This window comes from Rhizobium sp. WYCCWR 11152 (assembly GCF_013087615.1).
GTDB lineage: Bacteria > Pseudomonadota > Alphaproteobacteria > Rhizobiales > Rhizobiaceae > Rhizobium > Rhizobium indicum.
Map to the genome: position 1 here is coordinate 1 of NZ_JABFCP010000008.1, position 909,009 is coordinate 909,009.

Sequence of the window (909,009 nt, forward strand, 5' to 3'; positions counted from 1 at the left end):
AAATGCTACAAGGCGTTTTCAGCCGCTGTAATCATTGCAGATTTTTGGATTTACGTCCAGTCGATCATCGGGGCGACCGCAAAAATCGGCCTCTTCTGCGTCATCGACGTTCCATTGTTCGTTGTTCTCTGGGGCCGCAATGCGGCGGCGCACCACCGCAGGGGCGGGATCATCCATAAAGCGCGCATATAACACTTGCCGGCATGATCGACAAATGACGGCCGCGCCGCAAACAGAAACGGCGCCCCTTGCAGAGCGCCGTTCATGCCGCCGAAGCGATGTCTGACTTACGAAGCCGAGATGTTGACAGCCTTCGGGCCCTTGCCCATGCGGTCCGGCTCGGTGTCGAAGGTAACCTGCTGGCCTTCGCGCAGCGACTGGATGCCAGAAGCCTGCAGCGCAGAGATATGGACGAAAACGTCCTTTGCGCCGCCGTCCGGCGTGATGAAACCAAAACCCTTGTCCTGGTTGAAGAATTTTACGGTGCCCTTGGTGGCCATTGGGATCGTCCTTTTCCCTTAGTCTGTGTAGTATCCGCGCCCCCGAGAGGAAGCGGACGGCTTTAGCTTTCGCCCCGATCGATTGGGACGAAGGGTCAGTCGGAGAAGTCACGTACGGGGAAAGAACGTCTACGTAGGCGGGTAGTCCCGCGCCGCCTTCCAAACGGAAGGGATTACCACATCAGTCCAGTCACCGGCATGCAAATGCCCGAGTAAGTCAATTCGTGCCAGCATTTCGGGCAAAAAGCAAGCGGGATTATTGTGGCATGCCCGCATCGATACCGGGAAATGCCGAAGATTCAGATACTTGACGATGGGTTAACGGATTCTTGCACGCCTGTGCCATATCGGGATTCCGTGCCGAAACGGGATGACGGGCGGATTCGATAGCCGGGCAGGGACAGCAGGGCACCGATCGGCCCTTATGGTGAGGAGGACAGCAGAGTCTGCTCTCCGGTGTTCCTCGCGCCGTCTTTGCTCCGGCCTCATCCTGAGGTGCGGAAGCCGAAGGCTGAAGCCTCGAAGGACGGGGCGGCCACCGGCGCTCTTGCCTTCGATTCACGCGGGGCTTTGTGGAACTCCAGGTGGGAGGAGCTTCAACGCCCGCCCTCGTGGTTCGAGACGGCCCCTTGGCCTCCTCACTATGAGGGCTCTCTCCGCTCCATCCTCATCACGGGCGAGATCCCTCGATGCCGTCCACTTACTGCGCATCACGCAGCAACGCGCTCAGGCTCCACGGATTATCCCCTTTTTGGTTCGCAATGTCGTCGACCTTCCAGCCGCCGTGTTCGCGCACCAGAGTATAGAAGAGCGTCACCTCTTCGCCGTTTTCGAACTGCACCTCTACCTCGGCCTTGTCATCCAGCAGGATCGGTTGGCCGATCCTGACGTCGCTCGCCGCGCCGTCCTGACCCGCGATCACGGGATCGAAGTCGATTGCGCCGACATCGCCCTCCGGTGTGTTGTCGAGATCGGTCTGAAGGAGTTCATTCAGGTGATCGGAGAAGAAAGTCGAATAGGGTGAGGGCGCCTCGGCGTCGCTGTTATCGGTGTCGTAGCTATAGAGCGCCTTGAGCAGCGCCTTCGGCGTCTTGTAGGTCTGCGCCGATGCCGGCAAGGCTGCGACCGCCGACACGGCGAGGGCGAGGATGAATGTGGGCAGGCGCATGCGGGCTCTCCTCGATGAGCGGTGAATCATAGCGGAATCGGGCGCCGAGGTGGAGCGGCATTTTAGGGGCGGGTTGTCAGGATCTGCCGTGGTCATCGGCCCCGTTTCAATGACCACGCCCCACGCTTGTTTGTGACAGGCGCCCGGGCGAGACTTCCAAATCAAGCTGGGGAGGGTGAGATGAAATGCATCGTCGGATTCTTCATGACCAAGCCTGGAAAGCGCCATGCCTATCTGGCCGCGGCGCAGAACCATCTCGAACAGAGCCGGCTCGACCCGGATTGTCTCTATATCGAGCTGGTGCCGATGCCCGAGCATCCCGACAAAATTCTGTTGGCCGAGGCCTTCACCAGCGAGGAAGCGCATCGCCGGCACGAGGATACAGACCACATGCGCGAGCTATGGGCCGTCGGCCCGACGCTGCTGTTGCATGTCGTTATCGACAATGTGATTTCCGCTCAGGTGGAGCATATCGACGAGCGGTTTGACTGATGCGTGCCTGATTTCGCGCGGCCACCCATCGGTGGGACTTGCACGACTGCAAGTCCCACCTCGGTGCCCGGCAATTCTGTCGCTGCTAGATCAATGCCTCATGCGACAGCGCAAACGACGGCTCGAAGACGTCCTTCACGGCGAGCGTGAAATCGTGGCTGGTGACGTTTCCGGCCGCGTCGTAGGCTTCGGCGGTGAAGGTTAGGCTGTGGGTGCTTTCGTAGTCGATTGCAGCCTTCGTCTGGATCTTGTTGCCGACGAGTTTGAAGATGCCGTCAGCATCGTCCGTCAGCCGCCATTTCACCGTGCCGCCTTCCGGATCGACCGCCGAGAGAAGGCCGACCGAGGTGCCGATCGCGATGTTTTCGGAGACGGAGCTGCGCGAGAAGGCGAGATTGGTCGGCGCCTTGTTGACAGGGGCTTCGTTGACGTCGAGGACGTTGATCGTGATGTCCTTCTCCACGGTGACCTTGCCGTCCGAAACTGCCACCTTGATCGTGTGCGACTTGTCGGTCTCGTAGTCGAATTCCTTAGAGGTAACGATGCGGTTGCCCTTTATCCGGAAGTGATCATTCGCCCCGTCAATCAGCGTATAGGTGAGGGCGTCGCCATCGGCGTCTTTGGCGCTGAGCAGGCCGACCGTGGTCCAGATCGGCGTGTCCTCGGAGAGGGCGGTCTTCGAAAGCTGGATATTGGTCGGCGCGGCATTGCCCTTCGGCGTAAAAGTTTCCGTGGCGAAATCGTAGACGCCGTCGGCAAAGCGCGCCAATTCGACGTCTGTCAGCGTATCCGTCCCTTCCCCAGCGCTCGTCAGGATGTGATCGCCATTATTCAATGCGAAGGAATAATTGGCGAAATTGCCGGAGAAGATTGCCGTATCGATGCCGTCGCCGCCATTGATGGTGTCGTCGCCGGCGCCACCGGTCAATTTGTCATTGCCGGCGTTGCCATTGATGATGTCGTTGCCGGCGCTGCCGTCGAAAATGTCGTTGCCGTCAGTGCCTGTGAACTCGTCGTCGCCGTTGCCGGTCTTGACGTCGATGCCAAGGGCATGGCCGGCGATGAAAGATCCGAGATCTCCCAGTTCGTCGGAGAGATCGAGGTGGGCGCTGTCCGTCAGTGCCACTGAGGCGCGAAAATCGCCGAACGGATCGGTCGACCAGACGATTTTGTCGAAGCTTTCGAACTGCGCGCTTGAACCGGCAACCGCCACTCCTGCCGTTTCAAGGACCTCCATGTTCTTGATCGTCAGGCCCTGGAGCGAGCTTATCTGCAGCGTATCGATCCCGGCACCGCCATCGATCGTTCCGGAATTCATTGGAGCGAATGTCTCAAGAGTTATGGCATCGTTACCATCGCCCGCATCGATATCAACCACTTCAGAGGCAAGGCCAAAAAGCTCACCATCGGAGATCGTATCGTTACCCGCGCCGCCTCTGATGATGTCGTTTCCAAGGTCGCCGGATATGTGGTCGTTGCCGTCACCGCCATTCAGCGTGTCATTGCCGGCTCCGCCCTGGATCAGATCGTTTCCGGCGCCGCCGTTCAGCGTGTCCGCGCCGTCACCGCCATTGATGTTATCGTTGCCTGCGCCTGTCGTGATCGCATTGTCGTCGCTCGAGCCGGTCACATTTGCGGAGCCGGAGCCCAGTTCGTCGGCAAGGTCCACCGCGCCGGAATCCGAGATGACCAGATTGACCGCGACGAGAGGGTTGATCTCGGAGTCGCGGATGACGTCGTACGCTTCGAACTCAGCGCCGGTCTTGGTAATCGTGGCACCGTTCGTGTCCAGGATATTCAGCGGAGTACCCGGCTCGGTGCTGTTGAGCGTGAAGGTTTCCGTCGCGAAGTCATAAACGCCATCGGCAAAGCGCGCGAATTCGACGTCTGTCAGCCTGTCCGTGCCTTCCAGCGCGCTCGTCACGACACGGCTGCCATTGTCGATCGCGAAGGAATATTCGGCAAAATTGCCGGCGAATGCCGCCGTGTCGATGCCGGAGCCACCATTGATGGTGTCGTTGCCGTCGCCGCCGGTCAATTTGTCATTGCCGTCGTTGCCATTGATGAGGTCGCTGCCAGCGCTGCCGTCGAAAATGTCGTTGACGTCACTGCCCGCAAACTCATCATTGCCGTCGCCGGTTTTGACGTCAATGCCGGAGAAGCCGCGGACAAGGGTCCCGAGATCTCCCAGTTCGTCGGAAAGATCGAGGTGGGCGCTATCCGTCACTATCAGTGAGGGATCAAAATTAAAGACCGGATCGGTTGATCTGGCGATCTTGTCGAAGCTTTCGAACTGTGAACTCGAACCGCTCACCTGGAAATCGGCGAGTTCAAGCACTTCGACGTTCTTGATCGTCAGGCCCCGGAGCGCCGAGGCACGCAACGTATCGATCCCGGCACCGCCATCGATCGTTCCCGATATCAGTGGAGCGAATCTCTCAATGGTTATCAAATCGTCGCCGTCGCCGCCGTCAATGTCGACGATTTCTGGCTGGAGGCTGCCATCAGGTCCGGACACAAAGCCAAAACCACCATCAGTGATCCTGTCGTTGCCGTCACCGCCGATCAGTTTGTCGTTGCCGGCATTGCCGTAGATCGTATCGTCACCGCCGCCGCCGCTCAGCGTGTCTGCGCCGTCGCCGCCCGAAATCGCATCGTTGCCGGCGCCCGTCGTGACCGTGCTGCCGCCGCTCGATACCGTCACGTTCGCCGATACCAAGCCCAACTCGTCGGCCAGATCTGCCGCCGAGGAATCGGAAACAGTGAGGGAGACAGGTGCGGAAGGGCTGGTTTCAGAGTCGCGGATGACATCGTAAGCTTCGAACTCAGCGCCGGTCTTGGTAACTGTGGCGCCGTTCGTGTCCAGAATATTCAAGGCCATATATATCTTTCCCCAAAAGATGCTTTGTACTCGGCAATATGAGACATCCGCGAAAGAACTGTTTTATTGCTCAGCGGACGACAACCCCTCGGGGATCTATGCCAATCCCCGATTAAGTTTTCAATGCAAAATTGTGTCTTTTCATTGCTTTTTTAATGAAAAACTAAGGGATGAAATACTGTGGAAAGGAATTTTAATTTGAGAACTCAAAGACATAATTTGGTTTCGTAAATAGTATTATCTTTCATTTTCGGTTGCAATGCTCTCGCGAAAATTGTGTTTTCAGCGGGTTCTTCGATAATGCTGCGCCGCGCGACCATTCGCGCCACTATCGCAGGTTGGTGTTGGCTTCGACTTGTTCCGGCTTCCCGCGCGGGAGGCCTCACACGAGCTTGATGAGGCCCGCCTCGGTCGGGGCAAATCCGCAGGCGTGGTAGAAGCCGGTCAGGTGCGGCTCGAAATCGACATGCAGCCACTCGGCGCCCCGGTCCCTCGCAACCCGCGTCGCTTCCCTGACCAGCCGCGTGGCGATTCCCTGCCGCTGCATGTCGGGATGCACCGATGTATCGAGGATGAAGGCATGGATGCCGCCGTCCCAGGCGACGTTGATAAAGCCGATGAGTTGGTTGTCGTGGTAGGCGCCGATATGGGCGAGGCTGCGGGAAAGGATGGGGGAGAAGTCGCGCGGGGCAGGGGCGCCCCAGGCGGCGGACCAGAGGGCGTTGAGCTCGCCAGCGGAGGGGAAGGGGTCGATGCGGAGTTCTGGCATTGGTCCCTGTCCCACAAAACCATTCTGAAACTGCGAGAGTGTTTCGCGCCTTCTTGAGCCTCGGGCTTGGCCGATAGTTGGCGCTCGTCAAGCTCCGTCAAGCTGAGCAGTCTAAAATCCCAATTCCGCGATCTCAGGGTTAGTCTCTAGGAGATCAAGGTGAGGAGATAATTCACCTAGCTTGCGCTTAATGTCTTTTATCGTTTTCTTATTAATCCAATCGTTTTTGAGGAATTCCTGCAAATAATACAATATAATTTTGGCGCATATGTATGTTCCGGAAATCTCATCGTCATCTACGTCTGTAATTACAAACCTCAAATCACTTTTTCTCATTGCCGTAATAATACGGTCAGAGGCATCTCTGTGAACAAAATTAGACAAAGCTCTGTAAATATATTCGTAGAGGAAAATATCTTTTGGATCTCCAGTCTGTTTTGCCAATGACCTGTACGTATAAGCAATATCAATAAGTTGTCCTTGTTCGGAAATGACTTTGCTGTAGTCTGTCTTCCCGTTGGGGCGGGTTGCATACCCCACAGGCCTCGCGATGCGAGTGCTTCATATAAAACAACTTTATTATCAAGGCTTTCCAGCCGCAGAGACTTTATTCTAAGATAATGTTCAACAATTGCGCGCGAAATTATAAGGCATTCGTCACGGTACAGATCATTGATCGTTTCTGCAATAAATTCAATCGACTGGAGTGCGGATCTGAAGCTCGAAAGAATGTAGATCTTCCTATCAAATTCATTCTCAATTTTTATTGAATTTATTGTGTAATTTACAGACAGGTTATATACTATAGATATCTCACTCAAAATTTTCTTTATTCTTAAAAAGGAATAATACTGTGGTGAATCGAGGTACGTGAATATATAGAAAGGATCGCTGTTGTCTTCCTTTAGCTGAAAGTACTCCTTAACTGCGCTCCGGAACTCTTCTCTCTCTGCGCGAGACGTTGCTGGGGAGTCGCTCGCAATGATGAGCCCGGTTTTTCGTAAGCGAAAATGAGTTCTTCCGGTACTTTTGCGGCTCTCATTACTTTTTTAGTGCGTTTTAATATTGTGTTTTCTTTTAGTTCAGCCCTATTCCAGAACACTGGGTCGGATTTATATGGACTGCGACCAAATATATTTTTGAATTCCTTACGACTCTCTTCAAGCTGATTAACGAGTTCCTGGGGTATTGCAACCTCCGCAACAACATCCCCATTGTCGAACTCGAAGTATTTCTTTGTTGTCTTCTTGTGGCAATATTTATATTTTATTCCCGATCCGCATGGACAAAGTTCCTTTTCCCCAATCTCACGTTTTTTGCTTCTGATCTTGGCGGGCACGTTGTGTAGCCTGTTTCAATTGGGGGTTAGTTTCCGGGCATAAGGCGCCTGTTGTTCAATCGACGTCGATCAAAAGCTGGTCTTACCAATCACCGCCCCGGCCGCCCGGTCTTCCCCTTCGTCCGCCCCTTGCGCTTCTGCTCGCCCGGGTCCTCATAGCTCCCCACGCCCGTCTTCCCGCGCACGACCGGCCGCACGTCGTCGCGTTCCGGCTGCGCGTCAAGCAACGGTGAAAACCGCTTCGTGCTCTTGGCGGCCTCCGGCTTTTCAGGCACCTGTCCGATGACCGGCTTTTCCGTTCGGCCGACCGTCATTTCATCGAGGTCGTTCTTGCGGAAGAGGGTCTTCTTCGTGGGTTCGGCGATGTCGCGGCCCATCTCATCCAGAGCGGGTTTGCGGAAGAGAGGGGTGGTGGTGTCGGTGCCTGGGCCCATGTCGTCGAGGCTGGGTCTTGAGAAGTAGGAGGGGGTGGCCGCCTCATCCGCCTTGCCGGGAACCTTCTCGCCGGCTTGGAGAAGGGACTCGCGGGTCGCTTTGGCGTTCCGTCTGACGCCTTCCATCGCCTTCGACTCCTCGCGCGCCATGGGATCGTCCATAATCGCCAGCTCGGCAGCCTTGAGGCGTTTGATCTCGTCGCGGAGGCGGGCGGCTTTTTCGAAGTCGAGGTCGGCGGCGGCGTCGCGCATGCTCTTTTCGAGCGCGTTGAGATGGGTCTGGAGGTTGTTGCCGACGAGGTTGCCGCCATCGGCGAAGCCTTTGCCCGAGGCGCCCGAGATATCGGCGCGGACGTGGTCGCGCTCGTAGACGGAGTCGAGGATGTCGGAGATCCTGGCCTTGACCGATTCCGGCGTGATGCCGTGTTCCTGGTTATAGACCATCTGCTTTTCGCGGCGGCGGCTGGTTTCCTCCATCGCCCGTTTCATCGAGCCGGTGACCTGGTCGGCATAGAGGATGACCTTGCCGTCGACATTACGCGCGGCGCGGCCGATCGTCTGGATCAGCGAGGTCTCCGAGCGCAGGAAGCCTTCCTTGTCGGCGTCGAGGATGGCGACGAAGCCGCATTCGGGAATGTCGAGGCCTTCGCGCAAAAGGTTGATGCCGACGAGAACGTCGAAGGCGCCGAGGCGGAGATCGCGGAGGATCTCGATACGCTCCAGCGTGTCGATGTCGGAGTGCATGTAGCGCACGCGCACGCCCTGCTCATGCAGATATTCGGTCAGGTCCTCGGCCATGCGCTTGGTCAGCACGGTGCAGAGGGTGCGGTAGCCCTTGGCCGCGGTTTCGCGGATCTCGCCGAGCACGTCGTCCACCTGGCTGCGGGCCGAGCGGACCTCGACCGGCGGGTCGATCAGGCCGGTCGGGCGGATCACCTGTTCGGCGAAGACGCCGCCTGATTGTTCCATCTCCCAGCCGCCGGGGGTGGCCGAAACGGCGATGGTGTCGGGGCGCATGGCGTCCCATTCCTCGAAGCGCAGCGGCCGGTTGTCCATGCAGGAGGGCAGGCGGAAACCGTATTCGGCCAGCGTCGCCTTGCGCCTGAAGTCGCCCCGGTACATGCCGCCGATCTGTGGCACGGTGACATGGCTTTCGTCGATGAAGACGAGGGCGTTGTCGGGGATATATTCGAACAGCGTCGGCGGCGGGTCGCCGGGGTCGCGGCCGGTGAGGTAACGCGAATAGTTCTCGATACCCTGGCAGGAGCCGGTGGCCTCGAGCATTTCGATATCATAGCGGGTGCGCTGCTCCAGGCGCTGGGCCTCCAGCAGGCGGCCGGCCTTCTCCAGCTCGGCGAGGCGAAGCCTGAGCTCCTCCTTGATCGACTTGATGGCGCCGTTCAGCGTCGGGCGCGGGGTGACATAGTGCGAATTGGCGTAGATCTTCACCGATTTTAGGTCGCCGACCTTCTGGCCGGTGAGCGGGTCGAACTCGGTGATGGCGTCGATCTCGTCGCCGAACATCGAGATGCGCCAGGCGGCATCCTCCAAGTGGGCGGGGAAGAGCTCGATCGTGTCGCCGCGCACGCGGAAGGATCCACGGGTGAAATCCATGTCGCGGCGTTTATATTGCTGGGCGACGAGGTCGGCCAGCAACTGGCGCTGGTCGAGCCGGTCGCCGACCGACATCTGGAAGGTCATCGCCGTATAGGTCTCGACCGAGCCGATACCGTAGATGCAGGAGACCGAGGCGACGATGATGCAGTCGTCGCGTTCGAGCAGCGAGCGCGTCGCCGAGTGGCGCATGCGGTCGATCTGCTCGTTGATCGAGCTTTCCTTCTCGATATAGGTGTCGGAGCGCGGCACATAGGCTTCCGGCTGGTAATAATCATAGTAGGAAACGAAATATTCCACCGCATTGTCGGGGAAGAAATTCTTGAATTCGGAATAGAGCTGGGCGGCCAGGGTCTTGTTCGGCGCCAGGATGACGGCCGGGCGCTGCGTCGCCTCGATCACCTTGGCCATGGTGAAGGTCTTGCCGGAGCCGGTGACGCCGAGCAGCACCTGGCTGCGGTCGCCATTCTCCAACCCCTCGACGAGATCGCGGATGGCGGTGGGCTGGTCGCCGGCCGGCTCGTAATCCGACTGCATGCGGATGGCGATGCCGCCTTCGGATTTGTCGGGCCGGGCAGGGCGGTGGGGCGTCCAGATCTTGCCGTTCTTGTGCAGCGGATTGCCGCTCTCGATCAGCGCCGACAGCGCCTCGACCGTGGCGGTGACCGCGGTGCCGGCCTGCAGCGACGAGGCCTCCTCCAGCGTCGTATCCATGCCGGAGACGGGATTGAGGCCGGCCGCCGCGCGTGTCTTCGGGTCGGTCGAGCCGCCCATGGAGGTGCCGCGCGCCGATTTCGACGCGCTGATGCCGCCGTCGCTGGTTTTCGTCCTGGCGGCGATTTCCACCTTCTTGCGGTGCTTGCCGGCCTTGGAGGCGATCTGGCGCTGCGTCTCGACGCCCGAGGTTTCGGCATCGGCCTCCAGCTGCTTCACCCAATCGGCAACCGAGCCTGAGAGGGGGGCTCCCTCAAAAGACGATTGAGGGGCTTCCTCGAAGCCATTCGGGGCGGGGGATTTCTTCGGAGATCTGGCCATGGCGCGAATATGGAGAGAGTCAGCGCGAAAGTGAAGAGGGAAAGAGTACAAAAGGGAAACGAATGAATCGTTCGGATTTTTGAATAGTGGGGTGGTGTCGCTTAAGGGCGCTAACCTCGCCTTGGGCAGCGGCGGGTGTTCTCCCGCCGGTCTCCCAATAACCAAGCCGAGCATATAATCAAGCCGAACGCTGGTCCGCCGGCCCCTCCAGCCGCGCGAGGTTCAACGCACTGTTGATCAACCCGACATGGCTGAAGGCCTGCGGGAAGTTGCCCAGCATGCGGCGGGCGGCGGGATCATATTCTTCCGCCAGAAGCCCGACATCGTTGCAGATAGAAAGCAGCCGCTCGAACAGGCGCAGCGCATCGTCGCGGCGGCCGATCATGCCGAGGGCGTCGACGAGCCAGAAGCTGCAGGCGAGGAACGCGCCTTCGCCTGGCGGCAGGCCGTCGTCCACCTCCTGCGTCTCGTAGCGCAGCAGCAGGCCATCACGCAGCAGCCTGCGCTCGATCGCCTCGACTGTCGCGACATAGCGCGGATCATCAGGCGGGATGAAGCCGACCATGCCGAGATGCAGCAGGCTGGCATCAAGCGCCTTGGAGCCGTAGGCCTGCACGAAACAGCCGAGTTCGGGATCGAAAGCTTTCTCGCAAACCTCGGCATGGATGTGATTTGCGAGCGTGCGCCAACGTGCGGCGGCCTCGGGCTCGCCGTCCGCCTCGGCAATCTGGACGGCGCGGTCGAAAGCCACCCAGGCCATGACCTTCGAATAGGTGAAATGCTGGCGCTGGCCGCGCACCTCCCAGATGCCTTCATCGGGCTCCATCCAGATTTTTTCGAGAAAGGGCAGAATGGCCGCCGCCAGTTCGCGTCCGCGGTGATGCGGCGGAAGCCCACCCTTGCGGGCCTGCAGCATGGCGTCGGCCACCTCGCCATAGACATCGAGCTGCACCTGTTCGGCAGCGGCATTTCCGATGCGTACGGGTGTCGAGCCCTCGTAGCCACTCAGCCAGGGAACCTGCCATTCCAGCAGATTGCGCTCGCCGGCGACGCCATACATGATCTGCATCTGCGCCGGGGCGCCGGCGACCGCGCGCAGCAGCCAGTTGCGCCAGGCACTGGCTTCTTCGTAATAGCCGAGTTTCATCAGGGCGAGCAGGGTCAGCGTCGCGTCGCGCAGCCAGCAATAGCGGTAGTCCCAGTTGCGCGGCCCGCCAACCTTTTCCGGCAGGGAGGTTGTCGCTGCGGCGACGATGCCGCCCGTCGGCATGTAGGTCAGTGCCTTGAGCGTGATGAGCGAGCGTTTGACCTGTTCCGTCCACCCGCCCACTTTCGGGCAGGTCGCGGCAAAGGATTGCCAGAATTCCTCCGTGTCCGGCAGCGCATATTCCACCTGCCGCTGAGCCGGCTGCGGCATATGCGAGGGTGACCAGGTCAGGGTGAAGATCTGGCTCTCGCCAGCGGCAAGCTGGAAGGAGCCGACCGTGCTCAGGCCGCGGCCTTCGAGCGGGACGGCGCAATTCAGGGTTAGCCTGTCCGGGCCGGCAATGGCGGTGATGCCGCCATCCTCGCCATGCGTGACCCAGGGAACGGTTCGGCCGTAATCGAAGCGAAGGTTGAGCTCCATATCGAAGGCGACAGTGCCGCTCTTGCCCTCGACGATGCGCATCAGATCGCTCGTGCCATCGCGAAGCGGCATGAAGTCGATGAGAACGGCGGTGCCGGTCTCGGTCTGAAACTCGGTTTCGAGAATGAGCGTATCGTTGCGGTAGCGGCGCGTGACGCGGACAATTTCACCTGACGGTGACAGCGACCAGAAGCCGTTATCCTCGGCGCCGAGCAGGGCGGCAAAACAGGCGGGGGAATCGAAGCGCGGAAAACAGAGCCAGTCGATCGAGCCGTTCTTCGAGACGAGTGCGGCGGTTTCGCAATCGCCGATGAGCGCGTAGTCCTCAATGGGTACCGACACCGGAGCCTCCTCTGCATAGCAGTCGGGCTTTTAGGTAGAGGCCGTGCGCGGAGGTCAAGCGCGGAAACTAACGGGGCGGTAGGCGTGCCGGCTATCATGCAAACTCCGGATATCAATGGGGGGCATCGCCAGCAATGCCAAGCCGAAATGGAAAGTGTCGATAAATAAAAGTCTGTGGTTGAAGGCTCTGCTGCCTCCCGCATTGCGCGCGCCGATGTTACAGCTGCTGCGGGAATTGGGGACCATTCATGAACAAGATAATCATTGCATTCGCGGCGGCCGCGGCAGTGGCCGGCTGCGCCAAACGTCCTGACGCTATCGTTCAAGTCGATATTCCGATGGCTGCCTATACGAACCTCAGTTGCGCGGCGCTCGCCGTGGAACTCAAGAAAGAGAAGGCCAAGCTCGACGACCTTTCCAAGCAGCAGATCAGTGCAGCGAACGGCGATGCTTTCGGTGTCTTCCTCGTCGGCGTCCCCATCGGCAGCGTCGCCGGGGGAGACAAGGAAGGGGAAATTGCCGCGTCCAAAGGCAAGGTTTCCGCCATGCAGTCCGCTGGAATGAGCAAGGGCTGCAAGCTGCCAGGTTGACAGCCGGGGCCGCAACCATCGAGATCGGCCCGGCCAAAAATGAGGCATTGGTCGGCGATCCCGATTTCAATATCCATTTGCGTCCGTCGTTTCTTCGCCCAAAGACCGACGGCATTCGTGCAATGCCGCGCGGCGATCGTCCGACCCTCTTATCGGAACCGAAATCGGCCTTCCGCAGTTAGTTTCCAGTCACTTCACCTCTGGGTACTACTGCCATTAGCGACCATTCCGCCTTCTGGAAACAAACGATCTCGATCGACCTTGATACCGGCGAACGCCTGGTTCTCCGCTCACCGCAGGATGCGCTCTATGCGCTCGTCTCGGACTGGCCGGTCAATGGCGGCGTCCACCAGCAAAGGGCGATCGATTTCTGCCGCGCCTGGCTTGCCGGACGGATGCCGGCCGAGACGGTGCGGCAGGCTTTCATCCTGGCGGCGTTGGAAGCCGGCGTTACGATCAATGATGATGAAGACGGTGCCGAAGCCGCGGTTGTGAACCCTCCAGTATAGGAGGAGAGACGCCGGCTACATTCAGTCTTCACGCGGCCGGCATCCGCTTCGAAGAGATCGTGGCGTGGTCGCAATCGCTCAGCGTTTGATCAACACACGCGCCTGCACCGGCTGCTCGATGCCCTTGAGCGTGAGCGTGCGCTCTTCTGCTCCGGCAACAAGCGCGGCAGCCTTCGCCGCCGTTTCGGCCGAGATCAGGATCTCGCCGGCGGCGGCCTGGGATTCGAGCCTTGCGGCCTGGTTGACGACGCCGCCGATGGCGGTGAAATCGCTGCGGAAGCTTGAGAATTCGCCGATCTGGACCTCACCGGAATGGATGCCGACGCCGACGCCGAGGGTGCGGCCGGGCAATGCCTCGAGCACCAGACCGCTCAGCGCGGCGGCGCAGTTTCGCTGGATCTCCTGCGCGGCCAGGATCGCGGCGCCGGCGTGATCCTTTCTGACGATCGGAAAATTGAAAATCGCCATCAGGCCGTCGCCCATCTGCTTGTTGACGATGCCATCACGCGCCCAGATCGCCTGCGCGCAGCGATCCTGAAACAGGCTGACAATCTCGCTCAGTTGCACCGCCTCGATGCGCTCCGACAGATCCGTGAAACCCCTGATATCGGCAAACAGGATGGTGGCGTCGACAGTGATCTGGCGCTGCTTCTTGACATATTGGAAGGAGCGCTCGCAGATCGTGCAGATATCGGGGTTCATCTTGCTGCGGGTGATGCCGAGGGCGCGGAAGGGCAGGGCAAGCGGACCGCCGATCGGGATCGGCACATGCATCTGGTCCCAGCAGCCGCGACAAATCCTGGCGCTGCCGTGCCTGGTTGGCTCACTCGATGAGGCTGTCGTCATGTCGCGCAATCCATCGCCTGATAACCAAGAAATAAGCTTCCGATACTCGCCTGCTTTTTGCAACTCTGCTGATGGTCTGGGGTGACGATGACCTGAAGTATTTCATATCGAATTATGATGCGTTCATTTTGCTGACGATGTCGAAACCCATCTTGCAAAATGCTATTCCCGGTAGATAAATTCGATCCAGTGTCATCGCCTTGTCTACAAGGTGCAGTCGATACTTTTTTAGCGAGAAGTTTGGATGACGTCTGAAGAATTGCGCAGATCGGAATATGCCTACAACAAACGTAAATTGCTCCTGATCTTCCTGGTTATAGTTGCCATCACGGCAGGAATCATCTGGCTAGGCTTCCATCCACCTAGGGATAAGGACCCTCGCGTGGCTTGGTTCTTCGTGGTGCCGGGCGCAGCGTTTTTTGGCATCATAGCATTGCTGCTGTTGCCCAAGGTCTTCTCTATGGAGCCGGGACTCGTCATGTCGACGGCCGGAATCCGTTTGCCGAGTTTCCCTGGCCAGATACTGCCGTGGTCAGCCATTCAAAGCTTTGGCAGAGTCCAGACCAAGTATGCGGATAACATCGTTCTTCACCTTGATCCCACTGTCGCCGGGACCTTGGTCAGACGGGGGCTGGCGAGCCGGCTGCCGGAATGGTTCGTTGGTTCACGCGCCAAGGTCGGCGTTGCTCTGAAGCTCTTGCGGGGCAATTCGGACAGGATATTCGATGAGTTCGTCGAATTGCTGTCCGAAGCTTACGAAGCCGAACGCCAAACCATGCAGGAAGTTGGCTCGATCGCCCCGGACGACGAAGACGAAGCGCCGGAACCCGCGATCAACAGCGGCGGCCATCCGGTATTCACCTACGTTCTTCTTGCCGTTCTGATTGCGGTCTATGTCGGCGAACTAACCTTCGGTCTCGAGCCGCCCGTCGCCGGCACTCCCACCAATTGGACTCTCTTCGTCCTCGGTGGGACGTTTCGTCAAAGCATTGTCGAGCAGGGTCAATGGTGGCGGCTGTTTACCGGACCTTTCATGCATGGAGGTATCCTCCATCTCGTGTTCAATTGCGTTTCCTTATGGTTCGCAGGAGGGCTCTTTGAACGGCTGATCGGCTGGCGCTGGTTTGCAGCGATTTTTTTCGCAAGTGCCCTTGGCGGATCTGTCGCATCGGTGTGGATCAATGCGCCGAACACGATCGGGGTCGGCGCCTCCGGCGGGATTGTCGGACTTTTTGCAGCCGTGATCGCTGCCAGCTTCCGTTTCCGCTCAGGGCCGATTGCAGATACCCTGCGGATCGGGGCAGCTCAAATTCTCATTCCCTCGCTGCTGCCATTCCTTTCGGCAGCAAGAGGCGGTGAGAACATCGATTATGCCGGACATTTCGGCGGCGCCTTGACCGGGGCCGCGCTATCGTCGCTGCTGCTGGCTTTCTGGCCGAGAGAACGCCCGACGCCTCGTTTCGGCGCGGCGGCGACAGCCTTCAGCACTCTGTTCGTTATTATAGCGGCGGCGTCGCTTTGGCCGATCAGCAACACACGTCAATTCATCGTCAATGACCCCATGGCGAACTATTTCGCAGGTAAGTACGAGCAGGCCGCGACAGGGTTCGCCATTAGGACAACCGAGAATCCCCCGACGGCTCCCTATTATCATCTCTGGCGTTTTATGGCTCAAAGCCGGGGCAATGATGCAAAGGCAATCGCCGATCTCAAAATCGCGGCCAGTAAAACGGACGAGGGAACGTGGCCCTATCCCGTTTTCAGTCTCTTTCTCGGCGAGTTGAAACCGGATGAACTGATGGCGAAAGCGGCCGATAGCAACCAGCGTTGCGAAGCCACATTTTACAATGGCGAATGGTATCTGTTGGGTGGCAACACCCAGGAGGCGCGCCAACGTTTCGAGGCTGCCTTGTCCTCCTGCCCCACGACATACATCGAATATGACGGCGCGAAGGGTGAATTGAACAGCCTCGGCGTGCAATAATTCTGTGGCCGCTCAGGCCCGAAACCAACCGGGATCGGGAAAGGAGGATGAATTCGCCAGTATCGATCACACCGCCAAGCCCGTAATCGGTAGGCGGCAGACGTCTGTTTTGTCATCCGATAGCATCGCTAAGTTGAATATCGCGCGGTCCGACGATAGCATCGCGGCAGGACATACTGTAGGATATTGTTAATAATACATTCGCTCTCCAGGAAAGACCGGGGATGGAGCGCCGTCTTGCAGCAATCCTGATCGCTGATGTCGTCGGTTACAGTCGATTGAGCCAGATCGACGAAGAGGGCACCCGTGCGCGTTTTCAGGCGGACCAGAACGATATCTTCGAGCCGGCGATCGAGCGTCATCACGGCCGGCTGGTCAAAACCATGGGCGATGGTCTGCTGGTCGAATTCCAGAGTGTCGTTGATGCCTTGCGTTGCGCGGTGGAGGTCCAGCAACTGAAAGCCACGGAGAGTGCTGCGGCCCTCCCGGAGCACAGGCTCGAGTTCCGGATCGGCATCAATCTCGGCGATATCATCGTCGAGGGCGAAGACATCCAGGGTGACGGCGTCAATATCGCCGATCGAATTCAGGCGCAGGCGGAACCGGGCGGTATCGCCATATCGGGCACGACATACGACCAGGTGAAATCGAAAATCCCGGTCGGTTTCGCTTCGCTCGGCGAACAGCGGTTGAAGAGCATCACCGAACCGATCCGGGTTTATCGCATCCTGCTTGACCCGACTGCTGCCGGCAAGACTATCAAGACCCGCAGGCGGCTGCCGAGACGCCGTCTTGTTGCCGGCATAGCAGCGGCCATTGTCCTCGCGCTTGCGGGCGCAGCACTCTGGTGGCAGCCATGGATGCCGGCAAAGCCGCCGGGGCCTGGCGAACGTTTTGCCTATCCGTTGCCGGACAGGCCCTCAGTCGCGGTTCTGCCCTTCATCAATGTCAGCGGCGACACTGAGCACGACCATCTTGCAGCGGGGTTGACGGACGATCTGATCACCGAATTGTCCAAAGTATCGGGTCTTTTCGTCATCGCCCGCCACTCGGTCTTCGCCATCCGGGACTCCGTCGGCAAGATCCAGGACGTGGCCGCCGAACTCGGCGTGAAATATGTGCTCGAAGGAACCTTGCAGCGCGCCGGGCCGCGGCTGCGGATCAATGTCAAACTGATTGACGCGGTCAGCGGCCTGTCGCTCTGGGCTGAGCGCTACGATCGCCAATATGCCGACCTCTTTGCCGTTCAGGACGATGTGATCGGCAAGATCATCTCGGCCCTGTCGGTCAAGCTCAGCGCCCGTGAGCGCGACCAACTGGCCCGGATCCCGACCGAAAATCTCGAAGCCTACGATTTTTACACGCGGGCCGAGCAGGAAGGCTTCATCTTGAGGGATGTCGATACCTATCGTCGGACGCTGTCCTTCTACCAGAAAGCGATCGATCTCGATCCGGGCTTTGCCAATGCCCATGCGGGAATCGCGCGGGTGGCCGTCGATGTCTGGCGCAACGACTATAATTACCTCTGGTCGGCTGCCGTCGCCCGCAAGATCGCCTATGACGCCGCCGGGCAAGCCCTCAAGCTCGATCCCAACAATGCCAGGGCGCACACGGTGCTTGCCCTGCTGCAATGGGTGGATGGACGCGAAACGGAGGCCAAAAATTCCGCCAACATGGCGGTTGCCATGGAGCCGAACGATGCGGAGGCCGCCGCCAACCTCGCTCTCATACTGGTCCACACCGGAAGCAGCGGGCAGGCCATCACGGAGATGGAAAAGGCTTTGCGGCTCGACCCTTCGCCGGCGTCGAGTTTTCAACTGCTGGCGGGGATCGTCTTTTATACCGCGGGTGACGATCAGCGCGCGATCTCGCTGATAGAGCCGACGCTCGACAGCCTGCCGAAGGTCGAGCCGGCACGCGAATATCTGGCGGCGGCCTATGCCGACCAGGGCAATGAAACGAGGGCTGCAGCGGAGACGGCAAAGCTGCTGGAGCTCTTCCCGGAAAGCAATCTCACCTATTATGGCTATCTCTATGATTACTGGCGGGACGGCGATCTGCAGCGCCATCTGGCCGGATTGCGAAAGGCCGGCATTCCCGAATGGCCCTTCGGTTTTACAGGCAGTCAAGCCGACAGGCTCGGCGAGGCAGATCTGCGCAATCTTGTCGATGGCAAGAGCTGGACAGGCAAGCACAAGAACGGCACGGATTTCACTCAGTATTTCGACAAGGCTGGAAACACAGCCTATCGCAGCGCGAATACCAACATCACCGGTATCGTCGAGGTGCGGGGCGACAGTCTCTGCGAAAAATTCGACGGCTATTTCCTCGACCGGATGGTGTGCGGATATGTTTACCGCAACACCTCAGGCGAGCAGCGCGACAGGCCATACGTCCATGTCACGCCGCGCGCCTTGACGTTCTTTTCACCCACACCCTGACGGGCCGGGCGTTGCGGCTTCATTTCGTATCCGGTTGCTGCCAGACGGTGTGCATCTTCTCCGAAATCAGCGTCTGCTGCACTTCGGACCAATGCTTCTTCGAGTCGGTCACCTTGGTCGGATTTTTCTCCATGCCTTCGGCCGCGCCGGGGTCATAGCTCAGGTACAGTTTGCCATCGATGATCCGCCAGGCTTTCGGATCGATATTGGTGGTTACTGTCCCGAAAGACACGCCGTCAGCGCAATAGCCGCCATATTGCGGCGCATATTTGGATGGATCGCCCTTGAAGAGGTCGCGATTTTTAGCGCTGGCGAAATACCAAGTCGCGCCAAGCCAGTGGTGGGAATATGTCTCGGATCCTTCGACGGCCTGGTTTTCAGTGAAATAGGCGACCGGGTCGTAGCCCTTGATCGCGATATCGCCGAAATAGCCGGTATTGACGAGTTCCTCGGCCCCCGCAGGCTGAAGGAAGGAAAGCAGCATGACCGCAGCGCCAACAGCCACGCCCATTCTCTTTCCGGATTTTCGCGCATGGCCGCATTTTTGCACATGATAAGACATAACAAGCTCCGTTCCCGGACGCGGTCTGTTACTTCAAGCGAAATGCTATTGCCGTTTGGTGCATTCCTTGTAGAGCGGTTCGCCCACAAGCTCGGCTTTCTGGCAAACAGCACCGGCTTCCATGAGTAATTTGGCCGTGTCCCAATGCGCCCGCCACCCGGCTTGAGTGAGAGGCGTGTACCCGTTTCTTTCCGTCGCTTCGACATCCGCGCTCTTCGTCAGCAGAAAAGCGACCACGTCGGTGCGGCCCTCTTCGGCGGCGCCGTGCAGCGGCGACATTTGATAGAAATTCTTCCTGTCGTTGACATCAGCTCCCTCGGCGACAAGCCGTTTCACCACCTCCAGATTTCCTCCATAGGCTGCTGCATGCAGCGCCGTCAGCCCACCCTTGTTGCGAATTTCGATGTCGGCGCCGCGATCCAGCAAAAGAACGACGACATCGGCATGGCCCGCCAATGACGCGATAATCAGCGCCGGCTCGCCCGCCTCATCGAGCTCCGACAGATCGGAGCGTTGGTCCAGCAACTGTGTGACGCGGGCGATATCGCCGTCCTTGGCCGCCTGGTGCAAAGGACCTGCCCATGCCGGCAGGACGCCAATGACAAGCGTAACAACAGTCGCGATAAAAGTATTCACGGGCACGATCTCGGTTTGATCAGGGTTCGTATGCGCCGTTTTGTCGCGTTTTAGCACGTGTGCAACTCGTAAACAAGATTGCGCTAATGGACGCGCTCCCGGCCAACACCACTCGCGCGCTACGGCTGCGACCGGCGGTTTCATGGAATACGGTCACACTTGTTACTCCCCCTGTTCGATTTCCGATGCGAAACTATCTCAGACCAATGCGCGATGAACCGGGCTTCCAAGCCCCAGAAATCGCCCCAATGAGGAGATGGAAAGCCATGACTGCTTCAGCCGAGAATGGAAAAAGCGGACAAGCCATGCACAAGCCACCGGTCGTGTCGCCGCAGGCCTGGGAGGCGGCCCGCGAGCAGTTGCTCGTGAAGGAAAAGGCTGAGACCCGCGCACGCGACGCACTGGCCGCCGAGCGCCGGCGCATGCCGTGGATGGCTGTCGAGAAGGCCTATGCGTTCGAAGGTCCTCAGGGCAAAGTCAGCATGCTCGACCTGTTCGAAAACAGACACCAGCTCATCCTCTACCGCGCCTTCTACGAGCCCGGCGTGTTCGGCTGGCCCGAACATGCCTGCCGAGGCTGCTCGATGGTTGCCGATCAGGTTGCCCATGTCGCGCATCTCAACGCGCGCGACACAACGCTGGTCTTTGCCTCGCGTGCGCCGCAGGCCGACATTGCACGGCTGAAGGCGCGGATGGGCTGGACGATGCCGTGGGTCGCGATCACCGACAGCTTCGACAAGGACTTCGGCGTTGACGAGTGGCACGGCACCAACGTGTTCTACCGCGACGGCGAACGCATCTTCCGCACCTATTTCATCAACAACCGCGGCGACGAGCAGATGGGCGGTACCTGGAACTATCTCGACATCACGCCGCTCGGCCGCCAGGAAGTTTGGGAGAATTCGCCCGAGGGCTATCCCCAGACCCCGACCTACAAGTGGTGGAACTGGCACGACAGCTATGTGCCGGACGCCGAGCCCGACAAGAAATGGGTCGAGGTGTCAGATGCGGGGGAGGCGGCGTTTCGGGCCGAGAGTGCAAACGAGAAACCGTAGGTCGGTCCGGCCGTATCTTCCGTCCCGGCAGGAGGGTACGGCGGTCCGTCTGAAAGTCTGCTCAACCGCAAATCTCCTTTCATGACGACGCATCAGCTGGGCAGGTCGTGGCGGCGCTGGCGCTTGCTCGGTACCGTCGCCTCCCTGCACCTTCTGCGCGCAAAAATTCACCAACATATCTCCTTACTGTCACGGAACCATGCTAGATTTCGCCCGATTTCCAGGGGAGGCTGGCATGGATACGGATTTTCGTGTGACCGGCAGGAATGCGGCAGCGCTTTTTGCGCTGACCATCCATCGCGGCGACGGCATGGTGCTGCTCGGCATGGATTGGAAGAATGGCCGACCGCCGATCGATTTCGTCGGTTTCGCCATCCAGTATCGTGAGCCGGGTACGGACTTCTTTAAGACGGTGCGCAACCGCATCGGCTTTCCGGGCCAACCGGTTCCAGACGACGGCATCCGTACCACCGAGGCGCCGATCCAGAAGTTCCGCTGGGTGCATTTTCCTTTCAACGCCGATCTGCCCGGCAAGTTTCTCTATCGCGTCACGCCCAAGTTCATGGATGCCGCGGGCGCGCTGACATCGGGCGAGGCGCAGGAGGCGGAACTGGCGCTGATGCGCGAGACCATTCCCGGCAAGCTGAACGTCGCCTTCACCCGCGGCTTCGTCTCGTCGCAGGCCTTCGTGCGCAATTTTGCCGCCGACGCGCCGACGATCATCACGCTGGTGCCGCCTGTCGGCGATGAGGGGCTGGACTTCGTGCCGACGCACGCCGATGCCGAGCGGGCGCTCGCTTGGATGGGCTTCGAGGCGCGGGCCGAAACGCTTGCGCTGCTCGACAAAGCGCGCAACGCGGGCGCCGAGGTGCGCGTCATCGCCTATGATCTCAACCTGCCCGAGGTGGTCACCCGGCTGGAGGCACTGGGGCCGAGGCTCAAGATCATCATCGACGACAGCGACCGCACCAAGGGCCACGGCCGCCCGAATTCGCCGGAGACGAGGGCGGCGGAGCGGCTGATCACCTCGGCGGGTATTGCCAACGTCAAGCGCCAGCACATGGCCAACCTGCAGCATCAGAAGTCGATCGCGGTCCGCGGCGGCGGCATTTCGACAGTGCTCTACGGTTCGACCAATCTCAGCTGGCGCGGGCTCTATGTGCAGTCGAACAACAGCCTTGCCGTCCACAGCGAAAAGGCGATCGACGATTATTTCACCGCCTTCGAGAGCTATTTCACCGCCAAACGCGCCCAAGACTTCCGCGACTCGCCAAGTTCCGCCGGCTGGATCGACCTCGGCCTCGACGGCGTCGACGCCAAGGTTGCTTTCTCGCCGCACAGCGATGCCAATGGCCGGCTGGACGAGATTGGCGCCGATATCGATACCGCCCAGTCCAGCGTGCTGTTCTCGCTCGCTTTCCTCGGCCAGATGACCAGGGGAGCGATCGGTCCGGCGCTCGGCCGCGCGCTCGAACGCCCCGAGGTGCATGTCATGGGCATCGCCGATGCCGAGGTGCGCGCCGGCAATCTCGGCCTCAACGTGCTGACGCCGGACAATCGCCGCAGGGTGGTGCGGGCGGCCGCCTTGACGGGCAACGTGCCGCCGCCCTTCCTGACGGAACCCTCGGGCCTTGCCGGCGTCGACGGCAACCAGCGCGGCACGCGCATGCACCATAAATTCGTCGTGCTCGATTTCGACAAGCCGACGGCGCGCGTTTATCTCGGCTCCTATAATTTCTCGAACCCCGCCGATGACGAGAACGGCGAGAACCTCGTCGTCGTGCGCGACCGGACGGTTGCGACCAGCTACATGATCGAGGCGCTCAGGATGTACGACCACTACATCTTCCGCGTCGCCTCCGAAGCAAGCGACGGCCCGGCCCGTCCGCTGGAGCTCAAACGCCCGCCTCAGCCTGGCGGCACGCCCTGGTTCGAGCGCGACTGGACCGACCCCATCCGCGCCCGGGACCGGGAGTTGTTTGCGCGGGCGGAGTAATGTCTGGTCACGATGGCCCTTGAACCTCAACCATTCCACGCGGGTGATTTCGAAAGGCGGTCCTTCGCTTTGGGGACGATGGCCTTGTCCGTCGAAGAGTATGCAAAGTGGCTGTCCGCATGGCCGAAGGGCCAGGGAGCACCTGACATCCCGAAGTCAAATTAATACTTTGCCGGTTGCCAACATATTCTTCTCAAGGTGGAAACATTCCGGGGACGGTTGCGTTTTACCCGCTACCGGCAGTGCGACTGACATCCCGTCTAGGAGGAGGCTTATCCATGAAGGTCATGATCGTCGAAGATGAGAATTTTATCGCTCTGGAGCTCGAACGCATTGCGCAAGAGGCCGGACACCAGACCATCGGGCCGGTTTCGACGGTTGAGCAGGCTCTCGCCTACGCTCAAAGAAGCGATGTCGCGCTCGTCGATCTCAGTCTCTCCGATGGGCTGAGTGGCGCCCAGCTGGCGCGTCGGCTGATCGACCGCCATGGGGTTGACGTCATCTTCGTAACCGGCAGTCCCGAGAATGTCGGTCACGGTATCGAAGGGGCGCTCGAGGTGATCTCCAAGCCCTTTACCGATGAGAGGATCGCCAGTGCGCTCTCGCGGGCGGAGGCCCGACGCAAAGACTTCGACAGCAGCAAAGCTGCGTTCTGAACAGCAGCAGCGCTGCGTGTTATAAGGAAATCGACGTCGCCCAGGCCGCTGCGCCTGCCCGAGGAGAAGTCCGGATGAAACACGCGCTCATTGCCGTTCTCTTCGCTCTCTCGGCCTGCGCCAGCGCAGGGGATCCGCAGCCTCTTCCCGGCAGCCTCACCTATGGAGGAAAGGTTCTCCGTTCGCCCTATCGTCCGGGAACGGTGGTCAAGAATACCTTTCTTGGCGATTTCGGTTACCGTGTGTTCGAGACCTATGTCGTCCAGCCGGACGGGACGCTGAAGCTTACCTCCCAGAGCACCGGGCCGGACTTCCTCTGGCAGTGAGGACTTCCGGTTCCTCAGCGCCCAAGCGAAGGGGTGAGCAGAGTGCCGTCCGGCGAGAGGCGTTCGGCTCGTGCGTTTTCGCTTTCGTCCTTCGCAATTGAATGTTGCGCTGCAGTAAAGATCTCGTCTATACCGCAGGCATTCACCACGGACCCGGTGAGACCCCGGGTGGCTCTTCTGGCCGCCGATCCGCCAGACAACGCAAAACCTGCATGCCATTACGCGACCGCTCGACAGAGTAGGGCCGGCCATGCTTTGCGAGAATCCATCCTATGCTGCTTTCCTCCATCCGCCGTGATTGGTCCGCCAATCCCATGCGCGAAATGCTTGCCGGAGCGGTGGCGACCTTCGCGCTGATCCCCGAGGTGATCGCCTTCTCCTTCGTGGCAGGAGTGGACCCAGAGGTCGGGCTGTTCGCCTCTTTCGTGATCGGTATCGTCATTGCATTTACCGGCGGACGTCCGGCGATGATCTCGGCCGCCGCCGGGTCGGTGGCACTCGTCGCGGCACCGCTGGTGCACGCCCACGGTTTGCCCTATCTCTTTGCTGCCGGGCTGCTGGCGGGGTTGATGCAGATCACTTTCGGCCTGCTGCGGCTTGGTGTGTTGATGCGTTTCGTGTCGAAATCCGTCCGCACCGGCTTTGTCAATGCACTGGCCATCCTGATCTTTGCCGCGCAGATGCCACACATCATTGGCGTCGGCTGGATGGAATATGCCGTGCTGATCGCCGGGCTCGTCATCATCTATCTCACGCCGCGGGTCACCACCGCGATCCCGTCGCCGCTGATCTGCATCCTGATCCTGACCGTCGCCTCGATAGCGCTCGGGCTTCCGGTTCTCACTGTCGCCGATCTCGGCAAGCTGCCGGATTCGCTACCGGTGTTCGGCTGGCCGGCAGTGCCGCTGGCGCTGGAAACGCTTCGGATCATTGCAGCCCCCGCGCTTGCCATTGCCATGGTCGGGCTGCTGGAATCGATGATGACGGCGAGCGTCGTCGACGATCTCACCGATACGCCGAGTTCGAAGAACCGCGAATGCACCGGTCTCGGCCTCGCCAACGCCGCCGCCAGCCTTTTCGGCGGCATCGCCGGCTGCGGTATGATCGGCCAGACGGTGAGCAACGTGAAATATGGCGGGCGCGGCCGGCTCTCGACGCTGTTTGCCGGCGCGTTCCTGCTGATCCTGATGGTGCTGCTGAAGCCGTGGGTCTCCGAGGTTCCGGTCGCCGCACTGGTGGCGATCATGGTCATGGTATCGATCGACACGTTCGACTGGTCGTCGCTTCGAGCTGTCATCATTCATCCCAGGATGTCGAGCGCCGTCATGGTGGCGACCGTCCTCGTCACCGTCTTCACGGCCAACCTGGCGCTCGGGGTGACGGTCGGCGTGCTGCTCAGCGGCGTGTTCTTCACCTTCAAGGTTGCCCGCCTGCTGCGCGTCGACGTGGCGCCCGACCAAGCCGCCGGGCGGCTGACCTATCGCGTGGCCGGCCAGGTGTTCTTTGCCTCCGCCGACGTCTTCGTCGAAGCCTTCGACGTTCAGGACGCGGTCGGCAAGTTGGTGCTGATCGACGTGTCCGAAGCGCATTTCTGGGACATCACCGCCGTTGCCGCGCTTGACAAGGTCGTGCATCGGTTCGGAGCGCACGGCATTGCCGTGGAGGTCGCGGGCCTCAACCAGGCGAGCGCAACCTTGATCGGAAGCCTCGACAGCAAGGTAGTGCTGAAGGAAGTGTGACCAAGGCCGGGCGGATTTCATCCTACCGCGAGACAATCGCGAAATCATCGCCCCCGCCGGTTCCCGTGGCGTTCAGCCGTCTGACGGCCAGTTCGATGAATGCCTTGACCAAAGGCGGCAGGTGCCGGCTGCTGGGATAGACGACATGCAAGCCGCCGGCCGGGGTCGTATAGCCGTCGAGAACGCGGCGCAGCCGCCCGTCCTTGATGCAGGCTTCGGCGAATCGGTGCGGCAATTGCGCAATGCCATGGCCGGCGATCGCGGCGGCCATCACCGCCTGCATCTCGTTGGCGGCGAAGCGGCCCGAAACCGCGACCGTTTCCTGGCCGTGCGGGCCTTCAAGCAGCCATTGCGCATGGGCGGCCTGGCCGGCGATGACGCAGTCGTGGCGGACGAGATCTTCAGGCGCAGCGGGCGGGCCGCAGCGGGAGAGATAATCCGGGCTTGCGCAGAGAAGGCGGTGCATCGAGCCGAGTTTGCGGGCGACCAAGGTAGAATCTTCGAGGATGCCGGTGCGGAAGGCGAGGTCTATACCGTTTTCGACGAGGTTCAGCCTGTCGTCGGTCAGGCGCAGCTCGACGCTCGTTTTCGGGTAGGTCGAAAGAAATTCGAAGATCGCATCCTGGAGGAAGTGACCGCCGAAGCCGACCGGCGCCGATATGCGGATCGTGCCGGCAGGCTCCGCACGCGCTTCGGCAAGCCGCTGGTTGGCGCCTTCGATAGTGCGCAGCGCTTGGCTGATTTCTTCGTAATAGAGACGTCCTGAAGCCGTCAGGTTGAGGCTGCGGGTCGTGCGCTGCAGCAGCCGCACGCCAAGTTCGCGTTCCAGCTCGGCGATACGGCGGCTTACCGTCGTCTTCGGCATGCCGAGCAAGCGCGCGGCGGCGGTAAAGCTGCCCGCTTCGACGACTCGGGCGAAGATCATGATATCGTTGAGATCGAGCATTGTATCCTAGGATGGCACGATGTTTTCCAATTATATGCCATTATGGTTCAATGCGACAGGCCCTAACTTTGCTTCATCAGTCACAACAAGGAGCAGGCAGATGAGCAACACACGAAGCGTACTGGTCACAGGCGCCACGGGCCAGCAAGGCGGCGCGGTTGTACGCGCGTTGATGACGCGGGGACACCGCGTCAAGGCGATCACCCGCCGGCCCGAGAGCGACGGCGCAAAGCGGCTGACCGCGGCAGGAGTCCAGGTCGCCGCCGGCGATCTTGACGACGCGGCATCGGTGGCGGCGGCGGCAGAGGGCGTCGACGCGATGTTCCTGATGGGCAACAGCTACGAGGCCGGAACGGACGCGGAAACCCGTCAGGGCATTGCCGCCGCCGATGCGGCAAAGGCCGCCGGCATCGGCCACCTGATCTATTCCTCCGTCGCCGATGCCGACAAGAAGACCGGCATTCCGCATTTCGACAGCAAGTATCTCGTCGAGAAGCACATTGCAGGCCTCGGCATCCCTTACACGATCAGCGCACCCGTCGCCTTCATGGAGAACACCGTGGCGCCCTGGGCGATCGACGGGCTTCGCCAGGGCGTCTATGCCGCCGCCCTGCCGCCCGCTCGCGTGCTGCAGCAGATCACCATCGATGACATCGGCGCTTTCGTCGCGGCACTGGCCGAGCGGCGTGAGCAGGTGTTCGGCAAGCGTTTCGATATTGCCGGCGACGAATTGTCGGGCGAGCAGCAGGCGAAGATCCTCACCGAGGCGCTCGGCCGCCCAATCACTTACCGGGAATTGCCGATCGCGGCGATACGGCAGCAGAGCGAGGATACGGCGCTGATGTTCGAATGGTTCGACCGCACCGGCTACGACGCCGATATCGCCGCCTTGCGCCGGGATTTCCCTGAGGTCGGCTGGCACAGCTATGCCGACTGGGCGAAGGGCTTCAACTGGAGTGTGCTCGACAAGACGGCCGGTTAGTCGCAGCGACGTCATCGAGTGGTGACATCCTGATGGAGGCGGGCTGGTCGAGTCCGCTTCCCGATCTCGTCGAGCGAGGCATCGTGCTCAGGCCCGCGTTGCCGGCGCCGCTGCCTGTAGCGCCGCCTCGACATTGGCGGGCAGCCGGAATCGGCGGCGATATTCGCCGGGCGTCAGGCCTGCCAGCTTGCGGAACAGGCGGCGAAAGGAGGCGAGGTCGGAATAGCCGACTTCGAGCGCAATCTCCTCGATCGGCCCATCCTCCATCTCGAGCATCTGCTTGGCTTCCTCGACGCGGAGCCACTGGACATATTCGAGCGGCGAATAACCCGTCGCCTTCCTGAAGCGGCGGTCAAAGGACCGCTTCGGCAGCCCGGAAAGCCTGAGTAGCTCGGCGACAATATCCGCCGACTGGTAGTGCAGGGGGGCATATTCCTGGCATTTCTTCACCGCGGCGTCGCCGTGATCGGCATTAGCGATCATCGAGGCGTAGGGCAGCTGGCCATCGCGATGCCATTGATAGAGGAAGATCTTCGATATGCGGATGGCTTCGGCCGTTCCGGCATGCCGGGCGATGAGAAAGAGCGTCAGGTCCTGCCAGGATGATGCGCCGCCGGCGCAGACGATCGAATGACCAGCGCCGGCCTGGACCAGGATGCGCTCTTCCTTAAGCTCCACATTCGGAAACTGACTGCGAAACAGCGGCGCATACATCCAGTGCGTCGTTGCCGACTGCCCTTCCAGCAGCCCCGCCTCGGCAAGCACGATTGAGCCGCCGCAGGCGGCCAGCAGGCGGGCGCCGCGCCGGTGCATCTCGACAATCCAGTTCAAGAGCCTGCGGTCGAGCGCCCTGATGGTTTCTGGCGTGTCGACAAGCACGTTCGGAACGAGGACATAGTCAGTCTCTTCGATGTCATCGATCGTTTCCTGCGGCATGATCGTCACGCCTGTTATCAGCCTCAGCGGGCCAGGCTCTGCGGCGACCAGGCGCGGCGCGAACATCACCTCGCTCGTCGGCTCGTTCGAGCTGCTCTTCCAGTTGGCGCCGGCGATCCACAGCGTGTCGAAGATGCCGTACATGATCGAGGGGTCGCATTCCGGAAATGCGACGATGCTGACCCGCAACGGGCGCCCGGCGTTCTGGGAATGTGGCTCTATCGGCTTCATAGCGGCCATCCTGCCTCTGCTGCGAACCATTGGCAACACGTAAAAGACGCTTCGAAACGGGCGGCATGCCGCTGCCTGATGGAGAGGGTATCGCATCAATGGAACTGAATATCGAGAAATTGCAGACGCTGCTCGGCGTCATGGTCAATGAGCTCGGAGCGGCGCAGAATTCCGCGCTTGTCATCATCGGCGAGGAGCTGGGTCTTTATCGCAAGATGGCGGAGAGGGGAGCGATCTCATCGATCGAGCTCGCCGAAGCGACCGACACAAAAGAGCGCTACGTCAGGGAATGGCTGGCCGCCCAGGCAGCGTCGGGATTTGTCGACTATGACGCGGCGACCGGCAGGTTTACGCTTTCGGCAGAACAGGCGGCGGTCTTTGCCGTCGAGGACAGCCCGGTCAACATGATCGGCGGCTTTGTCGCCCTCGACGCCATCTATGCCGATCGCGCCAAGCTCACCCATGCCTTCCGCCATGGCGGCGGCGTGTCGTGGACGGACCGGTGCAACTGCATGTTCTGCGGCACCGACCGCTTCTTCCGGCCGGGCTACAAGGCTAATCTCGTTGAGAGCTGGCTTCCGTCGCTGGAAGGTGTCGTCGAGAAGCTCCAGCGCGGCGCGCGGGTTGCCGATATCGGCTGCGGCTTCGGCTCGTCGACCCTGCTGATGGCCAGGGCGTTTCCGAAGTCGCAGTTTACAGGCATCGACTTCCACGCCCATTCGATCGAGCATGCGAGCGGCCACGCAAAGGACATGAGCAATGTCCGGTTCGAGACGGCGCGGGCGCAGGATTTCGAGGGGGCGGGCTTCGACCTCGTCACCATCTTCGATGCGCTGCACGACATGGGCGACCCGGTCGGCGCCGTCAGACATATCGCCCAGGCTCTGAAGCCGGATGGCACGCTGATGCTGGTCGAGCCGATGGCGGGCGACAGCCTGGCCGAAAACCTCAACCCCGTCGGCCGCGTCTTCTATGCCGCCTCGGCGAACACCTGCGTCCCGGCCTCGCTCGGCCAGGAAGTGGGCGCCGCGCTTGGCGCGCAGGCCGGCCAGACAAAGCTGACCGAGGTGCTCAAGGCGGGCGGCTTTTCGAAGGTGCGGCGCGCGACGGAGACCCCATTCAACATGGTGCTGGAGGCTCGGCTCTGACGTCTGCGCGGAGGTAGTTCAATATGCGGGTGGCCGATGGCCACCCGCGAAACGCGCTTGAGATGCGCCCGACTTTTTTCAACCGCCGCCGCCCGCCACCCTCACGCCTGCGCGGTCGGCCGCACTACGATGTCGCTGATATCCACATCGGCGGGTTGCTCGATGGCGAAGGCGATGGCGCGGGCAATGGCATCGGGTGAAATTGCCATCTCGTCCATACGTTTGGCCATCTCCGCCTTGATCCCTTGGTTTGTCATGGAGTCGGCGAAATCAGTCCTGATGAATCCCGGGGAAATGTTGGTGACGCGCAGATGCGGGCCGGCCTCCAGCCGCAGGCCTTCGGCGATGGTGCGCATGGCGTTTTTCGTGCCGGCATAGACAGCCATGGTCGGCTTAATGATGAGACCGGCGGTCGAGAGCGTATTGACGAAGTGGCCAAAACCCTGCCGGCGGAACACCGGCAAGGCAGCGGCAATGCCATAGAGCGGACCCTTGATGTTGACGTCGATCATCTCCTCCCAATCCTCGACCCGCAACTCGTCGAGAGGCGAGATCGGCCCGATGCCGGCATTGTTGATCATCACGTCGATCCTGCCATAGGTGTCGCAGGCAAGCGCGACGAGGGCTGTGAGATCGTCGCGCTTCTTGACGTCGATTGCGAGGCAGACGGCTTCGCCGCCCTTGTCGGTGATGCGTTGCGCCAGCGCTTGCAGCCGATCGGCGCGGCGGGCGCCGAGCACGATCCTTGCTCCGCGCTCCGCCAGGATCAGTGCCGTGGCTTCGCCGATGCCGCTGCTTGCGCCGGTGATGGCAACAACCTTATCCTTGATAGCAGACATGTTCGTTCTCCTTTGTGCGGCTGAGGATTGCAGACGCAGACTGGAGAATCTATGCTGTGGGCTCTGTGATTTCGTCGAGATCGTCCAGGCCCCATGATCGATCCCTTGTCCGATGTATTTTCGCTGCTCGATATCGAGAGCGCACGCTGCACGCGTTTCGAGGTCGGCGGGCAATGGGCTTTTCGCTTTCCGGCCAAGCCCGCGCTCAAGTTCGTCGCCGTCCTCCGTGGCGCCTGCTCGATCGTTCTGCCTAACGAGCCGCCGTTTGGGCTTGTTGCGGGCGACACCTTCCTGCTGGCCAATGCGCCCGCCTATGTGATCGCCAACGATCTCGACCGCGAGCCGGAGGACGGGATCGCCTTCTTCGACTGGGAGCATTCCAACATCGCTCGCCACGGTGGCGACGAGACGGCGTTGATCGGCGGCAGCTTCGTCATCGAGGGCGGCAATGCCCGGCTGCTGCTCGATGCGCTGCCGCCGTTCATTCATATCCCGGCCAGCGACCGCGCGGCGGCGATCCTCAGCGCCACGCTCGCGACCCTCGACGACGAACTCGGGGCCGGGCAGATAGGCTCGACGCTGATGACGCGGCGCATGGGCGATATCCTGCTCGTGCAGGCGCTGCGGGCCTATGTCGGCCGGAAGGGCGCCGCCGAAACGGGATGGATCGGCGCGCTCACAAATCCGCAGATCGGCGCGGCGATCAGCCTGATCCACAACAGGCCGGGTCATCGCTGGACGGTCAACGAACTGGCGACCCGGATCGGCATGTCGCGCTCGGCCTTTGCGCAGCGCTTCAAGGAACTGGTCGGCGTCGCGCCGCTCGACTATGTCACACGCTGGCGCATGCATCGCGCCCGCGAAGCCCTGCGCCGGGAGGATGTCTCGGTCGCCGGCCTTGCCGCCGCACTCGGATACTCCTCCGAAAGCGCCTTCGGAAACGCGTTCAAGCGTGTCTTCGGGCGCGCGCCGAAGCGCTACTGGTCGCACGCGAAGCCGGGTTGATAATGGCTGTCCGCTTGCGACGGCTGCCGCGTAACCCTATTGTTCGACGGCAGACCAGCGTCCTTGAGGGGGAGACTTCAATGCCGTCGAGTTTCAATGTCGGAAGTGCGGATGGTTATGAACGGCTGATGGGGCGCTGGAGCAGGAAGCTCGCGCCGATGCTCATCGATTTCGCCGGTCTCGCGGATGGGGATCGCGTGCTCGATGTCGGCTGCGGCACCGGCAGTCTGGCGTTCACGCTGGCGGAAACGCCGGGCCTGCAGGAGATCGTCGCCGTCGACTATTCGCCGGTCTTCGTCGAGGCGGCAACGCGGCGCAACACCGATCCGCGCGTATCGATCCGGCAGGCCGATGCCTGCGCGCTTCCCTTCGAGGATGACCGCTTCGACAGGGCGATGTCGCTGCTCGTGCTGCATTTCGTGCCGGAGGCGGGAAAGGCGGTATCCGAGATGGCCCGTGTCGTGCGCCCGGGCGGCGTGGTCGCGGCCGCCGTCTGGGACCATTATGGCGGCATGTCCGGCATGCGGATGATGTGGGATACGGTGGCGATGCTTGATGAGGGCGCGCTGCCCCTGCGCCGCAAATATTGTTTCCAGCCGATGATGCGGCCGGGGGAAATGAAGGAAAGTTTCATCGCGCAGGGTCTTGCCGATGTCGAGGAAACCTCGCTGCTCATCCGGATGGAATACCTCTCCTTCGCGGACTACTGGGACCCGATCGCCGCCGGTGAGGGACCGCTCGGCAAATATGTCGCGGGGCTGGACCCGGCGAAGCGAAAAGCGGTCGATACAGCCCTCAGAGCTGCATACGAGGCGGGCGAGCCGGATGGGCCACGGTCGTTCGCGTCGGTGGCGTGGGCGTGCCGGGGCAGGGTTCCGGGCAAGAGCTAGGCATAGCGTTTTTCGCTGTGGCTGCCTGTGGTGCGTATGGCGGCAACATCCAAGAGAGCCTCATCCTGAGGCGCCCCGTAGGGGCCTCGAAGGACGAGGCGGGTGCTTCGACGTCAAATGGACGCAAGGAGCTGCGTTGCAGCGTGTCCTTCGAGGCTTCGCCCTACGGGCTCCGCGCCTCAGGATAAGGGATGTTGGAGGGTGCCGCGCCCAAGGGCAGGGCGCTGGACGGTCGTATGCCTGCGACAAGGAGCCGCGTGGGACGCCACCCGATCACGGCAATCGTGATGGAACACGGGCAGCATTGCTGACGTTATTGCCCGCTGTCTCCGACTGCAAACGCTGCCGCAACAGCATCACCCGCCCGTTTCGGGCACCCCTTCCGACGGCATCCGGAATTGCCCGCCTCGCCGCCGCTTTCGGACGGAGGAATATCAGATGTCCGCTTTGGAAAGCCTGCGCCGGCTGACGCCGCAGCAGCGCAACACCGTCATCGCCAGCTATCTCGGCTGGACGCTCGACGCTTTCGATTTCTTCATTCTCGTCTTCGTTCTCAAATATATCGCCGAGGAATTCCATACCGACGTTCCCGCCGTTTCGGCGGCGATCTTCCTGACGCTTGCCATGCGGGCGCTCGGCGCACTGGTCTTCGGGCTGGCGGCCGACCGTTACGGGCGGCGCATCACATTGATGGCCGACGTGCTGCTCTATTCGCTGTTCGAATTTCTGACCGGCTTCTCCACCGGACTCACCATGTTCCTTGTGCTCAGGGCGCTCTACGGCATCGCCATGGGTGGGGAATGGGGCGTCGGCGCCTCGCTGGTCATGGAGACGGTGCCGGAGCAGAGCCGCGGCATCGTCTCGGGCATCCTGCAGGCCGGCTATCCCTCCGGCTATCTGATCGCCTCGATTGTGTTCTTTCTGCTTTTTCCTGTCATCGGCTGGCGCGGCATGTTCTTTGTCGGCGCGGTGCCGGCGCTGCTGGTGCTCTATATCCGCCGCAACGTCGAGGAAAGCCCGGCCTTCCTGAAGCGGCAGGCCGAGGGGCGCCGGCCGTTCCTGACAGTCTTGCGCGAAAACATTCCGCTGTTCATCTGGGCGGTGCTTTTGATGACGGCGTTCAACTTCTTCAGCCATGGCACGCAGGATATCTACCCGACCTTCCTCGAGACGCAGCGCAACTATTCGAGCTATACGGTCGGCGCGATCGCCATCGTCTACAATATCGGAGCGATCTGCGGCGGGCTGTTCTTCGGGGCGCTGTCGCAGCGGATCGGGCGCAAAAAGGCAATCGTTATCGCCGCGTTGATCGCCGTGCCCGTCGCGCCGCTTTGGGCCTATGCGCCCGGGCCGGTGCTGCTCGCTATCGGCGCCTTCCTGATGCAGTTCTTCGTCCAGGGCGCCTGGGGCATCGTGCCGGTGCATCTGAACGAGCTGTCCCCCGACGAGGTGCGCGGCACATTCCCCGGCTTTGCCTATCAGCTCGGCAACCTGCTGGCGTCAGGCAATGCGACGCTGCAGGCGGGGTTGGCCGCTCGTTGGGACGGCGACTATGCCTATGCACTCTTGATCGTCGCGGCAGTCGTGGCGCTCATCGTCGCGGCCCTTGCCGGCTTCGGCTATGAGAAGAAGGATGTCCGCTTCGGCACGGAGGAGACCGAGGAGCCGCATGGCGCGATGCGAATCTAGCGCTGCCTGCGGTTATGAAGGCCGGCGGCGACAGCTGCCGGCCTTTCAGCTCTTGAGCACGTTGCAATCCCAGATGCCATCGTAAAACGCCGGCCGCAACAGCGTGATGCCGGAAGGCAAGCGCTGTGCAAGCTGCCGCTGGCCGGCATTGGTGACGTGAGACGATTGGTCCGAGCCTTGCAGGACTTGCCGTCGAATGGCGGCGTGCTAGGTAAGGCCCGCCGGCATCTCGCCGGATCCACCGTTCCTCCCACAGCCCCGAGTGACTCCATGCCATTTTCTCCCGCCGCCGTCTGGCCCGTCGTCATGCTGTTTGCCTCCAACATTTTCATGACCTTTGCCTGGTATGGGCATCTCAAGCACAAGAGCAGCGCCATCTTCCTCGCCATCATTGTCAGCTGGGGCATCGCCTTTTTCGAATACTGCCTGGCGGTGCCGGCCAACCGTATCGGTTCGGCGGTTTATACGACGGCGCAGCTGAAGACGATGCAGGAGGTGATCACGCTGATCGTCTTTGCCGGCTTTTCGATCTTCTGGCTCGGCGAGAACCTGACCTGGAACCATGCGATCGGCTTCGCCCTGATCGCAATCGGAGCATCCTTCATCTTTCGTACATAAACTTTAGCCTTTTCAATAGATTACAAATCGTCCATGTCTAGATATCGCCACATTTCCTACAGATTGGCGTCGCAATCGGCTGGCAGCCTGTCACCATCAAGTGATCAGGAGGTGATCTGCCATGAGCCTGGCTTTCCCGACGATGGCGGCGATCCGGTTCGGCTATGGTTTCCGGCCGGGCGAAGCGCCGCCGAGCAGCAAGGATGATCTCATCGGCCAGCTGCGCATGGGGGCGGCGGCAACGCCGGACTTTCCCCTCGGCGGCCCCGACATGCGCCACCAGGCGATTCTCAGCCTGCAGGCGCAACTGCGGCAGATCCGGCAGGACGCCAAGACGGTGACCGACGATACGACGCAGCGCGAGATGCGCAAAGGGGTGCAGCGGCAAGCGCAGCAGCAGTTCCAGCACGATGCGAACCTCCGGCTGATGCAGGCAGTGCTGTCGCCGTATGGCTTCTACGAGAGGCTTTCGACCTTCTGGACCGATCACTTCTCCACCAGCGCCAATAAGAGCCTGCCGATGCGCCTCATCGTGCCGCTCTACGAGGCCGAGGCGATCCGGCCGTTCATATCAGGCAGGTTCGGCGATCTCTTGCGCAATGCCACCGCCCATCCGGCCATGCTGATCTATCTCGACCAGGCGGATTCGCTGGGGCCGGATTCGGCCGGCGGCATCAAGCGCAACAAAGGGCTGAACGAAAATCTCGGCCGCGAACTGCTGGAGCTGCACACGCTCGGCGCCGGCAGCGGTTACAGCCAGGCGGATGTCACGGCGGCAGCCATGGTGCTGACGGGGCTCACCATCGATCGCAAGGAGATGGACATCGCCTTCCGGCCGAACATTTCGGAGCCCGGCGTACATGAGGTGCTCGGCGTCAGCTATGGCGGGCGCAGGCGTTCGCGCGACGATTATCTCGACATGCTCGATGATCTCGCGCTCCATCCGAAGACGGCGGCGCATATCAGCCGCAAGCTCGCGGCGCATTTCATCGCCGACCAGCCCAATGAGGGCTTGGTGTCCGACATGGCCGAAGCCTGGAAGAAGACGGATGGCGATCTGACTGCCGTCTACACCGCGATGCTCGATCATCCCGCCGCCTGGCGCGACGAGGGCGCCAAGGCGCGCCAGCCTTTCGACTATATCGTCGCCGGCCTGAGGGCGCTGAATGCGGGGCCGGTCAACGGCGTCGTCGGCAGTTTCTTGACGGCCAACCAGCAAGGTACTGATGAGGGCGACATGGCGGCGAACACGCCTGGCATGGCGGGATCGCCGGTGCCGACGGATCCCGCCGGCGAGGCGAGGGAGAAGCGCCTCAAAGCCTTCCAGGCGGCGCGGGCGCTGGGGCAGGGGGCACTCAGGCGCATGGGCCAGCCGACCTGGCTGCCGCCGAGCCCGGCTGGTTTCGAGGAAGGCTTCTCCGCCTGGATCACTGGTAGCCAGCTCGCCGAGCGGTTGGCCTGGGCAAGGCGGGCCGCAGCGCAGTTCGGCCGGGACGAGGATCCGCGCGAATTCTTGAAGTCGACACTTGCCGATGCCGCCCGCGACGAGACGATCCGCGTCGTGTCGCAGGCGCCGAACAAGATCAGCGGGTTGACGCTGGTATTGGCATCGCCCGAATTCAATCGCCGCTAAGCAGACTTTCGTTGGCAAGCCAACGCTTCGTCTGCTTAGCTCCTTTGTCTTGTCGCAGGTTCTGGCCGGAAAACCGTTGGACACTTTTCCGGAACCTGCTTAGGAGGCCCCGCCCATGACGCTGCCCATGAACCGGATTTCGCTGTCCCGCCGCGGCTTTCTGACCTCTGCCTGCTGTCTTGCCGCCGCCCCCGTCTTCACGCCGGTGACCTTCGCGGCTATGCCGGGCGACAACCGTTTCGTCACCATCGTGCTGCGCGGCGCGATGGACGGGTTGGATCTGGTGCAGCCCTATGGCGATGCCGGATTTGCGGCACTCAGGCCGACACTGGCGCTGACGCCCGAGACCGGACTTCTCGATCTCGACGGGCATTTCGGCCTCAATCCAGCGGCCGCCGAGCTGATGCCGCTCTGGAAGAGGCGGGAGCTCAGCTTCGTGCATGCGGTGTCGACGCCCTATCGCGACCAGCGCAGTCATTTCGATGGACAGGACATGCTGGAATCCGGCGGCGAACATGTCGCCGAGGAAAAGACCGGCTGGTTGAACCGGGCGCTCGCCGTCATTCCGCGCTCGGATGCGCGCAAGGCAATCGACATCAACACCTCGACGGAGCTGATCCTCTCCGGACCGAACAATGTCGATGTCTGGGCTTCGGATTCCAATCTGGCGCCGGCTCGCGACGAGATGCAGTTCCTGGCGCGGCTCTATGCCGGCGATCCGCCGTTCGCCGAGGCGCTTGCCGAGGCGACGCGGGCCAATAGCGCTTCGATGATGGTCGAGCCGGAGGGCCAGCGCGGTGCAAAGATCGCCGATGTGGCGGCGCTTGCGGCCAACATGCTGAAGGGCGACTACCGCATCGCCAGCTTCTCGATATCAGGCTGGGACACGCATATCGGCCAGGCCGGCCAGTTCAAACGACCGGTGCAGGACCTTTCGCAGGCGATCAACACGCTGAAGACCACGCTCGGGCCCGAGATCTGGGCAACGACGGTGGTGCTTGCCATGACCGAGTTTGGCCGCACCGTGCGCCAGAACGGCTCAGCCGGCACTGACCACGGCACCGGCGGCTGCGCGCTTCTTGCCGGCGGAGCCATCAACGGTGGCCGCATCCTCGGCCGCTGGCCGGGCATCGGCGATGGCCAGTTGCTCGACGACCGCGACCTGATGCCAACCGCCGACGTGCGCGAGCTTGCGGCCGCGATGCTCTACCGGCAATTCGATGTGTCTGCCGATGATTTGACGGGGAAGATCTTCCCGGGGCTGGGTTTCGACAAGGGGTCGCAGTTTCTGCGTGGGTGAGGCCCGGTCCCGCAAAGCGGGAGCGATCGATCCAGTGAATCGATCGCAGGGCCGAACGCCCGGAGCCCAAGCGAAGGGCCGGGCGGCATCGGCGACAGGCCCTATCGGCCGGTCATCTTGAGCGCTGCCTCGGGAAGTCGCTCGCCTTGGACCTCGATCTCCGACAGGGCGGCGTCGATTTCGGCGAGGTCCTCAGCGAGCAGGTCGACGTCTACCGCTCCGAGATTCTCTTCCAACCGATGCTGCTTCGTTGTTCCGGGGATCGGGACGATCCATGGTTTTTGGGACAGCAGCCAGGAGAGGGCGATCTGCGCGGGTGTTGCGCCCTTGCGGTCGCCGATCCGCTTGATGAGCTCGACGAGCGCAAAATTGGCCTTGCGCGCTTCAGGTGAAAAGCGCGGCACGCTGTTGCGGAAATCGCTTGGATCGAACTTGGTGTTCTCGTCGATCTTGCCGGTCAAAAAGCCTGCGCCGAGTGGGCTGAAGGGCACGAAGCCGATGCCGAGTTGCTCAAGGGCGGGCAGCAGTTCCGCCTCGGGGCCGCGCCAGAAGAGCGAATATTCACTCTGGACGGCAGTGACCTTCTGGATGGCATGGGCGCGGCGGATCGTCTGAACGCCGGCTTCGGAAAGGCCGAAATGTTTGACCTTGCCGGCTGCGATCAGGTCCTTGACGGCGCCGGCCACATCTTCGATCGGCACGTCGGGATCGACGCGGTGCTGGTAGAACAGGTCGATGCGGTCCGTCTTCAGCCGGCGCAGGCAGGCATCGGCAACCGCCTTGACATGTTCGGGGCGACTGTTGGTGCCGCCGCGGCGTTCACCGGTTTGCTGATCGATATCGAAACCGAATTTGGTGGCGATGACCACCTGGTCGCGGATCGGAGCGAGCGCCTTGCCGACAAGCTCTTCATTAGCGAAGGGGCCATAGGCTTCGGCCGTATCGAACAAGGTGACGCCCTGCTGATGAGCGGTGCGCATCAATCCGATCATGTCGCCTTCGTCGGCGGGCGGGCCGTATGCAGCGCTCATGCTCATGCAGCCGAGACCAAGTGCCGAGACTTCGAGGCCGCCGATATTGCGTGTTTTCATTGTCATATCCGTTCGTAGTTTTGCTTGGGCTCGGAAAAATCCATTCCGCGGTGCGGGAGCAGCCGGGCTCGCGGTCCAGTTGACGTGAACTTAGTCCTCGTGTCAGCTTTCGATTAGATGCTGTAATGCGCATGCACCTATAAGACGGACTAATGAATGCCCCAGGACAACAACTTCAACGAACTCGTGGCCTTTTTGACCGTTGCCAGAGAACGAAGCTTTACCAGGGCGGCCGCCAAGCTCGGCGTGTCGCAATCGGCGTTGAGCCAGACGGTGCGCGGTCTCGAAGAGAAGCTCGGGCTTCGCCTTTTGACCCGCACGACCAGAAGCGTGTCGCCGACCCAGGCGGGAGAACGCCTGCTGGAACGGGTCGGACCCAGATTTGAAGAAATCCAGTTCGAGATCGCCGCCTTGAGCGAAATGCGCGAGCGGCCGGCCGGCACCATTCGCATCACGGCGGGCGAGCATCCGGCGATTTCCGTTCTCGCCCCGGCATTGGCTCGGTTTCTTCCTGATCATCCCGATATCAATGTCGAGGTGATCGTCGACTACGGCCTGACCGACATCGTCGCCGAGCGTTACGACGCCGGCATCCGGCTCGGCGAGCATTTGGCAAAGGACATGATCGCGATCCGGATCGGCCCCGAGATATGCATGGCGGTCGTCGGAGCGCCCGCCTATTTCGATCGCCATCCGCGCCCTGATATCCCGCAGGATCTGACGGCGCACAACTGCATCAACATGCGGTTGCCGACGCACGGGACGATATATCCCTGGGAGTTCGAGAAGGACGGCCGCGAACTGCGCGTCCGTGTCGAGGGCCAGACGGTGTTCAACAACATTGCCATGAGGCAAGGCGCCGTGCTGGACGGGCTGGGGCTGGCCTACATGCCCGAGGATCAGGTTCAGCCTTACATTGAAGACGGGCGGCTGATCCGCGTTCTGGAGGACTGGTGCCAACCCTTCCCAGGATATCATCTCTACTATCCGAACAGGCGGCATGCGTCTCCCGCCTTCACCCTGTTCGTCGATGCGCTCCGCTATAGAGGAAAGTAGTGCCGATTTTATTCCATCACGGCTTATCAACAGCCAGTGATTAATTAGTCAGCCTAATAGACCCTAGCTGTCCAGGCCGGCTAATCCTTTCCATCCGATGCCGCTACTTTCTCGCCATCTGAAACGAAGCGAGAAGCCGACATGCGATATGGATTGTCCAACACCTTGGCGGCAGTGCTGCTTGCCTCTGCACAGCTTGCCGGGACATTGGCGACGGCTGCCGATGCGGTAAAGCCTGAGCCGTTGGTCATCCAGGAGCAAGGCAGTTTTGCCGTCGGGGGAACCAGCACGGCAGCGCCTGGAACCTTCGATCCGCTGAAACCTCTCGATCCCGCAGGCCAGACCTATCACGGCGATCATGCCTTTGCCTTCTATCAGGTGCCGGCAAACCCGCGTCAGTACCCGATCGTGATGTGGCATGGTGCCGGACAATTCTCCAAGACCTGGGAGACGACGCCGGACGGCCGCGAAGGTTTCCAGAACATCTTCCTGCGTCGAGGCTTCTCCACCTATCTCGTCGACCAGCCGCGCCGGGGCGGCGCCGGACGGAGCATGGCCGAGACAACAGTTAAGCCGACAGCGGACGAGCAGCTCTGGTTCAACCAGTTCCGCGTCGGCACCTGGCCGAACTATTTCGACGGCGTACAATTCTCCCGTGATCCGGAAGCGCTGAACCAGTACTTCCGCGCGATGACGCCAAATACCGGGCCGTTCGATATGGAGGTCGTGTCGAATGCGGTGGCAAAGCTGTTCGAGAAAATCGGTCCCGGCATTCTTTTCACCCATTCGCAGGGCGGCGGACCGGGCTGGCTAACGGCCATCAAGAGCGACAAGGTCAAAGCCATCGTCGCCTTCGAACCCGGCAGCAGCTTCGTGTTCCCGGCAGGCGAGGTCCCCGCCGATATGCCGAGCGCCTTCGACACGCTGAAGGGCGTGCCGGTGCCGATGGACGACTTTATCAAGCTGACGAAGATCCCGATCGTCATCTATTACGGCGACAACATCCCCGACCAGCCGACGACGATGCCGGCGCAGGACAGCTGGCGGGTTCGCCTGGCAATGGCCCGCCTGTGGCGCGATACGGTGAACAAGCATGGCGGTGATGTCACTGTCGTGCACCTTCCCGAGATCGGCATCCACGGCAACACCCACTTCCCGTTCTCCGACCTGAACAACGTAGAGATCGCCGACCTGGTCTCGACGTTCCTGCGCGAGAAGAAGCTCGACTGATCCGCCTCGGACGCGGTGCGGCGCTGCTCGGCTGGCCCAAAGGCCGGTCGTGCAGGCGGCGATCCCGTTTGTATCCTGCTCAGAGCCCATACGATCTGCAGACTAAGGGAAACATATCCATGCGTGATCTCTTCAAACGTGTTCCCATCCTTCTCGCCTTGGCCAGCGCCGTCGTTCTTGTCGGTTGGCAAGTCGACGCGGAGCCGAACCGGACGACGCTGCCCGAATTGGCAGGCCTCGTTCATTATACGACCGTCAGACGGGGGAACGTGACTGAGCATATCATGACGACAAACGAAGCCATCCAGGCGGTGAAGACCGGGCAGCCCATTCCCGACGGCACGCACTTCGTCCTGGTGGATTACCGCGAAGGCGCAGTCTTTCGCTATTTCGTCATGGAAAAGGGCCGCGGCTGGGGAGCGGACTATGATGAGGACCGCCGCACCGGCGATTGGCAGTTCCAATGGTTCAAGCCGGATGGCACGATCAACATGGCCGAGAACACGGCGCGGTGTCAGTCCTGTCATTCGTCCAGAGCCGACGAAGGCTTCCTCTACACCCTTGAGAAACTCAAGGAATTCGACGGAGCCGTCGTTGACTAGGCTGGATCCAACGCATGACGGAGGCGCGGCGTCATGAGTCCGTTCTTTCTGATACGGCTCGTGCTTGATTTCACTGCAGCCGGGCTGCTTCTTGTCGCGCTCGCCTATTGGTGGCTCGACAACATGTCGCACGAGCTGATCGGCACGAGCATGTTCATCCTTCTCCTATCCCACAACGTCTTCAACAGGCGATGGTGGGCCAGGCTCCCGAAGGCGGCGCCTGGCAGGCGCAGCTTCGTGACGATCGCGTCGAATATCTCGATCGCCGCGACCATGGCCGCGTTGCTGGTGACGAGCGTGCTGATGTCACGCACGGTGTTTGCTTTCCTTCCTTTAAGCGGCGGTCCGACGGCACGCGAAATCCACATCCTTGCGGCATATTGGGCATTTATTCTCGCGGCCATCCATCTCGGCCTTCACTGGTCGATGATCATGGCCGTCGTGGGCAGGCTTTTGCGCGTCGGGCCGCCAAACGCGATCCGGACAGCGTCTTTTCGTGCCACCGCGGCTGCAATCGCCGTGTGCGGCATCCACAGCACTGTCGTCATGGGAATCGCAGACAGGCTCGTTGCCCGGCCGTCGATGGATTTCTGGGATTTTCAGGAATCGACCGTGGGCTTCTTCCTGCATCATATCGCGATCCTGGCTGGGTGCGGGTGCGCTGCGCATTATGCGGCCGTCTGGCTTCGATGGGCGGGTGGAGTGCGCAGGGTGACGGATGCCGGCGACTGATGTGTGCGGCGGCTTTTGTGGGGAATGGAGTTTGCGGCCGCCCGGCCCTTCGCTTGGGCTCAGGGCGTTCGAAGCTGCAATCGATTCACCGGATCGATTGCTCCCGCTTTGCGGGACCGCTTCTCACCCCAACACATCATAGAGCCGGAAGATGAAGCTGATCTGGTAGATCAGGTTGGCAATGATGAAGGCCGTGTGGAAGCGGCGGTTGGGAGTCCAGGCAGCGATGGCGCAGAGAATGATGTAGACGATGTTGCGGGCTGGGTATTCCCAGCCGAGCGAGAGGATGCGTTCATGGCCCTTGATTGCCGTGTCGAGAATATCGACGGCGTAGGTGAGGCCGAGGATGCCGAAGAACCATTTGCGCCGCGAGATGAAATATTCCTCGTAGCCGCCATATTCGTCGAGTGAGGCCGGAAAGAGCAGGGCGCAGAGCAGGAAGAACAGACTGCAGAAGCAGATGAGGAAGAGATAGATGCCGAAGCCGATGGCCGGCACGGCCTGCAGGCGATATTCCCACCACCAGATATGGATGATGAACAGGAACATCGACAACGCCCAGCCGAGATGGATGGCATAGACCTTGGCCTTACCAGGATGCTGGACGATGCCGGCAAGGCCGGTCAGCACCCTGGCGAGCGAAAGGCTGATGACCATGCCCATCACCACCTTGATGTGAAGGAAGACCTCCGGCGAGCTGACCGTTTCCATGCTTTCGATCCTTAGGATGTCACTCCTCGGGGACTTGCTTCGGTTTGCCTTCTTCGTCGAGCGCCACCATGATGAAGGTGCCCGCCGTGACCTTTTCCATCTTGGCGTAACGCGCGCGGTGCGCCCAGGCTTCGACGCACAGCGTGATCGAGGTGCGGCCGACACGGTCGATATCCGTATAGACGGACAACGTGTCGCCGATCTTGACCGGCAGCTCGAAGGCCATCTCCTTGACGGCGGCGGTGACGACGCGGCCCTTGGCGCGCTCTGCAGCGCGGATGCCGGAGGCAAGGTCCATCTGCGCCATGACCCAGCCGCCGAAGATATCGCCGGCCGGATTGGCGTCACCGGGCATGGCAAGCGTCCTCAGCGTCAGTTCGCCTCTCGGCTTGGCGGCATCGGTCATCAAGTCTTCTCCATCTGGTGCGGCGTCGGGCCGGCGATTCACTGCGAAGCACCCTAGTGCAAAGACCTTGGGCTGTAAAAGACGGCAAGGTCGGGCACTACAGGCCGCTGACGGGAAAAATATTGTAGCCGTTGCCGATTGAAATTTCATTCGATTTCAAATGGTTGAATTTTACAGCCGTCACCTGACCTTACGTTATTTAATCGTTTTCTAATTAAGCTTTACGCTCCAGTAATTCCGGCACTTCAGAATGCGATTGATCTCAAATACAAGAATCGCCGGGAACCTCATGCGCAACGTCAAGATTTCCACCCGTCTTTACTGCCTCGTCGGATTCACACTTGCCGTGCTCGCGGCGACGATGGTCTTCTTTCTGAATTATTCCTATTCCGAGCTGGAAGCGGAGCGGAAGGCGGGGCTGGCGCAAATGGATGCGACGGCGCTCGGCATCTTCGACAAATATTACAAAATGGAACAGGCGGGTACGATGACCCGCGAACAGGCGCAGGCGGCCGCCAAGGACGTGATCGGCGCGATGCGCTACGGCGCCGACGGCTATTTCTGGATCAACGACATGCACCCCACCATGGTGATGCACCCGATCAAGCCGCAGCTGAACGGCACCGATATCTCCCAGATGAAGGATCCGAAGGGCAAGTTCCTATTCGTTGAGTTCGTCAACAAGGTGAAGAAGGACGGCAAGGGCTTCGTCGATTATCTTTGGCCGAAGCCGGGCGCCGACCAGCCAGTGCTGAAATATTCCTATGTCGCCGGTTTCGAGCCCTGGGGCTGGATCGTCGGTACCGGCGTCTATGCGGATGACCTTGCCGCGCTCTATCGCCAGAACGCGATGTGGGCCGCACTGCTCTGCCTGTTTGGCGGCGCCGCCACGATTGCCATCGCCTATGCCATCGTGCGCAGCGTGACAGTGCCGATCGCCCGTCTGAAAGCGGCGATGAACGCGATTGCGGCCGAAGAAGCATCGGTGGAGATTGCCGGCAGCGACCGTCGCGACGAGATCGGCCAGATGGCCAAGGTGCTGCTGGTGCTGCGCGATTCCGTCGACGAGCGCAGCGCTCTGCGCGGGCGGGAAGACGAAAGGCAGCGCCAGACCGAAGAAGAGCGCCGCGGCAACGAGGCGAGCCTGCGCTCGGCCTCCGAACGGCAAACCCAAGCGATGCAGGCGCTCGGCATCGGCCTGGAAAAGTTGGCGAGCGGTGACTTGACGGTTGCGATCGGCGATATCGGCGAGGATTACGCCAAGCTCAGGGGCGATTTCAACGCCGCCGTCGATGCGCTGAACGGCGTCATCCATGCGATCGCCGAATCGAGCCATGTCGTCAACGAAAGTGCTTCCGATATCAGCGAAGCGACCGGCAACCTGTCAAAGCGCACGGAACAGCAGGCGGCCGCACTCGAAGAGACGGCGGCAGCGCTCGACGAGATCACCGCGACGGTCAAGACGGCATCCGAGCGGGCGAACGAGGCGCGCGAGATGGTAGCGGAGACCAAGGCGAGCGCCGGAAAATCCGGCGAGATCGTCCGCAATGCGGTCACCGCGATGGGCCGGATCGAGGATTCGTCCAACCGCATCGGTCAGATCATCTCGGTCATCGACGAAATCGCCTTCCAGACGAACCTTCTGGCGCTGAATGCCGGCGTCGAGGCTGCGCGGGCGGGCGAGGCGGGCCGCGGCTTTGCCGTCGTCGCCCAGGAAGTGCGCGAACTCGCCCAGCGTTCCGCCAATGCGGCCAAGGAGATCAAGGAACTGATCAGCCGGTCGGCAACGGAGGTCGAGGGTGGGGTGGCGCTGGTGCGCTCGACGGGTGAGGCACTGCTGGAGATCGAGGCGCTGGTCAACCAGGTCAACGATCACGTCGCATCAATCGCGACGGCGGCGCGCGAGCAGTCGACGGGGCTGAACGAGATCAACGGCTCCGTCAATCACATGGACCAGATGACGCAGCAGAATGCCGCGATGGTCGAGGAGACGACGGCGGCAAGCCGCACGCTCGCCGACGAGAGCACCCAGTTGAAGACGCTACTTTCGAATTTCCGCCTACGCGGGGAGCCGCCGCCAGTGGCCCGATACACACGGGCAGCGTGAGAAAACGTAGAGATCAAAGGCCGGGAAACCGGCCTTTTTTATTTCCGTCGCGTTCAGATTGTGCCGGTAAGTTTTCATTCACCGTTTTTAATTAAAATTGGAGTGAGTTTTTTCGGTCACTGCCCAGCCAGCCTGCGGAAGCGATAAGAGTATGGCGTTTGTTTCCTTTCCTCGGCGATCCCTTTTGCCCTTGCTGCTTTCGGCGGCGCTGACGACCTGTTCGATCAGCGACGGGCTGGTGCCGCCGGCCAATGTCGACAACGGCACCAGGGTCAGTTCGATCTCGCCGTCGCGGGGGGCAGCGCGCATGGCGCCTGCCGTGCGCATGGCGCCGGTGGAGAGCCAGGCATCCTATCCGGTTTCCAGCGCGCCCGTCGGCAATAGCCAGGGCTCCGTCGATTATCTCGATACGCCAAACCTTGCCGGCACCGGCCACGCGACGCGAGCCGCACCGCCGCAAACCGCACCGGGACGTAAGCTGCCGATGATCGACAGCGACGAGGCGCTGGCGCAGCAGAACCAGAACTGGGGCGGCACGCAAGATCTTGCGATCCCGTCCGGCGGCGTCAACATGGATGACGATCTCGGGGCGGAGCCGGTCGTCGGGCTGGCGCAGGAACAACATCAGCAGATCGCCGAGGGCAACGCCACCGAGCCGGTTGTCGACGGCATCGGCACCGATAATCCAACGCAGCTCAACCAGCCCATGCGCCAGCCCCCGCAGCAGCCAATGCCACAGCCGGCTGCCGAGGCACAGATGAGCCGGGCGCCCGCCTGGAACGACGGCAGCCCTGTGGTGGCGCCGACCCGTGTTCCCGAAGAGGACGAGAGCGAAGAGGTCGCGATGCTGCGGCCGAACAATCCGATGATGAGCCAACCGGCGGCGCCCGTCGATCCCAGCGTCATGCCGTCCTCCGAGCTTGCCTGCCGGCGCGAGCTGAAGCGCATGGGCGTACTCTTCGACAACAAGCCGCCGATCTCGAACGGGCCGGCCTGCCAGGTACCCTATCCGGTGTCGCTGAAGGGGCTTTCCGGTAATATCGGCGTCCGCCCCGCCGTGACGTTGAACTGCCAGGTGACGCTCGCCTTCGCCAAATGGGTGAAGAACGAACTGGCGCCGTCCGCCCGCTACCGCTACTGGTCCGGCATCAAGACGATCCAGCCGCTCGGCGGCTATTCCTGCCGACGCATGAACAATAGCCGGCAGAAATACAATCCGATGTCGGAACACGCCCGCGGCAACGCCATCGACGTCGGCAAGTTCGTGCTGAAGAACGGCCACGAAATCGACGTGCGCAAGAAGGGCCTGTTCTCGCTGCGCGAAGGGCGGCTTTTGAAGGCGGTGCGCAGCGACAGCTGCCGCTATTTCAACACCGTGCTCGGCCCCGGCAGCAACCCGGAGCACTGGAACCACTTCCACTTCGATCTTCGTTCCCGCAAGAGCGGCAAGGCCTATTGCGACTGATGCATATCGCCTAAACCATGCGGCGCGGGTGCAGCTGATGTCGCAGCATCGGGCTTGGCCGCCAAAAAACGGTTCATCCCTGCCGCAGGGCGCGCTATAGATCGGCGAGCCGATTGCGTTTCGAAAGTTTGATCCATGAGCTATGATTTCCATGTCGGCCAGAAGGTCGTCTGCATCAACGACACCTTCAAGCATGTCAGCATCGACCAGCTGATCCGCAAGGGCGAGATCTATACGATCCGCTGGGTGGGTGAATATACCCATTATATCGACGGCACGTTCATCGGGGTGAAGCTCGCGGAAATCAATCGCGGCAATGACGACGGGCCGGAAGGTTATGGGGCGGCCGACATGCCCTATCGCGCGACGCGCTTCCGGCCCCTGGTGAAGGACAAGATCTCGTCACTGCGCAAGCTGTTGGCGCCGACGCCCGATGCACCGGTCGAACCGAAGGAAAAAATCAGGAAGAAAGAGAAGGTCTGAACGCCCCACGGCACCGATCAGGCCGTCTTTCTGCTCAGGAACAGCGCAGTCTCTTTGCGGACCTCAAGCACGCCGCTGCGTTGGCTGAACGCTTCGGCAATGGCTTGACGGAACCGGATGAGTTGAGTTTCGCCGGCGCGATCGCCGGGCGGATAGGAGGTGAGCGCCAGGAATACATCCTCGGGCTCGGTGATACGCAGGCCTGCCGGATGCTGCGACATGCTGACGTTTCCAAACTGCGACCGCATCGATCGTTCGGCGGCGTCATATCCGAAGGCTTCGGCAGCCGGATCGGATGGGGCGCTGCCGAATACGGCCGTTAGTTCATAGATCTCCCGCATATTGTCGGCGCCGTTGGTTGTAACCGCGAGAACGCCGCCCGGCTTCAACACTCTCGACATGTCCGCGATGCCGGCGGCCGGGTCGGGTAGGTGATAGAGCATGTGCATCGCGATCACGGCATCGAAGGTGTCATCTTCGAAGGGGAGCGCGACGGCATCAGCTTGACAGCCCCGAACGGAGCCGAATGGCAGTGCGCTGCAACGCGCCATCGCCTCGTCGACCATGCCGGGTGAAAGGTCGGCGAGCGTCAGGTGGAGGTCCGCCGGCAGCAAACCTGCCGTTGCCGCCCAGAACCAGGCTGGCCCGCAGCCGACGTCGAGGACGCGATCGCCCGGTTTCAGGGGCAATTGCGCCGCAATCCACGGAAACCAGGCTGTCTCGGCGATGGTGTATTGGCTATGCAGTCGAGCCCGTGCGGCAAGCTTCCGGCTGTCGCCATACTGCTCGGCATTGTCTGCTGTTATGGAGGACATGGCATCTCTCTGGGTTTCTTCACAGGATGCGCCCCGCCTCTGGTTCGTCGGCAGAGCCTATAGATGGCCCCATTCCCGGACAAGACGTGACCTTGCGCAACGGGCCAGCTTGTTCGCATAGCTGCCGCTGAGGGTTGCCCGGATATGGCGCGTTTCCACCTTTGGAAATAAATCGCATCCGATTAAATCGGAATGTTGTTGACATCGGTTTTGGCCAAGCGTATTAGAGCGCATCCGATTTAATCGGATGCGTATTAAACTTAAACCGAAAGGATATCACCATGACCGAGAAGCTTCTATTTACCGGCAAAACCCACATCTCCGGCGGCCGCGACGGCTCCGCGCGCAGCAGCGACGGGACGATCGACATCAAGCTGCCGCAGCCGCATCCGGCCGCCGAAAACCTGTTCGGCATCGCCTGGTCGGCCTGCTACATCGGTGCCATCGAACTTGCCGCTGCCCAGAGAAAGATCAAGCTGCCGGCCGGTCCCGAGGTCGACGCGGAGATTACTCTCAACGCCGACAACGGCTCCTTCTTCCTGAGGGCGCGCCTCAATGTCAGCCTGTCCGGCATCGATCGCGACATCGCGCAGGAGCTGATCGAGGCAGCCCATGGCATCTGCCCTTATTCCAAGGCGACACACGGCAATATCGACGTCGAGACCAAGCTTGTCTGAGCGGGCGAGGGCAGACCTCCTCGCCGGAGGATTTGATGCGGAGGGCCTGCCGGTCGGCCGGCAGACCTCTTTCTGAAGTAGCAGGCACGGGAAACCTTGCCGATCTGGAGAGCAAGCGATGATCAATAGCCACGGCCAGTCGCACCAGGCCTATGACGAGTTTTCACTTGTGCTCGACCCTGATGTCTATGAGCCGTTGCCCGATGACTGGCTGATCGGCATCACTGATGTCGTCAATTCGACCACGGCGATCCGGTCGGGGCGCTACGAAGACGTCAACTATGCGGGCGCATCGATCATCGCCGCCCTCGGCAATGCCTGGGGTTCGTTCGATTTTCCCTTCGTGTTTCGCGGAGACGGGGCAGCATTCGCCTTGCCGCCACAGGGCATGATGGTGGCGACATCGGCATTGCGGCAGGTCGCGGACTTTGCAAGAGCCGATCTCGATCTAACCCTTCGTATCGGGCTGCTCACCGTACGCGAAATCCGCACCAGTGGGCGCGACGTCAGAATTGCCCGTTATGCCGCCTCCGAGAACGCGAACTATGCGATGTTTGCAGGGGGCGGGCTCAAATGGGCGGAGCAGCAGATCAAGAACGGCCGGTACCTGGTCAAGCCGGGCCGCTACGCGACGAAGCCCGACCTGACCGGTCTCAGCTGTGACTGGACCCCGTTCCCAAGCCAGCGAGGCGAGATCCTGTCGCTGCTGGTCGAGCCAAATGACCATACCCGTCCCGAGGTCTTTGCGGCGCTGGCGAAACGCGTGCTTGCGATTTTCGATGCCGCACCGCGCCAATCTCATCCGCTTCCCGGCGATGTTCCCATGTCAGGAGACAGCGGGAAGCAGGTCGATGCGAAAGGCTGGTCGGAGGTCGCCGCCAATTCGGATTTCCGCAAGTTCGACGACGGTTTGCGTCTGACGCTGGACTGCACACCGGAACAGATCGACAGGGTCGAAGCGATCCTCGTTCCGGCGAGGGCGCGCGGCAAGATCAAGTTCGGACTGCATCGGCAATCCCATGCGCTGATGACCTGTCTCGTGCCATCAGACAGGCCGGATTCGCACCTGCATTTCCTCGATGGAATGGGCGGCGGCTATGCCAGGGCCGCCGAGAAGATGGAGGAAGGCGCGCTTGACGATGTCGTCCGGCATCACGGTCCGTAGGCTCAGGACCCAGCCGGCGCGGGATCATGGCTGCCAAGAGATCTAAGCGGGCTTCCCCGTTTCCCGGCTGGCCAGGTTTGCGAGCATTTTGCCGAGTTGAGGTGGCGCCAGCTCGACATCGCATTCTATCGTGGCGACACTAAACCATCTAAGCTCGGTGTGTTCGTCATCGACCAGCCGCGGATAGCCGTGCCACTGATCGATGCGATAGACATGAAAGGTGACGGATGCCTCAGGCGGGTCTTCCGATATGAACTTTCCCGCAAACTGCCAGCGCTGCGGCGTCACGCCTATTTCTTCCATCAATTCCCGGCGCATTGCCGTCTCGGCGTCTTCGCCGTCTTCGACATGGCCGCCCGGGAGGCTCCAGCGATCCGGGTGCACCTTGCGCTCGGAACTGCGCCTGGCCAGAAGAACGGTTCCGTTCTGGCTCAAGACGCCCATCGCGATGTCGGGCATGCATTCTCCTTTCCTCATCGATCTCGCGCCGATGCTGCCCGCAGCCACGGTTCTTTGCAATGACCAGTCGTCTATCGAGACAGTCGAGGCATAGCCTGACAGGGTAAGTTGACCCCTGTATTGCCCGGGCGCATAGTCCCCAGACAGACGCGAATGACCTGCTGTTGCGAACGAGGTCGGTCAGTCGATCTTCGTCCGTTTCCGAACAGATCAAACGGAGAGGAGAGCGTCATGCCACCCACATCCCTATCAACGCCCACGCGGCGCGAGCTGCTTGCCGCCGCGGCCGCTGCCGGGGCCATCGGCATGCTTGCCGGGACGCGCAGCGCTGAGGCGAACGGCGACGGGCTTAGCCCGTTCAGCGTCAATTTCCCCGAGGATCAACTTGACGATCTGCGCCGGCGCGTCGCGGCCACCCGTTGGCCGGATAAGGAGACCGTCGCCGATGATACGCAGGGCGTGCAGCTCTCGACAATCCAGAAACTCGCGAAACATTGGGCGACGGATTACGATTGGCGCAAGATGGAGGCGCGGCTCAACGCTTTGCCGCAATTCATCACCGAAATCGACGGGCTGGATATCCACTTCATTCACGTCCGCTCCAAGCATAAAAATGCGCTGCCGCTGATCGTCACACATGGATGGCCCGGCTCGATCATCGAGCAACTGAAGATCATCGAACCGCTCACCGATCCGACAGCGCATGGCGGGAGCGAAGAGGACGCATTTGACGTGGTGATCCCGTCTTTGCCGGGCTACGGCTTTTCGGGGAAACCGACGGGGTCGGGGAACTGGAACCCGCCGCGCATCGCGCATGCCTGGGCGACGCTGATGCAACGTCTCGGCTACACGGAGTTCGTGGCGCAGGGTGGCGACTGGGGCAATGCGGTCACCGAATTGATGGCGGTGCAGGAGCCGGCGGGATTGCTCGGCATTCACACGAACATGGCGGCCACGGTTCCTGCTGACATCGCCAAGACCCTTGCCGCCGGTGGCATGCCGCCAGCCGACCTGTCGCCGGACGAAAGGCGCGCCTTCGATCAGCTCGACGATTTTTACAAGAATGGGCTGGGCTATGCCATCGAGATGAACAACCGGCCGCAGACGCTCTACGGGATCGTCGACTCGCCGGTTGGGCTTGCGTCGTGGATGCTCGATCACGACATCCGCAGTTACCGGATGATCGCCCGCGTTTTCGACGGAGAGCCCGAGGGGCTGACCAAGGACGATATCCTCGACAACGTCACGCTCTACTGGCTGACGAACACAGCAATCTCCTCGGCACGCCTCTATTGGGACAACGCGCACCATCCGTCGGGCGGGTTCTTCGATCCCAGGGGCATCAAGATCCCGGTGGCGGTCAGTGCTTTTCCCGACGAGATCTACCAGGCGCCGCAGAGCTGGGCGGAGAAGGCCTATCCGAAGCTCATCCATTACAACCGGTTGCCGAAGGGCGGTCACTTCGCCGCCTGGGAACAGCCGATGGCTTTCACTGCCGAGCTCAGGACTGCGTTCCGGCCGCTGCGGCAGTAGACCTATAGGCGGGATCAGGCGACTGATGCCGTGATCACGATTTCCCCGGTTCGCCCTGCGTTGACCGCAGGAGGTTGTCGCGCAGCGTCGTCACCGATTTCTGCACGACGGGAAAGTCGTCGCCAAGGCCGGTGGCCCCAAGCAGCGCGTTGCCGGGATCGGTTTCAACGAGTTGGCGCCCTGCCGGCGTCAGGCTGAGCCGCACCTGCCGTTCGTCGGCGGGATCGCGGTGACGGGTGATATAGCCATTCGACTCCAGCTTCTTGAGGATGGGCGTCAGCGTGTTGGATTCGAGGAACATCTTTTCCCCCAACGCTCCAACGGTCTGGTCGTCCTCTTCGGAGAGGGCCACCATGGCGATATATTGGGTATAGGTCAGGCCAAGTTCGTCCAGGATCGGCTTGTAGGCGCGGCCGAAGGCGAGATTTGCAGAATAGACCGCGAAGCACAGAAAGTTGGAAAGTTTCCGGCCGTCCTTGCCCGCCGACGGGGAGGCGGGCGCAGGCGTGCCAGGCTGTCTTGCGGTTTTAGATACGGGCATGGTTTCATCCTATCCAGGCTCTGAATGTTAGGAGTTACGATATACATCGTATCCGATTAAATCGCAACTGAATTGGTGACTCTTTTCGACCAGCTTGTCCGGCCGTCGCCCCCAGCTTCAGGAGCGGCGGCCCGTCGACGCCTTGCCGCCTAGCCGAACTTCTCCGTCGTATCGGCCTTGCCGAATACCCAGTAGCCGGATGCCTTGATCCAGCCGAGGGGGCAACCTCGTTCCAGCAGGTAGGCGCGGATATCGCGTGTCACCGAGGCTTCCGCCGCGACCCAGATGAAGGTTTCCGGCTGGATATCGACCGTGCTTAAGAGTTTCAGCAGCGGTGCGGCATCGGTTGACTGAGAAAGAGGCCGGTGCGCCCAGTGGAGGTGCAGTTCGGCTGATGTCTCGAAGCTCTGCTCTTCCAATGGGCCGGTGACGGCTGCGATTGTGGTGATGACGGTTCCGGCGCCGCTCTCCTCGATCCGGCGGCCGATCGCCGGCAGTGCGGTTTCGTCGCCGATCAGCAGCCACCGTTTGACCGTCGCGGAAACGACGGCGGAGCCCCTTGGTCCGCCGATCTCGAGCCTGTCGCCGGGGCGCGAATTGATCGCCCATTGGGTCACCGGGCCCGCCTCGTGCAGGGCGAAGTCGATGGTCAATTTCCGCTCGGCATTGTCATAGCGGCGCGGCGTGTAGTCACGACGCTCTTCTCCACCATCGGCAGTGGGAGTGAAGATCTTGATGTGATCATCAGCACCGAGACTGATGAAATCGGCGAGATCGTCACCTGCCAATATGACCCGGCGCATGCTCGGAGTGATATCGACGACGCTTTCGACTGTCAGTAAGCGCCGCCGCGTGTCGTGGCGAATCCGCTCAATGCCAGGGGCCGATGAAGCTTGATCTTTGAATTGATTGTTATCCATGTGTCCTTCCGGGGCTTCTGAAGCTCGATCCGCAGGACACAGTCGCGCAGATCGAAACCGCAAAGCCGTTCGATCATACGCGTTGAGTGACGTTAACGCTTACGTGGCCGGGTGACCCGACCATTGACGGCATGATGTAGCCGACGGCGGCGGCATCTGCAACGGCAAGGTGGCCAACAAGGGCGATGATTGCCAAAGTTTAACTTTCTGGTGCCGTTCCGGTCGGGCAAAGATTGGCCAATCAGCGGCAGGAATTTCGTGCAGGCGGCGATGGAGAAGACAATGGACAGCAGAATCCAGGACGTGCTCGACATTTATCACGCGATGATCGAGACGGAGCATAACAGCCCGCGCGAGCTGCCGCCCGGCGGGCGCGACGGCGGACAGGATCAGCGGCTGCGCGCGGTCGGACCTGCGACTGGACAGTTCATCAATGTCCTCGCCAAGAGCCTCAAGAGCCCGACCATTCTCGAACTTGGCACGTCCTTCGGTTATTCCGGGATATGGCTGGCGGAAGCCGCGCGCGCTTCCGGCGGGCGGCTGATCACCATGGAAATGCACGGTTACAAATCGGCTTACGCACGCGACATGGCCGGCAAGGCGGGGCTCGGGGAGTATGTGGAATTCAAGGTTGGGGATGCGGTCCAGATGATCGGCGCGCTTTGCTCCGGCATCGATTTGGTGCTGGTGGATCTCTGGAAGGATCTCTACGTTCCCTGCCTCGATGTTTTCTATCCCAAGCTCAATCCGGGCGCGATCATCGTTGCCGATAACATGCTGCGCCCGGGAGGCGATGATCTCAAACGCTACGGGCAAGCCGTTCGTGCCAAGCCAGGGATATCAAGCGTGCTGCTGCCGGTCGGCAGCGGGCTTGAGGTCAGTCGGTTCGATTGAGGCTGAGGCGAGATTAGCGGCTATTTTGTTTTTAGTTGCAGCAAAAAAGATGACACGTTTGAAGCTAATTTCCGACACTTTCCCGATCAAAGCTCCGCCATCGCGAGCTTTGGAGATGTGATGTCGGGCATTCTTATCGCCACGCTGTTGGCAACGGTTTCAGCAAAGATTCCCGCCGGATTTTCCAGTGGTGACCTCCTCTATTCTGAATGCGGCGGCTCACGGTAGTTTGTCGTCGGATATGTCGCGGGTTGGTTGGACAAGTGGAACCGGGACGAGTATTTGGCCCGCCGTATTTTCACCGAAGTCGTTCCTGCGCCGAAAGCAATGGTGAACTCGGCGTATTTTGCCAACTCCGTTGGGGTAAACGTCTGTGTGCCGGTTGGAACGACCGCGGAAGCAATCGGCAATACGCTGTGTACATTCCTAGAAGAGAATCCCGGCATTCGCGAGGCCACTGGCGACGAGCTGATGACGACGTTGATCGCCTATAAATACCGCTGCCCCGTGCCGTAGGAACGTCAAACTCCCCCCGGCTTGTTGGTTTCGATGAAACGGCTGAGTGAGGTGGCGGCGTTCAGCATGTGGGCGCGCATGCGCCGCGATGCCATCTCACCGTCGCCTTCGGCGATCGCTTGCATGATTGCCTCGTGCTCGTCCCGGGATCGGCGGAGCCGTTCGCCCTGGCGCAGCTGCGTGCGCCGGAAGGCGTTCAGGCGGTTGCGCACGGCGATTGCCTGTTCGGCAAGAAAGCTATTGTGGGTGGCGTGATAGATGGCTTCATGGAATTGGCGGTTGAAGCTGTCATAGGCGTCGAAATTTCCGGCTTCGACAATCGACTGGGAGAGGTCGTGCAGTTCGATCAGATGGCTGCGCTCCAGCGGTGTCATGCGGTAGGTGGCGAGCCTGACGCATACGGCCTCGATTTCGGCCACCGTTTCGAACATTTCCATGATGCGCTCGGGCGTCATACGGGCGACGACGCCGCCGCGCCGGGCGCGAAGCTCGACGAGGCCACCCGCCGCCAGCTGACGCAGCGCTTCGCGAACCGGCGTCCGGGAGGCGCCAAAACGATCGGCAAGCTGCTGTTCGTCCAACGCTGCGCCCGCCGCCAGCGTGCCGGTGGCGATCTCGTCCGTCAGGGCGTTGCGAATGCGGTCGGAGAGCAACCCGCGATCATCACCGTCATCCTCGGTTTCGAAACCACTCGCCATTCCGTTATCTCCGATCTGTTTCAACACCGACAGCTCGATCGATTGTGTATGCAAATGCGATTTAAGTGCCCACGTAGCGTATACACTTACGACATCACGAAGGTGTTACGTATTCAATAATTGACTTTATGTCGGATGGGAATACATAAATCTCCAGCGAGCAGGCTTTTGCATACACGAAGCCGCTTCAGATACCGAATTTGAATACGACCGGAGCCGCAACACGACGAAGGCCAGCGCCTTGCGCCGGGCAAACTAACCGTTCCGATAAGGCATCACAGACCAATTTTGACTTGGCTTCGGTTCTTCGGTCCCGAGCCGCATGCTTTCGATCCTTCAATTCCTGGACGCACAAGGAACCAGATCATGATGATGAACAGACGGACTTTCTCGGCTGCCCTTGTTGTCGGCGCCGCCGCTTCTCTGCTTGCCACCCGCGGCATGGCCGCGACATCCGCTCCAGTTAAGGCGCGCAACGTCGTGCTGGCGCACGGGCTGTTTGCCGACGGCTCGTGCTGGACCGAGGTGATCGCGCGCCTGCAGGCGGCCGGGCTCAATGCCACGGCGGTGCAGAACCCGCTGACGACGCTGCCGGAGGCCGTCGCTGCCGTGAAGCGGGTGCTCGACCGGCAGGATGGCCCGACGGTTCTGGTCGGGCATTCGTTTTCCGGCATGATGGTCACCGAGGCCGGCGTGCACCCTGATGTTTCGGCGCTTGTTTATGTCGCGGCGCGGGCGCCGGATGCGGGCGAGGATTATACCGCTCTCGCCAAGACCTACCCGACGCCGCCGGCTTCGGCCGGCATCGTCTTCGACGGCGACGAGGGTCGGCTGAGCGAGGAAGCCTTCCTGCGTGATTTCGCCGGCGACCTGCCGGAGGCGAAAGCGAAAGTTCTCTATGCTGTGCAGCAGCCATTCCAAAAGGCGCTGCTGACCGGCAAGACGACACAGGCCGCCTGGCGTTCAAAGCCGAGCTGGTATGCCGTCTCGACCGAGGACCGGACGATAAATCCCGATCTCGAACGCTTCATGGCCAAACGCATGGGCGCGAAGACCATTGAAATCCAGGCCAGCCATCTGTCGTTGATCTCCCACCCGGACGAGATCACAAAGCTGATCCTCGAGGCGGCGGGACAGAATACGGACTGATGCCGAGGCCGGGAAGCGGCAGGGCCGTTCGCCGGCTGGTCACCGGCTTGCTTTGGTGATGGGCCATGATGCCGCGACGGTCGCGTCAAGTTTGGCTGAGGTTCGGAACAAGAGGCGGCCGAGGGTGTTAACCGAACTAAGCCTCCATCGAAGTTGCAGTTCACCTCGCTTGCGAGAGACCGCTATGGCCATCCACTTCAATCATACCATCCTCTTGGCTCGCGACAGCAAGACCTCGGCAGATTTTCTGGCCGATATGTTGGGGCTGCCGGCGCCGCGGCGCTGGGGGCCGTTCTACATGGTCACGACCGACAACGACGCCAATCTCGATTATATGGATACGGAAGGCGAGATCGTCCGCCAACACTACGCCTTCCTGGTCGGAGACAGTGAATTCGACGAGATATTCAATCGAATTCGCGAGCGGAACCTGCGCTACTGGGCTGACCCCGGCCAGCGGAAGCCGAGCGAGACCAATGACCACGACAACGGGCGCGGGGTCTATTTCGAAGATCCGAACGGCCACCTGGTTGAAATCATCACGCGCGCCTATGGCAGCGGCGGCTGGAATCCGTGAGCTTGGGGCCAAGGGAGGCGATCCCCGTGCCGATCATGGATAATCATACCAGGCGGCAGCATCCCTGAGCGGCGAGGGGCCGCCGCTCCTCTCATGTCGGTCGGCGCAGCGGCCTGAACGCTGCTCGAAGCTCGGCGGAGAAGAGCTCCGGCTGCTCCCAGGCGGCGAAGTGGCCGCCCTTGTCGACCTTGTGGAAATAGCTAAGGTTGCGATAGGCGCGACGGGCCCATGTCTCCGGGGCCTGATAGCTCTCCCCAGGAAAGACGGTGATGGCGACCGGAAGCGCGATCTTGGAGGTCTTCTCCCCGGCCGCAAGGACGGGACTGCGCCCGCCGCCGTATTCCCAGTAGATCCGGGCCGAGGAAGCGGCGCTGTTGGTCAACCAGTAAAGCGTGATGTCGTCGAGCACCTCGTCGGGAGACTTTTCGGGATCGCTGCTGTCGTAGGTCCAGTGCGTGAAGCCTGGATGACCGAGCATCCATGCCGCAAGGCCGGCCGGGGAATCCGATATGGCGTAGCCGATCGTCTGCGGCCTCGTGCTCATCATCGTGGCATAGGACCTGTTCCCCATCTTGGCTGCGGCGCTGAGGGCATCGAACGCCGCGCGTTCTTCGGTGGAGAGTCGCTGCGGCGCCGGCCCGCCCGCGGCGAGCACTGCGGCAACTTCGGGCGGCACGACAGCCGGCAGGTTGATGTGGATGCCGAGCAGACCTTGTGGCGCGAGCCGTGCCATCGCGCCGGAGACCGGCGAGCCCCAGTCGCCGCCCTGGGCGACGTAGCTGCTGTAAGCGAGGCGCTTCATCAATTCCGCCCAGGCCTGCGCGATGCGGTCCGGCCCCCAGCCGGTGCCGGTCGGCTTGCCGGAGAAGCCGTAGCCCGGCATCGAAGGAATGACCACGTCGAACGCATCTTCGGCGCGTCCGCCATGAGCGGTCGGATCGGTGAGCGGGCCGATGATCTTGAGGTTCTCGAATACCGATCCCGGCCAGCCATGGGTGATGATGACGGGCAGAGCATTCGGATGTTTCGAGCGGACGTGAATGAAGTGGATGTCTAGGCCGTCGATCTCGGTGATGAATTGCGGCAGCGCGTTCAGCTTCGCTTCCGCCTTTCGCCAGTCGTAGCTGGTGCCCCAATAATCGACGAGCGGCTTGATCTTTTCGAGCTGTATGCCCTGCGACTGGTCGTCGACCGTCTCGCGTTCGGGCCAGCGTGTTGCCAGCACGCGCCGGCGAAGGTCGAGGAGGTCCGCCTCGGGAGTGTCGACGCGAAACGGGCGGATCGCATCTCCGGTGGCAGCCGATGCTGGATAGGACGGAAACAGGCTGGTCGCGCCCACCGCGGCGATCCCGATCGCCGCGGTGGTCAGGAACCTGCGCCGGTCGCGGTTCAGGGATTCCGGGCCGGCACTTGTGAGCATTTTGAAGAGCATGGTCATGGCATTGTCTCCTTTGAAGCCGACGCCTTGGGCAAGACTTCGATGAGTTCGGCCGTCGTCAGAATAGCATGGGCGTAGGTCGGGCCGTTCAGCTTGTGCGCAGCATCTATCATTTGGTGCGAGAAGGCGGCCGTCGCGTCGCTCACCAGGGTCCCGAAATAACCGAGTTCCATGGCGAAGCGGGCGGTGGATTCGATACAGGTATTCCCGCCGGATCATCTCGATGCGAGGCCGGCCGTATCGCGCAGGTGATCGGGATGCGTGCCGCCGCCCATACTTCTCGCCACCATCGCGACGATGGTTTCGAAGAGTTCGTTCTTTGCCTCGACAGCGGTGATGTCGCCCGACGCGGCGGCATAGGAGAGCGCTTCGGCGGCGCCGAGCATGGCCCAGAGGCCGGCTGCGGCGATCGTGCCGGCACCGGTAAAGGGCGAAAGCGCGATGCGGCATTTCTCGATGAAGGCCGCTTCGTATTCGCGCTTGATCCTTTCGAGTTCCGGCGAGCCGGCAAGTGCTGCGATCACACCGGGGATTTCGCGGCCCTGAAGAAGCACGCAGTCGACATAGGAGGTGGCGATGACTTTGGCCCGGTCGGCGAGCGACGGCTGGCTTGCCGCAAGGGCTGCATCCATCACAGCCGTCTGGCGGGCGTCGAATTCGCGGTAGAGCGCTGCGAGCAGGCCGGGGCGGGTTTCGAAATGATCATAGACCACGGGTTTCGTTACGCCCGCCCGCTCGGAAAGCCGGCCGAGGGTCAGCGCTTCCGTTCCCTCGTCACGGGCGATCTGCCAAGCGACGTCGAGAAGCTGGCGATGCCGGTCCTGCCGCGACAGGCGGCGGCGCGGTTGCGGATCGGTCGGCTGACCTGTTGTTTCGGCGCTTGACATCACTATATACCAAAAGTAACTTACTGAAAGTAGCTTACCAAAGGTATACAGCCCGCGTCTTCCGTCCGCAATCATTCAACAGGAGTTTTCTGCATGCACGCGCTCATCGTCGTCGCGCATCCCGATCCCCGGTCCCTCACCCACGGCGTTGCCGCCCACCTTGCCGAGGGTGTCGCGCTTGCCGATGCCGGCCATTCCCTGGAGATCGCCGATCTCGCGGCCGAGGGCTTCGATCCCCGGTTCAGCGCTGCCGATCTCGGCCTGCATCTGAGGGACGAGGCGGTGCCGGCCGATGTCGCCGCCGAGCAGGCGAGGATCGACCGCGCCGATGCGCTGGTGCTCGTCTATCCTGTCTACTGGTGGTCGATGCCGGGGCTGCTCAAGGGATGGATCGACCGGGTGTTCACCAATGGTTGGGCTTATGACGATCGCTCGGGTACCGGGGTGGCGAAGCTGCTCGGCCGTCTGCCGGTGCATCTGGTCGGGCTTGGCGGCGCCGATGCCGGGACCTATGCGCGGCACGGCTATTTCGGCGCCATGAAGACGCAGATCGATCACGGCATCTTCAACTATTGCGGCGCCCCCGTAGTGACATCCGAGCTGCTGCTCGAAGCCGGGCCGGACGATGTGGCCGCTCATCTCAAGGCGGCGCGCGCCATCGGCTGCGGGCTTTTTGACGGTTCGCGGCAATAGAGGGCTATCCGGCCGCGCCGTTTTGCGGGTCGGCGCGGGCAGAGTCTTGCGCCACCGGCCTTTTCACGAGAAAAGCCTTGGATGAGCATTCCCAAGACACATCCCTTCGATTTCGACCCCACCTACGGCATGCATCTCGCGGAGCTTCTCGCGGTCGAGCCGCCCGAGGCGGCTGCGGGTTTCGACGATTTCTGGAGGGCGCGTTATCTCAAGGCGCTGGCGGTCGATCCGCAGCCGGTGCTGCGCCGGAGCAAGATCACCCACCCCGACTGGCACGTGCTCGACCTCGTCTATCTCTCGACTGGCTCGTTCCGGATCGGCGGCTGGCTCATCCTGCCGCGCAAGGGGGAGGTGCGGCGCGGCCTCGTCGTCGGGCATGGTTATGGCGGGCGGGATCGGCCTGAATTCGATCTGCCGGTCAAGGAAACGGCAGTGCTTTTTCCCTGCTGCCGCGGGCTGTCGCTCAGCGCTCGTCCGCCGATCTCGCAGAATCCCTCCTGGCATGTGCTCCACGATATCGACAAGCCGAAATCCTATATCATCGGCGGCTGCGTCGAGGATATCTGGCTCGCGGTTTCGACGCTTGTTGCGCTCTATCCCTGGCTTTCGGAGCATATCGGTTATAGCGGCATCAGCTTCGGCGGCGGTGTCGGGGCGATGGCGATCGCTTACGACCAGCGCATCGATCGCGGTCATCTGGCGCTGCCGAGCTTCGGGGATCAGCCGCTGCGGCTGACCTTGCCGACAGTCGGCAGCGCGCAATCGGTGCAGGAGTATCATAAGAAACACGCAGATGTGCTCGAGACGCTTCGGCTCTACGATGCGGCAACAGCCGCTTCGCGGATCAAGGTGCCGATGCTGGTTGCTGTTGCGCTGTTCGATCCTTCGGTGGCGCCGCCCTGCCAGTTTGCTGTCGCGAATGCGATACCAAAATTTAATGAAATCTTCATCCTGGATGCAGGGCACTTCGACTATCCTGGCAGCGCTGAGCAAGAGGCGGTTCTCCGCGACAAGGTGGGACAGTTTTTCAGGGTGCCATGAACCGCGAATATCTGCGCTGGTACAGTCAGCGGCTGCATCGAGACATGGAGATGCTGGTGTTCGGCCATGCCGGCGCCAAGGTGCTGGTTTTCCCGACGCGGGAAGGGCGCTTCTTCGAATATGAGCAGCTCGGCCTGGTCGGAAGCCTTGCCGACAAACTGCAGGCCGGGCAACTTCAACTCTATTGCATCGAGGGTCTGGCCGCCGAGAGCCTCTATGGCTTCCACCGCCATCCGGCCGAACGCATCCGTCGGCATGCGGCTCTCGAAGAGTATATCCTCAACGAGGTGCTGCCGCTGATGGCAGCGAAGAACTCACACGACTGCACCATCGTGCACGGATGCAGCCTCGGCGCCTTCCAGGCGGCGAGCCTCGTCTTTCGTCATCCGCATCTCTTCCGCAAGCTCGTCGCCTTTTCCGGCCGATACGACCTGACGATGAAGGTGGAATCCTTCGGCGACCTGTTCGACGGCTATTACGACGACAGCATCTACTTCCACACGCCGGCGCATTTCCTGCCCGGACTTGGCGACGACTGGCGGCTCGACAGGTTACGTCAGCTCGACATCGTTCTCACCATCGGCGATGCCGATCCTTTCCTCGACAACAACCGCTATCTCAGCCGGCTGCTGGGCGAGAAGAATGTCGGCCATCAGCTACATGTCTGGGACGGACGCGCCCACCGCGCCGGCGCCTGGAGGAAGATGGCGCCGCTTTACATCTGACACCTCGGGATGCCCCTCACGGCCAACGCAAAGCCGCCGTCGCCACCGGCTCGTCCCAGAGCACGATCTCCTCGTCGGTCAGCAAGGCAAGGGTGACCGACAGTCCCTGCATGTCGAGCGAGGTGACGTAGGTTCCGACCAGTGAGCGCTCGATCGGGATGCCTCTTTCCTCGATGAAGCGGCGGGCGCCGTTATAGGCGAGGTAGAGTTCGGCGGGCGGCGTGCCGCCGAGGCCGTTGACGAAGAGCAAGGCCTTGGCGCCCGGCGCTGCCGCGATGTCGCCGGCGACGGTCTCGCAGAGATGGCCGATGATGGCGTCGGAGGTGGCGAAGGGCTGTCTGGCATGGCCGGGTTCGCCATGGATGCCGACGCCTATTTCCATTTCGTCGGGTCCGAGCGCAAACGTCGCGCGCTCGGTCTGCGGCACCGTCACGCCGTTCAGCGCCACACCCATCGAGCGGATGCGTGTGTTCAGTCTTTCGCCGAGCTGCTTCAACTCGGCCAGCGACATGCCGCGTTCGGCAGCAGCACCCAGGAGCTTTTCGACGATCAGCGTTCCGGCGACGCCGCGCCGGCCGGGGCCTTCGCCTATTCTCGACGTCTCGATATCGTCGCTGACGACGACCATCTCGAGGCTGTGGCGGTCGCCGGCCATCTCGATCGCCATTTCGAAATTCATCAGGTCACCGTCGTAATTCTTGACCACGAGCAGGCAGCCGGCGCCGGTATCGGCCTCTTCGATGGCGGCTATGATCTGGCTCGGCGTCGGCGAGGTGAAGATATGGCCGACGCAGGCGGCATCCAGCATGCCGTGGCCAACGAAGCCGATATGCATCGGCTCATGACCGGCTCCGCCGCCTGATACAAGCGCCACCTTGCCAGGCGTGACATGGCGGCGGCGGATGCATTTGCGCTCGGGCCCGAACACCACGAAGGCCTCATGGGCGCGCACGAAGCCTTCGACGCTTTCGGCGACCATGGTTTCCGCAGTGTTCATGAACTTCTTCATCAAGCCCCTCCCAAGGCCAAGGGCACTATGTTACGTCAACCTGCTCACTACTCACGGCTCACTCGCCCCTGAAATCGCGACGATCTTCTGCACCAGATCGGAGATCGCCTCTTCCAATAGGCGGTTTTTCCTGTCGTCACCGAAGTCCGGCACCATCAGCGACAGGTGCCGCAATTTCTCGGAATGGCCGAGATCCGGCAGCTTGCCGGGATGGGCGGCCTGATAGGCTTCGAGAAAGCGCTCCTGTTCAGCGGCGCTGAAATGGCAGACGCGGACGATCGTCGCGAGATGGCGCGCCGGCAGCGGCGTCGCATAGGTCGGGCTGGTGATCTGGGTGACGAAGCTGCGATGTTTTCCAAGCGCCGTCGCCAGGCGCTGGCGCGTGCCCGATGGCCTGTTGTCGATGATCTGCGCCAGAATGGACTTGTAGGCGATAATGGCGTCTTCGGTGTCTTCGCGCGCCATTCTACTCTCCGGCTGCCCTTGTGCCATCGGCGTTGAGGCCGATGATCGCCGATCTTATCGCGGGACGCCGGGCCGGCGCCACGGAAAAATGCCGGAGGCCGGCGGCGAGCAGCCCGGGCAGGTAGCTGGGATTGCCGGCCATGTCGCCGCAGATGCTGACCGGCTTGCCGGAGGTCAGCTTCACCGCCTGGGCAATCAGCCGGAGTACGGCGGGCGCCGCCTTGCCGGCATCGGCGTCGATGTCGTCGCGGGCGGAGGCGGCGAGATATTGCGCGAGATCGTTGGTTCCGAACGAGAAGAACGCCGCCGACCCGAACTTGTCGAGCATCAATGCGGCTGCCGGCACCTCCACCATCATGCCGATCGGCGGCATACGATGGAGCAGCGAACGGCGGCCGAGCTTTTCGGCTTCCTCGCGGAATATTTCGCGCATCCTGTCGATCTCGTCGGGAAAGGTCACCATCGGTAGCATCACCGACAGCCTGCCGAAGACGGCAGCGCGCAACAGGGCGCGCGCCTGCACGCTGGCGATTTCGGGCCGGGCAAGCAGCAGCCGGATGCCGCGCAGGCCAGAAGTGGAGAGAGCCGGCAGGTCTTCAAGGCCGGCGAGAGGCTTGTCGCCGCCGATATCGAGCATGCGGATCGTCACTGGCCTGTCGCCCGCCTGCTCCAGCACGCGGCGATAGATCGCCAGCTGGCGCTCCTCGTTGGCGGCATCGGCGATCGAGGTGAATGAAAATTCCGAGCGCATCAGGCCGACGCCTGCCGTTGCCGGATCGAGCGCGTCGATATCGGCGGGATCGTTGATGTTGATGGAGAGCAGGATCGGCACGCCGTCCGCCGTGCGTAGCTCGCCGCTTTCGGTATGCATGTCGCGGGCAGGTGTTTGTGCCGGTGCCGGGATCAGCATGCCGCCGGCCTTCAGGACGACCGCACCGGTGTCGCCATCCACGCGAACGGGATCTCCATCTGCTGCCGAAAAGCGACCGGTGCCGACCACCATCGGTACCGATTTCGCCCGGGCGAGCAGGGCGACATGGCCGGCGGTGCTGCCTGCGAACAGCGCGATGCCGCCGCCTTTCGACCAGTCGTGGGCGAGAAATCGGCTCGGCTCCATATCCTTGCCAATGAAGACCGAACCGGGCGGGAAATCGGCGATCGGGGTGCCGGCGAGCGCCCCGAGCACGCGGTTCTTGATGTCGAGAATATCGACGGCGCGGGCCCGCATCTGCTCCTCGTCGGCCGCTTCGAGTTCGCCGATATAGGCGTCCAGGGTAGCGACCCAGGCGAAGACGACGTTCTCATCGGCCTGCATGCGTGCGCCCGTCGCCTCAGCGATCGTCGGATCACGCAACACCTCGATCTGGAAATCGATGATATCGCGGCTTTCGGCGTCGGCGCCCTCGGCAAGGTGCTCGAGTTCACTGATCGAGATGTCGATCGCCTTTTCCAGTGCGCCGAATCCGCCGGCGATTCGAGGCGCGGGTGCGACGTCCGGCCGCTCGGCAGCGGAGGGAGCCTTCAGCTTCTCCGCGAGAAAGGCCGGGCCGGATGCGATGCCCGGGGATGCGCTCTTTGCTTTCAGCTTAAGCGGTTCGGCCATGTTTCTTTTCCTCATCGAAGTTGCGCTCGATGAGTTCCTTCAGCGCGCGGATCGCCTCTTCGGCGAGAATGCCGTCGGCGCGGATCCGGAGGATCGATCCTTTGCGGATTCTCGCGCCCATGATCTTGATGATGCTCTTGCCGTTCAGCCAGATATCGCTGCCGTTGACGGCGACCTCGATCGAACAGGGAAAGGACTTGGCAAGCCGCGTGAAGGTGACGGAGGGGCGGGCATGCAGCCCGACGCCGTGCTTGACTTCCACCTCCGTCTGGCAATTCACGTGCAATGGATCGGGCTCCTGTTTTTCAATACGCAATCCGCTCGTCATCAGGGGGACAGTTCCTCGGCTGTGGCGACGACCTTGGCCAATGATGCGCCCCCCGACGCTTCAGCGGCAGCGATGACGGCACCTTCGACCAGCGGCGCGTTGCAGATGGAGACGAGGCCCGAGCGGGGAAGCCCCAGCATTTCGATCGCCATCTCGCTATTGGTTTCGGCGCCGCCGAGATCGACGAAGACGGCGACGCCGGCATCGGACCAGGCGGCCTCGATCGCTTTCAGGATGCCGCCGGCATCGGTGCCGAGTTCGCCATGGACGTTGCCGCCCGACCAGGCGAGCGGCACGCAGTCGCCCACCATCTGTCGCACCATATCGGCGATTCCCCTTGCCACCAGCGGCGAGTGAGAGACGATCACGATACCCACATTTGCGGTCTTTCCATTCATTGCGGACGATGCTCCCCGAGATAGCGGCAGATCGCCGTGGTCAGCAGCGCGCAACTCGACGCGCCGGGATCGACATGGCCGATTGAACGATCGCCGAGATAGGCGGCGCGTCCGCGCATCGCTTTCATGTCAGCGGTGCGGTTGGCGGAACGCTCGGCCCTGCGGGCGATTGCGCCGAGCGGCGAGCGGCTGGCGAGTGCCGCATGCACGGGATAGAGCACGTCGAGCAGGGTCTTGTCGCCGGCATGCGCCCGACCGCGTCTTGCGACGGCATCGATCGCCTGTTTCAGCACCTGTGGAAAATCGGCCCTTTCGTTACTTTTGCGAAGCTCGCGGCCGATCTCCATCAGCAGCGTGCCGTAGAGCGGGCCGGCCGCACCCCCGACATTCATCACCAGCGTCAGGCCGATCTTTTCCACGGCGTCGGGGAAGGGCAGGCTGGACAGGCTCTCGCCCTCGGCGCTCACCGCCTCGCAGCCGCGCCGCATGTTGGTTCCGTGATCGCCATCGCCGATGGCGCGATCGAGCGCGCAGAGATGATCTGTGTTTGCCGCGATCGTCGCGCGGCACACCTCGATCAATCCTGCCACAAGCACCGGTTCCGCCTGCACTGCCATCCTCCCTGTCGCCGCGCCTCCCGCGGGCTTTTGAATTTCACGCCGGTCAGGCGAGGCTTGCCGCCACGCCGAACGCGCCAGCAACCGCCACGGCGCCGGGATCGGCAACGCCCGCCAGATCCCTTTCGCCTACATAGGAGGCACGTCCGGCTCTCGCCTTCAACATCGTCTTCGTCGACTCCGCACCCGCTGCCGCAGCCCTTGCCGCAGCGGCGATATCGCCGGATGCGAGCGCCTGCAGGGCAGGCGAGAGCGCATCGACCATCGTCCGGTCGCCGACTGCGGCTCCGCCATAGAACGTCATCCTGTCGAGCCCGGCAAGAAGGGCTGCTGATATATCGGCCTTGTCAGCCATCGCCTTTGCTGCGGCGGTGAAGAAGATCGACAGCAGTACGCCGCTCGATCCGCCCATGCTGGTGCCGAGGATGTCGCCGAGCGAGGCAAGCGTTGCCGCCGGCCGGTCGAGCGGCAGCGTGTCGAGACGGGCCAGCACGCTGCGGGCGCCCGTCGCCACCGTCGAGCCGGTATCGCCGTCGCCGACGCGGCCGTCCAGGCGGTTGAGCTCGCTTTCCTGCGAGATCAGATGTTCGCAGAGCGCCGTGATCAGGCGACGGTTGCGGCTGTTCTCCCCGGCCACGGCCGTACCGTTCAATCCGGCTGATGTTTTCGGCGCGGCGATGATCTGGATCTCGTGGCGTTCGACGGCCGGCATCCAGGCATGCGGTTCGACCGCGGCCGTCAGCGCCGCCTCGCGCGCGGCACCCAGCCGGATCAGCGACAGCGAGAAGCCGTTCATATTGAGCGCGGTCATCATCGGCCCCGGGCCAATGATGAGGTGGACGCGGCGGCCAAGCGGCGAGGACAGCACGGCATTGGCGATAACGGTCATTTCGAGAGGCGGCACGGCGCCGAGATTGTTGATGAGGAGGCAGTGGCTTGCCCCTTCGCGAAGCGCAGGCGATAGGCGCGCCACCATAGTGGCAACAATATCGGCGACCGGCTGCAGCGTGATGCGCTCGACGCCGGGCTCGCCATGGATGCCGAGGCCGAGTTCGCCTTCGTTCTCGCCGAGACGGTCCTCATGGGCTTGGCCGGGCACGCTGCAAGTGGAAAGCGACATGCCGAGCGAGACGATTTCGCCGGCCGCAGCCGCGGCATGGGCTGCGACCGTCTTCAGGTCCTCGCCCCTTTCGGCGTGATAGCCCGATATCTTGTGGACGAACAGCGTGCCGGCGACGCCGCGCGGCTGGTTGATGCCGGGAATGGCGATGTCGTCGGCGACGATGACCATCTCGACGTCGAAGCCCTCGGCGCGCGCCTTTTCGGCGGCAAGGCCGAAATTCAGCCGGTCGCCGGTATAGTTCTTGACGATCAACAGGGCGCCCTTCGGGCCGGCAACGGCGCGGATCGCCGTCAGGACAGCATCGACGCTCGGCGAGGCGAAAATCTCGCCGGATACGGCAGCCGTCAGCATGCCCTTACCGACGAAGCCGGCATGGGAGGGCTCATGACCGGCGCCGCCGCCTGAGATGATCGCCACCTTCGACTTGTCCCAGTCCGCGCGCAGGATCACCTTGATGTCGGGAAAGCTGTCGAGGCGGGCAAGACGACCCTTGCTGCTCGTCAGAAGCAGACCGTCCAAGGCTTCGGTGACGATGTTTTCCCTGCGGTTGAAGAAGTGTTTCATCGATTGAGACCCGTCTGTTTGTTTTTCATGCCATCATCATGTCTGTTTGCCGGTCAGGAAAGGCGCTGTCCAGCCGCATCGAAATAAAGCGGATCGCGCAGCGTCAGGCTGATCCGGTCGCCCGGCGCGATCGCCAGATATGGATCTGCAAGTGTGACGAGCTTGTGATTGCCAGCCCTGATGTGCAGATGGTTCTGGTCGCCGAGATGTTCGATCCAGTCGATCTCGGCATTGGCATCCTTGCCGACGATGATGTCGAGATGCTCGGTGCGGGCGCCGACCGTCTTCGTGCCGGCAGGCGGCTGGCCGCCAGGCAGCAGGTCCGCCGGCAGAAGGTTGATATGCGGCTGGCCGAGGCGGGCGGCGACGTGCAGGTTGGCGGGATTGCCGTAGATTTCGCGCGGTGTTCCAACCTGCATCAGCCGTCCCTCGGCAACGATGCCGATGCGATCGGCCATGGTCATGGCTTCCACCTGGTCGTGGGTGACATAGAGCAAAGTCGAGCCGAGTTCCTTCTGGATGCGTTTCAGCTCGAGGCGTAGTTCGGCGCGCAGCTTGGCGTCGAGCGAGGACAGCGGCTCGTCCATCAGGTAGATCGCCGGCTTGCGCACCAGCGCCCGGCCGATCGCGACACGCTGCATCTCGCCGCCGGAAAGCCTGGTCGAGCGGTTCTCCAGCTTATGGTCGATCCGGACCATGCGCGCGACTTCGCGCACGCGCCGATCGATCTCCGCCGCACTCAGCTTGCGGATCGGCGCCTTTAGCGGGAAGGCGAGGTTCTCGTAAACAGTCATATGCGGATAGAGCGAATATTGCTGGAAGACGAAGGCGACGTCGCGTTCGGCAGGCGCCTCAGTGGCGACATTGCGACCGCCGATCTCGATGCCGCCGCTATCGGGCTTTTCGAGGCCGGCGATCAGCCGCAGCGTCGTGGTCTTGCCGGCGCCTGTGGGACCGAGCAGCACGACGAACTCGCCGTCGCGGATCGAAAGGTCGAGGTCGGCCAAAGCCTGGGTGTCGCCGAAGCGCTTGGCGAGGTTCCTGAGGACGACATCAGCCATGCCGGGTCTCCTGATAGAGCTGGGATGGCACCGCACGGCCCGATGTGCAGTCGAAGAGCGCGAGTTTCGCCGGGTTGAATTCGAGGCCGACCCTTTCGCCGATCTGGAAGCTGCGATTGGCGGGAACGCGGGCCTTGATCAGCCCACCCTGGGTTTCCACAGCCACGACCTGGTTGGTGCCGAGATATTCGCTGCCATAGACGGCGCCGCGCAGCGCCGAGGCGTCGCTGAAGCGGATATGCTCCGGCCGCACGCCGAGCGCCAGTTCGCTTTCGGCCATGTCCTGGTGGATCTCGGGAACAGCGACATCGACGCCGTCGAGCAGGATGGAGCGATCGCCGCTTTTCAGGCCGGAGGTGAAGCGCATGAAGTTCATCGGCGGCGAGCCGATGAAATCGGCGACATACATGGTCGCCGGTTTTGCATAGATCTCCTGCGGCGTACCGAATTGCTCGATGACGCCATGGTTCATGACGGCGATCTTGTCGGCCATTGCCATCGCCTCATGCTGGTCATGGGTAACGTAGACGGTGGTGGCGTGGATGCGGTTGTGCAGTTCGCGCAGCTCGTGGACCATGATCTCGCGGAACTCGGCGTCGAGCGTGCCGAGCGGCTCGTCCATCAGGAAGCACTTCGGACGCCGGACGATGGCGCGGCCGAGCGCCACGCGCTGCCGGTCGCCGCCGGCAAGGCCGGAGACCGAGCGGTTGAGAATATGGTCGATCTGCAGCAGACGCGCGGTCTCTTCGACGCGCTGACGGATTTCGGCCTTGGGCATGCCCTGCGACAGCAGCGGGAAGCCGATATTCTTGCGCACGTTCATATGCGGGTAGAGCGCGAAGAGTTGGAAGACGAAGGCGATGTCGCGGGCGCTGGCGCGGTTGAAGGTGACGTCCTCGCCGTCGAGATAGATCTTGCCGCTCGACGGCAGCTCGAGGCCGGCGATCATGCGAAGCGTCGTCGTCTTGCCGCAGCCGGAAGGTCCGAGCAGCGCCAGGAACTCGCCGTCATGGACGGTGAAGCTCGAATCCTCGACGGCGACGAAGCTGCCGAATTCCTTGCGGAGATTTTCGATCCGGATATCCGCCATGGTTCACTCCGGGAATTTCGAGACGATGATGAACATGACCGTGCCTATGAGCAGAGTGACCAGCGAATAGGTGTAGAGCAGCAGCAGGAAGGGCTGGAACAGCATCAGGAAGCCGAGGCCGATCAGCACGGTGGCGATGGCCTCCATCGGGCCACGGCGCAGGAAGAAGGGCCCTTTCGGACGGGCAGGGGTGCGGGTGCGTGTTTCTATCAGATGGCTCATTTGCGGACGGCTCCGAAGGTGATGCCGCGCAGCAGCTGCTTGCGCAGGAGAATGGTGAAGACGAGGATCGGGATCAGGAAGATCGTCGTGCCGGCGGCGACCGCCGGCCAGTCCTGCCCGCCTTCGCCGATGATCGTCGGGATGAAGGGCGGCGCGGTCTGGGCCTCGCCCGAGGTCAGAAGGGCGGCGAAGGCATATTCGTTCCAGGCGAAGATCAGGCAGAAGATCGCGGTCGCGGCAATGCCGGTCGTTGCCTGCGGCAGCACGACCTTGCGGAAGGCTTGCAGTCTCGTATAGCCGTCGATCATCGCCGCTTCCTCGTATTCGCGCGGGATCTCGTCGATGAAACCCTTGAGCAGCCAGACGGCGAGCGAGACGTTGACGGCGGTGTAGAGCAGGATCATGCCGAGCGCCGTGTCCGACAGGCCGAGCTCGCGATACATCAGGTAGATCGGGATGGCGACGGCGATCGGCGGCATCATGCGCGTCGACAGGATGAAGAACATCAGGTCGTCGGCGAGCGGGATCTTGAAGCGCGAGAAGCCATAGGCGGCGAGCGTGCCGAGGAAGACCGCGAGGAAGGTGGAGCCGAAGGCGATCACCAGCGAATTGACGAAGCGCGGCAGGAAGTTCGACGGGCCTGCTATCACCATGTTGCGCTTGCGCGTCACCTCATCGCAGGTGCCGACCGGCGCTGGCAGCGAGGCGATATAGTCGGGCGTCTGCCGCGTGCGTGTCGTGAACAGGTTGCAATAGCCCTCGAGCGACGGCGTGAAGACGATCTTCGGGGGATAGCTGATCGAATCCGGCGGCGACTTGATGCTGGTCAGGAAGATCCAGACGAGCGGGATGAGGGTGATCAGCGCATAGAGGACGACGATCGTGCCGGCGATGCGCTTGCTGGACAGGCTCGGTTCGACGACCGAATGGGCGGAATTGGCGGCGCTCATCGTTGCTTCACCTTGTTCAATGCCTTGACGTAGATGTTGGCGAGGCCGAACACCGCGACGAAAAGGATGATGGCGAAGGCCGAGGCCCGGCCGGTCGCCCAGCTTTCGAAGGCGGCGCGTTTCAGCGTGATCGAGGCGACCTCGGTGACCGAACCGGGACCGCCGCCGGTCAGCAGCGTCACCATGTCGAACATCTTGAAATTCTCGATGCCGCGGAAGAGCACGGCGAGCATGATGAAGGGCAGGGCCATCGGCACGGTGATCGACCAGAACTGCCGCCATGGCGAGGCGCGGTCGACCTCGGCGGCCTCATAGATATAGTCGGGGATCGAGCGAAGCCCAGCGAGGCAGATCAGCATCACATAGGGTGTCCACATCCAGGTATCGACGATGATGATCGCCCAGGGCGCCAGTGTCACGTTGCCGAGCATCTGAATATCCGACGTCGGAATGCCTGTGACCAGCGACACGGCATAGGCGAAGAGGCCGATCTGCGGCTCGTAGAGAAAGCGCCAGAAATTGCCGACCACGGCAGGCGACAGCATCATCGGGATCAGGATGATCGTCGTCCAGAAGGCGTGGCCGCGAAACTTGCGGTCGATCAGGTAAGCGAGCGTGAAGCCGATCACCGTCTGCAGCACGATCGTCCAGAAGACGAAATGCGCGGTGGTCTGCATTGCCTGCCAGATGTCGGGGTCGTTGAGAACGCGCTGGTAGTTTCCAAAGCCGACGCCCAGGACCGGCGCATTCGGCCGGTTGGCGCGGTAGTTGGTGAAGGAGAGATAGACCGCCCAAAGCAGCGGGAAGATGTTGATCGCCAAGAGAAGGGTGATGGCAGGCGCAATGAACAGCCAGGCGATTGCCCTGTCGGAGAGGCCGCGGACGCGCCGGGCGACCGAGGAGGGCGTTCCCCTTGCTGTCGCATCGGCTGCCTTCTCGACGATGGAGGATTGGGAAATAGTCAAGTTTTCACCTGGTCGTTTCGGGGCACGGGGTCTTTTAGGATATGAGAGATCTGGCGGCCCGGCTCGTCTGCCGAACCGGGCCGCCAACCTGGTGAGGATGGCGCAGAGGGATGCCGCCGGTCCCGTCGGGCACTAGATCTTGCCGTCGTCCTTGAAGACGTCGCTCCAGTCCTTCACCAGACCGTCGAGCGCTTCCTGGGCGGTGCCGTTGCCGGCGACCACGTAGTTATGGACGCGCTTCTGCATGGCCTGCAGCAGCGAGGCGTAACTCGGCTCGGCCCAGAAGTCCTTGACGATCGCCATCGAGTCCAGGAAGGCCTGGGCATAAGGCTGGCTCTTGGCAAAGCCCGGCGCGTTGACGACGGAGTTCAGGCAGGAGAACCCGCCGAGTTCCCACCATTTGGCCTGCACGTCTGGCTGTGCGAACCATTTGATGTATTGCAGGGCTGCGTCGCGCTTGTCGGAGTAGGAGACCACCGAGATGCCCTGGCCGCCGAGCTGGGCGAAGTGCGCCTTTTCAGCCGGATTGGGGAAGAAGCCGATCCTGTCGCCGCCGACCTTCTCGTCCTTGTAGAGGCCTGGCCAGGTGAAGGCGAAGTTCATCTGCATGGCGACCTGGCCGGATTTGAAGGCGTCGGCGGATTCGACCATGTAGACGTTGGAGCTGCCGGGCGGGGTGCAGCAATCATAGAGGGACTTGTAGAATTCGAGGCCCTTAACCGCGTCGGCCGAGTTGACGAAGCCTTCCATGTCATAGGGCTTCTGCGGGTTCTCGTACTGGAAGCCCCAGTCGTAGAGCACGTTGGTGACGCCCATGGTGATGCCTTCGGAGCCGCGCTCGGTATAGATCGAGGCGCCGTAGACGGTCTTGCCGTCGATCTGACGCTTCTGGAAGAACTCGGCGATCTGCTTCAGCTCGTCGTAGGTCTTCGGGGCTGCGAGATCGTGGCCGTACTTCTCCTTGAATTCCTTCTGCAGTTCCGGCTTTTCGAACCAGTCCTTGCGGTAGGTCCAGCCGACGACGTCGCCCATGGCAGGCAGCGCCCAGTAGTTCGGCGTGTTCTTCGGCCATTCCGAGTAACCGACGACTGTCGCCGGCACGAAGTCATCCATCTTGATGCCTTCCTTGTCGAAGAAGTCGTTGAGCTTGACGTAGTGGCCGTTCTCGGCCGAGCCGCCGATCCACTGGCTGTCGCCGATGATGAGGTCGCAGAGCTTGCCATGGGAGTTCAGCTCGTTGAGGAAGCGGTCGGCGTAACTCGTCCAGGGAACGAATTCGAACTTCATCTGCGTGCCGGTCTTGGCGGTGAAATCCTTCGACAGCTCGACGAGCGCATTGGCGGGGTCCCATGCGGCCCAGCACAGCGTCAGTTCATCGGCTTTGGCGAGATTGGGCAATGCCGACGACATGACGAATGCCGTGGCCAGCCCGAAAAGGGCTTTCGATGTTTTCTGCATAAGTTCCTCCCAGAACCAAGGGCCGGCTCCCCGCCGGCGTCGCATGTTCACCCACTTCAGAGAATGCTCACATGAACTCCTCAATCATCATGTTTAGCAATATGTTTAGTGATATCAATTTTTATAAACATTGCAAGCGCCAATCGTTGCTGCAATGCGACAGGTGTTGCACCACATGGGTGGATAGTTTGGGGCGATCTTTTTTTGGCGGATCGCGAAAAAATCTTTGGCGAGCGTACCGATGCAGCGACATCTGGCCTCGTTGCGACATCGATCGCACGGTATGGACTGCACGCCGCTCCTGTTTTTCCCCGGAGCGGTTCAAGCTTGGCCTCGCTTCGGTGGGGCCTTTTTCTTGAATCCTTTCTTGGGTCGACGCCGCTAGAACAGGATGATTTTAGGCCGGGTCGGCCTAAAATCATCCTGTTCCACGTTGTATAGTTAGAGCATGATGTCGTCCGAAAACCGCTCACACTTTTCGGCATCATGCTCTAGGTATCGGGCCGCATCGGGAATATTCCTGCGTAGTGCGAGATTTAGCCTTTCCGGCCGGATGCAACGGGCGTATTCAGCCAGTGCGCGGCTTTCCATGTCCGCGCTCCTCCGCGCGGCAGATCTCCGATCGGCTTCCTTCCCGTTTTCCTGCCGCGTCATCCTGAATTTTCATTGGCAGATCGATGACCACGGCAGAGACGAGCGAGAATGGGCAAGAGGCGGCAAGCGGCCGCCAGGCGAAGATCGTGGCACTGGTCGTTGCCGTTTCCTTCTTCATGCAGATACTCGACGGCACGATCGTCACCACCTCGCTGCCGCAGATGGCGGCAAGCTTTAACGTGCAGCCGGTGTCGATGAGCATCGGCATCACTGTCTACATGCTGACGATGGCCGCCTTCATTCCGCTGTCGGGCTGGCTCGGCGACCGGTTCGGTGCGCGCCGCATCTTCCTGATGTCGATCGCCGTCTTTACCGGCGCCTCGCTGTTCTGCGGGCTGTCCGGCAGCCTTGCGGAATTCGTGCTGTGGCGCGCCGTGCAGGGGGCGGGCAGCGCGCTGATGACGCCGGTCGGGCGTATCATCGTGCTGAAGAATGCCCGCAAGTCGGAACTCGTCCAGGCGATCGCGCTGATCACCTGGCCGGCACTGACGGCGCCGGTGATCGGCCCGGTGCTCGGCGGCTTCATCACGACCTACGCCAGCTGGCACTGGAACTTCCTGATCAACATCCCGATCGGCATTCTCGGCATCGCGCTGGTGCTGCGTTTCGTGCCGGAGCAGCGCGAAACCAATCCCGGCCGGCTGGATCTCGTGGGCTTTGTGCTGAGCGCCGCCGGGCTGACCTTTCTGCTCGCCGCCCTCGAACTCTCGGTAAAATGGGACGGCGGGCTTTTGCCCATTATATCAATGCTGGCGGCGGGCATCGTGCTATCAGTCATGGCGACGCGGCATTTCCTCGCCGTCGACAATCCGCTGCTCGATCTTTCAGCCTTCCGCATCCAGACCTTCTCGATGTCGACTTTGTCGGCGGGCACGGCCTGCCGAATGGCGATCAATGCGACGCCGTTCCTGCTGCCTTTGCTGTTCCAGCTCGGCTTCGGCCTGAGTTCGATTGCCGCCGGCACCTATCTGCTCGTCTATTTCCTCGGCAATTTCAGCATGAAGGCGGTGACGACGCCGCTGCTGCGCTTCTTCGGCTTTCGCACAGTGCTTGGGGTCAATGGGCTGATCGCAGCATTTTCGATCGTCGGCTGCGGTTTCCTCTCGCCGGCGACGCCGCCGTTTTTCATCCATGCGCTGCTTTTTCTCGCCGGCCTGTCGCGGTCGATGGAATTCACCGCGCTGAACACGCTGGCTTTCGCCGATATCGGCCCGGCGCAGCGAAGCTCGGCCTCGACGCTGTCGAGCATGCTGCAGCAGGTATCGATGCTGCTCGGCGTGGCAGTGGCGGCGGCCGTGCTCAACATTGCCTCGGCTTTCAGGGGCGCCGACAATCCCGTTCTTGCCGATTTCCGCTGGGCTTTCATCGTGGTCGGCGTGATCGGCGTCGTCTCGTCTCTGCGCTTCCTGCAATTGCCGGCGGAGGCGGGAGCCGAAGTTTCAGGCCATCGGAAATTCCAGAAAAATTAGCTTATCCGCGGAACCAATCGGGCCGCTCGGCGTTCATGCATCTCATTTCAGGTTTTTCGTTTCCCCATCTCCTTCAACGACTTCCACAGGGATCCTCCCCAGGCCAGGGTCATGTCTGAAAATGCCGGCTTCCCGACATCCTCCTTCTGCGCCGCCTGCGACAAGAGCGAGGGATAACCGCTGTTTACCCCAGGCCGCCAATGCAATACGACATTGCCATGCGGACGACTCGGACGCTTGCGGGCGGTCGTCGCTGCGAGAAAACGCCGGGAGACCGAATGAGCAATTCTAGCGGCGATGCGGATGCCCTGATCCACATCCTCTATATCGACGACGACGAGGGGCTCGCCCTACTGATGCAGAAAAACCTGCGCCGGCGCGGCTTTTCGGTCGAGTGGGCCGAGAGCGGCGCTGCCGGCCTTGCAAGACTGGGCGAAGGCGGTATCGACGCCGTCGTGCTCGATCATGTCCTGGCGGGCGAAACCGGCCTCGACATTCTGCCCTGCATCACGGCGATGCCGGATCATCCGCCGGTCATCTATGCGACGGGTTCGGACGATACCAGCATCGCGGTCGCGGCGCTGAAGGCCGGCGCTGACGACTACATGCTCAAAGGGATCTCACCCGACTATTTCGACCTGCTCGCCGCCGCCCTTGAACAGGCGCTGGAACGAGCGCGTTTTCGCCGCGAGACGGCGCAGGCGCAGGAGGTGATCCGCCAGCAGCGCGACCTTGCCGAAATGCTGCTCACCGAAGTCAATCACCGCATCGCCAACAGCCTCGGCCTCGTCGGCGCGCTGATCCGCATGCAATCCTCGATGACCACGGATCAGGTTGCGATCGACGCGCTGCACGAAACGCAGATGCGGATTAACGCCATCGCCAGCGTGCACCGCCGGCTCTATACCAATCGCCAGGTCGGCTCGGTACAGGTCGATGAATATCTGAACAGCCTGCTCACCGAACTCGAAACCTCGATGCGCGACGACAAGCGGCCGCACCGGATCGTCCTCACCGCGCAGCCGGTCAATCTGGCAACCGACAAGGTGATCACGCTCGGGCTGATCGTCAGCGAGCTCGTCACCAATGCCTTTAAATATGCCTATCCGGACAACGTGCCGGGCGAGATCCGCGTCATCGTCGACCAGACGGATGGGGCATTGCGTGTCATCGTCGAGGATGACGGCGCCGGTTTCGACCCGTCGAGCCCGGCCAGGGGAACCGGCCTTGGTACACGCATCCTGACGGCGATGGCCGCCAGCCTGAAATCGGATTTCGCCTATGATCCCGGCCACGACGGAACCAAGGCGACGCTGGTGTTTTCGTTGCATGAGGGGAAGTAGGGGATTTTCCCGTCCGGCACTGAGTTTGCCGCCCCCTCATCCGCCTGCCGGCACCTTCCCGCTGGGTAGAAGGGGGAATGAGGCGCCGCCGCAAGTCTCTTCTCCCCTCGGGGAGAAGGTGCCGGCAGGCGGATGAAAGGGCGCAAGGAACGGAATTTATCCTATCTCTACAATAGTTTACCGACAAAACATCATCATTCCTAACGCCAGGGAAGAGGAAACATGACGACCATCCGCACACCACGCGAAGTGTATGATTTCTGGTTCGTCAGATGCGGCCGGGAGCTGTGGTTCCGCTCGACGCCGGAACTCGACGTGGAGATCCGCGAAGGCTTCCGCGAGACCCATCTGGCTCTTGCGGCCGGTGTTGGCGCCGAATGGCGGGGGGATGCGGAGAGCCGGCTGGCGGCTGTGATCGTGCTCGACCAGTTTCCTCGCAACATCTATCGCGGCACTGCGCTTGCCGTCGCGACCGATGGTCTGGCGCTTCGGGAAGCCAAGCTCGCGCTTGCATCGGGCGCCGATCAGGCGGTCGAGGCCGCATGCCGTACCTTTTTCTACATGCCGTTCGAACATGCCGAGGACCTTGGGGAGCAGGAGCGATCGGTGGAACTGTTCGACGCCCTCGGCGATGAGGAATATCGCGATTATGCGATCCGCCACCGCGACGTCATTGCCGCCTACGGCCGCTTTCCGCACCGCAATGCCATGCTCGGACGCGAGTCGACGGCTGAGGAATGCGACTATCTCTCCCGGCCCAATGCCGGTTTCTGAGGGTTTCCTGGGAGCTTCCGCCTTTCTGTCGCCTTTCTTTACTAAGACAAGCTGGCATTCTATTTCGACGACAACCTTCCCGGAGGCGCTTTTGCGGCTGAGACCGATCCTGCTTCGCACCATTCTTCTGCTGACGCTGGCGGTCGCCGGCGCGCATTTCAAGGGTGCTGCGGCCTTCGCGCAGGAGCCGCAGGCACCGGCGGCGGCGCAGGCGGCGGCGCAGGCGCCGCTCGCCGATATGCCGTTCGACCAAGCGACAAAGGAAATCGACAAGGCGAAGGTCCAGCTGACGGCGCTTCAGGACGGCGTCAAGCAGAATGCCGACAATGACGATGCCCTGGTCGGGCTTGCGACCAAGGCCGACGAGCTCAGTCGCGCCGTCATCACCATATCGGTCAATCTGAGGCCGCGTTTCGACCAGATCAAGAACCGGCTTGCCGAGATCGGCGATCCGCCGAAGGACGGGCAGCCGCCTGAAGCCGAGATCGTCACCCAAGAGCGCAACGCGCTCGCCGCCGAACGCGCGCAGATCAACGCGCTGACGGGCGATGCCGAAAACCTCTCGATCACGGTGACGAAGCTCGTCAACGAGATCACCGAGATGCGGCGGCGGCTGTTTGCCGATACGCTGCTCAGACGCACCGAGATTTCGGTCTCGGTGCTCGACGATGCCGGCAGCGCCTTCGTGCACGAGGCCAGCGAATTCACGCAGGCTCTGTCGAGCTGGGCCACCTTCGTCTGGAAATTTAAGCGTTTCCCAATGTTTGCCGCGATCTTCCTGTCGCTCGCCTCGGCGCTGATCCTACTCTCCGGCAGTTACCGGCTGTTCGGCTCCTACCTGCGCCGCGACGAGGCTGTCGAGAATCCGTCCTATATCGGCCGGCTGTCGATCGCCTTCTGGTCGACGTTGATCCGCACGCTGGCGCTCTCGGTGCTGCTCGTTACTTCGTTCTTTTTCCTTAACGGGTTCAATGTGCTGAGGCCCGATATCGCGCCTGTCATCGGCGCCCTGTTCGGGGCGATCGGGCTTGTCTATTTCGTCGGCCGCTTCGTCAACGCCATCTTCGCGCCGCGCGAACCGCGCTGGCGGCTCGTGCGGCTTTCCAATCTCGGCGCGCGCTCGATCGGCTACTGCCTGCTGGCGATGGCGATCGTCAACGCGCTCGATTACCTCTTCGGCACGATCGGCGAGGCGATGGGCTCGCCGCTGGTCTTGACCGTGGTCAGAAGCCTGATTGCTGCGCTGATCATCGGCCTGATCCTGATCGCGGTCTCCTTCGGCAGACCGATGCTGGCGAAGAACGGCGATCCCGATGCGCCGGGACGGCATTGGCCTCGCGGCATGGCGATCATCCTGCGGGTCGTCGGCGCCGGCCTCATCCTCACAGCGCTCACGGGTTATGTCGGGCTCGCGCGCTTCGTCGCCACGCAGCTCATCATCACCGGCGCGCTGGTCGCCACCATGTATGTCGGCCTGCTCTCCGGCAAGGCGATATCAAGGCAGGAAAGCTTCGGCGATACCTTCTTCGCAAGCTTCCTGACGCGTCGCTTCAAGCTCGGGCCGGTGGCGATCGATCAGGCTGGCCTGCTCGTCGGCCTTGCCATCTATGCGGTGGCGCTTCTCGTCGGCATCCCGCTGATCCTGCTGCTCTGGGGCTTCCATGTGCAGGATCTGCAGATTCTTGCCTATCGGCTGTTCACCGAGGTCAGGCTCGGCGGTATCAGCATCTCGCTGCTCGGCATCTGCACCGGCATTCTCTTGTTTGCCGGCGTCTACCTGCTGACGCGCTGGCTGCAGCGCTGGCTCGATGGCAATGTGATGGCCAGAAGCCATGTCGATCTTGGCGTGCGCAATTCGGTCAAGACGGGCATCGGCTATCTCGGCGTCGGCATAGCAGCGATCATCGGCGTTTCGGCGGCCGGCATCGACCTGTCGAGCTTCGCGCTCGTCGCTTCCGCACTTTCGGTCGGTATCGGTTTCGGTCTGCAGAACATCGTCTCCAACTTCGTCTCCGGCCTGATCCTGCTCGTCGAACGGCCGTTCAAGGTCGGCGACCATGTCGTTTCCGGCACCGCCGAAGGTATCGTCAAACGCATTTCGGTGCGCGCCACCGAGATCGAGACCTTCCGCAAGCAGTCGATCATCGTGCCGAATTCTGATTTGATCAACGGCCTCGTCGGCAACTGGACGCACCGCAACAAGATCGGCCGCTCGGAAATCCCGGTTTCCGTCGCCTACAACGCCGATCCGCAGCAGGTGATGGACATCCTGCTGGAACTGACGGCCAAGATACCGCTCGTCATGCGCAATCCGGAGCCGCATGTCGAATTCCTGCGCTTCGGCCCCTATTCGCTGGATTTCGAGCTGCGTTTCTTCCTCGCCGACATGGGTGACGGCATGGCGGTGCGCAACAATCTCAGGATCGAGATCCTTAAGCGCTTCAAGGCCGAGGGCATCGAGATCCCGCTGCCACAGACCGATCTTACCATCCATCGAGAGGCTCGTCCCGCGCTTGCCGATGCGGGCAGGGATCAACCCAACGAGCAGGAAAACTCGGCGGACACGCCCATGGAGGAGGAAGAGCAGCCGGTGCGGCAATTGCGCAGCAAGACGGCGGACGGCAATCGGAAAGGCTGAACGGGTCATTCAGCCATCATTCACAGCTATATGTGCATGATCTCCACTATCGGGATCGCTGCCGGGGGCAGCACCGATCGTTCGAGGGGAGGGCGCGCCAGCGCCGCCGCACATGATGGCAAGGTTTGCCGCCGTTCTGCTTATCCCGCTGCTTGCCGCACCCGCGGCTGAAGCGGCATCCATCACCAACACCGATCCAGCCGCCGTCGTGCTCGTCATCACCGAGAGCGGCCAGCGCGTCGAGGTCGTGGTCGATGCCGGCGCTTCGGAAAACCTCTGTGCTTCCGGCTGCTTCATGACAACGCCCGACGGCGACCGCATCGGACTCGACGGCGGCGAGACGATCGACATCGTCAAGGGCTCGGCCGTCGTCAAGTAGCGCCCGTCCTGATTAATGCGCTCAAGCTTCTCGGGGATGGGGAACAGTTTCCGGCCGGGCAACCGGGCGCGTCAGCCGCATAATGGCGAAGAATGCGGCTACGGCGACGGTGCTGAGCAATGCAGCGATCGACAGCGACCACGATACGCCGAGATTACCCATCAGGAAGGCGAGCGCGAACGGCGCCATCGAGGAGACGACGAGACGGACTGACATGATTTGTCCTTGCCGCCGGCCGTAGCCATCGCTTCCGAAGAGCGCGAGCGGCAAGGTTCCGTAGACGATGCTGTTAAGGCCAGAGCCGAGGCCGAAGACGACGGCGAAGACCAGCGCGCCCGGCACCGAGGGTGCGGTGGCGATAAGGATGACAAGGGCTGCCGGCAGCAGGATGGCGCAGATGATGGCCAGCATCACTTGCGACAAGCTCTCGCCGAAGACCATGTTGATGAGGCGGCTCAGCACCTGTGACGGACCGAAGAGCGTCCCGACCACCACTGCCATGGCGCCGAGGCCGAGTGCCGACATGACAGGCACCATGTGAACCAGAAGTGCCGAGTTCACGAAGCTTTCCAAAGCAAAGCCCGTCACCATCAGGATAAAGGCCGGCCTGCGCACCGACGGCGGAAGGCTCGGCTCGACGCGTTTTGCGGTTTCGTGTGCATGTCGTCTCTTGGTTTGGCTGACGCCATGGGAGAGCCAAGCATGAATGGGAAGGCAGACGACGAGATTGAGCGCGGCGAAGATCAGATAGACGTTCTGCCATGAGAGATGCGCATGCAGCGCCGTGGTGATCGGCCAGAAGATGGTCGAGGCGAAGCCGGCGATCAGCGTCAGGTAGGTGATGCTGCGCTGTGCGACCTGCGGCCTGATCTGCACGAGCAGGGCGAAGGCTGCGCCATATTGCACCAGGTTCGAGGCGATCTCGATGCCGATCAATGCCGCGACGAAAGCGATCTTTCCCGGCGCGAAGGCGCAGGCGACGAGGGCGGCGGCGGCAATCGCCGAGCCTGATGTCATGATCCTGCCGGCGCCGAAGCGATCGATCCACGTGCCGATGAGAGGTGCGGCCAGACCGCCGATCAGAAGGGCCGCGGAGAGCGCGCCGAAGATCCATTCCGATGACCAGCCCAGATCACGGGCCATGTCAGGGGCGAGGATGCTGAAGCTGTAATAGAGCGATCCATAACCGATGATCTGCGTGAGCCCGAGCGCGGCGATGGCGGCTACCGGCGGTCGTTCGGTGCTGACAATTGTCATAGGGATCTGAGGCTCACGCGCTGTTCGAGCTTTTCGGCTTCTTCTTTCCGTTCGCTGTAGCGGTCGGTCAGATAGTTCGAGGCATCACGGGTCAGCAGCGTGAACTTCACCAGTTCCTCGCAGACGTCGACGACGCGGTCGTAATAGGATGAGGGTTTCATACGGCCGTCCGCGTCGAATTCCTGGAAAGCTTTGGCGACCGAGGACTGATTGGGGATAGTGATCATCCGCATCCAACGGCCAAGAATGCGGAGCTGGCTTATCGCATTGAAGGACTGGGAGCCGCCGGAGACCTGCATCACCGCCAGCGTCTTGCCTTGCGTCGGCCGGACCGAGCCGACCGACAATGGAATCCAGTCGATCTGCGCTTTCATGATGCCGGTCATCGCGCCATGACGTTCGGGGCTGACCCATACCTGGCCTTCAGACCATGCCGACAATTCACGCAGCTCCTGAACTTTTGGGTGGCTCGCCGGCGCCGCATCAGGCAGCGGCAGACCTTCCGGATTGAAGATGCGCACTTCGCAGCCGAAATATTCGAGCAGCCGCGCGGCCTCCTGTGCGAGGAAGCGGCTGTAGGACACTGCTCGCAGGGAGCCATAAAGGATCAAGATGCGCGGCTTGTGCGTCGAGAACGCCGGCCTGAGCGCGTCCATATCCGGTTGATGCAGATGCATCGGCGATACGGCAGGCAGATCAGACAATGCGCTTGCCTCCGGCATCGAGCACTTTCTCGCCGTCCTCCTTGGTGAAGGCGCCCTGATGCGTCTCCGGCAGGATTTCGAGGACAAGTTCCGACGGCCGCGACAGGCGCGTGCCGAGCGGCGTGATGACGAAGGGCCGGTTGATCAGGATCGGATCTTTCAGCATCGCGTCGAGCAATTGCTCGTCGGTAAGATCAGGGTTGTCGAGGCCGAGCTCCGCATAGGGCGTGCCCTTTTCGCGGATCGCCTCGCGAACGCTCAAACCTGCATCCGCAATCACCTTGATTAGCTGCTCGCGCGACGGCGGGTTTTTCATATATTCGATAACGTTCGGCTCAATGCCGGCGTTCTGGATCATCGCAAGCGTGTTGCGCGAAGTGCCGCATTCGGGGTTGTGATAGATCGTAACATCTATGGTCATGAGGCGGATTCCGTCTTGGTGAGGGTTTCAGGATCGCGGGCTTCCATCAGCAGCCATCCCGCAAGGATCAGCGCCAGCAAGGCGCCGAGGACTTCAGCGGCTATAAAGCCCGGTAGATCGATCGCGCGGATGCCGGAAAAGGTGTGCGTCAGCGATCGAGCAATCGCGACGGCGGGATTGGCAAAGGACGTGGAGGCGGTGAACCAATAGGCGGCGGTGATATAAAGGCCGACCAGCCATGCCACGGCATCGGCGCGATAGCGCACACCGGCTAAGATGACGAAGACGAGGCCGAAGGTTGCCGTCACTTCAGAGAGCCATTGCGCGCCGCCGGTGCGCACGGTTTCCGAGGCCTGCAGCACGGGAAGGGCGAACATCGCATGAGCGAGCATCGTCCCGGCAATGCCGCCGACGATCTGCGCCGCGATATAGGCGGGAAGGGAGGAGGCAGGCAGTTCGCGCCGGAGCGCAAACACCAGCGACACGACTGGATTGAAATGAGCCCCGGAAATCGGGCCTAAGATCGTGATCAGGACGACGAGGATTGCCCCCGTTGCCAGCGTATTGCCGAGCAGCGCAAGCGCCGTATCGTCCGTCAGGCTATCCGCCATGATGCCCGAGCCGACGACGGTTGCTACGAGCAGCATCGTGCCGAGCGCTTCGGCGACCAGTCGTCGAGACGGGGGGAACACCGGCGCGCTCATGCCGGCAGGCTCCGGACCATCAGGGCGGCCGATGCCGGGCACAGGCTTGCGGCCTGCCGCGTCGTCAGAATCTCGGCCGGCGCTTCATCGCGGGCGATCGAACGAAAACCGAGCGATTGAAAGAAGGGGGCGGCTGTTTCTGTCAACAGATAGGCGGCAGTTGCGCCTTTCCTTTGGGCCTGATCGAGCAGGCCACGGGTGATCGCATGGCCGAAGCCAAAACCTTGCTGATCGGACAGCACGACAATGGAACGCAGGAGTACAGTCTCGCCATAGAGTTCCAGCCCGCCGAAGCCGACCGTCTCGCCGCCACGTGAAAACCGATAGAAGCTTCGGCCGGCGTCTGTGAGGTCATCGACCGGAAGCCCGGCGCCTGCGAGCGCGCCGCGAAGTCTGTCGTCGTGCCCTTCCAAGGCCTGCTGGTTCAATTCGAAACCCATCAGCTCGCCTTGGGCTGTTTAATGCTGGCGCCTTCCATTGTGCCGATCTGGCGCAGGTGCGATTCCAGGGCGAGCTTGTCGATCGAGGAAAGAGGCAGGCTCAAAAAGGCGCTGATCCGGTTCTTGAGGAAGCGGGCGGCCTGCGCGAAAGCGCGGCCTTTGTCGACTTCGCTGCCCTCGACGACAGCGGGGTCCTCGACGCCCCAATGGGCGGTCATCGGATGACCGATCCAGACGGGACAAGCCTCGCCGGCAGCGCTGTCGCAAACCGTAAAGATGAAGTCCATCTCCGGAGCGCCCGGTTCGGCGAATTCGTCCCAGCTCTTCGAGCGGAAACCGACTGTTGGGTAGTCCTGCGCTGCAAGCTCCTTCAGCGCATAGGGATTGACTTCACCCTTCGGCTGACTGCCGGCCGAATAGGCCTTGAATCGACCCTTGCCTTCGGTCTCCAGGATGGATTCCGCCAGGATCGAGCGGGCAGAATTGCCCGTGCAGAGAAAGAGCACATTGTAAACGCGGTCAGGGGTCATTGCAGTTTCTCCTTCATTTTAGGGGTACAGCAGGCCGCAACCTCCGCGGCAGGTGCGCAGATTTCCGGATGCCCGGAACAGCAATCTTCCATCAGGAAGCGAACCAAGCCGCCAAGCGCCTCGTAGTTCGCGGTGTAAATGATCGACCGGGATTCACGCTGCTGCGCGATCAGGCCCGACCGTTCGAGCTCCTTCAGGTGGAAGGAGATATTAGAGGGCGAGACCTCCGCCTTTTCAGCGATCGCGCCTGCCGCCATGCCGTCGGGACCCGAAACTACGAGCATGCGGACGATGTGAAGGCGGGTTTCCTGCGAGAGCGCGCCGAATGCGATGAGGGCTTGACGTTGATCCATATTTCAATAATCCTTGAATCATTGAAACGAGGATTAGCGCAAATGAACGTCATCGACAACAGCAAAATTCAAGAGAACGACATCGATCTCGGCCTGCTGCTCAGTGTGCTTACCGGCGCCAAGGATTCTCCGCTGATTTTCTATTATGACGGCAAGGCGGTGAAGCCTGGCTATCATGTCACCGAGGTCAAGGCGGGCCAATTCTCAGGCCTGGATTGCGGCGCCAATCCCGAAGCGTGGGCGGAAATCTTCATCCAGCTCTGGGATATCGAGGAAGCCGACCGCACGCATATGCCGGCCGGCAAGTTCCATGCAATCATCCGCAAGGTTTCCGATCATGTGCAACTGGATGGTTCGGCGAAGCTGACCTTCGAAGTCAGCGACGGCGTGCGGCCAATGCAGCTTTATTGCGCGGCGATGCCGGTTCTTCGCGCCGGCGCCGTCCATGTTACGCTTTCGCCGCGGCCGGCAAGCTGCAAGCCGCGCGATCGCTGGCTGGCAGAGGAAAACAGCAGGGCGGCGGCCTGCTGCGGGCCACAAGCGGCAGCGAGCGGCTGCTGTGCGTAACGACACATAAGATCGCGCGGCAGGGCAGAGTGGCAGAGAGATCGGAAGTGTGTTGACTGACCACCAGTCAGTGATGTAGATGGAGGCTGCCGGTGTTATGCCGGCGGCATCCAGTTCACATCCGGAGATCGCCATGAGCGCGCAGACACTGTTGAACTCTCTGTTCCAATACAAAGCCAGCGTCGACGACGAGCTTCTCGATGCCTTGAACGCGCTCGGGGTGGAGGCGCGATCCGACGAGTTCCGATCGGCCCTTCGCGTCCTCAATCACGCCCATCTCGTCGATCGGATCTTCGCCGCCAATCTTCAACGGCTGGATCACTCCTATGCGGCGAGCTGGAGCAGCGAAGTGCCGGCTTTGGCGCAGTTGTCCTTCGATATCCAAGATACGGACCGTTGGTATATCGATTACACCTCGCGTATAACGCCCGAGGAAATGGAGGAGGTCGTCGACTTCACCTTCACCGATGGCGGACGCGGACGCATGTCCCGCGAGGAGATGCTGGCCCATGTGGTGACGCATGCCGGCTATCATCGCGGCGAAGTCGGTCGTCTGCTGCCTGAGATCGAGAGCACCGCAATGCGCGACGTGTTTACCGGCTACCTGCACAGGACCGATCCCACGCGCCGCCAATGAGAGTGGACTAGTCCTGCCGATGCCGGCCAATCCTGTTTCAAAACCGAGAACCAAACCCCCCGAAGAGCGGCGTGACGAGCTCATGACCGCGGCCGAGCGGCTGTTTCTGGAAAAGGGCCTGGAGCAGACCACGATCGAGGAGATCACGACCGGGGCGGGGGTCGCCAAGGGCACGTTCTACCTGCACTTCTCCTCGAAGGCTGATGTTCTTCAGGCACTGCGCGCCCGTTTCGTGCAGGGTGTGCTGGATGGCATCATCGTGGCGGTCGAAGGACGGAGGCAAGAGGATTGGTGCGGGAAGCTGGCGGCCTGGTCGACGGCATGCGCCACCGGCTATCTCGACGCGGCTGGGCTGCATCATCTCGCCTTCGTGGCAGCCCCTCCCGCAACAAAGGAGGGGCTTTCGCGCAACATCCTGATTGATCATCTGACCGAATTGCTTGCCGCCGGTGCTGGCGAGAATGCCTGGTCGGTCATTGATCCCGGCTTTACGGCGGTGTTTCTGTTCAACGCCCTGCACGGTGTGGTCAATCAGCCCGGCATCGCGGAGACACCGTCCGATCGTGCCGAATTGCTGGGCGCTATCGAGGCGCATTTCCTGCGCTCGCTGGATTTGCCGTTAGGCATTGATTGAGGGCCGGGCATTCCACCATCTGAGCACCCGCATCGCCCGGAGCGTCACCCACCGTGAGGGCTTGCCTTGCCCGTCATCGACCTCGAACCACACCCGACCGGCAGGGCTCTCGTCGAGCGGCCAACTGCCGTCCTGCAAGCGTCTGAAACGCAGGTGCTCGATCGCCACGCCGAGGCGCGGATCGGGATCGGCGCCGGTCAGGATCGCGCTGGCGCGGAAATAGTCGAGCGCGCGCAAAATGTCGTAGCGCCACCGGTTCGGATGCGGGAAGCGCAGGAAGCGTTCGTCGGCCGGCTCGCCGGTGCCAAGGCGGCGGAAGAGGTTGCGGGCCAGCAGAAACTCCTCACCCGTCCTGCGCGCCTCTCGAGACTGATGCGTGCCGCCGGTCGATCTCTGGTATTCCAGCAAACCTTCCAGCACATTGATGGTGCTGGCGAAAGACGAGCGGACGGAGCCATTGATCCGCTCGCAGTTCCAGCCACCGTCCTCGAGACGCTCGCCGGCCAGCCTGTCGACGATGGGTGAGACGTCGATCCCGAAATAGGCGCCATCGGCAACGGTGCGGCCGTTGATGCACTCTTCGACTTCGCCTTCCCAATAGGGCTGGCCGCCTTCTTCCCAACGGGCGTTGGCGCCGATCAATTTGACGGTGCGCTTGGCGCAATCGCAGGCGGGATCGAGACCGAATTCGCGCAATTGCGACAGCGAGAAGGTCGTGGCCGTCCACGGCTGGCCATGCTCCTTCCACTCGCGCGGGTCGAAACCGGCGGGCAGGAAGGCGCCGCCTGCCCATTGCCCGTCCTCGTCCTGGCAGGAGAGCAGCCTTGCGCCCCAGCCCTCGGTCTCGACTTTGGCCCGCTCAGTCATCCACTCCCGCTCCGGAGCATCGAGCAGGTCACGCATCACCTGCCATCGGATCGACGGGTCGGAGTCGAGAAGCCATGCGATTACCGGGTCGGATTGGATCATGGGCGAACCTGTCGGCGGGTCGGGGTCGATGGCTCGTTTATAATTGCTTCGGCCGAGCGGTGCCAGCCGGGTGGGCTCGTCGGCAGCCGTATTGCGCCAAGGAAGGCACGAAGCTGAAGATCAAAACCTCGGTTCGACCTATAATGCGACGGTTGTCGGCGAAAGCCTTTTCGATGCCGAGAATGCGGCGCTTCGCGCCCGATTTCTTAATCATATCCGCAAAGAAGTCGGAGGCAGCCCGATCGGGCCGCCTCTTCATTTATATCCAGGCGCGTCGATTAATAATTACTCAAATCAATTGATGTATCAGTTTGATCCGGGGACAGATTTTACATCAAAGGTTTGCTATGGCGTTTCTAGGTATTTCGGGGATGCAATATTCCGGGGAAATGTTTGCGGGTGCGCGTATTATTGTCGCGGAAGATTCCAACGTATTCACCTCGATGATCAGCAAACGCCTCAAGGAGCTGTTCGACATCGATGTCGAGATCTGCCGCAGCTTCGAGGATCTGCAGGTTTCCTACGACAAGTCTTCCGATCCGATCACGCTGGCGATCTCGAACATCAACCTGCCCGGCGCCGAAAACGGCGAAGCGCTGGAATATCTGGTCGATCTCTCCATCCCGACCATCGTTTTCACCGGCACCTTCCATGAAAACATGCGCGACAAGCTGATGGCCAAGGATATCGTCGACTATATCCTCAAGGACAATATCTTCGCCGTCGATCTCCTGGCGGAATCGATATGCCGCTTCCTCACCAATCATCGCCACCACGTGCTGATCGTCGACGATAGCGCGACCGCGCGGGCTTTGCTGTCGAGCCGGCTGAAGCGCTACAATTTCCGTGTCAGCGTCGCCGAGAGTGGCGGCAAGGCGCTGGAGATCCTGAAGGCCAACCGCGATATCGGCCTTGTTATCACCGACTACAACATGCCCGACATCGATGGCTTCGAACTGACGCGGCGCATCCGCGCCAGTATCGGCTCGCACGAACTGCGCATCATCGGCGTTTCCTCCTCTTCGAACCGGCTGCTTTCGGCACGATTCCTGAAGGCCGGCGGCAATGATTTCATGCTGCGTCCCTTCATCGACGAGGAGTTCTACTGCCGCGTCAACCAGAACCTCGATACGCTGCTGCAAATTCAATCGATGCGCAAGGAACGGGCGGTTGCCTGACGGCCCTTCCAGTATCGATGTCGCCAGGGGCGCGGAAGTGACGGTCGGGGACAGTCGTCGAATTTTTGCAATTACAAGTAATAGCGCCATTATTTGTCCCCTTCACGCGCACCGGCCTCTCGGTTATCGTTCCCGCCGGGGAGAGGGCCGAGTCGCGCCCGTCAGACGCATGGGGGAGTAGCGGCTGTGGCTTTTCAAGCGGATTTTCAGCGGGATGGCATCGGGTTACGCTCCGGCGGGCTTAAAATACTTCTGGTTGAAGATTCCCGGATGTTTTCCGCGGTGCTCTGTCACCGGTTCCAGACGGAACTCGGCCTTGCCGTCAAATCCTGCCCGTCGCTGAAGGCTCTTCGCAAGGAACTTGCCGACGACGCTCACGGCTACACCATGGCCGTCGTCGATCTCAACCTGCCGGATTCGCCCTATGGTGAAGCGCTCGACTGCACGATCGAGCACGATATCCCGGCGATCGTCTTCACCGCGACATTCGATCTCAACACGCGCAACAAGATCATGGAGCGCAATGTCATCGATTACGTGCTGAAGGACAATGAATTCGCGCTCGACAATCTGGTCGCCACCGTCCGGCGGGCGATCTCCAACCGCAAGACGCGGGTGCTCGTCGTTGACGATGTCGTCTCGGCGCGCCAGGTGCTCGTCGACCTCCTGAAGGCACAACAATATCTCGTCGTCGAGGCAAATTCGGGGCTCGAGGCGCTGGCAGCGCTCGAGGCCTACAGCGATATCGAGCTCGTCGTCACCGATCATCACATGCCCGATATGAGCGGCTACGAGCTGACGCGGCGCATCCGCCATCGTTTCGGTTCGGACAGGCTGCGCGTCATCGGCGTTTCCTCCTCCAATGACCGCATGCTTTCGGCAAGTTTCCTCAAGGCCGGCGCCAGCGATTTCGTCTATAGGCCCTTCGTCGCCGAGGAGCTGCAATGCCGCATCGCCAACAATGCCGAAACGCTGGCGCAGATGCGGCAGCTGAGGGCGGCGGCGGCGTGCGACTATCTGACCGGCCTCTATAACCGCCGCTATTTCTACGACAACGGCCCGAAGCTGGTGAACGAGTGCCTGCGGCTGAAAGTGCCGAGCTCCGTCGCCATTCTCGATATCGACCATTTCAAGCGGTTGAACGATACCTATGGCCACGAGATCGGCGACAAGGTGCTGAAGGCTGTCGCAAACAGGCTGTTCACGATCTTCGAGGGCAGCGACAATCTTCTCTCGCGGCTCGGGGGTGAGGAATTCGCCATCCTCTTCCCGCAGATGGATTCGGCAGCCGCGACCAAGCTCTGCGACGAGATCCGCTCGGACATTTCGCGGCTGAAGGTCACGGCCGACGACGAGGAACTCGGCGTCACGATCTCGATCGGCATCGCCGAGATCGCCGGTTACGAAACCTTCGAGAATTACCTCAACGCCGCCGACCAGTTTCTCTACATGGCCAAACACAGGGGCCGCAACCAGGTCTATTCCGATGCCAAGATGACGGAAGAGGCGGCGCAATAGCGCCTCTGAGGCGGGGCCAAGCCGCCGCCCTTAATCTCAGGCGGCGACGATCTTTTGCGTCAGGCGAGATCAGCTTTTCAATGTCTCAATCGGCGACGGCTGTCTTATTGGTCTCAAGCGGCGACGGCCCGTCTTATTGTCTCAAGCGGCGACCGCCTGGCGCGCGGTCGCCATGGTCATCTTGCGCTCGGCGCGCTCCTGCTGCGGCGAGCGATGGTAGAGTTCGCGATAACACTTCGAGAAATGCGAGGCCGAGACGAAGCCGCAGGCGACGGCGACCTCGACGACCGGCATCGAGGACTGCACCAGAAGGTGGCGCGCACGGTCGAGGCGGATTTCCAGATAGTAGCGGGCCGGCGAGCGGCCCATCTCCTGGCGGAACAGCCGTTCGATCTGGCGGCGCGAGAGGCCGGCGCCGTCGGCGATCTCGATCAGCGACAGCGGCTCGGCGAGATTGCCTTCCATCAGCTCGATGATCGACAGCACCTTGGCGTTCTGCACGCCGAGGCGGGCGCGCAGCGGCAGACGCTGGCGGTCGTGCGGATTGCGCACGCGGTCCGTCAGGTGCTGCTCGCAGATACGGTTGACAAGGCTTTCGCCGAAATCTTCGCCGACGAGGTTCAGCATCATGTCGAGCGAGGCGGTACCGCCGGCGCAGGTGTAGAGATTGCCGTCGATCTCGTAGAGATCGGCATAGACCTCCGCCTGCGGGAAGGCTTCCGAAAAGCCCGGCAGGTTTTCCCAGTGGATGGCGCAGCGCTTGCCGTTCAGGAGACCGGCCTGGGCAAGCACATGCGCGCCCGTACAGAGGCTGCCGACGGCGACGCCGCGATTGTAGCATTCACGCAGCCAGGCATTGACAGACTTGTTGTTAAACTGCTCGACATCGATGCCGGAACAGACGAGCACCATGCCCGGCCGGTTTTCGCCGCCAAGATGACGGCGCTCCTCGGCGAGCGAGGAATTGGCCTCGACGCCGATGCCGCAGGAGGAATAGACCTTTTCTCCATCGACGGAGGTCAGCCGCCAGGTATAGGCCTGATAGCCGAGCATGCGATTGGCGATGCGCAAGGTGTCCACGGCCGCCGAAAAGGGCAGCATGGTGAATTGCGGTACCATAAAGAAGACTACCGAACGCTTCTTGATCTGCATCCTGTTCATAGCGAAATCCATGCTCGAGGGGCGATGGCACATTCGTTGCGCGGAATGCGTCGCGCCGATGTCCTGAAAGCGACACTGGCATGGAAAAATGCGGCCGGGAAGAGCAAATATGCGACATCGCCGGCGATTTGGCCGATCAAACCGCCGGAATGGCCGTGGGCAGGCAGAAGGCAGGCTGATAGGCGGCTGGAATTTAATGTTGAAAATGGCTTAGGAATGGATGGTCAGACCACGAAAAAGGCGGCGTTGCACGAGGCAGGCGCCGCCCTTATCTTGGGAGGAATGTCGCATTCATTACATGGTCCGGTGTTTGTTGTCGTCCGTGCTCGGCCAGCCGATGTCCTTGCGAATGTCGAAGGGCATGGCTTCGATTTCGCGGGCCGTCTGCCAGCGCGTCCAGGCGAGCACAAGCTTACGGGCATAATGTGCCAGGTCGAAGCGGCTTTCGCTGGAGGTGAGGGACTTACCACCACCGCGATAGGTGAGCGTGGTCATTTTCCGGTTCCTTTCTTGGGTCAGGGACATGGTCGTCAATGGGAGGTTCGTCCATGTCCATGATCACAATATGGGCCTTGGAAACCCATCATTCAAACGAATAGAACTTATGGATAACATCAGAGATATTGAATGATCGTCGTGCGCCCGGCGGCTATCGGTGAACACGTTTTGCAGTCTTTTCACCGACCTTAATCCCCGGGCTTTCCACGCAGGGGGATAGCAAATCCGCAGCTGAGCATGTCGCCGAAAACCGAGCGGCTTTCGGCGCTGTCTCTTTGATAAATCCGGGTTCAGATTTTTGGACTGGCCCGGCCGCAAGTCATCCTCATCTAATGTGCCGCAGTTGGGGTGATGATGCCAAGATTTCCAAGCCCGGCGACGATCAACTGGACGGCGACTGCGGTCAGCAGAATGCCGAAGACGACCTCTGAAACGATCATGGTGACTGGCTTCATACGCTTGGCGAGCTTGTCGATGTTGGTGAACACCAGATAGTCGAACGCGCCAACGATCAGGATCAGAGCGGTGACAAGTATCGCGCTGGCGATCGAGACGACTTCGCCGGAGGCGATGATGATGACCGTGATGCCGACAGGATTGAGCAGGTAGGGAACCGCGAGCGGAAATACGGCCAGCTTATCGGGATCGACGGGAGCCGCAAAGTCGTCGTGCGGCTTCTCTGTCGGTCCTGATGCCATCTTGATCGCGATCAGCGCGAGGATGATGCCGCCGGCGACGGCGACCGCGCCGCCCGTGATATGGAGAAGCCGCATCAGCAGAGCGCCGGTGGCGAAAAGGATCAGCGCCGTGACGACGGCGATCAGAACCATCTGGCGGCCAATGCGCACCTTGGTTTCGGTATCGAAGGCGTGGGTCTTTTCCAGAAACGGCACCAGGGCGATCTTCGGCCCCATGCCGATCAGAAGCAGCAGCAGAAGTTTTCCGACGAGTGCGGTGTCGATGACTGTGAAATCCATGGAACGTACCCTCTAAAATTTGTGATGCGAAAATCGGGGCCTCCCCACTTTGGGGAGGGAGGTGACGAAGAGGACCAAGGGGCTCGCCAGTCTTTCCGCGAGCCGCTCAGCGCGGGCATACGTCCCAGAAGCCCGTCGTCTTAGCGGGCGAGGTGTAGTACCAGCATTGACCGGATTGCGGAGGCGTACCTGCCAGTGAAACGGCGGCAGCTCCAGCGACGAAGCCGATGGCAGCACCTGCGGCGATGGCAGTGCCCGGACGCCAGTAGCGGCGTGGGGCGACGACGACGACGCCGCGCCGGACGGGCGGCCGTACGGCAGGCCGGGTGCGCCCGACTGCAGCGCATCCGCGCGGCCCGCAGGCTGCAGCACCACAGCCTCTCGGGCCGCATGCCGCTACGCCACGGCGTGCGGCTTCCGCCGTCGCGGGAACGAGGAGGGGCGCGCAGACCATCATCAGCACGGCAAGTGTCGCAAGCGTGTGCGACAGGATGTCCAGGATCTTCATCTCATTTCCTCCCATTGCTTTGTGTCCTGTTTCACGGCCTGAAGAGTGCGGCTCTCAGGCGGGGTTCGCGGCGGTCGCTGCACTCTGCGCTGCGAGCGTCTGCTGGGCAGCGGCTGCAACAGCGTCGTCCTTCCCGCCTGAGACCTGGACGGTCGGCACGGCGAGCTTGATGCCGTTTTCGTTGAAGGCCTGATGGATCATCCGCAGGGCTCGCCGCTTCAGCGTGAACTGCTCGCCCGGAAGCGTCATGACCTTCATCCGCAGAAGCAGGCCGGAGTCGCCCAGGCTGTCGATCCCCTGCATCTTCAGCGGCTCGATCGTGGTCGGTTTGAACTCCGGATCCTCGAACAGTTCCAGGCCGATCTTCTTGATGATCTTGCGGGCCTTCTCGATGTCGGAATCGTAGGTAATGGTGATCGTCATCTTCTCGATCACCCAGTCGCGGCTCATATTCTGGACGGCTCCGAGTTCGCTGAACGGGACGATGTAGACCGCGCCGCGGTGGTGCCTGAGCTTGATGGACCGCAAGCTGAAGGACTCGACGGTGCCCTTATAGCTGCCGCTCTGGATATATTCGCCAACCCGGAAGGCGTCGTCCAGCAGGTAGAACATCCCGCTGATGACGTCCTTGACCACGGTCTGTGCCCCGAAGCCGATGGCGACGCCGACCACGCCGGCACCTGCGATCAACGGGCCGATTTCCACGCCGAGCGACGACAATGCCATCATGATCGCGATGGCGACGAAGAGGATCATCAGGAAATTGCGAAGGATCGGCAGCAGGGTTCTGAGACGCGTGCGCCGCCGCTCCCGTTCGCTGCCGACCTCAAGGACGGCCTCGGTGTCGCCGAGCTTGCGATCGATCATGACCTTCACGACGCTCCAGGCGAGATCGACGATCAGGAGAATGATCCCAGCGCTGAGGAGGCCGCGCACGAGGCGTAGAAACGGCGAATCCTGCATCGTCATCTGCGTGAGCCTGATATCCAGGGCATCCGCGAGCAGAACGATCGCTCCGACGATCAGCGCTGCCCTGATACCGCGCTCGACGATTACCGAGACAACGGTGCCTTTCTTGTGGCCGTCCTCTTCCTCAGCGGAAGAGCGCAGAATATTGTTGACCGACGCCTTGGTGAGGGCGATGGCCCCAGGCAGGGCGGCACAGACCACCGCGATCCAGAACAGCTTCATGGCTCCCACCACCCATAGCAGCCAGACGGCGACGAAGTAGACCGTCCAGAGCCAGTTCCGCGCGCGCAGGCCGATCCGGCTGGCTTGGCCGGCAGACAATCGGGACGGACGTCTCCAAACAGCTTCGATGCCGATGACGAGCAGCACGAGGCCAAGCGAATAGGCCACGAGTTGCCGGGCCGGGACGGAAAAGCCGAGAGTGCCGAGCAGGCGGATGGTCACCCAGCCAAAGGCATACCAGCCAACGAGATAGCCCAGGCGTTTAGCCCAGTGGCCGGCGGCATCCTTGGTGATCGGGACGACACGGAACCGACCCTCTTCCTCCGCCCGTGGCGCCAGAAGCACGTCGAAAAACGCGCTCGCCAGGCGGAAGACGACGATTGCGAAGAGGTAACCGACGACGATCTCCCTGATAACAGGTGGCCATTGGAACAGCAGGAAGAAGCCGATGCTGCCAAGCCCGAAGGAGAGGACGTAACATGCCGCCCACAGAAGCCTCGCGGCCAGTGCGATCACCCTTTCGCGAACCGTGGCAAAGGGCGCGCGTGCCATCCACGAGCGCCAGCCGGCGCTGATCCACCAGAACAGCCATTGCGCGGCCAGCCCGACGGCGACGAAGGCCGCGACCAGGAAGATCGGCCGTGTCCCGCCGTTCGCCTGGATGTCCCGTTCGAGCACGGCCCCGCCGCGCATAGTCTCCAGGGGAAAGGATTGGATAGCGCCGAGAAGGCCGGAGGCGTGGGCACGGAACCGCATCGCGAATTCCGAGAATGAAGGGTCGGCGTTCGGGGTTTCCGAGGGCGTCTCCGCCGCCGTCTTGGCTGCTTGCGACTGCTGCTGCAGGAAGCGTTGGACATCAGGATCCGAGAACATCCCGATAAAGCGCTGGACGCTTTCCGGCTGTGGGCTTGCAGGCGTCACGCTCTGCGCCACGGCAATAGAGGCACAAAGGAGAACCGACGCCAGGGCAGCCCCAGTGAAAAGCGGTCTAAATATGCGGATCTTGGAAAGTAGTGGCATTGTCTATCCTGATCTCTATGAACGTCAGTTTGCCGGTTCCCGAACCGTCACTGCCTGCACGACTCCTTCGATCGGCCTCTGGCCATGCAGTCGGGCGCTCGCGGCTGCGTACCCACAGGACCCGTGAGGCCGCTGACTTGGCCGGCGTAGTTATCTCTGGTATCCGCATCGACGACGGCGACCGGGGCGGCAAGGATCAGGCCGGCTGCGCTGCCTGCCGCCGCCGCAGTGCTCGTCGTCGCGGCAAGGATCTTGTCCCCGAGCCCGACCTTGCTGTCGGTCAGCGTCTGGCCGTCGGAAATCCGCGCGCCGATGAGTTGAACGACCTCGGGCGATTCCGCAAATTTTCCGTGGTTCAGCCTGTCGCCCGCCTTGACCTTGGTGAGGTCGATCACCGTGATCTGGCTGTCGGCCAGTTCCTTCTTGAAGGGGGCCTGCTCGGGATCGATGGCGCCGAGTCTAGCGACGTCGCCCCATACCCTGCGGGATACCGCGAGGGCACGATCGTCTCGCGAAACGAACAGGGTGAACTTAGGATGCTGCTTGCCCATGTCGATGATCTGCTGGCGGAAGACATCGACATCCACATCGGGCGAGGCCAGCATGACATTCTCGAACTTGGCAGGGAGGCGGCCGTTGCGGATCGCCATCTGGCGAAGCGCTTCCAGCGCCAGCCAGTTCCCCATGGAATGCGCCAGGATCGAGACTTCCTTCACCTCTGGGTCTTTGGCGAGATACTGGAAAAGTGTCTCCAAGGCGTTGCGCGTGTAGTTCGTGCTCTCCCTGTCATATCCGTATGCCAGCAGGCTGCCGCGCGACGGCCATGTCACCAGCACGGGCGCACTATGGACACCGGAATCCTTGATGATCTGGGCGAAGCGATAGACGGAATCTTCGAAACGGTTGTTGAAGCCATGGATGAATACCAGCACGCTGCGGTCGCGGCTCTTCCTGACTGAGGCGCTCAGCCATTTCTTGGCGTCGTCGCGCGTGATCTCCTCGGCTTTCAAGGTTGCGAAGTCGGTTGCCGGGTTGGATGGAAGTCTCCTCGGCCAGGCGACTTCGCCGATTTTGCGGACGTTCGCTGGGGGAATGGACACCGTGATGTCGGCAAAGGCCGGGGCGAGCGCGCGCTCGCCAGTGAACATCTCGCCTTTTATCGTGGAGCGGCTGCGCGTCGTGGTTACGAGTATATCGACTTTGGTGGAGTTCGGCGCGCTATCGGCAACGGGGATGAGTACGTTCTTCGGGTGGCCGCCACATCCGGCCAATGCGCAGAGCAGCAGGAGAGCCGAGATCCATTTCAGACCTGGGGAGGGGCTTGGTCGAATTCGGCCATCGTGACATTTTGTGCTCACTGTTGTTCCTCATAGCCCTGTCAAGTTCGGGCAGGCCTCGACGCCACGCGCCGCGGCGGTCGAAGTCGGCACTAGGCGAGACTATGCGAAGACGAGATGGCTTACCCGTATGATCGGGTATGTTACGGTCGGGGAGACAGTGTCAGCGGGGTTGCAGATCCGAGGTGGCGGCGCTCGACGCAATTGCATCGGGATCGGGCACCGTCATCCCCGCCTTGCGAAGTCCTTCGATCAGGCGGTCGCGATCTTCAGGCTGCATGTTGCGCATCGCGAGTTCCGTTACAATGTTCGGCAGGAAGTCAGGTCGCATGCTGACGAACACCTGTCCTTCCCGGCGGGCGTCGTCCATCATGCCTGCCTCGGCGTAGATGATGGCGGCGACAACATGGAAGAGAGGGAACTTCTGCATGTTCGCCTGCCTGATCTCCAGTACGGCGGTTTGGTTGTCGCGGAGCATGTAGGCGGCCAGGGCTCGCGTTCCGTGGTAGAAGCCGCCGCTGCCTGGATTGAGGGCGATGGCCTGGTCGAGGAGGGCTGCTCCACGCTGCCACTGGCCAGCGATCGCAAGCCGCGTTCCGAACTCGCCCATCAGTTCGGTGTCATTGGGGTTGGTGGCGAGCGCCTGCTCGCCCACCCGAAGTGATTCAGCGAGCTGCCTGTCGAAGAACAGCGCCGTCATCAGCGCTTGTAGTCCGCGTGTATTGTTCGGATCGATCTGCGTTGCGCGCCTGGCGGCATCGAGTGCACGCTGTATGGCTGAATTCTGGCCCGGTGTCGGATTGAACTTGTAGCGGTCCTCATCGAGATAGACGATCGACAGCATTGCCCAGGCGGTCGCGTAGCTCGGAAACCGCGCCAGTGCGGCCTCGAGGCAATCCCGGACGCGCGCATGTGCTTCGCCGCTCAGTTCCGAACGATAGGCATAGAAGCGCAGAGTGCACTCATACGCACCGAGATCGTCCGGCGGCGGACTGGCGGAGTCGACCTGTGCCATGACCCCGTAGGGTTGGGCAATGGCGGTCGCCACCTTTCTGGCGACATCCGTCTGGATCGCAAACAGGTCTCCCGATGCGAGATCATTGTCATAGTTCTCCGACCAGAGGATCTCGCCGTCCGACGTATCGAGCAATCTGGCCGTCACACGAAGACGCTTGCCCGACGTGCGTACCCCGCCGGCAAGGAGATAGCGTGCGCCGAATTCGGCCCGGATCTCCGATGCGCCCACATCCGCGGGAAGGGACTTGGAGGTCTCGCGGCCGAAGACCTTGATCTCCTTGAACCGTGGCAGGATGGTCATCAGTTCCTCGGTCAGGCCGGCAGTGTAGAGCTGCGCCTCCGGCCCTTCGCCGAGATTGGCAAACGGGGCTACCACGAGGGCCGGACGATCGGGCGAAAGGCTCGAAACGCGTTCGAGCGACGGAGCGGGTGACCGTGTCCCGATCCAATAGAGCGAAATAGCCACCGCAGCGAGGGCAGCGGCACCCGGCAATAGGACCCGCCTTGCGCGCAACCAACGTCCGGAGCGAACCTCAGAGGGCGATGTTTCGTCAGCTTCGTCATCTCCAGCGTCGACTGACGCCGGACAGGACCAGGTGAAGGTTGGAACATATCCGCCTTTGGGAATGTCGATCCTGACCGGATCATGCTGTCCGGCGACGAGATAATAGCGCTCGAGTGATCGCCGCAACCGCCCAGCCTCGATCCTGACCACCGGATCGTCCTGGGTGAAGCCGGCATCTCGGCCGAAGACCTCGATCGCGATCGAATAGGCTTTGATCCGGTTGCCCCGACCCTCAAGGGTTTCCGAGACGACATAGCGGAGAAACGCTGCGGCGCGCCCGATGCCTGGAAATTCGGAGCTGGAGACGACACGTTCCAGTTGCTCCCTGATATCGTCGGCTTGAGGCGCCGGCCCTAAAAGAATGGGTGCTGCAGACCCCTCTGCTGGTATCCACGTCTGCATGTCTGCCCCAATCCCCCGTTGAGTCACGTCACTGCCAGACCGTATGTTACGGTAACATACTCCACGAACCTTGCGTCGTCCATGAAGATTGGGCCGGGCACACGTTGCAAAGGCAGCGTCCAAATGCCGTGAGGAGTAAACCATGGACGAAGGCATGACCGCAGTCCGTCGGCAATTTCCAGCCAGGATCAAGGCGATCGATGATCTCTCTGCCCGCAGTGAGGATTTTCGGGAAATATGCAGGGACTTTGCCGACGCCCAATCGGCGCTGCAGAAATGGAACGTCTCAACCGACCCAAAGCGCGGCGAGCGCGTCGTCGAATACCAGGAGCTGATCGCAGAACTCTCCAAGGAGATAGAGGGCGCGCTTGACGCCTCGCTACCGCCACCTCGCTGATATACGCGACCGCCCCCCCGGGCGGCCAGCCATCGCGAGGCGTATGTTACGGTTACCTACTTGCGTTCCATCGCCCGGTAACGACCATCGCGACAGACGTCCGGCGTTGAAACTTTACGCTTCCACGAAACGAAACGCTTCCGAAGGATATTGCCGTGGTTTCCGAAAACTTGGACGAGCCTGCCATTTCCCCAGCGCCTCGGAATCCACTCCGCAGGATAGCACTCATTGTCGTCCTTCTGGCGCTCGTCCTGTTCGTCCTCTCCGTCTTCATGGAGCGGCGCACGCCATCTACCTCGCAGGCTCAAGTTCAGGCCTATATCGTCGGCATCGCGCCCGAAGTCACCGGCCGGGTGGTGGAAGTGGGAGTCGTCGACAACTCGAGGGTCGACGCCGATCAGGTTCTCTTCCGTATCGATCCCGAGCGCTACGAGCTGGCGGTCAGTGAGGCCGAGGCGAGCCTTGCAAGTGTCGGCCAGTCGATGGGCGCGTCAACGGCCGCTGTCGATGCGGCGCAGGCAAAGCTCGTAACGGCCCAGGTCGATCGGGACAATCTTCGCGAACAATCTGCGCGCGCCGAAGAGCTGCAAAAGAGGGGCGTGTATTCCAAAGCGCGGGCTGATTCAACCAAATCGGCTTTCGGTCAGTCAGAGGCGGCCGTCACCGGTGCTGAGGCCGAGCTGGCCAAGGCCAAGGAGCAGCTCGGGCCGAGCGGAAATGACAATCCGCAGCTCCGGGCAGCTCTGGCAGCCCTCGAAAAGGCACGACTCGATCTGCTGCGGACCACCGTTCAGGCACCCTCGGCCGGGGTCGTGACCAACCTCCAACTTACAACCGGTAAGGTCGTGTCGGCTGGACAGCCAGCCATGACCTTCATCGATGCCGGCACGATCTGGATCACCGCCGCCTTCAAGGAGAACAGCCTCGAGAATGTAGCAGTCGGCAACCGGGCGGAAATCCTTTTCGACGCGCTTCCCGGTCGGGTGTTTCCGGCGCAAGTCGAGAGCGTTGGTTTCGGCGTATCGCAGGGCAGCACGGACCCGAACACCGGATTGCCGACGATCCGGAGTGATAGCGGCTGGGTCCAGGAGCCGCAGCGGTTTCCGGTCCGGCTCATCATCGAGGAGGCGCAGCGGCCCAAGGGCGGCGTGCGCTACGGTTCGCAGGCGACCGTCGTCATCTACACCGGCGACAATCCGGTCACCAATGCCTGGGGATCGCTCTGGATCCGCATCGTGTCGGTGCTGACCTATGTTCGCTGAGAGGAGCCCCGCGGTCGAGCAGCAGAAACGCAAGGGGCTTCGGGTTGCGTTCGCGGTCTCCATCGGCTTCACGCTGGCAGTCTATGCCGGGGCCATCGTGCCGTTCCTCGGTCCGCTCTTTGCCGCCCAGTTTCTGCTCGGCAGCTCGCGGCCCATGCCGCTCGGCAAGACCATCGGCGCGGCGATCGTCATCCTGATCGCCGGGATGGCGATGATGGTTCTGACCAACGTGCTCGGCGACCGTCCGGCGCCGTTCCTTCTGATCCTGGGGCTAACTTATTTTGCGTGCTTCGCCGCACAGTCGACGGGAAAGGGAGGACCGGCCGTCTTTCTCGTGCTCGTTGTTTCGATCATCGTGCCTTTGCTCGGCATCCTGAACAAGGAGCTCGCCAATTCCATCCTGTCCATCCTGGTCGCCGGGGTGTTGTCAGGCGCGGTTCTGATGTGGCTCGCCCATGCGGTCTTTCCCGAGCCGTTCTCCCAGGAGGTCGAGGCGGTGGCGATCGACGAGCGGCCGCCGGCCTTGCTTCGGGCGCTGGCAAACACAGTCATCCTCTTGGGCTCCGTCGTGATCTGCCTGACGAGCGACAACCTGACGGCTGCGGCAGTCATTCCGATCACCGTGGCGTCGTTGCTCGGACAGCTCGACGTTGGCGCGAGCGGGCGGGCAGCGATGGGGCTCGTGCTCGTCAATCTGTTTGGTGGGGTGCTCGCCTCCGTCGCTTATGCCGCGCTGTCGCTGCGCCCTAATCTCCTCTCGATCTTCCTCATCGTTCTCGTTGTCGTCCTCCTGCTCGGAGGGCGCGCAGCTGCCCGGTCAAAGGACGCCCCGGTTTTTGCTGGCGCCCTGACGACATTCCTGATCCTCTTTGGCCTCGGGGTCTCGCCTCTGCCGGGGAGTGCGGCAGAATCCTTCGCCACCCGTATCGTCTATGTCGCGGCGGCCTTGATCTACGCACTTCTATTTGCCGCGATCCTGTGGCCACGGGCCAGCAACGCGGAGAGGATTTCGGCATGACGCACTTTGCTTCGGCAGCGACCTGAAAAGCTAAGCGTGCCCCAATCCTTCAGATCTGCTCCTCGCGCTTTAGGTCTTTCTTTTTAGGCATGTCGTTATCGCAAAACCGCTGCACACTTTTGTGCGACATGCATTAGCCGCCGGTTTCGAAACCGGGGTAAAGCGTCATTCCACCGTCGACATAGATCGTCGATCCGACGATGTAATCGGTGAAATCAGACGCAAGCCACACCGCGGTCCGGCCGATCTCTTCCGCCTCGCCGATGCGCTTGTACGGGATGAGCTTCATTAGCTCAGCGTAGGCTTCCGAGGTTTGCCAGGCGCTAGTATTGATTGGCGTGCGAATTGCGCCGGGGGCGATGCTGTTGACGCGGATGCGCTTTTCGGCGACCTCCTGGGCTAGGCTTTTCATAAGGAGCATCAGTCCGCCTTTCGACGCCGCATAGTTCACGTGTCCGGCCCAGGGAATGACTTCATGGACCGAGCTGATGAATACGATCTTGCCGGCTGCCACGGAAACATCAGTCCGTACGCCCCGCCGGAGAAACTCCCGGACGGCCGCGCGCGAACATAGAAACGCGCCCTTGAGGTTGACGTTCATGACGGTGTCCCATTGGGCGCTCGTCATCTCGTGAAAGGGGGCATCCCTCTGAAGTCCGGCGTTGTTGACGAACACGTCGACCGTGCCGAACTCCTCGACGGCGGTCGCGAACATCGCCTCGACCTGCGCCTCGTTGGAAACGTCGGCCGCGACCGCAAGCGCGCGCCCGCCGCCCTGTTGAATCTCGTCGACGACCTGCGTGGCGTCCTCTGGGGCCGTGACGTAGTTGACGACCACGTTCGCTCCCGCCTTGCCGAGAGCGAGGGCGATCCCACGGCCGATCCCGGAATTGGCGCCGGTGACGAGGGCAGTCTGCCCCTTCAGCAGATGGACCGGTGGCAGGGTTGGAATCACCGGCTGAGGCAACTGCCGGTTCTCGTAGTAACTTTCCATGATGACCACTCCTCATTTGCCGGAGCCGAGCTGTCCGGTGTAAATTCGATCGGCGCCGCCGAGCATTTGCCCTTGAGCGCTTCCGTTTTTCTTAGAATCAGGGAAGCATTCTATCTCTTTGTTTTCACGCAATTCCGGACGCAAAACCGCTGCGCACTTGTGCTGAAATTTCTCTAGGAGGTCTTGGCGCGTTCAAGCCACGCCTCAGGCGAACCCGAGGCGAACAGATGCATTCCCCGCGCGATGAACCCGGTCCAGCCTGTCTGATGGTTCGCGCCAAGACCGGCGCCGTTGTCGCCGTGAAAATATTCGTAGAACTGAAGGCAGTCTTGCCAGTGCGGATCGTCCTGGAACTTGGCTTGCCCGCCGAACACGGGTCGTTTGCCATCGTTTCCTCGCAGGAAGATGGCCGACAAGCGCTGGGTGAGTTCCTCGGCGACCTGATAGAGGTTCATGTGACGGCCGGAACCCGTGGGACATTCAACGGTGAAATCGTTGCCATAGTAGCTGTAGTATTGCAGCAGCGCCCGGATGATCAGGCCGTTCATCGGCATCCATATCGGGCCGCGCCAATTCGAGTTTCCGCCAAACATGCCGCTGTCGGATTCTGCCGGGAGATAGGCTACGCGGTGCTCATGATCGCCGACCTGGAAGACGTAGGGGTGCTCATCGTGGTAGCGCGACAGTGCCCTGATGCCGTAGGGACTGAGAAATTCATTCTCGTCGAGCATCGTCGACAGCACGCGACGAAGCTTGTTCTCATCCAGTATCGAGGCGAGCTGACGATTGGCGTGACCCGGCTTGCGCGGGTCATGGATGAAGGCGATCAATTCCGGGCGCGTATCGAAGAAATGCTTCATCTGCCTGGTGACCTCGGGATACCGTTGGTAGATGTCGCCCTCGAACGCGGTGGCGGCGCATAGCGGCAGCAAGCCGACCATCGAGCGGACCTTGAGACGCTGGGCCTGCCCATCCGGCAGACGGAGGACGTCGTAGAAGAACCCGTCTTCCTCGTCCCACATTCCGACCTCGTCGCCTGCGTGGATCATCGCCGACGCTATCCATAGGAAATGCTGTGTAAACTTGAGCACCATCTCCTCGCCGCCCGCATCCTTGAGAGCCAATTCGGTCGCTATCTCCATCATGTTCTGGCAGTAGAGCGCCATCCATGCGGTGCCGTCTGCCTGCTCCAGATAGCCCCCGGTCGGCAGCGGCGCGCTGCGGTCAAACACCCCGATATTGTCCAGCCCAAGGAAGCCGCCTTCGAAGACATTCTTGCCGGATCGGTCCTTGCGGTTGACCCACCAGGTGAAGTTCAGAAGCAGTTTCTGGAAGGATTTCTGAAGCCAGGCGACGTCGCCCTTGCCTGACCGCGCCTGCTCCAGGCGGTAGGTGAAGATCGTCGCCCAGGCGTGGACAGGCGGGTTGACGTCGCCGAAATTCCACTCGTACGCCGGTATCTGCCCGTTCGGATGCATATAGGCTTCGCGCAGCATCAGATCGATCTGATCCTTGCCGAAGTCGGGATCGACCATCGTCAGAGCGATCACCTGGAATGCCAGATCCCAGGCTGCGTACCAGGGATATTCCCACTTGTCCGGCATGGAGATGATGTCGGCATTGTACATGTGATGCCAGCCGACGTTACGCTGTTCGATCCGGCGCTTCGGATCGAATGGATTGACGCCGTGTTCGTCCAGCCATTTGTTCACGTCATACAGATAGAACTGCTTGCCCCACATCATGCCTGCCAGAGCCTGACGCATGACATCGGCGGCGTCGGCCGTCATCGACGGCGGCGTGATCGAAGCGTAGAACTCATCGGCTTCGCGCCGACGCGCCTGCATCGCGTCGTCGAACGAACGATCGAACATTGGCCGGACATTCTTGGATCCTGCAGCCGGCGGCAGGTCACATAGGCGCAGCCGCAACGTCCGGGATTGCCCGGCATCCACGATGACGACATAGTGTGCCGCAGCCTTGGTTCCGATCTGCTGCGGGTTCACGGTGTCGGTGCGGGCATGCACGACGAAGCTGTCGATCCCATCCTTGACGAATGGAGTGGCACTCGGAACGCCGAACAGACGTTGCGTATTCGTCTCGTTTTCGGTGAACAGCAGCGCCGGCGAGCCGTCACAATAGAGATATCGTGTGACGTCCGCGTCCGCCGGCAGCCCAGGCGCGGCTTTAGCAGCGATCACAGCCGGAGCGTCATTCCGCTCCACACGTTCCAGGGTTGGCTTGTCACCCTCTTCACCCCAGGACCATCTATTCCTGAACCATAATGTCGGCAGCACGTGCAGGGTGGCCGCTTCCGGACCGCGATTGGCAATGGTGATCTCGACAAGAATGTCCTCGGGTGCTGCCTTGGCATATTCGACGAAGACGTCGAAGTAGCGATCGGCGTCGAACACGCCGGTATCGACCAGTTCGTATTCAAGCTCGCCTTTCCCGCGCCGGCTATTGGTCTCCACCAGGTCGTCGTAGGGATAGGCGGATTGAGGATATTTATAGAGATACTTCATGTACGAGTGGGTCGGCGTCGAATCCAGGTAGAAGTAGTACTCCTTAACATCCTCGCCGTGATTGCCCTCGCTGTTGGTAAGGCCGAACAGCCGCTCCTTCAGGATTGGATCCTGTCCATTCCAGAGAGCCAGCGCAAAACACAGCCGCTGCTTGCTGTCGCTGATACCCGCCAGACCGTCCTCGCCCCAGCGATAGGCGCGCGACCTGGCCTGGTCGTGGGTGAGATAGTCCCACGCATCGCCGCCCTCGCTGTAATCCTCGCGAACGGTTCCCCACTGCCGTTCGGACAGGTAGGGCCCCCATTTCTTCCAGTCGGCTTTTCCGTCTCGCGCCTCCCGGAGGCGCTGGGATTCAGCATTCATCACGCGTCCTCACGGTCACTGATAATTGGCATGCCATATCGCCTTCAAAGGAGGCAGTGGTCCGTGACCATGACTTCGTGATCAATCGGCTGAACTGAAGGAGAAGCAGGTATGGCGGCCCATCTACACTCCCGCAAAAGGCAGAAGGGAGATCCTGTACGCGGTCGATTTAGCCTGCGCGCTGAACTCCGCTTTTGTAAGTGTGTTACTGTAACATACGTCCGAGATCGGTTCCGCGACTACGCCTGGAGCTGTCTTTGCTATAAATCTGTAGCAAAAGACGACTTGGCCGATGTTTAGCTATCAATCCTCCTCCACTGGGAGGAGTATGCGGCACGAGCGAAGATACAATAGTCGACAGCCTACACACCATGTCTGACCGCAAGGAGGATTTGAGATGGCTAGACCTCACGCTTTGTTACTCGCCACGGGCCTGTTCCTGCCTTTTGCAGGGTTCCCGTTTTCGCCACATCTGACGCTGACCGCCGCCGCGCAGGAGCCGGCCGCTTCCAATCCCGTCACGGCGGAAGACGACGCGCCGGCGCCTCTGAGCGAGGACGAACTCGAAATCCTGGTGGCGCGGATCGCGCTGTATCCGGACGAACTGGTTGCGCTCGTCACGTCGGCGTCGCTCTATCCGCTGCAGGTCGTGGAAGCAGCCCGGTTCCTCGAAACCTTGAAGAAGCAGCCCAAGCTCAAGCCGAAGACGACGTGGGATGGCAGCATCGTATCGCTGCTGAATTATCCCCAGATCGTGACGATGATGAGCGAGGATCTGGACTGGACGCAGTCTCTCGGAGAGGCGCTTTCCTACCAGCAGAAGGACGTTCTGATCGCCATACAGCAACTGCGCGACAAAGCGGTCGCCGACGGCATCATCAAGACCGACGACAAGATCAAGGTCAGCCAGGAGAACGACAACGTCGTGATCGTCTCCGCCAGTCCTGAGAAGATCTACGTTCCGCAATACGCGCCGGAGATGCTGTATGAACCGAACTATGTGGCCGAGCCTATCGGCTACTATTCCGAGCCGTATCCGAACTACTACTATCCGACCGCCACCTTTTTCGCGGGCGTGGTGACGGGAGCGGTGTGGGCCGCCGCCGTCGACTGGAACCGCTGGGGCGTATGGGGCGGGCGCTGGAACGGCAATGTCGATATCGATTGCAACAACTGTTTGAACAACATCAACGGCAAGGTGAATATCAACGACGTCGACTGGAAAAACGTCGACCGCAGCAAGATCGGGTTCGACAGCGCGCAGTTCAACAAGATCGACCGCAGCTCCTTCCGGACCAGTATCGAGGCGAACGCCAGCAACAGGGTCGGAGCAAGAGGCAACGACCGTGCGAACACGCTCCGCGACAAGCCAGGCAAAGTCAGTGTCAACGATGTTCGCAAGAGTAAGATCGATGCGGACAGGGTAAATGCTGCTCGCAACAAGGCAGCCAATACAGGCGCGGCGGCTGGGGGCGGGAAGGTAGCGCAGGCTGCGCAGAACCGCAGGCCCGACGCAAGAACACCGAACAGGGCTGCCGAAAACGCAAGGCCCGGGGTCAACGCCAAACGCCCGGTCGCAAAGCCGAAGCCTGCGGCCCGGGTCGACAGCCGGCCCAGAAAGCCTTCGGCGCTCGGTCAGGTCGACAGCGGCAAGCGCGCTCAGATGCAGTCCAGCCGCGGCAGACAGGCCATGGCCGGAGGCAACCGCGGTGGTGGCGGTGGAGAAATGCGCCGCGGCGGTGGCGGCGGCGGCCGTCGTCGATAACCAGAAGAAGGAGGAAAGTCATGACAAAGTCAGTCAGAAACATGCTTCTGGGTTCGGTGTTCGCTCTTGCGGCTCTCGCCACCAATCCGGTTCCGGCATCTGCAGCAGAGCCATCCGATGCGACCGTCATCTCGGGCTTCGCTTCGCAGAGCGATCCGCCCATATTCGAGACGCCGGAACAAGCCGTCGACGCCTTCAAGGCGGCGCTAGCGGCTGATGATTTCGACAAGTTCGCGGCGCTGCTGGGTATTGATGCAGCGAAAGCGAAGGCAGGCGAAGGGGTGATGGACACCTATGCCCAAATCCGCGACGGCACGAAGAAGAAGATCGTCGTGAAGGACGTCGATGGCCGCAAGATCATCGAGATCGGCGACAAACTATGGCCTCTGCCATTTCCGATCGTGAAGGGCGACGATGGCAAGTGGGGTTTCGACACCTATGCCGGGTTCGAGGAGATCATCAATCGTCGCGTCGGCGAGAACGAATTGCAGACCATCGACACGATGCAGGCCTATGTTGATGCCCAAAAGGAATATTCTTCCGCTGACCACGACGACGACGGCGTTCTCGAATATGCCCAGAAACTGATCAGCAGCGACGGCAAAACCGATGGTCTCTATTGGTCGCCTGATCTGGGCGAGGGGGATAGCCCGGCGGGCAACGCTCTCGAAGACAATGCCGCGCTTGATAAGGCCAAGGCCGGCGAAGGTTATTACGGTTATCGCTACAGGATCATCGACGGCCAGGGACCGAACATCGCGGGCGGAGAGTTCGACTATGTGATCAACGGCAACATGATCGCAGGATTCGCCCTTATCGCCTGGCCGATCCGATATGGCGAAACCGGCGTGCACACATTCGTCGTGAACGCGAACGGCACGGTCTACCAGGCCGATCTCGGCCGGGAGACCGAAAAAATAGCTGCTGGCGTCAGGACCTTCAACCCGGGTGACAATTGGGACGTGACTCCTGATTGAACGAGGGTCTCGCGTGTTGGGAACCAAGTTTGCTCCACCTCGTTGCCGCTTCGTACCTGACAATGATGCAAAGGAGGAAACGATGATTTCCGCAGATCAGATCCGTGAGCATATGGAAGTGCGGGCTGCCGACGGCACCCATGTCGGCTCAGTCGATCATCTCGACGGCCCCACGCGCATCAAGCTGACGAAGCTCGACTCGGAAGACGGCAAGCACCACTTGATCCCGATCGATTGGGTCGATCACGTGGATGCTCACGTCCATCTGTCGAAGAACGCCAGGGATGTCCGGATGCAATGGGCTACCATCAACTGATAGCCGGTCGGCTGCGGCTTACCGGCCGCAGCCTCCACACTTTTCGGCATCATGCTCAAAGGAGCCCGCCATGTCGAAGCAATTAAAGAGCGGCGATGAGGTAAGCTGGAATACCAGCCAGGAAAAGACCGAGGGCAGGGTAGTCAAAAAGCAGAGCACTCCGACGAAGATCAAAGGCCACAGCGTGAAGGCATCGAAGGCCGAGCCGCAATATATCGTCGAGAGCGACAAATCGGGAAAGCGCGCGGCACACAAACCTGACGAACTCAAGAAGCTTTGACGCCCGCGGCCGTTCTGTTCGAGCAAAGGAGATCGATATGCCAGCCAAGTCCAAGGCCCAGCAGAAGGCGGCAGGCGCCGCACTTTCGGCCAAGCGTGGCGAGACGCCGAAGAGCGAACTCAAAGGCGCCTCGAAACAGATGGTGGAATCCATGAGCGAGAAACAGCTCGAGGAATTCGCCTCCACCAAGAGGAAGGGCAAACCCCAGCACGTTTCGAAATAGGGGTGCCGAGCACCGCCGTTGCAGGACGTTCCCGCCGCTTAACAGCTACGCGGCCGTGACCCTTGAGAGCGGCTGCCTCTGCCGCCGGCGACGCTCCCTATGAAGCAAGATTGGCGGTTCGTCGGCGGTCGGTGTATGGTTCCGACGATCGTTTCGAGGCAATTGCCCATCAGCTAGAAGAGCGCATTGCGCTAAAACGGAGTCCGAGATTGGCCGTCGCTTTTACCAAGGAAGAGAGTTTCGAAACCGCTTCGGAAACCCTGCTGCCCGATCGTCCGATTTCGGCGCATCCGAACCTCGTCACGGAAGCGGGGTTGAAGGCCCTGGAGCTGCACTTCCAGCAGGCCCGCGAGGCCTATGATGCTGCGAGCACCATCGACGATGTGAACGAACGGCGGCGGCAGACAGCCAATCCTCTGCGTGATCTTCGCTACTTAGCGGCAAGACTGCGCACTGCCCAGCTCATGCCTGACCCCACGTCAATCGACATCGTCGCCTTTGGTAGCACGGTGACTTTCCGCCGTGACGACGGGCGTGTGCAGACCTATCGCATCGTCGGAGAGGACGAGGCTGATCCCAAGGCCGGATCGATTTCCTACGTCTCCCCGGTGGCGCGGTTGCTGATGGGCAAGGCTGTCGGCGATGTGGTGGAGACAGGCGGCCAGGAACTGGAAATCATCGCCATCGCATAGGAGAGTGCTATTCGCGTAGCTCTCATTATTTTAGTACCGTTTGGTACTTTATTTATCGAACCTTTACCATCCGTGGCTAGAACGATGGCACTCCATCATCGAAAGTCATGCTCATGGTCAGCGCAATTTCCAGTTCTGCATCCTCCATTTTGAGTTCAGCCGTTTCAACCTCGTCTTCCAGTTCGTCGGATCAGCTTGCCTCTCTCGAGGCACAGCTTGCCGAAAAGAAGGCAGCCCTGTCGGAAACGCAGGACGAGCAAGAGAAGGCCACGATCGAAAAATCTGTCGATACGCTGGAAGCAAAGATCGCCAAGCTCGAAGCGAGCGAGAGCAGCCAAACTCAAGCGTCTGCTGCATCGAAGCCCGCCGGCGAAGCTCCGAAAGAACTCTCCGGCGAAAGCGAGCGTATCGGCACGACGAATTTTGACGAGACCAGCAAATTCGGCAGCCGGACGGCTTACGTCTGATAAAAGCGACCCGGTCACCGGGATGATGCTGCATTTTTGAGTGATGCATCAAAGACGGCGCTTGGCCACGGTGACGACTTCGCGTGTCAGATCCGCCAGGCGGTCGGCGGCGAGGCGATTGATCTGCCAATAGAGCGGGACATCGAGCGGCGTGTCGGGCACCAGCTCGACCAGCCGTCCGGATGCGAGGTGCTCGCAGGTCAGTTGGGTCGGGTTCATTCCCCAGCACATGCCCGAAAGGCTGGCCTCGACGAAGCTCTGCGGCGAAGGCAGCCAGTGGGTGGGGTAATCGAGATCGCGTCCGAATGTTCGCCTGATCCAGCTGCTCTGCAGCCTGTCCTTTTGATTGAAGGTCAGCGCGGGAGCGTTGCGGATCGCCTCTGATGTCACGCCCTGCGGAAAATAGCGTGCGACGAAGTCGGGGGTTGCCGTTGCATGGTAACGCAGAACGCCGAGTGCAAAACGCCGGCAGCCGCGGACCGGCTTTTCCAGGCTGGTGACGGCGGCGATCACCCGCCCGCGCTGCAGCCATTCGGCGGTGTGGTCCTGGTCGTCGACGGCGACGTTCAGCAGATAGGAAGAGCTTTTGGCAAAATTCGACATCGCCTCGACGAACCATGTCCCGAGGCTGTCGGCATTCGTCGCGATTTGAAGCGTGACCCTTTGGCGTGGTTCGTCGGGATCGACGAGGGCCGGCAGTTGTCCGAAGAGTTCGGCTTCGAGCATGCCGACATTCTCCATATGGCGGCAGAGCCATTCTCCCTTTTCCGTCGCCGTGCACGGCGTGCCCCTGACGATGAGGACGACGCCGAGACGCTCTTCGAGCTGCTTCACGCGCTGCGAAATGGCCGAAGGGGTCACGTTCAAGGCGGTCGCAGCTCTTTCGAAGCTGCCTGTCTGGACAATCGTTGCGACGGCGCGAAGAGCGGGATAGTCGAGCATGGATTAGTTTCACTTAATCTGGGTAAGCTGGATTAATTAGCCTAATTCTCGAAATAGCGATAGCGCAACCTCACCGAAATGAGGGGCGTTGGCCGAAGAGATGAATTTTTCGATCTATGGAACCGGCCTGATGATGGGCCTCAGCCTGATCGTCGCCATCGGCGCGCAGAACGCCTTCATCCTGCGCCAGGGCTTGCGCAACGAACATGTCTTCGCCGTCTGCCTCGCATGCGCGATATCGGATGCCGCGCTGATCGTGCTTGGCGTAACCAGCCTCCATCAAATCGCCAGGTTCATGCCCTGGCTCGATCCCGTCATGCGCTACGGCGGAGCCGTATTTTTGATCTGGTACGGGGCAAGAAGCCTCTATTCCGCCTTGCGGTCGTCCGCCGCTCTGACAGCCGGGGAGGCCAAAACGTCGAGCTTTCGGCAGACGCTGGCAACCTGCCTCGCACTCACCTGGCTCAATCCGCATGTTTATCTCGACACCGTGGTGCTGCTCGGCACGATATCGACACGATATCCGGGAGAGCAGGCTTCTTTTGCGGCAGGGGCGGTGACGGGGTCCTTCCTGTTCTTTTTTTCGCTCGGTTATGGCGCGAAGCGGCTGCGGCCGATCTTCTCGAAACCCTCATCCTGGCGCATGCTGGAAACGCTCGTCGCTTTCACGATGTGGATCATAGCGTTCAAGCTGCTGGGCGGGTTGTGACCGCCGATCCGCTTCACCGCGTTTCGGCGGCCGACTCCTCGTTCGACGAGACGAACCTCAGGAATAGTTCCTGCGCGCGCGTCGGCATCCAGTTGACGCGCAGGGTGAGGCCGATCGGCCGTGCGGTGTGGCTGAGGTCGAGCGGCAATGCCTTGAGGAGGCCGCGTGACAATTCCGCCTGGGCCTGCAGATAGGAAATGCAGCCGAGATGGTCCGTTCCGTTCAGCAGTTCGCGCATCAGGATGAGCGAACTGGACTCGACGATGCTTGTCGGCGGGTGGTCCAGGCCCTCGAACAAGGTGTCGAAATGCCGCCGGATCGGCGTGCCGCGCTGGCCGACGATCCATGGATAGGCCGCGAGTTCCTCGACCGAGAGCTCGGAGCGTGCCGTCAGCGGATGGTTGCTGCCGGCAACTATGACCAGCGTATCGTTGAACAGGAAGCGTTGCTCGACGTCACCGATCGGTGCGGGATCGCGCAACGCGCCGATCAGGAAATCGATCTCGCCGCGCCTGAGGCCGGCAAGCAGATCGGCATAGGGACCTTCCAGAATGTGGATCGGCGTGTTCGGACGGAACTTCCGGAACTCGGCAATAGCTCTCGGAAGCACGAAGGAGCGTGAAAGCGGCATCGCACCGACGACGATCCGGCCTGCTTCTTCCGAATGTGTTTCGGCGAGATCCACCTCCGCCTGCGCCAATTCGGCAAAGGCGAGGCGTGCGGCCTGGGCGAGCGTCCCGGCGGCGCGGGTGGCGACGATGCCGTAGGAAGTCCGCTCGAACAGCGGGCGGGCGGCTTCCTCCTCAAGCTGCGTCACCGCCCGGTGAACGGTCGGTTGTGCCAGGCCGAGCCTGCGAGCGGCAAGCGTGAAGTTCTCGGCCTCGCGCACGGCGATGAGGGCCCGCAGCTGCGAGGACGTCGCGACCATGCGAAGGCGGGGGCTGAGTTCATTGAGGGCCGGATCGAGGAAACCGAAGGCTCTTCGTACGCGCTTTGCGAGGACATCGCCCTGCGCATTGGCGAACAGTCCTTGCGGGGTCCTGGTGAACAGGGTCGTGCGCAGGCCGCGCTCTATCTTGGAGAGCGCCTGCGTGACGGCGGGCTGCGAGAGATGGCAGACATCGGCGGCCCGGGTCACGGAATTGGTGTCGACCACTGCCAGGAAGACCCGGAGGTGGCGGAAGTTGTGCTGGACTTGCGATGCCTGAGATGCTGTCGGATTCAAGTCAAATTACGCTCCAGAATGGCATCCGCCCGCGCTTCCAGAGAATTCTCCTCCGTGCGGATGTCCAATTCGCCGATCTGCCGCTGCCAGTCGGTCGTTGCCGAGGCCATGCGGTCCGGCAGGCCGAGTTCCCTGAGTGTCGCGGCGACTTCCTGCATCTCCGCCGCCCGCCGCCTCCCATGGGCCATCATGCGTTCAAGGTTGTAAGCTGCGCGCGCGGTCCAGTCCATCCCGGGATCAGAAGCCTGGAGAGAGGCGAGCACTGCCTTCTCGACCCCGGCGCGGCGCGCGGCAAGCAGGCATTCCGCGGTCAGCGCTTCGAAACCCTTGATCATCACCGATCGGAGCATCTTGATCGAGGAGGCCTGCCCGACCTCGTCTCCCGCGGTCTGGACGTTCATGCCGAGGTCGAGGAGCAGGCGTTGCGCGCGGTCGGCCTGTGATCCGGAGATCAGCAGCGGCGTTCGATGACGGGCGGGATGGACGGGCGACATCACGGCGACGTCGACATAGATGGCGCCGGCGGCTTCGACGAGCTTGGCGGCGGCCGCCTTCGTCGCGGGGGAGCAGGAATTGCAGTCGAGATACAAGGCGTCCCTGTCGAGGAATTCGGCGGCGCGCGCCGCAGCTTCCAGAGAGCGATCCGCAGTCACTAGACTGAAGACGGTGCCGGCGCCCGCCAATGCCAGTCCCGGAGTTTCGGCGCAGTCGACGCCAAGGTCCGAACAGGCCCGGAGCAAATCGCTACGCTGGGATGGATCCTCCACCTTTATGTCGAATGTGGAGATCCTACCGGGGGACGCAGCGCCATTCTCGGATATCCAGCCCGACACAAAGGCCTGCGCTGCTTCGCCGAATCCGATCGTTGCAATCGCCGACATCGGTTTTTCCCTTTCCCCATGCTGCCGGGCAGCTCGTTCCTCGAAGTGAAATTGGGCAGGCAGGCGCGGTCCCGGCCGCGCCTGCCGCGAGAAGGCATATATGTGATGCCTCGACATGGGTCTTCGAGCCTGATCGTAACGTTAGGCTGTCCGGATGTGAGGGAAATGCCCATTTCAAAATGATCGGCGAGATATAAGAAAAAGCTATAGTTCGCTGCCCGAGGGGATCCGCTGAGGCTTTCCTATAGCGAAAACTTATGAGATCGGCGCAATTCCAAATTGGCAAACGGCAGGCTGAGGCATGAAATCCCGTCAACTAGGAACGAGATATTCATGTCGGAAAAGAAGACGGCTCTCGTCATCAGCGTCCATGTTGCGGATTTCGTCTGGCGCTGCGGCGGCGCAATCGCGCTACACGCCAAAGGGGTTACGACGTCACGGTCGTGTGCCCGTCCTTCGGAGAGCGCGGCAGTCCGGCGGACGCGGCGCCCAATATGCGGAAGGCTTTCAATCGGTCTTTCCGCGCACGGTCGACGAGCTCTGGCCGGCCAAGGGAGGAGGAGATAGATGGAACCTTGTTTCGACATTGCGCATCTGGCGCACGTCGAGATGTATTCGAACAAGTTCGAAGAAAGTCTCGACTTTTTTCTGCGGGTCTACGGCCTGAGCCTTGCCGGCCAGGATGAGAATTCCGCCTATCTGAGGGCATGGGACGATTACGAGTTCCATACGCTGAAGCTGACGCGTCATCACACGACCGGCGTCGGGCACATCGCCTACCGGGCATCGTCGCCGCAGGCGCTCGAGCGGCGGGTGAAGGCGATCGAGGCGAGCGGCTACAAGGTTCTGGGATGGGTCGACGGCGATCTCGGCCATCACAGCGCCTTCCGCTTCGAAGATGCGTTCGGGCATGTGTTCGAAATTTATTACGACACGGTCCGCTACCGACCGCCCGACGATGAAAAGCCGGCTCTGAAGAATATCGCACAGCGCTATCACGGTCGAGGATGCCACCCCCGGCGTCTCGACCATCTCAATCTTCTGGCGTCGGATGTTTCCGAGTTCAGGCGGTTCATGGAGACCTGCCTGGGGTCCCGGGTGACCGAGATGATCCAGCTCGACAACGGCAGTGTGGGCGGCTGCTGGTTCACCATCAACAACAAGGGCTACGACCTTGCCTGCACCGAGGAGCATGGCCGCGGCAACGCCCGTCTTCACCACGTCACCTATGCGACAGACACGCGGGACGACATTCTGCGGGCGGCCGACATCTTTCTGGAAAACGGCGTCCACATCGAGACCGGCCCACACAAGCACGCCATCCAGGGCACGTTCTTCCTCTACGTCTGGGAGCCGGCCGGCAATCGCGTCGAGCTTGCCAATGCCGGCGCGCGTCTCATACTGGCGCCCGACTGGGAACCGATCGTCTGGACCGAGGCCGACCGGAAAAAGGGGCAGGCCTGGGGGCTGAAGACGATCGAAACATTCCACACCCACGGCACGCCGCCGGCGGACAAGAACGGAGCATAAGCATGAGCATCGTCGTACAGAACATACCACGGGCGGAAGCTGATGTGATCGACAGGCTTGCCAAATCAGGCGTCGCGACGGTCCACGAAGCCCAGGGGCGCAAAGGCATGCTCGCCAGCCATATGAGGCCGATCTATTCAGGCGCGCAGATCGCCGGCTCCGCCATCACGATCTCCGCACCGCCCGGTGACAACTGGATGATCCATGTGGCGATCGAGCAGATCCAGGCCGGCGACATCCTGGTGCTTTCGCCGACCTCGCCCTGCGATAACGGCTATTTCGGCGATCTGCTCGCCACCTCGGCGCGGGCGCGAGGTTGCCGCGGCCTCGTCATCGACGCCGGTGTCCGCGATATCAGGGATCTCACCCAGATGCAGTTCCCGGTGTGGTCCAAGGCCGTGTCCGCGCAGGGGACCGTCAAGGAAACGCTCGGTTCGGTCAACGTTCCGATCGTCTGCGCTGGTGCCTTCATCGAAGCCGGCGACATCATCGTCGCCGATGACGACGGGGTGTGCGTGGTGAAGCTCAACGAGGCCGAGGAGGTTCTGACTGCTGCCGAGAAACGGGTGGCGAACGAGGAGGCCAAGCGCCAACGCCTCGCCGCCGGCGAACTCGGGCTCGATATCTATGACATGCGGCCGAAGCTCCGGGAGAAGGGGCTTAAATATGTATGAGGACGGCATTCCCTGTCTCTGGATGCGAGGCGGAACGTCGAAAGGCGCCTATTTCCTGGCTAAGGACCTGCCCGGAGATCCCAACGAACGGGACGCCCTGCTGCTTGCCATCATGGGCTCGCCGGACCCGCGGCAGATCGACGGGATCGGCGGTGCCGATCCGCTGACCTCCAAGGTTGCGGTGATCTCCGCCTCTTCGCGCGAAGACGCTGATGTCGACTATCTCTTTCTGCAGGTCTTCGTCGACCAAGCGCTGGTCAGCGACGCGCAGGGGTGCGGAAACATCCTTGCCGGCGTCGGTCCGGCCGCCATCGAGCGGGGTCTCGTCAAGGTGTCGGGCGAGGTTACGCCGGTCCGCATCCACATGGTGAACTCCGGCGAGGTCGCCGTCAGCAGGATCGAGACGCCGAACGGTGAGGTCAACTACCAGGGCAAGGCCGAAATCGCCGGTGTGCCGGGAAGCCACGCGGCGATACCGCTGCTCTTCGTCAACATTGCTGGCTCGATGTGCGGCGCCCTTCTTCCGACAGGAAACGAGGTCGATGTCATCGACGGCGTCGAGGCGACGCTGATCGACAACGGCATGCCCTGCGTGATCATGCGGGCCTCGGACTTTGGGCTTTCTGGAGAAGAAAGCCGCGAGGCGCTGGAAGCAAATGAGGGACTCAAGCAGCGTATCGAAGCCATTCGCCTCAAGGCTGGACCGATGATGAACCTCGGCGACGTCACCGCCGCGTCCGTTCCCAAGATGACCCTCGTGTCAGAGCCCCGCGTCGGCGGATCAATCGGAACGCGCAGCTTCATCCCGCACAGGGTTCACGCCTCGGTCGGCGTGCTCGCCGCCGTCACCATTGCGACGGCGACGCGGCTCGGCCGTTCTCCGGCGCATGCACTGGCACATGCTTCCACAGACGGCCGTTACCGGATCGAGCATCCCACAGGTAACATGGAGGTGTTCCTCGATCTGGCCGAGGACGGCTCTGTCCAGGGGGCGGGGACGATCAGAACAGCGCGCAAGCTGTTCGACGGACGAGTGTTTGCGAATGTGCCGACCCGCCCGAGCCTTGGTCAAAAGCGTCTCGACTGATTGGCCGAGGCGTGTCCATCTCGCGCTGGCAATCTGCCAGCAGATGTGGCGGAAAACGCCTTAGCTCCCGGAGCGCATGTTCATGGTTCGCATCCCTGCGCCTCTGCGACTTGAATGCGGAAAGGGCCTGTACGATATTCCAGATGCTTGTTTGAGACATGTCGGGCCTCCTTTGCTGCATTTAGCTGCCGACGCCCGAAATATGAGTGTCAATTGACATTCAATCAAACAAAATGATATGGGGTTATAAATCAGAAAAATTGAAAGATGCGACGATGAGCATTCCATTTCGCCGTCCCATTCCGCTGCTTGACAACGAGGTGCTGCGCACTTTCGTGGCGATCGCAGAGACAGGCAATTTTTCGACCGCCGCCGAGGCGGTCTTCCGTACGCCGTCGGCGGTGTCGATGCAGATCAAGAAGCTTGAAGAACAACTGGGGGCGACGCTGTTTCTGCGCGACGCCCGTTCGGTATCGCTGACACGCCACGGCGAGATGTTGCTGTCCTATGCCCGCAACATGCTGGCTCTGTCGAACGAGGCGGTGTCGCGCTTCATCATGCCGGAGCTTAGCGGCGTCGTGCGGCTCGGCGCGCCGGAGGATATCGGCGAACGGCTGCTGCCGAGCATCCTGAAGAGTTTTGCCGAAAGCTATCCCGGCATCATGGTCGACGTGACCATCGACATGAGCATCGGGCTGAAGAAGCGCATGGAGGAGCAGCGGCTCGACCTGGCCTTGATCAACTGTGCGACACGGCCGTTCCCGACGGGCGGAGAGGTGGTGTTCCGCGAGCGGCTGGTCTGGGCCGGCGCCAAGTGCGGTTCGGCGCATCGGCGCGATCCGCTGCCGATCTCGATCTGGGAAGACGGCTGCATCTGGCGCCAGGAGGCGCTCTCCCAGCTCGAACGCAACAAGCGGCATTATCGCGTCGCCTATCTCAGCGGCCACACGATGGCGCAGCGCGCCGCCGTACTTTCCGATCTCGCCATCGCGCCGCTGCCGCTGTCCTATGTCAACGAAGACATGGCGATCCTTGGACCTCAGGAAGGCCTGCCGGAGCTCGGCGCCTTCGACATCCGCCTGCTGACCGCCTCGCAGGTGTCGGGGCCGATCGAGACGGTTGCCGACAGCATTCGCGGCGCCTTTGCCGAGAGAGCAAAGGCGGTCGCCGCCTAGCTGCATCGGACAGGATTATGCGCCGATCGAAAGTGATGGCGCGTCCTATCGGACGCGTGTCTCTAGCGGGTATATTTATAGCCAGTGAACCTTTTGGTTTGTCGTGCGTTATTGGCGCGGGACGGCAATTGTCGCCGTTCGGGGTTGATTTCAAACAAGGATATCCGAGATGACGACAACGGCCAAAATTGCCGCAGCTTTTATGGTTCTTCTTGCCCTTTCCTCCTGCGGCAACACGATCCGCGGCATCGGAAAGGATACCGCAAATACCGTGAACGCCACGCAGGATGCCGGCCGCTCGGTCGACCGCGCCGCGAAGAAGTAACGACTGTTCAGATTGCTGCTAGAATCACCGGATCAGATGCTGACCGGGGGATCAAGTGTTGGCCGGGTCCGGATCATCCTAACGGATGACCGGGGGATAAAGCTTTTCCAGCCCGCCGGATCGGTCGAGACCGGTCCGGAAGGCCTGGTAGACGGGATGTTGGCTGGAGCGGGCGGTTTCCATCAGCCGGATCTGCAGCCGGTCCGGCGCATGACTTCCGAGCCAGATTCCAAGATTTTCGAGTTTCAGCGAATTCAGGAAACGCGATCCGGCGGCGAGATCGAGATGGCGGCGCAGGCCGTCGAGCAGGTTGTCGTCCTGGGCGGCGTTTTCCATGAGCAGCGCCAGGTAGGACTTGTCGGTCTCCGACAGTGCGGCGAGCTTTTCCGCAACGGTATCGCAGTCGGGAAAGGGAACATTGCCTGTCATCGAATCGTCCATGCTTGATCGTGTTTTGGCCGTTATAAGCTCGCCTTGACCTTCTCGGCTACATCGACCGGCACCCATTTCGTCCACAGACTCTCGTAATTGCGAAGGAAATAGATCGCGGCATCCTCGTTGCTTTCGCGGTTTTCGTCCTGCCAGGCGAGCACCTGGTTGATGGTCGCATTGTCCCATTTGCGGGTCTTGAGATAGGTCGTGACAGGTCCGGTGCGGCTGGCGAAGGACCTGGTCATTAGTGTGAAGGCGCGCGAGACCGGGTAGGAATTGACTTCGGGCCTGGCGCAGCCGGCAACCGCGGTACAGCGGTCCCATTCATTCTTGTTATGGCCGACGCCGAAGCTCAGGCGCGTCATGTCGTATTTGCCGAGGATGGCGGTCGGCGCCCAGTAATAACCGAGCCAGCCGACCTTGTTGTCGAAGGCGCGGGCAATCGACGCATCGAGCCGTTCGGGGCTGCCGGTTTCGACAAGCTCGAAGCCCTTCTTGTCGGCGGCAAGCGCCTTGAACAGATTGGTGGTCGATATCTGGCAGCTCCAGTCGGCGGGGCAGTTGTAAACTGCTCCTTTCGACGGGTCGTCTTCGGCGGGGAAGAGTTCGGGATGCTTCAGCGCGTCCTCGACCGAGCGGATGTCGGGGTGGGCGTCGGCGACAAATTTCGGGATCCACCAACCCTCGACGGCGCCATCGGCCAGGATTTCGGCCCCCTGTACCAGCCGGCCGGTGTTGACAGCCTGATCGAGCAGGGACCTGACGGAATTGATCCAGTATTCCGAGGCGATGTCGGGGGTGCCTTTCTCATTCATCGAGGCGAAGGTCGGCAAGGTGTCGCCATCGACAATGGTGACGGAACAGCCGTATCCCTTTTCCATGATGATCTTGTCGAAGCTCGCCGCAATGCCTGCCGAGGCCCATTTCATTTCGGCGATCGAAACGCTGCCGCATTCGGCGGCTTCAGCCGGCGCGACGATAGAAAGAGCCGCGGCAAAGACGGCCGGAATCAGAAACGTCTTCATCGTCATTCCCCGAATTCTTCTTAGGCGGACGCGCAGGCTCTGAAATCTACCGACAAATCTCTCCGGCACCCGAAGGGAAAATGCCTGCCGGGCGATACCGCAACAGGCTTTCCGGTTCATGGGCAGGCCATGTTCAACAATGGCGCATTTTGACGGAGCCTACGCGTTCGCTCGCAGAAATCAACCACTTCTGCTCATGGTTGCGTGACTAAATTATTGAATTCGAAGAATTTATATCGGCATCCCGAAAATGGCGCCCTCTGGTGAAATGCACGCTCTTCGCGACCGGCGGCGGCTCTCCGGCAGAAATTTCGACGAGAATGTCAAAAAAGATCAAAATTAACATTTGCGTAAGCCTTCAATAACTCTCCGGTAAGAATGTGCCGTTATCAGTTGGGGCGTGGCAGCAATGACCGCCGCTTCTCCGGTTCAGGTAGTGCGTACCGGAGAAAGCGAGCTTCGCCGTGTAAGGGCGAAGACGCCTGAGTTTTCGGCAAACCGCGCAGAGCCAAAGGCCATGCGCGGTTTTCGCGTTTGCGTGAGAACTTGCCCCAAGCCAAGTCTTGACCCGAGCCAAGCTTGACCCGAGGTTGCCGCCCATTGTAGGCCTCGCCTGAACGAGAGGCGAATGCGGGCCATCATGGCAAGAGCGATCATGCTGCAGGGAACCGGCTCCGATGTCGGCAAGACGGTGCTGGTTGCGGGCCTCTGCCGGCTGGCGGCCAATCGTGGGCTGACGGTCCGGCCGTTCAAGCCGCAGAATATGTCGAACAATGCGGCGGTCGCCGATGACGGCGGCGAGATCGGTCGGGCGCAGTGGCTGCAGTCGCTGGCTGCGCGCACGCCATCCTCGGTGCACATGAACCCGGTGCTGCTCAAGCCGCAATCGGAAAACGGCAGCCAGATCATCGTGCAGGGCAGGGTGTTCGGCCAGGCGAAGGGGCGGGACTACCAGCGGCTGAAGCCTGAGCTGCTCGGCGCCGTGCTCGAAAGTTTCGAAAAAGTGGCTGCAGGCGCCGACCTCGTTATCGTCGAGGGCGCCGGATCGCCGGCCGAGATCAATCTCAGGGCCGGCGATATCGCCAATATGGGCTTTGCGACGCGGGCCGGCGTGCCTGTCGTGCTCGTCGGCGATATCGACCGCGGCGGTGTCATCGCCTCGCTGGTCGGCACGCATGCGATCCTCGAGGATGACGACCGGGCGATGATTGCGGGCTATATCATCAATAAATTCCGCGGCGACGTCTCGCTGTTTGACGACGGCATCCGCGCCATCGAAGGCTTTACCGGCTGGCGATGCTTCGGCGTCGTGCCGTGGCTGCCGGGTGCTGCGCGCCTGCCGGCCGAAGATTCGGTCGTGCTCGAACGGCTGGCGAGGGGCGGGGCGGGCGCGCTGAAGATCGCCGTGCCGGTGCTGCCACGTATCGCCAATTTCGACGATCTCGACCCGCTGCGGACCGAGCCGGATGTCGAGCTGGTCTTCGTGCGATCAGGCGCGCGGATACCTGCCGATGCGAGCCTCGTCGTGCTTCCCGGCTCGAAATCGACGATATCGGATCTCGCCGACTTCAGGGCTGAGGGCTGGGACCGCGATCTCCAGGCGCATGTCAGGCGCGGCGGCCGGGTGATCGGCATCTGCGGCGGCTATCAGATGCTCGGCCGGATGGTGCATGATCCGCTCGGCATCGAGGGCGGGACGCTCGAGACGCCGGGGCTTGGGCTGCTCGACATCGAGACCGAGATGGCGCCGGAGAAAACCGTGCGCAACAGCCAGGCTCGCTCGACGGAATATGACGCGCCGCTTGCCGGCTACCAGATCCATCTCGGTATCACCCGCGGCCCGGATTGCGATCGGCCTTCGGCAATCATCGACGGCGCGCCCGACGGGGCGATTTCGGCCGACGGCCGGATCATGGGCACCTATCTGCACGGGCTGTTCGGCAGCGACAGCTACCGCGCTCGGCTGCTTCAAAGCTTTGGGCTATTGGGCGAGCAGCGGAATTACCGCGAGAGCGTCGAGCAGGCGCTTGACGAGATCGCCGGAGAATTGGAACGTCATCTCGATCCGCACTGGCTGGCCGGGCTGCTCGGTTAAGCCGAATGCGTCTCCGGTCTCGTCGTTCCTCTATTGCCAAATTAGTTGACTGAGTCCATTAACTGTCGCGACGGACCCGGTTGAGAGCGACGAAAATGATGAGCATATTGGACAGATTTTCACTGGCAGGTCAGGTGGCGCTGGTGACCGGCGGCGGGCGTGGTCTGGGCTTCGAGATGGCGCGCGCCCTTGCCGAGGCCGGCGCGCATGTCATCGTCAACGGACGCACGGCGGCGACGCTGAAAGACGCCGTAAAGGCTATCCGTGTAGCGGGTGGCACGGCGGAGGCGGCCGCATTCGATATCGCCGACCGCGATGCCCAGCGTGCTGCGATGGCCGATATCGACAAGATCCATGGTCGCCTCGATATTTTGATCAACAATGTCGGCGCCCGCGACAGGCGGCCTCTGGCCGAATTCGACGATGATGCGATCATCGAGCTGCTGCGCACCGACCTGGCGGCGGCGATGACGCTTTCGCGCGACGCTGCCGTGCTGATGAAGCGACGCAATCACGGCCGCCTGATCGCGGTGACCTCGATCAGCGGCCATGTCGTCATGCCCGGCGACTGCGTCTATCCGGCAGCCAAGCAGGGCCTGACCGGACTGATGCGCGGCATGGCGGTCGAATTCGGCCCGCACGGGATCACCAGCAATGCGATTGCGCCCGGCTGGTTTGCCACCGAGACGAATGCGGCGATGGCCGCGAACGAGGAATTGATGCCCTTCGTGCGTCAGCGCATCCCGGTTCAGCGCTGGGGGCGGCCGGACGAGATTGCCGGCGCGGCGCTGTTTCTGGCAAGCGACGCCGCTTCCTTCGTCAATGGCCACGTACTGACGGTGGACGGCGGCATGACGGTGAGGATGTGAGATATCCGCAGGCGCTGCGGCACCGTCTTTTATTTCTGCCGCACTCTCCACCGCTTCTCGTCGGCAGGCAATAACGGCAACGGCAGGTATTATTCCTTCAGCATGCCCTGTGGTTGTCGTTGCCGGAGTCAGTGGCTAGAAATATCTGCCTGACTCGACTATTGGTTGACTTGGCGCCGCCCCGGTTGGCCATCGCCGTCCATTTGCCCGATTTCCGACCATAAACTGCGTCGGTCATTTGGAGGTTCGGAAATTAACAATCATATTCAGTGGCTTATAGAACACGGAATCACAGCTGAGCATATTGGCGAGCTGATAGCCGGATTGTGCGATCGGCTGATCGCGGATGGCTTTCCGATCTGGCGGGGAAGCATTTCAATGCCGTCAATTCATCCCATGTATGGCGGCGTCTCGGCCAATTTCGTGCGCGGCGGTGCGACCACGATCGAGAATGCCGAATATGGCACTGCGGGAGTGCTGAATTTCGAGAAGACCCCGATCTATTTTCTTTTGGGTCGTGGCGAAACGTCAGGTCGATGGAACATCGCCAAGGGTGAGGGTGTCGATAACTACCCGCAGCTTGCGGAATTCGCGCATGGTGGCGGCACGGATCATCTGGTGAGCCTGCTGGAGTTTCCGAAGGAGGCTGCGTTGCGCGGGGTCAGTCTGTCTCTCACAAGCGACAGGCCGGGCGGATTTTCTGATAATCAACTGGCGATCGTCGCGAAGCTCTTCCCGGCGTTGGGGCTGGCTTGCTACCGCATCGCGGCATCGAAAACCGCATCGGATATCCTTGCCGTCTATACAGGCGCCAAGACAAGCGCGCGCATCCTTGCGGGCGAGATCCAGAGAGGAAAGGGTGGCTCCATCAATGCTGCGATCCTGCTTGCGGATCTCAGGAATTTCACGGCGTTGACCGAAGTCTATCAGCCAGGCGAAATTGCCGGGTTTCTGGACGAGCATTTCGAGCTGATCGGCCGGCATGTCGAGGAGAATTCCGGCGAGATCCTCAAGTTCATGGGCGACAGCGTGCTGGCGATCTTTCCGACCGATGCCGAAGACCAGCAAAAGGCGTGCATGGCCGCACTGGCTTCGGCAAGGAATATTCTGGAAGCCAACAAGGTGCTGAACGGTCAGCGGAGGAGCGATGGAGGTCCTGACATCGGTGTCGACGTCGTGCTGCATCTCGGCGAGGTTTTCTATGGAAATATTGGCGCGCGCGGCAGGCTTGATTTCACGGTGATCGGCAGGGCCGTCAACGAGGCCTCGCGGCTTGAAAAGCTCTGCGGCACGCTTGAGCAAGACCTGCTGATGTCGGAGAGCTTCGCGACCACCTGCGCCGTGGCTTGCGAGTATCTGGGTTCGTTTGAACTGCGCGGCGTTTCGAAGCGGGCCGACGTGTTCAAGCTCGCCGACGCCGTCTGAAGCGTCGATCCGATCGGCGCGACGGCGCTCAGATCTCGCCTGAGACCTCTCGGCGGCGGCGGTCGAGTTCTTCGCTGTAGCGGCGCAGCGTATAGCTTTCGCTGAGCTGGCCGATCACCTTGCGTTCGATCAGGTTGTTGACGACGGCGAGCGCTTCGCTTTCGCTCTTGTCGAAGATCGCCGCCGCCTGCCTGGCATTCATCTGCGGCTGCAGGAAATCGTTGCGGTAGTGGATAAAATCGGCAAGCGTCTTGCCCTCGTCCTGAGCGTCGGTCGGGTTCGCGTAGATCTCCGGCACCAGCACGAGGCCTGCATATTTGTCGCTCTCCTCGACGAGGATGACGCGCTGGGTCGAGCCGATCGGGAAGGCCTGCTTGAATTCCTCCAGAGAGATGCCCGCCCTTGCCGTCTTGACGTCGGCGCGCATCAGCTTGTCGACCGTCAGGTTGCGGATCCAGCCGACGTCATGGGCGCTGCGGATGCTTTCTCCGCGCAGATGGAACCGCCATGTGGCGAAGGAGTAGCCGAAGGTCGAACGCACGACGAGCGAGGAGGTGATGACGGCAGCGAGCACCAGTGCCGTGATCGGAAAATCGCCGGTGATTTCGAGCGCCAGGAACGTCATGGTCAGCGGCCCGCCGATGACGGCGACGGCAAGCGAACTCATGCCGACCACGGCATAGATGACGGGCGTCAGCGTCGCATCGGCGAAATAGGGGCCGCAATAGGCGAAGAGCTTGCCGAGCAGGGCGCCCATGAATAGCGAGGCGAAGAACAGTCCGCCCCTGAAGCCGGAGCCGATCGAGATCGCCGAGGCGAAGGATTTCAAGAGGAAGAGGCCGATCAGCGTCGGGATCGCCACCTCATGAGAAAGGTTGAGATGCAGCGCGCCATGGCCGGCCGAGAGCACCTGCGGCGAGATCATCGCCAACAGCCCGACGATGATGCCGCCGAGCGCCGGGCGGAAGGGTGGGGCGATCGAGCTCTTGCGCGCCAGCTCCTCGACAAAGGCGACGCCCTGCATGATCAGGATGCCGACACCGGCGCAGAAAGCACCGAGCAGCAGCGCCGGGATATAATCGGCCGGCACGACTGAACCGAAGCTGCCGATATCGATGGTGAAATCGCTGCCGGCAAGCAGCCTTGCGATCAGGGTGGAGACGAGGGCGGAGACGACGACAGGCGTCAGCGAGACGATGGTATAGGTGCCGATGATCAGCTCGAAAGCATAGAAGGCGCCGGTCAGCGGCGCGTTGAAGGCGGCGGCGATGGCGCCTGCCGCGCCGCAGCCAACGAGGGTGCGCAAGTCCGAGCGGCGAAGCTGCAGCTTCAGGCCGAATTTCGAGGCGAGTCCGGCGGCAAGCTGGGTATAGCCGGCCTCCAGGCCGACGGAGGCGCCGAAACCGTTGGAGATCAGGTTCTGCACGGCAACGATGATGCTGTCGGTCAGGGACAGGCGACCGCCATGCAGCGCATTGGCCTCGATCGGGTCGACCATCGGTTTCTTGCGCCGTTTCGCCAGCACGAAAAGCAGCAGGCCGAGCAGGGCGCCGCCGATGACGGGGGCGGTGAGCAGCAGCAGCTTGTTTTCGATCTCGGACGAGCTCAACCTTTCGCTGTCGGCGATGCCGAAGACCAGCTGATGCAGCTCGTTGGAGACGTAGCTCATGCCGGTGACGGCGAGACCGGAGATGACGCCGACGACGGCGCCCGCAAGCGACAGGCCGACCTCGCTACGGCGGGCCAGCGCCCGCAGGCGTCCCGGATCGAAGAAAACACGCAGCGCGCGGAAACGGCGCCGATCCAATTTCATAAGCATGGCTAGACAACTAGGCGGGGAGAGGCCCGGTCAAGGGCGGAGATGGTCGCGCAGTCCGCTTGCGACGCAATTGCGGCGAAAAGCCGGCGGATGGAATAAATTTTTTATGACGTAAGCCTCTGATAAATGACGATATTTAAGGTAGAGTAAGTCGTGCTTGGGTAAGTGCGTCGCGTGGCTGGCGATCGGGCGGCCGCCAAGGCCGGTTGACTTCATCCCTGCGCTTGCCTAACCATCCCGATAACGGATGGTCGACTGACCATCCTGACATAACGGATGGTTCCGGATCGGTGTTGCGCCCTTCCGGATGAAAAGGGAATGTGACGGGGCGGACCCAAGCCGGGCGCCTTCATCACAGCCGACCCCGCGACTGTAGAGCGGTCAGGGTCTTCCATCCGGCATCAGGCCCTTCCGGCCGGCGGCTTGCAATAATGCAAGCGGGCGGGATGGGTGACATGCCGGAAAAGCCACTGGATATGCATGGTGATCAACCGGGGTCGGACGCCTCTCAAGTCTACGAATCGTCCACCTTTTCACTGATGCAGCCGGGAAGGCGAGGATGATCCGCTGGCACGATCAGGGCGACCGGTTTCCGGTCTGCCCCGATCGCGGCCGATAACCGCGAGCCAGGAGACCTGCCATGCGTGCCGGGCGAGAAGCCCACACCTGGGCAATATGCCCGTTGCCAGCACGGAGGTTGTCTTGGCTGAACGATTGAATTCGGCGCGGCCTGGTGCGGCGCATGCCACGCCTCCAAGCAGCGCTGCAAGAGGAGTGTTTTCGGCCGCTTATGTCGAATGCTGGGTACCCCCCTCTGTCCTGCCGGACATCTCCCCCACAAGGAGGGAGGTCGGCAAGCCGCACGACCGTCGTGTTACATCAATTGTTTGGAGAAAAGCTCTCGGCGATTCAATCTCCCCCCTTGTGGGGGAGATGTCCGGCAGGACAGAGGGGGGTGTCACACTCTCAGTAGCCGAGAAAGGTGCACTCGGAACAAGCCACGGCTACGCACTCTCCCTGAGGGGCTTTTGAGTATGACCGCCACCTTCATCCTCGGCGGCGCACGTTCCGGCAAATCCCGTTTCGCCGAATCCCTCGTCACAGCGACCGGCCTCGACCGTCACTATGTCGCGACCGGCCGGGCATGGGACGAGGAGATGCAGGCGCGCATCACCCAACACAAGGCCGATCGGGGTCCGTCCTGGACAACGCATGAAGAGCCGCTCGATCTCGTCGGTAAACTCGCCGCCATAGACGGCGAAGGGGGCATCGTGCTGGTCGATTGCCTGACGCTCTGGGTCACCAATCTGATGATGGAGGAGCGGAATATGGCGGCGGAATTTGCAGCCCTTGCCGATTTCCTGCCCGCCGCGAAGGCGTGGCTTGTTTTCGTTTCCAACGAGGTCGGTCTCGGCATCGTGCCGGACAATCGCATGGCGCGGGATTTTCGCGATCATGCCGGCCGGCTGCACCAATCGATCGCGGCGAAGGCCGCCGAAGTTTATTTCATCGCGGCAGGCCTGCCGCTGAAAATGAAGGGTTAAGTCTATGAACCAGCAGAAGATTCCCGCAACCGTCATCACCGGCTTCCTCGGCGCCGGCAAAACGACGATGATCCGCAATCTGCTCACCAATGCCGGCGGCAAGAAGATTGCGTTGATCATCAACGAATTCGGCGATCTCGGCGTCGACGGCGACGTGCTTAAGGGCTGCGGTGCGGAAAATTGCACCGAGGATGACATCATCGAGCTCACCAATGGCTGCATCTGCTGCACCGTCGCCGATGACTTCATCCCGACGATGACGAAGCTGCTCGAGCGCGAACAGCGTCCCGACCATATCGTCATCGAGACCTCGGGCCTTGCTCTGCCGCAGCCGCTGGTCGCCGCCTTCAACTGGCCTGATATCCGCACGCAGGTGACTGTCGACGGCGTCATCACGGTGGTGGATAGCGCCGCCGTTGCCGCAGGGCGTTTTGCCGATGACCATGATGCTGTCGATGCGCGCCGCGCCGAGGACGAGTCGCTCGATCACGAAAGCCCGATCGAGGAGCTGTTCGAGGACCAGCTTACCTGCGCCGATCTCATCGTGCTCAACAAGACAGACCTGATCGACGCTGCCGGCCTTATCAGGGTGCGCGACGAGGTCGCCTCCCGCACGGTGCGCAAGCCCGTGATGATCGAAGCGAAGAACGGCGAGGTGTCGGCCGGCATCCTGCTCGGCCTCGGCATCGGCACGGAGGACGATGTCGCCAATCGCAAGTCGCATCACGAGCTGGAGCATGAGGACGGTGCGCCGCATGACCATGATGAATTCGACAGCTTCGTCGTCGAGCTCGGACCCATTGCCGATCCCGCTGGCTTCGTCGAAGCGCTTAAGGGCATCATTGTCGCCCATGACGTGCTGCGCCTCAAGGGTTTCGTCGATGTCTCGGGCAAGCCGATGCGCCTCCAGATCCAGGCCGTCGGCAGCCGCATCGACCATTATTTCGACCGCGCCTGGGGCGCGAGCGAAAAGCGCGCCACGCGCCTTGTCGTCATCGGCCTGCACGAAATGGATCAGGACGCGGTGAGGGCGGCGATCGAAGCGCTGGCGTAACCCGATGCATCTGCTTCTGGCTCAACAGGGAACGATCAGCGACGGCGAGGAGGCAATCGACCTCGGGCAGACGCCGGGCGACATCCTGTTCCTGTCGGCGGCCGACAGCGAGCTTGCCGCGATCGCCGCCGCCCATCGCGACCGTGGGGCGGCGCATTCGCTGCGGCTCGCCAGCCTGATGAGCCTGAAGCATCCGATGTCTATCGACACCTATGTCGAGCGCACCGCGCGGCATGCCAAGTTGATTGTCGTGCGGGCGCTCGGCGGCGCCAGCTATTTCCATTATGCGCTGGAAGCGCTGCATGCGGCAGCGTCCCGCGCCGGGGCACTGATTGCGGTGCTGCCGGGCGATGCCAGGCCGGATGCCGGGCTGGTTCCTTTCTCCAATATCGATCTCGACGATCTCAACGCGCTCTGGGCCTATCTGATCGAGGGCGGCGATGCCAATGCGCGGGCCTTTCTCGATTATGCCGGGGCGATGCTGTCGGGCACGGAGAAGCCGGCACCGGCGGCACCTTTGATGAAAGCCGGTATCTGGTGGCCGGGGCGTGGACTGATCGGGGTTGAGGAGTGGCGGCTGGTTTCTGCTGCCGTGGTGTCTTCGCGTGTGGCTGTCCGTTTGTCGGTTGAGCTAGGGACACCCCCCTCTGTCCTGCCGGACATCTCCCCCACAAGGGGGGAGATCGGCAAGTCGCTTGGGCTTCCCACAAAAGAAACGCTTGAAGACGCGGCACCTTCTGCCGAGGATATGGAACGAGACCTCTCATCCTCGATCTCCCCCCCCGTGGGGGAGATGTCCGGCAGGACAGAGGGGGGTATCTCAAACTCGGCAGAGAAGATGGGATTCGAACCCACATCTTCCCCCATCGTCGCCATCAGCTTCTACCGCGCCTTGGTGCAGAGCGGCGAGACGGGGCCGATAGAAGCTCTCATCGGAGCGCTGACGACACTCGGCCTGCGCCCGCTGCCGGTCTTTGCCTATAGTCTCAAGGATCCCATCTCCACAGGCATTCTCGAAAGCGTGTTTTCGGTGCTGAAACCCGATGTCGTCATCAACACGACCGGCTTTGCCGTCTCCGCACCGGGTGCGGACCGGCAGCCGACGGTGTTGGAAGCGAACGAGGCAGTCGTGTTGCAGGCGATCCTGTCGGCCTCGTCGAGGGAGGCATGGGCGGCTTCCTCGCAAGGCCTGTCGGCGCGCGATCTCGGTATGAACGTGGCGCTGCCTGAAGTCGATGGCCGGGTGCTGTCGCGGGCGATTTCCTTCAAGACGGCGGCGCGCTACGATGCTGCCGTCGAGACGAATATTGTCGCCAGCGAACCGGATGCTGGCCGGGTGCGCTACACGGCGGAGCTCGCCGCCAACTGGGCGCGGCTGCGGAAGACATCAGCCGGTGACCGGCGCATTGCGCTCGTCATGGCGAATTATCCAAACCGCGACGGTCGGCTCGGTAACGGCGTTGGACTCGATACGCCGGCCGGGACCATCGAGGTGCTGAAGGCTATGCGGGCGGCGGGGTATCCGGCCGCCGAGATTCCGGCCGACGGCGACGCGCTGATATGGCATCTGATGGAAGGGCCGACTAATTCCGGTTCCGACGGAAAGATCATCCGCGAGACGCTTTCCCTGAGTCGCTACAACGGCTTCCTGGAATCTCTTCCCAATAAGATTCAGGATGAGGTGAGAGCCCGCTGGGGCGATCCCGAAGATGATCCGTATTTTCGCGAAGGCGTCTTCGCCCTGCCTTTCGCCCGTTTCGGCGATGTGCTCGTCGGCATCCAGCCGGCGCGCGGCTACAATATCGACCCGAAAGAGAGCTATCATTCGCCGGATCTCGTGCCGCCGCACGGTTATCTCGCCTTCTACGCTTTCCTGCGCCGCGCGTTCGGCGCCCATGCCGTCATCCATATGGGCAAACACGGCAATCTCGAATGGCTGCCGGGCAAGGCGCTGGCGCTGTCGGAAAGCTGCTATCCCGAGGCGATCCTCGGGCCGCTGCCGCATCTCTATCCCTTCATCGTCAACGATCCGGGCGAGGGTACGCAGGCCAAGCGCCGCAGTGCTGCCGTCATCATTGACCACCTGACGCCGCCCTTGACGCGGGCGGAGAGCTACGGGCCGCTGAAGGATCTGGAGGCGCTGGTCGACGAATATTACGAGGCCTCCGGCAGCGATCCCCGCCGCATTCGTCTGCTCAGCCGTCAGATCCTCGATCTTGTCACCGATATCGGCCTCGACCGGGATGCCGGGATTGCCAAGGGCGAAAGCGAGGGCGAGGCGCTGAAGAAGCTCGACGCCTATCTCTGCGACCTCAAGGAAATGCAGATCCGCGATGGACTGCATGTGTTCGGCGTTTCGCCCGAGGGGCGGTTGCTGACGGACCTCACCGTGGCTTTGGCGCGGGTGCCGCGCGGGCTGGGTGAGGGTGGGGATGCAAGTTTGCAGCGGGCGATCGCGGCGGATGCTAGATTGGGCGGCGGCGTGGGGGGGATACCCCCCTCTGTCCTGCCGGACATCTCCCCCACAAGGGGGGAGATCGGCAAGTCGCTTGGGCTTCCCGAAAAAGAACTGTTTGAAGATGCCGCAGCTTCGACGCATGAGATTAAGCGAGGCCTCTCATCCTCGATCTCCCCCCTTGTGGGGGAGATGTCCGGCAGGACAGAGGGGGGTGCCTCCATCTTCGACCCTCTCGATTGTGACATGGCCGCCGTCTGGACCGGCCCACGTCCTGATATCCTCGCAGATATTCTTGACGCCCCATGGCGGACCAACGGAGACACCGTCGAGCGCATCGAACTGCTCGCTGCAAAGTTCGTCTCCGGCGAGATAGAGTGCCCAGCCCTCTGGTCTCAAACCGGGTTGGTAGTCTCCGAGATTGAAACCCGCCTCAAACCTTCCATCCTCGCCTGCGGCCCGGCCGAAATCGTCGGCCTGCTCAAAGGCCTCGACGGCCGCTTCGTCGCACCCGGCCCCTCCGGCGCGCCGACGCGTGGACGGCCCGATGTGCTGCCGACGGGCCGCAATTTCTACTCGGTCGACAGCCGTGCGGTGCCGACGCCGGCCGCCTACGAACTCGGCAAAAAATCGGCGGAACTGCTTGTCCGCCGCTATGTGCAGGATCATGGCGAATGGCCTGTCTCCTTCGGGTTGACGGCCTGGGGCACGTCAAACATGCGCACTGGCGGCGACGATATCGCCCAGGCCCTGGCGCTGATCGGCGTCAAGCCGCTCTGGGACATGAGCTCGCGCCGCGTCACCGGCTATGAGATCATTCCGCCGGCGATGCTCAGGCGGCCGCGGGTCGACGTGACGCTCCGCATTTCCGGCTTCTTCCGCGACGCCTTTCCCGAGCAGATCGCGCTGTTCGACAAGGCGATCCGTGCCGTGGGCGCGCTTGAAGAGGACGAGGTCGACAATCCGATCGCGACGCGCATGCGTGGCGAAGCGGCAAGGCTTGCGGCTGCCGGTCTTGACGAAGTCGCGGCAAGGCGCCGGGCGGGTTACCGCGTTTTCGGCTCGAAGCCCGGCGCCTATGGCGCCGGGCTGCAGGCACTGATCGACGAAAAGGGCTGGGAGCGGCGCGCCGATCTCGCCGAGGCCTATCTCGTCTGGGGCAGCTATGCCTATGGTGCCGGCGAGGAGGGCAAGGCCGAACGCGGCTTGTTCGAGGAGCGGCTGCGCTCGGTGCAGGCTGTTATCCAGAACCAGGACAACCGCGAGCACGATCTGCTCGATAGCGACGACTACTATCAATTCGAGGGCGGCATGGCCGCCGCCGCCGAGCAGCTCGCCGGCGCGCGTCCTCCGATCTATCACAACGACCATTCCAGGCCGGAAAAGCCGGTGATCCGCTCGCTGGAAGAGGAAATCGGCCGCGTCGTGCGCGGGCGTGTCGTCAATCCGAAATGGATCGCGGGCGTCATGCGCCACGGCTACAAGGGCGCCGCCGAGATCGCCGCCACCGTCGATTATCTCTTCGCCTTTTCGGCGACGACGGGCGCGGTCGGCGAACACCATTTCGAGGCCGTCTACCAGGCCTTTGTCACCGATCCGGCCGTGCGTGACTTCATGATCGAGAAGAACCCGGCGGCATTCGACGAGATGAGGGAGCGGCTCAGCGAAGCAATCGACCGCAGCCTCTGGACGCCGCGCAGCAATTCGGCCCGGTTCGACCTGGCCGCCAGACAATAGAATGAGGTGAACCAATGAGCGACGAAGCACCAGAGAACGAGATCCCGGGAAACGAAACCGGAAAAGACGATGCGCGCCATGCCGAGAAGATGGCGAAGAAGAAGGCCGCGCGCGACAAGATCATGGCCACCAAGACGGATGGCAAGGGGCTGATCATCGTCCATACCGGCAAGGGCAAGGGCAAGTCCTCGTCTGCCTTTGGTATGATCTTCCGCCACATCGCCCATGGCAAGCCGTCAGCCGTCGTGCAGTTCATCAAGGGCGCGATGTGGACCGGCGAGCGCGACCTGATCGAGAAGCATTTCTCCGATCTCTGCCAGTTCCACACGATGGGCGAGGGTTTCACCTGGGAAACGCAGGACCGCGCCCGCGATGTCGCCGCAGCGGCGGCCGCTTGGGAAAAGGCCAAGGAACTGATCCGCGACGAGCGCAATTCCATGGTGCTGCTCGACGAGATCAATATCGCGTTGCGCTATGACTATCTCGACTTCAACGAAGTCGTCGCCTTTCTGAAGAGCGAGAAGCCCCATATGACGCATGTCGTGCTGACGGGGCGCAACGCGAAGGAAGAATTGATCGAAATCGCCGATCTGGTAACCGAGATGGAGCTCGTCAAACACCCCTTCCGCTCCGGCATCAAGGGTCAACCGGGCGTGGAGTTCTGAGACGGTCAGTTGAGCGCGAGGCTGCGCAGGATGGCGGCCGTTTCGTCGTCTGCCGGGAAGAAGGATTCGACCGCGAGTTCCGACAAAGTGATGTCGACGGGGGTGCCGAAGACCGTCGTTGTCGAGATCAGCGAAAGCAAGCCGGCCTTGGTCGAAAGCTGAAGGGGAACAGCGATGCCGGCATAGTCGGCATGGACCTCGCCAGCAGTTTTAGGCGCTGGATAGGACAGCAACTCCTTCAAAAGCTTGTCCAGCATTGGATCACCCGAAGCCGAGAACTGTTGGCGCAGCCTGCCGATAAGGTGGGCGCGCCACTCGGAGAGGTTTTTGATATGGGGCGCCAATCCTTGTGGATGCAGGCTGAGGCGCAGTACGTTGACGGGCGGCGTGAGCAGGGACTGGTCGGCAACGGCTGAGAGCAGCGGAGCGATGGCCGCATTGGCTGCGATGAGTGTCCAATGGCGGTCGACGGCAATTGCTGGGAAGGGCTCGTGCCCTTTCAGCACCATGTCGATGGCGCGACGGGCCGGTTCCAGTGCAGGATCGTCGAGCGCGCGTTCGGCAAAAACAGGAGCGAAACCCGCCGCGAGCAGCAGCGGGTTCCGATCGCGAAGGGGCACGTCGAGCCGTTCGGCAAGATGCAGCAGCATGTCGCGGCTCGGTGTCGAGCGCCCGCTCTCGATGAAGCTCAGATGCCGCTGCGAGATCTCCGCCTCCAGCGCGAGGTCGAGCTGGCTCATGCGGCGGCGCTGGCGCCATTCGCGCAGATGGTCTCCAAGGGAGCGGGCGGTCGGCGTCATCAGGCGGCTTCCGGCAGCAAATCTATGAAACCGCGGACGGATTTCAGCTTGCCGCCTTCGAGTTCGGCGAAATCCGTGCCCTTGATTAACGCATCGCCGTTTTCCGGGCCGAGGCCCCAGGAGAAGCGCAGGTTGTCGCCGTAGCCGTCGGCCGCTCCGATCAGGGCGAAGCGGAAGCCGGGGAAGCGGCTTTGCACCGCCTCGACCAGCGAATTGATCTGCTCATGGCCTTCGCCGCGCATCAGTGGGTCGATATAGGTGGCGGCTTTGCTCCAGCTCTCGGCGATGAGAGCGCGGCGGCGGGCGGCGTCCGTCTCATTCCAGATGGCGAGATAGCGCTCTGCGTTGGTGTTTGCGTCGTTCATCAGGTCATCTCCTTTGATCGCCCGTCAATTCCAGGCAGCTCGATCATGCGGGAAGGCGATGCATCTTATCAATTACGTCAGAGGTAATGGAAGATGGTCGAGGGTTCGGTCAGACGCCGAGCCAGACACGCAGCGGATTTGCCGGGTCGGCGAGCAGCTTTACCGCAAGGGCGACGCAGACGATCACGAGCAGCGGCTTGATGAGCTTTGCGCCGATGCGCATGGCAAACCGCGAGCCCAGCTGCGCGCCGAGGAACTGGCAGGTACCCATCAACAGGCCGATCTTCCAGAGTATTGCCCCGAAGCTTGCGAAGACGATCAGCGCGCCGAAATTCGAGCCGAGATTGAGAAGCTTGGTGTGGGCCGTCGCCTTCAGCATGCCGAAGCCGGCGAGCGTGACGAAGGCCAGCATGAAGAAGGAGCCCGTGCCGGGGCCGAAGACGCCGTCATAGAAGCCAATGACAGGTACCAGCGTCAGGCCGAAGGTAAAGGGCGTCACGCGGCGGTGCGTGTCGAGGTCGTTGAGGTTCGGCTTGACGGCGAAGAAGATGGCGATCGCCACCAGGAGCACCGGCATGATGGCCTGCAGCGCTTGGCCTGGAACGATGGTGGCGAGTACCGCGCCGAGCGCCCCGCCCATGATGGCCATCAGCGCCATCGGCAATTGTTCCGCAAGCTGCACATGGCGCTTGCGGGCGTAGGCGATCGTGGCCGAGGCGGCGCCGAAGAGGGACTGCACCTTGTTGGTGCCGAGGGTCTGGAGCGGCGGAATGCCCGCGATCAGCATGACGGGAACGGTGATGAGGCCGCCGCCGCCGGCAATAGAATCGACGAAACCGGCAAAGAAAGCCGCTGCGCAGAGCAGCAGAAGCAGATCGAAGGCGATATCGGGCAAGGTGGTATTCCGGGGAGGGATTTCGGACGGCCTTGTTGCATTTGCCGTCCCAAGCTGCAATGGCTGCAACGACATGGGCAGGGCGTATTTGACGGTTTCCATGAGCGATATCTCTTTCGATACGGCGAGGCTCCACGTGCTCGGCCTCGGCTGCGAGCGTGGGACGTCGCCTGCCGAGGTGCTGGCGCTTGCGATCGAGGCGCTCGATGTAGCCGGTATTGGCGCGGCGGAACTCGCAGCCATTGCCTCGATCGACAGCCGAAGACTGGAGCCGGCGATCCTTGCTGTTGCCGCGCATTTTTCCGTGCCTGCCGTCTTCTTCGGCGCGCCGCGGCTGGAGGAGGAGACGCCGCGGCTCGCGAATCCCTCTGCGATCGTCTTTGCCCGCGTCGGCTGCCATGGGGTCGCCGAGGCCGCTGCGCTTGCAGCTGCGGGACCGGATGCCGAGCTTGCTGTCGCCAAGATCAAATCTGCACATGCGACAGCGGCAGTTTCCCGCAGCGGGTTGCAGAAAGCCTAGTGGACGTTATGTTGGCGCCAATTCGCGGCGCCGTCCGGCAGCTTCACGGTTCACATCTAGAGGATATCTCATGCACAAGGTCATTTATGACACCGACCCTGGCGTCGACGACGCCATGGCGCTTCTCTTCCTGCATCGCCATCCCGAAATCGACCTTCTCGGCATCACCACGGTCTTCGGCAACGCCTCGGTTGAGACGACGACGCGCAATGCGCTCTTCCTCAAGCGCGAATGGAATATTCCGGCACCCGTTTCCAAGGGCGCCAGCGTCACCATCGATTCCGCGCGTGCGGAACGGCCATGGCCGGCCATGGTGCATGGCGACAACGGCCTCGGCGATATCGAGGTACCGGAGACGATCGACCTGCCGCTCGATCCGCGCCCGGCGCATCGCTTCATCATCGACACGGTGCGCGCCCATCCGGGCGAGGTGCGCCTCGTCGCCGTCGGCCGGATGACCAATCTGGCGCTGGCGCTGAAGGAAGACCCCGAGATTGCGACGCTGGCCAAGGACGTCGTCATCATGGGCGGCAATTTCTATGTGCCGGGAAATGTCTCGCCGGTCGCCGAGGCCAATATCCACGGTGATCCTGAGGCTGCCGACATCGTCATGACCGCACCCTGGAAGGTGGCCGTCATCGGCCTCGACGTCACTGCGATTACCACGATGAGCCGCAGCTATCTCGGCGAGATGGCGGCGAGGGGTGACAAGGCGGTCAAGCAGCTCGACGCACTCTCGCAGTCCTACATCGATTTCTACAAGCACGCGGTTGAAGACGGCATGATGGTGCATGACAGCTGCGCCTGCGTCTATGTCGTGGTGCCGGAGCTGTTCTCGTCAATATCGGGTGCGGTGCGTGTCGTCTGCGGCGGCATCGCCGATGGCCAGACGATCGTCAGGCCAGATGGGCGGCGTTTTCCGCCTGATGGCGCTTGGGATGGCTTGCCGAGCCAGGTGGTCTGCACCGGCATTGAGTCGGAGAGGGTCCTGGACCTCATCCGCAATACACTGCTTGCAGCCTGACTAGCTTGAAGGCCGGCAGCATCGCGGCCGGCCTTCGGGATATATTGCAATATATTCATTGCGTTATGAGGGTTCTCCGAGGATTTGAATCCGACACTTCACAAAGTGAGTCATGCTCATCTCAGCAACTTCAAGTGAGGTGATGGGCGCGGCGTTGACCTTGCCCTTTGCGGGGCCTAGATCAGCAGGATGATCGATGCCGCATTCTCCCATCTTCCGGCGCTTGAGCCGGGCAGCGTCTGGCTCGTCGGGGCCGGCCCCGGTGATCCCGGCTTGCTGACGCTGCTCGCCGCCAAGGGACTTTCCGAGGCCGACGTCATCGTTCACGACGCGCTGGTCAACGAGGAATGCCTGGCGCTGGCAAGGCCGGAAACGCTGGTGGAATATGCCGGCAAACGCGGCGGCAAGCCTTCGGCGAAGCAGCGCGACATCTCGCTGCGGCTGGTGGAGCTTGCGCGCGCCGGCAAGCGAGTGCTGCGGCTGAAGGGCGGCGATCCCTTCGTCTTCGGTCGCGGCGGCGAAGAGGCGCTGACGCTGGTCGAGCACAACATCCCTTTCCGCATCGTGCCCGGCATCACCGCCGGCATCGGCGGGCTCGCCTATGCCGGCATCCCGGTGACGCATCGCGACATCAACCATGCCGTGACCTTCCTCACAGGCCATGATTCGTCAGGTATCGTGCCCGACAGGATCAACTGGGAGGCGATCGGACGGGGCTCGCCTGTCATCGTCATGTACATGGCGATGAAGCATATCGCCGAGATCAGCGCCCGTCTGATCGCCGCAGGCCGGCTGCCATCCGAGCCCGTCGCCTTCGTCTGCAATGCCGCCACTGGCCGGCAGCAGGTGCTGGAAACGACGCTCGGAGAGGCGACCGAGGCCGTTGCCGCTTCCGGGCTCGAACCGCCGGCCGTAGTCGTCGTCGGCGAGGTGGTGCGGCTCAGAGCTTCACTCGATTGGCTCGGTGCACTGGCTGGGCGGCGCTTGCTGCCCGATCCATTCCGCCGGTCCGGCAAGGTGCGGGCATGAGCGGCCTCCTGATCGCAGCACCTTCCTCCGGCGCCGGCAAGACGACGGTGACGCTCGGTCTGCTCCGGGCGCTTCGCCGGCGCGGCATCGCGGTCGCGCCCGGCAAGGCCGGCCCCGACTATATCGATCCTGCCTTCCATGCGGCAGCGAGTGGCACGCTCTGTCTGAATTTCGATCCCTGGGCGATGCGCCCGGAGCTGATCTCGGCCAATGCGGCCCTTCACCGCTCCGGCGACCGCATCCTCGTCATCGAGGCGATGATGGGGCTTTTCGATGGGGCGGCCGACGGAAAGGGAACGGCGGCCGATCTGGCGGCCCAGCTGGGGCTTTCCGTGGTGTTGGTCGTCGATGCCTCGCGCATGTCGCAGTCGGTGGCGGCGCTGGTTACTGGTTTTGCCGGTTTCCGTGCCGATGTGCGGGTTGCCGGTGTCATCCTCAACAAGGTCGGCAGCGAACGGCACGAGGCGATGCTGCGGCAGGCGCTCGAAGCTATCCGTATGCCTGTCATCGCCGTCATCGGCAGCGACAAGGCGCTTTCCCTGCCGGAGCGCCATCTCGGCCTCGTCCAGGCCGGCGAACATGCAACCCTCGACAATTTCATCGACCATGCGGCGGATGCCGTCTCCGAGGAATGCAATTTTGAATTCCTGCTGCGCATCGCCAGACAGGGGCTCAACCGGCCATCGGCCGCCAATATCGACCGGTTACCGCCGCTGGGTGCCCGCATCGCCGTGGCGCGCGATGTCGCCTTTGCCTTTTCCTACGAGCATATGCTGCTCGGCTGGCGCCGCCGGGGTGCTGCGATTTCCTTTTTCTCGCCGCTCGCCGACGAGGCGCCGGCTGGTGATGCCGATGCGATCTATCTGCCCGGTGGTTATCCCGAGCTGCATGCCGGGCGGCTGGCAGAGGCGCAGAATTTCCGCGCCGGCATGCTCGATGCGGCAGCGCGCGACATCCGGATCTATGGCGAATGCGGCGGCTACATGGTGCTTGGCGAGGGCCTGATCGATGCGAAGGGGCATCGCCACGAGATGCTCGGCCTGCTGCCCGTCGTCACCACCTATGCCGAGCGAAAGCGTCATCTCGGCTATCGCCGTGTTGTGCCCCTCGACGGCGCCTTCTTTGCGCGGATGATGACGGCCCATGAATTCCACTATTCCAGCGTCGTCTCCGAGGGCGAGGGCAAGCGGCTTTTTCAGGTGCAGGATGCGCTCGGAACCGATCTGGGTGCCGCCGGTCTCAGGCGCGACCAGGTGGCAGGCTCCTACATGCATCTGATCGATCTTGCCGGAGCCGCCGCATGAGCGCACCGATTGTCCACGGCGGCGGCATCACCGCGGCTGCCGCTACCTTCGGCGGCAGGCCGGACGACTGGCTCGATCTTTCCACAGGCATCAATCCGTGCCCCGTCGCGCTGCCTGACATTCCGGCGCGAGCCTGGCACCGCCTGCCGGACAGGCACCTCGTCGATGAGGCAAGGCGCGCGGCGCGCGACCACTACGGCAGCGGCGAGATTCTGCCGCTACCAGTGCCCGGCACACAATCGGTGATCCAGCTTCTGCCACGTCTGGTCGAGGGTAGGCTGGTTGGCGTTACGGACGACCGAGTCGATGTGACGGACAACAGGGTTGCCGTGACGGACAACAAGATTGCCGTGACGGACAACAAGATTGCCGTGGTATCGCCGACCTATGGCGAGTATGCGCGCGCCTTCGCCTCGGCCGGTTTTGCCATCGATGTGGTAGACGATATTGCCGCGATCGGAGCCGGACATCGGTTGGCCATCGTCGTCAATCCGAACAATCCTGATGGACGGGCATGGCCGGCCGAAACACTGATTGCCCTGCACGACAGGATGAAGGCAGCAGGCGGGCTTCTCGTCGTCGATGAGGCCTTCGGTGATACCGATCCGGCGCTCAGCCTTGCATCCCGTGCGCCGCAGCTTTCCAACCTCATCATCTTCCGCTCCTTCGGGAAGTTCTTCGGATTTGCCGGCCTCCGGCTCGGTTTCGCGATTGCGCGCGGCGATATTCTCGCGCGTTTCGAAGACTGGCTCGGACCTTGGGCGGTCTCAGGACCGGCCCTTTCGATTGCAGGTTCGCTGCTGCGATCGGATGTTTCTGCTATCTGCAGCCGCATCAATGAACGTTGCGCCGGTCTGCATGCGGTGCTGAAGGGCGCCGGGTTGCGGATGGCTGGAGGAACGGCGCTCTTCACCCTTGTCGCCGATGCGAGAGCCGGCGACATTTACACGCATCTCTGCCGCCATCATATTCTCGTCCGCAAGTTCGACTATGCGCCGGATTGGCTGCGTTTCGGGCTGACGCCCGATCCGGCGGCCGACAGGCGGCTTGGCGAAGCCCTTCAGAGATTTGAGCGATGACGATCGACGAAAACCTTCTCGTACTGCTTCTGGCGCTGCTGCTCGACCGGATCGCCGGCGATCCGCAATGGTTGTGGTCGCGGATGCCGCATCCCGTCGTCATGTTCGGCGCGGCGATCTCTTATGCCGACCGGCAGCTCAACCCGGAAAGTCTCACCGGCTCGCAACGCCGAATGAACGGTATCGCCGCCATCCTGGTGCTGCTTCTGGTGGCGATAGCCGCAGGCTTCGTGTTCAACCGGTTCTTCGCGCTGTTTGGCCTTGCCGGCATCTTGCTGGAGACCGGGCTGGTGGCGATCTTCCTGGCGCAGAAAAGCCTTGCCGATCACGTCGCGGCCGTCGCCGTCGCCTTACGCGACGAGGGGCTTGCCGGCGGGCGGACCGCCGTTTCCCGCATCGTCGGACGCGATCCCGAGACGCTGGATGAGCCAGCCGTCTGCCGCGCGGCGATCGAAAGCCTTGCCGAGAATTTCTCCGACGGCGTCGTCGCACCGGCGCTCTGGTATGCCGTCTTCGGCCTGCCGGGGCTCTTCGCCTACAAGATGCTGAACACGGCGGATTCGATGATCGGCCATAAGTCGGAAAAATACATCGACTTCGGCTGGGCCGCCGCCCGGCTCGACGATATCGCCAACTGGCCGGCCGCGCGCCTCTCCATACTGCTGATTGCCGCCGGCGCCTGGATCCGGCGGGGAACAAGCGCCGGGCGCGAGGCGATCAGGGTGGCGATGCGCGACGGGGCCTTGCACCGTTCGCCGAACTCCGGCAGGCCGGAGGCAGCAATGGCAGGCGCGCTGAATGTCCAGCTCGCCGGCCCGCGCATCTATGGCGGCGTCATCGTGCGCGAGCCGATGATCAACGACACCGGCCGCAACGTGGCGACCTCAGGCGATATCGAGGACGGCGTATCGGTATTTTACGCCAGCTGCATGGTGCTCGCTGGTACTACGTTCGGGTTGTTTCTGTGTTTTCTGTAGGGTTGCGCCGTGCACGCGGGATAGGGTGTGCCGTGAGAGGGGGTGCGACACAGCACACCCACGCCGCCGGTAGACAGCCCCCACTCAAACGTTTATTCCGACCGCCTCATATCTCCATCAGATTGGAAGCAGAGCGATGACAGTTCAGGTTGAATTACCGTGCCCGAAGTGCAAGAGCACCAAGATGAAGTTCGAGCGTCCCGAGATCCGGGAGACCGACATCATCACCTGTGCGGCCTGCGGCCATAATCTCGGCACCATGGCCTCGATCCGCGAGAAGATGAACAAGGCCTACCAAGGGCTCAATCAGGCTGGGGCGAAGCGCAAGCTTCAGTAAGCCTGCGGCGACCCGCTTGCTGCCATGCGCCGTTAAAATTGTGATTACCATTCGGATTAAAGCAATCTAATAAGTATTGCCGTAGTCTCTCTTTCGTGAGGGCGCAATTAAGCTGCGCGAGTTCGAAGAGGGGTTATGATGAAGACGATTTTGGCGGCTGCGGCCGCAAGTTTATTGCTGCAGTTTTCTCCTGTTGCCGCTCAGGCAGCAACGCTGGTCGCCAATATCAGCATCGGCAAGCAGACGATGACTGTTTCCGAGAACGGCTTCGTCAAGTATCGCTGGAAGGTTTCGACCGCGCGCAACGGCTATGTCACGCCGACCGGTTCGTGGCGCGCCAAGTGGCTGTCGCGCGATCACCGCTCCAGGAAATACGACAATGCGCCGATGCCCTACGCCGTGTTCTTCAACGGCGGTTATGCCGTTCACGCCACCTTCGACCTGAAGCGCCTGGGCCGGCCGGCCTCGCATGGCTGTGTTCGCCTGCATCCCGATAATGCTGCCCAGTTCTTCTCGCTGACGCGGCAGGCCGGCCTTGCCAATACCCGCGTGGTCATTACGCGCTAACCCAACGGGTTATGCGCCGCGCTGATCCCTCTTATGCGCTGATCATCCGCTCCAGCTCATCCATGTCTGGAACGATGATATGTCGGAAGTTCTCGATGCGAATGACGCCGCTCTTGCGCAGCCTGGTCATCTGACGGCTGACGGTTTCGATCGTCAGCCCGAGGAAATCGGCGATCTCGGCGCGCGATAGCGGCAGGTCGAAGGCGGTGCTTGTGGCCGTTTGTGGTTCGGCGTGGGTGGCGATGAGGTGGAGCAGGCTTGCGACCTTCTCCTCGGCGGTGCGCCGGCCGAGCGTCAGCATCCATTCGCGCGCGGCATCCAGCTCCTTCAGCGCCTGATCGTGCAGGCTGCGCTGCAGTTCCGGCGTCTCCGATATCATGCGGTCGAGCAGGTTGCGCGGGAAGACGCAGATTTCGGAATCGGTCGCAGCCTCGGCCGACAGCGTGCTTTCGCGCACGAAAGGCCTGCCGACGAAATCGGGGGCGAATTGCAGGCCGACGATCTGCTGGCGCCCGTCCGGCATCACCTTGCAGAGTTTCACCACCCCGTGCATGATGTTCGAATAGAAAGAGCTTTCCGAGCCTTGAGCGATGATCTCGCTGCCGGCATCGACCTTGCGGCGCAGCGAGTGGCGGCCGAGCTCCCGGAGCTGGCTGCTCGACAGCGCGCCGCAGACGACGCCGTGCCGCGCCTGGCAGGAACGGCAGGCGACGAGAGTGCCGGAGTCGGAAACATCACTGCGTGCGACATCCATGTCCTGATCCCTTCGAAACCCGCGCGTGCCGGGTGTGGCTGCGCATGCCGGGTATACCCTAGACGATTACGCCGCGATTGCGGGTTCGGCTATCCCGATTTCTTCCAGCGCGGCTTGATGATTATCAATTTCGCCGGGATCGCGATTTGATCCAGATCAAAGTTTCCGTGCCATGGCTGTTATGGGAAGCGCCTGCGCCGAAAAGAGGCCGTCCGCGGGTTTGATTCGGACGGCTTCTTCGCCCCGCCGATAGGGCGGGCTTTCTAAAGCGGCATCGCCTCGCGCCTTGCGTGACGGCAAAGGCCGGCATTCCATTGCTGTTTAGGCAACACCCAGCCGGCAAATTGCCGCAACGCCGGGACGAAAGCATTGGCTTTTGAAATGGATTTGCCTATGAGGGGGTTTAAATCGTCATTTCATGAGGTACAGCGCGTGACCGCTACATTCGATAAAGTTGCCGACATTATTGCAGAAACCAGCGAGATCGACCGCGCGACGATCACGCCGGAGAGCCATACGATCGACGACCTCGGTATCGACAGCCTCGATTTCCTCGACATCGTCTTTGCGATCGACAAGGAATTCGGCATCAAGATCCCGCTCGAAAAGTGGACGCAGGAAGTCAACGAAGGCAAGGTTTCCACCGAAGAATACTTCGTGCTGAAGAACCTCTGCGCCAAGATCGACGAGCTCAAAGCAGCCAAGGCCTGAGCGATATACCAGTCTTTTTTGAACGCCCTGCCGCCGTGAATATGGCGGCCGGGCGGTTTCGTTCCTAACTAGTGCATGCCGCCCAAAAGTGCGCAGCGGTTTTGGGACAACGGCATGCATAAAAACAAAGACCTAAAGTGCGAACCAGACGCGCTTTAGGCGTCACCGGCGGGCGGATCTGGCCTGTCGGGCCGGAGGATCCGAATGCTGCTGGAATATTTCCAGATGATTGACCGCGTCGAAGCGGTGGACCTGAAGAAGGGCACGCTTAAGGCGCGATCCGTCGTGCCGGCGAAGAGCCCCGTCTTCGAGGGTCATTTTCCCGGCATGCCGCTCGTTCCCGGCGTGCTCCTGATCGAGACCATGGCCCAGGCCTCCGGCATGCTGGTGCTTGCCGTCACCAATTTTGCCGCCATGCCCTTCCTGATGACAGTCGACGGCGCCAAGATGCGCACCTTCGTCGAACCGGAAGCCGTGCTCGACATCGAGGCGGTGCTGGAGCATGACGGTTCGGGTTTCGCGGTCACCAAGGCTAAAATCACCAGCGGCGGCAAGAAGGTCTGCGATGCGCAGCTGAAATTGCGCACCATGCCGTTTTCCGAGGTGCCGCTCGGCGATATCGTGAAGAAACGTGCCGGCGAGATCGGGCTTCTCGAAGCGATCGCGGCGCAGGGAGTGATTGGATGAGCAAGGCTGCAAACGACGTCGTCATCTCGGGCATAGGCATCGTCACCTGTCAGGGCGTCGGCAAGGATGCGCATATCGCGCTGCTTTCGGCCGCGAGCACTCCGAAGGCGATCGTCGAGACCGAGAAGTTCAAGCCCTATCCGGTGCATCCGCTGCCTGAGATCGACTGGTCGCAGCAGATCGCCAAGCGCGGCGATCAACGCCAGATGGAGAACTGGCAGCGCATCGGCGTCTTCGCCGCCGGCCTTGCGCTCGACGATGCCGGCTTCAAGGACGATAGCGAGGCCTGCGGCACGATGGACATGATCGTGGCGGCCGGCGGCGGCGAGCGCGACATCAATGTCGACACACTGATCGTCGACGAGGCGCTCAAGCGCAATGACCGCGAGTTGCTGCTCAACGAGAAGCTGACGACCGAGCTGAGGCCGACGCTGTTCCTCGCCCAGCTTTCCAACCTGCTCGCCGGCAATATCTCGATCGTGCACAAGGTCACCGGCTCGTCGCGCACCTTCATGGGCGAGGAAGCGGCCGGCATATCCGCCGTCGAGACCGCCTTCTACCGCATCAAATCAGGCGAATCCTCGCATGCGCTTGTTGGAGGCGCCTTCGCGGCCGAGCGGCCCGACATGATCCTGCTCACCGAAGCGATCGGCGCCCATGCGCGCGGCGATTGGGTGCCGCTCTGGTCGCGTAGACCCAGCGACGGCGGCGGCATGATCACCGGTTCGGCAGGCGCCTTCCTGGTGCTGGAATCCCGCAAGCATGCCGAGGCCCGCGGTGCCCATATCTATGCCGTCATCGACGCGGTCGAGGGCGATCGCGGCAACCGCAATTCCGGCAATCTCGAAGTCCGGCTGGAGCGGCTTTTGGCGCCGGCTGCCGGGCTTGCCACTGAAAGCACGGCGATCTTTTCCGGATCGACCGGCATGCACGATCTTGCCGCCCGCGAGCGGGCGGTGCTCGAGCATCAATTGCCGGACGTTGCGATCCGCGGCTTCGGCGGCGTCACCGGCCATACGATCGAGACGCAGTTCACGCTGGGTCTGGCGCTTGCAGCCCTTGCCGTCGACGGCAAGGCCAAGGTTCCGCCCTTCGATGCCGCCCATGAGGCGCCGATGCGGGCAGGCGCAACCGCCGCCGTCGTGACCATGGTCGGACACCAGCGCGGCGAGGGCGTTGCCGTTCTTTCCGCAGATGCGTGAGGAGTGAGAAATATGACAGCTTCCGCTTATAGAGATCACCTCGGCCGTCCGATCGTGGCTGTTACCGGCATGGGCATCATCACCTCGCTCGGCCAGGGCCTCAGCGACAACTGGGCAGCGCTTTCGTCAGGCACGTCGGGCATCCACGAGATCAACCGCTTCCCGACCGAGGGCTTGTCGACGCGGATCGCCGGCACCGTTGATTTCATCGGCATTCCGGTGCCGAACGCCGTCGAGCGCTCCTATGCCTTCGCCCGCGAAACGACGATCGAGGCGCTTGCCGATGCCGGCCTTTCCGGCGATTTCAACGGCCCTCTGTTTCTTGCCGCCCCGCCGATCGAGCCGGAATGGAGCGCGCGTTTCGAACTTGCCGACCGTTCGCCGGCTTCCGACCATCCAGGGGATGCCTATGAGCGCTTCCTGACGGCGTTGCGCCAGCGTCCGGACCCGGCCTTCCATGAGGCGGCCCTGTTTGGCGCTATTTCCGAGCGCCTTGCCGACCGGTTCGGCACCCGCGGCCTTCCCGTCACGCTTTCGACCGCCTGCGCCTCCGGCGTCACGGCGATCCAGCTCGGCATCGAGGCGATCCGCCAAGGCCGCACGGATCGCGCGCTGACGGTCGCGACCGACGGATCGCTGAGTGCCGAAGCGCTGATCCGCTTCTCGTTGCTGTCAGCCCTTTCGACACAGAACGATCCACCGACCAAGGCTTCCAAGCCGTTCAGCAAGGATCGCGACGGCTTCGTCATCGCCGAAGGTGCAGCGACCCTGGTGCTGGAATCGCTGGAATCGGCGGTCGCCCGCGGCGCCAAGGTGCTCGGCATCATGAAGGGCGCCGGCGACAAGGCGGACAGCTTCCACCGCACCCGGTCGTCGCCCGACGGCGGCCCGGCAATCGCGACGATCCGAGCGGCCCTTGCCGATGCCGGCATCGACGAGAGCGGCATCGGCTACATCAATGCGCACGGCACCTCGACGCCGGAGAACGACAAGATGGAGTATGGCGCGATGTCGGCCGTGTTCGGCGATCGGCTTGTCGGCATTCCGGTTTCATCGAACAAGTCGATGATCGGCCATACGCTGACGGCGGCGGGCGCCGTCGAGGCGGTGTTCTCGCTGCAAACGATGCTGACCGGGACGCTGCCGCCGACGATCAACTACAACAACCCCGATCCGTCGATCGTTCTCGATGTCGTGCCGAACAAGAAGCGGGAAGCCCAGGTTTCGGCCGTGCTTTCCAACTCCTTCGGCTTCGGCGGGCAGAATGCCAGCCTTGTCATGGCGCTCGAACCGGCTTAAGCGGTTCCCGACAATTTTTATGACAAGAAGAACGCCTTCGAGGCGAGGGATTTTGCCATGCGCGCTTTGCAACTGATCGACGACCGCAAGCTTGAGATCACCGATCTGCCGGAACCGGACGCTCCTGGTGCCGGCGAGGTGACGCTGCGCGTCAAGGCGGTGGCGCTCAACCATATCGACGTCTGGGGCTGGCGCGGCATGGCATTCGCCAAGCGCAAGATGCCGCTGGTCATCGGTGCGGAAGCCTCCGGCGTCGTGGAATCGATCGGCCCGGGCGTTGCCAACGTGCTGCCAGGCCAGCTCGTCTCCATCTACGGCGCGCGCACCTGCGGCCTCTGCCGTCCCTGCCGTGAAGGCCGCGACAATCTCTGCGAACATGTCTCGGGCGTGCACGGCTTCCATCTCGACGGCTTTGCGCAGGAGAAGGTCAACCTGCCGGCGCGCCTGCTGGTGCCTGCCCCTCCCGGCGTCGACGCGATCGGCGCGGCGCTTGCTCCTGTCACCTTCGGCACGGTCGAGCACATGCTGTTCGACAATGCCAAGCTTGAGCCGGGTGAGACGATCCTCGTCCATGCCGGCGGCTCCGGCATCGGCACGGCGGCGATCCAGCTCGCCAAGAAGATCGGCTGCACCGTCATCACCACGGTCGGTTCGGACGACAAGATCGAAAGGGCCAAGGCGCTCGGCGCCGATCACGTCATCAACTATCGCACCGACCGTTTCGAAGGCGTGGTGCGCAAGCTCACCAAGAAGAAGGGCGTCGACGTCGTCTTCGAACATGTCGGCAAGGACACCTGGGCAGGCTCGATGCTCTGCATGAAGCGCGGCGGGCGCCTCGTCACCTGCGGCTCGACCTCGGGTGTTTCGACAGAGATGAACCTGATGATGCTGTTCCAGCAACAACTCAAGCTCTTCGGTTCCTTCGGCTGCCGCATGGAGAACATGGCGGATGCGATGCAGAAGATGGGCCGCGGGCTCGTCCATCCCGTCATCGATACCGAGGTCAGCTTCAGTGATATCGACCGGGCGCTGGAGCGGATGGAATCGCGCCAGATCTTCGGCAAGATCATCCTGAAGATGGATTGACCGCGTGAAGCTGTTCATCACCCGGTTTGTTCTGGCGCTCAGGAATTTCCAGCAATGGCTGGTGGCTCAGCTGATGTTCGGCTTCATGAATTTCCTGAAGCTGTTTCCGGCCGACGGCGCGATCCGCTTCGCCGACAGGATGATGCGACGCCTCGGCCGGCTGACCAGCCGCCACAGATTGATGCTGACCAATCTGCGCAACGCCTTTCCCGAGAAGAGCGAGGCCGAGATCGAGGAGATCGCGCTCGCCAGCTGGGGCAATATGGGCCGGCTTGCTGCGGAATACGTCTTCCTCGACCAGTTGTTCGACTATGATCCTGAAAAGTCGGAGCCGGGCAGGGTGGAGGTGTCGGGCGTCCCGATCTTCCTCGACCTGCGTGACAATCCGCGCCCCTTCATCGTCTTTACCGGCCATACCGCCAATTTCGAGCTGCTGCCGGTAGCGGGTGCTGCCTTCGGGCTCAACGTCACCGTGCTCTTTCGGCCGCCGAACAATCCTTATGTCGCCAAGAAGGTGTTCGACTTCAGGAGCGCGCGCATGGGCAAGCTGGTGCCCTCGCATGCAGGCTCGTCCTTCGCGCTCGCCCGTCAGCTGGAAGCAGGCCAGGGCGTGGGCGTGCTGGTCGACCAGAAATTCCGCAAGGGGCTGAAGGGCACCTTCTTCGGGCGCGACGTCAAGACCAATCCGCTGCTGCCGAAGCTGGTGCGCCAGTTCGACTGCGAAGTCTATCCGGCGCGCTGCATCCGACTGCCGGGAAATCGCTACCGGCTGGAAATCGAGCCGCGGCTGGACATGCCGCGCGACGCCAAGGGCAATCTCGACCTGCCTGCCGCCGCTCAGCTGCTCAACGACAAGGTGGAAAGCTGGGTGCGGGAATATCCGGAACAGTGGCTCTGGTATCACGACCGCTGGCAGATCAAGCAGACGCTCGCGCCTTAGAACAGTATGATTTCAGGCCGCCATGATGCCGAAAACCGCTCACACTTTTCGGCATCATGCTCCAAAAACGTCCACCCTCATTTATCAGCGGTGAAAAGCGGCAGGTGCTCTCGGATTGAAACTGAGGGCACTTCATGTTACCCGTCACTACCAAGGCGCGAATAATGTCTACCGGAAGGCGCATTTTTGGGAAATGCAGCCATGTGAGGTTTCGGACTCGTCTCTTGGGACAATGGGAGTGGGAGGCGTCTTGCTGGAGCTTTTTCGAGCTTTTTCTTTGCGTTGCGTGCAAATCGAGGAAGCCATACGACTGGGCGACGACCAGCGCGTCACGGCGCTCGACCGCCATGTGGAGCCGCTGGTCGAGGCAATCCTCGCCTGCCGGGCAGCCAATCTGCTCGAAGTCTACATGCAATTGCAGTTCGTGAGCCACCTGATCAGCCAGGATGCCGACGACAGCGCCAGCGTCACGGAGCACACGTCGGTGCTCTCCTATTTGCTCGACCGCTATTTCGGGGCGCATGGGCCGGATTGGCGCGTGCCTTCGCCGCAGGATGTGCGCATCGAGCCGCCGCCGGCCTATGTGCCTGATACAGACAATGGCCAGTTCCTCAACGCGGTGATCCTCGAAAGCCTGCCGGATCGCGTGGCGGTGCTGACCAGGGACTATCGCTACCTCTATTCCAATCCGGCCAACAGCGCCCATCTCAATAGGAAGCCGATGGAGCTCATCGGCCGCCACCTCTCCGAATTCATCGGCGAGGAGCGGTTTGCCGAATGCGCCAAGCATAAGCTCGACGCCTGTTTTGCCGGCGAACAGATCGACTATTCCTATGCGCGCTCGGCCGGCAGCGACGAATCGCGGCAGGTGCGCTGTCGCATGTCGCCGCTGCGCGATGCCGGCGGTACGGTGATCGGCGCCCTGCTCGTCATGGAAGATCTCGACCGGCTGTCGCAGGCTGCCTGATCCCGGTCGGCAGCCTTAAGCAGCCTGATCCCGGTCGGCAGCCTTAGGCAGCCTGACCAACTCGGCTGCCTCGGGTAGTCTGGCTAAGCAGCCGCCCAGACGGCGAGCTCGTAACCATCGCGGTCGAGGAAGTGGAAGCGACGGCCGCCGGGAAAATCGGTGATCGGCCGGCAGATCGTGCCGCCGGCTCTTTCGACTGAGGTCAGCACTTCTTCCAGATCACTGGCATAGACGACGACCAGCGGGCCGCCCGGCCGCACGGGGCCGAAATCGGTAAAGCCGCCCTTTAGCCGGCCGTCGTCGAATTCGCAGTAGTTCGGGCCGTAATCGGTGAAGCGCCAGCCGAAGGCCGAGCCGTAAAAGGCTTTGGCGGCGGCGATGTCGGCGACGTTGAATTCGACATAGTCGATGCGGCGGTCGTGATTTTCTGTCTTCTCGGCCATCTATCTCTCCATCAGGGCTTTCAGCATGGCGAGATCCTTCTCGACATGGGCAGCATCGGCGGAAAACTGCGCATCGGTCATGCCGGGCAGACGCAGCAGCGTGAACATGACCTCGCAGCCATCGCCGTTCGGCACGATGCGCAGGGCATTATAGACCCTGAGTCCGGATTCGATCGTCACCGTATGGTCGATCACGCCAAATTCATTGGCAGGCACGAAGCTCACCCTGATTTTTCCGAGAGCGCCATCGGCGATCCAGTCGGCACCATCCGGATCGAGCCCGGTCGCAAGGCCGGAGGCCCAGAGCGGCATGTTCTCCGGCTTGCCGGCGAATTCATAGACGTCGCGCCAATCGCGCTCGATCGACCGGTGGATGATTTTCGCGGGCATTGTCGTCATGGCTTGCAGGTCCCTGTCATTTGGTTTCGTCAGAGTAACAAACCGGCCGGCAGCGTCTTGAACAAAACGGTCAGCCGGCTCTTTTCCGCATGCTGAGCTGGTCGAGAATGACGGCGGGCGTCAGCGTAGATAGCTCACCGACCTCCCGCGTCATGTGGGGCTGGTCGGCAAAGCCCGCTTCGAGCGCAAGCCGGGCAAGCGGCATCGTGCCCGACTTGCGGCAGAGGTCGAGGAAACGCTGGAACCGACGGATCCGTTCCAGCGTCTTTGCGCCGTAGCCGAAATGATGGTGGCAGCGACGGCGCAACTGCCTTTCGCTGATGCCGAGCCGGTCGAGAAGGCCGGACGGGCGACCGTCGTCAGCGGAGGCGAAGATCATGGCGGCGTCGCGGGCGGGCTCCTCCGCATCGCGCGCGGTCTCTTCAAGCAGGCGGCCAAACAGCGCCATCGCGGCCGAGGGGTCGGGACAATCCGCAAGCCGCGCTTCGAATTCGGCGGTGTCTTTCCGGCCGATGTCGGCAAGGGGCACCGAACAGCCGACCAGTGCCGAGAGCGGCGTCTTCAGCCAGGGTGCTGCAGCGCCGGGCGCAAAACGTGCGCCGATGACAGTCGTGCCCGGCTGGATGACGGGAAAGGCCGCCGTCCTGTCGGGACCGGCGACGACCAGCCGGCCGTCGATCCAGAGGAGATCGCAATTGCCATCCGGCACGATCGCCACCATTGCCGGCGGTCCGTTGTGGAGCGCATGAGACCAGAGCCGGCTGAAATGGCGTCGCAGCGCCGGCGGCGGTGCGTATTCGCGGTAGTGGCCGGCGCGGGCCGCCAGGAGGGCCATGTCTTTTCGCTTTTCCGATGCCAATGCGATATCTCCCGAGGCACTGATGATAACATGAGATAGGGCAATACGGGCAGGACGCGCGAAAAACTTGCGGCTTCGGATTAAGAGGCAGCCGGTGGGTTGTCGGACAAGCGGGGATATTGCAAGCCTCATTTCATTGGCTTTTGCGAACCGATTAGACCCTTGCGAGACTTGCCGTTTGACCGAGACAGTGCCACAACACCGGTCCAATTGACACATCGGAGGTTTGTCGTGGAAAAGGCAGAAATCGGACTGATCGGCCTTGCGGTCATGGGCTCCAACCTGGCGCTCAACATCGCGGAGAAAGGCAATAAAATCGCGGTGTTCAACCGCACGCCGGAGAAAACCGACGAATTCTACGAAAGCGCCGGGGATCTGAAGAAGCAGATTGTTCCCTGCAAGACGATCGAAGAGTTCGTCGATGCGATCCGGCCGCCGCGTCCGATCATCATCATGATCAAGGCGGGCGAGCCCGTCGACCAGCAGATGGAGCTGCTGCGCCCGCATCTCTCCAAGGGCGATATCATGATCGATGCCGGCAACGCCAATTTCCGCGACACCGTCGCCCGCTTCGACCGGCTGAAGAATACCGATCTGACCTTCATCGGCATGGGTGTTTCCGGCGGCGAAGAAGGTGCGCGCCATGGCCCGTCGATCATGGTCGGCGGCACCGAAGAATCCTGGAAGCGCGTCGAGAAGGTGCTGACATCGATTGCCGCCCGCTACAATGACGAGCCCTGCGTCGCCTGGCTCGGCAATGACGGTGCCGGCCATTTCGTCAAGACCATCCATAACGGCATCGAATATGCCGACATGCAGATGATCGCCGAAATCTACGGCATCCTGCGCGACGGCCTCGGCAAGAGCGCCTCCGAAATCTCCGGCATCTTCGGCGAATGGAACAAGGGCCGGCTGAACTCCTACCTGATCGAAATCTCCGAGAAGGTGCTTGCGGCCACCGATCCGGTTTCCGGCGGGCCGATGGTCGACATGATCCTCGACAAGGCAGGCCAGAAGGGCACTGGCAAGTGGTCGGCGATCGAGGCGCAGAATATGGGCATTCCGGCAACGGCAATCGAAGCCGCAGTCGCCGCCCGCAGCCTCTCTTCGATGAAGTCGCAGCGCGAAGCCGCCGAGAAGATCTTCGGTACGCAGGCTGTGTCCTTCCCGATCGCTTACGGCCCCGAGCTCAACAAAGATCTGGAGCTGGCACTGTTTGCCGCCAAGATCGGCGCCTATGCGCAGGGTTTCGCGGTGATGGCGGAAGCATCGCGCGAGTTCAACTGGTCGCTGCCGATGCCGACGATTGCCAGGATCTGGCGTGCCGGCTGCATCATCCGCTCGCAGTTCCTCGACGAGATTACCTCGGCCTTCACCAAGGCACCTGATGCTGCGAACCTGATCGTCACGCCGGCTTTCTCCGACATGGTCAAGCAATCGATCCCGGCGCTGCGCCGTGTCGTCGGTGCCGCGATTGCCGCCGGCCTGCCGGTGCCGGCGCTGACCTCGGCGCTGACCTATTTCGACGCCTATCGCCAGGGCAGGGGAACGGCAAACCTTATCCAGGCACAGCGCGATTTCTTCGGCGCCCACGGCTTCGACCGCCTAGACGGCAAGGACTTTCACCACGGCCCCTGGGGCAGCGGTGCTTCGACCTTCTGAGGTCTACCGATTTTTCAAGGAGAGGCCCGGCCACTGCGCCGGGCCTTTTGCTGAGATGCCGCGGCCGAGAACCCGGAGATCTAAGTGACGAGCATTCGGATAGCCGCCGCGCAGACGCCGGAATTTCGGGAGAATGTCGGGGCGGCCTTGGACTATGCGGTTAGGGTCGCTGCGCTCGCCGAGGCTGAGGGGGTTGCCCTGCTGGTCTTTCCAGAAGGTTTTCTGCAGGGTTACCTGACCGATGAATCATCGGCGCGGCATGTTGCCCTCGATCTCGCATTGCCCGAGTTCGCGGCGGTCCTGGATCGGTTGTCGAAGTCGGGACCGGTGCTGGTCATGGGGCTGATCGAGATCGATGACGGGCGATTGTTCAACACCGCCGTCGTCGTCGAGCGCGGCGTTCTCCTCGGCCGTTACAGGAAGGCCCACCTGCTGCCCGGCGAACGGGCTTTCGAGGCTGGAAAGGAGAGCCCACTCTTTGCGATCGGTACCCTGCGCTTCGGGATCAACATCTGCTACGACACCAATTTTCCGGAAGCAGCCGCAAAGGTCGCCTCGTCTGGCGCGTCGCTGATCTTATGCCTCTCCAACAACATGATGCCACGGGAGAAGGCGGAAATATTCAAGCCAATGCATAACGCCGTTCGCGGCGAAAGATGCCGTGAGACAGGCCTGTGGCTGATATCGTCCGACGTAACCGGTGAGCGCGACGGGCGCATCGCCTGGGGACCGACGGCCGTGCTGAATCGGCAAGGGCAGCTCGTGGCGCAGCTCCCGCCGGAGGAGCCCGGCTTGCTGGTCTTCGACTTTCCCTGTGATGGACAAGATGCAGGGGCTCGACTCAAATGACGAGCATTGCGGAATTCGGGATTGTGCGAAAGTTGGATGGGGACTGTATCCCCACCCACTTCTCATGGCTGGGCTAGATCGGTTGGCCAACGTCAATACGGTTGCCGTCGGGGTCTTCAAACACGAAGGCCCGCAATCCGTAGTCCTTGTCCTGAAGGCTCTTGATGATTCTCAGCCCATATTGCTGGCAAACCGCGTGCAGGGCATCGACATTGTCGACCATCAGGTGGGCAACATTGAAGTCCGCAGCCTTGTGGTTCGGCTGCAAGGTGAGATGCACCTCGCCCTGATCGCGCTTCAGGATCATGAAGCCGACAGGATTGCCGTTCTCGAATATTTTCTTGAAGCCGAGGACATTGGCGTAAAAATCATAGGCCTTGGTCATGTCCTTGACCGGCAGCATGGCGGCAATTCGTCCGAAACGAACACCGTGATCGGCGATATCATTCATCGCAGAACCTCTGATTGCGGAGACGCAAATACCCTTCGGACGGTGCCGACAGAGATGGTACGCTCCGATGTTTCGATCAGCAGGACGGTGCCCACGAGCCTAGGTCTATAGCCTCGAAATCTTCTGCGGAAGAGGGTAGCGGAATCCCCGCGAGATTTTTCTGGGATCTACGACACTTCGTTTCAGTGGGATAAGACACTGTTTGTACGGGCAGCACTGACGACAACGCGCTTGAGGAATTGACAGAGATGCTTATCCGATACGAAACGCCTGATGATATCGATGCGATCCATGATCTGACCTCGACCGCATTCAAGCCGATGCCCTACAGCGACGGTACGGAAGCGGAGATTGTCCGCAGACTTCGCGCGGCGGGCGATCTCAAGATATCGCTGGTGGCCGAGCAGGGCGGCGAGATTCTCGGGCATGTGGCGTTTTCGGCGGTGACGATCGACGGTGCGCATGGCGGCTGGTTCGGGCTGGGGCCGATATCGGTCAAGCCGGAGAGACAGCGGCAGGGTATCGGCAAGGCGATGATTGCACGGGGTCTCGAATTGTTGAACGAGATGGGCGCCAGTGGATGCGCCCTGATCGGCAATCCCGAGATATACAGCCGTGTCGGTTTCAGCAGCGATGGACAACTGACGTATCTCGACCTCGATACGCGGCTGGTGCAGCGGATTGTCTTTCGCGGACCTCCGCCAAGCGGGACGTTGCAATTCGCTCCGGCATTTGAAAGCTAGAATATTCCGTTCAACGGCCAAAACTCCAAACCCAAGCTGACAGAGAAGGTGACCACATGTCCGAAGCGGGCGCGATGACCATTCGAACCGAGCGTCTCAAGCTCCGCATGCCTGGTATCGGCGATTTCGCCGCCTATGCTGAGATCATGGCGTCGCCGCGATCCGTCGGAATGGGCGGCCCGTTCGATCTGCGCGCGGCTTGGGGAATGTTCTGTCACGACGTCGCTCTCTGGCAGCTTTTCGGGCACGGAGCGCTGATGATCGAGCTTGGCGAAACCGGCGAATGCATCGGTCAGGTGGGGATCAATCACGGACCGCTCTTTCCCGAAAAGGAATTGGGCTGGTTCGTCTACGAGGGATACGAGGGTAGAGGCTATGCGACCGAAGCGGCGCTCGCGCTGCGCAACTGGGCCTTCGCGACGCTCAAGCTGCCGTCGCTGGTCAGCTATATCGCTCCCGGCAATGCTGCATCCGTTGCCGTTGCCAAACGGCTGGGCGCGCGTCTCGATCCCGCAGCACCCCGAACGGATCCTGCCGATCTCGTTTACCGTCACCTCGCGTCCTGAAACGCGGAACATGGTCCTGGGCGCACCGCGATTGGTTGCAGACGTCTCAGTTCTTACATGTTGATCAGTTAGGGAATTGGGCTCTGCAAGAGATGGGGATATCGGATGACGGGCGAGAAGCGGGAACACTGGGACGAGGTCTACCGCACGAAACCTTCCGACAGCGTCAGCTGGTATCAGCCGACGCCTGGGCCTTCCTTGCGGGCGCTTGACGAACTGCAACTGCCGGCAACGGCGTCGCTGATCGATGTGGGCGGCGGCGCATCGAGCCTTGTCGATCGTCTTGTCGAACGCGGGTGGTCCGACCTCACCGTCCTCGACATTGCCGCGCCGGCGCTCGAAGTCGCCAAGGCGCGGCTGCGGGATGAAGCCGTCCGCATCGCCTGGGTGGTTGCCGACGTCACTTCATGGCAGCCCGACCGCCACTACGATGTGTGGCACGACCGCGCCGTCTTTCACTTCCTCACCGAACCGGAGCAACGGCTGGCCTATCGCCGCGCGCTCGAAACCGGCACGGCGCCGGGCAGCGCCGTGATCATCGCGACCTTCGCGCCGGACGGGCCGGAACGGTGCAGCGGCTTGCCGGTCCAGCGTTACGACGCGGTGGCGCTTGCGACTGAATTGTCGTCCACCTTCGCGCTTCAGCGTGACTGGCGGGAGGAACACACGACACCCGGCGGTGGCCGGCAGTCGTTCCAGTGGTGCGTTTTTCGCAGGCACTGACGTCTCGTCTACTGCTGCCTCGTTTCCCGAGAGAGGCAGTCGAGGATGAAATCCGCCCGGTCGGCGACCGCGATTTTCGGCAGCATGACGACGTCGTAGCCGAGCGTCGGATAGACGGCGGCAAGTCGATCATATTCGGCGACCGCCTCGTCGAAGCCGTGGCGCCGCTCGGGGTCGCTCGTATAGATTTCGGGCCATGGCGGTGTGAGAAAAATCCTCGGGTGATAGCGGTGGGTGGCGCTCAATTTTTCCAGGACCGGTTCTCCGGTGAGGTGCTGCAGCGCTGTCGCCGCATCGATCAGCCCACGATCGAAAAACGTCCAGCCCAGCTGCTCACGCGCCGCCGCGTGGTCGGCGATCGCCATCTCGATTGCGCGGCGGGCAAAGGCCGCCATGTCGACCCAGGGCAGGGCTGCGCCGTCGCCCTTGAGCTCTTGGCTGACGATCCGTCGGCCGGGCTCTTCGAGGATGGCATGACCGTGGGCGGCAAGTTCTGTAAGCAGCGTCGATTTTCCGCCGCCGGAACATCCCGAAATCAAGACCGACCTGTTCATGTCCAAGCTCCCGCCTAGGCGGCCCGGCGGGCACGCGCCAGGCCGTGATCGACGAGCCTGTCGATGATTTCGGCGTAGGTAACACCGCTTGCCGCCATCGCTTTGGAATACATGCTGATATCGGTGAAGCCGGGGATGGTGTTGATTTCATTGACGAGGAACTGCATGTCATCCTTCAGGAAGAAGTCGATGCGGGCCATGCCGTCGCAACCGACGGCCCGGAAGGCTCTTGCGGCCACGTCGCGCATGGCGGCCTCGACCTCCTGCGGCAGTTCGGCCGGCACTTTCAGCGCGGCACCTTTCTCGTCGATATATTTGGCATCGTAACTGTAGAAACCGTGGCTTTCCGCCGGCACGATCTCGCCCGGCCGAGAGACGAAGAGTTCTCCTGCCGCATCTTCCAGCACACTGAATTCGATCTCCCGGCCACGCACGAATTCTTCGGCGAGCAGCGTGCGATCGTGGCGGAAGGCCTCAGTAAGGGCGGGCGCGAATTCCTGGCTGGCATGGACCTTGGCGACGCCGACCGACGATCCCTGCCGCGCCGGCTTGATGAAGAGCGGCAGGCCGAGTTCACCTTCGAGGGCTGCCAGCGAAGGGGCCGCACCCTGATGGATCGTCACCGCACGCGCTACCGGCAGGCCCGCCGCCCTCAGCAGGCGCTTGGCGATGTCCTTGTCGAGCGCTGCGGCGGAGCCGAGGATGCCGCAGCCGGCAAGCGGCACGCGAGCCACCTCCGCCACGCCTTGCACTGAGCCGTCTTCGCCATGGGGGCCGTGCAGCACGGGAAAGAGGATGTCGATCCTTGCCAACTCATGCGGCGTGCCATGGGCCGGGATCGCCAGCATCCGGCCCCGTCCGCCCGGCACAAGGCAGATTTCGGTGCCCGATGAAGGCGTCGCCAATATGCCGTCTTCGAAATTGCTCAGCAGCCATTGTCCCGTGCGGGTGATGAAGATGGGGACGGCATCGTATTTTTCGGGCTTGAGCGCGCCCATGACATTGGTTGCCGAGAGCACGGAAACCTCATGCTCGGCCGAGCGGCCGCCGAAGAGCACGGCAATGCGTAGCCTGTGTGGGGAAGGGGTCATGAAAGTCTCCAAAACGATCTGGTGTTGAAAAGGGTCAGGCGTCGACCGATATGCCGCGATTGGCGAAGAAGCGGTCGAAGACGGCAAGCGGCAGCGTCACATCGGCCTGGCTCGCCGCGTCGTGGCCGGACGGGTTGTGAAAGCGGATTGTCTCGTCGCTGGCTGCCGTCACCAGCACCAGGTGTCCGCCCTTCGACGGCGGCTCGCGCTCAGGCCAGCGGATGCCCGAATGCACCGAGGCGATGAAGAACCGCCGCCTCGACAGAAGCTCGGGAATGGCCGACGTCTCGACGCCGGTCATCGTCTCCGCGCGAAGCGCGAATCGGTCGGCGGCGAAGCGAACGAAGGGTGCGTAGATCAACCCCTTGATCGAGGCGTCGATCTCGTTGACGACATAACCGCCATAGGCGGTGCAGGCGTGGGCAAGCTCGAGGGTGGGGTGGATCTCGCCGCGCGCGGCAAGAATCATCTTCAGGCAGGCCATGCCGCAGACATTCACCGCCCAGCGCGCATATTCCTCGATCGTCGCGGCCCCAGAATGGCGCCAGAGGGGATCGCTGAGCAGAGCCTGCGATCCCTCGGCAAGCACCGGCAACGTCATGCCGGGTGTTTCCCATTGGCTGAAATAAGGCACGCCGCTCTGCTGCATCCTGTGGATATCCCCCGTGACTCGTCTTATGAGATGGCCGGCAATCTTGGCTTTTTCGAGCCAATGCCCCGCTTGCGAATCCAAGGCTAAGGTGCAGTTTTCTTCAGGTCTACTTAATTAAAATAAGCATATAGGTTAGAAATTATGGCCGATTGATCAACCGGAGAAACGGGCTTGGATTTCTTCCGATTGCGCACGCTTCGCGAGCTCTCGCGCCGCGAGACGATGGCTGCGGTCGCCGACGCGCTCGGCATTTCCTCATCGGCTGTTTCCCAGCAGATCGCCCAACTGGAGGACGAAATCGGCATTGCGCTCGTCGAGCGGCGCGGGCGAGGGGTGACGCTGACACCGGCCGGACAGCGGCTCGTTGTGCATGCCGACCGGATATTCGGCATTGTCGAGGAAGCCAAGACCGATATTGCCGAGTTGCAGAATATCGTCGCCGGCGACCTGAGGATCGCTACCCAGCCGTCCGCGGCTTCCTCCTTCATTCCCGCCGCAATGTGCCAGCTCGCCATCGACCATCCGCATCTCGACATCGTCATGACGACGATGGGACCTGCCGAAGGCGTGGCAGCGCTCCGGGCCTGGCAGGCCGATATCGTCATTGCCGACGACATATCGTTCGATCCGCATACGCTGGAGGGCACGGCCGACACGCTGTTCCTCTGCCGCGACCAGCTCTTCGTGCTTCTGCCCGCTGGCCACAGGCTGGAGAGCGAGCCCGTCATCGAACTCGCACAGCTGAGGGATGAACATTGGGCTCTCGACGTCGCCTCCAGCGCCTATTGCAGGGCCATCCGCCAGGCCTGCCGCGACATCGGTTACGAGCCCGTCATCAACGGTTTCAGCGATAGTTTCGAAGTCGTGTTCGCGCTGGTCGAAGCCGGATGCTCGATTTCGGTGATGCCCGGACTGGCGCTTCGAGATTTTGGCGAAAGCCTGACCGTCAAGCCGCTGGTGCCATCCACCTACCGGGGCATCTATGCGATTACCCGGCGCGGTGAGGTGCGTAACCCGAAGATCGCGGCGGTGCTCGATCAACTGGTAAAGAGCGCGCCGCGGGATTTGAACAGATCCTGATTTTCGCGCGAATGCACTCTTGGCAGGAGCGATCATATCGGGCACTCTTGGTTCATGATTATGGCAACTGAAGCAGCAGACGTTCGCGCACGCGACGCACGACTTACCACCACGGCCTCCTGATCGGAGCCGGTTAATACTGTCGTTTGCGTTCTCCTTATTTGCCTTGAGCCACCGTCCATGGACACCAGATCGCTTCCAAAGCCACGTCGCGCTTTTTTCGTCCGGAGCGTCGCGCAGACGTCGTGCGCCGCAACTTCGCGCGCGCTTCGACTTAGCCGCGGCTGCCGGACGTCACCGGAGCACCGGCAGCCGTAGCTGCTCCTGAACCAAAGAGTACCTCTCATTTTTAGGACACGTCGCCGGCATAGCCGGCCGGCGCCAGGAGTGATGCATGCCTTATGATCCCAAGACGATCGAACCGAAGTGGCAGGCTTATTGGGCCGATCACCGTATTTTTCGAGCGGAGATCGATCCGGCCAGACCGAAATTCTACGCACTCGACATGTTCCCATATCCTTCGGGTGCGGGCCTGCATGTCGGCCATCCCCTCGGCTATACGGCCACGGATATAACGTGCCGCTACAAACGCATGCGCGGCTTCAACGTCCTGCATCCGATGGGATGGGACAGTTTCGGCCTGCCGGCGGAGCGCCACGCGATGCGGACTGGTGTGCATCCCGATATCACGACAAAGCGCAATATCGAGACGTTTCGCGGGCAGGTGCAGAGGCTGGGTTTTTCTTATGACTGGAGTCGCGAGTTTGCCACGACCGACCCCGCCTATGTGCGCTGGACGCAGTGGATCTTCCTGAAGCTGTTCGAGAAGGGCCTCGCCTATCAGGCGGAGGTCGCGGTCAACTGGTGCCCGGCCCAGAACTCAGTGCTTGCCGACGAGGAGGTCAAGGACGGGCGTTATGTCGAGACCGGCGATCCCGTCATTCGCCGCAGGATGCGCCAGTGGATGCTGCGCATCACGGCCTATGCCGATCGGCTGCTGCAGGGACTGGACGGCCTCGACTGGCCCGAAAACCTGAAAACCATGCAACGCAACTGGATCGGACGCTCCGAGGGCGCCGAAATCCGGTTTCCGCTCAAGCACGGCAAAGAGGTCATCACCGTCTTCACGACGCGCCCCGAGACCCTGTTCGGAGCAAGCTATATCGTCCTCGCGCCGGAGCATCCTGCCGTTGCCGCCATCATCGAGCCGGAAATGCGCGAGGCAGTGGCCGCCTATATAGCCGAGGCCGAAGGATTGGAAGAGACGGTGCGGGCCGATGCCGGGCGCGAGAAGACGGGCGTCTTCACCGGCGCTTATGCGACCAACCCTGTCAACGGAGCCCGGCTGCCGGTTTGGGTGGCCGATTACGTGCTGGCTGGCTACGGCACCGGCGCCCTGATGGCGGTGCCGGCTCATGACGCGCGCGACTACGCTTTTGCCCATGCGCACGAGCTGCCGATCATTCGCGTGATCGACAGCGAGGACGATATCGAAAAGGCGGCTTATGAGGGCGAGGGGGCGATGGCCAACTCCGGCTTCCTGGATGGCCTGGGCTCGCCGGAGGCGAGATCCGCCATCATCGCCTGGCTGCAGGCGAACGGCGCGGGCTGGCCGAAGGTCATACACCGCCTGCGCGACTGGCTGTTTTCCCGCCAGCGCTACTGGGGTGAGCCGATCCCGGTGTTGCATCTGGCGGATGGTTCGGTGATGCCGCTGCCCGAGGAATGCCTGCCGCTGCTGCCGCCTGAACTGGACGACTACGCTCCGACGCCGGATGGCGAACCGCCGCTTGCCCGTGCGCAGGCCTGGGTCGAAACGACCGTGCCGGGCACCGACATTCCGGCACGGAGGGAGACCAACACGATGCCGCAATGGGCGGGCTCCTGCTGGTATTATCTCAGATTCCTCGATCCGGAGAACACCAGCAAACCCGTCGGGCGCGAGGCCGAGCGCTATTGGATGCCGGTCGATCTCTATGTCGGCGGCGCCGAGCACGCGGTCCTGCATCTGCTCTATGCCCGCTTCTGGCATAAGGTGCTCTACGACATCGGCGTCGTTTCGACGGAAGAGCCGTTCCAGCGGCTGTTCAACCAAGGCATGATCCTTGCTCATTCCTACCGCGATGCGGCTGGCCGGTATTACGCGCCGTCGTCGGTCGTCGAAGAGGAGGGCAGATGGTTCGCTGGGTCGGTCGAAGTGAGCGCGCCGTCGAGAAGATGTCGAAGTCGCGGCTGAACGTTGTCAATCCCGACGATGTTGTCGATCAGTTCGGGGCCGACGCCTTGCGCCTGTACGAGATGTTCATGGGACCTCTGGACGCGGCAAAACCCTGGCAGACCGCTGGCGTGATCGGCGTGCGTCGGTTTCTGGAGCGTGCCTGGCGCATTGTCTGCGACGAGAGCGATGGCCTCTCTCCAGTGGTGCTGGAGGCGGCCCCCAGCCCGCAGCTTCTGCGCTTGCGCCACCAGACGGTGAAGACCGTGACGGCGGATATCGAAGCAATTCGGTTCAATACCGCGGTTTCCCGGCTGATGGAACTGGCCAACGCACTGACGGCGGAAGCAGTGCGTCCGCGCGAAGTGGTGGAGACATTCGTGCTGTTGCTCGCACCCTTTGCGCCTCACATCGCGGAGGAGTTATGGAGCAAGCTTGGTCACGGGGAAACACTGACATGGGTTTCCTGGCCCACTTTCGATCCTGCAATGATCGAGATGGAGACCCGCGAATATGTCGTGCAGATCAACGGCAAGGTTCGCCACCGCTTCGAAGCCGCCGCCGATCTCGGCGAGGTGCTGCTTGCAGCGGCGCGATCCGAACCTTCCGTTATGGCCTTGCTCGACGGCAAAACGGTGGTCAAGGAAGTTCTGGTTCCGGGGCGACTGGTGAATTTCGTCGTCGAAGACCTGTGATGATCCAAAGCGGATCGTCGGATTTGAACCCGACGGTCCGTTCCTTCAACCGACTGCCTACCTGCCACTCTCCGGCCAGGTCGGCTGACTAATGCTCTGCAGCAGTTCCGGTTCGACGCCGTCGATGCGGGCGATGACGGCTTTGGCCATTTCGCGGCCGGCGTGGCGGACGTCCTCCTGGGCGGTGATGATCTCGGGGCGGATCCAGTTGAGGATCGGCACCGATTGTTTGGAGACCATGTCGAGATCGCGGCCGAGCGCCTTGCCGGCGGCTTCGATGCCGGCATTGACGGCGATTGCAGCACTGCCGGCCGAACAGACGATGCCATCCGGTGCGTTGGCCGAGCGCATCATCACCTCGACGACGTCGCGGATGTCGGCGAGCGGGGCGTCGGTGTTGATGCGCAGCGGCACTTCCTCGGCGCCATAATCATGCAGGCCGGTCTGGAAGCCGATGCGGATATGGGCGTAGTAAGTGAGTTTGCTCGGCGGCTGCAGCAGGGCGATGCGGCGCCGGCCGCGCTTGACCAGCTTTTCCACCGCCTTATGGGCGAAGGCCTCGTTGTCGAAATCGTGGAAGGGATGCGTCAGACCCGCATCGGTGCGCCCATGCGTGGCAAAGGGCATGCCGCGCTCGCTCAGCAGCCTTACGCGCGGATCGTCTGGCTCGATGCGTGAGATGATGACGCCGTCGGCCGAGCCGGTATCAAGGATATAGCGCACCGGCAGCATCGGGTCCTTGCTGTGCGAATGCGGCGTGATGACGATATGATAGGGCGTGCCGGATAGCACCTCGGAGATGCCGAAGACCATCTGGCTCGAGAAGCCCATGATCTCCTCGTCGATGCTGAGGACGAGGGCGATGACGTTGGTCTTGCCGGTACGGAGGCGCACACCCGCCCTGTTCGGCTGGTAGCCGAGCTGGCGGGCGACCATGCGCACGCGCTCCTTGGTTTCGGCCCCGATATCCGGCGCATCCTTCAGCGCACGCGACACCGTCGTCACGCCAAGGCCCGTCATGAAGGCGATCGTCTTCAACGTCGGGCGCTCGCGCGCTGCCGGCGTCGATGCCGCGTTCCCGAAATTTCCCTTGTTTTCCATCCCTTTAGGCCGTCCTGCGCGAATTGGTGTCGCTTATAGAGGCTTTTTCCAGCGTCGTAAGCCCGCCGCATGCCAAAATCGCACCTCCCTGAAGAATGCAATCTGTAACGATACAGTAGAAATGTCGAGTGCTTTTTGTTGTGTGCATTGCAACATTGTACGTATAGGTTGAATCGGCAATCCGTGCTCTGTTTTATTGCGATTGCGAAGAGACTGAATTGGAAGGCTAAATTTATTGTGTAAAATTATTACGCAAATTCAAACTGATAAAGTGGCAACGCATGTGCGGGAACGCCCGGCCTGGTATCGTTTCAAGGGGATGCAGTGCTCCTGATGTAAACAGGCAGAAGTAGCAATTCCGGTTATCACGGAAAAATTTGCCTGCGGGCAGTTGCGTGGAGAAATCGATTGATCTAAGTTTTTCCGGCAACGTTTCAGTGAGGGAGGAGAACTCATGAAAATCCGTATAATGGCGGCCGTGCTTGCCGCTTCGGTCGCGCTTCCGTTCAGCGCCGCCAACGCCACCGATCTCGAAGTCACGCACTGGTGGACATCGGGCGGCGAATCCGCTGCCGTCGCCGAGTTGGCAAAGGCATTCGACGCCACCGGCAACCACTGGGTCGACGGTGCTATCGCCGGTTCCGGCGGCACTGCCCGTCCGATCATGATCAGCCGCATCACCGGCGGTGATCCGATGGGAGCAACCCAGTTCAACCATGGCCGCCAGGCCGAGGAACTTGTCCAGGCCGGCCTGATGCGCGATCTGACCGATGTGGCGACCGCCGAGAAGTGGAAGGACATTATTCGTCCGTCGAGCCTGCTCGATTCCTGCACCATCGACGGCAAGATCTACTGCGCTCCCGTCAATATCCACTCCTGGCAGTGGCTGTGGCTTTCGAACGCCGCCTTCAAGAAGGCCGGCGTCGAGGTTCCCAAGAATTGGGACGAGTTCGTCGCTGCTGCTCCGGCTCTCGAAAAGGCCGGCATCATTCCGCTCGCCGTCGGCGGTCAGCCGTGGCAGGCAACTGGCGCCTTCGACGTGCTGATGGTTGCGGTCGCCGGCAAGGATACCTTCAACAAGGTCTTCAAGGACAAGGATGCGGAAGTTGCCGCCGGTCCCGAAATCGCCAAGGTCTTCAAGGCGGCCGACGACGCTCGGCGCATGGCCAAAGGCAGCAACGTCCAGGATTGGAACCAGGCCACCAACCTTGTCATCACAGGCAAGGCCGGCGGCCAGATCATGGGCGACTGGGCGCAGGGTGAGTTCGCGCTCGCCGGTCAAAAGGCCGGTACCGACTATACCTGCCTGCCGGGCCTCGGCGTGAACGAGATCATCTCGACTGGCGGCGACGCCTTCTACTTCCCGCTGCTGAAGGACGAAGAAAAGTCCAAGGCGCAGGCCGTGCTTGCCAAGACCCTGCTCGATCCCAAGACCCAGGTTGCCTTTAATCTGAAGAAGGGTTCGCTGCCGGTTCGCGGCGACGTCGATCTCGCCGCCGCCAATGATTGCATGAAGAAGGGTCTCGACATCCTGGCCAAGGGCAACGTGATCCAAGGCACCGACCAGCTGCTTTCGGCCGACAGCCAGAAGCAGAAGGAAGACCTCTTCTCCGAATTCTTCGCCAATCCGTCGATGACGCCGGAAGACGCTCAGAAGCGTTTCGCCGGGATCATCGCTTCTGCTGACTGATCAGCAGATTCGCTGCCCTTGCGGTCCGGCACCCATGGTGCCGGACCGTTCCGGACGGTAGGTGATGGTCCGGCGGGCGGCGGCGTATCTCTGGTATCTTCAGCAGGTTTCGGAGATGGAGACGACAGGCGGCGCCTTGCCGATCTGTCACTGGTCGCAGTTGCGATTTGAGGAGAAGTATTCATGACGGGTCAAGCGCGAGCAGGCCGGCCAAATAAGTTACTGCGCAATCTGAATGCCAAGATTGCGTCCATTCCGATGATCCTGACGGCGCTGGTGATCTTTGTCGGTGGGACGTTGTGGACGGTTTTTTATTCCTTCACCAATTCCAAGCTCCTTCCGCGGTTGAGCTTTGTCGGCTTCGATCAGTACGAGCGCCTGTGGGCTGCGCCGCGCTGGGTGACGGCGATCGAGAATCTGGCTGTCTACGGCATTCTCTCGCTGATCTTCAGCCTGGTCATCGGTTTCATGCTTGCCGCGCTGATGGACCAGAAGATCCGTTTCGAAAACACTTTCCGCACCATCTTTCTCTATCCCTTCGCGCTGTCCTTCATCGTGACGGGCCTCGTCTGGCAATGGGTTCTGAACCCCGATTTCGGCATCCAGGCTGTGGTGCGCTCGATGGGGTGGACAAGTTTCACTTTCAATCCGCTCTATACGCCTGAAATCGTCATCTACGGCATTCTGATCGCGGCGCTGTGGCAGGGGACGGGTCTCGTCATGTGCCTGATGCTTGCCGGCCTGCGTGGGATCGACGAGGACATCTGGAAAGCGGCGCGTGTGGACGGCATTCCGATGTGGAGGACCTATCTCTTCATCGTCATCCCGATGATGCGGCCGGTCTTCATCACGACGATCGTCATCATCGCCTCCGGCATCGTCAAGGTCTACGACCTCGTGGTCGCGCAGACATCGGGCGGACCGGGCATCTCCTCGGAAGTGCCGGCGAAATATGTCTACGATTACATGTTCCAGGCGCAGAACCTGGGGCAGGGCTTTGCTGCCTCGACCATGATGCTCGTCACAGTCGCGATCATTATCGTTCCGTGGGCCTATCTGGAATTCGGCGGAGGGCGCAAGCGTGGCTGATGTAGGAACTCTCAACACCACGGCTGCCGGCATCGACGCCGTCGCGCCGAAACTCGGCGAAGGCCCCAGCGGCCCCCGGCCGCGCCCTGCGGTGTCGGCGCGCAACATCATGCTCTATGGCACATTGACGATCGCAGCGCTCTACTATCTGCTGCCGCTCTATGTGATGGTCGTGACGTCGCTGAAGGGCATGCCGGAAATCCGTCTCGGCAACATCTTTTCGCCGCCAATGGAGATCACCTTCGAACCCTGGGTGAAAGCCTGGGCGCAGGCCTGCACCGGGCTCAACTGCGATGGCCTGTCGCGCGGCTTCTGGAATTCAGTTCGCATCACGGTGCCGTCGGTGATCATCTCGATCGCGATCGCCTCGGTGAACGGCTACGCGCTGGCAAACTGGCGCTTCAGAGGATCCGAGCTTTTTTTCTCGATCCTCATCGTCGGCGCATTCATTCCCTATCAGGTGATGATCTATCCGATCGTCATCATCCTGCGCGAAATCGGCATCTACGGCACGCTGACCGGCCTCATTGTCGTGCATTCGATCTTCGGCATGCCGATCCTGACGCTGCTTTTCCGCAACTATTTCGTGTCGCTGCCGGAGGAACTGTTCAAAGCGGCGCGTGTCGACGGGGCGGGCTTCTGGCAGATCTTCCTGCGGATCATGCTGCCGATGTCGCTGCCGATCTTCGTGGTCGCGATGATCCTGCAGGTGACCGGCATCTGGAACGACTTCCTGTTCGGCGTGGTCTTCACCCGGCCGGATACCTACCCGATGACCGTGCAGCTCAACAACATCGTCAATTCCGTCCAGGGCGTGAAGGAATACAACGTCAACATGGCGGCAACGATCCTCACCGGTCTCGTGCCGCTCATCGTCTACTTCGTGTCGGGGCGGCTTTTCGTCCGCGGCATCGCCGCCGGCGCAGTGAAGGGTTGATCTCATGAATATGAATGCAAGCGTCTCCATCAAGGATCTGTCCCTGAATTTCGGCGCGGTGAGCGTGCTGAAGGATCTCAATCTCGACATCAACGACGGCGAATTCCTGGTGCTGCTCGGCTCGTCCGGCTGCGGCAAGTCGACCTTGCTGAATTGCATCGCCGGCCTGCTCGACGCCTCGGAAGGGCAGATCTTCATCAAGGGCAAGAACGTTACCTGGGAAGAGCCGAAGGACCGCGGCATCGGCATGGTGTTCCAGTCTTATGCGCTCTATCCACAGATGACCGTCGAGAAGAACCTGTCATTCGGTCTTCGCGTCGCCAAGGTGCCGCAGGCCGAGATCGACAAGCGGGTGGCACGTGCTTCCGAAATCCTGCAGATTCAGCCGCTGCTGAAGCGCAAGCCGGCTGAGCTATCCGGCGGCCAGCGCCAGCGCGTGGCGATCGGCCGGGCACTGGTGCGCGACGTCGACGTCTTCCTGTTCGACGAGCCGCTGTCCAATCTCGACGCCAAGCTCCGCTCGGAGCTGCGCGTCGAGATCAAGCGCCTGCACCAGTCGCTGAAGAACACGATGATCTACGTGACCCACGACCAGATCGAGGCGCTGACGCTTGCCGACCGCATCGCCATCATGAAGAGCGGGATCATCCAGCAGCTCGACGATCCGACGACGATCTATAACAGGCCGCGCAATCTGTTCGTTGCCGGCTTCATCGGCTCGCCGTCGATGAATTTCCTGCACGGTGAGCTGGTCAAATCAGGCGAGGGCATTGCCTTTTTAGCCAACGGCGTCATTTTCTCGCTCGCTGACTACGACGCTGGCGAGATGCTGCAGCCCGGCCGCAAAGTGGTTCTCGGCGTTCGTCCTGAACACATCAAGGTTAACGAGAATACCGGCGGCGAAGAACATGACGCCACCGTCGATATCGAGGAGCCGATGGGCGCGGACAATCTGCTGTGGCTGAAACATGCCGGTCACACGATGTCTGTACGTGTCAACGGCGCACGCCGCTTCAACGTCGGAGCCAAGGTGAAGCTCAGCTTCGACATGACGGTTGCCTCGGTCTTCGATGCCGAAAGCGAGCTGCGTCTCTAGAAAACTCTGCGGGCGGGGCCGAAATGGCGCCGCCCTACCTCCAATCGGCCATCAGGCCAGCCAAATTCGGCCGTGGTCCGGCTTGTCCGGCGCCTCCCAGGAGCGGCCCGATCAGGATACTACTATGACATCCTTGCCGAAGAACGGTTTCAACATCGACCTTTCCGGTTCGTGGCAGCTCGCCTCTGTCGACGGCGAGATCCGTACTGCGATCATGCTGCCGGGCGACGTGCACACCGCGCTCCACCGTGCAGGGCTGATCCCCGATCCCTATTTCGGCCGCAATGAGGAAAAGGTGCAGTGGGTGGCCGAGCGCGAATGGGCCGTCGAGCGCAGCTTCACGCTTCCGGAGGTCGAAGGCGACTGGTATCTCGATATCGATTATCTCGACACGGTCGCCAGCGTCCACGTCAACGGCTTCCTGGCGCTCGAAGCCGACAACAGCTTCCGCCGCTACCGGCCTGACGTCTCCAGCATGCTGAAATCAGGCGACAACAGCATCCGCATCGTCTTTGCCTCCAACATTGCCGTCGGCGCTGCGCGACAGAAGCAGCAGCCCTTTTACATTCCCTACAGCACGGGCAATTCGCCGATCCCCGACGGCAACATGCTGCGCAAGCCGCAATGCCATTTCGGCTGGGACTGGAACATTGCCATTGCGCCGCTCGGCCTCTACGGGACGATCGCGCTGAAAAAGCTCGAAACGGCGCGCATCGAACACGTCGTCACCCGCCAGACCCACAATAATGACGGTTCGGTCGATCTCAAAGTGACGGCGACGCTGTTTTCCAAGGGGCCAGACATTGCCCAGGTCTATTTCGAGCTCGACGGCGAGCGCGTGCGCCTCGATGTCGGCGTCAACGGCGAGACCCATGTCAACCACCTCTTCCATATCGACAACCCGCGCCTCTGGTGGCCCTCCGGCAGCGGCGAGCAGGCGCTCTACAGGCTATCCGTCGAATTGCCGACGGATGAGGTTATCAAGCAGATCGGTCTTCGCACCATCGAGCTGATCACCACGCCGGATGCGTCAGGCAGCCGCTTCGCTTTCAAGGTCAACGGCCGCGAGGTCTTCTGCCGCGGCGCCAACTGGATCCCGGCCGACGCGCTGTTTTCGCTGTCTTCGCCTGAGAAGACCGAGGACCTGCTGCAATCGGCCAAAGCCGCCAATATGAATATGATCCGCGTCTGGGGCGGCGGCTTCTACGAGCAGGATCATTTCTATGATCTCTGCGACCGACTGGGCCTCATGGTCTGGCAGGACTTCATGTTCGCCTGCAACCTCTACCCCTCGACCGAGGACTTCCTCGACAATGTAACGATCGAGGTCGATTACCAGGTGCGCCGGCTCTCCTCGCATCCGTCGATCGTGCTCTGGTGCGGCGACAACGAGCTGGTGGGTGCGCTCACCTGGTTTGAGGAATCGAGGAAGGACCGCGACCGCTATCTCGTCTCCTATGATCGCCTCAACCGCACCATCGAGCAGGCGGTGAAGAAGGCGCTGCCCGGCGCGCTCTGGTGGCCGTCGAGCCCTGCGTCCGGCTATCTCGATTTCGGCGATGCCTGGCATGCGGACGGGTCCGGCGACATGCACTACTGGTCGGTCTGGCACGAGAACAAGTCGTTCGACAATTACCGCTCGGTGCGTCCGCGCTTCTGCTCGGAATTCGGCTTCCAGTCCTATACGTCGCTGCCTGTGATCAGGACCTATGCCGAGGAGAAGGACATGAACGTCGCTTCCCCCGTCATGGAGCTGCACCAGAAGAATGCCGGCGGCAACGAGCGCATCGCCGGCACGATGTTCCGCTATTTCCGCTTCCCCAAGGATTTTCCGAACTTCGTCTATCTCTCCCAGATCCAGCAGGGGCTGGCGATCAAGACGGCGGTGGAATACTGGCGGTCGCTCAAACCCCATTGCATGGGCACGATCTACTGGCAGCTCAACGACACCTGGCCAGTGGCCTCCTGGTCGAGCCTCGACTATGGCGGCCGCTGGAAAGCGATGCACTACCTCGTCAAGCGCTTCTTCCAGCCGGTCGCGGTCGCTGCCATTCCTTCCGATGACGGAAAGACGATCCGCTTCTCGCTTGTTAACGACACGCTTGCCAATGTCAGCGTCGATCTTTCGATCTCGCTGCTGACGACGAAGGGCGAACGCCGGCATCTGAAGGACGTGCAGGCCGTGTGTTCGCCGGATGCGGCCGTCACTGCCACGAGCATCGACGTCTCCGATATTCCAGAGGGAACGCTGCTTGCCTGGCACTTCACCGCGTCGAACGGTACGGGCGGCGAGGGGCATTACGTCAACGGCACCTACAAGGCGCTGGAGCTGGAGCCCGCGGGGCTTGCTGTCACCCACGAATATGTCGAGGAGAATGGCGCCGTCGACATCAACGTCACCGCTAGGGGACTTGCGCTTTTCGTGATGATCGAGACCGAGACGGACGGCAAATATTCCGACAACGCCTTCGATCTTGCGGCCGGCGAGAGCCGCCGGATCACCTTTACCCCGGCACGGCCGCTTGATCGTGGCGCGCTTCCGGAGTTCCGGTTCTACGACTTGTATTCCTGCCAGTCGGCAGATTGATCTTGCAAGAATGGGCACGAGGCCCAAGGAGAACATGATGACGAAACTTAGCTACCAGCTCTATAGCGCCCGCAACTTCCAGCCCTATTCGGCGATCTTCGAAAAGCTCGGCAAGGCTGGCTATGCCGAAGTCGAGGGCTTCGGCGGCATCTATGCCGATCTCGATGATGCCGGGCTGAAGAGCCTTCGCGCCGATCTCGACAAGAACGGCCTGGTCATGGCGACCGGCCATTTCAGCCCCGATTTCCTGGAGAAGGAAGTCGAGAAGTCGCTGAACATTGCCAAGACCCTGGGCATGGATTCGATCTATGCGCCGCATCTGGCGGCCGAGGAACGCCCGTCCGACGCCGCCGGTTGGGTCGCCTTTGGCAAGCGCCTGCAGGAGATCAGCAAGCCGTATAAGGCTGCCGGCTACGAATTCGGCTGGCACAATCACGATTTCGAATTCTTCAAGCTGCAGGACGGCTCGCGGCCGATCGAGCACATCTTCGAAGGCGCGCCCGACATTTCCTGGGAGGCCGATATCGCCTGGGTTATCCGTGGCGGCGCCGATCCCTTCGCCTGGGTCGAGAAGCTCGGACCGCGGATCACCGCCGTGCATGTCAAGGACATCGCGCCGGCGGGCGAAGCGGCGGATGAGAGCGGCTGGGCCGATGTCGGCCACGGCAAGGTCGAGTGGGCCAGGCTGATGACGGCGCTGCGCGCCACCAAGGCCAAGCACTACGTCGTCGAACACGATAACCCGAATGACATCGACCGCAACATCAGCCGCTCGATCGCATCCTTCCAGACCTACTGAGGCTTCATCATGACCAGGGAACTTGGCGTCGGCATCATCGGATGCGGCAATATCTCCACCACTTACTTCTCACTGGCACCGCTCTTCAAGGGGCTGAAGGTGCTGGCCTGCGCCGATATCAACGCGCAGGCGGCCGAGGCGCGCGCCAAGGAATATGGCGTCAAAGCGCAGACGATCGATGAGCTTCTCGTCAATGACGAGATCGACGTCGTCGTCAACCTGACGATCCCGGATGCGCATTTCCGGGTATCGAAGGCGATCCTCGAGGCCGGAAAACACGTGTATTCCGAAAAGCCGCTGGTGCTTTCGCTCGAGGAGGGTGAGGAGCTTCGTCGCATCGCCAAGGAAAAGAACCTTGCCGTCGGCTGTGCGCCCGACACTTTCCTCGGCGGCGCCCATCAGCTTGCCCGCAAGTTCATCGATGACGGCGGCATCGGCCGGGTGACTTCGGGCGCCTGCTACGTCATGAGCCCCGGCATGGAGATGTGGCATCCGAACCCGGATTTCTTCTTCCTGCCGGGCGGCGGCCCGATCCTCGATCTCGGCCCCTATTACATCGCCAACCTGATCAACCTGATCGGCCCGGTCAAACGTGTCGGCGGCATGACCTCGATGGCGTCGCCGACCCGCACCATCACCAGCCAGCCGCGCAACGGTGAGATCATCCCGGTCAAGACGCCGACGACGATCCAGGCGCTGCTCGAATTCGTCAACGGCGCCACGGTGACGCTGACGGCGAGCTGGGACGTCTGGTCGCACCGCCATGCCAATATGGAACTCTACGGCACCGACGGTTCGCTCTACGTGCCGGATCCGAACTTCTTCGGCGGCACCGTCGAGGCAAGCGGCCGCGACAAGGACATCAAGCCGCTCGACGCCTGGGAGCATCCATTCGGCAAGATCAATCAGGAAAGCCCGAACGGATCGCGCGCCAACTACCGCACCGCCGGCCTTGCCGACATGGCGATGTCACTGATCGAAGGCCGCGATGCGCGTTGCTCGCTCGACCGCACGCTGCACGGCGTCGACGTCATGACCTCGATCCTGAAATCTGGCGAAGAGGGCCGTTTCATCGACCTGACCACGACCTGCACGCAACCGGCCGCCCTCGGCATCGAGGAGGCGCAGGCGCTCTTGAAGTAGGCCTGCGAAACCTTATTGTCGGCGCGGGCGATGAGCCCGCGCCTTTTTGCTTCGATCATTTGTTACGCGCAATTCCCAGGGAAAATGCTGCACGCTTTTCCCGGAATTGCTTTTAAGGATTGGGATCATGAGCTGGCAACCAGCCGCAGACCGTTATTCGAAAATGAAATATAACCGCACGGGCCGTTCTGGCCTGAAGCTGCCGGCCGTCTCGCTCGGCCTTTGGCACAATTTCGGCGGCGACACGCCGCATGATCGCAAAATCGATATGTGCCGCACGGCCTTCGACCTCGGCATCAGCCATTTCGACCTCGCCAACAATTACGGCCCGCCTCCTGGCAGCGCCGAGACCGCCTTCGGCGAAATCATGCGCACCGAATTCGTCGGGCTTCGCGACGAACTGATCATCTCATCCAAGGCCGGCTACGACATGTGGCCCGGCCCTTATGGCGAATGGGGCAGCCGCAAATACCTGATCGCCTCCTGCGACCAGAGCCTGAAGCGCATGGGCCTCGATTATGTCGACATCTTCTATTCGCACCGCTTCGACCCGGAAACGCCATTGGAAGAGACCTGCGGCGCGCTCGACCATATCGTCCGTTCCGGCCGGGCACTCTATGTCGGCATCTCCTCCTATAATTCGCAGCGCTCGCGCGAAGCTGCAAAGATCCTCAAGGATCTCGGCACGCCGTGCCTGATTCACCAGCCGAGCTATTCGATGCTCAACCGCTGGGTAGAGGACGACAGGCTGCTCGATACGCTGGATGAGGTCGGCATGGGCTCGATCGTCTTCTCGCCACTCGCCCAGGGCATGCTGACGACGAAATATCTCGGCGGCATTCCCGAAGACAGCCGCGCGGCGCAGAACCACTTTCTCAAGCGCGACTACATCCGCCCCTCGATCATCGACAATATCCGCAAGCTCAACGAGATCGCCGAAAGGCGCGGCCAGACGCTGGCGCAGATGGCGATCGCCTGGGTACTGCGCGGCGGCCGCGTGACCTCGGCGCTGATCGGCGCAAGCCGCTCGTCGCAGATCGTCGATTGCGTCAAGGCGCTCGACAATCTCGAATTCAGTGTAGAGGAGCTTGCTGAGATCGACGTTTATGCCCGCGAGGCCGACATCAATCTCTGGGCCAAGTCCGCCGAACGCGAATAGTCATCTCAGGCCCGGAGGCAAGTCTTCCGGGCCTTTTACTGTTATAATCTGATGTACGTACAGCAAAAAAAGCACCGCCGGTCGGAGGAGACCCTGTCATGATCCGCAATCCCATCCTGCCCGGGTTCAATCCCGATCCGTCGATCTGCCGCGTCGGCGCTGATTATTACATTGCCACCTCGACCTTCGAATGGTTTCCCGGCGTGCAGATCCACCATTCGCGCGACCTGGTGAACTGGACGCTGGTGCGGCGGCCGCTGGAGCGCAGATCACAGCTCGACATGCGCGGCAATCCCGATAGCTGCGGCATCTGGGCGCCTTGCCTGTCCTATGCCGACGGGCAGTTCTGGCTGGTCTATACCGACGTCAAGCGCTACGACGGCAATTTCAAGGATGCGCCGAACTACATCGTCACGGCACCTACGATCGAGGCCGAATGGTCCGAGCCGGTGTATGTCAATTCCTCCGGCTTCGATCCCTCGCTCTTCCACGACGATGACGGCCGCAAGTGGTTCGTGAACATGCAGTGGAACCACCGTACCGAAAGCTATGGCGGCTCGCCGAAATCGCCGGCCTTCGACGGCATCCTGCTGCAGGAATGGGATCCGGCGGCAAAGGCGCTGAAGGGGCCGATCAACAATATTTTCGCCGGCAGCCCGCTCGGCCTCGTCGAGGGTCCGCATCTCTTCAAGCGCAACGGCTGGTATTACCTGACCACCGCAGAGGGCGGTACCGGCTACGACCATGCCGTCACCATGGCGCGGTCGCGAAAGATCGACGGACCCTATGAGATGCATCCGAACATGCATCTCATCACCTCCAAGGATCACCCGGGCGCGGTGCTGCAGCGGGCAGGGCACGGTCAATATGTCGAGACGCCCGAGGGCGAGGCCTATCACACCCATCTCTGCGGCCGGCCGCTACCGCCGAAACGGCGCTGCACGCTGGGGCGCGAGACATCCTTACAGAAATGCGTCTGGCGCGACGATGACTGGCTCTATCTTGAAAACGGCACCTCAGTGCCCGATGTCGATGTGCCGGGCCTCTTTGGCGCGGTGCCCGTGGAAAAGCCGATGCGCAGCGAATACAACTTCGACGGCGGCACATTGCCTGCCGATTTCCAGTGGCTACGCACGCCCGAGCCCGCGCGCATCTTCAACCTGACGGATCGTGTCGGCCATTTGCGCCTGATTGCGCGTGAGAGTATTGGCTCCTGGTTTGAACAGTCGCTGGTCGCCCGCCGTCAGGAACACCACAGTTTCCGCGCCGAAACCGTGATCGACTTCTCGCCCGACACCTATCAGCAGGTTGCGGGGCTGACGCATTACTACAACCGCCACAAATTCCACGCCGTCGCGGTGACGCTGCACGAAACACTCGGCCGCTGCGTGACGATCCTCTCCTGCAACGGCGACTACCCGAACGGACGCCTGAGCTTTCCCGTCGACAGCGGCGTGGCGATCGCCGCCGAGGGCCGCGTCCAGCTCGCCATGGAAATCCGCGAGAACGACCTGCAATTCTTCTGGCAGACCGAAGGCAAGGGCGCCTGGCAACCGATCGGCCCGGTCCTCGATGCCGGGGTGATCTCAGACGAGGGCGGACGCGGCGAACATGGCTCCTTCACCGGCGCTTTCACCGGCGTGTTTGCCTTCGATACGTCGGGCCGGGCGAAGGCCGCGGATTTTGACTGGTTCAATTACGACGAGCTGTGAGGGGCACCTAGTCGCTTTCATCCACGGTGGACTACAGAAAGAATGAGCTGGGAAACGAAAAAAGAAAGCCGGCGCAGGGCCGGCTAAGACGAACGCGGCTGAACAGGGGATACTGGCCGGTTCCAAGCACTTCGTAACTGAACAATAACTTTGACTACATGCTGAGGCAGCAAAAAAGGGGTGCAACGAGAACACCCGGAGACGGCTCCGCAAAGGGGTGGCGGCGGGGCGGATGCCGGTGCTGGCCTCGGCTCCCTTATCGGGCATGAAGATCACCGGATGATGACATCTGAAGCCGACGCTGCCTTTCTTTCGCCGGCCAACCGCTTCGGCGGGCCAACTGTGTTGGCAGCACGTGAATGCAGTGTTCATGCGCTAAAGGATGTTAAAGCGTTACAAAGGGACTATATAGCGGGCCGAAGTAACTTCCGAGAATCCGCAAGAGTCCCGCATGGCCCCCATCATTTCCGTTCAGAACCTCACCAAGACCTACTCCAATGGGTTCGAGGCCCTGAAGGGCATCAATCTCGACGTCGAAAAGGGTGAGATCCTGGCGCTGCTCGGGCCGAACGGCGCGGGCAAGACGACGCTGATCTCGATCATCTGCGGCATCGCCAATCCGAGCGGCGGCCGGGTGCTGGTCGCCGGCCACGACGTCGTGAGGGATTTCCGCGCCACTCGCGGGATGATCGGGCTGGTGCCGCAGGAGCTGACCACCGATCAGTTCGAGACGGTGTTCAATACAGTCAGCTTTTCGCGCGGGCTACACGGCAAGAAAGCCAATCCTGCCCATATCGAGAAGGTGCTGCGCGCGCTCTCGCTCTGGGACAAGAAGGACAATATGCTGCGCCAGCTCTCCGGCGGCATGAAGCGACGGGTGCTGATCGCCAAGGCGCTCTCGCATGAGCCGGATATCCTTTTCCTCGACGAGCCGACCGCCGGCGTCGACGTGACGCTGCGCAAGGACATGTGGCATGTCGTCGAAGAGCTTAGGGCCTCTGGCGTCACGATCATCCTGACCACCCATTATATCGAAGAGGCCGAGGAAATCGCCGACCGCGTCGGCGTCATCAACGGCGGCAAGTTGCTGCTCGTCGAGGACAAGGCGGCGCTGATGGCCAAGCTCGGCCGCAAGCAACTCATCCTCGATCTCACCGAACCGCTCAGCCGCCTGCCGGATTGTTTTGCCGGCAAAGGGCTGACGCTGGAGGCAGACGGCAACCGGCTGACTTATGATTTCGACGCTGGCAACGAACAGGAAAGCATCGCGGCCCTGCTGATCCGGCTCGGTGAGAACAATATCCATTTCAAGGATCTCTCGACGCGGCAAAGCTCGCTCGAGGACATCTTCGTGGCGCTGGTGGGAGCGGAAAAATGAACATCGAGGCCGTCAAATCGATCTATTTCTTTGAGATGGCGCGCACGCGCCGCACGCTGCTGCAGAGCGTCATCTCGCCCGTGATCTCGACCTCGCTCTATTTCATCGTCTTCGGCGCCGCTGTGGGATCACGCATTCAGGAGGTAGAGGGCGTGTCCTACGGCGCCTTCATCACGCCCGGCCTGATCATGCTGACGCTGCTTGGCCAGTGCATCAGCAATGGCTCCTTCGGCATCTATTTCCCGAAATTCACCGGCACGATCTACGAGGTGCTTTCGGCGCCGGTGGCGATGACGGAGATCCTGCTCGGTTATGTCGGAGCGGCGGCGACCAAGGGGATGCTCATCGGCTTCATCATCCTTCTGACCGCCAATCTCTTCGTCGACGTCAGGATCGAACATCCCTTCATGATGATCCTGTTCTTCCTGCTGACGGCCATTACCTTCAGCCTGTTCGGCTTCATGATTGGCATCTGGGCCGGCAATTTCGAACAGCTGAACCTCATTCCCATGCTGGTCGTGCCGCCGCTGACCTTCCTCGGCGGCAGCTTCTATTCCGTCAGCATGCTGCCGCCTTTCTGGCAGGCGGTCAGCCACTTCAACCCGGTGCTCTATCTCGTCAGCGGTTTCCGCTGGAGTTTTTACGGGATCGCCGATGTCAATCCGGCGATCAGCCTGGCGATGATCACGATGTTTCTGGTGATCTGCCTGGGAACACTCGCCTGGATCTTCAAGACCGGTTACCGGCTGCGCAACTGATCCGGCCCTCAGGAAGTGCCGCAATTTCAACATGAAAGATTGCTCAGCAAGACGTTATCGGTCATGGGGCAATCTGATGGTCAGCAGCAATGTGCTTGGATGCCTCGCAATCGCATCCATCTATTACCTAGCACCGCAGCAAAGCCCATCGCAGGAGGCCGCCCATCCCATCAAGGTTACCTTTGCTGTGGTGGTCGAGGGAAAGGAGCCTTTCTCTGCCGAGGTATCATGCCTTCCCGACGACACATGCAGTCTCGCCAAGCATGACGATCTCGGCATTAATCTTGCAATTACAGTGTTTTCGGGCTCAGAGGCGCATGGTGAATTGAGCATCTATTGCTCGCCCAATTCTTGTTCCTTCCGGAATTTGCGATCACGGATCGAGTTCTTCGGTCGGCGTGCTACCGTCGATATTTTGTCCGGTGAGGCTGACTCTGGTGTCACGACTCTGCTGGTTGCAAGGCAACGCCCGAGGATCGGTGAAGTCCTCATCTCGTACTGAGCGCATTGCGCCAGTTTTCCGTCAGGCGCTGCTGACGAGAAGGGCGCCCGAGATGATGAGGAGGGTGCCGGCGATGAGCTTCATTATGTCGAGCTCGGAGGCTTCGCCGAGTCGTGCCGCCAGCCACCTCAACCCGGCGCCCTATCTTCAGCGGCTTCCGCTGGAGTTTTTACGGGATCGCCGATGTCAATCCGGCGATCAGCCTGGCGATGATCACGGTGTTTCTGGTGATCTGCCTGGGAACGCTCGCCTGGATCTTCAAGACCGACTACCGGCTGCGGAACTGATCGATCATCCGAACACGCGCCATCGGAAAACCCGATGACACCATCGGTTTCTTCCGTTTTTCTTCCGCTCTGATCCGAGGCATCTGCTGCATCAGCCGAGAAGGAGATGGCAGATGACGGATATCAGGATCGAAGGCGCGAGGATCATTATTGTTGGCGGCAGTTCCGGAATGGGGCTGGCGCTGGCGGCGCGGTTGCTCGGGGAAGGGGCGGCGGTGACGATCGCCGGACGCAGCGAAGATAAGCTTACGGCGGCCCGCCGCAATCTCGGTGACCATCCTGGATTGGCGACGGTTGCCGTCGATATATCGCGCGAGGAAGAGGTCGCGGCGCTGTTTTGCAATAGCGGGCCGGTCGATCACATCGTCAGCACGGCGGCCGATATCGAAGGCGCCTATCAGCTGCTGGCTACGGTCGAGCTTACGGCGGCGCAAAGGGTGGTCGAAAGCAAAATCTACGGGCCGCTGCTGCTGGCAAAATATGGTGCCGCCCATTTGCCGCCGTCAGGATCGATCACCTATACGTCAGGCGTCGCGGCCTACCGGCCGGCGGCGCGTGGATCGGTGGTCGCAGCCGTCAATGCGGCGCTGGAAGGCCTGGTCAGGGCGCTTGCTGTTGAACTGGCGCCGATCCGGATCAACGCGGTGTCGCCCGGATGGGTGGACACGCCGATCTGGAGCTTCGTCGCCGGCGACGCCAAGCAGGCAACGCTTGATGCGATGGCACAGCGCCTGCCGGCCGGACGCGTTGGACGGCCCGATGATATTGCCGATGCGATCCGCTTCCTGATCGGCAACGGATTTACGACGGGCACTATCCTGCATGTCGAAGGCGGGCATCGCCTGGTCTGAGCGGCGAGAGTTCTTCGCTTGCCGATTGCAGCAGGAGGGTAAGCGCCGGCGGCTGCACGCGCCTGCGCCGCCACATCATCACCAGCGAGGCTGCGGGTGGTTTACCCGGCCATGGCAGTTCGACGATGTTGCCCCGCGTTGCGGCCGGGCCGACCGCAAGGCGCGGCACGAGGCCAAAGCCGGCGCCGGATGCGACGAGCCGCACGATTGTTGCGATGCTGTCGGCTTCGGTGACGATTGATGGTGCTGCAATCTGCGCTTCGGCAAAGGCAGTGTCGAACAGGTGACGGTAGACGCAGCTGGTTTCGGTGGCGACGAAGGGGGCGGTGCTCAGTGTCGCGAGGCTCACCGGTGGTCGGGCTTGTGAATCGCCGCCGGCAATCAGCACCAGCGGTTCGCTGCAGATGCGGCGCGTCAAGAAGCGTTCATCCTGATGCCTGCGATCGAAGGTGAAGGCGACGTCGATCGAGCCCTGCTGCAATTGCGCAAGCAATTCGCCGCTGCCGCCGACCTTGAGCTTGAGGCCGACGTCTGGGTTCTTCTTGCGAAAGAGCGACAGCCACGGCGCCAGCCGTTCGGCGGCGATGGTTTCGAGCGTGCCCAATGTGACGGACTGCTCCGCACTGCCGGCCGCGGCGCTGACGGCGGCATTCGCTTCGTCGTTCAGCGCCAATATCTCTTCGGCGTAAGCCTTGAGGACCGAACCTGCCGCTGTCGGGACGACGCCCTGCCGGGAGCGGAGGAAGAGTTCTGCGCCCAGTTCCTCTTCCAGCGCCTGTATCTGGTCGCTGAGGCTTGACTGAGCGAGATTGACCTCGGCAGCGGCGCGCGTGAGATTTTCGTGCCGGATCACCGCAAGGAATGTCTTCAATTGTCGTGGGTTCATGTCGAGCTCCGGTACGGCGCGCAGAGGCGCCTGGACGCAGGATATCAACAAAGCAGAAGGCGCTGCAACGCAGGAGCATGTGGCGGCGCACCAGTTCCCGTCAAGCGCTGCTGACGAGAAGGGCGCCCGAGATGATGAGGAGGGTGCCGGCGACGAGCTTTACGATGTCGAGCTCGGAGGCTTCGCCGAGAAAGACGGCGCCGATCGCCAGTGTTACCAGCACGTTGCAGCTCCAGATTGGGGCGAGTTTCGAGACGGGGACACCATAAGTGAAAAGCGCAAAGCTGATGAGACCGGTGCCGACGGCAAAGCAGGCGCCGGCGATGGCGGCAAAACCGAGACCTTCGGCGGTCCAAGGGGCAGGGCGCCAGATGAGTGCGGCGATCAGCCCGGCGAGCGCGCAGGCAGCGCCGAAGGCGATCAGGTAGACGGCGGAGCCGGTGGCAGCCGTGGCGCTCTGCTTCTGGAAGATGGCGGTAATGCCCCAGAACAGGGCGGGCAGAACGCCGCCGATGACGATCGGCCAGAGTGAACTCATCGCGAAACTCCTGTTGCACCCATGGATCAAGGCCTCGCTGCGGGCGAAGGCCGGCAGAACATGTGGTGCCACCAGACTAGGAGTTTCTTTTTGCTCTTTGTGGTCTTGTTGTTGCGCTTGAAGGTGACAGATCCGACCGCTGCCGTAAAGGCGCCCGCAGCGGCAGCGGATCGTGAGCTCTGCGAGGCTTAATCGCGCATGCGCAGTTCGTCGGTCTGCATCTGCAGGGAGCCCAGCGTTTCCAGGAAGCTCATGCCGAGCAGGCTCTGGTCGAGCCGGCCATCCTCGGAGACGCTGGCTGCGACATTGTTTCGGACGATCGGGCCGATCGCTACCTGATCGAGCGTGACAGGTGCTGCGCGGCCGCGGCCGTTGGCCGTCATGACAGTCATGGAATAGGTGAGGCGGGACAGGTCGATGCCGATCCGTTCGGCATCTTCGCGCGACAGCGCCACCATGCTGGCACCGGTATCGACGAGCATCTCGATCGTCTGGCCGTTGACCGCGACATCGGCTTCGAAATGGCCGTTCAGCAGCTTGTGCAGGATGATCTCCTGGCCGCCCTCGCTTGTCGTGACGACGACGGCGCGGCCGGGAACCAGGCCGGCGAGCAGCCTGTTGCCGACGCCGAGCGCTTCCTGGCGATAGAGATAGACAGTCACGAGCGCCAGGATGATGACCAGCCAGATCATCATCTGGCGCATCGTTTCACCGACGCTACGCCGGCTCGCCCAGATGCCGGCCGACAACATCAGCGCGATCGGCAGCAGGTAGACGACGCGGCCGAAGTCATCGCTCTGCAGGCCAAGGATGCGGCTGCTGTCATTGTTGACGATCAGCACGGCAAGGCCGATGCCGATCACGACGAGGAAGACGGTCAAACGGATCATAAAGGCCGCTCCGGCCCACCAGCGAGGCTTGTTTTCATAGGGTTCGACAGCGTGGCGGCCCCTGCAAGCCTTGCCGGCAGCAGCGCCATGATCCGCCTTCGCTCAGTGTCGGAATAGCTCGTCCAGCTGCCGATTTCCTGAAGAGTCCGGCCGCAGCCGGCGCAAAATCCGGTGCTGGGCTCCAAGGAGCAGAGGTGAATGCAGGGTGTTTGCATGAAGGATATATCGGAGTTTCAAAGAGCCGTGGCAAGGGCGCAAAGAGTGGCGATCTCGCAAATTTGCTGCGTCGCGCCCAGCGTATCGCCGGTGTGGCCGGCAAGCTTGCGGCGGATGAAAGCGGTGAAGGCAAACCCTGCGATGCCGGTGGCGAGCAGGCTTGCAACCAGCGGCCGCAGGCCGAATGCAGGCCAGATCAGAAGCGCTGCGACGAGGCCGGCTGAGGCGAGCGCAAACTGCATCGCCGCCTCGTCCGGCTGGCCGGTCGAGGCGGCCACGCCATCGGCCTTTGCCGGTGCCAACCGCTGCCAGTGCCAGGCGATGGCACCGCGGCTGAGAGCCGCGACGGCGGGAATGGCGAGGGCTGCGGTGAGCGGCGAGGAATGGCGGGCGATCACAGCAAGCGCGGCTGCGCGGATCGCGAAGGAGAGGATCAGCGCTATCGCGCCATAGGTGCCGATCCGGCTGTCTTTCATGATGAGGAGGCTCTGTTCGCGGCTCTTGCCGCCGCCAATGCCGTCGGCCGTATCGGCCAGACCGTCCTCGTGCAGCGCGCCGGTGACGAGGACCTGGATGGAAAGCGCGATCAAGGCTGCCATCAGCGGGTCCGCACGCAGCCCCAAAAGCAGGAGGAGCGCGAGTGCGGGGATGAAGCCGATGACGATGCCGGCAAAGGGAAAGGCGCGCACCAGCCGGCCGAGCCTGCCGTCATAGCCTTTGAACAGCGATTGCGGCATGGGAATGCGGCTGAGGAAGGCGACGGCGCGGGCGGTATCGACCGCATAGTCCTTGATCTTCATTCTGCTTCGTTCTGCTGGAGGTCTCGGCTTGTGGTCTCGGCTTATGGTCGCGGCGGCGCTTTTGGAGTTGTTCGCCTCGTCCGCCCGCTTTAAGAGAGTTGCCACCCGTAAAGAAGCTGATTTGCGGGGAAATAACAAGAATACCCGGATTCATAGGAAAACCGCACAGATGAGCGTTTCAGGCCTGCCGTTCGACGATTTCCGTACCCTTCTCCGCGACCTGCCGGGGCCGGATGCCCGCGCGCTGGTGGCGGCGCGCGAACGTGACGCGCAGCTGACCAAGCCGCCGGGCGCGCTCGGGCGGCTTGAGGAAATCGCCTTTTGGCTTGCCGCCTGGACGGGCCGCACACCTGCCGTCAACCGGCCGTTGGTGGCGATCTTTGCCGGCAATCACGGCGTCACCAGGCAGGGCATCACGCCCTTTCCGCCTGCGGTGACGCAACAGATGGTCGAGAATTTTGCAGCCGGCGGTGCGGCGATCAATCAGATCTGCGTCGCCTATGATCTCGGACTGAAAGTCTTCGATCTGGCGCTCGATTATCCCACCGGCGACATCACCGAGGAGGCAGCCCTTTCCGAGCGCGATTGCGCCGCGACCATGGCCTTCGGCATGGAGGCGATCGCCGGCGGCACCGACCTGCTTTGCATCGGCGAGATGGGCATCGGCAATACGACGATTGCGGCGGCGATCAACTATGCGCTTTATGGCGGCTCGGCGCGTGACTGGGTTGGACCCGGCACCGGTTCGGAAGGCGAGATGCTGGAGCGCAAGATCGCGGCGGTGGAAAAGGCGGTGGCGCTGCATGGTGACCATCTCGACGATCCGCTCGAGATCATGCGCCGGCTCGGCGGCCGCGAGATCGCGGCGATGGCCGGTGCCATCCTTGCTGCGCGCATGGAGCGCATTCCAGTGCTGATCGACGGTTATGTCGCGACCGCAGCGGCGGCGATCCTGAAAGCCGCCAATCCGTCGGCACTCGATCATTGCCTGATCGGCCATGTCTCCGGCGAGCCCGGACATTTGCGCGCAATCGAGATGCTCGGCAAGACGCCGCTTCTGGCGCTTGGCATGCGGCTCGGCGAAGGCACTGGTGCGGCGCTAGCCGCCGGCATCGTCAAGGCCGCCGCCGCCTGCCATTCCGGCATGGCGACCTTCGCTCAGGCAGGTGTGACCAACAAACATTGAGGCGCGGTCGGCGCGGCCGATCCCGCGGTCGGCGCGGCCGATCCCGCGGTCGGCGCGGCCGATCCCGCGGTCGGCGCGGCCGATCCGCACGCGTTCGCTTGCGCCGCTCAAATGGATTCGGTATTTGCGTATTCGCTCATCGAAGGGGACGGCAAAGCCTTTCCCGATCTGATGCAACGGTAAGAGGAGAGGGCGTCTTGACGAAGCCTGCGGTGACGAAAGAGACCGGACTTCGGCATTTCATCGCCGCCGCCAGCTATTCCTGGGCGGGCTTCCTGCGGGTGCTGAAAGAGGCGGCCTTCCGCCAGGAACTCGGCTTCTTCGTCGTTTCGATCGCGGCGCTGGCGCTCGTCGGTGCAAGCGCTGGCGAGATCGTCGTCGCGGTGCTTCTGTTTCTCGGGCTCTTTTCGATGGAGGCGATGAATACTGCCGTCGAAGAGGTGATCGATCGGATTTCGCCGGAGATTTCGATCGTCGGTAAACATGCCAAGGATCTCGGCTCCTTCGCGGTGACCTGCATGATCGCCGCCTGCTGCCTTTATGTCGGCTTCGTCCTCGCTAAGCACCTGTTCTTTAGTTGAATCAGGCAAAACTCTTGCGCTTGCGCGCAACAGCCTGAGCCTCCTCGACGGCCGGCAGGCTCTGAAGCACACGCTTGGCGGGGAGGATGGCGATGACTTCGGTGCCCTCGCGCAGCTTCGATTTCAGCAGGAACTGTCCGTCATGCTTGGCAAGGATCGCCTGGACGATCGGCAGGCCGAGGCCGGTACCCTGTTCGGCGCTCTTGATGGCGATCGAGCCCTGGCCAAAGGCCGACAGGACGACGGGAATCTCTTCTTCCGGAATGCCGGGGCCATTGTCCTTGATCGAGATGTACTGTCCGCCGCCAGCTGTCCAGCCGACCTTGACGTGGATCTCGCCACCCTGCGGGGTGAACTTGACGGCATTGGAGAGAAGGTTGAGCACCACCTGGCGCATCGACTTCTCGTCGGCCCAGATGGCCGGAAGCTGCCGCTCGAACTGGTCCGAAATGGCAATGTTCTTGGCGCGGGCGCGCAGCTGGACCATGCCGATGCAATCTTCGGTGATATCGAGAAGCGAGATCGCCTCCTCGCTCAACTCGTATTTGCCGGCCTCGATGCGCGACAGGTCGAGGATCTCGTTGATGAGATCGAGCAGATGCTGGCCGGAGCGGTGGATATCGCCGGCATATTCCTTGTAGGTCGGATTGGCGAGCGGTCCCATGACTTCGGCCGACATCACCTCGGAAAAGCCGAGGATGGCGTTGAGCGGGGTTCTGAGTTCGTGCGACATGGAGGCAAGGAAGCGCGATTTTGCGAGGTTTGCCTCTTCGGCGCGGCGGCGAGCCTCGTCCGACATCGATTTCGCCACTTCCAGCTCAGCGATCAGGTCGTCCTTCTCCGATTGGTAGGAAAGGATCCTGAGGTTCGACTTGAAGAGCCGGTCGCTGATATAATTGAAGAAGACGAGGGTGGTGGTGAAGAGCCCCGTCAGGCTGATTTCGAGGAGGTCGCGCGACAGGCCGCTCTTGGCGGCAAGCGCCAGGACCGCCGGCGAGAAGGCGGCGAGCACGGCGGGCGTCAGCATGAAGTTCGACATCGCCGTGACGGAGAGCGCGATCAGCAGCGTGGCGCCCTTATAAAGAATGAAGCTCGATGGCTCGCAGGTGTCGCAGCCCTGCAATGCGAAGACGGCCCAGCAGCAGCCAATCAGGAACTGGCCGGAGAGCAGCAGGCGGCGCCATTTGCGGGCGCTCTCGGCGGTGATCTCCTGCCGGCGCGCGCGCCTTGCAAGCAGGATATTGCCGGCGTGACAGGTGAGTGTCAGCAGCGCCCAGAAGATCAATTGCGTATTCTGGGTGAAATAGACGCCAAGCGCGGTGATGATGACGACGAAGAGCGGCATGATCGTCGCGCCCTGCAGCACCGACGCCACATACATGTCGAGCACGTCACGATCGAAGGAGGAATTGGACGCATGACCGGACTGAAGACGTTCGCGCGTCTGCCGCACGGCCTTGGAAACGGCCTTGTTGCGGTGGCTGCGCGACCTGTCGACGATGATCTTGTCGGTCGATGTGCTTACGCCGGTACTCATGTGCACGTTGAAACTTCATCCCAGGGTGGATAAGAGCTTAACCGGCAATTCTTAAGAAGATGTTTGCCATCTTTGCCAAGGATTTGTTTTTTAAGGAGGCAAAAGCGTGACACGGGGCCTGCGCCTGATTCGCGACGGCGTGACCGCTTTTGCCCTGCTGGCGCTCGTGGCGCTGATCGCCGCCAAGCTCAACGATGCAGCAAAAATCGAGCATGCGGGCGCCTTCCATGCCGCCGACGGCGACAGCCTGGTATTGGGAGACGAACGTTTGCGCCTCGAAGGCATCGATGCGCCAGAACTCAACCAGAGCTGCGAGCGGGCGGGGATAGCCTGGGCCTGCGGGCGCGCGGCGCGCGAGGCGCTGCAGGACATGGTGCTGGTATCGGGAACGCTTTGTCAGGGCAGCCGGCGCGACCGCTACGACAGGCTGCTGGTCGTCTGCCGGAGCGGGGCAGGCGGCGACATCAATGCCGCCATGGTGCGCCGGGGCATGGCGATTTCCTATGGCGATTATGGCAAGGAGGAGGCCGAGGCGACGGCTGAGAAGGCCGGTCTCTGGGCCGGGACTTTCGAGCGGCCGCGCGATGTGCGCGATCATGCGCGCCAGGGTTCCGGCTTCGATGGCGCTCTGCGCTTCATCGGGCAGATCGTCGGGTGGGAGTAAAGCCATGAGCGACGAAGCCATGCTGGAGACACTGCGGCGGGAGATCGCCTGCTGTCGCATCTGTCGAGACGCACCGGCGAAAGGCCTCGAATACCGGCTGCAGCACGAGCCGCGGCCGGTGGCGGTGATCTCATCCAGCGCGCGCATTCTGATCGCCGGGCAGGCGCCCGGGCTTCGGGTGCATGAGAGCGGCCTGCCGTTCGACGATGCATCGGGCGACCGGCTGCGATCATGGCTCGGCGTTGACAGGGCAAGCTTCTATGACCGCGACCGATTCGCCATCTTGCCGATGGGCTTCTGCTTTCCCGGCTACGACGACAAGGGCGCGGATCTGCCGCCGCGGCGCGAATGCGCGCCGTTCTGGCGGCAAAGAGTGATCTCGGCCATGCCGCAGATCGAACTGGTGCTGGTCATCGGCCAATATGCGCAGGCCTGGCATATGGCCGGCGAAAGGCAGGACAATATGACCGAGACGGTGCGAGCGTGGCGCGACAGTCTTCTGTCCGACCGATCGCCGGCGGTGCTGCCGCTGCCGCATCCGAGCTGGCGCAATAGCGGCTGGCTGAAGCGCAATCCCTGGTTCGAGAAAGAATTGCTCCCGGTCCTGCAGGAACGGACGAAAATGCTGCTTTCCTGAAACAAAATTCTTTTCGTTGCGCGGAATCGAGTTATACAAAGAAAATAATTCGAAAGGACTGTTGTGCGCATGGATCGCCTCGACCGAAAAATACTGCGTCTTCTGCAAGAAGATTCGACGCTTGCCGTTGCCGATCTCGCCAAGAAAGTGGGTCTCTCGACGACGCCATGCTGGCGGCGCATCCAGAAGATGGAAGAAGACGGCGTCATTAAGCGCCGAGTCGCCATTCTCGATCCGGAGAAGGTCAACACCAAGGTCACCGTCTTCGTGTCGATTCGCACTGCCACCCATTCGATTGAATGGCTGCGTCGCTTTTCCGAGGTGGTCGCCGAATTCCCCGAAGTGGTCGAATTCTACCGGATGAGCGGCGATGTCGACTATCTCCTGCGTGTCGTCGTGCCCGATATCGCCGCCTATGACGCTTTTTATAAGCGGATGATCGCCAAGATCGAGATTCGCGACGTTTCCTCCGCCTTTGCGATGGAGCAGATCAAGTATTCGACGCAGCTGCCGCTCGACTACATGATTCTCGACAATGCCAAGTCCAACGAGGATTGAGGTCAAGCGTGCGGCCATGACCGCACGCGATCATGCAAAATGCAACGAGGACTGGGACCAGGCGTGAGTCTGACCGGGGATATGCCCGTTGGAGGCGAGGTGTGACACGCTGGCCGCACACTAGAATGCCGGTTCGGCAAGACCGAGTTCTGGCATATGCGGTCGGCGTTTGCAAAAAAGCCTCAAAAATAGCGAAAAAACGCTCAAATCTCCCCTAATTCCTGGAAAAATGAATAGCCTGGTAAGGATTCCGGGGTTATGGTCGATGAAACCAATGGGCGATATGTCATAATTTTGTCTCATTGGTATCGAATTCAGGACACCATGTTCTAAACCGCCACCTTGTTTGTGCTTGTTAGCCGGCGGTAGAGTTTATGCGCTTCACCAGTATGTTCGACGGGGGTCGGGCGGTGGAGAATTTGACAAAGGGGTGTAGCGTTTGCGGCTTGCGATGGAAGATTTCCGTCGCGGAGCCGTTTGGCGTGTCTTTCGTCTAAATATCTGAAATTGTTGTATAAAAATCACGTTGTCGGGGAAAGTATCCGGTGAGAACCCATCTGGCGTGTATCGAGAATTGCTTGATAGGGCCTTGTATGTGATGACGGTTTGGCGGTTCGATCGATCCGCACGCCGAGATGGCTGTTCAAACTGGGCCGGCTTCAAATCGACTACCCGATCTGAAGCCAGCCCCGATCGACAAAGGAATGGATTGGTAAATGAACATCAGAATGGTTTTGCTTGCATCAGCAGCAGCATTTGCTGCATCGACGCCGGTTCTTGCAGCTGACGCTATTGTTGCTGCTGAGCCGGAACCGGTTGAATATGTTCGCGTCTGCGACGCTTACGGCACCGGCTACTTCTACATCCCGGGCACCGAAACCTGCCTCAAGATCGAAGGCTACATCCGTTTCCAGGTCAACGTTGGCGAAGATGTCGGCGGCGATTCGGACTGGGATGCCGTCACCCGCGGTCAGGTTCAGTTCACGGCCAAGAGCGACACCGAGTATGGTCCGCTGACCGGCGTCATCGTCATGCAGTTCAATGCTGACAATGCCACCGATCAGGACGCCATCCTTGACTCCGCTTACCTCGACGTCGCGGGCTTCCGCGCCGGTCTGTTCTACAGCTGGTGGGACGATGGTCTCTCTGGCGAAACCGACGACATCGGTTCGGTCGTAACGCTGCACAACTCGATCCGCTATCAGTATGAAAGCGGCACCTTCTACGCCGGCCTCAGCGTCGACGAACTGGAAGACGGCGTCTACCAGGGTACCGTGGATCCCGTCACCGGCGTCTTTACTGCGGACGATGGTCCGAACAATGTCGGCGTTGCCTTCGGCGTTGGCGGCACTGCCGGCGCATTCAGCTACCAGGTCACCGGTGGCTGGGACGTCGACAACGAAGACGGCGCTATCCGTGCAATGGGTACGGTTGACATCGGTCCCGGCACGCTCGGCCTCGCAGGCGTTTACTCTTCCGGCCCGAACTCCTACTACTCCTCAGCTGAATGGGCTGTCGCTGCCGAATATGCTATCAAGGCAACCGACAAGCTGAAGATCACCCCGGCCGTTCAGTACTACGGCAACTACTTCGGCGGTGGCACGGAAGTTCCGGAAGACTACGACGGTCTCGGCGATGCTTGGAAGGTTGGTCTGACGGTTGATTACCAGATCGTCGACAACTTCTACGCCAAGGCTTCGGTTCAGTACCTCGATCCGGATGATGGCGACGACTCCACGACGGGCTACTTCCGTCTGCAGCGTTCGTTCTAATCCACTTGGTGGATATGCTCCCGGTCTTCGGACCGGGAGCACTTAAATCAGTTTCTGATCCGAGTGACCTCCGATCAGCTACGGGGACGGGTCCGGTCTTCCCTGCCGGACCGTCCTTGCAGCGTTTTTGACGCGCAGTCTTCAAGGCAGTCAATGACGATGCCTTCAGGTGAGCCGAACCGGTGCGGTGTGTATTGCACTCAGCATCCCGCCAGCCTCGTTCTAGAGGCACCCTGTTTTTCCATTTTTCCAACGAGCTGGATCCACCGATAGAATTGTCGTGCGGACGGCTGTTTGTCTATTCTCCCCTTCGGCATCTGTTTGTTTTGTCGCAACAGGTCGCGAAAAGAAAATCCAATGCCGACAATGTGATCACAGCTTTTTGGGAGAGAGGATACAACCCTTGCTGGGGGCCGGCATTCATTCCTACTCGCGGATAGCTTGTTCTTATGGACGATCTCAACGACTACTATTATTTCGCCGCTGTCGTCTCCAGCGGCGGTTTCGCTTCTGCAAGTCGCGATCTCAAAATACCACGTTCGAAGCTCAGCAGGCGGGTCAGCCGGCTTGAGGAAGGGCTTGGCGCAAGGCTCATAGAACGCTCGACCCGCCACTTCCGGGTAACTGAGATCGGCCAAGCTTTCTACGAAAGATGCCAGACCATCCTGCAGGAGGCCGATCGCGCCAAATCGATCGTCAGCGAGGCTCAGTCCGATCCGCAAGGTGTGGTGCGGATGGGCTGCCCGCTCGGTCTCGTCGACATCTCTGTCGGGGGGATTCTGCCCGAATTCCTGGAACGTTATCCGAAGATCAAGCTGCAGATCATCGGCTCCGACCGGCGCGCCGATCTCATCAACGAACGGATCGACCTCGAGGTGAGGGCGACCAACGAGCCGGAGACGCAGACGAGCCTGACGATGCGCAAGCTCGACCGTATCAGGCGTATCCTGGTCGCAAGTCCGGCGCTTGTCGAACGTACCGGCAACTTGCATTGCGTGGACGAACTCGCCGACCAGCCGACGCTGGCGATGACGTCATGGGTGTCGTTCCACACCTGGGAACTGGTCGGTCCGAATGACGCTAAGCAGGTGATTCGGCATCAGCCGCGGCTCACCTGCCGCAGTATGACCGCCATCCTCGACGCAGCCCGTGCCGGCCTCGGCTTCGGGCTTTTGCTCGAAAGCGCCTGCGAGGCCGATCTCCAGGCCGGCAAGCTGGTGCGGGTGCTGCCGGAATGGCAGTCGGAGGAGAGCCAGTTCTACATCGTCTTCACGACGGCCAAGGGCATGCCGCCGGCGGTACGGGTCCTGATCGATTTCCTAGTCGAAAAATCCAAACAGCATTGACTCACAGCGCCAGGCATCTTTATTCGAGCCGGCATCCCGCCTTATCTCAACCGTGCCAACAGCTTTTCGCCGGCCAGTTCCCTGACGGCATCCTTGCCGATCCAGCGGGCGGTTTTGTCAGGGCTTTCCGCCAGGGCCCTTGCGAGCGCCAGGGCCGGCGCATGGCAGGCGAGATTGCGCTTGCCGATGCTGCGCAGCGCCCAGTTGACCGCCTTGCGCACGAAGTTTCGTGGGTCGCCGGCATGGGCCTCAATCAACGGCAACCAAGCGAGGATGGTCGCGTCGGACTCCCTTTTCCGATGGACGGCGGCACCTGATATCATGGCGAAGGCGGTGCGCCTGATAAATTCGCGCTCGTCGGCGGCGAAGTCTGAGATGAGTTCATCCAGCCGGGCTTCGACGAAGAGATCGGCGGCGCAATCGACGATCTCCCAGGAGTTGAAATCATCGGCCCAATTTCGGGCTTCTTCCGTCGTCAACCGCTTCGGCTCGGCTGTGCAGAGGGCGAGCAGGCGGGCTTCGCGGATATCGCTTCGCCAGAGCTGCATTGCCCTGAGGTGATCCTTCTTCGTCAGTCTGGCGACCGCGCGGATATCGGGATTGGAGATGCCGAGGGCGCCGCCGGTGACGATGCCGAAGCGCGCCATGCCGGCGACATTCTCCTCCGAACGCAGCGTTTCGAGATGCGCGATCAATTCGGCCGCATCGGAGGAGGGGCCGATCATTTTTCGAGGCGGGCGAGCAGCGAGGATGTGTCCCAGCGATTGCCGCCCATCGCCTGCACGTCGCCATAGAACTGATCGACGACCGCGGTGACCGGCAGTTTGGCGCCGTTGCGACGGGCTTCGGTGAGCACGATGCCGAGATCCTTGCGCATCCAGTCGACCGCGAAGCCGAAATCATACTTGCCTGCGTTCATGGTCTTGTGGCGGTTTTCCATCTGCCAGGAGCCGGCTGCCCCCTTGGAAATCACCTCGACGACCTTTTCGATATCGAGGCCGGCGCGCTTGCCGAAATGCAGCGCTTCGGCAAGTCCCTGGACGAGGCCGGCGATGCAGATCTGGTTGACCATCTTGGTCAGCTGGCCCGAGCCTGCCGGCCCCATCAGGCCAACCATGCGGGCATAGGCGTCGATGACAGGCCTGGCGCGTTCGAAGACGGCCTCGTCGCCGCCGCACATGACGGTCAGGGCGCCGTTTTCGGCGCCGGCCTGGCCGCCGGAGACGGGAGCGTCGATGAAATCGACACCTTTTTCCTTTGCCGCGGCATAAAGTTCGCGGGCGACCTCAGCGCTGGCGGTGGTGTTGTCGATCAGCACCGAACCTGGCTTCATGCCGTGCAGGGCGCCGTTCTCACCCGATGTCACCGAGCGGAGATCTTCGTCATTGCCGACGCAGACGAAGACGAAATCGGCCCCAGTGGCGGCCTCGGCCGGGGTGGGGGCGGCGTGGCCTGAAAATTTCTCGGCCCAGGCGGCAGCTTTTTCGGCCGTGCGGTTGTAGACGGTGACATCGTGGCCGCCTTTCGTCTTCAGATGCCCCGCCATGGGAAAACCCATGACGCCGAGACCGATGAACGCGACTTTTGCCATATGTCCTATCCTTTTCCTCAAGTGCAGGCTCCGAGGATTAACCGAAACGGCGGGAGCAGAAAAGCCCGCGAAGGCGGACTTCCTTCCGATAGACGCATATGAGGCTGGCGGCCTTTCGGACGAGCCCTAAAGCGCGTCGCGATCTTTCAGATTCGCTTGCCACGCTTTAGGTCTTTGCTTTTCCGCATGTCTTTATCGCAAAACCGCTGCACACTTTTGCGAGACATGCTCTAGATTGGAGGGAAGGCATTATGTTCCGGGGTGACATGAGCGAAATTCCGACGATCAAGCCGCGGCGCAAAGGCCGCAGCGGAATGCAGACGATGCTCATTCCATCGCAGCAGATGGTCGCAGAGCAGATTCGATCGGCACCGGAAGGTGTCCTCACCGAAGTCGGCACTCTCCGCCGCCGTCTCGCCGCTCAATACGGGGCGGACGCCTGTTGCCCGGTGACCGTGCAGCGGCATTTGCGTGCGATCGCCGAGCTGTCCTACGGCGCGCTGGAGAAGGGCGAGCCGGTTTCGACGGTCACGCCCCATTGGCGCATGGTCGATCCCGCAAGCCTGCTTGCGAAGCGTCTTGCCGGCGGCCCCACCTTCATCCGGGAGCGGCTGGCCGCCGAAGGTCGGGAGTAGCCGGGTTAGGGAAGCATAAGCCGCGCGCGAAAAAAATTTCGCTTGAGGGCGATTTTCGGGCCGCAAAATTTCAGCAAAGGCGGAATCTTGCAAATAAAATTGTCGATATAAATTATAGATTTCATCATCATGGCATTCATCACTGACTGGGTCGACCAGCCGAAAACAGGCCCGACACCATCAAAAAAGGGGAAAGTCATGATTTCACGTCGACAAACGCTCGGGCTTTTCGCAGCAGCCGCGGCCACGGCAATCCTGCCGGCTATCAGGCCGGCACGCGCTGCCGCCAGCGAATTTCGTATCGGTTGGCAAAAGAACGGCGTGCTGGCGCTCGCCAAGCGTCGTAGCGCACTTGAAAAGCGGCTTGCCGATCGCGGCATTACCGTCAGCTGGTCAGAATTCACCTCCGGCCCGCCGCTTCTCGAAGCGCTGGGCGCCGGTGCTCTCGATTTCGGCGCGACTGGCGATGTGCCGCCGCTCTTTGCCCAGGCGGCCGGCGGGCAGCTCTATTATGTCGGTCTCTACAAGGGCAGCCCGGCAGGCTCGGCCATCCTCGTGCGCAAGGATTCGTCGATCAAGACGCTTGAAGACCTCAAAGGGAAGAAGGTCGCTTTCAAGCGCGGCTCCAGCGCGCACAATGTAACCGTCAAGGTTCTGCGCAAGGCAGGCCTGAAGCCCGAAGATGTCGAGCAGCTCGATCTTTCGCCGCCGGATGCCGCCGCTGCGTTCAAGAACGGCAGCATCGACGCGTGGTCGATCTGGGATCCTTATCTGGCGATTGCTGAAGCCGATCCGGAGACACGTATCCTGACGACCGCCGAAGGCATCGTCGACTCCTACAGTTTCTTCCTCGCCAATCGCGATTTCACCGATGCGAACGGGCAAGTGGTCGTCGACGTGATCGATGAGCTTGCCAAGGTCGGCACGTCGGCCCAGAGCAATCTCGACGAGACGGTGAAGGAGCTTTCCGAGATCACCGGCGTTCCGGTTGACGTAACGCGCGTGACCTTGACGCGAAAGGGCGCCGATCTCGGCAGCGTTTCGACCATCACCGATGCCGCCGCCGCCTATCAGCAAGCCCTCGCCGACGAGTTCCACGGGCTCGGCATCCTGCCGAAGAAGCTCGTGACCGGCGATATCGTCTGGCGTCCCAAGGCAAGCTGATTTTCCGGCTCGGGCCAAGATTTCCGCGAGGCGGCATGGAGAGGGCCTCCATGCCGCCGAACCGCAAAAATATTCCCCAAAACGGATTAGAATAGCAAATTGATATTGTCGATCTAATTGGTGGTCTATGTCACTATCCTCACGATCGAGCGGACACCGAAAAGCATCTGCCGGCTTCCATCCGATCGACAGGGATATTTCAGATGTTCGCGCATAGACAGACAGCCGGCCTTCTTGCCGCCTCCGCCGCCACTACGATCCTCCCAAGCATCTGTGCGGCGGCGGCTCTGCGCAAGGCAGACGGTCTGCGTGTCGCCGCTTGCAGAGAGCCATCTCGACCACGCGAGTTGATTTTCGAATTCCGCAGCTAAAGGACCGTCTTCCAATGACCACCATCTCCCATACAGGCACATCCGAGCCCATCAATTTCCTCTGGTTCATCCCGACATCGGGGGACGGCACCTATCTCGGCTCCTCCGATCTCAACCGCGCGCCCGAGATCGGCTATCTCACGCAGATCGCCCAAGCCGTCGACCGGCTCGGCTATTCCGGCGTACTGCTGCCGACCGGGGTTGCTTGCGAAGAATCCTTCGTGACGGCAGCAGCCCTTGCCGCCAAGACCGAGAAGCTGCAGTTCCTGGTGGCGATCCGTCCCGGCACGGCATCGCCTGCCTATTACGCGCGTCTTGCGACGACGCTCGACCGGATCTCCAACGGCCGCCTGCTGCTCAACATCGTCGTCGGCGGTAGCCCTGCGGAGCTTGCCGGCGATGGGATCCATCTCGAGCATGACGAGCGCTACGCCCATGCGGAAGAGTTTTTCACCGTGTTCGAGGAACTGCTGGAAAAGGGAACGGCAAGCTTCGACGGCAAATACATCAAGGCGACCAATGCGCGCCTCGGCTTTCCCTCGGTGCAGAACCCGCGCCCGCCGCTTTATTTCGGCGGCTCGTCGGATGCCGGCATCGATTTCTCCGTCGGACGCGTCGACAAGTACCTGACCTGGGGCGAGCCGCCGGCACAGGTTGCCGAGAAAATTACCAAGGTGCGCAAGGCCGCAGGCGAGCGCGGCCGAGAGGTGAGCTTCGGCATTCGCCTGCACTTCATCGTGCGCGAAACCGATGATGAGGCATGGGAGGCTGCTGAGCGGCTGATCCGCCATCTCGACGACGATACGATCCGCGAGGCGCAGGAGCGCTTCGTTCACGAGTCCGATTCGGTTGGCCAGAAGCGCATGGCCGCCCTTCACGGCGGCCGGCGCGACAAGCTCGAAGTCTCGCCGAACCTCTGGGCCGGCGTCGGCCTGGTGCGCGCCGGTGCGGGCACGGCGCTGGTCGGCTCGCCGAAGACGGTGGCCGCGCGCCTTCGCGAGTATCAGGAGATCGGCATCGATACGGTGATCGGCTCCGGCTATCCGCATCTGGAAGAGGCCTATCGCGTCGCCGAACTGCTTTTCCCCGAACTCGGCATCACCCGCGAGCAGCAGCGTCTGGGCTTCAACAACGAGTTCGGCCGCAAGCAGGTCTTCGCAGGCGGCAGCCATGGCGGCAATCTGAAAGTCGTCTCCGGCTCCTGAGCTCGAACAGAGCGTGACACCGTCGCAAGCCGCTTACGGCTTGCGACACCCTGCTTTCGATAAGCGCGAGGACAAAGCATGTCGACTTTCGATACTCCGTTCGTACGGTCGGTCGCTTCCGAAAAGGCCGGGAAGGCGGGTCTGCGCCTGCCGCTGCCCGGCCTGGAGAAGCTGACGCCTTACCTGGTGCCGGTGGCGATCGTGGCGTTCTGGCAGCTTGCCTCCTCTGTCGGCTGGATCTCGTCGCGCATCATGCCGTCGCCAGCCGATGTCGGCCTCGCCTTCTGGTCGACGACGGTTTCCGGCCAGTTGCCGAATGACGTGCTGGTGAGCGCCGGCCGCGCCTTTGCCGGCCTTCTCGTCGGCGGCTCGATCGGCTTCCTGCTCGGCATTGCCAATGGCGTATCACGCATTTCCGAGCAATTGACCGATACGACGCTGCAGATGCTGCGCACCATTCCGCATCTGGCGATGATCCCGCTCGTCATCCTGTGGTTCGGGATCGGTGAGGAATCGAAGCTGTTTCTGACCTCGCTCGGGGTGCTCTTCCCGGTTTATCTCAACACCTATCACGGGGTGCGCAATGTCGATCGCGATCTGATCGAGATGGGCAAGGTCTATGGCATGGGCAACTGGACGCTTTTCCGCAAGGTGATCTTTCCAGGTGCGCTGCCGTCGATCTTCGTCGGTCTCAGATATGCGCTCGGCATCATGTGGCTGACGCTGATCGTATCGGAATCGATTGCCGCATCCTCGGGCATCGGCCATATGGCCAACAATGCCCGCGAATTCATGATGACTGACGTCGTCGTGCTCGCCCTCGTCATTTATGCCGTGCTCGGCAAGCTTGCCGATGTCATCGCCCGGGTTCTGGAGAGGCGGCTGCTCGCCTGGAACCCGGTCTATCAGAAGTAGGAGAAACGCCATGACATCGATCGCACATGAGCGTTTTCACGCCGTCGCCGAAGAGCCAGCTTATGCGCGTGAAAACGCGCCGGCAGTGGGCCGTAGTGCGCCCGCCGCGATCAGCCTGACGGGGCTTGAAAAGAGTTTTGGGGCCAACCGCGTGCTGCGCGGCATCAACCTGCATATTCCGGCCGGCCAGTTCGTCGCGGTGATCGGCAAGAGCGGTTGCGGCAAGAGCACACTGCTGCGCATCCTGATGGGCCTCGACGAGCCGAGTGCCGGCGAGCTGCATTTCGAGGATGCCGACGGGGCGCAGGCGAGCCCGAACGCGCGCATCGTCTTTCAAGAGCCACGGCTGCTGCCCTGGCTCAGTGTCGCAGACAATGTCGTCGTCGGGCTCGGCGACGGCATCGACAGGCGGGCGGCGCTGAAGGCGGCCGACGCCGTGCTTGCCGAAGTCCAGCTTGGCGAAAAGACCGGGGAATGGCCGGCGCGGCTTTCCGGCGGGCAACGGCAGCGCGTGGCGCTGGCGCGGGCGCTGGTCAGCCGGCCGGGCGTGCTGGCACTCGACGAACCGCTCGGCGCACTCGATGCGCTGACGCGGATCAGCATGCAAGAACTCATCAACCGTGTCTGGCGCGAACTCGGCTTCACCGCAGTGCTCGTCACCCATGATGTCAGCGAGGCGGTGCATCTCGCCGACCGGGTCATCGTGCTCGACGAGGGGCGGATCGCACTCGATCTTGCCATTCCCTATCCGCGTCCGCGCCGGCACGGCCATCCTGGCCTCGCCGAGCTGGAAGGCCGGCTGCTTGCCGCGATTCTCGGCACCGACGGCGGCCATTGATCCCAGCGCTAGTCGCGATGCTGCATGACCTCGGCATAGGCGAGGCGTATCGGTGCGAGCATGCATGACCAATGGCGAAAATGCATAGCCGCTTGGGTATGTGAAGTTCACCCTATCTCTGCCACGCGCGCTGCCACGCGCACCAAATTCAGCAATACTATTTTCCTCAAGTTGTTTTACGTTCAGCTTGACTCATTCATACCTCCATGGCTATACGTTAATCCATAGCCAACGAGGTATGGATTGTAGATGTCGGACACCCAGGACGTGCTCTTCAGAACGCTCGCCGATCCGACTCGGAGGGCTCTTTTCGAACGGCTGTGCCGCGAAGGAGAGAAGACGGTCGGGGCTCTGACGGCTCGGGCCGGGGTCTCGCAACCGGTCGTCTCGAAACATCTCGGAATCCTGAAGCAGGCCGGATTGGTGCGCGACCGTCACGAAGGTCGCCAGACCCACTATAGCGCCCAGCTCGGTGCGCTGGCGCCGCTGGTCGACTGGACAAGTGAGATGGCGGGCTTTTGGCAAAATCGGTTCGACCAGCTGGAAGATCTATTGAAAAGGATGGACCAATGACCGAAATTTCAAACGAAACCCGTTCCGTCATCGTCGAACGAGAGATCCCTTTTCCGCCGGAAAAGATCTGGCGCGCGCTCACGCAGCCGCATCTGATTGCGGACTGGCTAATGAAGAACGACTTCGTGCCGGTCGTGGATCACCGTTTCAAGCTGAGCGCGGATTGGGGCTCGGTCGACTGCCAGGTCCTGGAAGTCGAGCCGAACAAAACTCTGTCTTACACCTGGGCTGCCTATGATCTCGAAAGTGTCGTCACCTGGACTCTCACACCCAAGGGCGCGGGCACGCAGTTGCGCATGGAGCAGTCGGGCTTCCGGCCGGATCAGCGGCAGGCTTACGGGGGCGCCAAAAGCGGTTGGCAGCAGTTCTTCGCAAAGCTGGAGCAGGTGCTGACGCGCATCGAGTGAGACCGCTGCCAAAACGGATCACGCCATCCGCTTCGCTCGTTTTCGCAGGAGGTTCCCTTGAATTGGAATAACTGGCTTCGGCAGATCCACCGTTGGCTGTCCATTGCCTTTACGCTGGCCGTCATAATTAATATCATCGCGATGGTGCAGGAGAAATCGTCGGTCTGGGTGGGCCTCATGGCGCTGCTGCCGCTGACCTTGCTGCTGCTCACCGGTCTCTACCTGTTCGCGCTGCCATATGCCACAAAGTGGCGCGGCGCGGGACGCAGGGGAGGGTAGGAGTGAAGGCAATGTCCGGGAAGACACTCAAGACTGCGGCAAAGGTCACGAAGAAGACAGCCGCCAAGCCTGATACCGCGGAGCCGACCCTTCTCTCGGGCGGCAACCCTCAGATCGCCAAGGGTTACGGCGACGCTCCCGTGCAAGCCTACATCGCCGCCATGCCCGGCTGGAAAAGCGACGTCGGGCATCGCCTCGACGCGCTCATCACCCGCACGGTGCCCGGGGTGTACAAGGCCGTGAAATGGAACTCGCCCCTTTACGGCATGGAAGGGCAGGGCTGGTTTCTCGGTGTCCATTGCTTCGCAAAATACATCAAGGTTGCTTTCTTCCGCGGCACGTCGCTCAGTCCCGTTCCGCCCGGCGAGTCCAAACAAAAGGAAGTGCGTTACTTCCACATTCATGAGGAAGACCGACTCGACGAGGCCCAGCTCGCCGCCTGGGTGGAACAGGCAAGCCAATTGCCCGGCGAACGAATGTGAGCGGACGCGTAGATTTAAGCGTTAGAGCGTCCTTTGTGCGTCCGAAAAGACGCACTGCGCGCTTAGGCCATCAGCATTTAAGGGATGAAGGGGAGATATCGATGAAGAAAGCCACGGCAACCCCGAAGAAGAGCGGCTCCAGCGAAGAGAAAGACGGAGACTCTCCTTCTCGTTTGATCGATGCGAGGATCGAGGAGTTGAGCGATTGGCGCGGCGAGATGCTCGCCCGCGTCCGAACTTTCATCAGACAGGCCGAGCCCGACGTGGTCGAGGAATGGAAGTGGAGAGGCGTTCCGGTGTGGGAGCACGCCGGGATCATCTGCACCGGCGAGACCTACAAGAGCGTGGTGAAACTGACCTTCGCCAAGGGCGCCTCGCTGGAGGACCCTTCAGGCCTCTTCAACTCCAGCCTTGACGGCAATACCAGGCGCGCCATCGATTTCCATGAGGGCGACGAGATTGACGAGCAGGCGTTGAAGGCGCTCATTCGCGGTGCTGTCGCACTCAACACTTCAAAGCGGGCCGCCGCTCGTCCTGCCGGCTCGCGGAAGAAACCAAGCAGCGCTTGAGGCTTGGCCTATTTCGCCTGAAACATTCGCGTCAAACTTGATTCATGCGAGGCGATTTGGTTTTGCGTGACATGCGATCAGTGGATCGGGCTTTCCTCGCGTTCGAGGAAGAGTTCCAGATTGTTGAGGCCGATCTCCGTGCCCTGAAGGCGGGCGCCGTTATCGGCGTAGCCGTCGAGGAAGACCACCTGTTCGGTGAAGACCATTTTGGTGCCGCCGGGTTCGGCTTCGAAGGCGACGGTTGTGAGCGAGGCAGAGATGCGGCTTTCCCCGAGCTTCATCTCATAGGCATAGATGATCCGGGTATTGAGCACGATGTCGATGTAATGGGCATCATAGGCGTGCAGAAGGCCGTCGGTATCGGCGACGTAGTTCCTTTCCGCGCCACCGGGGCGGAAATCGAGCCCGTAGTCCAGCGGCACCCACTCGCCGTGGCAGGCGAACCATTGGCGCTTGGCTTCCGGCGCCGACCAGGCGCGGAAGGCGCGGGCGACCGGCGCCTTCAGGTGACGCTCGATGACGAGAGTGGCGTGTTCGGCGGATCGTGTCGTCATTCGGGAAGGGTCTCCGTTTCATTGGCGAGAAAGTGATCCAGCCTGTCGAAGGTAGTCGTCCAGCGGATCTTCCGCTGCTCCACCCAGCGCTCGACGGCGGCAAGCGCATCCTGCTGCAGGCGGTAGGTTCGCACCCGGCCGGATTTTTGGGAGAGCACGAGGCCGCTCTCCTCCAGCACCTGCAGATGTTTCATGACCGTCGGCAGGGCAACCGCGAGCGGCGCGGCCAGCTCGGTGACGGAGGCCGGGCCGCGGCCGAGACGATCGATCATGCCGCGGCGGCTGCGATCGGAAAGTGCATGGAACATGCGGTCGAGATCCGCCTGGCCGTCCATCATTCCGTCGCATCCCGGAAGCGAGCCGGCAACCGCTCTTTGTAGGGATAGAATTTGAAGTAGGGGCGGGCCCCTTCCAGCACCCTTGCAAAGGACGGGCGCGCCAGCAGCCGGTCGTAATAGGCGCGAAGACTCGGCTGTTCCGCTGAAAACGGGATCAGTGTCTCGGCATAGAAGAGGGCAGGGGCGGCGGCGCAATCGGCCATGGTGAAGCCCTCGCCTGATATCCATTGCTTGTCGGCGAGCTGTTTTTCGATCATCGCATAGGCGGTGGCGAGTGTCGCCTTGGCGGCTGCTACCTCGATCTCGTCTGCCGTGCCGTCGGGGCGCCGACGATTGCTGACGATGGTCTGCATCGGCGCCTGGACATAGTGGTCGAAGAAGCGGTCCCAAAGGCGGACCTGCAGCGCCCGGTCGATCTCCAGCGGCAGCAGGCGAACGGGGCCGGGATAATACTGCTCGAGATATTCGATGATGATCGATGTCTCGGGAATGGTGCTGTCGCGCGCCTCGTCCCGCAACAGCGGCATCTTGCCGATCGGCCAGAAGCGAAAGAGATCGGCGCGCGAGCTTTCGTCTGAAAGATCGACGATGCGATTCTCGAAGAGAGTGCCGTTTTCATAAAGCGCGATCAGCACTTTATGACAGAAGGATGCGAGCGGATGCCCATGGAGCACGAGCGACATGCGGCGACCTTTCCTATCGTTGCGGTAAACTTTACCGATCGACTAACTATCAGGTCATAACACATTACGCAATAGATACTTCGCCAACCGCGCAAGTATTCCGGCAGCTGATCTATCAAGTGTTGGCGTCAGCCATTATACCGGGAGATCACCAAATGGCCTGGTGTCGGCTGGCCTTCTTCCATGCGCACGTTGATATCCGATATCTCGACGAGTTCGAAACCGGTGGCCGTCAGGCGTTCTCTGACATAGGCGTCGGCATGAGCGAAGCGCTGGTGCGGGCCGACCATATAGGCGCGGCCAGCGAGAATTTCCTGAGGCAGGGTTTCCGAGGAGAAGATGAACAATCCGCCCGGCATCAGGTTCTCGGCGGCACCGAAGAACAGCGGTTCGAGCGCGCCGAGATAGGGCAGCACGTCGGTGGCGGCGATGATGTCGAAGGCTTCCTCGTCGTTGTCGTCGAGGAAATCCTCGACCTCGGCGACGAAGAGCGTCTCGTAGAGATCCTTCTCATGGGCGATCTCGACCATCTTCTCCGATATGTCGATCCCGGTCATGTCAGCGCAGAGGTCGCGCAGCGCGCCGCCGGTGAGGCCCGTGCCGCAGCCGAGATCGAGCAACCGCTTGAACGGTCCGAGCTTTAAAGCCTGCAGGCGTTGGCGCACCAGCATCGGCACGTGATAGCCGAGTTGCTCGACGAGCACGTCCTCGAAAACCTCGGCATGCTGGTCGAACAAGGTCTCGACATAGGCGTCGGGCGCCTTGACCGGCGTTTCGCCGCGGCCCATCGCGGCGATGCGTACGGCCGCACCGCCGTGATCGTCGGGATCGAGTGCCAGGACTTCCTCATAGGCTGCAACGGCCGCATCGACATCTCCGGCCTTTTCCAGCTCCAGCGCGCGGTTGTAGGCCTCGCCAAGGGCATCTTCGTCGATCTTCTTTGCCATCGCAGTCCATCGTCCTTTTGTTTCAGGCATGCGTCTAAGACGGCTTTCGATGTTTTGCAATGGCGCGCTTGCAGGCGCAGAATGGCCGAAAAGAAGACCCAGGGAGGAAAGACCATGAAGACGGAGCCAGAAAGGACATTATCGGCGACGGAAGGCGAGGCCGGCCGGGCATTGCTGCTACCTACGACACCAAACGAGGTCACCAATACGCTCAGCCATTATTACCGCGGTGAACTCGGGCGGATGACGAGCTGGCGCGACCGCATCGACCGAACGTCCAACTGGGCAATCACCGTGGTTGCAGCACTCCTTTCGGTGTCGCTGTCGACGCCGACCTCGCATCACGGGGTGCTGTTGTTCGGGATGATGCTGGTGACGCTGCTTCTGATGATCGAGGCGCGGCGCTACCGCTTCTTCGATATCTATCGCGCGCGCATTCGCCAGATCGAGCGCTGCTATTTCGCACAGATTCTGGCGCCCGACGCCAATGCCGGCAGCGAATGGGCGGTGGTGGTCGCCCGCAGCCTGCGCAAGCCGCGCTTTCTGCTCAGCTATCAAGAGGCGATGCACCGCCGGCTCAAACGCAATTATGGCTGGATGTATTTCATCCTGCTGCTCGCCTGGTGCCTGAAGATCTCGACGCCGAAACTGCAGACGGAGGGGATGCCGGCGCTGCAGGCGCAGTCGTGGGCCTATGTCATCGACAATGCCGTGCTCGGGCCGGTTCCCGGCCTTGCGGTCATTGCAGCCGTCGTCGCCTTCTATCTCGGCATGCTCTGTTTCGCCCTGCGTCCGGATCGCGACGAAGGCGAATTCGGCCATGGCGAAGCCCATGTCTGATGCGGTGAGCATGATGTTACGCGAAAAAGCCGTTCACTCTTTTCGGCATCATGCTCCAGAGCCGATCAGTGCAGGATGAACTCGCCCTTCAGTGCCCGCCATTCGGTTGCTGAGATCAGCTGGCGGTGGATGTAGCGCACCGAATGCAGCGGCCCGTCGAGCTTCTCTTCCCAGAATTTCAGGAAGCCGCGCATTTCGGGAAAATCAGGGGCGAGGTCGTAATCCTGCCAGACATAGGTCTGTAGGATCACCGGGTGGTCCGGCAGGCGGTAGAGGATCTGGGCGGTCGTCAGACCATAGCCCTTCAGTTGTTTTTCCATGTCCTTATGCATCGTATTCCGCTTCTTCTTGTTCCCACTCGCGCGCTTATTAGCGCTGCATGATATGGAAACATGCGAGTGGTTAACGGAAGCTTTACAGATACTTCGTAAAAGGGCAATTTATTTTTAATATCAATGGTTTGGCAGCATCGTCCCGAGAGTGCTGCCAAAGGCTCAGCGCTTGAGATGCCGGGTCAGGCGGCGCTCGAACCAGGCCCAGAGATGGCGCAAGGCCTCGACGATGGTGAGGTAGAAGATCGCCGCCCAGAGATAGGTCTGGTAGTCGAAAGTGCGGGAGAAGGCGTAGCGGGTTTCACCCATCAGGTCGAGCACGGTGATGATGGCGACGACCGCCGAGCCCTTGATCAGCAGGATGATCTCGTTGCCATAAGGCCGAAGTGCGACGATGAGAGCCTGCGGCATGATGATCTTGCGGAAGGCGATGAACTTGTGGATGCCAAGTGCTGCGGCCGCCTCGTGCTGGCCATGCGGCACACTTTCGACGGCGCCGCGCAGGATTTCCGCCTGGTAGGCCGCGGTGTTGATGGTCATGGCAAAGAGGCCGCAATACCAGGCATCGCGGAAGAACCACCAGATGCCGACGGCCTCAAGCTGCGGCCGGAATATGCCGAGGCCGTAATAGACCAGGAACAGCTGGGCAAGCAGCGGCGTGCCGCGGAAGAAATAGATGTAGCCGTAGGCCAGCGCATTCAGCACCCGGTTCCTTGACATGCGCGCCATGGCAAGCGGCAGGGACAGGATGGCGCCGCAGATAACGGAAATGAAGACGAGGCTCAGCGTTATCCAGAGGCCATGGAGATAACGCGGCCCGTAGCGGGTGAATTTTTCCGGATCCCAGCCATTGATGACGGAGATCACCAGGAGCACCCCAAGCAGAGCCCAGAGAGCGACGAGGATATAGCCGGCCATGCGCGCCGGCGTCATCGGCTTCATCACCTTGCGGGGGGCGGGCTGCGGCGGAATCAGCGTTTCGGCGTAACTCATCGGCGGACCTCCGAACGCTTGGCCCAACGCTCGACATAGACGAGCAGAAAGGAGGAGAGGATGGCGAGCACCAGATAGAGGCAACAGGCCAGACCATAAAAGAAGAAGGGTTCCTTGGTCACGCGCACGGCGACACTCGTCTGGCGCAGGATATCGGCAAGGCTGATGATCGAGACATAGGAGGTATCCTTCAGCAGCACCATCCAGAGGTTCGTCAGGCCCGGCAGCGCGATGCGCACGAGTTGCGGCAGGATGATCAGGCGCAGCGTGCGGCCGCGATGCAGCCCAAGCGCGTCTCCCGCCTCATATTGTCCTTTGGGAATGGCGTGGAAGGCCGAGAGCAGCACTTCCGAACAGTAGGCGGAGAAGACGACCGAAAGCGCGATGACGCCGGCGAGGAAGGCGTTGATCTCGATCGGCGGTCCGTCATAACCGACGAAGGTCAGCAGAGACTGGATCAGCATCTGCATGCCGTAATAGATGATGAAGAGCGTCAAAAGCTCCGGCAGGCCGCGGAAGATCGTGGTGTAGATACCAGCCGCCAGCCGCAGCGGCTTTTCCTCCGACTGCTGGCCGAGCGCCACCAGGAAGCCGATGGCGAGGCCGATCGGTAGGGTGACGATCGCCACCGAAATGGTGACCTGCAGGCCAAGCGCAATCTCGTCGCCCCAGCCGGTATCGCCACAGGCAAGGATCGTCGACTGACCTAACCACGTGAAGATGCCAACGGGTCCGCACAGCGGATCGAATATGTGCACAATCCAGCTCCAGAAGGAGCTCAGCGCGGAAAATAATCCGCCCATGCGAGAATTCCCCTCACGGCTTTTGCCGTTTTAATCTTGCAATCCTTGTCAAACAAAAATGGCGGAAGAGCAAGCCTTCCGCCATTACCTTCGTCGGCCAGATAACGAATTTCTTATTGGCCGTAAACGTCGAAGTCGAAGTACTTGTCCTGGATCTTCTTGTATTCACCGCTGGCGCGGATCGCGGCGATCGCCGTGTTCAGCTTTTCCCTGAGCGGATCGCCCTGGCGGATAGCAATGCCTGCGCCGTTGCCATTGATTTCCTTGTCGACCGGCAGGGTCGTCAGGATCTTGCAGCAAGCGCCGGCGTCGGACTTTACCCATTCGGAGAGAACGACGACGTCGTCGATGACGGCGTCAACACGGCCGCTGGCAACGTCGAGCTTGTATTCGTCAGCGGTCGGATAGAGCTTGAGCTCGGTGTCGGCGAGATGCTTCTCGGCATAGTTGGCGTGTGTCGTGGAGGTCTGCGCGCCGATCACCTTGCCCTTGAGGCCGGCGACGTCCGATATCGTCGAATCCTTCGGCACGGCAATGGCCGGCGGGGTGTTGTAGTACTTGTTTGAGAAGTCGACGAGCTTCAGACGCTCCGGCGTGATCGACATGGAGGAGACGATCATGTCGAACTTCTTGGCGTTGAGCGCCGGGATGATGCCATCCCAGTCGGTGCTGACGAAGGTGCATTCAGCCTTCATCTCGGCGCAGAGCGCCTTGGTGATGTCGATGTCGAAGCCTTGGATGGTGCCGCTGGCATCGACGAATTCGAAGGGCGGATAGGTCGAATCGGTGCCGATCACATATTTCTCGCCATCGGCCATGGCCGATCCGGCAAAAAGGGACATCGCCGCGATCGAGGCTGCCGCGAAAATACGGGTAGAATTAAGCATGAGGATCCTCTCTGTTGGTGGCCGTCGCTCCTTATTTCTGTTGGGCTGACGGCCGCAGTTCAACGGTGCTGAGACCGCCTTGCGGCGATAATCAGACTTTTTTTCATGGAATTGCAACACAAATCCCATCGCAATTGTGCGGTGCAAATAGCAGGCGAGATGAACGCCGGCAGACTGCAACATTCACGCGAGGTTAATCCCCAACTTCTTAGAACCGGAACAAATCGGCGGCTCGGCAATTGCCATTCCGCCGTTTCGCCTCAATGCGAGGCTAGGGGCGGAACCAGGGCCTGGCGGCCTCAAGAAGCTCAAACAGGATCGAGGAAACCCGATGGGCATGAAATCAAGATTGTTCGCAAGCGCGGCTTTTCCGTTGCTTTCTTTTTCGCTGGCTTTGCAGCCGGCAGCGGCGATGGCGGCCGTGCGCGACGTCGCGACGCAGGCTTCGCCCGTGCGGCAGGCCGAGCAGGGCAGCTTCCAGGTGGCGCAGGATGCGCCTTCCGAAGAGGAGTTGCTGAAGAAGAAGCGCAAGCAGAAGGAGGAAGCCCCGGCCGAACAGGCGCCCGCCGCCGAGAAGCCGGCGCAGCAGGAAGCTCCCGCGGAAAAGCCGAAGGCTGAGCGCAAGGAAGCTCCGGCACCTGAACCCAAGGCAGAGCCTGAGGCGCCCAAGGCCGAAGCAGCGCCGAAAGAAGAGCCTGCTCAGCAGCCGGAAAGCAAGCCCGCGCGGAAAGCCAAATCGGAAGCGCAGCCCGAGGCAAAGCCCGAGGCCGAGCAGCCGGTAACCCAGGAAAAGCCGAAAAAGCCGAAGAAGACGGAGGCGCAGCAGGCCGAACCCGAACAGCAGCCGGCAGCAAAGGAAGCTCAGCCGGAAGCGGAGCAAGCACAGCCCGAAGCCAAGCCGGAAGGTGGCAAACGGGATAAAGGACAGGACAAGGCCCAGGGCAGGGATAAAGGCAAGGGTAAGGCCGAGAAAGAAGCTCAGCCTGCCGCTCCCGAAGCCGTGACACCGACTGCAGAAACGGCCAAGCCCGAAGCCACGCCTGAGGCAAAACCCGCCGCCGAGGCGCCGGCCGAGAAAAAGCCGACAAAGGGTGAGACTGCAGCACCAGCAGACAAAGCACCCACAGACAAAGCAACCGAAGGCAAGGCAACCGAAGGCAAGGCGACGGAGGACAAGGCGGCGGCACCGGAAGCCGCACCCGTCGAAAAGCCCAAGGACGGCACGGCGGCAAAGCCCGCCGGTGAGCAGCCCGCCGGCGCACAGCCGGCCGTGCCCGCAACTGACACTGCCCAGCCGCTGCCGGATGCCAGCGGCGGCCAGCAGGTTGAGCAGGCTATTCCGGCGCCGGAAAAGGCTTCGCCCGAGGAACTGGAGCGCCGCAAAAAGATCGCCGCAGATCCGGCCAAGAGCAGCGAGACCGTCGTGCTGCCGGTGGAGAACGGCGCGGCCGTGCTCGACAGCGACAAGGATGCCGACCGCAGCAAGGGCCGGGAAGGCCGCCGCGACCGCGACAGGCAGCGCGCCGACAGCCAGGAGGTGAAGGTGCCGACCTCCGATGCCGATGCACAGGCCGCCACCGGCGGCAAGGCGCCGGCGCCAGTCAAACTCGAGGCGGTGACGCGCGAGAAGGGCAGGAAGCTCGATGAGCGGCCACGATTCGTCCGTCCCGACGGCGCGCGCTTCGACGACCGCGGCGACGACAGCCGTGTGATCATCCAATACGACAACAGGACGATCGTGCGCGGCGACGATGACAGGCGCTTCCTGCGCGACGGCGAACGGCCGAGCTACGAAGAGCTCTCCGGCGACCGCTACCGCGAGACGATCACGCGGCCGGAAGGCTATCGCATCGTGACGATCCGCAACCGCTACGGCGACATCATCCAGCGCTCGCGCGTCGATGCCCGCGGACGCGAGAACGTGCTCTATTATTCGCAGGATCTCTATGACGATCCGGACCGCGACTATTTCGAGGATCCGGGCGCCGACCTGCCGCCGATGCGGCTGCGTGTGCCGCTCAGCGACTACATCATCGACACCCGCAGCGACCCGAACCGGGACTATTACGAGTTCCTGAGCGAGCCGCCCGTCGAGCCGGTCGAGCGCGTCTATTCGCTGGATGAGGTGAAGTATTCGGCCCGTATCCGCGACAAGGTGCGTCGCATCGATCTCGACACGATCACCTTCGCGACCGGCAGCGCCGATATCCCAATGACCCAGGCGCGCACGTTGCGCAAGGTCGCCGACGCGATCAGCCAGGTGCTCGAGAAAGATCCGAGCGAAACCTTCCTGATCGAGGGTCATACCGATGCTGTCGGCTCAGACCAGAGCAACCTGATCCTCTCCGACCAGCGGGCGGAATCGGTCGCCAACGTGCTCTCCGACGTCTACGGCATCGCGCCGGAGAACCTCGCGACGCAGGGCTATGGTGAGAACTACCTGAAGGTCAACACGTCGGCCCCTGAGCAGGAAAACCGCCGCGTCACCATCCGCCGCGTCACGGCACTGGTCCGCCCGGTCGCTGCCAACAAGTGATGATGTGGATGCCCCTCTCCATTCTTGGGGAGGGGCATTCCGTTCTTTCTTCTGCTTTCCAAGCGGCTTGATGGATGGTTGAGACGTGCGGCTTCTTCTCCCCACCGGGGCGGTGCCGGCAGGAGAGCGGATTGTCGTCGATCATCGGAGGCATTGCGACGCCTTTAGCGCCTATGCGGGGCTGCCGACGCCACGTATCTTTGAATTCATACGGCGCAAATCGCGATGGCCGCATGCCCTTTTGGTGGATTGCCGGATAAGCTCACTGTGCTTTCTTAGCCGACCGTATCTCCGGTACTTTTAAGGAAAAAGTGCATTTTTTGGGTATCAATTGGAACGCTAATCCTGTCATCCGGGCCAACGCGCGATGACGCGTGGATCTGGGCAGTAAAGGCCGCTGACCCGACCTTGCCAATCGCCAGTGTGTATGGACCGAGAGGCTCGATATCGGCGACATGAAGGCTCACAGTTGGAACGTTGGGATCCCCAACCATAGTATGTTCCGGTCGGATTCCGAGAACCACTGACTGTTCCACTGCCGCCGAAAGGCTCTCGGCTCTTTGTGTAGGAACCGGAATGTCGACCCCACCTTCGGCTTGGAAGGCAATTTCACCGGAGTTTTGCACAAGTCGCCCCTCGATGAAATTCATGCTTGGCGAACCGATGAAGGCAGCGACAAAGAGGTTCTTCGGGGATTCATAAAGGGTGATCGGGTCAGCGGCCTGCTCGATCCGCCCTTGATTCATAACCACGACCCGATCTGCCATCGTCATCGCCTCTACCTGATCGTGTGTAACGTAGACGATCGTGGTTTTGAGCCTGCGGTGTAAGAGCTTGATTTCTGTCCGCATTTCAATGCGCAATTTAGCGTCGAGGTTGGACAGTGGTTCGTCGAACAGGAACACATCCGGCTGGCGAACGATCGCTCGGCCAATCGCCACACGTTGGCGTTGGCCACCTGAGAGCGCGTTCGGCTTGCGTTTCAAATAGGCACCGAGATTGAGAATGCGCGCCGCATTTGCAACGGCGGCATCGATGTCCTGCTTCGGAGTTCCGCGCACCTTCATGCCGTAGCCGATGTTTTCGGCGACTGTCATATGCGGATAGAGCGCGTAATTCTGAAACACCATCGAGCAATTGCGCAGACCCGGGCGCAGCGCAGTAACGTCCCGCTCGCCGATACGGATTTCCCCTGACGTCGTCTGTTCCAGCCCCGCGATCATCCGCAGGGTGGTTGTCTTCCCGCAGCCGGAAGGCCCGACAAGAACCACGAATTCCTTGTCGGCAATTGCCAAATCGAGCGGAGGAATGACCTCAACGCTACCAAAGGATTTGGTGACCTGATCCAAACGCACCTGGGACATGCTGTAACCTTTTCATGAGAATTCCATCGCCTGGCCCCAGCGCATCGGCCCGAAAATCGGAATCGATTTTCGGAAAGCACGATGCGAGAAAGAGTTAGAGCGTCCTTCGTCCGAAAGGACGCACGGCGCTCTAAGCGGCGATGGTTTGCTTCTTCTTTCAACGATGTCTGATCTCATCCCGGCACCGCCGGGATGAGATGTTGAGGATGGGCTTACTTCGCAGGCAGGCCCATCGACGAACGATAGGCTGCCAGTTGCTTGTCGCGGCCGAACTCGTCCGTCAGCTTGTTCCATCCGGCAGCCACGGTATCCAGCGCCTGCTGCGGCGTCACCTCTCCAGCCAATGCCTTGGAAAGCTCGATTTCGAGAATTTCCGTATAGGAGAAATAGCCCGGCAGGCGCATGTCGAGCGCCGTGTTCTTGGCGGTCACCGCGTCCTTCTGGCTTCCAAGATATTCCTTGGCCTCACGCTCGGAAAAGATCTTCGACCACAACGCCGTATTTGTCGTGTGCGAAAGACGGTAAGGATTGACGCCTGTGCCGCCGGTGATGGCCGCCTGACCAGAAACCGCCGGGCTCGTCAGGAACTGGATATAGTTCCAGGCCGCCTCCTGGTTCTTGGAGGACGACGGAACAGCCGCCTGCCAACCGCCGAAGGCCATGAAGGAAGTCTGGACGACCTCGGGCTGCTTGTCCCACTTTTTGGTCTTGTAGTTCCAGATCTCGTCGGAGCCCGGCAGCGATGCCGAACCGACATTGCCGGCAACCTTCGACTGCTTCGGGTCGGCGGCGATGACGCCGGTATCGCCCCAGCCGATCGATTCCGCGACCTGGCCACCGGCAAAGGCCGCGTTCACTTCGCCGAACGAGAAGTTGAGAGCGTTCGGCGGTGCGAGCTTGGAGGCGCGGATATATTCCTCAAGGCCGCGCACCCAGCCCGGATTGTTGACCTGTGCATCCATCGTATCCGGATCGAAGAACATGCCGCCGGGATTGTCGGGATGGCTGGTGTATCCCGCTACGTGACTGAACAGGAACCAGAATTGCTGGCCACCACGGCGGAAGGCTTCCGCCGTGCCCCAGAGGCCCTTGTCCGGCTGCTGGAAGAATTCGGCGATGTCGAGATACTGCTTCCATGTCTTCGGCGGGGCCAGATCGTAGCCATACTTCGCCTTGAAGGCGCTCTGGTTTTCCGCGTTTTCAAACAGATCAATGCGGTAGGTATAGGTATGGGCATCACCGTCCATGGTCTGCGACAGGACCTTGCCGTTCCAGACCATCAGTTGCTCGCGGTAAACCGGCGCGATGTCCTCCCAGTCGGCACCTGATTGCATATTCTTCGGCATTTCTGAGAGAAAGTCGGTGAAGTCCGGTGCCCAGGCCGGCGCAAAGGCGACCACGTCGAACGTGTCTTCGCCCGAAGTCAACGAGGTTACGATTTTCGGATAGAGTTCCGACCACGGAAATTCGACGACATTCACCTTGCCGCAGGTCTTTTCTTCCCAGCCCTTGGCCGCGAGTTGCAGTGCAGAGGCGATATAGGGCCCAGTCTGCGTCGTGGCCGTGAGTGTGACACCGGTGTAGTCCGGTTCGCACGCGAGCGCCGGTGCGGTGCCCGCCGCCGCAAACAGTACCGCGGCCGTTGAACTCAGTAGCAATCTTCTCATGTTTTCCTCCCCGGAATTGAACAATGACTAGGCTTGTCGAACGGTCACTTTATTGCTCCTAAAAGCAGGCCAGACCGCATCAGCCTGCTCAAAATGCCCGCCATGACGACCATGGGTATGATCGCGACCAGGGCGGCTGCCGATATCGACCACCACTCGTCGCCGCGCTGGCTGTTTTGCCCTGCGACGAGAATGGGAAGGGTCTGCCATTTGGAACTGGTCAGGAAGAGTGCGAACAGGAACTCGTTCCAGACGAAGGCGAGCGTGATCATGAATGTCGCGATCAGGCCCGGCTTGGACATGGGCAGGACGATACCGAAGAAAATTCTCCACGACGGCACATTGTCGACCATCGCCGCCTCTTCGACTTCAACCGGCAGTGCCGCAAAGAAATCGCGCATCAGCCAGATCACGATCGGCAGCGAGAAGGCGACATAGGCGAAGGTGAGCCCTGTATAGGTGTCCACCAGCTTGAACCCCAACTTGCCGATTTCCGTGTACATCAGGAACAAGGCAAAGGCGGCGACGATCGGCGGAAACATGCGCTGGCTCACAAACCAGAAGACGATATCATCATTGCCGAGGAGCGGCCCTGGAAGCTTCATTCGGCTGGAGCCGATGGCGAGGGCAAGCGCTGCAACAAAGGCAAAGATCAGCGAAATAGCCTGCCCGTAGCCCAGCACATGACGGCCGAGAAGATATCCGCCGAAGGCAACAACGACGAAAATCACCCCGGACAGCAGCTTGACCTCGAAGGTGAAGCGCACCAGCGCATAGGCTGCCATCGATCCGATGAAGGTGGCCAGCACCGATGCGGAAAGCCCGATGATCGTCGAGGCGATGAAGGTGTTGTAGAACTGGCCGCGCGCGCCCGACAGAAGCTCGCTCCAGGCTGTCAGCGTCGGGTCGAAGTCGACAAATGGAATATAGGTTGGCCCGCCGACGACGCCGAGCGGCGACTTGAACGAGGTGATCGCCACCCAGTAAAGCGGAAAGAAGGTGAAGGCCAGCCAGAGCAGGCAGCCTGCGAGCGCCCACCAGCGGCCGGATCCTTTGAGGTCACGCACGCTCATTTGTGCTTCTCCAGATAAGGCTTCAGGATGGCGAGATAGACGAGCCCGATCACGGTAATGACGATCAGAAACAGGAAGGACAGGGCGGAGGTGTAGCCGAGGTTGAACTTCTTGAAGCCCTCCTGATACGCGAACAAGGTGAGCGTTTCGGTCGAAATGCCGGGCCCTCCGCCTGTCATGACGAACACCGTGTCGATGATCTTGTAGCTCTCGATGAGGCGGATGAAGACCACCGCCACCGAAATTGGCAGCATCATCGGGAAAGTGATCCCCCAGAACTGCTGCCAGGGGCTGGCATTTTCAAGCGCGGCAGCCTCGTAGACGTCCTCCGGTAGGGTTTGCAAGCCGGCAAGAAGCATGAGGATGACGAAGGGTGTCCACTGCCACACTTCGACGGAAATGATGGCGCCGATAGCCCATCTGGTCTGCGTCAGAAACGGCAGGTTGGGAAAACCGAAGACGGTCATCAGCTCATTGAGCGGGCCCATCGTGGGATTGAGGATCTGGCGGGCAATCAGTGCAACGGCAACGGGCGCCACCAGCATCGGCACCAGGAAGCTGACCCGGAACAAGCCTTCGCCGGGCACACGACGGCTGAGCGCCAGCGCCACGGAAAAACCGATGACATATTGCAGCGTCACCGCGACAGAGGCGATGATCGTCGTCGTCCAGGTGACACTCCAGAAGCGCGGATTCTGAAGCAGTTCCGTATAGTTGCCGAAGCCGACGAAACGCGCGGGGATCGGCGGCACGAGCCGCAGGCTCATGAAGCTGGTGGTCAGCGAATAGATCAGCGGGAAGATCGAAATCACCAGCACGATCAGCAACGCCGGCCAGATGAAGAAGTGTTTGACTGGATCGTTGCGGGTCATGCTGCGTCTCCCTTCTGGAGAAGCGCCTCGATTTCCTCGATCTTCGGCATTGCAGGCGCGGTACCCCGCCGCGTCACCGCAATACCGGCGGTCGCGCAGCCGAAACGCACGGCCTCGACCGGACTAGCGCCCCGCGAGAGCGCTGCCGAGAAGCCACCGACAAATGCGTCGCCGGCGCCGGTGGTATCGATGACTGCTCCCGACGAGACCGCCGGAACATGAACCGATTGCCCGGCCGTATGATAGAGCACACCGCGACCACCCAGGGTGATCAGCGCGGCTTTCACGCCCTTGGCAAGAAAGGCGTCGCCAGCCCGTCTGGCGTCGTCGAGCGTGTCGAGCGGAAAACCGACGATGGCCGCCGCCTCGGTTTCGTTTGGCACGATATAGTCGCAGAGCGGATAGATCGTGTCTGGAAACGGCTCGGCCGGCGCGGGATTGAAAACAGTGGTAACGCCGGCCGCATGGGCGATTTCGAGGGCGCGTTGCGCCGCTTCAGCCGGTTGTTCGAGCTGGGTCACGAAAACAGCCGATTGTTCGATGGTTTCGCGTGCCGCTTCGACATCACCAACGCCGATGGTGCCTGCGGCACCTGGATAGACGATAATCGCATTGTCGCCGTTACCGTCATTCACGTAGATGAAGGCAGCGCCGGTCGGCATATCGTCCATCTGTACAACCTTCGGCGTCACGCCTGCTTCCGCATAGGTCTTCAGCGCCATGTCGCCGAACGTGTCACGGCCGATCTTCGAGATGAAGGAGACCGTTCCACCGGCGCGGGCAGCAGCGACAGCCTGGTTGGATCCCTTGCCGCCCGGGCCTACTGCAAAACCGGTCCCGGTGATGGTCTCGCCAACGTTTGGCATGCGCTTGGCCAGATAGGCCGTGTCGGCGACGAAAATCCCGAGGATCGAAACACCCACCTTCATTATCGTTTCCCCTCAAACGGTTTCCGGCGGAATCACGCCTTTGGTGAAGAGGAAGCAGCCGTAGAAGCGGTTTTCGCCCGTAGTGATGACGCAATAGGCCTTTTTGGCCTCCTCATAGAAGGCGAAACGCTCGATGCCATACATCGGCGCCGGCTTGCCCTCGGCGCCGTCGATAACGGCCTGGACTTCTTGCTGCACTGGAGGGATCTCGTCCGGCGCGCCCATGATTTCCATTCGTCCGGCGGACGGCTGCAGCGGCGTATCCAGCGGCATTACCGAAAGAATAGCTTTGATGGCGCGGGCAGCAGACACATTGTCTATGCGCAGCAGCTTGCCGAGCACCGTTTGCCGGGCAATGGCATCCGAAGGAAAATTGGTGTCGGAAACGACGACCGTGTCGCCATGCCCCATGGACCGGAGCGCATGCAGCACATCCGCATTCAGAGCCGGATCGATATTCTTCAGCATGAAAATCCTCCCTTAGTTGCACCATTTCGCAGCACCTCGTGCCCGCAAAACAGAGCCCAATAACCGCAGCTCCGTTACAGCTCTGCGATTCCCTCAAATTCCGTTGTTCTCGCCTGCCGGTGCGGTTCTCCTCCCGCCCGGATGACCAGAGTTGGAGCCCTTATTCTCCGTAGGGGATCCAGATATTCTTCACATCCACAGCGCGGCGAAGGTATAGCGCGCCTTCGGCAGCGGCTCTGTCCATCCAGTCCGTCGCCTTGCCATTGTCCACGAAGGTTCGCTTGAGATTGCCCGAAGACAGCTTCTCCACCGTCGTCGAAAGTTCCGCCGAGCCGAAGGCCCACAACGCATCAACGTCATTGTGCGCGGCAAGGATCTTTGCCAGTTCGATCGCCGACCCGGTGACGATATTCACGACGCCGGCAGGCGCATCCGACGTTTCCAGAACGGAATAGAAATCCGTGGCCGAAAGCGGGAAGGCCTCACTTGGCACGGCGACGACACGATTGCCGGTGGCAATCAACGGTGCAATCAGACTGATAAAGCCGAGCAGCGGCGCTTCCGGCGGGCAAATGACGCCAACGACGCCGATGGCTTCCGGTATGGCCAAGGCAACGCCGCGAAGCGGCGGCTGGTGAATGCCGCCTTCATATTTGTCCGCCCAGGCTGCGTAGGTGAAGAGACGGGAAATCGCGGCGTCGACCTCGGCGTTTGCATTGGCTGCGGAAGCTCCGGTCATCGCTGTTATCCGCGAGGCGAACTCGTCGGCGCGGCCACTGAGGTTTTCGGCGATGTAATAGAGAATCTGGGCGCGGCTATGAGTGGTCGCATTCGACCAGGCGGAGGCGGCCTGTGCGGCAACCACCGCATTGCGGATGTCCTTGCGGTTGCCTTCGCCGACCTCCCCGATCGCCTTGCCCTTGGGCGAGGCGATGACACGGGAATAATTGCCGTCCGGGCGTGCCTGCTTGCCGCCGATGAAGAGCTTTGCCGTCCGGTCGATGCTTGGCAGGGCAAAATCGCCGGCAACCGGCTTTAGTTGCGAAAGTGCGGGCATAGCTGCGCGCGCCTTGCGACCGACCCAAGCCTTCGGCTTCAGATATTCGTAGCAACCTTCGCGTCCGCCTTCGCGGCCGAATCCGGATTCGCGCTTGCCGCCAAAACCGACGGCGGCATCGAAAAGATTGGTGGCATTCACCCAGACCACGCCGGCTGCAAGCTTTGCCGCAACGTTCAGCGCCAAGCCGATCGTCTCGCTCCAGACGCTGGCGGCGAGGCCGTAGCGGGTGTGATTGGCAAGCTGGATAGCCTCTTCCGGTGTGCGGAAAGTCATGGAGACCGCAACCGGCCCGAAAATTTCCTCGGTCGCGACGATCGATGTCGGCTGCACGCCGCTGAGAAGCGTCGGCGGGTAAAAGCTGCCGCCCTTCGGCAGGTCGATCTTGGCCTGATGCAGTGTCGCGCCTTCTGAAACTCCCTTTTTCACCAGCGCTTCGATACGCGTCAATTGCACGGGCGCTATGATCGCACCCATATCGATGCACTTGTCCAAAGGCTGACCGACCCGCAATGTCTCCATCCGGCGCTTCAGCCGCTCATGGAAAAGATCGGCAATGCCTTCCTGGACCAGAAGCCGCGAACCGGCGCAGCAGACCTGTCCCTGGTTGAACCAGATCGCGTCGACCACGCCTTCCACGGCGCCGTCGATATCGGCGTCGTCAAAAACGACGAAAGGGGACTTGCCGCCGAGTTCCAGCGTCAAGGATTTGCCGCTACCCGCGGTACGCTCGCGAATAACGCGCCCGACTTCGGTCGATCCGGTAAAGGCAATTTTGTCGATATCCTCATGCCCGACGAGCAGCGCGCCTGTTTCACCTTCGCCGGTCACGATATTGAGTACGCCCGGCGGAAGGCCCGCCGCGGATGCCAGTTCGGCAAAGAGAAGGGCCGTCAGCGAGGTGAATTCGGCAGGCTTCAGGATGACGGTGTTGCCGAGCGCCAAAGCCGGCGCCACTTTCCAGGCCAGCATCAGGAACGGGAAATTCCACGGGATAATCTGGCCGACGACGCCCACCGGCACATGATCGGCAAATTCCGTGTCCTGGATTTGCGCCCATCCGGCGTGATGATAGAAATGACGGGCTGCCAGGGGCACGTCGAGATCGCGGGTTTCGCGGATCGGCTTGCCATTGTCGATTGCCTCGACCACAGCAATCAGACGCGCATGGCGCTGGATCATCCGGGCAAGTGCATAGAGATGGCGCGACCGCGCGTGGCCCGGCAGTCGCGCCCATGACGCCTGTGCCTTGCGGGCCGCAGCAACCGCGTTGTCCACATCCGCCGCGCCGCCGTTTGCGAGCTTCGCCAGGACCTTGCCGGTGGCTGGCTCGAACGTGTCGAAGTTCTTGCCCGATGCGGAGGGCACGAATGCGCCATTGATGAAGTGACCGAAACCGGAAGCGTGGCGCGCCAGCCAGCCGCGAGCTTCGGTATCGGATTCGGGGGCGGGGCCGTAGGACATCTCGTCGAAATACTTTGCAACAGTCATCTGGATCATCCAATCGGGTGTCTGTTGAGGGCTGAATAGGCACCGGTGACGTGATGCTCCAACTGCCGCTCGATATCAGCAAGCAAGCTTGATGCACCGATACGGAAGAGATCGGACTCCAGCCACTCGCGCCCCAGTTCGTCCTTCATCAGGAACTGGTAGTTCAACACGTCCTTCGCCGCTGAAATGCCTCCGGCCGGCTTGTAGCCGATCTTGATACCGGTGCGTTCCTGATAGGCGCGGATCGCCCGCAGCATGGTCAATGTCACGGCCAGCGTCGCATTGATGCCTTCCTTGCCGGTCGAGGTCTTGATGAAATCGGCTCCCGCCATCATGCAGACCAGCGAGGCCTTGGTGACGTTGCGGAGCGTCTTCAGGTCGCCGGTCGCCAGAATGGCCTTGACATGCGCATCACCGCAGGCGGCGCGATATTCTTTCATTTCCTCGTAGAGTGCTGTCCAGTTGCCGGTCAGTACATGCTCGCGGGTGATGACGATGTCGATTTCCTTCGCGCCATCGGCAACTGACGCCTCGATTTCCTTGACCTTGAGGTGGTGCGGGCTGAGGCCGGCAGGGAAACCGGTCGAAACCGCGGCGACCGGAATGCCGGAATCTCCGAGCGCCTCGACGGCCGTTGCAACAAAACGATGGTAGACGCAGATGGCGCCGGTGGTGATCGACCGGCCGCTCATGCCAAGCGAATCCAGAATGTCGGCGCGTATCGGATTCATCGCCTTCGCGCACAACCGCTTGACGCGTTCGGGGGTATCGTCGCCGTTCAATGTCGTCAGGTCGATGCAGGTCACCGCCTTCAGGAGCCAAGCCGCCTGTGCGTCCTTTTTGACGGTCCGGCGTCCGGGAAGCGAGGCTACGCGGCGCTCGGTGGCAGACAGGTTGACCCGGGTGTCAAGCACCCAAGACAGATCGAGTTCCATCCCGGTATTGCGCGGCCGGTTATGGGTGCCGCCCGGCAATCGCGAAGGGCCTCCATGATGCGCCGCGTTTGCCGCATTGTGAACAGCAACGGTTTCCAACTAGAATCCTCCCGATCCGAGCGTGAAGATCCTGTTGCCATCAAGTGCAGAGGCACGCAGAGGAAGCTTCACGACTGGCTCAAATGTGATTTTTTTTTCACTGTTTGTGAGGTTTGCATCACCGCGCCGCTGCGTCAAGTTTAGATTTCGCCAGACGCAGAAAAAATGCGGGATTTCTCAATCGAAATCGTTCATGCCGTTTTCGGTGATGACCACGTCGAACGACTTCATGTCGCTGAAAAAGGCTGGCTTGAGCTTGCCAATTTTGCTGCTGTCGGCGAGAAGAATATTCTTTCGTGCCCGGGACATCGCCTTTTTCTTGATCTCCGCTTCGTGAAAATGCGCGCAGGTTGCGCCACGCCGGGCATCGACACCGGCTGCCGATAGAAATGCCACGTTGATCACAAGCTGATCGAGCATTTCCAGCCCCGTGGCACCGGAAAAGCTCGCCGATGCTGGGTGGTAAAGACCACCGAGCATAACAAGGCGAACGTTGGGTTTTCGCGTCAGGCGATCAGCGACATTCATGGCGTAACAGATCGCCGTTATGTGAATCTGGTCTGGGAGGAGATCGACCAGATAGGGTAAGGTGGTGCCGCAATCGAAAAACACCGTATCATCATGGTGAATGTAATCAATAGCTTGTGTGCAAACTTGCCGTTTTGCAGCGGCATGACTGTCGGCTGCCTTGGAAATTTCATAGGGATCGTTTTCCGCTTCGACAGCTGCAACGATGTGGCCGCCGAGAAACGCGAATTGGTCTGCATTGGCGCTGACATCACGCCGAACCGTCATCTCTGAGACGCCCAGGATCTCCGCAGCATTCTTGATGTGCAGAATGCGATGTTGTGAAAGGGCCTCGGATAAGACTGCGATGCGCCGGCCCTTGCGACTATCCATATCGCATCTCTCCCTTATCGTTTACACCTGGAATAGTGTTCTGATGAAAATTTAACAAGGGACTGCCGTTCTCATCTTGTTTGTCCCTCGAGCTACGATTCGGCATTTGCGCCGAGCTGCAGCTTCTGCACCAGCCGGTTGCGCGCAACATGGCATATCGTCTCAATTTTACAGGGAAACCCCGCAATTTGAAATGAGAATTTGTGACCAATCTTCCATTTTTGTGATGGAATAGTCACAAAACTGCATGGATGGTGCCTCACTTCGGCTGCGGGAAGCGGGTGACGACGAGATCGATATTCTCGGCCGGCAGGGGCGAGTTCGTCACGCCTCTGGTCGGGTGGCCTTCCGACCAGAGGCTTCATCCTCGCGACTGCTGAGGACATTCCTGGCTGCGCGCGCTACTCGCCGGCTTTCCTTGCTGCCGTTTCGATCGCATCGGCAACCTTTTCCGGTTGGGAGGCGAAGACGGCGTGGCTTGCCTTTATTTCAGTCACGTCGCTTCCGGCACGTTTTGCCATGTCGCGTTCAAGCTCGGGGTTGATGGAGCGATCCTCGGTGGCGACGATCGACCAGCTTTTCTTGGTCCGCCATGCCGGCTGAGTGATCTTGGCGGAGAATGCCTGCTTCGAGGCGAAGACCTGTGACTTTGCCATGAAATCGGCTTCGGCTTGCGGAAGGTCGGCTGCGAAATCCGCGGCGAAGGCGCCCGGATCGAGATAGAGATATTTGCCGTCCTTCGTTTCCTTTATATCCATGCTGCCGGCGGGCTTCGAGCTGGCGAGGCTCAGCAGGCTTTCGCCCTTGTCGGGCTGGAATGCCGCGACATAGACCAGGCCCGCGACCGCGGGATCGTTGCCGGCTTCGGTGATGACCATGCCGCCATAGCTGTGGCCGACGAGCAGGACCGGGCCGTCCTGAAGGTCGAGAACGCGCTTGGTCGCCGCCACATCGTCGTCGAGCGAGGTAATGGGTTGCTGGACGATGGTGACGTTGAAGCCGCGCTTCTCGAGAATGTCCGTCGCCTTGCGCCATCCCGAGCCATCGGCCAGCGCGCCGTGGACGATCACGATGTTCTTGACCGCGGCAGCCTCTGCTGCGAACGCGATGGCGGTGGTGGCAAATGCAAGCGCTGCCGTGAAAAGAAGACGTTTGTTCATGAGTATCACTCCTTTGGTCATTGTTGATGATCGGGATATTGATGCGTTTCAGGTTCAGCCGAACGTGAAGGCGTAAGCCTGCACGCCGGGATCGAGGAAGCGGATCTCGAAGTTGCGGGCGGCGACCGTGCCGGACTGGCGGACGAGCTGATAAAGCCTCGTCGCGGTCACCGTGCCATTGCCGTCGGCATCGATGTCTGACCCATGGTCGGGCCCTGGCGCCTTGCCGTCGATCTTCACCTGGAAGCGGATCGGCTTGTCGCCGGCACCCGGCCCAAGAACGAGATGCAGATCGCGGGCGCTGAAGCGATAGGTGATGCCACCGCCCGACTGATCAAGCGTCGCCTGATCCCGGCCGACGATCCAGGTTCCGGACAGGCCCCAGCCATTGAGGCCCGGTTCGCCGATTGTATAATTTTGTGCCAGGTCAGCCTGCAGCCCTTCCGGAGAGGCGAAATTCGCCGCCTGTTCGTAGCCGAGATAGGTCTCGCCGGAGCGGATATTGCGGAGATCTGGGCCTGCTTCCACGCCCTTGGCATCCGGCGCGACCGGCGCGCTTGCCGTCGTCTGGCTGCCGGCCTCGCGCAACAGGTCCTGAATGGCCTTTTCGGTCCTGTTGTAATTGCCTTCGCCGAAATGGTGGTAGCGAATCTGACCCTTGGCATCGATCAGATAGGCGGCAGGCCAGTAGCTGTTTTCGAAAGCGCGCCAGATTTTGTAATCATTGTCGATCGCAACGGGATAGCCGATCTTGAAATCGTCGATTGCGCTTTTGACGTTGTCGATCTTCTTCTCGAAGGCAAATTCCGGGGCGTGGACGCCGATGACGACAAGGCCTTGATCGGCGTATTTTTCCGCCCAGGCCCTGACATAGGGGATCGTGCGAATGCAGTTGATGCAGGAATAGGTCCAGAAGTCGACGAGCACGACTTTGCCCCGCAATTGCTCTGATGTCAGAGGCTTAGAGTTCAGCCATTCGACCGCGCCGTCGAGCGAAGGGGCGTGGCCTTCGACGGGCAAGTCGCTACGGAAGGGTTTCTTCGCATCAGCTGCGGCGATCATCACCTCGTTGCTCGCCAGCTCGGAAGATGCGCCACTGAGTGGCTTTGCATGCAGCCTGTCGAGCACGGCCTGTTCCAGCGATGTGGTGCTGGCATAGGAGAGCCGGGCGAGCAGGCTGGTGTCGAGGCCAAGCGCGATGACGGCGACACCCGCCAGGACGGCAGCGCCGAGCCCCTGACGAATCCTGTCGCCAACGCCGAGCGAACGCTTCATGGCGGCGAATATCCGGCCACCGACCAGCAGGGCTACCGCAAGCGAACTTGCAGCACCAGCGGCATAAGCGATCAGCAGGAAGGTCGTTTGCAGATTGGCGCCCTGCAATGCAGCTCCGGTCAGCACAAGGCCGAGAATCGGACCGGCGCAAGGCGCCCAGAGCATTCCGGTGGCAACGCCGAGAAGAAGCGCGCTCTTCACTGTCGTGGTGCCGCGCCCGCCGCCGGTGGCGTTCAGAAGATTGTTGCCAAGATCGACGACCGGCCGGGCAAGCGTGCTTGCCAAACGCGGCGAAAGCAGGCTCGCGCCAAAGAGGGCAAGCAGGACGATGGCGGCAAGGCGGCCATATTCATTGGCGCGAATGGCCCAGCTGCCGCCGACCGCGGCCAGTGTGGCGACCAGCGCGAAGGTGGCGGCCATGCCCGCCAGCATCGGCAGCGTGCTTCTGACGAAGGGCTGTCCGGCGCGGGCAAAGACGAAGGGGAGGATGGGGAGGATACACGGGCTGAGGATCGTCAGCGCGCCTCCGAGATAGGCAATGATCAGAAGTGTCATCATCGTTTCCTTTGAAACCGATTGATCGGGCTCTGGGCGGCGATGGGGCCTGAACCAGCAACGGCGGGGATATGGCCGGTGTGAAGTATCCCCGATGTGTCCGGCTTTGCGGGAAAATGTACCGAAGTGTCGGGGTAGGGCGGCAGCGATACAAAGCGATACAAACTGCCGCAGCCGCGAGGAGACGACTGCAGCCAAGGCGACCACTTGCCGAGGCCGCGCGATTGTATCGGAATGTATCCAGGCGGCCGGAAGCTACATCCGCATTCAAAAAACGGTTGCTTGCGACATATCAGGGATACAAGTAGAGCGCCTTTTCGCGACCGTGATCCATTCGACAGGAGAGACCGATGTCAGAGCAAATCAACCATCACCGCCGCCGTTTCTTCGGCATGACGGCAATCGCCCTTGCGGCCGTCGAATTCGGCGTGGCCGGCACGGCTGCCGCCCAGTCGTCTGCGACTGCCGCATCGGTGCCAGCTATAAAGCCCGGAACCAACACGTCCTTCGAAGCGCTGAAGCAGGTCAAGGCAGGCGTGCTCGACATCGGTTATGCCGAGGCGGGAAAGGCGGATGCCCCCGTCGTATTGCTCCTGCATGGCTGGCCCTATGACATCTATAGTTTCGTCGATGTCGCACCGCTGCTTGCCACGGCGGGCTACAGGGTGATTGTGCCTTATCTGCGCGGCTACGGGACGACCCGCTTCCTGGACGACCAGACGCCGCGCAACGGCCAGCCGTCAGCGCTCGCCGCCGATATGATCGCGCTGCTCGATGCGCTTGATATCGAGAAAGCTGTCATTGCCGGCTATGACTGGGGCGGGCGGACCGCCAACATCATGGCGGCGCTCTGGCCCGAGCGCTGCAAGGCGATGGTATCGGTCAGCGGCTACCTGATCGGCAGCCAGGAGGCCAACAAGAAGCCGCTTCCGCCCAAAGCCGAACTTGCCTGGTGGTACCAATTCTATTTCGCCACCGAACGCGGACGTATGGGTTACGAGAGCAACACGCATGATTTCGCAAAGCTCATCTGGCAGACGGCATCGCCGAAGTGGAACTTCGACGATGCGACATTCGACAGGTCGGCCGCTGCCTTCGACAATCCCGACCACGTCGCCATCGTCATTCACAATTATCGCTGGCGCCTGGGGCTTGTCGAAGGCGAGGCAAAGTACGATGCCTACGAGTCGACGCTCGCCGCAACGCCTGTCATTTCGGTGCCGACCATCACCATGGAAGGCGATGCAAACGGTGCGCCGCATCCGCAGCCTTCCGCCTACGCCGGAAAATTCTCCGGCAAATACGAGCATCGCACCATCGGCGGCGGCATCGGCCACAACCTGCCTCAGGAAGCGCCGCAGGCTTTTGCGCAGGCGGTCATAGACGTCGATCGTTTCTAGGTCGACGCTGCCGTGCAGCGCCTCGTTGCTCCGGCCAGCGGAATATGCGTAGGTCGCGTCTGTCGCTTCGGTCAGGAACAAAGCGACCGGCGCGGCCGCTTCTATTGATGGGGAATAGGGAAATATGGATCATGTCGATCACATCCTGATCGTCGATGACGATCGCGAAATCCGCGAGCTGGTATCGGGCTACCTGCAGAAGAATGGCCTGCGCACGAGCGTTGCTGCCGACGGACGGCAGATGCGCAGTTTTGTCGACGCCAATGCCGTCGACCTGATCGTGCTCGACGTGATGATGCCCGGCGACGACGGGCTGGTGCTGTGCCGCGAACTGCGCGCCGGCCGGCACAAGGCGATCCCGATCCTGATGCTGACGGCCCGCACCGACGAGATGGACAGGATCCTCGGGCTGGAGATGGGCGCCGATGATTATCTTCCCAAGCCCTTTGCTGCGCGTGAGCTTCTCGCCCGCATCAAGGCGGTGCTGCGGCGGACGCGGATGCTGCCGCCCAACCTGCAGATCAGCGAAGCCGGACAATTGCTGACCTTCGGCGACTGGCGGCTCGATACGGTTGCCCGGCACCTTCTCGACAGGGAAGGGACCGCGATTGCGCTGAGCGGCGCCGAATACCGTCTGCTCCGCGTCTTCATCGATCACCCGCAACGTGTGCTCAATCGCGACCAGCTTCTGAGCCTGACGCAGGGCCGCGACGCCGATCTCTTCGATCGCTCTATCGATCTCCTGGTCAGCCGCCTGCGTCAGCGGCTGGGCGACGATGCGCGCGAACCGACTTATATCAAGACGGTGCGCAGCGAAGGCTATGTGTTTTCCGTCCCGGTCGAAATATCGGAGCCGCGCCAATGAAGGCGGCAATCCCCTTGCCTTCGGGCCTGACGTGGCCGAGCACATTGCGGTCGCGGATCTTCCTGATCCTGCTGATCGGGCTGGCCTTGGCCTACGGGCTGTCCTTCAGTGTGCTCTATATGGAGCGCTACATGTCGGCGAAGGCCGTGATGCTCGGCACGCTGGAAAACGATGTTGCAACGTCGATTGCGGTTCTCGATCGGCTTCCGCCCGGCGAGCGCGGCGACCTGCTCGACCGGCTGAGCCGCGGCAATTACCGTTTCGTGCTCGGGCCCGGCCTTCCCGGCGTGCCTGACACGTCAAGCAAAGGGGCGGAAATCTCAGGAAAGATCGAGGAGGCTATCGGGCACCGCTTTCCAATCCGGATCGAACGGATTCCAGGCGATGTGAACCGGCTGCAGGCGCATCTGACGTTGAGCGACGGAAGCCCCTTGACGATCGACGTCACGCCGAAGGGTGTCATGCCTATTGCCGCATGGCTGCCTTATGTCTTTATCGTCCAGATGGCGCTGCTGATCCTCTGCACCTGGTTTGCGGTTCGCCAGGCGATCCGGCCGCTCGGCGAGCTTGCCGCCGCCGCCGATGCTCTCGACCCGAACAAGGACGGTCCGGCCTTGAGCGAGGCGGGGCCGAGCGAGGTCGCCCATGCGGCAAGGGCGTTCAACGCGATGCGGGAGAGGATTGCCCATTATCTCGAAGAGCGCGTTCAGATATTGGCGGCAATCTCGCATGACCTGCAGACGCCGATCACCCGCATGCGGCTGCGCGCCGACATGGCGGAGGAGTCGCCGGAGAAAGACAAGCTGGTGCATGATCTCGGCGAGATCCAGCGTCTCGTCCAGGACGGGATTGCCTATGCTCGCAGCGCGCATGGCAACGGCGAGAAGAGCGCCCGGATCGATCTCGCCTCGTTCATCGACAGCATAGCCTATGACTACCAGGATACCGGAAAGGCCGTCACCGTCGTCGGGCTGGTTCAGGGCGCCGCCTTCACCAAGCCGCATGCACTTCGCCGAATCCTGTCGAACTTCATCGACAATGCGCTGAAGTTCGCTGGTGCTGCCGAGATTAGTGTCGAGCGCAGCGCCGAGAACGATATCGTGATCACAGTCATGGATCGCGGGCCGGGAATTCCGGACGATATGCTGGAAGCCGCCATGCAGCCTTTCTTCCGGCTGGAACAATCCCGCAACAGGGAGACCGGAGGCACCGGTCTCGGTCTTGCTATCGCCCAGCAACTGACGGCCAAGATTGGTGGGTCGCTCCGGCTCCACAATCGCGCTGGCGGCGGGCTGGCAGCGGAAATCACTATCCGTTGACATCAGAGGCGCTGCAAAATTTCGAGACGTTTTGTATGTGAAGATGTCCTCGATACCGGATGCTACGCTTTGTGACATTTCGGGCGATTTCGGAAACATGGCGGATATATCCGTCGGTCAAACCACACTCCGTCAACCCGGCCGCGCAGCGCGGCCAGTCGCCTGGAGCGACGCAACACAAGGAGTGTTCCATGACAAAGATCGATAAGGTTCTCTATACCGGCAAGACCCATACGACGGGCGGGCGCGATGGCGCTTCGCACAGCGACGACGGCCAGTTGGAGATCAAGCTTTCGCCTCCGGGCAGCAACCGCGCCGGCACCAATCCCGAACAGCTTTTCGCCGCCGGCTGGTCTGCGTGCTTCATCGGCGCGATCGGCTTTGCCGCGGCTAATCAAAAGGTCAAGCTTCCAGCCGATCTTGCCGTTGACACCGAGGTTGATCTCGGAACAGCCGATGGCGGCTATTTCCTGCAGGCCCGTCTCAAGGTCAGCCTGCCCGGGATCGAAGCGGATGTGGCACGAGCCCTCATTGAAGAGGCTCACCAGACCTGCCCATACTCGAAGGCCACACGCGGCAACATTCATGTCGAATTGACGGTTGCCTAACGAGTGGAATTGCCCACCGAAGGCCATTGGCTGCGGCGGGCAAAGGACAGGAGCCGAAAGCAAACAGGACGAGGCCGACCGGGCCTCGCCGATGGAGGATCTGATGAGATTGATGATCATCTGCATTCTGGGCGCGACGGTTTTCGCCGCGCCCTGCATCTACGACGTAAGCTCGCAGGAGCCCTCGCCGCTTGCGGGCCTCGTGACGGCAGCATCGTCTTCCGGGGAGCAAGCGGCCGTTCCAGCTCCTCTTTTAAGTCACCAGGGAGAAGACCAGTGAAGCTCTATCAGAATGAAATTTCCTCGGCGACGTCGCGAGTCCGCATCGCGCTCGCCCTGAAGGGATTGACGGCGGAAACACTGCCGGTGACCATCCTCGGCGAAGAGGCCGAGAGCCGGCAGGCCGGATATCGCAGCGTCAATCCGCAAGGGCTGGTGCCGGCCTTGCTGACGGATGGCGGCGTTCTCATCACCCAGTCACTGGCGATCGTCGAATATCTCGACGAGCTTCACCCCGAACCACCGCTGCTGCCCGACACGGCGGAGGGCAGGGCGCTGGCGCGGTCGATCGCGCTTGCAATCGCAGCCGAGATCCATGCGCTGCTGCCGCCACGCATCGGCCTGCACCTCAAAACGGCCTTCCAAGCGGATGCCGATGCCATTGCAGCCTGGAGCCGTCACTGGGTCGGCGAGGGAATGGCCGCTGTGGAGACGATGATCGCCGGCCGCAGGCATGGCGCCTTCGCCATCGGCTACCGGCCTGGTATTGCCGATATCTTCCTCTTCCCGCAGGCGATCAGCGCCCGGCGCATGGGCTTCGATCTCGCCCTGTGGCCCAATATCGCGGAGATTGTCGGCAGGCTCGAGGCGATCCCGGCTTTCCAGGAGAATGCGCCGGCGCCGAGACGATGATGCGATCAATGAAGAAGCGGCCGCAAACGATGGCGGCCGGCTCTTTTCTCAGCGGTTGACCCTTGCCTGCAGATGCGCGGGATATCGATCGCCTTCCACCTTGATGGTGGCGAGCGCGCTTTCGATATTGCCGAGATCCTCGGCCGTCAATTCGACCTCGGCGGCCCGGATGTTCTCCTCGAGGCGATGCAGCTTGGTGGTGCCGGGGATCGGCACGATCCAGGGCTTCTGCGCCTGCAGCCATGCGAGAGCGACCTGGGCGGAGGTGGCCTTCTTGCGGGCGGCGATTTCTCCGAGACGATCGACGAGCGCCTGGTTGGCCTTTCGCGCCTCCTGAGAAAAGCGCGGCACGACGTTGCGGAAATCCTTGCTGTCGAAGGTGGTCGTTTCGCTGATCGCGCCAGTCAGGAAGCCCTTACCGAGCGGGCTGAAGGGCACGAAACCGATACCGAGTTCTTCGAGCGTCGGCAGGATTTCCTGCTCGGGCTCGCGCCACCACAGCGAATATTCGCTCTGCAGTGCCGCCACCGGCTGGACGGCATGGGCGCGACGGATCGTCTGGGCGCCCGCTTCCGAGAGGCCGAAATGCCTGACCTTGCCTTCCGCGATCAGCGCCTTGACCGTGCCGGCGACATCCTCGATCGGAACATCGGGATCGACGCGATGCTGATAGAAGAGATCGATGACATCGGTCTTCAAACGCTTCAGCGCCTGGTCGGCCACCGCGCGTATCTGTTCCGGCCGGCTGTTCATGCCGCTCTGGCCGCCATTGGCATCGAAGTTGAAACCGAATTTCGTGGCGATCACCACCTCTTTGCGGAAGGGGGCGAGCGCCTCTCCCAGAAGCTCTTCGTTCTTATAGGGGCCATAGGCCTCGGCTGTGTCGAAGAAGGTCACGCCGCGTTCAAATGCCCGCCGGATCAGTACGGTCGCTTCCTGAATATCTGTCGCCGGGCCATACCCGTAACTCAGCCCCATGCAGCCGAGACCGATGGCTGAGACTTGAAGTCCGCTCTTTCCAAGTTCACGCTTCTGCATAGAAGTTTCCTTTTCTAACCTTGGTATTGCGTGTCGGTGACATGCTCCATCCAGTCGACGACCTTGCCGTCGAGCTGTTCCTGGATGGCGATATGGGTCACTGCCGTCGTCGGCGATGCGCCGTGCCAATGGCGTTCACCCGGTGCGAAGCAGACGACGTCGCCGGCGCGGATCTCCTCGACGGGGCCGCCGTCGCGCTGCACGCGACCGCAGCCCAATGTGACGATCAACGTCTGGCCGAGTGGATGGGTGTGCCAGGCGGTTCGGGCGCCGGGCTCGAAGGTGACGCTGGCGCCAGCCGCGCGTGCGGGGCTGGTCACGGCAAACAGCGGGTCGACACGCACGCTGCCGGTAAACCAATCGGTCGGTCCCTTGGCCGATGGCTGCGAACCGCTTCGCTTGATATCCATCTTTGTCTTCCTTTCGATGCCGGGCTTTCGATGGCGGGGTGGACATGTCCACTCGAGTAACAAGGTATTTAGGGCGTGCGCCTGGCCGCGATTAGATGGTATAAACGGCAAGAACCCATGAGAAAGTTTCATAAATGCCGCGCCCCGCCGTCAACGACCTCATCGCCTTCATCGCCGTCGCGCGCGCTCAAAGCTTCACCAAGGCGGCGGGCAAGCTCGGTGTGTCGCAGTCGGCGCTCAGCCACACCATCCGAGGGCTTGAGGAACGGCTTGGACTGCGATTGCTGACACGCACGACCCGTAGCGTTTCGCCGACGGAAGCCGGCGAACGCCTGCTCGTCTCCATCGGACCGCGCTTAGACGAGATCGAGAGCGAGCTGGCTGCCTTGAGCGCGTTCCGGGAGAAGCCGGCAGGCACCATTCGCATCAATGCCGGCGAGCATGCGGCCGATGCCGTCCTCTGGCCCGCCTTGCAAAAGCTGCTGCCCGATTATCCCGACATCAATGTCGAGATCATCGTCGACTACGGTCTGACCGACATCGTTGCGGAGCGTTACGATGCGGGGGTGCGGCTTGGAGAACAGGTGGCGAAGGATATGATCGCGGTGCGCATCGGCCCCGACATGCGCATGGCCGTTGTCGGTGCTCCCGCCTATTTCGACACCAGGCCGAAGCCGCTGACGCCGCAGGACCTTACGGATCACAATTGCATCAATCTGCGCCTGCCGACCTATGGCAGTGTCTATGCCTGGGAGTTCGAAAAGGACGGGCGCGAACTCAGGGTTCGCGTCGAAGGACAGTTGGTCTTCAACAATATAGCGCTCCGGCTGAATGCCGTGCTGGCCGGTCTGGGCCTCGCCTATATGCCGGAGAACTTGGTCGAGACGCATCTTGCCGAGGGGCGGCTGGTGCGGGTCCTTGAGGATTGGTGCCTGCCGTTTTCCGGCTACCATCTCTACTATCCGAGCCGCAGGCATACATCGCCGGCATTCGCCCTCGTCGTCGATGCGCTGCGCTATCGGGGATAGGTCTCGCCGTTTCGAGCTGTCCGGACAGGCATGGATCCGAACTACCTGACGTTCAATCGATTGGTTCTTGCTGGAGGTGAAATCATGCCGCCGGCAATTTGACATTCCATCGCTCGCCGCTAATTCACACTTGAAATTGAAGGAAACAGTGAATGAATACTGCGGCGTCTGCCACGAAAGCTCGGACCGGCGTGTCCGGTTTGGATACAGTTTTGGAGGGGGGCCTTTCGCCGGGGCACGTGTTTCTCCTGGAGGGAAATCCGGGAGCTGGCAAAACGACGATTGCGCTGCAGTTCCTGATCGAAGGTGCACGGCTCGGCGAGCAGGGGCTCTACATCACCCTTTCGGAAACCGAGAGCGAACTTCGGGCCGGTGCCGCATCGCACGGCATGGTGATCGAGGGCAATATCGAGGTCTTCGAGGTCGTGCCTCCGGAAAGCCTGCTGGATGCCGACCAACAGCAGAGCCTGCTTTATTCGTCGGATCTTGAACTCGGTGAGACGACAAGAGAAATTTTCGCCGCCTTCGAGCGGATCAAGCCGAGCCGGGTGGTTCTCGACAGCCTGTCCGAGATAAGGCTTCTCGCACAAAGCTCGCTGCGCTACCGCCGGCAGATTCTTGCGCTCAAACATTATTTTGCCCGACAAGGGGCGACCGTGCTTCTCCTCGACGATCTGACCTCCGACACGCTCGACAAGACGGTACACAGCGTCGTGCACGGGGTTATCCATCTCGACGAGCTGGCGCCGAATTACGGCTCCGAACGGCGACGCCTGAGGGTGATGAAATACCGCGGGCAGGCTTTTCGTGGCGGCTACCACGACTTCACCATCCAGACAGGCGGTGTCGTCGTGTTTCCGCGTCTCGTCGCCGCAGAACACAGGTTGAAATATGTTCGCGATCAGCTTCCCAGCAATATTGCAGAGCTGGACCTTCTTCTGGGCGGAGGGCTCGAGCGAGGGTCCAGTACACTGATCCTCGGTCCCGCCGGCACCGGCAAGAGCACTTTCTCGTTTCAATTCTTGATGGCGGCCATCGCGCGCGGAGAAAAGGCGGCTGCCTTTATTTTCGATGAGGAGCTCGGTTTGCTTTTCGCCCGCCTGAAACAGCTCGGGATAGATCTCGAGGGACTGAGGGATGAGGGTTTGGTGCATATCGAGCAGCTCGATGCCGCGGAACTATCACCCGGCGAATTCGCCCACCGTGTGCGGACCTGTGTCGACAGGTCGGGCGCGAGGACCGTCATCATCGACAGCATCAATGGCTACCAGGCTTCGATGCCGGATGAAAATTCGCTGATATTGCATATGCACGAGCTGCTGCAATATCTGAACAGACAAGGCGCGAACACCTTCCTTACGGTCGCCCAGCATGGACTGGTGGGCGATATGAAATCGCCTGTTGACGTGACCTACCTCGCCGATACGGTCATCCTCCTGCGTTACTTCGAGGCCGTGGGACGTGTGCGGCGGGCGGTCTCCGTCATCAAGAAGAGGACCGGCCACCACGAGGACACCATCCGGGAGTATCGGATCGATGCGGACGGCCTGACGATCGGAGATCCCATCGTCGGTTTTCAGGGGGTGCTTCGTGGCGTCCCGGACTTCGTTGCAAAGTCCGCTGCGCTTTTGCCAACCGACAGTGAGGACGGCGGCAATTCCTAATTCCAGTAACCCGAAGGCACTGATCTATGCCCCGGCCGGACGCGATGCCCAGGTTGCGGCATCCTTGACCGATGAGGCCGGACTATCATCGATCGCAGTTGCCGATTTGAATCTCTTCGCGTCATCGCTGGATGACGACATCGCGGTTGGCGTGTTGACGGAAGAGGCCGTTCGCGGCAGTGACCTGAAACCGATCGCTGCCTGGGTTGCCGCCCAGCCAAGCTGGTCCGACCTGCCGTTCATCGTCCTCACCCGCCGCGGTGGCGGACCTGAACGAAATCCAGCCGCTGCCAGGCTTTCCGAGGTTCTAGGCAACGTCGCCTTTCTGGAGAGGCCGTTCCATGCGACCTCCTTCATCAGCGTTGTCCGCACAGCTTTGAAGGGACGTCTGCGCCAATACGAAGCGCGCGCCCGGCTCGAGGCTCTGAGCGAGGGAGAACGCCGGTTGCAGACGGCACTCGCCGCCGGTCGTCTCGGGGCGTGGGAGCTGGAACTTTCCACGATGGCGTTGACGGCCTCGGCGACCTGCAAGGCAGTCTTCGGCCGAGAACCGGATGATGATGTCACCCGCGACGATCTGATCGCCAGCATCCACCCCGATGACCGGGACCTTGTGCTGGCACGCCTGCGCCGGACGATTGATACTGGAGAAGACTATTCGATCGAGCACAGGACGATCTGGCCGGATGGATCACTGCATTGGACCGAAGTCCATGCGCAGCTCTACGCCGACAGATATGGGTCCGCCAGCAAACTGGTCGGCGTCTGCTCCGATACCACCGCCCGCAAGACCATCGAAGAAAATCTGAGACGGCTCAATGAGAACCTCGAAGAGCGTGTGAGGGAACGGACCAGGGAGGTCAACGCTGCCCACCAGACCCTGCTTGAGGAGGTCGCCCAGCGCGAAAGGGCCGAGGAGCAGCTTCGCCAATCGCAGAAAATGGAAGCGATTGGCCAACTGACCGGTGGCGTCGCCCATGATTTCAACAATCTGCTGATGGTTGTTCTCGGAAATCTGGAGCTGCTCGGCAAGCACGTGGCTGGAGATGCGAAGGCGACGCGTCTGGTCGATGGCGCGGTTCAGGGCGCGCGACGCGGGGCGGCGCTGACGCAGCGGCTGCTGGCTTTTGCCAGACAGCAGGATCTGCAGGTCAAGCCCGTCGATCTGGCCGAGTTGGTCTCCGGCATGAACGACTTGCTGCGGCGCTCGGTCGGATCGTCGATCAGCATCGAAACCAGCCTGCCGGCGACGCTGCCGCCGGCGCTAGTCGATGCGAACCAGCTCGAATTGGCGCTGCTCAACCTTGCTGTCAATGCCCGCGATGCGATGCCGGATGGCGGGACGCTGTTGATATCGCTGCGTGAGGAGCAGGTGGCCGGCGATGACGGCGCTCTCGGCAAGGGGGCATATCTTGTGCTGGCAGTGGCCGACAGCGGCACCGGCATGGACGCGGAGACGCTGAAGAAGGCGGTCGATCCGTTTTTCTCTACCAAGGAACTCGGAAAGGGCACGGGCCTAGGCTTGTCGATGATCCACGGACTTGCCGTTCAGCTCAATGGCGCACTTCTTCTGACCAGCGAGCTTGGAGTGGGAACGATTGCCGAACTGTGGCTTCCGGCGACCGAACGGCGCCCCGAGCGGGCGATCGAAGCGGAACTGCCCGTTCCGCAAGCTGCATCCAGACTGAAGATCCTTCTGGTCGATGACGATGCCTTGATCGCCATGAGTTCGGTCGACATGCTTGAAGATCTCGGCCACGAGGTCGTCGAAGCAAACTCCGGCGCGCAGGCGCTGGAACTGATCAGCAGCGGTCAGTATTTCGACCTTGTCATAACCGACTATTCGATGCCTGGTATGACCGGCGCACAGCTTGCTCAGGCCGCACGGGACATTCATCCGGCATTGCCGATCGTGCTGGCGACAGGTTACGCCGATCTTCCTGCCGGCACCGATATCGATCTTCCGAGATTGGCAAAGCCCTATGATCAGGCTCAGCTTGCCAAGGAAATTGCCAAGGCGATGGCAAGCGAAACGGTTCCGCTTCTCAGGTCCGGCGGTGACGCAGGTGGTTCAAAGCCTCGCCTATCCAAGGCCGACGATGTCAGCGATAAAATCGGCGATGGCGCCTGTGTCGTCTAGATCGAAGACCGGCAAGGCCGTATCCGTGACGGCATGATCGGCGGCGATGGCGCAGATATGGGGATCGCTTGGCGCCAGCGGTTCGCGATTGGCGGCCTCCAGGCGGCGGGCCTCGATCTTCGGGATCGGCTCACGCTTGTAACCTTCGATCAGCACGAGATCGCAGGGGGCGAGGCGGGCGAGGATCTCCTCGAACTCAGGTTCGGGGGCACCGCGCAGCTCGTGCATGATGGCGTAGCGCGTGCCGGAGACGATGGTGACCTCGTGAGCGCCGGCTTGGCGGTGGCGGTAGCTGTCGGCCCCGACCTTGTCGATGTCGAAATCATGATGGGCGTGCTTGATCGTCGAGATCCTGTAGCCGCGGCGAGTGAACTCCGTCACCAGCCGGACGGCGAGCCCCGTCTTGCCTGAGTTCTTCCAGCCGGCGATGCCGAAGATTTTCGGTGCGGTCATCCGCGAAGGGCCTCCAGCCAGCGTTCCGCCTCGACGAGATCGTCGGGCGTATTGATGTTGAAGAAGGGATCCAGCAGGCTGGCACGGGTCGGATGCAGCGGAAACGCCACTTCCGTAACGTCATGTCGTAACAGGAAGTCGCGTACGCGGCGCTTCTCGTCGGTGGCGATCCAGGCTTCGAGATCGGCGGCCAGCGTCACCGGCCAAAGCCCGAAGACAGGATGGCTGCGGCCCTCGGAGGCTGCAATGGCGACCTGCGAGGGGTGGTCGACCGCTGCCGCCAGCCGGGCGACGAGATCGGCCGGGAAGAACGGGCAATCCACCGAGACGGTGACGACATGGGTGGTCGACGGCAGGCCGGCGGCATAGACCATGGCCGCATGGATACCGGCCATCGGCCCGGCCTTGCCGCGAAAACGGTCGGGAACGACAGGCACGCTCTCGGCAGCGGCATCGGCGTTGACGGCAACGAGCGGGGCCTGCTGCGAGAGGCGGGTCAGCACATGGTGGAGCAGGCTCTCGGCCCCGAGCATCACGCCCGCCTTGTCGCGGCCCATGCGCTGTGAGCGGCCGCCGGCCAGCACGACGCCCGCTATTTGAGATTTATCCAATGAGAATCCAGCCATCATCCTTCCTCAAACCGGCGCGCGCGGCGCGGATTCCTGCGCGATCGGCGACACGCGGCGCTTGGCCTCACGATAGAACGTATAGAGGCCGGAGGCGATGACGATCGCAGCCCCCACGAGCGTCCAGCTGTCAGGCACTTCGGCGAAGAAAAAGAAGCCGAGCACAGAAGAGAAGATCAGGCTGGTATAGCGGAACGGCGCGACGAAAGAGATTTCGCCAGTGCGCATGGCGAGGATGACCGACTGATAGCCAACGAGCACCAGCACCGATGCGAGCACGAGATGACCAAGCGCGGTGGCGCTGACCGGCTGCCAGCCGCCAAGCACCGGAATGAGCAGCGCACCGAAGAAGGAGGCTGATATGGCGGTGATGACGGTTATCATCAGCGAGGGAATCTCCGGACTGATGCTCCGGGTGGCGAGATCGCGGCCGGCCGTCGTCAGCACCGCGGCGACGCAGAGGAGGGCGGCGGCGGTGAATCCCTCAGGGCCGGGACGAATGATGATCATCACGCCGACGAGGCCGACGAGGATCGCCGACCAGCGCCGCCAGCCGACCGGCTCGCCGAAGAAGAGCGCCGCGCCGAAGGTGACGACCAGTGGCAGCGATTGCAGGATCGCCGAGGCATTGGCGATCGGCATCATGCCGAGCGCGGTGATATAGGTGACGGCGGAGAGCGTCTCGCAGATGATCCTGAAAATGATCATCGGCTGCAGCATGATGCGCCAGGAACGCAGCGCACCCATTTTCCAGGCGATCAGATAGACAAGCAGGCTGGTGAAGAGGCCGCGCAGGAACATGATCTCGCCGGCGTTCATATAGGCGATTACCGATTTGGATAGAGCGTCGCTTGCAGAAAAGCCGGCCATCGCCATGCTCATATAGATGGCGCCCTCAGTATTGCGTGACCGCGGCATGAAGAGATTCCCGTTACCTGTGCGCTCCTTTTAATCGCGAAGATGCATCAAGGGAATCGGATGAATGTCACACAAAGCATAAATCGATGATGCGGTGCACAATAACGCTGACCTCAACGCAGGCGTGTGAGTGAGATCGCCGCAAATCACCGTTTTATATGGTGAATCCCGATACTTCCGCACGGCCATCAAGGCGTCGATGGGGACGCGCCATCGCTCCTTCCGGTTCGGCCATAGGCGTTTTTCTCTTCTTGCGCGGGAATCGGGTGGCTGCATCGCCTGATGTTTGAGCATCTCACATCTCGCAACAACCCAGGAGAGACCGATATGACACTTCTCAACGACAAGATCGCCATCATCACTGGCGCAAGCTCCGGCATCGGCCGCGCGGCGGCGAAACTCTTTGCGCGGCAAGGCGCCAAGCTCGTGGTCACCGGCCGGCGGCAGGACGCGCTCGATGCCGTCATCGCCGAAATCGAGGCGGAGGGTGGTCAAGCCGTCGCCATATCAGGCGATGTCAGGGACGAGGCGCTGCAGGCAAGGCTCGTCGAAATGGCAGTCTCGCGTTTTGGCCGGCTCGACATCGCCTTCAACAATGCCGGCATCCTCGGTGAGATAGGGCCGGTTGCCGGGCTGTCGCTCGAGGGCTGGCGCGAGACGATCGAGATCAATCTCACCGCCGCCTTCCTCGGCGCCAAACACCAGTCGGCGGCGATGGGAAAAGGCGGCGGCTCGCTGATCTTCACCTCGACTTTCGTCGGCCACACCGTCGGTATGCCTGGCATGGCCGCCTATGCGGCGAGCAAGGCGGGGCTGATCGGCTTCGTGCAGGTGCTCGCCGCTGAACTCGGAGCGCAGAAGATCCGCGTCAACGCACTGCTTCCTGGTGGCACCGACACGCCCGCCAGCATTACCAACGCGCCTGATGCCACGCCGGAGGTGCTCGCCTTCGTGGAGGGGCTGCATGCGCTGAAACGCATGGCGCAACCCGAAGAGATCGCCAATGCGGCGCTTTTCCTCGCCTCCGACATGTCGAGCTTCGTGACCGGCACGGCGATGCTGGCCGATGGTGGGGTTTCGATCAGCCGGACATAGGGTGGGCAAGGGACGGTGCCGTCACGGTCATCACTGCGGCACGTTCTTTGTTGCGGCGGGCTATGCCGCCGCAACAAAGGCATCGATCAGGCGACTTCGCGTATGTCTCTTTCCGCCTGGCGGTCGAGATAGGCGACCAGGTCCTCGATTGTGACGAGGGGGAGGTTGTGGCGTTCGGCGAAGAGCGTGAGGTCGGGCAGGCGGGACATGGTTCCGTCGTCGTTGGCGACTTCGCAGATGACGCCGGCGGGGACCCTTCCGGCAAGGCGGGCGAGATCGATGGCGGCTTCGGTATGGCCAGGGCGGCCGAGCACGCCGCGGGGATTGGCGCGCAGCGGAAAGATATGGCCGGGGCGGGCGAAATCGGCGGGCTTTGCGCGATCATCGACCAGGGCGCGGACGGTGGCGGCGCGGTCCGCCGCAGAAATGCCCGTCGTCGTGCCCTTGAGATAATCAACCGAGACCGTGAAGGCAGTTTTGTGCGATTCCGTGTTGTTGGGCACCATCAGCGGAATGTCGAGCGCATCGAGACGCCCGCCTTCCATGGCGATGCAGACGAGACCACGGGCGTGGGTCATCATGAAGGCGATTGTTTCCGGGGTGACGGCATCGGCCGCGACCACGATATCGCCCTCGTTTTCCCGGTTCTGGTCGTCGACGACGACGACCATCTTGCCGCTGGCAATGGCTGAAATGGCATCTTCAATTGTTGCGATAGTCATGCTGTCTGGCCTTTCAAGGGTTATGTCAGCGGACTGACATGGTCTGCTCGGCTCAATCCGTGAGCGAGCCTTCTGCCCTTGGGCGAACAAACGTCAGCCGCCTCCAGGATGGAGTGCGACTGCCCGTGTTGTCCTCTTCCATCCGGACTATACCGTCGGCTCCGGCATCTCACCGGATCTGCTGACCTTCCGACAGGAGGTGCCGGAAGCGCTCGCGGGCTCCAGGATTGCTCCTGATACCGCCGGTGGGGAATTACACCCCGCCCTGAGAACACTTCAAAGATAGGACCAAAAACAGGCGGATGGCAAGGTCACTCGACCAGGCAAAAATGCAAAGCTGCCCTAACGCCGATGGACACACTGTTCACACAGAGGCGACGACCGTGTCGCCTTCCGCACTTCGCTCGTGGTTTGCTCTTTGTTCGATGCATGTCGTTGTCCCAAAACCGCTACGCAATTTGGGCGCCTGCATCAGGACATGATCAGGCCGCCGTCGACATTGATCGTCTGGCCGGTGATATAGGCAGCGTCATCGCTGGCGAGGAAGGTCACCAGGCCGGCGACATCTTCGCCGGAGCCGGCCCGTTTCATCGGGATGCCTTCGACCCATTCCTTCATCAGTTCGCCGGGGGCGTAGTTGCCGAGCAGCTTGCCCCAGGCCTGGTCGTTATAGGCCCACATGTCGGTCTCGATGATGCCGGGGCAGAAGGCGTTGACGGTGATCTTCTCGGTCGCGACTTCCTTGGCCAGGCTCTGGGTGATTCCGACGACGCCCATTTTCGAGGCGGCATAATGCGGGGTGTAGATGAAGCCGTCGCGGGCTTGGCCGGAAGCGGTGTTGATGATGCGGCCGCCGCGCTTGTGCTTGCGCATTCTTGATATTGCCTCCTGGGCGCAGAGGAAGACGCCCTTGGTGTTGACGGCCATGACCTTGTCCCACTCGTTTTCGGTCAGGTCCTCGACGCGGGCGATGGTGATGACGCCGGCATTCTGGATCGAAACGTCGACCGAGCCGAATTCCTTCTCGGCGGCATCATAGAGGGCGGTGACGCTTGCCTTGTCGGTGACATCGCCGATGAAGGAGATCGCCTTGCCGCCTTCGGTTCGGATCTGTTCGGCAACGCCGTGGACCAGCTCCTCATTGGCCGAGACGACGAGATTGGCGCCTTCGCGCGCAAAGCGTCTGGCGATGGCGGCGCCGATGCCGCGGCTGCCCCCGGTAATAACGACAGTCTTCTGCTCAAAGCGTTTCATGCTCTTTCCTTGTGTCACTCGATAAACAGCAAATCTGGGTGCGACCTACCATGCGATCATTATTGGATCTCAACCGGTTGTCGCAAATTCAGGCAGCCTTTAGCGCCGATGACGACGCCCGAGCCCTCCGTCCGTTAGACAGCCCGTTCGATCGGCGTGAAGGGCGGGCAGACGGCGATATCGCACGCCGTCTTGCCCGTTAGTCCCTTCAGCGCCTCGATCTCAGCCAGGGAGGAAGCGAGACCGGTCACTTTCCAGCGGCGGCAATGAGCTTTCTCATCGCATCACCAGCAGCAGAAACCGCCGTCGACCAGCAGATCGACGCCGGTCACGAAACTTGCCGCATTCGACAGCAGGAACACCGCCGGGCCCACCATCTCGTCCACCGCTGCCATGCGCTGCATCGGCGTCTGCTCTTCGAAGAGCTTGGTCTGGTGGACCATCTCCGGACGGGTGTTCATGGGCGTTGCCGTGTATCCGGGGGAGATGGTGTTGACGCGAATGCCGCGGTCGACCCATTCCATCGCCATGGACTTCGACATATGGATCACGCCCGCCTTGGAGGCGTTATAGTGCGCTTGGCTAAGCCCCCGGTTTACGATCACACCCGACATGGAAGCGATGTTGACGATGGAGCCGCGCCCATTCTTCAGCATGGCGCGAGCCTCTGCCTGGCAGGAAAGAAAGACGCCTTTCAGGTTGATATCCATCAACGTCTGATATTGGTCCTCCTCCATTTCTTCCGCTGCGTTCGCGTTAGCGATGCCTGCAGCGTTGACTGCAAGTGTCAATGGGCCGAGATCGGCTTCGGTCCGTGCTACGGCATCTCCAAGGGAAGATTTGCTCGTGACATCCGCCGCGATCTGGATCGAGCGGCGGCCGGCGGCGCGAATATGTTCAGCCGTCTTGGCCAGCCCGTCGTCGGTTCGACGGTCGAGCAACGCCACGTCCGCCCCGCATTGCGCAAGGCCGATGGCAATGCGCTGCCCAATGCCGCTTCCGGCTCCGGTAACGATGGCAACCTGGCCGCTGAGATCGAAAAGCTTCGGGGCGTTCAGAGTGATGTCGGACACCGCTCTTCCTTTCTCTGTCTGTTTAGATGGTAGCTAGCTCCATGACCGAAACGTCATTTGCCTGGTCACGATTGAGAATGCCTGCCTGTTTGCCTTGCGCAAGCACGAGAATGCGATTGGAGACTCCGAGAACTTCCTCAAGGTCCGAGCTTACGACGATGACCGCCACGCCCCGTTTTGCAAGATTGACGATGATGTCGTAGATGCCCGCTCGGGCGCCGACGTCGATGCCTCTCGTCGGTTCGTCGAGCACGACGACCTTAGGATCGCGCATCAGCCATTTCGCGATGACCACCTTCTGCTGGTTGCCGCCGGACAGGTCCGAGGCATATTGCTCCGCACGGCCCTTTACGCCGAACTTGGCAACTGCCTTCTCCGCAAACGAGCGCTTGACGCTCGGCGTAATCCAACGCCCGCCCAGCTTGTCGAGATTGGCGTAGATAATGTTCTCGCCGATCCGGTGCCCGACAATCAGGCCTTGCTCCTTGCGGTCTTCCGGAACCATCACGATGCCCTTGGCGATCGCGTCCGCCGGATCGCGCAGCCTAAGTTCTTCGCCTTCCAGCTTGATCGAACCTGCACTGATTGGGTCGGCGCCCGAAAGGGCGCGGACAAGTTCGGTGCGGCCGGCGCCGACCAATCCGGCGATTCCGAGAATTTCCCCGGCGCGCACTTCGAAGGTAACGTCACGGAACGAGTTGTCCGGCGAGCTCAGTCCGGACACCTGGAGTACCGGATGGTCTGTCGGAACTGGCAGGGCAGGGAACAAGCGGTCAAGCGGGCGTCCGACCATGCTTTCGACGATCGTTCGCACCGGGGTCGCGCTGTCTGAGAATTCCTGCACGCGCTCGCCATCGCGAAGAACGACGATCCGGTCGGTTATTCGCTTGATCTCTTCCATGCGGTGGGAAATGTAGACGATGCCGACGCCTTCTGAGCGAAGCTTCCGAACCTGTTCGAAAAGAGCTTCCGTCTCCGCGCCGCCAAGGGCGGCTGTCGGCTCATCGAGGATCAAGAGCTTTGCGTTGAGAGCCAGCGCCTTGGCGATCTCGATAAGTTGCTGATTTGCTGTAGAAAGGCCGGCGACCGTCCGCGTTGCGGGGATGTGAAGGTTCAAGCGAGCGAGCTGGTCCTGGGCCCGGCGAACCATCTGGGCGCGGTCGACAACACCGTTCTTCATCGGCCAACGTCCGATGAAGACGTTTTCCGCGATCGACAGCTGCGGCAGAAGCTGCAGCTCCTGATGGATCAGGACAACGCCCTTGTCGATCGCTTCCCTTGGGGTGGCCGGGGCATAAGGCTGCCCCAGCCATGTCATTGATCCTTCGGACGGCGTGCGTGACCCGGCGATAATGCCCGATAGCGTTGACTTGCCCGCTCCGTTTTCACCGAGAAGTGCAACCACTTCGCCCGGATAGACGTCCAAGCTGACATTCTTCAGAACCTGGAGCGGCCCATACCATTTGGATATGCCCCTCAGGGAAAGAACTGGATCAGTCACGGCACACCTCCTCAAGACCTCAACTTCATTACGGATGGTTGGCGATGAAGCCTGCGACGTTTTCCTTGGTGGTCAGGGTGGCATCCATGAGTTGGACCGGCGGCACCTTCTCCCCGGCAACAAGCTTGGCGGCGTTTTCAACCGCGTCGCGGCCCATCTTCTGCGTCTGCTGGGTCGCCGTTACGTTGAAGACGCCCTTGCTGAGCGCTTCGAGAGCTGCGGTGTCACCATCGAAGCCGCCAACCACGATCTTCTGGGAAGGATTGGCGACCTTGATCGCCTGCGCGGCGCCAAGGGCGAGGCCGTCGGCCTGGGCGAACACGATCGAAACGTCCGGATTTGCCTGCAGCATATTCTGCATGATCTGGAATCCTTCGTCCTGGCTCCAGATGTTCGAGAACTGCTCGGCGACAACCTTGACGTCAGGATATGCCTTGAGAGATTCACCGCAGCCCTTCGAACGATCGACTTCCGGCGTCGTGCCCTTCTGGCCGTGGATGATGACCATCTTCCCCTTGCCGCCGGCTTCCTTCAGGATGTAGTCGCACACGGCCTTGGCAGACGCGACGGAATCCGTTGCAAGGAAGGTATCGCCGGGTGCGCCCTCGGCGTTGCGGTCAACGTTCACGACCGGAATACCAGCGCTCTTTGCGAGCTTGACCGGAACGGTCGCAGCCGCCGCGCCGGCCGGAATGTAGATCAGCGCGTCGATTTTTTGGGTCAGAAGGTCCTGGATCTGATTGACCTGTGTCGGCCCGTCGCCCTTTGCGTCGACCGTGATGACTTCGATGCCGCGCTTCTTGGCTTCGGCTTCGACCGATTGCTTGATCTGGTTGAAGAAGTTTGCCTGAAGGTTGGCTACGGCCAGGCCGAGCTTCTTCAGTTCCGCCGCGTGTACGGGGCCGAGCATGAGGCCGAGCAGTGCAGCAGACGCGAGCATGGTGCGCGCTATTTTCATTGTATTTCCTCCGTTGTTTGATGGAACCCTCGGGTATGTCCTCCCCCTCGGGGTATTGATCCGCCCCAAACCCTTGGAGCGGAATTCCGAGCCCGCCGACGCGGCGGACCCTGTTCGTTAGGCGCGACGCCGACGAATGGTCTCCGCGCCGACCGCGAGCACAATGACGATGCCGATGATCACCTGCTGCAGGAATGGCGAGACGTTGAGAAGATTGAGCCCGTTGCGAAGGACGCCGATGATAAGAACGCCGATCAGCGTTCCACCGATGCCGCCCGCACCGCCCGAGAGCGAAGTCCCGCCGATGACGACCGCGGCAATGGTGTCCAACTCATAGCCCAAACCACTGGACGGCTGGACGGAATCCAGTCGGGCGGCGAGTACGATGCCCGCGAGCCCCGCAAGGACTGAACTTGCGACGTAGACGCCAATCGTTACGAGCGGAACGTTGATACCCGCCAGCCGAGCGACTTCCGGATTTCCTCCCACCGCGTAGAGCATGCGACCTTCGGACCGGAAGTGCAGGAAAAGCCACGCCGCAAGAACAACCGCAAGCATGAGAAACACAGTGGCTGTCAACACGCCGAAATGGCGATCGATTGCCAGCATCATGAACCAGTCGGGGAATCCGACGATCTGCTGGCCGTCCGTGATCATATTTGCGACGCCGCGAGCCGCGGACATCATCGCAAGAGTGGCAATAAACGCTGGAACCCTGAACTGCGTCACCAGAAGTCCGACGATCAGCCCCGAAACGCCCGCTGCGACCAGAGCAAAAGCGATCCCGACCGGCAGCGGTAGGCCGGCGACATTCGCAGTCCAGCCCATCACCATCATCGCAAGAGCGAGCGCCGAGCCGACGGAAAGATCGATGCCGCCGATCAGAATGACAAAGGTCATTCCGACGGCCATGATGCCGAGGACAGTGATCTGATCGAGGATGTTGAGGCCGTTCCGAACCGAAAGAAACGTGTCGGTGCTGAGGCTCAGGAAGACGCAAAGCAAGAGCAGCCCCACGAGCGGGCCGGTGGCGCCCTTGAGCTTGCTCAACCAGGCGCCGGACGAAAGCCCGTGTTCATTGATATCGAGCGCCACCATTGTTCCTCCCTATGCCTAGGCTATCGCTAATTCACTCTACGAATAAATATTCACTGATGCTGGAAAATTCATTAACAAGTTGCTTCCGAGCTGTCAATAGGATTTTCCGGACTTGCAACTGCCGGCGCGTTGCTTAAAGGGCTTGACTAATCGGTGTCTTGTGCAAAAATATTGATAACTGAATATTTATGCATGAGAGGAACCCATGAATACGACAGAACTCGAGCGGGTCGCTCGCGAGATCCGATTGCGCGATCTCCAGGCGGTCTTTGAAGCGGGCGCCGGCCATATTGGCGGGGAAATGTCGGTCATCGACATTTTGACTGCCCTCTATTTTCGTGTGCTGAATGTTTGGCCCGATCAGCCAAAGCACCCGGACCGCGACAGGTTCGTTCTTTCGAAGGGACATACTGCATGCGCTCTGTATGTGACGCTCGCAAAACGCGGCTTCATCCCGGAGGAAGAGATTTCCACCTTCTTGCAGCCGCATTCGAGGCTGAACGGGCATCCAAATTGCAACAAGGTCCCTGGCGTTGAAACGAATACCGGGCCGCTCGGCCACGGTCTTCCAGTCGCAATAGGAATGGCAAAAGCCGCCAAGCTCTCAGGCGCGAAGTATCACACCTACGTCGTCACCGGCGACGGTGAGATGCAGGAGGGCTCCAACTGGGAAGCGATCATGGCGGCCGCGCAGTTCAAGCTCGATAACTTGACGCTGGTCATCGACCACAACAGGTTCCAGCAGGGCGCCGCCCTGGCGGAAACCAACGATCTCGCCCCGCTTCGTCCGAAGCTTGAAGCTTTCGATTGGGAAGTCACCGAGATCAACGGGAACAATATGAGCGAAGTCGTTTCAGCCCTCGAATACCGGGGATCGAGACCGCATTGTATCGTGGCCCACACCAACAAGGGGCATGGAATCTCGTTCATGCAAGACCGAGTCGACTGGCACCACAAGGTACCGAGCAAGGAACAATACGAAATCGCATTGGCAGAATTGTCGGAGGCACTGTGATGAACGCGCCAATAAACGCACCCAAGCTCTACGATTGCCGCGACGCATTCGCCACTACGCTTGAGCGGCTGGCAGCCGAAAACGAAACGATCGTTGCCGTCTGCAACGACTCCGTGGGGTCCTCCAAGCTCGGCGGCTTCAAGGCGAAGTTTGGAGAGCGCCTCGTCAATGTCGGTATCGCTGAGCAGAACATGGTGGGGGTTGCAGCAGGCCTCGCCAATGGCGGACGCCTTCCGTTCGTGTGCGCCGCCGCTCCGTTTCTAACGGGACGGTCGCTGGAGCAGATCAAAGCCGATATTTCGTATTCGAATGCCAACGTCAAGCTGGTCGGCATTTCTTCTGGAATGGCGTATGGCGAACTCGGCCCGACCCATCACTCGATCGAAGACTTCGCCTGGACGCGGGTTCTGCCTAATCTTCCGGTCATTGCGCCTTGTGACCGCATCGAAACAGCTGCTGCGGTTGAGTGGGCCGCGGCCTACAACGGCCCCTGTTTCCTGCGTCTGTCTCGCGTCGGTGTGCCTGATCTCCTTCCGGAGGGTCACAAGTTCGAACTTGGCAAGGCAAACCTCCTTCGCCAGGGTTCCGACGTCACCCTTATCGCAAACGGCACTTTGACTCATCGCATATTAAGGGCTGCCGAAATCCTCGCAGAACGCGGTATCAACGCCAGAGTGCTCAACCTTGCAACGGTTCGTCCGATCGACGAGGACGCCATCATCGCCGCGGCGAAGGAAACCGGAGCGATCGTCACAGCCGAAGAGCATTCGATTTTTGGCGGGCTCGGTTCCGCAGTCGCCGAAGTGGTGGTCGACAATGCTCCAGTCCCGATGAAACGTCTCGGCGTTCCCGGCGTCTACGCTCCGACCGGTTCGGCAGAGTTCCTGCTCGACGAATTCGGGATGGCGCCGTCCGCAATCGCCGACGCGGCGCAGTCGCTGATCAGGCGCAAGTAACTGGGATCACGTGATCAGCCGGGACGCTTTTTGTCGTCCCGGCTGCCGTCTGATCTGGGGAGGATGGAATGCGGGCAATTCTGGCAATTGACCAGGGCACGACCAATTCGAAGGCAGTTCTCGTTTCCGAAAAGGGAGAAATTGTTGGCAGGGGTTCGGCTCCGGTCGGCATCACCTATCCGAAATCAGGCTGGGTCGAACAAGACCCACGCCGGCTCTACGCATCCGTCTGCGAGGCGATCGACGCCTGCCTGAAGGGCGCCCCCGATGTGGCTGTCGAGGCCGTGGCGATTTCCAATCAGCGCGAGTCGGTCACTGCCTGGGACGCCGAAACGGGAGAAGCACTTGGACCGGTGGTGAGCTGGCAGTGCCGTCGAACGGCACAGGATTGCGAACGTCTCATTGCTGAAGGCCGCCTTGACCGCGTGCAGGCGCTCACAGGCCTGCCACTGGATCCGATGTTCCCGGGTTCGAAATTCCGATGGCTGCTCGACCGTATTCCGGCCGGGCGATCGGTGCGGCTGGGAACGGTCGACAGTTGGCTCGTCCATTGCCTGACGGGCGGGCGCCGGCATGTTTGCGATGCTTCGAATGCCGCCAGGAGCCAGTTGTTCGATCTCCAGGAGCAGAGATGGAGCGAGGAACTTGGCGAGATTTTCGGCGTGGATATCGCGCTCCTCCCCGAGGTACTCGACAGCTCTGCCGACTTCGGCAGGACGCAAGGGTTGCCAGGCGTGCCGGATGGAACTCCGATAATGGCCGTGATCGGAGACAGTCATGCTGCGCTGTTCGGTCATGGAGCATTCAAGCCGGGTGATGGCAAGGTAACCTTCGGAACCGGCTCGTCGGTGATGACGACGCTTCCGCGATTTATTCCCCCACGCAACGGCGTCACAACGACTGTCGCATGGCGTCTCCATGGAAAGCCGACTTTCGCTTTCGAAGGCAATATTCTCGTTTGCGCCGCCAGTCTCCCCTGGATGGCGGGCATTCTCGGCCTTTCGGACGTGGCGGCCCTTGTCGAACTTGCGGCGAGCGCCGAACCGGGCGGACCGGGCTTCGTGCCGGCATTCGTGGGACTGGGCGCACCCTATTGGAAATCCGACGCCCGTGCCCTGTTTTCGCAGATCAACTTCAATACGACACGTGCACAAATGGCGCGGTCGGTAACCGACTCGATCGCCTTCCAGGTGCACGACGTGATCGCCGCCATGCGAGCACAAAGCGGCGGCGAGCTCGGGGCGCTCTATGTGGACGGCGGACCGAGCCAGAACCGCTTCCTGATGCAGTGTGTCTCGAATCTCATCGAACATCCCGTGATTCAATGCGAAGCACCCGAGGCGTCGGCTTTGGGGGCCGCATATCTCGCGGGTCTCTCACTTGGCCTGTGGAGCGATCTCCAGGTTATCGCAGAGTTGCCCCGGAGCTCACATATCATTGACCCGGAACCCGTGGATCGAGCGGTGCTTCTGGATACCTGGAATGATGCACTTGCCCGCTCGACGGCACGCGAAACAACGGCTAATGATGAATAAAAATTCACTCTAGGATTAGCGATGACTCGCCTCAATGAACTCCGCCTCATCTCGAGGGTCGCCCAGATGTACCACTTGGAGGGACGGCGACAGGCGGAGATCGCACAGCACCTTCGCCTGTCGCAGGCGACTGTGTCGCGCATGCTCAAGCGTGCCGAGGCCGAAGATATTGTACGAACCAGCGTGACCCCCCCCGTTGGCACCTACAGCGAGCTTGAGAGCGCGCTTCGCGAGAAATATGATTTGCCGGAGGCGATCGTCGTTGAGTGCACGGAAGATCGGGACGGAGCCATCATGGCCCGTATCGGAGAGGCAGCGGCTCATCTCTTGGAGGTGACGCTTGCGCCAGGGGAGATCATCGGCGTTTCGAGTTGGAGCCAGACCATTTCCAAGATGGTCGAGAACATTCATCCCCTGAAGAGCGCTCAGGCGAAATACGTCGTCCAAACCCTTGGAGGCATGGGCGATCCTTCAGTGCAGACGCATGCGACGCAGCTTACCACGCGGCTTGCTCGGCTGACCGGCGCTGAGCCAAAACTGCTCGCCGTGCAAGGCGTTACGACGTCTAGAGAGGCAAAATTTCTTATGCAGGCCGATCCATACGTTCGGGAGACGATGGACTTGTTCGGCAGCATAACGCTTGCGATTGTCGGAATCGGAGCAGTCGAACCGTCCGAACTTCTCGCACGGTCAGGCAACATCTTTTCATCCCGCGAACTGTCTGATCTCGCGGAAGCGGGAGCCGTCGGCGATATCTCGCTTCGCTTCTTCGATAAAAACGGCAAGGCGGTCAAGACACCTCTGGACGACCGGGTCATAGGGCTTCCACTCGAGGATCTCGAACGGGTGGACCGGGTCATTGCTCTTGCCGGCGGGTCCAAAAAGACCGACGCAATCGCAGGGGCGCTCCGCGTGGGGGTCATCCACATGCTTGTTACGGACAAGTTTACCGCGCAGCGATTGATCAACTGATGAGGCAGGCTGATTTTGGCAGCCTCAATGGGCTGTCCCATCCACAATCACGTGGTCGTACTCCATAGAGCATTTCTCCACCCGGGCCTCGACCCTGTAGATCTCCCGCAGCATTTCGGTGGTGACGACATCCCTTGGGGTGCCGCAGGCGTGCATGCGGCCGTTGGCGATGACGAGGACCTTATCGGCGAAGCGGAGCGCCTGGTTGAGGTCGTGGATGGCGATCAGCACGATCATGCCCTTGGTGCGGGCCTGGCGGCGCATGAAGTCGAGGACCTCGACCTGGCGGTGGAGGTCGAGCGCGCTGGTCGGCTCGTCCATCAGCATGATTTCAGGTTCGCGCACCAGGGCTTGGGCGATCGAGACGAGCTGGCGCTGGCCGCCGGAAAGCGCGCCCAGATCGCGAAAGGCGATGGCTGACATATCGAGCGCCTTCATGATCTCGTCGATGAAGCGCAGGTCGCTGTCGCTTACGGCCCAGGACTGGCCCTGCTTGCGGGCAAGCAGGATGGATTCGTAGACCGTCAGCACGGCGTTTGCCGAGGTATCCTGCGGCATGTAGCTGATGGCGTTTTTCGCCTTCGACCCTTCGACGACGACATGGCCCGGCCCTTTGAGGAGGCCGGTGATGCGCTTGAAGAGGGTCGACTTTCCGGCGGCGTTCGGGCCGATCACCGCCACGACCTCGCCTGATGTCATCACCGGCGTCGTCACGTCTTCGACGAAGAGCTTGCGGCCGTGATAGGCGCCGACCGATTGCAACTGAAGCGCTACCACGACCGGCTCCTGTTAGAGAGGATGAGCGAGAAGAAGAAGGGCACGCCAACCAGAGCGGTGATGATGCCGATCGGGAAGACGACACCTGGTATGATCGACTTCGAGACGATCGAAGTCAGCGAGAGCAGCAGTGCGCCTGACAGGATCGAGCCCGGCAGGAAGAAGCGCTGATCCTCGCCGAGGATCATGCGCGCGATATGCGGCCCGACGAGGCCGACGAAACCGATCGTGCCGACGAAGCTGACGGGGACTGCGGCAAGCAGCGAGACCACGAGCATAGTTTCCAGCCGGATGCGGCGGACATTGACACCAAAGCTTGCGGCCTTGTCCTCGCCGAGGCGAATCGCGGTCAGCGCCCAGGCATTGCGAGCAAAGAGCGGCAGGGCGATCAGCAACACGGCGAGCGTCGCCCAGATCTTTGGCCAGGTGGCCTTGGTGAGGCTGCCCATCGTCCAGAAGACGACAGCCGATAGCGCCTGTTCGGAGGCGAGATATTGCAGGAAGGCGAGAGCCGCATTGAAGGTGAAGACCAGCGCGATGCCGAGCAACACCACTGTCTGCACCGAGACGCCACGGGCCTGCGAGACGAAATGGATGAAGAGCGTGGCGATCAACGCCATGATGAAGGCATTGACCGGTACCAGCAGGCCGGCTGCGACAGGCAGAAGCGGAATGCTGGTGACGATCGCAAGGGCAGCACCGAAGCTTGCCGCCGCTGAAATGCCGAGCGTGAAGGGGCTGGCGAGTGGATTGGCGAGGATCGTCTGCATCTGCGCGCCGGCGACGGAGAGCGATGCGCCGACGACGATCGCCATCACGGCAACCGGCATGCGGATGCCCCAGACGACGGCCCGCACCTGATCCGAAACGGAGGAGGGGTCGAGGAGGGCGGCGACGACTTCACTGAGACTATAGCGGGCCGGGCCCCAGGCGAGATCGACCGCAAAGGACAGGCAGAGCGCTGCCGTCATGGCGGCAAGGATCAGCAGCTTGCGCCGGGCGAGGGCGCGGTAGCGCTCCCTCCCGGCTTCGGCTTCGATCGATATGGCGGCGATCTCGGCCATTTTGGATTACTGACCCGCCTTGGCGTCGACCCAGTAACCCGACTGGTAGGCGACCGGCAGGAATTTTTCGTGGAATTCCTTGAAGGTGGCATCGGGATCGAGATCGGCAAAGAGGTTAGGATGGAACCACTTGGCCAGTTGCTGGACGGCGACGAACTGGTAGGGGCTGGTATAGAACTGGTGCCAGATCGCGTGGACATTGCCGCCGGCAACCGCCCTGGAGCCGGTGAAGGCTGGGTTTTCCATCAGCGTAGTCAGCGCCTTGCGGCTGTCGTCGAAGGTGGCGGCGGCATTGGGACCGACATTCACAAAGTCCTTGGCATTCTTGGTCTGGCTCCAATTGGATCCGGTGACGACGATGACGTCAGGATTGGAGGCGACGACCTGCTCGGCATTGATCGAGCCGGTATAGCCCGGCAGGAAATCGGAGCCGAGATTGTGGCCGCCGGCCCAATCGACCATCAGGCCGAAATTGTCGGGGCCGAAGGTGCCGCAGCATTCGACCAGGCCTGCGGCGCGGTACATGAAGACATTGGGCTTCGGCGGATTGGCGGCCTTCAGCTTGTCGGTGACGCGGGCCATCTGCTCTTTCCAGAAGCTGGCGACGGCTTCGGCGCGGTCTTCATGGCCGAAGATCTGGCCGAGGATCTTCAGGCTCGGCTCGGTGTTGGCGAGAATGTGCTCGCGGAAATCGATGTAGACGATCTTCACGCCGATGCCGTTCAGCATGTCTTCGAGCTTCACCTCGTCGGCCGCCGCCTTGTTGCCGATCGGCAGCAGCAGCACATCGGGATGAAGCTTGACGACCGTCTCGGTCTGCAGCGTGCCGTCGGTCAGGTTGCCCAAAAAGGGCAGGTCCTTGCCCTTCGGAAACTTCTCGACATAAGCGTTGAAGCCATCCTTGTCGGTGGTCCAGAGATCGTTGCGCCAGCCGACGATCTTGGCGAAGGGATCTTCCTTCTCGATCGGTGCTACGGCATAGAGCATGCGGCCTTCCCCAAGGATCACACGCTCGACCGGCTTGTCGAAGGTCACTTCGCGACCCGCGACATCCTTGACGGTGAAGGACTGCGCCCAGGCCGAAAGCGGCATCAGGCTCGCAATCGCCGCTGCGGAGACTGCGAGTATTTTCACGAAATTCATCTGGAAATTCCCCCGAGGTCTGAATAATGTCCGCAGGCATAAGAAATATGACTTTATGAATCAAGTTCTATGTTTTAGAGCGTTTCCAAACTGATCCGATGCCGGGGTGCCTCAGATGAATTCCATGAACACGAACTACTCCATCCGCGACGAAATTCGCGACTTCTGGTCGGAACGGGCGGCGACCTTCGACCAGAGCGTCGGCCATGAAATCTTTTCGGAAGCGGAGCGCAAAGGCTGGCAGCGGCTGATCAGAAAACATCTGGGCGAGGGGCAGGGGCGCGCGGCACTCGATCTCGCCTGCGGCACCGCCGTCATCTCGCATCTCATGTACGATGTCGGCTTTGCGGTCACCGGCCTCGACTGGTCGGATGCGATGCTGGCGCAGGCGCGCGCCAAGGCGAAGAAGCGGGGCACCGATATCCGTTTCGTTTCCGGCGACGCCGAAAACACGATGGAGCCCAAGGACAGTTACGATGTCATCACCAACCGCCATCTCGTCTGGACGCTGGTGGACCCGGCTTCTGCCTTTAAGGAATGGTTCTCGGTATTGAAACCGGGCGGCAAGGTGCTGATCCTCGACGGCAATATGGGCAAGGAAACCTGGGTCAAGGGCCTGCAGAAGCTCTGGACGAAGGTGACCGGCAAACCGCCGGCGAGCCACATGTCGCCGGAGATGATGGCGCGGCACCAGAAGATCCGCTCACGCGTGCATTTCTCCAACCAGATGCCAGCCGAAGCAGTCGTCGACCTTCTGCGCCAAGCCGGTTTTACGGATATTGTCGTCGACCGCAAACTCGCCGACATCCATTGGGCGCAGGCGCGCAAGATGCCGTTCCTGCGCGGGTTGGAGCGCATGGTGCAGGATCGGTTTGCGATTTGTGCGCGTAAGCCTGGGTGATGGGTTGGCGCGGCGGTGCCACTTGCTCCCCCTTCTACCCAGCGGGGAGAAGATGCCCGTAGGGCAGATGAGGGGGTGAGCGGCGAAGCCGCGAATGCGCTGAGCGCAAGCGAAGGGCAATGAATGGCGTGCCGTGAGGTCCCCTCATCCGACCCCTCGGGCCACCTTCTCCCCGCTGGGGAGAAGAGAAGAGGGAGTTTGCCGCACCGTATCCCGGCCCTTCGCTTGGGCTCAGGGCGTTCGACGCTGCGATCGATTCACTGGATCGATCGCTTCCGCCTTGCGGGACCGCGCCTCACCCGCCAGTGACACTCATATGTCTCGCCACCGCCGGACGATTATGGGTGCGGTCGATGATGAAGTCGTGGCCTTTGGGTTTGCGGGTGATGGCCTCGTCGATGGCGGCGTGGAGGAGGGCGTCGTCTTCGGTGGCGCGGAGTGCGGCGCGGAGATCGGCGGCGTCGTTCTGGCCGAGGCACATGTAGACCGTGCCGGTGCAGGTGAGGCGGACGCGGTTGCAGCTTTCGCAGAAATTATGGGTCATCGGCGTGATGAAGCCGAGGCGGCCGCCGGTTTCTTCGACCCTGACATAACGCGCCGGGCCGCCGGTCTGGTAATCGATGTCAGCAAGGGTGAACTGGTCTTCGAGGTCGGCGCGCAGTTTCGAGAGCGGTAGATACTGGTCGGTGCGGTCTTCTTCGATCTCGCCCATCGGCATGGTTTCGATGACGGTGAGATCCATGCCGCGGCCATGGGCGAAGCGCAGCAGCTCCGGCATCTCGGCATCGTTGAAATCCTTCAGCGCCACGGCGTTGAGCTTGATCTTCAACCCGGCTTTCTGAGCCGCGTCGATGCCTTCCATGACTTTGGCGAAGTCGCCCCAGCGGGTGATCTTGCGGAACTTGTCCGGGTTGAGCGTATCGAGTGAAACATTGATGCGGCGCACGCCGCAATCATAAAGCTCCTCGGCATGGCGGGAAAGCTGCGAGCCATTGGTCGTCAGCGTCAGCTCGTCGAGGCCGGAACCGATCTTCTGGCCGAGCTGGCGCACCAGATACATGATGTTCTTGCGCACCAAAGGCTCGCCGCCGGTCAGCCTGATCTTGCTGACACCCTTGGCGATGAAGGCGGAACAGAGCCGGTCGAGCTCTTCCAGCGTCAAGAGATCCTTCTTCGGCAGGAAGGTCATATTCTCCGCCATGCAATAGGTGCAGCGGAAATCGCAGCGGTCCGTGACGGAGACACGTAGATAGGTGACCGCCCGCCCGAAGGGGTCGATCATCGGGTGTGTATCCGCCACCAGCGGCGATGCATTGCCTATCGTTCCGACTCTGGTGTTCACCTGTATCTCCGTACTCTCATCAATGTGGGCATATGCTATTGTCGCGTCAAGGGAAACAGCCGCGCGAGCATGCCAATTTCAGCTTGCGCTGAAAAAGATCAACGCCTACTCCTCGCATGAGAAGAGGACAAAATGATGAGCGATATCTGGCCGAGCGAACTTCGCGTTTCGAAAGACAGGCAGCGGCTGGCGGTGACTTTCAACGACGGCCAGAGCTTCGACCTGTCGGCCGAGCTCTTGCGTGTGCTGTCGCCCTCGGCCGAGGTGCAAGGCCATGGGCCCGGGCAGAAGGTGACGGTGCCCGGCAAACGCAATGTTGCGATCATCTCGATGATGCCGACCGGCAATTACGCGGTCCGGATCGGCTTCGACGACATGCACGATACCGGCATCTACACCTGGACCTATCTGCGCGAGCTCGGCGAACGGGGCACGGAGCTGTTTTCGGCCTACGAGAACGAGCTCAGCGAAAAGGGCATGAACCGCGATACGGCGGAGAAGCCGCGCTGACGCTCACGAGAGCGCCGCTATCACTTTCAAGAGACCCACAATTCCAGCCATCGGGGGGCCATATGGCGAAAACGAACGGAAAGAACTGGCTGCGCGCCAAGGGCAGCGCCAGCAGCAACAAGGTGACCTTCCTCGAACTGTTCTTCGACCTGGTCTTCGTCTTTTCGATCTCGCAGCTCTCGCATGCGCTCGCCGCCCACTACACGCCGCTCGGTGCCGCCGAAGCGGCGCTGATGACCTTCGCCGTCTGGTGGGTGTGGATCTTCACCGCCTGGGTGACGAACTGGCTCGATCCGGACAAGATGCCGGTGCGTGGCATGCTGGTGGCGCTGATGATGCTCGGGCTGCTGCTGTCTGCCTCCATTCCCGAGGCTTTCGGCGACAAGGGGCTGCTGTTTGCCGGCGCCTATGTGGCGATGCAGGTCGGGCGCTCGCTGTTTACGACCTATGCGATGACGCGCGTCGACCGCGCCAATACGCTGAATTTCGTCCGCATCACCGCCTGGCTCGTGGCTGCAGGGGTCTTCTGGATTGTCGGCGGGCTGCTCGAGCATGAAGCCCGGCTGATCGCCTGGGTGATAGCGCTTGCGATCGAATATGCCGGGCCGGCCGCGGGCTTTGCCGTGCCGGGGCTCGGCCGCTCGACGGCACGGGACTGGGACGTTTCCGGCGCGCACATGGCGGAGCGCTGTGCACTCTTCGTCATCATCTGCCTCGGCGAAGCGATCCTCGTGTCCGGCCGCACCTTTGCGGAGCTGCCGTTCTCAGGACTGACCAGCGTCGTCTTCGTCACCGCCTTCATCGGCACGGTCGCCATGTGGTGGCTCTATTTCCGCTTCGGACACGGACGCGCCGCCCACCGCATCGAGCATGAAGAGACGCCGGGCAGCCTGGCGCGGCAGGCCTTCACCTATGGGCATATCCCTATCCTCGCCGGCATCATCGTCCATGCCGTCGCGGTCGAGTTCATGTTCTCGCATCCACACGAAACCGGTGATCTCGGCATCGCTGCGGCGGTCCTCGGCGGCTCCGGCCTGTTTTTGATCGGCAATCTCTGGTTCAAGGGCGCGACCAGCGGGCGGATGCCACTCTCGCATCTCGCCGGCCTGGTGTTTTTGATCCTGCTTGCCTTTGTCGCGCCCTTCATCGAGGTCTATCTGATGGGCATTCTGGCGACGCTGGTGCTGATCGTCGTCGCCGCTTGGGAATACCGCTCGCTGACGGGTACGGAGGCGGCGCCGACGCTGCATTGAACATCAGTCCTCGTCGCGCAGATCTTTCAGCAGCATGGTGATGATCCGCTCCATCGAATCGGCGGTCGCCATGCATTGCTCTATCGGCTCGTCCGACAGCACGCGATCGATGAGGCCGGTCTGGATGGCCATGGCTTCCTCACTCAGCTTTCGACCCTCTGGCGTCAAATAGAGGCGCAGCACACGCTTGTCGCGTTCGTCATCGCGGCGAAGGATTAGACCGCGCTTTTCCATCTGCGGCAGCAGCATGCTCATATTGGAGCGGCCGACCAGCAGCTTGCGCGCCAGTTCCTGCTGCGAGATGCCTTCGAAACGATAGAGATTGACCAGGATATCGAGGTGCGGCGGCTTGATGTCGAGATCGGCAAGCGAGCGGGCCAGGGATTGTTGCATGAGCTGGCAGGCGCGAGCCACCGCGATCCAGCTGCGAAAACGCGGATGATCCCAGGGAAGGGATTGATTTTTGTTCATCGTTGTACTTTATTGTTCAGTGTTGAACAGTATTTTGGAATGCCACTATGGCAAACTTTGCGCTTAACGTCACCCGCCTCGGGTTTTCGCTGCTGCAGACGGTTTCTCCTGATCTGGCGGCCAGAGCGGCGTTCCAGCTGTTCTGCCGGACGCCGTCAGCAAGACCCAAGGGCACAAAGTCGAAGCTGGCGCATGCGGCGGGTGCGGCCCGGCTTGCCGGCGCCGAACGCTTTACCCTCCGGCTTGCCGGCGGGCGCCAAGCGCATGCCTATCGGCTGAACGGCGGGGCGAGGGGCAAACGCAAGCGCTATCTGGTGACGCATGGCTGGGGATCGAGCGCGACATATATGGCCGAACTCATCTCGATGCTTGCGGCAACGGGCGCGGAGGTCGTGGCGCTCGATTTTCCCGGCCACGGCCGTTCCGGCGGGCGCTTCCTGCATATGGGGCTTGCGGTCGAGACGATCGCAGCGGCCGAGGCGCGCTTCGGCGCATTCGATGCGGCGATCGGCCATTCCTTTGGCGGCGCGGCGTTGATGGTCTCGGCGGCGGGCCTGCTGCCCAGCGTTGCGCCTGTTGGCGGCGACCGCCTAGTGCTGATCGGCGCGCCGAGCGAGATGGGCTGGCTGTTTACCGATTTCGGCCGGATGGTCGGTCTTCGCCCTGCGGCGCAAGCCACACTGGAGAATGAGGTCCATCGCGTCACCGGCCGGAGACTTGAGGATTTCGACGCCGGCGCGGCGGCGGGCGTCATCGGCCGGCCGGTGCTCGTCATCCATGCCGAGGAAGACAAGGAGGTGTCGTCTCTCCATGCCAGGCGCTATGGCGCGGCGGGGAAGGGCGTTCGGCTGTTCTGGGCGAACGGCTTCGGCCACCGGCGCATCATCGGCGCCGCACCGGTTCTTGCCGCGATCGCGGCGTTTCTCGACGGCGATCGGGGCGTGGGTGAAGTGCCTGATGAAAGCATCAAAAAAGATGCGGAGATCATTCCGTTTTTTGAGCTTCCGGCAAGGCGCGCGGCATTGTAGCGTCCGTCGCGAAGATCAAGCCGCGGCGGGACGCCTCATGAAAATCATCAGCAGCATCGAAGAGCTCAATACGATTTATGGCGCCGGCCTGTCGCCGGCCTCCGTCACCAAGGTGACGAAGCAATTGACACCCCTCTATCGTGAGATGATCGAGATCTCACCGTTTGCGGCGCTTGCGACCGTCGGGCCGGAAGGGCTCGACTGTTCGCCGCGCGGCGATCTTGGCGGCGTGGTGCGCGTCGCCGACGACGAGACGCTGCATCTGCCGGATTGGCGCGGCAACAACCGCGTTGATTCGCTCTCCAACATCGTGCGCGATCCGCGCCTGGCGCTGATGTTCCTGATCCCCGGCTCGAACACGACGATGCGCATCAACGGCCGCGGTATCGTCTCCGACGACGAGGCGCTGCTTTCGAGCTTCGAGATGGACGGCAAACATCCGCGTACCGTCGTCGTCATTTCGATCGACGAGGTCTATTTCCAATGCGCGCGTGCCGTGATGCGGGCCGAACTCTGGAACGGAGAACACTTCGCCGATCCGGCGAAGCTGCCGACGCCGGGACAGATGCTGAAGGCTGCGGTGGGTGATTTCGACCAGGAGACCTATGACCGGGAATGGCCGGGCAGGGCGGCGAAGACGATGTGGTAGGGTGTGGTGTCGAGAAGCGGACACCCACCTCTCTTCCCTCATTCCTGTGCTTGTCACAGGAATCCAGTGCGCCCAAGTCCTTGGGTGCGGAAGACATTTTCACGGTCGCAGAGAGTTATTCACCGCGCAGACGCGCGGTGGCTGGATTCCTGTGACAGGCACAGGAATGAGGGAGCAAGCGGCTACCTCGTCCGTTCCCTCGGACTCCTGGCGGAGCCATCGGCGTGAACCGAACAACAGTCTAAGCCGTCACCTTGTGGTGACAGCGTGCGCACGGCGACCGATTACCCTCACGTCTTATAGATCAGCCAGCTCTTGGTGAAATCCTTCTGCATGCCGTCCTGATAGAGGATGGTGCAGTTGCGGCCGGCATTCTTGGCGCCGTAAAGGGCGATGTCGGTCTTGCTATAGAGTTCGCCGGCATCCCCGGCGCTGGAGGCCATGCAGATGCCGATCGAGACGGTGACCGGACCGTAATTCACCCGCGTACGGGAATTTTTGAAGGGCGTCGTCTCCAGCGTGCGACGAATGCGCTCGGCGATCGCGGTCACTTCCTCGGGCGTGTTGCCATCGATGATGAGGGCGAACTCCTCGCCGCCGGTGCGGGCAACGAAGATGTCACGGCGGACATTGCTGCGGATGACGGAGGCGACTGTGGCGAGCACCTTGTCACCGACCGGATGGCCGTAGGTGTCGTTGATCTTCTTGAAATTGTCGATGTCGCAGAGCAGCAGCGCCGTCACCGGCCGCATGCTCGAATTGTCGAAAATGGCGGCGAGGCGGTCGTCGAAGGCGCGGCGGTTGGAAAGGCGCGTCAGCGAGTCGGTGTTGGCGATGCGCTTGTATTCGTCGAGTTCCTTGCGGACCTGATCCATCTCCTGCGAGCGCTGGACGACGTCCTCGACGGTGCGTTCGCCATGCGCCATGGTGTCGCCGGTCGCCTGGCTCAGGAGATCGATAGCGTTTTCGATCAGTTCGACACTGGCATTGCTCTTGGAGGTGATACGCTTGTGGGTCTCGCCGAGCAGTCTGGTATAGCTTTCGAGCGAACTCTGCTCCTGCCTGAGAATGCGCAGCAGGCCATCGAGCTCGCCTGATATGCGCGTATGGGCATCATCGAAGACACGGGCCGGGCTGTGGGTGAAGTGCTGCGCGCCGAGCGCATCGAGTTCGGCCTGGGTCACTTGGCCGCCGAGGGCCGCAAGCTCGCGGGTCAGGGCTGGATTAGAGCCGATATAGGCCTCGTAGAAGAGTTGGTAATTGCGCGGTATCGGCGCGACGCCCATAGAGCGCATGGCATAGGTGATCTGACCCGCAACGTCGGGAACCGGCACCTTGGGCGCGACAGCCGTATTCATCCGGCGAACTCCTCATATATTCAAAGGCAATATTCTATTTGTTAGCTTAAATTTCTTGGGAAAAGATTAAAGCGATATATACCAAAGATTACATACGACAAATGCCCCATGGGGTAATACTTCGATCAGACCTATGATTCTCCATGGAAAAACGTATATTTACTGAGGCAGTGCATACTCGCTGAGCGGGTACAGTGTCTGAAAAACTTACAGTTCTTCTCTGCTGGAGACCGTATTCATCTTGTCGACAGTTGGTTTTGGCCGTTTCGTATTGCAGTCTCGACATTTTGGGGATCGTATTTTCTGCAACGGACCCGATCTTGGCCCACAAATCAGGGCGTGAGACCATGGAAACCTCCCGTCATATTTCTTTCGCCATCCTGACCTTCACCGTCCTTGCCGCCGGCGTCTTGCTGCTGGAGCACACCGGCTTCTTCGCCGGCGCTTTCCGCACGGAGATCCTGGCAAGGGTCGATGCTGGGGCTGTGGTGAGCGTGGGCGAGGTGGTCACGGCGCGGAACATCAGCGCGTCGGATAAGGCGTCGGCACGGTAGAGCAGGCGCAGCCTGCCCCATCACCCCAAATTCAGTTCCTGGAAGAAATCATTGCCCTTGTCGTCGATGACAATAAAGGCGGGGAAGTTTTCGACTTCGATCTTCCAGACCGCTTCCATGCCGAGCTCGGGATATTCGAATACTTCAACCTTGCGGATACAGTCCTGGGCAAGACGGGCGGCGGGGCCGCCGATCGAGCCGAGATAGAAGCCGCCGTGCTTCTTGCAGGCCTCGCGCACGGCGCGCGAGCGGTTGCCCTTGGCGAGCATCACCATCGAGCCGCCGAAGGACTGGAACTGGTCGACGTAACTATCCATGCGCCCGGCCGTCGTCGGGCCGAAGGAGCCGGAGGCGTAGCCGGCAGGCGTCTTGGCGGGGCCGGCATAGTAGACCGGGTGGTTCTTCAGGTAATCGGGCATGCCTTCGCCCTTTTCCAGCCGTTCGCGGATCTTGGCATGGGCGAGGTCGCGGGCAACGATGATGGTGCCGGTCAAGGACAGGCGGGTCTTGACGGGATGCCTGGAGAGTTCGGCGAGCACCTCGGCCATTGGCCGGTTGAGATCAATGCGCACCGTCGATTCCGACAGTTTCGCCTCGTCGATTTCGGGCATGTATTTCGACGGATCGGTTTCGAGCTGCTCGACGAAAATGCCGTCGCGGGTAATGCGGCCCTTGGCCTGACGGTCGGCGGAACAAGAGACGCCGAGGCCGATCGGCAGCGAGGCGCCGTGGCGGGGCAGGCGGATGACACGCACGTCATGACAGAAATACTTGCCGCCGAACTGGGCGCCGACGCCCATCTGCTGGGTCAGTTTGTGGATTTCCTTCTCCATCTCGATGTCGCGAAAAGCGTGGCCGCTCTCGGAACCTTCGGTCGGCAGTTCGTCGAGATAGCGGGTGGAGGCGAGCTTGACGGTTTTCAGGTTCATCTCGGCCGAGGTGCCGCCGATGACGATCGCCAGATGGTAGGGAGGACAGGCTGCCGTCCCTAACGTCAAGATCTTCTCCTTAAGGAAGTCGATCATTCGGTCGTGGGTCAAGAGCGAGGGCGTGCCCTGGTAGAGGAAGGTCTTGTTGGCCGAGCCGCCGCCCTTGGCGACGAAGAGGAACTCGTAGGCGTCGGTGCCTTCCTCGTAGATGTCGATCTGGGCCGGCAGGTTGTTTCTGGTATTCTTCTCCTCGAACATTTTGACCGGCGCGAGCTGCGAATAACGCAGGTTCTTCTTCTCGTAGGCGTCCATGACGCCGCGGGCCAGCGCTGCACTATCCTCGCCCTCGGTCCAGACCCTGCGGCCTTTCTTGCCCATGATGATCGCCGTGCCGGTATCCTGGCACATGGGCAGCACGCCGCCGGCGGCGATATTGGCGTTCTTCAAGAGATCGTAGGCGACGAAACGGTCATTGTCGGTCGCTTCGGGATCGTCGAGGATCGAGGCGAGCTGTTTCAGGTGGCCGGGACGCAGCAGGTGGTTGATGTCGGCAAAGGCGGTTTCGGCCAGCAGGCGGATCCCCTCCGGCTCGACGGTCAGGATCTCCTGGCCCTTGAACGTGTCGACCGAGACATGGTCGCCGCTGAGCTTGCGATAGGGGGTGGTATCCTTGCCGAGGGGGAAGAGATCGTCAGCCATCGAAGTGACCTTTCTGGTAGGGCGTCGCTAGATTGGAACCGGTCTAAATCCGCCGCGGGGCAAAAGCAATCAGGATGCGGCGGACTCTGGAGTGGGCGGCCATGTCGTGTCGCGTTTTGCAGTCGGCACGTCACACACGGTAAGCGAGTGAAAGTAAAGGGGAAGTCGACATTTTTCGCGAAGCAGACGACTTCAGGTTGCCTTCCGGTCGAGGCCAGTTCATATTCCCGGCAGCGTTAACTTGCCGGGGCTTCCAATGACAAATGCAAAGCCAACTGCTGTCGACGACCTTCTCGTTTTTTTCGAAGACAATTGGATCCGTGGGGATCTGCTGCGCCTCGCCAGTGATCCCGAGGGAGCGGACATGTATGCTCGCTTCGTCAATGGCGTGCGTATCGACGCCAAACATGGGCCTGACCATGAAACGATCATCAAGGGCGAGTACGGAACCTTCAGAGTGAAGCCGGACGGCCACTTCGAATATGAGCTGGACTACACGCTCGACGTCGTGAAGAATTTAGGGAAATACGATCAGCTCATCGAGACGCTGAGCTACAAGATGTCCGATGGCTCAGGGGGCACGGACCTCGGCGTGCTGACCCTTGCGATCGACGGCGTCGACGTAGGCGAAAAATACCACGAAGTCCTGGATTTCGACGATATGGGCGTCACCTCGAGGGCGGATAATTTCTCTCTGCCTGACTACCGCAACTTTGCACTTTCGGTGAACGGCAGCCACGACCTGACGCTTCTGAACGGGCATGTCTATGATACCATCCCGGGCGTCGACGCCATCACCGAGGACGGTTTCAGCGATACGGTCCTATTTCCAGGTTCCGCGCCCGTAAGCTTGAAAATGCTCGATGGCGGGGAGTTCACCTTTCAGAGCGTTTCGATTGCCGAATTGTCGGCAGCGCCCTTTCACCTGACGCTCACCGCCCTGAACGATGGCCAGATCGTCTATCAGCAGGAGCTTGAAGTCACCGGCCCCACTCTCGAGGTCAATCTCGAAGACATTGAAGAAATCCGTTTCGATTTCATGGGCAATTCCGTCGTGATGGACAATTTTTCGCTGTTTGCCTTGCTATAGGCCGGAGGGAGTCGAGGCGTTGCGGCATATCCCCTTCTCCCCCCGAGCGGGGGTCCGAAGGACGGGTCGAGACCTGTGGCTCGACCCCGGTTGGTGGCGGCAGCCGGATGAGGGGCTGCGGCCTATGCGACCTTCTTACTTCGGCCCGATCATCGTTTCCGGGCGCACGATCTCGTCGTACTCTTCCGATGTCACCAGGCCGCTGGCGAGGGCCTCGTCCTTCAGCGTCGTGCCGTTCTTGTGCGCCGTCTTGGCGATCTTGGCGGCGGCGTCGTATCCGATCTTCGGGGCAAGCACGGTGACCAGCATCAGCGAGCGTTCGAGGCCGGCCTTGATGTTGTCTTCGCGGGCCTCGATGCCGACGACGCAATTGTCGGTGAAGGAGACGGCGGCGTCGGCGAGCAGCTGCACCGACTGCAGGAAATTATAGGCCATCATCGGATTGTAGACGTTGAGCTCGAAATGGCCCTGGCTATCGGCGAAGGTGAGGGCTGCGTTGTTGCCGAAGATGTGGATGCAGACCTGCGTCATCGCCTCGCACTGGGTCGGGTTGACCTTGCCGGGCATGATCGAGGAGCCGGGCTCGTTTTCCGGCAGCGCCAGTTCGCCGAGGCCGGACCGCGGGCCGGAGCCGAGCAGGCGAATGTCGTTGGCGATCTTGAAGAGGGCGGCAGCGGCGGCATTAATGGCGCCGTGGGAAAAGACCATGCTGTCATGCGAGGCGAGTGCCTCGAACTTGTTCGGCGCGGTGACGAAGGGCATGCCTGTGATGGCAGCGATCTCTTCGGCGACCTTTTCGGCAAAACCCACCGGCGCATTGAGGCCGGTGCCGACGGCAGTGCCGCCCTGGGCGAGCTCGCAAAGGCCGGGCAGGGTCATTTCGATGCGCTTGATGGCGGAGCCGACCTGGGCCGCGTAACCCGAAAATTCCTGGCCGAGGGTCAGCGGCGTCGCATCCTGGGTGTGGGTGCGGCCGATCTTGATGATGTGGCTGAATTCGGTGACCTTCATGTCAAGCGCGGCATGCAGGTGCTTGAGGGCCGGGAGCAGGTGATGGGCGATCTGCTCGGCGCAGGCGATGTGCATGGCCGTCGGATAGGTGTCGTTCGACGACTGACTCATGTTGACGTGATCGTTCGGATGCACCGGCTTCTTGGAACCCATGACGCCGCCGAGCATTTCTATCGCACGATTGGAGATCACCTCGTTGGCATTCATATTGGACTGCGTGCCTGAACCGGTCTGCCAGACGACCAGTGGAAAGTGGTCGTTCAGCTTGCCGTCGATCACCTCCTGGGCGGCGTCGACGATCGCTTTGCCGAGGGCAGGATCGAGCTGGTCGAGCGACATGTTGGCGCGGGCGGCGGCCTGCTTGACGATGCCGAGCGCACGCACGATCGACAGCGGCTGCTTTTCCCAGCCGATCTTGAAATTGCCGAGCGAACGCTCGGCCTGGGCGCCCCAATATCGGTCGGCGACGACCTCGATCGGGCCAAAAGTATCGGTTTCGGTGCGGGTTGCGGTCATCGGCCTTGCCTTCCCTTTACATGCTGTTTTCGGGCATTTTCGAAAGATGAGGTCTTATAGGTTGGAAAGTCCGACAAGAAAACTGGACGCCGCGCGAAATATTGAAATCGCCAGTCATGTTTGCGCTGGCTTTTCGGCGTGCCTTTTAAGCCACTTTGGAAATTTTATGCGTCCGGGCGTTTTCGCCGGACTGGTCTGGCGGCGAAAATTCGGTAAAAAATTAACTAATAATTTCATAATTTTGTGTGAACTGCTGGCCGGCGCCGTGCAGGATCTCCGTCACACAAAATTGAGTCTGCCGGCGCTGGCGGCGCAGGCCGGTTTCTGATCAATGAGGCCCTACGCTGCTTGAGTTTCGCGGGATTTGAGCTTGAGCCTTGCGCTCGTGACAAGAACAGCATGACACCGGGACTGGAAGATATATGACGTTCGTTTTGAGAAGCGCGGCATCCGCATTGGCACTTTCCTGCGGCGTGGCAATGATGACTGCCGCACCCGCGCATGCTTATACACTGATGGACATGCTGCGCGGCGACAGGCAGCGGACGCAGAGCACCATCTTCATGGACCAGATGCCGCCTGGCCGTGTGGGTTCGCGCGGTGGCGTCGGTGGCTCGCTCGGCGGGCTCGATCCGGAAGCGCCGCTACCGAAGGTGAGCGGTCCACGTTATTATACCTACAAAACCGAGACGCTGCAGTTCGTCGATACCGGCAGGTTTGCCGATCCCGTCGTCACCGGCGCAGTCGCCGATGTTTCGGGCAGCGGTGATGCCAGCGCCGAGCCGGCCGTGCAGCGCCGTTTCCTGGCGCAGGCCAAGGTGCGCGCCAATGCCGACGTCGCAAAGGCGCTTGAAGCCTATTACGGCGACAGCCGCAATCCGCTCGTCTGGGTCGAAGGCAACCAGATCAACGACCGCGCCAAGTCGGCGATGCAGGTACTTGCCGATGCGTCCTTCGTTGGCCTCGACGCGGCGGATTACGCCGTCCAGACGCCTGATATCGACCCGGCCAATCCCGATCCCGCCTTCCGCGACCGGGCGCTGACACAGTTCGAGCTCGATCTCTCCGCCAAGGTGCTCGCCTTCGTGCAAGACACGGTGCGCGGCCGCATCGATCCGAACAAGATCTCCGGCTATCACGACTTCCAGCGCAAGGTGGTCAATCTGACCCCGGTGCTGAAGCTTGCCCGCCTGAGCCCAGATGTCGGCGCCTACATCGCCAGCCGCTCGCCTGATAGTCCGCAATTCCAGGCGCTGAAGGCGGAGCTTGCCAAGCTTCGTGCCGCCGACGGCGGCAATGAGGAGCGAATCGTCGTTTCGCTCGACAGGCTGCTGAGGCCTGGCGAAAGCTCGCCGGAGATCGCCAATATCGTCAAGGCGATCGGCAAGCACGGTTCCGAAACGCTGAGGACCGATCATGCGGCAACGCTTGCTGCTTACGCCGGCAGCATCGACTATTCGCCCGACATCGTTTCGCTGGTCGAGGATTTCCAGAAAGAGCGTGGGCTGAAGCCTGATGGCGTCATCGGCCAGGCGACGGTGCGCGCCATGACCGGCGGCGATACCAATGCCTCGAAGATCGACAAGCTCGTCGTCGCCATGGAGCAGGCGCGCTGGTTGCCGGAGGATCTCGGTTCCCGTTACGTCATGATCAACCAGCCGGCCTACATGGTCTACTACCACAATGACGGCAAGGAACAGCTGTCGATGCGCGTGGTGGTCGGCGGCAAGAACAACCAAACCTATTTCTTCGACGACGAAATCGAGACGGTCGAGTTCAACCCTTTCTGGGGCGTGCCGCAGTCGATCATCATCAACGAGATGCTGCCGAAGCTGCGCTCGGATCCCAACTATCTCGACCAGCTCGGTTATGAGGTCGAAGTGAACGGCCACGCCGTCGCCTCGTCCAGCGTCGACTGGTACGGCTCGACCAATAATGTTTCGGTGCGCCAGCCGCCAAGCAGCGACAATGCGCTCGGCGAACTGAAGATCCTGTTCCCGAACAGCCACGCGATCTACATGCACGACACGCCGTCGAAGAGCTTCTTCAAGCGCGACATGCGGGCGCTGAGCCACGGTTGCGTACGCCTTGCCGATCCGCGGGCGATGGCGGCCGCCGTGCTTGGCACGACGGTCGACGACGTCGCCAAGCAGATCGCCAGCGGGCAGAACCATGCGGTGCGCGTGCCGCAGAAGATCCCGGTCTACGTCTCCTACTTCACCGCCTGGCCGAACAAGGACGGCGTGGTGGAGTATTTCGACGACGTCTATGGCCGCGACGCCTACGTCGACAAGGCTTTTGATGCGACGAGCAAGGCGCGTGGGGCGCAGATCTGATATCGGATTTGATGGTTTATGCGAACGGGCGGTCTTCGGGCCGCCCGGTTTGTTTTTGCAGCGAGCACGGAATGGGAACAAAGTGGAGAGGGCTTGCCGCGTGGCACCCAGCGGAAGTCGGGGACGGCTGGGACTCAGACCGCAACCTTCTCCGCGAAGTCGCGGATCAGCCTCTCCACCAGCTCCGGTGTCAACTCATCGAAATGGGTGATGATAACATCCGGATCGAGGCTCGAAACCGGCACATCGGAATAACCGAAAGGCACGGCGATCGACGGTACGCCGGCGTTCCTCGCCACGGCGATGTCGTTGATGCTGTCGCCAATCATCACGGTGCGGGCGATGTCGCCGCCGGCGCGTTCGATGGTGCCGGTGAGGTGGCGGGCGTCGGGCTTGCGGTATTCGAAGCTGTCGCCGCCGGTGATGGCGTCGAAATATCGGGTGAGGTGGAGCTTGTCGAGCAGGCCGAGTGCCAGGCTCTCCATCTTGTTGGTGCAGACGGCGAGGCGGTAACCCTGAGATTTCAGCCGGTCCATCGCGGCGACCAGACCCGGATAGGGTTCGGTACGGCCGGGCATGTTGCCGGCATAGTGGGCAACGAAACGCTCGACCAGCAGCGGCAGGGCGTCGCTTTCGAGCGGATGGCCGCGCAGCCGGCAGGCGCGCTCGATCATGACGCGCGCACCCTGGCCGACGAGGTGGGTGAGGTCGTCGTAGCTGACCGGTTCGAGGTCGAGGGCGGCGATCGTATGGTTCAGGCTCTCGACCAGATCCACATGGGTATCGAGAAGGGTGCCGTCGAGATCGAAGACGACGAGCGCCGGGCGAGCGGGAACAGGGGTCAAGGGCATGTCTCTTTGAGCGATGGTCGTCTTGAGGAGCGATGGATCGTCCAAGGGAACGATGGATCGTCCCTGAGGTAGGCGATCATGCGGCGGAAAGCAACGTCCGACGATGGCCGGGAAGGCTGCAGGCCTCTGTTTCGGCTTTTCATTTTCCGTGATGATTTTGACTTTCGTTTGCCAGGCGAGCCGTGTAAACAGCACATCCAACGCAATATCAGGAGCTGGCGGCGCATGGATGCCCGCGAAATGAAGATCAAAGCCGCCGAGGCCGCACTCGCCCATGTGGAAAGCGGGATGCGTCTCGGGATCGGCACCGGCAGCACGGCGGAAGAATTCGTTCGCCTGCTGGCGGAGAAGGTCGCGGGCGGCTTCAGGGTCGAAGGCGTTCCGACGTCCGAACGAACCGCGCGGCTCTGCGTCGAACTCGGCGTCCCGCTGAAGTCGCTCGACGAACTGCCGGCACTCGACCTGACGATCGATGGCGCCGACGAGGTCGATCAGGCGCTCAGGCTGATCAAGGGCGGCGGCGGCGCGCTGTTGCGCGAAAAGATCGTCGCGGCGGCCTCCGAGCGAATGATCGTCATTGCCGACGAGAGCAAGCTGGTCGAAACGCTCGGCGCCTTCGCGCTGCCGATCGAGGTCAATCCGTTCGGGCTCGTCTCGACGCGGATCGCGATCGAAAAGGTCGCCGCCCGGCTTGGTCTTTCCGGTGAACTCGACCTGCGCCAGTCGGGTGACGGAGAGTTTACCACGGATGGCGGCCATCACATCATCGATGCATCTTTTGGCCGCATTCCTGATGCAGAGGCGCTTTCGAGCGAGCTGAATTCCATACCCGGCGTCGTTGAACACGGGCTCTTTATCAATATGGCGGCACTTGCGATCATTGCCGGTCCTGCGGGTGCGCGCACGCTGCAGGCAAACAGATAACAGGAGCATATACTCATGATGAACATTGCAGGTCTTGGCCGTCTCGCCGCTGCGACCGTCGTTCTTTCCGGGCTTGCCTTCGGCTCCGCCGTCAAGGCGCAGGAAGTCTCCGAGGAGCAGCTGAAGGCGTCTCGCGCGGCGATCGACGCCATCGGCGCCACTGCCCAGTTCGACAACATCCTGCCCGGTCTCGCCGAGCGTCTGAAGGCCGGCTTGATCCAGGATTCGCCGAACTACCAGGACATCATTTCGTCGACGGTCGATGCGCAGGCGCTGGCGCTGGCGCCGCGCCGCGGCGATCTGGAGAAGGAGGCGGCACTCACCTATGCCAAGACCTTCTCCGTCGACGAGCTGAAGGCGATCGCCGACTTCTATAATTCCGACGTTGGCAAGAAGCTGCTACGCGATGGCCCGGTCGCCTCGCGCGAGACGGCGAAGGCTGCCGACATCTGGGCGCAGGGCATTTCCCGCGACCTGGAAAAGCAGAGCAACGCCGAGCTTTCCAAGGTCATCAAGGCACCGCCGCCGGCAACCGACAGCCCGACCGCTCCGGCTCCGGCACCGGCTGCCCAGCAGTAAGGGCTGCCCCTCAAATTTGCGAAAGCCCGGCATCGTCCGGGCTTTTTTGCTATGATGCGGCAAATGCCGCCGGCGAGGTTTCAGGTGACTGCAGATGTCCGATCATGACAAGGCTGTCCGAGTTCGGATATCCGGCAAGGTCCAGGGTGTCGGTTTTCGCATGTGGACGCGTGATGAGGCGGTACGGCTCGGTTTGACGGGCTGGGTTCGCAATGAAGAGGACGGGGCCGTCGTCGCTGTGATCGCAGGACCCGACAGCGCCATCTCGACGATGATCGAGCGTTTTAGGCGCGGGCCTTCGGGGGCGTCGGTTTTGGGCGTCGAGACGGAAGCAGCCCAGCTTGAAAAGAATCCGACGGATTTCCGCATTACCCGCTGACAGCAGTCATCGCTAGGCAGATGCAATTGGCATCGCATATGCGCCGGAACTCAGCCCTATGGGTTCGGGTTCTTTGCAAGTTGCCATTCACCCGTCTCATCCGGCTCTACGCGCTTGTTGCCACGATAGAAGATCGGCAGTCTCGTCTTTTTGTCGATCGAGAAGCGGCTCGGGGTATATTTTTCATGCTCGTGGCCCTGAATGGCGAGGCCGAGCGCTTCCTTGAATTTGCCAGCCTTGCACAGGTTGCTGAAGAGAGTTTGATCCATCTTTTGCTCCGCCATTCTTTTCCATCCCATGGATTGCCTGCCAGCCTCGGCCGACCGGGTCAACCGTAAACGGTGACTGGTCAACCGAAGACGGTGACTGGGCTGAGCCCTTTACAATGAAGATTCGGCGATGGGAACCGGATGACGCAGGAGCGGGCTTTTGTTTTCATGACGATCGCCCCTATATCAGGAACATCCTTCCTGCGATTCCCTTCCGGAGCTCCTCATGTCTTCCTACGACTACGACCTCTTCGTCATCGGCGGCGGTTCCGGAGGCGTGCGCGGCGCCCGTGTCGCCGCATCGCTCGGCAAGAAAGTGGCGATCGCCGAGGAGTATCGCTACGGCGGCACCTGCGTCATCCGCGGCTGCGTGCCGAAAAAGCTCTTCGTTTATGCTTCGCAGTTCCACGAGCATTTCGAGGATGCGGCGGGTTTCGGCTGGACGGTCGGCGAAAGCAGTTTCGACTGGAAGAAGCTGGTGGCAGCCAAGGATGTTGAAATCGCCCGTTTGGAAGGCCTCTACAAGAAAGGTCTCGCCGGCGCCAATGCCGAGATCCTGGAAACGCGCGCGGAACTCGTCGATGCCCATACGGTCCGGCTGCTGAAGACCGGACAGACGGTCACGGCAAAGACGATCGTCATCGCCACCGGCGGACGGCCGAACCCGCATGCAGCGCTTCCCGGTCACGACCTCTGCATTTCCTCCAACGAGGCCTTTCATCTCGAAGAGCTGCCGAAATCGATCGTGATATCAGGCGGCGGCTATATCGCCGTCGAGTTCGCCAATATCTTCCATGGTCTCGGAGTCGAGACGACGCTGATCTATCGCGGTGCCGAGATCCTGTCGCGCTTCGACGAAGATCTGAGGCGTGGGCTGCATGAGGCGATGGCCGCCAAGGGCATCCGCATCCTCTGCCACGACACGCTGCAGAAGGTTTCGAAAGGTGAGGACGGGCTCATTCTGGAGACGCTGAACAACGGCACGCTGCAAGCCGGCGTCGTCATGCTGGCGCTCGGGCGCGATCCGAACACCGAAGGCCTCGGCCTCGAGGCGGCCGGTGTCGCCGTCGACGAGCGCGGCGCCGTTATTGTCGACGAATATTCCCGCACCAATGTCGAAAACATCTATGCGCTTGGCGATGTCACCAACCGGGTACAACTGACGCCGGTGGCGATCCACGAGGCGATGTGCTTCATCGAGACCGAGTACAAGAACAATCCGACCCGGCCGGACTACGAACTGATCCCGACCGCCGTCTTCTCGCAGCCCGAGATCGGCACTGTCGGGCTTTCAGAAGAGGAGGCGGGCAAGCGTTATTCCGAACTCGAGGTTTACCGCGCCCAGTTTCGACCGCTGAAGGCCACGCTTTCCGGGCGGGCCGAGCGGATGATCATGAAGCTGATCGTCGATGCGGCGAGCCGCAAGGTGGTCGGCGCCCATATCCTCGGCCACGATGCCGGCGAGATGGCGCAACTGCTCGGCATCACGTTGAGGGCCGGCTGCACCAAGGACGATTTCGACCGGACGATGGCGCTGCACCCGACGGCGGCCGAAGAGCTCGTCACCATGTATGCGCCGAGCTATCGGATCCGCGACGGCAAGCGGATTTGAGCCACGACGTGCTTTTGCCCTGCATGTCGTTGACCCGGAACCGCTGCACACTTCCGGGCGACATGCATTAGAACGCCGTGCGTCCTTTCGGACGCACAAAGGACGCTCTAACTCTTTGAACTACGTATCGTGCTTTCCGAAAATCGATTCCGATTTTCGGGCCGATGCGCTAGCTGGTGATGCGCGGCGAGCGGATGACCTTCAGGAAAAGTGCTTTCATCGCATCGGCGATACCTTGGGTCGGCGTCACCTCGAAATAGAGGCCGGGCGAAGCGCATGCCTGCATCTTCGTCGGAATCTCGCTCTGGAAGGGGCTGATCCATTTGTTGTACCAATCGTTGCTCGGCAGCGGCAGGTAGGTTGTGTAGAGCACGGCGATCTTGACACCGCGATCCTTCAGCGGCTTGCAGAAGGAGGTGTCGATCGGTTCCTGACAGCGGCCGCCGGTCGTCTTCTTGGTGCATGTCGACGGCTTGTAGCTGTCGCCGACGCCATCGGAAACGAAGAACAGGATCTTTTCGGGGCTGATATTCGACGTGCCGTCGCCGGCCGGATCGATGATGGTATTCATCTGCGTCAGGGCGCTATCGAAGCTCGTGAGCTGATCCTGGTTGTAATTCTGGTAGGGAATGGTCATCAGGTCGACCGTGTCGGTGTAATTCTTCACCTTCGTCAGGTCGGAGGTGGGGCTGGAGATCGTCGTCAGCTTTGCGTCCTCGGCTTTGGTGCCGAAAGTATAGACGCCCATGCGGAACTGGTCGCTGCTGACGCGCTCGGTCTTGGCCGTATCGGTCAGCGCCTGGGTTGCCTGGCGCACCACGTCGATGCGCATAGCGACGCCGAGGCTCTTGGCGATGGTGTAGTTGTTGGTGCTCTGGTCCATCTGATGGCAGGCGAAGGCGCAGCCTGTTTTGGCCTGCAGCTTGGAAACATCATTCGCGGTTGCGCCGACGCCCATGGAAGGCGTGTTGTCGAGCAGGATGTAGAAATCCATGAAGGCGGCGGTTTGATATTCGGCAGTTGCCGCGCCCGATATCGTGATCGAGTCCCGGCCCAGGATGCGCATGAAGGTGGTGGGCACGGTCGCGCTGAAGGAAACCTGCGAATTCAGCTTGTTGGCGGTCTTGGTGACATTAATGCCGAGATCAATATGAACGTCGGTCAGCTCCCCGGACATTTGAGACATGAAAATATTGCGGGCGTCGTCCTTGCCGAGCGAGATCGTGCCGTTGCCGCTCATGGTCATGGCGGCTGCGACCGCGCCGGATTTTTCCGCGATCGAACCGACGGCGGCGGCATCGGCAGCGGCGTAGAGCTGTGTCCTCAAGCTGAGCGCGTGGGCGAAATCCACCGCCATGCCGGCCGCACCGAAGAGCGGCACCACCAGCAGTGCCGTCATGATGCCGAAATTGCCCGAGCGGTCCGATATGAAGCCGGGCGGAAGGATTGTCATGCCATGTCCCCGAAATTGAAACTCTCTCCGGTTCTACATTGAAAGTCTAAAATATGGGAAAATCGACATGGTATATGCTGGTTTAACCAGAGCAGGGCCGGCGGCGAGGCGACAACTGTCGGCGAATGGTCTTTGCAAGCCTGACCTAAAGGTCTATAAGCCGCCGCATATTGAGGGCATCCTGAGGTATGGATGTGAGAACAGGTGAGTGAGATGGCAGACAATTGGACCCCGAGCAGCTGGCGGCAAAAACCGATCCTGCAGGTTCCCGAATATCCCGACGCAGCCGCTTTGGCGGCAACGGAAGCCACGCTCGCCAGCTATCCGCCGCTTGTCTTTGCAGGTGAAGCGCGCCGCCTGAAGAAGCATCTCGCCAATGTCGCCGAAGGCAACGGCTTCCTGCTGCAGGGCGGCGACTGCGCCGAGAGCTTCGCCGAACACGGCGCCGACAATATCCGCGACTTCTTCCGCGCCTTCCTGCAGATGGCCGTGGTGCTGACCTTCGGTGCGCAGCTGCCGGTCGTCAAGGTCGGCCGCATCGCCGGCCAGTTCGCCAAGCCGCGTTCGTCGAATGTCGAGAAGCAGGGCGACGTGACGCTGCCGGCCTATCGCGGCGACATCATCAACGGCATCGAGTTCACCGAGGAGTCGCGCATTCCGAATCCGGAACGCCAGGCCATGGCCTACCGCCAGTCGGCTGCGACGCTGAACCTGCTGCGCGCCTTTGCGATGGGCGGTTACGCCAATCTCGAAAACGTGCATCAGTGGATGCTCGGCTTCGTCAAGGACAGCCCGCAGGGCGAGCGCTACCGCAAGCTTGCCGACCGGATCAGCGAAACCATGGATTTCATGAAGGCGATCGGCATCACCTCGGAAAACCATCCGAGCCTGCGCGAGACCGATTTCTTCACTAGCCATGAGGCGCTGCTGCTCGGTTACGAGGAGGCGCTGACCCGCGTCGATTCCACCTCGGGCGACTGGTATGCAACGTCAGGCCACATGATCTGGATCGGCGACCGTACGCGCCAGGCCGACCATGCGCATGTCGAATATTGCCGCGGCATCAAGAACCCGATCGGCCTGAAATGTGGTCCGTCGCTGCAGGCCGACGACCTGCTGCAACTGATCGACATCCTGAACCCGGCCAACGAAGCCGGGCGCCTGACGCTGATCTGCCGCTTCGGCCATGAGAAGGTCGCCGACAGCCTGCCGAAGCTCATTCGCGCCGTTGAGCGCGAGGGCCGCAAGGTCGTCTGGTCCTGCGATCCAATGCACGGAAACACGATCACGCTCAACAACTACAAGACCCGTCCCTTCGAGCGGATCCTGTCGGAAGTCGAAAGCTTCTTCCAGATCCACCGCGCCGAAGGTTCGCATCCGGGTGGCATCCATATCGAGATGACCGGCAAGGACGTGACCGAGTGCACCGGCGGCGCCCGCGCGGTCTCCGCAGAAGACCTGCAGGACCGCTACCACACCCATTGCGATCCGCGCCTCAACGCCGACCAGGCGCTCGAGCTCGCCTTCCTGCTTGCCGAGCGCATGAAGGGCGGCCGCGACGAAAAGCGGATGGTCGCCAACGGTTGAGATTAGGCCAAAACAGATGATAAAAGCCCGGTTCCGCCGGGCTTTTTGTTGACTGGCCTTGCCCTTCACTCGGCGTCATATGCTGCACTCAGATGCTGGCCTGGACGCTGTGCAGATTGGCGTAGACGCCGTCTTGCGCCATGAGCTCGTCATGTGTGCCCTGTTCGACGATACCATCAGCCGTCAGGACCAGGATGCGGTCGGCATGGCGGACGGTCGACAGACGGTGGGCGATGACCAGGGTGGTTCGGCCGTTCGCCAGGCTGAGCAGCGCCTGCTGCACCGCCCGTTCGCTCTCGTTATCGAGCGCGCTGGTCGCCTCATCGAAGATCAGGATCTCCGGATTCTTGAGGAAGGCGCGGGCGATGGTGATGCGCTGGCGTTGGCCGCCCGAGAGTTTGACGCCGCGTTGGCCGATATCGGTGTCATAGCCATGGGGCAGGGCGATGATGAAGTCGTGCGCATTGGCGGCGCGCGCGGCGGCCTCCAGCTCGGCATCGCTGGCGTCGGGCCGGCCATAACGCAGGTTTTCCGCCACCGTGCCGGCAAACAGGTAGACATCCTGCTGCACCACCCCGACATGGCGCCGGAGCGAGGCCAGCGTCACATCGCGGATGTCGATGCCATCGATCTGGATTGCCCCGGCCTCGACATCGTAGAAACGCGGTATCAGCGCGCAAAGCGTGCTCTTGCCGACCCCTGACGGGCCGACCAGGGCGACGAACTCCCCGGGGGCGATGGTGAGCGACAGCTGCTCGAGCACCCGCGGGCCATCGGCCTCGTAACCGAAGGCGACGTTGGAAAAACTGATCTCGCCCCGTGGCGCCGGCATCGGCCGCGCTTCCGGCCGATCGGTGATGTCAGGGGCAATCTCCAGGATCTCCATGGCCCTGACGAAGCCGGTGTAACCCTCCTGCCAGAGGCGCACGAAATTCGCCAGCCGCTGCACAGGATCGACCAGCACGGCGACGCAGAGCAGGAAGGTCAGCATATCAGGCACGGTCAGCTCCGCTGCCAGGATGCGCAGGCCGCCGACGATAATCACCAATATGGTGACGAGCTGGGCGAAGGTTTCGGTGCCGACCGAAAACCAGGCCTCGCTGCGGTAGCCCTCGGCGCGGCTTTGCAGGAAACGCCGGTTCTGTTCGGCAAAGCGTTCCTTCTCCAGCGCCTCGTTGGCAAAGGACTGGACGACGCGGATGCCAGCAAGAGCGTCCTCGACGCGTTCGTTGACGGCGGCGATCTGGCGTTTGCTGGCTTCGAGCGCGCGGTTCATGCGGCGGTTGAAATAGAGCGCATAGGCGACCGCCACCGGGGTGAGCAGCAGGATCAGGGCTGCCAATGGCGGATCGATGAAGAACAGCACCAGTATGGCGCCGCCGTATTTGAGTACGGCGATGGAAAGATCCTCGGGGCCATGATGAAAGAGTTCGCCCAGCCACAGGCTGTCATTGGTGATGCGGCTCATCAGCTGGCCGGTGCGCTGGCGGTCGTAGAAGCTGAACGAGAGCTTCTGGCAATGCTCGAAGAGTTCCTGCCGCACCGTCGCTTCGATGCGCGCGCCCATCACGTGGCCGCGATAATCGACGAAGAAGATGGCGACGATCTGGACCGCCAGAACGGCCAGCATAATGCCGCCCATTGCCAGGATCTGTGCGAAGGCCTGCGGCGCGTCGGGCAGAGCCAGAAGCCTGCTGGTAACGATATTGGCGCAGAGCGGCAAGGCGACCGCGGTGCCGGCGACCAGGATGGCGCAAAGCAGGTCCGCCAGCAGCAAAGGCAGATGCGGGCGGTAGTAGGAGAGGAATTTGCGCATACGCGACCAACGCCGCTCGCGGTCGGCGGCATTCGCATCGTCGCGGAAGAATTTCAGGAAGAGGTTATGGCGTCGCGAGCTTTTCCTCGCGCGGGAGAACGAAATGTTCATGAAGCTGAATGTCCTTGTGGGGGATTTTTCCTTTCTGTTCGGACAGGGTCGCTCTCATGTCAGTCTCCCGGGGGTCGAATGAATTGGACCTTAAGTATTGCCGACAACAGCCGGCGATTCAATGCCGGGATGAGATGGGGTTGGCGGCTGTTGTCGTCGAGCAACAGGTGCTCGAGCCGACCAAGCATGCATAAGGCCGGCAATTTTCAAAATTTCTGATGCTTCCGTTGAGCGGAATGGATTTGACGCCGGGGGCGATCAGCGGCAACGTCCCGTCATAAACGGGAGGGCGATGATGACCGAACGGCATACAGGCGGCTGCCTTTGCGGCGCTGTGCGATTTTCAACGACGGCGAAGCCAGGACCTGTCGTCGGCTGCCATTGCTCGCAGTGCCGCCGGCAGACGGGGTTTTACTACGCCGCGGTCAACGTGGCCCGCTTGGCTCTTTCGATTGATGGCACTGAGGCGGTGCGCTGGTACCGGTCGAGCGAGGAGGCGCAGCGCGGCTTCTGCTCGAATTGCGGCTCCGCACTGTTCTGGCAGGCGGACGGATCGGCGGAGATTTCGGTGATGGCCGGCGCCTTCGATACGCCGAGCGGCCTTGCCTTCGGCCATCATATCTACTGTGCCGACCAGGGCGATTTCTACGAGATAACGGACGGCTTGCCGCAATATGCGGTGAATCCGGTTTAGCCCTTGGCGGCAAGCGCAGCTGTGAGACGGGCCACATCCTCGCGCAGCGCCGTCAGCTCGGTCAGCACGCTCATGTCGATCTTCTGGTGCAGGGAGAGCACCTCAAGCTCGGCCTTGAGATTGACCTCATAATCCTTGGCGGCCTCGAAGCGGTCGCGCTCGGCCTGCCGGTTCTGCGACATCATGATGATCGGCGCCTGGATGGCGGCGATCATCGACAGGATCAGATTCAGAAAAATGAAGGGGTATGGGTCGAAGGGATTCGCCACCAGACCGATGGTGTTCATCAGTGTCCAGACGGCGAGAAAGGCGAGGAAGGCGAGTATGAAGGACCACGAGCCGCCGACGCGGGCGATGCCATCGGCGATACGCTCGCCGAAGGATGACTCGGCGGATAAGGCGGCATTGACGTCGGTCGAGATGACCTTGCGTTGGTGCGCTTTCGCCAGCACGCGCTTTTCGACGTCGCCGAGCTCGTCGGCCGGTTTGTCGAAATGATGGTGCACGAAGTCCGAAAGATTAGACATTGCCTGTTTCCGATACCGGTTATCGATGCGGTCGCTTTCGGCGCCAGTATTCCGCTCCGGAGGCAAATTGCAATGCGTATCGGTGCCGCGCGGAGCCACGCGTGATCCGTTCATAAAAATTTCGTCGTCGGGAGGTGCCGCTTTCGGCTCGAACGTGTTGCGGTCGTGAAAGGTGCAGGCTAAATAAATGACATGACACAGGAAAACGCCCTTTCTGATATCTTCCGCATCGCCATTGGCCAGCTCAACCCGACGGTCGGCGATGTCGCCGGCAATCTCGCCAAGGCGCGCGAGGCGCGTATTGACGCGGGACGGGAGGGCGCGCATCTGCTCGTCCTGACCGAGCTTTTCATCTCCGGCTATCCGCCGGAGGACCTGGTGTTGAAGCCAGCCTTCATCCGCGCCTGCTGGAAGGCGGTCGAGAATCTCGCGGCCGATACCGCCGATGGCGGGCCGGGCGTCATCATCGGCTTTCCCCGGCAGGACGAGACCGGGCGCTATAATTCCGTCGCCGTGCTCGACGGCGGCAAGGTGATTGCGGTGCGCGACAAGATCGACCTGCCGAATTACGGCGAGTTCGACGAGAAGCGCGTCTTCGACCAGGGCGCCATGCCGGGCCCGGTGAATTTCCGCGGCGTGCGCATAGGCATTCCGATCTGTGAGGATATCTGGGGCGATCTCGGCGTCTGCGAGACGCTGGCCGAAAGCGGGGCGGAAATCCTGCTGTCGCCGAACGGTTCGCCCTATTATCGCGGCAAGGTCGATATCCGCCATCAGGTGGTGCTGAAGCAGGTGATCGAGACCGGCCTGCCGCTGATCTATGCCGCCCAGCTCGGCGGCCAGGACGAACTCGTCTTCGACGGTGCGAGTTTCGGCTTCAATGCCGACAAGTCGCTCGCCTTTCAGATGAGCCAGTTCGAAACGGCGCTGGCGGTCACGACGTGGAAGCGCGGCGACGGCGGCTGGCATTGCGCCGAAGGGCCGATGGCGCATATCCCTGAAAGCGAAGAGGCCGATTACCGCGCCTGCCTGCTCGGCTTTCGCGACTACGTCAACAAGAACGGCTTTAAAACTGTGGTGCTCGGCCTTTCCGGCGGCATCGATTCTGCGATCTGTGCGGCAATCGCTGTCGATGCGCTCGGCGAGGAGCGGGTGCGCACCGTCATGCTTCCCTACCGCTATACCTCCGAGGATTCGCTGAAGGATGCGGCCGATTGCGCCAAGGCGCTCGGCTGCCGCTACGATATCGTGCCGATCGAACTGCCGGTAACGGGTTTCAGCAGCGCGCTCGCCAGCCTTTTCGAAGGCACGGATAGCGGCATCACCGAGGAGAACCTGCAGAGCCGGGCGCGCGGCGTCATCCTGATGGCGATCTCCAACAAGTTTGGCTCAATGGTGGTGACGACGGGCAACAAGTCGGAAATGTCGGTCGGTTATGCCACGCTCTACGGCGACATGAACGGCGGCTTCAATCCGATCAAGGACCTCTACAAGATGCAGGTCTATGCGATTTCCCGCTGGCGCAACGAAAACGTGCCGCCGGGTGCGCTGGGACCGTCGGGCGAGGTGATCCCGCAGAATATCATCGACAAGGCGCCGTCGGCCGAGCTTCGTCCCGACCAGAAGGACCAGGATTCGCTGCCACCCTATCCCGTTCTCGACGATATTCTCGAATGCCTGGTGGAAAAGGAAATGGCGGTCGAGGAGATCGTCGGGCGCGGCCATGATGTTGCGACCGTTCACCGGGTCGAGCATCTGCTCTATCTCGCCGAATATAAGCGCCGGCAATCGGCGCCCGGCGTGAAGATCACCAAAAAGAACTTCGGCCGCGACCGGCGCTATCCGATCACCAACCGGTTCAGGGACCGCTGACGCAATCGAGATCGCTGACGCAATCGAGATCGCTGACGGCATCAAGCTTTTCGGGAGGAAACATGCGCAGCTCAGTTGAGATCTACAATGTCAGGACGGGCAGGGCCCGCGAGGTCTGGCAGACGGACAGGCTGGTGGAGGCACCGAACTTCTCGCCTGATGGTTCCACCCTGCTCTTGAACGGCGACGGGCTGCTTTACCGGTTGCCGCTCGACGGCGGCGAGGTGGTCACGGTCGATACCGGCTTTGCCGTCAACTGCAACAATGATCACGGCATTTCGCCCGATGGCACTGAGATCGTCATTTCCGACAAGACCGAATTCGGCAAGTCGGCGATCTATATCCTGCCGATCGAAGGCGGCACGCCGCGGCTGATCACCGAGAACCTGCCATCCTACTGGCATGGCTGGTCGCCGGACGGGCGCCAGCTCGCCTATTGCGGCATCCGCGACGACCTCTTCGATATCTACACCATTTCCGTCGACGGCGGCGCCGAGACGCGGCTGACGCATGGCGAGGGCCGCAATGACGGACCGGACTATTCCTCCGACGGCCAATGGATCTATTTCAATTCCAGCCGCACCGGGCTGATGCAGATCTGGCGCATCCATCCCGATGGCACCGGGCTCGAACAGGTGACCTCGGACAATCAGGGCAACTGGTTCGCCCATCCGTCGCCCAACAACGACATGGTGCTGCTCCTGTCTTACGACCCGTCCGTTTTCGACCATCCGCGCGATCTCGACGTGCGGCTGCGGCTGATGGACATGGACGGCGGCAATCTGAAGACGCTGTTCGAGCTTTTCGGGGGGCAGGGCACGATCAACGTGCCCTGCTGGTCTCCTGACGGCGAAGAATTCGCCTATGTCCGCTATTTCCCGGCGGCTTAAGTGCGGGTCTGGCGGCGCTCGCGGGCGGATTTTGCCAGGTCTTCCAGCACCGCAACCGACATGTCCCAGTCGATGCAGCCGTCGGTGATGGACTGGCCGTAAACCAGCGGCTTGCCGGGAACGAGGTCCTGGCGGCCGGCGACGAGGTTGCTTTCGATCATCATGCCCTTGATGTCGTTGTTGCCGGCGGCAATCTGCGCGGCCACGGATTTGACGACAAGCGGCTGGTTCATTGGGTCCTTGCCGCTGTTGGCATGGCTGGCATCGATGAGGATGCGCGGGGCGACGCCGAGCTTGACGGCTTCGCCGGTGACCGCTTCGACGTCGGCCGCTTCATAGTTCGGCCGCTTGCCGCCGCGTAAGATGATGTGGCAGTCCTCATTGCCCGTCGTCGAGGCGATGGCCGCCTGGCCGTCCTTGGTCACAGCTGGGAAGTGATGCGGCTGTGAGGCTGCAAGGATGGCATCCAGCGCCACACGTGCACCGCCGTCGGTGCCGTTCTTGAAGCCGATCGGGCAGGAAAGGCCGGAGGCAAGCTGCCGGTGCACCTGGCTTTCGGTCGTGCGTGCGCCGATCGCGCCCCAACTGACGAGGTCGGCGATGTATTGTGGTGTGATCGTGTCGAGGAATTCGACGCCAGCCGGAAGACCTATTGCATTGATATCGAGCAGCAGCCGTCGCGCAATCCTCAACCCTTCCTCGATGCGGTAGCTGCCGTCGAGATGCGGGTCGTTGATCAGGCCCTTCCAGCCGACGGTCGTGCGGGGCTTTTCGAAGTAGACGCGCATGATGATCTCGAGATCGCCGGCAAAGCGCCGCCGCTGTTCCTCGAGCCGCGCGGCATATTCCCGGGCGGCAACCGGATCGTGGATGGAGCAGGGGCCGATCACGACAATCAGGCGATCGTCTTCGCCACGGAGAATCTTGTGGATCGCATCGCGGTTGCTGGTCACGGTCTCGGTGACGGCAGTATCGCGGTGAATTTCTGCGAGGATATCGGCGGGTTTGGTGAGGGGCGTGATCTCGAGGATACGTAGATCATCAATGGCATCAGACACGGTATGGCTCCTGTTTGGTCATACCGTGCGGAACAAAAAAGCCGCCAGGTAGACTAGCGGCTGTTCGGGTTGTCGTCGCGTCGAATTCAGTTACGCATGGACCCGCATCCGCTGAGAGCAGCGGTACCAATAAAATCGCGAGGCGTTGATTGACGTGATCGACATGAGGCTGATGTAGCGTCACGCCCGCGCATTGTCACGCAGATTTTTCTGCCTAAACCGGACGCTCCTGGGGACAGCAACTGCTCTTGCGCGAGCTACACCCACCGGGGCAGGAAGCACGTCGCACTCGATCTCACTCGTGCGACGTGCTCAGGGTCTTTGAGATCAGAGGGCGTCGACGTTCACGCCGACGGTGATGGCACCGATCGGTGTTCCCGTGTCGTCTGATATCGTCACGCTTGCCTGCGACTGGAGCGTCTGGGTCGATTCATCTTTTTCGATCTCATCGACGAAGACGGCATCCTTGCCGGCGCCGAAGGACTTCTGGAACTTGGCCTCGTCGCCCTGCCAGTAGTCGGATGTGATGTCGCTTTGACCGACGTCCAGGCCCTTTGCATCCATGATGAAGATCTCGGTGATCTTGCCGCCGGAAGCCTCCTTCTTTCCCTGAAGGAATTTCGACAGGCCATTGTTGAGCACGCCGTCGATCATCGAGTGGTCGGAACCATCGACTTCGGCACGCCACTTCTTGTCGAGGGCGTCGACATCGGCTGCGCTGAGATTGGCGTTGGCAGCGTTCTGCGCCTTGACAGCCTCGATGATGGCGGGGTCGTTAAGCCAGGGCTTGACGTCGCTTGTCACGTAGTCGGAGATCGGGGCAAGCTTGGCATCCTGCGCCATGGATACGCCCATGGGCATGGCAAATGCGGTGCAGGCCAAAAGAAATGCGGGCACGATTTTCTTCATAAGTGTTTCCTTCCTGATTATAGGTTGCTGAGAACTAAGGTTTATCGGATGCTGACGACGTCAGAACTCCTCCCAGGCTCCGGGAGCAGCGGCAACGGCAGCATTTCCTGCATGCCGCTGCGCGAAGGCTCTCGGCTCGGGACGAGATTGGCGGGTGGGTTGAACGGCTTTGGGCGGGCTGGCCGCAGACGCGCCAACGATGAACCTGCCGGCCGAGTCCTGCAGCAGGCGTCCTTGCGACAGCAGTTCGTGGCAGGCCGCGTTGGTTTCCTCGACCATCGCCGCGTTCTGCTGTGTTGTCTGATCCATCTGGTTGATCGCGCTGTTGATTTCCTGCAGGCCTGTCGCCTGTTCGCGATAGGATTGGACGATGGAAGCGATGCTGTCGCTGATGCGGTTGATCTGCTCCTCGATCTTCAGCAGGGCATCGCCGGTCTGGTTCACCAGCCCGACGCCCGCGGCAACTTCCTGGCCGGATACGTTGATCAGGTTCTTGATTTCCTTGGCGGCATTTGCCGACCGCTGGGCGAGCTCACGCACTTCCTGCGCAACGACCGCAAAACCCTTGCCGGCCTCGCCGGCGCGCGCCGCCTCGACACCGGCGTTCAGCGCCAGCAGGTTCGTCTGGAAGGCGATTTCGTCGATGACGCCGATAATGCGGCCGATCTGGCTCGACGAGGTTTGAATCCGGTCCATCGCCCCGATCGCATCACGCACCACGGTCGCCGAGACATGGGCGCTGCGCTTTGTCTCCTCGACCAGCTGCCCGGCATTTTCGGCTCGCTGCGACGATGTTCTGACCGTTGTGGTCACCTCATCCAGTGCCGCAGCGGTCTGTTCCAATGCTGCTGCCTGTTGCTCGGTCCGCCTGGCGAGTTGATCCGCGGAGGTCGCCAGCTCGCTGGAGCCGGTTTCAACCGCCACGGAAGCGGTCTTGATCTCTGTTAGAGCGGCCGCGACCGCATTGACCATGTTGTTGAAATCCTGACGCAATTTATCGAATTCTGGACCGACGTCGGCCAGGTGTATCGAGAAGTCGCCGGCGGCGAGCCCTTCCAATGCATTTGCGAGAGCGTTCATGACCAGCCGTTGCGTGTTGCTGGCCTCTTCGGTCAACAATGCGTTGCGCGCCCGTTCGGCGTCGAGCGAAGCACTCTGCTCGGCAGCGGCCTGCTCTCTCTCGACCTTCGCAATCGCCTCGTGACGGAAAACCTCCAATGCACGCGCCAGAAAGCCGATCTCGTCGCCATTTTCCCTGTAGGTGACGGGAGAGACCAGATCGCCTTTCTGCAACGCGCTGATTCGTTCGCTGATTACCCTGATGGGCCGGCCGACTAGGCTGCGCATGGCGAGAAGGAAGGCAACGACGGCCATGGCGGTGATCGCGGACTGCGTGAGCAGCGAAATGAGAACTTTCTGCCTGACTTCGGAAGCGATTTTTTCGACGGACCAGTTCGTGACGATGTAACCGGTGGCCTTGCCCGACTTATCCAGCGGGAGCGGCGCGATGATCGTCACCACGCCGGCAGATATTCTACCGTCATCGATGGTCGTCTTTTCCGGTTTCGCGCCGAGGCTCTTCACCAGATCGGCTGGTGCCGGCAAACCACTGACGCCATCGCGCGCCCAGGTATCGACGGCGGCAGGTTCGGCGTTGAATGCGGCAAACTGCACAAGATCGAGCGAGGGGTCGTCGCGGTAGAGCGAATAAGCCTCGCGAACGGCGTTCGCCTTCCCCCATTTCACGCCGCCCGCGGCCAGAGAGGCAAACTGCTCCGCATCCTTGGACCAATTCGCCTTGGCGCCATCGATCAATGCCCGGGTTTCGTACATCCACGTATAGGTGGCGAAAGCGGAAATGCCGCAGAGGTTGACGGCAACGATAATCGCCGCCAGCTTGGCTGTCAGAGGCATCGTTTTCAAAAATTGGAACATTCCGCGGCGGCCTAGAATTGCGGCTCAGTCGGATATGTTCCCGACCGGCGTCTCAATACGGGCATCCGCGCTGACGGTCACATCACGAGCCCTCATGCCCATGTCCGGATTGCAACCCAAAACGCGCAAACGCAGTGTGTATTTGATATGTGAATAAATCATAAAGTGGAATGAGATGCTGGAACACACGCGTGTAGCTTTCGCCGGCGCCGAACCTTGCGAATCGGAGGAGGAGTGCTTCCTTCGCGCCAAGCAGATCTGTCTCGATCAGCTGTTTTCCGCCACGGCCTCTTCGGGCTCGGCGTGCCGGCGCTTGCGGCCGCGCGCCGTCAGTTCCGCGCCGGCATCATGCGGCAGGCGCAGGAAGGTGATGCAGGCCAGTGCCGAAATCGCCGAGACGCTGAAGAAGGCGATATGGAAATCAGAGACCAGCAGCCTGCCGTCGTGAAAGCTGCTCGAAATTTCGAGAATGCCGCCGGCGATCGCCACACCCATCGCCATGGAGATACGCTGGGCAACGGCATTGATCGCGGTTGCCTGGCTGCTGTCGGCGTCATCGACATCGCCGAAGGCCATGGCGTTGACGCCCGAGAAAGCCATGGAGCGGAACAGGCCGCCGATCAGCAGGCAGGCCATGATCAGGAACAGCGGCGTTTCGGCGGTGAAAAGGCCGTTGATGCCGAGGAAGATCGCCGCCAGCAAAGTGGTGATTGATATGACGGTGCGGAAGCCGAAGGCATTGAAGGTGCGCGAGGCGGCGAATTTCGAGCCCATGGAGCCGAGCGCGCTGACGAAGGTGACCGAGCCCGATTGCAGCGGCGTCAGGCCGAAGCCGAGCTGCAGCATCAATGGCATCAGGAACGGCAGGGCGCCGAGCCCCATGCGGAAATTCGAAGCGCCGAGGATCGCCGCCCGGAACATCGGGTAACGGAACATCTTCGGATCGAGAAGCGGATAGGGCACGCGGCGGGCATGCAGGAGGTAGAGGAGGCCGGCAAGAATGCCGATCGCAACCGTGACGTAACCGTAGATGACGGGCACGGCCGGCAGGCTGATGACCGACACGCCGAAAACGAAGCCGGAGAAGCCGATGCCGCAAAGGAAGAATCCGGGGAAGTCCATCGGCCGCGGACTGCGTGGCTCGACGGTCGGCAGGAAACGCGTGACGAGGATGATGCCGAGCACGCCGATCGGGACGTTGATCCAGAAGATCCAATGCCAGGTGAGATAGGTGGTGAGGAAACCGCCGATCGGCGGCCCCATGATCGGGCCAATCAAAGCGGGAATGGTAAGCCAGGCCATGGCATCGACGAGTTCGTGGCGCGGCGTTCCCCGGACCAGCAGCAGGCGGCTGACCGGCGTCATCATCGAGCCGCCGGCGCCCTGGATCAGGCGCGAGACGACGAAGGCCGTGATCGAGTTGGAAAAGGCGCAGGCGATCGAGCCGATCATGAAAACAAAGATCGCCATGCGGAAGATGTTGCGCGCACCGAACCGATCGGACATCCAGCCGCTGATCGGGATGAAGATCGCCAGCGCCACGAGATAGCTGGTGACGGCGAGCTTCAGCGCGATCGGCGAGGTGCCGATATCGGCGGCGATTGCCGGCAGGCTGGTGGCGATCACGGTCGAATCCATCTGTTCCATGAACAGGGCGACCGCAAGGATCATGGGTGTGAGGCGGGGCACGGGCAACCGAGATGCTGCGATGGACTGTCACAGTCCATACGCTTTCGGTGGTGATAAGGCCATAGAAACTGTCGGTGAAGGGGCTTGCCTAGCCGCTTCAAACCGACGCGGGTGGATGACGAAACGGGATCGTACGTCTTGTTTCCTTTTGTCCTCCCAAGGGTTTGATGTAGGAACTGAGGCTGCGGCTTGCGCTCTCTTCTCCCCAGCGGGGAGAAGGTGGCCCGAAGGGTCGGATGAGGGGGCTGCACGGCTGCCCTTCATCATTGCCCTTCGCTTACGCTCAGCGCATTCGCGGCTTTGCCGCTCACCCCCTCAACCGCCTGCCGGCACCTTTTCCCCGCTGGGGAGAAGAGATTCGTGGCACCGCAGCGCTCCCTTTTGCCGGCGGAAGAGAGGGACAGGCGGCACCGCGCGGCCTCCGGCTTGACTGCGACATCGGGCCCAGCTTGCCGCCGCCGCGCTTTCCTGAAATAGATGCGTCGTCAGGTGCCCGCCGATAAGGCGGGAGAATCGGGAATCCGGTGCAAGACCGGAACGTGCCCAACGCTGTAAGGCCGACGCTTGCCGCTTCATCATGCCACTGGCCTTTTGCCGGGAAGGCTGCGGCAGACGGATGACGCCGAGTCAGAAGACCGGCCTGGCAAGATAGACCGATCCGCGCGGACAGCGGGGCGGTCGCGTTGTTGGGGATTTGACGATGCGACCCTTTGATGAGGATGCCCTTTCGGCGGCGTCCGGTTTTTCCTTGGCCGAACGCGAGGCCGTCTATCACGCGATCATGACGCGGCGCGACGTTCGCAGCCAGTTCCTGCCCGATCCCTTGCCTGATGATGTTGTGCAGCGGCTGCTGACGGCCGCTCACCACGCACCATCCGTCGGCTTCATGCAGCCGTGGAATTTCATTCTGGTGAAAAGTGCCGCTGTCCGGACGCGCATCCAGGACGCGTTTGCGAGGGCCAACGAGGAGGCGGCGCTGATGTTCGAAGGCGAGCGGCGGCAGGCCTACCGATCGCTCAAGCTCGAAGGCATCGTCGAGGCGCCGCTCGGCATATGCGTGACCTGCGATCCTACCCGCAGCGGCAGCGTGGTGCTGGGGCGCACCCACAATCCGAAGATGGATTCATACTCGACCGTCTGCGCCATCCAGAATCTCTGGCTTGCGGCACGGGCGGAAGGGGTCGGCATCGGCTGGGTCAGCATTTTTCGTGAAGGCGACCTGAAAACCATTCTCGGCATACCCGAGCATATCGAAGTGGTCGCCTGGCTCTGTGCCGGTTTCGTCGACCGGCTCTATGACGAGCCGGAACTCTCCGTCAAAGGCTGGCGGCAGCGGCTACCGCTCGAGGAACTCGTCTTTCATGATGGATGGGGACTGAACACCTAGAGCAGTGCGGTGGAGCATGGCCTCAATCGCATAGTCACGCCATTGACGGTCAAGGTGAGCAAACCGATGTCGGTATCGCCGACGCGGTGCGAGGCCGAGATATCTTGGAAGACCGGGTATGCCCGAAGCGGAAATCTTTGTCTGCATCCGTTACTCCGAAAGGCATTCTGCAGCCCCCTTGTGTATAGACATTGGCGCACGCTGTTAGCGAACGAACAGTAGGAGATGCTATGAACAGGAACCTTAAAGAGCTATCGTTTCAACAGGTTGATGTTTTTTCCTCGGAGCGAATGGGTGGAAATCCACTTGCGGTGGTAGTGGATGCGGACGATCTTGATACACCAACGATGGCCAAGTTTGCCAACTGGACCAATCTAAGCGAGACGACCTTCCTCCTAAAGCCGACGGTCCCGGATGCTGATTATCGCGTCAGAATTTTCACGCCGCATCAGGAGCTACCCTTTGCCGGACACCCGACTTTGGGTAGCTGCCACGCATGGCTGACCTTGGGCGGAAAGCCAAAGCAGCCAGTTGTTATCCAGGAATGCGAGGCGGGTTTGATCCGGATCAGAAGAGACGGCGATATCCTCTCATTTCTGGCTCCAGATTTGATCAAGACTGGACATATCGATAACGATCTAATGAAACGAGTTATGAGCGGTCTAAGTCTGTCATCTGAGATGATAGTCGATGCGAGTTGGGTAGACAACGGTCCCGGTTGGATGGCCTTGCTCCTGAAAAGCAGAGACGATGTCCTACGTGTCCGTCCGAACTACCAGAGTATTTCCGGACTAAGGGTAGGCCTGATTGCACCATGTTTGGGGGACGTCGATGGCGTGGATTTCGAGGTCCGCGCCTTCACCGCCGCTGGTTACGAAGACCCAGTCACTGGTAGCCTAAATGCGGGTTTGGCAAAATGGCTCATTTCCGCAAATCTCGCCCCGCCTTCATACATCGCTGCGCAAGGGACGGTCTTGGGCAGGTCAGGGCGGGTACATGTCCGGCTCGAATCTGAAGATATTTGGGTTGGCGGCAATGTCGTTACCTGCATAAACGGAAAAGCTATCCTCTAAGACAGTCATCGACCTGAGGCCGATGACTGCAATTGGCGCCAGAAGCAGTCATGGGCTCGACTTGAATGAGTTACCGATTTGGGCCGGTAGCCGGTCTGGACAGACGACGAGGGCGAAGAGGGCGCGGTCACGACCGTGACCTTCGAGGACCAGGGCGGGAAGACGCTGCTGAATCTCCACGAAGCCTATCCGTCCAAGGAGGCGCTTGAGGAAGCACTACAGGGCGGGGCGGCGGCATTGCCGGAGCAACTGGAACAGCTCGACGAACTGCTTTCCAGCATAGGCGAGTAGCGCGGGTCGGGAAACTCGCCTCGGGAAACGTCTGCTCTTGGGAAATGACTCCACCGGCCTTTCCGGCCGGAGCGGGGCGCTAACCGCTCAGACGCCGAGAAGCCTCAGGGGCTTTATGAGCGGCGGCCAATTGCGGTCCTCGGCCCTAGTTCGGAACGTGGCGACCATTCTCACTTCCCTAAAAGCTACGTCAGTCTCTTTAGATCGAAGGGAAGTAGTCATGGCCGGAAAGGACTTTCCATTCGCTGGGAGCAATCAGATTGTTCCGGGCGACCGATTCCATCGGTACGTGGGAAGGGGCCCGCCGATGGCTTAACTGCTGAGCGTCGTCACAGCAACCCTGCGGGGTGCAAATCAGGAAGACAGCGATCTTCGGACCTGACCTTTCATACCGCAACCTGCTCTCATTTTTGATCCTTTCACTTGGCAGCGCTTCGCGGTATAATTAGAGAGGGCTAAAATAGAAAGTGGGACGGCCGTCAAAACAGAAAACCTTCCGTCTCTGGGCCGGGGATCAACTATGGGGGTCGAAAATGCTTAGCGGCTTTAGCAGGGCCTGCGCGCTAATCCTTTTCTCAGGGAACGTCGCTTTCGCCCAATCGGATCAGATAGAGCCAAACGCTGGAATGTGGAAGACGTGGGTAATCACGTCGGGCAAAGACTTCCGAGTCTCGCCCCCACCGGATACTTCCGCAACCGAGTTGGAGCAGGTCCGCGAACTTGTCGCAAAGAACGATGCGCAGGTCGCCGCCAAGATCAGATTCTGGGACGCTGGCTCGCCCGGCTATCGATGGATCGACCTGGTCAACAACCGTCTTCTCGCAAACCAGACGATCCCCAATGCGCATCGCGTCTACACCTATTTGACGATGGCGGTCTACGACGCCACCATCGCGGCTTGGGAGTCGAAATACTTCTACAATCGCCCCCGCCCGAGCGAGGTGGATACGACACTGCCGACTGCGCTACCCACGCCTCGGAGTCCCGCTTATCCATCCGCACACGCGGCAGCCGCTGGAGCCGCCGCGACCGTTCTTGCCTATTTCTTTCCCGACGAGGCGTTGTCGTTCCAGGCGATGGCCGAAGAAGCCGCACAGTCGCGTGTCCTTGCCGGTGTCCAGTTCCCAAGCGATTCATCCGCCGGCCTGGAACTGGGGCGAAGCGTGGCAGAGCAAGTGATTGCGCGGGCAAAGGCCGACGGCTCCGATGCCGTCTGGACCGGCACCGTGCCGACCGGGCCGTGCATGTGGGTCGGAGACAAACCCGCCAATGCAACCATGCCAAACTGGAAGCCGATCCTGCTCGAGACAGCCGATGAATTCAGGCCACCGACTCCGCCCGACTGCAAGTCTGCGGCCGTGAAGGCCGAGACGGATGCAGTCCGCCAGTTTGAGCGAAAATTCCCCAACAGCTACAAGGCGTTCTACTGGCAAAGCCCATCCGGCCTGTTCACCGACTGGTATGACTATGCCAGCAAGTGGATGTTCGAGGACAAGACGGATTCGAACCCGCCGCGCGCCGCACGGGCTTACGCGATGCTCGCAACGGTCTACCACGACGCCTACATTGCAAGCAACGACGGGAAATACGCTTATTGGTACCTGCGGCCCAACATGCTTGACCCGAGCATCACTCCCCTGTTCGCAGTGCCGGCCCATCCCAGTTATCCGTCGAATCACTCCACGTTGTCGACTGCCCGATGCGAGGTGCTTGCCTATCTGTTCCCCGACCAGGCGGAGTTCATCCGAACGGTCGGCAAGGAAGCGGGCGATTCACGCATCTGGGCCGGCATCCACTATGAAATGGACAACCGGGCCGGTGCCGCACTTGGCAAAGCGGTCGCCGGGAAATTCATCGAGCGGGCAAAAAAAGACGGGGCAGACTAGCGGAAGGGCCGCTAGCGCCTTTCTCCTGAAATGTCGCAATCCTAAGCGAGGGGTTGTCGGTGGAACGTTCCGTTCACTCAGCAGCCGACGTGCGAGGCAGCAACGTTTCTCAAACGATGCGGATGCGGCGCGTCACCTGGCCATTGCTTTCCCAGTATGTGTGCTTTTTGGCGATCAAGGGATCGTCCATCGCCGGTTGAATTTGCCCTGCGGTACTGATCGCGCGCGAGGTCACCGTGTGTTCTCCAGGCGAGGGATTTGGCCAATCCAGTGACCAAATCTTCCAGGCGTATTCGGCCTCCTCGCTGTGATCGATGACTGCCGGCATCCAGGGCCCTTGATCGATTTTCAGTTCGACCCGGTCGATCGGTGCACCCCAGGCTGCGCCGACGACCCGGTGACCCGAGTCGTTGCGCGTGACCTTCGCGGGCGCGGATTTCAGCAGGGCCCGGCCGACCGAGGTCTCGGCCCACACGGTCTCGCCGTTGTGCTCTTCCTCCCGGATGGTGACATAGTCGCGGCCCATCAGCAGGCTCATGAAGCGGGTGTCGCGAACCTCGATGCCCTTCAGCCACTTGACGTTGGCGATCCCGTACCAGCCCGGAGTTATCAGCCGCAGCGGGAAACCGTTGGGGGCAGGCAGGGTCGCCCCGTTCATTTCGTAGCAGAGCAGATTGTCGGGGTTCATCGCGTCGGCGAGCGACATGCTGCGAGCGAAGTTCTGTTGCATCTTGATGTCGCGAATCGTGACCTCGCCTTTGTCGGTGCCGAAGAAGACGACCTCGATGCCACTATCAAGGACCCCGGCATCCTGGAGGATCGGGGCAAGCGGCGTGCCTGCCCAGCGGGCATTGCCTATGCCGCCGGTGAAGAAGGGGAAGCCGTGGTTGCCGGAGCATTCCACGGTGAAAACTACCTCCTGCCGCGGCCGCGCCTTGATGTCGGCGAGTGTCAGTTTCAAGGGCTTCTTGACCAGCCCTCCGATGTCGAGGGACCAGGACTTGTCGTCAATCGTCGGTCGATCGAAATGCGAGATGCTGAAAAACCTGTCGTTCGGAGTTATGAAGGCATCCAAATCCTCCCAGACAAGCTGGGTTTGAATCCCTACCGGATCGGGACTTTCCGTGGGCTGATCGAGCCATGGAATGACTTTCTCGCCCGGCCGCGTCGGAAAAGCGTAGGCCAGCGACGAATAAAGACCCGCGATTCCGGCGAGAACCGCGCTTCCCTGAACGATGAATTCTCTGCGTTGAAGAACAGGCATGGTTTTCCCTCCACATGCATCCGGAACGAACTGCAGCGGGCCATCTGCCGCAGCCTGGGCACGGATATGCGCACAATGTCTTACCTCACCCGGAAATTTTCGGAGCGAGGTCAAGCGTCAGCTGCGCATTCAAACATGCAGCGCCGGACGGTTTTCTAGCTTGCGTCTCCTATTTCAAAATTGCGCCTTTGCAAGAGAAGAGTCCATAGCCGTCGAATCGCCGAGTTCAAGGTAAGCGTCGATATTCAGGATCGACTGCGAGGCTGTTTTGGCCGAGACGCGCCCTCGCGTCATCACCAGCAAAGGTCCGGAAGGAGGGCGCAAAGCCGCCATCTCCTCCGACAACGAAAAAAGTCCGCTTAGGGCCGAACCCGGTCTTCCAACGCGTTCAAACCATGCCGAGCTTTCGATCCTGGACTACCGGAAATCTCTTAGCGAATGGGCTCGGCATAGTATCCGACTCGGGATAAATTCTTGACCTTCATATCGATACGCTGAAGGCGAAATCCCGGAATTTCCAATAGATATTCGGCTATCGGTGGCTCAATCGGAGGATAACGGCCCAATGAACATGATCGACTTGAAGGAACGGACCATCGTGATCACAGGCGGTGCGCGCGGCATCGGCTACGCGATCGCAGAGCGCGTCATCCAGTCTGGTGGCAAGGTGGCCATCTGGGACTTGAACGAAAACATGGCGAAGGACAGCGCTTCCGCTCTCGGATCCGGCACGGTCGCTTTCGGCGTCAACGTCGCAGATCCCCAATCAGTGAAAAACGCGGCGGCGACGACCGAGGAGATTTTTGGCCGTATCGACGGCCTCGTCAATTCCGCCGGGATTACCGGTCCGGTAAAACCCACGATCGAATACGATGTCGACGAGTGGAAAGACGTCGTCGATGTCTGCCTGACGGGAACCTTCAATTGTTGCCGGCACGTCGTTCCTGTCATGTCAAAACGCGATTACGGACGGATCGTGAACATCTCTTCGGTTGCGGGCAAGGAAGGAAATCCGAACATCGCCGCCTACAGCGCTGCGAAGCTGGTGTGCTGGGCTTCACCAAGTCACTTGGCAAGGAACTCGCAAAGACGGGAATCGCCGTGAACGCGGTAACGCCGACGACAGCAAAGACACCTATTTTGGACGGGCTGACAGCCGAGTTTATCGAATATATGCGCGTCCGCATTCCGCGCGACCGTTTTGTCGAACTTCGTGAGATCGCTTCGATGGTGGTCTGGCTGCTTTCCGAAGAGAACTCCTACACGACCGCATCGACGTTCGACCTGAGCGGCGGTCGTACGACCTACTGACCCATTCGATCACTGCTGCTGTTGCGGCTGCGGGCCCGGCGCTGCCGGATTGGCGAGGTCGATCGCGCCCTGATCGCCGGCCAGAAACTGCGGGCCGACCTGACGGACGCGGTTCTGCGTCGGATCATAGGGGCGCTCGGGAACGGACGGCTGCGGCGCGGCGGCTGCGGTATCCTTCGCCGGTGGATTGGTGCGAATGGTGGTGATCGAGCCCTGCTGCGGCGGTTCGCTTACCGCCTGCTTGCCGCGCATCTCCTCGTAATAGGCGGTGAGATTGCAGGCGCAGGAGGACTTTTCCCCGGGCGTGCGGTTCTTGTAGGCAAAGGCGTTCTTCATGGCGCTGTAGGGCGTGCCCGTTGCGACCGAGATCATGTTCGAGGCTTCGGTGCTCGTCACGTCACGATAGAACAGTTCGGTCTCGATGCCTGGGCACATCTTGGCGCAGGTCTGGGCGTCGCGGCCGAAATCGACCGACGTGGCGTTCGAGCTGATCGGGAAGAAGCCGCCGTCGCAGCTGCGCACGCACATGGTGCTGACCGGGGAGAGCATCTCTGCCCGTGGCACGCCGTAACGCGGATCGATCTCTTCACCGCCGAGCGGAATGAAGGTATCGGTGCGCATCGCCTGTTCCTCGACGCTCGGAGCCGGTTCGTTGGCGCTGCGATCGCTCGGGGCATAGAAGTTTTCGCTGTTGCAGCCATTGTGGTCGAGGGCGGCGATCAGTTCGCGGCGCGTGCCGTCAGCGGCGCCATTCTGGCCGGCCAGCTCGTTGCGGCGGTCCTGGAGATAGCGGATATTGTCGATCATGCGGGCTTCGGACTGCGAGAGTTCGGCGCAATAATCGGCATTCTCGCCGCCGATCACGACCATGCTGCCTGAGGTGCAGCCATTGCTGCGCAGCTCGTTGCGAACTTTGCGCAGCTCGAGGTTCTGCTCGGCCATGGCGCTGGAATATTGGCGGGCTTCCGGGCCGTTGCCATTGCCGATCGATCGCGGCAAGTCGGCGAGGCGGCCGCGCAGGTCCTCACAGACGGCGCTGCTGCTTTGCGCGGCGGCAGGCGCCGCAAAGGCAAGGAGAAGGGCAAGAGACAGGTTTCGGCGTTTCACGGCGTCGTCCCGGAATGAGCAAAGAATCGATCGGTCGATTGCGGCCTCGATCGCCGCGGGTTTCTCTTAGGGTATTTCTCTTAATAAGCTGGGATAAATTCCTACCGTATTTTCGCGATTTTATCCAGCGGACCGCCAGAGACCCAATGTTCGATTATGAAGAGGCTGCCGATGGTAATCAACGAGGCCACGTGCTCCACTCCAATCTCCTCAGTCGCTTGGGGAACGTACTCATATCCGGACGTCGAAAATGACAGGTATTGCCAACGAACGCAGCTCCCCCGCAACGACAGTCGGGCTGCCGGAAACCCAGCACGGCTTCCACGTTTTCGTGGACGGTTGTTATGAACCCGGTTCTGGGCACGGAGGCTGGGCATTCGTCGTTTATCGCGATGCGGCGGAAATCGCGTCCGGCTTCGGTGGCGCCGAAGATTCCGCCAATAATTCGATGGAATTGACCGCCGTGCTCAGGGCGGCAATCTGGATCAACAGCGAGGCAAGCGGCGAGCCTGTCACCATCTGGTCCGATTCCGTCTACGCCGTCAAAGGCTGCAACAGCCGGCGACATATCTGGAGGAACAACGGCTGGAGGAAAGGCAACCCCAATGGGAATGCTCGAAACCGAACTATCGCCAATGCGGAACTCTGGAAAGCGGTCGATCTTCAATTATCCCAGAAGCCGCTCATTGCCATTGCCTGGTGCAAGGGCCACTCCGGCATTGCCGGTAACGAACGCGCCGATGCGCTTGCGGATAAAGGGCGCCTGTCGATACGGAGTGCCTGATACGGCATGAGGACATGTCTTGGAGCCAAAGGATTTTATCCCGGGCGCCGTGGCCTGATATCTGCTGCATATCAACCGGCTGCAGATGCTCGGGACAAGCCCGAGCATGACGAAAGGGAGTTGGCCGACTTTGTCAGCAGCCTGAACCGGCTCAAGCCGGTTGCGATGCCTCGACGACGGCGAGTGCCGCCATATTGACGACGCCGCGGGAGGTGACCGAGGGGGCGAGGATATGGGCGGGCAGCGCGGTGCCGAGCAGGATCGGGCCGACATGCAGGCCGTCGGTCATCGACTTCACGACGCCGAGGGTGATGTTGGCGGCATCGAGGTTCGGGAAGACCAAAAGATTGGCTTCGTCGTGCAGGGTCGTGTCCGGCATGACGCGCTTGCGCAGTGCTTCGGTGATGGCGCTTTCGCCGTGCATCTCACCGTCGACCTCGAGGTCGGGCGCGGCTTCGCGCACGAGCTGCAGGGCGTTGCGCATCTTCGTGGCGCTTTCGGACTCACGCGAGCCGAAATTGGAATGCGAGACCAGGGCGGCGCGCGGGGTGAGGCCGAAACGGCGGATTTCCTCGGCCGCCAGTACCGTCGCCTCGGCGACCTCCTCGGCAGTCGGATTGAAGGTGACATAGGTGTCGGTGAAGAAGGTGGCGCCGCGCTGCGAGATCATCAGGCTGAGGGCTGAGAAATCGCGGACATCTTTGCGCTTGCCGATGATCAGGCGGACGTCGCGCAGATGCTTCTCGTAACGCCCTTCCAGGCCGCAGATCAGCGCATCGGCCTCGCCGCGCCTCAGCGCCAGCGCGCCGATGACGGTGGTGTTGGTGCGCACGATCGTGCGGGCTGCTTCCGGGATGACGCCACGCCGACCGACGAGGGAGAAATAGAGATCGACATATTCGCGGAAGCGCGGATCGTCTTCCGGGTTGATGACCTCGAAATCCTGCAGCGGGCGGATGCGCAGACCGTAGCGCTTCAGGCGCGTCTCGATGACTTGCGGGCGGCCGATCAGGATCGGTTCGGCAAGGCCTTCTTCGAGCAGCACCTGGGCGGCGCGCAGCACGCGTTCGTCCTCGCCTTCGGAGAAGATGACGCGCTTGCGCTCGGCGGCCTTGGCGGCGGTGAAGATCGGCTTCATGACGAAGCCGGAGCGGAAAACGAAGCGGTTCAATTGGTCGAGATAGGCGTCGAAATCCTGGATCGGGCGGCGCGCCACGCCGCTCTGTTCGGCGGCCTTGGCGACCGCAGGTGCGATGCGCAGGATCAAGCGCGGATCGAAGGGTGAGGGGATGAGATAGTCAGGGCCGAAGACCGGGGTCTCACCGGAATAGGCGCGAGCGGCGACGTCGGACGGCTCTTCGCGGGCAAGGGCTGCGATGGCGCGCACGGCCGCCATCTTCATTTCCTCATTGATCGTCTCGGCGCCGCAATCGAGCGCGCCGCGGAAGATATAAGGGAAGCAGAGGACGTTGTTGACCTGGTTGGCGAAATCCGAGCGGCCAGTGCAGATCATCGCGTCGGGGCGGGCAGCGCGGGCGAGATCGGGCATGATCTCCGGCGTCGGATTGGCAAGGGCCATGATCAGCGGCTTGTCGGCCATCTTCGCCAGCAGCTCCGGCTTCAGCACGCCGGCGGCGGAAAGGCCGAGGAAGACATCGGCGCCGCCGATATTTTCGGCCAGAGTGCGTGTGTCGCTCTTCTGGGCATAAATGGATTTCCATTCGTCCATCAGCTCGATGCGGCCCTCATAGACGAGGCCTTCGAGATCGTGGACCCAGATGTTTTCGCGTTTTGCCCCGAGAATGACAAGCAGGTTGAGGCAGGCAAGGGCGGCAGCACCGGCCCCGGAGGCGACGATCTTGACGTTCTCGATCGCCTTGCCGGCGAGTTCCAGCCCGTTCAGGATCGCGGCGGCGACGATGATCGCCGTGCCGTGCTGATCGTCGTGGAAAACGGGGATCTTCATCTTCTCGCGCAGGCGCCGCTCGACCTCGAAACATTCCGGCGCCTTGATGTCTTCGAGGTTGATACCGCCGAAGGTCGGCTCCAGCGAGGCGATGGTCGAGACCATCTGGTCGACGCCTGCGGCATCGATCTCGATATCGAAGACGTCGATGCCGGCGAATTTCTTGAAGAGCACAGCCTTGCCCTCCATGACCGGTTTGGAGGCAAGCGGGCCGATATTGCCGAGGCCAAGCACGGCGGTGCCGTTGGAGATGACGGCGACGAGATTGGCGCGCGAGGTATATTCGGCCGCCATCTCCGGATTGTCGCGGATGGCAAGGCAAGGGGCGGCAACGCCGGGCGAATAGGCGAGCGCCAGGTCGCGCTGGTTGCCGAGCGGCTTGGTCGCTTGGATCTCCAGCTTGCCGGGGCGGGGATAGCGGTGGAAGAAAAGTGCCTGCTCGTCGAGATCGCCGCTCGTCAGGTTCTTTTCCGTCTTCGATTTTTCCGGGTGATCCATCGCCGCCTCCGTGCACGTCTTTTGAGCTCCCTCCATACATCAATCGGATACGGGCGACAGTATGGAAATGAGGGATGGGAGAAGTTTTCGCGAGGTGGGCGGGGGGTATACTGTGTGGCACCCCCCTCTGCCCTGCCGGGCATCTCCCCCACAAGGGTGGAGATCGGCAAGCGGTTGGATCATCCGTTCCTCTCTGCAGCATCGAAATAACTTTACGGCAGTTGTTTGGGGAAGCCGCCGCGCCCATCCGATCTCCCTCCTTGTGGGGGAGATGCCCGGCAGGGCAGAGGGGGGTACCCCAGGGCACTTCAGATTGGGCTGACGTATCGTCATCACGGGACTAATCCCTTTGGGAAACTTGTTTGACGACTTCAACAAGCGCAAAATGCCGCCGCGAGGGTGCGGGGCGCCGGTCGCATGGAGGAAATCATGGACAATTTGAACCTGACGACCCTGCAAAAGGGGCAGACGATGGTCAATGACGTGGCCATCGATGCCTTTGCCGCCGGATTTCGCGGCAGTCTCCTGACCAGCAAGGACATGGATTACAACGAGGCGCGGACGATCTGGAATGCGATGATTGACCGCCGGCCCGGGCTTATCGCGCGATGCGCGGGTGCCGCCGATGTCGTGCGGGCGGTGCGGTTTGCACGCGACAACAATCTGCTCGTTTCAGTGCGTGGCGGTGGCCACGGCATTGCCGGCAACGCCGTCTGCGAGGGCGGTATCGTCATCGACCTGTCGGCGATGAAATCGGTGCGGGTCGATCCGCAGACGCGGCGCGCCAGGATCGAGCCGGGCGCCACGCTTGCCGATGTCGACCAGGAAACGCTGGCCTTCGGGCTGGTGCTGCCGACCGGCATCAATTCGACGACCGGCATTGCCGGCCTGACGCTCGGCGGCGGCTTCGGCTGGCTGACCCGCAAATTCGGGCTGACGCTGGATAATCTGCTTTCGGTTGATGTAGTGACGGCCGACGGCGAACTGGTCAAGGCGAGCGAAAAGGAAATGCCGGACCTCTTCTGGGCGCTGCGCGGCGGCGGCGGCAATTTCGGCGTCGTCACCTCCTTCGAGTTCCAACTCAACCCTCTCAACACAGAGGTTCTCGCCGGGCTGGTCGTACATCCCTTCGCTGATGCGGAGAAGGTGCTGAGGGAATACCGACAGGCGCTGGACGCGGCACCTGACGAACTGACCTGCTGGGTGGTGATGCGCCAGGCGCCTCCGCTGCCGTTCCTTCCCGCGGAATGGCACGGCAAGGAAATCGTCGTGCTCGCCATGTGCTACTGCGGAGACATCGCGGCGGGCGAAAAGGCAACGTCTCGATTGCGCGCGATCGGAAATCCCATTGCCGACGTCGTCGGCCCGGTGCCGTTCACCGGCTGGCAGCAGGCATTCGACCCGTTGCTCACGCCCGGCGCACGCAATTACTGGAAGAGCCAGGATTTTGCATCTCTCCCCGATGTCGCGATCGAGGTTCTGCTTAATGCCGTGCGCAGGCTGCCCGGCCCGGAATGCGAGATCTTCATCGGTCATGTCGGCGGTGCGGCTGGCCGCGTGGCCACCGAGGCCACCGCATTTCCGCAACGCAGTTCGCATTTCGTCATGAATGTGCATGCGCGCTGGCGGGAGACCGGGATGGATGGAAGCTGCATAGGCTGGGCACGGGATCTGTTCGAGGCTACCAAGCCGCATTCGGTCGGCACCGCCTACATCAACTTCATGCCCGAAGACGAAGGTGATCGCGTCGAGACTGCCTACGGCGCCAACTACGCTCGCCTTGCCGAGATCAAGCGGCGCTACGATCCGAACAATCTGTTCCGGATGAACCAGAATGTTAAACCGATGGCGGCAGTGCGAGCTGCCTAGCCCGACCATCCCCGCGCTCGGGTGATATAGCCGGGCGCGGGATGAGACGCCAATTGCTTGTCACCCCTCGGTGAGTTCGATCAATTCACGCAGTAGAACCGCGTCGTCGGACGCGGCATGGTCGTCAGGCCGTAAAACATGGGCAAGCCATGCGCCGTCCGCCGCCAGGCGAACGATCTCCAGCCGCATTCCCATGTCGGTTTCGGCGTGCCTGACCAGCCGGTCATTCATCCATCTGTGCCAGAGGCTCTTGGAGTAGGGGTCGGCGAGCACCGTCATCGTCTGCGCCGACCACGGGCTGTTGGCAAGGGCTCGGTCGGCAAACAGGGTGCGGACATAGGCGCGGGTGAATGTGCCATGGCCGCCCTTATCCTTTTCAAGCTCCTCGTCGATCTCGCGGTCGAGGCTTTCCATCATGCCGTCGAACACGGCCTCTATAAGAGCCTGCTTATTGGGGAAGTGATGAAACAGCCCTCCCTTGGTCACGCCGGCTGCGCTGGCGACTGCCTGCAGGCTGACGGCGGCCAGGCCATGCTCGAGCGCCAGCTTCCTGGCGCAATCGAGAAGAGCCTGCCGCACGACATCCGGCTGTTTCTTTCTGTTGCGGGGGCTATCTACCAATGCATGACCTGTGTTCGAGATAAGCTACGCGCCGAGGCGCCTGAGAAGATCAGTATCACTCCCGGGATCGCCGGGCCATGGGAGTTCCGATCATGATAATGCTATCATACCAACCGGTAGGTATCTTGCAAAGCAAAAAAAGATCGACTATCTGTCGGCCGAGGAGGCCCGCCGAACGTCATTTCGGCGGGCTGTGCTTTTTTGGACCCCAGCGGGACCAGCAGGAAGGCTAATGAACATGCTTTTTCGAACGAAATCATTGCGTTATACGTTTGTCCTGGCGCTGATATTCGGTGCCGGCCTGCCGGCTTACGCCCAGGAAGGCGGCGCGATGCCGCCAGCAGCCGTCGGCGTCCTGACGCTCAACGCGCGTCCGGTTCCCGTTATCAGCGAATTGCCCGGCCGCATTGCCGCGACGCGCGTTTCCGAAGTGCGGGCCAGGGTTTCCGGCATCCTGCAGGAACGGATCTTCGAGCAGGGCAGCCTCGTTCATCAGGGCGATGTGCTCTACCGGATCGATCCGGCGCTTTTCCGGGTCCGCGTGGCCAGTGCGGAAGCAAGCCTCGATCGCGCCAGGGCGACGCAGCTGAATGCCCGCCAGCAGCTAGACCGGCAGAAGTCGCTGCGCGACCGCGATGTTGCAAGCGGTATCGAATATGATGCGGCCGCCGTCGCCCTTGCGCAGGCCGATGCCGATATCGCGCTGGCGCAGGCTGCGCTCGACGAAGCGAAGATTAATCTCGGCTATACCGAAGTTCGCGCGCCTATATCAGGCATCATCGGTGGCGCGCTGGTGACGGAAGGCGCGCTGGTGACGGCCGACGCCGGCGACGCGCTGGCGATGATCCAGCAGATCGACCCAGTTTATGCCGACTTCATGCAATCCTCCGGAGACCTGCTGGCGCTGAAGCGGGCGGTCGAGAACGGCAGCCTCACGTCGACCGAACCAGGCAAGGCCGACATCAAGCTCGTCTTTGATGACGGCACGGTCTATGGCGAAGCCGGTAAGCTGCTCTTCAGCAGTGCCAGCGTCGATGCGACGACCGGGCAGGTCACCCTTCGCGGTGAATTTCCCAATCCGAAGGGCGACCTGCTGCCGGGTCTTTACATCAGGGTCCGCATCGAACAGGCCGTCCGTGAGAAGGCGATCCTTATCCCGCAGCGCGCCGTCATCCGCACGGCCGACGGCAAGGCGCAGGTCTATGTCGTCCAGGAGGGAGACGTAGCACAGCCGCGTGACGTGGAGCTCGGTCAATCCTTCGGCAATGAATGGGTGGTCGAAAGCGGCCTGTCACCAGGTGAGCGTCTCGTTGTCGACGGCGGCCAGAAGCTGCAGCCGGGCGCAAAGGTCGCCCCGGAAGAGTGGCGGAATGGCCAGCTCGCGTCCGGTGACGCCAAGAAGCCGGAGTAAGATCGATGGCACGTTTCTTTATCGATCGCCCGATCCTTGCCTGGGTCTTTGCGATCTTCATCTCTCTCGCCGGCCTGATCGCTCTACCGTTCCTGCCGGTTGCGCAATATCCAAAGGTGGCGCCGCCGCAGCTCAGCATCACCACCAGCTATCCCGGCGCGTCGCCGCAGGACATTTATCAGGGCGTTACTCGCCAGATCGAAGAAGAGCTGAACGGCGTCGAGCACCTTTCCTATTTCGAGTCGACCTCCGATACCTCAGGCGCAATGACGATCACCGCGACCTTTGCGGCCGGCACCGATATCGACCAGGCCTCGGTCGACGTTCAGAACGCCATCCGCCGCGTCGAACCGCGGCTGCCGCAATCCGTCAAGGATCAGGGCATCACCGTCGAGGAGGCGTCCTCAGGCTTCCTGATGTTCATCTCGCTGACCTCGACGGACGGGAAGACCGACGAGGTGGCGCTCGGCGACTATCTCAACCGAAACGTCATCGGCGAGCTGCGCCGTCTCGAAGGCGTCGGCCGCGCCCAGCTGTTTGCGTCGCAGCGGGCGATGCGCATCTGGATCGATCCCGACAAGATGGTCGGCCTGAACCTGACAGCATCCGACATCAGCGCGGCGATCTCGGCGCAGAACGCCCAGGTCGCGGCAGGCCAGATCGGTGCAGCACCCAATCCGATCTCGCAGGACCTGACGGCGACGGTGCTGGTGAAGGGGCAACTGACCGATATCAAGGAGTTCGGAGACATCGTGCTGCGCGCCAATGCCGACGGATCGAACGTCAGGCTGCGCGATGTCGCGCGCATCGAAGAGGGCAGCGAGAGCTACAGTTTCTCGACCCGCTTGAACGGGCAGCCGAGTGCCGCCATCGCCATCCAGCTGTCGTCGACGGGCAATGCCGTCAATACGTCCAACCTGGTCAAGGCGAAGATGGAGGAGCTGTCACGCTTCTTCCCTGATGGCGTCGAATATTCCGTTCCCTATGATACCAGCCCGTTCGTCTCGGCATCGATCGAGAAGGTGGCGCATACACTCGCAGAAGCCGTCGCGCTCGTCTTCGTCGTCATGCTTATCTTCCTGCAGAGCTTCCGCTATACCATCATTCCGACGCTCGTCGTGCCCGTCGCGCTGCTCGGGACGCTTGCTGTCATGTTTGCCGCCGGCTTCTCGATCAACGTGCTGACGATGTTCGCGATGGTGCTTGCCATCGGCATTCTGGTCGACGACGCCATCGTGGTGGTGGAAAACGTCGAGCGGTTGATGGCGGTGGAAGGGCTGTCACCGAAGGAAGCGACCAAGAAGGCGATGCGGCAGATCACCGGCGCGATCCTCGGGATTACGCTGGTTCTCTCCTGCGTCTTCGTGCCGATGGCGTTCTTCCCAGGCTCCACAGGCATCATCTACCGTCAGTTCAGCCTGACCATGGTCGTATCCATCCTGTTTTCGGCCTTCCTGGCGCTGTCGCTGACCCCGGCGCTTTGCGCCACCTTCCTGAAGCCGATCAAAGGTCATCACGAGAAGAAGGGTATCGCCGGCTGGTTCAACCGCAACTTCGACCGGCTGACCGGCCGTTATGCCCGCACCGTCGAGCGACTGGCCAAGCGCTCCTGGCGGGTGATGGCCGTCTATGTCGCGCTGCTCATCGGCCTTGGCTATCTCTTCGTCAACCTGCCGAGCAGCTTCGTGCCGGATGAGGATCAGGGCTTCCTGATCGTCGACGTGCAGGGACCGCCGGAGGCGAGTCGCAACCGCACGGTGGCCTCGCTCGAAAGCATCGAAGCGATCTTCAAGAAGGAGCCGGCCGTTGCCAACGTCGTTGCGATCCAGGGCTTCAGCTTCTCTGGGCAGGGACCGAACGCCGCCCTGGTGTTCGTCACGCTCAAGGACTGGGCTGAACGCGGCGCCGGCAATTCCGTGCAGGAGATCTCCAACCGCGCCAACATGCAGCTGTTTGGGCTGAAGGACGCCACATCCTTCGCGCTGTCGCCGCCGCCGATCGAAGGGTTCGGCACGACCAACGGCTTCACCTTCCGCCTTCAGGATCGCGGGGCGAAAGGCCAGGCGGCACTGACCGAGGCGGCGGGAATGCTGATCGGCAAGGCATCGCAGAACCCCATCATATCAGGCATCCGACCGGAGGGCATGCCTGACTCGGCCCAGCTCGTGCTCGTTATCGATCGCGAGAAGGCAAATACCTTCGGCGTCGCCTTCGCCGACATCAACAGCACGATCACCGCCAATCTCGGCTCGAGCTATGTCAACGACTTCCCGAATTCGGGCCGCATGCAGCGCGTCATCGTGCAGGCACAGGACAAGAGCAGACTTCAGGCGGAAGATCTGATGAAGCTCAATGTCCGCAATGCGAGCGGCGGCATGGTGCCGCTATCGTCCTTCGCCGTCGCCGAATGGCAGAAGGGACCGGCGCAGATCGTCGGCTATAACGGTTACCCTTCCGTACGTATCTCTGGCGCTCCGGCGCCTGGATATTCGTCGGGGGCGGCGATTGCCGAAATGGAGCGGCTGGCCTCGGAACTTCCCGACGGCTTCGGCTTCGAATGGACCGGCCAGTCGCTGGAGGAGCTGAGATCGGGATCGCAGGCGCCGTTCCTGTTCGGCCTCAGCATCCTTTTCGTCTTCCTGCTGCTGTCGGGGCTTTACGAGAGTTGGTCCATCCCGTTGTCGGTGATGCTGGTCGTGCCGCTTGGCGTCATCGGCTGCGTGCTCGCGGTGATGAGCCGCGACATGTCCAACGACATCTACTTCAAGGTCGGCCTGATCGCGATCATCGGGCTGTCGGCGAAGAACGCCATCCTGATCGTCGAATTCGCCAAGGACGGTTTTGCCGAGGGCAAATCGCTGATGGATGCCGCGATCGAAGGTGCTCGTCTGCGCTTCCGGCCGATCATCATGACCTCGCTCGCCTTCACTTTGGGCGTGGTGCCTCTGGCGATCGCCACCGGGCCAAGTGCGGCGAGCCAGAATGCCATCGGCACGGGCGTGCTCGGCGGTATGATCTCGGCGACGGTATTGGCGATCTTCTTCGTTCCCGTCTTCTTCGTCTTCGTGCTGCGTCTCTTGAGGACGAAGCGGCCGGAGACTGTAAACGAGGAGGCGCCGGCCGGGCAGGAGCCGGCAACCGTCACGTCGCCGACCTGAGGTGAAGAGTTGGAGGGTTGCCTTGCGCAACTCGCCACACCTTTGCGCGGTTGGATTTCAGGAATTATGCCTTTGGCTTCGGCGTGATCGTCACGTCGGCGCCATAGGCATCGCGCAATTCGCCTTCCTGTCCCGGCTGCCGGTCGGCGGCCTGATGCAGCAGGATCGACTCGTATCCTTGCGAGCGCGTCCCCTCGATCAGCGTGATATCGGCGTTTCCGGGATTGTCGGAGCGCTCGAACCACTCGACAGGGCGGTGCAGGAAATTCATCTCGACCGCCCGGTTGGTGACGCCATGGCCGACGATCACGACGTTGTGGTCGCTATTTTCGGCGTCGTGCATGACTGTCTGCAGGAACAGACGCACCCGCTGGGCCACATCCGCCCGGCTTTCGCCATCCGGCGGCCGGGCGTAGAACTTGCCGCTGTTACTGCGCAGCCTCGCCCATTTTTCGAACTCCTCGGGAAACTTCTGCTTCTGTTCGGCGTGGTCATAGATTTCGGTGAAGAGACCGAAATCCTGCTCGCGCAGCAGATAATCCTCCCTGATATCGCCGACGAAGCTTTCCGGCAGGGCTTCGAGCAGCGCATCCTTGCTCTGCCGGGTCCTGAGAAAGGGCGAATACCAGATCTGCAGCTTGCCGAAACCCGCGTTCGGCAATGCCTGGAGATAGGACGCGATCACGCCGCCTGCCTCGAGAGCCTGCCGATGGCCCCATCGCGTCAGCGGCACATTGTGATCGCCGAATTGGCGGTAGGCCTGTTCATTGATGTTGCCGAGGGATTCGCCGTGGCGAACGAGAAAGAGACGCATCAGCCATCCCGCATTGTCGGATATGAATCGCCGTCATCATGAACGCCCTGAATGCACAGGGCAACCTTGTCCGCGGACCTGGCGGCGACGGGCATACTGCCCACGTGGCGACGGCCATGCGGCCACGCGGCGACGGGCATGCTGCCTTCGCGACGACGGGCATTCTGCCCGCGTGGGATGAACAGGTTTGCAGGGCTTTTCCCCAGCTTGTCATCTTCCTGAAACACGAGTCTGGTTTTGGAAGGTTAGATGAAAGATGGGACATGAGCGGCAGCTCGTGAAAGACATGATGGAACCCAGACATTTCCGCACGCTCTTCATTTCCGATGTCCATCTCGGCTCGAAGGCCGCGAAGGCCGACTTCCTGCTGGATTTCCTGCGCCACCACGAGGCCGACACGATCGTGCTCGTCGGCGACATTGTCGACGGCTGGCGCCTGAAGCGCAGCTGGTACTGGCCGCAGGTCTGCAACGACGTCGTCCAGAAACTGTTGCGCAAGGCGCGCAAGGGCACGCGCGTTGTCTATATTCCAGGCAATCACGACGAATTCCTGCGCGCCTTCCCGGGCATGCATTTCGGCGGCATCGAGGTCGTCGAGCGCATGATGCATGACGGCGCCGACGGCAAGAAATACCTGATCCTGCACGGCGACGAGTTCGACGTCGTGGTCCGCAACGCCCGGCTGCTCGCCTATCTCGGCGACTGGGCCTATGACACGGCGATCCGCATCAACATCATCCTGGCGGCAGTGCGCCGCCGGCTGGGTATGCCCTACTGGTCGTTCTCGGCCTGGGCGAAGCTGCAGGTCAAGCATGCCGTCAATTTTATCGGCGAATTCGAGCGCGTCGTGGCCGAGGAAGCCCGCAAAAACGGCGCCGACGGCGTGATCTGCGGACATATCCATCATGCCATCATCCAGGATATGGACGGCATCCGCTACATCAACACCGGCGATTGGGTGGAAAGCTGCACGGCGGTCGCCGAGCACGAGGACGGCACCTTCGAACTGATCACCTGGCGGGCGCTCGCCAGCAGTGTGCCGGCGCTTGCCGCCATCGAAATGCATGACGAGGGTGAACTGGCCCCGCAAGCCGCCTGATTTTGGCGCCGGCGCTTTACAGCGCCGCGTGTCTTTTCAGACGCGCAAAGGACGCTGTAGCACTTTGAAATTTTGCAGTAGGAATTTAGCCGTTACCGTCAGGCGACAGGCCCTATTTTTTTTCTAAAACGTTTCAGAAGGGCTATTTCTCGCAATAGTCGCTTCCGGGGTGGTGTGTTAGGACAACGACGAGTTTCCTTCAGGTCCATCCATGATTCCCGCTCAAATTTCCCCGACGGGTGAGGGAGCGCCGCGGCGCTTCCGATTGCTCAGCGCGCTTTCCTATTGCGCGCCGCTGCTCGTCAACGGCATCGTCCTGCCGTTCTTCCCCGTCTGGCTTGCGGGCCACAGCTTCAGCGACCACGAAATCGGTGTGATCTTGGCCGTTCCGATGGTGGTGCGCGTGCTGGTGGCGCCTGTTGTCGCCATGATTGCCGACCGGATGAAGGAGCGCGCCGACGTACTGCTCTGGTCAGGCGGCCTGTCGCTGCTGACGGCCGTAGCACTCTACTGGACGACGACTTTCTGGCCTGTCTTCATCGTCTTTACGCTGCAGGGCGCCACCTTCGCGCCCTATGTGCCGGTCGTCGAATCGATCGTCATATCGGGCGTGCGCCGCTGGGGGCTCGATTACGGATCGATGCGGGTCTGGGGTTCGATTGCTTTCATCGTTTCGACGCTGGTTGGTGGCCAGCTGATCAACCGGTGGGGCGGCGGGATGGTGCTTGATGTCATGGCGTTCGGCTTTATCATGACCGTTGTCATGGCGATCTTCTGTCCGCGCATCGGGCCGACGCGGCGCCGCGGCCAGCCGATCGATCTTCCGGCCGCCACCGGCAGCGGCCTGCGGGAGCCACACCTGCTGCTACTCTTGATCGGCGTCGCCATCCAGCAATCGAGCCATGCGGTGCTCAACGCCTTCTCCTCGATCTACTGGCATCACCTCGGTTTTTCCGGCACCGAGGTCGGCCTGCTCTGGAGCGCCGGCGTCGCTTCGGAAGTGACGGTGTTCTTCCTGTCGAAGCGCCTCAGCCGTCGCTTCGACGCCTGGACGCTGATCCGCTTCGGTTGCGCCATCAGCGTCTGCCGCTGGATACTGTTTCCGATGAATACGGGATTTGCCGGTTTCTTCCTGCTGCAATGCTTCCACGGCTTCACCTACGCCTTCGTGCATACCGGCGTGCAGCGACGGATCATGGCGACGGTGCAGGAGACGCAGGAATCTTCGGCACAGGGCGCCTATTTCTTCTATGTCGGCATGGCGATGGCGCTGATGACCCTGGCGTCGGGTTATCTCTATGCCTGGCTCGGCGTCGTCAGCTATTACGTCATGGCGCTGGTCGCGTTTTCCGGCCTCGGCCTCGTCATCTTCGCCTATTACCTTCAGCCCCAAAGGGTGCTTTCCGGCGGAAAGACCAGCGAAGCGGCGTAGCGCAGGCCGGGTTCGCGGTCGCGGGCAAGCAGCAGCGGACCGTCGAGATCGACGAAATCGGCATTCTGGGCGAGCAGAACGGCGGGCGCCATGGCAAGCGAGGTGCCGACCATGCAGCCGATCATGATGCTGAATCCAAGCCGTTCGGCCTCGGCCTTCATCGACAGCGCCTCCGTCAGGCCGCCGGTCTTGTCGAGCTTGATGTTGATCGCGTCGTAGCGGTCGGCAAGGCTTGCGAGATCGCCGGTGTGGTGGACGCTCTCGTCGGCGCAGACGAGGAGCGGGCGGCGGATTTCGGCGAGCAACGCGTCGCGACCGGCCGGCAGCGGTTGTTCGACGAGGGCCACACCCGCTTGCGCCGCGATATTGAGGTGGTGTTCCAACACCGCTTCCGGCCAGCCCTCATTGGCATCAAGGATGATGGCGGTATCGGGCGCGGCCGCGCGGACGGCGCGGATGCGGCTTTCATCGTCCCCGGTTCCGACCTTGACCTTGAGCAGTGCACGGCCGGCATGTTCGCGGGCCTGGGCGGCCATCACCTCCGGCTCACCGAGCGAGATGGTGTAGGCTGTGGTGAGCGGCTGCGGAGCGGAAAGGCCGAGACGGGCCGCGACGCTTTCACCGGTTTGTTTCGCCTCCAGGTCCCAGAGGGCGCAATCGACGGCGTTGCGGGCCGCACCCGGCGGCATCGCCGACAGCAGGTCGCGGCGCGAGATGCCGGCCTCGATCAGCGGTCGCGCCGCCTCGATCTGGGCGAAAACACTCTCCATGGTCTCGCCGTAGCGGCGGTAGGGCACGCATTCGCCAAGCCCCTGCTTACCCTCTTCGATAAGCGTGCAGGTGATGACGTCGGCCTCGGTCTTTGCCCCGCGCGAGATGGTGAAGGTCCCGGCAATCGGAAAGGAATTCATCTGGATATCGAGGGTGCGCGGCATTATTGCTCTCCTGCAAGCATGGAAATTGCACGGTGCTTCTGTATATTGACGCGCCGGGCGAACGATCTGCTTCGCGATTCGGCAATGTCGCTGTAAGCCTTGAAAGACACAAGTATCTTGAACGCCGAGAATCGCAACGCCGCCTCACTGCAAGTGGACGACCAGGCTGATGGCTCGGGACAGCGTGTGCGTCTTCAGGGCAATTGGCGCAGCGCTTACATCCATCTGGTGCTGCGCGATTTCGAAAAGCTCCTGCAAAAGAAGAATGGCGATCTGACGGTAGACCTCTCGGAGATTTCGGAGATTGACACCGCCGGCATCTGGCTGCTGTGCCGGCTGAAGAAGCAAGAAGAGGCGGGCGGGCGGACGGTTCGCTTCGAAGGCACCAACTCGCATATCGACGAAATGCTGGAGATGTTTTCCGAGGAGCCGGCTAAGCCCGAGCCGGAGCAGGTGGAGAAAGTCTCGCTTGCCACGCGCATCTTCGCGCCGATCGGCAAAATGACCTATGAGGTCTGGGACAATTTCGCCGCTGCCATGTATATCCTCGGCTCGGCTGTGCGCGGCGCGCAGATGAAGTTCGGCCGCGGCAGCGGCGTTTCGCCTGCCTCGATCGTCAACCAAATCGACCATATGGGCGTTCGCGCCGTTCCGATCATCTTGCTGATGTCTTTCCTGATCGGGGCGATCATCGCCCAGCAAGGCGCCTTCCAGCTGCGCTACTTCGGTGCTGAGGTCTTCGTCGTCGATCTCGTCGGCATCCTGCAATTGCGCGAAATCGGCGTGCTCTTGACCTCGATCATGATTGCCGGCCGCTCGGGCAGCGCGATCACCGCCGAAATCGGTTCGATGAAGATGCGCGAGGAGATCGACGCGCTGAAGGTGATGGGGCTGAACCCGATCGGCGTGTTGATCTTTCCGCGGCTAGTGGCGCTGACCATAGCGCTGCCGCTTTTGACGGTGCTGGCAAATTTCGCCTCGCTGGGCGGTGCTGCCGCCGTCGCCTGGGGCTATTCCGGCATCACCTTCGCCAACTTCCTGTCGCGCCTGCACGAGGCGGTCACACTGTCGACGGTGCTCTCAGGCATGATCAAGGCGCCGTTCATGGCATTGGTCATCGGCATCGTCGCCGCCGTCGAGGGGCTGAAGGTCGGCGGCAGCGCGGAATCGCTCGGCCAGCACGTGACGGCCGCGGTGGTGAAGGCGATTTTCGTCGTCATCCTGATGGACGGGCTTTTTGCGATGTTCTATGCAGCGATCGATTTCTAGGATGGCGGACCGCGTGGACGAGAAACCGATCGATACGGAAGACAAGGACGAAAGGGACATCGTGCTGTCGGCGCGCGACGTCACCGTCGGCTTCGGCTCCAAGGTCGTGCTCGACAATCTGAACCTCAATATCTACCGCGGCGAGATCCTCGGCTTCGTCGGCGCGTCGGGCACGGGTAAATCGGTGCTGATGCGCACGGTGCTCCGGCTGCTGCCGCGCCGCTCCGGCACGATCAAGATCCTCGGCCAGGATTTCGACGAGCTCGATGAACCGCAGCGCAACGCCCTCGACATGCGGCTCGGCGTGCTGTTCCAGCAGGGAGCGCTGTTCTCGTCGCTGACGGTCAAGGAAAACATCCAGGTGCCGATGCGCGAATATCTCGACCTGCCGACCTCGCTGATGGACGAATTGGCGCATTTGAAGATCCGTATGGTCGGGCTTGCAGCCGATGCCGCCGACAAATATCCATCCGAACTGTCCGGCGGCATGATCAAGCGCGCAGCCCTTGCCCGCGCACTGTCACTCGATCCGGAACTCGTCTTCCTGGACGAGCCGACCTCCGGCCTCGACCCGATCGGTGCGGCCGAATTCGACGAACTGATCGCCAACCTGCGCGATAGTCTGGGATTGACCGTGTATATGGTGACGCACGACCTCGACAGCCTGTTTTCGGTCTGCGACCGTATTGCCGTGCTCGGAAAGAAGCGAGTAATGGTGGAAGGCACGATCGACGACATGCTGGCCTATGACGATCCGTGGGTGCAGGCCTATTTCAAGGGCAAACGCGCGCGGTCGATTGTGCCGCAGAACGATGCTGCCGCGCGGCACGACAGCAGCGGAAAGTGACCGGATAAGATGGAAACCAAAGCCAATTACACGATTGTCGGTTTTTTCACGGTGCTGGTGATCGCGGCTGCCTTTGGCTTCGTCTACTGGATGGCCGAATATGGCCGCGGCGGCCCGATGACGGAACTGATCGTTCGTATTCCGGGCTCGGCCAACGGTCTCAGCGTCGGCTCGCCGGTGCGCTTCAACGGCATCCAGATCGGCTCGGTGCAGACGCTGTCGATCGATGCCGACGATCCGCAATATTCGCTGGCCTTCACCCAGGTGCGCACCGATGCGCCGATCTACCCCTCCACCAAGGCCGCCCTTGAAATCCAGGGTTTGACCGGGGCTGCCTATATCGAACTCTCGGGCGGCCGCAAGGGCGAGGAAAGCATCCTCCAGCATGCGATCGATAACGGCAAACGCGCCGTCATCGTTGCCGACCAATCGAGCGTCACCAATCTTCTGGCGACCGCCGACAAGATCCTCGATCGCGCCAACGACGCGGTCGGCGAGCTTCAGGGTTTCATCGAAGATTCGCGCGGGCCGTTGACCGAGACTTTCAAGAATGCCGAGACGTTTTCGGATGCGCTTGCCAAGAATTCCGGCAATATCGACGCCTTCCTGCAGAGCGTGGGTGAGCTCTCCAATACGGTGAAGGCGGTCTCCGGCCGTGTCGATTCGACGCTTCAAGCCGTCGAGTCGCTGGTCAAGGCGGTCGATGCGCAAAAGATCGATAACATCGTCTCCAATGCCGAGAAGATTACCGCTAATGTCGCCGATGCCTCCGGCGACCTCAAGGGCGCGATCCAGAAGTTCGACCAGACGGCCACAACCTTCAACGATTTCGGCAAGCAGGCGCAGGCGACACTCGATCGCGTCGATACGCTCGTTGCCCAGATCGACCCGGCGAAGGTGAAGGGTTCCGTGGACGACATCGCGCAGGCGACCAAGGATGCGCGCGCCGCCGTCGCCTCGATCCGCGAGGTCGCCAACACGGTTTCGGCGCGTCAGAAAGATATCGACCAGACGATCCAGGACGTATCGCAACTTTCCAACAAGCTGAATTCGGCCTCGACCCGCATCGACGGCATTCTCATCAAGGTCGATGCGCTGCTTGGCACCGACAATACGCAATCGCTGTTCACCGAGGCGCGCAATACGCTGGAATCCTTCAAGAAGGTCGCCGACAACCTGAATTCGCGCATTGGACCGATTGCCGACAATCTGCAGAAATTCTCGAGCGGCGGCTTGCGCGACGTGCAGACTCTCGTCAACGACATGCGCGGAACCGTCAGCAATCTGAACGATACGATCACCAACTTCGACCGCAATCCGCAACGCCTGATCTTCGGCGGGGACACGGTGAAGCAATATGACGGCCGGACGCGGCGTTAACTGGGAAATCAGGGGTAGCCTAATATGGTCGCATCGCATTTGTTGTCGCGCCGTTCACGGATCAGGGGAACGGTGATCGCGCTGCCGCTGACGGCGCTGATCCTTTCGGGGTGCGGCACCGCGGCCAAGAACGACACCTATGACCTGCCCGCTGCCGTCGACGGCAGTGGACCCGCGGCCAAATCCCGCCAGATCCTGATCGCCAGCCCGACGGCGCTAAGGTCGCTCGACAGCGAGCAGATCGTCATCCGTGTTTCGCCTTCGGAAATCCAGTATCTCTCAAAGGCGCAGTGGGGCGACAAGCTGCCGCGCATAGTGCAGTCGAAGCTGGTGGAAGCCTTCGAGAACTCGGGCAAGCTCGGCGGCGTCGGCATGCCGGGGCAGGGGCTGGCGATCGACTACCAGATCGTCACCGATATCCGCGCCTTCGAGATCGACGCTTCGCACGGCAACCAGGCGGTGGTCGAAATTTCCGCCAAGATCCTCAATGATCGCAACGGCTCGGTGCGCGCCCAGAAGGTGTTCCGCGCCATGGCGCCGGCCGGCGGCGACAATGACGGCTTCGTCAAAGGCCTCGACCGCGCCTTCTCCAACGTCGCCTCCGAGATCGTCAGCTGGACGCTGCGCTCAATTTGAATTTGAATTTCGATGCCGCCCCGTGAATATCGGGGGTTGTCGATTGTGAAAAATATTTGATCCCTGGCATAGGGGTCGTCATCGTATTCAATTTCTTCACGAATTTATGGAACGCATCATGTAGTCCCTTTCAGGAGGAATGCTGCATGGTGGTTGCGCGAGTATTCGGGAAATCGTCATCGGAGGCGATCCAGCGCGAAAATGATCGCCTGGCTGCGCTGCAACAGCTCGATCTGCTCGACACGCCGAGAGACGAGGGCTTCGAGCGGATCGTACGCCTGATAAAGGAGGTCTTTTCCATCGACATCGGCATCGTGTCGCTGATCGATGCGCATCGGCAATGGTACAAGGCTTGCTCCGGCCTCGCGGGCGACGAGGTGTCGCGCGAAGATACGTTCTGCCGCTATGTCGTGGACTGTGAAAGGCCTGTTGTCGTGCAGGACGCTACCAGGGACTCGCGGTTTTCACAGCATCCTGCGGTGACGGGCGAGGACAGTATTCGTTTTTATGCCGGTGTGCCGTTGAGAACAAAAGCCGGGCACATGATCGGAACGGTATGCGCAATCGACCGCAGGCCAAGATCGTTCGGCAACAGAGATCTCGGCATTCTCGAGGAACTGGCGGGCGCGGCGATGGACCGCATCGAGCTCATGCAGTCGGCCGCGATCGACAGCCTCACCGAGGCGATGACACGGCGTGCCTTCAAGCAGGAGGCCGATCAGCTCATTTCGCTCGCTCTGCGGCACAAGCACGACCTCTCATGCATCGTCTTCGATATCGACCATTTCAAGAAGGTGAATGATACCCATGGACATGCCGCCGGAGACGAGGTCCTCAAGGCGGTGGCGTCGACCTGCAAGACGACCCTTCGAGCCGGCGATCTGTTCGGCCGCCTTGGCGGCGAGGAATTTGCCGTCATCCTGCCGCATGTCGATCGGGAAGGTGCTGCCGCGGTCGCGGAGAAACTCAGAGCCGCCGTCGCCTCCGAGATCATTCGTGGCGATCATGGCGCTCTGACCGTCACAGCCAGTTTTGGAACGTCGGCACTCTCGATCGTCAGCAAGGAGATCGAGACCTTGCTGGCTCAGGCGGATGCGGCAATGTATCAGGCCAAGCATGGCGGACGGAATCGTTGCGTGTCGTGGAGTTCCATCCACGCCGATCACGCCATTGGGGCTCGACGGCGGGTGCTGAAGGCAGGTTCGATCCTGTTCAACGATCGGCGTTCGACCATCGACTGCACCGTCAAAACCATAGGCTCGGAGAGCGCCGGCATTTCAGTCTCCAATACATCAGGCATTCCTTCTGAATTTGTCCTGGCCATCAAAGGCGAAGGATTCGAAACGAATTGCAAGGTGATCGCGCAAGACCGGCAGCATCTGGAAGTCGCGTTCAGATAACCCGTTAGAGCGCCGTGCGTCTTTTGGGACGCACAAAGGACGCTCTAACTCTTTGAGTCTACGCATCGTGCTTTCCGAAAATCGCTTCCGATTTTCGGAAAGCACGATGCGCTAGCAAAATCCTGCCGGCAAGTCTCCGCTCATCGGGCCTATTTCGTCGGTTGCGAATCCGTCATCGTCGCGCCCGGCTGCGTGCCTGGCGTCGTGGAAGCTGTGGTGCTTGATGACGGCGACAGGGTGCTGTCCAGCAAGCTTGCCATTTTGTCGTCGCGTATGCTCGCAGTCTTTTCGCCCATGACGACGCCGACCACGCGGCGGCCATCCTTCAGCGCCGAGGTCACGACATTGTAGCCCGATGCATCGGTGTAGCCGGTCTTGATGCCGTCGACGCCGTCATAGCGATACATGAGGTTGTTGTGGCCGCGCAGCTTCATGCCGCGGAACTGGAAGCCGCGCATGGAGAAGAGCTTGAACTCTTCGGGGAAGTCCCGCATCAGCGAAACGCCGAGTGTCGCCATGTCCCGCGCCGTGGTGACCTGCTCCGGATCGGGAAGGCCCGACGGATTCTTGAAGACCGTATCCTTCATACCGAGTTGGCGTGCCTTGTCGGTCATCGCCTTGGCGAAAACCTGTTCGGAGCCGCCAAGCTGTTCAGCGATCGCCACAGCCGCATCATTGGCGGAGAGCACGACAATTCCTTCGACCGCTTCGCGCAGCGTCACCTTGCGGCCGGCGCCGACAGCGAGCTTGAAGGGCTCCTTGCTCTCGGCATTTTCCGACATGGTGAGCTTCTGGTCCCAGTTGAGGCGTCCGTCATGCAGGGCTTCGAAGGCCAGATAGAGCGTCATCATCTTGGTCAGCGACGCCGGATAGTTCAGATCGTCCTGGTTGGAACCTTCGAGGACCTGGCCGGACTGCACATCCACGACGAAGCTTGCCTGGCCTGCCTGAACCTGAGTGAAAGCGCCCATCAGGAAAAAGGAAGAGAGCGCGGTGGCAAGGAGCCTGGATGTCGTTTTGGTCATCAATGTTGCTGTCTCTGTCGTTTGGATGGTGGAGTGAGCCGTTTGTTTGAATGTGAGCGGATCAGAAAAGTTTGTGACGGAATGAAGGACAGGGGGCAATAAAAAAGGATCATCCACAGCTGATTCCTTTTGTTTCACCATGTCAGGCTTTGGCCTTGCCGACGTCGAGCGGCTTCGGCCTGCAGCGAGGAATGAAGCGTCGGATCTCGCACAATCCTTGCGGCCACGCTCATTTCGATCTAAGGCGCTGGAAGACAGCATTACGCTGCGTGAGGTGGGATTTCTATGATGCGCTCGGCAATGGTTTTGGTCGTTGCTCATCTTCTCTGCTCTTTCCAGCCTTGCGTCATCCGGACGCGTTGCGTTGGTGATTGGCAACTCGGCCTATAGCCAGGTCGAAAAGATTCGGAATCCCGGAAATGACGCGACTGCTATCGGCGCAGCGCTTCGGCGAATGGGTTTCGAGGTGACGGTCGTTCATGATGCGACAAAGGTTGAATTCGATTCCGCTCTGTCGACGTTTTCCGATGTTGCGGCCGGGGCAGATATTGCCGTGGTATTCTACGCCGGACACGGAATGGAGCTTAACGGCTCCAACTATCTCATTCCGACGGATGCCACTTTAAGCACAGAAGCGCAGGCGACCCCTGAAACCGTGATGTTGGACAATGTTCTGGATGCTGTTCGCAGCGTCAAAGGTCTTCGCATCGTCCTTCTCGACGTATACCGCAAGAATCCCTTTGTGCTGAATATGAAGCCAAACGGAGCCAGCCGTTCCATCGGACGAGGGCTTGCGGGGATCGAACCAACGCCGAATTTGCTCGTCAGCTATTCGGCGGAGGCGGGCGCCACTGCAAATGGCGTCGATTCCGATCACAGCCCCTATACCGAGGGCCTGCTGAAGTTCCTGGAGATGCCCGGGCTTGAGGTGAATTTTCTTTTCAGACGCGTCTCTGCCTATGTCCGAAATAAAACCGATGGCCAGCAGACACCGTTCGAATATTCCAGCTTGCCCGAGGAACCTGTCTATCTCAGCCCATCCTCCGCCACCAATTTGCCGGCTACCAAAGCTCAAATGGTTCTCTATGAGGAGAGAGTTGGAATGCCGGAGCCGACGGCATTGGCTGGCTCGGTGACTTGGTCAATCGATATGCGGACCGACGCCAAGGGCCACTCCGATCCAGTCGTGCGGGGCCACATGGAAATTCCGCAGCGTAACCTGACGGCTGTACTGACGCTGGAACGAAACACGGATCTATCGATCGCTGCGAGCCATCTCTTCGAACTATCGTTTCAGATCGCGGCAGGATTTGAAGGAGGCGGAATTAATAGTTGGACGAGCATGTCGATGAAGACCACGGAAGGCGCTCGCGGCGACATGTTGATAGCCGTGGCCGGCAAGGTCACTGACACTCTCTATATGCTGGCGCTCAATGGTTTGCCTGATGCTCGCGCCAAAAACATCGAATTGCTTGGTAAACGCCGATGGATTGATTTGCCGATCTTTTATCAGAACGGCACACGAGCGCTGCTGACGCTTGAAAAGGGCGAGGATGGTGAGCGTGTGTTCAATCAGGCAATTCAGGCTTGGGCGTCAGATGATCTGGCCCGGACTGATGGCAGCAATGCTCAATAGAAAGATCGCGGCATCAATTGCCTCTCCTCCGCACCTACTTCAGCTACATTGGCGGGGCAAGAACGGTAATACTCCAGTGATGCGCCTCGGCCGTGCAAAGGGTGTGATCCGCTTCGAGAACATCCTCTATTCGAGGGACCGCCCCCGGGTATGTCGCAAATGTCACAGTCTAACCGGAGCCGCTTGATGGTCCCGGTTTTCGTGCTGCCTGAAAAACTTTATGAGAAGGCGATGTCGGCGGCGGGGCGGATTTCTACTGTCGCCTTGCCTGCGTCGAAACCGTCAAGCGTTTCATTGTGATGGGCGATGATCTCGGAGAAGGTGAGGGTTGCCGTATCGCCGGTCATGTGGCCATCGGCGACCAGCGTCACGTCATATCCGAGCGAGACGGCCCGCCTGACTGTCGTATCGACGCAGAATTGCGACATGCAGCCGCCGACGATGAGGTGGGTGATTGCGCGTTCGTCTAGGCGTTCGGCAAGATCGGTTTCGAAGAAGGAGTCGGCGCTTTTCTTGCGGACGACGATCTCGCCTTGTCCCGGCGCGATCTCCTCGCGCAGCGCCCAGCCTGGCGTGCCGACAGCCAATCGATGGCCGTCGCCGCCGTCATGCTGAACGAGCACGATCGGCACGCCCGCCTGCCTGGCTTTTTCCTGTAGCGCTGCCAACCGTGCGACGGTCTCGTCGAGCGCGGCATCGATACGAGGCTGCCGCTCCGGCGAGGCTTTTCCTGAGAGAATAGCATTCTGCACGTCGATGATCAGAAAGGCCTTGGTCATTTCGGGAGCGGTTTCCGTGGCTGGGTGGCGGGCTTCGGTTGTTGCTTTCACATGTCCGCAGAGAGGTCTGGTCACGCCCGCATTATAGAACGAAAGCCGCCTGACATGTGTTCAGGCGGCTTTCCAATCGAAGGTATCCGTCAGTCGGTCAGGCTCAGCCGAGCCTGCCTGCGGCATGAGCGAGCATGGTGTAGACCTTGCCCGTATCCGAGGTGAGGTAGGACTGCGTCACCGTGCGGTTCGGGTCGGTGCGGGCGACGTCGGCGAGAAGCTTTTCGAAATCACCGATGTAGCGGTCGACGGCGGTGCGGAACTCCGGTTCGCGGTCGTATTTGCGCTTGATCTCGTCGAAGGTCTGCTGGCCCTTCAGCGTGTAGAGGCGGCGGGTGAAGACGTCGCGCTCGCCGCGCTGATAACGGCGCCAGAGATCGACCGAAGCGTCGTGATCGATGGCGCGGGCGATATCGACCGAGAGCGAGTTCAGCGATTCGACGACGTGGCGCGGATTGCGGCTGTCATTGTTGCGCGCCGCCGGTGCGGCAGTTTCCGCCGGGCGGGCGGGAACACGGGCGGCCGCGGCCTCGTCGGCGGCGTCCTCACGCGATGCGCCACGCAGCAGATCGCTAATCCAGCCGCCGCTTTCCGGACGAGCCGGCTCTTGGCGACCTGTTTCCGGGCGACCTGTTTCCTGGCGCCCTGTTTCCTGTCGATTGGGGGCAGGCTGCGGCGCGGCGCGCTGGGGGGCGGCAGCCGGCGCAGACGGTGCGATCGTTCCGCGCAGACCTGTCGCTTCGATCGGCGGCGGCGCTGCCGGCTGCGGCTGCTGGGCTGCGACCGGCTGGGCGGGACGCGGGGCCGGCTGCACCTGGACGAGCGTGCGGGCGACGGGCTCGGAGATCTCGAGCTGCTGGCTGGAGCGGCCGACGAGCTGGGAGATATCCTGCAGCGCCTTGATCTGCTCGGCGACGGCCCGGCGCATGGCCGAGGCGCTTTCCTTGGCTTCCTCGGGAAGATCGAAGGCGCCGCGCTTCAGTTCGGCGCGGGTGGCGTCGAGCTCGCTGCGGATGTCGGCGGCGGAACGGCGGATATCCTCGGTGGCGCCGGAGAAGCGGCCGACGGCATCATCGATTGCCTCGCGCAGCGCTTCCCGCATGTGCTGGGCGGCACCGTCGGAGGCGCGGCCGGCTTCGCCGAGCATGCGTTCGACTTCCGACAGCGAGGCGGTGAGCCCGCCGCGAATGCGATTGGAGAGATCGCCGGAACGGCGCTCGACATTGGCAAAGGTGCCGTCGATCGTCGTATTGGCCTCGTCGCCGGCGCGGGTGATCGCCTCGCGCATCGTCTCTGCCGCTTCCTGGGCGCGCTTTTCGGTTTCGGTGAGAATGCGGCCGATATCGGCGAAGGAGGACTGCACGCCCTGGCGCAAATTGCCGGTAACCTGGCTGGAGCGTTGCTCTGCCCGCTCGAACACGGTCTCGATCATGCTGCCGAGGCCTTGCATGGTCTTTTCGATCTCGGCCGAGCGCGAGACGAGGCCGACCGAGAGCGTCTGCAGCGCGCTCTCACGCTCTTCGAGCGTCGAGGCGAGGTTGGACTGGGCGGCGCCGAGAAGCTGCGAAGCCTGGGTCAGAACCTTGGAGTGTTCGTCGAAGCGGCCGATGATGCCGCCGACCTGTGCCAGCGTCTGGCCCGAGATGTCGGAGAGGCGGTCGACCTTGCCTTCGAGAAGCCTGGTCGAGGCGGAGACCATTTCAGCGGCCTTGGTGGCGGAGTCGGCAAAACGCGCGGTGGTATCGCCGAGACGGCCGTCGACGCTGGTCAGCTGCTCGGCGGCGCGGTTCATCATCATCGCCATCGCCGCACTGCTTTCCGACATGCGCTCGACGAGGCCGTTGACGTTGCCGACCAGACTGTTCTCGATGGCGCTGACGGCATTGGCGACATTCTCGGTGCGCGCGGCAACGGCGCTGGCGAGCGCTTCGTTTTCGGCGCGCAGGCGGTCGGCGCTGAGGTTGGCCGCGGCGGTGATGCGGGCGGCAGCCTGCTCGCCGGCATCGGTGTAGCGGTCGATGATCGGGCGGGCCGTTTCGTCGAGGATGCGGGTCAATTCGACGGAGCGGCCTGATAGCATCGAGTTGAGGTCGCGGGTGCGCTCCTCGAGCGTCGAGCGGATCGAGTTGCCGCGCGCTTCGAGCGCCCGGTCGATTTCCGAGAACGTCGTATCGATCTCGCGGGCGCGCTCCTCGAGATTGGAGCGGATGGCGCTGCTGCGGGCTTCGAGCGCCCGGTCGACATCCGCCATGGTGGTGGAAATCTCGCTGCCGGCGCCCGACAGCGTCGAGCGGATGGCATTGCCGCGTGTCTCCAGAGACTGGCCGGCATCCGACAGCACCTTGGAGATGGCATTGACTTGCGTGCCGACGATGGTCTCGGCCTCGGCGACCTTGTTGACGATGGCGTTGCCGGCTTCCGAGAATGTCTGGGCGACGGCAGCGGCCTGGCTTGCCAGCCGGTTCTGCGCTTCGGCGACGCGGGTGACGATCTGCGACGAGCGCTCATCCATGGTGCGGGTGAATTCGTCGCTTTTCGTATTGAGATCCTCGGCGAATTGCTGGCCGGTCTTGCCAAGCAGTTCGGTGGTTCTCGTCGCTTCGCCTTCCATTCCCTGGGCTGCGTCGGCAACCGCGCTGCGCAGCGTCGAGGCAAGACCGGCGGCCTTGCCTTCGATGGTGCGGTTGACAGCCTCGAGACCGACGGTCAACGCACGGTCCATGGTGGAGAGGCGTTCCTCGATGCGTTCATTGCCGCGGTCAAGAGTTTCGCCGAGGCTCGCGGTGCGGCCGTCGATGGCGCCGGTCAGGCTGGTGGTGCGGCTGTCCAGCGTCTCGGCCAGATTGGCGGTGCGGCTGTCGATCGCCTGGGTGAGGTTTGCAGCACTGCCTTCGAGCGTCGCCGAGATGCGCTGAGTGGCGTCGTCGCTGAGCGCGCCGATACGGGAGACGCCGTCGGCTAGCACGCCGGACAGCTGGCCGCTGGCCGCTTCGACCTTTTCGGCAACGCCGCCGACGCCGTCGCGGATGCGGGTCTCGATCGCCGCAAGACCGGATTCCACGCGGGATCCGGTTTCTTCAAAACGGCCCGTCAGGCTTTCGACCGACCGATCGAGATGGGCGGAGAAATTCTGAGTGGAACTCGAAATCGCGTTTGCCGCCTCCTGGAAGCGGCCGGCGATCTGGCCGGCGCCGGCATGCATGCGATCTTCCAATGTCTGGGCGCCGGCATCGATCGCCTCGCGGATCGCAGCTTCACGGTGCTCCAGCGACAATTCGAGCATGCCAACACTCGTCGCGACCGAGGTGCCGATGCTGGTCGCCTGTTCGGCCAGCGTATCGCTGATCAGCGCATGGGCCTGGTTCAGCGATAGGTCGATGGCGTTGGCGCGGTCTTCGAGCGTCGTACGGATGCGCTCATGGGCAGAGGCGAGCCCGCCCTCGATACGAGCCGCGGCCTCGTCGGCGAGGCCCCCGAGCCGTGTATGTGCATCGGTCAGACGACCTTCGATGCGGCCGGTCAAGCCGCCGACGAGATCCTCGAAGCGGTTGCCGCCGGCATCGAGAACGCCCGAGAGGGCGGCGCTATGCTCGGAAAGCGCATTTTCGAGCCGCTGCTGATTGTCGGTGTAGGCGGTGCGGATCGCATCGGTCTTGTCTGAGAAGGCGCCGGCGACTCGTGCCTCGGCACCGGAGACGGCCTCCATGATGGCGTTGCTGCGGGCTTCGAGCACACTGTCGAAGCGGCTCTGGTTATCATCGAGCGAAATGGCGAGCGCCATGGTCTTTTCGTCGAGCGTATCGGTGAGCCGATCGTGGGTTGCCGTCACGGCGCCGATGATCGCGGCGGTGCGGTGGCCCAAGGCTTCCTCGAGGCGGGCCTGGCCTTCGCCCAGCGAGGCGGCGAGGGTGGCGGCCTTCTGGTCGAGTACACCGTTCAGGCCGTCATGCGTGCCGGAGACCGCATTGGTGATCGCATCGGCGCCTGTTGTCAGCGTCTCCTCGAGACGGCTCTGGCTCTCGTTCAGCGAGATGGCAAGCGCCATCGCCCGATCGTCGAGCGTCTCGGACAGGCGGTCGTGGGTGGCGGAGACTGCATTCAGGAAGGATTCCGAGCGGCTCTCCAGCGTATCCTGTAGGCGGCTCTGGCCCTCGTTCAGGGAGGCGGCGATCGCCGTCGCCTTTTCGTCGAGCGTTTCCGAGAGACGGTCGTGCGTGCCGGACACGGCCTTGAGGAAGGCTTCGGAGCGTGCTTCCAGCGTCTCTTCGATCCGCGACTGGCTCTCATTGAGCGAGATGGCGAGTGTCATCGCCTTCTCGTCCAGCGTCTCGGACAGACGGTCATGCGTGCCGGAGACCGCATTCAGCAGGGCCGCCGAGCGGGTTTCCAGGGTGTCTTCGATCCGCGTCTGGGTTTCGTTGAGCGAAATGGCGAGGGCCATCGCCTTTTCGTCCAGCGTCTCGGAGAGGCGATCATGGGTGCCGGAGACGGCGTTCAGCAGCGCTGCGGAGCGGGTTTCGAGCGTATTCTCGATACGGGCCTGGCCTTCGCTCAGCGAGGTGGCAAAAGCTGCCGCCTTGCCGTCCAGAGTCTCCGAGAGGCGATCATGGGTGCCGGAGACGGCGTTCAGCAGGGCGGCGGAACGGGTTTCGAGCGTCTCCTCGATACGGGCATGGCTCTCGTTCAAGGACATGGCGAGCGCCATCGCCTTTTCGTCGAGCGTCTCGGCAAGACGGTCGCGCGTGCCGGATACAGTGTTCAGCAGTGCCTCGGCGCGCGTTCCAAGTGCATCCTCGATGCGGGCATGGCGCTCGTCGAGCGAGGTCGTAAGGGCCGCCGCCTTGCTGTCCAGCGTTTCCGACAGGCGATCATGCGTGCCAGACACAGCGTTGAGGAAGGCCTCGGAGCGCGTCTCGAGCGTATCTTCGATGCGGGCCTGGTTTTCGCTGAGCGAAATGGCGAGCGCCATCGCCTTCTCGTCGAGCGTCTCGGAGAGACGATCATGGGTGCCGGAGACGGCGTTCAACAGAGCTTCGGAGCGGGTCTCGAGCGTGTCCTCGATGCGGGCCTGGCTCTCGTTCAGAGAGATGGCAAGCGCCATCGCCTTTTCGTCGAGCGTCTCGGCAAGACGGTCATGGGTACCCGAGACGGCATTGATGATGGCGTCGGAGCGGGTCGTCAGCGCTTCCTCGAAGCGGCCGTGATGAGTGGTCAGCGCCTGGAGCAGTGCGCCGCCGCGCTCTGCCATGACGCTGTCGATACGGCCATGGGCCGTGCCGAGCGCCTCGCTGATTTCGGTCGCACGGGCGGTAAGCACGCCGCTCAGTTCCTCGGCGCGACCGCCGAAGGCAGCGGTCACCTGCTCGGTGCCAGCGGCAACGGCAGTCGTCAGATCGGTGGTGGTGGTGCGCAGCGTGTCGCGGAATTCGGCCGAGCGTGTCTGAAGGTTGTTCTGCAGCTCGGAGGTGCCAGTCGCAAGCGTCAGCGCAATTTCCGAAGTGGCGCTCTGCAGCGCCGAGGTCAGTTCGCCGGTGCGGCTGGTGAGTGCCGCGGTGATTTCGTCCGCCCGATTGCCGAGCGTGCTTTCCAACACTTCGTGGCCGGTGGCGAGCGCGGTGGCGAGCGCCAGCGACTGGTCTGATATCGACGAACCGAGCCGGTCGATGCCGGAATTCAGAATGCCGTCGATCGAATCCGAGCCGCCGGTCAGCGTTTCGTTGATACGGGCGAGGCTCTCCATCAGCTTGGTGTCGAGCGAGCCGGTGCGTTTGTCGAAGGCGCTGGTGAATTCGGAGACGCGTTCGTCGAAGGCGGTCGACAGCTGGGCGACGGTCGTCTGCAGCCGCTCCTCAAAGAAGCCGGAGCGCACGTCGAGATCCATGACGGCGTCGTCGGCGGTGGTCTGCAGGCTCTGGCGGAAGCTTGCGCCCTTTTCGTCGAGCGCGCTGTTCAGCTTCGACAGCACGTCGTCGAGCGTGCCGCCGATCGTGCGTTCGCCTGACGTCAGGCTCTCATTGATCTCGCGGGTGCGGGCGATCAGGATCTCGTTGAGCTGGTGCGTACGCTCATTCAGCGCCGCATTCAGCTTTTCGGTGCTGCTGTCCATGGTCGAGGCGCGCGTCTCGAACTGGCTGAGCAGCCTTTCGCCATGGTCGTTGAGATTGACGGAGAGGGCTTCGAGGCGGTTGTCGAATTCGGTGGCCAGCGCAAAACCCGATGCGTTCAGGGTCTGCAGCAGGGTATCGGTCTTGGCTGCGAGCAGGCTGCCCATCGACTGCAGGGCGCTGTCCGATTTTTCCAGGATCGTCGCGGCGCGTGTATCGATCAGCGAGGCGAAGGCTTCGCCCGATGTGGCAAGCCGCACCGCGATCTCTTCGGTCGCAAGCGACAGCTCTTCCTTCAACTGGTCGTGGACGCTGCCGATCGAGGTGCGGATACGGTCGGCATGGTTGACGATCGCCTCGCGCTCGGAGCCGAGTTCGTGGACGAGACCGCGAACGCGCAACTCGTTGTCGGCATAAGAACGTTCAAGCGCATTGACTTCGGAATGGACGAGCGTTTCCAGCTCCGAGGCACGCGCGATGGTGCGCTCGATGCCTTCATTCATGGCCGAGACCTCACGGCGCACGGCCTGGCCGACGGTCATGATACGCTCGGAGGCGATGGTTTCCGGCTCTGCCAGGCGCAATGCCACCTCTGCCATGGAGCGGGCGGCGTTGCGCATGTCCTGGGCGCGGGAGATCATGATGGCGAAGGCATAGAACATCATCACAGGAATGATGATGCCGACGAGGCCGGCAATGACGCCGGGCAGGGCGACGAGATCGGCGAGCGAACGGATCTGCCAGATCTGCGGAGCATAAAGCAGCGACATCAGGCCGAGGCCGGCCATGACCCAAAGCACGGAAAACAGGGTGGCGGTGCGCACCGCCGAGCGGCTGGAGGCGCCGTCAAAGGATTTCAGGATCGAGGCGGGCGTATTGCGGCTGGCATCGTTGGCGGGCGCGAACGCCGGACCCCTGGAAGCCTGCTCGCCGGCGGCACCGCGGCGGCTGCGGCGCTGCGCTTCTTCCTGGGCCTGCTGGTTACGCGCATTTACTGGATCAGACACATTAGCCTCCGGGGCCTGGGGCGCGTCGCCGCGGCGAGACGGTACGTTATCCTTGCTGAAGTCGATCTGGAGCGCCTCGTCCAATGCCTTGAACGCCTTGTCCTCAATCGACTCGTTATATCTGTTGTTCGCCATTCGGTTATGCCTCGTTACTGTCAGCCAGTCCGACAGCGCTTCCTGGGCTTCCGCCTCACCCGGGAACAACTTTGCCGTTCCAGCCTTCCATCCCAACGAAGGACGGATAAGCATGTCATTTCAGAGTAGATAGCCGCTTTTTCAAACGGAAGGTATCAAAACACTACCATTATCCACTCGCTCGGCAAAGGCGCGTACCATAAACCCGCTCCACCAGTATCGTAGTGACACATCTGGGCTCTTCACACAATTAATGAAGGCTTGAGATTCACGGCACGTTAACCTGTTGTTAACACCTTTGAATCCCAGGCGCGGCTTAAAAGCCAATAGTTTAGGGATATTAACGGATGTTAACCATATGGCGAGATTTCCGCCCTGACTGTGCCGGAATTTAACGTGATGGCCACCCTCCTGTCGCAGAACTGTTGCAACTGCGGACGACAGAGACGGGAGAATTGGCAATGGCAGCCCAGATGGCAGCATTGAACATCGTATTCGAGGCGCCGGATAATGCAAAGGGACCGTGTCCCTCAAAGGTCCGGCCGATCGATCTCGTCCATCTCGCAAAGCAGACGATGGGCGACAAGACGCTGGAACTCGAAGTCCTTCAGATGTTCGCGCGCCAAGCCCGTGCATGCCTGCAGGATATTGCCAGCGGCGAAACCATCCGTATCGGCGCAGCCGCGCATCGGCTGAAGGGCGCGGCAAGCTCGGTCGGCGCGTTCCGCGTGTCGCAGACAGCGGAAGCCGTCGAGGAAAACGGTGGTGATGCCGGCGCGACGGCAGCGCTCGGTGCCGCCGTCATCGACGCCGAGAATTTCATCCTGAAGCTCTGCCGCGGCTGATCTCCAAGTTTTATTCGGTAGATGTCGTTGTGCCAAAACCGCTGCGTACTTTTGGGCGACGTGCATAAGATACCGTTCGATCGAGGCCCGTTGTTCCATTGCGGAACCGCGGGTCTTTTTGCGACGTCTCTTATGACGCTTTGAAGACGGCGGGCGAAGGGCCGATCTGCGAGGCTGTCGCGGATTTCCCAATGTTGACTGATGCGTCGAATTGTCGGAAGAAAATCCGCCCACCCACCTGAAGACCGGAAATAGTCCTGATGCCAAAACTTACCATCGTCGCCTTCGACGGCACGCGCTTCGACCTCGACGTCGACCAAGGCTCCACCGTGATGGAGAATGCCGTGCGCAATTCGGTGCCCGGCATTGAGGCCGAATGCGGCGGCGCCTGCGCCTGCGCGACCTGTCATGTCTATGTCGACGAGGAGTGGACGGAGAAGGTCGGCCAGCCGGAAGCGATGGAAGAGGACATGCTCGACTTTGCCTTCGATGTGCGCCCGACCTCGCGACTGTCCTGTCAGATCCGGATGAAGGCTGTCTATGACGGGCTCGTGGTGCACGTGCCGGAACGCCAAGCCTGAAGCACGCTGCGCTTCAAACGTCGCCGAAAAATTCGATACCAAAAAAAGACGCCTCGCGCGCTAGAGCGAGCGAGGCGAGGCGGGCGCATTACCTACGGATGAGGGAGGAACATCCGCGGCTTCGGAACGCGCCAGGAGAACCCAGCGATGAAAGTGCAGATGCCGTACCTGAACTTTCGAATGTGTTCATATTAACGCGTTCCGGTTGAGTCTGCCAGGATGAAAAATGACCAGTGAATCGCTGGGGAGGGTGCAAGTTTCGCACAAGTTTCGTTATGCAGCTAAGGGTTTCCGCTCGCAATCAGACTGAAAAAGCCTTATTTTGCGCCGTCTCGACCATTGATTCGATTGTTCAGCAACCTCAGCATGCGCTTCTGGAAATTGACCGCCTCGACCCGGTCGAATCGCGCCTGCTGCCGGTCGTGCTCCTCTATACCGCGAGCTGATTCGCCGGAGACGAGTTCCTGCATGGCTTCGCAGCTGCGCTGCTGCGGCAGCGCCCGGATGGCGCGCTCCATGGCGCGGGCCTGGTCGCGGGCGATCTCGGCATGGCGCTCCTCGTGGCGCTTGATATCGCTCGACAGCGCGTCCCAGATCATCGACAGCTCCTTGCTGGCGCCCTTGCGGCTGCTCCAGCGCGGCAGGATGATCTGGGTGTGGACCGTGACCTTGACGTTGCCGACGCGGCAGCGCCCGTTATTCTGAATATAGGTTGCCTCGCCGCCGAAGCGGATCTTGGTAGCGCCGGGATGGCGTGCCGAGGAACCGCTCGCCGTCGGGCCGCGCCGGCTGAGTTCACGGTCGAGTTCATCCGCGGTTTTGCCGCTGATGCTGAAATAGGAATAGCTTTTCGATGCGATCACTTCTGCTGCCACCGGGCTGCAGACGGAAAGAGCAATGGAAAAGGCAATAGGAACGACCATATAACGCACTGCAAGCGGCATTCTGAACGCAACCCGTGTTGAAATCGACAGGAGCTTGGGGCATAGCCACCGCAAGCGCAATATCGGATGGCGCTTTTTTCGTCATCAATGGGATAAGTCTGGTGACAGGGCTCGAAGGCAGTATATGGCGTGTCGGCCATGGCCGGGAGATCGAACTCGGCCGTCGTTCGGTGATCATGGCGATCATCAACGTGACGCCGGACTCCTTTTCCGACGGCGGACGTTTTGAGACCGTCGATGCGGCGGTCGAACAGGCGCTGCGGGCCGTCAGCGAGGGTGCCGGCATTATCGATATCGGCGGCGAATCGACCCGGCCGAACGCTGCAGCCGTCAGCCCTTCCGAGGAGCAGGCGCGCGTGCTGCCCGTTATCCAGGCACTGCGCGGCCGCACCCAGGCGCTGATTTCGATCGACACCTATCGCGCCGAGACGGCGCGGCTTGCCATCAGTGCCGGCGCCCATATCGTCAACGACGTCTTCGGGCTGCAGAAGGAGCCCGATATCGCCGATATCGCCGCGGCGACCGGAGCCGGGCTCTGCATCATGCATACCGGCCGCGACAGGGCGAAGCTTCCCGACGTCATTGCCGACCAGGTGCATTTTCTCAAACGGTCGCTGGCGATCGCTGCGGCATCAGGCGTCAACAGCGACCGTATCGTGCTCGATCCAGGCTTCGGCTTTGCCAAGGAGACGACGGAGGAGAACCTGGAACTGATGGCGCGGTTTTCCGAACTTTCCCGCTTCGGCCTGCCGTTGCTTGCCGGCACGTCGCGCAAACGCTTCCTCGGCACGGTGACGGGGCGTGAGGCGCAAGACAGGGATGCAGCGACGGCTGCGACCAGCGCGCTGCTCAGACTTCAAGGGGCTGCGGTTTTCCGCGTGCACAATGTCGCAATCAACAGGGATGCGCTCGATATCGCCGATGCTATGCTCAATGCACGCCAGGAATTCGAGAGGAAGCGGCCGACATGACCACCTACACGATCACGCTGCAAAACTGCGCCTTCTTCGCGCGCCACGGCGTGCATGACGAGGAGGAATTCCTCGGCCAGCGCTTCTTCGTCGATGCCGAGCTCGATGTCGTCGCCGGCGAGGCGCTGGAAAGCGATTCGATCAACGACACCGTCAATTACGGCATCGCCTTCACCGTGATCGAGCAGATCGTCACCGGCAAGCGGCGCTACTTGATCGAGTCCCTGGCGCTCGATATCGCCAAGGGGCTCTGCGAGACATTCCCGCAGATCCGGCGGGCGAAGATCACGGTGCGCAAGCCGAATGCGCCGGTGCCTGGCGTTCTCGATTTCGTGCAGGTGAGCGTTGAACACCTTGCCTGAGGCCGCACTGCAATCCGCTACACTCGGTCTCGGCGGCAATATCGGCGACCCTGTGAAGGCGATGGCTGCGGCACTGCAGAAGCTGGACGGACGGGACGACTGCCGGGTTACGGCGGTCTCGCGGCTCTATCGCACGCCGCCCTGGGGCAAGACCGACCAATCGTTCTTCTTCAATGCCTGCGCTGCCGTCGAGACCAGGCTGGAGCCTGAGGCTTTGCTCGATGTCTGCCTGTCGATCGAACGGGAGATGAAACGCGAGCGCATCGAGCGCTGGGGGCCGCGCACGCTCGATATCGACGTGCTGACTTATGGCGACGTGATCCAGGACGCGCCGCGGCTGGAACTGCCGCACCCGCGGATGACCGATCGCGGTTTCGTGCTGATGCCGCTTGCCGATATTGCGCCGGGTCTTCTGGTCAGGGGCAGGGCGGTCAGTGACTGGCTTGATGATGCCGAGGTAACCGGCATCGAGATTGCCGACGACAGCCACGACTGGTGGCGGAGCGCCTGAAGCACGGAACCTAAAACGGAAAACGGCGGGAAACCCGCCGCTTCAGGAAAATCCGCTGTGCGGTTTGTCTATTGGATAGAACCGACGGCCATCTCGTCGACCTGGCGGGTCAGTGTCAGGCCGATCACCGGGATCATCTGGCTTTCGACCTTGACCGAAACGGTGACGTTCATTGTCTTGTCGTCGCGCACGCGGGCGATCATCGCGCCGTTCAGCTTGGCGCGGTTGATGCCGACGACGACGGTATCCTCGCTGACGGCGCCGGAGACGACGTCAAGGCCCTTGCCGGCGGCGCCGTCGAGGAATTTGCCCTTGTAGCTCGAACCCGACTGCGAGATGACGGCGGTCATCGGCTGTTTGAAGACGCCGACGCGGCAGGTGCCGTCGAGCTTGATGCCGGCGCTGCTGTCGCCGGTGGGCTCACCGATCAGGTTGCAGGTGAATTTCGTGCCCTTGTATTTGCCGGCGACGATTTCGCCGGGGCCCTTCCAGGAGCCGGCGACGGAATCGAAGAAGGCCTTGTCACGGGTTGCAGCGGTGGCTGCCGGTGCGACATCTGCGACGGGAGACAATGCCGCGGCGGCCAAGCCGCATACGATGAGAAACTTGCGCGAATACATGGATTTTCCTTGGCAAACACCACTCACGAACTGGCTGCAAGTTTTGCCGAAGAATGGTTAATCCTTCCTTTCGATTGTGCCGAAATGCAAGGCAACGCAGAGTTTTCGCGCGGCGTCGATTTTAGAAAATCGTCACTAAAGCATTGAATCTGCTGTAATTCCTTCGGCGTTACGCAAGGGGAGGCGAAAACTGCGGATTCGCTGCTTCGTTCAAGGATTGTTGCCGCGCGGCGACATGGAGGGGGTGAGATCGCCGATGAAATCACCGATTCCCGGCCGCTTCAGGGCGTGGAAGGCAAGCGGGCGGCAGAGATCCATCGCCGCGATTCCAATGCGGGCGGTCATCAGGCCGTTGATAACACCTTCGCCCAGACGGGCCGAGAGCTTCGAGGCCAGCCCATGGCCGAGCACCTGCTGGACCAAGCTGTCGCCGACGGCGATCGAGCCGGTGACGGCCAGATGCGCCAGCACGTCACGCAGCAGGCGGAACATGCCGAGCGTGCCGGGACGGCCGCCGTAAAGCTCGGCCATGGCGCGGATGAGGCGCACCGCCTCATAGAGCACATAGAGCAGGTCGACGACGGCGCGTGGGCTGACGGCGGTGACGATCGAGACGCGCTTCGAGGCGTTGACGATGAGCGCCCGGGCCTTGCGATCGAGGGGAGCGAGCAATTCGCGTTCGGCGAGCGCAATCAGATGTGGGGGATCGATGACCTCGCCTTCGGTCGCCTTCAGCGTCGCGCGACCCTTCGATGTCTCAGGATTTGCCGACAGCAGCGTGGTCAGCTGGGCGACGACGGCGCGCGCCTTGCCCGGCCGAGTCTCGAGTATCGCCGCCTCGGCTTCGGCCTTGATCTTCTGGACGGCGGCAAGGCGCATCAAGCCGATGGTTTCGCGGATGACGAGGGCAAGCACGGCAAGGATACCGACCGCCAGCACGGCAAGGGCGGCATAGCCCAGCCAGTCGGCGCGGGTGAAGAGATCGCGGATCAGGCTATCGGTCCAGAGGCCAATGGCCAGAGATAGCAGGATGCCGAAGGCGCCGGCGGCGATCTTGCCGAAGGAGGTCCGCCGCTTGCGCGGCGCTGCAATAGGGATCGCGCTCAGATCCTTGTCGGGATTGAGGAAGGGATCGTCCTCATCAGGCGTCACGACGATATGCTCGGAGAAGCTTTCCGGCTTGCGCCGCTCACCTCCTTGCCGGCCGTTGTCTCGCCGCTCGGTGGCTTCGTCCTCATAAATGAAGGCGGCGGGCGCGCGGCGCGGCGGATCGGACGGGGGCTTGCTCATGCGAGACGGTCTCCGAACAGGAACTGCATGGCGCGGTCGAGGCGGATATGCGGTACTGACAGCTTGATGCCGCCGCCGGTTTCTTCGAGATGCGGCGGGCGGAACCTGACGACATTGACATCGGGCAGCTGCAGGCCGGTCTCGCCCGAGGCGATGCGGTCGAACAGGCTTTCCGGATCCTCCGGCAGGTCACCGGGGAAGATCGCGGTCTTTCTCTCACCGTCGAAACGCTCGCCGGCGATGGTTTCGCCCTCCATCGGCGTGCCGACGATGACCGGCAGTTCATGGCCGTCGCGCTTGACCGTCGCCTCGCGGGTGGCGCGCACGGATGCAAGCGCCATGACGTCGATGCCGGCGCCGGCCATGCCGATGCGGTCGATGGCGCGATCCACCAGGCGCCGGGTCAGCGCATCAAGCCGGTCGTGGCTTTCATGATGGAGATGATCGGCCTTGGTGGCGGCGACCAGCACGCGGTCGATGCGGCGCCCGAGCAGGGAGGAGAGCAGCGAATTGGTGCCGGGGCGGAAACAGGCGAGCACATCGGTCAGCGCGCGTTCCAGATCCTGCACGGCTTCAGGGCCGCGGTTCATCGCCTGCAGCGCATCGACCAGGACGATCTGGCGGTCGAGGCGGGCGAAATGCTCGCGGAAGAAAGGTTTGACGACGACCGATTTGTAAGCCTCGTAGCGCCGCTCCATCATCGTCCAGAGCGAGCCGCGGCCGGGACGCCCGTCCGGCGGCAGAGCCAGCGGCGCGAAGGTCAATGCCGGCGAGCCGTCGAGATCGCCGGGCAGTAGCAGACGGCCAGGCGGCAGGGTGGAAAGCGAGCGTTCGTCGGCTTTGCAGGCTTTGAGATAATCGGCAAAAGCGGTGGCGAGGTCGCGGGCGACCATCTCGTCGGCGCCGACATGGATATCGGCGGCGCGCGTCAGCGCCAGCCATTGGCGCGACAGCTCGGAGCGGACGCCGGATTCGGCAAGCGCGATCGTCTCCTCGCTGAACGTGCGATAATCCTTGCCGAGCAGCGGCAGGTCGAGCAGCCATTCGCCGGGATAATCGACGATATCGATCGACAAGCGGCCGGGCGAAAACAACCGGTTCCAGCCGCTGGCGCTCTGATAATCCAGCGTGATGCGCAGTTCTGATATGGCGCGGGTCGAATCCGGCCAGATACGGTCTTTCACCAGCGCGCGGATATGGTCCTCGTACTGAAAGCGCGGCACGGCATCATCCGGCTGCGGCTCCAGCCGCACCGCCGAGACGCGGCCGGATTGGACCGGCTCGAACAGCGGCAGGCGGCCGCCATGCAGCAGATTGTGAACCAGCGAGGAGATGAAGACCGTCTTGCCGGAGCGGGAGAGGCCGGTAACGCCGAGCCGCACGGTCGGATTGACGAGGCCGCTCGCCCGGTCGGCGAGATTGTCGAAGGCGATGCGGGCGTCATCGGCAAAGGATGTCAGTCGTGGCGGCAAGGCGCAATTCCGGTTGGTGACTGACGGCAATATAGGAAGGGCGCGCCGCTCGCAAAAGAAGCGGCGTTAGAGCATTTCCGTTTTTCTTCGAATCACGGAAATGCTCTACTTCCTTGTTTTTTCGCAATTCCCGGCAAAAGCGCTTCGCGCTTTGCCTGGCAAAACCGCGGCACACCTTTGCTGGAATTGCTTTAGTCTTCAGACGACCACAAAATCGGTGAGGCGCCAGACGGCGGCGGAAGCGTCGTAATCAACAACGGCAAGGCCTGCCGTCGGGAAGCCGCCGGGAAGGGCGCTTACCATCGCCTCATGACCGATCAGCGCCTCCAGCGCCTGCTCCATGGTCGGATTGTGGCCGACCAGCATGACGGCCGCCTCATCCTGCGCATCGACGATCTCGAGATAGGTATCGACCGTGGCGTTGTAGAGCGCATCGACATAACGTACGTCGAGCGTGACGCCCATCGCCCGGTGAACGGCGCCGGCGGTATCGCGGCAGCGCAGCGCCGTCGAACTGATCAGAAGATCGGGATGGTAGCCCTTGTCGGCGGCCTTATCGGCGATGATCTCGGCATCACCAAAGCCCTTTTCGTTCAGCGGTCGGTCGAAATCGCGCTGTCCGGGTTCGGCCCAGGCGGCCTCGGCATGACGCAGGAGATAGATGCGGTTGGGCGGAGGCAGCGGTACGGTCATGGGCAAATCCAGGATCGGGCGGGTCTTTTCAGTAGCGGTTGCGATTGGTCGCCGTCAATCGCCAGCCAGGCCGCAACTGCCTAAAACGTGGCTGACAACACGGCGTTTTGAAGGCGAAGCAAAAAACGGCGGCCGGAATAACCATGACAAAATAGATCGTTAGCCGAAAATTGTAACAGATTTAAAAATCTGTTTACCTGTCGTATTTGGCTTGAATCGCGACTAGCGCTTGGGATATACACCCGGCCAGATGAGATGTTCTTCAGGAGAATCGCGTTGAGTGAGAAGATCGATCTTAGCAATTACGTTCCCTCGGAAGAGGAAGAGTTCATGAACGTAAACCAGCGCGCCTATTTCAGGGCCAAGCTGGTTGCATGGAGAAATGATATCCTTAGAGAAGCGCGTGAGACACTCGACCATCTGGCCGAGGAAAGCGCAAACCATCCCGACCTCGCCGACCGGGCGTCGTCGGAAACAGATCGGGCGATCGAACTTCGCGCCCGTGATCGGCAGAGAAAGCTGATTTCGAAGATCGACGCGGCAATGCAGCGCATCGACGACGGCACCTACGGCTATTGCGAGGAAACCGGCGAACCGATCGGCCTCAAGCGTCTCGACGCCCGCCCGATCGCGACATTGTCGATCGAAGCGCAGGAGCGTCACGAACGCCGCGAAAAGGTCTATCGCGACGAATGAGAGTTTTCATGCAGGCATGAGAGCAGAACAGGCGCCGCGATCCGATCGCGGCGCCTTTTACAATTACGGTGAGCTTCCGGTCGCCACAGACCTCCACCATTGCTCCCGGCCGGTCTCGGCGGCGAGGTCGACTGCAACCCTGGTGCCGTTCTTGATCCGCCGCCGCAAAATGTCGGCTCGATTCGAATCCGTCCGCAGCATGCCACCATCGTGAAGAGCCTGTAGCCGAGTGCGTGAAACTTGCAACTCGGACGCCAGCAGGCGGTCGAGGCGCGTGCTTGATGGAAAGGGGACCATCAGTTCGATTTCCAGTCTCGTCCAATTGGCAATGTCCTGCTGCATCTCTTTTGCGATTTCAAATTCGGCAAACTCGTCGACACGCTGCGACTTGCGCCTGAGAGCCTCGAGGTTGAACGATTCTGCCCGGATCCAATCCGGATCGTTGGACTGCAACGCCTCGAGGACTGCCGGATCGACGTCGCGAACATTCCGACGCTCGAAGATCGGACGGTTCCACGTCTTTTCGCAGGTCGAGCATTTGTAGATAAGCCAGGCATCGAGCTTGCGGCCATTGGCGTTGAGCCGGATCTTGTCGCTGCATTGGAAAGCTCTGAGGCCCCCGCAGCCGCTGCATACAATCCAGGGCTGGGGCGCTGTTTTCGGCAGAATGGTCCATCGGACCCGAAGGGTATTGCACATATCGTGTTGGTCTTCCGTTCGGAAGTCCACCAGGATGGTGCGTGAGAAAGCCCTTGCGGGCGCGGTGTGGCGATGTTCCGGGCGGCGGAAGAGCTGAGACAGCGGAGCTGCACATGGCACATGCAACAATGCCAAACCGGTCTCTCGCCACCACCCGATGAACATGTTCATACGCCGTCAGCGTGTCGCTGTCCGGCAGTACGGGTGAAACTGGAGTGAGACCGGTATTTACTTAGGCAAAGTATGACCTCGATGCGCCAACGCTCTTCAACCGGAGCGATAACAAATTATCAGCACAAGATGGAGTCCCCTGGCGCATCAGGAACTGAAAGTCGCCGCATTGCGGCTTTTATGCAACTTGGTGATGAAGGAAGGTCGGACGTGCGTTCCGCTCACTTGTCCCGCCCGGTCACTTGTCGCGTCCAGTCACTTGTCGCGGTTGACACTCATCTCGCCGAAGATGCGGGCGACTTCCTTTTGCAGATCGGTATCGGCGCCGGTGATCGGGGCCATTTCCGGATCGCGGCGCGGCAGGTTTCCGGGTTGCGGCGCTCCGGGCCGGGGCGCCTGGTTTGCCGGCGCCGGCACGATGCGTTCGGCCGTCAGATTGTTCGACATTTCCTGTTCCAGCACCCGCTGGAAATCAAGACGGCTCGCTGCTGCCGACTGCGCAGCCGAATCGTCTTCGGCGCTACCTGGTGCGGCGCGTGCGGCCGCCGGCATGTCCTTGACAGGCGGGGCGGAGACCTCGGGTTCGATGCGCTGCTGCGGCAGCACGCGCTGGCGGGCGGCATCGAGGATCTCGGCGGCACTTGAGGCATCGTGGAACGGTGCGGACTGCGCGGCCGGGGGAGCGGCGGGACGCTCCAGCGGACGCGGCTGGGGCGGGACGGCACGCAGAGGATTGTCGCGTTCGGCCGACAGCGGAGCTGTCACCGGCTCTGCTGGAAGAGGGCTCGTGACCACTGGCGGTGCAACGGCCGGCGGGGCCGGCGGTTCTGGGCGCGGGCGCGGCTCTGGCGAAACCGGCGCAGAGAAAGTGGGCTCGGCGGCCGGCTCGACACGGGCTGCGACCGGCGGGCGCGGTGGCGAGACCGGCGGTGTTTCCGGCCGCGCGACGGATGCCGGACGCTGATCGACGGATATCGGACGCTGCTCTACGGGCTGCGGGCGGTTGGCGCTGTCCGGCTGCTCGGCCGTTGCGGGCAGGATGCGGCTTTCGATGACGATATCGCTCGGGCCGCCGATCATGATCAAGTGCTCGACGTCGTCGCGGCGCACCAGCACCAGCCGCCGACGAGCATCGACGGCTGCGGCATCCAGCACTTGCAGACGTGGTTGGCGGTTGCGGCCGCCGCGCACGAAGGGCGAGGGCGCCCGGCTGCGGATCACCCAGAGCACGAGGATGAGCAGGAGAAGCGCCAGGCCGACGCCACCGGCCGCAAGCAGGAAATGGCTGCCATAAGCTCCGACAACATCATCCAACATAGTCACTCACTCCATTTCGCATTCGGCACATATTGACGACTTTTCCGTTCCTTAGGCAAGGGCCGCCGGTGCTGTCCAGTCACGGGAGAACGCGATTTCGTGTTCCGCTGCTTGGCAGCCGGCGACCTTGCGCACGGGTGGCAGCGTTGGCTTCTGGGGCAGATGGCGCTGTTGCCTGTGAATTCAAGCAGTCTTGCCGGCTAGCGGTGTTTTTGCCGACGCGGCAAATTGCTAAGAAGGAAAGAGTGCCTGATTCCTGCTTCGTGTTCGTGCTACGAAGCGGGAGGGCTTATGTGAGGAATACATGACGAAATCGCGTCAGGCCGACGACTATAACGCACCGCTTGTGGATCGTGGGGGGCGTTCTGGCACGGTCTTGCGCATTCTTCTGCTGGCGCTCGTGCTGATCGCGGCGGCCGGCGCCTTCGTCTTCTTCAAAAAGTCGCTCGACAATGAGGTGGTGCTTGGCGGTCTCGGCGTGCTCGCCATGGTCGGCATCTTCTTCCTGGTGTCTTCGGTCATCGGCTTCATCGAGGTGATGCCGCAGCACCAGTCCGACAGCCTGGCGCGCGCCTTCCTCAACAGTCATCCCGACGGTACGCTGATCACCGACGAAAAAGGCCGGATCATCTATGCCAATGCCGCTTATGGCGCGCTGACCGGCGCGCGCAAAGCGACCGAGGTGCAGACGCTGGAAACGCTGCTGTCGCGCCATCGCGAATCCAACGAGGCGCTCTACAGGCTGGTTAACGGCCTGCGCGAAGGCAAGGAAGGCCGGGAGGAATTTCGCCTGCTGCGCGCCGTCGGGCCTGGCAGCAACAGCTCCGGCGCGCATTGGTACCGGCTGAAGGCGCGGCTGCTGCAGCCGGAGGAAAACGGCGGCAAGCCGCTGCAGATCTGGCAGATCACCGACATCACCACGGAGCGCGACGACCAGGAGCGCTTCTTCAAGGAATTGCAGAACGCGATCGACTATCTCGACCATGCGCCGGCCGGCTTCTTTTCCGCCGGCAGGAAGGGCGAGATCTTCTACCTGAATGCGACGCTTGCCGAATGGCTGGGCCTCGACCTCACCAAGTTTGTGCCGGGCTCGATGACGATCGGCGAGGTCGTGGCGGGCGAGGGACTGGCGCTGATCCAGTCGGTGCAGGCCGAACCGGGCCTGAAGAAGACCGTGACGCTCGATCTCGACCTGCGCAAGAGCAACGGCCAGAGCCTGCCGGTGCAGATCATCCACAGCGTTACGTCGATGCGCGACGGCGCACCCGGCGAAAGCCGGACGATCGTGCTGGCGCGTGAAAAGAGCGATGCCGGCGGCCAGTCCGCTTCGGCCGCCGCCATGCGCTTCACCCGCTTCTTCAACAATACGCCGATGGCGATCGCCTCGGTCGACGGCAACGGGCGCATCCTGCGGACCAACGCGCCGTTCCTGAAGATGTTCTCCGGCGTCGTCTCGCGCGACGACCTCGAAAAGGCGCCGCATCTCGAAACCATCGTGCAGGAGAGCGACCGGCCACAGCTGGCCGCGGCGCTGGCGGCGGCCAAAGACCGCCAGGGCGACATCGCGCCCCTCGACACCCGCACACCGACCGACGAGGCGCGCTATTTCCGCTTCTATGTCAATGCCGTCATCGACCAGAGCGACGAGGCGCCAGAGGAGGCGGCGATCGTCTATGCCGTCGAGGTGACAGAGCAGAAGGCGCTGGAGGCGCAGATGGCGCAGACGCAGAAGATGAATGCCGTGGGAACGCTCGCCGGCGGCATCGCGCATGATTTCAACAACGTGCTGACGGCGATCCTGCTTTCCTCCGACCATCTGCTGCTGCAGGCGCGGCCGGCCGATGCCAGCTTCGCCGACCTGATAGAGATCAAGCGCAACGCCAACCGCGCCGCCGTGCTGGTGCGCCAGCTGCTCGCCTTCTCGCGCAAGCAGACGATGCGGCCCTCGGTGCTGAACCTCACCGATGTCGTCGGCGACCTGCGCATGCTGGTCGATCGGCTGCTTTCCGGCACCAATGTCAAGCTCGACGTGCAATATGGCCGCGACCTCTGGCCTGTGAAAACAGACCTTTCGCAGTTCGAGCAGGTGCTGATCAATCTCTGCGTCAATGCGCGCGACGCGATGCCCGAGGGTGGCACGCTGACATTGCGCACCCGCAATCTGACCGCTGCCGAGGTCTCTGCCTTCAATTACTCCTACATGCCGGCCGAGGACATGGTGCTGGTCGAAGTCGCCGATAACGGCACCGGTATCGCACCGGAGATCATGGACAAGATCTTCGAGCCGTTCTTCACTACCAAGGATGTCGGCAAGGGCACCGGTCTTGGCCTCGCCATGGTCTACGGCATCGTCAAACAGTCGGGCGGCTACATCCAGCCGGAATCCGAAGTCGGCAAGGGCACGACCTTCCGCGTCTTCCTGCCGCGCCACATTCCGGAGCCGGCGGTGGCCGCCGAAGCAGGTTCGATCGACGGCGCCATCGCCAGGGCCGAAGTGGTGCCGCTGCCGGTATCGCCGCAGCAGCCGGAGGACCTGACGGGATCGGCCGTCATCCTTCTCGTCGAGGACGAGGAGGCGGTGCGCCGCGGCGGCAAGCGCATGCTGGAAACGCGCGGCTACACCGTGCACGAGGCGGGCTCGGGCGTCGAGGCGCTGGCCATCTTGGAAGAACTCGACGGCAAGGTCGATATCGTCGTTTCCGACGTCGTGATGCCCGAAATGGACGGGCCGACGCTGTTGCGCGAGCTGCGCAAGACCTATCCCGACATGAAGTTCATCTTCGTCTCGGGTTATGCCGAAGATGCCTTTGCCCGCAACCTGCCGCCGGAGGCGAAGTTCGGCTTCCTGCCGAAGCCTTTCTCGCTGAAGCAGCTTGCTGTTGTGGTGAAGGAGACGTTGGACGGGTGAGGAGGTTTGACGGAGAGGTCGTGCCGTGTTGGCCCCCCTCTGCCCTGCCGGGCATCTCCCCCACAGGTGGGGAGATCACAAGGGGCGAACGCTTCCCATCACATCAACGCTTCACCGAGTTGAAAGGGACATTTGTTCAGAAAGCCGGTGGCTCCAGCCAATCTCCCCACCTGTGGGGGAGATGGCCGGCAGGCCAGAGGGGGCTTGCTCGGCATAACCGGCAGCCCGTAGCTCTCATTCACCCAGCGCCACCGCAATCTCAGCAGCAAGCCGCGCGTTGTTTTCGACGAGCGCGATGTTGGTCTTCAGGCTCTGGCCGTCCGTCAGGTCGAAGATGGTCGACAGAAGATAGGGTGTTACCGCCTTGCCGGTGACTTCGTCGCGTTCGGCGCTGTCGAGCGCCCGCTCGATATAGATTTCCATCTCTTCGCGCGCGATCTCGTCGGCCTCGGGCACGGGGTTGGCGACGAGCATGCCGCCGTCGATGCCGAGTTGTTCGCGCACCGTCTGGAAGTTGGCGATGGCGGCCGGGCTGTTCAGCGACAGCGGGCTGTGGATGCCCGAGGAGCGCGACCAGAAGGCGGGGAAATCCTCGCTCTCATAGGTGACGACAGGCACGCCGCGAGTTTCCAGCACTTCCAGCGTCTTCGGAATGTCGAGGATCGCCTTGGCGCCGGCGCAGACGACGATGACGCCGGTGCGAGCGAGTTCCTCGAGATCGGCTGATATATCGAAGCTTTCTTCGGCACCGCGATGCACGCCGCCGATGCCGCCTGTGGCAAAGACACGGATGCCGGCGCGCGCCGCCGCGATCATCGTGGCCGCGACCGTGGTGGCGCCGGTGCGGCGCTCGGCGATGGCGAAGGCGAGATCGGCGCGCGACACCTTCATCACTTCGGTCGCCTTGGCGAGTTGCTCCAGTTCCGCGGCTTCAAGACCAATATGCAGCGTGCCGTGAATGACGGCGATCGTTGCCGGCACTGCACCCTGTTCGCGGATGATCGCCTCGACGCTGCGGGCCATCTCGATATTGCCGGGATAGGGCATGCCGTGGGTGATAATGGTCGATTCCAGCGCCACCAGCGGTGCGCCGCGCTGCTTGGCGCTGGCGACTTCCTTCGAATAGGCGATCGGCAGAAGAGGGGAGATGGGCTTGGTCATGGTCTTGTCCTGTGATCGACAGAGCATGATGCCGAAGTGACGACATCATGCTCAACTATTTAATCAGCCGCTTCAATGCAGAATTCTGACCTGGGGAACAAGGGCAAGCGCCTCATTCAGCAGATCGGGCGTCAGATTTTCGTTGACGGCGTGCCGCGACTGCACGGTCAGTATGGCGGCCGCAGTGCCGTGGCGGACGGCCTCTTCGAGCGAAAGGCCTGATATCAATGCGGCGAGTGTGCCGGCCGCAAGAGAATCGCCGGCACCCGTAACATCGGCGACGGTGTCGGCGATCGGTGGCTGCAGCGTCATGGCGCGGCCCTCGCAAAGCGCGACGAGCTCGCGCCGGCCGCGGGTGACGACGGCATTCCTGATGCCAATTTCATTCAGCAACGGCGGCCAGCCCGCAGCCTCTTCCGGCCGCTCGCCGGTAAGGGCGGCAGCTTCAGCCTCATTCAGGAACAGGTAGTCGATATCCCCGATGCAGGGTTTCAGCCTGACGACCTTGGCCGGCGAGATGGCGATTGCCGCAACAGGCTTGGCGAGGGAATGCGCCTTTGCGACGATCGCCGCGATCGTCTCTTCCGGCAGGTTGGCATCGAAGAGGATGAAATCGTGGGCGGCAAAGGCCTCCCGCACCCAGCGGATGGACAGACGCCGCGGCACGAAGAAGCGGTAGAGATCCATGTCGGCAAGGGCGATCACCAGATTGCCGTCCTTCTCGATGATCGCCGTGTAGCTCGGCGTCTTGCGGTCGAGGAAGACGAAGGGCCGGTCGTCGATGCCGGCGAAATCGGCAGCTTCTCCGACCGTCTCGCCCATCGGATCGCCGCCGCGCGGCGAGATCATCGTCACCTGAAAACCGAGCCTTGCCAGGTTGCGCGCCGCATTGAAGCCACCGCCGCCCGGCTCCTCGAACCATGCGCCGGGATTGCTGGCGCCAGGCGCCGTCTCGCCGGAGATGCGGCCGCGCCGGTCGATATGGGCGCCGCCGAGAACAAGAATCTTTTTCTTCATCCGATCCGCTCTCCCGATGCCCGAAGGACGAATCGATACGGTGCGCCCTGACGCGGCGGAGTCGGCACTTTTGGCCTAAGCCGTTGCTTTTTATTGATAAAACAAATGCAGAACACGTGTCGTTTTACCTTTTTCTTTCAACTGTTTGATCGCCTATTGCGAGAATGGAACAAATAGGGTACAAACTCGACATTGCTTGAGCGGCTTCAATAACCTAAAGGTGGATCGGATGTCTCAGAATTCATTGCGGCTGGTAGAGGACAAATCGGTGGACAAAAGCAAGGCGCTTGAAGCGGCACTCTCACAGATAGAGCGGTCGTTCGGCAAGGGCTCGATCATGAAACTCGGCTCCAACGAGAATGTTGTCGAGATCGAGACGATCTCGACCGGCTCGCTTGGTCTCGATATTGCACTCGGCGTTGGTGGCCTGCCGAGGGGCCGCATCATCGAAATCTACGGGCCGGAAAGCTCCGGTAAGACCACGCTTGCATTGCAGACGATTGCCGAAGCGCAGAAGAAGGGCGGCATCTGCGCCTTCGTCGATGCTGAACATGCGCTCGATCCCGTCTATGCCCGCAAGCTTGGCGTCGACCTGCAGAACCTTCTGATCTCGCAGCCCGATACCGGCGAGCAGGCGCTTGAAATCACCGATACGCTGGTGCGCTCCGGCGCCGTCGACGTTCTCGTCGTCGACTCGGTCGCCGCACTGACGCCGCGTGCCGAAATCGAAGGCGAGATGGGCGATAGCCTTCCCGGCCTGCAGGCGCGACTGATGAGCCAGGCGCTGCGCAAGCTCACCGCTTCGATCTCCAAGTCGAACACCATGGTTATCTTCATCAACCAGATCCGCATGAAGATCGGCGTTATGTTCGGTTCGCCGGAAACGACGACGGGCGGCAATGCGCTGAAGTTCTATGCCTCCGTGCGCCTCGACATCCGCCGCATCGGCGCGGTCAAGGAGCGCGAAGAGGTGATCGGCAACCAGACCCGCGTCAAGGTCGTCAAGAACAAGATGGCGCCGCCCTTCAAGCAGGTCGAGTTCGACATCATGTATGGCGAAGGTGTTTCCAAGACCGGCGAACTGGTCGATCTCGGTGTCAAGGCCGGCATCGTCGAGAAATCTGGCGCCTGGTTCTCCTATAACAGCCAGCGTCTCGGCCAGGGCCGTGAAAACGCCAAGACTTTCCTGCGCGACAATCCGGATCTCGCCCGCGAGATCGAACTGTCGCTGCGCCAGAATGCCGGCCTGATCGCCGACCGCTTCCTGCAGAACGGCGGACCGGACCCCGATGACGGCGATGGCGATGCCACTGCGGAAATGTAATTTTCGCGCCTAAACTCATCGGACAGTTCCAACCGGCCGCATTCCTGATGAGAATGCGGCCGGTTTTGTTTGTCTGCTGGACAGCGGCGGGGGTGAACGTTAAAAGCCGATGAATTTAAATTACCTGCCTCCGGCAGCATTGAAGGGCATAGCATGAGCGGTGTGAACGATATCCGGTCGACCTTCCTCGACTATTTCAAGAAGAACGGCCATGAGATCGTTCCGTCGAGCCCGCTCGTGCCGCGCAACGACCCGACGCTGATGTTCACCAATGCCGGCATGGTGCAGTTCAAGAACGTCTTCACCGGCCTCGAAAAGCGTCCCTATTCGACGGCGACGTCTTCGCAGAAATGCGTGCGAGCCGGCGGCAAGCACAACGACCTCGACAATGTCGGTTATACTGCACGCCACCTGACCTTCTTCGAGATGCTCGGCAACTTCTCCTTCGGCGACTATTTCAAGGAGAATGCGATCGAGCTTGCCTGGAAGCTCGTCACCGAAGGCTTCGACCTTCCGAAGAACCGCCTGCTGGTGACCGTCTATTCCGAGGACGAAGAAGCTGCGACGCTGTGGAAGAAGATCGCCGGCTTTTCCGACGACAAGATCATCCGCATCCCGACCTCAGACAATTTCTGGCAGATGGGCGATACCGGCCCCTGCGGCCCGTGCTCGGAAATCTTCATCGACCAGGGTGAGAATGTCTGGGGCGGCCCTCCGGGCTCGCCGGAGGAAGATGGCGACCGGTTCCTGGAATTCTGGAACCTCGTCTTCATGCAGTTCGAGCAGACTGCACCCGGCGAGCGCTCGCCGCTGCCGCGTCCGTCGATCGATACCGGCATGGGCCTGGAGCGCATGGCCGCCGTTCTGCAGGGCGTTCAGAGCGTATTCGACACCGATCTCTTCCGCACGCTGATCGGCACCATCGAGGACACGATGGGCGTCAAGGCGGAAGGCAGCGCCAGCCACCGCGTCATCGCCGACCATCTGCGCTCCTCGGCCTTCCTGATCGCTGACGGCGTGCTTCCGTCGAATGAGGGCCGCGGTTATGTGCTGCGCCGCATCATGCGCCGCGCCATGCGCCATGCACAGCTGCTCGGCGCCAAGGAACCGCTGGTCTACAAGTTGCTGCCGACGCTGGTGCAGCAGATGGGCCGCGCCTATCCGGAACTGGTGCGCGCCGAGGCGCTGATCTCGGAAACGCTGAAGCTGGAGGAAAACCGCTTCCGCAAGACGTTGGAACGAGGCCTGTCGCTTCTGTCGGACGCGACGACGGATCTTTCCAAGGGCGATATGCTGGATGGTGAGACCGCCTTCAAGCTCTACGACACCTACGGCTTCCCGCTCGATCTGACGCAGGATGCACTGCGTGCCCGTGAGATCGGTGTCGACATCTCCGGCTTCACCGATGCGATGCAGCGCCAGAAGGCCGAAGCCCGCTCGCACTGGGCGGGTTCCGGCGAGAAGGCAACGGAAACCGTCTGGTTCGAGCTTCGGGAAAAACACGGCGCCACCGAATTCCTCGGATACGATACCGAGACGGCCGAGGGTGTCGTGCAGGCAATCGTCAAGGACGGCGCTGTCGCTGCCGAGGCGTCGGCCGGCGACAAGGTGCAGATCGTCGTCAGCCAGACGCCGTTCTACGGCGAATCCGGCGGCCAGATGGGCGATACCGGCGTGATCTCGTCCGACCACGGCAAGATCGAGATTTCAGATACGCAGAAGAGGGGCGAAGGTCTGTTCGTGCATCAGGGTACCGTCGTCGACGGCGTGTTCAAGGATGGCGATGCGGTCGTGCTGACCGTCGATCATGCCCGCCGGTCGCGCCTGCGCGCCAACCATTCGGCGACGCACCTGCTGCACGAGGCGCTGCGCGAAGTGCTCGGCACCCATGTCGCCCAGAAAGGTTCGCTGGTGGCGCCCGAGCGCCTGCGTTTCGACGTTTCGCATCCGAAGCCGATGTCGGCCGAGGAGCTGAAGGTTGTCGAGGATATGGCGAACGAGATCGTGCTGCAGAATTCGCCGGTTACCACCAGGCTGATGAGCGTCGACGATGCGATCGCCGAAGGCGCGATGGCGCTGTTCGGCGAGAAATACGGCGATGAAGTCCGCGTCGTGGCGATGGGCGAGGGCGTGCGCGGTGCCAAGGCCGGCAAGCCTTATTCGATCGAACTCTGCGGCGGCACGCATGTCGTGGCCACCGGCCAGATCGGCCTGATCCGCGTTCTCGGCGAAAGCGCCGTCGGAGCCGGCGTTCGCCGCATCGAGGCCGTCACCGGCGAATCGGCGCGCGAATATCTCGCCGAACAGGACGAACGCGTAAAGACGCTTGCCGCCTCGCTGAAGGTGCAGCCGGCCGAAGTGCTGTCGCGTGTCGAAGCGCTGATGGACGAGCGCCGCAAGCTCGAAAAGGAACTGGCTGACGCCAAGCGCAAACTCGCCATGGGTGGCGGGCAGGGCAGCTCGGTCGATGCCGTGCGCGAAGTCGCCGGCGTCAAGTTCCTCGGCAAGGCGATTTCGGGCGTCGATCCCAAGGATTTGAAGGGGCTTGCCGATGACGGTAAGACCAGCATCGGGTCGGGCGTCGTTGCCCTCGTCGGCGTGTCCGACGACGGCAAGGCAAGTGCTGTGGTGGCGGTGACACCGGATCTCGTGCAGCGCTATAGCGCCGTCGATCTCGTCCGCATCGCATCTGCCGCCCTTGGCGGCAAGGGCGGCGGCGGCCGCCCCGATATGGCGCAGGCTGGCGGCCCCGACGGATCGAAGGCCGATGAAGCGATCGAGGCGGTTGCCGTAGCACTTGCCGGCTGAACTGCCGCCTGACAACAGTTTGAAATTCAAACCGGCTGCGAGATCATGGATTTCGCAGCCGGTTTTGTTTTCAGCGGCCGTGGTCCCTCGATGTTCAGTTTCGCGGCTGCAACGCCAGGCGGCAGGCGAGCCCGGTGAAGACCGTTGCCAGAATGTATTGCGGTAACTTCGGGAAATGGCTCGCCGACTGGAGTCTCGAACGGATCGTGCTTCCGAGGAAAATCACGGCGCCATTCACGACGAGTCCAATGCCGTTCAGGATGCTTGCAAGTATCAGCATCTGCATCGTCAGCGATCCGGCTGATGCATTCACGAATTGCGGAAAGAGCGCCATGACGAAGAGCGCCATCTTCGGATTGAGCAGATTGGTGGCGAGGCCCGCAAAGAAGATACGCCGGCCCGACAGCCGCTTGAGCGTCGATGCCGGCTGAAAAGCGGCGCCTTCCGAGCGGACCGTCTTGTAGGCGAGATAGAGAAGATAGCAACAGCCGGCCCAGCGTACTGTTTCATAGGCGGCAGGCACGGTCATGAAGAGCTGTGACAGCCCAAAGGCTGCGGCAAGGGCGTGGCAATAGGTCCCGAGCGCGATGCCGGCATAGGTCAGGAAACCGGCAGCGCGTCCCTGGCTGATGCTGCGGGAGGCGATCAGCAGCATGTCGGGGCCGGGCGTGGCCGTCAGCACCAGCGCTGCGGCGGCAAAGAGCATTAATGTTGAAAAATCCGGCATCTATCATTCCTTTTGGGTTCGAGCCGGAATTCCGGTCTACGCAGGATTCGCCGAAGGTTCAAGTCCGCAGGATTTGTCAAATCGGGTTATGGTTCTCTCAAGCCGATCGATTTGCACGAGGTTCCACATGAATGGCGAAACGGCATGGGCACTTTATGAAAACCGTCTAAGACGGGTTTCAGCCTATATTCACGACCACTTGGACGAGGAGCTGGATATGGAGCGCCTTGCCGAGATCGCCTGTATGTCGAGCTATCACTGGCACAGGATTTACCGGGCGATTTACGGCGAGACGCTGGCGGCCACCGTCAAGCGGCTCAGGCTGCATCACGCGGCGGGCGAGATCGTCCGCACGGAACTTGCCGTCAGTGAAATTGCGAAGCGATCAGGCTATCCCAATCTCCAATCCTTCAATCGTATTTTCAAGTCGGTCTACGGCATGCCGCCGGCCCGCTACCGGAAAGAGGGAAGCCACACAGCCTATAAGCCCTCACCTGACGGAAAGACCAAAGTCATGTTAGACGTTACTATACGTGAGATCGCGCCGATCGAGCTGATCGGCGTTGCCCATACCGGTTCCTACATGCAGATTGACAAGGCCTTCGAGACGCTGTTCGGCACGCTTTACGCCCGCGGCCTCGCCAAACCCGACATGCGGATGATTGGCGTCTATCTCGACGATCCCGACATTGTGCCGGAGGAAAAGCTGCGCTCGATCGCCTGCGTCACCGGCGCTTCCGACGTGCCGGCCAATGCGCCGTTCGAGCGGCGCACGATCGACGGCGGCGATTATGCCGTGCTGCGCCACAAGGGTCCCTATGCCAATATGCCGAAGTCCTATCAATGGCTCTTTGCCGAATGGCTGCCGAAATCCGGCCGGCAGTTGAAGGACAGGGTTATGTTCGAGGAATATCTCAACAATCCACGCGAGGTGCCGCCGACCGAGCTTCTGACGGATATTCACATGCCGCTCGTCTGACGCCGTCGATCGGGGGGCGCGTCGGATCCGCCGCGCCTTCGAGACTTAGGCGGCCTGCATGGTCTTGACGGCTTCGTCATCAAGGGCGTTGGCCCGTTTGTAGGCCTCACGCTCGCTGATGCGGCCGACATAATCGACGAAGGCCTGGCGTCTTTCGATGCCGCCAAATCCGAGGCCCCAGCCGACATGGGAGCCGACATAGACGTCGGCGGCGGTGAAGCGCTCGCCGGCGATGTAGGTCGAAGCGGAGACGGCTTTCTCGAGTGTGTTCATGACGTCGCCGAAACCGCCGCAACCGGCCATGCGCAGGCGCTCCTTCGGAATTTCGAAGCCGAGGGTCTTCATCGTCACCGCCGACTCGAGAGGACCGGCGGCAAAAAACATCCAGCGATAATAGCGGGCGCGCTCTTCCGGTCTCGGCGCCAGCGCCTTGTCAGGAAAGGTCTCGGCGAGATAGGCGCAGATCGCCGCGCATTCGGTGACGACGGTGTCGCCGTGGCGGATCGCCGGCACCTTGCCCATCGGGTTGACCGAGAGATATTCGGGCGCCTTCATCGTCTCGCCGAAGGTCAGGTATTCGGTGCGGTAGGGCTGGCCGATCTCCTCCAGCATCCAGCGCGCAATGCGGCCGCGCGACATCGGGTTCGTATAGAATACCAGTTCCTCGGTCATGAAATCCTCCTCGTGTTGCCGTTATTTGGTCCCACGGAATCAATAGCGCAGCGATGGCCGCCTGCAAGTCCCGACCGTTAGAGCGCCTTGCGATATTGGATGAAGCCGGAGCGCTCGGCGATCCTGTCGTAGAGCCGCCGCGCCGTTGCATTCGTTTCGTGCGTCATCCAATAGAGCCTGCCTGCGCCGTTGGCGCGGGCGAGGTCGGCGACTGCCTCGATCAAAGCGGCACCGGTACCCAGCCCGCGCTGGCTGTTTTCGACATAGAGATCCTGCAGATAGCAGGTCCATTGCGGCAGCCAGCAGGAGCGGTGAAAGACGGCATGGACGATGCCGACGAGACGGCCATCTTCGTCAAAGGCGCCGAGCGCGTGCATCGGTTCGTCAGGATCGTGGAAGCGAGCCCAGGTGAGAGCCGTGGTTTCGGGCGGGATGACCACTTCGTAGAAGCGCTGATAGGCCTCCCATAGGCGTTCCCAAACGGCGCGGTCCGAGGGTTCAAGCGGTCGCAGGATGGCCGTCATCGGTTCATTCTCCCAAAATGAAAACGGCGGGGAAATCCCCGCCGTTTCGATGTTATCTTGGAAAGGCCGGCTTACGCCATGGCCTTCTGCAGGTTCTCGTCGATCTTGTCGAGGAAAGCTGTGGTGGAGAGCCACGGCTGATCGGGTCCGATCAACAGCGCCAGGTCCTTGGTCATGAAACCGGATTCGACGGTGTCGACGCAGACCTTTTCGAGCGTTGCGGCGAAGCGGGCAAGCTCGGCATTGTCGTCGAGCTTGGCGCGATGCGCCAGGCCGCGCGTCCAGGCGAAGATCGAGGCGATCGAGTTCGTCGAGGTTTCCTGACCCTTCTGATGCTGGCGGTAGTGGCGGGTGACCGTGCCGTGGGCGGCTTCGGCTTCGACTGTCTTGCCGTCGGGCGTGAGCAGAACCGAGGTCATCAGGCCAAGAGAGCCGAAGCCCTGGGCAACGGTATCGGACTGGACGTCGCCGTCATAGTTCTTGCAGGCCCAGACATAGCCGCCCGACCACTTCAGCGCCGAGGCGACCATGTCGTCAATCAGGCGGTGTTCGTAGGTGATGCCGACTTCCTTGAACTGATCCTTGAATTCGGTCTGGTACACCTCTTCGAAGATGTCCTTGAAGCGACCGTCATAGGCCTTGAGGATGGTGTTCTTGGTCGATAGGTAAACCGGCCACTTACGCATCAGGCCGTACATCATCGATGCGCGGGCGAATTCGCGGATCGACTCGTCGAGATTGTACATGGCCATGGCAACGCCCGAGCCGGGGGCATCGAAGACGTCCTTCTCGATAACCGTGCCGTCTTCGCCGACGAACTTGATCGTCAGCTTGCCCTTGCCGGGGAAGCGGAAGTCGGTAGCACGGTACTGGTCGCCGAAGGCATGACGGCCGACAACGATCGGCTTGGTCCAGCCGGGAACGAGGCGCGGCACGTTCTGGCAAATGATCGGCTCGCGGAAGATGACACCGCCGAGAATGTTGCGGATCGTGCCGTTCGGGCTCTTCCACATCTGCTTGAGATTGAATTCCTTGACGCGATCTTCGTCCGGCGTGATCGTCGCGCACTTGATGCCGACGCCGTACTTCTTGATGGCGTTGGCGGCGTCGACGGTGACCTTGTCGTTGGTGGCGTCGCGGTTTTCGACGGAGAGGTCGAAATAGTCGATGTCGAGGTCAAGATACGGATGGATCAGCTTGTCCTTGATGAGCTGCCAGATGATGCGCGTCATTTCATCGCCGTCGAGATCGGCGACGGGATTGGCGACCTTGATCTTGTTCATGTATCTGCCTCGTTCGAGCTTCAATGGGGACCGGCGTCCCGGGTGGGTGATGTGATGAGGAGCGCTATAGCATTGTGATCAGGGAACGCAAAGCTGCAAGGGGCTCGACAATGCGTTTTTGCCGCCATTGCCAAGTGCTGGAATTTAGCTAGTGTCCGCCTCGATCTGCCGCTCCGGACATTCGACCATGAAGATAATCGCCGTTGTTATCGCAAGCCTTATCGCCTTTTCGGGCACCAGCCATGCCGGCGACACCATCGCTCCCGTGAAGGAGATCATGGATGCGACCAGGAGCAATTGGGCCGACAATAACAGCGATTGGACCGACATTTTCGATGCGAGCCGGCTCGACCATCTCTACAGCCGGGATTTCGTCGCGAGATACCAGGCGGCGGCGCAGTTTCCCGCCGTCGACGACGACGGCATTTCGCCTTTCGACTACGATGTCATCGTCAACGGCCAGGATGCCTGCCCGCTGGAGGATCTGACGATGGCGGCAGCGCCTGTGGTCGACGGCGTGGCCGAGGTGACGGTGCGCTTCCGAAAATCCGCCTGCTCGGACGCGCCTGACGCCAAGGATTATACGACTGTTCGTTTCCTAGTGGTCGAAGAGGGCGGCAAAACCGTTATCGACGATATCGTTACCGAGAATATCGAAACGCAGGCGCGCTATTCCCTGAAGGCGACGATGGCGCTGATTGCCAAGGGCCAATAGGCGCGCGACATTCAAGAGCATCGGGATTCGATCTCGGGCGGTTTGATTTCCGCTCTTGCGGCGGTATCTGTCGATCTGGGCAGCATGAGGGGCTCTTGCACTTGTTTTCCGGTTTTCAGTTCCGCGACTGGCTGCTTGCCAACGATCCGGCGCTTTCGCGCCTGCGCATGGCTTCACGGGTGACGCTGACGATCGTCCTTTCCTTCGCCATCCTGTTCGCCATCCAGATGTTGATCGTGCCGCTGCCGACGGCGGCCTTCGGTCTCGGCATCGTGCTGTCGATCGAGGGCGGGGTGGCGGTGCGCGACAAGGGCAATTCGCGCCAGCTGGTGACGCGGCTTTTCGGCTGTGTCGCGAGCCTTGCCGTCGTCGCCATTGCGGCGGGGCTCGAGGATCGCCGATTTCTCTCCGATCTCGTCTTCCTGGTGGTGATCGCGCTCGCATCGGTCGGGCGGGTGTTCGGGCCGCGCGGCTTTGCGATCGGCATGTTCGCCTTCACCTCCTATTTCATGGGGTCTTATTTCCGGCCTTCCCTTGCCGAGCTGCCGGCGGTGGCGATCGGCCCCGTCGTGGCGGTGCTGGTCGGCCATGCGGTGAGAGCCGTGCTCCTGCCGGACAACTGGCGGCGCGACCTGCTGCGCTCGCTCGAAAGCGTGCGCGGCCGGATCAACCAGATCCTCTTCAAGCTCGCCACCCTTGCCGGCAGCGGTCATATCGGCGAGGCCGACCGGCAGGAGCTGCGCCAGCTGGAAGACCGGCTGAAGGAAGTGGTGCTGATGGCCGAGACTTTCATTCCACGCCCGCCGGCCGGCGTCTTCGACGGTGCTTCCGATCCCGCCGCGGAATTGGCGATTCGGCTCTTCGATGCGCATCTCGCTGCCGAAAGCGCGATCGTGGTGAGCTTCCAGAGCCTGCCGCCCTTTGCGCTCGTCCATGCCGTGATCGAGGCCGACAAGGCGGAGCTCGCCACCTATGAGGGGATGGCCGAAGCCATCAAGGACGAGCCGCAAGGCGAAACCGTGCGGGCGCTGCTCTGGCTCGGCGAGGCGCGGCAGCAATTGACGCAGGCGATCGGCGAGGGGCAGGCTTCCGGCTTTGCCGGCATCGATGCCGTCAAGGACACGGCGCAGCCTGAGAGGATCGACTTTTCATTCGCCAATCCGCTGCTGCGCTCGGCGCTGCAGATCACGCTCGCCTCGGCGCTCGCCATGGGCTTCGGCCTGCTCTTGTCGCGCGAGCGCTGGTTCTGGGCGGTGCTTGCCGCCTTCCTTGTCTTCACCAACACCAATTCGCGCGGTGACACGGCGATGAAGGCGTTGTCGCGCTCGCTCGGCACGGTGTTCGGGATCGCCATCGGCCTCGTGCTGGCGACGCTGATTTCGGGTGAGCCTGTCATCGCCATTCCGGTCGCCGGCATCTGCATCTTCCTCGCCTTCTATTTCCTGCAGGTCTCCTATGCGACGATGACCTTCTTCATCTCGATCGTGCTCTGCCTGGTCTACGGCATGACCGGGGTGCTGACGCTTGATCTCCTGCAACTGCGCATCGGGGAGACCTTGATCGGCGCGGTGGCCGGAACGGCGGTTGCCTTCCTGGTCTTTCCGGCACGCACGCGCGGCGCGCTGGATGCGGCACTCGCCCGCTGGTTTCAGGCGCTGGACGAGTTGTTGAGCGCGATCGGCAAAGGCAAGAGCGGTTTTGCGCTGATTGCGCTGTCGCAAAAGATCGATGCCTGCTACCGCGACGTGACGGTGGCGGCGCGGCCGCTCGGCTCGTCCTGGTCGGTGGTGACGCGGCCCGGCCAGATCCGCCAGACGCTGGCGATCTTCCTCTCCTGCACCTACTGGGCGCGCATCCTGGCGAAGAGCTACGCAGCATCGGCCGAGGCCGACGAGCTGAAGAGGCTGATCGCGTCGGATCTGGCGCTGATGAAGGATGCGGCTCCGCGCGGCTCGACCTGTTTCTTCATCGAGCGCAAGGCGTCGCGGACGACAGGGCGGCACCTGCCGCTGTCGCGCGAGGGCGCCAGACTCGGGCTCGAAATGATCGGTTCGGCACTGGAAAGGCTCTATCCGCAGGCTGATGTCTTGCCGTTTGCGCCGGGCGAGGTTATTGCGCGCTCGAAACAGGGATAGAACGATGGCAGGCACGAACAGCGAGCGTCAACTTCTGGCCGAAGGGCCGGCCATCATTCTGGTCGAGCCGCAGATGGGCGAGAATATCGGCATGGTGGCGCGCGCCATGGCGAATTTCGGCCTTGCTGAATTGCGCCTCGTCAATCCGCGCGACGGCTGGCCGAACGAGAAAGCCCTGGCGACTGCCTCCAAGGCTGACCACGTGATCGAGGCGACCAAGGTCTACGACACGTTGGAACAGGCGGTCGCCGATCTTAATTTCGTCTATGCGACGACGGCGCGCGAGCGCGATGGCTATAAGCCGGTGCGCTCGCCGGTCATTGCCGCCGAAACGCTGCGGGCGAGGTTTCGCGCCGGCGAGGGCACCGGCATCCTCTTCGGGCGCGAGCGCTGGGGGCTGACCAACGAGGAGGTGGCGCTTGCCGACGAGATCGTCACCTTTCCCGTCAATCCGGCCTTTGCTTCGCTGAACATCGCCCAGGCAGTGCTGCTGATGTCATATGAGTGGATGAAATCCGGCATGGAGGATCTCGGCGCCGTGCCCTTCCAGGCGATGGGGCAAACACCTTCGACCAAGGATCAGCTGTTCGGCCTGTTCGACCAGCTGGAAGAGGCGCTCGATGCGCGCGGTTATTTCCATCCTGCCGGGAAAAAGCCGAAAATGGTCGACAATCTGCGCGCTGTCTTATCCCGCCGGGCCTTCACGGAGCAGGAAATCAGCGTGTTGCGCGGCGTTATCTCTTCCCTCGACCGCTTCTCGCGCAAGAGCCCGCGCGGCGGCCGGTTCCCGACAGCGGCCAAGGAAACACCGCCCGATGACAGCGCTGACGCATGAGCTGAAACCCGTCCTCGTCTTCGATTCCGGCATCGGCGGGCTGACCGTTTTGCGCGAGGCGCGCGTGCTGATGCCGGAGCGCGGCTTCATCTATGTCGCCGACGATGCCGGCTTTCCCTATGGCGGATGGGAAGAGCAGGCGCTGAAGGAGCGTGTGATCGGGCTCTTCGGCCGGCTGCTCGAGGAGCACGACCCCGAGGTCTGTATCATCGCCTGCAACACCGCCTTCACGCTTGTTGGTGCCGATCTGCGCGCCGCCTTTCCGCAGATGACCTTCGTCGGCACGGTGCCGGCTATCAAGCCTGCCGCCGAGCGTACGCGCTCCGGCCTCGTTTCGGTGCTTGCCACCCCCGGTACGGTCAAGCGCGCCTATACGCGCGATCTCATTCAGTCCTTCGCGCAACAATGTCATGTGCGGCTCGTCGGCTCGGAAAACCTGGCGCGCATGGCGGAGGTCTATATTCGCGGTGATGCCGTCTCCGACGACGCCGTGCTTGCCGAAATCGACCAATGCTTCGTCGAGAAGGACAGTCAGAGGACCGATATCGTCGTGCTCGCCTGCACGCATTATCCCTTCATGGCCAATTTATTCCGTAGACTGGCGCCCTGGCCGGTGGACTGGCTGGATCCGGCAGAAGCCATTGCCCGGCGGGCGCGCACACTCGTTCCGCAGATCGCCGATGCCGTTCACCCCGACAATTTCGACTTTGCCGTCTTTACATCCGGCAATCCCGACTTTGCGACGCGCCGACTGATGCAGGGTTTCGGTCTCAGCACGCGATAAGGCACTGCGCGCTTTATTTCACTGATGTCATCGCGCAAGATCTCCGCGGGGAATCGCGGGCGGGTGCTTACCGTTCAAGACATAAAGGGATGCGTCGTGCCGCTGCAAAGACTTGTCATGCTGATCTTCTTTCTGCAGCCGATAGCCTTTGGCGCCTGGTTACCGCGCATTCCTGATATCCAGGCGAAGCTTGAACTCGGCACCGCCGATCTCGCCGTCGCACTTCTGGGATTGCCGATCGGCACGCTGATCACCCTGCCGTTTGCCGGCCGCCTCGTCTCGCGCATCGGCGGGCGCATGGCGATCATCTATGGTTTCATCTTCTTTCTTGCCGTGGTTTCGCTTCCAGCCTTCGCGCCCAGCGCCATGCTTCTATTCTTCGCCTTGATTGTCGTTGGGATCGCGCTTTCGACGGTGGAACTCGGCATGAATGTCGAGGCCGATGTGACGGAGAAGGCGACGGGGCTGATCATCATGAGCCGCTGCCACGGCTTCTGGAGCTTCGGCATCATGGTCGGCAGCCTGATCGGCGTTGGTGCCATAGCCATCGGGCTTTCGCCGCACTGGTCGATCCTGATCACGGCGATCATCATCCTGCCGGCTGCGCTGATTGCCAGCCTGCGCCTGCCGAAATTGCCGGAAAGTCACCATGCGGAGAATTCGCAGGCAATGACCGGATTCAAGCTGCCCAGTCTTGCTCTGCTCGGGATCTGCGCCTTCGTCTTCGGCGTGACGATGACTGAAGGTGCGATCGCCGATTGGTCGGCGGTCTACCTCCGCGATGTCATGAATGCAGAAGGTGCGCAAACCGGCCTCGGTTATTCGGTTTTCGCTTTCATGGTTGCGGCGGGGCGCTTCAGCGGTGATTACATGAAAAGCCGTTTCGGCGCGGTTGCCATTGCCCGTGGCTGCGGCATCGCCTCGCTTGCCGGCATGCTCGTCGTTCTCCTTGCACCGGCGACGCCGCTTGCGCTACTCGGCTTTGCCGCAGTCGGTGTCGGCGTCTCGGTCGGGTTTCCGCTTGCGGTGACGGCCGTCGCTTCGCTGACTGACCGCCCGCCCGCTTCAAGTGTTGCGACGCTCTCCTTCGCAGCCCTGACCGGTTTTCTCATCGGGCCGCCGATCATCGGCTTTCTGGGCGAACTCCTGGGCTTGCGCGCGGGGCTTGCGGTCTTGCTGGTACCGCTTTTCGTCAGCCTGCTCTGCACACGTTTGCTAATTCCGACGCAGAAGGACATGGCGGGGGACCTCGTCGAGCGCGAGGCGGTGTGAAGCCTTATTGCCCAGGGCTGGCTTTCCTGTGGGTTCTTAAAGGTTTGACGACAACGGTGCCTGCGAATCTGCTAGAGCATGATGCCGAAAAGTGTGCGTGGTTTTCGGACGACATCATGCTCTATTTCTTTGATGTAGATCAGGAAACAGATTTTAGGCCGACCGGGCCTAAAATCATCCTGATCTAGAGACGGGCCGGGAATTTGTAAGGGGAATTGGACGTGCAGGTTGGCATCGATATGGGACTGGCGTCCGGCGCTCCGGCGACGCTCGATATCGAGGAGCTGCTGGCGACACGTCTGCTCGTTCAGGGCAATTCCGGCTCCGGCAAATCGCATCTTCTCCGCCGTCTGCTCGAGCAATCGGCGCAATGGGTGCAGCAGGTCATCATCGATCCCGAGGGTGATTTCGTCACCCTCAGCGACAGGTTCGGCCACGTCGTCGTCGACGGTGAACGCACAGAGGCGGAGTTGGCGGGCATTGCCAACCGCATCCGCCAGCATCGCGTTTCCTGCGTGCTGACGCTCGAAGGCCTCGATCTCGACGACCAGATGCGCGCCGCCGCCGCCTTTCTCAACGGCATGTTCGATGCCGATCGCGAATACTGGTATCCGGTTCTCGTCGTGGTCGACGAGGCGCAGATGTTTGCCCCGTCGGTCGGTGGCGATGTCTCGGAAGATGCGCGCAAGATGTCGCTCGGCGCGATGACCAACCTGATGTGCCGCGGCCGCAAGCGCGGTCTTGCCGGCGTGATCGCAACGCAGCGGCTTGCCAAGCTTGCAAAGAACGTGGCGGCCGAGGCCTCGAACTTCCTGATGGGCCGCACCTTTCTCGATATCGACATGGCGCGTGCTGCCGACCTGCTCGGCATGGACCGGCGCCAGGCCGAGATGTTCCGCGATCTGAAGCGCGGCAATTTCGTTGCTCTCGGACCGGCGCTGTCGCGTCGGCCGCTGCCGATCCAGATCGGCGCGGTGGAGACCTCGGCGCGCTCTTCCAGCCCGAAGCTGATGCCGCTGCCGGATGCGCCGCAAGATGTCGAAGACCTGATCTTCACGCCCGATCCGGAGGAATTCCAGAGGCCGCTGGTGCGCCGCGCCCCGCCGGCGCCGCGGCCGACGACCGATATTCTGGCCGAACTCTCGCGCTCGACGCCGGCGGCATCGGCCGTACCTGCCGAGACGAGGGCGAGCCAGATGGAAGTCTCCGCCGAGGAGCGGGAGGAGCGCCTTGCCGGCGTGCTTGCCGAAATCCTCGACGATCCCACCTCCGCCTTCCGTACCGATTCGGTGCTCTACCAGGATTTTCTCGTCCGGCTGCGCATGCGCCGGGTGCCGGGACCGCCGATCGCGCTGCCGGATTTCCGCCGGCGCGTGGCGATCTCGCGCTCCGGCGTCGATGCGGCAACGGCCGCGACCGATGCCTGGGCCACGGCGCTGTCGCTGTCTTCAAGTGTCACCGACGACCTGCAGGGCGTCTTCCTGATGCTCGCCAAGGCCGCCGTCTGCGGCGAGCCGTGCCCGTCGGACGCCCGCATCGCCCGCGCCTATGGCACCCATTCCGCCCGCCGCGCGCGGCGCCTGCTTGGCTATTTCGAGGAGCAGGGCATCATCGTCGTGCACGCCGATTTTTCCGGCAAGCGTATCGTTGCTTTCCCTGATATGGACTGCCAGACGGCGCCGGGCGACGCCAACGCACCTGATGCTGGCGGGGACCAACGGCTGGCGGCGGAATAGTGGTGCTTTCGAGCTTTGCCGCTGTTGACAATTTCATGACGGCCCTCTAAAGACCGCCGCAAGCACCGGGCAGCAATGCCCGGTGTTTCATTTGACATGTCCCGTGGATCGTTCCTGTTCGCTAACCGGAACATCCTGTCAGGTCTCGGAAGAGGCCAGAGGAGGGCGTGTTTCCTTCGTGCGGTTTGGCAACAAACCGTCATAAACCTTTGAAAGGAAATACGATGAGCAAGCGCGAATCGTCCAAGTACAAAATTGACCGCCGTATGGGCGAAAACATCTGGGGCCGTCCGAAGTCCCCGGTGAACCGCCGCGAATACGGCCCGGGCCAGCACGGCCAGCGCCGCAAGGGCAAGCTTTCGGACTTCGGTGTGCAGCTGCGCGCCAAGCAGAAGCTCAAGGGCTACTACGGTGACCTGCGCGAAAAGCAGTTCCGCGCGATCTTCGCCGAAGCTGACCGCCGCAAGGGCGACACGTCTGAAAACCTGATCGGCCTCTTGGAATCGCGCCTCGACGCGATCGTCTATCGCGCCAAGTTCGTTCCGACGGTCTTTGCTGCCCGCCAGTTCGTCAACCATGGCCACGTCTCGGTCAACGGTGTGCGCGTCAACATCGGTTCCTACCGCTGCAAGGCCGGCGACGTCATCGAGGTTCGCGAAAAGTCGAAGCAGCTGGTGATCGTTCTGGAAGCCGTAAGCCTCGCCGAGCGCGACGTTCCCGATTACATCGAAGTCGATCACAACAAGATGGTCGCAACCTTCGGCCGCGTCCCGACGCTCAGCGACGTTCCGTTCCCGGTCGTCATGGAACCGCATCTGGTCGTCGAATTCTATTCGCGTTAATGCATTCGTCTCGCAGTCGAAACCGATTGCGAGACAACAGCATGCGTCGAAATACGGAAAGCCGCTCTTTCGAGCGGCTTTTTTGCGATCTGGAGAGAAGCGATGGCAGATTTGCAGGCGACCCTCGATAGCATTTACGCCGATATCCAGCCGCGGATCGGCGAGGGTAAGGTCGCGGACTATATTCCGGAGTTGGCCAAGGTCGATCCGCAGCAGTTCGGCATGGCGATCGTCACCGTCGACGGCAATGTCTATCGCGTCGGCAATGCCGATACCGCCTTCTCGATCCAGAGCATATCGAAGGTCTTCATGCTGACGCTGGCGCTCGGTAAGGTCGGCGAGGGGCTGTGGAAGCGCGTCGGACGCGAACCCTCCGGATCGGCTTTCAACTCGATCGTCCAGCTTGAGCACGAGGGCGGCATCCCCCGCAACCCCTTCATCAATGCCGGCGCGATCGCCGTCAGCGACGTCGTCATGGCCGGCCATGCGCCGCGCGAGGCAATCGGCGAGCTGCTGCGCTTCGTGCGTTACCTCGCCGACGACGAGTCGATCACCATCGACGACAAGGTGGCGCGCTCGGAAACGCAGACCGGATACCGCAATTTCGCGCTTGCCAACTTCATGCGCGCCTACCGCAATCTCGACCATCCCGTCGACCACGTGCTCGGCGTCTATTTCCATCAATGCGCGCTGTCGATGAGCTGCGAGCAGCTCGCCCGCGCCGGGCTGTTCCTGGCGGCGCGCGGCAGCAATCCGACGACCGGCCATTCGGTGGTCTCGCCGAAGCGGGCGCGGCGCATCAATGCGCTGATGCTGACCTGCGGCCATTACGACGGCTCGGGCGACTTCGCCTATCATGTCGGCCTGCCCGGCAAGAGCGGCGTCGGCGGCGGCATCTTCGCGGTGGCGCCGGGCATCGCCTCGATCGCGGTGTGGTCGCCGGGGTTGAACAAGGTCGGCAATTCGCAGCTCGGCGCTGCAGCGCTGGAGATGCTTGCGGCGCGCACGGGCTGGTCGGTTTTCGGCGATTGACGCTGTGTTGCCACGCGGGTTTCTGCTAGAGCAAGTGTGGAATTTCTGTAGGACGAAGCAATGAATATCGCAGCCAATATCGCCGATGATCTGGAAACCGTCGAGGCCGGGGATGACATCGGCCATGCGCTGTTTGCCGAGGCGCCGCGCTCGGTCTCCTTCAACAAGCTGCGCAAGCGGCTGCTGCGGCAGGTGCGCCAGGCTTTCGACGATTTCGACATGCTGAAGGGCCAGAAGCGCTGGCTGGTCGGCCTTTCCGGCGGCAAGGATTCCTACGGGCTGCTGGCGCTGCTGCTCGATCTCAAATGGCGCGGGCTGCTGCCGGTGGAACTCATCGCCTGCAATCTCGACCAGGGACAGCCGAACTTCCCGAAGCACGTGCTGCCGGACTATCTCACCAAGATCGGCGTCCACCACCGGATCGAGTATCGCGATACCTATTCGATCGTGAAGGAGAAGGTGCCGGAAGGCGCCACCTATTGCTCGCTCTGTTCGCGGCTGCGGCGCGGCAATCTCTACCGCGTCGCGCGGGAAGAGGGTTGCAATGCGCTGGTGCTTGGCCACCACCGCGAGGACATTCTCGAAACCTTCTTCATGAATTTCTTCCATGGCGGGCGGCTCGCCTCGATGCCGGCGAAGCTTCTGAACGACGAGGGCGATCTGATGGTGCTCCGGCCGCTTGCCTATGCCGCTGAGGACGACCTCGCGAAATTCGCCGCCGCCATGCAGTTTCCGATCATCCCCTGCGATCTCTGCGGCTCGCAGGATGGGCTGCAGCGCAATGCGATGAAGGACATGCTCGCCGATATCGAGCGGCGGATGCCGGGACGCAAGGATACGATGCTGCGGGCGCTTTCGCATGTGAACCCGTCGCATCTGCTCGATCCTAAACTCTTCGACTTTTCCACCCTTGGTGTCACCGATCCTTCATGAAAAGCCGGCTACTGCATAATTCCTTAAATCGGAATCGATTTAAGGAATTATGCAGCAATTTAAGGTGTTCCAGCGTCCTTTGCGCGTCTAAAAGACGCGCGGCGCTGTGGGCAGGCTGGCTATTGCATCAAGGCAGGATTTCGTATGACTATTTCAGACCAGGATATTCTCTTTCTCGGCGATTGCGTCCGAGAGGCGGCGCGCGCCGAGATCATGCCGCGTTTCCGCAATCTCGGCGCTGCCGATGTTTCGGAAAAGACTTCGGCAATCGATCTGGTGACGCAGGCGGACGTGCTTGCCGAACAGCGGATCACCGCGGCGCTGAGAGAGCGCTTTCCCGCAGCACTCGTCGTCGGCGAGGAGGCCTATGACGCCGACCGGTCCGTCGTGCCGGCCCTTGCCGATGCCGAGCTTGCCTTCGTCATCGATCCCGTCGACGGGACGTTCAATTTCGCCGCCGGGCTGCCCGTCTTCGGGACGATGTTGGCAGTGACGATCAAGGGCGAGACGGTCGCCGGCATCATTCACGATCCCGTTCTCGGCGACACAGTGACCGCGATCAGGGGGGCAGGCGCCTTTCTGACGCGTCGGGACGGGCAGTCGACAAAGCTGCAGGTCGCTGAGCCTGCTAGCCTGAACCAGATGGTCGGCGGCCTGTCATGGAGCCACATGGACGAACCGCATCGCGCGCGTATCTGCGCCAACTTGGCGAAGATCCGGATGACCTTCGCCTTCAACTGCTCGGCCTACGAATACTGGATGGTCGCCTCCGGCAAGATGCATTTCATCGGCCATGCGAAGCTGATGCCCTGGGATCATCTAGCTGGCGTGCTCGCGCATCAGGAGGCCGGCGGCCATACGGCGAAATTCGACGGCACGCCCTATCGCCCCGGCGAGACGACGGGCGGCATCATCTCCGCACCCGACAAGGAGAGCTGGCAGCTTGTCCGGCGCGAGATCGTCGGCATCTGATTTAAGGTTCTCCTGGGAGACCTAAGCGTGAGGATTTGACATGACTTCGACTGTTGACGTGACCGTTCTTGCCGATCTGCTGCGCCGTGCAGCAAAGGCGGAGATCCTGCCGCGCTTTCGCCGGCTCGGCCAGGACGACGTGCGCGCCAAGAGCGAGGCGACCGATCTCGTCACCGAGGCCGATGAGCAGGCGGAACGCATGATCAAGGCGGAAGCTGCGCAACTCTGGCCGAGCGCACTGTTCCTTGGCGAAGAATCGGTCGCGGCCGATCCTGATTTGCTCGGCAGCCTCGAACATGCCGATCTCGCGATTGTCGTCGATCCGGTCGACGGCACGTTCAATTTTGCCGCCGGCATCCCGGCCTTCGGCGTCATGGCGTCCGTTATCTCCGGCGGCGAGACGGTTGCCGGCATCATCTACGATCCGATGGGCGACGATTGGGTGATGGCCGAAAAGGGCGGTGGCGCCTGGCTGCGGCGGCCGGATGGCGGCGCCGAGCGGCTCTCGGTCGCAGCGCCCGTGGGCCTGGAGCATATGGTCGGCATGGCCTCGACCGGCTACCTGCCGAAGGAAAAGCGCGCCGAAGTGCTCGCCAATCTCGCCAAGGTGCGCTTCCTCACCAATTACCGCTGTGCGGCCCACGAATACCGCACCTTTGCCGGCGGCCATGTGCATTACCTCATGTACAACAAGCTGATGCCCTGGGATCACCTTGCCGGCACGCTGATCTCGCAGGAGGCAGGCGCCTATGCGGCGCGCTTCGACGGCTCGCCCTACCTGCCGCATCATCTCGACGGCGGGCTGCTGATTGCGCCCGACAAGGCCTCGTGGGAGGTGTTGCGGCGCGAGGTTTTCACGGTCTGAACAACTGCTCGACCTGCCGCATATTACTGGTAGAGTTTTTCCATGAGAAAGTTTTCCAGGCCTTGCCCACGCTTCTCGACGATTTGCTTCGTGATGACGCGGAACCCTTTGCGCTCAAAAAACGGTCGGGCCGTTCGGCTGGCTTCGGTATAGATTCGGCTAAACCCCAGTTTCAGGGCTTCGTCTTCGACTCTGCTCAATAGCCGGCTTGCTATTCCAAGCCCCTGAAACTCGGGGTGCACAAACATCATGTCCAGGCACCCGCCGCCGGTCAGATCGGAAAACCCGACAGGCCGTCCGTCAATTTCTGCGATCCAGGCAGGTCTGCTTATCCTTCGCTCTGCCCATAGACCGCGATCTTCCACCTTTGCCCAAGCCTGGATCTCAGCGGGTGAGTAGTCTTTCGACGCGACCTCTCGAATGGCGCGCAGAAAAATTTCAATCGTCGTGTCCACATCGCCTGGAGCGTAGTGCCTGATCAGAATTCGGTCGTCCATTAGGATGCCTTTCGCGCACTGCCGCACCAATCCGATGAGGAGCCTTCGATCGAACGGCTGCAGCGCTCACGCTATAGCATCTCAAGAATATGTCCCCACGCGAGTTGTCCCAATTCGGCGTCGGCTTCGTCACTTCCACCATGCGCGTGCAGCGATGATCGGGAAGTGGTTTCGCTCGGGAGCAGAATGCGATGGCCCGCCTCTTTTCCCAACACAAGCGGGGTCTGTAAGCCCGAAGCTGCGCGCCGCCGAACAATTGATGCGGCAAATTTGTCTGACGGCCAAAGCGCGTCATCGCATCCTGCTACGAGCAGAATTTCGGCATTCGTCTTCTCCAAAGGGATAGCCGCTGCGTCGATCTCAGACTCGTGCATATCGAGACATCTTTCGAACAGATCCCTATAGGCGACCAGCCCGTCTCTGTATTCCCGCACCCATTCTGGGTCTGACGAAACAAAAGGAAGCGGTGTACCTCGCAATGTCCACGACGAGCGCTCGGGCCAGCTGATGCCATCAAGCCCCGGACCAATATTTCCCCAAACGACTGAAGAGGGGCTTATTGCCACGACCGCGCTGATGCGCGGATCGTATACCGCTGTGAGCAGCGCAGCTTCGGCGCCTTTCGATGTCCCCACCAGGACGATGCGTTTACAACCGAGTTCGATCACGTAATCAGTGGCAGCGAAAAAGGTTTCCAGCGGCACTTCGCAAATGCCTGGTACCTGACCGTCGCCGCTGAACCAGCGAAGAGCGATTGCAGTTGTGCCTTGGCTCGCAAACAACCTGGCGCGGGCCACATCGACCCGGCCACTGGAGCCGCCGAGTACAACAACGCCAGTGCCGGTATCTGGTTTGACTTGAAATATCTCACCCTGCAATGGCGGGGGGAGACGTTGATATTCTGCATCCAAAACCAGGCTCCTTCTTCCAGGGGGCATCAAGATTTAGGAACGTGCCGAGTTTGCAATCTAATGCAATGCCGCCGGGGACCAACCGCTCCGGCAGATTTCCCATTTCAGAAGTGGGCCGCACCCGGATCGAGTTGCGGGCTGTCGCCGGGATGGGTGAACAGCTTGCCGTTTTCCGCCCAGAGGGTGGCTGCGATCGTCACCGCGCCGAAAAGCGCGAATCCGCCGAAGAGCGGCTGCACCGTGCCGTTGAACATCTGGCCGACCAGGCCGCCAAGTATAGCGCCGGCCGTCGTCGAGACGAAGCCGGTGATGGCGGTCGCCGTGCCGGCGAGATTGCCCATCGGCTCGAGGCTGATGGCGGTGAAATTGGTGGCGATCAGGGCAAACATCATCAGCACGATGGTGAAGATGCCGTAGGCGATGGCGAAATCCGGCTTGCCGGCCAGCGAATAGAAAAAGCCGACAGCCGAGAGGGCCGTGAAGATCAGCAGAGCAGCGTGCGAGATGCGGCGCATGCCGAATTTGCGGACGAAGAAGCCGTTGGCGAAATTGGCGACCGCGATGCCGCCAGCGGTGGCCGCAAAGGCGATCGGCAGCCAGTCGCCAAGGCCATAGACCTCGCCGAAGACCTGCTGCACCGAGATCACATAGGCACTGATGACGCCGGTGAACATGGTGAGGCCGATCATGTAGCCGCAGGTGATGCGGTTGGTGAGCACGGTCTTGAAACCATCCACGACAGAGCCGACCGACAGCGGCAGCCGTTCTTCCGGCGGCAGCGATTCCTTCAATCGGAGGAAAGCCCAGCCGAACAGGACGGTAGCGATGATGCCCAGCAGGATGAAGATCCAGTGCCAGTTGGCATAGAGGATGATGAGCTGGCCGACGGAGGGGGCAACGATCGGCACGATCATGAAGACGATCATCACATAGGACATCACACGGGCCATTTCGCGGCCACCGAAGCAGTCGCGTACCATGGCCATGGTGGTGATGCGCACCGCAGCACCGCCCACACCCTGAACGAAACGCATGACGAGCAGCATTTCGAAGCTGCCGGTCGCTGCGGCGGCAAACATTCCGACAATATAGCAGGCCAGGCCGCCGAGCAGGATGTTGCGGCGGCCGAACGTATCCGAAAGGCTGCCGAAGAAGATCTGCGAGACGCCGAAGCCTAAGAAGAACACGCCGATGATCAGCTGCGCGTCGTTGGTATTGGTGACGCCGAGGGAATGGCCGATATTGGGCAATGCCGGCAGCATGCTGTCGATCGCCATGGCGACGCTGGCGGTCATGATGGCGATGGTAACGACGAATTCGCCAAAGCCCATGCCGATGCGGCGGGAGCCCTGGTTTTCCTGGTGCGGTTTATGCGGCGGCGTCATGTGGTGAAATCCCGGATGCGAATGAGGCCAGCCGTTCAGACGGCTGGGTTCTGCGATTGGAAGAGGCGGCCCTTCTCGGCGATCAGCACGAAGACGAGCCCGATGATCGACACGACGAAGTAACCGGCGACCATCGGCAGCGCGGTGCCGTCGAAGGCCTGGCCGATGCCGGCGCCGATAATGGCGCCGCCGACCGTGCTCATGAATCCGAGGACGGAGGAGGCGGTGCCGGCGACGTGGCCGAGCGGCTCCATCGCGAGTGAATTGAAGTTCGAGCCGATCCAGCCGAATTGGAACATGGAAAGGCCGAAGAAGGAGATGAACAGAGCGAAGGGCATCGGCTCGGTGCTGGCCATCTGGACGATCAGCCAGATGGTGTTGATGGCGATGAAGCCGATGAGCGAGCCATGCGACAGGCGGCGCATACCGAGCTTGCCGACGAAGCGCGAATTGAAGAAGGACGACAGCGACATGAAGATCGCCACGCCGGCAAAGGCGAAGGGGAAATAGACGCCGAGGTCGTAAATGCCGACATAGACCTGCTGGGCCGAATTGATGAAGCCGAACAGCGCGCCGAAGATGAAGGTGCTGGCAATGGTGTAGCAGAGCGCGACGCGATTGGTCAGCACCAGCTTGAAGGCGCCGAAGATCGAGCGGGCGGTGAAGGGCCTGACATTGGCGGGATGCAGGGTTTCCGGCAGGCGTAGATAGGCCCAGACGGCAATCGCCGTCGCCATGGTGGCGATGAAGAGGAAGATCAGGTGCCAGTTACCGAAGAACATGACGATCTGGCCGGTGCCGGGCGCAATCACCGGCACGATCATGAAGACCATCATGATCAACGACATGACTTCGGCCATCTGCCGTCCGCCATAGATATCGCGGACGATGGAGATGGTGATGACGCGGGTGGCCGCCGAGCCGATGCCCTGGACGAAGCGCAGCACCAGCAGGCCGGCGAAGGAGGGAACGAAGACGATGCCGATGGCCGAAACGATATAAACGACGAGGCCGAACAACAGCGGCGTGCGGCGGCCGAAGCGATCGGAAAGCGGTCCGTAGAAAAGCTGGGCGCAGCCGAAGCCGAGCAGATAGGAGGAGACGACGAACTGGCGGTGGTTCTCGCTTTCGACGCCGAGGCTCGCGCCGATCTGCTGCAAGGCCGGGAGCATGATATCGATCGCCAGCGAGTTGATGGCCATCAGGAAGGCTGCGAGCGCGATGAATTCTCGCTTGCCCATGGGCAGGCGGCCCGCGGACACGGCTTGTGAAGAATCTGTCACAATGAAATTCCCATAAACAGGTCAAGGCGCTGCTGGCCGCAGCGCCTCGAACTCAAGAAACAGATTTGGAAACCGGGCGGACGTCCGGTGACCGGTCAGGAGGCGGCGCGCACCGCGATGCCATTTTCCTGGAGATGCTGCTGCAGTTCACCAGCCTGGAACATTTCCCGGACGATGTCACAGCCGCCGACGAACTCGCCCTTTACGTAGAGCTGCGGGATTGTCGGCCAGTTGGAATATTCCTTGATGCCCTGGCGGATTTCCGAATCGGCGAGCACGTTGACGCTCTTGTAGTCGACACCAATGTAATCAAGAATTTGCACGACCTGGCCGGAGAAACCGCACTGCGGAAACTGCGGCGTGCCCTTCATGAAGAGGACGACGTCGTTAGTCTTGATTTCGTTGTCGATGAATTCGTGAATGCCGCTCATGGGGACCTAATCCTTTCAACAGGCGGGTTAAAGGCCCACCGTTTCAATCGTTGCCTTTAGATAGCATGCGACAGCAGGAATTCCAGCCGCCCGAACCAAAAAAAGACCAGTTCGGGCAGGCCGCTGCCGGGTTGTTGCCGTCGCGTTACGGTCGACGGGCGAGATAGGTCTGAATCTGTTCGATTTCGACATCGGTGAAATGGCTGAAGTCCCATTGGGAAACCTCTGTCATCACGCCGAGATCGCGGCCGCCGACACCCTTGCCGGTGCGCAGCAGCGTCTTAAAATCGGCGGCCGAATAGGATTGTGCCAGTGGCTTAAGCGCCGGCGCCAGGAAGGCTTCCGACTGTTTTGCCGTATCGAGATTGTGGCAATGGCCGCAACCCGTCTTGAAGGCATATTCGCCGATATCGGCCGGGCGAGTGGCGGCAGGGGTGATGACAGCCGGCACCAGATCAGCTTCGAAAGGGATCTTGTCGAGCGCCAGGCCGATGCGTCCGAGCGGCCCCCATTGCGTCGTTCCGGCCACCGCATCGGGAAGCTGCTTCAAACTGCGCATCCAGGCAATGATCGCTGCTATATCATCATCGGTGATATTGGCGAAGTTGCTAGCCGGCATGATGAAGGCGCCGGTACCGTCCTTCTTGACGCCATGGCGGATGAGGCGAACGAGTTCCGCGTCGCTGTACATCGGCACGAAGCGGGTCATGTTCGGCGCGACGATCCGGCCGACGCCCGGCTCGTCGATGAGCACGTTGCCGGCATCGTGATGACAGCCGCCGCACATCAGCGTGCGGGCGCGGCGTTCGGCTTCCTCGGCAGGCAGCGTCGTTTTGACGGAGAAATCGGCGGCCGCAACGTCGTACGTCCTGGAAAGGCGTATCTCCGACAGGGCGTAGACGCCGGCGACGGCGATGAGACAGATCGCGACGACCGCCGCGAGAATGATTTTCACAATGCGTATCATCCGTTATGCCCTCAAGAGCGCCGCAGAATTCGTCCGAAAACCGCTCGCATTTTCATCGTGCCTTAGCTGCGACGCTGACGGCTGCGGCCCGCGGCGGTGCGGCGCTTGCTCACCTGTTTGCGGGCGGGCTTGGGCTTGGCCGCGGTCGCCTTGCGGGCAGCCGTCGTCGGCGCGGCGGGGCGTGTCTTACGCCTTTTGCGCTTCGTCGTGGCGCGGCCGGTGGTTTTCTTCAGGATCTCCTTCAGCACGGTGTCGACGACGCCTGATATCAATTCTTTGACTAGGTCGACCACAAAACCCCTCCGTTCGTGATGGAAACGACATGGCTGCTATTGAATTCCGGAAGAGTTCGGTTAGCAAGACGGCTTCGAGACCATAGCTGCTTTTTACCCATATCAGTGGCGCAGCAGCCGGATCGCAGCAACATGCCGGCCATTCGCCCGGCCGGAAGAGTGGAATGGAATTGATCGAGAAGCGGGTCGTCCTGCATTTCCCGGGCTTCGAGCCGCTTGACGGCGTTGCCCACAGGGCACGCTACGAGCGTTCGGCCAGGCAGAGTGCCGCCGTCTGGGGCTATGCGGTCGAGACGGGGCCAGTGGACGAGGGGAGCAATCCGGTCAGTTTCGAGGTCAGGACGGCTGAGAGGGTAGCGGCGCCCGAGGCAGGGACCGGTTCCCCCGGCTGGCAGACGAAGAGCCGGATCCATATGGTCGATCACGATAGGCTGGTGCGCCGGCTGCGCAGTGGCAACACGCTGAGCCAGATCATTGCAGGCTTCCGAAGCTGCGCCGAGATCATGCTGGAAGGCGGGATGCGGGGATATTTCCGCCATGCCTGGCGCTTCGGCCTGTTCTTCCTCTTCCCGTTCCTGCTGACGGCACTGGCGATCGCGCTGACGGTGCAGATCGCCATTCTGCCCTATGCTCTTAGCTTTTCGCCGTGGCACATGCTCTGGAGCGGACCGCTGGCGCTCTGTTTCTTCATCTTCGCCTTCCTGCCGTTTTCCGAACGCTTCCATACGCTGCATCTCTTTGCCGATTGGGAAATGGCCGTCGCCCTCGGCCGCATGGACCGGACAGATTTCAACGACTGGCTGGAAGCCCAAGCCATTGCCGTGCGCAAGGCGCTTGAGGAAGAGGCGGACGAATATGTGATCTCCTCGCACAGCATGGGATCGAGCGTCGCCGCCCATGTCATCGGCATATTGCTGGAAAGGGAGCCGCAGATATTCAGAGGAAAGCGCGTGGTGTTTGCCACACTCGGCAGCGCCATCCTGCAATGCGCGCTCATGTCATCGGCAACGCTGCTTCGCGCCCGCGTCGGGCTGATCGCCCGCTGTCCCGAGATTTCCTGGCTCGACGTACAGTGCCTGACGGATTCGATCAATTTCTACAAGGTGCCGGTCGTTGACGTATCCGGCCATGCGGATGCGCCTCAGGCAAAGATGATCCTGATCCGCGTCAAGCAGATGCTGACGCGCGAGCACTATCGCAAGATCCGTAAGGACCAGTTGCGCGTTCACCGGCAATATGTGCTTGGGCCTGATCTGCAGGCGCCCTTCGATTTCACGCTGCTGACATCCGGGCCGATGCCGGCCTCGGTCTTTGCCGATCCCGACGAAAAGAGAATGCCCGGCTGAGGGCCGGGCATCGTCATCCGGATTGCGTCGGGCTCTATTCCGGCGCGGAGGTCTGCAGGGCCAAAGCGTGCAGCACGCCGCCCATATTGCCCTTCAGCGCCTCGTAGACCATCTGGTGCTGCTGCACACGGCTCTTGCCGCGGAAGACTTCTGCGACGACTTCGGCGGCGTAGTGATCGCCGTCGCCTGCCAGATCGCGGATCGTCACCTTGGCACCGGGAATCCCAGCCTTGATCATGTCTTCGATATCGCCGGGTTTCATGGCCATGATCGTTACTCCTTGCGCATCATTCCGCAGCAAGTTCGCCGCGGCCTTCCATGAAATCAGGGAACCATGATTCATGGGCATCGCGCAATTGCTGAATCGGCAGCGAGATGAGATCGCCGACGACGAGCGCCGTTCCTTCGACCGTGCCGAGACGGCGGAAGGGAACGCCGCCACCTTCTGCATTGACGCAGACGAAATCGGCGACATCGGCAGGCAACGTCAACACGTAGCGCGCCTGATCCTCGCCGAAGAGCAGCGCATGCGGTTCACCCTTGCCTTCGCTCAGATCGATCGTCAGGCCTTTGCCCGAGGCCATCGCCATTTCGGCGAGCGCCACCGCTAGACCACCCGAGGAAATGTCGTGGCAGGCGGTCGCCTGGCCGTTGCGGATCACGGAGCGAACGAAATCGCCATTGCGTCTTTCGGCGAACAGATCCACCTCCGGCGCCGGACCTTCGCGGCTGGAAAGCACATCGCGGAGATAGACGGACTGGCCGAGATGGTTGCCGTCGACGCCGATCATGATCACCTTATCGCCGTCGTTGGCGCTGCCAATGCGGGCCATCTTGCGCCAATCCGGCAGCAGGCCGACGCCTGCGATCGTCGGGGTCGGCAGGATGGCGACGCCGTTGGTCTCGTTGTAGAGCGAGACGTTGCCGGAGACGATCGGGAAATCCAGCGCGCGGCAGGCTTCGCCGATGCCCTTCACCGCCTGAACGAACTGGCCCATGATCTCGGGCTTTTCGGGATTGCCGAAGTTCAGATTGTCGGTGGCGGCGAGCGGTTCGGCGCCTGTCGCGGTGATGTTGCGCCAGCATTCGGCGACCGCCTGCTTGCCGCCTTCGAAGGGGTCTGCCTCGACATAACGCGGAGTGACGTCGGAGGAGAAGGCGAGCGCCTTGGAGGCATGGCCGTCGACACGCACGACGCCGGCATCGCCGCCCGGAAGCTGCAGCGAATTGCCCTGGATCAGCGTGTCGTATTGCTCATAGACCCAACGGCGGCTCGATTGGTTGGCGGAGCCGACGAGTTGCAACAGCGCCTGGCGGTAATCCTGAGGAGCGGCAACGAGATTGGCGGGCAGGGGAGCGTGTTTGCCGGATTCGCGCCAGGGGCGATCATATTCCGGCGCCTGGTCGCCGAGATCCTTGATCGGCAGGTTGGCGACTTCCTCACCTTGGTGCATGACGCGGAAGCGCAGATCGTCGGTCGTCCAGCCGACGATGGCAAAGTCGAGGCCCCACTTGACGAAGATCGCCTTGGCTTCCTCTTCCTTCTCCGGCTGCAGCACCATGAGCATGCGCTCCTGGCTTTCCGACAGCATCATCTCATAGGCCGTCATTCTCTCTTCGCGGACCGGCACCTTGTCGAGCTCAAGCAGGATGCCGAGATCGCCCTTGGCGCCCATTTCGACGGCTGAGCAGGTGAGGCCGGCCGCACCCATATCCTGGATGGCGATGACGGCGCCGGTCTTCATCAGCTCGAGGCAGGCTTCCAGCAGGCATTTTTCAGTGAAGGGGTCGCCGACCTGAACGGTCGGGCGCTTCTCCTCGATCGACTCGTCGAATTCTGCCGATGCCATCGTCGCGCCGCCGACGCCGTCGCGGCCGGTCTTGGCGCCGAGATAGACGACCGGAAGGCCGACGCCCTTGGCTTCGGACAGGAAGATGGCGTTGGACTTCGCAATACCGGCGGCAAAGGCGTTGACCAGGATGTTGCCGTTGTAGCGAGCGTCGAACTCAACCTCGCCGCCGACCGTCGGCACGCCGAAGGAATTGCCATAGCCGCCGACGCCGGAAACGACGCCGGAGACGAGATGGCGGGTCTTCGGATGATCCGGCTCGCCGAAGCGCAGCGCGTTCATCGCGGCGATCGGGCGCGCGCCCATGGTGAAGACGTCGCGCAGGATGCCGCCGACGCCGGTCGCAGCACCTTGATAAGGCTCGATATAGGAGGGGTGGTTGTGGCTCTCCATCTTGAAGACGACGCAATCGCCGTCATCGATATCGACCACGCCGGCATTTTCGCCCGGGCCCTGGATGACGCGCGGCCCCTTGGTCGGCAGCGTGCGAAGCCACTTCTTCGAGGATTTGTAGGAGCAGTGCTCGTTCCACATGGCAGAGAAGATGCCGAGCTCGGTAAACGTCGGTTCGCGGCCGATCAGATCCAGAATACGCTGGTACTCGTCGGGCTTCAGGCCATGGCTCGCGATGAGTTCCGGCGTGATCGGGATGGTGTTTGGAATGGTCATGAGCTCTCGGAAGTCCCTGCCGTTGCGCGTTTTCCGCTCTTTAACCTATGTAGGGACGGCGCGCGACAGGAAAATGCCCGCCGTCAACAGAGGGCGGGCGACTTCTTCGGCCCGTTACGGGCGGCCGCTTCTCAGAGTCTGTTTGACAACTTGCTTTTAATTCTCGATCGATAGCAATGGGCAAGGCTCCGGCCTCAGCTTTTGTGTGCCGCTGATGTTTCCTATAGGAAACTTTTCTTCTTGATTGATGGTATCGAGATACAATGCCGGACATACAACAACAGGCAGACGAAAAGGTATTTGCCGGGCGCGCGCTTGTGGCTGGCTTCGCTACGGGGTCGATCGTATTCAGCGACACGGCGCTCAGCTTCTGGGGCGGCGTCGACTCCCGGACCGGAGAAGTCATCGACCGCCACCATCCCCTGTCGACACAGGTCCTGACAGGAAAGATTCTCGCCATCCCCGGCGGACGCGGCTCGTGTACGGGCAGCAGCGTGCTCATGGAGCTGATCATGAACGGGCACGCTCCCGCCGGCATCGTGGTCTCGCGCCAGGAGGAAATACTGTCGCTCGGAGTGATCGTCGCTGACGAAGTGTTCGGCCGATCGATCCCCGTTGTCCAGCTCTCCGAAGACGACTTCGCCGAGCTGCACTCTATCCCTGAAGTCACCCTCATCGGCGACAAGGTCATCGCGAGCCGCATCGAAACCGCCCCCGGTTTCGATGCCGCCGATCGCACCTATGGAAATTCGATAGCGCTGACATCGAGGGATCGGTCCGCTTTGAACGGGGAAATGGGCAAGGCCGTGCAGGTGGCAATGAGGGCCACGACGCGCATGGCTGAAATTCAGGGAGCGACGGAACTTATCGATATCTCCCAGGTCCATATCGACGGCTGCATCTACACCGGGCCGACCAGCCTGGAATTCGCGAAACGCATGCGGGACTGGGAGGGTAGGGTTGTCGTTCCAACGACCCTGAACTCGATATCGGTGGACCAGATGCGTTGGCGGGAGCAGGGCGTGTCTCCCGGCGTCGCCGGACCCGCATCCGAATTGGGTGAGGCTTACGCCTCCATGGGAGCACGAAAGACGTTCACCTGCGCGCCCTATCAGCTGTCGTCCGCACCCAGGCAGGGTGAGCAGGTGGCTTGGGCGGAGTCGAACGCCGTCGTATTCGCGAACAGCGTTTTGGGTGCTTGCACAGCCAAGTATCCTGACTACCTGGATCTGTGCATCGCCCTAACCGGGCGCGCGCCGCTGACCGGGCCGCATATCGCCGACAACAGGCGCGCCAGCCTCGTGGTCAATGTGTCGGGCTTCGTGTCGCGGGATGACATGGTCTACCCCATTCTCGGCTACCACATCGGCAAGCTTGTCGGAGATGAAATTCCGGTCGTGATCGGCCTCGAGACTTGGAAGCCGAATCTGGACGACCTAAAGGCGTTCGGGGCGGGTTTTGCGACGACATCAGGCTCTCCCATGTTCCATATCGTCGGTGTCACGCCGGAGGCCGACAGCCTTGAGAGCATTGTCGGAAGCAAGATCAAGGCGAGCTACGAAATCTGTCCCAAGGACGTCGTTGCGGACTGGAGGAAACTCAACGGCAAGTCTGTGGATGCCATCGAGTTCGTCGCGCTGGGCAATCCCCATTTCTCTTTCGACGAATGCGAGCGGCTGGCCGCGCTCTGCGAAAGCCGGGCGAAACATCCTGACGTCAAGGTTCTGGTTACCTGCAACCGTGCGACGTTCGAAAGGGCTTCCGCTGCGAATCTCGTCGGCAAATTGTCGGACTTCGGCGTAGAATTCGTAACCGATGCGTGCTGGTGCACACTTGCGGAGCCTGTCATCCCAAAATCGGTCGATACAATTATCACCAATTCCGCGAAGTTCGCTCACTACGGTCCTGGATTGACGGGTAAGGCGCTTCGGTTTGGCAGCCTGGCGGACTGCGTCGCGGCGGCTTGTAAGGGCGAGTTAAAGCCTGTTCGTCCCACATGGGACTGAACGGTTTCCGCCTGCCGATGGTCGATCAGACGGCCGTACTGAGCAGTTCAATCATCCGTCGGCCAACCCGCTGAAATTGTCGAACGGATTCTCAGACTTGTAGCCGACCTGCAAGCCGGCGCGCGTCATGCCGTCGTTCGGCCCGTCTCAGAGATTGGCATGCGAGGAATGGGCGATCTGGGCCATCACGTTCCAGTGGGCGTTGAAACGGTAGCCGGCGCCCAGATATTCGTGGAAGAGGACGCGGCAGCCGAGTTCCGGACCGTCATCATCGCCTTCGAGATCGCCGGTATGGATGACGCCGCCGAAGCCGGCTTCGGCAAAGAGCTTCTCGTTGAAATCGACCGTCCAGGTGAAACCGGTGAAGAACTGGGTGGCCTCGCCTGACGTGCCGATCGAGGTGCCGAGATGCACACGAGGATGCAGCAGCTGTTGCTGCCATCCGACCGCCGTATCGTAGCCGAAGGGATCGAAGAGAGCGGTAATTTCCGGAAAGACACCGTCTTCTCTGGAATGGTCCGATTGTACCGAGGTCGAGACGCCGAAGCGCAATTCGTCGAATATCGGCTCGCCGGCAGTTGCCGAGCCCGCAACCGAGATGGCGGCTGCCATGCCCAAAAAACGCAACGCGATCCTTCCGAAGTCGACCCTCATTTGCTGTCCTTTGATTCTCATCAGGCGGGAACAACAAAGAGGTAACACGGAGGTTGAGTCGCTGAAGCGCTCCGAATAGGCTCCGGCGTTTTTTCCGATTTATGACGTGTATTTGCAATATCTCATATTTCGCCGTCATAGGCGGAGCCGCCATTTTCCAACAGCCGGCGCAGGATCATCAGCCCCGAGGTCAGTTCCTGCCCCGTCTTCGGCGAAGACAAACCGATGCGAACGCGGTGATAGGCTTTCTCGCCGCGGGCCGCCTTGAACTCGTCCTCATCGTCGACGAGCACACCGTCGCGGTAGGCGGCGTTCTTGAAGGTGCCTGACATCCAGGGCTCCGGCAGTTTCAGCCAGAGGAAGGGCGCGTGGAGGTGCGATTCGAAATCGAAACCCTGCAACTGCTCGCGGGCGAGCTGGACGCGCCGGGAAAGTTCTCTGACGCTCGCTTTGCGGATCTCGTGCGCTGTGCCGCTTTCGACGAGGCGCGCACAGGTCTCCGCCAGGATGAAGGGCAGGCCGCCGGTGATCATCTTGTGCGTCACCCTGATGCGCTGGGCAAAATGCGGCGGGCAGGCGACCCAGCCGCCGCGCACGCCGGCGGCGACCGATTTCGACAGGCCGTTGACGAGGAAGGTGCGGTCGGGCGCGATCGAGGCGAGCAGCGGCGTATCGTCGTCGGCCATACCGCCGTAGAGGTCGTCCTCGATCAGCCAGACACTGTGTTTCCTGGCGATTGCGGCGATTGCCGCGCGCCGTTCATAGGGCATGATCGCCAGTGTCGGATTGTGGACGGTCGGCATCAGGAAGGCGATCTTCGGATGCTGCTGCTGGCAGAGCCGCTCGAAATCCTCGGGGATCATGCCAAGCTTGTCGGAATCGACCGTCACTGTGCGGCGGCCGAGAAGGCGGGCGCTGCGGCTGACCTGGGTGTAGGTGAGATCCTCGAAGACGATCTTGTCACCCGGCGCCGAGACGGCGGCGATAACGGCGATCGCCGCCGCATGGGCGCCGAGCGTCGGCACGATGTTTTCAACCTCCGGCGTCCAGCCGCTGCGGGCAAGCCAGAGGCGGCCGGCCTCGAACCAGTTCTGCGGGAAACTCCGGGAATAGGAGGAGATTTCGGAAAGATGCTGCTCACCGATCTCGGCGAGGATACCCGCTATGACCTTGCCCTGGCCGAGATCGGGCGCGGCTGTCGTGTCGAAACGGATCTTGTTCGCCGGCGCATCCTGGACGCGGGTGCCGCCGAGCGAGACGGTCAGCGGATCGATCTGTTCCCCGGGCGGCGTTTCGGAACGGTTTAGCACATAGGTGCCGCGCCCCACTTCGCCGGCGACCAGGCCGCGCTCATGCACCAGCGCATAGGCGCGGCCGATCGTGCCGATCGTCACGCCGATGTCGTAGGCGAGATTGCGCTGCGGCGGCAGCTTGCTGCCGGCGGGCAGCGCGCCGCTTGATATGGCGGATTCGATGCTGTCGGCAAGCCGGAGATAGACCGGCCCGGAACCGCGGGAAATATCAGGAAGCCAATTTGTCATGGTGACAATTGTATATATTGGCACATTGTATCGGTCAAGAGTATGAGTCAATTCCAATGGCAAGCCGAGAGGATTCCTGGAATGTCTGCCTTACCTGAGATCAAAATGCCGATTGTACCGATTGTCTCTTACGAGGACAGGAGGCAGATTATTCTCCCCGCCGCGCCCGCCGAGGCGACGACGCGTTTGGAGCGAATCTGGGCCGCCATTCTCCTCTGGCATCAGAAGCGGGAAGGCCGGCGCGCGCTGAGGGGCCTGACGGCGACCGAGCTCAAGGATATCGGAGTGTCACAGTCCGACGCGGCCCGCGAAGTCAGCAAGTCGTTCTTTTGGGACTGAAACGTGCCTTCGGAACTGACCGGGTCGATCAGCTGCAGGCCTTGTTGCCTGCCGACCAGCGATTGACGTCGGTGGTGATACGGCCGGCGACGGGCTCCTGCATCATCGGCCCGAAGGCCTGCAGACGCGAAGGGCTTCCCTCAGCCTGCACGACGAGCAGCGGCCGGCTTTCCGGGCTGCCCTTGTGGACCAGCAGGATCCGCGGCCGGCCGGAGAAGGAATTGAGCTCCGGCGCGAGCTTGTAAGCAGCAAAGGCCGGATCACCCGATTTGAACCAGCAGGCATTGGCGCCGAGCGCCACGCGTTCCATCGTCGGCAGTGCGCCACGGTTCGGGCCTGCCGTCGGCGCCGGCGTCTGGCAGGCTGCGAGCATGGCTGCGAGAGCGGTCAACAGGGCGGCGTTTGCGAGGCGAAGGCGCATCAATCTTGCTCCAGATCCGGACGGAAGGATTTTCGGGTGCATGCCGTTGCCCAAGACCGCCGCGCGGTTTTGGACGACGTGCAGGGCTCAGGCGGCGATGACGTCGAGCGCCGAGGCAAAGAGGCCGCGGCCGTCCGAACCGCCATGGGCGGCCTCGATCAGGTTCTCGGGATGCGGCATCATGCCGAGCACGTTGCCCTTTTCGTTCATGACGGCGGCGATATCATTGATCGAGCCGTTCGGGTTGGTGCCCTCGGCATAACGGAACACCACCTGGCCATTGCCTTCGATCGCAGCCAGCGTCGCTTCGTCGGCGAAATAATTGCCGTCATGATGGGCGACCGGGCAACGGATGACCTGGCCCTGCGCATAAGCGCGGGTGAAATCCGTCTCGGCATTGACGACTTCGAGCTTGATCTCGCGGCAGACGAATTTCAGCGAGGAATTGCGCATCAGCGCGCCGGGCAGCAGGCCGGCCTCGACGAGGATCTGGAAGCCGTTGCAGACGCCCAGGACTTTCACGCCCTTTGCAGCCTTGTCGATAATCGCTTGCATGACTGGCATGCGGGCGGCGATCGCGCCGCAGCGCAGATAGTCGCCATAGGAAAAGCCGCCGGGAATGACGATCAGGTCGACATCGGGGATCTCGGTTTCCGTCTGCCAGATCGTCACCGGCGGCTGGCCGGAGATCTTGGTCAAGGCGGCGATCATGTCGCGGTCGCGATTGAGGCCCGGAAGTTGAACGACGGCTGATTTCATGGGGTCCCTGCGTTTCGCGAAAGATATTGAACTGGAACGCTTTCGGCGAGCCATACTCCATTGTCGGAGACAAAGAAAGAATGACCCTTTGAAAACATGCGGGCCGCGTCTACACGTAGGATGAGATGTTCACCCTTGCGGCGCATTGCGACGATTTTCGCCGTTTCGACACCTGCTGACAGATGAACGTGGGGCCGTTTCATCTTCTTCAGGCCTTCACGCTCGATCGACTGCCAGTTCGTCAGAGACGTGCCATGAAAAAGAGCGGCGGGCGGTTCAATCTGGCTCAATGCCAGATCGACGTCGACGCTATGACCTTGGTTTGCGCGAATTCTACTATCGGCGAGCGTGAAGCGCTTCTTTGGATTGTTTTCGACAATCTCGATGATCTCGGCGCGTGAAACGTCGTATTTCGACGCCAACGCTTTTTCGAGTTCATCGAACGACACCCAACCTTCGCTATCCAGCGTCAAGCCTGCAGATTCCGGCGCATGACGCAAAACATAGCTCATATATTTCGAGACTTCCGTCTCCAGCTTTGCTTTCATCATGACGCCAAATCCTCAAAGTCCGCCAGACGACGGGTCTGTGATCATCAGTCGATCGCGATTGCGTAGTTCTCGATCACCGTATTGGCGAGCAGTTTTTCGCACATGGCCTTGAGGTCGGCCTCAGCCTTGCCCTTGTCGGCGCCTTCCAGCTCCAGGTCGAAGACCTTGCCCTGTCTTATATGGCCGACGCCCGAGAAGCCGAGGGCGCCAAGCGCACCCTCGATAGCCTTGCCCTGCGGATCGAGAACGCCGTTTTTCAGCGTGACGGTGACACGAGCCTTGATCACTTTGTCTTTCCTGCCTTACTTGACGAGAACCGGGCCGGTGCCGCGCACGGGCTCGTTTTCATTGATGATGCCGAGACGGCGCGCAACTTCGGAATAGGCTTCGAGCAATCCGCCGAGGTCACGGCGGAAGCGGTCCTTGTCCATTTTCTCGTGAGTTTCGATATCCCAGAGCCGGCAGCTGTCCGGCGAGATTTCGTCGGCGAGGATGATGCGCATCATATCGCCTTCGAAGAGGCGGCCGCATTCGATCTTGAAATCGACGAGCTGGATGCCGACGCCGAGGAAGAGGCCGGTCATGAAGTCGTTGACGCGAATGGCAAGCGCCATGATGTCATCGAGTTCGGCGGGGTTTGCCCAGCCGAAGGCGGTGATGTGCTCTTCGGAGACCATCGGATCGTCGAGCGCGTCGGACTTGTAGTAGAATTCGATGATCGAGCGCGGCAGCACGACGCCTTCGTCGATGCCGAGGCGCTTGGCGAGAGAACCGGCCGCGACATTGCGCACGACGATCTCCAGCGGGATCATCTCTACTTCCTTGATCAACTGCTCGCGCATGTTGAGCCGGCGGATGAAATGAGTGGGGATGCCGATCTTGTTCAGATGGCTGAAGATATATTCGGAGATGCGGTTGTTGAGGACGCCCTTGCCATCGATGACTTCGTGTTTCTTCTTGTTGAAGGCAGTGGCATCGTCCTTGAAGAACTGGATCAAAGTGCCCGGTTCCGGGCCCTCATACAGAATCTTTGCCTTGCCCTCGTAGATACGGCGGCGACGGTTCATCGTGGTCATTCTCTATTGTTGGCGCTCTTGGGATAGCGCGAGTGGATCGATCTCGTGGCGTCCCCTTAAAGGAAAAGAGAGGGTTTCACAATCCGCCTGTCGCTCCTTCCCTGGTTTCCGGATTTCGCGGCCCGGTTTCCGATTTTACGGAATACCGCCAAGAGAATCGAATGAATTCGCAAGACGAGTTTAGCGCTTTTTCCTCTACGGTGGAATGAAGGCGAAATGGCGAGCCGCTTATGCAGGTTTTTATTTGGCGGCTCTGCTTCGCAGCGCGCGGCGAAGCTGCGCCTGCAAGGCGCGAGCGGCGATTTGCCCGTGGCGCCAGCTTCCGGAGCGGATGAAGGAGGGGATCTGCATGGCCGGCATCGGCCGGGCGAGCGCGAAGCCCTGCAGCGTGTCACAGTCGAGTTCTTCGAGAATGCGGATATGCTCCGCCGTCTCGACGCCTTCGGCGATGACGAGAATGTTCAGCGAGCGGCCGATATCGATGATCGAGCCGACCAGTTTGCGCTGCTCGGCCGATTGCGGCAGCATGCGGATCAACTCGCGGTCGATCTTCAGCGTCTTCGGGCTCAGGCGCAGCAGGCTGACGATCGAGGCATGGCCGGTGCCGAAATCGTCGATCTGGATGTCGATGCCGAGCTTGCGCAGCTTTTTCAGGTTGGCGGCCACCGCCTCGTCGCAATCGTCGAGCGAGATCGATTCCAGCAGCTCGAAGGAGAAGGTGCCGGGCTCGATCTTCAAGGCGCGCAGCTTCTTGCCCAGATCGGGATCGGCGAGCCGCCTGGCGGAGACGTTGACCGATATCTTCGGGATCGGCAGCCCGTCCTTCAGCCACACCTTCCGGTCGGCAATGGCGCGCTCCAGGATCAGGGCGTCGATGGTCGATACGACGTCGAGATCCTCTGCGATGTCGAGGAAGCGGTCGGGCGTCAGCAGCCCGTGCACCGGGTGCTGCCAGCGGGCAAGTGTTTCGACGCCTGCGACATCGAGCGTGCGGGCATCGAACTGCAACTGATAGAAGGGCACGAATTCATTGCGTTCGAGGCCGATCAGGATCTCGTCGGCAAGGTGCTTGGCGGAGATGATGTCGCGGCGGGCAGCGGCCGAGAAGAACTCGAAGCGGTTGCGGCCCAGGCCCTTGGCACGATAAAGGGCGATATCGGCGTCGAGGAGCATCTGCTTGGCGTCGAGCTTCGGTCCGCTGTCGATGGCGATGCCGATGCTGGCGCCGAAACGGCAATCGTGCCCCTCATATCTGACGGGTTTGCGCAATTCGCGGATGACACGTTCGGCAAGGCTGGCGATCTTCTTCGATGCGGGATCGATAATGCAAAGGATGACGAATTCGTCGCCGCCGATGCGGGCCACGAAATCGACGGCGCGGACGGACGTTCTCAGCACGCTTGCGGCATGCTGCAGCATGGCGTCGCCGGCCCGGTGGCCGAGCGTGTCGTTGATCTGCTTGAAGCGGTCGAGATCGATATGCAGGATCGCCAGCGCCAGGCCCTTGGCCCGGCATTCGGCCGCACGCTCGTCCAGCATCTTGTCGAGATAGCGGCGGTTCGGCAGGCCGGTGAGGTAATCGTGCAGCGCCAGGTGCTCGATGCTCTCCTTGGCGGCTTCGAGCTCGCGGTTGCGCGCCTCGGCCAGATCCTTGGCGCGGCGCAGCTCGTTGCGCAGCGCGACTTCTTCGGTGACGTCCCAGTTGGCGCCGATCAGCTTGCGGTGGCCGTTGCCGTCGATGAAGAAGGCCGAGCGGGCGCGGATGACGCGTTCGGCGCCGTCGCCGCGGATGATGCGGTATTCCTGCTGGAAATCACTGCCGCTTTCGACGCTGCGGTCGGACAAGCCAAGCACGCGCTCGCGGTCGTCGGGATGCAGGCTTTTCGCCCAGACGTCGCCGCCGATCTGACGCGAGGCGCCCTGCAGCCCGTAAATGGCGATGAGGCGGTCGTCCCATTCGACGGTATCATGCTCGATATCGGCTTCGAAGACGCCGATGCGGGAAACCTCCAGCGCCAGATCGAGCCGGCGCGACAAACGCGACAGCGTCTCCTCGGCTTCCTTGCGGGCGGTGATATCCGTATCCGTGCCGATGATGCGCGTCGGCACGCCGTTCTCGTCCCATTCGACGCAGGCGCCGCGACACTCGATCCACACCCAGTGGCCGTCCTTGTGGCGCTCGCGATATTCGAAGACCTGGTAATTTGGATCGCCGGCGTTCTGCCGGTCGATTGCATGGACGACGAAATCGCGATCGTCGGGATGAACGAGCTGCAGCCAGGCCTCGTAATCGCCGTCGGCTTCCTCGTCGGGCGCCATGCCGCGGATGGTTTTCCACGTCGGCGAGTAATATTTCCGGTCGAGACGGTAGTTGTGATCCCATACGCCGAGGCCAGAGCCGACGAGCGCATAATTCCAGCGGCTCTCCCGCTCGGTGAGGTCGGAATCGTCGGTTGTCCCATTGCCAATGCCTGCCTCAACCGCTGCGGCATCGCCATGCGGATCACCGGCCTCTGTATGGGCTTTCTTCACGGGCATTCTCGCTTATGTCACCTCGGCGCAGTCTGCTGTCATTCCATTAAGAAAGACTTAGAAAGCACCTGCTCAACAAGCGAGACGGCGCCTTTTCCGCAATCAGGCGGAGAGCCGGCCGAGGAACTGGGCAAAGACCATGGTGCCTTCGGGCCAGGGCCCGTGACCGGAATCGGCATTGATATGGCCGGCCTCGCCGGCATCGACGAGGAAGGAGCCCCAGCTGCTGGCGACATCGTCGGCATGCTCGTAGGTGCCGAACGGATCGTTGCGGCTGGCCACCGTGATCGACGGGAAGGGCAGCGGATCGCGCGGATAGGGGCCGAAGGTCATCAGGTGCTTCGGGCGGATGTCGGGATTGGCGACATCGGGCGGGGCGACGAGGAAAGCGCCCGCCACTCGGTTGCGGAAATGCGGGATGGCATGGATCACCGAGGGCACGCCCAGCGAATGGGCGACGAGAACGACCGGACGGGTCGAGGCGTTCACTTCCTCGGCGATGCGGGCGATCCAGTCCTCGCGGACCGGCTTCGTCCATTCGGCCTGTTCGACACGCCGCGCCGTACTGAGCTTTGCCTCCCAGCGGCTCTGCCAGTGGCTCGGGCCGGAATTGGTGTAACCGGGGATGATGAGGATATCTGCGTCTGAGGCTTTCATGATGCCGCCGATGTGAGAAAGCTGGTCCAAGATGTCAAGAGGGGGATGTCAAGGGAGGGAGCGACACGGGCCCTGAAAGTTGCTATATTCCTCCAGTGCCGGTTGCGGAATTCGTATCGGCTTGCCCGCCGATGCTGTCCGCCGCCGATCAGGTCTCGGCTGAGGAGGAGAAAGCCATGGCGGCATTTCACGTCATGACGGGTGCAAGCGAAAGCTTAGCGCGGCCCGTCGTCAATCGCATCGGTATCGCCGACGTCTTCGACGCGCTGAAGCGCGGATACGACGATTTCATGGAGAAACCGTCCCACTATGTGTTCCTGTGCCTGATGTACCCGATCGCCGGCGTTTTCCTGACGCTGTGGACCTCGGGCGCCAACCTTTTGCCGATGGTCTTCCCGCTGATGGCGGGTTTCGTGCTGATCGGCCCGATCGCAGCGATTGGCCTCTACGAGATCAGCCGCCGGCGCGAGGCCGGCCTCGACACCTCATGGAAGCATGCACTCGAAGTACGACATTCGCCGGCGCTGCCAGCGATCGTGGTGGTCGGGCTCATGCTCTGCGGCCTCTTCGTCGTCTGGCTGGTGACGGCACAAACGCTCTACAGCAATTTGCTCGGCGAGGTCTTTCCGCGCAGCATGGCGGATTTCTTCCGCCAGGTCTTCGGCACGTCAGAGGGCATGCAGCTGATCATCTGGGGCAATCTCATCGGCTTCGTCTTTGCGCTCGTCGTGCTGGCGATGACGGTCATCACCTTTCCGCTGCTGCTCGACCGCGATGTCGGGGCAGTCGCTGCCGTCACGGCGTCGATCCGCGCGCTGGTTCTCAATCCGGTGCCGGTGCTGCTCTGGGGCCTGATCGTCGCCGCGTTGCTCGTCATCGGCACGATCCCGGTCTTTGCCGGGCTTGCGCTGGTTATCCCGATCCTCGGCCATGCGACCTGGCATCTCTATCGCAAGCTGATTGGGCGGGAAGGGGAAGTAACAGCATAACCACGGCCCTGCCTGCGGGGAATCCCGGAGATCCCTCAGGAAATCTCGGATCCCTGGGGGAACCTCGATCCTGCCTCGGAGTTTGTTTTGCCGAGAGCATGATGTCTCGTCGACATCATGCTCCGGAGACGTCGAGGGAGGATTCCAGAGGTGACGATGAAGCATCTGTTCGCCCGCTTCGCAACAAAGGTATCAGAATGGGCGGGAAAACCCGTCATCTTCATCCTGGCACTGATCGCCGTCGTCATCTGGGCGGCACTCGGCCCCCTCTTCGATTATTCGGAAACTTGGCAGCTGGTCATCAATACCGGCACGACGATCGTCACTTTCCTGATGGTCTTCGTGCTGCAGAACGCCCAGACACGCGACACGCGGGCGATCCAGGCCAAGCTCAACGAAATCATCCTGACCAGCCATGCCGAAAACCGTTTCATCGGCATCGAGAATCTCGACGAGGAGGAGCTGAAACGTCTCGACGAGCTGGTCGCCAAGGCGGCAAAGGGCAGGGGCGAGACGGAGGCTTGCAGGACATCGGAACCAACCGAAGCAGCAAATGCGACACCGTCGAAAAAGGCGGAGGCGCGCAACCGACGGGTTTCAGCCAAGCCGGTGAAGCAGAGGTAGAGATCGGTCGACTATTTTTATTGGGCTTACCGACTGCCTGAGATCACAGTGCGGACATATTCTCCTTCTTGCTCTCCTGAGCTTGGGCATGTCCCCGGCAAGGAGAAGGGGGGCCGAACAAAGGAAATCCCGTGTCGCCGGGTCACGGGAGTCCTCACCGTATCGAAGTTTGGTTCTTGGGCAGGCGGCGTCATGAGATCACGATGCCGGCTACCATCGCAGCTGGACTATTCGACAACGGTGATATTCAGCACACCTTCATCGACATGGCCGTTTTTATCGGACGTGCGAACAACAATTCTGTCCTTGCCGACAAAGCCCTTGTCAGACGTGTAGTACCCTACCGTGGCAAGCACCTTTGTACCATTGCACTTCTTATAATCGCCCTTGCCATTGGGGAATGCGAGTTCGCGCAGGCTCTCCACCTTGCCATGCTTCGGGGCCTCGCGGATGCGGACCTCTGGTACTACTTTCGCGCTGCAGTCAGGATTGAGGCTGAAGGCGACACCAAGCTTGGTGCGCTCACCGCTTGCCGCGGTGACATTTTTTTGATGACGCGACAATCCATCCGGACCGGTCGTCGTGCAACTCGTCAACGCTGCACTGACGCACATCGTGGCAACCGACAGAATAAATGCTTTCTTCACTAGAACCTCTGTTGTCATTGTTGATCTCGTATTTTGGGCGCAGGCGTCACTGCGTCAGCGGCTGAATCTGGTCATAGCGAATTGTGAACTCGTCGGACAAGGCCTCATCGCTCCCGCATCGCTTCCGATACGATCTCGGCCAACGGCGAATAGAGTTAATCAAGGATACGCCGGCTGCCGGTCTTGACCTCGACGCTGACGGACAAAGCTACGGTATTGGCTTCAGATGCATTCCGTACGATAAAGTCTGTCGTTTCCCGTGTGAACAGCGATGTCGGGTCTGCCATGGTATATCTCCTTTGAAATTTAGCCGTTTTCGATTAAATAGATGACCAGAGCGGTCCAAGCTGAGCCAAGTACAAATACTACAGACCAGATACACATTAGCTGCTTTACTACACCATCCCTATTCCTCAAATAAATCAAGAATCCGGAAAGTATCATCAGCGGATAAACCTGTGGAGATATCAATATCATTTCTACTAAATGGCCATTAAACCGAACAATATCGGAAGGTTCTTCGTATGTGCTATCGTAATATGCTGACTGCCTGAAAAGGCAGTAAAAAACAATAAAATAAGCGAAAGACAATATTATCATTGATCTTCTTGCTATGTGAATTTTATTCACGCTTATTTCCCCGCAATAGATACGCTATTCGACAGTGGTTTGAGTAATCCGTTGCCGAAGCGAACGAAGGATTCGGAACATCGGACAAAAAGAAATGTGTCAGCCGCGAGTACAACCATTTCATTATGCAAATCAGGCGGGACATTGAAAGGTTGCGCAACCACGCAAAGAAGCAGGAACAAAAAGTGGAACGGCGATCTCGGTATTCTTCTCGAGCATAGGCAGGACCAATGAAGTCGGCAGCAGCGTCCCCGAGGAAGGATAAGCGACGTCGATCGAAGAAGGAATGCTTTTCAGATTGATCGCAGCGTCCTTTGCAGGGCTAAAGTCTTTTGCTTTGCGCCACTCCCGCCAAAAATAGTGACGATGCTATGGGACGTGCTGACTTACTTCTTTCCAAGCGGTCGGCCAGAACCACGCTTTTCTGATCTCCCGGTGGGCTTCAGCCAAAAGAGCCTGAGCATCCATGCCGAGAACGTTTCATCGCATCGAAAATCTCGACGAGGAAGAGCTGAAACGACTCGACGAGTTGGTCGCCAAGGCCGCCAAAGGCGGGGAGCGGAGGCAGCGAATGCGGAACCGTCGAAAAAGGCGGAGGCACGCAAGCGTCCTGTGGCTGCCAAAGCGCCGAAGCAAAAACAACGGCCGCTTGAGAAAAGCTAGACTATGAAATACAATCGGCAATTATATTGAGTTCATTAAATCCAACTCCGTAGGGGAAAATGAACGACTCCCTTCTTAGAGAGCCGCAGGTCGAGCTGTTCTTTCAGGCTTATTTCATAGGAATGGCGTTAGGTCATTTGCCATTTTTCTTCGACGATATCGGCTTTATCGCGTTTATTCCAAAGTTTATTGTTTCGCTGCCAATCGTTTTTGTATTATTTATTTTTTATCGCGTTAAATACAGTGAAATAAATTCACGGCCAGTTCTTTGGTCATTTATCATTTTTATAGCAATTTTATTGCTGATCACGGCGGCTTTCTTGCTGTTGTCAGGTGGCAGCATTCAAAGGCTGACCTTATTAGCTTTTTTCTTAGTCATTTCCCTGCCTTCTGTCTTCGTCGCCTGCATGTACTTTACAGTTATGATCAGGCTGCGACTGAGGGGAAAAGCCGTCCGATAGATTCTCGATGGAGAGGTATGCCGGCAGAAAAACGGCGCCTGCAAGGGCGCCGCTATATCGTTGGCCGCTATATCGTTGATTGCAGATCGCTCAGGCGTTGCCGAAGACGCGGCGGAAGATCGTGTCGACGTGTTTGGTGTGGTAGCCGAGGTCGAATTTTTCGCGGATGTCCTCTTCCGACAGTGCGGCGCACACTTCCGCATCAGCAAGCAACTCCTCCAGGAAATCCTTGCCCTGTTCCCAGACCTTCATAGCGTTGCGCTGGACGAGGCGGTAGGCGTCCTCGCGGGAGGTGCCGGCCTGGGTCAGTGCCAGCAGGACACGCTGCGAATGGACGAGGCCGCGGAATTTGTTGAGGTTCTTTTCCATGTTCTCGGGATAGACCAGCAGTTTCTCGATGACGCCGGCAAGCCGCGACAGGGCGAAATCGAGCGTCACGGTGGCATCGGGGCCGATCATGCGCTCGACCGAGGAGTGGGAGATATCGCGCTCGTGCCAGAGGGCGACGTTTTCCATGGCCGGCATGGCATAGGAGCGGACCATGCGGGCAAGACCGGTCAGGTTTTCGGTCAGAACCGGGTTGCGCTTGTGCGGCATGGCCGAGGAACCTTTCTGGCCGGGCGAGAAATATTCCTCGGCTTCGAGCACCTCGGTGCGCTGCAGGTGGCGGATCTCGGTTGCCAGCCGCTCGATCGACGAGGCGACGACGCCGAGGGTGGCGAAATACATGGCGTGGCGGTCACGCGGGATGACCTGCGTCGAAACCGGCTCGGCCTTTAGGCCAAGGGCCTCGGCGACATGTTCCTCGACGCGCGGATCGATATTGGCGAAGGTGCCGACGGCGCCCGAGATGGCGCAGGTCGCGACTTCCTCGCGGGCGGCGACGAGGCGCTGGCGGCAGCGCTCGAATTCGGCATAGGCGAGCGCCAGCTTGACGCCGAAGGTGGTGGGCTCGGCATGGATGCCGTGCGAACGGCCGATGGTGACGGTGTCCTTGTGTTCGAAGGCGCGGGTTTTCAGCGCCTCGAGCAGGCGATCGATATCGGCAAGCAGGATGTCGGTGGCGCGGACCAGCTGGACGTTGAAGCAAGTGTCGAGCACGTCGGACGAGGTCATGCCCTGGTGGACGAAGCGCGCATCCGGGCCGACGATCTCGGCGAGGTGGGTGAGGAAGGCGATGACGTCATGTTTGGTGACGGCCTCGATCTCATCGATGCGGTCGACGTCAAAGGTGGCGGCGCCGCCTTTCTCCCAGATCGTCTTTGCCGCCGATTTCGGGATGACGCCGAGTTCGGCCAGCGCGTCGCAGGCATGCGCCTCGATCTCGAACCAGATGCGGAACTTGGTTTCGGGAGACCAGATGGCGACCATTTCGGGCCGGGAATAACGCGGGATCATGGGCGGCTGCCTTTCAAGAGGTTTGTTAGCGCCCCTGTAGCAAAGACGGGCGGCAATCTCAACGCATGCGTTTGGCAAGATGATAGCTGCTTGCGACAAGACAGACGAGGCCGAGCGGCAGGAAGAGGCGCAGGCCGATCACCAGGAACTGGTAGACGGCGCTGATACTGGTGAAGACGAACTGGAAAGCCCAGACGATACTGCCGAAGGGGGCGTGCCAGCGCGCATAGAACATCCGGTATTCCATGGCGAAGAGGAAAGCGGTCATCAGGATCGTGGCCGCTGTCAGCGTCACGAAAAAAGCGGCAAAACGCGTTTCCAGCGGCCTGTCAAAGGCGAGGAAGCGGGCGACCGGCAGGGCGAACGGCCAGGCAAACAGGCCGCCGGCGAAATAGAGTGCGGCGATCTCGGCAAGGCGGCTCGTCTGCAGGCCGTTGCGCAGGTAAAGGCCGAGCATGGCGGCGGCAAGCATCTGCATGCCCCAAAGCAACGCGCCGGCGATCAGATCGGGGTAGGGCGGCCGTGCAGCTCTTAGACGATCCATCCGGGGGCGATCCGTCCTCGGGCGATCCATGTTCAGGGATGAACCGGAACGGCGATCCAGCGTCCGTTCCTGTCGGCATCGAAGGCCAGGACGAGGGCGATGTGAACCTGGTTTCCTGCCTCCGGCTGATAGACCACGGCCCCGCCGATCCGGTATTCGACGGAACATACGCGCTCGGCCGGAACCGCGGTGGCCTGGCGCGCCGCCTGCCGGTTCGGAGCGCCTTCCTTCTCGATCATCTGCAAGCTGAAGCCGATGACGCGTTTGTCGACCGCAGCGCAATCCTTCGGCGTTGGCACCGGCATCTCGCCGAGCGAGAGCGTATAAGGCGCTTTCGGCGGACCGTCGGTTGCAAGCGTCGTGTAGCGGATCGTCTTCGAAGGGGAGCCGAGTTCGGTCGGCGGATTGAAGGCGGCGATCAGGCCGGGATTGGTCAGGAGATCGTATTTGTCCATCTGGCTGCGTGCTGCCGTCAGGTTCTGCCGCCGCGCCTTGGAAAGATTGGCATCCTTGTCGGTCAGCTCCGTGTGGAAGGGCGTGCCCTCGAGATAGTGGCCGTCTTCAGTATCGATGAAATAGGTGTTGGAGTAGGGAAGGTTGCCGCTCTCCTGGATGCCGAACTCCTGAAATCCGAAGACCTTGCCGTCGGCGGAAAAGCCGATCGGCTGGATATTGGCGATGTCGCCGGCAAGTGACAGGCCGGGCAGGCCGGCAAATGCGACGGCAAGCATACCGCCAATAATCAGACGTTTCTTCATGCTCGTGCCCCTTCGGCTGCCTGACGCAGACCGGCGACAGTCCGGCGATAATCCTCGACCGTATCGCCCTTGAAAATTGCCGAGCCGGCGACGAGAACGTTGCCGCCCGCCCGCGCGATATCAGGCGCCGTTTCCATCGTGACGCCGCCATCGACCTCCAGCTCGATCGGCCGATCACCGATCAGTGACTTTGCCGCCGCGATCTTCTTCGCCATCGCCGGAATGAACTTCTGTCCGCCGAAACCGGGATTGACCGACATGATCAGGATGAGATCGACATCGTCGAGCACGTTCTCGATGGCGCTGAGCGGTGTTGCCGGATTGATCGTCACGCCGACCTTCTTGCCGAGATTGCGGATGGTCTGCAGCGAGCGGTGCAGATGCGGTCCGGCTTCGGCATGGACGGTGATACGGTCGCAGCCGGCCTTGGCGAAGGCTTCGAGATAGTCGTCGACCGGGGAGATCATCAGGTGGCAGTCGAAGGTGGCTGATGTATAGGAGCGCAGCGACTTGATGACATCGGGGCCGAAGGAGATGTTCGGCACGAAATGCCCGTCCATCACGTCGAGATGGATCCAGTCGGCGCCGGCGGCCGTCACGTCGCGCACCTCCTCGCCGAGCCTGGCGAAATCCGCTGCGAGGATCGAAGGGGCAATGCGAATGGGCAGCGTCATCAAATCTTACTCCGTATCGGCCGCCATTTGAGCGCGGGGCCTGAATTCAAGTGCTGGCGCGCCGTTCATTGCGTCGGCGCGGCAGGTGGAAAAAAGCCGTTGCCCCGCCATTCGAGCAGGCGGTAGGGATTTTGCGAAAGTTCATGCGCGCCAGTAAAGGCGATGGCGCCGACCGGCGTCTGGAATGTCGTGCCGAGAAGCATCTCCTGAAGGGGCTTGCCCGCCGCAGTTGCGACTTGCCCCGCCTGGCCGGCAATGAGGGCGGCGGCCAGCGACGGCAGGACATAACCTTCCGGCTCGATGCCTTTGGCGCGCAGCGCGTCTGCCGCGGCCGTGCCTTCCGGCAGGATGGCATATTCGGGCAGGGCGACGGCGCGGACGCCGGCATCAAGCGGCAGCGGCTGGTCGGCAGCGCGCATGGCATCGCCGCCGAGGATGGAAAGCTGGATGTTCTCGGCCTTGGCGTCGCGGGCGATGACGGCGACGTCGTTGCGGTCGCCGCCGATGAAGACCCTGGTGGCGCCGGCCCGTTTCAGGCGGCGGACGAGGGCAATCTGCTGTTCCTGTCCCGGCCGGTAGGTATCGGTAAAGACTGGCTTCAGGCCGTTCTGCTCCAGCGCATTGCGCACCGCTTCCGTCAGTTCGCGGCCATGAATGGTGCCGTCCTCGATCAGGGCGATCGGATCGGCGGCCCAGTCCTTCAGGATCACCTCGATGACCTTTGCCGCCTCGGCACCGTCGGCGGGCGCCGCGCGGAAAAGCGGCCAGCCGTTCTTCAACGCATCCTCCATCAGGATGCGGGAGCGCACGGAGACGGTGATCGCGGGGATATTGGCATCCTTCAGCTTCGGCAGCGCGTCTTCCAGCGTCTCGCTGCAGAGAAAGCCGACCGCGACCTGCACCTTGGCATTGACAAGCGCATCGGCGACCGCGGCACCACTATTCTCCTCGCAGGTCTCGTTGATGGCGACGAGGGTATTTCCGGACTGCTGGATCTCGAAACCGGCGCCGGCGGCAATCTGGGCGCCGAGGAGGGCGAGCGGGCCGTTCTGAGGGGCGACGACGCCGATCGTCACGCCGGCCGCATGGCTTTCAGCCGCCGCTCCCAGCAGCGCCAGAAAGGCTGCTATGCCACGCAGGTTGATCATGAAAGGCGGAGATCCCTAGCCATCGTCCATGCCCTTTTATCCGCAAGGCCGCGATCGTCAAAGAAAAACAAGCGCAACACAGCGCTTTTCACCGGTCCTATTGTAGAAAAGGTAACCGATGCTCGCCATATTGGCGCGATAGCAAGTCGATCCAGACAGAGTAAGCGCGTATGGGAGAAGCAGGTGTTGAACAGGCAGCATATCGACCCCGGCCTTTATCGCGATGCCATGAGCCGTTATGCCGGCCATGTGCAACTCGTGACGACGGCAATGGGCGAGCTGCGCCGCGGCGTCACCATCACCGCCGCCTGCTCGGTCTCGGACAATCCGGCCTCGGTGCTGATCTGCCTCAACAACACCAATCCGAAGAACGAGATCTTCTTTCGCAGCGGCATCTTCGCGCTGAACACGCTCGGCGCCCACCACCAGGGCGTTGCCGATGCCTTTTCCGGGCGCACGTCGCTTGCCAATGACGACCGTTTCGCCAGCGCCCGTTTCGATATGCTTGCCACCGGTGCGCCCGTGCTGGCCGACGCACTTGCCGCCTTCGATTGCCGGGTGATCGATATCAAGGAAATGCCGACGCACAATGTCATCTTCGGCGAGGTCGCGGCAGTCCGCTTCAGCGAAAAGCATCCGGCGCTCATCTATATGAACCGGGATTATCACGCGCTCTAACACTTTGAACCTACGCATCGCGCTAGGGTGGCCGAGATTTCGAGGGAATAGAGAATGGACAATGCCGGGATCGAGGAAATGTTTCAGGGGCTTGGCCCCGTCACGGTCAAGCGAATGTTCGGCGGCAAAGGCATCTATCATCTCGGACGTATTATCGCGCTCGAAGTGCGCGACGAGATGCTGCTGAAGGCCGACGAGACGAGCGCCCCGGAATTTGCCGCTGCCGGCGCCACGCAATGGACCTATGAGGGAAAGAAGGGCAAGCCGGTAAAAATGCCCTATTGGTCGATCCCCGACGAGGCTTACGACGATCCCGATCTGATGGCGAAATGGGTGCGGCTTGCCTATGAGGCGTCGCTTCGCGCCGAATAGTCAGCCGCGTTCAGCGGGCGACAAGGCTGCGATCGCAGCCTTGGTGAAGGCCGACAGTGGCTCGGGTAGATCCGTCAGCGGAAACCAGCCGAAATCCGAAAGCTTGTCCGGTTCGGTCAGTTGCGGCTCGCCCTCGACGTCGCGGGCGAGATAGAGGATCGAGATCCAGTGTTGGCGGTCGGCATCGATGATCTGTTCGGTCACGCTGATTCGTTCGATGCGGCCGATCGTCAGGCCGGTTTCCTCCTCGGCCTCCCGGCGCGCGGCAGTCTCTGCCGGCTCCATATGATCGACCTTGCCGCCGACGATATTCCAATAGCCGGCTTCAGGTGGTCGCATGCGTTTGTAAAGAAGGATCCTGGCGTCGCGCAGAATCACCAGGCCGACGCCGAGACCCGGAAAATCAATGCCGGGCCTGCCCATAGTAATGCTTAGACCTTGGCGCTGCCGGCGATCAGCATGAAGGCGGGGATATCGTCGCCGAAGCCGACCGGGGTCGGGCCGTCGTCGTGGTCGCGATGGCGGCGGCGGTCGCGGCTGTCATCGTTTGCCGGGTAAGGCCGACTATTGCGCGCGTTGTTCTGCGGCTTCTGCTCTGCTTTGCGCTCGTTCTTCACGATGTCGGCCTTTACTGGTGCTGCTTCGATCACGTCTACGCCATTATCCTGTATGTCGTTATCAGATTTATGACTCGCAGCGGCGCGATTGCCGCGTCCGCGTCCACGATCTTTGTCGCCATTCTCTCTCGGCGCACGATCTCGGCCTGCACCATCTCTGGCGCCACGTTCGCGGCTGTTGCGGCGCGGGCGTTCGCTGTCCCTGCTGTCTTCTGCCGGCGGCGGCAGCGACGTCAGGTCGCCGCTCAGCCATTCGACCTTCTGGCCGATCAGCTTCTCGATGGCATCGACGAATTTGGTGTCGCGCTTGGTAACGAGCGTGAAGGCGGCACCCGAGCGGCCGGCACGGCCGGTGCGGCCGATGCGGTGGACGTAATCCTCGGAATGGATCGGCACGTCGAAATTGAAGACGTGGCTGACATCAGGGATATCGAGGCCGCGGGCGGCGACGTCGGAAGCGACCAGAAGCTGGAGGTTGCCATCGCGGAAGCTCTGCAGCGTCATCGTGCGGGAACGCTGGTCCATATCGCCATGCAGGGCGCCGACCGAGAAGCCGTGACGCTCGAGCGACCGGAAGAGATCGGCGACATCCTTCTTGCGGTTGCAGAAGACGATAGCGTTCTTGAGCTCGGTCTGGGCGCGGACGAGTTCGCGCAGAACCGCTCGCTTCTCGTAATCCTTGCCGTGCGAAGCGACGAAGCGCTGCGTCACGGTCTCGGCAGCGGAAGCCGGCTTTGCGACCTCGATGCGCTCTGGATTCTGCAGGAAGCGGTCCGCGAGCTTCTGAATCTCCGACGGCATGGTTGCCGAGAAGAACAACGTCTGGCGGGTGAACGGGATCATCTTGGCGATGCGTTCGATATCGGGGATGAAACCCATGTCGAGCATACGGTCGGCCTCGTCGATGACGAGGATCTCGACGCCGCTCATCAGGAGCTTGCCGCGCTCGAAATGGTCGAGCAGGCGGCCGGGGGTGCATATCAGCACATCGGCGCCGCGCTCGAGCTTGCGGTCCTGGTCCTCGAAGGAAACGCCGCCGATCAGAAGGGCGACGTTGAGCCGGTGGTTCTTACCGTATTTCTCGAAATTCTCGGCGACCTGAGCGGCGAGTTCGCGCGTCGGCTCGAGAATCAGCGTGCGGGGCATGCGCGCACGCGCACGGCCCTTCTCCAGAAGCGACAGCATCGGCAAAACAAAGGATGCCGTCTTGCCAGTGCCGGTCTGCGCGATGCCGCAAATATCGCGGCGCTCGAGCGCAAACGGGATGGCGCCCGCCTGAATAGGCGTTGGGATCGTGTAGCCCGCGTCCGTAACAGCGGATAGCACTTTTTGGCTTAAGCCAAGGTCAGCAAATGTCGTCAAAGGGAAAACTGTTTCCATTCCGTTCGGCCGAGCTCTGAACGAGTCGGCGGGATTGCATGCCGCAATGCAGCGCGACATAGCCCCGAATGGCCGGCAAGTCAAGAAATAGAGACGCCGCACCCATTGCAGAGTGAAGCGTTGGTTACCGGGCAGGAGTTACTTGATATAGGTGGCGAGTTTAAGGCCGGCATTCATGAAATATACTGGATCGACCGCGTGGCCGTCCTGGCGCACTTCATAATGCAGATGCGTTCCCGTCGAGCGGCCGGTGCTGCCGGCAAGGCCGATGACGTCGTTGCGATCGACTGTGTCGCCGACCTTGACCAGAACCTCCGACATATGCCCGTAACGCGTCGAGATGCCGTTGCCGTGATCGACCTCGACCATGTTGCCGTAGCCGCCGGTCCAGCCGGCCGAAATCACCTTGCCGGGCGCCGTCGGGCGGATCCTTTCGCCCGGCGAAAAGCGGAAGTCGATGCCGGAATGGAGCGCGAGGCGGCCGAGGAAGGGATCACGGCGATTGCCGAAGGGGCTGGTCACATCCTTGCCGATAGCGGGATTGCGGAAGGGCAGGGATTCGGCAGTGCTGCGCACGGCTTCGAGCCGGGTCAGCGCGCCGTCGAGCGCTGCCAGCGAATTGTTGAAGCCGTCGTTGCTTTCAGGCTCGACATAGGGGCCGCCGACGGCATCGTCGTCGTCTTTCCTGGCAGCGGTCTCGGGCATCGGAATCTTGAAGCGGGTCAGCACAGTCTCGATGGCGTTGGCGGCATTGCCGGCATCGCTCGTCAGCTGTTCGACACGGCTGCGTTGATCCTGTTCGACATCTTTGAGCGACAGCGTCACCTTGGAGAAGATGCGGTCGGCACGGTCGCCGACCGTGTCGGTGGCCGGGACATAGGCAAGCGTCGAATTGTCGGGCGTCGCATCGGCGGGCGCGCCGCTCGCCAGCTGTTTCTCGATTGCCTCGATGCCGCTACCGGAGAGCGAAGCGCGCTTGTCCTTGACATCGGGTGCATAGGACTGAACGGGCGAAGACGGCGCAGGCGGGGCGCCGTCCTTTTCCGTCAGGCCGGAGCTTTCGGCCCGGTCGAGCAGATTGTCGAGTTTGCCATGGCGCGAGGTCAGCGCCATCTGCTGCTCCATCAGCTTGTCGACCTTGTCTTCGACCACCTGCTGGTCGAGAAGCTGGCGGGAGGTGATGCGGTCGACCTGCGCGCGGAGGGCGGCGATGCGGTCTTCATAGTCGTGCTGCATGCGGGCCTGGCGGGCCATGGTGGCGCCGATCAGATCGTCGCGCAGCACGAGATAGGACGTGGCCAGCAGGTAGCCGATAGAGAAAACCCCGATGAAGCAGAAGGCAAGTGCTGCCATCCATGGCCGGACCGTCATATGGCGGACCTTGTCGCCGCTTGCGAGGATGAGGATATGTTCCTGCGCCCGCCTGCCGAATACCCGGTGCTGATGTCCGCTGTTCACGCAGGCTCTCCCGATTGATGCTCTACGCCTCTTTCGGAAATTAGACACCGTTATGGTTAATGAATGCTTTCATTGTCGCCGTCGCGTCATAAATTTCAGTGACTTCAAGCGTGGCTGATCGATGCGAGCGATCGGTAGAAGGACGGCGTCAGCCCGGCCTCGGCGCGGGCAAGGTCGTTGAAGGGCGGCTTCAGCGGTCCGCGGAAATTGGCGCGCACCAGCTCCTGGAAGGCCTTTGCCGGATCGCGCTTCTCGCGGGCGCAGAGGAAGCGGAACCATTTGGCGCCGACGGCGACATGGCCTTTCTCGTCATTGTAGATGACGTCGAGCACCGCTGCACTTTCGAGATCGCCTGTCTGGCGCATCTTCGCCTGCAGCGATGGCGTGACGTCGAGGCCGCGGGCTTCCAGAATCAGCGGTACGACGGCGAGCCTTGCCGTCAAGTCGTTGCGCGTCGAATGGGCGGCCTGCCAGAGCCCGTCATGGGCGGGCAGATCGCCGTAATCGGCGCCGAGATCGTTGAGCCTGGCGCGCACCATACGGAAATGTTTCGCCTCCTCGAAGGCGACCAGCATCCAGCCGTCGAAAAAGGAATTGGGCACCTGCTCGGTGGCGAATCGCGCAACGATATCGAGCGCCAGATCGACGGCGTTGAGCTCGATATGGGCGATGGCATGGAGCAGGGCGATCCGCCCTGTGAGCGTATGCAGCGAGCGCTTCTCCACCTGGGTCGGCGGCGTCAGCACCGGTTTCTCAGGACGGCCGGGCCTGTCGGGCAGGGCCGCGTCGAGCGGCGAGCGCAGCGACACCCGGCGGGCGAACCAGCGGGTGGCGCCTTCCTGCGCAAGTGCCGTCTTGCGGTCGAGATCGGCGGAAGAGATCGCATCGATGGCGCCGCCGCGCAGCGAGGTTATCGTGAGATCCCCTATCACGCTGCCAGGTTCCTCACGGCCTCGAGCACGGTTTCGGCATGGCCCTGCACCTTCACCTTCTGCCAGATGGTGGCGATCGTGCCGTCATGGCGGATGAGGAAAGTGGTACGCTCGACGCCCATGAAGTTGCGGCCGTACATGCTCTTTTCCTTCCAGACGCCATAGGCCTGCAGCGTCGTCTTTTCCTCGTCCGAGGCGAGCGCCACCGAAAGACGGTGCTTCTTGATGAATTTGTCATGGCAGGCGGCCGAATCGGGCGACATGCCGATGACGGCAGCACCGGCCGCTTCGAACTCGGCTGCTAACGCGGTGAAAGCCAGTGATTCGGCGGTGCAGCCCGTCGTGTCATCCTTGGGATAGAAGAACAACACGAGCGGCTTGCCGTGGAATTCGGCCAGCGAAACGCGGCCGCCGCCGTCGCGGGGAAGGTTGAAATCAGGGGCCGAGACGCCGATGCCGGGAACCGCCATTGGGAAAACCTTTCTTTTGCCGGGTTTGTGGATGACACTTTCTCTCCCCGAATTATATAGTGGACGGATACCCGTCCAGCATGGCCGGGTTCAATTCTTCACTTAAAGGGAGAGCCCGAGGGCGCATGTCAGCCATCCGCGGCGAAAAGGTCACGTTTCGCAAGAAGGATATCGTTGCGCTGGACCGCTTGCCGTCCGCCCAGGCCGAGGATCCGATCATCGTTCATTGCCCGCCGCCGCGTTCGCCGATGCGCCGCACGGCGAAGCTGACCTGCGGATTTCTGGGGCTGATCCTCGTTATTCTCGCTGGCATCGTTTTCACCGTCGAGAGCGGCATGTTCGACAAGCCGCTGTCGCAGCAGGCTCAGGCGGCGCTGAATGGCGTGGCCGGACCGCGCTACCGTGCCGAGGTCGGCTCCACCGTCATCCGCTTCACCTCGGATTTTCGGCTGGCGCTGGAAGCGCGCAACGTCAACATGATCGACCAGGAGAGCGGCCAGCACCTGTCGACGACGGGTTCGGTGCGCCTGGGGCTCGATCCGCTGCAGCTTTTCCGCGGCCGCATCGCCGTCGCGGATATCGAAGCGGAGGATATCGCGCTCGATACCGCGCTTCTGCCCTCCGGCAATGCCGTCAAGCTCGACGATCTGCGCATCGACGCCATGCCGGCGGCGATGGAGAAGATCTTCTCGCAGTTCGACATGTTCGACAGCATCGTGACGCGCGGCTCGACCAATTCGGTGCGCATCTCCGGCATCGACATCAAGCTTGCCGATACCGCCAACGGTCCGCTGTCGCTCGTCATCGACAATCTCGTCTTTGCCCATGCCGGCCCGTCCTCGCTGCAATTGACCGGCGAAGTCGCGCTCAACGGCGAAGTGGCGGAGCTCGACGTGCTGGCCGACAAGGAAGACGGCCACGTGTCCAAGGTCGTGGCGACGCTCAAGCATGCCGACCTCACGCCTTTCGCGCTGAAACGCAACGATCAGGGCATGATCCGGCAAGGACTGAGTGCCTTTGCCGATCTGACAGTGTCGGCCACCCGGGCGCGCGATGGCGTGCAGCCGGCGCTGGCGGCGACGATCGACATCAATCCTGGCCAGATCTATGCGGATGGCGATCCGCAGGAGTTGTCGGGCGGGCAAATCAATCTCGTCTATGATTTCACCAAGCAGACGCTCGAGATCGCCCGATCGAACGCCCGGTTCGGCGCGACCACGCTTCCCATCAACGGCGCGCTGATCGATCTCGACAAACTCGACCCGCAGGCAGGCAAAGGCTTCGGTATCGACCTGCTCGTCAGCGGCGGCACGGCAGCCCCCGGCGGCTCCGGCGAGCCGCCGCTTTCCTTCGACATCCAGGCGACAGGGCGCTACATGGTCGCCGGCCGCGAATTCCAGTTTCCCAACATGACCGTCTCCAGCTCGCTCGGCGCGCTCTACGGATCGCTGCACGTCAAGCTCGGCGACAAGTCCCCGGAAATCAGCTTCGCCGGCCAGTCGGCGCAGCTGCAGACGACAGCGATCAAGCAGCTCTGGCCGTTCTGGATGGCGCCCAAGGTGCGCACCTGGGTGCACGGCAATCTCTTTGGCGGCACCGTCACCAACGCTACCATATCCGTCTTCATTCCTTTCGGCAGGCTGGACGAGGCAGCCGGCGGCAAGGGCCTGAAGCTCGACGCCAACCAGATCCGCATCGGCTTCGACATTGCAGAGGCGCGGATGAACGTCGCCGGCGACATTCCGCCGATCCGCGACACGTCAGCACATTTCGACCTGACCGGTCCGGTTGCGACGATCGCGATCAAGAGCGGCACCTCCTATTTCCCCTCCGGCCGGTCCGTCGGTCTCGGGCAGGGGACGTTCATTCTGCCCGCCACCTACGATAAACCGCTGATGGCCGATATCGATCTCGCGGTCTCAGGGGCGGCGGACGCTGTCGGCGAGCTTCTGACCTACCGGCCGATCCGGGTGCTGCAGCGCGCCGGCTTTACGCCCGATGACCTCAAGGGCCGGATCGAGGCGCATGTGAAGGCTCATTTCGGCCTGCTCTCCTCGCAAAACCCGCCGCCTGCCGAATGGACGGCGGCAATGAAGCTCACCGATATCGATCTTGCCAAGCCGTTTTCCGGCAGGATGATCAGCAATCTCGACGGCACGCTGAACGGCAATCCGAAGCGGATCACGCTCGATGCCAAAGCCCAGATCGACGGTGTCCCGGCCGATATCGATCTTACCGAACCGGTCGAGGCATCCGACACAGCGGCCAAACAACGGGTGATCACCGCGACCCTTTCCGAGGACCAGCGCAACAAGCTGATACCCGGCCTTTCCGGCATCGTCGGCGGCAGCGTGAAGATGGTGCTGACGCGGATCGACGACGACCGGCAGGACGTCCAGCTCGACCTCACCAGGTCGCTGCTCGAACTGCCGTGGATCGGCTGGGCGAAGGGCAGCGGCATTGCCGCCACGGCCGAATTCGAAACATCAGGCCCGGCCGACAATACCCAGATCAAGAACTTTCGATTGAAGGGCGACGGTTTCGGCGCCAACGGATCGCTGAACATTGGCAAAGGCGGGCTGATCTCGGCCGATTTCGACAGCGTCAAGCTCTCCTCGCTCGACGATTTCGCCCTGTCGGTGAAACGCAGCAAAGGCAATTTCGACGTCTCGGTCTCCGGCGACAGCGCCGATGCGCGGCCGGTCATCCAGCGGTTGAAATCAGGCTCGGACGGTGATGGTGATGGGGATGCCGGCGACACCGGCGTATCGGTGCGCGCCAGGCTGAAAAACGTCATCGGCTTCAACGACGAGAAGGTCGGCAATTTTCAGGCGCAAATATCACTGCGCGGCGACAAGCTGCAGGCGCTTAATTTTTCCGCCGTTACCGACAGCGGCGAGGCCGTGGTCAGCCAGATGAAGGACGGCGGCGTCATCAACATCACCAGCGGCGATGCCGGCGCGGTTTCGCGTTTCGCCGATCTCTACCAGCACATGCAGGGCGGCCTGCTCAATCTGGCGATCCGGCTGGGGGCGGAGGGCGGCTGGGACGGCTCGCTCGACGTGCGCCGCTTCGCGATCGTCAACGAACAACGCCTGCGGTCGATCGTTTCGACGCCGGTCGGAAGTGAGCAGCGCAGCCTCAACGAAGCGGTCAAGCGCGACATCGATACCTCGTCGCAGCGCTTCCAGCGCGGCTTTGCCCGTGTCGTCTCGCGCAACGGCATGGTCGGCATCGAGAACGGCGTGCTGCGCGGCGACCAGATCGGCGCAACCTTCCAGGGCATCGTGCGCGACCGCAAGGGCAACATGGACATGACCGGCACCTTCATGCCGGCCTACGGCCTCAACCGCCTCTTCGCCGAACTGCCGCTGATCGGCGTCATCCTCGGCAATGGCAGCGACCGCGGCCTGATCGGCATTACCTTCAAGCTGACAGGCAAGTTCGACCAGCCGAACCTGCAGATCAATCCGCTGTCGATCATCGCGCCTGGTGTTTTCCGGCAGATCTTCGAATTCCAGTGAGGCGGGGGAAGCCGGGAGGTCGCAGATCCCGGCAGGTGCAAAAGGTTCCGACAAATCGTCCGGTGTGTGACTTGTTGCCGGATCGCAGCAGAGAAAAGCGCAGGTTCGTCCTCGGCAAGGCCAATTCCGACCTATCCTGACCAGTCCGACATTGATGCTTTGCCTATTTTAGGTAAACCTGATGTACTGTATTGTCCCGGCCAGCAAGCAACGGCTGGTGCAATGTCGGAGGATGCCATGCAGTGCGCCCGGACAGTTTCTTTCGCATCGGCCGCCGTGCTCGCAGTCACGATTGGCGACGCCTCGCTTTCTGCGGAAAAGAGCGTGCGGCTGAAATCGCAAGAGGCGGTCATCCGTTCCGACCACGTCCTGATGGTTCCTCTGGACGCAATGATGACGCCGCCGATCTTCTCGATCAGCTGGTGGTCGCGGGTGAAGCCCGCTTCTAGCGTTGATCCGCCGGGCTATCTTCTTAGGAGACCAGACGAGATGACGAAGAATACCGGCGGGGAGCTGAATGATCTTGCCCGCCGACCCGAATAGTGAGGCAAAGAAAAGCCGGCGCGGGCGCCGGCTTTGATATCGGTTCGGAATTGAAGTCCTTACGCCGCGCGGCGGATCAGGATGTGCTTCTTCTTGCCGAGCGAGAGCTTGATGACGCCGTCAGCGGTGATTTCGCCGCTGCCGATCATCTTGCGTTCGTCGCTGACCGCCTCGTCGTTGATGCGGACCGCGCCCCCCTGGACGTGACGGCGGGCTTCGCCGTTCGACGAGGCAAGGCCGGCACGAACGATCAGCGACAGCAGGCCGATGCCGCCGTCGAGTTCGGTGGCAGGGATATCGACCGAGGGCAGGTTCTCCGAGAGGCTGCCTTCCTCGAAGGTTTTGCGCGCGGTTTCAGCGGCCTGCTCGGCGGCCGTGCGGCCGTGCAGGATCGCGGTAACCTCAGTTGCCAGGAGCTTCTTGACCTCGTTCAGCTCCGAACCACCGATCGCCGACAGCCTTGTGATTTCATCCATGGGCAACGTGGTGAAAAGCTTGAGGAAGCGCGGCACATCAGCGTCCTCGGTATTGCGCCAATATTGCCAGAAGTCATAGACAGGCAGCAGATCGGCATTCAGCCAGACTGCACCGGAAGCCGATTTGCCCATCTTAGCGCCGGACGACGTCGTCAACAACGGCGATGTCAGCGCATAGAGCTGCTGTGTCCCCATGCGGTGACCGAGATCGATACCGTTGACGATATTGCCCCACTGGTCCGAACCGCCCATCTGCAGGCGGCAATCGTAGCGCTTGGCAAGCTCGACGAAATCGTAGGCCTGCAGGATCATGTAGTTGAATTCCAGGAAGGACAACGACTGTTCGCGGTCAAGGCGCGTCTTCACACTGTCAAAAGACAGCATGCGGTTAACCGAGAAATGGCGGCCGACATCGCGCAGGAACTCCAGATAATTCAATGAGCGCAGCCACTCGGCGTTGTTGATCATCAGCGCGGCGGTGGCAGGCCTCTCATAATCGAGGTAGTTCGAGAAGCAGGTTTTGATCGAGGCGATATTCTGCTCGATCGTCTCGATCGTCATCAGCTTACGCGCCTCCTCCTTGAAAGAGGGATCGCCGACCATACCGGTGCCGCCGCCCATCAGCGAAATCGGGCGGTGGCCCGTCGCCTGCAGCCAATGCAGCATCATGATCTGTGTCAGGTGGCCGACGTGAAGACTGGATGCCGTCGGGTCGTAGCCGATATAGGCCGTCACGGTTTCCTTGGCGAACAGATCGTCGAGGCCGCTTTCATCGGAGATCTGATGAATGAAGCCGCGCTCTTTCAGCGTGCGGAGGAAATCGGACTTGAACTCGGACATAGGTTTCGTCTCTTGGTGTCTGCTCCGCACCCCATGGGGGCTTGGCGCAAGTTCGTTGTTGTTGATCTGTCGCGGCGCGTTTAGCACTGTTTTTATAAAAGTGCATCCGGGAATCGCATGGGAGGCAAGCCTCATGGATGTCATCAGGACCGCGATCGGGCTGATGAGCGGCACGTCGATGGACGGAATCGACGTCGCGTTGATCAGGACCGACGGCCGCGGCTTCATCGAGCGCGGGCCGTTCATGGGCGTGCCCTATGATCCGGATTTTCGCGGGCAGCTCAAACGGGCGCTGGAACTGTCGCGTCCACTGACCGACAGGAGCGAACGACCCGCTGAGCTTCGCGAGATCGAGCTTGAACTCACCTGGCGGCATGCAATTGCCGTTACGGCATTCATGGAGCGTTTCGGGCTTTCTGCCGATGCCGTCGATGTTCTCGGCTTCCATGGCCAGACGGTGCTTCATCACCCTGATGAGGGATTGACGATCCAGATTGGCGACGGCGGGGAACTGGCGAAGAGAACCGGCATATCGGTGGTCTACGACATGCGCGCCAACGATATGGTTCATGGCGGGCAGGGCGCGCCGCTGGTGCCGGCCTATCACGCAGCACTTGCGGGAAAATTCCAGCAGGCGGGACAGGCAGTGTGCTTCGTCAATATCGGCGGCATCTCCAATCTCACCTTTATCGGCACCGACGGACGGATATCGGCGTTCGACAGCGGTCCGGGCAATACGCTGATCGACCAGTGGGTGGAGATGCAGACCGGTAAAACCTATGACCCCAGCGGCGAGATCGGTGGGCGCGGAAAGGTCGTGGCCAGCCTGGCGGAACGCTATCTGCAAAGCCCGTTCTTCCGCGGCAATATTCGCCGGTCGCTGGACCGCGGCGATTTTGCACCGCTTCAGCCCGAGGAAGCGAGCCTTGAAGACGGCGCCCGGACGCTCGCGCATGTCGCCGCCGCCTCGATCATCAAATCCGCCGGTTTCCTGCCGGAGACCCCAGCGATGTATATCGTCTGCGGCGGCGGGCGGCTGAACGCCACTCTCATGGCAGAGTTCTCAGTCATGGCCGAAAGGCTGGGCTCGAGGGTGCTGACGGCGGAGGAGTCGGGCTTCGACGGCGATGCGATGGAAGCCGAGGCCTGGGCCTATCTCGCCGTCCGGTCGCTGGACGGACTGCCGCTGACATTCCCCGGCACGACGGGAGTCGACGCTCCCGTCAGCGGCGGGGTGCTGGCGACGCCATGAGAGAGCAGCGGGTCATGCTGAAGACGCCACGGCTTACCTTCGTCATGTGGGACGAAGGCGATGGGACCCTGGTGCAACAGCTGCATTCGACGATGGCGACGACCCGATATTTGTCCGGCAACGTGCCGTGGAGCCTCCAAAAGGCTGAGGAACGGCTGCGCGGCTGGTTCGAGGAACAGGAGCGCGACGGCACGACCAAATACAAGCTCCTCGCCGAGGACGGTCGATTTGTCGGCCGTGCGGGGATTTCAAAGTTCAGGAACGAGCAATTCGAACTCGGCTATTCCCTGCGCGAGGAGGCGTGGGGCAGGGGCCTGGCAACGGAAGCGGCGAGTGCGCTTGCCGACTGGTTCTTCGAAAGGAAGTTTGCATCGGGCTTCATCGCCTTCACGCATCCCGAAAACATCGCCTCGCAACGCGTCCTCAGAAAGATCGGCATGCGCGAACGCGCGCCGATCCTGATCGATGGAGTGCTGGACACGGTTTTCGGACTGACCGCCGATATGCGGCCGGCAAAGCTCTAACTCTTGACGGCGACCGGCCGGACATGGGGTTCGTGCCCAGCCTGATTGCCATCCTCGACGCCCCTGACCTGGGCGATGAACGAGAATTTCTTGCGAAGGCCGAGGATCGGCTTCTCGATGAAATGCCAGGACAGCACCGCAACGGCGAGAGTCGATGGCAGGCCGACAAGATAGAGCGCTAGCGCACCATATTTCGGATAGAGAAAAACCGACGGGAACGAGCTGATCCAGATCTGTAAAAACGGGTCGTGATAAAGATAGACGCCGTAGGAATAGTCGCCTTTCCTGAAAAAGGCCGGGATGGGCACCTCGGACAGGCCGACGAAGACGGTGATATAAACAAGAGAGGTGATGACCAAGGGCCGGTTGAGCACCGACTCCGTCGCTCGGCTGTCCAGGGTGAGGATGGCGACGATGCAGACCAGGCAGGCAGCGCCGAATATCCAGCGGGAATGCGGAATGACTGCCCTGAACTGAAAGGCGACGATGCCCATCATGAAGGCCGTTATCAGCTGTGAGCCTCGGCTTATGAACAGGAAGCGCGCGATCGGCTTGATCGAGCCTGGCAACAGATAGGGCATCTTCTGCACGATAAGGCCGATGACGATGTAGGCGATCGTCACCGCCAGCAGCTTGTAGCGCGTCTTGACGATGGCGGTGATCATCAGGAACGACATGATGATGTAGCAGAAGATTTCCCAGGGAACCGTCCACAGAGCGCCGTTGACGCGCTGGCTCGGATTATCCTGGAAGACGCCCGGCAGCTCGTAATGAATCCAGCCGACGATATTCAGGAAGTATTTGAAAAACCGCTGATCGGTAAAATATTCGGAATGATAAACGACCGTGATGATCGGCCCGATGATCAGCGAACAAACGACGATATCGACGGCAAGCGCTGGGACGATGCGCAAGCCTCGGTTGATCAGGAAATTCCGGAGGCTCAGGCGTTGTGCACTGCCGGCGATCAGAAATCCGCTCAAAGCGAAGAACATCGGAACAAGAGCGTATTCAGTGAACCAGAATACTGACCCCCTGATGAAGTCATTGTTGTCGGTTAACAAAAAGGAATGGGTCAATACGATGGAAAAGGCGAGCCCTATTCGAAGAAAATCGAACCCCGGACCAATTCCCCTATACTTATCCAGGACTTCCCCGAACGACTTGGTCATTGCGGACCTCGCTTTTGTTAGGATCGCGAGGACCCTACCGCACTGCAACATGGATTGCAACACGATAGGTGATCTGTTCTGGCACAGCCGGCCCGGTTGTGTTCCGGACCGTCATGGCATTGATGAGGCTGAGATTTGTGGTGTCAGCGAATCCGCTTGGCGGCCGGTTCCGGCACCAGTTCGCCGTTGAGGCGGCGGTCGAGATAATCCTCGCATTCGCCCATCAGCGTTTCCACCTGACCGTTGAAGAAGTGGTTGGCGTTGGCGACGGTGCGATGGGTAATCAGGATGCCCTTCTGGGTCTTCAGCTTCTCCACAAGGCCGTTGACATCCTTCTCAGGCGCGACCTTGTCGGCTTCGCCGTTGATGATCAGGCCGGAGGAGGGGCAGGGCGCCAGGAAGGAAAAGTCGTAGGTGTTCGGCTGGGGCGAGATCGACATGAAGCCTTCGATTTCCGGCCGGCGCATCAGAAGCTGCATGCCGATCCAGGAGCCAAAGGAATAACCGGCGACCCAACAGGTCTTGGAATCAGGATGCAGGCTCTGCACCCAGTCGAGCGCCGAGGCTGCATCCGAGAGCTCGCCGGCGCCGTGGTCGAATTCACCCTGGCTGCGGCCGATTCCCCGGAAATTGAAGCGCAGCGTCGTAAATCCGCGCTTCTGGAACATGTAGAAGAGCTGATAGACGATCTGATTGTTCATCGTGCCGCCGAACTGCGGATGCGGATGCAGAATCAGGGCGATGGGCGCGCTTTTTTCCTTGGAGGGCTGGTAGCGGCCTTCAAGACGGCCGGCTGGGCCGTTGAAAATAACTTCGGGCATTGGTACTCCGGGTTTTATTTCGCGTTCGCGCTGCGTTGGATGACAACATGACTTGACTAGTGTTGTCAGCTTTTCTAAAACGCAGTTTAGAACAATTCGAAACTTGCATGGCGATCCACGCATCGTGGAATGTGTCATAAGGCAAGCCCGGCGGAAATTTCAAGAAAAATGAACCGCGGATGCTGAAGCAAGCTCGTCAAGCGCAGGACTGAAGATCATGGCGCCGCCACGCCTTTATCTCGACTGGAACGCCACAGCGCCGCTGCACCCCGCAGCACGCGCGGCGATCATGCGCGCCATCGATATTTTCGGCAATCCAAATTCCGTTCACGGCGAGGGCCGGGCCGCCCGTGCCGCCATCGAAGGCGCACGGCGCAAGGTGGCAGCACTTGCCGGCACCGATGCCGGCAATGTGGTCTTTACCAGCGGCGCGACCGAAGCCGCCAATCTGGTGCTGACGCCGGATTTCCGCATGGGCCGCACGCCGCTCCGCCTTGGCCATCTCTATTTCTCGGCGATCGAGCATCCGGCGGTGCGCGAAGGCGGCCGCTTCGCCAAAGAGAAGATGACGGAGATCCCGGTGACGGAAGCCGGCATCGTCGATCTCGATGCGCTCGGCCTCCTGCTTGATGCGCATGACAAGGCCGCCGGCCTGCCGATGGTCGCTATCATGCTCGTCAATAACGAGACGGGCATTGTCCAGCCGGTCGAGGCGGCGGCAAAGATCGTCCACGCCCATGGCGGGCTCTTCGTCGTCGACGCCGTGCAGGCGGCCGGCCGCATCGCGCTCGATATCGGCAAGATCGGCGCCGACTTCATGATCGTTTCCTCGCACAAGATCGGCGGGCCGAAGGGTGCCGGCGCGCTCATTGCGCAGGGCGAGGCGCTGATGCCCAGGCCGCTGATCCAGGGCGGCGGGCAGGAGCGGGGTCACCGCTCAGGGACACAGAATTCGCTGGCGCTGATCGGCTTCGGCGCGGCGGCAGAAGCCGCGGCAGACGAACTCGAGGCGCGTAATGCGGCGATCGGCGTGTTGCGCGAGCGGCTCGAAGCCGGCATGCGTGAGGTAGCAGCCGATGTGATGATCCACGGTGAGGGCGGCGAGCGCGTCGCCAATACGATCTTCTTCACCCTGCCGGGGCTGAAGGCCGAGACTGGACAGATTGCTTTCGACCTCGAAGGCGTTGCCCTATCCGCAGGCTCTGCCTGCTCGTCCGGCCGGCTCGGCGAAAGCCATGTGCTGACGGCGATGGGCCGTGACGCCAAGCTCGGGGCGCTGCGCATCTCGCTCGGCTTTTCGACGACGGAAGAGGATATCGACAGGGCGATTGCGGCTTTCGCAAAGATCGCCAACCGGCGCAGGTCGGCTGGGGAGGCGGCGTGCCCGCTGTCAAAACTTGCGGAAACGCAAATTTCTGCTTGCCAATCGGGCTGAAAAGTCCCTTTTGGCCTCTTACATGAGGGGCAAGGTAATTGCCCAAACGCTACAAGCTGCCGGACCTTGTATCCGGCGAGATTGGAGAATGAGATGGCTGCGGTGCAGGAAACAATCGACCAGGTGCGCCTGATCGATGTGGACCAGTATAAATACGGTTTCGAGACCGTCATCGAGATGGACAAGGCGCCGAAAGGCCTGTCCGAAGATATCATCCGCTTCATTTCGGCGAAGAAGCAGGAGCCGGAGTGGATGCTGGAATGGCGTCTCGAGGCCTATCGTCGCTGGCTGACGCTGGAAGAGCCGACCTGGGCGCGCGTCAACTATCCGAAGATCGATTTCAACGACATCTATTATTACGCCGCGCCGAAGAGCACGCCGGGTCCAAAGTCGCTCGACGAGGTCGATCCGGAGCTGTTGAAGGTCTATGAGAAGCTCGGCATCCCGCTGCGTGAGCAGGAGATCCTTGCCGGCGTCGAGAAGCCGAAGATCGCCGTCGACGCTGTTTTCGACAGCGTTTCGGTCGTTACCACCTTCAAGGCAGAGCTGAAGAAGGCCGGCGTGATCTTCATGTCGATCTCAGAAGCCATCCGCGAGTATCCGGAACTGGTGCAGAAGTACCTCGGCTCCGTCGTTCCGACCAGCGACAACTACTATGCGACGCTCAATTCAGCGGTCTTTACCGACGGTTCCTTCGTCTTCGTGCCGAAGGGCGTTCGCTGCCCGATGGAGCTTTCGACCTATTTCCGCATCAACGAGAAGGGCACCGGCCAGTTCGAGCGCACGCTGATCATCGCGGAAGAGGGCGCTTACGTCTCCTATCTCGAAGGCTGCACGGCGCCGCAGCGCGACGAAAACCAGCTGCATGCGGCTGTCGTCGAACTCGTTGCGCTCGATGATGCCGAGATCAAATATTCGACCGTCCAGAACTGGTATCCGGGCGACAAGAACGGCAAGGGCGGCATCTACAACTTCGTCACCAAGCGCGGCGATTGCCGCGGCGACCGTTCGAAGATTTCGTGGACGCAGGTCGAAACCGGCTCGGCAATCACCTGGAAATATCCGTCCTGCATTCTGCGCGGCAACGACAGCCGCGGCGAGTTCTATTCGATCGCGGTGTCGAACGGCCATCAGCAGATCGACAGCGGCACCAAGATGATCCATCTCGGCAAGAACACGTCGAGCCGCATCGTCTCCAAGGGCATCGCCGCCGGCGTGTCCAACAACACCTATCGCGGCCAGGTCTCGGCCCACCGCAAGGCTTCGAACGCGCGCAACTTCACCCAGTGCGATTCGCTGCTGATCGGCGACAAGTGCGGCGCCCATACCGTGCCTTATATCGAGGCGAAGAATTCGACGGCGCAGTTCGAGCATGAAGCCACGACCTCGAAGATCTCCGAGGACCAGCTGTTCTACTGCCTGCAGCGCGGCATCCCGACCGAAGCGGCGATCGCACTAATCGTCAACGGCTTCGTCAAGGAAGTCCTGCAGGAACTGCCGATGGAATTCGCCGTCGAGGCGCAGAAGCTGATCAGCATTTCGCTTGAGGGCAGCGTGGGCTGACATGAACGAGACGGACAAGAAACGCATTCTTGAACGTCTGGAAAACATGCGCGGGGAGATATTGGCGAAAATTCGCCCCCGCGAGCAGAGATATGAAACCGAGAAACCGCCGGAGCAGCCCTATGTGTTTCTCCAGCAGCGCATGGAAAAGCCGGGAAAGATCGTTCAGGGGATCCCGGAATTTCTCGAATGGCTTTGGCTCGTAACGGTCGCGGTTTTCCGTGTCATCCGTTTTTTTGGGCGATAGCACCGAGCCCAACATGATGATGTCCTTACAAATTACGCGAGGCTCCGATGAGCTACGCAGAGAAAACGCAGGAACCAAAGATGCTTGAAATCAGAAACCTTCATGCCCGCATCGCCGAAGACGGCACCGAGATCATCCGTGGCCTGAACCTGACGGTGAAGGCCGGCGAAGTTGCCGCGATCATGGGGCCGAACGGCTCCGGCAAGTCGACGCTCTCCTATGTGCTGTCCGGCCGCAGCGACTACGAAGTCACCGAGGGCGATATTCTCTACAATGGCGAAAGCATTCTCGAGCTCGATCCGGCCGAGCGCGCCGCCAAGGGCATTTTCCTTGCCTTCCAGTACCCGGTCGAAATTCCGGGCGTCGCCACCATGCAGTTCCTGAAGGTGGCGATGAACGAGCAGCGCAAGGCGCGCGGCGAGGACGAGTTGACGACGCCGGACTTCATGCGCCGCGTCAAGGATGCCGCCGGCAAGCTGCAGATCAATACCGAGATGCTGAAGCGGCCGCTGAACGTCGGCTTCTCCGGCGGCGAAAAGAAGCGGGCCGAGATCCTGCAGATGGCGCTGCTCGAACCGAAGCTATGCGTGCTTGACGAAACCGATTCCGGCCTCGACATCGATGCGCTGAAGATCGTCGCTGACGGCGTCAACGCGCTGCGTTCGCCGGACCGCGCGGTCGTGGTCATCACCCACTACCAGCGCCTGCTCGACTATATCGTGCCGGATACCGTCCACGTGCTCTACAAGGGCCAGGTGATCAAGTCGGGCGACAAGACGCTGGCGCATGAGCTGGAAGCCAACGGCTATGCCGACATCATCGGCACGGCGGCCTGAGTTTCGGGTGGAAAGGACGACGTCCATGAACATGCAGACGACGAGCCGCCTGACTGCGGCCGAGACGGCGCTGATCGAGGCTTTCAACCAGCAGATCGGCGAGCTGCCGGGCAATGGCGCGGTGACGGCACTGCGCGACCGGCTTCTCGACGACCTGAAGAAGGCCGGCCTGCCGACGCGCCGCATCGAGGCCTGGCATTATACCGACCTCAAGAATCTGCTGCGCACCGTTCCGCAGCAGGCGGGCGATGCCGGCTCGGAGGCTTTGGAGCCGCTCGTTGCTGATGCCACGGTGCTGGCGGTGATCCAAGGCCATTCCAACCAGAAGGCTACGGTCGACGGTCTTGGCGTTTCGGCCTATTCCGAACGTCTGCTTGACGGCTCTGCCGCAGGCGGGCTCGATGCGCTCGGCAGCGACGACGCGGTCGGCCGCATCAATGGCAGCTTCGTGCGCGATGGCTATGTCATCGACGTGCCTGCCGAGACCGAGCTTGAAAACCCGCTCGAAATCCAGTTCATCCATGCGGGCGGGCAGACGCATACGCGCTTGCCTGTGTCCTTCGGCGTCGGTGTCAAGGCGACCGTCATCGAGCGTCACCGCACGGTGACCGGCGATGCTGCGCTGGTGTCCCATGTCACCGACATCACGGTTGGCGAAGGCACGGAACTGACCTGGATCATCCTGCAGGAGCAGGGGGCCGACGATACGCATCTCGGGCAGATCCGCATTGATCTCGGCGCTGACGCCAAGCTCCGGCTTTTTGTCATCAATGCCGGCGGCAAGCTGGTGCGCCAGGAGCTGCATATCAAGGTGACGGGCGAGGGCGCCGATCTGACGTTGCGCGGCATCAATCTGCTCGGGGCAGAAAGCCATACCGACGTGACGATGGTGCTCGGCCACGACGTGCCGAATACCGGCTCTACCGAAGTCATCCGCAACGTCGTCTTCGACCGCGCCAAGGGCGTCTTCCAGGGCATGATCCGGGTGGCGCCCGATGCGCAGAAAACCGATGCCAAGATGGCCTGCAACACGCTGTTGATGTCCGACGATGCCGAATTCTCGGTCAAGCCCGAGCTCGAAATCTTCGCCGACGACGTGCAGTGCGGCCACGGCGCCACGGTGACCGATATCGACGCCAACCATCTCTATTACATGATGGCGCGCGGCATTCCGGAGAACAAGGCGCGGGCGATGCTCGTCAACGCCTTCGTCGCCGAGATCGTCGAGGAACTTGATGATGAAGCCCTGGTCGAGGCGCTGGAAGGCGTGATTTCGGCCTGGCTCGAAAAGCACGCCTGATCGGATATATCAATGGACAAGATAGTGCCGGCCACGCAATACGACGTCGAAGCCATCCGCCGGGATTTCCCGATCCTGGCGGAAAAGGTGCATGGCAAGCCGCTGGTCTATCTCGACAACGGCGCATCGGCGCAGAAGCCGCAGGTGGTGATCGACGCCATCTCGCATGCCTATTCCCATGAATATGCCAATGTGCATCGTGGCCTGCACTATCTTTCCAACGCCGCGACGGATGCCTATGAGGGAGCGCGCGAGAAGGTCCGCCGCTTCCTCAACGCGCCTTCGGTGAACGACATCGTCTTCACCAAGAATTCGACGGAAGCGATCAATACCGTCGCCTATGGCTGGGGCATGCCGAAGATTGGCGAAGGCGACGAGATCGTCCTGACGATCATGGAGCACCATTCCAACATCGTGCCCTGGCACTTCATCCGCGAGCGGCAAGGGGCCAAACTCGTCTGGGTGCCGGTCGACGACGAGGGCGCCTTCCATATCGAGGATTTCGAAAAGAGCCTGACGGAGCGCACCAAGCTCGTCGCCATCACCCATATGTCGAATGCGCTCGGCACGATCGTTCCCGTCAAGGAAGTCTGCCGGATCGCGCATGAGCGCGGAATTCCAGTGCTGATCGACGGCAGCCAGGGCGCTGTGCATCTGCCTGTCGACGTGCAGGATATCGATTGCGACTGGTACGTCATGACCGGCCACAAGCTCTACGGCCCGTCGGGCATTGGCGTGCTCTATGGCAAGAAGGAGCGGCTTTTTGAGATGCGCCCGTTCCAAGGCGGCGGCGAGATGATCTTCGAAGTCGCCGAGGACGTGGTGACTTATAATGATCCGCCGCATCGCTTCGAGGCCGGTACGCCGCCGATCGTGCAGGCGATCGGGCTGGGTTACGCGCTCGATTATATGGAGAAGATCGGCCGCGAGGCGATCGCCCGGCATGAGGCCGATCTTGCCGCCTATGCGGTCGAGCGACTGAAATCCGTCAACTCGCTGCGCGTCTTCGGGACGGCGCCCGACAAGGGCAGCATCTTTTCCTTCGAGCTTGCCGGCATTCATGCCCATGACGTCTCGATGGTGATCGACCGGCAGGGTGTTGCGGTCAGGGCCGGCACGCATTGCGCCATGCCGCTCTTGAAACGCTTCGGCGTCACCTCCACATGCCGTGCATCCTTCGGCATGTATAATACCCGCGCCGAGGTCGATGCCCTGGCCGATGCGCTTGATTATGCGCGCAAGTTCTTTGCTTGAGGAGTGTCCGTGATGAGCTTGGACGAAAGCGAACAGAAGATCGACGTGCGCGAAGGCATCGTGCATTCCAGCATTCCGGCCGATGAGCTGGCACGGCTGAGCGACGACGTCATCAGCGCGCTGAAGACGGTCTACGATCCGGAAATTCCCGCCGATATCTTCGAGCTCGGTCTGATCTACAAGATCGACATCGAGGACGACCGGATGGTGAAAATCATGATGACGCTGACTGCACCCGGCTGCCCGGTGGCCGGCGAGATGCCCGGCTGGGTCGAAAACGCCGTCGGCGCCGTCGAGGGCGTGTCGGGCGTCGAGGTCGCGATGACTTTCGATCCGCCATGGACGCCGGACCGCATGTCGGAGGAGGCGCAGGTCGCCGTCGGCTGGTACTGATACAGTACCGTGGTATTGATCCGTTTACCTCGGAAGACTACATTTGAATCACGAAGCGCCGGATCTTGACCCCGGTTGCGGAAGGAGAATGAGCCGATGGGCTTTGCAATCATGAGCATGACGGACGGTGCTGCGGCTCGCGTCAAGGCGATCGTCGAGAACTCGGGACCGGATGCCAAGGGCGTGCGCGTCGGCATCAAGAAGGGCGGCTGCGCCGGGATGGAATATACCATCGACCTCGTGACCGAGCCCAATGCCAAGGACGACCTGATCGAGCGCGATGGTGCAAAGGTCTGGGTCGAGCCATCCGCGGCTCTTTACCTGCTCGGCACCGAGATGGGGTTCGAGACGACGACGCTCCGCTCCGGCTTCACCTTCACCAATCCGAACCAGACATCGGCCTGCGGCTGCGGCGAATCCGTCGAGCTGAAGCCTGCCGATCTCGCGGCCCTTGCCGCCCAGCGCCAGGGCGAACCGGCGCATTCCTGACAGCTTCAGAGCGGCGGAAAATTCTCCGCCAGCAAGTCTCCGATGAAATCGGGCGTGTTCAGTCGCGCTTGATGCTCATCAGCATTTCCCACATGTCGGCGCCGGTCTCGAAGACCACGGCGTTCGCCTTGTAGCTCTGCTCGGCTTCGATCAGATCGGCCAGTTCGGTGGCAGGATCGACACCTGACGCAGTCGGGCTGACGACGGCCTGGACGCCGCCTGACGCGACGGAGGTGAGGCTGGTGTTCAGCCTTGCATAGCCCGGCGTGCTGCTGTTTGCGATGTTGTTGGCAATTGCGCCGACCCGCGTCGTCTGCGCCCGCATTCCCGAAAGAGCAGTGCTCATAATGCCCGATATGCTCATCAGCCGTTTCCCCAGAACTGGATGAAATTCTTGTACATGCAAGGGCTTAGGGAATGTTGAAGGCGTTGCGTTAGCAAAGACCTATAGGTTCGTGCATCTTAGCATCCATCTGTTCCGGATTGGCACGGAACGGGATCGGGGGCGCGGAGCCATGGCCAGGCTTCGCTATCGCGACGCCACCCAGTCGTGCCAATCGCTCTCGTTGCCGTTGAAGACGTTGAGGTCGATCTTGCCGTCGACGCCTTCGGAAAGGCCGGAGCCGGAATACTGCCAGAACACCCACTTGCGGCCGGGGTAGACCTTGGAGGGATGAGCGGCCACCGAGCGCAGCCAGAAGGGATAGTCGAGCAGCTGACCCTTCAAATTGTCGCGGTAGAAATCCGGCGCGGTATAGATGATCGGGCGTTGGCCGTAATGGCGCTCCAGCTTGTCCATAAAAACCTGCATCTTTTCCCGGACACGTGCGGGAGAGATGCGCCTCTTGCAGCTCGATTCGCCGTTCCATTCGACGTCGATGACGGGCGGAAGAGCGTTGGCTTCCCTTGGCACGTTGCGGATGAACCAGTCGGCCTGCTCACCGCCTGTCCGGCACCAGTAGAAGAAGTGATAGGCGCCGTGTTTCAGGCCGGCTTCCTTGGCCCGGCGCCAGTTCTTCTTGAACATAGGATCAAGGTGATCGCCGCCGTCGGTCGCCTTGATGTAGACGAAGTTGGCACCTTGCCGCCGCAACGTCTCCCAGTCGATCTCGCCCTGCCAGCGCGACACGTCGACGCCGTGCACGGCAAGCTTTCTCGGCGAGGTGGAACCGAAGTTGATAGGCTTGGCATCGCGGAAGCGGTGGCCGTAAATTTGTCCGCGTGTCGGCGATCTCGTGCCGACATCGGGCATTGCATTGCCGGCGGGATTGGCCGGCATCAGCAGCGCGACCGGTTTATCTGTCGGCAGCGGCATGCCGACCGGCCTGTCGGCGGGCACGAGCGCCTGCGGCTCGGGAACTTGTCCAGCCCAGCTCAACGCCTGCTGCGGCGGGCTTGCCTGCGGCGCTGAAACGCCCACCGCGGCGGCAGGAATCGGGCCGCTCGGCTGGGCGATGGCATTGGTCGTTTCCGGAGACGGCACGTTGCCCAGCACATCTTCGGCGCCAGAACTGGCAGCGCATCCCGACAGGATCAGGGCGGCGAGGAGGATTGCTGGCACTGCCGATGGACGCATAAGAACCTGCACGCAAAACAAGGGATCGACGGCGATCCATATTGATGGAAGCCGCCTTTCTAAAAGGCTAACAGAGACTTGCTAAGAAAGGTTAAATTTGATCCCACTGCATAATTTCGCAATTATGTAGGATCCGCCACCCAGACGAGATCGCGACCTTTGAGCCGCAGCGAGCTGCTTTCGACACGGTCCTGCAAGTCGACGACGAGAATTAGCGTCCTGACGGCGCTGTCCGCATTCGTTCGAGAAAACCTCCGAAGATCGCTGCAAGTTCGGTCACGCCGCTATTCAAGGACATCGACAAACGTGGAACTCTCCTGCGCATCCTAAGGGAAGCAGACACTCCAGTGTCGACTTTCGACTGTGCCAGGAAATTCGCGTTGCAAACTTCGAGGTGACCGAGAATTCTCGGCGGTACTTCTGGCATCGGATCGGATAGCAGCGCTCATGTCCGCAGTTGATGCAAACCGGGCGGCCCCCCCGTCTCCGGCTAACGGATCAGGCAGAAAGCCTTGAAGGTCTCGTCCTCGGAGACCTCCCGAAGCTTCTTAAGGGTGAATGTCCGGCTTTCCGGCGACAACAGGTATCAATCTGAACATTCCTTAGACCTAGCAGATCCGCAGGAGCGCGCGTCGATCGGGCGTGCTTTGAATGGTAAATCGATTCTTCAAGAAGACTTTTCTGCGCGAGGCTCAAACTGGAATCGACTGACAACTGTGGGCATTTAGCGCGTATGTTACTGTAACGTACTTGCTATTTCACGGCATCGTGAAAGGGTTTCACATCGTCCGATTTGCAGACCCACTGGCTCAAAAATCTCATGAGGACAATCTTGTCCAAAAAGTATTCGCGGAGCAAGCTCGGGTGACGGGACATGTGCATCGCGCCATAGACACCCGGTAACGTGGTGTTGTCCGCGCCAATCCAAAGTCTTACTCAAGAAATGGAGGACAGCATGACACATATCGGAAGAAAGCTTTCATTTGTTGCAGTTTTTATCACCGCAACCGTCGTCAACGGCGGGAATCTAGCTTTCGGCCAGACGGCGGGCGAAATCCCACCGATCCTGGTTACCCCGGATAAAGTCGAGTCTCGCATTGGTACGCTCGAGTTCAAGGACGGTGCTCCCAGCCCAGAAACTGTCAAAAAGGTTTATGACACGCTTGATTTTACCCGCGCCCTTGACGTGTTCCTCAACAGCTATGGTGGCGCATCGGCCTATGCGATCCGCAAGGGTCTGCTCAGCATCGGCGCGGAGGACAACACGGTCACCCTTTACCCCGAGTTGATGGATTCGAAGTCGCTGTTCCTCACGGCCAATGCCGACACCGTCTACTATTTCAGCATTGTGGATTTGACTAAGGGGCCGATCGTGGTCGAGCAACCTCCTATGGGGGTAGGCACGATCAATGACATGTGGTTTGGCTGGATCATCGATGTCGGGTTCCCCGGCCCCGACCGCGGCGAAGGCGGAAGATACCTGCTGCTGCCACCCGGCTATGACGGTCCGGTTCCCGAAGGCGGTTTCTATGTAGCGCGGTCGAAGACGAACCGGGTCATCTATGCATCTCGCGGTTACCTTGTAGACAACGATCCGAAGCCGACCGCCGAGAACATTAAGAGGAGTATGAAGATCTATCCCTTCGTGCCGGGCGGTGTCGGCACGAGCATCGCAACGGCGCTCGAAGGCAAAGTCAGGCTTGAATCGAACCCGCCGGTTCCTGAAACCAGGTTCCTCGAGGCGAGCGGCAAGGCGTTCAATACGATCCCCCCAAGCGACTATTCGTTCTTCGAGATGATCAACGCCAATGTTCAGGCAGAGCCGGCCGATTCCTACAATCCGGAACTTGCAGGCCAATTGGCAGCCATCGGTATCGTCAAGGGCAAGGAATTCAAACCGGACGACCGGATGAAGAAGATTCTAACCGACGCAGCAGCGGTGGGAAACGCGGCCAGCCGTGCGCTGAACTGGCGTTCCAGCGGCCCCCATCCTGATTGGTCGTACTATCCAGACTCAATGTGGGGAAACATGCTGTGGGAGGGTGGCGCAAATTTCGAAACCCCGCCGCCGATGATTACCAAAGAGGGTCTTTTCGCACCATTGCCGCCGACCGGTGCTCGAACCCTCGACTCGAAAACCGCGTTCTACTTCGGCTACACGCTCGACTCGCCCGGCATGATCATGCGGCTCCCCAAGGTCGGGTCGCAATATCTCATGGGTTTCCTGGACGCCAACAAGAACGACCTCGACGGCGGCAAAACCTACAAGGTGACGCTACCGAAGGACATTCCAGCGGCCGCGTTCTGGTCCTTTACCCTCTACGACAACCAGTCGCGCTCGATGCTCCAGACGCCGCAAGGCTACCCGCGCGCCGGCAGCCAGAGCTATCCATCGCCCGCCGCCGAAGCGGACGCGGATGGCGCGACGACAATCTATTTCGCCCCGACCCAACCCGAGGGCGTGAAACGGGGCAATTGGATCCAGACCATGCCCGGCAAGGGCTGGTTCACGCTCCTTCGCCTCTACAGCCCGCTTGAGACGTTCTTCACGAAGGAGTGGCGGTTGAGCGAAATCGAACTCGTTCCCTAATGTTGGGAATGTGGGAGCAATGCTGACCATCGCGCGGAAGTAGTCTCTTGCGACAGGCGTCCTTTGCTGAAAAGACGCGCGGCGCTGTAGTGCGCCAAATGCGGGCAGCCCCTCCGAAGCACGGGAGGGCCTGCCCGAATTGCTGTTATTCCGCGGCCTCCGCGTAGCTTTCCACCGGCGGGCAGGTGCAGATCAGGTTGCGGTCGCCATAGACATTGTCGACGCGATTAACAGGCGACCAGTATTTGTCGACGCGGAAAGCGCCGGGCGGGAAGCAGGCCTGTTCTCGGCTGTAGGGGCGATCCCATTCGCCGACGAGGTCTTCCACCGTATGCGGGGCGTTCTTCAGCGGGTTGTTGGCCTTGTCCATGCGGCCGTCCTCGATGGCGCGGGCTTCCTCGCGGATCGCCAGCATCGCCTCGCAGAAGCGGTCGAGTTCGGCCTTGGTCTCGCTTTCCGTCGGCTCGATCATCAGCGTGCCGGCAACCGGCCAGCTCATGGTGGGCGCATGGAAGCCGCAGTCGATCAGGCGCTTGGCGACGTCGTCGACGGTGACGCCGGCGCTGTCGACCAACGGGCGGGTGTCGATGATGCATTCATGCGCGACGCGGCCGGTCTTCGACTTGTAGAGCACGTCATAGGCGCCCTTCAGCCGGATGGCGATATAATTGGCGTTGAGGATCGCCACCTTGGTCGCCTGCGTCAGGCCTTCGCCGCCCATCATCAGACAATAGCTCCACGAGATCGGCAGGATCGAGGCCGAGCCGAAGGCTGCCGCCGAAACCGCACCGGAACGGCCGTCGGTCTCGGGATGGCCGGGCAGGTGGGCGGCCAGATGCGCCTTGACGCCGATCGGGCCCATGCCGGGTCCGCCGCCGCCATGCGGAATGCAGAAGGTCTTGTGCAGGTTGAGATGCGAAACGTCGGAGCCGATGTCACCGGGGCGGGACAGGCCGACCATGGCATTCATGTTGGCGCCGTCGAGATAGACCTGGCCGCCATGCTCATGCACGAGATCGCAGATTTCCTTGACCGTCTCCTCGAAGACGCCGTGCGTCGAAGGGTAGGTGATCATGCAGCAGGAGAGGTTCGCCGCATGCTGCTCCGCCTTGGCGCGGAAATCGTCGAGATCGATATCGCCGTTTTCACGCACCTTGACGACGACGACCTTCATGCCGACCATCTGGGCCGAAGCCGGATTGGTGCCATGCGCCGAGGTTGGGATCAGGCAGACGTCGCGATGGCCGTCGCCATTGGCGATATGATAGTTGCGGATCGTCAGCAGGCCGGCATATTCGCCCTGCGCGCCGGAATTCGGCTGCATGGAGAAGGCGTCGTAGCCGGTGACGGCGCAGAGCTTTTCGATCAGGTCGTCGATCATCTCGCGGTAGCCGAGCGCCTGATCGGCTGGCACGAAGGGATGGATGTCGGAAAATTCCGGCCAGGTGATCGGCAGCATTTCCGCCGTGGCATTCAGCTTCATCGTGCAGGAGCCGAGCGGGATCATCGAGCGGTCGAGCGCCAGATCCCGGTCGGAAAGCCGGCGGATGTAACGCGTCATCTCGCTTTCGGCGCGGTTCATGTGGAAGATCGGATGGGTGAGGTAATCGCTGGTCCTGAGCAGGCCCTTCGGCAGGCGGTAGGAAGGCTCGAAATCGGCGATGGTGAAATTGCCGCCGAAGGCGCGCCAGACGGCTTCGAGCGTCGCCGGCCGGGTGCGTTCGTCGAGGCTCATGCCGATTTTGGTTTCGCCGACCTTGCGCAGATTGACGCCTTCGGCGACGGCTGCACGCAGGATGAGGCCCTGCATATGGCCGACATCGACGGTGATCGTGTCGAAGAAGGTCTCGGGTTCGACCTTGTAACCGAGCTTTTCCAGGCCCTTGGCCATCAGCACGGCCTTCTGGTGCACCTGCTGGGCGATCGCCTTGATGCCCTTCGGGCCGTGGAAGACGGCATACATCGAGGCCATGACGGCCAGCAGCACCTGGGCGGTGCAGATGTTCGACGTCGCCTTTTCGCGGCGGATATGCTGTTCGCGGGTCTGCAGCGACAGGCGATAGGCGCGGTTGCCACGGGCATCGACGGAAACGCCGACGAGGCGGCCAGGCATGGAGCGCTTGATGGCATCCTTGACCGACATATAGGCTGCGTGCGGGCCGCCATAGCCGACCGGGACGCCGAAGCGCTGCGAGGATCCGACGGCGATATCGGCGCCCATTTCGCCGGGGGATTTCAACAACGTCAACGCCAGGATATCGGCGGCGACGATTGCTATGGCGCCAGTCTGGTGCAGGCGCGAGATCAGGCCGGTAAAATCATGCACGTGACCGTGCGTGCCGGGATATTGGAAGATCGCGCCAAAGACGTCGACAGGATCGAGATCGGTGAAGGGGTTGCCGACGATGACGCTCCAGCCGAGCGGCTCGGCGCGGGTGCGGATCAGGGCAATAGTCTGCGGATGGCAGTCGGCATCGACGAAGAAGGCCTTGGCCTTCGATTTGGCGACGCGCTCGGCAATCGCCATGCCTTCGGCGGCGGCGGTCGCCTCGTCGAGCAGCGAGGCGTTGGCGACGTCGAGGCCGGTGAGGTCGCAGATCATCGTCTGGTAGTTCAACAGCGCTTCCAGGCGGCCCTGGCTGATCTCCGGCTGGTAGGGCGTATAGGCAGTGTACCAGGCCGGGTTTTCCAGGATGTTGCGCTGGATGACCGGCGGCGTGATCGTGCCGTAGTAACCCTGGCCGATCAGCGAGACCAGCACCTTGTTCTTGTTGGCGGTCTCGCGCAGCTTGTCGAGCGCCTCGCGCTCGGTCATCGGCGCGCCCCAGACGAGCGGCGCCTTCTGGCGGATCGAGGGCGGCAGCGTCGCGTCGATCAGGCCATCGAGGCTGTTATAGCCGATCACCTTCAGCATATCGGTCATCTCGGCCGGCGAGGGGCCGATATGACGGCGATTGGCGAAATCGTAGGGCTGATAGTCGGTGAACTGGAATTCTGTCGGCGTCGTCATTACGCAGTGAGCTCCTTGTAGGCCGCCTCGTCGAGCAGGCCATCGGCGTCCGCAGCGTTTGCCAGCTTCAGCTTGAAGAACCAGCCGGCGCCCTGAGGATCGGAATTGACCAGCGACGGATCTGCAACGATGGCCGGATTGACCTCGGTGATCTCGCCATCCAGCGGACAATAGACGTCGGAAGCAGCCTTGACCGATTCAACGGTCGCGGCATTGCCGTTCTTGGAGAAGGTCGCGCCGACTTCCGGCAGTTCGACGAAAACCAGGTCGCCGAGCTGTTCGACGGCATAGGTGGTGATGCCGACCGTCGCAACGCCGCCTTCGATCTTCAGCCATTCGTGTTCTTCGGTAAATTTCAGCATTGTTCGTCCTCTCTGGAAAAGGTTTAGCGTTTGTAGGTCGGTGTGACGAAGGGCAGGGCGCTGACGGTGGTCGGCAGATATTTGCCGCGCACCTCGGCATAGACGAGCGTGCCTGCCGCAGCATGGGAGAGCGGCACGTAACCCATGGCGACAGGGCCTTCGACGCTGGGGCCAAAGCCGCCCGAGGTGACTTCGCCGATTTCGACCTTGCCCTCGGCATCGGCATAGAGCTTGGCATGGCCGCGCACCGGCGCCTTGCCTTCCGGCTTCAGGCCGACGCGGCGGCGGGCAGCGCCGTTCTCGAGTTCGGACAGGATGCGGCCGGAGCCCGGGAAGCCGCCGGCACGCGCACCGTTGCCGCGCCTTGCCTTCTGCATGGCCCATTCCAGCGCCGCCTCGACCGGCGAGGTAGTCGTGTCGATATCGTTGCCGTAGAGGCAGAGGCCGGCTTCCAGGCGCAGCGAATCGCGGGCGCCGAGGCCGATCGCCTGGACATCGGGATGTTCGAGCAACCGCATGGTGACATCCACGGCCTTGTCTGATGGAATCGAGATCTCGAAGCCGTCCTCGCCGCTATAGCCGGAGCGGGAAACAAGACAGGAAACGTCGTGCAGGCGGCAGTGGCGCACGTCCATGAATTTCATCGCCGCGACGTCGGCCCAGAGCTCGGCAAGAACCGCAACCGCACGCGGCCCCTGCAGCGCGATCAAAGCGCGATCGAGAAGCGTGACGTCGCACTGGTCGCCGATATGGGCCCTGAGATGGGCGAGATCGGCTTCCTTGCAGGCGGCGTTGACGACGACGAAGAGGTGGTCGTCGAGATGGGCGATCATCAGGTCGTCGAGAATGCAGCCGGTGTCGTCGGTGAAAAAGCCGTAGCGCTGGCGGCCTTCGGCAAGGCCTAGGATGTCGACGGGCACGAGGCTTTCAAGCGCCAGCGCCGCATCCTCGTAGCTGCCCGATTTCGCCTTTACGATGACCTGACCCATGTGGGAGACATCGAAGAGGCCGGCTTCGGCGCGGGTATGAAGATGCTCCTTCATCACGCCTGCGGGATATTGCACCGGCATGTCGTAACCGGCGAACGGCACCATGCGGGCGCCGAGCGAAAGATGCAGGGCATGCAGCGGGGTTTTCTTCAGGGCAGCAGTATCGTCCAAAAGACGCCTCCGGGGTTTGCGCCTTCTCGCGAAGGCGCGGGCTCAAATCTGAAGGCGCGGCTGCGCACTTCTCTCCTGAGCCCCCTCTGTCCCTTTGCCTGAGATTGTTATCCCTTCGGCGAGCGTTTCGAGAACGCTTCTCTCCAGAGTTCCGTCTGCCCCTTGCTGGTCCTTTTGCCTGAGAGTTTCCGGGGCGGTTGCTCCTTCGGCACCGGTGGCGAAAGCACCGGCTTCTCCCAACAAGGTTGGCGCAATTATCCGGCGGGTGCAGCGCTTGGCAAGGCCAAATGTCGTGACCGGACAATTTTTTGTCGCCATATGCCGGCTGAGCCCTGATCTACGGCAATCTGCTTTTGCATTTCGCGGGGAAACCGGCTATCGCGACATGCTGTTGAAGGGGATATTATGCGGCAGACCGGACTGAAAGCGACGCTCTTCCTGCGCATGCTTTGCGCATTGAGCCTGCTTTTGCTCGGCCTGGCCCATCAGGCGCCGCAGGCTGTCGCCTCCGAAGCCTACGATAGCGCGGCCTATGTGCTGCCCGACGGCACTTTCGCCTCGCTCTGCATTACCGTGAAGGACGCAGACGGCAAGACCTTCGCCTTCAAACCGAATTGCGAAGCCTGCCGACTGTCGGCCTCCGTCATCCTGCCGATGCCGGATGCGAGCTCCTGGCTCGAGCGCAAACTCGCCTCGCTGATCAACGCGCCGATCGAAATGTCAGCCGTTGCTGGTGCCAGCGCTGTCAGCCGGCCAAATTCCCGCGCGCCTCCCATCCTCGCCTGATCTGCCTTCGCAATCATGAGCAGCATGCCGGTCCGCCCGAGAGAAGTCAGCGGCCGGCGAGGAGACATCCAATGAAAACTATTAAGACATTTGGCAAGACATTCGGGCTTGCCGCCGTTCTTTCCGCGGCCGCCTTTGCCGGCGCCGAGGCGCATGTGACCTTCCTCGACAGAGAGGCGACGCAGGACAGCACCATTCTCGCCACGCTGCAGGTGCCGCATGGCTGCGACGGCAAGGCGACCACGGAAGTGCGGGTCAAGCTGCCGGAAGGTTTCGTCTTCGCCAAGCCGCAGCCGAAGGCAGGCTGGGAGCTTGAGGTGATCAAGGGTGACTACCAGAAGACCTACGACAATCACGGCGACAAGGTGAAGACAGGCGCGATCGAAGTGCGCTGGAAGAACGGCAATCTCTCCGACGATTTCTACGACACCTTCGTTATCCAGGGTAGGGTATCGGGCGTTGAAGCCGGCACCTCGCTCGCTTTTCCGGTGACGCAGATGTGCGGCGATACGGTTGCGGCCTGGGACCAGGTGGCCAAGGAAGGCGGCGATGCGCATGGGCTGAAAAGCCCGGCGCCGCTGTTGAAGGTCGTTGCCGGCGAAGGTGGCCATGACCATGACGACATGGCCGGCATGGATATGTCCGGTATGGCAGGCATGGGCGCTGCGGCGCCGGCCGGCGAAACGGTCAAGGCCGGCGATCTCGAAGTCTCCGGCGGCTTCGCCAAGGCGATGCTGCCCGGCCAGCCGGTCGGCGGCGGCTTCTTCACGGTGAAGAACAACGGCCAGACGGACGATCGCCTGGTATCCGTTAGCTCGCCTGCAGCTGGCGAGGTTCAGATCCACGAGATGGTGACGAAGGACAATGTCATGCGGATGCGGCAGCTGAAGGATGGTATCGCCATCGGCGCCGGCGAGACGGTCAAGCTCGAGCCCGGCAACCTGCATCTGATGTTCCAGAAGGTAAAGACGCCTTTCAAGCAGGGCGATACGGTGCCGGTGACGCTGACCTTCGAAAAGGCCGGCAAGGTCGATCTGGTCCTGCAGGTGCTCTCCGCCCAGGGCAAATGAGAGCAGCGATTCAAAGTGCTATAGCGTCCTTTGCGCATCTGAAAAGACGCGCGGCGCTGTAGTTAAAACAAAAAAGCCCGCGACTGTAACGGCAGTCGCGGGCTTTCGTTTGGAAGGCGATGGCCTCAGAAGTCTTCGTAGGATCGCAGCGCCTGTTTCAGGCCGGCCTGCGGCTGGCGATTGCCCTTAGCCATCAGGTCGAGGGCCACTTCGGTCGACTGGATGATGCTGGAGGGCTCGTCTATTTCGTCAGTGCCTTCTGCCTTCAACTGCCGGTCGGCAACGCGGCGCGCATCGCGTGCGGCGGTGCTCGTCGCGACACGCTGCGGAATTCGGAGGGATTCGAAGGCAATGGCGGCAGTGGTGGCCGATATGGACAGAAGCTGGGTCATGCCGTTACCGTATCGGCACGACCTTGGCGCCATTATAAGAAAATCATCGGCATTTTACCGGATGGTAAGAATTCATTCCTTCTCGATTGGAATCGCTGCGGAGTTGCGATAAATCCGGCTGATGATCCAGGCTCTTCTCGTCGCCTTCGGCGGCGCTATCGGTTCTCTTCTCAGATATTATGTCGGCCAGTGGGCGCTGAGACTCATGGGTCCGGCATTTCCCTGGGGCACGCTCGCCGTCAATGTCGTGGGCTGCTTTGTCATCGGCGTCTTCGCCGAGCTGATTGCGCGGAAGTTCAACGCCTCGGTGGAACTGCGCCTCCTGCTGATCACCGGCTTCCTCGGCGGCTTCACAACCTTCTCGGCCTTCTCCTTGGATGCCATCTCGCTGTTCGAGCGCGGCGAGGCCGTCGCCGGCAGCATTTACATCGCTGCGAGCGTCGGGCTTTCGATGGCGGCCGTCATCGCCGGGCTCGCCGTCATGCGCGCTTTGGCCTGATCTCTTTTCCGGTTTCCGTTTTGCGTGAAAATGCTCTAAAGGCTGCGGCAAGAACGCCGGCTTGGCCCGCGCAGCAATTTCCGAAAGATTTCTTATGGCTGGCATTGAACATATCAAGGTTGAACCCGACGAAGCCGGCATGCGGATCGATCGCTGGTTCAAGGTGCACTTTCCCGGGCTCGGCTTCGGTCCGCTGCAGAAGCTACTGCGCTCCGGCCAGGTGCGCGTCGACGGTGGACGTGTCAAGTCGGATGCGCGCGTGCAGCCCGGCCAAACGGTGCGCGTGCCGCCGATGGATGTCGATGCGAAGCTGAAATCCGGACCGATCGCCGGCAAGGATCTCAAACATTCGACGGATTTCCAACTCTTGTCGCGCATGGTGCTGCACGAGGACGAAAAGGTGATCATACTCAACAAGCCCCCCGGTCTTGCGGTCCAGGGCGGTTCCGGTGTGGCCAGGCATATCGACCAGATGCTCGACGCTTGGACCAGCCCGAAGGGTGAGAAGCCGCGGCTCGTCCATCGTCTCGATCGCGACACTTCAGGTGTTCTCGTCATCGCCCGCACCCGCGGCGCGGCGCAGAAGCTGACGGCGGCGTTCCGCGAGCGCGACACCAAAAAGACCTACTGGGCGCTGGTCAAGGGCGTGCCGCGCAAGCACGAGGACAAGATTTCGACCTGGCTCGTCAAAGAGCCGACCGCCGACGGTGACCGCATGCGCATCGCCAAGCATGGCGAGGACGGCGCCGACCATGCGATTTCCTTCTACCGCGTGCTGGAGACGGCGGCACAGAACCTCGCTTGGCTGGAGATGGAGCCCTATACCGGCCGTACCCATCAGCTGCGCGTCCATGCCCTGCATATCGGCCACCCGATCATCGGCGATCCGAAATATTTCGACGACGATCCGAATTGGGATTTTCCAGGCGGCGTGCAGAAGAAGCTGCATCTGCACGCGCGTCATATCGACATCCCGCATCCCTCCGGCGGCCGCCTGCGCGTCAGCGCGCCGCTGCCAGCGCATATGGTGCAGACCTGGAACCTTCTCGGTCTCGACCTTGCCGGCGCTGAAAGGGACGCCGAATGAAGCTGGCCCTTTTCGATTGCGACGGCACGCTGGTCGATAGCGCCAGTCTGATCCACGAAACCATGCGCAGGACCTTCGACAAGTTCGGCAAGCCGGAACCGCGATTTGAAGACACCAAGGCTATTATCGGCTTGTCCCTCGATATTGCGATCGCCCGCATGCAGGGCAGGCCGCATGTGGAGCAGCAAGACATCGACATGACGGCGCATTACAAATCGCTGTTTTCGATCGTGCGTCAGGATCTTGACTATAAGGAGCCGCTGTTTCCCGGCATTCGCGAGATGATCGACGCACTGGCTGGGCGAGAAGACCTGCTGATCGGCGCGGTGACGGGCAAATCCAGGCGCGGGCTCAAGCTTGTGATGGAGACGCATGGCTTCGATAAGCATTTCATCGTCGCACGCACCGCCGACGATTGCCCCTCCAAACCGCATCCGGCCATGGTGACGGAATGCTGCGATGAAACCGGCATGAATGCTACCGACACCATTGTCATCGGCGATGCGGTTTACGATATGCAGATGGCCAAGGCTGCCGGGGCCAAGGCGATCGGCGTTGCCTGGGGCTATGCCAGCGTGGATGAGCTGATCGCCAACGGCGCTGATGCGATCGCCTACCATCCGAACGAGATATTGCGTCATTTTTCCTGAGGTGAGCCCATGCGCGATCTGCTGAACGACCTTTCCGAAGGCCTGAGCCATCCCGATCCCATCCGCCGCGCGCAGATCCAGATGAAGAAGCCGCTGCCGAAGCGTTTCTATACCGATGTCTCCGTTGCCGAGCACGAGGGTGGTTTTGCGATCACGCTCGACGGCAAGATGGTGCGTACGCCGGCGCGCCAGGTTCTCGCAGTACCGACCGAAGCGCTGGCGCGGCTTGTCGCCGCCGAATGGCAGGCCCAGGGCGAAGAGATCAATCCCGTGAGCATGCCGGTGACCCGGCTTGTCAACACCGCCCTCGACGGCGTTGCCGCCAACGCGCAGGCGATCTTCGAGGATATATTGCGTTTTTCATCCAGCGACCTCATCTGCTACCGCGCCGAGGAGCCGGAACTGCTGGTCGAGCGCCAGGCCGAGCACTGGGATCCCGTGATCGACTGGGCGGCGACCGATCTCGGCGCTCGCTTCATCCTCGTCGAAGGGGTGATGCCTCATGAGCAGCCGCGCGAGGCGATTGCCGCCTTCGCCGTCACGCTCGCGAGATATGATAGCCCGATGGCGCTGGCCGCCCTCCACACAGTCACCACGCTGACGGGCTCGGCGATCCTGGCGCTGGCCTTCGCCGAGAGCCGGGTAACGGTGGAGGAGGCTTGGTCGCTTGCCCATCTCGACGAGGACTGGACGATCGAGCATTGGGGCAGCGACGAGGAAGCCGAGGAGCGGCGGGCCAAGCGCTTTGCCGAGTTCAAAGCCGCAGCCGATGTTTTTTTCGCCCTAAGCGCCTGAAACATATTGCCTTCCAATGCATTATGACGAAGTCTGCGACTCCAACGGGGTGGTGCGGGATTTTGCAATGAATTGGCTGAGGTCGTGTTTTTGCCGGGCGACACTCGTCTGTGTCGCGCTCACGGCCTGCGGCAGCCTCTCGGCCACCAAGCCGGCGGCGCCGGTCTATGATGTGCGTAGCGCCGTCGTTCTCTCAGGTCCGAACATGCCGGCCGAGCTGCTTTCCGGTATCAACGACCGCGTCAACGCAGCGATCAACGCCACCGTGCGCGACACCGTGCTGCCGCGGGTGGTGCTAACGATCCGCGTGGTTTCCGTCCAGAAGGGCCTCGGCTTCCAGAAGGACCGCAACGTCGCCAAGATCAGCATCGACGCGGCCTCGGTCGAGGACGGTTCGGTCATCGCCGTCAGCGCCTTCGACGTCACCAGCATCGCTGCCGATCCCAAGCTTGCCGACGAGATCCTGGCCGAGGATGCCGCCGCAAGGATACGCTCGGTTTTCTCACTCAGCGGGCGCGCTCGATAGCGCGACGCTCTAACCGCCGGATTGCCGCCGCAGCGGCGAGGGAGGTCGCATGAAGGAAATTCTCGAAGAACTGGAACGGCGCCGCGACGTCGCCCGCCTCGGCGGCGGCGAGGCGCGCATCGCCGCCCAGCACAAGCGCGGCAAGCTGACGGCGCGCGAGCGCATCGATCTCTTCCTCGACGAAGGCTCCTTCGAGGAATTCGACATGTTCGTCGAACACCGCTCCACCGATTTCGGCATGGACAAGAGCCGCATTGCCGGCGACGGCGTCGTCACCGGCTGGGGCACGGTCAATGGCCGCACCGTGTTCGTCTTCGCCAAGGACTTCACCGTCTTCGGCGGCTCGCTATCGGAAGCGCATGCCGAGAAGATCATGAAGGTGCAGGACATGGCGCTGAAGAACCGCGCGCCGATCGTCGGCATCTATGATGCGGGCGGCGCCCGTATCCAGGAGGGCGTGGCGGCTCTCGGCGGTTATGCAGAGGTATTCCAGCGCAATGTGCTCGCCTCCGGCGTCATTCCGCAGATCTCGGTGATCATGGGTCCCTGCGCCGGCGGCGACGTCTATTCGCCTGCGATGACCGATTTCATCTTCATGGTGCGCGATACTTCCTACATGTTCGTCACCGGGCCGGACGTGGTCAAAACCGTCACCAACGAGACGGTGACGGCAGAAGAACTCGGCGGCGCCGTGGTGCATACGGTGCGCTCGTCGATTGCCGACGGCGCCTATGAGAATGATGTCGAAACGCTGCTGCAGGTGCGCCGGCTGATCGATTTCCTGCCGCTTTCGAACACGGCGCCGCTACCGGAGATCGAATGTTACCAGTCGGTGACAGATGTCGATGCCTCGCTCGATACGCTGGTGCCGGCGAGTTCCAACAAACCTTACGACATCAAGGAGCTGATTCGGAAGGTGGCGGACGAGGGGGATTTCTTTGAGATCCAGGCAAGCTTTGCCAAAAACATCGTCTGTGGCTTCGGCCGCGTCGAAGGCTCGACCGTCGGTTTTGTCGCCAACCAGCCGATGGTGCTGGCCGGCGTTCTCGACAGCGACGCCTCGCGCAAGGCGGCCCGTTTCGTGCGCTTCTGTGACTGCTTCAACATTCCGATCGTCACCTTCGTCGACGTGCCGGGTTTCCTGCCGGGTACGGCGCAGGAATATGGCGGCCTCATCAAGCACGGCGCCAAGCTGCTCTTCGCCTATGCCGAGGCGACGGTGCCGAAGCTCACCGTCATCACCCGCAAGGCCTTCGGCGGTGCCTATGACGTGATGGCGTCGAAACATCTACGCGGCGACCTCAACTATGCCTGGCCAACGGCGCAGATCGCCGTGATGGGCGCCAAGGGCGCTGTCGAGATCATCTTCCGCAAGGATATTGCCGATCCGGAGAAGATCGCCGCGCACACGAAAATGTACGAGGACCGGTTCCTCTCGCCCTTCGTCGCCGCCGAGCGCGGTTATGTCGACGAGGTGATCATGCCGCACTCGACCCGGCGGCGGCTGGCGCGCGGTTTGAAGATGCTGCGCAACAAGGATCTCGCCAATCCGTGGAAGAAACACGACAACATCCCGCTCTGACCATGGCGCGGGCGAATAAGACCGTCCATTCAGGCGTTTAGCTGCTGTCGAAAAAGTGAACGGATGTCAGCAATCCGTGTGTTCAATCCTTGGCGAGGACAGGTTAACGCTCGGCTGTGTCTTTTAAAGAGGGGTTTTAATGTCAACTTTCGACCGTCTTTCCGCCTATCAGCCCTATGGGCTGGCTGCGCTCAGAATCATCACCGCGCTGCTGTTCATCGAACACGGCACGATGAAGCTTTTCGGCTTCCCGGCTTCGCAGATGTCGGGCTCGTTGCCGCCGTTGATGCTGTTCGCCGCCCTTCTCGAGCTTGTCGGCGGCATCCTCATTCTCGTCGGCCTACTGACGCGTCCGGTCGCCTTCCTGCTGGCCGGCGAAATGGCGGTCGCCTATTTCATGGCGCATGCCCCGAGCAGCTTCTTCCCGGCCGTCAACCAGGGCGACGCCGCGATCCTGTTCTGCTTCGTTTTCCTCTACCTGGTCTTCTCCGGTCCCGGCGCTTTTGCCGTCGATAACCGCAAGACAGCCTGAACGATACACTGAGGGGCGTCGGTGACGCCCCTCAGCTTCATGTCAGGCAGTAAGCTTGAGGCCGGCGATGCCGGCGACGATCAGCGTGATGCAGGCAAGGCGGGAGACACTTGCCTCATCGCCAAGCAGCCAGATTCCGAGGAATACGGTGCCGACCGTGCCGATGCCGGTCCAGACCGCATAGGCGGTGCCGATCGGCAGGTGCTTCACCGCCAGGCCGAGCAGCACGATGCTGATCACCATCGATATGACGGTCAGTGCCGTCGGCATCGGCCGTGTGAAACCCTCGGTATATTTAAGGCCGATCGCCCAGCCACATTCGAAAAGACCGGCGAGAAAAAGCAGAAACCAGGCCATGCGACTCTCCTTGCTCAAGAGCGAGGCCGTCCCCGCGACAGTTGCATCCCAGAGGACGCCGCAGTCGTCTGCGATAACGCCTATATGCGTGAGGAAACGGCCGACTTCAAGTTAGGAATCGGCATGGCTGCCATGCCACCCGTTTCTTGCGAGCCTGTGCGAGCCACATCACGGCTGCCCGCCAGCCTCCGCGGCAAGGCTTTTGGCGCGGCGGCAGAGGCGATCGAAGGTTTCGAGGAATCGTGAGCGGTCCTTCGGGCTGAAGGCGGCGTTGTAACCCTTGCTCTCGCCGGTTTCGCGCAAATGCGCGCCGAGATCGCGCATGGCGCTCGCCATGCCGATATTGGTCTCGTCGAAGACGCGCCCGGTGGGGCCGCTGACGAAGGCGCCGGTCGCGACACAGCGCACGGCAAGTGGCACATCGGCGGTGACGACGACATCACCCGCGCCGGCGCGTTCGGCGATCCAGTTGTCGGCGGCGTCGAAGGCGTTGGAGACGATGACGTTGTGGATCATCGGATCGCGCGAGGGGCGCAGGCCGGAATTGGCAACGAAGGTGACTTCGAGGCCGTGACGTTCGGCGACCTTCAGGACTTCCGGCTTCACCGGGCAGGCATCGGCGTCGACATAGATCATGGGAATATCCTCATGCCGGTTGCGTGGCCTGCTGGCGGACCATATCGATATGGGGAATGCCGTCTTCCAGATATTCCTGCGATGTCCCGATAAAACCGAAGGATTCATAGAAGCGCCGCAGATGGGCCTGCGCCGACAAGGCGATGGCATTTGCCGGATAAAGCTGCTCACAGGCGGTGATCGCTTCGCTCATCAATGCATCGCCCAGACGCTTGCCGCGATGGGCAGGCGAGACGACCACGCGACCGATCTTCGACGCATCCTGCGGCTCATGCGGTTTCAGGATCCGCGCCGAGGCCAGCAGCTCGGCGCCCTCCAGCAGCCGAATATGCAGGGCATCGATATCCTTGCCGTCGAGTTCCGGATAGGGGCAGTTCTGCTCGACGACGAAGACATCGACGCGCATTCTCAGGAGATCGTAGAGTTCCCGCGCGGAGAACTCGTCGAGACCCTTGATGTCGGTTGTGTAGGTAGTCGGAGCCATCAATGGAGAACCATGCTGGGAATGCTCTCGCCGGAATGCATGAGCTCAAGGTTTTCCGTATATGTACGACGGGACGGCTGACTTCAAGCGAGGAATGGCGGGTTGATCTGCTCCTGCCTCCGAGGAAGTCTTCTGTCAGGCAAATTGCATGATCACGGCATCGACGGCCAGGCTTTCGCCGGCCGCAGCATTGATCTTCGAGACGACGAGATCACGGTCGGCGCGCAGCACGTTTTCCATCTTCATCGCTTCGACGATCGCAAGCGTCTCACCGGCCTTGACCTCCTGGCCCTCGGCCACCGCGATGGCGACGACGAGGCCGGGCATCGGGCAGAGCAGGAGCTTGGAAGTATCGGGCGGCAGCTTCACCGGCATCAGCCTGTCGAGTTCGGCATGACGCGGCGAAAAGACCTTGGTCGTCACCGAAAGCCCCTGCCAGTCGATACGCAAGCCGTTCAGAACGGGGCGAATCTGCGCGGTGATGTCGCGACCGCCGACCTTGCCGTTCCAGACAGGGTCGCCCGGTCTCCAATCGGTGACAACATTCTGGCTCCCGCCCTCGATCGCCCCATCGATCGCGATATCCATATCGAAGGGGATGGTGACGAGGCCGTCGAGCAATCTTGCCGTGACGTGGTTGTCGCCGATCTTGACCACCCAATCCTCGCGCAGCGCGCCCGCTGCGGCGCGCAGGCGATCGGCGAAACGTTCGCGGCGGTTCGTCTCGATCAGCGAGGCGGAAAGCGCGATGCCGGCAAGCACGGCTTCTTCCGCCCGGTCCGGTTTCATCGGCGCAAAGCCATCGGGATATTCCTCGGCGATGAAGCCTGTGGAAAGCCGGCCCTCGCGCCAGCGCGGATGTTTCATCAGCGCCGACAGGAAAGGAACATTGTGCTCGATGCCATCGACGACGAAGCCGTCGAGCGCCTGACCCATGGCCTCGATCGCTTCCAGCCGCGTCGGCGCCCAGGTGCAGAGTTTGGCGATCATGGGGTCGTAATACATCGAAATCTCCGCACCTTCGAAGACGCCGGTATCGTTGCGGACGACGACATTGCCGGTCCGTCCTTCCGCTGGCGGCCGGTAGCGCGTCAGGCGGCCGATCGAGGGCAGGAAGTTGCGATAGGGATCCTCGGCATAGAGCCGGCTCTCGACCGCCCAGCCGTCAAGCCTGATATCCTCCTGGGCAAAGGGAAGGGGTTCTCCCGCTGCGACACGGATCATCTGCTCGACGAGGTCGATACCGGTGATGAGTTCGGTCACGGGATGCTCGACCTGCAGGCGGGTGTTCATTTCGAGGAAGTAGAAATTGCGGTCCCGGTCGACGATGAATTCGACGGTGCCGGCGCTCTGGTAATCGACGGCTCTCGCCAGCGCCACCGATTGTTCGCCCATCGCCTTGCGGGTCGCTTCGTCGAGGAAGGGCGAGGGCGCCTCTTCCGCCACCTTCTGGTTCCGCCGCTGAATCGAGCATTCTCGCTCGCCGAGATAGACGATGTTGCCATGCGCATCGGCCAGGACCTGGATCTCGATATGGCGCGGCTCGACCACGAACTTCTCGATGAAGACGCGGTCGTCGCCGAACGAGCTTTTCGCCTCCGAGCGGGCACGCTCGAAGCCGTCGCGCACTTCCGCCTCGTTCCAGGCAATGCGCATGCCCTTGCCGCCGCCGCCGGCCGAGGCCTTGATCATGACGGGATAACCGATCCCGCCCGATATCACTTCCGCATGGGCGGCATCCTCGATGATGCCGAGGTGGCCGGGCACGGTGGATACACCGGCTGCATTGGCGAATTTCTTCGATTCGATCTTGTCGCCCATCGCCATGATGGCTTTCGGCTTCGGGCCGATGAAGATGATGCCCTGTTTTTCCAGTTCAGCGCAGAAGGAGGCGCGTTCGGACAGGAAGCCGTAGCCGGGATGCACTGCCTCGGCGCCGGTTGCCTTGCAGGCGGCAATGATCTTTTCCGCAACCAGATAACTCTCCGATGCCGCGGCCGGGCCGATATGCACAGCCTCGTCGGCCATCTCGACATGCAGCGCGTCCCGATCCGCATCCGAATAGACCGCGACGGTCAAAATGCCCATGCGGCGCGCAGTCTTGATCACGCGGCAGGCGATTTCGCCGCGATTCGCGATCAGGATTTTCTTGAACATCGAGACTCCACCCAGAAATGCATCCCGGAGTTTTACGCACAAAACACCGGAACGCACAATCAGGCTTGCGGAGCGTCAGGCCACGGCAGCTTCTGCGACGGGTTCCTCGTCGACGATGCGCAGCCAGCGGCTGCGCCGCGGCTCGGCATAGTCGCGCAGCTCGACGGCAGCCATGATCCCCGCCCAGTGCGGATGATTGGCGCCGCGCAGCGTTGCCTGCTCGATCTGCTGGAGAACGCCGTATTCGACCGACGAGACCGGGATGGTGCCGCCTTCGGCGACGCTTCTGAAGATGCGCATCGCATAGTCGATGTCCTGGCGGGTGATGCCCCTGCGATCGATGGCGCGCGACAGCTTGTAGCCACCGATATTGTCGGTGATCGCCAGGCGGAGCTGATCGAGGGCGAGCGCTCTCAACTCGACTGGGACATCGGCCGAAATCTCCATGACGTGGAGAATGAGCTCGAGTTCGAGCGCCGAGTTGACGACACCATCGGTCGTGAACATGCGCATGATCCAGGCGACGTTGATTTCATCCAGCGAGCCCTGCGGATAGGTGTAATGGACGATGAAACCGGCGAGCTGCTCCACGAAGAAAGCGTTCCAGTCGGCACATTTTTCAGGGCAGGAATTATTGAGCGCCAACATCGCCACGACATCGTCGGATGTCCGGATACCCTCCGGAAAACTGTGTTTGCGCAACAGTACTATATCTTCGGCCGTCAGCCGATGCTTGCCGGCCACGACACAGGCCGGAAAAGCGAGACGAAATTCGCTCATGTTTTAACTCCAGGCTTCATCATGAAACCGGAGACAGTTTTACCGTCTGCGAATTGACGATCCCTCAAGAAGAGGAGTTAACCCGATATTCCCGAGGTCAGGAAGATCTTAACGATTGCGCCTGCAGCCGCTCGCGCCAGATGATGAAGAGGCCTGACGCAACGATGATGAAGATGCCGATCCATTTGGAAAAGCTCGGGAAATCGTTGAATAGCGCATAGCCGAGAACGGTCGCCGAGATGATCTCGAAGTACTGGAATGGCGCAAGCAGCGACAAGGGCGCGAGACGAAAAGCCCGGACGACGAGCATATGCGCATATCCCGAGATCGAGCCAAGGGCGAGAAGCAGGACAAGGCCGAGGCTGGAGGAGGGCAGAGAGACGGCAAAATCGGCATTGCCGGAACTGTTGCCGAGGAAAAGGGCGGCCGCCATGAACACTGTTCCGCCGATGCCGGCCATCGTCTGCATGGTCAGCGGCGAATCGGCCTCGCCGATGGCGCGGTTGAGGAAGAGATAGAGCGAGAACAGAAAGGCGCAGGCGACCGGTAGCAGCGCCTTCAGGCCGAAAATCTCGTAGCTCGGCTGAATGACGATCATCGCGCCGCCGAAACCGACGACAATCGCCGTCCAGCGCCGCCAGCCGACCTTCTCTCCGAGAAACAGCGCCGACAGGGCGGTCAGCATGAAGGGCTCGACGAAATAGATGGCGAAGACATCGGCAAGCGGCATGTATTTGACGGCGACGAAGAAAAGCAGGCTCGCACCACCATGCAGCGCACCGCGCAACAGGTTCATCCACGGCCGTTGCGCCGAAAGCGCCTTCAGGCCGAAAAGGGCGAAAAGAATCGGCAGGGTGCAGGCGATCTGGAAGAAGAATCGATAGAAGGTCACCTGACCCGGCGACATCGCTTCGAAGGTCGCCATGTATTTGGCGATGGCATCCATGATCGGCAGGATGAGCATGGCGCCGGACATGATGGCCATGCCCTGCAGGGAATTTTGATGGGGCTCTGACATGGCTGCTGATTCTTGCGAGGATGACGCCATCAACCACGGGAAGGCCGGGCAATCAAGCCGAGCAATCGCGAATGGCTTCGAGGTGAAAACGAAATCGTCGCTTAGAGAGCGTTTCCCTGAAGGGAAAATGGTGCGGTCGAGAAGACTCGAACTTCCACGGGTTGCCCCACAGCGACCTCAACGCTGCGCGTCTACCAATTCCGCCACGACCGCATCGTGGTAGGTGCCGATTTGCGTCGGCGGGGCAGCATGTAGCAAAAGCATCTGGGGTGCACAAGGGCGATATGACAGTTTTTTTGAAAACCGCTCACAGCATTTGAATTGGCCCCGAAACGGGTCCATATAGCTGTGCTGCCGCCCCTTTTTTCTGGCATTTCGGGAGAGCGGCAAGGAATGGCCATGCTTCGAACCGATCTCGAATTTTCCATGCTTCCCCAACTCGGAACCCGGCCGGTACGCTGGCGCATCGCCGACGGTCTCGTTCCCTATGAGGAGGCGGTGGAGACGATGGAGCGCGAGGTGGCGATAATCGCCGATGGCGGTGATGAACTCGTCTGGCTCGTCGAACATCCGCCGCTCTATACCGCCGGCACCAGCGCCAATGCGAGGGACCTCGTCCAGCCGAACCGGTTTCCGGTCTTTGCGACCGGGCGTGGCGGTGAATACACCTATCATGGACCCGGCCAGCGCGTCGCTTATGTCATGCTCGATCTGAAGAGGCGGCGTCAGGACGTGCGCGCCTTCGTCGCCGCTCTCGAAGATGTCGTCATCCGCACGCTGGACATGATGAATGTGCGCGGGGAGCGACGTGAAGATCGCGTCGGCGTCTGGGTGCGCCGGCTGGAAAAGCCGTTGCTGGCCGATGGGACGATGGCCGAGGACAAGATCGCCGCCCTCGGCATAAGGCTGCGGAAATGGGTGACCTTCCACGGACTGTCGCTCAACGTCGACCCCGATCTCGATCATTTCGACGGCATCGTGCCCTGCGGGATATCAGCCTATGGCGTGACCAGCCTCGTCGATCTGGGCCTGCCTGTGATGATGGCTGATGTCGATATCCGGCTGCGCGCCGCCTTCGAAGCGGTTTTCGGCGAAACGACGGGCGAAACCTGACGCTTTAGGGAACCGCTCGCCGGGCATGTAGAGATGGATTGAAAAGAGAAGGGCCGATTTCCGGCCCTTTCTTTTATCGAATCCCGGTCTTTTATGGATCAATGCGTCGCGCGGCATGCTTCGGTGCGGGAGGCGCCGCTGTCTGCACCCTTGGTGTGGGAGCCCTTGGGGCCAATCATGCTGTGGCATGGGGGCAGGGAGTTGATGCTGGCCGTTGCGGTCTTGTCGACGACAGGAGACGCCATGGCGCTCGGGGCGAAGCCGTCGCTGTCGTTGGTGTAGTCGCTGGAATAGGCCGGGGCCTTGCGGCTGCTGTAGTGGACAGGAGCGGGCTTCGACATCGGGCTCGGGGCGAAGCCGTCGCTGTCGTTGGTGTAATCGCTGGAATAGGTCGGCTGTGCGAAGGCAGCGCCTGCAAGGCTGACGGCGAACAGGGACGCGGCAAGGGCAAATTTGATGCGCATGGGTCTATCTCCTCAATCTGCTGTTGAACTCGACAACATAAACTCACCCTCGGCACACACGAGTTCGCGCCCCAATTCAGGCAATTTTGTGATAATATGGCGACGCAGCCGCGACCATTTGTCCGAATGAAATCACAGTGTTGTCAACGGAATTGACGTTCTCGTGACAGAAGCCGCCTAACAGAAATTGGCAATTGGTCTCGTGAATAAGACAGTTGTTGCTACAATCGTAAATTGTTAACTTTTGGTAATGTTGAGAACGATCATCAACGGAAGGCGGCAGCCCTCCCGTTGATGATTTGCGCTGTGCGTAATGCGTTAGTCCTCGTTCGGGATATGCGCGTCAACACCGGTCAGCTGCAACTTGTTGCGGACATGATGGACGCCGTCGACCGAAAGCGCGCCGAGTTCGACCTTGCGGGCGATGCCGATCGTTTCCACCGATCCTTTCAGGGTGACGACGTGACCGTCTGCGTGAACCTCGATGCTGTCGATATCAACCTCGGGAATGTTTTCGAGATTGTCGTTCACCCGCGCTTCGAGGTCGTCGCTTTCACCGCGGTCGATTGTATCTGCGCGCAGCGAATCTTTCAGGCGGTTCTCGTTGCCGTCTTCATCCGTGCCATCTATCCGGAAGCCCTTGTTGGGATCGCTGTCGAAATTGGCCGTGGTCTCGCCGTAAGGACGATTATCCGGACCGCCGGTGTCTGCGCCGCTGCCATCGGCATAGGGCCAGCCTTCGTCGAGATTGCGCTCTTCGAGGTCGCGATAATCTTCCTCCCGGGAAAGCTCAGGCTTCTCCCGGGAAAACTGGGTCTTGTCACCGATCCTTGCCATTGCACTCGCTCCTTGTTTCTTTGCTGGAAACGCCGGCAGCGGCGAATGGTTCGGTGCAGACGGCGATTTGTCAGCCGTGATTGTCAGCCCTGTGCCTTCTCCCATTTCTTCACCAGACGGTCGCGCTTCAGCCGTGAGAGGCGCTGCAGCCAGAAAATGCCGTCGAGCTGGTCGACTTCGTGCTGGATGCAGATGGCGAGGAAATCTTCGGCACCGTCCTCGTGCACCGCGCCCTCGGTATCCTGATAGCGGAAGCGGATCGCCCGTGGGCGCGTGATCTCGTCTGTCGCGCCGGGCATCGAGACGCTACCTTCGGTATGGTTCATCATCTCCTTCGAAAACCAGGTGATATGAGGATTGACGTAAAGGCGCACGCCGTCGGCCTTGTCGAGCTCCAGCACCGTGACACGGCTGAAGACGCCGATATGGGCGGCGGTGATGCCGACGCCGGGGGCTGCGCGCATCGTCGCCAGCAGGTCCTCAGCAAGCGCTGTGAGCGAGGAATCGAAGACCGTCACCGGCGCGCAGACAGTTTTGAGGCCCGGATGCGGATAACGCAGAATCGGACGGATGGGCATGGGGCAGGCTTCCTCTGCTTGGACGGGTGAGGAAACTATCGCCGGCCGCGTGCATTGTCATCACGAAGCACGGTTTGCCGCTTTACGACACGGATGCTTTGGGCTAGCAGGGGCCAAGAATTCCGGCTGCGGGAGCCTCGCGCGGGATTCGCTTATCCGCTTGTTGACAATGTGTTTTCGGCCGACATTTGCGAATGCGGCGCGGCAGTCGTTGAAATTCGAACCAGATGCGAGGGCGGCAGATGACGACGACCGATGGGGAAGACCGCATTCGCAGGCGTCCCGATGACGAGGAAGCCGATATCTACGACGAGGACGGCAATGTCCGCGGCGATTTCCTGGCGCTCGTGGGTGCTGCGATCGCCGACCGCGACACGCTGTTCCTGCGCCAGAACGTTGCCCGCCTGCATGAATCGGAAATAGGCGACCTGCTGGAATCGATCCAGCCGGATCAGCGCCTGGCGCTGGTGCGCCTGCTCGGCGACGATTTCGATATGACGGCGCTGACCGAGGTCGACGAGGCGATCCGCCGCGAAATCGTCGACCAGATGCCGAACGCGCAGATCGCCGCCGCGATCGGTGAGCTCGATTCGGACGATGCCGTCTACATTCTCGAAGACCTCGACAAGGAAGACCGGGAAGAGATCCTCGCCCAGCTGCCGTTCACCGAGCGGGTGCGGCTGCGCCGGGCGCTCGACTATCCCGAAAGCTCGGCCGGGCGCCGCATGCAGACGGAATTCGTCGCCGTGCCGCCGTTCTGGACGGTCGGTCAGACGATCGACTACATGCGCGACGAGGAGGATCTGCCCTATTCCTTCTCGCAGATCTTCGTCATCGATCCGACCTTCAAGCTGCTCGGCGCCGTCGATCTGGACCAGATCCTGCGCACCAAGCGGCAGACGAAGATCGAGCAGATCATGCGTGAGACCAACCATCCGGTTCCGGCCGAGATGGACCAGGAGGAGGCGGCCCAGCTCTTCGAGCAGTACGACCTTCTCTCGGCCGCCGTCGTCGACGAAAACGGCCGGCTGGTCGGCGTGCTGACCATCGATGACGTCGTCGACGTCATCCACGAGGAGGCGGACGAGGACATCAAGCGCCTCGGCGGCGTCGGCGACGAAGAGCTGTCCGACAATGTGCTCTCGACGGTGCGTTCGCGCTTCCTGTGGCTTTTGATCAACCTCGGCACGGCGATGCTGTCGGCCAGCGTCATCGGGCTGTTCGACGGCTCGATCGAGAAGATGATCGCGCTTGCCGTGCTGATGCCGATCGTCGCCTCGATGGGCGGCAATGCCGGCACGCAGACGATGACGGTGACGGTGCGCGCGCTCGCGACCCGCGACCTCGACATCTACAATGCCGGCCGCATCATCCGCAGGGAGGCGGGCGTCGGCATCCTCAACGGCGTCGTCTTCGCGACGATCATGGGCGCGATCGCCGGGACCTGGTTCCACGACTACCAGCTCGGTGGGGTGATTGCGGCGGCGATGATGATTAATCTGATAGCGGCGGCCCTTGCCGGCATCCTGCTGCCGCTGCTGCTCGACAAGATGGGGGCCGACCCGGCGATCGCCTCTTCCGTCTTCGTCACGACGGTGACGGACTGTACCGGCTTCTTCGCCTTTCTTGGTATCGCCACATGGTGGTTCGGCATCTGAACCGCCCAAAAATTGACTATTACGTAAAAGTCAATATTATCGTCTGTCCGACGACGGGGAACACATGCCGGTGAACAAATATTATAGCATAACGGAACTGACGCGCGAATTCGGGGTCTCGACGCGCACGCTCCGCTTCTACGAGGACGAGGGACTGATCCATCCGGAGCGGCGCGGGCGCACGCGTCTGTTCCGGCAAGCCGACCGGCGGCTGATCGGCGAAATCCTGCGCGGCCGGCGCATCGGCTTCACCATCGCGGAGATCCGCGAGATCATCCAGGTTTACAAAGAACCGCCGGGCGAACTCGGCCAGTTGAAGCTCCTGATGAAGCGCGTCGACGAGAAGCGCGACGACCTGCGCCAGAAGCGCAAGGATATCGACGACACGCTGGCGGAACTCGACGCTATCGAAGAGACCTGCCTCGGCCGCCTTGCCGAAATCGGCGTCACCACCTGATCACGCGCCGTATTGTCGGTGAACTCATTCAGCCTCGGCGCTGCATTCGGCAGCGATCGTCTGGACCCGCTCGTCGTTCTGTATATCGATCGCGCCCTCCTGCAGCGGCGTGAACAGGGCTTGCGCCTGCAATTTCCCCAGCGTGCATTGGCAGAAGCTGTGGCAGAGCGCTTCGCCTTGCTGCATGACGCAAGAGGCGTTGCATTGCCTTAGGTAAGTTGCGACCGGATCCGGCGCCTGCGGCGCGACGACGAGCGAAATCCCATAGGCGATGGCGATCAATATCGGCTGATGGATCAGATAGAAGGCAAGGCTGTGGCGGCCGAGCCTTGCCGGCCACCAGGAGCCGGTGCCGACGGCGGCAAGCCGGTGCAGCAGCCTGGTTCTGAGGGCGATCGAGGCAATACTCAATCCGGCGAAGAAGGGCGTTGCCCAGGGAAACAGCGGCACATAGTCGTTGGACCGTTCCGGCGCCACGGCAAGGCCGATCCAGGCGAGATAGCGCGGATCGAAGAAGGATGAGCGAAGCAGGCCGGGTGGCCCGAAATTATCGGTGATCCAGGCGGCAAAGAGCGCGAGCGTGGCGATGAGCGTGAAGGCGAGCGGCAGTCTCAAGAAAACGACGCCAATGAGCGTGAGCACCGCGATACAATGCAGGATGCCGAAATAGATCCATTCGTTCGGCATCGCGATGCGCGTGGCGATCGAGATCACCGCGGCTGCCGCGGCGATCATGCCGAAGCGCTTCCAGAAGGAGGGCCAGCGAATCTCGGGCTTGCTCGACAGCACCAGGCTGATGCCGACGATGAAGAGAAAGGTCGTGGCGATCGCTCGGGCATAGATCTTCAGCCAGCCGGTCTCGGCCGTGCCTGGCGCGAGATAGCCCATGAACTCCATGTCCCAGCTGAAATGGTAGCTCGCCATGGCGATCAGCGCGACGCCGCGCGCCGTATCCAATAGACCGATGCGCGGCGGTTTTGCCGCCGCATCGGCTTCCCTTGCCGGCAATGTCATCAAAGTCCCTCGGACAAATCATTTCCGTCGCTCGACGGCCTATCGCGGCGAATAGCAGAAAGGTGGAGATTTGATGGCGGGCCGGTATCCATGATCGCCAGTCGCGCCTGCGAGAAAAATTGCCGGCGTGTCAGCACGAAGATGACGATCGCCGTCGTCAGCATGAAGACATAGGGGTTGATGAACCAGCCGAGATAGCCGATCGACAGGAAGATCGCCCTGAGGCCCTCGTTGAAATTGCTGCCGGCAATGACGTTCATGCGGATGACGCGTTCGGCGGCCCGCTCGGCGGCGATGATGTCGCGCTCGGTGTCACGCATCATCGGGATCGAGCCGAAGAGGATGGTGCAGTAGTTGAACAGCCGGTAGGACCAGCCGAATTTGAAGAAGGCATAGCCGAAAAGTGCTGCCAGGCCACCGACCTTCATCTCGAAGACGGCATGGCCGCCATGGAAGACGAAGGGCAGGTCGGCGAAGACGGCGTCGACCTTCTCCGTCGCGCCGAGCAAAGCAAAGCAGCTGCCGATCGCGAAGATCGAAGTCGAAGCGAAGAAGGCGGTGCCGTTCTGCAGGCCGGCCATGATCTGCGTGTCGATCATCTTCAGGTCGCGGCGCAGCGAATTGTAGATCCATTCCCGGCGCCGTTCGGTCATCGCATGGGTCAGGCTGGTGCGCCCGAAGAAGGTACGGCCATGCAGCAGCCAGGAATAGCCCATCCAGACAAAGGCAAAGAAAGCCAGAGCGATATAATCCGCCGTCGTCATCAGTGATTCAGTCTCCGCATGAACGCGGCCACTATGCCGCAAGTCGGATTATGCCGCATGGCCGAGTTCGGCGGCTTTACGCGGGCTTTCGGCCATGCGGCAGTTCGGCATAATCGAGCCGTCGGGAAACGACAAGGCTTGGTGGATAGCCGACCGGCATCTTCTGGAACGAACGACAGCAATGCGGTCATCCGTCAGCTTGCGGATTCGGGGCGGCGACCCAAAGAAAGAAAGGCGCTACCCCTCCAGCGCCTCAATCATCCCCACCCGCGTCGCATGCCGGCCGCCCTCGAAACGAGCGGTCAGGAACGCATCCACGATATCGAGTGCCAGCCCTTCGCCGACTACGCGCACGCCAATCGAAAGCATGTTGGCATCGTTGTGCTGGCGGATCATGCGGGCCGAGAAAGTGTCGACGCACACGCCGCAACGGATGCCCTTTACCTTGTTCGCCGCCATCATGATGCCCTGGCCGGTGCCGCATAGAATGATGCCAAACCGACAATCGCCGGAGGCGACGAGCCGCGCCGCCGCTTCACCGTGCTTGGGATAGTGTGTGCTCTCCGGCGTTGTCGGTCCGATATCGACCGCTATCCAGCCTTGCGCCGCGATATGACCGGCAATGGCCTGCCGGAGCTGAATGGCGGCGTGGTCGCTGGAGAGGGCGATGCGGTTGGTGGCTGGCATGGAGAAGTGGTCCCGTTTTCCAAAGCAATTTTTCGTTCTGACGATGCACGCTGGCGCGAGGCCAGTCTAGAGGCGCACCAGCAGGGCGCCGCGTTAACCGCTTTTAAAGTCGTGATGGCCAATTCTTCAGGACTGAACCTGAACTCCGAATTCAAAAGTGACCCATGAGTCGGCCGGATTACATCCCGAGTCTTGATGGCCTGCGCGGTGTCGCTGCGCTTCTGGTCGTTGGAGCCCATGTTGGCCTTGTTTTTCCGATCACAGCTCCGCATCTCGTGACGATGGGCGACGAAGCTGTCGGTTTGTTTTTTGCTCTCAGCGGCTTCCTGATGGCTCATCTCTACGGCTCACGGCCGGTCACGAGAGAAAATGTGCTGGATTTTCTTGTGAGCCGCTTTGCCCGCATCTATCCGGTTTACCTGGTGGCCGTCGTTCTCGTAGCGATGCTGTCGAGCATGCAAAATCTGGATTTTGTTCAGCCGATCGCTGGCGGCACGGATTTTGTGCGCCATGTCTTTCTTCTCGGCTCGAGTGGTGTTTTCTGGTCGATACCACCCGAGATCCAATTCTATCTGCTCTTTCCCGTCCTGTGGCTCTGCTTGGCCCAGCCGCACCGCTATAGCGGCATGATTGTCGGCCTCACGGTGGCCGTCGTCGTGGATGGCCTGGTTGAATTGCCAGGCCCGGGAATAGTGCTCGTCTCCAAGCTTCCTTACTTTCTTTTCGGCGCACTTGCCGGGATCATGCATTCCTACTGGAACAGCTGGATTCCATCTGCCCTCACAGGCATTTCAACGCTTTTCCTTCTGGCGGTGTTTTTCACTTACCGGCATATCTTCCCCGGCTTTTCCCCGGAATTTTGGAGCCTGCAAAGTGCCGTGGCCGCAGCCGTCATTGTCGGGCTCGTCGCTCGACAGCCTCCCATCGCAACCCGTGTCCTGGCAGCTGCACCAGTACGGTTTTTCGGAAAGATCAGTTTTTCACTTTACCTTTTCCATGTCCCCACCATGTTCCTGGCGCGTTTGACCTTTGATGCCTTGATGCCCGAACCGGCGCTCATCGTGGTGACGCTTTGCGTTGCGGTCGTCGGGGCATGGTTCATCCATGAGACGATAGAGGTTCCAGGCCGGCGGCTGCTGGTCCTGATATGGCAGGATAATCGCTGGCGTCTGGTTTCGCGCGAAACTCCGGCCGACCAAATGGACCGCGCAATTCTCGACCTGCAGGAGATCGAAAAGCGCCTGCTGCGCGGGGCAACGTCAACCATGGACGATCAACGACAAATCTCGACGACGCCCGAACCCCGGGATGGCGCCGACGGCACGGTCATTCAAGATGAACGCGACGAGAAGCGTCGCGCATAGCTCAGCTAAGCTCTTGGGCGAGTCCGATGAGAAGCCCTCCAGGCCCGCGGATGTAGCAGAGCCGATAGGTGTCTTGATAGTCCACGACTTCGCCGACGAGCTGCGCGCCGCGCTTGCTGAGCCTCTCAAGCGTCTCGTCGATGTCATCAAGGGCGAACATGACGCGGAGGTAGCCTAGAGCGTTCACCGGGGCATTACGGTGATCCGCAACGGCAGGCGGCCTGAGGAAGCGGGAGAGCTCGAGCCGGCTGTGGCCATCAGGCGTGCGCATCATGGCAATCTCGACGTGCTGATCGCCCAGTCCAGTGACACGTCCAGCCCATTCTCCTTCGATCATGGCCCGCCCTTCGAGCTCGAGGCCGAGGTCGCGAAAGAAATCAATCGTCTCTTCGAGGTCATCGACGACGATTCCCACGTTGTCCATCCGTTTGAGCGCCATGTGTCCAATCTCCCAATCTGCAAGGTGTCGTCTAGCATCGACGTCAGCAGGACATTGGGAGTCGGGGCAGACTGTCAAGATAAGGCTACCAGTTCTTCCGCCGCATAGGTTTCATTGAATGCAGCAATGAGTGGCAAGGCGGACCACTTGGTTTAGGGCATGACCCCGAAAATCGGATTCGATTTTCGGGAAGGATTATGCGCACACTCAAAGTGCCTGCGCGTCCTATTGGACACGCGGCGCTCCAGTGTGCAGCCGGAATGTCGCACCGGCTCCATGCGATGTCGGTGTGCTGCACGGATTCGAAACCGACCTCGCTTAAGCTTGCATCCTCGTATTCAGAAGGCGCACCCATGTTTCTCTCGGTATTCGATGTCTTCAAGATTGGTGTCGGGCCGTCGAGCTCACACACGATGGGTCCGATGTCGGCGGCCAACCGGTTTCTCGAGCTGATCCTCTCGAACGAATGGCCGCGGCCGTCATCTGGCGCGCAGGTCACAGCCATCAAGGTCAGCCTGCACGGCTCACTCGCCCATACCGGTATCGGCCACGGCACGGGCAGGGCTGTCATTCTCGGGCTGATGGGCGAGGCGCCCGACAGCGTCGATCCCGACAAGATGGACGGCATCGTCGACACGGTGGAGCGCACCGGCCGCATCACGCCGGAGGGCCATCCCGCCTATCAATTCCAGCCGAAAATCGACCTGATCTTCGACAAGAAACAGCCGCTGCCCGGCCATGCCAACGGCATGGTCTTTTCCGCCTATGACAGGGACGGCCGGCTGCTCGTCAAGCGCATCTATTATTCGGTCGGCGGCGGCTTCGTCGTCACCGACACCGAGCTGGAGCAGATGCGGGCGAAGAAGAACGCGCCCGGCGGCACGCGTGTGCCCTATCCCTTCTCCACCGCCAAGCAGATGCTCGAGATGGCGGAGCGCTCGGGGTTGTCGATCGCCCAGATGAAACGGGCGAACGAGGAGAGCCAGCGCAGCCAAGAGGCACTCGACCAGGGGCTTGACCGCATCTGGGAGGCGATGCGCTCCTGCATCGAGCGCGGCCTCAAGGTCGAGGGCATCATGCCGGGAGGCCTCAACGTCAAGCGGCGCGCGCGCAGGATTCACGACAAGCTGGAAGAGGAATGGCGCAGCAACCGCATCAACCCGCTGCTCGCCAACGACTGGCTGAGCGTCTATGCGATGGCCGTCAACGAAGAGAATGCGGCCGGCGGGCGCGTCGTCACGGCGCCGACCAACGGGGCGGCCGGCGTCATTCCGGCGACGATCCGCTATTACGAGCATTTCCACGAGGACTGGGACCAGAACGGCATCCGCGACTATCTGCTGACGGCAGCCGCCATCGGCGGCATCATCAAGCACAATGCCTCGATCTCGGGCGCCGAGGTCGGCTGTCAGGGCGAAGTGGGGTCGGCGGCGGCGATGGCTGCCGCGGGCCTTGCCGCGGTCATGGGCGGGACGCCGGAGCAGATCGAGAACGCCGCCGAAATCGCACTCGAACATCATCTCGGCATGACCTGCGATCCGATCGCGGGCCTCGTGCAGGTTCCCTGCATCGAGCGCAATGCGCTCGGCGCCGTCAAGGCCGTCACGGCGGCCTCGCTCGCCATCAAGGGCGACGGCCAGCATTTCGTGCCGCTCGATGCCTGTATCGAGACCATGCGCCAGACCGGGCATGATATGAGCGAGAAATACAAGGAAACCTCGACCGGGGGACTCGCCGTCAACGTCGTCGAATGCTGAGTTTGTGGATGCCGGATGCTTGGTGCTTGACGCTCGCTGCCAAAAAGATTTCAACGGCAGCATGGCATTGCATCTCATCAAACTCTGTGTCGGCGCCGACTCGATAGACGACCTGCGCGAATGGGTGGCGGAACGCTCGCTGCGCGCCATCGCCGCCGGGCTCGAGCCGCATTCGGTGCATACGACGCGCATGGCGCCGAAGCGTATGGAGGAACTGCTTGACGGCGGCTCGCTCTACTGGGTGATCAAGGGGCAGGTGCAGGCCCGGCAGAAGCTGCTCGACATCGAGACCTTCACCGACGGCGAGGGGATTTCGCGCTGCCGCCTGATGCTCGGCCCGGAGGTCATAGAGACGGCCGTACAGCCGAAACGTCCCTTCCAGGGCTGGCGTTATTACACTGAGGACGACGTGCCGCGCGACCTGACAAGCCTCGGCGCCGGCATTGCCGAAATGCCCGCGGATCTCCGCCGCGAGCTTACGGACCTTGGTCTGCTCTAATCCCCGAAAATCGGAGCCGATTTCCGGAAAGGTTCATGTGTGGATTGAACGTCCTCCGCGCGGCCTTTCGGGCGCGCGGTCCTGTGCAGTTCAGCGCAGGCGCAACTGCACCGGCGCGCTGCCGTCCGGCGAGGTCACATGCAGATGGATGCGGGCTTCAGGCTGGGAATAGCGCCAGGCGCGTGCACCATGGCACAGCAGCAGATTGATGAGATCCCGGGTCTTCGGAGACTTCGCCTTCGGCCGTTGCAGGCCGATCTCGGCGAGGCGCAAAGCCGCCTCGTGCAGCGGATGCAGAGATGAGCGCCCCTTGGCCGCCATGCGACGGTCTGAAGGCATTCCCGGAACATTCTCATTGATCGCCATTGTTTTCCCCGTACGCAATACTGATCGAGTTCAAGAACGGTGGCCGGAAACGCAAACACCGATTCCGGCCGTCACCGATGCCGCCGGCCATCTTGCAGGCAGCATCGAATAGCTCATTGGGCAGCCGCCCAGCACTTGATGCCGGCCTTCTTCAAGGCCTTGCAGGCGTTGACGGCATCGCGCTGATCATCGAAGCCGCCGAAGCGGGCGCGGTAAAGCTGGTCACCACCAGCGGCGTAGGCGACCGCGAAAGGTTTTGCCGAGGCCAATGCCTTGCCGCCCTTGCTCTTGGCGCCCTCCAGGAGGTCCATGGCCATCTGCCGGCTCGGCGAGACGCCGACTTGCACCACCCAGCCGGTCGGACCGTTGCTGGTTGAAGCAGCACGAGTCGGGGAGGGAGTGGTCGACGCAGTGGTGAGGTTATCGACCGACGTCTCGCCCTGTTCCGTCGGCATAGATGCGGGCGTCGGCTTTGGTGCGGCGACCGCTGCCTGCTGCTTGAAGGTCATGGTCTTGACCTTGGTCGGCGCCGGCATCGGCTGGGCTACCAGCGGATTGTCGGAATTCGGCGCAGCGGTCTCGGCATAGGCGACCTCGGTCTCGGCGACCTGATAGCGCGCATCCGGCAGCGGGCCTTTGTGCGGCAGGCTGAGATCGGCAGCGGCTGCCGAAACCGGCGGCTGGGCTGCGGTGATGGTCTTCGCCATTTGCTGAGCCTTCTTGGGCTGGACCGGAGCCGGCGTCACGATCATCGCCGGGGCAGGGGCTGCCTGGGCGATCAGCGCCGACGATCCGCCACGGCTCGATGCCTTCGGCAGATAGGTGGCGATCAGATTGCGCATCTGGGCATCGCGGGCAGGCGTCGAGGCGCCACCCATCACGACGCCGACGATCGTTTTGCCATCGACCTGCACCGAGCTGACCAGATTGAAACCGGCAGCCCGCGTGTAACCGGTCTTGATGCCGTCGACGCCGCGCACTGAACCGACCAGGCGGTTGTGGCTGCGGATCGTCCGGCTGCCGAACTTGAAGGCACGGGTAGAGAAATAGCCGTAATATTGCGGGAAATGCTGGCGAAGGGCGATGCCGAGGCGGGCCTGGTCGCGCGCTGTCGTCATCTGCGCCGTATTCGGCAGGCCGTTGGCATTGCGATAGGTGGTGCGCGTCATGCCGAGCGCATGCGCCTTGGCGGTCATCAATTGGGCGAAGCGATCCTCGCTGCCGCCGCCCAGCATCTCGCCGAGCGCCGTTGCCGCATCATTGGCCGACAGGGTGACGAGACCGAGAATGCCCTGCTCGACGGTGATCGTACCGCCGGCGCGGACGCCGAGCTTGGTCGGCGCCTGGGCTGACGCATGGGCGGAGAAGGGAACCGGCGTATCGAGACGGATGCGACCCTGCTCCAATGCCTCGAAGGTCATGTAGAGGGTCATCATCTTGGTCAGGGAGGCGGGGTATTGCAGCCGGTCGGCGTTCTCACTGTAGAGAACGTTGCCGGTCTTGGCGTCGACGACGATGCCTGCATATTTCGGATTTGCCGCTTCCGCGTCGGCATTCACCGAATCGACCACAACGATCGTGATGGCCACCGAAAGGACCGCCAGCAGCCTTGCGAAAAAACTGCCGGATCGGGACGATGATACGGAGGAGACTGACCTTGACACTATTCCACTCTTCGCTTGCATTTCAGATATTTGGCACTTCAGTTTTTGGCAGGAACCGCACACCTCCCGCCGCACAGCTCGTCTTCTAAAATTACCGGTTGGGCGTTACCAATCCGTTTATGATGAATCCTTTATTTCGCTGTCCGGAGAGCATTTTAGGGACTTGTCGCAGAACGGTTCACAAGACGCGCGTCTACAAAGGTGCGGATAGCGGCATCAATATGTTCCCAGTCGTCGAGATGGCTGCTTGAGAAGCGGTAGAGAACGCTGAGATCTCGACCGACTTTGATATCGCGCTGACAATCTCCGCCCGCTGCCTTATCCGGGGCTGACGGCAATATGCAGCGCACGACGTAATCCGGCCCGCCCTTGACGGGCGCCGTCAGCAGCACCTCGTCGCCGTAACCCGCATCGGCGCGAAGACGGTGCAGCGTCAGCCCGTCGCGGAAGGGCTCCGCAGGTCCTTCGAGCAGATGCGAATAGATCGGCTCCAGCCGCCCGGACATGTCGCGCGACATGGTGCTCTGGGTGATCTGCAGGAAGATCAGTCCGGAGGATTGAGCGATATCGTCGAATCGTAGGTGATTTTCCTTGCCGTAACCCTGCATTTCAGGCCAGGCGAGGTAGAGATCGACGCGCTCGGCGGCGCCTTCATGCCTTTGACTCGGGAAACGGATGACATTCTCGGGGAATTTCACGGTGTCGCGGCCGATGGCCAGCTGGATTTCCACCGTGCTGTCGGTGTTGCCGGCAAGCGAGATATGCTGGCCGAACCAACGGCCGCCGATGCTGATGGCAACAGTCAGGACCGCCATGACTGAGATCACCGCCATCGTGCGGAGGAGAAACCCCATGGAAAGAAGCGGCTGCTCGTCGGGTGCGCTGTGCGCGGCATGGCTCATGGCGGTTCTTCGCGTTTCGGTCCGCCGCAGGAAGAACATGAGCCGCCGGTGCCGATGATGATTCTCATCGCGATGATCTGACCGGCAGGGTTAATAATTCGCTAAGATGCTGGTGGGCTAAGCCCCGAAAGGGGGCGAGCCGTTCCCGGGACAGCGGGAACGGCTCTTGGGCACCGGTCGGGGACGGGATGCGGGGACTGACCGGGCCGCAGGCAACAACCGGCAATGGCCGGCAGGCTGTTCTTACTTGACGCTACCGACTGCGACAGCGCGGCCGTCCTGAAGCTTCGACCAGCGGGCCGGATCGTCGGCGGACTGGCGCTTCAGATAGGTGTATTCGGTGTCCGACCACAGCAGAACCTTGTTGCGCATGTTGTCGAGAATGAAGTCGCCATGATCGGTACGAACAGTCAGCACGGCATGGCCTTCGCCATTCGGCTGCAGCACGACTGTTATCAGCGTGTCGGACGGCGAGAAACCGTCGTCGATCAGCATCTTGCGCTTCAGCAGGGCGTAATCCTCGCAGTCGCCTACGGTGCGCGGATAGGCCCAGCGCTCCTCGACCCCGTAGATCTGCTCATCCGTCATCGGCTGGATCGTCGAATTGACAGTGTAGTTGACCTTGAGAATTTCCTTCCAGCGATCCTCTGTGAGAATGGCCGGTCCGGCATCGCCGCCGACTTCGACACATTCCGTCGGATTCGCCTTGCAGAATTCGTAGTGTCCGATCGGCGGGCTGGCATTGCCTGCCAGGGCCATGCTGGCGGGCATCGCCTGTCCCGAACCCGCCATTGCCATCATGATGGCACCGGCCAGAAGGCCGCCTTTCAGGATGTTCGCAGTTGTCATTGCCGTCTCCCCGTAAGTTGAGGTGACAATGGCACAGACGTTTTTATCTCACGCAAAATTACGTAATATAATTAAAGGCTTAGTTGATTCAAATGCCGAGAAAACTCGACTAAAAACAGATTCGAATGCGCATAAAATTTGACGCGGATTTGTCTTGAAATCGATTAAAATTGTAATCGACGCAACAAGGCTTTCGCCCGCGAAAACGCTGCGTTGCCGTCCTGATGTTAAGGATTTTCGTTGAGCCGGGTAAATCTCAGCAGTGTGCTGGCGATCTGCGGCAGCGCGTAGCCGACCGGCGATGCCGCCGGAATGGGCCGATTCGGCTGGTTCAAAAGCAGAATATCGCTTAGATCGCCGATCCGGGCGGGAAAATTATTTTTGAGGAAAGTCGCGAAATCGATCGGTGGCAGCCACAATCGCCGCGCTCATATCGGGATTTGCGGTGGAATGGGCAGCATGCGGAAGGATGGTGAGCTCGCTTTGCGGCCAGGCGCGGGCCAGTTCCCAGGCGGTGACGAGCGGCGCCTCGATGTCGAGCCTTCCCTGCAGCAGGATACCGGGAATGCCGATGAGCCGAGCGGCGTTCTTCAAGAGCTGGCCGTCCTCCAGCCAGGCGCCATTGCTGAAGTAATGGGTGATGATGCGGGCGCGCGTGAGCATATAGGCCGGATCGGCCCAGCGGCGTGGCAGGCCTTGGGGATCGGCAAGCAGAATCGAGGCCGCCTCCCAATCATGCCAGTCACGCGCCGCCTTGAAGCGCGTTTCCGGATCCGGATCGTTGAGAAGACGATGATAGGCGGCGACGATGTCCTCGTCTCGTCCTTGGCTGTCTGCGGGAATCACCTGGCGGAAACGGTGCCATTCCTCCGGAAAGAGTGGCGCCATGCCGCGACAGAGCCAGTCGATTTCCGAACGCCGGGTGGTGGTCACGCCTGACAGGACGATCGCTGCGACGCGCTCCGGATGGGTTTCGGCATAGGCCAGCGCCAGTGTCGAACCCCAGGAATTGCCGAAAAGGAGCCAGCTGTCGATGCCGAGTCAGCTCTTTATCCCGAAATCGAACCCCATGATCATGGTCAGCTCGATACGGGCGACGGCAATCTGATCTATTGGGAGGTCTGCGGCAATCCGGCGGGCAGGCCGGCGCTGGTGCTGCATGGCGGGCCGGGCTCCGGCTGCTCGACCGCGGCGCGGAGCTATTTCGATCCCGACGCCTACCGAATCATTCTGTTCGATCAGCGCAATTGCGGCCGCAGCCTGCCGAGTGCTGCCGATCCTAAAACCGATCTCTCCGTCAATACCACCTGGCATCTCGTTGCGGACATCGAGCGGCTGCAGGCCCATCTCGGACGCGCCTCTCGAATTAAGGCGGGCCTTATCCGTCATATCCGTGACGAATGGATGACGACGGGCGAGGGCAGGGCATTCCCGGACGCAAAATCACTGCACAATTTTGCGCAACCTTATTGCGTGCCGATCGGTGTCGCAGCTTGTTCCACTCATAATGTTGTCTAACGACTGGGTGGAACGACTTGCGACAGGATTTCGCGGCTTCTTTCCAAAGCCAGATTCGTTGCCGCTTGCAAATCTCCTGCCGTGAAGGGCGGGCGTTTTCAACGCGACCTGACCGGGTGCGCACCGGAGGGCAGCGTCATTTCAGCAGCTGTTAAAGGAATTCGCGCAGCGTCTCGCGGGACTGGATCGACAGGAATTCGATCGCCACGCCTTCGACGAAGTGGCGCACGACGCGACCACGCATATTGCCGAGGCGCACGGCCGTTCCGATCGAAGGGCGCATCTCGACGTCGACGGCAGCGCCCGACAGCGAAAGGTCCATGATGCGGCAGGAATAACGCGTGCCGTCCTCGAGCGTCAGCTCGGTCTTCGTGTCGCGTGGCGTCAGACGGTCGTGGCGGCGATCCTCGGGCAGGCCGAGCTCGTGCTTGTTGGCAAGCCAGGTGAGCTGGGCCGCGAGCTTCTCGCGCTTCCGGTCGGTGGCATTGATCGACATGGTGAAACCGCGGCCATCGATCGTCTGGACATAGCCTTCGACGCGGCCGAGATGGTCAATATAGGCGACGACGCGTTCGTTGGCGCGCGGCCGGCCGAGGCAGGTGACGTACATATCGCCAGGCGACATGTCGATCACCATGCATTCGAATTCCTCGTAGTTCGCAAGCATCAGCCGGCCCTGCATGTTGATGGGCACGCGCTGAAAAACGCCCTGTTCAGGGCGCGGCGCAGGTCGTTGCGTCTGAGCTGGCTGGAACGAGTGCATCAAAGGGCTTCTTCATGAAAATCGCAGAGACCGATCTTTACCCACAATCCATTAACAGAAGGTTGTTTTGCCCGATCCCCATATAGCGGAAAACGAGTATGCCGGATGTGCCGAAATGGGATTGTCAGCGCGCCTCCGCGCTCAGCAGCTGCGACACCATGCGGCGCATGACCTGGCCGAAATGGATGCTTTTGCCAGCGACGATCCTATTGATGGGGCGCGGTTCGGTCGGTGCTGCCTTGTCGAATTTTTCGGGCAGCAGGCGGCTGCGGTCGAGCGCCAGGAATTCGAGCGGCACGATCTCCAGCCAGCTCGCGGCCGCTGCCGGCGCGATCGCGCCGAGCAAACGGTCGCAGGCGCCGTCCGGCGAACGCAGCGGCATCATGATAATCTCGAAGGAGGCCTGATGACCGACAGTGCTGTAGCCGGTGGCGTTGAACAGGGCCGGCATGGCGTGGTCCATGACGCCCATCGCCGTGCGTTCGATGTCCGCGAGCTGACCATTTGCCCAGAGAGACGAAAAACGTTCGCCGCGCAGGTCACGCCCAAAGAGATCACAGATGCGGGTGCCGGCGAGCCGGAAACCGATGTCTCCGCCCTCGCGCTTCTCAAGAATGAACAGACTTTGGAGCAGGTGGGGGACGGCGGAGGGTTCGACCTGTGATTTCAGCGGCGCATCGGCAGCGCCGCGGATACGGTTCCAGTAGTCAAAAATTTCGATGGTCGTTTGCACACGCATTTCACACCAACCTGTCCCATTCCGGAGCATTTTCGGGCAGTCATTGCCCTTACAGGCTCTACCTTGCGGATTTCATGCCAGATCCCGGCGGTTAAGGTTAAGAGATGGTTTCGGTTGAGATGCAGTGCCCGTCGTGACACTGTCCTGCCATCGCTTCGACTTTCGAAGTTCAGCACAACCTGCCCGGGCCGAGGTCTTTCCTGGAGCTCCCGGTACGCCGTCCGGCCCTTCGGACGGCTTTTTTTTTGACAGTCGCTCCTGTATGGCTGTGGCCTCAACGAGGCAAAACACAGATGAATGAGCAGACGGCCGAGCCGCATAAGGCGCCCGAACCTCCCGAGGTCCAGCCGCCGGCACGGCGACCGCGCGAACCGGTCTTCAACCTTCCGCCGGCGCTGTTCTTCAGCCTTTGCCTGCTTGGTGTCATTTATGCGGTGCAGGAACTCCTGCTCTCCGACGATGCGATGAACTGGCTGTTCTTCACCTTCGGCTTCGTTCCCGCCCGCTATGTGATTCCGCTGTCGCAGCAGGGGCCGGAACTGTTCTGGACGCCCGTCACCTATTCGCTGCTGCACGGCAGCGTCCAGCATATCCTCTTCAACGCCTTCTGGCTGATGGCCTTCGGCGCGCCGGTCGTGCGCCGCATCGGGACGCTGCGTTTCGTGCTCTTCTGGGTTTTTTCCGCCGTCGCATCCGCCATTCTGCACGCGGCCCTGAACTGGGGAGACGTGTCGCTGCTGATCGGTGCGTCGGGCGTCATCTCCGGGCTGATGGGGGCCGCCTGCCGATTCGCCTTTCCGGCCGAACGGCGGCCGATGCTGCCAGCGCATCTCAATCCCCGGCTTTCCATCGTCGAGGCGCTGAAGAGCCGCACCGTCATCATCTTCATGCTGCTCTGGCTGGTCGGCAATGCGTTAATCGCTGTCGGCATCCCGCTCGTCGGCGACAGCGACCAGGCGATTGCCTGGGACGCGCATATCGGCGGCTTCGTCTTCGGCTTCCTGCTGTTTTCGCTGTTCGACCGGGCGCCGCGCCCGCCGGTGATGGAACCTGACGGAACCGAGAAGGATGTGTTGCAATCCTGAGCCGGGCAGTGCACCATCGACCTATATCCGTGCCGGGGGGAGAAACCGCCGCGGATGCCTGTGACAAGTGTTTCACGGACATAGGAGGTTCGAATGACCAGTTCAGTCAAAGCAATCCTCGACCTGAAGGGCAGGGACGTCGTCACCGCCGGGCCGAACGCCACCGTCGCCGAGGCGGCCGCCATCCTCAGCAAAAAGAAGATCGGCGCCATCGTCGTCGTCGGCATGGAGAACCGGATTTCGGGCATGTTCACCGAGCGCGATCTCGTGCATGCGATCGCCAAACACGGCAAGGAAGGCCTCGACCAACCGCTGGCTCAGGTCATGACCGCAAAGGTCTACCGCTGCCATGAGGAGACGACCGTCAACGAGTTGATGGAACTGATGACCAGCCGACGTTTCCGTCACGTGCCGGTGGAAAGCAACGGCAAGCTTGCCGGCATCATCTCGATCGGGGACGTGGTGAAATCGCGTATCGCCGAAGTGGAGCGTGAGGCCGAGGAAATCAAGGCCTATATCGCCGGCTGAGGTTTTCGCGTGCTTCGCTAGACTAGTCTCGTCGTCCCAAACCGCCACGCGCTTTTGGACGACGTGCATCAGGGGTTGCTTGCGTAGACTTCCTGCATGCGCTTGATCTCGGGGAGCCGGGCTCTGGCCTCCTCGTAGCCGCGTTCGATCGCCTCGCCGGCCCGGTGGAATTCGGAAAGGCCGATATAGCTGAGACGCGGCTGCAGCGAAATATCCGGCGGGTCGCCGGCAAGGCGGGCCCGGGCGATCCTGTCCTGGATGATGTTGAAGGCCTGCACCATGACGCCGGTCATGCCGAGGCGCGCATAGGGCGCCTCTTCCTGTTTCTGCACTTCCTGCGGCGAGAGGCTGGCATTGTGCCGGACGACGGCCGAGCGGCCGTAGAGATCGTAGTTGAGATTGACGGCGACGACGAGCGGCTGTTCGTAGGCGCGGCAGACGGAGACGGGGACGGGATTGACCAGTGCGCCGTCGACCAGCGTGCGGTGATTGCTGCGCACCGGCTCGAAAATGCCGGGCAGGGCATAGGAGGCGCGCAGCGCCGTAATCAGCGAACCGTTGGCAATCCAGACCTCATGGCCGGTATTGACCTCGGCCGCGACCGCGACGAACGGCCGGTCGAGATCCTCGACGTTCAGGCCTTCGAGATGTTCCTGCATGCGCTTGGTCAGCCGCATGCCGCCGAACAGGCCGCTGCCGCCGATGGTGAGATCGAGGAGACTTGCGATGCGGCGCATCGTCAGCGAGCGCGCGAAGCTTTCGAGTTCATCGAGCTTGCCGGCAAGATAGCAGCCGCCGACCAGCGCGCCGATCGAGGTGCCGGCAATCATGCCGATCTCGACCTTTGCCTCGTCGAGGGCGCGCAGCACGCCGATATGGGCCCAGCCGCGGGCAGCGCCGCCGCCGAGTGCCAGCGCGATCTTGATTTTCTTTTGAGGCGCAGGAGGCGGGAGCATATCGAGCGTGGTCGACATGCCGGAATCGGAACCCTCGCCTTCAGAGCTTTGACGATGCAGACTCCAGCTCAGCATGGCGCTCTCCCCTCCCAGCAGAACACTTGATTTTCGATAGTGTGCCCGATCAGTTTCCAAATGGTATAGAGATGCGGTTTCTGGCGCAATAAGGAGCAAATGCCAGGAATTTCAGGCTATTTTCCGTAGACATCCTGCGGATCGAAATGAAGCTCGTCGTCAACGATATCAAGCATCGGCTTTCCGTCTCGAAGCGTGATCGTCCGGTAGAAGCAGGAGCGGCGGCCGGTGTGACAGGTAGCGTCGTGGCCGGCGACCTCGACCTTCAGCCAGATGGCGTCCTGATCGCAATCGGTGCGGATTTCCTTCACCGTCTGGAGATTGCCCGAGGTTTCGCCTTTCTTCCAGAGCTTGCCGCGCGAACGGCTGAAATAGTGCGCCGTGCCGGTCTGGATGGTCAGCGCCAGCGCCTGGGCATTCATATGCGCCACCATCAGCAGCTCACCGTCGCCGGCATCGGTGACGATCGCGGTGATCAGGCCGCGGTCGTCGAAACGCGGCGTGAAATCGCCGGCGTCTTCCAACGCCGACTTGTCCTCGGATGGTTGATTGAAGATCAGTTGACTCATCGCGGCCCTCCTGAGGGAGCCGGTATCAGCGGCTCCGCACCATGGTCATGAAACGGGCCTGATCGGCCGGCTCAGTCTTGAACGTTCCCGTAAACGTCGTCGTCAACGTGGTCGAGCCCTGCTTCTGAACGCCGCGCATCGCCATGCACATATGTTCGGCCTCGATCAACACCGCGACACCGCGCGGATTAAGCGTATCGTCGATGGCCCGGGCGATCTGCGCGGTCATCGTTTCCTGCGTCTGCAGGCGGCGGCCATAGATCTCGACGACACGGGCAATCTTCGACAGGCCGAGCACGCGCCCGTCCGGCATGTAGGCGACGTGGGCCTTGCCGATGATCGGAACCATGTGGTGTTCGCAATGCGAGTAGAACGGAATATCCTTGACGAGAACCATGTCATCGTAACCGGCGACTTCTTCGAAGGTGCGACCGAGCACGTCTTCCGCCGCCATGTCGTAACCGGAAAAAAGCTCGCGGTACGATTTGACGACGCGGGCCGGCGTTTCGAGCAGGCCTTCACGCGTCGGGTCGTCACCGGCCCAGCGCAGCAGAACGCGAACGGCTTCCTCAGCCTCCTGCTGGGAGGGGCGATCCGAGTCGCGGTTCGTCTGCGGAAAGTTCTTTACGATGGCGTCCATGAACAATGGTCTCCTGGCCCGCACCGCGGACCCATCTGTCGGAATCGCCACTGGTCAATCCCATGCGGGAATTCATGCACCTTTGGCAGGCTCCGGGGCTTTCAGGGCAAGTTTAGCCCGTCCGGCACGGTTTCCCAATCAAACTTACACCAGGCCATTGCATTTTCATGGCCTTCGAACGACATACATATAGGAAGACGGCCATCGTATGTAAGTATCCTCACACGACACGGTGTGTTTTTTGTTTTGACGACAATAGCGCCCCCACAGAGGCCGATCCGCAGCGATTTTGGAGCGGAAATCCAGCATGGACGATATCTACAACAGCAAGATCCTCGAATTCGCCGGCAATATTCCGCTGACCGGCACGCTTGATGATGCCGATGCGAGCGCCCAGGCCCATTCCAAGCTCTGCGGCTCGAAGGTGCGGATCTGGCTGAAGATGGATGGCGACACCGTGACCGGTTTTGCTCATGACGTGAAGGCCTGCGCGCTCGGCCAGGCCTCGTCCTCGATCATGGCCCGCCATGTCGTCGGCGCCACATCGGACGAATTGCGCCAGGCCCGCCAGGACATGCTCGCCATGTTGAAGGCGGACGGGGCGGGGCCTCATGGACGATTCGAAGACATGCGCTATCTGCTGCCGGTGCGGGACTACAAGGCCCGCCATGCCTCGACGATGCTGACCTTCGATGCCGTCGTCGATGCGATCGGGCAGATCGAGGCGAAACGGGCGGAAGTTGTCGAGGCGTAACTGACATGTGCGAGTTCTGCGTTCGGCAGGCCGATGATGAGGACGACGGCGGTGCCGCCGGATCAGCAAAGCCGCGCGCAAAGGCCGCACGCACTTCCCGCAACTATACCGGTCCGTTCCGCAAGACGCCCGACCGGCTGCTCGGCATGGGGCTGATCCGCCTCTATCAGCTGACGCTTTCCGGCTTTGTCGGCAATTCCTGCCGCCATATCCCGACATGCTCCGAATATGGCTACGAGTCGATCGCCCGCCACGGCCTTTGGGCCGGCGGCTGGATGACGCTGTTTCGCGTCGGCCGCTGCGGCCCGGGCGGCACCAGCGGCCTCGACCAGGTGCCGGAGATGCTCGGCGACAGCTTGCGCTGGTGGACTCCCTGGCGTTATCTCGCCCTCGGGCGGAAGAAAGGGTGAGCGCCATGAGCACCTTCATCGCCCTGCTGCACAGCATTGTCCTGACACCCGACCGCCGCGTCATCATGCAGGATTTGCGCGCACTTGCCGAAGAGCTCGGTTATCGCGAGCCGCGCACGCTGGTTTCCACAGGCAATCTTGTCTTCGAGGCCGACGAGATGCGGCCGCACGAAGTCGAGACCCATCTGGAAGAGGGCTTTGAAGAAAAGTTCGGCAAACATGTCGATATCATCGTGCGCAGCGACTGCACCTGGATGGCGCTTTGCAGCACCAATCCCTTCAAGGACGGCAATGGCGACCAGGTCATCGTCCGGGTGATGCGTCTGCCGGTCGATCCCAAGAAGGTGGAGGCACTGAAACCACTGATGACGGAGGGACAGCGCATCGCCGTCGTTGGCGGCGATCTCTGGATCGATTTCGCCGGCAAGCCGAGCCAATCCAAGCTGCTGTCGGCGCTGACGACCAAGCGGCTCGGCGTCGGTACGATGCGCAACTGGAACACCGTACGCGGGCTGACTGAAATGATTATATAACCCCCGCTTTTTCTTTACTCAGACAGGAAATCTGGCTATCAGGCGGCTGCGCATTCAGCTCCGCGGAGGCGCTTTCATGTCAACCACCCGCATTCGTTGGCGGGACTGGACAAGGAGAATTTCGATGTCCCAAGCTATTTCCCTGACATTTCCCGATGGTTCCGTGCGCGGCTATGATGCCGGCGCAACCGGCCGGGATGTCGCCGAATCCATTTCCAAGTCGCTCGCCAAAAAAGCGGTCGCCGTTGCGATTGACGGTACCGTGCGCGACCTTTCCGATCCCGTGACGACCGGCAGGATCGAGATCATCACCCGCAATGACGACCGCGCGCTCGAACTCATCCGCCATGACGCGGCGCATGTCATGGCCGAAGCAGTGCAGGAGCTCTGGCCCGGCACCCAGGTGACGATCGGCCCGGTCATCGAAAACGGCTTCTATTACGACTTCGCCAAGAACGAGCCCTTCACACTCGACGATCTGCCGAAGATCGAAAAGAAGATGAAGGAGATCATCGCCCACAACGCCGCCTTCACCAAGCAGGTCTGGTCGCGCGAGAAGGCGAAACAGGTCTTCGCCGACAAGGGCGAGCAGTACAAGGTCGAACTCGTCGATGCGATCCCGGAAGGGCAGGATCTCAAGATCTATTACCAGGGCGACTGGTTCGACCTCTGCCGCGGTCCACACATGGCCTCGACCGGCCAGATCGGCAGCGCCTTCAAGCTCTTGAAGGTGGCCGGCGCCTATTGGCGCGGCGACAGCAACAATCCGATGTTGAGCCGCATCTACGGTACGGCTTTCGCCGAACAGTCGGAACTCGACAACTACCTGCATATGCTTGCCGAAGCCGAAAAGCGCGATCATCGCCGCCTTGGCCGCGAGATGGATCTCTTCCATTTCCAGGAAGAAGGTCCCGGTGTCGTCTTCTGGCACGGCAAGGGCTGGCGCGTATTCCAGACGCTGGTTGCCTATATGCGCCGCCGGCTTGCCGGCGACTATCAGGAAGTCAACGCGCCGCAGGTGCTCGACAAGTCGCTGTGGGAAACCTCCGGTCACTGGGGCTGGTACCGCGACAACATGTTCAAGGTGACTGTTGCCGGCGACGACACCGACGACGATCGTGTCTTCGCGCTGAAGCCGATGAACTGCCCCGGCCACATCCAGATCTTCAAGCACGGGCTGAAATCCTACCGCGAGCTGCCGATCAGGCTTGCCGAATTCGGCAATGTCCACCGCTACGAACCGTCAGGCGCGCTGCACGGGCTGATGCGCGTGCGCGGTTTCACGCAGGACGATGCCCATATCTTCTGCACCGACGAGCAGATGGCCGCCGAATGCCTGAAGATCAACGATCTGATCCTTTCGGTCTACAAGGATTTCGGCTTCGATGAAGTCACCATCAAGCTCTCGACCCGGCCGGACAAGCGCGTCGGTTCGGATGATCTCTGGGACCGCGCCGAAAGCGTGATGATGGGCGTGCTGGAGACGATCCAGCAGCAGTCCAACAATATCAAGACCGGCATCCTGCCGGGTGAGGGCGCCTTCTACGGGCCGAAGTTCGAATATACGCTGAAGGATGCGATCGGCCGCGAATGGCAGTGCGGGACGACGCAGGTCGACTTCAACCTGCCGGAACGGTTCGGCGCCTTCTACATCGACAGCAACTCGGAAAAGACGCAGCCGGTGATGATCCATCGCGCCATCTGCGGCTCGATGGAGCGTTTCCTCGGCATCCTGATCGAGAACTTCGCGGGCCATATGCCGCTCTGGGTATCGCCGCTGCAGGTGGTGGTCGCAACGATCACCTCGGAAGCCGACGCCTACGGGCTTGAGGTGGCCGAGGCGCTGCGTGAGGCCGGCCTCAACGTCGAGACCGACTTCCGCAACGAGAAGATCAACTACAAGGTCCGCGAGCATTCGGTCACCAAGGTTCCTGTCATCATCGTCTGCGGCAGGAAAGAGGCCGAGGAGCGCACGGTCAACATCCGCCGCCTCGGCAGCCAGGACCAGGTTTCGATGGGGCTAGACGCCGCCGTCGAGAGCCTTGCCCTCGAAGCGACGCCGCCCGACATCCGTCGCAAGGCCGAAGCAAGGAAAGCCAAGGCGGCCTGAAAACAGCCAGGAACCGACAGCGCCGGGCTTCGGCGCTGTCGGAAGTCTGATCTACAGCCGCAATGTTGCCGCCATGATCAGAGAACGGATCACCCGAGCTGCAATGCTTCAGACAATGGCCGATGCCAGTGATGGAACGCGCGTCTGAAGCGTTCTCGATCTGCGCGTCTTCTACAAACATCTCGGCCAAGCCGAAGCCGCTTGCGGTAAAATCAATCGAGGCTGGTGTCGTTGCCGCCCTGCGGCACGAGCTGTTCGTAGGACGGCAGCGGCGCCACCGGGGCCGGCTGGACACCCGGCGGTGTCGGTGTGCCCACAGGCACCTGCTGTACCGTGCGGGCCGCGTCGCTCACCGGCGGCTGCGGCTGCTGGTCCTTCATCAGAACCTCGACATCGGTGTTCCTGCCGGCGACGACGGTGAAATCGCGCTGGTAGATCTTGTCCTTGTTGCGGGCGACGGCGGAATATCCGCCTTCGGCGAGAACCATAGTCGGGAAGGCGCTGACGCTTTCGCCGACACTGTCGCCGGCTGCCGTCAGGATCGACCATGCCGTATCGGCGACCGCCTCGCCGCCGGTATTGGAGACCAGCTTGAAGGTGATCTGCGCGGCACGATGCTGGATCGTCGCCTCGGTCAGTTTGCCGGCATCGACCTGGATGTCGGCGCGGATCACGGCATTGACGCTGCCATATTCGGAAACGATGTGATAGGTGCCGGCATTGAGACGGACGACGGTATTCGGCGAGACATCGGCCACCACGAGGCCGCGCTCGCCATCGTCGCGCACTTCCGAGGAATAGATCGAGAAGCTCAACTGGTCGGGGCGAATGCGGGCGTCGGCGCCGGAGACGGCATTGAGCAGCAGGCCGCCGGCATCGAGCACCATCACCTGCTTGTCTACCTCGCCTTCAGCGGGCACGGTCAGTTTCTTGGTGACCCCGGCGCGGCCGAAGGAGACGTTGACGAAATAATCGCCGGGGGCGAGCTGGAAGGCGGCGGGGCCGCCCTTGGCGCTGGCGATCAGCGGCAGCTTGCCATCGGTTCCGGCGATCGGGCTGAAGACGTACCAGGAAAGGCCCTCTTCAACCGGCGTGCCGTCGGCCGTCAGCTTGGCTTCCATCGGAACGTCGCGCAGCTTGACCCCTTCGGGCACCGTGCCGGGCGCGATAAAGGCATCGAGCTTCGGCATCTTCGGTGTCGATTCAAGCTGTTTGAATTCCTTGAAGGCATCCTGAGCGCCGGCGCCGAGGGGCATCAATACCATCAGGGCAATGGCAAGGCCGATGCGTGCAAAAGGCAAAATGCCAAACATCTGTTTCGTGAACCGATTGACTTCTGAAATCGCAAAGGTCACTTCAAGACCAACGCGATGGCAAATTCAAGACCCACCCTTTGCAGCAGCATAAAAATGAGAGCTTCTCCCGTATGAAATCCGATATCAAGCTGATCGACTACCTCGCCGTGCGCCGCTCCATCCCCGCTTTCCAGATGTGCGAACCAGGCCCCGAGAAAGCTGAGATCGAGGAGATCCTGCGTCTTGCCTCGCGTGTTCCCGATCACGGCAAGATCGCGCCCTGGCGCTTCATCGTCTATCGCGGAGAGCAGCGCGTGCGTCTCGGAGAGGAACTTCTGACGCTGGCGCTTCAGACAAAGCCCGACCTTTCCGAAGAGATGATCCAGGTCGAGCGCAGCCGTTTCACCCGTGCGCCGGTGGTGGTCGCCATCGTCAGCAAGGCGGGGCCGCATATCAAGATCCCGGAATGGGAGCAAATGATGTCGGCAGGCGCGCTTTGCTTCAACGTCATCCTCGCCGCCAATGCCAATGGTTATGTCGCCAACTGGCTGACGGAGTGGTTCGCCTATGATGAGCGCGCCTATCCGCTGCTCGGCGTCGGACCTGATGAAAAGGTGGCGGGCTTCATCCATATCGGCTCGACGACATTTCCGGCGATCGAGCGGCCGCGGCCGGAGCTTGCCGACACCGTGACCTGGGTTGGCGGAGAAGACTGATGTTCTACACCACCGACAGCAACCGGCACGGGCTCGCGCATGATCCGTTCAAGGCGATCGTGTCGCCGCGCCCGATCGGCTGGATCGGCAGTAAGGGCAGGGACGGATCGATCAATCTGGCGCCCTATTCCTTCTTCAATGCCGTTGCCGACCGGCCGAAGCTGGTGATGTTTTCTTCGGCCGGGCGCAAGCACAGCCAGCGCAATGCGGCCGAGACCGGTGTCTTCACCTGCAATTTCGTCAGCCGCGATCTCGCTGAAAAGATGAACCTCTCCTCGGCGGCGCTGCCCTACGGCGACAGCGAATTCGATTTTGCCGGCCTGACGGCGAAGCCGGCCGAACTGATCGACGCGCCCTATGTCGGCGAGGCTTTCGCGGTGCTCGAATGCAGGGTGACCGAGATCATCGAACCGAAGACGCTGTCGGGCGAACCATCCGAAAACGTCCTCGTCTTCGGCGAAGTGGTCGGCATCCGTATCGATGAAGCGATCGTCAGGGACGGCCGCCTCGACATGTCGATCGCCCGACCGTTGGCCCGCATGGGCTACATGGATTACAGCGAAGGCAGCGATGTTTTCGAGATGATCCGGCCGCAGACGCGGCAAGGCTGAGCCGAACCGGCAAGGCGTCCAAAGGCTTAAGAAACATGGTGAACCAATCTTAAACCTTTTGCCACTACGGTCGCAGCATTGAATGGAGCGCGAGGGAATCGCGTTCAAATGCTGGGGCGTCGCGTGATCGTAGAAGCTTTCCTTCGCTGGATCGAAACGGCCAAGACCGGTGACCGGGCCCGGGCCGCAAACGCCCTCGGGCGCGCCTATCTGCAGTCCGAAATGTCCGCGGACGAGCGGGCGGCGGCCGAAATGGCGATGACCTTTCTTCTCGACGATCCGTCGCCGCGCGTGCGGCTTGCGCTTGCCGAGGCGATCGCCTGGTCGCCCGATGCGCCGCGCAACCTTATTCTTTCGCTTGCCGAAGACCAGCCCGAGGTCGCCTGCCACGCGGTGACCTGCTCGCCACTTTTGAGCGACGCCGATCTCGTCGACCTTGCCGCGCGCGGCAACGGCGCCACCCGCATGCTGATCGCCGCCAGAGCGCATCTGACACGCCCGGTCTCCGCCGCCCTTGCGGAGGTCGGCGACGAGGAAGAACTGCTCTGCCTGCTGGAGAACGACGGCGCGGTGATCTCCAGCCTATCGTTGAAACGCATCGCCGAACGGCTCGGCGACTGCTGCGATATTCGCAACCTGCTTCTCGACCGCAGCGATCTTCCCGCCGATGCCCGGCAATTGCTGACCCAGCATGTCAGCAATGCGCTGGTCGGCCTGCCGCTGGCACAGGCGGCGATCGGCCTGCAGCGGCTTCAGCGCATCAGCCGCGAGGCGACCGAGGCCGCCATCGTTTCGATCGCCGGCGACATCGCGCCGCGCGAAATACCCGATCTCGTCCAGCATCTGCGCCTCAACGGCCGGCTGACGCCGTCCTTCCTGATGCATGCGCTCTGTGCCGGCAAGGTAGATTTCTTCGCCGGCGCGATCGTCGATCTGACCGCGTGCAGCGAGCGCCGCGTGCGCTCGATCCTGGCAACCGGGCGCATGCATGCGGTGCGCGCGCTCTATGAATCCGCCGGCCTGCCGAGGGACATCAGCGTGATCTTCGTCGAAGCGACGATGCTGTGGCGCGACGCCGCCAGAAAAGCGCCGGCCAGCGTGCTCGGCAATGTCTGCGGCCGTCTTCTCGAAAAATTCCGCCATCACGACGCGCATGGCGCAATCGGCGAGTTGCTCGACATGGTGGAAAAGCTGCACGTTAACGAGCAGCGACAATCCGCGCGCGTCTACGCGGCGCTTGCGGCCGCTTAATCGGCCAGCCGCGTCACCACCCAGGAATAGCTGGCGGAGACGAAGTGCACGGGTTTGGTCAGTGTGTCCTTGACGCTTCTGCCCGAGGGCAGGTGGGCGCGGACCTGGCCGGCGATGCCTTCTGCAAAACCGGCAATCCTTCCTGCGGGTTGGGGCGCTGCGACAGCGACCTCGGGCGCGGCGGCAGGCACGGGCGCCGATTTCGGCGGCTCGGCGGCGGCGATGGCTTTCGGCGCCTCGCACACCGCAATCACCGAGGGATAGTTGACATTCACATAGGTCTTCAGCCGTCGTTCGGCTTCGGCATCGCAGGCGGCAACGGTTTCCCAGCGTTTATCGACCGTCGCGACATAATTGCACTGGCTGATGGAATCGTCGCAGCCGAGAATGGTCATCGCGATCAGCACCGCTTGCATATTCTGCTTCCTTGATTATTGAGCACATCATCGTCTTAGAGGGCGCAATTCCAACCGAATGAAGGCAAGGACGCTAACTGTTCGTCATATCGGGGGAAATATTGTCACGCGCCGGCAGAGGGAGCCAACATGTCCGTCACCATCGCTCTTGAACCGCCACGCCAGGAGGGCGTCATCCGGCTTCTCGATCTCTCTGATGCCTATGCGCAATCGCTCTATCCTGCGGAGAGCAACCATCTGGTCGACCTTTCCGTGCTGGAGAAGCCTTCGGTGAGCTTCCTCGTCGCGCGCAATGGCGATGCGACCGTCGGCTGCTGCGCGCTGGTCGAGGCCGGCGACGGCACGGCGGAGATCAAGCGCATGTTCGTCGACCCCGAGGCGAGGGGGCTGAGGATCGCCAGCGGCCTGATGAATGCGCTCGAAGCGATCGCCGGGGAAAAGGGTCTAACGGCGATCCGGCTTGAAACCGGCATCTACCAGCCCGAGGCGATCGCTCTCTACCGCAAATACGGATATCGGGAAATCGAGCCGTTCGGCAGCTATCTGCCGGATCCGCTCAGCCTGTTCATGGAAAAGCGGCTGGGATAGCCGGTTGCGAAGCCATGTTCAGCCTTCGGCGACGCGCGGCATGGTTTTCGGCGAACCGGGGACCGGCGGCGGGGCCTGTTCGTCGATGATGATCTGCGGACCGGTTTCGCTCTTGTCGGCGTTGCGGGCTTCGTGGATCCATTCGCGCCAGATGGCGACGATCAGCGCCATCAGCACCGGGCCGATGAAGAGGCCGAGGAAACCCATCGTCTTGACGCCGCCGACGAGGCCGAAGAAGGTCGGCAGGAAGGGTAGCTTGATCGGACCGCCGACGAGCTTCGGCCGCAGCGTCTTGTCGACGATGAAGAGCTCGACCGTCCCCCAGACGAAGAGACTGATGCCGGCGACATGCGAGCCGCTCGCCAGCAGATAGATGGAGACCAGCGTGAAGGAGAGCGGCGCACCGCCCGGTATCAGCGCCATCACGCCCGTCAGCACGCCGAGCGTCACCGGCGAGGGCACGCCGGCAATCCAGTAGGCAAGACCGAGCACGATGCCTTCGCCGATCGCGATCAGCGTCATGCCCATGACGGTTGAGCTGATCGTCGCCGGCACGACGCGAGAAATTCGCTCCCAGCGGTTGGGCAGGATGCGCTCACCCAGCATGTCGATCTGCTTGGAGAAGGAGAAGCCGTCGCGATAAACGAAGAACAGCGCGATCAGCATGAAAAGCAGCGTCAGCAGCAGATGGAAGGCGCCGCCGCCGGCCGCCAGCACGGCACGGTATATGTTGCCGATATTGGCGCCGCTGACCGCCTGGATGACCTCGCCGAGCGCGCCGGGACTGCCGATATATTTTGTCCAGACTTCATCGAGATAGGCGCCGGCCCAAGGCAGCGCGACGATCCAGTTTGGCGTCGGGGCGCCGGCACGGTTGGCGTGGATTGCCCAGGCGACCCAGGTGCGCACTTCGCCCGTCGTATAGGTGACCGCAAGCCCGATCGGGATGACCAGGAAGGTGATAATCAGGATGATGGCGATGGTCGCGGCGATTGTCGTATTGCCGCCGACGCGGGCAAGAAGCTTGCGGTAGAGCGGCCAGCTGGCAAAGCCGATGACGAGGGCTGCGAGCACCGGCACGAGGAAGCCGTAGAAGAAATAGACGCCGGCAGCGACGACTAGGACCAGCAGCCAGCGCGCCGCCGAAATGGAGGGAATCAGCGGCGTACGCGTCTGAGCCGACGATCCGAGCCATCGCGGTTCATGATTGCTTTTCTGACGGTCGAACACACCCACGCGCGCCTCTTCTTTTTCTTGTACTCTGGTTATGGGCCATCAACCCGGTGGTTTCAAGGTCCGCACCGTGAAAGCGTATACAAAGCGTGCCTATTCGACCCTCATATCCGGACGTCTTACTGCTGCGGGCGGTTGAGAACCTTGAAGGCATAGAATTGCGTCTTCTGGCCGGCCGAGAAATTATTGTCGGAGCCGAGAATGAGAACATCGGTGCCGTCCTTGGCCTTGCCGAGCGACATGGCCTCGATATTGTCGGGAACGAGGCCGATCGCCCTCAAATCGAGGACCTGGCTTTTGCGGACGGGGACGACGCGCTGGTCGTTTTTGGCGAGGGACGCGATGGCGGATACATCGGTGGCATCAGTCAGATCCATCATCATGATCTTGATGGTGTTGCCGAAGCCCTGGGCATAGCTGCGTTCGACGGCGAGCAGGCGGTGATCGTCGAGGGCAAAAATCTCCGACATGCCGTTGTCATTGCCGCCGTCGGCCTTGGTGGCGGCCTGCGGGATCGGCGAGACGGGGTAGACGTACTCAGCCTTCGGCTCGCCGGTGGCGCCGTCATAGCGGACGATGCGCGACAGGCTGCCCGACGTCAGCGAGGGGTTCGGACCATCCTGGTAAAGGGCCGCTTCAACACCGACGAAAACGTCGCCGGAGGGCGCGATGGCAAGATCCTCGAAGGCAAGATTGTCCCGGATGCCGGTCGACTTGTCCGCGGTCGGCGCAAAGCCCTCCGGCAGCATGAATTCGCGGACGAAGGAACCGTCCGGCGAAGCAACGCGGACGAAGGGTGCCAGCAGCGCCTTGCCGTCGCCTTCGCTGCCCCAATAGATGCCGTCCTTGCCGAGGCGGATCGATTCCGGATCGACGGTCCGGGCAGCGAAGGGCTCGCCATTCTTGTCCTTCAGGGTCACCTGCTTGACGACCGAAACGCCCTTGAGGCCCGACGCGTCGAGATCGACTTCGAGTTCATAGAAACGGGCAGGGCCTCTTTCCGAACGGTCGTCGCTGATGGCGATATAGTGGCCGGAGGCGGCATCGAAATCGAGGCCGGAAATACCGCCGAATTCGACGCCGTTTTCCATGTGGCCTGTGGGGATGACGAATTCACCGAGATAGGAGAGCGAGATGCCAGCGGCGCAATCGCCGAAGGGGCAGGCGGTCTTGAAGGTGGCGCCGATATCGGTGGCCCCAATATCTGTGGTGCTGGCGGTGACGGTGCTGGACAGGAGAACGAAAGCGGCAGCCGCGAGAAAACGCTTGGTCATGACAAATATCCGGCAAGGGGTTTGAAAACGGTTCGACCGGCGCAAATGCTCCCTGGGGGAGGCACGCCGACCGTTTAATGCGCCGGTTGTTTGACGGAGTTGTTACGGTTCTTCGTCAGTTCCGTGAAATCGTGAATGCTAAATTGCGGCGCGCCGAACCCGTGTCTATCCGACCGTTTGGCGCGCTCGACCTAATACCCTAGATATCGAGGTTTTCAGCGAAAGCCGCACGGTCCTGGATGAAGCGGAAGCGGGCTTCCGGCTTGGTGCCCATCAGATCGTCGACGGCGGCGCGCGTGCCTTCGAAATCCACCTCGTCGATCAGCACCTTGAGCAGAGTGCGCTTGGACGGATCCATGGTGGTTTCCTTGAGCTGGGCGGGCATCATTTCGCCGAGACCTTTGAAGCGGCTGATCTCGACCTTGACCTTGCCCTTAAACTCCGTCTGCATCAGCTCGGCGCGATGATTGTCGTCGCGGGCATAGGCGGATTTCGCCCCTTGGGTGATTTTGTAAAGCGGCGGCACGGCAAGGAAGAGATGGCCGCCGCGCACCAGCTCCGGCATCTCCTGATAGAAGAAGGTGATGAGCAGCGATGCGATATGGGCGCCGTCGACGTCGGCATCGGTCATGACGATGATGCGCTCGTAGCGCAGGTCTTCGTCGCGATATTTCGAGCGCGTGCCGCAGCCGAGAGCCTGGACGAGATCGGCGAGCTGCTGGTTGGCGCCAAGTTTTTCGCGGCCGGCGCTGGCAACGTTGAGGATCTTGCCACGCAGCGGCAGAATTGCCTGATTGGCGCGGTTGCGCGCCTGCTTGGCCGAACCGCCTGCCGAATCACCCTCGACGATGAAGAGTTCGGCGCCTTCGGCGGTGTTCTGCGAGCAATCGGCGAGCTTGCCGGGCAGGCGCAATTTGCGCACCGCACTCTTGCGGTTGACTTCCTTTTCCTTCCGGCGGCGCAGGCGCTCCTCGGCGCGCTCGATCACCCAGTCAAGCAGCTTGGCCGACTCATTCGGATTGTCGGCAAGGTAATGGTCGAAGGGATCGCGGAGCGCGTTCTCGACGATGCGCTGCGCCTCGACGGTCGCAAGCCTGTCCTTGGTCTGGCCGACGAATTCCGGCTCGCGAATGAAGACCGACAGCATGCCGACCGCCGAGATCATCACGTCGTCGGTGGTGATCTGCGCGGCGCGCTTGTTCTGCGTCAGCTCGGCATAGGCCTTCAGGCCCTTGGTCAGCGCAATGCGCAGCCCCGCCTCATGCGTGCCGCCTTCGGTCGTCGGGATGGTGTTGCAATAGGAATGCACCTGAGGATCGCCGCCATACCAGGTGATCGCCCATTCCATCGAGCCGTGGCCGCTCACCTTCTCCGTCTTGCCGGCAAAGATCTCGCGGGTGACGGTGAACTCCTTGCCCATCGTCGCCTGGAGATAGTCCTTCAGGCCGCCGGGGAAGTGGAAGACGGCCTTGTCAGGGACCTCGGAGCCTTCGGGCAGCACGCCCGCCTCACAGCTCCAGCGGATTTCGACGCCGCCGAACAGATAGGCTTTCGAGCGCGCCATGCGGAAGACGCGGGCGGCATCGAACTTCATGTGATCCCCAAAGATCTGGGGGTCGGGATGGAAGCGCACGCGGGTGCCGCGGCGGTTGTGAACGTCGCCCAACTCTTCGAGACCGCCCTGCGGCAGGCCGCGGGAGAAGCGTTGGCGGTAGAGTTTGCGGTTTCGCGCCACCTCGACCTCGAGGTCGTCGGAAAGCGCGTTGACGACCGAGACGCCGACGCCGTGCAGGCCGCCTGAAGTTTCGTAAGCCTTGCCGTCGAATTTACCGCCGGCATGCAGCTTGGTCATGATGACTTCGAGCGTCGACTTGCCCGGCACCTGCGGATGGTTCTCGACCGGGATGCCGCGGCCGTTGTCGGAGACGGTGAGATAACCCTCGAGGTCGAGATAGACCTCGATGAAATTGGCATGCCCGGCGACCGCTTCGTCCATCGCGTTGTCGATGACTTCGGCAAAGAGGTGGTGCAGCGCCTTTTCATCGGTGCCGCCGATATACATGCCCGGGCGCATGCGCACCGGCTCGAGGCCTTCGAGGACGCGGATCGACGAGGCGCCGTAATCATCGGAGTTCGAGGCGGCGGGCGCCGGGCGTGCGGAGGCTCCGGCAGCCGGGGGTGCTGCCGCTGCGGCGGGCGCAGCCGTCACCGGCGGCCGTTCGGCGGGCGCCGCAGGCTTCTGCGCCTCCTCGCGTTTTTCAGAGAGGGGCATTCCGGAAAAGAGGTCGTTGCTATCGTCCATGGAGCCGTTCAGATCTTCATCCTGTCTTAGGTCTGGCCTGGGCGGGCATCCGCCGCCGACCCAAAATCACCGCATTTCATGCCACGTTTGCGAATCAGGCAGATTTTGCCAGAAAGCACCTCTATACGCGACACCGCCGGTTTGCGCGGGCTTTTCCCAAATGATTTGCGTTGCCGGGCGCAGAATGGCAAGCGGCGGCAGGCTTCAGGAACCATCCGAATGCGAATGTCCACAAGTCATTGCACCATCATCACCGCAATTGCGGCCTTTTTCTTGTCCGCGGCCATTCTGTCCGCTGTTGGTCCGGCAGAGGCGGCCGACGCTTTGCCGCCTTTCAAGGACGACCTGTTTTCCAAGCAGACCGTGCTGCAGACAGACGACGGCGGCGCCTTCGAGGTCATCGACTATGACGAGATGCGCGATATCAACGGCCGCGACCAGATCCCGCAAAAGCGGGTGCAGCAGAAATATGTGGCGCTCGGCATCCGCAAGGCGCAAGCGGACGAGACGCTGTCTCTCGACGGCATCAAGCTCGATGTCACCAGGGTGGGACCGGCCGGGAATGCCGCCTTTACGGTGATTTTCATCCATGGGCGCGACGGCGACCGCCGGCTCGGCGCCAACGACTACAGCTTCGGCGGGAATTTCAACCGGCTGAAGAACCTCGTCGCCGGCAATGGCGGCGCTTATTATTCGCCGACGGTCAAAAGCTTCGACAGCAGCGGCGTTGCGGCGATCGCCGGCCTCATCCGCTATGCCAGCGCGCAATCGCCCGGCCGGCCGATCATCCTTTCCTGCGCCTCGATGGGCAGCCAGGTCTGCTGGGGCATTGCGCGCGATGGTGACAGCGTCAAGCGGCTGAAGGGCATGCTGATCCTGAGCGGGGTGACCGATCCCGATTTCACCAGGAGCGCCTTCTACAAGGCGAAGCTGCCGCTCTGGTTGGCCCATGGCAGCCGCGACCCGGTCTATGCAGCCACAGACCAGCAGGCGCTGTTCGAAAGCCTGCATAAGGCAAAGTATCCGGCGCGTTTCACGCTGTTTCAGACCGGCAATCACGGGACGCCGATCCGGATGATCGACTGGCGTAAGGTGTTGAACTGGATTCTGGCTGGCTAAAGCATGTCGCACAAAAGTGTGCGGCGGTTTTTGCGATAACGACATGCGTAAAAATACCGAAAGGGCGGTTTTCGGCAGAAATATGCGCGGGATCGACGAGATTCCCCTTACGTCAGGGGCATGATGCTTTTCTTTGCCACAAGCTTTTGATATTGCCCAAGGCATATGCAGATTGTGGAAGGCCAGCATGACCCCTGACGTGCGCCCGCTTGTGGCGGGAAACTGGAAAATGAATGGCATGCGTGCCTCCCTGGATCAGATCAAGGCGATCGCCGAGGGTGTTCGCCCGCCGCTGGCCGACAAGCTCGAAGCGCTGATCTGCCCGCCGGCGACGCTGCTCTATGTGGCGACGGCGCTGTGCACCGACAGCCCGCTGGCGATCGGGGCTCAAGACTGCCATCAGAACCCGTCCGGTGCGCATACCGGTGACATCTCGGCCGAGATGATTGCCGATTGTTTCGGCACCTATGTCATCGTCGGCCATTCCGAGCGGCGCACCGACCATGCCGAAACCGACCATCTAGTGCGCGCCAAGGCGGAGGCCGCCTTCGCCGCAGGGCTGACAGCGATCATCTGCATCGGCGAGACCGCGGATGAACGCCGGACAGGCCAGGCGCTCGACGTCATCAAGCGCCAGCTTTCCGCCTCGGTTCCGGACGGCGCCACCGCTGAGAGCACAGTCATCGCCTACGAGCCGATCTGGGCGATCGGCACCGGCGTGACGCCGACATCAGGTGATGTCGAAAAGGCGCATGCCTTCATGCGGGCAGAGCTCGTGGCCCGCTTCGGCGACGAAGGCCGCAAGATGCGTCTTCTCTATGGCGGCTCGGTCAAGCCGGCCAATGCCCATGAGCTGATGGGCATTGCCAATGTCGACGGCGCGCTGATCGGCGGAGCGAGCTTGAAAGCGGCCGACTTCCTCGCCATCTACCGGGCCTATGAGGCGCTGCTCGCCTGAGGCATTTTTTATTCCTGGGTTTATTCCCGAGTTTATTCCTGGCCGAAGGGCTTGGAATAGATGAAAGCCTCATGTAAAGAGCCGCCAGAATTCTTACTTATGTCCGTCTCCAGGCGGGCAGGACTGGACCCATGCAGACCGTATTGATTGTCATCCATCTCATGATCGTGCTCGCCCTTGTCGGCGTCGTGCTCATCCAGCGCTCGGAAGGCGGCGGCCTTGGCATCGGCGGCGGTTCCGGCTTCATGTCGGCCCGCGGCACGGCCAATGCGCTGACGCGCACGACCGCGATCCTTGCGACCCTGTTTTTCCTGACCTCGCTCGGCCTCGGCATCCTGACGCGTTACGAGGGCCGTCCGAGCGACATTCTCGACCGCATTCCGGCAACAGGCGGCCAGGGCAACGGTATTCTCGATTCGCTCGGCGGCGCGCAGGCTCCGGCAACCCCGCCGGCCGGCAACGGCGTTCCGAGCAGCGGCGCGGCAGCACCCGCACCGCAGGCTCCCGCCGCTCCAGCGACTGGGGCGCCGGCAACTGGCACTCCGGCCCCGGCGGCCACCGCGCCTTCAACGACTGCTCCGGCAACGCCCGCAGCTCCGGCCGCGCCGGCACCGGCTCAGCCCTCCGGCGTCCCGACGGGACAGTAAACCGGTCTTCGACATAAACCGCCGGCAGGCCCTCGGGTCTGCCGGTTTTCTTTTGTTCAGATTCCTGCGCCACGCATCGAAAGTTCTGGAAAAGAATTTTTGGGCTGGTGGAATCGTTTTTGAAAAGGTATCCGGTGAATCCCATGGCGCGATACGTATTCATCACTGGCGGCGTGGTTTCCTCTCTCGGAAAAGGAATTGCGGCCGCGGCTCTCGGAGCGTTGCTGCAGGCCCGTGGATATCGGGTTCGGCTTCGCAAGCTCGACCCCTATCTGAACGTGGACCCGGGCACGATGAGCCCGACCCAGCACGGCGAGGTCTTCGTCACCGACGACGGCGCGGAAACCGATCTCGATCTCGGTCACTACGAACGCTTTACGGGGCGTTCGGCGACCAAGACCGACAACATCACCACCGGCCGCATCTACAAGAACATCATCGACAAGGAACGGCGCGGCGACTATCTCGGCGCGACCGTGCAGGTCATCCCGCACGTCACCAACGAGATCAAGGATTTCGTCATCGAGGGCAATGACGACTACGATTTCGTCATCTGCGAGATCGGCGGCACGGTCGGCGACATCGAAGCGATGCCGTTCATGGAAGCGATCCGCCAGCTCGGCAACGACCTGCCGCGCGGTACCGCCGTCTACGTTCACCTGACGCTGATGCCCTATATTCCGGCGGCCGGCGAACTCAAGACCAAGCCGACGCAGCATTCGGTGAAGGAACTGCAGGCACTCGGCATTCATCCCGATATCCTGCTGGTGCGCGCCGACCGGGAAATTCCGGAAGCCGAACGCCGCAAGCTCTCGTTGTTCTGCAACGTTCGCCCGTCCGCCGTCATTCAGGCGCTCGACGTCGCCAACATCTACGATGTGCCGATCGCCTACCACAAGGAAGGCCTCGACGACGAAGTGCTCGCGGCCTTCGGTATCGAGCCGGCGCCGAAGCCGCGGCTCGACCCGTGGGAAGAGGTCTGCAACCGCATCCGCACGCCGGAGGGCGAGGTGACGATCGCGATCGTCGGCAAATATACCGGCCTCAAGGATGCCTATAAGTCGCTGATCGAGGCGCTGCATCACGGCGGCATCGCCAATCGCGTCAAGGTCAACCTCGAATGGATCGAGTCCGAGGTCTTCGAAAAGGAAGATCCGGCGCCCTATCTGGAAAAGGTGCACGGCATCCTCGTGCCCGGCGGCTTCGGTGAACGCGGTTCGGAAGGCAAGATCCACGCTGCCCGCTTTGCCCGCGAGCGCAAGGTGCCGTATTTCGGTATCTGCTTCGGCATGCAGATGGCGGTCATCGAGGCGGCGCGCAATCTCGCCGACGTGTCCGGTGCCTCCTCGACCGAATTCGGCCCGACGAAAGAGCCGGTAGTGGGCCTGATGACCGAATGGGTCAAGGGCAACGAGTTGCAGAAGCGCACGGCAGCCGGGGATCTCGGCGGCACGATGCGCCTCGGCGCCTACAAGGCGGCGCTGAAGAAGGGCACGAAGATCTCGGATATCTACGGTTCCACCGATATTTCCGAGCGTCATCGCCACCGCTACGAGGTCAATATCGACTACAAGGATCGGCTCGAAAACTGCGGCCTGGTCTTTTCCGGCATGTCGCCGGACGGCGTTCTGCCGGAGACGATCGAATATCCGGATCATCCCTGGTTCATCGGCGTGCAGTACCACCCGGAACTGAAGAGCCGGCCGCTCGACCCGCATCCGCTATTTGCCAGCTTCATAGAAGCGGCGACGGAACAGAGCCGTCTCGTCTGATGCATGCAAACCAGATCGCGTTGTTTCAGGCGCGATCTGGATAACATCCATGCCTGCTCTAACTTGCCGGCATGACCCCTTCACGCAGCACGACCGTCTCACGCTTCATCGCAGCGCCGCGCGAGCGCATCTACCGCGCCTTCCTCGATGCCGATGCGGTCGCCACCTGGCTTCCGCCTGATACGATGAAGGGCATCGTCCATGCCTTCGAGGGCAGGGAAGGCGGCGCCTTCAGCATGTCGCTCGTCTATCCCGACGACGAGGCATCGCAACCGGGCAAGACCTCCGACAAGACGGACAGGTTCGAAGGGCGCTTTGCCAAGCTCGTGCCGGATGAAAACATCGTCTGGGCTACGGTCTTCGATTCCGAGGACGAGGGCTTTTCCGGCGAGATGACCGTCAGCACGATGTTGTCGACTGCGGATGGAGGCACCAATGTGACGATGGTCAGTGACAATATTCCGTCCGGGATCCGCCTCGAAGACAATGAGGAAGGGTGCCGCTCGACGCTCGACAAGCTGGCTGCTTTCGTCGGCGGTTGAGGATCGGCGGCAGGACATGCTGCCGCCGAATTCACTTTCAGGCAGCGGCGGGCAGCGGCCCGATATAGACCGAACGTGGACGGATCAGCCGGCCGTCGAGCGCCTGTTCGCGGGCATGGGCCAGCCATCCGACGGTGCGGCCGATCGCGAAGACGCCGGTGAAGGCCTCGCGGGGAAAGCCGAGCGCTTCGAGCAGCAGCGCGGTATAAAACTCGACATTGACGTCGAGCGGCCGGTTCGGCTTGCGTGCCTTCAGGATCGCCAATGCAGCGACCTCCACGGCTTCCGCCAGAGCGCCGCGGGCGCTGTTTACCTGTCCGGTTGATATCAGCGGCTTCAGCGCGCTCTTCAGCGCATCGGCGCGCGGATCGCGGACGCGATAGATGCGGTGGCCGAAGCCCATCAGCCTTTCGCCGCGGTCGAGCGCTTCGCCGAGCCACGAGTAAGCATTCTCCGCCGTTCCGATCGCATCCAGCATGTCGAGCACGGGACCGGGCGCGCCGCCATGCAGCGGCCCTTTCAGCGCGCTCACCGCCGCGAGTACGGAAGAGGTGAGGCCGGCCTGCGTCGAGGCAATGACGCGCGATGCGAAGGTCGAGGCATTGAGGCCATGGTCCGAAATCGTCACGAGATAGGTGTCGAGTGCCGCTGTCTGCTCCCTGGTCGGCAATTTTCCGGTCAGCATACGCAGGATATCGGCCGCCTGCGGCAGCGAGGCGTTGGGCGCGATCGCTCTTTTGCCGCTTTGCATGCGAAGGATCGCCGGCAGGAAAACTGCGGGCGCAGCGAGAAGGCTGAGAGCGGTATCGAAATCCTCGCCGTCGGGCAGGCGGGCGATCAGCGCCCGCATCGCATCAACAGGAGGCAGAGCGAGCAGGGCGGTATCGGCGGCCTTGATATGGCCGAAAATCCTCGTTCGCGCCTGCGCCAACCAGTCGCGCAATTCCGCTTCGTCGAAGCCTTTTTCCATCAGCCCATCGAGCAATAGGGCGGCGACGCCTTCATAGGTGCCGTCTGCAACCAGGTGATCCAGCGATACGCCGCGGATGATCAGTCGTCCCGCTTCGCCATCGACATCCGAAAGCTGCGTTTCGGCAGCAATGACATCTTCCAAGCCGTTTTTCATGTTGTTTCTCCTTTACGGTCCGGATGATCCGACCTAGTTTCATTGACGTCAATCTTGACGCAATTGATCAATATGAGGTTCCGATGTCTTGGCTGACCGCCGAGGAGGCGCTGCAGGCGCTGAAGACCAAGCCGCAGACGCTTTACGCCAATGTCAGCCGCGGGCGCATCCGCGCCAAGGCGGATCCCGCCGACTCGCGCCGCAGCCTCTACCAGGCCACCGACGTACAGCGGCTTGCCGAACGCCATGCCGGCCGCCGCAAGACCGAAACGGTCGCCGCCGAGGCGATCCGCTGGGGCGATCCGGTTCTGTCGTCGGCAATCTCCACCATCATCGGCGGGCGGCTTTTCTATCGCGGAAAGGATGCTGCCGGTTTCGCTGAAGTCGCGACGCTGGAGCAGACGGCGGCACTGCTCTGGAGCGGCGCGGAGCCACTCTCCTCCGGCAGCGGGACCGGACATGCCTCTCCGTCGCTTCAGGCGGCATTCCTGGCGCTGGCAGGGCGGGTGACATCGGATCTGCCGTCGCTCGGCCGCTCGCAGTCAGCACTTCGCCGTGAAGCAAGCGGGGTTCTCTACACGGTCGCCAATGCGCTGGCGCCTGGGCCTTTCGACCAGCCGCTGCATTTGCGGCTTGCGGCAAGCTGGCAGCGGCCGGATGCTGCCGATTGTCTACGCCGCGCGCTGGTGCTGCTTGCCGATCACGAACTCAACGCTTCAACCTTTGCGGCGCGGGTCACGGCATCGGCGGGTGCAGCCCTTTCGGCCACCGTGCTGTCCGGGCTGGCGACGCTGACAGGGCCGCTGCATGGTGCCGCCTGGCAAGGCGTCGACGCCTTGATCGAGACCGCTTCCGCGCTTGGGGCGGAGCAGGCGATTTGCCGTACGCTTGCCCAGGGCAATCGCCTGTCGGCCTTCGGCCATCCGCTCTATCCCGATGGCGATGTCAGAGCCTTGGCGCTGCTGTCGCACTTCCCTCTGCCGCCGCAGTTTGCCGAAGTCCGGGAAGTGGGCGAGGAGATGGTCGGCGAGAAGGTCAACGTCGATTTTGCGCTTGCCGCAATGGCCGCCGCCTTCGATCTCCCAAGGGAGGCGCCGATCATCATTTTCTCGCTTGCCCGTTCAGTCGGTTGGCTTGCCCATGCAATGGAACAGATCCACAGCGGCGAATTGATCCGGCCGCGGGCGCGTTATACCGGACCGGCGCCTGAAACGGATAATAGAACGTAATAATTCCGCCGGCGATTGCGATGATTTGCTTTTTTGGTCTAGGGAAATATTTGAATTCGGCTATCATGCTTCATATTAGAAGACGGTTGGGAAGAAGACGGTTGGCGGGCGCTTTCCAAAAGAGCTGTTCCGCACGGTCAAGGGGACTTTCCATGAATACGACGTTTCGCAGCCTGCTTGCCGCCGCACTCGCTGCCGGCCTCATTCCGCATGGGGCGGCCTTTGCGCAGTCTGCCGGCTGCACGGTATCGCGTGATGCCGGCGCCCGCCAGGTGCTCAGTTGTCCCGGCGGCGTCACGGTGACGGCGGAGGCCGGCGCGGCCTACAGCCTCGTCGACCGCAACCGTGACGGCAGCCCCGATTCGGCATCGCTGCGCCGCAAGGCCATTCTCGTCGATGTCGATAATGCCCAGCACGCCGGTGGTTTCCAGGTCGTGACACCGCAGGCGATCGCGGCCGTGCGCGGCACCCAATGGGCTGTCGATGTCGCAGGCGGCCAGACCTCGGTGCTGGTCGTCAGAGGCAGCGTCGCGGTCCGCCGGCCGTCCGGCGAGCCGGTGGTGCTGTCGCCGGGCGAGGGCGTCGACGTTACCGCCGGAACCGAACCCCTCGTCGTGCGTCGCTGGCCGGCGCCGCGCGCCGCTGCCCTTCTTGCCCGTCTCGGCCAATAAGTCCCATGAACCATCGCCTGCTGACCGTGATCGCGCTGCTGCTCGCCGGTCTTTGGGGATCTGCGCTCGGCTATGTCAATCTCCATGCCGGAAGCGGCCTTCTCGACCGGATGGAGGCCTCGCTTGCCGATATCCGCAGCGCCATCGTCGGGGCGAAGACACCGCCTCCCGTGGTCTCGATCGTCGCGATCGACGACCGTACCGCTAGGGCACACGGCTATCCGCTCGACCGGGCGACACTTGCGCGCCTCGCCAACGCGATCACCGCATTGAAGCCGAAGGCCCTGGCGATCGACATTCTGCTGGTCGATCCGGGGCCGGAGGCGGGTGATGCGGCGCTGACTGCCGCCCTTCGCCAGGGGCCGAGCGTGATTGCGGCCGCGGCCACCTTTGCGCAAAGCAGCCAGCGGGTCACCGATGCGGCCGAGGATCCGCTTGCCGCCATCCCGGAGGCAAACCAGCTGCTGTTGCCGCTTCCCCGCTTTGCCGAGGCCGCCGCGGTCGGTATCGTCAACGTCGCAACCGACCAGACCGGCACGCCGCGCTTTATCCCGCTGATCTCGCGTGCCGCAGACCGGCTGGATCCGGCTTTTCCGCTGCGTGCCGCGTCGGTGGCGCTCGGCGTCGATCCCACCATCGAACGCGACGCCATCATGCTCGGAAAGCTGCGTATTCCCACAGATATCGGCCAGCGTCTGCCAGTGACTTTTTATGGCGGGCACGGCAGCATCGCCACCTTCAGTGCCGCCGATGCGCTTGACGGCAAGCTTTCGGCGGATGCGGTCGCAGGCCGCATCGTCGTCATCGGTTCGACCGTCACCGGCGGCGGCGATGTCTTCCCGACGCCGTTCGATCCCGTCATGCCCGGCGTCGAGGTGATGTCGACGGCGATCACCCATCTTGTTACCGGTGACGGCATGGTGCGCGACCGCAGGATGCGGCTTATCGATGCCGCCACCGCCATCGGACTGCCGATCGTGCTCGTGTCGCTGGTCGCCTGGCGCCGGAGTGCGGCAGGCTATGTCATCATCGTGCTGACGCTGATCGTCTGGGCGATGCTCAATCTGTCGGCCTTCGCACATGGCTACTGGCTGAGTGCGGCGCTGCCGATCGCCGCAGCGCTGCCGCCGGCGCTGGCTTATGGCGCGGCCGAACTTTGGTTTGACCGCGGCCGCGCCCGTCATTTCGCCGAGCAGAGCGCGCTCCTGCAGCGCATCGAGGCGCCCGGGCTCGGCGAGTGGCTGGCGCGCGATCCGAATTTCCTTGCCGCGCCGGTGCGCCAGAACGCCGCCGTCATCTTCATCGATCTCTCGGGCTTCACGGGCCTCAGCGAAAATGTCGGGCCGGTGGCGGTGAGCGAGATGCTGAGCGGCTTCTTCGAACTGGTCGACGAGGAGGCGCGCGCCCATGGTGGCGCCATCACCAGCTTCATGGGCGACGGGGCGATGATCCTGTTTGGCCTGCCGGAGCCCGCCGATGACGACGCCGCCCGCGCCGCTGCCTGCGCGGTCAGCCTCTGCGAGCGCACAAGGGCCTGGCTTCAAGCACATGCGGGCTTTGCCCAGAAGAAGATCGGCTTCAAGGTTGGCGCCCATTGCGGCCCGATCGTCGCCTCGCGGTTGGGCACCGGCGACCGGCAGCAGATCACGGCGGCGGGCGACACCATCAATGTCGGCAGCCGGCTGATGGAGGTGGCCGCCCGCCACGGCGTAGAGCTGGCGCTGAGCGCCGAAATCGTCCGCGCCGCCGGTTCCGATAGCGTGCTCACGCAGTCTGGCCGCATGGAGGGACCGTTGGAAACGGCGCTGCGCGGCCGGGCAAGCCGCATCGACGCCTGGCTGTGGCGAAGCCGCACGCTTTGACAATCGCCGCGGGAGCGGCTAGGAACGGCGCAAATACCCCGCCGGCTGGCTCCGGCCATGGCGCAGCAACGCGCCTGACAGCTCCGAAAGATCGAACTCATGACAGAATTTAACGGCGTCGTTCCGGCGATCGCCAAGGCGTTGCAGAAGCGCGGTTACGCCGAACTCACCCCGGTGCAGAAGGCGATGCTCGATCCGGCGCTTGCCGCTTCCGACGCGCTGGTCTCGGCCCAGACCGGTTCCGGCAAGACTGTCGCCTTCGGCCTGGCGCTGGCGCCGACGCTGCTCGAGGGCAGGGAGCGCTTCGGCAATGCCGGCGCGCCGCTCGCACTCGTCATCGCCCCGACGCGCGAGCTTGCCCTGCAGGTGAAGCGCGAGCTCGACTGGCTCTTCGAGATGACCGGCGCGGTGATCGTCAGCTGCGTCGGCGGCATGGACATCCGCAGCGAGCGCCGCTCGCTCGAACGCGGCGCCCATATCGTCGTCGGCACCCCCGGCCGGCTTTGCGACCATATCCGCCGCAGGGCGCTCGACATGTCGGAACTGAAGGCTGCCGTGCTCGACGAGGCCGACGAGATGCTCGATCTCGGCTTCCGCGAAGACCTCGAATTCATCCTCGATGCGGCGCCGGACGAACGCCGGACGCTTATGTTCTCGGCAACGGTGCCGGCGGCGATTGCCAAGCTTGCCAAGAGCTACCAGCGCGATGCCGTGCGCATCAGCACCGCGGCCGAGGAAAAGCAGCATATCGACATCGAATATCGCGCACTGATGGTCGCCCCGAGCGACCGCGAGAATGCGATCATCAACGTGCTGCGCTATTACGAGGCGACCAATGCCATCGTCTTCTGCTCGACGCGCGCGGCCGTCAATCATCTGACCGCACGCTTCAACAACCGCAATTTCGCCGTCGTGGCGCTTTCCGGCGAGCTGACGCAGAACGAGCGCACCCACGCGCTACAGGCGATGCGCGACGGGCGCGCCCGTGTCTGCATCGCGACCGACGTTGCCGCCCGCGGCATCGACCTGCCGGGGCTCGATCTCGTCATCCATGCCGACCTGCCGACCAATCCGGACACGCTGCTGCACCGCAGCGGCCGAACCGGCCGGGCCGGACGCAAGGGCATCAGCGCCATGATCGTGCCACTGAATGCACGGCGCAAGGCAGAGCGCCTGCTTGAGAATGCCGGAATTTCGGCTGCCTGGGCGCGACCGCCTTCGGCCGAGGAAGTAAGCGAGCGCGACGACGAGCGGCTGCTCGCCGATCCGATCTTCAACGAAACGCCGCAGGAGGAAGAGCAGGGGCTGGTACAGCAGCTTCTCGCCAGCCACGGCGCCGAAAAGCTTGCCGCCGCTTTCTTACGTCTTTACCGCACCAATCATTCGGCGCCGGAGGATCTGATCGAGGTCACCGTGCAGGACGACCGCAGCCGCAAGCGCCGCGACAATGCCGAGCCCTACGAGCCGGCGCAGAAGGGACCGCGCGAAGATTTCGGCGCCAGCGTCTGGTTTTCCGTCTCGGTCGGGCGCAAGCAGAATGCCGAGCCGCGCTGGCTGATCCCGATGCTCTGCCGCAACGGCAATGTGACGAAGCGCGAGATCGGCGCGATCAAGATGCAGCCCGAGGAAACTTTCGTGGAGATCGCCGCGGCGAGTGCCGAAAGCTTCCTGGCGGCGATCGGACCGAACAAGGCGCTCGAACGCGGCATCCGTGTGACCAAGCTTTCCGGCACGCCGGATTTCAGCCGGGCGCCTGCGCCGAAGCCTTATGCCGGCAAGCCATCTCGCGACGAGCGGCCCGATGATTCGTTCCGCAGCGAGCGGCCGAAGAACAAGTTCGGCAAGGGTCCGGGCGGCGGATATGCCGCGGCCGACAATAGCGGCGGGGACAAACGGGATAGCAAGCCCTGGAGCAAGAAGCCGGGCAAACCCCCTTTCGATGGCCCGAAGTCCGACAAGCCGAAATTCGACAAGCCGAAATTCGAAGGTGCTAGGTCCGAAGGCCCCAAATATGAGGGCAAGGGCGGCGCCGCACCGAAGAATAAGTTTTCAAAGAAGAAGCCCGGCTGATTTTACCGGCAGCCCTTCGCTGGTCCAGCGGAGGGCTTTGGGCCGTATCCCTGAGGGAGGCAAGGATGGTGATGGAAACGGCGATCCTCAGCGTCCCGGTTTTCAGTACGCTCTGCAATGAGGCCTTCCGGCTGCGGCGCGCTATTTTCGTCCATGAGCAGAAGGTTCCCGAAGCCGAGGAATTCGATGCCGACGATCTCAACGCCCATCATCTTGTCGCCGTCACGGCGGGCGAAGTCTCCGGCACCCTGCGGGTGATTTATGCCGAGGAAGATGTGAAGATCGGCCGGGTTGCGGTTGCCGGCCAATGGCGCGGCCAAGGCATTGCAGCCGCAATGATCGGGCCAGCGATAGACCTGCATCGCGCTGCCCGCGACAACCGATTCTATCTCACAGCACAGGCGGACAAGCTGCCGCTCTACGAGCGTTTCGGCTTCGTCGCCTATGGCGCGGAATTTCTTGACGGCGGGATACCACATCTTGCGATGAAGAATTACTGAGCATCTGCAAAGCGTCGTTTCAGGCCTGGGATTTCACGTCAAAGGCAAGCGAACTTGAAAGGTCCCGGTAGGCATCGATCTGTTGCTGCAACAGCGCGATTTTCTGTTCCACCATGCCAACAGCATCGGCTCCGGCGATGAACCGGCGAGGTAGCTCCGGATGGTTGACCAGGGTGATCAGCGCTTGGGCGAGTTTTGCGGGATCGCCGCTCTGCTGGCCGCTGGCGGATTTCCAGAATGCCAGGTGTTGGGAGCGTCTTTCGTCGTAGTCGCTGACAGATGACGGAGCATATTGGGTTGATTCGTCAGTCAGCAATTCCGTGCGGAAGAAGCCCGGATTGACGATCATCGTTTCGATCCCAAACGGCGCCACTTCGGGTTGCAGCGATTCCATCCAACCATCGAGGGCAAACTTCGCGGCAGAGTAAGCGCTGCAAAACTCAAAGCCAAGCAGGCTGGCCGTCGATGAGATCGAGATGATCTTGCCGGACCCCTGCCGGCGCATCACCGGCAGGACGGCGCGGGTGACGCTCATGGGGCCGAGGAGACTACTGGCCAGTTGCAGATTGATCTGAGGCGGCGTCAGCTCCTCAAAATAGCCTGAGTAGAAGTTTGCGGCATTGTTGACCAATACGTCGATGCGACCAAAGCGTTCGAGTGCGGCCTTGACGGCAGAGTCGGCGTCGGTCGGCTTGGTTACATCCAACGTGACGACGAGCAGATTTTCCGACTGGCCGATCGCCTTGGCAACGCGCTCCGGATTGCGGCCGGTTGCAACGAGTTTGTCGTCAGCAGCCAGAACCGCCTTTGCGAAATCCAGGCCCATGCCGCGCCCGGCTCCTGTGATCAACCAAACCTTACTCATCGAATTTTCCTTCATGCGAGATTGGGTGCCGATGCTCTATGCGGTGGCCTTCTGCCGCTGCGCTTCGTGATCATCGTTGATGTTGAACCAGCCGGTGGCCGCCTCGATGACGCCCCAGAGTTTGGCTGGAAGGGCAATTTCCGGGATTGTCGTGGTCCTGATCTGGTTCTCGATCAGCTTCTCATTGCCACTGCGTGAAAGTTCGACCCACTCTGGGTTTATCACCAGCCCTTGGCCGACAGCCACAAGCGAAAGGCCCAGATGAAGGGCGCTTTCCGCCTGTCGGGGTGACTTGATCTGGCCAGCGGCGATAACCGGAACGCGCCCTGCTACCCTGGCGGCGATCAGTTCAGCGATAGGACGATCGGCGATGGCTTCGAGTGGTTGGGCCTCGAGTACGTTCGTCAGCGAAGCATGGATGTAGTCGACGCCGCCGTCGATCAGATGCTCGATGAGTTCGTAGGTGTCTTCAATACGAAGGCCGCCTTCTTCAGGTTCTTCGGGCGAGACCCGGTATCCCAGAAGAAACGGGCGCGTCGCGTGTGTGCCTATCACCCGCCTCACGTTGCGGATCACGGCGAGCGGAAACCGCATCCGGTTTTCCGGCGTGCCTCCCCATTCGTCGTCGCGATAATTGTGGAGCGGCGAGTAAAAGTTCTGGATCAGGAAGCCGTGGGCCGCATGCAGTTCGACCCCATCGAAGCCGGCTTCGATAGCGCGGCGGGTTGCTTCGCCGAAAGCAGAAATCACATCAAGGATTTCGTCGTGGCTCAGTGCGCGCGTCGTGCCGCCGCCTGGATTGAAAGGACCGGCTGAAACTTGCAGCGAGCTGGCGCTGACAACGTCTCCGTCCGGGATAAGCGCCGGCACGGCCTTGCTGCCGGCGTGAAAAATTTGAAGAATCGCTGGCGCACCGCCGCTTTTGGCCGCCTCGGCCAGACGCCGGAGGCTTGGTGTGAAGCTGTCATCATAAGAAGCGAATTCGCCCGTGAACCCGATGCCATTGGGCAAGACATGCGTGCAACCCGTTAGAACGAGGCCAACGCCGTTCACCCTGCGTCGATAGTAGGACACTTCCTCATCCGAGACTGTTCCGTCGTCATTGGCTGACCACGTCGTCATCGGAGCCATGACGACCCGGTTTCGAAGCGTGATCCCATTGGCGAAAACGAAGGGTTCAAATAGTGCGGGGGTGGCTTCCATCATCATTCGTCTCTCTTGCATGCCGTTCAAGCGGTTTGTGAAATGACAGGTAGCAATGAAGACAAACTTTGATTAGTTGGTATAATCTGCATGAAGTTAGAAATGAGAGAGATAAATGAGGCACGGTGATTTCAGCGAGCTTGCAGCCTTCATCGCCGTCGCCGAAGCCGGAAGTTTCACGCGAGCCTCCGCCAAGCTGGGACTTTCCCAGTCTGCCGTCAGTTACTCAGTCAGGATGCTGGAGCAGAGGCTGGGGGTGCGGCTAATCTCACGCACCACGCGAAGCTTGTCGCTGACCGATGCCGGAGAGCGTATGCTTCGGAGCCTCCGCCCTGCCTTCGAACACATCGAAAGCGAGATCGCAGCCGTCAGCGCACTTCGTGACAAGCCGGCGGGCACTATCCGCATCACGACGTTTCGATATGCCGCCATGAGCGTGCTTTGGCCTGTCATGACAACATTCTTGGCGGAATACCCGGATATTGAAATGGAGGTCACTCTTGACGAGGGCCTGACGGATATCGTGGCCGGCCGGTTCGACGCCGGTATTCGCATTGGAGAACAGGTTCAAAAAGACATGGTTGCCGTCAGGATCGGCCCTGACCTTCGCATGGCGGTCGTGGGATCGCCGTCCTACTTCCAGAACCGCACAATCCCGATGACGCCCCGCGATCTCGGCGACCACCGGGGTATTAGCTACCGGCAAACCACGGGAGGTGGATTGTATGCCTGGGAGTTCGAGCGCGACGGCGAGGAGCTAGTGGTCAGAATGAACGGGCCGCTCATCATCAACGATAGTTTGATGCTGGAAGCCGCTGCTTTGGATGGGCTCGGGCTTGCCTACACTTTCGAAAGTCAAGTTTCACAATACATTGCAGACGGGCGACTGATCCGAGTCCTCGACGATTGGTGTCAGCCGTTCCCTGGCTATCACCTGTATTACCCAAGCCGACGTCAGCATACGGCCGCGTTTGCGCTCCTCGTCGAGGCGCTTCGTTTCAAAGGCTGACGTTCCTGCCAGGGCTGTCCGGAAGATGGTCGCGATGGGTTGGGGGACTGATCTCAGTTGCGCGATTGCCGATAGATGTGAGGTCCTGCCTGCCCTGATTGCTGGTGAGCCGCGCGGTCATCGCTGACCGCGAAGTCTTAGCGCCATTATTGTCAAGACGCCACGCGACAGGAACATCGCGGCCCTGTGCGGCCCGCTGCATTCAGCGGCACACAGGACCGGGGCAGGCTCTCGTCCGAGCCAGGTTCTAAGCGAGGTTGAAAGGCATCTGTCGGACTGGCTTGCCCGTCAAACGCGAGATGGCATTGGCAAATGCCGGCGCCAAAGGCGGCAGGCCGGGTTCGCCCATGCCTGTCGGCGCATCCGCGCTTGGTACGATGTTGACGTCGAACTCCGGCACATCCGTGATCCTTGCCACGGTGAATTCGCTGAAGTTGCTTTGCTCCACAACACCGTCCTTGAGCGTGATTTCTGCGCCGGCAAGGCATGTCGACAAGCCCATGATCGCCGCGCCCTGGACCTGCGCTTCCACAGTCCGAGGGTTGACGGCCAGATTACAGTGCACCCCCGCCGTAACCCGATGCAGCTTAGGCTGCCCGTCGACGACGGAGGCTTCCACCACGTAGGCCACCACGGATGAAAAGGATTCGTGCACGGCCACACCCCAGGCCCGGCCTTCTGCCAATGCCCTACTGCCGTAACCGCTCTTGTCTACGGCGAGCTGCAGTGCATCGCGATGACGAGGATGCTCGTTGCCAAACATCTTCATGCGATATGCGACCGGGTCTTGGTCGGTGGCTCGCGCTATATCGTCAAGCAAGGTCTCCATCACGAAAGCCGTATGGGTGGAGCCAACGCTGCGCCACCACAGAACCGGCACGTTGGCAACAGGATGATGCACTGTCAGGCGCATGGGAAGCGGATAGGGGCTCCGCATCCCCTCGGTCGTGGCGGCATCGATGCCGTCCTTCACCTGGAACTTCTCGAACACGGTTCCCGTCAGTATGGACTGGCCGACGATGGTGTGGTCCCAGGCCAGCACGTTGCCCTCTTTGTCGAAGCCGATGCGAGCGCGGTGAAGATGCGTTGGACGGTAGTAGCCGCCCCTCATATCGTCCTCGCGGCTCCAGAGCGTTCGCACTGGCGCGTTCAGCCCCGCCGCCCTGGCGGCTTTGGCTATCTGGCAGGCCTCCATTGCCGTGTCGCTGCTGCTGGAAAAGCGCCGGCCGAAGCCACCACCCGATGTTTGCACGTTCACCACGACCTGTTCCGGCTTGAGGCCGAGCACGTTTGCTGCAACGCCGGCATCGAGCCCTGCACTTTGGCTCCCCATCCAGATCTCGGCACGATCGTCGGAAAGCCGAACCGTACAGTTCAGCGGTTCCATCGCCGCGTGGGCGAGATACGGGAACACAAACTCGGCTTCCAGACTCAAGGGTGCGGCTTCCAATGGCGCCATGTCGGCATCGAACTGGCGCGGGCCGGGGCGATTGGCGATCTCGCGAAACTTGGCAAGTTGCTTTTCACTATCGACCTTTTCGACAGCCGATGTGTCCCACTCCACCTTAAGGGCGTTGCGACCCTGAGACGCCTGCCAATATCCGTCGGCCACCACGGCCACACCCTCAGCACCGCGATCCAGCGGTACACGCAAAACAGCTTTCACGCCCTTTACTGAACGTGCTGCGCTGTCGTCCAGGGAGGCTATCTTGGCTCCGAAGACCGGAGGGCGAGCCACCACGGCTGTCAATTGTCCCGGCAGCTTGAAGTCGATGCCAAAACTCTGTTGGCCGCTGCTCTTGGCTTGTGCGTCCAGACGCTGGGTGGGCTGGCCGATGATGCGGAAATCCTTCGGGTCCTTCAACGCTATTTTCTGAGGCACGGGCAGGGCCATGGCCGCTTCGGAAAGTTCTCCATAACCGAGCTTGCGGCCATCGGGAGCCAGAACCACTCCGGCCTCGGTTCTCAGCGCGGAAACATCGACGTTCCAGCGGTCCGCCGCGGCCGCAAGTAGCATGGCGCGGACGCGGGCACCCAGCTCGCGATACTGCGTAAAGCTGTTCTTGATGGTGTTCGAACCGCCGGTAAGGTGCATGCCGAAGAGCGGATCAACATAAGCCATGTCATTGGTGCCGAGTTGGCTGCGTACTAAATTCCAGTCCGCGTCGAGTTCTTCGGCAAGGATCATCGGCAATGCCGTTTGGACGCCTTGACCGAACTCCAGGCGGTTGATTGTGACCATAACCTCGCCATTTGGCGCAATTTGAACAAATGCGGAAGGCTGCTCGGTCGGCTTCAGAGCGATGGGCGCCTCACCCGCGTCGGTGGACTGGGCGGCGGCCAGATGGGGGAAAATGCCGACAGCCAAACCGAGGGTCCCCGTCAGCTTTAGAAAGCTGCGGCGTGGCAACGCCTGGACCGGTGTTGAACGGCCTCGTTCCAGCATGTGCTGCAGCGCACGCGGTAATTCGCTATAATCCATGTTCGGCAACATATGGCGTCTCCTTCAGACAAGATTGCTGGCAGCATCGGCTATGGCGGCGCGGATACGGGTGTAAGTTCCGCAACGACAAATATTGCCTTCCATTGCCGTATCTATCTCCGAGGCGGTCGGCTGCGAGCCGGAGGGCAGGGATGCCAGGAACGCCGTGGCGCTCATGATCTGACCGCTCTGACAATAACCGCACTGCGCTACATCGTGCTTGACCCAAGCTGCGCTTACAGCGGCGCCGACGCGGTCGCTGCCGTCGGTCGCTTTTTCTATGGTGGTGATATTCAGGCCCTCGGCAGCGGAAAGAGGGGTGCTGCAGGAACGGACGGCCTCACCATCCAGATGTATCGTGCACGCGCCGCAAAGCGCGGCGCCGCAGCCGAACTTGGTCCCGGTCATGCCGAGCGTGTCGCGCAGGACCCAAAGGATGGGTGTCTCCGGGTCGGCATCGACCTCGTGCTGATTACCGTTGATATTCAGTGTGATCATGACTGGTCGGTTCTCCGATGTTTCATAATGGATGTGCTCGTTGCCGATCTCTAAGGAGAGCGACGGCGACGGGAGTGCCGCCAGCAACCTCCAGGATGATGAGACGCCGTCGACCAAGAGCCTGCTCTCCGCGGCAACGTTAGCTCGTCCGGCGGCGCCAAATTAGTTGGCAAAACCTGCACGACGTTAGAAAGGCGGCTTCTGAATACGAGGCAAAAGCACGAGCAGACCCGTCAACCCAAGACCGGTCAGCGATGATCAGCCGCGTTGGGTGCCCATCAATCGCCGGCTTGCTCAGCCAAGAGGTTCGCCGCTATTCCGACAGGGACTTCAGGTAAGCGATGATGTTTAGCCGATCCTCAGGCTTGGGTACGCCCACGGTCATTGTGGTGGTCGGTACAACTTCGCGAGGCGCTGCTAGAAATCGGTCCAACGTCGCCTCGTCCCATACTAATCCCGATGCCTTCATGGCCGCCGAATAGCGGACGCCTTCCGCAGCGCCGGCCGCGCGCCCGACAACGCCACCGAGCCCCGGCCCAACCTTTTTCTGATCCGTGGTCGAATGACAGGCGGAACAGCGCTGAAACGCTTTTTGTCCCAAGGCGACATCTCCCTCCGCTGCCGCAGGAGCCGTCGCCGACACAAGGATCAAGGTGGAGATCACAACAGAAGCGAAAATTTTTGTCATGCGTGTTCTTCCCGAATACAGGCTGTCGAAGCCCTGAAAGGACAGTGGAGTAGCGCGCGCCAGCACCGTGCTGGCACGCCGCGCTAAAGACCTTAGACCCAAGACACGCCTCATCTTCGCCGGACATGGCATCGCACTGGAGACGGCGGTCGGTTGGGGACGTTACCTCGCCTCTGCATGGAGCATTAGGCGGTACTATCTGCATGATGTTAGAAATGAGGTTCATAAATGCCCGAGAGCCAACGATCGTCGACGAAGGGTGTCTGCCGCAGCATGCAATCAGTGAAGCTTAAGCTTCCCTCGGAGAGGTTCTGAAGACATCGGTTGCAGCGCGGAAGTTCGCCTATTTAGAAACCGCATTCATAACTTCATGCGAGCTACGACGGCTAATCGTGCCGTTCGGTCTCCGCTATCGCTCTTCACCGCCCATAGTGGAGTCTTCCACCCAGAAGCCGAGGCTCCCAAGACGGTCTCGCTTCAACGGCCTGTGTTGCGTTCTTAAAAGGCATATGGCACGCCTCATCACGAATAGCGGCTCAGTTCCTTGCGAAAAGCCTGGCTCGTCTTCATTATTTCACCTAAATCGTGGCGTGCATAAATGGCGGGGAATTCCACAACGGCGGCCTGCTCTTGCTATTAAAAACGATACGCCGTTACAGTGCCGGCAGGAGCAGACGACGATGAAACGCCCCGGCATGTCGCAACCCGATCCGGCCGCCTTCATTCGTGCCAACCTGCCGATATCACCGGTTCCCTCCATCCCCGAGATCCGGCTTCATACGGCAGGACCTGCGAGCGGGCTCTGGCGGCTTGCCGGCCGCGGAGAGGCCGATCCGCCGCCTTACTGGGCCTATCCCTGGGCTGGCGGCGCCGTGCTTGCCCGCCATCTGCTCGATCGACCGGAAACGGTCGCGGGCCGCCGTGTCCTCGATCTCGGCGCCGGCTCAGGGCTCGTCGCTATCGCGGCGGCAAAGGCTGGAGCAGCCACAGTGACCGCTATCGACATCGATGCCAATGCCATTGCCGCGATCGGCCTCAACGCAGCGATCAATTGTGTGAGCATCGTGGCCTGGGCCGCCGATATCATCGAGGGGCCGCCACCAGAGACAGATCTCCTCGCGGTCGGCGATCTGTTCTACGACCCCTCACTTGCCCTGCGGGTCATGGCCTTCCTGCGGCGTTGCCAAGCCTCCGGTATCGAGGTGCTGATCGGCGATCCCGAGCGCGCCTACCTGCCGCAGGACGAACTCAGGCGAATCGCCACCCATGCGGTTGCGGATTTCGGGGCAGGCAAGGGCGGCGGTGCGGTGCCGGCGGGCGTCTTTGCGCTCTTCGGCTACGGCTGAAAGGCTGAGATTATGCCAAGAGATCCGGCCGCAACAGCATGACCGGGCAGGGCGCTCCGGCCGGCAATTCCCCCGCATGCGGCGGGCGGATGACGAGGCAGTCGGCTGCAGCGAAGACCTTCATCATCGAGGAATCCTGCTTGCCGAAGGGTTCGGCGAGCCAGTTGCCGGCAGCGGATTTCGAAAGTTTCGCCCGGATATAGTCCTGCCGGTGGTCATTGGCGCGCAGTGTGACGGCCGCCTCCACCGTTACCTCGCGCTGCACCGGCGGCAGGGAGGCGAGCTTGCGGATCAGCGGCTCCAGGAACAGCAGCGAACAGACGAGGCTGGAGACCGGATTGCCGGGCAGGCCGAGCACATGCGTCTCGCCGAAGCTGCCGACCATCAGCGGTTTGCCGGGGCGCATGGCGATGCGCCAGAAATCAAGCTGCATGCCGGCCTCGATCAGCGTGGCCTGCACCAGATCATGGTCGCCGACCGAAGCGCCGCCGAGTGTGACGATCACATCGACCTTGGCGTCCCGCGCCGTGTCGATCGCCGCGGTGATCTTGGCCTTGTCGTCAGGCACGATGCCGAGATCGAGCACATCGGCGCCGGCTTTGCGGGCGAGGGCTGCAATACCAAACGTATTGGATGCAATGATCTGCGAAGGGCCGGGCGTGCTTCCGGGCGGCAGCAGTTCGTCGCCGGTTGCGAGGATGGCGATCAGCGGGCGCCGCAGCACCTCGACCTCAGGCCGGTTCATGCCGGCAGCAACCGTCAGCCGCGAGAAATCGAGCACGGCGCCGGCAGACAGCACGGCTTCGCCTTCGGCGAAATCCTGGCCGCGCGGACGCACATGCTGGCCCTGCCGGACAGGGAAATTGGTTCTGATGCCGCCCTCGATCTTCTCCGCATCCTCCTGCAGCAGAACGCTATCAGCGCCTGGCGGAACAGGCGCGCCGGTGAAGATGCGAACGGCCTCTCCCTGGCCGACGCTTCCCTCGAAGCCGTGGCCGGCGGAAGACATGCCGATGACCTTCAGCACGGCGCCCGGCTCCGGCGCGTCTTCGCGGCGCAGTGCATAGCCATCCATGGCGGAGGCATTGAAGGGCGGCTGGGTCAAACCGGCCGTCAGATCGACGGCCAAGACGCGGCCCTCAGCCTCGGCAAGCGGCAGCGTCTCGGACGCAGCAACTGGTTTTGCACGAGAGAGCAAGCGGTTCAGGGCTTCGGCGACCGGGAGAAGGTTCATCTTGCCTCCGGATGACGGAAATCGCCGGATTTTCCGCCGGACTTTTCAAGGAGCCGGATGCCGCCGATCTCCATTGCCTTATCGGCCGCCTTGGCCATGTCGTAGATGGTCAGACAAGCGACCGAGACGGCAGTCAGCGCCTCCATCTCCACACCGGTCTTGCCGGTCAGCTTGGCGGTCGCCGTAACGCGCAGGCCGGGCAGGGCGGCATCTTCCGCGATCTCGACCGTGACCTTCGTCAGCATCAGCGGATGGCAGAGCGGGATGAGATCGGCGGTGCGTTTTGCCGCCATGATGCCGGCAAGGCGCGCCGTGCCGATCACATCGCCCTTCTTGGCATTGCCTTGGACGATGAGAGCGAGCGTCGCCGCCGCCATCTTCACATGGCCCTCGGCAGTGGCGATGCGCACCGTCTCGGCCTTATCGGAGACATCGACCATATGCGCCTCGCCGGAGGCATCGATATGCGTGAGGCCTGGCTTTTGGCCGCTCATATCATTCGGCCGCGATGGCGGCTTCGCCAAGGAGCAGCGCGCGGGTGGCGGCGGCGACGTCGTCCTTGCGCATCAGGCTTTCGCCGACAAGGAAGGTATTGATGTCGACGGCCTGCAGGCGCTTGCAATCGGCATGGGTGAAGATGCCGCTTTCGCCGACCAGCAGCCGGTCATCAGGCACCATGGGGGCAAGCGCCTCGCTGACGCTAAGGCTGACTTCGAAAGTACGCAGATTGCGGTTGTTGATGCCGACGAGCGGCGAGGAGAGTTTTAGCGCCCGCTCCATCTCCTCGGCGTCGTGGACTTCGACCAGCACGTCCATGCCGAGGGCGAAGGCCTCGTCCTGCAGGCGTTCGGCTTCACCGTCGGACAGCGAGGCCATAATCAGCAGGATGCAGTCGGCGCCCCAGGCGCGGGCCTCGTGCACCTGATAGGTCTCGAACATGAAATCCTTGCGCAGCGCCGGCAGCGTGCAGGCAGCACGGGCGGCTGTCAGAAATTCCGGCGCCCCCTGGAAGCTCGGCCTGTCAGTCAGCACCGAAAGGCAGGCAGCACCGCCGGCCTCATAGGCGCTCGCCAGCGACGGCGGATCGAAATCTGGGCGAATGAGACCCTTCGAGGGGCTTGCCTTCTTGATCTCGGCGATCAGGCCGAAGCGGCCGGCATCACGCTTGGCAATGAGCGCCTTGTGGAAGCCGCGCGGGGCGGACTGGCCGGCCTGCATCGCTTTGAGATCGGCAAGCGACACTGCCGCCTTGGCAGCGGCGATCTCCTCGCGCTTGTAGAGTTCGATCTTCTTCAGGATATCGGTCATCGAACAATCCTAATCGATATCGTTGGAAACGGCGATGAGTTTGTCGAGAGCGAGCGCGGTCGCACCGCTATCCAGCGAATGCGTGGCCAGCGTCATGCCGTCGCGGATCGTCTCGACTTTGCCGGCGATGACGAGCGAGGCGGCGGCATTGGCGAGCGAGATATCGCGATAGGCATTCTTGGCGCCGCCGAGCACTTCGCGAAGCGCTGCGGCGTTGGCGACACCGTCACCGCCCTTGATGTCGGCGAGCACGCAAGGACTGACGCCGAAATCGGCGGGCGAGAGCTCGAAGGTACGGATCTTGCCGTCCTCGAGTGCCGCGACTTGTGTGATGCCGGTGGTGGTGATCTCGTCGAGGCCGTCGCCATGGACCACCCAGACGCATTCGGAGCCAAGATCGCGCATGACTTCGGCAAGCGGTACCAGCCATTGCGGCGAGAAGACGCCGAGCAGCTGGCGGCGCACGCCAGCCGGACTGGAGAGCGGCCCGAGCAGGTTGAAGATCGTCCGCGTGCCGAGCTCAACCCTTGAGGGGCCGACATGGCGCATGGCGGAATGATGCAGCTGCGCGAACATGAAGCCGACACCGGCTTCCGCAATGCAGCGGGAGATGATCTCGGGACCGACGTCGAGCTTGACGCCGAGTGCGGCCAGATTGTCGGCTGCGCCCGATTTCGAACTCAACGCCCGGTTGCCATGCTTGGCGACGGGCACACCGGCGCCGGCGACGATCAGCGCCGCCAGCGTCGAGATATTGTAGGTGCCGCTGGCATCGCCGCCAGTGCCGACGATGTCGATCGCATCGGCCGGCGCCTCGACGGTCAGCATTTTCGAGCGCATCGCGGTGACCGCGCCGACGATCTCATCGACGGTTTCGCCGCGCACGCGCAGCGCCATCAGGAAGCCGCCGATCTGCGAGGGCGTCGCCTGGCCTGACATCAGGATGTCGAAGGCGGCGCGGGCCTCGTCACGCGTCAGCGGCTCGCGGCTTGCGGCCTTGGCCAGGAACGGCTTCAGATCGGTCATAAAATCTCCTAGCGGACCGTCGCCTTTTCAGCGAGCGTCTGGTTGATCTGAGCGCCATACTGCGTCTGCAGCAGGTTGACCATCTGATCGAGAATATCGTCGCCGGCGGCATTGGCCATGGCGGTGATCTGGGCATCGCGGTTGTTCAGCACGTCGCCGGTCGGCTGTGTGTTGACCTCGGTGACCTTCAGCAGGATCTGCGTCGAGGGATCGGCGCCGACAGCACTCGCGACCGTGTCGACCGGACCCGAGAAGGCGGCGGTGACGCCAGCGCGGCCGAGGACTGCATCATCGGTGGAGCGGGTGACACCGCTCTTGCTTTCGACGGCAATGCCGAGCGGCGTCGCGATATCGGCAAGGGCCGTGCCTTTCTTCGCCTCGGCCTTCAATGCGTCGGCCTTCTTGGCGAGCTCGGCCTTCTGCTGCTCCGCCGTCCAATCCTCGACGGCCTTTTCGCGCACTTCGGCGACCGGGCGGTCGCGGTCCGGCGTGATTTCGCGGACGTTGAACCAGACATAGCCGTCATTGCCGATCGGGAGCGGCGGCGCATCGACGCCGACCTCGGTCTTGAAGGCTTCGCCGAGCAGCTGCTGCTTGGCTGGGATATCCTTGACCTCTTTGCCATCCTTGTCGGCGCCGGTCATATCGACGGCATCGACGGCCACGGCGGTGAGCTTCAGCTGGCCTGCAATATCCTCGAGCGTCGAACCGCCCGCGCGCAGATCCTCGATGCGATCGTGAACGTTGATCACTTCCTGAGAGGCGTTGGAGAGCGCCAGCTGCTTGCGGATATCCTCCTTCACCTCGTCGAAATTCTTCGTCGTTTCCGGCTTGATGTTGGTGACGCGCAGGATGACGGGGCCGAAGGAGCCATCGACGACAGGCGTCGTGCCGCCATCGCGCGAAACCGTAAAGGCCGCATCGGCAACGGCCTGGTCGGGAACCTTGTCCTTGGTGAACTCGCCGAGCAGCACGTCGCTTGCCGTCTTGCCCTGGTCGGAGACCAGCTGATCGAAAGTGGTGCCGCTCTTCAGCGCCGTTTCGGCGGCAGCGGCGAGATCCTTGCTGGCGAAGGTCAGCTGTTCGATGGTGCGGCTTTCCGGCGTGCGATAAGTATCCTTGCTCTTGTCGAAGGCTTCGTGGATCTGGTCGTCGGTGACGGTCGCGGCATCGGCAATATCGCCAGGCTGCAGCTTGAGATAGACGAGCTTGCGGTATTCGGGTGCCCGGTAGCGCTGCTTGACACCTTCGAACCACGTCGCCAGCACGTCGTCGGCAGGCGCCTTGATCGGCTCGATATTGGCATTGGTGAGCAGCAGGTATTCGACGCTTCGGCTTTCGTCACCATAGAGCTTCAGGGCGTCGACCAGCGTCTTCGGTGCGGTGAAGCCGTTGGAGATGGCATCGACCACCTGGCTGCGGACAGCAACCTTGCTGCGCTCCTTGATGTAATCGTCCTGGCGGATGCCGGCATTTTGCAGGCGCGAGATGAAGAGCTCGCGGTCGAACCGGCCATTGACGGCCTTGAAAGCCGGATCGTCAGCGATAAGCTGGGCGAGGCGATCTTCGGAAAGGCCGAGGTTCATGTCTTCGGCGAGCTGGTCGAGCGAGGCGCCGGCGACGAGCTGGGCGAGCACTTGCTGCTCGACGCCGAAGGCGCGGGCCTGCTCGGGGGTGAGGCGCGTGCCGAACTGCTGGCTGAGGTTTGCCACCTGGCGCTGATAGGCGAGGTGGAATTCGTTGACGTCCACATGCTGATCGCCGACGGTCACGACCGTGGTGCTGTTGCCGCCTGACAGCAGCTCATGCGACACGCCCCAGACGCCGAAGGACGCGACGAGCAGAAGCAGGAGGAGCTTGGCAACCCAGGTCTGAGCAGCTCTTCTCAGGATATGGAACATAGAAACGCAAACCTCGCAGTATCATTGACCCGCGCGCGGGCGGACATTCGACGTTCCTTAAAACAAACCCGACAGGAAATGAAGGGTTTGTCGCGCGAAAAGCTGCACAAGGTTTGCGGCGAACAAAAGATCGGTTGCGGCGGAACCTTTCGGGCCGCCATTTCGTTGAAGCGGCATCCCATGAAACAGGAGCAGACCATGGCAGAATTGAAAACCGCTTCCGCCGAATCCACCGCTGCGCGCGTCAAGGCTGATATAGCAGCAGACGATCTGTCGGCGCAGGTCGCAGCCCTTCGCAACGATCTCTCCCGGCTGACGGAAAGCGTGGTCGCGCTGGGGCAGGGGGCGAAGTCGGCGGTGACCGACGAGGCTTCGGTGATGACGGAAAGACTGCGCGACAAGGTGCGCGAAGAACCGCTCGTGGCACTCGCCGTGACGGCAGGCATTGCCTACGTGTTCGGCCTGCTCAGCCGCCGCTGAACGGTAATTCAGAGTGAAGAAAAGCCGGGCGCCATGAACGCCCGGCTTTTAGTGTTTGCATCCGCCAAAAGTAACCGGGCCAGTTGACGCGACCGGGCTCAGCTGGCGCGACCAAGTCAACGGCGGATGACGCGCCCGATCGCGATCAAGATGCAGGCACCGACGAAACCGGTGATCAGATAGCCCAGCCAACCGGCGAGCGGCTGGATGTGCAACAGACCCAGGATCCAGTTGGCGACAATAGCGCCGATGATGCCGAGCAATATGTTCATGAGCAGGCTCATGCTGCTGCGCATTGCCTTTTCCGCCAGCCATCCGGCAACACCGCCGATAATGATGGCTGCAATCCAACCCACGCCTGCGCTTTCCATGGTTATCTCCCTCCTGGCAAAACGAGTCACAGAATGCACGAAACGAAACGAAGTTCCACTCCCAGTTACTGAGATCGCGTGCGCGTTCAGCAACTTATGTGACTCACAGCTGCAGCAGGGTGACCGGAGAGTGCAACGCGTGGGCGACAATCTGGAACAGCAGGCCGGCAATGGCGAGCAATGCGAAGCCAATAGGCATAATCAGACTTTTGCTAAACATCATCCCTCTCCCCTTTTGCGTAAAGCATAAGCGGAAGGGGACGGAGCGCAATAATATTGTTAACAGATAGTTAAGCCTAGCAATTAACTAAAATTAATTACATCGAGGATCGTAGAAATACTTGCGGATGTCGAAAGCTTTATTTTGCACCTTTCCCGTGTTGTTGACGGATGGTCTGCGATCTATGCGCTTCAGACCTTCCGATCTACGCGTTGTCGTCGGGGCAGCAACTGGTGCCGCTACCTCTCCGGATCGCAAACAATGAGGCCGCGCTTAACGACTTCGGGCACTGGGTTCCAGTGATCGCGCGCCTTAGGGCCAATCCGTTTGCCGCGGGCCAGTCAGGTCCGGTGGACGATCAGCATGAAGACGAGGAAGGACGCTGTTGCGACCGTGGCGGCGAAGGCAATCTGGTAGTCCATGTCGTTAACCCCAGTTGGATGGCTCCCGTAAACGCCTGTGACGTCACCGAGTTCCATGTCGCGCGTTCGCGCTCATCGCCTGCGGATTGATTTTGGCGAAGAATGCGTCATCTTCCCTTGATCGCCATTCAATCCGGGGAAACACCTGATGCCTAAAGTTGCAATCGCCATCGCCTGCATCTGCCTGCTGACACTTTCCGGCTGCGGCAATACCGCATACGGGCTGAAGAAGGATGGCCAGGAAGCGAGCCACGCCATGGACAATGCGACACATCGGGTGCTTTCGGCCGGCGCCAAGAAGTGATGCAGGCGATGGAATAAAAAAGCCCGCCTGGGGTGAGGCGGGCTTAGGATTAACAGGGAGAATGGACGGATAGACTCCGTCTCAAATAATAAAGCATTTTCTTAAGCGCATGACTTTACGTCATTCGACGTAACGGCGACCGGTAACGACCGATGCGGCCATGATTCGGAGTCGAATCGGAGATATCCTGATCGAATCAGAAGTTGCCCCAGTTCTGAGCGCGGGCACGAGCGCGAATAATCCGGTATTCGCGACCGCCATAGAGCGAGCCGATTGTCAGCAGAAGCGTCAGAACGTCCCAGATGATATGCATGTTATCCTCTTAGGTTGGACGGCCCTGCCGTCGATCGGTGAAGATACAATAGCAATCTTTCGAACGTGCTTATATGACAAGAAATCGGGATGAGCGGGAAAGCCGGCAGGGCGCTTCCGCAGAAGAGGGGCGGCGTTTCCGCCTTGGAGCAGCAAAGTGAACAGATTCGACGGTGGCTTATGACGATTTTCTCCGTCCGCCACATCACGTCCTATCGTTACGTCAGGGATGTCGACTTCGGTGAGCATCGCTTGATGTTCCGACCGCGCGACAGTTTCGACCAGCGGCTGATCGAAGCGTCGTTGACGATCTATCCCGAGGAAAGTCATGTGCGCTGGATCCACGATGTTTTCGGCAATTGCGTGGCGCTCGTCGATTTTTCGAGGCCGGCATCCGAACTTCGTTTCGAAACCTGGATCACGCTCGATCATACGCCTCAGGTCGCCCTGGATCTCAAGGTCGACGACGCAGCCCTGACCTATCCATTCTCCTACGACAAGGACGAGATCGCCGATCTCACGCCGGCGATGCAGCGCCATTATCCCGACCCGAACGACGAGGTCGGACGCTGGGCGCGCCAATTCGTGCGCCAGGGGCGTCCGACGGAGACCGGGCATCTGCTGATGACGCTCTGCTACGCCATCCGCGAGAGCTTCGTCTATGCGCGGCGCCATGAACATGGAACGCAGACACCGGTGCAGACCCTGCAGCTTCGCTCCGGCACCTGCCGGGATTTTGCGCTTCTGATGATGGAGGCGGCACGCATCCTCGGCCTCGCGGCGCGGTTCGTCACGGGCTATGTCTATGTTCCCGACCGGGACGGCTCCACCGTGCTCGGCGGCGGTTCCACGCATGCATGGTGCCAGATCTATCTTCCAGGCGCCGGTTGGACGGAGTTCGATCCGACCAACGGCATCGTCGGCAACCGCGATCTCATTCGTGTCGCGGTTGCCCGTGATCCGCGCCAGGCAGTCCCGTTGAGCGGCAGCTATGACGGGGACGGGAAGGATTTCGACAGCATGACGGTGCAGGTCAACGTCACCACGAGGTGACTCAGAAGTCATCTTGGATGGCTCCGAGCCGGCTGTGCGGCGACAATTCCGCGGCCACGGAACCGGGTAGCGCGATCAACGTTCCATACTCACCTTCATCGATGCGGAGACGCGACAAGGAAGCGACAATGAAGATACGCGCCGGGTTTCATCTGGGCTATGAATGCACGCAGCCGACGCCGATGCTGCTCGTCCTCAACATCCATCCCTCCCGTCGCGCCGATCTTCTCAGCGATCAGATCCTGACATTCGACCGGCCGATCGAGGCCTGGGGCTATACCGATGTGTTCGGCAATGCCTGCAGCCGGATCGTCGCTCCGCCGGGGCTGACGACGATCTCCACGGAATTCGAGATTTACGACAGCGGCCAACCCGACATCGTTCCCGACGATGCCGTCCAGCACGCGATCAATGACCTGCCCGACGATGTGCTGGTCTTCCTGCTCGGCAGCCGCTATTGCGACACCGACAGGCTTGCCGATTTCGCCTGGGCGACGTTCTCATCGACGCCGCTCGGCTGGGCGCGCGTGCAGGCGATCTGCGATTTCGTCCATGACCACATCACCTTCGACTACCTGAAGGCCGACGTGCTCAGGACCGCGCATGGCGGCTTCACCGACAAGGCGGGCGTCTGCCGCGACTTTGCCCATCTCGCCATCGCGCTTTGCCGATGCATGAATATCCCGGCACGATATTGCACCGGTTATCTCGGCGATATCGGCGTTCCGATTGATCCCAATCCGATGGATTTCAGCGCCTGGTTCGAGGTCTTTCTCGGCGGCCACTGGCATACGGTCGACGCCCGCCACAACACGCCGCGCATCGGCCGGATCCTGATGGGAACCGGCCGCGACGCCACCGACGTCGCCATGTCGACGGCCTTCGGTCCGGCAACGCTCTCCCGCTTCGAGGTGATCACCGAGGAAGTGCCGCAGGAGGCGGTGAAAGCCGATTGATCAGCGGAGCAGGCCTTACGATGCGTCAACAACCAGCATCGCGGGCGATGCTGATCCTATGCCTTCTTCAAAAACTCGGTTTTCAGCACGAGGCCTTTGACCTGCTTGGTGCTGCACTCGATCTCGCCAGGATTGTCCGTCAGGCGAATGCCCTTGACCAGCGTTCCACGCTTCAGCGTCTCCGAGGTTCCCTTGACCTTGAGGTCCTTGATCAGCGTCACGGAATCGCCGTCGTGAAGCTGGCTTCCGTTGCTGTCCTTTACAATGATGTCGGTCATAATGTCCCCGCTTGGTGATCCCGGACGGGAAATCATGGCGACGCAGGATAGTCAATACGAACGGCTCAGTTGGCCTGACCTCTGATCCTACGCGGCCCTTCAATCAGCTCGCGCGCAGGCGTCGCGAACGCAGCCGCGCAGCCAGCGATGCGCCGGATCGGCATCCATCCTGGGGTGCCAGAGCAATGACACCGTGATCTCAGGCGTCGGGACGGGGAGGGGAAAACTATGCATTCCCGCGCGCAAGGCTCCGGTGTGCCGTTCGGGCACGCTGGCGATCAGATCGCAGTTCCGGGCGAGCGCCAGTGCCGTGGAAAAGCCGCTGACGATGGTGGCGATCTGCCGTTCCAACCCGAGCGCGTTCAAGGCTTCATCGATCGGTCCCTTGTCGAGCCCGCGCCGCGAGACGTAGATGTGCTGGCCGCCGGCATAAAGGGAGGGAGTCATCTCGCGCCCACAAAGCGGATGCCCCAAGCGCACGACGCCGATGAAACGATCGCGGAACAAGGCCTGCGCCCGCACCTCCGGCCCGGTCGTCCCGCCGACGACGCCGGTTTCCAGATCGACGGTCCCATCGCGAAGCGGGGCGCTGTCCTTGTCCGGCTTCTGCACGAAGCGCAGCCGCACGCCGGGCGCTTGCCGACCGAGGCAGGCGATGAGATCAGGTCCGAAGCTCTCGGCAAAGCCTTCGCTGGTGCGCAGCGTGAACGTCCGGACCAAGCGTTGAAGGTCAAGCGCCTCGGCAGGACGCAGGATCGCCTGCGCGTCCTCGACAATCCGGCCGACCCGCTCGCGCAGTTCGAGCGCGCGCGGCGTGGGGACGAGGCCACGGCCGGCGCGCACCAGCAGCGGATCGCCCGTCGTTTCACGCAATCGCGCTAAGGCCCGGCTCATCGCCGACGGGCTGAGCCGCAGCCGTTGCGCCGCACGCGCAACGCTGCCCTCGGCAAGCAGCACATCGAGGGTGACTAGCAAGTTGAGATCAGGTGTCGACATCCATCAGCTATAACACGGCTTCAACTTGATGTGGCGTCAAACGCATGAATAAAGTGCAAATCGTGCGCCTTTCGCCATATTAAGCAGAGGACTAGGTTTTCACCAGTTCCATTCGGGGAACTAAGAGAAAACGGAGTTCACGGGGTGAAATCGATCATTGCAGAGCGAAGCGAGGCCATCGCCGAACAGGCACCATCCATACGATGGGCGCTTGCCAGTCTTTCCCTCTCGATGTTGCTGCCGTCACTCGGCACCAGCATCGCCAATGTGGGCCTGCCGAGCCTGGCGCAGGCGTTCGATGCCGCCTTCCAGGATGCGCAGTGGATCGTTCTCGCCTATCTCCTTGCCATCACCACCCTGATCGTCAGCGTCGGACGGCTCGGCGACATCACCGGCCGACGTCGGCTGCTGCTCATCGGCATCCTGCTCTTCACGCTGGCCTCGATCCTCTGCGGCGTCGCGCCGACGCTATGGCTGATGATTGCCGCGCGCGCTGTGCAGGGCCTGGGTGCGGCCATCATGATGGCGCTCACCATGGCCTTTGTCGGCGAAACGGTGCCGAAGGAAAGAACCGGGAGCGCCATGGGGCTGCTCGGAACGATGTCGGCAATCGGTACCGCTCTTGGGCCCTCGCTCGGCGGCCTGCTGATCGCCGGGCTCGGCTGGCCGGCAATCTTCCTCGTCAACGTGCCGCTCGGCGTTCTGACCTTCGTTCTCGCCTATCGCCATCTGCCCGCCGATATCAGCAAGGGGAAGACGGGTCGGAAGGGCTTCGACATCGCAGGCACTTTGCTGCTTGCGCTGACGCTGTCGGTCTACGCGCTGGCGATGACGATCGGGCACGGCCGATTTGGCCTATTGAACATCGCTCTGCTCTCGGTCGCCATCTTCGGCGCCGGTTTGTTCGTCTTCGCCGAGGCGAGAGCGGCATCGCCGCTGATCCAGTTGACGGTGTTCCGCAATCGCGTGCTCACCGCCAGCCTGGCGATGAACGTGCTGGTTTCGACTGTGATGATGGCGACGCTGGTAGTCGCGCCGTTCTACCTCTCCCATGCGCTCGGGCTCAATCAAGCTCTCGTCGGCATCGTCATGTCGATCGGCCCCGTCATCTCCATCTTGAGCGGCGTCCCGGCCGGCCGTCTGGTGGACCGTCTGGACGCGCCATTCGTGGTGGTCGCAGGGCTCGTCGCCATGGCGGCAGGCTGCATCGCCATGGCCGTGCTTCCCGGGATACCAGGCTACATCGCCGCCATTACCATGCTGACACCCGGCTATCAGCTGTTTCAGGCGGCCAACAACACCGCCATCATGGCGGATGTCCGCCCGGACCAGCGGGGCGTCATCTCGGGCATGCTCAACCTTTCGCGCAATCTCGGGCTGATTACCGGCGTATCCGTGATGGGCGCCGTCTTCGCGTTCTCTTCGGGAACACCCGATATCACAGCGGCGCATCCCGAGGCCATTGCCTCAGGCATGCGGATGACCTTCGCCGTTGCGGCAGCACTGGTTGTTGTCGCGCTCGCTATTGCGGTCAGGACTTACCGCCGCCGAGCGCTCGGGGAGAGTTGAGCCCGGCACTTATCGGCAGCGCGAGCGAAACCCAGACCAAGGTCCGATCCATCCTGGACTTCGTGCCCATAGGAACTTTCCGTCGATGCAATAGGTAGCTTCGACATGCGTGGAGGTGTTCGGAGTTTTGCTGTGACTAAAATGTTCGTTGCGGGGATGATACTGACGCCTCTTATCTTCTGGGGTTCTGTCGGCGTCCTGATATATTCGTACTTCTCGTGAGGGCTGTCCGGCGAAACATCGACTTCGCCGAGCCCGTATTTTCGAAACATTTCCGCGCCTTGACGATACCGGCCTCGATGGCGCCGAAGAGATACCGGGCTACCGCCCGGCCGCCGACATATCGGGATCAGTTCGAGTGACCACGGAAGATCGCAACGGCCGCAGTGACCAGCGCGGCATTGTCGTTGGCAATCGTCCCATCCGGGAGGTGCTTACCATCTTCCAGGCCGATACGGGTGGAGTAGCGCCGCTCGCGCGCCAACCTGACGAAGGGCCAGACGGTGTCGTCGAAACCATGCAGAAGAATGGGCCGATTGACCCGGCCATCCCCGAGCGCCTTGATAATGCCGTCCGCGATATCGCATGCGCGCTGCAAATCCTGTTCGTTATCGAGCTCGATGAGCACGCGAAAGACCCGCTCATGATCATCGAGGCCGATGTAGCGCTCCGCATCGGCGACCGATGCCAGCCCGACTTCGATGCCGATACCCTTCTGCTGCAGCAACTGCATGACACCAGGGCCATCGTCTTCCGAGAGGTTCACCGAGGCATAATCCGGCAGAACGGACCAACGGCGGATGGCTTCCCGCGTTTTCTCCCGATCGCCTTCGATCCAGGCGCCCGTGGACACACCGATCAGCGTTCCCGGACAGACACGGCGGATCGCGCCGACAGTGTCGTCGACGGCGGCAAGGCTCTCCTTGCCATCGGCTCCGCGCGGATGAACGTGGAGCTCCGCAGCGCCGGCAGCGACCGAAGCCGTGGCATCACGCACCATGGCATCAATCGTCAGCGGAAGGAGCGGATGGAAATCGCTCGGCCGCGCGCCGTTGATGCAAGCTTGAACGATCATAAAGGAGCCTCGCGCTTGTTGGGCCGCTTAAGACGCCGGGTATACCAAATTGGAAACCTGAAGACTTAGGGGCGCTGCTGACAAAGTCATTTCCCTTGCCGTTACAGCCCCAATAATATCAAAACAGTCGAGATAGGCGACTGCTGCTCTCGTGCAGGGTCAAGCTGTGCGGACGCCGACTAGAGGACGGCCACGTGATCTCGTGGCAGCGACGTGACGTCAATCTGCCGCCCGACCCCATTCTTAAGTTAATGGCGGTCGCGTCCTGTTGCTGCCTGTACATCATCTCATCGTCGACGCAAAGGAGGAGGGTGAAACTCATCTGTTGCCCTCAGGGAAGGCCAACCTTCCTGAGGTACAAAACCGCAATTTTCGGAAAACGACGGATGGCGGAAGGGTCGCGAACTCTACGACATCGAAATTCTTAGCTCAGCTCACGGCAGGCAGCGGCGAACAGTCGTTGACCCGGCCATCGAACCCATCACCGGCTGATCATGACCTGCCACATTCAGAACCGCATCAAGATACGCGAGAAACAGGGCGGCCGCTGCTGCTACTGCCTCCAGCCTATGGTTCTGAGTGACAAACCGCCACATAAGCAGCCGCGGAATGCCGAAACCCTTGAGCACCCGCGGTGCCGCTCTGATGGCGGCCGCAACAATCGAGACAACATCGCTTTGGCGTGCAAGCGTTGCAACGAAGAGCGCCGCGGCATGGACTGGCTCCTGTACACGAGCTACCGCCGCGGAGAGATTTGGGAACTAATCGAATGCGCGCCGCCCTGTGCGCATCGGCGTGGGTCGTAGACCTGCGCTAGCCAGCTGCCGAGCCGCATCGACGGCGGGACCAACACCATAGGCCGGCGCGATCACCATCCGCGACCACACCAGCGGCACGCAGGCCGGTGTTTTCTGGGATGCTCGCACCGTTCATCGGAGGTTAATGCTTATTAACCCAGAATCGCAGCCTGAAAGGATGCGCCGATGAAGATGCTCTTTACCTCACTTGCAGCCATGATCTTGTCTGCATCTTTCGCCCTGCCGCTGAACGCCGCGCCGATCGTCGTGCCGAACGCAGTACATATGCATACCTCCGACGTCGAGCAGGTCAAACACCGTCGCCACGGTAATGGACATGCGTATGGCCACCGGAAGAAACACCGGTACGCTTACCGCGACTGTCGGTATTACGGCTCGTGCTATCGTCCGCGGTATTACGGCAGTCGCGACTATTACGGCTATCGCGACCGTTACCCCTATCGTCGTCGGTCAGGTGTGACCGTGTATTTCGATTTTTAGCCGGCAGCGCCACTGAAACCAACCTTGGTGCTCAACAAATGCGCCGCCAGCCTCACCAGCTGGCGGTTTTCATACCAGAAGCGGGTTTATGACAAGCGTGCAATTCTCGCGCGGAAAGCGGAAATTGTGCAATTAAATCAATATAAGATGGCGGAAGAGGTGGGATTCGAACCCACGGTACGGTTTCCCGCACGCCGGTTTTCAAGACCGGTTCCTTAAACCACTCGGACACTCTTCCATCTGATTGAAAAGGTTGAGACATCAACATGCTGTTGATTTCTACGAACCGGTCATTGCTACCGATTTGCGACCCAATCACTCGATGGCTGGCTTTTTAGCAGCTTTGGTAGCAGCGTCAACGTGCTCTGCAGCATTTGCCAGCATCTTCGCCACGACGTGCGACTAGCTCGAGAGAGCCGACCTTCAGCTGTTCTTCAGCCTGCGCGAGCCGGTAGAGGTTCCGGCGCAAGGACGCTGGAGGTCAACCCGACGCTGCTGAACAACTCAACCCTGTTGCGACCCTTGTTTTTGGCAATGTAGAGCGCCTGATCTGCACGCTTCTGGACGTCTTGTTCGGTTAGACCCGCTTCCCAAAGTGCCACACCTGCACTGACGGAAGGTGTGACCTGATTTCCTTCGAAGACAAGGCTCAGGGCGTTGACAGCCTCGCGTACCTGCTCAGCGAGCGCAAAAGCAGAGGCTGCCGTTTGGCCGCGAAAAAAGAGGCTGAACTCCTCGCCGCCCAACCGACCTAACACGCAGGAAGAGGGGGCACTCCGAGCAATCGTCCGAGCGACATTTATGAGAACGACATCACCTTTGTCGTGTCCGTACATATCGTTAACACGCTTGAAAAAGTCGATATCGATGAGGACGAAGGCGTCCCCGGGGGCGAGGTCTTTCGGAAGGGAATTGAAGAAATGCTGCCGGTTGGGAATGCCGGTCAGCATATCGGTATTTGCAAGTCTGATAAGCTTTTCTTCGGCTCTTTCCTGCACGAGGACGAGCACGAACAAAGCCACTGCGAAATGACAGATGATCAGCAGAAAGAAAGCGTAGCGCGGGGAAAGAGGCGCATCGTTTGGAAGGATGAAACCAATGACGACCAAAGCCGAGAGAAACGTTGCCACCCATATTGAGGCGGAAAGGGCGAGCCGCGCGGTAAGACGCTCATGGAAGAAGTCGCGGGCGATCACGAAACCTGACAAGGCAAGCAGGATTGCGGCGTTGCCATTGAACACCGATGCTCTCAATCCATTGTTCAAATACCATGGCGTGATCGCCGCACTCAGCATCAGGACGACGGGCAGGAGCAATGGCCACCAATCTCGTATAGAATTTTGACGCCGGCTGAGGCCGAAAAGACCAACCGCCATCAGCCCGTAACCATTGGCGCCCAGCGCAAAACTCCAGAACGTCCTGGCATTATCGGACATGTGAAGGCTCTCGTCCCACCCAGCCAGCGTTGAGGCGATCGCGAGCAAAGTAAAACCAACTGCAAGTACGCCGAGCCCCGGCGTCGCTCCGGAACGCCATCTCACATAGAAGAAGCAGATCGCTCCGACGATGAAGGAAGACTTGTGTAGAAGAAGGACTGTCGCAAGATCCATTGCCGGAACCCGATGTGAGAGAAGCGGGGTCCGAATAACGGCTAAAATCTACTTTTCGATGAACGCCGCGCGACCTTCTGACGGCGGAACTCGCTGCTCTTCCGGAGACTGCCGACCGAGATCGTTGGGACCCCGTCCATATATTGGAAATGACTCGCGTTCTCCCCGGCTTGAGCGTTAACTGTGTTGTTCTGGCGGAGGAAACAAACCATGGCCATGTATCTCACACGCTTCAGCTACACGCCCGAGACCTGGGCGCGGATGATCGAAAACCCCGAGGATCGCCGAGAGGCGGCACGCAGTTACATTGAATCCGTGGGCGGAAAGCTGCACGGCTTCTGGTACGCCTTCGGCGAGCATGATGGTTGGAATCTGTGGGAGGCGCCCGATAACGTATCGATGGCGGCCGTCGCACTTGCGATCGGTGCAGGAGGTGCACTCAGCTCCATGGAGACCACTGTCCTCCTCAGCGTCGAGGATACGATCGCAGCCTTGGAAAAGGCGAAGTCGGTACGCTATCGTCCACCGGCAGCATAGGCGGCGGCCCACGGCTTCCCATCCACGTCGAAGATCAGCGCTTTGCGCTTCTCGTTCCGGCGCAAACTTTCTGTGAATTGCGCCGGAGACATGACAGACTTAGCTTCCGTCAGATCCAAGGCCCTTCGGACCGTTGAGCTGGTTCATATCCTCGCCGAGAGATCGAACCGCCTCCATCGTCACCGCAAGGGCCGACATCAGGATTGCGATGTCGTTATCTTCATCCGGCTGGGAAAGCGCGCGAGATCGAGCGTGCAACTGCCGGCTGACCGTGTCGAGCTGCGTCAGGGTTTCATCGTTCATGGTGATCCTCCAAAGGTCTAAACCTTCAAAGCTCGCGGCGGACAATTCGTTCCCATACAGAATGAAGCGCCACCCCGCTGCGGTGCATCAAATCGGGCGGTGTTTCAATATGGAGCTTTGGGGGCGTCAGGAAGCGCCCGGATGTTCACCATATGCCCCGCATCGGCACGTTGATTTCTGGCCTCATTGCGGCGATGGAATGGCAGGCGGGGAGGGCTCGCGTTAGTGATTTATAAACCATAATCATCAGAATTGTCGCTATCGCTGCGAAATTGTTCGTAAAATTGCCACGAACTTAGCAAGATTAAAGCCTCGTTAGGCGGGTCGGAATAAGGCGCTATTGCCCCAAGATGGGGCAGGGTTCCTTAACCATAACGATCTTTGAGCGGCGTGGGGCACATGAAACTGGATTACGGGGCGGCGTCTTTCGCAACGGCAGCACGGTGGCTGGCGATCTCGGCGATGTGTGCGACGGTTGCGGCTTGCGGCACGACGCAGGCGGTGCCGAAGAAAAAAGCCCACGGCAAAGAGTATTTCTCCGAATCCGAATATGGCGTGAAGGCGAGCCCGCGGGTCGCCACCGGCAACAATATCCCGAAGGGCGGCGGCCGCTACATCGTCGGCAACGCTTACGAGGTGAAGGGCAAGTGGTATTATCCGAAGGAAGATTTCGCCTATAACAAGGTCGGCGTCGCCTCCTGGTATGGCTCGGCCTTTCACGGGCGCCTGACGGCGAACGGCGAAGTCTACGACCAGATGCATCTTTCCGCCGCACATCCGACCTTCCCGTTGCCGAGCTATGCGCGCGTCACCAATCTCGAAAGTGGTTCTTCCGTCATCGTGCGCGTCAACGATCGCGGCCCCTATCACGAAGGCCGTATCATCGACCTTTCCAACAAGACGGCCGACATGCTGGACCTGCAGCACAGCGGCACCGGCAAGGTGCGCGTGCAATATGTCGGCCGCGCCCGCATGGACGGCCACGACATGCCCTATCTGATGGCCTCCTACGCGCCGAAGGGCAGCCGCATTCCCGGCGTCAATCCGGAAGGGCAGATCGCAAGCGGCGTGATGGTCGCCTCCAACAGCCGAAAGATCACCCGCGACCAGCTGCAGAGTTCGGAAAACTACGAGACGCCGGCCAACGTGCCGGTGCCGAGGTCGGCCACCTCCTATGCCGGCTCGACGCCGAGCGCCCGCAACAATGCGGCAGCCGCCGCCGCACCCGCTCTGGCCCCGGCTGCCCATGTTCTGGTCGCGCCATCGGCACGGTCCTTCAACAATGGCGCGCAGGCCATGGACCAGATGGTCGTGCTGCCGGAGATCGGTCCGATGCCCTATGAGCGGCCCCAGAATTCGCTGGCGCTCGGCTACCAGAGCGAAGAGGTGAAGACGGTGACCGTCGATCTCGCCTTCGACGCGGTGATGGTGCGCAATGACGGGCTGACGCAAGAGTCCATCCTTGCCTCGGCCAAGCGCCATCAGGCAAAGTTCGCCCAGCGCTGAACTGGCAATTGCATCGGATTTCCTCGCGTTCTAACCTCCTGAAATACGCCGCTCGATCAATGGAAATTGCGATGCTGAAGCCCGCGCTTCGCCTGCTTGCATGCCTGATGCCGTTCGCCTCCGGAGCCTTTGCAGCCGATGGCGGTGCCGCCGGCTTCGCCACCAAGGCGGCGCAGGCCTATATGATCGAGGCTACCACCGGCACCGTGCTTCTCGCTAAGAACGAGGATCAGAGCTTTTCGCCGGCCTCACTCGCCAAGCTGATGACGATGGATCTCGTTTTCGAGGCGCTGACCAAGGGCCAGATCACGCTCGATACCGAATATCCCGTTTCCGAATATGCCTGGCGGACGGGCGGCGCGCCGTCGCGGACGGCGACAATGTTTGCCAGCCTGAAATCACGCGTGCGCGTCGAGGACCTGATCAAGGGCATCGCCATCCAGGGCGCCAATGACAGCTGCATCATCCTTGCCGAGGGCATGGCCGGAAGCGAGCAGCAATTTGCCGTGTCGATGACGCGCCGCGCCCGCGAGCTCGGCATGGAGAAGGCCGAGTTCGGCAATTCCACCGGCCTTCCCGACGGCAAGAGCAAGGTGACGGCACGCGAGATGGTGACGCTTGCCGCCGCCCTTCAGCAATCCTATCCCAATCTCTATCCCTATTTTGCGCAGCCGGATTTCGAGTGGAACAAGATCTTCCAGCGCAACCGCAACCCGCTGCTCGGGCTCGATCTCGGCGCCGACGGGCTGGCGACTGGCTTTACCGAGGGCGAGGGCTATTCGATCGTCGCTTCGGTTCAGCGCGACGGCAGGCGGCTGTTTCTGGCGCTTGCCGGCATCGCTTCAGACAAGGAGCGGACGGAAGAGGCCAAGCGGGTGCTCGAATGGGGGCTGACGGCCTTCGAGAACCGGCAGATCTTCGCCGACAAGGAAGTGATTGGCGCCGCCAGCGTCTATGGCGGCACGTCGCGCACGGTCGATCTCGTCGCCAAGGCGCCGGTCAGCGTCTATATCCCGATCAGCAATCCCGACCGGCTGTCGGCGCGCATCATCTATCGCTGGCCGCTGACGGCGCCGGTCAAGCCGGATACCCAGGCAGGCACGCTGAGGATTTTCGCCGGCAGCCGGCTGCTCAGGGAAGTGCCGCTCTATACCGTGCAAGCGGTCGGCGAAGGCTCACTCAGCAGCCGGGCGATCGACGCCATGCTGGAACTCGGCGAATCGCTGTTCTTCTCCTGGCTCTGGGACAAGCCCGCGCCCGTCTGACGAGCTGTTTCCAATGCAATTTGCCGGGAAAGGTGAATATGTCGCCGCGGCGAAAGGTTTTCCTCCCTGATATCTTCGGATAGATAGAAGGAGCGGGGCGCGTGCGGCGCCTGGAATGCGGGAAGTTGTCATTGTCATCCGGTACGGGATTGTTCGTTACGTTTGAAGGCGGGGAAGGCGCTGGGAAATCCACGCAGATCCGCCGCCTCGCCGAGGCGCTGAAGGGCGAAGGTCACGACGTGCTGATGACGCGCGAACCAGGCGGATCGCCGGGCGCCGAAGCCGTGCGCCACGTGCTGCTGTCGGGGGCTGCCGAAGCCTTCGGCACGCGGATGGAGGCAATCCTCTTTGCCGCGGCCCGCAACGACCATGTCGAAGAGGTGATCCGGCCGGCCCTGGCCGCAGGCAAGGTCGTGCTCTGCGACCGCTTCATGGATTCCTCCCGCGTCTACCAGGGTATTACCGGTAATCTCGAGCCCGATTTCATCGAGACGCTGCAGCGCATCGCCATCAACGGCGTGATGCCGGATTGCACCGTGATCCTCGACATCCCCGCCAAGGTCGGGCTGGGGCGGGCGCAGAAGCGCGCCGCGACCGATGCTCCCGATCGCTTCGAGAAGGAGCGGCTGGAAACGCACGAGAAACGCCGCGAGGCCTTTCTCGATATCGCTGCCCGCGAGCCGGAGCGCTGCCACGTCGTCAACGCCATGCAGACAGAGGAGGCGATCGCCGCCGAGATCCTGGCGATCATCCAACAACTGCTGTCGCCGGCAGGCCGTGCGCGAATGCCGGAAGCCGCCCATCATGAGTGAAGCCCATTATGAGTGAGGAAAGGCCCGGACTGCTCGACGGCGCCATCTGGCCGGGGGAAAATACCAGGCTGTTCGGGCATGCGGAGGCGGAAGCCTTCCTTGCGCAGTCCTACCGGTCCGGCAAGGGCCACCACGCCGTCCTGATCGAAGGGCCGGAAGGCATCGGCAAGGCGACGCTCGCCTTCCGCTTCGCCAATCACGTGCTCTCACATCCCGATCCCGAGACCGCGCCGGAGACGATCGGCGATCCGGATCCTGCCTCTCCCGTCAGCCGGCAGATCGCGTCTGGCGCCTCGCACAATCTGCTGCACCTTGCCCGGCCGATGGACGAAAAGACCGGCAAGGTGAAATCGGCGATAACAGTCGACGAGGTGCGCCGCGCCGGCAAATTCTTCTCGCAGACATCCGGCACCGGCAACTGGCGGATCGTCATCATCGATCCGGCCGACGACATGAACCGCAATGCTGCCAACGCCATCCTGAAGATCCTGGAAGAACCGCCGAAGCGGGCGCTGTTCCTGGTGCTGTCGCATGCGCCGGGACGGCTGCTGCCGACAATCCGCTCACGCTGCCTGCCGCTGAAGCTGGCGCCGCTTGCCGATGATGAACTCGTCGCGGCCCTTGCCCATCTCGGCATATCAGGCGAAGGCGCGGCGGTGCTTGCCGCCGCCAAGGGCAGCGTCGGCGAGGCGCTGAAACTCCTGAACTACGGCGGCGGCGAGATCATCGCTGCCTATGACGAGATGCTTGCCGCCGAGGGACCGACAGCCCGCAAGGCAATGCATCGGCTGGCCGACGCGCTTTCGGGTCGGGAGAGCGACACGATCTTCGATTTCTTCGTCAGCCATGTCGGCGACGACATCATGAACCGCGCGCGCGCGGCAGCCGGCGAGGGGCGGATCGCGGCGGCGGAGCGGCTGGCGCGGCTCTATTCCGAAATCACCGAGCGGCTGACCATTTCCGATGGTTACAACCTCGACCGCAAGCAGACGATCATCAGCATTCTCGCCGATATCAAGCAGCCGGGCCTTTGAAGCGCGTCACCGCTGACACTTTCGGCACCGTGCTCTGATCAGCCGGTCAGCAGCTTGACTGCGACAACAGCAAGCGTGGCGGCAAGGACGATGCGGATGGTGCGTTCGTGCAGCTTCGGCGCCAGAAGGCTGCCGATGATGATGCCGGGGATAGAGCCGATCAGCAGGGCAAACAGCATCGGCCAGTCGATCTCGCCGATCAGCCAATAGCCCGTGCCGCCGATCAACGTGAGCGGTACTGCATGAACGATATCGGAACCGACGATCTCGCGCACATCGAGCCTGGGATAAAGGACCAGCAGGATCGTCACACCCAGCGCGCCGGCACCGACCGAGGTCAAGGTGACGAGGACGCCGAGAACGAATCCGAGAATGACGGTGAGGGCGAGGATGGTCGTCGGCTTCGGCGGTGTGCGATCGCCGATGGCGCGCCGCGCCAGCTCGAGGATCGGGCCACGGAAGACCAGCATGATCGCGGTCATGACCAGAAGCCAGCCGAGTGCCGTGGTGATCGTATTGGTCACGCCGATGCTTTTGCGATCGACGCCGGCCAGCAGCCACAGCATCAGCAGGGCGGCCGGCAGGCTGCCGGCCGCGAGGCTGCCGACGATCTTCCAGTTGACCCGCCCATGCATGCCGTGAACGGCGGTACCGGCCGTCTTGGTGATCGCCGCGTAGAGAAGATCGGTGCCGACGGCGGTGGCGGGATGGACGCCGAAGAGCAGCACCAACAGCGGCGTCATCAGCGAACCGCCGCCAACGCCGGTGATGCCGACGAGCGCGCCGACGAACAGGCCGGAAAGCGAATAGAGCGGTTCGAATGTCAAACAAGCGCCCCTGACGGCGCGCGGCCACGACAAATCCGATAGATGAAAACTCGCACTTCGTTCTTGTCCCGCCCTCTTTCCCAAGACGGGTAGATTGGGCGAGAAGCTGAGTCAAGTTCACGCCCCCATCGTCCCGGAAATCATCGACGACTGGAAAGTTGAGGTTTCGCTTGACGGTGACATGCGCTAAGAGCGGCTGACCATTTTTATAGAGTTAGCCGGACATTGGCCGCCATGACAGACAAGACACCCTTCTACATCACCACCGCGATTTCCTACCCTAACGGCAAGCCGCATATCGGCCATGCCTATGAGCTGATCGCGACCGATGCGATGGCGCGTTATCAGCGCCTGGATGGCAAGGATGTCTTCTTCCTGACCGGCACCGACGAACACGGCCAGAAGATGCAGCAGACGGCCCGCGCCGAGGGCATCACCGCGCAGGCGCTCGCCGACCGAAACTCCGGCGAATTCCAGGCGATGGCGACGCTGCTCAACGCCTCGAATGATGATTTCATCCGCACCACGCAGGAGCGTCATCACGAGACGTCGCGCAACATCTGGAAGCTGATGGCCGACAATGGCGACATCTACAGGGACAGCTATGCCGGCTGGTATTCGGTGCGCGACGAGGCCTACTACCAGGAAAACGAGACGGAGCTGCGCGCCGACGGCGTGCGCTACGGGCCGCAGGGCACACCCGTCGAGTGGGTGGAAGAGGCAAGCTATTTCTTCAAGCTCTCCGAATACCAGGAGAAGCTGCTTGCGCATTATGAGGCGAACCCCGACTTCATCGGTCCGGCCGAGCGCCGCAACGAGGTGATCTCCTTCGTCAAATCGGGACTCAAGGACCTCTCGGTCTCTCGCACGACCTTCGACTGGGGCATCAAGGTGCCGGACGATCCGGCGCACGTGATGTATGTCTGGGTCGACGCGCTGACCAATTACATCACCGCGACAGGCTATATCGAGGACCGGAACGGCCCGCGGGCGAAATACTGGCCGGCTGACGTGCACATCATCGGCAAGGACATCATCCGCTTCCACGCCGTCTACTGGCCGGCCTTCCTGATGTCGGCGAAGCTGCCGCTGCCGAAGCGCGTCTTTGCCCACGGCTTCCTGCTCAACAAGGGCGAGAAGATGTCGAAGTCGCTCGGCAATGTCGTCGATCCGGTCAATCTGGTGAACCATTTCGGCCTCGACCAGGTGCGCTACTTCTTTCTGCGTGAAGTGTCCTTCGGCCAGGACGGCAGCTACAGCGAAGAGGCGATCGGCACTCGCATCAACTCCGACCTCGCCAACGGCATCGGCAATCTCGCCAGCCGCTCGCTATCGATGATCGTCAAGAATTGCGACGGCAAGATCCCGGAATGCGGCGCGCTCAGCGACGAGGACAAGGCGATGCTGGCTGAGGTCGATGCGCTGCATGCCTCGACCCGCGAGGATATGGGCAAGCAGCAGATCCACCGGGCGCTCGCCTCGATCATTTCGGTCGTTTCCGAGACTGACCGTTATTTCGCCGGTCAGGCGCCGTGGGCGCTGAAGAAGACCGATCCGGAGCGGATGGGCACCGTGCTTTACGTGACTGCCGAAGTCGTGCGCCAGATTGCCATCCTGCTGCAGCCCTTCATGCCGGACTCATCGGCCAAGCTGCTCGATCTGGTCGCAGCACCCGAAGACAAGCGCGACTTTGCTGCCCTCGGCGAAGCCGGCCGTCTCATTGCCGGAACGACGCTCGAAGCGCCGACGCCGGTCTTCCCGCGCTACGTGGCTCCGGAGGCTTGAGGCCGTGCTGATCGACACGCATTGCCATCTTGATTTCGCCGACTTCGAGGCGGAGCGGGACGAGATCGTCGCGCGCGCCCATCAAGCTGGCGTCGCGCAGATGGTGACGATCTCGACGCGGGTGCGCAAGCTCGGCGCGTTGCTTGCTATCACAGAGAAGTATCCCTCGGTATTCTGCTCGGTCGGCACGCATCCGAACAATGCCGACGAAGAGCTGGAGATCCAGACGGAAGAGCTGGTGCGTCTCGCCAATGCCCATGAGAAGGTGGTCGCGATCGGCGAGGCCGGTCTCGACTATTTCTACGATACGCAAAAGCCTGAGGACCAGCAGACCGGCTTCCGCCGCCATATCGCCGCGGCGCGCGAGACCCGGCTGCCGCTCGTCATCCACAGCCGCAGCGCGGACGAGGACATGGCTGACATACTAACCGAGGAAACCGGGAAGGGGGCCTTCCCCTTCATTCTCCATTGTTTCTCGGCAGGCCCGGAGCTTGCCAAGACTGGCGTCGCGCTTGGCGGCTACATTTCCTTCTCGGGCATCCTGACCTTCCCGAAGTCGGAAGAGCTGCGGGAGATCGCCAAGACGATCCCGCAGGATCGGCTGCTTGTGGAAACGGACGCGCCCTATCTGGCGCCGAAGCGCTGGCGCGGTAAGCGCAATGAGCCGTCCTATGTCGTCAACACGGCCGAAGTGCTCGCCGAGACGATCGGCCTTGCTACCGAAGAGGTCGCACGGATCACGACAGAGAACGCTTTCCGGCTGTTCTCGAAGATGCCGAGGATCTAGCGGCGTGCTCTACCGGCGGCGTTTCACCATTCTCGGCTGTTCGTCGTCACCGGGCGTGCCGCGCATCACCGGCGACTGGGGTGCCTGCAATCCCGACAATCCGAAGAACCGGCGCACGCGCGCTGCCTTCATGGTGCAGCAATTCGCACCCGATGGCGGTGTCACGACCGTCGTCATCGATACCGGGCCGGACTTCCGCGAGCAGATGATCAGGGCAGGGGCCGACCATGTCGATGCCGTGCTCTACAGCCATCCGCATGCCGATCATATTCATGGCATCGACGATCTGCGCGGCTATTTTCACAATACGCGCCGCCGGGTGCCGATCTTTGCCGACCAATTTACGATGGACAGGTTGCGGGAAGCCTTCGGCTATTGCCTGGAAACGCCGCCGGGCAGCAACTACCCGCCGATCGTGCTGCCTGTTGTCATCGAAAACCTCGACGCGCCCGTGGAAATCCATGGTCCCGGCGGAACGATCGCCTTCCATCCGCATATCCAGCAGCATGGGGATATCCACTCGCTCGGCTTCCGCATCGGCGATGTGGCTTATTGCAGCGATATTAGCGATTTCCCGCCGCAGACCGTCGAAAAGCTTCAGAACCTCGACATGCTGATTATCGACGCGCTGCAATATACCTACCATCCGAGCCACCTGTCGCTGGAACAGTCGCTCGACTGGATCGGCCGGCTGAAGCCGAAACAGGCGATCCTCACCCATATGCACACGCCGCTCGATTACGACGTGGTGATGGCTGAGACGCCGGACCATGTGGTGCCGGCGTATGACCAGATGAGCTTCGAGACCGAGGTCAGGCTCTAAAGCTTTAACCCGCTCGCTTGCACGTACGGCCACAGTTCGACGCCACCGCGGTGGATCATGTCGAGCGAGACGTAGAGGATGATCAGCAGGCCGACATAGGCGATCCAGCGATGGTTGGTGAGCAACCGGGCGATAAAGTTTGCGGCAATACCCATTAGCGCGATCGACAGGGCAAGACCGATGACTAGCACGCTCGGATGTTCGCGCGCAGCACCGGCAACGGCCAGCACGTTGTCGAGGGACATCGAGACGTCAGCAATGACGATTTGGGTCGCCGCCTGGAAGAAGGTCTTTCTCGGCGCGCCTTCGGCACCCACCGCTCCGTGATTCTCGCCATGGCCGGCGCGAAGCTCGCGCCACATCTTCCAGCAGACCCAGAGCAGCAACAGGCCGCCGGCCAGCAGCAGGCCGACGATCGCCAGCAGATAGACTGCGACGCTGGCAAAGAGAATACGCAGAACGGTCGCGGCCACAATGCCGACGATGATCGCCTTGCGGCGCTGCGTCGCCTCGAGGCCGGCAGCAGCAAGACCGATAACCACGGCGTTGTCGCCGGCGAGAACGAGGTCGATAGCAATGACCTGCAGCAAAGCCGTCATACCGGCTGCCGTAAACATGTCCATATGAATTATCCCCAATGCGTCAAAGCCGTGCTAGCGTCTCGAAGGTTTGACGTCAACCGCTGAGAGATTTCGCAAGCGGCGTATTTGCGAGTCTGCGCGCCGAAATGGCAGGCGGCAATGAAACAGCAAGCGATGCAGTGGAGCATCGCCATTCCCCTGGAACATTCAACTCAGCCGACGGTTCTTCAAGTCAGGAAACCAGACACCGGTCAATCATCGGCCAAACTTCGCATTGGCGGCTGGATCTGCACATCGAGAGGAGAGTCCCATGGGCAGCATTTACAACGATACCAACCCGACTTTTTCAGGCCCGACAGGCGGCAGCAGCCTTGCCGCATTTTTTGACAACCGATCGGACGCCGAATCCGCCGTCTCCCGTCTTGAGGACGCAGGCGTGCCGGTTGCGAGAATAAGGCTGATGCCCGGATATGAGGCGGGCGCAAAAAATACCGGCGCAATGAGCGAAGACCGCAGCGGCTTCTTCGACGCGCTGGCCGACTTCTTCCTCCCAGACGAGGATCGCGCGGTCTACGCAGAAGGGCTGCGGCGAGGTGGATTCCTCGTCCAGGTCAATGATATCGATGACCCGCTCTACGAGACCGTCCACGATATTCTGGACGACGAGGGCAGCATCGACATGGATGAGCGGGCGGATCTCTGGTCGTTGGAAGACAGACAGCAAGGCGCGTCCAATACCGGTTTTGCCGGATCGGCCCAGGGCGGCAAAGCCTCGGAAAACCTCGCCGTGTCCGAGAGTGCATTTGACGATGCGCGCCCGGTGGCAATGCGGGACACCGCGCATGGAAGCGCCAAGGTGCGTGCCTATACCTTCCCCGAGCCTGGCACCACGTCATCGGACGAAACCAATCGCCAATCCCAAGGCCAGTCCCAAACCCAATCGCAAGGCGGATCTCACCAGAGCCAGGGTTTCCGGCGCGACCATTGATATTATGAGGCCCGGCCGCAATGCCGGGCCTCATTTCCTCTCGCTCACCTATTCGAGGACATGTCGATGCAATCATCCATCAACCGCCACGGTCTTCCGCCCGACCCCGACGAACTGATCGCGGAAGGTGATCCGCCTTTTGCCGATGCGGCTGAGCAGACCGCGCGTGAAAAGGCCGACGAGAGCCTGAACGCCCTGCAGCACGAGGTAAGGCTGCTGAATGCCCGCATAGGCGTGCTGCGCGAGGACGCCGAAGCGGCATTGAAAGCCAAGGCCACATCGGTCGATGCGAGTGCCCATGTGCAGCTCGGCGATTACCCCTGGCTGAAACTTGCCGCGGCAATCGGCGCAACCTTCATTGCAGCCAGACTGGTTCGGCGTCTTCCGCTCGGTGTGCTGCTTGCGGGATTTGCCGGCCATATCCACGAAGTGAGACGGCAGTGACGGTTTGAGCGTGCTCCTGGCATAGGCGCCGCTTGACCCTGTCGCGCAGGTTAGCCTGCTGCGGCACGTCGGCGGCCGGCGTGATTTGGCACCGCCGCTGTTAGCCACTCGCATGATCCTTGGAGGCACTCCGTAGCGCTACGATCGCATTCGGCGCCTCGATATAAGAGAGGCAGCAAGCTCGTCCCCGTTTTACGCCGAAGTCAGATGCTGCCCGAAAAAGTCGCTGAGCTTCGCGATTGCAGGCCCGACGAATTGCGGCTTGTCATAGAGGTCGACGTGGGTCGCACCATCCACAACGAAGAGTTCCTTAGGCTCCCTGGCCTTTTCATAGACCTGGTCGCTCCAGAATTTTGTCTCGGCTTTGGAACCCGCGATCACCAGAAGAGGCCGAGGCGAAATTGTCTCGATCATCTCGAACGGGTAGAATGCCATCTGCTGAGGCAAGCTCGAGAATATATAGCGATTAACGGAATTCGGATGCTGACCGCGAGCCGTGCGGTAGTATTCATAACCCTCCCTGTACATGACGGGAGTCGCTGGCGTGAAGTCGTCGGGAGAATTGGCCACAACAGGCACAAGGCGAACTGGTTCGCCACGCGCTTCACGGCTGCGCTGCTCGCCGGCATCCTTCAGCCGCTTGACGCGCTCTTCATAGGAGATGGAGTTCGAAAGTCCCTCGCGACGACCCTGGCCAATATCGAAAGTGCTCACGGCTGCGACGGCCCTTACGCGGTGCTCGTGCTGTGCGTGGTTCAACGCGTAGCTGCCGCCGATGCAAATTCCCAATGAGCCGATCCGCGCCGGATCGACCTGCGGATGCTGAACCAGGAAATCAATGGCGCAACTGATATCATCCACGCGCTGTGCCGGCACTTCCATAAGACGCGGCTCGCCGCCACTTTCGCCTTGATAGGATGCATCATAGGCCAGGCCGATAAATCCCGCTTCGGCAAGGCGCTGGGCATAGAGACCGGAGGACTGTTCCTTTACGGCGCCGAACGGATGGGTCACCACAACTGCCGCATACTTCCTGCTGCTGTCGAAATTGGCGGGCTTAAACAAGTTAGCGACAATGTTCGTGCCCATGTTCCGTGCAGGGTAGGTGACACGTTCAATCGTCACGCCTTTGTCGTTCGGGTAGTTGACAACAGCGGGTCCTTTGACCTTAGCAGATTGACCCGACGCCGCGGCGTTTCCAGCCAGTACTGAGCCGGCGACGGCAGCGCCAGACAAGACAAGCGCAGACGTTCCGAGAAACTGCCGCCGCTTCTCATCGATAAATTCATTGTCCATTGTAAAACTCCCTTGCTAGCGATCTGATTTGGAAGGATCAACGCGCTCATTTGGCGGTGATCTTTGTTCTTCTTGGTGCCAAGAATCGAACTCAACTTGTCGATCTCTCCTTGGTGAATGAGCCGCGGGAATTAGGTTCAGTCCCGCCTTGTGAAGGCGATCTCCCTGAACGGGCATTCCCCCGACAGTAAAGATGATGTGCTGCTTGAGCCGGACCTCAGATATTGATACGGCACTCCGGCGGCTCCGCTCCTTCAACGTTTTCATGCGCGACGATCTTTGGAATGACCCTATACGGCTGTGTCTGGGGCCTTAGCGCGCTCCAGGTCCGCGAGAAACTGCCGCATTAAGGGGGAATCTCCAAACCGGCGATAGTCGCGTTCCGATTTTAGCGAAAACTCGGGATTTTCCCTGACAAGGTCGGCCATCGTCGTTTGGGCATCGCCCAGATCGTCCCTCGCAGCCTGCAGCGCGGTTTGGATTAACAAGCAATTTGCGTCTTGCGGCGACCGGATCAGGCATTCGCGGATGACATTTGCTGCCTCGTCGCGGCGACCGGCCGCGTAGAGAGCCTGCCCATGCACGTAAGCATAATATTCGGGGGCAATTGGATGAAGGCGGCGCGCGCGCTCGGCATTCGAAACAGCAGCCGCATAGTCTCCAAATCGAACTTGTGCCTTGGCTAGCGCCATTAGGCTATCTGGGGCGTTCGGGTTGAGCTCCACGGATCGTTTCGCGGCCTGTAGCGCGCCGGGATAGTCGCCGGCGGCGGACAGGCCGAAGCTGAGCACCTGGTAACCGATCGCCAGATTTGGGTCGAGGCGGATAGACTGGCGCGCCTCGCTCAAACCGATTTCCACGTCTCTTTCCGTCGCCCGACCGGTGACCCGTTGCGTCATGTCGAAGATGTACGTCATACCGAGGCTGGCGCGCGCGACCGCATAGGACGGGTCCAGTTCCAGAGCCTTCTGGTAAAGTCCGCGTGCGGCCAGGAGTCCCTCGATATCCTTCGCGTCGTGCTTGAACCGATTTCGGGCCTGCAGGACAAGATCGTAGGCCTGCAGGTTCTTCGTCGGGCGCCGGATCGCCACTTCTTGCTCCGTTCTGCCGACATAAGACACGAGACTGGCGACGATCTGGGATGTCAGTTCGCTTTCAACGGAGAAAATATCCTCGACATTCCGGTCATAACTTTGTGTCCAGAGATGCGCTCCGCTTTTCACGTCGATCAGCTGCGCGGCGATACGAAGCTGATCACCGACACGACGCGCGCTTCCATCGACTACATAGGCAACATTCAAGCGGTCACCAATCGTTCGAATGTTACCCGCATCATCCCGCACTGCAGATGTAGAGTCCGGGTCGATCACCTGGAGATCAGGATTGCGCGCAAGCTGGGTCGTAATGTCCTCGGTAAGGCCATCGGCAAAGTAGGCCTGCGCGGGGTCGCCACTCATATTGTCGAAAGGCATCACCGCTACGGACGGTCGCGGATCGATTCTTTCCGCGTTCGCTAGCATGGTAAAGTCGGACGGTATCCCGGCGATCATCGCAGACAGTGGAATTGGCTGAAGCGAAAGCCCGATCCCGAGCGAAATTGCCCCGACCCCATAGGCGAGCCGAACGCCCACGTGGGGCACGAAGGAACGCACGCGGCTCCAACGTCGATTTCGCCGGCTCGGTCGTTTGACGGCGTAGACGTCGAGGCGTTCGGGAATGTTCTTCGCCGTTCGGCGCCCAATATGGGAAAAGCTCTTGCCGCGGCTGCGGTCGGCGCTCAGCACCACCGCGTTACTGACAAAAATGCTACCCGGGTCGGCCATGGCTTCGAGCCGGGAAGCCACGTTGACGCCGTCGCCATAAATGTCGCCATTGTCCTCAATGACATCGCCGAGATTGACGCCGATCCGGAACTCGAATCGTTGGTTCTCGAAGCCGTTCTGGATCTTTACTGCCGCATCCAGCGCGTCGTTGACACTGGGGAAGGTTGCGAGAAAACCGTCGCCAGTGCTTTTGAACGTTCGTCCGCCATGTTGGCTGACAGTCGGTTCGATCAGGTCGTCGAATACAGAGCGGAGCTCTGCGTAAGTTGTCGCCTCGTTTTCAGCCATGAGACGACTGTAGCCAACAATGTCTCCGGCCATGATCGCCGCAAGCTTACGTTCCATCGCCACGGCGGCCGCGCCAGTTAACGCCAGAGCCGAAACCCCGAGCAGGTGTCTCCTGTTCAAGTCAACACAGCGGTCCGGCATGTTCGTAATCCTCTAGGGTCGATGCGGAAAAAGGGGCATCCTTGTTTAAAATGGTCGTCCTGTTCAGGCGTCGATCATGCGGAGGGCACCCTCGTGGAGCCGCTGGCCTTGGATGGAAATCCGGGACAACGCTTCCTCGATGGCCTGCAGGTCGATTGGGGTCAGCACGACCTCAGTGGCTCCGAGATTTTCTTTGAGACGGTGTAGTTTCGTGGTGCCGGGGATCGGCGCGATCCAGGGCTTCTGAACGAGAAGCCATGCGAGGGCGAGTTGGGCAGGCGTCGCCCCCTTGCCATCGGCGATCCGCTTTAAGACATCCACCAAAGCCATGTTGGCGGCACGAGCCTCTGGCGAAAAGCGGGGTCCGTTGGCACGGAAATCGGTCGGGGCGATCTTGGTCTCGGCGGTGATCGCACCGGTGAGGAAACCTGCACCGAGAGGGCTCCACGGCACAAATCCGATGCCCAGTTCCTCGCAGGCGGTTAGAATGCCATTCTGCTCGACATCCCTTGTCCAAAGCGAGTACTCGCTCTGTATGGCGGCGAGCGCCTGTACGGTGTGGGCACGGCGGATTGTCGACGCATTGGCTTCCGAAAGACCCCAATGTTTGACCTTGCCCTCTGCGATAAGCCGTCCCACCTCGCCGGCGACATCTTCGATCGGCACGGTGGGATCGACGCGGTGCTGGTAGAGAAGGTCGATCGCGTCCACCTTCAGGCGGGACAGCGAGCCGTCGACAGACTTTCGAATTGTCTTCGGGCGGCTGTCCAGGCCTGTGCGTCCACCGTCAGGGTTCAGGCCGAAACCGAACTTGGTGGCGATGATCACTTGGTCCCGGAAGGGAGCAAGGGCGTCGCCGACCAATTTTTCGTTGATGTAGGGGCCGTAGACTTCGGCGGTGTCGAAAAAGGTAATACCACTTTCGACGGCTGCGTGGATCATCCGAACGCCATCGACGTGATTGAGCGGCTGACCATAGGTGGTGTTCAACCCCATGCAGCCGAAACCGAGTGCGGAAACCTTTAGTTTCCCGAGGTTGCGCTTTTCCATTGAACTCTCCGATCGCCGTTTCGGACGGATTAAGCCGCCCGCAAATCCTTGCCGCCATTTTGGCAGCAGAACCTTTTGTGCTGAGATGAAGATAGGCCAATGGCTGATTGTTGATTAGTCGCTATAATCGGAATGGGCCTATGTCAGGAGTGGATAAATGCGGCGGCAGGATTTTGGAGAACTGAATGCCTTCATGGTGGTTGCGGAAGAGCGCAGTTTCACACGGGCGGCGGCGAAGCTGGGCACGTCCCAGTCCACGCTCAGCCAGACGATACGGCGCCTAGAGACGCGCCTCGGCCTTAGATTGCTGACTCGCTCGACCCGAAGCGTTGCGCCGACCGAGGCGGGAGAGCGTCTTCTCGAAACGTTGCGCCCCGCCTTCGACGATATCGACGACAGGCTCGCGGCACTGACCGAGTTCCGCGAGAAACCCGCTGGAACGGTTCGGATCAACGCCACTGACCAGGTTGCCGAATCCCTTCTCTGGCCCGCGTTAAAGCGGTTGCTGGCAGATTATCCCGACATTCAGATCGAGCTGACCGCCGAGTCCGGGCTCACCGATATCGTGGCTGGTCGTTACGATGCAGGCGTTCGTCTGGGCGAACTCGTCGATAAGGACATGATCGCCGTGCGCATCGGACCGGAAATGCGCATGGTGGCTGTCGCTTCACCCGCATATTTCGCCCGCAATCCGACACCGCTGACCCCACACGATCTCGCGAAACATGAGTGCATCAACCTGCGCCTGCCTTCCCTTGGCGGGCTATACGCCTGGGAATTCGAGAAGGACGGGCATGAGCTGCGTGTCCGGGTAGAAGGGTCGTTGGCATTTAATAGTGGTAGATTGATCATTGCCGCGGCCCTTGATGGCTTTGGCATAGGCTACGTGACAAGTGATTACGCCGACGAGCCAGTCAAAGACGGACGATTGATGAGCGTGCTGGAGGACTGGTCGCCCCCGTTTGCAGGCTACCATCTCTACTATCCCAGCCGCCGACAGCTAACGCCCGCGTTTGCGCTCGTCGTGGACGCGCTCCGCTATCGCCGTGTCTAGGCCAGTTCGATAGAGTTTCAGCTCATGCTTGCCGGATTTGCTGGTCATCTCTCGGAGGTGAGACGGCAGTGATGATCGTTGATGGGGCTGCCTATGCGGACGAATATCGTTCCACGAACCGACGGCAAATCGCTTGATAGGTCGCCTTCTGCTTGAGCATGGAGCCGGTGAACAGGCGCTCATGTCAAAACCAAGCCAGCAACTCCGGCCAAGGTCGCGACACCGCCTGCGATCGCGAAACGAACCGCATAGGCGATGCTCCCCATACTTGCAGCAAGAACGGCTTTTGCAAGAAAGTTGGCGAAAGCGGCGACCGCTATGGCGCGAGCGGCCGCATCCGCGGGCACCTGGATGGATGGCAATTTCGCCACGGCAAGCGTTATCGCATCGAGATCGCCCAGTCCTGTGATGAACGCAAGCGCGATCAGCGACTGAGTTCCAAAGACGGTCAAGGTCATTCGCGTTAGGACTGTCACGACGGCGAGAACGAGTGCGAAGCGCAGCACGACCATCACCTCGAGCGGGTTTCGGGGTGAAAAATCGGTGCTATCATCCGGGCGTTGCAGCAATGCGGCGAAGCCGCCAGCTATGGCGAGGATAGCGGCAGCCGGAGCGAGGGATAGAGCAAGATCCCTGAAAATGGCTGGTGCAATGACGCTGCAAATCAAAAGCACGCGGGCGAGAGAAACGGCTCCCGCAAGCATTGCGCCCGCCGAGAGGAGTGGCGAGAGGGCCGGCATCTGCTTCGATTGACGGGCAAAGGAAAGCGTCAGGGCCGTCGAGGAGACGATGCCACCGCTGGTCCCGGTCAGCAATATTCCGGCTCGGGCGCCGCTCAGCTTGATCAGGATATAACCGGCAAAGGAAACGGCTCCCACGAGGATCGTCATCATCCAAAGCTCGAAAGGATTGATTGCCTGCCAAGGATCAATCGGCCTGTTGGGAAGGATCGGGAGGATGACGATGGTCATCGTCAAGAGGATCAGGGCGGCCCTGAGCTCAAGCCAGGTCAATCGGCGAAGAAATCCATGCAACGGTTCCCGCGCTGCAAGAAGGGCGGTTATTGCCACAGCGCTTGCGGCCGTTACCGTCATATCCGCCACAACCGCACCAAAGCCCAGCGCAAAGACCGCCAGGGCCGCAATGGTGCCGGTGGCGCTGTAATCCTCTTCTTGTGCCGCCTGCATGCGGCTGAAGAGGAGAACCGTGATGCAAAAGAATATAAAGATAGCTGTCGGCAGAATCGGCCCTGTCACAGGCTGCAGGAAACCGCAGAAACCGCCAAGGAAACTTGACAGGCCATAGGTGCGGATACCGGCTACTCTTTTGCCTGGCGCAGCCTCACGATCCCGCCAGCCGCGCTCAATGCCGACAAGGATGCCGATTGCAAGCGCCAGGCTGAGGCGCTGGAATGCTTCCGTCGTTACCAATGATGTCATCATCCGATGGGTCCAAGCGCGCCAGCTGATTCATCGAAGGCAGTTGCGCCGTATATGCCATTGCTGTTGATCCGCAAGCTGCTGCTCGGCGGCGTCCGGACGGGTTTGCGCCGCGAAGTGCTGATATTCAATCGCGCTTCGCATTTCATCGCTTAACATAGATCGTTGCCGCTTCGCCCAACGAATTCCGCTTGCTTCCTGATGAGGACGGTCAATATCACGCTCGCGCTTTCGCGGTGGAGCGACCTTGATCTTCGTCAAAGCGCGGGAGACACCTCTGCGCTATGATACCTCCAATCATCGGGAGGACATCAGCCGTGAAAGCACAATTCCATTTACCGCTGGCCACCTATCCAGACGCAAGCTCCTTCTCGCTCCTTCAGAACGCTGTCGCTGTTTCCCTTCACCAGAAGGCCGGGTTGACGGCAAGTATACCGCTGGTCAGGATCGAACCCTTTCAGCCGCGATTTCCATCACTCCTTGACGTAGACAAAATGCGTGCGGAGGCGGAGCGATTGAGTAAAGACAATGGAACCGTTCTCGGGCAGACGCTCCATGATTATGCGAAAAAAGCCGAGGTCGAGGTCGAGATCCAGCCATTCGATGCGAGGGAGCCATTTGTCGCACAAACTCTTGCCGAGTTGTCGCGCGTATACGATCTTTCCATTTTGGAAGCATCTGTGCTGATGAGGCCGCTGATCGAGAGCGTGCTGTTTGAAAGCGGGAGACCGCTCCTGCTTTTCCCCCCGGATAATTTCTGCGGCCGGATCGATGCTGTCGCCGTCGCCTGGGATGGAGGAGCCACCGTCGCGCGGGCACTGGCGGGTGCCAGGTTCTTGCTGGAACGGGTATCGCGTGTCGTCCTGATTTCCGTCACCGATGATAAGCAGATTGACGAGCGCAGCCGGGATCACCTTGCGGCTGCGCTTCGGAAGGCTGGTCTTGCTGTCGATGTCGCAGCCGTGCAAGCGAAGGGAGATTCGCCAGCCAGCGTCATTCAAGCTGCCGCCCTGGAACACAAGGCAGATTTGCTCGTCGCCGGCGCATTCGGTCATTCGAGACTACGCGAATTCCTCTTGGGAGGGGTGACACGGTCGCTGTTGACCCACCTCGAAATGCCCACTCTCCTTTGTCACTAATTCAGAGTGCGCGCGGCGCGTCGCCGATAGCAGCAATATCGCCATCACCGAAAGTCTGATGCCACAACCAACGCTTTGGAAGGAATCAATGAACCTGCGCGACGTCTGAAGGCATCGGCTTGGCAAGCTCCTTGACGATCGCTTCAAGCGCATCGGCCGTCGTCCGCAGGCCGGATGACCGCGCAATTTTCAGTGCCGCTTTGCAATGAGCGGACAATTCGTCTTGCTCCCCGTGATCATTCGTCGGGAAGACGATGCCCGCATATTGCGACGGGTTTCCGGCTTCATCCCTGAAGCAGCGGCCCAAGGCCGCGACGCCGACTATTTGCCCGCTTCGATCAAATACCCGATAATCACAGCGATACGGATTTCCTGTGATCACCGATTCTGAAATTGCCTTGGCCACGGATGGCTTGTCGTCCGGATGAATCCGGTCGAGGTATCTGATGACCGGCAGCCCCGTGAGAGTCTCTTCGGGATCAAGCCCAAAGAGGTTTGCCAGCGCCGAATCCGCATAAACCTTGTCGGTCGCCAAGTCCCAGGTGAAAATGCCAGGCTCTTCGGTAAAAGAAAATTCGGACGTTCCCAAAGCTCTGTTGACAAGACTCATTCCGCATCCCCGGTCTGCACGCCAATGCTGCCGGGTGGCTAGGTCACCTGGCTCTTGAAAGAATACGACGCGCTCGATCAGCGACAGGGCGGTCGACCATTTCACCCCCGATTTTAGCCACGTTTCCATCGGACGCAACTGCAAGGACAATCCACGGGCCTGCGACCACCAGACACGCTCGTTGCGCGCAACCAGCGGCGTCGTTTTCTTGACGGGAACGGCGAAGATGTGCTCCACCTCGGCTTCGACTTTCCAGGATGCGACGAAGCTGACAAGACCGGCGCGAAGGGTTGACGGAAATCATGACGAAAATCGATCTCAATTCTGATCTGGGGGAGGCGTTTGGACCCTGGCGCATGGGCGACGACAAGGCGATCCTTGACGTCGTTACCAGTGCGAACATCGCATGCGGCGGGCACGCCGGAGATCCCGCGACCATGGTGGAGACGCTCGCGCTCGCAAGCGAACGGGGTGTCGTCGCCGGAGCCCATCCGGGCTTTGCAGATCGCGAGGGCTTCGGGCGACGTCTGATCCCCTTGAGCATCCGGGAAGTGGAGCAGCTTGTGGCGACGCAGACAGGCGCGCTGATGGGAGCTGCGGCTCTGGCGGGCGCCCGCGTCCGCTACGTCAAACCACACGGCGCACTCGCCAATTGGGCGGCCGACGAACGGCCGGTCGCCGACGCCATCATACGCGCAACCCGAGCGGTTTCGCCGGAACTTGCCATACTGGCGATCTCCGGGACAGAGCTGGAGCATGCGGCCCGCGATGCCGGGATGACCGTCTTCAGCGAGATTTTTGCCGACCGCGGCTACCTCTCCACGGGTCGGCTCGTTCCGCGCAACTTGCCGGGAGCGATGATCGATGATCCCGCGGAGGCGGCTTCGAGATTGATCGAGTACCTGTCCAGCGGCCTCATGCCGACGGTCGACGGCGTTCCGATCCCTCTCGATGTGCATTCGATCTGCGTTCACGGGGACAGCCCAGGAGCGCTCGCCATGGCCGTCCACGTGCGCCAGGAACTGCAAAAGGCAGGCATCGAGGTGGCACCATTCCTCCAGCCGACACAGGAAAACAGGTGATGGCCAAAGGCTATCTTATCGCCCAGGTTACCGTCACCGATCCGGAAGCCTACGGGACCTGCGCGCGGGCAGCGGATGCGGATTTCATTCTGATCGAAGGCGCCGACTGAGGTGCCACAGGACCCGTCCGCATCGCCCGGCAGCGTTCCGACCTACCGCCCGGTGGGCGGGCACGCGGTGCTCGTCGAATTCGGCGCGACCATCGATAAATGGATCCACGATCAGGTCGTCAAGCTGGATGCCGCCTTGAAGGCGGCACCCTTTGAAGGATTCGTCGAAGCCGTTCCGGCCTATGCCAGCATTCTCGTATGCTTCGATCCGCTCGTGGCCGATCACCGGACAACGGAGGCGGCCATTGAGGAGCTTCTGGGGGCTGAGGTTCCAGAGACGATCGGAGCGATGCGCGAAGTCGAAGTCTGCTACGATTCTGATCTTGCGCCCGATCTTGCCGCCGTCGCCGAGGCAAGCGGATTATCGCCGGAAGACGTTATATCCGCCCATCTCTCCGGCGACTACAGCGTCTTCATGTACGGCTTCGCTCCAGGATACGCTTACCTCGCAGGCGTGCCCAAAGCCATTCAGCAGCCGAGGAAGCCGGCGCCTATTCGCGGCATCGCCGCCGGAAGCGTGCTGATCGCCGGTCCGCAATGCCTGGTGAGCACGCTCACCATGCCGACCGGCTGGTGGATCATCGGCCGCTCGCCGACGAAGATCCTCGACGCCGCGTCCAACGACCGTCCGTTCCTCTTCGACGTCGGCGACGCGGTGCGTTTCCGCCGCATATCGAGGGCCGAATTCGACGCGAGGTGCCTCGCATGAGCGAAGCGGTCCTTGCAATCAACTTCGCAGGCCCTCACGTCGCTGTCCAGGACGGAGGACGTCGCGGATTGATGCGTTACGGCGTCCCGGCCTCCGGTCCGATGGACAGGACCTCGTTTGCCGCCGCCAACGTCGCCGTCGGCAATCCTGCCTGTCAGCCCGCAATCGAAGTCTCTATGGGCGGCCTGGTTCTCGACTGCGTGTCGGGGGAGGTTACGTTCGCCGTCGCGGGAGGGGGATTCATCGTAGAGCATGCCGGCGACAAGCGCGGCGCATGGATGGTCGCCACCTTGAGGGCCGGCGAGCGACTGGCAGTTCGTCCGGGACACTGGGGAAGCTGGACGTATCTGGCCTTCGCCGGTCATATCGAGGCGAAGACCTGGCTGGGCAGCATGTCGACGCACAGTCTCTCCGGCCTCGGCGGCGGGCGCCTTGCAGCCGGGCAGACCATCACCGTCGCCGACCCGGAAGTGCGAGACGATCGACATGGTCCGATTACATGTCCGGTCATCGCAAGACCGCGATCCGAGCTGCGTGTGGTGGTCGGTCCACAGGATCGGTTCTTCTCGAAAGGAACCTTGTCGAATTTCCTTTCGTCGCCCTTCCGCCTGAGCGACGCCTATGACCGCATGGGTGTACGTCTTCAAGGTCCGTCGCTTGCACCAAGCGTCGCGTTGGACATGCCGTCGGAAGCGATCGTGCGGGGCTCGGTGCAGGTCGCCGGAGACGGTGTTCCCACCATTCTGCTGGCCGACCACCAGACGACCGGAGGATATCCCAAGATCGCCACGGTGGTGGATTCGGATCTGGACGCCTTCGTCCAGCTACGCCCACGCGACCATATCGGTTTCCTGGCCGTGACACCGCAGCAGGCGATCGAACACATTCGGCTTCGGGCTTCGACGGTGTCCCGTTACCTCGCGGCGCTGTAGAGGACCTCGCCAGGTTTTTCATGCGCGAAAAGCTTGGCAAGACTGTCAGGCTGGTGGTAATCTTTACCACCACAAGAGTCTGGAGGTGCCACATGGCCAATGTTGAAAAGATCAGCGTCTCAATGACGCCGCAGCAGGCGGACCTGCTTCGCGACGCGGTCAAGAGCGGTGCCTATGCCAGCAGCAGCGAAGTAATCCGCGAAGCCATGCGTGACTGGTCAGCCAAATGGGAAACCCGCAAGGGCGACATCCAGCGTCTGCGGACCCTGTGGTCCGAAGGCAAGGCGAGTGGCACGGCCATCCCGGCCGACTTTGATGATGCGCTTGAAGAGGCGCGCCAGGAAGCCAAGTCTACCGCCTCGCATGCCCGCTAAGCTGATCTGGACACCCGCCGCCCGTGCCGGCGCGAAGAAAATTTACGTCGACATCGCCCGCGAGCAGCCCCAGGCGGCCGAGCGGTATTTCCAGCGGTTCCGTATCAAGGCCACGTCGCTGATCGAGCAGCCGCGCCTGGGCCAGCGTCATCCGGAGATCCATCCGGCCGCCCGCATGCTGGTCGAGGCGCCCTATGTGATCCTCTATCAAACTCATCCCAACACGGATGACGGTCCCATCGAGATCGTGGAGATCGTTCACGTCGTCGATGGCCGGCGTGATTTGGCAGCGCTCTACTAGCCAAGCGGCACGATTAGAAGGGCACTCTTTCCCTTGGCCAATGTCGCGGGCGTAGTCAGCGCCGCCGACGCCCGCGATACCGCCACCGTATACGCTTGGAGCTGCCGTTAGCTCGAAGTAGTGTTCAGGAAAATCCAGATTCAATTCGGGGGCACCATGGATTTTCTGAACGTCGCGGCTATCGTTTTCTTCCTTCTCGTCTGGGTGGCGGTCGAGCCTTTGATGGCAGCGGGATGGCCGAGAAGGAACGATAGCCTTTCCGTCGATATGGTGCGCATTCGCACAGCCTGGATGCGCGAGGTTCTGACGCGTGACAACAACTTCATCGGCGACGCCGCGATCCTCGGGCACACGATCAATTCGGCATCCTTCTTCGGCTCCGCCAATCTCATCGTCATCGTTGGCCTGAGCGGCGCGCTGTTCATGGAGCCGAACTATGGGTCGGGTGGCGGGCTGATCGCAATGTTTGCGGCTCAGGACCCAGCGTGGTTTTTCCAGTGCAAAGTCCTCCTGATCATGGCGACGCTGCTGCGGGGACTATCCGATTTCATCTGGGCGGTCCGGCAGATCAACTACTGTCTGGCGGCGATCGGGGCCAGCCCATCCCGGGATGAAGACAGGGACATCGCCGGTTGGACAAACGCCCTGACTCTCGTTTTGAACCCTGCGCTTCGATCGTTCAGCGTCGGTGTCCGATCTTACTACTTCACCTTTGCAGCCGCCTTCTGGTTTCTCGGGCCGATCCCCTTCGCTGTTGCCACCATCCTCAGCGTCGGCATTTTGATCTGGCGTCAATCCTGGTCGGATGCTGCAAAAGGGATCATGGCCATACGGAAGCTGCTTGACTAGAACAGGATGATTTTAGGCCGGGTAGGCCTAAAATGTGAATCCTGTTCTAAGTTAAAGAGTTAGAGCATGATGTCGTCCGAAACCAATCACAGTTTTCGGCATCATGCTCTAAAGCCAAGCCTTAGGCTGGATTGCACAGAAGCGGTATCTTACTGGCGGTGTCCGATGGATCGTCTCGAAGCGATGCGTATGTTACTGGCCGTGGTCGACGCCGGAAGCATCTCTGCCGGCAGCAGGAAGCTCAACGCGCCATTGCCCAGCGTTAGCCGAAAAGTGGCCGAACTTGAGCGACATCTTGGGGCAAACCTCATCGTGCGCACCAGCCGCAATCTGCAGCTCACCGATGCCGGACGCGACTATGTCGATGCCGCCCGAAAGATCATGGCGGATCTTGAGGAGGCCGAACGAAGGGCGTCCGGGGAATACCAGACGCCCAGAGGCGTGCTGACGATCACGATGCCGATCGAATACGGCAGCCGCTACGTGCTGCCCGTTGCGCTGAGCTTCATGGACAAATACCGGGAGGTGTCGCTGAACCTTCTGTCGCTCGACCGCACGGTCGATCTCGTGTCCGAGCAGGTGGATATCGCGATCCGTCTCGGCGAGCTCGCCGACAGCGCCCTCCATGCCGTGAAGATCGGCGAATTCCGCCTGCTGACCTGCGCGAGCCCCGTCTATCTCGAGCGCCATGGCACACCTGAGCGTCCCGGCGATCTCATCGATCGCGACGGGATCATCTTCAACAAGCGAACATTCTTCTGGACATTCGACGTCGATGGTACACCGATGGAGACGGTGCCCCGCAACCGGCTGGAAGTGAATACCGCGGCAAACTGCGTTGCGGCGACCGTCGGCGGGGCGGGGATCGCGCGGCTGTTCGACTATCAGATTCCCGACGAACTGGCGTCTGGCGCGCTCGTCCCCATCCTTGGCGATTTCGACGGGCCGCCACAGCCCATTCATATCGTCTACTCGCGCCAGGGGCTTCTCGCGTTGAAAGTACGCGCTTTCGTCGACTGGGCATTGCCGCAGCTGCGGAATATCCGCTAAGATAATCTAATGTTATCTGAATGATGCGCCTATTTCTTCAATCGTTTGTTCCGGTTTCTGAAGGTGCGGGAAGTGGCCGATACCTGAGAGGATATCGACTTTTGCACCGATCTTGGCGGCGAACTCGATGCCCATCTCGCTTGTGATATAGATGTCTTTCTCGCCCCAGATCACCTTCACGGGCGTCTTCAGCCAGGTGAGGTTGGCCTCGAGATAATGCTGATCGCCGGTGAAATTCGCGTAGTAGTGGGCGAAGGCATCCGCTGAAGTCATTCCGTCAAGGCTCCACGAACGGGTCATGTCCTGCTGGACGTCAGCCGGCAGATCGAATCGCTCATCGGGCGAGAGGCCGCGCCTGTGCACGTTCTGAAGGATCTCGTCGCTTGTCTTGTTCATGTAGGCACGGGTCGGCGAGGCGGTCGGCTCGGCTTTGAGGTTCTGCAGGTTCTCCCACATGTATTGCGGCCGGTCGAACGGCGCGAAGTCTCCGACGATGATCTGCCTGGCGATCGTCGGCTCGTCGAGAGCAAGCAGCAGGACGGGCAGGGCACCGATGTCAGTCGCGTAGATCACGAGCTTCGACCGGTCGATGCCTGCCCGGTCGATATAGGCCTTCAACACCTGGGAGTACGCCCTCGGCGCATAGGAAAACCGTTCCGAAGCCGGGCGCGACGACTGCCCGTAGCCCGGCCAATCGAAGGCATGGACGTCGTAGTCGTGAGCAAGCGTTGTCGCGATGCCGTTCCACACCGTCAGTGTTTCCGGAAACCCATGGAGGAAAAGCACGGTGCCTTTTGGCGCGGGGGCGCGGATTGCCATCCTCCTCAGCGTCAGGACTTCGTCGATCTCGATGAAGCCGACGGCGTCGTGCGCGGCTTGCGTACAAGCGAAGGCTTCAGACGAGTGGGAAGCGGGAGTTGCCGCGACTGATGCAGCATTTACGGTTTTGTCCTTAGACATAGGATGTCCTTTCTGAACGGCGGTCAGCCAAAGCCCAAAAGCCGGCTGTCTGCACAAATAATTGAGCATGGCGTCAGCTCGCGGTAGCCGGAGAAAGTGAGAGGAACCCTCTCTACGGCGGCAGCGCGGCAACCCGGCTGCCCAAGGCTGACAGCTGAACGAGAGGGTGCCTCTCAATTTCCCGAGGTGCCGGCCGGCCGTCGACCCGCCCAAATATCCACCAGCCGCCGATTTGCGACAGCTCGTTGGCGTTTGCGTGCGGAAGGCAGAGCGTCGACCACGACAATATAAGGAAGAACTGATATGAACGACATTACCCAAAGCAGACAGGTTGCGGCCGCCCCCGACAAGGTCCGCAGCCTCCCGGGCCACGCCACTGTCGGCACCAATGATCTGAATGCCGCGTCGGTATTCTACGACAAGCTTCTGGCCGTGTTCGGGATCGGACGAGTCCTCGTCCAGCCCAACCGGGCCATCTACTACGGTCATCGCACGCTCGAATTCGGCATCATCAAGCCGTTCGATGGCCGCCCTGCCACCGTCGGCAACGGTGGAATGATTGCTTTCGAAGCTCCGTCCCGTTCAAAGGTTGACGAAGCCCATGCAACGGCATTGGCGGCGGGTGGCTCGGACGAAGGAGCTCCTGGTCCGCGTGGCGAGAACGGTACGGGTCCTTACTGCGCCTATTTTCGCGATCCCGAAGGCAACAAGTTTCTGGTCTTTCGTTCCGGAGCGGACGAGGCCTGACATTTTCGGCATTGAAGCGGGCAGGGCATCTTTTCCTCTCCTCGACATCACGAAAGGACACGGCATCATGGCAATGCTGAACGTTTTGAAACACCGCGACGTATCGCGCCGCTCGCTGCTATCAGGCTTTGCCGCGGCCGGCATAACCGCCGTTCTCCTTCCGCGCACGTCCAGCGCCGCTGATGTTGTCGGCGTCGCGTCCGAGGAGATTCAACCGTTCAAGGTTGAGGTCTCCGAGGCGGCGCTCGCGGACCTCAGGCGGCGTCTTGCCGAGACCCGATGGCCCGACGGCGAAACCGTTGTGGATCGCTCGCAGGGTGTGCAGCCCGACAGGCTGAAGGAACTGGTGAGCTACTGGCAGTCGTCCTATGACTGGCGGAAGGCGGAGAGCAGGCTGAATGCATTTCCGCAGTTTCTCACCAATATCGACGGACTGGACATCCATTTTGTCCATGTCCGTTCCCGCCACGAAAACGCGCTGCCGCTGATCATGACCCATGGCTGGCCAGGGTCAGTCTTCGAACTGCTTGATGTCATCGGGCCGCTCACGGATCCGACGGCGCATGGCGGCATGGCTGATGATGCCTTCCATCTGGTGATCCCTTCGATTCCAGGATTTGGCTTTTCCGGGAAACCGCCAGCAACGGGTTGGAACCCCCAGCGGATAGCGGCTGCCTGGGACGTCCTGATGAAGCGGCTTGGCTATGACCGCTATGTCTCGCAAGGCGGCGACTGGGGCGCGATCATCAGCGACGCCTTGGGTCGCCAGGCGCCCGATGGGCTGCTCGCGATCCACGTCAACAGGGTCGAGCGTGCCACGACCTTCCCAGCGGACGCAGCGCAGGCTCTTAAAAATGGAGAGCCGGCTCCTGATAGCTTGTCTCCGGATGAGAAGGTCGTCTTCGACGAGGCCCGGGACTTCCTCAACAACGGCTTCGGTTACGCAGCGATCATGAGCACGCGGCCGGAGACGGTCGGCTATGGTATTGCGGATTCTCCGGTCGGCTTGGCTGCCTGGCTTTACGACAAGATCGCCGACTGGGTGTATACACGCGGCGATCCCGCACAGGCTCTTGGCAAAGATGCCATCCTCGACAACATCACGCTGTACTGGCTGACGAACACTGGCCCTTCGAGTGGTCGCATCTATTGGGAGAATGCCATGTCGGGCGCAAAACTCACGCCCGTCAAAGTCCCGGTCGCCGTCACGGTGTTTCCCGGAGAGGTTTACAAGCCGCCAAAGCACTGGCTGTCGAAGGCCTATCCGAAGCTCGTCTACTACAACCGCGTCTCCAAGGGCGGTCACTTCGCAGCCTGGGAGGAGCCAGAACTTTTCAGCCAGGAGATCAGGGATGCCTTCAGAAGCTTGCGGTCTTGACGCCGTCTGGCCTTCGGTTCGCAGTCTGCGTCCCCGAGACTGGTTCGTCGATTGACGTTGGTCGTGCAACGCTTCACAAAGTCCGAAGTTTCGACCAACCCAGCTAAAGCGACGACACCGTCGCGGGGGCCACGGCTACATGCGCATCAACGACGACCGTCATCCCCGCCGCAGAGTGTGCGCATTCCTGACGCTGGTATTTTCAACGCTTCTGCTGGCGAGCACAAACCCCGCCTCGGCGGCTGAGCCAACCAATTCCTCGGCGCCGATCCGGGTTATTATCGAGTTGCCGAATGATGATTCCGGACGAGCGCTGGTTAATCGAATCGTTCCGGGCAATCAGGAACCGGCGCAGCCGGTTGCAGTCTCGCAAGAGGCGGCACCGCCGTCGATTGCCACGTCACTACAGGATTTGCGCCAGAGGTTGCTGACACTCGTCGATGCCGTCCGACCCTTCCCGGGCAGATCCAGTCGGCGATCCGGGTCTTCCAAACGGATGATCGTATCGAACCGGTCGGCCTGATCTTAGCGGTCATACTCTTCGTCGCAGGCGGGTTCGTTGCGCAGCGCCTTGCCTGGTGGTCAGGGCGAGGGCTGCTCCATTTCGTGCTGAACGCGCCTGCCGACACCGTCCGGCAGCGGATCAGGCTCCACGCCGCCCGGCTTTCCATGGGTCTTCTCGCGTTGGTCGGTTACCTGATCGGAAGCCTCGGCGCGTTTATCCTCTTTCCATGGCCTGCCGTGTTTCGCGATATCGCGCTCATCCTGCTATCGGCTGCGCTCATGGTGCGCCTTGGTGTGCTTGTGGGCCGCATTGTCATTGCGCCAGGCGCCCGTCTGCCGCACATGCGGCTTCTGACTCTTGTCACCTCGCTTGCCTGGTTCTGGTACTACTGGCTCCTCGGAATCGTCGCACTGCTGGCGGCTGGCTGGGCCACCATTGAAGTGATAGGGACGATCCGGGCTTCACCGATCTTGGCCGATCTCTTTACCGCAGCATGGCTCGGTGTCGTTTCAATCGCTTTGATCGTCATGATTTGGCTACGGCACTTTCGTTCTGACGGGCCGCCGGTGGGCCGGCTGGTCTGCGTCGGCTTCAGCGCGAGCATCCTGCTATCGTGGCTGTTATGGGTGTCCGGTCTCCACGGGGCATTCTGGACGGTGATCATCATTACGCTTCTGCCTCTTACCGTTTCGGTGGTTCGTGATATCATTCGTCGCATTATTCAATCCGGGGAGGGGCAGGCGGTCGAGGATCCGGCCATCGTCGGATGGTCTGTTGTCATCATGCAAACGCTGCGGAACGGCCTCATCGTGGTCGGCGCGCTGCTCATTGCCCGCGCGTGGAATGTCAATCTCAGTGACCTCGCCGCAGCCGAAACAGTGACCACGCGTTTGATCCGCGCAGGAATCCGGATCGTTATCGTGCTGCTGGTGACCGACGTTATCTGGAAGCTCGCAAGCACGCTGATCGACAGCCAGATGGCGGTGGCGTCGCGAAGCGTGCAGGCAGGGCATCAGGACGGACCCGACGCGCGCCGGCGTCAGCGGTTGAATACCCTTCTTCCCATTCTTCGCAATGTGCTGTTCCTGGCGATCGGAGCCGTCGGCTTCCTGATGATTCTGGATGCCGTTGGCATTCAGATCGGACCGCTGCTGGCGGGCGCCGGGGTCGTCGGCATAGCCGTCGGCTTCGGTGCCCAAACACTCGTCAAGGACATCATCTCCGGCGTCTTCTATCTGTTCGACGATGCCTTTCGCACCGGCGAATACATCCAGGCGGCAAAATATAAAGGCACGGTCGAAGGTTTCTCACTGCGTTCGATCCGCTTGCGCCATCACCGCGGTCCGGTCACCATCGTTCCCTTCGGCGAACTCGGTGCGGTGCAAAACCTCAGCCGCGACTGGGTCATCGACATCATTACGCTCACCCTGAACTATGACAGCGATCTTGAAGAGGTCCGCAAGACCATCAAGCGCATCGGCGTTGAGCTTTTAGAGGATGCTGAACTCGGGCCCAACATCATCGAGCCCTTGAAAATGCAGGGGATCGAGCAGATGGCTGACTACGGTGTGCAGATACGGCTGAAGTTCATGACGAAACCCGGCGAACAGTTCGGGGTTCGCCGAAAGGCGCTTGCCATGCTCAAGAAGACATTCGCGGAAAAAGGCATCCAGTTTGCAACGCCGACCGTCCATGTTTCCGGCGGTCCCGCCGATTCAGCGGCAACCGCTGCCGCCTCGGAGCTGCAAAGACCATCGAAAGTCATCCCGACACTTGAGGAATAGCAACGGCGAGCTTCCCGTCGAATCCCGTCAATGCTCAACACTCTGACCCGGACGTTATCGCCAAGCACGCGTCGTCCGAGACACGGGTTTCGGAAGAGTTTGTTGGCTGGGATCAGCTGTTCTATGAGGGCACGTCTGCAGGTCAACTCGTCGATGTGCTGGATCGTCAAGATGCAAATTCGAGCAGGCCTATTTCAAAAGAGTGGGCCTCTGAGATGGAGGAGGAAGGTATGCCATTGTAATCAAACAGCATCATTATGTTCCATAATCCATCTTATGCGATTAATGTATGTGGGGCTATTTAGTAATGCGACAGTTGGGCCAGTTAGAGATGCGACAATCTCGCCTCTCGACGCGCTGGTCAATGCCAACGTTGGGAGCAAGGATGACGACCTTCAGCCTGGTCGAGACCATGAGCGATCGGAGTCGTCATGTCCTTTATGATCACCATGTCGCAGAAAGAATTGCATCGCCTCGAAGTTATTCAGAAGATCCGTGATCAGCGCCTGAGCGTCGTCCAGGCCGCCGAACTGCTTGGGCTCAGCCGAAGTCAGGTTCACAGGCTGCTGCAGGCCTATGATGAGTCCGGTGCAGCCGGGCTGGTTTCGAAGAAGCGATCGCGGCCGAGCAATCGGCGCCACAGCGAGGATTTCCGCAATGCGGCGCTGGATCTAATCCGCGAGCGCTATCTGGATTTCGGGCCGACATTGGCGCGCGAGAAGCTGATCGAGCTGCACCGGATCTCGGTGGCCAAAGAGACGCTGCGGCAATGGATGACCGAGGCCGGCATCTGGATCTCACGTCGCGAGCGTAAGAAGCGGGTTTTCCAACCGCGCGGCCGGCGCGACTGTTTTGGTGAACTCGTGCAGTTCGATGGGTCGGCGCCCTCACCCGCCCCGATCTGATCTTGCAAAACGGACTATCTCAACGGGCCAAGGTCACGACACGCATGGCCCCATCCACTGACCTAGTCCCGATTGGCCACCACTGGCAAACTGCCTTCGTTCGAAAGACGGGTTTCGGTCTGCCGGGCGGCGGCGACAAGACGGCGCTTTGCGCGGATTGCGTGCCATTGTTGGTCGATCAGGACGCCGATGAGGATCACCCCACCCATGACGGCGAAATTCAGCGACGAGGGAATACCAAGGAGATTCACGAGATTCTGCAACTCCTGGAGCAGGACCGTGCCCAGCACGACGCCGACGATCGACCCCTCGCCGCCGCGGAGCGAAAAGCCGCCAAGCACGGCTGCGGCAATCGCGTAGAGTTCGTAGAACTGGCCATGGCTCGCCGGCGAGATCGAGCGCGTGTACATGGCGAAATAAATCGCCGAAAGCGCCGTCAGCAGCCCGCAAATGACATAGGCCGACATGATCATGCGGCCGGTACGGATACCGGAATAACGGGCCGCCTCCTCGTTCTTCCCGATCGCGTAAAGATAACGTCCGAAGACAGAGCGATGCAGCATGATCCACATGACCACGGCAATGATGACGAGTGCGATGAAGGTGTTGGGAACACCGTAAAACCGCCCAGCGGTCAGGAATTCGAGGTCGGGGAAATTTTGGCCGAAGGCAAAACCCGCAGTTCCGTCGGCCGTATAGAAGCGCGCTGCCCCACGATAAATCAGGAGGCCGCAGAGGGTGACGACGAAGGGCTGCAGGTTGAGCCGGGTGATCAGCCAGCCGTGGACGGCGCCTATGACCGCGCCGAGCGCGAGAATGAGCGGCAGCGCCAGCATCCAGGACATATCCTGGACCGCGATGAAGTCGACAAACAGCACACCGAGAAGCGCGACGAGCGAGCCCACGGAAAGCTCGATACCGCCTGTGATGATGACAAAGGCCTGGCCGATCGACAGAATGCCGAACAGGCCGATCAGGTTGGCAGTGTTGGCCAGGTTGATCGGCAGCAGGAAGCGCGGATTGATGATGGCGACGACGATGCCGACGACGACGATCAAAAGCAGCAGTCCGAGATCTTTTTTGATCATTCGAGATCCATCCCCGATACCTTATTTTGTATTGGCCGCAGCCGCTATTTTACCCTTTTGCCGACAGCAAGCAAAAGGACGCTTTCCTGGCTGATTTCGTCCTCTTCCAATATGCCGGCGATCTGGCCCTCGTGCATGACGGCGATGCGGTCAGAAACGCCGATCACCTCTTCCATATCGCTGGAGATCATCAGGATCGCCACTCCGGCATCGGCAAGCGCTCGCATCAGACCGTAGATCTCGTTCTTCGCGCCGATATCGATGCCGCGTGTCGGCTCGTCGAAGATCATCACCTTCGGGCTCATCGACAACCACTTGGCAAGCACCACCTTCTGCTGGTTGCCGCCGGACAGAGTGCCGGTTCGCGTCGAAACGGAGGGCGCCTTGATACCGAGGCGAACGCGCTGCTTTTCGGCCGCCGCCCTCTCCCGCTCGGCAGAAAGCATGAAGTGGCTGGAGAGCTTGGGGAGATCGGCAAGGGTTATATTCTGGGCGATCGGGAAATCAAGAAGAATGCCGTTGCGCTTGCGATCCTCCGGGACCAGGAAAATGCCACGAGCGACGGCGTCCCGGGCAGAACTGACCGCAATTTGCCGCCCGTCCTGCAGGATGGCTCCGCCGTAACTCCGGTCGATGCCGAAGAGTACTTTTGCAAGCTCGGTGCGGCCCGACCCAACGAGCCCTGCAAGCCCCATGATTTCTCCATACCGGATTTCCAGATCAACGGGACGGCCGGGATAGGCCTCGGTGCGCACGCCGCTTGCCTTCAGCGCAACCGAGCCGGGCGAGCGCTGCGGTTTTGCGGTCCGGGCCGCAAGCACCCGGCCGATCATCAGCTTGACCATCTGGTCGTGGCCGATGTCTTTCTTGGCAAGCGTGCCCACAAGCGTGCCGTCACGCAGGACTACGACCCGGTCTGCGACGCGCTCAACCTCGTGGAGGCGATGCGAGATGAAAATTACACTGATGCCATCCGCTTTCAGCGATTTGATAATGCTCAGGAGCCGCTCGGTTTCGGCGAGCGGTAGGCTGGACGTGGGTTCGTCGAAGATGACGAGCCTGGCGTTGATGGACAGCGCCTTGGCGATTTCCACCATCTGCTGCTCGGCAAGGGAAAGAGATGCCACGGGTGTGTCGGCGGAAAAATGAGCCCCTACCCGCTTCAAGAGCGGCTTCACCATGTCTCGCAGTCGATCGCGATCGACGAGCTTGAAAGGTCCAGCCTTCAGCGGTTCGCGGCCCAGGAAGATATTGGCGGCAACGTCGAGATTCTCAAAGAGATTGAGTTCTTGGTGCACGAAGGCGATGCCGGATGCGATGCTCGATTCAACAGTGAGGAAACGAAGCTCTGCGCCGTCGAGCAGGATCGTGCCCCGGTCGGGGGCGATCACGCCGCCAAGAATCTTCATCAGCGTCGATTTTCCGGCGCCGTTCTCGCCGACGAGGCCGATGACCTCTCCTGGTATGATGTCGATCGACAGGCCCTCAAGCGCAACGACGCCTGGATAGGTCTTGCCAACGCCGGAAAGCGACAGGAACGGCGTTGCAAGCGCGTCCGGTGACGGGATGTCGGAGCTGTGGTTCATCGCCTGTCCATGGCTGCTGATGCTGTCGGCATGAGACGTCTTTCCCGGCGGCGGCAAGTGCCGCCGCCGGGAAGGAAGGTTATTTTCCAGACATGGCCTTCAGGCTGGCGGCATATTTGTCAACGTCATCCTTGCCGATGATCACCGTCGGGATGATGATCAAGCCGTTGCTGGGAACGCCTGATTTGTCGCCCTTGAGGTAGGCCGCCATCAGCTTCATGCCCTGATAGGCCCATTCAAACGGCTGCTGCACGACGGTCGCTGCGATCGTCCCTTCCTTGACGCCGCCGAGCGTGATCGGATCGTCATCAAAACCGACGACGGTGATCTGGCCGAGTTTGCCGGCGTCGCGCAGCGCCTCATAGATGCGCGGCGTATTGTAGGAGTAGAAGCCGACCATACAGGTGACGTCGGGGCTGGCCACCAGCGCGTCCTCGACATTCTTCTTTGCGCGCGTCTGGTCGATATCGTCGCCGCGTACATCTGTCAGCTCGATCTTCGTGCCCTTCAGGCCGTCCTTCATGCCTTGGATGCGCTCCTTGGCATTGTCGGCACCGAGCAGGCCAACGAAGCCGATGCATTTGCCACCGTCCGGCATCGCTTTCTTGGCGATTTCGGCGGCCTGCAGGCCGGCGTCGATATTCGATGAACCGATATAGGCGACGCGGTTGGTCTGCGGCGCGTCACTATCGGTCGTGAAGAGAGCGGTCTGCGAGCCGATCTTATTCAAGCCGTCCGTCTGGGTCTTGGGATCGACTGCGGAAACCATGACCCCCTTGACGCCGGCACTGACCAAGTCTTCCATAAGCCGTTGCTGAACGGCGACAGATGCCTGCTCAGGGTACTTCAGCTCCATCTGGTAGTCTGGCATCTCGCCCTGCGCCTTCTTCACGCCCGCCTCTGCGGCTTTCCAGAAGTCGGATGCGCCATTGACGACAAATGCAAGTGTCGGCTTGTCGGCAGCATGCGATACGGCAATCGGCGCCGCGCTCAGCATCAACCCGGCGAAGAACAAGGCTGCATTGCGTTTCAGCTGTTTCATAATACACCTCCCGAGGGGCCGCAGTTGCACGGGCCCGTTTCCGATTTACGGCCGGCCGGATGCGCGCCCCCTCCTAGGGCCGTCGCAAAGCGACGAGTGGCATAGGTTCCGATCGCTCCCTGACGGTATACAAGAAATTTAATTAGTAAATAGTATTATCAATGCATATCGAAACATTTCGTCGCACAGTGGCTAGGGCTGCAATTTTGTACTGAAAGGTGCCAATAACTGATAGTGTTACAGCAATTCATGCAATTGCCAACGCTTTCAGATAGATGCTAATATTATTATCAGAAAACGACAATCAATCACCCTACCCCCATTATCTGAAGCAGAGACAGTTTCCACGAATGCGAAAACCCAAGACCCAAAAGAGGAATAAGCCTGTGCGTGTGACGATGATGGACATCGCCGCGGCGGCTGGCTGCTCGCAGGCGGCCGTCTCCTTCGTCCTCAACGACACGCCCGGCACCCGTATCTCCCAGCAGACGCGCGATCGCGTATGGGAGGCGGCGCGTGCGCTCGGTTACATGGAGAAGACCTATACGACGAAGGCCTCTTATTCGGGACTGGACAACGTCATCGGTTTCGCCGTGGATCAACTCGCCACCAGCCCGGAAGCGATCGTTGCGATCGAAGGCGCGCGGCAAGCCTCGTGGAACGCCGGCAATGTCCTTCTGGTAACCCAAACGCTTAGTGACCCCGTCATGGAGCCGAAGGCAATCGAGGCGTTGACGAACGGAGGCATATCAGCGCTCATATATATGACGATCTATACCCGCCAGGTGGAGCTTCCGTCCTATGTCAACAAGCTCAACATCCCGACGGTCCTTCTGAACTGTTATACGACGGACCATGCCTTTCCCGCCGTGGTGCCGAGCGAAATCGCGGGAGGGCAGAGCTCCACCCGGCATCTGATCATGCACGGACACCATCGTATCGCGACGATCACCGGCGAAATCTGGATGCAGGCTGCGCAGGACCGGCTGACGGGATATCGCCGCGCGCTGGCGACCGCCGATATACCCTTCGATCCGGAATTGGTCATTGAGGGCGACTGGTCGGCCGGTGCCGGCTATGCCTCCACGATGAAACTGCTTGCTCTGAAAGAGCCGCCCACCGCGATCTTCTGCCAGAACGACCGGACTGCCATCGGGTGCTACGAAGCGCTCAAGGATGCAGGGCTTCGTATTCCCCAGGACATGTCGGTGGTGGGTTATGACGACGAAGAAATTTCACGACATCTCGTCCCTCCGCTGACGACTTCGGTTCTTCCGCATCTTGCCATGGGGCAATGGGCGATCGAACATCTCAACCCGGAAGGTGTGCCCGGCAAGCGCTATCCCATTGCGAAGCTCGAATGCTCGCTCGTCAAGCGTCATTCCGTCGCCGCGCCGCGGGCCGAGGCGCGGCAGATCCTCGATGGCGCATATACCTCGCCATAGGACTTGGGTTCGCGCCGGGACCGAACGCCGGCGGCTGGCTCGGAACCCCTGACCGACGCACACTGGAAGAAGCGGTCGAAATCGCTTAGCGGGCGATAGAACGGCCGGAGTTTGCCTTGTCGACAGGGTTGCGAACGGGTTTCCCCCTGCCCTTGCCTCGTCACTGACCAACCAACCAACCAATCTCAAATATTCTCAACCACAGATACAATCTACGCAGAGACGTCGTTGACGACGTGTAGATTTGGAGCTAGCTCTATCGGCCATGAAAATCGCAATGGTTCTCGTAGTGGTGATATCGCGCATGGGCAGGACGGTCTGATCGTCCGGCAATAGCCACCCATGCGCCGAAAACAGGTCCCTGACGGGGCCTTTTTTTATGCCCCGTCGCAGCTATCACCTCACTCACGACGGAACCCAGATATGACCGGCGAGACAGCCAACTCTTCCCTCAACAACCCCACTGATCGTCGCATGAACGGCGGCGAGATCGTTCTGCAGGCGCTGCGCGACAACGGTGTCGAACACATTTTCGGTTACCCCGGCGCCGCGGTGCTGCCGATTTATGATGAAATCTTCCAACAAGAGGACATCAAACATTTCCTGGTGCGCCACGAGCAAGGCGCCGGACACGCAGCCGAAGGCTATGCCCGTTCGACGGGACGAGTTGGCGTCATGCTGGTGACATCGGGACCGGGCGTTACAAATGCGGTCACGGCGCTGCAGAATGCCCTTATGGACTCCGTTCCGATCGTCTGCCTCTCCGGTCAGGTGCCGACAAATCTGATCGGCACGGACGCTTTTCAGGAATGCGATACGGTCGGCATCACCCCCCCCTGCACAAAGCACAATTTCCTGGTCAACCACATCGACGATCTGGCCAAAACGATTCATCTGGCTTTCCGGATTGCGGCGGCGGGTCGACCCGGCCCTGTTCTCGTCGACATGCCGAAGGACGTGCTCTTCGCCAGTGGGGCCTATGTCTCACCCGACCAGGTATCTCCGCTGCCGAGCTACCAGCCCGCGGTGCAAGGCGATCAGAATGCGATCCGGGCGACTGTCGCATTGATGGCCGAAGCCCGGCGCCCCATCATCTATACCGGCGGCGGCGTCATCAATTCGGGGCCGGAGGCGTCGAGATTATTGCGTGAGTTCGTCGACCTCACCGGCTTTCCCGTAACTTCCACCGTCATGGGACTTGGAGCCTATCCCGCCAGCGGGCGGAACTGGCTGCGAGTCGCCGGACAGGACGGATCGCATGAAGCCAATATGGCAATTGGCGAGTGCGATCTGATGGTCGCCATCGGCACGCGGTTTGACGATTTTGCGATCTCGCGCATCCATGAGTTTTTGCCTCACTCGAAGAAAATCCAGATCGATATCGATGCCTCGTCGATCAACAAACGCGTTCCCGTCGATATCGGCATTCAAGGCGACGCCACGCATGTGCTGGCGGATATGCTGCATGCCTGGCGGTCACTTTCCTGTGTCTCCGACCAGAAGCGGTTGCAGGCGTGGTGGACACAGATCGATCACTGGCGAGCCCGCGATTCGTTTTCCTACGAGCGGCTGGACCATGCAATCATGCCGCAACATGCCCTGGAGCGCCTGCATGCGCTGACAAAGCCGCACGACCCCATCATCGCCACGGAGATCGGTCAGCAGATGTGGGTGGCGCAGTTCTTCGGTTTCGACAGGCCCAATCGCTGGATTACATCAGGGGGATTGGGGACCATGGGCTTCGGTCTTCCTGCCGCGCTGGGGGCGCAGCTCGCAAATCCCGGCCGTCTTGTCATCGACATTGCCGGCGACGCGTCGGTGCAGACGACGATGAAGGAGCTGTCGACGGCGATACAGCATCAAGCCCCGATCAAGATCTTCATCTTGAGCGATGAGCATCCGGGCATGGCGCGAGAATGGGGTCAGGTACCGGATGGCAATGGTCGATCGCGCGCTTATTCGGCCTCGCTGCCCGATTTTACCAAGCTCGCGGAAGCCTATGGCGCCGTCGGCCTTCGCTGCGAGAGCCCGAGCGAACTCGATTCCAGGATCGAGGAGATGATCGACGTGGACCGGCCGGTGCTCCTTCACTGCCGGGTTGCAAGGCTCGCCGACACCCTTCGGCAGTAACGGCCGGCACCCCAAAAGCAAGCCGTGCGATCCTGCGGCCCGCAGTCATCGTCTATGCTAGCCCAGGACCTCATGATCGAGGCTGGCGTCTCGATCATGTATTTATGCCGCTCTATGAGATCGATTTTCTTCAGGCCGCAGAGAAGCCGGATGCGGTCCGAGGAATTCCAGGTACGCGCCGTTCCGACCAAAGATAGTATGTCACGACTCTTTGTTTGAAAGAGCGGCCAGGTCCTCTTTAAGCCGCACCGGTAAATCCATCCGTTCGTGAAGAATGCTCATGACGCCAAGATCACCGTTCTCAAGTTCACGAAAGAACAGGTAGTGATGCTCATAGCGGCTGAAATAGGCCCGACGCCTGATGTCAGCGGGAACTGCCAACCGTTGCGGAAGCTGTCGCCAGATCAGGCGATCCTCGCATAAGCGCTGCAAATAAACATGCAGCCCGAGAATGTACGCATCTGCCTGTTTTTCTCCCCACGCCTCGAACGTGTCACGCCAAATCTTGTCCTGCGCGACGTCAGCGCGTGGATAAAACCGATAGGCTACCATGCTCAGCGGCGCTTGTTGCGGCGGATAACGTCTTCAGCGGAAACGACGACAAACTCGCTGTCGTCGGCACGCATCGCGGGTGCAAGTTCCTTTTGCAGGGCATCCCATGCCTCGTCGCGCGTTTGCAAGTCGCGTCGGATCAGTGCGCGAATGTACTCGCTCGCATTCTCATAGAGGCCGTCGTCACCGATCTGCTGCTGAATGTGATCTTGCAGCACGCCGCTGACCTTCACATGAATGCTGCCCGATGCCATCGGCCTACCCTTTCGTTCTTCCTCTAACGTGGGGCAGCGTAGCATATATTGTCAATATTCATCACAAAGAATTTGATCGTGACATGGTTTCTCGAACCTCACTCTGCGACCTGGCTGTCTTAAGATCTTCTGACCAGGATCATCATAGTCGTTCCGCCGCTTGTGTTTAGTGCTTGCGGGCCTGGGGCAGCAGGTTCATGCTTGTCCCCTGTCTGAGGCCTGCTGGTTGCGGCTGAAATAGCCGTACATCGGGGTTTCGTGAGATGCGTCCGATGGAGTGCAGCGGCTGCGGGTTCGATGTTCAGAGCGGTTTTGCTTTCTGTCCGCGATGCGGCGCAAGGCAACCGATATCGTGCGCCGCCTGCGGCTATCCTTGTCAGCCCGATTTTGCCTTCTGCCCCCAATGTGGCGCGCCGATATCCGGTAAAGTCCAACCCGCAACGAAGCCGAAGATTGAGGCGCTACCTCAATCGGAGGGCGATGCCGACCGGCGGCCGGTGACCGTGCTCTTTGCCGATCTCTGCGGCTTCACGACCCTGAGCGAGCAGATCGATCCTGAAGTCATGCGGGTGCTGCAGAACGAATTGTTCGAAGAGATGACCCAGGCGGTCGAAGCCTATGGCGGCTTCGTCGACAAGTTCGTCGGCGATGCACTGCTGGCGCTGTTCGGCGCGCCGGTCGCCCATGAGGACGATCCGGTCCGGGCGCTTGGTGCTGCACTCGATATGATCGGTCGGGCGACGCAGGTCGGCGAGCGCTGGCACGCCCGCGCCGGCGTGCCGCTGCGTCTGCATATCGGCATCAATAGCGGCCCTGTCGTTACCGGCGGCTTTGGTGCGGTCAGTACAAAATCCTATTCCGTGACCGGCGACACGGTAAACACCGCCCAACGCCTGCAATCCATGGCCGGCGAAAACGATATCCTTGTCGGGCCGCTGACCTATCGCCTCACCCGCCATGCCTTTGCCTTCGACAGTCTCGGCGCGCAGACGTTGCGCGGCAAAAGCGGAAACGTCCTTGTCCATCGGCTGACAGGGCTGTCGGAAGCGCCGCATACGGCGCGCGGGCTTGAAAGTTTCGGCCTTCGGGCGCCGATGATCGGACGGGATACGGAGTTGTCGGGGTTGCTGACATGCCTCGACCTTGCCTGCGGCGGCGCAGCGCAGCTTGTCCGGCTGATCGGCGAAGCCGGTATCGGCAAGTCGCGGCTGGTCAACGAATTCGTCGCAACCGCCGGCAATGCCGCCCGTTTCCAGGGCCTCGCCATCCGCAAAGCGACCTGCTCTCCGCTCGGCGAACAATCCTATGGTACGCTCGGCGCGGTCGTACGCATCGCCTACGGCATCGGCGAGCGGGACGATCTCGACAGGGCGCGGCAATTGCTGGCAACGGGGTTCCGCGCGCTCGATCTGGCGCAGGAGGAGGTCGAGGGGCTTCTGCCGCTCTTTCTGCATGTCCTGGGCCTCGGCGATCCCGATGGCGCGTTGCGGCACATCGAGCCAGAGCAGTTGCGGCGGCAGATCTTCTATGGCATCCGCACCGTCTTCGAGCGGCGGCTGGCGCAAGGTCCCCTGCTGCTTGTCATCGAGGATCTGCACTGGGCCGACGCCGCCTCGCTGGAAGTGCTTCGCTTCATGATGGACCGGCTGGAGCGCAGCCGGTTGATGCTGCTGGCGATCTACCGGCCGACATCGCAGACCGACCCACTGGACTCCAATCGTGTCAGTGTCACCGTGCAGCGTCTTGCCCCACTCTTTGCCGCCGACGGGCAGAAGCTGCTTGCTGCGTTTTTTGGCGTGGATCATGGCAAGTTGCCGGTAACGATGCGCAAGCGCATCCTCGACCGCGCTGGCGGCAATCCGCTTTTCATCGAAGAAATCCTTCGGGCACTGATCGACATGGGCACGTTGCACAATGACGGCCAACGCTGGCATGTCGCAGCAGAAGACACGGATGTCGATATCCCGGTGAACCTGCAAGCCCTGTTGCTTGCCCGCGTCGATCGTCTACCACAGGACATCAGACGGCTGGCGCAAGAGGCGGCGGTGGTCGGCCCGAAGTTCGATACCGCCCTGCTCCGCACTATCGCCACCGACCCGGCCGCCATCGATGCTGCATTGGATCATCTCTGCGATGCCAATATCATCGAGGAATTGCGCGGGCCCGATGCCGGCAGCTCGCCTGGCTATCGCTTCAGCCAAACGCTGATGCACGACGTCATCTACCACAATCTCCTGCTGCAACGGCGCATGGAGCTTCATCAACGGATCGGCCGGGTTCTGGAACGTCAATATGGCGTAGCGCCCGACCGGCCCGAGCATCTGGCGCAGCTCGGCCATCACTTCAGCCTGACCACTGAAAAGGCCAAGGGGGCCAGCTATCTGATGGCGGCGGGCGATCTGGCGCGCAAAACCTACGCCAATGACGATGCGATGCGCCTCTACCGTCAGGCCCTTGCGGCCTTCGCAAACGAGGCAGAGGTTACACCAGAGCAACTCGCGCTTCTCGAGCGTCTTGCCGATCTCTGTGGCCCTGCCGGCCTCCGCGACGCCGCCGTAAACCATTATCAACGAGCGCTTGCGATTCACCGGACCAAAGACAACCCTATTGCGGCAGCGCGGATATTGCGCAAGGTCGGCCGTTTGCATCTTGATGCAGGACGCCGCGATCAAGCGGAGACACATTTGGCCGAAGCCGAAGCAATAATCGCAACAATCGATGCGCCGGTCGAACGTGCACATGTCCTGCAGGAGCGCGGCCATCTGGCCTTCCGCATGGGGGATCAGGCCGCTGCCGCCGAGTGGGCGACGCAGGCATTGCAATGCCTGCAAACGCTGCCGATCGACGGGACGACCGAGACCGGACGGGAGACAGCGCGAGCGATGGCGGAGGCGCTGAACACCAAGGGGGCGGCCTTTGCGCGGCTCGGGCGTCGCCGCGAGGCCGTGCAGGAAGTGGAGCGCAGCCTCTCGGTCGCTGAAAAAGCCGATCTGCAAAGTGCCGCCTGTCGCGCCTATTCCAATCTCGGCGTTCTCTACACGATTGTCGACCCGGCCAACGCCATCAAGATCTGCCGGCGCGGGCTGGAGCTTGCGACCCGTATCGGCGATCTCGGCTTCCAGGCGCGGCTTCTCGCCAACCTCGCCGTTGCCTGCTGCACCTTTACCGATCGCTGCGCCGCCGAGGGTGTACCGGCCGCGGAAAAAGCCGTCGAAATCGACCGGGCGCTCGATCAGCGCGACCATCTCTCCGTGCCGCTGATCGTGCTGGGCCAAATTCATCAATGCCACGGGCAGCCGAAGCTAGCCCGTAAGTATTACGAGGAAGCCCTTGAGGTTGCGAAGGAAATTGACGAGCCGCAACTGCTGTTTCCGTGCTATGATGGCTTGGCGACACTCAGCCTCGAGCATGACGACATGGACGAGGCAGAACGGTATTTCACGCTGGCACAGGATGTGTGCATCCGCCACAACCTCGATCCAGGCACGCTCGTCGTCCTGCCGTTTCTCGACTGACTGTCCCCGTTCAACAACCGCAGGAGATCGATTAGGCAAATCGATTCAAAAGCATAAAGGGAGGAACGAAACATGCAGGAGAACCACGCCGCAAGACCATTGCAGCCGGGAGATCGCGCGCCGAACGTGGTGCTGGATGCGATCACCCGCCAGGGCAAGGTTGCCATCGACGATTTTCGCGGCCAGAAGCCGGTGTTCGTCGGGTTGTTCCGCGGATTGCATTGCCCCTTCTGTCGCCGGCAGATCGCCGCCATGGCCGAACTCACCGACGCATTGCAGGAGAAAGGCATCGATAGCCTGACCATCGTCAACACGCCGATCGAGCGCGCTCGCCTCTATTTCCGCTACCATCCGCTTCCCAATCTGCTGGCGGCCTCGGACCCGGAACGGGTATCGCACAGGGCCTTCGGCCTGCCGAATCTTCAATTCACCGAAGATGAGAATGAGTGGCCGCGCAAAGTCAGCATGAACACGGTGATGTCGATGCGCATCGACATGCCGGGCGAGCTTCCAGAGCCTATGGACCCGATGGCGGCGTCGGAATTCCTCGACAAGGCGGACGGCTATGAAATCACCGAGGATGACAAGCAGATGATCGCCACCGGCCACGGCCAGCTCGTTGGCGAATTCCTGCTCGATCGGGATGGCGTCGTGCGCTGGTGTTTCACGGAAGTCGAGGAGGATGGCCGCCATATGTTCGGCGGTCCCGCCCCTCGGGAAGTGATGTCGGCAGCGTCGAACATGGCTGTTTGAAGCGAATGAGGCCGTGCTTGAAAGGTCGGCCGCTTGAACAAGGCGAGCAATTCCCGGTCCCGCGTGATCGCCCTTATTCCATCCTGAACTTGGCGTGGCAGGTCGTACAGGTCTGAAGCATGAGATGGAACGCGTGTTCTGCCGGCATTGCCGCGGCGGCCTGGCACACGCCGGTCGCCCGTGACGAGACGGTCGACCGGATGGTGTTCTCGCGCCGGAAACGATCAGCCGAGAATTTCTAGAGTTGCCAGCGTCAGCACGACATAGCGGCCGGTCTTGGCGACGAACACCAGGATCGTGAACGGGATGAGCGGCTCCGTGCCACATAAAGGACTCGAACATCGACGACAGATGAGTCGCAATTGAAATCGAGCTGCTTTGAATGTAGTTCGAGGAGCATGGGCAAGATGTACCGAATCGCAATGAGCAGGCTGCTCGTGATGATGCGGCTGGTGATCATCGTATCACTGGCGGGGTACTCGCTGTCGAACGCCAGCGCCGCCATGCATGGCTCCTCGTTCCCCGAAATGGCAGCGGTCGTGTCCGAAACCGATGCTGTGCAGCATCACGATAGCCATGACATGACGAAGATGGCTGTTCATGACCACTCCCAGGGCGACGTCAGTGACGACGCAGATGGCGCATCGAAGCCTGTCAAGCAAGAATGCTGCAAGGATTTCTGTGGCGGGCTCGGCATCATTTGTGAAGGCCAGGATGTCGGCGGACCCGTCGTAACCTCGATCCGGCAGTTCATCGACGATCGAACAACCGTTGGCGAGCTGCCGCCCCTCCACCGTCCCCCGAATATCTGAATAGAGACGTACCCGTTTGATCGGGTCTAGTCGGACGCTTGCCTGCTTCGGGGCGAGCGGCCCGTAGGCTATCTCCTATTCGGAAATTTCATAATGAAACCCTCGCTTTTCGTGGTGGGGCTGCCGCTTATCGTCGGTGGCTGCGCATCCACACTTCCTCCCGACGTGGTGGCGTCTCCCACCGCGGTCGACCAGCCGTCCGCACTTCCGGCGGCATACAGGTCGCCGATCGCAGGCTATGTCGCCCGGCAGCCGGTCGATCCCAAACCCTGGCGCAGACAGAACGATCTGCAGTCTCCCATGAATGGAGACGACTCATGATCGGCACCACAAGACTGATCGCGGCGCTGGCACTCCCGCTCGCCTTGAGCGGCTGCGTTACAGGCGCCGACTATTCCCGCAAAGAGGCGGGTTTCACCTCCGTTGCCAACAAAACCGCCATTGTCACGGCGAAAGAGACCGTCTGGATCCAGAACCAGAACCAGGCCCGATCGGCGGCCGCGCAGGTCAAAAGTCTGCTTGCTCGGACGAAGCCTCTCGACGTCGAGACGGCCGTCCAGATCGCGTTGCTCAACAACAAGGGCCTCCAAGCCGCCTATGCCGACCTTGGCGACAGCGCCGCCGACGCTTGGCAGTCGACGATGTTCATCAACCCGACCGTCTCCATCGGCACGACCGGGCTCGGAACTCCGGAACTGCAGGCGTTCAAAACGATCGAAGGGATGATCACGACGAACATCCTGGCGCTCGCCACGAAGAACAGGGACATGGCGATCGCCGACACCCGCTTCCGGCAAGCGCAATTGACCTCGGCGGTGAAGACACTTCAGGTCGCCGCCGACACCCGGCGCGCCTGGATCGGCGCGGTGGCGTCATGGGAGACCGTCGGGCAGCTCCAGCGTGCCCAGGCGACCGCCGACGCAGCCTCAGAACTCGCGGAGAAGCTTGGCGAGACCGGCGCAATGACCAAGGGCGCTCAAGCCCGTGAACATGTCTTCGTCGCCGAACTCGCCGGAGAAACGGCGAAGGCCCGCCTGTCCGCCCGTCTTGCCAAGGAGGAGTTGACGCGGCTGATGGGTCTCTGGGGCTCCGATCTGGACTATCAGGTCCCGAACAGCCTGCCACCGCTCCCCAACTCCGTCGTCAGACGCAATACCATCGAGGCCGAGGCTCTCAGGAACCGCATCGATCTGCAGATCGCAAAGCTCGACCTTGAGGCCACGGCCAAGTCCCACGGCCTCACCGAGGCGACACGCTATGTGACCGACCTCGAAGTCCTGACCGGTTTCGAAACGGAACGCGAAATCGAGGACGACGAGACGAAAACGCGAACCACTGCGCAGGTCGAGCTTGAATTCGCCATTCCGATCTTCGACACCGGCAAGGCCCGGATGCGCAAGTCCGAGCTGGCCTACATGCGGGCGGCGAACCTCTTGGCGGAGAAAGCCGTCAACGTCCGCTCGGAAGCACGCTCCGCCTACGAGGCTTACCGCTCGAACTACGATATCGCGCGGCACTACCGCAATAGCGTCGCGCCGCTGCGCACCAAGGTCGAGGAAGAATCCCTGCTGACCTACAACGGCATGATCTCGAACACCTTCGAGCTGCTGACAGACACCCGCGACAAGATCAACTCCATCCTGCTCTCCGTCAACGCGAAGCGAGATTTCTGGCTGGCCGAAGCCGATCTGGCGCCTGCGATCTACGGCGGCGGCGCGACGAAGGCGTCGGCAGAGACCGAGGTCGCCGCTGCTTCCGAAAGCAGCGCTGGCGGCGGTCATTGAGAAAGGACACTCCATGTTCAACAGACGACAACTCTTAGGAGCCAGCGCCGCTCTGCTCACCGCAGCCGCCTGGACGAAGACGGCGGCGATGGGCCTGCCCGACGCACCGACCATGGAATCGGCGGACATGCAGCCGCCACTCCACCCTGCCTCAGGTCCAGACTATCAGCCCGTGGTCACCCTCAACGGCTGGACCCTGCCGCACAGGATGAACAATGGCGTCAAGGAGTTCCACCTGGTCGCCGAACCGGTCGAACGCGAGATGGCAGACGGCATGACCGCCTATCTGTGGGGCTACAACGGACAGTCACCGGGACCGACGATCGAGGCGGTCGAGGGAGATCGCGTCCGCATCTTCGTCACCAACAAGCTGCCGGAGCACACGACGATCCACTGGCACGGCATGATCCTGCCGTCAGGCATGGACGGCGTCGGCGGACTGACACAGCCGCATATTCCAGTTGGCAAGACCTATGTGTACGAGTTCGACCTCGTGAAATCCGGCACCTTCATGTACCACCCGCATTCCGACGAGATGGTGCAGATGGCCATGGGCATGATGGGTTTCTTCGTGATCCATCCGAAAGATCCCAAGTTCATGCGCGTCGACCGAGACTTCGTCTTCCTGCTCAACGCCTACGACATCGACCCCGGCTCCTACGTGCCGCGGATCATGGAGATGACCGACTTCAACATGTGGTGCTGGAACAGCCGCGTGTTTCCGGACATCAGCCCGCTGGTCATGTCGAAGAACGACAGGGTGCGGGTCCGCGTCGGCAACCTGACGATGACCAACCATCCGGTCCACATGCATGGCTACGATTTCGAGGTGACCTGTACCGACGGCGGCTGGGTGCGGCCGGAAGCGCGGTGGCCGGAGGTGAGCATCGACATCCCTGTCGGCGCGATGCGTGCCTACGAGTTCGACGCCAAGTATCTCGGCGACTGGGCGATCCACTGCCACAAGTCGCACCACACGATGAACGCCATGGGTCACGACATTCCAACCTTCATCGGTGCGGACAAATCGAAGGTCGCCGAAAAGATCAGGAAGCTGCAGCCGGAATACATGCCCATGGGCACCAAGGGCATGGCCGACATGGGCGAAATGGAAATGCCCATCCCCGAAAACACCGTTCCGATGATGACCGGCTGGGGGCCGCATGGTCCGATCGAAATGGGCGGCATGTTCTCGGTCGTGAAGGTCCGCGAGGGGATTTCGGCGGACGATTACTCAGATCCTGGCTGGTACGAAAACCCGCCCGGAACGCAGGCCTTCGAGTGGACCGGAGAACTTCCGGACGTGACCAAGGCCAAAGATGCAAAAACGCAAATCACGCCGAAGCCGACAAACGGCTGAGATCCGATCTCAACATCGAAAAGGAATTACGGATGAAAAATTATCTTATGGCATTGGCCCTCGCAGCACTCGCGTCGCCAGCACTTGCCTCCGGCAATCATGCCGGCGGCCACGGCGAGAAGATGGCTATCGGAGAACCCGGCGACAAGGCCAAGGCGACACAGACCATCCGCGTCACGATGAAGGAAACCGACGACGGAAAGATGCTGTTTACTCCCGCAGCCTTCAACGTCCGCAAGGGGCAGACGGTCAAGATCGCGATCAAGAATGCCGGAACGATCGACCACGAATTCGTGCTCGATCAGGAAGACAAGATTCTGGAGCACAAGAAGATCATGGAGAAGTTCCCGGAAATGGAACACGCCGACGCCAATTCCATCCGCCTTCCGGCTGGTCAATCCGGCGAGATCGTCTGGAAGTTCACTACCGACGGCGAATTCAAGTTCGCCTGCCTGATCCCCGGCCATTACGAAGCCGGCATGCACGGCGACGTCACCGTCGCTGGGAAAATCCGCAAAAAAGGAGCTACGAACATGAAAACTGCCATGATCAAAATCAGCGTGGCCGTCCTGCTCTCTGCCAGCGCGGCCTTTGGTGCGTTCGCCCAGGAATTCACCAAGGGTGTCGTCAACAAGGTCGACGCCAAAGCGAACAAGGTGACCATCAAGCATGAGGAGCTGAAGAACCTCGACATGCCTGCGATGACGATGGTTTTCCGGGTCGAAGACCCGGCTCTGCTCGAAAGGCTGAAGGAAGGTTCGAAGATCGAGTTCGTCGCCGAACGCGTGAATGGCAAGCTGACCGTCACCGAAGTAAAATAGGGGGCTCCTGCCGCCCGGTCTCGATCCGGGCGGCAGAACATCAAGGAGTGGAGACGATGCACAGGAGAAGCTTTATTACAATGGCGGCATCCGCCCTGGCGTTCCTTGGCGGAGGGACACGCGCCGCCGCGCCGGCGAAGATGACCGTCTACAAGGATCCAAACTGCGGCTGCTGTCATGAATGGTCGAAGGCGATGGCAGCGGCAGGATTTTCCCTCGACGCTCGCGACACCGACGACCTTGCAGCGGTCAAGGCGCGGTTGGGCGTGCCGGCCGACATGCAGGGGTGCCACACCGCCGTCGTCGAGGAATATTACGTCGAGGGACACGTGCCGCTCGATGCCGTCCAGCGCCTGTTGCAGGAGCGACCGCCGGTCCGAGGGCTGGCCGTGCCGGGCATGCCGTCCGGCTCGTTGGGGATGGGCGACGACCCGCAGGCGTCCTATGATGTATATGCGATCCCCTCGGGAACCGGCGCGCCATACGTATTCCTGGAGGTCCGTCCCCGGAAGGGCTGACGTCGCGATCGATCAGGCCAGAGCCGGCGGCCGATCAGGGAACCGGAGCGGAATCGCGCTGCGCCAGACTGAGACTGATCGACCGGTTGCCGCGTCGACGGCGTCGAACATGGCTGTTGAAACGAATGATCTTTAAAGCGCGCCGCATCGAATTGGATTCATGCGACGCGCTTTCGATGAGACGAACGACACGTTCGGCGCCCTCACCGAGCCCTCTTACCTCAAGGAACAAATCTCGCATGGCGATGTTGTCATTACGATAAACATAGGATCATGGGAGGAACTCATGCGGAAATCTCTTCAGTTCGTACTGGTCGGCTTGGCTGCGATAAGCGGCTTGACGATCTCGCCGACGATCGCGGCAGCGCAGGACTTGGAGTTGCGGGTCGGCCCCGGTGGCGTCGGGGTTTACGATCGTAATCGCGATCGTGACAGATATGACGGATATGATCGGCGCGGACGGCGCGGATGCGACCCGGATGATGCTCTCGACATCGCACGTAGCGAAGGACTTCGCAGAGCGCAGATCGTACGCATGTCTCCCCGCAGTATCGTCGTGCAGGGGATGACTCGCCGTGGACCGGAACGAATGACCTTTGCAAACCGCCGAGGCTGCCCGGAAATCTGACCGCGGCGTGAGCAAATGAAGTGGGACAGCTGGCCTTCGAGATCGTCGAACGGTCAGCCGTGAGCCCTTGTTTTCAAAGCGGCGGAACCTTTGGCCCCTCTGGACATTGCTGCCCATGCAGCGCCCTACTTTGGGTCGCGTGCACCTTGGAGCACCATAGGAGGATTCATCATGATGAGCGGTCAATTGAAGGCGCTTCTCGCCGTCCTTGCCGTTGCCGGCTACCAAAACAGAGACAAGATCGGAGAGCTCCTACGGGGCATCCAGAACCCCCAGCAGGCTGGCGCGGGAAACCAGCAGCCCGGCGGGCTTGGCGGCCTTCTTGGCGGACTGACCGGTTCGGGTGGTCTCGGCGGCCTTCTGGGCGGGTTGACATCAGGCAGCATCGTCAGCGGCGGTCTCGGCGATCTGCTGAAGACGTTTCAGCAGAATGGTCACGGTGACAAGGCGGAGTCGTGGGTACAGCCCGGTCCAAATGCCGACATCGATGACGGCCAGCTCGCGGAAGCACTGGGGCCGGAGGTTCTCAACGAGATCGCTGCCAATACCGGCCTTTCGCATCAAGAGATTCTTGAGCGGCTGAAGCGCGATCTTCCCAAAGCGGTCGACGACCTGACACCAAACGGAAAACTGCCCACCGCCGAAGAGGATTTTTTGTCTTCCGCGAGCCAGTTCACCACCTCCACGCGGCCCGGCACCATCTAATCACGGGCCGTCTTGAGGCACGCGTCACTCCGGAAGTCCCGCCTTGCGGTAGCCGTCAACGAAATGCTCAAGCGTCCGAGCGTCGCGGAATGGCTCGGTCGCCGCCCAGTGGCGGGTTGAAAAATCCGGGTTGGCGACGAGAAACAGTTCGGCCTCGGCGCGTGCCTCGTCGAGCCGGCCGAGTTGGGCAAGACTTGCCGCCAGGAAACGGCGTGAGCTCGTGCGATAGGTCTCGTCGTTGCGCAGCGTCTCGACGGCGGTTGCGTATTGGCCGGCGGCATATTGCGCCTGGCCGAGCGCCAGATAGTACCAGCTTGCCGGAAACGGGTTCAACCGGAAGGCCTTGGCGATATGCTCGAGGCCCTCCCCGACCCGCCCGGCCAGGACCGCGATGTCGGATAGCGCCGCGAAGGTGTCGGCCTCGTTCGGGTCGAGTTCGATCGCCTTGGCAAATTCCGCTTCCGCCTCGTCGAAGCTGCGCTCATAGGCAAGTAGGTAAGCCAGTATCCAGCGGCAGCCGGCATCGTTGGGATCGATCGCGACAGCCTTGCGCGCCAGCCCCAAAGCAAGGTCACGGGTGGGTTGCGTTGGTCCGCCGCTATGCACCTCTCCCATCCAGTGGTTCATGGCAAGCCAGCGGTAGGCCTCGGCATAATTAGGATCGAGGACAATCGCGCGCGTCAGCATCAGATGCGCTTCCCGCGCCGTCTGCGGCGTATCGTCCATCAGCCTGCGCGCCCGCACGCAGAGATCGTAAGCCTCGAGATTTTTGGGCCGGTTGCGCGGCGGCGGTACGCGCAGCCGGCCGAGCAGCGCCTCGACGATCTTGGCCGCCACCTCATCCTGAACGGCAAAGATATCGTCCAGGCTGCGATCGAAGCGTTCCGCCCATAGATGATCGCCACTTGCCGCATCGACCAGTTGGGCGTTGATGCGCACCTGTCCCCCTGCGCGTCTTGCGCTGCCCTGCAGCAGGTAGCGCACGCCGAGCTCCTCGGCGATCTCGCGCACATCCCTCGCCTTGCCCTTGTAGGCAAAGGCCGAGTTGCGGGCGATGACGAACAGGCCCGGCATCCTGGAGAGGTCGGTGATCAGGTCTTCGGTCAGCCCGTCCGCGAAGGATTCCTGCTGGGGATCGTTGCTGATATTCACGAAGGGCAGCACTGCTATCGATGGTTTGTCAGGCAGCGGCAAAGGTTTTCGTTTCACGCCACCCAACTGGTTGACGGCGCCTATGAAGCGGTAGCCGATGCGCGGAACCGTGGAGATCCATTCACCGCCGTCGGCGGGCGGACCAAGCAGCTTGCGCAGCTGGGCAATCTGGACAGTGAGGTTGCCTTCCTCGACTGATATCCCCGGCCACGCCGCGTCCATCAACTCGGCCTTCCCCAAGATTTCGCCGGGTCGTTCAACGAGTGCAGCGAGCAGCTTGACCCCGCGGTGGCCAACAGCAACGGGATCATCGTTCCGAAGGAGCGTTCCAGCCCCCGGATCAAGCACGAACGGACCAAAGGCAAAGCGCGATCCCTGCATGGGCGCATCTATAATCGGTTTGGACGTTTTTGAGAACTTTTTGGGAAAGCTTAAGTACGACGCTCACCCTATCCTGCAGAATTCATCCTCTTTCAGGTAGAAGGCCCTCGGTCCTTCAAACCCTATGGAGGTCACTGTGAACGATATTTCCTGCGTGGAACCGGCTGACCTGTCGCATCGGCGCTTGCACGGCACGACATCGCTGCGAGCGGATCATATCCCATGGGCCGCGATGGCGGGCATCATCGCGACGGTCACGGTGTTCGCCGTGGCGCAGGGGCTGACCTATCCGCTGCTCAGCTTCATCCTGGAGCGGCAGGGAACGACATCGGGCCTGATCGGCTTGTCGGCGGCGATGACGCCGCTCGGTTTCATTCTATCCGCACTCTTCATTCCGGCACTTTCGCGGCGCGTGGGTGGGGCGCGGCTGGCGATCCTGTGTTCGATCCTGGCCGCCCTCGCCCTGATTGCGATCGCCTGGGCTGAGGACGTGTGGGCCTGGATGCCATTGCGCTTCCTGCTCGGCGTCTTCGCCAATCCGCTTTACGTGATCAGCGAAACCTGGCTGGTCACGATCACGCCAGCGCCGCGCCGGGGCCGGATCATGGGTCTCTATTCGTCGATCGTTTCGGGCGGCTTCGCCATCGGCCCGCTGTCGCTCTGGCTCACCGGCACTGAGGGTTGGCCGCCCTTCCTGATCGGTATTGCGGCCCTCCTCCTCTGCGGCCTGATCGTGCTTGCGGTCGTCCCACGCCTGCCTGAGATGCCTGACGAAGGCGAGGCAACATCGGTCGGCGGCTTCTTCGCACTGGCGCCGCTGCTGTTGTTCGCGGTTTTCACGGCTGCCGCCTTCGAGCAGACCCTGCTTTCCCTCTTCGCGGTCTATGGCGCAGCCCTCGGCAGCGCCGAGGGGCGTATCGCTTCGCTGATCACCTGTTTCATCGCCGGCAATGCCGTGCTGCAGATTTTGCTCGGGCGCTTGGCCGAACGGTTCAGCTCGACGCGGATGATGCTCTTCTGTGTCCTGGCTTGCCTCGCCAGTTGCCTGCTGCTGCCGTCGGCCTTCAATTCGTGGCTTATCTGGCCGCTCGTTTTCGTCTGGGGCGGGGTCTCGTTCGGGATCTACACCTTGTCGCTGATCCAGCTCGGCGAGCGTTTCACCGGCCAGGCCCTAATCGCCGGAAATGCGACCTTCGCCTTGGTATGGGGCATCGGCGGCATCGTCGGATCGCCCGCGACAGGACTGGCGATGCAACTGATCGGACATCAGGGTTTGCCATTGTCCCTTGGCCTGCTCAGCTGTGTGCTGGCGGTGTTTCTGGTGGCCAGGAGATGGCGGGGCTGATCGAGGCACTTGCTCGTGCCGCCCTGCCCCGGCTTCACCTGCCGGCCCTTTGCTCAGAAGAATTGCCATTTAATGCATAACATGTTATATAACATCCCATACAAATGGAGATCGGCATGGTCGAGGATGTGGTCCGAACGCTCGGGTTTCTGTGCATGGGCAGCCGGCTGCGGCGCATCGGAGAAAGGCTGCAGGCCGATACCCAGCAGGTCATCGACGAGGCCGGTCTCGGCATTCAGGCGGGCCAATATCCATTCCTTGCAGCGATCGATCGGTCAGGGCCGCTGACGATCGGCGAGCTCGCACAGGCGGTGGGCATCACCCAGCCCGGCGCAACCCGCACCATCGGCCAGCTTCTCGAACTCGGTTACGTCGACATGCAGCCGGCCCCGGATGATCAGCGCCGGAGACTGGTCTCGCTGACCGACAAGGGACAGGACCTCGTCGATCATTCGAAAAAGGTGATCTGGCCGCGCATCGCCGCCGCCGTTGCGGATCTCTGCGGCGATCTCGACGGGCCGATCCTCGAACAGCTCGCGGCCATCGAGGACGGGCTTGCGGCGGTGCCGCTTGCGCGCCGCAACGCCGCCAAGGAGGAAACACAATGAAACATATTCTCGACCGACCGATTTGGAGCGCGTTGGAGACCGCGCATGCCGATCTTGCCGAAGGTGGCATGTCCGCGCGGCGATACCCACCCTCCATCGTTCCTTTCGCGGCATCAGCCGACGATACGCCGGAGAGCCTCGACGCCCTGAAGAACCTGCTTTCGCCGGAGGAGAGCATGATTCTCGTCGAATCCGGGCCGATCGCCATTCCACCGGGTCTTGCCGTCGCCGCGGAAGCATCGGTGGTCCAGATGGTTGCCGAGCGGCCCCATGAGAGGATTTCGGATTCTCGCATCCAGCCGCTGACGGAGTCCGATGCCGCCGACATGCTTGATTTGGCGACACTGACCAAACCTGGGCCGTTCACGTTGCGAGCCCAAAGCCTCGGCAGCTTCTGGGGGATCAAGAGCGAAGGCCGCCTAGTGGCGATGGCCGGGCAACGGATGCGGCAGACAGGCTTCATCGAGCTCAGCGGGCTTTGCACCCATCCCGATTTCCAGGGACGCGGCCTCGGCACCCTGCTCTTTCGCTTCGTTGCCGGCGAAATCGCATCGAGCGGCGACACCGCCTATCTGCACGCCTATGCGGCGAACACGTCGGCCATTTCGCTCTACAAGACACATGGTTTTGCGCTTCGCGCGGAGATGAACATGCGCGTGGTCAAACGCCGTTCCTGAGCCGTGCCCACGACCTATCGCACCGGCGGCGGCAGCACTTCGAATTTCCAGAATTTTTCCGGGCTGAAATAAGTCGCGGCAAACGCGCGGATATCTGCGGCGGCGACCTTGTCGTAGCCGCTGAGATTGTCGCGTATCCGGTCTAAGCCGCGCGAATCCGTCTGAGCGCCGCGCAAATATTCAATCCAATATTCGTTACCCTGCTGCTGATGCTTCAGTGTCTCGATGATGGGTTCCCGGGCGCGCGCAAGTTCGTCCGGGGAGACATCATGCGACCGCAGATCCTCGGCGATCTCGTCGACGAGTGCGTAGAAGCGCGCGACCTTTGCCGGGTCTGTCTCGGCGTAGAAATATGCGTAGCCGTAGCCAGGGACTTCACTTGACAGGTCAGCATCGCCCTCCAGCACATAACCTGCTCCTTCTGCGATGCGAAACTGGTCGATCAACCTGTTTTGGAAAATCTGGGTGGCGAGATTGGCGGCGAAGGACCGCGGCAGGTCGGAAAGCAAATCACCAATCGGAGCCCCTACCGCGGCGGCGGCGTTATCTGCCCTGCCGTTATGGGTCTCCACAACGGGCTTCTCGTTCGTCACCGGAAAACGCACCTCGTTCCGATCGTCGCTCGACATCATCTCCGGGCGCGGCGGCAGGGCGCCAAAGGTTTCAGCCGTCAGCCGGATCGCGTCATCCACCGCCACGTCGCCGACAATGGTGATATCGATCGGGCCGTTGGAGATCATAGGTTGGAATAGCGCCTCGAAATCGTCTGGATGAGCGGCCGACAACTGCGCGCGATCGGGGAAGGTCCAGCGCGGGTCGCCCGAATGCACGAGACCTGGGAAATCGCGGCTGACAATGCCGCCGGGCGTCGCCTCATACTGATCGAGACCGCTCAAATAGGCTTGCTGCACGCGCTTGAACGCCGCGGGGCGATAGGCAGGATCGGAGGTGTATGCGGTCATGAGCTGCAGTTGCGTCGCAAGATCTTCAGTCCTTGTATGACCGTCGAACCTGAAGGAGCTGTCGCCTACCGAAAAATCGATGCTGACGATGTTGGCCGTCAGCGCTTTCTGGATATCCTGGTAATCCATGGCCTGCACGCCGGACAGCACGACGGCCGGAGATGCCCAGATCGGAGCGGAACGGTCGTGCGGCAGGTGCAGCCGACCGCCGCCGATATCTTCACGCACCAGCACTTCGTTGGCACGCAGCTTGGTTGGCTTGACGGTAAGCCGCACGCCGTTGGAAAAGCGCACCATGGTCAAGCCGAGATCGTCGATGGCGCGGCGTTCGACCACAGCGCCCGGCGCGCCGAAATGGGCGTAGGGCCAGGCGACGTCAGTTGCACTGGATAGTGCCGAGAGGGCAACGGCATTCGACGCATCGTAGACTTGCCGAACCGCGTCGGCTCCGCCCTCAGGTGATTGGGCCGTCTGCAGCACGACCTGTGGACCGTTGCCGGAGAAAGCACGCTGCAGCGCCTGATTGACCTCGGCCGCCGTGACGCCGTTCGTCATCGTCTCGAACAGCGAGAGTTCTTCGGTAGGCGAGGTGAAGACTTGATCGTCATCGATGCTGCTCGCCAACATGGAAGCGACGTCGGTGGTCGTGCGCGTCGCGGCTCCGGCCGCAGCAGCCTGCAGGGCCGAGCGATAGTCGAGAATTTCGCGATCGATTTCCGCCTGCGTAGCGCCGAACTCCTGGATACGACGCTGTTCCTGGTCAATGGCCGTGAGCGCCGCCTGCCATTTGTCCGGCTCGGAGTTCGCCGCGATCAGGACGACATGAGCGGAATCGAGGAGATCTTGAGAGCCGATGCCCGCACTGATGAATGGAGCATCCGCCTTGCCGGCGATGGTGCTAACCCGGCGATTGAGCACGATGAGACCGAGATTTTCAATAAGCTCAGCGCAGCGCTTGGCGAAGGTGTCAGGCGCGGCGTCATAGAGACGTGTCCAGGCGACCTGTACGCTCGTCATGCCGCCGGGAACAACGATGAGGTTGGCGCTTTCGCCTTTCGTCACCAGCGTGCCGAGATCCGGTTTTGTCGGCGTCGGATCCACAGCCTTCCAGTCGCCGAAGCGCTGCCGGATTTCCGTTTCCATGGCGACGGGGTCGACATCGCCCACCACCACCAGCGTTGCCCGATCGGGTCGGTAATTGGCCCGGTAATAATCACGGACAAGGGCCACAGGCGCATTGCTGATGATGTCGGCTTTACCGATCGGTGCCCGCATGGTCGCGCGCTTGCCGGCGAGCAACGAATTCATGATTTCGAGCGCCGCGCGATACTGCGGCGTGTCGCGCAGCCGCTCCTCCGACAGGATGACGCCGCGTTCGCGATCGAAGGCGCCGGCGTCGAGGGTCAGCTCGCTCGCCGTTTCTCGCATCAGCATCAGGCCCGTCGAAACCGTGTCTGCATCAACCTCGGGCAGATCGAGTGCATAGACAGTCTCGTCATAAGAGGTATGGGCGTTGGTGTCCGGCCCGAAAGCCAAACCCTTGCGCTGCAAGATACGGATCATCTCCCCTTCGGCGACATGTGTCGAACCCTTGAAGGCCATGTGCTCAAGAAAATGCGCCAGACCCTGCTGGTTGTCGTTTTCGTCGAGCGAACCTGAGCCAATGCGAAAGCGGATCGCTGCCTGTCCGGGCGGCGTGACATTGCGCATGATCGCAAACCGCATGCCGTTGGCGAGCATGCCGAAACGCACATGAGGGTCGGCTTTGATGTCGCTTTGCGTTTGTGGCCAGGGCACGGACAGGCTGTTCGCATAGGCTGGCGATGTGAAGCTTGCGACGAGGGAGACCGTCGCGAGAAACCAGCACACCGTGGAGCATTCCATTTTGTGAGACATTCTTGTCCAGGTGATGAGAATGAAGAGGGTAGATGGCGTCAATCTGACTATTCCACAGGTTGCATTTCCCATCAACTTCCATGTGTGTAATGAATAAGAAGTAGATAACTCTGCCTGAGAACAGGATGATTTTAGGCCCGGTCGGCCTAAAATCTGAATCCTGTTCTCAATTAAAGAGTTAGAGCATGATGTCGTCCGAAAACCGCTCACACTTTTCGGCATCATGCTCTAGGTGTCAGACCAATGTCATCGAACCCGCCTAAGGGATTGCGCCTCGATGCAGTCACCAGGAGGCGTTTTTCGATGGCGACATTGGAGCAGGTCGCGTTCCGAGCAGGATGCTCGCTGGCGACCGCAAGCAGGGTTCTCAACCGCAACGGACCGGCCAGCGACCTGATGGTGCGCAAGGTGCGCCGTGCGGCCGCCGAACTCGGCTATCGCCCGGCCGGTCTGTCTGCTGGGCGGCTCGGACGCAGGCCCGTCATCGGCGTGCTGATCCCGAGCATCACCAATCCCGTCTTTGCCTCGTCGCTGTCGAGCATCCAGAACCGCATGCTGGTGGCCGGGCATGGTGTCTTGATCGCCCAGTCGAATTACGATCCGGCGCGCGAGGCCGATGCCGTCGCAGCACTCTTGAACGACCGGCCGACCGGGCTGATCCTCACCGTCTGCGATCCATCCACCAGCAAGGCGCTGCTTGCGAAGCTCCCGCCGACCGTGCTGCTCAACAACCTGCCGACGGCGCAGTTTCCGGCGGCTGTTACCGCCGACAATCGCGGCGCCGGCCGCGAGATCACGACCTTCCTGATCGGCATGGGCCATCGCCGCATTCTGTTTCTCTCCGGTAATTTTGCCGCCTCCGACCGCGCCCACCTTCGCTACCGCGGTTACCTCGACGCCATGGCCGTGAGCGGGCTGACACCCCTCGATGCCGTGCAGATCCCGTTCGTCAGCGGCTATGACCAGCTCGATCTTGGCGTCGCGATGACTTCGCTTGCGCCGACGGCGATCATCGCCTCCAACGATCTGCTGGCGCTCGGCGTCATCGGCGCGCTGAAGCGCGAGGGACTGTCGGTGCCTGGGGATGTTTCGGTCGCCGGCTTCGACGGCATCGCCATCGGCCGGCTGATCGATCCACCCCTGACGACCATCGAAATGCCGGATGCCAGCATGGGGGCAACGGCCGCCTCGCTGCTTCTCGACATGGCGGAGAATGCCGCCCCTGCCCGTCATCTCGATGTCGCCTATACGCTTCGCCGCGGCGGCACCGTGCGCGCCATCTGACGCTTGCGAAACAAGAAGGCCGCCACGCGCTCGGCGTGGCGGCCTTGCCCTGTTCCCGATCGGGAAGCCGATCAGCTGCGCGGCAGCATGCCCTCGACATCGGCGGCTGCGTCATCGAGCGCTTCCTTCGGCTCGGCCGATTGGTCGACGATGCGCGAGAGATTGTCGACGATCGTCTGCGTGACCTTGACGCCGTTCGAGCCTGGGAAGGCATACCAGGGGATCATCACCGGCATCTGGCTGAGGCCTGCCTGGAACAGCGGGTTCTGCTTGTAGAAATCGCCGAGATAATCGGCCGACTTCGCGGCGAGTTCGTTGTTCGGGACATAACCGGTGCCGGGCACGACGACGGAAGCGCCATAAGGGCCGGCGGCGAATTTGGCGAACTTCCAGGCGGCATCCTGCTTGGCGGCGTCATGCGTCAGGATGACGACGGCGTTGCCGCCGGTCGGCAGGCGGCCATTCACCGGATCGATCAATGGGATCTTGGCGGTGCGCAGATCGAATTTGTTGCCGACATTCTTGATCGTGTTGCGCAGCGCGCCTGTGGTCTGGAATTCGAAACCGACCTTGCCGGCTGCGAAAGCCTGTTCGCCAGCGGCCTTGGTGAACACAGGCATGCCGCCCTCGGTGACCAGGCGATGCAGGACCTCGACGGCCTTCTGACCTTCCGGGCCGTTGAAGGCGACCTTGCTTTCGTCGTCGCTCAGCATCTTGCCGCCGGCGCCGAAGAGCAGTGCCGAAAACATCCAGTCATCACCCTGCCAACGGAAATCGATGCCGTCGACGCCATCGCCGAGCGCCTTGATCTTGCCGCCGAGCGCGATGACCTCATCCCAGGTCTTCGGCGGATTTTCTGGGTCGCCACCGGCCGCCTTCACGAGATCGGCGTTGTAATACATGATCGGGTTGGAAGTCGCGAAAGCCAGGCCCACCTGCTTGCCCTTGACCTGGGCAAGCTTGAGGATCGTGTCGGAGAAGCCCTGCTCGGCCATATTGCCGTCCTTCTGGACGAGCGGGCCGAGGTCGACGGCGACGTCGCGTTCGTCGAGCATGCGCAGGCGGTTGAGGCCGATGAAGGTGATATCGGGCATTGCGCTGGTGCCGACCTGGCGAAGGATCGTCTGGATGCCTTCTTCATAGGTCGCCGACGGGCTGGCGAACTGGATCTTGATATCGGGATTTTCTTCCATGAACTTCTTCGAGATCGTATCCATCACGTCCTTGAAGAAGCCCGGCATCGGGTAATGAACCGTCAGCGTCGTCTCGGCATGCGCGGGAAGCGCGATTGCCATCGAGACGGCCGCTGCGGCGAGAAGCTGGGTGATATGTTTCATCGCTCGTTCTCCTGGGTTGAAACCGGTCAGCCTTTGAGACCGGTCATGGTGATGCCCTCGACGAAGCGCTTCTGCGCAAGCAGGAAGGCGATGACGAGGGGAAGGGTAATGATGAGGGTCGCCGCCATCAGCGCGCCGTAGTCGTCGCCGGCCTCGGCGGCGCGGAAATACATCAGACCGAGCGGCGGCGTAGCGTAGTCCTGCTTGCTGATGACAATCAGCGGCCAGTAGAGATCGTTCCAATGGGCGACGACCGAAAAGATGGCGAAGGCGGTGACCGCCGGCCAGGCATTCGGCACGATGACGCGGGCGACAATGCCGAGTTCCGACATGCCGTCGAGACGCGCGGCATGGATGAGATCATCCGGCATGGCGCGGAAGAACTGCAGGAACATGAAGATCGCAAAGACCGAAATGGTGAAGGGCGCGACAAGGGCGGCATAGCTGTTGAGCAGCGAGGCGCGGTCGAAAGCGACATAGAGCGGGAGCGCGGTCGCGTGGATCGGCACCAGCAGGCCGAGCATGACAAGCACCATCATGGCGCGGGCGGCGCCGAAGCGCAGCTTTGCCATGGCATAGGCGCAAGGGATCGCCACCAGCACCTGGAAGAAAAAGATCAGCCCGCAGACGACGACGCCGTTCCACAACAGCTGCGCCATCGGCACTCGGCTCAAGGCCTTGGCGAAATTCTCGGCATAGGTGAAGTGCGCCGGGATCAACGACAGCGACGAGGTGAAGATGTCGCTTTGGGCTTTGCCTGCCGTCGAGATCATGAAGACATAGGGCGAGAGGAAGATGATCGCGCCTAAGGAAAGCAAGGTGAGACGGATGATCCTGCCGAGGGAAAAAGCGCTCGTAGTCATGTGTAATGCACCCGGCGGTCGAGAATGCGGTACTGCAGGAACATCAGCACCACCAGTATCAGGAGGAAAACCACCGTCATCGCCGAGGCATAACCGACGCGCAGGTAGACGAAGCCCTCCTGGTAGATCGTAAAGAGCAGCACCTCCGACGCCTTGTTCGGGCCGCCCTCGGTCAGAGTCTTCACCGTTTCGAAGACCTTGACTGAATTGGTGATACTGATGGTGATGACGAAGAGCGTCGTCGGCCCGAGCATCGGCCAGGTGACGAGCAGAAAACGGTCGAGGGAGGATCTGGCGCCATCCACCTCGGCTGCCGCGTAAAGCTCGCGCGGGATCGCCGTCAGCCCGGCGAGGAACAGCACCATGTTGAAGCCGGCCGATTGCCAGACGCCGATGATCGAGAGGCTGTAGAGCACCGTGCCGGAGCTGCCGACCCAGTTCGGGCCTGGAAGCCCGACGAGGGCGAGCAGCGCATTGAGCGGGCCGATTGTGGGGTGGAACATATATTGCCAGACGGTCGCCATGGCGACGATCAGCGAAGCGACCGGCAGAAAATAGGCGGTGCGGAAGAAGCTGCGCGCCTTAGTCTCACTCTCGATCAGCATGGCGATGCCGAGGCCGAGAAGGATCGAGACCGGTGCGACGAGCGCCGTGTACACCGTCGTATTCCACAGCGACTTGCGAAACGTCCGGTCGGTGATCAGGTGCGCGTAATTCTCGAAGCCGACGAAACGGAACTTACCGTAGCCGAGTTCGAAATCGGTGAAGCCGAGCACGATGACTGATACAACCGGCAAAAGCACGAAGAGGAACAGCAGGATCATAGCCGGCATCACCAGCATCCAGGCGATGCGGGCCTCGCTGCGCCGATGCGCAACGGCGGCATCGTGTGGCACGCCCATGGAGACGATGCTAGCCATGCGCCCTCTCCCGCTGGGCATCGCTTATTGCGAGCCCGGCATCGCTTGCAGCGAGCCCGGCATCGCCTATTGCGAGCCCGGCATCACCCGTTGCAACGCCGCCGGCCAGCCGGCTGCCGTCCTCGGCAAAGATCAGCGTGCGGCCGGGCGAAAGCCGCAGCCCGACCGGATCGCCGGCCACAAGGCCGGAGGCTTCCGACGGTTGAACCTTGGCAACGATAGTCTCGCCGATCGCCTCGAGCCGGCAATGGAGGATGACTTCGGAGCCCAGGAATTCGACGCGTTCGATCCGGGCGGCAAGGCCGTCATGCCGGTTCTTGGACAGAAAGACGAATTCAGGGCGAATGGCGAGCGTGACCGGCATCTTCCCGTCGTGCGCATTTTCAAGCGTCAGACGCAGGCCGCCGCAGAGAATGACGCCGCCTTCGGCATAGGCCGGCAGCAGATTGATGCGCGGCTGGCCGATGAAGCGGGCGACCTCGATATGGGCGGGATCGTCATAGATGACCTCGGGGCTCGCGATCTGCAGCAACTTTCCGCCCATCATCACGGCGACCCGGTCGGCCATGGACAGCGCTTCCGCCTGGTCGTGGGTGACATAGAGCGTCGGCACGCCGGCGCGGCGATGCAGGTCGACGATCTCGCCGCGGGCGTGGACGCGCAGATTGGCATCGAGATTGGAGAGCGGTTCGTCCATCAGGAAGATGCTCGGCTGGCGCACCATGGCGCGGGCCAGCGCCACGCGCTGGCGCTGGCCGCCCGACATCTGGCCGGGCTTGCGGTCGAGCAGATGGTCGATCTTAAGCGATGTCGCCATATCCCTGACGTCGCGGGCGATCGCCCTGCGGGTGGCGCGCTGGCCCCGTATCAACGACCCGATGAAGGGCAGTCGCTGCAACCTCGACAGCCGGCGCATGGCCAAGGGCACGGCGATATTCTCAGAGGCCGTCAGATGCGGATAGAGCGCGTAGGACTGAAAGACCATGGCGATGTTGCGGTCGGCAGCGGCAACGCCCGACATATCCAGCCCGCCGATCAGGATCTCGCCTTGGTCGGCGTGGTCGAGGCCGGCGAGAACGCGCAACAGCGTGCTCTTGCCGCAGCCGGAAGGGCCGACCAGCGCGATGAATTCGCCGGCGGCGACATCCAGGCTGACACCACTAAGGATCTGGTTGCCGCCGAACGCCTTGGTGATGCCGCGAAGCGAGAGCGCGCTCATTCGACGGGTTCCCGCTGCTTGACCGCCTGGGGGTAGACTTCGTGCACGACATGGTCGAGCACATGCGCGGTCATGCCGGGAACGGAGACGATGGTGCTTTCGACTGTCGTATCGAATTCGTGGACGACCGCGCCGATCAGGCGCTCGCCCGGCATCTCGCGCTCCATCTTGTCGATGATGAAGGCGGCCGAGGGACCCCATGTCAGCTGGGTATTGTCAAAGCGCCCCTGCCAGGCCCAGTGGAGATGGCCGCTCGCAAACAGCGCCACGTCATGGGCAGCAATCAGATCATAGAGCCGGCGGCGCTGAGTCGGGCGAACGCTCCAATATCCGGTATCACCTTCGTCGGGTGCATCGACGAACAGCGGCTTGTGCGCGAACAACGCTACGCGCCGCCCTGCCCTGCCGGACAGCGACTGATCGAGCCATTCGAACTGCGCCTCCTCTTCGTCATCCTCATGGCCGAGAAGCAGCGCGTTCAATCCGATGAAGCGCCAGCCGGCCGCATCCTCCAGCCAGCGGTCGGGGCCGGCTAGGCTGCGCCAGCGCGACAGCCGCTCGGCATTGACCGGCTGGTCCGATCCTTTGAGATGGCCGACATCGTGATTGCCGGGGACGATCAGCATCGGGATAGACACCTGACGCATCAGGTCCATCGAGAAGGTGATATCCGCGTCCTTGTCGGCGCCATCGACGGTGAGATCGCCGGTATGGACGATCAGGTCCGCGCCGGTCTCTTCGATCCAGCTCAGAAGCGGCGCCCAATTGCCGTTGAAATGCGGCTTATCGGGGCTGAAATGAGTGTCGGTGATCTGAATGATTTTCATGGGGGCGCGTCTCCGAAACGTCGGCAGCGCCTCACCGGCGCTCCCTTCTCGTGCCCTCTCTAGAAGGCTCCCATGTCAATCACACAGCTGAAGTTTTCAGCTGTTTCTCAGTTCTGACATCAATCTGTCATGCTGGTGAAGACCGCCTGCCGGAACCGGGACAGCCTTCACCTGTATTTGGAATTAAGAATACGCAATTGCGTTGCAATCAGTGCCGTGGTGCGTTGGCGGGAATGGACGATACCGTTGCCGAAACTGGGTCGCTTGCAGGAAAGCTGTCCTCGAGGCCTTCATCGAGTTCCTCTTCCAACGTTTGCCTGTCGCCGGCCGAGCGCGCACTCGGCTGGCCGATCAAGCCCTTGCTGCCTTCGTCGAAATTGCCGTTGCTCAAGGCATCGTAACGGTTGATGCTGCCATCTGCTTCCACGCCGGCAAAAGAGGTCAGCTGAACCATCATGACCTTGGCGTGGTCGACCGCCTTCGTATCATCGAGTTCGCCATGGGAGTTGTCGATTTTGACGGAAATCGATTCTCCTCCCTCGCCCAGGAATTCGACGGTAAAGATGTCGCCGGCCTGTGTAACTCGCGTATCGATCAGCTGCATGGAAACCTCCTGTGTTTCATGCACCTCAACGGCCCATCCAGGTCCGGAGTTCCACGGCAACGCCATTTCCGGGCAAAGCGATGGGTCATCGAGCAATGGGCCAGCTCGGAACAAAAAGCGGCTATGCGAGTTCATACGCAGTTCAACAGGTCGCATCCATGCCGAAATTGCCGCTGTCGCCTTCCGAGAAACGCTCGTTCTCCACTATTCCCGCAGATCAGAAACTCGCTTTGATATCGAGCTATTCAGAAGCGCTACGTAAGCTTGCCAGATCGACTGAGGCGGTCGGACGGGCCGATATGCTGCCGAAACTGATCCAGGTGGCGGACGGACTGGACGGTCTGGCAACCGCGATTGCCGAGACGGAGGCCGGAACCGAGGTGATGGCGCGCACGGCGCGGCTGATCCGGGCGACCGAGGGGATGCTGGCGTCGATGTCCTCGTCATTAGTCATCCCTTTCGCGAGTGACCGGATCAAATGCCGCCGCGCCCCTCGCTCCTGAGTTTTATGGTTAATTTATTAATAATTCTGGATTTATAAAAGGAACCGGACGCCCTTTCCAAATGTTGATGCTCCGCCTGGAGGAACCCCCGATGATCCTGAAAATCCTTGCCCCCAAGATCGACGCCGATTGCCATGACACCGGCACCTGGCCCGACGGAATTTTCGCCGAAAACCGGATCGATCTTTCCGCTCGCCGCGACGGCCGCCGTCGCTCGCCGCATGAGCGCGACTACGCCAATGACAGGAAAGTGGAAAATCTGCCGCTCGGCTTTGTCTGACCGTTCCGGGCGTGGCGCGTCACAACCTACGAAAGACCAGAACGCCTGATGCCGGCAACACGGCATTCAGCACTCCCGCAGTGGCTCTGATCCTTCCGCCGCCATTACCAACGTTCCAGCCGCCATATTTGTCAGCATCGGTATTGAAGATCTCCTCCCAGAGATCATCGCCCAGACGTTCGCTGTGCAGCCGATAGCCGTGTTCGAAGGGAGCATCGTTCAGCGACCCCACGACGAGGAAATCCTCGCCGTCATTCCATCGATGAAACGCGATCACCCGATTTTCGTCGTGAACCAGGGGAATGTCGATGTTGCGGGAGCGAATGGCATCCTGATGGACGCTGAGCGCGATCAGATCGCGATAACAGCTGAGCATCCCTGCGCCGCTACCATCAGCTTCGCCGAGAATATTCTCCCGGTTGTCGAGGAAATCATTGTAGCGATAGGGCTTCTGGGCGCCGATTTCCTCGCCCATGAAAAACATCGGCGTGCCCGGCGATAGCAGCGTCATCGCCGCCGCGAACCTCGATCTCGCCTCCGCCCATGCCCTGGTCTCGCCGACGATCGGCGCGAAATTGACGGCGATAACAGCGGTTCGCGCCGATCCCTCACGATTGCCGCAATCGTCATGCGACTGGTTGTAGACCACCTTGGATCGCGCGCTCGTTTGCAGCGCGCCGGCAAGAGACGACATGGTCAGCGCCCGCTTGTCCCCGAAACCGGCATTCTTCAACAGCTGCGCCTGTGCGCCGCCGTGATATTCGACGAGGTTGTGATGAAAATCGCCGTACCAGGTCGCATCGAAGCCGAGCCCGTCGCCGGTCAGGCTCGGCTCGGTCATCGCCGACCAGTCCGAATAATCCTCGGCCGTCAGGAAAAGCTGCGGTTTGATCAGCCGCATCGTGCGGGTCCACTGCTTCAGAAACTTGGCCCCGAAGGCAGCGGCCCGATCGGCGCGCCGGCCATCGGCATGCAGGACCGGATATTGGTGGATCGAACTTGTCTGATCGAGCCGGAAACCATCGATATGGCAGACGGAGACGAGAAATGCTGCGCTGGAGATAAAAAGCTGGCGCACGGCTTCCTCATCGAAGCGGGGCGCCCATCCCGTGGAGACGTTGTCGATGTAGCCGCCTGTGGGATCGGCGTAATCGCCGGGAGTTCCCTCATACCAATAATAGATATTGCGGGTGTGATCGTTGGAATCATAGGCCCATTGCGCCCGCTCGCCGTCCGGATCGAAGTGATTGTAACAAACATCGAGGATGACGGCGATGCCACGCTGGTGGCAGATCTTGACGAACATCTTCAGCCGGTCGGTGCCGCCAGCCCCCTGGTCGGCGGCAAAGAAATGCGACGTGCCGTAACCCCAGTTGGCCCGCATTTCGAATTCCGCAATCGGCAGCAGTTCCACTGCGTTGACGCCGAGTGCCGAAAGATGCTCGATGAAGGCGATGGCATCATCAAGCGTGCCGGGCGCGGCCTTGCCGAAACCGAGCGCGCCGACGTGCAGTTCATAGATCACCAGATCCTCAAGCCGCTCCGGAAGTGTTCGACCTCCAACGAATTCGTCAGCCCAGAACGTCTCGGCGGCAACCTCCTGCCCGGATGGAAGTACGACCCGCTTCGGATCGCAGACGACCGAGCAGCTTTGCGGTCCGTCCAATGCGGCCGGCGATCCGTGATAGATCGCTCCATCCGGATCGAAGTCTCCCGCGCCGATCTGCATGAGGGACCAGATATCGGTGCGGTAGGCGAGCGATCCATCATCCCTGGTGATGCGGTACATATAGGGCGTCCCGACCATGCTGTCGAAATCGGAAAGGCCGTGATCCTCGCCGGTTTCAATGCTCCAGAAGCCATCAATGGACCTGCGCATCCTGATGGTTGCAACCGTTCCGGTGCCGTCGTCGGCGATATAGCCAATGGCGGGATCGGCCAGGACGAGCAAGACATCTCGCGCATTCGGCGCCCAGACCGAAAAGCGAATGCCGTCGGCACTGTTGCGCCTTTCAACGCGGTTGGCCCCCAGACGGCCGATCCATGTCAGATAGTAGGTCTGCGGCGCTATCCCCTGCTGGAGATCGAAGGAGCGTTCACGACGCGTCGAGGCCTCGTCGTCCAATTCGGCGGCGATCGCCCACAGGCTTGAAGCGCCGGGGCGATCGAGTTCGATCCCCCAGCGAAAATGCGTGTCGATCTCGTCATCGGGAAAAGAAACCCTGGCGACGAAGACATCATAACCATCCTCGTCGCGAGAGCGCTGCATCGGAACAGATGTCCACTCGTTCGAGGGACGGCCCTGCTCGTCCCAACTGCCGCGGAGACGGACATTATCGAACGCCGTCGACGGCAAGCCGCTGCGAAACCGGAATTGAACATTAACGGTCATCGGATCCTCCGGGCCACGTTGGACTTCGCCAGATTCTGCCTATGCGTCTGTTTCACGGGGTCATGATCGGCCGGCTGGATGCAAAAATGCAAGCGCAGATTCTGTATTAAAACCGATCCGGCGCGGGCCACATTCAGGACAATTTATCATGGTTAACGGGCAGTACTGCACGGCCCTCCTCGTGTATTAAATCGAATTGGCATCAGAAATGTGAAGAATAAATTCCCATCGCCAATTCCCTCATAAACTGGGAGAAAAACTTTGGCTCAAGCCGTTAGAATAAACGATATTATTCGTTCCTTTGGAATTGACACGCATATCGACTACACCGACGGAAAATATTCCAATGTCGGAGAAGTTGTTAAGGCTCTCGACTATCTTGGCCTTGATACCGTTCGCGATCACGCCCCCAACTCCGCCTCCGATCCCAACGGCCAAACGCATCTCGGCGATGCCGCGGAAGCCGGCGTACAATTCGTTTTCAGCGCCCAGCGCGAAGTCGACCCCGCCACTGTCGCCCAGCGGCTGCATGCCTTCGTGCAAGCCCATCCCGGATCGGTCGTCGGCATCGAAGGTCCGAACGAAGTCAATAACTGGCCGGTCAGCTATCATGGGCTGAGCGGCCAGGCAGCAGCAGTCGCCTATCAGAAGGACCTGTCTGCCGCGGTCAACGCCGATCCCTTGCTGAAGAATATCCCAGTCCTCGGCTTTACCGGATATACGGTCGCTTCGGCCTCCGACTACACGACGATCCACACCTATGCGAAGGATGGCGACCAGCCATTCTCGTGGCTTTCCCGAGAATCCGGCGTTCAGCGCGCTGCCGATCCGGGCAAGCCACTGGCGATCACCGAAACCGGTTACCACACCTCGCTCACCGCCGACACCAATGGCGGTTGGGAAGGCGTCAGCGAAGCGACGCAGGCAAAGCTCCTGCTCAATACGCTGATGGACGGTGCGGCCCTCGGATCGAAAAAGACATTCATCTACGAGCTGCTGGACGCCTATTCCGATCCGCAGGGCACCAACCAGGAGCGGCATTTCGGTCTCTTTCATCTCGACTATTCAGCCAAACCGGCTGCAACGGCGATCCACAATCTGACCGCCATCCTTGAAGACGACGGCGCAACGAAGGCGAGCTTCAGCGCGGGAACACTCAATTATTCGATCGACGGTCTGCCGTCGTCGGCCCGCAGCCTGCTGACGGAAAAATCGGAAGGAAGCTACCAGATCATCGTCTGGAACGAGCCAGATATCTGGAACCAGTCCTCCGACACAGCCATTCAGGCCGCGACAACAGCCGTCAAAGTCAATCTCGGGGCCTCGTTCGGCTCTGTGAAGGTCTTCGACCCGGTGACCGGGACGACGGCGATCAAAAGCCTCAGCAACGTGTCGTCGCTGACGCTCGATGTCACCGATCATCCCTTGATCATCGAGGTAGCAGGCAGCGGCGCCAGCACGCCGCCGGCCACCAACCATCTCTATGGCGGCGCCGGCAACGACACCTTCACCGTGACCAATGCGAACCAGATCGTCGACGAAAGCCGGGGCGGCGGAACGGATACCGTAAAGGCTTCGATCAGCTTCAGCCTGGCCGATCAGAAGCATACGGTCGGAATGATCGAAAACCTCACCTTGACCGGGACGGCCAATCTCAGCGCGACAGGCAACAATACGGCCAACATTCTCACGGGCAACGACGGAAACAATTTTCTCAACGGCGGGAAAGGGAACGACCGATTGATCGGCGGGCTTGGCAATGACAAGCTGATCGGCAAGACCGGTGCTGACGTTCTCACGGGCGGAGGCGGAGGCGATTCCTTCGTCTTCGATGTGAAGCCCAGCAATACCAGCGTTGACAAGATCGTCGATTTCTCTTCAGCCGCAGGCGATAAGCTGGTGTTCGACGACGCTGTCTTCACCGGGCTCAAGCCATCGAGCTTTTCGGCCGAGAATTTCGTTCTGGGAACGAAGGCGCTCGAGGCTGATGACAAGCTGATCTACGATCAGGCCAGCGGCATTTTATCCTATGATGCGGATGGAAGCGCAGCAGGCGGGGCAATCCATGTCGCCGATCTCGACAATTCCGCCGCACTTCACTTCAAAGATCTCCTGCTTGTCTGAGCCGGTCGGCTCGTCTCATTGCGGGGGCCGGCCTGCAGCGTCACGGGCGGTCGCATCCCCCCTCTTGCCGGAGCCTAAATCCCGGCCACATTCTCCGTTGACGCCACTCGTGCCGCAACGGAGAAGCCTTTGCCCTGGATCGCCTATATCGTCCATTTCATCGCCGCGGCATTTCTGACCAACGGCATCCCGCATTTCGTCGCCGGGGTCAGCGGCCGGCGCTTCCGCATCCCCTTCGCGCAAGGGGCAAAGCTCGGCTCACCGACGGCGAATGTCGTGTGGGGCTGGGCGAATTTCCTCATCGCCTTCCTGCTCTTTGCCAATATCGGGCCGCTCTATATCGGCACGCCGGGTGACACGATCTTCGTGGCAGCGGGCATGCTCGTTGCCGGCATCCTGCTTGCCCGTATTTTCGAGGGTGACGTTTGAGATAACTAACTTGCATGATGATAGTCACTGCTGTAGTGACATCAGCCATGCAGCGAACGAGTTTCAGCGATTTCAAATGCCCGGCGGCGCGCGCGCTCGACAGCGTCGGCGACTGGTGGAGCATGCTGATCCTGCGCGATGCCTTCCAGGGGCTTTCACGCTTCGACGAATTCCAGAAAAGCCTCGGCGTGGCGCCGAACATCCTGACGCGGCGGCTGAAACATCTGACGGAAAAGGGGCTGTTCGAACGGCGTCTCTACCATCAGCACCCTGCCCGCTACGAATATCGGCTGACGGACAAGGGCCGTGACTTCTTTCCTGTTCTGATGACGCTGTTTTCCTGGGGAAGCCAGCACATTCCCGAAGAGGACCTCGCCTTTCTCTTGGGCGATACCGCTTCCGGCAAAGAGCGCCAGACGATGCTGGTCGATGCGCGGACCGGCGAAGAAGTGACACCTGAAAACACCAGCCTGCTTGCAGGTCCAGCCGCCGATGACGAGGTGCACCAGCGGATCGCCCGCATGCGCGCCTGGTATCTCGGCATCGACGCATAGAAAGGACAAAAGAATGGATCGCATCGTTGTCACCGGTATGGGACTTGTCTCGCCACTCGGCACCGGCGTCGAGCCCACCTGGAAGCGTCTTCTCGATGGCGGTTCGGGGCTGCGGGTGCTGGCGGAGGATATTGTCGGCGAGCTCTCGGCCAAGGTCGGTGGCATCGTTCCTGGTATCGCTGAGGATGCGGAGGCTGGTTTTGATCCAGACCGTTACATCACGCCGAAGGACCAGAAGAAGATGGACCGCTTCATCCACTTCGCCATGGCAGCGACGGAAGAAGCGGTGAGGCAGGCCGGCTGGATGCCCGTTGATGAAGGCGAGCGGGAGCGCACGGCAACGATCATCGCGTCGGGCGTCGGCGGCTTTCCTGCCATCGCTGAAGCGGTGCGGATCGGCGAAACGCGCGGCGTGCGGCGGCTGTCGCCCTTCACCGTGCCCTCCTTCCTCGTCAACCTCGCCGCCGGCCAGGTCAGCATCCGTTACGGCTTCAAAGGGCCGCTGGGTGCTCCGGTGACGGCCTGTGCCGCCAGCGTCCAGGCGATCGGCGATGCGGCACGGCTGATCCGCTCCGGCGAAGCGGATGTGGCGATTTGCGGCGGTGCCGAGGCCTGTATCGACAAGGTGAGCCTCGGCGGCTTTGCCGCTGCGCGTGCGCTTTCCACCGGTTTCAACGAGACGCCGGAACTGGCGTCTCGCCCCTTCGACACGGCGCGCGACGGTTTCGTCATGGGCGAAGGCGCAGGCATCCTGGTCATCGAGACGCTGGAGCACGCGCTTGCCCGCGGCGCCACACCGCTCGCCGAACTCGTCGGCTACGGCACGGCGGCGGACGCCTACCACATGACATCAGGCCCAGAAGACGGCGATGGCGCCCGGCGAGCGATGGAGGCGGCACTCAGGCAGGCGAAGATCCCGGCCTCCGAGGTCAGGCATCTGAACGCGCATGCGACCTCGACACCGGTCGGTGACAGAGGCGAGATCGCGGCGATAGGCACGGTTTTCGGCCGCAATGGCGGTATTGCCGTCAGCGCGACGAAATCGGCGACCGGCCACCTGCTTGGCGCCGCCGGCGGCCTGGAGGCGATCTTCACCATCCTTGCGCTGCGGGACCAAATCGCACCGCCGACCCGCAACCTCGATGAGGCCGATCCTGATGCCGACGGCATCGATATCGTCGGCAAGACGGCGCGGCCGCTGGCGATGGACTACGCCATTACCAACGGTTTCGGCTTCGGCGGAGTGAATGCCAGCGCCCTGTTCCGCCGCTGGTCCTAAAGTCCACTTTCCTTGCGCTGAAAATCGCCTACACTTCTGCTCTATCGGCGATCCTTCCCCGATAGAGCCGGAGATACCCCATGCGCGCCTTCTTCGCAGTTCTTATTCTGTGTGCCGCGTCCTTCCTCTCCCCTGTCTCGGCCCGCGCCGAAGATCCGATCGACACGACGCGGACGATGATCGAGGACCAAATCAACGCCTTTCTCAAGGACGATGCCGAGACCGCCTATTCCTTCGCCGCCCCCGGCATTAAGGCGATGTATCCCGACAAGAACCTGTTCTTCGCCATGGTGAAGAAGAGCTACGAGCCGGTCTATCACCCCGGCAACTACGCCTTCGGGCGCAGCCGCTCGATCGACAACGGCGCGCTGATCTATCACGAGGTGCTGATTTCAGGCCGGGACGGCAAGGACTGGACAGCGATCTACCAGATCATGCGTCAACCGGACGGCAGCTACAGGATCAACGGCGTGCAGATCATGCCGGACGCAGACAGCAAGGGCATTTGATCCCAATCTGATCGAACTTCGTCTGATTGAATCAAACGGGTTGAAGATCGCCCCTCGCCCATTCCTCCTGCGTTTTCGCCATGAAATCGGCGAAGCGGCCTTCGGCGATCGCCTTGCGGATGCCCTGCATCAGCTCCTGGTAATAGGCGAGATTGTGCCAGGAGAGCAGCATGCCGCCGAGCGCTTCGTTGGCGCGGACGAGATGGTGCAGATAGGCGCGCGAATAATCACGCGAGGCCGGGCAGTTCGACTGTTCGTCGAGCGGGCGCATATCCTCGGCATGGCGGGCATTGCGGATATTGACCTTGCCGCGGCGAGTGAAGGCCAGGCCGTGGCGGCCGGAGCGGGTCGGCATGACGCAGTCAAACATGTCGATGCCGCGGGCGACCGATTTCAGAATATCATCAGGCGTGCCGACGCCCATGAGGTAACGCGGCTTTTCCAGAGGAAGGACCGGCAGCGTCGTTTCCAGCATCTGCAGCATGACGTCCTGCGGCTCGCCGACGGCAAGGCCGCCGATCGCATAGCCCTTGAGGTCGAGCTGGCTCAGCGCCTCGGCCGAGCGGATGCGTAGCGCCGGGATATCGCCGCCCTGGACGATGCCGAACATCGCCTTGCCGGGCTGCTCGCCGAAGGCGACCCTGCAGCGCTCGGCCCAGCGCAGCGACATTTCCATGGCGCGCTCGATCTCCTTCGGCTCGGCCGGCAGCGCCACGCATTCGTCGAGCTGCATCTGGATGTCGGAGCCGAGCAGCCCCTGGATTTCAATGGAGCGCTCCGGCGACATATGGTGCAGGCTGCCATCGACATGCGACTTGAAGGTGACGCCCTGCTCGTCGAGCTTGCGCAGGCCGGACAGCGACATGACCTGGAAGCCGCCCGAGTCCGTCAGGATCGGATGTTCCCAGCGAATGAGCTTATGCAAGCCGCCGAGCCGGGCGACGCGCTCGGCCGTCGGGCGCAGCATCAGGTGATAGGTATTGCCGAGGATGATGTCGGCGCCGGTCTCGCGCACCTGGTCGAGATACATCGCCTTGACCGTACCGACGGTGCCGACCGGCATGAAGGCCGGCGTGCGGATCTCGCCGCGCGGCATGGAGATTTGGCCAAGGCGTGCGCCGGCGTCGGTCTTGTCAAGGGTGAATTGGAAGTTATCTGTCATCTGTCTTTCCGGAAAAGAAGGCTCGCGTCGCCGTAAGAGTAGAAGCGGTAGCCCGTCGAAATGGCGTGTTTATAAGCCGCGTGCATGGTCTCGAAGCCGGCGAAGGCCGAGACCAGCATGAACAGCGTCGAGCGCGGCAGGTGGAAATTGGTCATCAGCATGTCGACCGCCTTGAAGCGGTAACCGGGCGTGATGAAAATGCCGGTAGCGCCGGCCCAGGGCATGACCTCTCCGCTTTCCTCGGCTGCACTCTCGATGAGCCGCAGCGAGGTCGTGCCGACGCAGACGATGCGCCCGCCTCTTTCTCGCACGGCATTCAGCCGGGCGGCGATCTCGGCGCTGACATAGCCGCTTTCGAGATGCATCTTGTGATCGGCAGTATCGTCGGCCTTGACCGGCAGGAAGGTGCCGGCGCCGACATGCAGCGTGACGAAATGGCGTTCGATGCCGGCCTTGTCGAGCGCTTCGAACAGCGCAGGTGTGAAATGCAGGCCGGCGGTGGGGGCGGCAACGGCGCCCTCCTCGCGAGCGTAGATCGTCTGGTAATCGGCGCGGTCGCGCTCGTCGTCAGGGCGCTTGGCGGCGATATAGGGCGGCAGCGGGATATGGCCGACGGCGGCGATCGCCTCGTCGAGCGCCGGGCCCGAGAGATCAAACAGCAGCGTCACCTCGCCGGCCTCGCCCTTTTCCTCGACGGTGGCATCGAGCGAACCGAGGAAACAGCTTTCGCCGGAATGGCCGAAGCCGATGCGATCGCCCTGCTTGATGCGCTTGCCGGGCTTGGCGAAGGCCTTCCAGCGGCTGGGGCCGGTGCGCATGTGCAGCGTGGCAGACACCTGTTGGCCGCCGGCGCCGTCGCGATGGCGGATGCCCTCGAGCTGGGCGGGAATGACCTTGGTATCGTTGAAGACCAGTGCGTCGCCAGCCCGCAAGAAGGATGTGAGATCGCCGACGCGGTGATCCGACAGGCTGTTTTCCGCATTCGGATCGATGACGAGCAGGCGCGCGCTGTCACGCGGCTCGGCGGGCCGCAACGCTATGCGTTCGTCGGGCAGATCGAAATCGAAAAGGTCTACGCGCATCAGGGCACTTTCAGGCAAAGCGAAACCCGCCCCACGCAGCTATGCGCAAGGGCGGGTTTCAGCAGAAATCATAATCAGACGTCGGCGGCAACCCGCATGGAGACGATCGAGTCCGGATCGGAAACCGGCTCGCCGCGCTTGATCTTGTCGACGTTGTCCATGCCTTCGATGACCTGGCCCCAGACCGAATACTGCTTGTTCAGCCAGGGCGCGTCGGTGAAGCAGATGAAGAACTGCGAATTGGCCGAGTTCGGGTTCTGCGAACGGGCCATCGAGCAGGTGCCGCGCGTATGCGTGGTCGCCGAGAATTCGGCCTTCAGATCCGGCTTCGAGGAGCCGCCCATGCCGGCGCGGCTGGGATTGAAGGTTTCCGAGCCCTTCTTGCCGAATTCGACATCGCCCGTCTGGGCCATAAAGTCCTGGATGACGCGGTGGAAGACGACACCGTCATAGGCCTTCTCGCGAGCGAGTTCCTTGATGCGGGCGACATGTTCCGGGGCGACCTGCGGCAAAAGCTGAATGACAACCTTGCCCTTGGTGGTTTCCAGAATGACGGTGTTTTCGGGATCCTTGATCTCGGCCATTTGCCTTCTCCTCTTGTTTCTATCGTAACTTACTTCTTGCCCAGGGTGACCTTGATCATCCGGTCGGGACTTTTGACTTCGCCGTTCTGGCCTTCGCCCTTCTTGATCTTGTCGACGTTCTCCATGCCGGAGACGACCTTGCCGACGACGGTGTACTGGCCGTTCAGGAAGGAGCCTTCGGCGAACATGATGAAGAACTGCGAATTGGCGGAATTCGGATCCTGCGAGCGGGCCATGCCGACCGTACCGCGCACGAACGGGGTCTTGGAGAATTCAGCCGGGATGTCAGGCATATCCGAGGAGCCGGTGCCGGCGAGGCTCGCATCGAAGCCCTTTTCCATGTTGCCGTATTTGACGTCGCCGGTCTGAGCCATGAAGCCATCGATGACGCGATGGAAGGCGACGTTATCGTATTCGCCCTTCTTGGCCAGCGCCTCGATCTGGGCGACATGCTTCGGCGCCACTTCAGGCATGAGCTGGATGACAACAGGGCCATCCTTCAGCTGGATGGTGAGATAATGGTCGGCCGACTGGGCGAAGGCATCCCCCGCGAAGGAGGCGAGATACAACACGCCGGCAAATGCGAGATAAAAGAGTTTCATATGAGCTCCATTGCGGCGGGTTCCGCCTAGTCTTTGCGCTTGCTAGTTTGGGCGCTTGGATGTGAGGGCTTGCAAGACAGCGGCCGGCACGAAAGCGCTGACATCGCCGCCCATGGCGGCGATCTGGCGGACCAATGTGGCGGTAATGGGCCGCGAGGCCGTGCCCGCCGGCAAAAAGATGGTCTGGATATCGGGCGCCATCGTCCGGTTCATGCCGGCCATCTGCATTTCGTAATCGAGGTCGGTTCCGTCGCGCAGACCGCGGATCAACAGCGTGGCGCCATGGATGCGGGCGGCATCGACGACCAGATTGTCGAAGGAGACGACGGTGATGTCGCCGGCCTTGCCAGGCAGCGCTTCAGCCAGAGAACGGCGGATCAGCTCAGCTCTCTCCTCGAAGGAAAAGAGCGGCGCCTTGCCGGGATGGATGCCGATCGCGACGATCACCTTTTCGGCGACGTTGAGCGCCTGGACCAGAACATCCACATGCCCATTGGTGATCGGGTCGAAGGACCCCGGATAGAAAGCTGTCGTCATGTGGCCCGACCGTTGGTTTGACGCCTTTTGTCACGGATGACGCCTTCTCGCAAGTGATTTGCCCAGCTCCGGCTAGACCGCCGCGCGTCTTTTCAGACGCGTAAAGGAAGTTATGCGCCGGGCGGTTAAACGGCGGATGAATGGGCCGTTCAAGACCGTTTCAGACTGGATCTGCTTAACTCCGATCATCAAAGCAGCCGATGCCATTCCGGCATCCGGCGCTCCCCCGAAAGACCAGGTCCATGCTGATCGTGCTCGTTGCACTTGCCGTCATTTCCTCCCTCGCCGCCGAGATGGCCTATGGCTATTTCGCCGATCGATACGAGATGAGCTGGGTGCGGCCGGAGCTTGCCGAGCATGCGGCGATCGTGCGCGCCCAGGGCCGGCTGCGCGAAAAACGAGCTTCGAATCTGAATGCCAGATGAACGAGACATTCAAGGTCGCTTCAGATCGGCATTGGTAAACACCCGATCAACATCCGGCGGAACCATTTACAGACGGATGCGTTCATTCAACCGATACATAGAGCGGCGCGGAAGGATTAAAAATGCCCGGCAAGATTACGATGATTAACGTGCTCTGGATGGTAATGGTCACGGGCATGCTGACCGCAACTGTCGCTCTCTATGATCAGAAGGTTGATACGTCCAAGGTTTATGGACCCTATGCTTCGGCCCGGACGGCCGTACTGGGCCAGTACTGAGGGGCGAGAACGCAACTCCCCAGGAAAGGAATGCCTATGTTCACGATCTTGACAGTGCTCACCGCCCTCATCAGCGTGATGTTCATCGTGTCTGTGGCCTCGACGATTTCAGCGCTCCGGCGCGAAGGCGAAGAGGTGAAGGCGCTGAACGAAAAACATAGAGCATTCTGACGTTCCTTTCTCTCCTCTTCCCACCCTTGAGCGGCACCCTTCCGTCGCCAGGGCTATTCAAAGCCGGATGCACCCAGCGTCCGGCTTTTTTCTTTGGGTGCAGTCCTCAACCATCATCCGGTTTGAAAAGAAAAAGGGCGGCTTGAAAAGAAAAGGGCGGCTCGAAGCCGCCCCGTTCATTTGATCATTCCTCGGCCGGCCCGGCCGGATCGCCATCGGCAATCGGCGCCTCGTCGCCGCCACCTTCATCGGCAGAACCTTCGTCGGTGACAGGGGCGCCTTCGGCGACCTCGACAGCCTCTTCCGTCTCATCCTCTTCCGGCTCGCTGATGCGCTCGACCGAGACGACTTTCTCGTCCTTGGCCGTCGAGAAGATGGTGACGCCCTTGGTGGCGCGGCTGGCGATACGGATGCCGCCGACCGGCACGCGGATCAGCTGACCGCCATCGGAGACCAGCATGATCTGGTCGCCGTCATCGACCGGGAAGGCAGCGACCAACTCGCCGATCTCGCCTGTTTTCGACGTATCGGTGGCGCGGATGCCCTTGCCGCCGCGACCGGAGATACGGAAGTCATAGGAGGACGAACGCTTGCCGAAGCCCTTTTGGGAGACGGTGAGCACGAATTGTTCGCGTGCTCTCAACTCGTCATAGCGCTCGTCGGAGAGCTGTCCCTCCTCGGTGACTTCTTCACCGACCAGCGCAATATCCTCTTCATCCACGCCCGTCGCCCGGCGTTCGGTGGCGGAACGCTTGAGATAGGCAGCACGCTCCCACGGCTCGGCATCGACATGACCAACGATCGTCATGGAGATGATGCGGTCGCTATCGCCGAGATTGATGCCGCGCACGCCGATCGAGTTGCGGCCGGCAAAGACGCGGACATCGTCGACGGAGAAGCGGATGCACTGGCCGAGCGCCGTCGTCAAAAGCACGTCGTCATCTTCCGTGCAGGTCTCGACGGAGAGGATTTCGTCGCCCTCCTCCTCGAGCTTCATGGCGATCTTGCCGTTGCGGTTGACCTGGACGAAGTCAGACAGCTTGTTGCGGCGAACCGTGCCGCGCGTCGTCGAGAACATAACGTCGAGATTGTCCCAGCTCGTCTCGTCCTCGGGCAATGGCAGGATGGTGGTGATGCGCTCGCCCGGTGCGAGCGGCAGCATATTGATCAGCGCCTTGCCGCGCGAGGTCGGCGTGCCGATCGGCAGGCGCCAGACCTTCTCCTTGTAGACGATGCCACGCGAGGAGAAGAACAGCACCGGCGTATGGGTATTGACGACGAATAGCCGGCTAACGAAATCTTCGTCGCGGGTGGTCATGCCGGAGCGACCTTTGCCACCGCGCCGCTGGGCGCGGTAGGTGGTGAGCGGTACGCGCTTGATATAACCGAGATGCGAGACGGTGACGACCATGTCTTCGCGGGCGATCAGATCCTCATCGTCCATTTCGAGGCCGCCATCGATGATCTCGGTGCGGCGCGGCGTGCCGAACTCGTCGCGGACGGCGAGAAGTTCGTCCTTGACGATGGTCTGGATGCGGACGCGCGAGGAAAGAATATCGAGATAATCCTTGATTTCCTCGCCGATCTTGTTGAGTTCGTCGCCGATTTCGTCGCGGCCAAGCGCCGTCAGGCGGGCAAGGCGCAGTTCGAGGATGGCGCGGGCCTGCTCTTCGGAGAGATTGTAGGTGAGGTCGTCATTGATGCGATGGCGCGGATCGTCGATCAGACGGATCAGGCTTTCGACATCTTCCGCCGGCCAGCGGCGGGTCATCAGTTCTTCGCGGGCCGACTGCGGATCGGGCGCCTGGCGGATGACGCGAATGACTTCGTCGATATTGGCGACGGCAATGGCGAGACCGACCAACACATGGGCACGGTCACGCGCCTTGCGCAGCAGGAATTTCGTTCTCCGGCTAACGACTTCCTCGCGGAAGGAGACGAAAGCGCGCAGCATGTCGAGCAAGGTCAGCTGTTCAGGCTTGCCGCCGTTCAGCGCCACCATGTTGCAGCCGAAGGAGGTCTGCAGCGGCGTATAGCGATAAAGCTGGTTCAGGATGACCTCGGCGTTGGCATCGCGCTTCAGCTCGACGACGACGCGATACCCCTGGCGGTCGGATTCGTCGCGCAGGTCGGAGATGCCTTCGATGCGCTTGTCGCGCACCAGCTCGGCCATCTTCTCGATCATCGTCGCCTTGTTCACCTGGTAGGGAATCTCGGTAATGATGATCTGCTCGCGGTCACCGCGCATCGGCTCGATGGCAGCGACGCCGCGCATGATGACGGAGCCGCGACCGGTCTCATAGGCAGAGCGGATGCCGGCACGGCCAAGGATCTTCGCACCCGTCGGGAAATCGGGGCCGGGAATGATCTGGATCAGTTCCGGCAGCTCGATGGCCGGGTCGTCGATCAGCGCGATGCAGCCGTCGATGACTTCGGAGAGATTGTGCGGCGGGATGTTGGTCGCCATGCCGACGGCAATGCCGCCGGCGCCGTTAACAAGCAGGTTCGGGAATTTGGCGGGCACCACGACCGGCTCGGAGAGCGTGCCGTCGTAGTTGTCGCGGAAATCGACGGTTTCCTTGTCGAGATCGTCGAGCAACGAGTGGGCAGCCTTTTCGAGGCGGCATTCGGTGTAACGTTCGGCCGCCGGCGGATCACCATCGACCGAGCCGAAATTGCCCTGACCATCGATCAGCGGCAGCCGCAGCGACCATGGTTGCGCCATGCGGGCGAGCGCATCATAGATCGCGGAATTGCCGTGCGGATGGAATTTACCCATCACGTCACCGGTGACGCGGGCGCATTTGACGTATTTCTTGTTCCAGTCGATGCCGAGCTCGGACATGCCGTAGAGGATGCGCCGGTGCACGGGCTTCAGGCCGTCGCGCACGTCGGGCAGCGCGCGGCTGACGATGACGCTCATGGCGTAATCGAGATACGACCGCTGCATTTCCTCCATGATGGAGATGGGCTCGATGCCTGGCGGGAGCTTCCCGCCGCCGGGGGGTGTTTGCTCAGTCAAAACAGATCACGATCTCTTCTAGAATCACTTGAAGATTTATAGCGGAAAGCCTGTTGCCGCGCCAATTTCACAGCGCGTTTTGAACAGGCTTTTGCGGCTTAAAGAGGGTAAAACATGCAAGTTGCGCGGCCGGACCGGACAAATCCGCCGCGAGCCGCCGCGGGATATTTGCCAAATCGAAATCCCCGCTTCACAATCATAAAAACCACGCACCCATATGGGGTTCCGGAGAGCCGATGGCAAGCGCCGACCAATTGATCAACGCCTTCACGACGCTGCTCGTCACCATCGATCCACCGGGGCTTGCGCCGATCTTTCTGGGGTTGACGACAGGCATGAGCCGAACCGAGCGCAAGCAGGTGGCGCTACGCGGCTCGGTCATCGCTTTCATCATCCTCGCCGTCTTCGCGCTGTTTGGCGCCGGCGTGCTCGGCGTGCTCGGGATTTCGATCGGCGCCTTCCGCATCGCCGGCGGGCTGCTGCTGTTCTGGATCGCCTTCGAGATGGTGTTCGAGAGACGGCAGGAGCGCAAGGAGAAGGCGACCGAGGCGGCGATCACCAAGGATCACATCGAGAATATCGCCGTCTTCCCCCTCGCCTTGCCGCTGATTGCCGGCCCGGGTGCGATCTCGGCGACGATCCTGCTGGCCGGCACGCTGGCCACCTCGATCGGGAAAGCGCAGCTGATCGGCGTCATTGCCGCCAATCTGCTGCTGACCTTCCTCATGCTGCTCATCGCCGAAAGGCTGGACCGTTTCCTCGGCGTCACCGGCCGGGCCATCCTGACGCGGCTCCTCGGCGTCATCCTCGCAGCGCTCGCCGCACAGTTCGTCGTCGACGGGGCGAAGTCGGCGTTCAACCTCATCAGCGCGACACCGCACTGAAAACGGCGGCAGATGATTGAGGCCGATGCGATCTGAATGATCGGCTGCGAGATCAAAGAAAAAGAGCATGACGCCATCCAAGGCATCATGCTCTCTCACGTCTCTCACCAAGCCAGAAAAGGCTACCGATCAGAACGGGATGTCGTCGTCGAGATCCCGCGAGAAGTTGCCGCCGCCGCTGCCACCGCCGCGGCTCGGCGATGAAGCGGGAGCCGGGGCGCCGTAATCGTCGCCATAATCGTTGCCGCCACCGGCACTGCCACGGCCGCCGCTCGCGCCGCCGCCTTCACCACGGCCGTCGAGCATCGTCAGCGTCGAACCGAAACCCTGCAGCACCACTTCCGTGCTGTAGCGATCCTGGCCCTGCTGGTCCTGCCACTTGCGGGTCTGCAGCTGGCCTTCGATATAGAGCTTGGCGCCCTTCTTCACATATTGTTCGACGACCTTGCAGAGGCCCTCGTTGAAGACGACGACGGTGTGCCATTCGGTCTTCTCACGGCGCTCGCCGGAATTGCGGTCGCGCCAGGTCTCCGAGGTCGCGATACGAAGATTGGCGATCGGCCGGCCATCCTGAGTGCGACGGATTTCGGGGTCCGCACCGACGTTTCCAATCAGAATTACCTTATTCACACTACCAGCCATACTTCTCACCCTGCCTGCCGCCCTGCCCGGCGGCGTTTAATCGATCGGCGCACCTTAAACCATCACGGACCGCCGATGCGCATGGGCGGCATTTAATCCACATGTTTATCCATCAGAAAGCCGCATGCATTCATCAGGAATTTTGTTCTTTATTTGTTCTAGTTTATCCGTATGATCCTGTCAACAGAATCGAAAACCTTGACCGTAGTGGACATTCAGCCTCGACTCGCCCGTCGGCATCACTAAATAAGGGCTGTCATCCAGAAAACCAAAGCAGAGACGATGAGCGAACTGAAGACGATCTCCATCCGCGGCGCGCGCGAGCATAATCTCAAGAGCATCGATCTCGATCTGCCGCGTAACAAGCTGATCGTCATGACCGGGCTTTCGGGTTCCGGCAAATCCTCGCTCGCCTTCGACACGATCTATGCCGAGGGCCAGCGGCGCTATGTCGAGAGCCTGTCGGCCTATGCCCGGCAATTCCTCGAAATGATGCAGAAGCCCGACGTCGACCAGATCGACGGGCTGTCGCCGGCGATCTCGATCGAGCAGAAGACCACCTCGCGCAATCCGCGCTCGACGGTCGGCACCGTTACCGAGATATACGACTATATGCGCCTGCTCTTTGCCCGCGTCGGCGTTCCCTATTCGCCGGCCACCGGCCTGCCGATTGAGAGCCAGACCGTCAGCCAGATGGTCGACCGCATCCTCGATTTCGGCGAGGGCACCCGTCTTTATATCCTTGCGCCGCTCGTGCGCGGGCGCAAGGGCGAATACAAGAAAGAACTGGCGGAGCTGATGAAGAAGGGCTTCCAGCGCGTCAAGGTCGACGGGCAGTTCTACGAGATTGCCGAGGCGCCGGTGCTCGACAAGAAATACAAGCACGACATCGACGTGGTGGTCGACCGCATCGTCGTGCGCTCGGATGTCTCGGCGCGCCTGGCCGACAGTCTGGAGACCTGCCTGAAGCTCGCCGACGGGCTAGCGGTCGCCGAATTCGCCGACAAGCCGCTGCCGCCGGAAGAGACGTCGGCCGGCGGCTCGGCCAACAAGTCGCTGAACGAGACGCATGAACGTGTGCTGTTTTCGGAGAAGTTCGCCTGCCCGGTCTCCGGCTTCACCATTCCGGAGATCGAACCCAGGCTGTTCTCCTTCAACAACCCGTTCGGCGCCTGCCCGACCTGCGACGGCCTCGGCGCTCAGCAGAAGATCGATCCGGATCTGATCGTGCCCGAGCCCGAGCGGACGCTGCGCGACGGGGCGATCGCGCCCTGGGCCAAGTCGACCTCGCCTTATTACAACCAGACGCTGGAAGCGCTCGGCAAACATTACGGCTTCAAGCTCGGCACCCGCTGGAACGATCTCTCCGACGAGGCCAAGGACGTCATCCTCAACGGCACCAACGACAAGATCGAATTCCACTACGCCGACGGCGCCCGCTCCTACACGACGCAGAAGAATTTCGAGGGTATCATCACCAATCTCGAGCGGCGGTGGAAGGAGACCGATTCCGCCTGGGCGCGCGAAGACATCGAGCGCTTCATGTCGGCTGCCCCCTGCCCTTCCTGCAACGGCTTCCGCCTGAAGCCCGAGGCCTTAGCGGTGAAGATCGACACGCTGCATATCGGCGAAGTGACCGGTATGTCGATCCGCGTCGCCCGCGACTGGTTCGAGACGCTGCCGGCAAGCTTCAATGCCAAGCAGAACGAGATCGCCGTGCGCATCCTCAAGGAAATCCGCGACCGGCTGCGTTTCCTCAACGATGTCGGCCTGGAATATCTCAGCCTTTCGCGCAATTCCGGCACGCTTTCGGGCGGCGAGAGCCAGCGCATCCGGCTCGCCTCGCAGATCGGTTCGGGGCTGACGGGCGTGCTTTATGTGCTCGACGAACCGTCGATCGGCCTGCATCAGCGCGACAATGCCCGGCTGCTCGACACGCTGAAGCACCTGCGCGACATCGGCAACACCGTCATCGTCGTCGAACATGACGAGGATGCGATCCTGTCGGCCGACGATGTGGTCGATATCGGCCCGGCCGCCGGCATTCACGGCGGCCAGGTGATCGCCCATGGTACGCCGCAGGATATCATGGACAATCCGAAGTCGCTGACCGGCAAATATCTCTCCGGCGAACTCGGCGTTCCCGTTCCCGACGAACGCCGCAAGCCGAAGAAAGGTCGCGAGATCAAGGTGGTCGGCGCGCGCGGCAACAATCTGAAGAACGTCACGGCGTCAATCCCGCTCGGCGTGTTCACGGCGGTGACCGGCGTTTCCGGTGGCGGCAAATCCACCTTCCTGATCGAGACGCTCTATAAATCGGCAGCACGCCGCGTCATGGGTGCGCGTGAAAACCCGGCCGATCACGACCGCATCGACGGCTTCGAGCATATCGACAAGGTGATCGACATCGACCAATCGCCGATCGGCCGCACGCCGCGCTCGAACCCGGCGACCTATACCGGCGCCTTCACGCCGATCCGCGACTGGTTCGCCGGCCTGCCGGAGGCAAAGGCACGCGGCTACCAGCCGGGCCGTTTCTCCTTCAACGTCAAGGGCGGACGCTGCGAGGCCTGCCAGGGCGACGGCGTCATCAAGATCGAGATGCACTTCCTGCCCGATGTCTACGTCACCTGCGACGTCTGCCACGGCAAGCGCTACAATCGCGAGACACTCAACGTCACCTTCAAACAGAGGTCGATCGCCGACGTGCTCGACATGACGGTGGAGGAAGGCGTCGATTTCTTCGCGGCGGTGCCTGCCGTGCGCGACAAGCTGCAAGCGCTGAAGGATGTCGGTCTCGGCTATATCAAGGTCGGCCAGCAGGCGAATACGCTCTCGGGCGGCGAGGCGCAGCGCGTCAAGCTTGCCAAGGAGCTGTCGAAACGCTCGACGGGGCGCACGCTCTACATTCTCGATGAACCCACGACCGGCCTGCATTTTCACGACGTCGCCAAGCTGCTCGAAATGCTGCACGAACTGGTCAACCAGGGCAATTCGGTGGTGGTGATCGAGCACAACCTCGAAGTCATCAAGACCGCCGACTGGGTGCTTGATTTCGGTCCTGAAGGCGGCGATGGCGGCGGCGAGATCGTCGCGACCGGCACGCCGGAAGCGATCGTCAAGGAGAAGCGGTCCTATACCGGACACTTCCTGAAGGAATTGCTGGAACGGCGGCCGGTGAAGAAGGCGGTTGCGGCGGAATGACAATGAGGCCAGCGTCGCCCGATGATCTGGAAACGATCGCGACGCTGACAACAGCCGCCTACCGGCCCTATAGCGAGCTCTTCGGCGCTCCGCCGATGCCGGTGACGGAGGATTATGCGCCGCGGATCGAACGCGGCGAGGTCTGGCTCTGCGAGATCGGCGGGCAAACGGCCGGCCTGGTGGTCGTCGAGCAACATTCCGATCACCTCATGCTGTTCAGCATCGCGGTCTCGCCGGCCTTTCAGGGTGCCGGGCATGGGCTGGCGATGCTGCGTTGGCTGGAAGGCAAGGCGCGGGAACGAGCCGTGCAGGAGATTCGGCTCTACACCAATGCGCGGATGGAGCGGAACATCGCGCTCTATAGCGCCTTCGGGTTTCGGGAAACGGGTCGCCGACCGAGCCCTTATCGGCCAGGATGGACGCTCGTCGACATGACGAAAGAGATCAATGCGGCCTGAGCGGCTGCGAATGGGGAGGACGACATGACGAAATCCGGCACTATCCGCACCGGCATCGGCGGCTGGACCTTCGAGCCCTGGCGCGGGCATTTCTTTCCCGAGAGCCTGAAACAGAAGGACGAGCTGAATTATGCCAGCCGCCAGTTGAAGGTCATCGAGGTCAACGGCACCTATTACAGCACGCAGAAGCCTGCGGTCTTCGCCAAATGGGCGGCTGACGTGCCCGACGGTTTCATCTTTTCGCTGAAGGCGACACGTTTCGTCACCAATCGGCGGGTGCTTGCCGAAGCCGGTGAATCGATGGAACGGTTCCTGTCATCAGGCATCAGCGAACTCGGCGATCATCTCGGGCCGCTGCTGTGGCAGTTCGCACCGACGAAGAGGTTCGATTCGGATGATTTCGAAGCCTTCCTGAAGCTGCTGCCGGCAAAACAGGATGGGTTGGCGCTCCGCCACGTGGTCGAGGTGCGGCACGATTCCTTCAAGGTGCCGGAGTTCGTGGCGCTGCTTTCGAAATACGGCGTAGCGCCGGTCTGCGCTGAACATTTCGAATATCCGATGATCGCCGACGTGACGGCCGATTTCGTCTATGCGCGGCTGCAGAAGGGCTCGGACGATATTCCGACCTGCTACCCGGAAAAGGACCTGAGGGCCTGGGCAAACCGGCTGGAGACATGGGCCGAGGGCAAGGTTCCTGATGACCTGCCGCTGATCGATGGAGATCGCAAGGTAAAGACCGAGCCGCGCGACGTCTTCGCCTTCATGATCCATGAGGGCAAGGTCAATGCGCCGCACGGGGCGATCGCCCTGCAGCAGGCGCTGGCGAAATAGGCCGGGCTGGATAGTCACAAAAGGATCGCAACATTGTGGGTATCACATCGTCGGTCACGCACTCCATGAGGGCATCATGATCGTGGTAACCTGGGAGCCCGCATGAGCGTTGCCGCATCCTATCTCTATCGCAACGGACGGCGGGTCGAGGCCATAGCTTTCGAGGCGGCCTCCATTCCGGCGACGGACAACGAATTCATCTGGATCGGGCTGCACAAGCCTAGCCGGGACGAGCTCCTGCTGCTGCAAGGCCGTTTTGGCCTTCACGAACTCTCGATCGCCGATGCGCTCAGCTCTTTGCAGATGCCGAAGCTCAGCGTTTATGACGACCAGTTGTTCGTCATCGCAAAGACGGCACAGCTCGAGGGGGACCATATCACCTACGGGGAAACCGCAATTTTCGTCGGCAAGCGCTATATCATCACCGTCCGCAATGGGTCGGAGCGCGGGCACGGAGAGCTGCGCGGCCGGCTGGAGACATCGCCGCAGACGCTCTGCCATGGCACCGACTACATTCTGCATGCCATTCTTGATTTCATTATCGACGGCTATCTTCCCATCGTGCGCACGATCGAGGATTCCGTTCTCGAGATGGAACGAAAGATGCTCGACGCGTTTCTCGACCGCAACCAGATCGCCCGCATTTTCAAGTTGCGCCGGGAAGTCATTCTGTTTCAGAGGGTGCTGGATGCGATGCTGGACCTTTGCGGCAAGCTCTACCATCTCGACCTGCCGTCGCTTGACAAGGAAGCGAAGCCCTATTTCCGCGATGCGCTTCAGCACATGCACCGCGTCGAGACGATGGTTGCAAGCTTGCGCGACGTGATCACATCGGTTTTCGAAGCGAGCAATCTGATTGAACAGCAAAGACAGGGCACAATCACAAGGCAGTTGGCGGCCTGGGCTGCCATTCTCGCCGTTCCGACGGCGATCGCCGGCATTTACGGCATGAATTTCGACAATATGCCCGAGCTGAAAACCAGCTACGGCTATTTTGTCGTTTTGGCAGTCATCACTGTCATGTGCATCGCACTTTTCATCCGTTTCAAGCGCGCCCGCTGGATATGACGCCTTGCTCGTCGATGGGCTTCATTTCTTCCCGTCCGCCAACGCCTCTTTCCGGCGGCGCGGCAGAAGCGATTTGAGGTACCGCCATATCGGCGAGACAGCGTAGCCTGCGACCGGAATTGCGATCAAGCCGGCGACGATACCGACGATGCCCGCTCCTGCGGCCTCGACGATCCAGCGCAGCACGGATGGCAGAACGGGAATGGCATGCGCCGTCGCCTCGCCGGCATCATGGATCAGATGCGCAGGGCCGCCGATACCATAGGCTTCGAGGCCATGAACGATGATGCCGCCGCCGACCCAGATCATGGCGGCCGTTCCGACGATGCCGAGCACTTTCAGAAAATAAGGCATGCCTGTGACAAGCCCCTTTCCGATCGCACGGAAGAAGCCGCCCATCGCAGATGCCGTCCGCACACGTGCCAGCATCAGACCGAGATCATCAGCCTTCACGATAAGCGCCACGCCGCCATAGACCAAGACTGTGATGCCCAGTCCAACAACGGCTAGGATGAGGGCCTGCGTGAACACGCTGCCAGACGGCACCGCGGCGAGCGTAATCGCCATGATTTCGGCCGACAGGATGAAATCCGTCTTGATGGCACCGGCGACCTTTTGGTCTTCTACCGATTTGGCATCGAGGCTTGTCGTCTCGAGTGCCGTTTCATGGGCGTGAGCTGCATGCGGCAACACCAGTGCGTAGACTTTTTCCACACCCTCGTAGCAGAGATAAAGTCCGCCGATCATCAGCAGCGGTGTGATCGCCTGCGGTGCGACAAGGCTCAGGATCAGCGCCGCGGGAAGCAGGATCAGAAGCTTGTTCTTCAGCGAGCCGAGCGCGATCTTGCCGATGATCGGCAATTCGCGCGCTGCCGAAAATCCGGTGACGTAGCGGGGTGTGACTGCCGCATCATCAATGACGACGCCGGCCGCTTTCGCGCCTGCCTTGGCAGCCTGGCCGGCAATATCGTCGAGCGACGCCGCAGCCACCTTGGCCAATGCCGCGATATCATCAAGAAGGGCGATCAGGCCAACACTCATTCGAGCCTCCGTCGGGAAGACAGACTTACGCAGTGAAAAACGGAAAACCCGTCAACGAAACGTGGCATCCTCCGGCGGGAAGATGCCACGCAAGGATCGCGACGACAATGGCCGTTATTCAGCCGGCATCGGGCTCAAGCCGCCCTCGTCCAGCGGAGGACGTGCCTGCCGTTCGCGTTTCTGCGAAACCCGCGACAGAACGCTCTGCCGGTTCACGGATTTGCGCTCCTCGTCGATGCGGCGGATCAGGATCTCCGCGCGCTCTACCGAGCCGAGAAGCGCCAGGATCGTGCCGCGTTCGGCCGCGCCGGCATTCGGGCCAAGTGCCAGTGTCTGTTCCCGCAGTTCGGTGACATTGGGAAGGCTGACATGGCCGGCCGGCATGGACGGACGAACCACGCCATAGTCGGGCATGATATCCTGCAAAGAGGCATCGAGCTTGCTCAGTGCCAGATTGACGATCGCCAAAGCGGGTTCGCTGAATTTTTCACGCTTCACCCGCCGCGCGACCTGATGCATCGATTCCGTCAATGCAGCGGTGAAATCCGCTTCCTCGATCAGGCTGGCGACCAGATCGAGTTGCTCGTAAGGCAGATCCTCTTTCATCAGCGATGCGGTATAATCGCGAATATCACGGCTGAGGATATCGGTGGCAAGATAATGTTCGCCCGGATCTGATGGAGCCGACTTGGCGGATCGGGCAATATCCAGGAACATCGCACCGGCCTGCAGATGACGCGCGGTCTCCTGCTGGACGGCCGGAACGGCCCGCGCGAAGTCGCTTGTGAGCCTGCGGTCGAGGAATTTCGGCGTCGAATAATCTTCCACATCCTCGGCGTCGATACGGCCGATGCGCGACAAGACACGTTCGAAGACGCTGACGAAGGGAAACAGCAGCGCCGTGTTGAAGACGTTGAAGAAGGTCGAATAGAGACCGACAGCGACCGGAACCAGCGGAAATGTCTCCTTGCCCTCGACCACGACCGGAACGCCGGGATCGCCGCCGAACCACTGCATCGCCCATGCCAGAACGTCGATCGAGACGAAGAACAAGGGCACAGTGATGCAGACGCCGATAATATTGAAGGACATATGGGCATAGGCAGCGCGTTTGGCGTTCTTCGACAGATTGAGCGAGGCAATCCAGGAGGTGATCGTGGTTCCGAGATCCGCACCCAGCGAGAAGGCAACCGCCGTCGTCCAGTCAAGGACACCGGCCGCGCCGAGCCCCATGACGATACCGATCGTCGCCGACGAGGAGTGGATCATCGCGGTGACGCCGGCGGCAATCAGCACGCATTTGATCAGGTTGTAATAGGAGTCGGCGGTCAGCGTCGACAGAACGTCCATGACCTCCGGTATGTTGCGCAGCGGCCGAAGGCCGCCGGTCATCAAATTGAGACCGTAGAAAATCAGCGCGAAGCCCATGCAGGCAAGTGCGACGTTGCGGATTCGCTCGCTCTTGGCAAAGCAGTAGACCAGCGAAAAAACGCCCGCAAAGATCAGGCCAAGAGGACCAAGCGGCAAGGCGATCAGGCCGTTTCCGAGCGTCGTCCCGATGTTGGCACCCATGATGACGCTGATTGCCGGACGCAATCCGACAACGCCGGCATTGACGAGGCCGACGACCATGACCGTCATTGCCGTCGATGACTGGATGACACCGGTGATGAGCGTTCCCGCGATGACGCCCTTGATCGGCGTGCCTGCGGCTCTCGCGAGAAATGCGCGCATCTTGTTGACGGAGAGTGCCTGGATGCCGTTCGACATGAACTCCAGACCGAGCATGAATATCCCCAGCCCGCCAATAACAGGCACAAGAATATCCTTGAAAATGTCGATGTTCATTACGCCTTACCCCCTTGGCGCCAAAATGGCGCGCTTTCAACGACGCCCCCGCGTCTCACATGTCCGATTTCATACGGTCGGGGATGTCCCGACCGCGTATGCGCGCGAAGGAATTACTGGCTCGCGGATGCATCCTGCTTCAGCCAGTATTTGACGATCTGACTGACGAGCTGCGGCGGCAAAGGCACATAACCCAGCGCTTCGGCCTCCTTACTGCCTGTCTCGAACGCCAGACGGAAAAAATCATGCACGCGGCGATAGCGATTGGGCGCCTGTCCCGTCATTGGAACGACAGCATATGTCGCCCCGCTGATCGGATAGGCCGCCTCTCCCGGTTGATCCGTGAGCGACACCGAAAAATCTTTCGCTTCATCCCATGAGGCGGTGCTGGCCGCAGCCCGCACGCCATCCGGTCCCGGTTTTACGAACTGGCCGGATTTGTTCTGAACAGCGGCATAGGGCAGGTTTGCACGCTCGACCTGGCCAAAATCGGCATAGGCGATCGCCCCCTTCGTTGCCTGCACCGCGCGAATGAGATCCCCGGTTCCCTCGACACTGGTCCCCACCGGCCAGGCGATCAACGTATCCGCTCCATGTGTCGCCTTCCATTCCGGGCTTGCCGAGGACAGGAATTCGGTGAACATGAAGGTGGTGCCTGATCCGTCCTTGCGGGTAACCGGGCTGATTTTCTGATCGGGAAGGCTGATCTCCGGGTTGATCGCCTTGATGGCAGGATCGGCCCATGACTGGATCTTGCCAAGATAGATATTCGCAAGCAGCGGGCCAGTCAGGTTGATACGGCCCTTGTCGATACCGTCAAGGTTGACGGCAATCGCCACGCTGCCGAGCACGATCGGAAACTGCTGGCGGCCATGCTTTAAAAGCTCGTCGTGGGAGACAGGCACATCGGTCGCAGCGAAATCCAGCTCCGGCTGATCAAGGCGCATCAGACCTGCGAGCGAACCAACGAGCTCGTAGTCTACCGTCCAGTCGGGTGAGCTGAAGTCGCCGTCATCCATCCGCGCCTTCTCGTAGATTTCCGCCCACTTCGCGATGATGGGTGCCGCGAAAGTGGAGCCGGCGCCGCGAATGGGCTCGGCCCTGGCTGCAGGAGCGATGAAGAGTGATGCCACAACTGCCGCAAGTCCGGCAAAGCCGGCGGCGGCGGTCGTCACTCTGTGGACTTGCCGAAAAAAACGTTCCATCGGCGCTTCCCCTCGCAACCGTTGACTGCGCACTTCGATCAGAATTCAAACCAGATCGGCTCAGGACCCGCTGTACGAACCCGTGGTCCAGCCGACAGGAATTCCTGCCACCACTAAGTATTTCCATTCATTAACATTTTAATGACAGTTTAGTTTTGCGGGTTTCTGATTCTCGCCGCAGGACATTCTTTGGTTGATCGATGTCGCTCTAAAAATTCCAAATAAAACCGTCACTCAACTGACACATCGGCAGCATTTACAATGGTAAAACAACGCAGCGCGCGCCACGGCCAGACCGACGGTGCGGATTGCTTCTGCGTTCGAGGTGAAAGAGGATGCGGCGGCGCTAAAGCGGCAATACCTCGGCTGCGAGTTCCTCCGCCGTCAGCCCTTTGCCGGCGCGTTGGCCGGCCTCTCCGTGCAGCCAGACGCCGGCAGCCGCGGCCTCGAAGGCTGGCAGGCCTTGGGCGAGCAAGCCGCCGATGATGCCGGCAAGCACGTCGCCGGAACCGGCGGTGGCAAGCCAGACGGGAGCGTTGGTATTGATGAGCGCACGCCCATCAGGCGCGGCGATGACGGTATCGGCGCCCTTGTAGATAATCGCGGCATTGGCGCGGCGGGCGGCGGCCACAGCCTTGTCCACCTTGCCGAGCCCATCGTCGCCGCCGATATCGGGAAAGAGCCGCGCGAATTCGCCCTCGTGCGGTGTCAGCACCAGACGCGGCTCCCCCCGGAAAAGATCAAACAGCTGTTGCGGATCGTCCTTGAACGAGGAGATGCCGTCGGCATCGAGCACCAGATGGCGATCGGCAAGGGCCGAGACGAAGCTGCGCGCTTTGGCGCTAATGCCGAAACCGGGGCCGAGGACGAAGGTCTGCAGCCGCTTGTCGGATAGCCAGTCGCCGAGGTCGGCCTCGTCGTCGATGGCATGCAGCATGACGGCGGTCAGATGCGCGGCATTGGCGGCCATCGCCGCGCGGGGGGCGGCGATCGTCACTAGGCCGGCGCCGGCCTTAAGGCCCGAGATCGCCGACATGCGCGCCGCACCCGTCTTGTCGGCCTCACCTGAGAAGACGACCAGATGACCGCGCTTGTATTTGTGGGTTTCCAGTTGCTCGGCCGGCAGCGCACCCTTCCAGGCATCCGGCGTGTTCTCGGCGATGACGCCGCTTGCCTCAGCCCTGACGATGCGGGCGGGGATACCGATGTCGAAGACCTCCAATTCACCGCAAAGCTCCCTGCCCGGCATCAGCAGATGGCCGGGCTTGCGGGTCATGAAGGTGATGGTGTTGCAGGCCCGGAAGGCGGCACCCAGCACCTTGCCGGTGCGACCATCAAGACCGGAGGGCAGATCGATGGCAAGCACGGGGATACCGGCCTCGGTGACGCGCTCGATCAGCGCGTGCACATCGGCCGACACCGCGCGGCCAAGCCCCGCCCCGAACAAGCCATCGATGACGACGTCGCCGGGTTCCGGCCGATAGAAATCAAGTTCCTGTCCCTTGAGCGCGCAGCCCATGCTGGCACGGGCGGCATCACCCTTCAGCGCCGCGGGATCGCCGAGGTGGAAGAGCGCCACCCTCGCCCCGCTCTGCTGCAGATGACGTGCTGCGACATAGGCATCGCCGCCATTGTTGCCGGGTCCGCAGGCGAGGACGAAGCGGAACGCTCCGGGATGAAGGCGCAGCGCAGCGGCCGCGACCGCGGCACCTGCCCTCTCCATCAGACCGAAGGAGTCGATGCCGGATGCGGCCGCAGCCGCGTCGACGGCGGCCATTTCGGCAGGCGTGAGAAGAAGGTTGGACAGATGTTTGTTCATCATCCTATTCAATCAAAAAACGCCTAAAAAACAACCGCCGGAAACACCAAAGAGAAGGATGAAATTTAGGCATTTGCCTATATTTTAATCATCCCGAGATGTGTATTCGCACTTGCGAAAATACATGAGTTTTTCGGTTTCGGATGGGATTTTGATCGGAGACAATGTTTTTCCAGCTGTTCCGCCACCAAAACCACATATAATTCCCCGCAAACGCGCCGGTTTTGACAGAATCGGCGCCTTTTTTCGATAAGATGGATTTCAAACTGGCACGATATCTGCATCATATCCGGCGAGCGGGAAAATTCCTGCCATAACAAGAGAAGCGGAGAGACATTTTCTCATGAAAAAGATCGAAGCGATCATTAAGCCTTTCAAGCTGGACGAAGTGAAGGAAGCCCTTCAGGAAGTTGGCCTGCAGGGTATCACGGTCACGGAAGCCAAGGGTTTCGGCCGTCAGAAGGGCCACACGGAACTCTACCGCGGAGCTGAATACGTCGTCGATTTCCTGCCGAAGGTCAAAGTCGAGGTCGTACTGGCCGACGAGAACGCGGAGGCCGTTATCGATGCGATCCGCAAGGCGGCGCAGACCGGCCGCATCGGCGATGGAAAGATCTTCGTCTCCAACGTCGAAGAGGTTATCCGCATCCGCACCGGCGAGACCGGCATCGATGCCATCTGACCACTTTGCCAATCGCGCAAAGTCCGTTACCGTCACCGCCGACCTACACCGTCATCGCAAATCGGAGGAAACTCATTAATGGCGACCGCAAGCGAAATTCTGAAGCAGATCAAGGAGAACGACGTAAAGTTCGTCGATCTGCGTTTCACCGACCCGAAGGGCAAGCTGCAGCATGTGACGATGGACGTTGTCTGCGTCGACGAAGACATGTTCGCTGACGGCGTGATGTTCGACGGCTCCTCGATCGGCGGCTGGAAGGCCATCAACGAGTCCGACATGGTGCTGATGCCCGATACCGAAACGGTGCATATGGACCCGTTTTTCGCCCAGTCGACCATGGTCATCGTCTGCGACATCCTCGATCCAGTCTCCGGCGAGGCCTATAACCGCGATCCGCGCGGCACCGCCAAGAAGGCCGAAGCCTACCTCAAGGCATCCGGCATCGGCGATACAGTCTTCGTCGGCCCTGAAGCCGAATTCTTCGTCTTCGACGACGTCAAGTACAAGGCCGATCCCTACAATACCGGCTTCAAGCTCGATTCGACCGAATTGCCGTCGAACGACGATACCGATTACGAGACCGGCAACCTCGGCCATCGCCCGCGCGTCAAGGGCGGCTATTTCCCGGTTCCCCCCGTCGACAGCGCCCAGGACATGCGTTCGGAAATGCTGACGGTGCTCTCCGAAATGGGCGTCGTCGTGGAAAAGCATCACCATGAAGTCGCTGCCGCCCAGCACGAACTCGGCATCAAGTTCGATACGCTGGTGCGCAACGCCGACAAGATGCAGATCTACAAATACGTCGTGCACCAGGTGGCCAACGCCTACGGCAAGACGGCGACCTTCATGCCGAAGCCGATCTTCGGCGACAATGGCTCGGGCATGCATGTGCACCAATCGATCTGGAAGGGTGGCAAGCCGACCTTTGCCGGCGACGAATATGCCGGCCTTTCCGAGAGCTGCCTGTTCTACATCGGCGGCATCATCAAGCATGCCAAGGCGATCAACGCCTTCACCAATCCGTCGACGAACTCCTACAAACGTCTCGTCCCGGGTTACGAAGCCCCTGTGCTGCTTGCCTATTCGGCCCGCAACCGCTCGGCTTCCTGCCGCATTCCGTTCGGCTCCAACCCGAAGGCCAAGCGCGTCGAAGTCCGCTTCCCGGATCCGACCGCCAATCCCTATCTCGCCTTTGCTGCCATGCTGATGGCCGGTCTCGATGGCATCAAGAACAAGATCCATCCCGGCAAGGCCATGGACAAGGATCTCTACGACCTGCCGCCGAAGGAACTGAAGAAGATCCCGACCGTCTGCGGCAGCTTGCGCGAAGCGCTCGAAAGCCTCGACAAGGACCGCAAGTTCCTGACAGCCGGCGGCGTCTTCGACGACGATCAGATCGATGCCTTCATCGAGCTGAAGATGGCTGAGGTGATGCGTTTCGAAATGACGCCACATCCGGTCGAATACGACATGTACTATTCGGCCTGATCGGGCTCAGAACACAGAAAGTCCCGGCCCGCCGGGGCTTTCGCCTCCCAGGTCATGAACGGCAAATGGCGAGGATATGACGTTCATGTGACGAACGGCGTGCAAAATCTTGATTTGCGCGGCACCAATCACCAAATTTGGTGATGAAAGGAAGTCGTACCATGAAAGAAAGAGTAGCAAAGTTCAGTATCGGCGAAGTGGTTCGGCACAAGGTTTTTCCGTTTCGCGGCGTCATCTTCGACGTTGATCCGGAGTTCGCGAATACGGAGGAATGGTGGAATTCCATTCCCGCCGAGGTGCGCCCGAGCAGGGACCAGCCCTTCTATCACCTGCTCGCCGAGAATGACGAAAGCGAATATGTCGCCTACGTTTCCGAGCAGAACCTGATGAACGACGAAAGCGGCACGCCGCTTCGCAACCCACAGATCTACCAGATTTTCGATCAGGCCCCGTCAGGACAGTTCAAACCCAAGATGAGCTTCGCCCACTAAGTCACTCGTGCCGATCGTTGAATCAAGGCCTCGCTTCTCCCGGCGAGGCCTTTTCTTTGTGCAACAAAAAACCCGGCGCGAAGCCGGGTTTTGTTTCAAAGAAGGTAGCAGGATTACTGCGCCTTGGCTGCCTTCTGGGCATCTTCCAGCTTCTTGCGGGCTTCCTCGGCCTTCTTCTGCATGCTGTCCTGCAGGCTGCGCTGGCTTTCAGCGAGCTTGGATTCGGAAACCGGTTCGCCGTCATAAGCACCGGTGAAGCCTTCAAGCGAAATCTTGATCGGGTTCGGGGCGCGGCGGAAGTTGATCGACGTGAAGATCACGTCGCTGCCCTTCTTGAGGCTTGCGATCATCGCGTCGGTCAGCGGAATTTCGGCGGTGCACTTGTCCGGCAGGCAGACGGCGTAGTCGAGCTTCTGGCCCTTGCCGCCATCGATCTGCATGATGACGCCGGGAGGAACGAGGCGTGCCGTGGGAACCGAGACCTGCAGGAGCTTGCGGTTGATCTTGCCGGAAACCGAGATCAGGCCGACGGCCGTGACGAGCTGACCGCCATTGGCGAGGATCAGGTTCTGGACAACACAGATGTCGTTGTCTTCCTGCTTGCTGCAGGTCTTGTACCAGCCGAGCTTCGGCGCTCCTGCGGCCTGTGCCGGGGCATCGGCCGGAGCCTGTGCCGCCGCATCCTGTGCGAAGGCGGAGACCGGAGCCGAAGCGCCGAACACCACTGCCAGAACGGACAGCGCTGCCCGCATTTTCTTTTCAGACTTGAACATCATAACGAATTCCGTCTCCTGATATCCGTTCGGGGCAGCGTCTTGCCGCCCCAACCATCGGGTCGTTCGGCACTCCACCTCTTAAAAAAATAAGGCAAATGCATGACCCCGAAACTTCGGGTTCACCTGTTACATCGCAGCGTTCAAGATATCCAGCATTTCTTTGGCAATTTGAGGTGCATTTCGTCGCGATGCCAAAGAAATCGCCGTTCCGTGTTGGAATCGGTCGACCCCATGATAATCTTGGGCGTGAATCATGCCCCGTTTTCACGGATCAAGGATTGCCGAATGCTCCGGATTGTCGTCCCCCTCGTCCTCTCGCTGCTGTGCGGCACTGTCGCTGCCGAGCCGCTGCACGGCATCGCGATGCATGGCGAGCCGGCTTTGCCGCCAGACTACAAACACTTCCCTTACGTCAATCCCGACGTGAAAAAGGGCGGCAAGATCACCTACGGCGTCGTCGGCACCTTCGACAACCTCAACCCGTTCATCCTGAAGAGCATGCGCACGACGGCGCGCGGCATGTGGGATCCGGATTATGGCAATCTCGTCTACGAATCGCTGATGCAGCGCTCCAGGGACGAGCCCTTCACACTCTACGGCCTGCTCGCCGAAACGGTGGAATGGGACGACGACAGGAGCTTCGTCCAGTTCAACCTCAATCCGAAGGCGAAATGGGCCGATGGCCAGCCGGTAACGCCCGAGGACGTGATGTTCACCTTCGAGCTGATGCGCGACAAGGGCCGCGTGCCCTTCGCCAACCGCCTCAACGTCGTCGCCAAGATGGAGAAGGTCGGCGATCGCAGCGTGCGCTTCACCTTCAACGACAAGGCCGACCGCGAGACGCCGCTGATCTTTGGCCTGTTCCCGGTGCTGCCGAAACATGCGATCGATCCGGCAACCTTCGACCGTTCGTCGCTGACGCCGCCGGTCGGTTCCGGTCCCTACAAGGTGAAGACGGTGAAGCCCGGCGAGAGCATCACCTATGAGCGCGATCCGAATTACTGGGGCAAGGACATTCCCGCCAAGGTCGGCACCGACAATTACGACCAGATCACCGTCCAGTATTTCCTGCAGGACACGACGCTGTTCGAGGCCTTCAAGAAGGGCGATGTCGACATCTATCCCGACGGCAATCCCGGTCATTGGGCCAATGCCTATAATTTCCCCGCCGTCACCTCGGGGGCCGTGGTCAAGGACGTGTTCACGCCGAAACTGCCGAGCGGCATGCTCGGCTTCGTGTTCAACACGCGCCGGCCGATCTTTGCCGATCCCAAGGTGCGCGAAGGCCTGTCACTGGTGTTCGACTTCGAATGGGCGAACAAGAACCTTTATTCCGGCGCCTATAAACGCACGCAGAGCTTCTGGCAGAATTCCGAGCTGTCGAGTTTCGGCGTTCCCGCCAATGCGGCCGAGCTTGCCGTGCTCGGGCCGATCAAGGGCAAAATTGCGCCGGAGATTCTCGACGGCACCTACAAGCTGCCGGTCACCGACGGTTCCGGCCGCGACCGCAATGTGCTGAAACAGGCCGTCGAGCAACTGAAACAGGGCGGCTATACCATCCAGGGCGGCAAGATGCTCGATGCCTCCGGCCGCCAGCTCGCCTTCGAGATCATGACGCAGAATGCCGACCAGGAGAAGCTCGCGGTCGCCTTTCAGCGTTCGCTGCAGACGATCGGCATCGCCGCTTCGATTCGCACCGTCGACGATTCGCAGTATCAGAGCCGGACGAACAGCTTCGACTACGATATGATCATGAAGTCCTACACGTCCTCGCTATCGCCTGGAAACGAACAGCTCGGCCGCTGGTCTTCGGCCGCCAAGACCCGCGAAGGCAGCGACAGTTTCGCGGGCGCTGCCGACCCCGATCTCGATGCCTTGATCGATCACCTGCTCCGGGCGCGCTCGGCCGAGGATTTCACCGCGGCGGTGCGCTCCTACGACCGGCTGCTGCTGTCCAGCCATTACGTGCTGCCGCTCTATCATATGGGTCAGCAATGGGTGGCTCGCAGCAAGCGCATCGGCCATCCTGACGCGGTGCCGCTCTATGGCTATCAGCTGCCGCTATGGTGGGATACGAGCGCCCAATAACAAGCAGCCGAACCGCCCCGGCTTTGAATGTCTCTCTTGGGAGACGCACAGAATAAGGAAGATCATCATGGAGCGTATCACCATCGACGTTGTCTCGGATGTCGTCTGCCCCTGGTGCTATCTCGGCAAGGCGCGGCTGGAGCTCGCCATCGCCGAGGTGCAGGACGAAATCGGCGTCGACATCAACTGGCGGCCGTACCGGCTCAATCCCGACTACCCCAAGGAAGGCGTCGACCAGAAGAAGGCGCTGGCGGAGAAGCTCGGCGGCGAGGAGCGCGTGGCGCAGGCGCACAAGATGCTCACCGATTATGGCCGCGAGGTCGGCATCGCCTTCGATTTCGAGGCGATCAAGATCGGTCCGAACACGCTCGATGCGCATCGATTGATCCACTGGGCGATGATCGAAGGCCGCGAGAAGCAGGACAAGGTCGTTGCCGCGTTGTTCAAGGCGAATTTCGAGGAAGGCCGCAATGTCGGCGACCATGCGGTGTTGCTCGATATCGCCGAAAAGTCCGGCCTCGACCGCTCGGTCATCGCCTCGCTGCTTGCCTCCGATGCCGACCGCGATCTGATCGTCGCCGAGATCAAAGCAGCCCAGGAGATGGGCGTCAACGGCGTGCCGTTCTTCATCTTCGACCAGCAATACGCCGTCAGCGGCGCACAGACGCCTGACGTGCTGGCAAACGCACTGCGCGACATCGCCAAGGCGAAGGCCGAGGCGCGATCGGGGCTGAACTGAGGCTACCTATACGAATCGAGATCGTACAGCCGCGGTAAAGCTGTCCGAGAGAGCCAGCTATACCGTTTATATTTTCAAGCACGACTTGGAAAGAAGCATGAGTGGCGCCAGAGCGAAACCTCACGGAATTTATATACTTGATTCAAATGGAAATTATGGCTGGGAGTTCGCAAACCGGGACAGGCTGCTGCCAGATAGCGGCTACCTCGGCCTGAATTACAGCCGAACTCCATGGCCGGATAGCATGCTCGATTTGCCGCGCGGCCCGTGGCAAATACCCGACTATGCTGAAACGCCAAAGCTGATCTTTGATCCAAAGCGGAAGGTGCAAGATATTTATGCTGTGGAGTATTTCCTTTTCATCTCCGACAAAATGAAGAGCTTGCTTGAGGAGTTCGCTCCAAAGTCATGTGAATACCTGCTTTGCGAGACCGAGTTTTCGAACGGAAAAACCGGTCCGAGAATCTGGCAGTGCAGCGTTGTTGATTCATACCGCAAGGCAGTGGATGTCGAGAATTCCCCTTTAATTCGCGTCACTAGATGGGGCGGCTATATGATATCGGGCGGAGCTGTCTGGTGTTTTCTGCCGAGTGTCCTCAACAGCGCGCACGTGTTTCGTTTGGTTGAATATGCTGGCCCATTTTTTTGCGACCAACCATTCAAGAATATATGCAAAGACAGAGGTATTAAAGGTGCTGCTTTCCAACAAGTTGGCTTTTACCAAAAATAGCGGAGACGCTTCGGTGAAGAGCATAATCTGAGTCGCTGTAAAACGAAGTTGGAAGGTTTCCTACCTGACAACGGCCCCGCTCAGCCCAGAACCGGAACGCAGCGCACATCAGTCTTCACCGAATTGGCAATGAAGCATTCGTCGTGAGCGCGATGATGCAGGGCTTCGAGCTCGCTTAACGACGGCTGTTTCTCACCGTTGAAGACGACATGCGGATGGAGCGTCACGACGGTAATGGCAAGACGGCCCTCGGCATTCTTCTCCATCACACCTTCGGCGGCATCAGTATAGCGGTCGACGCTAAAGCCCTGTTTGGCGGCGATCGACAGGAACCAGAGCATGTGGCAACTGGAGAGCGAGGCGACGAAAGCTTCCTCCGGATCGACGGCATCTTCGGCCGAATAGGGCAGCGGAACGACATGCGAGGAGGAAGATGCCCTCACCTCGATGCCGCCGTCGAAGCTCCAGCGGTGGACGCGGCTATAGCGGTTGTCGGTGAAGGTCTCGCCGTTGCGCTGCCAGGCGATCGTTGCGCCGTATGTCGCCATCTCCATCTCCCTTTTCCACGCAATTCCGGACGCAAAACTGCGGCACAGTTTTGCTGGAATTGCTCTATTTCGCGAATTCGGCCAGCTGCGTCATGATGACGGCAGCGCCCTGCAGGCGTTTTTCCGGCGTCGGCAGGTCGCGGGTCAGGAACAGGCTGTGGTCGGGGCGGATCTTCGCCATCGTGCCCTGCTTGCCGATATAACCGACGAGGTTGGCCGGATTGGGGAATTCCTTGTTGCGGAACTGCACGACGACACCCTTCGGGCCGGCATCGAGCTTTTCGACATTGGCGGTGCGGCAGAGCGATTTTATGTAGACAATCTTCAGCAGGTGCTGGACTTCGATCGGCATCGGCCCGAAGCGGTCGATCATCTCGGCACCGAAGCCGTCGATCTCCTTGAGCTCGGTGATTTCGCCAAGGCGGCGGTAGAGGGCCATGCGCAGGTGCAGATCGGGCACGTAGCCTTCCGGGATCATTACCGTCGTGCCGACGGAGATCTGCGGTGACCAGCCGGTATCGTGGATCTCGTCGACACCCTTGACCTCGGCGACCGCCTCTTCCAGCATCTGCTGGTAGAGTTCGAAGCCGACCTCCTTAATATGGCCGGACTGCTCCTCGCCGAGGAGGTTGCCGGCGCCGCGAATGTCGAGGTCGTGGCTTGCCAACTGGAAGCCGGCGCCGAGCGTATCCAGCGACTGCAGCACCTTCAACCGGCGTTCGGCGGTTGCCGTCAGCACCTTGTTGACCGGCAGGGTGAAGAGCGCGAAGGCGCGCACCTTCGAGCGGCCGACGCGGCCGCGCAGCTGATAGAGCTGGGCAAGGCCGAACATGTCGGCGCGGTGGACGATCAGCGTGTTGGCTGTGGGAACGTCGAGGCCGGATTCGACGATGGTGGTCGAGAGAAGCACGTCGTAACGGCCTTCATAAAAGGCGTTCATAATGTCTTCGAGTTCGCCGGCCGGCATCTGGCCATGGGCGATGGCGACCTTCAGCTCCGGCACATCCGATTGCAGGAAGGCATGCACATCCTCGAGATCGGCAAGCCTGGGGCAGACATAGAAGCTCTGGCCGCCGCGATAATGCTCGCGCATCAGCGTCTCGCGGATGACCAGGCTGTCGAAGGGCGAGATGAAGGTGCGCACCGCCATGCGGTCAACCGGCGGGGTGGTGATCAGCGACAGTTCGCGCACACCGGTCATGGCAAGCTGCAGGGTGCGCGGGATCGGTGTCGCCGACAGCGTCAGCACGTGCACGTCGCTTTTCAGCTCCTTCAGCCGCTCCTTGTGCTTGACGCCGAAATGCTGTTCCTCGTCGATGACGAGCAGGCCGAGATTGGCGAATTTGATGCCGGCGCCGAGCAGCGCATGGGTGCCGACGACGATATCGGTCTTGCCTTCCGCCACTTCCTTCTTGGTCAGCGCCAGCTCCTTGGCGCCCACGAGGCGCGAGGCCTGCTGGATGCGCACCGGCAAACCACGGAAGCGATCGGAAAAGGTCTTGAAATGCTGGCGGGAAAGCAGTGTCGTCGGCACGACGATGGCGACCTGGGCGCCGTTCATCGCGGCGACGAAGGCGGCGCGCAGCGCCACTTCCGTCTTGCCGAAACCGACGTCGCCGCAGACGAGGCGGTCCATCGGCCGGCCGGCGCCGAGGTCGGAGCGCACCGCCTCGATGGCGTTTTCCTGGTCCTCGGTCTCGTCATAGGGGAAGCGGGCGGCGAATTCGTCGTAGAGACCTTCCGGCGTCGTCAGCATCGGCGCATGGCGCGTCAGGCGCTCGGCGGCGATGCGGATCAGCGCATCGGCCATGTCGAGCAGGCGCTTCTTGAGCTTGGCCTTGCGCATCTGCCAGGCGCCGCCGCCGAGCTTGTCGAGCTGCGCTTCGGTCCCCTCGCCGCCATAGCGCGAAAGCAGATCGATGTTTTCGACCGGCAGGAACAGCTTGGCCTCGTCGGCATATTGCAGTTCGAGGCAGGCATGCGGGGCGCCTGCCGCCTCGATGGTCCTCAGCCCGATGAAGCGCCCGATGCCGTGTTCAGCGTGGACGACGATCGAGCCCTCGTCGAGGCCCGCGACTTCCGAGATGAAATCGGCTGCGCGCTTGCGACGCTTGGAGCGGCGCACCATGCGGTCGCCGAGGATGTCCTGCTCGCCGATGACGACGAGGTCACCGGCCTCGAAGCCGGCTTCGAGACTGAGCACGGCAGCCGCCGCCTCGCCTCTCGCCAGCGAACCGACATCCTTCAGCGCCTCGATCGACTTGACCTTTTCCAGGCCATGCTCGTTCAGCACCTGCAGCAGGCGTTCCAGCGAACCTTCGGTCCAGGCTGTGACGAGCACTTTCGCGCCGGCGGCGCGGCGGTCGGCAATATGCTTGACGACGACGTCGAAGATGTTGATGCGTTCGGCATCGCCGCCACCTTCGGCGTTCGAACGGGCCCAGCGCTGGCCCTGGCGGGCGTCGACATTGACGACCCGGCGCGCCTCGCCCTCATGCTCGTTGAAGGGGCTGATACGGATCGCGCCGAGTGCGTCGAGGGTTTTGACGAAAAGCTTGCTGTCGAGATAGAGCTGGCCCGGTGTCACCGGCTTGTAGGGCGTGCCCTGCGTCATCCCCTTGGCCGGCTGGCCGGAATTCAGGCGGGCGTCGTAATAGTCGAAAACGAGCTTGGAGCGCTCTTCGGCTGCTTCACGCACAGTATGGTCGATGACAATACGGAAGCCGCTCAAATAATCGAAGACGGTATCGAGCTTCTCGTAGAAAAGCGGCAGCCAGTGCTCCATGCCGGGGTAACGGCGGCCTTCGGAGACGGCGAGGTAGAGCGCGTCGTCGCGTGTGGTCGCGCCGAAAGCGGAGAGGTAATTCTTGCGGAAGCGGCTGATCGTATCCGGCGTCAGGGTCACTTCGCTCATCGGGTTGAGATCGAGGGATCGCACCTGCCCTGTCGTGCGCTGGCTGGCCGGATCGAAGCTGCGGATGCTCTCCAGCGTGTCGCCGAAGAAATCCAGGCGGACCGGCTCTTCGGAACCCGGCACGAAGACGTCGAGAATGCCGCCGCGCACGGCATATTCGCCGACCTCGCGAACGGTCGCGACCCGCTCGAAGCCATTGCGCTCCAGGCGACCGGCAAGATCGTCCATGCGCAGCTGGTTGCCGGGACGGGCCGAAAAAGTCAGGCTTTCGATGACATCCTGCGGCGCCACCTTCTGCAGCATGGCATTGGCCGTGACGAGCACGATTGCCGCATGCGGCTTCTTGCGATGGGCGATGAGGCCGCCGAGTGCCGCCAGCCGGCGGGCCGAGGTGTCGGCGCTCGGCGAGACGCGGTCATAGGGCAGACAGTCCCAGGCCGGCAGGGTGAGAACCGGAATGTCGGGGGCGACAAAGCTCAGCATCTGTTCGAGATCGGCCATGCGGTGGCCGTCGGACATGACATAGGCGACCGGCTCTCCCGTTCGGGCGAGCTCGGCGAGCAGCAGCGTTTCAAGACCTGCCGGCACATTGCCGATCGTCAGCGGCTCGGTGATGGCCGCAAGCTTCTTCGCATCGAAACCAGGGATCATTCCGGCGTCCTGAGGGGCTTGTCAAAATCGGGCTTGTAGGCGGCGATGCGGGCAAACATCGGTGTCTGGAAACGCTCAGGCACCGGCCATGTTCCCATGACCCAGCGAACGAGATCATTGTCCTCTTCCGCCATGATCGTCTCGAACTCGTCGAGCTCGGCTTCCGACAGCCTGGCGATCTCAGCTTCGGCGAACTGGCCGAAGACCAGATCCATTTCGCGGATGCCGCGATGCCAGCAGCGGAAAAGGATCCGGCGGCGGCGCGGGTCGAGACCGGCACTGGTGAGCGTGACACCTGTCATGGCATACCTTCCTGTTGATGCGCCTCTATAGACCCTGGAAAGCGGCTTGTCAGCCTTGCCAAGGCCGCATTGTTCATCGCATTTTGGCCGCATGCGCCCCGCCATTCTCGATCCTCTGTTTTCCCCTATTTCGGGCCTTCCGGGCGTCGGCCCGAAGATCGCCGACCTGCTGGTCAAGCTGCTCGGGCGCGAGACGCTGGAAGATTGCCGGGTCATCGACCTGCTCTTCCACGCGCCCTTCTCGCTGATCGACCGGCGCAACCAGCCAGGCATCGCCCGCGCGCCGCAAGGCGCGATCGTGACGATCACGGCGCGCGTCAACCGCCATCAGGTGCCGCCGGGCGGCAAAAGCAATATCCCCTACCGCGTCTTCCTGCATGACGAGACCGGCGAACTGACGCTGGTCTTCTTCCGCGGACAGGCGGCGTGGCTGGAAAAGCAGCTGCCTGTTGACGCGGAGGTGACGGTCAGCGGCAAGATCGACTGGTTCAACGGCCGTGCCTCGATGGTGCATCCCGACTATATCGTCAGGGCCGACGAGGCGGAGAGCCTGCCGCTCGTCGAGCCAATCTATCCGCTGACGGCGGGGCTTTCGCCGAAGACGCTCCGCAAGATCATCGACGCCGGCCTGCCGCGTTTTCCCGAGCTGCCGGAATGGATCGACCTGGCGCTGACGGAGAAGCAAGGCCTGCCGTCGATCCGCGACAGTTTCCACATGCTGCACGAGCCGCGCGATCCCAGCGATATCGACCCGCAGGCCCCTGCCCGGCGGCGGCTTGCCTATGACGAGTTCCTCGCCGGCCAGCTGTCGCTGAGCCTGGTGCGGCAGCGGCTACGCAAGGTGGCGGGCCAGCCGGTGCATGCCACCGGCGCCATCAGCGGCAAGATCCTGAAGACCTTGCCCTTCTCGCTTACCGGCAGCCAGAACGAGGCGATCGCCGAGGTTTTGAAGGATATGGCCGGCAACGAGCGCATGCTGCGGCTGCTGCAAGGCGATGTCGGTTCCGGCAAGACGCTGGTGGCACTGATGGCGATGGCGGCGGTGATCGAGAGCGGCGGCCAGGCCGTGCTGATGGCGCCGACCGAAATCCTGGCGCGGCAGCACCACGCGACGATTTCGAAATTCGCTGCTTCCGCCGGGCTCAGCAGCGAGGTGCTGACCGGGCGCACAAAGGGGCGCGAAAGGGAGGAGATCCTGGAGCGCATCGCCTCGGGTGCTGCCCAGATTATCATCGGCACGCATGCGCTGTTCCAGGACAGCGTCGCCTACGCCAATCTGATGCTTGCCGTCGTCGACGAGCAGCACCGTTTCGGTGTGCATCAGCGCCTGCGGCTGACCGCCAAGGGCCTCTCGCCGCATATGCTGGTCATGACGGCGACGCCGATCCCGCGCACCCTGGTGCTCGCCGCCTTCGGCGACATGGACGTCTCCAAGCTCACCGAGAAACCGGCCGGCCGCAAACCGATCCAGACGATCACCGTGCCGATGGAACGGACCGGCGAAATCGTCGGCCGGCTGCAAAGCGCAATCGCCGAGGGCAAGAAGGCCTACTGGATCTGCCCGCTGGTCGAGGAGTCCGAGGAACTCGACCTGATGTCGGCCGAGGAGCGGCATGCGACGCTGGTCTCAGCACTCGGTCCGGGCATCGGCCTCATCCACGGCCGCATGAGCGGACCGGAGAAGGACGCGGCGATGATGGCGTTCAAGAACGGCGAGACCCGGCTGCTCGTCGCCACGACCGTCGTCGAGGTCGGCGTCGACGTGCCGGATGCGACGATCATGGTGATCGAACATGCCGAACGCTTCGGCCTGGCGCAATTGCATCAGCTGCGCGGCCGCGTCGGGCGTGGCGACGAGGCATCGACCTGCATCCTGCTCTATAAGGGGCCGCTCGGCGAGACCGGCCATGCCAGGCTTTCGATCATGCGGGAGACGGAAGACGGTTTCCGCATTGCCGAGGAGGATCTGAAGCTGCGCGGCGAAGGCGAATTGCTCGGCACAAGGCAATCCGGCACGCCGGGCTTTCGCATCGCCAGCCTCGAGGCGCATGCCGACCTGCTGGAGATCGCCCGCAAGGATGCCGCTTACCTCATCGAGCGGGATCCGGAGCTGACCAGCGAAAGGGGAGCGGCGATCCGCACCCTGCTCTATCTCTTCCGCCGCGACGAGGCGATCCGTTTTCTTAGAGCGGGTTAAAGCGCACCGAGGCGCGCTTTAAGTCTTTGTTCTATGCATGTCGTTACCCCAAAACCGCTGAACACTTTTGGGCGACATGCATCATTCAGCCTTGGAAACCGCCACCGGCTTCGGCCGCGGCAAATGCTTCTGCTTCGGATCGGCCGGCTTGTGTTCGGGCGCCACGAGCCCGCCTGAAATCAGGAACTTGGCGGCGTCTTCCGGCGACATATCGAGCATGACGATCTTCTCGCGCGGCACGAAGATGAGGAAGCCGGCTGTCGGCACCGGCGTCGGCGGCAGGAAGACGGCGACCATGTCCTGGCCCATGGCATTGAACTTCGAAGCGATTTCGCCCTTGGCGTCGGTGGCGATGAAGATCAGTGCCCAGAGGCCGGGACCCGGATATTCGATGAGGCCGACCTTCTTGAAGGAGTTCGCCTGTTCCTTCAGCACGGTTTCGAAAATCTGCTTCACGCTTCTGTAGATCGTGCGCACCAGCGGCATGCGCTGGACGATCGATTCGCCGAAACGGACGATGCTCTGGCCAATGAGGTTCTTGCCAAGAAAGCCGACGACGGTGATCAGAACGACGGCGATCAGCAGGCCGAAACCGGGAATGGCGAAATTGAGGTAACTTTCCGGATTCCAGCGCGCCGGAATATAGGGCCGGACCCAGCTGTCCGACCAATGGATGAAGGTCCAGGTCAGCCAGATGGTAATCGCGATCGGCGCGCAGATGATCAGCCCTGCGAGAAAATTATTTCTCAGCCGGGTCGCGACCGGCATTCTGGGGATGTTGTCGGTCATCGTTTCCTGATGATCTCCATCTCAGTCCTGGACAGGCCGGAACGCCGGCCCTTCCCCCTTGTCCGCAGACCAAAATTGCCAGAATTCGGGGTCCCGCACAATATGTTTCGAAGCGAAGGTCGCAGCGTTACAGGCTTATTCCACGGTCACGGATTTCGCCAGGTTGCGCGGCTGGTCGACATCGGTGCCCATGAAGACGGCGGTGTGATAGGCAAGCAGCTGGATCGGCAGCGAGAAGATCATCGGCGCGATGATTTCGTCGACCACAGGCAGGGTGATCGTCGCCATGGTCGGCAGTTTCGAGGCCGCCGCGCCGGCCTCGTCGGTGATGAAGATGATGCGGCCGCCGCGGGCTGCGACTTCCTGCATGTTCGAGATGGTCTTTTCGAAGAACCGGTCGTAGGGGGCGATGACGATGACAGGCATGTTCTCATCGATCAGCGCGATCGGCCCGTGCTTCAATTCGCCGGCGGCATAACCTTCGGCATGAATATAGGAGATTTCCTTGAGCTTCAGCGCGCCTTCCATGGCGAGCGGGAAACTGGTGCCGCGGCCGAGATAGAGCACGTCCTTGCACTTCGACAGCTCGCGCGACAGGCTTTCCATCTGCGGCTGGATGAGGTTCAGCACCCGGCTCATGATGCGCGGCATTTCGGCGAGATGGCGCACCAGCGCCCTCTCCTCGTCAGCACTCACCGTGCCGCGCGCCTTGCCGGCGCCGATCGCCAGCGCTGCCAGCACGGCAAGCTGGCAGGTGAAGGCCTTGGTCGAGGCGACGCCGATTTCAGGCCCGGCCATGATCGGGAAGACGGCATCGGATTCGCGCGCGATCGTCGATTCGCGGACATTGACGACGGCGCCGATCTTCAACCCGTTGTCGCGGCAATAGCGCAAGCATGCCAGAGTATCGGCGGTCTCACCGGACTGCGAGATGAAGAGTGCGGCCTGCGACGGCGACAGCGGCATTTCGCGGTAGCGGAATTCGGAGGCGACGTCGATCTCGACCGGCAGGCGGGCATAACGCTCGAACCAGTATTTGCCGACGAGACCGGCGAGATAGGCGGTGCCGCAGGCCGAGATCGCAAGGCCGGTCGCCGCCTTGAAGTCGATCGCGGCGGCATTGGCACCAATCGTATTCTCGGCGAAATCGACATAGTGGCTGAGCGCGTGAGAGATCACCTCCGGCTGCTCGTAGATTTCCTTTTCCATGAAGTGGCGGTGGTTGCCCTTGTCGACGACATAGGCGGTCGCCTGCGAGATCTGCCGGGCGCGTTTGACCGGCTTGCCGGCGAAATCGAGCACCGCGACGCTGTCGCGGGTGAGGATGGCGCAATCGCCGTCAACGAGATAGGTGATCTCGTTGGTGAAGGGCGAGAGCGCGATCGCGTCCGAGCCGAGGAACATCTCGCCGCGGCCGTAGCCGACGGCGAGCGGCGGGCCGGAACGGGCGGCCATGATCGTGCCGGGATCGGCCTTGAGCATGATGGCCAGCGCATAGGCGCCGGTCACGCGGTTCAGCATCTTCAGCATGGCGGCGCGCGGCTCCAGGCCTTCGCGCAGGTATTTCGCCATCAGATGGGCGACCACCTCGGTGTCGGTCTGGGTTTGGAAGACCGAACCCTCTTCGGTCAACTCGTCGCGAAGCTCGGAGAAGTTCTCGATGATGCCGTTATGGACGACGGCGACGCCTTCGACGAAATGCGGATGGGCATTGGTCTCGTTCGGAACGCCATGGGTCGCCCAGCGCGTGTGGGCGATGCCGACGGTGCCGGGCAGCGGTTCGCTGTCGAGGCGCTTTTCCAGATTGAACAGCTTGCCCTCGGCGCGGCGGCGATCCATCACGCCGTCATGAATGGTGGCGACACCGGCGGAATCGTAACCGCGATATTCGAGACGCTTCAGCGCATCGACCAGGCGCCCGGCAACAGGCGCAGTCCCGACGATCCCCACAATTCCACACATGCAACATCCCCACTAGGCCTCAACAATGAGGCCAGTCCTAACGATTCCTGCTTATTTCTCAATCACCTCGGCGGTCACTTTCAATTTCCGCCGGTTACGCACGGCCGGTCAGGCTTTCGCCTTCTTCGCCGCCTTGATGGCGAGCGCACGCTCGCGCAGCAGCGTCGCGCGGCCGGGCTTGATCTCCTGCCGGGCACGGCCGAGCGCCAGCGCGTCGGCCGGCACATCGACGGTGATGACGCTGCCGGAGGCGATATAGGCGCCGTCGCCGATCGTCACCGGCGCGACCAGCGAGGAATTGGAACCGATGAAGGCGTTTTCGCCGATCACCGTCTCGCTCTTGTTGACGCCGTCATAGTTGCAGGTGATCGTGCCGGCGCCAACATTGCTGCCGGCGCCGATGACGGCATCGCCGATATAGGTGAGGTGATTGACCTTGGCGCCTTCGCCCAGCCGGCCGTTCTTGACCTCGCAGAAATTGCCGACCTTCGAACCGGTACCGAGATCCGCACCCGGCCGCAGCCGCGCAAAGGGGCCGACCGTCGCGCCCTGGCTGACATGCGCGCCTTCGATATGCGAGAAGGCATGAATGACGGCGCCGCTGTCGATCACCGCGCCGGGACCGAAGACGACGTTCGGCTCGATCAGCGCATCCTGGCCGATGGTGGTATCGTAGGAAAGAAATACCGTTTCCGGCGCGATCATAGTGACGCCTGAAAGCATCATCTGGTGACGGCGACGCTCCTGCCAGAAGCGCTCGATGACGGCGAGTTCGGCACGGGTGTTGCAGCCGGTCATCTCGATCTCAGGAGCATCGACCGCGGTAACGCGTCCGCCGAGCGAACGGGCGATCTCGACGAGATCGGTCAGATAGAATTCACCCTTGGCATTGGCATTGCCGATGCGCGTGAGAAGATCGAGCGCCTTGCGGCCATTGATCGCCATCAGCCCGCTGTTGCACCAGGTGACGGTGCGCTCGGCATCGGTCGCATCTTTCTCCTCGCGGATGGCGATGAGTTCGCCGTCCTTGACGAGCAGGCGGCCATAGCCGGTCGGACGGTCGGTGTGGAAGCCGATGACGACGACATCGCTGCCATCGGCAAGGCCCTGGCGGGCGGCTTTGAGCGGCCCGTCGGTCTGGAGCGGCACGTCGCCATAGGTGACGAGGATATCGTCATAACCCTTGGCGATCGCGTCGCGGGCCGCCAACACTGCGTGGCCGGTGCCGAGGCGTTCCTTCTGCAGATAGGATTCGATGCTGACGCCGCCGATGCTCGCCGCCTTTGCCACATCCTCAGCATCGCGGCCGACGACAAGGGCGACGGACGAGATGCCGGCGGAGGCAACCGCCTCGACCACATGGGCGATCATCGGCCGTCCGGCGACAGGATGCAGCACCTTCGATTTCGAGGATTTCATCCGCGTGCTGTCACCGGCGGCAAGGATGACGGCAAGACAAGTGCGTTCCATGATTTGCTCCGCGAATCCGCGCCACGAGGCGGCTTTATCGCCTCATACTGCAAAATTCCCTAAATCGGAATCGATTTGAGGATAAATTATACAGCCATTCAAAGTGCTGCAGCGTCCTTTGCGGCTCCGAAAAGACGCGTGGCGCTGTCGATAAGCAAAGCCTTCACAAAGGTGAAATTGCGGCCGAAATCGATCCTATTACCGCCTCGGAACCGCGGGCCACGAAGGCTTCGTGCACATGATGGCGGCCGTCCAGGATGACGTCCTCCATCGCGCGGCGCGCAGCACTGCTATCGCCGGAAACGATCGCGTCGACGATGCGCATATGGGTGTCGGCGATATTGGCGAAGCCGTTTTCGGATGGCGGCGTGCTGATGCGGAACATGCCGACGAGAGCCGCTTCGATGAGGCTGCCCAGCGTCCGCATGAAGGGATTGTGCGAGGCTTCGGCGATCGCCAGGTGAAAACGAAGGTCGGCGAGTGCGAGGCTGTCGGCCGTATGACCAGCCGCTGCCATTTCGAGCGCCAGCCCACGCAGCATCTCGATATCCTCGGCATTCGCCCGCTCGGTGACGAGACCGGCGGCGAAGGGTTCGAAGGCGAGGCGAATATCGTAGAGCTGCAGCAGAAACTCTTCCGTCACACCGTTGTCGAAGTGCCAGGCGATGATCTCGCTGTCGAACATGTTCCAGAGGTTCTTTTCGGTCACACGCGTGCCGACCCGCGCCTTGGCGACGACCATGCCCTTGGCGGCGAGCGTCTTCATCGTCTCGCGCAAAACGGTTCGGGACACTTTGAAACGCTGCGCCAGTTCCGTATCGCCTGGCAGGATCGAGCCAACGGGATAGGTGCCGGCGACGATCGCCTTGCCGAGTTCGTCGACGACCTGGGCATGGCTCGTACGGGTTCTGCGCCCCGTCTTGCGTGTCTCGTCCAATTTGTAGCGCAAGCGATCCGTCTCCCCCTCAGGCGTACCTCTTGTTCAGACTGGAAACGAACAGGATGGCTTTCTGCATCAGGATGAATGCAAATAGCAGAAGGCCAATCAGGATCTTGGTCCACCAGCTCGACAGCGTGCCGTCGAAGGTGATGTAGGTCTGAATGAGCCCCTGGATCAGGATACCGATCAAGGTTCCCGCCACGAATCCCGCTCCTCCGGTCAGCAGCGTCCCCCCAATGACCACCGCCGCGATGGCATCGAGTTCGACGCCGACTGCTGCAAGAGAATATCCGGCAGAGGTGTACAGCGAAAAAACGATCCCGGATAGGCCCGCCAGAAAGCCCGACAGCGCATAGATCTGGATTGTCGTGCGGCCGACCGGCACGCCCATCAGCCGCGCCGTCTGCGTGCCGCCCCCGAGTGCATAGACGTTGGTGCCGAAGCGGGTGCGCTGGGCGATGAAGATGCCGACGGCAAAGACCAGAAGCATGATGCCGCCGATCAACGTCAGCCGCCCGCCGCCCGGCAGACGATAATAGAGGCTTGTCAGCGTCGAATAATATTCATGGTTGATCGGGATGCTGTCGATCGAGAGCACGAAAGCCATGCCGCGCGCCAGGAACATGCCTGCAAGGGTGACGATGAAGGCCGGCATTTCGAGATAGTGGATGATCGCGCCCATGATACCGCCAAAGGCAGTGGTGATGACGAGCACGATCGCGAAGGCGAGCAGCGGATGGATCGAGGTGTTCTGCAGGATCACCGCAAGGAAGACGCCGGTAAAGGCGATGACCGAGCCGATCGACAGATCGATGCCGCCCGAAATGATGACGAAGGTCATGCCGACGGCGGCGATGCCGAGAAAGGCATTGTCGGTCAGAAGATTGCCGATGACGCGCGTCGACAGAATGTTCGGATATTGCAGCGCGCAGCCGGCATAGGCGAGCACGAAGATGACGATGGTCGCAAGCAGCGGCAGGTATTTGGAGTTCATTTCGGCTGCTCCCTACCGCCCTGCCGGCGGCTGGCGAAGATGGCGAGCGATTGCACCGCCGGCGACTGGATGACGAGGATGACGATAATGATGACGGCCTTGATGATCAGGTTGAATTCAGGTGGGAAGCCGGCAGACAGGATGCCTGTGTTCACCGCCTGGATGATCATCGCGCCGATCAGCGATCCGAGAATGCTGAAGCGGCCGCCGAGCAGCGAATTGCCGCCGACGACGACGGCGAGGATCGCGTCCAGTTCCAGCCATAGGCCGGCGTTGTTGGCATCGGCGCCCTTGATGTCGGCTGCGACGATGATGCCTGCAATCGAGGCGCAGATCCCACTCAGCATATAGACCGCCATCAGCAGCACCGGCGTTTGAATGCCGGAGAGCGTGCTGGCGCGGCGATTGATGCCGACGGCCTCGATCAGCATGCCGAGCGCCGTGCGGCGGACGAGCAGGATGACGAGCAGGCCGACGACAAGCCAGATGATGACAGGCATCGGCAGAAGCAGCATGGAGCCGCTGCCGAAGAACGTCAGCCCGTCATCGTTGAAGGTCAGGATGGCGCCTTCGGTGATCAGCTGGGCGATGCCGCGGCCGGCCACCATCAGCACCAGCGTCGCAATGATCGGCTGGATATTGAGGACTGCCACCAGGAACCCGTTCCAGACGCCGCAGGCAAGCCCGATAACAAGCGTTAAGATAATGGTGTATGTAACTGAATTTCCTGAAACAATCGACGATGCAGCGATGGCGCCGCAGATGGCGATGACCGCGCCGACGGACAGGTCGATGCCCTTGGTGGCAATGACCAGCGTCATGCCGATCGCCAGCAGCGCCACCGGCGCACCGCGATTCAGCACATCGATCAGGCTGCCGTAAAGCCGGTCATTCTGAACCACGACATTAAAAAACTGCGGTGACGTGATGAAATTCAACAAAAGAATGACAACGAGCGCGATCAATTGTGGCGCCAGGCGATATGCCAGCGCTTTCAGCGAGGACCTCATGCATCCTCCATCTTGTGTTCGGCCGCAGCGATGGCTTCGACGATGCCGGCAGCGGTGATACGCTCGCCTGTCAGTTCGGCGATATGCTGCCTGTCGCGCAGTACGATGACACGTGAACTATAGGCGACAAGCTCTTCAAGTTCCGAGGAAATCACGATCAGCGACATACCGCCGGCACAGAGCTCTTCGATGAGCCGGATGATCTCGGCATGGGCACCGACATCGATGCCGCGGGTCGGCTCGTCGAGGATCAGAAACTTCGGATTGGTCGCCAGCCAGCGGGCGAGGATCGCCTTCTGCTGATTGCCGCCGGAGAGCAGCCGGATCGGTTTTTCGCGATCGGTGGTGCGGATATCGAGCGCCTTGATGTAGCGGTCGGCAAGCGTATTCTGCTCGGCGCGCGACAGCGGCCGCGTCCAGCCGCGGCGGGCCTGCAGCGCCAGCGCTATGTTCTCCCTGATCGACAGGTCGCCGATAATGCCATCGGTCTTGCGGTCCTCGGGGCAGAAGCCGAAGCCCTTTCCGATCGCCGCGCGCGGGCTCGAAATCGTCACCGGCTGGCCGTCGATCGTGGCGCTGCCGCTGTCGGCATGCTCGATGCCGAAGAGCAGTTCGGCGGTTTCGGTGCGGCCGGAGCCAAGCAGACCGGCGACGCCGACCACCTCTCCGGCGCGCACCTCAAGGTCGAACGGTTTTACCCTGCCGCGTTTGCCATAGCCTGAGAAACGGTATCGGACATCGCCGGCCGCAAGGCTGCGTTCCCTCACCGTCTCCTCAACATGCGCCAGTTCGCGGCCGAGCATCATGGCGATCAGGCCCTGGCGCGGCAGATCGGCGACGTCGCGGGTGCCGACGAGCTTGCCGTTGCGCAGCACGGTAATGCGGTCGCTAATCGCATAGACCTGTTCGAGAAAATGGGTGATGAAGACGATGCCCAGGCCGCGCTTCTTCAGGTCTTCGATGATGCGGAAGAGCAGCGCCACTTCTTGATTGTCGAGACTTGCGGTGGGCTCGTCGAGGATCAGCACCTTGCCGGAGAGATCGACGGCACGGGCGATGGCAACCACCTGCTGGACGGCGACGGAGAAACGGCCGAGCTCGGCGGTGACGTCGATATCGACGCCGTAGCCGGTGAGCAGGTCGCGCGCCTTGCGGTTCATCGCACGCACGTCGGTCATGCCGAAGCGCCGTGGCTGGCGGCCGAGAAAGAGATTTTCGGCAACGCTCAGATTGGCCAGCAGGTTGACCTCCTGGTAGACCGTGCCGATGCCGAGCTTCTGGGCGGCGAGCGTATTGGCCGGGTTGATTTCCTGGTCGTTCAGCGTCAGGCTGCCCTCGTCACGATGATAGGCGCCAGTGATGCACTTGATCAGCGTCGACTTGCCGGCGCCGTTTTCGCCCAGCAATGCGTGCACCTCGCCTCTGCGGAGCGTGAAATCGACCTTATCCAGCGCCACTGCGCCGGGAAAGAATTTCGATATTCCGGAGGCCGCGAGAACGTTCTCGAAATCGTGAATCATAAGGGTCTGTTTTCCTGATATTGACGGCAAAAGCCGCGCCGCGGCCGGACATGAGGTCCCAAGGCGGCAAAGGCAGTTCCGCACCGGTCCATGACGGGCCGGTGCGGTTCTACAGCGCCGCCTGGTCTTTTCAGACGCGTAGAGGACGCTGTAGCGCTTTGAATTGCTGCATGATTTTGTCCGGAAATCGAATTCCGATTTCAGGAATTATGCAGCGGCGTCACATCAGATCAGTAGCCCTGACCCTTCTTCTCTTCGTAGACCTTCATCGGTTCGTCGGCCGGCGTGTAGAGCTTCGATTCGGTCTGGATCCACTTGGCCGGAGCCTTCTTGTCCTTCAGATAGGCTTCGAGCGCATCGAAGGCCGGACCTGCCATATTCGGCGTCAGCTCGACCGTGGCATTGGCCTCGCCTTCGGACATCGCCTTGAAGATATCCGGCACGGCGTCGATGGAGACGACGAGGATATCCTTGCCAGGCTTCAGGCCGGCTTCCTTGATCGCCTGGATGGCGCCGACTGCCATGTCGTCGTTATGGGCGTAGAGAGCGCAGATATCCTTGCCGCCATTCTCGGCCTTCAGGAAGCTTTCCATGACTTCCTTGCCCTTGGTGCGGGTGAAGTCACCGGTCTGGCTGCGAACGATCTTGAGGTTGTCGTGGCCGGCAAGAGCTTCTTCGAAGCCCTTCTTGCGGGCGATGGCCGGCGACGAACCGGTGGTGCCCTGAAGCTCGACGACATTGCACTTCTTGTCGCCGACGGTCTTGACCAGGAAGTCGCCTGCGACCTTGCCTTCATGGACCAGGTCCGACGTCACCGCCGTCAGGTAGAGATCGTCGGGAGCCTTGATGGTACGGTCGAGAAGGATGACCGGGATTTCGGCTTCCTTGGCTTCCTTGAGAACGTCGTCCCAGCCGGTTTCGACGACCGGAGCAATGAGAATGGCATCGACGCCCTGAGCAATGAAGGAGCGCAGAGCCTTGATCTGGTTTTCCTGCTTCTGCTGCGCATCGGCAAACTTCAGATCGATGCCGCGCTTCTTGGCCTGTTCCTTGGTCACGGTCGTTTCAGCCGCACGCCAGCCCGATTCCGAGCCGATCTGCGAGAAGCCGACAGTGAGGCCGGCGGCCGAAGCCGAACCGAACATGCAGGCAGCCAGAATCGTGGCACTCAAAAGTGCAGTCTTCAATTTCATGATTTCCTCCCAATGCCGCATCTCGCGGCGCAGGGTCAAAAAATCATATAGTATTACTTTTGTAAATCGGAATCTTGGGATGCATTGCAGCAAAAAAAGAGCGCCCAAAAGGGCGCTCTTCGCATCCGCGAGATGGCTTGCGAGATTATTTACCAGGCAGCTTGTCGTCGATGCCTTCGACATAGAAGTTCATGCCAAGCAGCGTTCCGTCATCGGCCTTCTCGCCGGCCTTCAACCAGGGCGTTCCGTCCTGCTTGTTGATCGGCCCGGTGAAGGGATGCAGTTCTCCGGACTTGATCTTGGCTTCGGTTTCCTCGGCCATCTTCTTCACGTCGTCGGGCATGTTGGTATAGGGCGCCATCGTTAGGATGCCGTCCTTGAGGCCATCCCAGCTCTGCTCTGACTTCCAGGTGCCGTCGAGAAGCGCCTTTACGCGCTTGACGTAATAATTGCCCCAGGTGTCGATGATCGCGGTCAGCTGGACGTTCGGACCAGCCTTGATCATGTCGGAAGCCTGGCCGAAGGCCTTGACGCCGCGCTGCTCGGCGACCTGCATTGGAGCGGTCGTGTCCGTGTGCTGGGTGAGGATATCGACGCCCTGGTCGATCAGCGCCTTGGCGGCATCGGCTTCCTTGCCCGGGTCGAACCACGTGTTGACCCAGATAACCTTCATCTTGAAGTTCGGATTGACCGACTTGGCGCCAGTTTCGAAGGCATTGATGCCCATCACCACCTCGGGGATCGGGAAGGAGGCGATATAGCCGGCCGTGCCGGTTTTAGAGAGCTTGCCGGCGATAATGCCACTGATGTAGCGGCCTTCATAAAAGCGCGAATTGTAGGTCGCGACGTTGTCGGCGGCCTTGAAGCCTGTCGCATGCTCGAACTTCACTTTCGGGAACTTCTTGGCGACGGCAATAGTCGGGTCCATGAAACCGAAGGACGTGGTGAAAATCAGCGAGCAACCGGAGCGGGCCATGCGCTCGATGGCGCGTTCGGCATCCGGGCCTTCCGGGACGCTTTCGAGGTAGGGCGTCTCGATCTTGTCGCCGAATTCCTTCTCGACCTGGAGGCGGCCGTTCTCATGGGCCTGCGTCCAGCCGCCGTCGGTGCGGGTGCCGACATAAACGAAGCAGACCTTGGTCTTGTCAGCCGCCTCGGCGGCCGAACCGATGCTCAGGACGAGAGCAGCTGTCGCTGCGAGAGCAAGTGCAAGTTTTTTCATATTGATCCCTGTTGGTTGGAAGTTTCGAAACCCGTCTGCTTGTTGTTGTTCACCGGTCCGGCACGAAAGCTTTGCCGAGCGAGGCCGGCGTATTGATCAACGTCGTGCGCCGATTATGCGAGATGATGATGAGGACCACAACTGTCGCCGCATAGGGCAGCATCGAGAGGAACTGCGAGGGAATGCCGATGCCGAAGGCCTGCGCGTGCAGTTGCAGGATCGTTACCGCCCCAAAGAGATAACCGCCGGCCAGCAGGCGCCAAGGCCGCCAGGAGGAGAAGACGACGAGCGCCAGCGCGATCCAGCCGCGCCCGCCGGACATGTTCTCTGTCCATTGCGGCGTATAGATCAGCGACAGCTGCGCGCCGGCAAGGCCGGCGCAGGCGCCGCCGAACATTACGGCGAGGTAGCGCATGCGGATGACGTCGATACCGAGCGCATGCGCCGAGGCGTGATTATCGCCAATGGCACGAATCTTCAGGCCGGTGCGACTCTTGAAGAGGAACCAGTTGACGGCGATAACCAGCAGGATCGACAGGTAGAAGATCAGATCCTGCTTGAAGAGGACCGTTCCGACATAGGGAATGGCCGAAAGCACCGGGATTTCGATTGGCAGCAAACGGACGCCGGGCGCGCCGACGAAAGCCTCGCCGAGCATGCCGGAGGCGCCGAGGCCAAGGATCGTCAGCGCAAGGCCTGTCGCCACTTGATTGGCGACGAGCGTCAACGTCAGGAAGGCGAAGAGCAGCGAAAACAGCGCGCCGCTGACGACGCCGCCGACAATGCCGATATAGGCCGAGCCGGTGAGCTGTGCCGTGGCAAAGGCACCGACCGCGCCCATGATCATCATGCCCTCGACACCGAGATTGAGAACGCCGGAGCGCTCGGTCACGAGTTCGCCAAGTGCGGCGATGACGAGCGGTGTGGAGGCGGTGATGACGGTCAGCAGAATCGCTTCGAAGATGCTCATGCCGCCCCGCCCCTTACCCGCGACCAGACCAGGCGGATTTTGTAATAGATCAGCGTATCGCAGGAGAGCACGAAGAAGAGCAGCAGCCCCTGGAAGACGCGGGTGACCTTGTCGGAAACGCCGAGCGAAAGCTGAGCTGCCTCGCCGCCGAGATAAGTCAGCGCCAGCACCAGGCCCGATGCGATGATGCCGAGCGGATTGAGGCGGCCGAGGAAGGCGACGATGATGGCGGTGAAGCCGTAGCCCGGCGAGATCGCCGGCTGCAGGTGGCCGATCGAGCCGGAAACCTCGCTGATGCCAGCAAGGCCGGCAAGAGCGCCCGAAAAGAGAAAGCTGAACCAGATCATCTTCTTCGACGAGAAGCCGGCAAAGCGCCCTGCCCGCTCCGATTGGCCGAGAACGACGATCTCGAAGCCTTTCAGCGTATAACGCAGCATGAACCAGGCGCCGACCGCCGCAATGATGGCGAAGATGAAGGCCCAATGGGCGCGGCCCGACTCTTCCCAGATCGCCGGCAGCACCGCTTCCGGCGCGAAATCACGCGAGACTGGAAAGTTGAAGCCCTGCGGATCGCGCCAGGCGCCACGAATCAGCCAGTCGAGGAAGAGCTGGGCGATATAGACCAGCATCAGCGATGTCAGGATCTCATTGGTGTTGAAATGCGCTTTCAACAGCGCCGGAATGGCGGCGAAGAGCGCACCGCCGAGCGCGCCCAATATCAGCATCAGCGGCAGCACCAGCGGCGAATGCCAGTCGTAGAAGATGATCGGCAGATAGGAGCCGGTGATGGCGCCGATGGTGAACTGGCCTTCGGCGCCGATATTCCAGTTGTTCGAGCGATAACAGACGGCCAGGCCGACGGCGATCAGGATCAGCGGCGCGGCCTTGATCGCCAGTTCGTGCAGCGACCAGACCTCGAGCAGCGGCTCGACGAAGAAGGCGTCGAGTGCTTCGACCGAATCCTTGCCGAGCATGGCGAACATGATGGCGCCGAATACCAGCGTCAGGACAAGGGCCAAGAGCGGCGAGACGAAGGCAAAGAGCTTCGAGACGTCGGGGCGTTTTTCAAGTTCAATGCGCATGGGGCGCCTCCGGGGGAGAGCTGCTCTCGTGCAGTCCGCCCATCAGCAAGCCGATCCTTTCCCGCGTCAGTTCGCCCGCTGGAAACGGGCGGGAAAGACGGCCTTCGCAGATGACGGCAATATCGGTCGCCACTTCGAAGATCTCGTCGAGATCCTGGCTGATGACGACGACGGCCGAACCGCTTCTTGCGAGATCAACGAGCGCCTGGCGGATGCGGCTCGCCGCCCCGGCATCGACGCCCCAGGTCGGCTGGTTGACGACGAGCACCGCCGGCTGGCGGTCGAGCTCGCGGCCGACGATAAATTTCTGCAAGTTGCCGCCCGACAGCGAGCCAGCGGCCGGGTCATCGCCGCTCTTGCGCACATCCATGGCCTCGGAAATGCGCCTTGCGGCGGATTTCACTGCCGCGTGGCGGATGATGCCGAGCAGGCCCAGAAACGCCTTGCGATCCGATTGATTGCGGGCAAGGACGAGATTGTCCGACAGTTTCATGGCGGAGACGGCGGCATGGCCATGGCGCTCCTCCGGCACGAAGCCGGCGCCGAGAAGACGGCGGGCGGTAATGCCCTGATTGCCGACCGGCTTTTTGCGGATGACGATCGCCTCGGCCAAGGCGACCGGATATTCGCCGGAGAGAGCATCGAAGAGCTCGCTCTGGCCGTTGCCCGCGACACCGGCAATGGCGAGGATCTCGCCGGAGCGCACCGCCATCGACACATCGCGCAGCGGCATGGCAAAAGGGGTGCGGGCAGCGACGGAAAGACTGGCGACGGCAAGCTGCACCTCGCCTCTGTCACTACGCTCCGGATGCGTGACGCTCGCCACTTCGCTGCCAACCATCATGCGGGCGAGCGAGGCTGGCGTTTCCTGCTTCGGATCGCAGGCGCCGGTCACGCGACCATGGCGCAGCACGGTGGCGCGATCGCAGATGCGCTGCACCTCTTCCAGACGGTGGCTGATATAGAGAACCGAACGCCCTTCGGCGCGCAGCTTGAACAGCGTCTCGAACAGCCTGTCCGCCTCCTGCGGGGTCAGTACAGAGGTCGGCTCGTCGAGGATGATCAGCTTCGGGTTCTGCAGCAGCGCGCGGACGATCTCGATGCGCTGGCGCTCGCCGACCGAGAGATCGGCGACATGGGCATGCGGATCGAGCGGCAGGCCGTAGGCGATCGACAGCGCCCTCGCCTCCTCGGCGATTTTGTCGATCGGGATGGCGTGATCGAGCGACAGGGCGATGTTTTCGGCAACCGTCAGCGCCTCGAACAGCGAAAAATGCTGGAAGACCATGCCGATGCCGAGCTTGCGGGCTTCACCGGGCGACGCGATCGCAACCGGCTGGCCCTGCCAGAGGATATGCCCGCCCGTCGGTTCGAGAACGCCGAACAGCATCTTCACCAGGGTGGATTTGCCTGCACCATTTTCGCCGAGAAGCGCATGAATTTCGCCCGGCGCGATATCGAGATCGATTTCATTGCAGGCTGCAAAGCCACCGAAGAACTTCGTCAGCTTCTGGACCGATAATAACGCGCCGGAATCCGGCACATTCAATGGCGACACGTTCCCCTCATTTCTTCTGCCAACCGGTCCGTTCGGATCTCATGGAATCAGCAGCGTCGTTCCTGTTGTTTTTCTTGTTTCCAGATCCGCGTGAGCCTGCCCAACCTCACGCAGCGGATAGGTTTGATTGATATTGATACGCACTTTGTTGCTTTGCACAATATCAAATAGCGCTTTCGCACTGTCGATCAGTTCCTGGCGCGCCGCGATGTAGGTGAAGAGCGTCGGCCGCGTCGCAAAGAGCGAGCCCCTCTGGGCCAGCGCCGCAAGGGTGAAATTCTCGATCGGACCGGAAGATTGGCCGAAGGAGGCAAAAAGGCCGCGCGGTTTCAAGCAGTCAAGCGACTGTGGAAAAGTATCGCGGCCGATCGAATCGTAGACGACATCCACGCCCTTGCCGCCGGTGATGTCGCGGACACGGTCGACGAAGCTGTCACTCTTGTAGTTGATCACATGGTCGTAGCCATGGGCGAGCGCCAGCTCGATCTTGTCTTGCGACCCCGCCGTGCCGATAACGGTGGCGCCGAGCGCCTTTGCCCACTGCCCAGCGATCAAGCCGACGCCGCCGGCAGCGGCGTGGAACAGCAGGACCGTCTGCGGGCCGACCTGGAAGGTGCGGTTCAAGAGATATTCGGCGGTCATGCCCTTCAGCATCATCGCCGCTGCGGTCTCGATCTCTATGCCGTCCGGCACATGCACCAGATGCCGCGTCTCGATATTGCGTTCGGCGCTATAGGCGCCGTCGGCACTGGCATAGGCGACACGGTCGCCGACCTTGAAACCCTCGACGCCGGGGCCGACCGATGTCACGGTGCCGGCGCCCTCCTTGCCGGTGACGAAGGGCAGATGCGGCGTCTTGTAGGTGCCGTTGCGGAAATAGACATCGATGAAATTAAGCCCGACCGCCGCCTGCCTGATCTGCACTTCGCCCGCCGAGGGTGAGGGAAGATCGATCTCGACATAGTCGAAAACCTCCGGCCCACCCGTCCTCGAAAATGAAACCGCCTGCGTTTTAGTCATCTTGCCTGTCCTATGCTTCGCGTCCAAGGGCGGGGAAGAATTGCAGCACCGCGCCGATGACGTAAAGGTAGGCGCCGGTCACGATGAAGAGAATGAGCGCCCATTCGGGTGTGTCGAAATGCATCAGCAGCGAAAAAATGCCGAGCGCCGACCACAAGAAAAAGACGCCGAGATTGAGCGGGCGCAGCCTTTTGACCCGGACCGGGTGGAGGAAATTGATCGGCAGGAAGGTCAGTACCACCGAAACGATGACAACAGTGAGCGCCGTCGTGGCGCTGGCATCGATGACGAACAGCGTGAAGACGATCATGTTCCAGACGACGGGGAAACCGGAGAAGAAATACTCGTCCGTCTTCATGCCCATATCGGCATAGTAGATGGCGCTGGAGACGACGATCATGCCTGCGGCGACGAAGGACCAGGGCTCGCCGATCATGCCGCTCTGATAAAGCGCGAAAGCCGGCAGAAGCACATAGGTGACGTAATCGATGATATTGTCGAGCGTATCGCCCGACCAGTTCGGCAGCACTTCCTTGACACGCACCTTGCGGGCAATCGGCCCGTCTATGCCGTCGACGAGAAGCGCAAGTCCCAGCCACCAGAACATGTCGATGAAGCGGTGCTCGGCGGCGGCAACGACACCGAGAAAGGCAAGGAAGGAGCCGGATGCCGTCAGGATATGGACGGAAAAGGCGCGCATCTCCGCGTAAGGAACACGCTTGTAGTTGAAAATCTTCATATTCCCCCGACCGCCCTATCGCGCTCGCCCCGGCAAGCATCTTTTTTTCGCCACCATCGCCGAACCTGTTACTGAATCGGGTTCGACGCCGTAGGTCTTTGTTGTCGCACCATTTTTGCCGAAAACCGGCATCCGTTTCCGGCGTGCTGCTCTAATATGCATCCTTTGCCGGGCTTCGCCAGCGGGAAATACGACATTCCCCGCCTGCTCCCTGCTCCCCATTGAATCCTGACAATGACATGCATATTTCCCTTTAGAAGCGTCGCGTGGAATGGAATGCCTTTAATTCCGGCCCGATATGTAATATCTCGCTCGCATCCGACAGTTCATCCGACGAAACGGGATCCTCTACCGCAATGAACGCGCCTGCAAAGACCGAAGACTTCGCCTCGTCCATCCCCGCCGGCGTCTACGCCGAGACGGTGCTCGATGTCACGCACTATACCGACCGGCTCTTCCGCTTCACGATGACCCGGCCGCAGGGCTTCCGTTTCCGTTCCGGCGAATTCGCGATGATCGGCCTGATGGTCGAGGGTAAACCGGTCTTCCGCGCCTATTCGATCGCCAGCCCTGCCTGGGCCGAAGAACTTGAATTCTTCTCGATCAAGGTGCCGGACGGTCCACTCACCTCCCATTTGCAGGCGATCAAGCCAGGCGACCAGGTGCTGATGCGCAAGAAGCCGACGGGCACGCTGGTGCTCGATGCGCTAACGCCCGGCCGTCGTCTCTACATGTTCTCGACGGGAACGGGCATTGCGCCTTTCGCCAGCCTGATCCGTGATCCCGAGACCTATGAGAAGTTCGAGGAAGTCATCCTCACCCATACGACACGCGATGTCGCCGAGCTGAAATACGGCTTCGACCTCGTGCACGAGATCCAGAACGACGAGCTGCTGAAGGAGGTCGTCGGCGACAAGCTGCGCCACTATCCGACAGTCACGCGCGAGGATTTCGAATATCGCGGCCGCATCACCGACCTGATCTCCTCCGGCAAGCTGTTCACCGATCTCGGCGTACCGCCGCTCGACCCGGCAATCGACCGCGGCATGATCTGCGGTTCCTCGGCGATGCTGAAGGATACCAAGGAACTGCTCGAGAAGGCCGGCCTTGATGAAGGCGCCAACAGCAAGCCCGCCGAATTCGTCATCGAGCGCGCTTTCGTCGGCTGAGGTTTTTCTGACAATCAGGCCTGTGGCGGCTCCGGAAACGGGGCCGTTTCTATGTCTGGCTGAGGTAGTCGATCAGCACCGCCATGGTGGCGCGCGCCTCATCCGGCCTGCCCTGATGGATGGCGCGGATGACGGCGACGTGCAACGCGATGGCGCGATCCATGCGCTCGGGGCTTGCCTTGGAGTACCAGAGGCGGCGCGAATGCGTCTGCACCGGGCCGAGTGCTGCCGTGATGAAGCCGTTCGGGCAGGCATCTTCAAGGATTTCATCGAAGGCCTTGTCGGCGGCGAAGAAGCCGGCGAGATCGCCGGTCACGGCACATTCCTCCATCGCGCGGGCGCAATCGATGAGGCGCGCGCGCTGCTCGTCGCTCGCATGTTCGGCGACGAGGCCTGCCGCGATCGGCTCCAACTCGCGGCGCACCTGCATGACATTGCCATGATCCGCAGGCGCGATCTCGGTGACCTGCAGCCCGACACGCGGCTTGACCAGGATCAGCCTCTGCCAGGCAAGCTTCTGGATCGCCTCGCGCACCGGCGTACGCCCATGGCCCGCCATATCGATCAGCTGCTTTTCAGTGACAAGCGCGCCGGGCTTCAACGCCAGCGTCACGATCAGATGCTCCAGCGCGAGATAGGCAAGATGGCTCTGAGAAGTCTGCATGCTGAAACCCGTTGCCCGAACCTGATATATCAAATTGTGCACGCCCTAAACTATGGGACAATCTATGCTGATATATCATAGTGGCGCTAGGCCGAGAATCGGAGTCACAAGGTTGTCTCTCCGACGAAGGGGCGCTCTTCCCCGAGTGCAGCGGCGCTGTTGTTATCCATCTCGATGCGGTGACAACAAGATCAGTTCACGGCCGGCCTTCTTGATATTCCTCAACCCTATGCTGCTTTTACCTACTTAGAACTATATCCGGCGAGTAGGTTCCGTCATCATCAAGCTCCTGGGAACGCTGCTGCAGCCAAAATAGAAACTGATGGATCGACGTCGTTGTCTGGTCGCCATTGGCGGCACGAAACGAGTATTTTGCAGCCTCACCACTTTGAATCAGATTGGTGATGTAATCGATGCGTGGCCTGATTTCAGAATTCGCCAACGTAGCCACGTTGGCCTCGTACATTACGTTACTCTCGGTCACGGGACTGTAGAGTTCCGGATTGGCAGCCTTCCGCGCCTCGTATTCGGTCTTTTGCTGCTGAACGCGTGCCTCGCCCGCCGCCATCTCGGCTTTCATCAGAGCCGTCGGCTGAACCACAGCGGACGCAGGAACTTGCTCCCAATTCTTTACATCTGAAATTTTGAGACCGGAATGAAACTTCAAAAGATCGGCTGCTCCAATTACTGTCGTCATATCAGACCTCTTTTAGCCTTTCACAATCATAAGGTGTCCCCGTTATCGAGGAGACACCTTGCGCAGAGCTTTCCTTATGAGATGTCGCCGCCCGAGATCGTGGTGCCATTGGCGAGAATAAAGAACTCGATCGTATCCTGAATGGCTCCTTCCGCCTCCTTCACGCTCGACCTTGAGCCGAGCACCGATCAGCAACCGCGGCATGGATCCTCGGCTCAAGGCCGAGGAGGACGCAGAGTGCGGTTGGCTTTCTCGCCAAACTCGCCCTCGCCTACAGAGACAAACCACGTTGGCTGCTTCATCAGGCCGGCACCTTCCCTCGGTCACCCCTTGCGGAACGCCCGACTGGAAACCGAGATCGAATTTAGGCACGGGTCTTTGGCATTGGCGAACAAATAACCGTCGGCTTTATGGATGGCACCGAACTCCAGGCCATTCTCCGCGCATCGCCTGCAAAAAGCCTCAACTTCCTCCACGTCGAAGACCAGCTTGACGATGGATTGACCGCTCCGCTGCCCCTTGGCGGCCTGGTGCAACATGATATTCGCACCACCGTCCTGAGCGACCAGTTCAATGATCCTGTCGCCCGGCAGGCTGGTCGCCTTGAAACCGAAGTGCTTCTCATAAAAGCGCGCCGTTTCCTCGACATTTCCAGCATAGATCACCAGCCTGTTGAGCGGCATGATGCTTGGCCTCCGATAGCGGTTGCGTTCGATTGACAAGAGTAGAGAGACATCATGCGTTTTGCCACGGCGCATTATTCGTGCCGTAGCGCCTCGATGGGATTGAGTTGCGCTGCCCTTCTCGCTGGGAAATAGCCGAAGATCATGCCGATCGCGGCAGAGAAGAGGAAGGCGACGGCGACCATCAGCGGGCTGAAGACGAAGGGCACCTTCAGGAGCGTTACGGCACCGAAGCCGAGGCTCAAGCCGAGCACGATGCCGGTGATGCCGCCGAACAGCGACAGTGCCACGGCTTCGACCAGGAACTGGGTGAGGACCTGGTTTTCCAGCGCGCCGATCGCCAGGCGAATGCCGATTTCGCGGGTGCGTTCGGTAACGGAGACCAGCATGATGTTCATGATGCCGATGCCGCCGACGAGCAGGCTGATCGCCGCGACGGCGCCGAGCAGGCCGGTCAGCAGCGTCGTCGTGCCGGTCATCGCCTCGGCGATCTGGGTCATATCGTTGACGTTGAAATCGTCCTGGCGGCCGGGCACGATCTTGCGGCGCTCGCGCAGGAGATTTTCGACATCGGACTGCACCTTGGCCGTGGAGACGCCGTCGCGCGCCGAGATGATGATCTGCGGCACGTTGCTGCTGCCGCTGATGCGCCGCTGAAACACCTTGACCGGCATGATGACGACATCGTCCTGGTCGTTGCCCATGCCGGACTGGCCGCGCTTGGCAAGCACGCCGATGACGGGGCATGAGACCTTGCCGACGCGGATCTGCTGGCCTGTGGGGTCGGCGCTGCCGAAGAGCTGCGAGCGCACCGTCTCGCCAATAATGCAGCGTGCCTGGCCGCGTTCCTCGGCGGGCAGGAAATTGCGGCCGAGCGCCAGGTTCCAGTCCTGTGCGATGAAATAATCGTTGGTGGTGCCCGACACGCTGGTCGAATGATTCTGGCCGCCGAAAATCACCGTCGCTGTGGACTGGTTGAGCGGGGCCACGGCCCTGAGGCCGCCGATCTGGTCACGGATGGCCGCGACGTCCTTGACGCTGAAGCGCTTGGCCTCGGAACTCGCCCGGCCGGGGCCGAACTGGCCGGGACGGACGAACAGCATGTTGGTGCCGAGCCGCGACAGCTCGGTCGAGACCTGTGCGGTGGTGCCGTTGCCGATCGTTACCAGCGCGATGACGGCGGCAACGCCGATGACGACGCCGAGCACGGTCAGGAAAGAGCGCAGCATATTGCGGCTGATGGCCCGCAGCGCCAGCTTCAGCGTCTCAAAGAACATGATCCGCCCTCCTGCGGTGCTCGACTTCCGTCTCCAGCTTGCCGTCGACAAACCGCAGCAGCCGCTGGGCATAGGCGGCAATATCGGGCTCGTGGGTGACCATGACGATGGTGATGCCTTGCTCGCGGTTCAGCCGCGTCATCAGATCCATGATCTCGACGCTGGTCTTCGTGTCGAGATTGCCGGTGGGTTCGTCGGCCAGCAGCAGCGCCGGCTCGGTGACGATGGCGCGGGCGATGGCGACACGCTGCTGCTGACCGCCTGACAGTTCCTGTGTTTTGTGATGTTCGCGCCCGGTGAGACCGACCAGCGCCAGCGCTTCGCGGGCCCGCTCGCGCCGCTCGCGCACCGCCATGCCGCGATAGATCAGCGGCAGTTCGACATTTTCGACGGCCGAGGTGCGCGACAGGAGGTTGAAGCCCTGGAAGACGAAGCCGAGCATGTGGCGGCGCAGCAGCGTCAGTTGGCTGCGGTCGAAGCCGCTGGTCGGAATGCCTTCGAAGATGTAGTCGCCGGCACTCGGCACATCGAGGCAGCCGAGAATGTTCATCGCCGTCGATTTGCCGGAGCCAGACGGCCCCATGATCGCGACGAATTCATGGGCGTTGATCGCAAGGTCGACGTGGTCGAGCGCGCGGATCGCCGCCTCGCCCTCGCCGTAGATTTTCGAGACCTGTCTGAATTCGATGAGCGGCGGGCTTGCCATCCGTCTCTCCGCCTAGTTCGCACGCGTCGTGGCGTCGGTCACCAGTGCGTCGTTTTCCTTGAGTTCGCCGGAGACGACCTGGGTGAACTGGCCGTCGGACGAACCGACCTGGATGACGACAGGCACCGGGCGGCCGTTGCGCAGCACCCAGACGCGGCGTTGCGTGCCCGTCAGCGCCGGACCGGCATTGTTGTTGCGCTGGCGTGGCGGGCCGAAGATACCGAAAATGCCGCGGCCGCGCCTTTCCGCCTGCGCCGGAGCGTAGCGCAGCGCGGCGTTCGACACCATCAGCGTGTCCTTGACGGCCTCGACGGTGACATCGGCCGTCGCCGTCATGCCGGGGCGCAGCAGCAGGTCGGCATTGTCGACCGACAGGACCGCCTTATAAGTCACGACATTGTTGACCACTTCGGAGGCGAAGCGGATCTGCTCGATCTCAGCGGGAAAGGTCTGGTCGGGATAGGCATCGACCGTGAACTTCGCCTTCTGGCCGACGGCGATTTGGCCGACATCGGCCTCATCGACATCAACCTGCAGCTCCATCTTCTTCAGGTCGCCGGCGATGGTGAAAAGGATCGGCGCCGAAAGCGAGGCAGCGACCGTGGCGCCCGGATTGACGGAGCGGGTGAGGATGACGCCGTCGATCGGCGATATGATCTTCGCCTTGGCGAGATTGACTTCGGCGAGCTGCAGGTCGGCCTCGGAGGCCAGGACCTCGGCCTCATTGATCTGTTTGGCGGCGACGGCGGAATCATATTTGTAGCTGGCGTCGTCGAGGCTCTGCTGGGTGGAAACGTTGCTCTTGACCAGACTTTTTAGCCGCTCGAGCGAGGTGCCTGCCGATTGCATATCGGCATTGGCCTTGACGACGTTCGCCTTGGCCGAATTGAGCTTGGCGCGCGAGCTCTTCACATCCGCCTCGAGCTTGTTCGTATCGAGGAGGGCGAGCACTTCGCCTGATTTGACCGTGCTGTTGTAATCAACATTGACGTCGCGAACCGTGCCTGACAGTTCGCTCGATATATCCACCTGCTCGGTCGGCTGCACGGAGCCGGTGGCGGTGACGAGCACCGTCAGGTCACCGCGTTTTACCGCCTGGGTGTCATAGCTCAATTCACTTTGCCCACGGCCCATATAGAAATAAGCGGCGACGGCTGCGGCAGCGACGAGGATCAGCAGGATGAGCAGGCGTCCGCGCCAGCGGCCACGCTTGCCCTGCCGTCCCGATGCGGCCAGGACCGCTGCGAGATCGGACGCTGCGCCTGTCTTTGCTCCGGTCTCGCTGCCGCTTACGATTTTGTTCATGTCGTCCTCAATCCGTCAGTGGCCGCCTGCGGCCTCTGCGGTGAAATAATCACAGTGCAGATGAACCGGCGATTAGCGTGCCGCCGAACTGGCACGGAATTGCGGATGGGTGAAATGAAATCTTGGTAAGGAAGGGTTGGTTCAGGCGCCGAAAGCGTCCGTCAATCCGCATCCTCGGCATATTGGTCCGCGCCGGGCAACGAATGCAACCAAGGCTCGCGCCGCTTGATCCAGACTTCATGACCAGGTGCAAGGTCGGTCGGCGGAGTGTCCAGGGACCCAAGGCGGATTTCCGCCTCGTCATCCCTAAGGCAGAAAAGCCTGCCGCCGCAGGCGGGGCAGAAGCTGCGGCCGGCGAAGGTGGCGATCTCGCCGCTGTGGGAGAAAGCCCGGCGCTGCCAGACCGCGAAGAAGGTGAAGGCGGAGCCGCTCGATTTGCGGCAATCGGCGCAGTGGCAGAGGCCGGTGCGAAGCGGCTCCCCTTCCACCCTGTATGCCACCGCCCCGCAAAGGCAACTTCCGGTTTGGATCCCCATGGCGCCCGTCAGGCGTCGAGATTGGTCGGCAGGCCCGGCGGGCGCCGCTTTGCTGCCATCAACAGGTCGAGTTCGGTGGCCGACGGGCCGAACTTGTCGTAGAGGCGCTTTGCCTCCTTGTCGTCCAACCGGTATTTCCTGGCAAATTCACCAATGCTGTAGGGGCGGCCACGCAGCACTCTCCGCGCCGGGGTCGCCGTATTCGGTGCGTCGGTCATGGTCTTCTCCTTTTCGTCACGTCCCCTTTAAGCTAGTGCGACCCGTCGATTTGGAAAGAGCCGGCGCGCCGCATCGAGGCTTCCGGCATGGGGGAATGCGGTTGTTTTCCTGGAACCTTTTCGCCGATATGTGGGTTGTCGGACCGAGGTTGCGGGCCGCGCCAAGCGGACGCGGCGGTGCTGGAGAACATCGGGATTTTTCCGCTTTCTCCCGGTGGCCAACGAAATGGCAGGCGACTCCCTACCCGCCCGGTCCGCTCCCTCATCCCGCTCTGTTCGAATGGAAAACCGCTGCTCACTTTTGCGAGACATTCGTTAAGACAGGCGCCGGCCATCCTCGCCGAAGAGATGCAGCACGTCGGGGTCGAGATGCAGCGGCAGGCTGTCGCCTGATTTCAGCCGCTGCTGGCCGGCAAAAACCGCGATCAGCTTCTTCCCGGCCGCCTCGGCGTGGACGACGGTCTCCGAGCCCAGTTCCTCGACAAGGGTGACGCTTGTATCCAGCCTGCCCGCTGAGCCCGCGTCGGCAAGGGTGATATGCTGCGGCCGGATGCCGATGCTGACCCTTTCGCCCGCTGGGCGTGCCTCCTTGGCAAACACGGAAAGACGATGGCCGCCGACGGTTTCGACCTCAGCGAACCCGCCCTCGTGACCGACAATCGCACCTTCGAGGAAATTCATGTGTGGCGCGCCGATGAAGCCGGCGACGAAGCGGTTGGCCGGCTTGTTGTAGAGTTCCAGCGGTGTTCCCACCTGCTCGATCCTGCCGCCTCTCAACACGACGATGCGGTCGGCCAGCGTCATTGCCTCGACCTGATCGTGGGTGACATAGATCATCGTCGCCTTCAGGCGAGCGTGAAGGGCCGCCAGTTCGGCCCGCATGCTGACCCTGAGTTCGGCGTCGAGATTGGATAGCGGCTCGTCGAGCAGGAAGGCATCCGGCCGCCGCACGATGGCGCGGCCGATCGCAACGCGCTGGCGCTGGCCGCCGGAGAGCTGGCCCGGACGGCGCTGCAGGAAAGGCTCAATCTCCAGCATGCGCGCGGCGTCGGTGATGCGCGCTTCGATCTCGGCTTTCGCCACCTTGGTGTTCTCGAGACCGAAGGCGAGGTTTTCCCTGACGCTCATATGCGGATAGAGCGCATAGGACTGGAAGACCATGGCCAGGCCGCGATCGGCGGCACTGATAGCGGTAACATCCTTGCCGTCGATGGCAATGCTGCCGCCAGTCGGCTTATCGAGGCCGGCGATCAGGCGCAGCAGCGTCGATTTCCCGCAACCGGAAGGGCCGACGAAAGCGACGAACTCGCCGTCATTGACATGAAGCGAGACATCGCGAATGACCTCGACGGCGCCGAAATTCTTGACGATGTTCCTGAGCTCGAGCCCGCTCATGCACTCTCCTGTTTTCTTCTTTTAAGGTGGCCTATTTGAGCCCCGAGCCGGCAATGCCCGTGGTGATGAAGCGCTGCAGGAAGACGAAGATCAGCACGACCGGGATCATCGAGACGACGGTCATGGCGAGGATGTAGTGCCATTGCACATTGAGCTCGCCGGCATAGACGTTGAGGCCGACCTGCAGCGTATAGAGTTCCTTGCGCGAGAGCACGATCAGCGGCCAGAGGAAGTCGTTCCAGCGCCAGACGACCGAGAAGATCGCCAGCACTGCGAGAGCGGGCGCCGACAGCGGCAGGATGATGCGCCAGTAGATCTGCCATTCGCTGGCCTTGTCCATGCGCGCTGCGTCGAGCAATTCGTCGGGGATCGTCAGCATGTATTGCCTGAGCAGGAAGACCCCCGTCGGGGTGGCGACCGTCGGCAGGATGACGCCCCAGAGACTGTCGAAGAGGTTCAGCGTGCCGATGACGGAATAGAGCGGCACGACGATGACCGAGAGCGGCACCATCAGCGTCGCCAGGATCATCAGCATGACGGCGGTGCGGCCGGGGAACTGATATTTCGACAGCGCGAAGGCGGCCATGGAATTGACGAGCAGCGTAATCGCCGTCGCCACGACGGTGACGAAGACGGAGTTGCGCAGAAACAGGAAGAAATCGAAGCGCTGGAACGGTTCGGTGTAGTTGCCGCCGGCGAATTCGACCTGGCGCACCGGCGTGCGGTCCTTGATATTCGCCTTGACGATTTCGCCCGGCTGTTTCGGATCGACCATCTGGCCGATGATGCCGATGCGGCGGACTTCGGCGAGCACCCGGGTGCTGCCATCGGGCATCGTGACATTGTAGAGCGGCAACGGCTTGTCGTAACCCGGCACCACTGCCTGTTCGGTGACATAGGGCAGGAAGGACGGCGGGAATTCGGCAAGGGCCGCCGGCGTCTTGAACGAGGAGAAGACCAGCCAGACGGCCGGGCCGAACATCAGGAAGACGCCTGATATCAGCCAGATCCAGGTGACCACATCCGTCCAGTGCCAGCCTCGGCCGCGGCGGCGGAGCAGAAAGGCAGAGACAGCGCTCATTGGCGTGCTCCCTTCTTCTCGTTGCGGCTACTGACGCCGAGCTGGACCAGCGTCAGGATGACGAGCACGATGCCCATCAGGATCGAGGCGGCCGACGCCAGTCCCGGATTGCGCAGCGAACTCGCAAAGCCGGTCTCGTAGATATATTGGGTGATGTACATGGTGCTGGTGCCGGGTCCCCCGCCGGTCAAAACGAAGACCTCGTCGAAGATCTGCACGGCGCGGATCAGCGCCAAGACCAGCACGACGATGAGGTTCGGCATCAGCAGCGGCAGGGTGATGCGCCGGAAGATGCGGATCGGACGGGCGCTGTCCATCGCCGCCGCCTCGTAGAGATCGCGCGGGATTGCCTGCAGGCCGGCGAGCAGGATCAGCGCATAAAAGCCCATATGCGCCCAGACCGAGACGAAGACAGCGAAGAAGAAGGCCCAGAAACGATCGCTGAGCCAGGAGAAGGGCTCGAAGCCGAAGGGGCTCAGCGCATAATTCAACAGGCCTTCGCGCTGCAGGATCCATTTCCAGATCAGGCCGACGACGACGGGCGACAGCAGCACCGGGAAGAAGAAGACGGCGCGCCAGAAGCCGCGATTGGAAAGCTCGCGGTTGAGGATCAGCGCCGTTGCGAGCGCCGCGATCAGCATCACAGTCACCTGGAAGACGACGAAGACGGCGGTATTGCGCACCGCCGCCCAGAAGGTGTCGGCGGCACAGGTCGAGGGATCGAGATAGCTGCGGCAATCGAAGAGGATGCGGTACTGATCGGCGCCGACATAGGTCCTGTTCTGCAGGAAGATGGCGCTGCCGCTCGTCGTCGAATAGATGAAGTTGATGACCAGCGGCAGCAGCACGAAGACGGTGAAGATCAGCATGTTGGGCGCCAGGAAGACGCCCGCCATGCCGTTCAGCCCGGTCAGTTTCTGCCAGCCACGCATGGGAATGTCGACGATCCCCATGGCAAGCCGGACAGGCGCCAAGAGCGCCTGCCGCAGACCGGTTCTCGCCGGTGGTTCAGAAGAAGCCGTCTTCGCCGTCATCTGTTCTTCCGTCAGTTGCCGGCGACCTTGGCCTTGATGTCCTCGTCGATGCGGGCATAGGCGTCGTCGAGCTTCATTTCGCCGGCGATCACCTGGCTGATGCGGGCGACGATGGCGCTGTAATAGGCATCCGACCACTTCCAGCCGGGCAGTTTCATGGCGGGTGCCGCCGTCTGGCCGGCCGCTTCGACAAAGGCCTTCAGCGCCGCCTGCACATGCGGATTGTCGGTCTTGAAGTCCATCTGGCCGGCGGCAACACCCTTATGCGCGGGAATGAACAGGCTGCGTTCGGCAAATTCCTTCTGCACGTCGGCACCTGCCAGGTAATCCATCACCTTGGCGACGTCCTTCGGGTTCTTGGTGTATTTGACGGCAACCAGACCGGCGCCGCCCTGCATGCCGGAGCATGCGGCCGAACCGCAGGGACTGCCCGCCATCACCCAGTCGAAATTGTCGCCAATCTTCTGGGCGAAGCCCGAAACCTGCCAGCTGCCCGAATAAAGATAGGCAAGGCCGCCATTGATGAAGTCCTCGGCGGCGGAGCGGTAGGTGGTGCCGGCAGCACTGACCCAGACATCCTTGTTGATGGTGCCGTCCTCGTTCCACTTGACGAAGCGGCTGAGGAAGTCCTTGGCGCCCTGATCGATCGGCGCCGGCTTGCCGTCGGCGGCGATGTAGTTGGCGCCGTAGGAGATGTTCGGGCCGGAGACACGGTGGCCGGAGCGGTCGATCGCCATGGCGAAGACCTTCTGGCTGTCGGCAACCTTCTTGGCGGCCGCCGCCCAGTCGTCCCAGGTGGCTTTCGGGCCGGGGATCTCGACGCCGGCCTGCTCGAACAGCGTCTTGTTGACGAAGCCACCGGTCAGCGTCAGCTGCGTCATGAAGCCGGTGATGGCGTTCGAGCCGTCCGGGCGCATCCAGTCGGCCTGGGCGCCGAAATTATCCTCCCAATATTTCGCGTCGGTGAGATAGGGGCGAAGATCGAGCCAGTGCTGGGCCGGCGCCTTCAGATTGGTGAGGCGGGCGATATCCGGCCCCTGCCCGGCTTCGAGCTGCACCGGCAGCTGTTCCTTGACGACGTCGTAGGAGACCTCGTCGAGGATGACGTTGACGTCGGGATTGGCCTTCGAGAAGCGCGAGAGCAGGTCCTTGATCACCTCGCCTTCGCCGCCGTCGGAATACCACATAATGCGCACGTCACCGGCATGGGCGGCAACGGAACTCAAGAGAACTGCAGCAAAAGCCGCGCCGATCGATTTCATTCTGGTCATTTTCTCCTCCTCTTGACCGATCAATTCCTGCGTCCGGCCGGTCCTCCACCTGCCGGACACGTCGTCTACGAGGCCGCGCGCCGGGGCTGCCTGGCCGGTATCTTCAGATGTACCGCGTCTCCCCGCACCGACCAGTCCGTCGGGCGAAGAATACGGCCTTCGGCACGCACGGTGCCGTCCTCTTCGAAGACGACCCGGCCATAATCCGGATCGACGACGATCAACGCGCCCTCGTCGTCGCGGCGGGCCGAAAGCGTGGCGAAACGCGCCTGCATTTCGTCAACGCTACTCTCGCGCCCGAGATCGGAGAGACGGACGATCCAGCGGCCGTTGCGGCCGGCCAGACGCAACTCGATATCCGTCGTCGGGCCTTGCTTTACCGGCTCCAATGCTCCGTTGCCGATCACCATCGCAATACCGTTGCCGGAGCGGGCGAGCGCCAGATTGCCGTCGACCACCGTGTCGTCGAAGGCCTCGAGCGGGAACCAGGCATGAGTGAAATCCGGCTGGCCCTCATGGATCTCGAAATCGAGGATCGCCAGATCGCGATACTGATGCACGCGCGGCAGCGTTCCGCAGCCGCCCCAGAAGCTCGGCCGGCCATAACCGAACTGGATGGTTTCGCCGGGATGGTTGATCCAGATCTGCGCTTCCGGCCGGCTGCCCAGACGCAGGTGCAGCACTGTCTCCTGGTAGCCCCAGGCGCCGGGACGATAATGGGCGATGGTGCCGAGTGCAGTGTCACGGGTCTTATAGTGATAGAGGGCGGCGAAACGGTTCTCGCCCTGGGAAAAGGTCCATTCCTGCGCGTCGTCGGACTGGTGCGCGGCGATCGCAGCCAGCGTTTCTGGAAAACGCAGGCCGTGATCGCGAATGCAGACGGCAAGCTGCGGCAAAGCGTGAACGCGCCGGCCGTACCAGCCGCGGCCCCAGAGCAGCCGGGCGATAGCTGACAGTTCGACCGAGCGGCCTGGGCGCAGCGTATGTTCGTAGGAGCGGCCCTGGCTACCGGTCAGCATGCCGTGATGGGCCGAGCGGGCGACGATCTCCATCAGGCGGACGATGCTGGCGGCCGCCCGGTTGCGGATCGTCTCATCCGGCGCGCAGGCGGCGAGCGCCGTCAGCCCCTTGAGATCGATCGGGAAATAGGGGACGGAATTCCACTCGGCCATTTCCCAGCGCTCGAAATGATCGAGCCAGGCGCGGACACGCTGCTCGCCGACCTGCATCTGCTCGGCGCCGGTGCGGCCGGAACGGACGAAGACGGCATCCGGGAACAGCCTGCCGCCGAGATAGGCGGCGGTATGGAAGAGAAGCGCGTGGTTTTCCGAAAAATACCACTGAACGTCGTTGCCGGGCTCATCCATCCAGAAGCGGTAATTGAGGACAGCGTGCTCGATCCTGTCGCGCAGCGCAGGCGACAGCAGATCGCTCCAGCGCGTATAGGCAAAGAGCAGCGGCACCAGCACGAAATCGGCGCAATCGTGGCAATCCTCGATGACCGGCAGCATGGCCGAGATCATCGCTTCGGTTTCCTCGCCACCCTGCCCCAGCGCAAGACGCGCGAAAGCGCAGACCGTGTCGGGCTCCGAATGGGCAGCGACCTCGGCCAGCGCCTCGGCGACGCGGTCCTCAAGGGTGGCGGGTGCCTCCCCCTGTCGCTCAGGATGACAGATCTCGACGCCGAGCGTGCGACCGAGCGAAAGCGAGCCTGTTTTGAAGGTGATGCGGAAATGGCGGAAATCGGCGGGCATATCCGCCGAGGTGCCGAGTTCCAGCTTGGTTGCTCCGGCTTCCAGATCGAAATCATAATCGAAGCGCTCGATCGACATGAAGTCGCCTTCGATCTCGACATGGCAGCTCAGCGCCACCGGCAGCGGCGCGGGGAAAAGGATCGTCACGTCTTCGCCAAGATAGGCGGTGCGGTCGAAGCGCATGCCTTCGAGGATCGTCTCCAGCGCATCTGCATCACTGGCGGCGATGGAAACGGGAACTGATGTTTCGACATCAGGTCCTTCGACATAATCCAGCTGGAAATAGAAACGGGCGTCGCGCTCGGCGAGATCGTCGAAATAGACGCGGATATCGTTGAGGCCGGCGGCCAGCTCGACCTCGAAGAGCTGCTGGGCTTCGAGATTGCGCTCATAAGGCGCCATGAAGCCCTGCTCGCGGCCATTAACGAAGAGAATCGCGCCGCCGCAGGTCGAAAGGCGAAGCGTGGCACGCCCCGCTGAGCGAGCATCGAGGAAGGTGCGCGCCGAGCAGCCGATGCGTGTCGGGCGAAACCAGAAGCCGGAGAGATCGACACGCGGGGAAGCAAAGGGAAGCCACCAGCGAACGGCCTCGAATTCGGCAGCCGGCTGCGGTCGCCTGTCCGAAAAGGCCTTCTTGAATTCGGTGCGGCAGGGATATTCATGCGGGATGAAATTCTTCGTCTTGGTGACGAAGAAAAACGGATCCATGCTGCCTTCCATCGGACGGTCGGCGACGTCATAGCGCTCCTGCCACAGATTGGCGAGCTGCCAGTAGACGATCGGGCTGTCCTTCGCCGTTGCACGGAGGAGATGGGATTGCTGCTCAGCGGTCATGCTTCAGCCCGCCCCAGAACAGCTAGAGCATGATGTCGTCCGAAAACCGCTCACACTTTTCGGCATCATGCTCGATCCTTGAGACCCCGGGTAAAACGCCGACGCATGGACTGGCCGTCTAGCCGCATCTTCAAAGCCTCCCTGCTCTGCCGCTTGTCGCGGACTCCTCAGGCAACAATTGTGCATAGGCATTCCATTTGCGCAATCTGAAAGATTTTTGCATAGTGGCTGGAAGCGAGGAGACAACATGGCGGCGGAAGAGAAAAAGGGCAGGCGCACGCGCCTCGACGACATTGCCGCCCGATGCGGCGTCTCGATCAGCACGGTGTCGCGTGCGCTGGCCGGTGAAAAGGGCGTCAGGCCGGAGATTCGCAAGCTGGTGCTGGAAACGGCAAGTGCGGTCAGCTACGCCCTGCCGGCCAGCGTTGCCGGCAAGAAGGTCATGCTCGTCGCCTCCGGCGCAGCGATGATCGACTATGTCCGCAACCAGTTTACACTCTATGTGCTCGAAGGATTGAATGCGCGTGCCGCCGCCCTCGGCATCGAACTGGCGATGCGCCCGGTCGCCGACAAGGGAGATGAAGCCCGCGTCGTCGCCGAGATGCGTGATGATCCGAGCTTCGGCGGCATGCTGATCCTGACCGTCGACGAAGAGGAGATGCTGGCGGCGGCGGCCGATCTCGGAAAGCCCGTCGTGCTGGTCAACAGCGACGATCCCTATATGCGGCTTTCGAGTGTGACGCCCTGCAACCGCTCGGCCGCCTTCATCGCCGCCGAGCGGCTGATCAAGGCCGGGCATCAACGCATCCTGTTCATGCTGAGGCCGGGTCGGCGGACGATCGAGCGGCGCCTTGAGGGTTGGCGCGATGCCCTGCAGCATCATGGGCTGACCGCGGATGCCGATCTGGTGCTCGAGGTCGACGACTGGCTGCCGGAACTCGGCGCCGAGGCGGTTACCCGTCTTGTCCGCGAGAAAGGCCTCTCCTTCACCGCCATCCTGACGGCGGGCGACAGTCTTGCCAATGGCGCGGTGCGCGGCTTGCAGGCGATGGGGTATGCCGTACCGCAGGACATCTCGGTCATGGGCATAGACGACCTGCCACAGTCGGCTTTTCTCAATCCGCCGCTGTCGACGGTGCATATTCCGATGCGCGAACTCGGTGCCACCGCGCTCGATCTGCTGCGCGACATGATGCTCGGCCTTGCGGCCCCGCGGCGGCGGGTCGAGCTTGCCTGCCATCTCGTCGAAAGGGGCAGCGTCGCAGCGGTCAACCGCGTCCATGTCGCAACAGAGGATCGCTGAACCCACACCGCGATCGAGAATATCAAGCCTCGATAAAACTCGCTTCGAACAGTTCTCGCGCATAGGCATCATGCGTGGTGCCGGCTTGCAGATCCGCTTTGGTGAGTTCGTCGACGAAGCAACCATTCTTCATGATCAACACCCGGTCGCACATATGGCCGATGACCGCGAGGTCGTGGCTGACAAGCAGATAGGTCAGGCCCTTTTCCTCGCGCTGATCGGCCAGCAGGTTGAGGATTTCGGCCTGGACCGAGACGTCGAGCGCCGATGTCGGCTCGTCGAGCAACAGGATGGGCGGTGACAGGATCAGTGCCCGGGCGATTGCCACCCTCTGCCGCTGGCCACCGGAAAGCTCGTGCGGAAAACGGTTTGCGAAGCTCGCCGGCAAACCCACCTGGATTAACGCCCTCTCGACCTTCGACCAGATGTCCGAATGGCCCATGGCGCGTAGCGGCTCGGCCAAGGCGGTGCCGATGCGATGGCGCGGATGCAGGGATCCGTAAGGGTCCTGAAACACCATCTGAGCGAATTTCAGCTCCTCGCGGGAGCGCTTCTTGCCGATCGGTTTGCCGCCAAGCTCGATGTGACCGGTCCAACCAGACTCCATGCCGGCGAGGCAACGCAGCACCGTCGATTTACCGCATCCGGATTCACCGACAATACCCAGCGTCTCCCCCTGGCCAACCTGAAAACTGATGCCTCTGACGACATGGTTGCTTGATTTGCCGGAGGCAAAGACGACATCGAGGTCACGCACATTGATCATTGCGCCGTCTCCAGATCGAGTTTCGTCCTGTCGAGAACAGCAAGCCGGCGAACCGGGTTCCTGGGGTCGGGCAGCGCAGCGATCAGCCCGCGGGTATAGGGATGGCGAGCATCCTCGAGACGGGTCAGGGTCTCGACGATCCGGCCGGCATACATGACGATGATGCGCTCACAAAAGGCTGCCACCATGCGAATGTCGTGGCTGATCAACAGCAGTCCGGAATTATTCTCGCGCACCAACTCATCGAGCAGCAGCAGCACGTCCTTTCGGACGCTGACATCAAGCGCCGAGGTCGGCTCGTCGGCGATGACAAGCTTCGGCCGCGCCAACAGCATCATGGCGATCATCACGCGCTGGCCCATGCCGCCCGATATCTGGTGCGGATAAAGCGCCATGACCCGCTCCGCATCGCTGATGCGCACGCGCTCCAGCATGGCGCGGGCAGCCTCATGCGCCTGTTTCTTGTGAAGACCGAGGTGAAGGCGCGCGGCTTCGGCGATCTGCTTGCCGATCGAGAGCACCGGATTCAGCGAATAGCGCGGATCCTGCATGATCAGCGCGATGTCCTTGCCGCGTAGCGCTCCCATCTGACGCTCGCTCTTTGAAAGCAACGGATCGCCGCCGAGATCCATGCGTTCGGCCGAGACCACCGCGGCCGGCGGCAAAAGGCGCATGATGGCGCGACCCGTCGTCGATTTGCCGGAACCGGATTCTCCGACGATCCCGACGCGTTCGCGCCCGACGTCGAAACTGACGTTGGAAACGGCGGGCACGGCGCCTCGGCCGAAACGGACGGTCAATCCTTCGACGGAAAGAACGGGCTGCAGATCACGATCTTGCATTTCACGATCTGGCATGGCGAGGATCCAATAGGTCGCGCAGAGCATCTCCGGCGATGTTGAAGGCAAGGCTGGTGAGGAGGATGGCGATACCCGGCATGACGGCAACCCACCAATAATCCAGCATGAACTTGCGGCCGCTGGAGATCATCGCGCCCCATTCCGGCGCCGGCGGCTGGGCGCCAAGGCCGAGGAAGCCAAGCGAAGCCGCCGTTAGAATGATACCCGCCATGTTGAGCGTCAGGCGAACAATGACGGAGGGAACGCACATCGGCGCGATATAGAGAAGAAGGATGCGCATCGGCGAGGCGCCATAAAGGCGGGCGGCAACCACATAGTCGGCGTTTCTGACGACAAGGGCCTCGGCGCGCGCGAGTCTCGCAATCGGCGGCCATGCAGTCAGCGAGATCGCGATGATGGCCGTGGTCAAGCCGGCCCCGAGTGCCGCAGCAAAAGCCAGAGCCAGGATCAGCGACGGGAACGACAGAACGATATCTGTGGCGCGCATCAGCAGCGCATCGGTGCGCCCGCCGAAGAAGCCGGCAACGACGCCGATCAGCAGGCCGATCGGCCCGACGATCAAGGAGATCGACAGCACGGTCTGGATGGTGATGCGCGTGCCGAAGATGAGCCGGCTCAAGATGTCCCGACCGAATTCGTCCGTGCCCGCCAGATGCGCGAGGCTCGGCGGCTGCAAGGCCTCGCCAAGCGACTGTATGGCCGGATCGTAGGGCGCCAGGAGCGGCGCGAAGATCGCGACAATGCAAAGTAGACCGAGGATGACGAAACCGGCAAGACCGAGCGGCTCGTGGGCCAATTTGCGGCCGGCGCGCGCAAACGACGCCGCGATACGGGTCGACACACTTGGCGGGCGGATATGAATCTCGCTGCGGATAACATCGCTCATCGGGCGGCCTCCCGCATACGCGGATCAAAGACGGCGTAAGCGACGTCGGCCAGGAAGTTCAACAACATGAAAATGAATCCCACAATGATGGTACCGGCGACGATGGCGTTCATGTCGCCGATCATCAGGGCGTTTGTCATGTACTGGCCAATGCCCGGCCAGGAGAAAACGATCTCGGTCACGACAGCGCCTTCGAGCAGACCGCCGTAGGAAATGGCAAGGATGGTGATCAGCTGCACCGCAATGTTCGGCAGGACGTGGTGCCAGATCGTGCCGAGCGGGCTCACACCCTTGGCTCGGGCTGCGATGACATAATCCTGGCTCAACTGCTCCAGGGTGAAGCTACGTGTCATGCGGGTGATGTAGGCCATCGCCGCGTAGGCGAGGATGACGGCCGGCAGAATGATATGGCCGAGTGCATTCCAGAAGATTTCCGTCTCGCCCTGCAGCAGGCTGTCGATCAACAACAGCCCGGTTTTCGGCGTGACGAGGCCTTCGTAAAAGACATCGATTCGACCCGGCCCACCGACCCAGTTGAGGCCGGCATAGAAGATGACAAGCCCGACGATGCCGAACCAGAAAACCGGGATCGAATGACCGACGAGCGCGACCACTCGGGCCGTCTTGTCAATGAAGCTGTCGCGAAACAGCGCCGCGACCAGCCCGAGCGGAACTCCGACGAAGGTCGAAATGATCACCGCCAGCGTCGCGAGTTCGAACGTCGCCGGAAACGCCTGGGCAAGATCCGAAGAAACCGGATTGCCGGTGAGGACGGCCGTGCCGAAATCACCATGCGCCAGGCCGTTCAGATAGAGGAAAAACTGCTGGTTGATCGGCAGATCGAGCCCCAGACGCGCCCGCATCGCCGCATAGGCAGCGGGATCGGCGAGCTCGCCGACAATCGCGCCGACCGGATCGGTGGGCAGGATACGGCCGATCACGAAGGTCACACATAAGAGGATGAACAGGCTGACCAGCAAATGCGCCAGGCGTCGGCCAAATTCGGCTACGGAGAGTTCCTTCATGATCGGCTGTCCTGGGAAGTATTACTGGGTTTCGACCTTGGTCACGTTCTCGAGACGCGTCAGCTGAGACGGATGTCCCACATATCCCTCGACCTTGCTTGACAGGACGATCGGCTCAAAGCGCTCGAAGAGCGGAAGCACCGCCGGCTTCTGTTCGACGAACATCTTCTGCATCTGAACGTAGATTTCGCCACGCTTCTTGGCGTCCGGCTCCATCGATGCCTTGGCCGTCAGGGCCGTGAGTTCCGGGATGTCCCAGGCCGAGCGCCAGACGAAATTGCCGGCATTGTTGGCTTCCTTCGAGTTGTCGGGATTGGAGGAGAACTGCTCCATCGAGCCGAGGACGTTCGGCATATAGGCGCTGGTCTGCGGGATCAGCAGATCGAAATCCCTGGCGCGATGGGCGGCGATGATTTCCGAGCCGTTGCCCTGCTGGATGTCGACCTTGATGCCGATCTGGGCAAGCGATGCCTGGATGGCGGTGGCCAGATCGATGCGCGGCGTTTGCGCGATGGTCTTCAGCGACAGCGAGAAGCCGTCCTTGAAACCTGCCTCGCTCAGCAGCTGCTTGGACTTTTCGACGTCGAGATGCCAATCGGGGTTCGGGATGGCATATTCGAAATTCTCCGGAACGGGAACGTTTCTGGCCCGGCCATAAGGGCCCATGATCGTCTTTTCGATGCCCTTGTAGTCGATGCCGTAGGCAATGGCTTCGCGAACCTTCGGGTTGGCGAGGTATTTGTTGCCGGCATTCATCGACAGCACGTAGAAACCGCCCGTCGGAATACGCTGGATGGCAAAGCCCTTCTTGTCCTGGAACGTCGCGAGATCCGAGGCGGTCAGCGCGCTGGCAATATCGATATCGCCGCGTTCGAGCATCAGCCGTTCGACCTGGCTTTCAGGCACATGCCGGACGATGACACGGCGCATTTTCGGCGCGCCGGCCATATAGTCCTTATTCGCATCGAGGATCACCAGTTCGTTCGGAGACCAGCGATTGAGGGTGAACGGACCGGAGCCAGCCGAATGGGTTCGCATCCAGGCGTTTCCGTAGTCGTTATCGACGGCGTGGCTCTCGACCTCGACGCTGTCGACGACGCTGGTGGTCGTCGTCGTCAGCCGGTAGAGCAGAAGCTCCGCCGTCACCTGATCGGAGAGATCGATCCGCACCGTCTGGTCGTCGACGGCCTTGACGAGCTTTTCGACATTGTCCTTGTCGTAGCCGACGCGCTTGAGGTTGGCGGCGGCGGCCTGGTCCATCTTCAGGAGCCGCGCCAGCGAGTAGACGACATCCTTCGAGGTGACCGGGTTGCCGGAGGCGAAATTGGCCTTTCGCAGCGTAAAGGTGATGCCCTTGTCGTCAACCTTCCAGCTTTCCGCCAGCTGCGGAAGGATCTTGCCGTCAGCCGTGCTGGCGACCAGCCGATCATACAGATTCGACATGATCTCGACCGCCTTGCCTTCGGTCGCCTGCTGCGGATCCAGCGACAGAACCTGCGCCAGCGATGTGCCGACCACCAGTTGGTCCTGCGGTGTGGCGGCCTGCGAGAGCGGTGCAGCGATCGTCAGGGCGCCGATCACGGCGCCGACGAACAAGCCCTTAGAAAAATGCTTCATTGTCAGTCCTCCCTAGACTACTATAAAAGACATATTATGTCGCCCGTATGTCGTATTATGATTTATCGAAGTCTGATATGATTTGCAAGACCCGAGTGGGAGACTTGATGCAAAGGGATGGGGAGCGGACAATGACGACACTCGGCGGTGGCCGGCAGAGACTGGCGCAGCAGGTCATCGATCAGTTGCGGGCGCAGATCGAGACGGGGAAGCTACGGGTCGGCGACCAGCTGCCGACCGAGCCGCAGCTTGAAGCGACATTCGGCGTCAGCCGCACCGTGGTGCGCGAGGCCATTGCCGATCTGCGGTCTGCAGGCTTCGTCAAGCCGATCCAGGGCAAAGGCGTCTTCGTCGCGGATCCGAAGGCGCATTCGGTCCTGTCGCTGACGCCGGTGGAAATCAAGAGCATTCCAGAAACCCTGGAATTGCTGGAGTTTCGCATGGCGGCAGAGGGTGAAGCGGCGGCAATTGCCGCCTATCGCCGCACAGCCGAGCAGGAGGCGGCAATCCGTGAGGCCAACCGCAGAATGGCGCACCTGATCGAAACCGGACAGCAAACGGTGGAGGCGGATTATGCCTTCCACATGGCGATTGCCGCCGCCACGAACAACCGATTCTATGTCGATGTCCTGCGCCATTTCGGCCCCAGAGCCATCCCCCGCGGCCAGTTTCCGACACTGCCTGAGGCCAATGACCGCAGCTATCTTCAGAAGGTCTATGCCGAACATGTCGAAATCCTCGCGGCAATCGCCGATCAGGATCCCGAACGCGCCCGCCAGGCAATGCGCGCCCATATGCTGGCCAGCCAACGCCGCTACCGCATGCTTGCCGAGCAGCAATAGGGCTCGACACCCTTCGAAATTCATATTATGTCATATGACATTGTGTAATTTCGAAAGAGACTCAAATGTATCTGGGAACGCAGGTCGCAGCGCGGGATGACGACGATTATCGTATCTTCGCGCAACTGGGTGTGAAGCATATCAACGCCGACCCTCCGGGAAAGCCGAGCAACTGGACGCTCTCCGATCTCGAGCGGCATCGCGACAAGGTCGAAAGCTTCGGCCTGATCCTCGATATGATCCAGTTGCCCCTGCCCTCGCAGCCGATCGAGAAGGCTTCCTATCCCGATATCCTGCTTGCCGGCCCCGAGCGCGACAGACAGATCGACGCCGTCTGCAAGCTGATCGAGAATGCCGCAGCCGCAGGCATTCCTGCGGTGAAGTACAATCTCAACCTGATCGGCATTCCCCGCACGCCGGATGAACCGGGACGCGGCGGATCGCTGAATGCCAGCTTCCGCTGGGACAAGACGGACCAGCAGGCCGAGCCCGGTCTTGCCGGCGTGCTTTCCGAGGACGAAAACTGGGAGCGGATCGACTATTTCCTGGAACGCGTCGTTCCCGTTGCTGCAAGCAACCGCGTCCGGCTCGCCTGCCATCCGCACGATCCCTATACGCCGCCGGGTTATCGCGGCGTCACGCGGGTGCTGGGCACGGTGGAAGGCCTGAAGAAATTCGTGCTGATGCACGAAAACCCGTATCACGGCCTCAATTTCTGCCAGGGTTCGATCGGCGAGATGCTGGAAAATCCCGGCAAGGAAATCGACGATGTCATCCGCTGGTTCGGCCAGCGCGGCAAGATCTTCAATGTTCACTTCCGCAACATTCGCGGCGGCAAGCTGTCCTTCATGGAGACCTTCCCCGAAGAAGGCGACATGGACATGGTCCGCTCCGCCAGGATCTACAAGGAGGTGGGCTTCAAATACATGCTGATGCCCGACCATGTGCCGACCGTCAGCGGCAAGGATCCAACCGCCACCGCATTTGCCTTCTGCTACGGCTATATCGCCGCACTTCTGCAAGTGCTCGACAGCGAGTGACCCGGTTTTCAACACGTAAGAAATAGGACTTCATGATGAACCCGATTGAATTGAAGAAGGCCGTCGGTAGTGGTCTCCTGTCGTTTCCGGTTACGCACTTCGACGATCAACTGAAATTTGACGAGGCGAAGTACCGCCGCCATGTCGAGTGGCTTGCAGGTTATGACGCCGCTGCACTGTTTGCCGCCGGCGGCACCGGTGAATTCTTCTCGCTTAATCCGGCCGAGATTCCGCAGGTGGTCTGGGCCGCCAAGGCGTCGGCCGGCAAGACGCCGATCATTTCGGGAACCGGCTACGGCACGTCGCTCGCCATCGAGATCGCAGTCGCGGCCGAGAAGGCCGGCGCGGACGGGCTGCTGCTGCTGCCGCCCTATCTGATGTTTGCCGAACAGGCGGGTCTCATCGCCCACGTCAAGGCGGTCTGCCAATCGGTCGGCATCGGCGTCATCGTCTATAACCGCGACAACGCCGTCCTGACCGCCGACAGCATCGCGCGCCTGGCGGAGGAATGCCCGAACCTGATCGGCTTCAAGGACGGCGTCGGCGATGTCGACAAGGTGATCGAGATCACCACCCTGCTTGGCGATCGTCTCGTCTATGTCGGCGGCATGCCGACCCACGAGGTTTATGCCCAGGCCTATTTCGCTGCAGGCGTGACGACCTATTCATCGGCCGTCTTCAACTTCGTTCCCGCCCTTGCCCAGCGCTTTTACAGCGCCTTGCGTACCGGCGATCAGGCAACCGTCGATGAGATCCTGAAGGGCTTCTTCTTCCCCTTCGTCGCCTTGCGCAACCGCAAGAAGGGATACGCCGTCTCGATCATCAAGGCCGGCCTTCGCGTCCTCGGACAGAACCCAGGCCCCGTGCGCCCGCCTCTGACGGATCTTTCCCAGGAAGAGCTCGCGCTGCTCGAAAAGATCGTCCAGGCCAACGGCATCACACGGATCGCGGCCGAGTAATATATCGCGGCAGTAGGCCGCCGGGGTGGCCCGGCGGCTGTCCGATTCGCACCAACAACGGACATCGGCTCGGCTTGGATAGACGACCGCTATGGGGCCGGAAGCGGCGCATCTGTTATCGGGGCGAGTTCAGCAGAAGCTGCCATTCGGCATTCGACCACACGTCGGACATTCGCGCGTTATAATCTGGTATGCATTACGCCGGATCTACACCATCATCGATCCTGAATAGTTGTCGATTTGGCATTCATGGGCGCAAAACCAAACTGCGCCTTGAAGGCTCGGCTGAAGGCTGCTTCGGAGTCATAGCCCACTTGTCTGGCGACCGACCCAACCTTGGCATCAGGCTGGCGCATCAAGCCCAAGGCGAGCGTCAGCCGCCAGCGGCTGTGGTAGGAAAGTGGCGCTTCTTTCACCAATGCTGTAAATCGCGCCGCGAAGCCGGACCGGGACAGGCCCGCCACCCGAGCCAGATCGAGCACGGTCCAGCGCCGATAAGGTTCGTCGTGGATGGCCTTGAGCGCGCGGCTGATGCGCGCATCCCCGAGCGCTCCAAGCCAGCCGACATTGCCGCCCCGCTCGATCCGCACCCAGCTACGCAGGATACTGATCACCAGCACGTCGATCAGCCGTGAAATCATGATGGACGCGCCGGGATACACCTCCTGGGCTTCCTTCATCATGAAGTAGCCAAGCCCCTCGGCCCATCCGGCGGTCTCGCCGCTGGCTTTTGGAATGTGAATGACCGACGGCAATGCCGATACGAGCCAGGGCACGGAAGCGCTTTCGAACCGAAAGGCTCCAGCGATAAGCTTGGTCTGTTGGCCGCCTCCGCCGTGGGAGACATTGAGTTTTTCTGCGGTAACCTGCGCCGCCATCAGGGCTGCCAAGTCAGCCTCAGTTGCACACTCGCCATCGCTCAAGCCGTGTCCAAGGCCCCGCGGCAGCATGATCAGATCGCCGGTTGCCAACTGCAAGGCATGGCCCTGATCGTTCACAACCGTCAGGCCCCCTTCGAGCACGATGAAGAAATAAGCCGCTCCTGGATGAAAGCGTAGCGCCCATGGTTGGCTGAGCTCGACTGTAAAGACGATTTCACCATGCAGGCTGACCATGGCCAAAATCTGGGAGAGCAGATCCACCCGAGAGGCGAGCATGATCGCATTTTTGGACGACGGAGCATGCATTGCGGGGCTCTGGTCATGGTGATCCATCTCGGCAAGCCCTAGTTTGGTTTTGTCTTAAACGAGGAATTATCTGGCAGTTCAAGTGTTTCCGTGAAGGCAAGGCCATCCCGGTCTTCCTGCCGTCGTGTAGCCGATAGCATTGCAGATTATCCGAATTAAGCAATCGCGCTGATGCGCTCTATAGGAGCTCCAAATGAAATCTCTTCTTATGTCCGCCCTAATGCTGACGACCGCGATGCTTGGTGCTGCACCCGCAAGGGCCCAGCCGGCTCTCCCGGATCAGACAATTAAGAATATCGTTCTTGTCCACGGCGCCTTCGTCGACGAAACCAGTTGGGACGGCGTCGCTGCAATCCTGACCGCCAAGGGCTACAAGGTGACTGCGGTAAAGAACCCACTGACCTCGCTTGCTGACGACGTCGCTGCCACCAATGCGGTGCTGGATGCGCAAAATGGCCCGGTTGTTCTGGTGGGCCATTCCTGGGGTGGCGTGGTGATCGGCGAGGCGGGCGACAACGCCAAGGTGGCATCACTCGTCTATGTCTCGGCCTTTGCGCCCGAGAAAGGTGAAACCATCACTGCATTGGCAGCCAGCGGTCCGGCAACCCCCGGAGCGGCGGCTATTCGGCCCGACGCAAAGGGTTACTTGAGCATCGATCCTGCAGTATTCCCCAGTGCAGTGGCGGGCGACCTGCCCAAGAAGATCGGTGAACATCTGGCAGCGCACCAGATGCCGATCAACCACACTGCCTTCGATGCGCCTGCTCAAGTCGCGGCATGGCACGACAAGCCAAGCTGGTACGTCCTGAGCTCCAAGGACCTCGTCCTTGATCCCCACGCGCAGGCTTTCTTTGCCGAACGGATGAAGGCCAAGGTGACGACGGTCGAGGGTAGCCACGCCTCGCTGGCCTCGCACGCCAAGGAAGTGGCTGCGGTCATAGAAGCGGCCGCAGGAGCAAAGTAGCCCTCGTCAACCGATGCTATCGCCCGCCTAGCGGTGGTCGGTAGCATCGATGTGCAACGATCCCAGTCGCAGAGCAAAGCCCCCGCCACTACCCATGCGCCATGGCCTCGGACAGCGCCGCACCGGAAACCGCCGGATTAGGACTTAGCCATCAGGCCCCCTCGCCGCCCATGAGGCGGTGTCGTGATCGGGGTGCTGGTTGCTGCTCTCCTTGATCGCCGCGGCCCAGTCGGCGCCGTTGTTTTCGGTCGCACCGGTATTTTCTATGCCCGTGATCGTATCGAACCATGTCACCATGTTCTCGGTGCAGGTATTGGCAAGCGGCGAGAAGGCATGCGGATCGTCAAGCGAACCGATCATCAGGTTGGTGCGACCGTTTTCGAGGTGGTGGAAGAACAATGGCGTGCCGCAATTGGCGCAGAAGCCGCGCTCGACAAGCTCCGAGCTATTCCAGATGCTCGGCTTGCCGCGTGTCCAGCTGAGCGCATCATCGGGCGCGGCGACGAGCGCGGCAAAGATGTTGCCCGAGGCTTTCTGGCACATGCGGCAATGGCAGAGATGCGAATTGTCAAGCATGGCGGTTGCGTGGTAGCGCACGGCACCGCACTGGCAGCCGCCGCTCACCCCCATCTCGATGCGTTTCATTTTTTCTCCTCCTTCAAGAGGCGGGTTTGGGCTTAATCTCTTTAGGGTTTTCGTCACTTTCCCGCTGCCCGAAGCTGTCATGCTGCCTTAGTGGTAGGTCACGACGGGATTGAACACCCTTTGCAGGAAGGGCCTGAGAGCTCCCTGCATGTGGTTCCTTGGAATTTGATGTCCACACTCAAAGACGTGAAGCGTCGCCAGGACTCCGGCATTGGACAGAGCTTTTGAGAAGAGTTCGGCTTGGGCAACAGGAGCACGATCGTCATGCTTTCCATGCAGCAACAACGTCTCAGACCGAACTTCGGGCGCATAATGCAATGCAGAGCGAGCCAGAAAGGCCTCTCTCGATAGGCCCGCCTCTTTCTCGATAGCCCACCGCAAACCGTCTGAACTCTCGCGATAAGCGACTTCAAGATCATAGACGCCGCTGGCTAGAATGACTGCTCGCAGATCAGGAACCTGGGTGGCGACCATGGCCGATGCAACGGCACCACGACTGTTTCCATAGAGAACAATTCTATCAGGATCGACGGAAGGTTGGGCCCGCAGGAAAGCGAGAGCAGCTATGATCGCTTGCTGGGTTTTGGGACCGCAGAAATCTGGAGGGCCATCTGACGCCCCAAAACCAGGCTGCGAGACTGCCGCCGCAGTGATATTCAAACCAGAACAGAACCGAAGCAACGCGCCGCTGTTGACCGCCTCTATCCCTCCAAGCAGACAGCCACCCTGATTGCCGTGGACAAATAGGATTGCTCCTGCGGGCGTTTCGCTTGCGGCTTGAGCCTGAAAAAGCTCGACCGTGGCTCCGTCACCCCGGTCAATGAGATGTCGAGTTACTACCGGCATAACCACCATCAGGTTTTTGCGTGCCGGACAGACAATAGTGCAACTTGTGGCATTGGCAACGTCCGGTGACGGCGGATATGGTTGAGAAACCAAATGGCTTAGCCGCTCATCCGTCCGTTTCGGTCTCTTGATCGAAATTCCGGAAGCGACAGCACAATAAAGGCCACAGATGAATAGTGATCATTTTGATGAACGATCAACTTCCGCACTTATGAATATCATCCAAGACAAGGATGCCGGTAATGAAAATAGGTATGCCGCAACACAATCCGTTTTAAGAAGATGGCGACAAGGAGTTGATCTAAAATTCCTCATCGATCTCCTTCTTTCGGAGAGTTCGCGGGACCGCCTCCGTGGTGCACAATACCTTGCGGAGTTGGGGCAGGAGGTAGAAGGTTTGAATGTCGCTGCGACACAACTCGCCGATGACGCCCTGTCAGATTGTCGTAGGGCGTTTGTCGAATACACAATGAATTCCGGACGCTATGATCAAACGATTTCCAACGCCTTGGCTAAATGCCTATTGGACTTGAACCTATATGTGAGGGTGGAGGTAATTAATTGGGCGGTCCATATATCCGATGAGAGATTTGAAAACTTTTCCCAATTGGTTGAAGCTGGAGCCGGTTGGCCTGAGTTTCGGTTCCCCAACCCTCTGAGCAATGATTTCTGGAATGCCTCCATTCTAAAACGCGCAGTTCGAGGGCTAGATATCATTCGTAGCATCCGCGACGGCAAGGAAATCGAACAGATCAAGAAAGACTTTCCGGAAGAAGACAGTTTTATATTCGATACTATTCAATTTTCGAAAACGCGCCGAGAACGGCTCGCGAAATGGCAAGACAAATCACAGCATTGATTAGCTGGAGCCATGTGTCTCGCCCCTCCTCATTCTAACTCGGCTTGCGCGCAAAGGGCATCGCGCGATCTCTCGACTCCCTCTTCTCCCCGAGGTGAGAAGAGGATATGCCGCACCCTCCTCGGCCCCCGCTCGTCGCCGCAAATCGGACAGCCGTCGGACAAACTGCCCCGCCTACAGCGCCACGCCGGTGCCGCGGTCGAAGACGTGCACCTGATCACTCGTAATACTTGCCTCGAACACGGCGCCGTAACGGGCGGGATATTCGCCGTCGACGATGGCGGTTACCTGCTGTCCGGCAAGATCGAAGACGACATGGGTCTGGGCGCCTGTGGGTTCCACCAGCATCGTCCGGCCGGCAAGCGGCGTGCCGCCTGATATGCCGGGAACGAGATGTTCGGGGCGCAGGCCGATGGTGATGGCCTGGCCGGCCTTGACCTTGCGGTCGGGCGCGATGCGGATCGCCGTGCCGTCGCTGAGACGAGCAGCAGGCCCACCATTTTCGCCGTCGACCGTGCCTTCGAGCATGTTCATCGCCGGCGATCCGATGAAGGCGGCGACGAAGAGATTGGCGGGTTTCCTGTAGAGTTCGAGCGGCGTCCCCTCTTGCTCCACCCTGCCCTGATTGAGCACGACGATGCGGTCGGCAAGCGTCATCGCTTCGATCTGGTCGTGGGTGACGTAGATCGAGGTCGTCCTGACCTTCTGGTGCAGCGTCTTGATTTCCGAGCGCATCTGCACGCGCAGTTTGGCATCGAGGTTGGACAGCGGCTCGTCGAACAGGAAGACGGCGGGATTGCGCACGACGGCGCGACCCATGGCGACGCGCTGGCGCTGGCCGCCGGAAAGCTGGGCCGGCTTGCGGTCGAGGAGGTTGGCGAGATCCAGCATGCGGGCGGCTTCGGCCACCCGGGCCTCGATCTGGGGTTTGGCAACGCCGGCGAGCTTCAGATTGAAGCCCATGTTTTCAGCAACCGTCATGTGCGGGTAAAGCGCGTAGGATTGGAAGACCATGGCGATGTTGCGTTCGCGCGGCGTCATGCTGTTGACGACTTTGCCGCCGATGGCGATCTCGCCATCGGTGATCTCCTCAAGGCCGGCGATCATCCGCAGCAGCGTCGACTTTCCGCAACCGGACGGGCCGACGAGAGCGACGAATTCCCCATCCTCAATATGAAGCGAGATGCCGTGGATGACATCGACGGCGCCATAGGTCTTGCGAATATCGGTCAGTTCAACGGATGCCATGATGGTACTCCAACGGTTCGGCTCAGGACTTCACGGCACCGGCGGTCAGACCGGCGATGATGTGTCTCTGGGCGACGAAAAAGACGATGATGGTGGGAAGGATGGTCAGCGTAATGAAGGCCAGCACCAGCTGCCACTCCGTGCCGTACTCGCCGCGATAGACCATGATGCCGAGCGGCCAGGGATATTTCGATTCCGAGTTCAGCATGATCAGCGGCAGGATGTAGCTGTTCCAGCTGCCGACGAAGGAAATGATGCTGACGGTGGCGACGATCGGCCGCGAAAGCGGCAGCGAGATGTGCCAGAAGAAGCGGAGATAACCGCAGCCGTCGACGAAGGCCGCCTGAAACAATTCTTCCGGAAGATTGCGGAAATAGTTTCGAAACAGCAGGATGCTCATGCCGAGGCCGAAGGCTACCTGCGGCAGCACCACGCCCCAATAGGTATCGAGCAAGCCGAGATCACGGATGCGGATGAACAGCGGCAGGATCGCGGTCGCTGCCGGAAACATCAGGCCGAGCAGGAAATAATTGAGCAGGAACGACGATCCGAAAAACCGGACATGGGCAAAGGCGAAAGCCGCCATCGACGAGACGATCAGCGTCAGGAGGACGGTGAGCGAGGCGATCACCAGAGAATTTCCGATCTGCAGCCAGTAGCGCTCGCCGAAGAGGATATCGGTGTAGTTCGCCCATTGCCACTCCGTCGGCAGGCCGAAGGGATTCGTGCGCAGGTCGCCCAGCGTCTTGAAGCCGCCGAGCGCCGTCGTCAGCAGCGGCACGAGCACGATCGCGGCAATCAGGCTCAGCGACACATAGAGATAGACGCGTGTCGACGTGCTCATGCGGATGGAAGAGCTCATATCAGTCATGGCGCATGAATATCCTTTTGTAACCGAAGGCGAGCGTCACGCAGATGATGAAGAGCACGACGCCGACGGCGCTGCCGAGACCGACCTGCATGCGCATGACGCCATAGGTGTAGAGAAAGGTGACCATCGTCTGGGTGGAGTTGGATGGCCCGCCGCCGGTCAGCGGCATGATCATGTCGAAGAGCTGCAGCGAGCCGACGACGGCAAAGAAGATGGAAAGACGCAAGGTCGAGCCGAGCAGCGGCAGCGTGACGTAGCGAAACTTCTGCCAGCCGGTGGCGCCGTCGATTTCGGCTGCCTCCAGCACGCTCTTGTCGACGGATTGCAGGCCGGCGATGAACAGCATCATGTGGAAGCCGAAATATTTCCAGACGATCACCCCAAGCACGGCGTAGATCGCCACGTCCTTGTCGGCGAGCACGTAAGGGTTGGCAAAGCCGAAGAAGTTGGAAACGGCGGCAAACAGGCCATAGTCGCCATCATAGACGAAGCGCCAGATAAGGCCCGCGGCAACGTCCGCCAGCACATAGGGCAGGAAGAAGATGAGGCGGTAGCCGACGACACCCGGAATGCGGTGCGCCAGCATGGTGGCCAGCCAGATGGCCAGCGGCACCTGGATGCAGATCGAGATCACGATGATCAGGCCGTTATTGACCAGCGCCTGCGTGAAGGCCGCATTTCGAAACAGAACCTGGAAATTGCGCAGCGCGATGAACTCGGTCGGCGTGCCGTAGCCGTTCCACTTATAGAGGCTGTACCAGGCCGCCTCGCCCATCGGCATGATGACGAAGAGCGTGAAAAGCAGCAGCGCTGGCGGCAGGAAGATCAACAGCACCGCCAGCCGGTCATGGGCGACCGAGCTCTTGCTGTTTGCAGCTCTTTTTGCCGGCCTTGCGGCCGTGGTTATCGATGGGACTGAAATATTGGCCATGGGTCCTGCTTTCGCATCTCGTCGGCAGCAATGCTGGCGCTCCGAATTCTAACGGAGCGCCAGGAAGGGTCTGCAGGCGCTGGTTATTGTTCCAGTTCGAAAGCGTCCTGGATCATCTGGGCGCCGTCCTTGGAATTCATCTGACCGGAGACGATTTCCACCGACACGTCGTTGACGACACGGCCAACCGCCGCACCAAGATCCTGGTCGAAATAATTCTGATGCCAGGTCGAGCCGGCCAGCTGTTTTGCCGATTCGGCAAGCAGCGGGTTGGTGACGCCGTCGCCGGCGCCGACGGCAACGGGCAGAAGCATGCCGGCCTTGGCCATCGCCCGCTCATTGTCCGCATTCGTCAGGAAGGCGAGGAAGTCGAGCGCTTCCTTGGAGGCCTTCTTGGTGACGGCCCAGCCGTTCAGACCGCCAAGCGTATCCGTCGGCTTGCCGGCGCCGCCATCGACCGCCGGGAAGGCGAAACGGCCGATATTGTCGGGAGCAAGGCCCTTGCCGTCACCGGCATTCTTGCGCTGGTTGGCCTCGGTATTTTCAAAGCCGAGGATGATCGCAGCCTTGCCGTCACCGAAAACGCCGAGCGCCTGCGGCCAGGTCGAGCCGAGATAGCCGGGCTGGAACGGTTCGAGCTTTCCGAGTTCGGCGAGATCGTCGCCGGCCTTGATGATCGCAGGATCAAGGAAACCTTCGCCCTGGCCGGTCTTTGCCGCTTCGAAGACTTTCTGGCCGCCTTCGCGCATAACGAGATAGCTCCAGTAGAAGTGGATCGGCCATTTTTCACCGCCGCCGCCGGCGATCGGCACGATGCCGGCGGCCTTGATCTTCTTCACCGTGCCGAGAAAATCAGCCCAGTTCTTGATGTCCTCGGCCTTCACGCCGGCCTTGGCAAAGAGTTCCTTGTTGTAGAAAAAGCTGACCAGACCGACCTTATAGGGAACAGCCCAGGTCTTGCCCTCGAATGTCAGGCCGCTGACCGAGGCCGGGCTATAGGCGCCGCGCAGTTTGCCGCCATCGGCATCCAGCGCCGGCGTCACATCCTGGAGGGCGCCGGTCTCGGATTGCTGCTTCAAGACGCCGCCGCCCCAGCTGAAAAAGAAATCCGGCACGTCGTCGGATTGCAGCAATGTCGGAAGCTTGGCCTTGAAGGCCTCGTTTTCGAGAAACTGCATCTGGATATCGACGTCGGGATGCTGGGCTTCGTATTTCTTGACGATGTCTTCCCAGGCCGCGACATATTTCGGGTCGAGCTCGAGATGCAGCCACTTGACGACTGTCGCCGCCGAGGCAGCACCTGCTCCGGCCAGCAACATGCCGGCAGCCGCGGCCATGGATGCGATACGCCTGCCGCCAAAAGCGGCGCTCTTGAACCTAAAAGTCATGATTTTTCCTCCCAGGGGTCCTGTCCTCACAATTTTTCCCCTATGCGGATTAATTCAACGGAGCTTTCGCATATTGTCAACCCAATGCCTCTATTTTTATCAAATGCGCTTGACAGGACCGCTGAATTCCCTGCTATTTATTTCGTAACCCGTTAAAAATATTTGGGTTCCGCCCCAACGAAACGCTCGCCTGGCTAGTTCCAATGAAGACCGCAGATCCCGAATTAATGCGCGCGATCAATCGCTTGAACGTGCTCGATACCATCAGGCGCCATGGTCCGATCTCGCGGATAGAGATCAGCGAGCGTACCGAACTCTCCACTACCACCGTTTCGGCCATCACCGCCTCATTGCTCGACGACGGGCTGATCCTCCCGCGTCACGAAGGCGATATCCGCAACGAGGCGGTGCGCGGTCGGCCGCGGGTGATGCTGGAGCTCAATCCCGATGCCGCCCGCGTGGTCGGCGCCAAGATCGCCGCCAACAGGATGGTCTTCGTCGTCACCAATTTCCGCGGCGATGTGCTGTCGAAGCTCGCCTTGCCGATCCGCATCGACCGGCAGCCGATCGGCGTCATCGCCGATCTGGTCGAGGATGGCGTCAGGCGCTGCGTCGTCGATGCCGGGCTTTCGCTGGAGGATGTCGACAGCGTCTGCCTCGGCTTTCCCGGCGTCATCGAGCACCGCACCGGATATATCCGCAGCAGCCCGATCTTTCGCGACACCAATGTCGATTTCGCCGCCGAAATGTCGACGCGGCTGGCAACGCCGACCATTGTCGAAAGCGACGCCCACGCCATCACGCTTGGCCATCACTGGTTCGGAAAGGCCCGCGATCTCGAGGATATGGTGCTGATTTCGCTGGAACAGACGCTGGGGCTCGGGGTCCTGCACGGCAACAGCCTGTTTCGCGGCGCCGGCGGACTCAGCCACAATCTCGGCGACCTCGTGCTCGGCATGGGACCGAACGGCGTCGTCCGGCTTTTCAGCCAGGCCGGCGAAAGCGCGATCCTCGGCGAACAGCAGGCCGACGGGCGTTTTGCCGAAGCGATCCGTCTCGGCCGCGGCATGAACCATGCCCAGGCGCTGATCAAGGCCGATGACGACCGGCTGATCAGTGCCGCGATCCGCGCCGGCGAAGCGGTAGGTTTGACCATTGCCAACATCGTCACGCTGTTTGCGCCGCCGCGGGTCATCCTGGTCGGATCGAGCCTAGCGCTCGGCGAACCCTTTCTCAATAGCCTGCGCGATGCCTATGCGCTCGCCATTCCGCCATCGCTGCGCGGGGTGAGCGAACTCGTCTTCGACGATTCGACCGACGATTTCTGGGCGCAAGGTGCGGCGGCGGTGGCGCTCTACGAACTCTACGAATCGCCCTGGAGCACGACAGGGCCGGCGCTCTGACGGGCGTCACAATCAAGACTCAATGGAGGAATTCATGGACAAGGTCGGTATCGGCATCATCGGATGCGGCAATATTTCGGGCGCCTATCTCACGGCGATGGCATCCTTTCCCATTCTCGAGATCCGCGGCGTCGCCGATCTCAACCGGGAGCTGGCAGAAGCAAAGGCTGCGGAATTCAATGTTCCCGTCAAGACCGTCGAGGAGCTTTTCGCCGATCCCAAGGTCGAGATCATCGTCAATCTGACGATCCCGAAGGCCCATGTTGCCGTGGCATTGCAGGCGCTTGAGGCCGGCAAACATACCTATTCGGAAAAGCCGCTCGGGATTAATTTCGCGGAAGGGAAAAAATTGGCGGAAGCCGCAAAGGCGAGGAATCTCCGCATCGGCGCTGCCCCCGACACCTTCCTCGGCGGCGGCCACCAGACGGCCCGTGCGTTGATCGACCAAGGCGTCATCGGCCAGCCGGTCGGCGGCTCGGCAACCTTCATGTGCCCGGGCCATGAGCGCTGGCATCCGAACCCGGCCTTCTATTACGAGGTTGGCGGCGGGCCGATGCTCGATATGGGTCCTTACTACATCACCGATCTCGTCAATCTTCTCGGGCCGGTTTCTCAAGTTGCGGGTTTTGCGACGACGCCGCGATCGGAACGGCTGATCACCAGCGAGCCGCGCAACGGCGAGCGCATTCCCGTGCATGTGCCGACCCATGTCACCGGCATGATGGCCTTTGCCAATGGCGCCGTCGTCCAGATCGCCATGAGCTTCGATGTCGCCGGCCACAAGCATGTGCCGCTGGAAGTCTACGGAACCGAGGGCACGCTGATCGTTCCCGATCCGAACAAGTTCGCCGGCCCTGTGGAATATCTGAAGAAGGGCGGTGCGTTCGAGGACCAGCCGGTCACATCACCCTATGCCGACGGCAACTACCGCTCGCTCGGCGTCGCCGACATGGCGCATGCGATCCGCTCCAACCGGCCGCATCGCGCCAATGGCGATCTGGCGCTGCATGTGCTCGAAGTTATGGAAGCGTTCCACACCGCTGCCGCAACCGGCCGGACGGTCACGATCACCACGGCAACGGAGCGCCCTGCCCCCTTGTCCGATTCCATCGTCGACGGACGGCTGGCGAAATAAGTTTCAGGAGGAAAGACTATGCGTGAAGCACTGATCGTTTGGGGCGGCTGGAGCGGGCATGAGCCGCAGGAGTGCGCCGAAATCATCAAGACCATGCTCGAGGAGGACGGCTTCAAGGTCTACCTCGAACACGGCACCGAGGCGCTTGCCGACCCTTCCGTCCATGACCTCAGCCTCGTCGTGCCGATCATGACGATGTCGAAGATCGAGAAGGAAGAGGTCAAGAACCTCGCCACCGCAATCGAAAGCGGCGTCGGTATCGCCGGCTATCACGGCGGCGCGGGCGACGCCTTCCGCGAATCCGTCGACTACCAGTTCATCATCGGCGGCCAGTGGGTGGCTCATCCCGGCAACATCATCGACTATACCGTCAACATCACCCGCCCCGACGATCCGCTCATGGAGGGTATTGCCGATTTTCCCTATACCTCAGAGCAATATTACATGCATGTCGACCCGTCGAACGAGGTTCTGGCGACGACCAGGTTCACCGGCGAACACGCCTACTGGATCGACGGCGTCGTCATGCCCGTCGTCTGGAAGCGGAAATACGGCAAGGGCCGCGTCTTCTATTCCTCGCTCGGCCATCAGGCCAAGGAATTCGACGTTCCCCCGATGAAGACCATCTTCCGCCGCGGCGCCAACTGGGCTGCGCGGTAGGCTAGGCCGTCCGGTTCGTGCGGATGGCTGCCTCTCATCTAACCTTATCGGGGTCGAGCCACTCGTCTCGACCCTCCAGACCCTGTAAACGCGGCGAAGGACGTGCCTTGCGAGATGTGGCGAGGGACGGAGAGGTCGCGGCATAATCTCTTCTCCCCTCGGGGAGAAGGTGCCGGCAGGCGGATGAGGGGGGCCACACGGAACACCTCGCACATAATCCACCTATCCCGCCACACCGACGGCAACGGCAAGATCCAGCGCCCTGACCTCGGTCGAGACGACACGACCGGCTTCGCCGGCCCCCTCATCCGCCCTACGGGCTCTCCCCGCTGGGGAGAAGAGGGAATCGAGACGTTGCGGCATGTCCCTTCGCCCTGGGGCGGACGAAACCGACCCCGGGCTCAGCGGATGATCAATGCCGTCCCGTAGAGCCCCAGCGCAAAAACCGTATGAGCCAGCAGATTGAAGCAGCGGACCTTGTTCGGGGTCGGATGTTTGGAGGCGGCCCAGCCGATGCCGAGGCCCGGCTGCAGCAGGAACCACCCTGCCCCGACGGTGACGATGCCGAAGATCCAGGCGGGAAGAAATGTCGGGGCCGCCAGCCAGGCCGAGCCCATGATGATGGCGAAGATCACCCCATAGAGCATGCCGACGGCGTAATGGCTGATCCAACCGAGCGCCAGTTCATGAGCATAGGGCTCGGCGTCGGCAATGCTCTCGTGAAAGACCTTGCCGCGGCCAAGGTGCCAGAACCAGCGTCCCACAGGAGCCCAGTTGGGCGCCGACTGGCCGAACTGGGTGAGCAGGATCGCCCAGAGGTCCATGAGGATGGTTGCGCCGGCGCCGATCACCAGGCCGCGCCACAGAATATCGAACATTGGGAATCACCGGAAAACGTTGCGATTGCAGGACGCTACAAGATCATTGCAGAAGCGCCGGCGCAATGGCTCCGGTGAATTCAAAAGGCACATTCCGGAGTGATTCAGAGCCTAATCTGCCTGCGGTCCGTCCTCGCCCTGCGTCTTACCCGCGCCATTGCCGATATCGCCGCTGATATCCTCCGCAAACTTCCGCATGAGGCGCACGAGTTCATTGAAGTCGTGTTCGTCCCAGCTCTCGAAAATGGCCCGGCCCATCCGCTCGCGGGCGACGTCGATGCGATCGGTCATTGCCTTGCCCTTCGGGCTGATGACCGCCTCGCGCACGCGGCGGTCGGCGGCATTGCCGCGGCGCTCCACCAGATCGAGACTTTCGAGCTTGGCGACCTGGCGGCTGACGGTGGTGTAGTCGCGCCCGGCGCGGTCGGCGAGTTCGACCACGCCGATGGGACCGAGCCGTTCGATCGTGACCAGCAGCGGAAACAGCGCGCGATCGAGCGAAATCCCCGCCTCGCGGACCATCTGCTCGTCGCGCTGCGGGCGGTTCATGACGCTGACGATCTCGATCAAAGCCCCATGCAACTCGCGCAGTTTTCCGCTTATATGTGTATTTTGCACATTCTTTGTTGACGTCATGCCGTTTCTCCTATTATGTGCATAATACACACATGGAGAGATCAATGACAGAGAATTCCACAGTCGACGTGCTGATATCGGGCGGCGGGGCTGCCGGCCTGACGCTGGCAATCGAGCTGGCGCGGCGGGGCGTATCCTTCCGCCTGATCGAAAAATTGAACGACCCGTTCCGCGGTTCCCGCGGCAAGGGCATTCAGCCGCGGAGCCAGGAAGTGTTTGAGGATCTCGGCATTCTCGACCGGATCGTCGCCCAAGGCGGCACCTATCCCAGGCAGCGGGAATATCGTGACGACGGCAGCGTCAGCGAATCTGACGCCGTGGTGGGTGGGGAGCCGACACCGGCAGAGCCCTATCATCTTCCGCTGATGGTGCCGCAGTTCCTGACCGAAGGCGTGATGCGCGAGCGCCTGCTCGAACTTGGGCATCGCCCCGAATTTGGATGCGAACTGATCGGCTTCGAACAGGATGAGGCGGGCGTGACTGCTCGGCTTAAGGGCACATCCGGTGAAGAGGCCATCCGCGTGCGCTGGCTCGTCGGCGCCGATGGCGGCCGCAGCTTCGTGCGCCATGCTCTGGATATCGGCTTTCCCGGCAAGACGCTCGGCGTGCGCGCCATGGTCGCCGATGTCATTCTGACAGGGTTGGACCGAGAGGTATGGCATCGCTTCGGCGATGGCGACATGCAGCAGCAGATCGCCATTTGCCCACTCGCGGGGACGGATCTGTTCCAGATCCAGGGACCCATCCCGCTCGAAGGCGAGGTCGACCTCTCCGCGGCAGGCTTGACCGCCCTGGTGAAGGAGCGCACCGGCCGCGACGACATCGAGGTCCAATCGGTCTCCTGGGCGTCAGCCTTCCATATGAACGCCCGGCTTGCCGATCGCTACCGGCTCGGCCGCGTGTTCCTGGTCGGCGATGCCGCCCATACGCATCCGCCGACCGGCGGACAAGGTCTGAATACCAGCGTTCAGGACGCCTATAATCTCGGATGGAAACTGGCTGCGGTCACTGCCGGTGCTCCCGACGCACTGCTCGACAGCTACGAGGAAGAGCGCCGCCCGGTCGCCGCCGCCGTGCTCGGTCTGGCGACCAATCTTCTCGACGCCATGAAGCGAGGCGATATGCGGCGCGGCCGCGATGTGCATCAACTCGATATCGGCTATCCCTCCTCCTCCTTCGCTCTGGAAAAGCCGGAGCGGAACGCCGGCCTGCTTGCGGGCGACCGTGCGCCCGATGCGCCGCTCAAAGGTGTCACCGGCCAGCCGACGCGTCTGTTCGAACTGTTCAGAGGGCCGCACTGGACACTGCTGGGTTACGAGGCCGAGCAAGCCGCCGTGCCGCCGCGCCCCGGCCTGCATATCCACAGGATCGGCGAGCGCGGAGATGTCATCGATGAAGGCGGGCATTTCCATGATGCTTACGGCCTGACATCGGGCGACTGGGTGCTCGTGCGTCCGGACGGCCATGTCGGCGCTATCATTGCGTCTGCTCACGCCTGGGCTCTGGAAGCCTATCTCGCAAATGTCGGCCTTGCTGCATAGGCGGCAACTGAAAGCGTCACCGCCTCGGCGCGTCTGAAAACAGGCGCGTTGCTGGGAGCCTGGCCGCGGGAATACCAGCCGGAGAAGCGCGTCGATGCGGGTTTCTCGGGGCGGCCGCCCGCGTCGCAGCGCCCTATCGTCAATGAGAGAGAGATGTGATGAGCGACGAACTGCGTCCGATCGATGCTGCCGCAAGCGTTGCGTCGCAGAAACTTGACTGGCGGCTGATGCTGCCGGTTTTCATCATCGTCAGCCTCGATGCCGCCAGCAGCGGCGCCATCCTGCCGATCCTGCCATTCTACCTCCGGAATCTCGGCGCGTCGCCGCTCGTTCTCGGGCTTGTCCTCGGTGCGGAAGCGCTCAGCCAGTTCGTTGCCGCTCCCTGGCTGGGTCAACTTTCCGACCGTTACGGACGCAAGAGGGTTTTGCTCGCCAGCCAGGCCGGAGCGCTGATCAGCCTTTTGCTGCTGGCGCTTGCCAACAGCGTCGTCTTCGTGCTGCTGGCGCGGATCCTGCTCGGCCTGACCGCAGCCAACTTCTCGGCCGCGGCAGCCTATGCCGCCGACAACAGCAGCCCCACCACCCGGCGCCAAGCCATCGGCATTCTGAGCGCAGGCCTCGGCCTTGGTGGAATGATCGGACCGAGCCTCTCCGGATACCTTGCCGACATTTCCCTGACGGCGCCGATCTGGGTCGCGCTTGCCCTGTCGGCAACCAGCATGCTGGTGACCGGGCTTTGGCTGAAAGGCGCCGATGCGCACGGCCGGTTCGGCGACGACAGCGAAGCGGACGAGACGGTCGGCGAGAAAGTTTCCTTCCGAACCCTGCTCGCCTCACCGGTCATCCGCGTCCTCGTCGCAGTTCTTCTCTGCCACTATTTCTCATACGGGATGTTCAGTTCGCAGCTCGCCGTTTTTCTGGCGGATACTTTCATCTGGAACGAGCATGCGTTCGGTCCGAAGGAGTTGGGTTACCTCCTGACCGCCGACGGTGCGATCAACGTCCTGGTCCAGCTTTTCCTGCTGAGATGGCTCGGCGGCACCTTCTCTGAACGAGGCCTGATAGTCCTGGTCTTCACCATTCTCTCGATTGGCTATGTCACTGCTGGCCTCGCCACCGACATCGCCACCCTCGCCTTCGCCGTCCTTTGCATCAGCACGGGCGTGGCATTGGCTCGGCCGACATTCGTTGCGGCGCTCTCCGTGCATGTGCCGCAGCAACGCCAGGGCATCGTCATGGGGGCAACGCAGTCGCTTGTCGCCGTCACCGACATCGTCACGCCGGTCCTTGCCGGCGTCATTCTCGGGCAGAGCTTGTATGGCGCATGGATCGGCGCCGTGGTGGCGATCGCCCTGGTCGGGGCCGCCATCGCCCGCAGCCGGCTCCCCGCGATCGATCCGGAGACGAGCGCTGCCGGCGGCTGACGCCTCTTGCCAGGGCCGGATCGCCTCAGTTTCAGAGAGCATCCCGCTCGTATCGCGGCGCCCATCCGCGGGCCATCCCGCGGCTCATCACGCTTTCCGCCAGCGCCAATTGCTGGCGGAGATGTTTGCAGTCATCGAGCAGCGAGCGGATCGCCGCCTTGGCATTATCGTCATGCCAGGCAAGCACGGCTTCGACTTCCCAAGCTTGATCGGGCCAGGCCTGATCGAGCCCAGCTTGTTCGGGGCGTGCCCGATGGGGTTCCAAGGTTTTTGCCGGCTGCATCAGTTCAGCGCCAATGGCAATTGAACCGGCCGCGGCAAGGGCGGCAGCGGCCGGCTGAGTTCGACCTTTCTCTGCCAGGCGGCACGTCGCTGTTGATCTCGCTCGCGGGCTGCGCGGGACGCTTCGACAAGCGCGAGGGCGTTGGCGATCACCTGTTCCGTATGCGTCATGATCATCTCCAATGTTCCTGTTTTGTTCTAAGTTAGAACTTCGGCAGGAAAAGTCAAGCGTCGGGACGATCTGGCTTTGAGGATAGGTGGGGAAGCGCGGAGCGTATTCAGTCCGCCGCTTCTATGACGGCAATGCCGGCCTCCTGTGCCGCCCTGATGAAGGCGGCCCGCACGTGTTCCGGTGGGAGATCGCCGATAATCGCATCCAGGCACGACTTGACGGCCTCGAAATACTCTTCGCCGTCGTCTACCGGCCAGTCGCGCAGGAGCGTGCGCGCGGCGTCCCACACAGAGTTAATAACGGCATAATGGCCGAGCCCCATTGAGGCCAAGCCAACCGGTCGAAAATGTGCCGTCTGTCTCACTTTGCTACAGCTTTTCCCAATTTCGGTGGAGGTCATGGAATACGATGCAATTTGCGTGCCGTTGGCAAGCCGCCTACCGGCCGAAGCGTGGCTTTTGATCATAGAACAGGATGATTTTAGACTAGGTCGGCCTAAAATCTGAATCCTGTTCTACATTATATAGTTAGAGCATGACGTCGCCCGAAAACCGCTCACACTTTCGGCATCGTGCTCTCGTCAATCATGGCCGTCACAGACGTGTTTCTCCATCCCTCCCGGATCCGGCAACAGCCGCGCTTGAGAACATGGAACGCCTGAAGACCCCGACAGCTCCCCCGACCAGTCATTAAGCGACTGATTATGGTAAATATCGGGCTTACATCCCACGTCCGCTGATTAAAACTCAGTCTTTCCTTTTATACTCTATAATGATTACAGCAACTCATATGCATTGCTGGAAGCAAGAACCTCTCTAATCACTCATGGATTGTGCCAGAGGTGGACGGAGTTTCATCCGGGTCGTACAATGCGATTTATCCTGCACGCGCCGGATCTGGGAGGAGCGCGCGATGCCTATTTTCATGGATCGACACTTTCTTGAAGGAACGTCAGCGGCTGACGTTGCTCAGGCACATCGCATGGATCTCGATATCCAGGACAAGTACGGCGTCAAGTTCCTGACCTACTGGTTCGATCAGCGGCGCGGGACCGCCTTCTGCCTCGTGGATGCGCCGGATGCCGAAACTGCGCAATGTGTGCATCGCGAGGCGCACGGCTTCGTCGCCGGCGAGATCGTCGAGGTCGCCTTGTCAGCGGTCGAGGCTTTTCTTGGCCGAATCCATGACCCTGAGCCGGCGCCCGGCCAATCCTCCGCTCAGGTGGATCCCGGCCACCGGGCAATCCTCTTTACCGATATCGTCGGATCGACAGCGATGACATCGCGCCTCGGCGACCGGATTGCGACCGAAATGGTCCGAGCCCATGACTCTATCGTGCGCCGACGCCTCAGCCAGAATTCAGGTCGGGAGGTGAAACACACCGGCGACGGCATCATGGCCGCCTTCGCCGCGACAACGGCAGCCGTCGAATGCGCCATGGCGATCCAGCGGGAATTCGAGCGTTACAACGGCGGAAACACCGAGCCTATCCATATCCGCATCGGACTGGACTGCGGCGAGCCGGTCGAGGACAGCAACGACCTCTTCGGCTCGACCGTGCAACTTGCCGCGCGACTATGCTCGGCAGCCTCCAGCGACCAGATCCTCGTCTCGGAGAATATTTTTCGGGAGTACGGCGCCGCCGATCTCTTCGCTCACGCAACGCGCCGACGGTTCAAGGGGTTCTCGAAGCCCATGCTGGTCTTCCGATGCGACTGGGCCAATGCCGGCGTAAACTAGGATCTGTTGGATCCGACACCCACCAAACAGCCGGCTGCCTCCTGGCAGGGCTTGCCGCGGCGCTTTGTGGCCAAGAAATAGGCGATCATACGATCTGTTGATATGGAAACCAGAACGCGCCGCAACTGATGTGACGGCGCGCCCTCCCTGCCATGCAGACAGCCCCCAACAGGCCTATATCTGACTAAGCATTACCAATTTGATGGTTCATCGGTCCGTCGAATTTGGGGCCACCCTCGACCTTCGCAAGGACGCCAGCCATGTTCAGGAACCGCCGGAAATTCTCGCGCGCAGCGCTCAGCGGGAAACGCCCGTTGGCCGCATCTCTGCACGCCTTCAACAGCGTGTCATATGCCAAACCCCGTTTGTCCTCCGGCCACCCGTCCAGAACATCGAAGATTTCATCGAGGCACGTGACCTCATCGATGATATGTTGACGATGAAGCAGAATCGGATCGAACCGAGTTGACGACATAGTATCCTCCCATTTATATTACTTTTTTATGGTGTAATTTTACTCAAAAACCACAATCTATTCAAGTCGAAATCGCGTCCGCTTGACTATTAACGTCGTGAAACTACTTCCATAACGACAGAATAGCCCGACCAGGCTAGACTTACGTGACTTTAATCATCGACTGAGGCGCGACGCATCACGATTATAGATTGATTGATCAATCGTGCGAATGTTTCGGCTCAGGTGAGCGTGATCTAGCGGGCCAGAAGTTTTCGTAGAGGCTCGCGTTGGCATGGTAGATTGCGACCATGACAAGCTTATGAGGAGACGTTCAGATGAACCGATTTTTTCCATTGGTAGCGGGAGTGCTGATCGGTGTGTCCGCGTTCACGTCTTCCTGCACGTCGCCTGCAAGGCAGGATCACCAGGACTTTCAATATCAGCGGAATACATCGGTAAACCCGGCATGTGCGGATGGGTTCAGACCCAGCAATGCTCGCTCGTGCAGCTATTGAAAGGCATAGAGCCGGAAATTGGGCGGCACGCTACAGCAATTGGACCGGTTGGGAACTCCAAGCCCTGCCTCACCGTTAAGTGATCGGGTCACAACGGCCCGACACTCAACAGGAGAACGGTTTCCCATGAACAATTTGATCTGGCTTGTCGGCGCTGTCGTTATCGTGCTCGCGATTTTGAGTTTCTTCGGCTTCCGCTGATTACAGACGTTGCTTAAGTAAAGTGCGGCGGCTCAACCGCGCCTTCTCCTGCCGGCGATCAGAGGGACGATGAAATCCTCTGCGCCGATGGATCCATAGGGATTGAGAGCGCTCGTCCTACTTGGCGGGGCTGGGCTGACATTTGCACGTCGAGCGGCGTTTTGCCGAGTGCTGCCGCAATGTCTTTCGCCAGATTACTCAAAGCGTCGGGCTCGAATCGAGACTACCGCCGCTTCTTCGACTATCCGCAGAATGGCGTGTGATCAGCGCAAAAAGTGGATGATCACCCCCTCGGTCTTCCATTACAGTCAGCCGTTTCGACCTCTCGAGGCAGATGGTAAAGGACAATCGATGGCTGGTCTTGTGGGTCCGGATGAAGCGGCTCAATCGGAAAAGCAGACTGCAAAAGGCGATCGGCCGGCGGGCTTGGCGCGGGATGTTACAGCCATCAAGATCGGCGACTGTCTGCTCGGTTACAAAGCCGTCCAGCGCCGCATGCGGGCCAGCCGTTGGAACCATTTCCGCGGCCGGATGCGCGAGATCGAAAAATTGATCAGGCATCGCCATGGAGACATCGTGCCCGAGGCCGATGACGCATTGATTTACGTCGAGGTGATCGCCGGCCTCGCCCTTGTCGAATTCAAGGAAGAGTTTGTCGAGGTGGTCCTCGGCTGGGCGGCGCGATGGCTTCCCTGGGCTGGGAAAGCCGACATAGAGGAAGTGATCTACGAGCGGACAAACGTCCGCTTTTCTAACCTGTCCGCCGACGCGCTCGGTCACGCTCTGCACTTAAGCTACGCGGAACGGAGCGCCCTCGATATCCGCACCATCGGTGCATTCGATGTGCCGAAACGGAAGAGAGCAAAACTTCAAAAGGAAAAGCGGCGGCAGCGGGACCGAAGCCGAAAAGAGGAGCAGCGCCGCGCCGCCGGCGCGCTTTCCAGAGCCGATTATCTCGTCAATTCTTTCAGCCAAGTGCGCCCCTGGGAGGCTTTCGGCATCAGCCGCCGGACATGGGAACGCCGCGGCAAACCGATGCCGGATGCCGCGACGATATTGGATTGCGATCCGATCTCGCTCGCCGCTTAGGTCAGCGCTTTTTCGGCGTTTAGCCGATTGGTCCGAACCAGCTATTCATCGCCTCTTGCAAACCATCCTGCATCCTGTCACCCACCCAGGCCACATATCCGTCGGGCCGGATCAACACTGCCGTTGGCGCAGAGACCAAGCCCAGCGCCGGCAGTTCCCAGGCGCCGTCATATCCGGCGTCGACCAACTTGATGCGGTCCGACCACGGCCCGATGTCGAAGCTGCCGGGCGGGCCGAGGTTCAAGAACACGGGCCGCGCATCCTGGAGCAGCGTAAAGAGAGGCAGAGGACCATCAGGCGTGGTGAGATCGAGGTCAGGCATGCGGCGGCCGAGCAGCGGATGCCCCTCGCCGAACTCGTAATGGATCGCCAATCCGGACATTTCGGCAGCGATCCGTTTGCGCGGCTCCTCCATGCCAAGCAGCTCCGTTACCACGTCACGCAAGGCTTCGGTGCGATCGTCGGTCCGCTGCAACGCCACCTGCGCCATTGTCATGCGCAACACGCGGGCAGCAACCGGATGCCGCTCGGCATGATAGGTGTCGAGCAAGGCGTCAGGCGACGTGCCTTTCACCACCTGGGCCAATTTCCAACCGACATTGACGGCATCCTGCACACCGGTATTCAGGCCTTGCCCGCCGACCGGAGAATGCACATGGGCGGCATCGCCGGCGAGGAGTACCCGGCCCTTGCGGTAGGCCGTCGCCTGCCTGGACATGTCGGTGAACCTGGAAATCCAGTTGACACGATGGAGTCCGTAATCCGTTCCGAAGGCGGAGATGAGCGCTTCCTTGAGATCACTGAGCGTCGGTTCGGTCGTCGCGCCGGCATTCTTCTCCGGCACCATCACGCCGATCGGACCTTCCTTGGCAAAGACGATCTTGCCGTCGTGAATTTCATACTCCTCCCTGCCGAAGGCATAGATGCCAAGGGCCGTGCGATGGATGCCCAATGGCGGCTCCTCGTCCATCTCCACCTCGGCGAGAATGTTGCCGGTCGTCGGATCCCATCCTTCAAACGCAATGCCGGCAGCCTTGCGAACCAGACTGCGGCCGCCGTCACAGCCGACAAGATAGCGCGCCCTGAGCGAGGCGCCATCGGAGAGTTCGATGGTGACGCCGCCGTCGTCCTGGGCGAAACCCGTTACCTCAAGGCTGCGATAGATCGGCACCGCCAGCTCGCCGACCCAGCCGGCCAGAATGCGCTCGATATGCTTCTGCCGCAGCGCCAGCCCGTAATTATGCCGGGTCGGAAAATCGCTGATATCCAGACGCGTGACCGCAAACCCCGTGACCTGGGCTATCTGCCCTTCCACGAGGAACCGGTCGACGATACCGCGCTGATCGAGAACCTCGAGCGTGCGGGCGCTCAGACCGCCGGCACGCATGCCGGCAAGCCCCTGGTCAGGGCGCCGCTCGACAATGGCGACGTCGACGCCCGCCAAGGCCAGCTCGCCTGCCAGCATCAGGCCTGTCGGCCCTGCCCCCGATATCACGACTTCATGTTCCCTCATCCGCAAACTCCCCTGTTCCGACGCACTCTTTCAGGATTCCAGACAGAGCTGGCCCCCACTGCTTCTCCCCAATCTCATCGCTTCTGCGCAGATGCCGATTTTCTCTGTCGCAGGTTGTTCCTCCTATAATAAGAGTTCCATACTGGTTGGAAGGACTTGCGACAGGATGTCGGGCTTGCTCTCCAAAGCCCTATTGGCTGCCACTTGCGGGTCTCTTGCTGAGGAGCCCAAGCGTTTCAATACGACCTAACCGGGTGGGCGCTGGATGCGGCAGGCGCCGTCCGTGGTCGTTGCTCTCGAAGCGGATCAATCAATCCTCGGAAAGAGGTATCTTACTGCGGAGCCGGAGCTTTTTGCGGAATCGTCTCGGCCGCCGGTCGCTCGGACGGATCGGCGGGATGGCCATAGATCGTGTAGGCGGCGCCTGCCAGCACCCCCAGGACGAGAAGAGCGAGCACGTACAACATCATTCCGCGGATGGCTGTCTTCGGTGTCTTATCCATGAGGGATCTCCAGGATTGCTCAGCGGTCAAATTCAATGCGAGCGCTTTTGGTTCCGACGCGGCGGTTGTTCACGTGAGTAGCATTCACGGAACGATCAGGTCCGGATTTTGTTTAATCCGCATCGTCATCGCTAGCGGAGGCCATCATGTGGGCAATCCTCACCGGAGCCGCTCTCATCATCGGCGGACTTGTTTTTCTCTTTACCTCGGTGCTTGGTCGAAGACCGAGTGATCCGCATAAAATGCCGCAAGGCGGCACCACGCTGGAACCACGGCGCCAAGGCCTCAGGTTCCTTGGGATATCGCAAAACTGGCCGGCGCTCGCCGTTATCGCACTCGGCGCCCTTCTCCTGGCTTTTGGCGGATATTCATGACATCCGACAGTCATCAGCCGGCTTAACTCCTTCGGCAGCAAAAACCCGGCTTTCACCGGGTTTTTGTTCAGTCATACCAAGTCTGGCATTACCAAGTCTGGCGACCAGACCAGTCATCGATGTCACGTTTAATACGGTCCTTTTCGATGCCATACCGCTCCTGGATCTTGCCTTCCAGCTGGTCGCGCTTGCCGGCGATCTGGTCGAGATCATCGTCGGTGAGTTTGCCCCACTGCTCCTTGACCTTGCCCTTCGCCTGCTTCCAGTTTCCTTCGATACGATTCCAATCCATGGTGGATTTCTCCTGTTGTTGATGAGGAGAAAACGGATCGCAGTGGAAATTGGTTCCTGAGTCTCAGCGGATTTCGCGAGGCTCAATTCCAGCGGTAAAGACGCAAGGCGCTGCCCATGTCAAACATCCACACCCTAATGAAGAAAACCATAAATAATTCGTGAATAACGAATAGATGTATGAAATACTTATCTATGCATAAAGAAAACATTCCTCTCCTCTTGTGTTATACTTCTTCACAGGGAGAACAACAATGGCACTCGATGTATTCGTGAACCTCTACAATTTAGGTGGCTTGGACGCACTTAACGTTTCTCTGCGAAGCCTGTCAGATGACGACAGGCTTGGCGCTTTACTGTCGCTTGAGAAGATGGGGTACGAAGTGATCTGGAATGCCCAGAGAAAGCCGGCGTCTGCCTATGTGTGGAGCGGGCCGAACGAGAACTAGTTGTCAGATTGGGACAAAGACCTATCCCGAAAATAGGCGCGAGACCTCACGACCTTGTGTCTCCCTTCATTCGCTTAAAAAGCAGATGTTCCACCCTCCTATCGATCCGAAGGAAGTGAGAGCGATCATGATCCTATCCCAGATAGCCGAAGCACAAACAGTGTTGGGCGACGAAGAGGTTGCCCTCTGCCAGAGAGTATTCGACCACATCAGTTCAGTGCGACGAATCACAACAGACACCGAGCGTGAAGATCTGGCTCGGCGGGTTATCCATTTGTACCAGCATGGCGTGAAGGATGAGGGCGCGTTATTGCGACTGTTGATCTAGGATCGCTTCTTTCCGTGAAATTTATACCGGCGCTTGCCAACTCGTTCATGATTACGAAACGCGATGCTTCGTGAGGCTCGGGCTTGCGGCAGATGCGGATAGAATCCCGTGCACACGATGTCCAAAGAGATGATGACTTCGTCGTGAACGCCAATCATCACGTTAAATCAGATGGTGTGGCGTTTAATGTGCTAAAAATACTCTGTAGGCGGAGATGACACAAATCAGGGAGAAACAACGATGGCCGACTTAGGAGACCGCAAAAAGGCGATGGAGGATCAATACTTCCAAGACGCCGAGAGGTCCATCAAGCTCAAATCTCGCATGGACAAGCTTTTGGCGCAATGGATTGCAGGCCTCATTGGTCGGGATGATGTTGCGGGCTACGGCGCTGAAATCACTGATGCCCGCTTTAAAGGGGGTGGAGACGCTGGAGTTCTCTCGAAAGCTATGGCGGATCTTCAAGCGGCTGGTCAGAACGTCAGCGAGCAGGACGTGGCAGCAAAGATGAGTGAATTTCTGGTCGAGGCCGCTGGACAGCCTTAAGCACCAAGCGACCTGCACTGCGGGCGCGTTTCGTACGATATGTAGCCGTCGGCCTCACCAGCCGGCGGTTTTTTACATGCCCATGTGTCATGTGCCGTAAAACTGCGTCATGTGCCGTAAAGTGCGTAAAAGGGCCCCAATCACTGACGCCCTTTACACATACTACAGTATTGATATTGCTTGAAATTTTGGTGAGAGCGTCGGGGTTCGAACCCGAGACCTACTGATTAAAAGTCAGTTGCTCTACCAGCTGAGCTACGCTCTCCCTCTCCGCGGGTGTGACCACCCCGGCTGGAAGTGGGCGGAACATAGGCAGGCGACCCATTGCGGTCAACCGAAAAATTTGCCTTTTTCTGCGCCCGGCACATTTCTTGCGGGCGCAAAGACAAATGGCTTGCGTGCAAAGACCGATGTCCTGCACGAGCGAAGACAGATTTCTTGCGCGCGCAAAAAGGTGATTGGCAATCGCTTGGCTGCAAAGCTAGGAACATCACGCAGATTGCAGCCGGAGAGAATGCGTGTCGATTGCCGATATTTCCCTGTGGAGCGCGCTCATTGCCGGGGCGCTTTCCTTCCTGTCGCCCTGCGTGCTGCCCCTCGTTCCGCCCTATCTCTGCTATATGGCCGGCATTTCCGTCGAGCAGTTCCGCGGCGGCGGTGCGGTGGCGGTGGCGCCCGACGTCAGGCGCGGCGTCTTCTTCTCGGCTCTGCTGTTCACGCTCGGCTTTGCCACCGTCTTCGTGGCACTCGGCGCCGGTGCTTCGAGCATCGGCATGGCGCTTCGCCAGCATCTCGACCTGCTGTCGAAGATCGGCGGGCTGATCATCATCGTCATGGGGTTGAATTTCCTTGGCCTTTTTCGAATCGGGGTGCTGGCGCGTGAGGCGCGCTTCCAGGGCAGCGGCAAGCCGGCGACGCTGACAGGCGCCTATATCATGGGCCTTGCCTTCGCCTTCGGCTGGACGCCCTGCATCGGCCCGGTGCTCGGGGCCATCCTCGGCGTTGCCGCCTCGCGCGAGACGGTCGGCTCCGGCGCCGGGCTGCTCGCCATCTATTCGCTCGGCCTTGCCATCCCCTTCTGGATCGCCGCCGGCTTTTCCGGCGCCTTCATGCGCTTCCTGTCGCGCTTCCGCCGCCATCTCGGCACGGTGGAAAAGGTGATGGGTCTGTTCCTCGTGCTTACCGGTCTCGCCTTCCTGTTCGGATGGGTCAGCAATGTGGCGATCTGGTTCCAGCAGACGTTTCCGATCCTGATGCAGATCGGCTAGGCCACCGGCTGCCGATTTTCCAGGCCATGGTGCAGGTGCGTGGGCTCCTCCGCTTCCTCCCGCGCTGTCGCGTCGTGTGTTGAAACCGACGGGCAATGCGGCTTTTTGCGGGGCCCATCGAGAAAAGCGTCCCACGTTGCGGGATCGCCCATTGGTCAAAGGGACAGCGCTCGCAGAACATCTGGCATCCGCACGCCGACGCTGCCATAAATGGAGCTTCATCGAGGGAGGCATCGTGATGCAGAAGAATGCGCCGGACTTCAGCCTTGAGGGCAAGGTGACCTTAGTGACGGGAGCGAGCCGTGGCATCGGTCGAGCTTGCGCACTTGCCTGTGCCGCAGCAGGTTCCGATATTGTTTTGGGGGTCCGCGATGTCGCAGCGTCGGCGAGCCTGGTTGCCGAACTGGAGGGCGCGGGACGAAAGGTTCTGCCCGTTGAACTGGCCATTCCCAATAAGGCCCATATCGCGCAAGCCGTCGACGCGGCGCTTGCGACGTTCGGTCGGATCGACATCCTCGTCAATAATGTCGGCGTGGCTCCGGGCAATCTCGCGGAACTCGTTGAGGAGAAGGATCTTGACGAGATACTCGATGTCAACATCAAGGGTACCTTTCTGATGACGCAGGCTGTGGGCCGCCACATGATCAAACGCAATGGCGGCCGGATCATCAACATCAGCTCACAGGCCGGTACCGTGGCACTGCGCGGCGAGGCAATCTATTGCATGAGCAAGGCGGCGATCAATCACCTTACGCGCTGCCTCGCAGCCGAATGGGCACGCTATGATGTCACCGTAAATACCGTATCGCCGACGTTCATTCACACCGATGGCACAGCACCGTTTCTATCCGATGCCGACAATCGCGAAGCGACGCTCGGTCACATTCCGCTCGGCCGGATCGGTGAAACCGATGATGTGGTGGGCGCCGTGGTCTTCCTTGCATCCCCGGCCGCGAGCCTGATCACCGGCGCGAACCTGCTGGTGGACGGTGGATGGTCCGTCGCCTGAGATCGAGGCGCCCCTGCAGTGCAAGTCTTGTCCAGACGAAAACAACGAATTGCCGGACAAGGATCGCCCTACGTCATCGGCAAAGGCGCTGCCGATGCTGATCTAAGATTTCGACCAGCATCAATAGCTCTCACGCAAACTGGCCACGAATTCGGCCCGGAGCGAAAGAGTGGTCGAGCAGAAAGACTGTCACCGAGGAGTTCGATCTCTTGGCGACTTGCGGACGCCAATGAGGGATCTACATTCCCTGGATGAAAACCTTCGAATCCGACAACGGCTCTCGGCAGAATTCGCTTCGTCAGGTGCTGCGAAGGCTCGATAGGGCCGACGGCAGGCAGGCGGTCACCTTTCGGCTGGTATTTGCTGCCATTGACGTCGCCATTCTCGCCTTCTTCCTGCTCGGCCCGTACCTGCGATCCGGTCCGTCCTATCTGATCATCGACTATGCGATAGCAGTGTGGATCGCCGCCGAGATGGTCGGCCGGGCGGTCGCCGCATACTCTGTGCGCGAGTGGATTCGGCGGCCGATGACCTGGATCGACTTCGTGGTGTTGGCCACGCTGTTGCTGCCGGACCTGCTCTTCAATTTCGCTTTCCTGCGGATCATGCGGCTCTGGGCGATCGGCACGAGTCCGCTGCTCAAGGACTTGCTGCGCAAGGCCGGCTATTTATACCTTCTCGACGTCGTCCGGGCGGTGATCAATCTGCTTGTGTTCCTCTTCATGGCAACCGGGTTCGTCTATACGTCCTTCTTCTACAACAGGGAGGGAAGCGAAGGATTCGTCGATGCGCTATACTTCACGGTCGCGACGGTGACGACGACGGGATTCGGAGACATCACGCTTCCGGGAACGCTGGGCAAGCTCACTTCCGTTGTGACGATGATCGTCGGCATCTCCCTATTCGTCAGGCTTGCTCAGGCAGTCGTCCGCCCTCACAAGGTGACCTATTCCTGCCACCGATGCGGCCTTCAGCGCCATGACGCCGACGCCGTTCATTGCAAGGCGTGCGGAGAGGTCTTGAACATACCGGACGAGGGATCGTGACCGTCGACCCTGGCTGGACGATACGCCAGGAAATCGCACGCAGTCGTCGTCTGAGAGGGCGCCCATTGGGACAACCAGTGAACGCGGAATCTTGCAAGCGAGCCACGTCTTCAGGTTGGAGCGCAGCCCCGCGGATGTTGTTGTGCCAGCTCATTGGCTTGCGCCGCCCCGGCGCACCATTTCAAATCGGGTCCGTCGGATTGCAGCCCGCCCATACCGGGGGAGCATGCCGCCGCCGACATCATCCTCTCGCGAAAGGATTATCCGCATGGTGAGCTGTTGCGAGACCGGTCGCCAGTTCATACGTTCTGTCATCCAACCTCACAGGAGCAGAAGATGCAGATCGACCTTACAGGCAAGACCGCTCTGGTTACCGGATCCACCGAAGGCATTGGATACGCAATCGTCCGCCAGCTCGCGAGGGCGGGTGCGAACGTGGTGGTCAACGGCCGGTCCGAGGAAAAGACCGCGAAGGCCGCCGACCGGCTGAAAGGCGAAGGCGCCAAGGGAAGCGTGACCGCGGCGGCAGCGGATCTCGCAACCGCTGGCGGATGTGACGCTCTTGTCGCCCAAGTTCCTCACGTGGACATCCTCATCAACAACGCGGGCATCTTCCAGCCGCTAGACTTCTTCGATGCGGACGACGAGGTATGGGACCGCCACTGGCAGGTGAACGTCATGTCCGCCGTCAGGCTCTCGCGCGCATATCTTCCGGGCATGCAGAAGCTCGATTGGGGCCGCGTCATCTTCATCGCGTCGGAATCCGGCTTTAACATACCGGTCGAGATGATCCACTACGGTGTCAGCAAGACCGCGGACATCGCGGTTGCCCGCGGCCTTGCCAAGCGGATGACCGGCACGGGCGTCACCGTGAACTCCGTCCTTCCCGGCCCCACGCTGTCCGAAGGCGTCGAGGCGATGCTCGCCGAGGAACGTGCGAAGACAGGGAAACCGATCGAGGAGGTGGCGGCGGATTTCGTCAAGAAGCACCGCGCCGGTTCGATCATCCAACGCGCTGCGAGCGTCGAGGAAATTGCCAATCTCGTCACCTATCTGGCCTCCCCTTTGGCGTCCGCAACGACTGGAGCTTCGATGCGCGTGGACGGAGGCCTGATCGACACGCTCTGACGGACTCCACCGATCGGCCACTGCACCGTCTTCGTCGGAAGTTGTCTCCGCGATGCGCTGCGGTGGCGGGCTGTTTGGCCGCCTTTCCAAACCCCTCCAATTCTCACCCTTTCGCAGACCAGTAGTCTATCGAAAAGGCGGTGCCCGAAGTAGCCTCGATCTTTCGCGCGCCCGCCATGTTCCGTTGGCCCGGCAAGGTGCCTCCCGGCAGTCTGCAAAGCGGATCATGACCGGCCTCGAATGGTTCCCCACATTCGTGCCGCCGCCGGCGATCCCAACATCATTCATGAGCTTAACCTCAATGCGTCGTCTCCGAAACCACGGCACGTCAAGGAACCGCTGGCGACCGCCAAGGTTTAGCCTCGAGACCATCAGCGCAGATGAGTTCAATGGAAAACGCAACGAAAGACTTGGGCGAACAACGTCGACGGCTCGATGGCCGTCGCGTCGCGGCAATCGACGACTACCTTGGGAATTCAGCATGAACATCGAGACGATAATTTTCGGGCCGAGCGACTGGGTCCCGAACAACCCGCATCTTCCTGTATTGCTTTACAGAGGGCTGTTTGCCGACGGCGGACCGACCGATTTCGAACGTCGCTTCGCAGCAAACGGTTGGACAGGCATCTGGACAAACGGTGTCTTCGATTATCAGCACTACCATTCCGGTGCCCATGAAGTGCTGGGAATTGCACTTGGTAGCGCCAAGCTGCTGATTGGTGGTCCCGGCGGTCAAGCAATAGCGGTGGCGGCCGGAGACTGTCTGGTGCTTCCAGCCGGGACAGGGCATCAGAATCTCGGCTGCACGTCGAACTTCCAGGTCATCGGCGCTTATCCTAAGGGACAGCATGCCGACATTCAGACTTCGGCTGCTTCTAGCGAAACGCTGACGAAAATCTCGTCAGTACCCTTACCCCACACCGATCCCGTTCAAGGACCATCGGGATTTCTCATCGAGAAATGGCGGTAGCAGGGCTTGCCGTGTTCGCCAATCTGATCGACGCCGCCGCCATCAGCACCACGCCGGCAGCAAAAAGCGAGGCCTGCACCTATGCCGAGGTATGGCTCGGCCTGTCCCTCGACCCACTCGCCCTTATCCCTCGACCCAATCGATCGCAAACACGCCTCCATGTAGCGTCGTCGATGCCGCGCATAGGCGGCGGTCAGAAGGAGACAGACATGAGCCTCGAGACAAGCATGAGCCAGGAAAACACATTTCACCCCGGTAGACCCCCGCTCGACGAGTTGGTTCCGTCGCGCTATGCGCTGAATATCGGCGAGATTGAGGTGCTGGTGGTCAGCGATGGAGTGCTACCGCTCCCAACCGCGATGCTGGGACACAACATCGATCCCGCCGTCCGAGCGGCCTGGCTGAAAGACATGTTCCTGCCGCCGGACGCTTTGGATTGGGCGCTGAACGTGGTCGTGGTGCGCAGCGGCGACCAGACCATACTCCTCGACGCCGGGCTGGGGCTCGACCCGGACTTGCACCTGCCGAAGGCCGGGCAGCTGATCAAGCGACTGGAGGCCGCCCGCATCCATCTTGCGTCGGTGACCGACGTGGTGCTGACCCACATGCATATGGACCACATTGGCGGGCTGCTCGTCGACGGGGTGAAGGACCAGCTGCGTCCGGACCTGCGGATCCACGTGGCGGCCGCCGAGGTCAAGTTCTGGGAGGCGCCCGATTTCTCCCGGGTCTCCATGCCGCCGGGCTTCCCGGACGCGCTTCGGGCGACCGCTAAGCGGTTCGCCAAAGAGTATCGCAGCCATTTCAGGTTGTTCGATGACGAGTACGAGGTGGCGCCGGGCGTGGTCGTCCATCGCACCGGCGGCCACACCCCCGGGCACAGCGTGATCCGCCTGGCGTCCGGCGGCGACCGGCTGATGTTTGCCGGCGACGCCGTGTTCGCGGTGGGGTTTGAGCACCCCGACTGGTTCAACGGCTTCGAACATGACCCCGAGGAGGCGGCGCGCGTTCGGATCCGTCTTTTGCGGGAGCTGGCGGAGACCGGCGAGCAGCTGGTGGCCACTCACCTGCCGTTCCCGTCCGTCGGCCGGGTGGCGGTCGACGGCGATGCCTTTCGTTGGGTGGCGGCCTTCTGGGACTATTAATCGCTTGTTGGGGGTCGTAGAGCGTGTGCTCATCGCGTGAATGAGTCCACGCTCTACTGGTTTGTTTTTTGAGCAATTCCGAACGCTAAACCACTACACATTTTCACTCGGAATTGCTCTTGTTTCTGTGCAATTCCGGACGAAAACCGCTACACACTTTTGCTGGAATTGCTTAAGTCAGATCCTGACCCGCCCATCATCCCCGCGCCCTGGAAGACCTCTTGGCCGATATTGTCAGCCTGCTATTGCCGTTCTTCGGCCTGATCCTGATCGGTTACATCGCCGCCAAGGCGACGAAGCAGCCGGCCGAAGCGCTCGGCTGGCTGAATACCTTCATCATCTATGCCGCCCTGCCCGCTCTGTTCTTCAAGCTCGTCTCGCGTACGCCGATCGAGGAGCTGACGCGGGTCGATTTCATCGTCACCGATATCGCGGCGACCTATGCGGTCTTCATCCTGCTTTTCGTCATCGGCCGCGTCGTGCGCGGCAATTCGCTGGCCGATTGCACCATCCAGTCCTTTGCCGGCGCCTATGGCAATATCGGATATATGGGGCCGGGCTTGGCACTCTTGGCGCTCGGCGAAGGCGCGGCCGTGCCGGTGGCGCTGATCATCTGCTTCGAGAACGCGCTGCATTTCATCGTGGCGCCGGCGCTGATGGCCGCGGCCGGCGACGACAAGCGTTCAACAGGCCAACTCGCCGCCGATATCGTGCGGAAGGTCGCGCTGCATCCCTTCATCCTGTCGACGGCGGTGGGCTTTGCTGTGGCCGCCTTGCACATCGACCAGCCGACGGCGTTTCAGCGCTTGGTCGACTATCTCGCCCAGGCGGCAGCTCCCTGCGCGCTCTTTGCCATGGGCGTGACGCTGGCGCTCCGGCCGCTGAAACGGATCCCGGCTGAGATCTCCTATATCGTGCCGGCGAAGCTGATCCTGCATCCGATCGCGGTTTTCATTGCGCTGACAGCGGTTGGTGGTTTCGAGCCGGTCTGGATCCAGGCGGCCGTGCTGCTTGCCTCACTGCCGACGGCGACCAATGTCTTCGTCATCGGCCAGCAATATGGCGTCTGGCAGGAGCGCGCCTCGGCGACGATCCTGATCACCACCGTGTTTTCGGTGGTGACTGTCTCGCTCTGGCTGATCGTGATCCGATCAGGCCTTCTTCCGCTTCAGCTTTTCCCGTAGCGCATCCGGAATATCGCGAAAGCCGCGGCCGGGCTCGATGCCCTCGCGCATGACGATGTTGCGCAGCGGGTGTATGGACGAGAGGATATGCAGGCCGGCGGCCCGCAGCATCTGGACGGGCAGGAAATCCGAAAGCAGCGAGCGGTTGAGGATATCGACGCTTGCCGTGCGCGTCATGATGTCGGCGCGGCGCCTGCGGTCGAAGCTTTGGCCGGCATCGGCCGGCACCGGCAATTCCGCCCTGTCGCACAGGATATCGGCAAGCGCCATGATATCGCGCAGGCTGAGGTTCAGCCCCTGCGCCCCGATCGGCGGGAAGACATGGGCGGCCTCGCCGATCAGCGCGATCCGTCCCTTGCCGAAACGATGCGCCATCATGCCGGAGAGCGGCCAGACCTGGACGCCCTCCTCGACATCAACCTTGCCGAGCATGGACTGCATTCGCGCCTCGACAAGGCTGCCCAGCTCAGCAAGCGGCAATTCCGCGCGGCTCGCCGCCTCAGCGGGATCCTGCACCCAGACGAGGCTGGAGCGGCTCCCCGACAGCGGCACCTGGGTGAAGGGGCCGTGTTTGGTGTGGAATTCGGTCGAGATATTCTGGTGCGGCAGCGAATGGGCGAAATTCAGCACCATGGCCGATTGCGGATAGGACCAGTTGCGCACGGTGATGCCTGAGGTCTCGCGCAGCTTCGAGCCGCGGCCATCGGCGCCGACGGCAAAATCGGCTGAAAGCGTCTCGCCGCCGGTCAGCGTAATCGAGACAGCCTCGGCCGATATGTCGATCGATTCGGCCATATCGCTGAAACGGGTGATATTGCCCTCGCCGGCGGCAGCTTCTTCGAGAATGCCGGTCAGCGCCCTGTTGGGGAAATTGTAGCCAAAGGCATCGAGGCCGACCTCGGCCGCACGGAAAGTCGTGGTCGGGGCGCGCAGCAGCCGATCGGTACCGTCGACGATGCGCATGCTGGTGAGAGGGGCGGCTGCGGGGCGGAGCTTTTCCCAGAGCGCCAGGCGGTCGAGGAAGCGGATCGATTGATCCATCAGCGCCGTGGTGCGCCGATCCTCCTTCGGAGCGAGGGGTGCCACCAGCGCGACATTGCGACCGCCGCGCGCCAGCGCGATTGCGGCGATCATGCCGGCGAGACCGCCACCGATCACCGCCACTTCGAATCTCTTCATGCTACCGTTCCGTCAAGGTAAAACGGCTGACCAGCCGCTTATGCGGCCGGCTTCGCCTGACGGCGCCAACTATAGCCCTTGCCGGCGTCGGCGTCACGCACCGCCGGCTGATAATGATGGGGAATGGCGGGAAGACGGTTTTCGGAAAGCCGCTTCAGCGCCGTGGCGTTGGTGACGGAAAAGCTGTCAATGCCGACGCGCAGCATCAGCGGCACCTGATCGATCAGCACGTCGCCGACGGCACGCAGCTCATTGATGTAGCCGAGGCGCTGGCGCAGCAGCGAGGCGTGGCTGAAGGCGCGGCCGTCGTTGAACGCCGGAAAGGCGACGGCGACGATTTCGAGGCGATCGAGATAGGGCTCCAGCCGGCGCACGTCGTCGGCCGGCTTGATCAGCACGCCGAGGCCGACATCGTTGCTTTCGTCGGCCCTGGCGATCAATTCGTCGAGACCGAGCAGCGGCTTCTGTTCCTCGGTCGCCTTCACCTCGTCGGTTTCGATCACCCAGGGATCGTTTTCGACAAAACCGGTTTCTCTCCAGATCTTCGTCATCATCCCCTCCTTATGCCGCTTCGGCGGCCGAGCCGTAGAGCGCAGTCTTGAACGGCTGCGGTCCGACACGGCGATAAGCGGCGAGGAAGTTCTCGGAATGATCGAGGCGCAGGCCGAGATAGGTGTCGACGATCGTCTCGATCGCGTCCGTCACCCGGTCCGGCTCGAAGCCGCGGCCGATGATTTCGCCGATCGAGGTATGTTCGTCGCCGGAGCCGCCGAGCGTGATCTGGTAGAGTTCGGCGCCCTTCTTCTCGACACCGAGCAGGCCGATATGGCCGACATGGTGATGGCCGCAGGCATTGATGCAGCCGGAGATCTTGATCTTCAGCTCGCCGATCTCGGCCTGGCGTTCGGCATCGCCGAAGCGGCGGGAGATTTCCTGCGCCAGCGGAATGGAGCGCGCATTGGCGAGCGCACAGTAGTCCAGCCCAGGACAGGCAATGATATCGGTGATCAGGCCGGCATTGGCTTCGGCAAGATTGATGGCGACGAGGCCGCGATAGACGGCTTCGAGATCGGCAAGCGCCACATGCGGCAGGATGAGGTTCTGCTCATGGCTGACGCGGATTTCGTCGAAGGCATATTCCTCGGCAAGATCGGCGATCGCATCCATCTGCGCATCCGAGGCATCGCCCGGAATGCCGCCGATCGGCTTCAGCGAGATCGTCACCATGCCGTAATCGGGGTTCTTGTGCGGCTGCACGTTCTGCTGGACCCAGCGGGAGAAACCGGAATCGGCCTTCTTCCAGCGGGCGAGGTTTTCCCAGCCTTCGGCGCGCTGGGGCAGCTCAGGCGGCGCGAAATAGGCAGCGATCGACTGGACGTCCTTTTCCGGCAGCTTGAGCTCGGTATCCTTCAGAGCGGCGAATTCGGCTTCCACCTGGCGCGTCAGCTCCTCGGTGCCGGTTTCGTGCACCAGGATCTTGATGCGGGCCTTGTATTTGTTGTCGCGGCGGCCGTGCAGATTGTACACGCGCACGATGGCCGTGGTGTAGGAAAGCAAGTCTTCTTCAGGCAGGAAGTCGCGGATCAGCTTGGCGATCATCGGCGTACGGCCCTGGCCGCCGCCGACATAGACGGCAAAGCCGATCTCGCCCTTGTCGTTCGTCTTCACATGCAGGCCGATATCATGGACCTGGATTGCGGCGCGGTCACGCTCGGCGCCGGTGACGGCGATCTTGAACTTGCGCGGCAGGAAGGAGAATTCCGGGTGGACCGACGACCACTGGCGCAGGATTTCGGCGTAAGGACGCGGATCGGCGATCTCATCGGCGGCAGCACCGGCGAAATGATCGGCGGTGACGTTTCTGATGCAGTTGCCCGAGGTCTGCAGGGCATGCATTTCGACGCTCGCGAGGTCTGCCAGCGCATCTGGAATATCCGACAGCTTCGGCCAGTTGAACTGCAGGTTCTGGCGCGTGGTGAAGTGGCCATAGCCGCGGTCATAGGTCCGGGCGATATGGGCGAGCATGCGCAGCTGGCGCGAGCTCAGCGTGCCATAGGGAATGGCGATGCGCAGCATGTAGGCGTGGAGCTGCAGGTAGACGCCGTTCATCAGGCGCAGCGGCTTGAACGCGTCCTCGGCGAGCTCGCCGGAAAGGCGGCGCTGGACCTGATCGCGAAACTGCTCGACGCGCTCGGTAACAAAGGCATGGTCAAATTCGTCGTAACGGTACATCGTCTTCCTCAGACTGCAATGAATTCGGGATCGGCAGGAGCGTAGCCCGGGGCATATTCCATGGTCGGGCCTTGTGCGCGGATGCGCTCACGAAGGCGAAGCGGCCAGAGAATGCCGTTGGTTTCCTGAACGTCGACGACGGCGACGTCAACGACCTCGTTGTCGGCATAGGATTTCTTGCCGATCGCCTCCAGCGCCGCAACGGCCTCGGCATGACGGGCAACGAGCGCCTCCTGCAACGACGTGGACCACTTGCCGTTCGCATCCAGCCAGACGGCAATGCCGTCCGTCAGCCGGTTGGCGGTCAGAACCTTGTCACCCATATTCAGCTCCTTGCAAGTTCCTCGAGCCGGGCGTTTGCGCGCACCAAGGGCTCGGACAGTTCGAAATTGGCGCCGGCGACCGCATCGCCGATGATGACCATGACGGGCCCGGTCAACTCGTCGCGGTGCTGCAGATCGGGCAGATCGGCAAGCGTGCCATGCAGCAGGCGGCGATCGGCGCGGCTGGCATTTTCGATGACGGCGACAGTGGTTTCGGCGGGGATGCCCGCCTGCATCAGCCGCTCGGCGACGGAGGCGGCAACCGTGCGGCCCATATAGACGGCGATCGTCGCGCCGGAAACGGCAAGGCTTGCCCAATCGGGCAGCACGTCGCCTGTGAGATCATGGCCGGTGGTGAAGACCAGCGAGGAGGCGACGCCGCGCAGCGTCAGCGGCAGCTCGAAATCGGCAGCGGCGGCGAAAGCCGAGGTGATGCCAGGCACGACCTCATAGGTGATACCGGCAGCACGCAGTGCGGCCATCTCTTCCCCTGCCCGGCCGTAGACCAGCGGATCGCCGGACTTCAGACGGACGACACGCTTGCCCTGGCGGCCGAGCTCGACCAGCAGGTCGTTGATTTCTTCCTGGGACTTCGAGTGGCAGCCCTTGCGCTTGCCGACAGAAAGCCGCTCGGCATCGCGGCGGCCCATATCGACGATCGCCTGCGGCACCAGCGCGTCATAGACGATGACGTCGGCTTCCATCATCACGCGCTGAGCGCGCAGCGTCAGCAGATCCTCGGCACCCGGACCGGCGCCGACCAGCCAGACGTGGCCGGCGACCTTGTCCATCGCGTGCAGCAGCCGGTCGGCGGCATGGCGGGCCTGCGGCAGGTTGCCGTTGGCGACCGCATCGGCAACGGCACCGGAAAAGAAGCGGCGCCAGAAGACCCGGCGGGAGACGCCTCTGGGAATCAGTTGTTCGACAGCCTTGCGGTAGCTCGTCGCCAGCCCGGCAAGGCGGCCGAGCGAGGGCGAAAGAAGCTGGTCGATCTGCGCACGGATCATCTGCGCCAGAACCGGCCCTGCCCCTTCGGTGCCGATCGCAACGGCGACGGGCGCGCGGTTGACCAGCGCCGGCGTGAAGAAATCGCAGTAATCGGGCTGATCGACGGCATTGGCCGGAATTCTGGCAGCGCGGGCGGCATCGACGATGCTGCGGTCATCAGCTTCATTGCCGGTTGCGGCGAAAACGAGCGCTGAACCCTCGGCCTGTTCGGCTGAGAAGGCAGCGCGCACGGTCTCGATCCGGTTGGCGATCAGGAAAGCGTGGTAATCGGCTTCCGGCCGGTCGGCATAGGCGACAATCCGCGCCTTTGTGTTCAGCAGCAGCCGCACCTTGGCGAACGCTTCGTCACCATTGCCGAAGACAGCCGTCTTCTGGCCTTCCACGCGGAAGAAGGCGGGAAATACCGAAAGCTGTTCAGTCTTGGAAGGCATCATCAATCCACTTCGAGGTTGCCGGAATATGCCCTTGATCGACAAGGGATTGAAGGAACAGAAATTCGAAAGCCCAAGCAAGCAGGTATTCTTTTGCTCGTGCTGTCAGTGATTTGAGAAAAGTCACCCGTGCGGCCAAAAAGCCGCATATTCCCCAGCCCGCTTGCTGCGGTGCAGTATAAAGCCTGTGACAAAAGACGTCCACCGGTGCTTGACGCATTTCACTCGCGCCGCCAAGGCGATAGACTGAGGAAAACTGGAGTGTCCTCATGCCTGATAAGACCATTGCCTCCCGCCTGCTTCAGGTCATGGAAGACGATATCCTGCCGCTGACGGAGCGTGGCGTTTCGCTTGGCAACAAGGTGTTCGGTGCGGCGATCTTAAGGAAATCCGATCTTTCGCTCGTCGTCGCCGAGACCAATAACGAGCTGGAAAATCCGCTCTGGCACGGCGAAGTGCATACGCTGAAGCGTTTCTACGAGCTTGGCGACAAGCCGCCGACCAAGGATCTGATCTTCCTGTCGACGCACGAACCCTGCACCATGTGCATGTCGGCGATCACCTGGGCCGGCTTCGACAATTTCTACTATTTTTTCAGCCATGAGGATTCGCGCGACGCCTTCGCCATTCCGCACGACCTGAAGATCCTGAAGGAGGTCTTCGGGCTTGAACCCGGCGGCTACCGCAGGCAAAACGCCTTCTGGAACAGCTTTGCCATCGCCGATCTTGTCGAGACCGAAGAGGCTCAGCTGAAGACCGCGCTGAAGACGCAGACCGCCGGCATCAAGGCGCGCTACGACGCGCTGTCGTCCAGCTACCAATCGTCGAAGGGCGCCAACGATATTCCCCTGAATTGAGGGCCGCTGAACTGGCCCACCGAACTGAAGCCCGCTGAACCGAGGCAACATGGAACCTTCCAAAGACATTTCGCGGCTGATCGAGATCATGGCGGCGCTGCGCCATCCCGAAACCGGCTGCCCCTGGGACATCGTGCAGAACTTCGAGACGATCAAGCCCTATACGATCGAGGAGGCCTATGAGGTCTCCGATGCGATCGAGCGCGGCGATATGGACGATCTCTGCGACGAGCTGGGCGACCTGCTGCTGCAGGTGGTCTTTCACGCCCGCATGGCCGAGGAGGCCGGCGAATTTTCCTTCGGCGACGTGGTCAACGCCATCACCGCCAAGATGATCCGCCGCCACCCGCACGTCTTTGCCCGCTCGGCGGCGGATACACCGGACGCGGTGAAGATACAATGGGACGAGATCAAGCAGGCGGAGAAACGCGAGCGCGCCGAGCGGCGGTCACGGCGCGGCATCACCGAGGACTTCAACAGCGGCTTCCTCGGCTCCGTGCAGCGCAGCTTCCCGGCCTTGACGGAAGCCCTGAAGCTGCAGGAACGCGCAGCCAAGGTCGGCTTCGATTGGTCAGCGCCGGAGCCGATCCTCGACAAGATCGAGGAGGAGATCGGCGAATTGCGGGCAGCCCTTCGCGAAGGCGATCAGGCAAAGGTCAGCGACGAACTCGGCGACCTGATCTTCGCGGTCGTTAATATCGGCCGGCATGTCAAGGCGGATCCGGAACAGGCAGTGCGCGGTACGAATACGAAATTCCGTCGTCGGTTCAGCCATATAGAACAGGTTCTTGAAGCAGAAGGCGAGACGCTGAAAGACGCGACGCTGGAGCGGATGGAGGAAATCTGGCAGGCGGCGAAGGCGATCGAGCGGGCTGTGACGTCGGGGGCTGAGTGAGTTATCGCCTGTCCGGTTCGTGCAGATGGCTGCCCCTCACCCTAACCCTCTCCCCGTAAACGGGTAGAGGGGACGTGCCATACCAGAAATGCGCGGGAGCCGAGACATTGCGGCTTGTCCCTTCGCCCCGTTTACGGGGAGAAGGTGGCGGCAGCCGGATGAGGGGCTGGTCTCGCCGACCTTACCGCTCCCAATCTTCCTTTGAAGACTTCTGGCCGTTGCCGATGCGGCGTTCGAGTTCGGTTGCCTCGGTTTCGGAGAGGCGCAGATCGAGGGTGATTGTGCCGTCCTCATTGTCCTCGCGGCCGTCGACGATCGCGTGGTCGTAAAGCCAAGGCAGCAGCGCCAGCTTGTCGACCGGAAGGCGGATCGTTGCCACGGTCATTACGCCGGACAGCCTGCGGCTGATCTCTTCCATCAGCGTATCGACGCCCTCGCCGCTGACGGCGGAAACCGCCACCACGTTGCTGGCGCCGGCCGATTTCTGCACCATGGTGTCGTGCACCTCGGGCTCCAGCCGGTCGATCTTGTTCCAGACCTCGATCAGACGCTTTTCGGCTTCGGCCTCGTCGATGCCGAGATCGTTCAGGATGCGCATCACGTCGGAGCTCTGCGCCTGGTTGTCGGCATCGGACATATCGCGGACATGCAGGATGAGATCGGCTTCCAGCACCTCTTCCAGCGTCGCCCGGAAGGCGGCGACCAGATGGGTCGGCAGGTCGGAGATGAAGCCGACGGTGTCGGACAGGATGACGGTGCGGCCGTGCGGCAGTTTCATGCGCCGAAGCGTCGGGTCGAGCGTGGCAAAGAGCATGTCTTCAGCCAGCACGCCGGCGCCGGTGATACGGTTGAACAGCGTCGACTTGCCGGCATTGGTGTAGCCGACCAGCGCCACGATCGGATGCGGCACCTTGCGGCGCTTGGCGCGGTGGAGCTGGCGGGTGCGCACGACCTGCTCCAGCTCGCGTTCAAGCTTGATGATGCGGTCCTGCAGCATCCGCCGGTCGGCTTCGATCTGGGTTTCGCCGGGGCCGCCCATGAAGCCGCCGCCGCCGCGCTGGCGTTCAAGGTGGGTCCAGCTTCGCACCAGACGGCCCTTCTGATAATTCAGATGGGCGAGATCGACCTGCAGCGTGCCTTCCTTGGTGGAGGCGCGGCGGCCGAAGATTTCGAGGATGAGGCCCGTCCGGTCGATGACCTTGGCGTTCCATACCTTTTCGAGGTTGCGCTGCTGCACCGGCGTCAACGGATGATCGACGATGACGAGCCCGGAATCGCGCTCGTCGAGCAGCGCCTTGATCTCCTCGATCTTGCCGGTGCCGAGCAGTGTGGCCGGTCTCGGATCGTTGACCGGGACGATAGAGCCGTTGACGACATCGAGGTCGATCGCCTGGGCAAGGCCCGTCGCCTCTTCGAGCCGGCTTTCCGGTGTGCGGGTCGAGGCCGATTCGCCCTGGCCGCCGCGACTGCGCGATTTCAGAACCGGCACGACGACAGTCGCGCGCATGTCGTCCCTGTGCTTGGCGGCCTCAGGGATGATCGAATCGTTCTTGGTATCGCGTGTCGAAATGACGGCTGATCCTGTTAGGACGCTGCTTCTTCGCTCTCGAACATCTGCATGGGCTGGCCCGGCATGATCGTCGAGATCGCATGCTTATACACGAGCTGCGAATGGCCGTCACGGCGAAGAAGAACACAGAAATTGTCAAAAGACGTAACAACGCCCGTGAGTTTCACGCCGTTGATCAGAAAGATTGTCAGGGAAATCTTTTGCTTGCGAACAGTATTGAGAAATAAGTCCTGAAGATTCTGAGAACGTTCCGCCATCGCGCCGCTTCTTTCTTTATTGCCGACCTGATCTGGCCGGTAGAATATCAATCAACCTCACCATGCAAAGACCGGTGGCATCCTCATTCCACCTGTCCAGCAAATCTTGGTATCAAATCGCAATCTTTTCCGCAACGTCGAAAAAGGCCTCGCGGACTTTCTGCGAAACGCTGCCCGGATGGCCGTTGGCAATGGCCTGGCCATCGACGGAAACGACCGGAAAACAAATGCTTGTGGCTGCAGTGAGGAAGACCTCGCGGGCTGCGAGCATCTCCGAAACGGAGAAGTTCCGCTCGGCGATCGTCAACCCCAGCTTGGCTCCGACATCGATCAGAGTGGTGCGGGTAATGCCGCGCAGAATGCCGTGTTCGGCCGGGCGTGTGACCAGCGTTCCGTCCGGATCAACGATCCAGACATTGGTCGCCGCCCCTTCCTTCACCATGCCGTCGCCGTCGACATAGATCGCTTCCTGGGCGCCGGCCTCCTTGGCCTGCTGGCGGGCCATGGCATTCGGCAGCAGGCCGACGGACTTGATATCGACGCGGTCCCAGCGATTGTCGACAAGGGTGATAGCCTTGATGCCGTTGGCGTTCTTGGCGGCGATGATCCTGGCATCGGTGCTCTTGGCGGTGATCACGAGTGAGGGCGGCGTTCCCTCGGCCGGAAAGACGTGATCGCGGCGGGCGACGCCGCGTGTCACCTGCATGTAGAAAAGCCCGTTGCGGACATGGTTGCGGCGCAGCGTCTCGCGAATGACCTGCGTCAGCGCCGCCCGGCCCATCGGCCAGGCGATGCGCAACTCACTAAGCGAACGGTCGAGACGGTTCAGATGGCGCGTGAGGTCGACGATATAGCCGTGGCGCACTTCGCAGACCTCGTAGACGCCATCGGCAAACTGGTAGCCGCGATCCTCGATATGCACGCTGGCATCGGAATGCTTGACGTAACGGCCATTCACATAGGCAATTCTCGGCATGGGAAACCTGGTCTTCCGGGAAGCAATATAGGCGGCGGCGCGGGGTCGGCCGCGCCGGAAACGATCAGACGCCGAGCGACTTCAGCTTGCGGTGCAGCGCCGAACGCTCCATGCCGACGAATTCCGCGGTGCGCGAGATATTGCCGCCGAAGCGGTTGATCTGGGCGATCAGATAGTCCTTCTCGAACATCTCGCGGGCTTCGCGCAGCGGCAACGTCATGATGTGATAGTCGTTCTTGGCGGACACCTTCGGCAGCATGTCGCCGAGATCGGTCGGCAGCATGTCGGCGGTGATCGGCGCATCCGGGCCGTCGGTGCGGGCAAGGATCATCAGCCGCTCGATATTGTTGCGCAGCTGACGGATGTTGCCGGGCCAATCATGCGCCTGCAGCACGGCCATGGCGTCGTCGCCGATGCGGCGCGGACGGATGCCGGCCTGCTCGGAAATCTGGCGCATCAGCTGGTCGACAAGGAAGGGAATGTCCTCGCGCCGTTCGGCAAGTGCGGGCACACGCACCGGCACGACGGCAAGGCGATGGTAGAGATCCTCGCGGAACCAGCCCTCGGCGATGCGGCTCTCGAGATTATAGGCCGTCGAGGAGATGATGCGAACATCGACCTTGACACGCTTGGAACCGCCGACCCGCTCGAACTGCTGGTCGACCAGGACGCGGAGGATCTTGTTCTGCGTCTCGCGCGGCATTTCGCCGACTTCGTCGAGATAGAGGATGCCGCGATGGGCTTCCTCGAGCGCGCCGATCTTGCGCGCCTGGCCGGGCGTGCCCTCGGTGCCGAACAGCGCCACTTCCATGCGTTCGGGCGTGATGTTGGCGGCGTTGATCGCAACGAAGGGGCCGTTGGCGCGAGCCGACTTCTTGTGGATCATCCGCGCCACCAGCTCCTTGCCGGAGCCCGACGCGCCGAGGATCATGATGCGGCTGTTGGTCGGTGCAACCTTCTCGATCGTCTGGCGCAGCTGCGAAACGGCAACCGATGTGCCGATCAGCTCCAGCGCGTCCCCGGTGCGGCGCTTCAGATCTGAGACCTCGCGCTTCAGCTTCGAATTCTCCAGCGCGCGTTCGGCGATCAGGATCAGCCGGTCGGCCTTGAAGGGCTTTTCGATGAAATCGAAGGCGCCGCGCTTGATCGCCGAGACGGCGGTCTCGATGTTGCCATGGCCTGATATCATCACGACGGGCAATTCCGGATGGCGGGTCCTGATCTCGTCGAGCAGTGACAGACCATCGAGCTTGCTGCCCTGCATCCAGATATCGAGGAAGATCAGCCGCGGCACGCGATCGGAAATCGCCGCCAGTGCGCTGTCGCTGTCGTGGGCCGTGCGCGTCTCGTGCCCTTCATCCGAGAGAATGCCGGAAACGATCTCGCGAATATCGTGCTCATCGTCGACGACGAGAATATCAGAGGCCATAAACGCTTTCCTTGTCATTGGCTGCGGGGGCAGAAGACGTCGGATCCAGGCGTGGCAGATGCACGCGGATCATGGCTCCTCTTCCCCGGTCAAAATCGGCGGGCGCATCATGCAGCTCGAGCTGCCCGCCATGTTCCTCGATGATCTTCTTGACGATGGCGAGGCCGAGGCCGGTGCCCTTCTCGCGCATCGTCATATAGGGTTCCAGAATGCTGTGGCGGTTCTCCACCGGCAGGCCGCGGCCATTGTCGATCACGTCGACGGTGAAGCGGTCGCGGCCGGTATCGAGTGCGGCGCGGACGAGAATCTTGCGTTCGTCCCGCTCGTCGCTCGGAACGGCCTCGATCGATTCGACGGCATTCTTGATGAGATTTCCGAAGGCCTGGCCGAGCATGCGGCTGTCGAACAGGCCCTCCAGCGGCTGGTCGCCGAAATCCTGCTCGAAGGTGACGTGATGGTTGCCCATCTCACGCAGGAAGATCGCGTCGCGCAGGATATTGCGCAGGTCGCTCGGCTCCTTGGTCGGCTTCGGCATGCGGGCAAAGGCGGAGAATTCGTCGACCATGCGGCCGATATCGCCGACTTGGCGGATGATGGTATCCGTGCACTGGTCGAAGACGGTCCGGTCACCCGGGTCGATCTGCTTGCCGTAGCGGCGCTGGATGCGCTCGGCGGAAAGCTGGATCGGCGTCAGCGGGTTCTTGATCTCATGGGCGATGCGCCTTGCCACGTCGCCCCAGGCGGTCGAGCGCTGGGCGATGACGAGATCGGTGATGTCGTCGAGCGTGATCACGTAGGATTCGCTCATGTCGCGCACTTCCTCGCGGGTAACCTGCACGCTCAGCGTCCTCACCGTACCGCCGCGCACGAGGGCGATCTGCTTGCGGAAATCGCCGCGATAACGCACCGCCGCCTCGGTCAGCACGTGATCGACCTCTGGCGCGATGTCGACCAGCTGCTTTCCGAGCATCTCGTCGGCCGACAGCGACATCAGCGTTTCGGCCGAACTATTGACGATGGCGATGCGGCGGTCCTGCTCGACGCCGATGACGGCGGCGGTGACGCCCGACAGCACCGCCTCGATGAAGCGACGGCGGTCATCGACCTCGTCCTTGGCCTCGAGGATCTCGTCGCGCTGGGTGCGGATTTCCGAGATCATCTTGTTGAAGGTGCGCGAGAGATTGGCGACGTCGCCATCGACGGCATGCACCGGCACGACGATATCCATATTGCCCGATGCAACGCTGTCGGCGGCGGTGATCAGCAGGCGGATCGGCCGGACGATGCGGTCGGCGACGGCGATTGCGGTCCAGATCGCCGCCAGGAGCACGATCAGCGCGAAGCCGATATAGAGCACGGCAAAGGCGACCTGCAGCGAGAAGCGGTTGGCCTCCATCGAGCGGTATTCGGTGGCGTTCTCCTCCATCATCCGCATGGCGCCCATGACCTTGGGATCAACGGCGCGCACCGTATAGAGGAAGGTGCCCTGGATGGCGTCGAGCTTGATGATGGCGCCGACGAGATTGGTAACGCCGGGCGGGATCAGCGTCGGCTGGCCGGCGGCGGCCTTTTCCAATGCGTCCTGCGGAATGGCCGGCAGCGGCTTTTCGGTGGCGATATCGGCCTGGACGATCACCGAGCCGTCGCGCTCCACGAGGAAGGCGCCGAGCAGGCCGCGCCCCCTCGCCTGGCGGGTCATCAGGTCGGCAAAACCCGTCCTGTCGAGGCTGTAGAGCGCGCGGTTGCGCTCCAGGTCGTTGGCCATGGAGACCGTCTGCCCCTGCAGGTAGCTGGCATTCTCCATCATATAAGCCTGGCCGATATTGCGCGACGAGCTGACGATCGACTGGGTGCGCAGGGCAAACCAGCGGTCAAGACCGGCATTCAGCGTGATGCTGGCAAAGATGGCGACGAGGATCGCCGGCGTGATCGCCACGATCGAAAAGAGCACGACGATGCGGATATGCAGGCGGGCTGCCGCACGGCCGCGGGTGCGCGCCTTGAGCAGCCTTGCCACCTCGCGGCCGATCAAGGCGAGCAGCGTCAGGACAAAGAAGGAATTGACGATCACCGAGGTGATGACGACATGCGAGGTCGGGGCGATCGGCGTCAGACCGAGCAGCACGAACAACGTCGCCGTGGCGCAGAGAAGCGCGCCGCCGGCGAGCACGAGGCCGGGCACGGCAAAAAGGGCGCGGCGGTCGGTCACCGTCGTCACCGTCTCGCCCGCCGCCGCCGGCGATACCCCATCCTGCGTCATTCGGCCTCTCTTCAGGCGGCACCCGCCGCCCTCGCCATCCGATCGAAAACCAAGCAACGCCGGCTTAAAAAAGCCAGCGCCGTAACGACTCGATCGGGAGCGAATGTCCAAAACCCTTGCGTGACCTTTAAGCAACGCATTGTGGCGAAAATGCAACGCGTGTCGTCACATTGTCAAGCCGTGCTTCCCTCGGCGAGCCTTAATCTGACCCGTCGAGGGAAGTTGTTTCACCTGAAGCGCGTCGCAATCTTTCAGATCGCTCCTCGCGCTTTAGGTCTTTGTTTTTACGCATGTCGTTATCGCGCGACATGCTTTAGAAGCGACGTGGTCCTTCCGGTTTATTTCCGACGATCGTGTCGATCCGGTCCAGCACGTCAGACGTCATCTTCTCTCGGTGTGAGAGGGCTGCGAGATTGTCCTGCAGCTGGCTGGCGCGCGACGCTCCAAGAATGACGGTCGAGACGTTGCGGTTGGCGAGGCACCACAAAAGGGCGAGATGCGTGATCGATATCCCGATCTCGTCCGCCAGCTTTGCAAGCTCGCCGACTTGTTTGAGCTGGGCGCGGCCGGCATCGCTGGACCATTTTTCCTTCAGCCATTCATAGCCCGGCAGGTTCATACGGCTGTCGGCCGGCACGCCGTCATTGTATTTGCCGGTCAGGACGCCCGAGGCGAGCGGTGACCAGATCGTGGTGCCAAGGCCGATCAGGTCATACAGCGGCAGATAGTCAGACTCGACCTTCTGGCGTTCGAAGATGTTGTACTGCGGCTGCTCCATGGTCGGCGGCGTGATGCGCAGGTCGCGGGCAACGGCGTAGGCTTCCGTCAACTGCTGCGCCGACCATTCCGACGTGCCCCAATAGAGCACCTTGCCCTGGGCGACGAGATCGTGCATCGCCCGGACCGTTTCCTCGATCGGCGTGTCGATATCCGGGCGGTGGCAGAAGTAAAGGTCGAGGTAGTCGACCTGAAGCCGCTTGAGTGCTGCGTGGCAGGCGTCGGTCACATGCTTGCGCGACAGGCCGCGCTGCGTCGGCTTCTGGCCTCCCCAGAAGACCTTGCTGGAGACGACGAAGCTGTCACGACTCCAGCCGAGCCTGCTGAGCGCCTCGCCCATCACGATCTCGGATTTGCCGCTTTCATATCCTTCGGCATTGTCGAAGAAGTTCACCCCGTTGTCATAGGCAAGCTTCATGAGGTCGACGGCGTCGCCTCCATTGACCTGCTTGCCGAACGTCACCCATGAGCCGAAGGAGAACTCGCTCACTTTCAGGCCCGACTTTCCCAAACGTCGATATTCCATCATGCAACTCCCGCAAATTATGAATATGTACCGGCCTGTCACCGGGGTCGGCGTCGCCCGATTGATCGACGACCGATTCGCGTAATCTATGGCATGCGCAACGATATGCGAGGCTCAGCCCGCCAAGTTCACCGGCATAGAACAAGATGTCGCAGTTCCCGTCAGCCCCCGACCGTAAAGAAAATGGGCGCTCCACGACATCAGTCGGAGCGCCCGTGGCATGCGATCGACGACGTTTGCGGCGGAGGTCGACGGCAGCAACGGCAGAATGATGAGATTCGGAACGGATAGGCAACATGCGATTGGAATCTGCGACATTATCGACCGCTGATTGATCCTGTCGTCCACCGGATATCCACAGCTTATCCACAGGCACGGCGACGACGACCGCAGCAACTTCAATGACATTCGCCTGGCGTCAAATCACTCCTCACAAATGCTTATGTGACTGTTGAATGACACCGCATTTTTGTTTGTCTGCTTGGATATAAACCGCGACTTCGCTCAGATAGGCTCACCTCTCCTCCCGACCGTGGCGGCGGACGCCGGGAGGGGTGGGCGGTGGGCAAACATGAGGGCCCGCCGCCTTCTTTTCATCGCGCCCCGAGCAAGCTCAGGCGATGCGGGAACTCCTGTAGACCGAGACGCCAAGTTCCCTGATCTTCTTGCGCAAGGTGTTGCGGTTGAGACCGAGAAGATCGGCCGCCTTGATCTGGTTCTTAACGGCCGTACGTCATCCGCTCGCGCCTCGACAAAAGCTGGTTCAATGCGGCCGGAGGCAGAAAAGCCCTCCATCCGCATTGACGTGCCGCGCCACGCGACGTGCAACTTGGCTTACTGTGCGTGTTGCTTGCGCATGGCCTCGGCGATTTGTGCCTTGACTGCGTCTATTCCGAAGCTTGCGCCCTTCTGCATCGGCGGAAATTCAATGGCAGTCTTCGCCAGCTCTTCAACTTTTTGCTGAACGAGGACGAAACGCCAGAATTCGAACTTGTACCATTCAAAGTATTCTTGTGAACCAACGTTACCCTTGAAAAAGGCCGTACGCTCGAACGGATCAAGGCGCAGGTTTACAACGGTCGGCACGTCCAATTTCACCGTGCTGCCTATCCAACCGTCCGGCTGCTCCATGAACGTGTATTTATAGTCATCAATCCGGGCCGCCCCGAGCACGCTTTCGGCGAAATACCAGATTTCATGACGGTTCGACGGGCCAGTTCCGGTGATCATGCTGGTCTGATCATAGCCGTCCAGGTGAACCTTGTAGGTCTGGCCATTGAGTTCCTTCCCCGCTTTCAACTCGACGGCGATATTGGTGCTTCCAGCGGCGGCCGCAAGGGTGGGGAACCAGTCGAGGCCGGACATCAGCCCATTGCAAATCGAACCGGTAGGAACGTGCCCCGGCCAGCGGACCATTGCGGGGGCGCGGAAGCCGCCTTCGTATGTCGTGCCTTTTCCGCCGAAAAATGGTGTCTGACCACCATCCGGCCAGGTGAAGTTTTCGGTGCCATTGTCAGTCGTGAACACGACGATCGTATTCTCATCGTCGCCCATTTCTTTCAGTTTCTGCATGGTATCGCCAACAATGTCGTCAAGCTGCGCCATCCCTGCTTCATGGATGGTCCAACCATTCGCGGAATTACGCATCTTCTCGTACTTTTCCGATAGATGAGTAACAATGTGCATCCGTGTCGGGTTGAGCCAAAGGAAGAACGGCTTGCCATCGGCCTTGGCCCTGTCGATAAACTTGAAGGAAAGATCGCGAATCTCGTCGTCGACCGTCTTCATCCTTTCCGGATAGAGCGTGCCAGCATCTTCAATCTTTTGTTTGCCGACCTTGCCCCATCGCGGCATTTCCGTGGGGTCATCGGTTTCCGTGGCCCAGGAATGGACCATGTTGCGCGGGCCGACTACGTTCAGCAGTTCCTGCGGATAGCCCGGATGCGCGGGGTCTTCCATCGCATCAAGATGATAAAGATAGCCGAAAAACTCATCGAAGCCATGAACCGTTGGCAGAAACTCGTTGAGATCGCCAAGATGGTTCTTGCCGAACTGTCCCGTGGCGTAGCCCAGAGACCTCAGCACGGTGGCAATGGTTGGCGCCGCAGCAGGAAGGCCGATGGGCGAGCCTGCCTGGCCAACCGTGGTCATGCCAGTTCGAACCGGAAGCTCGCCGGTGATGAAGTTCGCTCGCCCTGCGGTGCAGCTCGCCTCGGCGTAGTAGTCGGTAAAGAGCATCCCCTCTGCCGCAAGCCTGTCGAGATGTGGGGTACGACCGGCCATCATGCCGCGATTGTAAGCGCCGATATTCCAGATGCCGACATCATCGGCCATGATGACTACTATGTTGGGTTTTTTGCCCGTGGCTTGAGCCATTGCATTCCGGCTCATGGTGGTGCTCGCAGCCGTGCCAATCGCCGACATGGCGAGCAAAGATCCGCCGGTTAGCAAGATATCCCGCCTCGTTGGAGTCGCGTTCTCTGTCATGCCCATTTCTCCCTTTTTTGGTCAGGCGAAGCAAAGCTCAACACTGCAACGGATGCTGAATACGGTCCGACCGAGGTTCTCGAATGCTCTTGAGATAGCCGAGCGAAAGTGCATGCCGCGTTGAGAATAACAGGGCCTGTCGGCTTGCCTGGACGCGTACATAAGGCATAACAAATATAAGGAGAGCAAGTATCTTACGGTAACCTACAGGCGAAACCGCCGATAGGCAGGAACCAATGTCCGGGCGACAGTCGTCCAGAAACACCGATAGCGTGAAGGCGACATCGCCCATATCGGAAATCGGTAGCTTGGCTTGTCGGGGTCGCCCCCGACGCGGCGAACTCAGTCATGGCGCAGGCCCTGCGAGGCCCGCGCCTGACGCTGACTAGATTTGCGGCGGCCCAACCTTGACCGTCAGTTTGTCCAGCGTACCCGTGAACCGGAACGGCACCTGGTAGTCGCTGTCGTCGACAGGACTGCGGGTATCCACCCCCACGTCGAAGGACTCGTCGACCGTCACCAGAAACGGGATGGTATGCGGGATCGACTGCTCGGCCACCATCGTGCCATCGACGCTGAGCACACCCTTGCCGCCCTTCCCGTAACCGGGTCCCTCGTAGGTAAAGTCGAAGACGACGCTGTGTTTGCCTGCTGTCAGCGCGGTCTCGCCGGCCCACCGGAAGCGCTCCAGTCCAAGCAGGTTATAGGTGAAGACCGGCTTGCCCTTGAGGAGATAGAGGCCGTAGCCGCCGAAGCGGCCTCCAAGCGTCGCAAGCATTCCGTCTCCGCCGCCCTGCGGGACGTCGACTTCGGCGGTGATCGTGTAGGAGCGGGCCAGCGGATCGGGCGCCGAGGCCGGTGGCAGGCCCGAGAGTTCGCCTGAGTAGACGAACTCGGTTCGGCCAGCGGTGGCGCTTGGCCGCGGCGCGGTGGCACGCGAGATGACGGAGTTATCAAGCGGCAACACCTGGTATTTCGCGGCCTCCACGAGGAAGAGCTGCTGCATATCGCGCAGTTTGTCCGGCTCCTTGGCGGCGAGATCGTTGAACTGCGAGTAGTCCTCGGTCAGGTTGTAGAGTTCCCACTGATAGCCATCGACCACATCGGGCAGTTTGCCGAGTCCCATCAGCCAGGGCGCGGCGGGTGGGGTCGTGGAGGCGATCCAGCCCTCGTGGTAGATCGCGCGATTGCCGAACATCTCGAAATACTGTGTCGTGCGTGCAGAGGGGACGTCCTTGGCGCCCTTGGACCAGGTATAGGCCATGCTGACGCCTTCGATCGGCTTTTGGGCGATGCCGTTCACCGTGAGCGGCGCCTGGATGCCGGTGGCTTCGAGGATCGTCGGCACGATGTCGATCACATGGTGGAACTGGCTGCGGATGCCGCCCTTGTCGGTGATGTGACCCGGCCAAGACATCGCCATGCCCTGTCGGGTGCCGCCGAAGTGGGAGGCGACCTGCTTGGTCCATTTGAACGGCGTGTCGAAAGCCCAGGACCAGGCGACTGACATATGTGGCTCCGTCGTCGGGTCGCCCCAGGCGTCGTAGAATTTCAGCTGGTCGGCGACCGGCATGCTGATGGCCTGGATCGCGGCCAGGTCGAAGGCCGTGCCGATGGCCGTACCTTCGGCGCTGGTGCCGTTATCGCCCTCGATATATATGATCAGGGTATCGTCGAGCTTGCCCTGCTTGCGAACCTCATCGACCACCCGGCCGATCTCGAAGTCGGCATAGGCGACAAAGGCGGCGTAGACCTCCGCCTGACGGGCGAACATCTTCTTGTCGTCTGCCGATAGCGTATCCCATTTCGGAAGGTCATCCGGCCACGGCGTCAGCTGGGTATTCTCCGGAACCACGCCGAGCCGTTTCTGGTTGGCGAGAATCTCGTCCCGCATGGCGTTCCAGCCGCCATCGAACTTGCCTTTGAACTTCTCGATCCACTCCTTCGTCGGATGGTGCGGGGCATGGGTTGCGCCGGGAACATAGTACATGAAGAACGGCTTGTCCGGCGTCGCGGCATTCACCTTGCGCAGATAGTCGATGGCGTCATCGGCCATGCCGGTGACCAGATTGTAGTCGGGCTTGTCGAGCCACGGGTAGATCTGGTCGTGGTTGCGGAACAGCCAGGGCGTCCACTGGTTGGATTCGCCGCCCTGGAAGCCATAGAAATAGTCGAAGCCCATGCCGGAGGGCCACTGGTCGAACGGTCCCGAGGCGGATAGCGCGTAGGTCGGGGTATTGTGGTTCTTGCCGAGCCATGAGGTGGCATAACCGTGATCCCTGAGTATCGAACCGATCGTGCCGTTGTTCGGGCCAATAATCGCATCATAGCCGGGATAGCCGGTGGATTGCTCGGCGATCACCCCGAAGCCCGCCGAATGGTGGTTTCGCCCGGTGATGAGAGCGGCGCGCGTGGGCGAGCACAGCGCGGTGGAGTGGAACTGCGTGAAGCGCAGTCCATTGGCTGCGATCTGATCGAGCGTCGGTGTCGGGATAACGCCGCCGAAGGTGCTGGAGACGCCATAGCCGGCGTCGTCGGTCATGATCAGCAGTATATTCGGCGCGCCCTTCGGCGGCACCACCTTGGGTGGCCACCACGGAGTCGAGTCCTTGGCGTCCAGGTTGATGGTTCCGCCGAACGCCGGAGGTGCTGCCGGCAGCGACTGGCCGTTGATCGTCGACGTAGCGCTGGGTGAACCGGTTGCTCCGGTGAGATCCTGGGCGGCGGCGGGAAATGCTGAAAAACAACTGGCGGCGAGAACGGCTAGATAAACGCGCGTATTCATTGTTGATTGCTCCCTTTTGGACCCAAGGTAGAAAGGCAGAGCGAGCAATACTTTCCCGCTCTCAATGATGCTCGCATGCGCCGGCGAGAGTCAGATCGGCTGACATAGCCATCAGCTTAGCGATGACATTGCAGAGAGTGGCAGATTGCTACCAACGCGTCGCGTATATTACTGTAACCTACTATAAGAACTGCGGCTCCGAGGGGTAGTTATATAGGTGAATGGGCGGGGCACGCACCCGTATGTGAACGGCAATAACCTGCGGGAATGACAAAATGACATCCGACGTGCGCGCGACCGACGACGCGGGATTTTCAGGCCTGGTCTGGGTGGCCGGACGAACCTTCACCATGGGATCGAACGAGCATTATCCGGAGGAAGCGCCTGCTCATCCGGTAGCCGTCGACGGCTTCTGGATCGACGCCACCCCCGTCACCAACCGCCAGTTCGCTTCGTTCGTCAAAGCCACCGGACATGTGACCGTCGCCGAAAGGGCACCCCGTGCCGCCGACTATCCTGGAGCGCTTCCTAAAATGCTGCGAGCCGGATCTCTGGTGTTCACGCCGCCAAAAGCCATAGTCGGCCCCGACATTACCCAGTGGTGGTCGTTCAAGTTCGGCGCGGACTGGCGACACCCTTACGGCGGCCGCACCGACATCCGCGGCAAGCTCGATCATCCCGTCGTCCATGTCGCCTATAGCGACGCCATGGCCTATGCGCTCTGGGCGGAAAAAGATCTGCCGACCGAGGCAGAGTGGGAACTGGCGGCGTGCGGCGGCCTTGATGATGCGGAATTTGCCTGGGGCGACGAGTTGAACCCGGAAGGAAAGCTCATGGCCAACACTTGGCAGGGCACCTTCCCTACGCTGAGCACAAAGCCAGCCGGTGCGGACAGAACGTCCCCGGTCGGATCCTTTCCATCAAACGGCTACGGCATCTACGACATGATCGGCAATGTCTGGGAATGGACCTCTGACTTCTGGTCGACACGCCATCCCGAGCCTGCCAGCCATTCATGCTGCATCCCCAGCAATCCCCGCGGAGGCGACGCCGACGCCAGCTATGATCCGCGGCTGCCTGACATCAGGATCCCGCGGCGCGTGCTCAAGGGCGGATCCCACCTCTGCGCGCCGAACTACTGCAAGCGCTATCGTCCCGCCGCCAGACATGCAGAGCCTGAGGACACGTCCACAAGTCATGTCGGCTTCAGATGTGTCAAGCGCGTGTGAGGCGGCGTCATGGTCACATGTCGCGTCGGCGGAACAAAAGCCACCGATTGTGACAAGACCTTTCATGACATATCCTTCGTGGTCCGCAGGTTATGGGCGTACTCCCGTCGATTGCGGTTAGCAGCGGCAGCGCGAAACTGGAGTTCAAGCGTGTCGGACATGCTCTGAACGGCGAATTCCGCTTTCGTTCCCGTTCCTTACTGTAAACTACGTTGCTTCCGCCCTATTCCGGATCATCATGCACCACTTATAACGCGATGCGGCCGCCGGACTTGCAGAGGCCGCCTTGGAGGTAGGATGGATGGATTACGACACACGGTTCGCCAAGCGCATCTTTCCAGCCAGCGCCAAAACCATCGATACATTGGCCGCCCGTGACGATAACTTCCGTGAACTCTGTGCCGACTTCTCCGTTGCAGATGAATTGCGGAGAAAATGGGAAACATCCTCCGCCGCAGAGCGAAATGAGCGCCACGCGGAATGCGTCGAACTCGTGGAAACGCTGCGCAGCGAGATCGAAGCCGCTCTGGAAAGCGCCAGTGTGATCGTGATCAAGCTTCTCCCTCGCCGTTGAGGACCAGACTCCGGCATCAAAGACGGTTACTTCTGATCGGTCAGATAGATGGTCTTCCAGTCGTCCTTCATGTTGACAACCGTCCACCCCTGAGCCTGTGCTTCGTCCAGGCCCTTGTCGAGCTGGCCGATGCTGGACTTCCTGTCATAGGCAAATTCGCGCTTGGCGTCGGTGTGATGCACATAGAGGCAGAAGCGTGCACCAGGACCGCTACACGTCCATTGAAGCATCTGCAGGTCGCCGTCGGAATTGCCAAATGCAGCGATGGGTCGGCGACCGATGAAAGTCTGGATGGCGATCGGTTTGGCCTCCTTGTCGTCATAGAAAAACAGTTCGGGCTGCTTCACAAGGGCGGGCTTTCCGTCGCGCAGCTCGAACTGCAGCTTGCCGCTGCTGCCGATCACCTGTTCGGGTGGAATGCCATAGGTCTTGTCGGCGAAGGTGCGCATGAATTCGTTGCCGCCACCGGAAACGATGAAGGTCTTGAAGCCGTTGGCACGCAAATAGTCGAGAAGCTCCACCATCGGCTGATACGCCATCTCGGTGAACAGCTTGTCCGTCTTGGGGTTCCTGGCTGTAGCAAGCCATTCCTTGACGACCGTTGCGTATTCGTCGGTCGTCAGACCCGCCTGCGTCTCTCCGACGATTGCAAGCAGCGCCGGAGCGCCGCCCGCAAGCGCACTCTTCAGATCGCCTTTCAATACGGACGCGAAAGGTTCCTTCGTCTTCCATTCCGGATGCTCGGGTGCGAGAACCTTGACCTGCTCCAGCGCAAAGAAAAGCTGGAAATAGAGCGGCTGCTCGGCCCAGAGCGTCCCATCATTGTCAAAGGTGGCGATGCGCTCTGCGGGCGGGACGAATTCCGGCGAGCCTTCCTTGGTCACCTTGGCGACGAAGTCGAGGATCGATTGTCTGGCCTTGCCATCGTTCCAGGATGGCAGCGTCTCCGCCGCCTGGACGATCGTGGCCGCGAAAAATGTGGTGCTGACCAACACCGCCGTGAGATAGGCCTGCTTTGGATTGGTGTTCATGATGAACCCTCTGTCGGAAACATGGACCGGCAGGCGAAGCGATGTCCGGCCCAGACCAGCGCCCGTCCGCAACAATATTCGCTCCAAGAGAGCTTTGCGCGTATCATACCGTAGTATCTGTCAGTCCGACGCCGCGGCAGCGGGACGATCACCCGTTCGGCCGTCGGTCGGAAATCGGGTCCGCAACGCGGTCTCCAATGTGACCGTTGGAGCGAACGCGGATCAACAGTGCATACTGTATGTTACTGGCGCGCACGCGATATGCGCCATACCCTCCCCAAATAAAACGGTCCACATCACGCGGAACCGGTGTCGACGATAACGACTACCAGGCACCATTCGCCTTCGACGGCAAGCTGAGCAGCTTGAAGACGGAACTTCAGCCGCGACCTTGGGGCAAGAGGTCCAGCGCAGAGCGCCCCATCGTCAAGGCGGCCCGTGCCGAAAGTGACGTTGACCGGGCCTGGGGATTCTGCGCCATGAACACAGCTCACCGACGCACGCTTCTGACCCTGTTTGCGATCGCAGAAGGTGCGACGGGACTGGGGCTTGTCGTGGCGCCGTCGATCCTCTTCTTTCTGCTGTTTGAGACAAAGCAGGTCGCTTGAGAGGCACCACTGATAGGGCGGATCTGCGGTGCGGCGCTGCTCGCTCTTGCCGCGGCAAACTGGGGTGCGCGTGACGCCGAAGACAGGCAAGGCACCCTGGGGCTCCTCGTCGGAGTGACGCTCTACAATTTCCTGACCACGGCCGTCTTGACCTATTCCGCCCTCGTTCTGGAGATGATCGGCGTCCTGTTGTGGCCTGCGATCCTCTATCACGCGGCGACTTCCCTGTGGTGCTTGCTCGCTATCTGGCGGGCGCGTTAGACCGAGTCGTCGTGGCTCCTTGGGTGGTCATTTACGGCTTTGGCCGCTTTGGGTCGCGGGCTGCTACGAGGCGGCGAAGACGCGATGTCCGCTTCTGCAGTTCACGCGCCTGAAGTCCCCTTCCCTCGATCTGCGAAGTCGTCGAACGGGCCTGATACGGTGCCTTTGATGGACGAGGATCAGTTTCTGCGGTAGGTTACAAAAGTGGTAGTTAATAAAATCTCCGGTAGTCACGTCCCTCAAGAGCGGGTGAGGAGCAAGTCGTGCAGGATTCATTGCCATCAAGGCGCGATATCGCGCCGGATTCGACGCGACCACCCCCGACCCACGATGATGTTCGGGCTCAGCTTGAGCGAATCGTTACCAGCCCGCAATTTCCGCATATCGGTCGGAGTGCTGCATTTCTTACCTATGCCGTGGAGGAGACGCTTGCAGGCCGCGCAGACCGGATCAAGGGTTACTCTATCGCCGTCGAGGTTTTCAAGCGCCCCAACGGCTTCACGCAGGATGATCCGGTTGTTCGGATCGAGGCCGGAAGGCTCAGGCGGGTGCTCGAGCGCTATTATTTTACAGCGGGTCAACGCGATCCGATCCGAATAGACATTCCGAAAGGCGGTTACGTGCCGACCTTTGCCTGGAATAATCCGATTGCTGACAATTCCGATGCTGAAGACCAAAGTCTGCCGTCGGAGCGCGCCTATTCCCTTTTTCCCGGCTTAAGACGGCATATATGGGCAGTGGCTCTTGGATTGATCGTGATCGTGGGCGGCACTGCAGCTCTGGCTGGCTTGACCTCCATTCGATTTGGCTCGATCTGGCCCTTCGCGGCTGCCGACATTACAGGATCTGATGGACCGACATTGGTGATCGCTCCATTTGCTAATCTCGGTGATGGTCCTCAGGCGGAACTCTATACGACAGGCCTCACCGAGGAACTCCTCACCGCCCTTCCCCGCTTCAAGGAGATCAAAGTCTTCGGTCGCGAGACATCCAGATCGTTGCCGCCAGAGGTGGAGACATCGCGGATTCGCGGAGAACTTGGCGCACGCTTCCTGCTGGCAGGCGGTGTTCGCGTCTCCGGAAGCCGAGTGCGTGTGACGGCACGTCTGCTCGACACAGAGACCGATGAGATCCTCTGGTCGCAGACCTACGACGACAACATCGGCGTCCGCGACCTGTTCACCATCCAGTCCGACGTCGCAAACAAGGTTGCGACCGCCGTGGCGCAGCCCTATGGCATCATGGCCCAGGCCGATGTCTCCAACCCGCCGCCTGATGATCTTGGCATCTACGGCTGCACGCTGAGCTTTTACACTTACCGTGCCGAGTTGAGCATCGAGCGGCACGAAGAGGTTCGAAACTGCCTCGAAAGCACTGTCGCCCGCTATCCATCCTTTGCGACCGCCTGGGCGATGTTGTCCATCCTCTATCTCGACGAGGATCGTTTCAGGTTCAATCGGAAGCCCATTTCGTCCGCGCCGATAGATCGCAGCTTTCAGGCCGCCCGCCGTGCCATTCAACTGGATCCCGACAACACCCGCGCCCTTCAGGCGTTGATGACGGCGTTGTTTTTCAGCCAGCGGGTTCCGGAGGCACTTCAGATCGGCGAACGGGCACTGGCGACCAATCCGAACGACACCGAATTGCTAGGAGAGTTTGGTACCCGGGTGGCGATGAGCGGGGAATGGCAGCGCGGGGCAGCGCTGCTGGATCGTGCCATTGCTCTCAACCCTGCCGGCGGCGGCTACTATCGCGGAACGCGCGCACTTGCAGCCTACATGCTGCACGACGACAAGACCGCGGTCATCGAGATCAGGCAGGCGGACCTGCAGAAGTTCCCGCTATTCCATGCGGTGGCTGCCGTCATCTACGTCGACGCCGGAATGATCGAGGACGCCCGCAACGAGGCCTCGCGGTTCAACGAAATGAGACCCGACTTCATTCCGAGCATCGTGGCCGAACTCAAGGCGCGCAATTTCCAGCCACAGGATCGGGCACGGATGATTGCCGATCTGCGAACGGCCGGGCTTCCTGCGATGGACGAGGTGCAGGCGACGATGTCGCTGCCGATCGACGGTTCCAGGGCCCTTCAGCCGCGGTAGCGCTGCTGTCAGGACAACTAGCACAGAACATACCTGATGGTTACACGCGCACGCCGTCGTCTCCGTGTAGGCTGTGGTCGCTGATAATCGTTCTTTCATGGCCGAGACCCAGGGAGCGACCTCAGTCGTCCGACCAAACCATTTAGAAGGGATTCGTCGATGACCAAAGCACCGCAGCGAGCCTTGCACCCTGCCGTGGCGGCGGTGTCGTCCGCGGCACGCGGCTTGATGATCATCTTGGGATGTGGATCGGCCGCAAGCGCTGCCGACGCAGACGCCAAGAAGCTGGTGAAAACCATGTCCGACTACCTGGCCGCAGAAAAGGCGATCTCCTTTTCGTATGACACCAACCTGGAGGTGGTCACCGTCGACCATCAGAAGCTTCTGCTGGCAAGTTCCGGCAAGATCGAAATGGGCCGACCGGATAAACTCCGGGTTACCCGGTTTGGTGGGTTCGCCAACGTTGAGGTCGCATTCGACGGCAAGACGCTCTCGCAGCTCGGCAAGAACGCCAACCTCTATGCCCAGGCAGAAGTCCCAGGCACCATAAATCACCTGATCGACGAATTGCGGGACAAGCTCCATAGACCCATACCGGGTGCCGATCTTCTGCTCCCGGATGCCTATGACGAGCTGATGCGCGACGTGGTCGACGTCAAGGACCTCGGCAGCGGTGTCATCGGCGGTGTCGAATGCGACCACCTTGCATTCCGCACCAAGGAAGTCGACTGGCAGATATGGATCGCTCAAGGCGAGCATCCGTATCCCTGTCGATATGTCATTACCGCAAGCCAGGTGGATCAAGGCCCACAATACAGCATCCAGATCAGTGACTGGAAGACAGGCACCGATGTCGTTGCCAACGATTTCGGATTCAAAAACACCACGAACGCCAAGAAAGTCGACCTGACGAAGCTTGCCGATATTGACGAGATTCCTGATCACTTTGCCATGGGAGGCACCAAATGACCGTCGTCAGAAAACTGAAACTCCTGCTGCTTGCTGCGGCGATCGGCGTGTCCGGCCTCGAACTTGGAAACGGACTTTCGATTCCGGGACTGAATGGCGTCTTCACGCCGGCAGAGGCCAGGATCGGCCGCCCGCTGACGCCGGTGAGTGTCGCTGGAGTTGCGCGCCGCACGGTCCGGCGTTGCGCCGTCGGCGTCTATTATTGCTAGAAAAACAGGCCCGGCGAACGCATTCGACAAGCGCCCAGCATGAGGGAAATCGGTGGGAAGCAAAAACAACACGGGAATAGGGTCGATAGTTGCCGGGTATGTTCAGTGGCTTCTGCTGTGCGCATTGATCGTCATTCTGCCTGGGTGCGGCGGTCATCCGAAGGATGTGATGACGCCTGTTGCAGACACGTCTCCGAAGTCGACCAAGGTCAACTTGCTGATCGCCACGACACGCAGCAGGTCTCCGGTGCCAGGAGAGATGTTCAACGGAGAACGGGCGCGGACCCCGGCATTCGCCGATATCACCGTGTCCATCCCACCGAACACGATCCGCAAGGAGGGAGAGGTCGCCTGGCCAAAGAGGCTTCCCTCCAATCCGGCGACAGATTTCGCGACTCTAAAGGCCGACGATCTCAATATCGATGAGGCCAAACGCTGGCTGAGCGCCAGCGTCCGCAAGAGCCCCGACCACAGTGTCCTGGTGTTCATCCATGGTTTCAACAACCGGTTCGAAGACTCCGTCTACCGCTTCGCCCAGATCGTTCAGGACTCCGGTGTGCACAGCGCTCCCGTGCTGGTGACCTGGCCGTCGCGTGGCAGCCTTCTCGCCTACGGCTATGATCGGGAGAGCACGAACTATACGCGAAATGCTCTGGAGACACTCTTCCAGTATCTCGCAAAGGATCCGGAAGTGAAGGAGGTGTCCATCCTCGCTCATTCCATGGGGAACTGGCTGGCGTTGGAATCGCTGCGCCAGATGGCCATTCGTAACGGCCGACTGCCCGCCAAGTTCAAGAATGTCATGCTCGCGGCTCCGGACGTCGATGTCGACGTGTTCCGCCAGCAGATCGGCGAGATGGGCAAACAGCATCCGCAGTTCACCTTGTTCGTATCCCGTGACGACCGTGCACTGGCGTTCTCGCGTCGGGTCTGGGGTGACGTATCCCGACTTGGAGCCATCGATCCCGAACAGGCGCCCTACAAGGCGGAGTTCGAGGCCAACAAGATCGTGGTGATCGATCTCACCAAGATCAAATCTGGCGATCGGATGAACCACGGCAAATTCGCGGAATCGCCGCAGATCGTTCAGCTCATCGGATCACGCATCTCGGAGGGGCAGACGCTCACCGACAGCAGGATTGGACTTGGCGACCAGATTCTGGTGGCGACATCCGGAACGGCGGCGGCAGCCGGGAACGTTGCTGGACTGATCCTTGCCGCTCCCGTCGCTGCTGTCGATCAGGACACGCGGGACAATTACGCCGGCCAGGTCAGTGGCCTGATGGGCACTGCCAAACCGCAGCCAGCAATGTTGAAAAACTGCGACGAGGTACGGCCAACGCCGAGCTGCAAGCCCTAACTCCGACATCGGCAGGACGAGCACGGCAATGCCGCAGACAGACAGATATTACTGTAACATACTTATCCGCAGGCGGGTGTTGCGCCAGAGTTGAGCGGAGATCGATGATATGTTCGATTCGTCGGCGACCACGATGGAGACCGACAACGCAGGGGGAGTTTCATGACGGCTTTTCTTCTACGCGCGGCAGTCCTTTGCGCGGGTCTCGTAGCCTCCTCGCCCGCCTGGGCAGCCGATCCGACGCCGCTGACACCCGATGCCAAAGTGGTCGAGAGCCCGAGCGGTTGGACGTTCACCGTCGCGCCGTATTTCTGGATGGCGGGGATATCCGGAGACATTGCACAGTTCGGATTGCCGGAGGTTCATATCGACTCCGATTTCGACGACATCCTGCAGAACCTCGATTTCGCCTTCATGGCCGCGGGTGAAGCGCGGTACGACCGGTTCAGCATCTTCGGCGACATCATCTACACCAAGCTTGGCGCAGACGCGAATACGCCGCTTGGCATCCTCGCCGACAGCGTCGACGTCACCTCAAAGACCTTCGCCGGACTTCTCGGGGTCGGCTACTCGGTGCTGGAGGACCAGTCGGGACACCTCGATGTCGTCGGCGGCATCCGGGTGTGGTCGGTCGACACCAACATCTCCTTCAATGGCGGGATCCTCGGTGGCGTCGAGCAAGATGACAGCGCGACCTGGGTCGACGGTCTGGTGGGCGTCCGAGGCAACTACTTCTTCACGCCGGAGATCTATCTGACAGGATGGGGTCTCGTCGGCGCCGGCGGCGCGGATCTCGACTGGGATGTGGCGCTCGCACTCGGCTACAAGTTCACCGACACGATCTCAGCCGTTGCGGGATACCGCGCACTCGGCGTCGACTACGACAACGACGGCTTCGTCTTCGACGTCGTCGAGCAGGGTCCGATCCTCGGCGTCGTCATCCACTTCTGAGAACGACGTCTGGGACAGCAGATCGAGTTTTGTACGGTGGAGACGTCAATGAAGCTCATGATTTTTCGGCTGATGCAGCTTGCCGCGGCGCTGGTTCTGTCATCAGGTGCAGCCAACGCCCAGTCGAGCGAAGAACTCGCGAAGAAGCTGTCGAATCCGATCGCTTCGCTGATCAGCGTCCCGTTCCAGTTCAACTATGACCACGGCTACGGTCCCGAAGATGGTGACAAGGCAACGCTGAACATCCAGCCTGTCATTCCATTCTCTCTGAACGAGGACTGGAACCTCATATCGAGGACCATCCTCCCGGTCACATGGCAGAACGACATCGCCGGGCCATCAGGAACGCAGTTCGGTCTCGGCGACACGTTGCAGAGTTTCTTTCTCTCCCCTGCTAAACCGACGGAGACCGGTATCGTCTGGGGTGCCGGACCGGTGTTCCTCCTTCCCACCGCGACCGACGAGCTCCTCGGTGGCGGCAAATGGGGCGCTGGACCGACAGCAGTCGTTCTCAAACAGGACGGCCCCTGGACTTACGGCATTCTTGGGAACCACATCTGGTCGTTCGCTGGTCAAAGCGACCGGGAAGATGTGAGTTCGACGTTCCTCCAGCCGTTCATCTCCTACACGACCAAGGACGCCTGGACGTTCTCGCTGAATACGGAGTCCACCTATAACTGGGAAACGAACAATTGGTCGGTTCCAATCAACTTCGCAGTCGCCAAGCTGATCACCATCGATAAGCAGCCGATCAGCCTGACGGCTGGTATCCGCTATTGGGCAGACGCTCCGGAGAACGGCCCGGAAGGACTTGGCTTCCGGCTCGCGCTCACGTTCCTCTTTCCAAAGTGAATTCGCAGATCGACGATGCGCTCGGCCGAACGGTATTGCGTGGAACGCTGATGGATGAGGATCAAAGAGCGATCTTCTCAGACCTCACTGCAGCACCGTGCAAGCCCGAACAGGCTCAGGCGGTGCGGGAACTCCTGTAGACCGAGACGCCAAGTTCCCTGATCTTCTTGCGCAAGGTGTTGCGGTTGAGACCGAGAAGATCGGCCGCCTTGATCTGGTTGCCGCGCGTCGCCGTCAGGGCGGCGAGGATCAGCGGATATTCCATTTCGGTCAGCACACGATCATAGAGGCCGGGCGGCGGCAGATTGTCCCCGAAGCCTGCGAAATAGCTGCGCATGTTCTCCTCGACGGCTTGCGCGATCGTCATCGAGCCGCTGCGCATCGGCCCCTTGTCGATCGGGCTGTCGGGCACGTCGGAACGCAGTTCCGCGTCGATGATCTCACGGGTGATCACATCCTGTGGGTAAAGCGCCATCAGACGGCGGATGAGGTTTTCCAGCTCGCGGACGTTGCCCGGCCAGGCATAGGCCTTCATCAGTTCGAGCGCTTCCTGATCGAAACGCTTGGAGCCGAGACCTTCCTTTTCCGCCTGCTGGATGAAATGGCGCACCAGATCGGGGATGTCCTCGGCGCGGTCGCGCAGCGGCGGCAGGCGCAGCGGCACGACATTGAGGCGGTAATAGAGATCCTCGCGGAAGAGGCCCTGGTTGATCGCCTGCTTCAGGTCCTTATTGGTAGCGGCAACGATGCGCACATCGGTGCGGATCGGCGTGCGGCCACCAACGGTGGTGTATTCGCCCTGCTGCAGGACGCGTAAGAGCCGTGTCTGGGCGTCCATCGGCATGTCGCCGATCTCGTCGAGGAAGAGCGTGCCGCCTTCGGCCTGCTCGAAGCGGCCGGTCGAGCGCGTCTGCGCGCCGGTGAAGGCGCCCTTCTCATGGCCGAAGAGTTCGGATTCGATCAGGTCGCGCGGGATCGCCGCCATGTTGATTGCGACGAACGGGCCGTTGCGGCGCTTGCCGTAATCATGCAGCGCGCGGGCGACGAGTTCCTTGCCGGTGCCGGATTCGCCGGTGATCATCAGCGTCAGGTCCGTCTGCATCAGGCGGGCGAGCACGCGGTAGATTTCCTGCATCGCCGCCGACCGGCCAACGAGCGGCATGCCGTCCTGCATGTCGTCTTCAAGCTTGGCGGGCTTGCGCTTCGGCTCGGCCAGCGCACGGCCGATGATGCCGATCAGCTCGGTGAGATCGAAGGGCTTCGGCAGATAGTCGTAAGCGCCTTTCTCCGAGGCCTTGATGGCAGTCATGAAGGTGTTCTGGGCGCTCATGACGAGGACAGGCAGGTCGGGCCGCGCCTTCTTGATGCGCGGCAGCAGATCGAAGGCGTTCTCGTCGGGCATCACCACATCGGTGACGACCAGATCGCCCTCGCCTGCCGAAATCCAGCGCCAGAGGGTAGCGGCGTTGGAGGTGATGCGAACGTCATAACCGGCGCGGCTCAAAGCCTGGTTGAGCACGGTCCGGATGGCCGCATCATCATCTGCAACGAGGATCGTGGCTGTCATCGAGAAGGTCCTGTCGAGCTTGCTATAGAGGCGTCTTCGAGCGAGGCGTCCTTCGACGCCGGCATGAGAACGCGGAATGTCGTGCGGCTGTTCTGGCTATCGCATTCGATGATGCCGCCGTGATCGCCGATGATCTTGGCGACCAGCGCCAGGCCGAGGCCGCTGCCGTTCGGCTTGGTGGTGATGAAGGGATCGAAGAGGTGCGGCAACAGATCGAGGGGAACGCCGGGGCCGTTGTCGTGGACGCAGAATTCCAGCGGCAGCGAGATCTTTTCGCGCGTGCCGGCGACCGAAAGACGGATGCCGGGGCGATAGGCCGTCGTCAGCATGATCTCGCCGTCCGACCGATCGCCGACCGCTTCGGCGGCGTTCTTCACCAGATTGAGAAAGACCTGAACGAGCTGGTCGCGATTGGCATAGACGGCTGGCAGCGACGGGTCGTAACTCTCGGTGACCCGGATGTTGCGAGCAAAACCCGCCTTGGCGACGGCCTTCACATGATCGAGCACGGAATGGATGTTGACCGGCATGCGGTCGACAGGGCGTTCGTCGGAAAAGACTTCCATCCGGTCGACCAGCGAGACGATGCGATCGGTCTCGTCGCAGATCAGCCGGGTCAGCGCCCGATCGTCGTCGTCCGCAGATTGTTCGAGCAGCTGGGCGGCGCCGCGGATGCCGGAGAGCGGGTTCTTGATCTCGTGCGCCAGCATCGAGGCAAGGCCGGTCACCGAGCGGGCGGCGGCGCGATGCGTCAGTTGTCGGTCGATCTTGTCGGCCATCGAGCGCTCCTGAAAGACGATGACGACGGCGCCGGGCTCGCTGAGCACCGGGGCGACGTAGAGATCGACGAGCTTATCCTGGCCGAGGCGGGGCGAACTCAGGTCGACGCGATATTCGTTGACCGGCGCCTTGCGCTCGCGCACCTGGTCGATCAGGGCAAGCAGCGGGCTGCCGAAGGGAATGAAGGTCGAGATGCGGTAACGTGCCAGATGCGAGGCGCTGGCGCCGAAAAAGGCCTCCGCCTCCCAATTGGCGAAAACGACGAAGCCGGATTCGTCGACCATGACGACGGGGTTCTGGATGGCGTTCAACACGGCCATGGCGACGGTCCCGCCGGTGTGATCGGACGGAGATGTCATATCCTTCGTCATGCCGCCTCCCGGCTGTCGACAACACTGGCCGCCAATGCATCGTAAAGACGCGCGGCCACTTCGCGCGGATCGCGCGAGGTCATGATCGCCGCCTTTTCGTCGCCCGACAGATCAGGCGCGAAACGCTGGAGATACCAGCGAAGATGCTTGCGGGCATGGCGGATCGCCACCGCTTCGCCGTAGAAATCCAGCATCATCCGGTAATGTTCGACGGCGATCTCGGCGATTTCCAGGGATTGCGGTGTGGGCGCACCTGATATGACGCCGGCATGCCACGGCCTGCCCTGGCAGCCCCTGCCGATCATGACGGCATCGGCGCCGGAGCGGCGCAATATTTCCTGCGCATCGCCTGCGGTTTCGACATCGCCGTTGGCGATCAGCGGAATGGAGATCACCTCGCGGACGGCGCGGATCGCATCCCAATCGGCCCGGCCTTCATAGAATTGCATGCGGGTGCGCCCATGAATGGTGACAAGCTGGATGCCGACCGCCTCGGCGCGGTGCGCAATGTCAGGCGCGTTGATCGAATTCTCGTCCCAGCCGAGGCGCATCTTCAGCGTCACAGGAATGTCGACGGCCTTGACCGTCGCCTCGATGAGACCGAGCGCGTGATCGGGATCGCGCATCAGCGCCGAGCCGGAATAACCGCCGATCACCTTCTTTGCCGGGCAACCCATGTTGATGTCGATGATATCGGCGCCGTGATCGGCGGCGATCTTGGCTGCCTCCGCCATCCAATGCGCCTCGCGCCCGGCAAGCTGCACCATATGCGGCCGGAAGCCCGCAGCCCTCAGCCGCGACCAGGATTCGGCCGTGTCATTGACCAGCTCGCGGCTCGCCACCATCTCGGTGACGACGAGGCCGGCGCCGAAGCGCCAGGCAAGCTCGCGGAAGGGCATATCCGTGACGCCGGACATCGGCGCCAGTACAACGCGGTTCCGCACGGACACGGGTCCGATTTGGAAAGGCGCTGCGAGGTCCTTGGAAATCAAATGATTATCTTTCGGGCACACAATAGAACTGCATTATTTTTAGCCACTATTCCCTGGCTTGCCAAGGGGGCTGGAACCGGAATTGATATTTTTCGGGCAGATGCTGGAAAAGGCCAAAGCAAGACGTTAGAGCACTCCGGTCAATTCCGCATAATTTAGGGGATTTATGCTGCAAATGCCTTCTAAGCAACCGATATCGGCTGGAATTGTCATTGTTGCCGCCGGCCGCGGCGAGCGCGCGGGATCATCCAAGGAAGGCCCGAAGCAATATCGCATGATCGGCGGCAAGCCGGTTATCGTGCATACGCTTGAAAACTTCATGACATGGGAAGCGGCAACTGAGATCGTCGTCGTCATCCATCCCGATGACGAGGCGCTGTTTGCGAGAGCCTTCCGCCACATCATCTCGGCAACGCCGATCGAAACGGTGCATGGGGGTGCGACCAGGCAGCAATCCGTGCTTGCAGGCCTCAGATACCTCAAGGACAAGCAAATCAGCCATGTGCTGATCCATGATGCCGTGCGGCCGTTCTTCGATCATGCGCTTCTCGATCGCATCGCCGAGAGCCTTGATGCCGGCGCGCAGGCGGTCCTGCCGGCGATCCCGGTCACCGATACGCTGAAACGCGCCGACAACACAGGCACCGTGCTGACGACGGTTTCACGCGAGCATCTTTACGCTGCGCAGACGCCGCAATCCTTCGCCTTCGAAACGATCCTCGAGGCGCATGAGAAAGCGGCGGCGAGCGGACGAAGCGACTTTACCGACGATGCCTCGATCGCCGAATGGCTGGGCATTCCGGTGACGATCGTCGAGGGCACGGCCGACAACGTCAAGCTGACGGTCAAAGACGATATCGCCATGGCCGACGACAAGCTCTCGTCTTCGCTGCTTCCAGACGTGCGCACGGGCAACGGCTACGACGTGCACCAGCTCGTCGCGGGCGATGGCGTAACGCTCTGCGGCGTGTTCATTCCGCATGACCAGAAGCTGAAAGGTCACTCCGATGCCGACGTTGCGCTGCATGCGCTGACGGACGCGCTGCTCGCCACCTGCGGCGCCGGCGATATCGGCGATCATTTCCCGCCGTCCGACCCGCAATGGAAGGGCGCGCCTTCGCGGATCTTCATCGAGCATGCCGCCCGGATCGTGCGCGAGCGCGGCGGCACGATCATGAATGCCGACGTCTCGTTGATCGCCGAGGCACCGAAGGTCGGCCCGCATCGCGACGCCATGCGGACGAAACTGTCGGATTATCTCGGCATCGATATCGAGCGTTGCTCGGTCAAGGCGACGACCAACGAGACGATCGGCTTCGTCGGCCGGCGCGAAGGCATCGCGGCGATCGCCACGGCGACCGTCGTCTATCGCGGGAGGAAATGATGAGCCTTTTTCCCGACGATATCCTTTCGACGGCGGAGACGATCATCCGTGACTTTACGGCTGCAGGGCTGATGATCTCGACCGCCGAATCCTGCACCGGCGGGCTGATCGCCGGGGCGCTGACGGAGATTTCGGGTTCGTCAGCCGTCGTCGACCGCGGCTTCGTCACCTATACGAATAGCGCAAAGATCGAGATGCTCGGTGTGCAGGCGGAAACGCTGCTGCGCTTCGGGGCGGTCTCCGAGGAAACGGCGCGGCAGATGGTGCATGGCGCCCTCTTCCGCTCACGCGCCGGGATCGCCGTTGCCGTCACGGGCATTGCCGGCCCCGGCGGCGGATCGGCGGAAAAGCCGGTCGGCCTGGTGCATCTTGCCGCCAAATCGCGTTCCGGCGCGCTCATCCATCGGAAAATGCTTTATGGCGATATCGGCCGCAGCGAGGTCCGGGTGGCGACGATCAGGACGGCGCTGGAGATGGTGCGCTCGCTCCTTGCTGCCTGACGCGGGTTCGCGCATCAAACCGGCGTGTAGATCCTGTTTGCCCTGGTCTCGAAGGCTTCGGTGAACATGCGGAAGGCGCGGTCGAACATCGAGCCCATCAGCGCGCCCAAGATACGGCTCTTGAACTCGTAGTCGATGAAGAAATCGACGGTGCAGCCGCCGGACGGGATCTCGGCGAAGTGCCAGCGATTGTCGAGATATTTGAACGGGCCATCGATATATTTGACCTCGATGACGTGTTCGGCCCGGTTGAGCAGCACCTGTGTCGTGAAGGTCTCGCGGATCGCCTTATAGCCGACCGTCATGTCGGCGACGAGCAGGATCTTGCCGTCGCGCTCCTTGCGGCTCCTGATGGCGAGCGCTTCGCAGAGCGGCAGGAATTCCGGATAACGCTCGACATCGGCGACGAGATCGAACATCTGCTCGGGCGTGTGCGGGACGGGACGGTGCGTTTCGAATTGCGGCATAAGCGGCAATTAATCGGGCCGGCCGAGAAGATCAAGAAGCTCGCGCATCTGGCGACGGGATTTTAGCTGAAGGACCGGCACGTCAGGGCCATGTGCGGCGATGCCGGCGACCAGGCGCGGCGCAAATTTCTCCTCGAAGGTCCAGATGAAGCGGAGGAATTCCCAATCGACCTTCTCGATGCAGCCCGGCGCCATTTCCGGTCGGGTACGGCCGATCCATTTCGCCCAACGGCTGATCGCGCCCCAGATGCAGAGAAGCCGGGGCATGCGGACCCAGACGACGAAATTGGTGCGCGGCAGCCGAATGTCCAAGGAGGACGGGTTCGTGCCGCGGCGAAAATCGCCGCGGTTCAATCAAAAAGCAAGTGATGGATCTTATTCGGCTGCGATCAACAGCTTCTTCTCGCGCGCCGCTCTCAGCCGGGCAAAATCGTCGCCGGCATGGTGAGAAGAGCGGGTCAGCGGGCTGGAGGCGACCATCAGGAAGCCCTTGCTGTAGGCGACCGTCTCGTAGGATTTGAACTCGTCGGGCGTGACGAAGCTTTCGACCTTGTGGTGCTTGCGGGTCGGCTGCAGGTACTGGCCGATCGTCAGGAAGTCGACATCGGCTGTGCGCAGATCGTCCATCAGCTGGAGGACTTCGTTTCGCTCTTCGCCAAGACCGACCATGATGCCCGATTTGGTGAACATGGTGGGATCGAGTTCCTTCACCCGCTGCAGCAGACGGACGGAATGGAAGTATCGGGCGCCGGGGCGAACCGTCAGATAATTGCCGGGCACCGTTTCCATATTGTGATTGAATACGTCGGGCTTGGCGGCGACGACGCGTTCCAGCGCACCCGGCTTCTTCAGGAAGTCGGGCGTCAGGATCTCGATCGTCGTCATCGGCGAAGCCGCACGGATTGCCCAGATCACCTTTTCGAAGTGCTCGGCGCCGCCGTCCTCCAGGTCGTCACGGTCGACCGAGGTGATGACGACGTGGCTGAGACCCATCTCCTTGACCGCCTTGGCGACGTTCTCCGGCTCGGCCATGTCGAGCGCATTCGGCTTGCCGGTGGCGACATTGCAGAAGGCGCAGGCGCGGGTACAGATCTCGCCCATGATCATGAAGGTCGCGTGCTTCTTGTCCCAGCATTCGCCGATATTCGGGCAGCCGGCCTCCTCGCAGACGGTGACGAGCTTGTGCTCCTTCACGATCGCGCGTGTCTCGGCATAACCCTTGGAGGTCGGCGCCTTGACGCGAATCCAGTCCGGCTTGCGCATGACTTCCGTGTCCGGCCGATGCGCCTTCTCCGGATGCCGCACGCGCTTGGCGTCGGGATTGATCGTATCGAGGATCGTCACCATTGCAGTTTCAGCCTTCTACCGCCCCTATGCGGCAAATCTCATTCGGATCTAGCGCCGCACCAGCCGCGCAAGGAATATCAACAAGCAGGCGCCGAGGAAACCCGTCACGAAATAGCCGAGCCGCCCGCCGACCACCTCGAGATGAAACTGCGCGAGGATGGCGCTGGCGACGACCGAGCCGACAATGCCGAGCACGATATTCAGGAAAATCCCGTATCGCGCTTCCATCAGCTTGCCGGCGAGCCAGCCCGCAAGCCCGCCGATGATGATTGCCGAAATCCAGCCGACGCTTTCCATGCCTGCCCCTACCCTCAAGTTGGCCCTCAGTTACGCCTCAAGCGACCGCTCTTGCGATCAGAACCACGATGATGGCGCCGACGGTGGCGTGGATGATCTGCACGACCAGCGCGTTTTCAATGCCCAGCGAAATGCCGAGCGCGCTGAACAGATAGCCGCCGACGAAGGCGCCGATGATGCCGCTCAGCAGGCATCTTATCAACCCGCCGCCACCGACGACCAGGCTTGCGAGGAAGCCTGCAACCAGGCCGATCAGCAAAAACACCAGCAACGCCTGCGTCTCCATAGACATGATGATTTCCTTTCTTGTTTTCCACCCCAGCGGAGTGGCTTTCCACGCCGGGGGGATGGCTTTGCCACCCCGTGATACAGGGCGGATTTGGAAATTATCAAGCGTTCAGCACGCGGCCGTAAGCATCGAGCACCGCTTCCTTCATCGATTCCGACACGGTCGGATGCGGGAAGATCGTGTGCATCAGCTCTTCCTCGGTCGTTTCGAGGTTCATCGCGACGACGAAGCCCTGAATGAGCTCGGTGACTTCGGCGCCGACCATATGGGCGCCGAGCAGTTCGCCGGTCTTCTTGTCGAAGATCACCTTCACCATGCCCTGGTCTTCGCCGAGCGCGATCGCCTTGCCGTTCGCTGCGAAGGAGAAGCGGCCGACGCGGATGTCGCGGCCGAGTTCCTTGGCCCTCGCTTCGGTGATGCCGACGGAGGCGACCTGCGGATTGCAATAGGTGCAGCCCGGGACCTTGCCCTTGTCGGTCGGATGGACATTGGGAAGGCCGGCGATCTTTTCGACGCAGACGACGCCCTCATGCTCTGCCTTGTGCGCCAGCATCGGCGGGCCGGCGACATCGCCGATCGCATAGATGCCGGCGATATTGGTCTTGCCGTAGCCATCGATGACGACGCAGCCGCGGTCGGTCTTGACGCCGAGCGCTTCGAGGCCGAGGTTTTCGATATTGCCCTGAACGCCGACGGCCGAAATCAACCGGTCGGCAGTGATCTGCTGCACCTTGCCATCGGCCGTCTCGACATGAGCGGTGACGCTGCCGGCACCCTTCTCAACCTTCGAAACCTTGGCGCTGGTGAAGATCTTGAGGCCACGCTTTTCAAGCTGCTTGCGGGCGATCGCCGTGATCTCGGCATCCTCTACCGGCATGATGGTCGGCATGACTTCGACGACCGTGACGTCGACGCCCATCGAGCGATAGAAGCTGGCGAATTCGATGCCGATCGCGCCCGAGCCCATGACGATCAGCGACTTCGGCAGAACATCCGGCTTCAGCGCCTCGAAATAGGTCCAGATCAGCTTGCCATCCGGCTCGATGCCGGGCAGCGCGCGCGGACGGGCGCCTGTGGCGATGATGATATGCTTGGCGGTATAGGTACCCTCGCCGCTCTTGACGTTCTTCGGCAGCGGGTGCTGCGGCTCGACGACGGGCTTCGACGACTTGCCGACGACGACCTCTCCGGGCTTGGTGATCTTTGCCTCGCCCCAGATGATGTCGATCTTGTTCTTCTTCATCAGGAAGCCGACGCCGGCATTCAGACGGGCGGAGACGGCGCGCGAGCGGCCGACGACGGCCTTGGCATCCGGCTTGACCGTGCCTTCGAGAACGAGGCCGAAATCCTTGAAGTGATTGGCGTGGTCGAGCACCTCGGCCGAGCGCAGCAGCGCCTTGGTCGGGATGCAACCCCAGTTCAGGCAGATGCCGCCCATATGCTCGCGCTCGACGATCGCGGTCTTGAGGCCGAGCTGGCTGGCACGGATGGCAGCGACATAGCCGCCAGGACCCGAACCGATGATGATGACGTCGTAGGATTCAGCCATGTGTTTCCTGCCTTTGTTACGCTGCGCTGCGGGTCATGAGCACCCACGCATGTCTCTTGCTGTTTTCGAAGAGCGGCACGGCATCGGCGCGCGCAGCCTCCAGGAATCCGTTTCTTCCATAAAGCGACAAAGCCGCTTCGTTGTCGCTGGCGGTGATCAGGCTGACGGGCCGCCGATCGGCCCTTTCGATCTGATCGTCCAGCAGCCTGCGTCCGATGCCGATGCCGCGCAGATGGCGATAGACTCCGAGACTGCCGATGAACCAGCTTCCGACCACCGTCTTCTGCAAGACAAGCATCGGTGCGGTTGCCGGAATAGTCGCCTCGATATCGCCTATCCCCTCACCCAGCGCATGTCCGATCGCCACACCCGCGACCTCGCCATAGGCCTCGGCAATGACGGCATCCCGCCAGCCGCCGACAGCCTCCTCCTCGCCCATCTTCAGCCGGCCCTGCTCCAGCGGCGTGTCGCTCACGCCGTTTTCCACACCGGCAAACCAGAGCCAGGAGGCAAAACCGCGCGATGCGATATCCGCCAGAATCGCCAACTCCGAGGCATCCCGCCGTGAGGCCTGCCGGAGGGCGATGAAGGAGGTCATGCTCAGATCCCCAGCATCATCCGCACGATCGATTCCAGCCCGCGTCCAAGCGCACGCGTATTCTCCGCATCGAGGTGAATGCCGTCGATCGGTGTGGTCTTGGCGACCGAATTGCCGTCGAAGAAGCCACAACCGAGTTCGTCGGCAAGATCACGATAAAGCGTTGCAAGCTTTGCCGATTCCTCGATGCCGCCGGGAAACGATGCGGCGAAGGGCACATTGCCCGTCGCGCGGATCGCCGGCGGCGCCACGATCAAAATCTCCGGCCCATCGAACTCGAAGGGCCAGGCATGATTGCGGATCAGCCGCACGAGCCGGCTGATGCCCTGGCATGCGGCAAAGGCCGAGCCTGCCACGACCGGCTTCATGTCATTGGTGCCGAGCAGAAGGATGACGAGGTCGAGCGGTGCATGCGTCTGCAGGATCGTCGGCAGGATGCGCGCACCGTTGCGGTCGCAATCGGCGAGATGGTCGTCGAAAGCGGTGGTGCGACCGTTCAAGCCTTCGGCGATGATACGCGCGTCACCGCCGAGCGCTGCCTGAAGCACGCTCGGCCAGCGATTCTTGTAATCATGACGGCCGATCGTCTCGGCGTCATAACCCCAGGTCAGCGAGTCACCATAGCAAAGAACGGTCTTGGTCATTTCCGCCTCCGCGACGCTATCAGACAAGCATGCCCATCGGGTTCTCGATGTAGCCCTTGAAGGCCTGGAGCAGCTCGGCGCCGAGCGCGCCATCGACGCAGCGATGGTCGGTCGAGAGCGTGACTGACATCACGGTGGCAATCGCCATTTCGCCCTTCTTGACGACGACCCGCTGTTCGCCGGCGCCGACCGCGAGGATCGTCGCATGCGGCGGATTGACGACGGCTGCGAAGTTCTTCACGCCCATCATGCCCATGTTCGAGACCGAACTGGTGCCGCCCTGATATTCCTCAGGCTTCAGCTTGCGGTCCTTGGCCCGCTTGCCGAGATCGCGCATCTCGTTGGAGATCGTCGACAGGGTCTTTTCCTCGGCCTTGCGGATGATCGGGGTGATCAGGCCGCCGGGGATCGAGACAGCAACGCCGACATCGGCGTGCTTGTGCTTGACCATGTTGCTGTCGGTCCAGGAGACATTGGCATCCGGAACGTCGCGCAGCGACAGCGCCATGGCCTTGATGACCATGTCGTTGACCGAGAGCTTGTAGGCCGGAGCGTTGTCCTTGCGCGGAGCCGCATCGTTCAGCTGGGCGCGCAGCGCCAGCAACGCATCGAGCTCGCAATCGACGCTGACGTAGAAATGCGGGATCGTCTGCTTGGATTCGACCAGGCGCCTGGCGATCGTCTTGCGCATGCCGTCATGCGGCACGAGCTCGTAGGAGCCAGGTTCGAATAGCTTGAGCACGGCTTCTTCGGACGCGCCCTTCGGGGCAGCGGCGGCCGGAGCCGGAGCTGCGGAGGCTTGCGAAGCGGAAGCAGCAGCGGCCGGGGCTGCGGCCTTGGCGCCGCCGCCGGCAACGGCGGCTTCGATGTCGCTCTTGACGACGCGGCCGTGCGGGCCGGAGCCTGCGACGGCCGAAAGATCGATACCGGCTTCCTTGGCCAGCCTGCGGGCAAGCGGCGAAGAGAAGGCGCGGCTGCCATCAGATGAAACTGAGGCGGTTGCGGCGGCGGCTACAGGAGCCGCAGCCGGAGTAGACTGGGCCGCAGCCGGTGCAGCTTCGGCCTTCGGCGCGGCTGCACCGTCAGCTTTCGGTGCCGGAGCGGCCGAACCCGCACTGCTTGCCGCAGCGGAGACATCCTCGCCATCGGCGGCGAGAACCGCAATCAGCGCATTGACCTTGACGCCTTCGGTGCCGGCGGCAACGACGAGCTTGGCGACCGTGCCTTCATCGACGGCTTCGACTTCCATCGTCGCCTTGTCGGTCTCGATCTCGGCGATCACATCGCCAGACTTGACCTTGTCGCCTTCCTTGACCAGCCATTTGGAAAGATTGCCTTCCTCCATGGTCGGAGAGAGGGCGGGCATCGTGATATTGATCGGCATCGAAACACCCTCCCCTTATTTGTAGCAAACAGCCTTCACCGCATCGACCACTTCGCCGACGTTCGGAAGGGCGAGCTTTTCGAGATTGGCGGCGTAAGGCATCGGAACGTCCTTGCCTGCGATCGTCAGGATCGGCGCATCGAGATAGTCGAAGGCCTGCTGCATGACGCGGGTAGCGATTTCGGTGCCGACGGAAGACTGCGGATAGCCTTCCTCGACCGTTACCAGGCGGCCGGTCTTCTTCACCGATTCGATGACGGTCGGCAGGTCCATCGGGCGGATGGTGCGAAGGTCGATCAGTTCGACGTCGATGCCGATCTTCTCGAGTTCGGCGACAGCCTTGGTCGCATAGCTCATGCCGATGCCGAAGGAGACCACGGTGACGTCCTTGCCCGGACGATGGATGCGGGCCTTGCCGATCGGGAGAACGAAATTGTCGAGCTTCGGCACATCGAAGTGCTGGCCGTAGAGAATTTCGTTTTCGAGGAAAATGACTGGGTTCGGATCGCGGATCGCGGCCTTCAGCAAGCCCTTGGCGTCGGATGCCGTATAGGGCATGACGACCTTCAGGCCGGGAATGGCGCTATACCAGGCAGCATAATCCTGGCTGTGCTGGGCGCCGACGCGGGCCGCTGCACCATTCGGGCCGCGGAAGACGATCGGAGCACCCATCTGGCCGCCGGACATATAAAGCGTCTTGGCAGCGGAGTTGATGATCTGGTCGATCGCCTGCATGGCGAAGTTGAAGGTCATGAATTCGACGATCGGGCGAAGGCCGGCCATGGCGGCACCGACGCCGACGCCGGCAAAGCCATGCTCGGTAATCGGCGTATCGACGACGCGGCGGGGCCCGAATTCCTGCAGCAGCCCCTGCGTGACCTTGTAGGCGCCCTGATATTCGGCGACTTCCTCACCCATGACGAAGACGTTTTCGTCGGCGCGCATTTCCTCGGCCATGGCGTCGCGGAGCGCTTCGCGCACGGTCGTCGACACCATTTCGGTGCCGGCCGGGATTTCAGGGTCGTTCGGAACGACGGCCTTCGGCTCGGCCGGAAGCGGTGCGGAGGCAGAACCGGTGTTGGTCGGCTTCTCTTCCTGGGCAACTTCCGGAGCTGGTGCGGCGGCCGGCTTGGCGGCGGAAAGATCCGAGGCCGATTCGCCGTCCTGCAGCAGCACGGCGATCTTGGTGTTGACCTTGACGCCTTCGGTGCCGGCATCGACGAGCAGCTTGCCGATGATCCCTTCATCGACGGCTTCGACTTCCATCGTCGCCTTGTCGGTTTCGATTTCGGCAATCACGTCGCCTGAGGTGACCTTGTCACCTTCCTGCTTCAGCCATTTGGACAGTGTGCCTTCTTCCATGGTCGGAGAGAGGGCGGGCATGAGGATATCGATAGGCATGGGTTCCCTCCCCGATTAGAGCAGAATGTCGGTATAGAGCTCGGATGCATCCGGCTCCGGATCGGCCTGGGCGAAGTCGGCGCTGTCGGCGACGATGTCGCGGACATCCTTGTCGATCGCCTTCAGATCGTCTTCGGAAGCCCAGCCCTTTTCGATGAGACGTGCCTTCACCTGTTCGATCGGATCCTGCTCGGAGCGCATCTTCTGCACTTCCTCCTTGGAGCGATACTTCGCCGGATCGGACATCGAGTGACCACGATAACGATAGGTCAGCATTTCGAGGATGATCGGGCCTTTGCCGGAGCGGCAATGTTCGAGCGCCTCGTCGGCCGCCGCCTTGACGGCGCGAACGTCCATGCCGTCGACCTGAATGCCCGGGATGCCGAAGCCGGATCCGCGAAGCGAGTAGTTCGACTGCGCGGTGGCGCGGGCGGTCGAGGTACCCATGGCGTAACGGTTGTTCTCGACGATATAGACGATCGGCAGCTTCCAGAGAGCAGCCATGTTGAAGCTCTCGTAGACCTGGCCCTGGTTGGCAGCGCCGTCGCCGAAATAGGCGATGGAGACATTGTCGTTGCCGCGGTAGCGGTTTGCGAAGGCAAGACCCGTTCCGAGCGAGACCTGGGCGCCGACAATACCGTGACCGCCGTAGAAATGCTTCTCCTTCGAGAACATGTGCATCGAGCCGCCCTTGCCGTGGGAATAGCCGCTGCGACGTCCGGTCAGTTCCGCCATGACGCCACGCGCCTCCATGCCGGTTGCCAGCATATGGCCGTGGTCGCGATAGGCGGTGATGACCTGGTCGCCTTCCTTCTGCGCCATCTGCATGCCGACGACGACAGCTTCCTGACCGATGTAGAGGTGACAAAAGCCGCCGATGAAGCCCATGCCGTAAAGCTGACCGGCCTTCTCCTCGAAGCGGCGGATCAGCAGCATCTCGCGATAGGCCTTCAGCTCTTCATTGCGATCGAAGTCGGCTACCGGGCCTCCATTCGATGCTTTGGCTGCCGGTTTTGCTGCAGTTTTGCGGCTGGAAACGGTCGCGGTCTTTCGCGGCGCCATTCAACCCTCCCTATGGGTTTGTCGTTTCTTGGTGGCGCGTACCATAGGGAAGAAAATTGACCACAGCAATGCCATAATTGCATGGCTCGTATTCGGTCCTAAATTATTGGAAAAACTACTAAAATTCCAATTAACCTGTTTCCGGTTAATTGGAATAGTGGTTGAATACGACGATCTCGTCCGCGCGCGACATATTGAGCTGATAACGCGCTTTTTCGTCCAACATGTCCTTGTCGAGCGACCCGTCACTCAAGAGCGCGACCTGATTTTCCAGATGTTCGCGCTTCGCCTTCAAGATCGCAAGCTCTTTTTCACGCGCGACACGCTGATGCTCGAACGTCTCCGTCGCGCGCAGGCCGTAATCGCCATGAATGCAATGATAACCGAAATAGGAGAGGAAGGCGACCGTCATGGCCGGAATGACGAAGCGACCGATCTTTCTCTTCTTATGATGCCTTGTCCACATACACGCATGCTCTTGAACGCATTACCAATTCGTTCAATCTAACGCGCAGAGATTAACCGTTCGTTGACTCTAAAAAACGGGCAACAAAAAACCCGCGCCGGGAGGCGCGGGTCAAGCCATTGGAAATCAGGATCCGATCAGCCGCGAATGATCGAGCGGCCGGCATACTGGGCCTGCGGGCCGAGGCCCTCTTCGATGCGGATCAGCTGATTGTACTTGGCAAGACGGTCGGAACGCGACAGCGAGCCGGTCTTGATCTGACCGCAGTTGGTGGCGACCGCGAGATCGGCGATGGTCGAATCTTCGGTCTCGCCGGAGCGATGGGACATGACGGCGGTATAGGCCGCCTTGTGCGCCGTGTTGACGGCATCGAGCGTCTCCGTCAGCGTGCCGATCTGGTTGACCTTGACGAGGATCGAGTTGGCGACACCCATGCGGATGCCGTCGCGAAGACGGGCAGAGTTGGTGACGAAGAGATCGTCGCCGACGAGCTGAGTCTTCTTACCGGCCAGGTCGGTCAGCGTCTTCCAGCCATCCCAGTCGTCTTCGGCCATGCCGTCCTCGATCGAGATGATCGGATACTTGGCGGCGAGCTCGGCCAGATATTCGGCCATGGCGCCCGATTCCAGCGTGCGGCCTTCACCTTCGAGAACGTATTTGCCGTCCTTGAAGAATTCGGTCGAGGCGCAGTCGAGGCCGAGGCACATGTCGTCGCCCGGCTTGTAGCCGGCTTTCTCGATCGACTTCATGATGAAGTCGAGGGCCTCGGGCGCGCTCTTCAGGCCCGGTGCGAAACCGCCTTCGTCGCCGACATTGGTGTTATGACCCTGCGCGGCAAGTTCCTTGCGCAGCGTATGGAAGACTTCCGAACCCATGCGCACGGCTTCGGCGATCGAATCGGCGCCGACCGGCAGAATCATGAATTCCTGGAAATCGATCGGGTTGTCGGCATGAGCACCACCATTGATGATGTTCATCATCGGCACCGGCAGAAGGCTGGCGGAAGCGCCGCCGACATAACGGTAGAGCGGCAGGCCGGACGCCTGGGCCGCAGCCTTGGCAACGGCGAGCGATACGCCGAGGATGGCGTTGGCACCGAGGCGCGACTTGTTCGGCGTGCCGTCCAGCTCGATCATGATGTTGTCGATCTGGATCTGGTTTTCGGCGTCGATGCCGCCGATCGCGTCGAAGATCTCGGTGTTGGCAGCTTCGACCGCCTTTTCGACACCCTTGCCGAGGTAGCGCTTGCCGCCGTCACGCAGTTCGACCGCTTCATGCGCGCCCGTCGAGGCGCCCGAGGGAACGGCCGCGCGGCCCATGCTGCCATCTTCGAGATAGACATCGACTTCGACGGTGGGATTGCCACGGCTATCGAGAATCTCGCGGGCGATGATATCGGTGATTGCAGTCATGGGTTCTTCCTGCTCGGTGGGTGATAAGTCGGTTCGAAACCTGTCTTAGTCGAAGGCGTGCAAATTACAATGCCGCAATTTCCAGCCTTCGGACCAGCCTTCCCGGCCTATAGTACGATCATGTCAGACTGTTGAACGTCAAGCTGAACCTTAGGCCTTGGCGACCGCATCGAAGGCAAGCAGCTTTTCGAGAAGCCGCGGCATGTCCTTGAGATAGACCATGTTCGGGCCGTCCGAAGGGGCATTGTCGGGGTCCTGATGGGTTTCGACGAAGACACCAGCAATACCGGCAGCCACTGCGGCGCGCGCCAGGGTTTCCACGAATTCCCGCTGACCGCCGGAGGATTCGCCCTGGCCGCCCGGCTGCGCCACGGAATGGGTCGCGTCGAAGATAACGGGCGCGCCCATCGCCGCCATGATCGGCAACGAACGCATGTCGGAAATCAGCGTATTGTAGCCGAAGGAGACGCCGCGCTCGCACAGCAGCACGTTCGGATTGCCGCTGGCATTGAGCTTCTTCAGGACGTTCTTCATATCCCAGGGGGCGAGGAACTGGCCCTTCTTGACATTGACGACGCGGCCGGTCTTGGCGGCGGCGATAAGAAGGTCGGTCTGGCGGCAAAGGAAGGCCGGGATCTGCAGGACATCGACGACCTTCGCCACCTCCCCGCATTGCTCGGCGGTATGAACGTCGGTCAGGACGGGAAAGCCGAATTCCTTCTTGAGGTCGGCAAAGACCTCCATGCCCTTTTCGATCCCGATGCCGCGTTCGGCCGAAAGCGAGGTCCGGTTCGCTTTGTCGAAGGAGCTCTTGTAGACGAGGCCGATACCGAGCTTTCCGCAAAGCTCTTTCAGCGTGCCGGCAACCATGAAGGCGTGGTCGCGGCTCTCCATCTGGCAGGGACCGGCAATCAGCGACAGGCGGCCGGTATTGGAAAAAGTGACCTGGCCTTGGCCTTCGCCGATCCTGACTTCGGAATTCGTATCAGTGCTCATCGTGTTTCCTCGAAGGCGAAGAGCGTGCCCTGCCCGGGCGCGGGCTTCACCAGAATGCGATTGTTCTTGCGCGTGTAGGTCACCCCGTTAGCAGCCAAATGCGCTTCTGTCACGGCAAGATCGGCGACAGTGAAGAGGATTGCCCGGCCGCGCAGGCCGCGATCGGCGGATGAGCCGGCGATGTCGAAATAGGCCTCCAGCCCTTCCGGCGTCATCAGGCTGATTTTCGCATTCGATGCTGCGATATTGACGCCGAACCCGGTCTTCTCGACTGCCGATTGCGCCACCGCAAGGCTGACGAAGGCAGCGAAGGCGGCCGGCTCCGGCGTGCAAAGCGCGATCTCGACTATGCCGGTGACACCATTGGCATGCGCCTCCAGCGCGGCGCGGTCGGCCGGCAGCGGATTGACGCGCTCGACGCTGAAAAGCAGGAGATCCGGCGCGCGCAGGTCGCCGGCAAAAGCCAGCTTGAAGCCGGCAATCGCCTCGGAACCGTCCGGCATCGTCATCGGCCGGGTGAACTCCAGCATCTCGCCGGCGCTCGATCCGTTGCCGACGAAATTCTGATGATCGATGCCGGCATCCTTGCTGCCGAAAGCCAGCCCCGAAAGCCCCTCCTCGCCGCAGCGGAAGCGGAAGGCCTGGTTGCGGGCGGTGAAGACATTGCCTTGCCGCGCTGATGCCTCGCTCTCCTCGACGCTCGCAATCCCGAGCGGCTCCAGATAAGTCTTGTCGGCAAAGAAGACGCAGGCATTCTCCGTTCCGAAGGGATGGCGCGCATCGGCGGCAACGGTGAAGCCGAGCTTGCCGAGCCTCTCGCGCGCCAGATCGATATTGACGACCGGCAGCACGACATGATCCAGCGGGTGCGGTTTGGCGGAGTGCTCGTTCATGATATCCCCTCTCCTAACACGGCAGAGATGTGTGAGAGTGCCGCCCAAGGCAAGACTTGTGTGCCAATCCGGCGAATGAAAATAATAATCTCAACGAGTTGGCGCCAAGTTTTACGGAAATTTAGCTACTTGCGGAACACATATGGAACATATAGTGTATGTTCTGGATTTGTTTCAATCACGAGGTCACAACGTCGATGCTCACGCGCAAACAACAGGAGCTTCTCCTTTTCATTCATGAGCGCATGAAGGAATCCGGCGTTCCGCCATCTTTCGACGAAATGAAGGATGCCCTGGATCTCGCTTCCAAGTCCGGGATTCACCGGCTGATTACGGCGCTGGAGGAGCGTGGCTTCATTCGCCGCCTACCGAACCGCGCCCGTGCGCTCGAGGTCATCAAGCTTCCGGAGGCCTACAGCCCCAGCATCCAGCCCCGGCGCGGCTTTTCGCCGAGCGTCATCGAGGGCAGCCTCGGCAAACCTCAGCCGGTCGCCGCCCCCGCTCCCGCAAAACCCGTCGCCGACAACGGCAACTCGGTCTCCGTGCCGGTCATGGGCCGAATCGCTGCCGGTGTGCCGATCTCGGCGATCCAGAACAACACCCACGACATCGTCGTTCCGGCCGACATGCTCGGTTCCGGTGAACATTATGCGCTGGAGGTCAAGGGCGATTCGATGATCGACGCCGGCATCTTCGACGGCGACACCGTGATCATCCGCAACGGCAGCACTGCAAGTCCTGGCGACATCGTCGTTGCTCTCGTCGACGACGAGGAAGCGACACTGAAGCGCTTCCGCCGCAAGGGCGCCTCGATCGCGCTGGAGGCCGCCAACCCGGCTTACGAGACCCGGATTTTCGGGCCGGACCGTGTCAAGGTTCAGGGTAAACTCGTCGGCCTCATTCGCCGCTATCACTGACATTGGCTAGGCTCGATTCGGTAAAGCTGTTGCTGCGCCAGTCATAGGCGCGATGGCGCATCCATGGCCGCGACAATGCATCGAATGCGGTTGCGACCTCCAGGCCGGCGTCCGTGAAGCGCAACTCGATGGATCCGGTCCTGCGCAGCGTCTCACCGGTGAAGAGCGTCGCACCCGAGCGGCAGCTGTTGAAGCGAAGGCGGACCGAGGTCACGACGATATCGGCCGCGTCGCATGCCGGACCGAGATAGGCGGCATTGTCGATGACAGCAACCACCTGACCATTGGCGAGCCTTGATGTGCACCAGGCCTTCTTGACGCAGGAAAAGCGGTTTGCGTCACCGCCCGCTGTGGCCGCCCGCATCGCGGTCCTTGCTTCGTTCTGCTGATCGCGGGAAAGCCTGACGCGGCGGTCTTCTCCTACCGGCGGGATAGCAGGACCATCCAGCATCTTCGGCGGATCATGCCTCGGCAGGACCAGCGCTCTCTGCCACTGGTCGAAGATGAAATCCGGCGGTCTTTCACGGTTGGACGCCATGGCCGCCGCCTCGACGATTGCGACGAGACTGCCATCCTCCGAAATCACCAAATCCGGCGGACGGGGACCCGGCAGAAGCAGCAGGATGAGCGTTGCGACCGCGATGATCGATGTGCCGACATGGCGCAACCGGGTGCGGAGCAGCGTCAGCAGCAGAAAGCCTGCCACGGCGACGGCGAAATACCAGGCGGGCAAGCGGCCGACGTCTATATTGCCATCCCAGCCGGACACCGTCTTTGCGACCGCGATCACCAGATCGAGGCCGAATCCCACCACCTTCCAAGGCAAAACGTCCAGGCCGAAAGGCATGAGCAGCATCGCCAGCAGGCCGGCCGGCATGATGATGAAGGAGATGATCGGCATTGTCGCGAGGTTTGCCGGCAGGCCGTAGGCGGTCAGGCGATGAAAATGCTCGATCGAAAACAGCGCGGTGGAAAAACCGCCGATCAGCGAGGTCAGGAAGATGCCGCCGAAGAAGCCCGCAACCGTAACGAATGGCCTGATGATCGGCAGCTTCAGGAAGGCGTTTTCGCGGACGCGCCGGTCCTTCCACAGCTGATAGCCCGAGACCAGCGCCAATGTCGCTGCAAAAGACATCTGGAAGCTCGGACCCAAAACCTCGGACGGCGAAATGACGATGATGACGAGCGCGGAGAGAGCGACATTGCGCAGGCTGATCGACGGCCGGTCGAAGAAGACGGCAACCAACATGATGGCCATCATGATGAAGGCGCGTTCGGCAGAGACCGCAAAGCCCGAAATCAGGAAATAGGCGGTGACAGCGATGAGCGCGCCGGCGGCAGCGATCTTCTTCGTCGGGTAGGCCTCAGCAATGCCGGGAAAGAGGCTGAGCAGCATCCGGAAGCCGACGAAGAAGATGCCGGCCGACAGCGCCATGTTGAGGCCGGAGATGGCGATGATATGAGCCAGACCGGACTGGCGCAGCGCCTCCGTCGTTTCATTCGAGATGGCACGCCGCTCGTCCGTCACCAGAGCAGCGGCGAAAGCGCCGGTGTCGCCGGGCAGGATCGACCTTATGCGGTCACCAATGCCGCTGCGCAGCCGGTAGAGCCCTTCGAGCAGCGTTTCAGCCGTCGATCTGGCAGCCTGGGGACCAGCCTGCGCATCGACCTTCGTCGGTGCACCGTAGAAGAAGCCGTTGGCGCCGATGCCATCGAAATAGGCACCGAAGGAGAAGTCGTTGAGTTCGGGAAGTGCCGGACCTGCCGGCGGCGTCAGCCGCGCCCTGCCGGTAATGATATCGCCGATCTCGAAGGCCGCGTCCGCGCCGCGGGCGATGGCGGTGATGCGTTCCGGCCGCCGCTTCAGCTCCGGTGCCTTAGTGCCGGTGACCGCAAGAATGTAGCGCCACCGCCCGCGACCATCGCCTTCGCGCCGCTCGACACGGCCGGTCACCGTGGTCGTCACTGATGAATCGAGGATCACGGTCGAAGCCCGCCGGCTCTCGAACTGCGCCGTGACCATGCCGCAGACCACGAGCGAGAGCGCCAGCAGCGTTGCCCGCACTGCCGCCCGGCTGCGGCTGGCGATGAGAACCGCCACTGTCACCGCCGACAGGCAGAGCAGTGATGCAACGAGGGGAAAATCCGATGCCGCGAGAAACCAGACGGCTGACCCAGCGCCGAGGAAGACCGGCGAAAACAGCAGCAGGCGGCCATGGTCCGCCTCTTCGCCCAGCATGCGCATGCCGGCACGCAGCACTTGCGAGGCTGCGGCCGGCAGCCGGTGGCGCAATGGTGTCGCCGACTGCGTCCGTGTCGGTCGCGTCACCACGACAGGTGGTGAAAAACTGGAGGAGTCGGCAAGGCCTTCGCCTGCTTCCGGCCGCAATTCGACTGTCGTCAACTCCTGCATGAACCGCCCAAGCCCGGCTGCGAAGGCGGCCAGAATGCAACCTCCAATCAAATCCGGCAAGAATAATCGATTGAAATATGAGGGAAAATCGCGAGCGCCAAAAGACCAGTCGAATCATCAGCTTCCGATATGCGTGCGGCTCATCGCTGCAGTGCCTAAAAGGTGATACCGCAATGCACAAAATGCCATCACGGTAACTTGGCATTAGCTTCGCGATCATATAGCTATCGGTGAGGACGCTTAACCCCTATGGCGCTTTTATGGCGCCACCGCCATTTCGGAGGATCAGCATGACGGATCAAAGCGCTACAATAAAAATCGGTGACAAGTCTGTCGACCTTGCTGTCAAAAGCGGCACGATCGGCCCGAGCGTCATCGATATCGGTGCCCTCTACAAGAACACGGCTTCCTTCACCTACGATCCGGGTTTTACATCGACCGCATCCTGTGAATCGAAAATCACCTACATCGACGGCGACGAAGGTGTCCTGCTGCATCGCGGCTATCCGATCGAGCAGCTCGCCGAGCACGGCGACTTCCTCGAAGTCTGCTACCTCCTGCTTTACGGCGAACTGCCGACCACCGTGCAGAAGAAGGATTTCGATTACCGCGTCACGCACCACACCATGGTGCACGAGCAGATGAGCCGCTTCTTCACCGGCTTCCGCCGCGATGCGCATCCGATGGCCGTCATGTGCGGCTGCGTCGGCGCGCTGTCGGCCTTCTATCACGACTCCACCGACATCACCGATCCGCACCAGCGCATGGTCGCCAGCCTGCGCATGATCGCCAAGATGCCGACGCTTGCCGCCATGGCCTACAAATACCATATCGGCCAGCCCTTCGTTTATCCGAAGAACGACCTCGACTACGCCTCGAACTTCCTGCGCATGTGCTTTGCCGTGCCTTGCGAGGAATATGTGGTCAATCCGGTGCTTGCCCGCGCCATGGACCGCATCTTCATCCTGCATGCCGATCATGAGCAGAACGCCTCGACCTCGACCGTCCGTCTCGCCGGTTCGTCGGGCGCCAACCCGTTCGCCTGCATCGCCGCCGGCATCGCCTGCCTCTGGGGGCCTGCGCATGGCGGCGCCAACGAAGCGGCGCTCAACATGCTGAACGAAATCGGCACGGTCGATCGTATTCCGGAATATGTCGCCCGCGCCAAGGACAAGAACGATCCGTTCCGCCTGATGGGCTTCGGTCACCGCGTCTACAAGAACTACGATCCGCGCGCCAAGATCATGCAGAAGACGACGCATGAAGTGCTCGGCGAACTCGGCATCAAGGACGATCCGTTGCTCGAAGTGGCGATGGAGCTGGAGCGTATCGCGCTCACCGACGAATATTTCATCGAGAAGAAGCTCTATCCGAACATCGACTTCTATTCCGGCATCACGCTGAAGGCGCTGGGCTTCCCCACGACCATGTTCACCGTGCTCTTCGCGCTTGCCCGCACCGTCGGCTGGATCGCGCAGTGGAACGAGATGATCGAGGATCCGGAACAGCGCATCGGCCGTCCGCGCCAGCTCTATGTCGGCGAACCGAAGCGCGATTACATCCCGGTTTCGAAGCGCTGATCGCTTCCAAAGAACCCAAAAGAAAACCCGGTCAGAAACGACCGGGTTTTTTCTTTTTCAGCACGTCGAGAAGGATCTCGGCGGCATGCTCGCCGGGCGGTGTTTCGGTCTGCATGCGTTGCCAGACGAGATCGTAGCCCTCGTTCATCGCCTTCAATTGGAACGTGTCGGCCGACAGCCGCTCCATCCAGCGCGCCAGGCTGGCGCCGCGGACGATCTCGTTCAGATATTCCGGCACGACGGCATAATCGGCGATGATATTGGGCAATGCGCCCGTCCACACCTTAATGCGCCGGGCGAGCAGGCGGATAATCCAATCCGTCTTGTAAACGGACACCGTCGGCACGCCGGCAAGGGCGAGTTCGAGGATCACCGTGCCGGAAGCTGCCATCGCCGCATCCGCCTCGGCAAAGGCCTTCCATTTCTGCGTCGGCCCGACCGCCACCTCCGGCGGCGTGGCCCAGCCGGCGACGAGCCCCTTCACCAGCGCTTCGTTGTGCGGCACGGTCGGCAGCAGGAAGCGCATCGGGCCGTTGCGGGCAACAAGTTCCTTGGCCGCATCCTCGAAGAACGGAAGCAGTTTAGCGATTTCGGAGGATCTTGATCCAGGAAGCATCAGGATCGCCTTGCCCGCTCCCTCGACGGGTGCGCGCATGGCGCGCTGCCGCCGCGCTTCGAGCAGCGCCGGATCGGCGGTCAGGCGATGGCCAACATAGGTGGTCTCAGGCCCGCCGAGCGCACGCATTGTTGCCGGCTCGAAGGGCAGGACGGCGAGCACATGATCGACATAGGCGAGCATGCGCGTGGCGCGATATTCCTTCCAGGCCCAGACGCTCGGACAGACATAATTGACAACCGGCAGATCGGGCAGCGCGGCGCGGACACGCTTGGCGACGCGATGGGTAAAATCCGGGCTGTCGATGATAAGAAGAATATCCGGCCTTGCGGCGATGATGGCAGCCGTCGTCTGGCGGATCAGGGTATAGAGCTTTGGCAGCCGGCTCAGCACCTGGGTGATGCCCATGATCGACAGCTCGGAGAAATCGAACAGGGATCGCAAGCCTTCGGCCTGCAGCCCCTCGCCGCCGACGCCGACGAGCTCCACCGGTCCGCTATGAATTCGCTTCAAGGCGGCGATGAGATCGGCACCGAGCAGATCCCCCGACACCTCGCCGGCAATGACGGCGATCTTCAACGGCGCCCCGTTCATTCAAGCCCCCATGCCGGCAGGCCGCGATCGATGCCACAAACGAAGAGCCCAGCCTCATCGGCGGCTTTGATGACGGCGGCGCGATCGAGCACCAGCGAGCGGCCGGCCTCGACGGCGACGCCGGCAAGGCCGGCTTTCCTTGCGTTCAGGACCGTGGAAACGCCGATCGCCGGCAGGTCGGCGCGGATATCCTGCTGCGGCTTGCAGAGTTTGACGAGTGCGCCACGGCGGCGCGGCGAGATGCGCCCGGCGGCTCTAAGATCCGCGACACGCTCCAGCATCTCGTCCGTGCCCTCAAGACCCTCCAGCGCGACGATACGCCCGCCGATGGCGACGGCGCCCTGCCCGACATCGAGCCGGCCGAGCATTTCGGCGGCTTCCGCCGCGCGGTTGATATCGCGCCGGTCTTCTTCGCCCGGTATCGCCGTGCCGAGCGGGCCGACGGCGGCAAGAAGGTCGGGGGCGATCTCATGGGCACCGACGACACGCCGGCCGTTTCCCTCGATCAGCCGGATCACCATCTGCAGCACCCTATCGTCGCCGCCGGACAGTAAGGTGCGGATCGTGGCCGGCATCTTCATCAGAGTGCGCAGCGTCGGGCGCACCTCGCGCCATTCCGGCCGACGCCGCACGCTGCCGGACATGACGACACGGCCGATGCCGTAGCGGTTCAAGAGGCCCTCGAGAGCTGCAAAATCGCCGACGCCGATGACGGCATGATCATACCCTTCCCAGCGCCGGTCGCTTTCGTCCTTCAGCGCGACGATGACGGGATTTTCGCCCGCCGCGCGCGCAGCTTCGGCGACATAGGAAGGCAGAAGGCCGCCGCCGGCGATGATCGCCAGCCGGCCCGCAGCGGTATCGCCGGAAAGAGTCACGGACTAGCCCTTCTGCCCCCGGGTTGGCGAGGACAAGGCGCGGTCGCTGTCGGCGGCGATGAAGTCGAGGATGTGGACCGCCTGCTCGCAATCAGCATATTCTTCGCGGATGGCGGCGGCGTTTTCGCGGACGGAGCCCGGTCCTTCGAAGATCGACTTGTAGGCGCGGCGCACCCTGTGAATGACGGCGCGGTCGACGCCGGCGCGCGTCATGCCGACGACGTTGAGGCCGCTCAGCAGCCCGGGATTGCCGTTCAGCATGCCGTAGGGAATGACGTCGTAACTGACTGCCGAGAGCCCGCCGACGAAGGCCTGACGGCCGACGCGGGTGAACTGGTGAACGGCCGAGCCGCCGCCCAGGATGACGCGATCTTCGATGACGACATGGCCGGCGAGCATGACGTTGTTCGACATGATCACATGGTTGCCCACCCGGCAGTCATGCGCGACATGCGAATTGGCAAGGAAGAGATTGTTGTCGCCGACGATCGTCTGGCCGCCGAAATCGGCCGTGCCGGTATTCATCGTCACGCCTTCGCGGATCGTGCAGTTGGCGCCGACCGTCAGCGTCGTCTCCTCGCCGCCGTGATGCACGCTCTGCGGATCGCCGCCAACGACCGCCATCGGGAAGATGCGTGTGCCCTTGCCGACCACGGTGCGGCCGGTCACGACTGCATGCGACAAAAGCTCGACATTCGCATGCAGGACGACGTGCGACCCGACATGGCAGAAGGGACCGATCTTGACGCCCTCACCGATGGTCGCGCCGTCTTCGACGACAGCCATCGGATGAATGCGAGCGCTTTCGGCGATAGTGCTCATGCCTGATCCTTACGAACGATCATCGCGCCGATATCGGCTTCGGCGACAAGTGCGCCGTCGACCTTGGCGTCGCAATGGAATTTCCAGATATTGCCGCGCTGCTTGTGCTTCCTGACATGGAATTCAACACGATCGCCGGGTACGACGGGCTTGCGGAAGCGCGCATTCTCGATGGTCATGAAATAGACGAGGTTGCCTGGCTGGCCATCCTTCTTGGCACAGATCGCACCCGCGGTCTGGGCCATGCCCTCGATCAAGAGAACGCCGGGCATGATCGGAGATTCCGGAAAATGACCGGTGAAATGCGGTTCGTTCACCGTGACGTTCTTGATGCCGATCGCCGTGTTGTCGCCGTCAATCTCGATGATCTTGTCGACCATGAGAAACGGGTAGCGATGCGGCAGCAGTTTCATGATCTCGATGATGTCAGCCGAAGAAAGCGTTGTCGTGGCTTCCTCAGTCATTTTGCTTGCCTCCAGGTTTCGTCCCGCGCAGCTTCGTCCTTGACATCTGTTGCGCGACATCTCTCAGATAGTCATTCAGCGGACGCCCAGGTGTACCACCATATTGTCCGCCGGCGGCAAGATCGGTCATGATACCGCTTTGGGCGGCGATCTGGACCCCGTCACCGATCGTCACATGCCCCTTGATACCGACCTGGCCGCCGATCTGAACGCCATTGCCGATCTTCGCGCTGCCGGCGATGCCGACCTGCGCAACGATGGCGCAATGGCGGCCGATCTGAACGTTGTGGCCGATCTGTACCTGGTTGTCGATCTTGGTGCCTTCGCCGATGACCGTATCGTCCATGGTGCCACGGTCGATCGAGGTGTTGGCGCCGATCTCGACATTATCCTGGATGATCACTCGGCCGATCTGGACGATCTTGATCATGCCGCGCGGGCCCGGCGCATAACCGAAACCATCCTGGCCGATGCGGGCGCCGTTGTGGATGATGACGCCATTGCCGAGCAGCGCGCAGAGTATGCTGGCGCCGGCCGCAATCGAACAATCCCGGCCAATCTTGACATTCGGACCGATGATGCTGTGGGCGCCGATGCGCGTCCCTTCGCCGATCTCGGCATGCGCTCCGATGACGGCCATCGGCTCGACGATCACGCCCTTTTCAAGCTTGGCGCTCGGATCGATCACCGCACTTGGCGCGATATCGCTTTCACCGGAAAAGACGACCGGGCGCAATGCCGCGGGATAAAACAGGCCGCCCGCCATCGCGAAAGCCGCATGTGGATTGGACGACAGGATGACCGGGATATGGGGGGGTACGAGATTGACGAGCGCCTTGTCGCAGATCACTGCCGAGGCTTCGCATGTCGCCAGTTCATCGCGGTTACGACGCGACAGGATATAACAGACATCGCCCGCCCGGGCCCGGCTGATGGGGGCAACGGACCTGACGATAACATCGGCATGGTCGGAATTGGCGAGTTCCGCCCCAAGAAACTCTGCCAGCTCAGCGAGCTTCAGACCTTCATGGGGCAGAAAAAAAACGTTTTGCTCCATCGGCAATGCTCCAGAACGGAATTGAGTCTTACAGTTCCGGACTGCCGATATCAGAATTGGTTGTTGATGCCAAACTTGAAGTTCTGCGTCTTGTCGAAGTCTTCCTTGAGGACCGGGATCGCGTAATCCAGACGCAATGCACCGAACGGAGACTGCCAGACGACGCCGACACCGACGGAGGCGCGCAGCGAAGCGCTGGTACCGTCGGCCTGGTCTGACCCAAGAAGCTCGACGTCATTGCCGAACAGCGTACCGGCATCGGCAAAGACTGCGCCGCGCAGGTTGAAGTCACGCGGGAAGCCCGGCATCGGGAAGGTCGCTTCTGCAGACGCCGTGAAATAGGTCGTGCCACCGAGCGGGTCATCATTATCCCCGCGGATGCGCGGGCCGATACCCTTGTTCTCGAAGCCGCGAATATCGCCGTTGGTCAGCGTGAACTGGTCGAAAACGTTCAGATGATCGCCCAAGGGGACGACATAACCAGCCGAAGCGGAGACCGAGCCGATGATATCGGCATCGTCAGCGAGCAAGTGGTAATAACGGGCCTTGCCGTAGATCTTGTAGAACTGCGAGTCGCCGCCGAGGCCGGCAAGTTCATGCGTCGCCGTCGCATAGATGCCTTCACGCGGCAGGACGGTGTCGTCAAGCGTGTTGTAGGTCAGCGTCTGCGAGACGGAAGAGCGTGTCCACGGGCTCTCGTCGACCAGATTAGCGTAGGTCGCCGAAAGATCAGAGGTATCGCCGTCATACTTCATCTGCTTGTAGTTATAGCGGAAGGTCGTCGCCAGATCTTCGGTGATCGGCGCAGTCACACGCAGGACGACGCTGGTTTCCTCGTAGTCGTAGTCGTCGTTGCTCGACGTTTCGCTGCGGTTGACGTCGAAGCCTGCCGCCAGACGGTAGCCGAGGAAGTAGGGTTCGGTGAAGCTGACGCCGTAGGCGCGCGAGCCTTCCTGGCCGCCACCGGCCGAGATGCGGATGTACTGACCACGGCCGAGGAAGTTCTTTTCCTCGATCGAGGCTTCGAGCAGCAGACCGTCGCCGCCGGCGGCATAACCCGCGCCGACACCGAACGAACCGGTCGACTGATCCTGCACGTCGACGACCACCACGACGCGGTCCGGCGAGCTGCCCGGCTGGGTGGAAATGTTGACCGAGGAGAAGTAACCGAGCGCTTCGAGGCGACGCTTGGCCTTGGTGATCATCTGCTGATTGAAGGCGTCGCCTTCGCTCATGTCGAATTCGCGGCGAATGACGTAGTCGCGCGTGCGGCTGTTGCCGCGGATCTCGATGCGCTCGACATAGGCGCGCTCGCCCTGGTCGACCAGATATTCGACACCGATCGTGTTGTTGTTGAGGTCGCGGTTACCGCGCGGCGTGACGCGCGCAAAAGGATAACCGGCTGACGCCACCTGATCGGAGATCGCCTCGATCGACTTCTGCACTTCCTTGGCGTTGTAGACCTGGCCTTCGCGGGTGCGCACCAGCGGCTGCAGCTGCTCTGAGCCGACGCCTTCGACGGTCGACTGGACGGTCACCGGTCCGAAGTCGTAACGCTGGCCTTCCTCGATGTTGAAGGTGAGCGTGTATTTGTTGGTCGCGTCGTCGAAGGTGGCATCGGAAGAGACGATGCGCATGTCGGCATAGCCGCGATTGTAATAGAACTGGCGCAGCGCTTCTTCGTCGGCGTGGAGCTTGTCTTCGTTGTAGACGTCCTTGCGGGTCAGGAACGACAGGAAGTTCGAACGCTTGGTGGCGATGACGGCAGCCAGGCGGCCGGCGCTGTAGGCATTGTTGCCAACAAAGTTGATCGAATCGATCTTGGTGCGGTCACCCTCGTTGATGACGAAGGCAAGGTTGACGCGGCCTTCGCCGAGCGGCACCACCTGCGTCGTGACCTCGACCTCGCTGCGGCCGGTGGCAGCATAAGCTTCCTTGATCGACTGGATGTCGGCCTGGATCTGGGTGTCGCTGTAGGGACCGGCAGCGTGGGTCTGGACGATCGTCGCGAGCTTGTCGTCCTTGATCTTCCGGTTGCCGTTGAAGACGACCTGATTGACGAGCTGGGCTTCCTGAACGTTGACGACGAGCGTGCTGCCGGAGACCGAGATCTTGACGTCGGAGAAGTAACCCGTGCCGTAGAGCTGCTTGACCGAGGCATCGATATCGCTGTTCGAAAAACTCTTTCCAGGAGCGATGGTGAGGTTCGACCGGACGGCTTCCGCGCCGACACGGCTTGCGCCGCGCACATCGATGCGCTGGATGACCGCGGCCTCAGCGGCCGTAGCGGAAACAAACGTCACAGCACCTGCGCCCGAAGCAACAACACCAGCAGACAGCGCAACCGCCGATACTGCGTTCAAAAACTTTGAACCAGCCTTCATTTCACCCATTACCTTTTGTTTCCCTCGTTCCCGGCCTCAGGAAACCCCGATTCCGGTCACGTGTGTCGTTTTACCCGCTTTTGACATACAAGCAAGGCAGGTCGTTAATTTCTGTTTACTTCATTTGCAAGCGTGACCCATTCGCCACTACAGCCTTGAAACATCGTAAATAAATAGTAATTAGCCTCGCCTTGCTCGTTTACCCTATCCACGAGCCAATGTCGTTCCAGGTCGTGAAAACCATCAATGTCAGTATCATCGCCAGGCCGATGCGAAATGCAATTTCCTGGGCCGAAGAGCCGAGCGGTTTCCCCCTCACCGCTTCCACCGCATAGAACATCAGGTGGCCGCCATCAAGTACCGGAACCGGCATCAGGTTAAGCAATCCTATCGAAACAGAAAGCACCGCCGCAAGCTGCAACACTGCGCCTATTCCAAGCGACGCCATCTGGCCCGAAGCTTGCGCCACGCGGATCGGCCCGCCCAATTGATCGGCGCGCATCGTTCCGCTGAAGATGTTGCCGATATATTTGAAGGTGCCGGTGACAATGTCGCGGGTCTCGATCACAGCCTCGCGCAGCGACTGCAGCGGCGTATAGGTCTTCAGGCGGAAGTTGCCGGCCTCCCGGCTAGTGACGATGCCGATCTGGCCGAGCTCGACCTTGTTGCCGAACTGGTCGGTCGTGTCTACGCGCTGCGGCACCATCGGCACATCAAGTTTCTGGCCGGCGCGCTCGATCGTCACGACGATCTTCTGGCTCGGGCGGATGCCGACATAGCGGCGCACGTCGTCGAAGGTCTCGACCTTGCCGCCATCGATGGCGACGAGAAGGTCGCCTGGAAGGATGCCGGCGGCAGCGGCAGCGCCGTCGGGCTTGACCTCGGCAACGACAGGATCGGCGATCGTGCGGCCATAGACCGAGAAAAGAATGGTGAAGATGGCGATCGCCAGCAGAAAATTGGCGATCGGGCCAGCCGCGACGGTTGCAGCGCGTTTCCACAGCTTGGCGCCGGCAAAGGAGCGAGCCCTGTCCTCCTCGGACATGGCGGCGATCTTGTCGGTGTCGGGCTTGCTCGAGGCATCCTCGTCGCCGAAGAATCGGACGTAGCCCCCAAGCGGGATCACCGAAATCTTCCAGCGCGTTCCGTGGCGGTCGGTGAAGCCGAAGATCTCCGGACCGAAACCGACGGAAAAGGCAAGGATGCGAATGCCGCTCCAGCGCCCCACGAGGTAGTGGCCCATCTCATGCACAAAGACGAGCAGTGACAGCACGAGGATGAAGGTAACGATGTTCCCCATCAGAAATGCGTATATGCCGCTCACCGTTTCCATAAGTCCCTTCCGTCAGACTGCCGCGTTGTCAGAGTCCGAACAATGCCGCGCCGAGCGACGTCATTCCGGCGCCCTTTATCAGGGAAAAAAGCCCAGCAAGCAAGAACGCCGAAAAACAGGCGAAAATCAGTCCGTCGACACGGTCCATGACGCCGCCATGACCCGGAATGAGACGGCTCGAATCCTTGACGCCGAATTTTCGCTTGATGAACGATTCGAAAAGATCGCCCGACTGGCTGCAAACCGAGAGAACGAGTGCCACGCCGGCGGCGATGATTTCAGCGCCCGGAAGGAGAAAATGGACGAGAACGACACCGGCTACGACCGCCGAAACGGCGCCGCCGATTGCACCCGACCAGGTCTTTCCGGGCGAGATCGAAGGGGCAAGCTTCGGCCCGCCAAGCGCCCTGCCGACGAAATAAGCAAGGATATCGGTTGCCCAGACGACGGCAAAGACGAAGAGCATGGCGTAAAGGCCAAGCCGGTCATCGCCTCTAATCGCGGCAAGCGCCAGGCCGGTGGCGCCGGCATAAAACAGGCCCACTGGCAACCAGCGGCTCGTGCCCTGCAGGATGATCAGGGCGATACCGACGGCGGTGACGCCGGCCAGCATGCCGGCGGCGAATTCGAAATTGCCGACAAGCACGAGAAAGGCAATCGCCGCCTCACCGATCCAGCCGACGGCATTGGCGACCCAATCCCGCGCGATGCCTGTCATTTTCGACCATTCATAGTAAATCAGCAGGCCGATCACGACCGCCAGGATACGGAAGGCAAGGCCGCCATACCAGGTGGCGGCAAGAACGATGGCCGCGAGAATCAGTCCTGAAACGATACGGAGCTTCAGTTCCTGCTGCATCAGGTGCCGACCGCGGCCGCCTGCGACGACAGGCCGCCGAAGCGCCGGTCACGAGAGGCGAATGTCTCGAGCGCCGAGCGGAAGATCTCGGGGCTGAAATCCGGCCAGTATTCCGGAAGGAAGATGAATTCCGAATAGGCGGCCTGCCAGAGAAGGAAGTTGGAAAGCCGCTCTTCGCCGCTGGTGCGGATAATGAGATCCGGATCGGGAATGCCGGCCGTGTCGAGACGGGCGTTGATCAGTGCCGGTGTAATATCCTGTGCTCTCAGGCGGCCGGCCTCGACGTCGCGGGCGAGGCTGACGACGGCGCGGGCGATCTCGTCGCGCGAACCGTAGTTGAAGGCGATGACGAGCGTCAGTGACGTGTTGTCCTTGGTCGTCTCCTCCGCCTCCAGCAAGAGGCCCAGAATATCGCTGCGCAGGCTGTGGCGGTCGCCGATCACCTTGATCCGCACGTTCTGGCGATGGAGTTCGGCGAGGTCGCGCCGGATGAAAGCCTTGAGCAGGCCGAGCAGATCGGAGACCTCGGCTTCGGGCCGGCGCCAGTTCTCCGAGGAGAAGGCAAAGAGGGTCAGATATTTTATGCCGGCCGCACCGGCGGCGCGGACTGTCTCGCGCACCGCCTCGACGCCCTTGCGATGGCCCATCGTGCGCGGCAGGCCACGCTGCTTGGCCCAACGGCCATTGCCATCCATGATGATGGCAACATGCTCTGGCACAGTTACAAATACAGATTCCGACATTTCCCGTCCGGTCTTTCCAGGCAAAGGCACAGATCCACTAGACCTGCATGATTTCCTTTTCCTTCTCGCCAAGCAAGCGGTCGATTTCGGAAATCGTCTCGTCCGTCATCTTCTGTACACGTTCCGACTGCGCCCGGCTCTCGTCCTGGCCGATGACGCCGTCTTTTTCGGCTTTCTTAAGGCCGTCCATGCCGTCCCGGCGGACATGGCGAATCGCCACCTTGCTCTTTTCGGCATAGTCGTGGGCCACCTTGACGAGCGACTTGCGGCGCTCCTCGTTCAGCTCCGGCAGCGGAATGCGCAGGTTCTGGCCGTCGATGATCGGGTTGAGGCCGAGATTGGATTCGCGAATGCCGCGCTCGACGGCGCTGACCATCGATTTGTCCCAGACGGAAACCGAGAGCATGCGCGGCTCGGGCACGGTGATGTTGGCGACCTGGTTCAGCGGCATGCGCGAACCATAGGCCTCGATCGTCACCGGGTCGAGGATGTTGGCCGAAGCACGGCCGGTGCGCAGCGATGCGATGTCGCTCTTGAATGCGGAAATCGCGCCGTCCATGCGGCGCTTCAGTTCCTTGATGTCGATACCTTCACTCATGTCGATGCTCCCGTCCAGAGCATGATGCCGAAAAGTGTCAGCGGTTTTCGGGCGACATCATGCTCTTACTATTTAATGTAGAACATGATTCAGCTTTCAGGCCAAACGGGCCTAAATCATCATGTTCTAGCGAGGGCTGCGCCGAAACCGCGGCGCAGCTTATATCAGTTGTCGGAGACGATGGTCTTGAGACCACCGCCCGTCAAGATTTCAGCAAAACCACCCTTCTCGTGGATCGAGAAGACGATGATCGGAATGGAATTCTCCCTGGCGAGCGCCACGGCGGCAACGTCCATCACCGCAAGCCCCCTGTCCAGCACTTCCTGGTGCGTCAGCCGGTCGAGGCGGGTCGCATCGGGATATTTCTTCGGGTCGGCTGTGTAGATGCCGTCCACCTGGGTGCCCTTGAAGATCGCTTCCGCACCCATTTCGGCGGCGCGGAGTGCTGCGGCGGAATCGGTGGTGAAGAAGGGGTTGCCGGTGCCGCCGGCAAAGATCACCACGCGGCCCATCGACAGATGATAAAGGGTTGCGCGCTGCGAAAAGCTCTCGCAGATCTCGGGCATGGAGATGGCCGAAAGCACCACCGTATCGATGTTCAGCTTGCGCAGCGAGGTCGCCAGCGCCAGCGCATTGATGATGGTGCCGAGCATGCCCATATGGTCGCCGGTGACCCGGTCGCCGCCCTTGGACGCCACCGCGACACCGCGGAAGATATTGCCGCCACCGACGACGACGCCGACTTCCACGCCCATATGCCGTGCCTCGGCGATGTCGGATGCAATGCGGTCCGCCACCGTCACATCGATCCCGAAACCCTGGCCACCCATGAGCGCTTCGCCGGAAGCCTTGAGTAGAACACGTTTATAGACAGGCTCTAAAGACATCTTGGCTCCTCGTAAATTGCCGTGAATGCCCGATACACGAAGGGCACCGCGTTGTCACGCGATGCCCTTCGTGTTTTCCCAATTATGGCTGGAAGATCAACCCTTGACGGCAGCCGCGACTTCGGCCGCGAAGTCGGTTTCTTCCTTTTCGACGCCTTCGCCGAGCAGCAGACGGGCCATGCCGGCAACCTCGATCGGCGCGCCGACGGCCTTTTCAGCTTCCTTGATGGCGGCGGCGACCGTCAGATCCGGATTGATGACGAAAGCCTGCGAGAGAAGGGCGACTTCCTCGAAGAACTTGCGCATGCGGCCGTCGACCATCTTTTCGATGATATTGTCCGGCTTGCCGGAAGCGCGCGACTGCTCGATGAAGACGTTGCGCTCGCGCTCGGCGACGGCGGCATCGACTTCTTCCGAGCGGATCGCCAACGGCGCGGTGGCGGCGATGTGCATGGCGACCTGGCGGCCGATGGCGTTCAGGGCTTCCTTGTCGCCGGTCGACTTCAGCGCGACGAGAACGCCGAGCTTGCCGAGGCCGTCGGAAACAGCATTGTGGATATAGGTGGCGACGACGCCGTCCTCGACCGAGAGAGCGACCGAACGGCGCAGGTTCATGTTCTCGCCGATCGTTGCGATCGCATCCTTGATCGTGTCGGAAACCGACTTGCCGGATGCCGGGTAGGTCGCAGCGGCAACGGCATCGACGGTGCCGTCCGTGGATACGGCGACCTTGGCGATGCCGCGGACGAGTTCCTGGAAGGCATCGTTACGGGCGACGAAGTCGGTTTCCGAATTGACTTCGACGACGACGGCCTTGGTGCCCTGGCTCGAAACGCCGATGAGGCCTTCGGCAGCGGTGCGGCCGGACTTCTTGTCGGCCTTGGCGATGCCCTTGGCGCGCAGCCAGTCGATCGCCGCTTCCATGTCGCCACCGGTTTCAGCAAGAGCCTTCTTGCAGTCCATCATGCCTGCGCCGGTCTTTTCGCGCAGTTCCTTCACCATTGCAGCCGTAATCTCGCTCATTAGCTTCCTCTTGTCGGTTCATACGGTGGGCCGCAAAGCGCGGCTCGGCACCGGATTGAGGCACGAAATGTACCTGTATGTATGACAGCGTGATGAAGACGCGTCATAACGAAACTTATCGGACGGAGAGCCTGATGCCCTCCCCTTGAAACAGGCAAGGCCGCCGAACTTCGATGAGTCGCGAGCGGCCTTTCCCAGTCTCTGCAAGCATTTGGCGGACCTTTTCGATCCGCCCGCCTTCATCAGCCTTCGGCTGCTTCCTCGAGAGCCGGCTCGACCGGAACTTCGGAGGATGCGCCGAGATCGCGGCCGGAAGAGCCCTGCTGGCGTGCGATGCCGTCGATGGCGGCGCGGGAGATCAGCTCGCAGTAAAGAGCGATCGCGCGCGATGCGTCGTCATTGCCCGGGATCGGATAGTCGATCAGGTCCGGATCGCAGTTCGAATCGATGATGGCGACAACCGGGATGCCGAGGCGCTTGGCTTCGTCGATCGCGATCTTTTCCTTGTTGGTGTCGATGATGAACATCAGGTCAGGCGTGCCGCCCATATCGCGGATACCGCCAAGAGCCTTGTCCAGCTTTTCGCGTTCGCGCTCGAGGTTCAGGCGTTCCTTCTTGGTGAAGCCCTGGGCTTCGCCGTTCAGGATCTCGTCGAGCTTGCGCAGACGCTGGATCGAGTTGGAGATCGTCTTCCAGTTCGTCATCATGCCGCCGAGCCAGCGCGAGTTGACGTAGTACTGGGCCGAGCGCTTGGCGCTGTCGGCAATGATCTCGGACGCCTGGCGCTTGGTGCCGACGAAGAGAACGCGGCCGCCGCGGGCAACGGTGTCGCTGACGACCTGAAGGGCGCGCGACAGCATCGGAACGGTTTGGGCCAGATCGATGATGTGAATGTTGTTGCGATCGCCGAAGATGTACGGCTTCATCTTCGGGTTCCAGCGATGCGTCTGGTGGCCGAAGTGGACGCCTGCCTCAAGAAGCTGGCGCATAGAAAAATCAGGCAATGCCATGCCTTGTTACTCCTTTTCCGGTTGAACCTCCGCAAGGCGAACAGCACCCTCTTCGAGGATGCCACCGGGCGGAACAGCCCGGATTTCTCCCGGACGATCCCATGCCTTACGTGTGGAATGCCGGTGCCCATACATTCGATTGGGCGCAAAAGCAAGGCTTATGCCGAAAAAACCTGACGGCTCAGCTTGCCAGCGTCGGCAGCAGCGACAGCATGACGCCAGCGTCGGGCATCGGCAGGATGGCATCGACCTCGGCCGGCAGCAGGGTGCCGATGGCGCTGTCGGCGTTGCCGGTGGCGGTCCCCAGCGGACCGCGGAAGCCGTGTCTCGTCCAGGCAAGCTCCTGGAGCTTCGGGCTCACCAGCGCTTCGATCAGCCGGTTGGCATTCTCGTCGACGACGATCAGCGGATGCGCCGAATAGACGGTCGGGCGCGGATAGAGCACCACCGGCTTTGCGCCGGCGCTCGCCTTGATGCGCTCCCAGCGTGCGGGATCGGCGAGGATCCATTCGACCAGCTGGTTTTCATAGCCAACGATCATCGGCTCGCCGCCAAGACCGCCTGCCAGATACTGGTCGAAAAGTTTGCCTGAGGACGGCGACTTGAAGCCCATGTTGCGGAAAATCGCCTGCACCTTGCCGCCGAAGGTGGCGAGATCGCCTGAAGTCGCGACATTGCCGCTGAACAAGCTGAGCACCAGGCCTGCGAACATGAAGCCGGAATTGGAGCGGTTGGGATCGGTCGAGACGATGCGGGCGCGGCCGTAGAGCGAATTGACGCCGAGTTTCGACCAGTCGGATCCGGCAAGGATCGCATCAAGCAAAGCCTTGAGGTCGAGCTGATGATGGCCTTCGTTCGTCACCGTCACCAATCCCGCTTTCATCAGTCCATCGACGACGGGCTGCCAGGAATAGACGACGATCGGCGTGTTCAGCACGACGCGGTCGTTGCGGATAGATATGCCGTTCTGCCTGGCGATATCGACCATGATCGAGGAGGACGGCCAGAGGAATTGCGGATGCTGCGACAGCAGCGCCTGTTCGCGGACCATCTCGACGGAACCGGCGACACGGCTGTTCACCGTCAATCCGTATCCGCCGAGCGCCCTGATGACGTCGGGGTCGGCCAGGAAGGCCTCCTTCTCGCCACCGACGAAGCCGAACAGCGTCGTGCGGCTGCCGAGCAGGCCCTGCAATCCCGGCCGATCCCGGACAGCGAAATAACCGCCGGTGCCGACGACGCCGGCTCCGAGCAGTCCCACTCCAAAGGCGCGACGAGAAAGGGCCATCAGCGTCCGATATCCTCTTTGAGCGATGCCTGGATGAGGCGCAGATCGGTGTCGAGTGTGCCGAGCTCCTCATCGACCAGGCTGTCGGCATAATGGACGAAGGCCTCTTCGAGCTTCACCAGCACGCTGCGCACTTCCTGCAGCTGCTTGGGGTCGGGAACGCGCTTCGCCTCGATGACGGCAAAACCTTCCGCCACCTCGGCGGCACGCGGCAGATAGTATGAGAGGAACCGCCGCACGGCATTGGCGCTTTCGGGCTTGGCCTCGACCCTGCGAAAGACATCGGCGGCGATTTCAGCGAGATGCCGGACTGCGGCTGCCATCTGACGATCGCTGATCGTGTCGGCGGCAGTCTCCAGCCTCTCAGCAAAGGGAACGGCGGCCTCCAGCAGGTCGCGGGCAAAGGCGACGCGTCCGCTGCCGATGCTCTTGATATCGAGGCCTTCGAACAGCCGGCGCGGCGCGAGTAGGATGACGAGGCCGGCAAAGACCAGAAGGGCGATGATGGCGGCGATCCAGAAGGGCATGCCGGCGGCAAAGCTCAAGAGCGGCACGGTGATTGCCGCAGCCAGTCCCGCCACGATCCAGTTGCCGTCATTGCCGAGCCAGTTGCGCATGCCTGTCCTAATTATAGCCTCGCGCGGTGCGGAAGGCGGTGGCGAGATCCGAACCGCCGTCGAACACGCGCGCCGAGGTCAGCTTGGCGAGACTGTCGAGCTGTGACTTGTCGGCATCGCCGAATGTGATGCCGAAGATCGGCACATGCGGCTCCATCGCGTTCCATTCGTTTGTGAAGGCCCGGCTTTGATCATCGGACTTGCCGTCGGTCATGATGACGATGGCAGGCAGATAAGTCGAGAGCTTGTCGGTTCGGGCAATCTGCTGCAGAGCCCGTTCGGCGCAGGCATACATGTTCGTGCCGCCATCGGCCTTCTGCCGGGAAATTTCGTTCAACAGCCCTTCCTGCTCCAGCGGATTTCCACTCGCCATGAAAGTGTTGCGCACACTGCCGTCGAAGGGAATGACGATGATCTGATCGGCGGGCGACCATTGCACCAGCACCTTGCTCGCCTCGTCGGGCGTCAACAGGAAACGCATCGCCTTCTGCAACTGGTCCTCGCCCTCCCCTTGCATCGAGCCGGAAAAATCGAGGCAGAGCGCGGTCAGCGACGGTTTGCGCAGGGCGGCCTGATAAAGGTTGAGCGCCTGACGGATGACGCCCGCCTCCGGCATGCGGATCGCCGTCACCAGCCGGGCGGGATCGAAATTCCAGCTTGGCTCCGGCTTTGCGGCAACGCCGGTCAGCGGAATGCGCCGGCCGGTATCGGCGATGCGCTGCTGCACGGGGGCCGAGCTCAGATAGGCGAGCAGATCGTTGAAAAAGGTCTGGACTTCAGGCCCGCGGCCATGATCGACGAAACCGATCGGCGAATCCGCCATGGCAACACCATCGGCCGGATAGATCGCGTAAAGCGGTTCCTGTGACAGGGCGGCGAGCTTGTCGTTGGTTTCCTTCAGCACCGCCTCGTAATTCCACATCGCGTCATAGACCGTGCCCTTGCCGGCCGATTCGACGTAGAGATCAGCAAGCCAGCCGGAAGAGCCGGAAGAGCGCACGACACCTGACAGCAGCGACCGGACGCTCTCCTGGACGTGTCTGTCGTCGAGATCGCCGGGTTCGATGACCGGCTTGTTGCCGAGCGCGCTCGACAGCATGGCAAGATATGCGCTGGCGCCCGAATTGGATTGTGTCGCCGAGGTCATCAGGAACTTCAGCGATCCGCTCTCGACGGCAGCGAGAATGTCCTTCATGAAGACGTCCTTGCCGATCCAGCCGAGCTGCTGCGCCTTCGACCTGCGTACGCCCAATACCACCGGCGTCTGGGCGATCGAGGTCAGGCTCTTGACGCGGCGCTTCGTGTCGAACATGTCGACCCAGACGCTGGAGGCCGGCCAGACCGCATCCTGCGCGACGCCCTGGTCACTCTGCAGCGCCAGGCCGATATCGAGCGTGCCTTCATATTTGAAGGTGCAGGTAGCGTTCTTCTGCTTGCAGAATTCCTCGACGATCGGCTGCAGAACGGTGTTCTCCGATCCCGATACGATCGAGAAGTCCGGCCCCTGGCCGAAGGGATTGCAACCGGCAAGGGGCAGAAGGGCAAGAAGTGCCAGGCCTGAAAGCAGTGCTCGCATCGTCATCTTGCCGATCACGCCTGGGTCATCGCCTTCTTGAGTTCGATCGTCATCTGCTCCATCTGCTGTTCGGCGAGCGCCCGCTTGCGGCGCCCCTCCTCCTGAACCTGCAGCACGCCTGATATCGTATCGATCAGATCCCTGTTGGCCTTGGCGAGCGTGTCGATATCGACGATGCCGCGCTGCGACTGCTGCTCGATTGATATCGCCTGATCCTTCATCATCTCGGATGCCTGGCGGATCATGTCGTTGGTGGCGTCGGTCACCGCCTTCTGCAGGTCGAGCGCCGATTTCTGCCGCGTCAGGCCGAGCAGGATCACCATCTTCTGCTTCCAGGCCGGCACCGTCAGCGCCGAAGTTGCCTGCAGGTTCTCGATCAGCGTTTCGTCGCCCGCCTGAACGATGCGGATCTGCGGCAATTGCTGGATGCCGAGCTGGCGGGCCTGCTGCAGGTAGAAGACCCGCTTTTCCAGCCGGTCGAGCGCTTGTGCGCCGTCCTGATAGGTCTGCGCCTTCAGCATGCCGCCGCCGGGGCCGGCCGCCGCCGCCTCGGCTTGCGCCTTCAGCCTCGGCAGATCGACGCTGCGGAAACGCTCGGCGAAAGTCTTGCCGGCCTGAACATAGGCCTCGAGCCGCATGATCGATTGCCTGGTTTCCTCATGCAGGTCGTCGAGCAGCGCAATGTCGCGCCTCAGCGTATCCTTGTGGCGGTCGAGTTCCAGGCCGATCCGGTCGATCTGGCCGGCCACGTCCTCGAACTCCGCCTTGAAGCGTTCGAGCCGGGCCTTGGCCGAGAGAAACATGCGGCTGAGGAAACCCTTATCCTTCAGCGATGCCGGATCGAGGCTTTTCGATTTGAGGATGATATCGGTCAGCAGGCGGCCGACATCGCCGAGGTCCTTGTTGCGGACTTCGCGCAGGATCCTGTCGGCATAATCGCTGACCGCCTGCTGGGCGCGGTCGCCATAGACCGAGATGCCGGCACGGTCGGTGATATTGATGCTATCGGAAATGCGGGCAATTTCCGCCGGATCAGCGACAACAACCGGCAGGGCGGCATTCTGAACAGTCGCGAGATCGGTGTCGGCCATGGTTCGGGCTTTCAAGCTTGCGATGCGTAATGGCTACGCAGTCTAGCAGATAGACGTCATCGCAATGGCTTGGCCGCCAGGATCGCACCGACCCGAAAAGCAGGACGACAGACGGCGACTCAGTCATCGCTGATCGCCGAACCATAGTGAATTTTATGATACAGTTTTATGACAGGCGAGATCTCGTCGCCTACTTGCAAACCTCGGCCTTGCGGTCGAGCAGCTCCAGCTTGGCGAGCTTGCCGGTCAGGACGAAATCGCCGTAATCCATCGTCAGATCGCGGGTGATGCCGTTCTCATAGAGCTTGAAGGACATGCGGTAGACCGGCAAAGCATCCGATTTCGCACTCTCGTTGAAATAGGCGATCGTCACCGGCCAGAAGGCCGTCTTGGAGAAGGCGCCGGCGTTGCCGGCATCGGCTTCCTCGGCGATCGGCGTCTCCTGCTTGCCGACGATCGTCGTCGTCGCCAGCGACTTGTCGCCGTCATCCGAACCGTCGAAGACGCGCGCCTCGAAGAAGCGCTTGCCGTCCTTGGCGTGCTGGATCACATCGAGCATATGTTCCGTGGGAAAACGGCTTTCAGCAAGCTGCAGCTCGCGGTTCGCCGGCTGCTTGAGATCGACCTTGACGCCATCAGGCTGGTCCTGCGCCGCACCGTTGACCTCTTTATCGAGCTGCTCGTCGGTGAAGGATTTGGTGTCGAAGGTGAACTTGCCGTCCTTCAGGTTCTCGAAGGTCTTGGTCTGCTGGTCGCTGACACGCACGCTGTCGCCGGTGTCGATCTGCGTCACGAAGCGGAAGTTGGTGGTGAAGCCCTGGCAATAGCTGCCATCGAACTCATAGACCATGCGACCGTACATGGCGGCGATGCCGGAGCGGTCCGAAGCGTCCTTCAGTTCCAGATCGTAGACCGCGCGATGGGCGACGAGGCCGGTCGCGATCGCAGCGCTCACCGCGGGCGCAGCCGCCCATGCATTGGCGGAAACGCTGGCGAAAAGCAGAGCGACAAGACTCGATCGGAACATTCATTAACTCCTGTTGGACTCGGTCGCGATGTTATAAGAACGCTTTCGGCCAAATCGAGGCTCGAAACTGTCATATTAAAGATTCTAGTCTTGATGCATAATTTTTGAAGAATTGACAACAAAAGCGGAGACGAAAATGTCCGATGAAATTGCAGCGCGCCTGATTGAGATGGGGATAACCCTGCCCGAAGCCGCAGCACCTGCTGCAAATTACGTTCCCTATGTCATCAGCGGCAATCTTCTCTACATCTCCGGCCAGCTGCCGCTCGAAGGCGGCAAGGTCGCCGTATCAGGCCATCTCGGCAAGACCGTCGACGTTGCAACGGGCCAGCGCGGCGCCGAACTCTGCGCCATCAACATTCTTGCTCAGGCGAAGGCGGCCCTTGGCGGCGATCTCGGCCGCATCCGGCGTGTCATCAAGCTGAACGGCTTCGTCGCCTCGGCGCCCGACTTCGTCGAGCAGCATCTCGTCATCAACGGCGCTTCGAACCTGATTGCCGGCGCACTTGGCGAAGCCGGCAAACATGCGCGTGCCGCCGTCGGCATGGCGGCCCTGCCGCTGAATGCCGCCGTCGAGATAGACGCTATCATGGAAATCGCAGAATGACCAATGTTGCCTGGATCAGGGACCTGCCGGTCGCCCATCGCGGCTATCACGACCTCAACACGCATATCTGGGAAAACACTCTTTCGGCCTTCTCGCGCGCCGTCGAAGCGGGCTTTGCGATCGAATGCGACCTGCACTACGCCTCCGATGGCGTACCGGTCATCTTTCACGACGAGGACCTGCAGCGCCTGTGCAATCTCAACGGCGACATCCGCGAGCGCACCTCCAGGGAACTCGGACTGATCGCCGTTGGCGGCACGAGCGACAAGGTGCCGACGCTGCGCCAGCTCCTCGATCTCGTCAAGGGCAAGGTGCCGCTGGTGCTGGAGCTCAAGGGCCGCGAGGCCGATGACGAAGGTTTCGCCGAAGCTGTGCTCGAGGTCCTCGAAGGCTATGAGGGCAAGGTGGCACTGATGAGCTTCGACCACTGGCTGCTGCGCGACCTGAAGGCGCTTGGCTCACCCTACCCGCTCGGGCTGACCGCCAACGGCAACACGCCGGAAGAGTTCAAGACGCATGCGAAGGCGATGGAGATCGGTCTCGATTTCATCTCCTATTATTATGACGACCTGCCGAACGCCTTTGTCACCGGCGAACGCGAAAAGGGCATTCCCGTCATCACCTGGACGGTGCGTGACGAAGAGGCGCGCCGACGCACATTCGCCAATGCAGACCAGATGACCTTCGAAGGCTTCGATCCGCGTGTGACTGCTTGACGCTCGCTTTTTGGCCAGGATCATGCGCAGACTGCTGCATAACTCCTTAAATCGGATCGATTTGAGGATAAAATTATGCAGCAACTCAAAGTGTTACAGCGTCCTTTGCGCGTCTGAAAAGACGCGCGGCGCTGTAAGGCAGAGCCGAGACTATCCTCCCACAGGTTTCGCATTTGTCCCATGACTGATGAATTATCCATTCGCGTAGAACGCTCCTTCACCGCGATTTCCCCGGAGAGCTGGTCCAAGCTTTCCGGGGCGTCGAAGACCTGCGCTGCGATTGCCTACAACCCTTTCGTTTCGCACGCCTTTTTATCGTCGCTGGAGGAATCCGGCTCGGCCGACGCAGAGACCGGATGGCTCGGCCACCATCTGCTGCTCGAGACCGATCACGGCGAACTGATCGGCGCCCTGCCCGGCTATCTCAAGAACCACAGCCAGGGCGAATATGTCTTCGACCATGGCTGGGCCGACGCCTTCGAGCGGGCCGGCGGGCGTTATTATCCCAAACTTCAGTGCTCGATCCCGTTCACCCCGGCAACAGGACCGCGGCTTCTTGTCGCCGAGGGGCTGCAGCGGCTGCCGATCCAGAGCGCGATCGCCGAAAGCCTGAAGGAGGTGGTGCGCCGGCTCGGCATCTCTTCGGCCCATATCACCTTCGTGCCGGACGAAGAGATCGGCGTCTTCGAGATGGACGGCTATCTGCACCGCACCGACCAGCAGTTCCATTTCATCAATGACGGCTATGCCAATCACGAGGAATTTCTCGAAACACTTGCCTCGCGCAAACGCAAGGCATTGCGCAAGGAGCGCCGCGCCGCCCTCGAAAACGGGATCAGCATCGACTGGCTGACCGGCCGCGACCTGACGGAACGCATCTGGGACCAGTTCTTCAAGTTTTACATGGATACCGGCGGGCGCAAGTGGGGCCGGCCCTACCTCACCCGTAAGTTCTATTCGCTGATCGGCGAACGCATGGCAGACGATATCCTGCTCGTCATGGCCAAGCGCGACGGGCGCTATATAGCCGGCGCGATCAATTTCATCGGCGGCGATACGCTCTACGGCCGTCACTGGGGCTGCATTGAGGATCATCCCTTCCTGCATTTCGAGGTCTGCTATCACCAGGCGATCGACTTCGCCCTTTCGAAAGGGCTGAAACGGGTCGAGGCCGGAGCGCAGGGCGAACACAAGCTCGCCCGCGGCTATATGCCGGTGACGACGCATTCCGCCCATTATGTCGCTCATGCCGGCCTTCGCCGGGCGATCGGCGACTATCTCGCCCGCGAGCGCGCCGATGTCGAACAGATGAGCGAGCTGCTGACCGAGCACAGTCCTTTCCGCAAAGGCGAGCGTCTGCAGGAGGACTGATGCCGCTGCATCGGCGGCGCTACCCGCTCGACGACGCATATTCCTTAAATCGGAATCGATTTAAGGATAAAACTATGCAGCAATTCAAAGTGCGACAGCGTCCTTTGCGCGTTTGAAAAGACGCACGGCGCTCTGAAAAACGAGGAGATTTCGTGATGACCAGCCCGGCCGCTTATGACGACAACAATATCTTCGCCAAGATCCTCCGCGGCGAAATCCCCTCGCACCGGGTTTACGAGGACGAGCATACCATCGCCTTCATGGATGTGATGCCGCAGGCGCCGGGCCATGTGCTGGTCCTTCCCAAGGCGCCGTCCCGCAATCTCCTCGATGCCGATCCAGCCACCCTCACCCATGCGATATCAGTCGTCCAGAAGATCGCCAATGCGGTGAAGGACGTCTTCGACGCCGATGGCGTGTTCATCGCCCAGTTCAACGAACCGGCCGCCGGGCAAACGGTGTTCCATCTGCACTTCCACGTCATCCCGCGGCATGAAGGCGCGGCCCTCAAGCCGCATTCCGGCAAGATGGAGGATGGCGCAGTGCTGGCCGCCAATGCCGAAAAGATCAGGGCAGCGCTGGCGTAGGGTCAACACCTGTCGATTTCAGAGAATTCAATCCAGACAATCATTTGGAACAAGATCATGATCCGCCACACGGTCGCATTCCGCCTCAAGCACGAATCCGGCTCGGCTGAAGAAAAGTCATTCCTCGCCGAAGCGTTGGTGCTTGCCAATATCCCGAGCGTGCGAAATTTCGAGCAGCTTCGGCAGACGAGCCGGAAAAACGATTTCACCTTCGGCTTCTCGATGGAGTTCGACGATCAGGCTGGCTACGACGTCTATAACGTCCATCCACTGCATGTTGCTTTCGTGCGCGACCGCTGGGTGCCCGAGGTCGCCGACTTTCTCGAGATCGACTACACTAGGCTCTGAAAAGGGCGCATGCAGATCCAGAAACGAAAAAGGCCGCAGTGACGCGGCCTTTTCCAATTCGGTGACGGTATCTTACTTCTTGCGTGGAACCTTCGGAACCGCGCTTCCCTTTTTGGGAGCGTCGCGGACCTCAGGCTCGGCCTGCGGCACTGCTTTGGCGCGGGTCTTGCGGGCCGCCTTGGTCTTCAGCTCGCCGTCATCCCCATCATCGCCTTCGGGATGCACGACCTCGGCTTCGGGCTTCGGCTTGATCGGCGCCGTTTCCGAGATGGCTTCGAGCACGATGCCGGGCTTGCCGTCTTCCTTCGGGCCGACAGTGACGTTGACGACGCCGCCCTTCTTCAGCTTGCCGAAGAGGATTTCGTTGGCGAGCGGCTTTTTGATCGTATCCTGAATGACGCGAGCAAGCGGGCGGGCGCCCATCTTCTCGTCGTAACCCTTTTCCGCCAGCCAGGCGATCGCATCCTCGTGCAGGTCGAAGGTGACGTTCCTTTCGGAAAGCTGGGCCTCCAGCTGCATGATGAACTTCTGCACGACCTTGTGGATGACGGCCGTCGGCAACGCCGCGAAGGGAATGATCGCGTCGAGACGGTTGCGGAATTCCGGCGTGAACAGACGGGTCAGCGCCTCCTCGTCCTCGCCGGTGCGCTTGGACGAACCGAAGCCGATCGCCGCCTTGGCCATTTCGGATGCGCCCGCATTGGTCGTCATGATCAGGATAACGTTGCGGAAATCGATCTTCTTGCCGTTATGGTCGGTCAGCGTGCCGTGGTCCATGACCTGCAGCAGGATATTGTAGATGTCGGGATGCGCCTTCTCGATTTCGTCGAGCAGGACCACGCAATGCGGGTGCTGGTCGACACCGTCGGTCAGAAGGCCGCCCTGGTCGAAGCCGACATAGCCGGGGGGTGCGCCGAGCAGACGCGAAACCGTGTGCCGCTCCATATATTCCGACATGTCGAAACGCAGGAGTTCGACGCCGAGCGACGATGCCAGCTGTTTTGCCACCTCGGTCTTGCCGACGCCGGTCGGACCGGAGAAGACATAGGCGCCGATCGGCTTGTTCGGCTCACGAAGGCCGGCGCGCGCCAGCTTGATCGAGGTCGAAAGCGCTTCGATTGCGATATCCTGGCCGTAGACGACCGAACGCAGTTCCTTCTCGAGATTGGCAAGCACGGCTTCATCGTCCTTGGAGACGGTCTTCGGCGGAATGCGCGCCATCGTCGCGACCGTCGCCTCGATCTCCTTTTCGGTGATCAGCTTGCGGCGCTTGGACGGCGGCAGCAGCATCTGGGCCGCACCGGTTTCGTCGATCACGTCGATCGCCTTGTCGGGCAGCTTGCGGTCGGAGATGTAGCGGGCCGACAATTCGACGGCCGACTTGATGGCGTCGTTCGAATAACGCAGGTGGTGATACTCTTCGAAATAGGGCTTCAGGCCCTTCATGATCTCGATCGCATCTTCGATCGACGGCTCGCTGACGTCGATCTTCTGGAAACGACGGACCAGCGCCCGATCCTTCTCGAAGAACTGGCGGTATTCCTTGTAGGTGGTTGAACCAATGCAGCGAATCGCGCCCGATGACAGGGCCGGCTTCAGGAGGTTCGATGCATCCATTGCGCCGCCTGAGGTGGCGCCGGCACCGATCACCGTGTGGATCTCGTCGATAAAGAGCACGGCGCCCGGATATTCTTCCAGTTCCTTGACGACCTGCTTCAGGCGTTCCTCGAAATCGCCGCGGTAGCGCGTGCCGGCCAAGAGCGTGCCCATGTCGAGCGAGAAGATCGTCGCATCGGCGAGCGCTTCCGGAACCTTGCCTTCGACGATGCGCTTGGCAAGGCCTTCGGCGATCGCCGTCTTGCCGACGCCGGGATCACCGACATAGAGCGGATTGTTCTTCGAACGGCGGCACAGGATCTGGATCGTGCGGCTCACTTCGGCGTGACGGCCGATCAGCGGATCGATCTTGCCGCCCTTGGCCTTCTCGTTGAGATTGACGCAATAGGCCTTGAGCGCGTCTTGCTGCTTCTTCGGGCCGCCCTCTTCCTCACCGCCGCGCGCCGTCGGCTTGCTGCTTTCGGCTTCGTCTTCGGCGCCGCGCGGGGGACGCGCTTCCGAAACGCCCGGGCGCTTGCCGATGCCGTGGGAGATGTAGTTGACGGCATCGTAGCGGGTCATCTCCTGCTCCTGCAGGAAATAGGCGGCGTGGCTCTCGCGCTCGGCGAAGATCGCGACGAGCACGTTGGCGCCGGTCACCTCTTCGCGGCCGGACGATTGCACGTGGATGACGGCACGCTGGATGACGCGCTGGAAGCCGGAGGTCGGCTTCGAATCCTCGTCATAACCGGTGATCAGGTTGGAAAGTTCGTTATCGACATATTCGACGAGCGTCTTGCGCAGCGCGTCGAGATCGACATTGCAGGCACCCATGACCGCGGCCGCATCGGCATCGTCGATCAGGGCGAGCAGCAGATGCTCGAGCGTCGCATATTCGTGGTGCCGCTCGTTGGCAAAGGTCAGTGCCTGATGGAGCGCCTTCTCTAAACTAGGCGAAAATGTTGGCACGTTCAGATCCTCACTTCTTTTCCATGACGCATTGCAGCGGATGCTGGTGCTGCCGGGCGAAGTCCATCACCTGGCTGACCTTCGTTTCCGCTACCTCGTATGTGAATATTCCGCATTCGCCGACGCCGTGGTTATGGACATGGAGCATGATGCGGGTGGCACTTTCACGATCCTTCTGAAAAAAACGCTCCAGAATATGAATGACGAATTCCATGGGAGTGTAGTCGTCATTCAAAAGCAGCACACGATAAAGATTGGGCTTCTTGGTCTTCGGCTTGGTGCGCGTGATGACCGAGGTTCGATTTGCGTTGTCCCCGTTCCTTTCGCTGTCGTTCTGCATCCGGATCGGCTTTGCGATCATTGTCATTCATTCCTCAAGCAATCCAGCGGAGCATGGGAGGGTGCTTTTCCCGCCGAATATCTGAAACACTAACTTAGTTCATAATAGGCTGATTTTAAGCCCCCTGTCAGACACTGCAATCAAGAAATGGCCGGCATGCACGGGAAAGACCAAAAAAGTCCCCGGTCGATCCCATGCGGGCGCTGCAGCGAAAGTGGAAACAAAAAGACCGGCTACAGATGCGTAGCCGGTCTTCATTTTTCAATATGTAGCGCAGGTTGCGCCTTTGAAATCAGTTCAAGCAGCAGCAGGCGTCGCCGCCGACACCGACTTGGCGGTCTTGACGACGGCAGCGGCAATCGGTGCCTCATAGGGCTTGTAGGCTGATTTGGCGAGATCGGCATACATCTCACTGAGCTTCGTCGTCTCGGAGACAAAGCCTTCAAAATACGCCTTGACGTAGCTCGTCTGCAGCTCGAAGGCAGCCTCGAAGCTCTTGACGCCGGCCAGCGTTTCGAAATGCGTCACCGCGTCCTGAAAAGATTTCTTCGAATATTCAGTGGCTTCTGCGGCGATTGCCTGAAAGCCCTTGGACGTGTCGGTATAGGTCTTCAGGGCCGTGTCGACGGCTTCCTTGCTCTTCTTGTTAGCATCGTCAAAGTTGAACATGAGCCATCCTCCGTTGGGCTGTTGGTGGCCGCAGGGTAGCTGCAATGCACAAATAGTCAAGTAGTCTTGTGCGTTGCAAAACATCCAAAGGTTGCATTACAATAACATAACAAAGGCAGCGCGCCGGGGCACGTACGTCTTTAACTGATTTTGCTAAAATATATCAGAATGCCGCAACCGGAAGTTTTGAATAAATTCTCGTTGCGAATCGAAAAAACGAAAAAAGGACCGAACGGATCGCGCCGTTCGGTCCTTTTGAAGCTTTCGAACGCGATCAGAGATCGACGTCGAGGATCGCCATCGAAAAGTTGTAGGAGCGGTCGCCGTCCTCGTCATCGATATAGACGACACCCAGAAATTCTTCGCCGAGATAGACTTCCGCAGAATCATCCTTGCGCGGACGCGCCTTGACGATCATCTGCGGATTGAACATGCGCTTGAAATAGGCGTCGAGCTTCTTGATTTCTTCTGGCTTCACTCTGTCATCTCCGTAAGCGGTCTTGATTGGCCGCTTCTTGCACAGGAAATGCAGCGGTGTAAAGGCAAGGTTGCCGTTTGCTCGTGGCTCTCCCCGCTCGGATCCCGCCGACTTTTCCTATCCTTGTTTCCAATGGGCGCTCAGATATCGGCGCCGATCACCTGGTCCATGTTGCGCGACGGCTCGGAACAACCGGCCTCGCCGACGACCTTGGCCGGCACGCCCGCCACCGTCTTCTTGGGCGGCACCGCCTTCAATACGACGGAGCCGGCGGCGACGCGTGAGCAATAGCCGATCTCGATATTGCCGAGAATCTTCGCACCGGCGCCGATCATGACGCCGGAACCGATCTTCGGATGGCGGTCGGCGCCCTCCTTGCCGGTGCCGCCGAGTGTGACGCCGTGCAGGATCGAGACGTTGTCGCCGATGACGGCCGTCTCGCCGACGACGAGGCCGGTGGCGTGATCGAGGAAGATGCCCTTGCCGATCCGGGCGGCCGGGTTGATGTCGGTCTGGAAGACGCTGGAAGAGCGGCTCTGCAGATAGAGCGCAAAATCACGCCGGCCGCGGTTCAGCAGCCAATGGGCGAGACGATGGGTCTGCAGCGCATGGAAGCCCTTGAAATAAAGCACCGCCTCCATGAAGCGCAGGCAGGCGGGATCGCGATCGTAGATCGCCTGGATATCGACGCGCAGGATGGAACTCCAATCCGGCCAGTCGAGGAGCATTTCCTCGAAGGTCTGGCGAAGCAGGTTCGCCTGCATGTCGGGGTGATCGAGACGTTCACAGATGCGGTGGATGACGCATTCCTCGAGCGAATGGTAGTTGATCACCGTCGAATAGAGGAAGGCGGCGAGAACCGGGTCCCGTTCGGCGGCGAGCCGGGCTTCCTCGCGCAGGCTGTCCCAGATGGGATCCATCACCTTCACAGGATGGCCTGTGTCAAAAGCACGGATGTCAGTCTTTGCGACCATCGCCGCTCTCCTCGCTGCCAGCAGGAATGCCGTTTTCGGAATGCCAATATATAGAGGAAAACGCCAATAACATAAATGGGTGCCGTCGCCATGGTTTTTTAGCATGGTTTTTCGGCATCACGATGTTGTCAGCGATGGGCGACCCTTGCATAGAAGGCCAGCACCGCCTCCTTGAAAACCCTGTCGCCGACGGCGAGCATATGATCGCGGCCCGGAATATCGAGCGCTTCGGCATTTTGCATCAGCGCCGCCAATTCCTGCGGCGAGCCGGCGATATCATCCTTGGTGCCGACGCCGATCAGCGTCGGCATGTCGAGCTTGGCCATATCGGAGCGAGCGACGAGATCGCGCGAGCCGCGGATGCAATCGGCAAGAGCGACCCGGTCACTCTTCGTCTGCTCGGCGAAGGCGCGGAACATACGGCCGCGGGCGTGCGTCACTTCGTCGAGCGAGGGGGCCAGCAGCGCATCGGCGATCGGGTCCCAGTCACCGACGCCGTCGGTCATGCCGATGCCGAGGCCGCCGAGAACCAGCGAACGGACGCGATGCGGATTGGCAAGCGCGGCAAAGACGGAAATGCGCGCACCCATCGAATAGCCCATGACATTGGCTTCCGGAATGCCCAGATGGTCGAGCAGGGCGATCGCGTCACCGGCCATCACCCAGGGACGATAGGCTTCGGCATCATGCGGCTTGTCGCTGGCGCCGTGGCCGCGATTGTCGATGGCAATCACCCGGTAGCCGGCGTCGCCGAGCGTCTTCAGCCAGCCCGGATGCACCCAGTTGACGTTTGCGGTCGAGGCGAAGCCGTGGATCAACAACACGGGGACGCCGGCGGGATCGCCCTCATCGAAGAAGGCGAGCTGCAATCCGTCATGGGTGAAGCTCGAAAATGTGGGCGTATTCAGGTTCATCGGGCCTTCCTTTTTGGCGCGACCATAATCGAGCGGCCTTTCATCGTGAAGCCGAAAACTGTGGCTAAAAACTGCGGCTGAAAACTGTGCTTGGCGCGGCGGTTTGGCTCTACACATTTGCGGCGAAGGCTTATAAGGTTCGCGCACATTTCAAAGCATTCGGAGAGCGACATGGCCGGCCACAACATTCCCCACTTCCAGAACGACGGCGGTCACCGCGTTATCGAAGTCGGCGTCAAGGAATTCATGTGCACCGGCGCTTCGGCTCCCTTCGATCATCCACATATCTTCATCGACATGGGCGACGACAACGAGAAGGTCTGTTCCTACTGCTCGACGCTTTATCGCTTTAATTCCGCGCTCAAGCCCAGCCAGACGAATCCGGCCGGTTGCGTTTTCCACGTGAAGGCGGCGTAGTCAGTCCATATCCGGGATCGGACGGGCAATGCCGATCGAACATGCCGCCATCATCGGCGCCGGGATATCGGGGCTGACCGCTGCCCTTGCGCTTTCGCGCCGGGGCATCAGTTCGGAGATCTTCGAGCAGGCGGGCGAACTCACCGAAATCGGCGCCGGATTGCAGGTTTCGCCGAACGCTTCCCGCATCCTTGCCGAACTCGGTATCCTTGAGGGACTGTCAAAGGTCTGGCTCGAGCCGGACGCGATCCGGCTGATATCGGGTGGGTCGCTGCGCCAGCTCGCGGCGGTGCCGGCCGGCAAATTCGCGCGGGAACGCTGGGGCGCTCCCTATGGCGTCCTGCACCGCACCACATTGCAGAAAGCGCTTTTGGCTGCGGTTACGGTCGATCCGCTCTGCCGGCTTCACCTTGGCGTGCGGATAGATTCGACCCTACCGCCTTTCGAGCGGACGCCCGATATTGTGATCGGCGCCGACGGCGTCTGGTCGAAGCTCCGGCAATTCGTTCCGGGCAGCCCCTCGCCGCGCTTTTCCGGCAATATCGCCTACCGTTTTACGATTGCCGAAACGGAGGCGCCCGGATTCCTCGACCGGGCAAGCGTTTCGGCTTTTCTCGGCGGTTCGGCGCATCTCGTCTGCTATCCGCTGAGGGAAAGCGGCAGCTTCAACATGGTGGCGATCACCGCCGGCAATATCGCGCCGCAGGCCTGGCAAAGCGAAGTAACGGCCGAGCAGCGGGCGCAGCTGCGGGCGCGCCTTTCCGGCTGGAACTCAGCGATAGTCTCGCTGCTCGACAGAAATAGGAAGCTGACGTTCTGGCCGCTGTTCGAAACCACCGCCGGCTCCTGGCAGGACGGCCGAAAGACGGTTCTGATCGGCGACGCCGCGCATGCGATGATGCCTTTTGCCGGACAGGGAGCAGCGATGGCGATCGAAGACGCCTACGAACTGGCGGCGTTTCTTTCGAACCGTCCCGCGGCAGAAGCGCTGGCGCGGTTCGAAAGACATCGGGCGCCGCGCATTGCGAAGCTTCGCCAGCGTGGCGCCTTCAACCGGTTCGCCTATCATGCGAAAGGGCCGATCCGGATCGGTCGCGATCTCGTGCTCGGCCTCAAGCCGCCGCTAAGCCTGGCGGCAGATCTCGACTGGATCTACGGCTATCGGGCTGTCGATCTGCCGTGAGGCGCGACCAGCGACGACAAAGCGCGCCTGGTCAGACGGCGCTTGCCGCGGCAAAACCCCGTTCGATATCGGCCTTCAGGTCGGCCACGTCCTCGATGCCGATCTGCAGGCGGATGACCGGACCGTCCGTCGGCGCCTTGGCGATCTTGCGATCGTTGAGATAGGCATGCAAGGCGAGGCTTTCAAAGCCACCCCAGGAATAGCCGAGACCGAAAATCCTGAGCGCGTCGAGGAAGGCATGCGCCTTTGCTCTTGATTTCTCGGGGCCGTCGGCGGCAAGCACGAAGGAAAAGATGCCGCTGGCGCCTTTGAAATCGCGCTTCCAGAGATGGTGAGAAGGGAAACTCGGCAGGGCCGGATGCAGCACGCGGGCGACGTCGTCCCTGCCCTCCAGCCATTTCGCGATATCAAGCGCGCTTTCATAGTGCCGCTCGAGGCGCAGGCCCATGGTGCGCAATCCGCGCAGGATCTGGTAGGCATCATCGGGTGCGCCGCAGATGCCGAGCACACCGTTTGCTTCCTTCAGCCGCTCCCAGTGCTCGGCATTGGCCGAAACCGTTCCGAGCAGAATGTCGGAATGGCCGGACGGATATTTCGTCGATGCGTGGATCGAGATGTCGACGCCGTGATCGAGCGGCCTGAAATAAACCGGCGTCGCCCAGGTATTGTCCATCATGACGACGGCGCCGTGGCTGTGCGCAACCGCCGAGATCGCCGGAATATCCTGCATTTCGAAAGTATTGGAGCCTGGGGCCTCGGTATGAACGAGCTTGGTGTTCGGCCGGAACAGCGCCTCGATGCCGGCGCCGATCTCCGGGTGGTAATATTCCACCTCGACGCCGAGGCGCTTCAACATCGTGTCGCAGAAATGGCGCGTCGGGCCATAGACCGAATCGACCACCAGCGCATGATCGCCGGCAGCGACGAAACCCAAGAACGGAATGGTGACGGCCGCAAGGCCCGACGGCACGAGGATCGTGCCGGCCGAGCCTTCGAGTGCGTCGATCGCCTCACAGAGTGCATCCGTCGTCGGGGTGCCGCGCGTTCCGTATGTATATTTCTGCGTGCGCGTCTCCATCGCCCGCGCATTCGGAAACAACACCGTCGAGGCATGCACGACCGGCGGATTGATGAAGCCGTGATAATCGAAGGGGTCGTTGCCGATATGGGTCAGGCGGGTGTTGATGCCAGCATTCTGCAGCAAGCTGTCTTTGTCGTTCATGTCGGAAATAGCCTTTGGCGAAGTGTCGCGAAACCAGACTTTTGGACGTCGCGCCGTTTCCGGTCAACCCTTGAAGATTGATGCAAGCGACGGCCTGGAATGATGGAATTGTCGATTTTCGCGTTATTTTTCCGCAACCAGACGCCTATTTCATGGCCAAGTGCCCATGAATGCAGCGCGATCTACCAAAATTCTGAATTTTGCCGCAATTATTGAGCGCGACACTTGACCATAGTGACATTTACGACTGTGATAGACCCACTCGCGCCGGGAGGGTGTCGAGACAATGGGGAGGCGCACGGATTGTCGGCACGCACTCCCCACAAGAAAAGATAAGACAACGGAAAAGGTTGGGAAAATGAAAAATAAGCTCCTGTCCGCCGCCATCGGCGCAGCAGTTTTGGCAGTTGGCGCCTCGGCCGCCTCCGCCACCACTCTCTCAGACGTCAAGGCAAAGGGTTTCGTTCAGTGCGGCGTCAACACCGGCCTTACAGGCTTTGCCGCACCTGACGCTTCCGGCAATTGGGCCGGCTTCGACGTCGACTTCTGCAAGGCCGTCGCTTCGGCCGTGTTCGGCGACCCCACCAAGGTCAAGTACACGCCGACAAATGCGAAGGAACGTTTCACCGCTCTGCAGTCCGGTGAAATCGACGTTCTCTCGCGCAATACGACCTGGACGATCAACCGCGACACCGCACTCGGTTTCAACTTCCGTCCCGTCACCTATTATGACGGTCAGGGCTTCATGGTGCGCAAGGGCCTGAACGTGAAGTCGGCGCTCGAACTCTCCGGCGCCGCAATCTGCGTGCAGTCGGGCACGACCACGGAACTGAACCTCGCCGATTATTTCAAGACGAACAATCTGCAGTACAATCCGGTCGTCTTCGAAAATCTTCCTGAGGTCAACGCGGCCTACGACGCCGGTCGTTGCGACGTTTACACGACCGACCAGTCCGGTCTCTATTCGTTGCGTCTGACGCTGAAGAATCCCGACGAACACGTCATCCTTCCTGAGATCATCTCCAAGGAGCCGCTTGGCCCGGCCGTCCGTCAGGGTGATGATCAGTGGTTCGATATCGTTTCCTGGACGGCTTATGCGCTGATCAATGCCGAAGAGTTCGGCATCACCCAGGCAAATGTCGACGAGATGAAGAACTCGCCGAACCCTGATATCAAGCGCTTCCTCGGCAGCGAGACCGACACCAAGATCGGCACCGATCTCGGCCTGACCAATGATTGGGCCGCCAACGTCATCAAGGGCGTCGGCAATTATGGCGAAATCTTCGAGCGTAACATCGGCGAGGGCAGCCCCCTCAAGATCGCACGCGGCTTGAATGCTCTGTGGAACAAGGGCGGCATCCAGTACGCACCGCCGGTTCGTTAATCGAGCACCGGCAATGAAATACCGGGAAGGCGGCCAAGCCGCCTTCCCACTCCAAAAAGTAAAAAGAAAGCCCGAAAACGGGCACAAGGGGATTGGCGCGGCATGACGCATGGGGCTGTGGATAGGACACCTTTGCATGACACCGGCTGGAGTTTCCGGTCGGCAATGTACGACCCGAAATACCGGAGCATATTTTTCCAGGTTCTAACAATCGTTGTTCTGGTGGCATTTGTGTGGTGGGTGGCCCACAACACGGCCGTGAACCTTGCGCGCAGCAATACGGCATCGGGTTTCGGCTTTCTTCGCGGCCGCGCCGGTTTCGAAATCGGCCAGTCGCTGATCGGCTTTTCGAGTGACTCGACTTATGCGCGCGCACTTCTCGTCGGCATTCTGAATACCTTGCTGGTGGCGGTGACCGGTATCTTCACCGCGACCATCATCGGCTTCCTGATCGGGATCGGCCGGCTGTCGCGCAATTGGCTGATTGCCAAGCTCTGCACGGTCTATGTCGAGGTTTTCCGCAACATTCCGCCGCTGCTCGTCATCTTTTTCTGGTATCTCGGCGTTCTCTCCGTCTTGCCGCAGCCGCGCGAGTCGGTCGGCCTGCCCTTCAACATGTTCCTCAACAACAGAGGACTAGCCTTCCCGAAGGCGATCTTCGAGACAGGCATGATAGCGGTCGGCATCGCCCTGCTGATTGCGATTGTCGCCACCATCATCATCGCGCGTTGGGCTCACAAACGCCAAGCCGCAACCGGCCAGCCGTTCCACACCGTGTGGACGGCGATCGCGCTGATCGTCGGCTTGCCATTGCTGGTCTTCGTTGTCTCCGGCTTTCCGCTCACCTTCGACGTTCCGGTCGCCGGAAAGTTCAACCTGACGGGCGGCTCCGTCGTCGGCCCCGAATTCATGTCGCTGTTTCTCGCTCTGTCCTTCTATACCGCCTCGTTCATCGCCGAGATCGTTCGCGGCGGCATTCGCGGCGTTCCTAAGGGACAATCCGAAGCAGCCGGCGCGCTGGGGCTGCATCCGTCGAGCGTGACGAGACTTGTCGTGGTGCCGCAGGCGCTGCGCATCATCATCCCGCCGCTGACGAGCCAGTACCTGAACCTGACCAAGAACTCCTCACTCGCCATCGCGATCGGTTTCTCGGATCTCGTTGCCGTCGGTGGCACGATCCTCAATCAGAGCGGTCAAGCGATCGAGATCGTCTGCATCTGGGGTATCGTCTATCTCAGCTTGAGCATTCTCACGTCGCTGTTCATGAATTGGTTCAATGCCAAGATGGCACTGGTGGAGAGATAAGATGTCGGTCGCCGATAAACCCTTTGTCAGAACGTCCATCCTTGCCGCCGAACCGCCGCCCCCCGGCGAGAGGGGAGCCGTCGCCTGGATACGCCGCAATCTCCTGGCAACTCCGAAGGACGTGATCCTGACGATCCTGGCTCTTGCGCTCATCGCATGGGCCGTGCCGCATCTCGTCAACTGGCTGTTCATCCAGGCCGTATGGTCCGGCCCGGACCGCACATTCTGCGCGACGACGATCCAGGGCGGCATCCAGCCTGACGGCTGGAGTGGCGCATGCTGGGCTTTCATCAGCGCCAAGTACGATCAGTTTATCTTCGGCCGCTATCCGCTCGGTGAGCGTTGGAGGCCGGCGATCGTCGGGATCCTGTTCATTCTGCTGCTGGTTCCGATGTTGATCCCGTCGGCGCCGCGCAAGGGCCTGAACGCCATTCTTCTGTTCGCCGTCCTGCCGGTCATCGCCTTCTGGCTTCTTCACGGCGGCTTCGGCCTCGAAGTGGTGGAGACTCCGCTCTGGGGCGGGTTGATGGTGACGCTCGTCCTGTCCTTTGTCGGTATTGCCGTCTCCCTACCCGTCGGCATTCTGCTTGCGCTGGGACGCCGCTCGAAGATGCCCGTCATCCGGATGCTCTGCGTTACCTTCATCGAGGTCATTCGAGGCGTTCCGCTGATCACCGTTCTGTTCATGGCAAGTGTCATGCTGCCGCTCTTCCTTCCGACAGGCTGGAACGTGGACAAATTGCTTCGGGCGCTGATCGGCGTGTCGATCTTCACGTCGGCCTATATGGCTGAAGTGATCCGCGGCGGCCTTCAGGCGATCCCGAAGGGACAGTTCGAAGGCGCCGATTCACTCGGCCTCGGCTATTGGCAGAAGACCCGGCTGATCATCATGCCGCAGGCCATCAAGCTGGTCATCCCGAGCATCGTGAACACCTTCATCGGAACGTTCAAGGACACGTCGCTGGTCACCATTATCGGCATGTTCGACCTGCTTGGCATCGTTAAGCTGAACTTCTCCGATGCCAATTGGGCAAGCGCCGTCACGCCGATCACGGGCCTGATCTTCGCGGGCTTCATCTTCTGGCTGTTCTGCTTCGGCATGTCGCGCTATTCAGGTTTCATGGAGCGCCATCTCGATACCGGCCACAAACGATAAGAACGCTACAACGATAAGAATGAGGGAAAATAGTCATGGCTGAAGCTCCAGCGAAAAAGCTCACCGTTTCCGCAACGGAAGTGGCGGTCGAGATCGTCAACATGAACAAGTGGTACGGCGATTTCCACGTGCTGCGCGACATCAACCTGAAGGTCATGCGCGGCGAGCGCATCGTCATTGCCGGCCCGTCGGGTTCGGGCAAGTCAACGATGATCCGCTGCATCAACCGCCTTGAAGAGCATCAGAAAGGCAAGATCGTCGTCGACGGCACCGAGCTCACCAACGATCTGAAAAAGATCGACGAGGTGCGGCGCGAAGTCGGCATGGTGTTCCAGCACTTCAACCTCTTCCCGCATCTGACGATCCTCGAAAACTGCACGCTGGCGCCAATTTGGGTCCGCAAGATGCCGAAGAAGCAGGCCGAAGAAGTGGCCATGCACTTCCTGAAGCGGGTCAAGATCCCGGAGCAGGCCAACAAATATCCGGGCCAGCTCTCCGGCGGCCAGCAGCAGCGCGTGGCGATCGCGCGTTCGCTGTGCATGAACCCGAAGATCATGCTGTTCGACGAGCCGACCTCGGCGCTCGATCCCGAAATGATCAAGGAAGTGCTCGACACCATGGTGGGTCTTGCCGAGGAAGGCATGACCATGCTCTGCGTCACGCATGAAATGGGCTTTGCCCGCCAGGTGGCCAACCGGGTCATCTTCATGGACCAGGGCCAAATCGTCGAACAGAACGAACCGGCCGCCTTCTTCGATAACCCGCAGCACGAACGCACCAAGCTGTTCCTCAGCCAGATCCTGCACTAGATCGAAGCGTCCCTTGAAAAGACCCGCCGCACCTTCCGGTTCGGCGGGTCTTTCACGTTCAGCGGGAGGCTGTCGCCTGCAGCAGACTGCAGAGACCGGCAAGGCCGGAATCACCGCCGGAGGCGGAGATATCGGCGCAACGGACGAGCATCTTGCGCTGCTCATTGACAGGCCTCGCCTGGAAGGCCTCCAGGGTGCGGATCTGGGACGCGCTGAGGCTGCGCTCGCCCGCGGGTCTGCCGCTGCTGCCTGCCCCATCTACCCTGCCGATGGCGAGATCGGCATCGACGCCATTACCGCTGCCAACCGAGGCCGTGGCGTTGGCATCGATTCCATCGGAACCGCCGGTGCGTGCATTGAGATCGGCATTGACGCCGCGCCCGATCCTGGCGTTGGCGTCTGCGTCGATACCGTTGCCGCCGCCGACACTAGCATTGACATCGGCATCGATGCCCCGGCCACCGCCGGCATTGGCGGTCGCATCGGCATTGACGCCGTTCGAGCCACCAACGGAAGCATTGGCATCAGCGCTGATGCCGCTCCCGCCGCCAATCGAAGCCCCGACATCGGCGCTGACGGCATTGCCTGCATTCACCGACACACCGACATCGATCGCACGCGCATCGCTTGCCGGCACGGCAAGGAGGGCGCAGGTGGATGCGAGCACTGCAAAGGACAGTCTATTGTGGTTATGGGTCATGTTTTCCTCCGTTTCCATTCCGCCGAACGATCTGCCCGGCAGTTCGAAATCGAGGAACGCGCGTACCTTCGATCGATCGGACGCCTGCAACTACAGGACGTCCATGGCAAGGCAACGTGAAGAGATGACGAATGTTTCACGACAGGGCGCGGCAAGTCGTTCGGCGGCGTATAATGATGTTTCGCGGTTATCGAATTCCGAATTGCCCGACCGACTGTGCCAAAAGCGGGCATGTCGTCTGACAGTCGGAGGGCTGCTGAAGTATTCCCTCCAATGGCGCCAGCAATCTTCAGCCGGCGGCGAACAATCCGATCGCAGCTTTTCCTTGAGATCGACCACAGCTCTCGCGGGCATTGGCTTTTCCATCAGCGATTGAACATACTAAAAATAACTCCCTTTCCGCCTGGATATATCAAGCGGGAAGTCCATGTTTCGGCATGTTCTCATCTGATGGAACTGGAGGTTTAGAATGGGCATTTTCGACAAGATCAAACATGCAATCTTCGGAGAGGCGAAAGCAGCCGAACCCGTTGCGGCCGGCGCACCGAAGACAGAGCCGGCGCAAGCGCCTGCCTCACCGTCGGCAGCCCCCAATCCGGCGCCTGCGGCCCCTGCCCCGCAAAGCAAGCCGGTCCCCACGGCCACCGCGCCAGGCACAGCCACTGTCGATATCGTCCCGATCCTTGACGCGGCTGTGAAGAAGAGCGGTCAGAAACTCGATTGGCGCCGCTCGATCGTAGACCTGATGAAAGCCGTCGGGATGGATGCGAGCCTGACCGAGCGCAAGGAACTTGCCGCTGAACTCGGCTATACCGGCGACACCAACGATTCCGCAAAAATGAACATGTGGCTGCACAAGGCGCTGATGAAGCGGCTTTCGGAAAACGGCGGCAAGGTACCGGCCGACCTCCTGGATTGATCGATGACGCATAGCTGCCGCCATTTCTGTGGCGGCAGCTATGCGGTTAACGTCTCGGGCAAGGGGACGCCGAAACAAGCCGTCCCCTTGCCCGCAGGCGCTGGAACCAATAACGTTTCGCTCGATACTTCGATAATCGATCAGGGGAGAAATAAGTCCAATGAGATTGATGGCAGTCGTTGGTGTTGCACTCAGCCTGGCCTGTATATCGGCCGCAGAATCTCCTTCAAACTATCAATCCTATAGCGGCATTCGGGTCGATACCGACCCGGTCCTCCTGGCTCGATACGACAAGGCACTCCAACACTGCCTGCCGGAGGCAAGCTCATGGCGACGAGGCTCGTCGGACCCGCGAAGCCTGCATTACAACGCGGCTCTCAGAAATTGCCTCTATAGACGCAGCTTCGTCGACAGAGGCGTCTACGCCTACCCCATCCCCCAGGTCTACTTCGATCATTTCCTGGATCGCTGAGAAGAGCCGAGCCCTTCAGAGGCTATCAAACAAAAACCCCGCCATTTTGGCGGGGCTGTCTTCACTGCGTTCTTTGCGCGTCTTAAAAGGCGCGCGGCGCTATGGTCAGCGTTTGCCGCCAGCTGGCGGCCGGCCCTTGCCCGCCGGGCGGTTGCCGCTTCCGGACGCAGTCTTGGCGTCATTGCCCTGACCGAAGTTGGTGCCGCCGAGATGGCCACCGCCGCTGGTATTGGCAACCTGGCGCTGCGCTTTGCGCAACAGTGCCTCTGCATTGGTCTTGCTCATGAAATTCTCCTCAATGGCTGGAAAACCCAGCCGGAATGCCGGCACTGACTTCCGCGGTCAAAGACCGAAGGCATATCAGGCAGCGACGATGTGCGTTTGGCGGAGGCTTGCGTCGATCAAAGACTTGCCTGCATTCATGACGATTCCCCCTCAACCGGCATGACAATCACCCTCCGGCGGCTGCCGGACGGCGCAGAAATCGATTTTGAAAGGAAAGATCAGCCGGGACGCCAAAGCGCAAACCAAGCTCGACAAGCAATTTCGATAGATGAATCAATATGACGGCAATGTGTTGAAAACAAGTTCCCGGCTTCCTGCCTGGAGAAGCGTTGCCGACTGCTTTTGCCGATTCATAGAAGATAATCATCCTGCGGTGTCAGTTGGAACGCTTCTTGCAGAGTTACTAATATGTTTATGATGCAAGGACCAAATGTAATGAATCGGTACACATCGCATCAGTTTCCCGCACTGAGGATCCTCATGAGCGGCCAGGAAAAATACAGCGTCGTCAGGACCCTCGGCGATGCAGCCACCATGCTCATTTCCGAATGGCCGGGTGATGACGGCGAGGAGTATGTTGTGGCGGTAAGGACATGCCTCGACGCCATCCGCGGAACCACGCCCCCGGGCGCCGCGCGGGAAGCGCTGATGAGAGCGGCTGATGAAGCCGGCATCCGCTACCTCTCGGTCGTTCACTGAGATCGCTCGAGCAGATTCCAGAGAAGGATTTGCGGAAACGCTCGAGCAGTGCAAATCCGCCGCGACTTTGGTTTCTGCCCAGCTCATAGCCTGTCCTGGCGTTTCTCCCGTGACATCAGTTGGCTAACCGCTGCAGCAGAGAGCGCGTCGTCGGCATATCCAAACGTACCCGCTGTTTTCACCTCCATAGCGGCGCGCAACAACGCCCCCAGAGCGGCCCGCGCGAAAGAGCCGCCGACACTCACGCGGCGCACGCCGACGCTCGACAGTTCGGCAACAGAGTATTTTCGCCCTTTCAAACCCATGACCACGTTGACTGGCTTGTCCACGGCCGCGCAAACGGTTCTGATTGCCTCGATGTCAGGCAAGCCGGGTGCGTAAAGCACATCTGCCCCAGCGGCCGAAAATGCTTGCAGCCGTTCGATGGTGTCGTCAAGATCGGGTCTCTCCCAAAGATAATTCTCCGCCCGCGCCGTGAGAAGAAAAGGCAGACCGCGCGCAGCCTCTGCTGCAGCATGGATGCGTTCGACGGCTTGCGACAGCTCGTAGATCGGGGCAGCAGGATTGCCTGTTGCGTCTTCGATCGATCCGCCGACAAGTCCGGTTTCGCATGCCAAGCGGATGGTTTCCGCACAGGCTTCTGGCGACGCACCGAAGCCATCTTCAAGGTCGGCAGAGACAGGAAGATCAGCAGCGCCAACGATCTCGGCAGCGTTCTCAAGAACCTCATCCCGTCCAAGGCTCGCGAATGAATCCAACTTGCCCTTGGAAAAGGCGTAACCCGCGCTGGTGGTCGCGAGCGCCTCGAAGCCAAGGCTTGCGAGAAGGCGAGCCGAACCGGCGTCCCACGGGTTCGGGATGACAAAGGCACTGTCCCCCTGGTGAAGTGCCTTCAGTCGCTCGAACTTGGCCCTTTGATCCATAAATGCCCCCTCACGTTTCACTGAGGGCGAGACTAGCATCGCGGGAACGAAATGTGAACGAGTTGCGCGAACTAGCTTAGGAGAGAATAGCGACGATGCGCTATTGGTGCGCATTTCCGTCAGTCTCACGCTCCTGGACTAGACATGAGTCCGCAGCAGAGGCCGAAACCAGCTGTTACCATGTCTTCGGTATGGACTTTGAAATAGTGGCGACCCCTGCAGGAATCGAACCTGCGACAACCTGCTTAGAAGGCAGGTGCTCTATCCAGCTGAGCTAAGGGGCCGTCCGGCGGCCGCGTCTCACGAGCGCGACCGGATGCGGCATATCTGGACCAGAAATCTCAATGCGTCCAGGGCTGCGTGCGCGTATAGCGGAAATTGTCCGGATAGGCGACGACCTGGCGGACCGGATCCTTCGGTGCGATGACGCGGTATTCGATGCCGTTGCGCTGGGCGTAGGCTTCGGCGAGTTCCTGCGTTTCGAAGGTGAGCTTCACCTGCTGGCGCATATCGCCCGAGGAAGTGTAGCCCATGATCGGATCGATCTTGCGCGCCGACTCCTGATCGTATTCAAGCACCCAGAGATGGGTCTTGGCCTTGCCGGACTGCATGGCGGTCTTGGCTGGACGATAGATTTTGGCAGACATGACTGCAGCATCTCCGACTATGCGGGCAGCGCCCGCCTTTCATGGTCTCAATCCCGTTGCCGGCCCGTTCTCGGGCCTTGGCATCATCGCTGAGGATAATGCCAAGAGATGAATTTTGCTTAGCCGCGAATCCCCGCTTTTTCAAGAAAAAAGGCGGTGTGCGACACGGCTGCCGACTCCGTTCGCATGACGGCCGACACCGCCTCCCCTTCAAATCCGGTGATTGCCGGCCGGATTTCGCAATATTTCCGCTTGTCTCACCTTGTGATCACAACCTGATTGCCGCTGCCTTCCCTCGGCACTAGTTTACGGCTCAATCGATTTCAGTGGATTTGCAGCTCATGATGAGACGTTCGGCGGAGTTCAATGCCATTGTCATAGGCGCTAGCATCACGGCGTTCTTCTACGTTGTCATCAGCTACGCCCAATATATCGGCCTGATCGCCCACGGCTGAGGTAGCCTTGTGCTGACGTACAATTGCGCCAGGCAGACAGAACTCGTGCGCCCGGCAAGCAGGCTGGCGACCTATCAAGATTTTTCTGTCTTGCATCCACAGGTCCGGCGAGGAATCTTCGGCCAGAGCTGGATTTATGGGTTGCGACGGCGAGGTGAACCGTGTATCTCCCCTGCCATTCACGGCACGGAGTGTAGCGCAGCCTGGTAGCGCATCTGGTTTGGGACCAGAGGGTCGGGAGTTCGAATCTCTCCACTCCGACCATTCAAATATCCCGATATTGTTGAATTCCTTGACAGGCGCACCCTGCTCGTGGTCGCGCGCCGTCACTTCGCCTTCTTCGTCGTCGTGGCGCTGACGATCCTGTCGCCAGGCTTGATTCCCAGTTTGGCTACGATGCCGGCGTTGAGTTCGACAACGTATTTCACCGCAACCATCGAATCGATGATGTCGCGCGAATAGGGCACTGCCTTTTCCTTGATGTGGCGGATCGTGCCGGTGTCGTCGGCAAAAAGCATGTCGAGCGGCAGGATGGTGTTTTCCATCCACATGGTGACGCGCCGCGGCTGGTCGAAATCGAAGATCATGCCGGCATCATCGGCCATCACCTTGCGAAACATCAGGCCGCGGGCGCGCTGATCCGGGGTCGAGGCGATTTCGACAGTGAAATGCAGCACCTTGCCCGCAGCGGTCTGGATGAGCAGCGGCTCCTTGTCGAACCGCATCTCCTCGTCAGCCAAGGCCGGCAGCGCGACCATGAAAAAAAGCGCCAGGATGGCGCTTCTGATAGCATCAAATAGGATTAGGCCGCGCATATTCAGTGCGACCGGCTTGCCGGGCTCGGAACGTCGGGATGGATCTCTGCGGCCATCAGGCCCTTTTCGCCATCGCCGAAGCGAACGAGAACCACCTGGCCGGGGCGGAGCTCCGTCAGGCCGAAGCGGCGCAGCGTCTCCATGTGAACGAAGATATCTTCGGTGCCCTCGCCGCGTGTCAGGAAGCCGAAGCCCTTGGTGCGGTTGAACCACTTGACCAGTGCACGCTCGAGGCCGCTCGTCGCGGTGACCTGCACATGGGTGCGCACCGGCGGCAGTTGCGAGGGATGAACCGCGGTCGACTGGTCCATCGAGAGGATCTTGAAGGCCTGATAGCCGCGCTCGCGGCGCTGGATAAGGGCGACGATGCGCGTTCCCTCGAGGATCGTCTGGTAACCGTCGCGGCGCAGGCAGGTCACGTGCAGGAGAACATCCTGCATGCCGTTGTCGGGCACGATGAAGCCGAAACCCTTGGCGACATCGAACCACTTGACGACGCCGGTGATTTCAACAAGATCGACCGCCTCTCCTGATAGCTCGTCGAGGTCGGAGTATTCGTTCGATGAAATCCTGTCAGCCATTGTCGCCAGCCCCTCGAATACGCGTCACACTGTTACGGTTAACTGATTCTTGAAATCAAGATTAACATCTTGGTAACGGATAAGCGCAAGTCCTAGTTTTCGGTTATTCCCAGGTGCACATTTTATAAAGTTGACTTGCCCGAAGCTGACCTCGGTTCGCCGAAAAAAGCCAGCCCCAATAAAGGAGTAAATAGAATGCGTTATCTACATACAATGGTTCGTGTCAAAGACCTGGACGCCTCGCTTGCCTTTTACACCACGCTGTTCGGACTGGAGGAAATTCGCCGCCACGAAAACGAGAAGGGCCGCTTCACCCTGGTTTTCCTGGCTGCTCGCGACGATCTCGACCGTGCGCGCAGCGAAAAAGCCCCCTGCCTCGAGCTTACCTACAATTGGGACACGGAAGATTATAGCGGAGGTCGCAATTTCGGCCACCTCGCTTATGAGGTCGACGATATTTACGCCACCTGCCAAAATCTGATGGACAACGGCATCACCATCAACCGGCCACCGCGCGACGGGAACATGGCCTTCGTGCGCTCGCCCGACGGCATCTCGATCGAAATCCTGCAGAAGGGCAACCCACTTCCGGCCGCCGAACCTTGGTCTTCGATGGGCAATACCGGCGCCTGGTAAGGGTTTTTGCCGCAAGGCTTTTGCGAGGCTTGCGGCTTTTTCGATTTCGGGTCCGGCCGGCGCCTCGGCGCTTGCCGCGATCCGACGCCGCAGGCAATCTCCTGGCGACTCGAAGCGGATAGAGAAGCGTTTTTCGCTTATTTTCCGCATCAACTGGAGACTGTCGCTTGCGTAAGATGCAGATGCGGATGCCCGTGACGGGCGCTTTGCTGATCGCCACCTCGGTGCTGGCGCTGTCCGGCTGCGCGTCGGACAAGAAGGCGCTCGATTCGGCGGTGGTGGTTCCGGCTGTGCCGGCCGCAGCACCGCAGCTGGCCACGGCAGCGCCTGCAAGCCCTGCCCCCCCACGTTCGGTCTATACCGATCCCCGCCTCGTCAACGTCTCCGGCGTCCAGGGCGCGCCTCAGATCGTGGCACAAGATCCGAATGCAGCTGTCCCCCCCGCCGGCTCGGCGACGACGGCGCCCGCCAATATCGGCGGGCTCGTCCTGCAGTCGACCAGGATCAACGCGCAGGCGATGAGCATCTTTTCCGATCACCAGCCAGCGCCGCAGAACAACAGCACGTCCACCGTCATTCAGCCGCAGGCCTATGTGCCGGTGGAAGGTGCAGCACCTGCGCGAAGCAGCGTCTACAGCCAGCCGCCCATGCCCCAACAGCCGGCGGAGCCGGTGTTACCGCAGCAATCCTCGCAGAATAGCAGCACGCAGCTTGCGCCCGTGCAGACGGCGTCGCTGGCGACGGGCAGCATTCCGACCTCGACGATGAACGCGCTCTACAGCGCGCCGAAGCAAAACCTGCTCGGCAGCCTCTCGGGCCTGCTGCACAAGGCGGCCCTGCCCGGCATGACGCGTATCGCGCCGAACGGGCTGCATCTCCAGAACGACAAGGTCGAGGTCGGCTGTTTCAAGCCCGACCTGCTGAAAGTGATCAAGATGGTCGAAAGCCATTTCGGCCGGCCGGTTATCGTCACCTCCGGCTACCGTGACGAAGAGCATAACCGCCTCGTCGGCGGCGCTGACGAATCGATGCACAAGAGCTGCGAGGCCGCCGACATCCAGATCGACGGTGTTACGAAATGGGATATCGCCGCCTATATCCGCTCGTTGCCGGACCGCGGCGGCGTCGGCACCTACTGCCACACGGATTCGGTTCACCTCGACACCGGCAAAAGCCGCGACTGGAACTGGGGCTGCGGCGGCAAGCGCGCACCGATAACGACGGCAAGAGCGATCTGACGGCCGCGCGATTTTCGCATTACGTAACGGCAGCTGCACCTCGTCTCGTTAAAGAAACAACCGGCAGCCTATTGATTCAGCTTCAATAATCAGCTTCTCGAACGCACTCGGATTTCCTGTCATTTTTTTGAAAGAAAACCGCAATTCCGCTTGCGGGATTCAAAACGCCTGACTATAAGGGCGCCACCACGAAGGAAGCGCCCTTCGTCTATCGGTTAGGACACCAGATTTTCATTCTGGGAAGAGGGGTTCGACTCCCCTAGGGCGTACCACTTTCTCTCCATATGGAAGCCAACACTTCCGCTTGCAGAAACCGGCGCGCGCTCCTATTTTAACGAGGCTGCCTGCGCCCTTCGTCTATCGGTTAGGACGACAGATTCTCATTCTGTAAAGAGGGGTTCGACTCCCCTAGGGCGTACCACTCCTGGTCACAGAAGCCAGTCTCGGCGTTCTATTCGACCAGAACAGGGCTCGGCTGCTCTGATATGCATCAGGGGAGCGACGGTCCATTCAGAGAGGCGCCGAGCTTGATGCCTGCGAATGTTTCGGGCAGATCGACGACGTAGATCTTCCAAGGCCGTTTCACCATGTCCTGCTTGTTGCCGAACAGCCTCGTTCGGCGGGATTGCGTGACCGGAATATAGAGCTTGCGATCGACACTGATGAACGATCCGTCCGGACTGATGAACTCGTCATCCGACGTCAGCACCGCAGTCTCTCCGGTCGGTGACAAGACCGTCACCCGCTTGTTGTCCAGTTCGGAGAGATAGAGGTTGCCGTTCGTATCAAGGGCGCAGCCGCCGCTACGTGCGATCGTCGCGTATTCCTCGACCTGTCCGGCGAGGTCGTCATCCGAAAGCGACGCGTCGCGCAACGCTGCGGTCTTGATCTTGATGAATGGGCCGGTCGGAGCTGCAGCATAAAGCCACTCCCCGTCGTCGCTGACCTCGATCATGTCGATCTTCGGGGTCTGGTGACTACCCTGCTGCATATTCGGTTCGACCTTTGCCTGCATCTCAGGAGAACCAGACATCCGGCGAAGCGTAACGCCGGTCTTGAGGTCATGATAGATCAAGGCGCCCAACCCGGAGTCCGTGACGTAGACATGGTCGCCGAACACGCGCAGATCGTTCAATTTCGCGCCTTCGGCAGAATGTCGTCGCCGAAGCGCAGAACCCGCAGCACCTCGCCGGAGTCCGCATCCAATTGAACAAGCTTCTGTGCGCCCTTGTGAGGCTCGGACAGCGCAGGCGGATAGGAGTCTGCGCGCAGCGCTCCCTGGTCCACCGCCCAGACGGTCCCGTCCTCGAAGACATGGATCGAGTTGACATAGACGAAGCTGTCGAAACCGTCGTCACCGGGCTTCCATTCGTTCCAGGCATTTCCCGGGAAGGCGGCTGGTTTTCCGTCCGGGCCCTGTTTTGCGAGACAGGGCGTCTGGTCGTAGTCCGGATAGCGCGGCAGGCCGAAGAACATGTCTCCTTTGGCTGTCAGCGCCACCTGATTGCAGAACCATGGACTTTCTGCAGCCACGGTGTGATTGAGCTCCACCCCTGCCGCCGATACACCTCTTGCCGGCAGCAAGCCGGAAGCCGCAGTACAAGCAGCAGCAGTCATGAATCTCCGACGTCCAATTTTCATGGTATCCTCCTCTTGGTAAAGTCACACGCGGCAAGCAAACGACGGCCGTCGAATCGGCGTGCAAACGCCCCGCGCTTTGCGTGCGCGTGGGAGGTCGCGGTGGAAAGCCTGGGAACGACCCGCCAATTCTTAGGGCTGGACCCGTTTTATTGGCAGGATCGATGGCCTCTATCAGCTCTGCGAGTTTTGTAGATCGGCCTGCCGCTCGGCCGCGCGATCAGGGTTTTTCAGCGATATCCCTCTCCGTCATGCCGATACCCTCCAGAATCTTTTTCCGCAGATAGGCGTCACGGCTTGGGTAGAGCGTGGAGGTCCGCATGGCAGCTTCCCCCTCGTGGAACCGAATGAACTGGCCGCCTGACTGAGGGGTCACCTGCCCCCAGTGCGGAACGCTGTTGCCGTTCGGATCACCGGTCTTGACGAAGTTTGCGAGATAGGTGACGGCCAGGTCACGCATCGCGAAATCCGGGTCGGTCCACGGAAGCTGGTCATGGTTTCCGGGGCGCAGCGAGCCGTTGAAGTACCAGTTGTCTCCCGCGTGCCAAGCGCGACGAAAGCCCTGATCCTTGCCCGGTGGCCAGTGGTCCCAATAGTAGAGATAGACGTTGGCGTTGCTGTGGGCTTTGGCAAATTCCGCCCCGAGGCGCACATATTCGAACATATAGTCGTTCAACATACGCAGCGATAATCGATAGGCTTCCATCGGGTCGTTGGTTTCGTAGAGCGGAAAGACGGCGTCGTCGACATTGCCCGCCTGGTGCGGTCGGATCGCCGCCAGCATCGCCTCATGCTGCTCGCCCTCCGTCATTTTCAGGTCGTTCGGCCGCAGTCCGGTATATTCGTCCGCCGTCTGCCCGATGATAATATCCAGACCGTCGAAATCGCCCGGTTGAAGCAGGTTTACCGACTCCTTGGTGAACACGTAGTCGTCGATGGTATAGAACTGGTTCGTCGCGACGGCGCCTGTCATTGCACCGTAGAGCGTGTCCTTTCCGCCCTGCCAATTCTCCAGCCAGGCCTTGCTGTCGATCGCCCGAAGGTCGGCAAGCGTCACCTCTTTGCCGAAGAGCTTATTGACTGCATCCTGGTTTTGCTGGGATTTCTTGGCGAAGTCGACAACCTTCCCCGGCAGGAAGCCGGTGAAGCTCGATTGAATGAAAGCGCGCTTGAAAAGACCCTTGGCCAGCGGCGTCCGGAGGAGCGCAACGGTGTTTTCGCCACCCGCCGACTGGCCGCCGATCGTCACGGTCCTGGGATCGCCTCCGAACGCTTCTGCGTTCCTTTGGATCCAGTGAAGAGCATCGACGAGATCGAGGACCCCGAAATTGCCTTTCGGGCCGCCTTTGCCACTGTCCTTGTCCATCTCCGGCAGCGACAGCCAGCCCATCGCTCCAAGGCGATATTGAACAGAGACCACGACCACGCCCTTCGCCGCCAACTGCGCCGCATAGAGGTCTTTCATCTCGCTCGAACCCAGGCGGTTGGCGCCGCCATGGATGAGCATATAGACAGGCAGTCGATCGCCGGTGCTGCGGGCCGGGGTCCAGACCGCAAGGTTCAAGCCGTTGTCGCTAATCCGCGCCCGGCCGAGACTGTTCGGGTTCTGGAGCATCTGATCACCCCACTTGTCGGCCGTGAGAATGCCATCCCATGGCTTGACCGACGGCGCCGGCTTCCAGCGGTTTTCCCCGCCGACATTTCCGGCGAATGGAATGCCGAGGAACTGGGTAACGCCGGCAGTGTCGCTCGGCACGCCTTCGACCCGGCCTCCCGTGACAGTCGCCAGCGTGATTGGTCCTGCCCCGTCGGTCGCGCCCGCATTGTTTGCCGCGCTCAGCAGCAGGCTTGCCATCAGGACGATAGCACCCGTTCTGCTCTTGCCGACGACACGCATGCACTTCCCACTCGTTCTCATGCCTTCCTCCCAGGTTGATTGCTCGATTGCCGCGTGGAACTGCAGGTGCCAATCAGGCAGGCACGACGACATCGGCGTGTCCGCTCAGCACCAGAGACAGGCGAACGAAACCGCTCGCCTTCTGCTCCTGGACGAAAGCGCGCGTGAACGCGGCTGCAGCGGGGCGATCCGCACTGATGCCGACGGCCTGGGGAATGGCCATGAACGGTTCCTGCATCACTGCAAAGTCGGGCTGGTCGCGAGCGACGATCGACATGGCCTGCCGCACGCCCGCCAGACCATCGAGATCCCCGCCCGTCAAAGCCGCCACCGCTTCCGGAAAACTGTCGAAACGGATCAGTTCGCCGGCTCCGCCATGTCTTGAAAGAAAGAGTTCGTAGGCACTTCCCTTGACGGCGCCGATTTTCAGTCGCAGCCGGTCCACGTCCTTCAGGCCCAACGGCCCCGCAGCGCGGCGTATCAGAAATGCGCCTTCGATCTGGACATAGGGGTCGCTATAGGCAATGCGCTCGGCTCGCTGCGGATCGATTGCGAGGAAACACACGTCCCACTCCTCCGTGCCGACACTTGCGGAAACATCGCCGGCTTTGTCGTAATGTCGAAAGCGGATCTGGAGCGAGAGTTTTTCTGCAAGCGACCGTGCGAGGTCCACCGACACGCCCGTCGGCGTCTCGTCCGTCGGCCCGCGCCGAACCAGCACGACATTGCCGTGATTGAGGGCGCAGACCAGCATTCCGGAAGGAGCGATCTCCCTGCGGATCGCCTCAAGGTCAAAATAGGTCACGGTTTCCTCCTCCAGTTGAACGCATGCCTTTAGGACTAGATGGATTTCATCCACTCATCTTCGGTCGGGAACTGCGTGATCATCAGCTCCAGTCCATCCTCGCCAGCCGTGATGGTCGGCGCAGGATCGTCGAACCGCACGAACATCAGCGAGAAGGGCTGATAAATCTGCCCTTCATGGATGAGACTGCCGTTGAGCACGATCAGGTACTGGCCGCCGCTGCCTGTCGGATCGGGTGCCTGCACCGCCATGGCCGGTCCCAGCCGGAACACCTTGCAGTTCATGCCATCATCACCCGGCTGCTCCTCGATGATGGTGTCGACGGTCAACTCGGTGCGATTGCGGAGAACCGGCTCGATCGACAGCGCCACCGCACCCGACGTGCGATGACGACGTTTGGTGGGTTTGAGCTTTTCGCGAACGTTCGGCGTCGTCAGGTAGACGAGCCCGGCATCGGTCTTGCTGCGCAAAGTCAGGTATGACAGTCCCTGTTCGCTGGCGATCAGCGGGCCATAGCCGGTGTGATGGTCGGCGTAATGCACGGTAACGAGACGCACTTCGTCACGGCCGATCGTGCCGCTTCCGGCGATGAAGACCTGGAACTGGTCGACGATGTGGAAATGCGATTCGAGCTTTTGATGAGCGTTCAAATCGAGCCGGAAGGCCTGTGGATCAGGCGCTGCAATGTCCGAGTTCTTGCCGAACATGTTGATCTTCCAGGATTGGCCGCGGCGAAAACGGGTCGGTTCTTTTTCGGTGTAGGACGCAGTTTGCATCGATTGATCCTCCTTGGGCCGTCGCGCCGATTTGCTTTAATGGTGATGCGCTTCAATGGTGATGGGGTGGCGGAAACTCGACATCGAGTGTCGCGGCAACCGCGTCTCGGTCTATCCCGATCATCTCGTGCAACTTGCCGAACTGCTGCGGGGCGTTGATCGTCTGGACGGCAACGAGACGATCGCTCTTGAAGCCCAGAACCGAAAATGCGCCACTGGCTGGTGCGTTCAGCACCGCTTCCATATCCGCGCCGTTCACCTCGCCCGACATCTGGATCTGGATGGCAGCCTGATGCGACCAATAGCGCGGCAGACGCTTGGGCGGCGGTGACGCCCCGGTGATCGCCGCAGCAACGATCTTCGCCTGATCCTGCCCGGGATTGACCGCTTCGTTTCGGACGTGGCGTGCGAGCACCGGATCGTACCAAGTGGAGCAATCGCCAACGGCATAGACGGCCGGGTGCGATGAACGCCCGATCTCCGAAACGAGAATGCCGTTGTTCACCTCAAGGCCCGCGTCGCGCGCCAAGTTTTCATGGGGTGCCGCCCCGATCGCCACGACGACAATATCAGCCTCGATCTGCTCGCCATCGCCTAAGGTGACCAGATCCACATCCCGGCCACCGTCGCGGGCGATCGTCGTTACCGCGGCGCCGAAGCGAACATGAAGCCCCTGGTTCAGATAAAGGTCGAGCACGTAATTGGCGATCGACTTGCTGACCGTCCGCTCCATGAGCCTGGAACCGGCCTCGATGACCGTGACGTCGAGCCCCTTTGCCAAAGTCATTGCGGCGATTTCCATGCCGATCAACCCGCCGCCGATGATCGCGACCGACTTGGCGCCGGCGAGGCGTGCCTTCAATCCGGTCAGATCTTCATGCGTGCGCAGGGTGTGGGCGACGCCGTCAGGATCGACAGACGTGGGCAGACGACGGGGCTCGGCCCCGCAGGCGAGGATCAGGCGGCCGTATGAAAAGCGCCTTCCATCCTCGGAGAGCGCATAACTTTCCGCTACATTCAGCGCGACGATCTTCACAGCCTGAACGAGGTCGATCCGGTTCGAGGCGTAGAAGGTCTCCGGGCGGAGCGGCATCAGAGCATAGTCGTCCTTCGACAGCGCTTCTTTCGAGAGCGGCGGACGATGGTAAGGAAGGACGTTCTCCTGCGTCACCAGCATGATGGAGCCGTCATATTTGGCGCTGCGCAATGCGGCCGCGACAGCGACCCCGGAATGGGACGCACCAATGATCAAGATATCAGACATCAGGGGTTCACCGATCCGATCGCTGTCATCCGACGACCACCATATCGAACTCGCTTTTTCGAGCGCCGCACTCCGGGCAAACCCAATCGTCGGGCACGTCTTCCCAGCGGGTGCCCGGCGGGATGCCGCCATCGGGATCTCCAAGCGCCTCGTCGTAGACATACGCGCACAGGACGCACTGCCACACCTTGAAGCCGCTCCGGGCGGCGACCTCCGCGGACGGAACCATTGTTTTTCCTCCCACAAACTCGAATTTGAGCGAGGCTATCTCAAGGAGCTTGGTATCTCCAGATGTTCTGCAATACTATCAGTCATAGCATTTCGGCATATCTCAGGGAGAAGACGACATGGACATCCGGCAACTTGCTTATTTCGTCCGCGTGGCGGAACTCGGAAGCTTCAGCCGCGCATCGGCTTTCCTGCACATCGCCCAGCCCGCACTGAGCCGACAGGTCCGAAACCTGGAGACGGAGTTGAAGGAACGGCTCCTGCTTCGCAATGGACGAGGCGTCGAGCTCACCGAGGCCGGCGAACGTCTGCTCGACAATGCGCGTGGCATTCTTCGGCAAATCGAGCGCACCTACGAGGACATCGAGAATTCTCGAACAGGGAAATCCGGGAAGGTCGGAATAGGTTTACCTGCTACGATCTCGACCGCAATCGCGACCGCGCTCATACGCAAGCTGAGAGAGGAATTGTCGGATGCTCAGGTGATGCTCGTCCACGGACGATCAAACCAGCTTCAGGAATGGATCCTGTCCGGCCGCCTCGACATGGCGATCATGTACGACGCTCCATCGTCCCCGATGTTGGAAATCCACGACCTTGTCGAGGAGAACCTCTATCTCATTGGCCGCGAAGGCGCGTTCAAAGATGACAAGCCGGTACATCTGGAATCAATTGCCGACGTGCCAATGGTCATCGCCTGCAGGCCCAACAGCACGAGGGTCCTGCTCGATTCCGAACTCGCACGGCTCGGCCAGAAGCTCAATATCGTCTTTGAATTGGACCCTCTCGATACGATGTTCGATCTTGTGAGGGACGGCTACGGCTTCACGGTGGCGTCGATCCGCACGCTGGCATCCAAGGGTCCGGACGCGCGGCATGGATTGGAACTGCGCAAAATCGTCGGACCCGAATTGATCCTCTCCGTTCAACTTGTGCAGCCCGCTCGCCGATTGTCGAACAGGCTGCACGAAGCGGCTTTTCGTATATTGCGCGACCTCAGCATGGATCTCCTGGGAGGCAAGCCGACCTGAAGGCGCTCCCTGGAATGCTCTTCCGGGTGAAACCGCGGAGGCGCTATTCTCGGCAAGAGCGGCAGAACGTCAGCATCCGGTATCCAGGCCCATATTGACGACACGCTCAGGGCGCCCATCCAAAAATGCTTCGATGAGGCGGACGGCGTCTCCGTAGTAGGTACCCAACATGTCCCTGGTGAAATATCCAAGGTGCGGGGTGATCACGACGTTCGACAGGCTGCGGAATGGATGGTCGACCGGCAGCGGCTCTTTTTCGTAGACGTCCAGCCCCGCTCCCGCAATCGATCTTGAGCGCAACGCGGCAATAAGCGCGGGCTCGTCAACGATGGCGCCGCGGGCGGTATTGATGATGTAGGCCGTCTTTTTCATCGCCTGCAGATCGGTCGCGCCGACGATGCCTCGCGTTCGGTCGCTCAACGCCAGATGGATGGTGACGACGTCGCTGGTGGCAAAGAGCTCTTGCTTCGATACCAGACGCGCACCGGCTGCCTCCGCCTGCTCCGCCGTCATGTTCTGGCTCCAGGCCTGCAGCTCCATGCCGAACACCTTGCCGATCTCCGCGACCCTTCTGCCGAGGCCGCCGAGGCCAAGAATGCCGAGCACCTTGCCTCCCACGGTCGTCCCGGCCCGGGTCTGCCAGCCCCCGCTGCGCATGATGCGATCTTCCGAAGCGATATGTCTCGTTGCCGACAAGATCAGACCCCAGACGAGTTCGGCAACGCCGCTGGCGCCAGCCCCGCTGACGGGAGTGTTCGAGACGAGGACGCCGCGGCTCGCGGCTGTCGCGATGTCCACCGTATCGTAGCGCTTGCCGGTGACGACGATGTACTTCAGGCGCGGCAGCCGATTGATCAACTCCCCTGGAATCGGCATCCTCTCACGGAGAGTGCAGATTATGTCGAATCCAGCGAGTTCGCGCGCGGCCTCATCCGGCAGCGCCAGCGGACGGTCGAAGACGACGACATTGGCGCGGGATTTCAAACCTTCCCAATCGGCGACCTCCTGAGAAATACCCAGATAATCGTCAAGAATGGCGATGTTCGGTTTCATAGATATCCCACGCAAATGATCTTCGGATAGTCTGGCTTCAACTCCCCTGCTCATTGCCGCTGCCATTCCTCCGACCAGATCTGCAACGGGTCGAGCGTTCCCTGCCGGAAGTTCGTCAGGTCGGTGACGGTGACGTAGGCGCGCGGGTAGAAATAGAGCGGCAACATCGGCAGATCGTCGGCAAAGATTTTCTGGACCGCCGCCCATTTCTGCTTTGCCGTCTCAGGATCGAGCGCCGCCTCGAGCTCGGATATGGCCTTGTCCATCTCCGGATTTGCATAGGCTGAGAAATTGTTGCCGACGCCATTGTTTTTTGGACCCGGAATGGCGTCGGATCCGAGCGCGATCCGCGGCGAAACGGATGGAGAAAAGTCGATCGAGGACATCATCAAAGCTTTGAACTTCCGCTTGCGCGCCATCTCGCCATTGAATTCCTGCAGGGGCACGAAGTTGTTGGTGATCTCGATGCAGACATCCTTCAACTGGCTCTGGATGACCTGAGCAATCTGCTCTCTGGTCTGATTGCCCGCAGTGGAGACAAGCTCGAGCGAAAGACGCTCGCCTTTGTCATTGACACAGATGCCGTCACTGCCCGGTTTCCAACCAGCGCTTTCGAGCAGCTCTTTAGACTTCTCAGCGTCATATGAGTAGAGCGTCATATCCTTGTTGTAATAGGCATTCTCGCTGCTCAGGATGCCGTTGGCGACGGGCTGCAGCCCTCCGAACAGTTCGTCGCTTATCGCCTGGCGGTCGATTGCGTAGAGGATGGCCTGGCGCACCGCCTTATCCTTGAGGATCGGATTGTCGAAATTGACAGCGATGCGCTCGACGTTCGTTCCGTAGGCAAGATGGTAGGTGAACTTGTCAGGCTGCTGGTTCTTGAGATCGAGCATCTGCGAGAAGCTGATTCCGCCGGGGCTGACAGGGACCGCATCGACCGATCCAGCGAGCAGATTCTGAAGCAACGAAGACGAATTGTCGCGATAGCTCAGGATTATCCGCTGCAGATGGGGCTTATCTCCCGGCCACTTCGGATTGGGCGTGAACACGATGCGTGTTCCGATCTGATAGTCGCTGAGCAGAAACGAGCCGTTCCACAGGCCGGGATTGGTCGGCTGCAGATTGTAGAGCGATTGCTTGACATAGGTGTCGAGCGTTGGATTGGCCGCATAGACCGGACCTTCCAGGTGCTCCGGAATGACCTGGTCCCAGGAATTATAGCTCGAAATGATCTGCGGGATCGTCAGCACGACGGTTCGCTCGTCGACGATCTCCAGCGCAGATGCCCGCGTCCAGGAATTGTAGTTGGAGAAGCCGATCTTGGGATCGCGCGCCATTTTCCAGGTGAACTCGATATCCTTCGAGGTAACCGGCACGCCGTCTCCCCAGGCAAGCCCCTCCCTGAGCTTGAACGTGACCTTCATTCCCTTCTTGCCATCGGGAAGATCGACGATCTTGGCAAGACCGTTGTCGATGGTCGGCAGCGTTTCGCAAAGGATACAGTGATTGACGACGTTCTCGTCGAATGCCGTTATCGGTCGGAGGGAATAGTTGATGACGAGGCGCTTGGTATTGTTGACTTGAACCAGCGGATGAAAATTCGTCAGGAACTGCAACTGTCCGACGACCAGTTGATCCTTTGCCTGAGCCATAGCGCTGGCACTCGACAGCGAGGTCAGCGCAGCCGTGGCGAGTGCCACGGTGACGAACGATTTTAGTCTCTTCCCGGCAGATGTCATTTTATCCTCCATCAGACTTTGTTTTTGTTTTCTTCAGTGCGATCCCTTGCTCGTCTCCGAGCGAGGATCGAAGGCCGAGCGAACGCCATCGCCGACGAAATTGACCGCCATTACGGTGGTGAAGATCAGCAGGCCGGGATAGACGGCAAGCATCGGGGCCGAGATGATGAGCTGCTGCGCATTGGTCAGCATGTTCCCCCATGTCGGCGTTGGCGGAACGATGCCAAAGCCAAGGAAGCTCAGCGTCGATTCGAACAGGATGATGCGGCCGACCGACAAGGTCATCGCGACGATCAGAGGTGTGGCGATGTTCGGCAAAATGTGGACGAAAATGTTATATCGACCCTTGGCTCCGCTGACACTTGCTGCCCTGATGTAATCGACATCGCGTAACGTGATGGTGCCGGCCCTGGCTATTCTGGCGATCGTCGTCCAGTCGACGAGAGCGATGATGATGACGATCCTCAAGAAGACGGCGGCAGGCGACGTCGCCGCAGCCTGGCTGAGGCCGAGTTTCGTCAGATCGACGGCGCCCAGGACGATCAGCACCGGGATGAGCGGCAGAGCGATGATGCAATCCGTCATCCGCATGAGCACGTTGTCGAACCTGCCGCCGATGTAGCCCGCAGTGACGCCGATCCCGATGCCGATGATCCCGGTAATGAAGGTGGCGAGCAGACCGACGGCAATGGATACCTGGCCGCCATAGAGGAGCCGCAGCAGTACGTCGCGGCCAAGGTCGTCGGTGCCGAGCCAGTGCTGCGCTGACGGCGGCTTGAACCGGCGCAGGAGATTGGTGGCGTTGGCGTCTATTCCCGTCAAATAGGCGATAGGCCCGGCCATGGCGCAGGAAAGCATGAGAAGGACCACGAAAACCAGCGAGATCATCGCGAGCTTGTTGTCCCGGAAGCGCTGCCAGCGCTTGCTCCAGACCGAATTCGAGCTGGCGCCCGCTGGCGCCGTATCTGCGGTGACGATGCTCATTTCAGGGTAATCCTCGGGTCAAGCCACGCATAGGCGAGGTCGGCAAGAAGGCTTGAAAACAGGGTGACGATGGTCGCCAGCAGAAGGCCGACGAGCGCCAGATTGAAGTCGATGTTGCTGATCGCGTCGTAGATGACTTTGCCCATACCCAGCATGCCGAAGATCGTCTCCACGACGAGCGCCCCTGAGAATAGCGAGCCGAAGCCGAGGGCAAGCACCGTCACCATCGGGATCAGAGCGTTGCGGAGCGCGTGACGCATGACGACAGCCGTTTCCGAAAGACCCTTGGCCCGCGCTGTCCGGACAAAGTCCGAATTGAGCGTCTCGATCATCGATGCTCTCACATATCGCACCAGCGGGCCGACATGGAAGAATGTCAGGACGACCACCGGCAGGATCATATGGACGATCTGTTCGCCGACCGGAGCGTCGCTCATCAAGGGCGTGCCGCTCGCCGGAAGCCAGCCGAGCTTGACTGAGAATACGATGATCAGAATGAGCGAGGTCCAGAACCCGGGCAACGAAATGCTGGCGAAGGCGATAAGACTGATGACGTTGTCCGTCCATCCGCCCGGCTTGCGGGCAGCCAGCGCACCGAGAAGCATCGCAAGCGGGATACTGATGATTTCGGTCGCGACGAGAAGCTTCGCGGTCTGAATCACGGCTGGCCAGAGGACGTCCAGGACCGGCTTGAAATAGACGCTGGAATAGCCGAGATCGCCATGAAGCGCCTGGTAAAGCCAGTGACCATAGCGGGCAAAAAGCGGCTGATCCATTCCGTAGAGCGCCCGCATCTGCGCCATCGTCTCCGGCGTCAGCGATGGATTACCCTCCAGCATGGTCTCGACAGGGTCGCCAGGCATGAGCCCGATCAGGACGAACAGCAGAAGCGACATCACAAGAGTGACGAGGACTGCCTGGAGGAGACGTGAAATCGTATATCTCAACATCGGCTCAATCCTTGAAATGACAGGCGGAAAGTTGCGTGGGCCGGCCAGGTGCGGGCAGAAGCGCAGGTCTTTGGCTCTTGCAGATGTCCTGCGCCTTTAGACAACGGGTATGAAACACGCAGCCGGAGGGTGGGGCCAAGGGCGAAGGGATCTCGCCCCGAAGGATCTGTTCTTTCTTTCGTCGTCCCCGGCCGATGCGTGGAACGGCCGCCAGCAGGGCTTGGGTATAGGGGTGGCTGGGTGTCTGGAAGAGATCCTCCGAGGCCGCCACCTCCATCAACCGCCCGAGATAGAGAACGGCGACACGGTCCGCGAGGTGCCGCACGACGCCGAGATCGTGGCTGATGAACAGATAGCTGATGCCATGCTGCTTCTTGATGTCATCGAGCAGGTTGAGCACCTGGCTCTGGATCGAGACATCAAGGGCGGAAAGCGGCTCGTCGGCGACGATCATTTCCGGTTCGGCGATCAGGGCACGCGCAATCGCAATCCTTTGGCGCTGGCCGCCGGAGAACTGATGAGGATAGCGACGCGCCGCTTCCGGCGGCAGGCCGACCTGTCCTAAGACGTCGACTGCCCTGGCTTGCCGCTTGTCGGCCGGGACGCCCTTCAGCCTCAGCGGCTCTGCAACGATCTCTCCGACCACCATCCGCGGATCGAGCGCGGAAAACGGGTCCTGGAAGATGACTTGCACCGGTGTGTGTCCTTCGCCGCCCGGCCTGGCGCTGTTGAACGTCACGGTCCCGGCGGTCTGCTTGCGCAATCCGGCCACGACATATCCAAGCGTCGACTTGCCGCTGCCGCTTTCGCCGACAAGCGCGAGTGTTTCACCCTTCAAGACGCTCAGCGATACGTCATTGACCGCTTGCAGCCAGACCGCTGGTTTTAGAAAACCGCCACCGATCGGAATATCGACGTTGATATGCTCGAGATTCAGGAGTTCGGTCATGGCTTAACCTTGTGGCAGGCGACCTTATGGCCGGGAGCGACTTCGAGAAGATCAGGCTCGATCTGTCGGCAGCCGTCGTCTGCAAAGGGACAGCGCCTGGCAAAACGGCAACCCGTCGTTATATCGGACGTGACGCGCCCAGGAATGACGTAGAGACGCTCTACCCGCTTGTCGGGATCCGGAAGCGTCTGAATCAGTCCCTGGGTGTAGGGATGAAGCGGATTGGCGAAGAGCTCGTCGGCGGGCGCATATTCAACGGCCGTGCCGGCATACATCACCATGATGGAGTCGGCGATCTCCGATATGACAGCGAGATTGTGGCTGATGAACTGGATCGACATCTGGGCGTCGTCCTGCAGCGTCAACATAAGATCGAGTATCTGCGCCTGGATCGTGACGTCGAGCGCGGTCGTCGGCTCGTCGGCGATCAGCAACTGCGGACGACAGGCCAGCGCCATCGCGATCATCGCACGCTGGCGCATGCCGCCAGAGAGCTGATGCGGATAGTCCTCCGCGCGCCGAGCCGGCGACGGGATTCCGACCTGCGCAAGCAGATCGACCGCGCGGCCATGCGCTGCGCCCTTGCGGAGCTTCTCATGCTTGACGAGAACCTCGGCGATCTGCCGTCCGACCGGCATTACCGGGTTCATGGCAGTCATCGGCTCCTGAAAGATCATCGCGATCTCGCGGCCGCGAACCTGCTGCCATTGGCGCTGCGTAAACTTTGCCAGATCCCGGCCATTGAAATCGATGGTGCCGTCGACCCTGCCACCGCCGGCAACAAGCCCGAGAAGAGCAAGCGACGTCATCGTCTTACCGCAGCCACTTTCGCCGACGATTCCCAAGGTTTTGCCGCGCGCTATGCTGTAGCTCAGACCTCGCACGATCTCGACAGCGCCGTGCGGACCTGGAAAGGAGACTTTCAGATCCTGGACGTCCAGCAAGGGCGCGGAGTTTTCGGTGGTCGACGCAGCTCCGTCACCAACGACAGCGCCGTTGACATGCAGCATTCGTCACCTCCCTTTCGAATGTCTGGCCCGTACCAGGCACAGTTCTTCTATTCGCGTGTGTTGCCCGCCGCGGCCTCCACCGCAGCAGGCGCATTCTCGTTACAGCTCGATAACGCCGACGCCGCTTCTGATTTCGATCTTCGTCCCGAAAGGTTCAGACAGGCGACGATAGCGGTCGATGATGCGCACGGCATCCTCTCCCTTGGCAACCATCGGCCGCCCTTCAGTATTGTGATGGTCGCCCTTGCCGGTGCGCCGGGTCTGTTTGACATCAGGCGAGGTGTCGCGCCCCATTTCGACCGGATGGAGCAGAATGCGTTTCAGCCTCTCCCCCTCCATATCGAGCTTGATGACGGCGGAACTCCACCAGGTGTCGGTGGGCGTATCAAGGCCGGGATGAAGTGGATGGGCGGCGGGCGTCAGCATTGCGAGACGGTCGACGTCATGTCCCCAGGCATCGTAGCTGTCATAAGGGACGCGCTGGATGAACTCGGATTGAGCAAAGAAGTTACCGATGCCGTAGAATATCGGTCTGCCATTGTAGATCTCGATGCCCAATGTCCGATGCCAGCCGTGGCCGATGTAGATATCGGCGCCGCCGTCGATGACGGCGTGAGCGAACTCCTTGACGAAGCCAGGCGGCGTATCGCCCCGCGGACCATCCGAGACGCTGAAATGATGCGCCACGATCACCAGGTCTGCCATGGAGCGCGCCTCGTGGACGGAACGAAGGTTGCGTTCGAGGTCGCGTTTGTGGCATCGGCTGATGACTTCGCAGCGGTCGCCCACGAAGAAGGATTCGGGATCGCCCCATTGCTGGGCGCCGGGAATTTGAACGCCGAAAGACCCCTCGCGGCCATGCTTCGGCTTCTTCATGAAATTGAACTTCTCGCCAAAGTCCTTGAGATTCCTGGCGGTCTGCTCGTCCACCATGAATTCAAAGGTGAGGCGTTGGGGATTGACGCCAGGGCGGCCGCGTAGCGCGCCCTTCGGCATGCCCGCCCACATGAAATGTTGATTGCCGGAACTTGTCGAGACGAGTGCGACACGTCCGTTTTTCTTGTCGACGTAGCCCGGCTCGCTGGCGAGCTCGAGATCCGCGCCGGTGCCGGCTGTGACGATGCCCGCGGCCCTCATGTGCTTCTTTGTCGCGATCAGACCTTCGGCTCCGAAATCGAAACTGTGGTTATGCGCGGTGGACATGATATCAAAGCCGGCCCACTTGAGATCCTTGGCAATCTCGGGATCCGCCATCATGAAACTTCCGATGCCTTGGCCGCGGGCCGGCCACTTGAGCTCGTCGTAGTCGGCGAAATTCATTTCCAAATGACCGTAAGTGACATCGGCGTCCTTAAGGACGTCCCAAACCTCGGTAAATTGAGGCTCGTCGTGCATGGCAAATGGGCGACACACCATGCACTCGCCCGCCAACGCCACTTTCCAGTTCCGTGTCGACACCATAAAACCTCCTGAGCCGACGAGACGCCGGCATAGAGAGCCTGCGTTCGTCTGACTGCCGTTCTCGAATTCGTGAGCGTGAAAATCTCCCAATGCGACATTTCTCACTCCCGTCGCATATCGAACATAGCACTCCGGGCAGCTATCACTAGTTTCGTCGATTGCCTTTCAGAAATGCCGTTTCGGCATATCTCTCCGTGCATCGATGCACGTCGTTGCCCAGCCTGTGCTGCGCGTCGGCGGTAAGCGGCGCCGTGATTTTCCACAGCCGAAATAAATCGGCGAAAACGATGATTTTTTCGCGCCTTGGCGCTTGCGGCCTTCGAAGGCGCTGACTATAAGGGCGCCACCACGAAGGAAGCGCCCTTCGTCTATCGGTTAGGACACCAGATTTTCATTCTGGGAAGAGGGGTTCGACTCCCCTAGGGCGTACCACTTTCTCTCCCTTGACACTTCCCATCGTCAGCGCTCTTGCGCGACCGCTCTATTTCGCCGGCGCTGCATCGCAGACGCGGAGCTGGATGCGGCGTGCGCCCTGGTAATGGTCGGCACCGAGCGAACCTGCGACATGCAGGCTGGCGCCGCGTGAATTGATGAGAAGATTGCCAAGCGGCGTATCGGCGGCGCGGAAGGCGATGCCATCGAGCCGCGATCCATCTATCGCCTCCAGCGTCACCTTCACATGTTTCTCGCCGACCAGGCGGGCATCGCGCAGACGATGCGCCGGCACGGCAAAGAGCGGCTGTGCGTGGCCAGAGCCATAGGGTCCGGCGGCCTCCAGGCGGTCGATGAGTTCGAGGGTGGCGCCGCTTGCGCCGATCGCGCCGTCGATCTTCAGCGTTTCGTTGGCGACGAGGCTGGCCACCGTCCTCTCGGCCTTCTCCGTGAAGAAGGTCCTCAGCCTGCCGAGATCGGCGCGCTCGACCGTGAGACCCGCGGCCATGGCGTGGCCGCCGCCCTTGACGAGCAGCCCCTCGTCGACAGCAGCCCGGACCATCCTGCCCATGTCGAATCCGTTGATGGAGCGGCCCGAGCCGGTGCCGCGGCCGGAGGGATCGAAGGCGATCGCGAAAGCCGGCCGTTTGAATTTTTCCTTCAGCCGCGCCGCGATCAGCCCGACGATGCCGGGATGCCATTTCTCATGGGCGGTAACGATGACGGAGGCGCCCTCGCCGTCGCCATATTCGGCAAGTGCCTCGGCTTCGGCCTCCTGCAGCATGATCGCCTCCATCGCCTGGCGTTCGCGATTGAGCTCGTCCAGGCGCTGCGCGATCACATCAGCCTCTCCGGCGTCATCAAGCGTTAGCAGCCGGCTTCCGAGCGCCGCGTCGCCGATCCGCCCGCCGGCATTGATGCGCGGGCCGATTAGGAAGCCGAAATGATAGGGTGTCACTGGGCCGGCGAGCCCCGCCTTGCGGAACAGTGCGGCAAGCCCGGCATTGCTCTGGTGGCGGGCAGCGACCAGCCCCTTCACCACATAGGCGCGGTTGAGGCCCTTCAGCGGCACGACATCGCAGACCGTCGCAAGAGCCACGATATCCAGCCATTGCAGCAGGTCGATCGCCAGGATGCGCTTGTTGCCGGCCGCGCGCAGCAGCCGGAGCGTCGCGACCAGCACCATGAAGACGACGCCAGCCGCGCAAAGATGCCCCTGCCCCGAGAGATCGTCCTCGCGGTTCGGGTTGACCAGCGCATGGCAGGGCGGCAGCTCATGTGTAACCTGGTGGTGATCGATGACGACGACATCGATATTGCGCGCGGCAGCGGCGGCCAGCGCCTCGTGGCTGGTGGAGCCGCAATCGACGGTGACGATCAGCTGAGCGCCGTTATCGATCAACTGATTGATCGCCGCCGGATTGGGGCCGTAACCTTCGAAGACTCGGTCGGGGATATAGATGGTCGCCCTGACGCCAAAATGGCTGAGAAAGCGGAACATCAGTGCCGAGGAGGCTGCGCCGTCGACGTCGTAGTCGCCGAAGATAGCGACGCTCTCGCCGCGCTCGATCGCGCGCAGGAGGCGGGTCGCGGCCTTTTCGCAATCGGTCAGCCTATGGGGATCGGGCATCAGGCTGCGGATCGTCGGGTCGAGGAATTCGATCGCCTCGTCTACCGTCACGCCGCGCCCGGCGAGCACCCGGGCGATCAGATCCGGCAGTCCGTGGATCTGCGACATGGCCAGCGCGCGGTTCTGCCCTGCCTGATCGAGCCGCGGGACCCAGCGATTGTCGAGCGCGGATTTCTCCACGCCGAGAAACGCGCGCTGTACGGGGTCGACGAGATCTGCCATGCCACACTCCGCTGACTTCATCTGCTCTTCTACAGGAGCAGCGGAGATAACATAGCGATGGATTTGCAGACACGGATTTTTACCAGAATACCGCCCAGACGATCAGGGCGGTGCCGGTTATCTGCACGAGAATGACGGAAAACAGGGTAAGAAGAATGGCCCAGTTGCGGCCTTCAGGGCTTTCGTCGTCATCAGGGGCCTCGCTGGAGGCCCCGGGGATTTGGTAACGAACCACATCATGGTCCGTTTCGCGAACTTCCTCAAACACATCAGGATGATCGGGAGGTTCTTCTTCCGAACGACCATACCCCTTCCCGGCATGGCTGTCCTTGTTCACGAAATTCTCCAAAGCCGGCGACTCCCTCTCCCGGCTTATTTATATCAATGTTTCGGTATCTGTTAATATAAGTTTTCGTGAGATCGGTTAAACAGGCATAAAAAAACCCGCCCTGCGTGCACAGAGCGGGTCAGCTATCCCGGATTGTGGCAAAAAAGAGGTCAGCCTTCCTCTTTCGGCCGCTCGATGCGAATCACCTGCGGCTCGCCGAAGAGGTAACCTTCCGACTTGATCGAGGCGACCGCCTTGCGCACTGACTCTTCCATCGTCGCATGGGTGACGAGAATGATCGTCTGGTGGTGCGATGGCGCCAGGTGCTGCTTGGAGCGCTGGACGATCGATTCCAGCGAGATGTTGTTTTCGGCCATGCGGGTTGCGACGCTGGCAAAGACGCCGGTGCGGTCGAGCACGGTCAGGCGGATGAAATAGCCGCCCTCGTGGCTCTGCATCTGCGCCTTGCGGTAGGGCTCCAGCGTCGCTGCGGGATGGCCGAGCACCGGCACGCGCTGGGCGCCTGGCTGGCTCTTGGCGATATCGGCGATATCGCCAAGCACCGACGAGGCCGTGGCGTTGCCGCCGGCGCCAGGGCCGACCATCAGCAGTTCGCCGAGCACGTCGGATTCGATCGCCACCGCATTGGTGACGCCGTCGACCTGGGCGATGACCGAATCGACCGGCACCATTGTGGGATGGACGCGCTGCTCGATGCCGGTATCGGTGCGCTGAGCAACGCCCAAGAGCTTGATGCGATAACCGAGCTCGGCAGCGGCGTGGATATCCTCGATCGAAATGTTGGTGATGCCTTCGAGATAGATGTCGTCGGCCGCGATCTGATTGCCGAAGGCGAGCGTCGTCAGGATGGAAAGCTTGTGGGCCGTGTCGTTGCCCTCGATATCGAAGGCCGGATCGGCCTCGGCATAACCCAGCCGCTGCGCTTCCTTCAGGCATTCGGCGAAGGAAAGCCCCTCCTTCTCCATCTTGGTCAGGATATAATTGCAGGTGCCGTTCATGATGCCATAGATGCGCGAGACGGAATTGCCCGTCAGCGATTCACGCAGCGCCTTGATGACCGGGATGCCGCCGGCGACTGCCGCCTCGAAGTTCAGCAGCGACCCCTTCTCCTCGGCGATCGTCGCAAGCTCGACGCCGTGATAGGCAAGCAGCGCCTTGTTGGCTGTCACCACATGGAGACCACGCTGGAGTGCAGCGCGCACGGAGACGTTGGCAGCCCCTTCGGCGCCGCCCATCAGTTCGACGAAGACGTCGATATCGCCTTTTTCGGCAAGCTCTTCCGGCCGGTCGAACCAGGTAACAGTGGAAAGATCGATGCCGCGGTCCCTCGCCCTGTCACGTGCCGAGACGGCCGTGATGGTGATCGGACGCCCGCAGGTAACGGCAAGCTCGTTGCTTTTCTGCTGAATGATGCGGACAAGCGAGGCGCCAACGGTGCCCAAGCCCGCAATGCCGATTTTGAGGGCATCTGCCATGGATCGATCCTGAAATGTCTGTGTGGCGGCAGCCGCATGACGCGGCTGCCCAACGGTTGGATTAGCGGTGTGCGTTCAGCGAGATGACGTTGTGCATCGTCTCGTCTGCGGTCGACATGAACTTCTTGATGTTGCGCGCAGCCTGGCGGATGCGGTGTTCGTTCTCGACAAGTGCCAGACGGACGTAGTCGTCGCCCATTTCGCCGAAGCCGATGCCCGGGGCAACGGCGACGTCGGCCTTCTCGACCAGCAGCTTGGAGAATTCTAGCGAACCGAGATGACGGAACTTTTCCGGGATCTTCGCCCAGGCGAACATCGTCGCAGCCGGCGGCGGCACGTCGAACCCGGCCTTGCCGAAGCTTTCGACCATGACGTCGCGACGGCGCTTATAGACGTTGCGGACTTCCGCAATGTCGGAGCCATCGCCGTTCAGCGCATGCGTCGCCGCCACCTGGATCGGCGTGAAGGCGCCGTAGTCGAGATAGGACTTGACGCGGGTGAGCGCCGCGATCAGCCGCTCGTTGCCGACGGCAAAGCCCATGCGCCAGCCGGGCATGGAGAAGGTTTTCGACATCGAGGTGAACTCGACGGTCACGTCCATCGCGCCCGGCACTTCGAGAACCGACGGCGGCGGGGCGCCGTCGAAGTAGATTTCCGAATAGGCAAGGTCGGAAAGCACGATGATGTCGTGCTTTTTCGCAAAGGCGATGACGTCCTTGTAGAAATCGAGCGTCGCGACATAGGCCGTCGGGTTCGAGGGATAATTGAGAACCAGCGCCAGCGGCTTCGGGATCGAATGCCGGACGGCACGCTCGAGCGGCTCGAAGAAGCTCGCATCCGGCTCCACCGACATGGAACGGATCACGCCGCCCGCCATCAGGAAGCCGAAGGCGTGGATCGGATAGGTAGGGTTCGGGCAGAGGATCACGTCGCCAGGCGCGGTGATTGCCTGCGCCATGTTGGCGAAGCCTTCCTTGGAGCCCAAGGTGGCAACCACCTGGGTATCCGGGTTGAGCTTGACGCCGAAACGGCGGGCATAATAGGCGGCCTGGGCGCGGCGCAGGCCCGGAATGCCCTTGGAGGAGGAATAACGGTGCGTGCGCGGATCCTGCACGACCTCGCACAGCTTGTCGACGATCGACTGGGGAGTGGGAAGGTCGGGGTTTCCCATGCCGAGATCGATGATATCGGCGCCGCCCGCTCGCGCGCTTGCCTTCAAACGGTTGACCTGTTCGAAAACATAAGGCGGCAAACGCCGGACTTTGTGAAACTCTTCCATCTCATTCCCCATGGAAAGGCGGCATTTCGGGCCGCAGTCGAAGTTCGTTCCGTCTCCCGGCGGCTGCGACACGAACTTCAGAATCGCAACGCCGTATTCATCAGACCCAAGCGACGCGGCGAATCTTTGACGGAAAGGCCGCGTAACGCGCATTATCAGGAAAATTGCATCTTCCGATCCATTCGGAATGGCTTTGCGTCCAAATTGCCTGAAAGGCAAGGTCTATTTGGAGATTTCCGAGAGCGTATCAGTGCCGTGCTCGGCGGCCAGACGCCGCATTTCGGCGACCTTGGCCTGATATTCGGCTTCCGAGATCGTGCCGGCCTTGCGCCGGGCGCCAAGTGCCGTCAGCTGATGCTGCAGTTCGGCCGCCTGCTCGTCGCTCATCTGGACATTGGCGGCGGTCAGCGGCGCGCCGAAATTCGGATAGCCGTCCGGGTATTTTGCAAGGCCGCCCTCGGCCGCCTCGCCCTTGGTGGCCGGCATGACGACGGCGGTCGGCGCCGCTCGTTTGGCGGCGGCTGCGGCTTTTTGTTCCGCCGTCAGATTGCATCCGGCAAGGGCCATCGCCGCCGCGGCGCAGATCAGTGCGGTGCGGTTGAAGGTTGCGATGCGCCGAATGCCGTTCTTCGTCATGCCTCAAAAATCCAGTTTTGACTGCTTCGACTGTTAAATTTGTCGCAGCCACAAAGCAATAGCATGAGCCGACGCGGGTGGAACTTGTTTTCTCGTTCGATCACGATGTACAACGAATGGATAAAAAGAGTGGTGCTGCCGCCGGAGGAAATGGTGACCGACAGCAAGCAGGAGAATGGCGGCAAGGCCGGCTTCGACGCGACCGATCTCGATCCCTATCTGTTGAAGGATCCTGAGGCCATGGCGATGAATTTCGCCCGGGCGCTCGAAAATCTCGGACAAGCAGCGTCTGCCTGGCTTGCGCCGCGCGAACGCGGCGAGATCAGCGAAAGCGCCGCCGATCCGATGACCGACATGGTCAAGACGCTTTCCAAGGTCACCGAATACTGGATTTCCGATCCGCGCCGCACCTTCGAGGCACAGACGCAGCTGATGTCCTCGTTCTTCGGCATCTGGATGCGCTCGATGCAGCGCATGCAGGGCGATCCCACGCCACCCGAGCCGGACACCCGCAAGGACAAGCGCTTTTCGGACGAGGACTGGCAGAAGAATCCGTTCTTCGATTTTCTCCGCCAGGTCTATTTCGTGACGACCGACTGGGTGGAAAAGATGGTGTCGGAGACCGAGGGCCTCGACGAGCACACCAAACACAAGGCCGGCTTCTACGTGAAGCAGATCACGGCAGCGCTTTCGCCGACCAACTTCATCGCCACCAATCCGCAGCTCTACCGCGAGACGATCGCGACCAGCGGCGCCAATCTGGTGCGCGGGATGAAGATGCTGGCCGAGGATATCGCCGCCGGACATGGCGACCTTCGCCTTCGCCAGACCGACATGACGAAATTCGCCGTCGGCCGCGACATGGCGCTGACGCCAGGCAAGGTGATCGCCCAGAACGACATTTGCCAGATCATCCAGTACGAGGCTTCGACCGAAACGGTGCTGAAGCGGCCGCTGTTGATCTGCCCGCCCTGGATCAACAAGTTCTATATTCTCGACCTCAATCCGCAAAAATCCTTCATCAAATGGTGTGTCGACCAGGGTCAGACGGTCTTCGTCATTTCCTGGGTCAACCCGGATGCGCGCCACGCCGACAAGGACTGGGCGGCCTATGCCCGCGAGGGCATCGATTTCGCGCTTGATACAATCGAGAAGGCGACCGGCGAGAAGGACATCAACACCGTCGGCTACTGCGTCGGCGGCACGCTGCTTGCCGCGACACTGGCGCTGCATGCCAAGGAGAAGAACAAGCGCATCAAAACCGCGACACTCTTCACCACCCAGGTCGACTTCACCCATGCCGGCGACCTCAAGGTCTTCGTCGACGAGGAGCAGCTTGAATCGCTCGAAGAGCATATGCAGGCGGCCGGCTATCTGGACGGCACGAAGATGTCGATGGCCTTCAACATGTTGCGCGCCTCCGAGTTGATCTGGCCTTATTTCGTCAACAACTACCTCAAGGGCCAGGATCCCCTGCCCTTCGACCTGTTGTTCTGGAACGCCGATTCGACCCGCATGGCAGCGGCAAACCATGCCTTCTACCTGCGCAATTGCTATCTCAAGAATGCGCTGACGCGGAACGAGATGATCCTCGACGGCAAATCCGTGTCGCTGAAGGACGTCAAGATCCCGATCTATAATCTCGCCACCCGCGAGGATCACATCGCACCGGCCAAGTCCGTCTTCCTCGGCAGCCGGTTCTTCGGCGGCAAGGTGGAATTCGTGGTGACCGGCTCCGGACACATCGCCGGCGTCGTCAATCCGCCCGACAGGAAGAAGTATCAATTCTGGACGGGCGGCCCCGCCAAGGGAGACTACGAGACCTGGCTCGAGCACGCGACCGAGACGCCGGGATCATGGTGGCCGCATTGGCAAGCCTGGATCGAGACGCATGACGGCAGACGCGTGCCGGCCCGCAAACCTGGCGGCGATGCGTTGAACGCAATCGAGGAAGCGCCGGGAAGTTATGTGATGGAGCGCGCCTGAGAAGGCCCAACACATCTCTTTTTGAGACGTCGAGAGACAGAGCGACGCCGCGTAAACAAATTAGAAACCATAATTCGTCATCCTTGCGAGACAGTCGGACGTCGTGGGTGGTCTAAATTCGGCCCATTTGCGCCTGTACCGGCCCCGGCGAAGTGTAGTCAGTCAGTGCCGCCGGCCTGCGTAGCGAGTTTGAAAGACGAGTGTAGTATGGCGTGTGCGGTCGGGACGTTCGATGACGTCACCCCTCTTGGCGGATCTGCTTTCCGTTGGCGCAGATCTCGCAGTTTCCTTTACGGTGTTGTCGGCGCCGGATTTCTGACCTCCACATGGCTGATCGCGACCTTCGCGACGATGCATTCGATAGCCGCTCCCTATTCTCCGTCCGATCGCCTGGCACAGCTCGGCGCTGCGCCGAAGGTGGCGCCTTCACCGCGCCATGAGAGGCTGATCCATGTCGGCAAGGCCGATCGGCTGGCCGCCTTCGATGCGAAGCCGAAGGCCCCGCTGACGGCGAGCCTCATTCAATCCCATGCCGAAAAGACCGCCGCCGCTGCAACGGCGCTTGCGGTTCTCGCCAAAAACAACCGGCTCGCCATGGCTGCCGAACAACCGGTCGTGGCGGCGATCTCCGACAGCGCCAAATTCCGCAAGGACGACGTGATCGCGGCGGCGCCGGTCGAGCTCGCCTCGGCAGAGACGGAAGAAGACGACGGTGACCGGATCATCGTCCCCTCGAAGGAGGCGGTTGCCGCAGCCAAACTCCCGACCCTGCTTGCTCTTGCCGATGCCGGATCCCGGCAAATCGCGCCGGCTCCGGTCGAGCCAACCGCATCTCCCCTCAAAACGGCCTCCATTCCCGCATCGGAACCAGCGCCGGTGGTCGTCGCCGCCGCGGAAGACGCGCCACCCTTCGATCTCGTGCTGGCGCCGGACGAAGGTTCGGTGCCGCTGCCGATGGCGCGTCCTGACGGACTCATCGGCAAACCGACACCGGCCTCCAAGGGTTCTGAGCGCTCTGCCGAGCCTGTGCTTGCCTACGCCCAGCCGAACTCGCCGATCGAGGATGACGAGGACGATGCAGTGCCGCGCTACGACAAGCCGGTCTTCTCGCCGAAGCTGCGCGCAGGCGTGGCGATCTACGATATCGAAAACAGCATCGTCTATCTGCCGAACGGCGAGCGGCTCGAGGCCCATTCCGGGCTCGGTAAGATGCGCGACAAACCGCGTTTCGCCAATAAGAAGATGCGCGGACCGACGCCGCCGCACACCTATGTTCTTACCATGCGCGAGAGCCTTTTCCACGGCGTCGAGGCGCTGCGGCTAACACCGATCGAGGGTTCGGACGCCATCTATGACCGTGTCGGTCTGCTCGCCCACACCTACATGCTCGGCAAGAACGGTGATTCCAACGGCTGCGTCTCCTTCAAGGATTACCGCCGCTTCCTCGCCGCCTACAAGCGCGGCGACATCAAGCAGCTCGTGGTGGTGCCGCGCCTGAACAACAAACCGACTTCGACGCTCGCCTCGCTGTTTTCGCGGCGCAGCTGAGCAATAAGCAACCGCGAGGGCTATTTCAGCCAAGCCGCGATTCGCTCCACCGCCTCGGCGATCTCCGCTTCTGAGCCCGCATAGGACAGACGCAGCGTTCGATGTCCCTCCAGCGGATCGAAGTCGAGACCGGGCGTTGCGGCGACGTCGATTTCCGCGAGCATGCGTTTGGCAAAGCCCATGCTGTCATTGGTGAAGCGTGTGACGTCGAGATAGGCGTAGAAAGCCCCGTCCATCGGCGAGGCGATCGAAAACCCGATCTGCGGCAGTCGTTGCATCAGCAAATCGCGGTTGGCGCCGTAACTGGCCTTGTAACGATCGAGCTCGGCGCCGGCGCTCAAAGCGGCCGTGGCGGCGATCTGGGAAAGCTCGGGCGGGGAAATATAGAGGCTCTGCGCTACCCGCTCGATCGGCCGAACCAGGCGCTCGGGAAGCACCATCCAGCCGATTCGCCAGCCGGTCATGCAATAATATTTAGAGAAGGAGTTGATGACGATCGCCTCGTCGGTCAGCTCCAGCGCACTCGCCTCCTCGCCGGCGAAGGTCAGCCCGTGGTAGATTTCATCGGAGATGAAAGCGATGGATTGGGCCGCGCAGTAATCCGAAAGCGCCTCCAGCCCCTCGCGGCCGGTCACCGTGCCAGTCGGATTGGCGGGGCTTGCAAGCAGCACGCCTTTCAGGCTCATGCCGCTTTCCTTCTGCGCCGCTTCGAGGCTTTGCGGCGTCAGGGTGAAGTGGGTCTCGGCCGTTACCGGCACTTCGAGGACCTTCAGGCCCAGCGCGCCGAGGATATTGCGATAGGCGGGATAACCGGGTCTTGCGATCGCCACCGCATCGCCGGCATCGAAGAGCGACAGGAAGGCGAGATTGAAGCCGGCCGAGGAACCTGTGGTGATGGCGATGCGCTTGGGATCAATCTCCAGGCCGTGGCGATCCTTGTAGTGCCAGGCGAGCGCCGATTTAAGCCGTGCCGTCCCCAGCGCATCGGTATAACCGATCCGACCTTCGGCAAGGGCTGCGCGCGCCGCTTCGAGGGCCGCTAGAGGCGCCGGATACGAAGGCTGGCCAACCGCCATCGAGATCACGGGATGGCCGGCCGCACGCCGCTTCGTCGCCTCCGCCAGGACGTCCATGGCGTGAAAAGGCTCGACTTCGCTGCGTTTCGATATGGAAAACAAGATCGTTTCTCGCTTAGCTTCTGCAATCACGGCCCGACAATTGCCGCATTAATCGGCTCATCACAATCCCGCGAGGGCCGCGCGGGGACGAAAAATTCTGGTTTGACCAGAACCGAACGCACCGTACCTTGACGCGACGCATTCAAGTCCATTAACCCGGCGACGGTCTTTTCGATGAAGAGACGACCATATCGCCGATGACGAGGATATCATGGCATTCTTCCCGAAGACCTTCACCGCACTGGCGCTTGCCGCATCGATCGCCCTTCCGCTTCCGGCGGCAGCGCTCGACGACCAGCAGAAGAAGGAGTTCGGCGAATTCATCAAGCAATACCTGATCGAGAACCCCGAGATCATGCTCGAAGTTCAGGATGCGCTGCAGAAGAAGCAGGAGGCCCAGCGGTCGGTTAAGGCCAATATGGCGATCGAAGAGAACGCCACCGACATCTTCGAATCGAAGAACGACGTCACGCTCGGCAATCCCAAGGGCGACGTCACTGTCGTCGAATTCTTCGATTATAATTGCAGCTACTGCCGCCATGCGCTTCCCGACATGCAGGCGATGCTGAAGAAGGACAAAAACGTCCGTTTCGTCCTCAAGGAATTCCCGATCCTCGGGCCGGATTCAGTCGCCGCCCACAAGGTGGCAGACGCCTTCCGCAAGCTCGCACCGGAGAAATATGCCGATTTCCACGTCGCCCTTCTCGGCACCGAAGGCCGCGCCTCCGACGAAACAGCGGTCGCGGTCGCCGCTTCGCTCGGCGTCAGTGAGGACAAGATCCGCGCCGAGATGGCAAAGAGCCCGAATGACGGTATAGTCCAGGCGACCTACCAGCTCGCCTCCAGTCTCGGCATCAGCGGCACGCCCTCCTATGTGATCGGCAGCGAACTGGTGCCCGGCGCCGTCGGGCTCGACGATCTCGAAGCCAAGGTCAAGAACATGCGCAGCTGCGGCAAGACCGCCTGCTGAGCAAACCAGTCGCCAGCCAGCAGCCCATCAAATCGCCAAAATCGAAGTGTTTCAACCATGTGGACAAATGTGGCACGATTGCCGCTGGCCAATCCGTAAGGGCTTTCATTCAGCCTTCGCGGAGTCTATAGGTTGCCGTCGTACATTTTACGGAACATTCGATGACGCAAACGATTTTTGTCCTGAACGGCCCCAACCTGAACATGCTGGGCAAACGAGAGCCCGGCATTTATGGCGGCAAGACGCTCAGGGACATCGAGGTAGATTGCAAGGCTGCAGGCCGCGAACTCGGCCTCGATATCGACTTCCGTCAGAGCAACCACGAAGGCACGCTCGTCGACTGGTTCCATGAGGCCGACGAAAAGGCCGTCGGCGTTGCCATCAATGCAGGCGCCTATACGCATACATCGGTCGCGCTGCATGATGCGATCCGCGCTATCTCCATTCCCGTCGTCGAGCTCCACATATCCAACGTGCATGCACGGGAAGAATTCCGCCACAAGTCGATGATCGCGCCGGCATGCGAAGGCGTGATCTGCGGCTTCGGGCCTCACAGCTACATCCTGGCGCTCCACGCGCTGAAGAACATCACGGCATAAGAATAAGACAGGGCAACACCATGGCTGAAAAGAAATCGGGTATCGACCAGGCACTGATCCGCGATCTCGCCAATATTCTCAACGAAACGGATCTGACGGAGATCGAGGTCGAGCAGGACGACCTGCGTATCCGCGTATCGCGTGCAGGCACGCCGCAATATGTTCAGGCGCCGATTGCGGCACCGGCCTTTGCCGCGCCCGCTGCGGCAGCCGCTGCCGCGCCAGCCGCAGCTCCCAGCCGCAACCCGGCCAATGTCGTCAATGCACCGATGGTGGGCACCGTCTATATGGCGCCGGCGCCGGGCGCGCGTCCCTTCATCGAAGTCGGCGCGACCGTCAAGGAAGGCCAGACGCTGATCATCATCGAAGCGATGAAGACAATGAACCAGATTCCCTCACCGAAGTCAGGCAAGGTGACCGAAATCCTCGTCGATGACGGACATCCCGTCGAATACGGCCAAGCCCTCGTCGTCATCGAATAGGCCGATGCCCATGATTTCGAAAATCCTCATCGCCAATCGCGGGGAAATCGCCCTTCGCGTGCTCCGGGCCTGCAAAGAGCTCGGCATCGCCTGCGTCGCGGTTCATTCCACCGCCGACGCCGATGCCATGCATGTGCGTCTTGCCGACGAAAGTGTCTGCATCGGCCCGCCCTCCTCGCGCGAGAGCTATCTCAACATCCACCAGATCGTCGCCGCCTGCGAGATCACCGGCGCCGACGCCGTGCATCCGGGCTATGGCTTTCTGTCGGAGAATGCCAAGTTCGCCGATATCCTCGAAGCCCACGGCATCACCTTCATCGGGCCGACGGCCGACCATATCCGCATCATGGGCGACAAGATCACCGCCAAGACGACGGCGCTGGAACTCGGCATTCCCGTCGTTCCAGGCTCGGACGGCGAAGTGAAGACCGAAGAGGATGCGGTGAAGACGGCCGCCGAAATCGGCTATCCCGTGCTGATCAAGGCAACGGCCGGCGGCGGCGGACGCGGCATGAAAGTCGCCAAGAGCGAGGCCGACGTGATTGAGGCCTGGTCGACGGCGCGCACGGAAGCGGCAGCCGCCTTCGGCAACGATGCAGTCTACATGGAAAAATATCTCGGCAAACCGCGCCACATCGAAATCCAGGTGTTCGGCGACGGCGAAGGCAATGCCATCCATCTCGGCGAGCGCGACTGCTCGCTGCAGCGGCGCCATCAGAAGGTCTGGGAAGAGGCGAATTCGCCGGCGCTCAACGTCGAGCAGCGCATGAAGATCGGCCAGATCTGCGCAGACGCCATGAAGAAGCTGAAATATCGCGGCGCCGGCACGATCGAATTCCTCTACGAAAACGGCGAGTTCTATTTCATCGAAATGAACACCCGCCTGCAAGTGGAGCATCCGATCACCGAAGCGATCACCGGCATCGACCTCGTGCACGAGCAGATCCGCGTCGCTTCCGGCGGCGGTCTCTCGGTGACGCAGGACGAAGTGCATTTTTCCGGTCACGCCATCGAATGCCGTATCAATGCCGAGCACCCGCGCACCTTCGTGCCTTCGCCCGGTACAATCACGCATTTCCACGCGCCGGGCGGCCTCGGCGTGCGCATCGATTCCGGTGCCTATCAGGGCTACAAGATCCCGCCTTATTACGACAGCCTCATCGGCAAGCTGATCGTGCACGGCCGTACCCGCGTCGAATGCATGATGCGCCTGCGCCGGGCGCTCGACGAATTCGTCGTCGACGGCATCAATACGACGCTGCCGCTGTTCCAGGATCTCGTCTCCAATCAGGATATCGCCAACGGCGACTACGACATCCACTGGCTGGAAGACTACCTCGCCAACACACCGGCGGCATAGGACAGGAATGGCAGGATCGCGCAGGAAGTCACCAGGCATAACCCCTGACATTCTCCTGCGCGCCTATTCCATCGGCCTCTTCCCGATGGCCGAATCCGCCGACGACCCGGAGATCTTCTGGGTCGAACCGGAACTGCGCGGCGTGCTGCCGTTCGACCATTTCCATGTGTCGAAAAGCCTTGCCAAGACGGTGCGCAAGAATCCCTTCGAGATCCGTTTCGATCACGCTTTCGATCAGGTCATCGCCGCCTGTGCGGAGGAGACGTCCGGGCGCCCGAGCACCTGGATCAACAGGACGATCAGATCGCTCTACTCGACGCTCTTCGACATGGGCCATGCCCATACCGTCGAAGCCTGGGAGAACGATGAATTGGTCGGCGGCCTCTACGGCGTCTCGCTCGGCTCGGCATTCTTCGGCGAAAGCATGTTTTCGCGCCGGACAGATGCCTCGAAGATCTGCCTCGTTCACTTGGTCGACCGGCTGCGGGAAAGGGGCTTCACCCTGCTCGACACCCAGTTCACCACCGAGCACCTGAAGACGTTCGGAGCGATCGACGTTCCGAAGGCCGATTACGCCGCGATGCTTGCTGCGGCGATGGAATCGCCGCACCTGGCTTTCTGACGATCATTATCCGACGGAGGTTTGATCGAGCGGGACGATCCTCCGAGATGATCCTGCGGATAGCACATGAGGATCAGGCGCATAGGGAGATGCCAGCCTAACGAAGATGCAGCTATTTCGCCTTGGCACCTTCAGGAGCCGGGACATCCGAGTTTGCCTTGCAATCCTTCAGCCAGACGTCATAGATCGGGTGCTCGACGGCGTTGAGGCCGGGGCTGGCGGCGAACATCCAGCCGGTGAAGATGCGGCGGATCTTGCGGTCGAGGGTGATCTCGTCGACCTCGACGAAACCGTCGATCTTCTGTGCCTCCGACTGGTCGCGCGAATAACAGGCCTTCGGTGTCACCTGCAGCGCACCGAACTGTACCGTCTCATTGACATAGACGTCGAAGGTCGTGATGCGGCCAGTGATCTTGTCGAGGCCGGAAAAGACGGCAACCGGATTTTCGATGCGTGCGGCATGTGCCGCAACTGGCGGAAGCAGGGCCGAGAGCGCCAGCAGCGATCCGGCGGCACGCAGGACCATGTTCCGCGTGAAGAGCTTCATATGTACCCGTCTCCAGACATTTTCAGTTCACGGCCGCGGTCAAGCGCGGCCAACCTGCGGGTAAAGGTCAATTGTGGCCAAAAGCCGGGTCTTGGGATCGCCCGGTCGAGCCGTCTCAGTTGCCCGGCGTCCAAGCATCGTAATCGCCTGTGACGCGCGGACGTTCGCCCGGAACGGCGATAGAGCCGGGCGGACGATAGGCCTGCGGCGAACCGGTATGGTTGGGCCGGTGTGGCTTCTGCCAATCCTTGGCGACGTAGCTCTCCTTGGACGGGGGAACATCGGTGCGATGATGCATCCAGCCATGCCAACCCGGCGGAATGGCGGAAGCTTCGGCATAACCCTTGTAGATCACCCAGCGCTTCGGCAGACCGTAGGAAGACATGCCGCCTTCATAGTAGACGTTGCCGAATTCATCCTCGCCGACGCGCTTGCCATAACGCCAGGTCGCAAAACGCGTGCCCATCGTCTGACCGTTCCACCAGGTAAAGGTCTGAACCAGAAGATTCCACATGTCTTTTCCTTGTGCCCGCCAGATGCGAGCCAAACCAGAATTCGTTTCCTCGCTTATGCCGTCGCCAAGCCGAATTGTCCAGCGATTCCGCGACAGTCACGGGTCATTTCAAAGCCATCTTGAAGCCCAGATGCGAGGGCTTGAAGCCCAGCCTTTCATAGAAACGATGGGCATCCTTGCGTACTGCGTTCGAGGTCAACGCTACCCGCCCGATACCGCGGCCTTTTGCCTCGGCAATGGCGAATTCGATCATCAGTCCGCCGACCCCCAGCCCGCGCATATCGGCGCGTGTCTGCACCGCCTCGATAATCATCGCCGAGGAGCCACGGCCAGTGAGCGAAGTCGTCACCATCGTCTGGAACGTACCGACGACCTCGGCGCCACGCTCTGCGACGTAAAGCGTCTGGTCGGGCGAGGCCTCGATGACGGCGAAGGCCCTGAGATAATCGGGAAAGGCTTCAGCTTCCGTGGTATCGCCGTGACCGCCGAGTGCATCGGCGGCAAACATCGCCACGAGTGCCGGCAGGTCGTCCTTGCGAGCTTCACGGATATTCAAATCTTGTGGCATCACACTTTTCTACCTATGTAAAAATCGGACGATGATTGTTGCGGAAGGAAAAAGACGGATGTTCTTGAGCGATATCCGTGAGATCGGATACTCCGCCAGGGATATTCGGCTTAGAATTGCACTATCAACACTGGTGATAATTGTCTTCGGCTTCTGGATTTTCGATAGGACATTGAATTCGTTTTTCCTGTCTCTCCTCTTTGGGCCGCCAATCGCGTACTACCTATTTTGCAATCTTTATGTCCTGATCTTTTCATCCAATAAGACGATCATTGCGATAGGCCCAAATGGCTTCAAAGATCTTCGGCTAATGCAAGAATTAATTCCGTGGCCGGCAGTCGCACGCATCGAGGCCGCGGCACCCACGCTGGCGCAAAGGATTTTGCGAACAATTTTTCTGGTTCTGGGCAACCTGTTGTCCGCATCGCCGGGAACGGACGCAGAAGGCACCGGAGATACAATCGCTGTCTGGTGCCGACCAGACGGCATTCAGGGTCGCAAACCGATGTTCTCACTATTCCGTACCGCACGTGCCACGAATGATCTTCGGCAACTGCGCATCGAAACGAGTGGTCTTACCGTCAGCAAGGAGCGCCTGATACAACTGCTCCAGACCTACCACACCCACCACAAGGCACTCAACGATACAGGCGTTTAACCCGCCAAGCGCTTCTCCAACACCAACGCCGGAATGCCGGATTGTCCGGCCCCGTCATTCTCGTTGCGACCGATCTCGGTGAAGCCATGCGTGCGATAGAAGGCGATCGCCGCGGCATTCTGCGGTTCGACTTCGAGGCGCATGATCTCCGCATCGGGAAAGCAAGTTTCGAGCTCGGCGAAGATATCGCGGCCGATACCCTGGCGCTGCAGCGCCGGCCGGACATAGAGGAGATGCAGCATGACCGTCTTCGTCAATTGCTGCGACATTGCCGCATAACCCATGCCGCCGATATTGCTGCCGTCATCGGCAACGAGGAATTCGGCATCCTTTCGCACCAGCCGCGTCTTCAGCGCCGCCGGCGAAAAGAGATGGACGATCAGATCCTCCACCTTGGCTCTGCCATGCAGGCCGTCATAGATGGCATGGAAGCTCTCCACCAAGAGGGCGCGCACCTTCTCCAGGTCGCGCTCACCGGCGGTGCGGACGAAATACACCGCTTACTCCTCGATGCCGAGCTTCGCCTTGACGAGGGCCTGGACAGCCTGCGGATTGGCCTTGCCGCCGGTCGCCTTCATCACCTGGCCGACGAACCATGCTGCCATGGTCGGTTTCGCCTTGACCTTTTCGACCTGATCGGGATTGGCGGCGATGATCTCGTCCACGGCCTTTTCGATCGCGCCGGTATCCGTCACCTGCTTCATGCCGCGCGCCTCGACGATCTCGGCAGGATCGCCGCCTTCGGCGAGCACGATCTCGAAGAGATCCTTGGCGATCTTGCCGGATATGGTTCCCGCCTTGATGAGATCGATGATGGCGCCGAGCTGGGCCGGCGAAACCGGCGTCTGCTCGATGTCCTTGCCGGTGCGGTTCAGTGCGCCGAGCAGATCGTTGATCACCCAGTTGGCGGCCGTCTTGCCGTCACGGCCTGCGGCGACGGCTTCGAAATAATCGGCGATCGCTTTTTCGGAAACGAGCACCGAGGCGTCGTAGATCGACAGCCCGAGCTCGCGCACGAAGCGCTCCTTCTTGTCGTCAGGCAATTCCGGCAGATCGGCTTCGAGCGCCTTGATGAAGGCATCGTCGAATTCGAGCGGCAGCAGATCAGGATCGGGGAAATAACGATAGTCGTGCGCATCCTCCTTGGAGCGCATCGAGCGCGTCTCGCCCTTGTTCGGGTCGAAGAGGCGAGTCTCCTGATCGATCTTGCCACCGTCCTCCAGAATGCCGATCTGGCGACGGGCTTCATATTCGATCGCCTGGCCGATGAAACGGATGGAGTTGACGTTCTTGATCTCGCAACGCGTGCCAAAATCCTCGCCCGGACGGCGGACGGAGACGTTGACGTCGGCGCGCATCGAGCCCTCGTCCATGTTGCCGTCGCAGGTGCCGAGATAACGCACGATCGAGCGCAGCTTGGTCATATAGGCCTTGGCCTCGTCGGACGAGCGCATGTCGGGCTTGGAGACGATCTCCATCAGGGCAACGCCGGAACGGTTGAGATCGACATAGGACATGGTCGCGTGCTGGTCATGCATCGACTTGCCGGCATCCTGTTCCAGATGCAGGCGCTCGATGCCGATCTCGATATCCTCGAACTGGCCCTGGCGGTCCGGCCCGAGTGAAATGACGATCTTGCCCTCGCCGACGATCGGATCCTTGAACTGCGAGATCTGATAGCCCTGCGGCAGGTCGGGATAGAAATAGTTCTTCCGATCAAACAGGGAGCGCTTGTTGATCTGGGCTTTCAGGCCGAGGCCGGTGCGAACGGCCTGCCTGACACATTCCTCGTTGATGACGGGCAGCATGCCGGGCATGGCGGCGTCGACCATCGAGACATTCGAATTCTGCGGCTTGCCGAATTCCGTCGAGGCGCCGGAGAAGAGCTTCGAATTGGACAGGACCTGGGCATGGACTTCCATGCCGACGATGACTTCCCAGTCGCCGGTGGCGCCGGGGATGAAGCGTTTCGGATCAGGCGTGCGGACGTCGACAAGGGTCATCTGATGCTCTTTGCAGGCTGTTCTTTTCCACTGGTGAGGTAAAGGAAATGGCGTGCCGGTGCAAGGCTTTCGCCATGGCGCGCATCGCGGTTTTGCCGTCCATTAACGGAGCCGCGGTAGGGTTCCCCTATGACGATGATCGATATTATCAAATGGGCCTTGCTGTTTCTGGCGCTGAACCTCTTGGTGTTCTCGATCTATTTCTTCGACAAGCAGGCGGCGCGCCACGGCAGGCGGCGCATCAGCGAGCGCACGCTTCTCATGCTGGCGCTGATCGGCGGCAGCCTTGGCGCGGTGGCGGCACAGCAGCTGTTGCGGCACAAGACGAGAAAGGAGCCGTTCCGGTCAATCCTGGCGGCGATCCTGATCCTGCATGGCGCACTGATTGCTATCCTGGCCTTCGTGCCGCAATGGAGTCTTCTGCTTCCTCAGGACTTTTGAAGCGTCAGAATTCCTGCCCATATCCACCTTGGCCGTCCGAAACGAGCTGTTTCGTCAGTCCGACGGAGGGTACGTCGCGATCAAGCTTCGGATTGTAGGCGACCGAGAGCCAGTGGATGCTATAGCCGTGCTTCTGAAAAAAGCCGATCGCCTCGCTGTTGCCGGAATGGGTCTGCATCCCCGCCTTCTCGAAGCCCTGATCGGCGATCTCCTTTTCGATGCGGACGAGAAGGGCCGAACCGAGGCCCTGGCGGTTGAAGGCGGGATCGATCCAGAAATCCGAGATGGTTTCGTCCAATCCCTCGCGCGCTGCCCAGCCTGCGACCTGGCCGTTCTGCTCGACGACGGTGATGGTCAGCCAGTCGTTTTCCACGAAATTCCGGAAGGCGTTGCGCGCTGCGTCGATCATCGCGTCCGATTCGCCGATCGACGCCATCGCCTTTTGCCAGGCCCTGAGCCCGATCTCGCTCAATAGCTCCGCTTCACCGTCGCGGGCATTGCGAATGTGGATCAACGACACCTCCGCGTTACCCGTCAACTAGACCATTGAGTCGCGGATTTTACCAGTAGCTCCAACGGGATGATCGACCGAAACTGCGGTTTTCGACTGGTTTTGAGAGACAAGTACGCTCTTGACCGAATTTCCCGGGCTGAATAATAGGTCTTATCGAGGTGTTTTATGTTGAGCCTGCCTGAGACCCGGTAAAGGCCCTGCCCGCAAGTTTTCTTGCGCGCATGGGCCCGAAAAAACGAAGCCCTGACGTTCGAATGAGCGCCAGATCGTTTTTGTGCGCCCTACCGGGCGCGATACCGGATCTCAACATATGGACATTTCTCGCACGGTGCAGCGAATCCTGCATCTCATGGCCCAAGGCGGCCGCATCGAAATTACCCGCGACCACGACAGGAAGATCGAGGCGGTCAGTTGCTTCACCCGCGACGGCTGGCTCTATCCCGGCGTCGACCTCGATCTCTTCTGCAGGCTGAAGCGACTGAAGGCAATCAAGTCCTCAGGCGGCCACCCCTACCGGATCACCGAAAGAGGGCTGAGGTTGGTCAGGTCGCAGCTGAACAACAGGTAATAGTGGCACTCCCGATCGCGTCTCGAACGGGCGCGATCGGGGGTATCGCCTCAAACCTTTGCAGAGATTTCCGTCCGCATCGCCGACCACTCGTCGGCCATCGTGCCCGTGCCGCGCGCCTTGCCGGCGCGGCGATACCAGTAGTCGGCGTTCCAGTCATCGCCCTCGATGCGATGGCAAAGGGCGTGCCCCCAATCGAACGGCTGTTCGCCTTCGTGGCGCTGGCAGATGTCGTGGACCGCCTGCCAATCCGCGCCCATGGTGAAACCGCCGGCAGCAAGGCGATCAACTGCCTCGATCAATCGCACAAGATCATTGCTGGCCATAAAACCTTCTCCTGGTTCCGGCTATCAATCAGTCAAGCATGCGGCAAAGCCGACGGCGCCGACCGCTTCGTGGTCGGCAGCCGCTATCTTTCGGATCGTTAGGTCCATTACCACCACTTGGCCGGCGTAAACCGGCCGGCTGCCCGCTCGATGACGTGGGCGGTCTTGAAGAGGGTTTCTTCATCGAAGGGCTTGCCGATCAGCTGCAGGCCGAGCGGCAGGCCCTTATGGTCGAGGCCGGCCGGCACGGCGATGCCGGGCAGGCCCGCCATGTTGACCGTCACCGTGAAGATGTCGTTCAGATACATTTTCACCGGATCGGCGGCGAGGTTCTCATCGGCAACGCCAAAAGCAGACGACGGCGTTGCCGGCGTCAGGATGGCATCGACGCCGGCGTCGAATGCGAGTTCGAAATCGCGCTTGATCAGCGTGCGCACCTTCTGGGCGCGGATGTAATAGGCATCGTAATAACCGGCCGACAGCACATAGGTGCCGATCATGATGCGGCGCTTGACTTCCTTGCCGAAGCCCGCGGCACGCGTCTTCTCATACATGTCGACGATATCCTTGCCGTCGACGCGCAGGCCGTAGCGCACGCCGTCGTAACGCGCGAGGTTCGAGGATGCCTCGGCGGGAGCGACGATGTAATAGGCCGGAAGGGCGTATTTGGTATGCGGCAGCGAGATGTCGACGATCTCGGCGCCGGCATCCTTCAGCCAGGCGATGCCCTGGCGCCAGAGCGTCTCGATCTCATCCGGCATGCCATCGACACGGTATTCGTTCGGAATGCCGATCTTCATGCCCTTCAGCGATTGGCCGAGAGCTGCTTCGTAATCCGGCACCGGCAGATCTACCGATGTCGTGTCCTTTGCGTCGACGCTTGCCATCGACTTCAAAAGAATCGCGGCATCGCGTATGTCGCGGGCGATCGGGCCTGCCTGGTCGAGCGAAGAGGCGAAGGCGACGGTGCCCCAGCGCGAGCAGCGGCCATAGGTCGGCTTGATGCCGACGGTGCCGGTGAAGGCGGCCGGCTGGCGGATCGAGCCGCCGGTATCGGTCGCGGTTGCGCCGGCGCAAAGATGCGCGGCGACGGCTGAAGCCGAGCCACCCGACGAGCCGCCGGGCACGAGCTGCTGGTTGGAGCCCGCGGCACGCCAGGGATTGATCACCGCGCCGTAATGCGAGGTCTCGTTGGAGGAGCCCATGGCGAACTCGTCCATGTTCAGCTTGCCGAGCATGACGGCGCCGTCATCCCAGAGGTTCTGCGTCACGGTCGATTCATAACGCGGCTCGAAACCATCGAGAATGTGGCTGCAGGCCTGGGTGTGAACGCCGACGGTGGCAAAGAGATCCTTGATGCCGAGCGGAATGCCTTCGAGTTCGCCTGCCTTGCCGGCGGCGATGCGCTCGTCGGAGTTCTTCGCCATGACGCGGGCGAGATCCGGCGTGACCTTGATATAGGCGTTAAGCCGGCCATTGGCCGCATCGATCGCCGAGATATAGGCTTCGGTCAGTTCGATCGCGGTGATTTCCTTGGCGCGCAGCTTCTGGCGGGCTTCGGCAATGGTCAGGCTGGTAAGTTCGCTCATCGTGTTTTCGCTTCAGATCTGGAATGGCAACAGGGTCGGAAAGAGGCTTCGAAGCCTTATTCAACGACTTTCGGCACCAGGAAAAAATTGTGGTCGGTGACGGGCGCATTGGCGACGATATCGGCTGCCTTGCTGCCGTCGGTCACCTCATCGGTCCGCTTCTTCATCGCCGTCGGGGTCACCGACGTCATCGCCTCGACGCCGTCGACATTCACTTCGGAGAGTTGCTCGACGAAGCCAAGGATGCCGTTCAGCTCGCCGACCATGCGATTTGCCTCGTCCTCGGAGACGGCAATACGGGCAAGGCGGGCGACGCGCTTCACGGTGGCAAGATCGACGGACATGGCATTCTCCGGATAGGATTTTTCCTACCCGCTATAAAGGCCATGTCCGCCGTGTGCAACGGGATTTCGTCAGATCGACAGGCTCTCGGAAGGCCTGATCGCCTTCACATCCGTCTTCGATCCGTCCATGCCGGCAACGAATTTTTCAGCCGTCTGGTCGATGATCGGAAAGGTGCCGTAGTGGCAGGGGATCGCGGTCTTGAAGTTGAAATAGCGCCGGCAGGCAAGTGCTGCCACAGCGCCGCCCATGGTGAAGCGGTCGCCAACCGGCACGAAGCCGATATCAGGCTGGTGCAATTCGTTGATCAGCGCCATGTCGGAGAAGATGTCGGTATCGCCCATGGCAAGGATCGAGGCTTCGTCGTCGAAATGCAGCATCAGGCCGTTGGCGTTGCCGAGCGCATGCGAGACGCCGTCCTCGGTGATCTGGGCGGAGGAGTGCAGCGCATTGGTGAAAGTTGCCGAGAAGCTGCCGAGCGCGATCGTGCCGCCAGTATTGCCCATCTCGATCTTGTCGACGCCCTTGGAGCCGAGCCAGGCGGCGAGATCGGCATTGGCGAGAACCACGGCACCGGTTTCCTTGGCGAGTGCCACGGTATCGCCGACATGATCGCCATGGCCATGCGTCAACAGGATGTGGGTGATGCCGGCGGACACATCCTTGATATCCTGGCCGGAAAAGGAGGCGTTATAGCTGAGGAATGGATCGAGCAGGATCTTCGCCTTTGATGTCTCGATGCGGAAGGCGGAATGGCCGAGCCAGGTGATCTTCATGAAATGTCTCCTTTATTACGTGATGCAAAGCCAGTTTCGATGCCACATCAAAGAATGAGAGCATGATGTCGTCCGAAAACCGCTCACACTTTTCGGCGTCATGCCCTAAGGACATATCTTATGCGGCCGCAAAGAAAAGCGGCGGCGACTTCAATTTGTTTTGACGGGATGAAACGGCGATGACGGTGCTGACAATCGAGGAAATGGCCGAGACGCTTGCCCCGCGACAGGCGATTGCCGGCCTCGATCTCGGCACCAAAACAATCGGGCTTTCGATGTCCGATCTCGGGCGGCGTTTCGCCACGCCGCGCACGGTGATCCGCCGCGTCAAGTTCACCATCGATGCCCAGGCGCTGCTGGATTTCGCGACGGCGGAAAAGGTCGCAGGCTTCATCATCGGCCTGCCGATGAACATGGATGGATCGGCGGGTCCGCGCGTGCAGGCAACGCGCGCCTTCGTGCGCAACATGGAGCAGAAGACGGCGCTGCCCTTTGTCTATTGGGATGAGCGGCTTTCGACGGTTGCGGCCGAACGGACGTTGCTCGAAATGGACGTCTCGCGCGCCAAGCGGGCCGAACGGATCGATTCGGCCGCGGCAAGCTTCATCCTTCAGGGCGCGCTCGACAGGCTTTCCTTGCTGGCAAGGTCTGATGGAGACGAATTCAGCGCCTGACGCGCCCTCCACCAGCCGATGATCGACTTGCGCTTCCGGAAGGCCAGGATGGCGAAGACGACGAGGCTGTCGACTGCGATCGCGCGCGCAACGAGCGGCGGGATGGTCTCCGGTGGAATGCCGAGCGCCTTGCCGTAAAGCTCGAAGGTCAGGTCATGGACCTGCCGGCTCAGCATGAAGATGCCGAAACTCATGTCGTAATAGGAGAGCCAGTACCATCCGCCCAGAAAGACGATGGGGCCGGCCCAGAAGATCAGAAACCACTTCATGCGGCCTCTCCTCCATGCTTGCGCGCGACGGGCAGATCGAGGGAGACCAACCAGGTCGACGATGCCATGATGCAAAGCACCAGCGTCGGAATTGCGATATCCACCGCCAGGACTGCGAAAAACATCATCGCCGTCACCAGAAACGCGGCTTTAGCGATCTTGGTTCCCATGGGCGTCAACTCGGGCTCTACTCATACATCTCTGCTCACCGCCACACTGTCGGGTTAACCACCCCCATGCAACGTAAACCATTTGTTAAGGTTAACGCAGGCCCCGCCCCCTGTGGATGAGCCAGGTATCAGCCGTAGACGCCACGCACGATGCGCTTCAGCGCCGTTGCCGCCTTCTCCCAGTCCTTGGGTGTTTTCAGCGACAGGCCGGCGCACTGCCCGCCGGCTGCGGCGGCGAGCACAAGGTGCTGGATCGCGGCGATGACGACGGCGTTGACGGCTGCCGCATCCACCCCCTTCGGCGGCGCCAGCGAGCCGCGCATGCGCTCGAGCCACAAGGCGAGCGCCTTCGAACGCGCCTCGGACAAGCGCCTCACCTGCTCGGTGTTTTCCGATATCTCCCAGGCGAGGATGCGGCGCATCAGCGGATCGTTTCTCAAGGCGTCGAGGAGTAGAAGCGACAGCCGCTCCATCAGGTCGCCATAGGTGAGCAGGAACATGCCGCCGGCGTCTTCCGGAATGCGATCCTTCACCCATGTGCCGAGATCGGCGCCGATCGCCTCGACCAAACCGTCGAGGCCGCCATAGTAACGATAGATCAGCTGCTTGTCGCAACCGGCGCGGCGGGCGACCGCATTGATGCCGAAGTTCTGGAAGCCTTCCTCGGCGAGCAGCCCCTTGGCGGCGGCAAGGATGGCGCGCTCGGTGGCGCCGCGATCCCGCACCCGCCGTTCCGGCCCCTCGCCGGTCCCGGGTGAATTTTCAAGATTTACGGCTTCATTCAGCATGATCGACCCTTCCCCACTGTCACCAATCGGTGAGTAGCGGCGTGACTTCACGCAATCAATCCTATCCCTTTGGGAAGATTGTGGATATTCCAGCCGGACCGTTGATTGTCCGTCGAACGGATGCGGAAGGCTGCACGTTGGGCGGATCGGATCCGCTCAGAAATCTCGTCCTGGCGGTTGATCGTGATGGACGAACCCGGCATAGCTACATTATGAACAAATCTAACAATCTCCGCTAAGGCCCTGCAATGGTGAACTATATCGAAGCCTCTACTGCGCCCCCGAAGAATACGGGCGCCATCCGGCTTTATGACGCGCAAGCATTCGAGGGCATGCGCAAGGCATGCCAGCTGACCGCGCGCTGCCTCGATGCGCTTGCCGACATCGTCAAGCCCGGCCTGCTGACCGATGAGATCGACAGGTTCGTCTTCGATTTCGGCATGGATCACGGCGCCTATCCGGCCACGCTGAACTATCGCGGCTATACCAAATCGACCTGCACCTCGATCAACCATGTCGTCTGCCATGGCATTCCGAACGACAAGCCGCTGCGCGACGGCGATATCGTCAATATCGACGTCACCTTCGTGCTCGACGGCTGGCACGGCGATTCCAGCCGGATGTATCCCGTCGGCGTCGTCAAGCGTGCTGCCGAGCGGCTGCTCGAGGTCACCTATGAATCGCTGATGCGCGGCATTGCAGCCGTCAGGCCTGGCGCCCGCACCGGCGCGATCGGCGAGGCGATCCAGACCTATGCAGAGGCCGAGCGCTGTTCGGTGGTGCGCGATTTCTGCGGCCATGGTGTCGGCAGGCTGTTCCACGATTCGCCGAATATCCTGCATTACGGTCGCGCCAACGAGGGGCCGGAGCTGCGCGAAGGCATGATCTTCACCATCGAGCCGATGATCAACCTCGGCCGACCGCATGTGAAGGTGCTGGCCGACGGCTGGACGGCAGTCACCCGCGACCGCTCGCTGTCGGCGCAGTACGAACATACCGTCGGCGTCACCTCCGATGGCTGCGAGATCTTCACGCTGTCGCCGGGTGGGCTCGACCGCCCCGGCCTGCCGTCGCACAACGGGTGACGATCCGATGGCGAAGGGGCCTGTTTCGACATCTTCCGACGACGAGCTGCCTTTCGAGACGCGAGAGCCGATTGCCGCCGACGAACGTTCGTTCTTTGCAGGCCAGCCGCGAAATCCGTCCGCGCCGAATGCCAGGGCCGCCCTGCCCGCCTCGCTTGCCGGCCAAGAGCATTATCACGGCCATCGCGAGCGGTTGCGTGACCGCTTCCGGGAGCTCGGCGACACCGCGCTTGCCGACTACGAAATCCTCGAACTGCTGCTTTTCCGCCTGATCCCGCGGCGTGACACCAAGCCGATCGCCAAGGCACTGATCGAGCGGTTCGGCTCGCTCTCCGGCGTCTTCGGTGCGCCTCAGGCGCTGCTGATGGAGGTCAAGGGCGTCGGCGAGGCCGTGGCGCTCGACCTGAAGCTGATCTCGACTGTCGCCCACCGGACGCTGAAGAGCGAACTCAGGAGCAAACAGGTCCTGTCCTCGTGGTCTTCGGTCATCCAGTATTGCCATGCCGCCATGGCGCACGAGACCCGCGAGCAGTTCCGCATCCTCTTCCTCGACAAGCGCAATGTGCTGATCGCCGACGAGGTGCAGGGCCGCGGCACGGTCGACCATACGCCGGTCTATCCGCGCGAGGTGGTCAAACGCGCGCTCGAGCTTTCGGCAACGGCGATGATCCTGGTCCACAACCACCCCTCCGGCGATCCCACGCCATCGCGCGCCGACATCGACATGACGAAGGTGATCATCGATGCGGCCAAGGCGCTCGATATCACCGTCCACGACCACGTCATCATCGGCAAGGATGGCCATGTCAGCCTGAAGGGGCTGAAGCTGATCTGAACAAACACTGCGGCCGGTCGCCGACGAGATGCAGAGCCCCGGCGCGTCCTGGTCCATCCCCGCGAGAAGACTGAGAAATGCTGGAGTTGACAGCAGCAGGTGGTGCGGGATTGTATGCAGTCCCGCCATCACAGCCTGGACAATGCCCGCCCGAATACCGAGAAGATGAAGCTCCATGACGATCCGCAGCGGCAACACCGATCGATCGACCCGGCTCTGCCGCGACATGCTCTGCCTCGATGACTTTGAAATAAAGGCGCGGCGACATCTGCCAAAGCCTCTGTTCGGTTACGTCGCCGGCGCAACCGAGACCAATGCGTCGCTACGGCATAATGCAGAGGCTTTCCAGGCCTATGCCTTCCGGCCTCGTGTCCTTCGGGACGTCTCGAAACGCAGTACCGAGACGAGCCTCTTCGGCAAGACCCATGCCGCGCCATTCGGCATCGCGCCGATGGGTATCAGCGCGCTGATGGCCTATCGAGGTGACATCGTGCTCGCGCAAGGAGCGGATCAATCGGGAATCCCGATGATCATAAGCGGTTCATCGCTTATCCCTTTGGAAGAGATCGCTGCGGTTTCGCCGCAAGCATGGTTTCAGGCCTATCTCCCCGGCGAACCCGACCGTATCGACGCTCTCATCGATCGCGTCGGCGCGGCCGGCTTGCAGACACTTCTGCTGACCGTGGACACAGCCACGCTGCCAAATCGTGAAAACAATGTAAGGGCCGGGTTTTCGACGCCTCTGCGTCCCGGTCTCCGCCTGGCATGGCAGGGCATCTCGCACCCGCGCTGGACCACCGACACATTCCTGCGCACGATCGTCCGGCACGGCATTCCGCATTTTGAAAATTCCTATGCCACAAGGGGCGCGCCGATCATCTCCTCGAATGTGACGCGCGATTTCGGCAGGCGCGACCATCTCAACTGGAACCATCTGGAGCGGATACGCAACAGGTGGTCCGGCAAACTCGTGGTCAAGGGGATCATGCATCCTGACGACGCGGCGCGGGCTGTCGACACCGGAGCGGATGGCGTGATCGTCTCCAACCATGGCGGCCGCCAGCTCGACGGCACCGCATCTCCCCTTCAGGTCCTTCCGGAGATTGCGTCCCGTGTTGGAGACAGCGTTGCCGTCATGGTCGATGGCGGTTTCAGGCGTGGAACGGACATCATGAAGGCCCTCGCACTCGGGGCCTGTTTCGTGTTCGTGGGCAGGCCGTTCCTTTATGCCGCAGCCGTCGCGGGCCTACCGGGTGTGCTCAAGGCGGCCGATATCCTGAAGACGGAACTGCATAGCAATATGGCATTGCTCGGCGTCACCAAGGTGGGCGATATTTCCGCGGACTACATCACCCGTGCATGAAAAGTCGTCGAGCCACAGAGCATGGCAAGCGCCTGTGCCGGTCTTCGTCAGCTACGACCCATGGTGTAAAGCTGTTTCTCGCAGGGCTCACTTGCCCGAAAAAGCACCCGTCAGGACCAATCAGGTGGCCGTAAAACAATCTGTAACATTGACCGGCTAACGATGGACGGGCGACATTTTGCGTCGCAATATGATTCCTTTCCAATCCGGGGCTTGATGATGCTTCAGTACGATCTCGTTGTGGTGGGCAGCGGTCCCGCAGGGCGCCGCGGCGCGATCCAGGCGTCAAAACTCGGCAAGAAAGTGCTTGTCATCGAGCAGGGCAAACGCGTCGGCGGCGTATCCGTGCATACCGGCACCATCCCTTCCAAAACGCTGCGCGAGACTGCGCTTAATCTTTCCGGCTGGCGCGAACGCGGCTTCTACGGCCGGTCTTACCGCGTCAAGGAAGAGATCAGTGCAGATGACCTGCGGCGTCGCCTGCTGATTACGCTCAACCACGAGGTCGAGGTGCTGGAACACCAGTTCGCCCGCAACCGCGTGCAGCATATTCGCGGCAAGGCGAGCTTCATCGATGCGTCGACGCTGCAGGTGATCAAGGATGACGGCGAGACCACGCAGGTCACCGCCGCCAGCGTGCTGCTCGCCGTCGGCACAAAACCGTTCCGCCCCGATTACATGCCCTTCGACGGCAAGACCGTTCTCGACAGCGACGAACTGCTCGACATCCAGGATCTGCCGCGATCGATGGTCGTCATCGGCGCCGGCGTCATCGGCATCGAATATGCGACGATCTTCAGCGCGCTCGACACGGCCGTCACCGTCATCGACCCGAAGACGACAATGCTCGACTTCATCGACAAGGAAATCATCGAGGATTTTACCTATCAGCTGCGCGACCGCAACATGAAGCTGCTGCTCGGCCAGAAGGCCGACAAGGTGGAGAGGCTCGAAAACGGCAAGGTCGAACTGACGCTCGACAGTGGCCGGCGCCTGACGACCGACATGGTGCTTTTCGCCGCCGGCCGCATGGGGGCGACTGATGCGCTGAACCTTCAGGCGATCGGCCTCGAAGCCGACAGCCGCGGCCGTCTCAAGGTCAATCCGGAAACCTTCCAGACATCGGTTGCCAACATCTATGCCGCCGGCGATGTCGTCGGCTTTCCGAGCCTTGCCTCGACCTCGATGGAACAGGGCCGCATCGCCGCCCGCGTCGCGGTCGGCGCGGTCGCCAAGGAGCCGCCGAAATATTTCCCCTATGGCATCTATGCCGTGCCGGAGATTTCGACCTGCGGCCTGACTGAAGAAGAGATGAAGGAGCGCGGTATTCCCTATGAATGCGGCATTGCCCGCTTCCGCGAGACGTCGCGCGGTCATATCATGGGCCTCGACACCGGGCTTCTGAAGCTGATCTTCTCGCTGAAGACCCGCCGCCTGCTCGGCGTGCATATCGTCGGCGAAGGCGCCACCGAGCTGGTGCATATCGGCCAGGCGGTGCTCAACCTCAAGGGCACGGTCGAATACTTCGTCGAGAACACCTTCAACTATCCGACGCTCGCCGAAGCCTACAAGATCGCCGGGCTCGATGCCTGGAACCGGATGGGCGACATCAAGTCGGAGCTCTAAAGTCCGTCGCGTCGTCGAGGGAACGGCCGTCTCAGTCCGGCCGCCAAAACGGAGCCGAATGATATTGCGCATCATTTCCTTGAACGCATGGGGCGGCAGGCTTCATCAAGCGCTGATTGAATATGTGACGGCGGCCGATCCCGACGTGCTGTGCCTGCAGGAGGTTTTGCGCGCACCCGGTACCCACTCGGGCTGGTCGGTCTATCGGGACGGCGATGTCGAATTGCCGCAGCGCTTCAATCTCTTTACCGAGATAAGCACCGCCATGCCCGGCCACGACGGTTTCTTCTGCCCGACCTCGAGAGGCGAGCTTTTCGATGGCGATACCGCCATTGTTGCCGAATTCGGGCTGGCGACCTTCGTGCGCAAAACGCATTCCGTCATCGCCCAAGGGCTGGACTTCGTGCACGGCCCGTTTTTCGGCTGATGGCTGGGGCGAACATCCGCGACCGCGAAACGCCCATTGCATCCGTCTCTTCAGCCATGAGTGCGCTTCTACCGTGACCATCGCCCACATGCATGGCCTGCGCGATCCCGCAGGCAAGGGCGACACGGCGGCGCGTGAAAAGCAGGCCGCGGCGCTAGTCGGGCTCATCGAGCGGGTCTGGCCCGGTGACGAAGGGCTCATCGTCTGCGGCGATTTCAACGTGCTGCCTGATAGCGCAACCTTTGCGATTCTCGCCAGACTCGGGCTTTCCGACCTCGTCACCGGAAGCGGCCTTGTAGACACGCGAACCTCCTACTATCTGAAGCAGGGCCGCTTTGCCGACTACATGCTGGTGACGCCAGGGGTGAAGGTTGCCAAATTCGAGGTGGTCGCGGCGCCCGAAGTCTCCGACCATCGCGCATTGCTGCTCGATATCGGGTAGTATATTGAGGAATAATACACTTCGCGAAGCGTTTGCGCGCCGTGCCGTTTTTTTACGCCTTAGTTCGACCTCCTAAATCGCATTGATATGTGGTGCCTGATAGCTGCCTTCAACGCCATTTTGCCTTCGGGCAAAAGCTTCTAAAGAAAGATAGATACTCTTGTCCCATGTCTTGGAAGTTGCGCGCAGACGTTTTCAGCTGATCTTGATCAAGCCGTCGCATTATGACGATGACGGCTACGTCATCCGCTGGTGGCGGGCGATGATCCCCTCCAATTCGCTTGCGGCGCTCTACGGCATTGCCGCCGAATGTGCCGAGCGCAAGGTGCTCGGCGACGATACGGCCATCGACATCACTGTGATCGACGAGACCAATACGCGGATCGATGTCGCCGGACTGCTGGCGCAGTTCAAGCGTCACGACAATTTCGGCATGATTTCGCTCGTCGGCGTCCAGACCAACCAGTATCCGCGCGCCCTCGATATCGCCCGTCCCTTCCGCGATGCCGGCCTGCCGGTTTCGATCGGCGGCTTCCATGTTTCCGGCTGCCTGTCGATGCTGGATGGCAAGGCCGTCGGGCTTGACGCCTGCCGCGACATGGGCATCTCGATGTTTGCCGGCGAAGCCGAGGGCCGGCTCGACATGGTGCTGCGCGACGCCGCCGCCGGCGAGCTGAAGCCGCTCTATAATTTCATGAACGACCTTCCCGGTATCGGCGGCACGCCGGTTCCCTTCCTGCCGAAGGACAATATCCAGCGCACGCTCGGACTCAGCACCAGCTTCGATGCCGGACGTGGCTGTCCCTATCAGTGCTCGTTCTGCACCATCATCAACGTACAGGGACGCAAGTCGCGCTTCCGCTCGGCCGACGACGTCGAAAAGCTGGTGCGGATGAACTGGGCGCAGGGCATCCACAAATTCTTCATCACCGACGACAATTTCGCCCGCAACAAGGATTGGGAAGCGATCTTCGACCGGCTGATCGAGCTCAAGGAGCGGGACGGCATTCCGCTCGGCCTGATGATCCAGGTCGACACGCTCTGCCACAAGATCCCTAATTTCATCGAGAAATCCCGGCGCGCCGGCGTTACTCGCGTCTTCATCGGCCTCGAAAACGTCAATCCGGACAATCTGACCGCCGCCAAGAAAAACCAGAACAAGATCACCGAATACCGCAAGATGCTGCTCGCCTGGAAGGCACAGGGCATCATGACGCTCGCCGGCTATATCCTGGGCTTCCCCGCCGATACGCCGGAATCGATCCGCCGCGACATCACGATCATCCAGGAAGAGTTGCCGCTCGACGTCATCGAATTCTTCATCCTGACGCCACTGCCCGGCTCCGAGGATCATCAGGTCCTGTGGAAGAAGGGCGTCGAGATGGATGCCGATCTCAACATCTACGATGTCGAGCATGTCTGCACGGCGCATCCGAAGATGAGCAAGCAGGAATGGGAAGACATCTACCACGAGGCCTGGGCGCTCTATTATTCGCCTGATCATATGAAGACGCTGCTGCGCCGCGCCGTGGCGACCGGCGTACCGCTCGCAAGGCTCGTCAAGGTTCTCGTCTCCTTCGCGACCACTGTGCCGCTGGAAAACGTGCACCCGCTGCAAAGCGGCCTGCTGCGCCTGAAGACGCCGTCGGAGCGGCGCCCGGACCTGCCGCGCGAGAATCCGCTGGTCTTCTGGCCGCGCTTTGCCTGGGAAACCTTCAGCAAACATGCTTCACTCGCCGGCACGATCATTGGCCTGACGATTTCGGCATTCCTGATTTCAAGAGATGCGAAGTCGAAGACCTATATGGATCAGGCCCTGACGCCTGTCGCCGACGACGAAGAGGAAACGCTCCACCTCTTCACACAGACCGCCGGCGGCGCCGCAGCCGTCAGCCATGTCAGGAAAGTCGCGCAACTGACCGCGCATTGAGCGGTAATTCTTGAACGGCGGCTGGCAGCATCAAACTCTAAGCCAATGCATGTCGCTAAAGCGCGTCGCATGAATCAAGTTTGAGAACGCGCTTTGAAGGCTCCGACTTTGGTGGCCGTTTAAGCGACTTGGATCATCTTGGTCGTCTCGGCCACTTGCAGTGTGTCGACGAATTCGACGATCTTGACCGGTTTCCCATCTCGGAAATGGATCTTGTCGACGAATTCCGTATGGAAGCTCACGCCCGATGGGATGTGCCTGACCTCGCCTTCGCGGTGGGCAAAGACCATATGCTCATCCTCGTCCACATAGATGCCGGCTGTCCTGATATTCGATAGATCCCACACTGTGATAAGCTGGGTTATCGCCTGGCGAAAAGAATCCCCGCTTGATTCAGTCGAAAAAGGCGCCAGCCGGGTATTGCCGACCATGCGAAAGGTGCAATGCTCACCGATCAGCGCCAGCGTAGCTTCGACATCGCCACGGTCACGCACAGCATAGATTTCCTCCACGAGCTTCTTCATGTCGTGCTTTGCGGTCATTTTCAGGTCCCTCCACCATCAGCGAAATCTGCATCTAATTATACTTTAATGCAACTCTTTGTTGTTCCGGATAAATAAACACAATGGAGTAGGCGTTCGAGAATAAACTGACCTGACAAATAGAAAAAGGCCCCGCACGATGGCGAGGCCCTTCCAAACTTCAGAACCGAAAAGCGATTATTCGGCGCTTTCGTCAGCCGCCTTCTTCTTCGGAGCAGCCTTCTTCTTCGGTGCGGCTTCTTCGCCTTCACCGGCGTCAGTTGCTTCGGCCTTGGCGGCAGCCTTCTTCTTCGGTGCTGCCTTCTTGGTTTCGGCCTTCGCTTCGCCTTCTTCCTCGGCGAGCAGCTCTTCCTTGGTCACCTTCTTGTCGGTGACGTCGATTTCGGTCAGCAGGTGATCGATGACCTTCTCTTCGAAGATCGGCGCGCGGATCGAAGCGGCGGCACCCGGCTGGCTGCGGAAGAATTCGAGGATCTGCTTTTCCTGGCCCGGATACTGGCGCAGCTGATCGTAGATGGCGCGCTGCATCTCGTCTTCGCTGACTTCGACGCCGGCCTTTTCGCCGATTTCGGAGAGAACGAGACCGAGGCGAACGCGGCGCTCAGCGAGCGTCTTGTATTCCTCGCGAGCCTTCTCCTCGGTCGTGTCTTCATCCTCGAAGGTCTTGCCGGACTGGGCGAGGTCGTTGTTCACCTGGCTCCAGATGCCGTTATATTCGGCGTCGACGAGCGAGTTCGGGGTCTCGAACTTGTACATCTCGTCAAGCTGGTCGAGGATCTGACGCTTCAGCTTCTGGCGGGTCAGCGAGCCGTACTGCGATTCGATCTGGCCACGGACGATTTCCTTCAGACGGTCGGCCGATTCGATGCCGAGCTTGGAGGCGAGTTCGTCGTTGATCTCGACATCGGCAGGTGCGGCGACTTCCTTGACTGACACGTCGAAGGTCGCTTCCTTGCCGGCGAGGTTCTTGGCCGGGTAGTCGGCCGGGAACGTCACGGTGATGGTCTTCTCGGCGCCGGCCTTGACGCCGACGAGCTGGTCTTCGAAGCCCGGAATGAAGCGGCCGGAGCCGAGCACAAGTTCGGCGCCCTGGTCGGTGCCGCCCTCGAAGGCTTCACCGTCGACCTTGCCGACGTAATCCATGGTGATGCGGTCGCCATTGGCGGCCTTGCCGGTCTTGGTTTCGTAAGCGCGGGCGCTTTCGGCGACCTTCAGGACCTGCTCGTTGACTTCGTCGTCCGAGATGTCGATGACTTCGCGCGTGACCTTGATGCCCTTGACTGACTTCAGTTCGATCGGCGGCAGCACTTCATAGGAGAGCGTGAATTCGAAATCCTGCTCGGCTGCGAGGATCTTGTCGGCTTCGTCCTTGTCTTCCGTCATGGCGATTTCCGGCTGCGTGGCCGACTTCTCGCCGCGGCTGGACAGGATGGCTGCCGGCTGCTCGCGGACGATCTCGTTGACGAGGTCGGCCATGATCGACTTGCCGTAGACCTTCTTCAGGTGAGCAGCGGGTACCTTGCCCGGACGGAAGCCGTTGATGCGAACTTTGTCCTTCACATCGGCAAGACGCTCATTCATCTTGTCTTGCATGTCCTTGGCCGGGATAACGACCTTGATTTCGCGCTTCAGCCCTTCAGCGAGCGTTTCGATAACCTGCATGTCTTCCTACCTTCATTTCGTGGCGGCCGTGCCCAGACGCCGTTCGTTTCGATGAGCACGACGCCGGCGATCCTGCCGCGCGTGGCTTTTCCCAATTCCATATCATTCCGCCCAAAGCGGAATGGCACTCGCGGGCTATTCGGGACAACTCTCAATTGTTCTGGAACAACCGATTCTTAGTCTCCCGCCTGCAAACAGCTTGGTGCGGGTAGAGAGACTTGAACTCCCACGCCTTGCGGCACCAGAACCTAAATCTGGCGTGTCTACCAATTTCACCATACCCGCGTTCACAAAACCGCATGCCTATGCCTGCGCATGAGGCCTTCCGGAGCGCGGCGTCTCTATATCACCCGATTTGGTCGAGGCAAAGGAAAAATGAACGGCAAATGACAGGGGATTTGCAGCCCCGGAACCGCCCTGCCCCGAAGTGTGACCGGATCAGTAGAGCGGCTCGTCGTAAACCGGCTTGCCGTCAACGAGAAGGCTGCGAATCTGTGCGCTTCCATCAGGGGAAACACGCACTGCGATGGCGACGTTGCCGTCATTGCGGGCCTCCTCGATCGGCTTGCCCTCGCCTTCAGGAACGTAGTAGCGCTCGATGCCGTATTCGACACGCATGCTGTCGCCGGCGGCAAGTCCGCCACTATAAAACGGCTGGCTGCGCAGGATCACGGTCTCCGGCTGCGGAGACAGTTCGTGAAAGGACGATTCGGTCACCGTCCAGAAACCGTCCTCCTGCTTCTTCAACCGGACCCATAACACCCGTTCGCCGGCCTCGGCCGGAATGCCGCCGGAAACCGTCTGCACCGGCACCGAGGAAATGTCGTAGTTCAAGACGACATAGTCGCCACGCAGGAAATCGCGCGGATCGACGGGCGCCGTCTTCAGCAGCACCTCGGCGCCATCGCTGAGGATCGACGCCCGGCTCTGGATGATCGTGCCGAGGATAAGGGTCTGCAGACCGGCGACGATGACGGCCGAAAGCAGATAGCCCTTGCCGGATTGCAGCTTTGCCATGAACGAGTTCATGCCCGCTCCCCCTGTGCATTCGCCGAAAAACGCCGCTCAAGACGGATGACCATCCAGGCGACCAGCGCGACCACGAGACCGGAGAAGAGGAAGAGGCTCGACGTGCCGAGGATCGAGCCGACGGTGACGGAGGCGAGATAGAGCATCTCCGCGGCAAAGGTCGCGTAGGCGAGATATCGCACCGCGCCATTATCCCTGCCACGCAGGACGATCGCCAGCACGGAAGCGGCAAGCGTCGCCACCCCGAGCACCACCAGCCCCCAGCCATCCTCGATCTCGATATGCAGCAGCAGGAAGCCGATTACGGCGACGAGGAAGCTGTAGAAGGCAGGAGCCGCACCGGCGGTTCTGACCAAGGAGGCAATAGGCCTGGGGGGCAAGGCCGTCAGGACGAAGGCCGCCATGCCGCCGATTGCAAAGGCAAGCGCCACGGCGATCTCCTCATAAAGAGTATAAAGCCAGGCAAGCCAGCCGATCAGCAGCAGGTAGGCCAGGTGGCGGGCCCGCTCGGCGCCGGTATACCGCACCAGCCCGATGACGATCACCGCCATGACCGGCGCCATCCAGGGATCGAGACCGATCCAATGCGTGTCGTTATTCTCAAGATAGACGGCGAAGGACGCCCAGGAGAGGAAGCCGGCGACGACGGTTACGGCGGCTGAACGGAATAGGATCGCCGAGACCGTCGCAATCGCGAACCACAGATACATCACCGTCTGCTCGTCGCCGGAGAGGTGATACATCTGCCCGACCAGCGAGATGGCGCCGCCGAAACTCATCGCGCCGATGACCAGCAAGCCGCCTGCGGCGGCTGTCGCACCGCGGGCAAGCATCCGGGCGGCGGCGATATGCACCACCCAGATCAGGGCAAGAATGCCCCCCACGCGCACCAGGCGCGGGATGGCCTCCCAGTTGGAGGCGACGACCAGCAGGATGGCAGCTGCAAGCAGCACCGCTGCCAGCGCCATCAGCACCCGGCCGAGGCTGAAGCTTGCCGGGCGGCTGTCATATTCGGCGAGAAGCGCTCCTGCTGTTTCCTGCCCGAGCAGGCCCTTGCCCACCCAGAGCGAGAGATCCCGCTCCAATCTGCCGCGATACATGCTCAACCCCTCAATTTCCGCAACGTCGACTGCGGCGCTGCAGCTCACGCCGTTATAGACGCAGCACGGGTGTTCGCAAACGCTCTTGCGACAAATATACAAGTTCCTCATTGGTCTAAATAGTATCGAGTGTTAACCGGCCGCTAACGTCATAAGCGCTAATATAAGCCTATGAACGGAGAGGTATGCAATTTTCGCATATCCCCCATGAATTTATTGCACTGCACAATACTCATTAGTCATACTATTGATCAATGCATCGAAGCACGGGGATGGCGCCCCGGCCCGGCATTAGCCGGACGCCCGCGGATGCCTTGTCCGTGACGAGATTCGCAGCTGCGCACTCCTCCTCCCAGCGCGCTGCGATAGACTGACAACACTCCTCCTCCCAGTTGTCAGTCACCATAACACGCCCGCCGGATCCTCCCCCGGCGGGCGTTTTTGTTTAGCCAAGGCTTCATTAAAGCCTTGGCAGTGAGAGGATTTTCGTCGCATGGCGCCGTCATGCCACATTGTCGTCACGCCGCCCCACCAACTCCGGGAAGGGGTGGGCGACGTCCAATCCGCAGCGGAACGCCTCTTTGCAGCGGACGCACAGGCGGAATCACCGGGGACGCAGCGTTTTCTGCTGGCACCCATTCGCCCCTCCAAATCGAACTGCTTTCCCAAAAGTCATTCTGCCTATTCGTTGATCAAAAAATGGTAAGTCTGCGTCAAACACCCTTTGAGCATTGCATGCCTCGCATAGGTGATCTGAAAACTTGTCTGTTTTAGTCTTTCGCGTCGCAACATATATTCCAGTCATCAAATAGAGGTCAGCGCCGATCGGTGGCTGCTGGCGGATGAAACCCTCGGAAAGGGGCTTAACATGAACTTCTCTCGCTCTTTCAATAACTGGCGCAAGTATCGTCAGACCGTCACGGAACTCGGCCGCATGACCAACCGCGAATTGCACGATCTCGGCATCGACCGTTCGGACATCCATCGCGTTGCCCGTGAGGCTTCTCACCGCTAATTCAGGCGATCCGCTGCTCCTCCCAAGCAGGATTGTTCTCGACTTAAACGCCCGCTGTACCCGCAGCGGGCGTTTTCTTTTGTCTGCATGGGGCTGTCGCGGCGGTTGCAGCTTTTTCCCACTTGTTAGCCCGCTCAAAAAATATCCTCTGCTTAATTGAAGAGCATCATAGTGCACAATTGCATGGCAGACGCCTTTTATTTGCACTGCACAACCGGACGGTTCTCGCCTATATAAACATCAACCGCAGAGAGACAGGCGATCCCGCCGTCCCGCGGACATAGGAAGAAGACAATGAACCCGATCCGCATTGCAAGAAGCTGGCTCAGCTACCGTCGTACGCTCAATGAACTCGGTGGCCTTTCGAACCAGACCCTGTCCGATATCGGCGTCAGCCGCTACGACATCCGGAATATCGCATCCCGCTCGTTCCGCTAATAGCGAGTACGATGCTTCCAAGACGGCGCCCAAGGGCGCCGTTTTTGATTCCAGGGTGTTGGATCGCACCTGCCGACATGATATCAGCCCGGAATGAACACGATCTCCTCCCATTCCCCTATCCACGTCGTCGGCGGCGGGCTTGCCGGTTCGGAAGCCGCCTGGCAAATTGCCAGTTCCGGCGTTCCGGTCATCCTGCATGAAATGCGCGGGGTGCGCGGCACGGATGCGCACAAGACCGACGGCCTCGCCGAACTCGTCTGCTCCAACTCCTTCCGGTCCGACGATGCGACCAGCAATGCCGTCGGCGTCATCCATGCCGAGATGCGTATGGCGGGCTCGCTGATCATGGCCGCTGCCGACCGGTGCCAGGTACCGGCCGGTGGTGCGCTCGCCGTCGATCGCGATGGCTTCTCCGAGGCGGTGACCAAAGCGGTCCATGACCACCCGCTTATCACCGTCGTGCGTGAAGAGGTCACCGGCCTGCCGCCAAAGGATTGGGATCTTGCCATCGTCGCCACCGGACCGTTGACGGCGCCGTCGCTTGCAAGCGCCATCCAGACGGAAACCGGCGAGGATTCGCTGGCCTTCTTCGACGCCATCGCGCCGATCGTCTATCGCGAGAGCATCGACATGGATATCTGCTGGTATCAGTCGCGCTACGACAAGGTCGGACCCGGCGGCACCGGCAAGGATTACATCAACTGCCCGATGGACGAGGCGCAGTACAATGCCTTCGTCGACGCGCTGATCGCGGGCGACACGGTCGGCTTCAAGGAATGGGAGGGCACGCCTTATTTCGACGGCTGCCTGCCGATCGAGGTGATGGCCGAACGCGGCCGCGAGACGCTGCGCCACGGACCGATGAAGCCGATGGGGCTGACGAACGCGCATAATCCGACGGTCAAGGCCTATGCCGTCGTGCAGCTGCGGCAGGACAATGCGCTCGGCACGCTCTACAATATGGTCGGCTTCCAGACGAAGCTGAAATATGGCGCGCAGGCGGATATCTTCCGAATGATCCCGGGTCTGGAAAATGCGGAATTTGCCCGTCTCGGCGGTCTGCACCGCAACACCTATATCAACTCCCCCACCCTGCTCGATCCGTCGTTGACGCTGAAATCGCGGCCCGGCCTGCGCTTTGCCGGCCAGATCACCGGCTGTGAGGGTTATGTGGAAAGCGCCAGCGTCGGGCTGATGGCCGGGCGTTTCGCCGCCGCCGAACGCAAGGGCGAGGCGATTTCGCTACCGCCGGCGACGACGGCGCTCGGCTCACTGCTCGGCCATATCACCGGCGGGCACCTCGTCACCGACGAGGAGCCGGGCAAACGATCGTTCCAGCCGATGAACATCAATTTCGGGCTGTTTCCGGAGCTCCAGCCGGGTTCGATCGTCAAGCCCGAAGGCGTCAAGCGCTTCCGCGGCAAGGACAAGACGATCATGAAGCGGCAGCTGATCGCACGGCGCGCGCTTGCCGACTGCGCGGCCTGGCTCGGTCAAGAATCGACGCTTGCCGAAAGCGCCTGACCGGCGTTTTCAAGCGCGTCGCATCGCGCATGCGACCGCTTGACGTCTTTGCTTTTGTGCATGTCGTCCTCCCAAACCGATGCACACTTTTGAGCGACATGCACTACTGCTTGTTCGCAGCCGAAATATTGCCGGGCGGCAGGTCCTTATCCGGCTCGGCGATATAATTGCCGAGCAGCCAGAGCGAAACCTCCGAGGCTTCCTTGGCGGAAGCGAATTCGAAATCGCCGTTGTGATGGGGTGCATCGAGGAAGTCGATCACCAGTCCCCTGCCCGTTTCAGAGCCGACGACGCGCACCCGACCCGGCTCGATCACGTGGCAGGAGAAATGGCGCGACATGTTGCGCATGAAGCCGGCCTTGTTGTCGTGCAGGCGCACAAAGACGGCCTGGCCGTTTTCCGTCGCCTGCAGCTGGCGGATCGCCTCGTTCGGAAAGGCACGGCCGAACTCGATGATGGCGAGGCCCGTGTCATGCAGGCCATCTTCCTTGTTCTGTGCGGCCATGCGCGTTGCCACGAAAGCAAAGAAAATGACGATCGCGAAAAGGACGCACCAGACGATAATGCCCACGCCGAGTCTCCGTTCAAAGGGTAGCGGTGGAAGCCATGTAACGCGCGAGGCTTGCGCGAATTTGACCGATATCAGATTTTTCGGCGTGCGGCAGCCAGCCCCATCCGCAGCTGGCGGCGCCACTGCGGCGGCTGCAGCGGCCGGTCGAGCAGCAAGGCGCCGCGTTTCTGCGCCCTGATGAGCACCGGTTCGGCAAGCGTAGCCGGCAGGAAGGCTGGAAAGACGGCCGGCGCAATCGGGCCCGCCGCCCTCGCCTTTGCCAGATGTTCGCGACCGAGGCCGGCGAAGGCCTCGATGGCGGCAGAGATGCGCGGCCTGTCTTCGCCGGCGAGGAAGGCATCGCGGTCGAGACCGGTGGCGGAAAGGATCTGCAGCGGAATATAGATCTGGCCGCGGCGGCGATGCAGCGGCATCAGCAGCAACAGCCCGGCGACCGCCTGGGCGACTCCGGCATGGCCGGCGGCGTCGGCCGAGCGTGCGGCTTCCTCCGGCGAAAGCACCAGGCTTGCGAGCTGAATCAGCGCCGATGCCGTTTCGCCGGCATAGCCTTCAAGCGAAAGACGTGTCTCCATCGGATCGTCATAGAGATCGAAGGTACGGGCCTCGATCATGTCGATCAGCGTCTTGCGCGGCAGGCGGTGCGTTTCGATGGCGATCAGAAGGGCTGCGGCGACGGGATTGGCCGCCGTCGAGCCGTGCGCGCTGCCTTCCAGAAGATCGTGCCAATATTGCAGCCGCACTTCACCGGGCAAGGGCTCGTGGACGAGATCGCGGATGCGGGCAAGCTCGGCATTGAAGGCGTAAAGAGCTGCGAGCGCGCCGCGCTTTTCCTCCGGCGACAGCAGACAGGCGAGATAGCGGTCGCGATCGCTGTCACGCAGCATCACCAGGCAGATGTCCTGGTTGGTCGCAATATGCGCTTCAGTCATCGTCAGACCGCAATCAACGCCGCGGCGACGGCACGTTGCTCGGCGAGCATGATATTGAAGGTGCGCACTGCAGCCCCCGTGCTCATAGGATCGGAGGAGATGCCGCGCGACTTCAGCGCCAGCCTCAATTCCTCGGGCAGACGGCGAAGCTCGGTTCCGGTACCGACGAGCAGAACCTCGATATCAGCGGCCTCATCCAGCACCCGGCGAAAATTTTCAGGCGACAGCGGTTTCGACATGTCCATGTCCCAGCCATGAATGCCGGAGGGCAGGCAAAGGATCGAGCCGCGATGCGACATGTCGGCAAAACGAAAGCCGCCATTGCCGTATGCATCGATCGGAGCGCGCCCGGGGAAATGTGCGGCGCGGATTTCTATGCCTTTTGCCATGTTTTCAAACCACCGTGCCGGATTTTACACCCGCATCCGTCTTGTTGCTCTCTTCCCCGTCGGGAGCCTCCGGCCGCAGCCGGAAGACGATCAAGACAGGAGCGGCGATATAGATCGAAGAGAAGGTGCCGAGAGCGACGCCGAAGAGCATCGCAAAGGTGAAGGAACGGATGACTTCACCGCCGAAGAGAAAGAGCGCCAGCAAGGCGATCAGCGTCGTCGCCGCGGTCAGAACGGTGCGCGACAGCGTCTGGTTGATCGAAGCATCGATCAGGATCGGCAGCGGCATCTTCTTGTATCGCTTCAGATTCTCGCGCATTCGGTCGTAGACCACGACCGTATCGTTCAGGGAATAACCGACGATGGTCAGCACGGCGGCGATGCTCGTCAGGTTGAACTCGATGCCGGTGAGGACGAAGAGACCGAGCATGATGATGACATCGTGCAGCGTGGCAATGATGGCGCCGACCGCGAATTGCCATTCGAAGCGGATCCAGATGTAGATGAGGATCGCCGCAAGTGCTGCAAGCACGCCGAGCGTCGCCATCATCGTCAATTCGCCCGAGATGGCGGGGCCGACGACCTCGACGCGGCGAAAATCATAATCTTCCTGGAGCTCGCCGCGCACCAGCGTCGCCGCCGACTGCTCGGCATTCTCGCCGCCGCCCTGGGATGCGATGCGGATCCGCGCGTTCGACGGGCCACCGGTGCGCTCGACACTGACATCGCCGAGATTGAGATCATTCAGACGCGAGCTGAGATCGGCGATGTCGGCATTGCCCTGCTTTGCCGTCACCTCGATGAGCGAGCCGCCGGTGAAATCAATGCCGAGATGCAGGCCGACGGTGGCAAAGGCGGCCATGGCGATCAGCGAGATGACCGCCGACGCCGTAAAGACATAACGGCGGATGCCCATGAAGCGGATATTGGCGTGTTCGAAAAGATGCGTCAGCACGCTCTTCGGCAGATGCCGGGGATGGCGCCTTCTCAACCAGACGGCAACGATCGAGCGCGTCAGCGTGAATGCCGTGAAAACGGTCGTCAGGATGCCGACCGCAAGCGTTACCGCGAAACCGCGGATGGATTCGCTGCCGAGGAAGAAGAGGATGATGGCGGCGATGAAGATCGTCACATTGGCGTCGACGATCGTTGCGAATGCGCGCGAGAAACCGCGACCGACGGCCTCCGCAAAGGAATGGGTGGTTTTTTCCTCTTCGCGGATTCGCTCATAGATCAGAACGTTCGAATCGACCGCCATGCCGACGATCAGCACGATACCGGCAATCCCTGGCAAGGTAAGCGTCGCGCCGATAAGGCTGAGCACCGCGACGATGAGGATCAGGTTGAGGAAGAGCGATGCGACGGCGATGATGCCGAGGATGCGATAGAGCGCGATCATCAGTGCCGCGACCAATACGACGGCGACGAGGCCGGCGACGAGGCCGTTGAAGATAGAATCGGCGCCGAATCTCGGGCTGACGCTGCGTTCCTCAACGCTGGTGAGCGTCGCCGGCAAGGCGCCGGCCCGTAGCATGATCGCAAGGTCGCGGACGCCATCCTCGGAGAAGTTTGCCGAAATCCGGCCCTCGCCGCCGGTGATCGCCGCATCGATGACCGGTGATGACATCACCTGGTCGTCAAAGACGATGGCAAGGTGCTTGCCGATATTCTGCCCTGTCGCCTGCGCCAGCCGCTGCGTGCCTTCGGCATCGAGACGGTAGGCGATCGAGGTATCCTGCGTCTGTTGATCGACGACAGGCTCGATATCGACCATGTTGCTGCCGGTGATGAAAGCCGTGCGGTCGACGAGATACGGTACCGGCGGATCGTCAAGCGAATAGAGCACCTGCGATGTCGTCGGCCAGCGGCCGTTCAGCGCCTCCTGCCCCGACATGCTTTCGTCGATCAGATGAAAGGAAAGCTTGGCCGGCTGGTTCAGGATATTCTTCAGCCGCTCCGCATCGATTGATCCCAGCACCTGCACGACGATGCGGTCGGCGCCATCGGGGCGAACGAGGAAATTATCATTGCCCAATCCGGCGATGCGGCGGCCAACGATATCGAGCGAGCGGGTCCGGGCGGAAGCGACGTCAGCGGTAATGCCGGCGTCGGAAATCTGCAGCGAGAGCTGCCCCTGGTCACCCTGCTGCAGGGCGACATCAGGTCCCGAATGTCCGCCAGCCGTCGTCAAAGGCTTCAGGAGATCGACCGCCGCCTGTGTCTGGGCCGCATCGGTGATGCGGACGGTGACGGTCTGGTCATTGCCGGTCAGTCCGGTATAGCGGATGCCGGCGCCGCGCAGCGCGTTGCGTACATTGGCGACCACCTCTTCCAGGCGGTCTCTGACGATATCGGAGCGCTCGACCTTCAGAACGATATGCGAGCCGCCCTGCAGGTCGAGACCAAGCACTACGCGGTCGTGCCGCAACCAGTCCGGCAGGGAGGATCGCTGCGCCTCGGTCAGCAGATTGGGCGCAGCGATGACGATGGCCGCAAACGCGGCCAGCCAAATCAGAAGTGTTTTCCAGCGGGAAAAATGCAACATTCTCTCGACGATCTTCCGATCCGGCGGTCCTGCCGTTATCGCTTGTTACGCCGCGTCGGCCTTGACCGGTTCACCCTTGACGCGAATTTCGGAGATGCCGCTGCGGACGATGCGCACGCGCACGCCGTCAGCGATCTCGACTTCGACTTCCTTTTCGTCGATCACCTTGGTGACCTTACCGACGAGGCCGCCACCGGTGACGACCTGGTCGCCGCGACGGATCGCCTTCAGGGTTTCCTCACGCTTTTTTGCCTGTGCGCGCTGCGGACGGATCAGCAGGAAGTACCAGACGACCATCAGCGGCACGAACAGGATGATCATTTCGAAACCGGAGCCGCCGAATCCCGTTGCGGTATCGGTCGCGCTCTGGGCGAATGCCGGGGTGATGAACATGCTAAACTCCTCAGGCTTGGGCGGCGGAACTCCGCCTCTCTTTTCAGGTTGCCGGACTATAGTTACGGCTTCGATGAATGCAACAGAAACAGCCGGAAACCGTACCGATTCCGCTGCCTCATAACCTTTCCGCCGCCAAAACGCCATGCTAAAGCGCGTCGCATCGAACTAGATCGATGCGACGCGCTTTAGCTCTTTTGTTTTCAAGCATGTCGTTATCCCGGAACCGCTCCACGCTTCCGGGCGACATGCATTAGCGGCATCGAAAGATCAAAGCGGATTGCCGCAGTGAGAAATCAGGAGGCCACCGATGACCGAGGAAATCAACACAGCCCTACTTGCCGAGCTGAAGCGGCTCGCAGACGCCGTCGAGCGTCTCGCCGGACCGGCACCCGCCCTCAACGACTGGGATGCTGCCGACTGTTTCGTCTGGGCGCCATTGCGCCAGCATCTGCAGCCGGTCAGGAGGCCGAACCGGGTGGCGTTGACGCTCATCCGCGGCGTCGATCACGTGCGCGACATCCTGCACGAGAATACGGTGCGTTTCGCCGAGGGTTATGCCGCCAACAATGTGCTGCTCTGGGGCGCGCGCGGCATGGGCAAATCCTCTCTGGTCAAGGCCGTGCACGAGGATGTCAGGCGCGAAAGCAGCGCCTCGCTGAAACTGGTCGAAGTCCATCGTGAAGATATCGCCAGCCTTCCCAATCTGCTCGACCTCCTGAAGGACACGCCGTACCGCGTGATCGTCTTCTGCGACGACCTCTCCTTCGATCACGACGATACCGCCTACAAGTCGCTGAAGGCGGCACTCGACGGCGGCATCGAAGGACGGCCGGACAATGTGCTCTTCTACGCCACCTCCAACCGGCGCCATCTCCTGCCGCGCCACATGATGGAAAACGAGCAGTCGACGGCGATCAATCCGTCGGAAGCGGTCGAGGAGAAGGTTTCGCTTTCCGACCGCTTCGGCCTCTGGCTCGGCTTCCACAAATGCAGCCAGGAGGATTATCTCGGCATGATCGACGGCTATGCCGATCACTTCAAGCTCGGGCTCGAACGCGACAACATGCATGCCGAAGCGCTGGAATGGGCAACGACGCGCGGCGCACGCTCCGGCCGCGTCGCCTGGCAGTATATTCAGGATCTGGCCGGGCGCATGCGGGTTCACATCGACCGGGACTAAACATCTAAAGCGCGTCGCGCCATCGGAATTCATGCGACGCGCTTATGCACGTCGTCCTCCCAAAACCGCCACCCACTTTTGGGCGTCATCCATCAAATGACAAAAGCCCGGCTGGCGGCCGGGCTTTTGCGTTTCCTGGTACGCTGTACCTATTCCAGGAAAGTCATCGGGTTGACCGGGGACGCATCCTTGCGCACCTCGAAATGGACCTGCGGCTGCTTGACGTCGCCGCTCATGCCGGAGACGGCGACGGTCTGGCCGCGCTGGATCTTCTGGCCGCGGGCGACGCTCAGCGTATCGGCGTTGCCGTAGACGGTGACGGTGCCGTCGTCGTGACGGACGAGAACCGTGTTGCCGAGTTCCTTCAGGCCGTTGCCGGCATAGATGACGACGCCGTTTTCGGCAGCCTTGATCGGCGTGCCCTGCGGTACCGAAATGTCGATGCCGTCATTGCGGTTGCCGTTGACGTTGGCGCCGTATGAAGCAATGACCTGGCCGCGCACCGGCCAGCGATATTTGCCGATGCCGGTCGATTCCGGCGCGGCGGAGCTGACGTCCGACTTCTTCTCCACATCGTCGACGGTCTGAGTCGCGGCCGGCGCCTTATAGGGCGCAGGCTGAACGGAAGCCGTCTGCTGGGCAACCGCCGGCTGGGTCGGCTTCGGATCGACCTTCTCGACCGGGATCGAGGCGGTCTTGATATTGTCGGCGGTGCCGTTCGGGATTTTCAGAGCCTGACCGATGCGGAGCGAGCTGGCCGAAAGATTGTTGGCAGCCTTGAGGTCGTCGACATTGCTACCGGTCGCCTTGGCAATCTTTGCCAGCGAATCGCCTTGCTTGACGACATAGGTGCCGGCAGGCGCCTTCGGATCCTTGCCAGCGCCGGCGGGAAGTTTGCCGGTGACATCGCCACTCGCCAGCGTCTTGTCGCGGGCAGAATTGGCGCCCGGAACGACAGCGACGTTCTGCTCAGGCGCCTTCGGCGCCGGCATTTTGCCGGGCTTGGAAAGGTCAGCCGCCTGCGATGCCGCCTTGGCGGCATTGCCGCCGTTGAAGGTCGGGATCAGGATCGCCTGGCCGGGCTGAGCGGCAGATGCCGTCTTCAGAGCATTGACGCGCAGGATTTCCTTTTCCGGTACGCCGAAACGCCTGGAGAGCGTGGCGATGCTTTCACCCGGACGCAGTGTCACCGACGGAGCGTTGGTCGCGGACCAGCCTGAAACCTTCGGCGTCGTGCCTGTCGTCAGCGTATCAGGCGTCACCTTCGGCGCAGCCGGCGCCACCAATCGGGGCTTTTCGGCCTGCGGCGCAGCTGGGAAAGGCTGGGCGAGCGCAACTTCCTTTTCCCGCTGCCGGGATGGTGCCGCCGCCGTCGGCGCGGCCAACTCTGAACGCTGCACCGAGACCGGCGCGGAAGCGAGACGTGCGCTCGAGCTCGACGTGCGGGTCGGATCGTAACCCTGGCGGGCGGGATAAGGCTGGTTCAGCGCGTCATTGCCGCCGCCGTAGCCCGACTGACTGGCAACGGCCGAGCTGCTAAGATCGGCGCGCGGCACCGGATCGCCCTGAGAACCGTTCACATTCCTGCGCGGAATGGAACTTGTGGTGATCTGGTCCTGCCCGGAGGAGGAAAACAAGCCGCCAAACCGTGTCACATCGGAACTGCAGCCCGTTGCGGCACTTGCCAGCAGGCTAACAACCAGAAGATTACCGGCCGACTTCCCGAACTTTGGCGAAAGACTGAAACGCATGACTCGACCCACTGAGAACGCAACCATTTGTGAGTCTATTAAAACGCGTTAGTATTACCACGCAGTTAAGATGCTGGAATCAGTGCGATTTTTTTGAGAAGTTGATAACCATAGCTTACGGGCGAAAAATCGCAGTGTGCTGAGCATGATGCCGAAAAGTCTTAGCGGTTCTCGGACGAGATCATGCGCGCTCTTTTCTGATGGCAAATCTCAGGGCTGTCCGGCCTGAAATCATCCACGTCTACAGCAGCGAGGCAAGACGCGGAACGATCGGCAGATAGGGCGCTTCGAACAGTTCCTCGCGTTCGAAACGGCTGCCGGTTTTCGTCAGCCGCACCATCCGACACTCGTTCTCGGAAATCATCAGCGGCGCGATCATCGAGCCGCCGGAAACGAGCTGGTCGGTATAAAAGCGCGGCATCGCGTTGAACGCCGCCGTCACCAGGATGCGGTCGAAGGTGCCCTCACCCTGCATGCCGGCGCTGCCGTCGGCCTGGCGGATGACGACGCTGCGCAGACCAAGCGATTCCATGCGCCGCTGCGCGGCTGATGTCAGCGTCTTGTAGCGATCGATGGACAGAACACGCTCGGCCAGGCGGCCCATCACGGCGGCGGTAAAGCCACTTCCCGTGCCGATCTCCAGGACGCGCTGGCCGGGCTTGAGCTTGAGGTGATGCAGGATGCGGACGGCAAAATCGATACCCTCGAGGAAGGAACCGCATTCGATCGGGATCGTCCGGCTCGAATAGGCGTCGTCGGCGAATTGCGGCGGCACGAACAACGAACGCTGCGTCTGCTCGACCGCCGTCAGCAGATCGAGGTCCGAGATGCCTTCGGCACGCAATCTGAGGACGAGCGCCGCAAAGCCCTCCTTCTCCGCCAGTCTTGCCGTCAAACTTGTGCTCCGTATCCCAAGGCCCGCGCCACGCGGTCCGTCACGGAATAATCGGTCAGATCCAGTTTCAAAGGCGTTACCGAAATCTTATTATGCTTCAGGGCGTGAATATCGGTGCCTTCGACGAAGGCGCCGGCGCGTTCGCCAAACTTCAGCCAGTAGTAAGGAAAGCCCCGGCCGTCGGAGCGGGCGTCGACCTGCAGATTGAAGGCGAGCTTGCCCTGCATGGTCACCTCGGCGCCGTCGACCTCGTCGGGACGGCAGTTCGGGAAGTTTAGATTGAGGAACGTGCCCTCCGGCAGGTCCAGGACCATCAGCTTTTCCAGAAGAGCCGGCGCATGCGTCTCGCAGACCTCCCAGGGCACGATGCGCGCACCGTCCTCATAGAGATAAGCCTGGCTCAGCGCGAAGGAGCGCACGCCCTGCATCGTGCCCTCGATGGCGCCCGCGATCGTGCCGGAATAGGTCACGTCGTCGGCGACGTTCGAGCCTGAATTGACGCCTGACAGGACGAGATCCGGCTTGATGTCCATCACCTGCCGGATGCCCATGATGACGCAATCGGTCGGCGTGCCGCGCAGGGCGAAATGCTTGTCGGAAATCTTGCGCAGCCGCAAAGGTTCGGAGAGGCTCAGCGAATGGGCCAGGCCGCTCTGGTCGGTCTCGGGCGCCACGATCCAGACATCGTCGGACAGCGTGCGCGCGATCCGCTCCAGCGCGGCAAGACCTTCGGCGTGAATGCCGTCGTCATTCGTAAGCAGGATGCGCATCGCCTCAGGCCGCCCGTTCGATCTTGGTCAATCCGCCCATATAAGGCAGCAAAACGTCCGGAATCGTGACCGAACCGTCCTCGTTCAGATAATTTTCAAGGACGGCGATCAGGCAGCGGCCGACCGCCGTGCCGGAACCGTTCAGCGTGTGGACGAACCTGTTGCTCTTGTCGTCCTTACCGCGGTAGCGCGCATTCATTCGCCGACCCTGAAAATCGCCGCAGACCGAGCAGGAAGAGATCTCACGGAAGGCATTCTGTCCCGGCAGCCAGACTTCGAGATCGTAAGTCTTGCGCGAGCCGAAGCCCATGTCGCCGGTGCAAAGCGTCATGGTGCGGAAATGCAGGCCGAGGCGCTTCAGCACTTCCTCGGCGCAGGCGGTCATGCGCTCATGCTCGGCAACGGCGCTCTCGGCATCGGTGATCGAGACGAGCTCGCATTTCCAGAACTGATGCTGGCGCAGCATGCCGCGCGTATCGCGGCCGGCGGATCCTGCTTCCGAGCGGAAGGACGGCGTCAGCGCGGTAAAGCGCAACGGCAGCTTATCCTGGTCGAGGATTTCCTCGCGCACCAGATTGGTCAGCGTCACTTCGGCCGTCGGGATCAACCAGCGTCCATCAGTCGTCCTGAAGAGATCCTCGGCGAATTTCGGCAGCTGGGCAGTACCATAGACGGCCTCGTCGCGCACCATCAGCGGCGAGCTGACTTCGGTATAGCCGTGCTCGCTGGTGTGGAGATCGATCATGAACTGGCCGAGCGCACGCTCGAGCCTGGCGAGCGGCCCGGTCAGAACCGTGAAGCGCGAGCCGGAGAGCTTGGCGGCGCGCTCGAAATCCATATAGCCGAGCGCTTCGCCGATTTCGAAGTGCTCCTTCGGTGCGTGGTTCCAGCGTGGCTTTTCGCCGACGGTGCGGGTGACGACATTGTCATGCTCGTCCTTGCCGACCGGGACGTCATCGAAGGGGATGTTCGGGATGCGCGAGAGCGCGTCGTTGAGTTCGGCCGTCAGCTGCCGGTCCTCTTCCTCGATCGCCGGCAGCAGGGTCTTGAGTTCAGAGACCTCCGCCTTCAGCTTCTCGGCCAGCTCGCTATTCTTCTGGGCCATCGCCGCGCCAATCTCCTTGGAGGCGAGGTTGCGGCGGGACAGCAGGTCCTGCGCCTTCTGCACGGCGGAGCGGCGCTTTTCATCGAGGGCAACGAGACTTTGGGCAAGAGGCTCGGCACCGCGCTTGGCGAGGGCGGCATCGAGCGCTTCGGGATTCTCACGGATCCATTTGATATCGAGCATCGTCGTTCCAGGTCGTTGCAACAGAGGTGGCCCGGCCAAAGCCTGATTGGGCCTCGACCGGATGTTACAGCGCCGCCCTGTCTTTTCAGACGCGCAAAGGACACCGCAACACTTTGAATTGCTGCCTAATTCCTTAAACCGTTTCGGATTTAGGGACTATGCAGTCGACGGCGTTCATGAAGGGATTTCCTGATCGCAGCTCAGACGCTGTCCGTCTTGGCAACGTCTGCGGATCCGGTTTCCTTTTCGACCGCCTGCCGGGCACGCTGGCGCTCCACGAGTCGCGCCGCATAGATGGAAATTTCGTAGAGAATGATCGTCGGTATCGCAAGGCCGATCTGGGACATCGGGTCCGGCGGCGTCAGCACGGCGGCGACGACGAAGGCGAGGACGATGGCAAATTTGCGCTTTTCGGCGAGCCATTGCGACGTCAGAAGACCGACACGGGCGAGCAACGTGGTGATGACAGGCAGCTGGAAAACGAGGCCGAAGGAGAAGACCAGCGTCATGATCAGGCTCAGATATTCCGAGACCTTCGGCATCAGCGAGATTGCTATCTCGTCATGACCGGGCGCCTGCTGCATCGACAGGAAGAACCACATGACCATCGGGGTGAAGAAGAAATAGACGAGCGCGCCGCCCATTAGGAACAGGACCGGCGAAGCGATCAGGAACGGCAGGAAAGCCTGACGCTCGTTCTTGTAGAGGCCGGGCGCCACGAACTTGTAGACCTGGGCGGCGATGATCGGGAAAGCGACCACAAGGCCGCCGAACATCGCCACCTTGACCTGCGTGAAGAAGAATTCCTGCGGCGCGGTGTAGATGAGTTGGGCCTTCTCGACGTCGAGATTAGCCCACTGGACCGCCGTCTTGTATGGGATGACCAGATAATTGAAGAGATTCTTGGCAAAAAAGAAGCATGCGATGAAGGCGACGAAAAACGCGCCGATCGACCACATCAGCCGCGTGCGCAGCTCCATCAGGTGCTCGATCAACGGCTGCGGCTTGTCTTCGATATCACCGCTCATGCCTCGTCCTTCTTTGTCTGCGCAGGATTCTTCGGCGTTGCAGGCTTCCTGACCGCCGTCGTGCGTTTCGGCTTTTCCACAGGCACGGCAACGGCGGCCGCAGCATCGACCTGGTCGGCAGGCTTGACGCGCGGCTTGCGCACAGCCTTCGGCCTGGCCGCAACCGTATCAGCTTGCACAATCGCTGCGGCGACCGGTTCCGACGGCGCAGGTGTCGCTACCAATGGCGGCGTTTCCGGCAAGCTCATCGACGGCGTCGGGGCTGCGACAGCATCGGGAGGCACCTCGGTCTTGTTTTCCGTGACCGTGGTCGCCTTCTGCAGGTCGGCCTTGATCTCGTTGCCCATCTGGCGGAGCGGGTTCATCGCCTCGCGCAGGCTGTTGACCGGGTTGAGCTTTTGGGCGTCGCTGATCGTCTGGCGGACATCGTCAAGCTCGGCTTCGCGCAACGCCTCATCGAACTGCGCACGGAAATCACCCGCAACCTTGCGGGCGCGCTGCGTCATCTTGCCGAAAGCGCGCAGCATCGGCGGCAAATCCTTGGGACCGACGACCACGATCAGTACGACCGCGATGACCAAAAGCTCGGTCCAGCCAATATCGAACATGCAAGGCTCCTGGACGGGAAGCGCGGGGGCTGCGCTTTTTCCCGGACTTGGTTACTTCGTTTCGTCGGCCTTGTGATCGACGGTCTTTGCCGTATCCGGCGCGTCTTCGTCCGTCATGCCCTTCTTGAAGCTCTTGATGCCCTTGGCAACGTCGCCCATCAGTTCCGGAATCTTGCCACGACCGAACAACAACAGCACGATGACCAGAACGATCAACCAGTGCCACATGCTAAAACCACCCATTACGCTAACTCCCTGTTTCTATGTTCCCACGATGTAAGGATTTCCGACACCGTTTCCAACATCACGCCCTTTGAACTGCGCTTAATGTCACGGTATCGCCCTTTATGACAAGCCATTGACCCGCCGAAAAGTGCTGGCTCCATTGTTTTCGCCATGCATGGCAAAAGCAAGACGCAAGCCCCTCAATCTTCAGAGGTGCCGCGTGGCGCCAGCAACCCCAGTTCCTCGAGGTCCATCTGGGTGATCGGGTCTTCGTCCTCGGTCAGTTCGTCGTTCATCAACGGCGAGGGAATATTGAAGTTTGCCGGAATGCGGCCCGACAGCAAGCCCGCTCCCTTCAACTCTTCGAGACCGGGCAGGTCACGCAGCTCTTCGAGACCGAAATGATCGAGGAAATCGCGTGTCGTGCCCAATGTCACCGGCCGGCCCGGCGTGCGCCGGCGACCACGGAACCGAACCCAGCCAGCTTCCATCAGCACGTCGAGCGTGCCGCGCGAGGTCTGGACGCCGCGGATATCCTCGATTTCGGCACGCGTCACCGGCTGGTGATAGGCGATGATCGCCAGCACTTCCAGTGCGGCGCGCGAAAGCTTCTTCACCTCATTGTCATCACGGCGGATGACGAAGGACAGGTCGGCGGCAGTGCGGAAGGCCCATGCTCCTTCGACCTGCACGAGATTGACGCCGCGCGGCGCATATTGCTCCTTCAGGCGCAGCATGATCGCATGCACGTCGGTCTTCTCAGGCAGGCGCTCGGCGAGGAAGCCTTCGGAGACCGGCTGCGAGGAGGCGAAGACCAGCGCCTCGGCGATGCGCTCGGCCTCGATCTCGGCCTGCAGGTCGCGGCTCCTGTCTTCGAAATTGCCTTCGAAATCCTCTTCGCCCTTCAGATCGATCAAGCCGGCCGCTCCTGTTCGACCACCTGCAGCGTGGCATGTTTCGGACCGCGGCGCATGTATATCGGCTGAAAGGCGCCGTCCTGGCGGATTTCGAGTTTGCCCTCGCGCACCAGCTCCAGCGAGGCGGCAAAGGCGCTGGCGATTGCCGTGACGCGTTCTTCGGGCGCTGCGAGATACCGCAGCAGATAATGCTCCATCGCCGTCCAGTCAGCGACCTCGCCGATCATCTGGGTCAGCAGCTCGCGGGCATCGGTCAGCGACCAGACGGTGCGCCGCTCAATCGTCACCTGGGTGACGGCATGGCGCTGGCGCAGCGCCGCATAGGCGGTCAGGAGATCGTAAAGGCTCGCCGCATAAGCGGATTGCTGGCGGTCGGGAATATGCTCGGGCGCGCCGCGCACGAAGATATCGCGGCCGAGGCGATTGCGGTTGACGAGGCCGTCTGCAGCCTGGCGCATGGCTTCGAGGCGTTTCAGGCGGAAGGCGAGCGTTGCCGCCAGTTCCTCGCCGGAAGGGCCGTCATCCTTGACCTGCTGGGGAATGAGCAGCTTCGACTTGAGATAGGCAAGCCAGGCTGCCATGACGAGGTAATCGGCGGCAAGCTCGATGCGGATACGCCGGGCGCTTTCGATGAACAGCAGATATTGCTCGGCGAGCGCCAGCACCGAAATGCGCGACAGATCGACCTTCTGGTTGCGGGCAAGATAGAGCAACAGGTCGAGCGGACCTTCGAAGCCGGCGACGTCGATCACCAGCGCCGGCTCGTGGCTGGCGCGCTCAGCTCCGTTATCCTGCCACAGCTTGTCCATCGGCGTTGCCGCCTGTGGACGTTCCGTGCCCTTGACCGTGTTCACCTAGCTGCTCCCTTACGATCAGACCGTCGCAAACATCGCTTCGAATTCCGCCCTCAATTCCGCTTCATCGGCGGTATCCGGCGCCGCGAAGCCTGCTTCCACCGCTTTTGCGCGGGCAAGCGATATGCCGGCGAGCGGCGGAACATTTGCCACAACCTCCCGCATCTCGTCCATATTGCCATTGCAATGCAGCACGATATCGCATCCGCCTGCAATGATATTCGCCGCACGTTCACCGATCGTGCCGGAAAGAGCGTTCATCGAGCTGTCGTCGGAGAGCAGCAGACCGTTAAAGCCGATGTGCTCGCGGATGATGCCGTCGATCACCTTGCGCGAGGTCGTCGCCGGATTGTCCGGGTCGATGGCGGCGAAAACGACGTGGCAGGTCATGGCCATCAACTCGTCCTTCATCGCGATGAAGGGCGGGAAGTCATGAAGCTCCAGCTCATCGCGCGGGACGGTGACGACGGGCAGCTCCAGATGTGAATCGGCAAAGCCGCGACCGTGGCCGGGCATATGCTTCATCACGGGCAACAGGCCGCCGGCCTTCAGCCCCTCGGCAGCCGCCCGGCCCATCGCTATGACGGTCTGCGGATCGCCACCATAGGCGCGGTCGCCGATGACATTACTGCTGCCCTCGACCGGCACATCAAGCACCGGCAGGCAATCGACATCGATGCCGAGGCTCGAAAGATCGAAGGCGTGCAGCCGCGACATCAGCCAGGCAGCGCGCAGGCCGAGTGCGCGATCGCGGCGATAGAGATCGCCGAGCGCATGGCCGGAAGGATAACGCGCCAGAATGGGTGGGCGGATGCGCTGGACGCGGCCGCCCTCCTGGTCGATCAGCACCGGCGCATGCCAGCCGACGCTATCGCGCAGTTCGGCGACGAGATCGGCGATCTGCCGTGCTTCGGAGATGTTGCGCCCGAAGAGGATGAAGCCCCAGGGTCGCTCGCCTCGGTAAAAGGCTTTCTCTTCGGATGTGAGGGCAAGGCCGCTGCAGCCAAGGATCATCGCTTTTGATTCGGTCATGTAAGAACCATAGCCGGCGCCCGGCCAAATGCGAGCAAGGTCGGGCGCGATGCACAAAAAAGAGCGGCGGACCGATCTGGCCCGCCGCTCTGAAACTCAAAGACGCGATCCTACCTGGAGATCAGGCAGCTTCCACCCGCCGCGCGATACTGTTCGCACAGTGCTGCGGCCTCATCCTTGGAACCGGCCGGTATGCGGACACGGTAGAAAGTGCCCTTGCCGGCGATATCGGCCCTGCGGATCTCGTGGCTGCGGCCGCCGAGCACGCTGGCGAATTTCTTCGACAGGTTGGCATAGGATTTGGTCGCCTCGTCTTCCGAAGGCAGCGAGGCGATCTGGATGCCGTAGCCGCCGGCGGATGCGGCCTGCTGCGGCTTTGCGGCGACGGGTGCTGCGACGGCGACCTCCGTCGTCTTCGGCTGCTGTGCGGTCGGGCGGACATTGCCCTTCTCGGTCACTGTGCCGACAACGTTGACGGGCTGATCGACCGGACGGGCGGTCGGAATCGGAGCGGTATCGGCAATCCCCGAGGTTTTGACCGGGCGCACCGGCGGAGCGACCGGGGCGGGATTTGCGGCCTGCGCGTCGGCACTGCCGGCGAGCGGCGGCTGTACCGGCGCGGTTTCGACGGGGGCTGCAGAACGCGCATCGGCGGAAGCAACCTCGGCGCTTGCCGGGAAGCTTGCGGCCGTTCCACCGACGGGAGGTACAGCCGGGGTCGATTGCGCGGACGGGGTCGACGGAGCCGTCAACGCCGGCTGAGCTGGCGGCATCGGCTGGGCCGACGGCGTTGCCTGGGCAGACTGTGTCGCCTGGTCAGACGGCGTCGGCTCTTCGACGGGCGCCGATTCCTCGCGGGCGACCAACGTACCGTCAGGCTTGACGATCATCGTGCGGACCTTGCGCGGCGAAACGGACGGCGTCTTGTCGGTGTCGGTTGCCGAGGCGTTGTCGGCGCTGTCCTGGGTTGGCAGCAGACGCGGATCCTCCGTCTCACCGACCGCAGTCGGCGTGACCTGATCGTCGACGCTGGCGTTCTCGTCGTCCTCGGGCAGCGCTTCCGGTGTCAGCGTGCGCTGGACCACATCGACGGGCGCCTCATCGGAAGAAACGAGCGCCTTCTGCTTCGGCTCTTCGGCAGAACCTGCAACGCGGTCGTAGACGGCCTTATCCTGGTTCGGCACGGTCTTGCCGCCAGGATTTTCCGGAACGACCTTGACCGGCTCCTTGTCGGCTGTGATCACGCGCGGTTCGCCGGACGCGACAATACCGAGCCCCTCGCCGTTCCAGACGGAGGAATAGACGCCATAGCCGACGCCGGCAAAGACCACGAGCACGACGGCCCCGGCAAGCAGCTGACGCATCGATCGGGCGCGGCTGAAATCGGCGGCCTGGCTTGCCGATTCGATGCGGACCTCGGAGGTCTCGCGGCGCTCGACCGGCTCGCGCACGCTGCGGCGGAAATCTTCCTCCAGCGCCCGTTCGAAATCATCGAGGCCATCGGCGATGGTGGGCTTGACCGGCTGTGCAGCGGCGGCGGCCGTATCCCGGACCGGCGTCGGCGTTTGCCGCGGTTTGGCCGGTTCAAAGAAGCTGGCAATCTCGGCGTCGAGATCGAAATCGAAATCCGCGGATTTCGCGACCGGCGCGGGCTGCTCGACCGGCGGCAGCGCCGGCACGTGCATGTCGTCGACGGCCTCGGGACGATCCTCCGGATCGGAGATCATCGCCGGATCGAATGGCAGGTCTTCGGTCGATTCGGAGACAGGCGTCCAGTTGAAAGCCGGAGCCGGAGCTTGAGCCTGTGGCTCGGGAACGAAGGCCGGAGCGGACCGTGCAGGAGCGGCTGCAGCCTGCTCAAAAGCAGGAGCCGGCGGCTCAGGAGCAAAAACCGGAGCGGGGCGAGGAGCGACGGCAGCCGCCTGCTGGGGAGCAGGGGCCGGCGGCTCAGGCTGCGGTGCGGGCTCGGACGGCTCGGAGAAATCGAGATCGGTCAGTTCCAGCTCGATGCCGGCAAGATCCAGCTCGAAATCATGGCCGGCGAAGGGGTCGTCGGCTTCCGATACCGGCTGCGGCGCAGGCGAATATGTCGCTGCGGCAGGCTGAGGCGCAACGACCTCGGCAAGCTGCGGCGCGATCGGCCTTGCGGCTTCGACAGCATAGACAGGGGCCAACTCGACCGGAGCAGACCGGACGGGTGCTGCGGCGAGCGGTGCGGGCGCGATCACCTTGGGCTCGACGGGTGCGGCGGCCACGGGGGTGGCGGGAACGGGCGCTGCCTCGATCGATGCGGGTTGCGGCGAGACGGGCGCCGGAGTGGCACGTTGCGGCACCGGATAACGCGAGACGTCGGCGAGCAGATCGTCGAGATCGAATGTGCCGACGGTGTGCGGAACATCCGGCACGACCTCGGTCAGCGCGGCATCGGCTTGGATCTCGCCTTCGACGGCGGCGGCGATGAGATCGAAACCGGCGTCGGGACCGAAATCCTCCAGCTCTTCCTCGGCTTCGACGAATTCTTCGGCCTCGGCGGTCTCTTCCGGCGCGATCACCTCATCATGGCGATCGAGTTCGGCGGGAAAGCCAAGTGAAGAAGAAGCGGATTCGAATTCTTCGGAAGGCTCGACAGCGGCGACAAGCGCCGGCGGCTCGATGACAGGTTGAGGCTCGACCACAGGAAGATCGGCGGATGGTGCTTCAGCAACCGGTGCGGAGACAGCTTCGACCACAGGCTCCGGCAAAACAACCGGCTCCTCGCGCCTCGGGGCATGGAAATTGGCAAGCGGCAGCCTGATGCTGGCAGCCGACCATTGCGGCGCCTTGGTGGGCTGCGCCAACGAAGAGACCGGTGCTGCACCGATCGACAGTTCAAGCTCCTCGATCAGGTCGCGCGCACCGCCGAAGGCCGATTGCACCGACGCGTCAGGCTCGGGAGAAAGCTGCTCCGCCCAGTCGGCGACAGATGCGTCCCCATTCCCTGCGGCGGGCAAAGCTTCTTCGGCCTCAACGGCAGCGACGGAAACCGAAACCGGCTCAGGAGCCTCCGCATGTTCGGCAGCGGAAGAAGCATCGAGAACGGGCTCGACGTAATCTTCAGGCGTGAGGTCATCAGAGATCGGTTCGGCGGGCCGATCGAGCTCCGCAAGCGGACGTGGCGAGTCGTAGCGGTCGAACTCGCGCCCAAGCTCATCCTCGAGATCGAGGGCGGGCTCACGGCGCGCGGTCTCCGTCACTGTATTCGCTGCAACACGCGGCTCGAAGCCGACGATACGGGCCAGTTCAGCCAACGGATCGTCGTCGGCAAACAGATCGTTTTTTCCGCGCGTATCATACGCAAGTTGTTTATCAGCCATGCCTATTCCCACTCGCAAACGCCAACGCTCAAATGCCAGCGCATTGTGGGGAAATGGTGACGTTATCGCATTTCGTCCGGTGCGGCAGTGCCTGTAATGGCAAGTCCCGACTTCAAAACCGACGCGACGGCGTACACCAGCCCAAGTCTGGCAATACTTGATTCTCGGTTTTTATCATTAACAAATCGTAATTCCGGCTGATCTTTACCTTTGTTCCAGTGCGCGTGGAAGGAACTGGCGAGGTCGTAGAGGTAAAAAGCGATACGATGCGGCTCCTGCGACTGGGCCGCCGCCTCGACGATACGCGGAAATTCAGCGAGCTTGGCAACAAGCTGCAATTCGGCCGGATCGCCAATGCCTGCAACGGTTTTCGCCAGTTTCTCGTGGGAGACATCGAGGTCGGGAAAAGCCTCCCTCGCCTGCCGGAAGACCGACATGCAGCGAGCATGCGCATACTGCACATAAAAAACAGGATTATCTTTCGACTGTTCGGTCACTTTGGCGAAATCGAAGTCGAGCGGCTCGGAATTCTTGCGATAAAGCATCATAAACCGGACCGAATCACGGCCGACTTCTTCGACGACGTCCCGAAGCGTGACGAAGTCGCCCGAGCGTTTCGACATCTTCACCGGCTCGCCGTTGCGATAGAGCTTGACGAGCTGGCAGAGCAGTACGGTCAGCTTCGCCTTACCATCCGAAACGCCGCGTGCAACCGCTTCCAGGCGCTTGACGTAGCCGCCGTGGTCGGCGCCGAGCACATAGATCATCTCGTCGAAACCACGGTCGAACTTGTTCTTGAAGTAAGCGACGTCGGCGGCGAAATAGGTGTAGGAGCCGTCCGACTTGATCAGCGGCCGGTCGATATCGTCGCCCACCTCGGTCGAACGGAACAATGTCTGTTCGCGATCTTCCCAGTCCTCGGGAAGCTGGCCCTTCGGCGGCGGCAGCGTGCCCTTGTAGACATAGCCCTTGAAGGTCAGGTCGTTGATCGCCGTGCGGATCGCGGCTGCACCATTGGCATGCAGGGTGCGTTCGGAGAAGAAGACGTCGTGATGGACGTTCAGAGCCGCCAGATCCTCGCGGATCATCACCATCATCGCATCAATGGTGCGATCCTTGACGATCGGCATCCATTGGTCTTCCGGCATGTTGTGCAGCCGCACGCCGTAATCGGCGGCAAGCGACTGGCCGACGGGCACGAGATAGTCGCCGGGATAGAGACCCGAGGGGATTTCGCCGATCTTTTCGCCGAGCGCTTCGCGATAGCGCAGGAAGACGGAACGGGCGAGCACGTCAATCTGCGAGCCGGCATCGTTGATGTAATATTCCTTCTCGACGCCGTAACCGGCAAAAGCGAGCAGGTTGGCGAGCGCGTCGCCGACGACGGCGCCACGGCAATGGCCGACATGCATAGGGCCGGTCGGATTGGCCGAGACATATTCGACATTGACCTTCTTGCCCTCGCCGAGCGCCGAGCGGCCGTAATCGGTGCCGGAGCCGATCATCGAGGCGAGCAGCCGCTGCCAGTAGCCGACGGCGAGACGGATGTTGATGAAGCCCGGCCCCGCGACCGAGACATCGGCGACGTCGGCATCCTCCTTGAGCTTGGCGATGATGACGTCGGCCAGCGCGCGCGGATTGGTTCCGAGCGGTTTTGCCAGCACCATTGCGGCATTGGTCGCGACATCGCCATGGCTCGCGTCACGCGGCGGCTCGACGGTGATGCGGCCGAAATCGAGCTCGGATCGCTTTTCCCTGACCAGATCGATCTGTTCAAGGGCGGTTTTGATCCTGGCTTCGAAGTCGGTAAAAAGGTTCATCGCACTCTTCCATGCATAGGCTGTGCCAAAGGCTCAAATCGGCCCTCGGCGTGGGCGACCGCTGCCTATCGCAAATCCGGAGTGTGGTCAAACAACCGCCTGTGGGCGCTGATGGCATATGTGTCGGTCATGCCGGCGAGATAATCGCCGACATGGCGGGCCTTCGGCGCATCGGACAGGCCGGCGATATGATCGACCCAGTAATGGCTCTGCATCTCCTTGGGATTGACCATGTAGGCGGCAAAGAGATCGGCGACGATCTGGGCGGCACCGGCACGGATGCGCATGATATCGGGATTGCGGTAGATGCGTTTGAAGAGCATGGCCTTGATCTGCCTGTCGGTCTCGGCCATCCCCTCGGAAAAGGTGGCGATAACCCGGTCGGCAGCGCGGATGTCGGCCGCATTCTCAGGGCGGAGGAGCGACAGCCGCTGCTGCGCCACGCCAATCACGTCCTCGACCATGCGGGTAATCTGGCGGCGCATGATCTCATGGGTGAAGCGGCTCGGCTCCAGATGTGGATATCTCGCCCTCACCTCGGCCATCAGCCCGGCAAGAAACGGGATTTCCTCCAGCATGTCGAAAGTCAGGTAGCCGGAGCGCAGGCCATCGTCGATATCGTGGGTATTATAGGCGATGTCGTCGGCGATCGCCGCGACCTGGGCCTCAAGGCTGGCATAGGTTGCAAGCTCGAGATCGTGCAACTCGCAATAATCAAGGATCGGCTGCGGCACGGGACCGCGGGTGCCTACTCCATCAGCCGTCAGAAGGGGGCCATTGTGTTTGACGAGACCTTCGAGGCTTTCCCAGGTCAGGTTGATGCCGTCGAATTCGGCATAACGCCTCTCCAGTTTGGTCACGATGCGCAGCGATTGGGCGTTGTGATCGAAGCCGCCATAGGGCAGCAGCACCTCGTGCAGCGCGTCTTCGCCGGTATGACCGAACGGCGTATGGCCGAAATCGTGCACGAGCGCCACGCCTTCGGCCAGATCCTCGTCGAGCTTCAGGGCGCGGGCAAGCGCGCGGGCGATCTGGGCCACCTCGATCGTGTGCGTCAGCCGGGTGCGGTAATGATCGCCATCCTGGGCGATGAAGACCTGGGTCTTGTGCTTCAGCCGGCGGAAGGCGGTGGTGTGGACGATGCGGTCGCGGTCGCGCTGGAAATCGGAGCGCGTCGGGCTTCCGTCCTCCTGATAGAGCCGCCCGCGCGTCGTCCAGGGGTCGGCCGCATAGACCGCCCTCTCACTGCTGCCAAAACCCAAAGCACGCGTATCGATCGTCATTCTTCACCGTCATCCTGCATGTTGCCGCATCTGCCCATTGACGCCGCCTAACGCTCTTCATACCTATAGCCCGATGAAACGGCAAAGAGGCGCTTTCTTAACCGCTTCGGCGCATCATCGCCTTTTCGCAGATATCATGGTAAGTTTCTTTGATATCAGGCATTTGAACATTCAAGTGCCAAAACCCATTCTCTCCGGATCTTGACCCCGGCAGGAGGAAACATGACGGATACGAGTGTAACCCTTTCAGATGCCGCGGCAAAGCGTATCGCTGCGATCGTCGGCGCCGAAACCGGCAAGAGCGCCTTGCGCGTTTCCGTCGAAGGCGGCGGCTGTTCGGGCTTTTCCTACAAGTTCGATCTTGCCGACGGTGCCGGCGACGACGACATCATCGTTGAAAAGAACGATGCCAAGGTGCTGATCGACAGCCTTTCCCTCGTTTATATGGCAGGCTCGGAGATCGACTTCGTCGACAATCTGCTTGGCCAATCCTTCCAGATCAAGAACCCGAATGCGGTGGCAAGCTGCGGCTGCGGCACCAGTTTCTCGATCTGAACGTCTAAACGCACATACTCCCCATCAAACCGGCCGAAGAATTCCTTCCGGCCGGTTTATCGTCTTGTCCGGCGGCGAAAGACCGCGATAAAAGAAGCGCACTGAAGCGCGCCGGATCGACACTGATTCATGCGGTGCGCTTTAGCTCTTTGTTTTTATGCCTGTCGTCTCCCAGGCCCGCTGCACACTTCTGGGCGACATGCATTATACGGAACGGGACAGAGCCATGAAGATCGCGACCTGGAACATCAACGGCGTCAAGGCGCGCATCGACAATCTCACGCAATGGCTGAAGGATTCCGATCCGGATATCGTCTGCCTGCAGGAGATCAAGACGGTCGACGAAGGTTTCCCACGGCTGGAGATCGAGGCGCTCGGCTATCATGTCGAGACGCACGGCCAGAAGGGCTTCAATGGCGTCGCGATCCTCTCCAAGAGTTCACCTTTCGAAGTGAACCGCGGCCTGCCCGGCGATCCGCTGGACGAACAGGCGCGTTTCCTCGAAGCGGCGTTCACCCTGTCCGACTCGAGAATCCTGCGCGTCTGCTGCATCTACCTGCCCAACGGCAATCCTGTCGAAACGGAGAAATATCCCTACAAGCTCGCCTGGATGGAGCGCCTGCAGACGTTCGCCACCGAACGGCTGGCCTATGAGGAGATGCTGATCCTTGCCGGCGATTACAACGTCATCCCGGAACCGCACGACTGCTTCGATCCCAAGGTCTGGGAAAACGATGCACTGTTTCTGCCGCAGACACGGGCGGCGTTCCGCAGGCTCGAAAATCTCGGGCTGACGGATGCGGTGCGCGCGACGACGGATGCGACGCAGTTTTATTCCTTCTGGGATTATCAGGCCGGCGCCTGGCCGAAGAACAACGGCATCCGCATCGACCATCTGCTGCTGTCGCCGGAAGCTGCCGACCGGATGACGTCGGCTGCGATCGAAAAACATGTGCGAGCCTGGGAAAAGCCGTCCGACCACGTGCCTGTCATCGCCTATTTCAATTTCGCGGGCTGAGGCTTTCCGCCTACAGCTTCACGCCTCCGAATAGAGGTCGGCGCTTAGTCGTCGGTACCGCTCGCGATGGTGTGCGACAGCGATACCGCTGTGCGGCGGTCGGCCTCGTTGGCAACCGAGAAGGCCTGCTCCTGCAGCGCTTCCATCCAGCCGCAGTCCTTGGGCTTGCAGCGATCGAGTGCTGCCGTCATCAGCGCCAGACCGCGGGCCGTCTGGCCTTCGTCGAACAGAATATTGCCGAAGACCGCCATGGCGCCGGGATGGCCGCTCTTGCGGGCCTGGTTCAGCCATTTCTTCGCCTGCTGCGGGCTGGCATTGCCGCCCTCGCCGGCCAGCATCATCTGCGCCAGTTGGAACTGCGCCTCGGGGACGCCAAAGGTGGAGGCCACCTGAAAATAAAGCTGGCGCGCCTGGCTGAGGTCGATCCTGACCGGACTGCCTGATATGCCGTGCCTGTAGTAACTGGCGAGCGAGAGCAGCGCGTTGACGAAGAAGCCGGTATCTTCTGAGCCGGGTTCGACGCCCTGCTGGGCGATCTCGCTGTAGATCTTGAAGGCTTCGAAATCGTCCTGCGTGACACCGTCGCCATCGGCATACATATTGGCAAGCGCCCAGCGCGAGCCGGTGTGCCCCTTTTCGGCAGCGTATTTATAGGCTTCTACCGCCTCTTCCTTCTGGCCGTTCTTATAGGCCTTGAAGCCGAACTTGAAGAGATCGAACGGTCCGGATTCCTTGCTGACGCCACCTTTGATGTCGAATGCACGGCACGGACCGGACAGCGCCAGCGCTACGGCTATAGACATGCCCACCAGCATGAATTTGAACAGTTTGAACTCGGACGTCACCATTTCAACCGATTTCTTTCGCTCATCCCAGGCAGGCGGCAACGGCGCTCATGCCGTGCATCCCGCGGATGTATTTCTTCGAGGCGAGCGATCCCGCGGCGAGCTCCATGGCTCCTTTACCCGCGTCGCATCCAGCCCATTGGCCTTTTCTCAAAGGCGATATTCTCAGCCCATCCTTCAGAACCACCCGGCTCCCGGCATGGCTCGACTGCAATCTCCGTGGCACTCTTTCGGCAGGTGCGGCATCCGCCTTCCCGCCTCTATCGCATTCGTAAACAGTAAATGTGACGAAACCGGTATCGACCTTTCCGGCAAAGCCGGGCTGCTCAGGTGAGTGGGTCGAAAATAACGACAATGAATTAATCGACGACCGCATCGCGAGGCCGGATCGGCGGCCGGAACAGCCTTGTTCGGAAAGCGAAACGACCGCAATCAAACGATTGTCGCCAATCGCGCCGTACGACCTGATGTTACCGGAAAAAAATCGACCCATACTACTATTTACACGCACCGTATGCCTGCCATCACCTCGCCCGCAAATAGCGCTGCGCCCTCTTTGTGGCGGGAAATGGACAAATTCGCCCCACCACCACCATACGCCAAACGTCGTAAAAATGTGTTGCTGAATCGTCACAAATTGGAACGTCGATTTGTCTTGCGACGCCCAAAGAAAAACCCGGCAAACTGCCGGGCTCTAAGACTTCTACTTGGGCTGCAAGATCAGAACTTGACCTTTACGCTGGTAGAAAGAGCCGCCACCAGATCGTCGCCGAAGGAATAGGAGACGTCGTTGCCGTAGGTCCGGCCATTATAGACGTAGGTGCCGGATTCCCCGCCGGTCATGATGCCGAGCGCGCCGGCCAGACGCCACTCGACATTCTCCACTGGCGTATAGGAGACACCGGCGCCGAGCGTCCATGTGTCGGTCTGGGCGCCGTAGCCCTGGCTCGTGCCGCGATCCCAGGTCAGGCTGAGGGCGCCGGCCCATTGCTCGTTGAACTTGTGGCCAACGCCGCCGCTGATCGTCCAACCGTCGCGGTAGAAGAGATCGAGCGACGTGAGTTGGCTGCCGGCGCCGCAGGCGACGACGCCCTTGTTGGCCTTCGGGCAGAAAGCGATCGACTGCAGCACGCTCCAGTTCGTCCACTTGACGGAACCGAAGGCAAGCCAATCGGGCGCAATGCCGCTCTGCAGTTTCAATTCGACAGAATCGGGCGCTTCGGCTGAACCGTAGACCGGCGTAACGACGCCGAGGTAGGGATTGGCGGGATTCGCCGGCACCTCGGTCAGGTCGACCGTGCCGGTAAGATTGTCATATTTCACCTTGCTGTTGTAGACTAGGCTGGCGCGGAAGGCATATTCCTCGATTTCGTAGGCGATGCCCGCCCGCCATCCCATGGCCTGGTCGGCAAGGTCCAGACGACCGGTGCCGTCATAGACCAGCGCGGCCGCCCCTGGGATCGGCGCGACGAGGCGTGTCTTGAAACCTTCGACCGTCTGATAGAAGCCGCCGCCGATCAGGCGGAGCTGGCCAGGCCCCATATCGAAACGATAGGAGCAGGTGGCGCCGTAGTTGCGGGTGCTGATCTTGGTTTCGATGTTGTCGTTGACGCCCAACCAGTCAGCGCCGGGATTGGTATGTGCGCCGAAGGGTGTCGAAAAATCGCCCATACAGTCGATGGCATCGCCGAAACCGACTTTCACCCCGAGATAGGGGACCCAGTAATCCTCGGTATCATCCGCCGTGGTCGAACCGCCGCCAATGCCGTTCGTGCCGAGGCCATCGGTGGCATCGGTGTCCCTGACATTTTTCAGCTTGCGCTGCGGCATGACATAGGTCGCGCCGGACTGGACCGCGAACCTTGAATTGTCGAAGAGAAGGTCGATATTGTAGCCGCCACGCTCCAGGCCGCCGGCGAAGGACGGCGATGCAAGCGACGAAAAAAGAACGAGCGACGTTACGCCCTTGGAAAACCTACGCGATGCCATTGTGTCTCCCCCACTCCAGCAATTGATGTCACGCCACTCTAGTAAGTGTTTGCTCGACATGGCAACGCGCGCCACGGCAGCGCTCCCAGGCATTGCAGCGGCAAACTTACGTAAAGAAATTGACGGACACGTCAAAAAATCTGGTTAATAAAATTATATTCCAGAGTTATCGGGTTTCGGATGGGCTTTTGGGTTTTCATTCCAAACATTGCGGAAGCTGTATCAATCCGACCACAGTCGCAGTTTTCGCCAACTGGCTGCCCGTCCAGCCACAATCCACAGGTTCAGCGCCTGAAACCGCCGCTTTCAGGTCCGAATCATGCCCGCCCAAAACGACAAAAAGACGCGCCCGCAGCGGGCGCGTCTTTGAAACAACTTACCAAAATGGGCCAATGAAACTTACCCGGCTTCGCTCACCCTGGAAAGAGCGATCCTCAGGCTTGCGATCTGACCCTTGAGTTCATCGAGACGATCGCGCTCGGCCTCCACCACTTCGGGATTGGCATTGGCGACGAACTTCTCGTTGGAGAGCTTGCCGTCGATGCGGGAGATCTCGCCCTCCATCTTGGCAATCGCTTTTTCCAGACGAGCCTTTTCGGCGGAAAGGTCGATCAGCTTGCCGAGCGGCAGGCAGATGGTGGCCTCGGCGATGACGATCTGAGCGGCACCCTTCGGCGCATCGTCAGCCAGCGATATCGCCTCAACGCGCGCAAGCCGCTTGATGGCGGCGTCGTGGCGGAACAGCCGTTCACGCGTCAGGTTGTTGGCCTTGACGACGACGAGCGGGGCCGTCGCCGATGGCGGCACGTTCATCTCAGCACGCACCGAGCGGATGCCGGAAACCAGGTCGATCAGCCAGTTGATCTCGTCAGCGGCCCCGTCATCGGCATAGGACGGCGCTGGCCATTCGGCGTGGCAGACCAATCTGTCGCGCTCTTTGCCTTCACCTGCCGTATGGGCCCAAAGCTCTTCGGTCATGAACGGCATGAAGGGATGCAGCAGCTTGTAGATCTCTTCGAGAATATAGGCGCTGCAGGCCTGGGCTTCGGCCTTGGCGCCCTCGTCCTCACCATTGAAGACCGGCTTCAACAGTTCGAGATACCAGTCGCAGACCTCGTTCCAGACGAAGCGGTAGAGCGCGCCGGCAGCATCGTTGAAGCGGAAGGCTTCGAGTGCTTCCGTTACGTCACGTTCCGTACGGGCAAGTTCCGTCAGGATCCAGCGATTGATGGTGAGCTCGGCGGCCTCCGGCACGAAATGCGGGTCGCTTTTCGCGCCGTTCATCTCGGCGAAGCGTGTGGCGTTCCAGAGCTTGGTGCCGAAATTACGGTAGCCGGCGATGCGGGCCGGATCAAGCTTCACGTCGCGGCCCTGCGCCGCCATGATCGCCAGGGTGAACCGCAGCGCGTCGGCGCCGTATTCGTCGATCAGTTCCAAGGGATCGATGACGTTGCCCTTCGACTTCGACATCTTCTGCCCATTCTTGTCGCGCACCAGCGCGTGGACATAGACGGTCTGGAAGGGCTCGACGGGTTCGCCGTCCTCATCCTTCATAAGGTGCAGGCCCATCATCATCATGCGGGCAACCCAGAAGAAGATGATATCGAAGCCGGTGACGAGAACGTTGGTCGGGTAATAACGCGCCAGTTCGGGCGTCTCGTCCGGCCAGCCGAGCGTCGAGAAAGGCCAGAGTGCTGAGGAGAACCACGTGTCGAGCACGTCCTCGTCACGCGTCAGTATCTCGCCCGGCTTGAAGTTTTCAAGCAGGTCCTCGACATAGGCCTTCATCGGCCCCTCATGCGAAAGGTAATGCTGGATCGCCGCCTGCAGCGCCTCTTCCTCGGTCTTTTCGACGAAGACCTGGCCGTCCGGGCCGTACCAGGCGGGGATCTGGTGACCCCACCAGAGCTGACGGGAGATACACCAGGGCTCGATGTTTTCCATCCATTCGTAATAGGTCTTGTCCCAGCTCTTCGGCACCATCCTGGTGCGACCTTCGCGGACCGAGGCGATCGCCGGTTCGGCGAGCGTCTTCGCATCCACATACCACTGTTCGGTCAGCCGCGGTTCGATCGGCACGCCGCCGCGGTCGCCGTGCGGGACCATGTGCTTGTGCGGCTCGATCTTGTCGACGAGGCCCGCCTCTTCGAAAATCTCGACGATGACCTTGCGCGCATAGAAGCGGTCCTGGCCTTCCAGGCGGTCCCAGGCGCCGTGCAGCGCCGCCGGATTGTCGAGACCTTCAAGAAAGTCCTCATTGTCCTTGATGGTGATCGTGCCGTCGCCGTTCATAATATTGATGACGCGAAGACCTGCGCGCTTGCCGACGTCGAAGTCGTTGAAATCGTGCGCGGGCGTTATCTTCACCGCGCCGGTGCCGGCAGCCGGATCGGCATAATCGTCAGCAACGATCGGAATTCTGCGGCCGACGATCGGCAGAATGACATGCTTGCCGACAATGCCCTGATAGCGTTCGTCCTTCGGATTGACGGCAACACCGGTATCGCCCAGCATGGTCTCCGGTCGTGTCGTTGCGACGACCACATAATCGCGCGTCTCGAATTCGGTCGGCTTGCCTTCCTCATCGAATGCAATCGGGTATTGGTAGGTTACGCCCTTTTCCAGCGGATAGCGCAGGTGCCAGAGATTGCCCTTGACCTCGTGCTGCTCGACTTCGATATCGGAAATCGCCGTCAGCAGCTTCGGATCCCAATTGACCAGACGCTTGTCCTTGTAGATCAGCCCTTCCTTGTAGAGCGTGACGAAAACCTCGAGCACGGCCTTCGAGAGGCCTTCGTCCATGGTGAAACGTTCGCGCGACCAGTCGCATGACGCACCAAGACGCTTCAGCTGGTTGAAGATCAGGCCGCCCGATTCCGCCTTCCACTCCCAAATCTTGTCGATGAAGGCTTCGCGGCCCATGTCGCGGCGGCCCGGCAGCTGCTGTTCCATCAGCTTGCGCTCGACGACCATCTGCGTGGCGATGCCGGCGTGGTCCATGCCCGGCTGCCAGAGCACGTCCTTGCCGCGCATGCGCTCGAAGCGCACCAGGATGTCCTGCAGCGTGTTGTTCAGCGCGTGGCCCATGTGCAGCGAACCGGTGACATTCGGCGGCGGGATCACGATGGTGAAGGTCTCGGCCCCGGCTTTGGCATTTGCGCCGGCGCGGAAAGCGTCCGCCTCATCCCATATCGCGGCGATTTTCGGTTCGACGGCAGCGGAATCATAGGTCTTGTCGAGCATTTTCTGACCAATTTCGAGGTTCGAGGATGGCCGTTTGTAAATAGGATGGTCACGGCCAAGTCAATAAAAAAGCCGCCCCGGAGACCGGAGCGGCTTTTCAGGAAAAAGCAATCCGATCAGCGGCGCGGGCCGCGCGCCACGCGCTCGATTTCCTCGCGCACCAACCGCTCGACCAGTGTCGGCAGATTATCATCGAGCCATTCGCGCAGCATCGGGCGAAGCATGTCCTCCGCAATCTCGTCCAACGAGCGGCGCTCGGCACCGTCGATTGCCGCGGCGAGCTCCTCGAAGGAGCGGCTGATCTGCAGGCCGGCGCCCTCCGAAAGCAGCGTCGGCTGGACCTCGTCCATAACGCTCGGCAGGAAACGCTCGGTCGACGACTGAGTGGGTTCCATAGCCGGCAGCGCTGTTTCGACGGCAGGCGCAGGCTCGGCGACGGCAACCCTTTGCGTTTCCGTGAACGTCGGCTCGGCCGGCTGCTGGATCGCAACATGCTGGATGGACGCTGCGGCATCCGGGAAAACAGCCTGTGCCGGCTGCGGCTGGGGTTGCAGTGCCGCGGCGCGCGGCGGTTCCGGCGTCACGGCCGGCTGCGGTTCGGGCTGACGGAAGCCGCTCGGAATTTCGCGCAAGGCCTGACCGGCCTGCACGGCGCTGCGCTCGGAGGCGGCGCGCACGCGGGCGGCGACATCGGCAAGCGACAGAGCGCGGGCCGGAACTTCTGCTTCGGGAGCTGTGCCGGCCGAATTGGCGGCGACGAAACGCGGATCGGAGGAGCGCATGACCGGTTCGGGGAATTCCACACCGGCATAGGTGTCGTCGACCGTCAGATGAATTTCGGAGCCATTGTCATCCTCGTCGGCGCCGTAGACCGGCGGCAGGGATGCGGAAATCGCCTTGCCGGCGCCGGGCTCATTGCTTTCGATGATCTGGCGGATGGAGGCCAGAATTTCTTCCATGGACGGTTCACGCGCTACACTTGGCTGAGCCATTTCTATCCCCGTTATCCCAAAACAACGACCGGATGGTGTGGAGCATTCATCCGAATCACCACGACCTTAGAATACCCCAGGCGTGAAAAAAATCATCGCGAATCAAATGAATGCGGCCATGCACAGTTTTGTTACCTGATGTTAGCCACGCGCAAAGCGCGTCGCGATTTTGCGGCGGAAACATCCCATGAAACCGAAGTTGAAGCGCATAACATCCGTTCGATCCGCCGTCGATCCGCCGTGGCGACGTCAGGGTAGATGATGTTTGTGAAGGCTTTCCAGCGGCGTTGAAAAAAACGGGCGCCGATGGCGCCCGTTGCCGAATGTCATCGACACGAACGATGTCAGAAAACGAATTCGCGCGCCTTGGCGAAACCTGGCAGCGGCTTGACCGAAGCATTGAAGAAGACATTTTCGGAAATGGCGCCGCGCTCGGCGACGAAGACCTTGGCGCGGGCGGCATTGCCGTAACCTTCGACGGTGATCAGACGGCCACCATCGCGCAATTGACCGAGAAGAGCCGCCGGAACCTCTTCGACTGCGCCGTTGATGAAGATCAGATCATAGGGAGCGCCGGCAGCGTAGCCCTGTTCGAGCGGGCCGGTCACCACCTCGACCTTGGCGTAGCTGTCAAGCTGCGCCTTCGCTTCAGTGGCCAACGTCTCGTCGCATTCGAGCGCGATGACGGAGCCGGCAATGATCGACAAGAGCGCCGAGGTGTAACCCGTGCCGCAGCCAACCTCGAGCACGAAGTCGTCCTTGGTGATCGCGGCCAGCTGCAGCAGCTTGGCAAGCGGCGACGCTTCCATCAGGAAGCGGGCCGGCTTTCCCGGTGCGGCTGCGAAGATCTCGACGTCGTTGTCGATATAAGCCAGCAGCTTCGCCTTCTCCGGCACGAAAGCCTCACGCGGCACCGTGAGAAACGCCGTCAGCACGGAATGCGAGGTAACGTCCGTCGTGCGAACCTGGGTATCGACCATCTTTACGCGCGCTGCTTCGAAATCCATCATGTCCTCTCGCTCTTGAAAAGCGGTTCCTGTCCCTCGTCTCTTAATCCCCGCCACGGATGCTTTCAAGGCTTGGCAGGCGCCGGTGAAAAGAATCCGGCAGGCGCCTCTTCCGCGCCACAGGGGCAGCACGGACGCTGCAACTCCAGCGTGGAATCGTTTAGCCCTTCATGTTATGATCTGCAGCGGAGGAAATAGGAGGAGCAGGCGATGTCTGCGATTTTCGAGTATTTCACGCTGTTCGATTTCTTCATCGTCGCAGCACTCGTCGGCATATTCTGCTGCGGGCTGCTGGACGGCGAAACGACTTGGAAGCGTTAAAGCGTCTAAACGCGCTTAGAGATACCCTGCTTGGCGCTGGCGGCAATGATGCCCGGCGCAGGTCTGGGATGCGTTCGTTTCCTTTGAAATCCAGCCCCGACAGCCGCACGCGCATTAACGTTACGTCAACCATTTTGTTGCAACGCCCTCGCCTTCCGCTATGGGTGTGCGCAAGCAAATCTTCCTGATCCAATCGCGCGGTATAGAAGTGCTGCACTACAATGCCGATGCCCGCCTGCTGCTGATCAAATATAGCAGCGGCGACATTCGCAGCTTCACCCGCATTTCGCCGCAAGGCATGCGGCGGCTGCTCGGCGCCGGTCCCGACATCGATGAGCGGGCCGAATTGAGCGATCTGCAAATCAGGCGCAAATCCGCAAAGGCGGCCTGAAGGCACTTTACCGCCTGACGGGAATCAATCCGCCACAGTTCGATTTTTCGCCCGGCCAGCAGGTCTGGTGGCATCGCAAATGCCGTACCACTGAGCCATCAGCGTTTCACACAGATTATGTCATGTGGAAGATGTTTGGAGGCCTCGCCCGGAATTGAACCGGGGTACAAGGATTTGCAGTCCTCTGCGTCACCACTCCGCCACGAGGCCTCACGCGCTCGTTATCTGAGCCGTGGCGAGCGTTTAGAATGATCGTAAGGAAATCGCAAGGGGGCATTTCGGAAAAACGCTATTCCGCGGTTGTCGAAACGACCATTTTTCCATCCCGAAACGGAGCGGGCGCGGGCTGGAATTTCCGCGGCCGTGACGATGCCCCATTTCCTGCCAATGATGGCATTTGAAACAAATTCTTGACTTGACTTCGATCACCGTCCGGGACTCAATTACCCACGGGAGGGTATAGGAGCTTGCGATGGATTGGGCTGCCCTCAAATCGAAGCGCGTGCGTGCAGCATACGACGCCGAAACCCGGGATCTGCATGTAAAATTCCCTGGTTCTCCGCCGGTGAAACATGCGGATATTCCGCCGCACGTCCACCAGAACCTGCTGGAAACGGACGATCCATACTTCTATTACCAGTACTATATAGCGCCGTCTCGCGTATCACCGGGCCCTCGACAACCGGCCTCCGTGGCGTCCTACGCAGTGAAGCTCGTCCTTCTCCTTGCCGCCTGCAGCCTGCTGATGACGACCGGCCTCGATCCGGACCATGGCGGAACTTTCGAGGAAAGCGAACTCAGATCCAACTAGACGCGAATTTGCAGCCCAATCTCAGGGCCTGCGACAAGGCGGCTGGTTCCCGCGTCGAAATTATCGCTCCTGTTCTGAGAACGGTAGCGCCGATTGTCCCGCTCGCGGTCGTTCCTCCCATCGCGCTCATTCCGGCCGTTGAAATTGCGATAGTTGCGAGGCCCGTTGTAGCTGCCGCCTTGACCGTGGTCGACCACGCAGCCTTCAGGACGGCGACAGATGCCGCGAGCGTCGAAACCGCCGCTGTCTACTTGGGCCTCGGCAGAGATGCCTGACAGAAGCGCCGCTGCCGACAGGACGACAACAAAAGATACTTTCATTTCCTCACCTGGGCCATTGTGACGCAATTTTGCGTTTTACATTCCATAAACCACGAATGCGAAAAGCGATCCACGGGTTCCACACCGTCCCTGCCCATCAGCCAGCCGGGTTTCTCCGCCTGTGCCACCAGACCGCCAGCCGCCGCCGAAGCCGGCGCGCGAACGGCAGATCGTGCGAGAGCACGAGGAAGCCGAGCGGCAGCATCCAGAAGCCGAGGATGGGCAGGAAACCCAACACGCCGCAGAAAATGAGAGCCATGCCGAGTGCCATCCGCGCGATGCGCGAACGCGGCATGCCGATGCTGAAAGAGCCGAGCACAAGCCTGCCGCTTGCATGATCGATGCCGAAGCGCACCGCCCGTGCCTTGCGCTTCTCGCCGCCTCTCGTCTCCTGACGATCATTCACATTTGTCATTCCCCAGAGATGGGCGCAGGCATCCCAAATACAAGTTCATTTCATTTTTTTGAAAAAACCGCTTGGCAAATCGGGAAAGCGTTTGTATTAGCCCACTCACACCGCGCCAAGCAGTGATCCCTGGTAGCTCAGCGGTAGAGCATTCGACTGTTAATCGACAGGTCGCCGGTTCGAATCCGGCCCGGGGAGCCATTTTAAGAAATAAGTGCCTGTTTTTGTTGAGAAATCCGAAAGCAGGTACTTACTTCCCCACTTTCCCTCCCCACTTTTGGCGGCCTGTGAATAACTTATTCTCTGGCCGCTAGCGCTACTCTAGTCCCCGGTGGCGAATGGGTTGAGACCGTCTATTCGTATTTCAAAGCAGCCGCCGAAAAGCCACCCGGTGGGATCCGGTGATTACATGCCGCCTCTTCTCTCAGCTAAGCGCCGCAATTTGATGGGTAAATTGGAAGACTGCAAAATCCAGGACGCGCTTTACCGACGTCAATCAGTATACCTTTGTCCCGAGTGCGATCGCTATGTCCGGCCGTACAGTAGCGACAGCGGATCGCCCAGGTTTAAGCATATGACCACATCGCCGCGGTGTAGCTTTTCTGGTGGCTCTCGTCGGAAGCGCTCGGCCGGAAATATGAAAAACCGCCGGCTGGTGAGGCCGACGGCGCACTTGTGGTGGCGTGGTAATTAGTGGCGGTCAGCCGCATCATGCGGCGACAACGGCAGACCGCGTATCGGCCAAGGGCGGACCGATCTATAAATCCTTGCAGCCGCCAATGAGCTCCCAGAACTCGCCGCGGCGATAAGTCTTGAACATCAGCCAATCCATTCCGGAGCCGCGCATTCCGTTGCACTCGCGGCAAGCAGCCGCCATGTTGTCGCGTCGCGTCCAGCCCCTGTGGCGATTTGTCATTAGATGCTCGAGCGTTGCGGCGTCTGGTCGGTTCTGATCCTTGCCGCGAGGCAGGATGACCATGAGGCGGTCGCAGTAACAACAGCGCCCGCCCTGCTTGTTGAATAGCTCAAGAACGAAAGCTCGCTTCACTCCGGTCTTCATATGGATTCCCGCAGGCGGTGAGACAGCTTCCTTCGACCGTGCGGAACGGGCGGCCAGCCATGTCACCAGTTATAAGTTGGATGTAGCATATCTCTCTGCCGAACATCGACCGGGGGGCAATTCACAGGAAGAGCGAAACAACAGACCCCCAATTGGAGGATGAATGGCCGCGCCGATGCAATCAAACGGGTAGTGATAGCCCCGCTACGTAGCCGAAAAGCGGTCTAAGCCGGGTCAATTGGCCGTTGAGGGAAACCTACTAAGGGTCTATAAAGCTTTTCGATAGGTCGTTGCAGAACGCCGGTTTCGTACAGTCATCGGAAGGCTCTGAAATTAGAGGCTCCCGAAACGCCGCGCGCAGCAGATGACGGTCAATCTTTTTCCGAAATGGATGTAAGACCGCACCCCCCCTCCTCGTAGCTTACTTTGTCCTGATGAACCGCTGAGTTATCCGTCAACGCTTTGAAGGTATGCGAGTGAGGACCAGAGATGATCGTATCATGAAAACAGATCAGCTTTGCCAACGAGGAGTACATCGATGAGAAGGGCAAGACACGATTCCCCCGCCAAGGGGAGTCGTAGGGAGTTCAGTAAGGCTTCGCCGAGGCGGACGCTGTTGCGGGTAGATGTGGGCGTTATGAAAGCAGTAGATAGAGTTGCGCGTGGGGCGCGTTGGCGCCTCAACGCGCTTTTGGAACGCGCCCGTCGGACTGCCTACCCGAGGACCGTTCGACAGGCTTGGTCAAGGGTGCGCGCCGAATACCTTTCTTACACGACTGATCGTCAACTTCATCAATTGCTTGAGGTAGTGCGTCGTACCGCCCCGAGCGGAGCGTTGATCATTGAGGCAGGTTGCGCGCGCGGCGGTTCAGCAATTCTCATGTGTTCCGCCAAGTCGCCTCAGCGCGCTATGCGCGTGTACGACCTGTTCGAGATGCTCCCTCCGCCTTCGGAGCACGATGGCGACGACATGAAAGCTCGGTACGCTGAAATCAAAGGCGGCGAAGCCGTCGGCCTTGGAGGCGAGCAATACTATCTCTATGATGATGACCTGATGGCGACGGTGACGAACAACTTCGCTAGGTTTGGTTATCCCGTCGAGTCCAACAACGTCCAACTGATAAAGGGTAAGGTGCAAGACACGCTTACAGTCGCCGAGCCGGTCGCTTTGGCCAATATCGATGTTGATTGGTACGAGCCTGTCAGCGCCTGTCTAGAGCGGGTTATGCCTCATCTCATCGTCGGCGGCGCTGTCGCACTTCGCGCCTATTCGGACTGGTCTGGGTGCCGAAAGGCGGCAGACGATTACTTCTCTCGCGCAGGACGGGAGGGACTGGACTTTGACCTCTCGGCTGGACACATGCTTGTGACCCGAACGCACTGAACCTTCTCCGTCCAAGAAGACATTTTTGGTGTCCAAGAGGGCGTGCGCCGGTTTGTCATCTGGTAGTGCCGCAAGACGGGCAACTAGGTCGCCTATACCTAGCCCTAAATCAGCATCCCCTAATCCTTGCGAAAATTCACGAGGCGCATAAATTCAATCTATCAGATGGCTTTTGCTGGTGACCACGGATGTACTGGCACCGTGCTGACGCAATCAAAGAAGGGTCGGCGCGAGCATTCGCCCGACCCTTTCTTTTTATCTAGGACCATCCCTGCCCGGGTCGCCATCCGCGCGCACATCGCCGTCAAGCCGTCAGCCTAGTCATGCGCTTTTACGATCGGTAGACAACCGCTGGCCAACCAACCGGCGCCGGTGTAAAGCAAAACGTCATGGCGCTAGATCCCGAAAAAGCATTTTTAGATTACAGTGCGGCGGACTGCAGCGTGCAGTTCTGGACCGCCAACGCACCGGCGGTGCAATTCACCTCTTTGGAAGCCGCCGTCAGGTTCGCAAAAGACCATGGCGGCAGGTGGGAAGAGATTGAGATAACAGTCCATCTGCCGCGCGAGGACATCGCGTTCGCCACCGGAAAAGTGCATCAGCTCATTGACGCTCTGCCGGGTGACCTCCGGAAGAAACGGTAATGAAGTGGGTTGGCAGCCAATAGAACCGGCCGGCGCGCGCCTAGGAACGACACTCCTCCCGGCGCGGTCGGTTGGAGATATGGGCAAGGTGAGCCAGAGCTACCGTCGATTGCGATCGTAACACCTACTGTCGCCACAGCACCTAGGTAGGGTCACGGCCATGGCTCTCAGTATGGCGATAGGAATCGGAATAGGCGCCGCAGTCGGCCCGATGCTGTTCGATGAGACCGCGATCGGCATCACGTTCGGTGTCGCGATCGGCGCTGCCGTCGGGGTTGTCATCAAACGGATGACCGCTTATGGAGCGCCCGCCCGACGCTCCTCCACGATCCCGCTTCTTGTACGGGCAAAGAGACGGCCACCTTTAATAGCTGCACGAACGGCCGTCGCCGGGTCGGAATCCATCGGCGCAGGCCGGGTTCATTGAATCTCCCGGCTGATATCCCGATGCCGAGCCATACGAATTCGGCGGCGTCGAGCATGCCGAGGTCACGGCGGCAAGACTGATTGCTCCGGCTGTTACAAATGCCCGAAATTTGTTCATCGATTCCTCTCCAGTTTAGACCGTGACCGTGTGACGAGAGCTTCTGCTCTCTCCCCCAAGATCACCTTGTCTCTCAAGATATGGCGTTCTCTTCGCCGGACGTCAGCTCCGAGCGCGCAAGATTCTTATCGATCTCGATCAGCTCCGCATGAAGATCGTCGATGACCAAGCCGGCCGGGAACAAAGACCTTGGTTCAAAGTTGAGTGGCATCAACCACGTAACGTCAGTTTCTGACAGGAGGTCTTTCATGGGTCGCGGTATTCTTCTTTGGCTGCTTGGTGTTCCACTGCCGATCATCATCCTTCTCGCCCTGTTTATGCGATAGGAACAGATCATGTCGGTTTCAATGACAGGTTCCGGAGAGATTGCTACTCCGGTCGAATCTTCCAAATCCGCCATGTCATGGGGGCCTATCTTCGGAGGGGCTGCTGCTGCCATCGGAGTGACCCTCATTCTTTTGCTGCTGGGATCCGGGGTTGGCTTGACGATGGTATCGCCCTGGTCGGGGCAAAGTAGTTCACTCGGCACGGTCGGGGTGACGGCGGCGATCTGGCTCGTTGTCGTCCAATGGCTCTCCTCCGGGCTCGGAGGCTATATCACCGGCCGGCTGCGCACCAAGTGGGCGGCTGTCCACACTGATGAGGTGTTCTTCCGCGACACCGCGCATGGCTTCATCAGCTGGGCGCTGGCGACAATCTTCGTCGCCGGATTTCTCGCCTCGTCGCTGACCTCGCTTGCCGGTGCTGGCGCACAAGCCGTCGGTTCGGCGGCCAGCGCCGCAGGTACGGCAGCAGCGTCATCGGCGGCATCGACCGCGGATCTGCCTACCGCCTATTTTACCGACGCTTTGCTGCGTCCTGAACAGGCCCGTACAGGAGCAACATCCGATGCTGCTGCTGCAACGGCCGAGGTCTCCCGCATCCTCCTCAACGGTGCCGCCGCCGGCCAGATCCCGGATGATGACAAGGCCTATCTTGCCACCATCGTCTCTGCTCGCACCGGTCTTTCCGAAGCCGATGCACGCACCCGCGTCGACACTGTGCTGAAGCGCATCGACGACGCCAAGGTCGCCGCCCAGAAAGCCGCCGATGAAGCACGCAAGGCTGCCTCGACGACGGCCTTGCTTGGCTCGTTGTCACTTCTGATCGGGGCTTTCATCGCTGCTGCGGCCGCAGCTTTTGGCGGATCGCAACGCGACGAAGAGGAAGATCTCATCGTTACCTCCCGGGTCTAAGATCGACGGAAATCGGGGCGCAGGGTCGAAAGGCCACGCGCCCCATTTATGTTGGCCACGGGTCTCCAGTGGTCGACTATCGGCCTCCCCCAGGCGGCCTCTTGTCCAAGTTGCGATTTATTTCACAGCGAGCGGAACATGTGGCCGTTGGGGAGCTTCGGTTAGGTAAAACCCTTTCCGGAGAATATAGATGGCCAAGAACACATCCAAAACCTCGCCCTCCGACAATGCAACGGTCCACGATCAGAAGCTGCACCGCGGTGCAGGTGGTGAGCTTCATCAGTTCGCCGAAGACGGGATGCCGGTGCTGACTACAGCGCAAGGCGGCCCCGTTTCCGACGATCAGAATACGCTTCGCATCGGCGCGCGCGGCCCTGCCCTCATCGATGACTTCCATTTCCGCGAGAAAATCTTTCATTTCGATCACGAGCGCATCCCGGAGCGGGTCGTGCATGCGCGCGGTTACGGCGCCCATGGTTACTTCGAAACATACGAATCGCTGGCCGCCTATACCCGAGCCGATCTTTTCCAGCGGCCCGGCGAAAAGACGCCAGCCTTCGTCCGGTTTTCGACCGTTGCCGGCAGCAAGGGTTCCTTCGATCTGGCGCGCGACGTGCGCGGTTTTGCAGTGAAGATCTATACGCAGCAGGGGAATTGGGATCTCGTCGGCAATAATATCCCAGTCTTCTTCATTCAGGATGCGATCAAGTTTCCCGACGTCATCCATTCGGTAAAGCCGGAGCCCGACAGGCAATTTCCGCAGGCGCAGTCGGCGCATGACAATTTCTGGGATTTCATCACCCTTACGCCCGAAAGCATGCACATGGTCATGTGGGTGATGTCGGACCGCGCCATTCCGCGATCGTTCCGTTTCATGGAGGGTTTTGGCGTTCATACCTTCCGCTTCGTCAACGCAGCGGATGAATCGACCTTCGTCAAATTCCATTGGAAACCGAAGCTCGGCCTGCAGTCTGTCGCCTGGAACGAGGCAGTCAAGATCAATGGTGCGGATCCGGATTTCCATCGCCGCGACCTCTGGCAGTCGATCCAGTCGGGAAACTTTCCGGAATGGGAGCTTTGTGTACAGCTTTTCGATCAGAACTTCGCCGACACGTTCGACTTCGACATCCTCGATCCGACGAAGATCATTCCCGAGGAGATTCTTCCGGTCAAACCGATCGGCCGTCTTGTCCTCGACCGAATGCCCGACAACTTTTTCGCTGAGACCGAGCAGGTCGCCTTCATGACGCAGAACGTTCCCCCTGGCATCGACTTCAGCAACGATCCGCTGTTGCAGGGACGCAACTTCTCTTATCTCGACACGCAGCTGAAACGTCTGGGCGGCCCGAATTTCACCCATCTGCCGATCAACGCGCCGAAGTGTCCCTTCCACAATTTCCAGCAGGATGGCCATATGGCGATGCGCAATCCTGTCGGGCGGGTTAATTATCAGCCGAATTCCTGGAATCAGGGGCCCCGGGAATCGCCGGTTCAGGGCTATCGCCACTTCCCCGCCGAAGAACAGGGCACCAAGGTTCGGCTGCGGCCGGAAAGTTTTGCCGATCACTACAGCCAGGCCCGACAATTCTACATCAGCCAGACTCCGCCGGAGCAACGTCATATCGCTGCAGCGTTGATCTTCGAACTGAGCAAGGTCGAAACGCCGGTCATTCGTGAGCGTATGGTCTCGCATCTCTTGAACATCGACGAGACGCTGGCCAGCAAGGTCGGCCACGCCCTCGGCTTCAAATCGATGCCGAAGCCTGCCGATGCCGCTATGCCGACGCGGCAGGATCTCGAGCCGTCGCCGGCGCTCAGCATCATAGAGCGTGGTCCGAAGCGGTTCGAAGGACGCAAGCTCGGCATTCTTGTCAGCGATGGCACCGATGCCGCTATCTTCAAGGCGTTGCTTGCCGAAATCACCGAGCAGAAGGCAACATTCGAAGTGATCGCGCCAAAGATCGGCGGCGTGACGCTCTCGGACGGCAATTGGATCGAGGCGCATCAGATGATCGACGGCGGACCTTCGGTGCTTTACGACGCCGTCGCCCTCCTCCCCTCGACCGAGGGAACCGGCGATCTGCTGAAGGAGGCCACGGCCCGCGATTTCGTGGCGGATGCCTTCGTGCACTGCAAGTTCATCGGCTATGTGGAAACAGCGCTACCGCTCATGCAGAAGGCCGGAATTGCCGATTCACTGGATGAGGGCGTTATGGCGCTCGGAGCGGCGAAGGACGTCAGCGCCTTTATCAAGGCGCTTGGCAAACTGCGGGTCTGGGGTCGGGAGCCATCGGTCAAATTGAATTGACCGTCTCGTCGTCATAACGGCACGAGAATGGCTAGTCGTCGGAATAAAACCCGCGGAAACGCGGGTTTTATGTCGTTTGCGGCGCGCAATTTGTTGAGCTGAGGTGGTGGAAGCTTCTCCATCTCCAGTTTTACGCGCGGTGGAGAGCCGTATGCGCTGGCGCTTTCGACAGATCTCGGACTTCGCCATCCTATCGCGTCGGCATCTTTCTTCTCAGCCGCAATCCAGTGGTTTCCTGCCTTGCTCGATCGGATCAATTCGTCGACGCCGCTCCGTTTGCACCATCGAAAAACATTGTGCACTGCAGCAACCTTTTCGTAGACTGACGCGTTTAGTTCAGCATCACCGCCATCCCGGCTGCTGATTGGCGGAGACTTTCATGAGATCTATGTCAGACACGCTCGCACGCCTTGCTGCGCTGCGAGGAACCCTTCGCGCCCAACCCACGCAGAACAACCCCGACCTCGTCGCCTTGGATGCGTTTGGCTCAAACCCGGGCGCCTTAGGGGGCTACACCTATTTGCCGTCGAAGCGCGGGAAAAACATGGCCCTGGTCGTCGTCCTGCACGGCTGCACCCAGACTGCCGCCGGGTACGATATCGGGTCCGGTTGGTCGCGATTGGCCGAGGACTACGGCTTCGCGCTGCTGTTTCCCGAGCAACGAAGGGCAAACAACCCAAACCTATGCTTCAATTGGTTTAACCCGAAGGACATCCGCCGGGATCACGGCGAGGTCTTTTCCATTCGCCAGATGATCGCAAAGATCGTTGCGGAACACGGTATCGACGGCAGGCGCGTGTTCGTGACCGGGCTTTCGGCGGGCGGCGCCATGGCCGCCGCCATGCTCGCCACCTATCCCGACGTTTTTGCGGGCGGCGCGATCATCGCGGGCCTACCATATGCAAGTGCCGCAAGCATTCCCGAGGCGTTTGACCGAATGCGCGGTCACGGCAGCCCGACTGCCAAAGAGCTTGAACTGCGATTGAGAAACGCTTCAGGGCACAAAGGCCCGTGGCCGACACTATTACTGTGGCAGGGGAGCGCAGACAGAACCGTCGTGCCATCCAATGCGAATGCGATCGTGGAGCAATGGAGAAATATCCACGGCGTTGACGCATCGCCGGGGCGCGTCGAAGATATCGGACGACACCAGCGAAAGGTCTGGACCGATGCTCACGGTGTCGAAGTAATCGAGCTCTATACGATTGCCGGGATGGATCACGGCACGCCGCTCGATGTCGGCACCGGATACGGGGCAAGCGGCCCCTTCATGCTTGAGGTCGGAATTTCATCGACCGTCGAAACTGCCAGGTCCTGGGGTCTGGTCCCCTCATTTGAAAAACGGCGCGACGCAAAACCCTCTGCTGCGCAACCGGAAAACGCTGCAGATCGATTCGGCACAGGTAACGATCGTGGCGGTATCCAGAAGGTCATTGAAGATGCCCTCCGGTCCGCTGGGCTGATGAAGTAGTCATGTCGCTAATTAAAGTGGAGATTTGTAGACAAGAATAAATACGCGGAATAGGAATGGCGCTCATCGTCATACGGGGAGACACCATGGTTCCGCTTTCGCTTTTTATCACAACTGCTTTGCGCCGCCGCATGGCGGCCGCACTTGCCGCCGTGCTGTTTGCACCGGCAGCTTTTGCCGAAGAGATCGTCTTCAAGGATCAGGGGAACCGCGAGGTGCGGCTGGCAAAGGCTGCCGAACGTGTCGTCTCGATCGTCATCCCAATGGCTTCCACCGTCATCGCGCTGGATGGCAGCACCCGGAAGCTCATTGGCATGAACCCGACGGCAAAGAGCGCCGTGGTCGAAGGGATTCTCGGAAAGATCTTCCCCGAGGCGAAGGATATTCCGTCGGACGTGACCGCGCCGAATTTCGTGCCGAATGTCGAGGCGCTCACCGCCGCCAATCCCGATCTCGTCATTCAGTGGGGTGATCGCGGCGCCGACATCGTCGCGCCCATCACCAATGCCGGGCTCACCACGATGCTGATCCTTTACGGCACGGAAGAGCTGACCCGCGATTATATGACCATGGCCGCGAAGGCGATCGGCAAGCCCGAGCGGATCGGCGAACTGGTGGAATGGCGCGATCGCGTCCAGAAGGATATCCAGGCCAAGGCGACAGCGATCCCCGACGACAAGAAGCCGAGCGTTCTCTACCTCGGCCGCGCGCTCTCCGATATCAGCGCCTCCGGCACGAAGAGCAATTACAATGCCTGGTCCATCCAGCTTGCAGGCGGCAGGAACGCCTCGGAAGAACTCAACGGCACTGTCTCGGTGAACAAGGAACAGATCGCAGCGTGGAACCCCGACGTCATCTTCCTCAATGCTTTCGAGGCGAAGCTGAACGTCGACTGGGTCTATAACGATCCGATCCTGTCTCTCACCAATGCCGCCAAATCCAAGCGGGTCTACAAGATGCCGCTCGGCGGCTATCGCTGGGATCCGCCGAGCCAGGAATCGCCGTTGTCCTGGATGTGGACGGCCAACCTGCTCCATCCCGAGGTCTTCAAATACGACCTGCGGACGGAAATGAAGACGGCCTACAAGACCCTTTACAACTACGACCTGGCCGATAGCGATATCGACAATATCCTTTGGCTGAAGGAACAGGGCGCCGCCGCCGACTACGCTCAGTTCGAGGCAAAGTGACATCATGGCGCCGATGACGCATGAGGAGATGGCGCCGGCGGCCCGCCGGATTCACCTCGCGAGGCAGACACTGGTCTTCACTTTGCTGCTGGCACTGCTGGTGGTCGCCTTCACCGTCAGCCTCTGCGTCGGACGGTTCTCGGTGCCGGCTGGACGCGCATTGGAACTGATCTGGCAGGGGATCAGCGATCCGTCGCGGGAGCTTGCCGGGATCGACGAACGCATCGTGCTGCTGGTGCGTGCGCCGCGCGTCGTGCTTGCTGCACTTGCCGGCGCTGGCCTCGCCATCTCCGGCGCCGGCCTTCAGGGCGTGTTTCGAAATCCGCTGGTTTCGCCAGACATACTCGGCATTTCGCAGGGTGCCGCCTTCGGCGGCGCGCTGGCGATCATACTCGGCATCTGGGGATTTCCGCTGATCGCCATGGTGTTCCTCTGCGGCATGGCGGCCGTCATCCTGGTGGGGCTGCTGTCGCGCATCAACGGCCGCTCCGAAACGGTAACCGTGATCCTGTCGGGGCTGGTCATCAGCTCGATGTTCTCAGCAGTGGTCTCGCTGCTGCAGTTCATCGCCGATCCCAACACGTCCCTTCCCGCCATCGTGTACTGGCTGATGGGATCCTTCGCGACAGCCACGTGGGAACGCACGCTGGTGGCAGCACCCGGCCTCATCCTCGGAAGCTGCTTCCTGTGGATGCTCCGCTTCAGGCTCAACATCCTGTCGCTCGACGAAGCCGAAGCCCGCAGCCTCGGCGCCAATACGATACGCGAGAGATGGCTGGTCTTCTGCCTCATCGCCGTCATCGTCGGCAGCCAGGTCGCAGTCTCCGGCATCATCGGCTGGATCGGCATCGTCATTCCCCACGCCGCCCGCCTGCTGGTCGGCCATGATCACCGCGCGCTGCTGCCCGCAGCCGCCGTGCTCGGCGCAGGATTCATGGTCTGCATCGACACCCTCGCCCGCACGGCAACGGCCGCGGAAATCCCGCTCGGCGTGATCACCGCCCTTGTCGGCGCGCCGATCTTTGCGGCTCTCCTGCGCCATCACTATCGCGAAAGGACGGGATCATGATCGGATTGACGGATGCAGTCGTCAGGTTCGGGGTGCGCACCATCCTCGACCGCCTGACTTTCTCAGTTCCCGTCGGGCGGTCGCTCGCCATTCTCGGCCCCAACGGACGTGGTAAGACGACCACGCTGAAAGCCATGCTCGGCTTTCAGCGGCTGGACGAAGGCAGCCGGGTGGCGCCCGCCATTGTCGGCTACGTCCCGCAGACCGGAAGCAGCAACCAGCGTTACCGCGCCATCGACGTCGCCGTCATGGGGCGGGCAGCACATCTCGGCCTCTTCGGCCAACCGGGACCTTCCGATTTCGAGATTGCCCATGCCGCGCTTGAACGTGCGGGGGCCACCCGCTTTGCCGATCATTTCTTCGACCGGCTTTCCGGCGGCGAACGGCAGCTCGTGCTTCTGGCGCGAGCGCTCGCCACCGGGTCGGAGGCGATCGTCCTCGACGAGCCAGCCGCCGCCCTCGACCTTCGCAACCAGGAGCGGCTGCTCGACCTGCTCAAAAGCCTGCGCGAACCGCGCGACAAGGCAATCGCCTTCACGACACATGATCCGAACCATGCACTTGCCGCCGCCGACGATGCGCTGCTGATGATGCCCGATGGTCAATCGCTGTTCGGTCCGGTCGCGGAGACGATCACGCCGGAACACCTCGAACGGCTTTACGGGGTACCGATGCGGGTGGTCGAGCTCGTCGGTCCGACAGGCGACGGGCATCGCGCAGTTCTGCCCGCCTTTGCAGGAATTTGCGCCGCATGAGCATCCTTCTGATCCAGTCGCATTATCAAGACCCTTTCAGCATGAACCCGCCGGCTTTCGCCGAGGCGACCGCGCAGGGCAAGCTGATCACCGTACGCGAGATGGAGCTGACCGAGGCGCATTTCGCCGCCGCAAGCGGCCTCATCACCACGACCCATCTCGATCAGATCGGCTTCCTCAGATACGCGCCGGCGGTGGCATCCTTCCTCGGCCGAGGCGGCCGGTGGATCTTCAACGGCCACATGCTTCGGCCGATTCTGCCGGAACTCGGCGCCTATATCCCGATGCCGCAGCCGAAAAGAGCCGACTTCGTGCAGGTCAGGCAATTCGACCATCCTGTTTTTACCGGCATCGACCAGAGGATGCTGGAAACGAACCGCGGCGTCGCCGGTTTCTACGGCCGCGGACACAATCCAATGCCGCCTGGCGCCGTTGCGATCAATACATTCGGATCGGCTGCCGTTCCCGTCGACTGGATCTGGGCGCGGCCGGTGGGCGGAGAAATATTGTCGCATGCTGGAAACGAGTTCTGGGGTTGCGGAGACGATTCCGACATCAAAAAGCAACTGGCCGGCCGTGTTATCGCCTGGCTGGCGGGGGAGCTGAACCGATGAGCGTGCTCGCGATCCATCCCGGCGCCTACTACCACATCGAGACGCTGGAAGCGCCGCGCTACCGGCATCATTTCGACAGGCTGGTGCGCCCGGAGGAGCTGCCCTCGGTCGAACTCAGCGAACACAAGGTGCTGTTCATTCCCTGCCGGACGCCGGCGGACCGGATGGCGCCGCATGCAGCACAGCTGCGCGCCTATCTCGACCAGGGCGGCACGATCGTTGCGACCGGCGAGACGGCATGGGAAGCGTTTCTGCCAGCGATCCATTTCACGCCGCAACCGACAAACTGGTGGTGGTGGCTGACCGAGGGCGCCGATCTCGGCGTCAGGGTCTCAGCACCCGGCCATTCGCTGTTCGAACATCTTAGGCAGGACGATCTGACCTGGCACCTTCACGGCTGGTTCGACCCACCTGAGGGCGTCGAGGTTCTGGCGGTGAACGAGGAAGGCAAGCCGATCCTCTATGTAGACGAGGTCACGACGGCGGGCCGCATGGTGATCACCAGCCTCGACCCCTGCTTCCACCACGGATCGCATTTCATGCCGGCGACGACTCGCTTCCTGGATGGTTTCCTTCCGTGGATGCGCAAGGAACTGGACAAGGGAAAATCGGAATGAACGAAACGAAGATCGAAGTGCTCGAAGACGGCAAACCGCTTGCCTACGGCTTCGCCGACATCATGCATTATCACGGCTATGGTTTTCCCGGTGGTGTCGCCCATGCCTTCAAGGTGATGGAGCGCGCCTTTCCGCTGCTCAGCACCGACGGACCGCCGGAGCGCCGCGAAATCTCGATCCGCACGGCCTTTCGCGGCCCGGGCGGGCGTGACGCTTTCGAAATGGTGACGCGTGCATTGACGGAAGGGCGCTATAGCGTCGATCCCTCGCTCGATCGGCCGGAGCGCGGCGATATCCTCGCCCGCTACGTCTTCGAGCTCAGCTATCACGGCCGCACCGTCACCCTGCAACTGTGCGACGGTCATGTCCGCGAGGAATTCATCATGCTCGGCCGCAAGCCCGACCGGACACCCCAGGAAGAGGAGCGTCTCGCCTGGCTAAAGCAGGAGATGGCGGATCGCCTGCTGGCGCTGCCGCCGGAGGCGGTTTACGAAGAGGGATAGGACGACCCAGTCTCACAGGCGAAGCTGCAAAACTTGCAGATCGACGACGATCGGAGCGCGGTTTTCGGCCAGATCCGGCAGACCTCCCCGAAGATCGCGGCTATCGGTTTTGAGACTTGGGCAGTGGTCCGTTTTGGTGGCTGAAGACCAGTTCGCTCTGGACATCTTGCTGAAACTGCAGCACCCGCTGACCGACATCGCTCTCCGGCATACCGGCCGCCAGAAGCTGATCGGCAAGCCTGCGGCATTCGGCCTTCCAGAATTCTATCGCATCTGCGCCGTGCCGCCGGCCGAGTTCGCGAGCGCAGCGCTCGACATTGGCAGTTCCGGTTCCAGCGGGAAAGGCAATAATCTTGCCTTCATTGGCGCCGGCAGGCCGGCGGGTCATTTCAGTAGCCATCGAACACAGGTTCCTTTGATCCTGTTCGTTGTCTACGGGACTATGGTTAATGCTTTCTATTTGCTGCAGTAAGAAGATCAATCAGGTGGAAATTTAGCGGACCGCGATGTCACCAGACAATCGGATGGGTTTTGCCGGTGAGCACGTTCACGAACCCCTCCGGCGCCAGCTCCGACGGCGCGACCAGGACCCAGCGCCAGGGCGAACAGGTCAGCGTCGCAAACGACAGGCGTTCGGGAAAGCCCGGCCACCATCGAGGCGAAAAGGTCGGCTCGTACATCCAGTCGATCCCGGCGCCGGCGGCATAAAGAGCCTGCATCTCCGCGTCGAGCGCTTCGGCCGAACGCGCCGTCATCAGGCCGCCGACCTCGTAGCGGACGCGGGCGAGAATCTTGCCTGCGGATACCAGCACCCAGCCGCCCTGCTGCTCGTTCAGGGCATTGACTGATATCGCCATCGCCTCGTCTGATGAGCCGACCGTCCAGATATTGTGCTTGTCGTGCCCGAGCGTGGAGGCGAGCGCCGTCTCCGGCGTGCGCGGTCCGGTGCCCAGCCAGAACATCCTGGAGACCTTGGCCTCCCCGGAGAACCGGTCGACAATCGAGAACTTGGTGACATTGCGCGCGGGATCCCGCTGCACGGCCCCCTCTTCCACCGGCAATTCCATGGTGATGAAATCGTCGTGCCAGTGAAACGGCCGCAAAAGTGCTGCGTTGACCGTGGTCCGGTTCGGCGGCGCCTCGATGCGGAAATCATCTGATGTGACCGTCCGGTCTATTTTCACGGTCCGCGTCGCCCATTGCGGCCAGTCGATTTCAGGGCGCACGCCAATGAATGTCGCGCCCTCGGACACAGGACGCCCGTCTGCCCATACCTTTTCGATCGACAGGCTGGCGACGTCGCTGAGAAGAACGATGTCGGCGAAACGGCCCGGCGCTATCGATCCGACCCAAGGCGTCAGCCGCATATGGCGTGCCGGATTGAGGGTGACGCACTGGATGGCGGTCTCCGGCGCAAGGCCGTTTTCGATGGCGAGCCGGACATTGTGGTCGGTCGCACCGATTTTCAGTGTGTCTGAGGCGCTGCGGTCGTCGGTCACCAGGGCGATCTGCGACCAGTCCGTCAGCCCCTTGTCGATCAGACCGCGGATGACCTCCGGCAGAGAATGCGGCCTGAGCTCGATGAAAAGGCCGTGGAGAAGCTTCTGCCAGATTTCATCGAGAAACCAGCCTTCGTGATCGGAGGCGAGACCCGCTGCGGCGAAGGCATTGATCGAGGCCATGTCGCGCAGTCCGGCGCCGTGGCCTTCGACCACGCCGCGCTGCTCGAAGGTCGCGCCGATCATGCCCCACAGCCGATCGTAGGAAGGATTGCCGGGATCGGATATGGACGGCCAGTCCATGACCTCGTCGAGCCCGGCGACCATCAGGCTTTCGGAAAGGAAGGCCTTCTGCTCATCGTAGCCGAACCAGCCGCCACCCCATTCATAGGCGGTCGGAGGGACGGCGGAGCCAGGCAGGGGAAAGATTTTCATCGGCGATCCGCGCCGGCGCGCTTCCAGCCAGAATTCCAGATTGCGGGCGCCGTTGACGTTGGAAAATTCGTGGCTCGCCTCGCATGTCCAGGTCACGCCATGCGGCATCACCAAAGCCGCCTCCCATTCCGGCGTCAGATGGGAGCTTTCGATATGTTTGTGTGCCTCGCCGAAGCCCGGCACGGCCGCAAGATCCGGCTCGGAGAACCGCTCGCTCACTTCGCCTGCGTAACTGCCGGCGGGGCCGACATAAGCGATACGGCGGCCCTTGATGACGATCTCCTGATCGTCAAGCCACGTCCTCGTATGGACATCGAGCAACCTTCCCACGCGCAACAGCCTGTCGGCGGGCCGGCGTCCCAGCGCCGTCAGCACGAGATCCTGGCGCGTCAGAACCTCGTCGGACGCGTTGATCAGCAGATCATCAGGAAGAACGGTGCGCGAAGTGGCCATGAATGGAATGCCCGTGAGAACTGGAATCGCCGGACCGTAAAGACCACACCCGAATGTGTAAAGCGCTGATCAGCCACACGTTTTGTGGGCGATGGCCAGACGTTATCAACCAAGAGTTAGTTGATCGGCCGGTCCCGGAAAATTCTCCGCACAAGAGGGTATTTGCCCAATTATTGAGCTTGCGGCCTGACAGATCAAAAAATAGTATCCCTCAAATCGTGGGGGTACGATCCCGATTGCCAACGCCGCTTTTCACAGAAGGACATTGCTCATGAAGGCCAGACGTTTTGCCCGAATCCTGTCTCTTGCGCTGCTTGCCGCCGTCGGCGGCACCGCTGCGGCACATGCGCAATCGAAGACGCTGACCATCTCCTGGTGGGGCTATAACGGCGAGAAGATGAATGCGAACATCATCACTCCGTTCAAGAAGATTTGCGGCTGCGAGATCGTGTTCGAAACCGGCAACAATGCCGACCGGCTCAACAAGCTGAAATTGCGCGATGGCAAGGGCGTCGATGTCATCTATCTCACCGACAGCTTCTCGCAGCTCGGCATCGAACAGGGATTGTTCCAGGAGATCGATGCATCGAAGATCCCCAACCTCGCGGATATCTACGAGCTGGGCAAGGCGCCTCAGGGCAAATACGGCCCCGCCTATACGATCGGTCGCGTCGGCATCGTCTATGATTCCGCCAAGGTCAACCCACCGATCACCGCCTGGGGCGACCTGTGGCGCGACGATCTGAAAAGCTCCGTCTCCCTGCCCGGCATCACCACTACGGCCGGCCCGCTGGTCGTTCTGGAAGCCGGCAAACATGGCGGCGCCGATGCCTATGAAGACACCGACAAGGCCTTCTCGGAAATCGAGGCGCTGAAGCCCAATGTCGTCAAGAACTACAACACCGGCTCGGAGCTGGTGAACCTGATATCAACAGGCGAAGTGCGCGTTGCGCTGGCCCAGGACTTTACCCTGGCATCGATGCAGGCGGCCGTTCCGACGATGACATGGGCCAAGCTTACGGACGGCGATATCGCCACGCTGAACACCGTGAACATCCCGAAGGGTTCGGAAAATGTCGAACTCGCCCATCAGTTCATCAACTTCATCCTGTCCAAAGAAGTCCAGCAGGCTGAAGCCGAACAAGGCGTCGATGCGCCGATCTCGACGAAGGTCAGCCTGACGCCGGACCAGGCGAAGATCTGGACCTATGGCCCGGATATGGTCGCCAGCCTCACCCGCATCGACTATGCCAAGATGAATTCTGCCAAGGCCGACTGGATCGACCGCTGGAACGAAGTCTTCGGTCAGTAAGCTGCGCGATACCCCGGCCGATTCGCCGCCAGACATTGAAGCGCCGCACATCCGGACCCAAGATGCGGCGCTCTGAACATTCGGACATGCGACGAGTTTCGAGATGAAGCCTTTTGCCAGATGGGTGTTGACGATGCCGGCGACGATTGCCGTCGTTGTGCTTCTCATCATTCCCGTCGCCATCACCATCGCGGCGACGTTTGCCGAACCGAAGGGCGTGTTTGCGCCCTATGTGACATTCTTCAGCAGCGGCTTTCGCCGGGCGGTTCTTTATCGGACGCTCGAGATCGCCCTGATCACGACGGCGATTTCGCTCACTGTGGGTTTCATCACCGCCTATGTGATCGCGCAGATGCCGGGTCGCGCAAAGAGCATCATGATCATCGCGGCGGTTTTTCCGCTGCTGACAGGTGTCGTCGTCCGATCCTTCGCATGGCTGATCATTCTCGGGAAGAACGGCATCCTGAACGCCATGCTGATCTCGACCGGCATCGTCAGTGAGCCGCTTTCGATGCTCTATACCGAAGGCTCAGTGATCGTCGCCATGGTCTATCTCTTTGTTCCCCTGATGATCCTGACGCTGGTCGGGGTGCTTGAAGGCATTCCGCGCGATCTGATCGACGCCTCCGCCTCGCTCGGCGCGAAACCGCTGATGACATTCTTTCAGGTGATCCTGCCGCTCGCGACACCCGGCCTCATCGTCGGCGCGGTCTTGGTCTTCACCGGCAGCTTCACCTCCTATGCGACACCGCAACTGCTCGGCGGAGAAAAGCAGATGATGATGGGGACCTTCCTCTACCAGCGCGCCATGGTGACTTTCGATTGGGTTGGCGCATCGACGATTGCCGCCATCATGGTGGTGTTGACGCTCGGCGTCGTTCTCATCATGAGCCGCATAGCACGCCGGCTCAATCCGATGGCGGTGTAATGGACAGGCGCGTTCACCCGATCCTCGCCGCCTTCGCGGCCTGCGTTTTCTTCTTCCTGCTGGCGCCGCTCGTCATCATCATCGGTGCGGCTGTCAGCGACACGACCTATCTGACCTTCCCGCCGCAGGGCCTGACATTGCGGTGGTTCGTCAATATCTTCCAGATCGAGGCCTTCCGCACGACCGCGATCACCAGCCTGCAAGTCGCCTTTCTCGGCACGGCGCTCTCCTTGCTGATCGGCGTCCCGGCCGCCTATGCGATCAACCGCTACCGGGTGGAATTGCCGCGCTGGCTTTCCACCATCTTCGTGCTGCCGATCCTGGTGCCGGAAATCGTCTTTGGATTTTCGCTGATGAAATCAGTCACGATCGGCCTCGGGCTGCCGATCTTCATCAGCCTGCTGGTCGGTCATGCTTTGCTGATCCTGCCCTATTCGGTGCGTGTCGTCGGCGCCAGCCTGGCGGCCTTTGATTTTTCCGTCGAGGAGGCGGCGATCAGCCTGGGTTGCCCACCATTGAAGACCTTCCTGACGGTGGTCCTGCCGAATATCCGCGCCGGGGTCATCGCCGCCTTCATCCTCGCCTTCATCACCTCGATCAACGACGTGTCGGTTTCGGTCTTCCTGACCGGGCCGGGCATCTCGACGCTGCCGATCCAGATCCTTGCGCATATGGAGCAGTTCTTCGATCCGACGATCGCGTCGGTCTCGGTGCTGCTGATGTTCGTCACAGTCGGCGTCATGGCCGTCGTCGAGGCCACCCTCGGCCTCACCTTCCTGACAAAGTAGAACGCTCTTGACCGTATCCCTCACCATCGATTCCATCTCGGCCCATTACGGCAGTACGCAAGTGCTCAAGGATCTGTCGATCTCAGTCATGGCCGGGGAGCTGGTCTCCCTGCTCGGCTCCAGCGGCTGCGGAAAGACAACGACATTGCGCCTCGTGGCCGGCTTTCTGCAGCCAAGCAGCGGCAGCATCAAGCTCGGCGAGCGCGACCTGACCGGCCTTCCCGCGCATGCGCGCGACATCGGGCTGGTCTTTCAGAACTACGCGCTTTTTCCTCATCTGAGCGTCCAGGACAATGTTGCCTTCGGCCTGAGGCAGCGTCGCATTCCCCAGTCGGAACGGGCGAAAAGAACGATGGCCATGCTGGACCGCGTCGGCCTTTCGGCCTTCGCCGACCGCCTGCCGTCGGCCCTGTCAGGCGGCCAGAAACAGCGCGTGGCTCTCGCCCGGGCACTGGTCATCGAGCCGCCGCTTCTGATGTTCGACGAGCCGCTTTCCAATCTGGATGCAAAGCTCAGGATCGACATGCGCGTCGAGATAAGGCAGCTCCAGCGCGCCAACGGCACGACATCGCTTTACGTCACCCATGACCAGGAGGAGGCATTCTCGATCTCCGACAGGGTGGCGATCATGAATGCCGGGCGCATCATGCAGCTCGACGCGCCGGAGGTGCTGTATCGCCAGCCGGCCAACGCTTTCGTCGCCCGCTTCGTCGGATTCGAGAACCTGATCCGCATGAAGGTGACCGCGCGCAACGGCGCGCTTATAACCGCCGAAACAACGGGCGGAGCGCGGCTGCAACTGTCGCAGGAAACATTCGGGCCGATCAAGGACGACTTCGTCCTGGCCTGCCGTGCAGACGGTCTTGCCGTCAGCCGTGACGGTGACGGCATCGCGGCCGTGCTCGGCACGCGCACCTATCTCGGCCGAGCCTATCAGTATAAATGCACGACCGCCGCGGGAGAGATCACCGCCAATGGGGCGCTATCCGATCCACTGGAAACAGGGGCGTCCGCCGTGCTGACGCCTGTAGCAGAGCAGTGCTGCATTCTCGATCCGGAAGATTGAAACGCTGAGGAGAGACGATGACTAATGCCATGGACCAAGATATCGATGCCGTTCTTGCCCATGTGGACCAAAGCCTCGATGGTAGCCTGGCGCGGCTTTTCGAGCTGATCCGCATTCCGAGCGTCTCGACCGACCCGGCCTATCGCGATCACTGCCGGGCTGCTGCTGAATGGCTGAGCCGGGATCTGGCTGCCATCGGCTTCGAAGCATCGGTGCGCAAAACGACCGGCCATCCGATGGTGGTCGCCCACGAGAAAGCGGCGTCCGGACCGCATGTGCTGTTTTACGGCCATTACGATGTCCAGCCGGTCGATCCGCTGGCGCTGTGGACGAGTGATCCGTTCGAGCCGCGCATGGAAGCCTTGCCGAACGGCGATACCGCGATCGTGGCGCGCGGCGCGTCCGACGACAAGGGGCAGTTGATGACCTTCGTCGAAGCCTGCCGCGCCTGGAAGAGCGTCACCGGGAAACTGCCGGTGCAGGTGAGCGTGCTGTTCGAAGGCGAGGAAGAGGCCGGCAGCCCGAGCCTCGCACCCTTTCTGGATGCCACGGCGGACGAGTTGAAGGCCGATGCGGTTTTCGTCTGCGACACGGATATGTGGGATCGCGAAACGCCTGCGGTCACGACGATGCTGCGCGGTATCTTCAGTACGGAAATCGAGGTCACCTGCGCCGATCAAGACCTGCATTCCGGCATGTTCGGAAATGCCGCGCGCAATCCGCTGCAAGTGCTGTCAGACGTTGTTTCGAGCCTGCGGCGAGCCGATGGCGGCGTCGCGGTCGAGGGTTTTTATGATGGCGTGAAAGAGCTCCCCGACGCCATCAAGGCGCTGTGGAAAAGACTGCCCTTCGACGAGGAGGCCTTTCTCGGTGATATCGGCCTCAGAGATCCGGCCGGCGAGGCAGGCCGTTCCGTCCTCGAACAGATCTGGGCGCGGCCGAGCTGCGAGATCAATGGCATGAGCGGCGGTTATACCGGCGAAGGCTTCAAGACGGTCATTCCGGCGAAGGCAAGCGCCAAGATTTCGTTTCGCCTGGTGGAAGGACAGGATCCCCAGACGATCCGCGATGCTTTCCAGCGGCACGTGCGCGCACGTATCCCTGGGGATTGTTCGGTCAGCTTCAGGGATTACGGGCTTTCGCCGGCCACCGTCATGCCGATTGACAGTCCGTTTCTCACCAGGACGCTTCAGGCGCTTTCGACAGAATGGCAATGCGAAGCAGCCCTTGCCGGCACGGGAGGCTCGATCCCGATCATCGGCGAATTCAAACGCCGGCTCGGATGCGATGCTCTCCTGGTCGGCTTCGCCCGCTTCGACAACCGCGTCCATAGCCCGAACGAAAAATACGATCTCTCCAGTTTCCATAAAGGCATACGGTCCTGGGTTCGCATCCTGGCGGCCCTCGCCGACTGACGCGGGTGTATCGCACCGCGCGGCTTTTCGAGAGCGGCAAAGGACGCTGTAACACTTTGAATTGCTGCAGTATGCAGTAGGCTATGGTGCAGCAAGCGCCCCACATCACCATCGACACCGAGGCAGCAGAGACCACCGATGACGATAACCGCTCCCCGCGATTTCCTGAAAAGCCTGTTCGACGCGGCGGTTCGCGCCGCCGATCCGCTGACCGGCATCAAGGCGCATCTGCCCGATAGGCCGAAGGGAAGGACCGTGGTGATCGGCGCCGGCAAGGGCGCGGCGCAGATGGCGCGGGCGCTTGAAAGCGTTTGGGACGGAGCGTTCGAGGGCCTGGTGGTCACCCGCTATAGCTATGGCTGCGAGACACGCGGCATCGAGATCATCGAGGCCGCCCATCCGGTACCCGATGCCGCGGGGCTTGCCGCCGCAAAGCGGCTGATGGAGACGGTGAACGGATTGACGGAAGACGATCTGGTGATCGCGCTGATCTGCGGCGGCGGCTCGGCGCTGCTGCCCGCCCCGCCGGACGGACTGACCCTCGAAGACGAGATCGCGCTCAACGAAATGCTGCTTGCCTCGGGCGCGCCGATCTCGGCGATGAATGTCGTGCGCAAGCATCTCTCCACCATCAAGGGCGGCAGACTTGCGGCAGCGACCAAAGCGAGGGTCGTCAGTCTGATCGTCTCCGACATTCCCGGCGACAACCCGGCCCATGTCGCCTCCGGGCCGACGGTCCCTGATGGTTCGACGCGACACGATGCGCTCGACATCGTCAGGCAATACGGATTGCAGCTGCCGCAGGCAGCACTCGACCATCTGAACTCGCCGAAGGCCGATGCACCGCGGCCGGACGATCCGGTCTTCTTGCGGCACGCACATCACATCATCGCCTCCGCCGGCGTCTCGCTGGAGGCCGCAGCGGCACTGGCAAAATCGCAGGGGATCGAGCCGGCCATTCTTTCGGATGCGATCGAGGGGGAATCGCGCGACGTGGCGCTGGTGCATGCGGCGATCGCCCGCGAGGTGTCGGGCCGGAACAGGCCGTTTCCGAAGCCGGTCGTCATCCTTTCCGGCGGCGAGACGACGGTGACGCTGAGAACCAGGGGTGGCAAGGGCGGACGCAACGGCGAATTCGCGCTCGCCATGGCGCTTGCGATCGACGGACAGGAGGGCATTCATGTCCTGGCAGCCGACACGGACGGGATCGACGGCTCGGAGGATAATGCCGGCGCCTTTGCTGATGGCGGCACGGTGAGACGCCTGCGTGCTGCCGGACTCGATCCGCGCCGGCTGCTCGACGGCAATAACAGCTATTCAGGCTTTGCGGCCACCGGCGATCTGTTCGAAACCGGCCCGACCGGAACCAATGTCAATGATTTCAGGGCGATCCTGATCAGTTAGGAAGTGGCGGAGATGGCGGATCAGGTCTTGATCCGCCCCTGCCCGACCAGCCAGCCGACCGATTCCTGCACCGCCTGCAGGGAGGTGTATCTCGGGGTGTATCCCAACAGGCGTTTGGCTTTGGCGATCGAGCAATTCGGGCTGCGAGCGATATGTTCCCAGGTCGCCTTCGCATCCTCCGCCGTCTGACTTTCGGCCCAGGCGTCGAATGGGGCGAAGCTGAGCTTCGGCTCGTGCCCGAACCAGCGAGACATGGATTCGGCATAACCGCGAAGGGTCAATGCCTGCTCCGAAACCGCGTGGAAACTTTCGCCGGTCGACGCATTCCAGTTGGCGATTGCATCCATGAACATCGCCGCCACGTCATCGGCATGGACGTGATGAACGGTCTCCAAGCCGAAATGGGGCAGCGCCAGGGTCTCTCCGCGGGCAAGGCTTGAAAAGACCTGCAGGTTGAAATTGCCGGCCGGATTGAGCGGCGTCCAGCCGGGACCGACAATGTGCCCGGGATGGATGATGGTTGCCGGAAATCCGCGAAGCCTTGCCTGCTGCAGCAGATAGGTTTCGATATCAGCCTTCTGCGTCCCATAGTCGCCGAAGGGAAATTTCGGCGTCTCCTCCAGCGTGGGTACGACCGTCGAATGGCCATGCGTCCAGATCGTGCCGGTATGCAGGAAGTGACCGACATGCCCCGACAGCGCCGTCACCAGTTGTTCGGCGCTTTCCAATGTGAAGCAGATCATGTCGATGACGATATCGGCTTTCACTCCACGCACGGCCGGGCCGAACTCACCCGTCCGCTCCATCGCTGCCCGGTCCATCTGACGCTGATCGACGGAAGCCCAGGCGTGGTTTGCCGTATAGGGCTTCGCCGTGCCTCGGCTGATCGTGACGACGTCGTGACCTGCCTCCACCAGACGGGGAACGAGATAGGTTCCGACATGGCCCGTTGCCCCAATTACCAAAACCCGCATCATCGTTCCTCCCTTGGAATTTCCGTGTCGAATATGCTGCGCTTAGATGATCCTGCAAGCAGACTTTTCTTGATCACGTCGGCTCAACCAGGCTCGCTATCGATTCTTGAAAACAAGACAGGTGCCGCCGTGTTTGCGGATCTGGTTGCAGAGGTCGTTGGCTTCCAAGCGTGTCTGCCGGCCGATGCGGGCAGCATAACGCGGGCGAAAACCAAAGCTGCGGTCGCGCTGGCGCAGGATCAGCGGCTGCTCGGCATTCAAGGGTGTCGGCAGATCCTGCACGGCGTCGAGAAACATGCGCCGGGCTACCGCGACATTCGCATTCGCCGCAAGCTGGACGCCCCAGGGCGCCCATTCACCCTCCTGACGCCAGGGTGGTGTGTCCTTCAATGTCCGCCGTTCGGCAAGCGCCACGCAGCCATCGAGAAACGGCTTGTCCTTGTCGAGCGGGGCGGCCGCATCTTCCGGGGGATTATCCTTCCATTCCTCGATCGTATGCGCGGTGATCGCCAGGACGTAACCGCGCGTCTCGTCAGGTAATCTCCCTGACGCTAGGTAAGAGGAAAGTCCGTTTTCGCCGGCATTGTAGGCGGCGGCGGCAAGGCCGAGATTGCCGAAACGATTGCGCAATTCGTCGAGATACTGCGCCGATTTCCGCAGGGCTTCCAACACCTGGTAGCTGTCTTCAAGTCCGCGCAGTTTCGCCGTTCCGGGCATGAACTGCGCAATCCCCTGCGCTCCCTTGAAGCTGACGGCATCGGGGCGAAAGGTGCTTTCCCGCCAGATGAGACGGGCGAAATAATCCGGCGGCAATTGATTGGCGCTGGCGAAATGCTCGATCGCGACGCAAAGGTCGCGGTTGAAACTGTCCTTCCGGATGCACAGCGTTTCACCCGATCCCGACGCCGAAGGACCTGAATAGAGACAGGCCGGCGCCCCAGTGCTTCCTTCCGGCTGGGCCATAATCGTGTCCACTTGGGAAAACAGAAGACAGAGCGAAAGCATGGCCTTGGCCGATCTCTTCGCAATGTCGGACTGACGTTTTCGGCGTGTCATCGGATCTCATGAGGTTTGAACTTCCATCACGATGCTGGATTCTAGATATCATCGATCGAGGCACGACGCTTCCCCATTTCCATATCTGCACCTGAGTTGCTGGCACGGACGGGTCACAGGTTTCTAATTTCGCCATCGATTTTGGAACAAACATATTCGACCTGCCATGGTCGCAGCGTCATCCTGTTTACCAAGAAATCGAGCAAACGAGGATACGCAGATGATTGATCTCCACTACTGGCCGACGCCGAACGGCAAGAAGGTTTCGATCTTCCTGGAGGAAACCGGCACACCCTATCGACTGGTGCCGGTCAATATCGGGCGGGGCGACCAGTTCAAACCCGATTATCTAAAGCTGAACCCCAATCACCGCATGCCCGCCATCGTCGATCACGAGCCTGCCGATGGCGGCAGTCCCTTGAGCGTGTTTGAATCCGGCGCGATCCTCTTCTACCTCGCCGAGAAGACCGGAAAATTCTGGCCGCAGGATCTGCGTGACAAATACGAGGTCATGCAATGGGTGATCTGGCAGATGGCGAACCAGGGACCGAAACTCGGCGAAGCCGGTCACTTCCGTCGCCTTGGCGATCGCGAAGGCGATCAGTCCTATGCGGTGCGGCGCTTCACCGATGAAGCCAACCGCCTTTACGGCGTTCTCAACATGCGGCTTCGCGACCGGCGCTATCTTGCCGGTGACGAATTCACCATCGCCGACATCGTCAGCTATCCCTGGACCGTCAACTGGCAGGCCCAGGGTCAGGACATCAACGAATTCAAACATTTCAAGCGATGGTTCGAGGAGCTCAGTGCACGGCCCGGCGTCCAGCGCGGCCTTGCGGTCGGCGCCGATCTCGGCACCGATAACAGCAAGCTCTCCGAAGAGGAACAGGCGCGCATCCGCAAGATCCTCTACAACCAGCGCGCCCTGCCCGTTCCGGATTGAGCAGCCAAGCAATTGCAGCGAAAGGGCGCAGCGGTTTGCGTCCGGAATTGCCCAACAACAAGGCGCAACGGAGCGACATTCTTCCAGAATGCCTGCACGAAAAAAGCCGCCGGGCCATATGGCCGCGGCGGTCTGGAGAATGGCTTGAAAGCAGCAATCAGGCCGTCGGCTGCTTGGTCTTCCTGAGATAGGGCAGAACCGTATCGAAGGAGCCGAAACGCGTGATCGCGTCTTCGTTGGAAACCGCGGCGGTGATGATGACGTCCTCGCCCTGGTTCCAGTTCGCTGGTGTGGCCACCTGGTGCTTGGCCGTCAGCTGGATGGAATCGATGGCGCGCAGGATCTCATTGAAATTGCGGCCCGTCGTCATCGGATAGGTCAGGATCAACTTGATCTTCTTATCGGGACCGATGATGAAGACCGAACGCACGGTGGCGTTGTCGGCAGGCGTGCGGCCTTCCGAGCTCTCGCCGGCGCCGGCCGGCAGCATGTCGTAGAGCTTGGCGACCTTGAGGTCCTTGTCACCGATCAACGGATATTCGACGTCGAAGCCGGTGGCGGTCTTGATGTCGTTCTTCCACTTGGCATGGCTTTCCACAGGATCGACGGAGATGCCGATGACCTTGGCGCCACGCTTGGAAAACTCCCCGGCCAAGCCGGCCATGGCGCCAAGCTCAGTGGTGCAAACCGGCGTGAAATTCTTCGGATGCGAGAACAGGACGGCCCAGCCGCTGCCGATCCAATCATGGAAGCTGATCGGTCCCTGGGTGGTGTCGGCGGTAAAATCGGGGGCAATATCGTTGATACGTAAGCTCATGGTCGGCCCTCCAAAGCCTTGTGTTCAATGTTGTTTATCTCAAATCGAGGCCATGGGATCCGTCCGCCGGAAGCGGTCGCAAGATTGCGGTCAAAAGGATCGCACCGGCCGAAGGTAAAAACTTCCCATTCCAGGATTTTAAGTAATTCATATACCACGATCACCGAAGGCATGCTCTTTCGATTTCCGGCCTGCTCCGACATTATTTTTCCGGCAAGTGCGCGTGATGAAGAGACCCATGGTTTTTCCATCGGTCCCATCAAAAGCTGCAGGCGAACCGCCCTGCCTCTCGCTCAGGTGGCCTGGACCGATTTGATCCTGTCGATGCCGCCGACAACAGGCGCGAAATCGTCCCACACCCCCTGGGCGCCCTTCTGCCATTCGTCGAAGGCTTCCGGCTTCAAGAGCTTTCCGCCGTGGCCGAGCGCCGTCTCGACGGATTTGGATTCGTCGTCGACGATCAGCTGGTTGAAATAGGCAGCCCCTTCGTTGGAAGCTTGCTGGAACACCGCCTTCTGCTCGTCGTTGAGGCCGGCCCAGAAGGTCGAGGCATAATAGATGACGCCGGATGCCCAGATGTGACCGGTCTCGGTCATGTCAGGCACGACCTCATAGAGCTTGAAACCGGCATAGGCCGATTTGGTCAGATCCATCGCGTCGGCGACACCGGTTGCGAGCGCATTATAGGTCTCGGTGATCGGAATGCCGATCGGCGTCGTGCCGAATGCGCTCCAGAGCTTGGTGTGCAGCGGGCTCTGGATGACACGAATGCGCTTGCCCTTGAGCTGCTCCGGCCGCGTCACCGGTTCCTTGGTCAGGAGATGGCGGGCGCCATAATTGATGAAATCGCCGACGACGAAATTCTGCGCCTGCAGTTTCTGCTTGAGATCGGCGCCGACATCGCCGGCGACGGTCCGGCGAACATGGTCGGCATCGCGGAAGAGGAAGGGCAGATCGAGGATCTGCAGTTCCGGCGCCCAGCCGGAGAGCGACGAGACCGTCGAGAGGCTCGCCTGGATGGAGCCGAGCCGCACGCCTTCGGCCACTTCCTTCTCGCCGCCGAGCGCACCATTCCTGACGATATTGAACTTGAACTGGCCGGGAAGCTTCGCTTCGACCAGTTCGCCGATCTTCACCCAGATCTTCGTTTCCGGCTTGTCGTCGCCGAGCAGCGAGGCGATCGTGATCGTCGTCGTGCGGGCGGCGGCCGTGCGGACGAAGGCGGGCGCTGCAAGCGCGGTTCCGGCGAGAGCGGCGGTCTTCAGAAAATTGCGTCGGTTGAAATTGTCCATGGGGTTGTCCTGTTTACGAGAAGATGATGGCCCAGGCGCAGAGGATTGCGAGCGAGACCAGGAGGGCGAGCAGATAGGGAACGACCGCCCGAAAGAGTTCTGAGGCGGGAATACGCGTGACGCCGCTGACGACGAAGATCAGCATGCCGAGCGGCGGCGTCAGTCCGTGGATCATCAGGTTGACGACGATGATCACCCCGAACTGAATGGGATCGATGCCAGCGGCGACCGCTGCCGGCAGCAGAATGGGGCCGAAGAGCAGGATCGCGGCGCCGATATCGAGAACGAGGCCGACCACCAGCAGGATGACGTTCGACAGCAGGATGACCGCAAGCGCGCTGCCGCCGAGCACCGTCGTCAGATGCGAGATCAGTCCGGACACGTCGTCGACCGCCAGCAAAAAGGCAAAGGGGCCGGCCGTGCCGATGAGAAGGCCGATCGCCGCCGCTTCGACTGCTGCCTGGCGAAAGGCGGCATAGAGCGAGAGAATGCCGAGGCGCGCACCGATGCCGAGCAGCAGCGTGTAGAAAGCGGCAAGTGCTGCGGCCTCCGTGGTCGTGACGATGCCGATGCGGATGCCGACGACGACGATGATGCCGAGCCCGAAAGCCGGGATCGCCTGGACCGCCGATTGCCAACGTTGTTTCGCATTTGCGCGCGGCAACGGCACCTGTTCGCTGACTGTTAGATGGATAGCGACCGCCAGGCATATGGCCATCAAGCCGCCGGCGAAGAAGCCGCCGATGAGCAGCGAGCCGACGGAAAGATTGGTCGCGGTCGCAAGGATGAGGAAGGCGATCGACGGCGGGATGACATTGTCGAGAACCGATGTCGAGGCGATGATCGCCGCCGCCTGCGCCGGCCGATAGCCGTGTTTGACCAGCTCGGGCTGGAAGGTCGAGGCGCCGAAGGCGGCGTTTGCGACCGACGAGCCGGAAGCGCCGGAAAACAGGACGCTGGTCAAAAGCGTCGTCTGCGCCAGCCCGGCCCGGCGATGTCCGACCATGGCGGCGGCGAAGCGCACGAGCTGGTTGGCGACTCCGGAGGCCGTCAGGAGGCCGCCGGCGAGCAGGAAGAAGGGAATGGCGAGCAGCAGGAATTTCGAGATGCCGGTGACGGTCGCGGAAACGATCGCCGGCTCCGGCAGGCTGCTGCCGAAGGCGATGACGACATAGGCTGCGGCGAGAAAAGCGTGCGGCAGAGGCGCCGCGAGCAGCAGACCGACCGCGGCGATCAGTCCGAGGAAGATGCTCGGCGGCCAGTCGAGATCGAGCGAGACATGCGGAATGCCGGCATAGAGCGCGACACCGACGGCAAGCGAGAGCAAAACCGACAGGATCCTGCCTTCCGCGATGCGCTGCAGAAGCAGCACGACGAGGATCAGCGCGCCGCCAGCGCCGAGGAAACCGAAGCGAATCCATTCCGGCACGCCGAGCGTCGGCGAGACGCCGCCGAGCATCGTCATGATCTCGCTGCCGCCGAAGCTCAGGATCAGCGCCGAAAGCACGGTGAAGACGTCGGCGCCGATCGGCGTGACCTTCTGCAGGCTTTCCGGCAGCATCTTGACGAAGACGTCGAGGCGCATGGCAAGCGCGCTGTTGAGGCTGAGGGGCGCGCCGAGCGCGATCAGACCAACATGCAGCCAGATGCCGAGATCCTCGGCGCCGATGAAGCCGGCGCTGAAGAAATAGCGCAGGCAGACTGTGACGAGCACCATCAAGAGCAGTACGGCCAGAACGACTGCCGCGGCAATGCCGAGAATCGCTTCGATCACCCGCAGCAGGCGCGCTGCCACCCCGCTATCTGGAGCGGCCTGTTCGATCGGATGAAATTCACTGGTGGCCACAAAACTTACCTTCTGGCGAGAGGATCAGGCGCTCTTGACGGTCGAAAGATCGCGATCGAAGAGCGTCGACCAGGTGTAGTTCCGCGCCTTCGAGACTTCCCTGCTGACATCGAGCCGCGGCAGCACCTTTTCGCCGAAACGATAGGCTTCCTCAAGCAGCGGCATGCCAGAAAGAATGAAAGTATCGACACCAGCCTTCTGATAGGCTTCGAGCGTGCGCAGAACGGTATCCGGAGAGCCGACGATCGCCGTACCGGGACCGGGCCTCACCAGGCCGATGCCGGCCCAGAGGTTCGGCGCGACTTCGAGATCGCGCATGTTCTCCGGCTTGAGGCCGCCGTGCAGCGCCGTCATGCGCTGCTGGCCGACGGAATCGCTTCTTGCAACGAAACGCTGGTTGGCGCTGATCGCCGCATCATCCATGCGGTCATAGAGGTCAGCCGCCGCCTCCCAGGCTTTTTCGTCGGTGTCGCGAACGATGACATAGAGGCGGATGCCATATTCCAGTTCACGACCGTAATGGGCGGCACGCGCCTTCACCGCTTCGACCTTTTCGCCGATCTGGGCGGGCGTCTCGCCCCAGGAGAGATAGGTGTCCACATGTTTTGCCGCGACTTCAAGCGCCTTATCCGAGGAGCCACCGAACCAGAGCGGCGGCGGTGCGATGCTCTCGCCGACCGGCAAGGCGAGCTTGGCGCCGTCCGTCGAGAAATACTTGCCCTGATGGGTAACGCTCTCACCGGCAAAGAGCCGGTGCCAAAGCTGAAGATATTCCTCCGCCATGTCATAGCGCTCGTCATGCGGCAGCATCATGCCATAGGCGCCGAGCATCTTGGCGTCGCCGGAGACGACATTGATGAGCAGCCGGCCACGGGCGAATTCCTGAAAGGTGGCGGCCATCTTGGCAAGCAGTGTCGGCGCGACGAGGCCGGGATGGACGGCGACGAGGAAACGCAGTCGCTCGGTGTGAGCAAGCAGCGCACTCGCCAGCACCCAGACGTCGTGGGCGCCGGTCGCAAACAGCGCGCCGGTGTAGCCCAGATGGTCATAGGCCTGGGCAAGCTGCTTGTAGTAACCGTAATCGACCTGACGTGAGCCTTCCGGCTGCCAGGGATAGGCGCCGTCGGGCGCGCACATGTACCAGAAAACGTTCATCGCCTGATTCCTTCGTTATCTCGTCGTTTCCGGGCGTTTCAGCACGATGGGGTTGGTG

The 909,009-nt window shown here is 61.2% G+C and carries 873 protein-coding genes, 11 tRNA genes, 18 pseudogenes, 5 riboswitches and 1 other annotated feature (1 of these 908 only partly in view); of the genes and pseudogenes, 429 read left to right on the forward strand and 473 right to left on the reverse strand.

Features of this window, described 5'->3' with window-relative positions; genetic code table 11:
* Positions 1-192, forward strand: a 192-nt coding sequence (locus G9X67_RS34705; RefSeq protein ID WP_210258845.1) for a hypothetical protein, incomplete at its 5' end; no start/stop codon positions are given.
* Between the two features lie 95 nt (positions 193-287).
* Here G9X67_RS34705 and G9X67_RS09855 read toward each other — a convergent pair.
* Both G9X67_RS09855 and G9X67_RS09860 read right to left on the reverse strand, forming a co-directional pair.
* On the reverse strand, positions 288-500 hold the full coding sequence (locus tag G9X67_RS09855; RefSeq protein ID WP_003540801.1) for a cold-shock protein: 213 nt from the start codon (positions 498-500) through the stop codon (positions 288-290).
* Between the two features lie 700 nt (positions 501-1,200).
* A complete protein-coding gene (locus G9X67_RS09860) occupies positions 1,201-1,668 on the reverse strand; it encodes a DUF3828 domain-containing protein (RefSeq protein WP_171598598.1) in 468 nt (155 codons plus the stop codon).
* A gap of 180 nt (positions 1,669-1,848) precedes the next feature.
* Here G9X67_RS09860 and G9X67_RS09865 point away from each other — a divergent pair, with 180 nt between their 5' ends.
* Entirely contained in the window at positions 1,849-2,160 is a 312-nt protein-coding gene (locus G9X67_RS09865) for an antibiotic biosynthesis monooxygenase family protein (protein WP_171598599.1), read from the forward strand.
* A gap of 85 nt (positions 2,161-2,245) precedes the next feature.
* Here G9X67_RS09865 and G9X67_RS09870 read toward each other — a convergent pair whose 3' ends face one another.
* The 6 genes from G9X67_RS09870 to G9X67_RS09895 all read right to left on the reverse strand — a co-directional run bounded on the left by G9X67_RS09870 (position 2,246) and on the right by G9X67_RS09895 (position 12,201).
* Positions 2,246-5,041 carry a metal-binding protein gene (locus tag G9X67_RS09870; RefSeq protein ID WP_171598600.1) on the reverse strand — a complete coding sequence of 932 codons (2,796 nt, stop codon included), beginning with the start codon at positions 5,039-5,041 and terminating at the stop codon, positions 2,246-2,248.
* A gap of 382 nt (positions 5,042-5,423) precedes the next feature.
* A complete protein-coding gene (locus G9X67_RS09875; RefSeq protein ID WP_138329033.1) occupies positions 5,424-5,810 on the reverse strand; it encodes a GNAT family N-acetyltransferase in 387 nt (128 codons plus the stop codon).
* A 111-nt stretch (positions 5,811-5,921) separates the two neighbouring features.
* Positions 5,922-6,350, reverse strand: coding sequence for a hypothetical protein (locus tag G9X67_RS09880; protein WP_171598601.1), 429 nt, complete (start codon positions 6,348-6,350; stop codon positions 5,922-5,924).
* A 364-nt stretch (positions 6,351-6,714) separates the two neighbouring features.
* Positions 6,715-7,149, reverse strand: coding sequence for an SEC-C domain-containing protein (locus G9X67_RS09885; protein ID WP_171598602.1), 435 nt, complete (start codon positions 7,147-7,149; stop codon positions 6,715-6,717).
* Between the two features lie 89 nt (positions 7,150-7,238).
* Complete coding sequence (gene uvrB, locus G9X67_RS09890; protein WP_171598603.1) at positions 7,239-10,232, reverse strand: excinuclease ABC subunit UvrB; 2,994 nt, start codon at positions 10,230-10,232, stop codon at positions 7,239-7,241.
* A gap of 178 nt (positions 10,233-10,410) precedes the next feature.
* Positions 10,411-12,201 carry a glycoside hydrolase family 15 protein gene (locus tag G9X67_RS09895; protein ID WP_171598604.1) on the reverse strand — a complete coding sequence of 597 codons (1,791 nt, stop codon included), beginning with the start codon at positions 12,199-12,201 and terminating at the stop codon, positions 10,411-10,413.
* A 248-nt stretch (positions 12,202-12,449) separates the two neighbouring features.
* On the opposite strand from G9X67_RS09895, the gene G9X67_RS09900 reads away from it, so the two are divergent.
* On the forward strand, positions 12,450-12,791 hold the full coding sequence (locus G9X67_RS09900) for a hypothetical protein (RefSeq protein WP_130677824.1): 342 nt from the start codon (positions 12,450-12,452) through the stop codon (positions 12,789-12,791).
* Positions 12,792-13,069: 278 nt separating this feature from the next.
* Positions 13,070-13,300 (forward strand): DUF982 domain-containing protein, encoded by a 231-nt coding sequence (locus G9X67_RS09905; protein ID WP_246697166.1) that lies wholly within the window; start codon positions 13,070-13,072, stop codon positions 13,298-13,300.
* 78 nt (positions 13,301-13,378) lie between these two features.
* Here the strand turns inward: G9X67_RS09905 and G9X67_RS09910 are convergent, their stop codons facing one another.
* Positions 13,379-14,146: an adenylate/guanylate cyclase domain-containing protein gene (locus tag G9X67_RS09910; RefSeq protein WP_171598605.1), complete on the reverse strand. Its 768-nt coding sequence runs from the start codon at positions 14,144-14,146 to the stop codon at positions 13,379-13,381.
* Positions 14,147-14,390: 244 nt separating this feature from the next.
* Here G9X67_RS09910 and G9X67_RS09915 point away from each other — a divergent pair, with 244 nt between their 5' ends.
* Positions 14,391-16,130, forward strand: coding sequence for a rhomboid family intramembrane serine protease (locus G9X67_RS09915; RefSeq protein WP_171598606.1), 1,740 nt, complete (start codon positions 14,391-14,393; stop codon positions 16,128-16,130).
* A 224-nt stretch (positions 16,131-16,354) separates the two neighbouring features.
* Positions 16,355-18,571 carry an adenylate/guanylate cyclase domain-containing protein gene (locus G9X67_RS09920; protein WP_171598607.1) on the forward strand — a complete coding sequence of 739 codons (2,217 nt, stop codon included), beginning with the start codon at positions 16,355-16,357 and terminating at the stop codon, positions 18,569-18,571.
* 19 nt (positions 18,572-18,590) lie between these two features.
* Here G9X67_RS09920 and G9X67_RS09925 read toward each other — a convergent pair whose 3' ends face one another.
* Positions 18,591-19,082, reverse strand: a complete 492-nt coding sequence (locus G9X67_RS09925) for a YHS domain-containing (seleno)protein (protein ID WP_138329040.1) — start codon at positions 19,080-19,082, stop codon at positions 18,591-18,593.
* A 96-nt stretch (positions 19,083-19,178) separates the two neighbouring features.
* Positions 19,179-19,826, reverse strand: a complete 648-nt coding sequence (locus G9X67_RS09930; RefSeq protein WP_171598608.1) for an ankyrin repeat domain-containing protein — start codon at positions 19,824-19,826, stop codon at positions 19,179-19,181.
* Between the two features lie 209 nt (positions 19,827-20,035).
* Between G9X67_RS09930 and G9X67_RS09935 the strand changes: the two genes are divergently transcribed.
* From G9X67_RS09935 to G9X67_RS09955, 5 genes are all read left to right on the forward strand, one after another.
* Positions 20,036-20,824, forward strand: coding sequence for a thioredoxin family protein (locus G9X67_RS09935; RefSeq protein ID WP_138329042.1), 789 nt, complete (start codon positions 20,036-20,038; stop codon positions 20,822-20,824).
* Between the two features lie 235 nt (positions 20,825-21,059).
* Positions 21,060-22,820, forward strand: coding sequence for a phospholipase D-like domain-containing protein (locus G9X67_RS09940; protein WP_171598609.1), 1,761 nt, complete (start codon positions 21,060-21,062; stop codon positions 22,818-22,820).
* Between the two features lie 278 nt (positions 22,821-23,098).
* Positions 23,099-23,476 (forward strand): response regulator, encoded by a 378-nt coding sequence (locus tag G9X67_RS09945; RefSeq protein WP_171598610.1) that lies wholly within the window; start codon positions 23,099-23,101, stop codon positions 23,474-23,476.
* A gap of 74 nt (positions 23,477-23,550) precedes the next feature.
* Positions 23,551-23,802, forward strand: coding sequence for a hypothetical protein (locus tag G9X67_RS09950; RefSeq protein WP_131663617.1), 252 nt, complete (start codon positions 23,551-23,553; stop codon positions 23,800-23,802).
* 146 nt (positions 23,803-23,948) lie between these two features.
* Positions 23,949-24,004 (forward strand) — a sequence feature (sul1 is cis-regulatory element that is thought to sense ions involved in sulfur or methionine metabolism; They are found in Alphaproteobacteria).
* A 70-nt stretch (positions 24,005-24,074) separates the two neighbouring features.
* Positions 24,075-25,541 carry a SulP family inorganic anion transporter gene (locus G9X67_RS09955; protein WP_171598611.1) on the forward strand — a complete coding sequence of 489 codons (1,467 nt, stop codon included), beginning with the start codon at positions 24,075-24,077 and terminating at the stop codon, positions 25,539-25,541.
* 22 nt (positions 25,542-25,563) lie between these two features.
* On the opposite strand, the gene G9X67_RS09960 is transcribed toward G9X67_RS09955, so the two are convergent.
* Positions 25,564-26,487, reverse strand: a complete 924-nt coding sequence (locus G9X67_RS09960) for a LysR family transcriptional regulator (protein WP_138329047.1) — start codon at positions 26,485-26,487, stop codon at positions 25,564-25,566.
* Between the two features lie 100 nt (positions 26,488-26,587).
* Between G9X67_RS09960 and G9X67_RS09965 the strand changes: the two genes are divergently transcribed.
* The gene (locus G9X67_RS09965) at positions 26,588-27,469 is read left to right on the forward strand and encodes an NmrA/HSCARG family protein (RefSeq protein WP_138387406.1); all 882 of its coding nucleotides are present in this window, start codon (positions 26,588-26,590) and stop codon (positions 27,467-27,469) included.
* 87 nt (positions 27,470-27,556) lie between these two features.
* On the opposite strand, the gene G9X67_RS09970 is transcribed toward G9X67_RS09965, so the two are convergent.
* On the reverse strand, positions 27,557-28,636 hold the full coding sequence (locus G9X67_RS09970; protein WP_171598612.1) for a helix-turn-helix domain-containing protein: 1,080 nt from the start codon (positions 28,634-28,636) through the stop codon (positions 27,557-27,559).
* Positions 28,637-28,734: 98 nt separating this feature from the next.
* On the opposite strand from G9X67_RS09970, the gene G9X67_RS09975 reads away from it, so the two are divergent.
* Positions 28,735-29,784, forward strand: a complete 1,050-nt coding sequence (locus G9X67_RS09975; RefSeq protein ID WP_171598613.1) for a class I SAM-dependent methyltransferase — start codon at positions 28,735-28,737, stop codon at positions 29,782-29,784.
* Positions 29,785-29,885: 101 nt separating this feature from the next.
* On the opposite strand, the gene G9X67_RS09980 is transcribed toward G9X67_RS09975, so the two are convergent.
* Positions 29,886-30,623: an SDR family oxidoreductase gene (locus tag G9X67_RS09980; RefSeq protein WP_171598614.1), complete on the reverse strand. Its 738-nt coding sequence runs from the start codon at positions 30,621-30,623 to the stop codon at positions 29,886-29,888.
* Between the two features lie 93 nt (positions 30,624-30,716).
* On the opposite strand from G9X67_RS09980, the gene G9X67_RS09985 reads away from it, so the two are divergent.
* The 6 genes from G9X67_RS09985 to G9X67_RS10010 all read left to right on the forward strand — a co-directional run bounded on the left by G9X67_RS09985 (position 30,717) and on the right by G9X67_RS10010 (position 37,758).
* On the forward strand, positions 30,717-31,628 hold the full coding sequence (locus G9X67_RS09985; protein WP_171598615.1) for an AraC family transcriptional regulator: 912 nt from the start codon (positions 30,717-30,719) through the stop codon (positions 31,626-31,628).
* A gap of 80 nt (positions 31,629-31,708) precedes the next feature.
* Positions 31,709-32,518 (forward strand): class I SAM-dependent methyltransferase, encoded by an 810-nt coding sequence (locus tag G9X67_RS09990; RefSeq protein WP_171598616.1) that lies wholly within the window; start codon positions 31,709-31,711, stop codon positions 32,516-32,518.
* A 438-nt stretch (positions 32,519-32,956) separates the two neighbouring features.
* Complete coding sequence (locus G9X67_RS09995) at positions 32,957-34,207, forward strand: MFS transporter (protein WP_138387411.1); 1,251 nt, start codon at positions 32,957-32,959, stop codon at positions 34,205-34,207.
* A 270-nt stretch (positions 34,208-34,477) separates the two neighbouring features.
* Complete coding sequence (locus G9X67_RS10000; protein ID WP_138387412.1) at positions 34,478-34,825, forward strand: DMT family protein; 348 nt, start codon at positions 34,478-34,480, stop codon at positions 34,823-34,825.
* Positions 34,826-34,946: 121 nt separating this feature from the next.
* On the forward strand, positions 34,947-36,458 hold the full coding sequence (locus G9X67_RS10005) for a DUF1800 domain-containing protein (RefSeq protein WP_171598617.1): 1,512 nt from the start codon (positions 34,947-34,949) through the stop codon (positions 36,456-36,458).
* 115 nt (positions 36,459-36,573) lie between these two features.
* Positions 36,574-37,758: a DUF1501 domain-containing protein gene (locus tag G9X67_RS10010; RefSeq protein ID WP_138387414.1), complete on the forward strand. Its 1,185-nt coding sequence runs from the start codon at positions 36,574-36,576 to the stop codon at positions 37,756-37,758.
* A gap of 101 nt (positions 37,759-37,859) precedes the next feature.
* Here the strand turns inward: G9X67_RS10010 and G9X67_RS10015 are convergent, their stop codons facing one another.
* On the reverse strand, positions 37,860-38,849 hold the full coding sequence (locus G9X67_RS10015) for an aldo/keto reductase (protein WP_138387415.1): 990 nt from the start codon (positions 38,847-38,849) through the stop codon (positions 37,860-37,862).
* A gap of 156 nt (positions 38,850-39,005) precedes the next feature.
* Between G9X67_RS10015 and G9X67_RS10020 the strand changes: the two genes are divergently transcribed.
* From G9X67_RS10020 to G9X67_RS10035, 4 genes are all read left to right on the forward strand, one after another.
* A complete protein-coding gene (locus G9X67_RS10020) occupies positions 39,006-39,905 on the forward strand; it encodes a LysR family transcriptional regulator (protein WP_138387416.1) in 900 nt (299 codons plus the stop codon).
* Between the two features lie 141 nt (positions 39,906-40,046).
* Positions 40,047-41,135 (forward strand): alpha/beta fold hydrolase, encoded by a 1,089-nt coding sequence (locus tag G9X67_RS10025; RefSeq protein WP_171598618.1) that lies wholly within the window; start codon positions 40,047-40,049, stop codon positions 41,133-41,135.
* 119 nt (positions 41,136-41,254) lie between these two features.
* Positions 41,255-41,737, forward strand: coding sequence for a cytochrome P460 family protein (locus G9X67_RS10030; protein WP_138329060.1), 483 nt, complete (start codon positions 41,255-41,257; stop codon positions 41,735-41,737).
* A 33-nt stretch (positions 41,738-41,770) separates the two neighbouring features.
* Positions 41,771-42,469 (forward strand): DUF4405 domain-containing protein, encoded by a 699-nt coding sequence (locus G9X67_RS10035; protein WP_138329061.1) that lies wholly within the window; start codon positions 41,771-41,773, stop codon positions 42,467-42,469.
* Positions 42,470-42,592: 123 nt separating this feature from the next.
* Here the strand turns inward: G9X67_RS10035 and G9X67_RS10040 are convergent, their stop codons facing one another.
* Positions 42,593-43,180 carry a hypothetical protein gene (locus G9X67_RS10040; RefSeq protein ID WP_138329062.1) on the reverse strand — a complete coding sequence of 196 codons (588 nt, stop codon included), beginning with the start codon at positions 43,178-43,180 and terminating at the stop codon, positions 42,593-42,595.
* 19 nt (positions 43,181-43,199) lie between these two features.
* Entirely contained in the window at positions 43,200-43,586 is a 387-nt protein-coding gene (locus G9X67_RS10045) for an acyl-CoA thioesterase (RefSeq protein ID WP_003540707.1), read from the reverse strand.
* 289 nt (positions 43,587-43,875) lie between these two features.
* Here G9X67_RS10045 and G9X67_RS10050 point away from each other — a divergent pair, with 289 nt between their 5' ends.
* The 3 genes from G9X67_RS10050 (at position 43,876) to G9X67_RS10060 (ending at position 47,641) form a co-directional block, all read left to right on the forward strand.
* Positions 43,876-45,693, forward strand: coding sequence for a methyl-accepting chemotaxis protein (locus G9X67_RS10050; protein ID WP_171598619.1), 1,818 nt, complete (start codon positions 43,876-43,878; stop codon positions 45,691-45,693).
* Between the two features lie 151 nt (positions 45,694-45,844).
* Positions 45,845-47,158 carry an extensin family protein gene (locus G9X67_RS10055; protein WP_138329064.1) on the forward strand — a complete coding sequence of 438 codons (1,314 nt, stop codon included), beginning with the start codon at positions 45,845-45,847 and terminating at the stop codon, positions 47,156-47,158.
* Positions 47,159-47,293: 135 nt separating this feature from the next.
* Positions 47,294-47,641, forward strand: a complete 348-nt coding sequence (locus G9X67_RS10060) for a hypothetical protein (protein WP_012757920.1) — start codon at positions 47,294-47,296, stop codon at positions 47,639-47,641.
* 17 nt (positions 47,642-47,658) lie between these two features.
* On the opposite strand, the gene G9X67_RS10065 is transcribed toward G9X67_RS10060, so the two are convergent.
* A complete protein-coding gene (locus tag G9X67_RS10065; protein ID WP_138329065.1) occupies positions 47,659-48,456 on the reverse strand; it encodes a methyltransferase domain-containing protein in 798 nt (265 codons plus the stop codon).
* Positions 48,457-48,737: 281 nt separating this feature from the next.
* Between G9X67_RS10065 and G9X67_RS10070 the strand changes: the two genes are divergently transcribed.
* Both G9X67_RS10070 and G9X67_RS10075 read left to right on the forward strand, forming a co-directional pair.
* Positions 48,738-49,133, forward strand: coding sequence for an Ohr family peroxiredoxin (locus tag G9X67_RS10070; RefSeq protein ID WP_138329066.1), 396 nt, complete (start codon positions 48,738-48,740; stop codon positions 49,131-49,133).
* A gap of 118 nt (positions 49,134-49,251) precedes the next feature.
* The gene (locus G9X67_RS10075) at positions 49,252-50,298 is read left to right on the forward strand and encodes a DUF3095 family protein (RefSeq protein WP_138329067.1); all 1,047 of its coding nucleotides are present in this window, start codon (positions 49,252-49,254) and stop codon (positions 50,296-50,298) included.
* Between the two features lie 42 nt (positions 50,299-50,340).
* On the opposite strand, the gene G9X67_RS10080 is transcribed toward G9X67_RS10075, so the two are convergent.
* Entirely contained in the window at positions 50,341-50,757 is a 417-nt protein-coding gene (locus G9X67_RS10080) for an NUDIX domain-containing protein (protein ID WP_138329068.1), read from the reverse strand.
* Between the two features lie 231 nt (positions 50,758-50,988).
* Here G9X67_RS10080 and G9X67_RS10085 point away from each other — a divergent pair, with 231 nt between their 5' ends.
* The gene (locus G9X67_RS10085) at positions 50,989-52,290 is read left to right on the forward strand and encodes an epoxide hydrolase (RefSeq protein ID WP_138329069.1); all 1,302 of its coding nucleotides are present in this window, start codon (positions 50,989-50,991) and stop codon (positions 52,288-52,290) included.
* 34 nt (positions 52,291-52,324) lie between these two features.
* On the opposite strand, the gene G9X67_RS10090 is transcribed toward G9X67_RS10085, so the two are convergent.
* Both G9X67_RS10090 and G9X67_RS10095 read right to left on the reverse strand, forming a co-directional pair.
* Positions 52,325-52,831: a MarR family transcriptional regulator gene (locus tag G9X67_RS10090; RefSeq protein WP_138329070.1), complete on the reverse strand. Its 507-nt coding sequence runs from the start codon at positions 52,829-52,831 to the stop codon at positions 52,325-52,327.
* Positions 52,832-52,980: 149 nt separating this feature from the next.
* Positions 52,981-53,751 carry a siderophore-interacting protein gene (locus G9X67_RS10095; RefSeq protein ID WP_171598620.1) on the reverse strand — a complete coding sequence of 257 codons (771 nt, stop codon included), beginning with the start codon at positions 53,749-53,751 and terminating at the stop codon, positions 52,981-52,983.
* 282 nt (positions 53,752-54,033) lie between these two features.
* Between G9X67_RS10095 and G9X67_RS10100 the strand changes: the two genes are divergently transcribed.
* Together G9X67_RS10100 and G9X67_RS10105 are read left to right on the forward strand one after the other, a co-directional pair.
* The gene (locus G9X67_RS10100) at positions 54,034-54,645 is read left to right on the forward strand and encodes a class I SAM-dependent methyltransferase (protein ID WP_138329072.1); all 612 of its coding nucleotides are present in this window, start codon (positions 54,034-54,036) and stop codon (positions 54,643-54,645) included.
* 120 nt (positions 54,646-54,765) lie between these two features.
* A pseudogene (locus tag G9X67_RS10105) lies at positions 54,766-55,161 on the forward strand (hypothetical protein).
* Between the two features lie 5 nt (positions 55,162-55,166).
* Here G9X67_RS10105 and G9X67_RS10110 read toward each other — a convergent pair.
* Positions 55,167-55,859, reverse strand: a complete 693-nt coding sequence (locus tag G9X67_RS10110) for a GntR family transcriptional regulator (protein ID WP_138329073.1) — start codon at positions 55,857-55,859, stop codon at positions 55,167-55,169.
* 366 nt (positions 55,860-56,225) lie between these two features.
* On the opposite strand from G9X67_RS10110, the gene G9X67_RS10115 reads away from it, so the two are divergent.
* Positions 56,226-57,008, forward strand: coding sequence for an alpha/beta hydrolase (locus tag G9X67_RS10115; protein WP_138329074.1), 783 nt, complete (start codon positions 56,226-56,228; stop codon positions 57,006-57,008).
* Between the two features lie 184 nt (positions 57,009-57,192).
* Positions 57,193-57,585, forward strand: a complete 393-nt coding sequence (locus tag G9X67_RS10120) for a VOC family protein (protein ID WP_171598621.1) — start codon at positions 57,193-57,195, stop codon at positions 57,583-57,585.
* Between the two features lie 91 nt (positions 57,586-57,676).
* On the opposite strand, the gene G9X67_RS10125 is transcribed toward G9X67_RS10120, so the two are convergent.
* From G9X67_RS10125 to G9X67_RS10135, 3 genes and pseudogenes are all read right to left on the reverse strand, one after another.
* Positions 57,677-59,023, reverse strand: a complete 1,347-nt coding sequence (locus tag G9X67_RS10125; protein ID WP_138329076.1) for an epoxide hydrolase family protein — start codon at positions 59,021-59,023, stop codon at positions 57,677-57,679.
* Positions 59,020-59,229, reverse strand: a pseudogene (locus G9X67_RS10130) (isochorismatase family protein); the annotation flags it as partial. The gene G9X67_RS10125 and the pseudogene G9X67_RS10130, both read right to left, overlap by 4 nt.
* 9 nt (positions 59,230-59,238) lie before the next feature.
* Positions 59,239-59,910: a TetR/AcrR family transcriptional regulator gene (locus G9X67_RS10135; protein ID WP_138329078.1), complete on the reverse strand. Its 672-nt coding sequence runs from the start codon at positions 59,908-59,910 to the stop codon at positions 59,239-59,241.
* Positions 59,911-60,003: 93 nt separating this feature from the next.
* Here G9X67_RS10135 and G9X67_RS10140 point away from each other — a divergent pair, with 93 nt between their 5' ends.
* From G9X67_RS10140 to G9X67_RS10150, 3 genes are all read left to right on the forward strand, one after another.
* Complete coding sequence (locus G9X67_RS10140) at positions 60,004-60,603, forward strand: NAD(P)H-dependent oxidoreductase (RefSeq protein WP_138329079.1); 600 nt, start codon at positions 60,004-60,006, stop codon at positions 60,601-60,603.
* Between the two features lie 81 nt (positions 60,604-60,684).
* On the forward strand, positions 60,685-61,644 hold the full coding sequence (locus G9X67_RS10145; protein WP_138329080.1) for an acetylxylan esterase: 960 nt from the start codon (positions 60,685-60,687) through the stop codon (positions 61,642-61,644).
* A complete protein-coding gene (locus G9X67_RS10150) occupies positions 61,641-62,369 on the forward strand; it encodes an alpha/beta hydrolase-fold protein (RefSeq protein WP_138329081.1) in 729 nt (242 codons plus the stop codon). The genes G9X67_RS10145 and G9X67_RS10150 overlap by 4 nt, the downstream gene beginning before the upstream one ends.
* Positions 62,370-62,385: 16 nt before the next feature.
* On the opposite strand, the gene G9X67_RS10155 is transcribed toward G9X67_RS10150, so the two are convergent.
* From G9X67_RS10155 to G9X67_RS10215, 13 genes are all read right to left on the reverse strand, one after another.
* Positions 62,386-63,378: a dihydroxyacetone kinase subunit DhaK gene (locus G9X67_RS10155; RefSeq protein ID WP_138329082.1), complete on the reverse strand. Its 993-nt coding sequence runs from the start codon at positions 63,376-63,378 to the stop codon at positions 62,386-62,388.
* A 51-nt stretch (positions 63,379-63,429) separates the two neighbouring features.
* Complete coding sequence (locus tag G9X67_RS10160; protein WP_138329083.1) at positions 63,430-63,843, reverse strand: hypothetical protein; 414 nt, start codon at positions 63,841-63,843, stop codon at positions 63,430-63,432.
* A gap of 1 nt (position 63,844) precedes the next feature.
* Positions 63,845-65,446, reverse strand: coding sequence for a putative PEP-binding protein (locus tag G9X67_RS10165; RefSeq protein WP_138329084.1), 1,602 nt, complete (start codon positions 65,444-65,446; stop codon positions 63,845-63,847).
* On the reverse strand, positions 65,430-65,774 hold the full coding sequence (locus tag G9X67_RS10170; RefSeq protein ID WP_097619127.1) for an HPr family phosphocarrier protein: 345 nt from the start codon (positions 65,772-65,774) through the stop codon (positions 65,430-65,432). Before G9X67_RS10170 ends, G9X67_RS10165 begins: the two co-directional genes overlap by 17 nt.
* On the reverse strand, positions 65,774-66,172 hold the full coding sequence (gene dhaM / locus G9X67_RS10175) for a dihydroxyacetone kinase phosphoryl donor subunit DhaM (protein WP_138329085.1): 399 nt from the start codon (positions 66,170-66,172) through the stop codon (positions 65,774-65,776). Before dhaM ends, G9X67_RS10170 begins: the two co-directional genes overlap by 1 nt.
* Positions 66,169-66,789: a dihydroxyacetone kinase subunit DhaL gene (gene dhaL, locus G9X67_RS10180; protein WP_138329086.1), complete on the reverse strand. Its 621-nt coding sequence runs from the start codon at positions 66,787-66,789 to the stop codon at positions 66,169-66,171. Before dhaL ends, dhaM begins: the two co-directional genes overlap by 4 nt.
* A gap of 46 nt (positions 66,790-66,835) precedes the next feature.
* Positions 66,836-68,476, reverse strand: coding sequence for a dihydroxyacetone kinase subunit DhaK (locus tag G9X67_RS10185; protein WP_138329087.1), 1,641 nt, complete (start codon positions 68,474-68,476; stop codon positions 66,836-66,838).
* Positions 68,477-68,529: 53 nt separating this feature from the next.
* Entirely contained in the window at positions 68,530-69,537 is a 1,008-nt protein-coding gene (locus tag G9X67_RS10190) for an ABC transporter ATP-binding protein (protein WP_138329088.1), read from the reverse strand.
* Entirely contained in the window at positions 69,530-70,627 is a 1,098-nt protein-coding gene (locus tag G9X67_RS10195; RefSeq protein ID WP_138329089.1) for an ABC transporter ATP-binding protein, read from the reverse strand. Before G9X67_RS10195 ends, G9X67_RS10190 begins: the two co-directional genes overlap by 8 nt.
* Before the next feature lie 3 nt (positions 70,628-70,630).
* The gene (locus G9X67_RS10200; protein WP_138329090.1) at positions 70,631-70,849 is read right to left on the reverse strand and encodes a hypothetical protein; all 219 of its coding nucleotides are present in this window, start codon (positions 70,847-70,849) and stop codon (positions 70,631-70,633) included.
* Positions 70,846-71,799 carry a carbohydrate ABC transporter permease gene (locus tag G9X67_RS10205; RefSeq protein WP_017960896.1) on the reverse strand — a complete coding sequence of 318 codons (954 nt, stop codon included), beginning with the start codon at positions 71,797-71,799 and terminating at the stop codon, positions 70,846-70,848. Before G9X67_RS10205 ends, G9X67_RS10200 begins: the two co-directional genes overlap by 4 nt.
* Positions 71,796-72,764, reverse strand: a complete 969-nt coding sequence (locus G9X67_RS10210; protein WP_138329091.1) for a sugar ABC transporter permease — start codon at positions 72,762-72,764, stop codon at positions 71,796-71,798. Before G9X67_RS10210 ends, G9X67_RS10205 begins: the two co-directional genes overlap by 4 nt.
* A gap of 132 nt (positions 72,765-72,896) precedes the next feature.
* A complete protein-coding gene (locus G9X67_RS10215; RefSeq protein ID WP_138329092.1) occupies positions 72,897-74,222 on the reverse strand; it encodes an ABC transporter substrate-binding protein in 1,326 nt (441 codons plus the stop codon).
* 677 nt (positions 74,223-74,899) lie between these two features.
* On the opposite strand from G9X67_RS10215, the gene G9X67_RS10220 reads away from it, so the two are divergent.
* The 5 genes from G9X67_RS10220 to G9X67_RS10240 all read left to right on the forward strand — a co-directional run bounded on the left by G9X67_RS10220 (position 74,900) and on the right by G9X67_RS10240 (position 81,479).
* On the forward strand, positions 74,900-76,345 hold the full coding sequence (locus G9X67_RS10220) for an MFS transporter (RefSeq protein WP_138329093.1): 1,446 nt from the start codon (positions 74,900-74,902) through the stop codon (positions 76,343-76,345).
* Positions 76,346-76,623: 278 nt separating this feature from the next.
* On the forward strand, positions 76,624-77,688 hold the full coding sequence (locus tag G9X67_RS10225; protein ID WP_138329094.1) for a sensor histidine kinase: 1,065 nt from the start codon (positions 76,624-76,626) through the stop codon (positions 77,686-77,688).
* Positions 77,689-77,910: 222 nt separating this feature from the next.
* Complete coding sequence (locus G9X67_RS10230) at positions 77,911-78,462, forward strand: DUF924 family protein (protein ID WP_171598622.1); 552 nt, start codon at positions 77,911-77,913, stop codon at positions 78,460-78,462.
* A 91-nt stretch (positions 78,463-78,553) separates the two neighbouring features.
* A complete protein-coding gene (locus G9X67_RS10235; RefSeq protein ID WP_171598623.1) occupies positions 78,554-81,100 on the forward strand; it encodes a mechanosensitive ion channel family protein in 2,547 nt (848 codons plus the stop codon).
* A 112-nt stretch (positions 81,101-81,212) separates the two neighbouring features.
* Positions 81,213-81,479 carry a hypothetical protein gene (locus tag G9X67_RS10240; RefSeq protein WP_064250899.1) on the forward strand — a complete coding sequence of 89 codons (267 nt, stop codon included), beginning with the start codon at positions 81,213-81,215 and terminating at the stop codon, positions 81,477-81,479.
* A gap of 21 nt (positions 81,480-81,500) precedes the next feature.
* On the opposite strand, the gene arsK is transcribed toward G9X67_RS10240, so the two are convergent.
* From arsK to G9X67_RS10275, 7 genes are read right to left on the reverse strand one after another with little or no spacing between them, the layout of a single operon-like run.
* The gene (gene arsK, locus G9X67_RS10245; protein WP_171598624.1) at positions 81,501-82,736 is read right to left on the reverse strand and encodes an arsenite efflux MFS transporter ArsK; all 1,236 of its coding nucleotides are present in this window, start codon (positions 82,734-82,736) and stop codon (positions 81,501-81,503) included.
* The gene (arsH, locus tag G9X67_RS10250) at positions 82,733-83,458 is read right to left on the reverse strand and encodes an arsenical resistance protein ArsH (protein ID WP_171598625.1); all 726 of its coding nucleotides are present in this window, start codon (positions 83,456-83,458) and stop codon (positions 82,733-82,735) included. The genes arsK and arsH overlap by 4 nt, the downstream gene beginning before the upstream one ends.
* Complete coding sequence (gene arsC, locus G9X67_RS10255) at positions 83,433-83,861, reverse strand: arsenate reductase (glutaredoxin) (protein WP_138329099.1); 429 nt, start codon at positions 83,859-83,861, stop codon at positions 83,433-83,435. Before arsC ends, arsH begins: the two co-directional genes overlap by 26 nt.
* A complete protein-coding gene (locus G9X67_RS10260; RefSeq protein WP_138329100.1) occupies positions 83,858-84,565 on the reverse strand; it encodes an MIP/aquaporin family protein in 708 nt (235 codons plus the stop codon). The genes arsC and G9X67_RS10260 overlap by 4 nt, the downstream gene beginning before the upstream one ends.
* Positions 84,562-85,005, reverse strand: coding sequence for an arsenic resistance N-acetyltransferase ArsN2 (gene arsN2 / locus G9X67_RS10265; RefSeq protein WP_138329101.1), 444 nt, complete (start codon positions 85,003-85,005; stop codon positions 84,562-84,564). The genes G9X67_RS10260 and arsN2 overlap by 4 nt, the downstream gene beginning before the upstream one ends.
* The gene (locus G9X67_RS10270) at positions 85,005-85,535 is read right to left on the reverse strand and encodes an arsenate reductase ArsC (protein WP_171598626.1); all 531 of its coding nucleotides are present in this window, start codon (positions 85,533-85,535) and stop codon (positions 85,005-85,007) included. The genes arsN2 and G9X67_RS10270 overlap by 1 nt, the downstream gene beginning before the upstream one ends.
* Complete coding sequence (locus G9X67_RS10275) at positions 85,532-85,888, reverse strand: metalloregulator ArsR/SmtB family transcription factor (RefSeq protein ID WP_003540616.1); 357 nt, start codon at positions 85,886-85,888, stop codon at positions 85,532-85,534. The genes G9X67_RS10270 and G9X67_RS10275 overlap by 4 nt, the downstream gene beginning before the upstream one ends.
* A 42-nt stretch (positions 85,889-85,930) precedes the next feature.
* On the opposite strand from G9X67_RS10275, the gene G9X67_RS10280 reads away from it, so the two are divergent.
* The 3 genes from G9X67_RS10280 to G9X67_RS10290 all read left to right on the forward strand — a co-directional run bounded on the left by G9X67_RS10280 (position 85,931) and on the right by G9X67_RS10290 (position 87,726).
* Complete coding sequence (locus G9X67_RS10280; protein ID WP_138329102.1) at positions 85,931-86,455, forward strand: DUF6428 family protein; 525 nt, start codon at positions 85,931-85,933, stop codon at positions 86,453-86,455.
* A gap of 133 nt (positions 86,456-86,588) precedes the next feature.
* A complete protein-coding gene (locus tag G9X67_RS10285) occupies positions 86,589-87,092 on the forward strand; it encodes a DinB family protein (protein WP_138329103.1) in 504 nt (167 codons plus the stop codon).
* Between the two features lie 19 nt (positions 87,093-87,111).
* Complete coding sequence (locus G9X67_RS10290; protein WP_171598627.1) at positions 87,112-87,726, forward strand: TetR/AcrR family transcriptional regulator; 615 nt, start codon at positions 87,112-87,114, stop codon at positions 87,724-87,726.
* Here G9X67_RS10290 and G9X67_RS10295 read toward each other — a convergent pair.
* Positions 87,712-88,695 (reverse strand): squalene cyclase, encoded by a 984-nt coding sequence (locus tag G9X67_RS10295; RefSeq protein ID WP_138387442.1) that lies wholly within the window; start codon positions 88,693-88,695, stop codon positions 87,712-87,714. The genes G9X67_RS10290 and G9X67_RS10295 overlap by 15 nt on opposite strands.
* A 347-nt stretch (positions 88,696-89,042) precedes the next feature.
* On the opposite strand from G9X67_RS10295, the gene G9X67_RS10300 reads away from it, so the two are divergent.
* On the forward strand, positions 89,043-89,873 hold the full coding sequence (locus G9X67_RS10300) for a response regulator (protein ID WP_003540610.1): 831 nt from the start codon (positions 89,043-89,045) through the stop codon (positions 89,871-89,873).
* A 186-nt stretch (positions 89,874-90,059) separates the two neighbouring features.
* Positions 90,060-91,391: a diguanylate cyclase gene (locus G9X67_RS10305; protein WP_003540608.1), complete on the forward strand. Its 1,332-nt coding sequence runs from the start codon at positions 90,060-90,062 to the stop codon at positions 91,389-91,391.
* A 141-nt stretch (positions 91,392-91,532) separates the two neighbouring features.
* On the opposite strand, the gene G9X67_RS35420 is transcribed toward G9X67_RS10305, so the two are convergent.
* The 7 genes from G9X67_RS35420 to G9X67_RS10340 form a co-directional block, all read right to left on the reverse strand.
* The gene (locus tag G9X67_RS35420) at positions 91,533-92,552 is read right to left on the reverse strand and encodes a GlxA family transcriptional regulator (protein WP_003540607.1); all 1,020 of its coding nucleotides are present in this window, start codon (positions 92,550-92,552) and stop codon (positions 91,533-91,535) included.
* Between the two features lie 294 nt (positions 92,553-92,846).
* Entirely contained in the window at positions 92,847-93,047 is a 201-nt protein-coding gene (locus tag G9X67_RS10315; RefSeq protein WP_026157393.1) for a hypothetical protein, read from the reverse strand.
* A gap of 332 nt (positions 93,048-93,379) precedes the next feature.
* Positions 93,380-94,027, reverse strand: coding sequence for a MarC family protein (locus G9X67_RS10320; protein WP_138329108.1), 648 nt, complete (start codon positions 94,025-94,027; stop codon positions 93,380-93,382).
* A 106-nt stretch (positions 94,028-94,133) separates the two neighbouring features.
* A complete protein-coding gene (locus G9X67_RS10325; RefSeq protein ID WP_138329109.1) occupies positions 94,134-94,535 on the reverse strand; it encodes a hypothetical protein in 402 nt (133 codons plus the stop codon).
* A 54-nt stretch (positions 94,536-94,589) separates the two neighbouring features.
* Positions 94,590-96,746 carry a mechanosensitive ion channel family protein gene (locus G9X67_RS10330; RefSeq protein WP_138329110.1) on the reverse strand — a complete coding sequence of 719 codons (2,157 nt, stop codon included), beginning with the start codon at positions 96,744-96,746 and terminating at the stop codon, positions 94,590-94,592.
* 47 nt (positions 96,747-96,793) lie between these two features.
* Positions 96,794-98,104, reverse strand: a complete 1,311-nt coding sequence (locus tag G9X67_RS10335; RefSeq protein ID WP_138329111.1) for an alpha/beta hydrolase — start codon at positions 98,102-98,104, stop codon at positions 96,794-96,796.
* Positions 98,105-98,246: 142 nt separating this feature from the next.
* Entirely contained in the window at positions 98,247-100,067 is a 1,821-nt protein-coding gene (locus G9X67_RS10340) for an adenylate cyclase (RefSeq protein WP_171598628.1), read from the reverse strand.
* Between the two features lie 142 nt (positions 100,068-100,209).
* On the opposite strand from G9X67_RS10340, the gene G9X67_RS10345 reads away from it, so the two are divergent.
* The 3 genes from G9X67_RS10345 to G9X67_RS10355 all read left to right on the forward strand — a co-directional run bounded on the left by G9X67_RS10345 (position 100,210) and on the right by G9X67_RS10355 (position 102,744).
* Entirely contained in the window at positions 100,210-100,464 is a 255-nt protein-coding gene (locus G9X67_RS10345; protein ID WP_138329113.1) for a hypothetical protein, read from the forward strand.
* A 155-nt stretch (positions 100,465-100,619) separates the two neighbouring features.
* Positions 100,620-101,726, forward strand: coding sequence for an HlyD family secretion protein (locus G9X67_RS10350; RefSeq protein ID WP_138329114.1), 1,107 nt, complete (start codon positions 100,620-100,622; stop codon positions 101,724-101,726).
* A complete protein-coding gene (locus tag G9X67_RS10355; RefSeq protein WP_138329115.1) occupies positions 101,716-102,744 on the forward strand; it encodes a DUF2955 domain-containing protein in 1,029 nt (342 codons plus the stop codon). Before G9X67_RS10350 ends, G9X67_RS10355 begins: the two co-directional genes overlap by 11 nt.
* 133 nt (positions 102,745-102,877) lie before the next feature.
* On the opposite strand, the gene G9X67_RS10360 is transcribed toward G9X67_RS10355, so the two are convergent.
* Both G9X67_RS10360 and G9X67_RS10365 read right to left on the reverse strand, forming a co-directional pair.
* The gene (locus tag G9X67_RS10360; RefSeq protein ID WP_171599037.1) at positions 102,878-103,738 is read right to left on the reverse strand and encodes an SDR family oxidoreductase; all 861 of its coding nucleotides are present in this window, start codon (positions 103,736-103,738) and stop codon (positions 102,878-102,880) included.
* Between the two features lie 173 nt (positions 103,739-103,911).
* A complete protein-coding gene (locus G9X67_RS10365) occupies positions 103,912-106,626 on the reverse strand; it encodes a glucosidase (RefSeq protein WP_171598629.1) in 2,715 nt (904 codons plus the stop codon).
* Between the two features lie 397 nt (positions 106,627-107,023).
* Between G9X67_RS10365 and G9X67_RS10370 the strand changes: the two genes are divergently transcribed.
* The 7 genes from G9X67_RS10370 (at position 107,024) to G9X67_RS10400 (ending at position 111,346) form a co-directional block, all read left to right on the forward strand.
* Entirely contained in the window at positions 107,024-108,391 is a 1,368-nt protein-coding gene (locus G9X67_RS10370; protein ID WP_138387450.1) for a DUF3300 domain-containing protein, read from the forward strand.
* Positions 108,392-108,411: 20 nt separating this feature from the next.
* Entirely contained in the window at positions 108,412-109,368 is a 957-nt protein-coding gene (locus G9X67_RS10375) for a DUF2950 domain-containing protein (RefSeq protein WP_138387451.1), read from the forward strand.
* An 82-nt stretch (positions 109,369-109,450) separates the two neighbouring features.
* On the forward strand, positions 109,451-109,684 hold the full coding sequence (locus G9X67_RS10380) for a DUF2171 domain-containing protein (protein ID WP_003560207.1): 234 nt from the start codon (positions 109,451-109,453) through the stop codon (positions 109,682-109,684).
* A 70-nt stretch (positions 109,685-109,754) separates the two neighbouring features.
* A complete protein-coding gene (locus tag G9X67_RS10385) occupies positions 109,755-109,964 on the forward strand; it encodes a DUF2945 domain-containing protein (RefSeq protein WP_171598630.1) in 210 nt (69 codons plus the stop codon).
* 37 nt (positions 109,965-110,001) lie between these two features.
* Positions 110,002-110,187 (forward strand): DUF3008 family protein, encoded by a 186-nt coding sequence (locus G9X67_RS10390; protein ID WP_003560205.1) that lies wholly within the window; start codon positions 110,002-110,004, stop codon positions 110,185-110,187.
* 209 nt (positions 110,188-110,396) lie between these two features.
* Complete coding sequence (gene greA / locus G9X67_RS10395; RefSeq protein ID WP_171598631.1) at positions 110,397-110,879, forward strand: transcription elongation factor GreA; 483 nt, start codon at positions 110,397-110,399, stop codon at positions 110,877-110,879.
* Between the two features lie 107 nt (positions 110,880-110,986).
* Positions 110,987-111,346 (forward strand): hypothetical protein, encoded by a 360-nt coding sequence (locus G9X67_RS10400; RefSeq protein WP_171598632.1) that lies wholly within the window; start codon positions 110,987-110,989, stop codon positions 111,344-111,346.
* 48 nt (positions 111,347-111,394) lie between these two features.
* Here the strand turns inward: G9X67_RS10400 and G9X67_RS10405 are convergent, their stop codons facing one another.
* Entirely contained in the window at positions 111,395-112,288 is an 894-nt protein-coding gene (locus G9X67_RS10405) for a LysR family transcriptional regulator ArgP (RefSeq protein ID WP_171598633.1), read from the reverse strand.
* 100 nt (positions 112,289-112,388) lie between these two features.
* Here G9X67_RS10405 and G9X67_RS10410 point away from each other — a divergent pair, with 100 nt between their 5' ends.
* Positions 112,389-112,997 carry a LysE/ArgO family amino acid transporter gene (locus G9X67_RS10410; protein ID WP_138387508.1) on the forward strand — a complete coding sequence of 203 codons (609 nt, stop codon included), beginning with the start codon at positions 112,389-112,391 and terminating at the stop codon, positions 112,995-112,997.
* A 13-nt stretch (positions 112,998-113,010) separates the two neighbouring features.
* On the opposite strand, the gene G9X67_RS10415 is transcribed toward G9X67_RS10410, so the two are convergent.
* Both G9X67_RS10415 and G9X67_RS10420 read right to left on the reverse strand, forming a co-directional pair.
* Positions 113,011-114,222, reverse strand: a complete 1,212-nt coding sequence (locus G9X67_RS10415; RefSeq protein WP_171598634.1) for a LysR family transcriptional regulator — start codon at positions 114,220-114,222, stop codon at positions 113,011-113,013.
* The gene (locus G9X67_RS10420) at positions 114,219-115,103 is read right to left on the reverse strand and encodes an NAD(P)-dependent oxidoreductase (protein WP_171598635.1); all 885 of its coding nucleotides are present in this window, start codon (positions 115,101-115,103) and stop codon (positions 114,219-114,221) included. The genes G9X67_RS10415 and G9X67_RS10420 overlap by 4 nt, the downstream gene beginning before the upstream one ends.
* A gap of 333 nt (positions 115,104-115,436) precedes the next feature.
* Here G9X67_RS10420 and G9X67_RS34710 point away from each other — a divergent pair.
* From G9X67_RS34710 to G9X67_RS10435, 4 genes and pseudogenes are all read left to right on the forward strand, one after another.
* Positions 115,437-115,573, forward strand: a pseudogene (locus G9X67_RS34710) (PIG-L domain-containing protein); the annotation flags it as partial.
* A gap of 97 nt (positions 115,574-115,670) precedes the next feature.
* Positions 115,671-116,633, forward strand: coding sequence for a VOC family protein (locus G9X67_RS10425; RefSeq protein WP_171598636.1), 963 nt, complete (start codon positions 115,671-115,673; stop codon positions 116,631-116,633).
* Between the two features lie 2 nt (positions 116,634-116,635).
* Entirely contained in the window at positions 116,636-117,307 is a 672-nt protein-coding gene (locus G9X67_RS10430; RefSeq protein ID WP_171598637.1) for a 4-carboxy-4-hydroxy-2-oxoadipate aldolase/oxaloacetate decarboxylase, read from the forward strand.
* Positions 117,300-118,394 carry a 4-oxalomesaconate tautomerase gene (locus G9X67_RS10435; protein WP_171598638.1) on the forward strand — a complete coding sequence of 365 codons (1,095 nt, stop codon included), beginning with the start codon at positions 117,300-117,302 and terminating at the stop codon, positions 118,392-118,394. The genes G9X67_RS10430 and G9X67_RS10435 overlap by 8 nt, the downstream gene beginning before the upstream one ends.
* Here the strand turns inward: G9X67_RS10435 and G9X67_RS34950 are convergent.
* Complete coding sequence (locus G9X67_RS34950) at positions 118,309-118,554, reverse strand: hypothetical protein (RefSeq protein WP_246705389.1); 246 nt, start codon at positions 118,552-118,554, stop codon at positions 118,309-118,311. The genes G9X67_RS10435 and G9X67_RS34950 overlap by 86 nt on opposite strands.
* A 73-nt stretch (positions 118,555-118,627) precedes the next feature.
* On the opposite strand from G9X67_RS34950, the gene G9X67_RS10440 reads away from it, so the two are divergent.
* The gene (locus G9X67_RS10440; RefSeq protein WP_171598639.1) at positions 118,628-119,569 is read left to right on the forward strand and encodes a LysR family transcriptional regulator; all 942 of its coding nucleotides are present in this window, start codon (positions 118,628-118,630) and stop codon (positions 119,567-119,569) included.
* Positions 119,570-119,738: 169 nt separating this feature from the next.
* Positions 119,739-119,894: a hypothetical protein gene (locus G9X67_RS10445; RefSeq protein ID WP_003560194.1), complete on the forward strand. Its 156-nt coding sequence runs from the start codon at positions 119,739-119,741 to the stop codon at positions 119,892-119,894.
* A gap of 78 nt (positions 119,895-119,972) precedes the next feature.
* Here G9X67_RS10445 and G9X67_RS10450 read toward each other — a convergent pair whose 3' ends face one another.
* Both G9X67_RS10450 and G9X67_RS10455 read right to left on the reverse strand, forming a co-directional pair.
* Complete coding sequence (locus tag G9X67_RS10450) at positions 119,973-120,335, reverse strand: hypothetical protein (RefSeq protein WP_171598640.1); 363 nt, start codon at positions 120,333-120,335, stop codon at positions 119,973-119,975.
* Between the two features lie 20 nt (positions 120,336-120,355).
* Positions 120,356-121,357, reverse strand: coding sequence for a glycine betaine ABC transporter substrate-binding protein (locus tag G9X67_RS10455; protein WP_171598641.1), 1,002 nt, complete (start codon positions 121,355-121,357; stop codon positions 120,356-120,358).
* 634 nt (positions 121,358-121,991) lie between these two features.
* On the opposite strand from G9X67_RS10455, the gene G9X67_RS10460 reads away from it, so the two are divergent.
* The 3 genes from G9X67_RS10460 (at position 121,992) to G9X67_RS10470 (ending at position 125,740) form a co-directional block, all read left to right on the forward strand.
* Positions 121,992-123,446, forward strand: a complete 1,455-nt coding sequence (locus G9X67_RS10460; protein ID WP_171599038.1) for a cobyric acid synthase — start codon at positions 121,992-121,994, stop codon at positions 123,444-123,446.
* A gap of 98 nt (positions 123,447-123,544) precedes the next feature.
* Complete coding sequence (locus G9X67_RS10465) at positions 123,545-124,315, forward strand: SDR family oxidoreductase (protein WP_138330019.1); 771 nt, start codon at positions 123,545-123,547, stop codon at positions 124,313-124,315.
* Between the two features lie 378 nt (positions 124,316-124,693).
* Positions 124,694-125,740, forward strand: a complete 1,047-nt coding sequence (locus tag G9X67_RS10470; RefSeq protein WP_246705390.1) for an adenylate/guanylate cyclase domain-containing protein — start codon at positions 124,694-124,696, stop codon at positions 125,738-125,740.
* A 28-nt stretch (positions 125,741-125,768) separates the two neighbouring features.
* Here G9X67_RS10470 and G9X67_RS10475 read toward each other — a convergent pair whose 3' ends face one another.
* Positions 125,769-127,559 (reverse strand): chloride channel protein, encoded by a 1,791-nt coding sequence (locus G9X67_RS10475; RefSeq protein WP_171598643.1) that lies wholly within the window; start codon positions 127,557-127,559, stop codon positions 125,769-125,771.
* A gap of 260 nt (positions 127,560-127,819) precedes the next feature.
* A riboswitch (cobalamin riboswitch) is annotated at positions 127,820-128,217 on the forward strand.
* 376 nt (positions 128,218-128,593) lie between these two features.
* Between G9X67_RS10475 and cobU the strand changes: the two genes are divergently transcribed.
* The 4 genes from cobU to cobO are packed head-to-tail and all read left to right on the forward strand — an operon-like array spanning position 128,594 to position 135,014.
* Complete coding sequence (cobU, locus tag G9X67_RS10480) at positions 128,594-129,103, forward strand: bifunctional adenosylcobinamide kinase/adenosylcobinamide-phosphate guanylyltransferase (RefSeq protein ID WP_171598644.1); 510 nt, start codon at positions 128,594-128,596, stop codon at positions 129,101-129,103.
* Between the two features lie 4 nt (positions 129,104-129,107).
* Positions 129,108-130,157, forward strand: a complete 1,050-nt coding sequence (gene cobW, locus G9X67_RS10485) for a cobalamin biosynthesis protein CobW (protein ID WP_171598645.1) — start codon at positions 129,108-129,110, stop codon at positions 130,155-130,157.
* A 4-nt stretch (positions 130,158-130,161) separates the two neighbouring features.
* A complete protein-coding gene (gene cobN / locus G9X67_RS10490) occupies positions 130,162-134,349 on the forward strand; it encodes a cobaltochelatase subunit CobN (RefSeq protein WP_171598646.1) in 4,188 nt (1,395 codons plus the stop codon).
* A gap of 14 nt (positions 134,350-134,363) precedes the next feature.
* Positions 134,364-135,014 (forward strand): cob(I)yrinic acid a,c-diamide adenosyltransferase, encoded by a 651-nt coding sequence (gene cobO / locus G9X67_RS10495; protein WP_171598647.1) that lies wholly within the window; start codon positions 134,364-134,366, stop codon positions 135,012-135,014.
* Between the two features lie 5 nt (positions 135,015-135,019).
* Here cobO and G9X67_RS10500 read toward each other — a convergent pair whose 3' ends face one another.
* The 3 genes from G9X67_RS10500 to G9X67_RS10510 form a co-directional block, all read right to left on the reverse strand.
* Entirely contained in the window at positions 135,020-135,814 is a 795-nt protein-coding gene (locus G9X67_RS10500; RefSeq protein WP_138390959.1) for a helix-turn-helix transcriptional regulator, read from the reverse strand.
* Positions 135,814-136,179, reverse strand: a complete 366-nt coding sequence (locus G9X67_RS10505) for a nuclear transport factor 2 family protein (RefSeq protein ID WP_003540515.1) — start codon at positions 136,177-136,179, stop codon at positions 135,814-135,816. The genes G9X67_RS10500 and G9X67_RS10505 overlap by 1 nt, the downstream gene beginning before the upstream one ends.
* 109 nt (positions 136,180-136,288) lie before the next feature.
* Complete coding sequence (locus G9X67_RS10510) at positions 136,289-137,074, reverse strand: TSUP family transporter (protein ID WP_171599039.1); 786 nt, start codon at positions 137,072-137,074, stop codon at positions 136,289-136,291.
* Between the two features lie 100 nt (positions 137,075-137,174).
* On the opposite strand from G9X67_RS10510, the gene G9X67_RS10515 reads away from it, so the two are divergent.
* The 8 genes from G9X67_RS10515 to G9X67_RS10550 all read left to right on the forward strand — a co-directional run bounded on the left by G9X67_RS10515 (position 137,175) and on the right by G9X67_RS10550 (position 143,911).
* Positions 137,175-137,594 carry a cobalamin biosynthesis protein gene (locus tag G9X67_RS10515; RefSeq protein ID WP_138390961.1) on the forward strand — a complete coding sequence of 140 codons (420 nt, stop codon included), beginning with the start codon at positions 137,175-137,177 and terminating at the stop codon, positions 137,592-137,594.
* Positions 137,595-137,664: 70 nt separating this feature from the next.
* Positions 137,665-138,618, forward strand: a complete 954-nt coding sequence (locus tag G9X67_RS10520; RefSeq protein WP_171598648.1) for a nucleoside hydrolase — start codon at positions 137,665-137,667, stop codon at positions 138,616-138,618.
* Between the two features lie 189 nt (positions 138,619-138,807).
* Complete coding sequence (gene cobA, locus G9X67_RS10525) at positions 138,808-139,647, forward strand: uroporphyrinogen-III C-methyltransferase (RefSeq protein ID WP_138390963.1); 840 nt, start codon at positions 138,808-138,810, stop codon at positions 139,645-139,647.
* Positions 139,644-140,951, forward strand: a complete 1,308-nt coding sequence (locus G9X67_RS10530) for a cobyrinate a,c-diamide synthase (RefSeq protein WP_138390964.1) — start codon at positions 139,644-139,646, stop codon at positions 140,949-140,951. The genes cobA and G9X67_RS10530 overlap by 4 nt, the downstream gene beginning before the upstream one ends.
* Positions 140,948-142,030 carry a threonine-phosphate decarboxylase gene (locus tag G9X67_RS10535; RefSeq protein WP_171598649.1) on the forward strand — a complete coding sequence of 361 codons (1,083 nt, stop codon included), beginning with the start codon at positions 140,948-140,950 and terminating at the stop codon, positions 142,028-142,030. Before G9X67_RS10530 ends, G9X67_RS10535 begins: the two co-directional genes overlap by 4 nt.
* Positions 142,027-143,007, forward strand: coding sequence for an adenosylcobinamide-phosphate synthase CbiB (cbiB, locus tag G9X67_RS10540; RefSeq protein ID WP_171598650.1), 981 nt, complete (start codon positions 142,027-142,029; stop codon positions 143,005-143,007). Before G9X67_RS10535 ends, cbiB begins: the two co-directional genes overlap by 4 nt.
* A gap of 136 nt (positions 143,008-143,143) precedes the next feature.
* Positions 143,144-143,344, forward strand: coding sequence for a hypothetical protein (locus G9X67_RS10545; RefSeq protein WP_003540491.1), 201 nt, complete (start codon positions 143,144-143,146; stop codon positions 143,342-143,344).
* Positions 143,345-143,482: 138 nt separating this feature from the next.
* Entirely contained in the window at positions 143,483-143,911 is a 429-nt protein-coding gene (locus G9X67_RS10550; protein WP_129420337.1) for a L,D-transpeptidase, read from the forward strand.
* Positions 143,912-143,942: 31 nt separating this feature from the next.
* Here G9X67_RS10550 and G9X67_RS10555 read toward each other — a convergent pair whose 3' ends face one another.
* Positions 143,943-144,665 (reverse strand): Crp/Fnr family transcriptional regulator, encoded by a 723-nt coding sequence (locus tag G9X67_RS10555; protein ID WP_171598651.1) that lies wholly within the window; start codon positions 144,663-144,665, stop codon positions 143,943-143,945.
* Positions 144,666-145,097: 432 nt separating this feature from the next.
* Between G9X67_RS10555 and G9X67_RS10560 the strand changes: the two genes are divergently transcribed.
* From G9X67_RS10560 to G9X67_RS10590, 7 genes are all read left to right on the forward strand, one after another.
* Positions 145,098-145,376: an acyl carrier protein gene (locus G9X67_RS10560; RefSeq protein ID WP_003540486.1), complete on the forward strand. Its 279-nt coding sequence runs from the start codon at positions 145,098-145,100 to the stop codon at positions 145,374-145,376.
* A 204-nt stretch (positions 145,377-145,580) separates the two neighbouring features.
* The gene (locus G9X67_RS10565) at positions 145,581-146,063 is read left to right on the forward strand and encodes a 3-hydroxyacyl-ACP dehydratase FabZ family protein (RefSeq protein ID WP_003540474.1); all 483 of its coding nucleotides are present in this window, start codon (positions 145,581-145,583) and stop codon (positions 146,061-146,063) included.
* On the forward strand, positions 146,060-147,265 hold the full coding sequence (locus G9X67_RS10570) for a beta-ketoacyl-ACP synthase (protein ID WP_171598652.1): 1,206 nt from the start codon (positions 146,060-146,062) through the stop codon (positions 147,263-147,265). Before G9X67_RS10565 ends, G9X67_RS10570 begins: the two co-directional genes overlap by 4 nt.
* 12 nt (positions 147,266-147,277) lie before the next feature.
* Positions 147,278-148,564: a beta-ketoacyl-ACP synthase gene (locus tag G9X67_RS10575; protein WP_003540471.1), complete on the forward strand. Its 1,287-nt coding sequence runs from the start codon at positions 147,278-147,280 to the stop codon at positions 148,562-148,564.
* A gap of 57 nt (positions 148,565-148,621) precedes the next feature.
* Positions 148,622-149,650, forward strand: coding sequence for a zinc-binding dehydrogenase (locus tag G9X67_RS10580; protein ID WP_171598653.1), 1,029 nt, complete (start codon positions 148,622-148,624; stop codon positions 149,648-149,650).
* Positions 149,651-149,654: 4 nt separating this feature from the next.
* Complete coding sequence (locus G9X67_RS10585) at positions 149,655-150,590, forward strand: lipid A biosynthesis lauroyl acyltransferase (RefSeq protein WP_138390970.1); 936 nt, start codon at positions 149,655-149,657, stop codon at positions 150,588-150,590.
* A gap of 250 nt (positions 150,591-150,840) precedes the next feature.
* Positions 150,841-151,557 carry a PAS domain-containing protein gene (locus tag G9X67_RS10590; RefSeq protein ID WP_138329150.1) on the forward strand — a complete coding sequence of 239 codons (717 nt, stop codon included), beginning with the start codon at positions 150,841-150,843 and terminating at the stop codon, positions 151,555-151,557.
* An 83-nt stretch (positions 151,558-151,640) separates the two neighbouring features.
* On the opposite strand, the gene G9X67_RS10595 is transcribed toward G9X67_RS10590, so the two are convergent.
* The 3 genes from G9X67_RS10595 to G9X67_RS10605 form a co-directional block, all read right to left on the reverse strand.
* Positions 151,641-152,000: a VOC family protein gene (locus G9X67_RS10595; RefSeq protein WP_138329151.1), complete on the reverse strand. Its 360-nt coding sequence runs from the start codon at positions 151,998-152,000 to the stop codon at positions 151,641-151,643.
* Positions 152,001-152,399, reverse strand: a complete 399-nt coding sequence (locus tag G9X67_RS10600) for a polyketide cyclase (protein WP_020050326.1) — start codon at positions 152,397-152,399, stop codon at positions 152,001-152,003.
* 70 nt (positions 152,400-152,469) lie between these two features.
* Positions 152,470-153,258: a helix-turn-helix domain-containing protein gene (locus G9X67_RS10605; RefSeq protein ID WP_171598654.1), complete on the reverse strand. Its 789-nt coding sequence runs from the start codon at positions 153,256-153,258 to the stop codon at positions 152,470-152,472.
* Positions 153,259-153,489: 231 nt separating this feature from the next.
* Here G9X67_RS10605 and gndA point away from each other — a divergent pair, with 231 nt between their 5' ends.
* Together gndA and G9X67_RS10615 are read left to right on the forward strand one after the other, a co-directional pair.
* Positions 153,490-154,920, forward strand: coding sequence for an NADP-dependent phosphogluconate dehydrogenase (gndA, locus tag G9X67_RS10610; protein ID WP_171598655.1), 1,431 nt, complete (start codon positions 153,490-153,492; stop codon positions 154,918-154,920).
* 84 nt (positions 154,921-155,004) lie between these two features.
* A complete protein-coding gene (locus tag G9X67_RS10615) occupies positions 155,005-155,769 on the forward strand; it encodes a carbon-nitrogen hydrolase family protein (protein WP_171598656.1) in 765 nt (254 codons plus the stop codon).
* A gap of 73 nt (positions 155,770-155,842) precedes the next feature.
* Here the strand turns inward: G9X67_RS10615 and G9X67_RS10620 are convergent, their stop codons facing one another.
* A complete protein-coding gene (locus G9X67_RS10620; protein WP_138390975.1) occupies positions 155,843-156,220 on the reverse strand; it encodes a VOC family protein in 378 nt (125 codons plus the stop codon).
* A gap of 248 nt (positions 156,221-156,468) precedes the next feature.
* On the opposite strand from G9X67_RS10620, the gene G9X67_RS10625 reads away from it, so the two are divergent.
* The 3 genes from G9X67_RS10625 to G9X67_RS10635 all read left to right on the forward strand — a co-directional run bounded on the left by G9X67_RS10625 (position 156,469) and on the right by G9X67_RS10635 (position 158,252).
* Positions 156,469-156,963, forward strand: coding sequence for an N-acetyltransferase (locus G9X67_RS10625; RefSeq protein WP_171598657.1), 495 nt, complete (start codon positions 156,469-156,471; stop codon positions 156,961-156,963).
* 56 nt (positions 156,964-157,019) lie between these two features.
* The gene (locus G9X67_RS10630) at positions 157,020-157,529 is read left to right on the forward strand and encodes a GNAT family N-acetyltransferase (RefSeq protein ID WP_138329157.1); all 510 of its coding nucleotides are present in this window, start codon (positions 157,020-157,022) and stop codon (positions 157,527-157,529) included.
* Between the two features lie 105 nt (positions 157,530-157,634).
* Positions 157,635-158,252 carry a class I SAM-dependent methyltransferase gene (locus G9X67_RS10635; RefSeq protein WP_138329158.1) on the forward strand — a complete coding sequence of 206 codons (618 nt, stop codon included), beginning with the start codon at positions 157,635-157,637 and terminating at the stop codon, positions 158,250-158,252.
* 8 nt (positions 158,253-158,260) lie between these two features.
* Here the strand turns inward: G9X67_RS10635 and G9X67_RS10640 are convergent, their stop codons facing one another.
* The 3 genes from G9X67_RS10640 to G9X67_RS10650 are packed head-to-tail and all read right to left on the reverse strand — an operon-like array spanning position 158,261 to position 160,546.
* The gene (locus G9X67_RS10640; protein ID WP_138329159.1) at positions 158,261-158,806 is read right to left on the reverse strand and encodes an AAA family ATPase; all 546 of its coding nucleotides are present in this window, start codon (positions 158,804-158,806) and stop codon (positions 158,261-158,263) included.
* A 14-nt stretch (positions 158,807-158,820) separates the two neighbouring features.
* Complete coding sequence (locus tag G9X67_RS10645; protein WP_138329160.1) at positions 158,821-159,897, reverse strand: D-alanine--D-alanine ligase family protein; 1,077 nt, start codon at positions 159,895-159,897, stop codon at positions 158,821-158,823.
* A gap of 34 nt (positions 159,898-159,931) precedes the next feature.
* Positions 159,932-160,546 carry a C39 family peptidase gene (locus G9X67_RS10650; RefSeq protein WP_138329161.1) on the reverse strand — a complete coding sequence of 205 codons (615 nt, stop codon included), beginning with the start codon at positions 160,544-160,546 and terminating at the stop codon, positions 159,932-159,934.
* Between the two features lie 174 nt (positions 160,547-160,720).
* Between G9X67_RS10650 and G9X67_RS10655 the strand changes: the two genes are divergently transcribed.
* Complete coding sequence (locus G9X67_RS10655) at positions 160,721-161,629, forward strand: LysR family transcriptional regulator (RefSeq protein ID WP_138329162.1); 909 nt, start codon at positions 160,721-160,723, stop codon at positions 161,627-161,629.
* A gap of 394 nt (positions 161,630-162,023) precedes the next feature.
* A pseudogene (leuS, locus tag G9X67_RS10660) lies at positions 162,024-164,539 on the forward strand (leucine--tRNA ligase).
* 57 nt (positions 164,540-164,596) lie between these two features.
* Here leuS and G9X67_RS10665 read toward each other — a convergent pair.
* The gene (locus G9X67_RS10665) at positions 164,597-165,640 is read right to left on the reverse strand and encodes a LacI family transcriptional regulator (RefSeq protein WP_012757809.1); all 1,044 of its coding nucleotides are present in this window, start codon (positions 165,638-165,640) and stop codon (positions 164,597-164,599) included.
* 454 nt (positions 165,641-166,094) lie between these two features.
* Here G9X67_RS10665 and G9X67_RS10670 point away from each other — a divergent pair, with 454 nt between their 5' ends.
* From G9X67_RS10670 to G9X67_RS10735, 14 genes and pseudogenes are all read left to right on the forward strand, one after another.
* Positions 166,095-167,330 (forward strand): ABC transporter substrate-binding protein, encoded by a 1,236-nt coding sequence (locus G9X67_RS10670; protein WP_138329163.1) that lies wholly within the window; start codon positions 166,095-166,097, stop codon positions 167,328-167,330.
* Positions 167,331-167,513: 183 nt separating this feature from the next.
* Complete coding sequence (locus G9X67_RS10675) at positions 167,514-168,419, forward strand: sugar ABC transporter permease (protein ID WP_029870732.1); 906 nt, start codon at positions 167,514-167,516, stop codon at positions 168,417-168,419.
* The gene (locus G9X67_RS10680; RefSeq protein WP_138329164.1) at positions 168,412-169,356 is read left to right on the forward strand and encodes a carbohydrate ABC transporter permease; all 945 of its coding nucleotides are present in this window, start codon (positions 168,412-168,414) and stop codon (positions 169,354-169,356) included. The genes G9X67_RS10675 and G9X67_RS10680 overlap by 8 nt, the downstream gene beginning before the upstream one ends.
* Before the next feature lie 4 nt (positions 169,357-169,360).
* Positions 169,361-170,452, forward strand: a complete 1,092-nt coding sequence (locus G9X67_RS10685; protein WP_171598658.1) for an ABC transporter ATP-binding protein — start codon at positions 169,361-169,363, stop codon at positions 170,450-170,452.
* 124 nt (positions 170,453-170,576) lie between these two features.
* On the forward strand, positions 170,577-173,039 hold the full coding sequence (locus G9X67_RS10690; RefSeq protein WP_171598659.1) for a glycoside hydrolase family 2 protein: 2,463 nt from the start codon (positions 170,577-170,579) through the stop codon (positions 173,037-173,039).
* 37 nt (positions 173,040-173,076) lie between these two features.
* Positions 173,077-173,838 (forward strand): sugar phosphate isomerase/epimerase, encoded by a 762-nt coding sequence (locus G9X67_RS10695; protein ID WP_138329166.1) that lies wholly within the window; start codon positions 173,077-173,079, stop codon positions 173,836-173,838.
* Between the two features lie 9 nt (positions 173,839-173,847).
* Positions 173,848-174,981, forward strand: coding sequence for a Gfo/Idh/MocA family oxidoreductase (locus G9X67_RS10700; protein ID WP_017988583.1), 1,134 nt, complete (start codon positions 173,848-173,850; stop codon positions 174,979-174,981).
* Positions 174,982-175,108: 127 nt separating this feature from the next.
* A complete protein-coding gene (gene mgrA, locus G9X67_RS10705) occupies positions 175,109-176,140 on the forward strand; it encodes an L-glyceraldehyde 3-phosphate reductase (protein WP_138329167.1) in 1,032 nt (343 codons plus the stop codon).
* Between the two features lie 98 nt (positions 176,141-176,238).
* A complete protein-coding gene (locus G9X67_RS10710) occupies positions 176,239-177,852 on the forward strand; it encodes a glycoside hydrolase family 43 protein (RefSeq protein ID WP_138390985.1) in 1,614 nt (537 codons plus the stop codon).
* A 451-nt stretch (positions 177,853-178,303) separates the two neighbouring features.
* Positions 178,304-179,230 (forward strand): ABC transporter ATP-binding protein, encoded by a 927-nt coding sequence (locus tag G9X67_RS10715; protein WP_138329169.1) that lies wholly within the window; start codon positions 178,304-178,306, stop codon positions 179,228-179,230.
* Positions 179,227-179,988, forward strand: a complete 762-nt coding sequence (locus G9X67_RS10720; protein ID WP_138329170.1) for an ABC transporter permease — start codon at positions 179,227-179,229, stop codon at positions 179,986-179,988. Before G9X67_RS10715 ends, G9X67_RS10720 begins: the two co-directional genes overlap by 4 nt.
* A 76-nt stretch (positions 179,989-180,064) precedes the next feature.
* Positions 180,065-180,490, forward strand: coding sequence for a hypothetical protein (locus tag G9X67_RS10725; protein WP_138329171.1), 426 nt, complete (start codon positions 180,065-180,067; stop codon positions 180,488-180,490).
* Between the two features lie 112 nt (positions 180,491-180,602).
* A pseudogene (locus tag G9X67_RS10730) lies at positions 180,603-180,777 on the forward strand (sugar ABC transporter permease); the annotation flags it as partial.
* Between the two features lie 113 nt (positions 180,778-180,890).
* On the forward strand, positions 180,891-181,628 hold the full coding sequence (locus tag G9X67_RS10735; protein ID WP_171598660.1) for an SDR family oxidoreductase: 738 nt from the start codon (positions 180,891-180,893) through the stop codon (positions 181,626-181,628).
* On the opposite strand, the gene G9X67_RS10740 is transcribed toward G9X67_RS10735, so the two are convergent.
* The 5 genes from G9X67_RS10740 to G9X67_RS10760 form a co-directional block, all read right to left on the reverse strand.
* On the reverse strand, positions 181,591-182,514 hold the full coding sequence (locus G9X67_RS10740) for a LysR family transcriptional regulator (protein WP_171598661.1): 924 nt from the start codon (positions 182,512-182,514) through the stop codon (positions 181,591-181,593). The two genes, G9X67_RS10735 and G9X67_RS10740, sit on opposite strands and share 38 nt — an antisense overlap.
* A 100-nt stretch (positions 182,515-182,614) precedes the next feature.
* Entirely contained in the window at positions 182,615-183,052 is a 438-nt protein-coding gene (locus G9X67_RS10745) for an EamA family transporter (protein WP_171598662.1), read from the reverse strand.
* A gap of 188 nt (positions 183,053-183,240) precedes the next feature.
* On the reverse strand, positions 183,241-183,942 hold the full coding sequence (locus tag G9X67_RS10750; RefSeq protein WP_171598663.1) for a TIGR02281 family clan AA aspartic protease: 702 nt from the start codon (positions 183,940-183,942) through the stop codon (positions 183,241-183,243).
* Positions 183,939-184,157 (reverse strand): DUF1289 domain-containing protein, encoded by a 219-nt coding sequence (locus tag G9X67_RS10755; protein WP_171598664.1) that lies wholly within the window; start codon positions 184,155-184,157, stop codon positions 183,939-183,941. Before G9X67_RS10755 ends, G9X67_RS10750 begins: the two co-directional genes overlap by 4 nt.
* An 18-nt stretch (positions 184,158-184,175) precedes the next feature.
* Positions 184,176-184,958, reverse strand: coding sequence for an adenosylcobinamide-GDP ribazoletransferase (locus G9X67_RS10760; protein WP_017988573.1), 783 nt, complete (start codon positions 184,956-184,958; stop codon positions 184,176-184,178).
* Positions 184,959-185,127: 169 nt separating this feature from the next.
* On the opposite strand from G9X67_RS10760, the gene cobT reads away from it, so the two are divergent.
* Positions 185,128-186,144: a nicotinate-nucleotide--dimethylbenzimidazole phosphoribosyltransferase gene (gene cobT / locus G9X67_RS10765; RefSeq protein WP_171598665.1), complete on the forward strand. Its 1,017-nt coding sequence runs from the start codon at positions 185,128-185,130 to the stop codon at positions 186,142-186,144.
* Between the two features lie 197 nt (positions 186,145-186,341).
* Entirely contained in the window at positions 186,342-186,725 is a 384-nt protein-coding gene (locus G9X67_RS10770; protein ID WP_171598666.1) for a diacylglycerol kinase, read from the forward strand.
* 1 nt (position 186,726) lies between these two features.
* On the opposite strand, the gene G9X67_RS10775 is transcribed toward G9X67_RS10770, so the two are convergent.
* Positions 186,727-188,262: a HAMP domain-containing sensor histidine kinase gene (locus G9X67_RS10775; RefSeq protein WP_027667588.1), complete on the reverse strand. Its 1,536-nt coding sequence runs from the start codon at positions 188,260-188,262 to the stop codon at positions 186,727-186,729.
* Between the two features lie 106 nt (positions 188,263-188,368).
* On the opposite strand from G9X67_RS10775, the gene G9X67_RS10780 reads away from it, so the two are divergent.
* The 5 genes from G9X67_RS10780 (at position 188,369) to G9X67_RS10800 (ending at position 193,239) form a co-directional block, all read left to right on the forward strand.
* Positions 188,369-188,926 carry a thermonuclease family protein gene (locus G9X67_RS10780; RefSeq protein ID WP_171598667.1) on the forward strand — a complete coding sequence of 186 codons (558 nt, stop codon included), beginning with the start codon at positions 188,369-188,371 and terminating at the stop codon, positions 188,924-188,926.
* 4 nt (positions 188,927-188,930) lie between these two features.
* A complete protein-coding gene (locus G9X67_RS10785; protein WP_138329181.1) occupies positions 188,931-189,563 on the forward strand; it encodes a uracil-DNA glycosylase family protein in 633 nt (210 codons plus the stop codon).
* A gap of 69 nt (positions 189,564-189,632) precedes the next feature.
* On the forward strand, positions 189,633-190,121 hold the full coding sequence (locus G9X67_RS10790) for an Lrp/AsnC family transcriptional regulator (RefSeq protein ID WP_003540387.1): 489 nt from the start codon (positions 189,633-189,635) through the stop codon (positions 190,119-190,121).
* Positions 190,122-190,837: 716 nt separating this feature from the next.
* A complete protein-coding gene (locus G9X67_RS10795; RefSeq protein WP_171598668.1) occupies positions 190,838-191,893 on the forward strand; it encodes a porin in 1,056 nt (351 codons plus the stop codon).
* Positions 191,894-192,342: 449 nt separating this feature from the next.
* Positions 192,343-193,239 carry a LysR substrate-binding domain-containing protein gene (locus tag G9X67_RS10800; protein WP_138329183.1) on the forward strand — a complete coding sequence of 299 codons (897 nt, stop codon included), beginning with the start codon at positions 192,343-192,345 and terminating at the stop codon, positions 193,237-193,239.
* A gap of 41 nt (positions 193,240-193,280) precedes the next feature.
* Here the strand turns inward: G9X67_RS10800 and G9X67_RS10805 are convergent, their stop codons facing one another.
* Positions 193,281-193,964: a DNA alkylation repair protein gene (locus G9X67_RS10805; RefSeq protein ID WP_138329184.1), complete on the reverse strand. Its 684-nt coding sequence runs from the start codon at positions 193,962-193,964 to the stop codon at positions 193,281-193,283.
* Positions 193,961-194,830, reverse strand: coding sequence for an NAD(P)-dependent oxidoreductase (locus G9X67_RS10810; RefSeq protein ID WP_138390996.1), 870 nt, complete (start codon positions 194,828-194,830; stop codon positions 193,961-193,963). Before G9X67_RS10810 ends, G9X67_RS10805 begins: the two co-directional genes overlap by 4 nt.
* A 266-nt stretch (positions 194,831-195,096) precedes the next feature.
* Here G9X67_RS10810 and G9X67_RS10815 point away from each other — a divergent pair, with 266 nt between their 5' ends.
* The 10 genes from G9X67_RS10815 (at position 195,097) to G9X67_RS10860 (ending at position 202,268) form a co-directional block, all read left to right on the forward strand.
* Positions 195,097-195,465 carry a hypothetical protein gene (locus G9X67_RS10815; protein ID WP_138330025.1) on the forward strand — a complete coding sequence of 123 codons (369 nt, stop codon included), beginning with the start codon at positions 195,097-195,099 and terminating at the stop codon, positions 195,463-195,465.
* A gap of 198 nt (positions 195,466-195,663) precedes the next feature.
* Complete coding sequence (locus G9X67_RS10820) at positions 195,664-196,629, forward strand: aliphatic sulfonate ABC transporter substrate-binding protein (RefSeq protein WP_171598669.1); 966 nt, start codon at positions 195,664-195,666, stop codon at positions 196,627-196,629.
* Positions 196,630-197,014: 385 nt separating this feature from the next.
* On the forward strand, positions 197,015-198,205 hold the full coding sequence (ssuD, locus tag G9X67_RS10825) for an FMNH2-dependent alkanesulfonate monooxygenase (RefSeq protein ID WP_171598670.1): 1,191 nt from the start codon (positions 197,015-197,017) through the stop codon (positions 198,203-198,205).
* Between the two features lie 78 nt (positions 198,206-198,283).
* Positions 198,284-199,120 carry an aliphatic sulfonate ABC transporter permease SsuC gene (gene ssuC / locus G9X67_RS10830; protein ID WP_138391000.1) on the forward strand — a complete coding sequence of 279 codons (837 nt, stop codon included), beginning with the start codon at positions 198,284-198,286 and terminating at the stop codon, positions 199,118-199,120.
* Between the two features lie 10 nt (positions 199,121-199,130).
* Positions 199,131-199,958 (forward strand): ATP-binding cassette domain-containing protein, encoded by an 828-nt coding sequence (locus G9X67_RS10835; RefSeq protein ID WP_171598671.1) that lies wholly within the window; start codon positions 199,131-199,133, stop codon positions 199,956-199,958.
* A 249-nt stretch (positions 199,959-200,207) separates the two neighbouring features.
* Positions 200,208-200,531 (forward strand): metalloregulator ArsR/SmtB family transcription factor, encoded by a 324-nt coding sequence (locus G9X67_RS10840; protein ID WP_003540367.1) that lies wholly within the window; start codon positions 200,208-200,210, stop codon positions 200,529-200,531.
* Positions 200,528-200,938, forward strand: coding sequence for an SRPBCC domain-containing protein (locus G9X67_RS10845; protein ID WP_003540362.1), 411 nt, complete (start codon positions 200,528-200,530; stop codon positions 200,936-200,938). Before G9X67_RS10840 ends, G9X67_RS10845 begins: the two co-directional genes overlap by 4 nt.
* 57 nt (positions 200,939-200,995) lie before the next feature.
* Complete coding sequence (locus G9X67_RS10850) at positions 200,996-201,217, forward strand: hypothetical protein (RefSeq protein ID WP_138329191.1); 222 nt, start codon at positions 200,996-200,998, stop codon at positions 201,215-201,217.
* Positions 201,218-201,228: 11 nt separating this feature from the next.
* A complete protein-coding gene (locus G9X67_RS10855; RefSeq protein WP_138329192.1) occupies positions 201,229-201,699 on the forward strand; it encodes a DUF1801 domain-containing protein in 471 nt (156 codons plus the stop codon).
* 101 nt (positions 201,700-201,800) lie between these two features.
* Positions 201,801-202,268, forward strand: a complete 468-nt coding sequence (locus G9X67_RS10860) for a DUF1801 domain-containing protein (protein WP_138329193.1) — start codon at positions 201,801-201,803, stop codon at positions 202,266-202,268.
* Between the two features lie 77 nt (positions 202,269-202,345).
* Here G9X67_RS10860 and G9X67_RS10865 read toward each other — a convergent pair whose 3' ends face one another.
* The 4 genes from G9X67_RS10865 to G9X67_RS10880 form a co-directional block, all read right to left on the reverse strand.
* Positions 202,346-202,822, reverse strand: coding sequence for an SRPBCC family protein (locus G9X67_RS10865; protein ID WP_138329194.1), 477 nt, complete (start codon positions 202,820-202,822; stop codon positions 202,346-202,348).
* Complete coding sequence (locus tag G9X67_RS10870) at positions 202,819-203,160, reverse strand: metalloregulator ArsR/SmtB family transcription factor (protein ID WP_138329195.1); 342 nt, start codon at positions 203,158-203,160, stop codon at positions 202,819-202,821. Before G9X67_RS10870 ends, G9X67_RS10865 begins: the two co-directional genes overlap by 4 nt.
* The gene (locus tag G9X67_RS10875; RefSeq protein ID WP_138329196.1) at positions 203,157-203,843 is read right to left on the reverse strand and encodes a glutathione S-transferase family protein; all 687 of its coding nucleotides are present in this window, start codon (positions 203,841-203,843) and stop codon (positions 203,157-203,159) included. The genes G9X67_RS10870 and G9X67_RS10875 overlap by 4 nt, the downstream gene beginning before the upstream one ends.
* A 128-nt stretch (positions 203,844-203,971) precedes the next feature.
* Complete coding sequence (locus tag G9X67_RS10880) at positions 203,972-204,790, reverse strand: methyltransferase domain-containing protein (protein ID WP_171598672.1); 819 nt, start codon at positions 204,788-204,790, stop codon at positions 203,972-203,974.
* Between the two features lie 114 nt (positions 204,791-204,904).
* On the opposite strand from G9X67_RS10880, the gene G9X67_RS10885 reads away from it, so the two are divergent.
* Complete coding sequence (locus tag G9X67_RS10885) at positions 204,905-205,630, forward strand: DUF2270 domain-containing protein (RefSeq protein WP_138329198.1); 726 nt, start codon at positions 204,905-204,907, stop codon at positions 205,628-205,630.
* Positions 205,631-205,695: 65 nt separating this feature from the next.
* Here the strand turns inward: G9X67_RS10885 and G9X67_RS10890 are convergent, their stop codons facing one another.
* The 4 genes from G9X67_RS10890 to G9X67_RS10905 form a co-directional block, all read right to left on the reverse strand.
* Positions 205,696-205,962 carry an usg protein gene (locus G9X67_RS10890; RefSeq protein WP_062942183.1) on the reverse strand — a complete coding sequence of 89 codons (267 nt, stop codon included), beginning with the start codon at positions 205,960-205,962 and terminating at the stop codon, positions 205,696-205,698.
* Positions 205,963-206,124: 162 nt separating this feature from the next.
* On the reverse strand, positions 206,125-206,955 hold the full coding sequence (locus G9X67_RS10895; protein ID WP_138329199.1) for an ABC transporter permease: 831 nt from the start codon (positions 206,953-206,955) through the stop codon (positions 206,125-206,127).
* Positions 206,952-207,758 (reverse strand): ABC transporter permease, encoded by an 807-nt coding sequence (locus tag G9X67_RS10900; RefSeq protein WP_138329200.1) that lies wholly within the window; start codon positions 207,756-207,758, stop codon positions 206,952-206,954. Before G9X67_RS10900 ends, G9X67_RS10895 begins: the two co-directional genes overlap by 4 nt.
* Positions 207,759-207,871: 113 nt before the next feature.
* Positions 207,872-208,645, reverse strand: coding sequence for a transporter substrate-binding domain-containing protein (locus tag G9X67_RS10905; RefSeq protein ID WP_003560025.1), 774 nt, complete (start codon positions 208,643-208,645; stop codon positions 207,872-207,874).
* A gap of 331 nt (positions 208,646-208,976) precedes the next feature.
* On the opposite strand from G9X67_RS10905, the gene G9X67_RS10910 reads away from it, so the two are divergent.
* Positions 208,977-211,181 carry an OmpA family protein gene (locus G9X67_RS10910; protein WP_138329201.1) on the forward strand — a complete coding sequence of 735 codons (2,205 nt, stop codon included), beginning with the start codon at positions 208,977-208,979 and terminating at the stop codon, positions 211,179-211,181.
* A 275-nt stretch (positions 211,182-211,456) separates the two neighbouring features.
* Here the strand turns inward: G9X67_RS10910 and ugpC (G9X67_RS10915) are convergent, their stop codons facing one another.
* The 11 genes from ugpC (G9X67_RS10915) to G9X67_RS10965 form a co-directional block, all read right to left on the reverse strand.
* A complete protein-coding gene (gene ugpC / locus G9X67_RS10915) occupies positions 211,457-212,545 on the reverse strand; it encodes a sn-glycerol-3-phosphate ABC transporter ATP-binding protein UgpC (RefSeq protein WP_171598673.1) in 1,089 nt (362 codons plus the stop codon).
* Positions 212,546-212,757: 212 nt separating this feature from the next.
* A complete protein-coding gene (locus G9X67_RS10920) occupies positions 212,758-214,212 on the reverse strand; it encodes an extracellular solute-binding protein (RefSeq protein ID WP_171598674.1) in 1,455 nt (484 codons plus the stop codon).
* Between the two features lie 44 nt (positions 214,213-214,256).
* Positions 214,257-215,285 carry a carbohydrate ABC transporter permease gene (locus G9X67_RS10925; RefSeq protein ID WP_171598675.1) on the reverse strand — a complete coding sequence of 343 codons (1,029 nt, stop codon included), beginning with the start codon at positions 215,283-215,285 and terminating at the stop codon, positions 214,257-214,259.
* On the reverse strand, positions 215,282-216,157 hold the full coding sequence (locus tag G9X67_RS10930; RefSeq protein WP_138329205.1) for a sugar ABC transporter permease: 876 nt from the start codon (positions 216,155-216,157) through the stop codon (positions 215,282-215,284). The genes G9X67_RS10925 and G9X67_RS10930 overlap by 4 nt, the downstream gene beginning before the upstream one ends.
* On the reverse strand, positions 216,154-217,086 hold the full coding sequence (gene rbsK, locus G9X67_RS10935) for a ribokinase (RefSeq protein ID WP_138329206.1): 933 nt from the start codon (positions 217,084-217,086) through the stop codon (positions 216,154-216,156). The genes G9X67_RS10930 and rbsK overlap by 4 nt, the downstream gene beginning before the upstream one ends.
* Positions 217,087-217,098: 12 nt before the next feature.
* Positions 217,099-217,554 (reverse strand): RbsD/FucU family protein, encoded by a 456-nt coding sequence (locus G9X67_RS10940; RefSeq protein WP_171598676.1) that lies wholly within the window; start codon positions 217,552-217,554, stop codon positions 217,099-217,101.
* Positions 217,555-217,714: 160 nt separating this feature from the next.
* Complete coding sequence (locus tag G9X67_RS10945; protein ID WP_171598677.1) at positions 217,715-220,102, reverse strand: aldehyde dehydrogenase family protein; 2,388 nt, start codon at positions 220,100-220,102, stop codon at positions 217,715-217,717.
* Between the two features lie 5 nt (positions 220,103-220,107).
* Positions 220,108-221,136, reverse strand: a complete 1,029-nt coding sequence (gene deoC, locus G9X67_RS10950) for a deoxyribose-phosphate aldolase (RefSeq protein WP_246705391.1) — start codon at positions 221,134-221,136, stop codon at positions 220,108-220,110.
* Positions 221,137-221,313: 177 nt separating this feature from the next.
* Positions 221,314-222,036 carry a DeoR family transcriptional regulator gene (locus G9X67_RS10955; protein WP_130668602.1) on the reverse strand — a complete coding sequence of 241 codons (723 nt, stop codon included), beginning with the start codon at positions 222,034-222,036 and terminating at the stop codon, positions 221,314-221,316.
* A gap of 401 nt (positions 222,037-222,437) precedes the next feature.
* Positions 222,438-223,196: an alpha/beta hydrolase gene (locus tag G9X67_RS10960; protein WP_003560005.1), complete on the reverse strand. Its 759-nt coding sequence runs from the start codon at positions 223,194-223,196 to the stop codon at positions 222,438-222,440.
* Between the two features lie 54 nt (positions 223,197-223,250).
* Positions 223,251-225,026 carry a cytochrome c biogenesis protein DipZ gene (locus G9X67_RS10965; protein ID WP_171598678.1) on the reverse strand — a complete coding sequence of 592 codons (1,776 nt, stop codon included), beginning with the start codon at positions 225,024-225,026 and terminating at the stop codon, positions 223,251-223,253.
* Positions 225,027-225,376: 350 nt separating this feature from the next.
* On the opposite strand from G9X67_RS10965, the gene G9X67_RS10970 reads away from it, so the two are divergent.
* The 6 genes from G9X67_RS10970 (at position 225,377) to maiA (ending at position 230,130) form a co-directional block, all read left to right on the forward strand.
* Complete coding sequence (locus G9X67_RS10970; protein WP_138329211.1) at positions 225,377-226,426, forward strand: alpha/beta hydrolase; 1,050 nt, start codon at positions 225,377-225,379, stop codon at positions 226,424-226,426.
* Between the two features lie 124 nt (positions 226,427-226,550).
* Positions 226,551-227,291 carry a response regulator gene (locus tag G9X67_RS10975; RefSeq protein ID WP_018068635.1) on the forward strand — a complete coding sequence of 247 codons (741 nt, stop codon included), beginning with the start codon at positions 226,551-226,553 and terminating at the stop codon, positions 227,289-227,291.
* The gene (locus G9X67_RS10980; protein WP_138329212.1) at positions 227,288-228,610 is read left to right on the forward strand and encodes a HAMP domain-containing sensor histidine kinase; all 1,323 of its coding nucleotides are present in this window, start codon (positions 227,288-227,290) and stop codon (positions 228,608-228,610) included. The genes G9X67_RS10975 and G9X67_RS10980 overlap by 4 nt, the downstream gene beginning before the upstream one ends.
* Positions 228,611-228,801: 191 nt before the next feature.
* Positions 228,802-229,218 (forward strand): organic hydroperoxide resistance protein, encoded by a 417-nt coding sequence (locus G9X67_RS10985; protein ID WP_171598679.1) that lies wholly within the window; start codon positions 228,802-228,804, stop codon positions 229,216-229,218.
* Between the two features lie 103 nt (positions 229,219-229,321).
* Positions 229,322-229,498, forward strand: a complete 177-nt coding sequence (locus tag G9X67_RS10990; protein ID WP_171598680.1) for a hypothetical protein — start codon at positions 229,322-229,324, stop codon at positions 229,496-229,498.
* Positions 229,495-230,130, forward strand: a complete 636-nt coding sequence (maiA, locus tag G9X67_RS10995; protein ID WP_171598681.1) for a maleylacetoacetate isomerase — start codon at positions 229,495-229,497, stop codon at positions 230,128-230,130. The genes G9X67_RS10990 and maiA overlap by 4 nt, the downstream gene beginning before the upstream one ends.
* A gap of 48 nt (positions 230,131-230,178) precedes the next feature.
* Here maiA and G9X67_RS11000 read toward each other — a convergent pair whose 3' ends face one another.
* Positions 230,179-231,168 (reverse strand): aldo/keto reductase, encoded by a 990-nt coding sequence (locus tag G9X67_RS11000; RefSeq protein WP_171598682.1) that lies wholly within the window; start codon positions 231,166-231,168, stop codon positions 230,179-230,181.
* A 14-nt stretch (positions 231,169-231,182) separates the two neighbouring features.
* Positions 231,183-231,578 (reverse strand): cupin domain-containing protein, encoded by a 396-nt coding sequence (locus tag G9X67_RS11005; RefSeq protein WP_138329217.1) that lies wholly within the window; start codon positions 231,576-231,578, stop codon positions 231,183-231,185.
* A 134-nt stretch (positions 231,579-231,712) separates the two neighbouring features.
* Between G9X67_RS11005 and G9X67_RS11010 the strand changes: the two genes are divergently transcribed.
* From G9X67_RS11010 to G9X67_RS11020, 3 genes are all read left to right on the forward strand, one after another.
* Positions 231,713-232,606, forward strand: a complete 894-nt coding sequence (locus G9X67_RS11010) for a LysR family transcriptional regulator (RefSeq protein WP_138329218.1) — start codon at positions 231,713-231,715, stop codon at positions 232,604-232,606.
* 152 nt (positions 232,607-232,758) lie between these two features.
* Positions 232,759-234,270 carry an ATPase domain-containing protein gene (locus tag G9X67_RS11015; RefSeq protein ID WP_171598683.1) on the forward strand — a complete coding sequence of 504 codons (1,512 nt, stop codon included), beginning with the start codon at positions 232,759-232,761 and terminating at the stop codon, positions 234,268-234,270.
* The gene (locus tag G9X67_RS11020) at positions 234,248-236,410 is read left to right on the forward strand and encodes a response regulator (RefSeq protein WP_281426026.1); all 2,163 of its coding nucleotides are present in this window, start codon (positions 234,248-234,250) and stop codon (positions 236,408-236,410) included. Before G9X67_RS11015 ends, G9X67_RS11020 begins: the two co-directional genes overlap by 23 nt.
* Here G9X67_RS11020 and mobB read toward each other — a convergent pair.
* The 3 genes from mobB to G9X67_RS11035 are packed head-to-tail and all read right to left on the reverse strand — an operon-like array spanning position 236,354 to position 238,407.
* Positions 236,354-236,863 carry a molybdopterin-guanine dinucleotide biosynthesis protein B gene (gene mobB / locus G9X67_RS11025; RefSeq protein WP_138329220.1) on the reverse strand — a complete coding sequence of 170 codons (510 nt, stop codon included), beginning with the start codon at positions 236,861-236,863 and terminating at the stop codon, positions 236,354-236,356. The two genes, G9X67_RS11020 and mobB, sit on opposite strands and share 57 nt — an antisense overlap.
* On the reverse strand, positions 236,860-237,489 hold the full coding sequence (gene mobA / locus G9X67_RS11030) for a molybdenum cofactor guanylyltransferase MobA (protein ID WP_171598684.1): 630 nt from the start codon (positions 237,487-237,489) through the stop codon (positions 236,860-236,862). Before mobA ends, mobB begins: the two co-directional genes overlap by 4 nt.
* Positions 237,490-237,498: 9 nt before the next feature.
* Positions 237,499-238,407 carry a DMT family transporter gene (locus tag G9X67_RS11035; protein ID WP_138329222.1) on the reverse strand — a complete coding sequence of 303 codons (909 nt, stop codon included), beginning with the start codon at positions 238,405-238,407 and terminating at the stop codon, positions 237,499-237,501.
* 327 nt (positions 238,408-238,734) lie between these two features.
* Between G9X67_RS11035 and G9X67_RS11040 the strand changes: the two genes are divergently transcribed.
* Positions 238,735-239,502, forward strand: a complete 768-nt coding sequence (locus G9X67_RS11040) for an SDR family oxidoreductase (protein ID WP_171598685.1) — start codon at positions 238,735-238,737, stop codon at positions 239,500-239,502.
* 86 nt (positions 239,503-239,588) lie between these two features.
* Here the strand turns inward: G9X67_RS11040 and ribB are convergent, their stop codons facing one another.
* The 6 genes from ribB to G9X67_RS11070 form a co-directional block, all read right to left on the reverse strand.
* The gene (gene ribB / locus G9X67_RS11045; protein ID WP_171598686.1) at positions 239,589-240,224 is read right to left on the reverse strand and encodes a 3,4-dihydroxy-2-butanone-4-phosphate synthase; all 636 of its coding nucleotides are present in this window, start codon (positions 240,222-240,224) and stop codon (positions 239,589-239,591) included.
* Positions 240,225-240,350: 126 nt separating this feature from the next.
* Positions 240,351-240,501: riboswitch (FMN riboswitch) on the reverse strand.
* A 194-nt stretch (positions 240,502-240,695) separates the two neighbouring features.
* Positions 240,696-241,478 (reverse strand): glucose 1-dehydrogenase, encoded by a 783-nt coding sequence (locus G9X67_RS11050; RefSeq protein ID WP_138389015.1) that lies wholly within the window; start codon positions 241,476-241,478, stop codon positions 240,696-240,698.
* A gap of 284 nt (positions 241,479-241,762) precedes the next feature.
* Positions 241,763-242,551: an SDR family oxidoreductase gene (locus tag G9X67_RS11055; RefSeq protein WP_138389016.1), complete on the reverse strand. Its 789-nt coding sequence runs from the start codon at positions 242,549-242,551 to the stop codon at positions 241,763-241,765.
* Positions 242,552-242,573: 22 nt separating this feature from the next.
* Entirely contained in the window at positions 242,574-244,052 is a 1,479-nt protein-coding gene (locus G9X67_RS11060) for an ATP-binding cassette domain-containing protein (RefSeq protein WP_171598687.1), read from the reverse strand.
* A gap of 28 nt (positions 244,053-244,080) precedes the next feature.
* Complete coding sequence (locus G9X67_RS11065; RefSeq protein WP_171598688.1) at positions 244,081-245,010, reverse strand: sugar ABC transporter substrate-binding protein; 930 nt, start codon at positions 245,008-245,010, stop codon at positions 244,081-244,083.
* Positions 245,011-245,127: 117 nt separating this feature from the next.
* On the reverse strand, positions 245,128-246,108 hold the full coding sequence (locus G9X67_RS11070) for an ABC transporter permease (RefSeq protein WP_171598689.1): 981 nt from the start codon (positions 246,106-246,108) through the stop codon (positions 245,128-245,130).
* A 205-nt stretch (positions 246,109-246,313) separates the two neighbouring features.
* Between G9X67_RS11070 and G9X67_RS11075 the strand changes: the two genes are divergently transcribed.
* The 4 genes from G9X67_RS11075 (at position 246,314) to G9X67_RS11090 (ending at position 250,586) form a co-directional block, all read left to right on the forward strand.
* The gene (locus tag G9X67_RS11075) at positions 246,314-247,123 is read left to right on the forward strand and encodes a transketolase (protein WP_029870790.1); all 810 of its coding nucleotides are present in this window, start codon (positions 246,314-246,316) and stop codon (positions 247,121-247,123) included.
* Positions 247,123-248,079, forward strand: coding sequence for a transketolase family protein (locus tag G9X67_RS11080; RefSeq protein ID WP_171598690.1), 957 nt, complete (start codon positions 247,123-247,125; stop codon positions 248,077-248,079). Before G9X67_RS11075 ends, G9X67_RS11080 begins: the two co-directional genes overlap by 1 nt.
* A 68-nt stretch (positions 248,080-248,147) precedes the next feature.
* Positions 248,148-249,614, forward strand: a complete 1,467-nt coding sequence (locus G9X67_RS11085) for an FGGY-family carbohydrate kinase (protein WP_171598691.1) — start codon at positions 248,148-248,150, stop codon at positions 249,612-249,614.
* A 21-nt stretch (positions 249,615-249,635) separates the two neighbouring features.
* The gene (locus tag G9X67_RS11090) at positions 249,636-250,586 is read left to right on the forward strand and encodes a sugar-binding transcriptional regulator (protein ID WP_171598692.1); all 951 of its coding nucleotides are present in this window, start codon (positions 249,636-249,638) and stop codon (positions 250,584-250,586) included.
* Positions 250,587-250,610: 24 nt separating this feature from the next.
* Here the strand turns inward: G9X67_RS11090 and G9X67_RS11095 are convergent, their stop codons facing one another.
* Genes G9X67_RS11095 through G9X67_RS11105 form a run of 3 tightly spaced genes read right to left on the reverse strand, consistent with a single transcriptional unit; the run spans position 250,611 to position 253,570 of the window.
* On the reverse strand, positions 250,611-251,363 hold the full coding sequence (locus tag G9X67_RS11095; RefSeq protein WP_138329233.1) for an ABC transporter ATP-binding protein: 753 nt from the start codon (positions 251,361-251,363) through the stop codon (positions 250,611-250,613).
* A complete protein-coding gene (locus G9X67_RS11100; protein WP_171598693.1) occupies positions 251,357-252,427 on the reverse strand; it encodes an iron ABC transporter permease in 1,071 nt (356 codons plus the stop codon). The genes G9X67_RS11095 and G9X67_RS11100 overlap by 7 nt, the downstream gene beginning before the upstream one ends.
* Positions 252,428-252,433: 6 nt before the next feature.
* Positions 252,434-253,570, reverse strand: coding sequence for an ABC transporter substrate-binding protein (locus G9X67_RS11105; RefSeq protein ID WP_171598694.1), 1,137 nt, complete (start codon positions 253,568-253,570; stop codon positions 252,434-252,436).
* Between the two features lie 115 nt (positions 253,571-253,685).
* Between G9X67_RS11105 and G9X67_RS11110 the strand changes: the two genes are divergently transcribed.
* A complete protein-coding gene (locus tag G9X67_RS11110) occupies positions 253,686-254,471 on the forward strand; it encodes a methyltransferase domain-containing protein (protein ID WP_171598695.1) in 786 nt (261 codons plus the stop codon).
* Between the two features lie 295 nt (positions 254,472-254,766).
* Here the strand turns inward: G9X67_RS11110 and moaA are convergent, their stop codons facing one another.
* Positions 254,767-255,813 (reverse strand): GTP 3',8-cyclase MoaA, encoded by a 1,047-nt coding sequence (moaA, locus tag G9X67_RS11115; RefSeq protein WP_138329237.1) that lies wholly within the window; start codon positions 255,811-255,813, stop codon positions 254,767-254,769.
* Positions 255,814-255,948: 135 nt separating this feature from the next.
* On the opposite strand from moaA, the gene G9X67_RS11120 reads away from it, so the two are divergent.
* Positions 255,949-256,323 (forward strand): DUF971 domain-containing protein, encoded by a 375-nt coding sequence (locus G9X67_RS11120; RefSeq protein ID WP_138329238.1) that lies wholly within the window; start codon positions 255,949-255,951, stop codon positions 256,321-256,323.
* 62 nt (positions 256,324-256,385) lie between these two features.
* Positions 256,386-257,576, forward strand: a complete 1,191-nt coding sequence (locus G9X67_RS11125; RefSeq protein ID WP_138329239.1) for a low temperature requirement protein A — start codon at positions 256,386-256,388, stop codon at positions 257,574-257,576.
* A 3-nt stretch (positions 257,577-257,579) separates the two neighbouring features.
* On the opposite strand, the gene G9X67_RS11130 is transcribed toward G9X67_RS11125, so the two are convergent.
* The gene (locus G9X67_RS11130) at positions 257,580-258,047 is read right to left on the reverse strand and encodes a MarR family transcriptional regulator (RefSeq protein ID WP_025394811.1); all 468 of its coding nucleotides are present in this window, start codon (positions 258,045-258,047) and stop codon (positions 257,580-257,582) included.
* A gap of 47 nt (positions 258,048-258,094) precedes the next feature.
* Here G9X67_RS11130 and G9X67_RS11135 point away from each other — a divergent pair, with 47 nt between their 5' ends.
* Both G9X67_RS11135 and G9X67_RS11140 read left to right on the forward strand, forming a co-directional pair.
* Complete coding sequence (locus G9X67_RS11135; protein WP_171598696.1) at positions 258,095-259,075, forward strand: alpha/beta fold hydrolase; 981 nt, start codon at positions 258,095-258,097, stop codon at positions 259,073-259,075.
* A gap of 37 nt (positions 259,076-259,112) precedes the next feature.
* On the forward strand, positions 259,113-259,724 hold the full coding sequence (locus tag G9X67_RS11140; protein ID WP_138329241.1) for a pyridoxamine 5'-phosphate oxidase family protein: 612 nt from the start codon (positions 259,113-259,115) through the stop codon (positions 259,722-259,724).
* Positions 259,725-260,014: 290 nt separating this feature from the next.
* Here the strand turns inward: G9X67_RS11140 and G9X67_RS11145 are convergent, their stop codons facing one another.
* Positions 260,015-261,082: a GGDEF domain-containing protein gene (locus G9X67_RS11145; RefSeq protein WP_003540258.1), complete on the reverse strand. Its 1,068-nt coding sequence runs from the start codon at positions 261,080-261,082 to the stop codon at positions 260,015-260,017.
* A 347-nt stretch (positions 261,083-261,429) separates the two neighbouring features.
* On the opposite strand from G9X67_RS11145, the gene G9X67_RS11150 reads away from it, so the two are divergent.
* Positions 261,430-261,636 (forward strand): hypothetical protein, encoded by a 207-nt coding sequence (locus G9X67_RS11150; RefSeq protein ID WP_138329242.1) that lies wholly within the window; start codon positions 261,430-261,432, stop codon positions 261,634-261,636.
* Positions 261,637-261,656: 20 nt separating this feature from the next.
* Here the strand turns inward: G9X67_RS11150 and G9X67_RS11155 are convergent, their stop codons facing one another.
* On the reverse strand, positions 261,657-263,264 hold the full coding sequence (locus tag G9X67_RS11155) for a fumarate hydratase (RefSeq protein ID WP_171598697.1): 1,608 nt from the start codon (positions 263,262-263,264) through the stop codon (positions 261,657-261,659).
* Between the two features lie 256 nt (positions 263,265-263,520).
* On the opposite strand from G9X67_RS11155, the gene G9X67_RS11160 reads away from it, so the two are divergent.
* Positions 263,521-264,354, forward strand: a complete 834-nt coding sequence (locus tag G9X67_RS11160) for a VCBS domain-containing protein (protein ID WP_171598698.1) — start codon at positions 263,521-263,523, stop codon at positions 264,352-264,354.
* 135 nt (positions 264,355-264,489) lie between these two features.
* Here the strand turns inward: G9X67_RS11160 and fumC are convergent, their stop codons facing one another.
* Positions 264,490-265,881, reverse strand: coding sequence for a class II fumarate hydratase (gene fumC / locus G9X67_RS11165; protein WP_171598699.1), 1,392 nt, complete (start codon positions 265,879-265,881; stop codon positions 264,490-264,492).
* Between the two features lie 61 nt (positions 265,882-265,942).
* Here fumC and G9X67_RS11170 point away from each other — a divergent pair, with 61 nt between their 5' ends.
* Positions 265,943-266,209 carry a hypothetical protein gene (locus G9X67_RS11170; protein WP_171598594.1) on the forward strand — a complete coding sequence of 89 codons (267 nt, stop codon included), beginning with the start codon at positions 265,943-265,945 and terminating at the stop codon, positions 266,207-266,209.
* Positions 266,210-266,303: 94 nt separating this feature from the next.
* A complete protein-coding gene (locus G9X67_RS11175; RefSeq protein WP_171598700.1) occupies positions 266,304-268,217 on the forward strand; it encodes a murein L,D-transpeptidase in 1,914 nt (637 codons plus the stop codon).
* Between the two features lie 134 nt (positions 268,218-268,351).
* On the opposite strand, the gene G9X67_RS11180 is transcribed toward G9X67_RS11175, so the two are convergent.
* Complete coding sequence (locus G9X67_RS11180; protein WP_171598701.1) at positions 268,352-269,068, reverse strand: HAD family hydrolase; 717 nt, start codon at positions 269,066-269,068, stop codon at positions 268,352-268,354.
* A 225-nt stretch (positions 269,069-269,293) separates the two neighbouring features.
* Here G9X67_RS11180 and rpiA point away from each other — a divergent pair, with 225 nt between their 5' ends.
* The 3 genes from rpiA (at position 269,294) to G9X67_RS11195 (ending at position 270,950) form a co-directional block, all read left to right on the forward strand.
* Positions 269,294-269,992 (forward strand): ribose-5-phosphate isomerase RpiA, encoded by a 699-nt coding sequence (gene rpiA, locus G9X67_RS11185; protein WP_003540249.1) that lies wholly within the window; start codon positions 269,294-269,296, stop codon positions 269,990-269,992.
* Positions 269,993-270,007: 15 nt separating this feature from the next.
* Positions 270,008-270,571 (forward strand): DUF2059 domain-containing protein, encoded by a 564-nt coding sequence (locus tag G9X67_RS11190; protein WP_017960712.1) that lies wholly within the window; start codon positions 270,008-270,010, stop codon positions 270,569-270,571.
* A gap of 94 nt (positions 270,572-270,665) precedes the next feature.
* Positions 270,666-270,950 carry an acylphosphatase gene (locus tag G9X67_RS11195; protein WP_171598702.1) on the forward strand — a complete coding sequence of 95 codons (285 nt, stop codon included), beginning with the start codon at positions 270,666-270,668 and terminating at the stop codon, positions 270,948-270,950.
* A gap of 56 nt (positions 270,951-271,006) precedes the next feature.
* Here G9X67_RS11195 and G9X67_RS11200 read toward each other — a convergent pair whose 3' ends face one another.
* The gene (locus tag G9X67_RS11200; RefSeq protein ID WP_168310938.1) at positions 271,007-271,219 is read right to left on the reverse strand and encodes a hypothetical protein; all 213 of its coding nucleotides are present in this window, start codon (positions 271,217-271,219) and stop codon (positions 271,007-271,009) included.
* 226 nt (positions 271,220-271,445) lie between these two features.
* On the opposite strand from G9X67_RS11200, the gene gor reads away from it, so the two are divergent.
* Positions 271,446-272,831, forward strand: a complete 1,386-nt coding sequence (gor, locus tag G9X67_RS11205; RefSeq protein WP_171598703.1) for a glutathione-disulfide reductase — start codon at positions 271,446-271,448, stop codon at positions 272,829-272,831.
* 169 nt (positions 272,832-273,000) lie between these two features.
* Here the strand turns inward: gor and G9X67_RS11210 are convergent, their stop codons facing one another.
* A complete protein-coding gene (locus G9X67_RS11210) occupies positions 273,001-274,284 on the reverse strand; it encodes a pilus assembly protein TadG-related protein (RefSeq protein ID WP_138329253.1) in 1,284 nt (427 codons plus the stop codon).
* Between the two features lie 213 nt (positions 274,285-274,497).
* Between G9X67_RS11210 and G9X67_RS11215 the strand changes: the two genes are divergently transcribed.
* Entirely contained in the window at positions 274,498-275,871 is a 1,374-nt protein-coding gene (locus G9X67_RS11215; protein WP_029875504.1) for a 3-deoxy-7-phosphoheptulonate synthase class II, read from the forward strand.
* An 88-nt stretch (positions 275,872-275,959) separates the two neighbouring features.
* Here G9X67_RS11215 and G9X67_RS11220 read toward each other — a convergent pair whose 3' ends face one another.
* Positions 275,960-277,798 carry an ABC transporter ATP-binding protein gene (locus G9X67_RS11220; protein ID WP_138329255.1) on the reverse strand — a complete coding sequence of 613 codons (1,839 nt, stop codon included), beginning with the start codon at positions 277,796-277,798 and terminating at the stop codon, positions 275,960-275,962.
* A 295-nt stretch (positions 277,799-278,093) separates the two neighbouring features.
* On the opposite strand from G9X67_RS11220, the gene G9X67_RS11225 reads away from it, so the two are divergent.
* Positions 278,094-278,492 carry a GFA family protein gene (locus G9X67_RS11225; protein ID WP_138329257.1) on the forward strand — a complete coding sequence of 133 codons (399 nt, stop codon included), beginning with the start codon at positions 278,094-278,096 and terminating at the stop codon, positions 278,490-278,492.
* On the opposite strand, the gene G9X67_RS11230 is transcribed toward G9X67_RS11225, so the two are convergent.
* Positions 278,489-279,019 (reverse strand): DUF1003 domain-containing protein, encoded by a 531-nt coding sequence (locus G9X67_RS11230; protein ID WP_138329258.1) that lies wholly within the window; start codon positions 279,017-279,019, stop codon positions 278,489-278,491. The genes G9X67_RS11225 and G9X67_RS11230 overlap by 4 nt on opposite strands.
* Positions 279,020-279,211: 192 nt before the next feature.
* Between G9X67_RS11230 and G9X67_RS11235 the strand changes: the two genes are divergently transcribed.
* Together G9X67_RS11235 and G9X67_RS11240 are read left to right on the forward strand one after the other, a co-directional pair.
* Positions 279,212-280,891, forward strand: a complete 1,680-nt coding sequence (locus G9X67_RS11235) for an NAD+ synthase (RefSeq protein ID WP_138329259.1) — start codon at positions 279,212-279,214, stop codon at positions 280,889-280,891.
* 62 nt (positions 280,892-280,953) lie between these two features.
* Positions 280,954-281,781, forward strand: a complete 828-nt coding sequence (locus G9X67_RS11240) for a TolB family protein (RefSeq protein WP_138329260.1) — start codon at positions 280,954-280,956, stop codon at positions 281,779-281,781.
* Here G9X67_RS11240 and G9X67_RS11245 read toward each other — a convergent pair.
* From G9X67_RS11245 to G9X67_RS11260, 4 genes are all read right to left on the reverse strand, one after another.
* Entirely contained in the window at positions 281,778-282,839 is a 1,062-nt protein-coding gene (locus G9X67_RS11245; protein ID WP_138329261.1) for a 3-deoxy-7-phosphoheptulonate synthase, read from the reverse strand. The genes G9X67_RS11240 and G9X67_RS11245 overlap by 4 nt on opposite strands.
* A gap of 327 nt (positions 282,840-283,166) precedes the next feature.
* Positions 283,167-283,748, reverse strand: coding sequence for a hypothetical protein (locus G9X67_RS11250; protein WP_138329262.1), 582 nt, complete (start codon positions 283,746-283,748; stop codon positions 283,167-283,169).
* A 60-nt stretch (positions 283,749-283,808) separates the two neighbouring features.
* On the reverse strand, positions 283,809-285,683 hold the full coding sequence (locus G9X67_RS11255; RefSeq protein ID WP_138329263.1) for a HAMP domain-containing methyl-accepting chemotaxis protein: 1,875 nt from the start codon (positions 285,681-285,683) through the stop codon (positions 283,809-283,811).
* 267 nt (positions 285,684-285,950) lie between these two features.
* Complete coding sequence (locus G9X67_RS11260) at positions 285,951-287,354, reverse strand: MFS transporter (RefSeq protein ID WP_138330031.1); 1,404 nt, start codon at positions 287,352-287,354, stop codon at positions 285,951-285,953.
* Between the two features lie 488 nt (positions 287,355-287,842).
* Positions 287,843-288,031, forward strand: a riboswitch (cobalamin riboswitch).
* Between the two features lie 41 nt (positions 288,032-288,072).
* Here G9X67_RS11260 and bluB point away from each other — a divergent pair.
* From bluB to G9X67_RS11280, 4 genes and pseudogenes are all read left to right on the forward strand, one after another.
* Positions 288,073-288,759 carry a 5,6-dimethylbenzimidazole synthase gene (bluB, locus tag G9X67_RS11265; RefSeq protein WP_138329264.1) on the forward strand — a complete coding sequence of 229 codons (687 nt, stop codon included), beginning with the start codon at positions 288,073-288,075 and terminating at the stop codon, positions 288,757-288,759.
* 230 nt (positions 288,760-288,989) lie between these two features.
* Entirely contained in the window at positions 288,990-289,832 is an 843-nt protein-coding gene (locus G9X67_RS11270; protein ID WP_138329265.1) for a PhzF family phenazine biosynthesis protein, read from the forward strand.
* A gap of 93 nt (positions 289,833-289,925) precedes the next feature.
* Positions 289,926-290,123, forward strand: a pseudogene (locus G9X67_RS11275) (SRPBCC domain-containing protein); the annotation flags it as partial.
* A 701-nt stretch (positions 290,124-290,824) separates the two neighbouring features.
* Entirely contained in the window at positions 290,825-292,009 is a 1,185-nt protein-coding gene (locus G9X67_RS11280; RefSeq protein ID WP_171598704.1) for a phosphatase PAP2 family protein, read from the forward strand.
* 109 nt (positions 292,010-292,118) lie between these two features.
* Here the strand turns inward: G9X67_RS11280 and G9X67_RS11285 are convergent, their stop codons facing one another.
* Positions 292,119-293,273: a sulfite oxidase gene (locus G9X67_RS11285; RefSeq protein ID WP_138329267.1), complete on the reverse strand. Its 1,155-nt coding sequence runs from the start codon at positions 293,271-293,273 to the stop codon at positions 292,119-292,121.
* A gap of 565 nt (positions 293,274-293,838) precedes the next feature.
* Here G9X67_RS11285 and G9X67_RS11290 point away from each other — a divergent pair.
* A pseudogene (locus G9X67_RS11290) lies at positions 293,839-294,584 on the forward strand (SDR family NAD(P)-dependent oxidoreductase).
* A 9-nt stretch (positions 294,585-294,593) separates the two neighbouring features.
* Here the strand turns inward: G9X67_RS11290 and G9X67_RS11295 are convergent.
* Positions 294,594-295,691 (reverse strand): DUF2865 domain-containing protein, encoded by a 1,098-nt coding sequence (locus tag G9X67_RS11295; protein ID WP_171598705.1) that lies wholly within the window; start codon positions 295,689-295,691, stop codon positions 294,594-294,596.
* 250 nt (positions 295,692-295,941) lie between these two features.
* On the opposite strand from G9X67_RS11295, the gene G9X67_RS11300 reads away from it, so the two are divergent.
* Positions 295,942-296,475: a ribonuclease H gene (locus tag G9X67_RS11300; RefSeq protein ID WP_171598706.1), complete on the forward strand. Its 534-nt coding sequence runs from the start codon at positions 295,942-295,944 to the stop codon at positions 296,473-296,475.
* Positions 296,476-296,626: 151 nt separating this feature from the next.
* Here G9X67_RS11300 and G9X67_RS11305 read toward each other — a convergent pair whose 3' ends face one another.
* Complete coding sequence (locus G9X67_RS11305) at positions 296,627-298,939, reverse strand: NADP-dependent malic enzyme (RefSeq protein ID WP_171598707.1); 2,313 nt, start codon at positions 298,937-298,939, stop codon at positions 296,627-296,629.
* Between the two features lie 429 nt (positions 298,940-299,368).
* Here G9X67_RS11305 and G9X67_RS11310 point away from each other — a divergent pair, with 429 nt between their 5' ends.
* On the forward strand, positions 299,369-300,808 hold the full coding sequence (locus tag G9X67_RS11310; RefSeq protein ID WP_138329273.1) for an FAD-binding oxidoreductase: 1,440 nt from the start codon (positions 299,369-299,371) through the stop codon (positions 300,806-300,808).
* 60 nt (positions 300,809-300,868) lie between these two features.
* On the opposite strand, the gene G9X67_RS11315 is transcribed toward G9X67_RS11310, so the two are convergent.
* Positions 300,869-301,429 (reverse strand): TetR family transcriptional regulator, encoded by a 561-nt coding sequence (locus tag G9X67_RS11315; RefSeq protein ID WP_138329274.1) that lies wholly within the window; start codon positions 301,427-301,429, stop codon positions 300,869-300,871.
* A 232-nt stretch (positions 301,430-301,661) separates the two neighbouring features.
* Here G9X67_RS11315 and G9X67_RS11320 point away from each other — a divergent pair, with 232 nt between their 5' ends.
* Positions 301,662-302,840, forward strand: coding sequence for an efflux RND transporter periplasmic adaptor subunit (locus tag G9X67_RS11320; protein WP_171598708.1), 1,179 nt, complete (start codon positions 301,662-301,664; stop codon positions 302,838-302,840).
* A 5-nt stretch (positions 302,841-302,845) separates the two neighbouring features.
* Positions 302,846-305,998, forward strand: a complete 3,153-nt coding sequence (locus G9X67_RS11325) for an efflux RND transporter permease subunit (RefSeq protein ID WP_138329275.1) — start codon at positions 302,846-302,848, stop codon at positions 305,996-305,998.
* 64 nt (positions 305,999-306,062) lie between these two features.
* On the opposite strand, the gene G9X67_RS11330 is transcribed toward G9X67_RS11325, so the two are convergent.
* On the reverse strand, positions 306,063-306,812 hold the full coding sequence (locus G9X67_RS11330; RefSeq protein WP_138329276.1) for a phosphoglycerate mutase family protein: 750 nt from the start codon (positions 306,810-306,812) through the stop codon (positions 306,063-306,065).
* A gap of 256 nt (positions 306,813-307,068) precedes the next feature.
* Between G9X67_RS11330 and G9X67_RS11335 the strand changes: the two genes are divergently transcribed.
* The gene (locus G9X67_RS11335) at positions 307,069-307,911 is read left to right on the forward strand and encodes a UDP-2,3-diacylglucosamine diphosphatase (RefSeq protein WP_024321852.1); all 843 of its coding nucleotides are present in this window, start codon (positions 307,069-307,071) and stop codon (positions 307,909-307,911) included.
* A 211-nt stretch (positions 307,912-308,122) separates the two neighbouring features.
* A complete protein-coding gene (locus G9X67_RS11340; protein ID WP_138329278.1) occupies positions 308,123-309,343 on the forward strand; it encodes an MFS transporter in 1,221 nt (406 codons plus the stop codon).
* Here G9X67_RS11340 and dgcA read toward each other — a convergent pair.
* Complete coding sequence (gene dgcA, locus G9X67_RS11345; protein WP_138329279.1) at positions 309,295-310,278, reverse strand: N-acetyl-D-Glu racemase DgcA; 984 nt, start codon at positions 310,276-310,278, stop codon at positions 309,295-309,297. The two genes, G9X67_RS11340 and dgcA, sit on opposite strands and share 49 nt — an antisense overlap.
* A gap of 99 nt (positions 310,279-310,377) precedes the next feature.
* Between dgcA and G9X67_RS11350 the strand changes: the two genes are divergently transcribed.
* The 5 genes from G9X67_RS11350 to G9X67_RS11370 all read left to right on the forward strand — a co-directional run bounded on the left by G9X67_RS11350 (position 310,378) and on the right by G9X67_RS11370 (position 315,810).
* On the forward strand, positions 310,378-311,547 hold the full coding sequence (locus G9X67_RS11350; protein ID WP_171598709.1) for an MlaE family lipid ABC transporter permease subunit: 1,170 nt from the start codon (positions 310,378-310,380) through the stop codon (positions 311,545-311,547).
* Between the two features lies 1 nt (position 311,548).
* Entirely contained in the window at positions 311,549-312,394 is an 846-nt protein-coding gene (locus G9X67_RS11355; protein WP_018445167.1) for an ABC transporter ATP-binding protein, read from the forward strand.
* Positions 312,395-312,403: 9 nt separating this feature from the next.
* On the forward strand, positions 312,404-313,774 hold the full coding sequence (locus tag G9X67_RS11360; protein ID WP_029875480.1) for an MlaD family protein: 1,371 nt from the start codon (positions 312,404-312,406) through the stop codon (positions 313,772-313,774).
* A gap of 24 nt (positions 313,775-313,798) precedes the next feature.
* Complete coding sequence (locus G9X67_RS11365; protein ID WP_138329281.1) at positions 313,799-314,410, forward strand: ABC-type transport auxiliary lipoprotein family protein; 612 nt, start codon at positions 313,799-313,801, stop codon at positions 314,408-314,410.
* Between the two features lie 146 nt (positions 314,411-314,556).
* Complete coding sequence (locus G9X67_RS11370) at positions 314,557-315,810, forward strand: sensor domain-containing diguanylate cyclase (protein WP_138329282.1); 1,254 nt, start codon at positions 314,557-314,559, stop codon at positions 315,808-315,810.
* Between the two features lie 149 nt (positions 315,811-315,959).
* On the opposite strand, the gene G9X67_RS11375 is transcribed toward G9X67_RS11370, so the two are convergent.
* Complete coding sequence (locus tag G9X67_RS11375) at positions 315,960-316,835, reverse strand: D-alanyl-D-alanine carboxypeptidase family protein (RefSeq protein ID WP_138329283.1); 876 nt, start codon at positions 316,833-316,835, stop codon at positions 315,960-315,962.
* 367 nt (positions 316,836-317,202) lie between these two features.
* On the opposite strand from G9X67_RS11375, the gene G9X67_RS11380 reads away from it, so the two are divergent.
* Positions 317,203-318,471 carry a caspase family protein gene (locus tag G9X67_RS11380; protein ID WP_348649119.1) on the forward strand — a complete coding sequence of 423 codons (1,269 nt, stop codon included), beginning with the start codon at positions 317,203-317,205 and terminating at the stop codon, positions 318,469-318,471.
* A gap of 218 nt (positions 318,472-318,689) precedes the next feature.
* Here the strand turns inward: G9X67_RS11380 and G9X67_RS11385 are convergent, their stop codons facing one another.
* Both G9X67_RS11385 and G9X67_RS11390 read right to left on the reverse strand, forming a co-directional pair.
* Positions 318,690-319,250 carry a cysteine hydrolase family protein gene (locus tag G9X67_RS11385; protein WP_138329285.1) on the reverse strand — a complete coding sequence of 187 codons (561 nt, stop codon included), beginning with the start codon at positions 319,248-319,250 and terminating at the stop codon, positions 318,690-318,692.
* Between the two features lie 154 nt (positions 319,251-319,404).
* A complete protein-coding gene (locus G9X67_RS11390; RefSeq protein ID WP_171598711.1) occupies positions 319,405-326,547 on the reverse strand; it encodes a hypothetical protein in 7,143 nt (2,380 codons plus the stop codon).
* Positions 326,548-327,008: 461 nt separating this feature from the next.
* Between G9X67_RS11390 and G9X67_RS11395 the strand changes: the two genes are divergently transcribed.
* The gene (locus tag G9X67_RS11395) at positions 327,009-327,392 is read left to right on the forward strand and encodes an Hpt domain-containing protein (RefSeq protein WP_003540152.1); all 384 of its coding nucleotides are present in this window, start codon (positions 327,009-327,011) and stop codon (positions 327,390-327,392) included.
* Positions 327,393-327,652: 260 nt separating this feature from the next.
* On the forward strand, positions 327,653-327,973 hold the full coding sequence (locus G9X67_RS11400; RefSeq protein ID WP_003540151.1) for a 2Fe-2S iron-sulfur cluster-binding protein: 321 nt from the start codon (positions 327,653-327,655) through the stop codon (positions 327,971-327,973).
* A 317-nt stretch (positions 327,974-328,290) separates the two neighbouring features.
* On the opposite strand, the gene G9X67_RS11405 is transcribed toward G9X67_RS11400, so the two are convergent.
* Positions 328,291-328,917: a DUF922 domain-containing protein gene (locus G9X67_RS11405; RefSeq protein WP_171598712.1), complete on the reverse strand. Its 627-nt coding sequence runs from the start codon at positions 328,915-328,917 to the stop codon at positions 328,291-328,293.
* 101 nt (positions 328,918-329,018) lie between these two features.
* On the opposite strand from G9X67_RS11405, the gene folP reads away from it, so the two are divergent.
* The 3 genes from folP to folK are packed head-to-tail and all read left to right on the forward strand — an operon-like array spanning position 329,019 to position 330,761.
* Entirely contained in the window at positions 329,019-329,888 is an 870-nt protein-coding gene (gene folP / locus G9X67_RS11410) for a dihydropteroate synthase (RefSeq protein ID WP_138329288.1), read from the forward strand.
* Positions 329,885-330,250, forward strand: a complete 366-nt coding sequence (gene folB, locus G9X67_RS11415) for a dihydroneopterin aldolase (protein ID WP_138329289.1) — start codon at positions 329,885-329,887, stop codon at positions 330,248-330,250. The genes folP and folB overlap by 4 nt, the downstream gene beginning before the upstream one ends.
* Positions 330,243-330,761 (forward strand): 2-amino-4-hydroxy-6-hydroxymethyldihydropteridine diphosphokinase, encoded by a 519-nt coding sequence (gene folK / locus G9X67_RS11420; RefSeq protein WP_138330035.1) that lies wholly within the window; start codon positions 330,243-330,245, stop codon positions 330,759-330,761. The genes folB and folK overlap by 8 nt, the downstream gene beginning before the upstream one ends.
* 68 nt (positions 330,762-330,829) lie before the next feature.
* Here folK and G9X67_RS11425 read toward each other — a convergent pair whose 3' ends face one another.
* Entirely contained in the window at positions 330,830-331,381 is a 552-nt protein-coding gene (locus tag G9X67_RS11425) for a hypothetical protein (protein ID WP_003540146.1), read from the reverse strand.
* Between the two features lie 9 nt (positions 331,382-331,390).
* On the opposite strand from G9X67_RS11425, the gene G9X67_RS34715 reads away from it, so the two are divergent.
* A complete protein-coding gene (locus tag G9X67_RS34715; RefSeq protein WP_173862945.1) occupies positions 331,391-331,528 on the forward strand; it encodes a hypothetical protein in 138 nt (45 codons plus the stop codon).
* Positions 331,529-331,591: 63 nt separating this feature from the next.
* Here the strand turns inward: G9X67_RS34715 and G9X67_RS11430 are convergent, their stop codons facing one another.
* From G9X67_RS11430 to G9X67_RS11440, 3 genes are all read right to left on the reverse strand, one after another.
* The gene (locus tag G9X67_RS11430) at positions 331,592-332,671 is read right to left on the reverse strand and encodes a TIGR01620 family protein (RefSeq protein WP_138329290.1); all 1,080 of its coding nucleotides are present in this window, start codon (positions 332,669-332,671) and stop codon (positions 331,592-331,594) included.
* Positions 332,668-334,143, reverse strand: a complete 1,476-nt coding sequence (locus tag G9X67_RS11435; RefSeq protein ID WP_138329291.1) for a YcjX family protein — start codon at positions 334,141-334,143, stop codon at positions 332,668-332,670. The genes G9X67_RS11430 and G9X67_RS11435 overlap by 4 nt, the downstream gene beginning before the upstream one ends.
* A 198-nt stretch (positions 334,144-334,341) precedes the next feature.
* Positions 334,342-334,836: a histidine phosphatase family protein gene (locus tag G9X67_RS11440; protein WP_138329292.1), complete on the reverse strand. Its 495-nt coding sequence runs from the start codon at positions 334,834-334,836 to the stop codon at positions 334,342-334,344.
* Positions 334,837-335,112: 276 nt separating this feature from the next.
* Between G9X67_RS11440 and dksA the strand changes: the two genes are divergently transcribed.
* A complete protein-coding gene (gene dksA, locus G9X67_RS11445) occupies positions 335,113-335,532 on the forward strand; it encodes an RNA polymerase-binding protein DksA (RefSeq protein WP_003559816.1) in 420 nt (139 codons plus the stop codon).
* A 63-nt stretch (positions 335,533-335,595) separates the two neighbouring features.
* Here dksA and G9X67_RS11450 read toward each other — a convergent pair whose 3' ends face one another.
* Together G9X67_RS11450 and G9X67_RS11455 are read right to left on the reverse strand one after the other, a co-directional pair.
* Entirely contained in the window at positions 335,596-336,231 is a 636-nt protein-coding gene (locus tag G9X67_RS11450; RefSeq protein WP_171599041.1) for a DUF1062 domain-containing protein, read from the reverse strand.
* Between the two features lie 426 nt (positions 336,232-336,657).
* Positions 336,658-337,725, reverse strand: coding sequence for a flagellar biosynthetic protein FliO (locus G9X67_RS11455; RefSeq protein ID WP_138329293.1), 1,068 nt, complete (start codon positions 337,723-337,725; stop codon positions 336,658-336,660).
* Positions 337,726-338,023: 298 nt separating this feature from the next.
* Here G9X67_RS11455 and G9X67_RS11460 point away from each other — a divergent pair, with 298 nt between their 5' ends.
* On the forward strand, positions 338,024-340,627 hold the full coding sequence (locus G9X67_RS11460; RefSeq protein ID WP_171598713.1) for a PAS domain-containing sensor histidine kinase: 2,604 nt from the start codon (positions 338,024-338,026) through the stop codon (positions 340,625-340,627).
* A gap of 234 nt (positions 340,628-340,861) precedes the next feature.
* Here the strand turns inward: G9X67_RS11460 and G9X67_RS11465 are convergent, their stop codons facing one another.
* Together G9X67_RS11465 and G9X67_RS11470 are read right to left on the reverse strand one after the other, a co-directional pair.
* The gene (locus G9X67_RS11465; protein ID WP_138329296.1) at positions 340,862-341,788 is read right to left on the reverse strand and encodes a pseudouridine-5'-phosphate glycosidase; all 927 of its coding nucleotides are present in this window, start codon (positions 341,786-341,788) and stop codon (positions 340,862-340,864) included.
* 72 nt (positions 341,789-341,860) lie between these two features.
* On the reverse strand, positions 341,861-342,805 hold the full coding sequence (locus G9X67_RS11470) for a carbohydrate kinase family protein (protein ID WP_171598714.1): 945 nt from the start codon (positions 342,803-342,805) through the stop codon (positions 341,861-341,863).
* A gap of 229 nt (positions 342,806-343,034) precedes the next feature.
* Between G9X67_RS11470 and recA the strand changes: the two genes are divergently transcribed.
* Both recA and alaS read left to right on the forward strand, forming a co-directional pair.
* Positions 343,035-344,129 carry a recombinase RecA gene (recA, locus tag G9X67_RS11475; RefSeq protein WP_003540131.1) on the forward strand — a complete coding sequence of 365 codons (1,095 nt, stop codon included), beginning with the start codon at positions 343,035-343,037 and terminating at the stop codon, positions 344,127-344,129.
* A 153-nt stretch (positions 344,130-344,282) separates the two neighbouring features.
* Positions 344,283-346,937, forward strand: coding sequence for an alanine--tRNA ligase (gene alaS / locus G9X67_RS11480; protein WP_171598715.1), 2,655 nt, complete (start codon positions 344,283-344,285; stop codon positions 346,935-346,937).
* Between the two features lie 94 nt (positions 346,938-347,031).
* On the opposite strand, the gene G9X67_RS11485 is transcribed toward alaS, so the two are convergent.
* Positions 347,032-347,664, reverse strand: coding sequence for a LysE family translocator (locus G9X67_RS11485; RefSeq protein ID WP_246697883.1), 633 nt, complete (start codon positions 347,662-347,664; stop codon positions 347,032-347,034).
* A 127-nt stretch (positions 347,665-347,791) separates the two neighbouring features.
* Here G9X67_RS11485 and G9X67_RS11490 point away from each other — a divergent pair, with 127 nt between their 5' ends.
* Positions 347,792-348,643 carry an AraC family transcriptional regulator gene (locus tag G9X67_RS11490; protein ID WP_171598716.1) on the forward strand — a complete coding sequence of 284 codons (852 nt, stop codon included), beginning with the start codon at positions 347,792-347,794 and terminating at the stop codon, positions 348,641-348,643.
* Positions 348,644-348,688: 45 nt separating this feature from the next.
* Here G9X67_RS11490 and G9X67_RS11495 read toward each other — a convergent pair whose 3' ends face one another.
* The 3 genes from G9X67_RS11495 to G9X67_RS11505 form a co-directional block, all read right to left on the reverse strand.
* Entirely contained in the window at positions 348,689-349,315 is a 627-nt protein-coding gene (locus G9X67_RS11495) for a glutathione S-transferase family protein (RefSeq protein ID WP_138329301.1), read from the reverse strand.
* A gap of 77 nt (positions 349,316-349,392) precedes the next feature.
* The gene (locus G9X67_RS11500; RefSeq protein ID WP_138389063.1) at positions 349,393-349,839 is read right to left on the reverse strand and encodes a GNAT family N-acetyltransferase; all 447 of its coding nucleotides are present in this window, start codon (positions 349,837-349,839) and stop codon (positions 349,393-349,395) included.
* A gap of 71 nt (positions 349,840-349,910) precedes the next feature.
* Positions 349,911-351,122 carry an NADP-dependent isocitrate dehydrogenase gene (locus G9X67_RS11505; protein ID WP_138389064.1) on the reverse strand — a complete coding sequence of 404 codons (1,212 nt, stop codon included), beginning with the start codon at positions 351,120-351,122 and terminating at the stop codon, positions 349,911-349,913.
* Positions 351,123-351,309: 187 nt separating this feature from the next.
* Between G9X67_RS11505 and G9X67_RS11510 the strand changes: the two genes are divergently transcribed.
* The 11 genes from G9X67_RS11510 to G9X67_RS11560 all read left to right on the forward strand — a co-directional run bounded on the left by G9X67_RS11510 (position 351,310) and on the right by G9X67_RS11560 (position 363,243).
* On the forward strand, positions 351,310-351,837 hold the full coding sequence (locus tag G9X67_RS11510) for a hypothetical protein (protein ID WP_138389065.1): 528 nt from the start codon (positions 351,310-351,312) through the stop codon (positions 351,835-351,837).
* A gap of 95 nt (positions 351,838-351,932) precedes the next feature.
* Positions 351,933-353,972, forward strand: coding sequence for an FUSC family protein (locus G9X67_RS11515; protein ID WP_171598717.1), 2,040 nt, complete (start codon positions 351,933-351,935; stop codon positions 353,970-353,972).
* 4 nt (positions 353,973-353,976) lie between these two features.
* Positions 353,977-354,807 carry an RNA methyltransferase gene (locus G9X67_RS11520; RefSeq protein WP_012757650.1) on the forward strand — a complete coding sequence of 277 codons (831 nt, stop codon included), beginning with the start codon at positions 353,977-353,979 and terminating at the stop codon, positions 354,805-354,807.
* Positions 354,788-355,591 (forward strand): glutamate racemase, encoded by an 804-nt coding sequence (murI, locus tag G9X67_RS11525; RefSeq protein ID WP_171598718.1) that lies wholly within the window; start codon positions 354,788-354,790, stop codon positions 355,589-355,591. The genes G9X67_RS11520 and murI overlap by 20 nt, the downstream gene beginning before the upstream one ends.
* Before the next feature lie 24 nt (positions 355,592-355,615).
* Complete coding sequence (locus G9X67_RS11530) at positions 355,616-356,863, forward strand: MFS transporter (RefSeq protein WP_171598719.1); 1,248 nt, start codon at positions 355,616-355,618, stop codon at positions 356,861-356,863.
* A gap of 221 nt (positions 356,864-357,084) precedes the next feature.
* Positions 357,085-358,599 carry a DUF87 domain-containing protein gene (locus tag G9X67_RS11535; RefSeq protein WP_171598720.1) on the forward strand — a complete coding sequence of 505 codons (1,515 nt, stop codon included), beginning with the start codon at positions 357,085-357,087 and terminating at the stop codon, positions 358,597-358,599.
* Between the two features lie 224 nt (positions 358,600-358,823).
* On the forward strand, positions 358,824-359,441 hold the full coding sequence (gene rpsD, locus G9X67_RS11540; protein WP_003540107.1) for a 30S ribosomal protein S4: 618 nt from the start codon (positions 358,824-358,826) through the stop codon (positions 359,439-359,441).
* Positions 359,442-359,543: 102 nt separating this feature from the next.
* On the forward strand, positions 359,544-360,473 hold the full coding sequence (locus G9X67_RS11545) for a glutaminase (RefSeq protein ID WP_171598721.1): 930 nt from the start codon (positions 359,544-359,546) through the stop codon (positions 360,471-360,473).
* Between the two features lie 60 nt (positions 360,474-360,533).
* Positions 360,534-361,406: a tRNA 2-thiocytidine(32) synthetase TtcA gene (ttcA, locus tag G9X67_RS11550; protein ID WP_171598722.1), complete on the forward strand. Its 873-nt coding sequence runs from the start codon at positions 360,534-360,536 to the stop codon at positions 361,404-361,406.
* A 144-nt stretch (positions 361,407-361,550) separates the two neighbouring features.
* On the forward strand, positions 361,551-362,378 hold the full coding sequence (locus G9X67_RS11555; RefSeq protein ID WP_171598723.1) for an inositol monophosphatase: 828 nt from the start codon (positions 361,551-361,553) through the stop codon (positions 362,376-362,378).
* Between the two features lie 40 nt (positions 362,379-362,418).
* Positions 362,419-363,243: an inositol monophosphatase family protein gene (locus G9X67_RS11560; protein WP_171598724.1), complete on the forward strand. Its 825-nt coding sequence runs from the start codon at positions 362,419-362,421 to the stop codon at positions 363,241-363,243.
* A 23-nt stretch (positions 363,244-363,266) separates the two neighbouring features.
* Here the strand turns inward: G9X67_RS11560 and G9X67_RS11565 are convergent, their stop codons facing one another.
* From G9X67_RS11565 to G9X67_RS11595, 7 genes are all read right to left on the reverse strand, one after another.
* Entirely contained in the window at positions 363,267-363,740 is a 474-nt protein-coding gene (locus G9X67_RS11565; protein ID WP_138329314.1) for a GNAT family N-acetyltransferase, read from the reverse strand.
* A gap of 71 nt (positions 363,741-363,811) precedes the next feature.
* The gene (locus G9X67_RS11570) at positions 363,812-364,678 is read right to left on the reverse strand and encodes an acyl-CoA thioester hydrolase/BAAT C-terminal domain-containing protein (RefSeq protein WP_171598725.1); all 867 of its coding nucleotides are present in this window, start codon (positions 364,676-364,678) and stop codon (positions 363,812-363,814) included.
* Positions 364,679-364,755: 77 nt separating this feature from the next.
* Positions 364,756-366,036: a multidrug effflux MFS transporter gene (locus G9X67_RS11575; RefSeq protein ID WP_138329315.1), complete on the reverse strand. Its 1,281-nt coding sequence runs from the start codon at positions 366,034-366,036 to the stop codon at positions 364,756-364,758.
* A 35-nt stretch (positions 366,037-366,071) separates the two neighbouring features.
* Complete coding sequence (locus G9X67_RS11580) at positions 366,072-367,277, reverse strand: multidrug effflux MFS transporter (protein ID WP_003540085.1); 1,206 nt, start codon at positions 367,275-367,277, stop codon at positions 366,072-366,074.
* Positions 367,278-367,414: 137 nt separating this feature from the next.
* Complete coding sequence (grxD, locus tag G9X67_RS11585; protein WP_138329317.1) at positions 367,415-367,750, reverse strand: Grx4 family monothiol glutaredoxin; 336 nt, start codon at positions 367,748-367,750, stop codon at positions 367,415-367,417.
* A 145-nt stretch (positions 367,751-367,895) separates the two neighbouring features.
* Complete coding sequence (locus G9X67_RS11590; protein ID WP_171598726.1) at positions 367,896-368,717, reverse strand: c-type cytochrome; 822 nt, start codon at positions 368,715-368,717, stop codon at positions 367,896-367,898.
* 62 nt (positions 368,718-368,779) lie between these two features.
* Positions 368,780-369,010 (reverse strand): hypothetical protein, encoded by a 231-nt coding sequence (locus tag G9X67_RS11595; RefSeq protein ID WP_138389075.1) that lies wholly within the window; start codon positions 369,008-369,010, stop codon positions 368,780-368,782.
* Between the two features lie 164 nt (positions 369,011-369,174).
* Here G9X67_RS11595 and G9X67_RS11600 point away from each other — a divergent pair, with 164 nt between their 5' ends.
* Positions 369,175-370,356, forward strand: a complete 1,182-nt coding sequence (locus tag G9X67_RS11600) for a hypothetical protein (protein ID WP_138389076.1) — start codon at positions 369,175-369,177, stop codon at positions 370,354-370,356.
* A 34-nt stretch (positions 370,357-370,390) separates the two neighbouring features.
* On the opposite strand, the gene G9X67_RS11605 is transcribed toward G9X67_RS11600, so the two are convergent.
* Positions 370,391-370,624: a BolA family transcriptional regulator gene (locus tag G9X67_RS11605; protein ID WP_003586236.1), complete on the reverse strand. Its 234-nt coding sequence runs from the start codon at positions 370,622-370,624 to the stop codon at positions 370,391-370,393.
* A gap of 19 nt (positions 370,625-370,643) precedes the next feature.
* A complete protein-coding gene (gene purL, locus G9X67_RS11610; RefSeq protein WP_138389077.1) occupies positions 370,644-372,875 on the reverse strand; it encodes a phosphoribosylformylglycinamidine synthase subunit PurL in 2,232 nt (743 codons plus the stop codon).
* A 263-nt stretch (positions 372,876-373,138) separates the two neighbouring features.
* Here purL and G9X67_RS11615 point away from each other — a divergent pair, with 263 nt between their 5' ends.
* Positions 373,139-374,881, forward strand: coding sequence for an aconitase family protein (locus G9X67_RS11615; protein WP_171598727.1), 1,743 nt, complete (start codon positions 373,139-373,141; stop codon positions 374,879-374,881).
* 147 nt (positions 374,882-375,028) lie between these two features.
* On the opposite strand, the gene G9X67_RS11620 is transcribed toward G9X67_RS11615, so the two are convergent.
* Both G9X67_RS11620 and G9X67_RS11625 read right to left on the reverse strand, forming a co-directional pair.
* Complete coding sequence (locus G9X67_RS11620) at positions 375,029-375,535, reverse strand: acyloxyacyl hydrolase (protein ID WP_171598728.1); 507 nt, start codon at positions 375,533-375,535, stop codon at positions 375,029-375,031.
* Positions 375,536-375,657: 122 nt separating this feature from the next.
* Positions 375,658-377,076 carry a PLP-dependent aminotransferase family protein gene (locus G9X67_RS11625; RefSeq protein WP_171598729.1) on the reverse strand — a complete coding sequence of 473 codons (1,419 nt, stop codon included), beginning with the start codon at positions 377,074-377,076 and terminating at the stop codon, positions 375,658-375,660.
* Between the two features lie 81 nt (positions 377,077-377,157).
* Between G9X67_RS11625 and G9X67_RS11630 the strand changes: the two genes are divergently transcribed.
* A complete protein-coding gene (locus G9X67_RS11630) occupies positions 377,158-377,415 on the forward strand; it encodes a DUF1127 domain-containing protein (RefSeq protein WP_171598730.1) in 258 nt (85 codons plus the stop codon).
* A gap of 28 nt (positions 377,416-377,443) precedes the next feature.
* Here the strand turns inward: G9X67_RS11630 and G9X67_RS11635 are convergent, their stop codons facing one another.
* From G9X67_RS11635 to G9X67_RS11665, 7 genes are all read right to left on the reverse strand, one after another.
* Positions 377,444-377,836 (reverse strand): hypothetical protein, encoded by a 393-nt coding sequence (locus G9X67_RS11635; protein WP_129420497.1) that lies wholly within the window; start codon positions 377,834-377,836, stop codon positions 377,444-377,446.
* Between the two features lie 87 nt (positions 377,837-377,923).
* The gene (gene purQ / locus G9X67_RS11640) at positions 377,924-378,595 is read right to left on the reverse strand and encodes a phosphoribosylformylglycinamidine synthase subunit PurQ (protein WP_105006267.1); all 672 of its coding nucleotides are present in this window, start codon (positions 378,593-378,595) and stop codon (positions 377,924-377,926) included.
* Positions 378,592-379,146, reverse strand: coding sequence for an RNA 2'-phosphotransferase (locus tag G9X67_RS11645; protein WP_171598731.1), 555 nt, complete (start codon positions 379,144-379,146; stop codon positions 378,592-378,594). The genes purQ and G9X67_RS11645 overlap by 4 nt, the downstream gene beginning before the upstream one ends.
* 44 nt (positions 379,147-379,190) lie before the next feature.
* On the reverse strand, positions 379,191-379,433 hold the full coding sequence (purS, locus tag G9X67_RS11650) for a phosphoribosylformylglycinamidine synthase subunit PurS (RefSeq protein ID WP_018072257.1): 243 nt from the start codon (positions 379,431-379,433) through the stop codon (positions 379,191-379,193).
* Positions 379,434-379,448: 15 nt separating this feature from the next.
* Complete coding sequence (gene purC, locus G9X67_RS11655; protein ID WP_018242191.1) at positions 379,449-380,213, reverse strand: phosphoribosylaminoimidazolesuccinocarboxamide synthase; 765 nt, start codon at positions 380,211-380,213, stop codon at positions 379,449-379,451.
* A 249-nt stretch (positions 380,214-380,462) separates the two neighbouring features.
* Positions 380,463-382,760 carry an EAL domain-containing protein gene (locus G9X67_RS11660; RefSeq protein ID WP_171598732.1) on the reverse strand — a complete coding sequence of 766 codons (2,298 nt, stop codon included), beginning with the start codon at positions 382,758-382,760 and terminating at the stop codon, positions 380,463-380,465.
* A gap of 96 nt (positions 382,761-382,856) precedes the next feature.
* Positions 382,857-383,411 carry an alpha/beta hydrolase gene (locus G9X67_RS11665; protein WP_130825528.1) on the reverse strand — a complete coding sequence of 185 codons (555 nt, stop codon included), beginning with the start codon at positions 383,409-383,411 and terminating at the stop codon, positions 382,857-382,859.
* Positions 383,412-383,587: 176 nt separating this feature from the next.
* Here G9X67_RS11665 and G9X67_RS11670 point away from each other — a divergent pair, with 176 nt between their 5' ends.
* Positions 383,588-384,400, forward strand: coding sequence for a DUF2189 domain-containing protein (locus G9X67_RS11670; protein ID WP_171598733.1), 813 nt, complete (start codon positions 383,588-383,590; stop codon positions 384,398-384,400).
* Between the two features lie 156 nt (positions 384,401-384,556).
* Complete coding sequence (locus G9X67_RS11675; protein ID WP_138389086.1) at positions 384,557-385,024, forward strand: low affinity iron permease family protein; 468 nt, start codon at positions 384,557-384,559, stop codon at positions 385,022-385,024.
* A gap of 227 nt (positions 385,025-385,251) precedes the next feature.
* On the opposite strand, the gene G9X67_RS11680 is transcribed toward G9X67_RS11675, so the two are convergent.
* Positions 385,252-385,689, reverse strand: coding sequence for a hypothetical protein (locus G9X67_RS11680; RefSeq protein WP_210258849.1), 438 nt, complete (start codon positions 385,687-385,689; stop codon positions 385,252-385,254).
* Positions 385,690-385,826: 137 nt separating this feature from the next.
* Positions 385,827-385,958 (reverse strand): hypothetical protein, encoded by a 132-nt coding sequence (locus tag G9X67_RS35275; protein WP_281412506.1) that lies wholly within the window; start codon positions 385,956-385,958, stop codon positions 385,827-385,829.
* Between the two features lie 787 nt (positions 385,959-386,745).
* Here G9X67_RS35275 and G9X67_RS34955 point away from each other — a divergent pair.
* Positions 386,746-386,964: pseudogene (locus tag G9X67_RS34955) on the forward strand (low affinity iron permease family protein); the annotation flags it as partial.
* 59 nt (positions 386,965-387,023) lie between these two features.
* Positions 387,024-387,425, forward strand: a complete 402-nt coding sequence (locus G9X67_RS11685; RefSeq protein WP_171598734.1) for a hypothetical protein — start codon at positions 387,024-387,026, stop codon at positions 387,423-387,425.
* Between the two features lie 90 nt (positions 387,426-387,515).
* Here the strand turns inward: G9X67_RS11685 and purB are convergent, their stop codons facing one another.
* From purB to G9X67_RS11710, 5 genes are all read right to left on the reverse strand, one after another.
* Positions 387,516-388,823 carry an adenylosuccinate lyase gene (gene purB, locus G9X67_RS11690; RefSeq protein ID WP_171598735.1) on the reverse strand — a complete coding sequence of 436 codons (1,308 nt, stop codon included), beginning with the start codon at positions 388,821-388,823 and terminating at the stop codon, positions 387,516-387,518.
* 58 nt (positions 388,824-388,881) lie between these two features.
* On the reverse strand, positions 388,882-389,367 hold the full coding sequence (locus G9X67_RS11695; RefSeq protein ID WP_171598736.1) for a hypothetical protein: 486 nt from the start codon (positions 389,365-389,367) through the stop codon (positions 388,882-388,884).
* Between the two features lie 32 nt (positions 389,368-389,399).
* Positions 389,400-390,125, reverse strand: coding sequence for a DUF2259 domain-containing protein (locus G9X67_RS11700; protein ID WP_171598737.1), 726 nt, complete (start codon positions 390,123-390,125; stop codon positions 389,400-389,402).
* On the reverse strand, positions 390,122-390,799 hold the full coding sequence (gene rpe, locus G9X67_RS11705; protein ID WP_171598738.1) for a ribulose-phosphate 3-epimerase: 678 nt from the start codon (positions 390,797-390,799) through the stop codon (positions 390,122-390,124). The genes G9X67_RS11700 and rpe overlap by 4 nt, the downstream gene beginning before the upstream one ends.
* A 65-nt stretch (positions 390,800-390,864) precedes the next feature.
* The gene (locus G9X67_RS11710) at positions 390,865-391,947 is read right to left on the reverse strand and encodes a branched-chain amino acid ABC transporter substrate-binding protein (RefSeq protein ID WP_171598739.1); all 1,083 of its coding nucleotides are present in this window, start codon (positions 391,945-391,947) and stop codon (positions 390,865-390,867) included.
* A 183-nt stretch (positions 391,948-392,130) separates the two neighbouring features.
* On the opposite strand from G9X67_RS11710, the gene G9X67_RS11715 reads away from it, so the two are divergent.
* Together G9X67_RS11715 and G9X67_RS11720 are read left to right on the forward strand one after the other, a co-directional pair.
* The gene (locus G9X67_RS11715) at positions 392,131-392,625 is read left to right on the forward strand and encodes a flavin reductase (RefSeq protein WP_029874227.1); all 495 of its coding nucleotides are present in this window, start codon (positions 392,131-392,133) and stop codon (positions 392,623-392,625) included.
* Positions 392,626-392,679: 54 nt separating this feature from the next.
* Positions 392,680-392,997, forward strand: a complete 318-nt coding sequence (locus G9X67_RS11720; RefSeq protein WP_003540033.1) for a TfoX/Sxy family protein — start codon at positions 392,680-392,682, stop codon at positions 392,995-392,997.
* Here G9X67_RS11720 and G9X67_RS11725 read toward each other — a convergent pair whose 3' ends face one another.
* The 5 genes from G9X67_RS11725 to G9X67_RS11745 form a co-directional block, all read right to left on the reverse strand.
* The gene (locus G9X67_RS11725; RefSeq protein WP_138329331.1) at positions 392,998-393,420 is read right to left on the reverse strand and encodes an NUDIX domain-containing protein; all 423 of its coding nucleotides are present in this window, start codon (positions 393,418-393,420) and stop codon (positions 392,998-393,000) included.
* Positions 393,421-393,428: 8 nt separating this feature from the next.
* Positions 393,429-394,994 carry a DEAD/DEAH box helicase gene (locus G9X67_RS11730; RefSeq protein WP_171598740.1) on the reverse strand — a complete coding sequence of 522 codons (1,566 nt, stop codon included), beginning with the start codon at positions 394,992-394,994 and terminating at the stop codon, positions 393,429-393,431.
* A 138-nt stretch (positions 394,995-395,132) separates the two neighbouring features.
* Positions 395,133-396,452 carry a peptidoglycan DD-metalloendopeptidase family protein gene (locus G9X67_RS11735; protein ID WP_171598741.1) on the reverse strand — a complete coding sequence of 440 codons (1,320 nt, stop codon included), beginning with the start codon at positions 396,450-396,452 and terminating at the stop codon, positions 395,133-395,135.
* 104 nt (positions 396,453-396,556) lie between these two features.
* Entirely contained in the window at positions 396,557-397,384 is an 828-nt protein-coding gene (locus G9X67_RS11740; protein ID WP_171598742.1) for a DUF455 family protein, read from the reverse strand.
* Entirely contained in the window at positions 397,381-397,854 is a 474-nt protein-coding gene (locus tag G9X67_RS11745) for a peroxiredoxin (RefSeq protein WP_171598743.1), read from the reverse strand. Before G9X67_RS11745 ends, G9X67_RS11740 begins: the two co-directional genes overlap by 4 nt.
* Positions 397,855-397,979: 125 nt before the next feature.
* On the opposite strand from G9X67_RS11745, the gene G9X67_RS11750 reads away from it, so the two are divergent.
* Complete coding sequence (locus tag G9X67_RS11750) at positions 397,980-401,378, forward strand: AsmA-like C-terminal domain-containing protein (RefSeq protein ID WP_138389094.1); 3,399 nt, start codon at positions 397,980-397,982, stop codon at positions 401,376-401,378.
* Between the two features lie 222 nt (positions 401,379-401,600).
* On the forward strand, positions 401,601-401,921 hold the full coding sequence (locus G9X67_RS11755; RefSeq protein ID WP_138330039.1) for a hypothetical protein: 321 nt from the start codon (positions 401,601-401,603) through the stop codon (positions 401,919-401,921).
* Positions 401,922-401,980: 59 nt separating this feature from the next.
* Here the strand turns inward: G9X67_RS11755 and tyrS are convergent, their stop codons facing one another.
* Positions 401,981-403,237: a tyrosine--tRNA ligase gene (tyrS, locus tag G9X67_RS11760; RefSeq protein ID WP_138329337.1), complete on the reverse strand. Its 1,257-nt coding sequence runs from the start codon at positions 403,235-403,237 to the stop codon at positions 401,981-401,983.
* A gap of 133 nt (positions 403,238-403,370) precedes the next feature.
* Between tyrS and G9X67_RS11765 the strand changes: the two genes are divergently transcribed.
* A complete protein-coding gene (locus G9X67_RS11765) occupies positions 403,371-404,489 on the forward strand; it encodes an anhydro-N-acetylmuramic acid kinase (protein ID WP_171598744.1) in 1,119 nt (372 codons plus the stop codon).
* The gene (locus G9X67_RS11770) at positions 404,486-405,013 is read left to right on the forward strand and encodes a GNAT family N-acetyltransferase (RefSeq protein ID WP_138329339.1); all 528 of its coding nucleotides are present in this window, start codon (positions 404,486-404,488) and stop codon (positions 405,011-405,013) included. Before G9X67_RS11765 ends, G9X67_RS11770 begins: the two co-directional genes overlap by 4 nt.
* On the opposite strand, the gene G9X67_RS11775 is transcribed toward G9X67_RS11770, so the two are convergent.
* Positions 405,010-406,185: an acyltransferase gene (locus tag G9X67_RS11775; protein WP_138329340.1), complete on the reverse strand. Its 1,176-nt coding sequence runs from the start codon at positions 406,183-406,185 to the stop codon at positions 405,010-405,012. The two genes, G9X67_RS11770 and G9X67_RS11775, sit on opposite strands and share 4 nt — an antisense overlap.
* A gap of 143 nt (positions 406,186-406,328) precedes the next feature.
* Positions 406,329-407,006: an alpha/beta hydrolase gene (locus G9X67_RS11780; RefSeq protein WP_003540001.1), complete on the reverse strand. Its 678-nt coding sequence runs from the start codon at positions 407,004-407,006 to the stop codon at positions 406,329-406,331.
* Between the two features lie 217 nt (positions 407,007-407,223).
* Here G9X67_RS11780 and G9X67_RS11785 point away from each other — a divergent pair, with 217 nt between their 5' ends.
* The 8 genes from G9X67_RS11785 to sufA all read left to right on the forward strand — a co-directional run bounded on the left by G9X67_RS11785 (position 407,224) and on the right by sufA (position 414,523).
* Positions 407,224-408,441, forward strand: a complete 1,218-nt coding sequence (locus G9X67_RS11785) for a cysteine desulfurase family protein (RefSeq protein ID WP_138329341.1) — start codon at positions 407,224-407,226, stop codon at positions 408,439-408,441.
* Positions 408,442-408,534: 93 nt separating this feature from the next.
* The gene (sufB, locus tag G9X67_RS11790) at positions 408,535-410,004 is read left to right on the forward strand and encodes a Fe-S cluster assembly protein SufB (RefSeq protein WP_138329342.1); all 1,470 of its coding nucleotides are present in this window, start codon (positions 408,535-408,537) and stop codon (positions 410,002-410,004) included.
* Position 410,005: 1 nt separating this feature from the next.
* Positions 410,006-410,251 (forward strand): hypothetical protein, encoded by a 246-nt coding sequence (locus G9X67_RS11795; RefSeq protein WP_138329343.1) that lies wholly within the window; start codon positions 410,006-410,008, stop codon positions 410,249-410,251.
* Positions 410,252-410,331: 80 nt separating this feature from the next.
* Positions 410,332-411,087 carry a Fe-S cluster assembly ATPase SufC gene (gene sufC, locus G9X67_RS11800; RefSeq protein ID WP_018445225.1) on the forward strand — a complete coding sequence of 252 codons (756 nt, stop codon included), beginning with the start codon at positions 410,332-410,334 and terminating at the stop codon, positions 411,085-411,087.
* Positions 411,088-411,112: 25 nt separating this feature from the next.
* Positions 411,113-412,387, forward strand: a complete 1,275-nt coding sequence (gene sufD, locus G9X67_RS11805) for a Fe-S cluster assembly protein SufD (protein ID WP_138329344.1) — start codon at positions 411,113-411,115, stop codon at positions 412,385-412,387.
* Positions 412,388-412,399: 12 nt separating this feature from the next.
* The gene (locus G9X67_RS11810) at positions 412,400-413,641 is read left to right on the forward strand and encodes a cysteine desulfurase (protein ID WP_138329345.1); all 1,242 of its coding nucleotides are present in this window, start codon (positions 412,400-412,402) and stop codon (positions 413,639-413,641) included.
* A 12-nt stretch (positions 413,642-413,653) separates the two neighbouring features.
* A complete protein-coding gene (locus tag G9X67_RS11815; RefSeq protein ID WP_003559708.1) occupies positions 413,654-414,034 on the forward strand; it encodes an SUF system Fe-S cluster assembly protein in 381 nt (126 codons plus the stop codon).
* Positions 414,035-414,130: 96 nt separating this feature from the next.
* On the forward strand, positions 414,131-414,523 hold the full coding sequence (gene sufA / locus G9X67_RS11820) for a Fe-S cluster assembly scaffold SufA (RefSeq protein WP_018072227.1): 393 nt from the start codon (positions 414,131-414,133) through the stop codon (positions 414,521-414,523).
* A 58-nt stretch (positions 414,524-414,581) separates the two neighbouring features.
* Here the strand turns inward: sufA and G9X67_RS11825 are convergent, their stop codons facing one another.
* Together G9X67_RS11825 and G9X67_RS11830 are read right to left on the reverse strand one after the other, a co-directional pair.
* Positions 414,582-414,887, reverse strand: a complete 306-nt coding sequence (locus G9X67_RS11825; protein WP_171598745.1) for a flagellar basal body protein — start codon at positions 414,885-414,887, stop codon at positions 414,582-414,584.
* A 165-nt stretch (positions 414,888-415,052) separates the two neighbouring features.
* Positions 415,053-416,099, reverse strand: a complete 1,047-nt coding sequence (locus G9X67_RS11830) for a GH25 family lysozyme (protein WP_138329347.1) — start codon at positions 416,097-416,099, stop codon at positions 415,053-415,055.
* 955 nt (positions 416,100-417,054) lie between these two features.
* On the opposite strand from G9X67_RS11830, the gene G9X67_RS11835 reads away from it, so the two are divergent.
* Entirely contained in the window at positions 417,055-418,689 is a 1,635-nt protein-coding gene (locus G9X67_RS11835; RefSeq protein WP_138329348.1) for a DUF1254 domain-containing protein, read from the forward strand.
* A gap of 145 nt (positions 418,690-418,834) precedes the next feature.
* Here G9X67_RS11835 and gcvP read toward each other — a convergent pair whose 3' ends face one another.
* The 3 genes from gcvP to gcvT are packed head-to-tail and all read right to left on the reverse strand — an operon-like array spanning position 418,835 to position 423,221.
* Positions 418,835-421,699: an aminomethyl-transferring glycine dehydrogenase gene (gcvP, locus tag G9X67_RS11840; protein ID WP_138329349.1), complete on the reverse strand. Its 2,865-nt coding sequence runs from the start codon at positions 421,697-421,699 to the stop codon at positions 418,835-418,837.
* Positions 421,699-422,061, reverse strand: a complete 363-nt coding sequence (gene gcvH / locus G9X67_RS11845) for a glycine cleavage system protein GcvH (protein ID WP_003539971.1) — start codon at positions 422,059-422,061, stop codon at positions 421,699-421,701. The genes gcvP and gcvH overlap by 1 nt, the downstream gene beginning before the upstream one ends.
* A 23-nt stretch (positions 422,062-422,084) precedes the next feature.
* A complete protein-coding gene (gcvT, locus tag G9X67_RS11850) occupies positions 422,085-423,221 on the reverse strand; it encodes a glycine cleavage system aminomethyltransferase GcvT (RefSeq protein ID WP_138329350.1) in 1,137 nt (378 codons plus the stop codon).
* Between the two features lie 76 nt (positions 423,222-423,297).
* A riboswitch (glycine riboswitch) is annotated at positions 423,298-423,378 on the reverse strand.
* Between the two features lie 3 nt (positions 423,379-423,381).
* A riboswitch (glycine riboswitch) is annotated at positions 423,382-423,470 on the reverse strand.
* 156 nt (positions 423,471-423,626) lie between these two features.
* Between gcvT and G9X67_RS11855 the strand changes: the two genes are divergently transcribed.
* Both G9X67_RS11855 and G9X67_RS11860 read left to right on the forward strand, forming a co-directional pair.
* Positions 423,627-424,007: a hypothetical protein gene (locus G9X67_RS11855; RefSeq protein ID WP_138329351.1), complete on the forward strand. Its 381-nt coding sequence runs from the start codon at positions 423,627-423,629 to the stop codon at positions 424,005-424,007.
* A 71-nt stretch (positions 424,008-424,078) separates the two neighbouring features.
* Positions 424,079-425,077, forward strand: coding sequence for a DUF1775 domain-containing protein (locus G9X67_RS11860; RefSeq protein WP_171598746.1), 999 nt, complete (start codon positions 424,079-424,081; stop codon positions 425,075-425,077).
* A gap of 125 nt (positions 425,078-425,202) precedes the next feature.
* Here G9X67_RS11860 and G9X67_RS11865 read toward each other — a convergent pair whose 3' ends face one another.
* On the reverse strand, positions 425,203-425,469 hold the full coding sequence (locus G9X67_RS11865; protein WP_138329353.1) for a hypothetical protein: 267 nt from the start codon (positions 425,467-425,469) through the stop codon (positions 425,203-425,205).
* A gap of 121 nt (positions 425,470-425,590) precedes the next feature.
* Here G9X67_RS11865 and crcB point away from each other — a divergent pair, with 121 nt between their 5' ends.
* From crcB to G9X67_RS11900, 7 genes are all read left to right on the forward strand, one after another.
* Positions 425,591-425,968, forward strand: a complete 378-nt coding sequence (crcB, locus tag G9X67_RS11870) for a fluoride efflux transporter CrcB (protein ID WP_138329354.1) — start codon at positions 425,591-425,593, stop codon at positions 425,966-425,968.
* Between the two features lie 94 nt (positions 425,969-426,062).
* Positions 426,063-427,055, forward strand: coding sequence for an RluA family pseudouridine synthase (locus tag G9X67_RS11875; RefSeq protein WP_138329355.1), 993 nt, complete (start codon positions 426,063-426,065; stop codon positions 427,053-427,055).
* A complete protein-coding gene (locus tag G9X67_RS11880; protein WP_138329356.1) occupies positions 427,052-427,705 on the forward strand; it encodes an HAD-IA family hydrolase in 654 nt (217 codons plus the stop codon). Before G9X67_RS11875 ends, G9X67_RS11880 begins: the two co-directional genes overlap by 4 nt.
* 9 nt (positions 427,706-427,714) lie before the next feature.
* Positions 427,715-428,500, forward strand: coding sequence for an ATP12 family chaperone protein (locus G9X67_RS11885; protein ID WP_138329357.1), 786 nt, complete (start codon positions 427,715-427,717; stop codon positions 428,498-428,500).
* A 67-nt stretch (positions 428,501-428,567) separates the two neighbouring features.
* Positions 428,568-429,026: a hypothetical protein gene (locus G9X67_RS11890; RefSeq protein WP_138329358.1), complete on the forward strand. Its 459-nt coding sequence runs from the start codon at positions 428,568-428,570 to the stop codon at positions 429,024-429,026.
* A 49-nt stretch (positions 429,027-429,075) separates the two neighbouring features.
* Complete coding sequence (locus G9X67_RS11895; protein WP_062944333.1) at positions 429,076-430,608, forward strand: acyl-CoA carboxylase subunit beta; 1,533 nt, start codon at positions 429,076-429,078, stop codon at positions 430,606-430,608.
* 139 nt (positions 430,609-430,747) lie between these two features.
* Positions 430,748-431,140: a DoxX family protein gene (locus G9X67_RS11900; RefSeq protein ID WP_003539944.1), complete on the forward strand. Its 393-nt coding sequence runs from the start codon at positions 430,748-430,750 to the stop codon at positions 431,138-431,140.
* 42 nt (positions 431,141-431,182) lie between these two features.
* Here the strand turns inward: G9X67_RS11900 and sugE are convergent, their stop codons facing one another.
* The 7 genes from sugE to G9X67_RS11935 all read right to left on the reverse strand — a co-directional run bounded on the left by sugE (position 431,183) and on the right by G9X67_RS11935 (position 436,785).
* Positions 431,183-431,497, reverse strand: a complete 315-nt coding sequence (gene sugE / locus G9X67_RS11905) for a quaternary ammonium compound efflux SMR transporter SugE (protein ID WP_027667501.1) — start codon at positions 431,495-431,497, stop codon at positions 431,183-431,185.
* Positions 431,498-431,665: 168 nt separating this feature from the next.
* Positions 431,666-432,133, reverse strand: coding sequence for a YaiI/YqxD family protein (locus G9X67_RS11910; RefSeq protein ID WP_003539940.1), 468 nt, complete (start codon positions 432,131-432,133; stop codon positions 431,666-431,668).
* Between the two features lie 10 nt (positions 432,134-432,143).
* Positions 432,144-432,617: a GNAT family N-acetyltransferase gene (locus tag G9X67_RS11915; RefSeq protein WP_138329359.1), complete on the reverse strand. Its 474-nt coding sequence runs from the start codon at positions 432,615-432,617 to the stop codon at positions 432,144-432,146.
* 135 nt (positions 432,618-432,752) lie between these two features.
* Complete coding sequence (locus tag G9X67_RS11920; protein ID WP_138329360.1) at positions 432,753-434,774, reverse strand: acetyl/propionyl/methylcrotonyl-CoA carboxylase subunit alpha; 2,022 nt, start codon at positions 434,772-434,774, stop codon at positions 432,753-432,755.
* A 75-nt stretch (positions 434,775-434,849) separates the two neighbouring features.
* On the reverse strand, positions 434,850-435,554 hold the full coding sequence (locus G9X67_RS11925; RefSeq protein WP_064648181.1) for a hypothetical protein: 705 nt from the start codon (positions 435,552-435,554) through the stop codon (positions 434,850-434,852).
* Positions 435,555-435,651: 97 nt separating this feature from the next.
* Positions 435,652-436,602, reverse strand: a complete 951-nt coding sequence (locus tag G9X67_RS11930; RefSeq protein ID WP_171598747.1) for a DMT family transporter — start codon at positions 436,600-436,602, stop codon at positions 435,652-435,654.
* A gap of 98 nt (positions 436,603-436,700) precedes the next feature.
* A tRNA-Leu gene (locus tag G9X67_RS11935) sits at positions 436,701-436,785 on the reverse strand.
* Positions 436,786-436,965: 180 nt separating this feature from the next.
* On the opposite strand from G9X67_RS11935, the gene lipB reads away from it, so the two are divergent.
* Positions 436,966-437,685 (forward strand): lipoyl(octanoyl) transferase LipB, encoded by a 720-nt coding sequence (gene lipB, locus G9X67_RS11940; protein ID WP_062944327.1) that lies wholly within the window; start codon positions 436,966-436,968, stop codon positions 437,683-437,685.
* 98 nt (positions 437,686-437,783) lie between these two features.
* Here the strand turns inward: lipB and G9X67_RS11945 are convergent, their stop codons facing one another.
* From G9X67_RS11945 to G9X67_RS11955, 3 genes are all read right to left on the reverse strand, one after another.
* Positions 437,784-438,149: a hypothetical protein gene (locus G9X67_RS11945; protein WP_138329362.1), complete on the reverse strand. Its 366-nt coding sequence runs from the start codon at positions 438,147-438,149 to the stop codon at positions 437,784-437,786.
* Between the two features lie 318 nt (positions 438,150-438,467).
* On the reverse strand, positions 438,468-438,986 hold the full coding sequence (locus G9X67_RS11950) for a BON domain-containing protein (protein ID WP_138329363.1): 519 nt from the start codon (positions 438,984-438,986) through the stop codon (positions 438,468-438,470).
* A gap of 83 nt (positions 438,987-439,069) precedes the next feature.
* On the reverse strand, positions 439,070-439,564 hold the full coding sequence (locus G9X67_RS11955; protein ID WP_138329364.1) for a peptide deformylase: 495 nt from the start codon (positions 439,562-439,564) through the stop codon (positions 439,070-439,072).
* 242 nt (positions 439,565-439,806) lie between these two features.
* Between G9X67_RS11955 and mgtE the strand changes: the two genes are divergently transcribed.
* Both mgtE and G9X67_RS11965 read left to right on the forward strand, forming a co-directional pair.
* Entirely contained in the window at positions 439,807-441,222 is a 1,416-nt protein-coding gene (gene mgtE / locus G9X67_RS11960; RefSeq protein ID WP_138329365.1) for a magnesium transporter, read from the forward strand.
* 64 nt (positions 441,223-441,286) lie between these two features.
* Positions 441,287-441,679: a MerR family DNA-binding transcriptional regulator gene (locus G9X67_RS11965; RefSeq protein WP_011652104.1), complete on the forward strand. Its 393-nt coding sequence runs from the start codon at positions 441,287-441,289 to the stop codon at positions 441,677-441,679.
* 24 nt (positions 441,680-441,703) lie between these two features.
* Here the strand turns inward: G9X67_RS11965 and G9X67_RS11970 are convergent, their stop codons facing one another.
* The 3 genes from G9X67_RS11970 to rpiB form a co-directional block, all read right to left on the reverse strand.
* The gene (locus G9X67_RS11970) at positions 441,704-442,693 is read right to left on the reverse strand and encodes a DUF1624 domain-containing protein (protein WP_138329366.1); all 990 of its coding nucleotides are present in this window, start codon (positions 442,691-442,693) and stop codon (positions 441,704-441,706) included.
* A complete protein-coding gene (locus G9X67_RS11975; RefSeq protein WP_003539916.1) occupies positions 442,693-443,457 on the reverse strand; it encodes a DUF599 domain-containing protein in 765 nt (254 codons plus the stop codon). The genes G9X67_RS11970 and G9X67_RS11975 overlap by 1 nt, the downstream gene beginning before the upstream one ends.
* 237 nt (positions 443,458-443,694) lie before the next feature.
* The gene (gene rpiB / locus G9X67_RS11980; RefSeq protein ID WP_138329367.1) at positions 443,695-444,144 is read right to left on the reverse strand and encodes a ribose 5-phosphate isomerase B; all 450 of its coding nucleotides are present in this window, start codon (positions 444,142-444,144) and stop codon (positions 443,695-443,697) included.
* A 164-nt stretch (positions 444,145-444,308) separates the two neighbouring features.
* Here rpiB and G9X67_RS11985 point away from each other — a divergent pair, with 164 nt between their 5' ends.
* Complete coding sequence (locus G9X67_RS11985; protein ID WP_138329368.1) at positions 444,309-445,508, forward strand: acyltransferase; 1,200 nt, start codon at positions 444,309-444,311, stop codon at positions 445,506-445,508.
* 1 nt (position 445,509) lies between these two features.
* On the opposite strand, the gene G9X67_RS11990 is transcribed toward G9X67_RS11985, so the two are convergent.
* Positions 445,510-445,947 carry a VOC family protein gene (locus tag G9X67_RS11990; protein WP_105006097.1) on the reverse strand — a complete coding sequence of 146 codons (438 nt, stop codon included), beginning with the start codon at positions 445,945-445,947 and terminating at the stop codon, positions 445,510-445,512.
* A gap of 353 nt (positions 445,948-446,300) precedes the next feature.
* Between G9X67_RS11990 and G9X67_RS11995 the strand changes: the two genes are divergently transcribed.
* Both G9X67_RS11995 and G9X67_RS12000 read left to right on the forward strand, forming a co-directional pair.
* Positions 446,301-447,704 (forward strand): L-serine ammonia-lyase, encoded by a 1,404-nt coding sequence (locus G9X67_RS11995; RefSeq protein WP_138389128.1) that lies wholly within the window; start codon positions 446,301-446,303, stop codon positions 447,702-447,704.
* A gap of 61 nt (positions 447,705-447,765) precedes the next feature.
* Positions 447,766-448,203, forward strand: coding sequence for a DUF1489 family protein (locus tag G9X67_RS12000; protein WP_003559632.1), 438 nt, complete (start codon positions 447,766-447,768; stop codon positions 448,201-448,203).
* Positions 448,204-448,293: 90 nt separating this feature from the next.
* On the opposite strand, the gene G9X67_RS12005 is transcribed toward G9X67_RS12000, so the two are convergent.
* From G9X67_RS12005 to G9X67_RS12025, 5 genes and pseudogenes are all read right to left on the reverse strand, one after another.
* The gene (locus G9X67_RS12005) at positions 448,294-448,569 is read right to left on the reverse strand and encodes a hypothetical protein (RefSeq protein ID WP_003539905.1); all 276 of its coding nucleotides are present in this window, start codon (positions 448,567-448,569) and stop codon (positions 448,294-448,296) included.
* Positions 448,570-448,682: 113 nt separating this feature from the next.
* Complete coding sequence (locus G9X67_RS12010; RefSeq protein ID WP_138389129.1) at positions 448,683-450,254, reverse strand: serine hydrolase; 1,572 nt, start codon at positions 450,252-450,254, stop codon at positions 448,683-448,685.
* A 134-nt stretch (positions 450,255-450,388) separates the two neighbouring features.
* On the reverse strand, positions 450,389-451,174 hold the full coding sequence (locus G9X67_RS12015) for a hypothetical protein (RefSeq protein WP_171598748.1): 786 nt from the start codon (positions 451,172-451,174) through the stop codon (positions 450,389-450,391).
* A 204-nt stretch (positions 451,175-451,378) separates the two neighbouring features.
* Positions 451,379-451,984, reverse strand: a complete 606-nt coding sequence (locus G9X67_RS12020; RefSeq protein ID WP_011652094.1) for a transglutaminase-like cysteine peptidase — start codon at positions 451,982-451,984, stop codon at positions 451,379-451,381.
* A gap of 375 nt (positions 451,985-452,359) precedes the next feature.
* Positions 452,360-453,037: pseudogene (locus G9X67_RS12025) on the reverse strand (alpha/beta fold hydrolase); the annotation flags it as partial.
* Between the two features lie 6 nt (positions 453,038-453,043).
* On the opposite strand from G9X67_RS12025, the pseudogene G9X67_RS12030 reads away from it, so the two are divergent.
* A pseudogene (locus G9X67_RS12030) lies at positions 453,044-453,337 on the forward strand (alpha/beta fold hydrolase); the annotation flags it as partial.
* A 316-nt stretch (positions 453,338-453,653) separates the two neighbouring features.
* On the opposite strand, the gene G9X67_RS12035 reads toward G9X67_RS12030, so the two are convergent.
* Both G9X67_RS12035 and G9X67_RS12040 read right to left on the reverse strand, forming a co-directional pair.
* A complete protein-coding gene (locus G9X67_RS12035) occupies positions 453,654-454,265 on the reverse strand; it encodes a PilZ domain-containing protein (protein WP_003539887.1) in 612 nt (203 codons plus the stop codon).
* A 124-nt stretch (positions 454,266-454,389) separates the two neighbouring features.
* The gene (locus tag G9X67_RS12040) at positions 454,390-455,034 is read right to left on the reverse strand and encodes a PAS domain-containing protein (protein WP_138329372.1); all 645 of its coding nucleotides are present in this window, start codon (positions 455,032-455,034) and stop codon (positions 454,390-454,392) included.
* A 263-nt stretch (positions 455,035-455,297) separates the two neighbouring features.
* On the opposite strand from G9X67_RS12040, the gene G9X67_RS12045 reads away from it, so the two are divergent.
* Positions 455,298-456,089, forward strand: a complete 792-nt coding sequence (locus G9X67_RS12045; protein ID WP_171598749.1) for a rhomboid family intramembrane serine protease — start codon at positions 455,298-455,300, stop codon at positions 456,087-456,089.
* A gap of 93 nt (positions 456,090-456,182) precedes the next feature.
* On the forward strand, positions 456,183-456,617 hold the full coding sequence (locus G9X67_RS12050; RefSeq protein WP_025394659.1) for a CBS domain-containing protein: 435 nt from the start codon (positions 456,183-456,185) through the stop codon (positions 456,615-456,617).
* 68 nt (positions 456,618-456,685) lie between these two features.
* Here G9X67_RS12050 and G9X67_RS12055 read toward each other — a convergent pair whose 3' ends face one another.
* The 3 genes from G9X67_RS12055 to folE all read right to left on the reverse strand — a co-directional run bounded on the left by G9X67_RS12055 (position 456,686) and on the right by folE (position 458,857).
* The gene (locus G9X67_RS12055; RefSeq protein WP_062944308.1) at positions 456,686-457,648 is read right to left on the reverse strand and encodes a patatin-like phospholipase family protein; all 963 of its coding nucleotides are present in this window, start codon (positions 457,646-457,648) and stop codon (positions 456,686-456,688) included.
* A 116-nt stretch (positions 457,649-457,764) separates the two neighbouring features.
* Positions 457,765-458,217 (reverse strand): phosphoribosyl-AMP cyclohydrolase, encoded by a 453-nt coding sequence (hisI, locus tag G9X67_RS12060; RefSeq protein WP_017964406.1) that lies wholly within the window; start codon positions 458,215-458,217, stop codon positions 457,765-457,767.
* A gap of 25 nt (positions 458,218-458,242) precedes the next feature.
* A complete protein-coding gene (gene folE, locus G9X67_RS12065) occupies positions 458,243-458,857 on the reverse strand; it encodes a GTP cyclohydrolase I FolE (protein ID WP_017960561.1) in 615 nt (204 codons plus the stop codon).
* A gap of 307 nt (positions 458,858-459,164) precedes the next feature.
* Here folE and G9X67_RS12070 point away from each other — a divergent pair, with 307 nt between their 5' ends.
* The 4 genes from G9X67_RS12070 to thrS all read left to right on the forward strand — a co-directional run bounded on the left by G9X67_RS12070 (position 459,165) and on the right by thrS (position 462,664).
* The gene (locus G9X67_RS12070) at positions 459,165-459,611 is read left to right on the forward strand and encodes an iron-sulfur cluster assembly scaffold protein (RefSeq protein WP_017960560.1); all 447 of its coding nucleotides are present in this window, start codon (positions 459,165-459,167) and stop codon (positions 459,609-459,611) included.
* A 5-nt stretch (positions 459,612-459,616) separates the two neighbouring features.
* Entirely contained in the window at positions 459,617-460,021 is a 405-nt protein-coding gene (gene yidD / locus G9X67_RS12075) for a membrane protein insertion efficiency factor YidD (RefSeq protein ID WP_138329374.1), read from the forward strand.
* Positions 460,022-460,026: 5 nt separating this feature from the next.
* Positions 460,027-460,554 carry a DUF1697 domain-containing protein gene (locus G9X67_RS12080; protein ID WP_062944392.1) on the forward strand — a complete coding sequence of 176 codons (528 nt, stop codon included), beginning with the start codon at positions 460,027-460,029 and terminating at the stop codon, positions 460,552-460,554.
* Positions 460,555-460,678: 124 nt separating this feature from the next.
* A complete protein-coding gene (gene thrS / locus G9X67_RS12085) occupies positions 460,679-462,664 on the forward strand; it encodes a threonine--tRNA ligase (protein WP_171598750.1) in 1,986 nt (661 codons plus the stop codon).
* Positions 462,665-462,876: 212 nt separating this feature from the next.
* Here the strand turns inward: thrS and G9X67_RS12090 are convergent, their stop codons facing one another.
* Complete coding sequence (locus G9X67_RS12090; protein ID WP_171598751.1) at positions 462,877-463,977, reverse strand: hypothetical protein; 1,101 nt, start codon at positions 463,975-463,977, stop codon at positions 462,877-462,879.
* Between the two features lie 113 nt (positions 463,978-464,090).
* On the opposite strand from G9X67_RS12090, the gene G9X67_RS12095 reads away from it, so the two are divergent.
* The 3 genes from G9X67_RS12095 to G9X67_RS12105 all read left to right on the forward strand — a co-directional run bounded on the left by G9X67_RS12095 (position 464,091) and on the right by G9X67_RS12105 (position 466,537).
* Positions 464,091-464,675 carry a nitroreductase gene (locus G9X67_RS12095; protein ID WP_029874172.1) on the forward strand — a complete coding sequence of 195 codons (585 nt, stop codon included), beginning with the start codon at positions 464,091-464,093 and terminating at the stop codon, positions 464,673-464,675.
* Positions 464,675-465,286: a flavin reductase family protein gene (locus G9X67_RS12100; protein ID WP_171598752.1), complete on the forward strand. Its 612-nt coding sequence runs from the start codon at positions 464,675-464,677 to the stop codon at positions 465,284-465,286. Before G9X67_RS12095 ends, G9X67_RS12100 begins: the two co-directional genes overlap by 1 nt.
* A gap of 108 nt (positions 465,287-465,394) precedes the next feature.
* Complete coding sequence (locus G9X67_RS12105; protein WP_171598753.1) at positions 465,395-466,537, forward strand: DUF2336 domain-containing protein; 1,143 nt, start codon at positions 465,395-465,397, stop codon at positions 466,535-466,537.
* On the opposite strand, the gene G9X67_RS12110 is transcribed toward G9X67_RS12105, so the two are convergent.
* Complete coding sequence (locus tag G9X67_RS12110) at positions 466,534-466,953, reverse strand: hypothetical protein (protein WP_171598754.1); 420 nt, start codon at positions 466,951-466,953, stop codon at positions 466,534-466,536. The two genes, G9X67_RS12105 and G9X67_RS12110, sit on opposite strands and share 4 nt — an antisense overlap.
* Positions 466,954-467,082: 129 nt before the next feature.
* Here G9X67_RS12110 and G9X67_RS12115 point away from each other — a divergent pair, with 129 nt between their 5' ends.
* Positions 467,083-467,541 carry a GNAT family N-acetyltransferase gene (locus G9X67_RS12115; RefSeq protein WP_171598755.1) on the forward strand — a complete coding sequence of 153 codons (459 nt, stop codon included), beginning with the start codon at positions 467,083-467,085 and terminating at the stop codon, positions 467,539-467,541.
* A gap of 18 nt (positions 467,542-467,559) precedes the next feature.
* Here G9X67_RS12115 and G9X67_RS12120 read toward each other — a convergent pair whose 3' ends face one another.
* The 3 genes from G9X67_RS12120 to parE form a co-directional block, all read right to left on the reverse strand.
* The gene (locus tag G9X67_RS12120; protein ID WP_017960548.1) at positions 467,560-468,777 is read right to left on the reverse strand and encodes an AI-2E family transporter; all 1,218 of its coding nucleotides are present in this window, start codon (positions 468,775-468,777) and stop codon (positions 467,560-467,562) included.
* A 116-nt stretch (positions 468,778-468,893) separates the two neighbouring features.
* Positions 468,894-470,048, reverse strand: a complete 1,155-nt coding sequence (locus G9X67_RS12125; RefSeq protein WP_171598756.1) for an esterase-like activity of phytase family protein — start codon at positions 470,046-470,048, stop codon at positions 468,894-468,896.
* A gap of 199 nt (positions 470,049-470,247) precedes the next feature.
* Positions 470,248-472,350 carry a DNA topoisomerase IV subunit B gene (gene parE, locus G9X67_RS12130; protein WP_138329385.1) on the reverse strand — a complete coding sequence of 701 codons (2,103 nt, stop codon included), beginning with the start codon at positions 472,348-472,350 and terminating at the stop codon, positions 470,248-470,250.
* Between the two features lie 219 nt (positions 472,351-472,569).
* Here parE and G9X67_RS12135 point away from each other — a divergent pair, with 219 nt between their 5' ends.
* From G9X67_RS12135 to G9X67_RS12155, 5 genes are all read left to right on the forward strand, one after another.
* On the forward strand, positions 472,570-473,469 hold the full coding sequence (locus G9X67_RS12135) for an alpha/beta hydrolase (RefSeq protein WP_138329386.1): 900 nt from the start codon (positions 472,570-472,572) through the stop codon (positions 473,467-473,469).
* Between the two features lie 187 nt (positions 473,470-473,656).
* Positions 473,657-474,427: a triose-phosphate isomerase gene (tpiA, locus tag G9X67_RS12140; protein ID WP_138329387.1), complete on the forward strand. Its 771-nt coding sequence runs from the start codon at positions 473,657-473,659 to the stop codon at positions 474,425-474,427.
* Between the two features lie 131 nt (positions 474,428-474,558).
* On the forward strand, positions 474,559-475,074 hold the full coding sequence (gene secG, locus G9X67_RS12145) for a preprotein translocase subunit SecG (protein WP_138329388.1): 516 nt from the start codon (positions 474,559-474,561) through the stop codon (positions 475,072-475,074).
* A 143-nt stretch (positions 475,075-475,217) separates the two neighbouring features.
* Positions 475,218-476,846, forward strand: coding sequence for a CTP synthase (locus tag G9X67_RS12150; protein WP_012757532.1), 1,629 nt, complete (start codon positions 475,218-475,220; stop codon positions 476,844-476,846).
* 71 nt (positions 476,847-476,917) lie between these two features.
* A complete protein-coding gene (locus G9X67_RS12155; RefSeq protein ID WP_138329389.1) occupies positions 476,918-477,388 on the forward strand; it encodes an SRPBCC family protein in 471 nt (156 codons plus the stop codon).
* Between the two features lie 37 nt (positions 477,389-477,425).
* On the opposite strand, the gene G9X67_RS12160 is transcribed toward G9X67_RS12155, so the two are convergent.
* Complete coding sequence (locus G9X67_RS12160; protein WP_138329390.1) at positions 477,426-478,514, reverse strand: citrate synthase/methylcitrate synthase; 1,089 nt, start codon at positions 478,512-478,514, stop codon at positions 477,426-477,428.
* Positions 478,515-478,597: 83 nt separating this feature from the next.
* On the opposite strand from G9X67_RS12160, the gene G9X67_RS12165 reads away from it, so the two are divergent.
* The 5 genes from G9X67_RS12165 to G9X67_RS12185 all read left to right on the forward strand — a co-directional run bounded on the left by G9X67_RS12165 (position 478,598) and on the right by G9X67_RS12185 (position 484,846).
* The gene (locus G9X67_RS12165) at positions 478,598-479,743 is read left to right on the forward strand and encodes a citrate synthase (RefSeq protein ID WP_138329391.1); all 1,146 of its coding nucleotides are present in this window, start codon (positions 478,598-478,600) and stop codon (positions 479,741-479,743) included.
* Between the two features lie 152 nt (positions 479,744-479,895).
* The gene (locus tag G9X67_RS12170; protein WP_138329392.1) at positions 479,896-480,414 is read left to right on the forward strand and encodes a FecR domain-containing protein; all 519 of its coding nucleotides are present in this window, start codon (positions 479,896-479,898) and stop codon (positions 480,412-480,414) included.
* A 5-nt stretch (positions 480,415-480,419) separates the two neighbouring features.
* On the forward strand, positions 480,420-482,276 hold the full coding sequence (locus G9X67_RS12175; protein WP_138329393.1) for an adenylate/guanylate cyclase domain-containing protein: 1,857 nt from the start codon (positions 480,420-480,422) through the stop codon (positions 482,274-482,276).
* A gap of 99 nt (positions 482,277-482,375) precedes the next feature.
* Entirely contained in the window at positions 482,376-484,346 is a 1,971-nt protein-coding gene (locus G9X67_RS12180) for a DEAD/DEAH box helicase (protein ID WP_138329394.1), read from the forward strand.
* Between the two features lie 65 nt (positions 484,347-484,411).
* Positions 484,412-484,846, forward strand: coding sequence for a GNAT family N-acetyltransferase (locus G9X67_RS12185; protein WP_138329395.1), 435 nt, complete (start codon positions 484,412-484,414; stop codon positions 484,844-484,846).
* Positions 484,847-484,865: 19 nt separating this feature from the next.
* Here the strand turns inward: G9X67_RS12185 and G9X67_RS12190 are convergent, their stop codons facing one another.
* Both G9X67_RS12190 and G9X67_RS12195 read right to left on the reverse strand, forming a co-directional pair.
* Positions 484,866-485,711, reverse strand: a complete 846-nt coding sequence (locus tag G9X67_RS12190; protein WP_138389137.1) for an SDR family oxidoreductase — start codon at positions 485,709-485,711, stop codon at positions 484,866-484,868.
* 36 nt (positions 485,712-485,747) lie between these two features.
* Positions 485,748-486,920: an NADH-dependent flavin oxidoreductase gene (locus tag G9X67_RS12195; RefSeq protein WP_138329397.1), complete on the reverse strand. Its 1,173-nt coding sequence runs from the start codon at positions 486,918-486,920 to the stop codon at positions 485,748-485,750.
* A gap of 109 nt (positions 486,921-487,029) precedes the next feature.
* On the opposite strand from G9X67_RS12195, the gene G9X67_RS12200 reads away from it, so the two are divergent.
* Entirely contained in the window at positions 487,030-487,923 is an 894-nt protein-coding gene (locus G9X67_RS12200; protein WP_138329398.1) for a LysR family transcriptional regulator, read from the forward strand.
* Between the two features lie 247 nt (positions 487,924-488,170).
* Here G9X67_RS12200 and G9X67_RS12205 read toward each other — a convergent pair whose 3' ends face one another.
* The 3 genes from G9X67_RS12205 to G9X67_RS12215 all read right to left on the reverse strand — a co-directional run bounded on the left by G9X67_RS12205 (position 488,171) and on the right by G9X67_RS12215 (position 491,591).
* Complete coding sequence (locus G9X67_RS12205; protein WP_138329399.1) at positions 488,171-490,417, reverse strand: xanthine dehydrogenase family protein molybdopterin-binding subunit; 2,247 nt, start codon at positions 490,415-490,417, stop codon at positions 488,171-488,173.
* Between the two features lie 12 nt (positions 490,418-490,429).
* Positions 490,430-490,903, reverse strand: coding sequence for a (2Fe-2S)-binding protein (locus G9X67_RS12210; protein WP_138330041.1), 474 nt, complete (start codon positions 490,901-490,903; stop codon positions 490,430-490,432).
* 313 nt (positions 490,904-491,216) lie between these two features.
* Entirely contained in the window at positions 491,217-491,591 is a 375-nt protein-coding gene (locus G9X67_RS12215; RefSeq protein ID WP_138329400.1) for a c-type cytochrome, read from the reverse strand.
* A 680-nt stretch (positions 491,592-492,271) separates the two neighbouring features.
* Here G9X67_RS12215 and G9X67_RS12220 point away from each other — a divergent pair.
* Positions 492,272-492,937 carry a 50S ribosomal protein L11 methyltransferase gene (locus tag G9X67_RS12220; protein WP_138329401.1) on the forward strand — a complete coding sequence of 222 codons (666 nt, stop codon included), beginning with the start codon at positions 492,272-492,274 and terminating at the stop codon, positions 492,935-492,937.
* 10 nt (positions 492,938-492,947) lie between these two features.
* On the opposite strand, the gene glp is transcribed toward G9X67_RS12220, so the two are convergent.
* The 5 genes from glp to G9X67_RS12245 are packed head-to-tail and all read right to left on the reverse strand — an operon-like array spanning position 492,948 to position 498,406.
* A complete protein-coding gene (gene glp, locus G9X67_RS12225) occupies positions 492,948-494,171 on the reverse strand; it encodes a gephyrin-like molybdotransferase Glp (protein ID WP_138329402.1) in 1,224 nt (407 codons plus the stop codon).
* Positions 494,168-494,665: a cyclic pyranopterin monophosphate synthase MoaC gene (gene moaC / locus G9X67_RS12230; RefSeq protein ID WP_138329403.1), complete on the reverse strand. Its 498-nt coding sequence runs from the start codon at positions 494,663-494,665 to the stop codon at positions 494,168-494,170. Before moaC ends, glp begins: the two co-directional genes overlap by 4 nt.
* Before the next feature lies 1 nt (position 494,666).
* Positions 494,667-495,479 carry an indole-3-glycerol phosphate synthase TrpC gene (trpC, locus tag G9X67_RS12235; protein WP_138329404.1) on the reverse strand — a complete coding sequence of 271 codons (813 nt, stop codon included), beginning with the start codon at positions 495,477-495,479 and terminating at the stop codon, positions 494,667-494,669.
* A 9-nt stretch (positions 495,480-495,488) separates the two neighbouring features.
* On the reverse strand, positions 495,489-496,505 hold the full coding sequence (gene trpD / locus G9X67_RS12240; RefSeq protein ID WP_138329405.1) for an anthranilate phosphoribosyltransferase: 1,017 nt from the start codon (positions 496,503-496,505) through the stop codon (positions 495,489-495,491).
* Positions 496,506-496,513: 8 nt separating this feature from the next.
* Positions 496,514-498,406, reverse strand: coding sequence for a peptidylprolyl isomerase (locus tag G9X67_RS12245; protein ID WP_138329406.1), 1,893 nt, complete (start codon positions 498,404-498,406; stop codon positions 496,514-496,516).
* Between the two features lie 198 nt (positions 498,407-498,604).
* Between G9X67_RS12245 and G9X67_RS12250 the strand changes: the two genes are divergently transcribed.
* The gene (locus tag G9X67_RS12250) at positions 498,605-498,886 is read left to right on the forward strand and encodes a hypothetical protein (protein ID WP_003539806.1); all 282 of its coding nucleotides are present in this window, start codon (positions 498,605-498,607) and stop codon (positions 498,884-498,886) included.
* A 116-nt stretch (positions 498,887-499,002) separates the two neighbouring features.
* Here the strand turns inward: G9X67_RS12250 and G9X67_RS12255 are convergent, their stop codons facing one another.
* Together G9X67_RS12255 and G9X67_RS12260 are read right to left on the reverse strand one after the other, a co-directional pair.
* Positions 499,003-499,257 (reverse strand): GlsB/YeaQ/YmgE family stress response membrane protein, encoded by a 255-nt coding sequence (locus G9X67_RS12255; RefSeq protein ID WP_003539804.1) that lies wholly within the window; start codon positions 499,255-499,257, stop codon positions 499,003-499,005.
* Positions 499,258-499,818: 561 nt separating this feature from the next.
* Positions 499,819-499,956 (reverse strand): hypothetical protein, encoded by a 138-nt coding sequence (locus G9X67_RS12260; protein WP_171598757.1) that lies wholly within the window; start codon positions 499,954-499,956, stop codon positions 499,819-499,821.
* A 91-nt stretch (positions 499,957-500,047) separates the two neighbouring features.
* Between G9X67_RS12260 and G9X67_RS12265 the strand changes: the two genes are divergently transcribed.
* The 3 genes from G9X67_RS12265 (at position 500,048) to G9X67_RS12275 (ending at position 502,524) form a co-directional block, all read left to right on the forward strand.
* Positions 500,048-500,203 (forward strand): entericidin, encoded by a 156-nt coding sequence (locus G9X67_RS12265; protein WP_138329407.1) that lies wholly within the window; start codon positions 500,048-500,050, stop codon positions 500,201-500,203.
* Between the two features lie 492 nt (positions 500,204-500,695).
* Positions 500,696-501,568: a transglutaminase family protein gene (locus tag G9X67_RS12270; protein WP_138329408.1), complete on the forward strand. Its 873-nt coding sequence runs from the start codon at positions 500,696-500,698 to the stop codon at positions 501,566-501,568.
* 128 nt (positions 501,569-501,696) lie between these two features.
* Positions 501,697-502,524 (forward strand): transglutaminase family protein, encoded by an 828-nt coding sequence (locus G9X67_RS12275; protein ID WP_065280016.1) that lies wholly within the window; start codon positions 501,697-501,699, stop codon positions 502,522-502,524.
* Positions 502,525-502,580: 56 nt separating this feature from the next.
* Here the strand turns inward: G9X67_RS12275 and G9X67_RS12280 are convergent, their stop codons facing one another.
* Together G9X67_RS12280 and G9X67_RS12285 are read right to left on the reverse strand one after the other, a co-directional pair.
* Positions 502,581-502,802, reverse strand: coding sequence for an alkylphosphonate utilization protein (locus G9X67_RS12280; RefSeq protein WP_020050017.1), 222 nt, complete (start codon positions 502,800-502,802; stop codon positions 502,581-502,583).
* Positions 502,803-502,901: 99 nt separating this feature from the next.
* Positions 502,902-503,798 (reverse strand): LysR family transcriptional regulator, encoded by an 897-nt coding sequence (locus G9X67_RS12285; RefSeq protein WP_138329409.1) that lies wholly within the window; start codon positions 503,796-503,798, stop codon positions 502,902-502,904.
* A gap of 144 nt (positions 503,799-503,942) precedes the next feature.
* Here G9X67_RS12285 and G9X67_RS12290 point away from each other — a divergent pair, with 144 nt between their 5' ends.
* A complete protein-coding gene (locus G9X67_RS12290; protein ID WP_138329410.1) occupies positions 503,943-505,367 on the forward strand; it encodes an MFS transporter in 1,425 nt (474 codons plus the stop codon).
* A gap of 349 nt (positions 505,368-505,716) precedes the next feature.
* Here G9X67_RS12290 and G9X67_RS12295 read toward each other — a convergent pair whose 3' ends face one another.
* A complete protein-coding gene (locus G9X67_RS12295; protein WP_171598758.1) occupies positions 505,717-506,442 on the reverse strand; it encodes a 3-keto-5-aminohexanoate cleavage protein in 726 nt (241 codons plus the stop codon).
* Between the two features lie 569 nt (positions 506,443-507,011).
* On the opposite strand from G9X67_RS12295, the gene G9X67_RS12300 reads away from it, so the two are divergent.
* Both G9X67_RS12300 and G9X67_RS12305 read left to right on the forward strand, forming a co-directional pair.
* A complete protein-coding gene (locus G9X67_RS12300) occupies positions 507,012-507,248 on the forward strand; it encodes an HNH endonuclease (protein WP_246705413.1) in 237 nt (78 codons plus the stop codon).
* 177 nt (positions 507,249-507,425) lie between these two features.
* Complete coding sequence (locus G9X67_RS12305; RefSeq protein WP_138329414.1) at positions 507,426-507,740, forward strand: hypothetical protein; 315 nt, start codon at positions 507,426-507,428, stop codon at positions 507,738-507,740.
* A gap of 148 nt (positions 507,741-507,888) precedes the next feature.
* On the opposite strand, the gene G9X67_RS12310 is transcribed toward G9X67_RS12305, so the two are convergent.
* A tRNA-Ser gene (locus G9X67_RS12310) sits at positions 507,889-507,978 on the reverse strand.
* Positions 507,979-508,174: 196 nt separating this feature from the next.
* On the reverse strand, positions 508,175-509,350 hold the full coding sequence (locus G9X67_RS12315) for a GGDEF domain-containing protein (protein ID WP_138329415.1): 1,176 nt from the start codon (positions 509,348-509,350) through the stop codon (positions 508,175-508,177).
* A 210-nt stretch (positions 509,351-509,560) separates the two neighbouring features.
* Between G9X67_RS12315 and G9X67_RS12320 the strand changes: the two genes are divergently transcribed.
* Positions 509,561-509,887 carry a GYD domain-containing protein gene (locus G9X67_RS12320; protein ID WP_029874139.1) on the forward strand — a complete coding sequence of 109 codons (327 nt, stop codon included), beginning with the start codon at positions 509,561-509,563 and terminating at the stop codon, positions 509,885-509,887.
* Positions 509,888-509,986: 99 nt separating this feature from the next.
* On the opposite strand, the gene G9X67_RS12325 is transcribed toward G9X67_RS12320, so the two are convergent.
* Positions 509,987-510,190, reverse strand: coding sequence for a hypothetical protein (locus tag G9X67_RS12325; RefSeq protein WP_138329416.1), 204 nt, complete (start codon positions 510,188-510,190; stop codon positions 509,987-509,989).
* Between the two features lie 399 nt (positions 510,191-510,589).
* On the opposite strand from G9X67_RS12325, the gene G9X67_RS12330 reads away from it, so the two are divergent.
* The 4 genes from G9X67_RS12330 (at position 510,590) to G9X67_RS12345 (ending at position 514,807) form a co-directional block, all read left to right on the forward strand.
* On the forward strand, positions 510,590-511,696 hold the full coding sequence (locus G9X67_RS12330; RefSeq protein WP_138329417.1) for a septal ring lytic transglycosylase RlpA family protein: 1,107 nt from the start codon (positions 510,590-510,592) through the stop codon (positions 511,694-511,696).
* 71 nt (positions 511,697-511,767) lie between these two features.
* Complete coding sequence (locus G9X67_RS12335; RefSeq protein ID WP_138329418.1) at positions 511,768-512,961, forward strand: D-alanyl-D-alanine carboxypeptidase family protein; 1,194 nt, start codon at positions 511,768-511,770, stop codon at positions 512,959-512,961.
* A 131-nt stretch (positions 512,962-513,092) separates the two neighbouring features.
* Positions 513,093-513,773 carry a dTMP kinase gene (gene tmk / locus G9X67_RS12340; RefSeq protein WP_138329419.1) on the forward strand — a complete coding sequence of 227 codons (681 nt, stop codon included), beginning with the start codon at positions 513,093-513,095 and terminating at the stop codon, positions 513,771-513,773.
* 8 nt (positions 513,774-513,781) lie between these two features.
* Entirely contained in the window at positions 513,782-514,807 is a 1,026-nt protein-coding gene (locus G9X67_RS12345; RefSeq protein ID WP_138329420.1) for a DNA polymerase III subunit delta', read from the forward strand.
* Between the two features lie 38 nt (positions 514,808-514,845).
* Here G9X67_RS12345 and G9X67_RS12350 read toward each other — a convergent pair whose 3' ends face one another.
* Positions 514,846-515,634, reverse strand: coding sequence for a sulfite exporter TauE/SafE family protein (locus tag G9X67_RS12350; RefSeq protein WP_138329421.1), 789 nt, complete (start codon positions 515,632-515,634; stop codon positions 514,846-514,848).
* Between the two features lie 234 nt (positions 515,635-515,868).
* Here G9X67_RS12350 and metG point away from each other — a divergent pair, with 234 nt between their 5' ends.
* The 3 genes from metG to G9X67_RS12365 are packed head-to-tail and all read left to right on the forward strand — an operon-like array spanning position 515,869 to position 519,029.
* Positions 515,869-517,419 (forward strand): methionine--tRNA ligase, encoded by a 1,551-nt coding sequence (gene metG / locus G9X67_RS12355; protein WP_138329422.1) that lies wholly within the window; start codon positions 515,869-515,871, stop codon positions 517,417-517,419.
* Between the two features lie 4 nt (positions 517,420-517,423).
* The gene (locus tag G9X67_RS12360; protein WP_138329423.1) at positions 517,424-518,206 is read left to right on the forward strand and encodes a TatD family hydrolase; all 783 of its coding nucleotides are present in this window, start codon (positions 517,424-517,426) and stop codon (positions 518,204-518,206) included.
* A gap of 4 nt (positions 518,207-518,210) precedes the next feature.
* Positions 518,211-519,029 carry an MBL fold metallo-hydrolase gene (locus G9X67_RS12365; RefSeq protein ID WP_138329424.1) on the forward strand — a complete coding sequence of 273 codons (819 nt, stop codon included), beginning with the start codon at positions 518,211-518,213 and terminating at the stop codon, positions 519,027-519,029.
* Here the strand turns inward: G9X67_RS12365 and G9X67_RS12370 are convergent.
* Positions 519,026-519,652 carry a TerC family protein gene (locus G9X67_RS12370; RefSeq protein WP_138329425.1) on the reverse strand — a complete coding sequence of 209 codons (627 nt, stop codon included), beginning with the start codon at positions 519,650-519,652 and terminating at the stop codon, positions 519,026-519,028. The genes G9X67_RS12365 and G9X67_RS12370 overlap by 4 nt on opposite strands.
* A 268-nt stretch (positions 519,653-519,920) precedes the next feature.
* Between G9X67_RS12370 and G9X67_RS12375 the strand changes: the two genes are divergently transcribed.
* Both G9X67_RS12375 and G9X67_RS12380 read left to right on the forward strand, forming a co-directional pair.
* Entirely contained in the window at positions 519,921-520,598 is a 678-nt protein-coding gene (locus G9X67_RS12375) for a hypothetical protein (protein ID WP_171598759.1), read from the forward strand.
* Positions 520,599-520,664: 66 nt separating this feature from the next.
* Positions 520,665-521,042 carry a hypothetical protein gene (locus G9X67_RS12380; protein ID WP_131709116.1) on the forward strand — a complete coding sequence of 126 codons (378 nt, stop codon included), beginning with the start codon at positions 520,665-520,667 and terminating at the stop codon, positions 521,040-521,042.
* Between the two features lie 192 nt (positions 521,043-521,234).
* Here the strand turns inward: G9X67_RS12380 and G9X67_RS12385 are convergent, their stop codons facing one another.
* The 3 genes from G9X67_RS12385 to G9X67_RS12395 form a co-directional block, all read right to left on the reverse strand.
* The gene (locus G9X67_RS12385) at positions 521,235-522,338 is read right to left on the reverse strand and encodes an alpha/beta hydrolase (RefSeq protein ID WP_171598760.1); all 1,104 of its coding nucleotides are present in this window, start codon (positions 522,336-522,338) and stop codon (positions 521,235-521,237) included.
* Positions 522,339-522,628: 290 nt separating this feature from the next.
* Positions 522,629-524,506, reverse strand: coding sequence for an adenylate/guanylate cyclase domain-containing protein (locus G9X67_RS12390; protein WP_171599043.1), 1,878 nt, complete (start codon positions 524,504-524,506; stop codon positions 522,629-522,631).
* A 147-nt stretch (positions 524,507-524,653) separates the two neighbouring features.
* The gene (locus G9X67_RS12395) at positions 524,654-525,640 is read right to left on the reverse strand and encodes an aldo/keto reductase (RefSeq protein WP_171598761.1); all 987 of its coding nucleotides are present in this window, start codon (positions 525,638-525,640) and stop codon (positions 524,654-524,656) included.
* Positions 525,641-525,797: 157 nt separating this feature from the next.
* On the opposite strand from G9X67_RS12395, the gene G9X67_RS12400 reads away from it, so the two are divergent.
* Positions 525,798-526,694, forward strand: coding sequence for a LysR family transcriptional regulator (locus G9X67_RS12400; protein ID WP_171598762.1), 897 nt, complete (start codon positions 525,798-525,800; stop codon positions 526,692-526,694).
* Positions 526,695-526,873: 179 nt separating this feature from the next.
* Here G9X67_RS12400 and G9X67_RS12405 read toward each other — a convergent pair whose 3' ends face one another.
* Positions 526,874-528,136, reverse strand: a complete 1,263-nt coding sequence (locus tag G9X67_RS12405; RefSeq protein WP_171598763.1) for a DUF4010 domain-containing protein — start codon at positions 528,134-528,136, stop codon at positions 526,874-526,876.
* Between the two features lie 27 nt (positions 528,137-528,163).
* Positions 528,164-528,394, reverse strand: coding sequence for a hypothetical protein (locus tag G9X67_RS12410; RefSeq protein WP_171598764.1), 231 nt, complete (start codon positions 528,392-528,394; stop codon positions 528,164-528,166).
* A gap of 56 nt (positions 528,395-528,450) precedes the next feature.
* Here G9X67_RS12410 and G9X67_RS12415 point away from each other — a divergent pair, with 56 nt between their 5' ends.
* Positions 528,451-529,272: a universal stress protein gene (locus G9X67_RS12415; RefSeq protein ID WP_138329432.1), complete on the forward strand. Its 822-nt coding sequence runs from the start codon at positions 528,451-528,453 to the stop codon at positions 529,270-529,272.
* Positions 529,273-529,357: 85 nt separating this feature from the next.
* On the opposite strand, the gene G9X67_RS12420 is transcribed toward G9X67_RS12415, so the two are convergent.
* Positions 529,358-529,882, reverse strand: a complete 525-nt coding sequence (locus G9X67_RS12420; RefSeq protein WP_138330047.1) for a PAS domain-containing protein — start codon at positions 529,880-529,882, stop codon at positions 529,358-529,360.
* A 302-nt stretch (positions 529,883-530,184) separates the two neighbouring features.
* Here G9X67_RS12420 and G9X67_RS12425 point away from each other — a divergent pair, with 302 nt between their 5' ends.
* The 7 genes from G9X67_RS12425 to G9X67_RS12455 all read left to right on the forward strand — a co-directional run bounded on the left by G9X67_RS12425 (position 530,185) and on the right by G9X67_RS12455 (position 535,289).
* Positions 530,185-530,964: a 5-oxoprolinase subunit PxpA gene (locus G9X67_RS12425; protein WP_171598765.1), complete on the forward strand. Its 780-nt coding sequence runs from the start codon at positions 530,185-530,187 to the stop codon at positions 530,962-530,964.
* Positions 530,965-531,075: 111 nt separating this feature from the next.
* Positions 531,076-531,783, forward strand: coding sequence for a carboxyltransferase domain-containing protein (locus G9X67_RS12430; protein ID WP_171598766.1), 708 nt, complete (start codon positions 531,076-531,078; stop codon positions 531,781-531,783).
* Entirely contained in the window at positions 531,771-532,715 is a 945-nt protein-coding gene (locus G9X67_RS12435) for a biotin-dependent carboxyltransferase family protein (RefSeq protein ID WP_138389160.1), read from the forward strand. Before G9X67_RS12430 ends, G9X67_RS12435 begins: the two co-directional genes overlap by 13 nt.
* Positions 532,716-532,807: 92 nt before the next feature.
* A complete protein-coding gene (locus tag G9X67_RS12440) occupies positions 532,808-533,089 on the forward strand; it encodes a type II toxin-antitoxin system ParD family antitoxin (protein ID WP_138329435.1) in 282 nt (93 codons plus the stop codon).
* A complete protein-coding gene (locus tag G9X67_RS12445; protein ID WP_138389161.1) occupies positions 533,079-533,390 on the forward strand; it encodes a type II toxin-antitoxin system RelE/ParE family toxin in 312 nt (103 codons plus the stop codon). Before G9X67_RS12440 ends, G9X67_RS12445 begins: the two co-directional genes overlap by 11 nt.
* A gap of 156 nt (positions 533,391-533,546) precedes the next feature.
* Entirely contained in the window at positions 533,547-534,239 is a 693-nt protein-coding gene (locus tag G9X67_RS12450; protein ID WP_130818071.1) for a DUF599 family protein, read from the forward strand.
* A gap of 165 nt (positions 534,240-534,404) precedes the next feature.
* Positions 534,405-535,289 (forward strand): LysR family transcriptional regulator, encoded by an 885-nt coding sequence (locus G9X67_RS12455; protein ID WP_138329438.1) that lies wholly within the window; start codon positions 534,405-534,407, stop codon positions 535,287-535,289.
* 12 nt (positions 535,290-535,301) lie between these two features.
* Here G9X67_RS12455 and G9X67_RS12460 read toward each other — a convergent pair whose 3' ends face one another.
* Positions 535,302-536,249, reverse strand: coding sequence for an alpha/beta hydrolase (locus G9X67_RS12460; protein WP_171598767.1), 948 nt, complete (start codon positions 536,247-536,249; stop codon positions 535,302-535,304).
* Between the two features lie 303 nt (positions 536,250-536,552).
* Between G9X67_RS12460 and G9X67_RS12465 the strand changes: the two genes are divergently transcribed.
* From G9X67_RS12465 to G9X67_RS12480, 4 genes and pseudogenes are all read left to right on the forward strand, one after another.
* Positions 536,553-536,996 carry a VOC family protein gene (locus G9X67_RS12465; RefSeq protein ID WP_138329440.1) on the forward strand — a complete coding sequence of 148 codons (444 nt, stop codon included), beginning with the start codon at positions 536,553-536,555 and terminating at the stop codon, positions 536,994-536,996.
* A gap of 67 nt (positions 536,997-537,063) precedes the next feature.
* Entirely contained in the window at positions 537,064-538,374 is a 1,311-nt protein-coding gene (locus tag G9X67_RS12470; RefSeq protein WP_171598768.1) for an epoxide hydrolase family protein, read from the forward strand.
* Between the two features lie 139 nt (positions 538,375-538,513).
* Positions 538,514-540,663, forward strand: a pseudogene (locus G9X67_RS12475) (mechanosensitive ion channel family protein).
* Between the two features lie 431 nt (positions 540,664-541,094).
* A pseudogene (locus tag G9X67_RS12480) lies at positions 541,095-541,544 on the forward strand (helix-turn-helix domain-containing protein); the annotation flags it as partial.
* 86 nt (positions 541,545-541,630) lie between these two features.
* On the opposite strand, the gene G9X67_RS12485 reads toward G9X67_RS12480, so the two are convergent.
* The 3 genes from G9X67_RS12485 to G9X67_RS12495 form a co-directional block, all read right to left on the reverse strand.
* Positions 541,631-542,656 (reverse strand): ABC transporter permease, encoded by a 1,026-nt coding sequence (locus tag G9X67_RS12485; RefSeq protein WP_138329444.1) that lies wholly within the window; start codon positions 542,654-542,656, stop codon positions 541,631-541,633.
* 44 nt (positions 542,657-542,700) lie between these two features.
* Complete coding sequence (locus G9X67_RS12490; RefSeq protein ID WP_171598769.1) at positions 542,701-544,242, reverse strand: sugar ABC transporter ATP-binding protein; 1,542 nt, start codon at positions 544,240-544,242, stop codon at positions 542,701-542,703.
* A 79-nt stretch (positions 544,243-544,321) separates the two neighbouring features.
* Positions 544,322-545,284 (reverse strand): sugar-binding protein, encoded by a 963-nt coding sequence (locus G9X67_RS12495; protein WP_018242042.1) that lies wholly within the window; start codon positions 545,282-545,284, stop codon positions 544,322-544,324.
* 350 nt (positions 545,285-545,634) lie between these two features.
* Between G9X67_RS12495 and G9X67_RS12500 the strand changes: the two genes are divergently transcribed.
* Together G9X67_RS12500 and ilvB are read left to right on the forward strand one after the other, a co-directional pair.
* Complete coding sequence (locus tag G9X67_RS12500) at positions 545,635-546,729, forward strand: LacI family DNA-binding transcriptional regulator (protein ID WP_171598770.1); 1,095 nt, start codon at positions 545,635-545,637, stop codon at positions 546,727-546,729.
* Between the two features lie 423 nt (positions 546,730-547,152).
* A complete protein-coding gene (gene ilvB, locus G9X67_RS12505; protein WP_171598771.1) occupies positions 547,153-548,859 on the forward strand; it encodes a biosynthetic-type acetolactate synthase large subunit in 1,707 nt (568 codons plus the stop codon).
* A 201-nt stretch (positions 548,860-549,060) separates the two neighbouring features.
* On the opposite strand, the gene G9X67_RS12510 is transcribed toward ilvB, so the two are convergent.
* Positions 549,061-549,411: a type II toxin-antitoxin system RelE/ParE family toxin gene (locus G9X67_RS12510; protein WP_171598772.1), complete on the reverse strand. Its 351-nt coding sequence runs from the start codon at positions 549,409-549,411 to the stop codon at positions 549,061-549,063.
* A gap of 2 nt (positions 549,412-549,413) precedes the next feature.
* Complete coding sequence (locus G9X67_RS12515) at positions 549,414-549,665, reverse strand: transcriptional regulator (RefSeq protein ID WP_129420972.1); 252 nt, start codon at positions 549,663-549,665, stop codon at positions 549,414-549,416.
* Between the two features lie 272 nt (positions 549,666-549,937).
* Between G9X67_RS12515 and G9X67_RS12520 the strand changes: the two genes are divergently transcribed.
* Positions 549,938-553,180 carry an adenylate/guanylate cyclase domain-containing protein gene (locus tag G9X67_RS12520; RefSeq protein ID WP_171599044.1) on the forward strand — a complete coding sequence of 1,081 codons (3,243 nt, stop codon included), beginning with the start codon at positions 549,938-549,940 and terminating at the stop codon, positions 553,178-553,180.
* Between the two features lie 72 nt (positions 553,181-553,252).
* On the forward strand, positions 553,253-553,933 hold the full coding sequence (locus G9X67_RS12525; RefSeq protein ID WP_171598773.1) for a peroxiredoxin-like family protein: 681 nt from the start codon (positions 553,253-553,255) through the stop codon (positions 553,931-553,933).
* Positions 553,934-554,006: 73 nt separating this feature from the next.
* Here the strand turns inward: G9X67_RS12525 and G9X67_RS34960 are convergent.
* Positions 554,007-554,087: pseudogene (locus tag G9X67_RS34960) on the reverse strand (cytochrome C); the annotation flags it as partial.
* A gap of 244 nt (positions 554,088-554,331) precedes the next feature.
* Between G9X67_RS34960 and G9X67_RS12530 the strand changes: the two are divergent.
* From G9X67_RS12530 to G9X67_RS12565, 9 genes and pseudogenes are all read left to right on the forward strand, one after another.
* Positions 554,332-554,745 (forward strand): hypothetical protein, encoded by a 414-nt coding sequence (locus G9X67_RS12530; RefSeq protein WP_171598774.1) that lies wholly within the window; start codon positions 554,332-554,334, stop codon positions 554,743-554,745.
* Positions 554,746-554,838: 93 nt separating this feature from the next.
* Positions 554,839-555,066 (forward strand): hypothetical protein, encoded by a 228-nt coding sequence (locus G9X67_RS12535; RefSeq protein ID WP_171598775.1) that lies wholly within the window; start codon positions 554,839-554,841, stop codon positions 555,064-555,066.
* Positions 555,063-556,529, forward strand: a complete 1,467-nt coding sequence (locus tag G9X67_RS12540) for a TolC family protein (protein WP_171598776.1) — start codon at positions 555,063-555,065, stop codon at positions 556,527-556,529. The genes G9X67_RS12535 and G9X67_RS12540 overlap by 4 nt, the downstream gene beginning before the upstream one ends.
* A 13-nt stretch (positions 556,530-556,542) precedes the next feature.
* A complete protein-coding gene (locus G9X67_RS12545; RefSeq protein WP_171598777.1) occupies positions 556,543-557,889 on the forward strand; it encodes a copper oxidase in 1,347 nt (448 codons plus the stop codon).
* Positions 557,890-557,921: 32 nt separating this feature from the next.
* Positions 557,922-558,398 (forward strand): annotated as a pseudogene (locus G9X67_RS34720) (plastocyanin/azurin family copper-binding protein); the annotation flags it as partial.
* Positions 558,399-558,422: 24 nt separating this feature from the next.
* Positions 558,423-558,710 (forward strand): copper-binding protein, encoded by a 288-nt coding sequence (locus tag G9X67_RS34725; RefSeq protein WP_138329456.1) that lies wholly within the window; start codon positions 558,423-558,425, stop codon positions 558,708-558,710.
* Positions 558,711-558,766: 56 nt separating this feature from the next.
* Positions 558,767-559,228, forward strand: a complete 462-nt coding sequence (locus G9X67_RS12555; protein WP_138329457.1) for a DUF411 domain-containing protein — start codon at positions 558,767-558,769, stop codon at positions 559,226-559,228.
* 286 nt (positions 559,229-559,514) lie between these two features.
* Complete coding sequence (locus G9X67_RS12560) at positions 559,515-559,856, forward strand: hypothetical protein (protein ID WP_029875156.1); 342 nt, start codon at positions 559,515-559,517, stop codon at positions 559,854-559,856.
* Positions 559,857-560,027: 171 nt separating this feature from the next.
* Positions 560,028-560,561 (forward strand): YidB family protein, encoded by a 534-nt coding sequence (locus G9X67_RS12565; protein ID WP_138329458.1) that lies wholly within the window; start codon positions 560,028-560,030, stop codon positions 560,559-560,561.
* 24 nt (positions 560,562-560,585) lie between these two features.
* On the opposite strand, the gene G9X67_RS12570 is transcribed toward G9X67_RS12565, so the two are convergent.
* Positions 560,586-562,094: a winged helix-turn-helix domain-containing tetratricopeptide repeat protein gene (locus G9X67_RS12570; RefSeq protein WP_138329459.1), complete on the reverse strand. Its 1,509-nt coding sequence runs from the start codon at positions 562,092-562,094 to the stop codon at positions 560,586-560,588.
* 232 nt (positions 562,095-562,326) lie between these two features.
* Here G9X67_RS12570 and G9X67_RS12575 point away from each other — a divergent pair, with 232 nt between their 5' ends.
* The 3 genes from G9X67_RS12575 (at position 562,327) to G9X67_RS12585 (ending at position 564,724) form a co-directional block, all read left to right on the forward strand.
* On the forward strand, positions 562,327-563,439 hold the full coding sequence (locus tag G9X67_RS12575) for an MFS transporter (protein WP_171599045.1): 1,113 nt from the start codon (positions 562,327-562,329) through the stop codon (positions 563,437-563,439).
* A gap of 116 nt (positions 563,440-563,555) precedes the next feature.
* Entirely contained in the window at positions 563,556-564,047 is a 492-nt protein-coding gene (locus G9X67_RS12580) for a MarR family transcriptional regulator (RefSeq protein WP_138329461.1), read from the forward strand.
* Complete coding sequence (locus G9X67_RS12585; protein ID WP_171598779.1) at positions 564,044-564,724, forward strand: GNAT family N-acetyltransferase; 681 nt, start codon at positions 564,044-564,046, stop codon at positions 564,722-564,724. The genes G9X67_RS12580 and G9X67_RS12585 overlap by 4 nt, the downstream gene beginning before the upstream one ends.
* A 14-nt stretch (positions 564,725-564,738) precedes the next feature.
* On the opposite strand, the gene G9X67_RS12590 is transcribed toward G9X67_RS12585, so the two are convergent.
* Positions 564,739-567,582: an insulinase family protein gene (locus G9X67_RS12590; RefSeq protein WP_210258875.1), complete on the reverse strand. Its 2,844-nt coding sequence runs from the start codon at positions 567,580-567,582 to the stop codon at positions 564,739-564,741.
* A gap of 303 nt (positions 567,583-567,885) precedes the next feature.
* On the opposite strand from G9X67_RS12590, the gene G9X67_RS12595 reads away from it, so the two are divergent.
* On the forward strand, positions 567,886-568,866 hold the full coding sequence (locus G9X67_RS12595; RefSeq protein ID WP_138329464.1) for a substrate-binding domain-containing protein: 981 nt from the start codon (positions 567,886-567,888) through the stop codon (positions 568,864-568,866).
* A gap of 71 nt (positions 568,867-568,937) precedes the next feature.
* On the opposite strand, the gene G9X67_RS12600 is transcribed toward G9X67_RS12595, so the two are convergent.
* The 6 genes from G9X67_RS12600 to G9X67_RS12625 form a co-directional block, all read right to left on the reverse strand.
* Positions 568,938-570,203 carry an ABC transporter substrate-binding protein gene (locus G9X67_RS12600; RefSeq protein ID WP_138329465.1) on the reverse strand — a complete coding sequence of 422 codons (1,266 nt, stop codon included), beginning with the start codon at positions 570,201-570,203 and terminating at the stop codon, positions 568,938-568,940.
* Positions 570,204-570,229: 26 nt separating this feature from the next.
* Positions 570,230-571,066 (reverse strand): carbohydrate ABC transporter permease, encoded by an 837-nt coding sequence (locus G9X67_RS12605; RefSeq protein ID WP_138329466.1) that lies wholly within the window; start codon positions 571,064-571,066, stop codon positions 570,230-570,232.
* On the reverse strand, positions 571,063-571,986 hold the full coding sequence (locus G9X67_RS12610; RefSeq protein ID WP_138329467.1) for a sugar ABC transporter permease: 924 nt from the start codon (positions 571,984-571,986) through the stop codon (positions 571,063-571,065). The genes G9X67_RS12605 and G9X67_RS12610 overlap by 4 nt, the downstream gene beginning before the upstream one ends.
* Positions 571,979-573,205: an ABC transporter ATP-binding protein gene (locus G9X67_RS12615; RefSeq protein ID WP_138329468.1), complete on the reverse strand. Its 1,227-nt coding sequence runs from the start codon at positions 573,203-573,205 to the stop codon at positions 571,979-571,981. Before G9X67_RS12615 ends, G9X67_RS12610 begins: the two co-directional genes overlap by 8 nt.
* Complete coding sequence (locus tag G9X67_RS12620; RefSeq protein ID WP_138329469.1) at positions 573,202-574,032, reverse strand: metallophosphoesterase; 831 nt, start codon at positions 574,030-574,032, stop codon at positions 573,202-573,204. The genes G9X67_RS12615 and G9X67_RS12620 overlap by 4 nt, the downstream gene beginning before the upstream one ends.
* 208 nt (positions 574,033-574,240) lie before the next feature.
* Positions 574,241-574,636, reverse strand: coding sequence for a hypothetical protein (locus tag G9X67_RS12625; RefSeq protein ID WP_138329470.1), 396 nt, complete (start codon positions 574,634-574,636; stop codon positions 574,241-574,243).
* A 158-nt stretch (positions 574,637-574,794) separates the two neighbouring features.
* Between G9X67_RS12625 and G9X67_RS12630 the strand changes: the two genes are divergently transcribed.
* The gene (locus G9X67_RS12630; RefSeq protein WP_171598780.1) at positions 574,795-575,139 is read left to right on the forward strand and encodes a hypothetical protein; all 345 of its coding nucleotides are present in this window, start codon (positions 574,795-574,797) and stop codon (positions 575,137-575,139) included.
* A 91-nt stretch (positions 575,140-575,230) separates the two neighbouring features.
* A complete protein-coding gene (locus G9X67_RS12635; protein ID WP_138329471.1) occupies positions 575,231-575,419 on the forward strand; it encodes a hypothetical protein in 189 nt (62 codons plus the stop codon).
* A 19-nt stretch (positions 575,420-575,438) separates the two neighbouring features.
* Here the strand turns inward: G9X67_RS12635 and G9X67_RS12640 are convergent, their stop codons facing one another.
* Complete coding sequence (locus G9X67_RS12640) at positions 575,439-577,811, reverse strand: alpha-amylase family glycosyl hydrolase (protein WP_138329472.1); 2,373 nt, start codon at positions 577,809-577,811, stop codon at positions 575,439-575,441.
* A 261-nt stretch (positions 577,812-578,072) separates the two neighbouring features.
* Between G9X67_RS12640 and G9X67_RS12645 the strand changes: the two genes are divergently transcribed.
* From G9X67_RS12645 to G9X67_RS12665, 5 genes are all read left to right on the forward strand, one after another.
* Positions 578,073-579,935 carry a calcium-binding protein gene (locus G9X67_RS12645; RefSeq protein ID WP_138329473.1) on the forward strand — a complete coding sequence of 621 codons (1,863 nt, stop codon included), beginning with the start codon at positions 578,073-578,075 and terminating at the stop codon, positions 579,933-579,935.
* Positions 579,936-580,064: 129 nt separating this feature from the next.
* A complete protein-coding gene (locus G9X67_RS12650; RefSeq protein WP_138329474.1) occupies positions 580,065-580,364 on the forward strand; it encodes a hypothetical protein in 300 nt (99 codons plus the stop codon).
* Positions 580,365-580,411: 47 nt separating this feature from the next.
* Positions 580,412-580,918 carry a helix-turn-helix domain-containing protein gene (locus tag G9X67_RS12655; RefSeq protein ID WP_138329475.1) on the forward strand — a complete coding sequence of 169 codons (507 nt, stop codon included), beginning with the start codon at positions 580,412-580,414 and terminating at the stop codon, positions 580,916-580,918.
* A 13-nt stretch (positions 580,919-580,931) separates the two neighbouring features.
* On the forward strand, positions 580,932-582,197 hold the full coding sequence (fabF, locus tag G9X67_RS12660) for a beta-ketoacyl-ACP synthase II (protein ID WP_138329476.1): 1,266 nt from the start codon (positions 580,932-580,934) through the stop codon (positions 582,195-582,197).
* An 80-nt stretch (positions 582,198-582,277) separates the two neighbouring features.
* Positions 582,278-582,706: a DUF4864 domain-containing protein gene (locus G9X67_RS12665; protein ID WP_138329477.1), complete on the forward strand. Its 429-nt coding sequence runs from the start codon at positions 582,278-582,280 to the stop codon at positions 582,704-582,706.
* A gap of 31 nt (positions 582,707-582,737) precedes the next feature.
* Here the strand turns inward: G9X67_RS12665 and tgt are convergent, their stop codons facing one another.
* The 5 genes from tgt to coaD form a co-directional block, all read right to left on the reverse strand.
* Positions 582,738-583,868 carry a tRNA guanosine(34) transglycosylase Tgt gene (gene tgt / locus G9X67_RS12670; RefSeq protein ID WP_138329478.1) on the reverse strand — a complete coding sequence of 377 codons (1,131 nt, stop codon included), beginning with the start codon at positions 583,866-583,868 and terminating at the stop codon, positions 582,738-582,740.
* The gene (gene queA, locus G9X67_RS12675) at positions 583,865-584,950 is read right to left on the reverse strand and encodes a tRNA preQ1(34) S-adenosylmethionine ribosyltransferase-isomerase QueA (protein WP_138329479.1); all 1,086 of its coding nucleotides are present in this window, start codon (positions 584,948-584,950) and stop codon (positions 583,865-583,867) included. Before queA ends, tgt begins: the two co-directional genes overlap by 4 nt.
* A 74-nt stretch (positions 584,951-585,024) precedes the next feature.
* A complete protein-coding gene (locus G9X67_RS12680) occupies positions 585,025-585,534 on the reverse strand; it encodes a peptidylprolyl isomerase (RefSeq protein WP_003539661.1) in 510 nt (169 codons plus the stop codon).
* A 29-nt stretch (positions 585,535-585,563) separates the two neighbouring features.
* Complete coding sequence (locus G9X67_RS12685) at positions 585,564-586,136, reverse strand: peptidylprolyl isomerase (protein WP_171598781.1); 573 nt, start codon at positions 586,134-586,136, stop codon at positions 585,564-585,566.
* Between the two features lie 42 nt (positions 586,137-586,178).
* On the reverse strand, positions 586,179-586,673 hold the full coding sequence (gene coaD, locus G9X67_RS12690; protein ID WP_171598782.1) for a pantetheine-phosphate adenylyltransferase: 495 nt from the start codon (positions 586,671-586,673) through the stop codon (positions 586,179-586,181).
* A gap of 136 nt (positions 586,674-586,809) precedes the next feature.
* Here coaD and G9X67_RS12695 point away from each other — a divergent pair.
* The 3 genes and pseudogenes from G9X67_RS12695 (at position 586,810) to G9X67_RS35280 (ending at position 587,547) form a co-directional block, all read left to right on the forward strand.
* Positions 586,810-587,098, forward strand: a pseudogene (locus tag G9X67_RS12695) (hypothetical protein).
* 122 nt (positions 587,099-587,220) lie between these two features.
* Entirely contained in the window at positions 587,221-587,376 is a 156-nt protein-coding gene (locus tag G9X67_RS12700) for a hypothetical protein (RefSeq protein WP_003539654.1), read from the forward strand.
* Positions 587,377-587,412: 36 nt separating this feature from the next.
* Positions 587,413-587,547: a hypothetical protein gene (locus G9X67_RS35280; protein ID WP_018445350.1), complete on the forward strand. Its 135-nt coding sequence runs from the start codon at positions 587,413-587,415 to the stop codon at positions 587,545-587,547.
* A gap of 184 nt (positions 587,548-587,731) precedes the next feature.
* Here the strand turns inward: G9X67_RS35280 and gyrA are convergent, their stop codons facing one another.
* On the reverse strand, positions 587,732-590,569 hold the full coding sequence (gene gyrA / locus G9X67_RS12705; RefSeq protein WP_171598783.1) for a DNA gyrase subunit A: 2,838 nt from the start codon (positions 590,567-590,569) through the stop codon (positions 587,732-587,734).
* Positions 590,570-590,805: 236 nt separating this feature from the next.
* On the opposite strand from gyrA, the gene G9X67_RS12710 reads away from it, so the two are divergent.
* Positions 590,806-591,453, forward strand: a complete 648-nt coding sequence (locus G9X67_RS12710; RefSeq protein ID WP_029875185.1) for a MarC family protein — start codon at positions 590,806-590,808, stop codon at positions 591,451-591,453.
* A 129-nt stretch (positions 591,454-591,582) separates the two neighbouring features.
* On the opposite strand, the gene G9X67_RS12715 is transcribed toward G9X67_RS12710, so the two are convergent.
* Positions 591,583-592,095: a single-stranded DNA-binding protein gene (locus G9X67_RS12715; RefSeq protein WP_138329483.1), complete on the reverse strand. Its 513-nt coding sequence runs from the start codon at positions 592,093-592,095 to the stop codon at positions 591,583-591,585.
* Positions 592,096-592,377: 282 nt separating this feature from the next.
* Between G9X67_RS12715 and uvrA the strand changes: the two genes are divergently transcribed.
* The 4 genes from uvrA (at position 592,378) to G9X67_RS12735 (ending at position 597,656) form a co-directional block, all read left to right on the forward strand.
* Positions 592,378-595,299 carry an excinuclease ABC subunit UvrA gene (uvrA, locus tag G9X67_RS12720; RefSeq protein WP_171598784.1) on the forward strand — a complete coding sequence of 974 codons (2,922 nt, stop codon included), beginning with the start codon at positions 592,378-592,380 and terminating at the stop codon, positions 595,297-595,299.
* A complete protein-coding gene (locus tag G9X67_RS12725) occupies positions 595,296-595,757 on the forward strand; it encodes a GNAT family N-acetyltransferase (protein ID WP_138329485.1) in 462 nt (153 codons plus the stop codon). The genes uvrA and G9X67_RS12725 overlap by 4 nt, the downstream gene beginning before the upstream one ends.
* 24 nt (positions 595,758-595,781) lie before the next feature.
* Positions 595,782-596,588 (forward strand): DUF72 domain-containing protein, encoded by an 807-nt coding sequence (locus tag G9X67_RS12730; RefSeq protein ID WP_171598785.1) that lies wholly within the window; start codon positions 595,782-595,784, stop codon positions 596,586-596,588.
* Between the two features lie 102 nt (positions 596,589-596,690).
* The gene (locus G9X67_RS12735) at positions 596,691-597,656 is read left to right on the forward strand and encodes a magnesium and cobalt transport protein CorA (RefSeq protein WP_171598786.1); all 966 of its coding nucleotides are present in this window, start codon (positions 596,691-596,693) and stop codon (positions 597,654-597,656) included.
* Between the two features lie 21 nt (positions 597,657-597,677).
* On the opposite strand, the gene G9X67_RS12740 is transcribed toward G9X67_RS12735, so the two are convergent.
* The 4 genes from G9X67_RS12740 to G9X67_RS12755 form a co-directional block, all read right to left on the reverse strand.
* Positions 597,678-598,697 carry a DUF808 domain-containing protein gene (locus G9X67_RS12740; RefSeq protein ID WP_171598787.1) on the reverse strand — a complete coding sequence of 340 codons (1,020 nt, stop codon included), beginning with the start codon at positions 598,695-598,697 and terminating at the stop codon, positions 597,678-597,680.
* A 114-nt stretch (positions 598,698-598,811) separates the two neighbouring features.
* A complete protein-coding gene (locus tag G9X67_RS12745) occupies positions 598,812-600,545 on the reverse strand; it encodes a Na/Pi symporter (protein WP_029875192.1) in 1,734 nt (577 codons plus the stop codon).
* Between the two features lie 113 nt (positions 600,546-600,658).
* The gene (gene pstS, locus G9X67_RS12750) at positions 600,659-601,750 is read right to left on the reverse strand and encodes a phosphate ABC transporter substrate-binding protein PstS (protein WP_138329489.1); all 1,092 of its coding nucleotides are present in this window, start codon (positions 601,748-601,750) and stop codon (positions 600,659-600,661) included.
* A gap of 346 nt (positions 601,751-602,096) precedes the next feature.
* Entirely contained in the window at positions 602,097-603,569 is a 1,473-nt protein-coding gene (locus tag G9X67_RS12755) for an NAD(P)H-hydrate dehydratase (protein ID WP_171598788.1), read from the reverse strand.
* Positions 603,570-603,912: 343 nt separating this feature from the next.
* Between G9X67_RS12755 and G9X67_RS12760 the strand changes: the two genes are divergently transcribed.
* The 3 genes from G9X67_RS12760 (at position 603,913) to hspQ (ending at position 606,230) form a co-directional block, all read left to right on the forward strand.
* Positions 603,913-604,251, forward strand: a complete 339-nt coding sequence (locus G9X67_RS12760; RefSeq protein ID WP_003539626.1) for a P-II family nitrogen regulator — start codon at positions 603,913-603,915, stop codon at positions 604,249-604,251.
* Positions 604,252-604,329: 78 nt separating this feature from the next.
* Entirely contained in the window at positions 604,330-605,739 is a 1,410-nt protein-coding gene (glnA, locus tag G9X67_RS12765) for a type I glutamate--ammonia ligase (RefSeq protein WP_011651961.1), read from the forward strand.
* Positions 605,740-605,900: 161 nt separating this feature from the next.
* A complete protein-coding gene (gene hspQ / locus G9X67_RS12770) occupies positions 605,901-606,230 on the forward strand; it encodes a heat shock protein HspQ (RefSeq protein WP_003539613.1) in 330 nt (109 codons plus the stop codon).
* A gap of 113 nt (positions 606,231-606,343) precedes the next feature.
* On the opposite strand, the gene G9X67_RS12775 is transcribed toward hspQ, so the two are convergent.
* Complete coding sequence (locus G9X67_RS12775) at positions 606,344-607,006, reverse strand: invasion associated locus B family protein (protein ID WP_029875196.1); 663 nt, start codon at positions 607,004-607,006, stop codon at positions 606,344-606,346.
* Positions 607,007-607,291: 285 nt separating this feature from the next.
* Here G9X67_RS12775 and G9X67_RS12780 point away from each other — a divergent pair, with 285 nt between their 5' ends.
* The 3 genes from G9X67_RS12780 to G9X67_RS12790 all read left to right on the forward strand — a co-directional run bounded on the left by G9X67_RS12780 (position 607,292) and on the right by G9X67_RS12790 (position 610,563).
* Positions 607,292-609,094: an extracellular solute-binding protein gene (locus G9X67_RS12780; protein WP_171598789.1), complete on the forward strand. Its 1,803-nt coding sequence runs from the start codon at positions 607,292-607,294 to the stop codon at positions 609,092-609,094.
* A gap of 67 nt (positions 609,095-609,161) precedes the next feature.
* Positions 609,162-609,833, forward strand: a complete 672-nt coding sequence (locus tag G9X67_RS12785; RefSeq protein ID WP_171598790.1) for a DsbA family oxidoreductase — start codon at positions 609,162-609,164, stop codon at positions 609,831-609,833.
* 97 nt (positions 609,834-609,930) lie between these two features.
* Positions 609,931-610,563: a DUF1629 domain-containing protein gene (locus tag G9X67_RS12790; RefSeq protein WP_171598791.1), complete on the forward strand. Its 633-nt coding sequence runs from the start codon at positions 609,931-609,933 to the stop codon at positions 610,561-610,563.
* Between the two features lie 80 nt (positions 610,564-610,643).
* Here the strand turns inward: G9X67_RS12790 and G9X67_RS12795 are convergent, their stop codons facing one another.
* The 3 genes from G9X67_RS12795 to G9X67_RS12805 all read right to left on the reverse strand — a co-directional run bounded on the left by G9X67_RS12795 (position 610,644) and on the right by G9X67_RS12805 (position 614,978).
* Positions 610,644-611,111, reverse strand: a complete 468-nt coding sequence (locus G9X67_RS12795; protein ID WP_171598792.1) for an OsmC family protein — start codon at positions 611,109-611,111, stop codon at positions 610,644-610,646.
* Positions 611,112-611,175: 64 nt separating this feature from the next.
* Positions 611,176-614,676: a transcription-repair coupling factor gene (gene mfd / locus G9X67_RS12800; RefSeq protein WP_171598793.1), complete on the reverse strand. Its 3,501-nt coding sequence runs from the start codon at positions 614,674-614,676 to the stop codon at positions 611,176-611,178.
* Positions 614,673-614,978: a succinate dehydrogenase assembly factor 2 gene (locus G9X67_RS12805; RefSeq protein WP_171598794.1), complete on the reverse strand. Its 306-nt coding sequence runs from the start codon at positions 614,976-614,978 to the stop codon at positions 614,673-614,675. Before G9X67_RS12805 ends, mfd begins: the two co-directional genes overlap by 4 nt.
* 91 nt (positions 614,979-615,069) lie before the next feature.
* Here G9X67_RS12805 and recG point away from each other — a divergent pair, with 91 nt between their 5' ends.
* Complete coding sequence (gene recG / locus G9X67_RS12810) at positions 615,070-617,175, forward strand: ATP-dependent DNA helicase RecG (RefSeq protein WP_171598795.1); 2,106 nt, start codon at positions 615,070-615,072, stop codon at positions 617,173-617,175.
* Positions 617,176-617,256: 81 nt separating this feature from the next.
* Here recG and G9X67_RS12815 read toward each other — a convergent pair whose 3' ends face one another.
* From G9X67_RS12815 to pcsA, 14 genes are all read right to left on the reverse strand, one after another.
* Complete coding sequence (locus G9X67_RS12815; RefSeq protein ID WP_062943253.1) at positions 617,257-617,964, reverse strand: DUF502 domain-containing protein; 708 nt, start codon at positions 617,962-617,964, stop codon at positions 617,257-617,259.
* A gap of 135 nt (positions 617,965-618,099) precedes the next feature.
* Positions 618,100-619,926 (reverse strand): glutamine--fructose-6-phosphate transaminase (isomerizing), encoded by a 1,827-nt coding sequence (glmS, locus tag G9X67_RS12820; protein ID WP_171598796.1) that lies wholly within the window; start codon positions 619,924-619,926, stop codon positions 618,100-618,102.
* Between the two features lie 108 nt (positions 619,927-620,034).
* On the reverse strand, positions 620,035-621,396 hold the full coding sequence (gene glmU, locus G9X67_RS12825; RefSeq protein ID WP_171598797.1) for a bifunctional UDP-N-acetylglucosamine diphosphorylase/glucosamine-1-phosphate N-acetyltransferase GlmU: 1,362 nt from the start codon (positions 621,394-621,396) through the stop codon (positions 620,035-620,037).
* 163 nt (positions 621,397-621,559) lie between these two features.
* Positions 621,560-622,345, reverse strand: coding sequence for a FadR/GntR family transcriptional regulator (locus G9X67_RS12830; RefSeq protein ID WP_138329499.1), 786 nt, complete (start codon positions 622,343-622,345; stop codon positions 621,560-621,562).
* Positions 622,346-622,361: 16 nt separating this feature from the next.
* Positions 622,362-623,330, reverse strand: a complete 969-nt coding sequence (gene yjfF / locus G9X67_RS12835) for a galactofuranose ABC transporter, permease protein YjfF (protein WP_064648021.1) — start codon at positions 623,328-623,330, stop codon at positions 622,362-622,364.
* On the reverse strand, positions 623,327-624,340 hold the full coding sequence (locus tag G9X67_RS12840) for an ABC transporter permease (RefSeq protein ID WP_171598798.1): 1,014 nt from the start codon (positions 624,338-624,340) through the stop codon (positions 623,327-623,329). The genes yjfF and G9X67_RS12840 overlap by 4 nt, the downstream gene beginning before the upstream one ends.
* A complete protein-coding gene (gene ytfR, locus G9X67_RS12845; RefSeq protein ID WP_171598799.1) occupies positions 624,337-625,860 on the reverse strand; it encodes a galactofuranose ABC transporter, ATP-binding protein YtfR in 1,524 nt (507 codons plus the stop codon). Before ytfR ends, G9X67_RS12840 begins: the two co-directional genes overlap by 4 nt.
* Positions 625,861-626,090: 230 nt before the next feature.
* Positions 626,091-627,053 carry a galactofuranose ABC transporter, galactofuranose-binding protein YtfQ gene (gene ytfQ, locus G9X67_RS12850; protein WP_003539585.1) on the reverse strand — a complete coding sequence of 321 codons (963 nt, stop codon included), beginning with the start codon at positions 627,051-627,053 and terminating at the stop codon, positions 626,091-626,093.
* Positions 627,054-627,198: 145 nt separating this feature from the next.
* Positions 627,199-628,275, reverse strand: coding sequence for a BMP family ABC transporter substrate-binding protein (locus tag G9X67_RS12855; RefSeq protein ID WP_138329502.1), 1,077 nt, complete (start codon positions 628,273-628,275; stop codon positions 627,199-627,201).
* Positions 628,276-628,324: 49 nt separating this feature from the next.
* Positions 628,325-629,245, reverse strand: coding sequence for an ABC transporter permease (locus tag G9X67_RS12860; protein WP_138329503.1), 921 nt, complete (start codon positions 629,243-629,245; stop codon positions 628,325-628,327).
* On the reverse strand, positions 629,242-630,327 hold the full coding sequence (locus G9X67_RS12865; protein ID WP_171598800.1) for an ABC transporter permease: 1,086 nt from the start codon (positions 630,325-630,327) through the stop codon (positions 629,242-629,244). The genes G9X67_RS12860 and G9X67_RS12865 overlap by 4 nt, the downstream gene beginning before the upstream one ends.
* Positions 630,317-631,885: an ATP-binding cassette domain-containing protein gene (locus G9X67_RS12870; protein ID WP_171598801.1), complete on the reverse strand. Its 1,569-nt coding sequence runs from the start codon at positions 631,883-631,885 to the stop codon at positions 630,317-630,319. Before G9X67_RS12870 ends, G9X67_RS12865 begins: the two co-directional genes overlap by 11 nt.
* Positions 631,886-631,924: 39 nt before the next feature.
* The gene (locus G9X67_RS12875; protein ID WP_171598802.1) at positions 631,925-632,905 is read right to left on the reverse strand and encodes a quinone oxidoreductase; all 981 of its coding nucleotides are present in this window, start codon (positions 632,903-632,905) and stop codon (positions 631,925-631,927) included.
* A gap of 10 nt (positions 632,906-632,915) precedes the next feature.
* Positions 632,916-633,644, reverse strand: coding sequence for a phosphatidylcholine synthase (pcsA, locus tag G9X67_RS12880; RefSeq protein ID WP_012757415.1), 729 nt, complete (start codon positions 633,642-633,644; stop codon positions 632,916-632,918).
* 356 nt (positions 633,645-634,000) lie between these two features.
* Here pcsA and G9X67_RS12885 point away from each other — a divergent pair, with 356 nt between their 5' ends.
* Positions 634,001-634,813: a ferredoxin--NADP reductase gene (locus G9X67_RS12885; RefSeq protein WP_020049885.1), complete on the forward strand. Its 813-nt coding sequence runs from the start codon at positions 634,001-634,003 to the stop codon at positions 634,811-634,813.
* 49 nt (positions 634,814-634,862) lie between these two features.
* On the opposite strand, the gene G9X67_RS12890 is transcribed toward G9X67_RS12885, so the two are convergent.
* The 13 genes from G9X67_RS12890 to G9X67_RS12950 all read right to left on the reverse strand — a co-directional run bounded on the left by G9X67_RS12890 (position 634,863) and on the right by G9X67_RS12950 (position 648,268).
* Entirely contained in the window at positions 634,863-635,477 is a 615-nt protein-coding gene (locus G9X67_RS12890) for a GntR family transcriptional regulator (protein ID WP_171598803.1), read from the reverse strand.
* Between the two features lie 238 nt (positions 635,478-635,715).
* On the reverse strand, positions 635,716-636,174 hold the full coding sequence (locus G9X67_RS12895) for a hypothetical protein (RefSeq protein WP_171598804.1): 459 nt from the start codon (positions 636,172-636,174) through the stop codon (positions 635,716-635,718).
* A gap of 323 nt (positions 636,175-636,497) precedes the next feature.
* A complete protein-coding gene (locus G9X67_RS12900) occupies positions 636,498-636,857 on the reverse strand; it encodes a VOC family protein (protein WP_171598805.1) in 360 nt (119 codons plus the stop codon).
* A 74-nt stretch (positions 636,858-636,931) separates the two neighbouring features.
* On the reverse strand, positions 636,932-638,134 hold the full coding sequence (locus tag G9X67_RS12905; RefSeq protein ID WP_012757411.1) for an ABC transporter permease: 1,203 nt from the start codon (positions 638,132-638,134) through the stop codon (positions 636,932-636,934).
* Positions 638,124-638,840 (reverse strand): ABC transporter ATP-binding protein, encoded by a 717-nt coding sequence (locus G9X67_RS12910; RefSeq protein WP_003539566.1) that lies wholly within the window; start codon positions 638,838-638,840, stop codon positions 638,124-638,126. The genes G9X67_RS12905 and G9X67_RS12910 overlap by 11 nt, the downstream gene beginning before the upstream one ends.
* Positions 638,841-638,852: 12 nt before the next feature.
* Positions 638,853-640,145, reverse strand: a complete 1,293-nt coding sequence (locus G9X67_RS12915; RefSeq protein ID WP_171598806.1) for an efflux RND transporter periplasmic adaptor subunit — start codon at positions 640,143-640,145, stop codon at positions 638,853-638,855.
* Positions 640,146-640,306: 161 nt separating this feature from the next.
* Positions 640,307-640,681 (reverse strand): GFA family protein, encoded by a 375-nt coding sequence (locus tag G9X67_RS12920; protein ID WP_171598807.1) that lies wholly within the window; start codon positions 640,679-640,681, stop codon positions 640,307-640,309.
* Between the two features lie 8 nt (positions 640,682-640,689).
* Entirely contained in the window at positions 640,690-640,899 is a 210-nt protein-coding gene (locus tag G9X67_RS12925) for a hypothetical protein (RefSeq protein WP_003539563.1), read from the reverse strand.
* A 315-nt stretch (positions 640,900-641,214) separates the two neighbouring features.
* Positions 641,215-642,294, reverse strand: a complete 1,080-nt coding sequence (gene ugpC / locus G9X67_RS12930; RefSeq protein ID WP_171598808.1) for a sn-glycerol-3-phosphate ABC transporter ATP-binding protein UgpC — start codon at positions 642,292-642,294, stop codon at positions 641,215-641,217.
* Between the two features lie 31 nt (positions 642,295-642,325).
* On the reverse strand, positions 642,326-643,375 hold the full coding sequence (locus tag G9X67_RS12935) for a carbohydrate ABC transporter permease (RefSeq protein ID WP_171598809.1): 1,050 nt from the start codon (positions 643,373-643,375) through the stop codon (positions 642,326-642,328).
* A complete protein-coding gene (locus G9X67_RS12940; RefSeq protein ID WP_171598810.1) occupies positions 643,372-644,409 on the reverse strand; it encodes a sugar ABC transporter permease in 1,038 nt (345 codons plus the stop codon). Before G9X67_RS12940 ends, G9X67_RS12935 begins: the two co-directional genes overlap by 4 nt.
* 11 nt (positions 644,410-644,420) lie before the next feature.
* Complete coding sequence (locus tag G9X67_RS12945) at positions 644,421-645,680, reverse strand: ABC transporter substrate-binding protein (protein ID WP_138389231.1); 1,260 nt, start codon at positions 645,678-645,680, stop codon at positions 644,421-644,423.
* Between the two features lie 65 nt (positions 645,681-645,745).
* The gene (locus tag G9X67_RS12950) at positions 645,746-648,268 is read right to left on the reverse strand and encodes a hypothetical protein (RefSeq protein WP_171598811.1); all 2,523 of its coding nucleotides are present in this window, start codon (positions 648,266-648,268) and stop codon (positions 645,746-645,748) included.
* Positions 648,269-648,515: 247 nt separating this feature from the next.
* On the opposite strand from G9X67_RS12950, the gene G9X67_RS12955 reads away from it, so the two are divergent.
* On the forward strand, positions 648,516-649,571 hold the full coding sequence (locus G9X67_RS12955; protein ID WP_171598812.1) for a LacI family DNA-binding transcriptional regulator: 1,056 nt from the start codon (positions 648,516-648,518) through the stop codon (positions 649,569-649,571).
* Positions 649,572-649,593: 22 nt separating this feature from the next.
* Here the strand turns inward: G9X67_RS12955 and G9X67_RS12960 are convergent, their stop codons facing one another.
* The 5 genes from G9X67_RS12960 to G9X67_RS12980 are packed head-to-tail and all read right to left on the reverse strand — an operon-like array spanning position 649,594 to position 654,725.
* Complete coding sequence (locus G9X67_RS12960) at positions 649,594-650,337, reverse strand: ABC transporter ATP-binding protein (RefSeq protein WP_138329515.1); 744 nt, start codon at positions 650,335-650,337, stop codon at positions 649,594-649,596.
* Positions 650,334-651,179 carry an ABC transporter ATP-binding protein gene (locus tag G9X67_RS12965; RefSeq protein ID WP_138330055.1) on the reverse strand — a complete coding sequence of 282 codons (846 nt, stop codon included), beginning with the start codon at positions 651,177-651,179 and terminating at the stop codon, positions 650,334-650,336. The genes G9X67_RS12960 and G9X67_RS12965 overlap by 4 nt, the downstream gene beginning before the upstream one ends.
* A 1-nt stretch (position 651,180) precedes the next feature.
* On the reverse strand, positions 651,181-652,083 hold the full coding sequence (locus G9X67_RS12970; protein WP_029873223.1) for an ABC transporter permease: 903 nt from the start codon (positions 652,081-652,083) through the stop codon (positions 651,181-651,183).
* Positions 652,080-653,108 carry an ABC transporter permease gene (locus G9X67_RS12975; RefSeq protein WP_171598813.1) on the reverse strand — a complete coding sequence of 343 codons (1,029 nt, stop codon included), beginning with the start codon at positions 653,106-653,108 and terminating at the stop codon, positions 652,080-652,082. Before G9X67_RS12975 ends, G9X67_RS12970 begins: the two co-directional genes overlap by 4 nt.
* A 21-nt stretch (positions 653,109-653,129) precedes the next feature.
* Entirely contained in the window at positions 653,130-654,725 is a 1,596-nt protein-coding gene (locus tag G9X67_RS12980) for an ABC transporter substrate-binding protein (protein WP_138389235.1), read from the reverse strand.
* A gap of 131 nt (positions 654,726-654,856) precedes the next feature.
* On the opposite strand from G9X67_RS12980, the gene G9X67_RS12985 reads away from it, so the two are divergent.
* The 3 genes from G9X67_RS12985 (at position 654,857) to kdgD (ending at position 657,566) form a co-directional block, all read left to right on the forward strand.
* Positions 654,857-655,567: a FadR/GntR family transcriptional regulator gene (locus G9X67_RS12985; protein WP_029873220.1), complete on the forward strand. Its 711-nt coding sequence runs from the start codon at positions 654,857-654,859 to the stop codon at positions 655,565-655,567.
* A gap of 65 nt (positions 655,568-655,632) precedes the next feature.
* Positions 655,633-656,607 (forward strand): mannonate dehydratase, encoded by a 975-nt coding sequence (locus G9X67_RS12990; RefSeq protein ID WP_171598814.1) that lies wholly within the window; start codon positions 655,633-655,635, stop codon positions 656,605-656,607.
* Between the two features lie 32 nt (positions 656,608-656,639).
* Entirely contained in the window at positions 656,640-657,566 is a 927-nt protein-coding gene (kdgD, locus tag G9X67_RS12995) for a 5-dehydro-4-deoxyglucarate dehydratase (protein WP_171598815.1), read from the forward strand.
* A 215-nt stretch (positions 657,567-657,781) separates the two neighbouring features.
* Here kdgD and G9X67_RS13000 read toward each other — a convergent pair whose 3' ends face one another.
* Complete coding sequence (locus tag G9X67_RS13000; RefSeq protein WP_246705392.1) at positions 657,782-658,780, reverse strand: AraC family transcriptional regulator; 999 nt, start codon at positions 658,778-658,780, stop codon at positions 657,782-657,784.
* 166 nt (positions 658,781-658,946) lie between these two features.
* Between G9X67_RS13000 and G9X67_RS13005 the strand changes: the two genes are divergently transcribed.
* Positions 658,947-659,717: an alpha/beta hydrolase gene (locus G9X67_RS13005; protein WP_171598816.1), complete on the forward strand. Its 771-nt coding sequence runs from the start codon at positions 658,947-658,949 to the stop codon at positions 659,715-659,717.
* Between the two features lie 144 nt (positions 659,718-659,861).
* On the opposite strand, the gene G9X67_RS13010 is transcribed toward G9X67_RS13005, so the two are convergent.
* Both G9X67_RS13010 and G9X67_RS13015 read right to left on the reverse strand, forming a co-directional pair.
* The gene (locus G9X67_RS13010) at positions 659,862-660,362 is read right to left on the reverse strand and encodes a GFA family protein (RefSeq protein WP_171598817.1); all 501 of its coding nucleotides are present in this window, start codon (positions 660,360-660,362) and stop codon (positions 659,862-659,864) included.
* Positions 660,363-660,449: 87 nt separating this feature from the next.
* Entirely contained in the window at positions 660,450-661,217 is a 768-nt protein-coding gene (locus tag G9X67_RS13015; protein WP_171598818.1) for an alpha/beta fold hydrolase, read from the reverse strand.
* Positions 661,218-661,377: 160 nt separating this feature from the next.
* On the opposite strand from G9X67_RS13015, the gene G9X67_RS13020 reads away from it, so the two are divergent.
* Positions 661,378-662,067, forward strand: a complete 690-nt coding sequence (locus G9X67_RS13020; protein WP_171598819.1) for a hypothetical protein — start codon at positions 661,378-661,380, stop codon at positions 662,065-662,067.
* Between the two features lie 174 nt (positions 662,068-662,241).
* Here G9X67_RS13020 and ugpC (G9X67_RS13025) read toward each other — a convergent pair whose 3' ends face one another.
* The 4 genes from ugpC (G9X67_RS13025) to G9X67_RS13040 form a co-directional block, all read right to left on the reverse strand.
* Positions 662,242-663,315 (reverse strand): sn-glycerol-3-phosphate ABC transporter ATP-binding protein UgpC, encoded by a 1,074-nt coding sequence (ugpC, locus tag G9X67_RS13025; protein WP_171598820.1) that lies wholly within the window; start codon positions 663,313-663,315, stop codon positions 662,242-662,244.
* Positions 663,316-663,337: 22 nt separating this feature from the next.
* Positions 663,338-664,186 (reverse strand): carbohydrate ABC transporter permease, encoded by an 849-nt coding sequence (locus G9X67_RS13030; RefSeq protein ID WP_003539503.1) that lies wholly within the window; start codon positions 664,184-664,186, stop codon positions 663,338-663,340.
* Positions 664,179-665,117, reverse strand: coding sequence for a sugar ABC transporter permease (locus tag G9X67_RS13035; RefSeq protein ID WP_003559249.1), 939 nt, complete (start codon positions 665,115-665,117; stop codon positions 664,179-664,181). Before G9X67_RS13035 ends, G9X67_RS13030 begins: the two co-directional genes overlap by 8 nt.
* A gap of 83 nt (positions 665,118-665,200) precedes the next feature.
* Positions 665,201-666,505 carry an extracellular solute-binding protein gene (locus tag G9X67_RS13040; RefSeq protein WP_138389238.1) on the reverse strand — a complete coding sequence of 435 codons (1,305 nt, stop codon included), beginning with the start codon at positions 666,503-666,505 and terminating at the stop codon, positions 665,201-665,203.
* Positions 666,506-666,708: 203 nt separating this feature from the next.
* Between G9X67_RS13040 and G9X67_RS13045 the strand changes: the two genes are divergently transcribed.
* From G9X67_RS13045 to G9X67_RS13055, 3 genes are read left to right on the forward strand one after another with little or no spacing between them, the layout of a single operon-like run.
* Positions 666,709-667,908 (forward strand): ROK family transcriptional regulator, encoded by a 1,200-nt coding sequence (locus G9X67_RS13045; RefSeq protein WP_003539497.1) that lies wholly within the window; start codon positions 666,709-666,711, stop codon positions 667,906-667,908.
* 34 nt (positions 667,909-667,942) lie between these two features.
* Complete coding sequence (locus tag G9X67_RS13050; RefSeq protein ID WP_171598821.1) at positions 667,943-669,043, forward strand: Gfo/Idh/MocA family oxidoreductase; 1,101 nt, start codon at positions 667,943-667,945, stop codon at positions 669,041-669,043.
* An 18-nt stretch (positions 669,044-669,061) separates the two neighbouring features.
* Positions 669,062-669,703: a ThuA domain-containing protein gene (locus tag G9X67_RS13055; RefSeq protein ID WP_171598822.1), complete on the forward strand. Its 642-nt coding sequence runs from the start codon at positions 669,062-669,064 to the stop codon at positions 669,701-669,703.
* A gap of 222 nt (positions 669,704-669,925) precedes the next feature.
* On the opposite strand, the gene G9X67_RS13060 is transcribed toward G9X67_RS13055, so the two are convergent.
* The 3 genes from G9X67_RS13060 to G9X67_RS13070 all read right to left on the reverse strand — a co-directional run bounded on the left by G9X67_RS13060 (position 669,926) and on the right by G9X67_RS13070 (position 671,217).
* Positions 669,926-670,066: a hypothetical protein gene (locus G9X67_RS13060; RefSeq protein ID WP_171598823.1), complete on the reverse strand. Its 141-nt coding sequence runs from the start codon at positions 670,064-670,066 to the stop codon at positions 669,926-669,928.
* Between the two features lie 38 nt (positions 670,067-670,104).
* Positions 670,105-670,581, reverse strand: a complete 477-nt coding sequence (locus G9X67_RS13065) for a DUF2938 domain-containing protein (RefSeq protein WP_171598824.1) — start codon at positions 670,579-670,581, stop codon at positions 670,105-670,107.
* Between the two features lie 111 nt (positions 670,582-670,692).
* A complete protein-coding gene (locus G9X67_RS13070) occupies positions 670,693-671,217 on the reverse strand; it encodes a MarR family winged helix-turn-helix transcriptional regulator (protein WP_138389240.1) in 525 nt (174 codons plus the stop codon).
* A 44-nt stretch (positions 671,218-671,261) separates the two neighbouring features.
* On the opposite strand from G9X67_RS13070, the gene G9X67_RS13075 reads away from it, so the two are divergent.
* Complete coding sequence (locus G9X67_RS13075; RefSeq protein ID WP_171598825.1) at positions 671,262-672,758, forward strand: FAD-dependent oxidoreductase; 1,497 nt, start codon at positions 671,262-671,264, stop codon at positions 672,756-672,758.
* Positions 672,759-672,916: 158 nt separating this feature from the next.
* Entirely contained in the window at positions 672,917-674,182 is a 1,266-nt protein-coding gene (locus G9X67_RS13080; protein WP_138329532.1) for an MFS transporter, read from the forward strand.
* Between the two features lie 31 nt (positions 674,183-674,213).
* Here G9X67_RS13080 and G9X67_RS13085 read toward each other — a convergent pair whose 3' ends face one another.
* The 3 genes from G9X67_RS13085 to G9X67_RS13095 all read right to left on the reverse strand — a co-directional run bounded on the left by G9X67_RS13085 (position 674,214) and on the right by G9X67_RS13095 (position 675,000).
* Entirely contained in the window at positions 674,214-674,465 is a 252-nt protein-coding gene (locus G9X67_RS13085; RefSeq protein ID WP_138329533.1) for a hypothetical protein, read from the reverse strand.
* Entirely contained in the window at positions 674,465-674,635 is a 171-nt protein-coding gene (locus tag G9X67_RS13090) for a hypothetical protein (RefSeq protein ID WP_162039352.1), read from the reverse strand. The genes G9X67_RS13085 and G9X67_RS13090 overlap by 1 nt, the downstream gene beginning before the upstream one ends.
* Positions 674,636-674,742: 107 nt before the next feature.
* A complete protein-coding gene (locus G9X67_RS13095) occupies positions 674,743-675,000 on the reverse strand; it encodes a DUF982 domain-containing protein (RefSeq protein ID WP_011651896.1) in 258 nt (85 codons plus the stop codon).
* A 548-nt stretch (positions 675,001-675,548) separates the two neighbouring features.
* Between G9X67_RS13095 and G9X67_RS13100 the strand changes: the two genes are divergently transcribed.
* Positions 675,549-676,376: a nickel-binding protein gene (locus G9X67_RS13100; RefSeq protein ID WP_171598826.1), complete on the forward strand. Its 828-nt coding sequence runs from the start codon at positions 675,549-675,551 to the stop codon at positions 676,374-676,376.
* A gap of 184 nt (positions 676,377-676,560) precedes the next feature.
* Here G9X67_RS13100 and G9X67_RS13105 read toward each other — a convergent pair whose 3' ends face one another.
* Positions 676,561-676,851 (reverse strand): DUF982 domain-containing protein, encoded by a 291-nt coding sequence (locus tag G9X67_RS13105; protein ID WP_012757379.1) that lies wholly within the window; start codon positions 676,849-676,851, stop codon positions 676,561-676,563.
* Between the two features lie 1,049 nt (positions 676,852-677,900).
* On the opposite strand from G9X67_RS13105, the gene G9X67_RS13110 reads away from it, so the two are divergent.
* Positions 677,901-678,638 (forward strand): hypothetical protein, encoded by a 738-nt coding sequence (locus G9X67_RS13110; protein WP_138330059.1) that lies wholly within the window; start codon positions 677,901-677,903, stop codon positions 678,636-678,638.
* A 19-nt stretch (positions 678,639-678,657) separates the two neighbouring features.
* Here the strand turns inward: G9X67_RS13110 and G9X67_RS13115 are convergent, their stop codons facing one another.
* A complete protein-coding gene (locus G9X67_RS13115) occupies positions 678,658-680,151 on the reverse strand; it encodes an FAD-dependent monooxygenase (RefSeq protein ID WP_138329536.1) in 1,494 nt (497 codons plus the stop codon).
* A gap of 332 nt (positions 680,152-680,483) precedes the next feature.
* Positions 680,484-680,654 carry a hypothetical protein gene (locus tag G9X67_RS13120; RefSeq protein ID WP_012757375.1) on the reverse strand — a complete coding sequence of 57 codons (171 nt, stop codon included), beginning with the start codon at positions 680,652-680,654 and terminating at the stop codon, positions 680,484-680,486.
* A 146-nt stretch (positions 680,655-680,800) separates the two neighbouring features.
* On the opposite strand from G9X67_RS13120, the gene G9X67_RS13125 reads away from it, so the two are divergent.
* Positions 680,801-681,028 carry a hypothetical protein gene (locus G9X67_RS13125; protein WP_138329538.1) on the forward strand — a complete coding sequence of 76 codons (228 nt, stop codon included), beginning with the start codon at positions 680,801-680,803 and terminating at the stop codon, positions 681,026-681,028.
* A gap of 88 nt (positions 681,029-681,116) precedes the next feature.
* On the opposite strand, the gene G9X67_RS13130 is transcribed toward G9X67_RS13125, so the two are convergent.
* Complete coding sequence (locus G9X67_RS13130; protein WP_012757373.1) at positions 681,117-681,320, reverse strand: CsbD family protein; 204 nt, start codon at positions 681,318-681,320, stop codon at positions 681,117-681,119.
* 253 nt (positions 681,321-681,573) lie between these two features.
* Here G9X67_RS13130 and G9X67_RS13135 point away from each other — a divergent pair, with 253 nt between their 5' ends.
* From G9X67_RS13135 to G9X67_RS13140, 3 genes are all read left to right on the forward strand, one after another.
* Entirely contained in the window at positions 681,574-681,768 is a 195-nt protein-coding gene (locus G9X67_RS13135; RefSeq protein ID WP_138329540.1) for a hypothetical protein, read from the forward strand.
* 127 nt (positions 681,769-681,895) lie between these two features.
* Positions 681,896-682,096, forward strand: a complete 201-nt coding sequence (locus G9X67_RS34965) for a hypothetical protein (RefSeq protein WP_246705393.1) — start codon at positions 681,896-681,898, stop codon at positions 682,094-682,096.
* 240 nt (positions 682,097-682,336) lie between these two features.
* Entirely contained in the window at positions 682,337-682,642 is a 306-nt protein-coding gene (locus G9X67_RS13140) for an ATPase inhibitor subunit zeta (RefSeq protein ID WP_138329544.1), read from the forward strand.
* A 189-nt stretch (positions 682,643-682,831) separates the two neighbouring features.
* Here G9X67_RS13140 and G9X67_RS13145 read toward each other — a convergent pair.
* A tRNA-Lys gene (locus G9X67_RS13145) sits at positions 682,832-682,907 on the reverse strand.
* A 253-nt stretch (positions 682,908-683,160) separates the two neighbouring features.
* Here G9X67_RS13145 and G9X67_RS13150 point away from each other — a divergent pair.
* From G9X67_RS13150 to G9X67_RS13180, 7 genes are all read left to right on the forward strand, one after another.
* The gene (locus G9X67_RS13150; protein ID WP_025394453.1) at positions 683,161-683,910 is read left to right on the forward strand and encodes a cytochrome c biogenesis CcdA family protein; all 750 of its coding nucleotides are present in this window, start codon (positions 683,161-683,163) and stop codon (positions 683,908-683,910) included.
* A gap of 238 nt (positions 683,911-684,148) precedes the next feature.
* The gene (locus G9X67_RS13155; protein WP_138329546.1) at positions 684,149-684,919 is read left to right on the forward strand and encodes a glucose 1-dehydrogenase; all 771 of its coding nucleotides are present in this window, start codon (positions 684,149-684,151) and stop codon (positions 684,917-684,919) included.
* 251 nt (positions 684,920-685,170) lie between these two features.
* Positions 685,171-685,965: a potassium channel family protein gene (locus G9X67_RS13160; protein WP_138329548.1), complete on the forward strand. Its 795-nt coding sequence runs from the start codon at positions 685,171-685,173 to the stop codon at positions 685,963-685,965.
* Positions 685,966-686,301: 336 nt separating this feature from the next.
* The gene (locus tag G9X67_RS13165) at positions 686,302-687,093 is read left to right on the forward strand and encodes an SDR family oxidoreductase (RefSeq protein ID WP_138329549.1); all 792 of its coding nucleotides are present in this window, start codon (positions 686,302-686,304) and stop codon (positions 687,091-687,093) included.
* 481 nt (positions 687,094-687,574) lie between these two features.
* Positions 687,575-688,063, forward strand: coding sequence for a cupin (locus tag G9X67_RS13170; RefSeq protein ID WP_138329551.1), 489 nt, complete (start codon positions 687,575-687,577; stop codon positions 688,061-688,063).
* 209 nt (positions 688,064-688,272) lie between these two features.
* The gene (locus G9X67_RS13175) at positions 688,273-689,208 is read left to right on the forward strand and encodes an MBL fold metallo-hydrolase (RefSeq protein ID WP_171599048.1); all 936 of its coding nucleotides are present in this window, start codon (positions 688,273-688,275) and stop codon (positions 689,206-689,208) included.
* Between the two features lie 221 nt (positions 689,209-689,429).
* Entirely contained in the window at positions 689,430-690,392 is a 963-nt protein-coding gene (locus G9X67_RS13180) for an AEC family transporter (protein ID WP_138329553.1), read from the forward strand.
* Here G9X67_RS13180 and G9X67_RS13185 read toward each other — a convergent pair.
* Genes G9X67_RS13185 through G9X67_RS13210 form a run of 6 tightly spaced genes read right to left on the reverse strand, consistent with a single transcriptional unit; the run spans position 690,360 to position 695,851 of the window.
* The gene (locus tag G9X67_RS13185) at positions 690,360-691,571 is read right to left on the reverse strand and encodes a UbiH/UbiF family hydroxylase (RefSeq protein ID WP_138329555.1); all 1,212 of its coding nucleotides are present in this window, start codon (positions 691,569-691,571) and stop codon (positions 690,360-690,362) included. The genes G9X67_RS13180 and G9X67_RS13185 overlap by 33 nt on opposite strands.
* A gap of 38 nt (positions 691,572-691,609) precedes the next feature.
* Positions 691,610-692,122, reverse strand: a complete 513-nt coding sequence (locus G9X67_RS13190) for a DUF934 domain-containing protein (protein ID WP_138329556.1) — start codon at positions 692,120-692,122, stop codon at positions 691,610-691,612.
* A 10-nt stretch (positions 692,123-692,132) separates the two neighbouring features.
* Positions 692,133-693,803, reverse strand: a complete 1,671-nt coding sequence (locus G9X67_RS13195) for a nitrite/sulfite reductase (RefSeq protein WP_138329558.1) — start codon at positions 693,801-693,803, stop codon at positions 692,133-692,135.
* An 8-nt stretch (positions 693,804-693,811) separates the two neighbouring features.
* Complete coding sequence (locus tag G9X67_RS13200) at positions 693,812-694,126, reverse strand: DUF2849 domain-containing protein (protein WP_011651871.1); 315 nt, start codon at positions 694,124-694,126, stop codon at positions 693,812-693,814.
* A 2-nt stretch (positions 694,127-694,128) separates the two neighbouring features.
* Positions 694,129-695,565 (reverse strand): siroheme synthase CysG, encoded by a 1,437-nt coding sequence (cysG, locus tag G9X67_RS13205; RefSeq protein WP_138329560.1) that lies wholly within the window; start codon positions 695,563-695,565, stop codon positions 694,129-694,131.
* Entirely contained in the window at positions 695,549-695,851 is a 303-nt protein-coding gene (locus G9X67_RS13210; protein WP_171598827.1) for a hypothetical protein, read from the reverse strand. The genes cysG and G9X67_RS13210 overlap by 17 nt, the downstream gene beginning before the upstream one ends.
* Between G9X67_RS13210 and G9X67_RS13215 the strand changes: the two genes are divergently transcribed.
* Together G9X67_RS13215 and mazG are read left to right on the forward strand one after the other, a co-directional pair.
* Positions 695,835-696,422: a nucleoside deaminase gene (locus tag G9X67_RS13215; RefSeq protein ID WP_171598828.1), complete on the forward strand. Its 588-nt coding sequence runs from the start codon at positions 695,835-695,837 to the stop codon at positions 696,420-696,422. The genes G9X67_RS13210 and G9X67_RS13215 overlap by 17 nt on opposite strands.
* Before the next feature lie 49 nt (positions 696,423-696,471).
* On the forward strand, positions 696,472-697,317 hold the full coding sequence (mazG, locus tag G9X67_RS13220) for a nucleoside triphosphate pyrophosphohydrolase (RefSeq protein ID WP_171598829.1): 846 nt from the start codon (positions 696,472-696,474) through the stop codon (positions 697,315-697,317).
* Positions 697,318-697,498: 181 nt separating this feature from the next.
* On the opposite strand, the gene hflX is transcribed toward mazG, so the two are convergent.
* From hflX to G9X67_RS13265, 8 genes are all read right to left on the reverse strand, one after another.
* The gene (gene hflX, locus G9X67_RS13225; RefSeq protein WP_012757348.1) at positions 697,499-698,824 is read right to left on the reverse strand and encodes a GTPase HflX; all 1,326 of its coding nucleotides are present in this window, start codon (positions 698,822-698,824) and stop codon (positions 697,499-697,501) included.
* Positions 698,825-698,901: 77 nt separating this feature from the next.
* The gene (gene hfq, locus G9X67_RS13230; protein WP_003539403.1) at positions 698,902-699,144 is read right to left on the reverse strand and encodes an RNA chaperone Hfq; all 243 of its coding nucleotides are present in this window, start codon (positions 699,142-699,144) and stop codon (positions 698,902-698,904) included.
* 112 nt (positions 699,145-699,256) lie between these two features.
* Positions 699,257-700,120, reverse strand: a complete 864-nt coding sequence (locus G9X67_RS13235) for a D-amino-acid transaminase (protein WP_138329568.1) — start codon at positions 700,118-700,120, stop codon at positions 699,257-699,259.
* Between the two features lie 64 nt (positions 700,121-700,184).
* On the reverse strand, positions 700,185-701,549 hold the full coding sequence (locus G9X67_RS13240) for a sigma-54 dependent transcriptional regulator (RefSeq protein ID WP_003559163.1): 1,365 nt from the start codon (positions 701,547-701,549) through the stop codon (positions 700,185-700,187).
* Positions 701,539-703,809 (reverse strand): PAS domain-containing sensor histidine kinase, encoded by a 2,271-nt coding sequence (locus tag G9X67_RS13245; protein ID WP_138329570.1) that lies wholly within the window; start codon positions 703,807-703,809, stop codon positions 701,539-701,541. The genes G9X67_RS13240 and G9X67_RS13245 overlap by 11 nt, the downstream gene beginning before the upstream one ends.
* Before the next feature lie 313 nt (positions 703,810-704,122).
* Positions 704,123-705,112, reverse strand: a complete 990-nt coding sequence (locus tag G9X67_RS13250) for an aldo/keto reductase (RefSeq protein ID WP_138389253.1) — start codon at positions 705,110-705,112, stop codon at positions 704,123-704,125.
* A gap of 834 nt (positions 705,113-705,946) precedes the next feature.
* Positions 705,947-707,605: an arylsulfatase gene (locus tag G9X67_RS13260; RefSeq protein WP_138329573.1), complete on the reverse strand. Its 1,659-nt coding sequence runs from the start codon at positions 707,603-707,605 to the stop codon at positions 705,947-705,949.
* A 379-nt stretch (positions 707,606-707,984) separates the two neighbouring features.
* Positions 707,985-710,384, reverse strand: coding sequence for an arylsulfatase (locus G9X67_RS13265; protein WP_138329575.1), 2,400 nt, complete (start codon positions 710,382-710,384; stop codon positions 707,985-707,987).
* A 275-nt stretch (positions 710,385-710,659) separates the two neighbouring features.
* Between G9X67_RS13265 and G9X67_RS13270 the strand changes: the two genes are divergently transcribed.
* Together G9X67_RS13270 and G9X67_RS13275 are read left to right on the forward strand one after the other, a co-directional pair.
* On the forward strand, positions 710,660-711,613 hold the full coding sequence (locus G9X67_RS13270; RefSeq protein WP_138329577.1) for a formylglycine-generating enzyme family protein: 954 nt from the start codon (positions 710,660-710,662) through the stop codon (positions 711,611-711,613).
* Between the two features lie 301 nt (positions 711,614-711,914).
* A complete protein-coding gene (locus G9X67_RS13275; RefSeq protein WP_138329579.1) occupies positions 711,915-712,187 on the forward strand; it encodes a hypothetical protein in 273 nt (90 codons plus the stop codon).
* Positions 712,188-712,213: 26 nt separating this feature from the next.
* Here the strand turns inward: G9X67_RS13275 and G9X67_RS13280 are convergent, their stop codons facing one another.
* Positions 712,214-713,218 (reverse strand): HAD family hydrolase, encoded by a 1,005-nt coding sequence (locus tag G9X67_RS13280; RefSeq protein ID WP_138329580.1) that lies wholly within the window; start codon positions 713,216-713,218, stop codon positions 712,214-712,216.
* A gap of 296 nt (positions 713,219-713,514) precedes the next feature.
* On the reverse strand, positions 713,515-714,039 hold the full coding sequence (locus tag G9X67_RS13285; protein WP_171598830.1) for a hypothetical protein: 525 nt from the start codon (positions 714,037-714,039) through the stop codon (positions 713,515-713,517).
* A 311-nt stretch (positions 714,040-714,350) separates the two neighbouring features.
* Between G9X67_RS13285 and G9X67_RS13290 the strand changes: the two genes are divergently transcribed.
* The 6 genes from G9X67_RS13290 (at position 714,351) to G9X67_RS13315 (ending at position 720,530) form a co-directional block, all read left to right on the forward strand.
* A complete protein-coding gene (locus G9X67_RS13290) occupies positions 714,351-716,189 on the forward strand; it encodes an adenylate cyclase (protein WP_138329582.1) in 1,839 nt (612 codons plus the stop codon).
* 159 nt (positions 716,190-716,348) lie between these two features.
* On the forward strand, positions 716,349-717,158 hold the full coding sequence (locus tag G9X67_RS13295) for a DUF2092 domain-containing protein (protein ID WP_138329584.1): 810 nt from the start codon (positions 716,349-716,351) through the stop codon (positions 717,156-717,158).
* Positions 717,155-717,367 carry a hypothetical protein gene (locus G9X67_RS13300; protein ID WP_138329586.1) on the forward strand — a complete coding sequence of 71 codons (213 nt, stop codon included), beginning with the start codon at positions 717,155-717,157 and terminating at the stop codon, positions 717,365-717,367. The genes G9X67_RS13295 and G9X67_RS13300 overlap by 4 nt, the downstream gene beginning before the upstream one ends.
* A gap of 169 nt (positions 717,368-717,536) precedes the next feature.
* Positions 717,537-718,727, forward strand: coding sequence for an alpha/beta hydrolase (locus G9X67_RS13305; RefSeq protein ID WP_210258853.1), 1,191 nt, complete (start codon positions 717,537-717,539; stop codon positions 718,725-718,727).
* Between the two features lie 162 nt (positions 718,728-718,889).
* A complete protein-coding gene (locus G9X67_RS13310) occupies positions 718,890-719,678 on the forward strand; it encodes a hypothetical protein (RefSeq protein ID WP_138329590.1) in 789 nt (262 codons plus the stop codon).
* Positions 719,679-719,735: 57 nt separating this feature from the next.
* Complete coding sequence (locus tag G9X67_RS13315) at positions 719,736-720,530, forward strand: transporter (RefSeq protein WP_246697897.1); 795 nt, start codon at positions 719,736-719,738, stop codon at positions 720,528-720,530.
* A 115-nt stretch (positions 720,531-720,645) separates the two neighbouring features.
* Here G9X67_RS13315 and ntrC read toward each other — a convergent pair whose 3' ends face one another.
* From ntrC to dusB, 3 genes are read right to left on the reverse strand one after another with little or no spacing between them, the layout of a single operon-like run.
* Positions 720,646-722,097, reverse strand: a complete 1,452-nt coding sequence (ntrC, locus tag G9X67_RS13320) for a nitrogen regulation protein NR(I) (protein ID WP_003539347.1) — start codon at positions 722,095-722,097, stop codon at positions 720,646-720,648.
* Positions 722,094-723,248: a nitrogen regulation protein NR(II) gene (locus G9X67_RS13325; protein ID WP_171598831.1), complete on the reverse strand. Its 1,155-nt coding sequence runs from the start codon at positions 723,246-723,248 to the stop codon at positions 722,094-722,096. Before G9X67_RS13325 ends, ntrC begins: the two co-directional genes overlap by 4 nt.
* Entirely contained in the window at positions 723,245-724,261 is a 1,017-nt protein-coding gene (gene dusB / locus G9X67_RS13330; protein ID WP_171598832.1) for a tRNA dihydrouridine synthase DusB, read from the reverse strand. The genes G9X67_RS13325 and dusB overlap by 4 nt, the downstream gene beginning before the upstream one ends.
* A 145-nt stretch (positions 724,262-724,406) precedes the next feature.
* Here dusB and G9X67_RS13335 point away from each other — a divergent pair, with 145 nt between their 5' ends.
* Together G9X67_RS13335 and G9X67_RS13340 are read left to right on the forward strand one after the other, a co-directional pair.
* The gene (locus G9X67_RS13335; protein WP_171598833.1) at positions 724,407-725,624 is read left to right on the forward strand and encodes a bifunctional 2-C-methyl-D-erythritol 4-phosphate cytidylyltransferase/2-C-methyl-D-erythritol 2,4-cyclodiphosphate synthase; all 1,218 of its coding nucleotides are present in this window, start codon (positions 724,407-724,409) and stop codon (positions 725,622-725,624) included.
* Positions 725,621-726,124 (forward strand): CinA family protein, encoded by a 504-nt coding sequence (locus G9X67_RS13340; protein ID WP_171598834.1) that lies wholly within the window; start codon positions 725,621-725,623, stop codon positions 726,122-726,124. The genes G9X67_RS13335 and G9X67_RS13340 overlap by 4 nt, the downstream gene beginning before the upstream one ends.
* Positions 726,125-726,138: 14 nt before the next feature.
* Here the strand turns inward: G9X67_RS13340 and G9X67_RS13345 are convergent, their stop codons facing one another.
* The 15 genes from G9X67_RS13345 to G9X67_RS13415 form a co-directional block, all read right to left on the reverse strand.
* Positions 726,139-726,591 (reverse strand): type II toxin-antitoxin system RatA family toxin, encoded by a 453-nt coding sequence (locus G9X67_RS13345; RefSeq protein ID WP_129420805.1) that lies wholly within the window; start codon positions 726,589-726,591, stop codon positions 726,139-726,141.
* A gap of 9 nt (positions 726,592-726,600) precedes the next feature.
* Positions 726,601-726,903, reverse strand: coding sequence for a hypothetical protein (locus tag G9X67_RS13350; protein WP_281411917.1), 303 nt, complete (start codon positions 726,901-726,903; stop codon positions 726,601-726,603).
* 63 nt (positions 726,904-726,966) lie between these two features.
* Positions 726,967-727,938 (reverse strand): lipoyl synthase, encoded by a 972-nt coding sequence (gene lipA / locus G9X67_RS13355; RefSeq protein WP_012757334.1) that lies wholly within the window; start codon positions 727,936-727,938, stop codon positions 726,967-726,969.
* A 48-nt stretch (positions 727,939-727,986) separates the two neighbouring features.
* On the reverse strand, positions 727,987-728,235 hold the full coding sequence (locus G9X67_RS13360) for a GlsB/YeaQ/YmgE family stress response membrane protein (RefSeq protein WP_003539331.1): 249 nt from the start codon (positions 728,233-728,235) through the stop codon (positions 727,987-727,989).
* A 37-nt stretch (positions 728,236-728,272) separates the two neighbouring features.
* Positions 728,273-728,527 carry a GlsB/YeaQ/YmgE family stress response membrane protein gene (locus G9X67_RS13365; protein WP_003539329.1) on the reverse strand — a complete coding sequence of 85 codons (255 nt, stop codon included), beginning with the start codon at positions 728,525-728,527 and terminating at the stop codon, positions 728,273-728,275.
* A gap of 97 nt (positions 728,528-728,624) precedes the next feature.
* On the reverse strand, positions 728,625-730,073 hold the full coding sequence (gene lpdA, locus G9X67_RS13370; RefSeq protein WP_138329604.1) for a dihydrolipoyl dehydrogenase: 1,449 nt from the start codon (positions 730,071-730,073) through the stop codon (positions 728,625-728,627).
* Positions 730,074-730,089: 16 nt separating this feature from the next.
* Entirely contained in the window at positions 730,090-730,671 is a 582-nt protein-coding gene (locus G9X67_RS13375) for a GNAT family N-acetyltransferase (protein WP_138329606.1), read from the reverse strand.
* A gap of 2 nt (positions 730,672-730,673) precedes the next feature.
* Positions 730,674-731,315 carry an SGNH/GDSL hydrolase family protein gene (locus G9X67_RS13380; protein WP_003539320.1) on the reverse strand — a complete coding sequence of 214 codons (642 nt, stop codon included), beginning with the start codon at positions 731,313-731,315 and terminating at the stop codon, positions 730,674-730,676.
* Positions 731,316-731,334: 19 nt separating this feature from the next.
* Entirely contained in the window at positions 731,335-732,699 is a 1,365-nt protein-coding gene (locus G9X67_RS13385; protein WP_171598835.1) for a pyruvate dehydrogenase complex dihydrolipoamide acetyltransferase, read from the reverse strand.
* A gap of 15 nt (positions 732,700-732,714) precedes the next feature.
* The gene (locus tag G9X67_RS13390) at positions 732,715-734,100 is read right to left on the reverse strand and encodes a pyruvate dehydrogenase complex E1 component subunit beta (protein WP_171598836.1); all 1,386 of its coding nucleotides are present in this window, start codon (positions 734,098-734,100) and stop codon (positions 732,715-732,717) included.
* A 15-nt stretch (positions 734,101-734,115) separates the two neighbouring features.
* The gene (gene pdhA, locus G9X67_RS13395; RefSeq protein ID WP_171598837.1) at positions 734,116-735,162 is read right to left on the reverse strand and encodes a pyruvate dehydrogenase (acetyl-transferring) E1 component subunit alpha; all 1,047 of its coding nucleotides are present in this window, start codon (positions 735,160-735,162) and stop codon (positions 734,116-734,118) included.
* A 145-nt stretch (positions 735,163-735,307) separates the two neighbouring features.
* Positions 735,308-735,628, reverse strand: coding sequence for a septum formation initiator family protein (locus tag G9X67_RS13400; protein ID WP_171598838.1), 321 nt, complete (start codon positions 735,626-735,628; stop codon positions 735,308-735,310).
* Between the two features lie 137 nt (positions 735,629-735,765).
* Positions 735,766-737,040, reverse strand: coding sequence for a phosphopyruvate hydratase (gene eno / locus G9X67_RS13405; protein WP_033182549.1), 1,275 nt, complete (start codon positions 737,038-737,040; stop codon positions 735,766-735,768).
* Between the two features lie 150 nt (positions 737,041-737,190).
* Positions 737,191-738,036, reverse strand: coding sequence for a 3-deoxy-8-phosphooctulonate synthase (kdsA, locus tag G9X67_RS13410; protein WP_171598839.1), 846 nt, complete (start codon positions 738,034-738,036; stop codon positions 737,191-737,193).
* Positions 738,033-738,929 (reverse strand): VOC family protein, encoded by an 897-nt coding sequence (locus tag G9X67_RS13415; protein ID WP_171598840.1) that lies wholly within the window; start codon positions 738,927-738,929, stop codon positions 738,033-738,035. The genes kdsA and G9X67_RS13415 overlap by 4 nt, the downstream gene beginning before the upstream one ends.
* A 197-nt stretch (positions 738,930-739,126) precedes the next feature.
* Here G9X67_RS13415 and lexA point away from each other — a divergent pair, with 197 nt between their 5' ends.
* Positions 739,127-739,846, forward strand: a complete 720-nt coding sequence (gene lexA / locus G9X67_RS13420; RefSeq protein WP_029873161.1) for a transcriptional repressor LexA — start codon at positions 739,127-739,129, stop codon at positions 739,844-739,846.
* Here the strand turns inward: lexA and G9X67_RS13425 are convergent.
* Positions 739,827-742,259 (reverse strand): ComEC/Rec2 family competence protein, encoded by a 2,433-nt coding sequence (locus G9X67_RS13425; RefSeq protein WP_171599051.1) that lies wholly within the window; start codon positions 742,257-742,259, stop codon positions 739,827-739,829. The genes lexA and G9X67_RS13425 overlap by 20 nt on opposite strands.
* A 290-nt stretch (positions 742,260-742,549) precedes the next feature.
* On the opposite strand from G9X67_RS13425, the gene gltA reads away from it, so the two are divergent.
* Positions 742,550-743,839, forward strand: coding sequence for a citrate synthase (gene gltA / locus G9X67_RS13430; RefSeq protein WP_003539304.1), 1,290 nt, complete (start codon positions 742,550-742,552; stop codon positions 743,837-743,839).
* 31 nt (positions 743,840-743,870) lie between these two features.
* Here gltA and lpxB read toward each other — a convergent pair whose 3' ends face one another.
* The 18 genes from lpxB to G9X67_RS13520 form a co-directional block, all read right to left on the reverse strand.
* The gene (gene lpxB, locus G9X67_RS13435; RefSeq protein ID WP_171598841.1) at positions 743,871-745,049 is read right to left on the reverse strand and encodes a lipid-A-disaccharide synthase; all 1,179 of its coding nucleotides are present in this window, start codon (positions 745,047-745,049) and stop codon (positions 743,871-743,873) included.
* Entirely contained in the window at positions 745,046-745,927 is an 882-nt protein-coding gene (locus G9X67_RS13440) for an LpxI family protein (protein ID WP_062943640.1), read from the reverse strand. The genes lpxB and G9X67_RS13440 overlap by 4 nt, the downstream gene beginning before the upstream one ends.
* A gap of 3 nt (positions 745,928-745,930) precedes the next feature.
* Positions 745,931-746,749: an acyl-ACP--UDP-N-acetylglucosamine O-acyltransferase gene (lpxA, locus tag G9X67_RS13445; RefSeq protein ID WP_003559078.1), complete on the reverse strand. Its 819-nt coding sequence runs from the start codon at positions 746,747-746,749 to the stop codon at positions 745,931-745,933.
* On the reverse strand, positions 746,746-747,213 hold the full coding sequence (gene fabZ / locus G9X67_RS13450) for a 3-hydroxyacyl-ACP dehydratase FabZ (protein ID WP_003539296.1): 468 nt from the start codon (positions 747,211-747,213) through the stop codon (positions 746,746-746,748). The genes lpxA and fabZ overlap by 4 nt, the downstream gene beginning before the upstream one ends.
* Positions 747,206-748,270: a UDP-3-O-(3-hydroxymyristoyl)glucosamine N-acyltransferase gene (gene lpxD / locus G9X67_RS13455; RefSeq protein WP_171598842.1), complete on the reverse strand. Its 1,065-nt coding sequence runs from the start codon at positions 748,268-748,270 to the stop codon at positions 747,206-747,208. Before lpxD ends, fabZ begins: the two co-directional genes overlap by 8 nt.
* 50 nt (positions 748,271-748,320) lie before the next feature.
* Entirely contained in the window at positions 748,321-750,654 is a 2,334-nt protein-coding gene (bamA, locus tag G9X67_RS13460) for an outer membrane protein assembly factor BamA (RefSeq protein WP_171598843.1), read from the reverse strand.
* Positions 750,655-750,853: 199 nt separating this feature from the next.
* Positions 750,854-751,987: an RIP metalloprotease RseP gene (rseP, locus tag G9X67_RS13465; RefSeq protein WP_171598844.1), complete on the reverse strand. Its 1,134-nt coding sequence runs from the start codon at positions 751,985-751,987 to the stop codon at positions 750,854-750,856.
* Between the two features lie 28 nt (positions 751,988-752,015).
* A complete protein-coding gene (locus G9X67_RS13470; protein ID WP_171598845.1) occupies positions 752,016-752,846 on the reverse strand; it encodes a phosphatidate cytidylyltransferase in 831 nt (276 codons plus the stop codon).
* Positions 752,846-753,589 (reverse strand): isoprenyl transferase, encoded by a 744-nt coding sequence (locus G9X67_RS13475; protein WP_003539291.1) that lies wholly within the window; start codon positions 753,587-753,589, stop codon positions 752,846-752,848. The genes G9X67_RS13470 and G9X67_RS13475 overlap by 1 nt, the downstream gene beginning before the upstream one ends.
* Positions 753,590-753,626: 37 nt before the next feature.
* Positions 753,627-754,187: a ribosome recycling factor gene (gene frr / locus G9X67_RS13480; protein ID WP_003559065.1), complete on the reverse strand. Its 561-nt coding sequence runs from the start codon at positions 754,185-754,187 to the stop codon at positions 753,627-753,629.
* A gap of 164 nt (positions 754,188-754,351) precedes the next feature.
* Positions 754,352-755,074, reverse strand: a complete 723-nt coding sequence (gene pyrH, locus G9X67_RS13485; protein ID WP_003539289.1) for a UMP kinase — start codon at positions 755,072-755,074, stop codon at positions 754,352-754,354.
* A gap of 96 nt (positions 755,075-755,170) precedes the next feature.
* Positions 755,171-756,097, reverse strand: a complete 927-nt coding sequence (tsf, locus tag G9X67_RS13490; RefSeq protein ID WP_171598846.1) for a translation elongation factor Ts — start codon at positions 756,095-756,097, stop codon at positions 755,171-755,173.
* Between the two features lie 242 nt (positions 756,098-756,339).
* Positions 756,340-757,107 carry a 30S ribosomal protein S2 gene (rpsB, locus tag G9X67_RS13495; RefSeq protein ID WP_003539287.1) on the reverse strand — a complete coding sequence of 256 codons (768 nt, stop codon included), beginning with the start codon at positions 757,105-757,107 and terminating at the stop codon, positions 756,340-756,342.
* A gap of 181 nt (positions 757,108-757,288) precedes the next feature.
* Positions 757,289-758,395, reverse strand: a complete 1,107-nt coding sequence (locus G9X67_RS13500) for a substrate-binding domain-containing protein (RefSeq protein WP_171598847.1) — start codon at positions 758,393-758,395, stop codon at positions 757,289-757,291.
* Complete coding sequence (locus G9X67_RS13505) at positions 758,395-759,012, reverse strand: 5-bromo-4-chloroindolyl phosphate hydrolysis family protein (RefSeq protein WP_171598848.1); 618 nt, start codon at positions 759,010-759,012, stop codon at positions 758,395-758,397. Before G9X67_RS13505 ends, G9X67_RS13500 begins: the two co-directional genes overlap by 1 nt.
* A 7-nt stretch (positions 759,013-759,019) precedes the next feature.
* Positions 759,020-760,588 carry a substrate-binding domain-containing protein gene (locus G9X67_RS13510; RefSeq protein ID WP_171599052.1) on the reverse strand — a complete coding sequence of 523 codons (1,569 nt, stop codon included), beginning with the start codon at positions 760,586-760,588 and terminating at the stop codon, positions 759,020-759,022.
* Between the two features lie 14 nt (positions 760,589-760,602).
* A complete protein-coding gene (locus G9X67_RS13515) occupies positions 760,603-761,679 on the reverse strand; it encodes a toxic anion resistance protein (RefSeq protein ID WP_171598849.1) in 1,077 nt (358 codons plus the stop codon).
* A gap of 190 nt (positions 761,680-761,869) precedes the next feature.
* Entirely contained in the window at positions 761,870-762,706 is an 837-nt protein-coding gene (locus G9X67_RS13520) for a cell envelope integrity EipB family protein (protein WP_171598850.1), read from the reverse strand.
* Positions 762,707-762,842: 136 nt separating this feature from the next.
* Between G9X67_RS13520 and G9X67_RS13525 the strand changes: the two genes are divergently transcribed.
* The 5 genes from G9X67_RS13525 (at position 762,843) to G9X67_RS13545 (ending at position 766,335) form a co-directional block, all read left to right on the forward strand.
* A complete protein-coding gene (locus tag G9X67_RS13525) occupies positions 762,843-763,313 on the forward strand; it encodes a RidA family protein (RefSeq protein ID WP_171598851.1) in 471 nt (156 codons plus the stop codon).
* Positions 763,310-764,029 carry a glycerophosphodiester phosphodiesterase gene (locus tag G9X67_RS13530; RefSeq protein WP_171598852.1) on the forward strand — a complete coding sequence of 240 codons (720 nt, stop codon included), beginning with the start codon at positions 763,310-763,312 and terminating at the stop codon, positions 764,027-764,029. Before G9X67_RS13525 ends, G9X67_RS13530 begins: the two co-directional genes overlap by 4 nt.
* Before the next feature lie 180 nt (positions 764,030-764,209).
* Positions 764,210-765,400 carry a GNAT family N-acetyltransferase gene (locus G9X67_RS13535; RefSeq protein WP_171598853.1) on the forward strand — a complete coding sequence of 397 codons (1,191 nt, stop codon included), beginning with the start codon at positions 764,210-764,212 and terminating at the stop codon, positions 765,398-765,400.
* A 155-nt stretch (positions 765,401-765,555) separates the two neighbouring features.
* A complete protein-coding gene (locus tag G9X67_RS13540; RefSeq protein ID WP_105005871.1) occupies positions 765,556-765,987 on the forward strand; it encodes an HIT family protein in 432 nt (143 codons plus the stop codon).
* Positions 765,988-766,044: 57 nt separating this feature from the next.
* Complete coding sequence (locus G9X67_RS13545; RefSeq protein ID WP_171598854.1) at positions 766,045-766,335, forward strand: Dabb family protein; 291 nt, start codon at positions 766,045-766,047, stop codon at positions 766,333-766,335.
* 72 nt (positions 766,336-766,407) lie between these two features.
* Here G9X67_RS13545 and clpA read toward each other — a convergent pair whose 3' ends face one another.
* The 6 genes from clpA to G9X67_RS13575 form a co-directional block, all read right to left on the reverse strand.
* The gene (clpA, locus tag G9X67_RS13550; RefSeq protein ID WP_018073448.1) at positions 766,408-768,900 is read right to left on the reverse strand and encodes an ATP-dependent Clp protease ATP-binding subunit ClpA; all 2,493 of its coding nucleotides are present in this window, start codon (positions 768,898-768,900) and stop codon (positions 766,408-766,410) included.
* Positions 768,901-768,910: 10 nt separating this feature from the next.
* Positions 768,911-769,261, reverse strand: coding sequence for an ATP-dependent Clp protease adapter ClpS (gene clpS / locus G9X67_RS13555; RefSeq protein ID WP_017988219.1), 351 nt, complete (start codon positions 769,259-769,261; stop codon positions 768,911-768,913).
* Between the two features lie 276 nt (positions 769,262-769,537).
* Positions 769,538-769,909: a phasin family protein gene (locus G9X67_RS13560; RefSeq protein ID WP_171598855.1), complete on the reverse strand. Its 372-nt coding sequence runs from the start codon at positions 769,907-769,909 to the stop codon at positions 769,538-769,540.
* Positions 769,910-770,183: 274 nt separating this feature from the next.
* Positions 770,184-770,387 carry a DUF3126 family protein gene (locus G9X67_RS34970; protein ID WP_003539277.1) on the reverse strand — a complete coding sequence of 68 codons (204 nt, stop codon included), beginning with the start codon at positions 770,385-770,387 and terminating at the stop codon, positions 770,184-770,186.
* A gap of 140 nt (positions 770,388-770,527) precedes the next feature.
* Entirely contained in the window at positions 770,528-771,361 is an 834-nt protein-coding gene (gene cysE / locus G9X67_RS13570; RefSeq protein WP_017960263.1) for a serine O-acetyltransferase, read from the reverse strand.
* A 128-nt stretch (positions 771,362-771,489) separates the two neighbouring features.
* Complete coding sequence (locus G9X67_RS13575) at positions 771,490-772,275, reverse strand: alpha/beta hydrolase (RefSeq protein ID WP_171598856.1); 786 nt, start codon at positions 772,273-772,275, stop codon at positions 771,490-771,492.
* A gap of 171 nt (positions 772,276-772,446) precedes the next feature.
* Here G9X67_RS13575 and G9X67_RS13580 point away from each other — a divergent pair, with 171 nt between their 5' ends.
* Both G9X67_RS13580 and G9X67_RS13585 read left to right on the forward strand, forming a co-directional pair.
* The gene (locus tag G9X67_RS13580) at positions 772,447-772,692 is read left to right on the forward strand and encodes a zinc-finger domain-containing protein (protein ID WP_003539274.1); all 246 of its coding nucleotides are present in this window, start codon (positions 772,447-772,449) and stop codon (positions 772,690-772,692) included.
* A 28-nt stretch (positions 772,693-772,720) separates the two neighbouring features.
* Positions 772,721-773,875: an FAD-dependent monooxygenase gene (locus tag G9X67_RS13585; protein ID WP_171598857.1), complete on the forward strand. Its 1,155-nt coding sequence runs from the start codon at positions 772,721-772,723 to the stop codon at positions 773,873-773,875.
* 31 nt (positions 773,876-773,906) lie between these two features.
* On the opposite strand, the gene G9X67_RS13590 is transcribed toward G9X67_RS13585, so the two are convergent.
* The gene (locus G9X67_RS13590) at positions 773,907-775,097 is read right to left on the reverse strand and encodes a cystathionine beta-lyase (RefSeq protein WP_171598858.1); all 1,191 of its coding nucleotides are present in this window, start codon (positions 775,095-775,097) and stop codon (positions 773,907-773,909) included.
* A 358-nt stretch (positions 775,098-775,455) separates the two neighbouring features.
* On the opposite strand from G9X67_RS13590, the gene G9X67_RS13595 reads away from it, so the two are divergent.
* The 4 genes from G9X67_RS13595 to G9X67_RS13610 all read left to right on the forward strand — a co-directional run bounded on the left by G9X67_RS13595 (position 775,456) and on the right by G9X67_RS13610 (position 779,751).
* Positions 775,456-776,481 carry an amino acid ABC transporter substrate-binding protein gene (locus G9X67_RS13595; protein ID WP_029873144.1) on the forward strand — a complete coding sequence of 342 codons (1,026 nt, stop codon included), beginning with the start codon at positions 775,456-775,458 and terminating at the stop codon, positions 776,479-776,481.
* Positions 776,482-776,583: 102 nt separating this feature from the next.
* The gene (locus G9X67_RS13600) at positions 776,584-777,786 is read left to right on the forward strand and encodes an amino acid ABC transporter permease (RefSeq protein ID WP_171598859.1); all 1,203 of its coding nucleotides are present in this window, start codon (positions 776,584-776,586) and stop codon (positions 777,784-777,786) included.
* A gap of 1 nt (position 777,787) precedes the next feature.
* Entirely contained in the window at positions 777,788-778,942 is a 1,155-nt protein-coding gene (locus G9X67_RS13605; protein ID WP_138329657.1) for an amino acid ABC transporter permease, read from the forward strand.
* Positions 778,943-778,977: 35 nt separating this feature from the next.
* Entirely contained in the window at positions 778,978-779,751 is a 774-nt protein-coding gene (locus tag G9X67_RS13610; protein WP_011651798.1) for an amino acid ABC transporter ATP-binding protein, read from the forward strand.
* Between the two features lie 58 nt (positions 779,752-779,809).
* Here the strand turns inward: G9X67_RS13610 and G9X67_RS13615 are convergent, their stop codons facing one another.
* Positions 779,810-780,451 (reverse strand): hypothetical protein, encoded by a 642-nt coding sequence (locus G9X67_RS13615; protein WP_171598860.1) that lies wholly within the window; start codon positions 780,449-780,451, stop codon positions 779,810-779,812.
* On the opposite strand from G9X67_RS13615, the gene G9X67_RS13620 reads away from it, so the two are divergent.
* From G9X67_RS13620 to G9X67_RS13630, 3 genes are all read left to right on the forward strand, one after another.
* Positions 780,450-780,827, forward strand: coding sequence for a hypothetical protein (locus G9X67_RS13620; RefSeq protein ID WP_171598861.1), 378 nt, complete (start codon positions 780,450-780,452; stop codon positions 780,825-780,827). The two genes, G9X67_RS13615 and G9X67_RS13620, sit on opposite strands and share 2 nt — an antisense overlap.
* Before the next feature lie 93 nt (positions 780,828-780,920).
* Complete coding sequence (locus G9X67_RS13625; protein WP_171598862.1) at positions 780,921-781,370, forward strand: DUF3597 domain-containing protein; 450 nt, start codon at positions 780,921-780,923, stop codon at positions 781,368-781,370.
* Between the two features lie 160 nt (positions 781,371-781,530).
* The gene (locus G9X67_RS13630) at positions 781,531-781,842 is read left to right on the forward strand and encodes a hypothetical protein (RefSeq protein ID WP_138329663.1); all 312 of its coding nucleotides are present in this window, start codon (positions 781,531-781,533) and stop codon (positions 781,840-781,842) included.
* A 105-nt stretch (positions 781,843-781,947) separates the two neighbouring features.
* On the opposite strand, the gene G9X67_RS13635 is transcribed toward G9X67_RS13630, so the two are convergent.
* Together G9X67_RS13635 and G9X67_RS13640 are read right to left on the reverse strand one after the other, a co-directional pair.
* Positions 781,948-782,127 (reverse strand): hypothetical protein, encoded by a 180-nt coding sequence (locus G9X67_RS13635; RefSeq protein WP_003539245.1) that lies wholly within the window; start codon positions 782,125-782,127, stop codon positions 781,948-781,950.
* 166 nt (positions 782,128-782,293) lie between these two features.
* On the reverse strand, positions 782,294-782,494 hold the full coding sequence (locus G9X67_RS13640) for a hypothetical protein (protein WP_171598863.1): 201 nt from the start codon (positions 782,492-782,494) through the stop codon (positions 782,294-782,296).
* A gap of 41 nt (positions 782,495-782,535) precedes the next feature.
* On the opposite strand from G9X67_RS13640, the gene G9X67_RS13645 reads away from it, so the two are divergent.
* The gene (locus G9X67_RS13645) at positions 782,536-782,826 is read left to right on the forward strand and encodes a DUF982 domain-containing protein (protein WP_011651794.1); all 291 of its coding nucleotides are present in this window, start codon (positions 782,536-782,538) and stop codon (positions 782,824-782,826) included.
* Between the two features lie 83 nt (positions 782,827-782,909).
* On the opposite strand, the gene G9X67_RS13650 is transcribed toward G9X67_RS13645, so the two are convergent.
* From G9X67_RS13650 to G9X67_RS13660, 3 genes are all read right to left on the reverse strand, one after another.
* On the reverse strand, positions 782,910-783,749 hold the full coding sequence (locus G9X67_RS13650; protein WP_171598864.1) for an isocitrate lyase/phosphoenolpyruvate mutase family protein: 840 nt from the start codon (positions 783,747-783,749) through the stop codon (positions 782,910-782,912).
* 207 nt (positions 783,750-783,956) lie between these two features.
* Positions 783,957-784,033, reverse strand: a tRNA-Arg gene (locus G9X67_RS13655).
* A 57-nt stretch (positions 784,034-784,090) separates the two neighbouring features.
* Positions 784,091-784,396 (reverse strand): ETC complex I subunit, encoded by a 306-nt coding sequence (locus tag G9X67_RS13660; RefSeq protein ID WP_003539138.1) that lies wholly within the window; start codon positions 784,394-784,396, stop codon positions 784,091-784,093.
* Between the two features lie 642 nt (positions 784,397-785,038).
* Here G9X67_RS13660 and G9X67_RS13665 point away from each other — a divergent pair.
* Positions 785,039-785,115: transfer RNA gene (locus tag G9X67_RS13665), tRNA-Pro, on the forward strand.
* 62 nt (positions 785,116-785,177) lie between these two features.
* On the opposite strand, the gene G9X67_RS13670 is transcribed toward G9X67_RS13665, so the two are convergent.
* Both G9X67_RS13670 and G9X67_RS13675 read right to left on the reverse strand, forming a co-directional pair.
* Positions 785,178-785,666 (reverse strand): DUF192 domain-containing protein, encoded by a 489-nt coding sequence (locus G9X67_RS13670; protein ID WP_138329724.1) that lies wholly within the window; start codon positions 785,664-785,666, stop codon positions 785,178-785,180.
* A gap of 2 nt (positions 785,667-785,668) precedes the next feature.
* Entirely contained in the window at positions 785,669-786,247 is a 579-nt protein-coding gene (locus G9X67_RS13675) for a cold-shock protein (protein ID WP_012757289.1), read from the reverse strand.
* Positions 786,248-786,442: 195 nt separating this feature from the next.
* Between G9X67_RS13675 and gloA the strand changes: the two genes are divergently transcribed.
* The 4 genes from gloA (at position 786,443) to G9X67_RS13695 (ending at position 788,542) form a co-directional block, all read left to right on the forward strand.
* Positions 786,443-786,883: a lactoylglutathione lyase gene (gene gloA / locus G9X67_RS13680; RefSeq protein ID WP_138329726.1), complete on the forward strand. Its 441-nt coding sequence runs from the start codon at positions 786,443-786,445 to the stop codon at positions 786,881-786,883.
* A gap of 167 nt (positions 786,884-787,050) precedes the next feature.
* Positions 787,051-788,121 carry a D-Ala-D-Ala carboxypeptidase family metallohydrolase gene (locus tag G9X67_RS13685; protein WP_171598865.1) on the forward strand — a complete coding sequence of 357 codons (1,071 nt, stop codon included), beginning with the start codon at positions 787,051-787,053 and terminating at the stop codon, positions 788,119-788,121.
* A 197-nt stretch (positions 788,122-788,318) separates the two neighbouring features.
* Positions 788,319-788,393: transfer RNA gene (locus tag G9X67_RS13690), tRNA-Glu, on the forward strand.
* A gap of 74 nt (positions 788,394-788,467) precedes the next feature.
* Positions 788,468-788,542 (forward strand) — tRNA-Glu (locus tag G9X67_RS13695).
* Between the two features lie 69 nt (positions 788,543-788,611).
* Here the strand turns inward: G9X67_RS13695 and G9X67_RS34975 are convergent.
* From G9X67_RS34975 to G9X67_RS13725, 7 genes are all read right to left on the reverse strand, one after another.
* On the reverse strand, positions 788,612-789,256 hold the full coding sequence (locus G9X67_RS34975) for a hypothetical protein (RefSeq protein WP_246705394.1): 645 nt from the start codon (positions 789,254-789,256) through the stop codon (positions 788,612-788,614).
* Complete coding sequence (locus tag G9X67_RS34980) at positions 789,253-789,762, reverse strand: hypothetical protein (RefSeq protein ID WP_246705395.1); 510 nt, start codon at positions 789,760-789,762, stop codon at positions 789,253-789,255. Before G9X67_RS34980 ends, G9X67_RS34975 begins: the two co-directional genes overlap by 4 nt.
* 217 nt (positions 789,763-789,979) lie before the next feature.
* Positions 789,980-791,677, reverse strand: coding sequence for a carboxylesterase family protein (locus G9X67_RS13705; protein WP_171598866.1), 1,698 nt, complete (start codon positions 791,675-791,677; stop codon positions 789,980-789,982).
* 52 nt (positions 791,678-791,729) lie between these two features.
* Positions 791,730-792,461, reverse strand: coding sequence for a transporter substrate-binding domain-containing protein (locus tag G9X67_RS13710; protein ID WP_171598867.1), 732 nt, complete (start codon positions 792,459-792,461; stop codon positions 791,730-791,732).
* A 35-nt stretch (positions 792,462-792,496) separates the two neighbouring features.
* Positions 792,497-793,237, reverse strand: coding sequence for a hypothetical protein (locus tag G9X67_RS13715; protein ID WP_138329736.1), 741 nt, complete (start codon positions 793,235-793,237; stop codon positions 792,497-792,499).
* Positions 793,238-793,289: 52 nt separating this feature from the next.
* Positions 793,290-794,501, reverse strand: coding sequence for an FAD-dependent oxidoreductase (locus G9X67_RS13720; RefSeq protein ID WP_171598868.1), 1,212 nt, complete (start codon positions 794,499-794,501; stop codon positions 793,290-793,292).
* A 25-nt stretch (positions 794,502-794,526) separates the two neighbouring features.
* Entirely contained in the window at positions 794,527-794,730 is a 204-nt protein-coding gene (locus G9X67_RS13725) for a rubredoxin (protein ID WP_171598869.1), read from the reverse strand.
* Positions 794,731-794,848: 118 nt separating this feature from the next.
* Here G9X67_RS13725 and G9X67_RS13730 point away from each other — a divergent pair, with 118 nt between their 5' ends.
* The gene (locus G9X67_RS13730; RefSeq protein ID WP_138329741.1) at positions 794,849-795,760 is read left to right on the forward strand and encodes a LysR substrate-binding domain-containing protein; all 912 of its coding nucleotides are present in this window, start codon (positions 794,849-794,851) and stop codon (positions 795,758-795,760) included.
* Positions 795,761-795,829: 69 nt separating this feature from the next.
* Here the strand turns inward: G9X67_RS13730 and G9X67_RS13735 are convergent, their stop codons facing one another.
* From G9X67_RS13735 to G9X67_RS13765, 7 genes are all read right to left on the reverse strand, one after another.
* Positions 795,830-796,813 carry a D-2-hydroxyacid dehydrogenase family protein gene (locus G9X67_RS13735; protein ID WP_171598870.1) on the reverse strand — a complete coding sequence of 328 codons (984 nt, stop codon included), beginning with the start codon at positions 796,811-796,813 and terminating at the stop codon, positions 795,830-795,832.
* Between the two features lie 50 nt (positions 796,814-796,863).
* Positions 796,864-798,552, reverse strand: coding sequence for a peptide ABC transporter substrate-binding protein (locus tag G9X67_RS13740; protein WP_171598871.1), 1,689 nt, complete (start codon positions 798,550-798,552; stop codon positions 796,864-796,866).
* Between the two features lie 33 nt (positions 798,553-798,585).
* Entirely contained in the window at positions 798,586-799,536 is a 951-nt protein-coding gene (locus tag G9X67_RS13745) for an ABC transporter permease (protein ID WP_138329746.1), read from the reverse strand.
* Entirely contained in the window at positions 799,533-800,486 is a 954-nt protein-coding gene (locus G9X67_RS13750; protein ID WP_138329748.1) for an ABC transporter permease, read from the reverse strand. Before G9X67_RS13750 ends, G9X67_RS13745 begins: the two co-directional genes overlap by 4 nt.
* Before the next feature lie 4 nt (positions 800,487-800,490).
* Positions 800,491-801,435, reverse strand: a complete 945-nt coding sequence (locus tag G9X67_RS13755) for an ABC transporter ATP-binding protein (RefSeq protein WP_171598872.1) — start codon at positions 801,433-801,435, stop codon at positions 800,491-800,493.
* Positions 801,432-802,445, reverse strand: a complete 1,014-nt coding sequence (locus G9X67_RS13760) for an ABC transporter ATP-binding protein (RefSeq protein WP_171598873.1) — start codon at positions 802,443-802,445, stop codon at positions 801,432-801,434. Before G9X67_RS13760 ends, G9X67_RS13755 begins: the two co-directional genes overlap by 4 nt.
* A 99-nt stretch (positions 802,446-802,544) precedes the next feature.
* The gene (locus G9X67_RS13765; protein WP_171598874.1) at positions 802,545-803,906 is read right to left on the reverse strand and encodes a CapA family protein; all 1,362 of its coding nucleotides are present in this window, start codon (positions 803,904-803,906) and stop codon (positions 802,545-802,547) included.
* Between the two features lie 357 nt (positions 803,907-804,263).
* Here G9X67_RS13765 and G9X67_RS13770 point away from each other — a divergent pair.
* A tRNA-Glu gene (locus G9X67_RS13770) sits at positions 804,264-804,338 on the forward strand.
* A 49-nt stretch (positions 804,339-804,387) separates the two neighbouring features.
* Here the strand turns inward: G9X67_RS13770 and recJ are convergent.
* The 5 genes from recJ to G9X67_RS13795 form a co-directional block, all read right to left on the reverse strand.
* Positions 804,388-806,190 carry a single-stranded-DNA-specific exonuclease RecJ gene (gene recJ, locus G9X67_RS13775; RefSeq protein ID WP_171598875.1) on the reverse strand — a complete coding sequence of 601 codons (1,803 nt, stop codon included), beginning with the start codon at positions 806,188-806,190 and terminating at the stop codon, positions 804,388-804,390.
* Positions 806,191-806,269: 79 nt separating this feature from the next.
* Positions 806,270-806,527, reverse strand: coding sequence for a hypothetical protein (locus G9X67_RS13780; RefSeq protein WP_171598876.1), 258 nt, complete (start codon positions 806,525-806,527; stop codon positions 806,270-806,272).
* 161 nt (positions 806,528-806,688) lie between these two features.
* Positions 806,689-808,014 (reverse strand): homoserine dehydrogenase, encoded by a 1,326-nt coding sequence (locus G9X67_RS13785; RefSeq protein ID WP_171598877.1) that lies wholly within the window; start codon positions 808,012-808,014, stop codon positions 806,689-806,691.
* A gap of 61 nt (positions 808,015-808,075) precedes the next feature.
* Positions 808,076-809,305, reverse strand: a complete 1,230-nt coding sequence (locus G9X67_RS13790) for an LL-diaminopimelate aminotransferase (RefSeq protein ID WP_312883788.1) — start codon at positions 809,303-809,305, stop codon at positions 808,076-808,078.
* Positions 809,306-809,515: 210 nt separating this feature from the next.
* Positions 809,516-809,929: a hypothetical protein gene (locus G9X67_RS13795; RefSeq protein ID WP_138329761.1), complete on the reverse strand. Its 414-nt coding sequence runs from the start codon at positions 809,927-809,929 to the stop codon at positions 809,516-809,518.
* Positions 809,930-810,079: 150 nt separating this feature from the next.
* Here G9X67_RS13795 and phaC point away from each other — a divergent pair, with 150 nt between their 5' ends.
* Both phaC and G9X67_RS13805 read left to right on the forward strand, forming a co-directional pair.
* Positions 810,080-811,915, forward strand: coding sequence for a class I poly(R)-hydroxyalkanoic acid synthase (phaC, locus tag G9X67_RS13800; RefSeq protein ID WP_246705415.1), 1,836 nt, complete (start codon positions 810,080-810,082; stop codon positions 811,913-811,915).
* Positions 811,916-812,122: 207 nt separating this feature from the next.
* The gene (locus G9X67_RS13805) at positions 812,123-813,463 is read left to right on the forward strand and encodes a DUF2778 domain-containing protein (RefSeq protein ID WP_171598878.1); all 1,341 of its coding nucleotides are present in this window, start codon (positions 812,123-812,125) and stop codon (positions 813,461-813,463) included.
* Positions 813,464-813,483: 20 nt separating this feature from the next.
* On the opposite strand, the gene G9X67_RS13810 is transcribed toward G9X67_RS13805, so the two are convergent.
* Positions 813,484-814,641 carry an aminotransferase class I/II-fold pyridoxal phosphate-dependent enzyme gene (locus G9X67_RS13810; RefSeq protein ID WP_171598879.1) on the reverse strand — a complete coding sequence of 386 codons (1,158 nt, stop codon included), beginning with the start codon at positions 814,639-814,641 and terminating at the stop codon, positions 813,484-813,486.
* A 211-nt stretch (positions 814,642-814,852) separates the two neighbouring features.
* Between G9X67_RS13810 and G9X67_RS13815 the strand changes: the two genes are divergently transcribed.
* The 5 genes from G9X67_RS13815 to aat all read left to right on the forward strand — a co-directional run bounded on the left by G9X67_RS13815 (position 814,853) and on the right by aat (position 818,674).
* Entirely contained in the window at positions 814,853-815,611 is a 759-nt protein-coding gene (locus tag G9X67_RS13815) for a DsbA family protein (RefSeq protein WP_025394372.1), read from the forward strand.
* A gap of 161 nt (positions 815,612-815,772) precedes the next feature.
* A complete protein-coding gene (aroQ, locus tag G9X67_RS13820; RefSeq protein ID WP_138329766.1) occupies positions 815,773-816,210 on the forward strand; it encodes a type II 3-dehydroquinate dehydratase in 438 nt (145 codons plus the stop codon).
* A 20-nt stretch (positions 816,211-816,230) separates the two neighbouring features.
* A complete protein-coding gene (accB, locus tag G9X67_RS13825; protein ID WP_003558968.1) occupies positions 816,231-816,692 on the forward strand; it encodes an acetyl-CoA carboxylase biotin carboxyl carrier protein in 462 nt (153 codons plus the stop codon).
* 4 nt (positions 816,693-816,696) lie between these two features.
* Positions 816,697-818,052 carry an acetyl-CoA carboxylase biotin carboxylase subunit gene (accC, locus tag G9X67_RS13830; protein WP_171598880.1) on the forward strand — a complete coding sequence of 452 codons (1,356 nt, stop codon included), beginning with the start codon at positions 816,697-816,699 and terminating at the stop codon, positions 818,050-818,052.
* Between the two features lie 7 nt (positions 818,053-818,059).
* Positions 818,060-818,674 (forward strand): leucyl/phenylalanyl-tRNA--protein transferase, encoded by a 615-nt coding sequence (gene aat, locus G9X67_RS13835; RefSeq protein WP_171598881.1) that lies wholly within the window; start codon positions 818,060-818,062, stop codon positions 818,672-818,674.
* A gap of 112 nt (positions 818,675-818,786) precedes the next feature.
* Here the strand turns inward: aat and G9X67_RS13840 are convergent, their stop codons facing one another.
* The 3 genes from G9X67_RS13840 to G9X67_RS13850 all read right to left on the reverse strand — a co-directional run bounded on the left by G9X67_RS13840 (position 818,787) and on the right by G9X67_RS13850 (position 820,303).
* Positions 818,787-819,221 (reverse strand): DUF2155 domain-containing protein, encoded by a 435-nt coding sequence (locus G9X67_RS13840; protein WP_171598882.1) that lies wholly within the window; start codon positions 819,219-819,221, stop codon positions 818,787-818,789.
* A gap of 115 nt (positions 819,222-819,336) precedes the next feature.
* Positions 819,337-819,735 (reverse strand): NADH:ubiquinone oxidoreductase subunit NDUFA12, encoded by a 399-nt coding sequence (locus G9X67_RS13845; protein WP_171598883.1) that lies wholly within the window; start codon positions 819,733-819,735, stop codon positions 819,337-819,339.
* A gap of 103 nt (positions 819,736-819,838) precedes the next feature.
* Positions 819,839-820,303 (reverse strand): GNAT family N-acetyltransferase, encoded by a 465-nt coding sequence (locus G9X67_RS13850; RefSeq protein ID WP_171598884.1) that lies wholly within the window; start codon positions 820,301-820,303, stop codon positions 819,839-819,841.
* 58 nt (positions 820,304-820,361) lie between these two features.
* Between G9X67_RS13850 and G9X67_RS13855 the strand changes: the two genes are divergently transcribed.
* Positions 820,362-820,961 (forward strand): hypothetical protein, encoded by a 600-nt coding sequence (locus tag G9X67_RS13855; RefSeq protein ID WP_171598885.1) that lies wholly within the window; start codon positions 820,362-820,364, stop codon positions 820,959-820,961.
* Here the strand turns inward: G9X67_RS13855 and G9X67_RS13860 are convergent.
* On the reverse strand, positions 820,958-821,458 hold the full coding sequence (locus G9X67_RS13860; RefSeq protein ID WP_171598886.1) for a GNAT family N-acetyltransferase: 501 nt from the start codon (positions 821,456-821,458) through the stop codon (positions 820,958-820,960). The genes G9X67_RS13855 and G9X67_RS13860 overlap by 4 nt on opposite strands.
* Before the next feature lie 3 nt (positions 821,459-821,461).
* Positions 821,462-822,964 carry an Asp-tRNA(Asn)/Glu-tRNA(Gln) amidotransferase subunit GatB gene (gene gatB / locus G9X67_RS13865; protein WP_171598887.1) on the reverse strand — a complete coding sequence of 501 codons (1,503 nt, stop codon included), beginning with the start codon at positions 822,962-822,964 and terminating at the stop codon, positions 821,462-821,464.
* A gap of 129 nt (positions 822,965-823,093) precedes the next feature.
* Here gatB and G9X67_RS13870 point away from each other — a divergent pair, with 129 nt between their 5' ends.
* Positions 823,094-823,405 (forward strand): DUF1294 domain-containing protein, encoded by a 312-nt coding sequence (locus tag G9X67_RS13870; RefSeq protein WP_138391099.1) that lies wholly within the window; start codon positions 823,094-823,096, stop codon positions 823,403-823,405.
* Positions 823,406-823,409: 4 nt separating this feature from the next.
* Here G9X67_RS13870 and G9X67_RS13875 read toward each other — a convergent pair whose 3' ends face one another.
* Positions 823,410-823,919, reverse strand: a complete 510-nt coding sequence (locus tag G9X67_RS13875; protein WP_138391100.1) for a GNAT family N-acetyltransferase — start codon at positions 823,917-823,919, stop codon at positions 823,410-823,412.
* Positions 823,920-824,229: 310 nt separating this feature from the next.
* Here G9X67_RS13875 and G9X67_RS13880 point away from each other — a divergent pair, with 310 nt between their 5' ends.
* A complete protein-coding gene (locus G9X67_RS13880; protein ID WP_171598888.1) occupies positions 824,230-824,487 on the forward strand; it encodes a YjhX family toxin in 258 nt (85 codons plus the stop codon).
* 50 nt (positions 824,488-824,537) lie between these two features.
* Here the strand turns inward: G9X67_RS13880 and G9X67_RS13885 are convergent, their stop codons facing one another.
* The 4 genes from G9X67_RS13885 to G9X67_RS13900 form a co-directional block, all read right to left on the reverse strand.
* On the reverse strand, positions 824,538-824,813 hold the full coding sequence (locus tag G9X67_RS13885) for a hypothetical protein (protein ID WP_171598889.1): 276 nt from the start codon (positions 824,811-824,813) through the stop codon (positions 824,538-824,540).
* Between the two features lie 107 nt (positions 824,814-824,920).
* Entirely contained in the window at positions 824,921-826,402 is a 1,482-nt protein-coding gene (gatA, locus tag G9X67_RS13890) for an Asp-tRNA(Asn)/Glu-tRNA(Gln) amidotransferase subunit GatA (RefSeq protein ID WP_171598890.1), read from the reverse strand.
* Positions 826,403-826,458: 56 nt separating this feature from the next.
* On the reverse strand, positions 826,459-826,746 hold the full coding sequence (gene gatC, locus G9X67_RS13895) for an Asp-tRNA(Asn)/Glu-tRNA(Gln) amidotransferase subunit GatC (RefSeq protein ID WP_003539052.1): 288 nt from the start codon (positions 826,744-826,746) through the stop codon (positions 826,459-826,461).
* A 69-nt stretch (positions 826,747-826,815) separates the two neighbouring features.
* Positions 826,816-827,520: a metal-dependent hydrolase gene (locus G9X67_RS13900; protein WP_011651680.1), complete on the reverse strand. Its 705-nt coding sequence runs from the start codon at positions 827,518-827,520 to the stop codon at positions 826,816-826,818.
* Positions 827,521-827,699: 179 nt separating this feature from the next.
* Between G9X67_RS13900 and ruvX the strand changes: the two genes are divergently transcribed.
* Complete coding sequence (gene ruvX / locus G9X67_RS13905) at positions 827,700-828,194, forward strand: Holliday junction resolvase RuvX (protein ID WP_064654283.1); 495 nt, start codon at positions 827,700-827,702, stop codon at positions 828,192-828,194.
* Here ruvX and G9X67_RS13910 read toward each other — a convergent pair.
* The 3 genes from G9X67_RS13910 to G9X67_RS13920 all read right to left on the reverse strand — a co-directional run bounded on the left by G9X67_RS13910 (position 828,131) and on the right by G9X67_RS13920 (position 829,421).
* A complete protein-coding gene (locus G9X67_RS13910) occupies positions 828,131-828,463 on the reverse strand; it encodes a DUF6105 family protein (protein ID WP_138391103.1) in 333 nt (110 codons plus the stop codon). The genes ruvX and G9X67_RS13910 overlap by 64 nt on opposite strands.
* On the reverse strand, positions 828,460-828,633 hold the full coding sequence (locus G9X67_RS13915; protein WP_171598891.1) for a hypothetical protein: 174 nt from the start codon (positions 828,631-828,633) through the stop codon (positions 828,460-828,462). The genes G9X67_RS13910 and G9X67_RS13915 overlap by 4 nt, the downstream gene beginning before the upstream one ends.
* Before the next feature lie 128 nt (positions 828,634-828,761).
* The gene (locus G9X67_RS13920; protein WP_065279742.1) at positions 828,762-829,421 is read right to left on the reverse strand and encodes a TetR/AcrR family transcriptional regulator; all 660 of its coding nucleotides are present in this window, start codon (positions 829,419-829,421) and stop codon (positions 828,762-828,764) included.
* A 248-nt stretch (positions 829,422-829,669) separates the two neighbouring features.
* Between G9X67_RS13920 and map the strand changes: the two genes are divergently transcribed.
* The 6 genes and pseudogenes from map (at position 829,670) to G9X67_RS13950 (ending at position 837,129) form a co-directional block, all read left to right on the forward strand.
* Positions 829,670-830,506, forward strand: coding sequence for a type I methionyl aminopeptidase (map, locus tag G9X67_RS13925; RefSeq protein WP_062944698.1), 837 nt, complete (start codon positions 829,670-829,672; stop codon positions 830,504-830,506).
* A gap of 7 nt (positions 830,507-830,513) precedes the next feature.
* Positions 830,514-831,341, forward strand: a complete 828-nt coding sequence (gene radC / locus G9X67_RS13930) for a DNA repair protein RadC (RefSeq protein ID WP_171598892.1) — start codon at positions 830,514-830,516, stop codon at positions 831,339-831,341.
* Positions 831,342-831,516: 175 nt separating this feature from the next.
* Entirely contained in the window at positions 831,517-832,704 is a 1,188-nt protein-coding gene (locus G9X67_RS13935) for an alpha-hydroxy acid oxidase (RefSeq protein ID WP_171598893.1), read from the forward strand.
* Between the two features lie 219 nt (positions 832,705-832,923).
* Entirely contained in the window at positions 832,924-834,330 is a 1,407-nt protein-coding gene (gene sthA / locus G9X67_RS13940) for a Si-specific NAD(P)(+) transhydrogenase (RefSeq protein ID WP_138329790.1), read from the forward strand.
* Between the two features lie 58 nt (positions 834,331-834,388).
* Positions 834,389-835,199, forward strand: a pseudogene (locus tag G9X67_RS13945) (endonuclease/exonuclease/phosphatase family protein).
* Between the two features lie 160 nt (positions 835,200-835,359).
* Positions 835,360-837,129 carry a radical SAM protein gene (locus G9X67_RS13950; RefSeq protein WP_138329796.1) on the forward strand — a complete coding sequence of 590 codons (1,770 nt, stop codon included), beginning with the start codon at positions 835,360-835,362 and terminating at the stop codon, positions 837,127-837,129.
* 119 nt (positions 837,130-837,248) lie between these two features.
* Here G9X67_RS13950 and G9X67_RS13955 read toward each other — a convergent pair whose 3' ends face one another.
* The 5 genes from G9X67_RS13955 to G9X67_RS13975 all read right to left on the reverse strand — a co-directional run bounded on the left by G9X67_RS13955 (position 837,249) and on the right by G9X67_RS13975 (position 841,462).
* Positions 837,249-837,671 carry a nuclear transport factor 2 family protein gene (locus G9X67_RS13955; RefSeq protein WP_138329798.1) on the reverse strand — a complete coding sequence of 141 codons (423 nt, stop codon included), beginning with the start codon at positions 837,669-837,671 and terminating at the stop codon, positions 837,249-837,251.
* A 177-nt stretch (positions 837,672-837,848) separates the two neighbouring features.
* Positions 837,849-839,333, reverse strand: a complete 1,485-nt coding sequence (gene tig, locus G9X67_RS13960; RefSeq protein WP_138391107.1) for a trigger factor — start codon at positions 839,331-839,333, stop codon at positions 837,849-837,851.
* 200 nt (positions 839,334-839,533) lie between these two features.
* Positions 839,534-839,618 (reverse strand) — tRNA-Leu (locus G9X67_RS13965).
* Positions 839,619-839,771: 153 nt separating this feature from the next.
* Complete coding sequence (locus G9X67_RS13970; RefSeq protein WP_171598894.1) at positions 839,772-840,362, reverse strand: GDYXXLXY domain-containing protein; 591 nt, start codon at positions 840,360-840,362, stop codon at positions 839,772-839,774.
* Positions 840,359-841,462 (reverse strand): DUF2157 domain-containing protein, encoded by a 1,104-nt coding sequence (locus G9X67_RS13975; protein WP_138329804.1) that lies wholly within the window; start codon positions 841,460-841,462, stop codon positions 840,359-840,361. The genes G9X67_RS13970 and G9X67_RS13975 overlap by 4 nt, the downstream gene beginning before the upstream one ends.
* Positions 841,463-842,330: 868 nt before the next feature.
* Here G9X67_RS13975 and G9X67_RS13980 point away from each other — a divergent pair.
* The 3 genes from G9X67_RS13980 to trmFO all read left to right on the forward strand — a co-directional run bounded on the left by G9X67_RS13980 (position 842,331) and on the right by trmFO (position 844,442).
* A complete protein-coding gene (locus G9X67_RS13980) occupies positions 842,331-842,477 on the forward strand; it encodes a DUF1127 domain-containing protein (RefSeq protein WP_003539019.1) in 147 nt (48 codons plus the stop codon).
* 294 nt (positions 842,478-842,771) lie between these two features.
* Complete coding sequence (locus G9X67_RS13985; protein ID WP_003539017.1) at positions 842,772-842,915, forward strand: DUF1127 domain-containing protein; 144 nt, start codon at positions 842,772-842,774, stop codon at positions 842,913-842,915.
* 93 nt (positions 842,916-843,008) lie between these two features.
* Entirely contained in the window at positions 843,009-844,442 is a 1,434-nt protein-coding gene (gene trmFO, locus G9X67_RS13990; protein WP_138329806.1) for a methylenetetrahydrofolate--tRNA-(uracil(54)-C(5))-methyltransferase (FADH(2)-oxidizing) TrmFO, read from the forward strand.
* Between the two features lie 103 nt (positions 844,443-844,545).
* Here the strand turns inward: trmFO and G9X67_RS13995 are convergent, their stop codons facing one another.
* From G9X67_RS13995 to yajC, 5 genes are all read right to left on the reverse strand, one after another.
* On the reverse strand, positions 844,546-845,013 hold the full coding sequence (locus tag G9X67_RS13995; RefSeq protein ID WP_065279733.1) for a hypothetical protein: 468 nt from the start codon (positions 845,011-845,013) through the stop codon (positions 844,546-844,548).
* Between the two features lie 71 nt (positions 845,014-845,084).
* Complete coding sequence (locus G9X67_RS14000; protein WP_138329808.1) at positions 845,085-845,942, reverse strand: phytoene/squalene synthase family protein; 858 nt, start codon at positions 845,940-845,942, stop codon at positions 845,085-845,087.
* A gap of 2 nt (positions 845,943-845,944) precedes the next feature.
* Positions 845,945-846,331 (reverse strand): Mth938-like domain-containing protein, encoded by a 387-nt coding sequence (locus G9X67_RS14005; protein ID WP_003539009.1) that lies wholly within the window; start codon positions 846,329-846,331, stop codon positions 845,945-845,947.
* Between the two features lie 4 nt (positions 846,332-846,335).
* On the reverse strand, positions 846,336-848,876 hold the full coding sequence (gene secDF, locus G9X67_RS14010; protein WP_138329809.1) for a protein translocase subunit SecDF: 2,541 nt from the start codon (positions 848,874-848,876) through the stop codon (positions 846,336-846,338).
* Positions 848,877-848,921: 45 nt separating this feature from the next.
* Positions 848,922-849,269 (reverse strand): preprotein translocase subunit YajC, encoded by a 348-nt coding sequence (yajC, locus tag G9X67_RS14015; protein WP_003539006.1) that lies wholly within the window; start codon positions 849,267-849,269, stop codon positions 848,922-848,924.
* Positions 849,270-849,579: 310 nt separating this feature from the next.
* On the opposite strand from yajC, the gene G9X67_RS14020 reads away from it, so the two are divergent.
* Positions 849,580-850,452: an ATP-binding protein gene (locus tag G9X67_RS14020; RefSeq protein ID WP_171598895.1), complete on the forward strand. Its 873-nt coding sequence runs from the start codon at positions 849,580-849,582 to the stop codon at positions 850,450-850,452.
* Positions 850,453-850,601: 149 nt separating this feature from the next.
* On the opposite strand, the gene G9X67_RS14025 is transcribed toward G9X67_RS14020, so the two are convergent.
* From G9X67_RS14025 to G9X67_RS14085, 13 genes are all read right to left on the reverse strand, one after another.
* Positions 850,602-852,203, reverse strand: a complete 1,602-nt coding sequence (locus G9X67_RS14025; RefSeq protein WP_171598896.1) for a M23 family metallopeptidase — start codon at positions 852,201-852,203, stop codon at positions 850,602-850,604.
* Between the two features lie 241 nt (positions 852,204-852,444).
* Positions 852,445-853,098 (reverse strand): protein-L-isoaspartate(D-aspartate) O-methyltransferase, encoded by a 654-nt coding sequence (locus tag G9X67_RS14030; protein ID WP_011651660.1) that lies wholly within the window; start codon positions 853,096-853,098, stop codon positions 852,445-852,447.
* On the reverse strand, positions 853,095-853,868 hold the full coding sequence (surE, locus tag G9X67_RS14035; protein WP_017991200.1) for a 5'/3'-nucleotidase SurE: 774 nt from the start codon (positions 853,866-853,868) through the stop codon (positions 853,095-853,097). Before surE ends, G9X67_RS14030 begins: the two co-directional genes overlap by 4 nt.
* Positions 853,869-853,872: 4 nt before the next feature.
* Entirely contained in the window at positions 853,873-855,156 is a 1,284-nt protein-coding gene (gene serS, locus G9X67_RS14040) for a serine--tRNA ligase (protein ID WP_138329815.1), read from the reverse strand.
* A 200-nt stretch (positions 855,157-855,356) separates the two neighbouring features.
* Positions 855,357-856,184, reverse strand: coding sequence for a twin-arginine translocase subunit TatC (gene tatC, locus G9X67_RS14045; protein ID WP_129420703.1), 828 nt, complete (start codon positions 856,182-856,184; stop codon positions 855,357-855,359).
* Complete coding sequence (gene tatB, locus G9X67_RS14050) at positions 856,181-856,792, reverse strand: Sec-independent protein translocase protein TatB (RefSeq protein ID WP_171598897.1); 612 nt, start codon at positions 856,790-856,792, stop codon at positions 856,181-856,183. Before tatB ends, tatC begins: the two co-directional genes overlap by 4 nt.
* A gap of 51 nt (positions 856,793-856,843) precedes the next feature.
* Positions 856,844-857,035: a twin-arginine translocase TatA/TatE family subunit gene (locus G9X67_RS14055; RefSeq protein WP_017960199.1), complete on the reverse strand. Its 192-nt coding sequence runs from the start codon at positions 857,033-857,035 to the stop codon at positions 856,844-856,846.
* Between the two features lie 182 nt (positions 857,036-857,217).
* Positions 857,218-857,934 (reverse strand): SMC-Scp complex subunit ScpB, encoded by a 717-nt coding sequence (gene scpB, locus G9X67_RS14060; protein ID WP_003538964.1) that lies wholly within the window; start codon positions 857,932-857,934, stop codon positions 857,218-857,220.
* On the reverse strand, positions 857,931-858,788 hold the full coding sequence (locus G9X67_RS14065) for a ScpA family protein (protein ID WP_020049690.1): 858 nt from the start codon (positions 858,786-858,788) through the stop codon (positions 857,931-857,933). The genes scpB and G9X67_RS14065 overlap by 4 nt, the downstream gene beginning before the upstream one ends.
* An 18-nt stretch (positions 858,789-858,806) precedes the next feature.
* Entirely contained in the window at positions 858,807-859,820 is a 1,014-nt protein-coding gene (gene nagZ, locus G9X67_RS14070; protein ID WP_138329821.1) for a beta-N-acetylhexosaminidase, read from the reverse strand.
* A gap of 110 nt (positions 859,821-859,930) precedes the next feature.
* Entirely contained in the window at positions 859,931-863,173 is a 3,243-nt protein-coding gene (locus G9X67_RS14075; RefSeq protein WP_246705396.1) for an SPOR domain-containing protein, read from the reverse strand.
* Positions 863,174-863,235: 62 nt separating this feature from the next.
* Positions 863,236-864,993, reverse strand: a complete 1,758-nt coding sequence (gene argS / locus G9X67_RS14080) for an arginine--tRNA ligase (RefSeq protein WP_138329825.1) — start codon at positions 864,991-864,993, stop codon at positions 863,236-863,238.
* 65 nt (positions 864,994-865,058) lie between these two features.
* Positions 865,059-866,276 (reverse strand): deoxyguanosinetriphosphate triphosphohydrolase, encoded by a 1,218-nt coding sequence (locus tag G9X67_RS14085; protein WP_171598899.1) that lies wholly within the window; start codon positions 866,274-866,276, stop codon positions 865,059-865,061.
* A 222-nt stretch (positions 866,277-866,498) separates the two neighbouring features.
* Here G9X67_RS14085 and erpA point away from each other — a divergent pair, with 222 nt between their 5' ends.
* Positions 866,499-866,831, forward strand: a complete 333-nt coding sequence (gene erpA / locus G9X67_RS14090) for an iron-sulfur cluster insertion protein ErpA (protein WP_012757232.1) — start codon at positions 866,499-866,501, stop codon at positions 866,829-866,831.
* 226 nt (positions 866,832-867,057) lie between these two features.
* The gene (xth, locus tag G9X67_RS14095) at positions 867,058-867,849 is read left to right on the forward strand and encodes an exodeoxyribonuclease III (RefSeq protein ID WP_138329829.1); all 792 of its coding nucleotides are present in this window, start codon (positions 867,058-867,060) and stop codon (positions 867,847-867,849) included.
* A gap of 44 nt (positions 867,850-867,893) precedes the next feature.
* Here the strand turns inward: xth and exoR are convergent, their stop codons facing one another.
* The 6 genes from exoR to G9X67_RS14125 all read right to left on the reverse strand — a co-directional run bounded on the left by exoR (position 867,894) and on the right by G9X67_RS14125 (position 875,928).
* Positions 867,894-868,697 (reverse strand): exopolysaccharide production regulator ExoR, encoded by an 804-nt coding sequence (gene exoR / locus G9X67_RS14100; protein WP_138391124.1) that lies wholly within the window; start codon positions 868,695-868,697, stop codon positions 867,894-867,896.
* Between the two features lie 19 nt (positions 868,698-868,716).
* Positions 868,717-869,328, reverse strand: coding sequence for a hypothetical protein (locus G9X67_RS14105; RefSeq protein WP_246705397.1), 612 nt, complete (start codon positions 869,326-869,328; stop codon positions 868,717-868,719).
* 86 nt (positions 869,329-869,414) lie between these two features.
* Positions 869,415-870,683 carry an OmpP1/FadL family transporter gene (locus tag G9X67_RS14110; RefSeq protein ID WP_171598900.1) on the reverse strand — a complete coding sequence of 423 codons (1,269 nt, stop codon included), beginning with the start codon at positions 870,681-870,683 and terminating at the stop codon, positions 869,415-869,417.
* 399 nt (positions 870,684-871,082) lie between these two features.
* Positions 871,083-873,926 (reverse strand): valine--tRNA ligase, encoded by a 2,844-nt coding sequence (locus G9X67_RS14115; RefSeq protein ID WP_171598901.1) that lies wholly within the window; start codon positions 873,924-873,926, stop codon positions 871,083-871,085.
* Positions 873,927-874,042: 116 nt separating this feature from the next.
* Complete coding sequence (locus G9X67_RS14120) at positions 874,043-874,918, reverse strand: DUF2497 domain-containing protein (protein ID WP_171598902.1); 876 nt, start codon at positions 874,916-874,918, stop codon at positions 874,043-874,045.
* Between the two features lie 344 nt (positions 874,919-875,262).
* Positions 875,263-875,928 carry a protein-L-isoaspartate O-methyltransferase gene (locus tag G9X67_RS14125; RefSeq protein WP_171598903.1) on the reverse strand — a complete coding sequence of 222 codons (666 nt, stop codon included), beginning with the start codon at positions 875,926-875,928 and terminating at the stop codon, positions 875,263-875,265.
* 478 nt (positions 875,929-876,406) lie between these two features.
* Between G9X67_RS14125 and G9X67_RS14130 the strand changes: the two are divergent.
* Positions 876,407-876,705, forward strand: a pseudogene (locus G9X67_RS14130) (hypothetical protein); the annotation flags it as partial.
* Positions 876,706-876,773: 68 nt separating this feature from the next.
* On the opposite strand, the gene G9X67_RS14135 reads toward G9X67_RS14130, so the two are convergent.
* Positions 876,774-876,847 (reverse strand) — tRNA-Cys (locus G9X67_RS14135).
* A gap of 262 nt (positions 876,848-877,109) precedes the next feature.
* Here G9X67_RS14135 and G9X67_RS14140 point away from each other — a divergent pair.
* Positions 877,110-877,448: a KTSC domain-containing protein gene (locus G9X67_RS14140; RefSeq protein WP_003538940.1), complete on the forward strand. Its 339-nt coding sequence runs from the start codon at positions 877,110-877,112 to the stop codon at positions 877,446-877,448.
* On the opposite strand, the gene G9X67_RS14145 is transcribed toward G9X67_RS14140, so the two are convergent.
* Together G9X67_RS14145 and G9X67_RS14150 are read right to left on the reverse strand one after the other, a co-directional pair.
* Positions 877,445-877,768 carry a hypothetical protein gene (locus G9X67_RS14145; protein WP_003558845.1) on the reverse strand — a complete coding sequence of 108 codons (324 nt, stop codon included), beginning with the start codon at positions 877,766-877,768 and terminating at the stop codon, positions 877,445-877,447. The genes G9X67_RS14140 and G9X67_RS14145 overlap by 4 nt on opposite strands.
* Positions 877,769-877,865: 97 nt before the next feature.
* Entirely contained in the window at positions 877,866-878,183 is a 318-nt protein-coding gene (locus G9X67_RS14150) for a hypothetical protein (RefSeq protein WP_138329838.1), read from the reverse strand.
* A 117-nt stretch (positions 878,184-878,300) separates the two neighbouring features.
* Here G9X67_RS14150 and G9X67_RS14155 point away from each other — a divergent pair.
* Positions 878,301-878,375, forward strand: a tRNA-Asn gene (locus G9X67_RS14155).
* Positions 878,376-878,931: 556 nt separating this feature from the next.
* Here the strand turns inward: G9X67_RS14155 and G9X67_RS14160 are convergent.
* Positions 878,932-879,234 (reverse strand): HNH endonuclease, encoded by a 303-nt coding sequence (locus tag G9X67_RS14160; protein WP_138329840.1) that lies wholly within the window; start codon positions 879,232-879,234, stop codon positions 878,932-878,934.
* A 637-nt stretch (positions 879,235-879,871) separates the two neighbouring features.
* Between G9X67_RS14160 and G9X67_RS14165 the strand changes: the two genes are divergently transcribed.
* On the forward strand, positions 879,872-880,618 hold the full coding sequence (locus tag G9X67_RS14165) for a TylF/MycF/NovP-related O-methyltransferase (RefSeq protein ID WP_171598905.1): 747 nt from the start codon (positions 879,872-879,874) through the stop codon (positions 880,616-880,618).
* A 389-nt stretch (positions 880,619-881,007) separates the two neighbouring features.
* Positions 881,008-881,262: a hypothetical protein gene (locus tag G9X67_RS14170; RefSeq protein WP_017991185.1), complete on the forward strand. Its 255-nt coding sequence runs from the start codon at positions 881,008-881,010 to the stop codon at positions 881,260-881,262.
* A gap of 364 nt (positions 881,263-881,626) precedes the next feature.
* Here the strand turns inward: G9X67_RS14170 and G9X67_RS34985 are convergent, their stop codons facing one another.
* Together G9X67_RS34985 and G9X67_RS14175 are read right to left on the reverse strand one after the other, a co-directional pair.
* A complete protein-coding gene (locus G9X67_RS34985) occupies positions 881,627-881,806 on the reverse strand; it encodes a hypothetical protein (protein WP_246697103.1) in 180 nt (59 codons plus the stop codon).
* Positions 881,807-881,879: 73 nt separating this feature from the next.
* The gene (locus G9X67_RS14175) at positions 881,880-882,245 is read right to left on the reverse strand and encodes a hypothetical protein (protein WP_171598595.1); all 366 of its coding nucleotides are present in this window, start codon (positions 882,243-882,245) and stop codon (positions 881,880-881,882) included.
* Between G9X67_RS14175 and G9X67_RS14180 the strand changes: the two genes are divergently transcribed.
* The 9 genes from G9X67_RS14180 to G9X67_RS14220 all read left to right on the forward strand — a co-directional run bounded on the left by G9X67_RS14180 (position 882,142) and on the right by G9X67_RS14220 (position 891,568).
* Complete coding sequence (locus tag G9X67_RS14180; protein ID WP_171598906.1) at positions 882,142-883,041, forward strand: hypothetical protein; 900 nt, start codon at positions 882,142-882,144, stop codon at positions 883,039-883,041. The two genes, G9X67_RS14175 and G9X67_RS14180, sit on opposite strands and share 104 nt — an antisense overlap.
* A gap of 190 nt (positions 883,042-883,231) precedes the next feature.
* Positions 883,232-885,349 carry a catalase gene (locus G9X67_RS14185; RefSeq protein ID WP_171598907.1) on the forward strand — a complete coding sequence of 706 codons (2,118 nt, stop codon included), beginning with the start codon at positions 883,232-883,234 and terminating at the stop codon, positions 885,347-885,349.
* 379 nt (positions 885,350-885,728) lie between these two features.
* Positions 885,729-886,820, forward strand: coding sequence for a PHB depolymerase family esterase (locus G9X67_RS14190; protein ID WP_171598908.1), 1,092 nt, complete (start codon positions 885,729-885,731; stop codon positions 886,818-886,820).
* 56 nt (positions 886,821-886,876) lie between these two features.
* Positions 886,877-888,010, forward strand: a complete 1,134-nt coding sequence (locus tag G9X67_RS14195) for an ABC transporter substrate-binding protein (protein WP_138390835.1) — start codon at positions 886,877-886,879, stop codon at positions 888,008-888,010.
* A 4-nt stretch (positions 888,011-888,014) separates the two neighbouring features.
* Positions 888,015-889,079 (forward strand): iron ABC transporter permease, encoded by a 1,065-nt coding sequence (locus tag G9X67_RS14200; protein ID WP_171598909.1) that lies wholly within the window; start codon positions 888,015-888,017, stop codon positions 889,077-889,079.
* On the forward strand, positions 889,076-889,834 hold the full coding sequence (locus G9X67_RS14205; protein WP_138329854.1) for an ABC transporter ATP-binding protein: 759 nt from the start codon (positions 889,076-889,078) through the stop codon (positions 889,832-889,834). Before G9X67_RS14200 ends, G9X67_RS14205 begins: the two co-directional genes overlap by 4 nt.
* Complete coding sequence (locus tag G9X67_RS14210; RefSeq protein WP_171598910.1) at positions 889,831-890,448, forward strand: hypothetical protein; 618 nt, start codon at positions 889,831-889,833, stop codon at positions 890,446-890,448. Before G9X67_RS14205 ends, G9X67_RS14210 begins: the two co-directional genes overlap by 4 nt.
* Positions 890,445-891,065 (forward strand): hypothetical protein, encoded by a 621-nt coding sequence (locus G9X67_RS14215; protein WP_171598911.1) that lies wholly within the window; start codon positions 890,445-890,447, stop codon positions 891,063-891,065. Before G9X67_RS14210 ends, G9X67_RS14215 begins: the two co-directional genes overlap by 4 nt.
* Positions 891,062-891,568: a hypothetical protein gene (locus G9X67_RS14220; RefSeq protein ID WP_171598912.1), complete on the forward strand. Its 507-nt coding sequence runs from the start codon at positions 891,062-891,064 to the stop codon at positions 891,566-891,568. Before G9X67_RS14215 ends, G9X67_RS14220 begins: the two co-directional genes overlap by 4 nt.
* Before the next feature lie 100 nt (positions 891,569-891,668).
* Here the strand turns inward: G9X67_RS14220 and G9X67_RS14225 are convergent, their stop codons facing one another.
* Both G9X67_RS14225 and G9X67_RS14230 read right to left on the reverse strand, forming a co-directional pair.
* The gene (locus tag G9X67_RS14225) at positions 891,669-891,968 is read right to left on the reverse strand and encodes a DUF6074 family protein (protein WP_003538909.1); all 300 of its coding nucleotides are present in this window, start codon (positions 891,966-891,968) and stop codon (positions 891,669-891,671) included.
* A gap of 109 nt (positions 891,969-892,077) precedes the next feature.
* Positions 892,078-894,032, reverse strand: a pseudogene (locus tag G9X67_RS14230) (adenine deaminase C-terminal domain-containing protein).
* Between the two features lie 194 nt (positions 894,033-894,226).
* On the opposite strand from G9X67_RS14230, the gene G9X67_RS14235 reads away from it, so the two are divergent.
* The 6 genes from G9X67_RS14235 (at position 894,227) to G9X67_RS14260 (ending at position 900,868) form a co-directional block, all read left to right on the forward strand.
* The gene (locus tag G9X67_RS14235) at positions 894,227-895,267 is read left to right on the forward strand and encodes an ABC transporter substrate-binding protein (protein ID WP_171598913.1); all 1,041 of its coding nucleotides are present in this window, start codon (positions 894,227-894,229) and stop codon (positions 895,265-895,267) included.
* 103 nt (positions 895,268-895,370) lie between these two features.
* Positions 895,371-896,195 (forward strand): ABC transporter permease, encoded by an 825-nt coding sequence (locus G9X67_RS14240; RefSeq protein ID WP_171598914.1) that lies wholly within the window; start codon positions 895,371-895,373, stop codon positions 896,193-896,195.
* Entirely contained in the window at positions 896,195-896,983 is a 789-nt protein-coding gene (locus tag G9X67_RS14245) for an ABC transporter permease (protein WP_168724914.1), read from the forward strand. The genes G9X67_RS14240 and G9X67_RS14245 overlap by 1 nt, the downstream gene beginning before the upstream one ends.
* Before the next feature lie 7 nt (positions 896,984-896,990).
* Complete coding sequence (locus G9X67_RS14250; protein ID WP_171598915.1) at positions 896,991-898,049, forward strand: ABC transporter ATP-binding protein; 1,059 nt, start codon at positions 896,991-896,993, stop codon at positions 898,047-898,049.
* A 17-nt stretch (positions 898,050-898,066) separates the two neighbouring features.
* On the forward strand, positions 898,067-899,464 hold the full coding sequence (locus tag G9X67_RS14255) for a dipeptidase (RefSeq protein WP_171598916.1): 1,398 nt from the start codon (positions 898,067-898,069) through the stop codon (positions 899,462-899,464).
* A 138-nt stretch (positions 899,465-899,602) separates the two neighbouring features.
* Complete coding sequence (locus G9X67_RS14260) at positions 899,603-900,868, forward strand: glycerate kinase (protein WP_171598917.1); 1,266 nt, start codon at positions 899,603-899,605, stop codon at positions 900,866-900,868.
* 20 nt (positions 900,869-900,888) lie between these two features.
* Here G9X67_RS14260 and G9X67_RS14265 read toward each other — a convergent pair whose 3' ends face one another.
* Together G9X67_RS14265 and G9X67_RS14270 are read right to left on the reverse strand one after the other, a co-directional pair.
* Entirely contained in the window at positions 900,889-901,845 is a 957-nt protein-coding gene (locus G9X67_RS14265) for an NAD-dependent epimerase/dehydratase family protein (protein ID WP_171598918.1), read from the reverse strand.
* Between the two features lie 93 nt (positions 901,846-901,938).
* Positions 901,939-902,898 carry a lytic transglycosylase domain-containing protein gene (locus G9X67_RS14270; protein ID WP_171598919.1) on the reverse strand — a complete coding sequence of 320 codons (960 nt, stop codon included), beginning with the start codon at positions 902,896-902,898 and terminating at the stop codon, positions 901,939-901,941.
* Between the two features lie 220 nt (positions 902,899-903,118).
* Between G9X67_RS14270 and G9X67_RS14275 the strand changes: the two genes are divergently transcribed.
* Positions 903,119-903,841: a glutathione binding-like protein gene (locus G9X67_RS14275; protein WP_171598920.1), complete on the forward strand. Its 723-nt coding sequence runs from the start codon at positions 903,119-903,121 to the stop codon at positions 903,839-903,841.
* A gap of 157 nt (positions 903,842-903,998) precedes the next feature.
* Here the strand turns inward: G9X67_RS14275 and G9X67_RS14280 are convergent, their stop codons facing one another.
* The 6 genes in view from G9X67_RS14280 to G9X67_RS14305 are tightly spaced (at most 42 nt apart) and all read right to left on the reverse strand, a layout consistent with a single transcriptional unit that may run on beyond the window.
* Positions 903,999-904,658 (reverse strand): peroxiredoxin, encoded by a 660-nt coding sequence (locus G9X67_RS14280; RefSeq protein WP_171598921.1) that lies wholly within the window; start codon positions 904,656-904,658, stop codon positions 903,999-904,001.
* Entirely contained in the window at positions 904,655-904,909 is a 255-nt protein-coding gene (locus G9X67_RS14285) for a hypothetical protein (RefSeq protein WP_246705399.1), read from the reverse strand. The genes G9X67_RS14280 and G9X67_RS14285 overlap by 4 nt, the downstream gene beginning before the upstream one ends.
* Before the next feature lie 42 nt (positions 904,910-904,951).
* On the reverse strand, positions 904,952-905,950 hold the full coding sequence (locus G9X67_RS14290; protein WP_171598922.1) for a TRAP transporter substrate-binding protein: 999 nt from the start codon (positions 905,948-905,950) through the stop codon (positions 904,952-904,954).
* A 13-nt stretch (positions 905,951-905,963) separates the two neighbouring features.
* The gene (locus G9X67_RS14295) at positions 905,964-907,796 is read right to left on the reverse strand and encodes a TRAP transporter large permease subunit (protein ID WP_171598923.1); all 1,833 of its coding nucleotides are present in this window, start codon (positions 907,794-907,796) and stop codon (positions 905,964-905,966) included.
* A 24-nt stretch (positions 907,797-907,820) separates the two neighbouring features.
* Positions 907,821-908,951: an LLM class flavin-dependent oxidoreductase gene (locus G9X67_RS14300; protein ID WP_171598924.1), complete on the reverse strand. Its 1,131-nt coding sequence runs from the start codon at positions 908,949-908,951 to the stop codon at positions 907,821-907,823.
* Positions 908,952-908,966: 15 nt separating this feature from the next.
* Positions 908,967-909,009, reverse strand: partial view of an ABC transporter substrate-binding protein gene (locus tag G9X67_RS14305; RefSeq protein ID WP_171598925.1) — the final stretch only. It continues 854 nt past the right edge of the window; 43 of the gene's 897 nt are visible here — the last part of the coding sequence; its start codon lies beyond the right edge, outside the window; its stop codon occupies positions 908,967-908,969.

Bases quoted from the DNA above. Each gene is read 5' to 3' on its own strand.
- G9X67_RS11660 (WP_171598732.1), bottom strand. From the start codon at position 382,760: ATGCCCGTGAAGAAAGCCCATACAGAGGCCGGTGATCCGCATGGCGAT.
- G9X67_RS09875 (WP_138329033.1), bottom strand. From the start codon at position 5,810: ATGCCAGAACTCCGCATCGACCCCTTCCCCTCCGCTGGCGAGCTCAAC.
- G9X67_RS11865 (WP_138329353.1), bottom strand. From the start codon at position 425,469: ATGACCCAGCTTCTGTCCATATCGGCCACCACTGCCGCCATTGCCTTC.
- G9X67_RS14220 (WP_171598912.1), top strand. From the start codon at position 891,062: ATGAACGAAACGAAGATCGAAGTGCTCGAAGACGGCAAACCGCTTGCC.
- mgtE (WP_138329365.1), top strand. From the start codon at position 439,807: ATGACGACGACCGATGGGGAAGACCGCATTCGCAGGCGTCCCGATGAC.
- G9X67_RS11485 (WP_246697883.1), bottom strand. From the start codon at position 347,664: ATGCCGGATTTTTCAACATTAATGCTCTTTGCCGCCGCAGCGCTGGTG.
- argS (WP_138329825.1), bottom strand. From the start codon at position 864,993: ATGAACCTTTTTACCGACTTCGAAGCCAGGATCAAAACCGCCCTTGAA.
- G9X67_RS11635 (WP_129420497.1), bottom strand. From the start codon at position 377,836: ATGCGCCTTCGCCTCGCAAACGCCGCCCTGTTGACCGCTCTCGCAGCC.
- G9X67_RS12205 (WP_138329399.1), bottom strand. From the start codon at position 490,417: ATGTTGCCGAACATGGATTATAGCGAATTACCGCGTGCGCTGCAGCAC.
- G9X67_RS11460 (WP_171598713.1), top strand. From the start codon at position 338,024: ATGACGAAATCGCGTCAGGCCGACGACTATAACGCACCGCTTGTGGAT.
- hspQ (WP_003539613.1), top strand. From the start codon at position 605,901: ATGAAAGAAAGAGTAGCAAAGTTCAGTATCGGCGAAGTGGTTCGGCAC.
- G9X67_RS11200 (WP_168310938.1), bottom strand. From the start codon at position 271,219: ATGGATCAAACTCTCTTCAGCAACCTGTGCAAGGCTGGCAAATTCAAG.
- G9X67_RS11925 (WP_064648181.1), bottom strand. From the start codon at position 435,554: ATGAGCGAATTTCGTCTCGCTTTTCCGGCCTGTGTCGTGGCCGGCAAG.
- G9X67_RS12815 (WP_062943253.1), bottom strand. From the start codon at position 617,964: ATGACCGACAACATCCCCAGAATGCCGGTCGCGACCCGGCTGAGAAAT.
- G9X67_RS12910 (WP_003539566.1), bottom strand. From the start codon at position 638,840: ATGGCAAGCCCGCCGCTCATCGAATTCAGACAGGTCTCGAAAATCTAC.
- G9X67_RS11040 (WP_171598685.1), top strand. From the start codon at position 238,735: ATGACACTTCTCAACGACAAGATCGCCATCATCACTGGCGCAAGCTCC.
- G9X67_RS10225 (WP_138329094.1), top strand. From the start codon at position 76,624: ATGAGCAATTCTAGCGGCGATGCGGATGCCCTGATCCACATCCTCTAT.
- G9X67_RS12055 (WP_062944308.1), bottom strand. From the start codon at position 457,648: ATGCTGAGCTGGAGTCTGCATCGTCAAAGCTCTGAAGGCGAGGGTTCC.
- G9X67_RS12990 (WP_171598814.1), top strand. From the start codon at position 655,633: ATGTATCTGGGAACGCAGGTCGCAGCGCGGGATGACGACGATTATCGT.
- G9X67_RS10695 (WP_138329166.1), top strand. From the start codon at position 173,077: ATGACGAAACTTAGCTACCAGCTCTATAGCGCCCGCAACTTCCAGCCC.
- G9X67_RS11450 (WP_171599041.1), bottom strand. From the start codon at position 336,231: ATGTGCAATACCCTTCGGGTCCGATGGACCATTCTGCCGAAAACAGCG.
- G9X67_RS12250 (WP_003539806.1), top strand. From the start codon at position 498,605: ATGGCAGAATTGAAAACCGCTTCCGCCGAATCCACCGCTGCGCGCGTC.
- yidD (WP_138329374.1), top strand. From the start codon at position 459,617: ATGTGCGAGTTCTGCGTTCGGCAGGCCGATGATGAGGACGACGGCGGT.
- G9X67_RS13505 (WP_171598848.1), bottom strand. From the start codon at position 759,012: ATGCGCAACTGGCTCGGCAATGACGGCAACTGGATCGTGGCGGGACTG.
- G9X67_RS09925 (WP_138329040.1), bottom strand. From the start codon at position 19,082: ATGGGCGTGGCTGTTGGCGCTGCGGTCATGCTGCTTTCCTTCCTTCAG.
- G9X67_RS12915 (WP_171598806.1), bottom strand. From the start codon at position 640,145: ATGAACAAAATCGTAAGCGGCAGCGAGACCGGAGCAAAGACAGGCGCA.
- G9X67_RS10430 (WP_171598637.1), top strand. From the start codon at position 116,636: ATGAGCATCGTCGTACAGAACATACCACGGGCGGAAGCTGATGTGATC.
- G9X67_RS12590 (WP_210258875.1), bottom strand. From the start codon at position 567,582: ATGTCTCACAAAATGGAATGCTCCACGGTGTGCTGGTTTCTCGCGACG.
- cysG (WP_138329560.1), bottom strand. From the start codon at position 695,565: ATGCCTTCCAAGACTGAACAGCTTTCGGTATTTCCCGCCTTCTTCCGC.
- G9X67_RS13135 (WP_138329540.1), top strand. From the start codon at position 681,574: ATGGCACTCGATGTATTCGTGAACCTCTACAATTTAGGTGGCTTGGAC.
- G9X67_RS11685 (WP_171598734.1), top strand. From the start codon at position 387,024: ATGAACGACTCCCTTCTTAGAGAGCCGCAGGTCGAGCTGTTCTTTCAG.
- parE (WP_138329385.1), bottom strand. From the start codon at position 472,350: ATGGACGATAGCAACGACCTCTTTTCCGGAATGCCCCTCTCTGAAAAA.
- G9X67_RS13130 (WP_012757373.1), bottom strand. From the start codon at position 681,320: ATGGATTGGAATCGTATCGAAGGAAACTGGAAGCAGGCGAAGGGCAAG.
- purL (WP_138389077.1), bottom strand. From the start codon at position 372,875: ATGACCATTCCAAACACCATCCCGATCACGCCGGAACTCATCGCGAGC.
- G9X67_RS11355 (WP_018445167.1), top strand. From the start codon at position 311,549: ATGGCGGACCGCGTGGACGAGAAACCGATCGATACGGAAGACAAGGAC.
- G9X67_RS12345 (WP_138329420.1), top strand. From the start codon at position 513,782: ATGAGTGAGGAAAGGCCCGGACTGCTCGACGGCGCCATCTGGCCGGGG.
- G9X67_RS13765 (WP_171598874.1), bottom strand. From the start codon at position 803,906: ATGGTGTCGACACGGAACTGGAAAGTGGCGTTGGCGGGCGAGTGCATG.
- lpxA (WP_003559078.1), bottom strand. From the start codon at position 746,749: ATGAGCACTATCGCCGAAAGCGCTCGCATTCATCCGATGGCTGTCGTC.
- G9X67_RS09980 (WP_171598614.1), bottom strand. From the start codon at position 30,623: ATGTCTGCTATCAAGGATAAGGTTGTTGCCATCACCGGCGCAAGCAGC.
- G9X67_RS10010 (WP_138387414.1), top strand. From the start codon at position 36,574: ATGACGCTGCCCATGAACCGGATTTCGCTGTCCCGCCGCGGCTTTCTG.
- G9X67_RS14275 (WP_171598920.1), top strand. From the start codon at position 903,119: ATGATTGATCTCCACTACTGGCCGACGCCGAACGGCAAGAAGGTTTCG.
- G9X67_RS13380 (WP_003539320.1), bottom strand. From the start codon at position 731,315: ATGACCAAGACCGTTCTTTGCTATGGTGACTCGCTGACCTGGGGTTAT.
- G9X67_RS11770 (WP_138329339.1), top strand. From the start codon at position 404,486: ATGAGAGAGCAGCGGGTCATGCTGAAGACGCCACGGCTTACCTTCGTC.
- G9X67_RS10930 (WP_138329205.1), bottom strand. From the start codon at position 216,157: ATGACCCGCAACGATCCAGTCAAACACTTCTTCATCTGGCCGGCGTTG.
- G9X67_RS13840 (WP_171598882.1), bottom strand. From the start codon at position 819,221: ATGAAGCTCTTCACGCGGAACATGGTCCTGCGTGCCGCCGGATCGCTG.
- rpiB (WP_138329367.1), bottom strand. From the start codon at position 444,144: ATGCCAGCCACCAACCGCATCGCCCTCTCCAGCGACCACGCCGCCATT.
- G9X67_RS10755 (WP_171598664.1), bottom strand. From the start codon at position 184,157: ATGCAAACACCCTGCATTCACCTCTGCTCCTTGGAGCCCAGCACCGGA.
- G9X67_RS12640 (WP_138329472.1), bottom strand. From the start codon at position 577,811: ATGACCGTTAATGTTCAATTCCGGTTTCGCAGCGGCTTGCCGTCGACG.
- G9X67_RS11990 (WP_105006097.1), bottom strand. From the start codon at position 445,947: ATGGCGCTCAAACGGATGGACAACGTGGGAATCGTCGTCGATGACCTC.
- glnA (WP_011651961.1), top strand. From the start codon at position 604,330: ATGGCGACCGCAAGCGAAATTCTGAAGCAGATCAAGGAGAACGACGTA.
- G9X67_RS12565 (WP_138329458.1), top strand. From the start codon at position 560,028: ATGATGAGCGGTCAATTGAAGGCGCTTCTCGCCGTCCTTGCCGTTGCC.
- G9X67_RS13305 (WP_210258853.1), top strand. From the start codon at position 717,537: ATGACGCCTGTTGCAGACACGTCTCCGAAGTCGACCAAGGTCAACTTG.
- G9X67_RS11965 (WP_011652104.1), top strand. From the start codon at position 441,287: ATGCCGGTGAACAAATATTATAGCATAACGGAACTGACGCGCGAATTC.
- G9X67_RS10785 (WP_138329181.1), top strand. From the start codon at position 188,931: ATGAGCGACGAAGCCATGCTGGAGACACTGCGGCGGGAGATCGCCTGC.
- G9X67_RS09945 (WP_171598610.1), top strand. From the start codon at position 23,099: ATGAAGGTCATGATCGTCGAAGATGAGAATTTTATCGCTCTGGAGCTC.
- G9X67_RS10855 (WP_138329192.1), top strand. From the start codon at position 201,229: ATGTCCGGGAAGACACTCAAGACTGCGGCAAAGGTCACGAAGAAGACA.
- G9X67_RS10145 (WP_138329080.1), top strand. From the start codon at position 60,685: ATGAGCATTCCCAAGACACATCCCTTCGATTTCGACCCCACCTACGGC.
- G9X67_RS10925 (WP_171598675.1), bottom strand. From the start codon at position 215,285: ATGAGCGTGCGTGACCTCAAAGGATCCGGCCGCTGGTGGGCGCTCGCA.
- G9X67_RS13270 (WP_138329577.1), top strand. From the start codon at position 710,660: ATGACATCCGACGTGCGCGCGACCGACGACGCGGGATTTTCAGGCCTG.
- G9X67_RS13735 (WP_171598870.1), bottom strand. From the start codon at position 796,813: ATGAAACCGAACATCGCCATTCTTGACGATTATCTGGGTATTTCTCAG.
- G9X67_RS12635 (WP_138329471.1), top strand. From the start codon at position 575,231: ATGATCCTGAAAATCCTTGCCCCCAAGATCGACGCCGATTGCCATGAC.
- G9X67_RS11090 (WP_171598692.1), top strand. From the start codon at position 249,636: ATGACTCGCCTCAATGAACTCCGCCTCATCTCGAGGGTCGCCCAGATG.
- G9X67_RS11955 (WP_138329364.1), bottom strand. From the start codon at position 439,564: ATGCCCATCCGTCCGATTCTGCGTTATCCGCATCCGGGCCTCAAAACT.
- G9X67_RS11825 (WP_171598745.1), bottom strand. From the start codon at position 414,887: ATGAGCATATCGGGCATTATGAGCACTGCTCTTTCGGGAATGCGGGCG.
- G9X67_RS10985 (WP_171598679.1), top strand. From the start codon at position 228,802: ATGACAAAGATCGATAAGGTTCTCTATACCGGCAAGACCCATACGACG.
- G9X67_RS12395 (WP_171598761.1), bottom strand. From the start codon at position 525,640: ATGGAAAAGCGCAACCTCGGGAAACTAAAGGTTTCCGCACTCGGTTTC.
- G9X67_RS14185 (WP_171598907.1), top strand. From the start codon at position 883,232: ATGGCCAAGAACACATCCAAAACCTCGCCCTCCGACAATGCAACGGTC.
- G9X67_RS12185 (WP_138329395.1), top strand. From the start codon at position 484,412: ATGGTGATGGAAACGGCGATCCTCAGCGTCCCGGTTTTCAGTACGCTC.
- G9X67_RS10015 (WP_138387415.1), bottom strand. From the start codon at position 38,849: ATGAAAACACGCAATATCGGCGGCCTCGAAGTCTCGGCACTTGGTCTC.
- G9X67_RS14190 (WP_171598908.1), top strand. From the start codon at position 885,729: ATGAGATCTATGTCAGACACGCTCGCACGCCTTGCTGCGCTGCGAGGA.
- G9X67_RS10110 (WP_138329073.1), bottom strand. From the start codon at position 55,859: ATGGCGAGTGGTTTCGAAACCGAGGATGACGGTGATGATCGCGGGTTG.
- G9X67_RS10970 (WP_138329211.1), top strand. From the start codon at position 225,377: ATGTCAGAGCAAATCAACCATCACCGCCGCCGTTTCTTCGGCATGACG.
- G9X67_RS10700 (WP_017988583.1), top strand. From the start codon at position 173,848: ATGACCAGGGAACTTGGCGTCGGCATCATCGGATGCGGCAATATCTCC.
- trpC (WP_138329404.1), bottom strand. From the start codon at position 495,479: ATGACCGATATCCTGAAGAAGATCGAACTCTACAAGCGCGAGGAGATC.
- ugpC (WP_171598673.1), bottom strand. From the start codon at position 212,545: ATGTCCCAGGTGCGTTTGGATCAGGTCACCAAATCCTTTGGTAGCGTT.
- G9X67_RS13100 (WP_171598826.1), top strand. From the start codon at position 675,549: ATGCCTATTTTCATGGATCGACACTTTCTTGAAGGAACGTCAGCGGCT.
- G9X67_RS10890 (WP_062942183.1), bottom strand. From the start codon at position 205,962: ATGCATAAGGACATGGAAAAACAACTGAAGGGCTATGGTCTGACGACC.
- G9X67_RS10060 (WP_012757920.1), top strand. From the start codon at position 47,294: ATGAGCTATGATTTCCATGTCGGCCAGAAGGTCGTCTGCATCAACGAC.
- hflX (WP_012757348.1), bottom strand. From the start codon at position 698,824: ATGCGCGCGACTGTCGTCGTGCCGGTTCTGAAATCGCGCAGTCGCGGC.
- G9X67_RS11855 (WP_138329351.1), top strand. From the start codon at position 423,627: ATGCGGCAGACCGGACTGAAAGCGACGCTCTTCCTGCGCATGCTTTGC.
- G9X67_RS09870 (WP_171598600.1), bottom strand. From the start codon at position 5,041: ATGGCCTTGAATATTCTGGACACGAACGGCGCCACAGTTACCAAGACC.
- G9X67_RS34985 (WP_246697103.1), bottom strand. From the start codon at position 881,806: ATGAACAAATTTCGGGCATTTGTAACAGCCGGAGCAATCAGTCTTGCC.
- G9X67_RS14140 (WP_003538940.1), top strand. From the start codon at position 877,110: ATGGATTGGGCTGCCCTCAAATCGAAGCGCGTGCGTGCAGCATACGAC.
- G9X67_RS10895 (WP_138329199.1), bottom strand. From the start codon at position 206,955: ATGAGTTACGCCGAAACGCTGATTCCGCCGCAGCCCGCCCCCCGCAAG.
- G9X67_RS13040 (WP_138389238.1), bottom strand. From the start codon at position 666,505: ATGACTTTTAGGTTCAAGAGCGCCGCTTTTGGCGGCAGGCGTATCGCA.
- G9X67_RS10440 (WP_171598639.1), top strand. From the start codon at position 118,628: ATGATATGGGGTTATAAATCAGAAAAATTGAAAGATGCGACGATGAGC.
- G9X67_RS13520 (WP_171598850.1), bottom strand. From the start codon at position 762,706: ATGTTCCGATCGAGTCTTGTCGCTCTGCTTTTCGCCAGCGTTTCCGCC.
- G9X67_RS11220 (WP_138329255.1), bottom strand. From the start codon at position 277,798: ATGAACATTTCGTTCTCCCGCGCGAGGAAAAGCTCGCGACGCCATAAC.
- G9X67_RS10355 (WP_138329115.1), top strand. From the start codon at position 101,716: ATGTTCGCTGAGAGGAGCCCCGCGGTCGAGCAGCAGAAACGCAAGGGG.
- G9X67_RS12170 (WP_138329392.1), top strand. From the start codon at position 479,896: ATGAATACGACGTTTCGCAGCCTGCTTGCCGCCGCACTCGCTGCCGGC.
- G9X67_RS10045 (WP_003540707.1), bottom strand. From the start codon at position 43,586: ATGACCGATGCCGCCAAGCCGAGAGGCGAACTGACGCTGAGGACGCTT.
- G9X67_RS13650 (WP_171598864.1), bottom strand. From the start codon at position 783,749: ATGGATCAAAGGGCCAAGTTCGAGCGACTGAAGGCACTTCACCAGGGG.
- G9X67_RS10965 (WP_171598678.1), bottom strand. From the start codon at position 225,026: ATGACACTTCTGATCATTGCCTATCTCGGAGGCGCGCTGACGATCCTC.
- G9X67_RS12700 (WP_003539654.1), top strand. From the start codon at position 587,221: ATGCCCGGCAAGATTACGATGATTAACGTGCTCTGGATGGTAATGGTC.
- serS (WP_138329815.1), bottom strand. From the start codon at position 855,156: ATGCTCGATATCAAATGGATCCGTGAGAATCCCGAAGCGCTCGATGCC.
- G9X67_RS10275 (WP_003540616.1), bottom strand. From the start codon at position 85,888: ATGGATCAACGTCAAGCCCTCATCGCATTCGGCGCGCTCTCGCAGGAA.
- G9X67_RS11590 (WP_171598726.1), bottom strand. From the start codon at position 368,717: ATGATACGCATTGTGAAAATCATTCTCGCGGCGGTCGTCGCGATCTGT.
- G9X67_RS10340 (WP_171598628.1), bottom strand. From the start codon at position 100,067: ATGCAGACGTGGATACCAGCAGAGGGGTCTGCAGCACCCATTCTTTTA.
- G9X67_RS12760 (WP_003539626.1), top strand. From the start codon at position 603,913: ATGAAAAAGATCGAAGCGATCATTAAGCCTTTCAAGCTGGACGAAGTG.
- G9X67_RS11230 (WP_138329258.1), bottom strand. From the start codon at position 279,019: ATGTCTAATCTTTCGGACTTCGTGCACCATCATTTCGACAAACCGGCC.
- G9X67_RS12735 (WP_171598786.1), top strand. From the start codon at position 596,691: ATGAGCGTTGCCGCATCCTATCTCTATCGCAACGGACGGCGGGTCGAG.
- mazG (WP_171598829.1), top strand. From the start codon at position 696,472: ATGGAACCTTCCAAAGACATTTCGCGGCTGATCGAGATCATGGCGGCG.
- G9X67_RS10795 (WP_171598668.1), top strand. From the start codon at position 190,838: ATGAACATCAGAATGGTTTTGCTTGCATCAGCAGCAGCATTTGCTGCA.
- G9X67_RS12620 (WP_138329469.1), bottom strand. From the start codon at position 574,032: ATGAAAATCATTCAGATCACCGACACTCATTTCAGCCCCGATAAGCCG.
- G9X67_RS34965 (WP_246705393.1), top strand. From the start codon at position 681,896: ATGATCCTATCCCAGATAGCCGAAGCACAAACAGTGTTGGGCGACGAA.
- G9X67_RS11710 (WP_171598739.1), bottom strand. From the start codon at position 391,947: ATGATCAACCTGCGTGGCATAGCAGCCTTTCTGGCGCTGCTGGGAGCG.
- G9X67_RS13005 (WP_171598816.1), top strand. From the start codon at position 658,947: ATGAAATCTCTTCTTATGTCCGCCCTAATGCTGACGACCGCGATGCTT.
- G9X67_RS10675 (WP_029870732.1), top strand. From the start codon at position 167,514: ATGACGGGTCAAGCGCGAGCAGGCCGGCCAAATAAGTTACTGCGCAAT.
- G9X67_RS14260 (WP_171598917.1), top strand. From the start codon at position 899,603: ATGACGATAACCGCTCCCCGCGATTTCCTGAAAAGCCTGTTCGACGCG.
- G9X67_RS12665 (WP_138329477.1), top strand. From the start codon at position 582,278: ATGCGCGCCTTCTTCGCAGTTCTTATTCTGTGTGCCGCGTCCTTCCTC.
- sthA (WP_138329790.1), top strand. From the start codon at position 832,924: ATGCTTCAGTACGATCTCGTTGTGGTGGGCAGCGGTCCCGCAGGGCGC.
- G9X67_RS10320 (WP_138329108.1), bottom strand. From the start codon at position 94,027: ATGGATTTCACAGTCATCGACACCGCACTCGTCGGAAAACTTCTGCTG.
- G9X67_RS11310 (WP_138329273.1), top strand. From the start codon at position 299,369: ATGGACAATTTGAACCTGACGACCCTGCAAAAGGGGCAGACGATGGTC.
- G9X67_RS12035 (WP_003539887.1), bottom strand. From the start codon at position 454,265: ATGCACTCGTTCCAGCCAGCTCAGACGCAACGACCTGCGCCGCGCCCT.
- G9X67_RS11615 (WP_171598727.1), top strand. From the start codon at position 373,139: ATGCCGGACATACAACAACAGGCAGACGAAAAGGTATTTGCCGGGCGC.
- G9X67_RS35280 (WP_018445350.1), top strand. From the start codon at position 587,413: ATGTTCACGATCTTGACAGTGCTCACCGCCCTCATCAGCGTGATGTTC.
- ntrC (WP_003539347.1), bottom strand. From the start codon at position 722,097: ATGACAGCCACGATCCTCGTTGCAGATGATGATGCGGCCATCCGGACC.
- cobT (WP_171598665.1), top strand. From the start codon at position 185,128: ATGAGCGTTTCAGGCCTGCCGTTCGACGATTTCCGTACCCTTCTCCGC.
- G9X67_RS12560 (WP_029875156.1), top strand. From the start codon at position 559,515: ATGCGGAAATCTCTTCAGTTCGTACTGGTCGGCTTGGCTGCGATAAGC.
- sufA (WP_018072227.1), top strand. From the start codon at position 414,131: ATGGGCTTTGCAATCATGAGCATGACGGACGGTGCTGCGGCTCGCGTC.
- G9X67_RS12940 (WP_171598810.1), bottom strand. From the start codon at position 644,409: ATGACGGCGAAGACGGCTTCTTCTGAACCACCGGCGAGAACCGGTCTG.
- G9X67_RS12040 (WP_138329372.1), bottom strand. From the start codon at position 455,034: ATGCTCCGGAATGGGACAGGTTGGTGTGAAATGCGTGTGCAAACGACC.
- G9X67_RS13335 (WP_171598833.1), top strand. From the start codon at position 724,407: ATGCTGCAAATGCCTTCTAAGCAACCGATATCGGCTGGAATTGTCATT.
- G9X67_RS10215 (WP_138329092.1), bottom strand. From the start codon at position 74,222: ATGCAGAAAACATCGAAAGCCCTTTTCGGGCTGGCCACGGCATTCGTC.
- G9X67_RS11875 (WP_138329355.1), top strand. From the start codon at position 426,063: ATGGCTGGCATTGAACATATCAAGGTTGAACCCGACGAAGCCGGCATG.
- G9X67_RS11390 (WP_171598711.1), bottom strand. From the start codon at position 326,547: ATGGCGAACAACAGATATAACGAGTCGATTGAGGACAAGGCGTTCAAG.
- G9X67_RS12600 (WP_138329465.1), bottom strand. From the start codon at position 570,203: ATGAAACATATCACCCAGCTTCTCGCCGCAGCGGCCGTCTCGATGGCA.
- arsN2 (WP_138329101.1), bottom strand. From the start codon at position 85,005: ATGGGTTTCGAATTGAACCAGCAGGCCTTGGAAGGGCACGACGACAGA.
- cobU (WP_171598644.1), top strand. From the start codon at position 128,594: ATGACCGCCACCTTCATCCTCGGCGGCGCACGTTCCGGCAAATCCCGT.
- G9X67_RS14280 (WP_171598921.1), bottom strand. From the start codon at position 904,658: ATGAGCTTACGTATCAACGATATTGCCCCCGATTTTACCGCCGACACC.
- G9X67_RS10740 (WP_171598661.1), bottom strand. From the start codon at position 182,514: ATGAACCCACGACAATTGAAGACATTCCTTGCGGTGATCCGGCACGAA.
- G9X67_RS12610 (WP_138329467.1), bottom strand. From the start codon at position 571,986: ATGGCTAGCATCGTCTCCATGGGCGTGCCACACGATGCCGCCGTTGCG.
- G9X67_RS10425 (WP_171598636.1), top strand. From the start codon at position 115,671: ATGGAACCTTGTTTCGACATTGCGCATCTGGCGCACGTCGAGATGTAT.
- G9X67_RS11910 (WP_003539940.1), bottom strand. From the start codon at position 432,133: ATGATCTATGTCGACGCCGATGCCTGCCCGGTGAAGCCGGAAGTCCTG.
- cobO (WP_171598647.1), top strand. From the start codon at position 134,364: ATGAGCGACGAAGCACCAGAGAACGAGATCCCGGGAAACGAAACCGGA.
- G9X67_RS13125 (WP_138329538.1), top strand. From the start codon at position 680,801: ATGTGGGCAATCCTCACCGGAGCCGCTCTCATCATCGGCGGACTTGTT.
- metG (WP_138329422.1), top strand. From the start codon at position 515,869: ATGACAGACAAGACACCCTTCTACATCACCACCGCGATTTCCTACCCT.
- G9X67_RS13385 (WP_171598835.1), bottom strand. From the start codon at position 732,699: ATGCCGATCAATATCACGATGCCCGCCCTCTCTCCGACCATGGAGGAA.
- alaS (WP_171598715.1), top strand. From the start codon at position 344,283: ATGAGCGGTGTGAACGATATCCGGTCGACCTTCCTCGACTATTTCAAG.
- gltA (WP_003539304.1), top strand. From the start codon at position 742,550: ATGACGGATCAAAGCGCTACAATAAAAATCGGTGACAAGTCTGTCGAC.
- G9X67_RS11470 (WP_171598714.1), bottom strand. From the start codon at position 342,805: ATGAAGAAAAAGATTCTTGTTCTCGGCGGCGCCCATATCGACCGGCGC.
- G9X67_RS10940 (WP_171598676.1), bottom strand. From the start codon at position 217,554: ATGCTGAAGAATATCGATCCGGCTCTGAATGCGGATGTGCTGCATGCG.
- G9X67_RS10140 (WP_138329079.1), top strand. From the start codon at position 60,004: ATGCACGCGCTCATCGTCGTCGCGCATCCCGATCCCCGGTCCCTCACC.
- cobA (WP_138390963.1), top strand. From the start codon at position 138,808: ATGATCGATGCCGCATTCTCCCATCTTCCGGCGCTTGAGCCGGGCAGC.
- sufC (WP_018445225.1), top strand. From the start codon at position 410,332: ATGCTTGAAATCAGAAACCTTCATGCCCGCATCGCCGAAGACGGCACC.
- G9X67_RS13365 (WP_003539329.1), bottom strand. From the start codon at position 728,527: ATGTCTATGGAGACGCAGGCGTTGCTGGTGTTTTTGCTGATCGGCCTG.
- G9X67_RS10625 (WP_171598657.1), top strand. From the start codon at position 156,469: ATGCTTATCCGATACGAAACGCCTGATGATATCGATGCGATCCATGAT.
- lipB (WP_062944327.1), top strand. From the start codon at position 436,966: ATGGCCATGCTTCGAACCGATCTCGAATTTTCCATGCTTCCCCAACTC.
- G9X67_RS10665 (WP_012757809.1), bottom strand. From the start codon at position 165,640: ATGGAAAACAAGGGAAATTTCGGGAACGCGGCATCGACGCCGGCAGCG.
- G9X67_RS10745 (WP_171598662.1), bottom strand. From the start codon at position 183,052: ATGAGTTCACTCTGGCCGATCGTCATCGGCGGCGTTCTGCCCGCCCTG.
- G9X67_RS12980 (WP_138389235.1), bottom strand. From the start codon at position 654,725: ATGAAGCATTTTTCTAAGGGCTTGTTCGTCGGCGCCGTGATCGGCGCC.
- G9X67_RS13090 (WP_162039352.1), bottom strand. From the start codon at position 674,635: ATGACGCATACGGAACAGGTGATCGCCAACGCCCTCGCGCTTGTCGAA.
- G9X67_RS13600 (WP_171598859.1), top strand. From the start codon at position 776,584: ATGACGCATGGGGCTGTGGATAGGACACCTTTGCATGACACCGGCTGG.
- eno (WP_033182549.1), bottom strand. From the start codon at position 737,040: ATGACTGCAATCACCGATATCATCGCCCGCGAGATTCTCGATAGCCGT.
- G9X67_RS12460 (WP_171598767.1), bottom strand. From the start codon at position 536,249: ATGTCTAAGGACAAAACCGTAAATGCTGCATCAGTCGCGGCAACTCCC.
- G9X67_RS11630 (WP_171598730.1), top strand. From the start codon at position 377,158: ATGTCTGCCTTACCTGAGATCAAAATGCCGATTGTACCGATTGTCTCT.
- G9X67_RS10910 (WP_138329201.1), top strand. From the start codon at position 208,977: ATGGGCATGAAATCAAGATTGTTCGCAAGCGCGGCTTTTCCGTTGCTT.
- G9X67_RS13275 (WP_138329579.1), top strand. From the start codon at position 711,915: ATGGATTACGACACACGGTTCGCCAAGCGCATCTTTCCAGCCAGCGCC.
- G9X67_RS14255 (WP_171598916.1), top strand. From the start codon at position 898,067: ATGACTAATGCCATGGACCAAGATATCGATGCCGTTCTTGCCCATGTG.
- G9X67_RS12210 (WP_138330041.1), bottom strand. From the start codon at position 490,903: ATGATCACACTGAATATCAACGGTAATCAGCACGAGGTCGATGCCGAC.
- G9X67_RS11260 (WP_138330031.1), bottom strand. From the start codon at position 287,354: ATGATCCTTGCGGTCGCCCTGTTCATGGAACAGATGGATTCGACCGTG.
- G9X67_RS10505 (WP_003540515.1), bottom strand. From the start codon at position 136,179: ATGAACGACGCAAACACCAACGCAGAGCGCTATCTCGCCATCTGGAAT.
- G9X67_RS09920 (WP_171598607.1), top strand. From the start codon at position 16,355: ATGGAGCGCCGTCTTGCAGCAATCCTGATCGCTGATGTCGTCGGTTAC.
- G9X67_RS11605 (WP_003586236.1), bottom strand. From the start codon at position 370,624: ATGGCCATGAAACCCGGCGATATCGAAGACATGATCAAGGCTGGGATT.
- G9X67_RS12425 (WP_171598765.1), top strand. From the start codon at position 530,185: ATGACGAAAATCGATCTCAATTCTGATCTGGGGGAGGCGTTTGGACCC.
- G9X67_RS10030 (WP_138329060.1), top strand. From the start codon at position 41,255: ATGCGTGATCTCTTCAAACGTGTTCCCATCCTTCTCGCCTTGGCCAGC.
- G9X67_RS12265 (WP_138329407.1), top strand. From the start codon at position 500,048: ATGCCTAAAGTTGCAATCGCCATCGCCTGCATCTGCCTGCTGACACTT.
- G9X67_RS10945 (WP_171598677.1), bottom strand. From the start codon at position 220,102: ATGACTGTTGCAAAGTATTTCGACGAGATGTCCTACGGCCCCGCCCCC.
- G9X67_RS13475 (WP_003539291.1), bottom strand. From the start codon at position 753,589: ATGTCGGAATCTGTATTTGTAACTGTGCCAGAGCATGTTGCCATCATC.
- G9X67_RS11100 (WP_171598693.1), bottom strand. From the start codon at position 252,427: ATGGCCGAGATCGCCGCCATATCGATCGAAGCCGAAGCCGGGAGGGAG.
- G9X67_RS13245 (WP_138329570.1), bottom strand. From the start codon at position 703,809: ATGACGCAGGATGGGGTATCGCCGGCGGCGGCGGGCGAGACGGTGACG.
- G9X67_RS11620 (WP_171598728.1), bottom strand. From the start codon at position 375,535: ATGAGGGTCGACTTCGGAAGGATCGCGTTGCGTTTTTTGGGCATGGCA.
- G9X67_RS12510 (WP_171598772.1), bottom strand. From the start codon at position 549,411: ATGGTAGCCTATCGGTTTTATCCACGCGCTGACGTCGCGCAGGACAAG.
- G9X67_RS13165 (WP_138329549.1), top strand. From the start codon at position 686,302: ATGCAGATCGACCTTACAGGCAAGACCGCTCTGGTTACCGGATCCACC.
- G9X67_RS12710 (WP_029875185.1), top strand. From the start codon at position 590,806: ATGGCAAGCGCCGACCAATTGATCAACGCCTTCACGACGCTGCTCGTC.
- G9X67_RS11565 (WP_138329314.1), bottom strand. From the start codon at position 363,740: ATGGACGACCGAATTCTGATCAGGCACTACGCTCCAGGCGATGTGGAC.
- glmU (WP_171598797.1), bottom strand. From the start codon at position 621,396: ATGGAACGCACTTGTCTTGCCGTCATCCTTGCCGCCGGTGACAGCACG.
- G9X67_RS10280 (WP_138329102.1), top strand. From the start codon at position 85,931: ATGAACGTCATCGACAACAGCAAAATTCAAGAGAACGACATCGATCTC.
- G9X67_RS11950 (WP_138329363.1), bottom strand. From the start codon at position 438,986: ATGGCAAGGATCGGTGACAAGACCCAGTTTTCCCGGGAGAAGCCTGAG.
- G9X67_RS12000 (WP_003559632.1), top strand. From the start codon at position 447,766: ATGGCATTGCATCTCATCAAACTCTGTGTCGGCGCCGACTCGATAGAC.
- G9X67_RS10055 (WP_138329064.1), top strand. From the start codon at position 45,845: ATGGCGTTTGTTTCCTTTCCTCGGCGATCCCTTTTGCCCTTGCTGCTT.
- G9X67_RS12575 (WP_171599045.1), top strand. From the start codon at position 562,327: ATGGCGGGCATCATCGCGACGGTCACGGTGTTCGCCGTGGCGCAGGGG.
- G9X67_RS10880 (WP_171598672.1), bottom strand. From the start codon at position 204,790: ATGGCAAAGAAGATCGACGAAGATGCCCTTGGCGAGGCCTACAACCGC.
- G9X67_RS14085 (WP_171598899.1), bottom strand. From the start codon at position 866,276: ATGACGATCGATACGCGTGCTTTGGGTTTTGGCAGCAGTGAGAGGGCG.
- bamA (WP_171598843.1), bottom strand. From the start codon at position 750,654: ATGAAGGCTGGTTCAAAGTTTTTGAACGCAGTATCGGCGGTTGCGCTG.
- G9X67_RS11945 (WP_138329362.1), bottom strand. From the start codon at position 438,149: ATGCGCATCAAATTTGCCCTTGCCGCGTCCCTGTTCGCCGTCAGCCTT.
- G9X67_RS09955 (WP_171598611.1), top strand. From the start codon at position 24,075: ATGCTGCTTTCCTCCATCCGCCGTGATTGGTCCGCCAATCCCATGCGC.
- G9X67_RS12685 (WP_171598781.1), bottom strand. From the start codon at position 586,136: ATGAAACTCTTTTATCTCGCATTTGCCGGCGTGTTGTATCTCGCCTCC.
- G9X67_RS10360 (WP_171599037.1), bottom strand. From the start codon at position 103,738: ATGGAAAGTTACTACGAGAACCGGCAGTTGCCTCAGCCGGTGATTCCA.
- G9X67_RS13935 (WP_171598893.1), top strand. From the start codon at position 831,517: ATGACGATCCGCAGCGGCAACACCGATCGATCGACCCGGCTCTGCCGC.
- rpsB (WP_003539287.1), bottom strand. From the start codon at position 757,107: ATGGCATTGCCTGATTTTTCTATGCGCCAGCTTCTTGAGGCAGGCGTC.
- G9X67_RS12280 (WP_020050017.1), bottom strand. From the start codon at position 502,802: ATGACCGACATCATTGTAAAGGACAGCAACGGAAGCCAGCTTCACGAC.
- G9X67_RS11000 (WP_171598682.1), bottom strand. From the start codon at position 231,168: ATGCAGAAGCGTGAACTTGGAAAGAGCGGACTTCAAGTCTCAGCCATC.
- radC (WP_171598892.1), top strand. From the start codon at position 830,514: ATGGCGAAGGGGCCTGTTTCGACATCTTCCGACGACGAGCTGCCTTTC.
- lpxB (WP_171598841.1), bottom strand. From the start codon at position 745,049: ATGAACGGGGCGCCGTTGAAGATCGCCGTCATTGCCGGCGAGGTGTCG.
- G9X67_RS10120 (WP_171598621.1), top strand. From the start codon at position 57,193: ATGGCCATCCACTTCAATCATACCATCCTCTTGGCTCGCGACAGCAAG.
- G9X67_RS11810 (WP_138329345.1), top strand. From the start codon at position 412,400: ATGGACAAGATAGTGCCGGCCACGCAATACGACGTCGAAGCCATCCGC.
- G9X67_RS14235 (WP_171598913.1), top strand. From the start codon at position 894,227: ATGAAGGCCAGACGTTTTGCCCGAATCCTGTCTCTTGCGCTGCTTGCC.
- rseP (WP_171598844.1), bottom strand. From the start codon at position 751,987: ATGGAAACGGTGAGCGGCATATACGCATTTCTGATGGGGAACATCGTT.
- G9X67_RS13885 (WP_171598889.1), bottom strand. From the start codon at position 824,813: ATGGCCAGCAATGATCTTGTGCGATTGATCGAGGCAGTTGATCGCCTT.
- G9X67_RS11970 (WP_138329366.1), bottom strand. From the start codon at position 442,693: ATGACATTGCCGGCAAGGGAAGCCGATGCGGCGGCAAAACCGCCGCGC.
- G9X67_RS11695 (WP_171598736.1), bottom strand. From the start codon at position 389,367: ATGGATCGTCTAAGAGCTGCACGGCCGCCCTACCCCGATCTGATCGCC.
- G9X67_RS11125 (WP_138329239.1), top strand. From the start codon at position 256,386: ATGGCGAAAACGAACGGAAAGAACTGGCTGCGCGCCAAGGGCAGCGCC.
- G9X67_RS11675 (WP_138389086.1), top strand. From the start codon at position 384,557: ATGAAGCATCTGTTCGCCCGCTTCGCAACAAAGGTATCAGAATGGGCG.
- map (WP_062944698.1), top strand. From the start codon at position 829,670: ATGGTGAACTATATCGAAGCCTCTACTGCGCCCCCGAAGAATACGGGC.
- dhaM (WP_138329085.1), bottom strand. From the start codon at position 66,172: ATGAATGGAAAGACCGCAAATGTGGGTATCGTGATCGTCTCTCACTCG.
- G9X67_RS10285 (WP_138329103.1), top strand. From the start codon at position 86,589: ATGAGCGCGCAGACACTGTTGAACTCTCTGTTCCAATACAAAGCCAGC.
- tsf (WP_171598846.1), bottom strand. From the start codon at position 756,097: ATGAGCGAGATTACGGCTGCAATGGTGAAGGAACTGCGCGAAAAGACC.
- G9X67_RS12105 (WP_171598753.1), top strand. From the start codon at position 465,395: ATGCTGGGGCGTCGCGTGATCGTAGAAGCTTTCCTTCGCTGGATCGAA.
- cysE (WP_017960263.1), bottom strand. From the start codon at position 771,361: ATGGTCGCAAAGACTGACATCCGTGCTTTTGACACAGGCCATCCTGTG.
- G9X67_RS12455 (WP_138329438.1), top strand. From the start codon at position 534,405: ATGGATCGTCTCGAAGCGATGCGTATGTTACTGGCCGTGGTCGACGCC.
- G9X67_RS13705 (WP_171598866.1), bottom strand. From the start codon at position 791,677: ATGAGAACGAGTGGGAAGTGCATGCGTGTCGTCGGCAAGAGCAGAACG.
- G9X67_RS10565 (WP_003540474.1), top strand. From the start codon at position 145,581: ATGCTGCTGGAATATTTCCAGATGATTGACCGCGTCGAAGCGGTGGAC.
- G9X67_RS13105 (WP_012757379.1), bottom strand. From the start codon at position 676,851: ATGTCGTCAACTCGGTTCGATCCGATTCTGCTTCATCGTCAACATATC.
- G9X67_RS11530 (WP_171598719.1), top strand. From the start codon at position 355,616: ATGTCATCGCGCAAGATCTCCGCGGGGAATCGCGGGCGGGTGCTTACC.
- G9X67_RS09960 (WP_138329047.1), bottom strand. From the start codon at position 26,487: ATGCTCGATCTCAACGATATCATGATCTTCGCCCGAGTCGTCGAAGCG.
- G9X67_RS12005 (WP_003539905.1), bottom strand. From the start codon at position 448,569: ATGGCGATCAATGAGAATGTTCCGGGAATGCCTTCAGACCGTCGCATG.
- G9X67_RS13315 (WP_246697897.1), top strand. From the start codon at position 719,736: ATGATTTTTCGGCTGATGCAGCTTGCCGCGGCGCTGGTTCTGTCATCA.
- folE (WP_017960561.1), bottom strand. From the start codon at position 458,857: ATGGACGCCATCGTAAAGAACTTTCCGCAGACGAACCGCGACTCGGAT.
- G9X67_RS12515 (WP_129420972.1), bottom strand. From the start codon at position 549,665: ATGGCATCGGGCAGCATTCATGTGAAGGTCAGCGGCGTGCTGCAAGAT.
- mobA (WP_171598684.1), bottom strand. From the start codon at position 237,489: ATGGCTGGATTCTCATTGGATAAATCTCAAATAGCGGGCGTCGTGCTG.
- G9X67_RS11010 (WP_138329218.1), top strand. From the start codon at position 231,713: ATGCCGCGCCCCGCCGTCAACGACCTCATCGCCTTCATCGCCGTCGCG.
- tyrS (WP_138329337.1), bottom strand. From the start codon at position 403,237: ATGTCCGAGTTCAAGTCCGATTTCCTCCGCACGCTGAAAGAGCGCGGC.
- G9X67_RS10725 (WP_138329171.1), top strand. From the start codon at position 180,065: ATGGTCAGCAGCAATGTGCTTGGATGCCTCGCAATCGCATCCATCTAT.
- cbiB (WP_171598650.1), top strand. From the start codon at position 142,027: ATGACGATCGACGAAAACCTTCTCGTACTGCTTCTGGCGCTGCTGCTC.
- clpS (WP_017988219.1), bottom strand. From the start codon at position 769,261: ATGATCGCAAAGCCGATCCGGATGCAGAACGACAGCGAAAGGAACGGG.
- aat (WP_171598881.1), top strand. From the start codon at position 818,060: ATGGCAGGATCGCGCAGGAAGTCACCAGGCATAACCCCTGACATTCTC.
- G9X67_RS12935 (WP_171598809.1), bottom strand. From the start codon at position 643,375: ATGAGCGCTGTCTCTGCCTTTCTGCTCCGCCGCCGCGGCCGAGGCTGG.
- G9X67_RS10020 (WP_138387416.1), top strand. From the start codon at position 39,006: ATGCCCCAGGACAACAACTTCAACGAACTCGTGGCCTTTTTGACCGTT.
- G9X67_RS13400 (WP_171598838.1), bottom strand. From the start codon at position 735,628: ATGTGGACAAGGCATCATAAGAAGAGAAAGATCGGTCGCTTCGTCATT.
- G9X67_RS13020 (WP_171598819.1), top strand. From the start codon at position 661,378: ATGAATAGTGATCATTTTGATGAACGATCAACTTCCGCACTTATGAAT.
- G9X67_RS10070 (WP_138329066.1), top strand. From the start codon at position 48,738: ATGACCGAGAAGCTTCTATTTACCGGCAAAACCCACATCTCCGGCGGC.
- G9X67_RS12445 (WP_138389161.1), top strand. From the start codon at position 533,079: ATGCCCGCTAAGCTGATCTGGACACCCGCCGCCCGTGCCGGCGCGAAG.
- G9X67_RS13900 (WP_011651680.1), bottom strand. From the start codon at position 827,520: ATGAAGATCACCTGGCTCGGCCATTCCGCCTTCCGCATCGAGACATCA.
- G9X67_RS11835 (WP_138329348.1), top strand. From the start codon at position 417,055: ATGACACATATCGGAAGAAAGCTTTCATTTGTTGCAGTTTTTATCACC.
- G9X67_RS13065 (WP_171598824.1), bottom strand. From the start codon at position 670,581: ATGTTCGATATTCTGTGGCGCGGCCTGGTGATCGGCGCCGGCGCAACC.
- G9X67_RS14180 (WP_171598906.1), top strand. From the start codon at position 882,142: ATGTCGGTTTCAATGACAGGTTCCGGAGAGATTGCTACTCCGGTCGAA.
- rpe (WP_171598738.1), bottom strand. From the start codon at position 390,799: ATGACGCTGCCCATTCGCATTGCCCCTTCGATCCTCGCAGCGGATTTC.
- tatC (WP_129420703.1), bottom strand. From the start codon at position 856,184: ATGAGCGGTGATATCGAAGACAAGCCGCAGCCGTTGATCGAGCACCTG.
- yjfF (WP_064648021.1), bottom strand. From the start codon at position 623,330: ATGAACTCCAAATACCTGCCGCTGCTTGCGACCATCGTCATCTTCGTG.
- G9X67_RS12970 (WP_029873223.1), bottom strand. From the start codon at position 652,083: ATGAGCGATGTTATCCGCAGCGAGATTCATATCCGCCCGCCAAGTGTG.
- kdsA (WP_171598839.1), bottom strand. From the start codon at position 738,036: ATGAGCACTGATACGAATTCCGAAGTCAGGATCGGCGAAGGCCAAGGC.
- G9X67_RS11320 (WP_171598708.1), top strand. From the start codon at position 301,662: ATGAACATGCTTTTTCGAACGAAATCATTGCGTTATACGTTTGTCCTG.
- G9X67_RS13955 (WP_138329798.1), bottom strand. From the start codon at position 837,671: ATGACCGCAAAGCACGACATGAAGAAGCTCGTGGAGGAAATCTATGCT.
- G9X67_RS12100 (WP_171598752.1), top strand. From the start codon at position 464,675: ATGTTCTACACCACCGACAGCAACCGGCACGGGCTCGCGCATGATCCG.
- G9X67_RS10445 (WP_003560194.1), top strand. From the start codon at position 119,739: ATGACGACAACGGCCAAAATTGCCGCAGCTTTTATGGTTCTTCTTGCC.
- G9X67_RS11765 (WP_171598744.1), top strand. From the start codon at position 403,371: ATGGATGTCATCAGGACCGCGATCGGGCTGATGAGCGGCACGTCGATG.
- G9X67_RS11130 (WP_025394811.1), bottom strand. From the start codon at position 258,047: ATGAACAAAAATCAATCCCTTCCCTGGGATCATCCGCGTTTTCGCAGC.
- G9X67_RS10760 (WP_017988573.1), bottom strand. From the start codon at position 184,958: ATGAAGATCAAGGACTATGCGGTCGATACCGCCCGCGCCGTCGCCTTC.
- G9X67_RS12715 (WP_138329483.1), bottom strand. From the start codon at position 592,095: ATGGCTGGTAGTGTGAATAAGGTAATTCTGATTGGAAACGTCGGTGCG.
- G9X67_RS12375 (WP_171598759.1), top strand. From the start codon at position 519,921: ATGGGCAGCATTTACAACGATACCAACCCGACTTTTTCAGGCCCGACA.
- crcB (WP_138329354.1), top strand. From the start codon at position 425,591: ATGATCCAGGCTCTTCTCGTCGCCTTCGGCGGCGCTATCGGTTCTCTT.
- G9X67_RS12570 (WP_138329459.1), bottom strand. From the start codon at position 562,094: ATGCAGGGATCGCGCTTTGCCTTTGGTCCGTTCGTGCTTGATCCGGGG.
- sugE (WP_027667501.1), bottom strand. From the start codon at position 431,497: ATGGCCTGGTTTCTGCTTTTTCTCGCCGGTCTTTTCGAATGTGGCTGG.
- G9X67_RS14210 (WP_171598910.1), top strand. From the start codon at position 889,831: ATGAGCATCCTTCTGATCCAGTCGCATTATCAAGACCCTTTCAGCATG.
- G9X67_RS13745 (WP_138329746.1), bottom strand. From the start codon at position 799,536: ATGAGCATCGTCACCGCAGATACGGCGCCAGCGGGCGCCAGCTCGAAT.
- G9X67_RS10325 (WP_138329109.1), bottom strand. From the start codon at position 94,535: ATGAAGATCCTGGACATCCTGTCGCACACGCTTGCGACACTTGCCGTG.
- G9X67_RS13190 (WP_138329556.1), bottom strand. From the start codon at position 692,122: ATGACGAAGATCTGGAGAGAAACCGGTTTTGTCGAAAACGATCCCTGG.
- murI (WP_171598718.1), top strand. From the start codon at position 354,788: ATGACAGCGCTGACGCATGAGCTGAAACCCGTCCTCGTCTTCGATTCC.
- G9X67_RS10185 (WP_138329087.1), bottom strand. From the start codon at position 68,476: ATGAAACACTTCTTCAACCGCAGGGAAAACATCGTCACCGAAGCCTTG.
- gcvP (WP_138329349.1), bottom strand. From the start codon at position 421,699: ATGACGACGCCGACAGAATTCCAGTTCACCGACTATCAGCCCTACGAT.
- queA (WP_138329479.1), bottom strand. From the start codon at position 584,950: ATGCGCGTAGACCTTTTCGATTTCGATCTGCCCGACGAACGCATAGCG.
- G9X67_RS10535 (WP_171598649.1), top strand. From the start codon at position 140,948: ATGAGCGCACCGATTGTCCACGGCGGCGGCATCACCGCGGCTGCCGCT.
- G9X67_RS12335 (WP_138329418.1), top strand. From the start codon at position 511,768: ATGCTGAAGCCCGCGCTTCGCCTGCTTGCATGCCTGATGCCGTTCGCC.
- G9X67_RS14020 (WP_171598895.1), top strand. From the start codon at position 849,580: ATGACCGAGGAAATCAACACAGCCCTACTTGCCGAGCTGAAGCGGCTC.
- G9X67_RS13415 (WP_171598840.1), bottom strand. From the start codon at position 738,929: ATGAACGAGCACTCCGCCAAACCGCACCCGCTGGATCATGTCGTGCTG.
- G9X67_RS09990 (WP_171598616.1), top strand. From the start codon at position 31,709: ATGCCGTCGAGTTTCAATGTCGGAAGTGCGGATGGTTATGAACGGCTG.
- G9X67_RS10040 (WP_138329062.1), bottom strand. From the start codon at position 43,180: ATGGAAACGGTCAGCTCGCCGGAGGTCTTCCTTCACATCAAGGTGGTG.
- G9X67_RS12615 (WP_138329468.1), bottom strand. From the start codon at position 573,205: ATGAGCGCGCTCTCGCTTCGCGGCATCACCAAGGCGTTCGGCGGCAAC.
- G9X67_RS10475 (WP_171598643.1), bottom strand. From the start codon at position 127,559: ATGCTTATGAAATTGGATCGGCGCCGTTTCCGCGCGCTGCGTGTTTTC.
- ytfR (WP_171598799.1), bottom strand. From the start codon at position 625,860: ATGATTCACGATTTCGAGAACGTTCTCGCGGCCTCCGGAATATCGAAA.
- gcvH (WP_003539971.1), bottom strand. From the start codon at position 422,061: ATGCTGAAATTTACCGAAGAACACGAATGGCTGAAGATCGAAGGCGGC.
- G9X67_RS14145 (WP_003558845.1), bottom strand. From the start codon at position 877,768: ATGAAAGTATCTTTTGTTGTCGTCCTGTCGGCAGCGGCGCTTCTGTCA.
- G9X67_RS13915 (WP_171598891.1), bottom strand. From the start codon at position 828,633: ATGGGAACCAAGATCGCTAAAGCCGCGTTTCTGGTGACGGCGATGATG.
- G9X67_RS13980 (WP_003539019.1), top strand. From the start codon at position 842,331: ATGAACTTCTCTCGCTCTTTCAATAACTGGCGCAAGTATCGTCAGACC.
- G9X67_RS14150 (WP_138329838.1), bottom strand. From the start codon at position 878,183: ATGACAAATGTGAATGATCGTCAGGAGACGAGAGGCGGCGAGAAGCGC.
- G9X67_RS12295 (WP_171598758.1), bottom strand. From the start codon at position 506,442: ATGATCGTTCAAGCTTGCATCAACGGCGCGCGGCCGAGCGATTTCCAT.
- G9X67_RS10025 (WP_171598618.1), top strand. From the start codon at position 40,047: ATGCGATATGGATTGTCCAACACCTTGGCGGCAGTGCTGCTTGCCTCT.
- G9X67_RS12110 (WP_171598754.1), bottom strand. From the start codon at position 466,953: ATGCAAGCGGTGCTGATCGCGATGACCATTCTCGGCTGCGACGATTCC.
- G9X67_RS14170 (WP_017991185.1), top strand. From the start codon at position 881,008: ATGGCGCTAGATCCCGAAAAAGCATTTTTAGATTACAGTGCGGCGGAC.
- G9X67_RS12965 (WP_138330055.1), bottom strand. From the start codon at position 651,179: ATGCAAGATCGTGATCTGCAGCCCGTTCTTTCCGTCGAAGGATTGACC.
- G9X67_RS10870 (WP_138329195.1), bottom strand. From the start codon at position 203,160: ATGATGGACGGCCAGGCGGATCTCGACCGCATGTTCCATGCACTTTCC.
- G9X67_RS10455 (WP_171598641.1), bottom strand. From the start codon at position 121,357: ATGACGATGAAGACGTTTCTGATTCCGGCCGTCTTTGCCGCGGCTCTT.
- G9X67_RS10290 (WP_171598627.1), top strand. From the start codon at position 87,112: ATGCCGGCCAATCCTGTTTCAAAACCGAGAACCAAACCCCCCGAAGAG.
- G9X67_RS12420 (WP_138330047.1), bottom strand. From the start codon at position 529,882: ATGAGTCTTGTCAACAGAGCTTTGGGAACGTCCGAATTTTCTTTTACC.
- G9X67_RS12045 (WP_171598749.1), top strand. From the start codon at position 455,298: ATGAATGAGCAGACGGCCGAGCCGCATAAGGCGCCCGAACCTCCCGAG.
- G9X67_RS11385 (WP_138329285.1), bottom strand. From the start codon at position 319,250: ATGACCAAGGCCTTTCTGATCATCGACGTGCAGAATGCTATTCTCTCA.
- G9X67_RS12390 (WP_171599043.1), bottom strand. From the start codon at position 524,506: ATGGAACGTAAGCTTGCGGCGATCATGGCCGGAGACATTGTTGGCTAC.
- G9X67_RS12470 (WP_171598768.1), top strand. From the start codon at position 537,064: ATGGCAATGCTGAACGTTTTGAAACACCGCGACGTATCGCGCCGCTCG.
- G9X67_RS10300 (WP_003540610.1), top strand. From the start codon at position 89,043: ATGGCGTTTCTAGGTATTTCGGGGATGCAATATTCCGGGGAAATGTTT.
- G9X67_RS12795 (WP_171598792.1), bottom strand. From the start codon at position 611,111: ATGGCGACATACGGCGCAACGATCGCCTGGCAGCGCAACGGCGAGACC.
- G9X67_RS11985 (WP_138329368.1), top strand. From the start codon at position 444,309: ATGAGTCGGCCGGATTACATCCCGAGTCTTGATGGCCTGCGCGGTGTC.
- G9X67_RS13045 (WP_003539497.1), top strand. From the start codon at position 666,709: ATGAAGACCGCAGATCCCGAATTAATGCGCGCGATCAATCGCTTGAAC.
- G9X67_RS13000 (WP_246705392.1), bottom strand. From the start codon at position 658,780: ATGGATCACCATGACCAGAGCCCCGCAATGCATGCTCCGTCGTCCAAA.
- G9X67_RS13610 (WP_011651798.1), top strand. From the start codon at position 778,978: ATGGCTGAAGCTCCAGCGAAAAAGCTCACCGTTTCCGCAACGGAAGTG.
- yajC (WP_003539006.1), bottom strand. From the start codon at position 849,269: ATGTTCATCACCCCGGCATTCGCCCAGAGCGCGACCGATACCGCAACG.
- G9X67_RS12535 (WP_171598775.1), top strand. From the start codon at position 554,839: ATGAAACCCTCGCTTTTCGTGGTGGGGCTGCCGCTTATCGTCGGTGGC.
- G9X67_RS10260 (WP_138329100.1), bottom strand. From the start codon at position 84,565: ATGAGCGCGCCGGTGTTCCCCCCGTCTCGACGACTGGTCGCCGAAGCG.
- G9X67_RS12900 (WP_171598805.1), bottom strand. From the start codon at position 636,857: ATGCCGCTCAACAGGCTGGTGATCTATGCTGGAAATGTCGAGGAAACG.
- G9X67_RS11860 (WP_171598746.1), top strand. From the start codon at position 424,079: ATGAAAACTATTAAGACATTTGGCAAGACATTCGGGCTTGCCGCCGTT.
- G9X67_RS12680 (WP_003539661.1), bottom strand. From the start codon at position 585,534: ATGGCCGAGATCAAGGATCCCGAAAACACCGTCATTCTGGAAACCACC.
- G9X67_RS12305 (WP_138329414.1), top strand. From the start codon at position 507,426: ATGAAGATGCTCTTTACCTCACTTGCAGCCATGATCTTGTCTGCATCT.
- G9X67_RS10100 (WP_138329072.1), top strand. From the start codon at position 54,034: ATGGACAGCAGAATCCAGGACGTGCTCGACATTTATCACGCGATGATC.
- G9X67_RS11160 (WP_171598698.1), top strand. From the start codon at position 263,521: ATGACAAATGCAAAGCCAACTGCTGTCGACGACCTTCTCGTTTTTTTC.
- G9X67_RS12155 (WP_138329389.1), top strand. From the start codon at position 476,918: ATGACCCCTTCACGCAGCACGACCGTCTCACGCTTCATCGCAGCGCCG.
- purC (WP_018242191.1), bottom strand. From the start codon at position 380,213: ATGAACCGTCGCCGCCGTATCTACGAGGGCAAGGCAAAGATTCTGTAT.
- G9X67_RS12325 (WP_138329416.1), bottom strand. From the start codon at position 510,190: ATGAACGATGAAACCCTGACGCAGCTCGACACGGTCAGCCGGCAGTTG.
- G9X67_RS10090 (WP_138329070.1), bottom strand. From the start codon at position 52,831: ATGCCCGTATCTAAAACCGCAAGACAGCCTGGCACGCCTGCGCCCGCC.
- G9X67_RS13295 (WP_138329584.1), top strand. From the start codon at position 716,349: ATGACCAAAGCACCGCAGCGAGCCTTGCACCCTGCCGTGGCGGCGGTG.
- G9X67_RS10435 (WP_171598638.1), top strand. From the start codon at position 117,300: ATGTATGAGGACGGCATTCCCTGTCTCTGGATGCGAGGCGGAACGTCG.
- G9X67_RS10865 (WP_138329194.1), bottom strand. From the start codon at position 202,822: ATGACGACACGATCCGCCGAACACGCCACTCTCGTCATCGAGCGTCAC.
- G9X67_RS14125 (WP_171598903.1), bottom strand. From the start codon at position 875,928: ATGATGGATTTCGAAGCAGCGCGCGTAAAGATGGTCGATACCCAGGTT.
- G9X67_RS12160 (WP_138329390.1), bottom strand. From the start codon at position 478,514: ATGAAAAACGGCTTGGAAGATGTCATTGCTGCCGAAACGCAGCTTTCG.
- G9X67_RS10150 (WP_138329081.1), top strand. From the start codon at position 61,641: ATGAACCGCGAATATCTGCGCTGGTACAGTCAGCGGCTGCATCGAGAC.
- G9X67_RS11895 (WP_062944333.1), top strand. From the start codon at position 429,076: ATGAAGGAAATTCTCGAAGAACTGGAACGGCGCCGCGACGTCGCCCGC.
- G9X67_RS12580 (WP_138329461.1), top strand. From the start codon at position 563,556: ATGGTCGAGGATGTGGTCCGAACGCTCGGGTTTCTGTGCATGGGCAGC.
- G9X67_RS13590 (WP_171598858.1), bottom strand. From the start codon at position 775,097: ATGAACGACAAAGACAGCTTGCTGCAGAATGCTGGCATCAACACCCGC.
- G9X67_RS11505 (WP_138389064.1), bottom strand. From the start codon at position 351,122: ATGAACAAGATCAAGGTCGCCAATCCCGTCGCCGATCTCGACGGCGAT.
- G9X67_RS11490 (WP_171598716.1), top strand. From the start codon at position 347,792: ATGAATGGCGAAACGGCATGGGCACTTTATGAAAACCGTCTAAGACGG.
- G9X67_RS13755 (WP_171598872.1), bottom strand. From the start codon at position 801,435: ATGACCGAACTCCTGAATCTCGAGCATATCAACGTCGATATTCCGATC.
- G9X67_RS14200 (WP_171598909.1), top strand. From the start codon at position 888,015: ATGGCGCCGATGACGCATGAGGAGATGGCGCCGGCGGCCCGCCGGATT.
- G9X67_RS13010 (WP_171598817.1), bottom strand. From the start codon at position 660,362: ATGAAACGCATCGAGATGGGGGTGAGCGGCGGCTGCCAGTGCGGTGCC.
- G9X67_RS13265 (WP_138329575.1), bottom strand. From the start codon at position 710,384: ATGAATACGCGCGTTTATCTAGCCGTTCTCGCCGCCAGTTGTTTTTCA.
- G9X67_RS11370 (WP_138329282.1), top strand. From the start codon at position 314,557: ATGGTGGTTGCGCGAGTATTCGGGAAATCGTCATCGGAGGCGATCCAG.
- mfd (WP_171598793.1), bottom strand. From the start codon at position 614,676: ATGATCCCTGGTTTCGATGCGAAGAAGCTTGCGGCCATCACCGAGCCG.
- G9X67_RS14270 (WP_171598919.1), bottom strand. From the start codon at position 902,898: ATGACACGCCGAAAACGTCAGTCCGACATTGCGAAGAGATCGGCCAAG.
- glmS (WP_171598796.1), bottom strand. From the start codon at position 619,926: ATGTGTGGAATTGTGGGGATCGTCGGGACTGCGCCTGTTGCCGGGCGC.
- recJ (WP_171598875.1), bottom strand. From the start codon at position 806,190: ATGGCAGATCTCGTCGACCCCGTACAGCGCGCGTTTCTCGGCGTGGAG.
- G9X67_RS12545 (WP_171598777.1), top strand. From the start codon at position 556,543: ATGTTCAACAGACGACAACTCTTAGGAGCCAGCGCCGCTCTGCTCACC.
- G9X67_RS11465 (WP_138329296.1), bottom strand. From the start codon at position 341,788: ATGACCAAGCCCATCTCCCCTCTTCTGCCGATCGCCTATTCGAAGGAA.
- G9X67_RS11670 (WP_171598733.1), top strand. From the start codon at position 383,588: ATGGCGGCATTTCACGTCATGACGGGTGCAAGCGAAAGCTTAGCGCGG.
- G9X67_RS13970 (WP_171598894.1), bottom strand. From the start codon at position 840,362: ATGAACTCGTTCATGGCAAAGCTGCAATCCGGCAAGGGCTATCTGCTT.
- G9X67_RS12655 (WP_138329475.1), top strand. From the start codon at position 580,412: ATGCAGCGAACGAGTTTCAGCGATTTCAAATGCCCGGCGGCGCGCGCG.
- G9X67_RS13075 (WP_171598825.1), top strand. From the start codon at position 671,262: ATGACAGAGAATTCCACAGTCGACGTGCTGATATCGGGCGGCGGGGCT.
- G9X67_RS13155 (WP_138329546.1), top strand. From the start codon at position 684,149: ATGCAGAAGAATGCGCCGGACTTCAGCCTTGAGGGCAAGGTGACCTTA.
- G9X67_RS34980 (WP_246705395.1), bottom strand. From the start codon at position 789,762: ATGAAAATTGGACGTCGGAGATTCATGACTGCTGCTGCTTGTACTGCG.
- G9X67_RS10165 (WP_138329084.1), bottom strand. From the start codon at position 65,446: ATGGCCGAACCGCTTAAGCTGAAAGCAAAGAGCGCATCCCCGGGCATC.
- G9X67_RS14005 (WP_003539009.1), bottom strand. From the start codon at position 846,331: ATGGCAAAAGGCATAGAAATCCGCGCCGCACATTTCCCCGGGCGCGCT.
- G9X67_RS11140 (WP_138329241.1), top strand. From the start codon at position 259,113: ATGAAAATCATCAGCAGCATCGAAGAGCTCAATACGATTTATGGCGCC.
- G9X67_RS12245 (WP_138329406.1), bottom strand. From the start codon at position 498,406: ATGTTCCATATCCTGAGAAGAGCTGCTCAGACCTGGGTTGCCAAGCTC.
- G9X67_RS12730 (WP_171598785.1), top strand. From the start codon at position 595,782: ATGACGAAATCCGGCACTATCCGCACCGGCATCGGCGGCTGGACCTTC.
- G9X67_RS11015 (WP_171598683.1), top strand. From the start codon at position 232,759: ATGAATACTGCGGCGTCTGCCACGAAAGCTCGGACCGGCGTGTCCGGT.
- ttcA (WP_171598722.1), top strand. From the start codon at position 360,534: ATGAATATCGCAGCCAATATCGCCGATGATCTGGAAACCGTCGAGGCC.
- G9X67_RS14215 (WP_171598911.1), top strand. From the start codon at position 890,445: ATGAGCGTGCTCGCGATCCATCCCGGCGCCTACTACCACATCGAGACG.
- G9X67_RS13210 (WP_171598827.1), bottom strand. From the start codon at position 695,851: ATGGTCTTATCAGGCATGAGGACACTCCAGTTTTCCTCAGTCTATCGC.
- G9X67_RS12150 (WP_012757532.1), top strand. From the start codon at position 475,218: ATGGCGCGATACGTATTCATCACTGGCGGCGTGGTTTCCTCTCTCGGA.
- G9X67_RS13560 (WP_171598855.1), bottom strand. From the start codon at position 769,909: ATGTTCAACTTTGACGATGCTAACAAGAAGAGCAAGGAAGCCGTCGAC.
- G9X67_RS12380 (WP_131709116.1), top strand. From the start codon at position 520,665: ATGCAATCATCCATCAACCGCCACGGTCTTCCGCCCGACCCCGACGAA.
- G9X67_RS13640 (WP_171598863.1), bottom strand. From the start codon at position 782,494: ATGATTATCTTCTATGAATCGGCAAAAGCAGTCGGCAACGCTTCTCCA.
- G9X67_RS14240 (WP_171598914.1), top strand. From the start codon at position 895,371: ATGAAGCCTTTTGCCAGATGGGTGTTGACGATGCCGGCGACGATTGCC.
- G9X67_RS12950 (WP_171598811.1), bottom strand. From the start codon at position 648,268: ATGACCGCTGAGCAGCAATCCCATCTCCTCCGTGCAACGGCGAAGGAC.
- G9X67_RS10575 (WP_003540471.1), top strand. From the start codon at position 147,278: ATGACAGCTTCCGCTTATAGAGATCACCTCGGCCGTCCGATCGTGGCT.
- G9X67_RS12785 (WP_171598790.1), top strand. From the start codon at position 609,162: ATGGAGCGTATCACCATCGACGTTGTCTCGGATGTCGTCTGCCCCTGG.
- G9X67_RS13805 (WP_171598878.1), top strand. From the start codon at position 812,123: ATGGCGTGTGCGGTCGGGACGTTCGATGACGTCACCCCTCTTGGCGGA.
- G9X67_RS13580 (WP_003539274.1), top strand. From the start codon at position 772,447: ATGGCCGGCCACAACATTCCCCACTTCCAGAACGACGGCGGTCACCGC.
- G9X67_RS11920 (WP_138329360.1), bottom strand. From the start codon at position 434,774: ATGTTCAAGAAAATCCTGATCGCGAATCGCGGCGAAATCGCCTGCCGC.
- uvrA (WP_171598784.1), top strand. From the start codon at position 592,378: ATGAGCGAACTGAAGACGATCTCCATCCGCGGCGCGCGCGAGCATAAT.
- G9X67_RS13070 (WP_138389240.1), bottom strand. From the start codon at position 671,217: ATGACGTCAACAAAGAATGTGCAAAATACACATATAAGCGGAAAACTG.
- G9X67_RS11645 (WP_171598731.1), bottom strand. From the start codon at position 379,146: ATGATGAAAGCAAAGCTGGAGACGGAAGTCTCGAAATATATGAGCTAT.
- G9X67_RS13240 (WP_003559163.1), bottom strand. From the start codon at position 701,549: ATGGCCTCTGATATTCTCGTCGTCGACGATGAGCACGATATTCGCGAG.
- G9X67_RS12255 (WP_003539804.1), bottom strand. From the start codon at position 499,257: ATGGAAAGCGCAGGCGTGGGTTGGATTGCAGCCATCATTATCGGCGGT.
- G9X67_RS11775 (WP_138329340.1), bottom strand. From the start codon at position 406,185: ATGACCAAGTCGTTCGGGGAAGTCCTGGATAAGTATAGGGGAATTGGT.
- G9X67_RS10690 (WP_171598659.1), top strand. From the start codon at position 170,577: ATGACATCCTTGCCGAAGAACGGTTTCAACATCGACCTTTCCGGTTCG.
- G9X67_RS11890 (WP_138329358.1), top strand. From the start codon at position 428,568: ATGAATTGGCTGAGGTCGTGTTTTTGCCGGGCGACACTCGTCTGTGTC.
- G9X67_RS11915 (WP_138329359.1), bottom strand. From the start codon at position 432,617: ATGGCTCCGACTACCTACACAACCGACATCAAGGGTCTCGACGAGTTC.
- G9X67_RS14120 (WP_171598902.1), bottom strand. From the start codon at position 874,918: ATGGCTCAGCCAAGTGTAGCGCGTGAACCGTCCATGGAAGAAATTCTG.
- G9X67_RS12070 (WP_017960560.1), top strand. From the start codon at position 459,165: ATGGACGATATCTACAACAGCAAGATCCTCGAATTCGCCGGCAATATT.
- G9X67_RS12010 (WP_138389129.1), bottom strand. From the start codon at position 450,254: ATGCAAGCGAAGAGTGGAATAGTGTCAAGGTCAGTCTCCTCCGTATCA.
- G9X67_RS13545 (WP_171598854.1), top strand. From the start codon at position 766,045: ATGATCCGCCACACGGTCGCATTCCGCCTCAAGCACGAATCCGGCTCG.
- G9X67_RS10270 (WP_171598626.1), bottom strand. From the start codon at position 85,535: ATGACCCCTGACCGCGTTTACAATGTGCTCTTTCTCTGCACGGGCAAT.
- G9X67_RS11975 (WP_003539916.1), bottom strand. From the start codon at position 443,457: ATGACGACGGCGGATTATATCGCTCTGGCTTTCTTTGCCTTTGTCTGG.
- G9X67_RS11305 (WP_171598707.1), bottom strand. From the start codon at position 298,939: ATGGATCACCCGGAAAAATCGAAGACGGAAAAGAACCTGACGAGCGGC.
- G9X67_RS10450 (WP_171598640.1), bottom strand. From the start codon at position 120,335: ATGGACGATTCGATGACAGGCAATGTTCCCTTTCCCGACTGCGATACC.
- G9X67_RS10735 (WP_171598660.1), top strand. From the start codon at position 180,891: ATGACGGATATCAGGATCGAAGGCGCGAGGATCATTATTGTTGGCGGC.
- G9X67_RS13260 (WP_138329573.1), bottom strand. From the start codon at position 707,605: ATGGGCATGACAGAGAACGCGACTCCAACGAGGCGGGATATCTTGCTA.
- G9X67_RS14245 (WP_168724914.1), top strand. From the start codon at position 896,195: ATGGACAGGCGCGTTCACCCGATCCTCGCCGCCTTCGCGGCCTGCGTT.
- G9X67_RS12520 (WP_171599044.1), top strand. From the start codon at position 549,938: ATGGAGTGCAGCGGCTGCGGGTTCGATGTTCAGAGCGGTTTTGCTTTC.
- G9X67_RS09900 (WP_130677824.1), top strand. From the start codon at position 12,450: ATGAACAAGATAATCATTGCATTCGCGGCGGCCGCGGCAGTGGCCGGC.
- G9X67_RS10685 (WP_171598658.1), top strand. From the start codon at position 169,361: ATGAATATGAATGCAAGCGTCTCCATCAAGGATCTGTCCCTGAATTTC.
- G9X67_RS12285 (WP_138329409.1), bottom strand. From the start codon at position 503,798: ATGTCGACACCTGATCTCAACTTGCTAGTCACCCTCGATGTGCTGCTT.
- G9X67_RS10095 (WP_171598620.1), bottom strand. From the start codon at position 53,751: ATGGATAACAATCAATTCAAAGATCAAGCTTCATCGGCCCCTGGCATT.
- G9X67_RS10750 (WP_171598663.1), bottom strand. From the start codon at position 183,942: ATGATCCGTTTGACCGTCTTCCTCGTCGTGATCGGCATCGGCCTTGCC.
- G9X67_RS12485 (WP_138329444.1), bottom strand. From the start codon at position 542,656: ATGATCAAAAAAGATCTCGGACTGCTGCTTTTGATCGTCGTCGTCGGC.
- G9X67_RS13785 (WP_171598877.1), bottom strand. From the start codon at position 808,014: ATGGCAGATGCCCTCAAAATCGGCATTGCGGGCTTGGGCACCGTTGGC.
- G9X67_RS12625 (WP_138329470.1), bottom strand. From the start codon at position 574,636: ATGCAGCTGATCGATACGCGAGTTACACAGGCCGGCGACATCTTTACC.
- G9X67_RS11005 (WP_138329217.1), bottom strand. From the start codon at position 231,578: ATGGATATCAAGCGAAGCGGTTCGCAGCCATCGGCCAAGGGACCGACC.
- G9X67_RS12780 (WP_171598789.1), top strand. From the start codon at position 607,292: ATGCTCCGGATTGTCGTCCCCCTCGTCCTCTCGCTGCTGTGCGGCACT.
- G9X67_RS14055 (WP_017960199.1), bottom strand. From the start codon at position 857,035: ATGGGTGGTTTTAGCATGTGGCACTGGTTGATCGTTCTGGTCATCGTG.
- G9X67_RS10720 (WP_138329170.1), top strand. From the start codon at position 179,227: ATGAACATCGAGGCCGTCAAATCGATCTATTTCTTTGAGATGGCGCGC.
- G9X67_RS09915 (WP_171598606.1), top strand. From the start codon at position 14,391: ATGACGTCTGAAGAATTGCGCAGATCGGAATATGCCTACAACAAACGT.
- G9X67_RS12890 (WP_171598803.1), bottom strand. From the start codon at position 635,477: ATGCAGACTTCTCAGAGCCATCTTGCCTATCTCGCGCTGGAGCATCTG.
- gatA (WP_171598890.1), bottom strand. From the start codon at position 826,402: ATGAGCGAACTTACCAGCCTGACCATTGCCGAAGCCCGCCAGAAGCTG.
- G9X67_RS11520 (WP_012757650.1), top strand. From the start codon at position 353,977: ATGGCAGGCACGAACAGCGAGCGTCAACTTCTGGCCGAAGGGCCGGCC.
- G9X67_RS11750 (WP_138389094.1), top strand. From the start codon at position 397,980: ATGTCAGCCATCCGCGGCGAAAAGGTCACGTTTCGCAAGAAGGATATC.
- arsC (WP_138329099.1), bottom strand. From the start codon at position 83,861: ATGACCATAGATGTTACGATCTATCACAACCCCGAATGCGGCACTTCG.
- G9X67_RS11830 (WP_138329347.1), bottom strand. From the start codon at position 416,099: ATGCGTCCATCGGCAGTGCCAGCAATCCTCCTCGCCGCCCTGATCCTG.
- G9X67_RS13160 (WP_138329548.1), top strand. From the start codon at position 685,171: ATGAAAACCTTCGAATCCGACAACGGCTCTCGGCAGAATTCGCTTCGT.
- G9X67_RS09950 (WP_131663617.1), top strand. From the start codon at position 23,551: ATGAAACACGCGCTCATTGCCGTTCTCTTCGCTCTCTCGGCCTGCGCC.
- G9X67_RS13730 (WP_138329741.1), top strand. From the start codon at position 794,849: ATGGACATCCGGCAACTTGCTTATTTCGTCCGCGTGGCGGAACTCGGA.
- G9X67_RS10840 (WP_003540367.1), top strand. From the start codon at position 200,208: ATGTCGGACACCCAGGACGTGCTCTTCAGAACGCTCGCCGATCCGACT.
- lexA (WP_029873161.1), top strand. From the start codon at position 739,127: ATGCTCACGCGCAAACAACAGGAGCTTCTCCTTTTCATTCATGAGCGC.
- G9X67_RS09910 (WP_171598605.1), bottom strand. From the start codon at position 14,146: ATGACGACAGCCTCATCGAGTGAGCCAACCAGGCACGGCAGCGCCAGG.
- erpA (WP_012757232.1), top strand. From the start codon at position 866,499: ATGACGGATACGAGTGTAACCCTTTCAGATGCCGCGGCAAAGCGTATC.
- G9X67_RS11545 (WP_171598721.1), top strand. From the start codon at position 359,544: ATGGCAGATTTGCAGGCGACCCTCGATAGCATTTACGCCGATATCCAG.
- G9X67_RS10405 (WP_171598633.1), bottom strand. From the start codon at position 112,288: ATGCTCGACTATCCCGCTCTTCGCGCCGTCGCAACGATTGTCCAGACA.
- G9X67_RS11340 (WP_138329278.1), top strand. From the start codon at position 308,123: ATGATTCCCGCTCAAATTTCCCCGACGGGTGAGGGAGCGCCGCGGCGC.
- G9X67_RS10975 (WP_018068635.1), top strand. From the start codon at position 226,551: ATGGATCATGTCGATCACATCCTGATCGTCGATGACGATCGCGAAATC.
- G9X67_RS13725 (WP_171598869.1), bottom strand. From the start codon at position 794,730: ATGGTTCCGTCCGCGGAGGTCGCCGCCCGGAGCGGCTTCAAGGTGTGG.
- G9X67_RS12115 (WP_171598755.1), top strand. From the start codon at position 467,083: ATGTCCGTCACCATCGCTCTTGAACCGCCACGCCAGGAGGGCGTCATC.
- G9X67_RS10710 (WP_138390985.1), top strand. From the start codon at position 176,239: ATGATCCGCAATCCCATCCTGCCCGGGTTCAATCCCGATCCGTCGATC.
- sufB (WP_138329342.1), top strand. From the start codon at position 408,535: ATGGCTGCGGTGCAGGAAACAATCGACCAGGTGCGCCTGATCGATGTG.
- fabZ (WP_003539296.1), bottom strand. From the start codon at position 747,213: ATGACTGAGGAAGCCACGACAACGCTTTCTTCGGCTGACATCATCGAG.
- G9X67_RS13085 (WP_138329533.1), bottom strand. From the start codon at position 674,465: ATGCAGCCGGCAAAAACCTTGGAACCCCATCGGGCACGCCCCGAACAA.
- ilvB (WP_171598771.1), top strand. From the start codon at position 547,153: ATGACCGGCGAGACAGCCAACTCTTCCCTCAACAACCCCACTGATCGT.
- G9X67_RS11780 (WP_003540001.1), bottom strand. From the start codon at position 407,006: ATGCCCGAAGTTATTTTCAACGGCCCAGCCGGCCGTCTTGAAGGCCGC.
- G9X67_RS14205 (WP_138329854.1), top strand. From the start codon at position 889,076: ATGATCGGATTGACGGATGCAGTCGTCAGGTTCGGGGTGCGCACCATC.
- G9X67_RS10515 (WP_138390961.1), top strand. From the start codon at position 137,175: ATGAGCGATATCTCTTTCGATACGGCGAGGCTCCACGTGCTCGGCCTC.
- G9X67_RS14160 (WP_138329840.1), bottom strand. From the start codon at position 879,234: ATGAAGACCGGAGTGAAGCGAGCTTTCGTTCTTGAGCTATTCAACAAG.
- G9X67_RS11725 (WP_138329331.1), bottom strand. From the start codon at position 393,420: ATGGGCAGGCCCGGCATTGATTTTCCGGGTCTCGGCGTCGGCCTGGTG.
- G9X67_RS12855 (WP_138329502.1), bottom strand. From the start codon at position 628,275: ATGAAAAAACTTGCACTTGCTCTCGCAGCGACAGCTGCTCTCGTCCTG.
- G9X67_RS13115 (WP_138329536.1), bottom strand. From the start codon at position 680,151: ATGAGGGAACATGAAGTCGTGATATCGGGGGCAGGGCCGACAGGCCTG.
- G9X67_RS10390 (WP_003560205.1), top strand. From the start codon at position 110,002: ATGCCAGCCAAGTCCAAGGCCCAGCAGAAGGCGGCAGGCGCCGCACTT.
- G9X67_RS13845 (WP_171598883.1), bottom strand. From the start codon at position 819,735: ATGTGGAATCTTCTGGTTCAGACCTTTACCTGGTGGAACGGTCAGACG.
- G9X67_RS12260 (WP_171598757.1), bottom strand. From the start codon at position 499,956: ATGGAACTCGGTGACGTCACAGGCGTTTACGGGAGCCATCCAACTGGG.
- G9X67_RS12920 (WP_171598807.1), bottom strand. From the start codon at position 640,681: ATGGGGATCCAAACCGGAAGTTGCCTTTGCGGGGCGGTGGCATACAGG.
- G9X67_RS12165 (WP_138329391.1), top strand. From the start codon at position 478,598: ATGTCTTGGCTGACCGCCGAGGAGGCGCTGCAGGCGCTGAAGACCAAG.
- G9X67_RS10190 (WP_138329088.1), bottom strand. From the start codon at position 69,537: ATGGCTGATGTCGTCCTCAGGAACCTCGCCAAGCGCTTCGGCGACACC.
- G9X67_RS10715 (WP_138329169.1), top strand. From the start codon at position 178,304: ATGGCCCCCATCATTTCCGTTCAGAACCTCACCAAGACCTACTCCAAT.
- aroQ (WP_138329766.1), top strand. From the start codon at position 815,773: ATGACGCAAACGATTTTTGTCCTGAACGGCCCCAACCTGAACATGCTG.
- G9X67_RS10000 (WP_138387412.1), top strand. From the start codon at position 34,478: ATGCCATTTTCTCCCGCCGCCGTCTGGCCCGTCGTCATGCTGTTTGCC.
- G9X67_RS12975 (WP_171598813.1), bottom strand. From the start codon at position 653,108: ATGAAGGAACTCTCCGTAGCCGAATTTGGCCGACGCCTGGCGCATTTG.
- G9X67_RS13880 (WP_171598888.1), top strand. From the start codon at position 824,230: ATGGACATTTCTCGCACGGTGCAGCGAATCCTGCATCTCATGGCCCAA.
- G9X67_RS11325 (WP_138329275.1), top strand. From the start codon at position 302,846: ATGGCACGTTTCTTTATCGATCGCCCGATCCTTGCCTGGGTCTTTGCG.
- G9X67_RS11880 (WP_138329356.1), top strand. From the start codon at position 427,052: ATGAAGCTGGCCCTTTTCGATTGCGACGGCACGCTGGTCGATAGCGCC.
- purB (WP_171598735.1), bottom strand. From the start codon at position 388,823: ATGATCCCGCGTTATTCCCGGCCCGAAATGGTCGCCATCTGGTCTCCC.
- G9X67_RS10860 (WP_138329193.1), top strand. From the start codon at position 201,801: ATGAAGAAAGCCACGGCAACCCCGAAGAAGAGCGGCTCCAGCGAAGAG.
- G9X67_RS13530 (WP_171598852.1), top strand. From the start codon at position 763,310: ATGACCAATGTTGCCTGGATCAGGGACCTGCCGGTCGCCCATCGCGGC.
- G9X67_RS13795 (WP_138329761.1), bottom strand. From the start codon at position 809,929: ATGACGAAGAACGGCATTCGGCGCATCGCAACCTTCAACCGCACCGCA.
- G9X67_RS10380 (WP_003560207.1), top strand. From the start codon at position 109,451: ATGATTTCCGCAGATCAGATCCGTGAGCATATGGAAGTGCGGGCTGCC.
- trmFO (WP_138329806.1), top strand. From the start codon at position 843,009: ATGAACACGATCTCCTCCCATTCCCCTATCCACGTCGTCGGCGGCGGG.
- G9X67_RS10885 (WP_138329198.1), top strand. From the start codon at position 204,905: ATGAAGACGGAGCCAGAAAGGACATTATCGGCGACGGAAGGCGAGGCC.
- G9X67_RS13185 (WP_138329555.1), bottom strand. From the start codon at position 691,571: ATGAAGAGATTCGAAGTGGCGGTGATCGGTGGCGGTCTCGCCGGCATG.
- G9X67_RS13120 (WP_012757375.1), bottom strand. From the start codon at position 680,654: ATGGATAAGACACCGAAGACAGCCATCCGCGGAATGATGTTGTACGTG.
- lpxD (WP_171598842.1), bottom strand. From the start codon at position 748,270: ATGGAGCAAAACGTTTTTTTTCTGCCCCATGAAGGTCTGAAGCTCGCT.
- G9X67_RS13345 (WP_129420805.1), bottom strand. From the start codon at position 726,591: ATGCCGCAATTCGAAACGCACCGTCCCGTCCCGCACACGCCCGAGCAG.
- G9X67_RS13595 (WP_029873144.1), top strand. From the start codon at position 775,456: ATGAAAAATAAGCTCCTGTCCGCCGCCATCGGCGCAGCAGTTTTGGCA.
- G9X67_RS12450 (WP_130818071.1), top strand. From the start codon at position 533,547: ATGGATTTTCTGAACGTCGCGGCTATCGTTTTCTTCCTTCTCGTCTGG.
- G9X67_RS10905 (WP_003560025.1), bottom strand. From the start codon at position 208,645: ATGCTTAATTCTACCCGTATTTTCGCGGCAGCCTCGATCGCGGCGATG.
- G9X67_RS10330 (WP_138329110.1), bottom strand. From the start codon at position 96,746: ATGCCACTACTTTCCAAGATCCGCATATTTAGACCGCTTTTCACTGGG.
- G9X67_RS10520 (WP_171598648.1), top strand. From the start codon at position 137,665: ATGCACAAGGTCATTTATGACACCGACCCTGGCGTCGACGACGCCATG.
- G9X67_RS10345 (WP_138329113.1), top strand. From the start codon at position 100,210: ATGGACGAAGGCATGACCGCAGTCCGTCGGCAATTTCCAGCCAGGATC.
- tgt (WP_138329478.1), bottom strand. From the start codon at position 583,868: ATGACAGATAACTTCCAATTCACCCTTGACAAGACCGACGCCGGCGCA.
- G9X67_RS12400 (WP_171598762.1), top strand. From the start codon at position 525,798: ATGCGGCGGCAGGATTTTGGAGAACTGAATGCCTTCATGGTGGTTGCG.
- G9X67_RS09865 (WP_171598599.1), top strand. From the start codon at position 1,849: ATGAAATGCATCGTCGGATTCTTCATGACCAAGCCTGGAAAGCGCCAT.
- pdhA (WP_171598837.1), bottom strand. From the start codon at position 735,162: ATGGCGCCGCGAAAGACCGCGACCGTTTCCAGCCGCAAAACTGCAGCA.
- rpsD (WP_003540107.1), top strand. From the start codon at position 358,824: ATGAGCAAGCGCGAATCGTCCAAGTACAAAATTGACCGCCGTATGGGC.
- G9X67_RS12755 (WP_171598788.1), bottom strand. From the start codon at position 603,569: ATGAACAAACATCTGTCCAACCTTCTTCTCACGCCTGCCGAAATGGCC.
- G9X67_RS10470 (WP_246705390.1), top strand. From the start codon at position 124,694: ATGCCGTCAATTCATCCCATGTATGGCGGCGTCTCGGCCAATTTCGTG.
- G9X67_RS14300 (WP_171598924.1), bottom strand. From the start codon at position 908,951: ATGAACGTTTTCTGGTACATGTGCGCGCCCGACGGCGCCTATCCCTGG.
- mobB (WP_138329220.1), bottom strand. From the start codon at position 236,863: ATGACCGCACCGAAAATCTTCGGCATCGCCGGCTGGAAGAACTCAGGC.
- ugpC (WP_171598808.1), bottom strand. From the start codon at position 642,294: ATGAGCGGGCTCGAGCTCAGGAACATCGTCAAGAATTTCGGCGCCGTC.
- G9X67_RS10805 (WP_138329184.1), bottom strand. From the start codon at position 193,964: ATGATCGGCCCCTCCTCCGATGCGGCCGAATTGATCGCGCATCTCGAA.
- G9X67_RS12020 (WP_011652094.1), bottom strand. From the start codon at position 451,984: ATGACAACTGCGAACATCCTGAAAGGCGGCCTTCTGGCCGGTGCCATC.
- G9X67_RS10200 (WP_138329090.1), bottom strand. From the start codon at position 70,849: ATGAGCCATCTGATAGAAACACGCACCCGCACCCCTGCCCGTCCGAAA.
- G9X67_RS13235 (WP_138329568.1), bottom strand. From the start codon at position 700,120: ATGCCGAGAATTGCCTATGTGAATGGCCGTTACGTCAAGCATTCCGAT.
- G9X67_RS12945 (WP_138389231.1), bottom strand. From the start codon at position 645,680: ATGACCAGAATGAAATCGATCGGCGCGGCTTTTGCTGCAGTTCTCTTG.
- G9X67_RS14000 (WP_138329808.1), bottom strand. From the start codon at position 845,942: ATGACTGAAGCGCATATTGCGACCAACCAGGACATCTGCCTGGTGATG.
- G9X67_RS10990 (WP_171598680.1), top strand. From the start codon at position 229,322: ATGAGATTGATGATCATCTGCATTCTGGGCGCGACGGTTTTCGCCGCG.
- G9X67_RS11210 (WP_138329253.1), bottom strand. From the start codon at position 274,284: ATGACAATCCTTCCGCCCGGCTTCATATCGGACCGCTCGGGCAATTTC.
- G9X67_RS11190 (WP_017960712.1), top strand. From the start codon at position 270,008: ATGATGAACATTGCAGGTCTTGGCCGTCTCGCCGCTGCGACCGTCGTT.
- frr (WP_003559065.1), bottom strand. From the start codon at position 754,187: ATGAGTGAAGGTATCGACATCAAGGAACTGAAGCGCCGCATGGACGGC.
- G9X67_RS11600 (WP_138389076.1), top strand. From the start codon at position 369,175: ATGGAATTGATCGAGAAGCGGGTCGTCCTGCATTTCCCGGGCTTCGAG.
- G9X67_RS11365 (WP_138329281.1), top strand. From the start codon at position 313,799: ATGGTCGCATCGCATTTGTTGTCGCGCCGTTCACGGATCAGGGGAACG.
- uvrB (WP_171598603.1), bottom strand. From the start codon at position 10,232: ATGGCCAGATCTCCGAAGAAATCCCCCGCCCCGAATGGCTTCGAGGAA.
- dhaL (WP_138329086.1), bottom strand. From the start codon at position 66,789: ATGGCAGTGCAGGCGGAACCGGTGCTTGTGGCAGGATTGATCGAGGTG.
- G9X67_RS10670 (WP_138329163.1), top strand. From the start codon at position 166,095: ATGAAAATCCGTATAATGGCGGCCGTGCTTGCCGCTTCGGTCGCGCTT.
- fumC (WP_171598699.1), bottom strand. From the start codon at position 265,881: ATGACCGCAACCCGCACCGAAACCGATACTTTTGGCCCGATCGAGGTC.
- G9X67_RS10920 (WP_171598674.1), bottom strand. From the start codon at position 214,212: ATGAGAAGATTGCTACTGAGTTCAACGGCCGCGGTACTGTTTGCGGCG.
- secDF (WP_138329809.1), bottom strand. From the start codon at position 848,876: ATGTTGCATTTTTCCCGCTGGAAAACACTTCTGATTTGGCTGGCCGCG.
- G9X67_RS13855 (WP_171598885.1), top strand. From the start codon at position 820,362: ATGTTCTTGAGCGATATCCGTGAGATCGGATACTCCGCCAGGGATATT.
- G9X67_RS09860 (WP_171598598.1), bottom strand. From the start codon at position 1,668: ATGCGCCTGCCCACATTCATCCTCGCCCTCGCCGTGTCGGCGGTCGCA.
- G9X67_RS12985 (WP_029873220.1), top strand. From the start codon at position 654,857: ATGACGACACTCGGCGGTGGCCGGCAGAGACTGGCGCAGCAGGTCATC.
- G9X67_RS10075 (WP_138329067.1), top strand. From the start codon at position 49,252: ATGATCAATAGCCACGGCCAGTCGCACCAGGCCTATGACGAGTTTTCA.
- gloA (WP_138329726.1), top strand. From the start codon at position 786,443: ATGCGTTATCTACATACAATGGTTCGTGTCAAAGACCTGGACGCCTCG.
- accB (WP_003558968.1), top strand. From the start codon at position 816,231: ATGGCTGAAAAGAAATCGGGTATCGACCAGGCACTGATCCGCGATCTC.
- ytfQ (WP_003539585.1), bottom strand. From the start codon at position 627,053: ATGAAATTGAAGACTGCACTTTTGAGTGCCACGATTCTGGCTGCCTGC.
- G9X67_RS10645 (WP_138329160.1), bottom strand. From the start codon at position 159,897: ATGACCCCTTCCCCACACAGGCTACGCATTGCCGTGCTCTTCGGCGGC.
- cobN (WP_171598646.1), top strand. From the start codon at position 130,162: ATGCATCTGCTTCTGGCTCAACAGGGAACGATCAGCGACGGCGAGGAG.
- G9X67_RS13360 (WP_003539331.1), bottom strand. From the start codon at position 728,235: ATGGAAAGCGTCGGCTGGATTTCGGCAATCATCATCGGCGGGCTTGCG.
- accC (WP_171598880.1), top strand. From the start codon at position 816,697: ATGCCCATGATTTCGAAAATCCTCATCGCCAATCGCGGGGAAATCGCC.
- G9X67_RS13515 (WP_171598849.1), bottom strand. From the start codon at position 761,679: ATGGCCGACACCGATCTCGCGACTGTTCAGAATGCCGCCCTGCCGGTT.
- G9X67_RS11300 (WP_171598706.1), top strand. From the start codon at position 295,942: ATGACAGGTATTGCCAACGAACGCAGCTCCCCCGCAACGACAGTCGGG.
- G9X67_RS12895 (WP_171598804.1), bottom strand. From the start codon at position 636,174: ATGACGACAGTAATTGGAGCAGCCGATCTTTTGAAGTTTCATTCCGGT.
- recA (WP_003540131.1), top strand. From the start codon at position 343,035: ATGTCTCAGAATTCATTGCGGCTGGTAGAGGACAAATCGGTGGACAAA.
- G9X67_RS11625 (WP_171598729.1), bottom strand. From the start codon at position 377,076: ATGACAAATTGGCTTCCTGATATTTCCCGCGGTTCCGGGCCGGTCTAT.
- G9X67_RS13470 (WP_171598845.1), bottom strand. From the start codon at position 752,846: ATGCAGCAGGAACTGAAGCTCCGTATCGTTTCAGGACTGATTCTCGCG.
- G9X67_RS11110 (WP_171598695.1), top strand. From the start codon at position 253,686: ATGAATTCCATGAACACGAACTACTCCATCCGCGACGAAATTCGCGAC.
- coaD (WP_171598782.1), bottom strand. From the start codon at position 586,673: ATGACGACAGCTTTCTATCCGGGGTCCTTCGACCCGATCACCAATGGG.
- G9X67_RS12080 (WP_062944392.1), top strand. From the start codon at position 460,027: ATGAGCACCTTCATCGCCCTGCTGCACAGCATTGTCCTGACACCCGAC.
- G9X67_RS11720 (WP_003540033.1), top strand. From the start codon at position 392,680: ATGGACAATGCCGGGATCGAGGAAATGTTTCAGGGGCTTGGCCCCGTC.
- G9X67_RS11930 (WP_171598747.1), bottom strand. From the start codon at position 436,602: ATGGCGTCATCCTCGCAAGAATCAGCAGCCATGTCAGAGCCCCATCAA.
- G9X67_RS10410 (WP_138387508.1), top strand. From the start codon at position 112,389: ATGAATTTTTCGATCTATGGAACCGGCCTGATGATGGGCCTCAGCCTG.
- G9X67_RS11135 (WP_171598696.1), top strand. From the start codon at position 258,095: ATGGCAAACTTTGCGCTTAACGTCACCCGCCTCGGGTTTTCGCTGCTG.
- G9X67_RS14225 (WP_003538909.1), bottom strand. From the start codon at position 891,968: ATGGCTACTGAAATGACCCGCCGGCCTGCCGGCGCCAATGAAGGCAAG.
- G9X67_RS13140 (WP_138329544.1), top strand. From the start codon at position 682,337: ATGGCCGACTTAGGAGACCGCAAAAAGGCGATGGAGGATCAATACTTC.
- G9X67_RS35420 (WP_003540607.1), bottom strand. From the start codon at position 92,552: ATGAACAGGATGCAGATCAAGAAGCGTTCGGTAGTCTTCTTTATGGTA.
- G9X67_RS12490 (WP_171598769.1), bottom strand. From the start codon at position 544,242: ATGAACCACAGCTCCGACATCCCGTCACCGGACGCGCTTGCAACGCCG.
- G9X67_RS12440 (WP_138329435.1), top strand. From the start codon at position 532,808: ATGGCCAATGTTGAAAAGATCAGCGTCTCAATGACGCCGCAGCAGGCG.
- G9X67_RS10500 (WP_138390959.1), bottom strand. From the start codon at position 135,814: ATGACGCCGACCGCCCGCTCCCTTGGAGACCATCTGCGCGAATGGCGC.
- G9X67_RS11400 (WP_003540151.1), top strand. From the start codon at position 327,653: ATGCCAAAACTTACCATCGTCGCCTTCGACGGCACGCGCTTCGACCTC.
- G9X67_RS11745 (WP_171598743.1), bottom strand. From the start codon at position 397,854: ATGGCGGTTCCCGGCATCGGCGTCTCGGCCCCTGATTTCAACCTTCCC.
- G9X67_RS09855 (WP_003540801.1), bottom strand. From the start codon at position 500: ATGGCCACCAAGGGCACCGTAAAATTCTTCAACCAGGACAAGGGTTTT.
- G9X67_RS11050 (WP_138389015.1), bottom strand. From the start codon at position 241,478: ATGAAACGCTTTGAGCAGAAGACTGTCGTTATTACCGGGGGCAGCCGC.
- G9X67_RS11665 (WP_130825528.1), bottom strand. From the start codon at position 383,411: ATGAAAGCCTCAGACGCAGATATCCTCATCATCCCCGGTTACACCAAT.
- G9X67_RS12500 (WP_171598770.1), top strand. From the start codon at position 545,635: ATGCGAAAACCCAAGACCCAAAAGAGGAATAAGCCTGTGCGTGTGACG.
- G9X67_RS11085 (WP_171598691.1), top strand. From the start codon at position 248,148: ATGCGGGCAATTCTGGCAATTGACCAGGGCACGACCAATTCGAAGGCA.
- G9X67_RS11755 (WP_138330039.1), top strand. From the start codon at position 401,601: ATGTCGGAGGATGCCATGCAGTGCGCCCGGACAGTTTCTTTCGCATCG.
- G9X67_RS10620 (WP_138390975.1), bottom strand. From the start codon at position 156,220: ATGAATGATATCGCCGATCACGGTGTTCGTTTCGGACGAATTGCCGCC.
- G9X67_RS12595 (WP_138329464.1), top strand. From the start codon at position 567,886: ATGGCGACATTGGAGCAGGTCGCGTTCCGAGCAGGATGCTCGCTGGCG.
- G9X67_RS13390 (WP_171598836.1), bottom strand. From the start codon at position 734,100: ATGCCTATCGATATCCTCATGCCCGCCCTCTCTCCGACCATGGAAGAA.
- G9X67_RS13920 (WP_065279742.1), bottom strand. From the start codon at position 829,421: ATGCTGAATGAAGCCGTAAATCTTGAAAATTCACCCGGGACCGGCGAG.
- G9X67_RS12330 (WP_138329417.1), top strand. From the start codon at position 510,590: ATGAAACTGGATTACGGGGCGGCGTCTTTCGCAACGGCAGCACGGTGG.
- cobW (WP_171598645.1), top strand. From the start codon at position 129,108: ATGAACCAGCAGAAGATTCCCGCAACCGTCATCACCGGCTTCCTCGGC.
- G9X67_RS10600 (WP_020050326.1), bottom strand. From the start codon at position 152,399: ATGACGACAATGCCCGCGAAAATCATCCACCGGTCGATCGAGCGCGAT.
- G9X67_RS10845 (WP_003540362.1), top strand. From the start codon at position 200,528: ATGACCGAAATTTCAAACGAAACCCGTTCCGTCATCGTCGAACGAGAG.
- G9X67_RS09970 (WP_171598612.1), bottom strand. From the start codon at position 28,636: ATGAAGCCGATAGAGCCACATTCCCAGAACGCCGGGCGCCCGTTGCGG.
- G9X67_RS11035 (WP_138329222.1), bottom strand. From the start codon at position 238,407: ATGCCGCGGTCACGCAATACTGAGGGCGCCATCTATATGAGCATGGCG.
- G9X67_RS12775 (WP_029875196.1), bottom strand. From the start codon at position 607,006: ATGATGTTCAAGTCTGAAAAGAAAATGCGGGCAGCGCTGTCCGTTCTG.
- G9X67_RS11270 (WP_138329265.1), top strand. From the start codon at position 288,990: ATGAACAGGAACCTTAAAGAGCTATCGTTTCAACAGGTTGATGTTTTT.
- G9X67_RS11195 (WP_171598702.1), top strand. From the start codon at position 270,666: ATGTCCGATCATGACAAGGCTGTCCGAGTTCGGATATCCGGCAAGGTC.
- G9X67_RS13015 (WP_171598818.1), bottom strand. From the start codon at position 661,217: ATGGTGGTTATGCCGGTAGTAACTCGACATCTCATTGACCGGGGTGAC.
- arsK (WP_171598624.1), bottom strand. From the start codon at position 82,736: ATGACAATTGTCAGCACCGAACGACCGCCGGTAGCCGCCATCGCCGCG.
- arsH (WP_171598625.1), bottom strand. From the start codon at position 83,458: ATGCCGGAGGCAAGCGCATTGTCTGATCTGCCTGCCGTATCGCCGATG.
- G9X67_RS10545 (WP_003540491.1), top strand. From the start codon at position 143,144: ATGACAGTTCAGGTTGAATTACCGTGCCCGAAGTGCAAGAGCACCAAG.
- G9X67_RS12745 (WP_029875192.1), bottom strand. From the start codon at position 600,545: ATGAACATCGACATTTTCAAGGATATTCTTGTGCCTGTTATTGGCGGG.
- G9X67_RS12860 (WP_138329503.1), bottom strand. From the start codon at position 629,245: ATGAGCATCTTCGAAGCGATTCTGCTGACCGTCATCACCGCCTCCACA.
- G9X67_RS13645 (WP_011651794.1), top strand. From the start codon at position 782,536: ATGTTTATGATGCAAGGACCAAATGTAATGAATCGGTACACATCGCAT.
- G9X67_RS11285 (WP_138329267.1), bottom strand. From the start codon at position 293,273: ATGCCTGTTCTTCAACGCAGAGAATTCATCGTTCAGGGAAGCGCGGTT.
- pyrH (WP_003539289.1), bottom strand. From the start codon at position 755,074: ATGTCTTTAGAGCCTGTCTATAAACGTGTTCTACTCAAGGCTTCCGGC.
- G9X67_RS11215 (WP_029875504.1), top strand. From the start codon at position 274,498: ATGGCAGACAATTGGACCCCGAGCAGCTGGCGGCAAAAACCGATCCTG.
- G9X67_RS14290 (WP_171598922.1), bottom strand. From the start codon at position 905,950: ATGGACAATTTCAACCGACGCAATTTTCTGAAGACCGCCGCTCTCGCC.
- G9X67_RS13425 (WP_171599051.1), bottom strand. From the start codon at position 742,259: ATGCAGGAGTTGACGACAGTCGAATTGCGGCCGGAAGCAGGCGAAGGC.
- G9X67_RS12540 (WP_171598776.1), top strand. From the start codon at position 555,063: ATGATCGGCACCACAAGACTGATCGCGGCGCTGGCACTCCCGCTCGCC.
- G9X67_RS12865 (WP_171598800.1), bottom strand. From the start codon at position 630,327: ATGCGCATTGAACTTGAAAAACGCCCCGACGTCTCGAAGCTCTTTGCC.
- ribB (WP_171598686.1), bottom strand. From the start codon at position 240,224: ATGACTATCGCAACAATTGAAGATGCCATTTCAGCCATTGCCAGCGGC.
- G9X67_RS10530 (WP_138390964.1), top strand. From the start codon at position 139,644: ATGAGCGGCCTCCTGATCGCAGCACCTTCCTCCGGCGCCGGCAAGACG.
- G9X67_RS10420 (WP_171598635.1), bottom strand. From the start codon at position 115,103: ATGTCGGCGATTGCAACGATCGGATTCGGCGAAGCAGCGCAGGCCTTT.
- G9X67_RS13815 (WP_025394372.1), top strand. From the start codon at position 814,853: ATGGCATTCTTCCCGAAGACCTTCACCGCACTGGCGCTTGCCGCATCG.
- G9X67_RS10080 (WP_138329068.1), bottom strand. From the start codon at position 50,757: ATGCCCGACATCGCGATGGGCGTCTTGAGCCAGAACGGAACCGTTCTT.
- G9X67_RS11145 (WP_003540258.1), bottom strand. From the start codon at position 261,082: ATGAATACGGCTGTCGCGCCCAAGGTGCCGGTTCCCGACGTTGCGGGT.
- G9X67_RS12050 (WP_025394659.1), top strand. From the start codon at position 456,183: ATGACCAGTTCAGTCAAAGCAATCCTCGACCTGAAGGGCAGGGACGTC.
- G9X67_RS10385 (WP_171598630.1), top strand. From the start codon at position 109,755: ATGTCGAAGCAATTAAAGAGCGGCGATGAGGTAAGCTGGAATACCAGC.
- tatB (WP_171598897.1), bottom strand. From the start codon at position 856,792: ATGTTCGATATTGGCTGGACCGAGCTTTTGGTCATCGCGGTCGTACTG.
- G9X67_RS11785 (WP_138329341.1), top strand. From the start codon at position 407,224: ATGGCGCCGCCACGCCTTTATCTCGACTGGAACGCCACAGCGCCGCTG.
- G9X67_RS11070 (WP_171598689.1), bottom strand. From the start codon at position 246,108: ATGGTGGCGCTCGATATCAATGAACACGGGCTTTCGTCCGGCGCCTGG.
- folB (WP_138329289.1), top strand. From the start codon at position 329,885: ATGACCACCTACACGATCACGCTGCAAAACTGCGCCTTCTTCGCGCGC.
- G9X67_RS13170 (WP_138329551.1), top strand. From the start codon at position 687,575: ATGAACATCGAGACGATAATTTTCGGGCCGAGCGACTGGGTCCCGAAC.
- G9X67_RS12215 (WP_138329400.1), bottom strand. From the start codon at position 491,591: ATGACAAAAATTTTCGCTTCTGTTGTGATCTCCACCTTGATCCTTGTG.
- G9X67_RS12180 (WP_138329394.1), top strand. From the start codon at position 482,376: ATGACAGAATTTAACGGCGTCGTTCCGGCGATCGCCAAGGCGTTGCAG.
- G9X67_RS11815 (WP_003559708.1), top strand. From the start codon at position 413,654: ATGAGCTTGGACGAAAGCGAACAGAAGATCGACGTGCGCGAAGGCATC.
- G9X67_RS11570 (WP_171598725.1), bottom strand. From the start codon at position 364,678: ATGCCCCCTGGAAGAAGGAGCCTGGTTTTGGATGCAGAATATCAACGT.
- G9X67_RS13050 (WP_171598821.1), top strand. From the start codon at position 667,943: ATGGACAAGGTCGGTATCGGCATCATCGGATGCGGCAATATTTCGGGC.
- grxD (WP_138329317.1), bottom strand. From the start codon at position 367,750: ATGAGCGGCATTCACGAATTCATCGACAACGAAATCAAGACTAACGAC.
- G9X67_RS11360 (WP_029875480.1), top strand. From the start codon at position 312,404: ATGGAAACCAAAGCCAATTACACGATTGTCGGTTTTTTCACGGTGCTG.
- G9X67_RS10465 (WP_138330019.1), top strand. From the start codon at position 123,545: ATGAGCATATTGGACAGATTTTCACTGGCAGGTCAGGTGGCGCTGGTG.
- G9X67_RS11235 (WP_138329259.1), top strand. From the start codon at position 279,212: ATGACACAGGAAAACGCCCTTTCTGATATCTTCCGCATCGCCATTGGC.
- G9X67_RS11225 (WP_138329257.1), top strand. From the start codon at position 278,094: ATGACCGAACGGCATACAGGCGGCTGCCTTTGCGGCGCTGTGCGATTT.
- G9X67_RS13195 (WP_138329558.1), bottom strand. From the start codon at position 693,803: ATGTACCGTTACGACGAATTTGACCATGCCTTTGTTACCGAGCGCGTC.
- G9X67_RS13910 (WP_138391103.1), bottom strand. From the start codon at position 828,463: ATGAAGTGGTTTCTGATCTTCTGGGCCGGCCCCATCGTCTTTCTGGGC.
- tig (WP_138391107.1), bottom strand. From the start codon at position 839,333: ATGCAGGTTATCGAAACGCTCGCTGAAGGGCTGAAGCGCGAAATCAAG.
- hfq (WP_003539403.1), bottom strand. From the start codon at position 699,144: ATGGCGGAACGTTCTCAGAATCTTCAGGACTTATTTCTCAATACTGTT.
- G9X67_RS11900 (WP_003539944.1), top strand. From the start codon at position 430,748: ATGTCAACTTTCGACCGTCTTTCCGCCTATCAGCCCTATGGGCTGGCT.
- G9X67_RS13575 (WP_171598856.1), bottom strand. From the start codon at position 772,275: ATGAACCTGAATACGCCCACATTTTCGAGCTTCACCCATGACGGATTG.
- G9X67_RS12725 (WP_138329485.1), top strand. From the start codon at position 595,296: ATGACAATGAGGCCAGCGTCGCCCGATGATCTGGAAACGATCGCGACG.
- G9X67_RS13750 (WP_138329748.1), bottom strand. From the start codon at position 800,486: ATGTTGAGATATACGATTTCACGTCTCCTCCAGGCAGTCCTCGTCACT.
- G9X67_RS11395 (WP_003540152.1), top strand. From the start codon at position 327,009: ATGGCAGCCCAGATGGCAGCATTGAACATCGTATTCGAGGCGCCGGAT.
- G9X67_RS12405 (WP_171598763.1), bottom strand. From the start codon at position 528,136: ATGATGACATCATTGGTAACGACGGAAGCATTCCAGCGCCTCAGCCTG.
- G9X67_RS11580 (WP_003540085.1), bottom strand. From the start codon at position 367,277: ATGGGCAAGCGAGAATTCATCGCGCTCGCAGCCTTCCTGATGGCCATC.
- G9X67_RS11065 (WP_171598688.1), bottom strand. From the start codon at position 245,010: ATGAAAATAGCGCGCACCATGCTCGCGTCTGCTGCACTGCTCGGCCTC.
- G9X67_RS10050 (WP_171598619.1), top strand. From the start codon at position 43,876: ATGCGCAACGTCAAGATTTCCACCCGTCTTTACTGCCTCGTCGGATTC.
- G9X67_RS13340 (WP_171598834.1), top strand. From the start codon at position 725,621: ATGATGAGCCTTTTTCCCGACGATATCCTTTCGACGGCGGAGACGATC.
- G9X67_RS10035 (WP_138329061.1), top strand. From the start codon at position 41,771: ATGAGTCCGTTCTTTCTGATACGGCTCGTGCTTGATTTCACTGCAGCC.
- G9X67_RS12370 (WP_138329425.1), bottom strand. From the start codon at position 519,652: ATGGACATGTTTACGGCAGCCGGTATGACGGCTTTGCTGCAGGTCATT.
- G9X67_RS12300 (WP_246705413.1), top strand. From the start codon at position 507,012: ATGGTTCTGAGTGACAAACCGCCACATAAGCAGCCGCGGAATGCCGAA.
- G9X67_RS09995 (WP_138387411.1), top strand. From the start codon at position 32,957: ATGTCCGCTTTGGAAAGCCTGCGCCGGCTGACGCCGCAGCAGCGCAAC.
- exoR (WP_138391124.1), bottom strand. From the start codon at position 868,697: ATGGTGACGTCCGAGTTCAAACTGTTCAAATTCATGCTGGTGGGCATG.
- G9X67_RS11680 (WP_210258849.1), bottom strand. From the start codon at position 385,689: ATGACAACAGAGGTTCTAGTGAAGAAAGCATTTATTCTGTCGGTTGCC.
- G9X67_RS10240 (WP_064250899.1), top strand. From the start codon at position 81,213: ATGATGGCAAGGTTTGCCGCCGTTCTGCTTATCCCGCTGCTTGCCGCA.
- G9X67_RS11495 (WP_138329301.1), bottom strand. From the start codon at position 349,315: ATGACCGAGGAACTGGTATTCTATACGAACCCGATGTCGCGCGGCCGC.
- G9X67_RS10135 (WP_138329078.1), bottom strand. From the start codon at position 59,910: ATGTCAAGCGCCGAAACAACAGGTCAGCCGACCGATCCGCAACCGCGC.
- G9X67_RS12200 (WP_138329398.1), top strand. From the start codon at position 487,030: ATGAGGCACGGTGATTTCAGCGAGCTTGCAGCCTTCATCGCCGTCGCC.
- G9X67_RS10550 (WP_129420337.1), top strand. From the start codon at position 143,483: ATGAAGACGATTTTGGCGGCTGCGGCCGCAAGTTTATTGCTGCAGTTT.
- G9X67_RS13870 (WP_138391099.1), top strand. From the start codon at position 823,094: ATGACGATGATCGATATTATCAAATGGGCCTTGCTGTTTCTGGCGCTG.
- G9X67_RS12885 (WP_020049885.1), top strand. From the start codon at position 634,001: ATGAACGCGCCTGCAAAGACCGAAGACTTCGCCTCGTCCATCCCCGCC.
- G9X67_RS10370 (WP_138387450.1), top strand. From the start codon at position 107,024: ATGGCTAGACCTCACGCTTTGTTACTCGCCACGGGCCTGTTCCTGCCT.
- G9X67_RS13510 (WP_171599052.1), bottom strand. From the start codon at position 760,588: ATGCGAGCACTGCTTTCAGGCCTGGCACTTCTTGCCCTTCTGCCCCTT.
- dgcA (WP_138329279.1), bottom strand. From the start codon at position 310,278: ATGCCGCGCACCCTCGATATCCAGATGAATTCCTTTCCGATTGCCGGG.
- G9X67_RS10875 (WP_138329196.1), bottom strand. From the start codon at position 203,843: ATGTCGCTCGTGCTCCATGGGCATCCGCTCGCATCCTTCTGTCATAAA.
- G9X67_RS10800 (WP_138329183.1), top strand. From the start codon at position 192,343: ATGGACGATCTCAACGACTACTATTATTTCGCCGCTGTCGTCTCCAGC.
- G9X67_RS12585 (WP_171598779.1), top strand. From the start codon at position 564,044: ATGAAACATATTCTCGACCGACCGATTTGGAGCGCGTTGGAGACCGCG.
- G9X67_RS13675 (WP_012757289.1), bottom strand. From the start codon at position 786,247: ATGGCTGACAGGATTTCATCGAACGAATACTCCGACCTCGACGAGCTA.
- G9X67_RS10005 (WP_171598617.1), top strand. From the start codon at position 34,947: ATGAGCCTGGCTTTCCCGACGATGGCGGCGATCCGGTTCGGCTATGGT.
- G9X67_RS10820 (WP_171598669.1), top strand. From the start codon at position 195,664: ATGATTTCACGTCGACAAACGCTCGGGCTTTTCGCAGCAGCCGCGGCC.
- G9X67_RS12925 (WP_003539563.1), bottom strand. From the start codon at position 640,899: ATGACCGACGCACCGAATACGGCGACCCCGGCGCGGAGAGTGCTGCGT.
- ruvX (WP_064654283.1), top strand. From the start codon at position 827,700: ATGACGGTGCTGACAATCGAGGAAATGGCCGAGACGCTTGCCCCGCGA.
- hisI (WP_017964406.1), bottom strand. From the start codon at position 458,217: ATGAGTCAACTGATCTTCAATCAACCATCCGAGGACAAGTCGGCGTTG.
- pstS (WP_138329489.1), bottom strand. From the start codon at position 601,750: ATGGAACGTTTTTTTCGGCAAGTCCACAGAGTGACGACCGCCGCCGCC.
- G9X67_RS13760 (WP_171598873.1), bottom strand. From the start codon at position 802,445: ATGCTGCATGTCAACGGCGCTGTCGTTGGTGACGGAGCTGCGTCGACC.
- fabF (WP_138329476.1), top strand. From the start codon at position 580,932: ATGGATCGCATCGTTGTCACCGGTATGGGACTTGTCTCGCCACTCGGC.
- G9X67_RS10960 (WP_003560005.1), bottom strand. From the start codon at position 223,196: ATGAACAAACGTCTTCTTTTCACGGCAGCGCTTGCATTTGCCACCACC.
- G9X67_RS11150 (WP_138329242.1), top strand. From the start codon at position 261,430: ATGGAAACCTCCCGTCATATTTCTTTCGCCATCCTGACCTTCACCGTC.
- G9X67_RS14110 (WP_171598900.1), bottom strand. From the start codon at position 870,683: ATGGCATCGCGTAGGTTTTCCAAGGGCGTAACGTCGCTCGTTCTTTTT.
- G9X67_RS12270 (WP_138329408.1), top strand. From the start codon at position 500,696: ATGACGATTTTCTCCGTCCGCCACATCACGTCCTATCGTTACGTCAGG.
- ssuD (WP_171598670.1), top strand. From the start codon at position 197,015: ATGACCACCATCTCCCATACAGGCACATCCGAGCCCATCAATTTCCTC.
- G9X67_RS10205 (WP_017960896.1), bottom strand. From the start codon at position 71,799: ATGAGCGCCGCCAATTCCGCCCATTCGGTCGTCGAACCGAGCCTGTCC.
- G9X67_RS13625 (WP_171598862.1), top strand. From the start codon at position 780,921: ATGGGCATTTTCGACAAGATCAAACATGCAATCTTCGGAGAGGCGAAA.
- G9X67_RS13215 (WP_171598828.1), top strand. From the start codon at position 695,835: ATGCCTGATAAGACCATTGCCTCCCGCCTGCTTCAGGTCATGGAAGAC.
- G9X67_RS10230 (WP_171598622.1), top strand. From the start codon at position 77,911: ATGACGACCATCCGCACACCACGCGAAGTGTATGATTTCTGGTTCGTC.
- G9X67_RS13635 (WP_003539245.1), bottom strand. From the start codon at position 782,127: ATGAGCAAGACCAATGCAGAGGCACTGTTGCGCAAAGCGCAGCGCCAG.
- G9X67_RS11500 (WP_138389063.1), bottom strand. From the start codon at position 349,839: ATGACGGCCATCCTGCGACCGCTTGAACCCTCGGACCGCGCCGTTTGG.
- G9X67_RS13310 (WP_138329590.1), top strand. From the start codon at position 718,890: ATGACGGCTTTTCTTCTACGCGCGGCAGTCCTTTGCGCGGGTCTCGTA.
- tpiA (WP_138329387.1), top strand. From the start codon at position 473,657: ATGACCCCTGACGTGCGCCCGCTTGTGGCGGGAAACTGGAAAATGAAT.
- G9X67_RS10375 (WP_138387451.1), top strand. From the start codon at position 108,412: ATGACAAAGTCAGTCAGAAACATGCTTCTGGGTTCGGTGTTCGCTCTT.
- G9X67_RS13500 (WP_171598847.1), bottom strand. From the start codon at position 758,395: ATGGCCCTTTCTCGTCGCGCCTTTGGAGTGGGACTGCTCGGAGCCGGC.
- moaC (WP_138329403.1), bottom strand. From the start codon at position 494,665: ATGAGCGGCCAAAAGCCAGGCCTCACGCATATCGATGCCTCCGGCGAG.
- G9X67_RS13110 (WP_138330059.1), top strand. From the start codon at position 677,901: ATGGCTGGTCTTGTGGGTCCGGATGAAGCGGCTCAATCGGAAAAGCAG.
- G9X67_RS11430 (WP_138329290.1), bottom strand. From the start codon at position 332,671: ATGAGCAAGCCCCCGTCCGATCCGCCGCGCCGCGCGCCCGCCGCCTTC.
- G9X67_RS10835 (WP_171598671.1), top strand. From the start codon at position 199,131: ATGACATCGATCGCACATGAGCGTTTTCACGCCGTCGCCGAAGAGCCA.
- G9X67_RS12790 (WP_171598791.1), top strand. From the start codon at position 609,931: ATGAGTGGCGCCAGAGCGAAACCTCACGGAATTTATATACTTGATTCA.
- G9X67_RS11155 (WP_171598697.1), bottom strand. From the start codon at position 263,264: ATGGCTGACGATCTCTTCCCCCTCGGCAAGGATACCACCCCCTATCGC.
- G9X67_RS14115 (WP_171598901.1), bottom strand. From the start codon at position 873,926: ATGCTCGACAAGACCTATGATTCCGCTGCCGTCGAACCGAAAATCGCC.
- G9X67_RS13615 (WP_171598860.1), bottom strand. From the start codon at position 780,451: ATGACCCATAACCACAATAGACTGTCCTTTGCAGTGCTCGCATCCACC.
- G9X67_RS11730 (WP_171598740.1), bottom strand. From the start codon at position 394,994: ATGGAAACAGTTTTCCCTTTGACGACATTTGCTGACCTTGGCTTAAGC.
- G9X67_RS11995 (WP_138389128.1), top strand. From the start codon at position 446,301: ATGTTTCTCTCGGTATTCGATGTCTTCAAGATTGGTGTCGGGCCGTCG.
- G9X67_RS34725 (WP_138329456.1), top strand. From the start codon at position 558,423: ATGAAAACTGCCATGATCAAAATCAGCGTGGCCGTCCTGCTCTCTGCC.
- G9X67_RS10640 (WP_138329159.1), bottom strand. From the start codon at position 158,806: ATGAACAGGTCGGTCTTGATTTCGGGATGTTCCGGCGGCGGAAAATCG.
- G9X67_RS13540 (WP_105005871.1), top strand. From the start codon at position 765,556: ATGACCAGCCCGGCCGCTTATGACGACAACAATATCTTCGCCAAGATC.
- G9X67_RS10790 (WP_003540387.1), top strand. From the start codon at position 189,633: ATGGATCGCCTCGACCGAAAAATACTGCGTCTTCTGCAAGAAGATTCG.
- ugpC (WP_171598820.1), bottom strand. From the start codon at position 663,315: ATGGCATCCGTTGAACTGACCGATATTCGCAAGACCTATGGCGCCGTC.
- G9X67_RS09935 (WP_138329042.1), top strand. From the start codon at position 20,036: ATGACTGCTTCAGCCGAGAATGGAAAAAGCGGACAAGCCATGCACAAG.
- G9X67_RS12275 (WP_065280016.1), top strand. From the start codon at position 501,697: ATGAAGATACGCGCCGGGTTTCATCTGGGCTATGAATGCACGCAGCCG.
- glp (WP_138329402.1), bottom strand. From the start codon at position 494,171: ATGAACCTTCTCCCGGTCGCCGAAGCCCTGAACCGCTTGCTCTCTCGT.
- G9X67_RS12875 (WP_171598802.1), bottom strand. From the start codon at position 632,905: ATGACTAAAACGCAGGCGGTTTCATTTTCGAGGACGGGTGGGCCGGAG.
- G9X67_RS09940 (WP_171598609.1), top strand. From the start codon at position 21,060: ATGGATACGGATTTTCGTGTGACCGGCAGGAATGCGGCAGCGCTTTTT.
- G9X67_RS09985 (WP_171598615.1), top strand. From the start codon at position 30,717: ATGATCGATCCCTTGTCCGATGTATTTTCGCTGCTCGATATCGAGAGC.
- G9X67_RS12805 (WP_171598794.1), bottom strand. From the start codon at position 614,978: ATGACAGGTGTCACGCTCACCAGTGCCGGTCTCGACCCGCGCCGCCGC.
- G9X67_RS10220 (WP_138329093.1), top strand. From the start codon at position 74,900: ATGACCACGGCAGAGACGAGCGAGAATGGGCAAGAGGCGGCAAGCGGC.
- ssuC (WP_138391000.1), top strand. From the start codon at position 198,284: ATGTCGACTTTCGATACTCCGTTCGTACGGTCGGTCGCTTCCGAAAAG.
- G9X67_RS10400 (WP_171598632.1), top strand. From the start codon at position 110,987: ATGCTCATGGTCAGCGCAATTTCCAGTTCTGCATCCTCCATTTTGAGT.
- G9X67_RS11330 (WP_138329276.1), bottom strand. From the start codon at position 306,812: ATGCGTCTCTTTCTCGTTCGCCACGGCGAATCCCTCGGCAACATCAAT.
- G9X67_RS12955 (WP_171598812.1), top strand. From the start codon at position 648,516: ATGGCGGCGGAAGAGAAAAAGGGCAGGCGCACGCGCCTCGACGACATT.
- G9X67_RS12605 (WP_138329466.1), bottom strand. From the start codon at position 571,066: ATGACTACGAGCGCTTTTTCCCTCGGCAGGATCATCCGTCTCACCTTG.
- lpdA (WP_138329604.1), bottom strand. From the start codon at position 730,073: ATGGCTGAATCCTACGACGTCATCATCATCGGTTCGGGTCCTGGCGGC.
- G9X67_RS12630 (WP_171598780.1), top strand. From the start codon at position 574,795: ATGCCGAAATTGCCGCTGTCGCCTTCCGAGAAACGCTCGTTCTCCACT.
- G9X67_RS13790 (WP_312883788.1), bottom strand. From the start codon at position 809,305: ATGGGGAATGAGATGGAAGAGTTTCACAAAGTCCGGCGTTTGCCGCCT.
- G9X67_RS13250 (WP_138389253.1), bottom strand. From the start codon at position 705,112: ATGGAATATCGACGTTTGGGAAAGTCGGGCCTGAAAGTGAGCGAGTTC.
- surE (WP_017991200.1), bottom strand. From the start codon at position 853,868: ATGCGCATCCTGCTTACGAATGACGACGGCATTCACGCCGAAGGTCTT.
- G9X67_RS14285 (WP_246705399.1), bottom strand. From the start codon at position 904,909: ATGGAAAAACCATGGGTCTCTTCATCACGCGCACTTGCCGGAAAAATA.
- G9X67_RS12465 (WP_138329440.1), top strand. From the start codon at position 536,553: ATGAACGACATTACCCAAAGCAGACAGGTTGCGGCCGCCCCCGACAAG.
- G9X67_RS11440 (WP_138329292.1), bottom strand. From the start codon at position 334,836: ATGACCGTACCGCTGCCTCCGCCCAACCGCATCTATCTCCTGCGTCAT.
- G9X67_RS09975 (WP_171598613.1), top strand. From the start codon at position 28,735: ATGGAACTGAATATCGAGAAATTGCAGACGCTGCTCGGCGTCATGGTC.
- G9X67_RS10595 (WP_138329151.1), bottom strand. From the start codon at position 152,000: ATGGCCGAGAAGACAGAAAATCACGACCGCCGCATCGACTATGTCGAA.
- G9X67_RS11885 (WP_138329357.1), top strand. From the start codon at position 427,715: ATGCGCGATCTGCTGAACGACCTTTCCGAAGGCCTGAGCCATCCCGAT.
- G9X67_RS13660 (WP_003539138.1), bottom strand. From the start codon at position 784,396: ATGTCTGCCAAAATCTATCGTCCAGCCAAGACCGCCATGCAGTCCGGC.
- G9X67_RS12220 (WP_138329401.1), top strand. From the start codon at position 492,272: ATGAAACGCCCCGGCATGTCGCAACCCGATCCGGCCGCCTTCATTCGT.
- G9X67_RS09965 (WP_138387406.1), top strand. From the start codon at position 26,588: ATGAGCAACACACGAAGCGTACTGGTCACAGGCGCCACGGGCCAGCAA.
- G9X67_RS12320 (WP_029874139.1), top strand. From the start codon at position 509,561: ATGGCCATGTATCTCACACGCTTCAGCTACACGCCCGAGACCTGGGCG.
- G9X67_RS14165 (WP_171598905.1), top strand. From the start codon at position 879,872: ATGAAAGCAGTAGATAGAGTTGCGCGTGGGGCGCGTTGGCGCCTCAAC.
- G9X67_RS11175 (WP_171598700.1), top strand. From the start codon at position 266,304: ATGACGTTCGTTTTGAGAAGCGCGGCATCCGCATTGGCACTTTCCTGC.
- G9X67_RS14025 (WP_171598896.1), bottom strand. From the start codon at position 852,203: ATGCGTTTCAGTCTTTCGCCAAAGTTCGGGAAGTCGGCCGGTAATCTT.
- xth (WP_138329829.1), top strand. From the start codon at position 867,058: ATGAAGATCGCGACCTGGAACATCAACGGCGTCAAGGCGCGCATCGAC.
- G9X67_RS35275 (WP_281412506.1), bottom strand. From the start codon at position 385,958: ATGGCAGACCCGACATCGCTGTTCACACGGGAAACGACAGACTTTATC.
- G9X67_RS12125 (WP_171598756.1), bottom strand. From the start codon at position 470,048: ATGACCAAGCGTTTTCTCGCGGCTGCCGCTTTCGTTCTCCTGTCCAGC.
- G9X67_RS11555 (WP_171598723.1), top strand. From the start codon at position 361,551: ATGACTATTTCAGACCAGGATATTCTCTTTCTCGGCGATTGCGTCCGA.
- G9X67_RS12195 (WP_138329397.1), bottom strand. From the start codon at position 486,920: ATGATGATGGAAGCCACCCCCGCACTATTTGAACCCTTCGTTTTCGCC.
- phaC (WP_246705415.1), top strand. From the start codon at position 810,080: ATGGTGACCGACAGCAAGCAGGAGAATGGCGGCAAGGCCGGCTTCGAC.
- G9X67_RS12525 (WP_171598773.1), top strand. From the start codon at position 553,253: ATGCAGGAGAACCACGCCGCAAGACCATTGCAGCCGGGAGATCGCGCG.
- G9X67_RS12090 (WP_171598751.1), bottom strand. From the start codon at position 463,977: ATGTTTGGCATTTTGCCTTTTGCACGCATCGGCCTTGCCATTGCCCTG.
- lipA (WP_012757334.1), bottom strand. From the start codon at position 727,938: ATGGTGACGATCCTCGATACGATCAATCCCGACGCCAAGCGCGTGCGG.
- G9X67_RS11105 (WP_171598694.1), bottom strand. From the start codon at position 253,570: ATGAATTTCGTGAAAATACTCGCAGTCTCCGCAGCGGCGATTGCGAGC.
- G9X67_RS13720 (WP_171598868.1), bottom strand. From the start codon at position 794,501: ATGTCTGATATCTTGATCATTGGTGCGTCCCATTCCGGGGTCGCTGTC.
- kdgD (WP_171598815.1), top strand. From the start codon at position 656,640: ATGATGAACCCGATTGAATTGAAGAAGGCCGTCGGTAGTGGTCTCCTG.
- G9X67_RS13630 (WP_138329663.1), top strand. From the start codon at position 781,531: ATGAGATTGATGGCAGTCGTTGGTGTTGCACTCAGCCTGGCCTGTATA.
- G9X67_RS12960 (WP_138329515.1), bottom strand. From the start codon at position 650,337: ATGATCAATGTGCGTGACCTCGATGTCGTCTTTGCCTCCGGCAAATCA.
- G9X67_RS10955 (WP_130668602.1), bottom strand. From the start codon at position 222,036: ATGGATAGTCGCAAGGGCCGGCGCATCGCAGTCTTATCCGAGGCCCTT.
- G9X67_RS12740 (WP_171598787.1), bottom strand. From the start codon at position 598,697: ATGAGTGTTGGCCTGATCGCCCTTCTTGATGATATCGCGGCATTGGCC.
- G9X67_RS13715 (WP_138329736.1), bottom strand. From the start codon at position 793,237: ATGCAAACTGCGTCCTACACCGAAAAAGAACCGACCCGTTTTCGCCGC.
- G9X67_RS12175 (WP_138329393.1), top strand. From the start codon at position 480,420: ATGAACCATCGCCTGCTGACCGTGATCGCGCTGCTGCTCGCCGGTCTT.
- G9X67_RS11700 (WP_171598737.1), bottom strand. From the start codon at position 390,125: ATGAAGAAACGTCTGATTATTGGCGGTATGCTTGCCGTCGCATTTGCC.
- thrS (WP_171598750.1), top strand. From the start codon at position 460,679: ATGTCCCAAGCTATTTCCCTGACATTTCCCGATGGTTCCGTGCGCGGC.
- G9X67_RS13585 (WP_171598857.1), top strand. From the start codon at position 772,721: ATGCCGATCGAACATGCCGCCATCATCGGCGCCGGGATATCGGGGCTG.
- purQ (WP_105006267.1), bottom strand. From the start codon at position 378,595: ATGAAATCAGCCGTCGTTCAACTTCCGGGCCTCAATCGCGACCGCGAC.
- G9X67_RS10580 (WP_171598653.1), top strand. From the start codon at position 148,622: ATGCGCGCTTTGCAACTGATCGACGACCGCAAGCTTGAGATCACCGAT.
- G9X67_RS13300 (WP_138329586.1), top strand. From the start codon at position 717,155: ATGACCGTCGTCAGAAAACTGAAACTCCTGCTGCTTGCTGCGGCGATC.
- G9X67_RS13620 (WP_171598861.1), top strand. From the start codon at position 780,450: ATGTTTTCCTCCGTTTCCATTCCGCCGAACGATCTGCCCGGCAGTTCG.
- G9X67_RS13060 (WP_171598823.1), bottom strand. From the start codon at position 670,066: ATGCCGCAACGTCTCGATTCCCTCTTCTCCCCAGCGGGGAGAGCCCGT.
- G9X67_RS12555 (WP_138329457.1), top strand. From the start codon at position 558,767: ATGCACAGGAGAAGCTTTATTACAATGGCGGCATCCGCCCTGGCGTTC.
- G9X67_RS12385 (WP_171598760.1), bottom strand. From the start codon at position 522,338: ATGGACAATGAATTTATCGATGAGAAGCGGCGGCAGTTTCTCGGAACG.
- G9X67_RS12095 (WP_029874172.1), top strand. From the start codon at position 464,091: ATGAAATCCGATATCAAGCTGATCGACTACCTCGCCGTGCGCCGCTCC.
- G9X67_RS10125 (WP_138329076.1), bottom strand. From the start codon at position 59,023: ATGACCATGCTCTTCAAAATGCTCACAAGTGCCGGCCCGGAATCCCTG.
- secG (WP_138329388.1), top strand. From the start codon at position 474,559: ATGCAGACCGTATTGATTGTCATCCATCTCATGATCGTGCTCGCCCTT.
- G9X67_RS14265 (WP_171598918.1), bottom strand. From the start codon at position 901,845: ATGATGCGGGTTTTGGTAATTGGGGCAACGGGCCATGTCGGAACCTAT.
- G9X67_RS11795 (WP_138329343.1), top strand. From the start codon at position 410,006: ATGAACGAGACGGACAAGAAACGCATTCTTGAACGTCTGGAAAACATG.
- G9X67_RS10775 (WP_027667588.1), bottom strand. From the start codon at position 188,262: ATGAGTACCGGCGTAAGCACATCGACCGACAAGATCATCGTCGACAGG.
- G9X67_RS11120 (WP_138329238.1), top strand. From the start codon at position 255,949: ATGAGCGATATCTGGCCGAGCGAACTTCGCGTTTCGAAAGACAGGCAG.
- G9X67_RS14195 (WP_138390835.1), top strand. From the start codon at position 886,877: ATGGCGCTCATCGTCATACGGGGAGACACCATGGTTCCGCTTTCGCTT.
- G9X67_RS10170 (WP_097619127.1), bottom strand. From the start codon at position 65,774: ATGACGAGCGGATTGCGTATTGAAAAACAGGAGCCCGATCCATTGCAC.
- G9X67_RS14175 (WP_171598595.1), bottom strand. From the start codon at position 882,245: ATGGCAGCAGCAGCCCCTCCGAAGATAGGCCCCCATGACATGGCGGAT.
- G9X67_RS10155 (WP_138329082.1), bottom strand. From the start codon at position 63,378: ATGAAGAAGTTCATGAACACTGCGGAAACCATGGTCGCCGAAAGCGTC.
- sufD (WP_138329344.1), top strand. From the start codon at position 411,113: ATGAACATGCAGACGACGAGCCGCCTGACTGCGGCCGAGACGGCGCTG.
- G9X67_RS12135 (WP_138329386.1), top strand. From the start codon at position 472,570: ATGCGAATGTCCACAAGTCATTGCACCATCATCACCGCAATTGCGGCC.
- trpD (WP_138329405.1), bottom strand. From the start codon at position 496,505: ATGACCGATCTGAAGCCGTTCCTGGCCAAGGCCGCAAGCCGCGAGCCG.
- recG (WP_171598795.1), top strand. From the start codon at position 615,070: ATGCGCCCCGCCATTCTCGATCCTCTGTTTTCCCCTATTTCGGGCCTT.
- G9X67_RS13055 (WP_171598822.1), top strand. From the start codon at position 669,062: ATGCGTGAAGCACTGATCGTTTGGGGCGGCTGGAGCGGGCATGAGCCG.
- G9X67_RS11080 (WP_171598690.1), top strand. From the start codon at position 247,123: ATGAACGCGCCAATAAACGCACCCAAGCTCTACGATTGCCGCGACGCA.
- G9X67_RS14075 (WP_246705396.1), bottom strand. From the start codon at position 863,173: ATGGCTGATAAACAACTTGCGTATGATACGCGCGGAAAAAACGATCTG.
- G9X67_RS12530 (WP_171598774.1), top strand. From the start codon at position 554,332: ATGGGCAAGATGTACCGAATCGCAATGAGCAGGCTGCTCGTGATGATG.
- G9X67_RS13325 (WP_171598831.1), bottom strand. From the start codon at position 723,248: ATGACGAAGGATATGACATCTCCGTCCGATCACACCGGCGGGACCGTC.
- G9X67_RS13850 (WP_171598884.1), bottom strand. From the start codon at position 820,303: ATGCCACAAGATTTGAATATCCGTGAAGCTCGCAAGGACGACCTGCCG.
- G9X67_RS11560 (WP_171598724.1), top strand. From the start codon at position 362,419: ATGACTTCGACTGTTGACGTGACCGTTCTTGCCGATCTGCTGCGCCGT.
- G9X67_RS11255 (WP_138329263.1), bottom strand. From the start codon at position 285,683: ATGTTCCAATTTTTGAAAACGATGCCTCTGACAGCCAAGCTGGCGGCG.
- G9X67_RS10085 (WP_138329069.1), top strand. From the start codon at position 50,989: ATGCCACCCACATCCCTATCAACGCCCACGCGGCGCGAGCTGCTTGCC.
- G9X67_RS13740 (WP_171598871.1), bottom strand. From the start codon at position 798,552: ATGACATCTGCCGGGAAGAGACTAAAATCGTTCGTCACCGTGGCACTC.
- G9X67_RS12840 (WP_171598798.1), bottom strand. From the start codon at position 624,340: ATGAGGTCCTCGCTGAAAGCGCTGGCATATCGCCTGGCGCCACAATTG.
- bluB (WP_138329264.1), top strand. From the start codon at position 288,073: ATGCGACCCTTTGATGAGGATGCCCTTTCGGCGGCGTCCGGTTTTTCC.
- G9X67_RS10365 (WP_171598629.1), bottom strand. From the start codon at position 106,626: ATGAATGCTGAATCCCAGCGCCTCCGGGAGGCGCGAGACGGAAAAGCC.
- G9X67_RS10980 (WP_138329212.1), top strand. From the start codon at position 227,288: ATGAAGGCGGCAATCCCCTTGCCTTCGGGCCTGACGTGGCCGAGCACA.
- G9X67_RS11240 (WP_138329260.1), top strand. From the start codon at position 280,954: ATGCGCAGCTCAGTTGAGATCTACAATGTCAGGACGGGCAGGGCCCGC.
- G9X67_RS10650 (WP_138329161.1), bottom strand. From the start codon at position 160,546: ATGCAGCAGAGCGGCGTGCCTTATTTCAGCCAATGGGAAACACCCGGC.
- mgrA (WP_138329167.1), top strand. From the start codon at position 175,109: ATGAGCTGGCAACCAGCCGCAGACCGTTATTCGAAAATGAAATATAAC.
- G9X67_RS10460 (WP_171599038.1), top strand. From the start codon at position 121,992: ATGGCAAGAGCGATCATGCTGCAGGGAACCGGCTCCGATGTCGGCAAG.
- nagZ (WP_138329821.1), bottom strand. From the start codon at position 859,820: ATGACCGAATCAAAAGCGATGATCCTTGGCTGCAGCGGCCTTGCCCTC.
- G9X67_RS11375 (WP_138329283.1), bottom strand. From the start codon at position 316,835: ATGACCAAAACGACATCCAGGCTCCTTGCCACCGCGCTCTCTTCCTTT.
- G9X67_RS12495 (WP_018242042.1), bottom strand. From the start codon at position 545,284: ATGAAACAGCTGAAACGCAATGCAGCCTTGTTCTTCGCCGGGTTGATG.
- pcsA (WP_012757415.1), bottom strand. From the start codon at position 633,644: ATGAAGATTTTCAACTACAAGCGTGTTCCTTACGCGGAGATGCGCGCC.
- G9X67_RS13975 (WP_138329804.1), bottom strand. From the start codon at position 841,462: ATGTATCGCGGCAGATTGGAGCGGGATCTCTCGCTCTGGGTGGGCAAG.
- G9X67_RS12190 (WP_138389137.1), bottom strand. From the start codon at position 485,711: ATGAGTAAGGTTTGGTTGATCACAGGAGCCGGGCGCGGCATGGGCCTG.
- G9X67_RS10815 (WP_138330025.1), top strand. From the start codon at position 195,097: ATGAGCGAAATTCCGACGATCAAGCCGCGGCGCAAAGGCCGCAGCGGA.
- G9X67_RS13375 (WP_138329606.1), bottom strand. From the start codon at position 730,671: ATGACCTCCTTCATCGCCCTCCGGCAGGCCTCACGGCGGGATGCCTCG.
- G9X67_RS13035 (WP_003559249.1), bottom strand. From the start codon at position 665,117: ATGGCCAATATTTCAGTCCCATCGATAACCACGGCCGCAAGGCCGGCA.
- G9X67_RS13200 (WP_011651871.1), bottom strand. From the start codon at position 694,126: ATGGGTGACAAGGTTCTGACCGCCAACCGGCTGACGGACGGCATTGCC.
- G9X67_RS12015 (WP_171598748.1), bottom strand. From the start codon at position 451,174: ATGTTCTTCCTGCGGCGGACCGAAACGCGAAGAACCGCCATGAGCCAT.
- G9X67_RS10555 (WP_171598651.1), bottom strand. From the start codon at position 144,665: ATGGATGTCGCACGCAGTGATGTTTCCGACTCCGGCACTCTCGTCGCC.
- G9X67_RS12905 (WP_012757411.1), bottom strand. From the start codon at position 638,134: ATGTTCTTTGAGACGCTGAAGCTGGCGCTGCGGGCCATCAGCCGCAAT.
- G9X67_RS13525 (WP_171598851.1), top strand. From the start codon at position 762,843: ATGTCCGATGAAATTGCAGCGCGCCTGATTGAGATGGGGATAACCCTG.
- G9X67_RS11180 (WP_171598701.1), bottom strand. From the start codon at position 269,068: ATGCCCTTGACCCCTGTTCCCGCTCGCCCGGCGCTCGTCGTCTTCGAT.
- gatC (WP_003539052.1), bottom strand. From the start codon at position 826,746: ATGTCCGTCGATCTTGCCACCGTGAAGCGCGTCGCCCGCCTTGCCCGT.
- G9X67_RS13670 (WP_138329724.1), bottom strand. From the start codon at position 785,666: ATGCGCGGCCTAATCCTATTTGATGCTATCAGAAGCGCCATCCTGGCG.
- G9X67_RS10635 (WP_138329158.1), top strand. From the start codon at position 157,635: ATGACGGGCGAGAAGCGGGAACACTGGGACGAGGTCTACCGCACGAAA.
- gor (WP_171598703.1), top strand. From the start codon at position 271,446: ATGTCTTCCTACGACTACGACCTCTTCGTCATCGGCGGCGGTTCCGGA.
- rbsK (WP_138329206.1), bottom strand. From the start codon at position 217,086: ATGAAGGTGGGTGTTTCGATCCTCGGGATTTTCGTCGCCGACACGGCC.
- G9X67_RS11075 (WP_029870790.1), top strand. From the start codon at position 246,314: ATGAATACGACAGAACTCGAGCGGGTCGCTCGCGAGATCCGATTGCGC.
- G9X67_RS10160 (WP_138329083.1), bottom strand. From the start codon at position 63,843: ATGGCGCGCGAAGACACCGAAGACGCCATTATCGCCTACAAGTCCATT.
- G9X67_RS13175 (WP_171599048.1), top strand. From the start codon at position 688,273: ATGAGCCTCGAGACAAGCATGAGCCAGGAAAACACATTTCACCCCGGT.
- G9X67_RS10195 (WP_138329089.1), bottom strand. From the start codon at position 70,627: ATGGCGGATATCCGGATCGAAAATCTCCGCAAGGAATTCGGCAGCTTC.
- G9X67_RS11425 (WP_003540146.1), bottom strand. From the start codon at position 331,381: ATGTATTCGCGCAAGTTTCTCATCGTATGCGGCTTGGCCGCCGCGGCA.
- G9X67_RS11510 (WP_138389065.1), top strand. From the start codon at position 351,310: ATGAAGATAATCGCCGTTGTTATCGCAAGCCTTATCGCCTTTTCGGGC.
- G9X67_RS13605 (WP_138329657.1), top strand. From the start codon at position 777,788: ATGTCGGTCGCCGATAAACCCTTTGTCAGAACGTCCATCCTTGCCGCC.
- G9X67_RS13535 (WP_171598853.1), top strand. From the start codon at position 764,210: ATGACTGATGAATTATCCATTCGCGTAGAACGCTCCTTCACCGCGATT.
- G9X67_RS13030 (WP_003539503.1), bottom strand. From the start codon at position 664,186: ATGACTGATATGAGCTCTTCCATCCGCATGAGCACGTCGACACGCGTC.
- G9X67_RS10295 (WP_138387442.1), bottom strand. From the start codon at position 88,695: ATGATCCAATCCGACCCGGTAATCGCATGGCTTCTCGACTCCGACCCG.
- G9X67_RS11405 (WP_171598712.1), bottom strand. From the start codon at position 328,917: ATGCCGCTTGCAGTGCGTTATATGGTCGTTCCTATTGCCTTTTCCATT.
- G9X67_RS10810 (WP_138390996.1), bottom strand. From the start codon at position 194,830: ATGGCAAAAGTCGCGTTCATCGGTCTCGGCGTCATGGGTTTTCCCATG.
- G9X67_RS10065 (WP_138329065.1), bottom strand. From the start codon at position 48,456: ATGTCCTCCATAACAGCAGACAATGCCGAGCAGTATGGCGACAGCCGG.
- gatB (WP_171598887.1), bottom strand. From the start codon at position 822,964: ATGACCCTTGTCGACGTCCGCACGCCTGATCCGAAACGCTTCATCCCC.
- G9X67_RS10115 (WP_138329074.1), top strand. From the start codon at position 56,226: ATGATGATGAACAGACGGACTTTCTCGGCTGCCCTTGTTGTCGGCGCC.
- G9X67_RS10315 (WP_026157393.1), bottom strand. From the start codon at position 93,047: ATGACCACGCTCACCTATCGCGGTGGTGGTAAGTCCCTCACCTCCAGC.
- G9X67_RS13080 (WP_138329532.1), top strand. From the start codon at position 672,917: ATGAGCGACGAACTGCGTCCGATCGATGCTGCCGCAAGCGTTGCGTCG.
- G9X67_RS13280 (WP_138329580.1), bottom strand. From the start codon at position 713,218: ATGAACACCAATCCAAAGCAGGCCTATCTCACGGCGGTGTTGGTCAGC.
- G9X67_RS10630 (WP_138329157.1), top strand. From the start codon at position 157,020: ATGTCCGAAGCGGGCGCGATGACCATTCGAACCGAGCGTCTCAAGCTC.
- rpiA (WP_003540249.1), top strand. From the start codon at position 269,294: ATGGATGCCCGCGAAATGAAGATCAAAGCCGCCGAGGCCGCACTCGCC.
- G9X67_RS34950 (WP_246705389.1), bottom strand. From the start codon at position 118,554: ATGTCTCAAACAAGCATCTGGAATATCGTACAGGCCCTTTCCGCATTC.
- G9X67_RS11250 (WP_138329262.1), bottom strand. From the start codon at position 283,748: ATGAAGAAAATCGTGCCCGCATTTCTTTTGGCCTGCACCGCATTTGCC.
- G9X67_RS13985 (WP_003539017.1), top strand. From the start codon at position 842,772: ATGAACCCGATCCGCATTGCAAGAAGCTGGCTCAGCTACCGTCGTACG.
- G9X67_RS11335 (WP_024321852.1), top strand. From the start codon at position 307,069: ATGGGACATGAGCGGCAGCTCGTGAAAGACATGATGGAACCCAGACAT.
- G9X67_RS11575 (WP_138329315.1), bottom strand. From the start codon at position 366,036: ATGACGCCGCCGCATAAACCGCACCAGGAAAACCAGGGCTCCCGCCGC.
- G9X67_RS10570 (WP_171598652.1), top strand. From the start codon at position 146,060: ATGAGCAAGGCTGCAAACGACGTCGTCATCTCGGGCATAGGCATCGTC.
- G9X67_RS10900 (WP_138329200.1), bottom strand. From the start codon at position 207,758: ATGGGCGGATTATTTTCCGCGCTGAGCTCCTTCTGGAGCTGGATTGTG.
- G9X67_RS12315 (WP_138329415.1), bottom strand. From the start codon at position 509,350: ATGGATCTTGCGACAGTCCTTCTTCTACACAAGTCTTCCTTCATCGTC.